The sequence below is a fragment of the Salinisphaera sp. LB1 genome, from assembly GCF_003177035.1.
Taxonomy (GTDB): domain Bacteria; phylum Pseudomonadota; class Gammaproteobacteria; order Nevskiales; family Salinisphaeraceae; genus Salinisphaera.
The window spans coordinates 3292501-4141708 of the sequence record NZ_CP029488.1 but is presented as its reverse complement, the minus strand read 5'-3'; the positions used below and the strand labels follow the sequence as shown (position 1 = coordinate 4141708).

Below are 849208 nucleotides of genomic sequence, written 5' to 3'. Positions count from 1 at the left end.
GATCGTGAGAACGAAGAAGAACAGCGCGGGCGAGAATCCGCCACAGCGGTCAAGGCCGTGTTTCGGATGAGCCGGCGATGGCAACTCTCGGACGACGAACTGGCCACCCTGCTGGGTGGACTGCCGGTGGCCCGGGTCCAACATTGGCGGGATCAACTGGCCGCTTCCGAGGGTGTGGATGCTGAACTTACGCCCGATCAAATCTACCGCGTCCGTTACCTGCTTGGCATCGACACCACCTTGCACCGCCTGTTTTCCGATGAGGCGCAGGCGGATCGTTGGATCAAGCGTCCCCATACCGCACCGGGTTTCGAGGGCCGCTCGGCGCTCGAGGTCATGCGGCGAGGCTATATCGACGACTTGTGTTTTGTTCGCCGCTATTTGGACGACGTATGCCAGCCCTGATGGCGCTCGGGAAGATGACGACAGAGCGTGGCGCAAGACGCACCGGTAATCGCCGGGCCCATGCCAGTCGCGACGACAGCGGCGCGACTAAACCGGGAGGGTGTTGTCGGACAGCAAAGCCGGGCCGGCCGCGGCGGATCCCGTATTTGATCCGGGGACGGACTGGACGACTTGTCCTGTTCGTGCTCGAGTCTGCGCTTCCTTTTGGCCCGGATATCGTCGGATTCGTGATCGCGAAGAGTGCGATGAACATAACGGCGAAGCAAAGCGCGGGGTTCAACCCGCGAGAGGCGATGCAAAGCCCGGCCGGGTCACGGATTGCACCCCGCGGGTGCGGGCAACAAAACGAGGGTTTGTTTACCCATCGTTGTCGGCCTCCGGCCGCGTTGAGAAGAGCGGCCTGATCCGTTGAATATCGTTGGTTAAATTGACTCGGGCAATCAAAGAGCGTCGTTTGCGAGTTTCTGTACTGATGCTCCCCCGGGTTTCCCTCTAAGGTCCCCTCATGAAAATCGGCTACGCGCACGTATCGACGCTCGAACAGAATCTCGACCTTCAGCGGGATGCGCTGACCGAAGCTGGCTGCGAGAAAGTGTTCGTCGACACGATCTCCGGTTCAGTTGCCGCGCGACCCGGATTGGAGAAGGTCAAGGAGCAGCTGCGCGCAGGTGACACCCTGGTGGTCTGGCGGCTCGACCGACTGGGTCGATCGCTCAAGGATCTCACTGCCTGGGTCGGTTATCTGGAAGAACAGCAGGCGGGCCTATGGAGCTTGCACGAAGCCATCGATACCGCGACGCCCGCCGGCAAGCTCATGTTCCATCTGTTTGGGGCGATCGCCGAATTCGAGCGCAATCTCGTGCGTGAGCGCACGCAGGCGGGATTGACGGCAGCCCGGAGTCGCCCGGGCGCCGCCCGTGCTCGATCAAGACAAGCGGGCATTGGCGGTCAAGCTCTGCCACGAAAAACACTGTCGATCGCCAGAATCTGCACGATGATGGGTATTTCCAAGCCAACGCTTTACGCCTATGTGAAGGCGGCGCAGCAAACGACCGCCTGACAAGGCCCCATTTGCTGATCCCACTCCGCGCGACTGACAAATCAGCTATGGCCCGCAGAGCGGGCCGTAGCTGATACCGTGTGCCTGCCGCATGCAGTTCGTCGCGGGTCATGCACATGAGCGTTTTTCAATCGGTCTACGGAATGACCCGGCGTGCCTTGAGCCCGTCGATGGCTGCCAGAATGGATACCGACGAGTCCATGCGCTCGGTGAAGCCGGCCTGATAGATCTTATTGGTATCCGAGACCACGTCGGTCTCGGTGTTGAAGATGAAATCGCCGAAGCCCCAGCCGACCAATTTGTGGAGATCGGGTTCGACCAGATCATGCCGATCGGCAAGTTCACGCCAGAGGTCGGCCTTGTCGGCCATGTGCTCGCTGAGAGTGAGCGGGACCGGATGCGCGAATGTCATGCCCAGATGCTTCGCCACATCCTCGAAGATCCGTTCCCAGCGGAAGGTATCCACGTTGGTCACGTTATAGGCCTCGCCGCCTGGGGCTTCATTTGCCGCCCACAGGCTGGCTCGGGCCAGCAGCCGCGAATCGCAGGCCTGGACCATCTGCGAGTACGCTTGGTCCGTACCCGGAAAACGCAGCGGAATACCCAGCGCGCGGGAAATCTCGGCATACACACCGATCACCAGAGCAATGTTCATCGGGTTGCCGTAGACATCGCCGACCACCACGTCCGGCGCAGCGCGACATAATCCCAGGCGGCTTTTTCGGCGCGTTGTTTCAGCTGGGCTCCTGCGCCTGGTAGATATTGGGCGGCATGTGCGGCGATCGGATTCGCGCGCGGGCGTGCGCACCTTCCGCCCAGATGAATGCCGTAGATCTTGAAACCCTGATAGATGACCACGCGCGATAACGGCGCGCCGACAGCGTCCAGGCCATCCAGAAGATTGCCCAGCATGCGCCCGTTGCGCTCGGCCTCGACGGCGAGATCGTCGTCCGGGTTGAGCGCGGCATAGAACAGATGGGTGGTGTCGGCGGCGGTCTTCAGGGCGTCGCGGGTCGCCGCGGGATCGGTGAGATCGGCCGTGACGGTGTCGAAATCGGGCACGGCACGGCGCCCTGGGCGCGCACGCGCCAACCCTGGTCGGCAAGTTCGCGCGCGGTGGCATCGCCGATGATGCCGCCTGCGCCAGCCACGAGGGCGGTGGGTTGATCGAAACTCATGAAGCAGTCCTTTTCGAATAGATCGTGAATGAAAGTTCGTGCCGCAGCTGGTCGCCCGCCTAGGCATGGGGATTGTTCGCGAGCCCGCCGGGGCTGCACGCGACCAGTTCGATCAGAATCCCGGTTGGTGTGAACGTGAACAGCCGTTGTTCGCCAAGTTCCGGCAGTCCTGCGGTGAATACTGCAGGCCCATGCCTCAAGCCGGTCGCGAGTGGCGGCATAGTCGTCGACGATAAAAGCCGTGTGGTCGATGGTTTCGGCATCGCGCTCGGCTGCGCCGCCGGGGCCGGAGATCAGATGCACGATCGGGCGTCGCCGGCATACAGCCAGTAGCCGGGGAAACCGAAATCCGGCCGATAGCCGACGGTCAAGTCGAGCAGGGCGATGAAGAAATCGCGCGTCGCCTTGAGCGCGTCCGTACCGCAGGGTGACGTGGTCGAGCCAACCATCAGGGGATGGTCACCGCGTCACCTGACTCGGCCGCTGCGACGGGCCATCGCCTCGCCGATGCCCCGAACCCGGATTTGTGCCAGCGATGCCATGAACGCCCTGCTTGTATTGATGCCGAGGCGCCGACAGTAAGTCTTGCGCCGCGTGGCGTGAAGACCCGCGCAAGCAATGTAATGTTGCATCAACACAAAGACGAGATCGCGGGTGGCCGACGCTGGCAAGGAAATGCGGACCTTCGTCCAGATCGGGGCATCGGGCAGTCTGGCGGCCGCGGCTCGTGCGCTGGGGTTGTCAACCGCGGTGGTGAGCCGGCGGCTGTCGGCCCTGGAACGCCGATTGAACACGCGGCTCGTGCATCGCACCACGCGCCGTCTGTCGTTGACCGATGAAGGCGCCCGTTACCTGCATCGCTGTGAACAGATTCTGGCCGATATCGAGGCCGCCGACGCCGAAGCCATGGGCGAAACACGCCGCGCAGCAGGTCGGCTCCGGATCACCACCACGGTGGCCTTCGCCGACCGGCTCGCACCGTTGCTCGAACGTCTTGCGGCGATGCATCCCGAGTTGGCAATCCATCTGCATGCCGGCGATGCCCGCGTGAACTTGACCGAGGAGGGCATCGATGTCGCCGTGCGATTCGGGCGCTCGCCGATTCCAATCTGATCGCGCGCCGCCTGGCGCCGAACCGACGCGTGATCTGTGGTGCGCCGGCCTATCTGGCGCGCTACGGACACCCGCGAACCATCGACGAGCTGGCACAGCACGAATGCATCGTCATGGGCGATCCGCCGCGCAACGAATGGTCGTTCGCCGACGGCCGTCGGTACGTGTGGGAGGTCGACTCTCCTGCAACGACGGGCGCACCGCGCATCGCTGGGCCACCGCCGGCGCCGGGCTGGTGTGCAAGTCGATCTGGGACGTGGCCGAGGATATCGCGGCCGGGCGCTTGGCCACGGTGCTCGACGACTGCCCCATGCCGGGTGCCGATATCCACGCCATTTATGCCCATCGCCGCTATCTGGCCCCGCGTGTTCGCCTGTGCCTGGATTTCCTGCAGGGCGAACTCGAGTCGCTGGCGCGAACGCTGGGTATCGAGCCGGCATAATAAGCGCCGACCGGTGAGTCATTCGCCTGTCATGACCGACGCCGTGCCCGCCGATCCCGATGCTGACCTGCGCTGGATGCGCGGCGCGATCGGTCTGGCCGCGGAGGGTGCGGTAGTTGGCGAAGTGCCGGTCGGTACGGTGGTCGTGCGGGGCGATGTCGAACTTGGCCGTGGCCGCAACGGCCGGATCGCAGCCAGCGATGCGACCGCGCACGCGGAGATGGTGGCGATCGGCGCGGCCTGCGCCGCGGCGGGGAATTACCGGTTGTCCTGCGCCACCCTGTACAGCACGCTAGAGCCCTGTGTCATGTGTGCCGGCGCAATCGTCCATGCCCGTAGCGCCGCGTCGATGTCCGGAGTCTGCATATTCCTTCCGCTCGGTTTTCGTTGACTCGGGTCGCAGGTTGCTCGTTGGTGCGCCGGGTGGCTAAAAAACCGGCGTCTGTGGGAAGGCAGTCAGCAGACGACAGCGGTGCGACTCGGATACGCTGGCGCAAGGGCAATTCTGTGAAGGTCAGGGATGAACCTATCTCTCGTTGTTTGACGACATTGAACCGCCCCGGGTTTACCGGAGACTCGTGGGTTTGATTGCGTTAAGCGTGACATAGGAAGCGGTATAGGCGCAGCGCTCAGGGGGCAGGGTGCGAGGCCAAGTATTTTTCCGTTACGTCGATTATTTGATTTAGCGTCACGTCGCAAGGCCCGCATGAGCGAGCCTTTCCTCGATTAATTGTGCAGCTTTCCGTAAGGTGTCGGCGAAGCGCGAGACGTAGGATATGGGCTCTTGTGACATGGTTTGAGCCAATCATCCGGTCAGAGCGTACAGGCCAAGGGGTGGTTCGGGCGTTGCGCTTTGCCGGATTTTGAGTTTGAAGTATTCGGTATCGAGCAGTCCGCGAGCGCGTTTACGGATCAACCCGATCGCGACGTGGCCCGCCTTCGAGTCGGGCGGTGGTGATGGGTGGGCCGCGTAGTGCAGATCCCGGTGCGATGCCGCTGTAGCATCGCCACGAAGCGTTTCATGGGGGCCAGCCCGGTGGCCTCGGCCAAGGCACACCAGGCATCCAGGCGCTGGCCCATGACGGTGAAGCTCGCTGGGGCGTGCCACAGTTGCTGGAGCTGTTCTTTCAAGGCATAGACTGCGTTGAAGCGGGCCATTGACGGCGAGCAACCGATCGAGTCGCGCGGCCTGGCTATCGCTCAAGCGTTCGGCGTTTTTGAGCAGCAGATAACGGCTGCCAAACCAAGACCTGCTTGCGCGTGGGTTGCCCGCTTGAACTCGGTTCGGCGGACGGTATCGATCACCTTCGAATACTGCTGCATGACATGGAAGCGATCGAAGACGATGGCGGCGTTCGGCAACGCCTCGGCCACCGCCTGTTCAAAGGGCTTCCACATATCCATGGCTACGGCCTCGATGCCCTGGGCAACGGGCTCATCGAGCTGATCGAAAAACGCCGTCAGGCCGGCCTTGCGACGGCCCTCGGTGACCCATACCAGATCGCCGGACTCGAGGTCGTAGACGATGGTCAGATAATCATGGCCCTTGGCGCGGGGCGACCTCGTCGACGCCCAGATGCCGCAGGGCCGGTCAGTGGCGCCAGGATCCAGAGCCGGCAGATCACGCGTCAACGCCCGTTCGTCCATAGCCTTGACCGTACGCCACGCCAGGCCGGGTGTAAGCACGCGACGGCGGCGATGCTGATATGCCGAGCCCAGTTGGCTGACAAAACCGCGCATAGCGGCGTGTGAAGCCATGGCCGGGCTCGACGAACGACAGCCGTTCCATACGGCGATCCGTCGCCCCGATCTTGAGCTGACAGTACGCGATCGAGAGCGTCACTGAGCGGCCCCAGATCGGCAGATTCCTGAACTCGCGACGCAGCCGTCGATTGACGGTGCCTCGTGCGCCGCTCCGGTGATCCACCGGCACGAAGCGGCGATCGCGGTCGCAGTGAAACACCAGCGTGCCACGAGCTTCGTCCCACGCCACGCCCTTGACGCACTGCCCGCGCAGACCAACAATCCAACTTGGGATGGTTGCCGCCATCTACAAACCCCTTCTGTTTTGTGTAGGAGCTTGTATTGAAACGGATTTGTCGGCGGCAGTCATCCTCTCTAGCGCATGTCAGTGCAGAAGAGCCGATTCAGTTTGATGTCGAGCTTGACCGACCAGTCAGCGAATTCGGCGTCGTCGGTGATTGAACTCGAATGGATTCGCGGCTCGACTGTTTCGCTTCAGGGTGTTACGACTACGACACAAGCGACGAAGACGACGACTCGCTCAATACAACCGTGCCGTTCCAGGTAGCCTACGCCGTGTCGATCCACAAGGCACAGGGCCTCGAGTAGACTCCGTAAGATCGTGATCACTGATGCATGAAGAGAACATCACCATAGATCTTCTACACAGCGATAACTCGGGCACGTGAGCGTCTGCGGATTTCTGGACCCCGAGACGCAGCAAAGTGTTCTACAGCGCCTCGGCCGTAGCGCCAACCCAAAGGACATCGCTCTTCTCGTAGCCGTCGTGGTCTTAAGCCGGTCAATGGATGAGTTACAGGGGCATCGATTCCCCCCTGTTGTGTGGATTCGGAGAGAGACGCCCTCGCTAGCGGTCTGGCTTAAAGCCCAGCGGCGACTTGAACGGTGCTTTCATATTTTTCTTTGGTCGTCCATGTGATATAAAAACACCACTATAGATCTTGAGGTGTGAGAATACATATCATGACCAGATGCGATCCCAGCGCGATATAGCCCGCGATCTCCTCGCGACGCATGGGATTCTGCGCCTTGTGAACTCCGGGAAGCGGGAGTGACCGCCGAACGGTCAGTCGTATGGAGAGGGATGGGCGAGGTGATCCGCCTGGCGCGCGGGACTCTACCAGCTTCCCGATGCCGAGCTGGATACAAACCATAGCCTTGCCGAAGCGGCAACGTTTTCCCAAGGGCGTGATCTGCCTCGTTCGGCACTCGCTTTTCATGGAATCACGGATCAGCTACCGAAAAAGGTGTGGATGGCAATCGGCCGGAACGACTGGACGCCGAAGCCAAGCGATATGCCGATTCGTGTGCTGCGTTTCTCGGATGATCTGCTCGTCGAAAGCGTCGAGACGCATGTGATCGAGGGCGTGTCGGTGAAGGTGTTCGGCGTGGCGAAGACGTCGCCGACTGCTTCCGGCATCGCGGCAAGATAGGTCTCGCCGTCGCGCTCGAAGGCTGCAGGAAGCTCTGCGTCAACGCAAAGGCGAGCCGGCCGAGGTCGCCAGGGCGCGGATACTGGCGGGGTCGGCACCGTGATCCGCCCCTACCTGGAGGCGCTGACCACCAATGGCTAAGGAGATCAAGATATCGGGCCTCCGTGCGCGCCCGGCTTCTCAAGCTCTCCAAGGCGAACGGACAGAGTTTCGATCTTGTGCTCACGCGCTTCGCGTTGGAGCGTCTTCTATTCCGGCTTAGCCCAATCACCCTATGCGGATCGCTTTCGTGCTGAAAGGTGCCCATGCTGATGATGAGCTGGTTCGACGATCCGCACCGCGGAACGCGCGATCTCGATCTATTGGGTTTCGGCGATCCAAGTGAGGAGGCGATGCTGGCGACGTTCCGGGGCATCCTCGCTCAGTATGCCGAAGACGGTGTCGTCTTCGATTCTGAAACCTTGCGTGTCGACCGCATTCGCGAAGAGCTCGACTATGGCGGTCTCCGGCTACGCGGCATCGCCTCAGTCGGAGGCGCCCGGGTCAACCTGACGATCGATATCGGTTTCGGGGATGCGCTGGAGCCCGGAGCTGAAGTCGTCGACTATCCGGTCATGCTGGATCTCCCCGCGCCGAGGCTGCGCGCCTATGCGCGAGAGACGGTCATTGCCGAGAAGTTCCAGGCGATGGTGGCGCTGGGGCGTGCGAACAGCCGGATGAAGGATTTTTATGACATCTGGATACTCAGCCGGTCGTTTGATTTCGATAATGACAAGCTTGCACAAGCGATCGCAGCAACGTTCGTGCGGCGCAAGACGGCGATTCCGACCGAGCCGCCCGATGCGCTCTCGCCGGCATTTGCAAGAGATGAACAGAAGCAGCGACAGTGGCGTGCTTTCGTCGAGGATGTTGCAATTGATCCCGGACCTCTCGCACAAGTTCTTGAGGAGATTTCTGGGTTTTTAATGCCGCGGGCCAATCGGGAAAACGAACTGGATCAATAGTGGCAAAGCGGAAATGGCGCTGAAAAACTCGGAAATAAAAAAAGGGAGAGGGGCTTATGCTGAATCGCGGATCGGAATGGCGGAGGTGGGAACCGCATATCCATGCACCCGGCACCGTCATGAACAACCAGTTCAGCGGGCCAAATGCATGGGAGGACTACCTCTCGGCGCTTGAACAGGCGACCCCAGTCATCGAGGCGATCGCCGTCACCGACTACTACGTCACCGACACCTATCGGGAAGTCTTGCGACACCGGGATGCGGGAAGACTCCCGGACGCCACACTCATCTTTCCCAATGTGGAGGTAAGGCTCGATGTCGCAACTTTAAAGGGCGGCTTCGTCAACTTGCACCTGTTTGTGAGCCCCGAAGATCCACAGCACATCGATGAGCTGCAACGGCTATTGTCACGCTTGCAGTTCAACGCAATGCAGGATCGCTTCGATTGCACGCGTGCCGATCTGATTAGGCTGGGGAAGAAGGCAGACCCAAACATCGCCGACGATGGCGCCGCACTTGCCTATGGAGTGAGTCAGTTCAAGGTCAACTTCCAACAACTGCGGGAAGTGTATGCCGAGAGCGGTTGGGCGAAAAAGAACATTTTGATCGGCGTGGCAGGCGGATCAACCGACGGAACATCGGGTGTCCGAGAGGCCGCCGATCAAACCATCCGGCGCGAGATCGAAGGCTTTGCCCACGTGATATTCGCTAGCAGTGAGGCTCAGCGGGAATTCTGGTTGGGCCGCAAGCCTTCGATGTCTGCCGATGAAGTTCGTAAGATGTATGGTGGTCTCAAGCCTTGTCTTCATGGAAGCGATGCTCATGATCTTGAGAGTGTCGCTTCTCCGTTCGGAGATCGCTTCTCTTGGATCAAGGGTGGGCTCGAATTCGACTCGCTGCGCCAGGCATGTATCGATCCTGCGGACCGTGCGCATGTTGGGAGCGAACCGCCGGCGTCCGCAACGCCTTCTCAAGTGATTTCCGGGATCGAAGTTCTAGACGCGTCGTGGATAAAGACGCCTGCTATACCGCTCAATCCGGGTTTGGTCGCAATTATCGGAGCCCGTGGATCCGGAAAAACAGCACTGGCGGACATGATCGCGGCCGGCTGCGACTCGATCCCGGAGGAGGCCTGGAAGGCTGACGAGTGGGCAAATCCATCCTTTCTCGTCCGGGCACGCCCGCTTGTCGGAGACGCAAAAGTCGAGGTGAAGTGGGCGGCTGGAGAATCCGAGACGCGCGCGCTTGATGGTTCGGACGCCAACGGGCCGGCCAGCTACGAACGCGTGCGGTATCTGTCTCAGCAGTTTGTCGAAGAGCTCTGTTCCTCAAACGGGCTGACAGACGGACTCCTCCGTGAAATCGAACGCGTGATTTTCGAGGCGCATTCCGACGATGCCCGAGATGGTGCGTTGAACTTTGCCGAGTTGTTGGAGCAGCGCGCATCAAGGCATCGCCTCGCTCGCGCCAGGGAGGCTGAAGCAGTTGCCCAGATTTCTGATCGCATCAGCACAGAACTGGAGAAGGAGAAACTCGTCGCTAGCTACGAGGCAGAGGTGGCGAAGAAGAAGAAGCTGGTGGACGCCTATACGGCCGACCGTGCCAAGCTGGTATCGAAAGGTAGTGAGAAGAGAGCACAGAGACATACGGACTTGGCCGGTGCCGCCAATCAAGTCCGAGCAAAGCTTCGTCAACTCACGGGGCAGCGGCAGACGTTTCTCGCCATGCAGGACGAAGTGAAAGACATGCGCCGAAACCAGGCGCCCGAGGAGCTTCGGCAAGCCCAGGCGCGCCATGAGCACAGCGGAATGTCAGAAGACCAATGGGCCGCGTTCCTGATCGACTATACGGGGCCGGTCGATGACAATCTCACAAGCTATGTGAAATGGGTCGATGGCGAGATCACCAAGCTCAAGGGAACAGCACCGCCGCCGGGTGACCCGAACACTGCCTGTTTCCCCGATGACACTGATCTCAGCACACTTACACAGGCGGTGCTGGAAGCGGAGATGGCGCGGCTGGAGAAGCTGGTCAATGCCGACAAGGACGCACAACGCCGCTATGCCGCGCTCTCCAAAAACATCACGACCGAGACCGCGGCACTACAAACGTTAACGGGAAAGTTGAATGACGCCAAAGGAGCCAAGGACCGCGCTCGCCAACTGCAGGCGGATCGTGAGGCAGCCTATGGCAGGGCGTTCGATGCGCTCGTCGCTGAGCAATCGGTTCTGGAGGAGCTTTACGCGCCGTTGATGGCGCGGCTTACCGCATCTTCAGGAACTCTGAAAAAGCTCTCTTTCTCTGTCACACGCATTGCAGATGTGGAGCGATGGGCAGAGGGGGCTGAAGATGGCCTTATTGATCTGAGAAAGACCGGTGCCTTCCGTGGAAAAGGGACGCTTCAGCAAAAAGCCAACGAGGTGCTGCGAGATGCTTGGGAAACCGGGGATTCTGCTGCGGTGACCGCAGCGATGGCTGAGTTCCGACGGCTTTACCAGAAGGACTTGCTGGATCATTCGCCAGTGGCGCGAACTGACCAGGCAGAGTTTCGCACATGGTCGAAGCGTTTCGCTCAGTGGCTGTTCGGTACGGACCATATCGATATCCGGTACGGCATCGAGTACGACGGTGTCGACATCCGGAAGCTTTCGCCGGGAACGCGAGGGATTGTCCTTTTGCTTCTCTACCTGGGTCTGGACGACAAGGATGATCGGCCACTTCTCATTGACCAGCCGGAAGAGAATCTGGACCCCAAATCGGTCTTCGACGAATTGGTGCAGCTGTTCATTGAAGCCAAGTCACATCGCCAGGTAATCATGGTCACGCACAACGCGAATCTTGTGATCAATACCGATGCCGATCAGATCATCATCGCGGAAGCTGGTCCGCATCCCCATGAAGCATTGCCGCCAATCACCTATCGATCCGGAGGCCTTGAAAACGCAGAGATCAGGAAGGAGGTTTGCGACGTTCTCGAGGGTGGTGAGGCCGCATTTCAGGAGTGAACCGCCCCGGGAATGCTGGAGACTCCAACTCTTGAGAGAATTGGAGCATGAAACAGCGGAAACCTTATTCCCCGGAAGTCCGTGAACGAGCGGTTCGCATGGTCTTTGAGCATCAGGCGGACTACAGCTCGCAGTGGGCGGCGATCGGTTCGATCGCCGGCAAGATCGGCTGTACGCCCGAGACGCTGCGCAGTTGGGTTCGCCAGGCCGAACGGGACCGCGGGCTGCGCAATGGCCAGAGCACGGAAGAGCGCGAGCGCATCAAGGCGCTTGAGCGTGAGAACCGTGAGTTGAAACGGGCCAATGAGATCCTGCGCAAGGCTTCGGCCTATTTTGCCCAGGCGGAGCTCGACCGCCGACACAAGTGATGGTGACGTTCATCGACGATTATCGCCGGGTCTACGGTGTCGGGCCGATCTGCCGTGTGCTGCCGATCGCACCGTCGACCTACTATGCCGCCAAGGCCCGGCAAACCGACCCGGCTCGCCGTTCGAAGCGGGACCGACGTGAGAGGGTCTTGAGCGACGCCATCCAGCAGGCCTGGGAGGCCAATCGTTGCGTCTATGGCGCCCGCAAAGTCTGGCTGCAGTTGCAGCGTGAGGGTTGGTCGGTGGCTCGGTGCACGGTCGAGCGTCTGATGCGTCAGATGGGCTTGCAAGGCGCTGTGCGCGGGCGCACGCCGAAAACGACCACTTCCGACCCCAACCAACCGAGCCCGGGCGACCACGTCCAGCGTGACTTCACAGCCGCCCGACCCGATCGGCTCTGGGTGGCCGATTTTACGTACTGCCCGACCCGGCACGGCTTTGTTTATGCAGCGTTTGTTATCGATGCGTTCGCGCGTCGCATTGTCGGCTGGCGCGTTTCGAGCGCCCCCAACACGGGCCTCGTGCTCGACGCGCTCGAGCAGGCCATCCATGACCGGCAACCCGGCCAGCGCCTGATTCAGCACACCGACCGCGGGGTGCAATACCTGTCAATTCGCTATAGCGAACGCCTGGCGGATGTCGGTATCACCCCGTCGGCCGGCCGCGTCGGCAGTTCATACGATAACGCGCTGGCCGAGACCGTGATCGGCCTGTTCAAGACGGAAGTCATCCGTCAGCACGACGGGCCGTGGCCTCACCTTGCCGCCGTCGAGTTCGCGGTGCTGGACTGGGTCGACTGGTTCAATAATCAGCGGCTGTTCGAGCCGATCGGTGATATGCCGCCGGCCGAGGCTGAAGCCAACTTCTATGACACAATCGACGGGTCTGCCAAAGTGGCATGACTCAAACCCACGAGTCTCCGGTAAACCCGGGGCGGTTCAGAGCGCGCGAGACGGTTGCGTGTGAGGCTCGACAGATGATCGTCGCCGACAATGAGACGGCGGTCGATCTTCTGTACTACGAGGCGATCGCCAAGACGGTAGTCCGTCTGGTGAACGAGAAGTCGGACGAACCCTTGAGCGTCGGCGTCCACGGCGACTGGGGTGCCGGCAAATCCAGCGTCCTCATGATGGTGGAGGAGACGTTTTCCGACGACGACCGCGTGCTCTGTGTACGGTTCAACGGCTGGCTGTTCCAGGGCTTCGAAGACGCGAAGGCGGTCCTGATCGAAACGATCGTTGAGGAGCTGCGTCACAAGCGCCCCACGTCGCAGAAGGTCGCCGAGCAGGCGAAGAAGGTCTTGAGGCGGGTCGACTGGATGAAGCTCGCGCGCAAGGCGGGGGCGTATGGCTTGACGTTGGCCACCGGGATTCCGCACCCCGAGACGATCAGGGATCTGGGCGCGGCTGCGCGGAGTCTCATCAGTAAAGGCGCCGAGGATGTGTCGCGGGAGACCGTCGCCGCACTTGTAGATGGTTCGAACGAGTTTCTGCGCGAAGTCGCCGAGGACAATGCGTCTGAACAGATGCATGCCTTCCGGGAGGAGTTTGCTGAACTCTTGGAGCACGCCAGGATTGATCGCCTGATCGTCCTCGTCGACGACCTTGATAGGTGCCTCCCGGACACAGCAATCGAGACGCTGGAAGCGATCAGGCTGTTCCTGTTCGTACCGCGCGCGGCCTTCGTCATCGCGGCGGATGAGGGGATGATTGAGTACGCCGTGCGGCAGCATTTCCCGGACCTGCCCGTGGCTACTGGGCCGGCCACCTACGCCCGCAACTATCTCGAGAAACTGATCCAGGTTCCGTTCCGTCTACCCTCGCTCGGATATGCCGAAACGCGGATCTACGTGACTCTGCTCTTGGTGCTGAACGCCTGCGGCGAGGAGTCGGGCGAGTTCCAGAAGCTGACCGAGCTGGCGCGCGAGGTATTGCGTCGCCCATGGAAGGGCCCTGGCCTTGATCGGAAGGCGGTCGAGAAGGCCTTAGGCGGTGTCCCGGCCGAGGTCGAGCGGGCGATGGAGTTAGCCGGTCGAATCGCGCCGGTTTTGGCGGAAGGTGCGCGGGGCAATCCAAGGCAAATAAAGCGCTTCATCAACACGATGATGCTACGTCTGGCCATCGCCGAAGAGCGCGGCTTCCGCGACGAGCTGAACATCTCGGTGCTAGCCAAGATCATGCTCGCGGAGCGTTTCGCCCCGGAGCTTTACGACGCGATGGCGCGCGGCTCCGCGAACACCGGTGCGTCGGAGGAGCTGGCAGCGCTTGAAGCCGCCGTCGCGGCCCCGCCTCCTGACCAGGAAGCGAAATCGGAAAAAGGGAAGGAGAAGGCTCTGCCCGCCGAGGTCTCCCTTCCCGATTGGCCGAACCTCGAATGGGCGAAGCAGTGGGCCGCTATCGATCCGCCGCTCGCCGAGAACGATCTCAGGCCATACGTCTTCGTAACCCGGGACCGGCGAAGCGTGTTCGGCGCAGTCACTTCCCTGGGCGAATTGGATGAGCTTATCGCGAAGCTTCAGGGCTCGCCCCTACAGGTGAAGCAGGCCGCGGCGGAAGTCGCTCGCCTTCAGTCGATCGAAGCTGAGCAGGTCTTTGATGCACTGCGCGCCAAGGTCAGGGACGCAGAAGACCTGACCCAAGAGCCTGTGGGCGTGAAGGGCTTGGCCGAAATCGCGCGGCAACACCCCTTCCTGCAGCGGCCGCTGCTCTCCTTCGTGCAGGATCTTCCAATCTCCAAGCTCGGCCCGTGGGTGGTCAGCGGCTGGGCGTCAGTGTTCAGTGAAGCCGAAGTCGCATCGGACTTTGCGACGACGCTCAAGGGATGGGCTGACCAGGATGACAACAAGCAGCTGAGGGCGGCGGCGACTGCGGCGATGAAACTTTCCAGCAAGCGGAAGCGCCCCTGATGGGAACCTCGGGAACATTCGGCGGCTCAAAGAACGGACTGGTTCCAAGTTGGGTCGATGAACCAGCTTCGCCACCCGCGGTCGCGCCCGATAGCGCCGAGCCGGACTCCGCGGACGGCGACGGGATCGGTGGGCCGGATCAGAATGGGGAGACGCCGCTCGCCCAGCCCGGCGCAACACCGGCGCAGTCATACCCACCCATACCTCGGATCCCGGCGAGTTCGCGTCTTGGCGGCGCGCGCGGGAACATGACGAGGGGGGCGCGAACGTCCGATGAGCGAGCACTGAGGCGCGGTGCCGGCAGATATGTGCGAGCCAGCGGCGGCGGACGGTCTACGGCGAGCCGTATGCCCAACTCCCGTGCTATGGCCGGCGGCGTGGCCGGCCTCGCAAGGAGTTTCGCCAACCAAGGACCGGCAGAAGCGCTGAGGCGGTTCAACCTTGAGGGTATGGCGGGCGCTCCCGCCGAGGACGTGTTCGTCGCGTTGACGGATATGCTGTGTCCCGCGGGCGGAACCATCGACGAGGCGATCGCGAGGGACGCGATGCTTGAGACGGTCGCCGACCTTGCTGCCTCTGGCGTCGGCAACTTCGATGAACTCTCCGCGGACAATCTGCGCGAGTTTTTTATCGGGGTGGTGAGCCGGTCGATCGAGGGCAAGATCTTGAACGAGGTCGGGACCAACGCCATCGCGGCGCCTTCGGATGTCGCCGGAGTCGAACGCGCGCAGGCCATGCTGCATGACTTCATCGAGGGCTGCGTTCGCGACGAGTTCGACGCGCGCGAAACCGATCTGAGCGATCTTGATGCGGCGGTCGTCGATAGCTTCGTCGACGATCTCTATGGCGCCGCACTCGATTTGGTCAAGGCCTTGGGAGATGACGGATGAGAAGGTTCAGTCTGATCGGCCGGCTCGGCCCCGACGACACGAGTAGCGTCGAAACCGTCCAGCCTGACGCTGACGTATTCGAGATCGATTTCCTGGATGGTGACCGGCGCATGGGCTTCGGCATCGGTCACGCACTGGACCAACTCGCCTCCCTCGGACTACAACCTTCCGAGAAGGGTATCGACCTTGTCGTCCTCGCGGCGCTCGTCAACGCCGGCGATACGAGAGTCTCTCGAAAATTGAACGCACAGGACGGCTGGACAAGGGAGATCGATCTCTACGTCCCCGTGTCCGCCCCCTCGGCCTGGACCGCGAGCGCACGATCGATCGAGGCGATGCTGCGCTTCCTCACCGGCGATCGGTGGCGTGTCTTCTTCCGTGACCGGACGAGCAGGACCAAGATCCTCGCTATTGCTCCAAAGCGCTTGGCGATCGATGGACTGACGAAGGTCAGCCTGCTGTCCGGTGGTTTGGATAGTCTCGTCGGCGCAGTCGATCTTCTGAGCGGCGGTGAGTAGCGTCCACTGTTCGTCAGCCATTATTGGGACAGCGAGACGGCGAAAGCCCAGGCCTACGTCCTTAACCGGTTGGAAACCCGGTTCGGCAAAGAAGCCTTCAAGAGCCTTCGGGTGAGGCTCGGTTTCGACAAGCACCATCTCACCACTGGGCAGACGGAGAATACGCAGAGGGGACGATCCTTCCTCTTCTACTCGCTGGCGACGCTGGCTGCGTCGGCGATCGATGGACGGATCACCGTCGACATACCGGAGAACGGCCTCATCGCGCTCAATGTACCCTTAGACCCCTTGCGCTTTGGGGCGCTGAGCACGCGAACGGCGCATCCGCACTTCATCGCGAGTATGCAGAGGCTCATCGAGGCCCTCGCCCTCGACGTCGAACTGAACAACCCATACAGGCACATGACGAAGGGCGAGATGGTCGCTAACTGTGCGGACAAGGCTTTCCTAGAGAAGATAGTGGCGAACTCCATGTCGTGCTCATCGCCGGCGAAGGCGCGCTACAAGAAGCTCTCCCCTCGGCACTGTGGCTACTGCGTCCCGTGCCTGATCCGTAGAGCCTCGCTTGAGGTTGGCCTTGATGGAGACGATGAGACGCTCTACATGGTTGAGCATCTGAAAGGGCAAGTTCTGGCCTCCGACCAGCCTGAGGGGGAGCACATCCGATCGTTCCAACTGATGGCCAAGCGGATCAATGCAAAGCCAGGTCTTGCGAAGATCCTGGTCCACAAGCCCGGCCCGCTTCATGACGAGCCGGACGCGATACAGGACTACGCCGATGTGTTTCGACGCGGCGTCCTTGAAGTCGCCGAGCTCCTGAGGGGTGTTCGGGCACGGCCGGGCGGCTGACCATGCGGCCCGATTACGTGGACTTCCATACGCATCTCGACCTTTATCCAGACCTCGCGCAAGCGATCGCGACCTGCGATCGCTTGCGCGTGGCGACCTTGGCCGTCACGACCACCCCGAAGGCGTTTGAGAGGAACGTCGAACTGTCCGCGGACAGCGACTTCGTGAGGGTTGGGCTCGGTCTACATCCGCAGCTCGTCGCCGACCGGCACCTGGAGATCGACCTGTTCGAGAGTCTCTTGCCGCGGACGCGTTACGTCGGGGAGGTCGGGCTTGATCGCGGACCCGCTCACTATCGCTCGTTCGAGCTGCAGAGGTTGATCTTTGAGAGGATTCTTCGAGCCTGTGCGGAGCAAGGCAATAAGATCCTGAGTCTGCACAGCGTAAGGGCGACGAAGCCCATCCTGGACATGCTTGACGAGCATCTGCCGCCGGATCGGGCAGGCGTCGTCTTGCATTGGTTCACTGGCAGTAAGGCTGCTGTGCGTAGGGCCGTTGATCGCGGCTGCTATTTCTCTGTGAACGAGGGCATGCTCGCCTCCGCGAGCGGTGTGCGCGTAATACGCGAAATACCGATCGACCGTGTTCTGACCGAGACAGACGGGCCTTTCCTTACTCGCGATGACAAACCGATCAAGCCAGGCGACGTAGGCCGTGCCGTCGAAATGATCGCCTCCTGTGCGGGATCGCCGGTGGAGGTAGTGCGCGCGAAGATTTTGTCGAATTTAAAGAGGCTCTTGCAGAGCGATTAAGGTCGTTTTTCCTCAGGGGGGGACGAATGGCTAGATTAAGCTAAGTAGTGAACCGCCCCGGGTTTACCGGAGACTCGTGGGTTTGAGTCATGCCACTTTGGCAGACCCGGCGATTGTGTCATAGAAGTTGGCTTCAGCCTCGGCCGGCGGCATATCACCGATCGGCTCGAACAGCCGCTGATTATTGAACCAGTCGACCCAGTCCAGCACCGCGAACTCGACGGCGGCAAGGTGAGGCCACGGCCCGTCGTGCTGACGGATGACTTCCGTCTTGAACAGGCCGATCACGGTCTCGGCCAGCGCGTTATCGTATGAACTGCCGACGCGGCCGGCCGACGGGGTGATACCGACATCCGCCAGGCGTTCGCTATAGCGAATTGACAGGTATTGCACCCCGCGGTCGGTGTGCTGAATCAGGCGCTGGCCGGGTTGCCGGTCATGGATGGCCTGCTCGAGCGCGTCGAGCACGAGGCCCGTGTTGGGGGCGCTCGAAACGCGCCAGCCGACAATGCGACGCGCGAACGCATCGATAACAAACGCTGCATAAACAAAGCCGTGCCGGGTCGGGCAGTACGTAAAATCGGCCACCCAGAGCCGATCGGGTCGGGCGGCTGTGAAGTCACGCTGGACGTGGTCGCCCGGGCTCGGTTGGTTGGGGTCGGAAGTGGTCGTTTTCGGCGTGCGCCCGCGCACAGCGCCTTGCAAGCCCATCTGACGCATCAGACGCTCGACCGTGCACCGAGCCACCGACCAACCCTCACGCTGCAACTGCAGCCAGACTTTGCGGGCGCCATAGACGCAACGATTGGCCTCCCAGACCTGCTGGATGGCGTCGCTCAAGACCCTCTCACGTCGGTCCCGCTTCGAACGGCGAGCCGGGTCGGTTTGCCGGGCCTTGGCGGCATAGTAGGTCGACGGTGCGATCGGCAGCACACGGCAGATCGGCCCGACACCGTAGACCCGGCGATAATCGTCGATGAACGTCACCATCACTTGTGTCGGCGGTCGAGCTCCGCCTGGGCAAAATAGGCCGAAGCCTTGCGCAGGATCTCATTGGCCCGTTTCAACTCACGGTTCTCACGCTCAAGCGCCTTGATGCGCTCGCGCTCTTCCGTGCTCTGGCCATTGCGCAGCCCGCGGTCCCGTTCGGCCTGGCGAACCCAACTGCGCAGCGTCTCGGGCGTACAGCCGATCTTGCCGGCGATCGAACCGATCGCCGCCCACTGCGAGCTGTAGTCCGCCTGATGCTCAAAGACCATGCGAACCGCTCGTTCACGGACTTCCGGGGAATAAGGTTTCCGCTGTTTCATGCTCCAATTCTCTCAAGAGTTGGAGTCTCCAGCATTCCCGGGGCGGTTCATAGGTTTCCCATCGCTGCTTCTTGGCGCATGACGAAAGCGCGCCTATCCAGTAAACTGACGCCGAGTTGATAATAAAGCCGCTGGAGTTGACGCCCCGCAAAACGTTCCATTTCCCGCGGAAGTAAAAAGCGCCATGGATCTGACGGTAAAAGCGACGGTAGGGCCTTGTTTCAACCAAAATGAATCCCTTTAACCATGCGGGTTTGGGTGGTCTGTTGATGATCGAGCGGGCTACCTCTGAGTCCGGTGCTCGGCACCGGTTTTAGCCCGCCTGCCACCGCGCAAAGTGCTTCCGCTTGATGATGTGCGGTCGTTGGTCTCCAAAACTATATCCCCCGAAACAGGCGCACATTCCCTGTCTATAAAGTGGTGTTCGTGCGAGAAAACGACCGGTCCGATGGTCGTGACGGCGATACGACCATCGAGCCGGCGGCGCGGGATGCTTGCCGCCGTTCAGGCGTTCACTTGTTTCGATTCCGGCCGGCGCCAACCACCGATTTGCGCTGACTCGCTACTAATTCGGCGGCCTTGCGTACTGGGGGTCATCCTCGGTGTGCACGTAGCGCATGAACATTGCCGCAGTCTTGTGCGCGGTCAAAGCCATGCCGACCTTGACTGGAATGCCCGAATTGGCAACATCAGTCGCCGAGCGATGGCGGATGCCGTGGGTGCCGATTCTCGGTACACCGGCGTGATCGAGGATACGTCGCCACGCGTCGTAGTAGACGTGGGGGCTGAGCGGCTTGTTGTGATTGCGAGTAGCCGGGCAGACGAAAGGCGATTCGCCAAAGCGGGGTGCGTTCTCCAGCAAGCGGCGGGCCTCGGCGCTCAACGGTTTAGATATATCGCCGGTCTTGCTGTCCGGCCAGACCACCCGGCCATTCGACAGGTCGATCCAGTCCCACTGCAACAGCAGAATCTCCGACATGCGTGCGGCGAACTCGAATTGCAGACGGATGGCCAGCAGATAGGTCGGATGCTCCAGTCCTTCGGCTTCGGCCTTGTCCAGATAAGCGAACAGCTTGATCATCTGTTCGTCGGTGATAAGGCGAGTCGAGCCTTTCTCCGGGTACTTGGGTACGTGGCGGCAGGGATTCGAGCCGTCGGGCCGGTAGGCCCACAGTTCGGCCAGGTTGAACATCTTGCGGACGCAAGCCAGCACGTGGTTGGCCTGCGTAGGCGATTTCTCAAGACGCTTCATCAGCGCAGTGATGTCTTGGCGCGTGACCTCATGGGTTTTCTTGCTGCCGAAGGCGGGAACGATGAAGCGGTCAATCTGATACTGGTAGCCTTTCTGCGTGCTGGGCTTGTTGTGTAACTTGGAGTGGTCTTCCATGAACCGGCTGCACAGTTCCTTGACAGTCGGTGCCTTCCGGGCCTCCGCCTTGTCATGTCCGGGGTCGCCACCGCGCCGGACTTCGGCCAGCCAGTCTTGGGCCAGCGACCGGGCTTGTTCGACGGTCAGTTCGCCGAACTGGCCAAGCGCAGGTTTGCGGCGCACGCCCGAGTTCGTGCGATACTCAAGCATGAAAACCTTGCGGCAGGTGGGTGTGATCTTGCACAGGAAACCCGGAACGATTGTGTCCCGGAGTTCAACGTCGCAGGTCTGGGCTTGAGCCGCGTCAACAACGCTCTTGGTTAGTTTGATCTTTGCCATGAAGTGCTCCTGAAAGGCCTCGATTCCAGGAGCCTGCTAGGAGCCAAGCGAAAGGGAACCGGGGCGGTTTACATCGCGCACCGGCATATGATCCAAAGCATTCACCCGAAGAAAAACCTGCTGCAGCAAGCTGTATCCAAGCCTAGGGATGCCCGGTGCAGGATTCATGTTGTTGCTTAAAAGCTCATGACGACAGACCCTTGTGTCTTGCCGAAGCTGACTGATTAGCTACCAGTCAGCGGTGCTCGGTCGGGTGAGCATCCACAGACCCTGAAGCTTATAGCTTGCGCGTTAGATCATGCCCCCGACCGATTTTTCATCTCGCAAACGTGAATGGTATCCAAGTCCCCGCTGGCGCGGTGAGACTGCACGAACAAGGAGAAGGCACGAGATGACCGTCTACATCGGCATTGACGTCAGTAAACGCAAATTCGACTGTGCCTGGCTGCGGGATCCTGATCGGGTCAAGGTCAAGACCAAGGTCTTTGGCAACGACACCGCGGGGCACGCGGCTGTATTGGACTGGCTGGCGCAGCAGACCGGCACGCCGGCCGATCAAATCCACATCATCATGGAAGCGACCGGGATTTATCACGAAGCCTTGGCTCAGGCGCTTTATGAGGCCGGTTTGGGCGTGTCCGTGATGAACCCCGCGCAGGTCCGGGAGTTTGCCAAAAGCCTGGGAGTGCGCGGCAAGAACGACCGGAAAGACAGCGTCGTTCTGGCCCGCTATGGGGCGGCTCGTCGCCCGCGGCTGTGGCAACCCGAACCTGCGGCGGTGCGTGGACTCAAGGCGCGTCTCGCCCGTCTTGAGGCGCTCGATAAGGATATTCAACGCGAGCGCAATCGCCGGGAAAAGGCCGAGGTCGTTCAGGCCGAAGAGATCATCGCGTCGATCGATACGGTGCTCGACGCGCTACGGGCCGAACGCGATCGGTTGACGCGCGATATTGACGATCATTTCGATCGCCATCCCGCGCTGAAAAAAGATCGCGCTTTATTAGAGTCGGTGCCCGGCATTGGCCCCACCGTATCGCGGCGCCTGCTGGCCACACTGCGAAGCCGCGACTTCACCAGTGCCCGCCAAGCCGCGGCCTTCATCGGCGTCATCCCGGTGCCGTGGGATTCGGGAAGTTCGGTCCATGGACCGCCGCGTCTATCCAAGGCCGGTAATCCTAAACTGCGACAACTGCTCTATATGGCCGCCATCGTCAGCACCAAACACAACCCGGATATCGCGGCCCAGTATCAACGCTTAACAGCACGCGGTAAAAGCGATATGAGCGCCCTCGGCGGCGCCATGCGCAAGCTCGTCCATCTCGCGTATGGCGTGCTTAAGCACCAGACGCCCTATCAACCCCAAGGCGCTACATGAGCCCCTTGGTGCGGAGGCGGCAAGATGGTATCTAGGGCAATTGGGTCCAGATCCGTTTGACGATCTCGAGGCGGGCTACGGCTTCGGCTAGTTCGGCCTGGGCGCGCGCCAGACTGACCTGATCCGCGGCGCTGGAGATTGTGTCCTCGGCTCGCCGTTTGGCGCGTTGTGCCGCGGCTTCATCAATCTCGGCCGCGCGCTCGGCCGTATCGGCCAATACGGTGACCTGATGCGGTTGAACTTCGAGGAGCCCGCCCGAGACGAACAATAGCTCTTCCGGCTCGTCGTCGTGGCAAATGCGGACCGGCCCCGGGCGAATACGCGTGAGCAACGGCGCATGCTGCGGCAGAATGCCCAACTCGCCCATCTCCCCAATCACGAACACCATGGCCGCCGGCCCCGCGTAGACTTCGCCTTCGGCACTGACGATATCGACATGCAGGTTCATCGTGCGGCTCGCGCCGTAGCGGTTAATCCATCTGGTCGCCGGATATAGCCGATGATCGCGCGGAAACGCTTCCGCCCCCGTATAGAGCGTTGCGTCCTGCGGCGTTGTTGGCGTGGGGAGCCCATGATCTGTGCTGGCGTTGGACTGTGCATGCAATGATCCTTCTCCACTTGAAGAAGTTGCGCTTACAAGCGCGTGTCGCGTGATCGCGCCGACCTATCTATCAATCGCGTCTGCCAATGCCGAGGAAGTGCAGCAAAAACAAAGGATGCACTCATAATCACCTTCGAGTTGACGGCGTTCTTCCGGCGATTGGCGACGTTCGCGGCTCGGTGGTGGCGTGTCGGTTTTCAGCCAGGGTTCGATTGCTGCGTACTGCGCGAATACATGGGTTTGATCGGGCACCAAGTCCTTGATGATTTCCATGTTATTCAGCGGGTAAACGGTACCGGGGTCGGCGACCTCCGTTAGCGGGCGGATGCAGGCTAGCCAGTTCGTACCGTCGATATTCATGGCGCAGGAGCCGCAGACCCCTTCGCGACAGGAGCGGCGGAATGTGAGCGTTGGATCGATTTCGTTCTTGATTTTGATTAAGGCGTCCAACAGCATCGGGCCACAGTCGTCCAGATCAATTTCGAACGTGTCGATCCGTGGGTTTGCGCCCCTGTCTGGGTCATAGCGGTAAATTTTCAGCGTTTTGGTGTGCGTCGCGCGTGCCGGCGCCGGCCAGGTTTTGCCCACCCCAATGCGCGATTCAGGTGTCGCGTGAAAGTTTTTGGGTACCGGGAAGCGTTTGAATAGCGTCTTCGGCGCAACTTGATCAGAGCTTTTGACAAACATCGGGGGCCTCATTGGAATCGATAGGGGCCCGTCGACCCTGGCGGCGAGTCATCGCCAGCTTGGTAAGGTCGTGATCCGGACGCAACCACGGCGCCCTCAGCCGGGCGCGCCGTCCACGCGGCGCCGTAGATAGATCGCGCCAAAGCGCAGGCTCCAGGGAATGAACGCAGCGAGCCAGAGGACAGCTGTAGCCAAAACCAGTCCAAGGTAGGCATAGCCGTTCCCCGGCAAAGGAATTTCGGCGAGTACCCGCGTAATAGCCGTCAATTGGACAATGACGAACGTCCACAGAATAATTCGATCGGCGACCAGCGGTCGGCCCGAGTGTCCAAGACTGACCCGGGACGCCATCGCTACGACCATGCTCGTCACAAAGCCGATGCCCAGCGCGTGCAGCGGGGCCATACCGAGGTCGAACGGCGCATCGGTCAATTGCAACAGACGTTGCGCGGTGTATAGACCCATCGCCACGGGCAGCCAGGCAAAGCTGATGTGCAGCATGCCCAGCAGCGGTACGTGCAAGCTGCGAACCAGCCCCCAGCGAACGCTGTGCCAGCCGGCGAGTAGTGCCAGCGGTAGGTCCGCCAACACGGTCCATTCGGGTTGACCGATGATCGCCAATAGGCAATGCACTGTCACACAGAGCAGCGTGGCCGGTAGTGTCCAGTCGGGTTTGACAACGGTGTAGTCGTTCAGCACGCGAGCGCTGAAAAACGGAATCATTCGATGGCTGACCGCTACGATCAAGGGTACGAGATAGAGCCACATACCGATCGCGATCGCGGCCTGGCGTAATTCAGGTCGCGATGTCCACAGCCAGAGCGCGTAGACGATCGCCCCGGCGCAGCCCGCGGTCGCGCAGGTGAGCGGGAAGAGGGCAAAACGCTTGTCCGGATGATTGGATCGCCGCCAGATTCCCACTAGCGTCCACAAGCCCAGACCCCAGCCGGCAACAAAAATCATGTTGCCCACGAAGGCTATATCGCGGCGGGTGAACAGCCCGAGATAATAGCCGGCGATACCGGCGGCCAATAAAATAGCGATCACAACGTACCGGCGCGGGTCAATCACTTCGGTCGCCAGCCAACGGGGAAACACGGTGGTCAAAAATCCGAAGACAAAGAAGGTGAACAGCCCGTACAGCATCAAGAAACTATGCGCTGATATCCCGTCAACGGTTAGTGATAGAGTCGGCACCGCAGGGGTATATAGACCGATCAATATGATCAGCCACACGAGTACGCTCGCTACGAGTTGGATGGCGCCGACCAGAAAAAAGAGTCGATGGGGCGCTGAGAAAAGCGCGTGATTCGGATAGACCGACCCCAATCGTCGCTTTTCTCCCGTGATCGCTCTGGGTCTATCCGCAGCCATATCTCACGTTTAAGATAATGTTCGCGCGAGCCCGAACAGTGAAACCACGGGTCCGATCCACCGATTTAGGTCGACGTTGGAATCTTATCGCGCGTGGGCGATGTTAGCCTTGATCTATATCAAGACTTTCAAGCAATAATGTGTCTGTCAGGGGTAGGTGGCCAGGGGTTGGTCGAACACCGCCGAGCCGAAGGCGAGCGCCCGATAGGCAATTATGCCTATCATGAGCCAAATGATTGAGTGGATTTGAACGAGGTGTCGAACGTGCCCCGATTCATGCGTGACAGGATTGTTTTCCGATGAGCGCCGCCGAGAATGCGGTCATACAGGATTTGCGAACGCACTATCTGTTCGCGAATTTAACTGACGCCCAGCATGCCCGTTTGTTGCCGCATGTTCATGTTCAGGCGTTTTCCGCAGGCCAATCACTGTTCCAGCGTGGCGATGAAGCCGGCGCGTTTTTTCTACTGCATCGTGGCACGGTGAAACTCTATCGCGTCTCGGATGGAGGACATGAAAAGATCATGCGGCTGATTCAGCCCGGCCAGAGTTTTGCCGAGAGCATCATGTTCATGGACATCCCCGCGTACCCAGTCCATGCGCGAGGTCTGGGCTCGGGTGTCCTGGTCGCTATTGAGTCCATCGCGTATCTCGAGATCATGAGGGCGTCGTTTGCCACCTGTCGGACGGTGCTGGCCTGCATGACCGAGCGCATCCAGGCCCACTGGGACGAAATCGAAGCGCTCACGTTACAAAATAGCCGTTATCGCATCGTCCATTATCTGATCAGCCTGGTATCGGCGCGTGATGTCGATAAAACCACCATTACGCTGCCAGTCTCCAAATCGTTGATCGCAGCCAAGCTCGCAGTTACGCCTGAAACGCTGTCGCGCGTCTTGCGTCTGCTGGTCGAGGCGGATCTGATCGAAATGCAAGGCTATCGACTGCATATCCCAAGCTTGGCGGCACTACGGGAACACCTCATGTCATGATTGCGAAATAAGATATCGCAATCAAGCGCGCTCGGATTGCGAGGGGCGAAAGTCAAGCTTTCGAGTCCTCTGATGCTCTGATTACAGTTGCTTGCCGGTCGTACGAATCGACTGTGTCGTGTACCGATTGTGCCCGCCGATAGGATGAGTGCACTTGATCCGGATCAAGGCTGAGCGTCGAAAGTCGCGGTACTCTCGCAGCAACTTTCGAGTCAGTCGATCCAATCCAGGGAAATCGCCGATATCCCAATGCATCTCGCTGCGTATTTTCTGCAAATAAGAACGGTCCACGTGGTCTGCGTGGCGGCGAGCATCAGTTTATTTGTCGCGCGCGGCGCCTGGGTTTTGCTCTCCGGGCGCGGGCTCTGGCGCTGGTTGCGCGTGGCGCCGCACATCGTCGACACTCTGCTGTTGGCCAGCGGCCTAACGCTGGCGTTTCTGATTCAGCAATATCCGTTTTTCAACAGCGACTGGCTGACCGCCAAGGTGGTCGGTCTGATTGCGTATATCGCGCTCGGCGTGGTTCTGTTTCGTGGCCCGCGATCAACCATCGTACGCGCCACTGCCGGTTTGATGGCACTGCTGGTATTTGCCTATATCGTCAGCGTTGCGGTCAGCAAGCAGCCGGCGGGCTTTTTGACAGCTTATTTATAGGGTGAGCAAGCTTGCAATGAGCTACGTTGGTCTTTTCAGCTCACGAACATCACTCGACATGACTGCTGACTTTGCACGCACGTTGGCTTCGGACCCTTTCGACGGCTGCAGTCTGGATGAATTCGGTCGCCGGCTTCGCACGGGCGAGTCCAGTGCGGAAGACGTGACCCGCGCCTGTCTGTCACGCATTGAGGTACTCGATCCAAAGCTGGGTGCCTTCGAATACGTCGCCGCGGGTGCCGCATTGGCTCAGGCCCAAGCCATCGACGCCTTGCTCGCCAGCGGGGCGGATCTCGGTCCGCTCATGGGCGTACCCGTTGCCGTCAAGGACCTGTTCGCCATCGACGGCATGCCGGTCACGGCGGGATCGCGTGTGCCTTTGGACGACGCCATCGGTGCCGAAGGCCCGTTCGTGAAAGCCCTCAAGCGCGCTGGCTGCGTCATTCTGGGTACTACCCGGACCGTCGAATGTGCCTTCGGCGCAGCCGGCATCAATTCGGTCCGGGGCACGCCGTGGAATCCCTGGGACGCCGGGATACATCGCTTGCCGGGTGGCTCCAGCAGCGGATCGGCGGTCGCTGTGTCAGCCGGCCTATGCGCCTTTGCCATCGGCACCGACACGGGCGGCTCGGTCCGGGTACCGGCCGCGCTCTGCGGCATCTTCGGGCTGAAGACGACCGTCGGACTCTGGCCGACACAAGGCGTGTTCCCTCTATCGACGACCCTCGACAGTATCGGCTTGCTCACCCGCGACGCTGACGATGCGGCCACCGCTCTTGCGGCCCTGACGCCGGACACCCACGTAATCTGGCCGGCGCCCCCGCCCGCCACGCTGCGCCTTGGCCGCATACGCGGCTACATGGACGAGCAGATCGACCCCAACGTCCACGCGGCGTTCGAAACCGCGGTCGAGCGATTGCAATCTGCCGGCGTCACGATCGAAGACGTCCCGCTGCCCGAGGCTGAAGAACGTGAGCGACTCATACCCGCTATCCTCGGCAGCGAAGTGCTGGCAACAGTCGGGCGGGAGCGCTTCAAGACACATCGCGGCGACATGGACCCGGTGGTCGCTGCCCGCATCGCTGCCGCGCTGGACATGCGCGCCGACGAATACATACAGGCTATCCGTCGGCATCAGGCGCTGCGTGACATCATGCAGGCGCGCCTGCAAAGGGTGGACGGTTGGATCAGCCCCACTTGCGCGGTACCCCCGCTACCCGTCGCGGACTTCGCCGACCCCGAGGACGGGACAAGACTGGCGGGGGCCGTAACGCGCTGCAGTCAGCCCGGCAACATTTTCGGCCTGTGCGGCGCCAACGTTCCGCTGACCGAGGGGCAGGGGCTACCGGTTGGCTTCCAGCTACTTTGCGCCCCGAACACAGAGGCGAAAGCAGCGGCTATCGGGAAGACCTTTCAACGCATTCTCGGCCGACGTCAGATACCGCCGGTGGAGACGTTTTTGGCCGATTCGTCACCATGAATTGGCGGTCACGATGGGCCGGAATACGTACACTCGCGCCAATCTGGCTTACTTCGCGACTTTTACATGTCGCAGGTGCTTCGCGTCGCGCCTCACGTGCGATACGGCACTTGGCCCGATTTCGCGCTAATTACCGCCGCGGGTATCGGCGTGCGCCGATCGCGTCGATTCGAACGCCTGCTTTTGCTCCGCGCCGGCCGCGACCTGATAACGGTCCTTCCAATCAGTATGGGACATGCCGTAGATGTGCTCACGAGCTTGATCGTAGTCAAGCGAAATGCCGTGCAGCTCGGCTTCGTCACGATACCATTTGGCCAGACAATTGCGGCAGAAACCAGCCAATTTCCTCAGATCGATGTTCTGTACGTCGGTGCGGTTCTGTAGATGCCTGATCAGACCACGTAACGCTTCGGCTTCTGCTTCGATGCGAGTCTATTCGTTCACGATAACCTCACCGTTGGTTATGTATTTAGGGTCTATTCTGACGGTGTGCGGTCAAGCAGACTAGTTTTCTTGTCCTAGACATCATGGATGTCTGCATCATTTTCAGCGCGATGGCGGGTGGCTCTAGGGATCGTCGGCTTGGCCGGGACGTAGGTGGCGGCGTGCCCAAACTCGGCGCCCACGACTGCTAAACAGTTTTACTGGACTATTTGTCCGAACACAGTCCAGGCCCCGACTTTCAATCGTCTCGCGACTCGTGGCTGCTATGAGGGGCGGGGTGAGCTTATCGCGCTGGGCCCCGCCTCGTCGACTTTGAACCGTAGTTGATATAGATCAAGTAACTCGGCGGCGAGATCACTTAACCTCGGGGACACGTCACGGTAGGTGGCTGTACGCGGGTCGCGTGTAAGACACAGGAGTCGCCATTGGCACATGAGAACTCAAGGCCTAAACCTATTCTGAACGCTCACGAAGCCGCCAATCAAACGGTCTGCCACGATACGCAGCAGCTACTGAATCGTTTATGGGTGCTCGGACTGAGCCACCGGACGGCGACGGTGGAGGTCCGCGGGCAGCTGTCCATGGCGTCCGCGGATCGGCTGCGGGCGCTGCAACATCTACATTCATTGCCGGGTGTAGCCGAATGCATGGTGCTCAACACCTGCAATCGTACCGAGATATATGCGGTTCTGGAGGATGGCGACAGCGCGTCGCTGCTCAGCGGTCTGGCGGAGTGGTTCGGGTTGTCGGTTAGCGCCCTTCACCCTTATTTTTACCAGTATCAGGGCACGGATAGCGTCAAGCATTTGTTCCGGGTCGCATCGGGGCTCGATTCGGCTGTGATCGGCGAAACGCAGATTCTTGGCCAGCTCAAGCGCGCCTTTAGTCAGGCTCGCGAAAGCGGCTGTGCCGGGCCCCTGTTGTCGCGCCTGAACGAGCATGCCTGGGGCATGGCCAAACGCGTGCGAACCGACACTGGTATCGGCCGCTGTCCGGTCTCGCTCGCGGGCACGGCGGTCTCGCAGATTACGCAGCTCATGGATTGCCACGCTAACGTCAGTACGCTCGTGATCGGCGCCGGTGAGAACGCGGAACTGGTGGTGCGGCATCTAGCCTCTCGCCATGTCGGGCAGGTTACGGTCGCCAATCGCGACGTGGAACGAGCGCAGACTCTGGCAGCGCGGTTCGGGGCCACGGCCATCGGGCTGGGCGAGCTGCCGAACGCCGTTGCCGGGGCGGATATAATCATCAGCACGACGGGAGCGCCAGCGCCCGTGCTGTCTGCCGGAATGGTGCGCGGTGCCCGTTATCGCCGCGGCGACAAACCGCAACTGCTGCTGGATTTGGCGGTTCCGGCGGATATCGAGACGGCGGCCGGTGATATCCCGGGGGTTGAATTGCGCTCGGCCGACGATTTGGGACGCCTGGCCCGGGCCAACATGCGCAGCCGCAAGAGCGCCGTGCACCAAGCCGAATCCATACTCGATCATGGTGTTCAGTCTTATGAGCGGTGGCTGCGCACCCGGTCAGTAGTGCCCACTATCCGAAAGCTGCGCGAGAACGCCGACGCGCATCGGCGCGTGGCCTTGGGACGCGCCCAGCGCCAACTGGCCCGTGGCATACCGGCCGAAGAGGTCCTCGACTCTCTCTCCCGGCATCTGACCAATCGTTTACTCCACGCACCGATGGACGCATTGCACGGGGCGGCTGCGCGCCAGACACAGCAGACGGCGATCCTGTCGATCCGACAGACATTTGGGCTGGAGGATGATGCAGATAATAAAAATAGCGAGCTCAACGACTGATACCCGCTTGTCCTGACGTGGTTTTCCCTTGTGGAGTCGTCGTGTGCTTCGTTCCTAAAACTACGACAGGCTCGCTGCCGCATCAGCATACGCCGGCCGCCATGAAATGCCGATAGGGCCGGCCTCGTGTGGCAGTCCACCGTCGAGATAAACCCGGCACGACAAGCGCTTCCTGTCGGTGAACGATTGGTTGTCGAAGCCGGGTCGAAAGAGGCCTAGCAAAGCGCTTTTCCGTGCGCGGCCAACGTCTTCTAACGCGGGACGAATTCACACGAAACCTTGGCGGTTTGGGACAAGATCGACCACGTGCAGTCAGTGAAAAAATACCGCGAACGGTCAGTCAGCGAAGCTCGCCGTGGCCTGTGCGCGGCCACGAAATACTTGCCCCATGAGCTGGCTAGATACGCCTCGAGCTGGAAAACATCGATATCGCGACTGCTGAGATTGTTGTATCGACTGAGTCTTGGCCGGGCAGGGATTCATCTCTAATCTGAGCAGAGTGCGGTACATCGATCGGCATGCACTGGCTCGGACCGCGCAGCCGATCTGATGTGCTGACTTGGGCCGAGCGGCGGGCGATGACGATTTTTTGACGTGCGTCAAGGTACGGCGGGGCGATTTTTTGTAGATTTTCGACCGTTAATCTGATGGCATTTGGCATGGAAGACCCGAGACCCAGACCCACCGACCTGGCGCGTCGCCAATTCCTGCGAATCGCCGGGGCGGGCGCGGTTCTGCTGAGCGCTACCGGCGGATTGCTACGCGGCGCGTCTGCCGCGACGCCTAGTACGCCGGCGCGCACGTCTGACAGCGACGCCGGGTCTGAGATCCTGGGCGTGGGTAACAGCATCGCAGCGGATGCGAGGCGCGTGCCCCAACCCATCACGCGCGATCATGCGGTCCATCACGATATCGAACTCATGGCGCGCGAGGTTACGGCGTGCCTCGATAACGGTGCGCGATTTGACTTCATGACCTGGAACGGGCAAGTGCCCGGCCCTTTTTTACGCGTGCGTCAGGACGATACCGTGACGCTCACGCTGACCAGTCCGAGCACCAATACTCGGCCCCACAGTATCGACCTGCACGCGGTCTATGGAACAGGCGGCGGTTCGGCGGCCACGCTGGTCGTGCCGGGCGGCCAGAGCAAGGCCGTGCGCTTCAAGTGTTTGTACCCGGGTGCTTTCATCTACCACTGTGCAGTGCCTAACCTGGACGAACATATCAGCCGCGGTATGTTCGGCATGATTGTGGTCGAGCCGCATGAGGGTTTGCCGCCGGTTGATCGCGAGTTTTATCTTGGCCAGCACGAACTTTATACGCGAGAGCCGTTCGGGAGTAAGGGGTTATTACACTTCGATGATCCGGCGATGATTCGCGAGCAACCGCATTATGTGGTGTTCAACGGGGCGGTGGATGGGTACACGCCGGACCGTTTGGGTCGACTGCACGCCAGGGTGGGCGAGACGATCCGTGTTTTCATGGTCTCTGGTGGGCCCAATCTGCTGTCCAGCTTCCATCCCATCGGCAACGTCTGGGCCCGTTGCTGGCCGCAGGGCGCTCTCGCCAACCCGCCGCTCAAATACATCCAGACCCAGCCGGTACCGCCGGGGAGCTGCTTTGTCGGCGATATGGCGCTGCCGGTGCCCGAGACCATCAAGTTGGTCGATCACGCGCTCAGCCGGGTGGTCCACCAGGGGCTGCTGGCGGAGATCGAAGTGAGCGGGGCGCCGAACCCGGCGGTTTATAATCCCTCGCCTTGAAAATGCGTTGATTGGCCAGCCAGGAGAACCTGCCGCTCGTTGTCGCGCACCGCTTGACCCATATCAAGGCGTTCCGGGCATTGCCGACTTAGTATATGACCGTCTGACGCGGTATGACTTCATCGGGAGAAACGGCTATGGCGACTGTTCTCGACCACCTGATCCTGGATCATGATCGGCTGCGCAATTTGCTGGCCCTGTTCGAACGCGAGCTGGCGTGCTGCGAGCGCGGCGACGCCGCTGACCACCAGTTGATGCACGACATCGCCCAGCATTACTCGGAGTACTTCAATCGGGTGCATCATCCGTTGGAAGACCGCATGTTCGAGGATCTCATAGGCCACGGCATGCCGCGATTGCTCGGCGCGGAGCAGGCGCTTACCGAGCACGCCGAATTGATTGCCGGCACAGGTCTTCTCCGGGCTCGGCTGGATGAGGCACTTCATGACCAACCGGTATCGCGAGCGGCACTTATCGAGGCCGCGCGAGACTACATCGATTTGAACCTTGCGCATATGCGCCACGAGGAACAGACGGTTTTTGCGTGGGCCCGCGATCGATTGGACGAGGTGGACTGGGCCGCGGTGAATCAGTGGCAGGAGTCCATCACCAACAATCCGCCTGACGCGAAATATACGGCGCTGTTAAAGAGCGAACTCGACGCCTATATGACGGCCACACCTTGAGCGTTGCGTTTGCCGGCGGGTTCATTCCTAACGCCCGGATATCGACGCGTGGAAAGTGCGCGGAGCCCGAAGCGTCAGCTCGGGTACGGTTGTAGAGAGATATTGTTCAGGCAGCGAGTGAACGACATGACACAAACACCGAGACAGCATCGCCAGCAGCTCGCCCCCCATATCGAGGACGCATGGCGCCATTTTAGCAAGACGGTTTTCGCGCCGGGGGCGCTGGATGCGAAGACAAAGCAACTGATCGCGGTTGCGGTTGCCCATGTGACCCAGTGTCCTTATTGCATTCGTAGTCACGCCCCGGCCGCCAAGCGTGAGGGTGCGACCGAAGCCGAACTGATGGAAGCTATTTGGGTGGCCGCAGAGATGCGTGCCGGCGGCGCGGTCGCCCATTCGCATCTGGCGTTCGACGCGTTCAAAGGCGAGAGTGGATCGAAATAGCCGCGCCGAGCCCGGCGCGGGCCACTAGTCGGAGGCCGGTAATGATACGAGCAGCCGCCAGTCAGGCAGAACAGGCGCAGCTTTTGCGTTCGTATTATCGGCCCGGCAACCTGTTGATTCTGCCCAACGTCTGGGATGCCGCGAGCGCGCGGGCGGTGGAGAAGGCTGGATTTGCAGCGATAGCGACCGGCAGTGCCGGCATTGCGGCGGTTCTCGGCTACGCCGACCACGAGGCAGCCCCGGTAGGCGAGATGTTCGATATGGCCAAGCGGATCGCACGCGTGACGACACTGCCGGTCACCGTCGATGCCGAGGCCGGCGACGGACTTGAGCCGGCGGAGTTGGTCGAGCGCCTGAAATCGTTCGGCGCCGCCGGTTGTAACCTCTAGGATTCCGATCACGGTGCCGGCGGTCTCCGCGATGCGGTTCTCCAGGCGGAATACCTGGCGGCAGTTCGCGCAGCGGCAGTCGCGGCGGGCGTCGTTCTGGTCATCAAGGCCCGCGTGGATGTGTTCTCGCAGGGCCGTGGTGAGCCCGCCGAGCAGGTCGCCGAGGCGATACAGCGCGGTCAGCGCTACCTTGAGTCCGGTGCCGACTGCATTTACCCAATCCTTGTCGAAGACTAGCAGGCCATCAATGAATTGATGGTAGCCTTCGACGGGCGAATCAACCTGCTTTGCCGGCCTCACGGTCCGGGCTTTGCCCGGCTTGTCGACATCGACCCGGTCCGAATCTCGTTCGGGCCGGCGCTGCATCGGGCAGCTCGGGCAGCGCACGCCGCGCGGCTCGAGTACATTGCTGCCGGTCGCGAGCCATTTGAATAGCGCTATCGTTGCGATCTGAAACCCGAGTCGCAAACCCTTGCCATGAATCAGAGGCTGCTTGATTCTAGGGAATACTTGGCGGCTTGCTGCGGGATCAGCGCGATGGGAAAGCGGCCCGCAATGCGGTGCGTGAGATGGTGGTCAAATAGCGCAACCGTGTCGTGCGCCTGGCGTGGCGGGAGCCCGATTCGGCGGCATGGTGCGTTCCGCCGGTGCCGGTCACACCACGGCACCGGCGGAAACGAGCCGAAACGTTTGTGACGGTGATAAAGGGCGAATCGGGTTTCAAACCGATGTGGTGGTTCCCTCACACGGTTTCCGAATGACGGGAGACGCGGCGACGATGATCCGAGCGGTACGGCCGGGTAGGCTATCCGGATCATATTGGTTAATCGCCGAGGGGTGCCTCGTGAAATTGTTAACCGCCGCCGCACGCGATCTGCCGCCGGCATATTTTGCCCTGGTGATGGCGACCGGCATCATTTCGATTGCCGCGCATATGTTGGGTCTGCATCTTGTCGGCCGTGCGCTGTTATACCTCAACGGAGTGTTCTACGCCGTCCTATGGCTGCTCAATGGTCTGCGCTTGACCTGGTTTACCCGCCGCATGCTTGCCGATATGACCGATGCGGCCCGCGGGCCAGGCTATTTTACGTGGATCGCGGCGACCAGCGTGTTGGGCGGCCAGTGCGTGGCGATCGAATATGCCTATTGGGTCGCGACTGCACTTTTTGTGCTCGCCAGCCTGCTGTGGCTTGGCTTGAGCTATACCGTGTTGGCGAGCCTGGCGATCAGGTCGGACAAGTCAACGCTCGCCAGCGGCATCAATGGTGGTTGGTTGCTCATCGTGGTCGCCACCCAGTCGATCGCAGTGCTCGCAGCCGATATTGGCGCTCATTGGCCGCAACCGTTTCGGCTCGATTTGAATTTTCTTGCGCTGGCAATGTGGCTGGCCGGCGGCATGCTCTATGTCTGGGTGAGCACGCTCATCTTCTATCGCTATTTCTTTTTCGAACTGGTGCCGGCCGATCTGATGCCGACCTACTGGATCGATATGGGCGCGACCGCGATCTCCACACTCGCCGGGTCGCTACTTATTACGAACAGCGCACACGCGCCTTATTTACATTCAGTAAGACCGTTTCTCGAGGGCATGACGGTGTTCTACTGGGCCGTCGGGAGTTGGTGGATTCCACTGCTGTTGTTGCTTGGTTTCTGGCAGCACGTCATCCGACGTGTTCCGCTCGTCTATAACCCGCTGTATTGGGGACTAGTGTTTCCCCTTGGCATGTACGCGGCTGCTACCGAACACATGAGTCGATCCATGAAGCTGTCGTTCTTGTGGTTCATTCCAGATATCTTTTTCTGTCTCGCCCTGCTGGCGTGGGGGATCACGCTGTTCGGACTGCTCCGGCACATGGCGGTGGCCGGTAAATCCGCGGCGCGCGGTCCGTCCTAAGAATTGGGTCGAAAATCGCCCAGCGTCAGTCGGGGCGTGGCGTTGGTGCGCTGATAGCCCTGATACCCGGAGAAATCTAGTGCCGGCTTGATGCGCATCAAGGTTTGCTCGCGTGCCCTGCATTACGCTTGGTTACAAATCACAAGGCGAGATCCCGATGAAGCGTAATGCAGCAGCCGTCTGGGAAGGCGGCATTAAGAACGGCAAGGGGACGATCTCTGCCGAAAGCGGACTAATCTCTGGCGCACCGTATTCTTTTGGTAACCGCTTCGAACACCGAGCCGGTACCAGTCCCGAAGAGCTGTTGGCGGCGGCGCATGCCAGCTGTTATTCCATGGCGCTGTCGCTGGTACTGGGCGAATCGGGTCTCACGGCGGAGCGGATTGATACCACGGCGACGGTTACCGTCGAGCCGGACAACGGTGGCTTCACGATTACCTCGGTACATCTAGACGTACATGCGCGGATACCGGGTGCCGATCAGGAGGCGTTCGGGGCGGCGGCCGATGGTGCCAAAGTGGGCTGTCCGGTCTCCAAGCTGTTCAATGCTGACATCACCCTTGAGGCGAGGCTGGAATCCTAATGGCGTGTATGCACAATCGCGACTGAGCTAAGCGGCATCTATCGAACAATAACTATCTAACGAGAACCGAAATGAGTTTCCCGGAATTTTTCGACCATGCGCCAACTGTGCAGGTGCGCGATCCTTTGGCACAGCTGCTCGGCGCGACCGATACCGGCCTGATCGAGTATCGCTATGAGGACGCGGTACGGTTGGCCGGGCATTCCTGCCCGACCGTGGCGGGTGCTTTCCTGGCCGGTCGCGCAGCGCTTGCCGCACTCTACCCGGGCGGCCCGGCTGAGCGCGGTGCGATTGCCGTACATATGCCGGCACCGGCCACGCATGGCACCGTCGGCGTGGTTGCGCAAATATTCACGCTATTGACGGGCGCGGCGGGTGATGGCGGCTTCAGAGGCATCGGTGGCCGATTTGCGCGCAACGGCCTGCTGAGTTTCGCCACAAGTGCTACATCTGAGGAAAACACGGTTTGCGTCACCCGTGTTGATACCGCCGCAGCGGTGGCGGTCGCGTTTCATGTGGACGCGGTGCCGGTTACCGCCAACCTGCACGAGTTGATGGCACTCGTGATGCAAAATCGCGCGGATGCCGAGCAACAGGCGGCGTTCGGCGCCGCTTGGCAAGACAGGGTTCGGCGGATGCTGACCGAGCACGCCGACGATCCGGCGGTTATTCGTGTCACCGATCGGATGCTAGAGACCGATAATGCATAGAGTCGCGCTGTGGTCGGACTATGGTTTGCTCTTGTCTGGAAGCATAGTGCGCCGCTTGCCGGACGTCCTGACTCTCAACAGCGAACGAGAGAACTGATGAAAAGCAAGGTGGAAAACCCGTCACGGCGCCAATTTCTGGTTTCGGCCGTGCGTGCCTGTGTTGGAACGATCGCTTTGGGATTCTGCGCTGTGGATTCGGTCGCGCTCGCGGCGCCGGCGAAGGTTTCTGAGCATGGGGCCTTTGCCAAACAGCTTCACTATCGGGAAGACGCGACTCAGGAAACGGCCAGCAGATACAAGAAAGGCGAAGTATGCGCCAACTGCGTCTTCTACCGAGGCAAGGACGGTGATCAGTACGGCCCGTGTGAGATTTTCGGTGGCAAGCTGGTTAACGCCGACGGGTGGTGTACGGCGTATCGTGCAAAGTCGTAGACGCAATCATTTCCGGACAAACCCCAGGCGTCGGACATCAGGATCAATAAGAGCTTGAGCAATAGATACCCGAATCCAGCGTTAGCTTCGCAGTGCGCGGATGCGTCTTGAAATTCTATGGGAATGCAAGCTGTAGAAGGATTTAGACGGGTTGAATGGCAGGCTGTTTCGACTTCCCATTGGGGTTGTCGACCGGACGTTTTCGATTGTGTGGTCTCAACACAATATGCACGGCTCGAGTTGGCTCACACCGTTTGTCCTCTTCATGCGGCGATCGAGCGCTCTGACGTCTGAAGTAGCGCTGCAGGATGTGGACGCGCACTTTGCGGTAGAGCCCCAGATGTACTCTACGTCATTGATGTGGTTGAGATTGTATCGCGGAAGACGTGCCGGCGGTGATTATCCCCCGATATAGGACATCTCGACGCGGCTGTTAAAGCCCGCGTGGCGATGAGTCGTTTCTTCGCTTCGGCGCTCGGAATAACGATCGTCACGAATGTTCCAGATGCTGCCAAGCAGAGTAGCCAGGTCCGCGTCAGTGGCACCGGAGCGCAGCGACGTGCGTAGGTCGTGGCCGCGCAGACCAAATAGACAAGTATAGAGTTCTCCAATAGCCGACAGACGCGCTCGCGTGCAGCCGCCGCAAAACGGCATCGAGACCGAGGCGATGATGCCGATCTCGCCCGCGCCGTCGTCGTAGCGCCAGCGGTTAGCGGTCTCACCGGGCTGGGTGGCCGGCTGCCGAGTAATGGCATGACGGGTTCGGATGGTGTCCATGATTTCACGGGCCGACACCACATCGTCCAAGCGCCAGCCGTTGGTGGCACCGACGTCCATGTATTCGATAAAGCGCAGCACCACCTCCGTATGTCGGAAGGCCTCGGCCATCGGCAAAATCTGATCGTCATTCACGCCGCGTTGGATGACGCAGTTGACCTTGACCGGCGACAGGCCACCGCCGGTCGCATTATCAATGGCCTCGAGCACCTTGGACGTCGGGAAGCCGACGTCGTTGATTGCCTTGAATCTTCGATCATCGATCGCATCCAGACTCAGAGTGACGCGATTTAATCCGGCAGCCTTGAGCTCGCGGGCGCGCTTAGCAGTCAGCAAAGAGCCGTTGGTGGTAAGGCAGATATCGTCTATACCGTTGACCGTCGCCAGACGCGAGATAAGCACATCGATATTACGGCGCAGCAACGGTTCGCCACCTGTCAGCCGCAACTTGGTCACACCCAATCCGGCGGCGATGCGGCTGACCCGCTCGATTTCGTCGAAATCGAGTAGCTCATTCCCCGGGAGGAAAAAATGCTCGGCGCCGAACAGTTCCCGTGGCATGCAGTAAGTGCAGCGAAAATTACAGCGATCGGTTAGCGAAATACGTAGATCCCGCAACGGTCGGTTGAACGTGTCGGTGAGGATCGGCATCACGTGGCCAGAGTACTATGCGCAGCCGCTGTGGGCTGTTCTTCGCGCAAGTGGTGCGCTGCCTGTGACCTACGAACCGAGGAAGACAACCTCTGAATCATATTTTGGACTCCAGTGAGAATAACTTGAATGTTCCGTGAAAAGTCGATAGGGACCCGGAGAATCGAGTGATAGTTCCAGTCTCGATAAACGCGTCGTGCTTGATCACCAAGCCGAAATCACTGACTTTGATCCCCGACGCATAGGTATCGTTTGTCAGCTGCGAGCGAATATGGAGCTCGTCGATCGTTGTGGTTCAGTCAATCAAATTGACCGCCACGTCGTGATTGATCAAAGGTCAGCGGTCGCAGTTATTTGTGATGTAGGGCACATCCGATGTTCGATCCGGTTCCACTGGCTTGTGCCCGGCGGTAAGCGACGCATGTACTTCGTGCACTTCAACTCATCGATCACGTTTCGTAACTCATGGATACTGAATAGCTTGAGTGGTAAGTTCATAAATTATAGCAATTTGGCATAGATCCGCCTTCCGACGTAATCCAGTTGATATTTTCGGCAGTGAAAGGCGTTGATCTTGAGGTCCAGCGCGCCCTGTGAATCTTTGACAATTTCATGGACTGCCGCCGGGCAATAACGGGTGCACGGGTTGCCGTATTTGACCGAGCAGCGGGTCACGCAGATTTCGGGGTCGGCAACCTGCAGATGCACTGGCTGATCTTCGTCGTGTTCGGCCTGGGCGGTAATACAACGAGGCTAGCCGATCGCGCGGCGCCAGATCGCGCTTGCCATAGCCCTGCGTTTCGTCGGGCGTGGCGCTTTCCAGTTCAGATAGTTTTTGTGTTGCGAGATGGTCGGTGTGATTGGTCAGCGTCCAGGGCGATCGGCCTTTGACCGCGGTTTCCCAGACCGCGTTGGCCAGACCGAACCACTTGCCCTTCATGAGACCTGGACGGATGTTGCGGACTTGCTTGAATTCGCGGGCGACATCGGAGGTTCTCGGTGCGGGGTTGTAGCCCTTGGCCTCGCCGGTCGCGACAATATGGTCGGCGGCGATGATGCCCGAGCGCATCGCGGTATGGATGCCCTTGATCTTGGGCACGTTCAGCGTGCCGCAGCCGGCGTCGCCGACGATGATCGCGCCGGGCATTTCCATTTCGGTAACGACTGCCAGCCGCCCTCGACCAGCGCACGGGAACCGAACGACACAATGTCGCCGCTCTTGAGTAGCGGCTTGATCTTCGGATGATGCTTGAACTGCTGGAATGCCTCGAAGGGGCTGAAACGTGGATCGGCATAATCGAGACCAACCGCGAAACCGATGGCGATGCGGTCGTCGTCCAGATGATAGATGAAGCTGCCGCCATGGGTGTCGTTGCTCAACGGCCAGCCGATGGTGTGCTGGATCAAGCCCGGCTGGGCGCGGTCTTCCAGCTCTTTCCAGAGCTCCTTCAAGCCGATGCCGTAGGTCTGGGAGTCGCAGTCCTTGTAGAGCTCGAAATGTTTGATCAGTTGCTTGGTGCAGTTGCCGCGACAGCCTTCGGCTAAGATCGTAATCGTGGCATGAATCTCGATGCCGGGCGCGTAGCTGTTTTTCTTGTGGCCCTGGCGGTCCAGGCCCATATCCGGTGTACGCACGCCCTTGACTACGCCGTTGTCGTCGAACGCGGCTTCGGCTGCATAAAAACCCGGGTGGATTTCGACCCCCAGCGCTTCGGCCTTGGGCGCCAGCCAGGCCATCATGTTGGCGATCGAGACGATGACGTTGCCATGGTTTTTCTGCTGCGGCGGTGTCGGTCGTTTGTGTGCGCCGTCTTTTTTCAGCATCCAGAATTCATCGGCGACCGCTTCCACGCAGATCGAGGGCGGGTCGTCGCGCCAGTCGGGCAGGAACTCGTCGAGCGGACGGGTCTCGATTACGGCACCGGCCAGGCTGTGCGCGCCGACTTCGGAGGCTTTTTCCAACACGCAGACATGTTTGTCGGCATCTTTGGGTTTGATACGAATCGCGGTGGCCAGGCCGGCCCGACCCGCACCGACGACCAGTGCGTCGCAGGCCGTCACATCGCGCGATATATTCGTCATGAGTCCCTCCCGGGGACCGGTCGGATTCAGGCAAAACCAGGCGGTCGCCATTCGTTCATCATTTTTTCCCGGGCATACTCCAAGCGCCGGGACATCAGGGCGGAGAAGCGTTTGAGCAATGCATAGCCGAACTCGGCATCTGCTTCGCAATGCGCCAAGATCGCCTCTCCGTCGAATTCAATGACGTGGCCCGGTTCTTCGACTCGGGCCTGGAAATGCCAAGAGTAGGGTGGGATCAGCCATGACCAGCCCAGAATTTTGCCCGGGCCCAGGCTTTGCAACTCGAGTGACGGGCCCTCGATGGCGACGACCTCGATGCTGATACAGCCGTGTTGCAGCAGATAGAACCGGTCGGCGCGCTGGCCATGATGAAACAGAATGTCGTCCTTGTGGATTTGTCGCTGACTGGCGCAGCCGGCCAGAAATGTGATCGCCGTTGGCGGCAGTCCTGTGAAGAAGGCCTCTGTCAAGAGATCGCTTTCAATCGATGAATCGGTCATGGGTTCGCGCCTCGTCTTTGTTATGGGGTATTCGAAAAGCATCGCGGGTACGCCTTTATGCTTGCAAGCAGGCGCGTGCGGGCGACTTCGCCAGGCGAGCACCATTCAGAAGCCATGGCTACCGGCGGTGGCGGCGGCGATGATGATCACAGCCAGACCCAACAACACAGCGTGCAGCGCGTGGAAACGTCGCCATGCGATCGCCGGATCCTGCCCGACAAAAATCAGGCGCTGTAAAACCCCCAAGGGTTCAATCACGAAGAGGATCATCGCGAAGACAAGCCAGTAGCCGATCATCGCGTCCAGCCACCAGAACGATAGTTGACCCAGGACCCGCCACAGATCAAAAGCCCACAGGAGATAGATCCCCGAAGCGCCGACCAGGACCACTGCCAGGCGTGCTTGCGGTGCGAAACGGCGTTCGATGGCGCTCAGCAGGGCGTGTGATTGGTCGTTGAACTCGGCACGCAGCGCGGGCAGCAGCACCAACGTCACGAACGCGAGGCCACCGATCCACCATAGGACCGCCAGTAGGTGTACGGCGATGGCGAGCCCCGGCCACGTCATCCCGTTAGATCCCAGCTGTCGGGTTGTAGCGGCCGATGCGAGGTGCGCAGGCTGGGCGGCAGACGCGAGGTGCCGGCCAGGTATTGGTCGATCGAGCGGGCGAGATCGCGGCCTTCGCCGATCGCCCAGACCAGCAGTGAGTGCCCCATATTGCAGTCGCCGCCAGCGAACACGCCGGGCACAGAGGTCATCATTTGGCCGTCGGTGGCAAAGGTGCCGTTGTCGTCGAGTGCCAGTTCCGGGGCGTTCAGCGCCTCGGTCTGGGGGCGTGAAAAACCGATGGCTACCAGCACCAGCTCGGTGGGCAGCCGTCGATCGGCTTCGTGGACGTGTTTGTCGACGCGGCGACCGCGTTGATCGCGGACCCAGCGCACGCGCTCGGTGTGCAGACAGTCCACATGACCGTTGCCGTCGTTATCCTCGAAAGCCAGCGTGTCGAGTGAGAATTCGTCGTCGGCGCCTTCGGCCAGCGCATAGCTGGTTTTATAGGTGCGTGCCACGAGCGGCCAGGGATTGTCGTCTGCGCGCTCGCGCGGCGGTCGTTCGTTGATATTGATCTGGGTGACGCTGGCCGCACCCTGGCGTAGTGCAGTGGCCACGCAGTCGGCGCCGGTGTCGCCGCCGCCCAGCACGATGACGTTGCGACCGGCTGCGTCCGGGCCCTCGGTCTGCTCGCGCCCGGCCTGGCGGCGGTTTTCGCGTACCAGATAGGGCATGGCGAAATGGATTCCATCCAGCTCGCGTCCGGGTAACTCGACATCGCGCGGATGCAGCGCGCCGATGGTCAGGCCCACGGCGTCGTGGCCGGCGCGTAGTTCGCTCAACGACACGTCGCGCCCGAGTTCGGTACTGCAGCGAAACACAATACCCTCGGCCGTAAGCTGGCCGATACGGCGTTCCAGCTTGTCCTTGCTGAACTTGAAGTCAGGGATGCCGTAGCAGACCAGCCCGCCGGGCGCGTCATCGCGCTCAAAGACCGTGACCCGGTGACCGGCGCGGTTGAGCTGTTGCGCGCAGGCCAGACCGGCGGGCCCGCTGCCGACCACCGCGACGCGCAGCCCGCTGCGCTCAGGCGGCGGTTGGGGCACGATCCAGCCGGCCTCCCAGCCGCGGTCGACGATCGCGCGCTCGAGATCCTTGATCGTGACCGGCTGCAGGTTGTAGTTCAGTGTACAGGCGTCCTCGCAGGGCGCCGGGCAGGCATAGCCGGTGAACTCGGGGAAGTTGTTGGTCGCGTGCAGGCGGGCCAGGGCGGTACGCCAGTCGCCGCGGCTGACCAGATCGTTCCAGTCTGGAATGATGTTGCCGATCGGACAGCCCGACGTGCAGGTGGGGACACCGCAGTCCATACAGCGCGTGGCCTGTTCCCGCAGCTGCAACTCGTCCCAATCGGGGGCGTAGATTTCCTGATGGTCCTGGCGGCGCTTGGCCGGTGCGCGGTAGCCGATCGGCTCGCGGTCGTGCTGGCGATAGCCGCCGGGATGGTTTTCATTGCTCATGATGTCTCCCCGTCAGCGACAGCGTCCCCGGCAGCCGGCGGCAAGGCCACACGCGGGTCGTTGCCCGCCGCGACTTGTTCAGCGACGGCCTCGGCATAACCGACCGGGGTGATCTTGCACAGCCGTTCAGCGCGGTCCGGCCATTGCACCAACAGATCATCGGCGATCCGGCTGCCGGTGTAATACGACTGGTTGCGCAGCAACCGCTCGACGAGCGCGAGATCGCGCGGTTCTGAGAGCGCCTCGACCTGAAAACCGTCGTCCAATGAATCGAGCGCAGCGTGCGCATCGGCCGGCAGAAAGACCTCCCCGCCGCTCATGCCGGCCGCAAAGTTACGCCCGAGGCGGCCGAGGATCAGCACCGCGCCGCCGGTCATGTACTCGCAGGCATGATCGCCGCATCCTTCCACCACCGCCAGGACGCCGGAATTGCGCACGCCAAAGCGTTCGCCGGCCGCACCCTGGGCATAGAACTCACCGCCGGTGGCGCCGTAGAGCGCGGCGTTACCGAGAATGACGCTGGCGTCAGGATCAAAACCGGCGTCGGCGGGCGCGCGCAGGATGAGGCGCCCGCCGGACAAACCCTTGCCGGCGTAATCGTTGGCTGCACCAATCACTTGGATTTGTATGCCGCGGTTGACGAAGGCACCCAGGCTTTGGCCCGCAACGCCGTCCAGAACAAGACGCAGGGTGGCGTCCGGCAGGCCCGCACTGCCGTGGCGATGGGTCAGCCAATAACTGAGGCGCGTGCCGACGCTGCGGTCGCGGTTGTCGATGCAGTCGTTGATCGTGACGGATTCGCCGCGTTCCAGTGCTGGCCGAGCGCGTTCGATGAACGCGGTATCCACGCGGTCTGCGGCGCGTTGCTGCGGCAGCGCCCGACAACGGCGGTCGTCGTCGCCCTCGGGCTGCCGCAGTACGCAGCTCAGGTTTAGGCCGTGCAGGTCGGCCGCATCCGCGTCCACTTGTGCCAGTAGATCGACCCGGCCGATGATCTCGTCCAGGCTGCGCGCGCCGAGGGCGGCCAAATGCCCGCGTACGTCGGCCGCGATGAAACGCATGAGGTTGACAATATGCTCGGGCTGGCCAGGGAACAGCTTGCGCAATTCCGGATCCTGGGTGGCGACTCCGACCGAGCAGGTGTTGCAGTGGCATTTGCGCAGCATGATGCAGCCCACGGCAATCACCGCGGCCATGCCGAAACCGTAGGCTTCCGCGCCTAGAAGGGCGGCAACCACGACGTCGCGACCGGTCTTGAGACCGCCGTCGGTTCGCAGGTGGACGCGCGAGCGCAGCCGATTGGCCACCAGCACCTGCTGGGCTTCGGCCAGCCCCAGTTCCCACGGCAAGCCGGCGGATTTGATGGAGGTCTTGGCCGCCGCACCGGTGCCGCCGGCATCACCGGCGATGAGAATGGCATCGGCGCCGGCCTTGACCACGCCGGCGGCAATCGTACCGACGCCCGGCGCAGAGACCAGCTTGACCTGGATTTCGGCGTTCGGATTGGCGGCGCGCAGGTCGTGGATCAACTGCGCCAGGTCCTCGATCGAGTAGATGTCATGATGCGGCGGTGGTGAGATCAGACCGACGCCCGGCGTCATATGGCGCAGTTCGGCCACCAAGCCGGCCACCTTGTGGCCGGGTAGCTGGCCGCCTTCGCCCGGCTTGGCACCCTGCGCCATCTTGATCTCGATCTGCTCCGCCGCGGCTAGATAGGCGGCGGTGACCCCGAACCGTCCGCTGGCGATCTGCTTGTTGCGACATTCGCGCTCGGTGCCGAAACGTTCCTCCTGCTCGCCACCCTCGCCGGTGTGGGCGATACCGCCGACCCGGTTCATGCCGATAGCGATGGTTTCGTGCGCCTCGGGTGACAATGCGCCCAGCGACATCGAACCGGAGAAAAAGCGCCGGGTGATGGCGTTGACGGGCTCGACCTGTTCCAAGGGGACGGCGTCGGTGACCTTGAACGCCAGCAGGCTGCGCAGATTTCGCGCACCGTCGGCGGGGCGGTCGATGCGCTCGCTGAACGCGCGGTAGGCGCGTTCGTCATGGGTACGCACCGCGGTCTGCAACAAGCCCAGCGTATCCGGATCCCAGTCGTGGTGTTCGCCGTCGCGACGCCAGTACAGTTCGCCGCCGTTGGCCAGTCGCGGTGTGTCCGGCAGCGGCGGCGCCCAGGCCGCCGCATGATCTTCGCGCAGGCTCGCTTCGAGTTGCGCAAAGTCGCTGCCGCCGATTCGGCTAATACTGCCGGTGAAGCAGCGATCGATGACCTCGGGCGCCAAACCGAGCGCTTCGAACAACTGCGCACCCTTGTAGCTTTCCAGGGTGCTGATGCCCATCTTGGACATGACCTTGAGCAGTCCGTCCTCGAGGCCGTGCAGATAACGCGGGAGTGCAGCGTCCTCGCCGGTCAGGGCGCCGACGCTGGCCAGCGCTAGGTAGGGGTTGACGCCGTCCGCGCCGAAACCAAACAGGGTACATATATGGTGGACGGTGGCCGCATCGCCGATTTCGGCGATCAAGGCCACGCGCAGACGCAGATCGTGGACCAGCAAATGCTGGTGCACTGCGCCCACGGCCAGCAACCCCGGAATGGGCAATCGGCTAGCGCCGCTCGCGCGGTCCGAGAGTACCAGCAGGGCGACGCCGTCGCGTGCAGCGGTCTCGGCTTTGGTGCATAGCGCGTCGAGCGCATCCGGCAGCGATTGCTCGGGCGTGAACGTGGCATCCAGCGTGTCGTGGGCAAAGCCACGTGCCTGAAGGCCACGCAGTGCGGCCAACTCGCCGTTAGTCAGCAGCGGCGAGTCGAGATGGATACGGCGGCAATGGGCGCGGGACGCGGACAGCAGGTTGCGCTGTGGGCCGATATCGCTTTCCAGCGAGGTGACCAAGCGCTCGCGCAGGTAGTCGATAGGCGGGTTGGAGACCTGCGCGAACAACTGCTTGAAATAGCCGTAGACATTGCGCGGCGTAGCCGAGAGCACCGCCGGTGGCGCATCGTCGCCCATCGCGCCGATTGGGTCCTTACTGTCTTCGGCGAGTGGGCGCAAGAGGTGCTCCAGCGCCTCCCAGGAATAGCCTGCCGCTCGCTGGTGGGATTCCAGATCCGGCAGGTCTGGTGTGCGCTCGCAGTCGCGCCCTGGGGCAAAACTGGCGAGCCGGGGGCGCCCCGCCAGCCATTTTGCGTAATGCGCGCCGCGAAAGCGTTGCTGCATGGTTTCGGCGTCGAGCAGGCCGCCGGCGGCCGGATCCACGACCAGCATCTGACCGGGTCCGAGCCGCGCGCGCTCACGGATATTGGTAGCCGGCTGATCCAGCACGCCGGCCTCGCTGGCCAGGATCAGCCGGCCGTCGTGGGTGAGGTCGTAGCGGCAAGGCCGGAAGCCGTTGCGATCGAGCACCGCGACTACGCGCTCACCGTCGCTGCCGACCACCAACGCTGGGCCGTCCCAAGGCTCGATCAGGTTGGCGTGATAGTCATACCACGCGCGGCGTGCTGGCTCCATGGTGAGGTCGTTGTGCCAGGCTTCCGGAACCAGCATCCGTAACGAATGCTCCAGACTGCGCCCGCCGGCCATTAAAAGTTCGAGAGCGGCGTCCAACAGCTCGGTATCGCTGACCCCGGTTTCCACCAGAGGCCGCAGGGCGCGCAACTCGGCGCCGATCTCGGGATGGTCGAGATCGGCTTCGCGATCGCGCAGACGATTGAAGTTGGCCCGATAGGTATTGATCTCGCCGTTGTGCACGATTACGCGGTGGGGGTGCGCGCGCGCCCAGCTGCCCAGAGTATTGGTGGAGAAACGCGAATGCGCCAGGGCGAGGGCCGTGACCACGACCGGATCAGACAGATCCGGATAATAGCGGCGCAGCTGTGGATTGGTTAGCAGGCCCTTGTAGACGATTCTGCGCCGATCCAATGAGCAGATATGGAAATAGCAGGCTCCGGGCAAGTCCGCCACTGCTTTGTCCAGCGCCAGCCGCAACACATAACAGCGCCGGTCCAACGCGCGGCCGGTTAGGCCGTCGGCGTGCACCAGAAATAATTGTTGGACGCACGGCTCAGTATCCAGCGCGCCGTGGCCGAGGCCCTCGTTACGGGTCGGCACGTGGCGCCAGCCAAGCGAAACAAAACGCCGAACCGTAAGGACTGTCTCAAGTCGTTGTCGGAGTGTCTGCTGCTGGTCGGGATCGGTGGGCAGAAACAACTGGGCGACGGCATAGGCATCGGTGGCCGGCAGATCATCGATCTCGCGGCGGAAGAGGGCATCCGGTTTCTGCAACATCACGCCGGCGCCGTCGCCGGTGTTCTCTTCGGCGCCGCGCGCGCCGCGATGATCCAACCGTTCCAGCACTTGCAGTGCGTCGCTCAGAATCTGATGACTGGCACGGCCTTGCAGATCGACCACCGCACCGACGCCGCAATTGGCTCTGGATCGCAACTCGGGATGGAATTCGGGTGCTCCTGTCATCGGCGTACTGCTGCGTGTTGTGCGATTCGCATAGGTGCTCCGGCTGGGCGGTTAGGGCATTCGGCGATGCGCCGGACCGTCAGCTAATAACGGCTCACGCATCCAAGGACGAGCGTCAGTGCGCTAGAAAGCGCGCCCGGTCGCCAGTCGTCAGAATTGAACGTACTTCGCTACGCCCGCTACACCAATCTATGGGTCATTCGCGCGGCGTGCCTTGATTCATGTCAAGGGGAGCGGGAAAAGTGCGGGGTGATATCGAGGGTTCCTTGGGTAGGTCGGCGCTCGGCTCGACATCCGGGCGTTGAACTGAACCCGACCCGTTATACTCGATTTCACGTGCGGGTCGTGCCAAACGATATTGTTTAGCGCGTTGCCTATTGGAATAGGCTCTTAATTAAGCATTTTCAGGGGGAGACCGCATCTTGGATAACGGGGTACTCGACCAGCCGCAAACTACACGCACCAAACTCAGCGAGTCGCGAAAAGGCCAAAGCGACTTGAAATCGGGGCTTTCAAATGTCGAGCAAGCGATCATCGGATTAGGCGCGGATTTAGCTCCCGACAGCGACTGACAGAATAAATTCGACGTGCGGGTAAAGTTGAGGGTCAACGGTTTGGGGCAATGCGCCCTGTTCGCATCACGTAGTATACCGCTGGCCTAGTCTTCCAGCGCGATACCGTGATCGGCGCACCACGGGCGAAGGACAGACTCCGACCCGTTTTGCTCATAGGTCTACCACGCGTTAGCCCGTCTTGATGGATCAATAGCGCTTTGAAGTGCGCGCAGGCGTCCGACTGGTTGAATATCGCCCGGACCTGCTCGAAGCCTTCCGGGAGATACTTGCGGGCAAATGCCATCGCCAACGGCTTGCCGAGGCCGAGATCGTTCTTATACGGGATCGTGATATAGCGGTCGGCATCGTCGATATGCTCGGGTAACTCGTCGCTCACGTCGGCATTGTCGCTCTGCCAATAGATCGCCCCGGTCGTGCGGTCGAGAAACGCCGCGTGCTCCATATGCGAGCCGGAGCCGACGAAATCGAGCGCGTCGCGCAGTCTGAGAAGGATAAGGCAACGTGGCTTTCGGGACGGCTCATGCCGGTCGCCGCTCAGGTGTGCTGCTGCCGGACCGGCGGACACGCCACCGAGCCAAAGGAACAAAACACACAGCAATCGCCTAGTTTGGGGCGCGCGAGCACCTGGCACTGACGGCCTTGATAGTAGAGCCAGCAGGCCCCGGCCCGGTCGGCATGGTTTCCTGCTGGGCAAAGCCGCAGTCCGGGCACGTCAGCCCGGATTCGAGCATCACAGTACTCATACTCGTACCCACGATATTTTTTGTGGTGTGAGTTGGTTCTATTTGTTCGGCTGCTTGATCATGCGCAAATAGGGTTTGAGCTCGTCCCAGCCGTCTGGGAATAACTCCTTGGCCTCGTCGTTTGACAGCGCCGGCGAGATGATCACATCGTCACCGTCGTTCCAGTTCGCCGGGGTGGTGACTTTGTAATTGTCGGTCAGTTGTAGCGAGTCGATCACCCGCAGAATCTCGGCGAAGTTACGACCGGCGCTCTTCGGGTAGGTCAGAGTCATGCGAATTTTCTTTTTGGGATCGATGATGAACACCGAGCGCACGGTCGAGGTGTCGCCGGCGTTGGGGTGGATCATGTCGTAGAGCTCTGCGACCTTGTGTTCCGGATCGCCAATAACCGGGAAATTGACCGCGTTGCCCTGGGTTTCTTCGATATCCTGTGACCAGTTGCGGTGGTCTTCCACCGAATCGACCGATACGACGATCGCTTTGGTATCGCGCTGGGCGAATGCCGCCTTGAGCCCGCCCACGGCACCCAGCTCGGTTGTGCATACCGGCGTAAAGTCAGCCGGGTGTGACATCAGCATGCACCACGAATCGCCTATCCATTCGTGAAAATGGATCGTGCCTTCGGTGGTTTCAGCTGTGAAATCGGGTGCGGTCTCTCCGAGCCGTAAACCCATGTGTCTCTCCTGCTCGTGATGTGGGTGCAATTAACCCACCGGTTCATCTATGCTTAAGTATCGGCGAAATGCGCAGAACTCGTTGTTGGATACGCGATTTTGCTATTCGCTCAGGTTCCTTGTGTTGTCTCGACTCATCAGTGGACTATCCTCAGGCCTGACCAGATGCAGTCGATGCATCATTGAGAAGCTCGCGCAACATATAGGGCAGGATACCGCCGTGTCGGTAGTAGCCGGCTTCCGCCGGCGTGTCGATACGCACGCGCGTCTCGAAGTCCCGGGTGTTGCCCTGCGGGTCGGTAGCCTGGACGTGCACGGTGTTTGCCGGCGCGTCGCGCCCCGCCAAACCGGTGATGTCGAATGTCTCCTCGCCGGTCAGACCGAGCGACTCCAAGCTCTCGCCGTCGGCGAACTGCAGTGGTAGCACGCCCATGCCAATCAGATTGGAGCGATGAATGCGCTCGTAGGATTCAGCGATCACGGCCCGCACGCCGAGCAGCGCGGTGCCCTTGGCAGCCCAGTCGCGCGAAGAGCCCGAGCCGTATTCCTTGCCGGCAAGGATCACCAGCGGCGTGTTCCCCCTGGTGTAATTGACGGAGGCCTCAAAGATGGTGGTGACCGGGGCCTCGGACTGCGTGAAGTCGCGGGTATATCCGCCCTCGGTTTCCGGTGCAAGCTGGTTGCGTAGGCGGATGTTGGCGAAAGTGCCGCGGATCATGACCTCGTGGTTGCCGCGGCGCGCGCCATAGGAATTGAAAGCCTGGCGTTCGACGCCGTGCTCGGCCAGGTACTGGCCGGCGGGGGAATCGGGCGCGATCGCACCGGCCGGGCTGATATGATCCGTGGTCACCGAGTCGCCGAGTTTGGCCAGGACGCGCGCGCCGGTGATGTCGGCCAGCGGCTTGGGTTCGCGGCCCATACCATCGAAAAACGGCGGCTGACGGACATAGGTCGACTCAGACTGCCACTGGAAGGTGTCGCCTTCCGGAATATCCATGCCTTGCCAACGCTCGTCGCCGGCATAGATGTCGGCATAGCCTTCGGTGAACATCCCCGCATGAAGATTCTCAGCGATGGTGCGTTCGATCGTTTGGGGCGCGGGCCAGATATCACGTAGATAGACCGGCTGGCCGTCAGCGTCGGTGCCCAGCGGTTCGCGTAACAGATTGACGTGCAGGCTGCCGGCCAGCGCATAGGCCACCACCAGTGGCGGCGAGGCCAGGAAGTTCATCCGACATTCGGGATGGATACGGCCCTCGAAATTGCGGTTGCCCGACAGTACCGAACAGACGGTGAGATCGTTGTCATTGACCGCCGCGCTGACCTCCGGAATGAGCGGACCGGAGTTGCCGATGCAGGTGGTACAGCCGTAGCCGACCAGGTTGAAGCCGAGCTCTTCTAAGTAGGGCGTCAGGCCGGCGCGCTCGATGTAGTCGGTGACGACCCGGGAGCCCGGGGCCAGAGAGGTCTTGACCCACGGCTTGCGGACCAGGCCCTTCTCGACGGCGTTTTTGGCCAGCAGCGCCGCGCCGATCATCACCGACGGGTTGGATGTGTTGGTACAGGAGGTAATCGCGGCGATCACGACCGAGCCATTGTCGATCTCGCACTGGGTGCCGTCATCCAGGGTCACGGTCGCCGGCGTACTTGGCCAGTCGTGGTCATCACCACAGTCGCAAGCGGCGTGCGGTTCGTCGCCGTCGTGAACCTGGCTGATGGAGACTGGGTCACTGGCCGGAAACGACTCTCCTGATGCCTCATCGAGGCCCACGTTCACGGCTTCGGCTTGGGTTTCGCCTTCCAGCAGCGCGCTGACTGCGTGCGGCGCGATGCGTAGCGGCACGCGATCGTGCGGGCGTTTCGGACCGGCGATCGAGGGCTCGACGCGGCCCAAGTCGAGCTCGACGGTCTGCGAATATTCCGGTTCGTGTGCCGGATCATGCCATAGACCCTGCTCTTTCGCGTAGGCCTCGACCAGACGGACCTGATGTTCGGAACGGCCGGTCAGGCGTAGGTACGACAGGGTTTCGTCGTCGATCGGAAAGATCGCACAGGTGGAGCCGTATTCCGGGCTCATGTTGCCGATCGTAGCGCGATTGGCCAATGGCACGTTGGCCACCCCGGGGCCGTAGAATTCGACAAACTTGCCGACCACGCCGGTCGCGCGCAGCAGCTCGGCGACCGTGAGCACCAGATCAGTGGCGGTGGTGCCGGGCTGGAGTTCGCCGGTAAGCTTGAAGCCCACGACCTGGGGCATCAGCAGGCTGATCGGTTGGCCCAGCATGGCGGCCTCGGCCTCGATGCCGCCCACGCCCCATCCAAGCACGCCGAGTCCGTTGACCATGGGTGTGTGCGAATCCGTGCCGACCAGCGTGTCCGGGTAAGCGAGCATGCCGTCGTCGGTCTCGCGCGTGAAAACCGTACGCGCCAGATATTCCAGATTGACCTGATGGCATATGCCGGTATCCGGCGGCACCACTTTGAAGTCGTTGAATGCGTTTTGTCCCCAGCGCAGCAGCTGGTAGCGTTCGGCGTTGCGTTCGAATTCCTTGGTTGCATTGGTCAGGAACGCATCCGGCCGGCCGAAGGCATCGACGATCACGGAATGGTCGATGACGAGCTCGGTGGGGATCTGCGGGTTGATGCGCTGGGCTTGGCCGCCGAAGTCGCCGATCGCATCGCGCATCGCCACCAGATCCACGACGCAGGGTACGCCGGTGAAATCCTGCATCAGCACCCGGGCTGGCGTGTACTGAATTTCCTGTTCGGACACGACTTCCGGCTGCCAGTTCGCCAGCGCCTCGATCTGATCGACGGTGACTAGCCGGCCGTCCTCGTTGCGCAGCAGGTTTTCCAGCATCACCTTGAGGCTGTACGGCAGCCTATCGGCGCCCTTGATACGGTCGAGGCGATAGACGGTATAGGTCGTGTCGTCGACCGTGAGCTGGCTGCGGGTGTCGAAGCTGTTGGAAGTCATAGCAAATCCTGTCGCAAAAATATTTGGTCGCCATGAAGGGGTGTTTCGGCATCGTGGTTTTGCCGAACGGTGAACTACCGGATTGTGGGCGCCTCGCGCACGATCGGACTCTTGGTTCGTGGCGTTCTCACGAATTACGTCACCTGAGGCTGATAGCTGCCGGCTTCCATGCGCGAGCTGATCGCCAGCCGATTCCAGCTATTAATGGCGGTGATGGCAAGGGTCAGATCGAGTAGCTCGTGCTCGTTGAAGTGTTGGGTCGCGTGGTCATAGATTTCGTCGGGAACGTGTGTATCCGCGACCCGCGTGACCGCTTCGGTCCAGGCGAGCGCGGCCCGCTCGCGCTCGCTGTAGAAGGGCGCCTCGCGCCAAGCGTCGAGCACATAGACTCGTTGCTCGGTCTCGCCGGCCACGCGGGCATCCTGGCTGTGCATATCCAGGCAAAAGGCACAGCCGTTGATTTGCGAGGCGCGCATCTTGACCAGTTCCAGCAGCGGCGGCTCCAGACTGCAGCGATGGATATATGCTTCCAGATCGCGTAACGCCCGGATGCCCGGATGCGGTAGATGGTATTCGAATCGGCGTGGCATCAGGCCTCCTGGGTACTGCAAGGCATCTCGGTACGGTTGCTATTGTGCCCAAGCCTGCCTTATGCATCCTTGATTCAAATCAAGTCGCGTATCGCAGAATAGGAAGACCTTGTATGGGCAGGACTACAGATCTTTTGGCGCTCCCTGATCGCACTTTTTGCAATTCAGCTCGAAGCCGAGCATCGATTCTCGTCCCGCCGCGGTCGTCACCCAGGGCCGTTCCACCCACGGCGGGTTATGGCGCACGTGCTGGCAATGGCCGCAGGCGAGTTCGGCCACCCAGTGTTGTTCTTCATCCCGGTGATAGCCGGCGATCGGTTGTCGCATCCGGCGCTTTACCCGCATCTAATGGGCCAGACATCTAGGCTGCTATGGTGTCACCGTATCACTTGCTTGCGGAGACCATCCCGTGTCACAAACGTCCGCTCACAAGCGCAAAGACCTGACACCCGAGCTTGAACAGGCGTGGCGAATTTTCAGCAAGGCGATATTCGCGCCAGGCGCGCTGGCCCATTCGCAACTGGCCTTCGAGGCGTACGACAACGAGGGCCAAGTGGAATAACTACGTATGCACACTGTACTGAACGACATGCTCGGTATCGAACAGCCGCTGCTGCTCGCGCCGATGGGTAACGTGTCCGGCGGCGTGCTGGCCGCTGCGGTGAGCCGTGCGGGCGGTCTCGGTCTGATCGGCGCCGGTTACGGCGACGCTGACTGGCTGGCCCGCGAGTTCGACAACGCGCGCGGTCAGCGTGTGGGCGTGGGCTTTATCACCTGGTCGCTGGCGCGCGAGCCGTCGTTGCTTGATCGGGCGCTAGATTACGAGCCGGCGGCGGTGATGTTCTCGTTTGGCGACTGCACGCCGTATCTGCCCGCCGTACGCCAGGCCGGGGCGAAGATCATCTGTCAGGTGCAGACTGTGGCGCAGGCTCGCGATGCGGCCGCGGCCGGTGCCGACGTGATCGTCGCCCAGGGCACCGAAGGCGGCGGACACGGCGGGGCGCGATCCACATTCACGTTGGTGCCGGCGGTGGTGGATGCCGTGACGCCGACGCCGGTCGTCGCTGCCGGCGGCATCGCCGACGGACGCGGACTGGCGGCAGCAACCCTGCTGGGCGCCGCGGGCGTGCTGATCGGCACCCGGTTTTTCGCCAGCGAGGAAGCGTTGGGCCACGCTAACGCCAAGCGTTTCATCGTCGATAGCCAAGGGGATACCACGCTGCGCACCCGCGTATTCGATATCGTGCGCGGCTATCCTTGGCCCGAGCATATTACCGGTCGTGTGCCGATCAATCGCTTTGCCGCGCAATGGCACGGGCGCGAAGCCGCACTCTATTCGGACCTGGACCGCCAGCAGGCGATCTATCGTCAGGCCACGGCTGAGAGCGATACCGATACGGCCGTGGTGTTTGCCGGCGAGGCGGTCGATCTGATCGATGCGGTCGAGCCGGCGCAGAGCATTGTCGAGCGTATCGTGACGCAGGCCGAAAGCTTGCTTCATGCCGATCGACAATGAGGTTACTGTTTGGAGAAAAATGCGATGGAGCACAAGTTCAAGGTTGGTGACCACGTTAGCTGGGACTCCGAGGCCGGTCGGGTCAGCGGCACTATCATCAAGACGCATACACAGGATTTCGACTACAAGGGGCATACGCGCCGGGCGTCACCGGACGCGCCGCAGTACGAAATCAAAAGCGACAAGACCGACCATATCGCGGCCCACAAGGAAAGCGCGTTGACCCGAATCGATTGAGCGATGCTGGCGTCGACAAACCCTTTTTACACCGTCGGCCACTCGCGGCGCACGGTGGATGAATTGGTTGCGCTGCTGCGGGCGGGTGGCGTCGAGCAGATCGTGGACGTGCGCGCCATGCCGCGTTCGCGGGTCAATCCGCAGTTCAATCGCGATACATTAGCCGACACACTCGCCCCATTGGGCATCGCGTATACGCATAGTCCGGCCCTGGCCGGTCTGCGCAGCCGCTCGCGAACGGTCAATGATGAGGTCAACGGTTATTGGCAGAATCACAGTTTCCAGAACTACGCAGACTACGCTCTGTCGGAATCGTTTCGTCAGGGGCTGGCCAGCCTGATCGAAAACGGCCGCCAACGACCCTGCGTGATCATGTGTGCGGAAGCGGTGTGGTGGCGTTGTCACCGGCGCATCATCGCCGACCATCTGATCCATTACGGCGAAACGGTCTATCACCTGATGGGCGAGGGACGTATCGAGCCGGCGCAAATGACGGTCGCGGCACGGCGCCGCGCTGATGGCGCATTGATCTATCCGGCGCAGGAGGCATGACGCGCCGTCACTCGGCCGCCGGTTTCGGTTCGTCCAGCAGACAGCCGAGCGCCAATCCGCGGATCGAGCTGATCGCGACCTCTAGCGCGCCTTCGCCGCACAATCCAGACACCGCGGCGTCCTCGTAGCCGGCCAGCGCCGCCGCGATACAGGCGTCGCGTACCCGTTCGGCCAGGGGTTGGCGTTCATCTTCACTCACGGTTGACTCCTTCTCGTACCGCGTTTGAAGCACGGCTCTATGTCTGCGGCGCGGTGAGCTGTCGTCAGGATACGATCTCGACCGGACTCGACTGGTACTCCGAATGACTAATTTACTTATTTGATGTGCATCAAGGCGGATCGTGCGCAGTGGCGATAGTCTAATCAGAGCCACCCGCACGGAGTCGTTATCGTGACCCACGTCGTGACCGACAACTGTATCAAGTGCAAATACACCGATTGCGTGGAAGTGTGTCCGGTCGATTGTTTCCATGAAGGACCGAACTTTCTGGTCATCGATCCCCAGGAATGTATTGACTGCACGCTCTGCGTCGAGGAGTGTCCGGCACACGCTATTTTCGATGAAGACGATATGCCCGCGGATCAGCGGCATTTTCTGGCCATCAACGCGGAACTGGCACCGCGCTGGCCGGTTATCGACCGCGTGATCGACCCCCCGCCGGATGCCGACGACTGGAATGGTATACCGGACAAATTGGAATATCTGGATCGCAGCGAGCACGAAGACGAGGATACCGCCGCGGAATCCTAGTCCGGTCTCGGGTAGTGCCGGGCAGCCCGGAGCGGTGTCGAGCCTTCAAACGAAGTGCGAGAAAGCAGCGCCAGAACGGGCTTGTCGCCTCGGGCCGTCGGTGCTGGAAAGGGAGGCATCAGATGAGCCAAACGCATTCACAAGACCGCCTGGACAATCTCGATGTATCGACCTGTCGCCAGCTGCTCGGATCGCACGGCATCGGGCGGCTCGCGTTCAATGCCGGGCCGAGTCCCGAGATACTGCCGGTCAACTATGCATTGCATGAAGACAGCATTGTCTTTCGGACCGGCGCCGGGGCGAAACAGAACGCGGCAGTCCAAGGGCAGGCCGCGACGTTTGAAGTCGACGGTATCCATGCGGACCGCCACTCGGCGTGGAGCGTCATGGTGCACGGCCGGTTGGCGGTGGTCGACGTCGACTCATTGGAGGGTTCGCCCGAGCCGCTGCCCGGCGGCGAGCGTTCCACTCTGGTGCGATTGCAAATCGACAGGATGAGCGGCCGCCGGATTCCGCCTGACCAAGACTGGGTAATGCCGGGTCGCGTGTGGTACGGACCGGACGCCAGTGACTTGATGGGTTAGGGGTGTCATCACGCCGTATCGCATGGTGACGCCTTCACGCGGTTTATTGATCTAAGGAGTGTGGTATGTCGAGCAAGGTCGTTCCATTCAATCGCCAGCGCCACGTAGAAGATGTCGACGATCAGGAAACCGCGGAATGGCGCGACGCCCTGGATGCAGTCATCGAACGCGAGGGCCCAGAGCGGGCTCATTTCCTGCTCGAAATGCTCATCGAGCGGTCACGGCGTTGCGGCGCTGAGATCCCGTATTCGCCCACTACCGCCTACGTTAATACGATACCGGTGCATCGGGAAGCGCGTTCACCGGGCGATCCCGCCATCGAATGGCGGATTCGTTCCCTCATGCGGTGGAACGCCATGGCGATGGTCGTCCAGGCCAACCGCCATCACGAGGGCGTGGGCGGGCATATTGCCAGCTACGCCTCGGCGGCGACGCTGTATGAAGTCGGCTTCAATCACTTCTTTCATGCGCCGTCCGAAGACCACGGCGGGGATCTGGTCTATTTCCAGGGTCATTCGGCACCGGGCTTCTATGCCCGCAGCTTTCTGGAAGGCCGGCTAACCGAAGAACAGCTCTACAACTTCCGCGCCGAATCCACGGGCCATGGGCTGTCGAGTTATCCCCATCCCTGGCTGATGCGAGATTACTGGCAATTCTCGACCGTATCCATGGGTATAGGTCCGATCACCGCCATCTATCAAGCACGCTTTATGCGCTACCTGCATAACCGCAGCATCGACGACACCAGCGGCCGCCACGTCTGGTGCTTCTGCGGCGACGGCGAGATGGACGAGCCGGAGTCCATGGGCGCGATTGGTGTCGCCGCCCGCGAGGGGTTGGACAATTTGATCTTCGTGGTCAACTGCAATCTGCAGCGCCTGGATGGGCCGGTGCGCGGCGATGGCAAGATCATCAATGAGCTCGAGGGGACTTTCCGCGGCGCCGGCTGGAACGTAATCAAGGTGATCTGGGGCGCGCTCTGGGACAGCCTGCTCGCCCAGGACCCCAACGGCACGTTGGTCCAGTTGATGAACGAGACTGTCGACGGCGAATACCAAGCGTTCAAGGCCAATGGCGGCGCCTACACGCGCCAGCATTTCTTTGCTAAATATCCGGAACTCGAGAAAAAAGTGGCGTCGATGTCCGATGAAGATATCGCGCGTTTGAACCGCGGCGGGCACGATCCGCACAAGGTCTATGCCGCCTATCACCGTGCGGTGAACATGGATAACGGCAAACCCACCGTGATTCTGGCCAAGACGATCAAAGGCTATGGCATGGGCGAGGCCGGCGAGGGTCAGAACATCACCCATCAACAGAAGAAGATGGCCGAGGACGCGCTCAAGGCGTTCCGCGACCGCTTTGAGATTCCGGTCAACGACGACGAGATCGCCGAGGCGCCGCTCTACAAACCGGCTGACGACTCCGAGGAAATTCAGTACCTGCAAGCCCGCCGACAAGAGCTCGGCGGCTACCTGCCGCAGCGTCGCCAAGATTGGGAGCAGCTCGAAATCCCGGCGCTCGCGACCTTCAGCAAGCTGCTGCAAGGCTCGGGTGATCGTGAAATGTCCACCACGATGGCGTTCGTGCGCATCTTGCAGATCCTCACCCGCGACAAGCATCTGAAGGATCGGCTGGTGCCGATCATTCCGGATGAGGCGCGCACCTTCGGCATGGAAGGCATGTTCCGATCGATGGGCATCTACGCGCCGTTTGGCCAACATTTCTCACCCGAGGACGCCGACCAGCTTGCCTATTACAAGGAAGCCCAAGACGGTCAGATCCTGGAAGAAGGCATCACCGAAGCCGGGGCCATCTCGTCCTTCATCGCCGCCGGCACCTCGTATTACAACCATGGCAAGACGATGATTCCGTTCTTTGCCTACTATTCGATGTTTGGTTTTCAACGGGTCGGCGATCTCTGTTGGGCAGCAGCCGATATGTGTACCCGGGGTTTTCTGCTCGCCGGCACGGCCGGTCGGACTACTCTCAACGGCGAGGGACTACAGCACGGGGATGGCCACTCCCACGTACTTTTTGACTGCGTGCCCAATTGCCGTGCTTATGACCCGGCCTTCGCCTACGAGATGGCGGTGATCATCCACCACGGCCTCGTGGAGATGTTCGCAGAGCAGCAGGACGTCTACTACTACCTGACGATGATGAACGAGAACTACGCGCAGCCGGCTATGCCGGAAGGCGTGGAAGACGACATTATCGCCGGCTTATATCAGTTCTCGGAAGGCGACACGCGCTACATGCGCCAGGTTAATCTGTTGGGCTCGGGCACGATCCTGCGCGAGTCCATCGCCGCGGCTGAAATGCTTGAGAGCGAATACAACATCGGTGCCACCGTTTGGAGCGTACCGAGCTTCGCCCAGCTCAAGCGCGACGGTATGAGCGTTGAGCGCTGGAACATGCTGCATCCGGAATCCGATCCCCGGCAGAGTTTCGTGGCCCGGAAATTCGCCGACGCCAGAGGCCCGGCGGTGGCCGCGACCGACTATGTTCGCGGGCTGCCGGAAATGATTCGGCCGTTCATGCCGGTGGCCTATCACACGCTCGGCACCGACGGCTTCGGGCGTTCGGATACGCGTGAGGCGTTGCGCGACTTCTTCGAGGTCGACCGGCGCTGGATTACCGTGGCCGCGCTCAAGGCTTTGGCCGACGAGGGCGAGATCGAGCGCAAGACCGTCGGGGAAGCGATCCGCAAATACGGGATTGACCAGAACAAGCCGGAGCCGATTAGCCATTAATCTTCCTGATTACGTATGAGGCGCAGCCATTTTGAACAGCTGATAGGGCATCTGTGCGGTGCGCATTGCAACATAAGCGAAGCGGTCTATCCTGGCCAGCAGATTGAATCGTCGGTTGAAACGGTACTCGAACTCAGCGAGATAACATGGGGCGTGCCGGCTGTGGATCGCGTGCAGACTACCGGTTATGGCATTTTTCACGTTGCCCAGCACGGTATTGACCCAATTGAACGCTGGATTCTCAACGCTGGCGCGGCCACCACCGCTGATAATGCGCTCATACGTATAAAACGGCTGATCAAATACCCGGAAACACGCCAAGCCGCCGCTCTGACGATGTGACTGGCCGGGGCAACCGCTTGGTGCGCATAGCGTTGGACGGCGGCTTGCGTGAACCCGCTGACCCGGCGCAGCTGCGTTTTCAGTGGGCGGCCGTCGCCACTCGTTGCAACGGCGGCGACAAACGTCATCTTGCCAGCGGCCCCGCGACCCCGTTTGCCCGGACGCTCACTGCCGAGATAGGCGTCATCGGTTTCGATCTGACCGAACAAGCTCTCACCCTCGCTGCGCTCCAGCATCACCTGCAGGATCTTGTGCTCGATTTTCCAGGCGGTGTTATAGCTCAAGCCCAGTTCACGCGAGAGCTGTAGTGCGGACAGACTTCTCTTGCGCTGGGTAAGCAGATAAATCGCCAGAAACCATGTCCGCAAGGGCAGTTTCGTGGCGTGAAAGACCGTACCGGCGGTCAACGACGTCTGATGATGACAGCGATGGCATTGATAGACACCACGGCTCAGCATGCAGCCTGTCCGTATTGCTGCATTCCGCGCGCACCCCTGCGGCCGACGCTTATCGAACAAGGCATTGCGACACTGGGCTTCGGTCCCGGCCGGAGCGCTCCAGGAACTCTGGCAGCGACAGGCCGGTTTGAAACTGGACTCGGATTCTATGCTATAGCTACTCAGGCTAAGTTATTCAATAGATTGTATTTTATTACGCGTCGCCGAACCATGGCTGCGGCACAGACGTAATCAGGTTAATCTTTGTTGGTGAGAAGGCTCCGCTTGGATCTTCCGGATCAATGGGTTAAAGCGCTACCCGGAGGCAGGCCGCGCGCCGAAGCGAGGAAATGCTATAGGGCAGGGCGGACAATCAAGCTGCCGTATGGCGGCGATGTTGATTTGGTCCAAATTATCGAGGTGCAGGCCTGCCCGCCGCCTACCAGGCAGAACAAGGCCAACTACCCAAAATGCCAGAGTTTGACAAGGCGACCCTGGAAGTACCCTCCGCTGCAGTCCGCACGATTAGCAAGATGAAAGTCTCCAAAGGCCACACTGGCTCGGCACGCGACGTACTCGCCTTGCGCGAGATCGTGGACCGCAAGAAGAAGTCCGACGGTGAAAAGAAAAATGGTCCGGCAAGAAAGCGGACGAGGCTGGGCGCACGATCGTCGTTTGATCGACGCAGTTTAAATGGCCCGATAATAGGATTCCTCACCCAAGTACTCAGCTATCTGCGCAACTTGGCTGTTATCGGGCTACGAATAAGTGACCGCTACGATTTGGGACCCCGGCGGCCTGTCTTGGATCTCGTTACTCACGATCGTCTCGTATCTGGATCACGCCCTGCTGTACCCGTACCGGAAAGGCATGGATGTCTTCGTAAGCCGGCGGTGCCATCACCTTGCCGGTCCGGATATCGAAACGGGCGCCGTGACGTGGGCAGACCGCGCAACCACTCTCCACCCAGCCGCCGGCTAAGTCGCCGCCGTCGTGGGTGCAACGATCCTCGATCGCAAAATATTCGCCGTCGAGGTTATAGATCGCGATGTCCTCATCATCCAGATCGAAGACCGTGCACTCGTTGTTCGGAATATCGCCCACCCGCGCTGCATCTATCCAGCCGTTATCCATGTCTTTCCTGTAATCGGTGCTTGATTTATTCGTGTATTGCACCATTCTATGTATCGGTTCGGCCTTGATCCGGATCAAATCAATGGCGCGTCTTCAGAAATAATAATTGGTTCTTAGCAGGATTACTGCTGACGGAGACGTCCTTAAAAGCGACCACTCGGTTGTAAGCGGTAATTCGGCGGTGTTGTATCGGGTGAGTCGGCGATTGCCGACAATACTTCGGACACTCAATCGCACCGGAGGTTGCCATGACCGAGACGAGGCACGGACAGCACCGTTACCTGACGGCGGCTCGGCGGCCGGCGCTATTACAACGCTTTGAGGCCAGCGGGATCAGTGTGACCCCATTTTGCCGTCGCGAGTCGATCAGTAGTCGTATACAACAGCGTTAAGCTGGCTGCCATCAGCCGCAGTGAATCCGCTGCCGGCAAACTATTTGGTCGCGGGGGCGCGGGGATCGCCCGAGAGGAGCACGGCCGATTCCCCTCGCGCACGTTGGCCGGGATCTTCCAGCTGAGAAATCGGCGTGCAAATCAGCCTAACGGCGGCGGTATCGTGGCAGGTTGGGCGGGCGCCCGCCCGGATGCCGGCCCGGATCGGGAACTTGACCCTTGGGGGTTTGCCACGGGCCCCCGAGACGGGGTTTCCAATCCTCAAACCGGCCGAGAGTGGCCATAATGAGTCGGGCCGTACACCAGTAGCGATAGCGGGTTGCCGGCGCGCGATCCGCTAGACCGTGCTTCAGAACCCATTGGACATGCTTGAGTCGCCACTGTGCGGGTTCCTCCACTTCCCAGCGCGCGGCGATCAGAGTGACCAGTTCCTCACCGCGCCGGATATGCGCCGTGATGGGAAGACGCTGCCCTTTTTTGCCTCGCCGGGAGCCTCTTTTTCCCTTGTATCCGGTCCGTATCAGGCGCTCCACCGGACTCATCAGGCCCTCCCCACATAGCTGAGCGTCACGTCGGTCCGACCATGGCCAAGCTCGGAGGCGATCACCCAACGCGCTGCGCGGTCGGCCGCTTTGCCGGCCCGCCGCTCGCCGATAACCGCCGGTGCGGGGTGGCCGACGAGTTGGGCGTAGCGCGCGCACGCATAGGCTGCCCGGGCGTCATGGTAACCGCGAATTCCGACTGCGTGCAGGGCGTGCCGCCCGCGCCGCAACTCTTGGTTGCACCACTGCCTGTAGGTTTCATCCGGGTGCAACAAATTATATGATCCCGCGGGCCGCGCCGCCAAAGCTGCAGCCAGGGCCGCGTGGCCGTGTTCGGTGAGCGGCACCCATCGGGGTGCCGTCCTGCCGCCTTTTGCGCCCTCCTGGATGTTGACCGCGCCCCACAGATCCGCCTCCCGGGCGAGCCGATCCAGATCGGCTAAGCTCGCCTCGCGTGAGCGCATGCCGCTGCCACGGCAGAGGCTGTAGAGCACGGCGGCCCTAGGTTCGGCGACGAGTGCCGCGCGTGCGGCTCGGTCGGCGTCCGCCGCCAGGCTCGCCGGCGCTTCGCGCCGGACCGTATCGCGGGGTCCGGCGATCGCGCTAGGGCTGAGCGTCGGCCAGTGTCCGCGCGTGGCATGGTTGAGCACCACGTTGGCCGCCGAAACATCGTTGCCGACGGTGCTCTGCGCCAATCCATCCTGAAGTCGCTCATCGGCGTAGGCATGTACACACGCGGGCGTTATGTTGCGCATATCGTTGATGCCGCACTCGGCGCGTAGCCAGCGTGCAAACTGTCCCCAGCGTCCGCTCAGGGTGGTCTGGGTCAAAAAATGGCCGCCACCGAGATATTCTCGAAGGACCTGCCGGCCGGCGTAGTCGATTCTGCGACCATATCCAAAATTACGTCGTCCTTTTTTCATGTTGTTGACTCCGAAGTGATAAAAAATTGCAAAAAATGGCCGCCATTTTCCAGGCGGCCGAGGATTAGCGAGATTAAGTAGAATTTTTGGGCTGGCGCGGCCTAACGGCCACGCGCCGTGTTAACGTTGATTTATGCTGATCACAGTTCGGGGGCCACGCGTTGCGACGGGCAGTGGTCGCGCGCATAGGCATGTTGCGCGCGGATTGCCGCCCCCTGTGTGATCGCCCACTACCCGCCACTTCGTGGTTGGTGAAACAACAGAAATTCCAGCCTTCTGCAAGCCATGAGTGGGGTATTGGAGTGGGCCTTCTGGGCCCGCGGGTTTAGTGGTCGTGATGCCGCTGCGCTCGTTGCTGGCGGGAGCCAGCGGGCGGGTGTCGCAGGGTCGCGCCTGGCGGGCGCGGCATGGCGGCGACTCAGCCTGTTGCCGAGCCGGGTCTGAACAAATTATCTCGATCCGCGTCCGGGTGCCGCCCGGAGGGCCGCGGAGGCGGCCGGTAACGAGTTTTGATGCGAGTTTTGATGCAGAGTGCTATCGTGCGTGGCGAATAACCCCTGATAAACAGAGGATTATTCGCACGGGCTGCCGCCCGTTTCTTTGCTTCGTAGCACAAAGATGAACGACGGTACCCCGGCGGAGCAGGGGTCGATTTGGCCCCGTTTGGGGGGGGCGCATGCATAGGCTATGAGTTTTAGTCGCCGCCTAGGCGACTTGTGTCTCGGTGTTTTGCCGCGGATGTGCGGCGAGGGTTTGGATCGGCATCGCGACCGCGATGCGGGGGAGGGTATCGCCGGGGATTGGTGCTAGACGCAACTCACCTGGGGATTGTGACCCGCAATTCAGCAGGTCCGCGCCGTTGGCGCGCCGAGGTCAGCCCCGGAGCTTGTTTTCGCTCTGGCGAGCGCTGGCTTTTCGCCCATTTAGGCGAGTGGTTTCTGCGTACGCGAACCCGGAGGCTCCGCCGCCGTGCCGACATTTTCGCTGTCGGGAGCGTAAACTGGAAAGATTATACGATACGATCACCGCCAGCGCAAGGCAGAGCCTTATCCAATGACACATGAGCCTGAGCGAAGCGCGACATTCCGGGATGAGATGGGCCTGAAGGCGGCCTGGAGTTTGGGATCATCGGAGGATGTTGTTGAAACTCCATGCCCAGCGACTCCAGACATTCGAGCGTTCGTGGCCGGCAGTCAAGCAGCCGGCTCGAGGGCTTGCCTTGTCGACCGCTAGTCGACCGAGAACCGGAGCCCGGCTGGGCCCGGGTCGCTCTGTCGACCTCCAGTCGACCCGTAGTCGACCGAGAACCGGAGCCAGATAGGCCCCCTGTTACTCTGTCGACCGCGTGTCGACCTCTAGTCGACCGGGCGGTTTATGAGGGCAGTGTGCCCGAGGCGGGCGTCTTCTATAACGATGACACAGTGGTGATGTTGGCCAAAGGCACCCGCGCGCGCCACCTACGGCTTGACAGACCAGAAGGTCCCCTTAACGTGATCCAAGGCGGCGGGCGCTGAGCCGTTTGTCCTGAAGATCGACGACAAGGTCTGTGTCTACAGTCCGGAGAAACCGATGGGACCCAGACTTTGCCGGGCTGAACCGCCCCGGGTTTACCGGAGACTCGTGGGTTTGAGTCATGCCACTTTGGCAGACTCGGCGATTGGGTCATAGAAGTTGGCTTCAGCCTCGGCCGGCGGCATATCACCGATCGGCTCGAACAGCCGCTGATGATTGAACCCGTCGACCCAGTCCAGCACCGCGAACTCGACGGCGGCAAGGTGAGGCCACGGCCCGTCGTGCTGACGGATGACTTCCGTCTTGAACAGGCCGATCACGGTCTCGGCCAGCGCGTTATCGTATGAACTGCCGACGCGGCCGGCCGACGGGGTGATACCGACATCCGCCAAGCGTTCGCTATAGCGAATTGACAAGTATTGCACCCCGCGGTCGGTATGCTGAATCAGGCGCTGGCCGGGTTGCCGGTCATGGATGGCCTGCTCGAGCGCGTCGAGCACGAGGCCCGTGTTGGGGGCGCTCGAAACGCGCCAGCCGACAATGCGACGCGCGAACGCATCGATAACAAACGCTGCATAAACAAAGCCGTGCCGGGTCGGGCAATAGGTGAAATCGGCGACCCAAAGCCGATCGGGTCGGGCAGCTGCGAAGTCACGCTGGACGTGATCGGCCGGGCTCGGCTGGTTGGGGTCGGAAGTGGTCGTTTTCGGCGTGCGCCCGCGCACAGCGCCTTGCAAGCCCATCTGACGCATCAGACGCTCGACCGTGCACCGAGCCACCGACCAACCCTCACGCTGCAACTGCAGCCAGACTTTGCGGGCGCCATAGACGCAACGATTGGCCTCCCAGACCTGCTGGATGGCGTCGCTCAAGACCCTCTCACGTCGGTCCCGCTTCGAACGGCGAGCCGAGTCGGTTTGCCGGGCCTTGGCGGCATAGTAGGTCGACGGTGCGATCGGCAGCACACGGCAGATCGGCCCGACACCGTAGACCCCGCGATAATCGTCGATGAACGTCACCATCACTTGTGTCGGCGGTCGAGCTCCGCCTGGGCAAAATAGGCCGAAGCCTTGCGCAGGATCTCATTGGCCCGTTTCAACTCACGGTTCTCACGCTCAAGCGCCTTGATGCGCTCGCGCTCTTCCGTGCTCTGGCCATCGCGCATCCCGCGGTCTCGTTCGGCCTGGCGAACCCAACTGCGCAGCGTCTCGGGCGTACAGCCGATCTTGCCGGCGATCGAACCGATCGCCGCCCACTGCGAGCTGTAGTCCGCCTGATGCTCAAAGACCATGCGAACCGCTCGTTCACAGACTTCCGGGGAATAAGGTTTCCGCTGTTTCATACTCCAATTCTCTCAAGAGTCGGAGTCTCCAGTATTCCCGGGGCGGTTCAATTGTCAGACCATAGTAGGCCATTGCCGAGAGGTGGGTGATATAACAGAACCGATCCACAAGACAGGCAATCTCCTCCGCGGAGCGGTCGCTATTGGCCACTACCCGATCGGCACGACGGCCGTAGTCCGGGGACCACTTCTGAGCAGGCCGGCGGCTCGCAGCGCCTCACGCCGCCACTTGAGGTCTGCGGGGTCGGACAACGCCCGGCGCAGATAGAGCTTGCAGGCACCGGTCGCGGTAGCCGCGCCGCATCTCGGCAATGGCGGTGCCTGTGCCTGAGACCCGGCGGCGGGCCGGCTCGGCATACGGGTTGAGATCAATACGTTGGCCGTAAAGCAGTAGCGAAGTGCGGTTGTTGCGTAGCGCGCCCTCGATCGCTTTGGTCCTCGGGCTGTCGCCGTGCTCCTCTTTAACTAAGGTGTCCATGGCTTCGATCAGCCGACTCATCGCATTCAGGCTGGTGCCGGCTGTCTGGCGCTTCACGGCGCCGGCATCGATAAGGATCCAGTCGAGTGAGTAGAATCCCGCGTCCAGAACCGCTACGCGTCCGTTAAGGATGATGTCGGGGTGAGCCGCTGAAGCCAGCGCTTCCTCAAATGCACCGAGCGGCTGGGCGGTCACGATTACGCGGCCAACTTCAACCTCGCGACGCCCGTCTGATGCGATGGACGCCCCGCAGTAACTTCTTGAGCGCGCTGCGGCGATCCTTTGCCTGGTAGTGAGAGACGAGCAATCCGGGAGCCAGTCCGGCAAGCTCTGGCTCCAGGTGGCCTCGGCATAGGTATAGTTCGAGGCCCCAAGCACGGCCACAAAAATCTGGGCGCTCCGCAGTTCCCCGGTGCGGTGATCGACCACCGAGGCCGTCTGGCCGGCGTAATCCACGAACAGCTTCTCGCCGGCGCGATGGGTCTGGCGCATGACGGTGTCGAGGCGGCCGGCCCAGGCCCGGTAGAGATCACAGAAGCGACGGCCAGGGGATCGATGGCGTATCGGCTCAAACCATCACCGACGCCGTGCCAGCGAATATCTATGACGGCCTGACCCAGGCGGAACTGGATGAAGCGTTGTTGCTGTGCGCCCGCCAGCAGATAGAGACCGAGCCGAACTACACCTACGTGGCGGCTCGGTTGCTGATGGCACGGATTCGCAGTGAAGTGACTGCGGTGGTGGGTGGCCAAGTTGGCCACCCACACGAAGCAATGGTCGCGGCATACCCGGCGCGTTTCCGGGCGTAGGTCTCGGCTAACTGGACCCTGGCACTCGGAAACTACGATCTGGATGCACTCGTATGCCGGCTACATAGCCGGGACGCCTTCGCGACGCACTTGCTGGAACACGGGGCCGACCTGCGCACCATCCAGTTCCTGTTGGGGCACCGGAGCCTCGCTACCACCGCGCGCCACCTGCGCGTGGTGACCTCCCGCGTGTGTGCGACCCCGAGCCCGCTGGATCTGGAGGTACAGCCGCTCCCACCGCCTGAACCCATCCCGGCGTCCCGGCCCGTCTGATCGGCTCTGCGGTGGCGCGCCTGGGCTGGAGGTGGCGGATATCTTCCGCCGCTACGGTGTGGCCTTTCGGGCCGCGCACGAGCGCGTACTGTCCTGCCTGCAACGGCGTGTGATGCAGGCGATCGCCGCGTCCCGCACCGCGCGCGGTGCTCGGCGGCCATATCGACGCCTGCGATGGCTGCGGACATCAACGCATCGCGTATAACAGCTGCCGCAATCGTCACGGCACCAACTGTCAATAACTCGCTCACGCCCAGTGGTCAGGATCTTTTTGGGCGAGCCGCGACCGCACTTGCCGGGCCGTTCTCCGCCGATGTACGCATCGTCGATCTCGACCCGGCCGCACAACTGGCGGCGTGACTCCCGACCCATCATGGTTTGCAGGATCTTATGTTTGATCTGCCACGCGGCGCTGTAGCCGACCCCCAGATGGCGCATCAATTCCAGCGCCGAGACATTGTTCTTGGCCTGGGTGGGCCGATGCATGGCCCGGAACCCGGCCGTCGGCTTGGGGCAGTGAAGGCCGTACCCGCCGTTGCCGTGGTCTGGTGCCGGCACCGCCAGACACTGCCACTGTGTGCGGTCGGCGCGTTCGAGCGTCTTGCTCAAATGACCGCGACAACTCGGACAGATGAAACCCTGCGGCCGGCGCGATCTGATCAACGCGGCTTCGCACTGCGCCTCGGTGCCTTAGCGATGAGGCAACACGCTTGGCCAGATAATTGTCGTCGTATATGCATCCACGTAAGTCAGGCAGCGCGTGTGCGGTCGTACGGTCCATCTATCCCGTCTCCCGGCCTTCCGGATCTGTGCTGGTCACAACAAGTTGGTCGGCTAGCCACAAGTCCAGGTCGGTCCGCCTGTACCGGATTGCACCACCGAGTTTCACGTACGGTGGCCCGGGTTTTTCGCCATGCCTCGGGCCATAGCAGCGTCGCTGCCGGAGCCAGGATTCGGAGATACCTAGGTACAAGGCCGCGGAGCGCGTAGTTAAAGTTTTCGAATCAGTCATTTAGGTCCTGCCTGTCTAAATCAGTGATGCTCAGTAGCGGCGGCTGGGATGGCCAACCTCCGTTGCGTGTACCATGCTCGCAAGAGCCGAGGGGTAACCGGACCGATTCAAAAACACATGCAGGTTTTTTTTGAGCAAAGGGACTGATGCAGGCTGCGCGACCGTGCCGGCCAGATTTCGCACGGCTCAATTGGTTGCAATGGGGCCAAGTTGGACCCTCTTGCTTTCTTCACGTCTCAGCGCACGGAGAGCGTTACCCCGGCGATTTAGGTTTAGGTAGCTGCTTTACGGGCCAAGCGCTACCCGCCGGACATTAAGTCCGTCGACCGGCGCTGGCGTAAGACTGAGGCGTGGCGACTGTTGCGTGTCGCGTGCAAAAGACAAGGCTGAGCCGGGGGTCATGCTGTCGAGCGCTGGATCCTGCCCAGTTCCGGCACTAAATCTTCTTGCTGGCGCCGGCCACGCGGCTATCCATGACTCGAACGCCTCGAGCAAGGCGCAATATTCGTCGACTGCATTGAGCAGGCGCGCGAGTGCAACGACGACCAGCGCGACGCTTGATCAAGTCCGCATACACCAGAATCTGCATATAGCTCGCCAACACCTTCGCGCATGTGCAATATCAAGCGTGCCTGCGTCTCTTTATCGGCTATCACGTCGAACTTGACAGCCATACTAATCCGTTCATAAGTAGAACCTCATATGATAGGTTCTGTGATCATGAGTACGAATCGCAGCAATGACGGCCGTCATCTGGACGCGCAGTCGAAAGAGGCGATTCGGTTGCGGGCCGTGGATCAAATCGCGCAAGGCGAAAGTCCGGAGGCGATGGCCGAGGCGTTGGGAGTGAATCGCCGGACCGTGTATCGGTGGCTGGAACGCGCCCATCACGGGGGGCGAGAGGCACTCTACAATCGCGCGAAATCGGGTCGGCCGACCAAGTTCACTGCAGCCGACCTACAGTGGCTGTCCGGCGCCTTGCGGGACAGTGGCCCGCGTCAGTATCGCTTTGCGTTTGCTTTGTGGACTCGCGACATCGTGCGGGAATTGCTGCGTCGCGAGCGTGGGGTGCGGGTTTCGGCCGTGACGATGGGTCGCGTACTCCGCCGCTTGGGTTTTACGCCGCAGCGCCCGCTACGCCGGGCCTGGCAGCAATCCCCCGAGGCGGTCGCCGAATGGAAGCAGAGGGTCTATCCGGAGATTCGACGGCGCGCCCAACGCGAGCGTGCGCGGATTTATTTTGCCGATGAATCCGGGGTGCGCTCGGATTATCACGCCGGCACGACCTGGGCGCCGACAGGAGAAACGCCGATTGTTGAAGCCACCGGAGCGCGCTTTTCGATCAACCTCGTGTCGGCGATCAGTCCCGGCGGGTCGTTGCGCTTCCAGCTCGTCGAGGGCACGGTCACGGCCGAGGTCTTTGCCGGATTCATCCAGCGGCTGGCCGCCGATACGGCGGCGGACGAAAAAGTCTTTCTCATCGTCGATGGCCATCCCACACATCGCGCCAAGCGCGTCCGACGGACGCTGGAGGCCCTCGACGGCCGCGTCGAGTTGTTCTTCCTGCCGGGCTATTCGCCCGAGCTCAATCCGGATGAGCAGGTGTGGGGGTATGTGAAGAGTCGGCTGGGTCGCGGTGCTATCGCGAGCAAGGACGAACTCAAGATGCAGGCGCGATCGCTCCTGCATTCCCTGCAAAAACTGCCCGACAAGGTCGCTGCGTTTTTCCGTCACCCCGAATGCCAATACGCAAGGTGACGTGGCTTTACTTTTGAATGGGTTAGTAACTGCTCAGTGACCGATGCTTTGGTCAGCTGAGAGGTTGATCTGCGTTATAACCAGACCACAGTGGGAGTCTTCCATCGCGACCAGCGGATTGCCAGTCATCGACAGGCCTCAGGCCGGGGCCGACACGCGGCGATCGTGGCCCATCTGCTTGAGGCTCATTGGTGCTTGCACAAAGATGATCTGTCTAGCGACCGCTGGCTGCAAGCCCAGTATCCTAGACTGAGCGCGGAGTCTCTTTCGATTGGTACATCTTCGGCCAGTCCTGACGCGAGTCCGGTGGACCTCGCTGAGGCCAATACAACGGCCGAGACTACGCTCATCGGTTGATAAGCGCGATCCGAGACGGGATTCGTTAGTCCGAACGCTCGTTAATAGGGCGTTATTAAGACTCACATCGCTGAATCTGCGGATTGCGCAAAGCGTCTATAACTAACTGAAATTAATGGTGGGCGGTACTAGATTCGAACTAGTGACCCCTGCCGTGTGAAGACAGTGCTCTACCGCTGAGCTAACCGCCCGAAGAATGCGAAGTTTATCCGCGCATTTTGCGACGGTCAACGTGTATCGGCTGTGTTCAGCATGGCCGATGCTAGACTTCCCGCCGTTGACAACAGTTTCCGGGCTTCGGGGTGGCCGTCATGCAGTTGATCGATCTTCAGGCGCAGTATCGGCGCATCAAGGCAGAGATGGACGCGGGCATCCATGCCGTGCTCGATCATGGCCGCTATGTGAACGGCCCGGAAATCGAGATATTGGAAAGGCGGCTGGCTGAATACACGGGGGCAGCGCACTGCGTGGCGCTTTCCAGCGGCACCGATGCGTTGCTGGTGACCCTGATGGCGCTGGGCATCGGCACGGGGGACGAGGTGATCACGAGCCCGTTCACGTTTATCGCCACCGGCGAGATGATCGGCCTGCTGGGCGCGACGCCGGTATTCGTGGATATCGATCCGTCGACCTACAACATCGATGCCAGTCGCATCGAGGCCGCCATCACGCCGCGCACCAAGGCGATAATGCCGGTGAGCCTGTTCGGGCAGATGGCCGATATGCCGGCGATCAACGCCATCGGCGAGCGCCACGGCCTGCCGGTGATCGAGGATGGTGCGCAAAGTTTTGGTGCGACGTTTGCCGGACAACGCTCGTGCGGTGCGTCGCTATTGGCGGCGACCTCGTTCTTCCCGGCAAAGCCGTTGGGGTGCTACGGCGACGGCGGGGCGGCGTTCACCACCGATGCCGATCTGGCTGAACGCATGCGTCAGTTGCGCAATCACGGACAGACGGCGCCTTATCATCATCCGATGCTTGGCATCAATGGCCGGCTGGATACGATGCAGGCAGCGGTGCTGCTGGCCAAGCTGGATGTGTTCGACGATGAGGTCGTGCGCCGGGAGCGTGTGGCCGCGCGTTATCGAGAGGGGCTGGCCGGGCATGTCGTCACGCCGGTACTCGATGAGCGCGCCACCAGCGTGTATGCACAGTACACAATCCAGGTTGACGATCGCGATGTCGTTCGCAGCCGGCTCGACGCCGCCGGCATTCCGAGTGCGGTGTACTATCCGGTGCCGCTCAATCGTCAGCCGCCGCTGTATTCGGATGTGCCGATGCCCGAATCAGATGCGGCCGCCGGGCGCGTGCTCAGCATCCCGATGCATCCCTATCTCGACAGCGCGGATCAGGATCGCGTCATCGAGGCGCTGATCTCGGCCGTACAAAAATAATCAAGCGGAGGGTTGGCAACGGCGGATCGCGTGTCTATAATGCGCCGCTCGCAAGGTCATCGGGGCCATAGCTCAGCTGGGAGAGCGCAACACTGGCAGTGTTGAGGTCGGCGGTTCGATCCCGCCTGGCTCCACCAAAGTCAGTCCCCATCGTCTAGAGGCCTAGGACACTGCCCTTTCACGGCAGCGACAGGGGTTCGAATCCCCTTGGGGACGCCATTTTCGTCAATGGCCAAAGGCCGCAAGCCGCAGGGTTTGCGGCTTTTTTTTGGTGCGCATTGCGCGTTCGCTTCATTGTCGATAAAACGCACATTGGCGAACCGTCCAACCGCTTTCCCGCCTACTCAGCACAAGGGGTCATCATGCGCATCACGATCTTCGGCACTGGTTACGTCGGTCTGGTCACCGGGGCATGTCTGGCCCACAGCGGCAATCATGTGGTGTGCGTCGATATCGACGAAGACAAGATTTCGCGGCTGACGCGCGGTGAAATGCCGATCTTCGAGCCGGGGCTGGAAGCGCTCGTGCACGAAAACGTAGACGCCGGCCGCCTGCGTTTCACGACCGACGCCGCGGCCGCCGTCGAGCATGGCATGCTCCAGTTCATTGCTGTGGGCACGCCGCCGGACGGGGATGGCAGTGCCGATCTCAAGTACGTGCTCAAGGTCGCCGAGACGATCGGCCAGCACATGAACGATTATCGCCTGGTCATCACCAAGTCGACCGTGCCCGTGGGTACCGCCGACAGAGTGCGCGAACAGCTGGCCAAGGCGATCGCCGCGCGCGGCGTGACGGTGACGTTCGATGTGGCCTCCAATCCGGAATTCCTCAAGGAAGGGGCCGCGATCGACGATTTCATGAAGCCCGATCGCATAGTGGTGGGGGTGGACAACGAGCGCGCGGCCGATCATCTGCGTGCCCTGTATGCGCCGTTCAATCGCCAGCACGACCGCACCATGGTGATGGATCTCCGCTCGGCCGAGCTGACCAAGTACGCGGCCAATATCATGCTGGCGACCAAGATCAGCCTGATGAACGAGCTGTCGCAGGTGGCCGATCGGCTCGAAGCCGACATCGAACAGGTACGCAAGGCGATTGGGGCCGATCATCGCATCGGCTATCACTTCATCTACCCGGGGTGCGGTTTCGGTGGCTCGTGTTTTCCCAAGGACGTGCGCGCGCTGGCGCATACCGCAGCCAAGATCGGGTACGACACCGAGATCATCAACGCCGTCGAGCGCGTCAACAACCGCCAGAAAACGGTACTGTTCGACAAGCTGTACGCGCACTTCGGCGGCGACCTCGCCGGCAAGACCATTGCACTGTGGGGCCTGGCGTTCAAGCCGAATACCGATGACATGCGGGAAGCGCCGGCCTGTACCCTGATGGAAGCGCTCTGGCATGCCGGCGCTACGGTGCATGCCTTCGATCCCGAAGCGATGGATGAGACGCGCCGCATCTACGGGGCGCGCGATGATCTCGTGCTTTGCCGGAACGCCGAGGAGGCCGCCACGGATGCCGATGCGCTCGTACTGGTCACCGAGTGGCATATTTTCCGGACGCCGGACTTCAACGACTTGGCGCGCCGCATGCGGCAGCCGGTATTGGTCGACGGCCGCAACATCTACAAGCCGTCATATGTCGCTGCCGCGGGTTTCGCGTATTACGGCATCGGACGCTCTGCCGCCTCTGGCGCGCTGCGCGCGGTGGGATAAAATACGCCGCGTTTCAATCCGACGATTGGCACTGGGAGCCCGGAAATGCCGATTTATGAATATGTGTGTACGAATTGTGGTGAGCCGCTGGAGAAGCTGCAGAAGCTGTCCGATGCGCCGCTGACCGATTGTCCGGCCTGTGGCCAGGCCGCGCTCAAGCGCAAGGTCTCGGCCGCGGGTTTTCGTCTGGCCGGCGGCGGCTGGTACGAGACCGACTTCAAATCCGATAACCGCCGCAACGTCACCGGCGACGGCGCTGCGTCGAAGTCGTCTTCGGACGGCGAGTCGTCGGGTGGCGGTGCGTCGTCGGGCGGCGAGTCGAAATCGGCGGATGCGGGCAGCAAAGCGAGCGGCGAGTCGAAAAGCGCGACGCCGGCGCCCAAATCGTCGAGCGCGGGTAGCGATTGATGCTGGGGTCGAGCCGCGCCCGCCAAGTGCGCGGCTCGACCCGAATTATTTACGCCGGGCTACCGGCCGGGGCCGGGCTCTTGGTAGACTCGCGCTCTTTTGCGAGGCTTGAGGCGCGCGCCATGATGCGATCCCACTACAGCGGCGAAGTCACCGCCGCTGCGATTGACAGCGAAATCACCGTCTGCGGCTGGGTGCACCGGCGCCGCGACCACGGCGGGGTGATCTTCGTGGATCTGCGCGATCGCAGCGGGCTGATCCAGGTCGTGTTCGATCCCGACGAGGCCGAAACCTTCGCCGCCGCCGAGCGCCTGCGCAGCGAATACGTGATCAAGGTGACCGGCCGCGTGCGGGCGCGCCCGGAAGGCACGATCAACGCGAATCTGGCCTCGGGCGAGATCGAGGTCTACACCACGGCGCTGGAAGTCCTCAACGCCTCCGAAACGCCGCCGCTCCAGCTCGACGAGACCGAGACGGTCGGCGACGCCGCGCGCCTGCGTTATCGCTATGTCGAGCTGCGCAAGCCGCGCATGCAGCGCCACATGCAGCTGCGCGCGCAGGTCACCCGCGCCGTGCGCCATGCGCTGGACGATCTCGGCTTTCTCGATATCGAAACCCCGATCCTGACCCGCGCCACGCCCGAAGGCGCGCGCGACTATCTGGTGCCGAGCCGTACCCAGCCGGGGCATTTCTTCGCGCTGCCGCAGTCGCCGCAGCTGTTCAAGCAGCTGCTCATGGTCGCCGGCATGGACCGCTACTACCAGATCGCGCGCTGCTTCCGCGACGAGGATCTGCGTGCCGACCGCCAGCCCGAATTCACCCAGATCGATATCGAGGCCTCGTTCGTCGATGCCGACGACATCATGGGCATCAACGAACAGATGATTCGCCAGCTGTTCGACGACGTGCTGGGGGTGAAACTGCCCGACCCGTTCCCGCGCATGCCCTACGCAGAGGCCATGCGGCGCTTCGGTTCCGATAAACCGGATCTACGCATCGACCTGGAGCTGGTCGACATCGCCGACCTGGTTGCGGATGCGGAGTTCAAGGTGTTCTCCGGCCCGGCCAACAGCGACACCGGCCGCGTGGCCGTGCTGCGGGTGCCGGGCGGCGCCAGCCTCACCCGCAAGCAGATCGACGGCTATACCGACTTCGTCGGCCGTTACGGCGCCAAGGGTCTGGCCTACGTCAAGATCAGCGACGTCGCCAAGGGCCGCGAGGGCATGAGTTCGCCCATCCTTAAATTCCTGTCGGACGACGCGGTGGCCGGCATCGTCGAGCGCACGGGTGCGGCCGACGGCGATCTGTTGTTCTTCGGCGCGGATTCCACGAGCGTGGTCAACGACGCGCTGGGCGCGCTGCGCGTCAAGCTCGGCCACGATCTGGGCCGTGTCCAGGGCGACTGGGCCCCGCTGTGGGTGGTCGACTGGCCGATGTTCGAATACGACGAGGCAACCAAGCGCTGGTACGCCGCGCATCATCCGTTCACAGCCCCCGCGGTCGACGACCCCGAAGCGCTCAAGGCGGCGCCCCACCAGGCGATGGCCAAGGCTTACGACATGGTCCTGAACGGCTCGGAGATCGGCGGCGGATCGGTGCGTATCCACTCGCCCGAAATGCAGCAGGCCGCCTTCGACGTGCTGGGCATCACGCGCGAGGAGGCCGAAGAGAAATTCGGCTTCCTGCTGGAAGCGCTCAAGTTCGGTGCGCCGCCGCATGCCGGCATTGCTTTCGGCCTGGATCGTCTGGTGATGCTGATGGCCGGCGCGGACTCGATTCGCGAAGTCATTGCCTTCCCGAAGACCCAGACTGCGACGGACCTGCTGACCGGCGCGCCGGGGACGGCCGACGCCGCGCAGCTGCGCGAGCTGGGCATCCGGTTGCGCCAGCAGGAATCCTCCTCGGCCGAAGCAAAGGCTGGCGCTGGCGCCACGAATGATGGCGCCTGAAGAACAGCGGCGGGCTGAGCTAGACTGTCAGGATTGCAGACGGCTTTCGAGCCTGTCGCGCGCTCGCCGCTACGGCGCGTTCGTGTGATCTTTTTCGTTTTTCGCCTGAGCGGAGTTTCAACATGTTTCATGACGACCAGCGTATTGCCGAATTCGATCCCGAACTGGCGGCTGCCATCGCCGACGAGGATCAGCGCCAGGAAGACCACATCGAGCTGATTGCGTCGGAGAACTACACCAGTCCGCGTGTCATGGAAGCCCAGGGCTCGCAGCTGACCAACAAGTACGCCGAGGGCTACCCGGGCAAGCGCTTCTACGGTGGCTGCGAATACGTCGATGTGGCCGAAAAACTGGCCATCGAGCGCGCCTGTAAGCTGTTCAACTGCGACTTCGCCAACGTGCAGCCGCATTCCGGTGCCCAGGCCAACGCCGCCGTGTTTCTGGCGCTGGTCAAGCCGGGCGATACCATCCTCGGCATGAGCCTGGACGCCGGCGGCCATCTTACCCATGGCGCCGCGCCCAACTTCTCCGGCAAGAATTATAACGCCGTGCAGTACGGTCTCGACGAGGCGACCGGCCGGCTCGACTACGACGAAATCGAACGCCTGGCACAGGAACACAAGCCGAAGATGATCATCGGCGGGTTCTCGGCCTATTCGCGCGCTATCGACTGGGCGCGCATGCGCCGGATCGCCGACAGCGTCGATGCCTGGTTGCTGGTCGACATGGCCCATGTGGCCGGCCTGGTCGCCACCGGCATCTATCCGAGCCCGTTGCCGCATGCGCATGTGGTCACCACCACCACGCACAAGACACTGCGCGGCCCTCGGGGCGGCCTGATTCTGTCCGCGGCCGGCGATGAGAAGCTGTACAAGAAGCTCAACTCGGCCGTTTTCCCGGGCACGCAAGGTGGCCCGCTCATGCACGTCATCGCGGCCAAGGCCGTGGCCTTCAAGGAGGCGCTCGACGCCGATTTCCAGAGCTATACCCAGCGCATCGTCGACAATGCCACCGCGATGGCCGATGTATTCGTCGAGCGCGGCTACGACGTGGTCTCGGGCGGTACCGACAACCATCTGATGCTGGTGAGCCTGGTCAAGCAGGACATCACCGGCAAGGATGCCGAGGCCCTGCTCGGCAGGGCGCATATCACCGCCAACAAGAACGCCGTGCCCGGCGATCCGCGCTCGCCGTTTGTGACCTCCGGCCTGCGTATCGGCACGCCCGCGGCCACGACGCGCGGCTTCAACGTGGACGACATGCGCCAGGTCGCAACCTGGATCTGCGACGTGCTCGACACCCACGCCGACGGCGGCGATGTCGATGCGCAAGTTTCGCGGGTCCGTTCGGCGGTGGCCGAACTGTGCTCGCGCTATCCGGTGTATCGCGCGGCTACGCGCGGCGCGGCCTGATACCGGCGCCGCGCGAGGCCGGTTTTTATCGTGCAGTGCCCCTTCTGCGACGAACGCGCCACCCGCGTGGTCGATTCCCGCCTGGCCGCCGAGGGCAGTCAGGTGCGGCGTCGGCGCGAATGTCCGAACTGCCATACCCGGTTCACCACGTTCGAAACGGCCGAGTTGCTGATGCCGCGTATCGTCAAGAACGACGGCACACCCGAGCCGTTCGATGTGGCCAAATTGCGCCGGGGCATCACCCGGGCGTTGTACAAGCGCCCGGTCGGCCCGGAAGCGGTGGATACCGCCGTCAGCCATATCCAGCAGCGCCTGCGCGCCGATCCCGAGCGGGATGTGGCCTCGCGCAAGCTGGGTGAATGGGTGATGGACGAACTGCGCGAACTCGACCAGGTGGCCTACGTGCGTTTCGCCTCGGTGTATCGTCGTTTCGAGGACGTCCAGGCGTTCCGCGAGGAAATCGAGCGGCTGGAATCCACGCCGGGCCGGGATAGCGGCCAGCTGCCGTTGATCGATGCTGGAAAGAACTCGTCATGAGCGCGATCGAGCGCCGCCAGCCTTTGCACGCCTTTTTCATGCAGCGCGCGATGGAACTCGCGCGCCGCGGCTGGTACACGACGCGGCCCAACCCGCGGGTGGGCTGCGTGATTACGCAGGGTAACGTCGTGCGCGGCGAGGGTTGGCACCAGCGTGCCGGTGAGGGCCATGCCGAGGTGCAGGCGCTGGACGACGTGCGCGCCCGCGGCAACGACCCGAAAGGGGCCACCGTCTACGTCACCCTCGAACCCTGCAGTCACAGCGGCCGCACGCCGCCCTGCACGAAGGCGCTGATCGAGGCCGGCGTGGCCCGGGTCGTGATCGGCGCCCAGGACCCGAACCCGGCCGTGAACGGGCAGGGCATCGCGGCCCTGCGCGCTGCCGGTATCGAGGTCGTCACCGGGGTCATGGCCGAGGCCTGTGCCGCACTCAATGCCGGTTTCAATCTGCGGATGGCGCAGGGACGCCCGCGCGTACGCATCAAGCTGGCGATGAGCCTGGACGGGCGTACCGCGGCGGCCGACGGGAGCAGTCAATGGATCACCGGTGAGGTCGCGCGCGACGATGTCCATCGTCTGCGCGCGGAATCGGGCGCCGTACTGATCGGGCACGGCACGCTTGCCGCGGACGACCCGTCGCTCAATGTACGATTGCCGGGCGACTGGGTGCCGCCGCTGCGCGTGGTGCTGGACAGCGATCTGGCCATGCGCGCGGATGCGCGCATGCTGGGCCTCGATGGCGCCACGCTGGTGGTCACGGCCAGCGAGGACAGCGAACGCCGGCGGACGCTGGAAGCCGTGGGCGCGGAGGTCAGGGTCGTGCCGCGCGGCGACGGCGGGCTGGATTTACCGCGTATCCTGGCGATTCTCGGCGAGCGCGAGATCAACGACGTGCTGGTGGAGGCCGGGCCGACACTGGCCGGTGCGCTCACCCGGGCCGGGCTGGTCGACGAGTTCGTGATTTATGTTGCGCCGCTGCTTATCGGGGCCAACGGCCGCGCGCTGATGGCGCTGTCCGGTGCGGTCGGCCTCGACGACGCCCAGGCCCTGGTGTTCGACAATATCGAGCCGATGGGCACAGACCTGAAAATCACGGCGCGGCCGGCGCTGTCTCAATCGGAATGACCGCATGTTTACAGGCATAGTCAAAGGGCTCGGCACGATCGTCGATCAACAGACCCAGGACGGCGACACCCGGCTGACCATCGATATCGGCGACACCGATCTCGGCCCGATCGCCGTCGGCGACAGCATCGCCGTATCCGGCGTGTGCCTGACCGCGACCGAGGTCGACGGCTCGCGCTTTGCGGCCGACGTCTCCAAGGAAACCCTGTCGCTGACCACGTTCGGCGAGCGTTCGGTGGGTTCGTCGGTGAATCTGGAAGCGCCGCTGCGGGCCGGCGACCCACTGGGCGGCCACATGGTCGCCGGTCATGCCGACGGTATCGGCGTGCTCGAGGAAATGGTGGCCGACGCCCGCTCCTGGCGGCTGACGTTCTCGGCGCCCAAGCATCTGGCGCACTACATCGCGCCCAAGGGCTCGGTGGCGGTGGACGGTATCAGCCTCACCGTCAACGAAGTGGCGGGCCGGCGTTTCGGCGTCAACATTATCCCGCACACGATGCATCACACCTCATTGGGCGCCACTCGTATCGGCGACCGCGTCAACATCGAGATCGATATCATCGCGCGCTACCTCGCGCGCATTGCCGGTCACGAATAGGCGCCGCATTCCTTTCGATCCATGGCCGTTGCCCACGACGCCGCGCCGATGGCCGTTCCCGGCCCGGCCGGTGGCGCAATGCGCGCCCGGCATGCCCCGTCTCGCCGCGCGTCTGCCGGGGCCCGGCCTGCCGGTTGCGGCGCCGCAGGAAACGTCAACACAGCTGGGCGCTCGTGCGATAATGCGGCGCAGCCAACGGAAGAGTAGCGAGCATGCAGACCATCCAAGGAGAATTCGACGGCGAGCGCGTCAAGATCGCCATCGTATCGACCCGCTGGAACGACGATATCGTCGATCGCCTGCTGGAAGGTGCGATCGACGTCCTGACCGACTGCGGCGTCGATGACGACGACGTCATCGTGGTCAAGGTGCCCGGGGCGTTCGAATTGCCGCTGGCCGTGGACCGGCTCGCCGATTCCGGCAAGTACGACGGCATCATCGCGCTCGGCGCGGTCATCCGCGGCGATACGCCGCATTTCGACTATGTGGCCGGCGAGTGTGCCAAGGGCTTGTCCGCTACCGCGCTCGAATATGGCATTCCGGTCGGTTTCGGCGTGATCACCGCCGACAACGCCGAGCAGGCCGATGCCCGGGCCCAGCCCGATGAAGACCACAACAAGGGCGCCGAAGCCGCAAGTGCCGTGATCGAAATGGTCAACGTACTGCGCCAGATCGAAGTCGAGGACGAGTAACCCCACCATGCCGATTCGCGATCAGTCGCTGGGCGAAGCCGCCGGCGCCGCCGACAACGAGCCCGAGCACAACGACGATCAATTGCCGGAGCTGCCGCCGAAAATGCCGGGCGGGCGGCGTATTCGGGCCCGCATGGCCGCGGTTCAGGCGGTCTATCAATGGCGTATGTCGGGCACCGAGATTGCCGCGCTGATCGAACAGTTCGCCCGGGCGGGTCGTCTGGCCGATCTCGATCGCGAGTATTTCGAAATGGTGCTGCGCGGCGTGGTGTACGACGTCTCCGGACTGGAAAAAGCGTTCGACACGCACCTGAGCCGGCCCGCCGTCCAGCTCGACCCGGTGGAATACGCGATCCTGCTGCTGGCGACCTACGAGCTGCGCGAGTGTCCGGAGATTCCGTTCGCCGCGGTGATCAACGAGGCCACCAATCTGGCCAAGATCTTCGGTGCCACCGACGGCCATCGATTCGTCAACGGCGTGCTCGATGCTACCGCGCGCGACCTGCGCCCGGTGGAGGCGGCGAGAGGCCGGCGCCGCTAACGGGCGGCGACATGCGCGAGTTCGAGCTGATTGGCGCGCTGCGCGAGCGCCTGCGCCCGCGCCGCGCCGATACCCGGCTCGGCATTGGCGACGATGCGGCCATCCTGGCGCCGCCGCCCGGCCACGAGCTCGTGGTGACCACCGATACCCTGATCGGCGGGCGTCATTTCCCGCACGATACGCCCGCGGCCGATATCGGCTTCAAGAGCGTGGCGGTCAATCTGAGCGATCTCGCCGCCATGGGCGCGGATCCGGCCTGGCTGACGGTCGCGCTGGCGGCCCCCGTGTTGCGGCAGGCGTGGTGCCATGCCTTCATCGACGGTGCGCGGGAGGCGATCGGGGCCCGCGATATCGACATCGTGGGCGGCGACACCACCCGAAGCGAGACGCTGACCGTCGCCATCACCGCGCTCGGCACGTTGCCGCAGGGCAGTGCGCTGCGGCGGGATGCGGCCCGGGTGGGCGATCTCGTGGCGGTGACCGGTACGCTGGGCGACGCGGCCGCCGGGCTGGCTTGCTGGCCCGGGCGCGCGCAGGCCGGCGCCGACGCGCGGGCACTGATCGCGCGCCTGACCCGGCCGACCCCGCGCGACGGCATGCGCCTGCGTGGCCTGGCCCATGCCGCGATCGATGTCTCCGATGGTCTGCTGGCGGATCTCGGCCATATCCTGGCCGCGAGCGATGTCGGCGCACGTATCGACGTCGACGCGCTGCCCGCGTCGCCGGCGCTGACCCGCCATGTCGTGGATAGCCGCCAGCGTCGACAATTGCAGGCCACCGGGGGCGACGATTACGAACTCTGCCTCACTCTCGCCCCGGCCGACCTCGAGCGGGCGCGGGCCGCGCTGAATTGTCCGCTGACCGTCATCGGGCGCATCGAGCGCGCCACCGGCCTGCGGCTGACCGACGCGACCGGCCGTGTGCTGGATACACAAGCGCTGTCGCGCGCCGGCTGGGACCACTTCGACGGGCGTTGAGCGTCGGCGGCCGTGAGCGCGCAAGGAAGGTCGGCGATCCATTTAAGGCCCGGGCGCGATTACGCCGCGGCGACGACGCGGTAGACTGTGCGCCGACCGTATTCCAACCGCACGACCCATGCTGCAACTGTTTAACAGCCTGACGCGTCAGCGCGAGCCGCTGAAGACCCTCGAGCCCGGAAAAGTCCGGCTCTATGTCTGCGGTATTACGGTCTACGATTATTGCCATCTCGGCCATGCCCGTTTTCTGGTCGTGTTCGACATGTTCGTGCGCTATCTTCGGGCCCGGCGCTGGCATGTGCGCTATGTGCGCAACGTCACCGACATCGACGACAAGATCATCCGGCGCGCGGCCGAGAGCGGCACCACGCCCGAAGCGGTGGCCGAACGGTTCGCAACCGCGCTGGCCGAAGACGAAGCCGCGCTCGGCCTGATCGCGCCCGACGTCGAACCGCGGGCCACCGACCATATCGGGCCGATCATCGACATGATCGAGCGGCTGATCGAGCGCGGCGCGGCCTACGTCGGCGACAACGGCGAGGTGTACTACGACGTCTCCACCTTCGAGCGTTATGGCGCGTTGTCCGGCCGCCGGCTGGACGAGCTGCGTTCGGGCGCCCGCATCGCGGTGAACGAGGCCAAGGACGACCCGCTCGATTTCGTGCTCTGGAAGCCGGCCAAGCCGGGCGAGCCGTCCTGGGATTCGCCGTGGGGCGCGGGCCGCCCAGGCTGGCATATCGAATGCTCGGCCATGTCCACCCATTGCCTGGGCGACTCGTTCGATATCCACGGCGGCGGCCTGGACCTGCAGTTTCCGCATCACGAGAACGAAATCGCCCAGAGCGAGGCGGCGACGGGGCAGCGCTACGTCGGTTTGTGGATGCACAACGGTTTCGTGACCGTCGACGACGAAAAGATGTCGAAGTCGCTGGGCAATTTCCTGACCCTGCGCGACGTGCTCGAGCAATACGACGCCGAGTCGGTCCGTTATTTCGTGCTGGCCACGCATTATCGCAGCCCGCTGGCCTACAACGCCGAGGCCATGGACAGCGCCGCGACCGCGCTGGCCCGGCTGTATACGACGCTACGCGATGCGCCGGCTGACGGTGACGCGACTGCCGAAATCAACGCCGATTACCGGGCGCGCTTCCGGCAAGCGATGGATGATGACCTGAATACGCCGGCCGCCATCGCCGTGCTGTTCGACATGGCGCGCGAGGCCAACCGGGCGGGCGAACACGACAGCGACCGGCAGGCCGCGCTGGCGGCCGGACTGCGCGAGTTCGGTGCCATGATCGGCCTGCTGCAACAGGACGCCGATGCCTATCTGCAGGCGGGCGGGGTCGGCGAGAGCGGCCTGAGCGCCGAGACCATTGAATCGATGCTCGCGCAGCGGCGCGACGCGCGCGCGGCCCGGGATTTCGCCACCGCCGACCGGATTCGCGACGAACTGACAGCGGCCGGTATCGTGCTCGAGGATTCGGCCGAGGGCACCAAATGGCGGCGCGGTTGAGGCGTCGCTGCCGGAGGTTACCCGATCAGCCCTGATCGGCCTCGGCGGCTTCGCGCATTTCCGCTGCGCGCAGGGTGTTGCTAACCAGCATGGCCACGGTCATGGGGCCGACGCCACCGGGTACCGGCGTGATCCAGGCCGCCCGTTCGGCGGCGGTCTCGAACGCCACGTCGCCCACCAGCTTGCCGCAATCCAGCCGGTTCATGCCGACATCGATCACGGTTGCCCCTTCGCGTATCCATTCGCCCTGGACCAACCCGGGTTTGCCCACACCCACGACCAGAATCTCGGCCTGACCGACCTCGTCGGCGAGGTCGCGGGTGAAGCGATGACAGACCGTCGTGGTGGCCCCCTTGAGCAGAAACTCAAGCGCCATGGGGCGCCCGACGATGTTGGAGGCACCGACCACAACCGCCTGGCGGCCGAGGAAGGGTTCGTCGATCGATTCAAGCAGGCGAATGATGCCCAGCGGCGTACAGGCCCTGAGAAGCGGCACGCGCTGGGCCAGCCGGCCGACGTTGTACGGATGGAAACCGTCGACGTCCTTGTCGGGGCGGATACGTTCGATCACCGCGCTGGCGTTGATATGCGCGGGTAGCGGCAACTGCACCAGGATGCCGTCGATAGTGTCGTCGCTGTTGAAGTCATCGATCAGGCCGAGCAGTTCCGCCTCGCTGATGTCGGCACTCGGGTACACCGCGCGCGAAACCAGCCCGGCCTTCTCGCAAGCCTTGGTCTTCTTGCCGACATAAACCTGGGATGCCGCGTCGTCGCCGACGAGAATCACCGCCAGACCGGGTGCGCGTTGCCCGGCGGCCCGGCGCGTCTCGACGGCCTTGCGGACATCGGCGCGGTACGCCGAAGCGAGTTTTTTGCCATCGATCAATTGAGCCGACATGAACGCGCGCTGCTGCAGGGACTGAATCATCTAGATTTTCGCACGGCCGGCATCCCCCGACAATTCGCTGTCGACGCGCGGCTGCCCGGAGCCTGTGCCATCGCAAGCCGTATTCCGCGCGCCGGAACGGTTGCCGTTGCCTTGACCCGTCGCCGCGTCGTCGGATGAGGCTCTGGGGATGGACACAGGGCGCAAAGATCCTCAAGATGCGAATGGGACGCAGCCGCGAATCGATGCAGCGATGGGTTGGGCTATACGGATTGTTGTTCGTGTGGGTGGCGCTGGAGCGGCGGCTCGCATGGCGCGTTCCCGGGAACGCGCGACAACGACGGCTCGCGCATCGCAAATTATGGTGTCGGATGCTTCAACGGGTTAAACTCGGCGACTTGGAACGGGGCATAGCGCAGCCTGGTAGCGCGTCTGCTTTGGGAGCAGAAGGTCGCAGGTTCGAATCCTGCTGTCCCGACCATTTCCTCGTCTTCTGCCGGAACGGCCCGCCTCGCTCACGCCAGGCCCGCGCCGCCGTGCCCGCCTGCATGCGCACCCGCTGTGATCCTAGCCTGTCGACCGAGACCGGGCGATGGCTTGGTTGCGTGTCCGTAAAGATATTGTATTGAACGCCCGCCAAGCTGGACGGATTGGTAGCGTGCGTTTGTGCATTGCACTGCCCGGCCAGGGCGGCGTGCCAGCAGATTCAGGCGTCTGCTGGCACCGCGCGGCGCAATGTCTGGCACGCATGTTGCTAACCCGGCGTACAGAATATTCGTGCATCGTCCAGCGGTTCGATGCCGGTGTCATTGATCAACAGACGACGGCCACGTGATGACGGATGGTTTCGATAAGCACGGCAACAAGTCGATCAAACCCCGACCGGGGCGCCTGACGACTTTCGAAATCGCCGGCATCGTCGTGCTTTCGGCGCTGGTGCATTTCGGTCTGTGGCAGCTTTATCAGCACTCGCCGATCCAGCAGCCCAAACCGATGAAGAGGCAGCAGACCCCGCCGCCGATTGAGGTGACGCTGGCGAAACCGCAGCCGGTAAAGAAGGTACCGGTGATCGATACGCACGCGGTGATGCCGCCCAAGAAGAAGCCCAAGCCGAAACCGGAACCAAAGCCAAAGCCAAAGCCAAAGCCGAAGCCCAAACCGAAGCCTAAACCGAAGCCTAAACCGAAACCGAAGCCCAAACCCCATCCCAAGCCCGAGCCGAAGCCCAAGCCGGCACCCAAGCCGCAACCCGCGCCCAAGCCCGCGCCGAAGCCGAGCCCGAACGCGAGTTCGAACGCCAACAAGATCACGCCGGCCGTGTCCGGGCTGCAAAGCCTCGGTAATCCGCCCCCGCACTATCCGGCGCGGGCGCTGCGGCGCCACGAGGAGGGTGACGTGAAGCTAAAGATCCTGGTCGAACCGAATGGCCGGGCCGGCAAGGTTACGGTGATCAAGTCGAGCGGCTACAGCGATCTCGACCAGGCCGCGGTGGATACGGTCAAGAAGTGGCGCTTCAAACCCGCCAAACGGGGCGATACGCCCATTCGCGGCTACGCGCTGCAGACCATATCGTTCAATCTCCCGGACTGACCGGGCGATCGCATGACTTTCAAGGAGAGAGACCTACTATGCTGAGCAGCAACCTCACGCCATTCGTGGTGCCGGCCGTTCTATGGTGCCTGATCGTCCTGTCGGTCATTACCTGGGCGCTGCTGGTGATCAAACTCGTTCAGTTCGGCCGCGCCGGGGCGCTGAACAAGCGCTTCCAGAAGGATTTCTGGTCCGCCGACAGTATCGAACAGGGGGAGTCGGTCGTGGATCATTCGATCGGCCCGATGGCCGATATCGCCAAGGCCGGCTTCGCCGTGATCACCGGGCGCGACATCGCCCCCGGCAACCGGGACCTGGCGCACCAGATCGACCGCGGCGAGCGCCTCGAACGCGCGTTGCGACAGCAGATCGAACGCGAGCGGCGTTCGCTCGAAGGCGGGCTCGCCGTCCTGGCCAGTTTTGGCAGCACCGCCCCGTTCATCGGCCTGTTCGGTACGGTCTGGGGCATCATGGGCGCGTTGGTGAGTATCGGCCAAACCGGCTCCACCGGTCTGCAGGCAGTGGCCGGCCCGGTCGGTCATGCGTTGATCGCCACCGGCATGGGTATTGCCGTGGCGGTACCGGCGGTGCTGATCTACAACTTCCTGGTGCGCCGACTGAAAGCCGGTGTGCATTCCATGAACGACTTCGCGCACGATTTCTACGCGCTATGCCAGCAGAGCGGGTTTCAGTCCGGCGGCGCGCAGATTACCCGGCAGAGCGATCTCAAGGACGCCGCGACGGTTGGCCAGAAAACGCATGCCACCGCTTGATGCGTGGGCCCCGTTCATCCTGTTCAAGATTACGGAGTAGCAATCATGGCCATGTCAGGTGGTGGAGACGACGACGAAATCCTCAGCGAAATGAATGTCACGCCGCTGGTCGACGTGATGCTCGTGCTGCTGGTGATGTTCATCGTCACGGCATCGGCGGTCACCACCGCCGTACACGTCAACCTGCCGAAAACAGACAGCGTGGCGCCGCCCGATGCCAAGCAACCGATCGTGCTGAGCGTGGATAGCGACGGCCATTATTTCATCGACAAGAACGAGGTCTCGCTGGACGAGCTCAAGCAGCGCCTGGCGCAGATTCATCAGAAAACGCCCCACCGCGCGGCCCAGCTGCAGGCCGACAAGGACGTGGCCTATGGCAAGGTCGGCAAGGTGATGGCGGCACTGCAGGCATCCGGCATCCAGAAAATCGCGGTCCTGTCGAAGCCATAGCCCATTACGCGATGAAAGCGCGGCTGGAATCGGCCGCCCTCATGCCGCATGTGGCGCCAGCGACACATGGGGCGGCAAGGGGCGGACCCGGCCCACATCCAGCCAGAACTGCTCGGGTGAATGAAAATCCGATCCGATCGAGCCGGCGAGGGCATGTCGGCGCGCATCCCGAGCCGACTGGCTTTCCTGCTCGACCGTGCTGACGCCGGTACAGATCTCGATCGCGTCGCCGCCGGCGTCCGCGAAGGCCGCCACCATGTGCCGCCGCCAGGCGCCGGAAAAGCCGTAGCCGAACGGGTGGGCGAGCACTGCCGTGCCGCCGGCCGCGTGAATCCAGCCGATGACGTCGGCGAGCCCGGCCCACTCGGTGCGCCGATAGCCCGGCCGACCGGGGCGCAGGTAGCGTTTGAACGCATCCTGGCGATTGCGCACGAGCCCGTCGGCGACCAGCAGATCGGCGAAATGCGAGCGCGTGATCTGGCCGCCGTCGGCGGCTGAGCGGGCACGGGCGCAGCCGTCTTCCAGGCCGACGCGTGCCAGCCGCTCGCTGATGAGCGCAGCGCGTGTATCGCGTTCAGCTTGCTGGCGGCTCAGTCCGGCGACCAGCGTCGGCTGCGCGATATCGAGTCCCAGGCCGACGACGTGCAGCGTGCGCCGCTCCCAGCTCGCCGATATTTCCGCCCCGGCGACCAGCTGGATGCCGTGATCGGCCGCCGCTCGCCGCGCCTCGTTGACGCCGGCGGTCGTGTCGTGGTCGGTCAACGCCAGGCGTTGCACGCCGCGCGATGCGGCCCGCGCCACCAGCGCGCTCGGGTCGAGCTGGCCGTCCGAGGCCGTGGAATGGGTGTGCAGGTCGATCATGGGTCACGCGGGAAGTCGTTGCGCGCTATCGCGGAGCGCCGATGCACCAGCATAGAGGCCGAGGGAGCAGGCTGCATGACCGGTCTCGGGATTCTGCCCTTGTGGGCATTGATCATTCACCTGGCAATCGAACTTGCCCTGATCGCGCGCCGTGCTGCTCAAGCCCTATCGCGATCCGGCGGCGCGTGTGGCCTGGCTGGTGGTGTGGCTCGCATTGCCGGTGGTCGGCATCTTCGTCACCGCCGCAATCCGTACGCGCCCGGTGCGTTTCATCGAGGCCGGCCGTGATCACGCCAGCTGAACTGGACAACACCTCGGCGCCGCGGCGCGCGGGACGCAATGCGCTGGCGATGCTCGGGCCGGTGCTCTGATCGGTCCCCGGGTCGACGCCCGGCAAAAAAAGCCGTCGCGGGGAGCGACGGCTTGTGCGTCGGCAAGCGGTGCCGCCGCTCAGTCGTCGGCGAAGTTGGCGTGCAGCACCTGGTCGGCCGGGCCGAGCCGGTCGCTGGCGGTCTTGCGCTGGTGCCAATAGGGATACAACAGGACCGGGCGGCTGATTTTCTCGATCCGGGCGATCTCGGCGTCGCTGAGTTCGAGATTCGCGGCAGCCAGATTGTCGTCCAGCTGATGTTCCTTGCGCGCGCCGATCACGGCGGTGGTGACGCCGGGCCGGGTGAGGATCCAGGCCAGCGCGACCTGGGCCGCGGACACGCCATGGGCGTCGCCGATCTCGACCAGCGTTTCGATGATGTCGAACAGCCGTGTTTCATCCGTGATCGGCGGTTCTTCCCAGCCCTCGGAGAACCGCGTGCCTTCGGGTTTTTCCGCATCGCGCCGGTACTTGCCCGACAACAGGCCACCGGCCAGCGGGCTCCAGATCATGGTGCCCAGGCCTGAATCCACGGCCGCCGGCATCAGTTCGTATTCGGCCTCGCGCGCCTGGGCGGTGTAGTGGATCTGTTGGCTGATCGGCTTGATGAAGCCTTCGCGCTCGCAGATCGCCTGCACTTTCATGGCGTGCCAGGCGGAGAAGTTCGAGATGCCGTAGTAGCGGATCTTGCCCTGGCGTACCAGCGTATCGAAGGTCTCGAGGGTTTCCTCGAGCGGCGTGATGCCGTCCCACTGGTGCATCTGGTGCAGGTCGATGTGCTCGGTGCCCAGCCGCTTCAGGCTGGCCTCGAGCTGCTGGCGGATATGCACGCGCGACAGGCCGCGATCGTTGACGCCGTCGCCCATCGGAAAACGCACCTTGGTGGCAATGAGCACTTCGTTGCGCTTGTCGCCCAGCGCCTTGCCCAGAATCTCCTCCGACGCGCCGCCGGAATACATGTTGGCGGTATCGAAGAAGTTGACCCCGGCATCCAATGCCTTGTCGACCATGGTGCGGGCGCCGGAGACGTCCGTGTTGCCGACCTTGGCCATGTGGCCTTCGCCGCCGAACGTCATCGTGCCCAGTGTCAGCTTGGACACCTTGAGACCGGAATTGCCGAGTTGGCGATATTCCATTGATCGCTCCATTGAGATTGGTGGCCCAAAGGATGAACATACCTGGGGTTGAAGTTCAACATGCACGGCTCGCAGGCGAGCGTCGCTGCGGGTCGGCTATCATGCAATTACAGAGTTCATTCCACGAGGCGGACGCCATGCCTGTGTGCCTGCCATCGCGCGACGCCGTGCCCGTTATCCGGAGCCGGGCCGCCATGCCATGAACAGCAGGGTTCGACGCCGACTCGGTCGCCGGTCCTGGTCCATGCCGGGCTCGGCCGAATTCGAGATCATCCACCGTCGTGCCGGCGTGTCCGTGCGCTATTACGCGCCGGCTGGCGCGCCCGAGGCCGGGCCGGTGCCGCGAACGCCGGTGGTGCTGATCCCGCCGCTGGCCGCCGATATCCAGATCTATGATCGGCGCAATCAGCACAGCCTGGTGGCCTATCTCTCGGCGCGCGGTTTCGATCTCTACATGATCGACTGGGGTTGGCCGACGCGCGCCGATGATCGACGCCACCTTAGCGACTACTTCGCCGCGTTGTTGCCGGAAATGCTCAACCGGGTGCGCTTCCACAGCGGGCGGCAACGCCTGGCCCTGCACGGCTGGCGGCTCGGCGGGTTGCTGGCCCTGTGCTATGCCGCGGTCAGCCCGGCCGATGACCTGGCCGGGCTGGTGCTGCTCGATACCTGTATCGATTACGCTGCGTGTCCGGCGGCCGGCCGGGTCCGGGGCCGGCTGCGCCAGCGGGCCGGACGCTGGCGACGTCTGACCGGCCTGCGGGCCAGCCACCTGCCGGTTGCCGCGCTGCATGTGCCGAGCTGGCTACAGTTGATCGCCCGCCAGGCGGTGCTTGGCCCGGCCCAGCCACCGGACGACGATGCCCTGCGCTCGCGGGCGTACCCCGGTGGGGTGGTCGCCGATGTCATCGATCATCTCTGGACCGACAACACACTGGCCGCCGGCCGGCTGCCGATGGCCGGGCCGGGCGCCGGGCTGGCGGGTGTGCGCGTGCCGATCCTGTTCATCGCCGATGCCGATCATCCGGTGTGCTCGCCGGTCTGTGGCGAGCGGCTCGCGGCCATGGTCGGCAGCGATCGGGTGGCATGCGAATGGACGCATGGCGATCCAAAGCATGCCGGCTGCGGTGCGTTGATGGCTCGGCGCAGCTGGACGCGTGTCGCCGACTGGCTGCTCGATCCGGGCGCGGATCAATGACGCAATGCGCCCGCTGCATTATGTTCGAAGCATCATCGATCATTGAATCGCGCACTGGGGCGGCCGCCCCAGTGCCTCGGAGCCGACCATGACAGATCGAAGCGATGCGCTGGTCATCGGCGCGGGCCTTGCCGGGCTCGTAGCCGCAGTCGAACTGGCCGATGCGGGTCGTTCGGTGCGGATTCTCGAGCAGGAGGGCGCGAATTCGATCGGCGGCCAGGCCCACTGGTCGCTCGGCGGCCTGTTTCTGGTCGATACGCCCGAGCAGCGTCGCATGGGCATTACCGATTCGGCCGAACTGGCCTGGCAGGACTGGCTCGGCTCGGCCGGCTTCGATCGGCCGGAGGACTACTGGCCGCGGCGGACCGCCGAGGCGTTCCTCGAATTCGCGGCCGGTGGCATGCGCGAATGGCTGTATGGTCTGGGCATGCGCTGGTTTCCGGTGGTCGGCTGGGCCGAGCGAGGCGGCGGCACAGCACAAGGCCACGGCAATTCCGTGCCGCGGTTTCATATCACCTGGGGCACGGGCCCGGGCGTGCTGGCCCCGTTTCTGCGGCGCCTGCAGGTGCACAGGCAGGCCGGGCGCATTACGCTCGATTGTCGGCACCGGGTCGATCGTCTGCTCACCACCGGCGGCCGGGTGAACGGGGCGAGCGGCGCGGTGCTTGCGCCGAGCACGGTCGAGCGCGGCGAGCGGTCGGCGCGCGATGTGGTGGATGTGTTCGAGTGCAGAGCCGAAGTCGTCATCATCGCCGCGGGCGGCATCGGCGGCGATCACGACAAGGTGCGCGCGAACTGGCCGGTGGCACGCCTGGGCGCGCCGCCGGCACACATGCTCTCGGGGGTGCCGCACCATGTCGATGGCCGGATGCTCGATATCGCCGCCGACGATGCCGGGGCGGCCATCATCAACGCCGACCGCATGTGGCATTACACCGAGGGCGTGGCCAACTGGAATCCGATCTGGCCGGCCCACGGCATTCGCATCATTCCCGGGCCGTCTTCGCTGTGGCTCGATGCCACCGGGCAACGCCTGCCGGCGCCGTGTCTGCCGGGCTTCGACACGCTGAGCACGCTGCGCGCGATCCTCGCCACCGGTCATGATTATTCCTGGTTCGTGCTCGATCAATCGATCATCGAGAAAGAGTTCGCCTTGTCGGGCTCGGAACAGAATCCGGATATGACCGCGCAATCGTGGCGCGCGGTGCTGCGCTCGCGGTTGTCGCGCGGTGCGCCGCCGCCGGTGGAGGCATTCAAGAGCCAAGGGGCGGATTTCGTGGTGGCCCCGGATGTCGCGGCACTGGCCGCCGGCATGAACCGCGTGGCGGGCAACGCGCTCATCGATGCCGATGCGCTGCGGGCCACGATCGTCGCGCGCGATCGCCAGATGACCAACCCATTCGCCAAGGACGCCCAGGTCACCGCGATTCATGGCGCGCGTCGTTATCGGGGTGATCGCCTGTTCCGCGTGGCTCGGCCGCATCGACTGCTCGACCCCGCGCATGGGCCGCTGATCGCGGTGCGCCTGCACATACTCACGCGCAAGACCCTCGGCGGTCTGCATACCGACATCGACGGCCGGGTGCTCGATCACCGCGGACAGGCCGTCCCCGGCCTGTACGGCGTGGGCGAGGCCGCCGGTTTCGGCGGCGGGGGCTATCATGGCTACAACGCACTGGAGGGCACGTTTCTGGGCGGCTGCCTGTTTTCGGGGCGCCGTGCCGGGCGTCACGCGGCTGCGCAACTGTGAGCGCGGGCGAGCGTTCGTCGTCAACCGGCGCGCTTTTTGGATAAGCTCAGGGCGTGATCGAGAATTCGGCGCTGGCCGCTAACGGCCGGATTCTTGCTTGCACGCGTTACAGGACAACGACACAACGACCGGCGACGGCGAGACGATCGCCGGCAGGTGGTTCGACAGGTCAGCCATGCGATATACGACCGTGCTATTCGATCTCGACGGTACCCTGACCGATCCCTATGAAGGCATCACGCGATGTGTCGAATACGCGTTGTCGTGCCAGGGCATCGAGGTCGCCGACCGGCGTCATCTGGCGGGATTCATCGGGCCGCCGCTCAAGGCCGCCTTTTGTGAACATTATGGCCTGTCGGATGCCGAGGCCGGTCGCGCGGTCGAGGATTATCGCGTGCGCTTCGGCGATGTCGGCATGTACGAAAACACCGTCTACTCCGGCATCGTGGACGTGCTTGCGCAGCTTCGCGCCAGCGGCCGGCAATTGTTCGTGGCTACCTCCAAGCCCTGGTTCTATGCCCGGCAGATCGTCGCGCATTTTGGCCTCGACGGCTATTTCGGCAAGGTCTATGGCAGCGAGCTCGATGGCAAGCGCACCGAAAAATCGGTTTTGATCGCGCACGTGCTGCGCGAGGAAGGCCTGCGCCCGGAACAAACGCTCATGATCGGCGACCGCCGCTTCGACGTTCTCGGTGCGCGCCACAACGGCGTGCCGGCCGCCGCCGTGAGCTACGGCTACGGTGGTCGGCAGGAACTGCTCGACGCCCAGCCCGATCACCTCTTCGACTCGCCGAACGACATCGCACGCTGTCTGCTGGCTGAGCCGGCGGCATCGGTGCACACGCAACAATACGGCGGCGTATTGCGCTAACCTGACGCGGAATTTCCAACGAGCCGCATCATGACCGATACCTCGGGGCGCACGCCGCTCTCTGTTCTGTTGTCGCATCTTCAGCCCGCCGGCAATGCCTGGCACATCGACATTCCCGACGATTGGCTGCAGGGGCGGGCGATCTATGGCGGGTTATCGGCGGCGCTCTGCCTGGCCGCCGTCGATGCAGCGGTTGATGATCTGGCACCGCTTCGGTCCGCCCAGGTCGCTTTCGTCGGGCCGGCGGGGCCGAGTGTGCGCATCCAGCCGCATATCCTGCGCCAGGGTAAGTCCATGGCCTTTGTCGCCGCCGACATGACCAGCGGCGATAACGCGGCGGCGCGTGCCACCTTCGGCTTCGGCACCGCGCGTGAATCGGCCCTGGCGCACGCCGACGTCGCCGCCCCGGCGGTGGCCGATGCGCGCGACGGTGGCCTGTTCTTCGAAGATAGTGAAGGTCGGAATCTCGGGCCGAACTTCGCACGTCATTTCGATAGCGCCCGGGCCGCGGGCGCGACCCCGGCCAGTGGCGCCGAAACGCCGCAATTCTGTGCCTGGCTGCGCCATCGCGACGCGGCGATGCGCGATTCACTGACCGGGCTCGTGGCACTCGCGGATGCGTTGCCGCCGGCGGCCATGGCCTGTATGCACAAGCCGGCGCCGGTCAGCACCATCACCTGGCAGTTCGATCTGCTGACCGAGCGTCCGGTGACCGAGCAGGGCTGGTGGCTGTGTCGATCGTACGCCGAGCAGATCGCCGACGGCTACTCGGCCCAGCACATGACGATCTGGAACAGTCGGCGCGAACCCGTGCTCGTCGGCCGACAAGCGGTGGCAGTGTTCGCCTGACCCGCCCCTGACCTGACCCGGCGCGGCCCGCGGGCCGCTGCCTCTGACCGAGCCCGTCGTCCGGCGGGCTCGCGCCTCGATTCCTGCGCTGCGTGAAGACTTCGTTGCGAGAGTAACGTTATTGGTGTTGCAAATGCGAATGAGTCGTAACTACAATTAATCCGCCGGTAGATCCGAATGGTGCCGGCTCACGATTGACGACAACACGATGGGTCAGGGAGGTCGAGCAGCGACATGCAAAATCAACAGGGATGGCGTCGGGTAGCAAGCGGCGGGCGAGTGATCAGCCTGATCGCGCTTAGTGGCGCGCTGGGCTTGCTGCCCGCCGCCGCGGCATCGAAGGACCAGGCCGATAGCGGCGAACGCGATACAACAGCGACCGGGCGCGCCGCGCGCGGCGAACACGGCGGCAAGACACCGGCGGCGGCCGGTTCGACCCGTCTTGAGACGATCAGCGTCGAGGGGCGTTACCGCGGCGCCGAAGGCCCGACTAAGGGCTATACGGCGCACACCACGCGCGGTGCGACCAAGACCGATACCCCGCAGCTGGAAACGCCGCAGACGGTCGATGTCATCACCCGTCAGCAGATCTCCGATCAGGGCTCGAAGAACGTCAACGACGCGCTGCGATATACCCCGGGTGTCTTCACCGGCATCGCCGGGGCCTCGACCCGCCAGGATGCGATCCAGCTGCGCGGGTTTTCCGGCGGGGACGTGAACAACGCCTTCCTCGACGGCATGCGCCTGATGAGCGACCCGGGCGCGTATTCCAACTTCCAGATCGACCCGTTCATGCTCGAGCGCATCGATGTGGTCAAGGGCCCGAGCTCGGTGCTGTACGGGCGGGCGCAGCCGGGTGGGCTGGTCAATTACGTGACCAAGCGACCGCAGGCCAAGACCGAGCGTCATCTGCAGTTCTATGGCGGCAGCTTCGATACCTATGGCGGCGGCTTCGACTTCACCGGCGCCTTGCCGAAAAAATCCTGGGGCAGTTATCGCATCGTCGGTCACGCCGAGAGGTCCGACACGCAATACGACGTGGTCAAGAGCGAGCGCTACGCGATCATGCCCGAGGTCGATCTCAATCTGTCCGACGACACCGATCTGCTGTTGCAGGCCTATATCCAGCACGATCCGGCCGCCGGTTTTCACGGCTCGGTGCCGTACGACCTGAGTGTGAACGGCAATGCCTACGGCGGCACCGTGTCGCCGTCCTGGGTCGATACCGATGCGGGTCATGAGAAGTTCGATCGCCAACAGCGCATGTTCACTTATGCGCTCACGCACCACGTCAACGACCACGTTCGGTTGCGCTCGACCGCGCGCTATTCCGATCTGGAAACCGATCTGGCGCAGGTCTATCAATACGGCTTCACCGGTAACGGTGCGAACCTCACGCGCTACTACACCGGGGCCCAGGAACACCTGAAGGCGTTCTCCACCGATAACAACGTGCAGTTCGATTTCGCCACCGGCGCGATCGAGCACGAGATGCTGGTCGGCGTCGACTATCAGCAGCGCTTCAACCGGGTGCACGACTACGGCATCCCGTACGACGCGTCGTCGAGCGTGCCGACCGGCGTCAAACCGTTGGACCCGTTCGATCCGAACTATCACGACGATCCGCTGGTGCGCCCGATCGTCGAGACCGCCAACGCCAACCGCAAGCTCAAGCAGTTTGGCGGCTATATCCAGGATCAGATGAGCTACAAGCGGTTGCATGTGCTGCTGTCGGGCCGCGAGGATCACCTGCGGCGCGAATACCAGGATCTGAGCACGGCCGACGGCGCCACCGCACAGCGCAGCGACGATGCCTTCACCGGCCGCATCGCCGTGCTGTACGAGTCGCAATACGGGATCTCGCCGTATTTCTCCTACAGCGAAGCGTTCAACCCCACGGCCTACAGCGCGGCCAACGGCCAGATTGCCGAGCCGACGCAGAGCAATCAGTACGAAATCGGCGTGAAGTATCAGCCGCGGGGAATCAACGCGCTGTTCACCCTGGCTCTTTACGACCTGACCCAGAAGAACGTGCAGCAGCGCACGGCCGTGACGCCGATCACGTTTGCCAGCGTGGGTGACATCCAGTCCCGCGGGATTGAGTTCGCGGCCAAGGGCGACATCACCGATAACCTGCACGTCATCGCGGGCTACAGCTATCAGGACGTCGAATACCAGAACGATGTCGCTTCCGGCTCGGTCACCGCTCACAAGGGTGATACCCCAGCCCGCACGCCCAACCAGCTCGCCTCGCTGTGGGCAACCTACGACTTTCCCAAACGCATCAGCGCTGGTCTGGGCGGGCACTACGTCGGCAAGAGTTACGCCGATGGCCGCAATCGGCTGAAAGTGCCGGACTATGCCGTGGCCGATGGCCGCAATCGGCTGAAAGTGCCGGACTATGCCGTGGCCGATGCCATGGTCAAGGCCGATCTCGGCGCGTGGAGTTCGGCGCTAGAGGGCGTGAGTCTGCGGGTGAATGCGAACAACCTGTTCGACAAGAAATACGTGGCCTCCTGCTTCGGCACCCAGAGCTGCTACTACGGGGAAGAGCGCAACGTCACGGCCACGGTGGACTACCGATTCTGACGTGCCGGACGGGCTGGCATGCGTCGGCCCGTCCGGTTGTTTGCCACGAGGGGCGTGGCCGCGGCGTTCGCGGCATCGAATCATCGACAAGGAATCACTTTCATGTCCACGCAACCTGCGGATCGTGCGATCGGCACCGGGGCGGATGGCAATCTCAGCGCGGCGCTGATCGGGCGCAGCAGTCTGGCCGATTTTCGGGCCCAGGGCGAGCAGGCGATCGAAGCCACGATTGGCGCACTGGATCGTGCCCACCGGGTGTTCGACGGCGTTCGAGCCGACGCTATTCGCGGCCCGATCGACGCGATCGATCTGGACCGCGAAGCCCCGGCCGGATTCACGGCGACGCTGACGGAGCTGCAGTCGCTGTATTTCCGGCACGCTGTTTATTTTCATCACCCGCGCTACGTGGCGCACCTGAATTGCCCGGTGCTGACCAGTGCGGTGGCCGCCGAGATTATCGCCGGCGGTATCAACGCCTCGCTCGATACCTGGGATCAGAGCGCCGGCGCCACGCTGATCGAGCAGAAACTCATCGACTGGACGGCGCGCCGCGCGTATCTGCCGGCTACGGCCGACGGCGTGTTCACCAGCGGCGGCACCCACTCGAATCTGATGGCGCTGCTGCTGGCCCGTGAACAGCACGCCGCCCGCGCGCACGGCATCGGCCAGGTTCAGCGCCACGGGTTGCCCGCGGCGGCCGCGCGCTGGCGGATCTTCGTTTCCGAGATCAGTCATTTCTCACTCACCAGGGCGGCCGCGCTGCTGGGGCTCGGTCACGACGCGATCGTGGCGGTGCCGGTGGACGCGGCCTGGCGTATGGACGGCGCGGCACTTGCCGAAGCCGTGGCTGAGGCGAGGGCACACGGCGATATCCCGATCGCGATCGTCGCCACCTTCGGCACCACGGACTTCGGCAGCCTGGACGATGTCGAGGCGGCCGCGGTCGTGGCGCGAGAGCACGATATCTGGCTGCACGTCGATGCGGCCTATGGCTGTGGCCTGCTGGTGTCGCCGACCCGCGGCGATCGCTGCCGCGCGCTCGCCGCGGCGGACTCGATCACGGTCGATTACCACAAATCGTTCTTTCAGCCGGTCGCCTGCAGCGCCTTGCTGGTCGCCGACGGTGGCATGCTGGCGCACGTCACCCATCACGCGGACTACCTGAACCCGGCGGAAGCCGCCGCCTGCGGTACGCCGGACCAGGTCAACAAGAGTCTGCAGACCACGCGCCGCTTCGATGCGCTCAAGCTCTGGGTGAGCCTGCGTACGGTCGGGCCACGGGCGATCGGGGAGTTGTTCGATGCCGGCCTTGAGCTGGCCCGCGCGACGTATCGCCTGATGCTTGCCGAGCCCCGCTTCGAACTGCTCAACGAGCCCGAACTCGGGGCGCTCGTGTTCCGTTTCCGGCCGAGTCTGGCCTTGCCGGCGAACGAGCTCGATGGTCTGAACGATGCGATCCGCGCCGAGTTGGCCGCCCACGGCGAAGCCATGATCGCCGCCACCCGGGTCGGCGGCCGGCGCTATCTCAAGTTCACCCTGATGAACGCCCAGACCACAGCCGCGGACATGGCGGAATTGCTCGGGCTGATTGTCACCACCGGCCAGCGGCTGGCGCTGGCTCGCCGCGCGGTAGACCAGGTGGCAGGCGCGGCGAAGCGCGAATGCAACGAACGCGTGGTGCGTCGTCATGGTTGAGCACGACAGCGCTACGCATGTCCACGACGTCATCGGGATCGGCATCGGCCCGTTCAATCTCGGTCTGGCCGCGCTTTGCCAGCCAATCGATGCGCTCGATGCCGTCTTTCTCGACGAGAACGAACGCTTCGACTGGCACCCAGGCCTGCTACTCGACTGCGCGACAATGCAGACGCCGTTCCTGGCCGATCTGGTGACCCTGGCCGACCCGACCAGCCGCTACAGTTTTCTCAATTACCTCAAGGCCAGCGGCCGGATTTATGCCTTTTACATCCGCGAGAGTTTTTTCATGCTGCGCGCGGAATACACCCAGTACTGCCGCTGGGTGGCCGGGCAGTTGTCGAATCTGGTATTCGAGCAGCGGGTGGAACAGATCGACTACGACGAGGCCGTCGGTTGCTATCGGGTCATCGCGGTCCGCCCCGCAACCGGCGAACCGACCGTCCGGCGTGCGCGGCGTCTGGTGCTCGGAACCGGCCCGGCACGGTATTGGCCGGCCGGCTGCGATGGACTCGACGGCCCGGTTTGTCATGCCGCCGATTATCTGGCGCATCGCGAGGCCCTGGCCGACAAGGCCAGCGTCACGCTCATCGGTTCCGGGCAAAGCGCGGCCGAGGTCTTTCACGAGCGGTTGGCGTCGGCGGGGTCGGGCCAGCGCCTGGACTGGTTCACCCGTTCGTCCCGGTTTTTCGCGATGGCCTACGACAAGCTCACGCTGGAGCTGACCTCGCCGGAATACATCGATTACTTTCACGGCCTGCCGGAGCACACGCGTCATCGTCTCGGTCAGGCCCAGAAACCGCTCTACAAGGGGATCGACCGCGACCTGTCGGATGCCATCTACGAACGGCTGTACGAAAAGGACCTGCACGGCAGCGCCAATGTCGGCATGCAGGCCAATACCACGCTGCTTGCGGTCACCCGCGATGCCGCGCGCAACGAGTACGTCCTGGATCTGCTCCAGGCAGAACAGGGCCTGCGGTTTCGTCACCGCACCCAGGCGCTGATTCTGGCTACCGGTTTCAGTCATCGCGTGCCGGGCTATCTGGAGGCCATCGCCGATCGCATACGCTGGGACGGGCAGGGGCGTTTTAGGGTCAGCCGCGATTACGCGATCGATGCCGCCGGCGATCGGATCTTCGTGCAGAACGCCGAGCTGCACAGCCATGGTTTCACCGCCTCGGATCTGGGTATGGCCTGTTATCGCAACGCGGTGATCCTGCGCCAGCTCGTGGGCCGCGAGGTCTATGCCATCGAACGCCGCATCGCGTTCCAGAATTTCGATGCCCGCCGGTGGGCTTCGGTCGAGGCGGGCGCGCCTCATGTCGAAAGCGATCGGGAGACACCGTAATGCTCGACTTCAGCGAATACGGCCGTTGCGTGCCCGGTATGGGCAGGCTGGCCCTGGCGCCGTTCGAGATCGGGCGCCATGCCGGCTGCGCGCATCGCTGGCTGACCAGCGAGCACGCCCGTTTCTGGGGTATGACCCATCATTCGGCGGCCGCGACGGTCGATTATTTCAGCGCCATCGAATCCTCTGCTACCCATACCGCGCTGATCGGCCGGCACGCAGGCCGGCCGGCCTTTCTGGTCGAGGTCTACGACCCGGCGGCGGAGCCGGTCGGCCGGCATTACAGCGTCCAACCGGGCGATGTGGGGATGCATATCCTCATCGCCCCGCCGCGCCAGCCCATTCATCTGTTCACCTGGGCGGTGTTCGCGCTCACGGTTGATGCGCTGTTCGCTCAACCGGCCGTCGAACGACTGGTGGTGGAGCCCGATGTCACCAACCGCGGCATCCATGTGCTCAACCAACGCGCCGGGTTTGTCTACCACCGCCGGCTTCGCCTGCCAGACAAAACGGCCTGGCTGGCGACCTGTACCGCACGCGACCGGGACCGCGCCATGCATCGTCTGACCGCATCACAACGCGCCGTGTGCGCACGAAAGGAGGCCCCCGCATGAGTTGTCAGTGTCTGACGGCCACGCTGCGCAGCGTGGCGCATCTCTCGCCGGCCCGCTGGGCTGAGGTCAACGCCGCGCTGGTCGCCAAGATTATCGGCGAGTTCGCCCACGAAGGGCTGTTCGAGCCGCGGGCCCTGGAAGGCCCGCCGGCCGATGAAGCGGCGACCGCCTGCTACGAGATTGCGGCGGACGCCCCGGGTGTACGTTATCGCTTTGCCGCCCGGCGTTTTTTGCTCAATCACTGGGACGTCGAACCGGCCTCGATCACGCGTGAAGTCGACGGCGTGGCCCGGCCGCTGGATGCCGGGGCCTTGTTCGTGGAATGTCGCGATAGGCTTGGTCTGAATGACGACCGGCTCGCGCTCTATCTCGAGGAAATCGCCAGTACCCGCTATAGTGCCGCCTACAAACGCGCCAATGCGCAATACTCGGCGGCCGAACTCGCCGTCGCCGATTTCCAGACCGTGGAAGCGGCGATGACCGAAGGCCATCCGGCGTTCGTCGCCAACAACGGTCGCATGGGCTTCGACGGTGACGATTTTGCCGCCTATGCGCCGGAAGCCGCGCACCCGATCCGTCTGGTCTGGGTGGCGGCGCACGTCAGCCGGGCGCACTTTGCCGTCGCGGCCGACCGCAGCGTGGCATCGCATCTGGCCAGCGAACTGGATGAGACCACCCGGCATCGGTTTGTCGAACAGCTGATCGATCTGGACCTCGATCCGGCGGATTATCATTTCATGCCGATCCACCCCTGGCAGTGGCAGAACAAGCTGGTGTTCGCCTTCGCAGACGAGATCGCCACGCGCCACCTCGTGCATCTGGGTTTTGCGCCCAATGCCTACCAGGCGCAGCAGTCGATTCGTACGTTGTTCAACCACGACGCGCCCGCGCGCTGCTACGTCAAGACCAGCCTGTCGATCCTCAACATGGGTTTTGCGCGTGGCCTGTCGCCGGACTACATGGCCGGCACGCCGGCAATCTGCGACTGGCTGGCGAGCCTCATCGACAACGACAGCGACCTGCGTTCGACCGGATTTTCCATCCTGCGGGAGGTCGCCGCGGTGGGTTATCGCCATCCGCATTTCGAGGCCGCCGTGGCGAAGACCGATGGCGCCAACAAGATGTTGTCGGCGCTATGGCGGGAGTCGCCGGTCGCGCGCCTCGGCCAGGGCGAGCGGCTGATGACGATGGCGGCACTGCTGCACCGCGATTACGAGGGAAACTCGCTCATCGGCGCGCTCATCGACGCCTCCGGGCGGTCCATCGACGACTGGCTGCGGCGTTATCTCGATGCCTACATGGCCCCGCTGTTGCACTGTTTCTATGCCCACGACCTGGTGTTCATGCCGCACGGCGAAAACCTGATTCTGGTGCTGCGTGAACACACGGTCGACCGTGTGTTCATGAAAGACATCGCCGAAGAGATCGCCGTGCTCGACCCGAAGGCCGACCTGCCGGCCGACGTGCAACGGATCGCGGTGGCGGTACCCGAACAGCTCCGGACGCTGTCGATCTTCACCGATCTGTTCGATCTGATCTTCCGTTATATCGCGGCGATACTGGCGGTGGAACGCGATTACACGCAGGCGCGGTTCTGGGCGCAGGTCGCCGCGTGCATCGTGCGCTATCAGGACGCCCATCCCGAATACGCCGACAAATTCGCCCGCGATGATCTGTTCGCGCCCGATTTCGCGCGCTCGTGCCTGAACCGGCTGCAACTGGCCAACAACCGCCAGATGCTCGATCTGGCCGATCCCACCGGCAATATGCAGTTCGTGGGCCGGCTGGATAACCCCATCGCGGCGCACCGCTGCCATACGATGACCGCCTAGATATCCCGTTCCTGCGACCGGCTATCGGTCTTGGCCGCTCTTGTCTGTCGAGCGGCCTTTTTTATGCCCGCTCGGCGCGGAAAGACGCCGCCGGTTGTATTGACGATACGTAAAGCCTGGGGTCTGCTAGCCGCCGGTGTCGGCCTGCGGTCTAAGCCGACCTACGCGACGTCTCACGCGGCAGCGCCATTCCGGGCGGTCGCGTCAGTCGATGGCCCACTGCCGCGCGGTTTCGCGCTCGTCGAAACGATAGGTCTTGCATTCGATCTTCGGCACCAGCTTGTCGATGACGGTGGTGGCGGTGCGCACGCCTTCGATATCGGTCACCACGGCCAGCTTGTCGAAGCGATCCCAGTGCTTGATTGCATCCTTCAACTCGCTGAACACGCTCGAGGCTGCCATGCCGCCCAGCGAGTGGATCTCGATATACAGCCGCAGACGGTCGTGCTGTTCGAGGCGTTTTTCTATGGTGGCGACAACGTTGGAAAAATCCTGCGCGCCGATTTTGCCGTCGACTTCCAGCGGTACGACATGTTCGGCATCGGATTTGAACGGGGCGATTCGAAGCATGAGGACTCTCAGCTCGATGAATGAAGCCCGACGCTAGGATACGCAGGCGGCGACGCCCATCCGTGATAAGGCGGAGTCTGTACACAGGGCAGGCATAATGCGCGTTGGCGGCCCCTTCATGGTTCATGGCATGAGCGAATCCCGTTTCAGCGGCCAGTGGCTGCGCGATATGCCGGCCACCGCGTGGCACGAGATCGTCGTGCTGCGTGAGGCGGTGTTCGTGGTCGAACAGGCGTGCGCCTATCAGGAAACGGACGCGCATGATCTCGTGGCCCGGCACTTCAGCCTGCGGATCGATAACGCGCTGGCCGGCTATCTGCGCATCGTGCCCGGTGCGATCCCGGCCATCGGCCGGGTGCTGATCGCGCCGGCGTTTCGCGGCCGGGGCCTGGGCTATCGGCTGATGAACGAGGGGCTGCTCGAAACCTATTGGCTGTGCGGCGATGTCGCCGTAAGCGTGAGCGCGCAAGCGCATCTGCGTGATTTCTATCAGCGGCTCGGATTCGTGGTTATCTCGGACGTATATCTCGAAGACGGCATACCGCACTGTGCCATGCAGCGCCAGCCGGGCGTCGCCGCGCGCGCCTGAGCGGCGCGCGGGCCATCCGCCAGCGGTGTGCATGGTTAGTCGGCCATGTGCGGGCCACGCGCGGCGCCAAGACGCAGCAGGGCATCGGCGTAGTGATCGAATTGCTGTGCGAGATACGCGAACACCGGCTGCAGTTCCAGTTCGCGTGCCAGGCGATGATCGGCGGCCTGGCGATACGCGCGGCGGCCCATGCCCTGGTAATAATCGAGGCCGAGCGCGCTGCGGCCATACTTCAGGCGGTGCTCTATCCAGCGCCGGCCGAGCCCGGCCAGATATAGCGCATAGTTGCCGAGATGGGCGTGGACGAGGAACTGGCGTTCGTGCTCGCTCTCGGCGGCCTCGGCCAGCAGATCGACCAGATACTCGAACGATTCCGCCTCGCCGGGCTGGATGCGATACAGCCGGTCCGTGCGCACGAACAGGCTCAGCAGATTCGCGAGATACCGGAGCACGCGTCTTTGCAGATAGGTCCGCGGCGTGGGCAGGAGGCGGCGCAGCATGACGTGGAAATACAGATGCGGCGAGATATCGAGCCAGCCGCCGGTATCGCCGGCCACGCGGGCCACTACGCCGTCACGCTCGAGCAGAGCTTCCAGCGCAGGAGGAATGCCCTCGGTGATCAGCCCGCCATCGGCTGGTGCGTGCCCTTCGGCCTCAAGCAGAAACGCGATGTCGCGTGCCTGCAGCCAGGTGGCGTCGGCGCGCGCGAAATCCGGGACGCGCGGCACCGGCGGGCGGCGGCGTGGCGCCGATACCGCTTCGGCGTGGCCGGACTCGCGTCGGCGCTGGCTGTCGAACGGAATGATCCTGTCGCTCATCGGGCGTTTCTCGATCGGTGTCCCGATTCGAAGATAGCGCGATTCCGCGGCGTCGTGGCAGTGGCATACTGGGCGGATTGGACGAACCGCCGCGGCTGCGGCGAAGGATGCAGTATTGGCCCAGCCCGTGATCGATATCCGGGGTCTGAGCAAGACCTACGACTCCGGCTTCAAGGCATTGGACAACGTCGACCTGAGTATCGAGCGGGGTGAGATCTTCGCGCTGCTCGGGCCGAACGGCGCCGGCAAGACCACCCTGATCAATATTCTGTGCGGCATCGTCAATCCCACCGGCGGCAGCGCCAGCGTCAGCGGCTTCGACGTGATCCGGGAGTTCCGCGCCGCGCGCCAGAAGATCGGGCTCGTGCCGCAGGAGTTGACCGTGGAGCCGTTTTCTAAGGTCCGGGCGACGGTGGCGTTCTCGCGCGGGCTGTTCGGCAAGCCGAAGAGCGACGCCCACATCGAGCGCGTGCTCAAGGATCTGTCGCTCTGGGACAAGCGTAGTAACGCCACGCGCGAGCTGTCCGGCGGCATGAAACGGCGCGTGATGATCGCCAAGGCCTTGGCGCACGAGCCGGAGATACTGTTTCTGGACGAGCCGACCGCCGGCGTGGATGTCGAGCTCCGGCGCAGCATGTGGAACGTGGTGCGCGGCCTGCGCGAACAGGGCGTGACCATCGTGCTGACGACCCATTACCTGGAAGAGGCGGAACAGATGGCCGACCGGATCGGCGTAATCCAGGACGGCCGGATCCGGCTCGTGGACGAAACCGCCGCACTGATGGATCAGCTCGGCGAGAAAAGACTGTCGATCACGCTCGCCGATCCGCTCGATCGCGTCCCGTCGACCCTGGACGGCTATGAACTGCGGTTGTCGGATGACGGCCGGCAACTGGTTTATGTCTACAACGCCGCGACCGGCACCACCGGCGTCAAACAACTGTTTCGCGATCTGGACGCCGCGGATGTCGCCTTCATGGATGTCGACACGCAGCAGAGTTCGCTGGAAGAGATCTTCGTCAATCTCGTGGGGAGCGATCAATGAACTGGCGCGCGATCCAGACACTCTATGTTTCCGAGATGGCCCGAACCGGCCGCACGCTGTTTCAGAGCGTGATCTCACCAATCATCTCGACCTGTCTTTATTTCGTTGTGTTCGGCTCGGCGATCGGCTCGCGCATCAGCGAGGTACAGGGCGTGTCCTACGGCGCGTTCATTGTGCCCGGCCTGATCATGCTGTCGCTGATGACCCAGGGCATCTCCAATGCCTCGTTCGCGATCTATTTCCCGAAGTTCATCGGTACGGTCTACGAGTTGCTCTCGGCGCCGGTGTCGTTCGTGGAGATCGTGACCAGCTACGTCGGCGCGGCCGCCACCAAGTCGGCGATGCTCGGGTTGATCATCCTGGCCACATCCACGCTGTTCGTGAACATCCACATCGCGCATCCGGTCTGGATGGTGGTGTTTCTCGTGCTCACCGCCATCACCTTCGCCCTGTTCGGCTTCATTATCGGCATCTGGGCGGATAATTTCGAAAAGCTGACGGTCATCCCGCTGCTGATCGTTACACCATTGACGTTCCTGGGCGGCACGTTCTATTCGCTGGATATGCTGCCGCCGTTCTGGCAGAAGGTGACGTTGATCAACCCGGTGGTCTATCTGGTGTCGGGTTTTCGCTGGAGTTTCTACAACACCGCCGACGTGAGCGTGAGCCTGAGCGTGCTCATGATCGGCCTGTTCCTGACGGTGTGCATCGGCATCGTGGCCTGGATCTTCAAGACCGGTTATCGGCTCAAATCGTGACCGGCTGTCGTGGCCTGGCGTGGCGGCTGTCGCAGGCGTTTGTCGCGCGGCTCCTCGAACATGGCCGTGATCGCCGTGTGGGCGACGTTGGCTCTGGACGGCGCCCGGCGCCCCGGACAGGCCCGGGTGAACGGCGAACGGATCTCGCAACCGACGAAAGTATGAAACAGATTATTTGATTAAAATCAAAATAAAAAATATGTTCTATACCGATTCTTCCTGAACCGTTTGTTCAAACCCGAGGTCGTTATGGATCTGTTGCTCAATCCCTCCGTCGACGCGGGCGAGACGCTGGACACGGCCAATGCGCCCGAGCCGCTTGAATACGTCCGCTTTCGTCACCGCAAAATGGCCGAAGGTGAATCGTTCGCGGATAACAGCGGCGAGCACGAACTGTGTCTCGTACTGCTGTCGGGCAAGGCGACCGTGCGCTGCGGCGATCAGACCTTTGAAGCGATCGGCGAGCGCATGAGCGTTTTCGAGCAGGTCGCGCCGTATGCCGTTTATCTGCCCAACGACATGGATTACAGCGTGGTAGCGCTTACGGACGTGGAGCTCGGCATCTGCGGCGCGCCGGGGCAGGGCAATCACCCGCCACGGCTGATCGAGCCCGGCCATGTCAAACAGTCGACGCGCGGTGAGGGCGCCAACGTGCGCCATGTTCACGACATCCTGCCCGAGACCGAGCCCGCGGACAGCCTGTTGGTGGTCGAGGTCTATACGCCGGCCGGCAATTGGTCGAGCTATCCGCCGCACAAGCACGACGAAGACAATCTTCCGCACGAATCCTTCCTGGAGGAAAGTTATTACCACCGCTTGAACCCATCGCAGGGATTCGGGCTGCAGCGGATCTATACCGACGATCGTTTAATAGACGAGACGATGGCATTCAGCGACGGTAGTTGTGTACTGGTCCCACGCGGGTACCACCCGGTCGGCGCGCCGTACGGCTTTGACCTTTATTACCTGAATGTCATGGCCGGCCCGAAGCGCGAATGGAAATTCACGACCGATCCGGACTTTGCGTGGCTGGTCAAGTAGTGGGCGTACGAAACCGATACGCCTGACGAAGAGCAGGAGCGGACATGAGCGACATGAGTATCGATAACGTCTTTGCCAAAGACCGCGATGCCGAGCTTGATCGTCAGTGGACGAGCGAACATCCGGTCTGGGCGCGTGTTGGCGCTTTCATGGAACGGGTGGCTGAATTCTGTGGTACCCACGCGGCCGGCTACATCGTGCCCGCGACTGACGATCGACGCCTGAACTGAATCGCGCCTTACGGCCGATAGGCCGTACTGTCGCCGCGAACCACCGCCGTACCGGACCCAAAGCGGGCCCCGACGGGTTGCTTCGACGGCGTTCAAACCGGCTGGCTTCGCCAGCCGGTTTTTTTTTGGGGGGCAGCGGCTTCGAGAGCGTAACAAACCCTTGCCCACCTGAAAAATTAAAAAAACAATGACTTAGCAGCAGGTTGGATTGGCGCGCAGCGCGTAATCCGACGTCGGGCCTATCGGCGGTGCGCTATGTTGTAAGCCCTGAATCCGGCCTTGCCGGAGAAAGGAACGGTTTTGTAGAGGTCTTGTTACCCGTTGCGTTCTGTATGGCGAAGGAAACTCGTGGCGCCGGTTTGTCGCTGCCCGTTCAAGCCGAAAATCACGCGGCCGGCGAACCGAAAAAGCCCCGGCTTGCGACCCGGGGCTTCAGGATTTGCCGAGCGCGCTGAATCAGCCGGGTAGCCGATAATCCGGTTGTTCATAGGGCATCACGCGTCGCAACAGGTCGACCGAACGCCGCACGCCCTCGTTGCAGGACAGATTCTGATCCTCATGCTCGATCGAGAGCACGCCGTCCGAGTAGCCACGGGCCTGGAGTTGCCAGCAGAATTCGCGCCACCAGTCCTCGGGCTGGCCGTAGCCGAGCGTGACATAGGACCAGCTGCGGTCCAGTACCCGATCCATCGATCGATTATCCAGCCGTGTGGCCTCGGCCAGGTTGCGGCGGTCGATGTAGGTGTCCTTGGCGTGCACGTGGTAGATGCAATCCGAGTAGCGGCGGATCATTGCGATCGGGTCGCCGCCCATCCAGATGAAGTGGCTCGGATCGAAGTTCAGGCCCACGGTCGGCCCGACCGCCTCGCGCAGCTGCATGAAGGTCGGCATGTTGTGCACAAGTTGGGCGCCGTGCGCTTCGATGCAGAGCTGGTTCACGCCGCGCCCTTCCGCGTAATCGGCCAGCTTGCGCCAATAGGGGATGGCCACGTCCTCCCACTGATAGCGCAGGGCATCGTGGGTCTCCGGCGGCCAGGCGGTCGTCACCCAGTTCGGCATGGTATCGCCTGGCGCGCCGGCGGGCAGACCGGACATCAGTACGATGCGTGGCACTTCGAATATTTCGGCCAGGCGGATCGCGTTATGTACCACCTGTGATTGGCGCTCGCCGTCGATGGGATGAAGCGGGTTGCCGTTGGCGTTGAACGCCGAGATCTCGAGGCCGCGATCGCGAATCTTTGCCGCCAGTTCACGTTGTTGTCGAGCATCGCCCAGCAGGGCGTCCACGTCGCCGATATGCGCCGCCGCGCCCCAGTTGCCGACGCAGAGTTCGATCGCGTCGACACCGAGCTCGGCGCAGTAGTCGAGCATTGCGTCCGTCTCCATGTTCGCGACGCTGTCGGTAACCATTCCTATCTTCATCACGTATCTCCTCGGTGATCTGTTTGGCCAATGCCTTTTGGCGCAAATTAGAATGAAAATTCCATGGCTGCAAGGGGATTGAACGCCAGTCGGCTGATCCTGGCGTTGCGCGCCGGCCAACTTTTCTCATCTGGAACGGTGCGCATCGCGCTCGGGAAACATGTCCGAAGATTTGGCCGACCCAAGGTATCGACGACCGAAAATAGTGAATTCACGGCGCCCGTAAAGGGCGAAGCCGGTGCTGATGAGCGGTGCGAGCGCCGTGGCTCGACTAAAGTATAAAACAATAGGTTTGTAAAAAATAAAAATAGAAAATAAATTCTATACAAGCCTGGCCTGATCCGTTCTGATCGGGCGTCATCGTTTCCGAGGAGTCAGCCATGAGCCGAGCTTCGATCAACTGGGGCGTGCTCGGGGCGGCCGAAATTGCCCGCGAGCACACGATCCCGGCGATCCTGGCGGCCGAGAACAGCCGCGCGTATGCGCTCGCCAGCCGCAGCGGTGTGCCGGGTGAACTGGTCGAGCACTTCGGCTTCGAGACCGGATACGGCGATTACGACGAACTGCTGGCGGATCCGGCGGTAGACGCGGTGTATTTGCCGCTGCCCAACGATCGCCACACCGAATGGGCAATCAAGGCGGCGCGCGCCGGCAAGCATGTGCTGTGCGAGAAGCCCGCCGCGCTGAACGCGACCCAGACCGCCGAGGCGATCGCGGCCTGTGAGGCGGCCGGCGTGGTGTATATGGAAGCCATGATGTACCCGTTCCATGCCCAGCACGCGCGTGTGCGGGAATTGATTGCGGACGGCGCGATCGGTGAGGTTCGCGGCGTGCACGTCAATTTCACATTCAATCTGGAAAAGAGCCTATCGGACTTTCGCCACGGCACGTTCGAGACCGGCGGTGGCAGCCTCTACGATCTCGGCTGCTACTGCATCCACGCGATCCGCAGCCTGCTCGGCGAGCCGGACCGGGTCGCGACGATCGCGCGTTTTGCCGGGCCCCGGAACGCGGAGATGTCCGCGGCGGCCGTGCTCGGTTACGACAACGGCGCCAAGGCCGGCTTCGACTGCGGCATGGATGCCGTGGCCCGGCATGCCTACGAGGTTTATGGCACGGCCGGCACGATTCGCGTGAACAAGGCCTTCGTGCCGCAGGTCGACGGCGACGGCCCGGTCGAGATTGTGGATGCCGAGGGCCATACAAGCATCGAACGGGTGACGTCGTTTCAATACCCCAACGGCATTGCCCACTTCGCCGATTGTGTGCTGCACACACGTGTCCCCGATTACGCACCCGAAAACGTGCTCGCCAATATGCGGGTGCTGGACGCCTGCATCGAATCGGCGACCACGTCCCGCCTTGTTGAACTGGAGAAACATTAATGCCCGACCGGATCATGAACCTGGCCATCATCGGCGCCGGGCGAATCGCCCAGGTGCACGCCGCCGCGGCCGACCGCGATCCCCGGATCGCACTCGTCTACGTGTCGGATATCCGGGCCGAGGCCGCGGATGCGCTCGCCCAAGCCTACGGTGCACAAAGCGTGGATGTGGACGCGATCTTCGACGACGCGCAGATCGACGCCGTGCTCATCGCCTCGTCGACCGCGACCCACGCCGAATTTCTCGAGCGAGCCGCCAGGGCGGGCAAGGCCGTACTCTGCGAAAAACCCATCGCGCTGGATATCGAGCGCACGAAAGCCGCAGTCGACGTCGTCAACGCGAATCCGGTGGCCTGTGCGCTCGGATTCAATCGACGCCACGATCCGCAGTTCGCCGCACTCAAGCAAGCGATGGACGCTGGCCGGATCGGCCGGCTGGAGACGCTGACCATCATCAGCCGCGATCCGGCGCCGCCGCCCATCGATTACATCAAGGGTTCCGGCGGGCTGTTCTTCGACATGATGATTCACGATTTCGACGTGGCGCGCTGGTTGCTCGACGAGTCCATTGTTTCGGTGTTCGCCAGCGGCAGCGTAATGGTCGATCCGGCGATCGGCGAGGCCGGCGATATCGACACCGCCATGGTGGTGCTGAGCACCGAGTCGGGCCGGTTGTGTCATATCCAGAATTCGCGCCGCACGGCCTACGGCTACGACCAGCGCATCGAGGCCTTTGGCAGCGACGGCATGCTGCAGGCGGTCAACGAAACCGAAACCCGACTGCGCTACACCGGCAAGGCTGGCCAGCTCGATGAGCCGCCGAAGCACTTCTTCCTTGAACGCTACGGCATCGCCTACGGCCGCGAACTGGGCGATCTGTACGACGCCTGGAGCGCCGGCAGCGCGCCCAAGGCGACTCACGAAGACGGCTATCAGTCGTTGCGTCTGGCGGCGGCCGCGACCCAGTCGCTCGCCGAGGGGCGCACCGTGGTAATGAGCGAGATCGGCTAGCGCGCCACGGAACTTCAGGAGACGCCTCATGGCAAACAATCTGCGCATCGCCGTCATCGGCACCGGCCGTATGGGCACCGACCATATCAAGCGCCTCACCCATCGCATCGCCGGCGCGGATGTCACCGGCGTGGTCGATATCGACGCCGAGCGCGCAAACACGGCGGCGGCCCTGGCTGGCGACCACGCGAAAATCTGGGACGATCCGCACGCTGCGCTTGCCAGCGGCGAGTACGACGCCTTCGTGCTCACCACGCCCGGCATGCTGCACTACGACGTGCTTATGGACGCGCTCGGCAAGCGATTGCCGGTATTCTGCGAGAAGCCGTTGACGGCCGATGCCACCACCGCGCGCGCGATCGTGGAGACCGAGGCCGGGCTGGGCCATCGTCTGATCCAGGTCGGTTTCATGCGCCGCTACGATAGCGGGTACCAGCGCCTGCGTGCGTTCTTTGAAGACGGCTCGCTCGGTACGCCGCTCATGCTGCATTGCCGGCATCGCAATCCCGACCCGCCGCCGAATTTCACCGACGCATTGATGATCTACGACTCGGTGGTCCATGAAATCGACGGTGTGCGTTATTTCACCGGCGAAGAGATCACCGAGATCTCGGTACGCAAGGGCCGGGCGACTTCCAGCGCAAACGGCCGTCTATCGGATCCGCAGCAAATACTCATGCGTACCGAGTCGGGCGTTCTGGTCGATGTCGAGATCTTCGTCAACGCGTTGTTCGGCTACCAGGTGCACACCGAGGCCGTATTCGAGCGCGGCATCGTCGATATCGGTAACGACGAGGGTGCGTACGTCCGCTCGGCGGGCCGCTGGGGCGGGGAAGTAACGCCCGGTTTCGAACAGCGCTTCGCGGCGGCCTTCGATACCGAGTTCCAGGGCTGGGTGAATCGTCTGCGCGCCGGCGAGGCCCCGGACGGTCCGAGTGCCTGGGATGGCTATGCCGCGGCGGTCTGCTGCGAGGCGGGTGTAAAGGCGCAGGAGGGCGGCGAGACGATCCCGATCGAACTGGGCCCCAAGCCGATGTTGTATGGCTGATTGCGCGCCCGGCAGCCTGGCCATGAGCGCCCGCGAATTTCCAGCGTGCCGGGTTATCCCGTCCACGTGGACATGCGCCGAACGCGAAAGGCGTCATCGACCTTTGCTGCGTTGTTTTTGTTTGCGTTTATCAGCGTTCATTTGCGGACGCTTTTTGGGCGATAGGCCCGATGATCGCTTGGCAGCAGGTTAAAGCGCCGACTTTAGTCGCAAAACCATTGAAAACGGGATTCCATCTCGGCAGAATTTAGAATAAATAGTCCACTCAGGAACGCTCTGAAATACTCGTTCCCGGATTTCGGAGAAGCCGATGAACCACAAGCCACTCGACGTCATCTGCCTCGGTCGGGCCGCGGTCGATCTCTATGCCCAGCAGATTGGGGCTCGGTTGGAGGATGTCTCCAGCTTTGCCAAGTATCTCGGCGGCAGCTCGGGCAACTGTGCCTATGGCAGTGCGCGGCTCGGGCTGAAGTCGGCCATGCTGACCCGGGTGGGTAACGAACAGTTCGGCAACTTCGTGGTCGAGGAATTCCAGCGTGCCGGGGTCGATACCTCGCACATGCCGGTGGACAAGAATCGCTTTACCGCGCTGGCCATTCTCGCGATCAAGGATCGCGATACTTTCCCGCTGCTGTTCTACCGCAAGGATTGCGCGGACATGGCGATTGCCGCCGAGGATGTCGATGCCGAGTGGATCGCTAGCAGCCGCGCCCTGGCGATCACGGGTACCCATCTGTCGACCGAGACCACCCAGGGCGCCTGCCGCGCCGCGCTCGATGCGGCGGAGAAACATGGGCTCAAGCGCATTCTGGATATCGACTATCGCCCGGTACTCTGGGGGCTGGCCGAGCTCGGCGACGGTGAAACCCGCTATGTCGACGATGCCGAAACCACGGCCCATCTGCAGCGCTGGATCGGCGATTTCGATCTCATCGTGGGTACAGAGGAGGAATTCCATATCGCCGGCGGCACCACCGATACCATCGCCGCCCTGCAAAAGGTGCGCGAGCTCACCGACGCCGTCCTGGTCTGCAAGCTCGGCGCGTTGGGCTGCACGATCTTCGAAGGCCCGGTGGGCGATTCGGTGCACGACGGTGTGCTGGTCGAAGGTGTGAAGGTCGAGGTGCTCAACGTGCTGGGCGCGGGCGATGCGTTCATCTCCGGTTTCCTGCGGGGCTATCTGCGCGGCGAGTCGTGGGAGACGTGCGCGACCTATGCCAATGCCTGCGGCGCGCTCGTGGTGTCCCGCCACGGCTGTGCGCCGGCGATGCCGACCGAAGCCGAGCTGTTTGATTATCTGGCCCCCCGGGGCGACGTCCCGCGCCCGGATCGCGACGAGCGCCTCAACGATCTGCACGCCAAGACCACGCGCCACCCGGCCGAATGGGGGCCGATCTATGGCCTGGCCTTCGATCATCGCCTGCAGCTGTTCGACATGGTCGGTGAGCTGGGCGTGGACGCGGCCCGTCTGTCGCCGCTCAAGGAGCTGCTGGTGGCCGCGGCCGAACAAGGCCTTGCAAAAGCGGGTGTTTCCGGCACGCCGGCGGTGCTCTGCGACGACGTCATCGGTCAGGACGCGCTCAACGCCATGACCGGCCGCGACTGGTGGATTGGCCGACCGGTGGAAGAACCCGGCTCGCGTCCGCTGCGGTTCCAGCACGGCGACGATATCGGCAGCCAGCTCATCAGCTGGCCGGCCGAGCACATCATCAAGTGTCTCGTGTTCTATCACCCGGACGACGAAATCGGGCTGCGCCTGGAGCAGGAAGACAAGCTCCGCCAGCTCGACGAAGCCCGCCGCGTCACCGGCCACGAACTGCTGGTCGAAGTGATTCCGCCCAAGGATATGGCCGCCGACGACGCCACTGTCGCGCGCAGCCTGCAGCGGTTCTATCACCTGGGCATCCGGCCCGACTGGTGGAAGCTGCCGCCGATGAGTGCGGCTGCCTGGCGGGCCGTGCGCGGTGTGATCGAGCGCCACGACGATCATTGTCGTGGCGTGGTTCTCCTGGGTCTCGACGCGCCCATGGAAGACGTCAAGGCCGGCTTCCGCGAGGCCAGCGCGTCCGAAATCTGTCGCGGGTTCACGATCGGGCGAACGCTGTTTGCCGGGCCGGCACGCGAGTGGCTGGCCGGCGAGCTCGACGACGAGGGATTCGTCGCCGCCGTGTCGGACAACTATGCCGAGCTGATCACCACCTGGCGCGATGCCGCCGGCGAAACGGACAACCCACGTTCCGCAGGAGCTTTCGCATGAGCCGACCGAACACCATTCGCCTGACCATGGCGCAGGCGCTCGTCCGGTATCTCGCGGCGCAGCGCATCGAGATCGACGGCTGGCACGAGCGCCTGTTCGAAGGCTGCTTCGCCATCTTCGGCCACGGCAATGTGGCCGGCATGGGCGAGGCGCTCTATGCCGAGCGCGAGACATTCCCGACCTGGCGCGCCCATAACGAGCAGGGCATGACGCATGCCGCCGTTGCCTTCGCCAAACAGCATCGGCGCCGGCGCATGATGGCCTGCACCACCTCCATCGGTCCGGGCGCGCTCAATATGGTCACCGCCGCCGGCCTGGCGCACGCCAACCGGCTGCCGGTGCTGTTGCTGCCGGGCGATACGTTTGCCACCCGCAGGCCAGATCCGGTGCTGCAACAGGTCGAGCACTACGGCGCGCCGTCGACCACGGTCAATGATGCGTTTGTGCCGGTCTCGCGCTATTTCGACCGCATCACGCGGCCGGAGCAATTGCTGACCAGCCTGCCGGCAGCGATCGATACGCTGCTCGATCCGATCGATTGCGGCCCGGCCACGCTGGCGCTGCCGCAGGACGTTCAGGCCGAGGCCTACGATTTCCCGGCCGCATTCTTCGACGAGCGCGTGCATCGGATTCGCCGCCCGGGACTCGATGAGGCCGAGCTCGCCGCTGCCGTCGAAACCCTCAAGAGCGCCGCACGGCCGCTGCTCATTGCCGGCGGGGGCGTGCTGTATTCCGCGGATGCCTGCGACCGGCTCGCCGCTTTCGCCGAGCGCCACGGTATCCCGGTGGCCGAAACCCAGGCCGGCAAGGGCAGCCTGCGCGCCGATCACCCGAACAACGTCGGCGCGATCGGCGTGACCGGTTCGACCGCCGCCAACGCGCTGGCCGAACAAGCCGACGTCATCGTCGCGCTCGGCACGCGACTGCAGGATTTCACCACCGGCTCGCGCGCTCTTTACATGGATCACGGCCCCGCGCTGCTCGGTATCAATGTGGCCCGATTCGATGCGGCCAAGCACGGCGGCCAGTCGCTGGTGGGCGACGCCGCCGTCGCGCTCGCGGCACTCGAAGCGGGACTTGCCGATTGGCAATCGGATGCCGCCTGGCGGCGGAAGCTGGCCGACGAGCGTCGCGACTGGCTCGCCGTCGTCGAACGCGTGACCGCGGACGACGGCGGGGTGCTGCCGGCCGACAGCCAGGTGCTGGGGGCGGTCAACCGCGCGGCCGGCGAGAACGGCACGGTCGTCTGTGCCGCCGGCGGGTTGCCGGGCGAGCTGCACAAGCTTTACCAGACCACCGGGCCGGGCAGCTATCACGTCGAATACGGCTTTTCCTGCATGGGCTATGAAATCGCAGGCGGCATGGGCGTGAAGATGGCGGCACCCGAGCGCGACGTCTGCGTAATGGTCGGCGACGGCAGCTATCTGATGCTCAATTCGGAGCTGGCGACATCGGTGATGCTCGGCCACAAGCTGATCGTCGTGCTGCTTGATAATCGCGGTTACGGCTGTATCCATCGGTTGCAGGGCGCGACCGTGGGCGTGGAATTCAACAATCTGTTCGAGGGCTGCCACACCGCGCCCGATGGCGCGCCGGAGATCGATTTCGCCGCCCATGCCAGAGCACTCGGCTGCGAGGCGGAATGGGTCGATGGCATCGGCGGGCTCGAAGCTGCGCTGGAGCGCGCCCGGGCCGCCGACAAGACGTACCTGATCGCACTCAAGACCGATGCGGACAAGGCGACCGCCGAGGGCGGCACCTGGTGGGACGTGCCGGTGGCCGAGGTATCCAGCCGCGAGGCCGTGCTCGAGCGCCGCGCGGGCTACGACAACAACAAGCAGCGTCAGCGCTGAGCCGTCGCGCAAAGGAGATGCAATGATGACCGTTCGACTGGGTGTGAACCCGCTGCTCTGGACCAACGACGACCTGCCGCTGCTCGGCGACGAAACGCCGCTCACCCAGTGTCTGGCCGAGGCCAAACGGGCCGGCTACGAGGGTGTGGAGATGGGCCGCAAGTTCCCGACCACGTTCGACGAACTCGGCCCGCTGCTCGCCCACGAAGACCTGGCGCTGGCCTCGGGCTGGTATTCGTCGAACCTGCTGGCCCGCGACGTCAACGACGAAATCGAGGCCATGCAGGGGCATCTTGCCCTGATGAAGGCCGCCGGCGTGAGCGCGATGGTGTTCTGCGAGACCGCGCGCTGTGTGCATCTCGATCGCTCGATGCCGGTTTCGCGTCGGCCGCGACTGACCGAATCCGACTGGCAGCGGCTGGCGCCGCGGCTCGATGCGATCGCCGATTATCTGGCCGGCGAGGGCATTCGCATGGCCTATCACCACCACATGGGCACCGCGATTCAGTCCACCGATGACGTTGCCCGGCTCATGGACGAAACGGGCGACAACGTCGGGCTGCTGTTCGATGCCGGCCACTGTGCGTTCGCCGACGGCGACCCGCTCGACTGGCTCGATCGCTGGGGCGAGCGCGTCGTGCATGCGCACTGCAAGGACGTACGCCAGGCCGTGGTCGAGCGCTCGCATAATCGCAACGCCAGTTTCCTGAATGCCGTGGTCGATGGCGTATTCGCCATCCCCGGCGACGGTAGCCTCGATTTCGACGCAATCCTGACGCGGCTGGCGGCCACCGGTTACGACGGCTGGCTGATCACCGAAGCCGAAACCGACCCGTCGGTATCGCCCTCCTGGCCGCTGGCCGAGCGCAGCTATCGTTATCTACGCGATACGGCGCGCCGCGCTGGCTTCGCGCTGGCCGCGGCGGCCTGATTTCCATCGCACCGGACACGATTCAAAGGACCTACGATATGCGCGAGATTCTGCACTTCATCAACGGCGAGCCCACGGCCGGCGCCAACGCCGAGCGTGGGGCCGTATTCAACCCGACCACCGGCGAGCAACAAGCCGAGGTTGTACTCGGCACCCCCGCCGATGTCGACGCCGCCGTGGCAGCGGCCAAGGCCGCGCTGCCGGGATGGTCGGCGACCACGCCGTTGCGCCGGGCCCGCATCCTGTTCAAGTACAAGGCGCTGCTCGACGAACACCGCGACGACATGGCGCGCCTGATTGCCTCCGAGCACGGCAAGGTGTTCTCGGATGCCCAGGGCGAGGTCACCCGCGGCATCGAAGTGGTCGAATTCGCTTGTGGCATGCCGCATCTGCAGAAAGGCGAGCACTCGATGAACGTCGGCACCGGCGTCGACAGCTATTCCCTGTATCAGCCGGTCGGCGTCTGTGCGGGCATCACGCCGTTCAACTTCCCGGCGATGGTGCCCATGTGGATGTATCCGATCGCGCTGGCGGCCGGCAACACCTTCGTGCTCAAGCCCGCCGACAAGGACCCTTCGGCCGCCAACCTGATGGCCCGCCTGCTCAAGGACGCCGGGTTGCCGGACGGCGTGTTCAACGTCGTGCACGGCCGGGCCGAGGCGGTGAACCATCTGATTACCCACGCCGATGTATCGGCGGTGAGCTTCGTCGGCTCCACGCCGATCGCCAAGCATATCTACGAAACCGCCTCGGCCGCCGAGAAGCGCGTTCAGGCGCTCGGCGGGGCCAAGAACCATCTAGTCGTGATGCCGGATGCCGATATCGACGGCGCCGCCGATGCGCTGATGGGCGCGGCCTATGGCAGTGCCGGCGAGCGCTGCATGGCGATTTCGGTGGCCGTGCCGGTCGGCAAGGAAACCGCCGAGAAACTGCGCGCGGCCCTGGTCGAGCGGCTGGAGAATCTGCAGGTTGGCCCGTCGCTGGTCGACGGCAAGGACAACGACATGGGCCCGCTGGTCTCGGCCGAGCATCGCGACAAGGTCGCGAACTATGTCGGCATCGGCGCCGAGGAGGCCGAACTGGTGGTCGACGGCCGCGAGAAGGATTTCTCCACCCATCCGGACGGCTATTTCATCGGCGGCTCGCTGATCGATCACACCAAGCCCGGCATGCGCGTCTACGACGAAGAGATTTTCGGGCCCGTGCTGTGCATCAGCCGGACCGGATCGCTCGACGAGGCGATCGATCTGATCAACGCCAACCCGTTTGCCAACGGCACCTCGATCTTCACCGAGTCCGGTCACGCCGGGCGTAATTTCGCCGAGCGCATCGAGGTCGGCATGGTCGGCATCAACGTGCCGATTCCGGTACCGATGGCCTTCCATTCCTTCGGCGGCTGGAAGCGGAGCCTGTTCGGCCCGTTGCATGTCCACGGCGCCGACGGCGTGCGCTTCTACACCCGGCTGAAGACCGTGACCGCGCGCTGGCCGAAAGACAACGTCTCGCAGGGCAACGCCTTCACGATGCCGACGCATTAGCTTACCCGCCGGGCGCTGAGCGCCCGGCGTCTGCTTCGAGGAGAACAACATGAGCACGACGGCATCCGACGTGCGCAGCAGTCCTGCGCGCGAATGGCAGGCATCCCAGATCGCGACCCGCGACCTGCTGGCGCCGTATGGGCTGCGACTCGGCATCAACCCGCTGGGCTGGACCAACGATGTGATCACCGAGTTCGGCGACGATACGTCAGCCGAGACCTTCATCGCCGAGGCCGCGGCCTGCGGCTATGAAGGCGTCGAGATGGGCCGCAAGTTTCCGACCGAACCGGCGGCGGTCGGCCGCCTTCTGGCCGAGGGTGGGGTGGATCTCGTATCCGGCTGGTATTCCGGTCGACTGGGTGAAATCAGTGTGGCCGAAGAACTCAAAAACGTCGCCCGTCACGCGCGCGTGCTCGCCGAGAACGGCGCGCGCGTCCTGGTCTACGGCGAAACTGGTCTGATGCCGGGCGACGACCCGCTCAACGAGCCGTTATCGGCGACGCCCGTGGTACCCGATCGCGAGTGGCCTGGTTACGGCCAACGGTTGACCGAGTTCGCCGAGGCGCTGGAAGACGATTACGGTATCCGGCTCGCCTACCACGCCCATCTGATGATGGTCGCCGAGAGCGAGGCTGAAATCGACCGGCTGATGGCCGAGACCGGCGACTCGGTGGGGTTACTGTTCGACACCGGACACATCGTGGCCGGCGGCGGCGATCTGGGTCGCGTACTGGCTAACCATGGCCATCGCATCAACCACATCCATCTAAAGGACATCCGCCGGGATGTCTTCGCCGGCATCCGCGAGCGCGACGAGTCGTTCAACACCGGGGTGCGCGCCGGCATGTTCACGGTGCCCGGCGATGGCACCATCGACTACGCGCCGGTGATCGATTTCGCCAAAAGCGAAGCCTACAACGGCTGGCTGGTGGTCGAGGCCGAGCAGGACCCGGCCCAGGCGCCGTCGGTCGAATACGCCGACAAAGCGATGCGCACGGTGCGCTCGTTCTTTGGCGGCTAGTTCATGAAGAAATTGTCCGCAGATCGACGCAGATTAACGCAGATAAGAAAGAATGCTTCGAATAGCCCGGTGTTTCGAGGACGCGCAGTGCGACCCGATGAAAAACAACCATCTGTTTTTAGATCTGCGTGCATCTGTGTCGATCTGCGGATAAAAGAATTCTGAGGAGATCACGGAAATGGCAGAACAACTGAATATCGGCATCATTGGCACCGGCTTCATGGGCCGCGCCCACGCCGAGGCGTTCTGGCGCTGTGCCGCGCTTTACACCGATCTGGCAATGCGTCCGCATCTGTATGCGGTGGCCGACATCAGCCGCGAGCTGGCCGAGGCGGCGAAGACGCGTTTCAACTTCGACAAGGCCTATGACGACTGGCGGGCGATGATCGCCGACCCGAATGTGCATGTGGTGGATATCACCTCGCCGAACCAGTTCCATCACGAAATGGCGCTGGCGGCGATCGCGGCCGGCAAGCATGTCTACTGCGAAAAGCCGATGGCGATGTCCACGGCCGAGGCCAACGAGATGCGCGATGCGGCTGAAAAAGCCGGCGTAAAGACCATGGTCTCGTTCAACAACATCAAGACACCCGCGGCGATGCTCGCCAAGCAGATCATTGATCGCGGCGAGATCGGCCGGCTGACCCGTTTCCGCGGCACCTTCGACCAGGGTTTCTTCAACGATCCGGAATTGCCGTGGTCCTGGCGCTGCTCGCGTGCGGCCGCTGGCACCGGTTCGCTCGGTGATCTCGGCGCGCATGTGATCGGCGTGGCCCAGTATCTGCTCGGCGATTTCGACCGCGTCTGCGGCCAGTCCCAGATTATTTTCGATAAGCGCCCGGTGGCCGATGCCGGTGCCGGCTATTCGACCAAGGCCGGCGCCGATGCCGAATGGCGGGAAGTCGAAAACGACGACCAGACCCAGTGCCTGGTGAAGTTCAAGTGCGGTGCCGCCGGGGTGGTCGAGTCCTCACGCATCGCGGCCGGCAAGATCATGGGCGTGGAATGGGAGATCTCCGGCACCGAAGGTACGATCATCATGAACGGCGAGCGGTTCAACGAGCTGCAGGTCTTCCGCATGGGCGACGACAAGCGCGACCGCGGCTTCAAGACCCTGCTCGCCGGCTCCCAGGTGCCCCAGTATGCCGGCTTCTTCCCCTTCGATTTCGGCGGCGGTTCGCTGGGTTTTTACGACGCCAAGGTGATCGACATCTGCGATCTGGTCACCGGCGTCGCCAGCCCGGACGACTGCTATCCGAACTTCGACTTCGGCGCCCGCAACCAGCGGATTCTCGAAGCCATCGGCGAGTCCTGCCAGTCGGAATCCTGGGTGACCGTTTGAGCGTGAATTTATCCGCAGATGAACGCTGATTGACGCAGATGGATCGGTAACGGGTTTCGAACCGGCGATTGAGCGCGGGACTCGATCATGGCGCCCCAGCGCGGTGGAGGTTCGCGACGCGGGATCGTGCGGTGCGTGGCCGCATTCGCCCATGCCTGTTTTAAATCTGCGTTTATCTGCATCGATCTGCGGACAAATAAAAAGAACGAAACTTCTCAGAGGAGTAACCATGAAAGTATTCGAACAGCCGATCCGCATCGGCATGGTCGGCGGCGGCCCGGGCGCGGGTATTGCGACCGCTCACCGTGCCGGCCTGCGCATGGATGGTCGCTACGATCTGGTCGCCGGCGTGTTTTCGCGCGATCTGGACAAATCGCGCCAGGCAGCGCGTGAACTCGGCGTCGACGAATCGCGAGTCTATGCCAGCTATGACGCAATGGCCGTCGCCGAAGCCGCCCGCGAGGATGGCATCGAGGCAGTGGCCGTCGTGACGCCCAATGCCAGTCACCATCCCGTGTCGAAGGTGTTTCTCGAACACGGCATTCATGTCATTTGCGACAAGCCGCTGACCGACGACTTCGACAAGGCGCTGGAACTGCACCGGCTGGCCGAGTCGCGGGGGTTGGTGTTCACGCTCACCCACAACTACGCCAGCCATGCCATGGTGCGCGAAGCCGCCCGGCGCGTGCGCCGCGGCGATCTCGGCACGCTGCGGATGGTTCAGGGCGAGTTCGCGTCGGGCTGGGCAGCCGGCGAGGTCGAGCGAGAGGTCGACAACAAGCAGGCCGCCTGGCGTACCGATCCCGGCCAGGCCGGTGAGGCCAGCGTTGTCTACGATCTGGGCACGCATATCCATCATCTCGTCCGGTATGTGTCGGGCCTCGAGCTCGAATCGCTGGCCGCCGATCTGTCGACCGTGGTGCCGAATCGCCGGGTCTACGACAACGCCAACGTCATGCTGCGTTTCGCGGGCGGCGCACGCGGCGCACTGTGGATCACCATGGCCGCTACCGGCGCCGAGCACGGGCTGCGCCTGCGCGTGGTCGGTTCCAGGGCCTCGCTCGAATGGCGTCACGAAGACCCGCACCATCTGCAGCTGTTGTATCCCGATGGCCGGCGTGAAGTGCTTGCCCAGGGTGGGGCGACGCTTTCGGCGGATGCCGATGAACTGACGCGAATCGGCCTCGGTCATCCGGAAGGCTTCCTCGAATCCTTCGCCAACATCTATTCCGAGGCCGCCGAGGCGATCGCGGCGACGCGCACAGGCAGCCGCCCGGCGCGCGATGAATTGGCCTATCCGAGCACGGCCGACGGTGTGCTGGGGCTGCAGTTCGTGGACGCGGTGCGCTCGTCGGCGGCCGCGGATGGCCGCTGGACGGCCGTCGGCCGGGTGGAACTATAAAGCCGGCGACGCGCTGTGCCGCTCGGCGATAAGAGGGGAAAACGCGATGTCGCGTGAACTTTACTTCGGCGTGATCGGCGCCGGTTTCATGGGCAAGGCGCATGCGTTGGCCCTGCATTCGGTGGCTGCCGTGTTTGGGCTCGAAACACGCCCGGTGGTCGACATGATCGCAACCAGTTCGGACGATTCGGCGGCGCGCGCCGCGAAACGCCTGGGCTTTGCCCGGCATACCGGTGACTGGCGCGAACTGGTGCGCGATCCGGCGATCGACGTAGTCACGGTTTGTGCGCCGCTGCCGCATCGCGAGATGGTTCTGGAAGCGATCGCCCATGGCAAGCACGTGCTCTGCGAAAAGCCGCTGGCCACGAATACCGGGGAAGCTGCGGCCATGCAGGTCGCCGCCGAGCAGGCGGGCGTGGTGTGCATGGTGGGGTTCAATTATCCCAAGACCCCGGCCTCGCAGTTCGCCCGCCAGTTGATCGACGAAGGCGCGCTCGGTGAGATCGTGTCCTTTCGCTGTGCGCACGTCGAGGATTTCCTGGCCGATCCGGATTTGCCGATGGATTGGCGCATGCGGCGAGCCGAAGCCGGCGAGGCAGGCGCGCTGGGCGATCTGGGCTCACATTGCATCGGAATGGCGCATTGGCTGCTCGGGCCGATTCGCGAGGTCATGGCCGAGACGCGCATCGTGCATGCTCATCGCCCGGCCCCGGACTCCGGCGAGCGCGTCGCGGTGGAAAACGACGATCAGGCCGAGCTGCTGGTGCGGTTCAAAAGCGATGTCTCCGGCTCGCTCTATGTCTCACGCGTCGGCACGGGTCACAAGATGGGGCTGTCCTACGAGGTCACCGGCACCGAAGGCACCATCGTGTTCGATCAGGAACGGCTGAGCGAGATCCAGTTCTATTCGCGCCGCGACGACGCCCGCACCCAGGGTTTCCGGCGCATCCCGATGGGGCCGAGCCATCCCGACTACGGCGATTTCTGCCCGGCGCCGGGCCACGGGACCGGCTATAACGACACGGTGACGGTGGAGGTACGCGACCTGATCGCGGCCATCACGGGCGAACAGCCCAAGCTTTGGCCGACCTTCGCCGACGCCGTGTACGTGCATCGCGTGGTCGATGCGGCGCTGGCTTCGGTTCGGGACGGCCGGTGGACCGTGGTCGGTTGATTACGAAGACGCCGCTGGATTGACCCGCGAACAAAGCGGCCGTGGGGCATACGGTTCGGTTTCCACGATACCCGGGTGATGTCGATGTGTACGACCTCGTCACCGTCATCGCCGACGGCAACGATTGCTATTCGAACTTCGCCTTTGGCGCCCACCACCAGCGGATTCTCGAAGCCATTGATGAGCGTTGCCGAGCCGGGCGTTGGATCACGGTTTAATCCGACCTGCGGCATCGGTCTGTGTTTGAACGAAGTTTGTCCGCAGAATCGACGCGGATTCAGGCAGATGAAACGGGTGTCGAAGGACGGCGTCATACCGCGAAAAATAGTTCGCGTAGGTCGAATTAGCCAACGGCGTAATCCGACGGATCGAAGCCCGCGCCGAATTAACGAATAGCACCGGCCCTCACGCGGGCAGCGGCCGGTAAGACACCCACTAGCCGATGGCCGCGCGGACGCGCTGGGCGAAATCGATCTCCTTGTTTTCCCGAGCACTTTCGTAAATCGCGGCCAACAACAGATTCAGCGCCCATGCGTCGTCGATGCCCACCGGCGGCGTGCCCCCGTCGACCAGCGCGTCGACGAACAACCGGTCTTCCTTGACGTAACCGCCTTTCTCCGCGAAGGGGATATGGGTGTAGTCCTCGCTGTGGATGGTCTGATCGAGATCGAGCGCGTAGCGCACGCGTTCCAGCTCTTCGGTCGCCGCCGTGGCGTAGCGGCCGTAGATCTCGACGCGCTCGAACGGGAAGCTCCAGCCTGAATGTGCCGACGAACTGAGCGTTGCAACCACGCCGGATTCGAATGTGAATAGCATGGAAAAGTCATCGAACTCGGCGTCCGATATGGCGCTGCGGGCCGCGCATCGCAGCGTGGCGATAGAGCCGAAAAGGTATTGCAGCAGGTCGATCTGGTGAATCGTCGTTTCGTAGAGGAAACCGCCGGTCTTGCTCGGGTCGGCGGTCCAGGCGGGGCGCAATAGCTCACCGCGGTTGAGCTTGAACTGTGCGCTGTACGGCATGAGATCGCCCGTCTCGATCAGCGACTTGAGCTTGTCGTGGGTATAGGCATACCGACGATTCATGCCCAGGTTGTAGACGCCGGTTGAGGCCAGCGCAGCCTCCCGGATGCGTTCTCCGCCGGCCAGGTCGGTCGCCATCGGTTTTTCACAGAACACGTTCAGCCCTTCGCCGAGCGCGGCGACGACCGGCTCGACATGAGTGGTGTTCGGTGTGGTGATGTAGACCGTGTCGACGTCCATGCGGAACAGCTCCTCGAGCGTTGTGCCGGTCCGGGCGTTGCCGACCTGAGTAGCGAGGCGCGTGGCGTTGGCTTCGACCATGTCGGCCACACCGACCAGTTCGACCCGGTCGTCCTGGCCGAGAATGTCGGCATGAACCGAGGCGATGTATCCGGCGCCGAAAATGCCAATGCGTGTTTTGTTCATATCGAAATCCCTGGATTTGTGCTTATGGGAAGCCGGCGCAAAGCGCTCTCCGGATTCGAGATGAGCCGATTGAAACAAGTATGGAAAATAAATTCCATGAGACAAAATGATGAAATAAAAGGTTTGACTATTCGCGGGCGAGCCAAGTAGCTTCCATTGGCATTGAATACCGACAATGACTGTCGTCGTCACGCGTGTGTGCAAGTCGGCGCGACGATCGCATGGGCCGGGCCGCGGCGGAGTCGATACCGGGCGGCCCGAAAGTAGCCTGACGCAGCGCGCTTCGGCTGCCGTGGTTCGGCTCTCCCGGACTGTGGCACAGCCACTTCGCACGCACGGATGGCGCTTTCAGTCGTTCCCGAATCAGCCCTAGGGGTCGTCTTGGAGGATATTTGCGTGAATACTCGAGCGTCTTCAGCTCAGGTGACCGCTGCTTTGAACCAGCCGGGATCTCACACCCGCAAATTGGGAACGATCGCATTCATCGCGACGTTCGGCGGGCTGTTGTTCGGTTACGACACCGGCGTGATCAATGGCGCCGTGAACCCGATGAAAATCGATCTGGGCCTTACGCCGCTGACCCAGGGTTTTGCCGTGAGCATTCTGATCTTCGGTGCCGCCCTCGGCGCCGCCATTGGCGGCAAGATTTCGGATGTATCCGGCCGGCGATACACCATTCTCATGCTGTCGGGTGTTTTCATCGTCGGTACGGTCGGTGAGGCCATTTCACCCAGCTGGCAGGTGCTGTCGGTATCCCGATTCGTTCTCGGGCTGGCGGTGGGCGGTGCGTCTACCACTGTTCCGGTGTATCTCGCCGAAGTGGCGCCGACCGAAAGACGGGGCAGCCTGGTGACGCGCAACGAAATCATGATCGTCTCGGGCCAGTTCGCGGCTTTCATCATCAACGCCGTGATCATGACGGTATGGGGCGATTACCCCGGTATCTGGCGTTACATGCTCGTGATCGGCGTGTTGCCGGCGTTCGCGCTGTTGATCGGCATGCTGCGTGTGCCGGAAAGCCCGCGCTGGCTGAGCGAGCAGAACCGGCGCGACGACGCGCTCGACGTGCTCAAGCAAATCCGCTCGCCGGAGCGCGCCGAGGCCGAGATCGCCGAAGTCGATTCGCTGGTTGAACACGAGCAGAAAAGTCGGTGTGGGCAGTGGTCGGATCTCACCGTGCCGTGGGTTCGGCGCCTGATCCTCATCGGTGCCGTGCTCGGTATATTCCAGCAATTTACCGGCATCAACGCGATCATGTATTACGGCACGCAGCTGCTGGAGAGTTCCGGTTTTTCAAACAACGGGGCTGTGGTTGCCAATACGCTCAACGGCCTGTTCAGTGTGCTCGGCATCACCGTCGGCATTCTGCTGATCAACAAGCTCGACCGGCGCACGATGCTGATCGGCGGCTTCGCCCTGATCGCATTGTTCCACGTGCTCGTCGGGCTATCGGCGATGTTCATGCCGGCTGTGGCGATCAAACCGTATCTGGTACTGGTCTTCGTAGTGGCATTCGTGTTTTGCATGCAGGGCACGCTGGGGCCATTGGTGTGGTTGATGCTTTCGGAGATTTTCCCACTGAAGATTCGAAGCCTCGCCATGGGCATTTGCGTGTTCGTGCTTTGGTTGGCCAATGCGCTCGTGGCGTTCGGTTTTCCGCCGGTGGTGGCGGCCCTGGGCGTCGGTCCCACATTCTTCATCTTCTCGGGTATTTCGATCCTCGGGCTGATCTTCACCGTCGCGATGGTGCCTGAAACACGCGGCAAATCGCTGGAAGCGTTCGAAAGCCAGATACGTCGTCGGTTTGCCTGAGCCGTAGGCCGGATCGTTTCGACGCATCGCCGTCGCCAGTGATTCTCGGGTGAGCGGCGCCCGTGGCACCGGCGATGTTGCAGAGCCGACAGCTCGAAGACCCTGTCCCAGAACGCGACGCTGCCGTTGCCCGTGTTCGGTCTTTCGGAAAGCGCTCGAATTTGCGCGTATATCCCGCCTTGCCTCTCGCATCGCCAAATCGGGCGGCCGCGGGGCGTGGGTTCGTATTCGTTCGCAGCGTCTCCTCATTTCTTGAATGCGCCGTAGGGTATTGAACAAAGAGCGGTTTGTTCGATTCGTCGCGCGCACCGGCTTTCATTCGACCAATGGATTAGCCTAAAAATTTCAAAAATAGTTGCGGCGATATATACGTTCCATCATTGTCATGGGCAAGGGCAGATGCCTCATCGTCGATGTGGCCGCGCTCGATCAGTAGCACGTCATCGATTTCTGCCGTTGGCGTCGCATCAAGACCAAAAAAGCAGCACGAAGGAGGAGATCCGATATGCGATTGTTCACCAATGGCCGGGGGCGTACACGCCTGATTGCGGCCGCTCTGGTACTCGGGCTCGCCGCGGTGGGTAGCGCGGCCACGGCATGGGCGGCGGACAGCCATGCCAAGCAGTACAAGATAGCGCTTATCACTCACGCTCAAGCCGGCGACACGTTCTGGGATCTGGTGCGCAAGGGCGCCACCGCGGCGGCGAAGAAGGACAATGTCGATCTGATCTATCTGCATGGCGACTCGCCGGACAAGCAGGCCGCGAAGCTTCAGAACGTGATCACCCAGCACGTCGACGGTATTGCGCTCACTCTCGCTTTCCCCGACGCGATGAAGCCGCTGGTCCAGCAGGCGCTGAAGGACGGTATCCCGGTGGTCGGCGTGAATTCCGGCTTTTCCACCTGGAAGTCGATGGGCATTCCCATGTATGTGGGCCAGGATGAAACGCTGGCCGGCCAGGCCATCGGCAAGCGCCTGAACAAAGAGGGGGCCAAGAACGAGCTCTGCGTGAATCAGCAGCAGGGCGCGGTACAACTCGCGGCTCGCTGCAAGGGCGTCGCCGATACCTTCAAGGGCAAGTCGGAAACGCTGTATCTGGAAGGCTACGACATGAGCAAGGCGCGTTCGCGCATCATGGCCAAGCTCATGCAGGACCCGCAGATCGATACCGTGGTCACCCTGGGTGCGCCGTTTGCCCCGGTCGCGGTGGATGCGGCCAGGAAGGCGCACAGCAAGGCCAGTGTCGTGACCTTCGACCTCAACCCGCGTACCGCGAAACTGGTCAAGGAAGGCAAGGTGAAATGGGCGGTCGACCAGCAGCCGTGGCTGCAGGGTTATGAAGCGGTCGACCTGTTGTATCTGAATCTCACCAATGGCGACACGCTCGGCGGCGGCAATGCCGTGCTCACCGGGCCGGCCTTCGTGACCCAGGACAACATCGACAAGGTCATGAAGTACGTCAAACGCGGTACGCGATAAGCCGCGCGCAAGACTCGTGAGCCCGGCGGCTGCGGCTGCCGGGCTGCACTCGGAGGATCAACCTATGGCAGCTACCATGGACGACGACGCAGTGCGCGGCGCTTCGACGCTCGACGATGCCAGCGCTCCCCCCAAGAAGACCAAACAACGCATTTCCAGGGACCCGGTCTGGAAAAAGGTCCTCAAGCGGCCCGAGGCTGGGGCGCTCGGCGGTGCCATCCTGGTGTTTGTATTGTTCTGCATCGTGGCGCCCCCGTTTCGCACCATGCCGGCGTTCTCGACGGTGCTCTACCAGGCGGCCATTCTCGGTATTCCCGCAGTGGGCGTGTCGCTGTTGATGATCGGCGGCGAGTTCGATCTGACCGCTGGCGTGGCAGTCATCAGTTCCTCATTGGCCGCTTCGATGTTCGCCACCCAGATCGGCGGCAATATCTGGACCGGCGTGGCCTTTGCCTTAGTGTTCTCGCTGGCGCTCGGGGCGTTGAATGGCTGGTTGCTGATCAAGACCAAGCTGCATAGTTTTCTGGTGACCCTGTCGACATTCCTCATGCTGCAGGGGCTGAACATCGCGCTCACCAAGCTGATCACTGGCGGGGTCGCGACCGGCGACATCAGTTCCATGCCCGGCTTTGCCTCGGCCCACGCCGTGTTCGCCTCGGACATCCCGATCGGCGATTTCGATCTCAGTATCGCCATCGTTTACTGGATTCTTCTGGTGCTGATCGCAACCTGGTTGCTGTTACGTACGAAGGTCGGCAACTGGATCTTCGCCGTCGGCGGTGATCCCGATGCCGCCAGGGCGGTGGGCGTGCCGGTTCGTGCAATGAAAATCGCCCTGTTCATGGGCGTGGGTTTCTGCGTGTGGTTCCTGGCGATGCACATGCTGTTCGCCTACAACACCGTGCAATCCGGTGCCGGCGTCGGCAACGAACTGCTGTATATCGCGGCCTCGGTGGTGGGGGGATGTCTGCTTACCGGCGGCTACGGCTCGGCAGTGGGCTCCGCACTGGGCGCGTTTATCTTCGGCATGACCACGGAAGGCGTGATCTATGCCGGCTGGGATTCCGACTGGTTCATGTTTTTCGTGGGCGCGATGCTGCTGATGGCCACCGTGGTCAATACGTGGATCCGCGTTCGCGCATCGCAGGGGTAATGAAATGACCGACGAAACTGCCATCATCGAACTTGAAGGCGTCGGCAAGAACTACGGCAACGTGCATGCGTTGTCCGACGTCAGCTTCAAGGTCAAGCAGGGCGAAGTCACCTGCATTCTCGGCGACAATGGCGCGGGGAAGTCGACGTTGATCAGCGTGATCGCCGGGCTTACCGAGCATTCCTCGGGCGAGTACCGGGTCGACGGCAAGCCGATGAAGTTCACCTCGCCGCGCGAGGCGCTGGATCTGGGCATCGCGGCGGTCTACCAGAACCTGGCCCTGGTGCCGCTGATGCCGGTCTGGCGCAATTTCTTCCTCGGCTCGGAAATCACCAATGGGGTCTGGCCGTTCACGCGCATGGACCGCGACACCATGTGGTCCGAAACCGACGAGGCCCTGCGCAAGATGGGCATCGAGCTGGAGGATCTGGAACAGCACGTCGGCACGCTGTCCGGCGGCCAGAAGCAGGTAGTGGCCATCGCCCGCGCGATTCACTTTGGGGCGCGTGTGCTGATACTCGACGAACCCACCGCGGCGCTCGGCGTGCATCAGTCGGGGCTTGTACTCAAGTACATTGCCTCCGCCGCGCGAGAACACGGCGTGGGCGTAATCTTCATCACTCATAATCCCCACCATGCCTATCTGGTTGGCGACCACTTCATCGTGTTGAGCCGAGGCGAGATGGACCTGGATGCGCCGCGCAAGGATCTATCGCTGGACGATCTGATTTTCCAGATGGCCGGTGGCGCCGGGCTTGATGCGCTCGAACACGAGATGAAACGCTGAGACGATCGCGGCACATTTCTCCCATGCGGTTTTTCTTTGTTTTATTCGCAGATTGCATAGATGGCAAAGAGGGTGTAGACAAACCCTTACTCTGTCTAACTACTTGGAAAACAATGCCTTAAAAGTAGGTCGGATTAGCGCGCAGCGCGTAATCCGACGCTCAATCCGTGGGTTTTGAGGCTTGGCTGTCGGATTACGGTGCAAGCACCTAATCCGACCTACGTAACTGTCTGATATTGCTTTTATTACCGGCAGTTATTTTGTCTACACCCTCAAAGATTTAAAAAGATAATTTATTTTTCAAAGTAGCAGCCGATGCTATGGACCGTCGACTCACTCGATATTAATTATTAAAATATCTGATAAATATGAATAATCTTGGAATAAGCGGCCTGTAAATGAACGAGCTGCTACAGGTCCAAGTCGATATGTTAGGTCGCGTAATCCGACGCTCGGCTCGAGCGTAAAAGTTAAATTGAGGATTCGACCGTAATCAGGGCGGCCGTTATCCGCCCTGAGGTATTTTTGATGGCTTTTCGCGTTGTCGCGGCCCGGCTCGGCTCAAATAATCGAATCACGACATCGATCCGATCCCCGCGACGACAGGAGGAGCGCCATGCTGGCCCACGATAAGAATCAGAACGCGACAACTCATACCACTCCAGCCAGCCGTGTCTGGCTGCACGCCGACGATTGCAACCTCGAGGATTTCGTGGCCAGTCTCGACTGCGCCACGCGGCCCGAAGACTATCCGTTGGCCGAACGCATCGAACAGAACGTACCGATCTACAACGGTCGCCACGTGGACGCGCTCCCGGCCGAGGCCCGCGCCGATCTGCAGGCCGAGCTGGTCGAGGCCATGCTCGAGGGGCCGGGCATTGTAGTATTCAGCGGTGCGTTTGATGATTACGCGCTCGGCGGGGCCACTGCGCGTTTTCATGAAATGATCGCGGAACAGCGTAAGGCCGGCGTGGCCGGCGGCGACCATTTCGCCAAGCCGGGGGCCAATGATCGCGTTTGGCGGGTGCAGCAGAAGCTGGCCGAGCGCGACCCCGCGGCTTATGTCGACTACTACGCCAACCCGGTCATTGAGCTGATCAGCGAGGCCTGGCTCGGGCCGATGTATCAGGTCACTTCCGATCTGAACGTGGTGAACCCGGGTGGCGACGCCCAGAGCGCGCACCGCGATTATCATCTTGGCTTCATGTCGACCGAGCAGGCGGAACGCTTCCCCGCGCATATCCATCGCTTTGCCTCGCAGCTGACGCTCCAGGGCGCGGTCGCGCACTGCGACATGCCCGTGGAGAGTGGGCCGACGCTGTATCTGCCGTATTCCCAGCGCTATGAGTTGGGTTTTCTTGCCACCGGCCGCCCCGAATTCCAGCGCTACTTTAGCGAGCATCACGTACAGCTGCCGTTGGCGGCGGGCGATGCGGTGTTCTTCAATCCCGCGTTGTTTCATGCCGCCGGCAGCAATCGCTCGGCCGATATCCGCCGGATGGCGAACCTGCTCCAGATTTCCTCCGCTTTCGGGCGGGCGATGGGCAGCCTGGACCGGGCGCGGATGTGCCGCGCGATCTATGCCGAGCTCTGCCGGCGCGAACGCCAGGGCGAGCGCGATACGGTCGTGCGCACCGCCAAGGCTACGGCCGAGGGCTATGGTTTTCCCACCAATCTGGACCGCGATCAGCCGACCGCCGGTCTGGCGCCGGAGACGCAATGTGAACTATTGATCCGCGCGGTCGGCGAACAGCTCGATGCGGATACGTTCGAGTCGCAACTTGCCGCGCAGCTCGACCGCCGTCGGGTCGACTGACGGGCCGCTCGGCGAAAACGCGTGACGCACCGGTTCACCGTTAAACAGATCGCGGCCCAGGCCGGTGTGAGCGCAGCCACGGTGGATCGGGTGCGCCATGGCCGTGCGCACGTCCACGAGCAGACACGGCGCCGAGTGGACGCGGCGATCCGGGAACTCGAAGAGCAGGCCGAAGCCGGCATCCCCGCTGGCCTCGGGCTGACGTTCGAAGTGGTGCTCAACAGCCCGGAACGGTTCAGCCAGGCGGTGCGCCGCGCATTCGTGGCGGCCGCTGCCGCTATGGCGCCGCTGCGTATCGCGCCGCGTTTCCATGCCGACGAACGCATCAGCCCCGAGCGCATCGCGGCTGATCTGGACGCATTGGAACGCAAGGCCACGCATGGCGTGATACTCAAGGCGCCCGAACACCCGGCGGTCGTCGCGGCGGTCGAGTCGCTGGCGGCGCGCGGCATTCCGGTCGTTACCTTTGCCACCGATATCGGCGCCAGCGGCCGCCTTGCATATGTCGGTATCGACAACGCCGCGGCCGGGCGGACCGCGGCTTTCCTGTTATCGCGTTTTCTTGGCCAGCGGGACGGCATGGTGCTGGCGAACCTCGGCAGCCGCGGTTTTCACGGCGAGCACGATCGCTGGCGCGGCTTCGCCGACTTCATGGCCGCGCGCTGCCCGCGCGCCGAGGTGGCTGTCATCGACGGCGGCTATGGCCTCGATCAGGCAACCTACGAACTCACCCGTGCCACGCGTACGGCACGTGGGCCCATCGCCGGCATCTATAGCATGGGCGGTGGCAACCGCGGGTTGTTGCGCGCGCTGGATGAAGCGGGCGATCGCGATGTGGTTTTCGTGGGTCACGATCTCGACGACGAAAACCGCGGCTTGCTGCGCGCCGGGCGCATCGACGCCGTGGTCGATCACGACCTGCAGGCCGACGCCGCGCGGGCGATCCAGCACCTGCTGTGTTTCCGTCGGCATGGCCGGGCTGCCGAAAGCGAGGCCAGCCGCGCGGTCATCGTCACACCGTGGAATATGTGATGCCCTCTTGGCGCGAAATCACAGATACGTGGCTATTGGTATTGATATAAACATGCCAAAAGCGCGATGTATTATCGTCGCCAAAAAAGCATTAAAAAATTACGGATACGGCGCCTGTTTCGGGCATGAAGCGCGTTCTGCTTGAACCGATTATTTGATTTGTGATGCATTTATTCCAGAAAATAAGTATGTGCAGGGGGCACGCGCCGAGCGCGCGTCGATACACTACCCGAGGATCCCGACCCAGTCATGACCGAACAGGCACCGGAAACGCCGTCCGAGCTACAGCGCCGGATATTGGCCGAATACAAGAACCTGAGTAAGCGACTGCAGCAGATCGCTCAGTTCGCTGTCGACCATCCCAACGACATGGCGCTGGAAACCACGGCGGTTATCGCCGACCGGGCCGGTGTGCAGCCCTCGGCGATCATCCGTTTCGCCAAGGCGTTCGGCTATTCCGGGTTCTCCGAGCTGCAGCGGGTGTACCAGACCCGGTTGGCCGAAACCGCGTCCAGCTATAGCGAGCGCCTGCGCCGGCTGCGCCGCGAAGAAGAAAACGATACCCAGGCGCTCACGCCCCACGGCGTGTTGCGCCAGTTCTGCCAGGCCAATCGCATGGCGCTCGATCATCTCGCCGACGAGATCGATGCCGAAGGCCTGGCGTCGGCGGCGCGGATCATGGCCGGCGCTGAGTGCATCCATCTCTGCGGGCATCGCCGGTCGTTCCCGGTGGTGACCTACATGGCCTATGCGCTCAGCCGGATTCAGGCTAATGCCTGCCTGCTCGACGGGCTTGGCGGCATGCTGGCGCAGCAGACCGCGCGCGTACGGCCCGATGATGTATTGTTCGCGGTCTCGTTTCATCCTTATGCTGAGGAGACCGCCGAAACCATTCGGCACGCCACCGAACAGGGCACGCCGGTCGTCGTACTCACCGACAGCCCGCTCAGTCCGGTGGCCGCACACGCTACGGTCTGTCTCGAAGTCCACGACGCCGAGATGCATAATTTCCGCTCGCTCACGGCATCGATGTGCCTGGCCCAGGCGTTGACCGTCGCGGTGGGGCTGGCTCTGGATGAGCAGCCGGACGAGCACCGGTCGTGACGCGGTTGTTAGGCTGAGCAAGCACGCTGGCTATCCTGTCGTTGCGAACCGTTGCGGGTTGGCCGCCGCGGCCAATTCAGTAAGCGCACCGCGCGATGCCATATACAGCGGCTGAAGGGCGCGATAGCCGTTTGGCTATAGGGGGCACTCGGGCGCTTCGATGCGTTGACCAATAGCGAAACCGCGACAATCGTCGTGTATGTGTGGGGTGTGGCTGCGCGTCATGCATCGTCATGGGCCGCGCCATGGCGTCAGCCACGGCTGACAACACTTGGGCCGCGATAGCAATGCCGGGGTGTGAAGCAGCAGCGCGCGAGGAATCTTTCAATGATCGGCCAGTACCTTAATACTGAAAAAGGCGACACCCTAGTACTGGGCCGGGGGCATAGCATGAGCGACGGGGTAAGTGATCGACAATCAAGGTGCTCTGCATGGGTGACGCCCGTCCCGACCCGCGGGAGGTTCTTGCGCATAATCTGCGACATTTGATGGGCCTCAAGGGCTGGTCGCAGGGGCGCTTATCGCAAAAAAGCGGTGTCAGCCAGAAAAGCATCAGCAATATCCTGAATCAGGAAAAACAGCCCACTCTGGCAACCGTGGACAAGCTGGCCGCCGCCTTCGATCTGAATATATGGCATGTGATGCTGCCGCGCCTGCCCGAGCAGCTGGTTAATTTGCCGTCAGTCGAGCATCTGCTCCTGTGTTACACCAAGGCCTCCGACCAGGGGCGGCATTACATCGACCGTGTCGCTGAGCGCGAAGCCTATTATGGCCGGAATATCGGGCCTGGTGGCGAGCAGGGCGGATCCGGGGCAGTCTAAGGGTCCTTTCGCCGTGTTACGCAACACGAAGGGCTGGTGATTGTGAGCGTTCGCTTTCGGCGCTGTTATTCGCTCATGACGATGTGGTGCGGCCTCTGGCGCCTTGTCCTGTGTGCGCTCTAATCCTTTCGAGCGGTCCTGACGGGGGTCGGCGGTGTTTGTCTTCGCAATATGCTGTGGCGATGGGCTGAGGTGTGACCGATTGCGCCGCGTTCCGCAAGAAATGGTTGTCCGTGGCTGTTCATGGGAAAGCCTGGCGGCTTTTTGCTTTCTTCTATCGCACGCAATCAGGCCGCAGGCCCGAGTCCGCTGGCGTCTAAAGTCTCCGGGGGTCGCGTCGGGTATTGATCCGTAGAGCCTAAGGTAAGTAATATAGTGCTTGATGTATAAATGTGATGAGTAGTAAAGTGCTCACGCTTTAGTATGGCGATGCTCGCTTGGCTGCGTGGCAGGCGGTGAGCATTGCTCAGCGCGCTAACAAACAACGCGACAAACTGGCTGGCCGCGATATGCAAGTACCCCGAAACAATGAGCCGGAGAAGCCATTAGGTACAACCGTTCGAAACCGGCCGCACGCCTGCGGTGGACAGCATAGCCCTATCTCGGAGCTGGAACGACAGGTCGTCGGGGCGGAGTGTGCCCCGCAAGTGATACATAACCTGTACTGCGCGCTGGAGCATATGCTGGCCCTGCATTCGCAGGGCGAGGCCCCCGACGACCAAGACCTCGTTTGTTGCTACGGGCGAATGCAGCTGATGCTTGCCTGTCGTATGTTTCCGGCCTTGAAGGATGTCGGGGAGAAACAGCGCGGCGCATGAGCTAGCTGTCCAGTCCCGCCAACATGTGCTGGTCTTTTGATCACAGCCGCGTCTGCGGGGCTAGGGTGGGCGCCAGGTTGGCCCCGTCGTTGCGCCCGGGACGGCCCGGGGCCTGGGATAAACCGCGCCGGCCGTATCGCCGGACTCATCCAGTCGGAGGCGGATCAAGGAAGGGAGGTTTCATCTGCGACGTTGAGCGCGGCCGGCTACGGCCAGGCGCTTTCTGATACGGTCTTCGCCCCTGGTTTTCAGTCCAGCCGTCAACATGGCCGTTATTCTGGGATTGCTGGCGGCAGTAGCCTACGGCGCGAGCGATTTCGCCGCCGGTGTGGGCGGGCGGCGGCTGGGCGCGGGTGTGGTCGCATTGTTCGTGCAGATCGTGGCCTTTCTGATGGCGGTGATCGCCGTGACGGTAGGGGCGCATCACGGTTTCACGGCATCGGCGTTAGGGTGGGGGCTGGTTGCCGGCGTCGGTTGCGCCGCGGGCACGATGGCGCTGTATCGCGGGTTCGTCGTCGGGCGCATCAGCGTCGTGGCGCCATTGTCGGCGGTGGTGGCCGCCGTTGTCCCCGCGCTCACGGGGATTGCTCTGGGCGAGCATCTCACATCGCTGGCCGGCCTGGGCCTCGTCTTCGCGTTGCCTGCGATCGGGCTCGTCTCCTGGCATCGCGATACAGCGGCGAAAACCAAGACGCGCCCGGGCGTGCTTGAGGGTTTGATCAGCGGCGCCGGGTTCGCCGTTTTGTTCATTGCGCTGGATCAGGCAGGCGCCGCGGCCGGATTCTGGCCGCTCGTGCCGGGCCTTGCCCTGGCCGGCGTGCTGATCCTGCCGTTCGCTCTGAAAGAGCCGCGCCCCATCCGTGTCGATACCGCCGCTCTCGCACTCCTGCTTACGGCCGGCGTGTTCGGCGGCGCGGCCGATCTATTGTTTTTGACCGCCACCGGGCGTGGCCCATTGTCGATCGTCGCTGTGCTGACAGCGCTCTATCCGGCCGTCACCATCCTTCTCGCCCGCATTTTCCTCGGCGAACGATGGAACGCGGCGCAGGCCTGCGGGCTCCTGGCCGCCGCCGTGGCGATTACGCTGATCACGCTGGGTTGATTGCCGCCCCGGCGGACATTTTACGAGCGAGACGCAACCGGAGAGGCTACCCTCGGTAAGGTCGTCGAACGACAAATACGACCACAGATGGCGCTCTTTAACAGCACTGAAATACCGGCGTTCAGGTTGGTACTTTTGGTCTGTCTTTAAAATCCCTGTTAAAACAGCGATGTATTTTTAGCGTTCCCCGCAGGCGCGGGGATGAACCGTCGGTTTTGCGGATGTTGATGTTGGCGCCGTTGCGTTCCCCGCAGGCGCGGGGATGAACCGGACACCATGCCTACGGCGATCGGTATAGCGGCGCGTTCCCCGCAGGCGCGGGGATGAACCGCATTCGGCCGGGTGGTCTGGACCCGGAACCAGGCGTTCCCCGCAGGCGCGGGGATGAACCGATATCCACGTCGGCCGCATACAAGCCGCGCTCGCGTTCCCCGCAGGCGCGGGGACGAACCGGCCACGGACCGCACGCACGGCATCGTCATGAGGCGTTCCCCGCAGGCGCGGGGATGAACCGCAACCGATATTAGCAATCTTCAGACATCACTAGCGTTCCCCGCAGGCGCGGGGATGAACCGGCAACACGACCCCACCGACCGCGCCGCTATCGCCGTTCCCCGCAGGCGCGGGGATGAACCGAATCCATGATGGACGTGGCCGAAGGCTTCATTCCGTTCCCCGCAGGCGCGGGGATGAACCGAGGCGATCCAGGCGGATATCGACACGGTGTATCCGTTCCCCGCAGGCGCGGGGATGAACCGCGTGGTGTAATCCGCGCCGGTAGTCGTAGTGGCCGTTCCCCGCAGGCGCGGGGATGAACCGCTGGAACGCAACAGCTACAACGAGTTTCTGCGCCGTTCCCCGCAGGCGCGGGGATGAACCGCCACAAACAGCGGCACTACCGGCGCCACCGAGCCGTTCCCCGCAGGCGCGGGGATGAACCGTCGCCGCGAAGAACGTCAGCCACATCAGGGGACCGTTCCCCGCAGGCGCGGGGATGAACCGGTAACGTCGATTCCAATGGCTATGGCGCCGTACCGTTCCCCGCAGGCGCGGGGATGAACCGTTGTATTGCAACGTGGCGGGTTCGCGTGTGACCCGTTCCCCGCAGGCGCGGGGATGAACCGATTTTCCGATGTTGTGGAAAGTGTGGCGGTCACCGTTCCCCGCAGGCGCGGGGATGAACCGTTAGAAACCTGCGACAAATCTTGAGTCACAAGCCGTTCCCCGCAGGCGCGGGGATGAACCGCAGCCGAAGCCGCACCAGAACGAGAACGAACACGGTTCCCCGCAGGCGCGGGGATGAACCGAGGCTCGGCGCGCTTGTGTATGTGATCGTTACCCGTTCCCTGAAAACCAACAATAAAGACCATCGCAATGTCGTCTCTAAAGATATGATTTTTAAAAGGGGGCGAAAATGTCGACAAATTTTTGGTAGTCCGTTGCGAAAATTTTTCTGCACGGACCCTGCAATGATGGCTTGGCTACCACCTGCGTAAGTAGTCGCACAGTGACCCGGCCGAGACGTGGCAGTGCAGTCGCCCGGCGATAAGCGAGATCAAAGTCCATTTTCGCGATGGGTCTCGGTAAGACAGTCCTGATCCGCGAAGCGCTCCGCCAGGAAGTCGATCAACGCGCGCACGGCGGGTAGCAGACCGCGTCGAGAGGGGAAAACCGCCTGAACGACGCCGCCGCGCGGTGCCCAGCCTGGGAGTGCATCGACGAGTGTGCCCTCGGTAATATGTCGTCCGCCGACCAGCAACGGCAGTTGAACGATGCCGAGGCCGGCGAGCGCAGTGCGGTGCAACGTGATGAGATCGTCGGTCACGAGACGCGGGCGATGATCGATCTGTGTGCTGGCGCCGTGCGGTCCCTCCAGACACCAGGTATGCGTATGGCCCGGCCGCACCCAGTCGAGTGACGGCAGCCCGTTGAGATCGCCCGGCACCTTGGGCCTCGAATAATCCTCGAATAGTGACGGCGCGGCCATGAGTAGCTGCGGGCTGGCGGATAGCACGCGCACGTTCAGTTCGCTGTCTTCGAGTGGCGGGAACCGCACCCGGATCGCGAGATCGAATCCCTCTCGAACGACATCGACACGTCGCCCCGACGCTTCCAGTTCGACCCGTACGCGCGGGTAACGCGCCATGAAGATCGAAAGCTGCTCCGCCACGACGAAACACAGCATTCCCGGCGGGCAGCTCATGCGGATCAGCCCTTGAGGCTGTGCGATTGAGCGGTCTATCGTTTCCTGGGCGGCTTCGGCCTCCAGCAGCATAGCCGCACAGTGCTCGTAATAGGCTTGGCCCAGTTCCGTGACCGCCAGATTACGCGTGCTGCGATGGATAAGCCCAACCCCCAGCCGTTTTTCGAGCTGTGCGACCCGGCGACTGAGTTTCGACTTCGGCACGCCGATCGCGCGAGCTGCCGGCGCAAAGCCGCCATGATCGATGACCTGAACGAAATAGAACAGATCGTTGAGATCCTGCATGTGATCGTTCCATCAGTAAGACGGTGCGTTTGATTCTAGCCCGCTAATCAAATGTGCGTCTCAGGCATAGGATGACCGGCATCAGCATTCAATGCCGAACGTTCGGCAGGAGACGATCATGAAAACGATTACGGGGATTTATTCCGCACTGGGTCGGGGACGGCTTTCCGGTGCGCTCGCTGTTCACCTACGACCGCATGGGCGCCCATCACGTCACCCCGTTTCTCATGCTCGATTACGCGGCGCCGCGGGAGTTCGCGCCCACGAAGAGGGCGCGCGGTGTCGGCGCCCATCCGCACCGCGGTTTCGAGACCGTGACGATCGTGTACGACGGCGAAGTCGCCCATCGCGATTCGACCGGCGGTGGCGGCGTGATCGGCAAGGGTGACGTGCAGTGGATGACCGCTGGCAACGGCATCGTCCACGAGGAGTTCCATTCTCCGGCCTACACCCGCACTGGTGGACGCTTTGAGATGGTGCAGCTCTGGGTGAACCTGCGGGCGGCCGACAAGTCCGCCGAACCGCGCTATCAATCAATTAAGGCCGCTGACATTCCGGGCGTCGAGCTCGCCGATGAAGCGGGCATGATCAACGTGATTGCCGGCGATTATGCCGGCCACAAGGGGCCGGCAAAAACCTTCAGCCCAATCAACGTCTGGGACCTGCGGCTCAACCGCGATGGCGCTACGACGCTGGAGGTGCCGGACGGCCACACGGCCATGGTCGCCGTGCTCAGCGGCACTGTGCAGGTCAACGACAGCAAGATCGCGCGTGAAGCCGAGCTGGTTCTGTTCGATCGCGCAGGCTCGGAGATCCAGCTTGAGACCAACAACGACGCCAAATTGCTGGTGCTCACCGGCCAACCGATCGATGAGCCGGTGGTTGGCCACGGGCCGTTTGTAATGAATTCGACCGAAGAAATCGAAGACTCGATTCGAGGCTTTCAAACCGGTCATTTCGGCCAGGCTTCCTAATCGAAAACCAGTCATCGTAATCTGGACCGATGACTCTATGTGGCGGGTTGCCCGTGTGGACGACCCGCTTTTATCACCAAGCACCGGAGGTGTGCGATGTCCTTCACCTATAAACGACTCGACAAGAACGACGTAACGCTTCTCATGGTCGACCATCAGGCGGGGCTGCTCTCGCTCGTGCGGGATTTCCAGCCCGACGAGTTCAAAAACAACGTCCTCGCGCTGGCCGATATCGCCAAATTCTTCGAACTGCCTACCATTTTGACGACCAGCTTCGAAGATGGGCCGAACGGCCCGATGGTGCCAGAGCTCAAGGAAGCGTTTCCGAACGCGCCCTACATTGCGCGGCCTGGCCAGATCAACGCCTGGGACAACGAGGAATTCGTGCAGGCGATCAAGGATACAGGCAACAGCCAGGTCCTGATCGCTGGTGTCGTGACCGACGTTTGCGTTGCGTTTCCGGCGTTGTCTGCGATTGAAGCTGGCTACGACGTATTCGTGGTCACCGACGCGTCGGGCACTTTCAACCCGGCGGTGCGTGACGCCGCCTGGCATCGCATGTCGCAGGCGGGCGTACAGCTGATGAACTGGTTTTCAGTCGCCAGCGAATTACACCGCGATTGGCGTAACGATATCGAAGCCTTCGGGGGCATACTTGCCAGCCACTTGCCGCATTACTCGAACCTGATTCAAAGCCGTGATGCAGCACTGAACGAAAGCTGACAAGGGCTCATTGGCGCCGCTGGCCGTTGTGCCGGCGGCGGCATCGTTTTACCGAGCGCGGAGAATGCCATGAGCAATACCGAGCACAATCCAAGCCTGTATGAGTCACGCGAGTGCCCGGTGGTTGACGGCCATCGATTGATCCAGCATCTCGCTGCCCGCACGGCCGATGTCGGCAGCATCCCGGTCAACCGGGTCATGCCACAGCGCGGCCGCCGCATGATCGGCGCCTGGTGTTTTCTCGATCATGCGGGCCCGGCGGTATTTTCGGCCGACAGTACCGGCCTGCGCGTCGGCCCGCATCCGCATACCGGGCTTCAGACCTTTACCTGGATGCTGTCCGGCGAAGTGCTTCACCGGGACAGTCTCGGTAGCGAACAGGTCATTCGGCCGGGTGAATTGAATCTTATGACCGCCGGCCACGGCATCGCCCATACGGAGGAGTCGACTGCGAATGCGTCCACGCTTCATGCGGCACAACTCTGGATCGCGTTGCCATACGCAGATCGCGACACGCAGCCACGATTCGACCATTACCCCGGTCTGCCGCGATGGCAAGAGCAGGGCGCTGATATCACGCTGCTCAGTGGGTGCCTGAATGGCCGCGAGGCCCCGACGCTGGCGTTCTCGCCATTGGTCGGAGCTGACATGGTCAGCCCGGATGCCAGCACTTTCAAACTGGCCGTGCGTAATGATTTTGAGTATGGCGTGCTGGTCCTGGAAGGCGCTCTGCGTATCGATCAGGATACGTTCGCACCGAACGAGCTCGCCTATCTAGGTTGCGGTCTCGACGACATTACTCTGGAACTCGAGGCAAATACCCGAGTGTTGTTGCTGGGCGGCGAACCGCTCGACGAAGACATCTTCATCTGGTGGAACTTCGTCGGTCACAGCAAGGCCGAGATCAGTGAGGCACAGCATCAATGGGAGAACGGTAGCGATCGATTCGGATCCGTGACAGGGTTCGACGGCGAACGTCTGATGCCGCCTCGGATCCCATGGCGGACTTGAATCTGTCCGAATCTGACGAGTTCCTCTGCGGGCTATCACGTGGGTCAATTTAGCTTGCCGCGAATGTCGGCTTTGGGTCGTATACCGCTGTAGTCGAGTGGCGCCAAGTGTGCCGGAGGTATCCACGGATTGCCCGGTAACTATATGATTAAAAGGCGCAAATTACTGGACAGACTTTAGACGACTTGTCCTCTTTTTGAAGTCAATAAAAACAACTGCTTATAATCTGCAAATCGACAGACTTTATTGTTGGCTTCCATCCCCGCAGGCGCGGGGATGAACCGGAAACCGATATGAGCGACGAAATTCTAACCGGCCCGTTCCCCGCAGGCGCGGGGATGAACCGCGGAATCGTAATCGGCGCATTGGCAAACCCTGCCCGTTCCCCGCAGGCGCGGGGATGAACCGACCATGCCGAGGAAGACGCCGTGCGCAGCTGGCCGTTCCCCGCAGGCGCGCTGATGAACCAACCGTGCGTACGGCGGCGCGCGTGTTGAAAGGTAGTTTGGGGCTCGTGGATTAGCGCATTGCGTTCTCTGCGCTTACGCCAGATGCTGCCCCGAGAAACCCACCGGACTGCATGGCCCACAGGCGCGCGTACAGGCCGTTGTGCGCGATCAGTTGGTCGTGGGTGCCGGTTTCGACGATGGCGCCGCGGTCGATGACGACCAGGCGGTCGAGTTCGGCGATGGTGGATAGCCGATGGGCGACGGCGATCACGGTCTTGCCTTGCATGATGGTGTGCAGGTTTTCGGTGATGGCGGCTTCGATTTCGGAATCGAGCGCGGCGGTGGCTTCGTCGAGCAGCAGGATGGGGGCGTTCTTGAGCATGACGCGGGCGAGTGCGACGCGCTGGCGCTGGCCGCCGGAGAGTTTTACGCCGCGTTCGCCGACGTGGGCGTCGAGCCCGCGGCGGCCCTTGTTGTCGGTCAGGTCGTAGACGAACCCGGCATGGGCCGCGTCGATCGCTGCCCAGAGTTCGGCCTCGGTGGCGTCGGGGCGGCCGTAGCGGATGTTGTCGGCGATCGAGCGGTGCAGCAGGGCGGTGTCCTGGGTGACCATGCCGATCGCTTCGCGCAGCGAGGCCTGGGTGACGCCGGTGATGTCCTGGCCGTCGATGGTGATGCGGCCGTTCTCGAGTTCGTGGAAGCGCAGCAGCAGTGCGAGCAGGGTGGACTTGCCGGCACCGGAGCGCCCCACGAGGCCGATTTTTTCGCCCGGCGCGATCGACAGTGAGAAGTTGGAGATGATGCCGGCGTCGTCGCGACCGTAATGGAAGGAGATGTCCTCGAAGGCGGTCGCGCCATCGGCGACCTGCAGCGGGCGCGCGTCCGGGGCATCCACGATCGCTCGGTTGCGGGTGAAGCTGCCCATGCCGTCGCGGATGGTGCCGATGTGCTCGAACAGGTTGGACACTTCCCACATGATCCACTGGCTCATGCCGTTGATCTGCAAAACCAGCCCGACAGCGGTGGCGACAGCGCCGGCGGTGATCGCACGCTCGCTCCAGAACACAATACCCAGCCCGGTGACGGCGAACAGCAGCAGGGCGTTCAACAGATACAGGCTGGCGTAGAAGCCGTTGATGCGCCGCATCTGGGTGTACACGGTCGACAGGAACGACGACATGCTGGCCCGCGCGTAGTCGGATTCGCGCTCGGTATGGGCGAACAGTTTCACCGTGCCGATGTTGGTATAGGCATCAACCACGCGCCCGGTCATTTCGGCCCGTGCATTGGCCTGGGCTTCGGCGATCGATTGTAGGCGCGGCAGAAAATACCTGAGTAGCGCGATATAGCCGACCAGCCAGCCGCCGAACGGCAACGCGAGCCGCCAGTCCGCCCCGGCCACCATGACGACGACGCCGCCGAAATAGACCGCCACATAGAGCAACACGTCCACGAACTTCATCATCACTTCGCGGATGGCCAGGGCGGTTTGCATCATCTTGGAGGCGATGCGGCCGGCGAAATCGTCCTGGAAATACGTCAGCGATTGGTCCAGCAACCAGCGGTGGACCTGCCAGCGAAAGCGCATGGGCACATTCGGTGCCATCGCCTGGAAGGTGGTCAGCCCCTGGCCGAAGACCAGCGCGGGCAGCAGCACCAGCACAACGATTGCCATGCCGACGAGCGGCCAGGCGTTATCGGCGATGAAATGCGCGCGATCGCTGGTCGAGAACCAATCGACGATATGGCCGAGAAAACCGTACAGCGACACCTCGATGATCGAGGAGGCCGCGGTGAGCACGGCGGTTGCGATCAGCAGTTTCCAAACCGGCCGCGCGTAGAAGGCGATGAAACGCGGGATGCTGGTCTCGGGCGGCGTGCGGTCGTCGTCGGGAAACGGATCGACGAGCCGTTCGAAGAACTGGAACATGGGCGGGTCGGTCGCGAGGGCGCGGCGTCGTCGGCAAGGCGAAGTAGTCTAACCGCGTTGTGCATCGGCTTCGATAGCGGCGGGGCCGCGTGGCTGGGCGTGCGATCGGGTGCCGACCTGTGCGGGCTTGGGTCGGCGCATGGAGGCTACTGGATGACGCACGGGGCGTGGCTGTCGGATTACGCCGTTGGCTAATCCACCTATGGGGCACGAGTTGGATCGGCTCTTTGTAGGTCGGCTTGGGCCGAAGGCCGTAAGCCGACAGTGGGCGGTTTATCGAAGTCGTCATCGGTCACGGCCCGTCCCGGGCCGGCGGCTGTTTCAGATGCCGGCCCACCAGTCGTAGCCGCGATCTTCCCAATAACCGCCGTGGCCGCCCTGGATGTTGGCGAAGCTGTCGACCAGTTCGATATGCATGACGTACTTGGCCATTTTATAGCCGAGCTGGCGTTCGGCGCGCAGGCGGATGGGGGCGCCGTTGGCCACCGGCAGGTCGGCGCCGTTCAGGCCGTAGGCCAGAATCGTCTGCGGGTGCCGGGCTTCGATCATGTCGAGGCTTTCGTAGTAGGGCTGCGGCGAGCCGTAAAGGTGGTCGGCGCAGTGGAAAACCACGAAGCGGGCGTTGTCTGTCGGCTGCACGCGATCCAGCAGGTGGCTCAGCACCACGCCGGTCCATTGGCCGATGCACGACCAGCCCTCGACGCAGTCGTGCCGGGTGATCTGGGTGCGCGAGGGCATGGCCTTGAGCTCGGCGAGCGAGAACGAGGCCGGCTGCGCCACCAGGCCGTGGATATCGAGCCGGTAGTTCGCGAAGTGGGTGTCGACGAGCTGCCGGTAGGCCGCGCTTTGCGGGTTGATCGTGCCGTTGGGTTTGAAGGTTGGCGCGATGTCGCTCGGGCTGTATTCCCGTGCCAGCGATTCGCGCGAGGCGACCAGGCGCTGGGCGGCCTGGGTGAGTTTCTCGGTACGCCCGAGGAAATGGCGCACCGGTTGGCTCTGGGTCCAGTCGCAGCCGGAGAGCAGGCCGGCGGCGCCGAACGCGCTCAGCCCGGTCAGGACACGGCGGCGGGCCCGGCTCGGTAGCCCCGTGTGGCGGTCGTCATTTGCCATGATCGCGCTCCTCGCCATCGGCGACAGCTTCGGTTGCCGGCGGCTCGTCTATCTTGTAGCCGCCGGTGATCATCGCGCGCATGTTGTTTACCACGCCGGAGACGAGCACGAGCGCCAGGTGGACGATGAAAAAGCCCACCAGCGCGAAAGCGCACAGAAAGTGGAGGGTGCGGGCGCTCTGGTGGCCGCCGAACACATACGTCAGCCACGGCCAGGCGGCGTCCATGGTCGGCGACATCGTCAGCCCTGTGAGCACCATCAGCGGCAGCAGCCCGAACAAAACGAGCAGATAGGTCAGCTTCTGGATGATGTTGTAATCGCGGACCCGCGGAAAACGGAATTTGGCGTGTTCGACTGCTTCGTGGCCAAACTGGCCCAACTCGCCGCGGTGGACGCCGATCAATCGCCGCCGGCGGCGGCTGATGATGGAATAGATCAGATATAGAACAAGCATTACGCCGAATACCCAGGCGGCGGTGAAATGCCATTGCCGGCCGAGCGCCAGCCATTGCGGGCCCGGCAGCGTGGCCCAGGCGGGAAAGGCGCGGGCCTGCATTTGTCCCCCGACGCGCGACCAGCCGAGAACGCCGGTCGTGGGGATCTGCAGCCCCTCGATATTCACGTAACCCATGGGGTCGCCGCTGGCGTCACGCTCGGCGCCGATCGACAGGAAGGGGTGGTTGAAGCTGGAACCGTGGCCCCAGTACAGCGCCGGATGCGCGTTAAAGATTTGCAGCCCGCTCATGAGCAGCACGAGCAGACACAGCGCGTTGATCCAGTGCCACAGCCGGGTGGCCCAGCCATGGCGACGAATCACGCGGGAGGCACGGACCGTCGATTCAACGTCCTTCGCCATGGCAAAGCCGGTTGCGGACTACTTACGAAGTATTATACGGCGTCCCGCGCGGCGGGGATGCAATTGTTCCAGGCAGTCGACAGCGTCGGGAATCGGTTCATCCCAGCAGCTGCGGTGAAAGGGCGCCTGGCGGTATGAGCCGGTCAGTTCGTATTGTTGGTGTTGGAGGGCGAGCCGGTCGCGGTGGCCGGCATGCCGTTGTGGCCGTTCGCTGCAGCGGCCGCGCCCATGGTCTGCATGGTTGTGTCGCTGCTCGATGCGGCGGCGCCGTTGTCGCCGTTGTTGGCATTGCCCAAATTGTCGGAATTGTCGGACGGCCGTTGATGGGTGGCGATGAACTGAGCCAGCTGCACATCGCTTGGGGCGTTGAAGTTGGCGGCGCCGTAGTCGCTGGGTTTGGGTTCGGGCAATGACTGCGAGGGCGCAGTGGCGTTGCCGTTGGCGTTCGGCGCCGACGGCTCGTTACTGCCCGCGGTGCCCTGGTCGCCCGTATTCAATAGGCTGCTCTGGATGGGTTGCGGCGACTGGGTGCTACCGTCCGGCGACGCCTGGCTACCTGGGCTGGTGGTCTGGGCGAACGCCGGGGCGGCCATCGCGAGCGCGGCGAGCGCCGCGACGATGGTCAGCCGCGCTGGCGGGCGGGCGCGTCTCGGGCGAATCGGCATAAGGGGCTCCTGGGTCGAACGGGTGGGGCGCGCGGGCAACTCGGGCCCGGGCTGGCCCTGACTGTTCAGACCGGTTTGGCGCGCTGAAGTTTCAATGGTCTTTGCGATGCCATCGCTATGTAGTAGCGTATATATCGTTCATGGCCTGTCGTGCGCGCGTTCGCACCGGGTTCGGCTCTACCCAATCGGAAAACGATCGATGCATATTCATGAAGGGATAGTGCGGCGGGGGCTTTTGGCCCTGGCCGTCGTGGCGCTGGCGGCCGCGGGTCTCGCCCAGTCTGCCTGGGCCGAGGGCGCGAAAACACAGGATAAGCCGCTGATCGTGTTCGCGGCGGCCAGCCTGAAGAACGCGATGGACGGCGTGGCCCAGGCCTATGACAAGAGCCACGATGGCGCCGATGTGAAGGTGAGCTACGCGGGCAGTTCCACGCTGGCCCGTCAGATCGAGGCCGGGGCGCCGGCCGACGTGTATGTTTCGGCCAACCAGCAGTGGATGGACAAACTCGCCAGCGATGGGCTGATCGACAAATCCAGCCGCTACAACCTGCTGGGCAACTCGCTGGTTTTGGTGGCGCCGAAGAGCAGCGATGTACAGGTCACGCTGAAAAAACACGTCAATCTGTTGGCCAAGCTCGGCCAGGGCAATTATCTGGCGATGGCCAATACCGACGCCGTGCCGGCCGGCATCTACGGCAAGCATGCGCTGCAATGGCTGGGTGTGTGGTCGCGGATGCAGGGCCATATCGCCCAGGGCGACGACGTGCGCGCCGCGCTGGCGCTGGTTTCGCGTGGGGAATCGCCGCTCGGTGTGGTGTACTCATCTGACGCGGTCGCCGACAAGGGCGTGCGTGTGGTGGATACCTTTCCGCCAGCGAGCCACAAGCCGATCATCTATCCGGCCGCCGCCACCGCCGACAGCCACAATCCTCAGGATGCCGATTTCCTGGCCTTTTTGAAATCGGATACGGCGGCGAAGATATTCAAGCGCTGGGGCTTCAAGGTGGTTGCCGGCCAGTAAGCGGTGGTTATGACGCTGGTTCGGCGGGCCGGGGCGAGTCCGCGTTCGCCGCGGCCCGGCGACGGCGTGCCGGGAGCCAGCCGGTATGATCCGATCCGAGGAGACGCGTGCTCGACGCCAATCAACTCCAGGTTCTTGAACTCAGCCTGAGGGTGGCCGGCACGGCGGTGGCCTTCAGCCTGCCGCTGGCGTTGGTCGTGGCCTGGTTTCTGGCGCGCTCGCGTTCGCGGCTGAAGATGGCGGTGGATGCCCTGGTGCATCTACCGCTGGTGCTGCCGCCGGTGGTGACGGGTTATCTGTTGTTGATCGTGCTCGGGCGGCGTGGGCTGATCGGCGGTTGGTTGGCGGAGCATCTGGGGCTGGTGTTCGCGTTTCACTGGACGGGCGCGGCGCTGGCCGGCGGCATCATGGGCTTTCCCTTGATGGTGCGCCCGATCCGGCTTTCGCTGGAGGCGATCGACCCGCGCGTGGAAGCCGCCGCGGCCACGCTCGGCGCCCGGCCGATTCTGGTCTGGCTGACCGTAACCGTGCCGCTGGCCCTGCCGGGCGTGATTGCCGGGCTGGTGCTGGCGTTCGCGCGCGCGCTCGGCGAGTTCGGCGCCACCATTACCTTTGCTTCGAATATTCCGGGAGAGACGCGCACGCTGCCGCTGGCCATCTACACCTTCATCCAGGTGCCCGGCGGCGAAGGACAGGCCGCGCAGTTGATCGTGATTTCGGTGGTGGTGTCGCTCGGTGCACTCGTCGTCTCCGAGCTGATCGCGCGGCGCGTCAAACGGTTGCAGGCATGACGTTGTCGCTCGACGTGCGTTTGCGCCAGGGCGATTTCGAGCTGGCCTGCGAACTGGAATCCAACGAGCGGGTGGTGGGCTTGTTCGGCCCATCGGGTGCGGGCAAGAGTTCATTGCTGCGGGTGATCTCGGGGCTGGCCCGGCCCGACACCGGGCGCATCGAGATCGCCGGGCGCTGTGTGTTCGACAGCGTGCGTCGTCTGCACGTGCCGGCGCATCGGCGGCGCATCGGGGTGGTGTTTCAGCAGTCGCGGCTGTTTCCGCATTTCAATGTGCGGCACAACCTGGATTATGGCGGCTGGTTCAGCCGGCAACGGCCGAGCCGGGCCCGCTTCGATCAGGTGGTGGACATGCTCGACATCGGCCATCTGCTGGCCCGGCGCACGCGCGATCTGTCCGGTGGCGAGAGCCAGCGTGTGGCGATCGGACGGGCGCTGTTGTCCGATCCCGACCTGTTGCTGCTGGACGAGCCGCTGGCCTCGCTGGACGCGCCGCGCAAACGCGAGGTGCTGCCTTACATCGAACGGCTCAGCGCTGAAAGTGCGCTACCGATCGTGTTCGTCAGCCACCAGCTCGACGAGTTGCTGCGCCTGGCCAACCGGCATGTCGCCGCGATCCGCGATGGTCGGATCGTGTTTTCGGGCGCCACCGCGGAATTCCTGGCCCGGCCGGATCTGCTCGGCGAAGATGCCGGGCCCGCGGCGGGTGTTTTGCTCAACGCGCGGCTCGTTTCGCACGAAACCGAATACGGGTTGAGTGTGCTGGCCTGCCCGCACCAGAAACTGTATGTGCCACAGCTGACTGAACATCGCGTGGGCGAATCGGTGACCGTACACGTGCGGGCGCGCGACGTGATTCTGGCCCGCAAGCCGCCCGAGCAGACCAGCGCCCTCAACCAGCTGGCCGGCGTGGTCATCGGCGTGCATCCCGACGACAATGATTACGCGGTGGATGTGGTGCTCGATATCGACGGCCAGCGCCTGGACGCACGCATCACGCGCCGCTCGGCCGCCGCGCTCGACCCGCAGCCGGGCGAGACGCTGCATGCCGTGATCAAGTCCCTGGCGCTGGCCGAACAGGCCTGGCAGCGGCTGGGTGGGCTGTAGCGATTCGCGCGCTTATCCGTGGCGGTGTGGCCGTTTTGCAGGTCAAACCCAATAATTGACTGGCGTGCGGCGAGGTGCGGGTTCGGTGTTGTCGGATTACGATGCGAGCATCTAATCCGACCTGCGGCTGGGGGTGTGTGGCCGGCGTGTGGGGTGTGCCGGCTCGGCGTGGCGACCTTATTCGCCCGTGGCGTAACCGGATGGGACGGGCGTGGTTCTGTGGCTGGGGATTGCCGGATTACGATGCAAGTATCCGATCCGACCTGCGGTTGGCGCGTGTCGGCACCGTCTGTGTAGGTCGGATTAGCGCAACGCGCGTAATCCGACACGGCGTCATCGGGGCCGGCGCAAGTAGACGATGACGGGGGACATGCCATTCAGCTCTTGCCCGCGAACCGCCGATGAATTTCCACGATATGGATCAGGCTGGGCAGTACGGCGGCCAGCGTTTCCTCGGCGCCGGCGCGACTGCCGGGGAAGGTCAGTGTGAGACTCGATCCGATAAAGCCGGCGACCCCGCGTGAGAGCGCGGCGTAGGGCGTGCGCTTCAGGCCGAAGGCGCGGGCGGCTTCCATCAGGCCCGGCATCGGCGTGGTCAGTTTCGGTTCGACCGTTTCGACGACCTTGTCCTTCGGCCCGATGCCGGTACCGCCCACGGTCACGATCAGCGGGGTCTCCCAGGAAACGGCTTTGTTGATTACGGCATCCACGGCGCCGGGGTCGTCCGGTAGCACGCGATAGTCGATCGGGTCGAAACCGGCCTGGGCGAGGCCGTCGGCCACGCTGCGCCCGGCCGCATCGCTCTTGTGGCCATCGGCAACCGGGGTGGAGACCATGAGCACGGTGGCGGGCAGGGAGGTCTTGAGCCGGCGCGAATAATGGCTCTTGCCGCCCTGTTTTTCGAGGAGATGGGTATCGCCGATGCGCAGCTCAGCTGGTTCGGCATAGGGCTTGAGCATGTCGTAGAGCGTCAGCGCGGCCATGCTCGCCGCGGTCAGCGCTTCCATTTCGACGCCGGTGGGGCCGATGGTATGCACTTCGGCTTCGATCGCCACGTGATCGGCCTCGATGGCGAAGTGCACCTCGGCGGCATGAATCGGCAGGGGGTGGCACAGCGGCAGCAGTTCGTCGGTGCGCTTGGCGGCGAGAATGCCGGCGATGCGGGCCGAGGCCTGGGGGTCGCCTTTTTCGGTGTCGCGCGAAGCGATGCGCTGCAGGCAATGCTGGGGCGCATAAAAGCGCGCCGCGGCCACGGCCGAGCGCAGGGTGTCAGGTTTCATGCCTACGTTTTTCACAGGCTACGATCCTCAGGGTCGATAACGAGCCAGGGCTGGGGCCGGCAGGCCGGCTCAGCGCGGCCGCTCGGGGTGGGGCACTTCGGTGCCTTCCAGATAGGCGTGGGTGCCGTCGCTATAGTATTCGTTCTTCCATACGGCGACGCGGGCCTTGAGCTGTTCCAGGGCATATCGCGCGGCATCGAAGGCCGGCGCGCGATGCACCGCGCGCACCACGACATAAACGCTCATCTCGCCGAGGCCGAGGCGGCCGGTGCGATGCTGCAGTCGGCAGGCATGGATATCGAAGGCGTCGATGGTTTCGTGTTCGATGTCGGCCATGGTGCGCGCGGCGAGCGGGCCGTAGGCAGAATAATCCATCGATTCGACCGTGCGGCCCGCGTTGGTCAACCGTACGGTACCGCCGAACACCACCAGTGCGCCGCAGCGTGCGTCCTCGGTTTCGGCCATTAGCGCGTCGAGATCGAGTGGGTCCACGGTCAGATGCGATGACGGCTCGCTGGCGGGCGCGCCGCCGGAAACCGGCGGAATGAGCGCGATGCGGTCGCCCGCCCCGACTTCCGTCTCGGGCGGCAGCAGCGCATCGCCGCGCGCACAGGCCGTGCGCGACAGTAGGCTGGCCGCCTCCGGCCATCGGGTCTGGGCGCGGGCCAGGAGATGATCAATCGTATGCGGCGCGTCCAGCGCGAGCCCGACCGTGTCGCCGCCCATGTGCTCGCTCAGCGCGCCGTGGCATTCCAGCAAAACGTCGATGGTTTCGGCCATAACGGTCTGTCCTTATCCTTGCCGGTCTGCGGGCCGGCTGTCGCATCGGTCAAGATGAGGGTCTGCGACGCGCGGTGCAACCGGTGGCCCGATGCTTTCAAGGCGAACGTTCGGTCATCCAGAACACGAGCGCGGTCGTTTCGAGCACCCCGGCGACCGCCATGGTGCCCGGCCAACCACCGAGCTGGTAACTCACACCCGCCAGCGCGGAGCCGAGGGCACCCGCGACGAAAAAGCAGCTCATGTAGGCGGTGGTGATGCGGCTTCGGGCGTCCGGTCGCAGCGCGTAGATCGTGCTCTGGTTGAGAATCTGCACGCCCTGTACGCCCAGGTCCATGAAGAACAGCCCGAGCATGATCGCGACCAGGTGGGTGCTGAACAGCCCCATGCCCACGAACGACAGAATGGCCGCCAGCATGAAACCGGCGACGGCGCGCTGGCCGAGCCCGCTGTCGTGCAGCCGGCCGGCGGCGTTGGCGCCCAGCGCGCCTGCGGCCCCGAGCAGACTGAACAGCCCGATCAGGGTTTCGCTGTAGTGATAGGGCGCGTTGGCGAGCAGGAAGGGCAGCGCGGTCCAGACGATGGTGAAACCGGCGAAGCCGCAGCCGCCATAGACGATGCGCCGGCGCAGGATCGGTTCCTCGGCCAGAAGTCGGGCTACCGACACCAGCGTGGCGCCGTAGGACGGACGCGACGCCGGGGCCGCTTCGGCCGGCAGCGCGCGGTAGAGCACCACGGCCAGCCCGAACATGAGCACGGCCGCGATCCCGAACACGGCGCGCCAGCCCGCGGCGTCGGCGACGATGCCGGAGAACGCCCGCGCCAGCAGAATGCCGATCAACAAACCGCTCATCACGCGGCCGACCACGGCGCCGCGCTTGGCCTCGGCCGCCAGATGCGCGGCCATCGGCACCATGATCTGGGCACTGGTCGCGGTCAGCCCGATGAAAAAGCTGGATGCCACGAACCAGGCAATGCCCGGGCTGATCATGGCCGAGACGGATGCGGCACCGGTGCCGGCGGCGACCCAGGCGATCAATCGGCGCCGGTCGAGCTGGTCGCCCAGTGGCACGATGAAAACCAGGCCCGCGGCGTAGCCGATCTGGGTGACCGTGACGATCAACGATGCGGTGCTGCTGGTGATGCCGAAACTGCGGGTGAGCAGGTCCAGCAGCGGCTGGGCGTAATAGATGTTGGCGACGGCCAGCCCGCAGGCCACGGCCATGAGTTGCACGAGCGGCGCCGACGGCGTCAGCGCGATTTGCCGGGAGTGGGTCACGAATAGCGGTACGGTTGTGGACGCGGCCTGTGCCGGGCGCAATCGGCCCGGCCGGCACGTCGGAGTGAAATCAGCGCGTCAGCGTTTCCACGCCGTGCTTGCCGGCAACGACCAGCACGTCGGCCGGGCGGCGCGCGAACAGGCCGACCGTCACCACGCCGGGGATGGCGTTGATCTTGTCTTCCATCGCGATGGCGTTGGACAGATCCAGATTGTAGACATCCAGGATCGGGTTGCCGTTGTCGCTGCGCACGTTCGGGCGCAGTTCCGGCGAGCCACCGAGCTTGACGAGCTGGCGTGCCACCGCGCTGCGGCCCATCTCGATCACCTCGACCGGGAGCGGGAAGTTGCCGAGCGGATCGACCCGCTTGGATTCGTCGACCATGCAAACGAAGCGCCGCGAGACACTGGCGATGATCTTCTCGCGGGTGAGCGCGCCGCCGCCGCCCTTGATCATCTCGAAATGCTTGTTGATTTCGTCCGCGCCGTCGAAATACACCGGCAGATTGCCGGTGTAGTTGAGCTCCTCGATCTCGAACCCGGCTTTCTTGAGTTTCGCGCTGGTGGCCTCGGAGCTCGAGACACAGGCCCGGATCGAGGGCTTGCGCTCGGCCATCACGTCGATGAAGTGATTGACCGTGGAGCCGGTGCCGATGCCGATGTAATCGTCCTCGACGAGAAACTCGTAGGCCGCTTCGGCCGCGGCGCGCTTGGCTTGGTCGCTGGAATTCATATCGATGGCCAGGTTCGGTAACGACGTGCAGTGTAGCCCGCAACGGCGCCGGCATAAATCGTTCGAACGGCTCGGCGTTCAGCGCTCGCGCGGGCCGAAGATGGCGGTGCCGATGCGCACATGCGTCGCGCCTTCGGCGATGGCGGCCTCCATGTCGGCGCTCATGCCCATCGACAGCACATCCAGTGTATGGCCGCCCGTGTTCAGATCGTCGCGTAACGCACGCAGCGCGGCGAACGGCCGGCGCTGGGCCGCGAGATCGTCGGTGGCCGCCGGCAATGCCATCAGCCCGCGCAGTCGAATGCCGGGCAACGCGGCCATCCGGTCTGCCAGCTCGGCAACCTCATCGGGCGCGAGGCCGGACTTGCTGGCTTCGGCGTCGATATTCACCTGGATGCAGACATTGAGCGGCGCGGCCCCCTCGGGGCGCTGTTCGGACAGGCGGCGTGCGATCTTGAAGCGATCCACCGCGTGCGCCCAGGCGAAGTGGGCGGCGATGTCGCGGGTCTTGTTGGATTGGATATCGCCGACGAAATGCCAGGCGATATCACGGTCGGCCAGGGCATCGATCTTGGGCAGCGCGTCCTGCAGGTAGTTTTCGCCGAAGTCGCGTTGCCCGGCCTCGACGGCGGCTGCGACCATCGCCGCCGGCTTGGTCTTGCTGATCGCCACCAGATGAATGGTGGCGGGGTCGCGATCGAAGCGGGCCGCGGCCTGGTCGATGCGATGCCGGACATCGGCCAGTCGGGCGGCAACGTCGACGCCCTCTGCGGGGCTCGAATCAGCGGTTCGGGACATTCGATTCTCCAGTACAGCAGGGGCCGGCCGATATGGGTAGGATAACGTGTTCGTGTCGTGCGGGCGGGGGAAAGAACGTACGCGCGTTTCGGGGAGAAATTGCATGGATATTTCGCAGCTGCTGGCGTTCTCGGTCAAACAGGGCGCCTCCGATCTGCACCTGTCGGCGGGGCTGCCGCCGATGATTCGCGTGGATGGCGATATCCGCCGCATCAACCTGCCGTCGATGGAAGACAAGGAAGTCTTCGATCTCATCTACGACATCATGACCGATCGCCAGCGGCGTGATTTCGACGAGCATCTGGAAACGGACTTCTCGTTCGAGATCAGCGGCCTGGCGCGCTTTCGCGTCAACGCCTACAATCAGAATCGCGGCGCGGCCGCGGTGTTTCGTACCATTCCCGCGGACGTGCTGTCGCTGGAGGATCTGGAAGCGCCGCCGATCTTTCGCGAGATCGCGTCGTTGCCGCGCGGGCTGGTGCTGGTCACCGGGCCGACCGGCTCCGGCAAGTCGACCACGCTGGCGGCGATGGTCAATCACAAGAACGACACCGAGCTTGGGCATATCCTCACCATCGAGGATCCGATCGAATTCGTGCACAGCTCGCGCAAGTGCCTGGTCAATCAGCGCGAAATCTCGCGCGATACGCACTCCTTCAGCGCAGCACTCAGATCCGCGCTGCGTGAGGATCCGGATACCATCCTGGTCGGCGAGCTGCGCGATCTGGAAACCATCCGGCTGGCCTTGACCGCGGCCGAAACCGGGCATCTGGTGCTGGGTACGCTGCATACCTCGTCCGCGGCCAAGACCATCGACCGCATCATCGATGTGTTCCCCGGCGAGGAGAAGGAAATGGTGCGCGCGATGCTGTCGGAGTCGTTGCGCGCGGTGATTTCGCAGGCGCTGCTCAAGAAAAAGCCGGGCGGCCGGCTGGCCGCGCACGAGATCATGATGGGCACGCCGGCGATTCGTAACCTGATTCGCGAGGGCAAGACCGCGCAGATGTATTCGGCGATCCAGACCGGCCAGCAGGCGGGCATGCAGACACTCGATCAATGCCTGCAGCGACTGGTTCAGCGCGGTATGGTCGATCGCGAGGAGGCCGCCCGCAAGGCGGCCAACAAGGATTCGATCTGACGCCCGTGTTGTCTTGATTTCGCAGTAATCGCTTATGGATCGCGCCCAGGCCACCAAACTCGTGACCGTGTTGCTGGAACGGCTGATTGCCGACGGCGGCTCGGATCTGTTCATCACCGCCGGCTTCGCGCCCGCAATCAAGAAGGACGGCCAGCTCACGCCCCTCATGGAGCGTCCGCTCACCGAGGAACAATCGGCGCTGATGGTGCGATCGCTCATGAACGATCGGCAGGCGCGCGAGTTCGACGAGTTCAAGGAGGCGCAGTTCGCGATCTCGCCGTCGTCAGGGCGTTTTCGCGTTTCGGCGTTCGTGCAGCAGGGCCGGGTGGGCGCGGTGCTCCGCGTGATCAACACCGAAATCCCCGAGTTCGACGATCTGGGCCTGCCGCCGATCCTCAAGGATGTGGTCATGGCCGAGCGCGGCCTGGTGATCTTCGTCGGCGCGACCGGCTCGGGCAAATCGACCTCGCTCGCGGCCATGCTCGGCCATCGCAATGCCAATCAGGCCGGCCACATCATCACCATCGAGGACCCGATCGAGTTCGTGCACCGGCATCGCAAGTCCATCGTGACCCAGCGCGAGGTCGGCGTGGACACCCAGTCCTGGGAGAACGCGCTCAAGAATACGCTGCGTCAGGCGCCCAACGTGATCCTGGTGGGCGAGGTGCGCACGCGCGAGACCATGGAATACGCGCTCAACTTCGCCGAGACCGGGCATCTGGTGCTGTGCACGCTGCATGCGAACAACGCCAACCAGGCGCTCGACCGAGTGATCAATTTCTTCGACGAGGGCAAGCGCGAACAGGTGCTCATGGATCTGTCGCTCAACATGCGCGCAATCATTTCCCAGCGTCTGGTGCGCAAGGTCGGCGGCGGTCGTGCGGCGGCGGTCGAGGTGTTGCTCAACACGCCGCTGGTGACCGACCTGGTCTTCAAGGGCAAGGTCGCCGAACTGCGCGATGTCATGGCGCGCGGCACGGAGTTGGGCATGCAGACCTTCGATCAGCACTTGTTCCAGCTGTTCGAAGACGGGTTGATCGACTACGCCGAGGCGCTGCGCCACGCCGATTCGCAGAACGAACTGCGCCTGAACATCAAGCTCAACAGCACCCGGGCGCGCCAGAACCTGTCGATGGACCCGGAGGTGCGCTCGCTGACCATGGCCGAGCACGAAGACGGCGCACGGCGCGGCGACTCCGGGGATCCGCATGGACAATAACCCCCGCATCGAGGCGTTTCTGCAGCTCGCGATGGACAAGCAGGCGTCGGATATCTATTTCACCACGCATGCCCCGGTCACCCTCCGCATCGACGGCCAGATCTACCCGATTCGGGCGGCAGCCGAACACACGCTCACGCCGGCCTATATCGAGAAACTCGCGCATTCGCTCATGAGCGAGGCGCAACAGGCCGAGTTCGCGACCGAACGCGAGCTGGATTTCGCGTTTCGCTTCGGCACCACGGGCCGCTTTCGCGTCAACGTGTTCCGTCAGCGTGGCTCGGTGGCGATGGTGCTGCGCAACATCGGCAACGTGCCGACGATGGCCGATTTCGACATGCCGGACGTGCTCAAGCGGCTGGCGCTGCTCAAGCGCGGGCTGGTGCTGGTGGTCGGGGCGACCGGATCGGGCAAGTCGACCACACTCGGGGCGATGGTCAATCATCGTAACGAGAATGCGGCCGGGCATATCCTCACCATCGAGGATCCGGTCGAGTTCATGCACCGCCACAAGCGCTCGATCGTGAACCAGCGCGAACTCGGCACGGATACCCGCAGTTTCGCCCGCGCCCTGCGCTCGGCCATGCGCGAGGCGCCCGACGTGGTCCAGGTCGGCGAGATTCGCGACCTGGAGACCGCCGACGCCTGCGTTCAGCTTGCCGGGACCGGCCATCTGGCCATGGCGACCATGCACGCCGCCAACGCCTATCAATGCCTGCAGCGGCTGGTATCGCTGTTTCCCGAATCCCAGCGCGAGTCGCTGTACATGGATTTGTCGATGAACCTGCGGGCGATCGTTTCCCAGCGGCTGGTCGCGGGCAAGGATGGCGGGCGTGTGGCGGTCTACGAAATCCTGCTGAACACGGCCTACATCGCCGACCTGATTCTCAAGGGGCGGCTGGAAAAAGTCGCCGAGGCGCTGGCCGACGCCGACCCGGCAAGCGGCGCAGTGACTTTCGACGACTCGTTGCTGGCTCGGGTCAAGTCAGGCCATATCGCGGTGGACGAAGCCCTCGACCAGGCCGACTCGCGCGATAATCTTCAGAGCCGGTTGGCTTTCGCAAGCCACTGATTCGCCAGCCCGGCCCGATTTCTGCGAGCGATGCGACATGCATGAGACCAACAACCCAACGCCCGCCCGGACCCATGTGGGCTGGCGCGAGTGGGTGAGCCTGCCCGATCTGGGCATTGACTGGATCAAGGCCAAGATCGACACTGGCGCCAGAACGTCAGCATTGCACACCTTCTCGCTCGAAACCGGGCAGGAACACGGCCAGCGCGTCGCGCGATTCGGCGTTCATCCATATCAGGGCAATACCGAACACGTCGTCTGGTGTCAGGCGCCGATCGTCGATGAGCGCAATGTGCGCGATTCCGGCGGTCATCGCGAATGGCGTCATGTCATCGCCACCGATCTGATGATGTCGGGCCGGCGCTGGCCGGTCGAGATCACGCTGACCGCACGCGATACAATGTTGTTCCGTATGCTGGTCGGGCGCACCGCGATGTCGGCGCTGTGCGTCGATCCGACTGTTTCGTTTCTGACCGGCCGACCGCCCTGGGCGTAGCGTCGGGCCTTGCCGGCGGCCGTTGCGTCGCGCGGGGTTGTTCGCCCGATGATGCAGCCCCGGGTGCGCCGGGCCCGCGCACGAGTCGTCGACGCTGAGGTTGAGTTATGCAGATCGTCATCATGTCCCGCAACAGGAACCTGTATTCCACCTCCCGGCTCACCGAGGCGGCCAAGGGGCGGGGCCACGAGGTGATGGTGGTCGACCCGCTGCGTTGCTATATGAACATCGTGCCGCACGCGCCGGAGATCCATTACAAGGGCAAGAAGCTCGAGGGCATCGACGCGATCATCCCGCGCATTGGCGCCTCGATCACCTTCTATGGCACGGCGGTGTTGCGTCAGTTCGAGATGATCGGGGTCTACCCGCTCAACGAATCCGTGGCGATCTCGCGCTCCCGCGACAAGCTGCGCTCGATGCAGCTGCTCTCGCGCAAGGGCATCGGTCTGCCGGTGACCGGCTTTGCGCATTCGCCGGACGATACCGACGACCTGCTCGATCTGGTCGGCGGTGATTCCTACGTGATCAAGCTTACCGAGGGCACGCAGGGCAAGGGTGTCGTGCTCACCGAGACGCGCGGTGCGGCCGAATCGGTGATCGATGCCTTTCGCGGCCTGGATGCCCACTTCCTGGTGCAGGAATACGTCAAGGAAGCCAAGGGCGCCGATATCCGTTGTTTCGTGATCGGCGAGAAAGTCGTCGCTTCCATGAAGCGCCAGGGCAAGGAAGGCGAGTTCCGTTCCAATCTGCATCGTGGCGGCTCGGCCAGCGTGGTCAAGATCACGCCGGAGGAACGCTCGACCGCGGTCAGAGCCGCCAAGATCATGGGCCTGAACGTGGCCGGTGTGGATCTGTTGCGCTCGAACCACGGTCCGGTGGTGATGGAGGTCAACTCCTCCCCGGGCCTGCAAGGTATCGAAGGCGCCACCGGCAAGGACATCGCCGGCCAGATCATCGCTTTCATCGAAAATTACTCCAAGCGCGGCAAGACCCGCACCCGCGGCGTGGGCTAGCCAACCCCGTGCAGCGGGCCGAAGGCGGTCGGGCGCCCTGCGGCGCAGGGCCCGCCCGTGCCTGAGTGCGGTGTCTGGGCCGTCGCCCGCACGCCGTGAGTGGAGCAAGCCGAATACCGGGGCCCCATGACTGACAACCACAAGAGAAAATCCCGCGCCGCGCCGCTGGAGATCGCCGGCCGGACGGTGCAATCGGGCGAGAACGTGACCATCGATATCCCGGTCGCGGATCTGTACACCCACGCCAAGCTGACCATGCCGGTCAACGTGATTCGCAGCCGCAAGCCCGGGCCGACATTGTTCATTTCGGCCGCGGTGCACGGCGATGAACTCAACGGTGTCGAGATCATCCGGCGGGTACTGCGCCTGCGCGAGCTCAAGCAACTGCGCGGCACGCTGATTGTCGTACCGATCGTCAACGTCCACGGCTTCCTGCGCAACTCGCGCTATCTGCCGGACCGGCGCGATCTCAATCGTTCGTTTCCCGGCAGCGAACACGGCTCGGTGGCGGGGCGGCTGGCAAAGGTGTTCATCGACGAGATCGTCATGCCCTCCGATTACGGCATCGACCTGCATACCGGCGCCATCCACCGCGCCAACCTGCCCCAGATCCGGGCAGACCTGTCCCAGCCGACCGTCCGCGCCATGGCCGATGCCTTCGGTTGCCCGTTGCTCATCGACGCGTCCCTGCGCGAGGGATCGCTGCGCGAATACGCTGATCGCAAGGGCGTACCGCTGTTGCTCTACGAGGCGGGCGAGGCGCTCCGCTTCGACGAATTCTCGATCCGTGCCGGCGTCCGCGGCATCCGCGGCGTCATGCGCCATCTCGGCATGCTGCCGCGCCGCAAGATATCCAAGCGCCCGCCCAAGCCGGTGGTCGCCGAAGACTCATCGTGGCAGCGAGCCCCCGAGTCCGGCATTCTGCGCTCCCTGGTCGAGCTCGGCGAGTACGTCGAGACCGACCAGGTTTTGGCCTATGTCGCCGACCCCTTCGGCGCCGACGAAGTGGCTGTGACTGCCGAGCACGCCGGGATCGTCATCGGCCGATCCTATCTCCCGCTGGCGCACGCCGGCGACGCCATCTACCACGTGGCCCGGGTCAAGCGTGCGCAGGAAGTGGCCAATCGGGTCGAGGCCTACCAGGAAGCGCACGAGCCTGACGACCACGAAGATTACGGTTCTTCGGGAGAGCCGCCCCTGGTCTGATCCGCGATCATGGCCATGACCGCCATCCGGATACCGATACCGTTGCGCACCTGCTCGAGGATCAGCGATTGGGCGGAGTAAGCCACCTCCGCCGTAATTTCCACGCCGCGATTGATTGGGCCGGGGTGCATGATCAGGGCGTTTTCCGCCGCGTGTGCCAGGTTGGCCGGAGTCAGGCCGAAGTCGTGGTGATAGTCGGCCACGCCGGCCAGGGCGTCGCCTTCGATGCGTTCGCGCTGGATGCGCAGGCCCATGACGATATCGGCATCGGCCAGCCCGGCGCGGATATCGGTGGTGGCGGTCACGCCGAGCGCGGCCGGGTCCGGCGGCAGGAAGCGGTCGGGCCCGATGACGCGGATGTCGGCGGTGCCGAGCGTGCGCAGGGCGTGAATGGTCGAGTGCGCGACCCGGGAATGCGCGATATCGCCGACGATGGCGATTTTGAGATTTTCGAAGTCGGGCCGATGACGGCGAATGGTGAACACATCCAGCAGGCCCTGCGTGGGATGAGCGTGGCTGCCATCGCCGGCGTTGATGATGGCGACGTGCGGCTCGGCGTTTGCGGCGAAACGTGCGGCGGCGCCGTTGTCGGGGTGGCGGATCACGAAGATGTCCGCGCCCATGGCCTGGAGCGTGAACAGGGTGTCGAGATCGTCCTCGCCCTTGGTGCGCGAGGAGGTGGCGACATCCATGTTGATCACGTCGGCGGACAAGCGCTTGGCGGCCAGTTCGAATGTCGTGCGGGTTCGCGTCGAGTTTTCGAAGAACAGGTTGAACACGGTCTTGCCGCGCAACAGCGGCACTTTCTTCGGCGGCGCGCCGATTTCCGGTACCAGCGATTCCGCCGTATCCAGTATCCGCTCGAGCAGGGGCTTCGGCAGCCCCTGGGTGGTCAGCAGATGGCGAAGGCCGCCCTGGCTATCGAGCTGGATATCCGTGTTCATGCGCTTTTCTGGCAGTCGTGACAATCGGAAAATAGGTCGGGTGCAGCGGGCCCGGGTGTCCGGTAACGCCCGTTCCTCGTCTTATTGCGGCGCCTGTTCGCGCCATGCGGGGCATCGCCGGGTCAGGGCGGGCAAGAAGAATGGCTCGCAATCCATGATGTGAAATCGCGCTAGCGCATGGTCAGACGCAGCGGTTCCGGGCCGGTCAGTTTGATCCGGCGACTCTTGTCGAGGTCCAGATTAAGGCCGGCGGCATCGGGCGCGAATGGCAGCTCGCGCGCGCCGCGATCGACCAGCACGGCCAGTTTCACCGCGGCCGGGCGGCCGTAATCGAACAGTTCGTTGAGCGCGGCACGCACGGTCCGCCCGGTGTAGAGCACATCGTCGACCAGGATGACGGTCCTGCCGTCGATATCAGCCGGGATATTGGAGGGCCCGACGCTGGGATGCAGCCCGACCATCGAGAAATCGTCGCGATAGAAACTGATGTTGATGGTGCACATCGGGGTGGCCAGCTCGAGATGCGCGTGCAGACGTTCGCCGATCCAGGCGCCGCCGGTTTCGACGCCGACGATCACCGCCTGCGGATGCTCGGCGATCAGCGGTTCGACCTGCGCGGTCAGCGCCGCGAGCGCGGCATCGACGTCGAAGCTTTCGGACGGATCGGTCATCGGCTGTTCCCTGGCTTTGTGCGTTGAATTATGCGCGAGATGCGGCTGCGATGAGAAGGCTGGGCGGTATTATGCTGCCGCGCACGCTTCGGGATCAGGTCGACCCGATTTGGCCGGTCAACCAGCTTTCCAGAATCGTCTGCGCGGCCATGGCGTCGACATCGCCCTTGGCCAGACGTTTGCCGCGGCTGCCCGAAGCACGGGCGGCGCGCAGTCGATCGCCGGCTTCGATGCTGGTATAGCGCTCGTCCACGGTGTGCACGGTCAGCCGGTAGCGGCCCCAGATCTCCTCGGCGAAATTGCGCGCACGATTGGTCATCTTCTGGGTTTTCCCGTCCGCGTTCAATGGCAGGCCGACAACGAGCGCGCTTGGGCGCCATTCCTCGATGAGTGCATCGAGCGCGGTCCAGTCCGGCATGCCGTCGTGGTGGCTCAGCGTCGTGAGCGGTTGCGCGCTGGCGGTGATCGTGCTGCCGACGGCGATGCCGACCCGTCGTTTGCCGTAATCGAAGCCGAGGGCGACCTCGGCGTCAGGCATGGCCGGCGATACCGGATAGCTGGTGCGCGGATACGCCCAGCAGCCCGGCGGCGTCCGCCCAGCGCCGCTCGATCGGTGATTCGAACATGATGTGGGGGTCGGCCGGTGTGGTGAGCCAGCTGTTCGCGAGCACCTCCTGTTCGAGTTGGCCTTCGCCCCAGCCGGCGTAGCCGAGCGTGATCAGGAACGCGCTCGGGCCGAACCCGTTGCCGATCGCCTCGAGAATGTCGCGCGAGGTGGTGATCGCCAGGCCGCCGTCGAGATGCAGGCTCGATTCCCAGTCCCCTTCGTCGCGATGCAGAACAAAACCGCGCTCGGTCTGTACCGGGCCGCCCCAGTAGACCGGCAGATCGCGCGCGACGTGCGCTTCGATGTCGAGCTGCGACAGCATGTCCGCCACCGCGAAATCGCTCGGTTTATTGATCACGAGTCCCATCGCGCCGTCGTCGTTGTGCTCGGCGAGAAACGTGACGCTGTCGGCGAATTCGCCTTCGACACGACCCGGCATGGCGAGCAGGAACTGGTTCTTGAATTGAATTGCTTCCATATCCGGATTATCGGCCCACGCCGGGGACGACGGCAAATGCTGTTACAGGTGTTGCCGAGCGTCCAGCCCAGGTCGCGCCGGCGGTCAGCGCGGCCCGGCCGGCGCCGACTATGCCGATTGGGGCTCGATCCGTTTCTCGATGGCTTCGAACAACTTCGCGCAGATATTGATGCCGAATTGCGCCTCGAGCTCACGCACGCAGGTGGGGCTGGTGACATTGATTTCGGTGAGTTTGTCGCCGATGACGTCGAGACCGACGAAAAGCAGCCCCTTGTCCCGGACGTACGGGCCGACTTCGCGTGCGATCTTCAGATCGGCTTCGGTCAGCTCGCGGCCGACGCCACGGCCCCCGGCCGCGAGATTGCCGCGCAGCTCGCCTTCGGCCGGAACGCGGGCCAAGGCGTAGCCGATCGGTTCGCCGTCCACGAGCAACACGCGCTTGTCGCCATCGACGATCTCGGGCAGATAAGCCTGCGCCATGGCATATCGCGTGCCATGCTCGGTCAGCACCTCGAGAATGACGCTCGTGTTGTCGTTGCCCTCGGTGACGCGGAAGATTCGCGAGCCGCCCATGCCGTCCAGCGGCTTGAGCACGACATCGCGGTGCTGCTTGATGAAACGCCGAAACGCGTCCGCGCGCCGGGCGACCAGCGTCGGCCCGCACAGATGGGCGAAGCGATTGATCGCCATCTTCTCGTTCACGTCGCGCAGCGCGTCGCAACGATTGACCACCAGCGTGCCTTCGTTCTCGGCCAGTTCGAGAATATAGGTGGCGTAGATGTATTCGGTGTCGAAGGGCGGGTCCTTGCGCATCAGGATCACGTCGAGATCCGACAGCGGCAGGGTGTTCGACTCTCCGGCGAAGGCGAACCAGTCGTCGTTGTCGTCCGCAACCCGGATGACACGGCCCGTGCCGTAGCCCACGCCGTCGGCCACGAACAGATCGCTCATGGTGAAGTAGTGGATCGTGTAGCCGCGGCGCTGGGCTTCGAGCAGCAGGGCCAGCGTTGTGTCCTTGTAGGGCGTGATGTCCTCGATCGGATCCATCACCACGCCGAGCGAATACGCCATTGCAGATTCCTTGGGCGGAGCGAGCCGCCGGACAGTGTGCTATGCCGCGCATGGTAGCGCAGCCGGAGCTTTTTTCATCCGCCGATCGGCAAGACCGTGTGCAGCCCGCTACGCTTTGCCGATCGGCTTGTTGTCCACCGATGTGCGCCGATTCACACAGATTGGAACTCGGCAGATGGGTTTTGTCCGCAGATCAACGCCGATCTACTCAGATGAAAGGCAATCTGTGTCAGCAGAACAGCTCGTCGCGTTACCTGAGGGGCACGATTCCGGTAAGGCGAAACGCGCCGGACCCATCTGCGCGAATCTGCGTCGATCTGCGGATAGATGCAAGGAACAAAGCCGTGGACCGCGAAATGTGCTTTAGCTGCGTATCGTCGTTTGGTCTGGCCGCATGTACTCGTCCGCCGAATGATGATGATGCGCGGTTCGGCTCGCTTCGCTTTGCCGATCTGTTTTTATCCGCAGATGTACGCAGATGTACGCAGATTCACGCAGATTTGAAATCAGGCGAGTTGAAGCGCTGAGCCGGCACCGAGATCAAGGGCTTTTAAATTTCGGCAAAGCGAAGCGAGCCGTGTCCATCTGTGTGCATCTGCGTCGATCTGCGGACAGATTGCTTCAAGGAACGAAGCCCCTGAAAACCGGCCGGCAGCTATCGCTTGCTGAAGCCAGGATGCGTACTATATATTGAACATGTCCGAATTTATGTACAGGTCATTGTTATGGACGCCATCAGCTACACGGCCGCCAGAACCCACCTGGCAAAAACAATGGAACAGGTCTGTGACGACCACGCCCCCGTTATCATCACCAGAAGCAAGGCCGCTTCGGTGGTGATGATGTCCCTGGAAGACTATGAAGCCCTTCAGGAGACTGCATACCTGTTGCGTGCGCCCAGGAACGCGCGCCGTCTGCTCGAATCGGTTGCCGAGCTGGAACAAGGGGGCGGCGAGGAGAGGGAGCTTCTTGAATGAAACTCACCTTTTCCGAGCATGCCTGGGAAGACTACCTCTACTGGCAGAAAACGGAAAAAAAGACCCTGCGCCGCATCAATCAGCTCATCAAAGAGATTCAGCGAACGCCGTTCGAGGGTATCGGCAAACCGGAGCCGCTCAAGCACGGCCTGTCCGGATACGGGTCTCGACGCATCAATGACGAACATCGGCTCGTGTACAAGGTAACCGAGGACGCACTTCTTATTGCGCAATTGCGATATCACTACTGATGCCGTGTATCGGCGGGTTGGGTGTTTAGCGGAGGAGCGAAAGCTCGATCTTTTCGAGCCGCAGACTAAGACAGCCGTGCGCCGTTTCACGACCCTCGAACCAATGCGGTGATCGCCCTTGGGCCCGCGGAATAATGATGCGCGGCTCGGCTCGGCTCGCTTCGCTTTGCCGATCTGTTTTTATCCGCAGATGTACGCAGATTCACACAGATTTGAATTGAGGCGAATTGAAGCACTGGGCCCGGTACAGAGATCAAGGGCTTTTCAATTTCGGCAAAGCGAAAGCGGGCCGTGTCCATCTGCGTCGATCTGCGGACAGGTTGCTTCCAGGAACGAAGCCGCCGAGTTTGTGAGCCGCAGAAGCGCGCAGACGGACGCAGATCGAAGACAGGCCGTCGTTTCGTGAGCACCAAACGAATGCGGTGGCCTTCTCATCGGCCAAGCAAAACGAGCCGAATAAATCGGCGTATATCGGTGTCAATCTGTGGATGATTGCTTCGAAGAACGATGCCACTCAGCCCGCCAGATCGCCCCAAATCGTCTGCAACGCAGCCAGTGCGGCCATGCCGGCGGTTTCGGTGCGCAGCACGCGCGGCCCGAGCGCCAGCGGCTGCCAGCCGGCGGCGGCGGCGCGGTTGATCTCGTCGTTCGACAGGCCGGATTCGGGGCCGATTAACAGCGCGATGCGGGTCGCCGGCGTCTGCGCGGCCAGGCCGACGTCGGCCTCGGGCGCGAGCATCAGGCAACGATCGGCGGCGGGCGGGTTGTCGATCTGTGCGGCCAGATCGGTGGCCTCGTGTAATTCCGGGCAGAGCAGCCGCCCGCTTTGTTCGGCGGCCGATTCCACGATGCGTTGCCAATGCCCCTGTTTCTTTGCCAGCCGCGCGCCATCGAGCTTGACCTGGCCGCGGGCAGTGAACACCGGCTGGATCGCGGTCACGCCCAGCTCCACGGCCTTGGCCAGGGCGAAATCCATGCGATCGCCGCGGGCGACCGCCTGCAGCAGCGTGATCTTGAGCGGTGATTCGCGGTGCGGTGTCGTGCGACGGTCGACGCGCGCCTCGGCCCGCTTGCGGTCGGCCGCGGTGAGGGTAGCGGTGTATTCCGCGCCGTCGCCGTTGAACAGCACCAGCGTATTGCCCGCGGCCAGCCGCAGGACGGTTGCCAGATGGTGCCGCTTGTCGTCGGGCAGGGTAATCGTGCCGCCTTCGGCCAGATCCTGGGCCAGATAAACCCGGGGCACATGCCTTGCGCGCGCCACCGCGCCGCTCAGACCGCGACCAGCGGCTTGATCAGAACCGCTGAATTGCGTTGATAGTTGTATAGCGCGCGCTTGGCCAGCGGCAGCGCCTCGATGCTCGAAGGCTCGAAGCCGTGCTCGACGAACCAGTGCGGCGCGCGCGTAGTGAGCACGAACAGGTGGGTGAGTCCGGCCGCGCGGGCGCGTTTTTCGATCTCGGCCAGCAGGATGGCGGCGCGGTTGCCGCCGCGATAGGCCGGATGAACGGCCACGCAGGCCAGTTCGCCGACCGCTTCCTCGGGATAGGGCATGAGCGCACAGCAGGCCGTGATCAGCCCGTCGCGAGCCATGACCACGTAACGCTCGATGTCCAGCTCGATCGCCTCGCGCGAGCGCGGCACCAGCAGGCCGGCCTCGGCCAGCGGCTCGATCAGCGCGAGCACGCCACCCAGGTCCTCGGGCGTGGCGGTGCGCACCGCGTCGTAGGTATCGGCGGCGACCATGGTGCCGAGCCCGTCGCGCGAATACAGCTCGCGCAGCAGCGCGCCGTCGGTGTCGAAACTCACCAGGTGGCTGCGCTCGACGCCGGCCTCGCATGCCCGGATGGCCGCTTCCAGACGGGCCCGGTCCGCCGCGGCGAGGTCGGCGTTGTCGGCCGTGAGCATGGCGCGCGCCGCGTCCACGGTCAGGCCCGGCGAGGATTCGGCGAAGCGGGCATGCATGGCTGCGCCGGGGTGCATCAGGACGAACTTGTCAGCGGCAAGCGCGGTCGCGGTGGCGCCGGCCACGTCCTCGGTGACGAGATTGAATATCTCGCCCGACGGCGAATAGCCGATGCACGACAGCAGCACGATGTGACCACGTGCCAGATGGGCGTTGATGCTCGCGCTGTCGATTCGCCGCACCTCGCCGGTATGGCCATGATCGACGCCGTCGACCACGCCCATCGGCCGGGCGGTGACCAGATTGCCGCTGGCGGTCGAGATACGGGCGCCGCCCATGGGCGTGCTCGCCAGGCTGGTGGACAGATGCGCCTCGTAGGCCATCTGCAGACTGCCCACCGCCTGGCGTACGCAGACCAGGGCGTCGGCGTCGGTGACCCGTACACCATGCGACAAACGCGGTGTCAGGCCGGCCGAAGCCAGCGCTGCGTCGATCTGCGGGCGCGCCCCGAATATGATGACCAGGCGTACGCCCAGGCTGGCGAGCAGGGCGACGTCGTAGATCAGGTCGACGAAACGCGGCGATGCGGCCGCCTCGCCGGGCAGGTGGATCACGAACGTGCGACCGCGGTGCGCATGCACATACGGCGCGGATGCGCGCAGGGCGGCGACCATGGCGTTCTGGTCGATCGCTAGCGGATTATTGTTACGGCTGGCAGGCATCGCGGCATTAGAGCAAAAAACACAGGGTCCGGGCGAGCGCCGGCCGGTCGGTCAGGCGGGCCGACAGAACCGATGCACCAGTTCACGCAGAATCGACTGCATCGGGGCGATGCGCGACAGGGCCAGATATTCGTTCGGCTGATGGGCGAGGGCGATATCGCCCGGCCCGAGGATGACCGTGTCCATGCCGATGGCATGGTAGAACGCGCCTTCGGTGCCGAAATCCACTGCCGTGGCCTCGTGGCCGGTCAATTCCTCGCAGGCCGTCACGATCGGCGAATCGGGCGGTGTCTCCAGTGCCGGCGTGCCGGCGAACAGGGCCGAGAAGCGTACCGAGCAATCGCTTGGTGCGAGAGCGGCGCGAACCCGGCTGCGCAGGGCTTCGCGCAGGTCGTTGATCGAGTCCCCTGGCAGAAAACGCAGATCGATATCCAGCCGGCAACGCGCCGGGATGCGGTTGGCCGCGTCGCCGCCGCGTACGGTGCCCAGATTCAGGGTGGCATGCGGCACCGGGAATTCCTTGGCCGGGGCGCGTTCGGCCAGTTCATCGCGCAGCGCGCGAATCGCGCCGATCGCGGTGTGCATGGCCTCGATGGCGTTGGCCCCGTAGGCTGGATTGCTGGAGTGGCCCGAGGCACCGACGGTCTCGATGGTCTCCATGAAGATGCCCTTGTGCTGCCGGATCGGCACCAGGGACGTCGGCTCGCCGATCACACAGTAGCGCCCGGCGGCGATGCCCGTATCGGCCAGCGCCCGGGCGCCGTCCATGCCGCATTCCTCGTCGGCGGTAAGCACCAGCGACAACGGGGCTTCGAGCGTATGCCCGGCGTACTCGGCGGCCACGCCGGCCGCCAATGCGACGAAGCCTTTCATGTCGGTCGTGCCGAGGCCGTAGAGCCGATTGTCGCGCTCGCTGAGCGTGAACGGGTCCGAATCCCAGCCGGTGTCGTCGTAGGGCACGGTGTCGATATGCCCGGCGAACACCAGGCCGGATTCGGAACCGTGCCCGGGCGGGCCGAGGCGGGCGATCAGGTTGACCTTGTCATCGCGCTCGCCGATCGGGCGGATGTCGCAGTCGAAGCCGGCGTGGTCGAGCCGGGCGGCCAGCATCTCGGCCGCGCGGCGATTGCCACGATCCAGTGTCGGGTCATCGCTGCTGATGGTGGGCTCGGCGACGAGTTCTTCGAGGGTGTCGCGCCAGTTCAATACGGCCATGGGCAGTTGTCGCGAGGCGGGCTTGAGGGTGGCAGCATACCGCGATGATACGGGCGCGCGCAGACAAGCGGCGTGTTACAGCAGTGTGCCGGGCAGCGGGATACGATGGGCCGTCTCATCAACGATGCGATATCCGTCATGTCGATCAAGCAGTTGTGTATTTCCGGCTCAATCGTTGCGGCTCTGGCCGTGGCCAGTGGCGCGGCGGCGGCCGCCGACTCCGGTCAGACGATTTATCTTGATCCGCAGACCGGTAAGGTGATTCCACATCCCGTGCCCGAATCGCCCGGTGCGCCGCCGGACGCGCAGGCAACGAGCGGCGCCGCCGGGCCGAAACAGAGCAGTGGCCCGCAACGCCGACAGGCCCGCGCGGCCGGTGCGCAGTCGGCCGATCCGGGCTCAGCCTCCAGCCAGACGAGCCACAAGGCGCGGATTGTGCACTGCGCCGACGGCAGTCTTCGCATGGGTTCGGTCGCGCACGATGACGCGCAGGACGAGCATGATCCGGAGGCACTCTGCGGCCGGCCGGTCGATTGATGCGCGCGCGGGCCGGACGGCACCGCCCGGCGCGGCCGGTGCCTGGCGCAATCGGGGCCCGGGCTTTGCTACCATGAAGTCGCTTTAACGCAAAGGTCCGACATGAGTCAGTCCGATATCTTCATGGCCCTCGATCACGGGCTCAAACAAGCCGGCTCGGTGCAAACACCCGGCGAGACTCACGGCACGCTGACCGGCATGTTGTGCATCGACAACGAGCAGCCGCCGGCGGCGGCCGTGGACGATGTCGAGGCCGAAAATCTGACCGCCGCGCTCGAGGCCCTGCGCGAGATGACGCTCGAAGGGCTGTTCGATCCCGACCTGAGCTTCACGCCGCTATTGCCTGACGACGACGAGCATTCGCTGGATCGTCGCGTCAACGCGCTCGCGCGCTGGTGTTCGGGCTTTCTTTTCGGCCTGAGCTATCGCGGTCGCTTCGATCCGGATCAGTTGTCGGATGAAGTCCGCGAGATCGTGACCGATCTCACCGAACTGTCGAAGGCCGAGCTCACCGCCGAAGAGGATGCCGACAGCGCCGAAGCCGACTACGCCGAGCTGGTGGAGTACGTGCGCGTCGGCGTGCAGATGATCTTTCTCGAACTTCAGCCTCGGCGGGAAGGCCCCGAAACCCGGGAGACGCTGCATTGATTGCCGACCCGTCCCATCTGAATCACGCCGACGACCCGTCCGATCATGCCGAGCGCCGCGCCGCGTTGGCGCGCGAGATCGGCGCCTCTGGCATCGCGGTCATTGCCGCCACGCCCGAGCGCAATCGCAACAACGACGTCGACTATCCGTATCGGCCGAACAGCGATTTTCGCTATCTGACCGGCTTCGGCGAGCCTTGTGCGATCGCGGTGATCGCGCCTGGGCGCGAAGACGGCGAGTACGTGCTGTTCTGTCGCGAGCGCGATCCGGCGGCCGAGACCTGGATCGGCCATCGCGCCGGCACCGAGGGAGCGATGGCGCGGTTCGGCGCCGATCAGGCCTTTCCGATCGAGGAATTCGATGCGCGCATCGGCGATATGCTCTCGACTCGTAAGTACCTGTATATGACCCAGGGCATCCATCCCGAGTTCGAACAGCGCCTGCTCGCACGGCTGAACGATCTGCGTTCGCGCGGCCGGCATGCGGCGCCACCTGAGCACATCATCTCGCTCAATAGCGTGGTGCATGAAATGCGGTTGCGTAAGTCGCCGACCGAGCTGGCCTTGATGCGCCAGGCCGCCTCGACGTCGGCCGCGGGGCATTGCGCGGCCATGCGTGCGGCCGAACCGGGTGTGTACGAATATCAGCTCGAGGCCACGCTGCATTACATTTACGGCCTCGACGGCATGCACTGGGCGTATCCGACCATCGTTGGGGCGGGGGCCAATGCCTGTGTGCTGCATTATGTGGAAAATGCATCGGCGCTCGCCGACGGCGATCTGGTGCTGATCGATTCGGGCGCCGAGTACCGCGGCTATGCCGGCGATATCACGCGTACCTTCCCGGCCAACGGCCGTTTCACCGACACCCAGCGCGAGGTCTACGACATCGTGCTGGCCGCCAACGAAGCCGCGATCGCGGCCTGCCGTGCCGGGGCGAAGGCCAACGCACCGCACCAGGCCGCGCTCGAGACTCTGGTCGACGGTCTGCTCGAACTGGGTTTCGTCACCGGCGATCGCGAATCGGTGATCGCCGACGAGCGCTACAAGACGTTCTTCATGCACGGCACGAGCCATTGGCTCGGCATGGATGTGCACGACGTGGGCGCGTACAAGCAGGACGGCGAGTGGCGCGCGCTCGAACCCGGCATGGTGCTCACGATCGAGCCGGGCTTGTATATCCCGCCGGGCGCCGACGGCGCGGACCCGCGCTATTGGGGCATCGGCATCCGGGTGGAGGACGATATCGTGATCACCGATGGCGCTCCGGAGATCATGACCTCGGCCGTGCCCAAGGCGCCGGCGGCCATCGAGGCGCTCATGAGCGAAAACGCGTGAGCGCCGATTACGACATTGCGGTGGTGGGCGGCGGCCTGGCCGGTGCCAGCTTGGCGTGCGCGCTGTCCGGCAGCGGGCTGCGCATCGCGCTGATCGAAGCGGTGGCCTTCGATGCGCCGGCCGACGAGAACATGAAGGCGCGCACCACGGCACTCGCCTGGGGCACGCGCGCCATGTTCGACGAGCTCGGGCTGTGGTCGGCGATGGCCGAGGACGCGGCCGCGATCGAGCGCCTGCATGTCTCGCAGGCCGGGCATTTCGGCCGCGTCACGGTCGACGCGGCCGAGTACGGCCTGCCCGCGCTCGGCTATGTGGTGCCCAATCTCACCATGATCGGTGCCCTGCGCGAGCGGCTGGCCGACATGGATCATGTGGATACGATCGCGCCCGCGGCCTTCGAGTCGCTGGCGTATCAGGGCGACGCGGCGGTTGAACTCACACTGACCGAAGGCGAGGGCAAACGCCGTCTGACCACGCGGTTGGTGATCGGCGCCGACGGCACCCACTCGAAAGTGCGCTCGGCGCTCGGTATCGGGGCCACGGTCGACGACTATGGCCAGTCCGCGATCATCACCAAGGCCCGCACCGAACGCTCGCTGGCCGGTTGTGCCTACGAGCGTTTCACCCCGGATGGGCCGGTGGCGCTGTTGCCGTTCGTGCATGACACGGCGGCCGTGGTCTGGACCGTGCCGACCGACGAGGCGCGGCGGTTGCTGGATTCGGGCGACGACGATTTCACCGCCGAGTTGCAGGCGCGTTTCGGCGATCGCCTGGGCCGGTTGACGCTGGCCGGGCCGCGCGGCGCCTATCCGTTGGCGCGCGTGCTCTGCGACCGGGCCTGGTCGCATCGTGCCGCGTTGATCGGCAATGCCGGCCACGCGCTGCACCCGGCCGCGGCCCAGGGCTTCAATCTAGCGATGCGGGATGCGCTGGGCGTGGCGGCGGCCCTGCGCGAGCACCAGCAGCTCGACGGTGCCGCGTTCGATCCGGGCGACGCCGATCATCTGGCGGCCTGGGCCGAAAGCCGGCGACCGGATCAACACCGCGTGGCCAATTTCACCGACCGTATCGTGCGCCTGTTTTCCAATCGCGTGCCGGGCCTCGGTCATGTGCGCGGCGCCGGCTTGTTCGGTTTGTCGCTGGCGCCGGGCGTGCGCGGCGGCATGGCGCGGCGCAGCATGGGGCTGGCGCTGCTCGATGACACCGCAATGCGCCGCTCCGACCGCAGGATGAACTTATGACCACAGGCCCTCGTTACGATGTCGCTATTGTCGGCGGCGGCATGGTGGGCGCGGTGCTCGCCGTCGCACTGTCCGACGCCGATTTCCACGTCGCCCTGATCGAGGCCAGGCAGCCCAAGCCGCTCGACCCGGAAGCCGATTACGAGCTGCGGCAATCGGCGATCGCGCCGGGGCCGCGGCGGGTGCTGGACAATCTCGGTCTCTGGGAGCGCGTGCCGGCGAAGCGAATCTGTGCCTTCACCGGCATGAAGGTCTGGCAGGCGGGTGGCGATGACGAGCTGTTTCTCGAGAATACCGCGGTCGGCCTGCCCGAGCTCGGGCACATCGTCGAGAATGCGCTGGTGGTCGATGCCGCCTGGCAGGCGTTCGAGCATGTCGATGTCTATTGCCCGGCCCGCCTCGCCGCGCTGGCAGTCGACGACAACGCCGCGCGGTTGACGCTCGATGATGAACAGGAGATCAGCGCGGCCCTGGTGGTCGGAGCCGAAGGGGCGAATTCGCCGGTGCGCGAAGCCGCCGGCATCGCGACCACGGGATGGGCGTACGGCCAGCGTTGTACGGTCGGCACGGTCACGACCGCGCACCACCACCGGCATATCGCCTGGCAGCGTTTCACCGAAACCGGCCCGGTGGCGTTTTTGCCGTTGTCGGATGGCCGGTGCTCGCTGGCCTGGCATGCCGATGAAGCGCTGGCGGATGAATTGGCTGCGCTCGATCATGACGAATTCTGTCGCCGGCTGACCGAGGCCAGCGGCGGCGCGCTCGGGCGCATCGAGCACATGGGCCCGCGCGCGGCGTTCCCGCTCAAGCTGATGCATGCGCGCGAATACGTACAACCGCGCGTGGCGATCGCTGGCGACGCCGCGCACGTTGTCCACCCCATGGCCGGACAGGGGGTGAATCTGGGGCTGCTGGACGTCGCCGAGCTGGTGGCCGCACTCGAGGCGGGCCGCACCGCCGGGGCGGACGCCGGCGAATTGCGCTATCTCAAGCGTTATCAGCGCGCGCGCATGGGCGACAACATGATGATGCTGGCCGCTACCGATGGCCTGAAACGGCTCTACGGCAGCCGCAACCCGTTGTTGCGTGTGTTGCGCGGACTGGCTATCGGCGGCGCTTCGCGGCTGGCCCCGATCCGCCGGATCATGATCAGCCAGGCCGCGGGGCTTTCCCCCGATGGGGCGCCGTTGTTGCGCTAGCGCGGGCCGCCGGCGCGCTGCCGCGCAAAACGGCAACGGGCTCGAGTCGCGCCATTTGGCTTGGCCCGGCGCGCCCGGTATAGTTCGGTACTCGATCGCAAAACGCGTGGGAGAGAGCGGGCACGCCCGCCGCCGAAGGCGCAATTCCGCCCGGAAACGCTCAGGCCACAGGACCACGCGTGGGCCGGCATGCCGGCCACGATCGACTCTGGAGAGCAACCGCCAAGGCGGTTCACCGACGGGGCGAATCTCTCAGGTGCCAGGACAGAGGGGCGGCGGAACGAGACCGACGGTCTTTCAACTGCCGCATTTGTCCGAAAAGAGTCGATCGCATGGCCAATCAGACCCCGTTGTACGACGAGCACGTCGCCCTGGGCGCCAAGCTGGTGAATTTCGCCGGCTGGGAGATGCCGATCCACTACGGCTCCCAGATTTCCGAACACAAGGCCGTGCGTGAATCGGCCGGCATGTTCGATGTCTCGCACATGCGCCCGGTCGACATCGAGGGCCCGCAGGCGCGCGACCTGCTGCGGCGGACTCTGGCCAACGATGTGGCCAAGATCGACGAAGTGGGCCGTGCCTTCTATACCTGCATGCTCAACACCCGCGGTGGCGTGGTCGACGACCTGATCGTCTATCACCTGGGCGAGCACTGGTATCGCATCGTGGTCAATGCGGCCACCACGACCAAGGATATGGCGTGGATCACCAGCCAGGCCCGCGACTTCGACGCCACGGTCACGGCGCGCGACGAGCTGGCGATCATCGCCGTACAGGGACCGCAGGCACGCGAGCTTTGCCAGCGGATTCTTGATGACGATCTCGCGGCCGCGGCGATGGAGCTCAAGCCGTTTCGCGCCACGGTCGCCGATGACTGGGTGCTCGGTCGCACCGGTTACACCGGCGAGGACGGGTTCGAGATCATGCTGCCGGCCGATGCAGCAGTCGAGACCTGGCGGGCGCTGCATGAGGCCGGCGTGTCGCCGGTCGGCCTCGGCGCGCGGGACACGCTGCGGCTCGAGGCCGGGCTGAATCTTTACGGCCAGGACATGGACGAAGACATCACGCCGCTGGAGTCCGGCCTGGCCTGGACCGTGGCCTTCGAGCCGGCGGAACGCGAATTCATCGGCCGGGATGCGCTGACGCATATCCGCGAATACGACGAGACCAGGAAAATGGTCGGCCTGCTGTTGGAAGGCCGCGGCGTCATGCGCCACGGCGCGGCCGTGCGCGCGGCCGGCGACGAGGCCACCGAGGCCGGGGACGCGCCCGGCGAGGTCACCAGCGGCAGCTTCGCGCCGACCCTGTCGCGCTCCATCGCACTGGCGCGCGTGCCCGCCGACTGGTCGGACCAGGTCGAGGTCGAGCTGCGCGGCAAGTGGGTGCCGGCCCGCATCGTCTCCTATCCCTTCGTGCGTCACGGCGAGATCCACATCGATCTCTAGCGGCCGGACCGACGCTTTTTCCTGCGAGCGGCTGGAATACGGGGCCGCCTCGCTTATCATTTCGACTCGTCAAGGGGCCAATCCAGGATAAGACAATGAGCGATATCCCGAACGAACTTTCGTATACCAAGAGCCACGAATGGGTGGCCAACGACGGCGACGGCACCGTGACCGTCGGCATCACCGAATACGCCCAGGGCTCGCTGGGCGATCTGGTGTTTGTCGAACTGCCGGAGACCGGCACCAAGTTCGCCGTGGGCGACCCGGTGGCCGTGGTCGAATCGGTCAAGGCCGCCTCCGATATCTATGCGCCGGTCGATGGCGAGATCGTCGAGGTCAACGAGGAACTGGCCGATTCGCCCGAGCGCGTCAACGAAGATCCGTTCGGCGAGGGCTGGTTGTTCAAGATGACGGTTGACAACACCGCGCATCTCGACGACCTGCTGGACGCCGATGCCTATGGTGAGATCGTCGAAGCCGAAGAAGACTGACCGATCTCCTTACGGCGCCGGCGCGTGTCGTCGGCGCCGCTTCCTGGTCTCCAGCCTGGTTTCAACCTGCAAACGCTATGCCTTTCATTCCCCATACCGACAAGGACATCACGGACATGCTGGCCGCCATCGGCGCGGACAGTGTCGATGCCCTGTTTTCCGAGATCGACCCGAAGCTGCGCGATGTCGATATCTCGGCGATTCCGGAACGCGCCAGCGAGCAGGCCGTCACCCGCTTGATGCACCAACGCGCCGCGCGGGATACTGGCGGTCTGTGCTTTATCGGCGCGGGTGCCTACGAGCATCACGTGCCGGCCGCGGTATGGGAGATCACCACCCGCGGCGAGTTCTACAGCGCCTATACGCCGTATCAGGCCGAGGCCAGCCAGGGCACGCTGCAGGTCGTCTACGAGTACCAGACGATGGTGTGCGGACTGACCGGCATGGACGTCGCCAACGCCTCGCTCTACGACGGGGCCTCCGCGTTGGCCGAGGCCGTGCTGATGGCCGTGCGGGCCAATCGCAAATCCAAGTCCAGGCGGATGCTGATGCCGGCCAGCGTGCATCCGTACTATCGCGAAGTCGCGCACAACATCTGCGCAAACCAGAACATTATCTTCGAGTCGATCGCCTTCGGCGCCGACGGCAAGATCGACCGCGCCGCGCTCGACGCCTGGACCGGCGAGGACATCACCGCGCTCGTCATCCCGCAGCCGAATTTCTTCGGCGTGCTGGAGGATGTGGATGCGCTGACCGACTGGGCGCGCGATAACGGCGCGCTGGCGATCGGTGTGGTCAATCCGGTGTCGCTCGCACTGCTGAGCCCGCCGGGCGAATGGGGCGACGGCGCCGGTGCCGATATCGTGGTCGGCGAAGGCCAGCCGCTGGGCGCACCACTGGCCGGGGGCGGGCCGTACTTCGGTATTCTGTGCTGCCGCAAGACCCATGTGCGTCAGATGCCGGGGCGCGTGGTCGGGCGCACGCGGGATATGGACGGCAAGCCGGGCTATGTGCTCACGCTGCAGCCGCGCGAGCAGCATATCCGGCGCTCCAAGGCCACTTCGAATATCTGTACCAACCAGGGGTTGCTGGTCACTGCCGCGACCATTCACATGAGCCTGCTGGGCTCGCATGGTCTGGAAACCGTGGCCGCGACCTGTGCTGCGACCACCCGCGATCTGGTGGCACGCCTGACCGCACTCGACGGCGTGGCGCGCGTATTCAACACACCGTTCTTCCACGAAGCCGCGCTGCGCTTGCCGGTGCCGGCCCAGCCGGTGCTCGACGCCCTGGCCGAGCGCGGCATCCTCGGCGGCCTGGCACTGGGCGAATTTTTCGACGGCATGGATGACGTGCTGCTCGTCTGTGCAACCGAAACCAAGACCGACGACGATCTGGCGGCCTACGCCAACGCGCTGTCGGATGTGCTGGCGGAAATGACAGAGGTGGCCTGATATGAGCCGAACCATCACGCGCCGCGGCGCCGAAATGCACGTCGCCGGCGAACTGCCGCAGCCGGGCGATCGCCTGCCGCCGCTGCGGCTCACCGGCAGCGATCTGGTCGATGTCGGACTCGACGCGTTCGCCGGCCGCGCCAAGATCTTCAATATCTTCCCGAGCCTGGACACGCCGACCTGTGCGTTGTCGGTCAAGCGGTTCAATGCCCGCGCCGAAGCCTTGACGGGTGTCGTGCTGCTGCAGGTCTCGGCCGATCTGCCGTTCGCGCACAAGCGCTTCTGTGCCGCCGAAGGGCTGGACAACGGCGTCACGCTGTCGATGATGCGCGACAAGACCTTCGCTGCCGACTACGGCGTGCTGATCGAGGACGGCGGCATGGCCGGGCTGTGCGCCCGCGCCGTGATCGTGGCCGATGCCGACGATCGCGTCGTCTACAGCGAACTCGTGCCCGAGATTTCCGAAGAACCCGATTACGACGCGGCCATCGCCGCGCTCGAATCGGCCTAACGGTTTTGGATTGCCATGACTGAACGACTGATCTTCGAACACAGCCGGCCGGGCCGCCGGGCCACCGCCCAGGCGCCGGAAACCGCGCCCGCGGTGTACGATCTGCCGGAGAACCTCAGGCGCCGCAGCGCGCTCGGCCTGCCGGAAGTCTCCGAACTGGACGTGGTGCGGCATTACACGCGCCTGTCGCAGCTCAACTTCTCCATCGATACGCACTTCTACCCGCTGGGCTCGTGCACGATGAAGTACAACCCGCGAGCCTGTAACACGCTGGCCTCGCTGCCGGGCTTTCTGAATCGGCATCCGCTGGCGCCGGCCAGTCACAGTCAGGGCATGATGGCCTGCTTTTTTGAGCTGCAGGAAATGCTCAAGACAGTGACCGGCATGGCCGCGGTCTCGCTCACGCCCATGGCCGGCGCGCAGGGAGAATTCACCGGCGTGGCGATGATCAAGGCCTACCACGAGGCCCGCGGCGATACCGAGCGCGACGAAATCATCGTGCCGAGCGCGGCCCACGGCACCAATCCGGCCACGGCCGTGATGTGCGGCTGCACCGTGGTCGAGATTCCGACCGATGCCGATGGCGACGTCGATCTCGAGGCGCTGCGCGCGAAAGTGGGCCCGAAGACGGCCGGCATCATGCTGACCAACCCGTCCACGCTGGGCGTGTTCGAACAGGACATTCTCGAGATCTCGAAGATGATCCACGACGCCGGCGGCCTGCTGTACTACGACGGCGCCAACCTCAACGCCATTCTCGGCAAGGTACGCCCGGGCGACATGGGCTTCGATGTCATCCACATGAACCTGCACAAGACCTTCTCCACGCCGCACGGCGGCGGCGGGCCGGGCTCGGGTGCGGTCGGTGTGTCCCGGCGTCTGCGCGATTTCATGCCGATCCCGGTGGTCGGCCGTGAGGGCGAGGGCACAAATGCCAGCTATCGCTGGCTGACCGAAAAGGATGTGCCGCACAGCATCGGCCGCCTGTCGACCTTCATGGGCAACGCCGGCGTGCTGCTGCGGGCGTATGTCTATGCGCGCCTGCTGGGGCGCGAGGGCATGACGCGGGTCTCTGAATTCGCGACGCTCAACTCGAACTACCTGATGGCGCGGCTCAAGCAGGCCGGCTTCGAGGTCGCGTTCCCGGACCGGCGCGCCAGCCACGAGTTCATCGTCACGCTCAAGCGCCAGAAGCAGCAGCTGGACGTGACTGCGACCGACTTCGCCAAGCGGCTGCTCGACTACGGCTATCACGCCCCGACCATCTACTTCCCGCTGCTCGTGCCCGAATGCTTTTTGATTGAGCCCACCGAGACCGAGTCACGCGAGACGCTGGATGGATTCGTCGACGCCATGGTCGCGATCTGGAACGAAGCCAGAAACGATGCGACGACGCTCAAGAACGCCCCGGTGAGCCTGCCGGTGCGCCGGCTGGACGAAGTCGCGGCGGCCAAGTCGCTCGATTTGAAATACGAACCCAAATCGGGCGGCGAACGCTCGGCTGCCTGATTCAATGCTTACAGGGTGCGCCGGCGGATTGATGCCGGCGGCGCCTCGGCGGGCGATGAAAGCGCGCCACCCGTTTACTTGACGAAAGGACAATCTATGTCTGCGCTGATCTGCGGTTCCTTTGCCTTTGATACCATCATGGTCTACTCCGGGCAGTTCAAGAACGAGATTCTGCCCGACCAGGTGCATATGCTGAACGTCTCTTTCCTGGTGCCGGAAATGCGCCGGGAATTCGGCGGCTGTGCCGGTAACATTGCCTATTCGCTGGCGCTGCTGGGCGGCGACGGCAAGGCCATGGGCACGGTCGGTACGGATTTCGACGACTATGCCGACTGGATGGATCAGCACGGCATCAGCCGTGATCACATCTTGCGTATCGATGATGCCTACACCGCGCAGGCGTACATCACCACCGACATGGACGACAACCAGATCACGGCCTTCCATCCGGGCGCGATGAACCATGCCCACGAGCAGGCGGTGCCGGACAACGCCGGTATCACGCTGGGCATGGTGTCGCCGGATGGCAAGGACGGCATGGTCGCCCATGCGCAGCAGTTTGCCGATGCCGGGATCGATTTCATCTTCGATCCGGGGCAGGGCCTGCCGATGTTCAACGGCGCGGAGCTGAACACGATCATCGACCAGGCGGCATATCTCGCGGTCAACGACTACGAGTCCAAGCTGGTGCGCGACCGCACGGGCATGAGCGAGGCCGAGATCGCGGCCCGGCTCAAGGCGCTGATCGTGACCAAGGGCGCCAAGGGGTCGGTAATCTATGCCGATGGCAAGACGTACGAAATCCCCACCGGCAGTCCCTCGGCATTGAGCGACCCGACGGGTTGCGGCGACGCGTTCCGGGCCGGGCTGATCTACGGCCTGCAGCAGGGTTACGACTGGGCGACCACCGGTCGCATCGCCTCGCTGATGGGCACGATCAAGATCGAGCGGCCCGGTACCCAGAACCACGCCTTCACGATGGACGAGTTCAAGGCGCGCTACGCCAAGGAATTCGGCCACGCGCTGGACTGAAAATAGCCTGCGCCGCCTGCGGGGAGATCGCGTTCGATGATGACCTTCATGCCGCGCAGCGTCGATACCCGGCGGCTGCATCTGCGGCCGCCGGCGCCTACCGATGCCGGGACCATCTTCGCCTACGCCAGCGATCCCGTGGCCACGCGCTACATGATCTGGCCGACCGCGGAGGACATCGACGACACCCACGACTTTCTCGACGATGTCGCGGCCGGCTGGGCTGCGGGCGACGATTTCTGCTACGCCGTGACCGACCGGGCCACCGGCGTGCTGCACGGTGCGGTGTCGTGCCAGTTCGATCAGCACGGCGCGGAGATCGGTTATATCCTCGCGCCTTCGGTCTGGGGGCGTGGGCTGGCCACGGAGGCGGCCGCGGCGATTGTCGAGGCCGCGTGGGCCAACGACGATCTGTATCGTGTGTGGGCCACCTGCGACGTCGACAATACCGCCTCCGCGCGCGTGCTGGAAAAACTCGGCATGCGATACGAAGGGCGGCTCGCACGTTGGGCACCATGCCCTAATCTTGGCGATACGGCGGTGCCGCGGGATGCGCTGTGCTATGCGCTGACGCGCTGACGCCGCGGGCCATGCGACACGCGCGATGTGTCGGCGGACGGCCGGGTGCGGTTTCAATAATTCGTCATCGGTTTGATCGCCATCGCGGGGCTGCGTGCTGCTAAACTCCGCGCCCATGTTCGTACGTCCCGATTTCGACCCGATCGCGTTTTCGATCGGCCCGTTGGCCGTGCACTGGTACGGCCTGATGTATTTGTTGTCCTTCCTCGTCGGCTGGGGCATGGGCATCGTGCGCACGCGCCAGCCGCATGTGCACTGGCATAAGGAGGAAGTCGGCGACTTCCTGTTCTATGTCGTGCTCGGCGTGGTGTTCGGCGGACGGTTGGGCTATGTGCTGCTGTACCAGCCCGATCTGTTCTATCACCATCCGCTGCAGATTTTCGCGGTATGGGACGGCGGCATGTCGTTCCACGGCGGTCTGATCGGTGTGTTGATCGCCTCGCTGTGGTTCGCGCGTAAAACACACCGCACCTTCTTCCAGATCACCGACTTCGTGGCACCGATCGTGCCCATCGGGCTGTTCTTCGGGCGGATCGGGAATTTTATCAACGGCGAACTGGTGGGCCGGGTCACCGATGTGCCCTGGGCCATGATCTATCCGCATGTCGGGCCGCAGCCGCGGCACCCCTCGGAACTGTACGAGGCCTCGCTGGAAGGGCTCGCCCTGTTCGCGATTCTCTGGATCTATGCGGCCAAGCCGCGTCCGCGTGCGGCGGTATCCGGTGTGTTCCTGGTCGGCTATGGTTGCTTCCGCTTTTTCTGCGAGTTCTTCCGCCAGCCGGATCCGTTCGCCGGCTTCGTCGCCTTCGGCTGGATGACGCTCGGCCAGATCTATTCGGCGCCCATGATCGTCGGCGGCATCGTGCTTTTGATCTGGGCATATACCCGACGCGACCCGAATGAGGGCGGTGCCAAGTGAGTGCGGCGATCGAGCAACCCTATCTCGACCTGATGCGTGAGGTGCGCGATCACGGCGTGACCAAGGCCGATCGTACCGGCGTGGGCACGAGGTCAGTGTTCGGCCGCCAGATGCGGTTCGATCTGGCCCGCGGTTTCCCGGCGCTGACCACCAAGAAACTGCACCTGCGCTCGATCATCCACGAGCTGCTGTGGTTTATCGCCGGCGATACCAATATCGCCTACCTGCGCGAGAACAAAGTCCGGATCTGGGACGAGTGGGCCGACGAGAACGGCGACCTCGGGCCGGTCTACGGCTACCAGTGGCGCAGCTGGCCGGCGCCGAACGGTGAGTCGATCGATCAGCTGGCACGCGTGATCGAGGGCATCCGGCGCAATCCCGATTCACGCCGGCATATCGTGACCGCGTGGAATCCGGCCCAGGTCGACGATATGGCGTTGCCGCCGTGTCATGCGATGTTTCAGTTTTATGTCGCCGACGGGCGTTTATCCTGCCAGCTCTATCAACGCAGTGCCGATATTTTTCTGGGCGTGCCGTTCAATATTGCCTCTTATGCAATCTTAACGCACATGATTGCCCAGGTATGCGATCTAGCCGTGGGCGACTTCGTTCATACGCTCGGCGACGCGCATATTTACTTGAATCACCTCGATCAGGTGGCGGTCCAGCTTGCGCGCGAGCCGCTCGCGCCACCGCGCCTGCATCTGAACCCGGCCATCGACGACATCTTCGATTTTCGTTTCGATGACATCGAATTGCTTGATTATAAAAGCCATCCGGCCATCAAGGCGCCGATCGCGGTCTGAATGTCCGATACGGCTCGCGCCCGGGCAGTATTTTCAGCGCGTGGTCGGTGAGTTGAAGTAGACTGTCGACCAGGACATTTGAATAAGAAAACTCACATTGAATCAGGGAACGGGCCCGATTCGGGTTCTCGTCGTCGAGGATAGCGAAGAGGATCGCGAACATCTGGCCAGTCTATTGTCGGCGGCGCACGGGATGGAGTATGCCCTGACGTTCGCATCGGACCACGTCGAAGCCGAACGTGAGTTGGCGCGTGCTGCGCACGATATTTGCCTGCTCGATTATCAGCTGGGCGCGCGCACCGGCCTGGAAGTGCTGCGCAGCGCGGCCGCCCGACGCTTCGCCGGGCCGATCGTCGTGCTGACCGGTAACGACAATTATGAAATCGATCTGGCGGTCATGAAGGCCGGTGCGGTCGATTTTCTGTCCAAGGATTCCCTGACGGCGGTACTGATCGAACGGGTCATTCGCTACGCGATCCAGCAGTACGCCAACCAGGCGCAGTTCACCTATCTGGCCGAGCACGATCAGATTACCGGTCTGTTCAACCGCCGCGTGGTGCAGGAACGCATCGCCCGGAAGCTGGCCGAGCCGCCGGAGCGGCGCGCCCCCTTCGTGGTGATCTATTTCGATCTCGACGGTTTCAAGAGTATCAACGATTCGCTGGGCCATAACGTGGGCGACCGCGCCCTGGCCGTGGCCGCGGAGCGCCTCCAGGCCAGCTGTAGCGCGCAGGTGCTGTTGGGGCGCGTGGGCGGCGACGAATTCGTGGCGGTGGCCGACACGGACGACAGCACCGAGGTCGATGCGATGCTGCGTGCCGTGCTGGATCGGTTCCGCCAGCCGGTGGTGGTGCGCGAGCACCGGCTACGCGTGACCATATCGATTGGCGCGGCGCGCTACCCCGAGGACGGCGCCGATGGCATGACCTTGCTCACCCACGCCGACGCGGCGATGTACGCCGCCAAGCGGGCCGGACGCGATCGCTTCTGCTGGTTTGCCGACGTCGATCAGGCGACCGAGGCCGAGCCGGCGGAGCTGGGCAACGAGTTGCGCCTGGCCCTGGAGCGCGACGAGTTGTATCTGGTCTACCAGCCCCAGTTCGAGCTCGAGACCGGCCGTATCGTCGCGCTGGAAGCGTTGTCGCGCTGGCATCACAGCCGCCTCGGACCGATTTCGCCGACGCGTTTCGTCGCGCTCGCGGAGGCGAGTGGTTTTATCGAACGGCTCAGCGATTGGGTGCTGTCGTCGGCCTGTCGTCAGTATCTGGCCTGGCGCGACTACGGCCTGATTGATGCCGACGTCGTGCTTGCGGTCAATGTCTCGGCCGAACTGGTCAGTAGCGCCGGCCTGCTGGCCAGCGTACGAAGGCTGATCGACGAGCGCGGCATGCCGCCCGGCTGCCTCGAACTGGAATTCAGCGAGAGCGCACTCATTCTCGACAACCGGGTTTTCGACGATCTGCTCGCCGCCCTCAAGAATTTGGGGGTACGGGTCGTTATAGATGATGTCGGGCGCGGTCGCTCGACGCTCCAGTCTCTAACGCGGCGGCCCGTGGACGTGCTCAAGATCGATCTCAACTGTCTGCGCGGTGTCGTGGACAATCCCAGCGACCAGGCCATGGCCCGGGCGATCATCGCCCTGGGGGCCAGTCTGGGGATGCGTGTGGTGGCCGAAGGGGTTGAGAATGATGGGCAGCGACGCTTTCTGGCCGATAACCACTGCGGCTTCGCGCAGGGTTTCTATTATGCGCCCGGCCTGACGACGCCGGACGTGACCGAACTCCTGGCCGGTTTGACCGCCCCGATTCACTGATCGGGTTGGGCGCGGCGACGTTTTCACGAACGAGCATGGAACGGTCATGATCGATTCCACGGCCCATGTTTCACGCCGGCTCGTCTATGACGATAACGGCGGCTTTGCCGAGCGCGCGCTCGAGTTGCTGCTCGCGCGGGATTCATCGCTGGCTGTGTGCGGGCTGACGCTCGATGGTCGTGTCCGCATATGGCATGACAGCGCCGAGCGTTTGTTCGGGCATTTGGCGGCCGACGTCATGGGGCGCCGGCTCGATCATCTCGCGCCAGCCGAGAATCGTCATCAGGGTTTGGTGACCCGAACGCTGTTCGGTGCCTCCGCGGCGGGGCAATCGCAGCTCGATCTGCCACTCCTGACCCGCGCCGGCGAGCGCAAGAACTGTCGCCTGGAGATCCGGCCGCAGCCCGAAGCCGAGCCGGGTTTTGCGGTGCTCATCCACGAGACCGGGCCGGCATTCGAGCTGCCGAGCCGGCGCCGGGCGCGAGGCGACTCGCGTGCCGCCCACCGAGCCAATCTCGCGCTGATCGCGGGCGAGCCCGGCTGGATCGGGCTGGGGCTCGAGGCCGAGATTAAATACGTCAGTCCGCAGGCCGCCGAGTGTCTGGAGGTTGTCGATCGAACCTGGGTCGGGCGCCCGGTGACCGATCTGTTCCAGCCGGCGGACGAACAGGACTGGTACGTGCTGTTGCATCGCACGGTCGAGACCGGACGGCCGCAGCCGGCCGTGGTGGTCGGCGTCGACGATGGGCCCGGCGATGTCTGCTGGCCGGTCACCGTGGTCGCGCTGCACGACGAGGCCGACAATACATTGCTCGGTTTCACCCTGGCACTTGGGACGCCGGAAAAATCCAGTGATCGCCGGACCGCGCCCGCGGCCGGCGGCGATCAATCGGCTGAGCGTGCCTGGTTCAATGCGGTCGTGCACGACCTGCGGGAGCCGCTGCGGCGCGTGCGCGAGTATGTCGAGGCGGCGCGCGACGACGACACGGTGGCCCCCGGCGCGGGCGCTGCGCACTATCTCGCCCGCATCGATGCGGCGGTGGCGCGGCTGCAGGACAATGTGGGGGGAATTCTTCGGCTGGCACGCATCGACAGCGCGCCATTCGTGCCCCAGCGGATCGATCTCGGGGCTTTGATTGCAACGGTCGTCGACGATCTGGGCACGCTCACGCGCGAGCACGACGCCGTCGTCGATGTGGGCAATCTTGGGGTTGTATCCGGCGACCCGGTACAGTTGCGATTACTGTTCCAGAATCTGATCGATAACAGCATTCGCTATCGTCGCCCGGAGACGCCGCCGCGTATCGCGATCACGGCCTTGGCGACGGCGCCGGACAACGACACGCTGCGGCTACGCTACAGCGACAACGCGCGTGGCTTCGACAACCCGGACGCCATGCTGGCCGGACAAGACCGCGAGGCCGTGGCCGGGACCGGCATCGGGCTCGATCTGTGCCGGCGCATTGCCCGGCGCCATCGGGGCGATCTCGAGATTGCCGAAACCCATAGCCAGGGGACGACCTTCATCATCACGCTGACCCGGCAGTCCGAGGCCGGGGCAGGCGCAAGCCAGGAGACACGATGACGCAACCGCGTATCAGCCTGATCGCGGCCATGGATGTGAACGGCGTGATTGGCGCCCGGGGCGGCATGCCGTGGCACCTGCCGGAGGATCTGCGCTGGTTCAAGCACAACACACGCGGCAAGCCCATCGTGATGGGCCGGCGCACGTTTGAATCGATTGGTCGGGCCTTGCCGCACCGGCGCAATCTGGTGTTGACGCGCCAGCCCGGCTTTCGGGCCGCGGGCGTGGTCGTGGTCGATCGTCTGGATGCCGCCTTGGCGCAGGCGGGCGATGCGACGGAACTCATGGTCATTGGCGGGGCACAGGTCTATGCGCTCGCATTGCCGCAGGCCGACCGTCTGCTGATCACGCGTATCGAGGCCGAATACGCCGGCGATACCTGGTTTCCGGCGGTCGACTGGGCCCACTGGCGACTTGTGGCCGAGGAGCCCCGCGCGGCCACCGACGATACGCCGGCGTATCGATTCATGACGTACGCGCGTATTGCTGGCTAGGGCCTGTTGCCGTTTCGTGCGAGCGCCGCGTTGGCGTCCGCAAATCGTGTCCGGCAAGGCGTGAGTCGCCGCGTCGTGGCGTGCCACGACCCAGACTCGCAACGCCGCAGGGCGCCCATCGTCAATTTTTTGGGGCGGCCCAACCCTTCGGGACAAGCGCTGTTTTGCGGCAATCCAGCGTTGTAGCTCTCTCGCGTAGAACGACTACGCCACATTCGCTACGCCTCGTCTTGCCGCAAAACAGCGCTTGGCGCGGACTCGCACGAAACGGCAACAGGCCCTAGACTCGGCGGACCGACGCGACGATGGCCCATCGGGCCGAGGAGAATCCATGGCGGATCTGCAAGCTGAATTCGAACAGGCCCAGAAGGATGTCGAGACGCTGTCCACGCGTCCGAGCAACGCCGACCTGCTGGCGCTGTATGCGCACTACAAACAGGCCACGGTAGGCGATGTTTCCGGCAAGCGGCCGGGTGTCACCGATTTCAAGGGCCGGGCCAAGTACGATGCGTGGGCCAAACTCAAGGGGATGGCGGCCGATAAGGCGAAGCAGGGTTACGTGACCAAAGTCGGGGCGCTGCTGGACGCCGAGCGCGACTGATCGGCGCCGGGCTTGTATCGTGAGCCGGCGCGCCGTCATTGCCCGCGGTCCTGTGGCATTCGAACATGGCGGGGCGCGTCCTTGCCGCTACCCGGAGGCGTCGTGACTGAAATCGATGTGTTGATGGAGCCGGCAGAGACCACCCGGACGGTGCATGTTGAGCGGTTGCGCGACTTCGTATCCCGCCATCGCCGGCTGTTCGTCCTGACCGGCGCCGGCATGAGCACCGATTCCGGTATTCCGGACTATCGCGACCGCGACGGCGGCTGGAAGGGGGCACGCCCGATCCAGCATCAGGCGTTCATCTCTCAGCTTTCGAAGCGCCGTCGTTACTGGGCACGCAGCATGGCCGGCTGGCCGCCCGTGGCGCGGGCCCGGCCCAATCCCGGCCATCGCGCCCTGGCACGGCTGGGGGCGGCCGGGCGGCTGTCGCTGCTGGTGACGCAGAATGTCGATGGCCTGCATCAGGCCGCAGGCAGTGGTAGCGTGGTCGATCTGCACGGCCGGCTCGATCGCGTGGTCTGCCTGGACTGCGGGACCCGCCTGTCACGCCACCGGGTGCAGGATATGCTGGTCGAGGCCAACCGCGGTTGGTTGCACGATGCCGCCGCCATGCGCCCCGATGGCGATATCGAGCTTGGCGACGTCGATTACCAGCGGTTCAATGTGCCGGACTGCCCTCTGTGCAGCGGGATCCTCAAACCGGACGTGGTGTTTTTCGGTGGCGCCGTACCCAGGCCGCGTGTCGAGCGGGCCTGGGCCGGGCTGGCCGGGGCCGAGGCCGTGCTGGTATCCGGATCTTCGCTGATGGTGTGGTCCGGCTTTCGCTTCGTCCGCGAAGCCGCGGTGCGCGGGCTGCCGATCATGGCGATCAATCGGGGGCGTACCCGGGCCGACGATCTGATTACGCACAAGATCGACGACGACTGCGGCGCGCTGCTGGACGCAGCGATCGACTAGAACCAGGCGCGCCGACGGTGTCCGCTCCGCGGGGCCTCGGTTCCGGTCGACGCACCGGCCCAAACCGCTGTATGGCGCATCGCAAGTCCTGCGGCGGACGCCTACACTGACCGGGTAATTTCGACAACCCAAGCCGATGTGTCGTGATCAATTCGTGTGTGCTCGCCGTGGTGCGGCGGGGGCCCGCCCGTGAGCCCCAGTGACCTGCGCCTGGGGATCGATCTCGGTTGCTCGCGCCTCACCGGGGCGATCGTGGATGCCGATCATCGCGTGCATGCCGAACGGCGTCTGGCGGTGCCGGTCGGGGATTATTCCGCCACGGTGGCCGCGATTGTCGAGATGGTCGGCATTCTGGAGTCCGATGTCGGTATCGAGGGCCTGCCGGTCGGTGTGGCGACGCCGGGGCGCCTCAATGCGAGCCGACATCTGATATGCGGCTCGCATGCCGACTGGTTGAACAATCGCCCGCTGCCGCGGGATCTCGCCGCGACCCTCGGGCGCAACGTGCGTACGGCGCACAAGGCGGGTTGCCTGGCCGGGGCCGAACAGCGCAGCGGGGGGAGCGCAGGCGCGCGCCGGGTGTTCGCCGCCGTTCTCGGTAGCGGCGTATCCGGCGCGCTGATGATTGACGGCCGGCTCGTCGGCGGCGCGAACGGGTTCGCCGGCGCCTGGGGACACAATAGTCTGCCCTGGCCGAGCGCCGCCGAGATGCGCGGTGCCCCGACTTGCGGCTGCGGGCTGAGCGGCTGTATCGAAGCGTGGTTGTCCGGACCCGGGATGAGTCGCGATCACGAGCGCCGGGGCGGCCACGCGCTCGCCGCGCCCGATATCGTGGCACGGGCCGAGGCCGGGGAGCGCCTGGCCGGCATAACCCTGCGCGATTGGCTGGCGCGCAGTGCGCGGGCATTCGCGATGGTCATCAATCTGATCGAGCCCGAAATCATCGTGGTCGGCGGTGGGCTGTCGCGTATTCGCTGGCTGTACAGCGAAGTCCCCAAGATCTGGGCACGCCACTGCGCCACCGACGATCTACGGACCACCCTCGTGCCGGCCGCGCACGGCGAGGTCTCGATCGCTTGCGGAGCGGCCTTGCTGTGGCCGGAGCCCGGCGCATGAACACAGGGATTACCAGCGTATCGGCGGGCCTGTGCTAGGGTGGGGTAACGATTCGTTCCACGGAGCCGACATGGCGGAGAAGAATCCCGATAAAGGTTACATAGCCCTGCTGGGCTGGGCGCCGGGGGCTATCGAAGCTGCCGATAAATTCGATCGACGCTATGTGGTTGTTGCGCCTGAATGGGCCGAGGACTATTGCCAGCAGCACGATATTCCCTATGTGCCCTGGAACTTCGAGCGTTTGAACGATCGCTCGATGGAGATTGCCGAACGGCTCAAGGAAATGGGCGTCGACGCGGCGGTGCCGCTGTTCGAGGAAGTCGTCGAATGGGCCGGGGCGATCAACGCGGTGTTGATGGACAACCCGCGCCTGCACGGCCAGGCCGTGCTGTTTCGCGACAAGGCATTGATGAAGCGTCGGGCCCAGTTGGGCGGCATCCGGGTCGGTATTTTCGAGGAAGCGCACGAAAAGGACGACGTCTATCGCTTTTTCAAGCGCGTCAACCAGACGCTGCTCAAGCTCGACGGCGACATCGACGATCCGATTCATCTCAAGGCCTTCGACAAGGCCGGTTGTCTCGGTCATCGCATGATCCGGACTGCCGAGGAGATCGAGCAGATTCCCGAGGCCGAATACCCGCTGCTGATGGAAAGCCATCTGGATGGCTGGGAGTTTGCGGTCGAGGCCTGGGTCTGGAATGGCAAGATCCAGTTCCTGAACATCTCGGAATACGTCACGCTCGGCTACTCCGTGTTCGTGCCGGCCACGCCCGAGCTGGAATCCTGGCGCCACCTGATCACGCAGCAGATCGAACTGTTGATCAAGACCTTCGACATCCAGTTCGGCCAGATTCATCCGGAATACTTCGTTACCTCGGATGGCACGATGTATTTCGGTGAGGTCGCTTATCGTCCGCCGGGCTTCAAGGCGTTCGAGCTTATCGAGCGCGCGTATGGCTTCAATGCCTATCAGGCGTCCATGCTGGTGTTCGATCCGAAGACCACGGCGGAAGAGGTCGAGGATTTCTTCCCCGAGCCGGTGACCGATGCCAAGGGCTATGCCGGCTGTTTCGGCGTATATCCGCGCAAGCGCGTGGTCTCCAAGCTGGAGATCCCGGACGAAGTATCCGAACACGAATACTTCGACTACCACGAGTTGACCGCGCCGATGCAGGAAACCGTGACCAAGCGCAACGCCTTCGGTACGCACTGGGGCCTGATCTTCTATTTCGGTGACGATCCGCATCGCATGCGGGACTGGCTGAAACACAACGAAGAGCTGGATTTCTACGTCTAGGACCGGGTCGTGCCGGCCCCGGCCGGCCACGACGACGCCGCGGATCGATCATATCGGTCCGCGGCGTCTTTCATTCGAGCCAGGTGAATCGCGCGCCCCAGCTGGCCGCGACCAATTCCCGGATGGCGTCCACGTCGGCCTCGGGCACCGCCGCCGGATCGCCGGTGGCGTGGCCGTGGTAATGGAAGACGTACAGACGCGACGCGAACTGGCCGAACGGCAGCGACGATTCGCCGGCGAGCTCGCCGGCACCGGCGGTCGAGGTTTCGATCCCTTGACCCCAGTTCTGCCCCTTGTCGCGATTCGGATTGAAGAAATAGACCCGCCAGATACCGCCCGGATCGCGCGCCACGCGCTGGATCGATATGGCATGCCAGCCGATATAGCTGCCGGCGGCGTCGGTGGCGGCGATACCGCAGGGCTGGGCGTATTCCACCTCGCGTCCGCCGTTGAACGTGGGGTGGTAACTGGCATGGAACAGGCGAATGAAAGCCTCGAATTGGGCGATGCCGCCAGCGGCCAGGTCGATCAATTCGGCGAAATCCGGCGCAACCCAGGCGCCGTGCATTTCGCGGTTGACCCAGCGATGACCGTCGCCGGGGCGAAGCGCGGTGCGCCGACCCATCTCGACATAGATGCGATCCAGATGCGGCGTGAGCACGAGCGATACCGGATCGAGCTCGGTGTGCAGCGTTTTGGCCATGCCGAGTCCGGTTTCGCTGGCCCGGATCGGCTGGTTCTCGAAGTCGAACACCAGGTCGTTCGTTTCGCTGGCCTCGATCAGCAGTGCCAGTAAACGGGCCGGATCGTTGCAGCTCCACAGGCAGCTCGCGCGGGCCGCCTGACAGGTGGGGTTGAAACCCTGATCGATACCGCGGGGCTGGCCGAGTACTGCGATGGCGCCGGCGACAAGACGTGGCATCGCCGGTACGCGCGGATCGGTCTCGGTCAAGGCGTGCGCGACGCGCGGATGAAGCGCGAGCCGGGTCAGGCGGTCCAGCCCCGGCAGCACCGTATCCAGCCGGGCCATGCCGTCGTTCAGCAGTCGCGACAGCCCGTAAATCGCCGACGCGGTGGATTGCATCACGCTGATCTGAATCAGCGTTTCGATTGCATCGGAATGCCTGGCCCAGGCGGCCTGGCCGGTAGCGTCGAGATCCAGTGCGACCGGCAGGAGTGCCGGTGCGGCCCGGCACAGATGCTGCGCCAGATCGGCGTGCGCCGGGCAGACCAGGCCGTGGCGCGTCATCGAACGACCGAAAACGGCGGCTTCGGCCGCCAGTGCGCGGTCGTCGAGTTCGGCGAGTGCCGCCGGATAGTCGTCGCGGCTCACCCGGGTGGTGAGTTCGGTCGGTGCACGTAACGCCCGGAGCCACGGCGTGGCACGGGCGGCGGCGGCGTCATCGACATCACCCGTGGCAAGAGCCCGCTCGGCAGCGACCAGCAGTGATGTCACCCGCCCCAGGGCGATTGGGCGCTGCGCCATGACGCGTTCGACCTCGGCGACGAGGGCGTCGAGGATCGCGCCCGCGCCAACGCGGGCGAACAAAAAGTCGAACAGCGTTTGCGCGCGGTCGAGTGTTGCGTTGTGTGTGTCGCGCGTGGCTTCGGTGGCCACGGGGAACAGCAAATCGAGATTCGCGGCGAGGATCTCGCACAGAAGCGCGCGGGCGGCGTCGGCCGTGAGCCGGTCGCTCGTCGCGATCCGTTCGGCGATCGCCAGCAGGCGGAGCTCGCTCAGGCTTTCCAACGTGGCATCGGCGCCGCCAGCGCGCAGCGTCGGCCCGGCCAGGGCCGGCTCGAGTTGCCCCGGATCCAGCCAGTCGCCGCCCAGAAAAACCCCGGCCGTATCGAATCGCGGGGCGAACGAGTACAGGGCCTCGACGCCCGCGGGGGTGCGCAGCAACTTCTGCGCACGGCCCAGCAACTGGATTTGATGCGTGAGTTTGGAAAACGAAGGCGCCGTGGACAGGCGTTCGAGCGTCTGCTCGAAATCATCGATATAGCGCGCTTGAAGATGTCCTGTACTGGCCATCGATTGCGACAAGCAAATCTCCCGGCGTAGGGCGATCACGCGTCGCCGAGCGGTATCGGCTGGCCCGGGATCGGCCGCTGCGAGTGTTACCGCGACGGTACCATAGCCATGGCATGACGCCCGGGGCGGCTGGCGGCGAACGGGCGGCCATCGGTGCGCATTCGCTGCGTGGTCGCGTTCACGATGCAAAGCCGACTGTTGCCCACGCATCGGATGGGCGCAGCTGCGCCCATCCACATCAATTCAGCCGGCGCAGCCCATATTCATCGGACCTGGCGGGAAGTCGCCGGCCTGCTTCTGCGCGGCACGGCGATCCGCTCAGCCGTCGGTGCCGGTACGCCCGGTCGTGGGCAGATCCTTGACCGGGCACTGATCGGTGCCGACCGCCGGGCGCGTCAGCGCCTCGACGCGCTGTTGCGTGGCCGCCGGATCGTTGATCCAGTCGCGATAGAAGGTGAACGGGCATTCGGCCACGCCCTGTTCGCCGTCACCGGAATCGTGAACGCCGGTGTAACCGCGATGCAGCAGCTTGAACAAATGATTTTGCGATTGATCGTGGGCCCGCGCGTCGCGAATCGCCGAGACCGACAGCTGGGCGTATTGAATGCCGTTTTCCTCGGTGCCGCACTCGCCGAGGGTCCGGCCGTCGAAGCCGATGATCGCCGAATGGCCGAAGTAGGAATACACGCCGTCGAAGCCGGCGGCGTTGGCCACGGCAACATACGAATTGTTCGCCCAGGCCATGCACTTGGACATCATGATCTGCTGTTCCTTGGCCGGGTACATATAGCCCTGGCAACGAATGATCAGCTCCGCGCCCTTCATGGCGCAGTCGCGCCAGATCTCGGGATAGTTGCCGTCGTCGCAGATGATCAGGCTGATCTTGAGGCCCTTGGGCCCCTCGCAGACATAGGTGTCGTCGCCCGGATACCAGCCCTCGATCGGACACCAGGGAATGCACTTGCGATATTTCTGCACGATCTCACCCTGATTGTTCATCAGGATCAGCGTGTTGTAAGGGGATTTTTTCGGGTGCTCTTCGTGCCGCTCGCCAGTAATCGAGAACACGCCCCAAGTATCGGCTTCGCGGCAAGCAGCCGCGAAGATCTCGGTCTCGTCGCCCGGAATGGGCGACGCCGTCGCCATCATCTCGTCGGCGTCGTACATGATCCCGTGGGTCGAGTATTCGGGAAAGATGACCAGGTCCATGCCCGGCAAACCCACCTTCATGCCCTTGACCATTTCCGCGATCTTGCGTGCGTTGTCAGCGACCTGCTCGCGGGTATGCAGGCGCGGCATTTTGTAGTTGACCACCGCGACGCCGACGGTGTCGGCGCTGCTGGAAATATCTCCGTGTCTCATGTTCGTTCTCCGTCAGAGCGCGTAGCGAGCCGCGCATGGCTGGGGTGTTGATGGCCCGATCAGTGGCTGATCATCCAGGGGCGATGATCGGTTCGAGTTCGGGTCGGCGGCGTCGAACCGGCCGGCCGGCGGGCTGTCGAGCAGCAGCCGCATCCAGCCGGATGGCCGCCGCCGTAGGTGGCGGATGTATGCGGTGAATGCGCGCTGCGCTCGTTGGTTTCGTGCGCCACGCGGGTGGCTTTGGATACGCGTGAGACACGTGGCGCAGAGAGAATCACGCGGCGCGACGCGATGCCGCAGCTCGGGCAGTCGCCGGGCGCCTGCGACTCGGCCATGGGCCGCATCGCCGAAAAGCCGCCGCAGTTGGGACAGTCGAATTCGTAGATCGGCATGGCAGGCCTACGCGTCGTATGCGATCGGCATGTCCACCGATCCGTCCAGGCGTTTTGTCGGGCCATCGGCGCCGGGGCTGATATCGAACTCGAAGATCTCCTGCGGCAGCCAGAGCGTGGCGCAGGCGTTGGGAATATCGACCACGCCGCTGATGTGGCCCTGAATGGGCGCGACGCCCAGAATCGAATGTGCCTGGGCGCGCGAATAGCCGAACTGGGTCATATACTCGATCGCGTTCAGGCAGGCTTGGCGGTAGGCGACGTTGACGTCCAGATAGTGCTGCTGCCCGGTTTCGTTCACCGAGATGCCCTCGAAGATCAGGTAGTCCTGGTAGTTCGGGGTGATCGGGCTGGGCTTGAAGATCGGCGACTTGATGCCGTACTTGGCCATGCCGTTCTTGATCAGCTCGACCTTCATGTGCACCCAGCCGCCGGCCATTTCGATCGCGCCGCAGAAGGTGATTTCGCCGTCGCCCTGGCTGAAGTGCAGATCGCCGACCGACAGCCCGCCGCCGTCGACATAGACCGGGAAATAGATCTTCGAGCCGCGCGACAGATCCTTGATGTCGACGTTGCCGCCGTGTTCACGGGGCGGCACCGTGCGTGCGCCCTCGGCAGCGGCTTTCTTCAGGGCATCGCCGCTCAGAGCACCCATGTGCGCGGTGTGCGGGGCCGGTGGATTGGCCAGCGGCGGGACGCGCTCCGGATCCGTCGCGATCAGGTCGGCTTCGCGTTTGTTCCAGGTGTCGAGCAATTCCTGGCTGGGCAGGCAGCCGATCAGCCCCGGGTGGACGAGTCCCGCGAAGCGCACCCCCGGCACGTGGCGCGAGGTGGTGTACAGGCCGTGAAAATCCCAGATCGACTTCTGGGCATAGGGGAAGTGATCGGTCAGGAACCCGCCGCCGTTCTGTTTCGAGAAAAAAACCGTTGAAGCCCCATTCGGCGCCCTTGAGTGCGCCGATGTCGAGTAGATCGACCACCAGCAGGTCGCCGGCTTCGGCGCCTTTCACACCGACCGGGCCGGACAAGTAATGCACCGTGGACAGATCGACGTCGCGCACGTCAGACGCGTCGTCGTTGTTGGCGATCGCGCCCGAGGTCCAGTCGTAGGTTTCCAGAATGAAATCGTCGCCCGGGCTGACCCAGCAGGCCATCGGAATATCGGGATGCCAGCGGTTGTGGGTCTGCGGGTTGTGGGTGGCGTGGGTATCGAGATCGACCTTGATCAGGGTGTCCGTCATGGCTCAGTTTCCTGCGATGAAAAGAATAGGGGTAAGGACCGGCCGCCGGCGCATGCAGCCGGCGGCCCGGCCGATTTAGGCGGTCTGCGTGCGGGCGGTGGCCGCGGCCGGCTGTTCCTTGCACACGTCATGACAGGCGCCTTCCAGCGAGCAGCACAGCGAGCAGATCGGTCCGGTGTGGAACGGGCAATACACCATGTCCTTCTTCTCGTATTCGTACTCGCAGGAGATGCAGGCGATCATCGAGGCGTGCTCATGCTCACGCAGCTCTTTCTCCGAGGTGCGGGCCAGGTAGTACTTGCCCTGGGTGAGCAGGCAGACGATCGGCGAGGCCACGAACGCCAGGCCCAGCGCGATGAAGCAGGAGTAGGACTGGGCATAGGCGCCGAAGTAGCCGAAAAAGGCAATCACCGAGATTACCGAGGCGAACATCATCGAACCGAAGCCGACCGGATTGAAGTTGTACAGATGCGCGCGCTTGAACTCGATGTAGGACGGGCTGAGCTTCAGGATCGGCTTGTTGATCACCAGATCCGCGGTCACCGCACCGATCCAGGCCACCGCCACGTTGGAATAAAAGCCGAGGATATGACCCAGCACGGCGAACATGTTGGCTTCCATCAGCGCCAGCGCGATGCCGACGTTGAAGAACACATAGACCACGCGGCCCGGATGACTGTGCAGAATGCGCGAGAAGAAGTTCGACCAGGACAGTGAACCCGAGTAGGCGTTGGTGACGTTGATCTTGACCTGCGACAGCAGCACGAAGAAGGTCGCGATCGACAGGGCCACGAACGGGCTCGAGAACATGTAGCTGAAGCCCGATACATACATATGGATCGGCTGGTCGGCCTGGGACAGCGACGTGCCGTTGGCCACCGATACCGAGGCGAAGAACGAGCCCATCCACTGCTTGAGCGCGCCCAGAATCACCCAGCCCGGGCCGGCCGCCAGCACCGCGAACCACCACTTGCCGCGATTGGCGCGGGTCTTGTCGGGCATGAAGCGCAGATAGTCTGCCTGCTCGCCGATCTGGGCGATCAGTGACAGCGCGATACCGGCCGCGGTGCCGAACAGCAACGGGTCGAAGCCGGCATGGCTCGGCGAGTTGCCGCCGAAGTGCACCCAGTCGGCGATCGCATGCGGCTTGCCAAACAGCACGGCGATCGGCGGGGTGAACAGCAGGATCAGCCAGATCGGCTGCGTCCACATCTGCAGCTTCGACAACAGGCTCATGCCGAACACCACCAGCGGGATGATCACGATCGCACCCAGCAGATAGCCGATCGCCAGCGGTATGCCGAAATACAGATTCAGTGCCTGGCCCATGATCGAGCCTTCGAGGGCGAAGAATATGAAGGTGAAGCTGGCGTAGATCACCGACGTGATGGTGGAGCCGAGATAGCCGAAGCCGGCGCCGCGCGTCAGCAGGTCGACGTCGACGTTGTAGCGCGCTGAGTAGTAGGCAATCGGGATGCCGGTCAGAAAGATGATCACCGCCGCCGCGAAAATACCCCAGAACGCGTTCATGAAGCCGAACTGCACCGCCAGCGAACCGCCGATGGCCTGATCGGCCATATAGGCGATGCCGCCGAGCGCGGCGGTTGCCACCGCGTATTCCGACCAGGTGCGGAAGGATTTCGGCGCATAGCGCAGCGAATAGTCCTCCAGCACCGGGTTGCTCACCCATTTGTTGAAGGTGCGATTGCGCCCCCCTTCGTTTACCACGCTACTCATTATCGTCTCCGTTGATGTCGACCCGAGTTGCCGGCGGCGTCGTACCGAGCCCGCCGGTGTTGTGACGCGACCGCGGCCGGCCCGGTGCCGCTGGGCGTTGCCGGTCGCTCGGTCCGGTGCCGGCGGTTTGCGTCGTTTGTTCCATGAACGCCGGGCGCGCTGATCGAGCGCCCGGCTCGGTATCGAGACTGGCGCAAGCGACGGGGCCGGCATATACGCCGATCAACGCAGTGGCCTACGTCATTCGACGTAGTGGTTGGCGCGTTTCCTGCAGGATCGGGACGGTACGATCGAAACTCGTTCGATCGGTCGCAGGAAGGGGTGGCACAACATGTCGATGGGGCCTCAACGCGTCGTCAAGATCCGCCGGGCCTACAATCGCTGGGTGGGCGACGAGACGCTCGAGGACTACGCGCTGCGCTTCACGGCGCGCTCGTCTCGCAAATGGTCGGAACTGCGCATCGCCAATACGGCCCTGGGCGGCATCTCGTTCCTGGTGCTGGAGGCGATCGGTGCCGTACTCATGCTGCGCTACGGGTTCGTCAACACGGCCTGGGCGATCGTCGTGGTCTGTATCGCGATTTTCGTCGTCGGCCTGCCGATCAGCTATACCGCGGCGCGCTACGGCGTGGACATCGACCTGCTGACCCGCGGTGCCGGCTTCGGCTATCTCGGCTCCACGCTCACTTCGCTGATCTACGCCAGCTTCACCTTCCTGTTCTTCGCGCTTGAAGCGACCATCATGGGTCAGGCGCTATCGCTGTATTTCGATATCACGCTGCCGCTGGCCTATCTGATCAGCGCGCTGGCGATCATTCCGCTGGTGACCTTCGGCATCACCGCGATCAACCGTTTGCAGTGGTTCACCCAGCCGCTATGGCTGACCCTGCTGGTGTTGCCCTATGTGTTCATCGCCGTGCGTCAGCCGTCGGCATTCTCGGCGTTTCAACGCTATATCGGGCAGCAGGCCTCGGGCTCGTTCGACTGGATCGCTTTCGGTTCGGCCTGCGGGATTGCGCTGGCGCTGATCGGGCAGATCGGCGAGCAGGTCGACTATCTACGCTTTCTGCCCGAGCGCGGCCCGGGTAACCGCATCCGCTGGTGGGCGGCGGTGATCGGTGCGGGGCCGGGCTGGGTGGTGCTCGGCGGCCTGAAGATGTTCGGCGGGGCGCTGTTGGCGTTTCTCGCCCTACAGCACCAGCTGCCGTATGCGCGCGCGACCGAACCGACCCATATGTACGACGTGGCTTTCGGTTATGTGTTCTCGTCGCCGGGGCTCGCGATGGCGGCGACGGTGCTGTTCGTCATCGTCTCGCAGGTCAAGATCAACGTGACCAACGCCTATGCCGGTTCGCTGGCGTGGTCCAATTTCTTCGCCCGGGTTACCCGCAGCCATCCCGGGCGCGTGGTCTGGCTGGTGTTCAACGTCCTGATCGCATTGATTCTGCTCGAGATGGGCGTGTTTCACGCGATCGAGCGCGTGCTTGGGCTGTACGCGAATGTAGCGGCGGCCTGGTTCGGCGCCCTGGCGGCGGACCTGATGATCAACAAGCCGCTCGGTCTGTCGCCACCGGGCATCGAGTTCAAGCGCGCGCATCTATACGACGTGAACCCGGTCGGGATCGGGGCGTTTCTTCTGGCGAGCGCGGTTTCGCTGACCGCCTATGGCGGTGTTTTCGGCGTGGCCGGCCGTGCCGCGGCGCCGGCGATCGCGCTTGTGGGTGCATTTGCCACGGCGCCCGTGATCGCCTGGCTCACCGGCGGCCGGTTCTATCTCGCGCGCACGCCCGCCGCCGCGGCGCAACTCGCGGATGATGGCACCCGGCACGCGCGCTGCGTGCTATGCAACAACCGCTTCGAGACCGACGATATGGCCGCTTGCCCGGCCTATGCCGGGCCCATCTGTTCGTTGTGTTGCAGTCTCGACATGCGATGTGGCGACCGCTGCCGGCCGCGTGCGCATGCCGCCGCTCAGCTCGACGGCCTGTTGCAACGTATGCTGCCGAGTGCCTTGATGCCGCATCTGTATACGCGGCTGGCGCGCTACGGCGTGGTGCTGGTGGCGTTGTCGGTCGTGCTCGTGGGCGCACTGGTCGCGGTCTATAGCCAGATTACGCCGCTGGTGGACAGCGCCGAGCGCCATCAGTTGTGGGCGATCTTCCTGCGCACTTTTTTCCTGATGCTGGTGCCGGTCGGCATCCTGGCCTGGTGGCTGGTCCTGGCGCGCGAGGCGCGCAATGTGGCGCAGCACGAGTCCTCGCGCCAGACCCGGTTACTGATGCGCGAGGTCGCGGCACACAAACGGACGGATGCCAAGCTGGCGCGGGCCAAAGCCGAGGCCGAGTCGGCCAACCGCGCCAAGAGCCGTTACGTCTCCGGATTGAGCCACGAACTGCGCACCCCGCTGAACAACGTGCTGGGCTATACCCAGCTGTTGATGCGCGAGCCCGACATGGCGCCCGCGCATGCCGACAAGCTCGCTACCATCCAGCGCAGCGGCGAGCATCTGCTTGCCCTGGTGGATGGCCTGCTGGATATCGCCCGTATCGAAGCCGGACGTATATCGCTGCATGTCGGTGAGATCGACATGCCCGCATTGCTCGATCAGCTGGATGCCATGTTCGCGCCGCAGGCGCTCGCCAAGGGCCTGGATTTTTCCATCGAAACCTCGCAGCGGGTGCCGGACACGGTGCGCGGAGACCTGCAACGGCTGCGTCAGATCCTGATCAATCTGATCGGCAACGCGATTCGTTTCACGCTCACCGGGGAGGTATGTGTACGCGTGAACTATGCCTCGGAAGTGGCGGCATTCGAGATTATCGACACCGGGCCGGGCATTGCGCCCGACAAACGCGAGCAGATCTTCCTGCCGTTCGAGCGTGTGGCCCAAGGCGGCGACGGCGGCGTGGGTGCCGGGCTCGGCCTGACCATCTGTCGGTTGCTCACCCAGTTGATGGGCGGCGATCTGACGGTAAGCTCGAATGCACCGAACGGTTCGCGCTTCGCGCTGCGTGTGTTTTTGCCCAATTGCGCGCGCCCGGCCGGCGAGCGTGCGCCCGCGCAGCCGATCGTTGGCTACGCAGGGGCGCGACGGCACCTGCTGGTGGTCGATGACCGAGCGGATCAGCGCGGCATTTTGCGTGCCGCGCTCGAGCCGCTGGGTTTTGCACTGAATGAGTGCGCGAACGGTGCCGATGCGCTCCACTGGTTGGCCACCGAGCGCACTGATTTGATCCTCATGGACGTCGCCATACCGGGTATGGACGGTTTCGAGACGGCCCGCATGATTCGCGAGCGGCACCTGAGCGCCGCGCCCGTGCTGGTGGTTTCGGCCAATGCCTATGCCGATAACATCGCGCGCAGTCGTATGGCCGGCTGTGATGCGTTTCTGGCCAAACCGATCAATCTCGCCGAGCTTTTCAATCGGCTGGCAGAGTTATTGCATTTGCAATGGCAGCGACGCGAGCCAGATGCGCCGCCCGACGTGCCCGCGCGAACCACAGCTCGATCCCGTGTGATCGACAGGGCACCGTCGAACACGGTCGACCCGTTGCCGGTCCCGCTGGCCCAGCGGCTGACGAGCGCTATCGATATCGGGCACATGGCGGGCGTCCTGGCCGAAATTGCCGCGATCGAGACCGCGCACCCGCAATATGCGCCGCAGCTGGCCGATCTGCGTGACGCCGCGCGCCGGCACGAATTGATACGCCTGCGCCGCCTGGCCGACGAGAGCCGGGCGCGCGCCGCGCAGGACTGAAAAAAGGACGAGGAGCAGGCCATGGTCGTAGCCAATGACGTCATGTCGCACGATGAGACGGAGCCAGCGTCTGATGCCCCTCGGATACGGGGTGTGGTGCTGGTGGTCGACGATCATCCGGATACGCTGGCGCTCGTATCCGAAGTGCTCGGGCGCGACGGCTATACCGTGATCGCCGCGATCGACGGCCATTCGGCGCTGGAGCGGGCCCGCCTGATCACGCCCGATATCGTACTGCTGGATGCGCGCATGCCGGGAATGGATGGCTTCGAGGTCTGCCGGCGTATCACGAGCGACCCGGCACTGGCCGGAATGGCCGTGATCTTCATGACCGGGCTGACCGACAGCGACAGCATCGTGCGCGGTTTTCGCGCTGGCGGCATCGACTATGTCACCAAGCCGCTCAAACCCGACGAAATACGCGTTCGCATCGAGGCTCATCTCAAGCGCATCCGCTTACAACGCCAGGCCGACATGGTGGTCAACGCGGGTGGCCGCGCGGCGTTGATCACCGCGGCCGACGGCGGTATCCGCTGGCACAGTTCGCGCGCCGTGCAACTCCTGCGGCGCTATTTCGATGTCGACATCGACGGCCGACTGCCGTTCGGCCTGCTGCGCTGGCTGGAGCACGCGGAATCCGTATCCAGGCCGTACGAGGTCACGCGCGAACTGGGTCGGCTATCGATTCGTTACGCCGGTCCGGCCGAGGAGGGCGGGGTGATTCTCACGCTGGTCGAGTTTGACGACCAGGCCGCGATCGACGATTTCGTCGCCCGTTTCAGTTTGACCCGGCGCCAGGCCGAGGTACTGCTCTGGATCTCGCGCGGCAAGACCAACCGCGACATCGCCGAGATCCTCGACATGAAACCGCGAACGGTAAACAAGCATCTCGAGCACATCTTTCCGAAGCTCGGGGTGGAGACGCGCGCTGCGGCGGCCGCGATCGCGTTGCAGACGATCGGCTCGTAGGTCGCCGGGTTGGCCGGGGGCGCCTCGGGCCCGGGCCGAGCTCAGAACGGCATGGGCCGGCGGTCGGCGAAGGTGACCACGCCGCGGATGAAACGATAGAGACACCACAGCCAGAGTACGCCGTAGCCGAAGAACCCCACCACGAACGGCGCGAGCACCAGGCAGATCAGGGTCCACAGGATCGTGAACCAGAACGTGCGCATCAGCCAGCGATGATGTGTCCAGGCCATGCTGCCACGCGCCAGCTCGCCCATTTTGATGTGATTGACGATCACGCCGGCGATGGCGGTCACGAAGAAAAAACAACCGAGCCCGTACAGCACGTAGGTGATCAGCAGTACGTTACGCTCGCTTTGTTCGAGCGCGGCGGTTTCGGAATCGGCGATCAGATGTCGGCTCATATCAAACTCCCGGCATGCGTGCCGGCTTTGTTAGACTTTCCGGGCCAATCCCGTGCCCGTTCAGTTCATGCTCAAGTTGTTCACGCACCACCGCAGTGTCTCCGCTCATCGCGTTCGCATCGCGCTCAATTATAAAGGTGTTGCGTTCCAGTCCATTTTTACGGGTCTGGACGGCAGCAGCGATGAACGCCAGCAGTATCTGGAGATCAACCCGCAGGGCCTGATCCCGGCGCTGTGGGTGGGGGACGACCTGATCATCTCGCAGTCATCGGCGATTCTGGAGTATCTGGAGGAACGCTATCCGGAGCGGCCGCTGCTGCACGGCGATATCGCCCTGCGTGCGCGTATCCGCTCCTTTGCCCAGATCGCGATCGCCGATACGCATCCGCTGAATAACCTGCGCGTGCTGCGCTATCTGCGCGACGAAATGGATGTGCCCTACGATCGGCGCCGGGCCTGGTTCGAACACTGGATTCATGCCGCGTTCGGCCCGATGGAGTCGTTGCTGGCCGCGCAACCGGCTGGTAATCACAGTTTCTGCTTTACCGCGCGGCCGAGTCTGGCGGATGTCTGCCTGGTGCCGCAGGTGTCGATGGCGGAGCGCTATGACGTGAACCTTGGCGCCTATCCGATCATCCGTCGCATCTACCGCGCATGCATGGCACTCGGCGCCTTCCAGGCGGCGGCGCCCGACACCCAGGGCGACAGCACCGCGCCGGCGCGCTGACCGGCGCGCCACCGGGGTCGGCCCGGGATCGTCGGACCCGGAGAATCGCATGCCGGCGCGGTCCCCGTGCCGCGTTGTCGACGCCTGTCGGTGCATGGCTTGTCGAGCCGGGTATGGCGGGCGTAACGTCCTCCCCACGATCCGTGATGCCGACCCTCAATGAATAGCCAGACCGCCGCTGTGATCGCCGAAGTTCGTGCCTGTGTAGGCGAGGACTCGACGCTCGAGCGCCCCGAACTGATGATCGCCTTCGTCGAGACCTGTCTGGCGGGGGTGCCAGCGGACGCGCTGCGGGTGCGCTCGGTCGCGCATCTCTACGATGCGTTGCGGCATCACTTCGCGCTGCTGTGTCAGCCACGCAAGCGTGGCGAGTATCGCGTGGCGCTCGAGGCCATCGACGATGCCCACGGCGATTGTGATCTGGCGCTGCTCACGGTGGCCGCCGACATGGCCTTTCTGGTCGACACGGTCAGCCTGGCCGTGCGCGGTACGGGTGCCGAGATCGACTGGATGATGCATCCGGTGGTGCGCGTCGAGCGCGATGAGGCCGGCGAACTGGTGGATGTCGGCGCCGCTGGCACCGACGAGCCGGCGGGCAACGAGGAATCGCTGATTCGCATCGAGTTCGCGGCGCCCGCCGGGCTGGACGGCGACGCGCTGTCCGAGCGCGTCGAGTCGAGCCTGTCGGATCTGGCCTGCGTAGTAGCGGACTGGCAGCCCATGCGGCGTCGCCTGCAGGCGGTGGTCAGCGAACTCGACCGGGCCGCCAGCGGCGTGGATCGCGATGAGCGCACCGAGACCCAGGCCTTCGTGTCGTGGCTTGCGGACGATCACTTCACGCTGCTGGGTTATCGCTGCCGCGCGATCGAGACCGACGAGAACGGGGCCGATATCATGGTCGACGTGCCCGACACCGGTCTCGGCCTGCTGCGTGAGGATCGCCCGGGTATCGATCCCGAGGGCTATGTCGCACCGGCCGACGTGCTCGACGAGTACACTCAGTCGTCGCGGCTGCTGGTGATCACCAAGGCCAACCAGCATTCCTGGATTCATCATGCCGAGACGATGGACGTGGTGGCCATCAAACGTCTGGATGCGACCGGCAACGTGATCGGGGCGCATCGTTTTCTGGGCATGTTCTCGGGCGATGCCTACCGCGCCAGCCCGCGCGATATTCCGGTGCTGCGACACAAGATTTCGCACGTCATGGCGCGCGCCGCGCTGCGACCGCGCTCGCATGCCGCCAAGAACCTGCGCTACATTCTGGAAACCTTCCCGCGCGATGAGCTGTTCCAGACCGGCGAGAACGAGCTCTATGACACGGTCATGGGCGTGCTCAACATGCGCGAGACCGAACCGCTGCGCCTGTTCCTGCGCCGCGATCGCTATCGGCGTTTCTTTGCCGCGATCGTGTATGTCCCGCGGGAACGCTACACCGTGGCGCTGCGCAGTCAGATCCGGTCCGAGCTGGAGCGCCATCTCAACGGTGAATGCCAGGATGTCGATGCCGAGTTCCTGCGCGGGGCCGTGGTGCGCCTGCATTACCAGATCGCCACCGGGGAGGCGACCGAGCCGGTCGATGTGCGCGCGCTGGAACAGGCGTTGATCGCGGTCACGCGTGGTTGGCCCGATCGGGTCGCCGCGGCGGCGCGCCAGGCGGGGGTGTCGTTGCCGGCCTATGCACATGCCTTCGACGCGGCTTATCGCGAGCGCTTCGATGCCGCCACCGCGGTGGCGGATGCCCAGGTGCTGGCGGCGATGGACGACAACAGCCAGCCGGTGCTGCGCGCCATGGCGCCCGAGGGCGACCTGCTCACGGTCAAGCTTTACGGGCATGGCGACGACCTGCCGTTGTCCCGCGTGCTGCCGGTATTCGAGCACTTCGGTCTGTCGGTGCTCACCCAGCACCCGTATCGCGTGGCGCGCATCGGCCATAGCGTGCAATGGATCCACGAGTTCGAGGCCCGGCATGGCCACGGCGAAGCGCTGTCCGATTCGACTTGCCGCGACAATCTGGCCGAAGCGTTCCATCAGATCATGGTCGGCAGCGCCGAGGACGACGGGCTCAACGGCCTGATCATCGACGCCGGGTTCACGCCGCGCCAGGTGGTACTGGTCCGCGCCATCACACGCTATCTGCTGCAGACCGAACTGCCGTTTTCGCCGGTCTACATCGGCGACCGGCTGGCCGAGCATGCGGCCCTGGTCCGCGCCTTGATCGATCTTTTCGAAGCCCGCTTCGATCCGGACCGAAGCCGTGTGATCAGCGGCGAGGACGAGGCCCGGGCCACTATCGAGGCCGAACTGGATGAAATCGCCAGCCTTGATGCCGACCGCGTGCTGCGGGCCTTCTACGGCGTGGTTATCGCCACGCTGCGCACGAATTACTTCCAGCGCGACGCAGCCGGTGCGCCCAAGGCGCATGTTTCGATCAAGCTCGATCCCAGCGAGCTGGTGGAACTGCCGCAGCCGCGGCCCTGGGTGGAGACGTTCGTTTACGCCCCGAGCGTCGAGGGGGTCCATTTGCGCGGGGGCCCGGTGGCGCGCGGCGGACTGCGCTGGTCGGACCGGCGCGAGGACTTCCGCACCGAAGTGCTCGGGCTGATGAAGGCACAGATGGTCAAGAACGCGGTGATCGTGCCGGTCGGGGCCAAGGGCGGGTTCGTGGCCAAGTACGGGGTCGCGGACGAATCGCGCGAGGCGCGCCAGGCCCGCGGCATCTCCGCCTACAAGATATTCATCCGCGGTCTGCTCGACATCACCGACAATCGCGTCGGCGACGGCGTGGTGAAGCCGGAACGCGTGATCGCGCAAGACGGCGACGATCCGTATCTGGTGGTGGCAGCCGACAAGGGCACGGCCACGTTCTCCGACATCGCGAATTCGCTGTCCGCGGAGTACGGTTTCTGGCTCGACGATGCCTTCGCCTCCGGCGGCTCCGCCGGCTACGACCACAAGGTCATGGGGATTACCGCTCGTGGCGCCTGGGAAGGCGTCAAGCGCCATTTCCGCGAAATGGGGCGCGATATCCAGAGTGAGCCGTTCTCGGTGGTGGCGATCGGCGACATGGGCGGCGATGTATTCGGCAACGGCATGCTGGCCTCCGGACAGACCCGCCTGATCGCTGCCTTCAATCATCTGCATATCTTCATCGACCCGGACCCGGACATCGCGGCGGCCTATGCCGAGCGCAAGCGCCTGTTCGCCGGTCCGGCGTCGGGCTGGCGCGATTACGACGAACGCCTGATCTCGCGCGGCGGCGGCGTGTACGACCGCTCGGCGAAGACTATTGAGCTGTCCGATGAGGCCCGCGTTGCACTCGCCATCGAACCGCGGCGAATGTCGCCGGACGATCTGATCAACGCCATTCTCAAGGCGCCGGTCGACCTGCTCTGGAACGGCGGCATCGGCACCTACGTCAAGGCCAGTACCCAGTCGCATACCGAGGTCGGGGATCGTGCCAACGACACGCTGCGTGTCGACGGTCGCGAACTGCGGGCTCGCGTGGTCGGCGAGGGCGGCAATCTGGGTCTGACCCAGGCCGGACGCATCGAATATGCCCTGAACGGCGGCAAGCTGAACACCGATGCCATCGACAATTCCGGCGGCGTGGACTCCTCCGACATGGAGGTCAACATCAAGATCGCGCTGGGCACGGTGGAAGCGGCCGGCCGCATCGACCGCGAGGCGCGCAACGCGCTGCTGGCGGAAATGACACCTTCGGTGATCGATCTCGTGCTGCGGACCAATTATCTGCAGACCCAGCAGATCAGTCTGATGGAAACCGAGAGCGTCGCGCGCTTCGACGAGCAGATCAGCTTCATGCGCGCGCTGGAGCGCGATGGCCGGCTGGATCGACGCCTGGAAGGCCTGCCCGACGACGAGACCATCGAGGCCCGGCGGCGCGAACGCGCTGGCCTGACCCGTCCCGAGCTGTCGGTGCTTATTTCCTACAACAAGCTCACGCTGTCGGCGGCCGCGATCGCGGGCGGGCTCGCCGACGACCCCTGGATGGAAAGCTGGTTGACCGACGGCTTCCCGCCGCGGCTGGTCGAACGCTTCCCGGAAGCGGTCACCGAGCATCGCCTAAAGCGCGAGTTGATCGCCACCCTGGTCACGAACCAGATGGTCGACCGGCTCGGCATCGCCACCGCGCACCGTCTGCCGGCGGGCTTTGGTGCGCGCATGGAGGCTGCGGTCCGCGGTTACGTGCTGGCCGAGGGCTGGCTTGAGGGGGAAACGCTGTTCAACGCCATCGAGGCGCTGGACAACGTCATTCCGGCAGCCGAACAGTACCGGGCGCACCGTATCGTCATCGGCCTGCTCAAGCATGCGATGAACTGGTGGATCACGAGTACCGACACCGGCTACAACATCTCCGATCTGATCACCCGTTATCAATCCGGCGCACGGCATTTGCTGGCGGGGCTCGCGGACCGGCTCGTCGGCAGCTACGCCCAGCGCTGGGAAAGCACGCTGGCGGACTGGCAGGCGATCGGCGTGGATGACGAACTGGCCCGTCGCATTGCGTCGGCCGATGTCGGCGGCGGCATCATGGATATCGTCTCGCTGGCCGAGCGCCGCGCGCGGGCGGTGGCCGAAGTCGCGGATATCTACTACCGCCTGGGCGACGCCCTCAGCGTGCCATGGTTGCAGGAAGCGATCCACCAGTTGCCCGCAAACGGCCGCTGGCAGGATCTGGCCCGGACCAGCCTGCGCAGCGACAGCTACCTGATCCACCAGCGTCTGGTCGACCAAGTGCTGGCGACGGAGGGCGACGATCCGCTGGCCGAGTGGTGTGCGGCGCGAGAACACACCATGGCCTTCGTCAGCGCACGTCTGGCCGAACTGCAGGCGATCGAACAGCCGGCGCAGGAGCATCTCACCGTCGCCGTGCGCGATCTCGCGCGGCTCGGCCAGCCGGGACCGTCCAGCCTTGGCGGCGCCGCCTAGCGGCGTCCGCGCGGCAAATTAAACATAGTCCCGGGGCGCTCGCTAGAGTCGATCCGGAAGACAGATCTATCCACAGATTACGCAGATTGCACAGATTGAAAGACACGGCTTGGCGAGCTGTGAGTGCCCGTTTCGCTCAGCACTCGATCACTGATAGATCTGTCTTCCGATCCACGTTGATCTGCGGAAAACATGCCCTGACTCTGGCACGGAACGCAGCTATCGCTACCGATAAAAAGCCGCCCTTGAGTCCACCCTCAAGAATCTGCGAAATCTGTGTAATCTGCGGATAGAAAGTGCAGTTCCGGGGGGGCGCTCCGGAAGACAGGCGTATCCACAGATTACGCCGATTGCACAGATTGAAAGAGATGGCCCGGTGAGCGCCGGGTGTCCGTTTGGCTCTGTACTCGATCACTGACAGATCGGTCTTATGATGTGCGTCGATCTGCGTCGATCCGCGTCGATCCGCGGAAAATATATGCGCAAGTAGCGGCACGGAAACGGCTATTGTCGCCGAAAACACCTGTACTGGCGTGCGCTTTTAAAAATCTGCGCAGTCTGTGAAATCTGTGGATGAAAAATCCAGTTTACGGGTGACGCAGCCAGGCCAGTGCACGCTGCGTGCCTGCCATGGCCAGCAGTATGATCAGCGGATTGATGGCAAAGCGAAAGCGTTGGTTTTCGTCGATTTCGAACATGTTGCCGATGACGCTGACATACATGACGTTGAGCCAGATGAAAATCAGCGTGGCGTCCAGATTCGACACCCGGCGCCGCCAGGCGCAGCGGAGCAGCACGCCCAGGCCGAACAGCACGGCCGCGATGTAGACAATGGCGATGAAGACGCCGATGGTCGCCGGTTTGAGTTCGAACCGGGGATGGTCCGGATAGACGGGCTGGCCGCCGAGCACCTTGCCATACAGCCACGCCCAGGGCTGGATGGCGGCGCGATTGGCGTTGAGGAACGGATAGTCGCTGGCCGGACGCCAGAACATCAGCCAGGCCACGCCGATCGAGTGCAGGTAGACGCCGGGATGGGTGCGGATCGCGACCAGCGCGTCGTGGCGCGCCATGCTCGATATGCGGGCGTACGGCAGATAATTGAAATTCACGTGCCCGGTCGTTTTGAGCCGGTGGTCGAGCACCGCGATCCCGGTATGCGGTCGCTTGACCACGGTGCCTTCGTAGGCTTGCGGAATATCGAAGGCCTTGTCGTCGAGCGCCAGCGGCGTCATGCGGCCGCGGGCTACGAGCCGTTCGCGTTCGCTGTGGTCCAGGTCCAGCGTGGTCAGCTTGGCCAGGCTCATGCCCATCCAGTCCGAGGTCGAGAACTCGCCGATCACTGCCACGTTCTTGGCATAGAGCGCCAGGATGAGTACGAACGGCAGGGTGGCGGCGACCAGCACTGCCCGGCGATGGCCGGGCAACACCAGCACGGCGTAGAAGACCAGCACCGCGAACCATTCGATCTGGAACAGCGAGCGGGTGTAGATCAGCACCGCCATGGCACTGAACAGCGCGAACGCGTATCGGGGGCGGAAATTGCGCCGGCAGGTATCGAAAAGCCAGACGATGGCCACCAACAGCAACAGCACGATGACGGTGTAGTAGGGCAGGCTCTCGTAGAGCATCAGTGCCGGCGAGCACATGAACAGGCCGGCGACCACCGCCGCACCCACCGGGCGTATGCCGACACGCCGCAACAGCGCATACAGCAGTAGCACCGAGCTGAATGCCATGAGCGCGAAGATCACACGGAACAGCGCGGCGGTGAGGAAATCGCCGCCGCCCAGCGCGGCCGACAGCTTGAGCACCACGCCGAGCAACAGGTTGTATAACGACGGCTGCCCCGGCATGTAGAGCAGGCTGGTCAGCAGGTCGTGGCGCAGCAGCACCGGGTCGAGAATCTGCCAGGAGGTCGCCAACGGCGACAGATCGAAGCGCACGCCGGCGAGATAAGCCGCGATGCGTGAGACCGGATACAGCGCGACCAGCCCGCCCACGGCCCAGCGGTCGGCCGTGGCCCCGCGTGGACCGTGGCGCGTGTTCATAGCTGCGTGCGATGAAAGACGGCGCGCGGCACGGCCTTGATGATCGTCATGATCAAACGCCAGAAACCCGGTGTATAGACCACCGCGCGCCGGCGGTCGATGGCCTTGACGATATCGCCGCCGACCTTGTCGGCGCTGGCGAACAGCGGGCCTTTCTCGAGGTCTGCGGTCATCGGGGTGTCGACCAGGCCGGGCCGGATCGTGAGCACATCCACGCCGCGGCCATGCAGCCGATGGCGCAGGCCGTCGAGGAAGGCGTTCACGCCGGCCTTGGCGCTGCCGTAAACATAATTGCTGGCGCGCCCGCGATCGCCGGCGACCGACGAAATCACCGCGATCAGGCCCGAGCCTTGTTGTTCGAGCCGATTGGCGACATCGGTGACCAGCGCGACCACGCTTACGGCGTTGGTATGCCAGGCGGCGACCGCGGCCGCCGGATCGGCTGCGCAGGCAGCCTGGTCGGGCAGGGTGCCGTAGGCGACGAAGACAGTGTCCAGCCCGCCGAGATCAGCGATCGCGGCATCCAGCATGGCACCGTGCGCGTCCAGGTCGTCGGCGTCCATGGCGTGGGCGGTGGCGCGCGCGGCGCCGCGCACCGACAGATCGCGTGCGACCGGATCGAGCTTGTCGCGGTTGCGGGCGACCAGGAACAGGGCATCGCCGCGTTCGGCGAAGCGGCGGGCGGCGGCTTCGGCGATCGCCGATGTCGCGCCCACGATGAGAATACGGTTCATGCGGTGTCTCCCGTCACACGAAGCCAGAAATCCGAGGAAAACCGCGGATCGACATAGCCGGCGAACTCGCGCCAGCGAGGGAAGTAGTGCTGGAAGGCCGTGGCCGACATGCGTGCATCCTTGGCCGGATAGACCGCGCCGCCGGCTGCCATGACGACATCGTCGAGCGACTCCAGCAGACGGCGCGTCGATTCGCCCCGGTTGGGAAAATCCAGCGCCAGCGTGGCGCCGGGCCGCGGGAACGACAGCATCCCGGGCGAGGGTACGTCGCCGAAGACCTTGAGCACTGAGAGAAATGAGCCCTGACCGGAGGCGCCGATGCGCGCCAGCAGTTCGCTGATCGAGGCCTCGGCATCGCCCGGCGGTACCACGCACTGATATTGATAGAAACCGGCCGGCCCGTAGGCCCGGTTCCAGTTGCGGATGCCGTCCAGCGGGTAGAAATAAGGCTGGTAGTGCTGTGCGGCGCGAAAGCGCCGTTTTCGCTTGCGATGGAAATACAGCGTGTTCAGCGGCGTGAGCGTGGCCCGGTTCATCAACGAAAACGGCGGTGTCAGCGCGAAGTTCGGCCCGGGCTTCGGCGCGGCGGCATTGGGCTGGCCCATGGCCGGTCGATGATTGGCGCGCATGAACCAGCCGCGCCCGAGCTTGGTGCCGGTGGCGCTGCAATCGACCCAGGCCACTGTGTATTCGTAGTCGTCTGCCGATGCCGCGGAGAGCTCGAAGAAAGCGCGCAGGTTGTCGAAGCGATGGGTGTCGACGTCCATGAAGGCGCCGCCGACGCGCCTGAGCCGCAGACGCACGCGGGTGATCAGCCCGGTCAGGCCCAGTCCGCCGATGGTTGCCGCGAACCGGTCGGTGTTGTTGCTTCGGCTGCAGGTGCGGGTGGTGCCGTCACTGGCGGTGAGGTCGAAATCCAGCACATGCCGGCCGAAGGTGCCGGCCACATGATGGTTCTTGCCGTGCACGTCGTTGGCGATGGCGCCGGCGACGGTGACGTACTGGGTGCCGGGCGTGACCGGTACGAACCAGCCCTGCGGCAGGGCCAGGCGCAGGATGTCAGCCAGCAGCACGCCCGGCTCGCATTCCAGCACCCCGGTTTCGGCATCGAAGGCGATGAAATGATCCAGGCTTCGCGTATCGATCAGCGTGCCGTTGTTGTTGATCACCACGTCGCCGTAGCTGCGGCCGTTGCCATAGGCCAGCAGCGGACGGTCGTCGGCTGCCGGCAGCGGCGAACGACCGGCCACCGGCCGCACGACGCGCGCCGGCGTACTGGCCGGGATACGCCCCCAGGATGGATGCGACCCCGCCCGGCTCATAGCGCGGCGGCGATCGCGATGGCCGCACCCAGCACGATGCAGATGCGACTGCCGGTATCACGGGCGGCGAACACGATCGGGTCGTCGGTCATTTCCCGGCGCAGGGTCTTGAGCCAGATCCGGCTGATCCAGTAAAGCACCACCGGGCACAACAGCCAGATCAATATCGGGTGCCGGTAGTGGCTGGTGATATCCGGGCTGTTGATATACAACGCCAGCACCACGACGCTGGCATAGCCGGCGGCGGTGCCCAGGCTGCGCAGGGCGTCGATGTCGGAGGCCGCATAGCCGCGCCCGCCGCCGCTGGTCTGGCCGGCCTCGACCAGGATCAGCTCGGCGCAGCGCTTGGCCATGGCCAGACTCAGGAACAACGACATCGACAGCGCCAGCAGCCAGAACGACAGCGGAATGCCCGTGGCTGCGCCGCCGGCGATCACCCGCAGTGTGTACAGCGCCGCCAGCGTCAGCACGTCGACCAGGGCCATGCGTTTCAGGCCCATGGAATAGGCCAGGGTCATCAGGTAATACAGCGCCAGCACGGCACCGAAGACCGGCGGCAGGAATGCCGCGATCAGGGCCGCGATCAACAACAGCACGGGAATCGCCATCACGCCGTGGGCGACCGGCAGCGTGCCGCTGGCGAACGGGCGGTGCCGTTTGTTCGGGTGCCGGCGATCGTCGCTCAGGTCGACCAGGTCATTGAGCAGATAAACGCTGGAGGCCAGGGCGCCGTAGGCAATGAAGGCGAGCACGGCGGCAAGCAGCGTCTTGCCGTCAAGCAGCTCATGGCTGGCGAGCAACGGCACGAAGATCAGCATGTTCTTCGACCACTGGTACAGGCGCATCGCCTTGATCCAGGTACGCACCCCGCTCGGCTCGCGTTCGATGCGCCGGCTGACGTGGGTCTCGCTCGTGGCCCAGCGGTCGGTGGACGGCTTGGCGCCGACCAGAATCGTCTCGCGCGCGGCCGCCCAGATCGCGCGATCGTCGTCGTGGTCGGCGGCGTAATCGAACGGTACGTCGCCCAGCAATTCGCGGATTGCCGCCAGCTTGTGCTCGCCCGAGAGATTGGTATGGGCATCGCTGGCGAGTACGTCGTCGAACAGCTCAAGATGGGCGGCGACCTGATGGGCATAACGCTGATTGGCGGCGGTGGCCAGCACGATGCGCCGTCCGCGCTGTTTTTCGGCGGTGAGGAAATCCAACAGCTCACGGTTGTAGGGCAGGTGGGCGACATCGAGGGCCGCGCGGGCGGCGATCTCATCCTTGACCGCGGCCTTGCCGCGCCTGAGCCACCCGGGCAGGCAGATCAGCTTGTGCGGGCGCTCGCGGACCAGCACGAATGCCGATTCGATCAACAGATCGGTGTGGACCAGCGTGCCGTCGAGATCGACGACCAGAGCGGCTTCGCGGGCCTGGCTCATGAGATTTCTTCCTCTCCGGCGGGACCGGGGTGACGGCGGTGATCGAGCTCGAGCAGCGCCAGGCAGAGCAGCCCCAGAACCACCGCGAACCATAGGGTGGCGATGCGCGCGATCAGGGTCACGCTGAGCGCGATACCGGCTGTCAATCCCGAGAGTTTCAGCAACAGCGCCATGGCCGCTTCGGTGCTGCCGAGCCCGCCCGGAATGAACGACAGCGCGCCGATCAGCATGCTGGTGGCATAAATACCGATCGCCAGCGTCAGGGCGACCGCCAGGCCGAGCTTGCCGGCGATCAGGTATACCGAGACTCCTTCGGCTGTCCAGGCCATGCAGCCGAGTGCCAGGCCGCCGAGCAGCGGTTTCCACGACAGCAGCACGAAGGCGCGCTCCCAGGCTTGCACGAATACATGCAGAACATGACCCACGAATGTCTGCGGCTCGGCGACGCGCTGTTGGGCGGCCCTGAGCAGGGACCGGCGATGCATGGTCCAGAGCACGATGGCGATCGCCGCCAGCGGTGCGAGCACCCAGTAGACATAGCCGGTGAACGACACGATCGCCAACAGCGACAGCAGCAGAATCGACAACAGATCGAGTAGCCGTTCGGCGAACATGGCGGCGACGGTATGCGCATAGGGTACCCGCCGGCGTGCCAGATACACGGCCCGCACGCCCTCACCGGCCTTGCCGGGCGTGGTCGTGAGCGCGAAGCCCGAGATATAGATCAGCAGATGGCGGCCGATCGGCAGTGCGTGGCCGAGCCAGCGCAGATAGCCGTGCCAGCGGGCGAAGCGCAGACCGTAATTGCACAACGACAGGCACAGGATGCTAATCCAGCCGACCCAGTCCAGCCGATGCATGGCCGCCCACGTGCGCTGGCCGTCGATCCCGGCGATAAGCGTGAAGTAGAGCAGCGCCGCGATCAGCAGCGAGACGAGAACCGTGGTCAGACGCGGCAAGACATCACTCTTCGTGGAAATGAATAGTCGCCGGGCGGCCCTGGATGCACCCTGCGCGCCCAGCGTAGCCCAATCGACACGGTCGCGCGCCCGGCGAATTTCCTGTTTATCAGTTGCGCAGCGGCAAGCAATGCAATACGGCCTCTAGATTGAGCGCGCATGCCTGTCCGGCAAGTGAATACACCCGGCCGGGGTGGTCCGGCCCCGGTGTGTCAGCCCGGCTTGTCGTGACCGAGCTGAGCGCGCAGGTCGCGTTTGCTGAACTTGCCGGTGGCCGTGCGCGGGATGGCATCCACGATCACGAAATCCTCCGGCACCATCCATTTCGGCATACGCTCGAGCAGAAAGTCCCGCAGCGTCTCGGGCGTGATCTCCGTGCCTTGCCGCGGCACGACGGCGGCCAGCGGTCGCTCGCCCCAGCGTTCGTCGGCACGGGCGATCACGGCTGCCTCGGCGACATCCGGGTGGCCCATGATTTCGTTTTCCAGATGCACCGATGAAATCCACTCGCCGCCGGACTTGATCACATCCTTGGTGCGATCGGTGATGTCGATATAGCCGTGGGCGTCGATGGTGGCGATATCGCCGGTCCGCAGCCAGCCGTCGGCGGTGAATTTCTCCTCGCTGTTGTCGAGCCGGTAGTAGCCGCCCGCGATCCAGGGGCCGCGGATCTGCAGCTCGCCCATCGATTCGCCGTCGCGCGGGGCGATATGGCCGTCGGCATCCACAATCCGGATATTGATCAGCGGGACCGTGGTGCCGACCGTGGCGCGCTTGGCGTACTGCGTGTCTTCGTCCATGGCCCGGATCGCCGGTTTGAGCCGGCCGGTCGTGCCGAGCGGCGAGGTTTCGGTCATGCCCCAGGCCTGGATCACGGTCAGGCCATGGCCGTCGAAGCGGCGCAGCATGGATTCGGGCGCGGCCGAGCCGCCGACGATCATCTCCAGATCCGCGCGCAGCGGCCAGCGCTCGGGCTCGGCGTCCAGCGCGTCGAGGATCGTCATCCAGATGGTTGGTACGCCCGCCGAGACATTCACGTCCTCGGCGACGTACAGATCGAGCAGGCTCTCGGCATCCAGATGCGGCCCGGGGAAGACCTGTTTCGCGCCCACCATGGTCGCGATGTAGGGCAGCCCCCAGGCGTTGACATGAAACATCGGCACTACCGGCAGAACGCTGTCGTTGTACGACAGATCGAGATTGTCTGGCAGCGCACCGGTCAGCGCGTGCAGCACGGTCGAGCGGTGGGAATAGGTCACGCCCTTGGGCCGCCCCGTGGTGCCGGAGGTGTAGCACATGCCGCAGGCGTCGTACTCGCTTTTCTCGGGATAGACGAAGTCGGTCGGGGCCTGGGCGAGGAAAGTTTCGTAGTCGACCAGTGCGTCCGGCACCGGATCGCCGGTCAGCGGCACCACGATCACTTGTTCGACGTCGATGGCGTCGGCGAACTTGCGGTACAGCGGCAGCAGCACATCGTCGACGATGAGCACACGGTCCCCGGCGTGGTTGATGATCCAGGCGATGTCGTCGGGCGCGAGCCGGATATTGACCATGTGGCAGACGCCGCCCATGGCCGGGATGCCGAAATAGGCCTCGAGGTGCGAGTAATGATTCCACGATAGCGTGGCCACCCGATCGCCGGCTTCGATCTCGGCCTGCACCAGCGCCGCGGCCAGGCGCTTGGCGCGGGCCACCATGTCGGCATAGGTGTAACGGTGCCGCGTCTTGTCGGGGCGCTGGCTGACGATCTCGACATCGCCGAATTCGGTCGCGGCGCGTTCCAGTAGATCGTCCAGTAGCAGCGGGCGGTCCATCATGGTCGACAACACGGGCGGGGCTCCTGGTACGAACAAAGCGATTGCACCCAGCGTGGCGCGGGCCGCGGCCGGACGTCTACGCATCTTTCGGCGCATGTGGATGCGTTCGTGGCATGCTCGGCGCGGTGGCATCCGTTGTGAGGGATCGATGCGCTACTGGGAAGATCTGGCCGTGGGCGAGACACATCGCTACGGCCGCTATACGTTGACGGGCGAAGAGATCGCCCAGTTCACGACGCGATTCACCCCGCCAGCCGTGGTGGGCGCGAATGCTGAGGCGGCCCCGGGCTACCTGCTGTGCTGTATCGGCATGCGGCTGCTGGTGGATCATTCACTCGTGGGGATGGCCTCACTCGGCTCGCCCGGCGTGGATCGGATCGACTGGCCGAACCCGGCCTATGCGGGCGACGTACTTTCGCTGTCCACCGAGTTGTTGTCCGCGCGGGTGCTCAACAGCCGGCCGGAGATGGGTCTGATCATGCAATTCATGGCCGTCGAGAACCCGCATGGTGTGCCCGTCGCGCGCATGTGGACGAATGCACTGGTCGCCCGTCGCGGCGCCCCGTCATGATCGGCTTCGACGATCTCGAGGCCGGCCGCAGCTTCACGCTCGGCCCGACCGGCGCGAGCCGCGACGACATGATCGCGTTCGCGCGGGCTTATGACCCGCAACCCTTTCATCTGAGCGACGAGGCCGCGAGCCGGACCTACTTCAAGCGCCTGTCGGCCTCGGGCTGGCATACCGGCGCGCTGATGCTGGCGCTGGTCACGGCCAACCCGGACTGGCCGCTGGCGTGTCGCGGCTGCCAGGAGATCCGCGATCTGCGCTGGCGGGCGCCGGTCTATCCCGACGATCGGCTGTCGGCAGCGGTCACCGTCATCGAGCGCAGGCTGCCCGAAAACGGCGGCCCGGGGACGGTCACACTGGACCTGCAGCTGAGCAATCAGCACGCCGTCACCGTGGCCGGGATGACGGTCGTGCTCGCCGTTGCGCGCCGTATCGGCTAACGCGACTAACTGCGATGGGCGGCGCCGATGTATTCGGCGGTGCTCATTTCGTGTAGCCGGCTGGCGGTGCGTTCGAATTCGAAGGTGAGTTCCGAGCCGGCGTAGAGCGCATCGGGGCCGGCCTCGGCGGTGACGAAGACATTCACGCGCCGGTCGTAGAATTCGTCGATGGCGTTGATGAAGCGGCGCGCCGCGTTGTCGTCGGCATCGCCGAATACGGGTACGCCGGAGATCATGATCACGCTGAACTCGCGGGCCAGTTCGATGTAGTCGTTGGCCGAACGCGGGGTGCGGCAGAGGGTGTCGAAGTCGAACCAGGCGATGGCATCGGCGCGGCGCCGTGTCGCCAGCTTGCGCCCCAGAATCTTGACGTTGCCGCCCTCGCGCACCGGGCCGGTGGCCAGGCGTTCGAAGTAATGCGCCAGCACCGCGTCGGCCTCGTCGCCGGGTGGGATCTGGTAGGTCGCCGATTCCTCGATATGATCGAGCCGGAAATCGGTGCCGTCGGCCAGATGCATGATCCGGCAGTTGTCCTTGAGCCGTTCGATGGCCGGCAGGAAGCGGTCGCGCTTGAGTCCACCCTTGTAGAGATCGTCGGGGGCGACGTTGGAGGTGGCCACCAGGGTGACGTTGCGGGCGAACAGCTCCTCGGTCAGCCGCGACAGGATCATGGCGTCGGCGATATCGGAGACGAAGAACTCGTCGAAGCACAGCACGCGATCCGCCGCCCAGTCGGCGGCGATCTTCTTCAGCGGATCGCTCTGGTGGGCGTAGCGTTTGCGCGCTTCGTGCACCTTCTGCATGAAGCGATGGAAGTGCAGGCGTGTTTTTTCCTCGAACGGCAGGGCATCGAAGAAACAGTCCATGAGATAAGTCTTGCCGCGGCCGACGCCGCCCCACAGATAAAGGCCGTCGACCTGCGGGCGTTCCTTCTTGCGGCCGAACAGGCCACGGCTGACGGTCGGGTTTTCCCGCAGTCGTTCGTAGATCGACTGCAGCGCATCAACGACTTTCTCCTGGGCGGGATCGCGAACGAATTCGGGGTCCTGGAGATCGGTTTCGTAGCGCTGGCGAGGACTCGGTGCGCGTACGGTATCGTCCATCGGGCAACGGGGCTGGCTAAATCAATCGCCGGATTATACGCTCGCGCCATGGCTGCCATCGACGCCGTGGACGCGACAACCGCCGATATCATCGAACGTTTTATCGACGGCCTGTGGGCCGAACGCGGCCTGGCCGAGGCCACGCTCGCGGCCTATCGCAACGATCTCGCCCACTTCGGTCAATGGCAGGCGGGCCGCGGCGGACTGCTGGCCGCTGGCGCGAACGATATCCGGGCCTATCTCGCCGCGCGCAATACGCCGGATTCGAGTCCGCGCAGCGCGGCGCGTCTGTTGTCCAGCCTGCGCCAGTTCTATCGCTACCAGCTGCGGGCCGGGGCGATCCAGCGCGACCCGACCGCGTTGATCGACATGCCGGTCCAGGGCCGGCGCCTGCCGAAGACGCTCACCGAGCGCGATGTCGAGGCCCTGATCCGTGCGCCCGACACCGATACCGATCTGGGCCTGCGCGACCGGGCCATGCTGGAGTTGATGTACGCGGCCGGCCTGCGCGTATCCGAATTGGTCTCGGCCACGCGCGCCCAGGTCAACACGCGCCAGGGCGTGATCCGTGTCACCGGCAAGGGCGGGCGCGAGCGCCTCGTGCCGCTGGGCGGCGCCGCGGTGGACTGGATCGAGCGTTATCTGGCGCGTGCGCGCGCGGCGCTTCTGGGCGCGGCTGTCTCCGATGCGCTGTTCGTGACCGCGCGTGGCGGCGGCATGACACGACAGAACGTCTGGCATCGCATCCGCGCGCATGCGGGCGCCGCCGGCATCACGGCGCCGGTCTCGCCGCACGGCCTGCGCCATGCCTTCGCTACCCATCTGCTCAACCACGGCGCGGACCTGCGCGCGGTGCAGATGCTGCTCGGCCACGCCGATCTGTCGACCACGCAGATCTATACCCACGTCGCGCGGGCGCGGCTCAAGGCGCTGCACGCCGATCATCATCCACGTGGCTGACGACGAATATGGCGAAAAACATCGAGATCAAGGCCGTATGCCGCGACCGCGCCGTCTTGCGGCAACGCATCGAGGCGCTCGCGGGCGCGCCAGCGGTCGAGCTGGATCAGGACGACAGCTTCTTTAACTGCGCCACCGGTCGGCTCAAGCTGCGCGATTTCGGCAATGGGCAGGCGGAGTTGATCGCCTACGAGCGTCCGGATAGCGCCGGGCCGAGCCTATCTTCATACACCCGTACGGATACCGACGATCCCGACGGGCTGCGGGCCACGCTCACACACGCGCTCGGCTCCTGGGCGCGCGTGATCAAGACACGGCACCTCTACCGGGCCGGGCGCACGCGCATTCATCTCGACCAGGTCGAAGGGCTCGGCGATTTCGTGGAGCTCGAAGTCGTGCTGGCAGCGCAGGAACAACCCGCCGATGGCCGGCGCGAGGCCGAGCGGCTGATGGCCGAGCTCGGCATCCAAGCCGCCGATCTATGTGCGATCGCCTACGCAGACATGCGGGCGACACCGAACTGAGTGCGCCGGTTCGGGCGGCTCAACGCTCGAGCAATTCTCGCTTGTTCGGCTTGTCGGCCCATTCGTCGGCGTCTTCCGGTGGTTTCTTGACCTCGGTGATCACCGGCCATTCGGCCGCGAGCTCGGCGTTGAGTTGCAGGAAGTCAGCCTGGTCCTCGGGTAGATCGTCCTCGGAGACAATCGCCTCGACCGGGCACTCCGGCTCGCAAAGCGTGCAGTCGATGCACTCCTCGGGGTCGATGGCCAGGAAATTCGGGCCTTCATGGAAACAATCGACCGGGCAGACTTCCACGCAGTCGGTGTATTTGCACTTGATGCAGTTTTCGGTGACAACGAAGGTCATGGTCAGCCTCGTCGCTTGTAGCTGTCGGAAAGAGCGGGAAGGCGCGCAGTTTACCAGTTGCCCGCGCCGCGAGAATCATTTTGGGCCGCAATCCGGCGCGTCGGCGGCCGTTTTTATCGGCCCGCATTGTAACGGACCCTAATCGCGCGGTTCCCGGTCCAGCGCCATCGCGCGCCAGTCCGCGGTCCCCAGCGATTCGACGTGGATGCCGAACTCGCCGGCCCTGCGATCCGCGAAGTATCGCTGGAGCGTGCGATGGATGGTCGGGAATGCCAGCTGCGGCCAATCGATCTCGTCCTCGGCGAGAAAGCGCACCTCGGCGCTTTCCCGGCCCGGTGCGTAGTCGTCGCCGATCATATCCGCGATGAAGAATATGTGGATCTGACCGATATGCGTGACATCGATCAGATTGAACAGGCGCGGCTGACCGACCTGAACGCCGGCTTCCTCGAGGGTTTCGCGCGCGGCGCCGCCGGCGCTGGTTTCGCCGAGTTCGAGAAAGCCGGCCGGCAGCGTCCAGAAATGCAGCCGCGGCTCGATCGCCCGCCGGCACATCAGGATGCGCCCGTCGCGTTCGACGATGGTGCCCACCACGTTGCGCGGGTTGTCGTAGAAAATCTCCCCGGTCGCGGTACAGATGTTGCGCTTGCGGTCGTCGCCCTCGGGTATACGGAAGACCGTCGGGGCGCCGCAGTTCGGGCAGAAATTCATGGGCTCGGGCATGGCGGGCATCGGGTTCGGGCCGTGAGTCGGTCATCGCCGGTGGCGTCCGGCGCATTCATGCTACATCAGTGTCCGGCGCCGGGTGTCCTGCGGGCAAGCCTCGCCAACGCTGATATGCTTCGGTGACAAGCAAAACGAAGACAGGCCAGGCAGACGCATGAATCCATCGATCAACGAAAAGCATCCCGCCGCGGGCGACGCCGATCTCGCCGAGGCCGATCGCGAACTGCGGGCCCAGGTCCGCCGGGCCGGTTCGCTGCTGGGCGACGTGCTCCAGTCGCAGGCCCGTTCCGAGGTCTTCGACACGGTCGAGACGCTGCGCCGGGGATTCATCGCGCTGCGCGAGACCGAGGACGCCGAACAGCGGGCCCGGCTGATGTCGACGATCGATTCGCTGCCAGCCGAGACCATGACCGAGGTCACGCGCGCATTCGCGATCTACTTCAATCTGGCGAACCTGCTGGAGGAACTGCACGCGCATCGCACCCGCCGGCGCCTGGCCGCGGACGGCGATCCGCGCTGGCTCGGCTCGTTCAATCGCACCCTGGCCGACATGGCCGCCCACGGCGTGACGCTGGACGACGCGATGGCGCAGCTGTCGAATCTGTCGTTCATCCCGGTGTTTACCGCCCATCCGACCGAGGCCAAGCCGCGCGCGGTGCTGGATGCGCTGCGGCGCATCTTCGAGTGGTTCCAGCAACTGACCTTCGGCAATCCCGACGAGCTCGAGCGCGCCGAAATCGAGGAGCACATCCGCCAGAACATCCAGGTGCTCTGGAAGACCGAGGAACTGCGCGGCTCGCGGCCCACGGTCGAGGATGAAATCCGCAACGGCCTGTACTACTTCCGGGCGTCGCTGTTTTCGAGCGTGCCGCAGATCTATCGCAACCTGGAAAAGGCGATCGAGAACAACTACGGCGAGCGCGTCGATGCGCCGGCCGTGCTGACGTTCGGTTCCTGGATCGGCGGCGACCGAGACGGTAACCCCTACGTTACCGCCCGCGAGACACGCTATGCGCTGCGTCTGCAGTCGCGCGAGATCCTGTCGGAATATCTGCGTCGTATCGATGAACTGTCGAGCCGGCTGTCATTTTCGGCGCGCTGGTGTCGCCCGAGCGACGCGTTCCTGGCCGGGCTGGAGGACGACGAGCAACGCCTCGCCGCGCACACCGGGACGCGCCCCGAACGCTACGCCGCGGAGCCGTATCGCCGCAAGCTCTATCTCATGCGCCGCCGGATCTCGGCAATGATCGACCAGATCCAGACCGAGCTGCGCCTGCGCGCCGAACGCAGCGAGCGGCCGCCGCTGGCTTATGCCTCGGCAGCCGATCTGGTCGACGATATCCGCATCATGCGTGAATCGCTGATCGGCCACGGCGACGAGGCGATCGCCCACGATCGCATCAAGGATTGGCAGCGCCTGGTCGAGACGTTCGGTTTTCATCTTGCGCGTCTGGACTTGCGCGAGGAATCGACCCGGCACACGCAATGCGTGCAGGAGTTGATGGCGGCGTTGAAGATCGAGGCGAACTACGCGTCGCTGGACGAGGCGGGCCGGGTCGAGATTCTCGACCGTGAACTGGCCCGCGACGATACGCCGGCGCTCGGCCGACTCGATATTTCCTCGGATGTCGAAGACACGCTGGAAAGCCTGGCTGTGGTGCGCGAGTTCACGCGTACCCTCGGCAACGCCGCTTTTGGCAGCTATGTGATTTCGATGACGCATAGTGCTTCGGATGTGCTGGCGCTGGTCTGGCTGATGCGGGTGACCGGCGTGTACGAGCCGGGCGGTGAGATCGCGCCGCCACTGGCGATCGCGCCGTTGTTCGAAACCGTCGCCGATCTGGAGCACATCGAGCCGGTGCTGGACAAGCTGCTGGAAAACAGCCACTACCGGGCCTTCGTCGAAGCCGGCGCAGACGACGGCATGCTGCGCCAGGAGGTCATGCTCGGCTACTCCGATTCCTGCAAGGACGGCGGCATCATGACTTCGCGCTGGCAGTTGTATCGCGCCCAGCAGGAAGCCGTGGCCCTGTGCGAGCGCCACGGCGTGGACTGCGTGCTGTTCCATGGTCGCGGCGGCACCGTCGGGCGCGGTGGCGGGCCGACCCATCAGGCGATCCTGTCGCAGCCGCCGGGCACCGTCCGCTCGAAGATCAAGTTCACCGAACAGGGCGAGATGATCTTCGCCAAGTACAGCAACCCGGAAACCGCGGTGCACGAGCTCACGCTCGGGGTGACCGGTACCCTCAAGGCCAGTGGTACCCGGGCCACCGATGCCGATTTCTCCGACAAGGCGGCGAAACTCTCGGACCGCGGCGAGCGTTTCTATCGCGACCTGACCGAGAACACCGAGGGGTTCTTCGAGTATTTCCAGGCGGCCACGCCCACCGCCGAGATCGGCGCGCTGAACATCGGTTCCCGGCCCGGTTCGCGGCCGTCGAAGGCCAAGCTCGACAAGTCTTCGATCCGGGCGATTTCCTGGGTGTTCGCCTGGGCGCAGTCACGGCATACGCTGCCGGGTTGGCTGGGTCTGGGTACCGCACTCACCGAAGGCGGCGTCGATACCCCGACGTTGCAGTCGTTGTATCGGGAATGGCCGTATTTCCGCACCATTATCGACAACGTCCAGATGTCGCTGGCCAAGGCGGATATGACGATCGCCTCGGAATATGCCCAGTTGGCGACGGGGCAGGGGCATATCTTCGAAGCCATTCACGCCGAATACGAGCGCGCGGTTGCCGGTATTCTCGGTATTACCGGCGAGTCCAGCCTGCTGGACGACGATCCGGTGCTGCGTACGTCACTCGATCGGCGCCGGCCCTATCTGGACCCGCTCAACCACATCCAGATCGCGGCGCTCACGCGTTATCGCGAGGGCGGTGACCGGATCTGGCTCGATCCGGTCCTGCGCTCGATCAATGCCATCGCCGCCGGCATGAGAAACACCGGTTGATGCGGCGGCGACGCATGCAGCATGCCGCCCGGATGGCGCTTCTGGCCGGCCGATATCTTGGGTACCCGGCCAGCCAGGCCGTGCTCGCCGACGGCCTGATCGAGGCGATGCCCATGAGATGTGTCCCAGGCCGGTCAGGCGGTAATTACCGTCAACGACGACAATCTGCCCGCCGGCGTGCGGGTATTGCCAATCATGGTTCGGGTCAGCGAATCGCAGGACGCCACCGGCACGATGATCGCCGCCGGTCACTGATACCGACGGCGACCCGCCGCGTGGTGACGATCGCGGAGGGTCGACTGGCGAAGCGCACCCGCCCGCGGTCAAGCGCTCGACGTTGCCGCGGTCGCTGTTATCCTTTGTCCCATCAATCATAGCGACAGGATTTCAGAGATGGCCGATAACAACATGCCCGAGATCAAGATCGATGCCGATCACATGTATCGGGAAGAGTCCTTCTCCGATCTGAAGGTGGGCAGCATTCGCAAGCTGATTCCGGTGACCGCCAATGGCGAGGATGACGATTCGCGCGACGTGCGTTTCGAGGGGTCGGCCAGCCTGATGACGCCGGCGGGCAGCCTGCCGTTGTCGTTCGAGCTGGAAGCCGACGACCTGGCGGGCGCGATCGAGCAGTTTCCCGCGGCGGTCAATGCCGAAGCCGAGCGGGCGATCGAGGAGCTCAAGGAAATGCAGCGGCAGCAGGGCCAGAAGATCCAGGTGCCCGGCCAGGGCGGCGGCCAAGGGGGCTTTGGTGGCGGTCAGGGCGGGGGGCGAATCCAGTTCTGATCGCGATCACCCGCACGCCTGCCCGGAACGGTTCAGCGCGCGCCAGTCGGCACACCACGCGTGACGCTGGCGGCGGCGGTCGATGCGTTGTCAGTAATGCGGCGGGGTTTCGTCGGTCGCGGCGTCCGGCTCGCCTTCGGCCAGCCGTTGTACGCGTTCCTCGAGTTGCCGGCAGCGCTCGGCCATCCGTGCGAGCTCGCGTGACTGGGCGAACAGCTGCCGGCTGAGTTGTTCGATCGCATCGTCTTGATAGGCGATCCGTACTTCGAGTTCGTCGTGCTGGGTGCTCATGCGTCGTCCGCCTCCGCGGGGACCAGCCGAAGATCGCGCGACAGCGCCGCGCGCAGCCCTGCAATGCGGGTTTCGTCATAGCCGGGGTCGCCCGCCGGCAGTCGGCCCCAGACCGGCGCGGGCCAGCAGGCATCGTGGCGGTGGCGCGCGATGATATGAATATGCATCTGGGCGACCTCATTGCCCAGTGTCGCCACGTTCATCTTATCGGCGCTGAACCCGTCGGCGGCCCAGCCACACAATGCGCGGACCTGAGCATTCACGCGCTCGCATTCCGCATCGTCCAGTTCGTGCCAGTCCTGGGCATCGGTATCGGGCACCAGGATCAGCCAGCCCACCGCCGAATGACGATGCAGTAGCACGGTGGCGCGTTCCAGCGTGCCCAGCCGATGGCAGTCGGCCAACAGTCGCGTGTCAATGTTCATCTGGGGTTTCCCGGGCGTGACGGGGCCGTGTTCTGCTGCGGCGGATTGAAGGGGCATACGAACAGCCAGTTGATTTCGCAGAAAAATGAGTCCGAGCATGCAGGCAATGGATTCGCCCCGGGTTTGAATGTCTCGCCATGCTGATTCATCGCATGATGGAGGCTTTTCGGCGCATGGGGCGTGTTGATTGTGTGCAAAGTTCAGTGGAAGGCTTGACGATGCGATGGCTCGCGCGCTGGAAGCAGCGGCGCCTTGATCTTCCTTCTTATTGCCGCTCATTGGCATGCATTTGCGGACAAAATGCCCTGGCTTATTCAGCCCGCTGCGTATCGTACATAATCGAATGGGGCGTTGTGAGCCGCGCTCGGTGAGCGCAAGCGCTGAATCTACAATCTGGCTGTGCTTGACGACGGTGCGTTGATCCTCATGAACCGGCAAGACTCGCCTCCACCAAAGAGGGAATCTCCTCGGGCGGACGGGCCGCGCTGAGCCAGAAGCCCTGTCCCCAGCGGCAGCCCAACTCAACCAGTCGCATGCGCTGGGCGTCGGTCTCGATGCCTTCCGCCAGGGTCTCCATCGATAGATTGCGTGCCATATCGGTGATGGCGGCGATGATGGAATTGCCCCGCTCGTTCGATGCCAGTTCGTCCACGAACAACTTGTCGATCTTGAGGGTGTGCAATGGCAGCGACTGCAAGCGCCCGAGCGACGAGTAGCCGCGGCCGAAGTCATCCAGGGCGAAGCGAAACCCGAGTGCGCTCAGCTCGCGCATGGAATGCTCGACCGATTGCACATCGTGCATCAGCATATCCTCGGTCACCTCGAGCGACCACCACTCCGGTGCCGCGCCGCCTGCAGCTGCCAGGTCGGCGATATGGCGCGCGGCGTCCGGCCCCTGCAATTGACTGACGGCAAGATTCACCGACATGTACAACGCCAGGCCATCGCGCCGCCATTGCGCAATCTGGCGGGCCGCGGTCCGCAGAACCCAATCGCCGATCGGCCCGATCAGGCCGATTTCCTCGGCCACCGGGATGAATTCGCCCGGAGATATGCTGGCGCCCTGGCTATCCTGCCAGCGCAGCAGGGCCTCCACGCCCACGACCCGTCCGGTCGTTGTCTCCCACAGCGGCTGATAGTGCAGGCTGAATTCTTCGTGCTCCAACGCGTGATGCAAGCGCGCTTCGAGCGTGAAACGTCGCTGGCGCCTCTGCGCGGTTTCCGGGGAATAGAAGGCGATACCATTGCCGGCCTGTTTAGCCTGGTACATCGCGGTGTCGGCCTGACTTATGACGGATTCGGGGTCTGCGCTGTAGTAGGGAAAGAGGCTGATGCCGATACTTGCATCGATGCGGTGGCTGAATCCCTCGATATCGAAAGGGCGACGCAGAATTCGGATGATGCGTGTTGCCAGGGTCTCCGCGGCTTCGGCCAGGCGTTGCACGCTCTGTTCAGTGTCCTCGGCGGCAAGCGCACGCCGCGGGTTGTCCATCATGATCGCAATGAACTCATCGCCACCCTGGCGCGTCACCCAGTCCCTCTTACGCAGGGTGCCCTGAATACGCTGACTGACGCTGCGCAGCATGCGATCGCCCGCCACATGCCCCAGTGCATCGTTGACCAGCTTGAAATCGTTGATATCGATGAACAGCACGGCCGCCGCCTTCGGTTTGCCCCCTTGGGCTATTCGAGCCGTGTGATCCTGGTGGAACTGTTGCAGCAGGAAGCGCCGGTTGGGCAGCCCCGTGAGTGGATCTTGATAGGCGAGCTGGCGGATCTCATCGGCCTGACGTTCACGCTCACGCTGCATCTGCAACTTGTCCAGCCCGAACGTGAGGTTCGCGGCCAGGCGTTCGAGCAGTTTGCGTACCTCGCCTTCGAAATCGCCGCTGTGCGCCGAGAAAACGCTCAACACACCCGGCGGTCCCGCGCTCGGTTTGAGCGGTAGCGCGATCATCGCGCCCAGGCCCCAGGCCCTGATTTCTTCGCGCCAGGGTTCAACGCTGGCGTCCAGGGCCAGATCGGCGGCGATCTGGGTTTCACCCGTGGCAATGGCACGCCCCGACGGTCCCTGTCCCTGAGCGGGGTCGCCCACATCAACCCGAGTGCTCCGGGCAAATTCGGCGGCCGGGCCGGCGATTGCGACCTTTCGGATGTTGCCGGCGGTTTTCGAACCGGTTTCATCCTCCAGAAAACCGACCCAGGCCAGGGAATAGCCCTCGGACTGAGCGATCATGCGGCAGATCGCCCCGAGCAATCCCTCCTCGGTGGTCTTGCGCAGCATGATTTCGTTGCAGGCGTGCAGCGTACGCAGCGCCCGGCTCAGTCCGCTGAGCTCCCGGCGCGTCGCGTCGTGGGCGAGGTACTGGCGCTGGGAAAGCGCCCGCAGGTGCAGCAGATTGGAAATACGCGCACGCAGTTCAGGGCCGGTCGTCGGAAGACGCAGAATATCTTCTATCGAAGAGCCCAGTTCTGCCGGTAGCCGTCCCGTCGTCCCTTTATTCTGTGGCGCGAGGACCAGAACCGGGAGCACGACCAATCCGGCGTCTTCACGGCGCTGCATGATCGGTTCGCGCAGGCGCCGAAACGATAACGCATCGGCGATGAGCAGATCCAGCTTGAGCGAATCCAGGTCGTCATCTTGCAGACGGGTTAAAGTCAGAGTGTCGTCCGGTGCCAGCAGCCGCGCAAGTAGCCGGAAATCGCCATCCGAGCGGATGGCCGCGCCGATCCTTGCCCTCGTGGCTTCCGTCGCCGACGCTACGCCACACTCTGGTGTCATCTGCAGACCTCACGCGTTGTCCTGCAATTCAGGCATACCACTGATGATGCCGCGCATTCCTTTGATGGGGTCGCCCACGCTGAGGCCGTTACGGGTGATGTCGAAATGGCGCAGCGTCTTCTCGAAATCACCGGTACGCTTTTTAAGCGTGCCGATGGTCTTGCGTAACTCTCCATCAAGCTCGATATAGCGCAGCATGAGCACGGCGTCCGCAAGATAGCTGATACCGTATTCACTCACGCGGACCTCGCCGCCGGCTATGGCGCTGATCTCGTTAATCAGCAGCACGGTGACGCCCATGTTCGAAAGATACCGGCAAAGCGCATGGATATGCGGCGTGATGTCCTGGCCGCGCACAGACTGGCGATAGCCCGAGAGACTGTCGAGCATGACCATTCGCACGCCGCGCTCTTCCACCTCGCGCTGGACGCTGCAGGCGAACTCCTCGGGCATGTACCGCAACGGCTCGACCTCTCGAACCGCCAGTGTACCGGCGTCCATCATTTGGCTTAGCGGGATACCGATCTGCTCGCAACGATGGCTGAGGGTGCCGACCCGCTCCTCGAAGGTGAAGATGGCAGAGCGCTCCCCCCGGCGTGCCGCCTCGCCCATCACATGGGTCCCGAGCGATGTCTTGCCGACACCCGATGGTCCCGAGATCAGGGTGACGGTGCCGCGTTGCAACCCGCCTCCGGTCAGCGCATCGAGTTCGGCCAGTCCGAAAGGAATCGCTTCGGGGGTAAAGCTCTGCCGGTGGTCCTCGGGAATCAAGCGGGGATAGACCCGCATCCCGCAACTACCCAGGCGTACGGCATGCCGGCCTTCGGCAAACCCCGCGCCGCGACACTTGACGACATGCAGAGCCCGCCCGTCCGGGCTCTGCTCGAGTTTCAGAATACCGTCCCCCAGATACTGCAGGTCGTCATCCGCTGCCGAGCCCTGTTCGGCCGTGAAAACGACGGTCGCACCGGCCGCCGTCAGGTATTGCAGCAACGCCATGACCTGCTTACGGAACTGGAAGGCATCCGGCACCAGATGGCGGAACTGGCTCAAAGCGTCAATGAATACGCGCCGCGGCACGCCATGAGGACAGACCGAATCGATGCGCTCGCGCAGGTCCGGCGCCTCGGCCTCCCACGGTTCCAGCAGTTTGTAACTGGCGTGGTCGCTGTCGGCACGCCCTGGCGTGAGATCAAGCAGTGTGATTGTGGACAGATCCAGGCCGATGCTTTCGGCGTCCGCGCGGATGTCGTCCGCCGCCTCGCCAAGGCTGACCAATAGTGCCGGTTCGCCTCGGGCCGCAGCCAGGAAATGCAATCCCAGAGTGGTCTTGCCGCTGCCGGGTCCGCCGGAAACCAGATAAGCGCGGCGGGGCACGAAGCCACCGTGAAGCACGGCGTCGAGACCTTCGATGCCGCTTGATACCCGTTGTTTGTCTTGGCACGATCTTCGTACTTTTTCCACGAAGTTTGCCTATGCAACGAAAATCATTAGGGCACCATTATAACTGATGCGAACAGTTTGACGACCGCTCGCTTTAAGTTGCGACTAGAGCCGATACCTAGTTTACAGCTGGCGCGCGTCTGCACTACCGATGCTGGAAAATAGGCGGGGGCAGCAGGCGAGGCGTAAGCGGCTTGGTATGCGCCGGCAACGATCAGCGTCGGCGGCGTCGCATCGAGTAATAAACGGACAACCCTTCGGGCGAGCGGCCTTCGGCGAGATCCGAAGCGGGCTCTCGCTCTGGTCGCGCGACTAGATGCTGCTCAAAGCGCACAGCAAAGCTCGGATTGGCAATAGGCGCATCCGGTGCGGCCGGCACAAAAAAGCCCGCGATACCAAGGTATGCGGGCCTTCTCGTGTATCTCTTTGCACATCCCTAGAAGGCGGGATGGTGCCGGGGCGGCTACCACATCTGGTTTGTATCATGTTGACCAGTAAGTAAAAACTTCGATGGCATGTTTCAATATACCCCCAAATGTACCCCCAAATTTTCGTGGTGGGTACGTGGCGCGGGGCAATGTTACCCCTCGAAAGACTGCGAGCATAACTGCGTGTGCTTGATTCAGTGCGCGATAGGTCTACCGGTAGATAGCGCGTAGCTCGTGCGCGCGCCGTTGTAGCGTTTAAGATTGGCGCCGGCCTCACCTCTAACTAGCGGGCGTAATTGATCTACCGGTAGATATAAGGCGCGTCCAGCAGATCGAATGCCACCTTGTCGCGTGTCTTGCCCTTCGCCCACTTGTAGGCCATTGAGCCTTGCAGGTACTTCCCGCGCCAGCCGTTCACGTCGTCGCGCTTGACGCCTGCAATGGGCTCGCCGTCCACGATCACGAGCCAGTCGAAGTCATCGCTGCTCGTGGCTTTACGCCAGCTATAGCCTTTGCTCCGGGCCTCTGTCGGCGCCGCCTGGCGCTGATCGCTGATAAGTTGGGCAATGACGCCAGCCCGCGATAGGCCACGCTCTGACGCCAGCCCGTCCAGCATGGCGAGCGTATCTACCGGTAGATAGACCTCGATCCGTTTCTTGCCGCTGTTTTCCCGCCAGCGCTTCTGGGCTCTTGTGACATGGTTTGAGCCAATCATCCGGTCAGAGCGTACAGGCCAAGGGGTGGTTCGGGCGTTGCGCTTTGCCGGATTTTGAGTTTGAAGTATTCGGTATCGAGCAGTCCGCGAGCGCGTTTACGGATCAACCCGATCGCGACGTGGCCGCCTTCGAGTCGGGCGGTGGTGATGGGGTGGGCCGCGTAGTTGCAGATCCCGGTGCGATGCCGCTGTAGCATCGCCACGAAGCGTTTCATGGGGGCCAGCCCGGTGGCCTCGGCCAAGGCACACCAGGCATCCAGGCGCTGGCCCATGACGGTGAAGCTCGCTGGGGCGTGCCACAGTTGCTGGAGCTGTTCTTTCAAGGCATAGACTGCGTTGAGCGGGCCATTGACGGCGAGCAACCGATCGAGTCGCGCGGCCTGGCTATCGCTCAAGCGTTCGGCGTTTTTGAGCAGCAGATAACGGCTGCCAACCAAGACCTGCTTGTCGGCGTGGGTTGCCCGCTTGAACTCGGTTCGGCGGACGGTATCGATCACCTTCGAATACTGCTGCATGACATGGAAGCGATCGAAGACGATGGCGGCGTTCGGCAACGCCTCGGCCACCGCCTGTTCAAAGGGCTTCCACATATCCATGGCTACGGCCTCGATGCCCTGGGCAACGGGCTCATCGAGCTGATCGAAAAACGCCGTCAGGCCGGCCTTGCGACGGCCCTCGGTGACCCATACCAGATCGCCGGACTCGAGGTCGTAGACGATGGTCAGATAATCATGGCCCTTGGCGCGGGCGACCTCGTCGACGCCCAGATGCCGCAGGCCGGTCAGTGCGCCAGGATCCAGAGCCGGCAGATCACGCGTCAACGCCCGTTCGTCCATAGCCTTGACCGTACGCCACGCCAGGCCGGTGTAAGCCGCGACGGCGGCGATGCTGATATGCCGAGCCAGTTGGCTGACAAACCGCGCATAGCGGCGTGTGAAGCCATGGCCGGGCTCGACGAACGACAGCCGTTCCATACGGCGATCCGTCGCCCCGATCTTGAGCTGACAGTACGCGATCGAGAGCGTCACTGAGCGGCCCCAGATCGGCAGATCCTGAACCTCGCGACGCAGCCGTCGATTGACGGTGCCTCGTGCGCCGCTCCGGTGATCCACCGGCACGAAGCGGCGATCGCGGTCGCAGTGAAACACCAGCGTGCCACGAGCTTCGTCCCACGCCACGCCCTTGACGCACTGCCCGCGCAGACCAACAATCCAACTTGGGATGGTTGCCGCCATCTACAAACCCCTTCTGTATTTGTGTAGGAGCTTGTATTGAAACGGATTTGTCGGCGGCAGTCATCCCTCTCTAGCGCATGTCAGTGCAGAAGAGCCCGCTTCTGATTCTGGGCGCTTGCCACGATGCCTCCCGTATTCTCTACTCGTAGCTATGGCATAGCCCGCTTCGTGGTATTTGTCTACCGGTAGAGTGCTGGCCACCACGATCCGGCCTGCACTCGGCCGTTTTCTGCATCGCGGATTACTTCTTTAGCGGTGATCGTAATGCTTCTGTATCGCCCGCACGCGAATGCATAGAATCTGCCGAGACTATGGCCGAAAGGTGCACCTTGTAGCCAAAGGTCTCGCTGGGCGACCTGAAGTCCCAATGCTATAACCAAACTTGGCCGCTTGTTGATGTCAGGCGCAATTCGTATCAAGGGGCGCCAGTTAAAAATCCCAATCAACGCAGCGTACGGTTTCCGCCTCGCTGAATTTCGACGTTAAGTCAAGGGTGGTATATGTCCGCTGTAATAACTGGGGAGTTTGTTGGCCAATTCGCCGGATTTCTAATGGTTGCTGCGGTCTGGCTTATCATCGCGAAGATCATTCCTCCGTTGCGACGCCGGCCAGGAGTTTCACACGGCATTGCGATGGTGCTTGTTCTTGTCATTTCCCTTGGGGAAATCAGTGGGCCATCACCACACGTAATTCCGGTTCTGGCAGCCCTCGTTTGCGAGGCACTTTTGTTCTGGCAATACCGTCGGGACCGCGCGAAGCAGACCAAACAAGCATCATCCGCCTAGCAATAGGTTGCGCTTCCAGTGTTTCTTGCCAGTTCGCACGGGACAGTTCACCCTCTCTCCCTTCGATTACCAACGCGTGCGACGCCCGCGCTTGATCCGATCCATGCCTAAATCCATAGGCTAACCACGTTATAAATTGACGCGATGCCGAACATGCGTTTCATGTAAGCGGCCTCACGCGCGGCCAGTTCTGCGTCGCGGGCCGCGTAGCGCTCGAAGGTATGCCAGCGCATCCACTTGGGCTTGTAAGGCTCGCCGCACAGATCGCTCATGGTGTCGCCCATCCTCCGGCGTAGTGCCCAGCGCTGCTCTATCACGCGATCACAACCACCGACTCGCTGACTGGCATAGGTCGGCAGCGGTCGTACCGTCGTGCGATGGCAGAATTGCTCGATAGCCGCAAACTTGTGGAGCACGAGCGCGCGCCGGTTAGTGTACGGGCAATGCATGTACCAGCGCCGGCCGCCGTAGTTCAACGGCAAACTTGATAGGCGGATATGGCAGCGGACAGCCTTCACTTCGCCGTCATGCGTCCAGTTGTAGAACAAGCCTAGCGTGCCCTCGGTCTCGCCTAGACTGGCCTCGTAGCGGACCTCCGCCACCTTTTCGCCGTTGCGACTCCAATGCCAGCACCCCGACGTATCGGCAGCCACTTCTAACGCGCCGGTCTCGAACAGCCTGCCCAGACTCAGGCGATGCGCCGATTCGATAGCCGGCCGCCAGCGGTCGCGGCTCATGGTGTCGGCTCGCGTAACGGCTGGGCTGTTTTATCTCGCTTCACACGCATTGCTGCCCTCGCTGTTGCTGGATGGCGTTAAGCAATAATCGGATGCACGCAGAATTGCCAGCAGATCGGACAGCGGCAAGACCGCCAGCCATTCGCGGTGATTGGCCTTGTGCGCCACCACGGGCAGCTTGTCGCCGGCATCGTGCCCAGCTTGTTCGACCGCTTCATACAGTCGTAGCCGTTCGGTGCGCTTGGCTTCCCAATGAATGCCGGGCAGACCCGGACAGCGCACGTCGGGCGAATCCGTACCGCCGTGATATTGGACGCCACGGCTTGCCGGGAATCCTTCGGCAGTCAGCAAAGCCGCTAGCTGGCGTTCGCCGCGCTTGCCCTTGTCTCGGCTGCGCTTACTCATGGTTAGACATGCCAGCTGCCCACGATGCAGACAACGCCGCTCGGAGTTGCCAGGCGTTTTCCGGGCGGCGCTGAACCAGACGATGCCCAAAACCGGACGCCGCCACGGGATCGGGGATGATCTCGCTACAGCGTCCGGCGTAGTCAGATAGGCAGGAAGTGCCTCTATGGATAGCGCACAGCACACCGCTTTGCAAATTCATCGCCGATTCGACGGCTTTTGCTCTGCCAAGCCCATCGCCTGCATCCCTTGCTGTGTAACGCTTCGCCTACGATGCCAAGTAGGTCAGGTATAGGTGCAGGTGAAGGCATAGGGTCGTCTGCGCTAAACCCGGTATTCATGGTCCGGCTACTTTCAAAAGCGCCACGATCTTGCTGTACCGCACGGGGTCGGGAATAGTTCGCTGGGCATAGTCCCTCGCAACAGTTTGAACGTCGCCGACAACATAGGCACCGCTGAAGGGCTCGGTGATCGGGATGCGATCCAGCCGCCTGGCACAACGCTCGGGAAACAGCGTGCAGTATTCGCGCAGGAAGTCCGACCGTGGGCCGATTTTGAAGCCGCCCCGTTTGCCCGGCTTCGTGGTCAACCGCTGCACGTTGTAATAACGATCCAGTACGATGCCGAAATGCTCGCCGGCATCCAGTACCCGAAACGTCAGCACCAGCTTCGCGGCTTTCTGGAAGTACACGGCGGTTCGGTAGTCCACGAAGCCCAGCGTGTACCGGCCCGGCGGGATCAGTACCGCGCCGGACCAGTCGATAACGGCGCCCATCAGTAGACACGTCCACGCATCCGATACGGCTGGCGGGCGCCATGATTCGATGGCTTGTATCCGACAACAGGCTGCGGTTTAATGGCGGTGCAGATCGAAGTGCTTTGGTGACGGCCCCGGCTATTGGCGTAGGCGGGGCTTTTTCGTGTTGTCCTCATGGCGTGCCCTCCGTGCTGCGATTGCACGCTGTTCGCCGTCGTCGGCGCTTCTCGGCGGCTTGGCGCAGTTTGTCGTCGATAGCCGGGCGTTGGTACGGCCCGGACTCCGGCCCGGTTCGGACGGGCCATAACGGGCAGGCGAGCGCGGTGCATTGGGCGATTTGCTCGCGCCATGTGCCCATACCGCTACCGGGATCGAAGATGCAATCCTTGCACTTGGCGTCGATGGGCTGGCGTAGGGATTTCATGCCCGGCCCTCCGCATAGCGGCGCAGCCAAGTCAGCGTGGCGTACTGCTCGGCTTCGGTCATGGCGGCTAGATCGTATTGCGCTCCTGTTTCGCTGTGCCGGTAGGCGAGCGCGTACAGTTCCAGCTTCCAGGCGGGGGCGTTCATGCTGCACCCCGGCGCTGAATCTGGCGCTCGATGTAGTCGTCTATCTCGGATTCAACCCACGCGACGGCGCGGGCGCCGATGGGAACGGGCTTAGGAAACTCGCCGCGCTGGATGGCGGCGTAAATTGAGCTACGCGACTGCCCGGTGCGGGCTTTGACGGTGGGAAGCCTTAGAAGGCTTTGCTGGGCCATGTCTGCACTCCTTGGGTGTGCTTTGGAACGACATGGCAAGCCTCGCGTAGTGGCGTCGGAGGTAAAAATACCCCATGTGTCGAGAGACTTATTTACCGGATTTGCTCATAATTTCGGATTCTCTGATAAATGGATTCGGTCAATTTTTTCTCAGAGCGCAGCTCAATGCCGCTTTGGATAAAAAAACGCGCCAGCATATTGGCTGCTGCCCGCATGGATGCGTCGAATGATCGCAGCGATTGCCATAGGCTTAGCGTAATCATTGATTTAATCGCCCTGGGTCGACCCGAATTTATTTGCCGCTTATCGAGAATCACAGACAAAGTTTGTGCTCTGAACTTTTCAATAAAATCTAGTTGGCCTATTAGATCAGCTAGTAATGAATCTAAGGAGGCGGTCTTTGCTTCGGTAATATTAGAGAAACGGTCGCTAATTGCTTCGTTTGCGATCGGATTTTCGATTAGCGCTTTCTTGATAGATTCCAGCCCGTTTCGAAGCTCCCGAAAATAATCGTTTTGGAGCTCCAATGAATCGATAACCAATAGTGGATAAGCTAACAATAACTGCGTATCTAAAAGTAGTTTCATTGATGGCTTGTCGGTCGCAATGCCTTGAAAAATAGAGTCCGCAGCGTCTCGGTAGCGTATCGATCCTTCGCCGCTTATGAATTCTTCGAGTAGGACTCGCGAGTGTGTAGTTGGCGCAATAGTGTCGCCCCAGCCAAGAGAAATGAGTCGCCCAAAAAGTTCTTTAATACCTATAAGGTTGTTCTTGTAATTGTTTGCTAGGCGGCTTTCGAACTCAACCAAGGCTGGAGTTACTTCCCAGTTCGGCGCGTCATCTGTGGCTTTGTCGTTCTTCATGGCGGGTTATTCCATAATTCAGCAGGTTTCATGCTCTTGCGTGGAGAAGGGTTATGTTTGCGCCCCGCTTCAAGCCGTCGAGATAATCCGCCCACCACTGCATCATGGTTCGCCGCTCATCCAGATATTCGGATCGGTGATAGGCAGCGCGTACCTTGTCGCGTTCGGCGTGGGCTAGCTGGCGCTCTATGGCGTCGCGGTGAAAGCCGCTCTCGTTGAGAATTGTTGAAGCTGTCGCGCGGAATCCGTGGACGGTCGCCTGTCGCTTGTAGCCCATCCGGTAGAGGGCGTACAGCAGCGTGTTTTCGCTCATAGGACGGGCCGTGCTGTTCCGTCCGGTGAAGATATAGCGGTAATGCCCGGTGATCGGTCGCAGGGCGTTCAATAGGTCGATGGCCTGGGTCGAGAGGGGCACGATATGTTCGTGGTTCATCTTCATGCGATGCGCCGGCACTCGCCATTCGGCCCGGTCGAAGTCGATCTCGTGCCATTCGGCGGTGCGTAGTTCGGCGGTGCGCAGGAACGTCAGCCCGATAAGCTGCAAGCCGTAGCGGGTCAGCAGGTGGCCGTCGTAGTGGTCGAGGTCGTGCAGGAAAGCCGGCAGGTCGTCGCGGGATAGGGCGGCGTGATGCGTCGCCTTGCGCGTCTTGAGGGCGCCCACCAGATCGGCGCTCGGGTTATAGGTCGCCTTGCTGGTCACGATGGCATAGCGAAACACCATGCCGATGCGTTGCAGCACCCGATGAGAGTAGTCGAGGGCGTCGCGCTTCTCGATATGGCGAATGACGCGCAGCAGTTCGGGCGCAGTGATCTCGGCAATGGGCCGCTTGCCGATTTGCGGGAATACGTCGGCCTCCAGCGAGCGCAGTACCTTTGCGGCGTGCTTTTCGCTCCAGCGTGGGCGCTTGTGATCGTGCCATTCGAGCGCCACCGCCTTGAACGAATTAGCGGCGTTGGCCTTGGCCGCTTCGTCTTGCAGCCGCTTTACTTCCATCGGGTCTCGGCCGTCGGCTAGCTGCTTGCGCGCCTGCTCGCGTTGGCTTCGTGCGTCGGCAAGCGGTACGTCGGCCAGCGTGCCGAAGGCAAGCGTCTTTTCTTTCCCGTGGATGCGGTACTTCATGCGCCAGTATTTGCCGCCGCTTGGCAGCACCAGCAGATAAAGGCCGCCGCCGTCAGCGAGTTTGTACTGCTTGGCTTTGGGCTTGGCTTGTTTGGCTTCTATGGCAGTCAGGGGCATGGTGCTGGGGGTATATTTTGGTAGGCACGCGGCTTGTACCCCCAGATATACCCCCATGTACCCCCGGATGGCAATAGACCTTCGTGGATGCTATGGGCACAAAAAAGCCCGCGATACCAAGGTATGCGGGCCTTCTCGTGGATCTCTCTGTACATCCCTAGAAGGAGGGATGGTGCCCGGGGCGAGACTCGAACTCGCACTTTGTTTCCAAAATCGGATTTTGAATCCGACGCGTCTACCAGTTCCGCCACCCGGGCATAGCGAGTGCGGAGTATACCTGCGAGCGGCGGTGCGAGGAAAGCGTGTCGCGCGGGCGAGTCAATGCCGAGCCAGGATGCCTTCCAGATCGTCCTGGTAGGCCATCACGGTCTGGCGATAGGTCAGGTTCGGCTTGGATTTCGTCCCGTTGATCACGATGCCGTATGCTGCGAATCCGCCATCGGCGAGACGAAAATAGCCGGCCAGGGCGCGCACGGTGACCGGGTCGCTGAGCGTGCCGGTCTTGGCGACCAGGCGAGTCTCGAAATCGGAATTGCCGTGTTTGAGTGTTTTTGACGGGGCCGAGGCCGGTACCGGCAGGCTGCCATAGAACGCGGGGAACAGGGCGTTCTGGTGGAACATGTAAGCGAGCAGGGAGACGAGGTCTCGGGCGGAAACACGGTTGCCCAGCGACAGCCCGCTGCCGCTGTCGAAGATTGCGTTGCCGGCTGCGGCCTTGGGATAGGCGAATGCGTTGGCGCGCGCCGATAGGGCTTCGAGCGCCTGCGACGCACGCGGCAGCGACAACGGGAGGCTCTGGCCGCTGTTCGCGGCGACGTCGAGCGTCAGCGTGTCGGCCATGTAATTGTTCGAATACGCCATCATCGCAATCAGCTGCTCGGCCAGCGATGCGCTTTGCACCCGCGCCAGTGTGGTGCCGTCGGTGTTGACGTTGCCGCTGCGGGTGATGACCGTGCCGGCGACAGGGATGCCCGCGTTGGCCAGCATCGCAGACAACACCCGCGCCGTTTCCGCTGCAGCGCCGGTGACCGCGCGCTGGAAATCGTAGGGGCCGTGCCCGACCGCCAGTGTGCCGCGGATGTGCAGCGTGGAGCGGCGGCCGTCGTAGGTGCGCCAGGCCATCAGGCTCGTCTTGGCGCTGGCGGGCACCGTGTTGACCTGATTGTCGATACGGTAGCCCGGCAGGCCTTCGGGGTGCAGCACGACCCGGGTTGGCGCGCCGGCGCTGTCGCCCGGGTAAACCGTCGCCATGACAGTGCCGAAGTTCACGCCGGCTGACGACAGCGGGGCGCTATAAGCGTGCGAGGCGCGTTCGTGGGCGTCGCAGCGGTCCTGGGTCAGGCACGGCACCTGCCCCCAAAGACCCTGGTCGATCACGAGATTGCCGCTGACCTTGTCCACGCCGCGGGCTTTGAGTCGCATCACCAATTCGTGCAGACGCCGGTTGTCCAGCGATGGATCGCCCCCGCCCACGAACACGAGATCGCCGTTGAGCGTGCCATGACTGATCGCCCCGTGACTGGCGAAGCGCGAGGTGAAGCGATGGGCCGGACCGAATTGCTGCAATGCCGCCGAGGCTGAAAACAATTTGCTGACCGAGGCCGGGCGCAGGCGTTCGTCGGGGTTCAGCGCAGCGATCGGGTGCATGTCGCGCAGACGGACCACGAGCGCGCTGACACGGGCATGCTGCGCCAGCGCGCGGAGATCGGGCAGGGCGGCACGGCCGGTGCCGGCCGCCATCGCGATGGAGCTCCACAGCAGGACGGTCGCGATCAGGGTCGCGGCAAGACCGGATGAGCGAGCGATGGGCGGCATGAAACGACGTGTCCTGCGGTAGCGGCGAGCGATGGCGGCCAGTCTAGACACAGCATTGTGCCCGGCTCAATCGAAGATGCGATCATCGTGGCCCGGCATCGAATCACGTCAATCGCGATGCGACGGCGCCCGCGCGAGCCGCGCCAGTCGACGCGCCGTGCGCGCGTGTCTAAACTGCGCCGCCATGATCTACGAAGCTCTGGGCCGGGACGGCGATGCGCGCCGCGGCCGCCTGCATCTGCCGCACGGCACGGTCGAAACGCCGGCCTTCATGCCGGTCGGGACCTATGGCACCGTCAAGGGCATGACGCCCGAGGAGCTGACGGCGCTTGGCGCCGAGATCGTGCTCGGCAATACCTATCACCTGATGTTGCGCCCCGGCACCGGGATCGTCGGCGCGCATGGCGGCCTGCATCGCTTCATGCATTGGGATCGGCCGATCCTGACCGATTCCGGCGGCTTCCAGGTCTGGTCGCTGGCCGAGATGCGCAAACTGGGCGAGGACGGCGTGGCGTTCCGCTCGCCGCTCGACGGCTCGCGCCAGTATCTTTCCCCGGAGCGTTCGATCGAGGTCCAGCATGCGCTGAACTCCGATATTGTCATGTGCCTGGACGAATGCACCGACTATCCGGTGCCCAAGGCCGACGCCGCCCAGTCGATGCAGCTGTCGATGCGCTGGGCCGCGCGCTGTCGTGAAGCGCACGGCGAGTCCGGCAACAAGCTGTTTGGCATCAACCAGGGCAGCGTGTTTGCGGATCTGCGCGCGGAATCCATGGCCGCGCTGGTGGATATTGGCTTCGACGGCTATGCCATCGGCGGCGTGTCCGTGGGCGAGGGCTGGGCGGACAAGGCGGCGGTGCTGGCGGGGGTGCTGCCGGAAACGCCGGCCGATGCCCCGCGCTATCTGATGGGGGTCGGCACGCCAGCCGATCTGGTCGCGTCCGTGGCCTATGGCATTGACATGTTCGATTGCGTCATGCCCACACGCAACGCCCGCAACGGCTACCTGTTCACCCACGAGGGTGTGCTCAAGATCAAGAACGCCGTGCACAAGCACGATACGGCGCCGCTGGATGCGGCCTGTGACTGTTATACCTGTCGGCACTACAGCCGGGCCTATCTGCACCACCTGTTCCGCTGTGGCGAGATTCTGGCGTCGCGTTTGAATACCTGGCACAACCTGGCTTACTACCAAAGATTGATGCAGCGGGTCCGCGCGGCGATCGAGGCGGGCGACTACGCGGCCTTCATGCGCGACTTCTTCTCCGGGGCAGAAGGCCGCGGAACGCCGCAGGCCGCCCATGGCGGATATGGCGGCGGCTGACACCGTGCATCGGCGGCTCGGGTCGTCGGGCGGCAACGAACCCTATGGCATACTGTGCCGCTTGTTTGCGGCGCAGTCCGCGTAACCTTACGACGAGGGCTTTTATTATGGATTTTCTGATTCCCGTTGCACACGCCGCAGGCGGTGGTGCCGAAGGCGGCAGCGCCATCTACTCGATCGGCATGATCGTGGTTTTCTTCGCGATCATGTTCTTCCTGGTCATCCGTCCGCAGATGAAGCGGCAGAAGGAACACAAGAAGCTGATCGAGAGTCTGTCGAAAGGCAGCGAGATCGTCACCGCTGGCGGCGTGGCCGGTCGCATTCGTGAGGTCGGCGAGAATTTCCTGGTCGTGGAAGTGGCCAAGGATGTGGAGATCCGTGTTCAGAAGTCGTCCGTCACCAGCGTGGTGCCCAAGGGCACGATGGATTCGCTGTAAGTTCGCGCGGCGAACGACCTGCGTTTTGCGATTGATCGGGGCCCTATGAACCGTTATCCGCTGTGGAAATATCTTCTGCTCGTCGTCGTGCTGGTCGTCGGCGTACTCTATGCGTTGCCCAACCTGTTCGGCGAACAGCCGGCGGTGCAGGTCTCCAAGGCCAACGGCAATGCTGCGACCCGGCAACTGGAGAGCCGCGTCAAGAGCATTCTGTCCAAAGCGGACATGGCGGCCCAGACCGTCACGCTCAACGACGGCCGCCTGCTGGCGCGTTACGGCGGTACGGACGCCCAGCTCAAGGCGGCCGGTGTCCTCAAGCGCAAGCTGGGCGATAACTATACGGTGGCGCTCAATCTGGCGCCCTCCACGCCGGCCTGGCTGCGGGCGATCAAGGCACAGCCCATGTCGCTGGGCCTGGATTTGCGCGGGGGCGTGCACTTCCTGCTGCAGGTGGATATGGATGCGGTGTTCAAGAACACCTACGACCGCTATGCCCGCGACGTGCCGCACTACCTGCGCAACCATTCGATCCGCTACCAGCGCGCCTATCGCGACGGTGACTCGGTCAAGCTCGTGTTCCCCAGCGACGCTGCCATGCACAAGGCCGAGAACGCACTGCCGAGCCAGTTCAATAACCTGCAGTTCAAACAGGCGCCGAACGCGGACAACACGCTGGTTGCGACGCTCACCGATAGCCGCGCCCAGCATATCCGCAACTTTGCGCTCGAGCAGAACCTCACCACGCTGCGCAACCGCGTCAACGAACTCGGCGTGTCCCAGCCACTGGTGCAGCGTCAGGGGCAGGATCGCATCGTGGTCGAGTTGCCGGGCGTGCAGGACACGGCCCAGGCCAAGCGTCTGCTCGGCAAGACCGCGACACTGCAGTATCGCCTGGTGGATCAGAAGCATAATGCGCAGCAGGCCGCCAAAACCGGCAATATTCCGTCCGGCGATCAGCTGTACCACACCAAAAACGGTCAGCCGATCCTGCTCAAGGATGACGTCATCGCATCGGGCGACCAGATCGTCGATGCTTCGGCCGGCTTCGACCAGAAAACCAATCAGCCGGCCGTTTTCGTGACGCTCGACGGCCAGGCGGCAAGCAAGATGTTCAACGTGACCTCATCGCACATCGGTGACCCGATGGCGGTGCTCTACACGGAGACTCGCTTGGAGACCCATTACAAGAACGGCAAGCGGGTCACCACCCAGCACAAGGATCAGCGGGTGATCAGTGTGGCCAATATTCAGAGCGCGTTCGGCAAGCGCTTCCAGACCACGGGACTGAAACGGGGTGAGGCACACGATCTCGCGCTGTTGCTGCGCGCCGGCGCCTTGGCCGCGCCGGTTAACATCGTATCCGAGCGCACCATCGGGCCGAGCCTGGGCGCCGATAACATTGCCGAGGGCGAACGCGCGGTGGTGGTCGGTTTTCTGGTGGTGGTGGCCTTCATGGCGATCTACTACGGCATATTCGGGTTGATTGCGGATCTGGCGCTGTTCATGAATCTGGTGCTGGTGATGGCCGCGCTGTCGATCATGCAGGCCACGCTGACACTTCCGGGCATTGCCGGTATCGTGCTGACGATCGGCATGGCGGTGGACGCCAACGTGCTGATCTTCGAGCGCATACGCGAAGAGCTGGATGCGGGCAACACGCCGCAGTCGGCGATCAAGAGCGGTTACGACAAAGCCTTCAGTTCGATCTTCGATGCCAATATCACGACGCTGATCGCGGCCCTCATGCTGTTCGGCTTCGGCACCGGCCCGGTCAAGGGCTTCGCGGTGACGCTCAGCCTGGGCATCGTGACTTCGATGTTCACCGCCATCATCGGTACGCGCGCGATCGTCAATCTGACGTACGGCCGCCGCAAGCGGCTCAAAAAGCTCTCGATCTAGGACCCGTGCTATGCGTCTGATTAAGTCCAACACCTCGATCGATTTCATCGGCAAGGGCCGGTATGCGGTGATCGTGTCCGCGATCGTGCTGCTGGTGTGCTGCGTATCGCTGGGGATCGGCAAGCTATCGTTCGGTATCGATTTCACCGGCGGTGTCGTCGTGCACGTTCAATACCCGCACGAGGTGAGCCTGAACAAGGTGCGCAGTGCACTCAGTTCGGCCGGGTACGCGCAGCCCACGGTTCAACACTTCGGCAGCGCCGAGACCGCGCTGATTCGTCTGCCGGCCTCGGCCGGGCAGGAGAAGGCGGCCTCGGTGGGTGACAAGGTGATGAATGCGCTCAAGTCCGGGCCACCGGGCGCGAAGCTGCAATCGGTCGAGTTCGTCGGTCCGCAGGTCGGCAGCGATCTGGTCAACAAGGGCGGGCTGGCACTGCTCTATACCGTAATCGCGATTCTCATCTATGTGATCTTCCGCTTTCACTGGAAGTTAGCCACCGGCGCCGTAGCCGCCCTGGTGCACGATATCGTGATCACGCTCGGCGTGTTTTCGCTCACGCACATGGATTTCGATCTGACCGTGCTGGCCGCACTGCTGGCCGTGCTCGGCTACTCGCTCAACGACACCATCGTGGTCTACGACCGTATCCGCGAGAACTTCCGGCGCATGCGCAAGGCCACGCCGAAGGAAGTCGCCAATGCCGCCATCAACCAGACGCTGGCGCGTACGCTGATGACCTCGGGCACCACGCTGATGACGTTGCTGGCGTTGTTCTTCCTCGGCGGCCCGGTCATCCACGGCTTCGCTGCGGCACTGCTGGTGGGCATCATCACCGGCACCTACTCGTCGATCTTCGTGGCCAGCGCGCTGGCGCTGTACTTCAAGCTCAGCGCCCAGGATCTGTTCCCGCCCAAGGAAGAGGACGCCGCGAAGGCCGCCAAGGTCACGCGCTGATCCGCGCGCTGACCGGGGCGGACGGCGCGCCGGTATGCCACCAAGGTCCGTCATCGATGGCCCTTCGGCTATCTATGGGGATAGGAAGTGCGTCGGCATGGATGACCAGGTCGCCATGACGGATGCCAGCGGGGTAAGTAACTCGGCCCAGCGCTGGACGCGCCCGGCTGTGCCGGCGTCCGCGGTGGCCGCGATATAGGCCGCGTCATATCCATGCCGGCGGAAATCCCGATGTTCTCGTCGCGAACATCACGTTGCTCGACGACCTGAATGGCCTCATCGCCGGCCAGTCGCGTGCGAGGCGTAGCGGGTGGTGGCGCTGCGGCTGCCCATGTCGCCGCGCGCGAACAGTGCATTGAGTGCGCCCGCATCGTCGAGCGCGACGTCCGGCAGCAACCGGAGACCCTTGGCGCAACGGATGCTGTCCGCGCGCCCGCCGACCGGCAGGCGTTCGCTCGGCCCTGCGCTGGTCGGCCCAAACGCCGATCAGTTCTCAAGGGCCGAGCAGGTCAGGCTCGTCCAGGTGGTCAAAGACGAGAAATCCGAATCGCATGCCGACCGCGCCATGCTGAATGACGCGGTCAGCATCCGGCGGGGCGCGGCTTGAGCCAGGACGCGTCGCGATCAGCGCCCGCCGCGCGGAGTTTTCACGATCTTGTCGAGCATCTGCGGGTAGAGTTTGGGGTTGGTCGCGAGGATATTACCGGTTTCCAGCGGATCGGCGTCGTTGTCGTGCGCATCGGATGCGATGCCGCCGGCGGCGCGGACCATGAGCATGCCGGCGGCCAGATCCCAGGCCGACAGGCCGATTTCCCAGTAGCCGTCGAGACGGCCGGCCGCCACATAGGCCAGGTCGAGGGCGGCGGACCCGGAATGCCGCATGTGCCCGCAGGCCGACAGCATGCGGTTGTACAACGGCAGATAAGTCGTGATATCGCCCTGACGGCGGTACGCGAAACCGGTGGACAGCATCGATTCGCGCAGGCGCACCGTGTTCGACACGCGCATCCGGTGGCCGTCGACGCTTGCCCCCTTGCCACGCTCGGCGATGAACAGCTCGTCCTTGACCGGGTCGTAGATCACGCCGTGCTCGACCACCCCGTTGACGCGACAGCCGATCGACACGCAGAAATGCGGAATGCCGCGCATGAAGTTCATGGTGCCGTCGATCGGGTCGATCACCCAGACCGTGTCCGAGTCGCCGGTCTCGCCCGATTCCTCGGCCAGAAACGCATGCCCCGGGTAGTTGCGCCGGATGGTGTCGATGATTGTGGCTTCGGCGCGCTGGTCGGCCTCGGTCACGAAATCGTTCTCGGCTTTCCGGGTCACCTGGCCGGTATCGCCACGGCGGTAATAGGACAGGATGACATCACCGGCACGCCGCGCGGCGGTGACTGCGATATTGGTCAGGGGTTGCATGAATCGGGCGCCTAAAAAGAAGCTAGCGTAACATTAGCGCCCTGTTTTTCCCCGCAGCCAAATCCTTTGATGAGCGATTCCGTGCCCCAGAACCCGACGCCCGACGCGGCCGTGTTATCCCGCCTGCGCATCGTGCTTGTGGGGGCGCAGCATCCCGGCAATATCGGTGCGGCAGCGCGCGCGATGAAGGTTATGGGCTTGTCGGACCTGGCTCTGGTCGCGCCCGAGCGTTATCCGGACCCCGAGGCCACCGCGCGCGCCTCCGGTGCCGATGATGTGCTGGCTGCTGCGCGCCGGTACGACACGCTGGATCAGGCGCTGGCGGATTGTGTGCTGACCATCGGCACGAGCGCTCGCAGCCGTCGAACTCAGTGGCCGTTGATCGATGCGCGCGCCGCGGCCGCGCGCGCGGTTGCGGCCACCGCCAACGGGCCAGTGGCGCTGGTATTCGGGCGTGAGCGGTCCGGGCTGAACAACGCCGAACTGGATCGTTGCCAGCTGCATCTTCAGGTGCCGACCAATCCCGAGTACAGCTCGCTCAATCTGGCGGCGGCGGTGCAGGTCGTGGCTTATGAGTTGCGTGTGGCCAGCGGTCACGGCATCGCTGCGGGCGAGGCGCACGTGCCGGTTCCGGCCGCCGATATGGAAGGCCTGTTCCAGCACTGGCACGATGTGCTGGTCGCGGCGGGATTTCTCGATCCGAACGAGCCGCGCATCCTCATGCGACGGTTGCGGCGGCTGTTCAATCGCGCGGCGCCGGATCGCATCGAGACCAACATCCTGCGCGGCGCGCTGCGTGCGCTGGATCCGCGCCGGCTGCCCAACCGCAAGCCGGGCGCGGGTGACGACCGATAGCGCGTGCCGCCCACTGGACGTGGGCGCTACACTTGATCCTGGCGTTTTCGGCCCGAGATAGTCGTGTACGTTTGAGTTCATGCGCGCGATGGCGCGCGCCGGCGACAGGCCACGCCGCCCATATCTGCGGCGCCACGTTTGGGGTTAGCCGATGTTTGCTCGCTTTAAGGAAGATCTGGACACGGTATTCGAGCGCGACCCGGCGGCCCGTAGCGTATGGGAAGTCATCTTTACCTATCCCGGGCTGCATGCGATCTGGTGGCACCGGGTTGCCCACTGGTGCTGGAACCATGGCATGAAATGGATCGCGCGATTCATTTCGCATCTGTCGCGCTGGGTCACGGGCATCGAGATTCATCCCGGTGCCGTGATCGGGCGTCGGTTTTTCATCGACCATGGTTTCGGTGTCACGATCGGCGAGACCACCATCATCGGCGACGATTGCACGATCTATCAGGGCGTGACCCTGGGCGGCACCAGCTGGAGCCCGGGCAAGCGTCATCCGACGCTGGAGAACGATGTGGTCGTCGGTGCCGGCGCCAAGGTGCTCGGGCCGTTCACGGTGGGCCAGGGCGCACGTATCGGGTCGAACGCTGTCGTGGTCAAGGAAGTCCCGCCCGGCTGTACCGCCGTAGGCGTGCCGGCCAAGCTGGTCAAGTGCAAGGACGGCACCCCCGAGGACCGGCGCAAGGAAACCGCCGATCGGATCGGTTTCTCGATGTATGGCGTGACCCAGGACATGCCCGATCCGGTCGCGCGCGGCATCGACGCCATGCTCGACCATATCGATGCGCTGGAGCGGCGGCAGGACGAGCTGGAACAACTGACCCGGCAGCTCGGCGCGCGCCTCGACGAAAAGCAGCCGGAAACCGATCACGTCTGATATGCGCGCCTCGATCTATCTCGACCATGCGGCCACTGCGCCGCTGGCGCCGGGCGTGGCCGAGGTCATGCACGAGGCGCTGGTGGACGCCGCCGGCAATCCGTCGTCGCCGCACCCGCCCGGGCGTCGCGCCCGGGCGCGGGTGGACGCCGCCGGCGAGACACTGGCCGCGCTGATCGGCGCCGAACCGCGCGAGATCGTGTGGACCTCCGGTGCGACTGAATCATCGAATCTGGCGCTACGCGGCGTGGCCGAGTTCGTGGGCCACGGTGCGCGCATCGTTTCCGTGGTGACCGAACACCCGGCCACTCGCGACACGCTTGCCGTGCTTGCGAAAAAAGGGGTGACAGTCGACTGGCTGCCGGTCGACGAGGGCGGCGCGATCGACCCGGACGAGCTGGCGGCCGCCCTGGCGCAGGGCCCGGATCTGGTTTCGATCATGCACGTCAACAACGAAACCGGCGTGATCCACGATATTCCGGCGATCGCCGAGCAATGCGCGGCGGCTGGTGTCGCTCTGCATGTGGACGCGGCGCAAAGCCTGGCGCGACTCGCGATCGACGTGAGGCGGACGCCGATCGCGCTGATGTCGTTGTCGGCGCACAAGATCGGCGGCCCGAAGGGCATCGGCGCGCTGTATATCCGCCGACGCATGCCGCGCATCGGGCTCGCCCCTCAGATCATCGGGGGCGGGCAGCAGCGCGGCCTGCGCGCCGGCACATTGTCCACACACCAGATTGCCGGCTTTGGCGCGGCGGCGGCACACGCGGCACGGCATGGCGTGGCGGCACAGCCGGCATGGGCGCGCCTGCGCGACGCATTGTGGGACGCCATCGCGCCCGTCGGCGGCCTGCATCGCAATGGGCGCCCGGAACACACCGCGGCGCCGTTTCTGAGCGTGAGCGTGAGCGGCGTGCACGGCGCGGCGCTGGTGGCCGGGCTCAACGAAGGTGAGCCCGAGCTTGCGGTATCGGCCGGCGCGGCCTGCAGCGCGGCCAAGGGCGAATCGTCGCATGTGGTCCGTGCCATGGGTCGCTCGCCGCGCGAAGCGGCCGCGACCATTCGGTTTTCCCTGGGCCCCGGGGTGGATGATGCGGCGATTGCGGCGGCGGGGCAGCGGTTCACCGACGAAGTGACGCGGCTGCGTGCGCTGGCCGCGGCGGTCTGAATTGCATGCTGGCCGACGAAACGATCATGGCACGTTTTCTGTGCCCGCTCCGGGCCGTCGCGCCGGCAACAGCCGCGGACTGGCCGGCCAGCGGCGCCGCGGAAACGCCCGGGGAGGACGCGCGTTGCCGCGTGTTCCTGGCGCGCGACGACGCCGCCCGGCTGCGCGCGGCGTTCGCGGCGTTCGGCCCGCCGGTGGTCGTGGCCTGTGCCGACTGGGTCTGTGAACGGGTGACTGGCCAGACGACTGAATTTGCGCGTATTCTTACATTGGCCGATGTCGAGAAGGCGTTGGCTCTGACCCCGACACAGCGATACGCTGGGTTGGTGGCGATCGACGCGTTGGCCAACGCGATGATCAATCTGGGACGATAGCGTTATGAGCGAAACAACACTGCAAACCGAAGGTCTGGTGCTGACCGAAGCCGCCGCGGCGCGGATCCGGTATCAGCTTGAAAAACGCGGACATGGTCTGGGTCTGCGCCTGGGTGTCCGCAAGTCCGGCTGCAGCGGTTACATGTACACCATGGACTACGCCGACGAGATCGGCGAGGACGACGACGTTTTCGAGGACCATGGGGCGCGCGTGGTGGTGGCCCGCAAGCACATGCAGGTGCTGGCGGGCACGATCGTCGATTTCCGCTCTGAAGGCTTGAACCGCATGTTCCGGTTCGACAATCCGCGGGCCAAGAACGCCTGTGGCTGCGGCGAGTCGTTCATGGTGTAGTGGCCGGGCGGGCGCTGGGCGTTTGCGCGGTCCGGCGTTCGCCATCGATTCGATTCGTTCGATACCCTGACAGGGCACGCTTGTCCGCGATATAATGCGGGGTTATCCGTGCGCGCATGCCGCATGCGTGCGGCGGATATCATCCATCGTATTGTTTCAGTAGGAGAATCCATGGCCGTCGAGCGCACCCTGTCGATCATCAAACCCGACGCAGTCGCCAAGAACGTGATCGGTGAGATCTATCGCCGTTTCGAGAATGCCGATCTCAAGATCATCGGCGCCCGCATGATGCAGTTGTCGCGTGAAGACGCCGAGCAGTTCTACGCCGTGCATTCCGAGCGCCCGTTTTTCAACGCGCTGGTCGAGTTCATGATCTCCGGCCCGGTCATGGTCCAGGTTCTGGAAGGCGAGAACGCCATCGCCAAGAACCGCGACCTGATGGGCGCGACCAACCCGAAGGAAGCTGAAGCCGGCACCATCCGCGGCGATTTCGCCGAGTCCATCGACGCCAACGCCGTACACGGCTCGGACGGCCAGGACACCGCCGCGACCGAGATCGATTTCTTCTTTGGCCAGGGCGGCCTCTGCCCGCGCTAGGCGCAGACGCCGAACCGAAGCCCATCCGGACCGATTCGCCATGACGAATGCCGACAGCGACAACCTGACCCCGATTCGAACCAGCGCGACCGCCAGCGGTACGCGTGTCAATCTGTTTGGCCTCGACCGGGAGGCCATGTCGGCGTTTTTCAAGCGGCACGGCGAATCGGCCTTCCGGGCGAAGCAGGTCATGCAGTGGATCTATGCCCGCGGCGTGACCGATTTTGCGGCGATGACCGACCTGTCCAAGAAACTGCGGGAGCGCCTGCCCGAGATCGCCGAGATCCGGCCGCCGGCCCGTATTCGCGAACAGGCCAGCCGCGACGGTACGCGCAAATGGCTGCTCGCGGTCACCGAGGACATGGATCCGGACAACGCCATCGAGGCGGTCTATATTCCCGAGGCGGATCGCGCCACGCTGTGCATTTCGTCGCAGATCGGCTGCGCACTGGACTGTTCCTTCTGCGCCACCGGCAAGCAGGGATTGAACCGGAATCTGACCACGGCCGAAATCGTCGGTCAGGTCTGGATGGCCGAACATGACCTGCGCGCCCAGGGTAAGGTGCACGGCGAACGCGCGCTGTCGAACATCGTGTTCATGGGCATGGGCGAGCCGCTGGCCAACTACCGCGCGGTGGTGCCGGCAATCCGTATCCTGCTCGACGATTACGGCTTCGGCCTGTCCAAGCGGCGGGTGACGGTGTCGACCTCCGGAATGGTGCCGTTCATGGACCGGCTGCGTGCCGAAGTGGACGTGGCCCTGGCGGTATCGTTGCATGCGCCGACCGACGCGCTGCGCGACGAACTGGTGCCGATCAACCGCAAGTATCCACTCGACGAGCTGATGGCGGCCTGCGATCGCTACGTCGAGGGTAAGGAGCGCCGGGCCCACGTGGTCTATGAATACGTGCTGCTGGCCGGTGTCAACGACCAGCCCGAACATGCTCGCAATCTGGTCAGGCTGCTCGGCGACCGGCAGGCCAAGGTCAACCTTATCCCCTTTAATCCATTCGACGGTTCGGGCTACGAGCGCCCGCCCGAGACGAGCATTCGCGCCTTCCAGGATGCGTTGCACGCGCGGGGGCTGCGCACCACCGTGCGGCGAACACGCGGCGACGACATCGACGCCGCCTGCGGACAGCTCGTCGGCCGCGTGCGCAGCAAGCAGAAACGGCATTTCCGCGATGTGCCGATTCGCGTCGAATCCCGACCGGCTCCGCGCGTATGAGCCGACGTCTGGTTGCGCTGGTCGCTCCGGTTGTGCTGATAGCGTTGCTGTCGGCCGCCGGTTGTGCGACCGACGGCGGTGTCAATCGCCAGGACGCGGCCGCGGCGAATGCCAACGTGGGCGCCGATTATCTGCACAAGGGACAGAACGACCGCGCCCGGCAGGCCTTTCAAAAGGCGTTGCATTACGACTCTGATAACTTCACCGCCAATTGGGGCATGGCAGTCGTCAGCGAGCGACTCGACGAGCCGGCTCAGGCGAAGCGGTATTTCAAGAAGACGCTGTCGATACGGCCGGCGGCCGAGGTTTACAACAGCTACGCTGCCTTTCTCTGCGAGCAAGGCAAGACCGATCAGGGGCTGGCTAATTTCAAGCGCGCACTGAAGGCCGGGAATTCGGGCGATCGTGCCGACAGCCTGGCCAACGCTGGCCTGTGCCTGTACCGGGCGAAGCGCACGAAACAGGCGGCCCAATATTTCCGTCGCGCACTCAAGGCCGATCCGAAACAGGCCAAAGCCCTGACGCATCTGGCCTCAATCGAATACCATGCGCAGAATTACCTGAGCGCGCGCGCGTTCATCGAACGCGCCGACGCTGCGACCAAGCTTGATGCCGCCCAGCTGTTGCTGGCCGCGCGTATCGAACTGGCGTTGCACGACCGGTCCGCTGCGGCGGCCTATCTCAAGCGCCACAATGCGAAAAAGCCGACGGCAAGCCGATCGCTGAGCCAACTGGAGTCATCGCGTCAATGAACGCAACGCACGACGATCAATCCGATGAGCCGAAAGAGCCGGGGCTGCCCCCGCGCGCGGAGGGCGAAGCGGCGTCACCGGGCCTTACGCGCAACAAGTCCGAGGGCCTCACACCAGGCGAAATCCTGCGTGAGGGACGTCTCGCACACGATTACACTGTCGAGGATCTCTGTGCGCAGACCCGGCTCAGCCGCCACACGATCGATGCGCTCGAGGAGAACGATTTCCAGGCGTTGTCGCAACCGGTGTTCGCGCGCGGCTACTATCGCCAGTGCGCCAAGGTGCTCGACCTGAACGTCGATCGACTGATGGCCGCCTATACGGCGCTGGTGGGCGAGGAAGCGCCGAAGCCGCGGATCGATGATCGTTCCGTTGGCGCCGGCATCATTCCGCAGGATGTCACGCCGGGTGGCGGCTTCCGTTTTCGCGGTCTGTTGATTCTTGTGCTCATCGTTGCGGCCGTGGTCGCGGCGATCGCGTTCGTGCTGCCGTCCACTGGCGTGCCGGGCGCGATCACCGGTAACAGCAGCAGTGGCAATGCGGTTCAGCCCAGCCAGCCCGATCAAAACACGAAATCCTTCGAGTTCAATTCATCCAGTTCATCGAACAGCAATGGCGGCAGTGGCGCGTCCAGCAGCGATACCACGACCAGCAGCGCGGGCACCAGCAGCAATAGCAGTGGTGGTGGCAGCAGTAACGCCAGTAAAGGCGGCAGCGGCACGAACAGTCAAGGCGCCGTCGCGACAGGCGCCGCCAACACCGTCACGCCCAGCGTGGTTGGCGGCAACAGCGGTTCGCCGCTTACCGGCAAGCAGCCGGGCGGGCGCAACGTCAATCAGTCGCTTGGCCTCACCAAGCCGAGCCCGGCGGGTCATAATGCGGCCGCGTCGGGCGCCGAGCCATCGCAGCAGAACGCGCCACCGGCCGTGCCGCCCAACCGTCTCGTGCTCAAGTTCAACAAGCGATCGTGGGTGCGCGTGACCGATGCCAACGGTGACCGCATGGCATCGGGCATCTTCCAGTCCGGTGATACCAAGGAATTCAACGGCACGCCGCCGTACAAGATTACGCTCGGCTATGCGCCGGGTGTGAAAGTGACCATTGGCGGTAAGCCGGTGGACGTCGCCGGGCATACCAGCGGGGGCGGTATCGCGCACCTGACGGTCAATGCGCCGGACAACGCTAACGGCAACGGCTAGTGTGCTGTAACGTCGATTCACGCGATGGATTGCGAGCGATTTTTTCGCGCCGGGCGAGGCGTGTTGATCGGGCGTATCCGCCAATACGGCCAATGGCCGCGACGCCCCATGGCGACAAAAAGCGCCGGAACAGGGCGATGAGTTGGCGCTATGGGACACAGGCGCCCGAGCTGCACAGTCACGATAGAAGGGTTCGATGAGTCAGCGTATTCAATCGATCCGCGGCATGCAGGATGTCCTGCCCGCGGAAAACGCGTTGTGGCACACGCTGGAACGCACGGCGGGCGAGGTGTTCGCGGCCTATGGCTACGAACAGATCCGGTTGCCGATCATGGAACGGACCGCTCTGTTCGAACGGGGTGTTGGTGAAGTGACCGACATCGTCGAGAAGGAGCTTTATACCTTCGACGACCGCGGTGGTGAATCGATGTCGCTGCGCCCGGAGGGCACGGCGGGCGCGGTGCGCGCCGGGATCCAGCACGGTCTGCTGCATAATGCCACGCAGCGCCTGTGGTACGTCGGGCCGATGTTTCGCTACGAGCGGCCGCAGAAGGGGCGCCAGCGCCAGTTCCATCAGTTCGGTGTGGAGGCCTTCGGCCAGGCCGGGCCGGACGTGGATATCGAGCAGATCGCGATGTCGTCGCGGCTGTTCAGCCGTCTTGGCATCGCCGGCCTGCGGCTCGAAATCAATACGCTTGGCACCCCGGCCGAGCGGGCGGCGTATCGCGACGCGCTGCATGCGTATTTCAGTGCCCATCATGAAACGCTCGACGCCGACAGCAAACGCCGCCTGGACCGAAACCCGCTGCGTATCCTCGACAGCAAGAACCCGGAGATGGCCGCGCTCATCGCGGCCGCACCGGCGTTTACCGATTATCTCGGCCCGGAATCGGCCGCGCATTTCCAGGGGCTGTGCGACGGCATCGCCGCGCTCGGCATCGACTACAGCATCAATCCGCGTCTGGTCCGCGGCCTGGATTACTACACGCGCACCGTGTTCGAGTGGATCACCGATGATCTCGGCGCCCAGAACGCCGTGTGCTCGGGCGGTCGTTTCGATGGTCTGGTAGCCCAGCTCGGCGGCTCCGATACGCCGGCGACCGGTTTTGCCATGGGCGTGGAACGCGTGGTCGCGTTGATGGAGGCGCAGGGCGTTGCGCTCGACGATGTGGCGCCGCAGGCCTATCTGGTCCACACCGGCGACGCGGCCAGCGCGCGGGTGCCGGCGTTGGCCGAACGTCTGCGCGATGCGTTGCCCGGGCTGCGACTGCGCGTGCATGCAGGAGGCGGCAGCTTCAAGTCGCAGTTCAAGAAGGCGGACAAGAGCGGGGCCCGCCTGGCGCTGGTGTTCGGTGACGACGAGGCCGCCAACGATACACTCCAGATCAAACCGCTGACCGACGACCGGGAACAGGAAACAGTGGGACTCGCCGAGGCGCCGGCACGTATTGCCGCGTTGCTGGCCGATGCGCGCGGCTGACGGAACAGTCGACGGAACGACACGACAAAGGACGGGAATGGCGGACTACGACAACAACGAAGAGCTGGCGAGCCTGACGCGCTGGTGGTCCCGGAACGGGACCGCGGCGATCGTCGGTGTGCTCATCGGGCTGCTCGCGATCGGTGGCTGGTACGCCTGGGGCTGGTACAGCAATCGTCAGGATGCCCAGGCGGCCGACATGTACGCCCAGGTTCAGCACGGCATCAGCACCGACAATGTCACCGCTGGCGTCGACAACCTCGTCTCGACGCTTGAGAACGATTACAGCGGCACGCCCTATGCCGGCGCCGCGGCCCTGGCCATGGCCGCCTACCAGGTCCACCAGAACAAGCTCGACAAGGCCGCCGCCCAACTCGACTGGGCGATGAACAATGCCAAGGGCCAGGGCATCCGCCAGATCGCAACGGTGCGCAAGGCGCGCGTGCTCTGGGCCGAGAACAAGCCCGATGCGGCGCTCAAGTTGTTGAAACAGGATCATCCGGCATCGTTTGATTCGCTCTATGCCGAGCTGGCTGGGGATATTCATGCCGCGCAGGGCGATCGCAAGGCGGCATATGCGGCCTACAAGAAGGCGCTGGCCAAGCTGCCGTCCGACGCGTCACGGCACATGCTCGAGCAGAAACTCCATCAGAATGCACCGGCGTCGGCCGCCGGTGATACGCCGACCGATTCGAAGAAGTCCGACTCATGAACAATTATCGACGCAAGCTCGCCTGCCTGACGCCGCTGTTGATCGCGGTTACGGTCGGCCTGACCGCCTGTGGCGGCGGTGCCACCATCGACCAGCCCAAACCGCTCCCCAAATTGCCGAACCCGGCGTTCCGGATGCAGGTGCTCTGGCATGCCAACGGCGGCAGCGGCGCCGGCAAGTACGAGGCCGGCTTCGTGCCGGCGGTGGCGAACGGCCGGGTCTATGTAGCGAACAGCGATGGCGAAGTCGTGGCGCTGAAGCTGGCCAACGGGCAGCGCGTGTGGCATGTCGACACCCATGAACACCTCATTTCCGGCCCGTCCGTGGTTGACGGCACGTTGCTGGTCGGCACCCGCAACGGCGAGGTCATCGCGCTGTCCGCCGATGACGGCAGCAAGGACTGGAGCGCCGATCTGTCGAGCGAAGTGATCGCAGCTCCGGCGGGCACCGCCAATGTGGTGGTCGCGCGTACGGTCGACGGGCATGTGGCCGCGCTGGACATGGCCACCGGCGACCGGCTCTGGACCATCGAGGGCAGCGTACCGAACCTGACCATGCGCGGCACGGCCTCGCCGGTCATTCAGGGCAACACGGTCTACGTGGGCATGGACAGCGGCAAGGTCCAGGCACTGGATCTGGCCACCGGCGAACAGCGTTGGGAGCAGACCGTGGCGCTGCCGAAAGGTCGCTCGGAACTCGACCGTATCGTCGACGTCGACGCCAATCCGTTGATCGACGGCAACAGCGTCTACGCGATCAGCGCGGGCGACGCGCTGGTGTCCATGAACATCCGTGACGGCGAGATTCGCTGGAAGCACAAGATCGCCTCGGAAAACAATCTGGCGGTCGACAGCAGCAACGTCTATGCCACCGACATGAACAGTGTGGTCTGGGCCGTGTCGCAGGCCAACGGCGAATCGGTGTGGAAGCAGGACGCGCTCAAATACCGCAAGCTCTCGGCACCGGCCGTCGTGGATGGGCATGTACTGGTCGGCGACTATGAGGGCTATCTGCACTGGCTGTCGCCGAGCGACGGGTCCGTCGAGGGTCGCGGTCGCCCGTTTGACCAGGCGATCCGCGCGCAGCCGGTCGTGGTCGGAGACCGGGCGATCGTGCTTGGCGCCGGCGGCGAGGTCGCCGCAGTGCGCTTCGCCTCCAGCGGTAGCTGATCCGTGGCGGACAGCGGGGCCGTTCTCCCGGTCATCGCACTGGTCGGCCGACCGAACGTCGGCAAATCGACCCTGTTCAATCGGCTGACGCGATCCCGTGATGCCCTGGTGGCGGACCAGCCCGGGGTCACGCGGGATCGGCAGTACGGCTACGCCACGCATGCCGGCCGGCGCTTCATCGTGGTCGATACCGGCGGCATCGGCCAGGATGACGAGGATATCGACACGCGGGCGCTGGCCCAGACCGATACGGCGCTGGCGGAGGCCGATGCGGTGCTGCTGGTGGTGGATTGCCGCCAGGGGCTGATGGCCGGCGATCAGGCGATCGCCGAGCGCCTGCGGCGCAACGGTCAGCGGGTCATCGTGGTCGTGAACAAGAGCGAAGGCCAGGCCAACGTCACGGCCAACGCCGAGTTCCATGCCCTGGGGCTGGGCGAGCCGTGGGCGATCTCGGCCGAGCATGGCGATCGCGTCAATCTGCTGCTGGAACGGGTGTTCGCCGATCTTCCCGAGCCGCGTGCCGCGGTGCGCGCCCACCGCCCCGATGCCATCCGCATCGCGCTGCTGGGCCGGCCGAATGCCGGCAAGTCCACGCTGGTCAACCGCCTGGTGGGCGACGAGCGCATGCTCACGCAGGACGCGCCGGGGACCACGCGCGACGCTGTGGCCAGCGAATTCTTTTTCGACGACAAGCCGTATGTCATCGTCGACACGGCGGGTGTGCGGCGTCGTTCGAAGGTCGACGACGGCATCGAGAAGCTGAGTGTGATCAAGGCCATGCAGGCGGCCGAACAGGCCCAGGTCGTGGTGCTCATGCTGGATGCGCGGGCCGGGCTGTCGACCCAGGATATCCGCCTGCTTAATCTGGCGATCGAGCGTGGCCGGGCGGCCGTGATCGTGCTCAACAAATGGGACGGCCTGTCCCAGGATGAGCGCGCGAAACTGCATGCGAAAGTCGTTGAGCGCATGGGCGTGTTCGACTATCTGCCCTTGTTGTTCGTTTCCGCCTTGCACGGCTCCGGGCTGCGCGATCTGCTCGATGCAGTGCAGGCCTCGTACCGGGCATCCTTCGCCGAACTGTCCACGCCACAGGTTTCACGCGCGCTGGAAGACGCCGTGGCGGCACACGCGCCGCCGGCCGTCCACGGGCGCCGCATCAAGCTGCGCTTCGCCCATCAGGGCGGGCGCAATCCGCCCAAGATCGTGATCCACGGCAACCAGACGCAGCGGCTGTCGGCGGAGTACAAGCGTTATCTGGTGCGCCGCTTCCGGGAACACTTCAACCTGTTCGGTACGCCGATACAACTCGTGTTCAAGAACAGCGACAACCCATACGCCGACAAGCCGCGCGCGCAACGCCGCTAAGCGCTGTGGCCTGCGAGCCGCGATGCCCGGCGTGTTCGTCGTGGCGTTGACGCAGCACCCGCGCGGGTCGAGCCGGCGGACGCTACTGGGACGGGCGGCGGGCGGCATTCATGTGCTGGCCGCCGCCGCGCGCCCGGCATGTCAATGCTTGAGCAGGAAGTTGGCCACCCAGCCTTTGCGGCCGTCGTCGAACTTCACGTACCGCCAGCCGCGATTCTTTTTCAATATCGCGACCGGGTCGCCGTGCTTGGCCTGCAACAGCACCTTGGAGTGCGTGCTCGGACGGCTGCGAATATTGACCACCTTGCCCGCGATACTGGCCTGCGGGGCGCCCGTGTCGGCCCCGGAGGCGGCCTGCTGAGCGGTCGTCGAACGGGCGGAGCCGGCGCCCGCCGTCGTATTCTTCGCCGCGCTCGTGCTGTTCGATGCGGTGGTCGCGGACGTCTTGACGGCTGTGTTGCTGCCGTGATCCGCGCTGCTGCTGGCGCTGCCGCCCGAACCGCTCGCGCATTGGCCAAACACGCTCTTGAACCAGCTGCACTGGCTCGCATGCGTGCCGCCCGCGGTACCGCCGGTATGGATGTTGGAATATTCCGACGCCGTCCGGGTGGTATAGGGCTCGGTATGGCCGTCGGCGAACACCAGGTGCGGCGACATCTTCTGCGGCTTGACCTTGAGCGGAGCCTCGGCGATACGACTGCTTTGCGCCTCCGGCATGGTGGTGGGCTTCTTGCCATCGATCGTGAACTGCCAGACTTCCACCTGGAGGGTGTCGCCCTTGCGCTTCCAGCCGACCACCAGGCCGTTGTTGTTGTAGGTGTAGTACAGACGGCGGATCTGCATCCAGATCATCGCGTCGTCCATGTTATCGAAGTTGCGATAGCCTTCTTCATAACGAAGTTTGGAGATGCCATGGGCCGGCTTCCAGACCTTGGGTGTGCCATCGAAGTACAGCCCCTTGGCCGACTCACCGGCGAAGCGTTTTTGGCGTGGCTTGGCGATCACCCCGCGTCGCAGGCCGTCCCAGTCGAATACACGGCGCCGGCCGGGGCCGGCCTCGATCTTGATATGGCCTTCGGCGGTGTCGGCCACCAGCTGCGTGCCCGGTTTCAGTACCGCCTTGTTGGCGCTCGGTACGTCGCCGGCGGGCTTGGGGATTGGCGGCGGCTGCGGTGTGACCAGCTTTGGGCCCGTCGCGCAGCCGGTGGCCGCCAGCGCGCCGATCAGCGCGGTCGCGGCGAATGTCAGGCGCAGGCAGGCATGGTGCGGCGTACTCGTCATAACGATGTCGGAACCCCTTGGTTTCAGCGTATCGACCGGGTGCGATGCACCCGCCGTTCAATCGCGGTTGTTGTATTCCTTCAGGCCGGCCCGCTCATGGCGGGCACGAACCTCGCAATCCAGTTGCCCCCGTGCCAGATCGATCGCGACGGTTTCGCCTACGGCCACGGTCGAAGCGTCGCGCAGAACATGGCCCTGCGCGTCGCGAGCTATAGCATAACCACGTTCCAGCGTCTGTAGGGGACTCACGCTATGCAGCGCCCGCACCGCCGAACCGAGCCGGCGCTGCGCGGTCTCGATCCGACGAATACCCGCGCGGTCAAGACGTTGCGACAGGGCGGCGAGCGCGTCTTCGGCCTGTGCCAGACGGCGGGCCGGCGTGGCCCGATGCAAGCGGTCTATGACTAATTGCAGATGCCTTCGATGGGCGCTCATGTGCGTCTGTGCGATGCGCACAAGCCGGAGTTCGGCCTCGTCCAGCCGCTGGGCCGCGGTTTCCAGCCGCCGGCGCGGGCGCTGGCGCGCCAGTCGCTGCTCCAGACCGGCCAGGCGCTGGCGCGCCTCGGTCAGTCGCGCGTCGATGCGATGCTTCAGCCGCGCGCTGACCTGCGGCAATTGCGCCGCGCGTGCGGCCATGTCGGGGCACACCAGCTCGGCTGCCGCCGAGGGCGTCGCCGCGCGCACATCGGCGGCGAGATCGGCGATGGTCACATCCACCTCGTGGCCCACGCCCGAGACCACCGGAATCGGGCAGGCCACGATCGCGCGGGCGACGGTTTCATCGTTGAACGCCCACAGATCCTCGAGCGAGCCGCCGCCGCGCACGAGCAGGATCACGTCGCAATCCGCCCGTTGCCCGGCGCGGGTCAATGCCGTCACGATCGCGGGCGGCGCGGCCTCGCCCTGAACCGGCACCGGATAGATGCGCAGCGCGCCGAGCGGATAACGCCGCGACACTACCGACAGCACGTCGCGAATCGCCGCACCCGTGGCCGAGGTGATCACGCCGATGCGCGCGGGGGCGCCGGGCAGGGCGCGCTTGCGCTCGACCGCGAACAGTCCCTCGGCGTCCAGTCGCGCACGCAGCGCTTCGAAGGCGCGCTGCAGCGCGCCAGCGCCGGCACCCTCTGCATGCTCGACGATCAACTGGTAGTCACCGCGTGCGGCATACAGGCTGACGCGCGCCCGAACGCGAATCTGCACGCCGTTGTCGAGCGCCACGCGCAGCAGCCGCGCCTTGTTGCGGAACAGCGCACAGCGCACCTGCGCCTCGCCGTCCTTGAGCGAAAAATACACATGCCCCGAGCGCGGTCGGGCCAGGTTGGAAATCTCGCCTTCCACCCACAGCAGGCCGAAACTCTGCTCCAGCAGGTCGCGGGCTGCGCGGTTGAGTTCGCTGACGGTGAATACGATCGGCCCGGAATCGGCTGCGGTCATCTGCGGTTTGGCCTGTCTGTATGCGTGACGTGCGGGCGGTAGGCCGGGTGGGCCCCCGCCGTGGCAATCGCTTAGTGATCCTTGCGGCGCGAGCTTGTATAATCCGCGGTCTTTGCGGCGGCCACAACGCGCATCCGGCGCAAATATGCCGCTCACCGCTGGCGAGCCTATGACCCTGAGAATCAGTGAGCAAGCGCTGACGTTCGACGACGTCCTGCTGCAACCCGCCTATTCCGACGTGCTGCCGCGTCAGGTCGATCTGTCGACCCGGCTCACGCGCGGCATCACCCTCAATATTCCGCTGGTCTCCGCCGCCATGGACACCGTCACCGAGGCCGGGCTGGCGATCGCACTGGCGCAGGAGGGCGGCATCGGCATCATCCACAAGTCGATGTCGGGCGAGAAACAGGCGCAGCACGTGCGGACGGTCAAGAAATACGAATCCGGCGTTATTTCCGACCCGATCACCGTCGGTCCGAACGCCACCATCCGCGAAGTGCTGGATCTCACGCGTGCGCAGGGCATCTCCGGCGTGCCGGTGGTCGATAACGGCGCACCGGTGGGCATTGTCACCAGCCGCGATCTGCGCTTCGAGACGCGCTTCGACGCCCCTGTGACCTCAGTGATGACGCCGCGTGAGAAGCTGGTTACCGTGCGCGAGGGCGCCGATCGCGAGGAGATTCTCGGCCTGTTCCATGCCCATCGCATCGAAAAAGTGCTGGTGGTCAACGACGACTTCGTGCTGCGGGGCATGATCACCGTCAAGGATATCCAGAAATCCAGCGATTTTCCCAATGCCTGCAAGGACGCCGCCGGCAGCCTGCGCGTGGGCGCGGCCGTCGGCCCGGGCCCCGATGCCTTCGAGCGCGTCCAGGCGCTGGTCAACGCCGGTGTGGACGTGGTCGTGGTCGATACCGCGCACGGCCATTCCTCCGGCGTGCTCGCCACCATCCGCGAGCTCAAGACGCGCTTCCCCGAACTGCAGATCATCGGCGGCAACGTCGGTACGGCCGAGGGCGCGAACGCGCTGGTCGAGGCCGGCGTGGATGCGGTCAAGGTCGGTATCGGCCCGGGCTCGATCTGCACCACGCGCATTGTGGCCGGCATCGGCGTGCCCCAGATCTCGGCGGTCGCCAACGTCACGGCCGCGCTGGCCGATACCGGCGTCCCTGTCATCGCCGACGGAGGCATCCGCTTTTCCGGCGATGTGGCCAAAGCGCTCGTCGCGGGCGCGGATGCGGTGATGATCGGCGGCATGTTCGCCGGCACCGAGGAAGCGCCGGGCGAGATCGAGCTCTACCAGGGCCGCTCGTTCAAGGCCTACCGCGGCATGGGTTCGCTGGGCGCAATGAGTGGCAGCCAGGGCAGCGCCGACCGCTACTTCCAGGACCCTTCCGAGGAAATCCAGAAGCTGGTTCCGGAGGGCATCGAGGGCCGGGTGCCCTACAAGGGCCCGCTCGGCGGCATCGTCCACCAACTCATCGGCGGCCTGCGCGCGGCCATGGGCTACACCGGCTGCCACGACATCACCGAAATGCGCACCAAGCCCACGTTCGTGCAGATCACATCCGCGGGCATGAAAGAATCGCACGTGCACGACGTGAATATCACCAAGGAAGCGCCGAACTACCGCGTCGACTAGAGCGTGTCCGGCGTGCTGTGAATACGAAAAGCGCAGGTCTGGTTGGGTCTGCGCTTTTCTTGTTTTGGAGAAGAGTTTTTTTCCGCAGATCTACGCAGATGCGCGCAGATCGAAGACAAGCAGTTCGATCAGATGACGTCGTGTAGGCGCACCGATGTGCGTCGAATGGGTACGGAGATTGCTTCCTTATTTATCCGCAGATTACACAGATCTAAGACAGCCAGGTTGGTACTCGGGAAGGACCCATGGCATTTAGCGAGCGAAGCGTTAAACCTCGCCGCGCCACGATCGCACAACGCCACGAAAGCCCAACCGCCATCTGCGTGATCTGCGTCGATCTGCGGACAATGCTTTAGAAAGAACATGCTGCCCAACCGGGCAGCGCCCGAAAAGCATCCACAGCACAATCGTTTAACCGCCAATAAATCTGCGTAATCTGTGAAATCTGCGGATAAACGCTTCCAGGAGTCACCAAAGATATCGAAAGATTCTCTAAAATTTGTCCGCAGATCTACGCAGATGCACGCAGATTTAAGACAGGATGTCGGGTATGGCGGGTCGTAAATCGAGATACTTCCCGCGCTTGGAGCACACGTCAATGAATGAAGCGCCCCGATCCCGCCAGTTCACGAACGCCCAACCCGGCAGCGCCCGAAAAGCATCTACAGCACAGTCGTTTAACCGCCAATAAATCTGCGTAATCTGTGAAATCTGTGGATAAACGCCTTCAGGAATCACCACCGAGCTTGGAACAACGATGACCCAGGATATCCACGCCGAGAAAATCCTCATTCTCGACTTCGGCAGCCAGTACACCCAGCTCATCGCCCGCCGCGTGCGTGAGGCCAACGTCTACTGCGAAATCTACGCCTGGGACGTGGCCAACCACTACGTCCAGGATTTCGCGCCCAATGGCATCATCCTCTCCGGCGGCCCGGAATCGGTCACGGTGGACGACGGCCCACGCGCCCCAGCCGCGGTCTGGGAACTCGGCGTGCCGGTGCTCGGCATCTGCTACGGCATGCAGACCATGGCCGCCCAGCTCGGTGGCGAAGTCGAAACCGCCAGCCACAAGGAATTCGGCTACGCCCAGGTCCGGGCCCGCGGCCATTCGAAGCTGTTCCGCGATATCCAGGACCACGTCAACGAGCAAGGCCACGGCCTGCTGGACGTCTGGATGAGCCATGGCGACCGCGTCAAAGCGCTGCCCGAGGGCTTCAAGATCATTGCCAGTACCGACGGCGCACCGCTGGCCGGCATGGCCGACGAAGAGCGCGGCTACTACGGCATCCAGTTCCACCCGGAAGTTACGCACACCCTGCAGGGCAAGCGCATCCTTTCGCGTTTCGTCCACGATATCTGCGGCTGCGACGCGCTCTGGACCAGCGAGCACATCATCGACGATCTGGTCGCCCGCATTCGCGAACAGGTCGGCGACCAGCGCGTGCTGCTCGGCCTGTCCGGCGGAGTGGACAGCTCCGTCACCGCGGCGCTCATCCACGAGGCGATCGGCGAAAACCTCATCTGCGTATTCGTCGACAACGGCCTGCTGCGCCTCAATGAAGGCGACGAAGTCATGGCCACCTTCGCCGAGCACAAGGGCCTGAACGTCATCCGCGCCGATGCCGAAGACGAATTCCTCGCCAAGCTCGAAGGCGTGGCCGACCCGGAGGCCAAGCGCAAGATCATCGGTAACACCTTCATCGAAGTCTTCGACGCCCATGCCGCCGAGCTCACCAACATCGATTGGCTCGCCCAGGGCACCATCTACCCGGACGTTATCGAATCCGCGGGTTCCGCCACCGGCAAGGCCCACGTCATCAAGAGCCACCACAACGTCGGCGGCCTGCCGGAAGACATGAAGCTCGGCCTGGTCGAGCCCCTGCGCGAACTGTTCAAGGATGAAGTCCGCGAAATCGGCTTAGCACTTGGCCTGCCGCGCGACATGCTAATGCGCCACCCGTTCCCGGGCCCTGGCCTGGGGGTGCGCATCCTCGGCGAAGTGAAAAAAGAATACGCCGACAAACTCCGCGCCGCCGACGCTATTTTCATCCACGAGCTGCGCGAATCGGGCTGGTACGACAAAGTCAGCCAGGCCTTCGCCGTCTACCTGCCAGTCTCCAGCGTCGGCGTCACCGGCGACGGCCGCCGCTACGAACACGTTATCGCCCTGCGCGCAGTCGAAACCATCGACTTCATGACCGCCAAGTGGGCCGAACTGCCGTATGAACTGCTGGGACGTGTGTCGACCCGGATCGTGAATGAAGTGGACGGCATTTCTCGGGTGGTCTACGACGTGACCGGGAAGCCGCCAGGGACGATTGAGTGGGAGTAGGCAGCAGTTGTCAGTTGACAACTGCTGCCCCGTGACAGCGGTCGGGGTCATGTCTTGTGTTGTGCGCTCAGCTGGGTCGGCTCGGAGAATGCCACCCCCTCAGGCCGGTTCCCTTTCGCAGCGCTGATACCGCGACTCGGATACGCTTCGAATGCGAAATGATAGGGGCGGGCCCGTTTAGCGTTTTGCCGCAAAGAAGCGTGTTCCGTCGCTGAAAATTCTCGCCATCAAGCTCGTTGTCATCCGGTTACACTGCCAACGCTCGAGCATGCGTAGGGATCCCGTTTTATGACCACCGTCGCCATCTTCGTCGACACGCAGAACGTCTACTACACCGTGCGCGACGCCTACGGCAAACAGTTCGACTACCGCCGATTCTGGGCGAAGGTGACGGCGAACCGTGAGGTGCTGACCGCACGCTGCTATGCCACCGACCGGGGCGACGCCAAGCAGCGTGGGTTTCAGAACACACTCCGAACAATCGGCTTTGCCGTGAAGCTCAAGCCGTTCATCCAGCGCGCGGATGGCTCCGCCAAAGGCGATTGGGACGTGGGGATAACGCTCGATGCCATCGAATTTGCGGCGCAGGCGGACGTCGTGGTGCTGGCCTCAGGCGATGGCGATTTCGATCTGCTGGCCCAGAAAATCCGCGAGGTGCATGGCAAGCGTGTCGAGGTCTACGGCGTACCTCAGCTGACCGCGAATTCGCTGATTCACGCCGCGAGCGAGTTCATCCCCATCGAAGGCGATCTGCTGCTGGGGTGATGCGAGCGATCAGCGGGGAGGCCGAGGTCAGGTCTTGCATTGTGCGCAAAAGGAAGCAAGGCCTTTTATCTTGAAGATTTCGAGAGAAATCGAGGCGCTAGTCTTGGAGCACTAGGCGGAAAGTCTATGCACGCATCATTTTCTTGGTTGCATTTTTGCTCGTGAGTAGGCGTGGCCCCTGTCGTACCAGCAGACGTGCGAAGGCGGCGTAGGCTGCGATGCCGACGAGGTGCATCGTTACATCCACGCACGTGCGGGCGGTGAACCGGCAGAGCGGCCGCAGCCTAAACCTTGGCGCGACATAGTCCGGGCGCTCGGGGTCAGATCTTGCGTTGTGCGCAAAAAGGAAGCAAGACCTCGCATCTTGCAAGATGCCGAGAGAAATCGAGGCGCTAGTCTTGAAGTACTAGCCGGAAAGTCTATGCACGCGTCATTTTCTTGGTTGCATTTTTGCTCGTGAGTAGGCTTGGCCCCTGGCGTACCAACAGACGTTTGAAGGCGGCGTAGGCTGCGATGCCGACGAGGTGCATCGTTACATCCACGCACGTGCGGGCGGTGAACCGGCAGAGCGGCCGCAGCCTAAACCTTGGCGCGACATAGTCTATGTCGCCCCTGTCTTCTCGATGACCGCGGCTCGCGACAAGGCCGTGGCCCGTCTGCAACGCGCCGCGGAGAACGCCAAGATCGCGCTGTCCGACCAGCCGTACGTGACCATCGAGGAAGAGTATCTGCTGAAAAAAGACGGCCGGCCGGTCAATTTGTCGGTGGAATTGGCGCGCAATCACTACGAGGCCATGATCGAGCCCTACGTTGCCGAAACCCATGGAAGCCATGCATATCGCCTTGAGCGATGCAGGATTGACCAGCTCGGACCCGGATGATGTGCTGCTGGTCGGTGGGGGCACGCGGACACCGCTCATCGCCGCCCCTCTGGAAGCCGAATTCGGCATCGCGCCGCGCGGCGAAATCGGTCCGGATCTGTGCGTTGCCGCCGGCGCGCCAGCTTCAGCAGGCGCTGATCTGTCTTGCCGCCGGTGAGCGTGATCGTGCCACGGCGCATGTGGATCAAGCCCTGCGGCTGCATCGCACGCCACTCGCTGAAACAGTCGCCGACTGGCTGCGGTCGCCTGGACCTTCGCTTCAGCGATTTCGGAATATGAGCCGATTGGTCCGGACAGTGATTCGCCCCTGGGGTTTTTCCGATCCGTACATGGTACGTGGTAGCGAGTGCCACCCATCACGTCCGGATTTCACGAATACCGCTGTAGCCGATTTGATCGGTTTCCCGTCATCAGAGACATAGCGCTGCCGCAGTTGCGCGATCGGATAGCCCGCATTGTGGCGAATTTCTTCCGGGTAGGGCGCCGCTCATTGGGCGTTCGACCCACGCGTTCCGCCTCTCGTCATGCGCTAACCCGGGGTGGTCGCGGTGTGAGATCGGTCGGGCGGCGGCGCGCGCCGCGGTTTCAGACTTTTCAGCGTATAGCCGTACATCAATCCCAGGAGCAGGATGCTGTAGAAGGCATAAGGCTTATGCGTGAGACGGAAATCCGTCAGGTTGGTTAGTGCCGCAAGCAGGCCGGAAGCAACCAGGAACAGACCGATATCAACGGGTACATCGCCACGTCGCCAAGCCCGCCAGAGGCCGCGCGCCAAGAAAAACGCCAGCAATGCGGCCACGCCGAAACCGATGGCGCCGAATCGGACCAGTGTTTCCAGATAGCCGTCATGTAGGTGCGGATAGTAGCGGAATCTCGGGTCGGGCGACAGCGGCGCGTCCGACCACATCGTGGTCGCCTCGAAACCGGCGCCCCACCCCCACACCGGGTGTTTCAGCCACATCCGGCTGCCGAACCGGAAGAGCCAGACACGTTGCCCGAGCGAGGTTTCGGGAACTTTATTGATTTTGAAAGTGGATATGGCCTGAACTGTTTCGCTCGTCTTGTAAAACCGAGCGACAATCGGCCCGCGATTGGCCATTGCCAGCGTGACGACGCCGATCAAGATGGTCGTGGCCATCACCATACCGCGCCGGCGAAGCGCCGGATCCGGTGTGCGCCAGAGCTTGATCAGCCCCATGCCGGGCAGAATGATAACTAGCGACAATAGCACGGATCGGGACTGTGTCAAGAACAGCATTTCGCCCATGATTGCTGCCAGGGCCAGCCAAGCCATCGTTCGCAGCCACCCGTAACGGCCTGGGCGCATCATCTGCCCGGCAAAGGCCAGCCAACCGATCAAAAGGGTGCCGAGATAAAGCGCGGACGAAATGATCGGCAGCCCCCAGTGCGCTCGTCCGCTGTCCAACCAGGCCTGCGCGATGGCCGGCCAATTCGATCGAAGCGCCATACCCAGCAGCGAACCCACCATAGCCACGGCCAGTACCCGTCGTATGCGTCGGCTGTCGCCGCGGCTATACAGGGCCACCAGCGGGAACAACGGCAAAAGCATCCAGTCCGTCAAACTGTGGTAGTTGGCGTCGGCCAGTGCGGGCTGCTGCCAAGCGCCTACCACCGCTCGGAGCACCACATAAAAGCTCAAGACGAGGGTGGTCCACGCGACATCGCTACGCGCCAGCGTCGCCCGAAACCCCCGCCAGCCGCCGATGGCGGCAAGCAGCATCAACAACAGGCCCACCAGCGCCGCCGTCTTGTTCGCAATCTGGAAAAAGGCGAGCAGATACAATCCGAATACGCCAACCATCTCCCGAGCCTCTGGAAGACGTTGGCCAAGTGACTGGGCCGGCGCGGGCCGCAGCAAGTCTGATTTCCCGGATGCAGCGGCGTACTGATTGTTGCGAAACAAGCTCACGATGCCCCCGGTGCCACGACGCCGGCTGGCTCGGGGCGATCGTGCCGAGGCCGCAGTCCGGAGATCAGTGTCTCGTATTGATCCACCGATCTCTCCACCGAAAAATCCGATGCGCGCTTTTCCATCAGGGCCTTGTCCGGGGGCGAATCCAGCGTTTCTTCGATCGCGGCACTCAGACCGGCAATATCATCAACGGCAACCAGCCGACCGTAGCGGCCATGGCCGAGCACCTCCGCCGGTCCGCTCGGGCAATCCGTGGCCACCACCGGGCAACCGCAGGCCAGCGCTTCGATCAATACATGCTGTAATCCTTCGAAGCGCGAGGCCGAAACGAGCATTGCGCTACGCGCCATGAAAGCGGCCGGATGATCCACCCACCCCATGAAAGCGATATCGTCGGCCAGCCCGGCCTGCGATGCCCGGGCCTCAAGACGAGACCGCTCGGCCCCATCGCCAAGAATCGCCAGCCGTACGGTTCGTCGCTGACGTACGCACGCGAAGGCATCGATGAGCACGTCGAAGCCCTTCTGCGGATGCAGTCGGCCGACAGCCACGATAACCGGCGTGTCGGCGTCGCGGAACCAGGGATGGTCGACCGGGCGGCGCATGCTTTCCAGCAGGGTCGAATCGACCACGGGATTAGGGATGGTCTGAACCGCATGCGTTGGCAGGTCGACGGCCTTTTCGAACGCCCGGGCCAAAGCGGTCGAAACCGCGACGCGCGCGTCTGCACGCGCATGAATCCGTCCCACCATGCGGGCGGTAATTGATCGCTTCGCCGCGCGCGAGGCATCGCTCGGGAAAGGGCATTGCCAGTTGTCCAAATGCGCGACGGTCACAATACCGGTATGCGTGCTCGCAAGCGCCCGGGCACGGATAGCCGACACGGCACATTGCCACAGATTCGCGATCAGCACGTCCGGCTGCCGGTGCCGCAGATACTGGGCCAGGCTGGCTACCGAGCGTACCTGGCGCGTCGCGCCTTTTCCCTCCAGGCAGGCCCGGGCCAGCCACCCGGCGTCTCTCGGGAAGGCACGCAATGCACTGACCAACCCCTGGGCCGATGACGACTTGGTCAATGGAAAGGTATGGACCCCGTGCGGCACAAGCGCGAGCTGACTCGACTCGACGCGGGCCACGACCAGATCGACCGCGTAGCCACGGGCAACCAATGCGGTGACCAACACCCGTGTGAATGACCACACCCCACCACCGTCAAGATTAGGGGTATAAATCGCAATTAGCATACCGGAATATCTCGATTTCTTGTTGCTCTAATAATGTCAGCCGGCCGGTACCAGGCCCATCCCGAATAATCGTCCTCAACGCCTGCCCTATGCTCGCCATAGTTGCCAGTTTCCGGCCCCATAAGCGCGGACGCCTAAGGATCATCAGAATGCGATCCGCCGACGCGTGGAATTATGCACGCCGGGCCGCCTTTAGCCCGAACGTTGCACAAATCTGAGCGGCAGCGACAAAAGGTGTGAGTAACTGAGTCTGCGGCCACCATTTATCCATGGTTTCGAGTTATGTTCGACAGTGGTGGGCCGGCGCGATTGCAACAGCCGGCGTATCCGGCTGGCGCGGAACGGCCGCCGACCCGGCGGCTGTGAAGTATACGCGATGGATAAAGATTCGACGACGGACCAGACACGGGGCCCTCGGGTCGGCTCACGGCACTGCTGCACCGCACACGCGCGGTCGAAGTGTGCGGCCCCGGCTCTGGATATCAAAGGCATTTTGATCAGCGACTTCAGCGAAGCGCTGACGATCTTGCTCGGAGATCACCTCGTCGCCTGACTGACATTCGAGTCCGGCGTCCGGCTCAGGCCAGCAGACCGGAGAGCGGCTCGGGCCGATGAAGGCCAAAGCCCTGCATGAAATCCACATCAAGTGTCCGCAGCTGGGCTGCAATGGCGTCGTTTTCGACAAATTCCGCAATCGTGCGGATCGAGCGCCGACGTGCGACGAGCACCATGGCTTCGACCACTTCCCGATTGCGGACGTTGGTATCCAGCGTGCGGATGAAGCTGCCGTCGATTTTCAGGTAGTCGAAGTCGAACCGGTTGAGATAGTCGAAGGTGGCCAGGCCGGTACCGAAGTCGTCGAGCGAGATCGCAAACCCGGCCGTCTTCAATTCTTCCAGAATCGTCAGCGCCACGTCCCAATCATGGATCGCCTCGGTTTCGGTGACTTCGAAACAGAACAACGAAGCGGGCAAGCCGCTACGTTTGATTTCATTCCGGACATAAGCGCTGGTTTCCGAATGACTGAGGCTCGATCCGGATAGATTGATACTGAATTGATCGTAACGGGCTGCCTGATCGGCCCGCGCAGCGATGTCCGTGAACGCTTGGCGGATGACCCAGCGATCGAGCGGCACCATGTAGTCGAATCGATTGGCCACCGGCATGAACTGACCGGGTGAAATCCAGTCGCCGCCAGGGCCGACCATGCGTAGCAGGAGTTCGATCTTATGGCGCGCGCCCCGGTTGCCGAGCGGCCGGATCTGCTGCCCGAACAACTGGAATCGATTGTTTTCAAGGGCCTGCTTGAGCTGCTCCAGCCGCCTGAGTTCGGCCCGCTGGTCGGCCAGCTGCGCCTGGTAGTGGGCGTCGAAATGAACCGTTTGCACCGACCGGCGCGTCATGTCCGTGGCCGTGTAGCGGCTGGCCGTGATCACATCCTCGATGGCGTCGCTGTTGGCAAAGGGCAGCCCCCCGATCGTGACGTCGACCTGATATTCCCAGTCTTCGGAGCGGAAGATTCTGCCCTTGATCGCGGCCGCAACCCGGCGCACCTGCGAGTCCACAGCGTGAATATCCGTATAGGCGACGACGGCGGTATAGATTCCCTGGTCCAGGCGCGCCAGAGCAGCCCACTCGGCAACCGGGATCAGGGCATCGCGCAGCATTGCCAGTGTCCAACGCTCGCAGGCATCGACCAATGCCACCGGCAACAACTCGCGGGAATAAACAAAATCCCGCAGGCACAGGGTCAGGCACATGTAATGGTGAGTGTCGGCGATATCGGTGCGGCGGACATAATCCACCAGGCCGGCGCGATTGAGTTCACCGGTGAGCGCGTCATGGTGATTGGCGTCGCGCAGCGACGCAATGAGCCCGGTACGTTCGATGGTCGTCGCCATGACAAGCTGGGTCATGATGGCCAGCACGCCCGCGAATGAAAGCCCTTCGCCAAGCGCGTTCCATGCCTGGTGGCTGGTTGTCCAGGTGCCGAGGTATACCCCCAGCAGGGTGCAGATCACCGCGATCGGCAGGGCCAGCAGCGCGCTACGGACATAGCCGGTGAGCGCCATCGCAATCAGGAGCGGGAAGAACAGGTAATCCAGGCCGCGGGCGTAGTTGTAGCGGTTGTGCGCCGCGAACGCCAGGCTGGCCAGCAGCACCAGACCGAATAGCAGTGCGAACAGTGCCGCCCAAGGGTCGATCTTCGGCCGCTCCGGCGTTTGGCACCAATCGAAAAAACGCTGCATCGGTGGCGCAAACAGAATCACGCCGATCGCCTCGGGCAACCACTGAAACAGCCATACGCCGACATAGGGTTGTTCGCCGAAATAGCCGAGCTGATGATAGGCAAAAGCCAGCGCGGCGGCCGCCGGCAGCAGCGCCAGCACCGCGACGTATCCGTAGAAACGCAGGGCGCCGGCAAGAGAGGATAGAAAGTCGCGCTCGCCGACATAGCGCCGATGCAGCTCGGTCATGGCAAACAATTCGAAGCCCTGTTCGGCCATGAACAACAGACAGATCGATGGCGCGTAACCGTGCGTGGCAAACCAGGCCCCGACCACCAGCGGATAGGCCATCAACCAACGCCGGCCAAAGACCCAGGCAGCGGCCAGCGCGATACCCAGCGGCGGCCAGACCGCCGATGTATTGGCCGAACTCGGCACGCTCAGAAAGCGGCTCAGGTCGGCGCTGATCCAGATCAGGATCGCCGGCAGCAGAAAAAAGACCCACGGGCGACTCCGCACTTGCAGGCTGATGAGGCTCGTGTCAACAAGAGCGGATAAGCGCATTCGCGAGTGCACCATGCGTGCCGGATATGGGCGCGAACCGCAAAAGCGGCGGCCAGTATCCCTGTGTTTGATTCCTGGGCGGTTGATAGCGTCTCGGCCCACGCAAATTGTATCGCAAGCAATGTTTAAAAAAGGGCGCTATTTGGCTGGCAATTGAATCGGAGCCAAGCCGCAGCGTGTATGAAAACGGGCCTCCGGGGGCGGACCCTTGTTGGGGCGGCCCATCCGCAAAGGGGATGCGCAAGAGGGCGGGGCGGTATCCGGCGCCATGTGCCGGTATGGGCATGCGCTACAATTTTTCTTTTTAATGGTGGGTGGTTGTATGTCATTTTTGCGACGTTTTCTAATCGGTGTCGGCGTTGTGGTGGCCGGCGCGGCGATGCCGGCCGTTGCGGCGTGCCTGCCCGATGCGGCCGGCTATGATTTTGCCGCGCAGCGGCTGGATAGCGCATTGCAGCAGTTCGCGCACACCAGCGGGTGTCCGGTGCGGGTCGATCTGGGCCGGTACGGCCGCCTGAAAACGTCGGCGCTGAAAGGCCGGTACACGCCGGCCGACGCACTCGTGCGACTGGTGCGCGGCACCGGGCTGGAGGTGCATGTCGACAACGGAAAATATGCTGTCAACCGAGCCGATCGTCATGCGCTCAAGGCCCGGATCGCTGCCACGCGCAGCGCCATCTCGACCGCCCGGCACGGCGGCATCATCGGCAAGGCGCGAGCGGCTGGTTTCAATCAGCAGCTCGATAGCGTCTGGCGGAACGCGCAGTCCCTGATTCGTCGGCAGGGCTTTCTGAGTGCAGCCGAAAAGGCGAGCTTCGATCGCCTGATCGTCTATATTCGTGGCCAGCTCGTTCCCGCGGGCTCTTGATCTGGGCGCGCCAGGTATGCGCCTGCATCTCATCGATCATGCGTTTTGTTCTTCGACCTTGCCCTACGGCGTCATGGATATCGGCTGTACAGGCCGCGCCCGGTTGTAGCCACGGCTGATGCCAGGCGGATCACGGCTGATCATGCTCGCAAGGCGCCGGCAGGACAGGGCGCCCGCAAGATATAAACCCAGCGTCCCCACCGAATTATGACGGCTGGCCGGCCGTTTATACCGGCAGGCTTTCAACCGCCGGCGACGGCACGGACGTATTGCGCGTGGTTGCTCTGGCATTCGACGCCGATCCCGGGACCGGGGCCGCCGCATCCGGCGCGCGCGCGTCATCATCCGCTTCGGCCGCGTACAGCTTGAAGAAGGCGACCCGGGTCTTGAGCGCTTGCGCCTGTTCTTCCAGCGAGCGGCTGGCCGCCGCCGATTCCTCGACCAGCGACGCGTTTTGCTGGGTGACGCCGTCCATCTGCGAGATCGCGAGGTTGACTTGTTCGATCCCGCTGGATTGCTCCTGGCTCGCGGTCGCGATCTCGGCAACGATACGACTCACCTTGTGAATGCTGGCCACGATGTCTTCCAGCACTTGACCGGAGCGTTCGACCTGTTCGGAACCGCCCGCCACTTTCTGGGTGCTGTCTTCAACCAGTGTTTTGATGTCCTTGGCCGCCTGGGCGCTACGACTGGCAAGCGTGCGGACCTCGGACGCCACCACGGCAAAGCCGCGGCCCTGTTCGCCGGCCCGGGCGGCCTCGACTGACGCGTTGAGCGCCAGAAGATTGGTCTGGAAGGCGATTTCGTCGATCAGCCCGACAATTTCGCTGATCTTTCGGCTGGATTCTTCGATATCGTGCATGGACTGCACGGCGTTCGCCGCAACCTCCTGGCCTTCCCCGGCCTGATGGCTTACGTCCCGGGCGAGCTGGTCGGCCTGGGCGGCGTTATCGGCGTTCTGCTTGACCGTCGAGGTCATCTGTTCCATTGAGGCGGCGGTCTGTTCGAGGCTGGCCGCCTGTTCCTGCGTGCGATTGCTCAGTTCGTCGTTGCCGGCCGCGATCTCGCCCGTGCCCATGGCCACCGCGTCGGCGCTGGTGTGCACGTCTTCGACCACATCGCGCAGGCGTTCCCGCATGGCTTCGATACCGTCGATCATGGCGCCGAACTCGTCCCGGTACGGGTTGTGCATTCGCGTGCCCAGATAGCCCTGCGCGATCGCGGAGACGAAACCGCGGGCAGCGCCCAGCGGACGCAGGATCATGCGGCCCAGCAGAAGCGCGGTCAGCAGCACCGCGAACAGAACGAACGCAGTCACGCCGATACCGAAATAGCGCGCCTGCATTGCGGACCGGTGGGCGCGATCATAGACCTGCGAGGCCGTGGCCATCTGACTACTGCGCAGTTGATGCAGGTCTTTCTGCAGGCTGTCGAGTGTTTTGCCGAGCTTGCTCGAATACAGCACCGACGCGCCGATGGCGTTGTTGCTATTGGCCAGCGACATGAATTTCTTCATCTGCGCGTCGGCGGTCTGGTACGCCGCATTGGCAGCCTTCGCGATCCGGGCCTGGTCGGGCGAGGCGACCAGCGCCGGGTAGTAGGCTGTCCACGCCTTATCCAGCCGGTCGTGGATTGCGGTCATCTGGTGGGCCAGTTGTTCGATGCTGCCCGCGGCCACGGAACGCAATTGCGCCTTGTGGTCCTGATCCAGTTCCTTGAGCTGGTCAGTGGCGTCGGTGATTGCACTCACGCCCTGGAAATTTTTCGCGTAGATATTGTCCAGACTGGTGCTCAAGCTCTGGACCGACCAAATCGACACCGCGCCAAGTACCGCGACCAGCACAAATGTCAGACCGAATCCCAAGCCGAGCTTGGCTTTTATGCTTTTTCTAATATTCAACACGGCGGGTTACCTGTAATGAATTGAAATGCCCTGGCCGATTGCACGGACCCTCCTCCTGAACGCGGCTCGGCGCCGAGACACCGAGCAAGGCACGATCGACCTGAAAAAACCGCGCCATAGCCGATTATCGGCATCGGCTTTGCGATCTTTAAGATATTTTGGGATGGCAGCGCCGCGTTTCGTTCGGCCGTCGCGTGGAGTTCTGGTATCTGGGGAATATCCCGGTGTCTGGCCCTGGGTCGTGCGCGCAGTAAAAGACTGGGGCCGGGCCGCACAGCCTGAGCGTCGGGCGCCGGCGTTGCCGAGAATCCCATTCATGCCGTGGCGGGCAACGCTGTAATGTCCGCTCGCGACCAACCGATGCGCACGACCGACCATGGCTGAGGGCGGCCTGCGCGCGCGATAGTGCACCAGGACCGGATGTCGCGGCGGGCATGGGGCCGCACCGGAGGCGGGCGAGACCCCCCGCGCAGCACGGGACCGACTGCGCGGGCCCAGCCTGAACCGAGCTGTCTTCGTTAGGGGGCTGAGACGCCTGTCTCCCGGGCCAATTCGACGGCATCTCTGCCGGCGGGTATACGCGAGGGGGCGGCGGGGTCGGTCGCCGCTCGCCATACCGCCTCGGCCACGTCCGTGGCATGGGTTACCGGACCGGCTGCGTCGGTTATATCGGCGACCGCTCGCTGGATCAGGTCGGCGTAGTCGGCGCTGTCCAGGCCTTGGCGATGGGCGTTCTCGCCGAAGCGTGTCTCGGGCGAACGGCCGGGCAACACGGTCCGGACTGCGATGCCGAACGGCGCAAGCTCGATAGCCATGCAGGCCGTGAACGCATTCACGGCCGCCTTGCTGGCCGTATACAGGGACAGCAGCGGCAGCGCCTTGAGGGTCACGGTCGAGGTGACGTTGACGATAGTGCCGGCACCCCGCGCGCGGAACTGCGGCAGTACGGCCTGGCACATCGCCATGGTGCCGATGGTGTTGGTTTCGAACAACGCGCGCGCGAGGGCCGGCTCGGTCAACTCGAATGGCGCGGCGGCGCCCACGCCAGCGTTGTTGACCAGCACGTCGATCGCACCGGCGGCCTCGACGGCCACGGCTACGCTGGCCGGATCGGTCACGTCGAGCGCGATGACCTGCAGGTGCGGGGATGCCGGCAGCAACTCGGCGCGCGGCGTGCGCATGGTGGCGATGACGTGCCAGTCGCGGTCGAGAAAATAACGTGCGGTTTCGAGGCCGAAACCGGACGAACAACCGGTGATCAGAACCGTCTTCATAAGAACTCCTGCAAGTCAAACGCTGAGCGGCTCACGATAGGCGCGACCGTCCGCACTCGCTACAATCCAGAATCCGAATTTCATTCGCGAGCGTCCGGTCTTGATCGATCCCCTGGCCGAGGTGGTATCGCTGCTGCAGCCCAGCATGCGGTTTTCCAAGCTGATCGTAGGCGCCGGGCCATGGCGCGTGCATCGCAGCGATCTGGGGGATCTGTTTTATTGCGTTGTGCTGGAGGGCGAATGTCTGGCTTCGCCCGGCAGCGGGGCGCCGATTCATCTCATGGGCGGCGATTTCCTGCTGGCGCCGTCGGCGCGCGATATCGTCGCGTCCAGCCAGCCGCCGCCGCTACTCGATGGCACGAACTGGCCGGTGGCGCTAGGCGAAGGGATATTCCGGCTTGGCGCGGCGGATGCCGCGCCGGATCTGCGCATGCTGATCGGTCATTGCCATTTTGAATCGCCGGATGCGGCGCTGCTGGTTTCATTGTTGCCGCAACGCGTGCACGTGCGTGGGCAGCGGCGGCTCGCGATGCTGGTCAAGCTCGTGGGCGAGGAGGCGCGCGCCGATCGGCCGGCGCGCGCCATGGTGCTGTCGCGGCTACTCGAAGTGCTGCTGATCGAAGCCCTGCGCGGCACAGCCGAAACGACCGCCGCGCCGGGTCTGGCGGTCGGGCTCGCGGATGCCCGCCTGGCCGGCGCGATACGCGCCATGCACGCCGAACCCAGACGCGCCTGGACGGTCGCCGAGCTGGCCAGTCAGGCCGCGCTGTCGCGTTCGGCGTTTTTCGAGCGCTTTCGTCGGACGGTGGGGCTTGCTCCGATGGCGTATCTGCTCGCGTGGCGCATGGCGCTCGCCCAACAGATGCTGGCCAGCAACAATAGCCGTATCGCGGAGGTTGCCGAGCGCGTGGGCTACAGCTCGGCCAGCACCTTCAGCGTCGCCTTTGCGCGCCATGTCGGCATATCGCCCGCACGGTACGCGCGCGACAGAAAATGAATCCAGGACGGTACCGCCATCGATGCACGGCCCCGTTTCGCCGGTCGCCGCGAAGCCTTGGAAAATAAAAGACGGACAGGCGCCGGCGTTTATTTTTGAAGGCGCTGAAAAAAGTTGATGAGGTCAGCTGTTTTCATGCCGGATCAATAATCGGCTGGTCGTCGGTCTGCCCCGGGGCCGCGACACGTACGCCTGCCGATCAAGCCCGCTGCGTGTCGCATCTAATCAGGGACCGGTTCGAAACAAGGTCGGTCGGGCCGTGGTCGCGAATATGGGTTGCCTGCAACTTCGAACCATCAATCGGACCGTGGGATAGGTCGCACTCCGGGGCTTCGGCTTGGTGTGGGCAGCCGGGGCTACCATCCTCATTGGGGGAGTGCCGCGCACCGTGGCGGCCCGGCCGTGAATTGCTGCGGCTGCCGGCGGCCGTGTCAATACAAACGATTGCAGCGGGCTCAGGTTGATCCAGGGCCGGGCGGGCCAGCCAGCGATGTGTCGTTACGAACGTCCGCCGGGATGATGTCGGTGCCAAAGTGTGGGACCAGGAGTGCCACCGGACGGCGCATCACATGCCGGCTGTGGGCCGGGTCGCGGAAGTGACGCGCGGTGACATAGTGCACGAAGTGTAGTGAAGCCTGGGCGCGGTCTCGAGTCATCGCCGCCATGGCCGCCTCGATCTGCGGACTCAAGTCGATGCGCGCGGTGGGTGCGAGGAACAGTTCCAGCTCGTCGCGGGTGGCCGGTTTCAAGCTGTACAGCTCGTCGAGCACTGCGGCGCCGCCCGCGTGCAGCGCCATCGCGGCCTGGCTCTTGAGTACCAGCAGATCGATATGAAAGCTGGTGCCATCAGGTCTTCGGCGAACTTCAGCCCATGCATCGGACCGACAACGATGAATTCGCCGTCGGCAGGGCGTTCGGCCGGCGCCGAGGGGCCGATCCCTACATAGCCTTTGCCATACCGGGTGGCGATATACAGCGGGTCACGCGCGGAGTCGGCGAGTTTTTGCCGCAGGCAGTGGACGATGAAATAGACGCCACGGTCGGCAGCCGCGCACTCCAGGCCGGAGATCGCATCGAGCAGGGTATCGCGCGCGAGCACCGACCCCAGTCGGGACAAAAATATCCCGAGCAGCGCCCGTTCGGCGCGCGTGAACCGGACTTCATCGCCATCCCAGCGATGGGTCGAGCGATCGAGCGCCGGCTCGAAACGCCATAAGTCTGGATGATTCTTCTCCCGGCTCCGACTTATGGCTCAATATATCGGTCGCGCCGCCTGATATCGGTTGCAGTTGGCGTGCAGGTTTGCTTCCGAACAAGCCCTTATTCGCGAGCAGGCGAAAATTTAACCAATTACGGTTAACATAGACGCTGACGCTAGAAACGACCAATGTCCGGTGACTGGCGGTGAGTTGGCTTGGCGCCTGTAGCCGCATCCAGCGGGGATACGCTGGCCGCCGCCAGCCAGGCCCCAAGCCGCGATGTCGCGGCGCTGTTAAGCGGGTTGCAGCGTAGCGTCGCGTGAAATGGCAATGGGCGCTAATAATTGGCCAACATTGTTGATCTAGTCTGCCATTGAGCGCCTGCGGGCACCGAGGCCGGTGCCGCAGGAAATATCGCCGCGACGCGGGATAACCGAAAATGGTGGATACGCCGGAACAGGCCCGTTATCGCGGTGCAACTCGAGGGACCGTCGTGACAATCGAAAATACAGAGCACCCAAGCGATCGTGAATGTGGCGGGCAGACCGAGGGTGAACGTCGGGCGAGCGAGCTCATCCGGCGTGAACTGGCCTGTTGTTGTGTCGATTTCGCCCTACTGCAGCGTAACGGACGGTTGAGTACGCAAAGCCCGCTCGCACGCGCCATCGAGATGTTGCGGCCGAGTCATGGAGTGATGGCGCGGCGCCGCGCTGTCGGTCTGATGAATCGCTATGCCCGACAGGCGGTTGCGGCCGGACATGCAGACCGCGCGACCGACGAGGTCCTGTTCTGTCTGGATTGCGCCTGGACCGGCGATTACGGGGAAACCGCCGATGGCGATTGCCCCGAGTGCCGGGAGGATGGCTCCCCGGGCCAGTTGCGCGCCGGCGATGGCAATCCGCTGGAATTTCTTGCAGGTGTTTGTGCCGGCGCCGCGCGCTAAACGTGGAAGTTTTCGTGGCGTGCGCGGCCATGGCGCGCAGGTTGGCACGAGCGCGGCTTTCGCCGCGCATGCCGCAAGGACGGGCGGGCTCGGGTGACCCGTTCTGGCCATGAATGGAATGGCCGGGGCATGCACCGGCGTCTGGCTTCAAAAACGTGCCATCGGTGAAATTCGCGAATCGATCGGCTGGATTGCCGCGGCATGGATCCTGGCCGAGGCCCGTCTACAGGTCCTGAAGCCGAGAAAAGCGCGTGGTCGCGCAACGCATTCGCGCGTTGTCTTGCAATCAGTCGTCCGGAGGCGCGGGCCGTGATCAACGTCGGCGGGTGACGGATTTGGGTCGGCGTTTCGCGGGTCTGGCCTGGTTCTTGGCTTGGCTGTTGGCTTGGGTGCTGGCCTGGCGCGATTGCCGATCGGCAGCGCCGGTAATCTCGCCGTGCAGCTTTAGATAGTTTTCCAGGCGGGCCGGGTCGATCGTGCCGTCGACTACTGCCGCACGCAGGGCGCAGCCGGGCTCCTGCTGGTGCTGGCAATTTCGGAACCGGCACTGCTCGGCGAGTGCGTTCAGGTCGGCGAAGCTGGTTTCGGCGAGGTCTTCGTCGCCGGTCGGCTTGAGTTCGCGCATCCCCGGCGTGTCGATGAGGCAGCCGCCCGAAGGCAGGGCGATCAACGCGCGGTGCGTCGTGGTATGGCGACCCCGTGCATCACGCGTCCGGACCGTGCCGGTCTTCATGTATTCGCGTTCGAGCAACGTGTTGGTCAGCGTGGACTTGCCGGCGCCCGAACTGCCCACGACCACGGCCGTTTGTCCCGGCGTAAGCCAACGCTGCAATACGGCCACGCTGTCGCGTTGTCTGGCGTTGACGGCGTAAACGGGCACGCCCTGGGCGTCGAGTTCGCGGGTCAACGCGTGTGCCCGTGTGGCGTTCGACCCGTCCAGGCCGTCCTGGGTATCGGCCTTGGTCAGCACGACAACCGGCTGTGCGCCGCCGCGTACCAACAACAGGTAACGCTCGATACGGCGCGGGTTGAAGTCGCCGTCCAGGCCGCAGACGATGAATACCGTATCGATATTGGCGGCAATCACCTGCTGACCATAATGCTCACCGGCCGCCGCGCGCTTGATCGTACTGCGGCGCGGCAGCAGCGCCACGGCTTTTGCGTTGTGTTCGGCTTCGCCGTCGATCAGCAGCCAATCGCCCACCGCGGGGCGTGCGTCCGGCGCCAGGCGTGGCCGCTGCCACTCGGGCAGCGATTCGACACGGAACCCGCGACCGCTGTGCTCGGCAACGATGTAGCCGGAGCGATGCTGCTCGATCACGCGCGCCGGGCGGCTTCCGGGATGCGCGGCGATGAAGGGCTTCCAGTCGCCGGATGGCGGCCAGCCTTCGAATGGCCAGCCAATGGCCCGGAGCGCGGTGAAATCGAAGCTCAAACGGCGCAATGGGTGCGATTCATGGGGCTAGTCTACCGCGCGCGGCCAGGTTCGGCAGTATGGTGGGCAAGCACGGCATGACGTGGCTCGCGGCATGTTCATATCATGTCGATACACCGCGCTATACCGGCGTTTTGTCGCGCCATGCGGCGTTGTGGCCGTTCGCCGTCCTGCCTGATCCGGCGCATCGCCGCGTCTTGCCCGGCATGCAATTCAGTCGCATGCCCTGGAGCAAGCTGGGGTTGCCGGGCGTGAGCCGGCGCGAACGCGACCGTCCGGCGGATCGCGAAGACAGGCCACCACATGATCGATCAGTGCGCGCGCTCGCGCCGGTTGATGGTGGCAATGGATGTAGATGATCTGCAGGTCCGGATCGCCCATGCAATGGCCATCAAGCAACGGTACAAGCCGGCCGGCACCCAACGGCGCGTCGAGGGCGAACATCGGGGCGTACGATATTTATCGGCGGTGAGTGCGACCTTGTGGACCTCGCGGCCATTCTGGCCGACCGGCTCGTGCCGTTTCTGCCGGAGCCGGAGGTGCATGAACTGTCCGCCGTCGGCCATTTGCTCCCGCTGGAGGCGCCGACGGAAGTCGCCGGACATATCGAGCGATGGCTGGACGCGCGTCCAGCCGCCATTTAGGTCGCGTTCTTCCGGCCGATAACATCCAAGGCGTCGGGTCGAGGTGGCGTGTGCTGCACGCACCGGGCCGGCATGGGTGCGAAACGCGCCTATTCAATCGTAGGTGTTGCGGGAGGTTACGAGCATGGCTCGACATCGCAGGGGGCGGAGCGCGGCATGGCAAGGGTGCCAGTTGCGGGAAGCCAGGCGGGCGCTGGAAGAACGCCGGCAAAGACTGCGCGAGGCGGCGGAGGTGTTGGGTACAGCGTCGCTCAAGTCGCCGGATCGCATGTAAGCGCCGGTTGCAGCAGGGCGGTGCTCGCCGCGTATTCGAAAATGCCGGCAATGGGCCCGCTCCCAGGCTTGCTGGGTGTGTATTTCGAGCTCAGCCACGCGAAAGCGCTGCACCTCGTTTGCCGGATGCGACAGAATTGATTGATCCGCTTGCCCGAATGGTTGACCGATGGTGGCCGAATCCCAAAGCGCCGGGCCGCGAAGTGGCTCGCTGTTCGACGACGACATGGCGATCGAACCGGGCGTGCAGCCCGCCGCGCCGGATGCCGCCACCCGGGCGCTGGCGGCCGAATTACCGTCACAGCTGCGATTGGGTACGTCGTCCTGGCATTTCCCGGGCTGGGCCGGCCAGGTGTGGGACCGGCTGTACACTGCGAAGCAGTTGTCGCAGGCGGGGCTGGCCGCTTATGCGCAGCATCCGTTGTTACGGACCGTGAGCCTCGATCGTGGCTTCTACCGTCCCTTGACCGTCGCGCAGTACGCCGCGTATGCCGAACAGGTTCCGGATACGTTTCGTTTCGTGGTCAAGGCACCGGCACGGGTGACGGATGCATTGATCCGCGCGTCCGACGGCAAGGGCCGGGCAGCCAATCCGGATTTTCTGGATGCCGATGTGGCCTGGCGTACGTATATTGCGCCCGCAAGCCGCGGGCTCGGCGACAAGCTGGGCGTGCTGGTGTTCCAGATCAGCCCGCTGCCGGGGCGCTGGCTCGGCGGGATCGAGCGCCTCATCGACCGGCTCGACGGCATGTTGCGACTCGCCGGAACGGCTTCGAACGACGCGCCGGGTGCGGTTGTCGCGGTGGAGGTGCGCAACCCGGAATGGTTGCGGCCGGCCTTCGTCGAGGTGCTCAAGAATACGGGGGCGACGTATTGCCTGGGCCTGCATCCGAAGATGCCCCCGATCGCCGCACAACTGCCGATCCTGCGGGCGTTGTGGCCGGGCCCGCTGGTGTGTCGCTGGAACCTGAATCTCAAGCACGGCGCATTCGGCTATGAGAAGGCGCGCAACGACTACGCGCCCTTCGACGCGCTGGTCGACCCGGATACCGACACGCGCGCCGCGCTCGCACGCGTGATCGCCGGTACGATCGGCGCGGGGCAGCCCGCCTATGTGACGATCAACAACAAGGCCGAAGGCAGTGCGCCGCTGACGGTGCGGGCGCTCGCCGAAGCGGTACGGGCGGCGTCGCGATCGTGACCGGGCCGGCCTCGCGCCGCCCGGCCTGGGATCGTGAGCGACGAATTCGATATCCTGCGCGCTCGATAACCGATTCAACGGGATGACCGCATGAGTGGACAGAGCCTTTCGCCGGCGTTTCGCGCGCGCGCCGACGCCGTGATCGACTTGCTGAACCGGCAGGCCAACGAAGCGCCCACCGGCCAGGTGAGTGCCTCGGCGATGTACGCCACGGCACGCTTCAATGCCTTTCAGGTTGCGGCGACGTCGGAAGACGCCGAGCAGATGAAGGCAGAACGCGAGAACGCCGTGAACTACTTCACCTCGCAGTATCGCAAGATGTTCGAAGACCATTTTGACGAGTGCCTGGCGCATTTCGACCGCTATACCGGCAGCGGCTCGCAGACGAGTTGAGGCGGTCGCACCGACAGCCGGCGGCTGGCGACAGAACGATCGCAATCAGCTGATCGCAGATGGCGTGCCGGTCGACCCTGATCGGGATGATCTGGCCGGGCGCGACCGGGAACACGCCGCCAGCGTCTGTGGCCGAATGCGGGCACGCGGGCCTATGTTGTCCGATGTGCACGTAAATATCGATTACGATAGTGAGCCGGCGATGCTCAGCGCAATGAGGCCGGCCGGGCCGTTCGTCACAGATATGCTCGCGTTCGCGAGCCAGGCAGCCGCCCGTGTCCGGCGCGACGAGCGTCGGCCGCTGCCTGCGTGCCACGGCTGCGCCTGCGCGCACGTCTTCAGCCCATTCAGCCAACCAATGAGGTGTTTTCGTGGACGAACAGACCCGTATTGAAGTCGAGGCCGCGGCGTTCCGCGATCTGCTCGCGCATCTGGGCGAGCGAACCGACGTGCAGAATATCGATCTGATGAATCTGGCCGGCTTCTGCCGCAATTGTCTGGCCAAATGGTATCGCGCCGAAGCCGAGCGGCGGGGCGTGGCCATGGACTACGAGCAGGCGCGCGAACGGGTCTACGGCATGCCGTACGCCGAGTGGAAGGACCGCTACCAGCTTGAGGCGAACGCGGAACAGAAGGCGCGGTTCGAGTCGAGCGCTTCGGGCCACGCTGATACCCGCGGCGCCCGGTAGGCGCATGCCGGGCCACGACCGGCCGGCCTACTCGGCGATTGCTTTATCGCCCCGGCGGGCACAATCGCCTGCCCGTCATGCGGAAGCCGCAACGGCGGTTGCGCGCGATGCCGGCACCATGCGCGAGCACGGGTCACGCGGGTCGCGTTGATCGCGGTACCGGTCACGAAGCGGTCGGGCCGCCGCTGCCCCGACGCGACTTTTTTTCCCGATACATCGATCGATCGGCCCGGGCCACGAGATCGCCGACCGATTCGTGGCGATCCCGCTGGACGGCAATGCCGATGCTGGGGCCGGGATAGTCGATATCGATGCCATTGAGGCGAAACTGCCCCGCCAGCCGCGTCGCCAGCCGTTGCCGCATGGGCTCGGCGTCGTCCGCGGCATCGAGATGCGCGAGCACCACGAACTCGTCACCGCCGTAACGGGCACAGGTCTCATCGGTACGCGTCGCCTCGGCAAGCCGTCGTCCGAAATCGATCAGGAAGCGATCGCCCATGTCGTGCCCGTGCCGATCATTGAGTGCCTTGAACCCGTCGAGGTCGATGAACACCACGCAGGCGTGCCCGCCGCGCCGACGTACCACGGCATCGAGCCGATCCGAGTCGCGTTCCAGGCAACGGCGATTCGGCAGGCCGGTCAGGGGGTCGCAAAGACTTTGTCGCTCGAGTTCCTCGTAGGCATGACGCAGATGGGTATCCAGATGCTCGCGCGTGGCGAGCAGCGACAGATGCAGCGTGAGGCTCTGCATGGCCTGGCGCATGGTGTGGTCATCGAAGACGGTGTCGCGCATGCGGATCAACAGCCCGCCCTGAAAATCACCTTCATACAGCGCGCTGGCCAACCCGACACTGTCGCAGTCCCGGTCGATGAACGTCTCGGCCTCACAGGCCGCCCAGTTCCGGGTGCCGCGGCGCCACCAGCCCGCGCCGTCGGTGGTGTGATCGCCGTGGCAGCAGCGTCGCGCCCAGTCGCATATGGCCTGGGCCGTCGGCTCCGCGACATCGGTCGGGAGCATGACGTCGATCTCGGCGCCCGGGTCGAGCACCCGCAACCGGGCCGCGCTCTGGTGCAGGGCGGGCTTGAGTGTGCGGGCGCGGGAACAGATGTGGCCGATGTCCGACAGGGCAGCGAACAGGGTCGCGGTACGTTCGGCCGCGCGTGCACGGCTCCATTCCAAAGCGGCGGCGCGTTCGCGCCCGATCTGGTCGGCCAGCAGCTGTGCGAACATTGCCATCAGATCGAGAACCTGCGCCGGCACCTCGTGCGACTCGGCGCTGATGCCGCAGAGTGTGCCGAGTACATCGTCGCCGAGACGCACCGGCGTGCTGACATAGGTCTTGATGCCGAGTTCGCGCGCCGCGGCGGAATCGGGCCAACGCCATGGTACGTCGGTTTCCAGGCGGATGCCCTCAGTCAACGCGCGGCGACACAGCGTATCCCGCCAGGGCAGGTTGAACCCCTCGGTGACCCGGCTTTTACCGTGGTTGTGGGCGAAGCGGATGCGTTGCCGCTGCTGCGCCCAGTCGATTTCGGTGAGATAGACCGAATCCAGGCCGCTGATGCGTTGCAGCAGATCGAGCAACGGGCGACAGAGCGCCTCCAGATTGTCCGCCCCCGTCATCGGGGGGCCAAGCGTTCGGCCGTCGACTGGACCGATCGTCGTAAGGCAGTGGGTCGCCCGGGCATTTCCAATCCATTTCTGTGCGTATATTCCGCGTCGGGCCTGTTGCCGATTCATGCCGTCGATGTGGTGCGCGTGAAGCGACAACAACATGATTGTAAACGCTGCCCGGCTCGGGGGGCGCAACGATCAAGCCGCCGCAGCCTACCGTTTGCGGCGTTGTTCCGCGGTGTCCGGCCGCGCGCGACGCCCTTGTGGGCGGCATTCACGGCCGTGATGGGGCGCCGCGCGAACCGGCCACAGCCGCTAATGCGCGGGGGCCTGCTGCTCGGCGCAGGCGCGCTTGGGCTCGGTGGTGCCGACGCTTTCCTGCCAGGCTTCGAATCCGCCCCGCAAGGCGTAGGTATTGTGATAGCCGGCGGCCTGCAGCCTGAGCGCGACCAGGGCCGCCGATACTTCGTTGGGACAAGCGCAGAACACCACGATCGGGGTGTCGGCGTCGGTGTTGCCGGGCATGGCCCGCCCGACCGGCGCATCCACCGGGATCGGGATGGCGCCGGGAATGGAGTCCGCCACCACGCTGGGCTCACGCACATCCACGATCCGCAGCTGCGGCGTGTCGGCCCGCATCGCCCGCAATTCATCGATATTCACGCGCGGGACCAGACGGCTCTGTTGCAGGAACCGGTGCCGTCGCCATACCTTCCACGCAATGAAGGCAAACAGTGCCGCGGCGATGATGAAAGCCCCCTGGATCACATAGGTTTCGAGCCATGCCAGGGTCGCCAGGATCGCGCGCTGGAATATGATGCCGAGCACGAGCCCGGAGCTCACCCAGACCGCGGAGCCGATGCCGTCGAACAACAGGAACGTCAGATATCGGGTGCGCGTTGCCCCGGCCATGAGCGTGCACAAGGCCCCCAGCCCGGGCACGATCTTGGCCACGATCAGCAGCTTCGGCCCGACGCGCAGGTAGAGATTGCGGTTTTTTCGGATGCAGGTATCCGGCTCGAGCGACACACGGCACACCTGAGCCATTGACCAGTGCCCGTAACGACGGCCGACGCCGTACCAGAGGCTGTCGGCCAGCTCACAGGCGATCATGGCGACTAGCCAGACCATCGCCAGATAGCCGGCGTCGCCGAACGTCGGTGACGCCAGCGATCCGGCCACGAGCAACGCCGGGTAGGAAGGCACCGGCACGCCCAACTGCTCGGCGAAGACATTCACAAACAGCAAGGCCAGCGCGCCCTGGGCCGGATCGCCGTGGTTCATGACAGGGTTCCGGTCGGCCGGGAGAGCATCGGCACGGCGTCCACAGGAGTGATAGCGCTGAAGTGCGTGCAAACCGGCCCGATTCAAGGGGCCGGTTTGCGGCGCGAGGGCTTCGAGCTGCGGGCAAGCGCACGCGATCCGCGCGGCGCGATCTGCCGGGCAGGCCATCGCTATCGGTATCGGCTGTTGCCGACCGCGAGGCGCAAGGCGCACCCGAGACATGGGCCGTAGACGCGGGGCAAAAGAAAAGCCGCTGAAAAATCAGCGGCTTGATCTTGTATCTGGTGCCGAGGAGATGCTTTAATAGTATTTCCCGTTAAGTGCCTTAAAACGCAAATTATCATTAAAACAGTCGTTTAGGGTCATTGCTAAACGCCATAAATACCGTGATGTTCCCGCTATCGGTCGGTATTTCCCGATCGAGTGCGTCTCAAGAATGCGTCACGGAGAAACGGCAAATGGCAACCTATAGGAAAAGAAAGAGCGGCATTTTTACAGAGGTCCGAAAAATGGGCGTCACTAGAAGAAAGACGCTCCGCAATATGACCGCCGCGCGCAAGTGGGCCGGGGAGTTAGAAGCGCGAATCGCCGATGGGAATATGAGATTAGAGGATCACGCGCTACACGATGCGATTGATCGCTATATCGAGAAGGTCGCGCCCGAACACAAGGGGAGTCGATGGGAGATAACGCGCCTGAAGCGGATGAAGCGCGAGTTGCCGAACGTGCAGCTATGCGACGCTCAACCGTTCATCTTCGCCGACTGGCGGGATACGCGGCTAGAGAAGGTCAAGACATCGACCGTGCGTCGCGAGATGAATCTGTTGTCGGGCGTCTTCACCGTGGCTCGGCGTGAATGGGGATGGCTCGACACGAACCCGATTGCGGATGTGAAGAAGCCGAAGAACACGCAGCCACGGGACGTGCTTATCACACCGTCCGATCGGGCAACGCTGAATCAGTTAGCCGGGTATGAGCCGGGCCAGAACTGCAAAACACTTCGACAGTATGCGTGTGCAGCGTTGGCGGTGGCCTGTGTATCCGCGATGCGAATGAGCGAGATTATCGGGCTCGAATGGGACGACATAGACGTACATCGAAAGGTGGCACGGTTGCGGGACACGAAAAACGATTCGTCGCGAGAGGTGCCGCTCCGCAAGCTGGCGATACAGGTTCTTGAGGGATTGAGTGCAAACCCAAAGCCGTTTCCGGTCGATCGCGATAGCCTGTCGGTGACGTTCATGCGGTTGAAAATCGAGGCCGGGCTTAATCACATTCGATTCCATGATTCGCGAGCAACAGCGATCACCGACCTTGCCCATAAACTGCCGATCAACACATTAGCGCGCATTTCAGGCCATCGCGATTTGAAGATACTGCAAGGTTATTATCGAAAATCGATGTCCGATATCGCATCAGAATTAGATTGATTCACTGATTCAAGACGAAATAAAGCCCGGTCGATGCCGGGCTTTTTTATTGCTGGAAAACAGGGCTAGTCATCCATTTAGATGAACATCGAGCTTGCCCATGTCCATAAAATCGGATGCGAAGCGATCGGGATATTGCGCAACTATTTGAAGCGGTTCGAGATAAACCCAATGTACGATTGTGTGTGCGCGTCGATAGTTGATGTCATGCATCTTGGTATCGATGTACCGATCAACATACGATCGAGACACGCCCTTAACGCGTAGCGTGGCGACGTTTTTAGCCCAAGGTTTTAGACCTTCGCATTTACTCTCGATTGCATCCGCCTTGGCTTTCTTTTTAGCCGCAATCTTTTCGGCCTTCGCCTTGGCTTCATTTTTTTGTTGGTCGATATACGACTGAGGAACCACTATATTACTTATCAGCGCAAGAGCGAAGAACGCAACGACACCGCCGATTATTAGCTTAATTTTCCAATTCATTTTTCTATTCCCGTTTTTGTTTATGTCGTCACATTAGACGATCGAATATCGGTGTCAACGTGACGCAATTATTTAGTTTTAGGGAACGACGTGTCGTTAAAAAAGGAAAAATTCTAAATATATGTAGGAACGGGAATTTGCTTCTGGGCACTTGATAGCATGGCGGTGCGATTCAAATCACCAGACAAAGCTAATTCTCGTTCAACATGCGCAACAAAAAAACGGGAATACACATGGTAAACGTCAAACGATTCATCGCATTCAGCGTTCTATCGCTCGCTGGGTCATTCATTGGCCAGTCGGCCTATAACATCCATCTACAGCATCAGATCGATGACATATACACCACAGACACCGCACCACAGGTGCAAAAACTCGAACGGGTGAACGTGAAGGGGTTTGTTCAGGACAATAAATATCGACTGATATACACAGTCGGATCAGAGGATGAAGCTACAGCAGGCAGGTAGGAAGGCCATTGCGCCGAGCGTGGGTGTTGCTCTCGCAGAGCTAGGCGTGTGGTCGTTAAACCTTGTCGGCGTTCACCTTCCCGCCGATGTCATCGTCCCGCTAGGCGTCGTGCTCGGGTGGTGTGTCAAGGAAGCCGAACAATGGATAGCGCGCCGTTATCTCTAACGGATATGGTGGCGGCTAATCGTCAGAAGTATCGCTTAATACTCGCTCAAAGTCGCGAGTCAGAACCACAATCAGACAGAATGAAAATACGCTGAAAGCGGTAGTCGAGACAGTGGACAAAAATTGGAACGGCGATGTTGCTGTGAACACAAGCAGAGCGACGGCTGTAGTGTAACCAAAAAGCGCTGTTATATATTCGTGTAAGCCGCGACTCTTGGACCGACTAGCGATATAAACAAGCGCAAGGCTGATACCGAGTTGAATTGTAAAGGCCATTCCGTTTGTCAGCATTAAATATTCAGCGAAAAATTATACTACACTCAATAATTCGCGCGAGAGTTCAGAACGTATCGGGTGTCATCTGGACATGCTGGTTTCGGCGAAGGCTTGCCCGGATCGGTCAGCGGATAAACTGCATCATATTGATTCGGTAGAGCATCAAATTGATATGCCGACGTTTTGTCGAGCATATACGTTTGTATTAGATTGCGATTTACGTTGATGTCGCCACGCAGTATCCCGATCCGCCCGTCATTTGTTTTTAAATGGTCGTTCACTCGTCCGAATTTCTCGCTGGCGACATCTGTTGGCATTCGATCTGCGATTGACGTTGCTTGGTCTCGTTGGATTCGCGAAATTTGATCCAGACGATTCGCGATCTTGTTTAGCTGGCGTTCGCGAATTCGAGCATCGCTGTTAAAACCTATCCATTTACTATCAATCACATTTCCGACAACAGTAACACCAATCAAGAAAATCGCTGCGCCGAGCAATTGAACTATTCGATTCTGAAAAAATCGGTCTTGTGCGGGCATGCCATCGTCAATTGCCATGGCGGTTCGCCCTATGTCTACGTCTCGGAAAATTGTTGTCGGGTGTTATATGTGAATAGTCAAGCATTTGTTTCGAATTTTGATCGCGACCACGAAGGGTGGAAGTCGCAATGTTATTGTTATTATTATGTTTGGTATATTTATCGTTTTGGCAATTTCTAGCGTACTAAATACCCCTGTGATCGCCACTAAGAACGAAAAGAAAGGCGTTCGCTTGAGTTATTGTTGATAGTAGTGGCGGTGTCTACCGTGCCGCCACCAACGCGAGTTGACCCGTTCTCGCGTAAGCCCCTTGGGTCGCCATACCAAGGGGCTTTTTTGTGTCTACGCACTCGATGTGTCAATCAGGTTAAAATACGGCTAGCAGACAAAGGAGTAATAATGAAATACTTGCTAGACACGAACGTATTCAATCACGTACTTGACGGATCAATCACGTTGAATTCCATTTCGCCGGATTTGGATTTCGCTGTAACGGATATACAGCAGCAAGAGCTTTTGAAGACTCCCGATAATGAGCGCCGACTTGCTCTTTTATCGGTTCTACATTATAGCGGTTCGGATCACAGCCCGCCGGTATTTGCTTGGGATACTGATGGGGCCGGTTTTGGTCAAGGCATCTGGGCTAGTGAAGATCAACGCATAGTCGCTGAAGATATGCGCCGCGCGCTGAACAGTAAAAAGGTGCATCACAATAACTTGAAGGATGCGTTGATCGCCGAAGCGGCTTATAGGGACGGTTACGGTTTGGCAACCGGGGACAGAGACCTTGCCGAAGTGGCGGAAGCTTTCGGAATAACTGTGCATCGTACTTATTAGGTAGCCATAAAAAAGCCCGCGCAATGCGGGCTTTGTCTCGATCGGCTTTCGATTGGCCTATCGGCTGCGACTCGCCATATTCGCGATGTCGTCGATAAATTTCTGAGTCTGCGTTTGCTCTTTCTGAACCTGATTCAGCAACGCTCGAATGTCTCGAATCGGATCGTCCGAATCACCCGCGAATTTGCCGTCGAGGGCGTTTTCAGCCTGTGTGCGCCATTCGTTCACCTGACTAGCGGTGATGTCGTGTTCGGACAGGTAGGTGTCCGCCTTGCTATCGGACAGGCCAGAGTAGGCGATGACGTGCTGCATCTTCGTCGCGCCATCGATGCCAGTCTGTGCCGCACTCGCACCAGTGCCATATTTGGTGCGCCAGCTAGAAAGCGTTGCAGCGCTCACACCGTATTTCTCGGCGGCATCCTTGTTAGTCATGCCGGCTTCTAACTCTCTAACAATTTCGATCCGCTGTTGATCGTCATAGTCTCGTGCGCCCATATCACACTCCGTTTGTTTTGAATTCGAACTGAATCGCGAATGTAGTTCGTGTTGTCGATCCTGTCAATCGTTTGCGAAATTTTATTCCCTAAATAGTGGTGTAGATCGGAATTGGCCGATCATTAACCATAGGGATCAACAACCATGTCAGACAATTTTCAACCACCTGAAATCGTAACCGCCGATGACGTTGCCGAAATCATGCGAGTCAAACGCAAAACGGTATTGAATCATGTGCAGTATCGCGAGGGCTTCCCGAAGCCGCTGAATGGCTGCAAGCGGCCCTTGTTGTTCGACAAGCGGGCCGTATACGACTGGCTGTACTCAAACCAGTAATCATCCACCACAACAATAAAAACGGAAAATAACAAGAATGAACTTAGTCACTATCAACAATCAGAGCGAACCCGTCACAACGTCACTGGCGCTAGCCGAGGGTGTACGGAAAGACCATTCGAGCATCATTAAGCTAGTTCGGGAATACGCGAGCGATATCAATGAGTTCGGCAATTCTAGATTTGAAATCCAGAATTCAAGCGGTGCCGGTAGACCGACAGAATACGCAGTTTTGAACGAGCCACAGGCGACATTGATCCTGTCATACATGCGCAATAACGACATCGTGCGCGAGTTCAAAAAACGTCTAGTCGGCGAGTTCTATCGGATGCGCGATCAACTCGCAGCGCATACACACTATGACGCTTCCAGTCTGTCCCGTATGGACATCCTACGGCTGGCGATGGACTCCGAGCAGAGACGCCTAGAGCTAGAGGACAGGAATCGTCATCTATCGGACACGCTGGAACGTGCAAAACCTGCGATCGAGATTGCCCGCAGTGTCATCGCCAGTGACGATCTGTTGACGGTCAGACAGGCCGCACAGGTGCTAGGCACAGGCCGAAATCGGTTGTTCAAATTCCTTCGCGATCATGGATGGGTCAACCAGTACAACCAACCATTTCAAAAAAAGATCGAATTGAAATATCTAGACTACAAAATTTCAAGTTTCCGCAAAGGCGATCAACTCTGCGAATCCATCGTAACGATGGTAACGGGCAAAGGTCTTGCAAAACTACAACGCGCGTTGAACGCACAATAAAAAAGCCCGATCCAAAATTGAACCGAGCAGCACTATCAACAACACGGATTATAACAAAAATGAAAAACAAAAGAAAGCTAAATTCTAAGAAATTAAAAGAAAAATTTCTAGCGGATTTTGACGACGGGAAAATTTATCGTCGCCTGAAAAGCGGCCGTCTTAAAGAATGCGCCTACGATGTCGGTAACGGTCGGATGGCAATACACCATGAGGGCAGGCACGTTGCGCGCGGTCGTGTGATCTATGCGATGTATCACGGTGATATCGAGCCGTGGATGGTCGTGCAGCACATCAACGCCGACGATACCGACGACTCGATCAACAATCTGCGATTGGTCACGCGGACACTGGCACGCAGACGCCGACGACAGTATTCAAATAACACGTCTGGGTTTATCGGTGTCTCATGGCACAAGATGTCGAGAAAGTGGTATGCCTATGTTTTCGTGGATAAAAAACTTATCAATCTCGGGACGTATCACGATCCACGAGAGGCCGCACGCGTTCATGATCGGGCGAAAGTTCAGGCATATGGAATCGAACACGCATGGACAAATGCGAGAGCGGGATTACTTGATGACGAGAGAAAGGCGGCCTAACGAGTTACTCGATCGCCAAAAAAAGCCCGGAATACTCCGGGCTTTATGATGTCAATTAACTTGACGAATCGCTATGAGGACTGTCGAAATTTATAATCGAACCACTGATCATTCATTTTTAATTTCGCTTCAATAAGATTGCAGTCTGTGGACAGCCATAGCTGCTTCTTTTCACCATAGAAAAGGTAGACCGGGAAATTACCTCGAACATCGCATTGTCCGTGATTGACGACGATATCGTCAACTTTGATGTATCCAGCACGGCTGACAATCTGAAACATCGGATTGTGCTGCACACGCCCATAAAAGTGAGTCGTTTTAACGATGCCAGCTAAATCGACCGAATTGTAATCAAGTTGACTTTCGATGGGCGCACCGGGCGGCTTGTGATTCAGATATCGTTTCATGCTGCTTTTGGCTTCTTGATAATCGGGATTGTTGCTACAACCTTTATCAATCATGACTTGGTGGAGGGCGTCCAACTTGTTTCCCGAGTCACGGAGTTTTCTCTTTCTTGACTCAACGCAATCCCGCTTGTATTGCTTTTCCCATTGTGCCAATTCCGCCTCTACGGATTCATGGCTAGCAGCAGATTTCCCAGAAGACTTGTTGCATTCCCTTTGGAATTCTTTGTATACGTCGTGAGTGAGTGGATACTCCGGGCCATTTGCGGAATGAAAATCTTTTATCCGTTGGTCGAGACACGAAGTCGCGGCTGACGCGGTTCCGACATAGGCAATTGCGAACAGGAGCAACGCGATACAATGAAAAAATTTTTTGAACATTTGTGTCCGACCATCCGTCATATTGTCATGAGTGATAAATATCGGCCGTAGTTGGGTATTCTTTAGCGGGCGATCGAACGCGGAATGGTTCATGTTCGAACATGAACGCTTCAACAATACGGATGATGACGCATTTCTGTTTTCTGAAACCGTTCATAAGGATGATATTTCGGGCATCTCACAGGGTCGCGACGAGCAAGAAGTTATTTTGTTTTCGATTAATAAAAGCTATCGTAAAAGTGAAATTTTGATTGGATTGCGCATCATATTCGGTTTACGATAAAATTTAACTATGATGGCAATTATAGCCATTTTTTAGACTAAATAAGAGTGTCATTCGGAAAACATTTCGTTTGTCAAGGGCCGTTCGGGACGATGATTGAATGGCTGACGTGTCGATCAATGATCGGGGCCATAAGGTTTGATGGATATCCATTCATCGCCGGAAAAATTTTGCTGATGCTCGACATCGCCGTTTTTGCCGGTCAGGACCATGCAGATAAGTCGATGACGACAGAGATAGCTTCATAATCGTTACTGCATTAAAACAAAATTCGGCAGGATTCGGGCAATGTTACAGGATGACAACCCGTAGGCATCTAGAAGTCGCTTGATAGGCCCTAGATGTTCCCGTTGTGTATATTTGGAAGTTAAGGCTTTTAAGCGCGGACCGCACAACCCACGCGCACCAGTTCGGTTAGCCATATCAAGACACGTCCCTTCATCACGGACGCCTGAACTTCTCTGGATAGGGAAGTTATGTCTAAACCCTTAAAAACCATCTTCAATAATCTTTTAAGAATCGTTAAACCAATCTTTAATGATTGGACGATCGGCTTCCGATCGGACATGCCCGCAAGGGCATTCTTGAATGTTAATTAATGCTCTCGGCCTACGGCCTCAAGCATGTTCCGCGCTAAAGCGCGTCACAACATTTGATGACTTTGTTGAACATCTTAAACAATCTCTTGAAACTTTTGAATGATGTTTGAACGACTTCAAAAGAATTGTTGCTACGCTTGGGATAGATGGGTCTAAAATCCATCCAACACGGTTGTACCAAATGTTTTCGGTCATCATTCGATAGAATGTACACGGTCGTTAATATCGTCCAGCACAGGCGCATATAGCGCGTTTCTTTTGATAGGCATTCCGCAACAGCGGTGAATTCTTCCGATTTTAACTCCGGCTAAATATTGATGTCAGTAAAATGACTTCCATTCACAACGGAATTGAAAGTTCTTAACGGTTTCATCGCCCGTTTTCCTTTCACAGAAATAAAGCCCGGTCAAAAATGATCGGGCTTTTTTGTTGCTTGGAATGTTTGCCTTGGAGTTACAAAATCACTTTCCGCCCGATTTCTTTCTGATTGTGATTGACATAGGAATATAGCCAATAACAATTAACAATATTCTGGATTTGCGGTCTGAGAGTTTTTGTGCGTTTGATGTTGAATGTGTCGTGCAGATCAATTCCGGTCTTACACTCGAACGCAGAAACCAGATTCGATATGTGTGCGTTTTTTCGACCGAAGACCCATTTTTTAACATTGTGGTCCGACATCGCACGCATCGGCGTTATGCTTTCCCTAAGTGCATATTTCAACGCGCCGACTGATTCCCACAGATGCGTGTTCTTTTCGTCCTCATCAATGGGATAGTCCATCAGATAGACCGAATTAGCATCATCCTTAATCACCGTCATGGTCTTTTCGACATAGGTGTAAATGCGTTTGTGCATCGGCTCATTCGGCACGCGATGTAATTTAATTTGCACGTTGTCCAGATCATACGTGCCATGGTTTCGAACTAAGCCGTATGCGTAAAAAGTATTGTTGTGGAAGATGCAGGGCGCATCGAGCGACCAATAGATATAGGCGGTTCGGTCATCCATGTTTAGGGCTACCTTGGGTTGGAGTAGCTATTTATCGCTCGTTGCCTGAAATCGCTAAATATGGGGTGAATCAATAGAAAAATATCGGAATGGCATTAACACAATCACAGCAAGGGCAATTACAGAGCGAGATTGATAGTGATCCGGCCGGCATCGGCTATCAAACCGCGCTAGCGACCGAAAATACGCCACAACTCGCAGCGTTATTGAATGATCCGACAAATGCGACGATCAATCGCACGTCGATTCAGCGCGACGATTTTCTACTTGCGATCGTGCCAATTGTCGGCAATTTGTCGTCTGCAACGGACGCAATGCGAATGAAATATCAGCCGCTACTAGACATCGCATCTGCCGCATCACATATCGACATGGACACCACCATTATTGACATGATCGACGGTCTAGTTACGGATGGTCTAGCGACTCATGAGCAAGCGAGCGTAATCCTAACTCGTCAGGGCTCACGAGTTGAGTTGATCATGGGCGAGGGCATGGCAGTCACCGAGAGCGATGTGGCGTTTGCAATCTGGGGGAGCAATCGATGACCTACAACGCATCGCAGAATCTAGTGGCGTCGGCAGAGGTCAAGGCCGGTGCCGCGAGTGAGAAAAGTGCAGCGCTAACAGGCGATAACGTGTGCATCGGGCTCAATGTCAGCGCTGGTCCGCGTGGAAACAACACAACGCAGGTTCGCGTCATGTTTAACGAGTCGCTCGACGGTCAGACATGGGGACAGGACAAGTTCCACGGCCAAATCGTGAATGTGTCAGAAGCCGGACTCTATACGGTGACGCTCGACATTAACGCGCCATATGTCCGCGTCTTCTATGCGCCCATGGACTACAAAATCACCGCGAGCGTCGATGCGTCGGTGGAGGTCTAACGCATGGCCTCGTATGGCACACGATACGACGCTAATTCGTACGATCTAGCATTACTCAACCCGACATATGATCTCCCCTTAGACTCGTCGAGGGATTGGGCGTTTTTCGGATGGATACGACCGGAGTCGATCGACTTTCAGCGCGGCTTAGCTCTCTCGTACGATTCGGGTTTAGGCGGTGGCATCAATTTTTATTCGGATTACCAGAGTATCTGGTTCAATTCGGGCAGTAATGCAACGAAGTTTATTAGTGTTCCGGTTGACACCTGGATTTTCTGTGCGGTTCGGTTGTCGATCGATAACGGCCCAAAAATATGGGTCGGTCCAGAAGGGGGAGCGCTCAACACAGCAGATTATTTATATACGAGCAGCGCCTGTTATGCGCATTTCCTCGCGCCCGCACCGCAAGCCGGGGCGTTCGCCGAGGTTAATCTCATCGTCGACGAGACGTTGACCGATGCCGATGCACAGGCGTTGTTCACGGGGTCCACATCGGTTGATCTGGGGTTTAGCCCTGTCGTTCGGTTGACGGGACAATCGATACCCGAGACGAACACCGGAAGTGATGGTCAGCCGACCATCAACAGGACCGGGAACGCACCAACGCTCATAGACGGGCCGTTGGTCCTGTCATATGGGGATACGACACCGACAACAACGCCCATTATTGTCACAGCACAGTCGGCATCGCTATCGCTGTCATCCACGACTGCATCATCAACGATCGGCCAACGATCAAAGGCCCAGACGATCGGGCTATCGCGAGGCACGCCCGACGGACTGATACACGCCGGCCAACGATCACACGCCCAGACAACAGCGCTCACGCGGACCGCTAGCGTTGCAGGCCAACAGATCGGCCAGCATCCACAGGCCACGTCAACCGCTAAGACGGTCAACGGACAAGACAGCACAAGCCGCATCGGCCAACGCTCACAGGCACAGAGCACGTCAACCACGATCACCGAATATTCGGCATCGCTAACGGTGGGCTCGCATATCCCGGTTGATATCACCGCGTTGTCGTCACATAGCACGATGACGAACTATGCCGCATCCATGAGGGTAGGGGCTCGATCTCTTGCGGATTCACAGGCCCAGACCATCGAGGCAACACCGCCAACCATCGCAAGCGGTCATCGTGCATACGCAGTCTCACAGGCTCACACGGTCACGGCGGCAGATGGACAGGCGCGAGCCGGGTTCCGCGCCGAATCGAAATCGAAACCCTACGTCATCAACTACCACGCGGCATCGATCGTCATCACGAGCATCGAATACATGACGGTCGACCATTTCGACATCAAACCTAAGATGTCGATTGATGGCGTTTCAGTCGAATTGAAAATGCGTTCATCGATCGATATCAAAGCGAAAATCAATGGCGGGGTAAAAGTTCGAATCGACTAAATATTTCGAGACTCAATAACAATAACAAGAGCCGAAATAATGTCAGCCGGACCATTCCAACTCTATAACAAAGGGCATCTCTCGTTTTTTGATACGTCGCTTGACTTCCAGAACGATACGATTAAGTGCATATTGCTTGATGATACCTATCCCGTCGATCTAACCCAGACCGCGTATTCGGACGTATCAGGCAACGAAATCACGGATGCTGACTACTCGCCTGCAACCATCACAAACCCATCCATAACGGCCAGTGGTGGCGTTGTAACTGTAACGATGGATACGATCGATTTCGGCAATTCCGTTTCGATCCAAGCGAAATATGGTGTTCTTGTTCGTCAGGCTGGTTCGAGTCTAGCAACCGATGATCTACTGATTGCGGTTATCGATTTGGACACATCAGGCGGCATGGTCAAATCGACCACCTCCGATTTTAAGATCGACCCAGCCGCTGACGGCATGTTCACCGATCAGTAAGCCATGGCGACTCTGTATATCAACACCGATCAAGAGGCAACGTTCGGCATCCTCAAGGATCAGAATGGTGATCCGATCGAGGGCGCAACGGTTAGATTAACCATCATCGACAAAAACAATATTGCAGTCGATCCACAACCCAGCCCATTTCCCATGACGTTTGTTGATCAAGGCTCGGGCAACTACATCGCAGATATTCCGCACGACCACGAGTTAGACGAGAAGAAATATCTAGCCCAATACATCGCGGTCAAGTCTGGTGTGCAGTCGGAGTGGCACGGATCGTTGGATGTGGTCTATAGATCGATATAATGAATCGCGCCGAGAAACAGAAACTATATAAATCGTCACGGTGGCAAAAACTCAGAGCACGACACCTCAACAAGCAACCGCTGTGTGAGTATTGCCTAGAGTTAGAGATTGTCACGAGCGCTAACACGGTTGATCACATCAAGCCGCACAGAGGCGATCGTAAGTTGTTCTTCGATCCTAATAATCTGCAATCCCTGTGCAAACTTCATCATGACTCGACGAAGCAACGAGAAGAATATCTAGGCAAACGAATCGGTTGCGATGTTAACGGAATGCCATTTGATTAGAGTGCAAAAATGAAACAAGAACAATATCAAAACAAAATGATCGAGCAGGACGAACACAAGAACAAAAATGAATTTGAACTTGATAAGAAAGTCCAACAGGCAATCGAGGAACGTTTCAGGCATCGTGATAAGGAAATGATCGAACACGATCAGAAAGAAGACGACAAATAGAAACAAATGAAGGATTGAAACAGCCCGCATCTTCGCGGGCTTTTTTAATGGCGCAACGAATAGTGAATCAATCACAGGCAGTCAAACATCAACGGCGGCATGACGCACCGAAAACGCAGTGACACCAACGATTACCAACGTTCATTAATTTCAGATTTCAAATCCAGAATAAGAAAACAATCAAATCAGTTGCATCGATCCCATTCCCATGTAGGATCAATTGCACCTTGATCCAATGGGAAAACCAATGTCAGTAGAACAGGTAGTCAGCACCATCGCAACGAACATCAACAACACAGTCAATAGTCTGTTCGGGATGACAGAGCCCGACGAATTAATCAACATGATCGATCATGGCAACATCAATGCGGTATTCGATAACATGTTTTACAGCAATGCGCGCGAACAGTATTACGCATTCGACGACACGAATAAGCAGATCGTTCACATCGAAACACACGATGCCATACCGTACATCATGGAGCGCTATCCAGTAATAGACATTCAGATATTGGTACAGATGGTTGCTGACGTGTTGGAGACGATAGACGGTGAGGCATTGACCATCAACACAATGTGGATCACCAACACCGTATACCAGTTAGTAGCCATGCACATTCGCACACTCAAGGCCATTGAACTCGAACAGATATATGGACAGGCACAACACCCAACATTGCATTGATCAATCAGAGGACAATCACCAATGGCAACATTAAAACAAAACTCGTGGGCGTATCACATAACAACGATGATGGTGAGTCACGACAAGAAATCATCAAGGGCCAATTGACAAAAGGCGATGCGCTCATTATCAAACCAGAACATAATAATCCATACGATAGCAATGCAGTGAGTGTATGGGTTGAAGTCGTCAAGGGTGGATTGTTCCGAAACAAGACGGTGTTTCAAAAACAAATCGGTTTCTTGAGTCGAGAGGTTGCCGCAGAACTGCACGAATACATCATGAATGGCAATGACGTTACATGCTCAGTCGCCAGCATCACAGGCAAAGGGAAGCAGTCTTGTGGTGTGAATGTACAGATCGAGAAGACACGAGTGTATGGAGAGGAAAAGAAAGCAAATGCACAGGCTCGTGCAGTGTCGTGAGTTACTAGACGAAAAGGAATTTGAAAGGCTCGACATGATCGGGCCTTTTTTATGCGCGTGTGTGAATGCGTGAGGGTGAAAAAGGCAATTGAAACAGACGGTTGCACGCGTTTTAGGGTAGGGGGTATATAGAAAATCCTATTATAATCAATCCCCTAGGATCACCACCCCTGTCAATTTTTTGTGCTTTGATCAAAAACTAACCAATTCCAACGAACGCACAAGGGCTTAGCGGCCGTTCACAAGCCCCAAAACGCTAAATATCTGAAACATACAGACCGTTTCAGATGCAATTCGAGAAGCCACAATCCAAATCAGACACTAGCCAAGGGATACATGACGCCCTCGCTAGCAAACGCCCAACTGTTCCAGAACATCTAGAACTTCGCGAACAGGATCGAATCTACTTCGACAATATTATTGATTCGCGTGCATACGATACGTGGTATGCGAGCGACGTAGAAAACGCGGTCACGCTCGCGAAGGCGAAGGCGGATTGTGACGCGCTCCAACATATCTTGGATGTCGAGGGCTACGTATACGAAGCCCCATCAGGCCAGCTAAAACCCCACCCAGCCGAAGCAATCCTAGATCGCAAGATCAAGCAGGTTGCGGCGCTATCGCGTGCTCTACACGTACACGCCACGGCACTGCTAGGACGAGCCGAGGACACAGGCAACCGTACAGCAGCCCATCGCCAGCATCGCGAGGCATTCGACGACGGCGACGATTTGCTAGCCCGTCCCGAGTCTGATTAATGGCACGCCCTCGCAAGCCTCGCACACGCGGTGAAAAGGTCATCGCGTTCATCGAGAAATATTGCAAGGTTCCGGAGGGAAAGCTAGTCGGACAACCGATCAAACTCGCTGATTTTCAGAAGCGTTTCATTCTGGATGTTTTCGATAATCCCGAGGGAACGAACACCGCATATCTGTCCATCGCCAGAAAGTCCGGAAAGACCGGGCTAATTGCCTGCATCGTGTTGGCCTATCTGTGCGGTCCTCTCGCGAAACAAAACGCAACGATCATCGTTGGTGCTCAATCTCGCGAGCAAGCGGGCATCATCTTCAAATATTGCACGAAGATCATTCATCAATCGCGCGTGCTCTCGCGTGAAATCCGAATCATTCCATCGCAAAAGAAATTGATTGGCATCGCGATGAACGTCGAATTTCAGGCGATTGCGAAACAGGCTTCCAATGCCATGGGACTATCGCCGCTCGTGGTCATCATCGATGAGATTGGACAGGTCAAAGGCCCGCAAGATGATTTTTATGACGCGCTAACCACGTCACAGGGTGCCTATGGGGATGAAGCGTTATTCATCGCGATCAGCACACAAGCGGCTGAGGATGGCGACCTGTTTTCGATTCTCTTGGACAACCAAGACATAAACAAAGACCCGCACACCGTGTCGCATGTCTATAGCGCCGACAAAGATTGCGAGTTGATGGACAAAGCCCAATGGAGGAAAGCGAATCCTGCAATGGGCCTGTTTTCGTCGATATCTTCCATTGAAAAATTGGCGAGATCGGCCGTTGAAATGCCCAATGGTGCGAACGCGTTTCGAAATTTGAACCTGAATCAACGCGTAGATCGAACATCATCGTTCGTCTCGCGAGACGTTTGGAAAGAAAACGGCAACAAACCAATTGCTCTTGATCCGAATTTGCCGATTTATGCCGGTCTTGACCTATCAAAAGTCGATGATTTGACGGCGTTTATGCTCGCACAGTTCAAGAACGGGAAATGGAACGTGCATACACACGCATGGATTGCAGAAGACGGCATTGTTGAGAAGTCGAAAGAGTCACAAATTCCCTTTGCAACGTGGGTTGATCAGGGGTATTTGTCGGCTGTTCCGGGTGCATCCATTGATTACGATTTCGTTGTTCAGGAAATCGCCGAGAAATACGGAAATCTAACATTCGAAATGGTCGGGTTCGATCCACATCGCATTTACGATTTTCAACAGGCGATGGACCGACAAGGTTTTCAGATGCCATTGGTGCGTGTGTATCAGGGATATAAGGGGATGACGCCATGTATCGAGCGCCTAGAGCGTGCGTTGATCGATCGCAAGGTCAGGCACGGCAATAACCCTGTACTGACATCGGCCGCGTTCGGCGTTACTGCGATGAGCAAGGGCAAGGAACGTTTATTTCGAAAGAAATCGAGCACAGTGAAAATTGATCCGCTTCAAGCACTCGCCATGGCATTTCATCGTGAAGGCGAGGATTCGAATAAGAAAAAGAAGGCGAAGGTCAATCTAGATTCGTGGATCAATGACCCAATAACGATGTAGACAATTACAAATTAATAAATATTCGAAACAATACTAATAAAGTTTCGAATGTCTATAGGCTCGTTTTTCACTAATCTATTCCGGCTCGGCAATTCGGGCATGTCCCGAAATACCGGATATCAGCCGATCGCACCCTATGTAAGCAGCGCCGACTTGCCGCCTGTCACGTTCGATAATGCAATGGCTGTTAGTGCCGTTTGGCAGGCTGTCCGGATTCAATCCGAAAATATCGCATCGTTGCCGCTCAAATTCTACAAGAATGAAAACGGCAAACGTGTTGAAGACACATCAACCGACATTGCGAAGCTGCTTGCGAACGGAAAGATCAACCGCTATCAAGATAAAGTTTCGTTTCTCGAAACATTAATTGTCAATCTCGTTTCGTGGGGCAATGCGTATTGCCTCATTCAACGTAATGCATCAGGTGGATTGATTGGCCTGTTGCCATTAGCAGCCGATCAGATGGAAGTCGAGCTAAGGCCGAACGGTGATGTTGTCTATCACTTCACCGATTCACAGGGCATCAAGACCTACCGAGCCAAAGATATTTGGCACGTCAAGCTATTCGGCAACGGCATCGAAGGCTTGTCGCCCATGGGCTATGCACGCCAGACATTAGGCATCGCTTCGGCCGCGAACAAACGCACGGGCAAGGTCATCGGCAACGCCGGAAAGCGTACAGGCGTCTTTAGCGTGGATACCGCTGCAATGGCGGACGGCGATCTATCAAAGGAGCAGAAAGACGGCATTCGACGTGAATACGGCGCGTTAGCACAAGGTGATGAAGACTTTTTGCCCGTGTTGCCTGTCGGTTTGAAATTTGAACCGCTTTCACTGACGCCAGCCGATCAGGAATTGCTCGCCAATCGAAAGTATTCAGTCGTCGAAGTCGCACGAATTTTCAACGTGCCGCCTATCTTGCTTCACAGCATGGACGACACAACAACGCTCGGATCGTCAACATCTGAAATCATCAACAGCTATTACAAGCTTTCGTTGCGTCCATTGTTGATCAAGCTCGAAGAAAGCTTGCGAATTAACTTCATGACGCCCACGGAGCGAAGTCGAATCTTCGCACACTTCAACCTTGATGATCTGTTTGTTAATGGCCATCTAAACTGACCCAGTGCTGGCCAACGCTTTTGACCCACCCTTCGGGGTGGCAGCGATGCCACCGTCCACCTACCGTTCGGGCAAACGAGACGCCGGAGCGGACTGATCAAGGACTGGGTTATGATTCATAAAATCAAGGCGCTATACGACGGCGGGCAAGGGCTGTCGATCCGGGCCATCGGCCAGGAGCTGGGCGTGTCGCGCAACACCGTGCGCAAATATCTCCGCGCCGACGAGGCCACGATCGAGGCGGCACAGTCGGACCGAGGCCGTCACAAGAAGCTCGATGCGCACCGGCCCTACATCGCCTGGCTGTTGCGGACCTATCCGCGGCTGAGCAGCGTCAAGATCGCCCGCAAGCTACGAGACAAGGTGGGCGAGCTGGACGTCTCCGATCGCAGTCTGCGGCGCTATGTCGGGCAGATGAAGACGACCCTCAACACCGTGCAGACGCGCTACTACGCGCCGGTGCTGGACACGGTGCCCGGCGTGCAGTGCCAGGTCGATCCCGGCGAGCTGCGCCAGGTGATGATCGGCGGCCAGCCGCGGCCTGTGTACTTCGTCGTGTTCGTGCTGTCCTACTCCCGCCTGGCTTACGTCGGCGTGCGCTTCCAGCCGCTGGACACGGCCGACTTCATCGCCTTGCACGACGAAGCGTTCCGTTATTTCGGCGGTTGCCCGGCAGAATGCGTGTACGACCAGACCAAGCTGGTCGTACTCCACGAGCAGTTCCGGGAACTCGACGTGAACCCGGCGTTTCACGCCTATGCCACGACGGCGGGTTTTCGCATCGAGGCCTGTCGGGGCTATGACCCGGAAAGCAAGGGCAAGGTCGAGGCCGGAGTGAAGTACGTCAAGCAGGATGCCCTGTATGGCGATACCTTCGCCGACGAAGCCGACCTGCGCGGCCATCTGCAACAGTGGCTCGATACCGTCGCCAACGTGCGCCTTCATGGCACCACGGGCCAGCCGCCCCGGGCCCGGTTCGAAGCCGAGGAGCAGGCGCACTTGCGCCCCTATCTGACGCCGGCTTGCGTCGGGCGCGATGCTGCAGGGCCGGCCCACCGCCAGGTCGACAAGACGGGCCTGATCTCGTGGTGCGCCAACAAGTACTCGGTGCCCATGGCCTACCAACGCGGGCGGGTCGGCGTGACCGAAGCCGGCGCCGACCTGCAGATCGTCGATCTCGACAGCGGCGACGTCGTGGCCACCCATGCCGTGTGCCACGGCAAGGGCCGCGTCCAGCGCAACACCGATCATTACCGCGATCACGCCGCGCAGACCGCCGATCTCGAGGCCCGGATCCGCGCGCGCCTCGGCGCCGACCTGGGTCAACGCCTGTGTGACCGCCTGCGGGCGACCATGCCGCGGCACACCCGGGATCAACTGGCCGGCGCGGCGCGCCTGCTCGAGGCCGCGCCCGATCTGGATCTCAGTCAACTCGAGACGTGGGTCGAACGCGACGGCTTGACCGCCGGCCGGCTCAAGCAACGCCTGGACGCCGCGCGTTGCGCCGAACAACGCGGCCGAGATCCCGGGGCGAACGCGCCGGCCGCCGTTCACGCCGCGCCCCTGGATCTGACCGCCTACGCCCGACTGGGCCACCCCAGCGGCCAGCCGGAGGTGACCCATGGGAACGCTTGAGCTCACCACCGGGCGTTACCGCAGCCTGCGTCTGGGCGCCATCGCCGACGATCTGACCGACTTGCTCCGCCAGGCCGAGGCCAACGAGGTCTCGTACCTTATGTTCGCCGACATGCTGGCCGAGCACGAGCGTGCAAGCCGCGAGGCCCGGCGCATCGAGCTTAACCGACGCCAGGCGCGGTTCCCGGCCGATAAACGGCTGGAGGCGTTCGATTACCGCCATCAGACCACGATCACCAAGCGCCAGGTCAAGGCCTTGCTCGACTTCGCCTTCCTCGATAACCGCGAGAATCTGGTGTTCATCGGCCCGCCGGGCGTGGGCAAGACGCACCTGGCCATCGGCATCGGCCAGCACGCGGTCGAGGCGGGCTACAAGGTGCGCTTCAAGAACGCGTTGGATCTGGTCGAGGAACTGGAGCTGGCCGAGATGAAAGGCGAACTGAAGAAAAAGCTGACGCAACTGGCCAAGGTCGATGCCCTGGTGATCGACGAGCTCGGCTATCTGCCCATGAGCAGGGCGGCGCGCTATGCGCTGTTTCAGCTGATCAACCGGTTCTACGAGTACCGCTCGCTGATCGTGACCACCAACAAGGACTTCACCCAATGGGGCGAGTTCTTCCACGACGACAATGTGGCGGTGCCGATCATCGACCGGATCATCCATCACTCGCATCTCTACATGCTCGGAGGCGAGAGCTATCGGCTGAAGCAGAAAACGCTCAGCTGACCTTCACGGGTGGGTCATTTTTGTTGGCCAAAAGTGGGTCAGTTCTGTTGGCCATTGACACTGTTGCGCCCGCTTCCCGCCGAACGTTGGGCGAATCATCAAATCGCAATCCAAAGCGGTGCCATGACACCAAACGAAGTGCGACACCTAGAGAATCTACCGCGTGTTGAAGGCATGGGCGACGAATTACTAGCGAACGCGAGCTTGAAACCAATTCGCATCATTGAAAAAGGGGATCAGCAGGCGAAGGCTGAATAATCAAAAACAATAAATAACTTAGATTCAGAAAATAAAAATAATAAATGAAGACTAAGACACTCGAAATCCAAGACGCCCAGATCAAGGCGACCGATCCGAATTCATACCAATTCGAAGGCTACGCATCGGTGTTTGGTGATGTTGATTCATACGGCGATTCGATTGTGCAAGGCGCGTATGCCAAGACGCTAGTAAATCGAAAGCGCCCGGTTCAAATGTATAAGAACCATTCGAATGCAATCATCATCGGAAAATGGCTTGATTTGCATGAAGATCAACATGGTTTGTATGTCAAGGGCGAACTAACGCCCGGTCACAGTCTGGCCGAAGACGTATACGCGTCCCTTAAACATGGCGCTGTGACTGGCCTATCGATTGGTTATCGCGTGGTTGATTCAGAACCACAGAATGGAATCACCTTTCTCAAGGAAATCGATCTTATTGAAGTGTCGGTTGTAAACACCCCAGCCGATCTAAACGCACAAATTTCGAGCGTCAAAGAGTTCAACGAAGCGCTTGCGGAAATCGAAGACATCCGCGCGCTTGAAAAGTTTTTTCGTGACGAATTCGATTTGTCACAAACCAAATCTAAAGCCCTGATTACTTGCATCAAGGGCGCGATGCATGAACGAGATGTTCATTCAGTCGAAGAAGATCAACGAGACGTTGGTTCATCAACCAAAGCAAGTATTGAGAGTCAGTTGTATGAGGCGATCAAAAATTTGAAAGTCTAAATAATAAGACTAACAACCAATCACACCAATAATAAGAATAATAAAGGTGAACCAACAATGTCCGATTTGGATACAGCCGTTAAGGCACTAGACGAAAAACTAGGTGAAGGCTTCAAGAAATACGAAGCCGAAGTTAAAGAAGCGGGTAAGGCCAGCGAAAAGACTGCCGCCGATGTCAAGGCGATGGCCGAAGATTTCGAGCAGTATAAGAGCGAAGCCGAGGCCCGGATTAAAGAGCTTGAGCAGGGCGCGGCCGATGGCTACAAGTCTGGCGAGCAGGCTTCTAAATCTTGGGGTGAAGAATTCACCAAATCCGAGGATTTCCAAGCGTTTGCCAGCAAACAGCGTCAGAACGCGACCGTAGAAGTCAAGAACACCATTCTCAATGGTTCGGTTTCTGCCGGTAGCGAAAACGGCATCGTCGTCACTGACAATCGCGGCATCATCGGCAATCCGCTAGCGTCGCTAACACTATTGAACGTGGTTCCGACTGGCGCGACCAGCGGGAACAACGTCGAGTACAGCCGCGAGAAGGTTTACACCAACAACGCGGCCGAAGTTGCGGAAGGTTCGGCTAGCCCAGAGTCCGATATCGAAGTCGAAACCGTGAACGATCCTGTTCGCGACGTTTCGCATTTCGTGACCATCAGCCGGAACAGCCTAGACGACGTGCCTGCAATGCAGACATTCGTTAACTCCCGGCTGTTGAACGGTGTGCGCTCACGCCTACAGAAACAGATCATCATCGGTGATGGCACAGGTCAGAACCTAAGCGGTGTCTCTGTCACTGGTCGCCATACCGACTTCACGCCAGCGTCGGGCGATACGTCCATCGACAACATTCGGAAGGCCAAGGCGGTTGTGCAGTCTGCCGACTACGATCCGACCTTCATCGTGATGAATCCGGTTGATTTCGCCGATCTTGAGCTAAGCAAGACGAGCACTAAGAGCTACGTTGCCGGTAGCTCGATCACATACGTTCAGACTGGTCTAGGCAACGTGCCGACTCTATGGGGCATGCCCGTTGTGCAGAGCAACGCCATGGCTCAGGGCAAATTCATGGTTGCGGACAGTCAAACCATGATGCTCATGATGCGCCAACAGGCTCAGGTCGAGGCTTTCGAACAGCACGGCACCAATGCCGCGAGCGGCTTGATCATGGTTCGTGCCACGGTTCGTGCAGCCTTCACCGTGCCTCTACCTAACGGCATCGTCTACGGCGATCTAGTGTACTCAGGCACCTAATCGTTAACGACAAACTCTAAGAGAGTTAAAGCCCGGTCATTGATTTGATCGGGCTTTTTTGCGTCCGGAATTCGCAAATCAATAAATACATTAGATTCCAATTCCATGAAACACGATGCAAGAAACTTTCGTAAAGCAAGAGCCGCACGACGAGCCAATCGCGGTTGATGATGCCAAGAAATGGTTACGTCTTGATGCCGATATCGCTGTTGACGATGAAGCATTAATCAGCACCTTGATATCAGCCGCACGAAAGTATTGCGAAGCATATTGCGATCGTGCTTTTGCTCAACAGACATGGGTCACGACCTTTGATTGTTTTATCGACGGTGTTTTGTTGCCCGGTGGTGAAATCAACACGGTTGATTCATTCGCATACACCGATGAAGACGGTGAAACACAAGACGTACCCGAAGACGTTTATTCAGTCAGCCGCAAAGGTCGGTTGAGACTCAATCCCGGCAAACAATGGCCTCGCTATCTCGCCGCACCAAACGGTATCGAAATTCAATATGAAGTCGGGCCTATGAAAGCGCCTGTCGATGTTGTGCAGGCGATGCGACTGCTACTAGCCAGCTTCTATGAAAACCGCTCACAGGTCATAACTGGCGTATCTGTTGCCGAAATTCCATTCGGTGTTCGAGCAATCCTAAACCGTCATCGCGTATTGGGAGTTTAACCAATGCGTCCGGGTGAGCTACGACACAAGGTCACGATCCAGACCAAATCCGAATCGACCGATTCATACGGTCAACCAATTGTCGATTGGCAAGATCGAATCACGGTCTATGCATCCATCAAGCCCGCAAAGGGTTCAATTGGTGTTCAGGGTGAACAGCAATTCGGCAAACGATCAGTGATCATCGTAATGCGTTATCGCGATTTGTCATATGACGAACGCATTTATCACAGCGCATCAAATCGTTACTACAAAATCGAATCAATTGAAGTTCCGAACATTCCATCAATGATGACGATTCAAGCCGAGGAAATCACTAATGGCTAGTCAAGTGCTCGGAATCAAAAATTTGCAAAAGAATCTGAAGCAACTTGCGAAAGACGTAAAAGAAAAAGATTTGAACTATGCGACTCGTAAGGCGGCGAATCCAATTCGAGATAAGGCCAGAGAAAACGCGCCTGTTGAGTCAGGGCGGTTGCGAGAAGACATCGTAACGAGAAAGACGACCAAGTATTCCGAATACGACTCTGAGTACACCGTTGGGATTCGCAATCGAAAACGTGGAAGGAAAGGCGATCCAAATAGAATCCCGCCCGCAGTTTATGGGCCGTTCGTTGAGTTCGGCACATCAAAACAACCCGCCCAGCCTTTCATTCGCCCAGCCTACGACAGTGAAGGGCCAAAGACACTACAACGCTTCAATGATGTTTTGTCGAAACGCATTCGCCTTCGCGTGAAGCAAGGAAAGATCAAAGTATGAATGCGTTCGAAGCTACATATTCGATATTAAGCAATGACGCCGAATTGTCATATGCGGTTAAAGCGATTCGCCCGATTGTTTTGAATCAAGATGATCAGTTCCCCGCGATCGTCTATCAGTGCATTTCCGAGAATCCAACAATCAGCCTAGATGGTGATAGCGGTAATCTCGATTCAGTGCGAATGCAGGTCGATTCATGGGCCTTTTCGATGAAAGAAGCTCAAGACGTGGCCGATCTTGTTCGCGATGCCATGAATGCGAGTGTTGATTATGGAATCCGTTTTGATGGATCAAGTTACACGTACGAACAAGATACAAAAAGATTCGGTGTTCAATCGGATTATCTCTTATGGGTAAGACCTAAAAACACTAAATAATAAGACAACAACACCAATAAGAATAAAAATAAAGGTGCATAAATGACACAAGCAATTCGCACACAGGGAATCATCCTAGAGATTTCCGACGCGTCAGGTACGGGCACGTATTCGAAAGTCGCAGAAGTAACAGGATTCGACGGCCCAAACGGTTCGACCAACGTTATCGACGCCACATCGCTAGATTCGCAGTTCGCCGAAAAGATCGGCGGTCTTCGCGATTCGGGACAAGTCTCTGTCGATTTGAACTTTGTTCCGGGGGACACCAGTCAACAGGCGGTTCGTGATGCATACGGCGACGCTGAAAAGCGAGATTTCCGTATCACTTTGACAGACGTTGATCAAACCACGATCGAATTTAGCGCCCTTGTTACTGAGTTTTCGATTAGTGCCAGTGCTGACGACAAAGTAACAGCCTCCACTACGCTCGAAATCACGGGTGGTTTGACATGGGGCAACGCTAGCGCGGGCTAATAAAAGGATAATAATCAATGGCATATTCACGCAATAGCGCGAAGAAATCGTTTCGCATGGAAAAGAAGCACATCGATACATTAGGTGATGATGTGTATTTGAAAGACATTTCAGCGATGAAGCGAATCAAGTTGTTGAACGAACTTGAGAAAGCCCAGAACGCGAAGTCAGGCAAGCATCTTGAGGGCACGCAGTATTTCTCCGCAATGGCTGTGCAGATGACGCTAGTTGATGAATCCGGCGAGCTTCAATATCGACACGATGAAATTGATCAACTACTAGACGACATGCGCGGCGATATTCTCGACGAAATTGCAGGTCGGGCAATGGTATTGATTGGCATTGCCGATGATGACCAGTTCGACGAAGCGCAACGCGAAGTTGAGGACGACGACGAAAAAAAAGATTAAGCGCCGATGAAAAGTTTCAATTTCGATTGACATTAGCCCTTGGTTTTCGATCAAGGGCTAATTTATTGGAAGAAATATCATCGGCGGAATACGACGATTGGTATTACTACGCCCAACACGAACCAATCGGGCCAGCCCGTCACGACTACAACAACGCCATGCTGTGCACGTTGCTCGCCAACATCAACAGAGGCGAGAAGTCAAAGCCGTTCACGATGCACGACTTTCTGCATTTCGAGGAACAGCCAGAAAAAAAGAAACACGATCCGGTTGATCTATCCGAAATGATCAAGGTCCAATTGGCGGGCATGAAATCGTCAAATCGATAAATACCAAAACAATAATAAATATAGGTTTCGTCGATGGCCGTTAGTAAGAGCATCGTAGGTCGGTTGCTAGTCAAGTTGGGGGCCGATTCGACTGAACTTGATTCCAAGTTCGAACAGACACAAAAGAAGATCGGAACATTCGCGAAGAAAGCGAAAGCGCGCCTTAAAAAGATCGGCGTTGCGTTCAAAGAGTTTTCGAAGATCGCTGTTGCAGCTTTTGCCGCTGTTGTGGCGGGTGCTGTTGGTCTTGCTGACACGCTCGGCGAAACAATCGTGAAATTGCAGAACTTTGCAAAGGCAAACGGCACAACTGTTGCGCAGGTGCAAAAACTGCAATATGCGATGAAGTCCATCAGTGCCGAAGGTGAGGCCACGGACATCATCAGAGACATGGGCGACCATCTAGGCGATGCCGCTGCGAACGGTGGATCGCTCGAAAAGATGCTGAATTCGGTTGGTCTGTCGGCCAAAAAGCTTGTACAGGAAGGCCCGGTAAAACAGTTAGAGGATATCGGCAAGGCCATTTCGGGACTACCGAAAGCCCAACAGGTCAATATCCTAGAGTCGATCGCGTCGAACCTATCCGACTTAGGGCCGCTTCTAACCAACAATGCCAAGGGATTGAAAGAAGCGAGCGCGGCCGCTGAGAAATTCGGTGGCGTCACAAGCAAAGACCTAAACGACGCTCTAGCCCGCACTAATCAAGCGCTGTTGCCCATCAAAACAATGTTTTTGAACATTGCCGCACAGCTATTAGCGCGCACCGCACCAGCATTCGAGAAAGTGCGCGATATCATGGGATCGAACGGATTTCAGAAGGTCTTGCATGGCGTTTTCGACATCATGGACAAGATCACATCGGCCGTGCTTCCAGTCGTCGAAAAGAACTTCACGATCATTGGCCAGATTCTTTCAACAGGTGTGATGAAGAAAGGTCTAAAGCTGTTGGTCGAGTTATTGACCGGGACGCTCATTGCCGCTGAGAAATTGATACAGGGCGGTTTGATCGTGTTGCGCGATATCCTGCAAGGGATCAGTGCATTGATCAACACAGGCCCGGTGAAGAAAGCACTAAGCGACATGAAAACCCGGTTCGAGCAAATCGCATCGGTTGTCAAGGGCGCGGCGACCGAAGTTGCAAAGCTATACGGCAAGGTTAAGGATTTTTTCGAGTATTTGGCGGGCAAAAAACATCAGACCGCGATCGAGAAACTACAGGCTCGTGTCGATAGTTTGCGTTCGACAATCAACGCATTAGAGAGTTCGCAGGGAGCAAGGCAATTCCCTAAGAAAATTCAGCAACAGAAAGATTTGTTGAACGTCCTAGAGGGACAGCTAGCGATCCAGAAGGCCAAGGCTAAGGCTAAGGCTAAGGCTGATTCCAGCATTGCACCAGCCGGAAAACCCGGAAAGACAGTTAAAGTCAAGGGCAAAGCCCCGGCTAATTTGCCGACTGTAACGACGACGAGCAAGTCGCATCCAAAGACCGTGAAGATTCCGGCACAGATCGAAATCAAATCGTACGCAGGTATCGACAAAGACAAACTCGATTCGCTCACTAAATCGCTAACACAATACGCGAGCGTGAAAGACAAGATCGCCGCATTGAATGAGGAATATCAGACCAACATCGATTTGATAAATCGTGCGGCCGATCGATCACAGATCACAGGCCAAGAGCGTGACAAGATGCTTGACGAGTTGAAGACGCGTTACCAAAAGAACACAGACGCTTTCAAGTCGAGCGTTTTCGGTATGTCCGAATTCGCGAAGATGGCGAAAGACAACATTCAGAGCGCGCTTGGTGACACGTTGCACGAAACCCTAACAGGCAACTTCAAGGGCATTCTCGGCAGTTGGGCGGGCATGGTCGAGAAGATGGGCGAGCAAGCCGTTGCTGCCAAGCTGAATGAAAAACTGTTCGGTGGTGGTGGTGATAGCAGCGGTTCGGCGGGAGGATCAGGCGGCCTGATTGGCTCTCTCATGTCCAAGTTTTCCGGCCAAACGTCAGGCGGATTCATGTCCGATGCGGGCTCGTTGCTCGGCAAGATCGGCGGCATGTTCGGCGGTTTCTTCGCCAGTGGCGGGAATCCGCCAGTCAACAAAGCCTCAGTAGTGGGTGAGCGTGGCCCGGAATTGTTCGTACCGCGTCAAGCTGGGACAGTCGTCCCTAATAACGCCTTCTCGGGTGGTGGATCGTCATGCGGGGGTACACAGGTCAACATCATCAATCAGAACGGCTCGCAGGTACAGCAGACGAAACGTCGAGGCCCGAACGGACAGGACATCATCGACATTCAAATCAAAAATGCGATGCATCGCATGGTGCAGTCGGGTGATATGGATGAGGTGATGAGGCCATATGCATTTGGTCGTCAGCAAGCCGTGACATAAAACTATAATCATAAATCAGGTTTAACAGCCCGCTTCGCGCGGGCGTTTTTGTCTGGAATCTAAAAATCGATAAATATCTGAGGATTCAAATACAAAAATAATAAATGGCGTCTTGGCCTGATTCACTCCCGCAAAACGTAGAAATCAGTTCGTTCAATACCGGCTTCGGTTCCGGTTCTATTCGATCGTCGGTTTCCATGGGTCCGGCGTTTCAACGTCGAATATCGACCGCATCGCCCGAAAAGTTCTCGGGTTCGATCACGCTGAACCGCGCGCAATACGTGACCTTCCGCGACTTCTATAAGACCACACTTGCACAGGGCGTGCTTCCGTTCACTTGGAAACATCCGATCACAGGTGATTCGGCCGTGATTCGGTTTGATGTGTCCAATGCACCAAGCATGTCAGCGCTATCGAACGATCTTTTTAAAGTATCGATGAATCTTGAGGTGATGCCATGAGGATCACCCAAAGTGAATTACAGGCTCGTGTTGCTGAATCAAGCGCACAAATTATCGTTCAATTGCTCGAAGTCGTGACAGCAAATGAAACGGTTCGACTTGTGGCCGATGAAAATGATCTTGAAACGCCATGGGGAACATTCCAGCGATTCCCGTTCGAGTTAACCACGTTATCAGCGAGCGAAACTAAGCCGCCACAGATCAAGTTTAGTTGCGACACGGTTGATACTCGAATCATTCAAGAGCTTCGAAAGGTCGCAGGCCAGAAAGACGATGTGCTATTGCGATTCCGCATGGTCGATGCCGCTAACCCCAGCGATATCAAATACGGTCCATCGACATTCAAATTCTCGAACATGGATACAGACGGGTTCACGAGTTGCACGCTAACCGGAACGTTCATGGCGTCCGCTCTATCGGACACGTTCCCGTCGCAACAGATTAGCCCGGCAAACGCTGGATCATGAACGTTCGCGACTATCTCGGTCGTCCGTACTCGCAAAATCACGGTTGCCTCGAATTCGTAAAACACGTTTGCGAGCAAGAGCGCGGACTAGAGCCGATGAGTGTTGAGGAATTCAACATTTGGCTTATCGATCATCAATACGAGATCAAAGCACCAAAAGAGGGGGACTTCGTATTGATGCATTCAAGCGAATGGCACATCGGTTATATGGTCGATCACGAGCGTTTTATGCACTGTTCGCGTGACCTTGGCGCGGCCATGGTTTCGGATATCAACCGAAACGAATATAGGAATTCGATCCAAGGCTTTTATCGCGTCGATATCTGAACGGCTTAAATCGGGTTTTGAATAAATACGTGAAGACCGAATAACAATAACAAAAGCCGAATGATCACAATCGATTTTTATGATCATCCGTCCGAACAGGCGGAGTTGATCCAAGCCGAGGCAAAACCCAATCAAACCGTTCGCGAGATTATAGGCGCGGATTACTCCGTTTCTGTGTTGGCGGATGGTCGGGTCGTGCCGTCGCATCTACACGATTCGGTGCGATTCAAAGATGGCACGCACTTAGAGATTCGGCGGATTGCGGATGCTGCTATTGCATCAGCGATCGTGGCGATTGCAGCAGGGGCCACAGCATCAGCCGCCACAACATGGGTCGGCATTGCTGCATCGGTTGCTATCAGTGTCGTCGGTGGCATCGCGACAAACCTACTTTTCGCCCCGAAAACACCGTCGCAGAACGGCGGGCAGTCCTTCCAATCTCTCAACCAGTTAACCGGCACACAGAACCAGATCGCGAGTTATCAGCCGATTCCTCGATTGTTCGGTCGTCGTCGGTTCTATCCCGTTATCCCAATGACTGCGAAGCCGTACACCGAGACGGCAGGCGACGACCAGTACCTAAGACAATTTTTCGTCCTATCCCACGGGAAAATGAACATCGGCGGTCAGATCGTCGGCAAGGGCCACGACAAGATCACCGAGCAAACCACGTTGAGCGATATCGACGGTCAGCGTCCGATATTGATCGGCGAAACCGATATTGCCGAATACGACGAGGCGCAGTTCGAAATCGGTACAGCCGATCAGATGACGCTGTATACCGATCAGATCATCGAGGATCAACCCGACTGGAAAACAACATCAGACGTTGGAAAGCTGAACGGCGGAAAATACGGCATCGTCGCCGATGGTGATTCGACCGTCCGCACGACCGAGGATGACGCCGAAGAAATCACGATTGATTTAACCGGACAACTATATTGCGTCAATAAACACGGGGATTTTACCCGTTGCTTGGTCAATTACTTGGTCGAGTGGCGTCTAAACGGCTCGTCTGGTGACTGGCAATCAAAGACGTTTTCGATTCAGGGCGACGGTAAGACCGCTCGGCAATCGTGCCGAATTCCTGATTTGCCGAAGGGCAAGTATGACGTTCGATTGACGCGAGTCAGCACGAACTATCACAACGTCGACGGCAAGCCTTCCACGGCCGTCACATGGTCGGCACTTCGCACAATCCGCAAGCGCAAAGTCTTTGATGTCGATGATGTTGTCGTGATGTCGATGCGCATCAAGGCGACCGACCAGCTTAACGGCCGTGTTTCGAAACTTTCGGTGCAGGGGACAAGCGTTCTTCCGGTCTACGACGCGGCAAATAGCGAATGGACCGAGCAGACAACACGAAATCCGGCATGGGCGTTTGCCGAGATCATGACCGGCAATGCCAATCGCAAGCCGATTGATAAAACTTCGCTCGATCTAAATGCGTTGGTCAAATGGGCGAACGACAACGAACCGGATAATTTTAATCTCAACTACGACGTTCTATTCGACGACAGTCGGACCACGCTCGACCGTCTATCACACGTCACAGATGCCGGGCGTGCTACCTACAGCGTCAATTCAGATACTACGATTCGCATAATTCCCGATGTGCCGGCCGATCCGGTCATGTTGGTCACGCCGCGTCTTTATTCTGAGTATTCCTACAGTCTAAGCGCTTATAACCCGCCAGAAGGGCTAAAGGTCAGATTTACGAATTCTGACACTTGGGAAGATGACGAGATCATCGTTTATGACGATGGCGAATCGGTCGACACGGCCGAGATATTCGCGAGTGTTGATGCGCCCGGATGTATCAGCAGTGATCAGGCATATAATTTCGGCCGCTATCACCTAGCCAATCAGCGTCTGCGCGGCATCGAGTCGCATTCGTTCGCGATCGATTTTGATCACCTTCATTTCGATCGCGGCGACACTATTGACTTTCAGTCACAACAGATTCTAGTTGGATTGGCAACGGGCCGCGTGCTGGATGTTGCGACCAACGACACAGGCGATATTACCGGGTTTACGGCCGATGAGTTTCTGCCGATGGATGTTGCGACCTATGGCTGTCGATTCGATACATCAGACGGTCAACGATTCGTTGCACAGGTCGACACCAATAGTCCCGGTTCATATGACCTAACGTTCACCACGCCGATCGATACGACCGTCAATGACATTGCGCCGGGTGATTTATTCGCATTCGGTGAAACGGGCAAGATCACGACGCCGTTAAAAGTCACTCAGATCGATCGAAAATCGGAACAGAAAGCAGCGATCACATGTGAGCCCGCCGCGCCTAACATTCTGGATGCACTAGAGGGCGACATTCCGGTTTTCGAACCGAAGATCACACAACCGAGCGATCCGGGCAACTATCCACCAGCAACACCGAAGATCACCGATGTCATCAGTGATGCGAGTGTTTCAGTCGAAAATGATGATGGTTCGTTGACGTGGCGTGTCGCGGTCAACGTGCAGGCCATGAGCGGGCCAGTACACACCGCCTACATCGAGGTGCAGGCCAAGACCGCAGATCAATCTAAGTACGCGACTGCGCGCGCACAAGACGGCGTGGCTTATTTCACCGGCTTCAATCCGGGTGACGTACTCACAATTCGGATTCGCTCAGTCTCAGAAAACGGTCGAGTGTCGATATGGGTCTATCAATACGATTACACCGTAACTGGACGGTTGCCGCAGAAGCCGACCGATGTTGATGTTCAGATCGGCACGTTTGCTAACACACTGACGCCACAAGGCGGACAGCCCGCCACCGTCTATGAGTTTTATCGTTCGGGGGTGCAACTCGACGCTAGCAATATTGAGGCACAAGCCGCGTTTATCGGTCAGGGCTCGAGTCTCACCGATGGCGATCTAACGCCCGAGACTGAATATTTCTACTACGTTCGCGCGGTTAACAAATACGGCTATTCAGATTGGTACACGCGCTCGGTCACGACGAAGAATAGTCCTAGCGCGGTACTTAAGAACCTTTCGAATTCGATCAGCCAGAGCGATTTACAGAATTCGCTACTAGAGCCGATCCATTTGATCACTGCGGATGCAGACACAGACGGTTCGGTGAGTCAGAGAATCAGTGAAACGCTATCGACCAAAGCCGATGCCGACACAGTTTCCTCGCTTTGGACCGTTCGGTTGCAGGGTCAGACAGCAGACGGCAAAAACATTTATAGCGGTTTTGGCTTAGGTCTAAACGGCGATACATCGTCAGCAATTTTTAACGTCGATGACTTTGCGATTGGCTCGCCTGATGCTAACGCAACCTATGCGTTCATTGAGAAAGACGGCAAGGTTATCATCAATGAAGCGTTAATCGGCACAGTCACATTCAACAAACTTGTCGATGGATCGGGAAATTTTCTTGTTAACAATAACGGTGAGTTAAAAGCCAGTTATATCGAGACAAGTGGAATCACGATCGGTTCGCTCTCGGGCACCGCCGATTGGCAGACGCAGGTCGCTGGGGCGGGGAAGCCGACTGATAACGCAGATGTCACGAAAGACAACGCTGCAAAATCGATCAGTATCACCGATACACGAAACGACAACCAGCCCCCGTCGTGGTATCGAACCAATTACGGCGTACAAGTCGTATCTGAATTCAAATACGCCACCTCGATTGGCCTGACGTCGGCGCAGGTTGGAAGCCAATACTGCACGCTTATCACGCACGCGCAGTGGAGTGATTCAAGTGGCGGGCCACTCACGCAGGCCGTTCACTGCGATAACGGCATTTTTGTACGCCAAAGTGTGAATGAGACCACATGGGGGTCTTGGAACAAGGCAGATCAGACAAGCCAGAATACATCCGCCAACACTGCCGCTGTTGGCAGTCTGAATGTCTCCGACATCGAAAGCGCCTCGTTTAACGGATTCTTCAATGGCTTTGAGGGCAGTACATTTAACAACTGGGCTGTCGCGAGCGGGAACACGATAACGGCCAGCACAGATTCATTTTCTGGTGCGCAAGCCGGGCTATTTACGTCCACAAGCACCAGTCCGACCCCGTTCACGACAGGGGCCGCTAGCATATACATCCCGGCCCAAATCGCGCTTCGCTTTGCTGGGCAACCCATACTTATCCAAGTCTATGCAAAGCAGCCTTCGGCCTCCGCATCAACGGAGTTTGCCGTAGCCTACTCCACGGAAGAAGTTGGCAATTCTGGCTGGCACAGATTCACGCCAACGACCTCCTACGCGCCGTATTCCTTCGTCTATGACGTGCCTATGCCTAACGGAGGTGGGGTCGATTCGATCAGTATCTGGGCTGACACCAGCGGCGCAGGCAATGGCGTAATCATCGACGAAGTGGCGGTCTCGCTACTGACTGGAAGCGCCTATATTGATGCGCTCCAAACAGCCAATGCCCCGGCTCAGGCCGGCGCCGATGTAACGGGCTCAAACACCGCCAACGATGTGAAAACAGGGGTAGGTAAGGCCGTTGCTGAAGCTGGGGCCGACAAAACCTACAACAATGTCGCCAAGAGCGTCATCGGCCAGAAGGCTCTTGCGACCCAAGATAACGTCGCATGGGGCAGCCAAGTCACCGGCAAGCCCCTGACGTTCCGTGTTGTCGCGAGGGGCAACAGCGCCACGTCGCAGCCGGTTGAAGCGGGCCTCTATGACGCCGCGGGCACATTGATCAGTGGCAGCAGTCGGTCATATAGGGTCGATGTATTAGATCGCGCGACCCGTGCGTGGGACTCGCACACGATCTATGACGTGTATGGGAACGCAAGCAACGCCACGACGATGGCGAACGACCTGAATGCGCTAGGCAGTGGCAAGATCGTTGTTATCCGGACATATGATGAGCCACAAGACCATCGATTGACCAATGGCCTGCCAGCAGCTATTTACCGCTGCGGCGGGTCGCGCTCTATTTTCGGCTCATCCAATTTTCGCTATAGGTCGGCTTATATTTGCGTCGGCATCCCCGGCATAGGCGAAGGCAATGGCATCGAGCTTTATGCTGGTGATGTCGATTCAGACCCGAATGCATGGGTCGAAACCGCCTTCACCATCGATGCTTCCGGCGCGATTCAGCTTGGCCGCACAATGGTCAAAGATGCGGTCGATATTTCATATGCCGATGGCACGACTGTTGAAAACCTGAAGCCTTCACAGGCGAATGCAGATAAAACATCAAGCAACACTTCAGCAGACACAGCCAATGTAAACGGCACTCCTGCCGCTACGGTTGCGTCGAATGCCGCCACCGCAAAACAGATGACATCGGCGTGGGCCAGCGCCAACAACACAACGCTCATCAACGGCGGAAAAATCGCGACCGACACTGTATATGTGGACACTATCGTTGTCGCTGGTGATGCGATAACAGTGCCTCTTTTTTCATATTCAAACACCACATATTCCAATGGGTCCGGCTTTCCATCCGGGGTATATACAGATATTTTTAGAGCGGATTACGTCGCAAACGCATTCGGTAACTACAATGGGGTGTTGGACAACACGTCACCACTGGTCGTTACCTGTTTGCTGCTATATTCAATATTCGATGCCCATAATGCAGTGTCTATCGATTTAACGATCAAAAAAATATCCGATAAGTACCCAAATGGCACAGTAATTTTCCAACAGACAGTAGTAGATAACAACGGGTCTGGCTCGCTTTCTATACCACTGTTTGTAAATATAGAAGACCCTGCTGGTTTAGGAATTCAAATAAGCGCAATGCCTAAAGGCAACGCCTACAGAATCACGTATGCGAGCATATCGTTCCAACATTTTAAGAGATAGGGGCATGCTGTACGCAATATACGATAAAGACGGGCGCATTATTCAATTTGCACACCGAAAAAAGTTTGCCGAAATGCAATGCAGGAACGGGCGGAGAAAAGTGCAATGCTCGGAAGGGGCTTCAAGCGAAACACAATACATCGACACCTCCGGCACCACGCCCACACCCAAGCCACGCCCTGACACCACATGCACCACAAGCGGCAACACAGTTGCGGCAGACGGTACAAGCACGATCGAGTTTTCCGGAATGGATGATGGAACCGTTGTGAAAATCAAGGGGCCAGTAACAGCGTCATTCACCGCCGATGGCGATAATGCATCGAAATCGATTGCGTTCACTTCACCGGGTAAATATCGCGTGATTGCACAAGGAATTTTTCCCGCGCTACCAAAGGAGTTCGTAATCGATGTCACAAACGAATGACATTCTTGTCGTCGGCAAATCACTAGACGACATTAAATCGGATCGAAAGGTTGATGTGAATGGCTGGCGCGACAATGCTGCATCGTTGCCCGTTGTCATTGATGGTGTTCGATATGATGCTGATGAACTATCACAAACGCGTATTGCCGCCATGGCAACCGCTGTCGCGAATGGTAGAGCGCCCGACACTATTCAATGGCGCGATGCCGACAATGTTACTCGATCGCTCACACAAGACGATTTCATGACGCTGGCCACAACCATGATGACGCAGGTACAGGCCGCGTTTCAGACATCATTCACTCTGAAAGATGATATCGATTCGGCCGAAACGGCGGTTGATGTACGGGCCGTCAAATGGCCGTCAAATGGCTAATCGATATTGATGTCAGACCGATGCCCGTTGGAGCATGCTGGGCAGTGGATCGACAGGCGACCATCGATTATCAACATTCGCGGGTGTGAGTAGCCGCAGAATCTACAGCCATCGTCGATCGCCTTCACATCCGGATGCTTGTATCTCGACTCGATCATGTCGGCCACATCGCGATATGAGCGCACCAGACGCCCGAGTAGTTCGGGATCGCTCCCACCAGTCACGTAGGGGCCAGCGTTGCGCCAGACGCCCTCAACGAGCTTTTGCAGGCGTGCGTTTTTCCGGTCGAATGGTCTATCAGTCAGCCAGACACGTATGCGCATGTCGTCCGACAGGGGCCAGTACCATTCACGCGGCGAGTGTCCGGGATTCGGCATGGCTCGATCGTACTGTACGAATATACAGTTCGACAAGCCAAAAAAATGGCCGGTCTAGGCCCGCTAGTAGCGGTGGGGAGAATCAGGGGGATTCTGTAAGACCGGCCACGACTCAAACTTACATGGGCGCGCAATGGGCGCGCAAATGTGCCGCTGAAATCGTCAGGAAATAGACCGCTTCAAATATTTTTTCGAAATTCGTTTCTAAAGCGATCGCGGCCGATATGCGACAAAGCGATTGCGTCAATATTGCGTCAGGCACAAAAAAGCCCTTGTAAAAACAAGGGCTTAGATGAGTATCTGGTGCCGAGGAGAGGACTTGAACCTCCACGAGCGTTAGCTCACTAGCACCTGAAGCTAGCGCGTCTACCAATTCCGCCACCTCGGCTAAGGAGCGCGTAATTTAGGCGCCACGTCGGGGTTTGTCAATAACGATTTCTGCGGTTGGGTCTTTGCGGTATCGTGGGCGCTTATGGAGATATATTTTGAGTGAAAAGAAACGCCCCGTGAACGATTGGCGCGACCGCGATCCGCAGTTCTCGTCCGAGCAGGGCAGCTACGCCCAGCCCGTGCCCAGCCGGCAACTCGTACTGGATGACCTGGCCACGGAAGGCCGGCCGATGACGCGTGCCGAGCTGACCGACTACTACGCCCTGGTCGGTGATGCCGCCGAGGCATTCGATCACCGTCTGCGCGCCATGCTGCGCGACGGCCAGCTGCTGGAAAACCGCCGTGGCGCGCTCGGGCCGATCGACAAGATGGACCTGGTGCGTGGCCGGGTTCAGGGGCATCGCGATGGCTTCGGCTTTCTCATACCCGACGATGCCGAAGGCGACGACGTGTTCCTGAGCCCTCGCCAGATGCGTCAGGTGATGCATGGCGACCGTGCGGTGGTGCATGTGACCGGGCGGGATGCGCGCGGCCGGCGCGAAGGCCGGGTCGCCGAAGTGCTCGAACGGGCGAACGACACCGTCATCGGGCGATTCGTCGAAGACAATGGCATGTATCACGTGGTGCCGGACAATGCGCGCATCGGCCACGAGATACGCGTGCCGGCCAAGGCCCGCGGGGACGCACAGAACGAGCAGATCGTGACCGTGCGTATCACGCAGCCGCCGTCCAAGCGCGGCCAGCCGGTGGGTGAAGTGGTCGAGGTGCTGGGCGATCGCATGGCGCCGGGCATGGAGATCGACATTGCCATCCGGTCGCACGGGATTCCCCATGAATGGCCGCCGGAAGCGCTCGAACAGGCGCGTGCCTGCGGCGACCAAGTGGCCGAGGCGGACAAGAAGGGGCGCGTCGACCTGCGCGATCAGCCGTTCGTGACGATTGATGGCGCCGATGCGCGCGATTTCGATGATGCGGTTTATGCCCGCAAGACCCAGCGCGGCTTCAAGCTCTGGGTCGCGATTGCGGACGTCTCGCATTATGTCGACAAGGATTCGCCGCTGGATGCCGAGGCCCAGCGCCGGGCGACCTCGGTGTATTTCCCGGATCATGTCGTGCCGATGCTGCCCGAGGCGCTGTCCAACGGGTTGTGTTCGCTGAATCCGGAGGTGGACCGGCTGGCCGTGGTGTGCGAGATGCGTCTCGACCGCGCCGGCCAGCTGAAGTCGTCGAAATTCTATTCGGCGGTGATCCGATCCCACGCGCGCCTGCTGTACGAACAGGTCGCCGATTGGCTGGAGAACCCGGAGAACCTGCCGTCGCGTTATCGGGACTTGAAGAAGCCGCTGAACGATCTGCACGGGCTTTACGAGTCGATGTTGCAGCAGCGGCGCGAACGGGGGGCGATCGAGTTCGAGACCCAGGCCACGCGCATCATCTTCAACGAAGATCGCAAGATCGCGCGCATCGTGCCGGCCGAGCGCAATGTCGCGCACCGTATTATCGAGGAGTGCATGATCGCGGCCAACGTGGCCACGGCAACCTATCTCACGAAGAAGAAGATGCCGCTGCCGTATCGTGTACACGCCGGCCCCGCGGCCGGCGCGCTCGACGATCTGCGCTCGTTTCTGGCCGAACGCGGCCTGGCGTTGCCGGGCGGCAACGACCCGGACGCTGCGGATTACGCGCGCCTGCTCGAACAGGTGCAGGGCCGTCCGGACAGGCACCTCATCCAGACGGTGATGCTGCGCAGTCTGCAGCGCGCGGTTTATTCGCCGCACAACGACGGCCACTTCGGGCTGGCGCTCGAATACTATGCGCACTTCACGTCGCCGATTCGGCGCTATCCGGATCTGCTGGTTCATCGTGCGATCAAGCACCTGGAAAAGCGCGGCACGCCGAAGAATTTCGATTACGATCTGGCGGCCATGGAGCGGCTGGGCCAGATCTGTTCCGAGGCCGAGCAGCGCGCGGACGATGCAACCCGCGATGTCGACGATTGGCTCAAGTGCGAATACATGCGCGATTCGCTCGGCCAGACATTCGACGGCACCGTGACCGGCGTCACCGGTTTCGGCCTGTTCGTCGAACTCGACGGCATTTCCGCCACCGGCCTGGTGCATGTATCGTCGTTATCGAGCGACTTCTATCATTTCGATGCCCAGTCGCGCTGCCTGCGCGGCGAACGCTCGGGGCGGGTCTATCGCCTGGCCGACAAGATGAAGGTCAAGGTCGCCCGCGTCGACCTGGACGAGCGCAAGATCGATTTCGAACCGGTCGACCGGGATGACGACAAGCCCGCCGGCAGTCGCAGCCAGAAGAAATCGCCACGCGGTGGAAACGGCGGGGCTAAATCGCGGTCGAACAAGCGTCGGCCGAAACGGTCCTGATCGTCCGGCCGCCGCTTCCTGTCAATCTGTTTGGAAATACCGTCATGTCGCGCCACAAGAGTTCTATTGTCATTGCCCTGGCCGTTGCCGCGGCGCTGGGTCTGAGTGCCTGTGCCAACAATCCGAATCGCCGTGCCGAGATCGGCGGCGGTATCGGTGCCGTGGCGGGTGGCTTGCTGGGGTCCCAGCTCGGTGACAGCTCGGGTACGAATGCGGCCATCGGCGCCGCGCTGGGCGCATTGGCGGGCGGCGGCATCGGCCATTACATGGATAAGCAGCAGCAGGAGCTGAACAAGAAGCTGGCCGCTCAGAGGGCGCGCAATGAGCTCAATATCCAACGGTTGAATCAGGATACGCTCAAGATCGGCGTGGCCAGCGATGCCTCGTTCGCCGTCAACAGCGCCACCCTGAATCCGAACGCACAGAACACCTTCAACAGCATTGCCAGTGTGCTCAAGAACTATAAAAAGACCGCGATCCATGTGGTCGGATTCACCGACAGCACCGGTAGCAAACAGCACAACCTCAAGCTGTCGAAGGAACGCGCCGATGCGGTCGCACAGTTTCTGGAAAGCCGCGGCGTGAATTCGCAGCGCGTGCTGACCTGGGCGCGCGGCGAGTCCGAGCCGGTGGCATCGAACGCCACAGCCGCGGGCCGGGCCAAGAATCGGCGCGTGGCGATCGTGATCAAGCCGATCGTCAAGGGCAACGAAAAGGCCGCCTTCAGCGCGCCGCCGGATCTCGGCAATCCCAAGTATGAAAACACCGGCAATGGCAACGGCTGATTCGGCCGAGCACGGTATCGCACAGCCCGGCGCTGCCGGGCTTTTTTAATGGATACAGGCGGGACTGGACCGATGAGCGAGCAGCCCACGGACAACGAATGGATCGGCGGCTTTCACGCCGTGGCCTCGGCTCTGGAATCCGGCCGGCCGATACGCCGGCTGTGGCTTGCCGAAGGTCGGCGCAACGGCCGCGCCGAAGAGCTTGCGGCGCGCGCTGGCGCGCTCGATGTCCCGGTTGCTACCGCGCCCATGTCACGGCTGGACGGGTGGTTGCCGGATGTACGCCACCAGGGCTGTGTGGCCGAGGTGGCGCCGCCGCGCGAATATCGGGAATCCGAGCTGCCGGGCTTGCTGCGTGACGCGGACAATCCCTGGGTTCTGGCGCTCGACCAGGTTCAGGACCCGCACAACCTCGGGGCCTGTCTGCGCAGCGCGGCCGCGGCCGGTGTGACCGCGGTGATCGCGCCACGCAAACGGGCGGCGGGGCTCACGGTGTCCGTACGCAAGGTGGCGGCCGGGGCCGCCGAGCGCGTGCCGTTCGTGCCGGTAACGAATTTGTCGCGGGCGCTCAAACGGCTGCAGGACGAGGGCTTTTGGGTGGTGGGTCTTGACGGCGCGGCGGAGACATCGCTCTACGACGCCGATTTGCCGAGCCCGGTGGTGTGGGTGGCCGGCGGCGAAGCCAAGGGCATTCGCGAGCTGACCGCCCGACATTGCGATCTTCTCGTTGCCATCCCCATGGCGGCCGGCATGGAAAGCCTGAACGTGTCGGTGGCCACCGGGGTTGCGTTGTTCGAGACCGTGCGCCGGCGTCGTTAGCGGCGGTTTGCATTGCATGTGCCCGGACAAGCGACTACAATCGCGCGCCTCGCGGCCGACGGGTCGCGATTCCTTGCTCCACGGCGACCGCCGGGGGCTTTCAACCGAAAGGACACATCATGCGACATTATGAAATCGTGTTCCTGGTCCACCCGGACCAGAGCGAACAGGTGCCGGCCATGGTGGAGAAGTACCGCGGCGTCGTCGAAAACGACGGCGGCAAGGTGCATCGCCACGAGGACTGGGGCCGCCGCCAGCTGGCCTATCCGATCACCAAGATCCACAAGGCGCACTACGTGCTGTTGAACGTGGAATGCTCGCAGTCAGCGCGCGAGGAACTGGAAGACCTGTTCCGGTTCAACGACGCCGTGCTGCGTCATCTTGTCATCGCCCGTCACAAGGCCGACGTCGATCCGTCCCCCTTGGCCAAGAACGCCGAGAAGTCGGACGATCGCAAGTCCGAGGACCGCAAGGCCCCGGCCGCCAGCTAAAGGAGCACACCCATGGCCCGTTTTTTCCGCCGTCGCCGTTTCTGCAAGTTCACCGCTGAAGGTGTCGAGGAGATCGATTACAAGGACATCGAGACCCTCAAGCAGTACGTCACCGAAACCGGCAAGATCGTACCCAGCCGTATCACCGGCACCGCGGCGCGTTATCAGCGTCAGTTGTCGACCGCGGTCAAGCGTGCGCGATTCCTCGCGCTGCTGCCGTACACCGACCGTCATTCGTCGTAAGGAGGCGCTCAAGTGGACGTCATTCTGCTACAGAAAATCCGCAATCTGGGCGACCTCGGCGACACCGTCTCGGTGCGTGCCGGCTACGGCCGCAACTATCTCTTCCCGCGGGGCATGGCCCTGCCGGCGACCCGGAACAACCTGGCCGTCTTCGAAGAGCGTCGGGCCGAGTTGCAGGCAGCCTCGCAGGAGCGCGAGGATCGCGCCAAGCTGCGGGCCAATCAGTTGCGCAACAAGAGCTTCACGATCGCCATGCGCGCCAGTGATGAAGGCAAGCTGTTCGGCTCGGTCGGCCCGCAGGAGATCGCCCAGGCCGTCGCCGAGGAAGGTCACGAGCTGGATCCGCGTGAGATCACGCTGACTGAGGGCACCATCCGTCAGGTCGGCTACTACAATGCCGAGTTGACGCTGCACGCCGAAGTGGTCTGCGAGATCGAAATCGTGGTCGCGCAGCAGACCGATATGGGCATCAACATGCCCGCGCGCATCAGCGAGAACACCGAAGAAGACGCCGCGGCCGAAGAGGTCGAGGGCGAGCGCGTCGCGGACGCTGGCGAGCCGGCCGATGCCTCGGCCAGCGAAGCCGATGCGCCGATCGGAGAGCGCGAAGAGCCGTAAATCAACGGTTCTGCCGATCGCGATGAACGCCGCCTTCGGGCGGCGTTTTTTTTTGGCTCGCGGCTTGCGTAAACTGCGCGAGCCGCCCGTACCGACGAACGCCACGCGCCCATGGCCGAAGCCAAGCTGCCCCCGCATTCCATCGAAGCCGAACAATCGGTGATCGGCGGTTTGCTGCTGTCCGAAAAAGCCTGGGACGACATCGCCGGCACGATCAGCGAAAACGATTTCTATCGCGAGGATCACCGACTCCTGTACCGCGGCCTGGCGGATCTGGCCGACACCAACCAGCCGCGCGACCTGGTCACGCTGACCGAATGGTTGCGTAACAACGGCCTGCTCGACAAGGCCGGCGGCGCGACCTATATCGGCAATCTCGCCGCGGATATTCCCAGCGCGGCGAACATCAAGGCCTATGCCGAGATCGTGCGCGAGCGCTCGGTCATGCGCCAGCTCATCCGCGCAGGCGACACGATCACCTCGACTGCGTTCGAGCCGGCCGGCCAGACCGCCGAGGAAGTGCTGGGCGTCGCCGAGCAGGAAATCTTCAAGATCGCCGAGCAGGGCCGCAAGGGCAGCGAAGGGCCGCAGGGGCTCAATTCGCTGCTGACCAAGGCGGTCAATCGCATCGAGGAGCTGGTGGCTCACGAGGGCTCGTTCTCGGGGGTGCCGACCGGGCTGATCGAATTCGACAAGATGACCAACGGGCTGCAGGCCGCGGACCTGCTGATCCTGGCCGGGCGTCCGTCCATGGGCAAGACGTCGCTGGCGATGAACATCGTCGAGAACATCGCTATCAAGGAGAAGGTGCCGGTTGCCGTGTTCTCGCTGGAAATGCCGGCGGAACAGCTGGTCATCCGCATGATTTCGTCCTGGGGCCGGGTGGATCAGACCCGGCTGCGTTCCGGCCGGCTGACCGAGGACGACTGGCCCAAGATCACATCCGCGATCGGCATCATGAACGAGAACGCCCGCCTGTTCATCGATGATTCCGCCGGACTGTCGCCGTCCGAGATGCGCGCCCGTGCGCGGCGCCTGAAACGCGAGCACGATATCGGTCTGGTCGTGGTCGATTATCTACAGCTCATGCAGGTGCCGGGCACGAAGGAAAACCGCACCAACGAGATTTCCGAGATCTCGCGTCAGCTCAAGGCCATGGCCAAGGAGCTCAACGTGCCGGTGATCGCGTTGTCGCAGCTCAACCGCCAGGTCGAGCAGCGCGATAACAAGCGCCCGCGCATGTCCGACCTGCGCGAGTCGGGCGGTATCGAGCAGGACGCGGACGTGATCCTGTTCGTCTATCGCGACGAGGTCTACAACGAGAACACCGAGGACAAGGGCGTGGCCGAGATCATCATCGGCAAGCAGCGCAACGGCCCGCTCGGCACGGCACGCACGGCGTTCCTGTCGCATCTCACGCGGTTCGAGAACCTGCAGGAACATTACGACGACGACTTCATGGACTAGCGATGTCTGATTCGCCTTTCAACCCGCGGGCGCCGCTGCCGCGCCGATCCGGGGACAGCTGATGCGGGCGCTGGCGACCATCGATCGCGCCGCGCTGGCGCATAACCTGGAGCGTGTCCGCGCGCTGGCGCCGGGCTGCGAGGTATACGCCGCGGTCAAGGCCGATGGTTACGGTCATGGCGCGGCGACGGTCGCGAACGCGCTCGCGGCGGCCGACGGCTTTGCGGTATCGAGCCTGGACGAGGCGATGCAACTGCGCTGGAGCGGGATTACCCAGCCGATCATGACGTTATCGCAGCCGCTGGATGTCGATGCCTGCGCGCTCGCGGCTGCACACGACGTGCGGCCGGTGGTCTTCGATCGCACGCATCTAGCGGCGCTGGCCGATTATGTCGGACCGGTATTGTCGGTCTGGATCAAGCTGGATTCTGGCATGCACCGTCTCGGCTTCGCCCCCGGTGAGGCGGCGGCCGTCGCCGCGCACCTCCGGGAGATGCGCCACGTGCACTGCGTGGGCTGGCTGACCCACCTCGGCTGTGCTGATGATCCGTCGAACCCGATGACCGAGCGCCAGCTCGCCGCGTTCGCCCGCGGCACGGCCGAACACGACGGCCAGCGTTCGATCGCCAATTCGGCCGGCGTGCTGGCCTGGCCGGCCGCCCATGCCGACGTCGTGCGCCCGGGCATCATGCTGTACGGCAGCTCGCCCATGGTCGATGCCACGGCCGCCGATCACGACCTGCGGCCGGCCATGCACCTGACTGCGCCGATTATCAGCCGGCGCCGCGTGGTGGCGGGTGAGCCGATCGGCTACGGTGCCACCTGGCGCGCGCCGGAGGACATGGACGTCGGGGTGATCGGTATCGGCTATGGCGATGGCTATCCGCGCCATGCACCGTCCGGCACGCCCGTGCTCGTGCGCGGGGTGCGGGCGGCGTTGGTCGGCCGGGTGTCGATGGACATGATCACGGTCGACCTGCGCGCGGTGCCCGAGGCCGGCGTGGGCGACCGGGTCACGCTCTGGGGCCCGGGGCTGCCTGCGGACGAGGTCGCGGCGGCCGCCGGCACCATCGCCTACGAATTGTTTTGCCGGCTGACCGCGCGCGTGAGTGTCGAGATCGTCTGATCAGGCATCGGCGGCCGGGTCGTCGCGGCGGCGCGGTGCCAGCGCGCGCCGGAAGAATGTCAGCTGGTCGCTGCTGGACTGGCGAAAGCCGGCGCCGCGATAGATATCGAAATGGCCGATGCGATAGTGGCGCTCGATGATGCGGTCGCCGCCGCGGGCCGCGGCCGCAGTCGCGGCTGCGGGCGGTGCCACCGTGTCCTGGTCACAGATCTGGATCAGCGTGGGGCAACGCAAACGGCCGACCTTGCGGCCGGGTCGATACAGCGCCAGCGTGAGCAGCGTGCGGGCGCTCATTTCGTTGCGCCAGTCCGCCGGGGCAATCGCCCGGTAACCCTCGTAGGCATCCTCGGTGGTCATGGCCGCCAGCCCGCCCGTGCGCGCGACCAGCGGAATCCGGTAAGGCTCGGCGCCGGCGAGATCGGCCAGGCTGTCGCGCAGGCCCGCCACGATCAGGCGCAGCATGTGCCGCAGGCCATGGCGGCGCAGCACGTTAAAAACCGCGGCGCGGCCGTCCATCATCGGGCCCTGGGCGCTGATGGCGGCCACCCGTTTGTCGGCGGCGCCCGCCGCGATTACATGGCCGCCGGAGAACGACGTACCCCACAGCGCAACGCGGTCGGCGTCCACACCCGCAATTTCGCGCACCGCGGCGATCGCCGCGGCCCAGTCGGCCAGCTGTGCGGAAACCGATAGCAGCTGGCGCGGACGGCCGCCGCTGGCACCGAAATAGCGATAGTCGAAAACGAGCACGGCAAAGCCGGCGTTGGCGAAGGTGGCGGCGTAGGGTTCCAGGCCGGCGTCGCGGGTGCCGCCCAGGCCGTGGGCCATGACGATGGCCGGCACGCCGGCCGGGGCCTCCATCGACTCGTTCTGTGCTGGATAGAACCAGGCCCGGCAGGTCGAGCCGCGGCTGTCGAATTCGAAATCCTCGCGATCCACCATGGTCGAGCGCTGTACTCCCGGTTGTTGTGGCGCCTAGTATGCCCGTTTGCCCACGCTGTGTTGATGCTCGCGCCGGTGCGCGAGCCCGACCGAACCAGCCCCGAGCGACGCCCGATGGCCAAGAGCAAAACTGTTTTCGTTTGCGATCAGTGCGGTTCGACCCAGCCCAAATGGTCGGGTCAGTGTCCGGATTGCGGCGCCTGGAATACGCTTACCGAAAGCGTGCCCGCGGCGCCTTCGAGGCCTGGCGTGGCTGCGCCGCCGGTGTCGTTCGGCGATACCACGCCGCAGGTACAGAAACTCAACGCGATCAAGCCGCGCGAGACCCCGCGCACGCCGACGGGGCTGTCCGAACTCGATCGCGTGCTCGGCGGCGGCCTGGTGCCGGGTTCGGTGATTCTGATCGGCGGCGATCCCGGCATCGGCAAGTCCACGCTGTTGCTCCAGGTGTTGGCCCAGCTGTCGGCCGATATCCCGGCGCTCTATGACACCGGCGAGGAGTCCCTCGAACAGGTCCAGTTGCGTGCCCAGCGCCTTGGTGTGGCGGATGCGGACCTGTCGGTGCTGGCCGAGACCTGTGTCGAGCGCGTGCTGGCGCTGGCCAAGCCGCAGGCGCCGCGCCTGTTGGTGATTGATTCGATCCAGACGGTGTTCTCCCAGGCCTTGTCGTCGGCGCCGGGCAGCGTGTCGCAGGTGCGCGAGTCGGCCTCCATGCTGGTGCGTTTCGCCAAGGCCACCGGCACCGCGCTGATCATCGTCGGTCACGTGACCAAGGAAGGCACCATTGCCGGGCCGCGCGTGCTCGAGCACATGGTCGATACCGTGTTGTATTTCGAGGCCGAGGCGTCGTCGCGTTTTCGTGTCATCCGGGCGGTGAAGAATCGCTTCGGTGCCGTCAACGAGCTCGGCGTGTTCGCCATGTCCGGCGCCGGCCTGAAGCAGGTGACCAATCCCAGCGCGATCTTCCTGTCGCGCCACGAGACCGCCGTACCGGGCAGCGCGGTGATGGTCACGCGTGAAGGTTCGCGGCCGATGCTGGTCGAGGTGCAGGCGCTGGTGGATGGCTCGCAGCTGCACAACCCGCGCCGGGTGGCGCTCGGCCCCGATTCGCAGCGTCTGGCGATGCTGCTCGCGGTGCTGCATCGTCACGGCGGCATCGCACTGGGCGATCAGGACGTGTTCGTCAACGTGGTCGGCGGCATGCGGGTGACCGAGACGGCGGCGGACCTCGCCGTGGTGCTGGCGGCACTCTCGAGCTTTCGCGACAAGGCGCTCGGCGAAAAGCTGATCATCTTCGGCGAGATCGGCCTGGCCGGCGAGATTCGGCCGGTTCCGGGCGGCGAAGATCGATTGCGTGAAGCCGCCAAACACGGGTTCACGCGCGCAATCGTGCCCAAGGCCAATGCGCCGCGCTCGCGCCGCGTGGGCGATCTCGAGGTGGTCCCGGTCGCGCGGCTCGGCGAAGCCATCGAGGCCGTGGTCGGGTGACGCCGATGCCCGGGCCGGCGGTTCGGGCCCGGAGATGCGCCGATCCGGTGGGCTGTCAGGGGTCGCGCGACGACGGACAAAGGCATGCCAAGCGGCGCCGTCGCTTCGGCAAGCGCGGCGAGCGTGCCGATCCCTATCGCAGGCGCCCGTGAAACGACGCAGCGTGAAGCGCGTGGCGCCGCCAGACCGGCGTGACAGCGACGCGACCGACTGGCCATCCGTGTGCCCGGCGCTCATCGACGGCTGATCGTCCCGGAACAAGCGGCCGACGCAACGTGAGGCGCCCGAGATGATCTCCGGCGCGGGGTCAGCTGTCGCTGCTGTTTTCGCTCACGGCCTTGGCCCGGCGCGGTACGCGGCGCGGCGGCTGGATCCGGACCGTCTGAATCAGGTTGGCGCTGGTTTCGGTGATCTCGAATACATACTTGCCGATCTTCACGCGTGTGCCGGCGGTGGGGATGGTTTCGGTCTGCTCGGTGATCAGGCCGTTGATTGTGCGCGGCCCGTCAACCGGCAGCTTCCAGCCGAGGGCGCGATTGAGCGCGCGGATCGAAACCGTGCCGTCGACCCGATAGCTGTTCTCGCCGTCCATGGTGACGTTCTTCACACGCGTGAGTGGGTCGGTGGTGAATTCGCCGACGATCTCTTCGAGAATATCTTCCAGCGTGGCCAGGCCCTGGATATCGCCGTATTCGTCCACGACGAAGCCGATCCGGCGTTTCTGATTCTGGAAATTGAGCAACTGCTGGTTGAGCGGCGTGCTTTCCGGGATGAAGTAGGGCGCGCTCGCCAGCGAAACCAGCGAATCCTGATCCAGTTCGTCATTCGTGATCAGCGCCAGAAGGCGCCGCATGTGCACGATGCCCTTGATTTCGTCGATCGAGCCGTCGAACAGCGGCAGCCGCGTGTGCTGGTTGTGCACCAGCTGTTCCAGGATCTCGGGCCAGGGCTTGCTGATGTCGATGCCGACGATCTCGTTGCGCGGCACCATGATGTCCTCGACGGTGGCATTCTCCATGTCGAGGATCGACAGCAGCATCTTCTGGTGTCGGCGCGGAATCATGGCGCCGGCTTCGGTGACCACGGTGCGCAGTTCTTCCGACGACAGCGAATGCCCGGCGGCGTCTTCCGGCGAGACGCGCAACAGCCAGAGCACGCCGCGCCCGGCCGAGTTGAACAGATAGACCAGCGGCCAGAGCACCTTGAGCAGCGGCTTGTAGACATAGGCCGCCGGATACGCGATGCGCTCCGGATACAACGCCGACAAGGTCTTGGGCGTGACCTCGGAGAACACCAGGACCACGATGGTCAGCGCGATGGTCGACAACACCACGCCGAAATCGCCGTACAGGCGGATGCCGATCACCGTCGCCAGTGACGAGGCGATGATGTTGACCAGGTTGTTGCCGAGCAGGATGAGCCCGATCAGCTTGTCCGGGGCTTCCAGCATGTCGGCCGCGCGCCTGGCGCCGCCATGGCCGCTCTTGGCCATGTGTTTCATGCGATAGCGATTGACGGTCATCAGCCCGGTTTCGGAGCCGGAGAAGAATGCCGACAGAATCAGCATCAGGATGAGGATGCCGAATAGCACCCACAGGGGGATTGCGTCCAACAGCTACGGGCTCGTAATCAAATGAAGGGGCCGGGCGGCTCGCACGCCGCGGCTACCACCAATGTTCGCCCAGAATCAGCTCGAGCACCAACTTGCTGCCGAAATACGCCAGCACCAGCACCACATAACCGATCATCACGCCGCGTACCGCGACCCGCCCGCGCCAGCCGTAGCGCCAGCGCCCGAACAGCAGAATGGCGAACACCAGCCAGGCCGCGACCGACAGCAGCGCCTTGTGCGCCAGGTGCTGTTCGAACAGATGACTGATGAATAGAGCGCCCGTGGCGATTGCCAGGCTGAGCATGAAAAAGCCCGCGCTAATCAGGCGGAACAGCAGCGTCTCCATCGTCTGCAACGGCGGCAGCGTGGTGAACAGCCCCGACGGCGGATGCTGGCGCAGCTGGCGATGCTGCAGCGAGAGCACCGCCGCCTGTACCGCGCCCAGTGTGAGCAGGCCGTAGGCGAGCATGGACAGCACGATATGGATTTGCAGCGGCCAGCTCAGCGGCTCGTGGGCGCCGTTCGGGTCCGGCACGAGCAGACCGGCGATCGCGCACAGGCCGGCCACGGGATACATCACCAGCCCCAGGGCGCCGATCGAGCGCTTGAGCGAGAACAGCCAGAGCAGCAGCGCGGCCTGCCAGGCGAACAATGACAGCGCGGAGCCCACGCCAATGATCATCGCGCCGGTATGCAGCGTCATGTGTATCAGCGCGATCACATGCATCACCAGGCCCAGGCCCGCGAGCAGGGTCACGCGCAGGTAGGGCGCGCCCGCTGCATGATGCTGGTAGACGGCGTAGGTCGCGGCGGCATAGGCGGCCGCGGCAAGCAGCACTTCGATGATGACGAAGGTCATCGGGGGATGGGTGAGGGTAATCTCATGCGTCGTATTCTGCCGTATTTTCGGCGCGGGCTGCTGACGTTTGCGGCATCGGGGGCGCGACCGAGGCCGATCAGGTGCGGGCGCACCGCGGCGCGTGCCAGCGCGCAGTGCGCCTGTCGGGACAAGCCAGGCCGGGCCTGCCGGCCCGGTGGCGCGCCTCGCCGCGGCGTCGGATCGCGCGCCGGCTCACGACAGACTTCCCACGACCGTTATAATGGGCGCCGGATTACACCGAAGACGCGTTGCCATGTTCGACTCTCTAAGTGATCGCCTCAATCGCAGTCTCAAGACGCTGTCGGGCCGCGGCCGGCTGACCGAGGACAACATCAAGGCTACCCTGCGCGAAGTGCGCATGGCGTTGCTCGAAGCCGATGTCGCGCTGCCGGTGGTCAAGCAGTTCGTCGAGGATATCCGTGCACGCGCGGTCGGCTCCGAGGTGATGACCAGCCTCACGCCGGGCCAGGCATTGGTCAAGATCGTGCGCGACGAGCTCACGAATTTGCTGGGCGAAGCCAACGAGTCGCTCAATCTCAAGACCAGGCCGCCGGCGGTGGTGCTCATGGCCGGCCTGCAGGGCTCGGGCAAGACCACGTCGGTGGGCAAGCTGTCGCGCTATCTCAAGCAGCGCGAGAAGAAATCCGTGCTGGTGGTCTCGGCCGACGTGTATCGGCCGGCGGCCATCGACCAGCTGGAACGCGTGGCCTCGGATGTCGGCGTGGATTTCCATCCCAGTTCGTCGGGCGACAAGCCGGTCAAGATCGCGAAATCGGCGCTTGATGCGGCGCGCAAGGGTTTTTATGACGTTCTGATCGTCGATACGGCCGGGCGCCTGGGCATCGACGAGAAGATGATGGCCGAGGTGCGCGCGCTGCACGACACGCTCGACCCGATCGAGACGCTGTTCGTGGTCGACTCGATGACCGGCCAGGACGCAGCCAACACGGCCAAGGCCTTTGGCGATGCGCTGCCGCTGACCGGTGTGGTGCTGACCAAGGTCGATGGCGACGCCCGCGGCGGGGCGGCACTGTCGGTGCGCCAGATCACCGGCAAACCGATCAAGTTCCTCGGTACCGGCGAGAAGCTCGACGCACTCGAACCCTTCCATCCCGACCGCGTGGCCTCGCGCATCCTGGGCATGGGCGACGTGCTGTCGCTGGTCGAGGAAGCCGAGCAGAAGGTCGATCGCGACAAGGCCGAGAAACTCGCCAAGAAGCTCAAGAAGGGCAAGGGCTTCGACCTCGACGATCTGGCCGATCAGTTGCGCCAGATGCAGGAGATGGGCGGCATCGGCGCCTTGATGGAAAAGATGCCCGGCGGCGCGCAGATGCCCAAGGGCATGGCCGCGGCCGCCGACGAGACCCAGGTCAAGCGCATGCTGGCGATCGTCGATTCCATGACCAAGCAGGAGAAATCCTTTCCGGACGTGATCAAGGCCTCGCGCAAGCGCCGCATCGCGGCCGGCTCCGGCACCCAGGTCCAGGACATCAACCGCCTGCTCAAGCAGCACACGCAAATGCGCAAGATGATGAAGAAAATGAAGGGCGGCGGCATGAAGAAAATGATGCGCGCCATGCAGGGCATGGGCGGCGGCATGGGTGGTGGTGGCCCCGGTCTGCCGCCGGGCATGGGCGGCATGGGGCGCTGACCCGGTAGTTTTGGTTGCCGCAGGCTTCCATTTTGCGCGTATTGACGTACAATGCGCGTCCTTCAAACCGCGCGCGGACGAATCCGTGCGCACACGAATTCTCAACGGCGATAAAACGGCTATGGTCAAAATCCGGCTAGCACGCTCGGGCGCGAAGAAGAAGCCCTTCTATCACATCGTGGCCACGCACAAGGCCAACGCACGCGACGGTCGCTACATCGAGCGCCTCGGTTTCTTCAACCCGGTGGCGGTCGGTGGCGAAGTCCCGCTGCGTCTTGATATCGAGCGCATCGAATACTGGAAGGGCCAGGGCGCGCAGCTTTCCGAGCGCGTGACCAACCTGGTCAAGTCCTTCAACCGTCACGGCGAAGGCGAGGCCGCGCCGCGCGTTACGCCGCCCGAGTCCAAGGCCAAGGAAGCCAAGGCGCAGACCGTGCCGGCCGGCGCGACCGGCGACGTGTCGGAAGCGGGTCCGGAAGGCGAAACGGCGCCGCAGGGCGAGCAGGCTTCCAGCTAAGTCTTGACCGTGGCCGGTACGGCGCCGCATCGCCCCGTCGTACTCGGCCGTGTGAATGGCCTGTTCGGCGTTCGCGGCTGGATCAAGGTGTATTCCTACACCCGCCCGGCCGAGGCGATCCTCGACTACGAGCGTTGGTGGATCGGGCCCGAGGCCGATCGGCGCGGCTACCGGCTCGTCGAGGGCCGGGTGCAGGGCAAGACGCTCGTCGCCCAGCTCGCCGATGCCGACGGTGAACCGTTGGCCGACCGCGATGCCGCGGTCGAGCTGCTCGAGTTCGATATTGCGGTCGATCGTGGTGATATGCCCGATCCGGAACCCGGCGCGTATTACTGGTTCGATCTTGTCGGCCTGAGTGTGGTCACCGTGGACGGTGTTCCGCTCGGGCGCGTGACGGCGATGATGGAAACCGGGGCCAACGATGTGCTTGTGGTCCGCGGTGAGCGCGAGCGCCTGATCCCGCTGGTCGTCGACGAATTCGTCACCGAGGTCGATCCCGATGCCGGGACGATCCGGGTCGATTGGGATCCGGAGTTCTAGGTGTGTAAAGCCACCAGGTTGTTCAGGCCGAGGGTGCTGATGGGTGTGTGGTAGTCGAGACTGGCATGGGGGCGATGCCAGTTATAGTCATGCAGCCAGTGGGGCAGATGGGCGGCACGCTGATCGGCATTGTCATAGGCGCGAGCATAGGCCCATTCGTGCAGCGCGGTCTGGATCAGCCGCTCGGCTTTGCCGTTGGTGCGCGGCCGGTAGGGCCGTGTCCTCTTGTGTTTGAGCCCGAGTCGCCGACAGGCCTTGGCGAAGACAGCCGACTTGTAACAGCCGCCGTTATCGGTCAGCACGCGGTCGAATCGTACGCCCAGGTGCCGGTAATAGCGCAAAGCGGCTATCAGGGCGCGAACGGCACTCGGTCCCGTTTCATCCGGCCAGATTGTCGCGTGACTGACGCGGCTGTGATCGTCGATGGCCACGTGGACATGGTCCCAGCCTGCGCCGCGTGAACGTCCGGCTTGTCGATTGCCGGTCACGCGGTGACCGGGGCGCTCGAAGCGGCCGAGCTTCTTGATATCGAGATGCAGCAGATCGCCGGGTGCCTCGCGGGTATAGCGCTTGACCGGCGGCGCGGGATCCAGCGCGGACAGTCGGTTCAGGCCGGCTCGCTGAAGCACGCGTGCGATCGTGGTCACGGGCACGCCCAGTTCGCGACTGATCGCGCGATAGATACGCCGCTCACGCCGCAAGGCCACGATCCGCTGCCGGGTTGCCTCGGATAGCCGATGGGGGCAACGAGCCGGTCGCGAACTGCGTTCATACAAGCCGGACTGACCGTGCTCGCGATATCGGGCCAGCCACTTGTAAGCGGTCCGCGCGCTCACGCCCATGGCCTGCGCCGCTTCGACCGGGCGCTGACCATGTTGAAGGATTCGACGGACCAACAGGTCTCGACCATGAACGGTCAAACGCGCATTCTTGTGGGTGTTCATCCGGGTCACTCCTGAAGCTTGAAGGATTCGACACCCATCAGTTTCAGGGCGGTCGGCTCGGATGAACAACCTACTGAAAGATCACATCTAGGGCCCGTCAAATGGCCCGGAGCCGGCCCTGATGGGCCGCGACGCCCGCGCCGCCATGGCAGACTCGAATCCGCGATGCCCATGCCGCCAGCCGAGTTTCCGCCCCATGCATATCGATGCCATCACGCTGTTTCCCGAATGGCTGCTCGAAATCGAGCGCTACGGTGTGGTCGGGCGCGGGTTGCGCGAGGGGCGTCTTTCGCTGGCGGCCTGGAATCCGCGCGACTACACGACCCATCCCACGCGGCGCGTCGATGACCGCCCCTACGGCGGGGGGCCGGGCATGGTCATGCAGAACGCGCCGCTGGTGGCCACGCTCGAGGCCGTGGCGCACCGGCGTGGCGACGCGCGGCCGGCGCCGGTGCTGCTCATGTCGCCGCAGGGCGAACGCTTCGATCAGCGCTGGGCGGAGCGCCTGGCCGAAGGCTCCGGCTTTGTTCTGGTGTGCGGGCGCTATGAAGGCATCGATCAGCGGTTCATCGATCGCTATGTGGACGCCGAGATTTCGGCCGGGGATGTGGTGCTCTCGGGCGGTGAACTGCCGGCGATGATGATCATCGACGCCGTGGCCCGGCTGGTCGACGGCGTGCTCGGTGATGCGCGCTCGGCGGCCGAGGATTCGTTCGCCGGCACCATCCTCGATCATCCGCATTACACGCGGCCGCCCGGCGATGTTGGCGGGGCGGTTCCGGACGTTTTGTTATCGGGCGATCATGCGAAAATCGCGCGATGGCGAGAGAAGCAGGCCCTCGGCCGCACTTGGCTGCGACGTCCGGACCTGCTCGACGGCATCGAGCTGGACCCGCGCCAGCAGGCACTGTTGGCCGAGTTCATCGGCGAATATGCCGACCGTACGCCGCGATCATGAAAAACCCCAAATAATTCCCGCCAGGGGTCCCCAAAGCCGCGTTCTTTCCGGTATAATCCGCCGACTTTGAACGCCCACCCACGGCGGACAACCTACGATTTCAGAGGCAGGCCATGAGCAACATCATCGACGAATTGGACGCCGAGCAGCAAAGCGGCAAGAATATCCCGGATTTCTCCGCCGGTGATACCGTGGTCGTCCAGGTGCGCGTGGTCGAAGGCGATCGCGAGCGTCTGCAGGCCTTTGAGGGCGTGGTGATCGCCAAGCGCAACCGCGGCCTGAACTCGGCCTTCACGGTGCGCAAGGTATCGCACGGCGAAGGGGTGGAGCGCGTGTTCCAGACCTTCTCGCCGGGTATTGCCGAGATCAAGGTGCTGCGCCGTGGTGACGTGCGCCGCGCCAAGCTTTACTTCCTGCGTCAGCGCAGCGGCAAATCGGCGCGTATCCGCGAAAAGCTGTAGCTTCGCCTGCGGCATCCGCGGCCGATTGGGAAAAAGGCGTCTTTCGAGACGCCTTTTTTCGTTGGATTCCGGTGCACGGATAATCCGCGCCGGGCCCGGGCCGGTCGAACCACCGCTATGACGAGGTGTTCCGGTCCGGCAGGATGCGCGACACGCCCACCATGCGCTGCGACCAGTACCGGCCGTCCAGCTTGATCCGGCGCACGCCGCCCCCCTGGGCCGATGCGCCGGGCACGGCGATGACGGCCACGTTCGGGTCGACCACCACGCCCACGGTCAGGCGGCCGCGCCCGTCCTTGCTGTCGGTGCGGAAGAAGACGAGGTCGCCGGGTTGGGCTTGCGCCAGCGGGATCGGTTGGCCGGCATCGAGTTGGTCGGCAAGACTGCGCGGCAGCGCGCGGCCGTTCTGGCGGTAGGCGTAGTAGGCGAGCCCGCTGTCGTCGAACTGATCCGGGCCCGCCATGTGCGGGGCGTAGCGATCGCCGGCCTGTGCCAGCGCGACCGCGGCCACGCTCCGGCGTGCCGGCGTGGTCTGTTCAAGCGTCTTCTGGACGCTTTCCGATTGCGGGCCGGTGGTGCAGGCCGACAGCGCGGCCGCACAAGCCAGCGCCAGGCCGGCGCCTGCACGCGCGCCGATGAGGCTGGAGGCCCTAGGGCATTGGTATTTCATGACCCCTCATGATGCCGCAAGCGCGGGCCACCGGCCAGACGGGTAGCGCGCCGGTGGCCCGCGCCCCCGATCAGACCGCGCGGTGGGCGACCTGGCTTTCGACGTGGGCTTCGCGCGGGGTTTCATCCGCGAGCAGGGCATCGAGATACTTCTCGGCGTCGAGTGCGGCCATGCAGCCGGTCCCGGCCGAGGTCACCGCCTGACGATAGACGTGATCCATGACGTCGCCGGCCGCAAAGACACCGGGCTTGCTGGTAGCCGTGGCATTGCCCTGCGTGCCGCTCTGCACCTTGATGTAGCCGCCTTCCATATCCAGCTGGTCGACAAAGATATCGGTATTGGGCTTGTGGCCGATCGCGATGAAGATGCCATCGACCGACAGCTCCTGCGTTTCGCCGGTTTTCGCGTGGCGGAAACGACCGCCGGTCACGCCCATTTCGTCGCCCAGGACTTCGTCGAGTTCGTGATCCCAGAGGATGCTCACGTTGCCGTTGGCGGCCTTGTCGAACAGCTTGTCGGCCAGGATCTTTTCGCCGCGGAACTTGTCTCGTCGGTGCACGACGGTCACGTGCGCGGCCAGATTCGACAGATACAGGGCTTCCTCGAGCGCGGTGTTGCCGCCGCCGACCACGGCCACGTTCTTGTTGCGATAGAAGAAGCCGTCGCAGGTGGCGCAGGCCGAGATGCCACGGCCCATGAAGTGGCTCTCGGATTCGAGGCCGAGATAGCGGGCGGTCGCCCCCGTGGCGATGATCAGCGCATCGCAGGTGTAAACGCCCGAGTCGCCCGCCAGCCGGTACGGCGGGGCCGACAGATCGGTGCTATGGATCTGGTCGTGGATCATGCGGGTGTCGAAGCGTTCGGCGTGTTGCTTCATGCGCTCCATCAGACCGGGGCCCTGCAGGCCCTCGACGTCGCCCGGCCAGTTATCGACATCCGTGGTGGTCATCAACTGTCCGCCCTGCTCGATGCCGGTGATCATCACCGGTTCCAGATTGGCCCGCGCGGCGTAGATGGCCGCCGTGTAGCCGGCCGGGCCGGAGCCCAGAATGATCAGGCGGTGATGCGTGGCATCGGTGTGACTCATGATGTTAGACCGGATGTCGGGTGAATGCCGCTAAACTGCGGCACGCATCGGGCGTATTCAAGTCGCACGTCTGGCGTTGGGTCGCTACACTGGCGGCTCGCGACAGGAATACGAACTGGCTTATACGACCGCGCGCATCGCGCCGGTCTCATGGGAGACGCTGTGGCTGGCAAACCGTCTTTTTTCCGGCGCCTGGTCGGGGGACTCTGGCGCACGCTCGCGCTGATCTATTCGCTGATCTTCCTGTTGATTCTCATCGCGATTCCGGTGTCGATCTACCTGGCGGTGCATCACCCGGCGCCGCCGGTGCCGAGCCAGGCGGTGCTCGTGGTCGATCCGGTAGGCAATCTGGTGGAACAGGAAAGCGGGGTTGGCGGTCTGGTCCAGAGCGCCCTGTCGGATCAGGGCCAGCCCTCGGTGGTGCGGCGTCTGATCACTGCGCTCGACCGCGCCCGGCACGATGACCGGATCAAGGAAGTCCTGCTCAAGCTGGACGATCTGGGCGGTGCCGCACCCGGTCAGTTGCAGGATCTGATTGCCGCCATCGATCGCTTCAAGCAGTCGGGCAAGCCGGTGATCGCCTGGTCCGATGCGTATGACGAGACCCAGTACGAGCTGGCCAGTCATGCCGACAAGATCTACGTCGACCCGCTCGGTTACGTGCTGCTGACGGGCTACGGCGCCTATCGGACCTATTACAAGGACGCGCTCGACAAGCTCGGCGTGACCATCAACGTGTTTCGTGTCGGCAAGTACAAATCCTATGTGGAGCCCTATACGCGCAACGACATGTCGCCGGCCGCCCGGGCCGACAACCGCAAGTGGATGGACTCGCTGTGGGGTACGTACAAAAAGACGGTGACCGCCGATCGCGGCATCACGCCCGCGGATATCGATCAATACATCGCCAACTATGCCTCGAATCTCGTGGCCAACCACGGCAATGCCGCGGCGCTGGCCCGCAAGGCCGGTCTGGTGGATGCGGTCAGTACGTTGCGCGATTTGCATAAACCGTTGATCGCCAAGGTGGGGCGAGACCCGGCCAGCGGCAGTTTCAATCAGGTGAACCAGGACGATTACCTGGCCGATACCCACGGCCACACGAGCGCGAACGAGTCCAGACTGGCCGTGGTCACGGTCTCCGGCGATATCGTCAATGGCCAAAGCGTGCCCGGTTCGGCGGGCGGCGAGACCATATCGCGGCTGATCGACGCCGCGCGCCGCGACGACCACGTGGCCGGCCTTGTGCTGCGGGTCAATTCGCCGGGCGGTTCGGTGACCGCAGCCGAGCGGATACGGCGCTCGGTGGTGGCGTTCCGTCAGGCCGGCAAGCCGGTGGTGGTGTCCATGGCGGGCATGGCGGCCTCGGGCGGCTACTGGATTTCGATGAATGCCAACCAGATCTGGGCCGAGCCGTCGACGATTACGGGGTCGATCGGTATCTTCGCGATTGTGCCGACGTTCTCCAAGCCACTGAACAAGCTTGGCATTCATACCGACGGCGTGGGCACAACCAAGCTGGCCGGTGCGATGCGGCTGGACAAGCCGTTGTCCGAACCGGTCAAGACGATACTCCAGGCCGGCGTTGAGCGCGGCTACCACCAGTTCATCGGTCACGTGGCGCAGGCACGCGACATGTCGACCGATGCCGTGAACAAAATCGCCCAGGGGCGCGTCTGGAGCGGGGCCGGCGCCAAGCGGATCGGCCTGGTCGATAAACTGGGCGATGTCACCCAGGCGGAGGCGGCCGCGGCGAAGCTTGCCGGGCTTAACCCGGCGCACTACAAGCGTCAGTCCATGCAGCCGCCGTCGGACTGGCGCGCTGCCCTGCAGCAGCTGCTGACCAGCCACATCACCGCATCGCTGCTGCCGTCGTGGCTGGCTGCGCCGGCCCATACCGATGCCGTGGATTTCCTGCGCAGCCTGAGCGACCCGCATGGCCTGTATGCCCGTTGCTTCTGCCGGATACAATCCGCCGATACACTCAATGGCGCCGCCCGGGCGCGCAATGCTTTGAAGGCACGCTAGTCTATGGGATTGCTCATCGATGGCCACTGGCACGACCAGGGGTATGACACCGACTCGAACGCCGGCCGTTTCGTTCGAGAGTCCGCCGGGTTTCGCAACTGGATCGATTCGCAAGAGAACAGCGCCTTCACGCCGCAGGCCGGGCGGTATCACCTGTACGTGTCGCTGGCCTGCCCGTGGGCGCACCGGGCCTTGATACTGCGCCGGCTGAAAGGCCTCGAGAAGGTGATCGGCCTATCGATCGTCGATCCCTACATGGGCGAATACGGCTGGCAGTTCTCGGATGTGGCGGGCGCCATCCCCGATACGCTGTACGGACTCGATTACCTGCACCAGCTTTACCAGAAGGCCGCGCCCGACTATACCGGGCGCGTGACCACGCCCACGCTCTGGGATACGGTGCACGAGACCATCGTGTCGAACGAATCGGCCGATATCGTGCGCATGTTCAATTCGGCCTTCGACGCGCTGGCCGAGCACCCGGATCGCGACTACTACCCCGAAGCGCTGCGCGCCGAGATCGACGCGGTCAATGAGCGGGTCTATCACGACCTCAACAACGGCGTGTACAAGGCCGGGTTCGCGACCACGCAGGCTGCGTACGAACAAGCGTTTGACGCTGTCTTCGCGACGCTGGACTGGCTCGACACGCGTCTCGGCGGACAGCGCTATCTGGTGGGCGGGCAAGTGACCGAGGCCGACTGGCGCCTGTTCGTCACGCTCGTGCGTTTCGATGCCGTGTACTACAGTCATTTCAAGTGCAACCGGCAGCGGATCGCGGACTATCCGCATCTGGCCGGCTATCTTCGCGAGTTGTACCAGGTTCCGGGCGTCGCGGACACCGTGAACATGCAGCACATCAAACAGCACTACTACCGCAGCCATCCGGGTATCAACCCGACGGGCATCGTCCCGGTGGGCCCGGTGCTGGATTTCGAGGCGCCGCCCGAGCGCGGCCATCTGTCCTAGCGTCCTGGGATCACATCCGGCGACTGCGGGCCCGCGCCTGTTCCAGCATGTGCTGGAGCGCCACGGGCTGGTTGGTGAATATCCAGGGGATGCCGCGGCCGATTTCCCGTTCCAGCAGGCCGCGCCGGCTGACGAATCCGCTGCCGATCAGGCGGTTGTGTCGTTGGCTGGCGCGAATGTCGGCGCGTCGAATGAACAGATACGGACCGGCGATCCCGCCGCAGTCGTGCCGGCGGCTCCAGGCGCGAATCGCTCGCCAGTTACTCTTGGCCACCGGTACGCGTGCATTGGCCGGCAGGTCCGCCACCGCGTCGAACAGGGCCGGGTCGAGCGCGAGGATGTGATAATCGTCGCCGGCCGTGAGTCCGGCAAGCTGTTCGTGCATTCGGGTTTCGGCCCGGGTTGAGCCGCGCGTCTTCAATTCGATCATCAGATGGGCCCGATCGCCGTAGCGCTCTATGATCTCGGCAAGATGCGGCAGCTCCGGCGCACAAGCGCGCAGCGCGGGCCAGGTCAGCTCATCGATGCGCTCGGGACGCCCGAATACACGCGACAGATCGGCATCATGCACGACGACGGGTTCGTCGTCGGCGGTATAGCGGATATCGAACTCGATCGCACGGACGCCGGCCTGCACCGCGAGATCGAAGGCGGCGAGCGTATTTTCCTTGACGTGCACGTCGTCACGCGCCCCGCGATGGGCGACGATCAGGGTGCGTTCGAGCTGCGCGCGGGTCGGGCGACGGCGCGGCCAGGCCGCCAGGACGGCCTCGGCCAGCCAGAGGAGGTAATGTTCGACGAAATGTTGCAACACGGCCTATGCGAACGGGTCGACGCGGGATTATAACGGCTCGACGCCGGATGCAGCGTGGCCAGTCGGGCCTGTTATGCCTATCCTCAGCGGTTGGTACATCGACAGGCGACTCATGAAACAAGCCACGCGTCTCGTTCACGCCGGGCGGCGGCCGTCCGCGCACTACGGCATGGTCAACACGCCCGTTTATCACGCGTCCACCGTGTTATTCGACAACCTGGCCGCGTTCGACGCCTCGCAGGCCGACCCGTTTGCGGGCGTGCACTATGGCCGGTTGGGTACGCCCACGCAGTTTGCGTTCGAACAGGCTGTGGCCGAGCTCGAGGGCGCGCACGGCGCGGTGAGCACATGCTCCGGCCTGGCGGCGATCGCCACCGCGCTGCTTTCGGTGGTGGCGGCCGGCGATCATCTGCTCGTGGCCGATAACGTCTATGGTCCGACGCGCAAGCTTTGCGACGGTCTGCTGGCCCGGCTCGGCATCGAAACCGAGTACGTGGATCCGTTGATCTCGGCCGAAGCACTGGCCGCGTGCTTTCGCGACAACACGCGCGCGCTGTTTCTCGAAGCGCCCGGTTCGCTCACCTTCGAGATTTCGGACGTACCTGCACTCGCGGCGGTGGCGCGCGCGCGTGGCGCCTGCGTGATTGCCGACAATACCTGGAGCACGCCGATCTATTTCGATGCCTTCGCCCACGGTATCGACCTGTCGGTGCACGCCGCGACGAAATATATCGTCGGTCACTCGGATGCCATGCTCGGCGTCGTGAATTGTCGTGATGCCACCTATTACCGGGCGGTGCGGCACACATCCATCGCGCTCGGCTACTGTGCCGGTCCGGACGATGTCTATCTCGGCGCGCGCGGGCTGCGTACACTCGGCCAGCGTTTGCCGGTCCACGAAGCCAACGGTCTGGCGCTGGCGAATTGGCTTGCCGAGCAGCCGGCGGTGGCCCGCGTGCTGCATCCGGCCCGGGCCGATCATCCGCAGCACCACCTCTGGCAACGCGATTTCACCGGTGCCTGCGGCCTGTTCGCGATCGAGCTGGTGCCGGCGGACCGTCAGCGGCTGGCCGCGCTCATCGACGGACTGGCCTATTACGGTCTGGGGGCATCCTGGGGCGGTTACGAAAGCCTTGTGTTACCGGTGGCGCCGGCCGCTTCGCGCACGGCCACGCACTGGCAGGCACCGGGCCCGCTGCTACGCATCCACGCCGGGCTCGAGGACATCGCCGATCTCATCGACGATATGGCAGCGGGGCTGGCGCGTTACAACGCCGCCTGAGCGGGCGCGGCAAGCCAACGCGGCCGCAGCGCGGCGATCGCTCGGCCGTGGCGTCAGGCGCGGCGGTCGTCACCAGGCTAGACGCAGCCCGGCACAGATATGCCGGTGTGTCGGCGGGTAGAAGTTGCGGAAACCGGGCCGCCTGATATCGGCCTCGGTGTGAACACTCGCGCCACGCGTGACGTAATGATGGCCGTCGAACCAGGGTTTGGAATAACCGTCGTAAGGAAACGCCCTGAAGCCGGGATACGGCTTGAATGCGCTGTCGCACCATTCCCAGACCTGGCCGGTCGCATCGAGCGGTACGGTGCGCGCGGCGGCTTCCCACTCGTGCTCGGCGGGCAGGCGGGCGCCGGCATGGCGTGCGAATGCCCGCGCTTCGTACCAGCCGATGCCGTGTACCGGCGCGTCGCCGATGGGCTCGCGCCCATCGTGTCCGGCGATGTGCCAGCCGTCGTCCGCGGCGCGCCAGTGCTGGGGATGATCGATGCCCACGGTACAGCGCCAGCGCCACCCGTCGTCGTCCCAGAGCTCGTGGCGATCGTAACCGCCGTCCTGCATGAAGCTCAGCCACTCGGCGTTGCTAACCGGGCGGCTGGCGATGTCGAAAGCCGCGATCTCGCGTTCGTGGACCGGTTTTTCGTTGTCGTAGGCGGCGACGTCGGGCGTGCCCAGGCGAAGTCGCTGTGCCGGCACTGGCACACGCCGGTAGCGTGCCGGGGCCGGGCTCTGCAGCGTTGCCGTGCCCCGGCCCGCTTCGAGATCGAGCTGGGCGGCGGCCAGGCGCATGGTTTCCAGGTGCTGGGCGTAGTGCTGGCGCAGAAAGGCCTGTAGATAGCCGTGTTGTAACAATTCATGGCCGGACTCGGCCGCGCGTTGCCAGTAATGGTCGTTCACGACGGCGACTTGATCGGTCCATTCGCGCATGGCGCGCGGCCCGGGCAGGCGGGCCCCCCGTGTGTGCTTGGCGCATTCCTCGGGAAAATACAGCCCGCACCAAGGCGCGGTGATCGAACGATCCCCGAATATGCGCTCAGCCAACCAGTAGTTCTCCGCGAAAAACACATGGCCCACGTGCCACAGCAGTGGGCTGAGTTCGGGGTGAGGCTGGCGCCGCAGCATCGCCTCGTCGCGGCCCTCCAGCATGGCCTGCGATGCGCGACGTAGTGCGGCCAGGCGTGAGCAGGGTTGCGCCGTCATCATGCGAGTCCGTTCAGCAAGTCAGGGCCCGAGCGTAACAACGTGTTCCGGAACGACAGCTTGCCAGCCGGCATCGTCGTCGAAAGCTTCCGAGGCGATCACGCTGCCACCGTGCCATGCGCGATGGACATACAGCGAGGGCGCGGTGGTGTTGAATGCGCTGCGTACGGCGACGATTTCCCGGCCGTCGGTTAACACCATGTTGAGAAGTGCTTTCAGTTCCCCACGCTCCTCCAGCCATTCGTGAACCCGGCGTAACGCCTGTGTCAGGCGCTCGGCCAGCGATCCGGTCTGCTGGCGTACCAGGGCAAACAGGTATTCGGAATCGGTGTTTCCATTGATGGTCTGCTCGATCGCCGGCGCGAGTTCCGCGCGCACCCGCGCGCGCAGAGTGGCAGCAAAGTTCTGGATATAGCCGTTGTGGGCGAACAGGAGGCCGTCGCCGGCAAAGGGCTGGGTATTGGCGTGATCGGTACCGAGGCCCGACGTGGCGCTTCTGACGTTGCCCACCCATAGCCCCCGGCGCAGACTGCGCGCCAGGGCATCGACGTTGCCATCGGCCCAGATCGGCAACGTATGCCGGTAGACCGCGGGCTGGCCGTCATCGGCATACCAACCTACCCCCCATCCGTCGGCGTTGACGGTGGCGCTGGCCATCTCGCGTGCGTCCCAGGACTGACGCGCCAGGCTATGCGGCGTGGCGTCGAGGAATTGGCGCAGCAAACAGGGCGGGCCGAGATAGGCGGCGATTCGGCACATGACAGCGGCAACGGTGGAGGATCGGCCCATGATAACCTCGAAGCGTTCCGTTACATCGCTTGTGTCATGAGTCGAGATGTTCTGTCCACGCGGCTGGTCCATCACCGCGTGGCGCCCCTGCGTCGCGTGCCCGATCTGGCCGAGGATGCCCGGATGGGGCTGATGGAGCGCCCGCGCTGGCTGCCGCCCAAGTACTTCTACGACGCGCGCGGTTCGCAGCTGTTCGAGGCGATCTGCGACACCCCCGAGTATTACCCGACGCGCGCCGAAGCCGCGGTGCTCGCGGCCGAGTCCCGGCGCGTGATCGAGCGCGTACGGCCGGCGCATATCATCGAGCTGGGCAGTGGCAGCGCGCGCAAGACGCGATGCCTGCTCGCCGCATGCGATGCGCTGGGCGTGCACCCTCGCTACTGGCCGTTCGAGGTCAGCACGCAGATCATGATCGATTCGGCCGAGCAGTTGATCGCGGACTATGACTGGCTGCATGTCGAGGCCATGAGCGGCGATTACACCGCCGGGCTGGCCCACCTGCCGTTACCGGCCGAGGCGGCGCGGCGTCTGTTCGTATTTCTAGGCGGCACCCTCGGCAACTTCGACCCGGCCCAGGCGGATGCGTTCATGGCCGAGATCGTGGCGCTGATGGGGCCGGGTGACGCGTTGCTGATCGGCCTGGATCGGGTCAAGGACGTCGCTGTGCTCGAGGCGGCGTACGACGATGCCGCCGGTTACACGGCGGCGTTCAACAAGAACGTCCTCAACGTCCTCAACCGGACGCTGGACGGTGATATATCGCCGGATCTCTATCGGCACCAGGCCGTGTTCAACCGGCCGTTGTCGCGGATCGAGATGCGGCTGATCGCCGAACAGCCGCACCGGGTGCATCTGGAGGCGCTTGGCCGGGGCTTCGACATGGCCGCCGGGGAGTCGATTCTCACTGAAATCAGCCGCAAGTTCTCGCGCGACGACATCGCGTCCCTGCTGGCGCGTGCCGGGCTGCGCGAGGCGGAACACTTCGAGTACGGCACGGGCGATTACTCGTTGGTGCTGGCGGTGCCCGACGTCTGATCCGGGCGCCGCCAGCCGGCCCGGCGCAGGCCTCGAAATTCTCCGCCCGGGCGGCGTGCGCGCTACGCGGCGTCGAGCAATTTGAGCAGCAGTGCCGTCTGGGCATGCAGGCGGTTTTCTGCCTCGTCCCAGACCACGCTTGCGGGCCCGTCGATCACTTCGGCGCTGACTTCCTCACCGCGGTGGGCGGGCAGGCAATGCATGAACAGGGCATCATCCGCGGCCCAGCTCATGAGCGCGCGATTGACCTGATAGTTGGCGAAGTCCGCGAGACGGGTTTCGCGATTGTCTTCGTCGCCCATGCTGGCCCAGACGTCCGTGACCACGAGATTGGCGCCGTCCACCGCTTCCTGCGCCTGTTCGCACACCGTTACCGCCGCGCCCGCATCACGCAGCATGAGCGCGTCTGGACGATAGCCTTCGGGGGACGCGATGCGTAGCGAGAAACCCATCAGGCGGGCGGCGTTGATATACGAGTGGCACATGTTGTTGCCATCGCCGATCCAGGCCACCTTCGCGCCGCGGATCGAGCCGCGATGCTCGACGTAGGTCTGCAGGTCGGCCAGCAATTGACAGGGATGCAGGCGATCGGTCAGGCCGTTGATTACCGGGACCTTGGAATAGGCAGCGAACTGTTCCAGCACCGCATGTGAATGGTTGCGGATCATGATGGCGTCGCACATGCCCGACAGCACGCGTGCGGTATCTTCTACCGGTTCGCCGCGCCCGATCTGGGTATCGCCCGGCGACAGGAAGATCGCGTGGCCGCCGAGCCGTGTCATGGCCGCCTCGAACGAAACGCGGGTACGGGTGGACGCCTTTTCGAACACCATTGCCAGACTTTTGCCGATCAGCGGGCGATCGGACAGCGCGTGGCGCTTGCGCTCGATGGCGCGTTCGATCAGATCTTCGATACCGGCACTGCCCAGGTCGTCCAGGCTGAGGAAATGTCGCGAACTCATGAATGAATGGGGATCGTGGATGAATGGAAAGCCAAAGCATCATGCACGCTGCACGTGCGCGCGCGCCCTGATACTTTCGGTGGGCAGGTGCGCAATCCTCCAATAAAAAAGACCCCGCCGCAACGCGACGGGGCCCCGGATCGAGCTTGGCGCCAAGCGTGCTTAGCTGGCCGCCTCGAACTTCTTGGCGATGCCGTCCCAGTCGACGACGTTCCACCAGGCTTCCACGTACTCCGGCTTGCGGTTCTGGTACTTCAGGTAGAAGGCATGCTCCCACACGTCCAGACCCATGATTGGCTTACCGGATTCCGCAACCACGTCCATGATCGGGTTGTCCTGGTTGGGCGTCGGCACGATCTTGAGCTGATCGCCGCCAGCCGGGACCAGCCACACGAAGCCGGAACCAAACAGTCCTGTCGCTTCGCCGGTGAACTTCTCCTTGAAGTCGTCGAACGAACCGAAGCTCTTGTCGATCGCCTCGGCCAGTTTGCCGGTCGGCTTGCCACCGCCATTGGGCGACATCGTTTCCCAGAAGATGATGTGGTTGAGATAACCACCGCCCTGGTTGCGTACGGCGGCACCGTGCTGGCCCGCGTTGGCCAGGATCGTGTCCAGATCCTGGTCCGCCAGCGGCGTGCCTTCGATGGCCTTCTGGAACTTTGTCAGATAAGCATTGTGGTGCTTGTCGTGATGGATCTCCATGGTGCGCCCGTCGATGTAGGGCTCGAGCGCATCGTAATCGTAGGGCAGATCGGGCAGTTCAAATGCCATGACGGTGTCCTTGTTGTCATGAATGAATCAACGTCACTCCCTTATATAAGGATTACGCCTTGTATTTCAAAGGCGGCACGCGCCCTGTGCGCGCACACGCCGACCACGCGGGCGATCGGGCGGCAGGCTCGGTATCGGTTGCGCCGCCGGTGCGGCGCGTGCCGCGCACCGCGGATCGGGGTCGCACGGTCTTGATCGGAAGCCGTTTACACCCCAGTTATAATGGATTCACATCTAACCCCACATCGAGGTAGGGCCAATGAGCGCGAAAGCTATGGAAGTCATCAAGCAGGAAGTCGAGGGTAATCCGATCGTGCTTTACATGAAGGGTACGCCGGACTTTCCGCAATGTGGCTTCTCGGCGCGCAGCGCCGAGGCAATCAAGGCCTGCGGCGTGCCGTTCAAGGCCGTCAACGTATTCGACGACGAACAGATCTATCGCCAGGGCGTTAAGGTGTACTCGAACTGGCCGACGATCCCGCAGTTGTTCGTCAACGGCGAACTGGTCGGCGGTTCGGATATCGTGATGGACCTGTTCCAGTCCGGCGAACTCAAGCCGATGCTGGAAAAAGCCGCGACTCAGGAATCAGCCGGCGGTTGACCCGCGGCATTCCACGCCGCCGCCCGGGCTTTGAAGCCCGAATCGGCGGCGGCGATTTCGTGTGCACAGGGCGGGCGCTCGGTTGGGCTGATGAGCCGTTGACGCCGCTCACGACGAGGACGGTTCATGACGACGGGCGCGGATAACCCTCATATCGGCATTATTCTGATCGGTGACGAGTTGCTCTCGGGCAAGCGCCAGGATAAGCACATGCCGGCCGTCGTCGAGATGCTGCATGAGCGAGGGCTCGAACTGGCCTGGGCGCGCATGGTGGGCGACGACGCGACGCTTCTCGAGCGTACGCTAGCCGAGACCATGGGCGCCGACGATATTGTTTTCAGCTTCGGCGGCATCGGCGCCACGCCCGACGACCGTACCCGGCAGTGCGCCGCGCGTGCGGCCGGTCGCGCGCTCGAAATCAACGCGGCGGGGCGCGACATACTCGAGACAAAGTTCGGCAACGAGGCCTACCCGAACCGTATCCACATGGTCGAATGGCCGACCGGGTCCGAAGTCATTCCGAACCCGATCAACCAGGTGCCCGGTTTTAGCCTGGGCGATCATCATTTCGTGCCCGGTTTCCCGCGCATGGCATGGCCGATGGTGGCCTGGGTGCTCGATACGCATTACGGCCATCTGCAGGATGCCGAGCGCGATGTCGAATATCTGGTCGAAGTTTTCGATACGCCCGAAAGCGCGCTGATCGATCTTATGCAGGCGGTCATGGATGCGCATCCGGCGGTGCGTGTGGCCTGCCTGCCCGCCGCCGACGGCCGGCGCCGGATCGAATTCGGCGTTCGCGGTCGGCCGGCGCCGGCCGCCGCGGCCTTCGATGCCCTGGTCGCGGCATTGAATGAATCGGCCATTCCAACGGGCGCCTGTACCTCGCGCTAGGGTTTAGGTAGTCTTGCCTGCAAGCTAGATCTTTGAGCTCGCAGTAAAAAAGGATGAACGCGACAGGGGGTCGTCGCTGCGGGCAAAGGGGGGTTCTTGGACGGTAGCCGTCACCTGCGCCTGTTGAGCCTGTCGCGCGTTTTGCGTAGCCGGGTTACGTGCACGGCCTACTATGGATTGGCGATCGCTGTCATCGCCATCCTCGTCGCCACCGTGGCCAATGCCTTCATACAGGAGGGCGGAGTCACGATCGGCAAACTTTGGAACGCTCAGCTGAACAATCCGACGTTGTGGTTACTCGATGCCATGCCGTTCGTGTTCCTGCTGTGGGGCCAGTATGTGGGGCTGGTGGTGTCGACCGAAGCCAGTGCCATGGTGCTCGACGAGACCGAGACCCTGCGCGGCGACAATGCAGCACTCGCGGCCGAGGCGCGGCGCTCACAGCGCATCGATTCGCTCACCGGGCTGATTAATCGCAGCCACTTCGTCGACAGCCTTCAAGCGGCTATCGAGTCGGCGTATCTGAATGCGACATGGGTCGGTGTGATCGTGCTCGACCTGGACGGCTTCTCCGAGATCAATGAACACTACGGACAGGCGAGCGGCGACCGCGTACTCATCGCGATGGCCCGTCGCCTGGAACGGGCGGTGCCGGAATCCTCGACACTCGGGCGGCTGGACGCGGATCGGTTCGGCGTGGCGATCATGGCGCTGGCGTCGCAGCGCGAACTCGAGCAGGTGGCCGAGCGAATCAGGGCTGCCGTCACTCCGCCGTGTCCGCTCGACGGCATGTTGCTGCAACTCGCGGCGAGCGCGGGCGGTGCCTACTATCCCGATAATGCCAGCGACGCCTATGGTTTGATCGACGCGGCCAGCCAGACGATGTATGAAGTCAAATCGCGCGGCGGTGACTTCAGCATGGCCTGTTCGACGCGCAGGGTGCACGGGGTGGCCATGCACTCGTTGTCCGCGGAACTGCGCCGGGCGATTGACAAAGACGAGCTGGTTCTTCATCTCCAGCCGCTTGTGGACGCTTCGACGTGCGAAGTCTACGGCGCGGAGGCGCTCGTCCGATGGCAACATCCGCGCCGCGGTCTCATCATGCCGGGCGATTTCATCCCGCGCGCCGAACGCAGCGGATTGATAAACGACCTCACGCTCTGGGTGTTACGCCGCGCGGTCGAGTATGCCGGGGCGCTGCGCCGGGACGGTCGCAATCTGCGCATCTCGATCAACGTATCAGCACGCTCGATTCTGCGACCGGATTTCGCCGATACCCTGGAAGCGTTGCTGGCCGTCCAGGGGCTGCCCGGGGCGGCGCTGACGCTCGAACTGACCGAGGATACGCTCATGGCCGACCAGACCCGGACGCTGGAGGTCATGACGCGGTTGGCGGGTCGTGGCGTACAGGTCTCGATCGACGATTTCGGCACGGGCTATTCGCAGCTGTCGTATCTCAAGCGCTTGCCGGTCGCCGAGATCAAGATCGATCGCTCCTTCGTCCAGGATATGCTGGAATCGGATACGGATCTGTCGATCGTGTCGGCCACCATCGGACTGGCGCATGCCCTGAACCTGCGGGCCGTGGGCGAGGGCGTGGAATCGGCCGGCCAGCTCGATCGCCTGCGCGAACTGGGCTGCGACCTCATCCAGGGTTTTCACATCGGGCGGCCCATGCCCCTGGAAAAGTTCCAGCAATGGCTGGGGGACTGGGACCAGAGACACGCTTGATGAAGTGCAAGGTTGGGACAAAAAGACTGAGCCCGCGATCGCTCGCGCACCTGAAGCCGCAGTGCCTTGATCCTGCTTTTTATTTGCGCTGACTCGCGTGCATTGGCGGACAAATGCCCTGGCTTACTCCGCCCGCTGCATGAGGTACATCATCAACAAGACGCTTGCACAGCGACGGGCCGGGCCCTGGAGCGGCGCGCGTGGCGCAAGCGTTTTGTGACGCGCGGCCAGCGGGCGCGCGCGTCGCCCATCGGAACCGGTTCTCAGCCGAGTTCGAACACCTGGCCGAATTGTGGGGCGACGAAGGCATCGTCGTGGACGCCGTGGCGCTGTCGCGCCGCGGCCAGGTCGTGAGCCGGTTGGTCACGCCCTTCGTCGGTGAGCTTGAACGTCGCAAAATGAATACCCACGGAGCGTCGGGCCTCGAGATCGCGATGGGCTTTCACGGCATCGTCCGGATTCATGTGTTGGCGGCGCATCAACTCGCGCGGCTCGTAGGCGCCGATCGGCAACAACGCCAGATCGGGTGTGCCCAGGCGTTCGCGGATCCAGCGGAAATGCGGACCGTATCCGGTATCGCCGGCGAAATACAGGCGTCGTTCCGGCGTCTCGATCCAGAAGCCCGCCCACAGGCTACGGTTGCGGTCGAACAGCCCCCGGCGCGACCAGTGCTGTGCCGGTACTGCGGTGATCGCCAGATCCTCGGCGGTCGGTCGCGCGCTGTGCCACCAGTCCAGCGTCACGATCCGGCGACTGCCACGGCGGGCAAACCAGGCGTCGAGGCCGAGGCCGGCGACAAACACCGGATCATCCCGACGAACCAGGGCGGTGATGGTGGCGCGGTCCAGGTGATCGTAGTGGGCATGGCTGATCAGCACCAGATCGATCGGGGGCAGATAATGCCAGTCGATGGCCGGCGGCGTATGGCGACGCACGCCAATACCCGGTAGCGGGCCGACGCGCGCGGCATACACCGGGTCGGTAATCAGATTCAGGCCATCGATCTGGATGAGCACGCAGGCATGCCCGATCCAGGTCACGCGCGGCGCATGCGAGCGCCGCGGCGGTATCTTCGGGGTGTCCGTGTTTGCCGCATCGGGCGCTGCCGGCGGCCAGTCGGGGCCGCGCGGCCGCAACAGCCAGCGCCACAGGCCGAAGCGACTGGTCTGGCCGTGATCGTGCCAGGGGTTGGAGAAGCGTCGCCCGTCGAAGTTCGCGCCCGGGCGGGGCGGTCCGAACGATGCACTCAAGAGCCGCTGTCCACCGGCGTGTCCATCGCGTTGCCCCAGTCCGACCAGGCGCCTGGATAGCCGCGCACGCGCGCGTAGCCGAGGGCCTTGAGCACCAGATAGGCGTACGACGAACGCACGTGGGTCTGGCAGTAGGTGGTCACCTCGTTCGATGCGTCGATATCGCGATCGGCGAGCATACGACGGATTTCGTCCAGATCCCGGAGCTGCCCGTGCTCGTTCTTCAGCCGGTTCCAGTCGAGATTCACCGCGCCGGGGATGTGGCCGCCGCGGGCGCTGCGCACATCGTCACCGACAAACTCGGCTTCGCTGCGCACATCGAGAAAACGCACGTCGGCGGCATCGAGATGCTGGCGGATCCATGCCCGGTCGGCGATGGCCTGCGTGCGGCGTGCAATGCGGAAGTCGCCGGCCCCGGCCGCAGGCGGGCCGGACTCGAGCGCAAACGAGGCCGCCTGCCAGGCGGCCAGGCCGCCGTCCAGAAGGCTGAATGCGTCGTGGCCGGCCACGTCGAGCGTGTAGAGCAGACGCGCGGCCTGGCCGTCGCCGGCGCGATCGTAGGCCACGATATGCGCGTCGTCACGCAGACCGGCGGCCGACAGCGTTCGCGCCAGCGTGTCGTCGTCGGGAACCAGGCCGCCGGTGGCCCCGTCGCGGGCCATGATATCGGCCATCGTGATCAACCGGGCGCCCGGGATATGCGCGCGGGCGAAATCCTCGGGCGTATCCACGGCAACAATCTGCACGTCGGCGTCGTCCATCGCCGCGTGCAGCGCTGCGGGTTTGACGAACAGGTCCAGCTTGGCGGCCATGATGCTCCGGTTTCCGGTTAGACGTTTTCCCCGGCCAGGAACAGCCAGGTCGAGACCACGGTATCGGGATTGAGCGACATGCTTTCAATCCCCTGATCGAGCAGCCAGCGCGCCAGGTCCGGGTAGTCCGACGGGCCCTGGCCGCAGATGCCGACGTACTTGTTGTTGCGTTTGCAGGCGGTGATCGCTTTTTCCAGCATGATCTTGACCGCCGGGTCGCGCTCGTCGAACAGATGCGAGATCAGCCCCGAGTCGCGATCCAGGCCGAGTGAGAGCTGGGTCATGTCGTTCGAGCCGATCGAGAAGCCGTCGAAATATTCCAGAAACTCGTCGGCCAGGACGGCGTTCGACGGCAACTCGCACATCATGATGATCTTGAGATCGTTCTCGCCGCGCTTGAAGCCGTGTGATTCCAGCAGCTCGGATACGCCCTTGGCCTCGCCGAGCGTGCGCACGAACGGGATCATCATCTGGACGTTGGTCAGCCCCATGTCGCCGCGCACCCGCTTCATGGCTTCCAGCTCCAGCTCGAAGCAGGGCTTGAAGTCTTCGGCCAGATAGCGCGAAGCGCCGCGCCAGCCGATCATCGGGTTTTCTTCCTCGGGCTCGTAGGCGTCGCCGCCGATCAGGTTGGCATATTCGTTGGACTTGAAGTCCGACAGACGCACGATCACCGGCTTGGGATGAAAGGCTGCCGCGATGGTCGAAATACCTTCGACCAGGCGATCGACGTAGAAATTCACCGGATCGGCATAGCCGGCGATGTGGGCGTCGATGGTCGCCTTGAGCTCATCGGGCTGCTGATCGTACTCAAGCAGCGCACGCGGGTGGATGCCGATCTGGCGGTTGATGATGAACTCGAGCCGTGCGAGCCCCACGCCCTGGTTGGGAATGGAGGCGAAATCGAATGCCCGATCCGGATTGCCGACGTTCATCATGATCTTGGTGCCGATCTCGGGCATCCGGTCGAGCGAGACTTCGTCGACGTTGAAGTCGATGGCGCCTTGGTAAACATAGCCGGTATCGCCTTCGGCACAGGAGACGGTCACGTCGATGCCGTCGGCGAGTTTTTCGGTGGCGTGCCCGGTGCCGACCACGGCGGGAATGCCCAGCTCGCGTGCGATGATCGCGGCGTGACAGGTGCGTCCGCCGCGGTTGGTGACGATCGCCGCGGCCCGTTTCATTACCGGTTCCCAGTCGGGGTCGGTCATGTCGGTGACCAGGATGTCGCCGTTCTCGACCTTGTTCATTTCCTTGATCGAGGAGACGTTGCGCACCCGGCCGGCACCCACGCGCTGGCCGATCGAGCGACCGGTGACCAGCACGTCGTGGCCGGCGGCATCGAGGCTGTAGCGCTCCAGCGTCGTGGCATTGCTCTTCACGGTTTCCGGGCGTGCCTGCAGGATATACAGCTTGCCGGTCTCGCCGTCCTTGCCCCATTCGATGTCCATCGGCCGGCCGTAGTGTTTCTCGATCGTCATGGCCTGCGTGGCGAGCGCTTCGGCATCCTCATCCGACAGTGAGAAGCGGCGCTGGTCGGCGGTGTCGACGTCGACGAACTCGGTGGTCTTGCCGTGCGCGCGGTCGGCCGTGTAAACCATCTTGACCGCCTTGCCACCCTTCACGCGGCGCAGGATCGCCGGCCGGCCGGCGGTGATGTTGTCCTTGTAAACGTAGTATTCGTCCGGATTGACCGCGCCCTGGACCACCGCTTCGCCCAGGCCCCAGGAACTGGTGATGAATACCACCTTGTCGAAACCGGACTCGGTGTCGATGGTGAACATCACACCCGAGGCGCCGGTGTCCGAGCGCACCATGCGCTGGATGCCGGCCGACAGCGCCACCTGGCTGTGGTCGAAGCCCTTGTGCACGCGATAGGAGATGGCGCGGTCGTTGAACAGCGACGCGAATACGTCCTTGATTGCGAGCATGATGTTGTCGAGCCCGCGCACATTGAGGAAGGTTTCCTGCTGGCCGGCGAAGGACGCATCCGGCAGGTCCTCGGCAGTGGCCGAACTGCGCACCGCGACCGCCATGTCGTCCTGGCCCTCGGCAAGCGTGGCGAACGCATCACGGATGGCGGCTTCGAGCGCGGGCGGAAAGGGGTGGTCGAGCACCCACTGGCGGATTTTCGAGCCGGTCTCGATCAGCGCATCGACGTCGTCCACGTCCAGCGTGTCGAGCGCCTGGTTGATGCGGTCGGCCAGACCATCGTGAGCCAGAAACTGGCGATAGGCCGAGGCCGTGGTAGCGAAGCCGTCCGGCACCGATACGCCGGCATCCGCCAGATGGCTGATCATCTCGCCCAGGGAGGCGTTCTTGCCGCCCACCGACGCGACGTCGTTCATTCCCAGCTGGCTGAACCAGGCTACATACGAGTTATCCACGCTCGCTCTCCTCCGAAGTGCAATCCACAAGCACGTTATAAAAATCTTGGCTGCCGCATTCTACACGCAGGATGAACCGGCGGGGACCGTGCCGGGCCGGGTGGTTGCGGTGCCGGCCGATGCATGGCCTCTGGTGGTCGCGCGGATCGTCGGGCACGATGACACCATGAGTACGACCGATGCCCCGCTGCGTTCCATTTTCTTTTTGTCCGATCGAACCGGCATCACGGCCGAGACGCTCGGCGCCACGCTGTTGACGCAGTTCGACGAGAGTCAGTTCAAGCAGTCGACGCTGCCGTTCATCAACTCCGATGAAAAAGCGCGTACCGCACTCGAATACATCGAGCACATGGGGCGCACGACCGGTCTCAAGCCGATCGTGTTCTCGACGACCGTGTCGGACAGCGTTCGTCACATACTGCGCAGCGGCAACGTATTGTTCATGGATCTGTTCGACAGCTTCCTGCCGCCGCTCGAGGCGGAGCTGGAGACGAAGTCGAGCCATCTGGAAGGGCGCGCGCACGGCATCGCCGACAAGGATGTCTACGAATCGCGCATCGAGGCCATGAACTACGCCCTGACGCACGACGACGGCGTCGGCGAGCAGGGTTACGGCGACGCCCATGTGATCCTGGTCGCGCCATCGCGTTGCGGCAAGACGCCGGTGTGCATCTACCTTGCCATGCAGCACGGCATCTACGCGGCCAACTATCCCCTCGCCGAGGAAGACTTTGAAGGGCGTCGATTGCCGTCAGCGCTGGCGCCGCACAAGGACAAGCTCTACGGCCTGTGCATCTCGGCGGATCGCCTGCACCAGATCCGCAGCGCGCGCCGACGCGGCAGTCGGTATGCGGATGTCGGCCAGGTCAGTTACGAATTGCGTCAGGCCGAGCAGCTGTACAAGCGCCACGGCATTCCCTTTTCCGATACCACCAACAAGTCGATCGAGGAGATCGCGACGCTCATCATGGAAGACAAGCACCTGCGGCGACGGTCGTTCTGATGCCCGGGTGTCGTGATTCGTCAGTTGAAATGGCCGTGGTCTGCCTTATAGTCGCGCAATGGTTAAAGTAAAGCGCAACCACTGGCTCGCGGCGGCCACCCCGCGGAGCTTCACCGGCCTCATGGGGCTTTACGAGAGCAATTACCGGCGTTTCGAACGGCTTGCTCCGGAGCTCGATCTGCCGTTCGAGCACGCCACCTCCGTGGGCGAGGACGCGACACTGCATCTGCGTGTCATCGAGCGTTGCCGTTACACGACAACGGTCCACCTGACTTACTGGTTCGGTGACGGCGACACAGCGCGCGCCGACCCGGATTTGACGCTGCGCCTGTATCGCGACGCCCAGCTGGCCGAGGCCATCTACTGTGATGCGCGTTCGCGCTATGCCTCGCTGGCGGGTGTGCCCGATATCGACGACGCGGTGCTCGACAGCCAGTGGCCGCGCAACCTGCTGCTCAACAAGTGGCTGGCCTATTGTCTGGCCCAGGGCCACAGCTTCGGCGGCGCCAATCGTCCCCGTATGGCGCCGTAGGGCCGGCGGGATCTCGTGCCGAGTGATGGCGGCGCGAGCCCTGGCATGATCGGGGCGAGACCCTATCGCTCAAGGGATGGATCCGGCGCCAGCTGAAGCCCGACCTGATCGATGGTCCCGGCATCCAGGCGGCGCACGATCAGACGCAGGGGCCCCAGTTCCACGATGTCGCCCGCCACGGGGCGGCGTCGCAGGCGCTTGCGCATGAGGTGGGCCACATCGGTTCGACGCTCGTCTTCTGAAAGCGGGATGCCGTAGACATCCGCAAGCTCGCCGCTCGGCGCTCGGCCCGCCAGCGTGAAGGGGCCGAAGAACCGCCCCGGGGCCACGCCGTCGTGGCCCGTATCGCCGCGGAACAGGCGCCCGAGGTCGCTGCAATGGCTGCGGGCGGCCAGCAGATAGAGTTTATCGCCCACCGCGTAGACGAAACCGCGGCGCGGGAAACGTAATCGCGAACCGCGCGTGACCGCGATCACGCGCAGGTGGTCATAGCGCGTCAACGCCTCGCCCGCGGTGTTGGCCAGGGTCGAATCCGCCTCGATTCGGAACGCCATGATCTGGAACTGATCGTCACGCTCGCCTTCCAGGTCGAAGGTTTCGGTGGGCAGCGGCGCTTCGGGGACCTGCAGCTTGAGCAAGCGAGCCATCGCGCCGAGCGAGGTGCCTTGAATCAGCAGCGACACGAGGACCACGGCGAAGGTCAGGTCGAACAGGAACTGTCCGCCCTCGAGATTGATCATCAGCGGAAACAGCGACAGCACGATCGGAACCGCACCGCGCAATCCGACCCAGGCAATGAACCCCTGTTCGCGGATGGGGAAATGAAACGGCAGCAGACTCAACCACACGGCGGCCGGACGGGCGACGAAAATCAGAAACAGGGCAATCAGGAATGCCGGGGCCGCGTCGGCCCACAGCTGGCTCGGGTTCACCAGCAGGCCGAGCACCAGAAACATGCCCGCCTGCGCCAGCCAGGCCAGGCCGTCCATGACCCGAAAGACATGTTCGGTGGCTTCGTTGCGCCGGTTGCCGACCACCACGCCGAGCAGGTAGATGCCAAGAAAGCCGCTGCCGCCCAGCTGATTGATAGCGGTAAAGGCCATCACGCCCCCCGAGGCGATGAGCAGGGCATACAGCCCTTCGACGAGGGGCAATCGCGAAGCCAGCCACGACAACGCATAACCGAGCGCAACGCCGCCGATCGCGCCGATGCCGAACTGTCGGACCAGTTCCTCGCCGACGTTGGTGATATCGAGTCCCTTGCTCTGGCCGATGGCGCTCATCAGGTAGGTGACCAGGAAGATAGCCATGGGATCGTTGGTGCCGGACTCGATCTCGAGCGTGGCGCTGACCCGCTGGTTGAGGGTGACGCCGCTGCTGCGCAGCTGCGAGAAGACCGCGGCCGCGTCCGTGCTGGCCACGATCGAGCCCAGTAGCAGCCCGTAGCGCCAGTCGACATGGAGCACGAGTGCAATGAACGCCCCGGCCAGCGATGCGGAGACCAGGACCCCGACCGTGGCGAGCGACAGCGCCGGCCGCAGGGCGACGCGGAAGGTTTCCAGCGAGGTGCGCAGCCCGCCATCGAGCAGAATGACCGCCAGCGCGAGATTGGCGATAAAGAAAGCCAGCGGGACGCTGTCGAACTGAATATGTCCGATCCCTTCGCTGCCCGCGAGCATGCCGCAGACCAGAAAAATCAATAGCAGGGGCGGGCCGAACCGGGCCAGCGAACTCGCGAGCACGCTAAGGAAAAGTATCAGGCCGAGGAAAAACAGAATGATGTTGATATTGCTCATGCGGCAACAGAGGGGGGGCAGCGGCGCGTCGGCCTGAACCCTAACCGATCCCGCGTTTACGCCGACCTGAACGGGGTTGAGCTGCACGGCTTGTAAGTTCGTATTAGAATAAGCAAAGAACCGCAGAGAATATGAGGCCGTGATGACGATTTTATGCGGCGTACTGGTCGGACTGGCCCTGGGGCTGACGGGCGGCGGCGGATCGATATTCGCGGTGCCGCTGCTGATCTATGGTCTTAATGTGGCGCCTCGCGATGCGGTCGCCATATCGCTGATCGCCGTGGCGGTCACCGCCGCGTTCGGTGCGGTCGAGGGCGGTCTTCGGCGCGTGCTCGAACTGCGCGCCGCGGGGATCTTCGCCGCCGCCGGCGTGGTTTTTGCGCCCGTGGGCGTATGGCTCGGCGATCTCGTGCCCGCCAACGTGACGGTCGTCGCGTTCGCTGGCCTCATGCTCGTCGTGGCGGGGCGCATGATCATCAACGCCTATCGTGCGCCGGAACAGGCACGCGTGATCCGGGCGCGGGTCGCGGACGATGCGGCCACGGACGCGGCGACGGTCTGCCGCTACAGCGCCGATGGCCGGCTCCGGCTCACGGCACGCTGCAGTGTCGCGCTGCTGGCGTCCGGCGTTCTGGTGGGGGTGTTGTCGGGCTTTTTCGGCGTAGGCGGCGGGTTTCTGATCGTCCCGGCGCTGATGCTTGTCACCGAAATGGGCATTCACCGCGCGGTCTCGACGTCCCTGCTCGTGATTGCGCTCGTGGGCCTGTCGGGCGTGATCTCCGCGGTTGTGGCCGGGCGCCATATCCAGCCCGTGCTGACCGGCCTGTTCATAGTCGGCGGCATCATGGGCATGGGGGCTGGCCGAACGCTGGCGCAATACCTGGCCGGCCGAACGCTGCAGCGGGTGTTCGCCCTGGGCATGATCGCAATCGCCGTCATGATGCTGCTGGAGCGACTCGGCTTATTGTCGTAGGCGCCAGCCGCCCGGGCTAGGGGCGAAAAAAAGCCCGCCACGGTGAGCCGCGGCAGGCTTGGCTTGGTCGAGTCACGGATACGCTGTCGGCGTATTTTCGTGCTCCATCTGTTGGTGGAGGCGGCGGGAATCGAACCCGCGTCCGCGGATTCTCAACCCTCGGGTCTACATGCTTATTTCGTCTTTGATTGTCGGCATGAGCTACCCGACGAAAAGGGACAACTCACGCGTATCTTCGTTTACTCTTAACGGGTCGGCCCGAAGCGGGGCCTTGCCGCGAGTCTGTGAGAGTCGATACCCGGGACCGGAAGCACAGACACTTGCCGGGCGGGCACCAGCGGGCTTTAAGCCGCTAGAGCGTAGTTGTCGTCGTTCGCAACTAGCTTAGGGTGCAAACGGATTAACGAGGAAGATTGCAACCTCGGCATGCACCTCGGGTTTTGACATCCGCGTCGAAGCCATGTCGCCCCCGAAAAAGCGTCCTTATTGTAACAGCCTTCAGCATGAGGCTGTGGTTTTGATTTTGAAACCTCCGACGACTCATTCGAAGAATTGAGTCGCGGAATCCGATCACTCACCTCGTAGTGGGCTGGGCAGCCCACAACGTGGAGAGTGTCACCGGGTTTCCCGGTGTGGCGCCGGACTTTGGCCGGCGACCACCCGCCGTCGCCTTGCGGCGTCGGCGGAAGTGAACCAGACCCCGGGCCGCGATGTTGTATGCGGCATTGAGATCGGCGTTGTAACGTTTGCCCGTCGCAAACGAGCACAGACTGGCATTACCCGCATCGCGCCGCACCGGCCCTGACCCGTCGAAAGCCTGACGCGAGGTTCCCCGGGCATGAATCGCCTGGCAGCGCAGACCGGCTTCCGTGGCCTTCGACTCGATGCAGCCCACCAGTTGCCGGTGGAACCAGCGATGAAATCGCTGCTTCATCGTCGAGCGCCGGCGGCCGGCCTTCGGTCGCCAGCCCTTGAGGTTTTCCACGATCACCGCCTGACAGCCGTGTTCCTGTGCGGTATTCACCAGCTGTCGACTGATCTGGTGGGCCTGATTGTTCGACAGTTGGCGTAGCCGCCGATGATCGGCGGCGGCAAACCCGGACGGCAGACGGCAGCCGTGCCGGGTATGGGTCACGGCCGCCGATCGGATACGGGCCATGATGCGATGCGACCGGTCTTTGTCGCTTCGATCGAGAAAGCCCCGATCGTGCACAGTGCCGGTGGCATCGACCACCGCCCAGGTGGCTGCCGTGTTGATGCCCACGTCGACCGATAACACGCATTCGACGTGAGCGGGTTCGGGTAAGGTCACCGTCGTGGTGACCGGGACCGAGAGGAACCAGCGCGCGCCCCGGACGGTCAGCGACGGGGATCGGATCGTGCCCTTGGGCATATAGCGAGGCTTGCCCTGAAGCTTGAAGTCCATCCAGACCCAGTCGTTGTGATGCCGGACCTTGATCCGGCACGAGCGCATATCGGCATCGAACTGGATGCATTGGCCGGAATACAGGCTGGGAAAGGTGCCCGTGGCGCAGGTCAGCCGCGGCGGCCGGGCGTTCGGGTGCTTGCGCTCTCCAATCTGCCAAGCGTCATAGCGGGTCATGAACGACCGCACCTGACCGGCGGCATCCATGATCGCCGCCCGCCGTAGATAGCTTGGGAACTTGTAGTAACGCTTGGCGAAATAGCCGTAACGAACGACCCGGCGTTTAGCCGTGGGATGTATCAAGGCCTCAATCGGGGCGACGATCGCATTGTCGCTGTGCGCCCCCAGCGTGTGCCAGTGCGCTATCACCACCCCCATCAGATCCCGCACCAGGGCACGATAGATCGCCAGCGTGGCCCGCAGCGCTTCGCGCTGCGGCGCTGTGTCGGCTTTGAGGGCGAGTCGGTCGCTGCGTACAATGTTCATTTTTAGATAACGTATTAGAGAATCGCCGAAGATGCAATCCAGAACGACAATTAAAACACGGAACCATGCGGCCTATCGGCTGCATTATCATGTCGTCCTGGCAATTAAATACCGAAACAAAGTCATTACTCCTGACATGCAGGAGCGCCTCCGTGACGTGTTCGCGCATGTGCTATCGAAATGGGGTGCGAACTAACCGAGTGCAACGGGGAGGTTGATCAGGTTCATCTGCTCATCGAGGCGCATCCTGCGCTGGACTTGTCACGGTTGATCGGCAACCTGAAGACCGTCAGTGCTCGCCGCATGCGGCAAGAGTTTGCTGACCACCTAGCCGTTTTCTTCTGGAAACCGTACTTCTGGTCCCGCGCTTACGGCGTAACCACCACCGGAGGCGCCAACTTGGCCACGGTCAAAGACTATGTGCGCTCACAAGGTGAGCGTGGCGCCTAGACCCGCGACTCATTCGAAGAATCGAGTCGGGGAATGCGGCGCTTTTTTGTTCAAGCTCAGCCGTCGGTGCGCATGATCTGGGCCTTGCGCCGCTGCCAGTCCTGGGTTTTCTTGGTTTGGCGTTTGTCGTACTTGGCCTTGCCCTTGGCCAGCGCGATCTCGAGTTTGGCCTTGCCACGGCGCCAGTACATCGCGAGAGGGACGATCGTATAGCCTTTCTGTTCGGTCGCGCCCACCAGCGTCGCCAGCTCACGCTCATGCAGCAGCAATTTGCGTGTCCGGGTGGCATCCGCGACCACGTGGGTGGAGGCCGATTCCAGTGGTTGTATATGGCTGCCCAACAGGAACGCTTCCCGGTCCTTGATCAGGACGTAGGCTTCCGCGATCCGGCCCTTGCCCGCGCGCAGTGATTTGACTTCCCAGCCTTCGAGAACCAGCCCGGCCTCCAGGCGGTCTTCGATGAAAAAATCGTGACGCGCGCGTCGGTTGAGCGCGATCGTGCTCGATGGCTGTTTCTTGTCCTTGCTCTTACTCATAGACTTATTATAGCCGCCGAGGCAAGCTTTGCGGGCCATGGCGCTTACTTATCGTCCGCTACCGCAGCTCTGGTCCTCTTCCGCGCGATTCGTAATCGTCTGCACGGCGGCGATCGTGAGCCTCGGTGATTTCTGGCGCCTGCCTTATCTGTTGTCGGCCTATGGCGGTTCGGCGTTCCTGCTTATGTACGTGCTGGCGCTGGTTCTGATGGGCATGCCGGTGTTCAGCGCGCAGGTGCTGATGGCGCGCGGCGCCCACACCGATGTGCCTGGGGTGGTGGCGCTATGGACGCGCGGTACGCCGCATTCGCGACTCTGGACAGCCGGCGCATACGTCACGCTTCTGGGCGCCCTGCTGTTGTTGGCCGCTTATGCGGTGATTGCAAGCTGGTCGCTGGCCTACAGCATGCGGGCCGTGTTCACGGGCCTGGGCGGCGGCACGATGAGCCAGGCGGCGAGCCGGTTCGTGGCGTTCGCGCGCGACGGCGAGCGCGGTCTGGGCTGGCTGTTGCTGTTCGTTCTGCTGCTGGTGGCCACCACGGCGCGCGGCCTGCCACGCGGCACGGAGCCGGTCATGCGCACGCTGGCGGCGTGCATGCTCGGCTTGCTGAGCCTGTTGCTTATCGTCGTGATCTGGCACGGGCCGGCGCGCGGGGCGGCCGGGCATCTGTTCAGTTTCGATCCCGATGCGCTCGGTGTGCGGGGCGTTCTCGAGGCGTTCTACCAGGCATTCTTCTCGTTGAGTCTGGGCACGGGGGTGATTGTGGCGCTGGCCTCGCATCTGCCGGCCCGGGCGCCGGCGGTGCGGTTGTCGGCGATGGTGATCATTGCCAGTCAGGTGGTCGCGCTCGCGTTCGCCGTGGTGCTCGCGAGCCTGGTGCCCGGTATCGGGGATCAATTCTCGGCCGGGGTGCAACGTATATTCGAAGTGCTACCGGCCAGCGTGCAGCCCGCCTGGACCATGGCGCTGCTGTTCGTGTTGCTGGCCATGATCAGCATGACGACCGGCATCGGTCTGTTCGAGTTGCTGGTGCAGGCGGTTTCCCATCGGGCGCGGGTGCCGCGGATGCAGGCGTCGGTGTACACGGGGCTGGTGGTTGCCGCGCTCGGGCTGGCCGCGCAGAATGCGTTCGGCGTGCTATCGGATTGGCGTGTGTTCGGTTACAACCTGTTCGATTGTTTCAGTCTGGTCAGCGCGCGCTGGCTGATTCCGATCACCGGGCTCATGCTCTGTGTGCTGGTTGGCCGCGTGCTCGCGCGGCGTCGCCTGGCCCAGGCGTGGACCCCACAGGGTGAGGCGACCGGTCGCGACGCGGCCACGTTCGCGATTTGGCACGGTCTGCTGCGCTATCCGGCGCGCATCGCGCTGATCGCGGTTGTGGCTTATGCGCTGGGCGCACTGCGCCTTGCCGAATCCATCTGGGCCCCCTGATTCGAATGAGCCGGGACGCAATGAAGCAGGTCGATGTCGTGTTTGCATTGCCGGGGCGATGCTGGCGCGAATCCGTGCGGATCCAGGCGCACGCGACGGCCGCGCAGGTCGCGAATGCATCCGGGTTGGACGCGGTCTGTCGGGCCGAAACCGGGCAGGCACCATCGGCTTACGGCGTGTACGGTCGCAAAATCGGTGGGGAACAAGTGATTGCGGACGGGCAGCGCCTGGAACTGTATCGCCCGCTGACGGCCGATCCGCGCGAGCGGCGCCGGCGCCGCGCCGGAACGGATGGCGCAGCGCCGACGGCCTAGTTCGGCTGCCCGGGGAGGGCCGGGCCCTTGTGCGGCAGCGGATTTTGTACGGTGGGCTGGTTTTGGGTCTGCACGGTCGAGTTCGCGCCGGGCAGATTGTTGCCGGCCCCGGGATTCGGCTGGGTGGCCTGCGGCGGCGCGCTGTGGCTGCCCTGTGCACTCGTCGTGCCGAGCGGCGTGCCCAGCCCGCTTGTGCCGCCGGGGCCGGACTGTTTGCCACCCTTGAATGCCTGGGCCGTGTATTCCTCGTCGCCCTCGATATCCGACAGCTTGCCGTTGACGAAGTACAGGTCGAGCTTCGACTGGCGCACGTGCGCGTTCGGATTGCGATAGTAGAAGACGTAATCCCAACGATCGGATTGGAACGGCGATTTGATCAGCGGCGTGCCGAGCACGTAGGCGACCTGCTTCTTGGTCATGCCTTTCTTGAGCTTGGCTACTTGATCGGCGGTCACGATGTTGCCCTGGACGATCGGGACACGAAAGAACACCGGGAGACTGCAGGCGGAAAGCGCGAGCAGGAGCACCAGCGCAGCGATTAGTTTCATAGAAAGGAACCCTTGATTAAATCGGCCGCGGCTCGCGCTTGCCATCGCAAATTGGACTCGGTGCGTCTTCGGCCCGCAGACCGGCTGGCGAAACGCCCGGGCGAACCCGGCGGCCGAGCCGAATAACGCGGCAGGGCGGCAGCCCGGGCCGAGCCCGTTCGGGGCCGGAGCTTCGCGCGCGCCTGCACGGCGTTATCGGTCGTTTATTGGCGCTCAGCAAACCGCTCTCCTTCTTCCTTGCCTGCCGCGCGCGAATTCCGCCGCGCGGCCGCCTCAGATCTGATCAGAGGTTGTGCCCCCATGTCGCGAACCGCATCATACGGCACGGCTTTTTCGCCTGCCAAACGATTGCATTCGCGCCTGCGGCGATTTCGGGGTCGGTCGATCGTGCATCTTGCCCCGTCCGGGCGCTCAGTCGGGTGCCGTGCCGGCCCGGGCAATCATGTCAGCCGCATGCGCGCGCGTCTGTTCGGTCAATTCGACGCCGCCCAGCATGCGCGCCAGTTCCTCGATGCGATCGTCGTCATCCAGCGCGATGATGCGCGTGCTCGTCTGCCGGTTTTTCACCTGCTTGGCGACATGCAGGTGGTGCTGGGCCTGCGCCGCCACCTGGGGCAGGTGTGTCACGCACAGCGCTTGGCCGCTGGCGCCGAGCGCGCGCAGTTGCCGGCCGACGATCTCGGCCACGCCGCCCCCGATGCCGGTATCGACCTCGTCGAACACCAGGGTCGGCACGCGCGTGCGCGCGGCTGCGATCACTTCAATCGCGAGGCTGATGCGGGACAGTTCGCCGCCGGAAGCGACCCGGTCGAGTGGGCGGGCGCTCTGGCCGGGATTGGCGGCGATCAGGAATTCGATGTGGTCGGTCCCGCGGGTCGAGACGCGTTCGCTGGCCCCGGGGCGCACGCGAACGCTGAATTCGCCTTCGGGCATGCCCAGGGAGCGAATGATGCCGGTGATGGCGCGGCCCAGCGGTTCGGCGGCGCGCAAACGCGCCTGGCTCAGGGTCCGTGCGGCGACCGTGTAGGCTTCGAGCTGTTTCTGTTCCGCGGCCTTGAGCTGGGCCCGCTTTTCGTCGGCCCCTTCCAGTTCGGCCAATTCGCAGCGCAGGCGTTCGGTCAGTGTGGGCAGTTCTTCCGGCGCGACATGATGCTTGCGCGCGATGTCGCGCAGCGTGCCGAGCCGGTTCTCGACTTCGGTGAAGCGCTGCGGGTCGATATCCAGGGCTTCGACGTGGCGGCGCAGGCTGTCGGCTGCCTCCTGGGCCTGGATCAGCGCATTGCCGACCAGTTCCGCGATGGGCCGGAATCCGGCGTCGATATCGCCAAGCTCGCACAGCAGTCGTTCCGTCGCGCCCAGACGGTCGGTGGCGGCCCCGTCTTCGGCCTCGTAGAGCAGGGCGAGTGCCCGCTGGCCGTCACCGATCAGGCGTTCGGCGCTGGCCAGCCGCTTGTGTTCGGCTTCCAGTGCCTCGAGCTCGCCGGCTTCGGGCCCCAGGGCGTCGAGTTCGTCGACTTGATAACGCAACAGATCGATTCGCGATTCGCCGCGGCCGTCGCGTTGCTCGATGCGTTCGATCGCCGCCCGCGTTGTGCGCAGTTGTCCGGCGGCCTCGGCCACCGCCCGCAGTGCCTCGGCATGTTCGCCGTATTCGTCCAGGAGGTCGCGCTGTGCGTCGCGTTTGAGTAGCGATTGATGCGCGTGCTGGCCATGAATGTCGACCAGGCATTCGCCAAGCGATTTGAGCTCGCGTACCGGCACGGGCGTGCCGTTGATCCAGCCGCGGCTGCGGCCTTCGCGGGCCACCACGCGGCGGATCACGCACTCATCGTCGGCATCCAGTTCGTGGTCGGCGAGCCAGGCCGCCGCGGCGGGGGCGTCGGCCAAGCTGAAGCGTGCGCTGATATCGGTTCGGTCGGCGCCTTCGCGTACGGCCGCGCCATCCGCGCGATTGCCAAGAATAAGGCTGAGTGCATCGACCAGGATCGATTTGCCGGCGCCGGTCTCGCCCGAGAGCACCGTCATGCCCGATCCGAATTCGACCGCCAGGCGGTCGATGATGGCGAAGTTACGGATGGTTATTTCTGCCAACATCGCTGTGTTCCGATTCGGCGCCGTGATACGGCACGATATGACTGTATGGAAATACAGTCCTACTGTATCAGACCCGATGCGCCTGTTGTCCCCGTCCCCAGTGGAGCTTGTTGCGCAGAATGTTGAAGTAGTCGTAACCGGGCGGGTGAATCAGGTTTAGGTTGTACGGGGCACGGGCGACGACCACGCTGTCGCCCGCGGCCAGGCCCCGGCTCAGTTGGCCGTCGCTGGTATACAGCGCGCCCCCCTCGATCGTCTGCGCGATGTGGATCTCGATTTCGTGCTCGGCATCCACGATGAGTGGCCGGTCGGACAGGGTATGCGGGCAGATCGGCACGAGGGCGAGCGCATTCAAGCCGGGATGCAGCACCGGGCCGCCACCGGACAGCGCGTAGGCGGTGGAGCCGGTGGGCGTGGCGATGACCATGCCGTCGGCGCGGTGGTGACTGATGAAGTCGCCGTTCATGTAAGTGTCGAAATCCAGCACCCGGGCGAACGCCTGGTTGCGGACTACGCACTCGTTGATGGCGGGCATGCCGTCGGCCTCGATCTCCCGGCCGGCCGGCTTGAGCCGCGCGCTGATCATCAGACGCGCCTCGGCGATGTAGCGACCCGCGAAAACGTCGTCGAACGTCGATTTCATGTCGTCGGGCAATACATCGACCATGAAGCCCAGCCGGCCGAGATTGATGCCCAGCAGCGGCACGCCGTGCGCGGCGACCGCACGCCCGGCGTCGAGCAGCGTACCGTCGCCGCCGACCACCACCACCAGATCGCTGGCCGCGCCCAGCTCGGCGCGTGAACAAGCTTCCACGCCGTAGATCGCGGGGTCGTGCGAATCGTCGATCAATACGCGCTTGCCGCGTCCGAGAAGGTCGGCGGTGAGTGCGTGCAGGGTGCGCATCACGCCGATATCGTCGCGTTTCGCGCAGATGCCGACGGTGGAGAAGAGGGTGCCCATCGAGGCCTAGTCCATGGCCGGGTGATGGGCCCAAGCATTCACAGGTTCGATGACAATTTCAACGCGCACGACCGGACGGGGACGCCGAGACGGGCGCCTGGAAACATTATTCGATGTCTTGAAATACGCACGGCCAGCCCAATTCTTGGCTTCAGTCCGCGCCGCGACCGCGTCATGGGTCCGGCGAACAGCCAACCGATTACCTGCCATATTGAAAGTGGGGATTTGTAATGAGTCAGCACGACGAGCGCCAGACGCCGCACGGCGAGCGGGATTCTGCCGCCGCGAACAGGCCGCAGCCGGACATCGAGCAGGCCCGGGACGGGCGTGAGGATGATGTGGATACCGGTGAGGCAAGCGCCGACAGCATGGACGAGACCGATGCGCTGAGCGCTGAGCTCGAGCAGGCCCGCGCCGACGCCGAGAAGTACCGCGATCAGGCCGTGCGTGCGGCTGCCGAGCTGGAAAATGTGCGCAAGCGGGCACAGCGCGATGTGGAATCCGCCCGGAAGTTCGCGATCGAGAAGTTCGCCACGGAGCTGCTCGGTGTGCGCGACAGCCTGGAGCTCGGCCTGAAGGCGGCCGAGGAGAACCAGGGGGATTTCGAAAAGCTCAAGGAAGGCATGGATATGACGTATCGCATGCTGGCTTCGAGCATGGAAAAGGTCGGCATCGAGCCGATCAATCCGGAAGGTGAGACCTTCAATCCGGAATATCACGAGGCCGTCTCCACCCAGCCGAGCGACGAGCTGGCGCCGAATACGGTGGCCTCGGTGATGCAGAAGGGCTACATGCTCAACGGGCGCGTACTCAGGGCTGCAATGGTCACTGTCGCGAAACCCACCGGCGAAGGCTAAAAAGCGGGGCGCGCCGCTTGAAAAGCAACGCGGATCGCCCCAAATCGATTGTCAAGCAACGTTTTGAGCCGCTGCCCACGCAGCGCAAATTGAAGAATCAAGAGGGACCAAGACATGGGCAAGATCATCGGTATCGACCTGGGCACCACCAACTCGTGTGTGGCGGTGCTGGAAGGTGACACGCCGAAAGTCATTGAAAACGCCGAAGGTGAACGCACGACGCCGAGTGTCGTCGCCTTCACCGACGATAACGAGACGCTGGTCGGCCGTCCGGCCAAGCGCCAGGCGGTAACCAACCCGACCAATACGCTGTATGCCATCAAGCGTCTGATCGGTCGTACCTTCGATGATCCGACCACGCAGAAGGACATCGAGTCCGTGTCGTACCAGATCGTCAAGTCCGATAACGGTGACGCCTGGGTTCAGGTGGGCGACAAGAAAATGGCACCGCCGGAGATCTCGGCCAAGGTGCTGCAGAAGATGAAGGCCACCGCCGAGGATTATCTGGGCGAGACGGTCACCGAAGCCGTGATCACCGTGCCGGCCTACTTCAATGACAGTCAGCGCCAGGCGACCAAGGATGCCGGTCGCATTGCCGGTCTCGACGTCAAGCGCATCATCAACGAGCCGACCGCGGCCGCGCTGGCCTATGGTCTGGACAAGAAGGGCGGCGACAAGAAGATCGCGGTCTACGATCTGGGCGGCGGTACCTTCGATATTTCGATCATCGAGGTCGCTGAAGTCGACGGCGAACACCAGTTCGAGGTGCACGCCACCAACGGCGACACCTTCCTCGGCGGCGAGGACTTCGACAACAAGATCATCGATCACATCGCCGACGAGTTCCAGAAGGAGCAGGGTGTCGATCTGCGCAAGGACAAGCTGGCCCTGCAGCGGCTCAAGGAAGCGGCCGAGAAGGCCAAGATCGAGTTGTCGTCGACCCAGCAGACCGAGGTCAACCTGCCTTATGTGACGGCCGACCAGTCGGGCCCGAAGCATCTCAACATGAAAATCACGCGGGCCAAGCTGGAGTCCCTGGTTGAGGATCTGGTGGCGCGCACGATCGATCCGTGCCGTACCGCGCTCAAGGACGCGGGCATGAAGGCCTCGGACATCGACGACGTGATCCTGGTCGGCGGCCAGACGCGCATGCCGGCGGTCCAGGAAGCGGTCAAGAGCTTCTTCGGTCAGGACGCCCGCAAGGACGTGAACCCGGATGAAGCCGTGGCCGTGGGTGCCGCCATTCAGGGTTCGGTCCTGTCGGGCGACACCAAGGACGTGCTGCTGCTGGATGTGACCCCGCTGTCGCTCGGTATCGAGACGCTCGGCGGCAAGATGACCAAGCTGATCGAAAAGAATACCACCATTCCGACCCGCAAATCGGAAACCTTCTCGACCGCCGAAGACAACCAGCCGGCCGTGACCGTGCACGTGCTCCAGGGTGAGCGCGAGCAGGCCAGCGCCAACAAGTCGCTGGGCCGCTTCGATCTGAGTGACATTCCGCCGGCACCGCGCGGCACGCCCCAGATCGAGGTCACCTTCGACATCGACGCCAACGGCATCCTGAATGTCTCGGCCAAGGACAAGGCGACCGGCAAGGAACAGTCGATCCAGATTCGCGCCTCGTCCGGCCTGTCCGATGACGAGATCGAGAAGATGGTCAAGGATGCCGAGGCGCATGCCGAGGAAGATGCCAAGTTCAATGAACTGATCACCGCGCGCAATCAGGCCGACAGCCTGATCCATGGCACCGAAAAGGCCATGCGCGATCTCGGCGACAAGGTGTCCGAGGACGAGAAGAAGCCGGTCAACGACGCCATCGCCGAACTGCGCACCGCGCTGGAAGGCGACGACAAGGACGACATCGAGGCCAAGACTCAGAAGCTGTCGGAAGCTTCGGCGCCGATCATGGAAAAGGCCTATAGCCAGGGCGGCGAACAGGGTCAGGAAGGCGCGGCCGAGGGCCAGCAGGGCCAATCGGGCCAAACCGGTAACGCCGAGGATGACGTGGTGGATGCCGACTTCGAGGAAGTCAAGGACGACGACAAGAAGTCGGGCACGAACTCGTAAGACCTGGCGGATGTCGCCACGCGCCGGGGTAGCGGTAGTCGCTGCCCCGGCATTTTTCATTCAACGCAGGTAAAGATGGCTGATTAATCCGCGAGGTCGAAAACGATCGACGACCGCGCGGTTCAATCAGGGATCTTGGGCAACGATCATGGCAAAACGCGACTATTACGAGGTTTTGGGCGTTTCTCGAAACGCCTCGCAGGACGATATCAAGAAGGCCTATCGCCGTCTGGCCATGAAGAATCACCCGGACCGTAATCCCGGTGACGAACAGGCCGAGGCGCGCTTCAAGGAGGCCTCCGAGGCCTACGAGGTGTTGTCCGACGATCAGAAGAAGGCCGCCTACGACCAGTTCGGCCATGCCGGACTCGGTGGCGCGGCCGGCGGCGGTGGCGGCTTCGGCGGCGCCGGTGCCGGTGGTTTCGGCGACATCTTCGGCGATATCTTTTCGGATATCTTCGGCGGCGGCATGGGCGGCGGCCGCCAGCGCGCCACGCGCGGCGCGGATTTGCGCTACGACCTCGATCTCGAGCTGGAAACCGCGATCGAGGGCGATACCATCGAGATCCGTATCCCCACGCTGGAGCAGTGTGAAGCCTGCGGCGGCGACGGTGCGGAGCCGGATTCGCCGGTCGATACCTGCGATACCTGCAATGGTCATGGCCAGGTGCGGATCCAGCAGGGATTCCTGTCGATCCAGCAGACGTGTCCGGATTGCCAGGGCTCGGGCAAGAAAGTCCGCAACCCGTGCCGGAAGTGCAATGGCGACGGTCGCATCCAGTCCTCCAAGACACTGTCGGTGAAGGTGCCGCCGGGGGTCGACAATGGTGACCGTATTCGTCTGTCGGGCGAAGGCGAGGCCGGCGAAATGGGCGGCCCGGCGGGCGATCTGTACGTGCAGATCAACGTCAAGCCGCACGAGTTCTTCGTGCGCGACGGCAATAACCTGCGCGCCAATGTGCCCGTGGACATGATTACCGCTGCGCTGGGCGGCGAAATCGACGTGCCGACGCTCAAGGGCAAGGTCAGCCTGCGCGTTCCACCCGAGACCCAGTCGGGCAAGACCTTCCGGCTGCGCGGCAAGGGGGTGCAGTCCGTGCGCACGTCTTCGCCCGGCGACCTGCTGGTCAAGGTGAGCGTGGAAACGCCGGTGAACCTCAACAACAAGCAAAAGAAGATGCTCGAGGAGTTCCGCGACTCGCTGCAGGAAAGCGGTCGCAGCCACAGTCCGGCAACCACCGGCTGGCTGGACAAGGCCAAACGTTTCTTTGGCGAGCATCTGAGCTGATCGAATCCCGGGCACAGGAGGGATTATGAGTACGCGTGTGGCGATCAATGGGGCCGCCGGTCGCATGGGGCGCGAACTGGTCGTAGCCTGCGGCCGGCGCGCCGATCTCGAACTGGTGGCCGCCTTCGGCGCCCCCGGCAGCGATACGCTCGGCGTGGACGCGGGCCGTCTGGCCGGCATCGCCGAAACCGGCGTGGCGCTGACCGATTCCGGCACCCTCGCCGACGCGGATTTCGATGTTCTGGTGGATTTCTCCCTTCCCGAACCGTCGATCGAGGCACTGGCTGTTTGCCGCCGGAAGGGCGCGGCGATGGTAATTGGCACCACCGGGTACTCGCGCGAGCAGCAGCGCGAGATCGAGGCGGCCGCCGATGACATCGCGATCGTACAGGCGCCAAATTACAGCGCGGGCGTCAATCTGTCGCTGGATCTCGTGCGCCGAGCGGCCGCGGCGCTGGGCGACGATGTCGACATCGAAATCATCGAAGCGCATCACCGGCACAAGGTAGATGCGCCCTCGGGTACGGCGCTCAGGCTGGGTGAAGTTGCCGCGGAGGCCACCGGGCGCAATCTCGACGACTGCGCCGTTTATGCTCGCCACGGTCATACCGGCGCGCGTGATCGCCGGGCCATCGGCTTTGCCACCGTGCGCGGCGGCGATATCGTCGGCGAGCACACCGTGATGTTCGCGGGCGAGGGCGAGCGCATCGAAATCACGCACAAGGCCAGTTCGCGCCAGACCTTCGCCGGTGGAGCCATGCGGGCCGCCGGCTGGGCGGCGCGGCAGGCGCCCGGCCACTACGGCATGAACGACGTGCTCGGCCTGGCACAGGACCGGTAACGCACGACCCCGTCATCGGTTTCGGGCGCGGTTCGTGCCTGGCGGGGCGCAGTGTCGCCCGTATCCGGAAACACGGCGAATCGCCGCAACGCCGCATCAGGCGACACGACAGCGCGCAACGAGCACGGTGTCGCCGTGCTACCCGGGTGACCTGCAACGCAGCGTCGCATGCAGCGGCACGGGGCCCGGTTCGGCGGCTGGAAGCGAAGCCGCGAAATCGCTATACTCTCGCCGCCTTGCGGCCTGTCTCATTCCAGTACTGGAGCCCCCATTGCCCCCGAAAGCCATACTTGCGCTCGAAGACGGAAGTATTTTTCGCGGTCGCGCCATCGGTGCGCGCGGTCGAACGGTCGGTGAGGTGGTGTTCAACACTGCCATGACGGGATATCAGGAAATCCTGACCGACCCCTCCTACCGGCAGCAGATGGTCACACTGACCTATCCGCATATCGGCAATACCGGGACCAATGGCCAGGACATCGAGTCCGCCGGCGTGCAGGCAGCCGGGCTGATCATCCGCGAAGTGCCGCGCGCGCCGAGCAACTGGCGCAGCAACGACAGCCTGGTCGGTTACTTGGAAGCCAACGGTATCGTGGGCATCGGCGATGTCGATACGCGGCGCCTGACGCGTCTGCTGCGCGAAAAGGGGGCCCAGAACGGCGCCATCGTCGCCGGTGACGATATCGATGAGGACGAGGCCATTGCCGCCGCGCGTGGTTTTCCGGGCCTCAAGGGCGCGGACCTGGCGGCTGCCGCCGGAACGCGCGAATCGTATGTCTGGACCGAGGGCAGCTGGATCGGCCCCAACGACAGCCATGCGCCGGCCGAACCCCGGTTCGCGGTCGCGGTCTACGACTACGGTGTCAAGTACAATATCCTGCGCCGGCTGGTCGACTGCGGCGCTCGGGTGACGGTGGTGCCGCCCAAAACCGCGGTCCAGGATGTGATCGACCTCGGCGTCGACGGCGTTCTATTGTCCAACGGCCCAGGCGACCCGGAGCCCTGCGATTATGCCATCGCGACCTGCCGCGAGCTGATTGAGCGCAAGCTGCCGACCTTCGGTATCTGTCTCGGCCACCAGATTCTCGGGCTCGCCGTCGGCGGTCAGAGCTTGAAGATGAAGTTCGGCCATCATGGCGCGAATCACCCGGTTCTGGACGTGGCCACAGGCGAGGTGATGATCACCAGCCAGAACCACGGCTTCGCCATCGACGAGGCCAGTCTGCCGGACAACGCCCGCGTGACCCATCGCTCCCTGTTCGATCATACGCTGCAGGGCATCGAGATCACGGACGCGCCGGTGTTCTCATTCCAGGGACACCCGGAAGCCAGCCCTGGCCCGCATGACGTCGGACCGCTGTTCGAGCGCTTCATTCAAGTCATGGAAGAAAACAAGTCAGTCCGCGAATGAACGCAAATGAACGCGAATGACGAACGCGTGTCGGAGCGCGTCATCGGTTGCGCGTTCGAGGTCAGTAACCGGCTGGGTGCCGGTTTTTTTGAAAATGTTTACGAAAATGCGCTGGCGGTCGAATTCGATGTGCAGCGCATTGATTATGACAAGCAGAAACGGTTAACCGTGACCTACCGTGGCAAGACGGTAGGGGCGTATGTTGCGGATCTGGTGATAGAGGACTGCCTGATCGTCGAAATCAAGGCGTTAAAGTCGTTAACGAGTGTTCATGAAGCGCAGCTAATGAATTATTTGCGAGCAACAGGCCTGCCGGCGGGATTGCTACTGAATTTCGGCAGACCCCGTGTCCAGGTAAAACGGCTGGTCAATTCACACGACGACCATAGCCCTGTATAGAGCCTTGTCTTATTCGCGTTTATTCGCGTTCATTTGCGGACAAATTTGGTAACCATGCCCAAGCGCACAGACCTAAAAAGTATCCTCGTCATCGGCGCCGGCCCGATCGTCATCGGCCAGGCCTGTGAGTTCGATTATTCCGGCATGCAGGCCTGCAAGGCGCTCGCCGACGAGGGCTTTCGCGTCATCCTGGTCAATTCCAATCCGGCCACGATCATGACCGACCCGGAGACGGCGGACGCGGTCTATATCGAGCCGATCACCTGGCAGACGGTGGCCAAGGTGATCGCCAAGGAAAAGCCGGATGCGCTGCTGCCCACGATGGGCGGCCAGACCGCGCTCAATTGTGCGCTGGATCTGTTCTATAACGGCGTGCTCGAAGAGCACGGCGTCGAGATGATCGGCGCGTCGCGCGATGCCATCGACATGGCCGAGGATCGCAACGCCTTCCGCGAGGCGATGACCGAAATCGGTCTAAAGACGCCGGCGTCGAAGACGGTCCATACCATGGCCGAGGGCGAGCAGGTGCAGGCCGGGATCGGTTTCCCGATCATCATGCGGCCTTCGTTCACGCTGGGCGGTACCGGCGGCGGCATTGCCTACAACCGCGAGGAGTTCGAGGATCTGCTCTCGCGTGGTCTGGAGTTGTCGCCCACCAACGAAGTGTTGCTCGAACAGAGTGTGCTGGGCTGGAAGGAATACGAGATGGAAGTGGTCCGCGATCACGCGGACAATTGCATCATCATCTGTGCGATCGAGAACCTGGACGCCATGGGCGTGCATACCGGCGACTCGATCACGGTCGCGCCGGCCCAGACGCTGACCGATCGCGAATACCAGGTGATGCGCGATGCCTCGCTGGCCTGCCTGCGCAAGATCGGCGTCGATACCGGCGGGTCGAACGTCCAGTTCGCGATCGACCCGGCCACCGGCGACATGATCATCATCGAGATGAATCCGCGCGTGTCGCGTTCCTCGGCGTTGGCCTCCAAGGCCACCGGCTTCCCGATCGCCAAGGTGGCGGCCAAGCTGGCGGTCGGCTACACGCTCGATGAGCTGCAGAACGAAATCACGGGGGGCGCCACGCCGGCATCGTTCGAGCCGTCGATCGATTATGTCGTCACCAAGATGCCGCGCTTTACGTTCGAGAAATTCCCGACCGCGGACGACCGCCTGACCACGCAGATGAAGTCGGTTGGTGAAGCGATGGCGATCGGCCGCAACTTCCAGGAATCGCTGCAGAAGGCGATGCGCAGTCTCGAAATTGGCTCCGACGGTTTCGAGCCCAAACTGGCCGATGTCACGACCGAAGCGGCACAGGATACGCTGCGCAGCGAACTGTCGACACCGCGCGCCGAGCGCCTGTGGTATGTGGCGGACGCCTTCCGCGCCGGTTTCTCGATCGACGAGGTGCATCGGCTGACCCATATCGACGTCTGGTTCCTCGACCAGATCGCCGAACTCATCGAGATGGAAGGCGCGCTGGCCCACTCCACCATCGGCGATCTCGACGCCGATACGCTGCGTGCCTACAAGCGCAAGGGCTTTTCCGATCTGCGCCTGGCCACGCTGCTCGGCTGTGACGAATTCGCGGTGCGCCGGGCGCGGCTGACCCACGGCATCGTGCCGGTGTACAAGCGGGTCGATTCCTGCGCCGCGGAATTTCCCACCGCCACCGCCTACCAGTACTCCTCCTACGACGAGGAATGCGAGGCCAATCCCTCGAATCGCGACAAGATCATGGTGCTGGGTGGCGGGCCGAATCGGATCGGTCAGGGCATCGAGTTCGATTATTGCTGTGTGCATGCCGCGCTCGCCATGCGCGAGGACGGCTACGAGACCATCATGGTCAACTGCAATCCCGAGACGGTCTCGACCGACTACGATACTTCCGACCGGCTGTATTTCGAGCCGCTGACCTTCGAGGACGTCATGTCGATCATCGACGTGGAACAGCCGAAGGGCGTGATCGTGCAGTACGGCGGCCAGACGCCGCTCAAGCTGGCGCGGCGGCTGGAAGCGGCCGGTGCGCCGATCATCGGCACCACGCCGGACTCCATCGACCTGGCCGAGGACCGCGACCGCTTCCTCAACCTGGTCAACAAGCTGGGGCTGAAACAGCCGGCCAACCGCAGCGCGCGTTCCGAGGCCGAGGCCATGCGGCTGGCCGAGGAAGTCGGCTTTCCGATGGTCGTGCGGCCGTCCTACGTCCTGGGCGGCCGGGCCATGGAGATCGTTTACGCGCCGGAGGATCTGCAGCAATACATGTCGGCGGCAGTGAAGGTCTCGCCCGACTCGCCCGTGCTGCTCGATCGTTTCCTGGAGGATGCGATCGAGCTGGACGTGGATGCGATCTGCGATGGCAGTGAGGTCTTCATTGGCGGCATCATGGAACACATCGAGCAGGCCGGCGTGCACTCGGGCGACTCGGCCTGCAGCCTGCCGCCGTACAGCCTGGGCGACGATGTGCTCGACGAGGTCCGGCGCCAGACCGCCGCGCTGGCCAAAGGCCTGTCGGTCGTCGGCCTCATGAACGTTCAGTTTGCAATCCGGGCGGGCGAGGTCTATCTGCTGGAAGTCAATCCGCGGGCCTCGCGGACCGTGCCGTTCGTGTCCAAGGCCACCGGCATGCCGTTGGCCAAGATCGCCGCGCGCTGCATGGCCGGGCAGACACTGGCCGAGCAGAACGCGGGTGTCGAGCGCAAATTGCCACACTTCGCGGTCAAGGAGGCGGTGTTCCCGTTCACCAAGTTCCCGACCGTCGACCCGCTGCTGGGCCCGGAAATGAAGTCCACGGGTGAGGTCATGGGCGTGGGCAAGACGTTCGGCGAAGCGTTCGCCAAGTCGCAGCTCGCCAGCGGCGTCGGCCTGCCCGAAGCCCCGGGCGTCGCCCTGATCACGGTACGCGATGCCGACAAGCCACTGGCGATCGAGATGGCGCGCGAACTGGTCGCCGCCGGTTTCACGCTCGTTGCGACCCGCGGTACGGCGTCGGCATTGACCGCGGCCGGAATCGAGTGTGCGGCGGTGAACAAGGTCAAGGAAGGCCGCCCACATATTGTCGACATGATCAAGAACGGCGAGATCCAGCTGGTGGTCAACACCACCGAGGGCAAGCGGGCGATCGAGGAATCGCGTTCGATCCGCATGACGTCGCTACGTTACAAGGTCTCGTACTTCACGACCATTGCCGGCGGCCAGGCCAGTGCGACCGCGTTGTCCGACGAGCGGGTGCTGGATGTGTATGCGCTGCAGGAGATCCAGGCCCGGGTCACCGCATAGAGCGGGCCGGGAATCCGCTGGGCTGGCCGCGCAATGGTTGCGGCCAGCAAAAAAACGAGCGGATGGTATAATCGAGCCAAATTCGAACCGAAAAGCAAGAGCCATTTCACAGACTGACTCTTCGACTTCCGATGAAGTCCATTTCCGGCCCCCGAGCAAGCAGGACGGGGCCGGTATTCTGCATCTGGTGCACGAACTCGGTGTGCTGGATGTGAACTCGGCCTATGCCTACATGCTCATTGGCGAGCATCACGCCAGCACGAGCGTCGTTGCCGAAATCGACGGCGAGCTGGTGGGTTTCATTACGGCCTATATCCTCCCCGAAAAACCGGACACCGTATTCGTCTGGCAGGTCGGCGTTGCCGAAGCCGGGCGCGGCAAGGGGCTGGCAACGCGCATGCTGTTCCAGATCCTCAAGCGTGACGCCTGCGCCGATGTCCACTATCTGGACACCACCATCGGCCCCAGCAACGAGCCGTCGCAGGCCCTGTTCCGTGGACTGGCGCGCCGCCTGGATACCGAAGTCGCCGAAAGCGAACTGTTCTCGAGCGAGATGTTCGGCGATTTCGAGGCCGACGAGCCCCACGAGCCCGAAATTCTGTTTCGTATCGGCCCGTTCGACCGCGACAGCGTCGAACGCGCGTCAGACTAGACAAGACCCAGACCCAACGCCCGCATGGGCCAGGAGTTCTCAATGGAAATCATCGACCGTCTCGAATCGGAAGTGCGCGGTTACGTCCGCTCGTTCCCGAAAGTGTTTACCCACGCCAAAGCCAACAGGATGACCACCGAGGATGGAGACGAGTATCTCGACTTCTTCTCGGGCGCCGGCGCGCTCAACTATGGCCACAACGATGAGGTCATGAAAAAGGCGCTGCTCGACTACATCGCATCCGACGGCGTCACCCACGGCCTGGACATGGCCACGGACGCCAAGCAGAAGTTCCTCGCGACGTTCGAGGACGTGATCATGAAACCGCGGGGCATGGACTACAAGATCCAGTTCCCGGGGCCGACCGGTACCAACGCGGTCGAGGCCGCGCTCAAGATCGCGCGCAAGGTGAAAGGCCGCGATCGCGTACTGTTCTTTACCAACGCCTACCACGGCATGACGCTCGGCGCGCTGGCGGTCACCGGCAATGCGGCCAAGCGCGGCGGCGCCGGCGTGGACATGCCGGGTGCGATTCCGCAGCCCTACAGCGGCTATTTCGGCCACGGTCGCGACACGGCCGAAGACCTCGAGATGTTGCTGACGAACAGCTCCTCCGGGTTGGAGAAGCCGGCGGCCATCATCCTGGAAACGGTCCAGGGTGAAGGCGGCATCAACGTGGCCGACTTCGACTGGCTGAAGACGATCGAGCGTCTGTGCCGCGAGCACGACATGCTGCTGATTGTCGACGACATCCAGGCGGGCGTGGGGCGCACCGGGCCGTTCTTCTCGTTCGAGCCCGCGGGCATCAGCCCGGACATCATCACTGTCTCCAAGTCGCTGTCGGGTTACGGTTTGCCGCTGGCGATCACCATGATCAAGCCTGAGTACGACATCTGGGCGCCGGGCGAGCACAACGGCACCTTCCGCGGCAACAACCATGCATTCGTCACCGCATCGGCAGCGCTGGAGCACTATTGGCGCGACGACAAGCTGGAAAAATCCGTGCTGCGCATGAGTGACCGCATCAAGGAACGCCTCAATGGCATTCTGGCCGCCAATCCGGCATTCAAGGCCGAGGTTCGCGGGCGCGGGTTCTTCATCGGCATGGATTGCGAGCAGGCCGAGTTGGCTGACGAGATCGCGGCCGAATGCTTCAAGAATCACCTCATCTGCGAAACCGCCGGGCCGGACGATAACGTGATCAAGGTCATGCCGCCGCTGATCACCCCGGATGCCGATATAGAGGCTGGGCTGGATATCCTCGAAACCGCGATGAAGACCGTGCTCGACAAGCATGGCCTGCTGCACAACGCGGCCTGAACCCGGGCGTTCGAATTTGTGCTATCAGTGAAGGTGCTTTGCTGTAGCATGAAATTGTTGCTGTAAACCAACAAAGGAGTCGATATGAAGATCGTCCGTACCGAGGATCTGCGTGGCACCGATCGCGAAGTGGTCAGCCCGGATGGCTGGACCAGCGTCCGTTGGCTGTTGGCCAAGGACGGCATGGGGTTTTCGTTCCACGAAACCACGTTCCCGCCGGGCCTCGAATTCGACATGTGGTACAAGTACCACTTCGAGGCGGTGTTCTGCTATCAGGGCGAAGGCAGCATCGTGAATCGCGACACCGGCGAAGAGTTCGAGATCAGGCCGGGCACGGTCTACGCGCTGGACAATCACGATCGGCATACGCTCAAGGCGAAGACCGAGATGAAGCTCGTCTGCGCCTTCAACCCGCCGGTCACCGGGCGTGAAATCCACGACGAAGACGGCGCCTACGTGCCACCGGACGACTGATTCGGTGCGTTCGGCACTGTCTGCCTGACAAAACCCCGGCGGCTCCCGCCGGGGTTTTTTTTGGGGTTCATCGCGTATTGGCGTCCGCGTTGCCGCCAGCCGCGCCGCGGGATCAGACCGTCAAGCCACCGATCAGGGCGCCCACGAGAAGCGGAAAGCCCTGGATCACGATGACCAGGAACAGGCTGATCGAGGCGAGGGCGCCGATCACCGGCAAGCCGATCAATGCCGTGCCGGCGGCCATCAGCATCAGGCACAGGACCAGTGCCGGCAGAATCGCCGCCAACAGGCCGCGCCCGGCGCTGCCGGCGGTTCGCCCGCCGACGAATCCGGCGAGCAACGGACCGGCCAGCGGCAGCCAGAACAACACCAGCGAAATGACGGCCATCCAGATGATGGCCATGACCAGACTGCCTTTCTGCATGCGGCTCCCTCGTGGACGCAGCGTCCGTGAATACGGACAATGGGCGCAAGTATGGCATCGCAAGACCCGCGCGCGACATGAACTCCTATAGCCTCGACAACTACGAACGCCCGACACTCGTGCCGCCCGAGCCCGGCACCCGGCTGCTTATGCATTCCTGCTGCGCGCCCTGTGCCGGCGAGGTGCTGGCGGCGGTCAAGGCATCGGGCATCGATGTCACGGTGTATTTCTACAATCCGAACATCCACCCCCAGGCGGAGTATGAAATGCGCAAGGCCGAGGACGCGCGCTACTGCGACGAGCTCGGCATTCCGCATATCGACGGCGACTACGATACCGACAACTGGTTCGACCGAATCCGCGGGCTCGAAGACGAGCCGGAGCGCGGGCGCCGCTGCACCGTGTGCTTCGACATGCGTTTCGAGCGCACCGCGCTGTTCGCCGCGGAGAACGGTTATCACATGATTTCGTCGACGCTGGGGATCTCGCGCTGGAAGAACATGGCGCAGATCAACGAAGCCGGCGTGCGTGCGACCGCGCGCTATCCGGAGATCAGCTACTGGACGCTCAACTGGCGCAAGAAAGGCGGAGCGGCGCGCATGATCGAGATCGCCAAGCGCGAGGCGTTCTACCAGCAGGAATATTGTGGCTGCGTGTACAGCCTGCGCGATACCAACAAGCACCGGCGTGAAATGGGCCGGGAGCGGATCCAGAAGGGGGTCAAGTTCTACGGTCGCGAGGCGGTCAAGAGTCCGCTGCCGTCCGATAACGGGCGCGGCGAATATCCCTGGCTGCAATCGAAGGTGGCCTCGGACAATTAAGGCCCGAGTGCTCCGTGACGGACATCGGACCCGGCGCCGGTCATGGCCGCCGCGCGGTGGGATGGGTCGGCGGTGTTCCGGCTTCACCGTGGCGCGAACATGGGCGGTCTATTGGGCGCGCAGCGCCTACGGGATGCGGTAACGCGACAGCGGCGTTGTTGTCACCGCCCGATGGCAGGTCGCTATCGGGCTTTCGAGTCCACCGCGGTCAATAGGCGAATTCCTCGAATACCGGATCGACCGAGTGATTCCAGCGGCCGTTGTATAGCGCCAACAGGCGCTCGGCCGGCGTGACCCCGGTTTCCGCGATCTCGGCGAGCTGATCCAGGAACATGGATTCGTCGCGATCCCGGCTATCCAGCTGCGCGCGCCGGCGCAGGCCTTTTTGCGCGATCTTTATGGTTTCGCGTGCGATGTCGCCCAGCGTGCCGCCCCGAAACGGGGTTTTCAGGCCATGCGTCGGCGCCTGGTCGCGCAGGTGGTTGCGCTCTTCGCGCGTGAAGTCGGCCACCAGGTTCCATGCTTCGTCGAGCGCGACGCTGTCGTAGCAAAGTCCGGCCCAGAGCGCCGGCAGGGCGCACAGGCGGCGCCAGGGGCCGCCGTCGGCACCACGCATTTCCATGAAGCGTTTCAGGCGCACTTCGGGGAAGATAGTGGTCAGGTGATCGTCCCAATCGCCCATGCTCGGGCGCTCGCCCGGCAATGCCGGCAGTTTGCCGGCCAGAAAATCGCGGAACGACTGGCCGGAGGCATCGATGTAGCGCCCGTCGCGATAGACGAAATACATCGGCACGTCGAGCGCGAATTCCTTGTAGCGTTCGAAGCCCATCGCCTCGTCGAATACCCAGTCGAGCATGCCGCAGCGATCCGGATCGGTATCGGTCCAGATATGGCTGCGGTAGGAGACAAAACCATTGGGCTGGCCTTCCTTGAACGGGGAATTGGCGAACAGTGCGGTGGCGATGGGCTGCAGCGCGAGCCCGACGCGGAACTTCTTGATCATGTCGGCTTCGGAGCCGTAGTCGATGTTCACCTGCACGGTTGAGGTGCGCAGCATCATGTCGATGCCGAGATCGCCTTTCTTGGGCATGTACGACTTCATGATCTCGTAGCGCGCCTTGGGCATCCACGGGCAGTCCGCGCGCGGCCACTTGGGCTGAAAGCCGAGCCCGATCAGGCCGACATTCATTTCCGCGGCGACTTCCTTGACCTGGCGCAGATGGATGTGGATCTCGTCACAAGTCTCGTGGATGGTATACAGCGGCGCACCCGCGAGTTCGAGCTGGCCGCCGGGTTCGAGCGTGATGTGGCACTGGTCGAGCTCGAGCGCAACAATGCGACCGTCCTCGACCATCGGCTGCCAGCCGAAGCGCTGGAGCTTGTCCAGGAAGGTCGAGATGCTCTGCTCTCCGTCAAACGGTAGCGGGCGCAGCGTGTCGCGATCGAATACGAACTTTTCGTGTTCGGTGCCCAGGCGCCAGCGGCTCGGCGGTTTGCAGGCATCTTCGAAATAAGCGACCAGCTGGCGCTCGTCGGTGATCGGCGCACCGCCGGACTGAGAAGGAGCGGACATGGGTTCTCCCGAGGGCGAGCGCCGCGCCCTGGGGGAGCGAAGCCGCCGGAATTTTGCAACATGGTAACGTTTCGGGGTTGCGCGAGGGTAGCTGCGCCGTGCATGCGCCCCGATAATCGTTTTCATCGACCGGCCCGTGACGGCCGCAAAGGATTGGTGATGGCCACGACAACCCCGCTCGCCGGCAAGCTGGATTGCTATCTGCGACTCACGCGCCTGAACAAGCCGATCGGGATTTTCCTGGTGGTGTGGCCGATGCTCTGGGCGTTATGGCTCGCCGCGCGTGGCATGCCAAACCCCTGGGTGTTGTTCGTGTTTGTGGTCGGCGCCGTGCTCATGCGCTCGGCCGGCTGCGTGATGAACGACTACGCCGATCGCCATATCGACGGCCACGTCAAGCGCACCAGGGCGCGCCCGCTCGCCACCGGCGAGGTCGGGGAGAAGGAGGCGCTGATGCTGTTCGCGCTGCTATGTCTGGCCGCGTTTGCATTGGTGCTCACGTTGAACGGGCTGACCATCGCCATGGCCTTTGTCGGCGTGGCGCTGGCGGCGCTGTATCCGTTCACCAAACGCGTCACCCACTGGCCGCAGATGTTTCTGGGCGCGGCCTTCGGCTGGGCGGTGCCGATGGCATTCGCAGCCCAGAGCGGACATGTGCCGGCCGGCGGCTGGGTTCTGTTCGTCGCGACGCTCATCTGGGCGCTCATCTACGATACCTATTACGCCATGGTCGACCGGGACGACGATCTCCGGATCGGCGTGAAATCCACGGCTGTCCTCTGGGGCGAGCGCGACCGCGCCATCATCGGCGCGTTTCAGTGTCTGTTCTATGCCCTGCTGGTGGGGGTGGGCGTGATGTTCGCGCTGGGCTTTTTCTACTACCTTGGGTTGGCCGGGGCGGTGGCCATGTCGGTCTACCACCAATGGATCACGCGTGCGAGGGATCGGGAATCCTGTTTCAAGGTATTCATGCAGCACAATGTTCTGGGCGGCGTGATCTTTGTCGGCCTGGTCCTGGACCTCGCACTGTTGTAGAACAGGCAGGGATTCCAGGTCGATATCGGCGTGCCAGGAACGCCACGCAGGCGGCACCGTAGCCGCTGCTCAGGATCGGCGATTGCCGATAACGTGGAGCGCCGGGCGCGGGTGGTCAGACCGGCAACCCCAGCCCGGCGCCGTTCATTCAGTAAAAAGCGTAACTCATGACCAATCAGGATCTGATCGCCCGCGATCTCAACGTACTGTGGCACCCCTGCACACAGATGAAGGACACACAAAAACTGCCGCCGATTCCGATGCGGCGCGGCGACGGCGTGTGGCTCGAGGATTTCGACGGCAATCGCTATATCGACGCCGTCAGTTCCTGGTGGGTCAATATATTCGGCCACGCCAATCCGGCGATCAACGAGCGGATCAAGACCCAGCTGGATACCATCGAGCACGTCATGCTGGCCGGGTTCACCCACGAGCCGGCGGTCGAACTCGCCGAGCGCCTGGTGGACATCTCGCCCGAGGGATTGAACAAGGTGTTTTATGCCGACAATGGCTCGGCGGCGGTGGAAGTTGCGCTCAAGATGAGCTTTCACTACTGGCTCAATACCGGCCACGGCGAAAAGACCCGCTTCATCAATCTCGGCAACAGTTACCACGGCGAAACGCTGGGCGCCTTGGCGGTCGGTGATGTCGCCCTCTACAAGAAGACCTACGAGCCGCTATTGCTCAAGCCGCTGACCGCGCCGTCGCCGGATTGTTTCCATCGCGAGGCGGGCGTGTCCTGGGAAGAGCACAGCCGGCAGATGTTCGTCCACATGGAGGCGTTGCTCGCCAAACACGCGCACGAAACCTGCGCGGTGATCGTCGAGCCGCTGCTGCAATGTGCCGGGCACATGCGCATGTATCACCCGGTCTATCTGGAACTGCTGCGCGAAGCCTGCGACCGCTACAACGTGCATCTGATTGCTGACGAGATCGCCACCGGTTTCGGCCGCACCGGCACGCTGTTCGCCTGCGAGCAGGCCGGGGCGCACGGTATCACGCCCGATTTCATGTGCCTGTCCAAGGGCATCACCGCGGGTTACCTGCCGATGTCGGTGGCATTGACCACCGATGACGTCTACGCCGCGTTCTACGACGAATACGAAAACCTCACGGCCTTTCTGCATTCGCATTCCTACACCGGCAATCCGCTGGCCTGTGCCGCGGCGCTCGCCACACTGGACGAATTCGCGGCGCGGGACCAGATCAACGCCAACCGTGTGCTGTCCGAGCGCATGGCCCGTGCGACCGCGCCGCTGGCGGATCATCCGCATGTGGCTGAAGTGCGCCAGACCGGTATGGTGCTGGCCATCGAGATGGTCAAGGACAAGCCCAGCCGCACGCCGTTCGACTGGCGTGAACGACGCGGCCTGTCGGTATACCGGCACGGGCTGACCCGTCAGTCGTTACTGCGACCGCTGGGCGACACGATCTATTTCATGCCGCCTTACGTCATCACGCCGGAGCAGATCGATCACCTGGCGGAAGTGGCCGCCGAGGGTATCGATCACGCTGTCTCGACTTGAATCACGCACGCTGCTAGCCTGTGCGATCGGCGTAATGGCACAGCCTTGCGCCCCCAGTTGAGTCGCGAAGCGGTCGCCGTCTCGGGCGACCGTTTTGTTTTCCATGCGAAGAATCATGCCGAGGTGGTTTCATGGACCGTACGCCACTGACCGAAAGCGGCGCGCAGGCGCTGCGCCAGGAACTTGAACGCCTGAAGAAGACAGAGCGTCCGCGCATCGTCGCGGCGATCGAGGAAGCGCGCGCGCACGGCGATCTCAAGGAGAACGCGGAATACCACGCTGCGAAGGAAGAGCAGAGCTTCAACGAGGGCCGGATCGCCGAGGTCGAGGCCAAGCTCGCGTCGGCCCAGATCGTCGACGTAGCCAAGGCCGGCGCCCAGGCCAACGGGCGTATCATCTTCGGTGCCACCGTGGATCTGGCGGACGAGGATTCCGGCGACGAGTTGACGTACCAGATCGTCGGCGAGGACGAGGCGGATATCAAGAAGGGCCTGCTGTCGTTTGCGTCGCCGATCGCGCGCGCGTTGATCGGCAAGAGCGAGGGCGACGTCGTGGATGTCGACGTGCCCGGCGGCAAGCGAACGCTCGAGGTCGTCGAGGTGCGCTACCGCTGAGTAAGCCGGGGTGCGGCGGCCTCAGCCGTCGCTCTTTTCCGGGTTGGGCCGATACAGCGTTGCGGTCCGGCCGATCTGCTGCACGCAGGCGGCATCGAGCGCGGCGCAGGCTTGTTCGACTTCGCTGTTGAATGAAGCCTTGTCGTCCGCCACGAGCTTGACCTTGACCAACTCGTGATCGGTCAGGGCCCGATCCATTTCCGCAAGCACGCCCTCGCTCAGGCCGGCTGCCCCCGACTGCACGATCGGTTTGAGGTGGTGGGCCTGTTTCTTCAGCGCCAGGCGGGTCGATTTATCCAGGGCGACGGGCATGGTGTCCAGTGTTCATCAGCAAACCAACAGTATAAGGCCATGAGCAAGCGGAGTGACACCAAGCGCTGGTTGGCGGCGCATCGCGCCGACCCCTACGTCAAGGCCGCGCAGTCCGACCATTACCGCTCTCGGGCGGCCTACAAGCTGGCCGAAATCGACGACAAGGACCGTTTGCTCGCCCGCGCCCGCTGTGTGGTCGATCTCGGCGCCGCACCGGGCGGTTGGAGTCAGTACGTGCGCCGCCGGAAACCGGAGGCCCGGGTCATCGCGCTCGATCGCCTGCCCATGGACGGCATCGACGGGGTGCGTTTCCTGCAGGTGGATTTCGCCGAGCAGGCGGGACTCGATGCGCTCATGTCCGAACTCGATGGCGCGGGCGTGGATCTTGTACTTTCCGATATGGCCCCCAATCTGACAGGTGTGAAGGCAGCAGATCAGGCCGGTGTGATGCAGCTGGCCGAGTTGTCGCTGGCGCTGTGCGATGACGTGCTGCGGCCCGGCGGGGCGCTGCTGATCAAGGTGTTTCAGGGCGAGGGCTTCGATGAGCTTCTGGCCAACATGCGTAAGCGCTTTGCCCGGGTCATGACGCGCAAGCCCAAGGCTTCGCGCGATGCGAGCCGAGAAATGTACCTGTTGGGCACCGGCTGGCAAGGCGGCTGACGCCGCTTTTCGCTTGCATCGCCTGGTGGGTGGTTTGAGTACATGATGGTTTACACTGTCGGTAGATAGCCGACCGAATAACCAAATACGATCGCCGGCGTCGGTGATCGAGGACGACGATCTTGAACGAACTTGCGAAGAATCTGCTGCTCTGGGTGGTGATCGCGCTCGTATTGATGAGCGTGTTTTCCAGCTTCGCGCCCTCGGGCTCGACTGGCTCGAGCATGGCGTATTCCGACTTTCTGACGAAGGTCAAGAACGACAATGTATCCCAGGTGCACATCGAGGATCACCACATCTCGGGGCAGCTGAGTTCCGGGCAGAAATTCCATACCTACAGCCCGGAAACCGATAACAAGGCCATGATCGGTACGCTGCTCGATCACCATGTCGAGATCACTGGCGAGCCGCCGAATCAGGGATCGTTTCTCAAGCAGATCCTGATCTCCTGGTTCCCGTTCCTGCTGTTGATCGGTGTCTGGATCTACTTCATGCGCCAGATGCAGGGCGGCGGCAAGGGCGGCGGCGCCATGTCGTTCGGCAAGTCCAAGGCCAAGATGATGGCCGCCGACCAGGTCAAGCTGACGTTCGCGGATGTGGCCGGCGTCGAGGAAGCCAAGTCCGAGGTCCAGGAGTTGGTCGAGTTCCTGTCCGATCCATCCAAGTTCCAGCGCGTGGGCGGCAAGATTCCGCGTGGCGTGCTCATGGTGGGTTCGCCGGGGACCGGCAAGACGCTGCTCGCCAAGGCGATCGCCGGCGAGGCCGGGGTGCCGTTCTTCTCGATTTCGGGTTCCGATTTCGTCGAAATGTTCGTCGGCGTGGGCGCATCGCGTGTCCGCGACATGTTCGAGCAGGCCAAGAAACAGGCACCGTGCATCATCTTCATCGACGAGATCGATGCGGTCGGCCGTCAGCGCGGTGCCGGTCTCGGCGGCGGGCATGATGAGCGCGAGCAGACGCTGAACCAGCTGCTGGTCGAGATGGACGGCTTCGAGGGCAGTGAGGGCGTGATCGTGATCGCCGCCACCAACCGCCCGGACGTGCTCGATCCGGCGCTGCTGCGCCCGGGCCGCTTCGACCGCCAGGTCGTGGTGCCGCTGCCGGACGTGCGCGGTCGCGAACAGATTCTGAAAGTGCACATGAAGAATGTGCCGGTGCATGAAAACGTCAAGCCGAGCATCCTGGCGCGCGGCTGTCCGGGCTTTTCCGGTGCGGATCTGGCCAACCTCGTCAACGAGGCGGCCCTGTTCGCCGCGCGTGCCAACAAGAGCGAGGTCACGCAGGACGACTTCGAGCGCGCCAAGGACAAGATCATGATGGGCGCCGAGCGCAAGTCCATGATCATGAATGAGGACGACAAGCGGATGACGGCCTATCACGAGGCCGGCCATGCGATTATCGGCTTGTCCGTGCCGCAGCACGATCCGGTGCACAAGGTCACCATCGTGCCGCGCGGGCGTGCCCTGGGCGTGACCATGTTCCTGCCCGAGGAAGACCGCTACAGCTACTCGAAGCAGCGGCTCAACAGCCAGATCTGCTCGCTATACGGCGGCCGTCTGGCCGAAGAGATCATCTATGGCAAGGACATGGTGACGACCGGTGCCTCCAACGACATCGAGCGCGTGACCGAGATCGCCCGCAACATGGTCACCAAGTGGGGGCTGTCCGAGCGCATGGGGCCGATTGCGTACAACACCGAGGATAGCGAGCCCTTCCTCGGCAAGGCCGCGGCCCAGGGCGGCGGCATTTCCGACGAGACAGTGCATGCCATCGACGAGGAGATTCGCTCGATCATCGATGGATGCTACGAGCGGGCGCGGCAGATCCTCGAAGACAACATGGACAAGCTGCACCTCATGGCCGATGCGCTCATGAAATACGAGACCATCGACCGCAAGCAGATCGACGAGATCATGCAGGGCCACGAGCCCGGCCCGCCGGAAAGCTGGACCGACTCCGATCCGTCTGGCCCGGGCAACGGTGGCTCCGGTGCGAGTGTCGGCCGCGGCGAGAGCGCCGGCGAGTCGGATACCGGCGGCAAGCGGGGCGGCGACAGCGTTCCCAGCCCGGCGCATAACCGGCAGTCGTAGCAAATCGATCGAGCCGGCGGTTCCGAGTCTGGAGCCGCCGGTTTTTTTTATGGATCGCGTATGAATACAAACGGCCACCAGGCGCCGGTCGCTGTACTCGCCGGTGCGAATCGCCGTGTGTCGCTGGCCGAACCCGCCGTGATGGGGGTGCTTAACGTCACGCCCGACTCGTTTTCCGATGGCGGGCATTACGTCACCGTGGAATCGGCGGTCCGGCACGCGCTCGCGATGATCGGGCGGGGGGCGGCCATCATCGATATCGGCGGCGAATCGACCCGCCCCGGCGCCGCGCCGGTATCGCCGGCGGCCGAATGCGATCGCGTGCTGCCGGTAGTCGAGGCGCTCCGCGCGGAAAGCGACGTCTTCATCTCCGTGGACACAAGCAGCCCCGAGGTCATCAGGGCCGCGTGCACGGCGGGCGCCGACATGATCAACGACATCCGTGGCCTGACGCGCCCCGGCGCGCTCGAGGCCGCGACCGCGGCCGATGCGGCGGTCTGTGTCATGCACATGCAGGGCGAGCCGGAGAGCATGCAATCCGCACCGGTTTATACCGACGTGGTGGCTGAAGTACGCGGCTTCCTGCAGGATCGCGTTGCCGCCTGTCGTGCGGCCGGCCTCGCCCCTGCGCGCATCGTGGTCGATCCGGGCTTCGGGTTCGGCAAGACGCTGGCGCACAACCTGGCGCTCCTGCGCGCCATCGGCGAACTTGATGTTGCCGGGCGGCCGGTGTTGATGGGCGTATCGCGCAAATCGATGTTCGCGCGGCTGTTCGAGCGTGACGACATGCCGTCGCGCATCAATGCCAGCCTCGGCGCGGCGTTCTGGGCCACGCTTCAGGGCGTGGGTATCATACGCTGTCACGATGTGCGCGAGACGGCGCAGATGGTGTGTCTTGCGCGGCACTTGATGCCGGGCTAGTGATGCCGGGCCGGTGATGCCGGGCCGGTGATGCCGGGCCGGTGATGCCGGGCTAGCCCGGCATCGGGCGGCCGGACCAAGCAATCGGGGAGAACCGAGGTGGGTCGGAAATACTTTGGAACCGATGGAATCCGGGGCGAGGTCGGGGAAGCGCCGATGACGCCGGATTTCGCGTTGCGACTGGGCTGGGCCGCGGGGCGCGTGCTGCTGCGGCGTCTGAACGAGCGCGGCAGCGATGCAGTGCGCGGCGCGCGCCCGTGCGTGGTCATCGGCAAGGACACGCGCCTGTCCGGCTATATGTTCGAATCCGCGCTCGAGGCCGGTTTCGCCTCCGCCGGCGTCGACGTATTGCTGGTCGGCCCGCTGGCGACGCCTGGCATCGCCTATCTGGCGCGGACGTTTCGCGCGCTGGCCGGCGTGGTAATCAGCGCCTCGCACAATCCTTTCGCCGACAACGGCGTGAAGTTTTTCTCGCACCATGGCCAGAAGCTGGACGATGCGCTCGAGATCGAGATCGAAACCGAGCTCGACCAGCCGCTGGCCTGCGTGGCCTCGGGCCAGTTGGGCCGCGCGCGCCGCGTGGAAAGCGCCTCGGGCCGCTACATCGAGTTCTGCAAATCCACCGCGCGCCTGGCCAATGGCGGCCTGCGCGGCCTGACGCTCGTGGTCGACTGCGCCAATGGGGCGGCCTACCAGACGGCGCCGGAAGTGTTTCGCGAGCTGGGTGCCACCGTGCATGCGATCGGCAACAACCCGGATGGCCTGAATATCAATCAGGACTGCGGATCGACCCATCCCGATCATGTTGCAGACGCCGTGCAGCGGCTCGGCGCCGATGCCGGTGTCGCCCTCGACGGCGATGGCGACCGCTGCATCATGGTCGACGAGAATGGCACGGTCGTCGACGGTGATCAGTTGCTCTACGTGATTGCCGACGAGCGCCAGCGGGCCGGAGAGTTGCGCGGGCCGGTGGTGGGCACGCTCATGAGCAACCTCGGCCTGGCGCTGGCCCTCGAAGCGCGCGGTATCGAGTTCGAGCGTGCGCAGGTCGGCGATCGCTATGTCTTCGAGCGGCTGCTGGCCCGCGGCGGCACCGTGGGCGGGGAATCCTCCGGCCATTTGATCTGCCTGGATCGAGCGACCACTGGCGACGGTACCGTGTCGGCGCTGCAGGTGCTGGCCGCCATGTGTGATCGACACCAGCGCCTGTCGCACCTGGTCGCCCCGGTCGAGAAGTGTCCGCAAACGCTCATCAATGTGCGCGTCGGGCGCGGCACGGCCGACGCGCTGATGGCTGACGCGTGCGTGATGCGGGCGGTGAGCGACGTCGAGACTGCACTCGGCGGCGACGGGCGCGTATTATTACGACCCTCGGGCACCGAGCCGCTGTTGCGGGTGATGGTCGAGGGGCGGGACGGCGAAGCGGTCGCGCGCCATGCCAAATGCCTGGCCGATGTGGTCGATCAGCGAGCCGCGGTCTGAGGCGGACACACCATTCATCACGGAAGAGGGAATCCATGACACGTCGTAAATTCATCGCCGGCAATTGGAAGATGAACGGCAGCGCGGCGCAGGTTGACGCCTTCGGCCGTTCCCTGGTCGAGGCCGCGCCCTCCCTTGATTGCCATCTCGCCGTGTGCGTGCCCTTCGTCTACCTGGAACGCCTCGCGCGGGCGCTGGAGCCGAGCCATGTGGCGGCCGGCGCGCAGGACCTGTCCAGCGAGCTCGAACCCGGCGCCTTCACCGGCGAAATCCACGGCGCGATGCTGGCCGAGTGCGGCGCGCGTTATGTCGTGGTCGGCCACTCCGAGCGGCGCGAGCTGTTTGGCGAGAGCGACGACGTCGTGGTGGCCAAGGCCGAAGCGGCGGTCGCCGCGGGCCTGACCCCGATCGTGTGTGTGGGCGAATCGCTCGAGCAGCGCGAGGCCGATGACACGGAGAGCGTGCTTGCGCGCCAGATCGACGCGCTGACCGGCCGTTGCCAGCGTCGGACCCTGGAGGCCATGGTGCTGGCCTATGAACCGATCTGGGCCATCGGCACCGGGCGTTCGGCCTCGCCGGAACAGGCGCAGTCCGTTCATGCGTTTTTACGGTCCCAAATCGCGAACTGGGATGCTACAATAGCCAACTCGCTGCCGATCCTTTACGGCGGCAGCGTAAAACCGGATAATGCGGTGGCGCTTTTCGCTGGCGCGGACGTCGACGGGGCACTCGTCGGCGGGGCGTCGCTCAAAGCGGACTCATTCGTCGACATCGCGCGCGCTATTGTCTAGTGCGCCGAGCGGACTGATTGCATGGTTTATACGATTCTGGTGATCGCGCAGGTTGTGATCGCGCTTGCGCTGATTGCGCTGATTCTGTTGCAGCACGGCAAGGGCGCTGACGCCGGCGCCGCGTTCGGCAGCGGCGCCTCGGGCACCGTGTTCGGTGCCAAGGGTTCGGCCAACTTCATGAGTCGTGCCACCGCGGGGCTGGCTACGCTGTTCATGCTGGCCAGCCTGGTCCTGGCCTATCTCGTGAACGGGGCCAGCACCACGGGCGGCGGTGGCAGTGTGACCGATCAGCTGACGCAGGGCTCAGGCAGCAAGCCATCCGTGGTCCAGCAGCAGACAGGTAACAAGGCCGGCGGCGGTCAGGCGAACAAGGTCCAGGGCGGTTTGTCCGGATCGGGTTCGGGTAGCGAGGCCGCAGGTGCGAGCAAGAGCAAGAGCAAAGGGCCGAAAATTCCCGATTAGCCCATGGGACGATTTTGCCGACGTGGTGGAATTGGTAGACACGCTGTCTTGAGGGGGCAGTAGCGAGAGCTGTGCCGGTTCGAGTCCGGCCGTCGGCACCACATCAAGCCGTGTCCTGTGATCAGGGCGCGGCTTTTTTCGTTCATCGCGGCGGATTTACACAGATGGCGGTTAGTCGTCAGTGGCGCTGGTTCGTTGGTATTTCACATTTTCAGCAGACGTAGGTCGGCTTGGACCGCACCCCGCTCGCGGATTTGAGTCGATGTCGAATTACGCTTCGCTAATCCGACCTACACGACCGGGTCGCGACCGCTGTGGCCATGGGGCGCCGCAGGGCTAATCTCTTCGTTCCTCAAGGCATTCGTCCACAGATCAACACGGATTCACGCAGATGGCGGTTAGTCGTTTGGGGCGCTGGTGCGATTGTGGCGCGAATGGACTGTATGCGCTTTGTTCGCAAGCGAATCATTCGGGTGACGAGCTTCGTTCGACGCCGTCGCCGGTTAGCGCCTCGAATCCGCTACGCCGCGGAAGTGCAATCGCATCGGCGTGAATCGGCGTCGATCTGTGGACCATGTTATTCGACGAACGAGGCCCGAAAGCATAATGCGCCGCGCGTCTGCCAGGTCGAAATACCGATCCGCCATTAGCGTACTTCGCGTTCATTTGCGGACCGGGTTCGCGATATACGTGGTTTCGGGGCGCCGCACGACTGGCTAGCTTGGTTCCTTAAGGCATTTGTCCACAGATCGACACAGATTCACGCAGATGGCGGTTAGTCGTTTGCGGCGCTGGTGCGATTGTGGCGCGAATGGACTGTATGCGCTTTGTTCGCAAGCGAATCATTCGGGTGACGAGCTTCGTTCGACGCCGTCGCCGGTTAGCGCCTCGAATCCGCTACGCCGCGGAAGTGCAATCGCATCGGCGTGAATCGGCGTCGATCTGTGGACCACGTTATTCGACGAACGAGGCCCGAAAGCATAATGCGCCGCGCGTCTGCCAGGTCGAAATACCGATCCGCCATTAGCGTACTTCGCGTTCATTTGCGGACCGGGTTCGCGATATACGTGGTTTCGGGGCGCCGCACGACTGGCTCTCTTCGTTCCTTAAGGCATTTGTCCGCAGATCAACACAGATTCACGCCGATGGCGGTTTGTCGTAGGTCGGCTTAGGCCGCAGGCCGTAAGCCGACATGGCCGATCGCACCCCACTCGCGAACTGGCGTCCATGTCGGATTACGCTGCGCTAATCCGACCTACACGACTGTATGCGCTGCCTTTCCAAGCGAATAATTCGAGTGACGAGCTTCGTCCGGCGCCGTTGCCGGTTAGCGCCTCGAATCGGCTGCACCGCGAACGCACAACCGCATCGGCGTAGAGTTTCTTCGCCGAACGAAGCCCGAAAAGCATAAAGGCGTCTGGCGCGAAGTCGTGCGCAATCGCGACAGGCCCGAGCGATGCTTGTCGGAGATCGTGGTTGTGAGCGGCGCATACAGCGCGACGGGTCTTGCAGTACCGCGGCGTCTGGGCGTTCGGATCGCCCGTCATGCCGGGCTTCGCGATGCCTTTGAAATAAACACGCAACAAAAGGCTTGCGTCTGTCAGCGTCTATGCTAATCTGCGCCTCGCGTTGACCGATTGGACGGCCAGTCGGGCGGGTTTCAAAGCCTCTCGGAGACAATTTCCGGCTTGCTTTGCAGTCCGCAACTTGTTATAGTTTCGCGCTCATCGGGTGCGGGGTGGAGCAGTCTGGCAGCTCGTCGGGCTCATAACCCGAAGGTCGCAGGTTCGAATCCTGCCCCCGCTACCACAACTGGTTATCGAAAAGCCCCCGATGCGGGGCTTTTTTGTTGGCGACTCATAATCGCCGAGTCTCAAGATTATGCCGCACCGCCTGCACAAGCTGCTCGAACCTGTCGTGACCGATATGGGCTACGAGTTGTGGCACCTGGAATCGGTGGGCGCCGGCGCGAACGCGGTGGTGCGCCTGTATATCGATTCGCCCGACGGAATCGGCATTGAAGATTGCGAAGCGGTCAGCCATGAGGTGAGCGCGGCGCTGGATGTGGCCGACGGCGAGGGCGGCGCGAGTTACCAGCTCGAAGTGTCTTCGCCGGGTCTGGACCGGCCGCTCGCCAGCGCGGCGCATTTTCAACGCTTTGTCGGCGAGCGCGCGCGCGTGCAGATGTTTGCGCCGGTGTCGGGTCAGCGGAAGTTCAAGGGTCGAATTCATGCCGTGAAGGGTGAGGTGGTTGAGTTGGCGTGTGATGACGCCACATACGATCTGCCTTTGGGCGATATGGCCAAAGCGCGACTGGAGCCGGTATTCGACAACGACGAGTGAGGCGACGGATCGGGTCTGCAACGGTCCCTCCGGGCCGGCGTAAGCGAAACACTCAGGTGGTGTGATGAATAAAAATGTCCTTTTAGTCGCCGAAGCGGTATCGAACGAGAAAGGCGTCGATCGCGAGATCATCTTCGAGGCGATCGAGGCCGCGCTGGCGTCAGCGACCCGCAAGAAGCATGGCGGGGAGATCGCGGTGCGTGTCGAAGTCGACCGCAAGACCGGCGATTACAAGACGTTTCGTCGCTGGCAGGTGATCGATCCCGGTGCCGAGGGCGAGGATGGCGAGCCGGTGTTCATTGAAGCCCCGGATCGCGAGATTTCACTCGAGACCGCGCGCGAAACGCATCCCGAAGTCGAGGTCGGCGATTACATCGAGGAACCGATGGAGTCGGTCGAGTTCGGCCGTATCGCGGCGCAGGCGGCCAAGCAGGTTATCGTGCAGAAAGTGCGCGAGGCCGAGCGAGCGCAGATCGTGGACGCCTACAGGCACCGTGTCGGTGAGTTGATCACGGGGCTGGTCAAGCGCATGGAGCGCGGTTCGGTGATTCTCGACCTGGGCGGTAACGCCGAGGCGATCATCCCGCGCGATCAGATGATCCCGCGCGAGCCGATGCGCCCGGGCGACCGTGTCCGCGGTTATCTGTATGATGTGCGTCCCGAACAGCGTGGTCCGCAGCTGTTCGTGTCCCGCAGCAAGCCGGAGTTTCTCATCGAACTGTTCAAGCTCGAGGTGCCGGAAGTCGGTCAGGGCCTGATCGAGCTGCGCGGGGCCTCGCGCGATCCGGGCCTGCGTGCCAAGATCGCGGTGCAGGCCAAGGATCGCCGGATCGACCCGGTCGGCGCCTGCGTCGGCATGCGCGGCTCACGGGTGCAAAGCGTGTCCAACGAGCTTGCCGGCGAACGCATTGATATCATCATGTGGAATGAGAATCCGGCACAATTCGTGATCAATGCCATGGCGCCGGCGGATGTCGAATCCATCGTTCTTGACGAGGATTCGGGTAGTATGGACCTGGCGGTCGCTGAGGATTCCCTGGCCAAGGCGATTGGCCGCGGTGGTCAGAATATTCGTCTGGCCTCCGAGCTGACGGGGTGGAAGCTCAACGTCATGACGCTCGAGGACGCGGACGCGAAGAGCGAGGCCGAAGGTGAACAGCTTCAGGTCATGTTTCGCGAACAACTCGATGTCGATGACGAGGTCGCAGTTATCCTCGTTCAGGAAGGTTTCACCTCGACTGAGGAAATCGCCTACGTGCCCGAGGCTGAATTGCTCGAGATCGAGGAATTCGACGAAGATATCGTCGAGGAGTTGCGCAGTCGCGCACGCGATTACCTGCTGTCCAAGGCGATCTCGAGCGCCGAAGGCGGCGACGCGGAATATGAGCCGGATCTGCTCGAAGTCGACGGTGTCGACGAACAGTTCGCGGGCCAGCTGGCGGCAGCCGGCGTGGCCTCGCGCGACGAGCTGGCCGAACTCGGCGCCGACGAGCTCATGGAGCTGGTCGAGATCGACGAGAAGGCCGCCGGCGAGCTGATCATGGCCGCCCGGGCGCACTGGTTTGCCGATGAGCAGGCCAGCGCAGAATAATTAGGGCGATCGAACGGAACGGATGGCCCCGCCGATAGCGCGTGGGCACCACGGAGTAAGCAAAATATGGCGCAAACGACAGTCAAACAGCTGGCATCGGAAGTCGGTATTCCGGTGGAGCGACTTGTCTCGCGCTTGGCCGAGGCGGGCGTATCCGCTTCCACGGCCGACGATCAGATCAGCGACGACGATAAACTCAAGCTGTTGCGTCACTTGCGCTCGGCGGACACAGGCCGCTCGGGCGGAAAGCTCGGTACCAAGCGGTCCGGCGTGTCGTCGCGCCGACGTTCAACGTCGGAGCTCAAGGTCAACACCGGGCGTGGTGGATCGTCGGGCCGTACGGTCAGTGTCGAGGTGCGCAAGCGGCGCACGTTCGCGAACCGCGGTCAGGAATCCGCGGACGACAAGTCGGAGAGCGAGGCGAGCGCGCAGCCGGCGCAGAGCCAGGAGCTCGACCAGGCCGCCGAGCAGGCGCGCGTCGAGGCGGAGGCCGCCGAGCGCGCGCAGCGCGAGGAGCGCGAGCGCAAGGAGGCCGAGGATCGTGCCCGGCGCGAGGAGGAAGAGCGCCAGCGCGCCGAAGCCGAGGCCAAGCGTCAGGCCCAGATCCAGGCGCGAAAGGATGCCGAGGCCCAGGCCAGTCGCGAGGCGATGGAGCGTGAGCGCGCCCGTCTCGGGGTTCGGGTCGACGCCGCGCGCTCGCGTGCGCAGGAAAACCTGCGGCGCGCAGCCGAAAGCCACGGTCGCACGGAAGAGGATGTGGCGCGTGAGCGCGAGCGTGCCCGCGGCGCTGAAAGCACAGCCGGCGCGGGTGCCGCCGCCAAGGCGCCTGCCGGTGACAACAAGCCGCGCAAGGAACTGCATGTCGCCGAAGGCAAGCAGGGCCGGCGCAAGGACAAGAAGAAGCGGGGCGGCGGTCGGCGTCAGAAGAACGTCAACGTGGCCACCGAGCATACCTTCGAACGCCCGACAGCCCCGGTTGTGCGCGACATCGAGATTCCCGAGACCATCACCGTGGCCGATCTGGCGCAGAAGATGGCAGTCAAGGGCGGTGAAGTGCTCAAGCGCATGATGCGCCTCGGTGTGATGGCGACCATCAACCAGACGGTTGATCAGGAAACCGCGCATATCATCGTCGAGGAAATGGGCCACAACCCGAAGCCCGTGCATTCGGAAACCGCCGAAGAGGCGCTGGCCCAGGAAGTGCGGGCCGAGGAAGAGCAGGTCGAGGGCGTGCCCCGGGCGCCGGTGGTGACCATCATGGGCCACGTCGACCACGGCAAGACCTCGCTGCTGGACTACATCCGCCGCACCAAGGTGCAGGCGGGCGAGGCCGGTGGTATTACCCAGCATATCGGCGCCTACCACGTGCAGCACGACAAGGGCGCGATCACGTTCATCGACACCCCGGGCCACGCGGCGTTCACGCGCATGCGGGCACGCGGTGCCGAGATCACCGATATCGCAATACTGATCGTGGCCGCGGATGACGGCGTCATGCCGCAGACCCGGGAATCGATCCAGCATGCGCGCGCCGCCGGCGTGCCCATCGTGGTCGCCGTGACCAAGATGGATGTCAGTGGCGCCGACATGGACAAGGTCAAGTCGGGCCTGTCGGCCGAGGACATCATTCCCGAGGACTGGGGCGGCGACGTGCAGGTAGTGCCGGTGTCGTCCAAGACCGGCGAAGGCATCGACGACCTGCTGGACGCGGTGCTGTTGCAGGCCGAGGTTTCCGAGTTCAAGGCGCCGATCGATGTCGCCGCGCGCGGCGTGGTAATCGAATCCAGCCTGGAGAAGGGCCGCGGCCCGGTGGCGACCATTCTGGTCAAGGCCGGCAAGCTCAAGCGCGGCGACAGTATTCTCGCGGGGCCGCATTACGGTCGCGTCCGGGCGATGTTCAACGAGCTCGGCGAGCAGGTGAAGGAGGCTGGCCCGTCGATACCGGTCGAGGTGCTGGGTTTGTCGGGCACCCCGGAAGCCGGCGACGATGCTTTCGTGGTGGCGAACGAGAAGAAGGCGCGTGAAATCGCCGCCCAGCGCGAGGAGCATCAGCGCGAGTCGAAGCTGGCCCAGCAACAGGCGGCACGGCTCGAGGAGGTGTTCTCCGCGATTGGCGACGACGGCCCGACTGAAACCAAGGATCTCAACCTGCTCATCAAGGGCGACGTGCAGGGCAGCGTGGAAGCGCTGGTCGAATCGCTGCGCAAGATCCCGAGCGAAGAGGTCAAGATCCGGATCATTTCGAGTGGTGTCGGCGGTATCAGCGAATCCGACGTCGAACTCGCGCTGGCTTCACAGGCGATCATCATCGGTTTCAACGTGCGTGCCGATAACCAGGCGCGCAAGACGATCGCGGAAGCCGGTGTCGATGTGCGCTACTACAGCGTGATCTATGAGGCGATCCAGGACGTCACCGATGCGGTGAGCGGTCTGCTGGGCACCGAGCTGCGCGAAGAAATCATCGGCCTGGCCGAGGTGCGCGATGTGTTCCGCTCCTCCAAGCTCGGCGCGATCGCGGGTTGCGTGGTCGCCGACGGTGCGGTGGTGCGGGGTCAGCCGATCCGCGTGCTGCGCGACAACGTGGTGATCTACGAGGGCGAACTGGAATCGCTGCGGCGCCACAAGGACGCGGTGGATCGCGTGCCGGCCGGCACCGAATGCGGCATCGGCGTGAAGAACTACAACGACATCAAGCCGGGCGATCAGATCGAGGTGTATGAGCGCACCGAGGTTCAGCGCAAGGTCGCCGACTCAGAGACCGCCTGAGCCGGCGATGGGACGCGAATTCTCACGTCATCAGCGGGTCCGTGAGGAGCTCAAGCGCGAGCTGGGGGTCCTCATCGCCACGCAGGTCAAGGATCCCCGGGTGACGTTCGTCACGATCACCGATGTCGAGGTGTCCCCGGATCTGAAATACGCGAAGGTGTTTGTCAGCAACTTCGACGTGACCGCCCCCGCCGAGAAATCGGCGGAGGCGATCGCGGGGCTGCGGGCGGCCCGGGGTTTTCTCAAAAAGCATCTCGGCCAGCGCCTGCGGTTGCGGGTGATGCCGGATCTGCGCTTCATCGAGGATGCAACCGAGCGGGAAGCCCAGCGTCTGGACCAGATCATCTCCGGCGCGGTGCGCGAAGACCGTGACAACGCCGAGTCCACCGCCCGCGAGGACGATACGGCGGACCCGGATCGTGGCGCGTCGTAACAAGGGCCGGGACATCGACGGTGTGATTCTTCTGGACAAGCCGCTCGGCGTGTCCTCGAATCAGGCGCTGCAGCGGGTCCGGCGGGCGTTCGATGCCCGCAAGGCCGGCCATACCGGCAGTCTGGATCCGCTGGCGACCGGTCTGTTGCCCGTATGTCTTGGCGAGGCGACCAAACTGTCCTCCTATCTGCTGGCGGCCGACAAGCATTACCGGGTCACCGCGCGTATCGGTCAGGAAACCACGACCGGCGATGCCGAAGGCGAGTGGTCGCGAAGCAGTGATGTGGCCACGCCCACGGGCGATGCGCTGGCGGCGCTAGTGGCCGGATTCGTCGGCGTCCAGACGCAGGTTCCGCCGATGTATTCGGCGCTGAAAGTCGACGGCAAACCGCTCTACGAATACGCACGCGAAGGCCGCACCATCGAACGCGAGCCGCGAACGATCACGGTACACGCGCTCGACGTGGTTGCGGCCGATGCGGATACCCTGACGCTCGACGTGGCCGTGAGCAGCGGGACCTACGTGCGCACGCTGGTCGAGGACATCGCGCGCGCCTGGGGCGGTTGCGCGCATGTCGCCTCGTTGCGCCGCACCCGGGTCGGCTCGCTCGGTGACGATGAGCCGATGGTCGATCTCGCGTCGATCGAGGCCGCGGCTCGCGACGAGCCGGCGCGCCTGCATGGCTGGCTGCGGCCGGTTTCGGCCCTGATCGGCGACTGGCCGGCGGCATCGGTTGATGCCGCGCAGGCCGACGCGATCCTGCAGGGTCGAACGGTATACGGCGACTGGCCGGCGCGCGACGGGCTATTGCGCGTGGTGTCGCCGGCGGGGCACCTCCTGGGCCTGGGCTATTGCCCGGGCGATGGCGCGCTTCGCCCGAAGCGGTTGTTCGCGCGGCCGCAACCGTGAAAAACGGCGAAACGCGCGGAAAATCGCCTTTTTAGCGGTTGTAAGCGCGCGCTTTCGCCGCTAGAATACCGCCTCCACTGAACCCGGCGGTCCCATCAGGCAACTGGCCAACGCACGGGCTTTTCCCAAAGGGTGAGCTGAACGTCGACTCGGCCCCGATTTGGAAAAAGCCAGACTGCAGCACAATCCAGTTGCGCGGGCTCGCCAAGACAACTCCAGGAGTGATTATGGCTCTGTCGACGCAAGAAAAAGCCGACGTTATCGAGAAATATGGCCGCGGAAGCAGCGATACCGGCTCGCCCGAAGTGCAGATCGCGCTGCTGACCACCCGTATCAGCCAGCTCGGCGCGCATTTCGACCAGCACAAGGCGGATCACCATTCGCGTCGTGGCCTGCTGAAGATGGTCAACCGTCGCCGCAAGCTGCTCGATTACGTCAAGCGTCATGACGCCAACCGCTACAAGACGATCATTCAGGATCTTGGTCTGCGTCGCTAAGCGCGCGATCATTTTCGCTTGATCGCCAAAGCGCCCCTCGGGATGCCCGAGCCGGGCGCTTTTTTGTTTCAGAAAGCAAGAAGCCAGGAAGAAATACGTGAGTAAAGTAGAAGTCACCAGCCGGCAAACGTTCCAGTACGGCGAGCACGACGTCACGCTGGAAACCGGTGAAATCGCGCGCCAGGCGGATGGCGCGGTCAAGGTCAGCATGGGCGACACCGTGGTGCTCGTCACCGCGGTCGGGAAAAAGGAAGCCAAGCCCGATGCGAATTTCTTTCCGCTGACCGTCAATTACCAGGAGCGCACCTATGCCGGCGGCAAGATCCCCGGCGGGTTCTTCAAGCGCGAAGGCCGCCCGGGCGAGAAGGAAACGCTGACCTGCCGTCTGATCGATCGTCCGATCCGGCCGCTGTTTCCCAAGGATTTCCATAACGAAGTCCAGATCATTGCCACGGTGATGTCGGTCGATCCCGAGATCGATCCCGACATTCCCGCGATGATCGGCGCCTCGGCCGCGCTGGCGCTGTCGGGCATGCCGTTCGACGGCCCCATCGGCGGGGCACGCGTGGGTTATGCCAATGGCGAGTACGTACTCAATCCGAGCGCGACCCAGATCAAGGAAAGCGACCTCAACCTCGTCGTCGCCGGTACGTCCGACGCTGTGCTGATGGTGGAATCCGAAGCCAAGCAGCTGTCGGAACAGATCATGCTGGGGGCGGTGCTGTTCGGCCACGAACAGTTGCAGGCCGCGATCCAGGCGATCAGTGCGCTGGCAGCGGAAGCCGCCAAGCCGGCCTGGAACTGGCAGGCGGCCGAGAAGGACCAGTCGCTGGCCGAGGCGGTCGCGCGCATTGCCGGCGAGGACGTCACCGCCGCCTACCAGATCGCCGACAAGCAGGAGCGCCAGACACGGCTGGGCGAGATCAAGGACAAGGTCGTCGAGGAACTGGTGGCGACCGAAGACGAGACAGGCTACTCGCGTGAAGACGTGAAGGCTGCACTCGGCGATCTCGAGAAGAAGACCGTGCGCTCGCGGATCCTCGAAGGCGAGCCGCGTATCGACGGGCGCGACACGCGCACCGTGCGCGACCTGACCATTCGTACCGGCGTGCTGCCACGGACCCATGGCTCGGCGTTGTTCACCCGCGGCGAGACCCAGGCCCTGGCGGTCGCCACGCTCGGCACGGGTCGCGATGCCCAGCTCATCGATGCAGTCGAAGGCAAGTATGAAGACCCGTTCATGCTGCACTACAACTTTCCCCCGTACTGCGTGGGTGAGACCGGCTTCATGGGCAGTCCGAAGCGGCGCGAGATTGGCCACGGCAAGCTGGCCAAGCGCGGTATCATGGGCGTGTTGCCGGATCTCGAGAACGAGTTCCCCTACGTCATGCGCGTGGTCTCGGAAGTCACCGAATCCAATGGCTCGTCCTCCATGGCCTCGGTCTGCGGCACGAGCCTGGCGTTGATGGACGCGGGCGTGCCGATCAAGGCGCCGGTCGCCGGTGTGGCCATGGGCCTGATCAAGGAAGGCGACAAGTTCGCTGTGCTCACGGATATCCTGGGCGACGAGGATCACCTCGGCGACATGGACTTCAAGGTGGCCGGGTCCAAGAACGGCATCACCGCGCTGCAGATGGATATCAAGATCGGCGGCATTACGCGCGAGATCATGGAAGTCGCGCTGGACCAGGCCAGGGAAGGCCGTCTGCACATCCTGGACGTCATGTCCGAGGCGATCGACGCACCGCGCAAGGAAGTCTCCGAGTGGGCGCCGCGCATCTTCACGATCAAGATCGATTCGGAGAAGATCCGCGACGTGATCGGCAAGGGCGGCGCGACGATCCGCTCCATCACCGAGGAAACCGGCGCGTCGATCGATATCGAGGACGACGGCACGATCCATGTGGCCGCGGTCGACAAGTCGGCGGCGGATCTCGCGATCCAGCGTATCGAGGAGATCACCAAGGACATCGAGGCCGGCCAGATCTACGAAGGCAAGGTCGTTCGCATTGTCGACTTCGGCGCCTTCGTCAACCTGGCGCCGGGCCGCGACGGTCTGGTGCATATTTCCCAGATCGCGCCGCATCGTGTGGAGAACGTCACGGACGAGCTCTCCGAAGGTCAGATGGTCAAGGTCAAGGTGCTGGAAGTCGATCGTCAGGGCCGTGTCCGGCTTTCGATGAAGGAACTGGCTGAGCCCGAGGAAAGCACCGAGGGCTGATCGCTTCGGTTGCTGGTCTGGCGGCAACGCGAAAGGCGCCTCCCCGGGGGCGCCTTTTTCATGCGCTCTGATCACCCTCGCGCCGGCGCGGCCCGGCCACTGCAGCGCGCGCCGGGCCATGGGATCGTGACCATAAAAAAAGCCCCCTTGGATAAGGGGGCTAAGTGCGAGAAAGGCCGTTAGGCCTTTCGGAGGAGATTCGGTGATCGCCTTCGCGACCATGAACTAAGTATAGTACGACTTTCGTATAAATCAAGCGTCGTCGCCAGAAATTTTCCCGGCCCATTCAATCGGATGGCGGGTTACGCCCGGCGCCGGTCGGTCCGCCGTCTTCGGGGCGCCCGGTTGCCTGCTCTTTCGCTGATGACGAGTCACGGCGCGCCATGTTGGCGAGAAACTCGCGGCGCACGCTGCGCCATATGGGCAGCTGGTCCTGGGATAGCTCGCGCAGAGCGGCGAGCGGGTTGTTCGCCCCCAGCAAACGGCGCAATCGGTCCCGGAACTGGGACTGCTGCTCGTTGAAGAATTCGAGCGACAGCTCGAGATACGAGCTCATGGTGCTCTGCATCGAGTCGCCATAGAAGCGAATGATGTTGCGTAACACCTCGGTCCGAAAGATCGGATTGCCGCCTTCCTCCTGCTCGCTAATCACCTGTAGCAGGATGCTGCGGGTGATGTCGTGCCCGCTGCGCTTGTCCACGACCTTGAAGTCCTCGTTGGCGATGACGAGCTGGCGAATGTTCTCGAGCGTGATGTAGCGGCTGACTTCAGTGTCATACAGCCGTCGATTCGGATATTTCTTGATGATCCGCTGGGAGGACATCGGCGTCTCGATTACGACAGGTCGCGGGCGACTCCGTCAGTGTGCCAGACGCGGCCGCCCGGGACCGGCCCCGGCGGGGCCGGTCTGGTGCAACAAGCGCCTGTGGCCGCCTGCAGCGGCCGCAGGCCCTAGCGCCCGAGCTGACGCTCGCGGATCTCGTCGAGGCTTTTGCAGTCGACGCAGAGCGTGGCTGTCGGGCGGGCCTCCAGGCGGCGGATGCCGATCTCGGTACCGCAGGTTTCGCAGAAACCGTATTCGTCCCGGTCGACCCGGGCGATGCCTTGGTCGATCTTGCGAATCAGCTTGCGCTCACGGTCCCGCGTTCGCAGTTCGAGGCTGAACTCCGACTCCTGGCTCGCGCGGTCGGTTGGATCGGGGAAATTGGCCGCCTCATCCTTCATGTGATGCATCGTGCGATCGACTTCCTCCATCAGCTCTTTTTTCCACTGAACGAGGATGCTGCGGAAGTGTTCGCGCTGCGCTTCATTCATATACTCCTCGTCCTCGGACGGGACGTAGGGCGTAAACTCTTGAGGCGCGTCGAGTTTTGAGGTGTTTTCCGTAGTCGCCATTGTGTTCTCGGGTCGACAAACAGCGCGTAGCTTTAGCAAAAATGATGCCGGTATGCAATCAAACATCGCCATGGGCATGCATTCGGCCGGGTGCATGGCGCCGTCGTGCGCAGCCGCGGATGGTCGCCGAACGTCGGCGGCCCGCCCCGGTGCGTCAGCCCCGGGCGCGGGTCGGCCGGTCCCCGGACGGTGGGGCGTCGGTTTCGATATAGAGCAGCGTGGCGCCGATGACTGCGGCCGGCACGACCACCAGATTGGCCAGGGGAATCGCGGTGGCCAGTGTCACCACACTCCCGAACCCGAGGTGGCGCCAGCCGTGTGCGTACAGGTGCTGCATCTTGTCGTCGAATGCCATGCCGCGATTCGCCATGGGCAGGTCGAGATACTCGAAGGCCAGCATAAAGGCGCCGAATACGAACCAGAGTGGCGCAATCGCGAGGTTGGCCACCGGGATGAACAGCAGCACCAGGCTGACCAGCCCCAGCAGCGCCGCGCGTGTGGCGTAATAGCGCAGGCGCCGCAGTTCGCCGATCAGCCCGTCCCACATCTCGCCGGCGATACTCAAGCCGCTGTTCGGCTCGTTTCCGGTTCGCAGTTGTTCCACGCGCGCCGAGAGCATGCCGTTGAACGGGCTGGCGATGAGATTGGCGAGCAGTGTGAACAGGTAACAGAAGGCCAGGGTGCACAGGATCATCGCCAGCCACCAGAGCACGTCCTCGAGCCAGGCCAGCCAGTGCGGCAGGCCGGCCAGCCAGTGCGTGAGCCAGTCGTCGATCTGCCAGCCGAGCAGGCTGACCAGGGCAACGATCAGGGTGATGTTCACGACGATGGGCACCACCACATAGCGGCGCAGTCTCGGCGCGCGCAACAGGCCGAAACCGCGCGCCAGATAGCTGGGTCCGATGACCAGTTCGCTGACGGGATTCATCTATCGTTCGCTTGGCGCGTTCTAGAATAAAGCCGCCATTGTAGTCGTTCCGGCGGTGTTCAATGCCGTATCGGCTGCCCGATGACGTTTCAGACAGCGAGTTACGACATGATCTCACCATCGTTGCTTCACGCCGCCGCCCTGGCGCTGCTCATCCCGGCGTTGGGCCTGACGGCCTGTTCCAAGAGCAAGCAGGATCAGGCGGACAACGCCCAGGCGCAATTACAGCAGGCCAACCAGAACCTCGAACAGGCACAGAAAAACCTGGCACAGGCGCAACAGCAGGCAGCCGAAGCCAAGGCGTCGGCCAAGAAGAAAGAGGCACAGAAAAAAGTCGCCGACGCCAAACAGGATCAAGCGCGCGCCAGGCAGAAACAGAGCGAGGCCAAACAGGCATCGGAGCACAAGACAGCGCAGGCCCGCAGCCACGCGCGGGAGCAGGCCCGCAGCCATTCCAAGCCGGTATGTAGCGACTGCGGCACGATCAGTTCAATCACACCGATCCAGCGCAATGCGCAGCATGGTAGCGGTGTCGGCGCGGTGGCCGGTGGCGTTGCGGGCGGGGCCATCGGAAGCCAGATCGGCCACGGTGCCGGCAAGACCATTGCCGAGATTGCCGGCGCGCTTGGCGGCGCCTATGCCGGCAACGCCGCCGAAAAGCATATCCGCAAGGTCACCGTGTATCGGGTCAACGTGGCCATGGATACCGGTGGCACCCGCAGCGTGACGCTGAATTCGGTCAACGGCCTCAGTACCGGCACGCGTGTTCGCGTCGACGGCCACAACCTGGCGCCCTTGCGATAGCGGTGCGGCACGCTGTAGCCGTCGTGTTCAGCGTCTGCCGCCGGCGTTACGCGAGATCGACCCGCGGCGCCGGTTGCCAGCCCTCGGCCCGATGTTCGGCGATCACCGTGGTATCGATGCCGCCACGGACCCAGAACTCGGCGGTCAGGCGCATGAAGCGCGGCGCGGTGGCGGCGACGAGGTCCGACAGAATCCGATTGGTGACGGCCTCGTGGAATGCGCCCTCGTCGCGATACGACCAGATATAGAGCTTGAGTGACTTCAGTTCCACGCAACTCGCCTCCGGCACGTATTCGAGATGGAGCGTGGCGAAGTCGGGCTGGCCGGTCACGGGACACAGGCAGGTGAACTCCGGAATCCGCATGCGGATCGTGTAATCGCGCTCGGGCTTCGGGTTGTCGAAGGTTTCCAGTGAACGGCTCGGGGAACTAGGCATGGGGCGATGGCATCGTGTCGGATCAACGCGGCGCTAGGTTACACTAGCCGGCTTTGCATGCGTAGCGGCGCGTAGCCGTGTCAGGGGCGACAATGCGCGAAATCCAAGGCATCACGATCGGCGTAGCGGGCTGAACATGGCATGCGTCTGACCCAGATCAAGCTCGCCGGTTTCAAGTCGTTCGTCGATCCGACGACGCTCTCGCTGGCCTCGAATCTGACCAGCGTCGTCGGGCCCAACGGTTGCGGCAAATCGAACGTAATTGACGCCGTGCGCTGGGTGACCGGCGAGTCGAGCGCGCGGCAACTGCGGGGCGAGGCGCTGGAAGATGTCATCTTCAATGGCTCGCATGCCCGCAAGCCGGTGGGGCGGGCATCGGTCGAGCTGCGGTTCGACAACAGCGAAGGCAAGCTCGGCGGGCAGTACGGTGCCTTCGGTGAAATATCCATCCGGCGCGAACTGAGCCGCGACGGCGGCTCCAAGTACTTCATCAACAACACGCGGGCGCGTCGGCGCGACGTGGTGGACCTGTTTCTCGGCACCGGCCTGGGTGGCCGCAGCAACTACGCCGTGATCGAGCAGGGCGCGGTCAACCGCCTGATCGAGGCCAAGCCGGAAGACATGCGCCAGGTGCTCGAAGAGGCGGCCGGCATCTCCAGATACAAGGAGCGCCGCCGCGAGACCGAGAACCGTATTCGGCATACGCGCGAGAACCTGGAACGACTGGACGATCTCATCTCCGAGGTGAGCCAGCGCCTGGGCACGCTCAAGCGCCAGGCCGCCAACGCCGAGAAGTACAAGAGCTACAAGGCGGACGAGCGCCGGTTGCGGGCGGAATTGCTCACCCTGCGCTGGCAGGCGCGCGCCGGCGAAGTCGAGGCCGCCGAGGCCACGCTGCGCGCGGCCGAGGATCGGCTGCGCGAGGCGATCTCGGCACGCCGCCGGGCTGAAAGCGCGCGCGAGGCGGCCAACAAGGCGCAACAGCAGGCAATGACCGAAGTACAGAACCGCCAGGCCGCGTTCTACGACGCCCAGGCGAATGTCGGGCGGATCGAACAGGCGCTCGATCATGCCCGCGAAGTTGCGCAGATGCGCCAGCGCGAGCGCCAGGCGCTGCTCGACCGGCGCGATGCACTGGCGCAACGACGCGAGGCCGATCACGAGGCCGACCGGGCGCTGGCGGCCGAACAGCAGACCCGCCAGGCCGAGCGCGATGCCGCGGCGGCCGGCCTGGAGGCGGCGCGCGAGCGCCTGGCGGCGGCCGAGCAAGAGGCCACGCAGGCCGAGACCGCCTGGGATGCGTTCAACGCGGGCGAGCACAACCCGGTGCAGCAACTCGACGCCGAGCGCACGCGCGCACGCTATGCGGCACAACAACGCGACGCGTTGGCCGAGCGCGACGCCGCACGGCGCGGCGAGCGCGAACGCCTGCCCACGATCGATGAGTCGGCGCTCGCCGCGAGCGAACAGGACGTCGCGGCCCGCACGCAACAGCTCGAGTTCGATCGCGAGCAGGCCGCGACCACGGCCGAAGCCATCGACGCGTTACGCGCCGAAATAGCAGAACTGGAACAGCAACTGACGACGCAGCGTACCGCGCTCGGCGAGCGCCAGGCCGAGCTGGCCTCTGAGCGCAAGATGCAGCAGGCCGTGCTGCGCGAAGACGACGAAGCGATCAATACCTGGCTGGCGGCCTGCGGGTATGGCCAGGCCCAGGGCGTAGCACGCCGCGTACAGGTGCGTGACGACTGGCGGGCCGCGGCCGAAGCCGCGCTGGGCGCGCTGCTGCGTGGTTTCACGGTGGAAAGCCTGGCCGGTTCGGCCAATGCATCGGCGTGGCCCAACGAGCCCGTCACCCTGATCGAATCCGATCGCGAGCCGGCGGTCGCGACGCCCGAGCCGCCGGCCGGTCTGGCTGCGCTGGCCGAGGGCATCGACGGGCCGGCCGCGATCCGGGCGGCGGCCGCCCATGTTTTCGTGGCCCCGGACCTGTCGCGGGCGCTGGCGGCGCGCGAGCAACTGGGCCCGAATCAGCTGCTGGTCACCCCGGACGGCTGTCGGATCGGTGCCACCAGTCTCACCACGCCGGCCCCGGAATCGGCCGAACGCGGCGTGTTCGAGCGCGAGCAACGGATCGCCGCGCTCGACGACGAAGTACGCGATCTCGACGCGCGCCGTTCCGCCAGCGAGGCCGCACTGGCCGAACGGCGTGAGCAGCTCGAGACCCGTCGTGCCCAGGCCAGCGAACTGGATGAACGGGTCGGCCAGAGCCAGCGCGCGCTGGAAACGCGGCGCGCCGAGCTGGAAGGCGAGCGCCTGCGGGTCGAGCAGACGCGGCGCCGCGATGCCGAGATCGAAGCGGAGCTGGCCGAGCTGGCCAGCCAGTATGCCGAGGCCAGCGCGCAGGCCGACGCCGCCCAGGCCCGGGTTGCCGAGCTGGAGACCGAGGCCGAGCGCTTCGCCGCTGCTCGCCAGCAGGCGCGCGATACGCTGGCGGCGACGCGTAACGCACGGGACAAGGCGCGCAGCGAGGCGGCCGCCGCCGAGCGTCGCCTGAGCGAACTCGACAGCGCCCTGTCGCAGCTGGCGAGCCGGCGGGAGAACCTCGCCTCGCGATTGGCGGATACCCAAACCGCCCTGGACGATGTCAATGGTCAGCTGGAACGTTTCGACGCCAGTGGCCCCGGCGAACAGGCGGCCAGCGAATACAGCGCGGACGATTTGCATGCGGCACGTGAAATCCAGGCGCGCGCCGAGCGCGAATTGCGTGCGGCACGCGAATCATTGACCGCGCGTGAAAACGAGTTGGAACAGAGTGCGCAGGCGGCGATGAACGCCGAGCAGGTCGCCGAGAGTGCGCGCGACGGCCTGCAACAGGCCAAGGTCGACGTCGAAACGGCGGGCGTCCGGCGCCAGGGCGTGGTGGAACAGTTGTCGGAACTGGGCGAAGCGCCGGCCGATATTGCCCGGACGCTGCCCGAGGACGCCACCGTCGACGCCTGGAATGAAGCGATTGAAGCCATCGAACGCCGGATCGCCCGGCTCGGCGCCATCAATCTGGCGGCGATCGAGGAATACGACGAAGTCGCCGCGCGCGAGCAATACCTCGGCGAGCAGCACGCGGACCTGTCCGAGGCGTTGTCGACCCTGGAGCAGGCGATCGCCAAGATCGACCGCGAGACGCGTCAGCGCTTCAAGTCCACCTACGATCAGGTCAACAGCCGCTTCTCGGAAATGTTTCCGCAATTGTTCGGCGGCGGCGAGGCCGCGCTCGAACTGACCGACGAGGACTGGCTGACCACTGGCGTGCGCGTGATGGCGCGGCCGCCCGGCAAGCGCAACGCCTCGATCCAGATGTTGTCCGGCGGCGAAAAGGCGCTGACCGCGGTGGCGCTTCTGTTCGCACTGTTCGAGCTCAATCCGGCGCCATTCTGTATGCTCGACGAGATCGACGCGCCGCTCGACGATGCCAACGTCTCGCGTTTTTGTGAACTGGTGCGCAAGATGTCCGCACAGGTGCAGTTCATCGTCATCACGCATAATAAACTGACCATGGAATTGGCCGAACAACTCCACGGCGTGACCATGGCCGAGCCCGGCGTATCCCGGCTGGTCAGCGTCGACATCGATCAGGCGTTGGATCTCGCCGGCTAGCGTCCGCGCCGCCCACGGTCCCTCATCCACTTTCGTTCTCGTCGCCTATGTCTATCGTGCAGTGGCTTGTTCTCATTCTCGTCGTCGTCGTCGTTGCCGGCGTCTACTGGTATATCCGTCGTCAGGGCGGGGGCGATCCCTGGCAGGGCATGGACGACCCCGCGGCCGGGGGCAGCGAGCGCGCACCGGGCGGCGGCGATTCGTATATCGTCGGCGTACGCACGATCAACAAGGAAACGCCGGCCGACCGCAAGGCGGCGGTCGAGGCCGCGCGCGCCCGCGAGGCCGAACAGGCGGCCGATCCCGAGGCCACGGACCGTACGCGCGCGGTACGCCAGCCGACGGCGGTGCGGCGCAGGCCAGCCGCGCCCGACGCCAACGGGCAAGCGCCAGCCGACAGCGCGCCGCGCGATCGAACCACGGTGCGTTCCAGCGAAGCCGAGACGCCGCGCGGCCTGGATCAACCGGCTGGCGGCGAGGGCGACGCGCCGGGCCCGGACACCGAGATTCCGCCGGCCGCGACCGAGCGTGTCGAGATGGTCGCACCCGAGCGCAGCGATCAGTCGCAGTTGTTCGTGCTCTACGTCGCGGCACCCGAGGGGCATGTCTTCGACGGGCCGAGCATTCACGAAAGCCTGGCCCGGGCCGATCTCAAGTTCGGCCTCAATGATCTGTATCACCGGGTCACCGAAGTTCACGGCGTGACCGAGTCGGTTTTTTGTGTGGCAAACATGCTCAAGCCGGGCACGCTGGATCCGGTCGACCAGGATCAGCTGACCACCCCGGGCCTGACCCTGTTCCTGCTGGTGCCCGCGCCGATCGAGGGCCGGCCCGCGATGCGCGACATGATGGAAACCGCGAACCAGCTGGCCACCGACCTTGGCGGGCAGGTGCTCGACGACAACCGTGCCTTGCTCAAGGCGCAGACGGCGCAGTACATACTCGACCAGATCGCCGACATCGACCGTCGGGCTCAGCTCGGTCGCCGGCGCTGATGAGCGAGCCCGTTCCGGCCGCCAAGCGCAAGCGCGCCCGGGCGCTCGCCCGGGCGCTGGCTGAGCACAGCCGTGCCTATTACATCGAAGCCGAACCGACCATTTCGGACGCCGAGTACGATCGCCTGTTTCGCGAGCTGGAGGCCCTCGAGGCCGAGTACCCGGCGCTGGTCACGCCCGATTCGCCGACCCAGCGTGTCGGCGCGCCGCCGGTGGATGAATTCCAGTCGGTCGAGCATGCGACGCCGATGTTGTCGCTGGCGAACTGCTTCGACGACGACGAACTGGCCGAGTTCGATCGGCGCGCCCGCGAAGGTGCCGGCGTGGATGAGCTGGTCTACTGCGCGGAGCCCAAGTTCGACGGCACGGCGCTGAATCTGCGCTTCGAAGCCGGCGTCATGGTGCGTGCCACCACTCGTGGCGACGGCATCACCGGCGAGGACATTACCGCCAACGCGCGCACCATCCGCAATCTGCCGCTGCGCCTGGCCACCGACCATCCGCCGGCGTTCATCGAGATCCGGGGCGAGGTCGTGCTCGCCCGCTCGCGTTTCAACGCGCTCAACGCACGGCTGGAAGCACAGGGCCAAAAGACCTTCGTCAACCCGCGCAACGCCGCCGCGGGCAGCCTGCGCCAGCTGGATTCGCGCATCACGGCCACGCGTCCGCTGGCCTTCATGGGCTACGGCATCGGCCGGGTCGACGGCGCCGAACTCACCGACAGTCTCTTCGAACAGCTGCGATTGCTGGCGGACTGGGGTTTCACCATCAGCCCGTATGTGGATCGCGTCACCGGATTGCAGGGTTGTCGGGCTTACTACGAAGCCATGGCCGCGCGCCGCGCCGAGCTGGACATCGAGATCGACGGCTGTGTGTTCAAGGTCGACGACGGTCCGAGCCGCGACGAGCTGGGTTTCGTCGCGCGTGCGCCGCGCTGGGCGATTGCGCGCAAGTTCCCGGCCGAGGAAGCCACCACCACGCTCAACAGCGTCGAGTTCCAGGTCGGGCGGACCGGTGCGCTCACGCCGGTGGCCAAGCTCGAACCGGTCTTCGTGGGCGGTGTGACCGTCTCCAACGCCACGCTGCACAACATGGACGAGATCGAGCGCAAGGGTATTCGTATCGGCGATCGCGTGGTGGTGCGGCGGGCCGGCGACGTAATACCGGAGATCAAGGCCGTCGCCGCGCGTGGTGCCCGGGCCACAGCGATCGAGCTGCCGTCGGCCTGTCCGGTCTGTGGTTCGGCGGTCGAGCGGGTCGAGGGCGAGGCCGTGGCGCGCTGTACCGGCGGGCTGGTGTGCGCGGCGCAGCGACGCGAGGCACTCAAGCACTTCGCCTCGCGCAACGCGCTCGACATCGAAGGCCTCGGCGAGCGCCAGATCGAGGCCTTTGTCGCCGAGGGGCTGCTGCATTCGCCGGCCGACATCTTTTCGCTGGCCGAATATCGCGACGCCCTGGTCGAACGCGAAGGCTACGGCGAGAAATCCGTGGCCAACCTGCTGGCCTCGATCGAGGCGGCCAAGCAGACCACGCTGGAACGCTTCATCTTCGCCCTCGGCATTCGCGAGGTCGGCCAGACCATGGCGCGCGACCTGGCGCGTCACTTCGGCACGCTGGAGGCGCTGAGAGCCGAGGCGCAGCGTTATCACCAGCGGCTGGCCGATGTACAGGCGCAGCATCCGGACAACAAGGCCGCCCGCGATCGTGCGATGGTCGCCGAGGGTCTGCAGGCGGTGCCGGGTGTCGGCGCGCGCGTGGCACAGTCGATTGCCGATTTCTTCACCGAGCCGCGCAACATCGCGGTCATCGACGCCCTGATCGAGGCCGGCGTGCACTGGCCGAGCGTGGATACCGATGCCGCCGCCCAGCCTCTGGCGGGCCGGACCTTCGTGCTGACCGGCAGCATGGCGTCACTGACACGCGACGAAGCCAGCGACCGTCTGGAGGCACTCGGCGCCCGAGTGACCTCGAGCGTGTCGAAAAAAACCGATTACGTGGTGGCTGGCGAGCGCGCCGGCAGCAAGCGCGACAAGGCTGAAAAGCTGGGTGTGGCGATTCTCGACGAGGCTGGCCTGCGGGCATTGCTCGACGAACACGAGGGCTGATGCGGTGCGGCGTTGGTTGGACCGGTAATGCGGCGTTATTTCAAATAGCGGCGAAGGAAAGGGCGGCTTGATCGTTCGCGCATGCCGTTGCATGTAACGTTGAAAGGCGTAATATGTTGCATGTAACGGAGGATTCCAGCATGCCTGACGTCAATTCAAGAGTTCGAAAGCATCGTGATGCGTTGCGCATGGCAGGACTGCGGCCGGTGCAAATCTGGGTGCCTGATACGCGCCGGGCCGGTTTTTTGGAAGAATGCCGCCGCCAGTCACGGCTCGCAGCTGCAGCAGACCGGGCCGACATCGATACGCAGGCGTTCATGGATGATGCGCTCGCTGATATCGACGGCTGGACAGAATGACGCGGGGCGACTTTGTGACTATTGCCATTCAAGGCGATTATGGCAAACCGAGACCCGCAGTCATCATTCAGGCCGATCAATTCCATGAGCACGCTACAGTGACCGTATTACCGGTAACAAGCACTCGAGTAGCCGCGCCCTTATTTCGTATTGCCATTCAACCGAGCGACGCCAATGGCTTGCAGAAAGCTTCGCAGGTGATGGTAGATAAAGCCATAACCGTTAAACGTTCCAGGGTAGGCCAAGTGTTCGGACGTATTGATCCAGATTCAATGCTGGAGGTTGAACGGTGCCTGGCTGTGTTTCTAGGCATCGCCAAGTAAGCGGAGCTTGCAGCGAGCATTGGGCGAACACAAGCGATATCAACGAGGCGCGAGTTCTCAATCGTCTCGTGCCAGGTCCACGATCAAGGCAAGTCACGCCGCGGCGCCGCAGCCTTGCCGTCCGTGCCCCGAGATCGTAGTCTATCGCGTCGATTCCAATACAGGATGAGCAGGGTGGCGCGAAGCTGGCTCGAGGTCACAACCGGGGAAGTGCAATCGCGGATGGGCGACAACGAGCGCCTGGCCGAGCGGCGCGAGGCCATGGCCGAACAGGCCTGGTCGGCCATCGATGATTGGGTGGCTGCGGCATTCCAGGCCGCGGGCGAACGTATCGGCCGTCGCGAGTTTCGCGTAGCCGGCGACAGCGAATATGCCGTCGCTCGTTGTGGCATCTATGCCCCGGGCGCGGTTGAGCACGATCCACGCGTGGCGTTCCACGAAGCCGAATTCGATGCTTACCAGCCGCTGGTGGTACTGCGCCGCAAGGCCGACGGCGCAGGCGCGCCTGTCGAAAGCCGCACCCTGCGAGTCAGTGCGCTGGACGAAGCCACTTTGAACGAATTCCTCAGCGGCTGAGCGTGCCGCGGCTCAGCCCTTACAGCCGGAACTTCAAGCCGGTATAGATAGAGCCGCCGGGCGCCGGTTCGAAATAACGTCCGCCGTCGCTGTTAATGCGGATGTTGCCTGAATATTTTTCGTCGAACAGATTGTCGATGCCGGCGTAGACGGTCAGGTGATGCGCCCCGGCCGGCACGGCCTTGTCCACGCATCGATATGCGCCCTTGGCGCCGATCTCGGCGCGTGCCCCCGGGGATGGTCCTGACCTCAATTTCTGGCGGTTTTATTGCTCGGGGGCCAGTGCGCGTATCTGCAGCGCGTGGATATCGGTCTGCATGAGATCGCCCAGCGCGTCATAAACCAGTCGATGACGCTGGATGGGGCTTAATCCGGAGAACCTCGGCGACCGGATCGTGACATGAAAATGCCCGAGCCCGGTTGCCGCGCCCGCGTGGCCGACATGCAGGTGGCTGTCGTCGCGGATGGCGATGTCGTCGGTGTCCAGCCCCGTGGCGAGGGCGGCGCGGATACGATGGATGCGATCACTCATGGAAACGGCTTAAAAGACCTTCTTGTACGGATAGACCCTGGATTCCAGGTATACGCCTTCGGCGTTGTAGGGATCGACTTTCGCCCATTGGCGGGCCGACTCCAGGCTGTCGAAGGCCGCGATGATGATGCTGCCCTGATAACCCTCGGTGATCTTGCCGTAGGCGTCGGTGCGCGGCAGCGGGCCGGCCGTCAGCAGGCGGCCTTCGGCATCCAGATCGCGCAAGCGCTGGCGATGCTCTTCACCGGCCTTGGCCCGACCGTCGGCGCTCTCGGCCACGTCAAAGGAAACGATAGCAAAGTAATCCATGGCAATTGGTTCCCGAAACGGGTGTATAGGGGATCATAGTGTGCCGTATGCAGCCAGGCTCGACTATGGGCGATGCGGCCGGGAATGGTTACAATAAATGTATGAGCGAACTCGTCCACATCCACGCGGAGACCCCGCAGCCCCGCCGTATCGAAAAGGTCGCCAGTGCGCTGCGTGCCGGCCAGGTGGTGGCCTATCCCACGGACTCATCCTACGGCCTGGCATGCGCCATGGGCGATCGTAACGCGATGGAGCGTATCCGGCAGATCCGCGGGCTCGATCGCGATCATTTCTTCACCCTGGTGTGCCGCGACCTGTCGGAGATCGCGCATTACGCCAAGGTGGAAAATCCAAGTTTTCGTCTGCTCAAGTCCGCAACGCCCGGGGCCTACACCTTCGTCCTTAAGGCGTCCAAACAGGTGCCGAACTGGCTGGCGCACCCCAAGCGCAAGACGATCGGCATCCGGGTACCCGGTCATCCGGTCGCGCGTGCGATCGTCGATGCGCTCGGTGAGCCCTTCATGACGGTGACCGCGGTCGCCCGCGACGATCGCGCCCTGTCCGAGGCCACCGAGGTACGCGAGGAATTCGACCGGCAGATTGATCTCGTGGTGGATGGCGGCGCCACCGGCGTCGAACCGACGACCGTGGTCGACCTGACCGAAGACGTGCCCCGGATCCTGCGCCCGGGCAAGGGCAGCGCCGAGGCGATCGGTCTGGACGGGGACGAAACCGCCTGACGCCATAGGCTCGGCGCTTCCGGCGCGGTGCCGTATACTCGCGCGTTCGTCATTCTCGACAGCTGGGAGTAGTAGCTCGTGTCCTCGGCCCATGCCCGACCGGTCGTATTATCCGGTATTCAGCCCTCCGGCGAACTCACGCTGGGCAATTACATCGGTGCGCTCAAGCACTGGGTGAACATGCAGTCGACCCATGATTGCCTGTTTGCGCTGGTCGACATGCACGCGATCACCGTGCGCCAGGACGCCGCCGCGCTGCGTGCTCGCTGCCACGAATTCCTGTGCCTGTATCTGGCCGCCGGCATCGATCCGGACAACGCGACGCTGTTCGTGCAGTCGCACGTGCCGGCGCATGCCCAGCTGGCCTGGCTTTTGAACTGCCATACGTCGATGGGCGAGCTCAACCGCATGACGCAGTTCAAGGACAAGTCGGCCAAGAACGTCGACAACGTCAATGCGGGCCTGTTCGACTATCCGGTGCTCATGGCGGCGGACATCCTGCTGTACCAGGCCGATGCCGTGCCGGTCGGCAACGACCAGAAGCAGCATCTCGAACTGACCCGCAATCTGGCCGAGCGTTTCAATGCGCGCGTGGGTGAGTCCGTGTTCACCGTGCCGGAGCCGTTCATCCCGGAGGTGGGCGCGCGCATCATGAGCCTCGGCGAGCCGACCGCCAAGATGAGCAAGTCGGACGATGTCGAGGCCAATGTCATCAAGTTGCTCGACCCGCCGAAGAAAGTGGTCAAGAAGATCAAGCGCGCGGTCACAGATTCCGACGGTGAGGTGCGTTTCGACGAGGCCAACAAGCCGGGCGTATCGAATCTGTTGTCGATCTTCTCGGCAGTGACCGATCGTCCGATCGCCGATCTGGAGGTCGACTACGCCGATTCCGGCTATGGTGCGCTCAAGGGTGACCTGGCCGAGGCGGTGGTGGCATTCCTCGAGCCGCTGCAGGCGCGCTACGCGGAATTCGCCGCCGACACCGCCGGGCTGGACGCCATCCTGGCGCGCGGCGCTGCGGCCGCCCGTGAACGGGCCCAACCGACGCTCGATGCCGCATATGCGGCGACCGGCTTCCTGCCGGGCGCGGTCTGAGGCCGTCCGCCGATCTTGACCGCGACCGCCGCCGACTCGGAGCCGACGCCGGATGATGAAGCCATCCGGGTCGCGGGCGAGCGCTACGAGGCGCTGCCCGAGGATCTGTACATCCCGCCGGACGCGCTGCGCGTGTTTCTGGAGACCTTCGAAGGCCCGCTCGATCTGTTGCTGTACCTGATCCGCCGTCAGAACCTGAACATCCTCGATATTCCGGTGTTCACGATCACCCAGCAGTACATGGCCTATATCGAATTGATGGAGGAAATGGCGATCGAGCTGGCCGGCGAGTATCTGCTGATGGCCGCGATGCTGGCCGAGATCAAGTCGCGCATGCTGTTGCCGAAGACCGAGCACGCGGAAGAAGACGAGGGCGAGGACCCGCGATCCGAGCTGATCCGCCGCCTGGCCGAATACGAACAGTTCAAGGAGGCGGCGGAAAGCCTGGACGAATGCCCGCGCGTCGGGCGCGACATCACGCCCGTCCGGCACGAGCCCGTGGCGATGGCCATCGAGCGTCCGGCACCGGAAACCGATCTGCGTGCGCTGCTCGGCGCGCTGCACGACGTCCTGACGCGGGCGGAGCTGTATTCGCGGCATGTGATCGAGCGCGAGCCGTTGTCGGTGCGCGAGCACATGACGCGGATTCTCGAGCGGCTGGATTCGGACCGCCCGGTGGCATTCGTTACCCTGGTCTCATTGGAGGAAGGGCGGTTGGGCGTCGTCGTGTCGTTTCTGGCGATTCTGGAGCTGGCGCGCGAGTCGTTGATCGCGATCGAGCAGGCGGCGCCGTATGCGCCCGTGTCGCTGCGCCGCCGGGGGGCGGAATGACCGAATCGAAGCCGTCACCCGAGGCCGGCGCCGCCCGGACGAGCGAGAGCCCCGAAGTCTCCGAGCGGCTGGTGCGTTGTATCGAGGCGTTGTTGCTGGCCGCGGATTCGCCGTTGTCGGTCGACCAGCTCGTGCGGCTGCTCGAGACCACCGATGCGGTCGACAAGGCCGATGTACGCACCGCGCTGTCGGCGTTGGCCGGGCGCTATGCCGACTCGGCCGCGGACCTGGTCGAGGTGGCCGGCGGCTGGCGCTTCCAGGTGGGGCCGGACTACGGCGCGCTGGTGGCCCGGCTCTGGGAGGAACGCCCGCCGAAGCTTTCGCGCGCCATGCTCGAGACACTGGCGATCATCTGCTACCGCCAGCCGCTGGCGCGTTCCGACATCGAAGCGGTGCGCGGGGTGTCGGTGTCGACCGGCATCATCAAGACCCTGTCCGAGTACGAATGGATCAAGGTAGTCGGCCATCGTGAAGTACCCGGCCGGCCGGCGCTGTATGCCACCACCCCGCGTTTCCTCGACGATTTCGGCGTGAAACGATTGGCGGATCTGCCGAGCCTGCCCGAGCTCAAGGATGTCGACACGCTCGACGCGGCGGTCGCACGCCTGCGCGGAGACGCCGACGACGGCGATGCGGGCACGCCGGAGGGATCAACCGACGTGCCGCCCGACGACCGTGCGGACTTGGAATAAGCCGCGCCGGCACCACGTTACCCGCCACACTTGTTTTGGTTTGATGCCGCGAAAGCGGTTTGATGATGGACATCTCATGGCAGCCCTGAATACCGAACGCGTCACCAGCGTGAAGCACTGGAATGATTCCCTGTTTTCGTTCACCACGACGCGCGACCATTCCCTGCGGTTCGAGAACGGCCAGTTCGTGATGATCGGCTTGCCGACCGAAAGCGGCAAACCGCTGTTGCGCGCCTACAGCATCGTGTCGGCCAATTACGAGGAATACCTCGAGTTCTTCTCGATCAAGGTGCCGGATGGGCCGCTGACCTCGCGCCTGCAGCATCTCAAGGTTGACGATGAAGTATTCGTATCGACCAAGCCGACCGGTACGCTACTGATTACCGACCTGCATCCGGGGCGCAATCTGTATCTGTTGTCGACCGGCACCGGTCTGGCGCCGTTTTTGTCGGTCGTGCGCGATCCGGAGACCTACGAACGCTTCGAGCGGGTGATCGTGGTGCATGGGGTGCGCTACATCGAGGATCTGGCCTACGACGAGCTGCTCAAGAACGACCTGCCCAACGACGAGATCCTGGGCGAACTCATCCAGGGTCGGTTGTTGTATTACCCGGTCGTCAGTCGCGAGCCGTTCCGCAACCAGGGGCGGTTGACCACGCTGCTCGACAACGGCCGGATAACCGGCGATCTGGGCCTGGAGCCGCTCGATCCCGAGCGCGACCGCGCCATGATCTGCGGCAGCCCGGGTATGCTGGACGACACCGCGAAGCTGCTCGACGATCGCGGGTTCACGGTATCGCCGCATATCGGCAAGCCGGGCGAATACGTCATCGAACGTGCCTTCGTCGAGAAATAACCGGACCATCGGATCCAATCATGGCTGATCGTATACAGAAAGTGCTGGCGCACGCCGGCTACGGTTCGCGGCGCGAACTCGAACGCGCGATCGCCGAGGGCCGCGTCAAGATCAATGAGCGCGTGGCGACGCTCGGCGATACACTCGCGGCGGGCGATAGCGTGCGACTGGACGGCAGGCCGCTCAATCTGGCGAAGCGCGGCGAGGTCCCGGTTCGTGTTCTCGCCTACAAGAAGCACATCGACCAGGTCGTGACCCGTCGCGATCCGGAAGGCCGGGCCACGGTCTTTCGCAAGCTGCCCAAGCTCGACGCAGGACGCTGGCTCGCCGTCGGCCGGCTCGACGTCAATACCTCGGGCCTGCTGTTGCTTACCACCGACGGCGAATTGAAGCGGCGGCTGGAGCATCCGTCGTACGAAATCGTGCGCACTTACGCCGTTCGCGTGCGCGGTGAAGTCGATCAGGCCATGCTCGATCGGCTGGTCGAGGGGGTGCAGCTGGAAGACGGCATTGCGCGCTTCGATTCGATCCGCGAGGGCTACGATGCCCATCGCGCCAACCGCTGGTTCGAGGTTACCGTGCGCCAGGGGCGCAACCGCGTCGTGCGCCGCCTCTGGGACAGCCAGGGTGTGACCGTCTCGCGCCTCATGCGGACCGGCTTCGGCCCGATTCCTTTGCCGACCGGGGTCAAGGCCGGCAGCTACCGCGAGCTCGATAAAAAGGAAGTCAGCGCGCTGGCCAAGTTGGTCGATCTCAAACGTTAGAGCGTGCTTCTATTGTTGTAAGGCATTTATCCGCAGATCAACGCAGATTGACGCAGATGTTATGTCAGCATTCACTGGCTTCGATGTGCGTTCCTGGCCGTACATTTTTCGATACCCCACGGGGCGGGTGCAGAGGAAAATGCGCTAGTCAGCGCCCTGCGACGCTGCGCAGCTTGGCCTCGACACGACCAAGGCTGGCGCCAAGCGCCTTGCCGAAGCACGATTTCGGGCGGCAACGCGACTCTGTCAGATAGTGTTAGTTCGCCGTGGTGGCACGAGCCGATGCCTTTTCGAATGAATGGCGTGCCGGATCGCAATCCGTTCGTCAATGAATGCCAGTCGAGTTCAGCGCATGTGCGCTTTCTTGATCGGCGTGAATCTGCGTTGATCTGCGGATATAAATGTCTTCACAAGAGAAAAAGCCGTCGGGCGCGGCCGGTAGAATCCCAACAGCCGCCGCCATCGTGGATTTCCACGATCGCCTGGCATCGGCCTACGGGCCCCAGCACTGGTGGCCGACCCAGGACGATTCCCATCCGAGATTCGAGATTCTGGTCGGCGCGGTACTCACCCAGCACACGGCATGGACCAACGTCGAGATCGCCATCGCCGCGCTGCGCGACGCCGGTCCGCTGACACCCGAGGCGATCCTGGCGCACGATGACCTGCCGGGCCTGATCCGTCGGGCCGGCCCGCACCGGATCAAGGCCGAGCGGCTGCGCTCGTTGTGTCGTTGGTTCGTCGCACGCGGCGGCTTTGCGGCGATCGAGGCGCTGGGTACGGCCACCCTTTGCCACGAGCTGCGTGCATTGCATGGCATCGGCCCGGAAACCGCCGACGTGATTGCGCTCTATGCCTTCGACCGACCACGCTTTATTGCCGATGCGTATGCGTTTCGAATCCTTGAGCGCTACGGGATGTGGCAGGGGCCGCGGCGCTACGAACGGCTGCGCGACTCGATCGAGACGGCTGTAGGGGCGTGTGCCACCGCCGCGTTCTACGACGAACTGCATGCGCTGATCGTGGCCCACGCCAAGCATCGATGTCACAAGCGGGCACCGGACTGCGCGCGCTGCGTGCTGGCGCCGACCTGTGCCCACGGCCGCCAACAGGCCGCCGAAAGTCAGGCGGCGGGCTGCAGCCGCTGAATCGCGTCCCACAGTTCGGCCGGCGTAGCGACCACGGCATCGGCTTGCCATTGCGCGATATCGTCATCCACCGGCACATAGCCGTAGCTGGCCGCGATCGTCGGCATGCCGGCCGCGCGCCCGGCCAGGATGTCGCGATCCGAATCGCCGACGTAGACCGAATGCGACGGCTCGACGCCCATACGCTCGCAGGCCAGCAGGATCGGCCGCGGATCGGGCTTGGATACGCCCGCCGTGTCGCCGCCGATGACGCACCCGGGGGCCGGGTCGAAGGCGGTGTGTTCGATCAACGGCACAGCCAGCGCCTCCACCTTGTTGGTGACCACGCCCCAGGCCAGATCGGCGGCACCCAGGCGTGCGACCAGTTCGCGAATGCCATCGTAGGGATGGCTTTCCTGCGTCATGCGCTGGCGATAGCGCGCGATGAAGCGATCGTAGGCCTCGCGATACCCGTCATCGTCCGGCGTGAGATCAAAGCCGCGGCCCAGCAGGCCGCGCCCGCCGTAGGAACAGTAGGGGGCGAGCACGTCTTCCGGCATCGGGTCCAGGCCGTCGGCGCGGCGCATGTCGTTGAGCGCGCCGACCAGGTCGGGCGCGGTATGCATCAGCGTCCCGTCCAGGTCGAACAGCACACTGCGTTGCCCGGCCGGGCTCAAGAGTCATCCCCGTTGCGGCGCGCGTGCACGAAGTAGTTCACATCCGGCCGTGCGCCGAATGCCGCATGGCGGGTCAGCGGGTTGTAACGCATGCCGCTGATGTCGACCACGTCGAGGCCGGCGTGCCGGCAGTACGCCGACAGTTCGGCCGGCTTGATCAGCTTGGCGTATTCATGGGTGCCGCGCGGCAACAGGCCGAGCACGTACTCGGCGCCGCCGATCGCGAGCGTCCAGGCCTTGGGCGTGCGATTGATGGTGGAGAAGAAGGTATGGCCGCCGGCTGCCGTCAGCCGGGCACAGTCGTCGACCACATACGCAGGTTCGTCGACGTGTTCGAGCATTTCGTAGGCGACCACGATATCGAACGTACCGGCGAGTTCGGCCGCCAGATCACGGCTCGAGACCACGCGATAATCGATGTCCAGCCGCGATTGCTCGGCATGGTGCCGCGCTGCTTCCACCGCCTGTTGCGCCAGATCGATCCCGGTGACGCGCGCGCCGCGCGCGGCCATGGCCTCGGCGAGCAGGCCGGCACCGCAGCCGACATCGAGCACGCGCTTGCCCGCAAGGCCGCCAGCCCGGCGCTCGATGTAGGCCGTGCGCAGCGGGTTGATGTCGTGCAGCGGCCGCATGTGGCCGCTCGGATCCCACCAGTCGGCGGCCATGGCGTCGAACTTATCCAGTTCGGCTTGCTGATTACTGGGCATGACGATCGTTCTCCGGTTGGGCGCGGAATGCGGCCAGTTTATCGGCCCAGGTGTCGGCGCGGTGCATGAGGTCGTCGACATCCAGCGTGGTCAGCTGGCGGTCGCGCATCAGGGCGCGCCCGGCGACCCAGGTGTCGGTGACCTGCTGGCGGTTCGCGCTGTAGACCAGGGCGGCGATGGGGTCGAATACCGGCCGCGTCTCCAGTTCGCCCAGATCGATGGCGGCCAGATCGGCGGCCTTGCCGACCTCGATCGAGCCGGTGCGCTCGGCGATGCCGAGCGCCTTCGCGCCGGCGATCGTGGCCATTTCCAGCGCGGCGTCGGCCGAGACGGCGGCGGCATCGTTGCCGGCCACCTTGCCGATCAGCGCGGCGGTGCGCATTTCTCCGATCATGTCGAGATCGTTGTTGGAGGCTGCGCCGTCAGTTCCCAGTGCCACGTTGACGCCGGCATCACGCAGTTTTTGCACCGGGGCCAGGCCGCTGGCGAGCTTGAGGTTGGATTCCGGCGAATGAATCACGTGCACGCCGGCCGCGGCACAGCGCTCGATCTCGGCGGCGGTGAGCTGGGTCATGTGCACGGCCAGCAGATTCGGCGTGAGCAGGCCGAGCGCATCGAGCCGCGCCAGCGGCCGCTGGCCGTGCTCGGCCACGGCGCTGTCGACCTCGAATGCGGTTTCGTGAATGTGCATGTGTACCCGTACGTCCATTTCGTCGGCGTAGGTGCGCATCTTGGCCAGTGGCCCGTCGGAAACGGTGTAGGGCGCGTGCGGGGCGAACGGGGTGACGATGCGCTCGTGGTGGCGCCATGCATCGTGCACGGCCAGGCCCTTGTCGAGATACTCATCCGGCGTGGCCGCCCAGACCGTGGGGAAATCGATCAGGATCATGCCGATGGCCGCACGCATCCCGGCGCGATCGACATGCTCGGCCACGACATCGGGGAAGAAATACATGTCGTTGAAGCAGGTCGTGCCGCCGCGGATCATTTCCGCCATGGCCAGATCGGTGCCGTCGGCGACGAAGACCTTCGACATGAATTCCGATTCCAGCGGCCAGATATGCTGTTGCAGCCAGGGCATCAGCGGGAGATCGTTGGCCACCCCGCGCATCAGGTTCATCGCCGCATGCGTGTGGGCGTTGATGAAGCCGGGCACCAGCAGATGACGCCCACGCTCGATCACCTCGGCGTCCGGATAGGCGTGCTCGGCCTGTTCGCGTGGCAGGATGGCCGCGATGCGGCCCTGGCGGATCACCACGGCTTGATGTTCGAGCCATCGATGCGTGCCATCGACGGGGGCGATCCAGCGGGCGTGAATGACGGTTTCGGACAAGATCGTGCCTCGCTTGGGGCGTTGAATGAGCGGCCGTTCGGTGGTGCCGGGCGCCGGCGCGCCGATGCTACCGGACAGGCCGTATCCCGGACAGCGTCGCGGGCGGCCGATGGCAATGGCTGTGGTATCATATCGCGCTTCGCGCAGAGGTCTTTCGGGCCCGGTCGACAGGCAGGTTTCGGGAGGTTTTCCGAATCTGCCGGCGGACCGCGACTGCGCGCCGGATCGCCAACTTGAACTAGCCTATGGCCGACGTCGCAAAAGAGATCCTGTCGATCAACCTGGAAGACGAGATGCGCCAGTCGTATCTCGACTATGCGATGAGCGTGATCGTCGGGCGCGCGCTGCCCGATGTGCGCGACGGCCTCAAGCCGGTGCATCGCCGCGTGCTCTACGCGATGCAGGAGTTGTCCAACGACTGGAACCGGCCGTACAAGAAGTCCGCCCGCGTGGTCGGCGACGTCATCGGTAAATATCATCCGCACGGCGACTCGGCGGTCTACGACACGATTGTCCGCATGGCGCAGGATTTCTCCATGCGTTACGTGCTGGTTGACGGCCAGGGCAACTTCGGCTCGGTCGACGGCGACGCGCCGGCGGCGATGCGCTACACCGAAGTGCGCATGGCCAAGCTCGCCCACGAGCTGCTGGCCGACATCGGCAAGGACACCGTCGATTTCATTCCCAACTACGACGAGTCGGAATCCGAGCCGGCGGTGTTGCCGACCCGGCTGCCGAACCTGCTGGTCAACGGCGGCACCGGCATCGCCGTGGGTATGGCGACCAACATCCCGCCGCACAACATCCGCGAGATCATCAACGCCTGCCTGGCGGTGATGGATAACGAAGACGTGACCATCGCCGAACTGATGGCACACGTCCCGGGCCCGGATTTTCCCACGTCGGGCATCATCAACGGCGCCTCGGGCATTCGCGAGGCCTACGAAACCGGCCGTGGGCGGATCTATACCCGGGCGCGGGCCCATTTCGAGGATGTCGACGAACGCGGCAAACAGGCGATCGTGGTCACCGAGCTGCCGTACCAGGTCAACAAGGCGCGGCTGCTGGAAAAGATCGCCGAGCTGGTCAAGGAAAAACGCGTCGAGGGCATCACCGAGCTGCGCGACGAGTCCGACAAGGACGGCATGCGCATGGTGATCGAGCTGCGCCGCGGGGAAACCCCCGAGGTGGTGCTCAACAACCTGTATCGTCATTCGCAGATGCAGACCGTGTTCGGCATCAACATGGTCGCGCTCGACGACGGCCAGCCGCGTACGCTCAACCTCAAGCAGATGCTGGAAGCCTTCATCCGGCATCGGCGCGAAGTCGTCACCCGGCGTACCCAGTACGAACTGGCCAAGGCGCGCGCGCGGGCGCATGTGCTGGAAGGTCTCACGGTCGCACTGGCCAATATCGACGAGGTGATCGCCCTGATCCGGGCCTCGTCCGGCCCCGCTGAAGCCCGAGAAGGCTTGATGGGTCGCGAATGGGCGCCCGGCCAGGTCAACGCCATGCTCGAGCGCGCTGGCGCCGATGCCTCGCGCCCGACCGATCTGTCGCGCCACTACGGGCTGCAGGATTCAGGCCGCTACCGGCTCACCGAGACCCAGGCCCAGGCCATTCTCGATCTGCGTCTGCACCGTCTGACCGGGCTCGAGCAGGACAAGATCGTCGAGGAGTTCGAGAAGCTGCTCGCCGACATTGCCGATTATCTCGAGATCCTGTCGTCGATGGCGCGCCTGTTCGAGGTCATTCGTGACGAATTGGTCGCCGTACGCGACGAATACGGCGATGAGCGCAAGACCCAGATCCTGGATGATCATCTGGATCTGACCACCGCCGATCTGATCTCGCCCGAGGATGTGGTCGTCACGCTGACGCACGAAGGCTATGTCAAGAGCCAGCCGCTGGGCGACTATCGCGCGCAGCGCCGTGGCGGTCGTGGCAAGTCGTCGACCAAGACCAAGGACGCCGATTTCATCGAGAAACTGTGGGTGACCCACACCCACGACACACTGCTGTGCTTTTCGTCGTACGGCAAGGCGTACTGGCTCAAGGTGTACGAGTTGCCCAGTGCCGGCCGCGGCGCGCGCGGCAAGCCGATCGTGAACCTGCTGCCGCTGGAGTCCGACGAGCGCATTTCCGAAGTGCTGCCGATCAAGGATTTCAACACCGACGAGCACGTGTTCTTTGCCACCCGCAACGGCACGGTCAAGAAGACCGCGCTGGAGCAGTTCTCGCGGCCGCGCACCAACGGCATCATCGCCATCGATCTGCGCGACGACGACGCCCTGGTCGGCGTCGACCGGACCGGCGGACAGGATACGGTGATGTTGTTCACATCGGTCGGCAAGGTCATTCGCTTCGCCGAGGCGGACGTGCGTCAGATGGGCCGCAACGCCGCCGGCGTGCGCGGCATCCGCCTGCCCGCGGACGACGAATCCGCGGCCGTGATCGGCCTGATCGTCGTGCGCGAGGGAGAGATTCTCACCGTCACCGAACACGGCTATGGCAAGCGCACGCCGGTGGATGACTATCCGCTGCGCGGCCGGGGCGGCCAGGGTGTGCTCGCACTCAAGCAATCGGACAAGACGGGTGCAGTGGTCGGCGCCACGCAGGTGTCCGAAGACGACGAGATTATGCTCATTTCCAATATGGGCACGCTCATCCGCACGGCGGTCTCCGAGGTGTCCGTGCTGGGCCGCAACACCCAGGGCGTACGAATCATCCGGGTGGCCGACGATCAACGCCTGGTGGGCGTGGATCGTATCGCGGTCGAGGACGCGGACGATGAAGCCGCGCCCGGCGACGGCGAAACCGAGACCCCCGAGACGCCCGACGAGAATTGATGTCGGCGGGCGCGCCCGCTTTGTTTTCCACGAGGAGTGGTTTCATGTCACGTGTGTATAACTTCAGTGCAGGTCCCGCGACCCTGCCGGTCGAAGTGCTGGAAAAAGCCCAGGCCGAGATGCTCGACTGGAAGGGCACCGGCATGTCCGTGATGGAAATGAGCCATCGCGGCTCGGCCTTCGTATCGATTGCCGAGGATGCGACCGCGCGGCTGCGCCGTCTGCTCGATGTGCCGGATGATTACAGCGTGCTGTTCCTGCAGGGCGGGGCGGCCGGCCAGTTCGCCGGCGTGCCGTTGAATCTGATGGGCGAGCAGCATACGGCCGATTACGTCGTGACCGGCAACTGGGGCAAGAAGGCCATCAAGGAAGCCGGCAAGTACGGCGAGGCCAACCTCGCCGCCTCCGGCGAGGCCGACGGTTTCACCTCGATCCCGGCGCTCTCGGACTGGAACCTGTCCTCGAACGCGGCCTATCTGCATTTCACCCCGAACGAGACCATTCAGGGCGTGGAATTCCAGCAGGTGCCGGACGTCGGCGATGCGCCGCTCGTGGCCGACATGTCGTCGAACTTCCTGTCGCGCCCGGTGGATGTGGCCAAATACGGCGTGATCTATGCCGGCGCGCAGAAGAACGCGGGCCCGGCGGGGGTCACGATGGTGATCGTGCGCAACGATCTGCTGGAACAGGCCCAGGCATCGTGCCCGATGGTGCTCAACTATAAGCAGCAGCGCGACGCCGATTCCATGCTCAACACGCCGGCCTGCTACGCGTGGTACATCTGCGGCCTGACCTTCGAGTGGCTGGAGAACCAGGGCGGCCTGGAAGCGATCGAGAAGATCAATATCCGCAAGTCGTCCAAGCTCTACGACTACATCGACGCCTCGGACTTCTACTCCAACCCGGTGGACCCGGCCGTGCGCTCGCGCATGAACGTGCCGTTCCTGCTCGCCGACGATACCCTGAACAAGCAGTTCCTGGCCGGAGCCGAGGAGGCCGGTCTGTCGACGCTCAAGGGGCATCGCTCGGTCGGTGGCATGCGCGCATCGATTTATAACGCGATGCCGGAAGCCGGTGTGGATGCCTTGATCGATTTCATGGATACGTTTGCCCGGACCAACGGTTAGCACGGAACGATGACCCGGGCTGTGGACCGGCCCAGGCGTCGGCGCCGGCACGCCCCCAGGATGCCCGGGGGGCAGGCCGGCGGCCCCTGACCGCGGCCCTTTTTGGGGCCCCGTTTCCAGGATTGCCTTCAACAAGGATTGTCATGAGCCTGAAGATTCAAACCCTCAACAGCATCTCCGCGCGCGGCCTCGACAAGCTGCCGCACGGCCTCTACGAAGTGGCCTCGGAAATGAGCGAGCCGGATGCGATCATCCTGCGCTCGGCCAATATGCACGACATGGACATTCCGGCCTCCGTACGCGCCATCGGTCGCGCCGGTGCCGGCGTGAACAATATTCCGGTCGACAGGATGACCGAGCGCGGCGTGCCCGTGTTCAACGCGCCGGGCGCGAATGCGAATGCGGTCAAGGAGCTGGTGCTGTCCGGCATACTCCTGTCGGCACGCAACATTCTCGGCGCCTGGCGCTATGTCGAGGCGCTCACCTCGACCGGCGAGGATCTCAAGAAGGAGGTCGAAGCCGGCAAGAAGAAGTTCAAGGGTATCGAATTGCCGGGCCGTACGCTGGGTGTGATCGGCCTCGGCGCGGTCGGCGTGAACGTCGCCAATGCGGCACAGGCGCTTGGCATGGACGTCTCCGGTTTCGATCCGGGCATCACCATCAACAATGCCTGGCGCCTGAGTGCCGGCGTGGCGGAAGCCTTGTCGGCGGACGACCTGATATCCGGCTCGGAATTCGTCAGTCTGCATGTGCCGCTGGTCGACGGGACCCGCGGTCTGGTCAATGCAGAGCGACTCAAGCTGATGCCCCAGGGCGCGGTCCTGCTGAACTTCTCGCGCGCCGAAATCGTCGACGAAGACGCGGTGCTGGATTCGCTGACCGAGGGGCATCTCAAGTACTACGTCTGCGATTTCCCGTCCGAGAAGCTGCGTGGTCACGATCAGGTGATCACGCTGCCGCATCTGGGCGCATCCACCGACGAGGCCGAGGATAACAGCGCCATCATGATCGCCGACCAACTTCGTGATTGGCTGGAGGTCGGCAACATCCGCAATTCCGTGAACTTCCCCGAGGCGATCATGCCGCCGACGGCGGACGCGCGCCGTATTGTGGTGATCAACAAGAACCAGCCGAATATGGTCGGCCAGATCACCTCCGCGCTCGCGCGCCACAACCACAACATCGCCGATCTGCTGAACAAGTCGAAGGGTGAGGTCGCGCTGTCCATGGTGGATGTGGACACGGATGTGGACCAGGGCGCGCTCGACGAGCTGGCCGGGATTTCCGGCGTCCTGTGCGTACGTTACCTGGGCGCGATCGGTCGCAACGCCGGCTGATCGTGCCCGTTGCGGGCCGCGCTCGGCGCGGTCCGCAATCCGTGTCGGGGCCCGGCCGATGGTGCGCGCGGATGGCGGGCGCGGCCGCGGAATACGCCGGGCCCCGCGTCGGCGCGCTCATTCCCGTGCGAGACGTCGCGCTGCCGGCGAGCGATCCTGCCGGATTGTGGCAGAATGACCGCCGCCCCTGCGGGCGTGTCCGCCATGGCGCCGTGTGGTGTTGGCGGATCAATCTGTTCTTGAAACCACCCCAGTCGGCGTCCCGCGCCGCGGCCGCTGCGAGTCAGGGCCACAACGCGGCGCCGTTTTAAACGTCAACAGGCCCCGGGCCATGAGCACACCATCCGATGACGAGGCGCTCGCCGACGCGCGCGCGAAAATCGACGAACTGGATCAGCGGATCCAGGCGCTGATCAACGAGCGCGCGGACGTCGCGCTCAAGGTCGCCGAGATCAAGCGCGCCGCCGGGCGGACGGATTTCTATCGGCCGGAACGCGAGGCCCAGGTCCTCGAACGCGTCGCTGCGCGCAACCCGGGGCCGCTCCCGGACGCGGCCGTGGCGCGCATCATGCGCGAGATCATGTCCGCCTGCCTGGCGCTCGAGAAGCCGATGACCGTGGCCTATCTCGGGCCCGAGGGCACTTATACCCAGGCCGCCGTCTACAAGCATTTCGGGCATGCGGTGGTGGCGTCGTCGAAACCGGCGATCGGCGATATCTTTCGCGACGTGGAGGCGGGCAACGCCCACTTCGGTGTGGTCCCGGTCGAGAACTCGACCGAAGGCGTGGTCACGCACACGCTCGACCAACTCGTCGGCAGCCGGCTGTCGATCTGCGGCGAGGTGGCGCTGGCGGTGCATCATCATCTGTTGTCGCATGCCACCGGGCTCGGCGGTATCAAGCGCGTGGTCGCTCATGCCCAGTCCCTGGCGCAATGCCGGAATTGGCTCGACACGCACCTGCCGGGTGTGGTGCGCGAAGCAGTGGCCTCGAATGGCGAGGCCGCGCGGCGCGTGGCAGGGGACCCGGCCGCGGCCGCGATCGCCGCGCGCGCGGCCAGCGATTTCTATGACCTGCCGATCCTGGCCTCGAATATCGAGGACGAGCCCAACAACACCACACGGTTCCTGGTCCTGGGCACGCAGCATGTGGCCGCGTCCGGCAACGACATGACCTCGATCCTGGTGTCCATCCGCAACCGGCCCGGCATGCTCTATCGCCTGCTCGCGCCGGCCGCCGATGCCGGGGTGGACCTGGCCCGCATCGAGTCGCGTCCGTCGCGCCGCCAGGCCTGGGACTACAATTTCTTCATCGACATCGAAGGCCACGCCGACGATGCGCCGGTCCGCCGCGTGATCGAGTCGATCGAGTCCGAGGCCGTCATGCTCAAGATTCTGGGCTCGTACCCGCACTCGATCGGGCGCGAGGCCGAGTAGTGTCGATTGTCACGTCGAGATAGCGTCATGCCGAAAACCCTGTCCGAACAGGCTCACGCCGGAATTCACGGTCTGTCCGCCTACGTGCCGGGCAAGCCGATCGAGGACCTCAAGCGTGAGCTGGGCCTGAGCTCGATCATCAAGCTTGCCTCCAACGAAAATCCGCTCGGCACCGCGCCGGCCGCACGCGCGGCGTTGGCGAATTTCGACGGCGACCTGTATCGCTACCCGGACGGCAGCGGTTACGAGCTCAAACATAAAATTGCCGCGCGTCACGGTGTCGAGCCCGACCGTGTCACGCTCGGCAACGGCTCGGACGATATCCTTGAACTCACCGGACGGGTGTTTCTCGGTCCGGGCAAGAACGCGGTGGTTTCGCAGCACTCGTTCGCGGTCTACCCGATCGTCGCGCGTGCCGTGGGCGCCGACGTGCGCGAAGTGCCGGCGCTGCCCGGCGATGGTGAGATGCCCTACGGGCACGATCTGGACGCCATGCTCGCGGCGATCGACGACAACACCGGCGTGGTGTTCATCGCCAACCCGAACAATCCGACCGGCACCTGGGTCACGCCCGACGCGCTGGCGGCATTTCTCGATCGCGTGCCGCCGGCGACGGTCGTGGTGCTGGATCAGGCCTACATCGAATACCAGACGCAGGCGGCGATGGTGGACGAGGCCGCCTGGCTGGCGCGATACGGTAATCTCGTCATCACGCGGACATTCTCCAAGATCTTCGGCATGGCCGCGCTCCGCTTCGGCTATGGCCTGAGCTCGACCATGGTGGCGGATTTCCTCAACCGTATTCGTCAGCCGTTCAACGTGAACATGATCGCGCTGCATTGCGCGGCCGCCGCCATCGACGACCACGACTTCATCGCGCGCTCGATTGCGTCCAACACGCAGGAACGCGCGCGTCTGAGCGATGCGTTGGCGGCGCGGGGGCTCGCTTGCCTGCCGAGCCAGGCTAATTTCGTCACCTTCGATACCGGGCGCGAGGCACGCCCGGTCTATCAGGCCCTGTTGCATGAAGGCGTGATCGTGCGGCCGCTGGCCGGCTATGGGCTGCCGAAGCATCTGCGCGTAACCGTCGGGTGTGCCGCCGATAACGAGCGCTTCATCGCGGCGCTCGACCGCGTGCTCGGCCTATGACGAATCACGGCGCCGTGTTGCCGGATATCGACCGTATCGCGATCGTGGGCCTGGGCTTGATCGGCGGCTCCATCGCGCGCGGGCTGCGCGTAGCCGGCTACGGCGGGCATCTTTCCGGCGCCGTGGTGAACGAGGCGGATGCGGCGCGTGCGATCGAACTCGATATGGTGGATGCGTGCCACACCCGGATCGCGCCGGCCGTCGCCGACGCCGATCTGATCGTCATGGCCACGCCCCCGGGCGCGCTCGACCCGGTGTTGCGCGAGATCGCCGCCGCGCGGGCGCCTGAGTCGATCGTGACCGATACCGGCAGCAGCAAGGCCAGCGTGGTGCAGGCGGCACAGCACGTGTTCGCGCCCGCGGCCCGCGCGCGTTTCGTGCCGTGTCACCCGATTGCGGGCACGGAAAACAGCGGCATCGAGGCGGGCTTCGCCACATTGTTCAAGGCCCGGCGCGTGATCCTGACGCCGGACGAACAGACCGAGGCGACCGCACTGGCCGCGGTCGAGGCGATGTGGGCGGCGCTCGGCGCGCGGGTCGCGCACATGACGGTGGCGCACCACGACGAGGTGCTGGCGGCCACCAGCCACGTGCCGCATGTGCTGGCCTATACCCTGGTCGACACATTGGCCGCGATGGCCGAGCGCACCGAAATTTTCGCCTATGCGGCCGGTGGCTTCGCGGACTTTACCCGCATCGCCTCTAGCGATCCGGCGTTGTGGCGCGATATCGTCAGCGCCAATCGCGAGCCGGTTCTGCACACGCTCGACGCCTACATCGATCGGCTCCAGCGGGTGCGGGCCGCCATCGCCGCCGGCGACGACGGGCGGGTTGATGAAGTTTTCCAGCGCGCGAAAACCGCGCGCGATGGGTTTGCGTCACAGCGGGAGCGCGACGAGCGATGAGCGGTAGGACCTTTCACGTACAACCCGGGGGCGCGCTGAGCGGCGAGGTCACGGTGCCCGGCGACAAGTCGATTTCGCATCGGGCGATCATGTTCGCCTCGCTGGCGCGGGGCACCAGCCGTATTTCGGGTTTTCTGGAAAGTGCCGATTGCCTGGCCACCCTGAACGCATTCGGGGCCATGGGGGTGACGCATGTGCTGGATGGCGCCACATGTGTGATCGAGGGCATGGGCCCGCACGGCCTGCATGCCCCCGCGGCGCCGCTGGATCTGGGCAATTCCGGTACCTCGATGCGGCTGCTGTCCGGCATCATGGCCGCACAGGCCTTCGATTCCGTGTTGACCGGCGATGCCAGCCTGTCGCGCCGGCCGATGAAGCGCGTCATCGACCCGTTGCGCCGGATGGGCGCGAAAATCGCGGGCCGCGACGGCGACCGGGCCCCGCTTTCGATCACCGGCGGCGCCCGACTCGCCGCAATCGACTACACGCCGCCGGTCGCCAGCGCGCAGATCAAGTCCTGCGTCCTGCTGGCCGGGCTGTATGCCGAGGGCACGACGCGCGTACACGAACCGGGGGTTTCTCGCGATCACACCGAGCGCATGCTGGATGCGTTTGGCGTCGAGATCGCGCGCGACGGCAACACGGTGGCCCTGGCCGGTGGCCAGGCGCTTACGGCCACCGATGTCGAGGTGCCGGCGGACCTGTCTTCGGCGGCGTTTTTCATGGTCGGGGCCTCGATCGCGGCGGACAGCGACATCACCCTGCGCGGCGTCGGCATCAATGCCACGCGGCGCGGTGTGATCGATATTCTGCTCGCCATGGGCGCCGATATCATGCTCGAAAACGAGCGCGACCAGGCCGGCGAGCGGGTGGCCGATATCCGGGTGCGTTCGGCCGAACTGCGCGGCATCGACATCGGCGCCGCCGAGGTCGAGCTCGCGATCGATGAATGCCCGGCGATCTTCGTGGCCGCGGCCTGTGCGGCCGGCACCACCCGCGTGACCGGCGCGGCCGAGTTACGGGTCAAGGAATGCGACCGAATCGCCGTGATGGCGCAAGGGCTGCGCAAACTCGGGGTGGACTGCCACGAAGTCGAGGATGGCCTGACCATCGTCGGCCGCCCGCAGGGCGACGCCTTCGGCGGCGGCGAGATCGCCAGCCACGAGGATCACCGCATCGCCATGTCGTTTGCGATGGCGGGGCTGCGCGCGTCCGCGCCCATCGTCATCGACGACTGCGACTACGTCGATACCTCCTTTCCCGGCTTCGTCGAGCTCGCGGCACAGACCGGCTTGAACATCCAGACGCGGGCACCGTCGTGACCGCCAGCGCGCCCGTGATCACGCTCGATGGCCCGGGCGGTGCCGGCAAGGGCACGCTGGCCTCGGAACTGGCGCGTGGCCTCGGCTGGTGGCTGCTCGACAGCGGCGCCCTGTATCGACTGGTGGGCCTGTCCGCATTGCGTGAGGGGCTCGACGCGGGCGCCGATGCCGACCGCGCGCGCGCGGCCGCCATCGCGCAGGGGCTGGCGGTACACTTCGTGCCCGATACGGGGGCGGGCCAGCGCGTCGAGCTGGCGGGCGCGGATGTCACCGACGCCATCCGTGCCGACGATGTCTCGGAAGCGGCCTCGCGCTGGGCGGCCCTGCCTGACATCCGCCACGCGTTATTGGCGCGCCAGCGCGATTTCGTGGCGCCCCCGGGACTGGTCGCCGATGGCCGCGACATGGGCACGGTGATCTTTCCGCAGGCGGACTTGAAGCTCTACATCACGGCCTCTGCCGACGAACGCGCTCGGCGCCGTTACGCGCAGTTGTCCGAAAAAGGTGTTGCTGCTAATCTTGAGCGGATATATCGTGAGATTGTGGAGCGGGACCAACGCGACGCGTCGCGGGATGCGGCTCCACTCAAGCCGGCGGCCGATGCCCATGTCATCGATACCACCGGCGAGGATGTCGCCACCTCGTTGGAGAAGATTCACGACCTGGTGGCGGCCAAGGGCTGGCGCGTCGACTGACCTGCCGGCCTCGAACGGGTCCGTTCGTGGTGCAATGCCGCGGGCGGTGTTTTTGTCTTTTCAACAACGGATGGCGTCGATAGTCTGGGCGCCGCAGGATTTTCCCCACTCATGTCTGAAAGTTTCGCCGAACTATTCGAGCAAAGTCTGCAGGGTCGTACCATGCAGCCCGGTTCCCTCATCAACGCTGAGGTACTGGAAGTAAAGAACGATGTCGTGATCGTCGATGCGGGCCTCAAGTCCGAAGGCGTGATCCCGATCGATGAATTCTACGACGAGAACGGCGAACTGACCGTTGGCGAAGGCGACAAGGTTGAAGTCGCCCTTGAGGCCGTGGAAGACGGCTTCGGCGCGACCCGCCTGTCGAAGGAAAAAGCCCAGCGGATCCGGACCTGGGACTTCCTCACCGAAGCCTACGAGAACAGCGAATCCGTTGTCGGCCACATCTCCGGCAAGGTCAAGGGCGGCTACACCGTCGACGTGGGCAACATTCGCGCGTTCCTGCCGGGCTCGCTGGTCGACGTGCGCCCGGTGCGCGACACGACCTATCTCGAAGGCAAGCCGCTCGAGTTCCGCGTCATCAAACTGGACCGTCTGCGTAACAACGTGGTGGTCTCGCGTCGCGACGTGCTCAAGGAAGAGTACAGCGAAGAGCGCAAGCAGCTGCTCGACACGCTGCAGGAAGGCATCGTGCTCAAGGGCATCGTCAAGAACCTGGTCGACTACGGCGCGTTCGTGGACCTGGGTGGCATCGACGGCCTGCTGCACATCACCGACATGTCCTGGAAGCGGATCAAGGATCCCTCGGACGTGGTCAACGTGGGTGAGGAAATCGAAGTCAAGGTGCTCAAGTTCGATCGCGAGCGCACCCGCGTCTCGCTCGGCCTGAAGCAGCTGGGCGACGATCCGTGGGTCAACATTGCGCGCCGCTATCCCGAGCACACCCGTTTGTTCGGTAACGTCACCAACATCACCGACTACGGCGCCTTCGTCGAGATCGAGGAAGGCGTGGAAGGCCTGGTGCACGTGTCCGAGATGGACTGGACCAACAAGAACGTCAACCCGAATCAGATCGTCTCGGTCGGCGACGAGGTCGAGGTCATGGTGCTCGAGATCGACGAAGAGCGCCGTCGTATCTCGCTCGGCATGAAGCAGTGCCAGTCGAACCCGTGGGAAGACTTTGCCGCGCAGCACGCGCGCAACGACGTCGTTACCGGTCAGATCAAGTCGATCACCGACTTCGGCATCTTCGTCGGCTTGCCGGGCAACATCGACGGCCTGGTTCACCTGTCGGACCTGTCCTGGAACGAGCCGGGCGAGGAAGTCGTGCGTGAATACTCCAAGGGCGACGAAGTCGAGGCCGTGGTGCTGGCCATCGATGCCGACCGCGAGCGCATCTCGCTGGGCATCAAGCAGCTGGCCCAGGATCCGATGGGCTCGTTCGTGGCCGATCATCCGAAGGGCAGCATCGTCTCCGGTACCATCGCCTCGGTCGATGCGCGGGGCGCGACCGTCGATCTCGGCAACGATGTGACGGGTTACATCCGGGCGTCGGACATTTCGCGCGAACGTGTCGAGGATGCACGCTCGGTGCTGTCCGAAGGCGAGCCGGTCGAGGCCCGTTTTGTCGGCGTCGATCGTCGCAACCGCTCGATCAGCCTGTCGATCCGGGCCAAGGAAGAAAAGGACGAGCAGCAGGCGATGCGCGATTACACGGATACCGATGCCTCGACCGGTACGACCAGTCTCGGCGAACTGCTCAAGGAGCAGATGGCCGATCGCGACAACTAAGAAGGATAAACACGGGGTGCTTGCGTGCACCCCGTGTTTTACTTAGCCTCTTAACGGTTGTCTGCGGGGCGGCGAATAGCGCGTACGCAAATCGCCGGTCGGCAACGAAGTTTTTGGGGCGGGCCGTATATCGGCACGTCATTGGGGGACGGCGTTTCTAGGGAGAGCGCTGGATGACTAAATCCGAGTTGATAGAGCGTCTGGTCGATCGCCAGGCACACATGACCCAGCGCGACGTGGAGCTGGCCGTCAAACTGCTGCTGGACGACGTGATCGAGGAGCTTGCCGAGGGTGGGCGTGTCGAGATCCGTGGGTTTGGCAGTTTTTCGGTCCATCACCGACCGGCGCGGCGTGGCCGCAACCCCAAGACGGGCGAGGCCGTGGATATTCCGCGCAAGTACGTGCCGCATTTCAAGCCGGGCAAGGAACTCCGCGAGCGGGTCAACAAGCCGCAATCCTAGCCCCGCTCAAGTCCGGTTCGCTGTGTCTGCGGGCGCTTCGGCAGCCGGGGCGTAAGCGTTGGCTAAGCTGTGGTCAGCGCGAGCGGCGCGGCAATTCCCACCGGTGGGCGATCCTGATTCCTTTGCGGGGCGACATGTCGTGCCCGCGCTACGGCAACGTGGCGGGTGTGGATTGGCACTGGCCCCGGGGCGGATCGAAACGGATCATACCGTGGCGATGCCGGATCATCGGACTGGGCGTCCGGTGCACGGCGGCTGCAACGCGCGACGCCGACGCCCGACGGCGTTGCAGGTCTTGCCCGACACGATTTGCGGTCTCCCACGCGGCGCTCGCACCAAACGGAAACAGGCCCTAGACTGGGCCCGCTCTCTCGGGCCGATGCGCTCGTCGATCCAACGAGGAATGTCATGCTGCGCCTCATCCGTAACCTGATTGTGATCCTGGCGGTTTTCGTCGGTCTGGCCTTCGGGTTCCTCAATTACGGTTCGACGTCCGTCGATCTATTATGGACCCGCGCGGCGGCGCCGCTGTCCGTGTTGCTGGGTCTGGCGTTTCTGCTGGGGCTCGTTCTCGCGTTGATCGTATGCGGTGTGCGCATGGCCAAGCTTCGCGCCCGGCTGGCGCGCACTCGCCGCCAGCTCAGGGATGCAGAGGCCGAAATCGCCAACTTGCGCAGCATGCCGACCCACAATACCTGAGGGCCGAGACGTGGCTGGGGGTCTGGCGGCCGGAAGCCGCGACGCGCGGCGACGGACAGCGCCGTGTGCCGGCTTGGGACTACGCGCTACGCGTGCCGGGGGCCGCGCCCCTTCAGCCGGCGTGCGGACCGCCCCGCCAAGCGTCGCTGCGGCGAATATTGCAACACCATTCTTCATGCCGGTCGCGGCATGTTGTCGCCGGGTGCGACGCCACCGGTTACATCGATGGGCGGCGGGCGGTCATGGTGGGGCGGGGTGCCGCGGCGACACCGGGGTCCGGCGCGGGCATCAATAGTCGTTGCCTTTCGCGACGCCGCGCCGGCACTTGTCCTTCGACCACGCGTGGTGGCAGGCGCGGACCATCTGATCGCGTAGCGCACGCAAACGGGACTTGTCGTAGGCGCTCAATTTCGCGGTCTGCAGTGCGGTCCGAAGTTGATTGATCGCCCGCGGATAGTCGTCGAGCATGGCGAAATACCGCGCCTGGCGGTAGTAGGCCTCGCCGAGGTTGTTCTGTTTGCCGGCGCCGCGCGCGAGCAGGCGCTGTGCGGCCGGGTAGGTGTTCAGCACGCTGGTCTGCGACAGCAGATAATTGCGCATCGCGGCCGGCTTGCCCTCGTCCTCGAGATTCTGCGCGTAGGCGAGTTTGAGGGGATCGCTGTGGGGGAATTTCTTGAGCGCGGCGGACAGCACTTTATTGGCCTCGGCATTGTCACCAGCATGCTCGAGCGCATCGGCCAGGCCCATGCGCCAGGCCAGGATGTCGGGATGGGCCTTTAGCCCCGCGCGCAGCAGCGCGATGGCGTGCTGGTTCTGGCTCAGGCGGCTGAGTGCGAGGGCGTAGCCGTACTTGTCGGCGGCGATCGGGTGGTCGCCATGAATTTCGCCCTTGAAGTAATCGCGCATGTCATTGGCGCTTCGTGCCTCGAGCACCCGGGCGCGCGCGCGCATGTAGGGATATTCCGGGTTGGTGTGCACCTTGACGTTGGGGTAATCCGCGGCGCGCGCGTTGGCCTCGGCTATGCGGGTCGAGGTCACGGGGTGGCTGAGTAGGATTTGCGGCAGCTGTTGTCCGTAGAGATCGCTCTGGCGCTGTAGGGTGCCGAAGAAGCGCCCCATGGCATACGGGTTGTAGCCCGACCGTGCCAGATCGCGGATGCCGACCCGATCGGCTTCATGCTCATCGGCGCGGGTGTAGCTCAGTTGTTGCATGCCCAGGTGCGACATGCCGCCGGTAATCGCGGCAACGGCCGCGTCGCCGCCGCCGCCGGCCGCAGCGCCGGCAACGGCCGCGACAATGGCCGTCGCGAGCGTGGCAATGGTATCGCCGCGGCTTTCCGCCATCTGACGCGCGATATGGCGTTGCGTGACATGCGCGATTTCGTGCGCCATCACACTGGCGAGTTCGCTCTCCGACTTGGTTGCCGTGATAAGGCCGGCGTTCACCCCGATATCGCCGCCGGGCAGCGCAAAGGCGTTGATATCGTCGCTGTCGATGACATAGAAGTGGAACTCGTCGGCGGGCCGGTCGGTATGACGCGCCAGGCGCCGGCCGACGCTGTTCACGTAAGCCGACAGCTCGGGATCCTCGATGATCATGTGCTGGCTGCGCAGTCGCGCGATCACCTGGGCCCCGAGGCGTATTCCTTCGCTAGGCGTTAGCGCGGTATCGGCGGGTTGGCCGAGATCGGGCAGGTTGTAGTCGCCGTTGTCCGCGGCCGCCGCCGGGCCGGCCGTGGTGATCGCCCCGGCCAGCAGGAGCAGGCCGGTGGCAACGGCACTTGAGTTGCGCATGGTGAGCAAGATCGATCAAAACCCTTGAGTCGTTGGACTCAGCGTAGCGCGTTTGGTTCGATCGGGTCACCGAGCGTCCGGGCGCCGGAGGCGGCCCGCGCGGCGGTTGCAGGCCGGCCCATCGTGGCCATCGCGCCGGCGTCGCCCGGTCGCTGCCGGCGAAATGCCACGACGCCGGCCCGGTGTCGGCGCGGCAAGCGCGACAGGCCGTGAGCCGGCATGCGTGCATCGTTCATCTTCAGCGCCTACGATAGCCCGCTGATGCCCGCACCCCACAACGAGAACGGCTTCGATGAATGTGTTTCGCGCCTGGTTTGCCCGGCATCTGTCGGACCCCCAGCTGGTTTCGCTTGTTTTCATGCTCCTCGTCGGCCTGGTGCTGGTGCTGTTCGTCGGGCAGCTTGTCGCGCCCGTGCTGGCGGCCCTGGTTCTGGCGTATCTGCTGGATGCGCCGGTCATCTGGCTCGGCCGCCTGGGCGTGCCACGAACGGCCGGCGCGGCCCTGGTATCGGTGGCGCTGCTGCTGGGGGTGGTGTGGGTGAGTTTCGCGCTCATGCCGCTGCTCACGCGCCAGGCCGGCCAGATCCTCCAGGAGCTGCCGGATCTCGTGCATAGCGTGCAAGCATGGATCAGCGGACTGCCGGCGCGCTACCCGTCGCTGATTACGCCCGAGCAGATGAATGCGCTCATCGGCAGCGTGTCGATCGATGTCGGGTCGCTGCGCAAGACCGTGCTCAGCCGTTCGCTCATGGTCGGTGCCAGTCTGTTCTATCTGGCGGTCTACCTGGTGCTGGTCCCGTTGATGGTGTTCTTCATACTGCGCGACAAGCATCAGCTGCTCGGCTGGTTCGCCCGGTTCGTGCCGCGCAACGGCGCGCTGCTGAGGCAGGTCTGGAGCGACGTCAATGTCCAGCTCGGCAACTATGTGCGGGGCAAGGCGGTAGAGATCGTGATCGTCTGGATCGCGGCCTACATCGTGTTCTGGTCGCTCGGGCTGGATTACGCCATGCTGCTTTCGGCGCTGGTGGGCTTTTCCGTGCTGGTGCCCTACGTCGGCGCATTCGGCATGACGGTGCCGGTCGTGCTGGTGGCGTACGCCCAGTGGGGCATGCATGCGCAGACCGTCTGGGTGTTGATTGCCTATACCATTCTGCAGATGCTCGACGGCAATCTGCTGGTCCCGATCCTGTTCTCCGAGGCGGTCAATCTGCATCCCGTCGCCATCATCACGGCCGTTCTGTTCTTCGGCGGCATCTGGGGATTCTGGGGTGTCTTCTTTGCCATTCCCCTGGCTACGCTTGTGCACTCGGTGCTCAAGGCATGGCCGCAGAACGTGAATGTCGACGAGTCGGGGCAGCCCGGCGCGCGGGATGCCGACTGATGGCATCCCGTCTCGCGCGCGCCGTTCGCTGACCGCCGGACCGGGCGCGCCGCCCCAGCTTGTCAGAGGTGATCGGAGGCGAAATGCGCCAGACGGGAGCGTTCGCCCTGGGCGAGGGTGACATGCCCGGCATGGCGCCAATTGCGAAAGCTGTCGACCACGCGAGTCAGCCCCGAACTGCTCTCGGTAAGATACGGCGTATCGATCTGGGCCAGGTTGCCCAGACATACGAACTTGGTCCCAGGCCCGGCGCGGGTGATGAGCGTTTTCATCTGCTTGGGAGTCAGGTTCTGTGCCTCGTCGAGAATCACGAACCGTTCGAGGAAGGTCCGCCCGCGCATGAAGTTGACCGAGCGGATCTTGATGCGGTTGGACAGTAACTCGTTGGTCGCGGCCCGCTCCCATTCGGATGCGGTGCCGCTGTTGCCGGTCAGTACCTCGAGGTTATCCATGAGCGCCCCCATCCAGGGCGTCATCTTCTCTTCTTCGGTGCCGGGCAGGAACCCGATATCGTCGCCCACTGGAACCGTCACGCGGGTCATGATGATTTCGCGGTAGCGCGACTCGTCGAGCGTCTGCGACAACGCCGCCGCCAGCGTGAGCAGGGTCTTGCCGGTGCCGGCCGCCCCCAGCAGGGTGACGATGTCGACGTCCGGATCCATGAGCAGGTTGAGGGCGAAGTTCTGCTCGCGATTGCGTGCATGCACGCCCCAGACGTGGCGTTTGCCTTCGCGAAAATCCTCGGCCAGTTCGAGCAGGGCAGTCTCGCCCTCGATGTCCCGGGTGATCAGCTCGACATCGTTCGGGCGATCGAAATGCAACAATTCGTTGACGTGCCAATCGGCCACATCGCCGCCGCTGACCTGGTAGAAGGTCTGGCCCATGTCGTTCCACGACTGCATGTCCTCGGCATGCCGGTCCCAGAAGTCGCCTGGCAACGCGGCATGGCCGGTGTAGAGCAGGTCGAGATCCTCGATGACCTTGTCGTTGAAATAGTCCTCGGCTTCGATGCCGATCACCGACGCCTTGATGCGCAGATTGATGTCCTTGGAAACAAGGACAATTTCGGACTGGCCGAATACCTTGCGCAGGGCCAGGGCGCTCAGCAGGATCGAGTTGTCTGCCTTGCTGCCCGGGAGCATGGTCGGCAGTTCGCCCTCGGGCGGCCGGGTTTCGAAGAACAGACGGCCGCTGGCCTCCGGCGCATCACGTCCGTTGCCACGCGCCGCCACCGCAGCGGCCCGTTGATCGAGGCTGATGCCGCGCTCGATATCGGCATGCGTCTGCCCGGCGATCAACTCATCGAGAAAGCGGCTCACCTGGCGCACGTTGCGGGCGACTTCCGAGACCCCCTTCTTGCCGCCGTCGAGTTCTTCGAGAACGACCATCGGTATGTAGACATCGTGTTCCTGAAAACGGAACAGGGCGGTGGGGTCGTGCATCAGCACATTGGTATCGAGAACGAAAACCCGTCGGGCCATAGCGAGCGTTACCGCGTGGTGGGTGGGACGAGACAGGTCACTGGGCCCCAGGGGCACGCAATGCGCGCACGGCAGCCAGTACCTCGTCGGCATGATCGGGAACCTTCACGCCGCGCCAGACGTTCCGCACGACACCGGTGCCGTCGATCACGAATGTGCTCCGCTCGATTCCGATATGGGTTCGACCGTACATGTTCTTTTCCTTGAGCACACCATAAGCGTTGCAGACACTTTCGTCCGCGTCGCTGATCAGGTCGAACGGAAAGCCGTGCTTGCTGCGGAAGTTCTCGTGCTTGCGCAGCGAGTCGCGGGATACGCCAACGATCTCGGCGCCAGCGGCCTGAAACGCCGTGTACAGGTCGCGAAAGGCCTCGCCTTCCTGCGTGCAGCCGGGCGTGTTGTCGCGCGGGTAGAAATACAGCACCAGCGTCCGGCCGGCGAAATCGGCCAGCGAGAGGGTCTTGTCGCCGGTCGCCGGCGCCTTGAAGTCGGGAGCCTTGTCTTCGGGCGCGATTGTACTCATAGCGGAAATTCCTTGATAACGATGGGCGGGGCGGCGCGGGCTAGGTCTTGATCGGATCGAGCAGGCCGTCGGCGTGCAGATCGTCACATACATCCATGAAGGCATCGCGCAGCGTCTGCGGATGCTGGGTGACCGGCACGTGCAGCGAAAGATGAACCGTACACATGTCGGCCCCGGTCATACCGGACTGATAGGCCTGTACGCTGGCCTCCTGCACGGCGACGTCCTGTTCGGTGAAAAAGCTCATCAGCTCGGCCAGAAGACGCGGCTGCTGCGGGGCCACCACTTCGGCGGCATAGGGCCGGAATTCGCGCGCCAGTTCAGCGGGCTCGGTGTGCTCGAACTGGATGGCCAGGCCCAGGTGCTCGGCCAGGCCGGGCAGGGCGCTTTCCATCTTGCCCATGGCGCTCCAATTGCCGGCGAGCAGGAGCACCGCCGAAAAATGATCGCCCAGCGGCGTGATACGGCACTCGATGATTTCGCAACCGCGGCGCCCGATCGCGCGGATGAGGTCGTGGGCCAGCTTGTCCCGGCTGGCGCCAAGCACGATGAGCGACAGATACTTCTTTATTTCGGGCATGCGGGTCTCGGTTCGCGAATCGGGACGTTCAAAAGGCGGGTATGTTAGCACCAACAACACGGTTACAATTCCCGCTTCCCACGCGTGAGGAGGCACTGTGGTAATGGATACGCAAGCGCTCGGCGGAAGCATGGTCGCCATCGTGACGCCGATGCATGCCGATGGCAGCGTCGATTGGCAATCGCTCGAACGGCTCATCAACTGGCATATCGAGCAGGGTACTCACGGTATCGTGTCGGTGGGTACGACCGGCGAGTCGGCGACATTGGGCTTTCGCGAGCACGATGAAGTCATCGAGCGCACGGTCGAGATCGTCGATAAGCGCATTCCCGTCATCGCCGGTACGGGCGGGAACGCGACCGACGAAGCGATTCGGCTGACGCGCCATGCCAAGCGCGTGGGCGCGGACGCCTCGCTGCTGGTTTGCCCGTACTACAACAAGCCGAGCCAGGAAGGACTCTATCGGCACTTCCATGCCATCGCCATGGCCGTGGACATACCGCAGATCCTCTACAACGTGCCGAGTCGAACCGGCGTCGACATGCTGCCCGAAACCGTGGCGCGGCTGGCCACCATCGACAACATCGTCGCGCTCAAGGAGGCCAAGGGCTCGATCGAGCGTATTCATGAGTTGATCGAACACGTCGGCGACGCCATGCAGATCTATTCCGGCGACGACGGCACGGCAATGGAATCGATGCTGGTCGGCGGCAAGGGCAACATCTCGGTGGTGGCGAATGTCGTGCCGAACCTCATGAGCCGCATGTGCACGGCCGCCATCGAGGGCAAGCGTGAAGAAGCCGAGCGTCTGGACGCCGAAATGGCCCCCCTGCATTCGGCGCTGTTCTTCGAGGCGAACCCGATTCCTGTCAAATGGGCGCTCCAGGAAATGGGCTGGATCGAGCCCGGTATCCGGCTGCCGCTGACCCCGCTCGCGGACCATTTTCAGGACGCCGTGCGGGATGCCATCAAACAGGTCGTGGGCGAACATTAATCGGTTATACAATCAGCGACGATGTATGGTAAAAGTAGCGCGGGAACCAGAAAAGGTATCCCGCTACGGCCTGTACCCGGGGGTTAAGGGGACCAACTCTTGAAGTCTTTTTCGGTGAGTCGTAGTATTGGAAGCGGTTTATCCAGAGTAGTCTCCGTTACTACACGGGAGTTGATGATATGAAAAAGGTTTTGGCTGGGATCAGCATCGCGATGTTTGCGGCATCGCCGATGGCTTTCGCACAGACCAGTGACGCGAGTGCCCAGGGCAGTTCGGGTAGCGCCTCCAGCGCATCGGCTCCTTTGAAGTCGGGTGGCGCGGCCGGCGCAGGCCAGTCGCAGGCGTTGGCCTATGGGGCCATGGCCGCTGCTGGCGCCGCCGCTGTTGTGGGCGCCTCGCTTGCAGTTGCGTCGGGCAGTAACAACAAGAACGTCAGTGTCGGCGGTACCGGTGGTACGGGTACAGGCGGCACGGGTACCGGTGGTACGGGCGGCACGGGCACTGGCGGTACCTGATTCCATCGCGAGATTGCTGGTGTTATCACCAACTCCAGTGCGAAAAATGGGCCGCTTTCGGGCGGCCCATTTTTTTGCTTGGCTTGCCGGCATTAGCGTTATCGCGCTCAGCGGTTGTAGTACGTCTGGCAGCCCGATGCTGGCAACGCTCGGCAGTATGGTGCCGGGTCAGCACGGCGATCTGGCTGCACGAGCCAGAAAAGTGCCGTATGCTTCGATCGAGCTCTCGTTCGGGCGCGGGGGGGGGCTGCTAGTGCTCGCCGAAGAACAGGGCGGGCTCACCTTCTGGCAGACAGCGCGCAACGAAACCGTGGTGTTGCGACATGGCTTTCTGCAGTCAATAGCAGGTATCAAGCCACGTCTGGAAATGAGCAAGTCCATGGGGGCTGACGGCAAGTTGATTTCGATGGCATCGCTCGGCTCCGACGAACGATTCCGGGTCGAGCGATCCTGGGTCGACAAGAAGGGCGTTCGCCATGCCGGGCGCGCCGAAGCGCGCTGGGTGTGTAGCACCAAAACCCGCGCGATCAAATTGCCGTTAACCACGCGCGAACTGTACAAATGCACGGAAACGTTAGATTGGGCCGACCGCGGCGAGACGCGATCGGTATACTGGCGCGACGCTGGAGGCCATGTCTGGAAAGCCGACGTGGCGGCCTGGCCCGGGGCGCCCGGTATCAGCTGGCAGGTTGCGCGGCCGTGGTGGGCGCAGAGCTGACCCGGGGACCACGTGGAAAATCGCGGCTGGTAAGCGCGTGTCGATTGCACTGATCGCATCGCAGGGGAGGCCGCCCAATCGGGAATGGCGAGGATGTGGCGAAAATGGTTGACCGGCGCGGTTCTGTGCGTCGCGCCGATGCTCGGGCTGCAGGCCCAGACGACGGCATCCGGTAACAAGACATCGTTGATCGAGGCATGGTTGTCCATGCCAAACGTCGGCCAAGTCGCCTGGCCTTATGCGTTCATCCGGGCCCGTAGTACCGATGCAACAGAAAAAAGGCGGCGATCCGACCTGTTCGATCAGTTCAAGCAGCTGCAGTGGCGGCTCAAGCGCCAGGGTTATCCGGGTCTGGTCAAGGCCGTCCACCAGTGGCAAATTCAGCTGGCGAAGACCCATCATTATCGCCAGCCCGGTGACTGGTCGCCGGCTTGGTTGATGGCGCATCCGAATCAGCAGCCGCCTGTGTCACGTGTGGCCGCGATCGGTTACTGCCGTGTGCCCGATACGGTTCAGGTCTGGGATGCAGTGGGCGTTCATCGCGTCGCGTGGCAGCCCGGGCTGCGGCTTTCCGATCTGCTCCGGCGCGATCCGAACCTTAAAGGCGGTTCCACCGACGAAGTAGCGCTCGTATCACCGAGCGGCCACGTCGATCATTATGGGGTGGCGGCCTGGAATTATGCCGATACAGAGCTCACGCCCGGTATGCGTATCGTCGGTGCGATTGATCTCAAGGGCGCCGTCTTCCCGTGGATGCGCGACGCAATCGCGGACTTGGTGGCGCATATGCCGGTCGGCCGCAAATGCCGCAGTTTCCCGCTGGGTCAGAGTGCGAATCATGGTTGAACAGGTTACCCGCGGGCGTCGCCGGCTGGCGCGTCTCGCTGCGTTGTCGTGTGTGCTCGTCCTGCCCGTGGTCGTGCGTCCGGGGATTGCCGCTGAAAAGACCGGTCGGCTGCCAGTCTTTCAGACCGATTATGGTGGCACCGGGCTGCTCGAAACACCCACCGCGCGCCATGCCCCGGAAGGTGAGTTTTCATTTACGTACAGCCATATCCAACCGTATAGCAACTTCGCCTTCAGTTTTCAGCCGTTCCGTTGGTTGCAAGCGGGATTTCGGTACACGTCGATCTCCAATCGCTTGTACGGGCGGGCTATTGCGGGAAACCGTAGCTACCTGGACAAAGGCGTCGATCTCAAGATTACGCCCGTCCATGAAAGCCGTTACGTGCCAGAATTCTCGATAGGCTTTCGCGACTTGGGCGGCACCGGCCTGTTCAGCAGCGAATATCTGGTCGCCAACAAGCGCTGGTACAACTTCGATTTTAGTCTGGGCGTCGCCTGGGGTTATCTCGGCAGCCGGGGCGATTTGGGCAACCCGTTGAGCTTGATCTCCAGCCACTTCAGCCATCGCGTTGGATTCGCGGGCGGGTTGGGTAATACGGGGAAATTCAGCGTGACATCATGGTTCACCGGACGGGAAGCATTGTTCGGCGGGATTCAATACACCACGCCTTGGCGCCCACTCACGCTGCAAATCGAATATGACGGCAACAATTACAAGCATCAACCGCTGCACGACAGCTTCCAGCAGAAGCTACCGGTCAATTTCGGCGCCCGTCTGCGCCTGAACCGTAATGTGACGCTGTCCGCGGGATTTGAGCGTGGCACCACGGTCATGCTCGGCGGCACGTTGTCGGTCAATTTAGCTCATCTGACCCAGCCGAAGTCCGACCCGGCCCCGGTGGTGCCGAAGAAGAGCCGCGACAATCAGCCCAAATCGTGGTCGAATGTCGCCAGCAAATTGAGCGATAACGCCGGTATCACGGTCACCCGGATTGCGAAAAAAGACCATACGCTCATCGTCGACGGCTCGCCCACGACCTATCGCCACATGGCGCAGGCGGAACTGCGGGGCAACCGCATCCTGCACAACGCTGCAAGCAGCGATATCAGCTCGTTCGAATATCGTTGGCAGGGCGGCGGTTTCTTCCTGCGTGACGACAAGCTGCCGCGCAAACCGTTGCCGTCCGATCCGCTGCTGACGAGTCCGGACAGTCCATTCGCGGACCTGGATTATCGCCAAGGCGTCACGGTGTCGGGCGTCAGCAAGGCTGGGGCTCAGTCCAAACCGGGCAAGACGTTATACGAAAAATCCGTGCGCGGGTTTTCCTACGACATCGGACCGGGGCTGAATTACAACTATGGCGGCCCGGACGGTCTGCTGTACCAGGCCCTGGCGCGTGTCGGCTTGCAATACCGCACCGATCAGCACGGCTGGGCCAGTGCTTCGGTGGCCTACTCGTTATTTGATAATCTCAGCCACGCTAATTACGAAGCCCCAAGCCAGCTGCCACGGGTACGCAGCGACGTCGTCTCGTATCTCAAGCACACATCGGTCGGCGTCTATAACCTGCAGTACACGCGCACCGCCCGGCTGTCGGACAATGTGTTTGGCATGGTCTATGGCGGTCTGCTAGAGCAGATGTACGGTGGTGTCGGGGGCGAGGTCCTGTATCGTCCGTTCAACAGCCGGGTGGCGTTCGGCGCCGACGTCAACTGGGTGAAAAAGCGCGACTACAATACCCAGTTCGGTTTCAAGAAATACTCCACGGTGGAAGGCCATGCGACCGCCTATATCCAGACCGGCATCGACCACATCCTGGCCCGGCTCAGCGTGGGGCGTTATCTGGCCAAGGATTATGGCACCACGATCGATCTGTCCAAGACCTTCGATTCCGGCGTGACGCTGGGCGCCTATGCCGTGTTCACCTCCGCGGGCAGCAAATATGGCGAGGGCAGCTTCAACAAGGGGATCTATCTCACCATGCCGCTCGATATCTTCTTCACCAAGTCCTCCCGTGATTATGTGACCGCCCGTTATACGCCGCTCACGCGTGACGGCGGGGCATCGCTGAACCGGCGTTATACGCTGTACTCGCTTACCGGTACACGCGATCTTAATCGCTACTGGGACGGCTTCAAGAAAGACAACTAGGGCGAGCGTGTCGTTGGGTACGGATGCGTCGTGCGACACTGTGGAGCTTTCAAGGAAGCGCAATGAATAAAATCGAAAAGGTTAAGGCAAGGCTTATGGGTCGAAGAGCGATGGAGGGCGGCCTCGTGCTCCTGCTGGCCGCGGTTCTCGGCGGTTGTGCGGGCTCCCCGAACTGCCTTACGACGCAGCGTTATGAAAATGCCAAGGTGTTTCCGAAGCTCAAGAGCCCGGCTGGCCTCAAGATTCCCAAGCCCGACCCGGATATGAAAATTCCCTCGGTGCCGAACGGCCCCGTTGCCGCCTACAGCACGGCCCTGCAGGGCACAGACGCCAGCAACCCGCGGTCCCGTTGCCTGACCACACCGCCGCCACTCGGCACGTCGAGCTAGAATGTCAGTTCGCGCAGCGCCGATGTCGGATGACGCCTCCGGCTAATCCGACCTACAAAAGCCCGATCGAAGCGCGTAGGTCGGCTTGGGCCGCAGGCCGTAAGCCGACACGATCGAAGCCCGTAGGGCAGGGCGCAGGGCGCAAGGGTTGGCCGAGGCATCGCCGCCGACCGGCGCATCGGATCCACATCGCCAAGCCTGAGCGCTCGGCGAGCCGGCCGAGCCGCCCATGTCGCGGCGCCGATGTCGGATTACGCCTCCGGCTAATCCGACCTACAAAAGCCCGATCGAAGCGCGTAGGTCGGCTTAGGCCGCAGGCCGTAAGCCGACACGATCGAAGCCCGTAGGGCAGGGCGTGGGGCGCACGGGTTGGCTGAGGCATCGCATTCGCCCGGCGCATCGGATACACATCGCCAAGCCTGAGCGCTCGGCGAGCCGGCCGAGCCGCCTATGTCGCGGCGCCGATGTCGGATTACGCCTCCGGCTAATCCGACCTACAAAAGCCCGATCGAAGCGCGTAGGTCGGCTTAGGCCGCAGGCCGTAAGCCGACACGATCGAAGCCCGTAGGGCAGGGCGTGGGGCGCACGGGTTGGCTGAGGCATCGCATTCTCGCGGCGCATCTGACCCACGTGGCCAAGCTGATCGACTCTGGGCGTATGTCGGGAGGATGTCGCACGTTCATCCGCGGTACGCCCCGCATGCTGTGTTGACGCCAGAATGATATCCACTTCGGCGTTTGTCGCCATGTCTATGTACGCAGAGGCTGTTCCCGTTCCTGTGGGTCAGGTACAATCACTGCCCGATTTGCGCTTCGTGAATCACGAGCCGATATTCGGCAGGCGCTCGCTACGGGCGTCTATCAGTTAGAATCTGCAGCCGTTTTTTTAGGAGAGGTGTCCGAGCGGTCGAAGGAGCAGGCCTGGAAAGCGTGTGTGCGCCAAGTCGTACATAAAAGGCCCGTACCGAGGGTTCGACCAGCCGCGCAGCGGCTGACGCGAACAAGCTTGGCTTGTGAGTCCGGAGGATAAAAATCGCCAAAAGCGATTTTACAATCCCTCCCTCTCCGGTCGCCCGCAAGGGCGACGTATCAGTTACAATCTGCAGCCGTTTTTAGGAGAGGTGTCCGAGCGGTCGAAGGAGCACGCCTGGAAAGCGTGTGTGCGGTAACCCCGTACCGAGGGTTCGAATCCCTCCCTCTCCGCCAATAAAGTGCGTCGGCGCGAAAACCGAAGCACTCGTTTGCAATGGTGGCCCGCGTCGGTGCCCCCGCGACGATATGCCGTAAACCCCGTCAGGCCCGGAAGGGAGCAGCGGTAGCGGCGGACTCGGGCGCCGGGGTGTCGCTGGCGCGGGCCGCCACCTTTATCGGCCCGCCGGCGGCGCGGGCGATGGCTTTCGCTGGGTGGGGGTCGGCCCTGGCTGTTGACGCGGCGGACGTTTTCGCTTGAAACGTCCGGGCCACGCCGCGATAGTTGGAAAGATAAGCCGCATTCGTTCCGGGATGGTTCGCCTCATGACGCAAGCGCCGCTAGTGTCCTGTCACGTCAGGTCACGTTTCTCCGCATGAGTTTTCAAGCGCTGGCGCGAACATGGCGGCCCCGCCGCTTCGATCAGCTCGTTGGCCAGGAGCATGTCGTTCGTGCGCTCACGCATGCGCTTGACGGCGACAAGCTGCATCACGCGCTGTTGTTTTCCGGTACACGCGGCGTGGGCAAGACCACGCTCGCGCGCATTATTGCCAAATGCCTGAACTGCGAGCGCGGCGTGAGCGCGTCGCCCTGCGTCGGTGAGGAGGCCTGCGCCACCTGCCGCGAAATCGACGAAGGCCGCTATGTCGACCTGATCGAAGTCGATGCGGCGTCGCGTACCGGTGTCGATGACACTCGTGACCTGATGGACAACGTGCAGTACGCACCCACGCGCGGCCGCACCAAGGTGTACCTCATCGACGAGGTGCACATGCTGACCAAGCATTCCTTCAACGCGCTGCTGAAGACGCTCGAGGAGCCGCCGCCACGCGTTCAGTTCCTGCTGGCTACGACCGAACCGGAAAAGATCCCGGTGACCATCCTCTCGCGATGTCTGCAATTTCCGTTGAAGCGTCTGTCGGCAACGCGTATCGCCGATCGGCTGCGCCATATTGTGGACGCGGAGTCGTTGTCGGCCGACGAGGAAGCGTTGGCCGAGCTCGCCCGCGGGGCTGATGGCAGTATGCGCGATGGGCTGTCGTTGTTGGATCAGGCCGTTGCGTTCGGCGGCGGTCATCTGGACGTCGACGGTGTGCGCGACATGCTCGGCACGATTGGCGAAGCGCGTGTCGCCGAACTGATCGACGCGGTGATCGACGCGCAGGCCACCGTCGCCCTGATTGCGCTGGAGTCGCTCTATGCCCAGGGCATCGACATGCGATACCTGCTCGAGGCGATCGCGACCGCCTGGCAGCACATCGCGACAGTGCAGGTGGTCGGCGAAGCAATCGATGACGAAAGCGCGCGTTGGCAGGCCTCGGCAGATCGCCTCGATCCGCGCGTCACACAGTTGTTCTACGACATTACGGTTGCCGGTATACGCGACTTGCCGAATGCGCCGGATCCGTTAGTCGGCGTCAAGATGTCGGTATTGCGCATGCTGGCTTTCGCGCCGGTAGGCAGCGACAACCCCGTGCCCGCGTCGACGAGTTCGCCAGCGCCGGCCTCGCGTGGGCCCCAGGCGCCGGAACAGGGTGCCCCGGCGGGTCGCAAGCTAAGCGCGCGCGAGGCGATGGCCCGCGCCCGCGCGCAGCTGCAGGGCAAAAAAGACGGCGGATCAGACGAGTCGACGGCCACACCCGCTGAGCAGGTCGCGACGCCCGATGCCGCGGGGCCAGCCGTGGCCGTGTCGGAACCGCTTGCACAAGCGCCGGCGGACATTGCACCGACGGTTGCCGAACGGCCTGCGGCGATCACCGAGCAAAGCGGCCCAGCGGCGCAGGAACCCGCCACGCCAGACCCGGCGAATCGCGCGGCGGCCGAGGTGCCCACGCCGGCGCCGGACGCGACGGCTTCCACCGACCGCGAATCGACCGGCGGGGCCCATCAACAACAGGGCGCGCCGGCCGTTGCCGAGACGCACGTGAGCTCTGCACAGTCGCAGCCCGAAGCGGGGCGCCAGACGACCGATGAGGCCGCCGTTGCGGCGGTTGCCACGCCGGAACAACGCCCGCTGGATCCGGGTGTCGCGGCTGTCGATTCGTCGCGGACGGCGGGCGCGGCGGAGGAAAACACCGGGCACGCGCCCGAGGCCACAGGCGACACGTTCGATTTCGCGTCGACCCGCGATCACCCCGAGGATTGGCACGCGCTTGTTCCGCGTCTCGATATTCGCGGGTTCGCGGCTCAGCTTGCCAGCAACGGCGTATGCCGCCATCTCGACAACACGTTGATCGAGCTCGAACTGGCTCGTGCGAACGCCTTTCTGGCTACCGAGGATGCTCGCGAGCGGCTGCAATCGGCCCTGGCGGATGCCTGGGGCACGGCCGCGCCCCCGCACCTCAAGATCAACGTGGTGGATGAGCTGCACGACACGCCGGCCAAGCGTATCGAGGCCAATGCCGAAAAGCGGCAGCAGGATGCGGTTGCATCCATCGAAAACGACCCGATCATTCAGCAATTGCGTAGCCAGCTTGGTGCCCGGCTGCGTCCCGAAACGATCAAACCCCATCGCTCACCGGGCGCGATGCAGCAAAGAGACAATCAATGAAAGGTTCCATCGGCAAAATGATGCAACAGGCCCAGGCCATGCAGGGCAAGATGCAGGAAGCCCAGAAAGAGCTGGCGCAGATGGAAATCACGGGTGAGTCCGGCGCCGGACTGGTCAAGGTCGTGATGACCGGAAAGCACGAAGTCAAAAAAGTGCATATCGACCCGTCGGCACTGGAAGAAGACCCGGAGTTCCTCGAGGATCTCGTGGCCGCGGCAATCAACGACGCCGTTCAACACGTGGAGACCGCAAGCAAGGAAAAAATGTCCGAGCTGACGGGCGGCATGGAACTGCCGGAAGGCATGAGCCTGCCGTTCTAAACAGCCGATCGAGGCCCGTGCAACGCGCGGGCCTCGCGCCTGGCCCGGGATGTCGGATTACGCCTCCGGCTAATCCGACCTACAAAAGCCCGATCGAAACACGTAGGTCGGCTTAGACACCATGGATTGACCTGCCCGTCCTCAACGCTCGTGGGTTACGTTGAGGACGGGATCATTCTCAAGCAGAGCCACATTGAGGAGGGCAGGTCATGTCAGAGTTTAGCGTTTATGTCGGATTGGATGTGCACAAGGCCACGATTGCGGTGGCTGTGGCAGCTGCGGGTCGGGCCGCGCCGGTTTACCGCGGCGAGATTGCCAATACGGCCACGGCGATCAAGCGCCTGATGCACAAGCTGTCGCCGGATGGTGAAGTGCTGGGCGTGTGCTACGAAGCCGGGCCGTGCGGCTACGGCCTGCATCGTCAGATCACGCAGATGGGCCACGACTGTATCGTGGTGGCCCCCGGTTTGATGCCGCGCCGCGCCACGGATCGGGTGAAGACCGACCGGCGGGATGCGCTGAGTCTGGCACGGCTCCATCGCGCCGGTGAGCTCACCCCGGTTTGGGTGCCCGATCAAGAGCAGGAAGCCATGCGCGATCTCACTCGGGCGCGCGAAGATCTCAAAGCGATCGAGCGCGTGGCGCGTCAGCGCCTGGGCGCGTTCCTGCTGCGTCACGGTCACGTGTATGACGGCAAGAGTCGATGGACCCAGGCGCATTTTCGCTGGATCGAGCGACTCCGCATGGCCACGCCCGTGCAGCAGATCGTTTTGACGGAATATATCGATACCGTGCACGACGCGCAGCGTCGCGTGGCGGCGCTGATCGAACAGATGCGCCGGGCCTGCGAGACCTGGTCCATGCGCCCGGTCGTCGAAGCGCTCATGGCCCTGCGCGGCATCTCGCTGATCACCGCCATGACCGTGCTGGCCGAGTTGGGCGATATCACCCGCTTTGATTCACCGCGTCAATTGATGGCCTATCTCGGCCTGGTTCCCAGCGAGCACTCGAGCGGGGGCGCGACGCGTCAAGGCGGCATCACCAAGACCGGCAACGGTCATGTGCGGCGTGTGCTCGTCGAAGCCGCCTGGGCGTATCGTTTCCCCGCGCGCAAGAGTGCGGTGATACAGCGCCGAGCCGAACAAACGAGCCCTCACGTGCAGGCGATCGCCTGGCAGGCTCAGAAACGGTTATGCGGCCGTTATCGACATCTGATCGGTGCGGGTAAGAACACGCCCCAAGCGACGACCGCGGTGGCGCGTGAACTGGCGGGTTTCATCTGGGCGATCGCCTGTGACGTTCCGGTGAACACGGCGGCGGTCGCTTAAGCCGTACGCGCCATTCTAATCGCCCAGCAGGAGGACAGGGTCATGCATGCCCTTGGATCAGAACACGATCGGCCCGGTTGGAGAATCCTTGGCCGGCCTATGGGGCAGCGGACTCGGTCCGCTGATCCCCGCACTTAGAGCAAGGCAGCTCCGCGACGAAGACATGTCAGGTCGGTACCCAATCCACGTATATCAGAGTGATCTACCGTCGCATCCGCCGCCCGTGTTCTGTTCCAAGGGCATGCGCCAGCACACCGATTATGAATAAGTGATAAGTCATAGTTGACAGGTCAATCCATATCAGGCCGCAGGCCGTAAGCCGACAGAGCCCCGCGCACCCGGCGAGCCAGTCCAATTCGCCCGGGCCGTGGCCGGCCTGCTATCGGATGACGCCTCCGGCTAATCCGACCTACAAAAGCCCGATCGAAGCGCGTAGGTCGGCTTAGGCCGAAGGCCGTAAGCCGACAGAACCCCGCGCACCCGGCGAGCCGGCCCAATTCGCCCGGGCCGGGGCCGGTCCGCTATCGGATGACGCCTCCGGCTTATCCGACCTACAAGAGCCCGATCGAAGCGCGTAGGTCGGCTTAGGCCGCAGGCCGTAAGCCGACAGAGCCCCGCGCACCCGGCGAGCTGGTCCAGACGCGCAGACCGAAGCCCCGTGCCAGCCACCGCCGCGCCCCTCGTAATGCCGCATCAGCCCGGGCTGCGGCACCCGCCGGCAACAACAAGCCCCCAGAACCAGCCCGTATTCCGGCATAATCGCGGCCTCGGCCCAGACGATGTGCACCACGAAACCGCTATGGCCTTTGCTCCTGCTTTATCCCGGCTGATCGACGCTTTCCGCGTACTGCCCGGCGTGGGCGCGAAAAGCGCCCAGCGTATGGCGTTTCATCTGCTTCAGAACGAGCCCGAGGGCGGTATCCATCTGGCGCAGACGATTCAGACGGCGATAGCCAACATCCGGCATTGCCGCGAATGTCGGATGTTCGCCGAAGCCGAGCTTTGCGAGATCTGTCGAAACGAGCAGCGGGATGCCAGCCGCGTGTGCGTGGTCGAAAGTCCGGCCGATGTCATGGCCATCGAGCAGAACACCAACTTCGACGGGCGCTATTTCGTGCTCATGGGGCATCTGTCGCCCATCGACGGTATCGGCCCCGAGCAGCTCGGCCTGGATGTTCTGCGCGACCGTCTGGTCCGCGGACCGGTGGCGGAGCTGATACTCGCCGTCGGCGCCACCGTCGAGGGCGAGGCGACCGCTCAGTACATCGCCGACCTCGCGCGCCAGAACAGCGCCAGTGTCACCCGTATTGCCCACGGCGTACCGGTGGGGGGCGAGCTCGAGTACGTCGACGCCGGCACCCTGAGCCAGGCGTTCTCCGGCCGCCGGCCGCTGTAAACGAAAGAACAAGCGGACGGTAGCGGCTGCGCCTGGCCGGGCCGGCCGCGAATCAATTCAACAGGCGATCGATCTTCGCTGCGCTGATGAAATCATTGTCGGACAGGCCACCGATGGCGTGCGTCGTCAATTCGATGCGGCAGCTGTTGTAACCGAACGTGATATCGGGGTGATGATCTTCGCAGTGCGCGATGTATGCCACGGCGTTCACGAATGCCTGGGTCCGGTAATAGTTCTTGAACTTGAACTGGCCTACGATCTTCTCGTCATCCGCATTCTGCCAATGATCACTGAGCTGCTTCATGCGATCGGTCACCGTCTGACCCGTCATCGGCTGGGTGCCGCCCTCGCAGGGGGCGCATTTCTGATCCGCGAGCGAATTCATAAGCGTGACTCGGTTGAGAACTGTTCGATGTCACGATAACACTGCCCGCCGCCGTGACGAACCCGGTGGGTGGTCGTCGGCGAACGCCTCGCGCACAATGCAAGTTTAGGAACCAAGAAGAACCCATGAGCTACGCCGACGATAACCTGATCTGGATCGACCTCGAGATGACGGGCCTCGACCCGGACGCCGATCGCATCATTGAGATCGCCACATTGGTCACCGATGCGAATCTTCACATACTCGCCGAAGGGCCGGTCCTGGCCGTCCGCCAGAGTGATGATCGGCTGCAGGGAATGGACCAATGGAACACGCGCCAGCACAACGCCTCCGGGCTGGTAGCGCGGGTTCGCGCCTCGAGTGTTGATGAAGTCGAAGCCCAGCGTCGGACCATCGAGTTTCTTGAAAGCTACGTGCCCGCGCGTCGCTCGCCCATGTGCGGCAACAGCATCTGCCAGGATCGCCGCTTTCTCGCCCGCTACATGCCCGAGCTGGAGGCCTACTTCCATTACCGGCATATCGATGTCAGCACCCTCAAGGAACTTGCCCGCCGCTGGGCGCCCGAAGTGGCGAGCGGCTTCTCCAAGGATTCGAGTCATCTGGCCATGGACGACATACGCGACTCGATCGAGGAGCTGTCCTACTATCGAGATACCCTGTTAAAGGTTTGATGATAATAGGAAACATGAAATCGTTCGCCTAAGGTCTAACTGCCGATACGTTGACCCGCGCTGGCGCGCGGCGTAAAACAAAACATATGCGCCGAGGGCCACTAACGAAGCAACGCATTGGCGCCGTATCGCGCGGTCTCTCGGAGGGGATGGAGAACAACAATCCACGACACGGCGAAATAAAGAATCCCGGCAGACGCAGCTTCAAAGCTGCAGAAAAATAATACGGGAACGCCACCTCAGGACTCCTTCGGGAGTCCTTTTTTATGAATACCGGAGTGGAAGCCCAGCACCCACATGCCAGGCCCGCCCCGAATGTGATCCGACCTACAATAGCCTGATCGAAGCACGTAGGTCGGCTTAGGCCGCAGGCCGTAAGCCGACACGCCCGCGTACCCGGCGAGCCAGCCCAATTCGCCCAGGCCGGCGCCGCATGTCGGATTACGCCTCCGGCTAATCCGACCTACAAAAGCTCGATCGAAGCGCGTAGGTCGGCTTAGGCCGAAGGCCGTAAGCCGACAGGCTTGAGGACCCGGTGAGCTGACTCAACCGCCCGGGCTGGGGATGGCCCCGCATGACGCCTCCGGTTAACCCGCCTACAAAAGCAGCGCGTAGGTCGGCTCCGGCCGCAGGCCGTAAGCCGACACGCCCGCGCACCCGGCGAGCTGGCGCAATCGCGCAGGCCGGCGCCGGCGCCACATGTCGGATTACGCCTCCGGCTAATCCGACCTATAAAAGCTCGATGGAAGTGCGTAGGTCGGCTTAGGCCAAAGGCCGTAAGCCGACAGGCCCGCGCACCCGGCGAGCCGGCGCAATCGCCCAAGCCGGGGCCGGCACCGCATGTGCGATGACGCCTCCATCTCATCGACCTACAAAGCAGATCGTTGCCGCAAATCATCGGCGGCTATGTATTCTTGATCCGATCGAACGCGTCGAGCGCCGCCTGGCGCGAAGCCTTGAGATCGACAATCGGGTTCGGATAGGTCTGGCCCAGCGTCACGCCGGCATCGTCGAGCGCTTTCTGCGGCGCGGCCCATGGCCGATGAATATGTTTGTCCGGCAGGCCGCTGAGCTCGGGAACCCAACGTCGGACGTACGCGCCGTCCGCATCGAAACGCTCGCCCTGGCGTGCCGGATTGAATATACGGAAGAATGGGGCGGCGTCAGCGCCACAACCCGCCGCCCATTGCCAGCCGAGCGTATTGTTCGCAAGATCGGCATCCACCAGCGTATCCCAGAACCAGCGTTCGCCATGCTGCCAGGCGATCCGCAGATTCTTGGTCAGGAACGACGCCACCGTCATGCGCAGGCGGTTGTGCATGATGCCGGTCGCCCAAAGCTCGCGCATGCCGGCATCCACCATCGGGATCCCGGTGCGGCCTGCCTGCCAAGCCTGCAGGGCCTCGTCATCCTCGGCCCAGGGGAAATGCTTGAACCGTGGATCGAGCGGTTCATCGGGCGTGTTCGGAAAGTGGAACAACACGTGGTGTGCGAACTCACGCCAGCCGATTTCGCTGAGAAAGATATTCGCATGCTCACGATGCGATTCATTACCGTGGTCGTACAACCACTCTTCCACACGATGGACGATCTGGCGGGGCCCGATCTCACCGAAATGCAAATGCGGCGAAAGACACGACGTGCCGGGCTGCGCGGGGCGCTCACGGCTGTCGCCATAGCCGCCGAGCGTGTCGTTCACAAAGGTTTCCAGGCGCGCGTGGGCACCGTTCGCGCCCGGCTGCCACGCATCACGGATGCCCGTATCCCATCGGATATTCGGCAGCAGGCCCAGATCCGGCAGCGCCTGCGAACCAATCCGGGACCACACCGCCGGCAACGCCTCGGGGGCAGGGAGTGGATTTCGCACCGGCTGGTCGCGAATGGCTTTCCAGAACGGCGTGAACACCTTGTACGGCGTGTTCTGCCGGGTCGAAACGGTCCACGGTTCGTGCAGCAAGGCGGCGTTAAAGCTGGCGGTCTGGACGTTTGCATCCTCGAGGTGGCGCTTCACCCGTTTATCGCGAGCGATCGTGTCGGGATCGTACAGCCGATTCCAGTAGACCGCGCATGCCCCGCTTTCTTCGATCAACGCATCCAGCGCGGCTATCGTCGGCCCGTGCCGGATCACCAGCCGCGAACCCAGCGCCTGTAGATCGGTGTCCAGCGCCGCAAGGGAAAAATGTTGCCAGACGCGTTGCGCACCGCCCGGCGCCCAGTCGCCGAGTTCGTCAGGCGCATGAATGAACACCGGCACGATCGAGTCGAATTCCGCCGCGAGCGCAGCGTGCAGCGCCGGATTGTCCGCCAGTCGCAAGTCGCGCCGAAACCAGATAATCACGCGTTTCTTCATCGAAGCTCACTCGTCGATCGATACACCACCGGGCGTACGTATACCCAGAAACAACAGATGATAGCGCGCAAGTCATTGGCGACGGGTCCAAAGGCCGAACAAAGCGCGTAGGGCGGCTTAGGCCGCAGGCCGTAAGCCGACAGATTGAGGCCCAACGAGCAGAGCAACTGTCAGAGCTGGCGGCTTTACATCTCGAATTGCGCCTAACGTCAGCGCTAAGCCGTGGTCCATATCAGCGCTTGTTGACGCATTTGTATATGTTGATAATATACAAAAATGATCAATTGGGGACGAGTCACGGGCTTCGACTGGGATGAGGGAAACTCCCGTAAGAGTGCGAAAAAGCACAAAGTCAGCCGGTCCCAAGCGGAAGAAATATTTTTCAATGAACCGCTTATGGTGATGGAAGATGCCAGGCATAGTCAGACGGAAGCCCGTTACCATGCTCTGGGTGAAACTGACGATGGAAGGCTACTGCATATCACTTTCACCTTGAGACAAAGCGGTACGCTAATCAGAGTGATTTCCGCTCGTGATATGCACCGAAAAGAGAGGGCTGTTTATGAGCAAGTTGAAAAAGATTCCTGATTTTAAAAATGAGGCGGAAGAAAAAGAGTTCTGGGAAAGCCATGACTCGACCGATTATATAAATTGGAGTCCGGCTCAACGGGCTTCGTTTCCCCAGTTAAAGCCCTCGACCAAAACTATATCGCTGCGTTTGCCCGAAGCTCTTCTCGATCGCATCAAAACCGAAGCTAACAAACGTGATATGCCCTACCAGTCGTTGATCAAGGTTTGGCTGGCGGACGACGTGAACGAAACCCGGCGAACCGACTGAGGTGTGGGCCGATCACATGCAGGCAGGCCCAAACACGCGTAGGTCGGCTTAGGCCGAAGGCCGTAAGCCGACAAAATCGCTCTCGACAGCCAGATAAAACCGCCCACGCCGCGGTCGGCGCCATGTCGGATTACGCCTCCGGCTAATCTGACCTACCGAGTCGGGTATGAAACACCACCTCCGCCATTGCCTGCGCAACCAACCTCATTACAATCGCCAAAGGGCAAAGACACGGGTCGGGGAGCGAGCATGCGCTACCGTCGTAACTACGTGGATGGCGGCTGTTACTTCTTTACCGTCGTAACGGCGGGTCGCCGCCCGTGGTTTGCCGAGGCGCGCCATGTCGACTTCCTTCGCGATGCGGTGCGCGCCGTGCGTTCGCGTCACCAGTTCGATATCGAGGCGATGGTCGTCTTGCCGGATCACCTGCATGCGATCTGGACATTGCCGCCGGGCGAACGCAATTACTCGCTGCGTTGGCGTCTGGTTAAAGCCCATGTATCCAAACGCATGGCCGTCTCGACGCCGATATGGCAACCGCGCTTCTGGGAACACACGATCCGCGATGAAAGCGATTTCGCCCAGCATATGGATTACATCCACTACAACCCGGTCAAGCACGGCCTCGCGCCAGCCCCGGCCGCGTGGCCGCATTCGAGCTTCGCGCATTGTGTACAGCAGGGCTGGTATACGCCGGACTGGGGTCGCGTGTCGCCCGCGATACCGGCAGATATCGGGCGCGAATAACGCGGAATGCCGACACGACCGATGTGGAATCACGCCTGCGGCTAATCGGTCCACAAAAGCCCAGACACCGCGCGTAGGTCGGCTTAGGCCGCAGGCCGTAAGCCGACACCGAGAACCCGGTACGCAGAACGAAGCGCGCGGCCAGGATCCGATTTACGGGCGAACCTGTCGGATTACGCCTGCGGCTAATCCGACCTACAAGAGCCCAATCAACACGCGTAGGTCGGCTTAAGCCGCCACCGAGCACCCGGCGATCAAACGCCGCGCCCGTACGCCGACACGCCTCGTCCCCAACCCATAGGGCCCATCTTGCCGTGAAACATTCTCAAATCCTTTCGCCGTCTTCGATCTGCTGCCGGAGCGTACGAGCCTGGCGACGAATGGCCGCCATCAATTCCGTATCCGCGCGTTTCCTTTCCAGGTTCTTGACCTGAAACACCATGCGCCGATTATCGCGAAAAGCCTCTAGATTACGGTCGAGGAAATCCCAGTAAAGCGTTGTTATTGGACACGCTTTATCGCCACTTGCCTGCTTGTAGTCGAACCGGCAATGCTTGCAGTAATTACTCATCTTGTTGATGTAATTGCCTGATGCGCAATACGGTTTGGTGCCAAGCAGGCCGCCATCGCCGAACTGGCTCATGCCGAGCGAGTTGGGCAGGCTGGCCCAGTCGATGGCATCCAGATACATCGCCATATGCCATTCGTGAAAGCGGTACGGGTGCACGCCGGCCACGAGCGCGAAAAGCCCGAGCACCATCAGCCGCTGGATATGATGGGCGTAACCGTTGTCCACCACGTTGCGCATGGCGTCGGCAACACAGGCCATATCGGTGTCGCCGTCCCAATACCCGCGCGGCACCGGTAATTCGGCGCGCAGCGCGTTCCGGCCGGCATAGGCGGGCATTTCGTGCCAATAGAGGCCGCGCACGAATTCCCGCCATCCCAGCAGCTGGCGGATATATCCCTCGACGCTGTTCAGCGGCGCCTTGCCGGACTCGTAAGCCGCGATAGCCGCGTCGACGCATTCGCGCGGGCCGATGAGATGAAGATTGAGCGCGGCGGACAGGCGGGAGTGATAGGCGAACGGCATGTCGGTCCAGAGCGCATCCTGATAGTCGCCGAACAACGCGAGCCGATGGTCGATGAAATCGCGCAACGCCGTGCGCGCTTCCTCGGGGGTGACCGGGAGGTCGAAGCTCTCGATGTGGCCGGGGTGACCATCGAATCGCGCTGCGACCATATCGATAACGGCTCGCGTGATCGCGTCCGGCCGAAAACGACGAAGCGGCGGGAGTTCGCCGGGGCCGTCTCGGCCAAAGGTTTGGCGGTTCTGCTTGTCGAAATTCCATTGGCCGCCTTCCGGCTGGTCGCCAACCATCAGGATATGCTCGGTGCGCCGCATCCAGCGATAGAAGTACTCCAGCGTCAGCGAGCCCCGGGCATCGGCCCAGTCGTTGAAAGCCTCGAGACGGCAGTAGAAGTGGCGATCGGGCCGAACCTGCAGGGGCAGGTCGTGGTGCTTTGCACAATCGGCCAGTACGCGCTGTACCCGATAATCACCGCATTCGGTCATCACCAGCCGCTTCGGGCCGAGCTCGCGTACCGCGGTGGTCAGGATCGCCACGAAATCGACGCCGCTGTCGCGCCGCCCGTCCACGTCCAGCGCGTGGTACCAGACGCGGTATCCACGCGCGCACAGATCGTCGCGATGATGGCGCATGGCGGCAAAAAACAGCACCAGCCGTTTCTTGTGGCACCACACATGCGTCGCTTCGGTCTGGTTTTCCGCCATCCAGACCACATCCTGCTCGGGATCGTAATCGTCCAACGCCGACAGGCCGCGATCCAACTGATCGCCGAGCACGATGACGAGATTTCGGATACCAGCCAATCGCGGCTCCTGCGGGGTCGAGTCACGTATCCTACGCGGGTCAATTCGAGCCGGATGCCGGCCCGTGCCGCGGCCGCCGTATGCCGGATGACGCCTCCGATAAATCCGAGTCACAACAGCCGAAACAAGGCGCGTAGGTCGGGTTAGACACCATGGATTGACCTGCCCGTCCTCAACGCTCGTGGGTTACGTTGAGGACGGGATCATTCTCAAGCAGAGCCACATTGAGGAGGGCAGGTCATGTCAGAGTTTAGCGTTTATGTCGGATTGGATGTGCACAAGGCCACGATTGCGGTGGCTGTGGCAGCTGCGGGTCGGGCCGCGCCGGTTTACCGCGGCGAGATTGCCAATACGGCCACGGCGATCAAGCGCCTGATGCACAAGCTGTCGCCGGATGGTGAAGTGCTGGGCGTGTGCTACGAAGCCGGGCCGTGCGGCTACGGCCTGCATCGTCAGATCACGCAGATGGGCCACGACTGTATCGTGGTGGCCCCCGGTTTGATGCCGCGCCGCGCCACGGATCGGGTGAAGACCGACCGGCGGGATGCGCTGAGTCTGGCACGGCTCCATCGCGCCGGTGAGCTCACCCCGGTTTGGGTGCCCGATCAAGAGCAGGAAGCCATGCGCGATCTCACTCGGGCGCGCGAAGATCTCAAAGCGATCGAGCGCGTGGCGCGTCAGCGCCTGGGCGCGTTCCTGCTGCGTCACGGTCACGTGTATGACGGCAAGAGTCGATGGACCCAGGCGCATTTTCGCTGGATCGAGCGACTCCGCATGGCCACGCCCGTGCAGCAGATCGTTTTGACGGAATATATCGATACCGTGCACGACGCGCAGCGTCGCGTGGCGGCGCTGATCGAACAGATGCGCCGGGCCTGCGAGACCTGGTCCATGCGCCCGGTCGTCGAAGCGCTCATGGCCCTGCGCGGCATCTCGCTGATCACCGCCATGACCGTGCTGGCCGAGTTGGGCGATATCACCCGCTTTGATTCACCGCGTCAATTGATGGCCTATCTCGGCCTGGTTCCCAGCGAGCACTCGAGCGGGGGCGCGACGCGTCAAGGCGGCATCACCAAGACCGGCAACGGTCATGTGCGGCGTGTGCTCGTCGAAGCCGCCTGGGCGTATCGTTTCCCCGCGCGCAAGAGTGCGGTGATACAGCGCCGAGCCGAACAAACGAGCCCTCACGTGCAGGCGATCGCCTGGCAGGCTCAGAAACGGTTATGCGGCCGTTATCGACATCTGATCGGTGCGGGTAAGAACACGCCCCAAGCGACGACCGCGGTGGCGCGTGAACTGGCGGGTTTCATCTGGGCGATCGCCTGTGACGTTCCGGTGAACACGGCGGCGGTCGCTTAAGCCGTACGCGCCATTCTAATCGCCCAGCAGGAGGACAGGGTCATGCATGCCCTTGGATCAGAACACGATCGGCCCGGTTGGAGAATCCTTGGCCGGCCTATGGGGCAGCGGACTCGGTCCGCTGATCCCCGCACTTAGAGCAAGGCAGCTCCGCGACGAAGACATGTCAGGTCGGTACCCAATCCACGTATATCAGAGTGATCTACCGTCGCATCCGCCGCCCGTGTTCTGTTCCAAGGGCATGCGCCAGCACACCGATTATGAATAAGTGATAAGTCATAGTTGACAGGTCAATCCATATCAGGCCGCAGGCCGTAACCCGACAGAACCGCCCCGACAGCCCGATGAAGCCGCCCGTGCCGTGGCCGCCGCCCCATGTCGGATTACGCCTCCGGCTAATCCGACCTACAGAAGGCCAAACAACGCGCGTAGGTCGGCTTAGACCCCAGGCCGTAAGCCGACAGAACCATGCCGGCAACCAGGCCAAACCACCTACGCCACGGCTGCCCCATGTCGGATTACGCCTCCGGCTAATCCACCTAAAAAAGCCCGATCGAAGCGTGTAGGTCGGCTTAGGTCGAAGGCCGTAAGCCGACAGAACTACGCCTACCAACCAGACAAAATCGCCCAAGCCACGACCGCCCCACATGTCGAATCGCGCCGCCAAGGAATCCTCTGCAAACGCCAAATCCACCGGCCGGAGCGCGGTGGTCGGCCCACTCGACACCCCGCGGTGCCAAGGCACAACGATCCCGCTCCGCGCCTCACCAGCCCGGCCACCTACATTCATCGTTCGGCCTCCGGCATACTGCGCACCATGTCATGTTCGCTCGACGACAACATCGCCCGTGCGGCAAGCGCTCTGGGCTCGGCCTCGCGCGTGCTCGCGATTACCGGTGCCGGCATGTCCGCCGACTCGGGCATGCCGACATACCGCGGTGTGGGCGGCCTTTACAATGATCAGGCCACGGCCGACGGCGTGCCCATCGAACAAGCGCTCTCGGGCCCGATGTTCGCGCGCGATCCGGCGCTGACCTGGAAATATCTGGCGCAGATCGAGTCGGCCTGTCGCGGCGCGAGGCCCAATGCCGGCCACCAGGGGCTCGTGTCGCTGGCCGAACATGTCGACCATTTATGCGTGGTCACCCAGAACGTGGATGGCCTGCATCGGGCCGCGGGCACGCGCCATCTCATCGAAATGCACGGCAATATTCATCGTCTGTTCTGCGTGCGCTGCGGACAATCCCGCGAAGTGGCGGACTACGCCGGCTTGCGACAATGGCCGCCCCTGTGTGCGCGTTGCGCGGGGGTGGAGCGTCCGGCGGTGGTGCTGTTCGAGGAAACGCTGCCTCGTTCCGCGCTGGAACGTTATCAGCGCGAACTCGCCAGCGGTTTCGACGTGGTACTAATGATTGGCACTACGGCGGTTTTCGAATACATTGCCGCGCCCGTATACGCCGCGGCATCGGGGCAGGGCACGGCAATCGAGATCAATCCCGCGGAAACGCCAATCACGGGATTGTGCGATGTAAAGTGCGCAGGGCGTGCCGCCGATGTCATTCCAGCGCTCCTTCGGCAACTCGAGGCCGGCGGTCGCTGACGGAGCACCCGCAAACCGTTCAGATGAGGACATAGGCTCGAACCCATGAGCAATACAGAAAACATCGTGTGGCACGAAGGCTCGGTCAACCGGCAACGGCGCGAAGCCATCAACCGGCACCGCGGCCTCACCATCTGGTTCACGGGCCTCTCCGGTTCGGGCAAATCCACCATCTCCGTCGCGCTCGAAGAGCGGCTCACCAACATGGGCTGTCGCACCTACCGCCTGGACGGCGACAACGTCCGCACGGGGCTCAATCGCGACCTGTCGTTCACGCCGGAAGACCGGATCGAAAATATCCGGCGGATCGGCGAAGTCGCCAAACTGTTCCGCGACGCCGGCATCATCAACCTCACCGCCTTCATCTCACCCTACCGCCGGGACCGCGAAATGGCGCGGGCCCTGTCGAGCGAGGAAGATTTCGTCGAAGTGTTTGTCGATGCCCCCCTGGAAGTCTGCGAACAGCGCGACCCCAAAGGGCTGTACAAGAAGGCGCGCGCCGGCAGTATCCCCAACTTCACCGGCATCAGCGCACCGTATGAGCCGCCGGAACACGCCGAAGTGCATCTGCACACCGCGGAGAAAGACATCACCGGCTGCGTGGACCAACTTGTCGAGTACCTGATCACACACGGCTACCTCGAGCGTTCGCTCGTCGCCGCCGCCGGTACCGTACGGTGAAGACCGTTTATTTTGAACGTGTCGGTACACCTGACACGTTGTGCTATCCTCCCGCGCTTCGACTCGAACCGCTGGTGCCACCCGTATGTCCCTAATGCGTCTTGGCCTGCTTTTAATCGCCTCCGTTGCCATAGCCGGCTGCAGTACGCTCCACCTCGGTAGAAGCGCATCGGGGGTATCGGTGGTGGGCAAGAGCACGTATTGCGGCACGCCGTCGCAAGCCTCCGAAGTCCATTACTTTGCCGATCCCGACGCATTCCAAAACTGGATCGACTACCGCAACGTCAACGGCTTTAACCCGAAGATGGCGCGCAACGGCGTACTCATCGTCGAAATGGGCCAGCGCCCGACTGGGGGTTACGATATCCAGCTCGACGGCAAGAAAACCGGCATCAAGAACAATGTACTCACCATCGGCATGGATTGGCACGCCCCGCGGCTGGATGCAGCCGTCAGCCAGGCGATGATCACCCCATGTGTGGCCCTGCATTTGCCGCAAGGGCAATACAATAAAGTCAAGGTGGTGGATCAGCTGGGCAATCTCAGGGGCAGTGCCGACGTGAATAGCTCGGCGAAAGGCAGCTGAGCGGGCAACCTTGCCTTATGCGATTTAACAACATTCTCTGCGTTTGTACGGGCAATATCTGTCGTAGCCCGCTTGCCGAAGGCTTGTTCCGGCGAAAGCTGCCGGGCGCCACTGTGGTTTCCGCGGGTATCGCCGCCGTCGTCGGTGGCAGCATGCCGGAGCCGGCGCAGGAGATCGCCGAGCGCGAGGGGCTGGATCTGGCCCATCATAGCGGTCGTCAGCTCACCGGCGAGATGTTGCGCGAGTACGAGCTCGTGCTCGTCATGGAAGATCGGCAGAAGCAGTGGGTCGAAGCGCAGTTTCCGGAAAGTCGCGGCCGGGTGTTCATGATCACGCATTGGCGGGGTGGAGACGACATCAGGGATCCTTACCGCCAAAGTCGCGACGTATTCGAGGCCGGTTACGCGGAAATTGCAGAGTGTGTGGCGGATTGGGCTGTTCGGCTGGATCAGTAGTTTATTGAATGGGCGCGCAGGCCGGGTTTAAGGCGTCGATATGGGCGCCAGGGCAGTTTTGATCTGCCGGCTTTGGCCGTCAGGATTTACCATGTTTGGTAGGGGCAGGTTGCAGATGCTAAGAATCGACGGTGCCTTGCTCGAGCGGGCGCGCGCACACGTGCGGGGGGCTTCTTATGTGGCAGCTTTGGCGCTGCTGGGTCTGAGTGCCGGTTGTGCCATGCCAGGGTACAGTTCCGCCGGGCTTAAGGGGCCATCCTGGTACAACTTCGGCGCCAGCCGGGTTTCCACCTACCAGCAAAAGCAAAACAAGCGCAAGATCGACTACCAGCCGCGGCTGATAAAGATAACGCCAGCGCTCATCGAGGAGCAGGATAAGAAACGCTCCCAGCAGACCGTCACCCCGGCCGAACGAAAAGTCAGCGTGCGGTCGAAAACATCGGTTTACCGCTTGGGGCCGGGCGACGTGCTGCAGGTCGTCGTCTATGGTCACCCGGAGCTTACCAATCCAACCCAGTCAAACAGCAATAGCGGCGACATCCAGGGGCAGTTAATCAACGCCAACGGGAAGATATATTTCCCGTACGTTGGCGAGATCAAAGCGGCCGGCCGCACCACCAGCGATCTCAGAAAAGTTATTTCCCAGCGTCTCTCCAGCTATATAAAGGATCCGCAGGTTGACGTGCGGGTCATGAAATACCGCAGCCAGCATGTTTATATCTCCGGCGACGTCAGCAAACCATGCACGGTATCGATTACCGATATCACGCTTAATCTGCTGGACGCGCTCAACCAGTGTCAGTCGCTCTCCGGATCCGGTTCGGCCGCACGTGGCGGTAACAGCTCCGGTGCGAGCAGTGTCGGCGTACAGAATGTCGTGCTCGTGCGCAACGGGCACCGCACCCGTCTGGACTTGAACCAGATCTACTCCGCCGGGCGCTCGGTGCCGCTGCAGGCAAACGACCATTTGCTTGTCGACGACAGCGCCAACCGCGTGTTCATGGTTGGTGAATTTTCCAAGCAGACGGCGCTTCCGTACTCGACGGGGGGCATGTCCCTCAACGACGCCATCGCGGACGCCGGGGGTGTGAGTCTCGATTCCGCCAATACCAGCGCCATTTACGTCATCCGCGGCTTGACCAACGGCGCGTCGGTAGACTCGGATAGCGGGCGTACGATTTCGCGCCCAACGGTCTACCGTCTTAACGCCAACTCTCCGGTGGGCCTCGTACTGGCCAACCAGTTCGAGCTCAAGCCGCGAGATATCGTGTATGCCGCGCCGGCGAGCCTCGTGAACTTCAACCGCGCGTTCGCCCAGATCACACCCGCGCTTAACACCATATTCCAGACCCTGCTGATCTACAGCCGCGCCAAAAACGGCGGCCTTTAGGGAGCCTTTGCAAGTTGATGAATGATTCGACCGGCGATCGGCCGCATAACATGAGGCCTGCCGAACCGAGCCGGGAATACGAGCCGGACGACGAAATCGATCTCGCCCGCCTGTGGGGCATTGTGTCGGTTGGTAAATGGAAAATCATCGCCTGTGTCATCGCGGCACTGGCGCTGGCCGTGTTCTATCTGTTCGTGGTTTCGCCCACGTATCAGGTAAACGCATTGCTGCAGGTGGAACCGAACCAGTCTGCTTCACCGCTGGAAGGCATTACCTCCCAGATCGGGCAGCTCACGGGGCAGAGCAGCAGTAAAGCCGCGCCGGAAATGCAGATCATGCAGTCGCGCGCCGTGATCGGTCAGACGGTGAAAAAGCTTAACTTGAATATTTCGGTCACACCCGATTATTTCCCCGTCATCGGCGACGCTATCGCTCGGCGCCGGGAGCAGGGCACGGCTAGCACGAGCGCGGTCTCTCCCAGCCATGGCTTTTGGTGGTCGCACTATGCTTGGCAGCCGACCAGCATCAAGGTGACCCGGCTGGACGTGCCGAACGTGCTTTTCGGCAAGGCATTCGACCTGCGTGCCCTCGGCGGCGGCCAGTATGTATTGTTTGGCCCTAAGGGCCACAAGGTGCTCACCGGCCAAGTCGGCAAACCGGCCAGCGGCCATACCGCGCAAGGCCATGCGGTGCAGATCTTTGTCCAGCAACTGGCCGTGGCCGCGCCGCCGACCGACTTCACTGTGGTGCACCATGCCTGGCTGCAGCAGGTGAACGATCTTTCTCAGCGACTCGGGGTCGGCGAGCAGGGTCAGGATACCGGGATCGTAAACATGACCCTCGAGGGCCACGACAAGGCGCATATCACCCGGGTGGTGAACTCGATCGCCAATAATTATCTTCAGCAGAATGTGGAGGCCCAGTCGGAGCAAGCCAAGAAGAGCCTGGATTTCCTCAACCAGCAGCTACCCAAGCTCAAGTCCGACGTGCAATCGGCCGAAAGCAAGCTGGCGGACTACCAGCAGAATCATAGCCAGGCGGTGGATCTGGATCAGGAAGGGCAGGCGTTGCTCCAACAGGGCGTCAACATCGAAGACAAACGCTCCAAGCTGGCGATGAAGCTGGCTGAACTCCGCCAGACTTATACCGCCAAGCATCCGGCTCTGCAAGCGGCGCGCCACCAGATGGCCCGGCTCAAGCAGCAGAGCCATCAACTCCAGCAAAAGATCGATAAGCTGCCCGAGGCCGAAAAACATATTCTGCGGCTCAAACGCGATGTGCAGGTCAAGACCGAGCTCTATACCGGCCTGCTAAACCGGGCCCAGCAGCTGCGCGTGATGAAGGCGGGAACGGTCGGCAATGTGCGGATCATCGACCACGCCGTTCAACCTATCAAGCCGGTGGCTCCCCAGAAGAAGCTGGTATTAGTGCTGGCCCTGGTGCTGGGCACGCTTGCCGGCATCGGCCTGGTCTTGCTGCAGGCCGCGCTGCGGCGTGGCATCAACGACCCGAGCGATATCGAAAGCGGTCTCGGGCTGCCGGTTTATGCCGTCATCCCCTTTAGCGGGTGGCTCCAGCGTGCATCGGATCGCTGGCAAAAACGCTACGGCACCGCGCCGGTTCTGGCCCGGGACCATGGCGACGATGTCGCTGTGGAAGCCCTGCGCAGCCTGCGTACCAGTCTGTATTTTGCCCAAATGGAGTCGGGCAGTAATGCCATCCTCATCACCGGGCCGGCGCCGGGCGTGGGCAAATCGTTCGTGAGCATGAATCTGGCGTATCTATTGTCGGAAACCGAGCAGCGCGTACTGATTATCGATGCCGATATGCGCAAGGGCCGGTTGCACGAGTTTGTGGAAGACCGCGCGCGTGAACCCGGCCTGTCCCAGGTGCTGACGGGCCAGATGACGCTGGATGCCGCGGCCCACAACATCACCGACGATGGCAATATCCGCGTGCTCACGAGCGGTCAGTTGCCGCCCAACCCATCGGAGTTGCTCATGCGTGCCGCATTCGCCGATTTGATCACTCGTGCGAAGGAAGAGTACGACCTGGTCATCATCGATGCCCCGCCCATCCTCGCCGTGACGGATGCCGCCATCATCGCCGGCGCCGTGCCCGGTATCGTCACCTTCATGGTCACTCGCGCCGGTCAGCACCCACTTGCGGAACTGGAAGAGAGCGTCAAACGCTTCGCTCGCCAGAACCACAGCATTGCGGGCGTCGTCTTCAATGCGTACAAGCAGTCGCACGCCAAAGATGCTGGCGGCTATAGTTATTACCATTATGAATACAAGGCGTCGAGCTAAACTGCTCGACTCGCGTTGCAAGAGCGGTTAGCCAAGGCGCTAAGTTCTGCGCTTGCGCGCAACCAGAAAACACATCGGAAAACTCAAGATATGAAAATACTTATCCTCGGCGGTGATGGGTTTTGTGGTTGGCCCACGGCTCTGCATCTCTCGGCTCTTGGGAATGATATTACGATTGTCGACAACCTTTCCCGACGCGAGATAGATATTGAACTGGAATGCGAATCGCTTACCCCCATCCGGCCGATGGGCGAGCGCCTGCGGGCGTGGAAGGAAGTCTCGGGCCGTGATATTACGTTTCATAATTTCAACGTCGCGCGGAATTATCAGCGCTTGCTGGATCTGATCAACGACTGGCAGCCGAATGCGGTTGTGCATTTCGCGGAACAGCGCGCTGCGCCTTACTCGATGAAGTCAAGCCACCATAAGCGCTATACGGTGGATAATAATCTCAACGGCACTAACAACGTGTTGGCGGCCATTGTGGAAAGTGGCCTGGACATCCATGTCGCCCACTTGGGAACTATGGGGGTTTACGGCTACGGAACGGCCGGCATGAAGATTCCGGAAGGGTATCTCACAGTCAAGGTCGAAACAGAAGACGGTGAACTGGTCGAGAACGAGATCCTCTATCCGTCCAATCCGGGCAGCATCTACCACATGACGAAAACGCAGGATCAGCTCTTGTTCGCCTACTACAATAAGAACGACTGGGTCCGCGTAACCGACTTGCACCAGGGTATTGTATGGGGCACGCAAACCGCCGAAACTCGTCTGGATGATCGGCTCATCAACCGCTTCGACTACGATGGCGATTACGGCACGGTGCTTAACCGTTTTCTCATGCAGGCGGCTGTGGGGTATCCCCTGACGGTCCATGGCACCGGCGGCCAGACTCGTGCGTTTATCCATATCCAGGATACAGTGCGCTGCATCCAACTCGCACTGGAAAACCCGCCCGAAAGTGGCGACAAGGTGCATATCCTCAATCAGATGACCGAAACCCACCGCGTTCGCGATTTAGCCCGTATGGTTACTGAGCGTACCAGTGTGGAAGCCGAGTATCTGGACAATCCGCGCAACGAGGCTGGCGAGAACGAGTTGCACGTCGCCAACGATCGTTTTCTTGGGCTTGGCTTGGAGCCCATCACCCTAACCGAAGGTCTGATGGAAGAAGTGACGGAGATTGCCAACAAGTATGCTCTTCGCTGTGATATGAGCAAAATCCCGTGCGTGTCGCGTTGGACCCAGCAGCGGAGATCCCAAGAAAAGGAAGTGATGCACCCTGATTCGGAGATACACTCTGAGGGTCGCACAACCGGCTGAAGCACGAGTTTGCGATGCGCCGGATAGGCCATCCCCAATCTGGTTTTCATGACGAATTCGGCCTAATGGATACGCATTTTGCATCGTAGCAATAAACGGAAATCGCGTTATTTTGCGTGGGTAATCCCGCTTCGCCTTTCGTCGCTCGCAGCGAGGGCAGCTTTTGTTGTGCGGAAAACTACGACTGGATGCCAAAGCTGCCGTGGGAAGCGCACTCACGTAGCCTCATCATTGCGGGGGCGCAGTATGCCCACAGCACAAAGCGGCCAAAACTCGATACAAGCCATGGTCCCGCGCAGATCACTCAACAAGGCAATGTTGCACACTCTAATGATAATAGGTCCGGGACGGCTATGGTCACGATCATACGGACTTGGCCGGCCAAGCGCTGCGTCAGAGGCGTACCACGGTGCGGTTTGGCGGTGTCCCGCGCCGAACGTGCGCGGGACACGCGGCATTCGGCTAAGGGGCTGGGTCGGGAAAACACAATTCTATAACTTTTAGTTTTGTCCAGAGGATGGCTTTCGTTCGTCGCCGTAGTGCCGCCCGTAGACCGTCAGTGACCTCCGCGGGTTTTTCTTTCGCAGCGCGCCTGCGTCGCCTCGCCGTAGGCGATTCACTGCTGTACCGGCATCTCGTCGGCGCAGCCGCCGGCAGCTTCCTTCTTAGCCTTTCAGCAAAGGCGCTTACACTGATTTCCAGCGTGCTTCTGGCCCGCTGGCTCGGATCGGCGGGCTACGGGGTTTACTCTTCGGCGCTGGCCGTGTTGCTGATGCTCGGCGTGCCGACCACGCTCGGTCTGCCCATATTGGTGGTGCGTCTGCTCGCCAGCTACCGTGTCAACGAGGAGTGGGGCCTTATGCGCGGTCTGTTGCAGCGCGTCAATCTGCTAGTGTTGCTACTCTCAGTAATACTTGCTGGGTTGGGTAGCGCCGTTGTGTGGGCGCTGGGAGATCGTCTTTCCTCCGGCCATGCCCTGCTGTGGGCCATGGGCCTGTTGCCGCTGACTGCGCTCGGCGCGCTGCGCTCCGCCGCCCTTCGCGGCTTGCACCATATCGTGCTAGGTCAGTTGCCGGAGAACGTTGTTATGCCGGGGCTATTTCTGGGCCTGCTAGCATCATGGAACTTCGCGGGGCTCGCGCTCACGCCAGAATCCGTCTTGGCCCTGCGGTTCGCCGCCGTCGCAGCCGCTTTCGTCGTTGGCGCTTGGCTGCTCATACGCCGGCTGCCGAGTGCGATGCTTCGTGCAGAGCCCTGCTACGATACGGCCACCTGGGCGCGTGCGGCTATCCCGCTGCTGTTTCTTGGCGGTATGAGCATTATCAACACGCAGACCGACGTGCTTATGCTCGCAGGCATACATGGGGCAGCCTCTGCCGGGGTATACCGTGCCGCGTCCAGAGGTGCCGAGTTGGTGGCCTTTTCGCTGGTGGTTATTAATATGGCTATTCAGCCCACCATCTCGCACCTTTACACCGCCGGTGAAACGCAACGCTTGCAGCGCGTATTAACCGCGGCTGCTCGTGGTGCTTTGGCCATGGCTCTGCCGCTGGCGCTGGTACTAGCGCTGTTCGGCAAGACGATTTTGCGGCTGGTCTTCGGTGACGAGTTCGAGAGTGGCGCGTTGTGTCTCGCTATCCTATGCGGAGCGCAGGTAATTAACGCTGGGGCAGGGCCGGTGGCGCTAATTCTCAATATGACTGGCCATGAGCGCGATTCGGTCGTGGGAATGACCATTGGTGCGGTCGTAAATGTCGTACTAAACGCAATTTTTATCCCGCTGTGGGACGTCGATGGCGCGGCGCTCGCTACCGGCTTGAGTCTCGTCAGTTGGAATTTCGCTCTAGTTGCTTTGGTTCGAAGGCGGACCGGTCTGTCCAGTACTGTCTTGAATAGCGTCCTCGCCCGATAGTCGCGCAAGCGTGATGGGTTGCTATCCAGGGGCGAGATTAATTACTTCTTTGTTCTGTAAGCTTGAGTATCTTTGATGACAGAGCCTGTATTCATCTTTAGCCTGCCGAGATCAGGTTCAACCCTTGCGCAAAAGGTGCTCGCAGCCCATGACGATGTTGCCACAGCAGCAGAGCCATGGCTGCTGCTACCATTCGTTTATGCGCTGCGTGATGACGGAATTTATACGGAATACGCTCAGTGCACCGGAGCTAAAGCGATCAGAGAATTTACTCAAAATTTACCCTCCGCGAAATCTGACTACTATGCGGCTATCCGTGAGCTCGCGTTACGGTTGTACGGCGTCGCATCAGGAGAGGGGGCTCGCTACTTTGTCGATAAAACACCAAGATATCATCTCATTATGAAAGAGATACTCGATATTTTTCCAAACGCTAAGTGTATCCTCCTTTGGCGAAATCCACTGGCAGTTGCTGCGTCAATTTTGGAGACATGGGGGAAACGAGGGCGTTGGAATGCGTACAGATATAAAATAGATTTGTACAAAGGCTTGGAAAGTATGCTGGAGACCTCTGAACTCTTTCCAGAGCGTTTTTTGCAAGTCAGGTACGAAGCATGGTTGCTGAACCTGAAGATGTCTGGCGACGAGTATTCTCCTATCTTGATCTTGTTTACAATTCCGCAGTACTTGATCGATACCGTTTGGTTCAGTTGGCCGGCGCGATGGGAGATCCGACTGGCCATAAGAAGTTTGAGTCTATTTCTGCGGGTTCGAAGGACTCATGGATCGACGTCTTCAATACGCCGCTTAGAAAGGCCTGGGCGCGTCGTTACCTTGATTACATTGGGTCGGAGCGGTTGCGCGTGATGGGATACGATAAAGATGAGATCGAGCAGGCACTTTCTAGCCGCTCGAAAGTTTGCATGCCACGCGTGTTCTCAGATGCGCTGTTCATGTCTATAGGCGCTTTACACGCGCCCTTGGATCTCTCCGGCGCTAAGCGGCAGTTACTTCGCAGCGTTTCCGGCAAACGGTGCTACGCGGCAACATAATTGATAGGAGTTGGGGTAAAGATTTGCCACGCGGACGTCCCTCTAAGCACGTCAGAAACGCGAAGAAGCGGATAGTGAATGAAACAAAGCAGGAAAAATAACATTCTGATCTTGGAGCCGCGCACTGACGGGCACCACGGTCCCTACTTGCAGTGGATGGCGACGGGTCTGGTCAAGCGCGGCTTTCACGTGACTGTTATCACCTCGCCGGACTCGCTCTCCCATCCTTCTATACAGGCGATCGAGGCTGCCGCGAGGGCGGATAACGATACGGTGCTGAACCTCATCACCGCCGAAAGTTCGTTCGTAGACGGTACAAACAGGAGTGACAGCACGAGCGGCCTACTAACGAGAGAATTAGCATACTGGCGCTTGTTTCGGCGGTGGTACAGGGCGCACGTCGGCGGCGTACGCCCGGACGTGGTTTTCTTACCTTACTTGGATTATTGCCTTCACGCAGTCGGACTGCTCGGCTCTCCGTTTGGTGACTGCCCCTGGGTCGGTCTTGCGATGCGACCGTCGTTTCACTATCGGCGGATGGGCGTGATTGCGCCCCGGCCGCCGCTGGGGGCTCTTAAAAAGGCGCTCTTCATGCGTCTTCTGCGAAACCGGCACCTCCGTCGTCTGCTGACGATCGACGAGCCGCTAGCGCAATATCTTGCTGCAAGTCCGAAGCTCGCATCGAAAGCGACATTTTTTCCCGAGCCGGCGGAGTTGGGACGGTTACCGAATCCGTCTGACGCCAAACAGCGATTGGGTGTGCCGGTAGGGCGTAAACTGATTCTGATTTACGGTGCGATTACGGCGCGCAAGGGCGTGCTTGAGCTTCTACATGCGATGTTGACGCCAGGCTTTCCGGTAGCTATGGATATTTTATTAGCCGGGAAGATCGATGCGGAAGTTAATAAAATATTGCGATCGAAGGCGATTGTACCTCTCGTCGCGCAAGGTCGAGTACATGTATTGAACCGATTCATTGAGGCAACAGAGGAGCCATATCTTTTCGCAGCAGCAGATGCTGTATGGGTCGGCTACCGTGGTCATTACGGCTCAAGTGGGGTCCTTATGCAAGCCATATATTCAGGTCGTCCTGTGATCGCGTGCCAAGAGGGCGTTCTCGGCTGGTTAACTGAACGATATAGTCTGGGCAACGTCGTCTGTCCTAGCGATGCCTATTCGGTTGTTCGTGGCGTGCAATCGCTAGCAGGCTGCTCAGAAGGAGAGCGTACTGCTCGCGCCTATATTGACAGGCCCATCGTTTGTTCCTTCGAGTCGGCGGTCGAATCACTAAGCGAAGTCATGTCCGGCTGATGCGGATAAGCCATGAGCAGCGAATTATCAACTCGTAGTGTTTTAAAGGCCATGCACCGGCCAAAATACGGGGTCGAGCTGAGTAAAGATCTGGTGCCATTACTATGAGGTTGCAGACAATTAGTATAAAACGCGATATTGGAGTTCTTTTCGAATGTATTCATCTCGTCTGAATTTCCGGCTGCTACTTGTAACGATTGCGACCGTCTTCCTTTATCAGTGGAGTCCATTCGGGTCCCAGACGTTGCACATCAGTCTTACAAAAATTCTTGGCGTGATGACTGCTATCTCGGTATCACTTTCACTCCTTATTTCGCGGTCGAGGAAAACCAAACCAGGACTTCGTGTACCTTCTCGAGCTTCCGTAATTGTTCTTCTAATCTTGGTGTTTGACATTCTTGGAGTTGCCACCGCCCTCGGTCGCACAGGAGGGGCCATTGAGTTTGCGATAGAGCAAGCGGGCGCGCTTATATGGGTGCTATTACCTCTGATCCTTATAAGGTCGAGGAAAGATCTACGTTACGCACTGGCTGCCTATTCTTTCGCGGTAATCGGTATACATGTTGGAATACTGTTGACCGGGTTCGGCCTATTGCACGTCGACTTTGGGCAGCAGGATAATCAACCCGTTCAGCTTATGCCAATTCTGCTTGGGGCAAAACGGAGCGCTGGGTTCTTAATAAACTATGGTGCAGTAGCTATTGCCACGGCTTTTGTACTTCCATGGATTCTGAGTGGAGTCGGGCGGAAGGGTTGGGCGGGGATGTGGAAGGTGGCTGGAATTTTCGCAATTGGTGTTATCCTAGCGGGAAGCATCGTTTCGCTTTCTCGAAATGTATGGCTATCATCGTCGGTCGCTATTTCGTTTTGGTTTTTAGGCATCATTTTTACTCGAGCGACGGGCTACGGTAAACTTTTATCTATTTTGCTCGGTGGGGCTTGTGTTGTCGTTCTTTCTCCTATTCTATTGACAGCTTTGCAAGCGACCGCGGGGCTTGCCGGTGCAGTTAGGGAGCAGTCTATCTCTATTAGGGCGCAGCAGTACGAGGGTGCGCTGCGAAAAATTGGCAAATCTCCGTTAGTGGGTTGGGGGCCGAATGTTCATATCGGTGGGCTTCCTGTCCACAATCTTATACTAAACGCGATTTTGACAGCTGGAGTGGGTGGTTGGTTTTTGGTTACGGCCTTAATTTTGCTTTTCGTATGGCTTTTTAGATCTGCGATACGATCATCAAGAAGAGAGCTGTTAATAGTTTTTGCGGGATTCTCCGGAGTGGCGACGGCATCCATGTTCTATCCAACGATCGGCAATTCCGCGCCTATATTTTGGTTGACATTCGGTATAGCCGCTAGTGCATTATCGGTACACGCTAGCGATATTAAAACTGGTTACGCGCGGCTTCAGTTTGTTCGTTAGTTAGAGTTGTAGGTAGTCGCACTAAGGTGCAAATGGCTATCCCACCTTTTATTTGGGTATCTTACACAGGTGCTTGAGTTTCCTCGCCAGTAATCTAGATTGGTTTGGTAGAATCAGACACTTAATAGTTCCATCAATAATGCACGATGACGTTGCAGCTCTCTGGATGTATTGCAAGGTTATCAACGAGTAAGGCGGCGCTTCAGTAAGAAATCATGAGGTTGAGTATCAGATGCGCGGTGGATGCTTGGCAATCCTCGATTGCGTCGAGTGGTGAGTTATTAATGGAGAGGTCTTAGCTTGGATATCGGAATGAAACGAGCCATAGTCTTGGGCAGGTGCGTAATCTATCTCGGGTGCGGCTCTGGCCAGATACTTGATGATCTGGCCGGCGACTTCGAAAAGCTTATAGGACTTGATGTATCAAGGCGTCGCGTGAATGAACTGCGCGGCGGCAAGAATGGCGGTTGGGAATTTCGTGAGGCTGATCTCAATAGCACGTTCCCACTGGACTATGGGATCGCCGAACCCGTGATTGCGAATCAGGTCATCGAACATATCCTGGATCCGGTCGGTTCTGCGAGTGAGATTAGCCGCGTTCTTCGCTCGGGGGGTGTGCGTTGTCACGACGCCGAATATCCGATGCCTGAAAAAAGCTTTCCCACCTCTTGGTTTAGGGCTACGGCCCGCGCACGGCCGGCGGCAACACCCTCGCCGGGGCTTGGGATGACGGCCATGTGCATTACTTTACACACCGCGACCTGCAAGAAACGTTCGCTCAAGCCGGCTTTGAAACTATCGGAAGTTCAGCGTTGATAGCAATAAAGAAACGGTCCTTTGTGCGGTATCTACTGGATCGCGGCTCTGGCACAACGCCCGTACGCGAGTTCTTGTCGGGCGTCATTTTTTCTGTGCGGATAAGTAGTTGATGAGTCGCTTCGTTGTTTACTGGAATAACATTCCTTCGCCCTACATGGTCGATCGCTTCAATGAGCTCGCGGATCGTGGCAATTTTGAATTCGAAGCTTGGTTCAATGATCGTATTGAGTCGGGCCGTAGTTGGGATGTGCGCGAAGCTGACTGGCGGTTCCGATATCGCTATCTGCCCAAAACACATGTGTTGGGGCACTCTTTTCGCTGGCCGCTACCGCTTTTTGGTCGCCGGCCGGATGTGCTCGTGACCCTTTACGCGGAACCTGTATTCCTGCTCGGCTGGGCGTTAGCTAAGTTGCGCGGCGCTAAAACTGCGTTTTGGTGCCAAGTTACGATAGATCGGTGGGTCCAACGGAAAGCTTGGAAAAATGCCGTTAAAAGGATTGTTTTTCCCCGAGTGGACGCGACGCTGGGGAGCGGTGAGGACAGTCGGTCTTTTGCAATGCGGTTCGGCACGCCGGCTGATCGGTCCTTGCGCCTGCGACACTCCATTGATGTTGCTCATTACATGGGCGGAGCGGCCCAAGCACAGCCCGAGCGAAAGGCGCTACGCGCCGAACTAGGCCTCAAGGGCACCACTTTCGTTTACGTCGGCCGCCTCTGGTGGGGCAAGGGTCTCAACTATCTGCTGGACGCCTTCGAGACCGTGCAGCGTCAGAGTGCCGAGGAAGTCAGCTTGTTGCTGGTCGGCGATGGTTCGGAGGAAACTGCTCTGCGTAGGGTGTGTGCCGAGCGCGGTATTCTCAACGTGGTGTTTGCCGGATTTCAGCAGAAACCTGAACTGCCGCGCTATTACGCCGTAGCGGACATATTCGTCTTCCCCACCTTGGGCGACCCCTACGGGCTAGTGGTGGACGAGGCGATGGCATGTGGGCTGCCCGTGATATCGACCAGTGCCGCCGGTGAAATCCGCGACCGCATCGAGGACGGAATAAACGGCTATATTGTGCCGCCCGAAGATAGTGCGGCGCTGGCGTCGAGCATGCTCAAGTTGTCACGGGATCCGGACGCGCGCACACGGATGGGCCAGATGTCGAGTGACAAGATCCAAGGTCATACACCCCAGCAGTGGGCCGAGGATTTCGAACGGATTGTGAGCTTTATGCTGAGCGAGAATACTGGGTAAATTCACATCGTCGCAAGCGTGCGTCGGGCTTATCCCACCTTCTGGTCGGCACGGCCTAGACAATGCCTCGGTCTGAATTGTTCGACCCTCATTAGTTTTGTAGCGGGCTGCTTTTGGTGCGGGACGGCGATGCTTGTTGTAAAACGGTCCGCGGCTGCTGTTATTCGACACACCGTGTAAGGGCGTATAAGCGACGCCGAAGGTGTTTGTACTGTCAGGCCATCGCAGCGCGGAAAGCCCGACATGTTCATCCAGTGGTTCATCGTGTCAGTGCCCAATTATGATCTTAGCCGAAAAGTAATCCGCATGGAGAGCACGTTGAACAGAATTCTGGTCACGACCCCTTATCGTGAGAACGCCGTGTTGGCGATTGCCCGAGCTGCGGCGGCGGATGGGCGGCTTAGTCAGTTCTATACCACGCTCTATCTTGCGCGGTGGCAGTCTAAGGTGAAAAGAATGCCGGTATTCGGGCAAAGTCTCGCTCGCGAATTTGCTCGAAGGGCATTCGCTGATATCCCGCAGGGTAACGTCGCTGATGTGGCTGTTCCTTCGGAGCTGCTGCACGTGGCGGCGAGGCGGGTCGTTGGTCGGGTAAGGCCGCAGTGGAACAGTAACTTGATGTATTGGACGAAGCGCCGCTTCGATCGAGCGGTTGCCAAACGCGTGCAACGGAGGGCTGCCGATGTATTGGTCGGTATGTATGCCGCCAGTCTCGAAAGCTTTCGAGCTATTAAGGCGCAGAGTGGGATAGCCGTGTTGAATTTTGTGAATAGCCACCCAGCGGAGCACAATCGCTATCTCATTGAAATGGCTGGCCTGTGTGCGCCGCACCAAGAGTTGGTGCCCGATTGGGTCGCTGATCGTGTTCAGGAGGAGCTGCGCCTTGCCGATTGGGTGCTCGTGCCTTCCCACTTCGTCGAAGCACAATTGCTTGAGCACGGTGTTCCAGCACACAAGATCAAAGTGTTGCCTTACGGGGTGGATTTGCGATCGTTTCACCCAAGGCAACAGACTAGCCTTGGCGGCTCAGCGACCACAGAATCGGGGCCATTAGAATGTCTTTATGTAGGTCAGATATCCCATCGCAAGGGCATAAAAACGCTATTCGAAGCGGCGCGGCTTTGTAGCCATTTACCATTGAGGTTTCGCCTGATTGGTCCAGTGGTAAGCGCCGAGGTGTTGGAAGATATGCCCGATAACGTTACGCACGAGGGCCCGACCCGTCCCGACGAAGTCGCAACTGCGATGCGCCGGGCGGATATGTTTGTTCTGCCGACGATTGAAGATGCATGCGCTCTCGTAACGCTGGAAGCTATGGCCTCGGGTCTGCCCGTAGTCACAACCACAAACAACGGCTCTGGCGAAATGATAGAGGACGGCGTGGACGGTTTTGTGATCTCGGCAGGCGATGCCGCCGCCGTTGCCGAAGCGATAGTGCGCCTATTCGAAAGTGCCGAGCTTCGAGAGAGCATGGGTGTTGCCGCGCGGCGAAAAGTCCAGACCGCTCATACATGGAACGTCTATGGCGCCTCAGTTCTCAACTCGATCGGCGACTACCTGAACGCAAATTCGTCGGACTCGCATGATTCCCTCCATTAGATGCGCCAGCTTATGAAGCGCAGCGATACTCTGGTCTGGATGCTTGGCGCGTTCCCACCGCCTGTGCACGGCATGGCGGCGGTGAATGCGGCTGTCCGGGAGCGGCTTTATGCTACACGCACAGAGGTGCATGTGCTCGATATTGCTGCGTCCAGTTTGCGGCGTAGTTTACTGGTTCGGCTCAGCCGCCTACCTCGGGTCTGGTCAGCAATGCTGACGCTGATTTTTCGGGCTAGGTATGAGCAGACGTTGTACATGAGTGTTTCGGGAGGCTGGGGACAGGCGTACGAGATTTGTTTTTTAGTGGCTGCCCGCCTGCGGCGGATGCGCGTATTCCTGCACCATCACAGTTTTGCCTATCTTGACTCGCCCAAGCGCCTCACCTCGGTGTTGATTAGGCTAGCAGGAAGGCAGGCGTGTCATGTGGTCCTATCTCCTCACATGAAAGATAGGCTGAAAGGAAGCTACAGCGCCAATCGAGTGGTGTCACTTTCTAATGCGATATTCCTTTTAAACGGTGGTGAGTATGTGGAACTGGAGCGTAGTGAACTCCAAAGCATCGGTTTTCTAGCGAACATAGCGGCCGAAAAAGGGGTATTTGAGTTTCTTGATTTGTGTGCGGCGATTCACGACCGTGGATTACCCGTGGGTGCCTTCTTGGCTGGCCCGTTTCAGGATGCGCAAACGGAGCATGCGGTGCGAGAGCGCCTAGCGATGCTACCGAACGTTGAATATGTTGGGCCCAAGTACGGCGATCAGAAAGTAGCATTCTTCGGGGGCTTGGACTGTTTCGTGTTCCCGAGCCGGTATTCGAACGAGGCGGAACCGATAACGGTGCATGAAGCCATGGGCAACTGCTGCCCGGTAATCGCCTACGGCCGTGGCTGCATCCCCGAAGTGGTGAGTGAGGATTGTGGCCGGCTCGTTGAGCCTGGGCAGGCGTTCGTGCGGGAAGCATTAGCACAGATTTCTGCCTGGCTGGATAACCCTGCGGCATTCGAGGCAGCATCGAAGACCGCCGCCGCGCGCTTCGCGCAGACCTATGCTGAAAGCCAGGCCCGTTGGCAGGCAATAATGAGTGAATTGACCGGCGAGCGTAACCCGCGGTACGCGAATAAGATGCAGGACTCGTCATCGGAGCTCTGACCGCCAAGGCCGGCAAACTGGCCCGTATTCTCCCCGTGCCGATTTGGCGTAATGCGTTGCGCCACCATCGCGTGGCAGCCGGTGTCGAGCACGCTGGTGTACTGAAACATCTTGGTGCGCTGAAGACAGTCGTGGACGTGGGCGCAAACCGTGGCCAGTTCGCACTGGCGGCGCGGCGTTGTTTTCCGAACGCACGGATCGTTTCGTTCGAGCCGTTGTCTGGCCCAGCGGCGGTGTACCAGGCAGTGTTCGATGAAGACCGGCGGGCGCGCTTGGTTATAGCGGCCCTGGGCCCTGAGCCGGGCGAGGCGGAGATCCATCGCTCCGCGCGGGACGATTCTTCTTCGCTGCTGCCGATTACTGCGGCGCAGGACGCGCTGTTTCCCGGCACGGCCGAGGCCGGCACGGAAACAATCCGCGTCGCGCGTCTTGCCGAGCACCTTTCGGCCGAGGCTATCGGAACACCGGCGCTGTTGAAGCTCGATGTCCAGGGTTTCGAGTTGCAAGCCCTGGCCGGCTGCGAAGATCTGCTCGAGCGCTTTACTTGGGTCTATGTCGAGTGCTCGTTCATTGAGTTGTATGTCGGCCAGGCTTTCGCCGACGAGGTCATCGCCTGGTTGCGCGAGCGCGGCTTTCAGTTGTGCGGCGTATACCACATGGCCTACGACGGGGACGGGCGCGCCGTGCAGGCGGATTTTTTGTTTCGCCGTTTGTGAGCTGATCGCGTAGTCATATGGCGAACGATGGGAGCGTCCTTTCCTGCGAACAACAACAAGTTTCCTGACCACGATTGATAGCTTGAGCCCGCTCCGGCGCTGCAGACTGCTCCGTATTGCGGCAGCGGCCAAGTCGGGTATGGTGACGCTTCATCAATTGATGGCTTATACAGGGAGTCACGCGCTTTGCGCATTCTCATCCACGGAATCAATTTTGCCCCGGAGTTGACGGGTATTGGCAAGTATACGGGCGAGATGGCCCGTTGGCTGGCACGCGAAGGCCACGAGGTCCGCGTGGTCACGGCGCCGCCTTATTATCCCGACTGGCGAATTGGCAACGATTATTCGGCCGTGCGTTACTTGCGGCAGGCTTATCCGTCGGGCTGTGGCGAGATGACCATGTATCGCTGCCCGCTGTGGGTTCCGGCATCGCCCAGTGGCGGCAAGCGGTTGGTGCATCTGGCGAGTTTTGCGGCGAGCAGCCTGCCGGTGATGCTAGCCCAGGTACGGTGGCGACCGGATCTGGTACTGGTCATCGCGCCGACGTTGTTCTGTGCGCCTATGGCGGCCCTGGTGGCGCGAGTGGCAGGGGCGAAAAGCTGGCTTCATATTCAGGATTTCGAGGTGGATGCCGCGTTCGGGCTGGGTATGCTGCAATCGACCCAGGCCCGGCGGTGGTTTCTGGGCGCCGAGAGCCAACTGCTGCGCCGCTTCGACCGCGTATCCACCATTTCCGACCGCATGATGGACCGCCTGGCGGATAAGGGGGTACCGACATCGCGCCGTGTGCTGTTTCGGAACTGGACGGATACGAAAGCTATCTATCCTCTGGCGGCGCCGTCTGGCTTCCGGGACGAACTGGACATTGCCGACGATTCGCGTGTCGTGCTGTATGCCGGCAACCTGGGCGAGAAGCAGGGGCTGGATGTGTTGATTGATGCCGCCCGCCGTACGGCCTGCGATGAAAGTATCATCTGGGTCATTGCGGGTGCCGGGAGCGCCCGGGTTAAGCTTGAAGCGCGCTCGGTGGATTTGCCGAATGTGCGTTGGCTACCGTTGCAGCCGATGGAAAAGCTCAACGAGCTGCTGAACCTGGCGGATATCCATGTGTTGCCACAGCGGGCCGATGCGGCCGATCTGGTGATGCCGTCGAAGCTGACCGGTATGCTGGCGAGCGGCCGGCCGGTGGTGGCGACCGCGGCCGAAGGCACGCAGGTGGCATCAATTGTTTCCGAATGTGGCATTTGTGTGCCGCCCGAGGATGCCGATGCGCTCGCGAAGGCCTTGAGCGAACTCGCCGATGACGGGAAACGTCGATATGCCCTGGGCGCGAAGGCCAGACATTACGCCGAAAGGCATCTGGGGTATGAGCAGATCATGAGAAATTTTGAATTCGAGGCCGAGGCGCTTGTGAATGGCGCGGCCGATACAGTGGAAGACGATGCATGACAAAGCGCGCGCTTATTACCGGGGTAACCGGGCAGGATGGGGCCTATCTGGCTGAGTTGCTACTGGGCGAAGGGTACGAGGTGCATGGCATCAAGCGGCGTGCTTCGTTGTTCAATACCGACCGTATCGATCATCTGTATCAGGATCCGCACGAGGCCGACCCGCGATTCATTCTTCACTATGGTGACCTGACGGACTCGACGAATCTGATTCGTATCGTCCAGCAGGTGCAGCCGGACGAGATTTATAACCTCGGCGCCCAATCGCACGTGGCGGTGTCGTTCGAAAGCCCGGAGTACACGGCCAATAGCGATGCGTTGGGCGCGCTGCGTTTGCTGGAGGCGATCCGGATCCTCGGGCTGGAAGACAAAACGCGTTTTTATCAGGCCTCCACGTCGGAACTTTACGGCAAGGTGCAGGCCGTCCCCCAGAGCGAAACCACGCCGTTCTACCCGCGCTCACCCTACGCCGTCGCGAAGCTCTACGCGTTTTGGGCGGTGGTGAATTACCGCGAGGCCTACGGCCTGTACGCCTGCAACGGCATTCTGTTCAATCACGAATCCCCATTGCGCGGCGAAACATTCGTGACACGCAAGATCACGCGGGCGCTCGCCCGCATCAAGCTGGGTCTACAGGATTGTCTTTATCTGGGCAATCTGGAGGCGCTGCGCGACTGGGGGCATGCGCGTGACTATGTGAAGGCCCAGTGGCTGATGCTGCAGCAGGATGCTCCGGAAGATTATGTGATTGCGACCGGCAAACAGTATTCCGTGCGCCAGTTTGTGGAGACGGCGTGCGGCGAGCTGGGTATCGATGTGCGCTGGGAAGGCGCCGGTGAGAACGAAAAAGGCTACGACGCGAAGACCGGGGCATGCCTGGTGGCCGTGGACCCGCGATACTTTCGCCCGACGGAAGTGGAGACGCTGCTGGGCGATCCGTCCAAGGCGCGCGAGCAGCTTGGCTGGGAGCCGGAAGTGTCGTTCGATGCGCTCGTCGCCGAAATGGTGCGGGAGGATCTGATGAGTGCCGAGCGCGATGAGTTGTGCCGGCGTCAAGGCTTCCAGACCTTTGATTACCACGAATGAGGGAACATGTTGCTGCGGGTCGGGAATATCCAGCCCGTAGCATATGTTGTCATTGCTTTAACCCGAATTTTGCATAAAGCCGTAAAAACAATGTGTTATAAGTAGGTTGGATTAGCGCGCAGCGCGTAATCCGACGCTCAATCCGCGGGTTCTGGGGCTCGCCTGTCGGATTACGGTGCAAGCACCTAATTCACCTACGTAACTGCGACAACACACTAAGTGTCGAACCCTGCTGTTCGTGGCATGAGTCGCGGAACAGCGTCGAGTTGGAGAGCGTTATGGTTTCTGAGTCCGAGTCGTCCGACATTGCGCCCGCGGCCGGGCCGGGCCCGGGGTCGCGCATTTTCGTTGCCGGGCACCGGGGGCTTGTCGGAAGCGCGATTGTGCGGCGCCTGGAGGCCGGCGGTTTCGAGAATCTCCTGGTGCGCAGCCGCAGCGAGCTGGACTTGACGAGCGAAGCCGCAGTGGAGGCGTTCTTCGAGGCGGAACGGCCGGAATATGTTTTCCTCGCGGCGGCCAAGGTCGGCGGCATCCAGGCCAATAGTACGTATCCGGCCGAGTTCATCCGCGATAACCTGGCCATGCAGACCAACGTCATTCACTCGGCGTGGAAACACGGCGTGAACAAGCTGTTGTTCCTCGGGTCGTCGTGCATCTATCCTAAGCACGCGCCACAGCCGATGCCCGAGGATAGCCTGCTCACCGGCCCTCTCGAGCCCACGAATGAATGGTATGCGGTCGCCAAGATTGCCGGCATTAAGATGTGTCAGGCGTATCGGAAGCAGTATGGGTTTGATGCCATTTCACTGATGCCGACCAACCTGTATGGGCCGGGCGACAATTTCGATCTACAGAACTCGCACGTTTTACCCGCCTTGTTGCGGCGCTTCCACGAAGCGAAACAGGCCGGGCAGCCGGAAGTGGTGGTCTGGGGGTCGGGCACACCGCGGCGAGAATTTCTGCATGTCGACGACCTGGCCGATGCAGCGGTCAGCCTGATGCAGCGATACAGCCGTCCTGAAATCGTCAACGTTGGCGTGGGCGAGGACATATCGATACGTGAGCTTGCGGAGCTGATCCAGCAAGTCGTCGGCTACGAGGGGGCATTGGTCCTGGATCGCGACAAGCCGGACGGTACGCCCCGCAAACTATTGGATGTGTCGCGCATACACGCGTTGGGCTGGCGGGCGCGTATTCCACTGGCCGATGGTATCGAGCAGACATACCGTTGGTTTTTGGACCATCAAGAGCAGTATCGCGGCGAATAGAGCGCTCGGCTCGGTCACCGGCCGGGGCGCGGTATGGACTACCGGCGCCGGCCGCACGATATGCGCGACGCCACGCTGGCTTTCCTGTGGGTAGGCAGCAATCGGGGCCGTCCTCGGCGCTGCGGCATCGAGCATGGTCGGTGTTGTGGGCCTGGCGCCGGGGCCGTTAAAAAACCGAGACATGGCGTTATCTTGGCGGCCGGTTTGGTGTACGGTTGCGGTTCCAGCGTTCAGCTGGGCCAGCCGGCGCCGCCGGGGCCATTTCTTGGGGTTATATACTGTGCGTGTGACATGCAGTCGCGCTGGCGGATCGTCGACGCGTGGATGGGGTATTGGTGCGTTGCTCTGTGTTTTGTTCCGGCGGCTGACGAGGCGATAAGCATGGTTTATCGCGGCTTTTTGCGTGAACACGGTAGCGTTTCGGTCGCACTCTATGTGCTGGCCGATGTGCTGATGATCGTGCTCGGTGCTTATCTGGCATACGCTTGGCGGTTTGGTTCTTGGGTGCTGGGGCTGCATTACCGGGCACCGGTCGTGCTGGCCGTGTTGCTGGCGCTGACTGTTTTTCCGGCATTTGGGTTATACGAGTCGTGGCGCGGGCGTAATCCGCTGGCCCATGCGCGTGCGATGATCCTCAGCTGGTTTGCCGTGGTTTTCGGCCTAGTTCTTATCGGCTTCCTACTCAAACAGAGCGGGCCATATTCCCGGCTTTGGGTGCTCGACTGGGTGTTGGTGTCGGGAGTCTTGCTCGTATTAGGGCGTTTTGTAATCCATGCGACCCTTCAGGCATTGCGGGTCCGGGGCTGGAACCATCGCCGTATCCTGGTTGTGGGGCAGGGGTCGCTCGCAGCGGATGTGATCCATCGTGTCGTTGATGCGCCGTCGACGGGCTGGGAGATCGTGGCGACGGCGCTTATCGGCCGTAGCTCGGCTACAGACTCTGAGGTGATCCGCCCGATTCGCTACAGTAGCCGCATCCCCCGCCTGGCACGCCGGGCGGATATCGACGAGATCTGGCTGTGTCTGCCGCTGGATCAGCAGGCGTCGATAGATCAGGTGCTTCGCGACTTCCGGCACAGCACGATTACCATGCGGCTGGTGCCGAATTTCGAGGGTATCCGGCTGATCCAGCGGCCCGTGACCGAGATCCTCGGTCTGACCATGCTTAACCTCAATGTGTCGCCGATGCAGGGGCTCCGGCGGGTAGTCAAGGCCGTCGAGGACCGTGTTCTGGCGTTTTTAATTTTGATGTTGATTAGCCCGTTGCTATTGGTTATTGCGATCGGGGTGAAACTATCGTCACCTGGGCCTGTTCTGTTCAAGCAAAAGCGACATGGCTGGGGTGGCCGCCCGACCCATATTTACAAGTTCCGAACCATGGTTGTGCATGAAGAAAGTAACGGTGTCGTCACGCAGGCATCGGCCGGTGACCAGCGCGTGACCGCGTTCGGCCGATTCCTTCGCCGGACCAGCTTGGACGAGTTGCCACAGTTTATTAACGTGCTGCAAGGTCGGATGTCGATCGTCGGTCCGCGACCGCATGCCTTGGTCCACAACGAGGAATACAAGGAACTTATCGAGAAATACATGCTTCGCCACTCCGTTAAGCCGGGAATCACGGGTTGGGCGCAGGTCAACGGCTATCGCGGCAAGACAGATACGGTCGACAAAATGCGCAAGCGCGTCGAATGCGATCTGTTCTATATAGAAAATTGGTCGCTCTGGTTCGACCTGAAGATTATATTTCTGACGATCTTCAAAGGGTTTGTGCATAAGAACGCCTGTTAATGGCGGCTCTTTCGGTCGGAACACTTTGCTCGCGCGTTTGGCAGGCTTGGTTCTGTCGGATTACGCCTTCGGCTAATCCGACCTACGGGCTGATGACATCACCAGGTTGAATGTACATGTTTATAGGCTCGTATTTTCGTGTCCGCTGTCACCAGCGGCACATTCAGATGCCGAGCCAGTGCTACGATCATTCTGTCGGCAGGGTCTGTGTGGAACTCGCCGGGCAAGCGGGTCGATTCCACTCCCACATCGTTGTCCAAAGGTACAAACCGCACACCGTCGATGGCCGATACCGTTTCAAGCCAGTCATCCAATGCCATGGTCAGCGTGAGACGCTCGGCTTTGACCAACATGGCTATCTCCCATGCCGAAATGGCCGAAACCAGTACGATGCCATCGGCCGCAGAACGCTCAGTCTCAATAGCCGTTTTCGCGTGCGGGGACAGTTGCCGATCGCCAGTGACCCACCAGACCAGTACGTGGGTATCTAGGACGATCAAGACGCTGCCTCCCAGTCTTCGTCGCCAACGGGCTCCGTCGGAGCCGTGAAATCGATCACGCTCCCTTTCAGAATCTCCAGAGGCGGCCGTTGATCGGAGCGATAGCGGCGAATTTCGACCGTGGGTCGTCCGCGATCAGTAATCACGACGGATTCGCCTGACGTTTCAACCTGGCGCATGTATTCAAGGGCCTTGGCCTTGAATTGCGATTTTGTTACGTGTTTCGGATGCATATTCTTGCCATCGTCATAGACCATGATCATGAATCTACTTTGCCGTCGTGACTATGGCAAGTAGTCATTTTTGTTATTGCGCGATCCCTGATCGAGAGTCCGATCAGCAGATATGACGTCTTATGTTGGCATGCGATTGGCTGTCCCGAAGGTAGGCCGGCAACTCCGGCTTACTGCCGTCGTGCGAATACCGGGCTCGCGCGGTTGGTTCTGTCGGATTACGCCTTCGGCTAATCCGACCTACTGGGCACGAGCTGGGTCGGCTCTTGTGGGGCGGCTACGCCCTATGAGGGCGAGGAGCGTACGTGCGCGTATTGCCTCTGGAAAGACCAGTTTATAGACTAGTCGAAACCAAGTTGAGACCTCAACCATGCACAAGTCAACCGATATAGGCGCTTACGAGACGAAGACGCGGCTGGCGGAATACCTGCGCAAAGTGCAGGCGGGGGAGCGATTTACGATCACGCAACGGGGCCGCCCGGTCGCGGAGCTTGTGCCGTATGGCACCGCTGGCCGGGAGACAAGGCCGGAGGCGGCGCGCCGGATGCGGGCATTCATGCGGCGACAATCGCCGGCGACCGGTATAGATATAAAAGCGCTGATCGACGAAGGCCGTGATTAGCGCGGTTCGTGTTGGACAATTCGGTCGCCACGCGTTGGCTTTTCGCCGATGGCAGCGGCGCCGATCTGGCCTATGCCGAACACGTTTTGGATGTGCTCGGCCGCCCGAACGCGCAAGCCATCGCTCCGTCGATCTGGCCGCTGGAGGTAGCCAACGTCATTTCGCGCGCCGAAGCGAAGAATTGGTTGGTTAACGCTCGTAGCGCTGAGTTCTTGCGGCTGCTTGATGCGCTCGCGATTGCTGTGGATAGCGATACATCAAAGTACGCTCTCGGGACCACGCTTGAGCTCGCGCGCCGCTATCGCCTGTCTGCTTATGATGCGGCGTATCTGGAATTGTCGCTGCGAGAAGGCTTGCCGCTCGCCACGCTGGACACCGGTTTACATCATGCAGCGGAGAGTGCTGGCGTCGCCCGGTTGTAAGGTTTTGTTTTGCGAAACAGAGCAGGCCGAATCCGTATAGCCCCTGTGGGAAGCATTGCGTGCGGCCTTCGTGGATCGGCTTAGGCCGAAGGCCGTAAGCCGACAATCCGGGCTTGTCTCCGTAGCGAGAATGCTGGGCTCGCGCGGCTGGTAGGCTTGATTCTGTCGGATTACGCCTGCGGCTAATCCACCTACTGGGCACGAGTTGGAGCGGCTCTTGCCGGTTGGCTTGGGCCGGTTCAGCCATAATAGCTGCGATACCAGTCCACGAATTTCTTCACGCCTTCGTCGACGGTGGTTTCGGGGCGGTATCCGACGGCTTCGAACAGGCCATGGACATCGGCGTGGGTGGCTTCGATGTCGCCGGCCTGCATGGGCAGCATTTCTTTTTCGGCCGTGATGCCCAGGCATTCTTCGAGACGGTTGATGTAGTCCATCAACGGCACGGGGTTGCCGTTGCCGATGTTGTAGATCCGCCACGGTGCGGGGCTGCTGTCGACGCGCGGGGTGTCGCTGTTCCAGTTTTCGTCCGGCGTGGCGGTTTTATAGAGGACGCGGACGATGCCTTCGGCGATATCGTCGACGAAGGTGAAGTCGCGCCGGTGTTTGCCGTGGTTGAACACCGGGATGGGCTCGCCCGCCAGCATCTTCCGGGTAAACAGGAACAGCGCCATGTCGGGCCGGCCCCAGGGGCCGTATACCGTGAAAAAGCGCAGGCCCGTCGTCGGCAGGCCGTACAGGTATGAGTAGGAGTGCGCCATTAACTCCGTGGCTCGTTTCGAGGCCGCGTAGATGGCCAGCGGGTGATCGGCGTCACCGCTGGGCGAGAAGGGCATGTCGGTGGAGGCGCCGTACACCGAGCTGGTGGACGCATATACCAGGTGGGCGACGTTGTTATGCCGACATCCTTCGAGGATGTTCAATGTGCCCGTGACGTTCGAGTCGATGTAGTCATGGGGGTGATCGATCGAATGCCGTACGCCGGCCTGCGCGGCGAGATGCACGACGCACTCGAAGCCGCGTTCGGCGAACAGCGCTGGCATGGCCTGACGATCGGCGATGTTGAGCTCGACTTGTTCGAACGCCGGATTGTTTTCGAGCATGGCCACCCGGGCGCGCTTGAGCGCGACGTCGTAATACGGGTCGAAATTATCGACGCCCACCACGTGCTCGCCTCGATCCAGCAGTCGCTGGGCGACGTGAAACCCGATGAAGCCTGCGCTGCCGGTGACGAGAATGGTCATGAACAATCCAGTGGTGACGCGTATGGTGCGGAACTGATTATACCGGGCATGTGGGCCTCTAAAGCGGATCGGCCGCATGGCGCTCCGGGCTTTTCAGGTGTTGCCAGGCCAGGCCCCCGGCGACCGCGAGTTTCGGTATGATCCAAGGTTACAGGCTCGGGCCGAGCACGCGGCTGTCGCGTAGCGCCAAAATAAGAAAGAGGGTGGGGCGTGTCGAAAAAAAATATGCCGGCAGACGATCGGCTGGCGGTTCTGGGGCTGGGTTATGTCGGGCTCCCGTTGGCGGCGGCATTCGGCCAGCATCAGCCCACGCTTGGTTTTGATATCGACGAAAACCGCATCGCGCAGCTGCGCGACGGCCATGACTTCACGCGCGAAGTTTCGCCCGAGCGACTGGCGGCCTCGAAGGGGCTCTCGTTCTCGTCCGATCCGGCCGCTCTGGCCGGCGCCAATATCTATGTCGTGACCGTGCCGACGCCGGTGACGGATGCCAAGGTACCGGACTTCGCCCCGCTGGAATCAGCCACGCGCGAGCTCGCGCCGTATCTGTCGCGCGGCGACATCGTGGTGTACGAGTCCACGGTGTACCCGGGGGCGACCGAAGAGCGCTGTGTGCCCATGCTCGCGGCCGGCTCGGGGCTGGTGTACAACGAAGATTTTTTCGTCGGCTACAGCCCGGAGCGCGCCAACCCCGGCGATACCGAGCACGGGCTGGCCAACATCGTGAAGGTGGTGGCCGGTTCCACGCCCGAGATTGCGGATCGTTTGGCGGCACTGTACGGGCAGATTGTGCCGGCGGGGGTGCATCGGGCCTCGTCGATCACGGTGGCCGAAGCCGCCAAGGTGATCGAGAACGTCCAGCGCGACATCAACGTGGCGCTGGTTAACGAACTCTCCAAGATCTTTGGGCGCTTGAACATCGACACCCAGGAAGTGCTCGAGGCGGCGGGCACGAAATGGAATTTTCTGCCATTCAAGCCGGGGCTGGTTGGCGGGCACTGCATCGGCGTGGACCCGTATTACCTGACCTACAAGGCGCAGTCGGTGGGCTACCACCCGGACATCATCCTCGCCGGGCGGCGTATTAACGACGGCATGGGCCGTTATATCACGCACGAAGTCGTGCGCCTGATGCTGCGGCGGAAGATCCAGGTGAACGGCGCGCGCGTGCTCATCATGGGCCTGACGTTCAAGGAAAACTGCCCGGATATCCGCAACACGCGGGTGGTGGATATCGTGCACGAAATGCAGGCCATGGACGCGACCGTCGATATATACGACCCGTGGGCCGATCCGGCGAAGGTGACCCACGAATACGGGCTGACATTGGTCGATTCACCGCAACCCGGCACCTACGACGCCGCCATCGTGGCCGTCGCGCACCGCGAATTCCGCCAGGCCGGCAGTGACACCGTGCGCAGTTATTGCAAGCCCGCGCATATCGTCTACGACGTGAAATACGCCTTCGCCGCCGACGAAACGGACGGGCGACTCTAGGAGTCTGAAGAGCTGAGCCCCGGCGACATGGCCGGTTTGTCGCGTACCGGACTTTGCGCCCCAGTTTTTCGCGATAACGCGGATCGGATCGTTGGGGTTCAGGGCGCGGGTGAATCACCTTTTATGCGCTCAGGGTATGCAGACTGTGTAGGTCGGATTAGCCGCAGGCGTAATCCGACGGATCGCCCCCGGCGAGGGAACGCCGGCCCGGATGTTCGCCCATTCACGGAGCGCGCAATGCCAACTCACAGGCTCCGGTCCAAGCCGGCCGACGAAGGCCAAGCAGACCGCGTAGGTGGATTAGCCGAAGGCGTAATCCGACAGGCCGAAGCCACCCATACACCGCTCAACCGGAGCCCCAGCCGGGCCCACGATCCGGCCCGCGCCGGGCTCTATCTATCCCGGCTTGCGGCCTTTGGCCGCGACCTACTCGGCTCGGCCTCAGAACGCGAGGAGCACGCCCATACCGACGGCCATGTTGCCGCTGAGACCGCCGGTGCTGCTCTGGCGCAGTCGCTCATCCTTGATTGCCAGCCCGCCCTGGACGCCTACGCTCTCGGTGAGCCAGTTGTGCGCCATGAAGCCGCGTAGGCCATTGTTTCGGTTAAAAAGGTGCGTGTCCGGCGCCGGGGTGGCCGCATTGCGGCTGCCGGTATTCGGGTGCGCGTCCGTTGCCAGCGGGCCGGCCAGCGGCGCCCGCACCAAGTGAACGGTCGAAACAAGCGACGCGTGGCTTTCATTCGTGAGTGCCACATCGCGCGGCGTATTGGCGGGCAGTTTGAGATTGAGCGGTGGTGGCACGCTTGCCCGCGTGATGGTGACGACGTTCACGTCGTGATGATGTTCGCGCTTCAATGGCGACAGACTGTCCATTGGCGCCCAGGCCAGCCGCGCGTGAGCCCGCGGTGGCGGTACCGCCCATTTCGAAACGGTTGGCTCGGCCGAATGCCGGTTCGCCACCGCGGCGGCAGGCGGTGCCGGCCGCTGGGCCACTGCCGGGTCGTGATGAGTACGCCAGGAAAAACAAACGCCTGCGGCAACAGCGCCGATGAGGAGCGCCGAAGCGGGGTAGATGAACACTGTGCGCGAATTCATGGCGCGGCACGTAAATAATAGACGTGTTGCATATCGTCGTCGAAATCGTGCGGACTTTCAATAATTATCGACGGCCCAGCCGCTTCGGGCCCGGCTTTCTGGCAGTGCTTAACAACATGAAGCCCGCGCAGACGGCGGATTCACAGCCGGTTGCCGTGGCCGCCGGGTGGCCCGAGGCTGGCCGCGGCGTTTATGCGGCCAAATTTTACGTCAAACATACGCCGGGCCGAGTGGGTCGTGATTATTGCTCGATGGTGTCCGGAGGCAGGCGCGGGCGTCGGCCGATCAGCGTGCCGTCCGCCCAGAAGCGTGGCTCGTTGGCGTTACGTAAATAAACGCTATTCGTCTTGATGCCCGGTGCGCCGCGGTGCGGGCCGTGCCAATAGCTGAAAAGCGCCGTATAGGCCGCGGCCGTTAAAATGACCAGCGCGAAAACCGCTCGACCTGTTGGGCTCGGCAAGCCCAATGCGCCGATCGCTTGGTGTCGGGAGGACGCGCCATACAGCGCAAAGGCCAGGCCGCAGACGGTCGCGCCCATGAACTGGCTCGCCGGCATGACGATGACGCCACTGACCAGCGCGTGTATGCACCCGGCAAACAGTGAAGCGGTTAGCGCCACCACGAGCCATCGCCTTGAGTGCTCGCCACCGCGCGACGCGCGTCGCGCAAAGCGCAGCCAGCGATATAAAAGCCAGGCGATACCGGCCACAATGAGGATGGTGGCCGGCACCCCCCATTCGGCGGCGAACTGCAAAATGGCGTTATGCGGGTGCGCCGCCAGGCCGGTGTCGATATCCGCGAACATCATCGGGCCGATGCCCAGCAGCGGATGACGCAGGATCTGATCGAGCGCGATTCGCCACAGGTAAAGGCGGCCGTCGGACGATGCCGACAGCAAGTGCTGGGCGTGGCTGGCGCCGTTGGCAAACATGAAGCCGTAGACGACGTAGCCGCCCAGCGCAAAGATCGCCATCGCCACCGCATGGCGGCGGCCCGTATGCCCGCAGAATAGCAGTACCAGCAGGGTGGCCAGCGCCGTGGCATAGCCCGTTCCGCGCCCGTCCGAACGCCAGTACAGCGCCCAGAAAAACACCGCGATCACGCTTACCAGCGCCCACCAGAAGACGCGACGGGCCCGTGGGAGCGGGCACGACAACGCAAAGGCCGCCGGCAGAAACGGCAGCAGCCAGGTCTGGTATTGGTCGAAGAAGCGGATATTGCCGTAGTTGCCCATCGGCTCGGGATATCGCAGCCCGAATCCGCTAAGCAGCGATGCGGCAATGACGACGACCGCGGCGATACAAGCCAGGGCGATGGGCGCGAAGGCCGCCATCGCGATGAGCCGCTCGGGCCTCGGCGACAGCGCATCCAGGCCGGGCGCGAGCGCGCATGTCGCCGCGACTACCAGCAATAGTGTGTAACCGGTATCGAGCGCACTCCAGGCCGGCAGCGGACTGGCGGCGCTGGAAACGGCACCGAGGAAAAACACGGCAACCAGGAGGATGCCGGCAACACCGTTGATGGGTTTGCGTGCCGCAACTGCAGCGGATGCGCCGGCCAGGCAAAGAGCGACGGTGAGCAGCGTCCGTCGATAATCGAAGCCCGAGGCGATGGGCATCAGCCATCCGATGCCCAACCAGACGCCAATGACGGCGCGGTGCCGGGCCATGTCGAAACGCTTGCCGAGCACGTGGGTTACTTCAAGCGATGCATGGTCGGAAATAAGCGCCGTTAATATGTGCGTTGCCCATGAATCGCCGGCGGGCGCAGGGCGATGTTGCCGTTCGGCATCCGCGGCGCGCAGCCGACGGCGTCATGACGCCAGAAGCCAGATAGCGCCGCTGACCGCCGCGCGCCGTGGCCCGATTATAATCATCCCCGCGATCCACGCCAGCCGGCGACCGAGCACCAAACCAAGTAGGTCGGCTTAGACCGAAGGTCGTAAGCCGACACCGAAGCGCCCCGTGAGTGATCAAGCATCGGGGCGTTGATTCGGCCCCGCGCCCGATTCTGTCGGATGACGCTGCGCTAACCCAACCCACGCGGCCGGCTACCTTGCGCCAAACCACGTAGGTCGGCTTAGACCGCAGGTCGTAAGCCGACACCGAAGCGCCCCGTGAGTGATCAAGCATCGGGGCGTTGATTCGGTCCCGCGCCCGATTCTGTCGGATGACGCTGCGCTAATCCGACCTACGCGGGCCGCTACCTTGCGCCAAACCAAGTAGGTCGGCTTAGACCGGAGGTCGTAAGCCGACACCGAAGCGCCCCGTGGGTGATCAAGCGCTGGGGCGTTGATTTGGCCCCGGGCCCGATTCTGTCGGATTACGCTGCGCTAATCCGACCTACGCGGCCTAAATTGTGACGCTGTTAGCTACCGTAACCGGTGACCGATTTGTCGCAATTCGTTCCGCTTGTTTGGTAATCCCAAGTGATGGCGCTGCTGTGCATCGTGCCTTTAGCTGTAACCGTGCAACCACCTACACTGCTGTCGCCTTTAAAGGAGAGAGTGATTGTGTTGGTGCCGCCAGACGGCTTCGAAAATGTGAAATTCTTTATGTCGGTATCAGCAGGAATTGCATTTTTGACCGAGCTATCAGCGGCACAAGTAGTGCCATCGCCGGCGTTCTCTTGCATACACAAGGCGGCTGCTGTCTTCGCACTCTCAAGAGCGGATACACCATTCTGGTACTTCGCGCGCGTCACATAATTCTGATACTGCGGAATAGCGATCGCTGCCAAAATGCCGATGATCGCGACCACGATCATCAGTTCGATCAGTGTGAAGCCTTGTTGCTTCTTCATTGCGGGTTCCCCCCTTGAGTGCTGAAAATAGTCATGTCGACTGGACGCACGCATATGAAAGCACGAGTTGTGCCAGTCGGGAATCGCAGTCTAATCAGAATGTTGGCCTGAACGCCAGGGCAGCATTTGATGGTGCGGGCGTCAGAGAGTGACGCACCGCGTCACTTGCGGGGCGTGTTAGCGGCCGCGGTACGTGATGCGACCCTTCGTGAGGTCGTAGGGGGTGATCTGGACGGTGACACTGTCGCCGCGCAGGATTCGGATGTAATGCTTGCGCATCTTGCCGGAGATGTGGGCGGTCACGATGTGGCCGTTTTCCAGCTTCACGCGGAATGTGGTGTTGGGCAGCGTCTCGACGACGGTGCCTTCCATCTCGATGTGGTCTTCTTTTGCCATTAGCTCCTGATCTCTTGCTCTGCGCGGTTTGACGCGCGGAATTATCTGCCATGTGCGCGCGGGGTTCAATCACGCTTTGGATACGGCGGCTCGCGCCCCGGTTTTAAGCGACCGGCGCATCAATGGCTTAGTTGGTACGTGATGTATTGGTGCGCTGGCTTTTTTCAAGATGCGCCGGGTCCCGGGGCGCGTCGATGGTGAAATGCCAGGGCGATTCGGGGGGCGCGGCGGGTTCCGGCTGGCGGATGGCATCCAGGAAATGCGCGCGCGGGATGTCGATCGCGCCCATGCGATACAGATGCGGTGAACCTACCTGGCCGTCGAGATACCGATAACCCCAGGCATGCAGTTGGCGCGCGAGCCACGTCAGCGCGATCTTGCTGGCATCGGTGGCGGTGCTGAACATGGATTCGCCGAAGAACACGCGCCCGCAGGCGACGCCGTACAGGCCGCCGATGAGTTCACCCTCGCGCCATACTTCGACCGAATGGGCATGGCCGAGTTCGTGCAGCCGGATGTATGCCGCCCGCATTTCGGGGCCCAGCCAGGTGCCTTCGCGATGGGCACGCAGCGCGGCGCATTGCTGGATGACGCGGCAAAAGGCGCGGTCGAGCGATACGGCATAGTCCGGTCGCGCGAGCGTGCGTTGAAAGCGCCGCGAGACGCGGACGCCGTCCGTGGGAAATACGGTACGCGGGTCCGGCGACCACCACAGAATGGATTCGTCCGGGTTGTACCAGGGAAATATGCCGAGCGAGTAGGCGCGAAGCAGGCGCTGGGGCGAGAGGTCGCCGCCCATGGCGAGCAGGCCGTTGGGTTCTTCCAGGGCCAGCTCGGGATCGGGAAATGCGCCGTCCGGCTGGTTGGGGTCCAGCCAGTAGAGTCGGAGGCCACTCACGGCGGTGTCGCCGGCGCTTGTTCGAAATTGCAGCGCTGGCGTTGCTCGGCCTCGAAGTCCGCCATCATGGCGGCCTCGCGTTCCACGAAGTCGCCGATGGCGTGTTCCAGTCGCGGATCGGCGATCACATGCGTGGACCAGGTGGCGACCGGCTCGAAACCGCGCCGAATCTTGTGTTCGCCCTGGGCGCCGGCATCGAAGCAGGCCAGCCCGTGTTCGATGCAGTATTCGATGCCGGTGTAGTAACAGGTCTCGAAATGCAGGCTGTGGTAATCGGTCTCGCAGCCCCAGTGACGACCGTACAGGGTGTCGGCGCTGCGCATCATGAAGGCCATGCCCACGGGATGGTCGTTGTGGTAGGCGATGAAGAACAACACCTGATCGCGCATGCGCGTCGTCAGCTCGGCGAAGAATGCGGGTGTCAGATAGGGATCCTGGCCGCGAATGGCGTAGGTCCGATCATAGAATGCGTAGAGCGTGTCCCACAGTGCTGCTGGGATCTCATCCGGGCGCCGTACGACGATGGCTACGCCGGCATCGGTCATGCGGCGGCGCTCGCGCCGGATTTCCTTGCGCCGTTTGGACGACAGTTGCTGCAGGAATGCATCGAAATCGGCGTAGCCGCGATTGAACCAGCGGTACTGGCAGCCGCGGCGGGCGTGCGCGTCGGCGCCGAGCATGGCCGCGGTGGAGCTGTCGTCACCGAACAAGCTGTGCAACGACGATACGCCCATGTGCTCCGGCAGTTTGGCCAGTGCCCCGGCCAGCGCGCGGCGCGCGCCATCGTCACGGGCCAACAGGCGCGGACCGGAGACGGGCGTGAACGGCACGGCGTTGAGCAGTTTCGGGTAGTAATTCAGCCCGACCTGGGCATAAGCGTTGGCCCAGGCGAAATCGAATACGAATTCGCCCATGGAATGATCTTTCAGATACAAGGGGGCCGCGGCAACGAGGGCGCCGTCGTCGGTGCGCAGCAAGGCATGGGCCGGCTGCCAGCCGAGTTCGGGCGACACGCTGCCGCTGGCCTCCAGCGACGCCAGAAAACCATGCTGGATGAACGGCTGGTCGGTACCACAGAGCGCATTCCACTCGGCGGCATCCACATCGAGAATGCTTTCGGCCTGCGTCAGTGTCGCCATGATATCGCGGGTGGAATGAAGCGCCGCCCGGCCGGGCGCCCTTGGAACACGCGGGCATCCGTACCCATCAATTCAGGGCATAACTCCGGGGCAGGGTGTCGCGCAGCGCGAACTGCACGCAGGCGTCGTGTTCGAATTCGTTGAGTTCTTCCTGGGCATCGTGCGCGCGATCGGCCTCGGTCAGGCGTCCGGCATCATCGAATTTCACGATGGCGCCCAGGGTCTTGACCTGGATCTCGCCCTCGTCGTTGGCTTGATCGTCGAAGGCGACCTGTACATAGCGCAACTGCTGCTCGGCGAAGCGGGGCAGATCGCGCTTGCCTTCAGCAACCGCCGATGCCTCGTCTTCGGTGAACTCCTCCATCGCGCCGTCTTCGGTAAGCAGGAAATGGCGGACCGACATCGTTACCTCGTATTAGCCTCGTGTGTCGTCGATATTGGCGCAAACAGCCTGAATTCAAGGGTCTGCGCCGACGCTCACAACAGCTAGCAATGAGCCTCGGTTACACTATGCGCATGAGGACTACGGAACCACAACCCATCGACTTCGATCGCATCCGTGGAGTGCAGCGGTAATGGCCAGGGCAGCGAGCAGGCAGGGCAAGGCGGATTCCGCGTCCAAGGCCGCCAAGGCCGGCCCCAAAAGCCGCGCGCGCAGTGCGGCCAACGACGTCGACGCGGCGCCGAGCGCCTATCGTCAGCGTCTCGGCCGCTTGTTGCGTGAAGCGGCGCTGTTCATCGCCATGGCGATCACGCTGTTTCTGCTGGCGGCGTTGATCTCGTATAACCCGGCCGACCCGGGCTGGTCCGACAACGGCAACGGCACCGCGGTGCACAATCTGCTCGGGGTACCTGGCGCCTGGTTTGCGGATGTCCTGCTCAGCCTGTTCGGTTATCTCGGGTTCATTTTTCCGTTTTTGGTGCTGTACGGCGGTTGGCTGATTTTCGTCGATCGCAAGCGGCCGAGCGGCGAGCTCATGTCCAAGAGCATCCGGGCGGGTTCGTTGTTGCTGTGCCTGATTTCGGCCTGCGGCCTGGCCTGGCTGATATTCGGCGGCATTCAGGCGACCGGTCTGCCGCAAGGCAGCGGCGGGGTCGTGGGCGTGGCCGCGGCGCGCCCGTTGGCCGGCGTGATCAAGATGATCGGCGCGGCCTGGGCCTTGACCACCGTGTTCGTGATCACGCTTTCCATGGGCCTTGGGTTTTCCTGGCTGGCGGTGGCCGAACGCATCGGCCAATTTGTGCTGGGTGGCGCCATCGGCATGCTGAGGGCGATGGTCGACCGCGTCGGCGCCTGGCGCGCCGACCGGGCCGAACGCGCGGCACAGCGCGCCGCCGCGCCGCCGAAACCCAGCCGGCGCGAGAAACGACGCGCCAAGAAACGCAAGGCGCCGACCCTGGACCCAACCGAGGCCGCGCCAAAACCCGCCGCGGCTGCGCCGGAGTCCGCGGCTGGTAGTGGCTCCGTCGCGGTCAACAAGCCCAAGAAGAAAGACAAGAGCGGCAAGAAGAAGGCGACCCAACTCGATCTGCCGATCAGCGAACAGCCGGTCGATGTGCCCCGGTACGATCCCGAACGCGACAGCCCGATTCCGCCGATCGAGCTGCTCGATCCGGCGCGCGAACCCAAGAGCGACCAGGACGAGGCCGTGCTGCAGCACATGTCGGCGCAGCTCGAACAGCATCTTGCGGATTTCAACGTACAGGCCAAGGTGGTGGCGGTGCAGCCGGGCCCGGTGGTCACGCGCTTCGAGATCGACCCGGCGCCGGGTGTGAAGGTCAACCAGATCTCCAATCTGGCCAAGGATCTGGCGCGGGCGATGTCGACCACCAGCGTGCGCGTGGTGGAGGTGATCCCGGGCAAGTCCGTGGTGGGCCTGGAGATCCCCAATGCCGATCGCGAGATCGTCGCGCTGCGCGAGATTCTCGACTCGTCGCGTTATGCCAATGCCACGTCGCCGCTCACGCTCGCACTCGGCAAGGACATTGGCGGCAGTCCGGTCACCGCCGATCTGGCGAAGATGCCGCACATGCTGGTGGCCGGCACCACGGGTTCGGGCAAGTCGGTGGCGGTGAATGCCATGATTCTGTCGATTCTGCACAAGGCGACGGCCGAAGAGGTCCGCCTGATCATGATCGACCCGAAGATGCTCGAGCTGTCGGTCTACGAAGGCATTCCGCATCTGCTGGCGCCGGTGGTCACCGACATGAAGGACGCGGCCAACGCGCTGCGTTGGTGCGTGGGCGAGATGGAGCGCCGCTACAAGCTCATGGCCGCGCTCGGCGTGCGCAACATGGCCGGCTTCAACACGAAGGTGAAAAAAGCCATCGAGGCCGGCCAGCCGATCGAGGACCCGATCGCGAAGAACGCGCAGTCCAACGAGGCCGCCGAGGCCGGCGAAGAACTGCCGACGCTCCAGCCCCTGCCGGCGGTGGTGATCATCGTCGACGAGTTGGCCGACATGATGATGGTGGTCGGCAAGAAGGTGGAAGAGCTGATCGCCCGTATCGCGCAGAAGGCGCGCGCGGCCGGGCTGCACATGATTCTGGCCACGCAGCGGCCCTCGGTGGACGTGATCACCGGCCTGATCAAGGCCAATATCCCGACGCGTGTCGCGTTCCAGGTGGCCTCGAAGATAGACTCGCGTACGATTCTCGACCAACAGGGTGCGGAAAGCCTGCTCGGCCACGGCGACATGTTGTACCTGCCGCCCGGCACCGGATTTTCCAATCGCGTGCATGGCGCTTTCGTGGACGACCACGAAGTGCATAAGGTGGTGGAATACCTCAAGCAGACCGGCCAGCCGGACTATATCGAGGAGATTCTCGAAGGCGGCGCCGGCGATGCCGAGGGCGGCGCGGACGGCGAGGACGATGTCGAGGCCGATCCGCTCTACGATCAGGCGGTCGCCATCGTGCTCAAGTCGCGCAAGGCTTCGATTTCCTATGTACAGCGCCGGCTGCGCGTGGGCTACAACCGCTCGGCGCGGCTGATCGAACAAATGGAGAACGCTGGCGTCGTCGGCCCGGCCGAAGGCAGCGGTGGGCGTGAGGTGCTGGCGCCGGCGCCGCCGGACGACGATTGAGCGCCGCGCAGACCAGTTCAGGCGTGATTCACGGCGGCGTCGCCACGCTCGCCGGCATCATCGCCATTCTATTCGACGGCGGCCATCGAGTTGTCCGCCCGTGACATCGAGGATTCAGGTATGCGGATGACCCGCTGGCTCGTCGCGTTTGTGATGCTTTTCTGCGTTGCCGGTCTGGCCCAGGCCGAGTCGGGTTCCAAGGCCCTCCAGGGTTTCTACAACAAGGTCAATACGCTGTCGGCCGATTTCCAGCAGGTCCAGCGCGACGACAACGGCAATATCGTGCAGCAGGCCAGCGGCACGTTCCTGCTGTCGCGGCCGAAGAAATTCCGCTGGGAATACAAAAAACCCTACAAGCAGATCATTGTCAGCAACGGCAAGGTCTTCAAGTTCTACGACGTCGATCTGGCGCAGGTGACGGTGCGCGATATCGGCGCCACGCTCAAGGCGACCCCCGCGCTGTTGCTGACTGGAGGCGAAGCCCTGAACGACGCGTTCAAGATCACCAATGGCGGCCAGCGCGACGGGCTGACCTGGGTGCACCTGACACCCAAAGCCAAGGACACCGATTTCAAATCCGTGGATCTGGGTTTGAAGAACGACGTACCGGCGCTGATGAAGCTGCACGACCACCTTGGGCAGACCACCAGCATCAGCTTCGGCAACGTCAAGATCAATCCGAAAATCCCGGAATCGAAGTTCACCCTGAAGGTGCCGAATAACGTGGAAGTGGTGGACGGCCGCGCGAATGGGAATGGCGGGCAGGGTACGTCCCATTGAGCACGCGCCAGGTGCGGCGGCTGTGGTGGGCGCTCGGTCTGGTTTTGTGCGCGATCTTCGTCTACGGCTGCCTGATGCCGAATCCGCCGTCCGCGCCGGGCATCCCATTTTTCGATAAATTCGAACACGGCTCTGCCTTTCTCGTCATGGGCGCCTGGTTCGGCGCGCTGTATCTGCGCATGCCGTTCCGCGTGCTGATCGCGCTGTCGGTCTTTGCCGCCGGCACCGAGATCATGCAGTGGGCCAGCGGCTACCGCGACGGCGACCCGTACGACTGGATGGCCGATACGGCCGGGGCAGTCGTGGCCCTTGTGCTGCTTCGCGTGTTGGGTATTGACTGGGTCGCATGGGTGACCGCCCGTCTGGGTACGGTGGGCCGAAAGCGCGCCTGAATCCGGGCGCGCCCGGTGCGCCCGGGTGTTACATTCGCGCGATATCGATCAGCGATCGACGGCGCGACCGGCCCGGCCGGCGCGCGTCCCGCATTCACAGCGCAACGCAGAATATCTCGTGTCAACACAACAGGAAATCGACTTGGCGACCGGCGCGGAGCCGAGCGCGCGCCCGCTGGCAGATCGCATGCGCCCGGCGACGCTCGAAGAGTATGTCGGCCAGACACATATCCTCGGGCCGGAAAAGCCGCTGACGCGCGCGCTGGCTGCCGGTCGCATCCATTCCATGATCCTCTGGGGCCCGCCGGGCACCGGGAAGACGACGCTGGCCCGCCTGCTCGCCGCGCGCGTGGCCATGCGCTTCGTGCAGATTTCGGCCGTCATGGCCGGCGTCAAGGACATTCGGGCCGCCGTCGCCGAAGCCCAGAAGGCACAACAAACCAGCGGCGAGGGCACGTTGCTGTTCGTCGACGAGGTGCATCGCTTCAACAAGGCGCAACAGGATGGCTTGTTGCCCTACGTCGAGGACGGCACCCTGGTTCTGGTCGGCGCCACCACGGAAAATCCCTCGTTCGAGGTCAATAACGCGCTGCTGTCGCGCACGCGAACCTACGTACTGCGGGCGCTGGATGCCGATTCGATCCGACTTTTGATCGACCGAGCGCTGAGCGATTCGGAGCGCGGGCTTGCCGCGCTCGGCGTGACCATGGATGATGCGCTGCGCGATCAACTCGCCGCGCGATCCGACGGCGATGCCCGCCGCGCGCTGAACCTGCTCGAACTGGCCGCCGAGATTGCCGCCGGCACCGACGAGCGCGTCGTGACCCAGGCCGAGCTGGAAGAAGTACTCAGCGCGGGCCTGCGCCGTTTCGACAAGGGCGGCGACTACTTCTACGACCAGATGTCGGCGCTGCACAAGAGCGTGCGCGGCACCGACCCCGATGCCGCCCTGTACTGGTTGTCGCGCATGCTCGAGGCTGGCGCCGACCCGCGCTATGTCGCCCGGCGCGTCACGCGTATGGCCAGTGAGGATATCGGCAACGCCGATCCGCGCGCCCTGCGTATCGCCCTCGATGCCTGGGAAACCTACGAACGGCTCGGATCGCCGGAAGGTGAGCTGGCGATTGCGCAGGCGGCGGCCTATATGGCCTGTGCGCCCAAGTCGAATGCGGTGTACATGGCCTTCAACGCGGCCTGGGCGGATGCCAAGAACCGCGGCTCGCTGGAAGTGCCGATGCACATCCGCAACGCCCCCACGCGCCTGATGAAGGATCTCGGCTACAGCGAAGGCTACCGCTACGCCCATAACGAGACCGAGGCGTATGCCGCCGGAGAAACCTACCTGCCGGAAGCGCTGGTCGGCACGCGCTATTACGAACCGGCCCCGCGCGGCCTCGAGATCAAGATCGGTGAAAAGCTGAGACGGCTGCGCGAGCTCGACGCCGGCCAGGACCCACGCCAGACCCGAAGCCATCCCGGCGAAAATGACGCCGCGGATGGCACATCCAACGACGCCTGAGCCCGGCCCCGTACGCATCGATCGGGCTGCTGTAGGTCGGATTAGCCGAAGGCGTAATCCGACAAGCGGGCCGGTCTGCAATAGGCGATTGAACCGGCCCACCGGGCATGGCCTGTCGGCTTACGGCCTGCGGCCTAAGCCGACCTACGCGTGTTGATCGGGCTGTTGTAGGTGGATTAGCCGGACGCGTAATCCGACAAGCGGGCCGCTCTGGGATAGGCGATTGAGCCGACCCACGGGGCGCGGCCTGTCGGCTTACGGCCTGCGGCCTAAGCCGACCTACGCGCGTGGATCGGGCTGTTGTAGGTCGGATTAGCCGAAGGCGTAATCCGACAAACGGGCTGCTCTGCCAGGGAAGATGAGCCCGACCCGCGAGGCGCGGTCTGTCGGCTTACGGCCTGCGGCCTAAGCCGACCTACGCGCGTGGATCGGGCTGTTGTAGGTCGGATTAGCCGAAGGCGTAATCCGACAAGCGGGCTGCTCTGCCAGGGAAGATGAGCCCGACCCGCGAGGCATGGCCTGTCGGCTTACGGCCTGCGGCCTAAGCCGACCTACGCGCGTTGGTCGGCTGCGATGATGCGCTCGGCGACGTCCGCCAGGCCGTGGCCCACGATGTCGGGGCGTTCTCCGGCGGCATTGAGCGAGCCGTCGCCGCGGGCGACGAAGGCGGCCTTGAGACCGGCGCGTAATGCGCCGGTGACGTCCCAATCGTGGCAGGCGATCAGGCGCAGGGATTCGGGAGTGGCGTCCAGGGCCTTCAGAGCGACGCCGTATGCCGCCGGATGCGGCTTGTAACAGCCGGCGCTCTCCACGGAAAGCACGTTGTCGAATGCCGCATCGAGGCCGGCGTTGGCGAATTGTGCATCAACGGTCGATTGGGCGGAATTGGTCAGCGCGGTCAGCGTGAAGCCGGCCGCGCGCAGTCGCGCCAGGGCGGGGCGTACATCATCATGCGGCGCCAGCGTGGCGACGGCGTCGAACACGCGCTGGCGTTGACCGGCATCAAGCGCGATCTCGCGCCGGGTGGCCAGTTGATCCAGGCAATGACCGGCAAGCCGGGTGAAATCGACAAACGATCCGGTCAGGGTCGTAACGGTGGACCAATGCAGCAGGCTTGCGAACCATTCCCTGCGGCTGTGCGGGTCACCGAACAAGTCGGCGAATACCGGGTCCAGCGTCGACAGGTCGAGCAATGTTTCGTTGACGTCGAATACCAAATGGCGCGTCGGCATATGGAGTTTGTGGGTATGAGCAATACAACGAAGGCTAGGGGGATCCGGCTGGTGACGCAACGCGGCGTCGCCGGAATCGACAACAGGCCCCGGGACGGAGGGTATTGAACGCGGCAATGCAGCGCAGAAACCGATTGAAAATAACTATGGGTCGATGCGTGATCGAGGCGCGGAACGCACATACAGCGCGACTTCCCCCGCCGCCGGTTCGCGAAGCGGCGGGATTCAGATAAGCTGTTTGCAAGCAGTCGGGCGCAACACTCTTCAGCGTATCTCTGTACGGTGCAACGATCCGCCGGCTGCCACTATCAGCAATAGGTCTATCATCGCTAGGTCGTATATGATGGGTGGGGGAAAAACGCCGAGGCCGTCTACTATATGAATACAAGTTCAAAAGCCGGAAGCGCACATCGGGTCATCATTGCCGACGACCATCCGCTGTTTCGCACCGCGCTCAGCCAGGCCGTGTCCCAGGCGCTGGGGGAGCCTGAACTATTGACCGTGGGCAGCGTCGATGAATTGACCGCCTTGCTCGCGGATAGTCATGGCGACGCCGACTTGTTGCTGCTTGACCTGAACATGCCGGGCGCGCGCGGCTATTCGGCGTTGGTGCATGCGCGCAGCGTGGCGTCGTCACTGCCGGTTATCGTGGTATCCGCGCACGAGGACGCGAGTATTGCTCAGGCCTCGCTCGAACATGGCGCGGCCGGGTTCATCCCGAAATCGTCGTCGCCCGAGACCATGGCCGAGGCCATTGCGGCGGTGCTGTCGGGCCAGCGCTGGATTCCCGAGCATGCGGAGAACGCGGAGCCGGACAAGGACAGCTTCACCGAGAAACTCGCCACCCTCACCCCGCAGCAACAGCGGGTACTGATGATGCTCACCGATGGCCTGCTCAACAAGCAGATTGCGATCGATCTCGATATTTCCGAGGCTACGGTCAAGGCCCATATCACCGCGATACTGCGCAAGCTGGAAGTGCATACGCGCACCCAGGCCGTGATCGCCGCGCGCAGTCTGGAGATCGACTGGGGCAATTACGCCCGCCGCGAGTTGAACGACTCGAACTCCTGAGCCGGCACGAAACCGCACATCACGCGCGCCCATCGTCGGCGGGCCTGCTGCGCAGGCCGTAAACCGACAGGCCGCGCGCCCGGTGGGATGGCCCATCTCCCGTACCAGAGCACCCCGCGTGTCGGATTACGCCTCCGGCTAATCCGACCTACAACCGCCCGATCAACGCGCGTAGGTCGGCTTGGGCCGCAGGTCGTAAGCCGACAGGGTGTGCCTCGCGGGTCGGGCTCATCTTCCCTGACAGAGCGGCTCGCTTGTCGGATTACGCCTTCGGCTAATCCGACCTACAACAGCCCGATCCACGCGCGTAGGTCGGCTTGGGCCGCAGGCCGTAAGCCGACAGGCCGTACCCGTTGGGGCGGCCCATCGCCCGTACCAGAGCGGCCCGCTTGTCGGATTACGCCTTCGGCTAATCCGACCTACAACAGCCCGATCCACGCGCGTAGGTCGGCTTAGGCCGCAGGCCGTAAGCCGACAGGCCGCGCCCCGTGGGTCGGCTCAATCGCCTATCCCAGAGCGGCCCGCTTGTCGGATTACGCCTCCGGCTAATCCGACCTACAACCGCCCGATCAACGCGCGTAGGTCGGCTTAGGCCGCAGGCCGTAAGCCGACAGGGCGTGCCTCGCGGGTCGGGCTCATCTTCCCTGACAGAGCGGCTCGCTTGTCGGATTACGCCTCTGGCTAATCCACCTACAACAGCTCGATCAACGCGCGTAGGTCGGCTTGGGCCGCAGGCCGTAAGCCGACAGCCATGCCTCGTGGATTCCAGTCCATCGGCGGGCCTGAGCGGCCGGCCGGCTTGTCGGATTACGCCTCCGGCTAATCCGACCTGCAACAGCTTGATCAACGCGCGTAGGTCGGCTTAGGCCGCAGGCCGTAAGCCGACAGGCCATGCCCGGTGGGCTGGTTCACTCGCCTATGGCAGAGCGGCTCAACTGGTCGGATTACGCCTTCGGCTAATCCGACCTGCAACGGTTCGGTCAAAGGGCGCCGCGGGCTGTCACCCGCCCATTGGTTCATACGGCTTCGATTTCGCCGCCGCGCACTGGTCGGCGCACGGTTTCGCGGAGTTTCTCCGGCCCAATCGGTTTGTAGACCAGGCCGATGTTCATGGCCTCGGCACGGGCGATGATGTCCTGGCTGCGATTGGCCGTGACCAGGATGAAGCGCGTGTCCTGGAAGCGCTGACCCAGCGATTCGATCAGCTCCAGCCCGTTGGCGTTGTGTTCCCCGAGGTCGTAGTCGAAGATCGCGATATCGAACGGCTCGTCGGCGAGAAGGGCGTGGGCGTCCTCGGGCGGCGCAGTCATGCAATCGATGTCCCAGCGTTTGAGCAGGCCGACCAGTGCGTCCAGCGATGCGTTGTCGTCGTCCACGCACAATGCGCGGTGGATCGGCTGGGCGGCGACCGGTTCGGTTGCCGGTGAATCCGCGGCCGGGGTTTCCGGCGCCACGCGTTCGATATGAATGCGAAACACGGTGCCGTGCCCCGGCTTGGAATTGACCTTGATCTCGTGGCCCAGCAGCCGGGCCATGCGGTCGGCCAGGGATAGACCGAGGCCGAGGCCGCGCTCGCCGGAGGCATGGCTCGAGGTGCCGCGCTGGAATTCCTCGAAAACGGATTCGAGCTGGTCCTCGCTAATGCCGGGGCCGGTATCCCAGACCTCGATACGCACGTGATCGGCCCGGCGCCGCACGCCGATCAGCACGCGGCCGGTCTCGGTGTAGCGCACCGCATTGGACAGGAAGTTCTGCAGAATCCGGCGCAGCAGGTTGGGGTCGCTCCGGACCCAGGCGTTCGAGGGCACGGCATGCAGGACGAGCCCCGCATTGCGGGCCAGTACATCGAACTCGCGAGTGAGTGGGTCGAGGATGCGCGACAGCGGGAACGCCTGGTATTTGACGTCCCACGCGCCGGCGTCGATCTTGGAGATATCCAGCAGCGGTTCGAGCAGGGCCTGGGCCGCCTCCAGCGACATCTGGATCTGCTGCAGCGCGGTGCTCTGGGCGCTGGCGCTGCCCTGTTCGGCGCCGGCGGCGAACAGCCGCGCGGCGTTGAGCGGCTGCAGCAAATCGTGGCTGGCCGCGGCCAGGAAGCGGGTCTTGGACAGGTTCGCCCGTTCGGCTTCGCGCCGGGCCTCGAGTGCGGCGCGCTGGGCTTCGGCGCGCTGCTGGTTCTCCCGGCGCAGGCCTTCGTTGGCGCGCGAGAGTTCCTCCGTACGCTTGGCCACGCGCGCCTCGAGCTCTTCGTTCATGCGCGTCAGCGCGGCTTCGTTGCGCTTGAATTCGGTGATGTCGTTGAACGTGGTCACGAAACCGCCGCCGGGCATGGGGTTGCCCGTCATCTGCAGCACCGTGCCGTTGCGGCGATGACGCTCGAAGCGGTGGGGCTTGCCTTCGCGCAGGTGTTCGAGCCGCTTGCGCACATGTTCCTCGACCGGGCCCGGTCCGCATTCGCCGCGCATGGCGTTAAAGCGGATCAGATCGGCGATATGGCGCCCGGTACGAACCATGCCGGGCGGGTATTCGAATACTTCGAGATAGCGTGAGTTCCAGGCGACGAGCCGCAGGTCCTGATCCACCACGGAGATGCCCTGGTCGATATTCTCGAGTGCGGCCTGGAGCACGTTGCGATTGAACTGCACGGCGTCCGCGGTGCGATCGAGCAGGCGGACCATGTCTTCCAGGGCCAGATCGCGCTGGCGCAGCCCCGAGGCCAGCATGAGACGGGCCGAGGCGCTGCCGACCACGCCGGCCAGACGCTGTTCGGCGAACTGCAGCAGCGATGCGTCCACGATCTGGTTGGACAGCAGCTGGCGATCGTGATGGCCGGAGTACTCGTGGAGGGCGGCGCGCGCGGCCTGCGGGCCGAGAAAGCGCTGCAGCAGGACCTCCAGTTCACCGACCCGGATCGCGGGCGGGCGTACGTCGGTGGTGCTGCGCGGCTGGCGCCGCATGCCGAGATCCACGAAGGCCACGGCCTGGGCGCGTTCGATCAGCGTGATCGATGTGTTCAGCGACACCGACGCCATGACCGCGATCTCGCCCGCCAGCGTCCAGAACACGCCGTGGGTGAGCGTGTCGCCGAAGTGCGTGCCGAATAGCGCCTGCGGTGCCAGCCAGCCGATATCGAACGGTCCGGCCGCCATCCAGCCCCCGGGTAGCCAGCCCTGGGTGACCATGATCGGCACCACCAGCGTATACAGCCAGATCAGCAGGCCGGCCAGCAGACCGCTGATCGCGCCGCGGCGGGTGATACGGCGTATGAATATGCCGCCGATCATGGGCGGTACGAACATCACCACGCCCGACAGCGACAGCAGACCGATCCCGGCCAGCGTCTGGCTGGTGGCGAACATGCGATAGAACGCCCAGGCCAGGATCAGAATGACGACGATCAGAATCCGCCGGGTGTTGAGCAGCGCGCGTGACAGATCCTGGCGGTGTCCGAATTGCGCGCCCGGCAGTCGCAGCGCGATCGGCACCACGATCTCGTTGCAGATCATGGTGGCGAGGGTGACGGTCGCCATGATCACCATGCTCGTCGCCGCCGATACGCCGCCGACGTAGGCCACCAGTGTCAGCCAGGGCATGTCCGCATGCATCGGCAAGGCAATCACGAAACGGTCCGGGTCGACCGTGTTGGCCCCGAACACCGTCAGCCCCGCGGCGGCCAGCGGTAACACGAACAGCGACATGAGAAACAGATACAGCGGGAACAACCAGCGCGCGGTATTCAGGTCCCGTGTTTCGGTGTTCTCGACCACGCCGACATGGAACTGGCGGGGCAGACATAGCGTGGCCGACGTGGACAGAATCAAGATCGTGATGAAACGCGGCGTGATCAGGGGTTGATTGAACAGGTCACGGAACGCGGGGACGTTTTTCGCCTGGGCGAACAGCTCGTGCACACCGCCGAACATGCCGAAGGTGACGACCGCGCCGACGATGAGAAAAGCGCCCAGCTTGACGATCGATTCGAATGCGATCGCGCGGATGATGCCCTGGTGCGATTCGCGCGGATTGACGTGGCGGGTGCCGAAGGCGATCGAGAACACCGCCATGGCGATGGCCACGAGCAGGCCGGTGTCGGTCCAGCCGGCCAGCGTGACTTCGGTTTGCGGGCGGCTGTAGGCGCCGTGCACGATGATGTTGAACGAGGTGGTCAGCGCGTCGAGCTGCAGCGCGATGTACGGCAGCACCACCAGCAGGGCGATGCCCGAGACCAGCGCGGCCAGCCCCTGCGACTTGCCGTAGCGGGCGGCGATGAAGTCGGCGATGGAGGTCGTGTTCTGCTGCTTGGCGATCAACAGCATCTTGCGCAGCACCGGCGCCAGGATCAGCAACGCGATCATCGGGCCGAGATAGACCGGCAGGTAGCTCCAGCCATCGCTGGCCGCGCTGCCGACGCTGCCATAGAACGCCCACGATGTGCAGAACACGGCCAGCGACAGGGCATAAACCACCGGGCGCGGCCCGGGCCGGCGCATCATCCGGCCACGACGGTCGCCGGCATAGGCGATATAGAACAGTACGCCGATGTAGATCAGCGATATTGTAATGAGTATCCAGGCACTGATGATGCATCGCTCCCGGGCAGTCCCACTGCCAGTGTCTGATTGGGCCCGCGGCGCCCGGCCGCGCCGGTGCCGTTTTGCGGCCTGTTGCTGTCCGCCGTGATCTGCGAGCAGCAGCAGGCGGCCGTCGCGTCGATCGTTTGTGTAGCACGGCGCCACGGCATTGCCAACGGCGCGCGGCGGCTGCGGGCCGATGGCGCGGTGCCGCACGAAACCGCAACAGGCTCTATAATGCGCGCGGCCATTCTAACCCTGATCTCGCGATGCTCGACCCCCGACTGCTGCGCAATGACCCGCAAAGCGTGGCCACGGCGCTCGCCCGCCGCGGCTTCGAATTCGATGCGGCCGGTTACGGCGCGCTGGAAGAAAAACGCAAGGCGCTGCAGACGCGGGCCGAATCACTGCAGGCCGAGCGCAATCAGCGCTCCAAGGCGATCGGCAAGGCCAAGGCGGCGGGCGAGGACATCGAGCCGCTCAAGGAGGCCGTGGCCGGGCTCGGCGCCGAGCTCGACCGGGCCAAGGCCGAACTGGAAACCGTGGCCGGGCAGCTTGCCGATATCCAGGCCGGTCTGCCCAATCTGCCGGATGCCGCCATGCCGGATGGCGCGGATGAAGCCGACAATGCGGTCATCCGTCATTGGGGCGAACCGCCGGATTTCACCTTTGAGGTGGCCGATCATGTGGCGATCGGCGAGGGCCTGGACGGACTGGACGCCGCGACGGCCGCAAAGATTACCGGCGCGCGCTTTACCGTGCTGCGCGGCGGCATTGCACGGCTGCACCGGGCGTTGATCGCCTTCATGCTCGACAAGCATATCGGCACCGGCTACACCGAAGTCAACGTGCCCTATATCGTGAATTCGAAGTCGCTTTACGGCACCGGTCAGCTGCCCAAGTTCGGCGACGATCTGTTCCGTCTGGCCGAGCCGGACGACTACTACCTCATTCCCACCGCCGAAGTGCCGGTGTCCAACATGGTGGCGGACGAAATCCTGGAGCCGGAGCAACTGCCGCTGCGCTTCGTGGCGCACACGCCGTGTTTCCGCGCCGAGGCCGGCTCGGCCGGGCGCGATGTGCGCGGCATGATTCGCCAGCATCAGTTCGAGAAGGTCGAACTGGTCAATATCGCCCATCCGGACGATTCGGATGCCTGCCACCAGGCCATGCTCGCCAGCGCCGAGAGCGTGCTGCAGGACCTGGAGCTGGCCTATCGTGTGGTCGATCTGTGCGGCGGCGATATCGGCTTCTCGGCCGCGCGCACCTTCGATCTGGAAGTGTGGCTGCCCAGCCAGCAGACCTATCGCGAGATCTCGTCTATCAGTAATACGCGGGATTTTCAGGCGCGGCGCATGGGCGCGCGCTACCGCGACCCGGACACCGGCAAACCGCGGCTGCTGCATACCCTCAACGGTTCGGGCGTGGCCGCCGGCCGCGCGCTGGTCGCGGTGCTGGAAAACCACCAGCGCGCGGACGGCAGCGTTGGCATTCCCGCCGCGCTACGGCCCTACATGGGCGGGATCGACGTCATCGAGCCGGCGGCGCCGGGTCGCGCGAGAACGTAAGGTTCTGGTAAGCACATCCACAGATTGCGCAGATGACGCAGATTTAAGACAAGGACCCGGAGTTGGTTCGACGTCGGGCGGTTTGCTCCGGTGCGTCGCTGTCCCGCGGTCGATGGGTCGATGCGAACAGACGGCCTGATGCATGCGGGGTGCAGGCGCCTGTCGTTTCGTCGTCCACCCAGGGGACGTGTTTCCGTCAATCTGCGCAACCGCTGGACGAAGCGCCTGAATCCGTGATCTCGATCAAGGTGTCGGAAGCTGTGGCGAGCAGCCGTAGGTCGGATTAGCGCGCAGCGCGTAATCCGACGCTCAATCGGCGGATGCCGGGGCCCGGCTGTCGGATTACGGTGCAAGCACCTAATCCGACCTACGCGACTGCGCCACCCGAAAAGATAGTATCCGCAGATGACGCAGATTCGAGACAGCGAGCCTTTGATGGATGACCCGCTTCGGAGGCCAGCTCATCGCTGTTTGATACGAATCGAGCTTCGGCAATAAATCGCCCGATGCGAACCCCGGGCGGGCGAGCGAAACAATTACCCTGCGCACCGAAGACCTTTACAAACGCGTGCTTTCAATTGGTGTGATCTGCGCAATCTGCGGATAAACTGCCTGTATTCACGGCTTCATTAGCGCACTGATAACTCGACATGGGCGCATCGACGCTGTGAAACAGAACGAGGGTTGGTCACGCACGGCGCCGGCGTGCTTGTCAGCGGCAGTAGGTGGATTAGCGCGCAGCGCGTAATCCGACGCTCAATCGGCGGGTGCCGGGGTCCGGCTGTCGGATTACGGTGCAAGCACCTAATCCGACCTACGCAACGGGTAAAACATCATCCACAGATGACGCTGATGGCGCCGATTCATAACAAGGCCAGAGCCGGGCTCGATCTCGTGGGTCGTCTTTGCTGCTTTGCTTTGTTTCAAGCAGCCGAAAACACGACGCTTTCAATCTGCGTAATCTGCGGATAAACTGCCTGTATTCGCGATCTGCCGATCACCAATCTTCACACGTTTTCAGCGTGTGGGCAGCTGCGGCCAGAGTTCTTCCAGCAGCGTATCGAAGCTCGGGCCCGGATAGGCCTCGATTGCGCGATCGACCACATCCTCGGTGAGATGCTCGGCGAACATGCGGATGAAGCGACGCATGAATCCGGTCAGGAACAGGTTGTGGCGAAAGCCGATATGGGTGGTGCTCGATGAGAACAGATGGCTGGCATCGAGACTCACCAGGTCCTGGTCGCTCGCCGCGTCGTACGCCATGTTGGCGATCACGCCCACGCCCAGACCGAGGCGGACATAGGTCTTGATCACGTCGGCATCGACCGCCGTGAGCACCACGTCCGGCGTCAGCCCGTGTTCGTTAAACGCGGTGTCCAGCTGCGAGCGGCCGGTGAAGCCGAAGGTATAGGTTACCAGCGGATAGTCTGCGATGCGTTCCAGCGTGAGCGGGCTGCCGTCGGCCAGCGGATGCCCGGTGGGGACCAGCACGCAGCGGTTCCAGTGATAGCAGGGCAGCATGATCAGCTCGTCGAAATGCTCGAGCGCCTCGGTGGCAATCGCGAAGTCGGCGTCCCCGGCCGCCGCCCAGCCTGCGATCTGGGGCGGGGCGCCCTGATTGATATGCAGCGACACCCGGGGATAGGCCTGGCGAAAGCCGGCGATCGTGGCCGGCAGTGCGTAGCGCGCCTGGGTGTGCGTGGTGGCCACCCGCAGCGAACCGCGATCGGTATCGGCGAACTCGCTGGCGGTCCGGTTGATGTTGGCCACTTCCGAAAGAATCCGGCGGGTGGTGTTCAGGATACGCTCGCCGGCCGGCGTGATGCGGTCGAGATGCTTGCCGTTGCGCTCGAAGATCAGCACCCCGAGCTCTTCCTCCAATAACCGGATCTGCTTGCTGACACCGGGCTGGGAGGTATGCAGGCTGCGCGCCGCGGCGGTGATGTTGAGTTGCTGTCGCGCCACCTCGTGGATGTACTCCAGCTGTCGCAGCTTCATGTCGGCTCGCTTATTCTATTGGGATATTACTGCATCAGCATATATTACTTTTCGCTTTGTTGGGTGACTGGTAGCTTGGCGCCCTTCATCGGCTGGCGGGCGCCTTGCAGCGCCGGCCACAGGCAACGCCGGCCGGGTGCCGGATAAGGATCTCTGCATGCTCGCTTTTGTCGTCGCCGGCCTGTTCGTCGGGGCCGCCGTGGGTCTCACCGGGGTGGGTGGCGGCTCGCTGATGACGCCGATCCTGATCCTGTTTTTCGGTTTCTCGCCTTCGGCCGCCGTGGGTACGGATCTGTTGTATGCCGCCGGTACCAAGGCGTTCGGCACGGTGTTACATGGCCGGCAGCAGACGGTCGACTGGCCGGTGGTCGGGCTGATGGCCGCCGGCAGCGTACCGGCGGCCATCCTCACCATCGCCTGGCTGCATATGGTTGGACTCCGGCCGTGGGTGCAGGAACTGATGGTGGTGACGCTGGCCGTGACCATGATCGTGACCGCGCTGCTGACCTTCGCCCGCGACCGGCTGGTGTACTGGCTGCAGGCGCGGATGCTGTTCGTCTCCGGCAAGAGCCAGGCCGAACTGCTCGCCTGGCGCCCGGCGATCACCGTGCTGGGCGGCGTGGTGCTGGGGGTGCTGGTGAGTCTGTCGTCGGTGGGCGCGGGCGTGCTCGGCACCACCATGCTGCTGATCCTGTATCCGAACACGCGTGCGGTGCGCATTGTCGGCACCGACATCACCCATGCCGTGCCGCTCACGCTCATCGCTGGCCTCGGGCATCTGACGCTGGGCACGACCGATCTGGGCGTGCTCGGCCTGCTTCTCGCGGGCTCGTTGCCGGGGATCTACGTCGGCACGCGGCTCGGCCGGCGTTTGCCCGATCGCGCGCTACGCCCGATCATTGCCGTCGTATTGATTGTCGTGGCCGTCAGCATGATCTACAAGACGCTGCATTTCGGCGCCTGACGGCAACCGCCCACGACACACCGGGAGCCGAGTCGAGCCGATGAGCGAACAGTCCGTGGACCCGTGTTTTGCCCCGTACCCGGTGGCGCTGCGACTGGCAGGGCGCCGGGTGGTGGTGGCCGGCGGCGGGCGGATCGCGGCGCGCCGTGTGGAACGCCTGCTGGCGGCCGGCGCGCGTATCCGCGTGATTGCGCCGAGCGTAACCCCGGCGCTCGCCGAACGCGCCACGGCAGGCGCGATCGAATGGCAGCAACGCCAAGTCACGGACACCGACGCGCGCGACGCCGTGCTGTGTTTCGCCGCCACCGACGATGCCGACGCGAACGCGCGCTTTGCCGCGGCCGCGCGCGGTCAGGGCATACCGGTGCAGCGGGCCGACGCGGCCGAGGATTCGGATTTTCTGGTGCCGGCGCTGATCGAGCGCGGGCCGTTGCAGATCAGCGTATCCAGCGATGCGGCGGCACCCAGCCTCACCCGTCGCCTGCGCGCACGGTTGGAAACGCTGGTGCCGCATACGTATGGCGATCTGGCGGCGCTGGCGGGTGAATTCCGGGCCGAGGTCCGGCGCCGCATAGCCCGGCCCGAGCGTGCCGCCTTCTGGGACGCGGTGTTCGACGGCCCGATCGCCGAGCAGGTGTTCGCGGGCCGGCTGGACGCCGCCCGCCACGCCTTGCGTGCCATGCTCGACCAGGGCGATGCCGGCAGAAAGCCGCCTGGCGGCGAGGTTTATCTCGTGGGCAGCGGCCCGGGCGAGCCGGATCTGCTGACTTTCCGCGCATTGCGCCTGATGCAGCGGGCCGATGTCGTGCTCTACGACAGTCTGATCGCGCCGGCGATCCTGGCGCTGGTGTCGCCGGAGGCGGAGCGGATTCACGTCGGCAAGCGGGCCGCGGAACATACCCTCCCGCAGGACGATATCAACGCGTTGATGGTGGCGCTGGCCCGGGAAGGCAAGCGCGTGCTACGGCTGAAGGGCGGCGACCCTTTCGTGTTCGGCCGCGGCGGCGAAGAGATATCCGAGCTGGCTGCCGCGGGTATTCCGTTCCAGATCGTGCCTGGCATCACCGCGGCCAATGGCTGCGCGGCGTATGCCGGTATTCCGCTCACGCATCGCGATTGTGCGCAGTCGGTGACTTTTGTCACCGGGCATCTCAAGGCCGGCGCACTGAATCTGTCGTGGGCGGAGCTGGCGCAGCGCGGGCAGACGGTGGTGTTCTTCATGGGGCGGCGCAATCTCGCAACGATTTGCGCCCGCCTGATCGAGCACGGCCTGCCGGGCGACTGGCCGGCGGCGATGATCATCGATGGCACCACAGCGCGCCAGCGCCTGATCGCGGCGACGCTGGACGACCTGCCGGATCGCGTGGCCGCCGAGCGCTCGACCGGCGCGGCGCTACTGATTGTCGGCGAAGTCGTGCGGCTGCATGAGCGGCTCGGCTGGTTTCATCCCGCCGCCGGGGATTGAACTCGCTTCCGGGTGCGGTCAGCGGGCATTGCTGCGGGTGATATGCCAGTCGGGCGACAGTAACTCGCGCTCCACCGCAGCGACGCGTCCCGGTCGCAGGCGCTCCAGAACCAGCGTGATCTCGGGCGCTGCCGCGGCCAGCGCCAGCGCGAACCGGGCCGCCGGTAACTGTAGATCGCAGGCGCCGAAATACCAGGCACCGGCGGCCGGCGGGCGCGTACAGGCCAACTGCGGTCGCAGCGCGAAACTCGGCCGCGCCATGCCGCTGCCGAGGCCGAGCCCGCGGGCCTTGAGGCTGGCTTCCTTGAGCGTCCACAGACGATGGAAATCGGCGATACGCTGCCCGGGCGCCGCCATGCCCAGGGCGGCGGTCTCGTCGGGGTGAAAACAGTGCCGGGCGTATCGCTCGGGGGCGAAGCGGCGCCCGCGGATCCGCTCGATATCGCAGCCCGCCACGCCATCCGCGACCAGGCTCAGGCAGGCGACCCCGCTATGGCTGAGGCCCAGATGCGACGGCGTGTCGGCGCTGCGCGGGGGCGCGCCCGGCGGGTATTCGATGGACAACGTCCCCGGCGCGGCCTGGTGGATACAGGCGAGATGCTGGCGCAGCAGCCAGCGGCTGGCGAGATATTCACGCCGCCGGCGTTCGCTGGGAAGACGCGCATGCCGCGCGCGTTCGGCCGGGCTCAAAGCCGCGCACAGGCACGCCGCGTCCACGGCGTCGTCGAACACGAACAGCGCCAGACTCAGCCGCATCATGCCAAAACGCGCGGGATTGCGGTCAGCACAGCCCGCCGTTGACCGAGATCACCTGACGGGTGATGTAGCTGGCGTCCGGCGAGCACAGAAACGAGACCGCGGCGGCGACTTCCGCCGGGCGGCCCATGCGCTGCTGCGGAATCATGCGCTTGAGCTGGTCGGCGGGCAGCTCGTCGGTCATGTCGGTTGCGATCAGTCCCGGGGCCACGCAGTTGACCGTGATCCGACGCTTGGCCAGCTCGAGTGCCAGGGCCTTGGTTGCCCCGATGATCCCGGCCTTGGCGGCGCTGTAGTTGACCTGACCCCGATTGCCCATGACACCGGCGATGGACGACAGTGTGACGATGCGCCCCGGCCGGCGCCGCTGGATCATGGGCATCACGCAGGGCTTGGCGATGTTGTAGAAACCGTCGAGATTGGTGTCGAGCACGGCGTCCCAGGCGGCGTCGGTCAATGCCGGAAAGGCGGCATCGCGGGCGATGCCGGCGTTGAGTACCAGACCGTAGTAGGCGCCGTGTTCGGCGATGTCCGCTTCGAGCGCTGCGCGGGTCTGTTCGCGATCGGTGCTGTCGAAGGCGATCAGGCGGGCCCGGCGGCCCAGCGCCCGGATCGTTTCGGCGACTTCGCGTGCCGCGGCTTCGCGCTGCCGGTAATGCACGACGAGATCGAAGCCGTCGCGCGCCAGGCGCTCGGCGATCGCACGGCCGATGCCCCGGCTGGCGCCGGTGACGAGAATGGTGTCGCTCATGGCGTGTCTGAATTCGAAGGTATATTGAAAGCCAGTGGTTTGACGTCCAGCCGGTAGCCGAGCCGGGCATCGTAGACCGTCAACCGGCTGTGCCAGGGATCGCCGTGGCCCCGGTAGGCCAGCCACAACAGCTTGTCGCCGCGCCAAAGCGTGCGCGTGCTGCCCAGCTGTCGCAGGCGCAGATCCGGATCGACGAGGGCCTTGCGCAGGGCCGGCAGCGGCCAGTAGGCGAGCTCCAGATCCGCCAGAATCCGCTTCGCCGGAATGCGTTGGCCGGCGTCGAGCCCCTGGCCGCGCGCGATGGACTGGCCGTTCCAGTCCAGCGTGAACACGCGTTGGCCCATGGCCGACAGCCCGACCAGCGTGAGGTTGTTCGGCACGACGCGCAGCGCGACCTGCAGGCTGCGGGTGTGGCCATGGTAGTGCACGGTCACTTGCTGGCGCGCCTCGACCGATTGCCCGAGCGCGCCCGGGCCGAGTGGCTGGATCAACGGGCCGGGCATGCAACCGCTCAAGGCGGCGACCACGGCGCCGGCCCCGAGCCCCCGCAGCAGCGCGCGCCTCACGATGAGGCCGGCGCGCACAGGCGGCACAGGGTGTCGAGACGGCGTTCGGGCCCGGCAACGTAGGGGTTGTTCGTGTCCCAGACATAGCCGGCCAGAATCGAGCTCAGCATGGTGCGGATGGCCGGATCGGGCGCCGGATTGAACAACACATGCTTGAGCGCGCCGCGATACCAGGCGGCGATGAAGCGGGTGAACACCCGCTGGCCGTCGCGGATCGGGCCTTCGAACCGGGTCTGCCAGTCGGGCGCGGCGCCGCGCAATTGCGCATCGATCGGCTCGACCGCGCGCAGCGCGGATTCCAGCGCGATGGTCACGCCGGAGGAAAAGATCGGGTCGACGAAGCCGGCGGCGTTGCCGAGTAGCGCATAGTCCCGGCCGTGCAGCGCGGCGATGTCGTAGGCATAGTTTTCGGTCTGGCCGACCCGGCTGTCGAACTCGGCGTGCGCCAGCAGCCGGGCCAGCCGCGGTTCCTGGGCCAGGAAATGCCGCAGGCGATCGACCGGCGGGCCATCGGCGGCCTGCAGCCATTCGGGCGGGGCGATCATGCCAACCGAGGCGCGTCCGTCGGCCAGGCCGATGAGCCAGTACCAGACGTCCGGCTGCTCGGGGTGGATGCCGATCAGGATCCGGTCGCGTTGATAATCGGGATCGTCGATATGGTCGGCGACGTGCGTGAACAGTGCGGCCCGCGACGGCGCGCTGCCCGGCCGGTCGAGGCCCAGCAGTCGCGGCAGCACGCGCGCCGAGCCGCTGGCATCGCAGACGAACCGCGCGGCCAGCTCGGTGCGGGTGCCGTCGTCGGCGGCGATCGTCAGCTGTGGCGCGCCCGGTGTGGCGAAATCCACCGACGCGACCGTCTGGCCGAAGCGCAGCGCCGCGCCGCGCCGTTCGGCCTCGAGTGCCAGCCGATGATCGAAATCGGCGCGCTGCACCTGCCAGGTCCAGGACCAGCCGGGCGTGAACTGGTCGTCGAAGGTGAAGCTCGCGTCGCGGTCGTTCTCGCTGAAGGTGACGCCGCGCTTGATCTGATAGCCGGCGTTTTCCACGGCCTGCAGCATGCCGGCGCCGGCCAGGGCGTCCATGCAGCGTGGCAGCAGGCTCTCGCCCACGGCAAAGCGCGGGAAGTGGCTGCGCTCGAGCACGGTCACCCGCCAGCCACGATCGGCCAGCAGCGTGGCCATGGTCGCGCCCGCCGGGCCGGCGCCGATGATGGCGATGTCGGTGTGTTGGCTGTTCACATCACTCCTGTTGCGAAGGACTCGTGTCGGGGGCGGGGCGGCCCAACAATGACGCTAGCAGGAATGTGAATGTCAGGCCCAGCGCGAGCGTGAGCCCGAACTCGTGCAGCGCCGGTGTATGGCTGACGCCCAGCAGGCCGAACGCCAGCAGGGTGGTGGCGACCGACAGGCCCACGGCCAGCATCGCCGGCGCATGATCCGCCGGCGCCGTGCGCAGGAAGATACCGTAATCCGCGCCCAGGCCCAGCAACAGGATCAGGGCCACCAGGTTGAACAGGGCGAAGGTCGCGCCGGTGGCGGCGAAGATGGCCAGTACGGCGATGCTCGCCAGTGCCGGTGGCAACAGCAGGGCGAGCGCCCCGCGCGCGCCGAATGCGCGCCACAGCACCAGCCAGGCCAGAATGTATTCCAGCCCCAGCAGCCAGGTCGCCAGCCGGCGATAATGTGACAACAGGCTCGAGATGCGCGCGACGCTGTTTATGTATTCGGCGTGCGGGTATTGGGCGACGATGTGCTTCAAGCGCGCGGCATCGTGGATTTGGTCGATGCGGATAATCGCCGCATCGGCGCCGTTCACGCGGCCGAGCCAGAGCCCGCGCAGCCCCAGGCTGGCCGGACTGGACAGCCAGTCGGCCAGCGACAGCGTCCGGCCCTTGGCGGCAACGAAGGCATGGCGCGCCGCCGCGATCTGCGGCGGCTTGAAACCGGCCGATTGCAGAACCTGTGTCAACGCGCCGTGCGGCGCATACAGCGTCTGCGCCAGCCGGGCGTAATTGCGCTGCTGCTGGGTGACCGGCGGATAGGCATCGGTGATCGCACGCACGTCGGCGGCCGGCTTGGCGCCCGCGCTGAGCCGACGGGTCAACTGTTGCTCGGTGGCCAGTACCCGGGCGGTCGTGCCGCCGCTGACCACGATGGCGTGGGTGGACAGCGTGGCCCCGAGCAGCCGGGCGACCTCGCGATCGGTTTTGACCAGCTGTGCCGGCGGATTGTAGAGCACGCGGACGCTGTCGTCCGGGCTGAGCTGCCAGAGCGCGAAGCCGCCGAGCACGAGGGCGAGCGCCGACAGTGCCGTCACCAGAACGCGTTCGTGGCCGGCGGCCAGTCGCGCCGGGCCGTGCGAGCGCCACAGCGCCGCCAGCCGCAACGCACGACCCGGCCGCGGCGCGGGCCCGCCGGCGCCGGGCAGGAGCAGCCACATGCCGAGCCAGCCGCCGATGAGCCCGGTTGCGGTGAAGACCGCGATCTGACGCAGCCCCGGGAAGGGGGCGATCACCATGCCGCCGTAGGCGATCACGCTGGTCGTGAGTCCAAGCATCACCGGCCGGCGCACGCGGGCCAGGGCGGTCGCCGGATCGGGGGTGGCCAGGCGCTGGGCAAAGAAATGCAGACAATAATCGATCGACACGCCGACCAGGCTGGTGCCGAACACGAGCGTAAGCATGTGGATGCCGCCGAACACGAGATCGGTGACCACCACGGCCAGCAGGATACCGCCGCCGACCGCGGTCAGGCTGAGGACGAACGGCCGCACGCGCCCGAAGGCCCAGAACATGAGCAGCACGATGCCGATCAGTGAGCCGGTGCCGATGACCGACATCTCGAACTTGGCCCGTTTGGCCGCGACCGCGGCGTGGCGAACCACACCCGAGATACGGATCGTGGCCGCAGGCGCGGCTGCGTGGGCCACGGCGCGCGCCTTGGCCAGCGCCGCCGAGGCCTGGCTTTCGCTGGCCAGCGAGAACGGATTGTGCCGTGTTTGCGCGAATATCACGTCGGCTCGATGCCCCTGCGGCCCCACCACATAGAACGTGCCGTCGCCCGCGATGCGCAGATTGGGGGCGGGGTTGGGCAGGGCGGTGCGCTGGTAGGCATCCGCGAGGCCGAAGGGGTCGTCGATGAAACGGCCGCCGCCGTTCACGCCGAGCCCGTAAAGCCGGCTCTGGGCGCGGCTGGTGAAGTGTTCGCGGGCGTGGTGCGCCGCGGCACTTGGCGCCGGCGCCTTCGCCAGTGTGGCCAGTGCCCGGGCATCGGCGGGCGCCAGCAAATGGAATCGGTGGGCGAAATACAGCTGGTTGAGATCGCTGCGCTGGCCGGCGCCGAGCGCATCGTCGGCGCGGGCGATGACCTGGTCGAAGGCCGGGCTCGCCGTCAGCACCGTGGCCATGGCCTGGATCGCGTGCCGGCGATGCGCCCGGCTGTCGCCGGAGAGCAGGACGGTGACGCGCCGTTGGCCGAAAGTGGCCATGCGCTGCACGGTCGCATTGACCAGCGCATCGTGCTGCGGCGTCGGCAACAGCGCCATCAGGTCGGTGCGCACGGTCAGCCGGCCGGTGCTCGCCAGCGCCGCCAGGATGACGGCCAGGGCGATAACCCCGAGCAGCCAAATGAGCGCCCGGATCTTCAAGGCGCGGCGGCCCCGTCGCGCCGCGTGCGGGCGCCATCGGCAACGCGGACTTGGGCGCGCTGGGACGGCGTTGTTCGCTGTGTACTCGCAACAGGCAAGATCGGACTCCTGGTCAGCTGCCGCGGGGCCGGCGGCCGGTTACCGCGCGAAGGCACGCCGTTCGGCGGGCGTCAGTGCCTTGGCAGTGTGTTGCGCGGGATGGAGGTCGATGATGCTGTAGTCCCCGCCCGGCTGATCGATGCGGATACGGCGCACGCTGTCGCCACCGCTGATCTTGAGCCGGGTAATGAAGTGCTTCACGGCGTCGGTCCGCGGGGTGAGCGTGAGCGTCTTGCCGCTCGAATCCTGGTCCGGGCGTTGAATCTTGAAGTAGCGCGACAGCTGATCCGTGTTGCCCTGGAACACCGCGAGCAGAATCGAGGCGACGGCGCCCAGCGCCGGCTGTTGTTGCGCACTGATGTGTGCGGTCTGCTGCCCCTGACTGGATTCGGTCAGGGACTGGGGCGTGATCACCAGCGTGCTGTGTACCGGCTTGTCGACCTGCCACAGCAGCCCGCGATTGCGCGCCACCACATAATGGCCGCGCGACACCAGCGCCCGGTCGAGTTCGGCCAGATGCTTGTGCTGAACGAAGCGGCCCCGCAGCACATGGCCGGACGCTTCCTGGCCCAGGGCCGGCATGTCGCCCTGGCCGGACTGTGCCGCCAGCGCCATCGGGCCGGCGGCCAGTGCGATCAGCAGGACGATCAGCCGTGCCAGCACGGCGTGTCGCAGGCGTCGTGGCGCTTGTCTCATCGATTCGGCTCCGCTTTTTTCGATCGTTCGGCGAACCGGGCGAGGGCCTCGCGTACGGCCGCCGGCGTGCCCGGGTAGCGTTGGCCCGATTCGATTGCTACCGGCACCTGCAGGGTGCTGCCGCGCGCCAGACTGGTGCCTGAATCGCGATCGCGAAGCCGGTAGGCGATGCGCAACTGCTGATCCCACTGTTTCAGGGTGGCGGTGACGCGGACCCATTGCTTGAAGGTCAGCGAGCGCATGTAGCGCACGCGAAGATCGACCACGGGCCAGGAAAAACCGGAGGCGGCCATGGCGTCGTAATCGTGCCCGAGGTCTTCCAGCAGCTGGCATCGGGCCAGCTCGAAGTACTTCGCATAATGGCCGTGCCAGGCGATATGCATCGAGTCGACGTCGAAAAACGGCACCCGGAACTCGATGTGGCTGCGGTGTTCGATCACGGTTCAGGCCGAATAGAGGAAAATCCGATCGCGCGCCCCGGCGTGACCCGGTCGCGCTCGGCAACGGGCGCTCGGGTTTCGCGAGAACGAGCGGACAGGCGCCGCGACGCCTCGTGGGGCGGATGATGGACGCCGAGCGCGGTCGTGTCGATACCCGGTGCGTGTGCCTGGCGGGGTGAATCGAAGCCTCGGTTCGTGGACAATAGGCAGGCTGAGTGCCGCGAATGGCCCGCGATGCCGGAACGCCGCGGGCGACGAACCCGGTGGCCCATGCCGGGGATATCGAATGCGCGGGCGCATGTACCGCGGCGCAAGTACAACAACGAGTGAAAGATTATGAGTGAGCAAAGCGATCTCGAGCGCGATGTCGCACAGCTGCTGGTGACGTCTCTGGATCTGGACGATGTCGCTGCCGCGGAGATCGAACCCACGGCGCCGCTGTTCGGGCCGGAGGCCGACGGCCTGGGCCTCGATTCGATCGACGCCCTGGAAATCGCGCTGGCCGTGAATCAGGCCTATGGAATCGAGTTGCGCGCCGACGACGAAGCCAACAGCCGCATATTCGCCACGCTGCGATCGCTGAGCGCGCATATCGAGCGCGAACGCGCCGAGGCTTGAGTTTTTTGTCGCCGGGCGCGGTTACACGTTGCTGATGCATCCCGCAGGCACGCCGAACGCGGGCGCAGCCGGACATCGCGGTGCGGGCCGGCCCGGGGCCGGGCGCTGATTCATGCGACGTCTGGGCTTTGTCGCGGGCCTCGTGCCGCTGCTCTATCCGGTGCTGGTCCACGCCGCGGTGGTGACGGGCTGGCCCGGGCTGCGCTTTCTCGCCCTGGCGGTGCTGATCGTCAATGTGCTCGGCCCGTGGTTGATTCGCCGGCGACCGGTGGCCTGGCTGGCGATGTTCGTTCTGATCGCGATCGCCGCGCTCAGCGTGCATACGGTGGACGCGCTGGTATTCTTCTATGCCACGCCCGTGCTCATCTGCCTGGCGCTGGCCTGGTTGTTCGGCCGCACCCTGCTGCCCGGCCAGACCCCGTTGATCACGCTTGTGGCACGGGCGATCCGTGGCCCTCTGCCGGGCCCGGTGGCGCGCTACACGCGCGCGGTGACCATTTTCTGGTGCGCCACGATGCTGGTGATGGCGCTCGCCAATCTATGCCTGGCGCTGTTCGCATCCGCCGAAATCTGGTCGCTATGTGCGAATTTCCTGAACTATCTGATCGTGGGATTGCTGTTCGTGGCTGAATGGTTCGTGCGTCGGCGCGCCATCGGTGAGTACGAGCACATGAGCTGGCGCCAATACATGGCCGCCCTGCGGCGCATCGACTACCGCGATCTGCGACATGGCTGAGTCGGCCCGGGCTTTGCTTGCCGATTACCGTCCCGGGCGTGGGTTCGCCTGGCGCCGGGGCGTGCCCGTCAGCGCCGCGGCGGCGCTCGCGGATATGCGATCGATGGCGGACGCGCTCGCCGGCCGCACCGCGTTTTTCAATCTCTGCGACGATCGTTATCTGTTTACCGTGGCCTTTGCCGCCGGCTGCTGGGCCGGGGCGCTGAATCTTTTGCCGCAGACACGCCAGGCCGCCACGCTGGACCGGATCCGCGCGCGCTATCCGGGGGCGATCGCGGTCGACGATGCCTGGGTGGCGGCTCGGCTCGGCGGCGAATCGCCGCCCATGCCGGCTCCGCCGGAAATCCCGGCCGCGCGCACGGTGGCGGTGGTGTTCACCTCGGGCAGCACCGGCGAGCCGGCGCCGCAACGCAAGCGGTGGGGCGATCTTGCGATCGGAAGCGCGCTGTTGCGGCGCCGGTTCTTCCCGGCGACGCCGGCCATGAATGTGGTCGCCAGCGTGCCGCCCCAGCATATGTACGGCCTGGAAAATTCGGTGCTGCTGGCCTTGCACGGCGGGTTCGCCGCCGACAGCGCCCGCCCGTTCATGCCCTGGCAGATCGCCGATGCGCTCGCGCGCCTGCCCGCGCCGCGGGCCCTGTTCACGACCCCGATCCAGCTCAAGGCCTGCCTCGACGCCGAGGTCGCGCTGCCGGCCGTCGCGCGCATCATTTCGGCGACCGCGCCGTTGTCGAGCGCATTGGCCGCGGCCGCCGAACGGCATTGGCACACGGAAGTCCACGAGATCTACGGCAGCAGCGAGACCGGCAGCATGGCCAGCCGGCGCACGGCCGAGGACGATCGCTGGCAGCTGTATGACGGCCTGCAGCTGGCGCAGGACGATGAGCAGGTGGTAGTGCGCGGCGGCCAGCTGCCGTGCCCGGTGGTGTTGGCGGACGAGCTGGACGTTCTCGACGCGACATGTTTCCGACTGATCGGGCGCTCGGCGGATATGCTCAAGGTGGCCGGCAAGCGCATATCGCTGGCCGGGTTGACCGCGGCGCTGCTGGATATCGAGGGCGTCGAGGATGCAGTGGTATTCGCTTCACCCGAGGCTCCGGCCGCGGAGCGTCCGACCGCGCTGGTGGTGGCGCCGTCGCGCACGGTGCGCGCGCTGGGCGCCGAACTGGCGCAACGCGTGGATCCGGTCTTCGTGCCGCGGCCGCTGGTCAAGGTCGAGCGGCTGCCACGCAACAGCATTGGCAAGCTGGCGCACGCCGATGTCGTGGCGGCCTGGCGCGCCGCGCGGCGCCCGGAGCGCGTCGTCCGTGGCTGATCACGTGTTTTCGGTCGCAGCCGATCACCCCTGCCTCGACGGGCATTTCCCGGGGGCGCCGATTGTGCCCGGTGTCGTGCTGCTCGACCACGTCGGCCGTGCGGCGGAGCGCCGGTACGGCGGCCGCATGCGCCGCATCCTGCGCTGCAAGTTCGTGGCCGCGCTGTATCCGGAGCAGCGCTGTGTCGTCGCGCTCACAGCCAAGACCGGCGACCGCCTGCAATTCGCCTGCACCGGGCCGGCCGGCTGTGTCGCCCACGGCGTGATCGAATGGAGTGCCCCAATCGATGGCTGAAGCCTGGACCCGCCGTACCGAGCGCAGTCACCCGTTCGTGCTCCATGCCATCGCATGGGTGGCCCGACGTCTGGGCCGGGGCGCGGCCCGCGCGATGCTGCATCTGGGCGTGGCTTACTACATGATCGCCGCGCCGGCCGCGCGCCGCGCCTCGCGGGATTATCTCGCCCGGGTGCTTGCGCGTCGCCCGCGCTGGCATCACAGCTACCGCCATTTGTATGCGTTCGCGACCGTATTTCTCGATCGCATGTATATGCTCGGCGGCGCCGATTCGCCGTTGTCGATCACCCATCATGGGGTGCAGTCGTTTCGCGATTGCGTGGAGCGCGGCCAGGGCGGGATCATCATGGTGTCGCATCTCGGCAGTTTCGAGGCGCTGCGTGCCCTCAGCGACCGGCGCGACGACCTGACCGTGCGCATCCTCATGAACTGGGCGACCGGGGCGAAGATGAACGCGGTGCTGCAGAAGCTCGATCCGGGTTTCGGCGATCGCGTGATCGACACCGCAACCGCCGATGTCGATCGGGTGCTCAAGGTCAAGGCGGCGCTCGATCGCGGCGAGATGGTCGGCATCATGGCCGATCGCGTTCATGCGGGCGAGCGCACGGTGGACTGCGATTTCCTCGGCGGCACGGCGCCGTTTCCGGCGACGCCCTGGCTGCTGGCCGGCATGCTGGGCGTGCCGGTGTTTCTCGCCTTCGGTCTGTATCGCGGCGGGGGGCATTATGACCTGTACTGCGAGCAGTTCAGCCCCGGCCTGTCGCTGCCGCGCGGCGAACGCATGCAGCGTACCGGCGCCTGGACCCAGGCCTACGCCGATCGGCTGGCTGAGCACGTGCGCCAAGCCCCGTACAATTGGTTCAATTTCTATCAGTTCTGGCACTGAGCCCGCCGCGCGTCATCGCCCGAGGCACGGGCACAGCGCGCGCCGGCCGGACCGCGTGAGCATGACCGCATGGAGCATCGAGCGATGAAGCCAATGGCCATCCGGGCCTATACCGCGACCACCGCCGTGGGCGCCGGGTGCGACGCACAGTGGCAGGCGCTGCGCGAGCAACGCAGCGGCCTCGTGCGCTGCGATTTCGACGGCGCGGATCTGGCCACGTGGATCGGCCGCGTGCCCGGCTGCGAGGAGGTCGCGCTACCCGCGGCATGGGCGGACTGGCATTGCCGCAACAATCAGCTCGCCGAGCTTGCGCTGCAACAGGATGGCTTCATCGATGCGGTGGAAACCGCCAAGCGGGCATACGCGCCCGAGCGCATCGGCCTGTTCCTGGGCACCAGCACCTCCGGCATCGGCACCACCGAGCGCGCCTACCGCGAGCTGGCCGATGGCCGCTTGCCGGCGTGGTTCTCGTTCGAGCATACCCATGACTATTTCGCCCTGTGCGGCTACGTGCAGCGGCGGCTCGGCCTGGCCGGCCCGGCGTTGACTGTGTCCACGGCCTGTTCTTCGAGCGCCAAGGTGTTTGCGTCCGCGGCGCGGTCGATCGAAGCGGGATTCTGCGACATGGCGGTGGTCGGCGGCGTCGACAGCCTCTGTCTGACCACCCTCTACGGCTTCGCCTCGCTGCAGCTGACATCGCCCGAACCCTGCCGGCCCTGGGATGCCCATCGCCGCGGAATCTCGATCGGTGAGGCAGGCGGTTTCGCACTGGTCGGCCCGGCGGCCGGCGCAGCGTCCGGGCCGCGCGTGATCGGCGTGGGGGAATCGGCCGATGCGTATCACATGGCGGCGCCCGAGCCCGAGGGGCGCGGCGCGGCGCTGGCGATGCGGCGCGCGCTCGACAGCGCCGGCCTGGCCCCCGGGGCCGTCGATTACATCAACCTGCACGGCACCGCGACCCCCGCCAACGACCAGGCCGAGGATCGCGCGGTGGTCAGCCTGTTCGGCGCCGCGACGCCGGCCTCCGCCACCAAGGGCTGGACCGGGCATACGCTGGGCGCTGCCGGTATTGTGGAGACGGTCATCGCCTGTCTCGCGATCGCGCACGATTATCGCCCGGCGACCCTGAATACGCGGGACCTCGATCCGGCATTGCGGTGTCGTTTGCTCACGGCGCCCGAGCCCGGCGGGGTCCGTCGCGTGTTGAGCAACACCTTCGGCTTCGGCGGCAGCAACTGCAGTCTGTTGCTGGCCGCGGAGGACGTCTGATGCAGCGCGCGTATCTGCATGGCCTCGGCATCGCCGGGCCCGGGCTCGACGGCTGGCCGGCGGCGCGCCCGGTACTGGCCGGCGAGACGGCTTATACCGGCGAGCCGCTGGCCCCGTTTCGCACCCGGTTGCTGCCGCGCAATGAGGCGCGCCGGGCCGGTGCTGCGGTACATCTGGCGTTTCGCGTGGCCGAACAGGCCAGCCAGGGGCGCGATGCGTCGACGGTGGCGGCGGTGTTTTCGTCGTCGGCGGGCGATATCGATATCGCCGACCAGCTTTGCGCGGCCGTCAACACGCCGGAGCGTGCGATTTCGCCCACCCGTTTTCACAACTCGGTGCATAACGCGCCCGCCGGCTACTGGAGTATCGCCACCGGCGCGCGTGAACCCTCGACCAGCCTGTCGGCCGGGGCGGGCGGATTCGCCGTCGCCCTGTGCGAAGCCTGGGGGCTGCTGGCGCAACGCCGACGCCCGGTTTTGCTGGTGTGCTACGACATGGACGGCACCGGCATGCTGGCCGAGGCGCGCCGCGATATCGGCGCGACCTTCGCCATGGCCTGGTGGCTGGACACGCGTGCCGACGGGGCCATGGCCGCCATCGATCGGCCGCAACCGGTGGACGACGCGCCGGCATCGATGGTTGGGCCGGAGCTGGAGCGGCTTCGATACCTGAACGCCAGTGCGCGTAGCCTGCCGTTATTCGCGGCGCTGGCCGCGAATTTGCCGGCCGCGCCAGTCATCGAATCGGAACAAGGGCACTGGCGCGTGCCGATCACGCCGCTGTGAGCGCGGTGCGAGTGGCCGGACTCGTCCCCCATGCCGGCATGATGTGTCTGCTAGACGAGGTCGTCGCCTGGGCCGACGACTGCATTCATTGTCGCAGCCGGCTGCCTGCGCCGACGGCGCATCCGCTGGCCGATCGCGGCGTGATGCCGGTAACTGCGCTGATCGAATACGCGGCGCAGGCGACCGCGGCCCACGGTACGTTGCGCGCCCGTGCGGCTGATGGCATGGGGCCGGCCGCTGGCGGGCGGCTGGTGGGGCTGCGTCATATCGAGTTGCTGGCCGACGCCGAAGCCGTGGCCGGCCTGGCCTCGATCGATATTCACGCCGAGCGCCTGATGGCGGATGCCAGCGGCTCGATCTATGCATTTCGCGTGGTTGCCGGCGTGCGTGACCTGGTGCGCGGACGCCTGACAATCCGAACAGTCGCGGCAGACTGAGACCCGCCACGCGCACGGCGCAAGCCGCGGCCACAAAAAAGCCCGGCCACGCATGGCCGGGCTTTTCGCCGATCGCGCCGCGATCAGTCGTCGCCGGCGAATACACCGAGCAACTGAAGCAGGCTGATGAACAGATTGTAGATCGTGACGAACAGCGTCAGGGTGGCGCGAATGTAATTCGTCTCACCACCGTGAATGATCTCGCCGGTCTGGTAGACGATCAGGCCGCTCATCAGCAGCACGAACATCATCGACACCGCGAGCGACAGGGCGGGGATGGAAAACAGCACCGCGATCAGGCTCATCACGAAGGCGACCAGGATGCCCATCGTGAGCATGCCGCCCCATTGGTTGAAGCGCTTGCCGGAGACCAGTGCGTACCCCGACATGCCGACGAAGATGGCGCCGGTGCCGCCCATGGCCATCGTCACTAACTGCGGCCCATTGGAAAAGTGCTGCAGGTACATGTCGATGATCGGGCCGAGCGTGTAGCCCATGAACCCGGTGAAGGCAAAGATCGACACCAGGCCCCAGCCGCTGTTCGCGGTGGCCTGCACGAGAAACATCAACCCGAACATGCCGACCAGCGTGATGATGAAGCCGGGATAGGGCAGATGCAGTGTGGCCGTGGCCCCGGCAACAACTGCCGAGAACAGCAGCGTGGCCGACAGCAGCATGTAGGTGTTGCGTAACACACTGTTGGTGGCCAGCGCGGTCTGCGCACGTGCGGTATAGGTCGAATTTTCGACGCTCATCATTTACCTCGTTATCAGCTTGCTGCAAGGCTAGCACGCTGTGTCGTGCGTGCCATATCTGGGTGGCAGATGCAGCGATGCTGCGGTGTTTGCCTGCCGCCCAGTAAGACCGCGCACGCGCGGTAAAGTTGCGTCGCCGGCGCTAAAACTCGCCGCCGACCCGCCGTTATCGTAATATTGCCTGTGTTTGCCGAGGGGCCGTGATGGGCCGCAGGGGGATGGTGGAACGGGATCTAACGTCATCGGGCGCGCTCGCCCGTATGCTGGGGGGTCTATCGATTCGACGCCAGCTCATCGGCTCGGTCGCGCTGATCCTGGTGCTGTTCGGCGCGTCCTGCGTGATCAGTCTGATCGCGCTGGCGAGCGTGAACCGCGCGCGCTTGAACGCCGGGCGGACCCATGCGTCGCTGGCGCGTGCTCAGGAGCTGGGGACGGCGATCACCGCGCAGGAATCCGCGCTACGCGCCTACGTCCTGACTGCCTCGAAGCGCTACGAAAACCAGCTGCGCGGCGCGAACGCCGCAGTCGAGAACCACCTGCATCAACTGCAGGACGCGGGGGTGCACGACCGGGCCAAGGAGCAGCTGCTCAGCAAGATCGACCGGCTCGAATCGAGCTGGCAGGCGCAGGTGGCCGAGCCGGTGATGGCGCGCGTGGATACCGGTGCCATGCAGGCGGCACGCCAGACGCTGGTTCACGGCGCAAGCGTGGCCTATTTCGACCCCATGCAGCAGGCGTTGTCGGATTACCGCACGCAGCTCAAGCGCGATCTGTCGGGGCGCAATGCCGAGGTGGCGCAGCGCCAGTGGGTCGCGGATGCCACGCTGGTGAGTCTGCTCGTCGTGGGCCTGATGATCGGCCTGGCCACCGTGACCGGCGTGCGCCGGCGCATTGCGGGGCCCTTGTCCCAGCTTACCGACATCACCGGACGTCTGGCGGACGGCGAGCGCAACGTGCAGGTGCGGTTCCAGCATCGCGGCGACGAGATCGGCGCGATGTCGCGCGCGCTGGAGAAGTTTCGCCAGATTATTGTGCGCCAGGATCGCGATTACTGGATCCGCGATCACCGCGGGCGCGTGACGGCCATGCTCTACCATGCTGCGGACGAGCGGGAACTGGGCCAGAGCCTGTTGCGCGACCTGGCGCCGCTGATGCATGCCGGCTATGCCGCCATGTTCACGCGGGCGTCGCTCGAAGATGACGAGGCCGATTTCAATCTACTGGCGGCGTATGGCTATTCGCCCGAGGCCGAGCAGCGGTTCGCGCCCGGCGAAGGCCTGGTGGGCGCCGCGCTGGAAACCGGGCGCCCGGTCGAGTTGACCGACTTGCCGGCCGGTTACATCACGATCCGTTCCGGGCTGGGCGAGGCGCGGCCGAGCATTTTGTTCGTCGCCCCGGCAATGATCGCGGATCGCGTGGTCGCCGTGATCGAACTGGCCCTGTTCCACCCGCTGACGGAAACCGAGCGCGAACTGCTGGATACGTTGCTGCCGAATATCGGCATGGCGGTGTTGACGCAGATGCGCGCGCGGCGAACCGGCGAATTGCTGGCCCAGAGCCGGCAACAGATGCAGGCGCTCAGCCGTTCGGAAAAACGGCTGTCGGAGCAGCAGGCGAGCCTCCAGCGGGCCAATACCGAACTGCGGGCGCAGAGCGAGGAGCTGTCGTCCCAGGCGACCGAGCTGCGCGCGTCGGAGGAAGAGCTGCAGTCGCAGGCCGACGCATTGCAGGCGGCCAATGCGGATCTGCGCGACAAGCAGGAGGAGCTGTCGGCCCTGCATGCCGAGGCCGAGGAGCGCGCCGAGGAGCTCGAACGGGCCAGTGCCTATAAGTCCGATTTTCTGGCGAACATGTCGCATGAGTTGCGCACCCCGTTGAACAGCCTGTTGATCCTCTCGCGCAGCCTGGCCGAAAACGAACCGGGCAATCTCGACGAGGAGCAGGTCGAGGCGGCACGCATCATCCATGATTCGGGCACCGGTCTGCTGGCATTGATCAACGACATCCTCGATCTATCCAAGATCGAGGCCGGCAAGATGCGGGTGTTGACCGATCGGGTGGACACCGCCGGTTTCGCGGCGCGCATACGCCGCCAGTTCGCGCACATGGCCGAGGCCCAGGGATTGGCGTTCGAGGTCGAGTTGAGCGCGGACGCGCCCGCGCAACTCGTCACCGACGCCGGCAAGCTCGAGCAGATCGTGCGCAATCTGGTGGGCAATGCCCTCAAGTTCACGCGCGAGGGGCGGGTCGACGTGCGTTTCATGCGGCCGGCCGCCGATGCCCGCTTCGAGTGCGACGAACTGGCGCACGACAATGCGTTGGCGATCCAGGTCCGTGACGACGGAATCGGCATTCCGGCGGATCACCTGGAAGGCATCTTCCATGCCTTCGAACAGGTCGACGGCAGTAGCAGCCGCAATTACAGCGGGACCGGGCTGGGGCTGTCGATCACTCGTGAGTTGGTAGGCCTTCTGGGCGGCGAGGTGCACGTACAAAGCACGCCGGGCGAGGGCAGTCGCTTCACGGCCTTCGTACGCACGGATCTCGCACCGGCCGGGGAAGCGGCCGAGGAAGTGAATCGGGCCGAAGCGGATGCGGCGCCTGAAGCGCTCCCACCCGCGGCCAACGAACCGCCACGGCCGCGGCGCCGCGCGCGCCCGGCAGGACAGGCGCCGCGAGTGCTGATCGTCGATGACGACGCGACCTTCGCGGATATCGTGTGCAAGACCGCGCGCCAGCGCGGTTTCGAGGCCGAAGCCGCGGGCGACGGCCGGCGCGCACTCGCCGCCATCGCCGAGTGCGCGCCGGATGCCGTGATTCTCGATCTGGGGCTGCCGGGCGAGCTCGACGGCTGGGCTGTGCTCGACCGGATCAAGGCTGACGCGGACACACGCGACATCCCCGTGCACATCGTGTCGGCGGCCGACGACACCGGGCGGTCGGCCAGCGCCGGCGCGGTCGGCTATCTACGCAAGCCGGTGACGCGCGACAACCTGGAGACGCTGCTGGCGCGTGCGGAAACGCTGTCCGGACGCAAGGCCCGCCGCGTGCTTGTGGTCGACGACGATCCGGATGCGCATGCAGCGATTGCGCGCCTGCTGCGCAGCGAGCAGGTCTCGACGGTCGCGGTGGATTCCGGCGCGGCGGCCCTGTCGCGGCTCGACGAGGAAACCTTCGACTGCCTGGTGCTGGATCTGAAGCTGCCCGACGTGTCCGGTTTCGATCTGCTGGATACCATCGCCAGACGGGCCGATGCACCGCCGGTGGTGGTCTATTCGGCGCGCGATCTGTCGGCAGAAGAAACCGAGCGCCTGCGCGACTACACCGACAGCATCGTGATCAAGGGTAGCCACGCGCAGGATCGGCTGCTGGACGAGATCTCGTTGTTCATGCATCGCCTCGCGCCGCCGCCCGCGCCGGTGAGCACGCCCGCCGCGCCGCCGGCCGATGCCCGGGCGCCCGGGCTGGTCGGCGCGCATGTGCTACTGGTGGACGATGACATGCGCAACACCTTCGCGCTGTCGCGATTGTTGCGGGGCCATGGGGTCGAGGTCACGATGGCCGCCGATGGCTTCAAGGCGCTCGATCGGCTGGCCGGGGCCGAGCGCCTCGATCTGGTGCTGATGGACATCATGATGCCGGGCATGGATGGCTACGAAACGATCCGCCGTATCCGGGATGGCTCGAATCATCCGCGGGTGCCGATCGTGGCCCTGACCGCGAAGGCCATGAGCGGTGATCGCGAGGCCTGTCTCGCCGCCGGCGCCGACGATTATCTGTCCAAGCCGCTGGACGTGGACGATCTGCTCGGGCGCATGAAGGCCTTGTTGTCATGAGCGATCCGGTGGCCACCGAAGACCGCGCGCTCGATCTGTTCGTGCTCGCCTTGCATGCCTGCCATGGCTACGACTTTTCCGGCTATGCGCGCGCCTCGCTCAAGCGTCGGGCCGAGCAGCTGGCAGCGGATCTCGGCGTGCCGGGTATCGGGCACCTGATTCCGCGACTGATTTATGAGCCAGCCGTGCTCGGCGAGGTGATCGCGCGGCTGTCGGTGCCGGTTTCGGACATGTTCCGGGACCCGGCGGTGTTCGCCGTGCTGCGCGAGCAGGTCTTGCCGGTGCTGTCGTCGTATCCGCGGGTGAACATCTGGCAGGCCGGCTGCGCCCAGGGCGAGGAGGTGTATTCCACCGCGATCCTGGCCGAGGAGGCCGGTCTGCTGTCGCGTTGTCGCTTCTATGCCACGGATATCAACGATCAGGCGCTGGCGCGGGCTGCGGAAGGCATTTTTGCGGCACGGCGTATCCCGGGCTTCGCCGCCAATTACGATCGCGCGGGCGGCCGGGGCGATTTCGCGGATTACTACCGCAGCCGATATGATCTGATACGGATGCGGCGGACGCTGCGCGATCGCGTGGTCTTCGCGCATCACAATCTCGTGACCGACGGCGTCTTTGCGGAAACCCACCTGGTGATGTGCCGTAATGTCCTGATCTATTTCTCACAGGCGCTCAAGGAGCGTGTATTGCGCTTGTTTGCCGACAGTCTCGTGCGCGGCGGGTATCTCGTGCTCGGCACGCGGGAGACGTTGCAATTCTCTTCACTCGCATCCTGTTTCGAGGCCGTCAGTGACACTCATCGCATCTACCGGCTCAAACGGGCGTGGCCGCCACATGAAGCCTGAGCTCTCGGTGCAGGCGCTCCGCGCGGCGGTTTCGACGCCGCGCGCGACCGGGCCGGTCGCATGGCCGTGCACCGGTGCCGGCTCTGCCCGGAGGCAGCGCGCCTATGTCTGACCCCGAGCACAGCGATCAGCCGGCCTCCAAGGTTCTCGTGGTCGACGATCTGTATGCCAACCGCGTGGCCATGCGCCGGGTGCTCAAGCACCTCGACGTGAGCGTGATCGAGGCCGGCAGCGGCAACGATGCGCTCGCCGCCTGCCTGGATCACGAGTTCGCCTTGATCCTGCTCGATGTGCAGATGCCCGGCATGGACGGCATGGAAGTCGCGGAACTGCTCAACGGGGAACAATCCACACGCGATACGGCCGTAATCTTCGTCACCGCGGATTCGAGCGACGACATGGATCGCCTCAAGGGCTATCGCCTGGGCGCCGTGGACTACATCACGAAACCGATCGACGAACGCCTGTTGCAGGCCAAGGTCTGTAATTTCGTCGAGCTGTACGACAGCCGCCGGGCGCTGCGGCGCGCGCGCGACGAACTGGACGCGGTGAACACCCAACTCCGTGGCGAGATCGACATCCGGCGCCGCGCCGAGGCGCGCGCCCAGCATCTGGCCACGCACGACGCGCTCACAGGGCTGCCCAACCGCCTGTTGTTCGTGGATCGCTTGAGCAGCATGACCAAACGCGCGCGCCGTCGGTCCGGGCGTTTCGCGATCGGCTACATGGATCTGGACGGCTTCAAGCCGGTCAACGATGCCTACGGCCATCGCGCGGGCGATGTCGTGCTCGAGCACGTGGCGCGCCGGCTCGAGCAGACGCTGCAGGATGTCGACACGGCCGCGCGCTTCGGCGGTGACGAGTTCGCCCTCCTGATCGAGGACGTCGAATCCGAGCCGTCGTGTCTGGCCCGTTGTCGCGACCTGCTCGACGCCCTTTCGGCGCCCATCGCGGTGCCCACATCAACCGGGGAAATCGATGTCGCAATCAGCGCGAGTCTGGGCATTGCCTTTTACCCCGAGCACGGTGGCGACGCCGACGAACTCATGCACAATGCCGATTCCGCCTTGTATCGCGTCAAGCATGAAGGCAAGGCTGGTGTGCGCCTGTTTCAGGCTCGCGATGACATCCGGCCCACGCCCGCATCGCACTCCGACCGCATACTGCAGTGATGTATCGCCCGGCGCCGAGCGGTTCAGTCGACGGCGTCTTCGGCGGGGCCGGTGAACGGTTCGGTATGCTCGTCCGGCGCCTGGCCGACCAGTTGATCGACCCGCAGTTCCGCGCTCTTGAGCATGGTCTGGCACTGGCGCGCGAGCGTGACACCGCGCTCGAACTTGGCCAGGGCCTGTTCGAGGCTGATATCGCCGGCCTCAAGCGACTCGACCAGCGACTCCAGTTCCGCGACCGAACTCTCGAAGGCCGCCAGCGGCGGGGCGTCGGTCGTGTCGGCTTCGGCGGTTGCCGCGTTATCGGATTTGGCTTTACTCATGACAGGAAGGCCCGGGTGATTGCGCCGGAAGTTTAGCGTGTCATGCAAGCTTATGCCGATGGCGCGATCGTGGTTCATCTTGCCACGGTCGGGCCAAACGCTTAACGTGCCGGCCGGTACGACTATTCGTTTTTCACGAGGCGTGGATGGCCAGTCAATACGATGCCGCCGATATCGAGGTCCTCACCGGACTCGACCCCGTTCGCAAGCGGCCGGGCATGTATACCGATACCGCGCGGCCCAATCATCTGGCCCAGGAAGTCATCGACAACAGCGTGGACGAAGCACTCGCCGGGCACGCCAAGGCGATCGACGTCACCTTGCATGCCGATGGCAGCCTGTCGGTAGTCGATGACGGCCGCGGCATGCCGGTCGATACCCACAGCCAGCACGGCGTCTCCGGAGTGGAGCTGATCCTCACGCGGCTGCACGCGGGCGGCAAGTTCTCGAACAAGCAGTACCAGTTCTCCGGCGGTCTGCACGGGGTGGGCGTATCGGTGGTCAACGCCCTGTCCACCGAACTGATCGTGCAGGTCTGGCGCGGCGGCAAGCATTACGAAATGCGTTTCGCCGGCGGCTACAAGACCCAGGATCTGACCGAGATCGGCAGCTGTGCGAAGAGCAAGACCGGCACGATGCTCAAGTTCTCGCCCGACGAGAGCTATTTCGACAGCCCGCGCTTCGCGACCGGCCGCCTCAAGCATCTGCTGCGCGCCAAGGCCGTGTTGTGCCCGAATCTGCGCGTGCGCTTCGTCGACGAGGCGGCCGAGGAAGACCTCGTCTGGCAGTATGCCGACGGGCTCGCCGATTACATGGCGGATGCGCTCGAAGGCGTGGACACCGTCATCTCGCCGGCCTTCACGGGGGGCGTGAACGAGGGCGGCCAGGCGGTCGACTGGGCCCTGACCTGGATCGCGCCCGAGCAGCCGGGCGTGGATGCGGTGGCCGAGTCCTATGTCAACCTGATTCCGACCGCTGCAGGTGGTACGCACGTGAACGGCCTCCGATCGGGCCTGACGGAAGCCGTGCGCGAATTCTGCGAATTCCGCAACCTGTTGCCCCGCGGTGTGAAGATCGCCCCGGAGGATGTCTGGTCGGGTTGCACCTATGTGCTGTCGGTGAAGATGAACGAGCCGCAGTTCTCGGGCCAGACCAAGGAGCGGTTGTCGTCGCGCGATATCAGTGGCTTCGTGTCCGGCGCGGTCAAGGATGCGTTCTCGCTATGGCTGAACCGGCACGCTGAAACCGGCGAAACCCTGGCCCAGCAGATCATCGGCAATGCCCAGGCACGGGCGCGCTCGGCCAAGAAGGTCAAGCGCAAGAAGGTGACCCAGGGCCCGGCGCTGCCCGGCAAGCTCACCGACTGCGTGACCGATGACCCGGCGCGGTCCGAGCTGTTTCTGGTCGAGGGCGACTCGGCCGGCGGCTCGGCCAAGCAGGCCCGCGATCGCAACTTCCAGGCAGTGATGCCGCTGCGCGGCAAGATCCTCAATTCCTGGGAAGTCGAGCCGGCGGACATCATGGCCTCGAACGAGATCCACGATATCTCGGTCGCGCTTGGCCTCGATCCCGGCTCGGCCGACCTCACCCGGCTGCGCTACAACAAGATCTGCATCCTGGCGGATGCCGATTCCGACGGCCTGCACATCGCCACGCTGCTGTGCGCGCTGTTCGTCAAGCATTTCCGGCCCTTGGTGGCCCACGGACACGTCTTTGTCGCGATGCCGCCGTTGTTTCGCATCGACGCCGGCAAGGAGGTGTTCTATGCGCTGGATCGCGACGAGCGCGACGCCATCTTCAAGCGCCTGGAGAACGAGAAGAAACAGCGCAAGATCAGCGTCACCCGCTTCAAGGGCCTCGGCGAGATGAGCGCCTTGCAGCTGCGTGAGACCACCATGGCGCCGGATACGCGTCGTCTGGTCCAGCTCGGCATCGAGCCCTCGGCCGAGGCGAGCGCGAATGTCGACGAGATGCTGGACATGCTGCTGGCCAAGAAACGCGCCGCCGACCGGCGCGATTGGCTGGAGGCCCGGGGCCACGAGGCCGAAGTGGACTGAAAAACTCGACCCACGATGTCCGGGGATGTCAGGGCCTGTTGCCGTTTCGTACACGTGCCGCGTTGGAGACCGCAAATCGTGTCCGGCAAGGCGCGAGTCGCCGATCGTGGTGTGCCACGATCAAGACTTGTAACGCCGCCGGGCGCGATTTGCGGCCCAACCCGAAGGGACAAGCGCTGTTTTGCGGCAATCCAGCGTTGTAGCTCTCTCGCGTAGAATGACTACGCCACGTTCGCTACGCCTCGTCTTGCCGCAAAACAGCGCTTGGCGCGGACTCGAACGAAACGGCAACAGGCCCTAGTACACAATAAATCAACGGCTTTGCTCAGGAGTGCGTCATGACCCAGCCCGTGTGTGTCATCCCCGGTGCCGGACCCGGCAACGGCCGGGCGCTGGCGCAACGGTTCGCGGCCGCCGGTTATCGGGTTGCGCTGTTGGCGCGCAATGACGAACGTCTCAACGAACTGGCGGACAATATCGACGGTGCCGTCGCTTATCCCTGCGATGTGGGCGACGGCGAACAGGTCGAGCGCGTGTTCACGGCGATCGCCGAAGACCTGGGAGCCGTCGACACATTGCTCTATAACGGTGGTGGCGCGGTATTCGGCAATATCGATCAGATTGGCCCCGAGCATTTCGAATCCGCCTGGCGCAGCAATGCGTTCGGCCTGTTCAACTGCGTACGCGCGGTGCTCACCGGCATGCGTAGCGCCGGCGGCGGGAATATCGTGATCACCGGGGCCACCGCCAGCAAGAAGGGCGGCGCCAACTTTGCCGGCTTTGCCGCGGCCAAGGCGGCCCAGTACAGCCTGGCCCAGTCGCTGGCGCGACAACTCGGACCGGAAGGCATCCATGTGGCGATCGCCATTGTCGATGGCGTGATCGATATCCCGCGCACCCGCGAAAGGATGCCGGACAAACCGGACGACTTCTTTCTGCAGCCGGACGCCATCGCGGAGTCGATCTATCACATCACCCGCCAACCGCGCTCGGCCTGGACCTTCGAACTGGACCTGCGGCCATTCGCAGAGCGTTGGTAGCCGGCGGAAGGGTGCGGTCGAAGTAACGCTGCGATGGTTATCCGACTCCCCTGAACAAACCTTGATCAGCGTGGCCGCGCCGCGTGCCTATGGGCTTGCGACCGACCCGGATGCGCGATCTCCAGCCGTTCAGTGGTAAACGCTGACGCGGTGTTCACCTGAACAGCGATTGCCTCGGTTTCTATTACGACTCACTGTAAAAACAGAGTCGTACAGGCCTCATCGATATCGGCACGTGCGTTGCTCCTGTTGTGGCAAGACAACCGGAGGAAAGGATCCGCACGATGAAAGCAGCCGTACTCAAGGCTTACGACCCAGAGGTCCACGACCGAAAATGGGTTCATTGCGCGCGAGCGCCGATCGCGCGGCGGCAACCCCGAGCCCGTATGTTGCCACTCGATCTGGCCGCCCGGGCGGCGCGCTACGGCGTGCCCATTCTGATTTGCGGGCAAATCGGCAGCGGCAAGGAACATGTCGCACGTCTGGCCGATAAGACCGATCGGGCAATATCCGGAAGCTTCGCAACGCAATCATCCCGGGCATGCTGGAAACCGCGACGGCCGTGATCGGTGCCGCCGAGGTCGCTCGGGCGCTGCCCCGGACCGGCTGACGTTCGATCCCGGCTTGCCGTGCGTGTCGTTGGGCGGGTACCTTTCTGCGGCCTGATACTGTCCCCAGGGCCGGCATACCGTCGGTCGCCCGGGAATAATCCGCCAGCGAGGCACGATGGCCACAACCTTCGAACATGAGAGCGAGCGCCAACCGCTCAACGCCTTTGCCGAAAAGGCGTATCTCGATTATGCGATGTACGTCATCCTCGATCGAGCCTTGCCGCATGTCGGCGACGGCCTGAAGCCGGTGCAGCGGCGCATCGTCTATGCCATGAGCGAGCTCGGCCTGTCGGCGGCGTCCAAGCCGAAAAAAGCGGCGCGCACGGTCGGCGACGTGATCGGCAAGTTCCATCCGCACGGCGACTCGGCCTGCTACGAGGCCATGGTGATCATGGCCCAGCCGTTCACCTATCGTTATCCGCTGGTCGACGGGCAGGGCAACTGGGGCACGGCGGACGATCCCAAGTCGTTCGCGGCCATGCGCTATACCGAATCGCGCCTGACCGCCTATGCCTCCACGTTGCTGTCCGAGCTCGGCCAGGGCACGGTCGACTGGCGGCCGAACTTTGACGGCACGCTGGACGAGCCGGAAACGCTGCCGGCGCGGCTGCCGAATGTGCTGCTGAATGGCGGCACCGGGATCGCGGTCGGCATGGCGACGGATATCCCGCCGCACAACATCCGCGAGGTCGCCGCGGCCACGATCCATCTGCTGAACAATCCGGATGCCGATCTCGACGCGCTGATGGCGCACATGCCGGCGCCGGATTTCCCGACCGGCGCCGAGATCATCACGCCGACAGCCGAGATTCGCCAGATGTATGCCACCGGCAACGGCCAGGTGCGCGTGCGCGCGACGTACACGATCGAATCCGGCGAAGTCGTGATCAACGAGCTGCCGTACCAGACCTCGGGGGCCAAGGTGCTGGAACAGATCGCCGGGCAGATGACGGCCAAGAAGCTGCCGATGGTCTCGGATCTGCGCGACGAATCCGATCACGAGAATCCGACCCGGCTGGTGATCGTGCCGCGCAGCAACCGCGTGGACATCGAGGCGATGATGGCGCATCTGTTCGCCACCACCGGGCTCGAGAAGAATGTGCGCGTCAACCTCAACGTAATCGGGCTGGACGGCGCGCCGCGGGTCAAGAATCTGCGCGATCTGTTGTCCGAATGGCTGACCTATCGCACGACCACGGTCACGCGTCGCCTGGAACATCGCCTGAAGGCGGTCACCGACCGGCTGCATATTCTCGAAGGCCTGCTGGTTGCTTATCTCAACATCGATGACGTGATTCACATCATCCGCACCGAGGATGAACCCAAGCCGGTGATGATGGCTCGCTTCGCGATCACCGACGTGCAGGCGGACGCGGTCCTCAACCTGCGTCTGCGGCACTTGATGAAGCTCGAGGAGTTCAAGATCCGCGGCGAGCAGGAAGAGCTCGCGGCCGAGCGCGCCGATCTCGAGGCCACGCTGGGCTCCAGGACGAAACTCAATCAGCTGATTGCCGACGAACTCGCCGCCGATGCCGAGCAGTACGGCGACGATCGCCGCAGCGCGCTGGTCGAACGCCATCAGGCCAGGGCGCTGTCGGAGGCGGATCTTGTGCCCAGCGAGAACATCACGGTGGTGTTGTCGCGCGAGGGCTGGATCCGTTCGGCCAAGGGCCACGATGTCGACGCCATGGGCATGAATTATCGCACCGGCGACGAATATCTGGCCGATGCGGCGGGCCGCTCGAACGACAAGCTGATCGTGCTCGACTCGGCCGGCCGCAGTTACAGTCTGTCCGCGCACAGGCTGCCGTCGGCGCGTGGCCAGGGTGAGCCGCTCACCGGCTCGCTGTCGCCGGCCGACGGGGCGCGCTTCGTGGGTCTGGCGATCGGCGACGGGGATCTGGTCTGCGTGCTGGCGTCGACGGCCGGTAACGGCTTTGCCACGCGACTGGCGGATATGGCAAGCCGGCAAAAATCGGGCAAGGCCACGCTCACGCCGGGCAAGGGGGCGACGGCGCTGGCGCCGACGACGGTTGCGGGCGATGACCCGGAGGTCTGCGTGGTGACCACCGCCGGCCAGTTGCTGTGCCTGTCGCTCGAGGAGCTGCCGCAGCTGGCCAAGGGCAAGGGCAACAAGCTGATCGCGCTCAAGGCCGGTGAGGCCGTGATCGCGATTCAGGCGGTATCCGGCGACCAGACATTGGTGATCCACAGCGGCAAGCGCCACATGACGCTCAAACCCGCCGAGCGCGATGCCTATCGCGGCCCGCGCGCTTCGCGCGGCAAGCGCCTGCCGCGTGGCTTCACACAGGTCCAGCGCCTGTCGCGCCAGGGCTGAGGACGACCGGGACGATGCCGGGCGTGGGCCGGGTCGGCCCACGCGTCCGAAGGCGCGATCAGCCGATGGTTTCGCCGTGCTGGAGCGCCGCCGGGTCCGGCTCCTGAATGAAGTGGCCCTGGACGTAATTGACGCCGGCCTGCCACAGGCGCGCCATGCTGGCGGCATCCTCGATATGCTCGGCGATGAGCGGCACCCCGTGCTCACGGGCGAAATCGACCACCCTCTGCAGGCGCCCATTCTCGCTGTTCTGCTCCGCCAGCTGGCGCGCAAACGCCGGCGCCAGTTTGATGAACGACAGCGTGAGGTTTTCGAGCATCGCCGCATGGCTGCTCGACTCGCCAAAATGCGTCAGGGCAAAACGATAAGTCTGGCGATCGAGTTCGGCGGCCAGGCGACGCGTCGCGGCCACGTGTGAACGCGCGTCCGCTTCACGCACGCAGAATATGATCTGCTGGTGATCGATCGCGGCCATGGCCTCGTCCTCGGCCAGCCACTGGATGAATGTCTGCGCGCTGTCGAGCGTAGCGCTCGACAATTTGACGAACAGTGCGAGTTCGACATCGCGGGCGGCCTGTTCGGCGATCACGCGCGCCGCGCGCCGGGTCACCCAGCGATCGATCTCGGGCATCAGGCCCGCCTGCTCGGCGGCCGGCAGGAAGTTGGCGGGCATGATCATGCCGTCGTGATCGTCGACGTAGCGCAGCAGCACGTCGTAGTAGCGACGCTGGTCGCCGGCCAGGCTGGTCACGGTCTGGAATGCCAGCCGGAAACGATCCGAGACGAGCGCCTGTTCCAGCCGGCTCTGCCAGGCGTCGGAGCCAGCCTGTGCGTCGGCCATCGGATCGCCTTCGCACTCGCGAAACGCATCGCCGCCCGTTTCCCGCAGGCGATATCCAGTGTCGACCAGTTGCTGCAGCCGACGATCGTTGGCGGTGGATTCCGCCCCGAGCATGATCGCGGACACGCTGGCCGTGACATGCACCGAGCGATGATGACCGCCGAACTCGGTGTCGCCGATGGTGCGTACCAGGGTTTCCGCCATGGCCGAAACATCGGCCGGGGCCCCGCGTTCGATCGACAGGACGTATTCGCCCACGGCGAAGCGGAAGCAGCGATCGGCATCGGCCAGATTGTCGATCAGGAACAGGCTGACCTCCTCGAGCAATTCATCGGTGCTCGCCAGGCCGAATTGCTGTTGCAGTGCCGGCACGCCGTCGACCGCCACGAACACGAGGCCGCGCAGGCGGCCGCTGTCGGACCAGCGGCTGATGCTGGCCAGGTGTCGATGCAGGGCCATGCGCGCGTCGGCAATGGGGGTCGCGCCCAGAACCGGCATGCTGGTCGTTTCGATCGGTGCCAGCGACAGCCACTGGCTGCGGTCGGTGCCGGTATACAGATGCGCGGACAGCGGATGCGTGGCACCAGCGCTGGCCCGGCGCAGGATCACGCCGCGACCGGCTGGCCGGTCGGGGTCGTTCAGGCGCGCCTGGGCGGCGGACAGGCGCGCCGCGTCGGTCTTGGACAGCCAGCTGCCGAGCGCCTGCCCGTTGATGGCCGCGGCGGACTCGGCCCCGATCAGGTCGGCGAAATGGGGCGTCGCCCCGACGAGTGTGCCTCCGTCGAGGCGGGCTCTCGCGCCCTCGCTCTGTTGCTCGAGCTCGGCCAGGCGGCGTCGGTCGATGGCCAGATCCAGAGCGCGCGACAGCCGGGCGTCGATCAATTCCGCATCCTCGTCGATATCGATGCGCTGACAGACGCCGGCGCGCACACAGGCGCCGCGGGGCGGCAGACGCACTTCGGTGCCCGCCACCAGCAGAGGGACGCTGCCGGCGCCTTCCACACGCCGAATCAGCGTCGCGGTATCGAAGCGGTCGCCGTCGCGGCAGACCAGGGCGAGCAGGGCCAGCGGCGGATGCGCCTGGCTGGCGGCCGTATCGAAGTCATCAAACCGTTGGGTCGCCCAATCCCGGGGCGACAGCGTCTGCAGGCGAGCGGCCAATCGCCGGCTGGTGGCGTCATCGTCGCCAATCACGGCGATCAGTGCATTGGCGTTGGCGCTGTCGTTGCTTGCATTCGATCGATGTGCGTTGGTTGCGTCGGCAATAGCCATCGGTATCAGTCCCCTTGTCCCCTCAAACCAGCATGCCGTGCCCGCGCCGGCACGCCAAGTACGCTCTTGGCATCGTCACCCGGGCCCTCGCGCGCCAGCTTCGGTACCAGATAGCCCGGCAAGCGTGCGGCAAGCGCCTGCATCAAGACGACCGCACGCGCTTCCGGTACCTCGAAATGATGGGTACCGCGAACGCGATCAAGCAGATGCAGATAATAGGGCATAACACCGGCATCGAAGAGCGCGAGACTCAAATCCGCGAGCGTGTCGGCGTCGTCGTTGACGCCGGCGAGCAACACGGCCTGATTGAGCGGTACGGCGCCGGTTCCCGCGATCGCACGAGCTATATCGGCAACGTCGAAGGAAAGTTCAGCCGCGTGATTGACGTGCAACACGACCACCGTTCGCGCGCGGCGTGCGGCGAACCATGCGAGCAGCCCGTCATCCACGCGTTCGGGCAGCACAACGGGTGTGCGCGTATGTATGCGTAGTCGCCGGACATGGTCGATGGCATCCAGTCGCGCCCCGAGTGCGTCCAGCCGCGCATTCGACAGCGATAGCGGATCGCCGCCTGACAGGATCACTTCGGTAATGCTCGGGTCCGCGGCGATGCGCGCCAGCGCGGCCTCGGTATGCGAGCCGCCCGCATGTTGGGCGCTGTAATCGAAGTGCCGGCGAAAGCAATAGCGGCAATGCACGGCACAGGCGCCGGTGGTCACCAGCAGCGCCCGGCCGTGGTATTTGTGCAGCAGCCCATCGCCGACGGCGCTCGAATTGTCGCCCACCGCATCGTCGACGAAACCGGGCGGATCGTGGCACTCGGCGTGCAGCGGCAGAACCTGGCGCAGCAGGGGGTCGGCGATGTCGCCGCGGCGCATGCGCGCGACATAGCCGCGCGGTACGCGTAGATCGAACAGAGCGGCGGCACGTCGGGCCGCGGGCTTGTACTCGGCCGGCAGGTCGAGTTCGGCAAACAGCGTATCGACGTCGGTGATGGCGTCACGCATGGCCTGCTGCCAGCCACCGCTGCGATACGATAGACTGCGCGGCTCGATCAGCGGCGTAATCCGTGATGGCGCGGGGCGTGTGCTCATATCGAACCAGTATAGAGGCTGTCGTCAGCCCGTGCCGCACGGCCTGACGACGGATTCTTGAGACCGGGGCGCCGCGCATGCCGGCGCGACGCATTCCAGCCTTGGAGTTTCGTTTTATGGCGCAGTTTTCCACCAACCAGTTCAAGGGCGGCCTGAAGATCATCCTCGACGGCGACCCGTACACCATCGTCGAGAACGAATTCGTCAAGCCCGGTAAGGGCCAGGCTTTCAATCGCGTGAAGGTGCGCAACCTCAAGACCAATCGCACGGTCGAGCGCACCTTCAAGTCGGGCGATTCGGTCGAGGCGGCCGACGTGTTCAACCTCGATCTTCAGTTCCTGTACCACGATGGTGAGTTCTTCCATTTCATGGAACCGAACACGTTCGAGCAGTACCAGGCCAGCGAAGCCGCGGTCGGCGATGCCGCCAAGTGGCTCAAGCCCCAGGACAGCTGCGATGTCACGCTGTGGAACGGTGTGCCGCTGCAGGTGGATGCGCCCAACTTCGTCGTCCTGCAGGTCACCGAGACCGATCCGGGCGTGCGCGGCAACACCTCCTCGGGCGGTTCCAAGCCGGCCACGCTGGAAACGGGCGCGGTGGTCCAGGTGCCGTTGTTCATCGAAGAAGGCGAGACCCTGCGCATCGATACCCGCAAGGGTGAGTACGTCTCGCGCGCCAACGAAAGCTGAGACCCGCATGAGCCACGATGGCCGCTGGCGCTCGGGGCTCGCCCCGGGCGCGCTGGCGGCGCGGGCGCGGTTGCTCGCCGATACTCGTGTCTTCATGGCCGAGCACGGGCTGCTGGAAGTGGATACGCCCGTGCTGTCGGCGGCCGCACCGAGCGAGCGCGCGCTGGAATGCCTGGCGGTCGCGGGTGCGGGCTATCTCGTGCCGTCGCCCGAGCATGCGCTCAAGCGTCTGCTCGCCGAGGGTGCCGGCTCGTTGTATCAGCTCGGGCATGTCTTTCGCGCCGGGGAGACCGGGCGCTGGCACAATCCCGAGTTCACCATGCTCGAGTGGTACGGCGTCGACGAGGACATGGGCGCGGCGATGGCCCGGCTCGCCGCGCTGCTGCGTCGACTGGGCGTGCCCGCGGGCCGGCCGGCGCGTACCTATCGCGCCGTGTTCCGCGAGGCGCTCGGCCTCGATCCGCTGGTGGCCGACGCCCGCGCACTTGCCGACTGCGCGGCCGCCCAGGGCGTTGCCCCGGGTGGCATGGGGGCCGAGGCCGGGCGCGTGTTCTGGCTCGATCTGCTCATGGCGACTTGCGTACAGCCGACGCTGGGCCGCGACGGCGCCGAGCTGGTGACGCATTTCCCGGCCGACGACGCCGTGCTGGTGGCCAGCGATCCGGACGATGCGCGTCAGGCGCTGCGGTTCGAATGCTTCTGGCAGGGCGTGGAGTTAGCCAACGGCGCCCGCGAGCTGACCGATGCCGACCTCGCTCGCCAGCGTATGGCGCGTGAACAAGAGGCGCGTGCCGCCCAGGGCAGCCCGGTGCCGCCGGTCGACGAGGCCCTGCTGGCGGCAATGCGTGCGGGCCTGCCGCCTTGCGCCGGCGTGGCGCTCGGGATCGACCGATTGCTGGCGTTGTTGCAGGGCGTGGACGCGATTGCGCCGGTTCTGCCATTCGCCGACGGGCGCTGATCCGGCGCGTCAGGCGCCCGGCACGAGTTGTCCGAGCGACTGGTTGAGACGCACCGGCTGGCCGGCCGTCAGTTCGGGATCGAAAGCCACCGCATCCGGGCCGGTGAGCAGAATCACGCTCGATCCCAGCATGAAATGCCCCATCGGATCGCCGCGGCCATAGCGGTGCTCGGTCTGGCCGGCATCGATATAGCTGGTGTGGCGGCGGGCCTTTTGATGGGGCGGGCAGACACGCCCGGCGGCACGGGTGTGGATGCCGCCGACGATGAAGGCCCCGACCATCACCACGGCCACCGGCCCGACCGCGGTATCGAAGCAGCTCACCAGACGTTCGTTGCGCGAGAACAGCCGGGGGATGGCGCGCACGCAGCGCGGATTCACGCCGAACAGACGCCCCGGTACATATTGCGTCTCGCGCAGCCGGCCGTCCAGCGGCATATGCACCCGATGATAATTATGCGGCGCGAGATAGAGCGTGACATAGCGGCCGCCGAGAAAAGCGGCGGCAAGACTGTCGTCGCCGGCCACCAGTTGCCGCAGGTCGTAGGCCACGCCCTTGGTCTGGAACAGGCGGCCGGTCTCGATGGCCCCGAACATGCCGAGCTGGCCATCGACGGGGCAGGCGAGTGTGTGGTCGTCGGCCGGCAACGGCCGCACGTCGGCAGCGAGTTCGCGCGTGAAAAAATCGTTGAAGCAGGCATATTGCGTCGGTTCCGGCTCGGCCGCTTCGCTCATGTCGATCGCCGGATAGGCGCGCAGGAAGCCACGGATCAGCGCATTCTTGATCCGTGGCAGCCGCATCTCGGCGATGACAAACGCCAGATGCGAGATGGCGCGCGTGGGTAACAGCGCGAGCGCAAGGGCGAACAGGCGATCGGTGAAGCGAACCGGGACATTGGGCATGGTCAAGCGGGAAAACGACAGCGGAGCGAGCCGTCACCCTAGCGCAACGCCGCAACACTGGCGATCTGGTTTATCCTAGCCCGCTGTTCCCGATTGAGAATGACGCGCGATACCGGTCGCGCGTCGTGCCACCGACAGGAGCGGGCCCGGGCCCGCGAGTGAGACTATGGCTAGCGACACCGCCGAACCGGCCTCCGAGATCGCCGCGACCCTGACGCGCATCGTCGATTACATCCGCTGGGGCGCATCGCGTTTCGTGGCGGCCGATCTATCGTTCGGCCACGGCAGCGACAATGCGATCGACGAGGCGGCGCATCTGGTGCTGGATGCGCTGGCTCTGGATCCGGGGCTGCCTGATGCGTATCTCGAGTCCGTGCTCACGCCGAGCGAGCGCCAGCGCGTAATCGCGGTCATCGAGCGCCGAATCGACACGCGGCTGCCGGCGCCGTATATCACCGGTCGCGCCTGGTTCGCGGAGATGGAGTTCTTCGTCGACGAGCGCGTCATCGTACCGCGCTCGCCGATCGCCGAATTGATCGAGCAGGGCTTTCAGCCGTGGCTTGGCCACCGCGAGCCGTTGGCCGTGCTGGATCTGTGCACGGGCTGCGGCGCGATCGCGATCGGCTGTGCCTACGCCTTCCCCGATGCACAGATCGTGGCGACCGACGCCAGTGACGATGCACTGGCCGTGGCTGCGATCAACTGCGACAAGCACGATACCGGGCCGCAGGTGGAACTGGTGCGGGCCGACCTGTTCGACGGGCTGGAAGCGCAGCGGTTCGACCTGATCGTGACCAATCCGCCGTATGTCACGCAGGACGAATGGTCGGGCCTGGACCCGGAATTCCGCCACGAACCGGGTTTCGCCTTCCACGGCGACGCCGAGGATCTGACCCTGGTCGAGCGCATCCTGTTGGGCGCACCCGACTATCTCACCGAGGACGGCCTGTTGATCATGGAAGTGGGCGCGTCGGCGTTCCTGCTGGAACAGCGCTATCCGGACCTGCCGGTCACCTGGATCGATCTGGAGCGCGGCGGCATGGGTGTGGGCGCGCTCGAGGCCGAAGACCTCGCCGCCTGGGTCGAAGCACAACAGGTGGGAGCGTAATCGCATGGCGGGCAATACCTGGGGCCAGCAGTTCACCGTCACTTCGTTCGGCGAATCGCACGGACCGGCGATCGGTTGTGTCATCGACGGCTGCCCGCCCGGCGTGGCGGTCGACGAGGCCTTGCTGCAGCGCGATCTGGATCGGCGCAAGCCCGGTACGTCGCGCTACGTGACCCAGCGCCGCGAAGCCGACGAGGCGCGCATCGTCTCGGGTGTCTTCGAGGGCGTGACCACGGGCACTCCGATCGCGATCATCATCGAGAACACCGATCAGCGCTCGCGTGATTATTCCAAGATCAAGGACGTGTTCCGGCCGAATCATGCCGATTACGCCTATCTGCAGAAATACGGCATTCGCGACTATCGCGGCGGCGGGCGCTCTTCGGCGCGCGAAACCGCAGTACGCGTGGCCGCCGGCGCCATCGCGCGCCGCATCCTGGCCGAGCGCTGGGGTGTGGCCATCCAGGGTTATCTGGCCCAGATGGGCGATATTCGCCTCGGCTGCACCGATCTCGCCGCGGCCAACGACAACCCGTTCTTCTGCGCCGAACCGGACCGGTTGCCCGAACTGGAGGCCTACATCAACCAGCTGCGTCGTGACGGCGACTCCATCGGCGCGCGTATCGATGTCATGGCCACCGGCGTGCCGGCGGGCTGGGGTGAGCCGGTGTTCGACCGGCTGGATGCCGATATCGCCAAGGCACTGATGAGCATCAATGCGGTCAAGGGCGTGGAGATCGGCGATGGCTTCGATGTGGTGTCCATGCGCGGCTCGGAACACCGCGACGAAATGACGCCGGACGGTTTCGCCAGCAATCATTCCGGCGGTATCCAGGGCGGTATTTCCAGCGGCCAGGCGATTCGCGCCAGCATGGCGCTGAAACCCACCTCCAGCATCACCATCCCGGGGGATACGGTCGACACGGCGGGCCAGGCCACACAGATGCGGACCACCGGACGGCACGACCCCTGTGTGGGGCTGCGTGCGGCGCCGATCGCTGAAGCCATGCTCGCCATCACGCTGCTCGACCACGCGTTGCGCCATCGTGGGCAGAACGCCGATGTCGAGCCGCCCATGGCGCCCCTGGGCGGCGGGCCGATGTTCTGATCCACCGGCTGCGCACGGGGGCTTTGCGCCGCGGCGCCGGCCGGCTAGGATGCGTCGAGGCACAGTGGCTGGGGGCGTCGCGTGAAACATTGGTTTTCGAGTATTACCTGCATCGCCGTACTGGCGGCCGGCCCGGCGGTCGCGGCGGCAGCCGATTGGAACCCGGCCGCGGTCGGTCATGAGCTGTCGAACGGTCAGGCCGTGCAGGCGCTGGAAGCGACGAACGCCCGCCTGGCCGATCAGCCGGACGATCCGCAGGCGCAGTTCCTGCAGGCCATGGCGCTGGCGCGAACCGGCGATGCGTCCCACGCGATCGATCTCTACCGAAAGTTGTCGACCGAGTATCCGCAGCGGGCACGCGTCTGGAATAACCTGGGCGTGCTCTATGCCCGCCAGGGCCGGCTCGACAAGGCGCGCGACGCGCTGGCGCATGCGGTCGCAGCCGCGCCGGACTACGCCGTCGCCGACGAGAATCTGGGCGATGTCTATGTGGCGTTGGCCAGCGCGGCCTATCGGCATGCGCAGCAGCAGGGCGCGAGTGCCGAGGCCATGACTCGCCGCCGCCGCGCACTGGCGCGGCTGGTTCCCGCCTTACCGAGCCCGGCCCAACCGACCGCGGTTTCCGCAAAGCCGAGCGCCGCCACGCCGGCGGATGCCGCGGCAGCGAGCGGTAGCAGCCACGGCGCGGCCAAAAACCCGGCTTCGGGCCCGCCCAGGCAGGCAATCGATCAGGTGTTGTCGCACTGGGCGAATGCATGGTCGCAACAGGATGTATCGGCTTATCTGGCGGCATACAGCGACGACTATCAACCGCAGGGCAAGATCAGCCGCGCACAGTGGATCCGTCAGCAGCGTGCGCGGGTGACCCAGCCGAAATCGGTGCATGTGAGCGTGTCCGATGTCCGGGTGACGGCACAAAGCTCGAATCGTGCCCAGGCCACCTTCCAGGAGCATTATCGCGCCGCGGGCAATGAACGCGATGCCACCCGGCACATGGTGTTCGTGCGTGAGGATGGGGCCTGGCGTATCCGTCAGGAAAGCTGAGCGCCTCCGGCTTCCGCTTCCAGCATGGCGAGCAACGCGCGCGCTGCGTTCGACAAGTGCCGCTGTGGATGCCGCATGACACCCAGTTCACGATGCATCCCCAGTCCGGGCAGCGCCAGCGGCACCAGCCGATGCGGCATGGCCTCGGGCAGGACCGTCCAGCCCAGGCCTACGTCCGCGAGCATGCGCAGGGTTTCCAGCGAGTGGCTGGTCATGCGCGCGGTCACCGCGACACCGTGTTCGGCCAGGGCGGATTCGATGATCCGATGGGTATAGCTGTCCGGCGGCGGCAGTACCGCGGGATAGCGCACCAGTTCCGAGAACGGAATGGCCGCGCGCCGTGCCAGCGGGTGGTCGATGCCGGCATAAATGGCGAGCGGGTCGTGCCAGATGGTGCGCGCGATCAGTGTCCGATGGGGTTTGACCGGCAGCGTGATCAGGGCGAGTTCCGATTCGCCGTTGACTACGCGCTGGCAGGCTTGCTCCGAATCGGCGAACTCGATCTGAGGCGCCACGTCCGGATAGCGCGCCACGAAGGCCCGCAGCACCTCGGGCATGCGGTGCATGCCGACATGGTGCGAGACCGCCAGTTCGAGCGTGCCGGCGACCTGCTCGGCGAGATTATCCAGCGCCCGGTCGCCGTCCGCGACCGCGGCCAGCGTCTCGCGGGCGTGTGGCAGGTAGGCGCGTCCTGCCTCGGTCAGCCCGATGCCGCGACCCACGCGATCGAATAGACGATGGCCGAGTTCGCTTTCCAGGGCGGCGATGCGTTTGCTTACCGCCGGCTGGCTCAGATGCAGCCGGTGCCCGGCGTCCTGAAAGGAACCCAGCTCGGCCACGGCCACGAACGCCTGCAATGCATCGATACGCATGCCGGCATTGTATTCCAGTTTGGAATGCCGCGCGAAAAATTATTCATTTGAGTAATAGATAGGCCGCACCTAGACTCCAGGCAAGCTCAAGCAACGAGATGCGCTCATGGCCCGCACGCTGTACGAAAAGATCTGGGATGAACACGTTGTCCGCGAGGAAGCGGGCAATGCGCTGCTGTATATCGACCGGCACATGGTGCACGAGGTGACTTCGCCCCAGGCCTTCGAGGGCCTGCGCCTGGCGCATCGCGACATCTGGCGTGCGAGCGCCAATCTGGCGGTGCCCGACCACAACGTGCCGACCACTAATCGCGACGGCGGCATCGCCGACCCCATTTCGCGCGCGCAGGTCGAGGCGCTGCAGGTCAACTGCAACGATTTCGGTGTGCGCCTGTTCGGCATGGGCGATCGGCGCCAGGGCATCGTGCATATCATCGGCCCGGAGCAGGGCGCGACCCAGCCCGGCATGACCATTGTCTGCGGCGACTCGCATACCGCCACCCACGGCGCCTTCGGCGCGCTGGCCTTCGGCATCGGCACGTCCGAGGTCGAGCATGTGCTGGCCACCCAGACACTACCGCAGTCGCGCTCCAAGACCATGCTGGTGCGCGTGGACGGGCAGGTGGCACCCGGTATTTCGGCCAAGGACATCATGCTGGCCATCATCGGCAAGATCGGCACGGCCGGCGGTACGGGTCACGTCATCGAGTACGGCGGCGAGGCGATTCGCGCGCTGTCCATGGAAGGCCGCATGACGATCTGCAACATGTCGATCGAGGCGGGCGCGCGCGCCGGCATGGTCGCGGTCGACGACACCACCATCGACTACATGCGCGGTCGCCCCTATGCGCCGGATGAACAGCAATGGCCGGCGGCGGAAGCCTACTGGCGTACGCTGGTTTCCGACGAGGGCGCCGAATACGATCAGGTGGTCGTGCTGGATGCCGCCGAGATCGCGCCGCAGGTCACCTGGGGCACGTCGCCGGAAATGGTCGCCCCGGTCACCGATCGTGTGCCCGAGCCGGACAGCGCGCCGCGCGCGGGTCAGAATGAAGGCTGGCGCGCCGCGCTCGAATACATGGATCTGACGCCCGGCGTACCGATCACCGAGATCATGCTGGACAAGATCTTCATCGGCTCCTGCACCAACGCGCGTATCGAGGATCTGCGCGTGGCCGCGAAATATCTGGAAGGCCGCCGGATCGCGCCGAACATTGAGCTGGCGATGGTCGTGCCGGGTTCGGGGCTGGTGAAGGCGCAGGCCGAAAAAGAAGGGCTGGACGCGATCTTCAAGGCCGCCGGTTTCGAATGGCGCGATGCCGGTTGCTCGATGTGCCTGGGCATGAACGACGATAACCTGCTGCCGGGCGAGCGTTGTGCCTCGACCTCGAACCGCAACTTCGAAGGGCGCCAGGGCAAGGGCGGCCGGACCCATCTGGTCAGCCCGGCCATGGCCGCCGCCGCCGCGGTTCATGGCCATTTCGTGGATATCCGCGAGCTGGATGTTGCGGCATGAGTGACACCGCGGAAATCAACGCCGGCGGCTGGCGGGCTGAGGATTACCACCGCAACGCCCGTTTCGTCGCCCATCTGGCGGCAGATCTTGTGGCGTGGCTGGCGCCGGCCGCGGGCGAGCAGATCCTGGATCTGGGCTGCGGCGATGGCGCGCTCAGCGAACGCCTTGCCGAAACCGGCGCCGAGGTGATCGGCGCCGACGGCAGCCCGGCCATGGTGGCCGCGGCCCGGGCCCGAGGGGTGGCGGCGGTGGTCGCCGACGGCCAGAACCTGGATACGGTCCCCGAGCTCGATCGGACCTTCGATGCCGTGTTCTCGAACGCCGCGCTGCACTGGATGCGAGATGATCCGCAGGCCGTCATCGACGGCGTGTTCGCACGCTTGAAGCCGGGCGGGCGCTTCGTGGCCGAGATGGGCGGCGCCGGCAATATCGCCCCCATCCAGGCCGCGCTGCGTGCCGAGGCCGATGCCCGCGGGATCGACCCGGATACGCTCGATCCGTGGTATTTCCCGAGCGAGACGACCTATCTCGACCGGCTCGCCACCGCCGGCTTTCATATCGAGCGCTCACACAGTTTCGAGCGGCCGACCCAGCTGCCGGGTGACGTGGCCGACTGGCTGACTACGCTGGCGCGCCCGTTCGTGACCGCGTTCGCCGAAGGCCGGGCGCGCGACGATTATGTCGCCGCGGTGCGCGAGCGCCTGGCCGGCGAGATGCGCCACCACGACGGCCAGTGGGTCGCCCCGTACGTGCGGCTGCGCTTTGTCGCCCGCAAACCCGTATAAGAGGATTCTCATCATGCAGGCATTCACCGTTCACGAAGGGTTGGTCGCGCCGCTGGATCGTGCCAACGTCGATACCGACGCCATCATCCCCAAGCAGTACCTGAAATCCATCCGCCGCACCGGTTTCGGCCAGTATCTGTTCGATGACTGGCGTTATCTGGATGCCGGCGGCCTGGACGTGGATATCGCCGACCGGCGCGAAAACCCCGACTTCATCCTCAACAAGGAGCCGTTCCGCGACGCCTCGATCCTGCTGGCGCGCGAAAATTTCGGCTGTGGCTCCTCGCGTGAGCATGCGGTGTGGGCGCTGGAGGATTTCGGCATCCGCTGTGTGATCGCGCCCAGCTTCGCCGATATCTTCTACAACAACTGTTTCAAGAACGGCGTGCTGCCGATCGCGCTGGCCGCGGAGCAGGTCGACGCGCTGTTTCAGGCGGCCCACGCGGCCGGCGGTCTGCGCGCTCGCGTCGATCTGGTCGAGCAGCGGATCAGCCTGCCCGACGGCAGCATCTACGCCTTCGAGGTCGAGGGCTATCGCCGCAAGAACATGCTCGAAGGCCTCGACGACATCGGCCTGACACTGCAGCACGAAGACGCGATTCGCGCGTACGAACAACAGCGCGCGGCCGAAAAGCCCTGGCTCTTTCGCGAGTTGTAATCGTGTATTGGAGCCGTCCGCGAATCAACGCGAATGCTGTTCTGCGCCGCTTTCGACTTGCGTTCATTTGCGGACTGATTTTTTTTGTTTTCGAATCTTTCTCTGCTATTGAAACCGTCCGCAAATGAACGCCAATTAACGCAAATCCTGTTCCGCACGACTTCCAGTTGTCGTTTATTGGTGTTTATTAGCGGATCGCTATTGCCTTCTCTGATCTATTTTGGGTATTGGAACGGTTCGCAAATGGGCGCGAAGTAACATAGCTGCTGTCCGGTTGCGTTTTTAATTTGCGTTTATTGGCGTTTATTTGCGGATTTTTCTTGTCTTTTAAATCTATCGTTACATGGGAAACGTCCGCAAATGAACGCAAATACGCGCAAATAAAAAGTCATACAGAACAATATTTGCGTTGTTTCGCGTTCATTTGTGGACCGCTTTTGTCTTCTCGAATATATCCGACGAAAGCTGAACAAGGATTGTCATGACCTCACGCATTCTGGTAATGCCCGGCGACGGCGTCGGCCCCGAAATCTGTCGCGAAGCGGTGCGCGTGCTCGAAGCGCTGGCCGCCGATCACGGGCTCGACATCGAGCTGGATGAAGCGCTCGTCGGCGGGGCCGCGATTGATGTCGAGGGCGATCCGCTGCCGGAGTCGTCGCTCGCCGCCGCGCGCGAGGCCGATGCCGTGCTGTTCGGCGCGATCGGCGGGCCTGCCTGGGATAACCTTGAGCGCGCCATGCGGCCGGAGTCCGGACTGTTGCGGCTGCGCAGCGAACTCGGCCTGTTCGCCAATCTGCGCCCGGCGACTCTCTATCCGCAGCTGGCGCATGCCTCGGCGCTCAAGCCGGAGATGGTGTCGGGGCTGGATATCATGATTGTTCGTGAGCTGACCGGGGGCATCTATTTCGGCAAGCCGGCGGGTTCCGGCCGCACCGAAGCCGGTCTGCGCGAGGCCTGGAACACCCTGCGCTACAACGAAGCCGAGATCGAGCGTATCGGCCGGGCGGCGTTCGAGACCGCGCGCGCCCGCGGCCATCGCCTGTGCAGCGTCGACAAGGCCAACGTGCTGGATGTCTCGCAGTTGTGGCGCGATGTCATGAACGAACTCGCGCGCGAGTACGAGGACGTCGAACTCTCGCATATGTATGTCGACAACGCCGCCATGCAGCTGGTGCGCGCGCCCAAGCAGTTTGACACGGTGGTCACCAGCAACCTGTTCGGCGACATTCTCTCGGACGCGGCCGCCATGCTCACCGGCTCGATCGGCATGCTGCCCTCGGCATCGATGGATGCCCACGGCAAGGGGCTGTACGAGCCGGTGCACGGCAGCGCGCCCGACATCGCCGGCCAGGGCCTGGCCAATCCGTTGGCGATCATCCTGTCGGTGGCGATGATGCTGCGCTATACGCTGGATCGCGGCGACCTGGCCGACAAGGTGGAGGCGGCGGTCGGCTATGCGCTCGACCGAGGTCTTCGCACCCGCGATATCATGGACGATGAAACCCAGATTGCCAGCACCCGGGAGATGGGGGGCGCGATCGTCGATATGCTACGCTGAGCCGGCCGGATAGCCAGGCGGCGGGCGAATCGCATCGGCCCGCGCCCTGGGTGTGGCGCTTGAGCGCCGCCCCAGTCTGCCGATAACAGTAATCGGGCGGGCGGTCGGGCCGGGTTGGCCGCGGGGAGTAAACAGGGGGTTGCATACGGCGTGGCCGTTTTCATCGATCGAGCTATCCGATGCGGTCTGATCGCCGCGAGTATTGCGGCGGCGGGGTATGCCTCGTCCGCGTTCGCCCTCGAATTCGGGGCGCTTACGGTGCATTCGCATCTCAATCAGCCGCTCGACGCTACGGTGGTGTTGAAGGATATCGATGCCGCCGAGCGCGCGTCGCTCGACGTCGGTATCGCGCCGCCGGCCATGTTCCAGCGTTTCGGCATCCGCCGCAGCAGCGCGGTCGATCGCCTCAAGGTCGATACCAAGATGAGCCCGGGCGGCCATCGCGCGACCGTGCATATCGCCACGAATCGCCCGGTGAGCGAGCCGTTCGTGGATTTTCTTCTGCAAGTGGATTCCGGTAGCGGCAGTGCGCTACGCGAATACACCGCCATGCTCGATCCGGGGCCCGAGGCGAATGCGGCGCCGTCGCCGGCGCCCGGTGCGATGACGGCGGGCCGGCCGGGGGCGGCGACATCCGCCGCGGGCCGCGCGTCCCGTCACGAAGTGCGTTCCGGTGAAACCCTCTGGTCGATCGCCGCGGGCCACACGCCGCCCGGGGCGACGATCGCGCAGACCATGCTGGCGATCTACCGGGCCAATCCATCCGCCTTCAATGGCCGCATGGGCGCGCTGTCGCAGAACGCGCGTCTGACCATCCCGGGTGCGGATCGCATTCGCGCCGTGAACGCCGACACGGCGCAACAGCGCTTGCAGAATGCTCAGGCGCACCACAACGCCACCGGGCGCGGCGGTGCCGATAATTCGCCCAAGCTGGCGGCGAGTGGCGTCGCGCCGCCGGCGGCGCTGCAGTCACCGAATGCCAATGCCAGTACCGCGCCCCGGGCCACGGGTGCGAGCAAAGGCGAAGCAAAGACGCCGCCCGGGCCAGCAAAAGCCACGCCGGCCGGCGCGAAAACGACGCCGGCCGGACCCTTCGGCCAACTGAGCCTGCCGTCCGCGGCGCCGTGGCCGACGCCGCAGGCGAGCTCGAGCGGCCACGCCACGGCGTCGGCGCCGGGCGCGTCCGGCGCGGGGTCGGGCGCCACGCCAGCCGGTAATACCGCGTCGACTGCAACGGCCCCGGCGACCGCATCCACGAACGGCAGCCCAAAGCCGACACCCGAGTCGAAACCCGAGTCGGCGACCGATTCATCCGGCGGCGGCCGCGCTGCCCATCCGCCGCGGGTTGCGTCTCCGCCGCCGGGCGACGTGGCCCAGGCCAGCGGTGACGTCTGGCTGTCGCCGCGCAATCTGTTGTTGTTCCTATTGTTGTTGGTGCTGGTCGGGTGGGCCCTGCGGCGCCTGCGCGAGCGCGGGTACAAGCCGGTCACGCTCGAGCGCGAGCAGGCGCCGTCGGCTGCGGATGAGCCGGCGGTGCATCCGGAGCCGACCGGCGCGGCGGCGGATCCCGCAGTCGCCCGCGAAGCCCCCGGCCGCGATAGCACTGCGCCGGGCGAAGTGGCGCCCACGGCGGTCCAGACGCCCAGGTCGGCGCAGGAGCCGGAGCCGGAACCCGAACCGGAGCCGGAACCTGAGCCGGAACCTGAGCCGGAACGCCCGGCAACGCCCGTTGCCAGCGCGGAGCGGGACATGCCGCGGGCCGAACGCACCGGCGCGTCTTCGCCGAACGCGGGCGCGGCGCTGGGCGGGCGCGGCGATCGGACGGGTGCGGATGAACCGGCCGAGCCGGGCGCCGAATCTACCCCTGCTGCGGCCGAGCCTGCGCGGGCGCCTGATCCGGCGATGCGTTTCGAGCCGGTTGCGGCAGCCGAGTCCGGTGATCGCGACCTGCTGGTACATCGCCGCCCGGCTACGAACCAGGAGATCGAGGCCCTGGCCTTCGAGACGCAATCGCTACCGGAGACCGGGGAGCGCGAGCATGATCTGGGCGCGGACGGGGCGCCGGGGCTGGATTTCGATGCCGACAGCGGGCCTGCGGCCGATACGCCCGGCGCGACCCGCAGCGCCACGCCTGCTGCAGGCCGCCCCGATCCCTATGGTCTCGAAATGATCGATCCCGGCGGGTTCGACCTGTACGATCCGCCTTCCGAGACCGCGGGGCCGACCGACGATGACTCAAACGACAGCGTGGAGATCCGTCTCGATCTCGCCCGTATGTACCTTGACATGGAAGATAACGCCGCCGCCCGCGAGCTGCTTGTCGATGTGCGAACGCGAGGCGACGACGCGCAGCGCGACGAGGCCGAGCGGCTGCTCGAGCGCCTCGATTCCTGAGCGGCACGTACCCGCCCGGGGCGGGGCTGTCTGATGCGCTGGGCTGCCTGCATTGAATACGACGGCTCTGCCTACAGCGGCTGGCAGAGCCAGCCGCATGCGCCCAGCGTGCAGGACAGTCTCGAGGCCGCGTTATCGAAGGTCGCCGATGAACCGATCCGCACCGTCTGCAGCGGCCGCACCGACAGTGGGGTGCATGCGCAGGGCCAGATCGTGCATTTCGACACCGGGGCCGAGCGTCGCGATCGTAGCTGGCTGCTGGGCAGCAATCGCTGGTTGGCCGACGATATCGCGCCGCAGTGGTTCGTGCCCGTGCCGGAAACCTTCCATGCGCGATTCAATGCGATCGCGCGCGATTATCGTTACTGGATCATCGATCGGGACGCGCCGTCGGCGCTCTGGCGCAATCGAGTGTGGCACGCGCACAAGCGGTTGGATGACTACGCCATGCAGGCAGCGGCGCAAACGCTCGTCGGCCGGCACGACTTCAGCGCATTCCGGGCGGCGGGTTGTCAGGCCAAAAGCCCGGTTCGCCAAGTGCATCATGTCACCGTCACGCGCCTCGGCGATTGGGTACGCATCGACGTGCGGGCCAATGCATTCCTGCATCACATGGTGCGTAACATTGCCGGCACGCTGGCCGTGGTCGGGCGCGGCGAGGCGGCGCCGGCATGGGTGGGCGAGTTGCTTGACGGCCGGGATCGGCGCCGCGCCGGCATGACCGCGCCGGCGGCGGGTTTATCGCTGCGGCGCGTGCATTATCCCGAAGATATTCAATTGCCCGAGCCGCCCCTCGATGACGCGGGCTGGTAAAATGATAGATCTATGACGTCCCTCGATGCACCACAGCTGATCACGGTCAACCGTGTGCGCACGAAGATCTGCGGCGTGCGCTCCGTCGCCGATGCGCGCGCGGCCGCCGCGGCCGGGGCGGATGCGGTCGGGCTGGTGTTTGCGGCGGCGAGCAAGCGGCGCATCACGGCGGCACAGGGCGCCGAAATCGCGGCGGCACTGCCGCCGTTCGTCTCGCGCGTTGCGCTGTTCATGGACAACGACCCCGACGAGATCGCCCGGATTCTGGCCACGGTCGCGATCGATGTCATCCAGTTCCACGGCGCCGAGTCGGCGGATTTTTGCAATGCCTTCGATCGCCCATATATCAAGGCTGTACCGATGGGTGAGCCGGGGGTGAAACTGACCGATTGGGCCGAGCGCCATCCGCGGGCCACGGCTTTTCTGCTCGACGCCAACCGCGTCGGCGAGGCCGGCGGCCAGGGACGCGCGTTCGATTGGCAGGCCACGGTGGCGGCGATCGATCGGCCGATCGTGATCGCGGGCGGGCTGACGCCCGGTAATGTGGGTGCAGCCATTGCGCGGTTTGCACCGTATGCAGTGGATGTCAGCAGCGGGGTCGAGAGCGAGCCCGGTGTGAAATGCAGCGAGCGCATGCGTGTGTTCGTCAACACAGTAACCGAAATGGGTAAGGCATGAGTACGACGATATCCAAGGACCCGGCGAATCCCGCAGCCCACGGCCCGCACGCCTGGCGCGACATGCCCGATGCCCGGGGTCACTTCGGGCCGTACGGCGGCAAGTTCGTCGCCGAGACACTGATGGCACCGCTCGACGAACTCGCCGCGGCTTATGCCGACGCCCGCCGGGATCCGGCGTTCATGGCCGAACTGGATGCCGATCTGGCCGATTATGTCGGCCGGCCGACCCCGATCTACTACGCCGAGCGCCTGTCGAAGCTGGCCGGCGGGGCGAAGATCTGGTTCAAGCGCGAGGATCTGAATCATACTGGCGCGCACAAGGTGAACAACACCATCGGCCAGGCGCTGCTGGCCGCGCGCATGGGTAAGACGCGCATCATCGCCGAGACCGGTGCCGGCCAGCACGGGGTGGCCACGGCCACGGTCGCCGCGCGCCTGGGGCTTGAATGCGTGGTGTTCATGGGCAGCGAGGACATGCGCCGCCAGGCGACCAATGTCTACCGCATGCGCCTGCTGGGCGCAGAGGTGCGGCCGGTCGAATCCGGCTCGAAGACGCTCAAGGATGCGATGAACGATGCGCTTCGCGATTGGGTCGCCAACGTGGACGATACCTTTTACATCATTGGCACGGTGGCCGGTCCGGCGCCGTATCCGGCAATGGTGCGCGATTTTCAGGCGGTGATCGGCCGCGAGGCGCGCCGCCAGATGCTGGATCGAACCGGGCGCCTGCCGGACGCGCTGGTGGCCTGCGTGGGTGGCGGATCGAACGCGATCGGCCTGTTCCATCCGTTCCTCGACGATGAAGAGGTCGCCATTTACGGCGTGGAAGCGGGGGGCGACGGCATCGCCAGCGGGCGGCACGCGGCACCGCTTTCGGCCGGGCGCTCGGGCGTGTTGCACGGCAACCGCACCTACCTGATGCAGGACGACAACGGCCAGATCCAGGGCACGCATTCGATCTCGGCCGGGCTGGATTATCCCGGCGTCGGGCCCGAGCATGCCTGGCTCAAGGACATCGGCCGGGCGCACTATGTCGATGTCACCGACGCCGAAGCGCTGGCCGCGTTTCATGAATGCACCCGCATCGAAGGCATCATGCCGGCACTGGAATCGGCCCATGCGGTCGCTTACGCCAAGAAACTGGCCGCCGGGATGAGCCCGGAAGCCAACATCCTGCTGAACATGTCGGGCCGGGGCGACAAGGACATGGCCAGCGTGGCCGAGGCCGAGGGGGACACGCTTTGAGCCGTCTCACCGATCGTTTTACCGCACTCAAGCGGGCGCAGCGCACCGCGCTGATCCCCTTTCTGACCGCCGGTGATCCAGGGCCGGACGCGACCGTCGATTTCATGCATGCGCTGGTGGCGGCCGGGGCCGATGTGATCGAGCTGGGCGTGCCGTTCACCGATCCGATGGCCGACGGCCCGGTGATCCAGGCGGCCTGCGAGCGTGCGCTGGCGCACGGTACGAGCCTGCGCGACGTGCTGGCCATGGTCGCGCGTTTTCGCGAACGCGACACCGACACCCCCGTCGTATTGATGGGCTATTTCAACCCCATCGATTCCATGGGGCTCGAGGCATTCGGCGAACGGGCGGGCGCTGCCGGGGTCGACGGCGCGCTGATCGTCGACATGACCGCCGAGGAAGCGCCGGATATCGCGCCGAAGCTGCGGGCGGCCGGTGTCGACCCGGTCTGTCTGATCGCGCCGACCACCGGCGAATCGCGCATTGGCCGGATCTGCGAAAACGCCGCCGGTTTTATCTATTATGTTTCATTCAAGGGCGTCACCGGTGCTTCGAGCCTGAACACCGACAGTCTGGCGGCCCAGATCGCGCCGATTCGGCGCGCCACGGCGTTGCCGGTCGGGGTGGGCTTCGGCGTTCGCACGCCGGACAACGCGGCGGCCGTGGCCGCGGTGGCGGATGCGGTGATCGTGGGCAGCGCGCTGGTCAGTCGGATCGCGGAACACGGGCACGACGTGGCCACGGCCACCGCGAAACTGCGCGAAACGCTGGCGGCGATGCGTGCGGCGATCGACCAGGCGGACGACAAGCGACGGGACGAACGCGAACAGGAGGGCGAAAGCGTATGAGCTGGCTCGGAAAAATCATGCCATCGCAGATGCGAAACGATGCCTCTCGGCGCAAGAACAGCGTCCCGGAAGGGTTATGGACCAAGTGCAGCAGCTGCGGCGCGGTGCTGTACACCGCCGAGATGGAGCGGACGCTGCATGTCTGCCCGAAGTGCAACACGCACCAGCGCCTGCGTGCCCGTCAGCGTCTGGATTTCTTTCTCGACGCCGACGATCGCACCGAGATCGCCAGCGATCTCGAGCCGCGGGATCCGCTCAAGTTCCGCGATTCCAGGAAATACCGCGATCGCCTGTCGGCAGCGCAGAAGGATTCCGGCGAGCGCGAAGCGGTCATCATGATGACCGGGCACCTCAAGTCCATGCCGATCGTCGCCGGGGCCATGGACTTTCAGTTCATGGGGGGCTCGATGGGCAGCGTGGTCGGTGAGACGTTCGTGCGCGGCGTGCACGCCGCGATCGAGGCCGGTTCGCCGTTCGTGTTCTTCTCGGCCTCGGGCGGTGCCCGCATGCAGGAGGGGTTGTTCTCGCTGCTGCAGATGGGCAAGACCAGTGCCGCCCTCACTCGGCTGGCGGATCGCGGGCTGCCGTTCGTCTCGGTACTGACGCATCCGACCATGGGCGGCGTGGCCGCCAGTTACGCCATGCTGGGTGACATCAACGTGGCCGAACCCGAAGCGCTGATCGGCTTTGCCGGGCCGCGGGTGATCGAGCAGACCGTGAAGCAGACGTTGCCGGAAGGCTTTCAGCGCAGCGAATTCCTGCTCGAGCACGGGGCCATCGACATGATCGTCGAACGTGTCGATCTGCGTGATCGCATTCATCGCGTCGTGTCCACGCTCATGCATCGCGCGCCGGCGGCCGAAGACGTCGACACGCCCGAGGTGACGACCCAAGCGTGAGCAAGCAGGACCCGCTGCGTCCGGCGGCTGCCCGCCGGACGCTGGCCCAGTGGCTGGACTACCAGCTGGCGATGCATCCGAGCGAGATCGAGCTTGGCCTCGATCGCGTGCGCTCGGTGGCCGATCGGCTCGGCCTGGTGCCGCCGCCGCATGCCACGATCACTGTGGCCGGCACCAACGGCAAGGGCAGCTGTGTGGCCCTGGTCGCGGGCCTGATCGGCGCGCGCGCCCGGGTTGGCTCCTACACCTCGCCGCATCTCTGGCGTTACAACGAGCGCATCGCGATCGACGGCGCGCCGGTCGGCGATGCGGACCTGATCGCGGCCTTCGAGACCGTCGAGGCGGCGCGCGGCGGGACGTCCCTGACCTTCTTCGAGTTCGGCACGCTCGCTGCGCTCGTCATCTTCCGGCGCATGGCGGTCGATGTCGCCGTACTGGAGGTGGGGCTCGGCGGGCGACTCGATGCGGTGAACATCGTGGATGCCGATGTGGCGCTGATCACGCAGATCGGTCTCGACCACATGGATTGGCTCGGCGATACCCGTGAGGCGATCGGTCGCGAGAAGGCCGGCATCATGCGCCCCGGGCGGCCGGTGTTTTGTGGCGACCGACATCCGCCGGACAGCATTCCGGCCGCGGCCACCGCCTGCGGCGCGCATCTGGCGTGTCTGGGCCGCGATTTCGATTTGACGTGCACGCCGCCGCAACGCTGGACATGGTCGGATGGCGCCACCTGCCTCGATATCGCGCCGCATGCGGCCGTGCACCCCGACAATCTCGCCCTCGCAATCGCGGGCGCGAGCGCGGCCGGGTATGGGCCGGGCGCCGAGGATATTCGGCGCGCCTGCGCCTGGCAGGCATTACTGCCCGGACGGCGCGAAGTTATCGACGCTCCCATACCGATCATCTACGATGTGGGCCACAATGAAGATGCAGTGGCTCTGCTGGCGGAATCGCTGCAGCAGCGGCCTGTTTCGGGAAGGACACACGTGGTGCTGGGTATGTTGGCGGACAAGCCGGTGGAAGCCGTCGCGCGGCGGTTGATGCCCTGGGCCGACGCGCTGTATCCGGCCGGACTCGACGGTCTCAGTACGCGCGGCTTGACGGGCCAGGCGCTGGCCGCACGGCTGCGTCATGCCGGGCCTGTTTATGCCGGCCCCGAACAGGCGCTCGCTGCGGCGCAGGCAGCGGCCGTACCGGGCGATCGTATCGTCGTCTGTGGTTCATTTTTCACCGTGGCGCAGGCGCGGAGTCCTGATCATGAATGACGTGATGAAAAAACGCCTGATCGGCGTTGCCATTCTGGTAATCATCGGCGTACTGGCGCCGTTGCTGCTCTCGCGCTGCATGCATGGTGATAGCCAGGATAACGGCCGCGGTTCCATGCGCGTGTATGACGTGCAGCCCGATGGCAAGGCGGAGCCGGCGGGTAACGATCACAACGATCAGGCGGGGGCGAGCCCGGCCCCGGCGCAATCGGCAGCGGGCAACACCGAGAGTAACGGCAGCCAGGGGCGCCCGCAGGCGCCAACCCCGGATGCGGTATCGCCGCAGAGCAAGCAGGGCTTCTCGGCACCGCCGGTGCATGGCGGTAGCGGGGCGGCTTCGAAGCCGTTGGATTCGCAGTCACCGTCGAGCAAGCCGGCATCGGGCGGTGCATCCGCGACCAACGGGGCGGGCCAGAATCCGCATTCGGGAACGCATGATCACGGCGCGTCGTCCGCCGGCTCCGGCGCCGCCAGCGCTTCGTCGTCCAGCGGCTCCGGGCTGGAAAAATCCAGTATCCAGGGCTGGGTGGTGCAGGTGGCGAGCTTCAGTCAGCAAGGCAACGCGGCCGATCTGGCGAACCAACTCAAGGGCCGGTTCCCGGTGTCGTATACCCCGGGCCAGGTCAACGGCAAGACGTGGTATCGCGTGAATGTTGGCCCGTTCGACAGCAAGCAGGCGGCACAGTCGGCAGCCGATCGACTGAGCAAGGCCGGGCACAAGGGGCTGGTGCGCCAGTTGCCCTGATGACAGGCCAGCCGCGGTTGCGCGCCCAATTTGTTATCATTGAGGGGTTTCGCCCCGGCGGCTGGCTGTCATGATCTGGATCGATGTCGCTATCGTTGTGGTGGTCGCATTGTCGGCGACGATCGGTTTCTTCCGTGGTTTTCTGCGCGAGGCGCTGGGTCTGGCGACGTGGATCCTGGCCTTTTATCTGGCGTTCGTTCTGGCAGCCCCCGCGTCGGTCTATCTGCAGCGCTGGATCGATTCCGGCTCAGCACGTCTGGCCGTGGCGTTCGCGATTGTCTTTCTCGGCGTGCTCGTCGCGGGCGCGATCTTCAATTACCTGCTGGGCCGGCTGATCAACCAGACCGGTTTCGCCGGTACCGACCGTGCTGTCGGGATCATATTCGGGGTGGTGCGCGGCGTGGCCGTGCTCATTGTTCTGGTCCTGCTGGCTGGCGTGACCCCCGTGCCGCGCGACAGCTGGTGGCAGCGCTCGATCTTCATCGGGCAGCTGGAAGCCGGCGCGCTCTGGGTGCGGGGTTATCTGCCGCCCGACATCGCCCATGCGATCACCTATCCCGATGCGCCGTCGACGCTGCCCGCGGGCCGCACGACGACGACCTCGACCTGACATTTTTCCTTCTCCAAACCGAGCGACTCGCTTATGTGCGGCATTGTTGGGATGGTCTCGACCTCCCCGGTCAATCAGGATATCTATGATGCGCTGACGGTGCTGCAGCACCGCGGCCAGGACGCGGCCGGCATCGTCACCACGGACGGCAGACGTCTGTATCTGCGCAAGGATAACGGCCTGGTGCGGGATGTGTTTCATACCGACCACATGCTGCGGCTGGTCGGCAACGCGGGCGTCGGGCATGTCCGCTATCCGACGGCCGGGGTGGATTCCACCGCCGAGGCGCAGCCGTTCTACGTCAACACGCCGTATGGCATCTGCCTGTCGCACAATGGCAATCTGACCAACGCCGACCAGCTCAAGGACGAACTGTATCGCTCGGACCGGCGGCATCTGAATACCGACTCCGATACCGAGATCCTGCTCAACGTGTTTGCCCACGAACTGATGCAGAGCGAGCGTCTGCAGCTGGCGCCCGAGGATATCTTCGAGGCGGTAGCGGCGGTGCATCGCCGCTGTCGCGGCGGTTACGCGGCCACCGCGCTGATCACGGGTTACGGACTGGTCGGCTTCCGCGACCCCAATGGTATCCGCCCGGCGGTCTACGGCAAACGCGAGACCGCCGACGGCACGGATTACATGATCGCCTCCGAATCGGTGGCGCTGGACGCGCTCGGTTTCGAGCGCCTGGGCGATATCGGCCCCGGCGAGGCCGTGGTGATCACGCTCGACGGCGAGATCCATGTCCAGCAGTGTGCCGACCAGCCGTATCACTCGCCGTGTATTTTCGAATACGTCTATCTCGCGCGTCCGGACTCGGTCATCGACGATGTCTATGTCTACAAGGCGCGGCTGCGCATGGGCACCTATCTTGCCGACAAGATCCGGCGCGAGTGGCCCGATCACGATATCGACGTGGTGATCCCGATCCCCTCGACCAGCCGCACGGCGGCGGTGGAGCTGGCCAGCCAGCTCGACATAAAGTATCGCGAAGGCTTCATCAAGAACCGCTATATCGGCCGCACCTTCATCATGCCGGGCCAGCAGCAGCGGGTGAAATCGGTGCGCAAGAAGCTGAACCCGATCGACCTGGAATTCGCCGGCAAGAATGTGTTGCTGGTCGACGACTCGATCGTGCGCGGCACGACGTCGCGCCAGATCATCGAGATGGCACGCGACGCAGGGGCGAACAAGGTCTATTTCGCCTCCGCCGCGCCGCCGGTGCGCTACCCCAACGTCTACGGCATCGACATGCCCAGCGCGGCCGAACTGGTCGCGCATGGCCACTCCGACGACGAGATCGCCGAAATCATCGGTGCCGACAGGCTGATCTATCAGGACATGGCCGATCTCAAGCGCGCGGTGTCGGTCGGCAACGACGCGCTGCAGAGCTACGAGGATTCGGTGTTCACCGGCAACTACATCACCGCGGATGTATCGGCCGAGTATCTGGAACAGCTCGAGTTGTTCCGTGCGGACGCCACGCGCGAGGCGCGCCGCAAGAAGGACAATGCCGTGCTCGAAATCCATAACGACGCGTGACGCGCGAGTTGTCCTCCGCGATCGACAATCTCAAGCTCGCCGTACTCATCGATGCCGACAACGCGCCGTCGTCGCGCTGCGGCGAGTTGCTGGCGGAAGTCTCGACCTTCGGGCTGGCCAGTATCAAGCGGGCCTACGGCGACTGGACCACGACCCATCTGAAGGGCTGGAAGCGGGCCCTGCACGATCATGCAATCCAGCCGATCCAGCAATTCGCCTACACCACCGGCAAGAATGCGACCGACGCGGCGTTGATCATCGATGCCATGGATCTGCTCCATCAGGCGCATCTCGACGGCTTCGTGATCGTGTCTTCGGACAGCGACTACACGCGGCTGGCCACGCGCATCCGGGAATCCGGGCTCGCGGTTTACGGCTTCGGCGAGAAAAAGACGCCGCCGGCGTTCGTCTCGGCCTGCGACCGGTTCGTGTTCACCGAAATCCTGGCGGCCGAACCGGCCCGGGACGAAAAGGCGCCCACCGGCGATCCCAAGGAGCTGCGGCGTATGCTCACCACGGCCATCGAAGCGGTCTCGCGCGATGACGGCTGGGCGCCGCTGGGTGCGGTGGGCAGCTACGTGAACAAGAACCATCCGTCGTTCGATTCGCGCAACTACGGCTTTTCCAAGCTGAGCAAGCTGATGGAATCGCTGGACTACGTGATCGTGGATTTTCGCGAGTCGCGTAGCGACGCCGATACCCACATCGTTTACGTACGCTTGAAGTAGCGCCGCCAACGGGTCCATCGGGCTTGATGCCGGCCCGTCCTCGGGCCATACTTGCCGCGCGCCGATTTGCAACAGCTTGCGGGCGCGGGCCATCGCCGATGGCTGAACAAATGCCGCTAAACGAACCGGTCAGACAGGCGGCCTGCGGCGTTATGCGCCAGCGGGTTTTTTTGTGTCTGCCGACCCATGCAGGAGAGCATCATGAGCACCGATTTCGATCCCGAATGGGGCACCGCCACACGCGGTGTACGCGCCGGCACCCATCGCAGCCCCGAAGGCGAGCACAGCAGCGCCATCTACATGACCTCGAGCTTCGTGTTCGATTCGGCCGAGGCCTGTGCGGCGCGCTTCGCCGGCGACGAACCGGGCAACATCTATTCGCGTTTCACCAACCCGACCGTGGATGCCTTCTGCGATCGGCTGGCGGCGATGGAAGGCGGCGAGGCGTGTGTGGCCACCGGTTCCGGCATGGCCGCGATTCTGGCGACCTGTCTGGCCACGCTCGAGGCCGGAGACCATATCGTGGCCGCGCATACCCTGTTCGGTTCCACCATCGGCCTGTTCAACAATTACCTCGGCAAGCTCGGCATCCGCACCAGCTACGTGGCGCCGGCGGATGTCGACGCCTGGCAGGCCGCGATCGAACCGAACACGAAGATGCTGTTCGTGGAAACACCGTCCAACCCGCTGACCGAGATCGTCGATCTCGGCGCACTCGGGGCGCTGGCCGAGGCGCACGGCGCCAGGCTGGTGGTCGACAATTGCTTCTGTACGCCCGCGCTGCAGCGCCCACTGGAGCTGGGCGCGCATATCGTGACGCACTCGGCTACCAAGTATCTCGATGGCCAGGGGCGGGCGCTTGGCGGGGCGGTCGTGGGCGATGCCGATATCGTCGGCAACCAGGTCTTTCGTTTCCTGCGCACCTGCGGGCCGAGCATGAGCCCGTTCAACGCCTGGATTTTCTACAAGGCGCTGGAGACGCTGGAAGTGCGGATGCGCGCGCATTGCGACGGCGCGGCCCGGCTCGCCCAGTGGCTGGAAACCCAGCCCGGTGTGGCGCATGTCTATTACCCCGGTCTGGCGTCGCATCCGCAGCATGACCTGGCCGCGAAACAGCAGCCGGGCGGCTTTGGCGGCATCGTGTCGTTCGATGTGAGGGGCGGCCGCGAGAATGCGTTCAAGCTCATCAACGCCACCCGGATGCTGTCGATCACCGCCAATCTCGGCGATACCCGCACCACCATCGTCCATCCCGCCAGTACCACCCATGCCCGCATCTCGGCCGAGGCCCGTGCCCGGGCCGGTATCGGCGAGGGCCTGATCCGGGTCTCGGTGGGGCTGGAGAACGTGGACGACATCATGGCCGATCTCGGGCGGGGCCTGGCCGCCTGATGACGCCGGATGACGTGCATGCCGCGCTCATGGCGTGCGAGCCGCGGGCGAAATGCCTCGCCACGCGGGCATTGCACGCGGCCGACTCCAGCGGGTTGTCCGCCGCGTCCGGCGCAGCACAAGCCGTGCCGGTGCCGGGGCGCCCGGCGCGTCCGGCGCTGGTGCATCCGGCCAAGCTGGCGCGGCGCGGCCTGGGCTCCGACCATGGCCGCGCCGCGCTCATTCATGCCATCGCCCATATCGAGTTCAACGCGATCAATCTGGGGCTGGACGCGGCGTATCGCTATCGCGGACTGCCGGCCGATTATTATGCCGACTGGTTGTCGATGGCCGCCGACGAGTCACGCCACTTCGAGATGCTCAATGACCGGCTGGCCGATTTCGGCTATGCCTACGGCGATTTCGATGCCCACAACGGACTGTGGGAAATGGCGGTCAAGACCGCGCACGACCCGATGGTGCGCATGGCCCTGGTGCCGCGTGTACTGGAAGCACGTGGACTCGATGTCACGCCCGGCATGATCGAAAAACTCAAGCGCGTCGGCGATGACAAGACCGTTGCCATCTTCGAGCAGATTCTGGCCGAGGAAGTGCCGCACGTGGAGATCGGCAGCAAGTGGTTTCGCTACTTCGCCGAGCCACGTGGACTCGACCCGGACGAGACCTTCTTCAAATTGCTGGATGAATACATGAACGGCGGCCCGCCCGGGCCGTACAACCTCGCCGCACGGCGCGAGGCGCGTTTTTCCGAGCCGGAACTGGATGAACTGACCGCGCGCGACGCGCAGCGACCGTAATCAGTCGATGAAGCGCCCGGCGTGATCCAGGCGCCGGCGCGCGACGCCGTTGTCGTCCACGATCAATACTTCGCTGCGGTCGTCGCGCCAGTCGGCCAGCACATAGCGTGCAATATCGCCGTCCAGATGATCGGCGGGCCGGTGGGTATGGCCGTGGATGATCCGCTGGGCCCGGTATTCGTCGGCCATGCTCGCCACGGTCGCCGCGTTCACATCCATGATGCGCATCGGCTTGCGGGTTTTCGCCCGAGCTGAACGGCGCCGCGCGCGCCGTGCCACCGTGCGCCGCAGCCACAAGGGCAGGGCAAGGCGCCGTTGTCGCCAGCGGGCGTCGCTGTACTTCGCCCGAAATGCCTGATGGGCACTGTCGTCGCTGCAGAATACATCGCCGTGGGCGAGCAGGGTGGGCACGCCGTGAAGCCTGACAGCCGTCGGGTCGTCCAGAATCTGCATTCGGCTGCGCGATTCGAAGCTCGGCCCCACAGCGAAATCACGGTTGCCGCGAATGAAGAAGATCGGCGTGCCCGTGTGGGCGAGTGCGGCGAACGCATCCAGCGTGGCCGCATGCTGCGGGATCGAGCCATCGTCGCCGATCCAGACATCGAACAGATCGCCCAGCACATATAACGCATCGGCGGCGCGCGCCGGACCGCCCAGATAGCCGGCGAGCCGGCACGCAGCCGGCTCGCGATCGTCGATCAGGTGCAGATCGGCGATGAAGTGGGTCGCGGCCACGGCGCGCCAATCAGACGATTTCCGCCGACTCGATGCGAACGGTGTCCTGCGGAACGTCCTGACGGAACGGCCCGGCGGCGCCGGTGGGCACCTTGGCGATGGCGTCGACCACTTCCATGCCCTCGACCACGCGACCGAACACGGCATAGCCGGGTCGTGTGCCCATGTCGTTGAGGGCCTCGTTGTCTTCGAGATTGATGAAGAACTGCGAGGTGGCCGAATCCGGGTCCTGGGTGCGCGCCATCGACAGGGTACCGCGCTCATTGTCCAGCCCGTTGGCGGATTCGTTCTTGATCGGCGCGCGCGTGGTCTTCTGGTTGAAGTTTTCGTCGAACCCACCGCCCTGGACGACGAAGCCCGGGATCACGCGATGAAAGATCACACCGTCGTAAAAGCCGTCGCGAACATAGGTGAGAAAGTTCTCGGCCGAGATCGGGGCGTTGTGTTCGTCGACATCGATATGAATGTCGCCGAGGTTGGTCTTGAAAATCACCATGATGAACAGGCTCTGCGCAAAAACCGCTATTGTGCGGCAATGCGCCGGTGTTGCCTACGTCAGCACCGCATCGGTGGTCGGGGCGACGCAGGTTAGCGCCGCATCAAGAACCTCAAGACCCGCGTCCGGCCGATTGCCCTGTTCGGACAGCACGCGCCGCCAGGCGCGACCGCCGGGCTGGGCATGGAACAATCCCAGCATGTGGCGGGTGATGCTTTTGAGCTGGCCGCCAGCGGCGAGGTGGTTGGCGATATAGCCCCGCATGGCCTCGACCACATCCAGGCGCGAGGGCACGGGGGCGTCGTCACCGAAAAAGCGCGAATCCACCCCGGCCATCGCATAGGGGTTGCGATAGGCCTCGCGCCCGATCATCACGCCGTCGACATGTGCGAGTTGGGTTTCGGCCGTATCCAGATCCACGATGCCGCCGTTGATCGACATCGGCAGATCCGGAAAATCGGCCGCCAGCCGGTGTACTCGGGCATAGTCGAGTGGCGGCACTTCGCGGTTTTCCTTGGGCGAGAGGCCCGACAACCAGGCCTTGCGCGCATGCACGATCAGCCGGTCCGCGCCGGCCTCGGCCACGCGCGAGGCGAAATCGTGCAGGAATTCATAGCTGTCCTGATGATCGATGCCGATGCGGGTCTTGACCGTCACCGGGATGGCGACGCGGGCCTTCATGTCGGCCACGCAATCGGCAATGCGCCCGGGTTCGGCCATCATGCAGGCACCGAACGCGCCGTTCTGGACGCGGTCCGACGGGCAGCCGACGTTGATGTCGACCTCGTCGAAGCCGGCGTTCTCGGCCAGCAGCGCGCAGTGCGCCATGGCCGCCGGATCGCTGCCCCCGAGCTGTAGCGCCAATGGATGCTCGTCGGCGTGATAATCCAGAAACCGGGCCGTATCGCCGTGGATCAGCGCCGCGGTGGTGACCATCTCGGTATACAGCAGCGCATGGCGCGTGATGCGGCGCATGAAGTAGCGCTGGGCCGGGGTGGTCCAGTCCATCATGGGCGCGATGGACAGCCGGGCGCCCGGCGGGTTACGGCGTGAATATTTGGTCATGCTGCTATTATCGCATCATGGCCGCGCAGGCCAAATCGTGCGCTGCGTCGTTCCAGCCCGCACAATAGGCCGGCATTCCAAGCCCGCATTCGCATGTATTCGCTGATTCGACCGGCATTATTCGGCCTCGAGGCCGAACGCGCGCATGAGCTCACCCTGGATCAATTGTCGCGCTTCGCCTCGCTCGCGCATCGCCTCTATGGCGCGCGCGTGCCCGCGCTGCCCACGGAACTGATGGGGCTGACCCTGCCCAATCCGGTGGGCCTGGCCGCCGGGCTCGATAAGAACGGCGCGCATGTGGACGGGCTGGCCGGTCTGGGCTTCGGCTTCATCGAGGTCGGCACGGTCACGCCGAAGCCCCAGCCCGGCAATCCGAAACCGCGCCTGTTTCGACTGCCCGAGCAGCGCGCGTTGCTCAATCGCTTTGGCTTCAACAACGCCGGGGCAGCGGCGCTGGTGGCGCATCTGGCGTCGTCGCGATACGACGGCGTGCTCGGCATCAACATCGGCAAGAACAAGGACACTCCGGCCGACCGGGCGGTCGACGACTATATATCGGCACTGGCCACGGTTTACGACGCGGCCCATTACGTCACGATCAATGTGTCGTCGCCGAACACCGCGGGGTTGCGTGACTGGCAGGGCGAGGATGCACTGGATGCGCTGCTGGCGGCGGTCGTGGCTGAGCGCAACTGGCTGGCCGAGGCGCGTGGGCGCTATGTGCCTCTTGCGCTCAAGATCGCCCCGGATCTGGACGAGACCGGCATCGACGCGATCGTGGCACGGCTACGTTACCATCGCATCGACGGCGTGATCGCGACCAACACCACGACGGCGCGCGCCGCTCTGCCTCTGGCCTGGCGCGAGGCGGCGGGCGGCGTGAGCGGACGGCCCGTGCGGGCGGCCTCCAATCGCGTGATTACCGCGCTGTATGCGCGTCTTGCGGGGGATATACCGATCATCGGCGTGGGCGGCATCATGAACGGCGCGGATGCGGCGGCCAAGATTGCGGCCGGGGCCCGTGCGGTGCAGATTTATAGTGGGCTGATCTATCGGGGGCCGGCGTTGGTTAACGATTGCGTGAGGGCGATTTCGCGAAATAAATGAGCCCGGGCCGAGAACGTGTTGTCATGTTTCCGTCACATAGTCCATGCAAAGTGTGGATACCCTATTGCGAAGACCTAGGGCGCTTCACCTAAAAATATTAGGAGCACGAGGTTTATGTTCGATAATCATCCTTCCTTCCGTCGTTCGGTCAAAGCGATCGCCGGCGCCGCCCTGGCGGTGTCGTCGGTTGGCGTGGCTTTCGGTGCCACGACGCTGACCGAAACCGGTTCCAGCCTGCTGTATCCGTTGTTCAACCTCTGGGTGCCGGCCTACACCAGCAACCACAGCGATCTCAAAATCAACACGGCGGCCACGGGCAGCGGCACGGGCATTGCCCAGTCGACCCAGGGCATCGTGCAGATGGGCGCTTCGGATGCCTATCTCAGCAACGCGCAGATGAAAAAGCATCCGGGCATGCTGAACATCCCGGTGGCGATTTCCTCGCAGATGGTCAACTATAATGTGCCGGGCGAGAATGATGCCAATCTCAAGCTGAGCGGTCCGGTGCTGGCCGAGATCTACAGCGGCAAGATCCGCTACTGGGATAACAAGAAGATCGAGTCCATGAACGATGGCGTCGATCTTCCGCACAAGCAGATCGTGCCGCTCCATCGCGCCGACGGCAGTGGCGACACCTTCCTGTTCACCCAGTTCCTGACCAAGTCGGCCGGGCATCACTGGAAGGCGGGTTACGGCACGACCGTCAGCTGGCCGAACGTGCAGGGCGCCATCGGGGCGACCGGCAACTCGGGCATGGTGACCGCGCTGGGTAACAATCCGTACTCGATCGCCTACATCGGCGTCAGCTACAAGGATCAGACCGACAAGGCCGGTCTGGGCGAAGCGATGCTGAAGAACAAGGCCGGCAACTTCGTCCAGCCGGACGAGGAGACTGTCCCGGCGGCGGCCGCTCAGATGGTGCCGAAGACGCCGAAGAGCGAGCGCATCAGCCTGATTTTCGCGCCGGGCAAGAAGTCCTATCCGATCATCAACTACGAGTATGTGCTCGTACAGTCGAAGCAGTCGGATGAGCAGACCGCCAAGGAACTGAAGAACTTCCTGACCTGGGCGGTGAGCTCGGATGGCGGCAACAGCATGCAGTACCTCAAGCAGGTTCACTTCATGCCGCTGCCCGCTCCGGCGCGTAAGCTTACGCTGAACCAGATCGACAAGATCCACGGCTAAAGTCCGGGTGCAGCGTTGATGAGCCGGGCTCCGGCGGTGCATGCGCGCCGCCGGGGTGCCGGCTCTTACGCGTTTCCGGCCAGCAGATAAAACTACTATGTCCGAAGTTACTGCGGATTTCGTCTCGACTCGGCGCAATGCGCGCTGGCAGAGCATTCAGCGGGTATTGTTCGCCCTGTTGCTTCGCTTGTTCTCGCTGATCATTCCCGCGCTCCTGGTCGGACTTTTTCTTTTTTTGACGTGGAAGGCGTGGCCTGCGCTCCAGTTCAATGGCCTGGGTTTCCTGGGCAGTAACGACTGGGATCTGGGCAGCCAGTACGGTACGCCGACCACGGTCGATGGCCATATGGTCCTGCCGGGCGCAAGCTACGGCATTTTCTTTCTGATTTTTGGCACCCTGGCGAGTTCCGGATTAGCGCTGCTGTTCGCGGTACCGGTCGGGGTGCTGGCGGCGATGTTCATCGCCGAGATCGTTCCGGCCGGGGTGCGCGACCTGGTCGCGGCCATTGTCGAATTACTGGCTGCGGTGCCCAGTGTGGTGTTCGGGCTGTGGGGGTATGTCGTTGTCATACCATTGGCCGCACATTATGTGTATCCCTACATGGCGGATGTGCTGGGCTTCATCCCGGGTTTCGGCGGCCCGGTCGGGGCCGGCTACGGTCTGTTGACCGCGGGCATCGTGCTGGCGCTGATGGTCGTGCCGATCATCACGGCGAACGTGCGCGAGGCCATTTCCGCGGTGGCGCAGAGCGAAGTCGAGGCCGGCTTTGCGCTGGGCGCGACGCGCTTCGAGGTGGTGCGCAAGGTGGTCATGCCCCAGGTTCGGCGCGCCATCATCGGCGTGACCATTCTCGGGCTGGGGCGTGCGCTGGGCGAAACCATGGCCGTTCTCATGGTCAGTGGCAACGCCTTGGCGGTGCCGACCAATATCTATAATCCGATGTCCACCATGGCGGCTTTCATCGTCTCGCAGCTGGACAGCGCGCTGCAGGACCCAACCGGCATGGCGGTGAACAGTCTCACCGAGATCGGTCTGGTGCTGTTGATCATGGGGGTGATCGTCAACGCGGTCGCGCGCCTGCTGCTCTGGCAGATAAGAGAGTAATCGAACATGAGTGAAACGTTTGCGAGCACGACGTTCGCCCTCGACGCTAAGGCGCGGGTTCGGTACCACCGGCGACGGCTGGTGAGCTATATCGGCTGGACCATCTGCGGTGCCAGTTTCCTGATTCTAGCCGCCGCGCTGGTCGATATTCTGGCGGAGGTCACGGTTGGCGGGTTCTCCGCGCTCAATCTCAAGCTGTTTACCGAACCCACGCAGGGCGTGTCCGGCGGTCTTCTGAACGCGATCGAAGGCACGGCGTTGCTCACTGTCGGCTCGGTGGCCATCGCGGGCCCGCTGGGCATCGGCGTCGGCGTGTATTGCTCGGAAAAACGCCATCATCTGTTTTCCCGGGTGGTGCGCTTCATGGGGGATGTGCTGGTCGGCGTGCCGTCGATCGTGCTCGGCCTGTTCGGCTATATCACCATGGTCGTGGCCCTGGGCTGGCATTTCTCCGTGCTCGCCGGTGCAATCACACTGGCGATCATGATTATTCCGTACATTGCCCGCACCACCGAGTTGGCACTGGTCGCGCTGCCGGGCAGTCTGCGCGAATCCGCGTATTCCCTGGGCGCCTCGGAGGCCAGCGTCATTCTGCGCGTGCTGATGCCCAGTTGCGCGGGCCGCATTCTCACCGGCCTGTTGCTGGCCATGGCCCTGTCCATGGGCGAGACGGCGCCGCTGATCTACACCGTGGGCTGGTCCAATTACACCTGGAGCGGCCAATTGACCCAGGAGCCGGTAGGCTACCTGACCTACGTCATCTGGTCGTTCATCAACGAACCGTTCGAATCGGCACACAAGCTGGCCTTCGCCGCGGCCCTGCTGATCACCTTCTTCGCCCTCGCCATTACGCTGAGTTCGCGGCTGCTGCTGCGTTATATCGAAAAAGGGCGTTAACCACTCGACGACGCGCGCCCCTTCGGGGCGCGCCCGTTCCACGCGGGCCCGCGTTGCGCCCGGACGCGTATCGGCGGCCCGTGGACGCGCGATGCGCTCTCGATGGACGACCAATCGAGTGGCGGGCTACCATGCTTGCCTGCGGCAATGTGAGCTCGCGCCGGCATTTGGCGTATTTTTTCGTGCCCGGTACGGCTCGGGGAAGCGAGCGCATCAGGCAAGACGGCGCATGCCGCGGCAACGCGCCGAAATACGGCAGTGAATTGGGGTGACAGGATACTGGGTGGCGATGTCATGGGGCGCGAGGCGCAAGGCCGGATTCTGAAATGGCTGTCGTTCGTCAATTGGGTCGTGCTCACGCTGGCAGTACTGGCCACTCTGACCGGCGCGGTCATCAGTCTGCTGACCTGGCCGTTTCCCCAGGTCGCCGATAACGGCGGCGGGCTGGCCGATATATGGATCGCCACCGAGCTGGGGGCGGGCGTGGCTCTGTTTGCGACCATCGCGACCTGGCTGACCGACAAGCGGCACCCGGCGTTCTGGATCGCGGAACTGGCGCTCGCGGTCGCCGTGCTCATCGCGCTTTACTACGGCATTACGAGCCGCTGACATGGAACCCTTGCGCGAAGTGTCGCCGATGCTTTGGCAACCGCGGCGTTTTAAGTCCGCGAGTATTGTGCTGGCCATCGGCCTGTCCTGGCTGGTGGCCGCCTGGCCGACGAACTGGGGGGTTGCGGCGCTGGGCACCGTGCCCGGTGTGGTGCTTATCGCCACCGGGGCGGGGCAACTGCTCTGGGCGGGGGATCGCCAGCTGTGCTGCCACATGGCGCTGGCGGGCCCGCTGAGTTCGCTCCTGGCGCTGATCCTGATCTACTGGCTCGGCCTGTGGCCCGGTGTCGGGTTGATCCTCGGCGGCGCGGCGGTGTTCATGGTGGCCGGGTGGGCGCTGCGCATCCAGCACCCGGTGCCCGCGGGCGTGGCGCCACCGCCGACGCAACCCAAACTGCTGGCCAAGATGGCCTGTGATGCGGCCGTGCTCGGTTTTTTCATCAACTGCGCGCGCGTGCCGCGCGGGGCCGCGGTGGATAACGACATCGCCGAGTTGAATGCGATCGGCGAGGTCGCGGCCGAGCGCGACTGGCAGAACTTTCCGGCGCGTTTGCACGAGGCCGCGGCCCCGTTCGAGTCGCCGCGCATCGAATCGATGCGAACCTTCGGCGTGGACTACGAATGGCTCACCGCGCCTTCGTGCTACACCCCCGATCCCGCCTTGCCGGGCGGTGCGCGTTGGCGCGGCCACAAGAACAACCGAACGATGGCCGCGCGTATTCTGCGCCACGGTGAAGGTCGCGGGCGGCCCTGGTTGCTGTGCGTGCACGGGTATCGCATGGGCGTCGCCGGGCTCGATTTTCAGTTGTTCGACGTGGCCCGGCTGCATGCGCATCTCGGCTTGAACCTGGTGATGCCGATCCTGCCGCTGCATGGCGTCCGTCGCGCCACGCCGCTCACGGGCGGGCTGTTCCTGGACGGGCCGTTCGCGGATCTGCTGCACGGCCAGGCGCAGTCGCTGATCGATCTGCGCAGTTGCGTCGCCTGGATTCGCGAGATCGACCCGGATGCGCGCATCGGCGTGCTGGGCTACAGCCTCGGCGGCTACCACGCGGCGCTACTGGCCGCGCACGAACCGGCGCTGGCCTGTGTGATCGCCGGCATCCCGATGACCGACATCCCGGCGACCCTCTGGCAACATTTGCCGACCGCGCACGCGCATTACCTGGAAGCGCGCGGGCTGAGTGCGGCCGCGGTGGGCGAGCGGCTGGCCGCCGTGTCGCCGCTCGCGGCCGAGCCGTGCGTGCCCCGCGATCGACGCTATATCTTCGCCGCGACGGCCGACCAGTTGATTGCACCGGAACAGCCGCTCGCACTCTGGCGACACTGGGGCGAACCGGCGCTGCAGTGGTATCACGGCTCGCATCTGTCGGTGCGCCACGAACCCGATGTCCGGTCGTTTATCGATCGGGCGCTGGCCGAGTCGGGCATGCGCGGTTGAGCCGTGCCGCGGTTGGCGCGATTCGGATACCGGCCTGGCGCGCGCCTCCGGTTCGGCCTCGACCGATGGCCCGCGGTGTGTGCGATGCGCGTTTTTATGCCGTCGCCGGTTGTGGACGTCGCGCCCGAGGGCCAGAATTGCCTATCGCCGAACCATCGAGATCAGGAGCTGCGGTGAGTAATGTCGTTCTAACGGCCTCGGGGCTGTATACGCCGCCCGAGGCGATTTCCAACGATGAACTCGTGGCGTCTTTCAACGCCTACGTGGATATTCATAACGCCGCGCACGCCGACGATATCGCCGCGGGTCGGGTCGCGCCGCTGTCGCATTCCAACAGCGCGTTCATCACCAAGGCCTCGGGCATCCAGAGCCGCTACGTGGTAGACAAGGCCGGCATCCTCGATCCTGAAGTCATGCATCCGCGTATCCGCACACGCGGCAACGACGAGCCCTCGCTGCAGTGCGAGATGGCGTTAGCGGCGATCGCGCCCTGTCTCGAGGCCGCCGGTCGCCGCGCCGAGGATATCGACGTGATTCTGGTGGCCTGTTCCAACCTGCCGCGGCCCTATCCGGCGCTGGCGGTGGAAGTGCAGGAGTTTCTGGGCGGCGGGCGTTACGGTTTCGATCTGAACGTGGCCTGTGCCTCGGCGGCGTTCGGTATCCAGACCGCGGCCGACATGATCAAGTCGGGCAGCGCGCGGCGCGTGCTGATGGTCAATCCGGAAATCTGTTCGGCGCATCTGAATTTCCGCGACCGCGACAGCCATTTCATCTTCGGCGATGTGTGCACCGCCGCGCTGCTCGAGCATGCCGACGATGCCCCGCAGGGCACCGGCTTCGACGTGCTCGGCACGCGCCTGGTCACGCGCTTTTCCAACAACATCCGCAACAACTTCGGTTTCCTCAATCGCAGCGAGATCGAACCGAGATCCGAGGCCGATCGGCTGTTCGTGCAGAACGGGCGTCGCGTGTTCAAGGAAGTGGGGCCGATGGTGGCCGAGATGATCGTCGACCATGTGGCCGAATACGATCGGGCGGCGAGCGATCTCAAGCGCTTGTGGCTGCACCAGGCCAACATCAACATGAACACGCTGATCGCCAAGCGCGTGCTCGGCCGCGCGCCCGAGGACGGCGAAATGCCGTCGGTGCTGGCGGAATACGGCAATACCAGCTCGGCCTCGCCGGTGATCGTGTTCCATAAATTCTCCAACGATCTCGCGCCCGGCGATGTTGGCGTGCTCTGCGGTTTCGGCGCAGGTTATTCGGCCGGCAGCGTCGTACTCCGCCGGCGCTGAAGGCACGCTCATTTTTCCCAGGGACTCTCGATGACCGGCACGCCACAGCGTAAGTATCGCAGCGACTATCAAGCGCCGATCTATCTGATCGACCGCGTCGAACTCGATTTCGACATTGGCGACGGCGCGACCCGGGTGACCGCGCGCCACGCGGTGCGTCGCAATCCACAGCGCATCGGCGATGGCGGGCGCTGGTGGCTCGATGGCCGCGATCTGCGTTTGCTGAGCATCGCGGTCGACGGCGAGGCCGTGGCGGATGAGGCGCTGGAAGTCGTCGACAGCGGCTTGTGGCTCGATGACCTGCCGGATCGTTTCGCTCTGACGGTGGTCACCGAAATCGATCCCGACAGCAATCTCTCGCTGGAGGGGTTGTACCGTTCCGGCTCGATTCTGTGCACGCAGTGCGAGGCGACCGGTTTTTCGCGCATCACGTACTTCCCGGATCGTCCGGACGTGATGGCGCGCTACACCACGCGGGTGGAAGCCGATGCCGCGCGCTACCCGGTGCTGTTGTCGAATGGCAATTGCATCGAATCCGGCGCGGCGGGCGAGGGCCGGCACTACGCGGTCTACGAGGACCCGTTCGCCAAGCCCTGCTATCTGTTCGCACTGGTGGCCGGCGATCTCGGTGTAATCCGGGATACCTTCACCACGGCCTCCGGCCGCGACGTCGCGCTGGCGCTCTATACCGAGCACGGCAACGAGGGCCAGTGTCATCACGCCATGGCGTCGCTCAAGGACGCCATGGCCTGGGACGAAGCGACCTATGGCCTGGAATACGATCTCGACACCTTTGTGATCGTGGCCGTCGGCAGCTTCAACATGGGGGCGATGGAAAACAAAGGCCTCAATATCTTCAACACGGCCTGTATCTTCGCCCATGCCGATACCGCCACCGACGGCGACTTCGCCCGCGTGCGCGACGTCGTCGCCCATGAATACTTTCACAATTACACCGGTAACCGCGTGACCTGTCGCGACTGGTTCCAGCTCTCGCTCAAGGAAGGGCTCACGGTGTATCGAGAGCACCAGTTCGCCATCGACCACGGCTCGCCCGGGGTGACCCGCATCGAGCAGGTGCGCATGCTTCGCGACGTCCAGTTTCCCGAGGATGCCGGACCGCGCGCCCATCCGGTGCGGCCGGAATCGTACGTCGAGATGAACAACTTCTACACCATTACGGTGTACGAAAAAGGCGCCGAACTCATCCGGATGATGGCGCAGATGGCCGGGCGCGAGGCGTTCACCCGGGCGGTGCGGCATTATCTGGACAAGCACGACGGCCAGGCCGTGACCATCGAGGATTTCGTGCTCGCGATCGAGGAATCCACCGGACTGGATCTGACGCAATTCCGTCATTGGTACGCATTCGCCGGCACCCCGCGCCTGCGCGTGACGTCACGCTTCGCCGACGGCCGGCTCGAGCTCGATCTGGCACAGGCCACGCCGGCGACGCCCGGCCAGCAGGACAAGCCGAACTTCGACATACCCGTTGCCGTGGCTCTGTTCGATGACGCGGGCCATCCACTGCGCGCCCCCGAGATCGTCCGGTTGACGGGCCAGCGCGACACGTTCGTGTTCGACGAGCTGCCATCGACGCCGACGATTTCGGTATTGCGCGGCTTGACGGCTCCGGTGCGGCTGACGTTCGATCGGCCCGAAGCCGCGCTGGTTCGACTGATGGCGCACGACTCGGATCCCGTGTCGCGCTGGGACGCCGCCCAGAGCCTTTACATGGCCACGGCCACCGCCGCGGTCCGTGCCTATCAGAACGCGCAACCCATGCCGGCGCTCGGCGCGGGCATGAGCACGGCCATCGCGGCGCTGCTGGCCGATCCGCCGGATGACCGCGCGTTGCTGGCCGAAATGCTGAACCTGCCCAGCACGACCCAGATCGGCGAGGCGTTCGATGCGATCGATGTCGCGGCAGTCGAGGCCGCGCGTCGGCACATCAAGCACGAGATCGCGACGCGGTTTGAGGCCGAGCTGGGCCAGCTCGCCGATGCGCACGCGCCGCGCCCCGGTTATGTGTTCGACCCGCAGTCGGCCGGGCGTCGGCGGGTCTTCGCCATCGCGCTGGACTATCTGTCCTGTCTGGATACGCCGGCGCTGCGCGAGCGCGCGCATCGGGTATACGATGCCGCCGACAACATGACCGATCGCATGACCGCATTGAACGCTCTGCAGGATCTGCCCGGTCCCGACCGCGATGCGGTGCGCGCGGACTTTGCGCAGCGTTTTGCCGATGAGCCGCTGGTCATGGACAAGTGGCTGCGGCTGCAGGCGGCCACGCCGGACGGCGATACCGTGGCGCGGGTGCGGGATCTGTTGGGCGATGCCCGCTTCGATTTCAGCAACCCCAATCGGGTGCGCGCGCTGGTCGGCGGTTTCGTGCGTGGCAACCCGCTGGGTTTTCATCGGGCGGACCGCGCCGGTTACGCACTCGTGGCCGACGAAATCCTGCGCCTGGACCGGTTCAACCCGCAACTGGCGGCGGCATTGGCCGGGATGCTGGCGCCGTGGCGGCGCTATGTCGAGCCCTATGCCACCGGCATGCGCGATGCCCTGGCGCGCGTCGGCGCGGCCGAGTTGTCGGATAACACACGCGAGATCGTGGATGCGGGGCTTGCAACCGACGCGGCCTGAACGGGTTGCCCCGCGGCGGTGTTGGGTGTGTCATACATATGTCACATGACGTTCATAACATCGCCATAAGTTCAGATGCGATACCGCTGCCATGTCACGCAAGCACATACTCGTTGTCGAAGACGAAGCCCCGATTCGCGATATGATCCGCTTCGCGCTCGAGCGCTCGGATTTTTCGGTCGCCGAAGCGCCGGATGCCCAGGCCGCGAGGCTGGCCGTGGCCGAGCGGCGGCCCGATCTGGTGTTGCTCGACTGGATGCTGCCGGGGGTATCCGGCATGGAGCTCGCACGTGAGTGGCGGCGCGACGAGCTCACCCAGAACCTGCCGATCATCCTCGTGACCGCGCGCGTGGATGAAAACGACCGCGTGCGCGGGCTTAATCTCGGCGCCGACGATTACGTGACCAAGCCGTTTTCTTCGTCCGAGCTGGTGGCCCGGGTGCGTGCCGTGTTGCGTCGCAGCCTGCCGGGCGGCGAGGACGAGACGCTCGAACTGGACGGTCTGACCCTTGACGCCGCCAGCCAGCGCGTATCGGTGGGCGACGCCTCGGTGCGGCTGGGCCCCACCGAGTATCGCCTGCTGCGTTTCTTCATGAGCAACCCCGAGCGGGTGTATACCCGGGAACAGATGCTCGATCGCGTCTGGGGGCAGAATGTTTATGTCGAGGAACGTACGGTCGATGTGCATATTCGCCGGTTGCGCAAGGCGCTGGCGCCGCACGGGTTCGATGGCTTCATCCAGACCGTGCGCGGCAGCGGCTACCGTTTTTCGAGTCGTTCGTTGTAGCCGGTCGGCATGGACCCCGCGGCCAATGAAGTACGCCGTATCTGGTTCATGGCCGGCCTGCGGCTCGCGGCCTGGCTGACGGTCGCGGCGTTGGTCGGGCTGGCCTTCGACCGGGTCACCCTGGCCCTGCTCATCGCGTTGGCGTTCTATACCGCGGGGCACCTGATGTTCGCCTATCAGTTGCACCGCTGGTTGGCGCAGCCACGGGTCGAGCCCCGCGAGGGGGCGGGCGTGTGGCAGGAAATCTACACCGAGTTGTATCGCCTCAAACAGCGCAACCGTCGGCGCAAGAAACGGCTCAAGAGCATCGTCGGCGAGTTCCAGGCCTCGACCGCCGCGCTGCCCGATGGTGCCGTGGTTATCGACGGGCGCGGACGTATCGTGTGGTTCAACAATGCGGCCGCGGCGTTGCTGGCCTTGCGCGCTGGCCAGGATAACGGCCAGCGTATCGTCAACCTGATGCGCCACCCGCGTTTCGCCGAATTCCTGGCGCGCGCCGACCATGTCGGCGAGCCGCTGGAAGTGCCGTCGCCGGCCAACGATACCGACACCCTCTCGCTGCGCATCGTGCCCTATGGTAACGGCCAGCGCCTGCTCATCGCGCGCGATGTCAGCGAGCAGAAACGGCTGGAATCGACCCGGCGCGACTTCGTCGCCAATGCCTCGCATGAGTTGCGCACGCCGCTGACCGTGCTGCGCGGTTATCTGGAAATGATGACCGAGGATGCGGCCGAAGCGGGGGCGCTTGCGGCCTGGCGTACGCCGATTCGCGAAATGGATGCCCAGTCCGCGCGCATGGGGCGCATCATCGACAGTCTCCTGCGCCTGGCGCGACTGGAAAGCGAGGGGCTGGCGCAGGCCCAGGAGACGGTCGATATGCCGGCCATGATCGACCGTATCGTGGCCGACTTCCGCAAGTCCGATGAAGGTCGACACCAGATCGATACGGATGTCCAGGCCGGCCTGTCGCTGTTCGGTCGTCCGTCCGAGATCGAGAGCGTCATCTCCAACCTGGTGGCCAACGCTTTGCGCTACACACCCGCCGGCGGGCGGGTCACGGTGCAATGGCGCAATGGGCGCGCAGCGCAGCTGGCCGTGAGCGACAACGGGCCCGGCATCGCGCCGGAACATCTGCCGCGACTCACTGAACGCTTCTACCGGATCGATTCCGGGCGCAGCTCTTCGGATGGCGGGACCGGCCTCGGGCTGGCCATCGTCAAGCACAGCCTCGAACATCACGAGGCCGAGCTGCAGATTGACAGCGAGCTCGGGCAGGGCACCACGTTTCGTTGTCTGTTCCCGTATCAACGACTGGTCGGTGCTGACGCGGCGTAGCGGATCGGCGTAACCGGTCGTTCCATGCCGCCGAACCGGCGCCCGCCGCGCTGAAATCCCCGCCGGCGCGGTCTCCGAACCCCTTGAAATGCCTGCGTCTTGCCCGTCCTGGCCGGGTTATTTTCGCCGGGAATCGCAATTTTCACTTGTTGCAATAAAACGGTCATAACCGGGGTGTTTAATTGGGCCATCGTCCGGATCGGGTCGAGTTGCGATTGCACATGCGCAACCAAGTGTCGTGCAGGGGCACGCGCCCGCCCGGGGTAGCGATGCAGTCGGGAACCGACTGTGCCAGTAGGGGCAAAGACGCCCGGATCAATCTGCTTCGAGGGAGAAACTTTATGTCGATCAAGGCCCAATACGCTGGTTTGGCAACCGGCCTCGTTTCCATGGCCACCGTGTTCGGCGCTGCGCCGGCCGCGCATGCGCTGGATTTCAAGATCTCCGGCCAGGTCAACCGGGCCGTCATCGCCGCCGATAACGGCAAGTCCACGGACGCCGGTCTGGTGGACAATGGCTCCTCGCCGACGCGTTTCGCGTTCAAGGGCAGCCAGGACGTCAACCCGAATCTCAAGGTCGGTTTCGATTACGAGATCGCTGTGTTCGTGAACAAGTCCGGCACATATGACATCAACAAAGGTGCGACCGGCACCTCGACCGATAACCGGCAGGCCTATGCCTTCTTCCAAGGCAATTACGGCAAGCTGCGGTTCGGCAAGACGGACGGTGCCGCCAACAGCACCTCCAAGGTCGACCTGTCGGGTCTGACCGATCTCGGTGGTGGCTCGGTTGTGGATGACTATTTCGGTGGCTTGAGCTTCGTCAATGGCAATGGCGGCACGGTCGGCCTGAGCAGCGGCTACAGCAACTTTGACGCCCTGTCACGTCAGAACACGGTGCGCTACGACTCGCCGAGCTTCAATGGCGCGACCCTCTCGATCAGCTATGATCAGGGCCAGGCCATCGAAGTCGCACCGCGCTACGAACACAAGTTTGCCAACGGCGTGAAGGTCGCGGCCGCGGTAGATTATGTCGATAGTGGCAACCAGAAAAAAGATATCAACCAGGCGGGCGTGGTTAAGCAGAATCAGTATTTCCATGAATTCGGCGGCTCCGCCTCAGTGCTGTTGCCCTCGGGCCTGAACTTCTTTGCCCAGTACAAGCGCCGCAATTATCACGATACTTATTACGATTCGGGTAAATTCATTAGCCAGGATCATGCCCAGTCCTACTCGGGCGGTATCGGCTATATCCGCGGCAAGAACCATATCCAGGCCTTCTTCGGCCAGACCGACGATCTGCAGAGCAGCAACAGCCAGGTGCGCAACTACGGCGTGGCCTATCGCTATGATCTGCTCAAGTCGGTTAACATGTATGCTTCGTACCATCACCTGACTGGCGATAATCTGGCTTCTTATACCCCCGTAACGAACGGCTCGGGTGACCAAGTTGGCACCTCTGTGGGGTCGTTCGGTGCCAAGAATATGAACGTCGTGTTCGCCGGCGTCCGTGTGAAGTTCTTCTAGGAAATCAATGCAATCTACCCACGCCATTACGGGCCTGGTGATGCTGTTGGGGTTGGCCGGATGTGCATCCGGCTTTCCCCATGGCAAGCAGGTCGACTACGACAACCTGCCCGGTGAAAATGACTCGGCCAAGGGGCCGGGTCTGCTCAGCGGCGGGCATTACGATGCCTCGGACGGCGGTGGTACGCTGCTGTATTCGGACAAGAACCCGCAAAAGTCGGTGTTCGGATCGGTACGCAGCCATCGCTCGAACAGCGACCAGGGTCAGTCGGCGTCGACCACATCGGGCAGTTCGCCGAGCGCCTCCGGCTCCAGTGCCGGCGCCAATGGCAGCTTCTCCGATTTCAAGCAATTCCAGGAATACGAGCATTTCAAGAAGCTCCCTGCGAATTCGCCGGAAAAACAGCGTTTCCAGACCTTCCAGCAGTGGAAGGAATACAAGCGCTGGGAGCAGCATCAGAAGCAGCAGCAGGAATAATGTCACGCTGCTGATGCCGTACTGGCGTCGGTTCCTGTTTTGGCGTCTGAACGAGATAACCCCGGCCCGTCCGGGGTTTTTTGCGGCCGGCGGATCGAGGCGCGGGGTGTGCGAAGGCCCGCGATGGCTTGGATTTTCGGGTGCTCGGCCGCGCTGTCACGAACGCGTCATATCGCGTACGCATAATTTTTCTCGGTCGCGTTCTCCCCGCGACCGGGGCCGCGGCTGTCGAGCCCAGCGCTCGGGCCGATCCCGCAAGGTGGGTCATGGCCGGTTCTTGTCCCTGCCGGCCGCATTGCCTGGCGCGATGCAACCCACATCCACAGATGGCTCCCATTCTTTAGCCCGGCTTGCCCGGGCTTTTTTTTGCTTTCTCGCGGCCGTTCCCGCGCATTGGACGGGCTGGCCACGCGGCGCCGGCGCGTCGTCTTTTCAGGTCGGTTGGGTAAGAGTGGCGTGGCCCTGCAGCCGTGTCACATGAGTGTCATAATTTGCGCCTACCGTTGAGTCTCCAGGCGAGGCGTCCGCTATGCGCCCGTTACGTGGATGCAGCAGAAAGGAGAATTCTGTGCGAATGAGTTTCAGTAAGACGTTGGTTACCGCTGTTGCGGCGCTGTCGATCTGGGGGTCGGCCGGCGCGGCCGTCAACCAGCTTAACGGGGCTGGCGCGACGTTCCCTTATCCGGTTTATTCCAAGTGGGCGCAGGCCTACCAGAAAGAGACCGGTGTGCAACTCAACTACCAGGCCATCGGTTCCGGTGGTGGTATTAAGCAGATCGAAGCCAAGACCGTGGACTTCGGCGCCTCGGATGCGCCGCTCAAGAAGGACGAGCTCGACCAACACGGTCTGCTGCAGTTCCCGATGGTGATGGGCGGCGTGGTGCCGGTCGTGCATCTGAAGGGAATTCAGCCGGGCAAGCTGCGCCTGGACGGCAAAACTCTGGCCAGGATCTATGCCGGCAAGATCACCAAGTGGAATGATCCGGCGATCAAGCACCTGAATCCGAATCTGAATCTTCCGGACACCGACATCACGGTGGTCCATCGTTCCGACGGCTCGGGCACGACCTGGAACTTCACCAGCTATCTGACCAAGGTCAGCGACATATGGGCCAATGGCCCGGGCCATGCCAAGGCCGTGTCCTGGCCGACCGGGGTCGGCGGCAAGGGCAACCAGGGTGTGGCGTCGTACGTGAAGCGTATCAAGAATTCGATCGGATACGTCGAGTATGCTTACGCGCTGCAGAACAAGATGACCTATGTCTCGCTCGAGAACAAGGCGGGCAACTTCGTGCAGCCGACCGCGGCCAACTTCCAGGCGGCTGCCGCGAACGCCGATTGGGCGGATGCGCCGGGCTTTTATGTGGTGCTGACCGATCAGCCGGGCGCCAAGAGTTGGCCGATCACCGCAGCGACCTACATCCTGATGTACAAGCACCCGAAGAATCCGAAGACGGCCCAGGCCGTGCTCAAGTTCTTCGACTGGTCGTACAAGAACGGCGACCAGATGGCCGAGAAGCTCGACTATGTGCCGATGCCGGACAGCGCCGTGAAGCTGGTTCAGGACAAGTGGCACAGCCAGATGAAAGACGACAACGGTCAGCCGATCTGGCCCGTGCAGCAGTAATAGCTGTTGCGACGCGATTCGCCGTTCGAACAGCGGCGAATCGCATCGAGTGGCCGACCCAATCATTGGGTCGGCCGTTTTCTTCGCGCGCCATGGCGTAGTACGGGCGTGCGAGGAAAACGGCTGACTCGCCCGATGGAGCACAAGATTGAGTGACATGATCGCCCCAGAAAGCCCGCAGGCATTTGCGACGGGCCGGCGCGCTGCTGGCGGCCTTGCAGATCGCGTCTTTCATGCCGTGACCGCGACCTGCGCCCTGATCGTGCTCGCCTTGATCGTCGGTATTGCCGTGTCGCTGGTTGTCGGCGCCTGGCCGGCGCTGAGCAAGTTCGGCTTCGGCTTTCTGCTCAGCAGTGAATGGAACCCGGTGACCGATACCTTCGGTGCGCTGGTTGCGATTTTCGGTACGCTGGTCAGTTCGGCGCTGGCGATGGTCATCGCCGTGCCGGTGAGTTTCGGCATTGCCCTGTTCATTACCGAGTTGTCGCCCGTCTGGTTGCGGCGGCCGATCAGCACCGCGATCGAGTTGCTGGCCGCCATTCCCAGCATCATTTACGGCATGTGGGGTCTGTTTGTCTTCGCGCCATTCCTGTCCGATTACGTGCAGCCTTGGTTGAATGACGTATTCGGCGACCTCCCGATCTTCGGATACCTGTTTTCCGGGCCACCGATCGGTATCGGTGTGTTCACCGCGGCCCTGGTGCTTGCCATCATGGTGATCCCGTTCATCACGGCCGTGATGCGCGATACCTTCGAGGTCGTGCCGGCGGTGCTCAAGGAATCTTCCTATGCACTGGGCGCGACCACCTGGGAAGTGGTGCGGAGTGTGATTCTGCCGTTTACCAAGACCGGCGTGATCGGCGGCATCATGCTGGGACTCGGGCGGGCGCTCGGCGAAACGATGGCGGTGACCTTTGTCATCGGCAATTCGCACAGTATCCCCAATGGCTTGTTTTATCCCGGCAACAGCATTGCCGCCACGCTGGCCAACGAGTTCACCGAGGCCTCGGGCGGGCTGTATACGTCGGCGTTGATCGCGCTTGGGCTCGTGCTGTTCGTGATCACGCTGATTGTCCTCGCCCTGGCGCGGCTGTTGTTGATGCAGTTGTCGAACCAGGAAGGGCGCTAGTGTTTCGTAACGCCGACTCATTGCCTTGTTGCGGCGGTTGGTCGCGCCATGCGGCGCTGCCGCCATGCGCCGCATATCCCGATACCGCGCGTCGCCGCGTCCGGCTGTCCTGCGAAAGTGCCGATCCAGGCGGGCGGCCCGTCCGCGTGCGGCGTGCAAACGCAACTCCGGGAGATCGAACGTGACGCTTTATCAGAAACGCCAGTTCATCAATCGCTTCAATATGGGGGCCGCGGTCGCGACTACGGCGTTCGGTCTTTTCTGGCTGGCCTGGCTACTCTGGACGCTGGTCGGGCATGGTTTAGGCTATCTGAACTGGGAGGTCTTTACCCAGTCGACGCCGGCCCCGGGCAACAGCGGCGGCTTGTCGAACGCAATCGTCGGCAGCCTGATCGTGACGATGATCGGCACCGGCATTGGCGCCCCGGTCGGCATCTTCGCCGGTACTTATCTGGCCGAATACGGTCGCAATCGGCGGATCGCCGCGATCGTGCGCTTCTTCAACGATGTGCTGCTGTCGGCGCCATCGATCATCATCGGTCTGTTCGTGTATCAGATCGTGGTGTTGACGATGGGGCATTTCTCGGCCCTGGCCGGGGGGATCGCGCTCTCGCTGATCGTGATCCCGCTGACCCTGCGGATCACCGAGAACATGATGCGCCTGGTGTCTGACCAGATGCGCGAAGCCGCCGCGGCACTGGGCATCCCGCGCTGGAAGGTGATCACCCGGATTGTGTATCGTGCGGCGCTGTCCGGCATTATCACCGGTGTGATTCTCGGCATTGCGCGCATTGCCGGTGAGACCGCGCCACTGCTGTTTACGGCCCTGAACAACAACTTTTTCAGCACGAATGTGCTGCAGCCGATCGCGAATCTGCCCATGATGATATTCCAGTTTGCGCTCAGTCCGTACGAGGACTGGCATCATCTGGCGTGGGTTGGCGCTTTTCTCATAACTTTCGCAATCTTGGCGCTCAATGTTCTGGTGCGGCTCGTACTCCGCCCGAGCAAATAGGAGAGCATTATCATGGCCAGTACTTCGACCGATTCGCTTTCCCCGAGCTCGACGTCGTCGGTGACGACACGCAACACCCATGACGAGGCCGGACCGGGCAGCAAGACGCAGTCGCCGGCCGCTGACGGCGCCGCGGGGGCCTCCACATCCGCCGCTTCGAAGACCGAAGCGCAGAAGATCACCGGCGTCGTGGCCAAGGACAACCCCTGCAAGGTTTCGGTGCGCGACCTGAACTTCCACTACGGCGACTTCCACGCCCTCAAGGACATCAACGTGGAGATCGTCGACAAGGAGGTGACCGCGTTCATCGGCCCGTCGGGCTGTGGCAAATCAACATTGTTGCGCTGCTTCAACCGGATCTTCGAGTTGTACCCGGGCCACAAGGCCTCCGGTGCCATCGAGATGGACGGCGTGAATCTGCTCGACCGCAGCGTGGACCTGAACGTCTTGCGCTCGAAGATCGGCATGGTGTTTCAGAAACCCACGCCGTTCCCGATGAGCATTTATGACAACATCGCCTTCGGCGTGCGCCTGTACGAGAAGCTCAAGCGCCGCGAGATGGACGATCGCGTGGAATGGTCGTTGCGCAAGGCTGCATTGTGGGACGAGGTCAAGGACAAGCTGCGTGCCAACGGCAGCGCGCTGTCGGGCGGTCAGCAGCAGCGGCTGTGCATCGCGCGTGCGGTGGCGGTCAAGCCCGACGTGCTGCTGCTCGACGAGCCGGCCTCGGCGCTGGATCCGGTGGCCACGCTGAAGATCGAGGAGCTCGTGCACGAACTGCGTGAGGAATACACGATCGTGATCGTGACCCACAATATGCAGCAGGCTGCCCGCGTGGCCGGCTATACGGCGTTTTTCCATCTCGGCGAAGTGGTCGAATACTCGGATACGGATTCGTTGTTCACCAATCCGCGGGAAAAACGCACCGAAGACTACATCACCGGCCGCTACGGCTGATCGATAAAAAAACGACGCGCAACCGCGACGAGGTCATTATCATGGAACTGGACAAGGTCGGCATCGAGAGACATACCTCCAAACAGTTCGACGTCGAACTTGAGGACGTACGCGAACGCGTACTCACCATGGGCGGGCTGGTTGAGCAACAGATTGCCAATGGGGTCAAGGCGCTGGTCGAAGGCAACGCCACACTGGGCGAGGAAGTCGCCCGAAGCGACCACAAGATCAATGCCATGGAAGTGTCGATCGACGAAGAATGCACCAAGATCCTGGCGCGGCGACAGCCCCAGGCCGGCGATCTGCGGCTCGTGCTCGCGATCGCGAAGACGATCACCGACCTTGAGCGCATCGGCGACGAGGCCGAAAAGATCGGCCGCATGGCGATGCAGCTTGCCGGGCAGGAGCGCCCCAACAGCGCCTTCCATCAGATCGAGGCACTGGGCCGACACGTGCGCCAGATGGTGCGCGACGTGCTCGACGCGTTCGCCCGTATGGATACGGAAACCGCGCTGACGGTTGCGCAGCGCGATACCGAGGTCGATCGTGAATACGAAGGCGTCATGCGTCAGTGCATCACCTTCATGATGGAGGATCCGCGCACGATTCGACACATGCTTGACGTCATGTGGGCGGTCAAGGCGCTGGAGCGCATCGGCGATCATTCGACGAATATCGGGGAGTATGTCGTCTACTTCGTCGGCGGGCGCGACGTGCGGCACGTGGGCATGGAAGAGCTGGAAAAGGAAGTCAAGAGCAGCCGGCGCAAACCCAGCTAGGATTTTTGTAACGACCATTTACTATGGCGTTCGAGTGGTTTTTCGTGCCGCGCAGGGCGCGGTAATGGTCGTGTCCGGCAATAGGGCGCATCGCGGCAACGGCCATGGCGCGAAACGCGCCGAAGCCGGGCGATGCATCGGTATTGCAGGCGAGAAGGCGGGTCGGCAGCGCCGGCCTGTGCCCGCGGGCGGCTCGGGCAGGCGGTGAAAAGCGCAGTGCAGGCCGGCGCGTCGCCTGACGCGTGCCGTAGGCAGCGCCGCACCCCGCTTGTTCTATCTTGCCGGCCCTTGCTTGCCCGGGTCAGGCCGTACCTCGAAATGCTTTGCCCGGTTGGCCGGCGCGGCTGGCGTGTTGCTATCGAGCGATCTGACCGGGTCCGGCATGGTGGCCCGCACGGCCAACGAGCCTCGGCTCGAACGTATGGGGTTCCGAGCTTTGGTACTATCTGCGCGGTTCGAATGCGTGGACGGTCCCGTTGGCGAAAAAATCTCGTAAACCCGGTAAGCGATCCCGGTCGAAGCGCGGACAGCCGCGCGGCTGGTTTCGCCGGCTGCTGCCTTACCTGGCGCTGCTCCTCTGCGCAAGTGCGGCGGCGCTGGCGCTGTATATGGTCCATCTCGATCACGAGGTGCGCACCAAATTCGAAGGGACACGCTGGAAATTGCCGGCCAAGGTCTTCGCGAGCCCGCTACAACTGTATGCCGGGCTGGATATGTCGAAGCAGGGGCTCGAGCACCGGCTGGGGCGGCTGGGCTATCGCGAGGCCGATTCAATCAACAACCAGGGGACATTCGAGGCGTCGAGCTCGACGTTGTCGATCCATACCCGCCAGTTTCAGTTCTGGGACGGTACGCAACCCGATCGCGAGGTAAAGCTCACGTTCAACGGCAATGGCGTGTCGTCCATCAATGCCATCGACGGCAAGGGCAATCTGGCGCTGATCCGGCTCGACCCGCTGCTGATCGGCAGCATTTATCCGGCCAAGGGGTCGGATCGGATTCTGGTCAAGCTGGGCGATGTGCCGCCCATGCTGCCGGCCGGGCTGATCACGGTCGAAGACCGCAATTTCATGACCAACTGGGGGATCTCGCCCAAGGGGATTGCTCGCGCCGCCTGGGCCGATTTGCGCGCCGGGCATATCGTGCAGGGCGGGTCGACGCTTACACAGCAACTGGTCAAGAATTTTTATCTCAGCAATCGCCAGACGCTGGGGCGCAAGATCAAAGAAGCGCTGATGGCGATTCTGCTGGATGCGCACTTCTCGAAGGACCAGATTCTCCAAGCGTATATCAACGAGGTTTATCTCGGCCAGGATGGTTCGCGCGCGATCCACGGCTTCGGGCTGGCCAGCTACTTCTACTTTCGTAAGCCGATTCAGGAACTGCAGCCGAACGAAATCGCGCTGCTGGTGGGCATGGTCAAGGGCCCGAGCTACTACGATCCGCGCCGGCACCCCAAGCGCGCCAAGGCGCGACGCAACCTGGTGCTGGACATGTTTCACAACGCCGGGTTTCTCAAGGACAAGGCGTGGAAGAGAGCCAAGGCAGCGCCGCTGGGCGTAACCAGCCATTCGAGCTACGGCAACAGCCAGTACCCGGACTTCATCGATCTCGTGCGCCAGCAGCTGCACGGCCAGTACAAGGACGCCGACCTTACCGAGGCCGGGCTGCGAATCTTCACCACATTGGATCCGAGTGTGCAGGCCGCGGCGGAGAAGGAAGTCAACCAGGGCCTGAAGCGGGTCGAGAAGGCCCACGGCATCAAGGAGAACAGCCTGGAATCGGCGGCCGTGGTCACCAGTGTCGAGGGGGGCAAGGTGCTGGCGCTGGTCGGCGGGCGCGATCAGGGCTACGCCGGCTTCAACCGCGCGCTCAACGCGCATCGACAGGTCGGCTCGTTGATGAAGCCGATCGATTATCTGACAGCGCTGGAAAATCCGTCCAAGTTCAATGCGATTACCCCGCTCGACGATTCGCCGCTCGCGGTCAAGCTTGCCAACGGCCAGACCTGGCGGCCGCACAACTACGAAAGGCGCAGCCATGGCACGGACGTGCCGCTGTACTACGCGCTCGAACACAGCCTCAATCTGGCAAGCTCGCGGTTGGCGTTGTCGACTGGCATTCCGAACATCATCAAGACGCTGCACGATTTGGGCTATCGCGGTAATCCGATGGCGGTGCCGTCGCTCGCGCTGGGCGCGGTGGACATGACGCCGCTCGATGTGGCCCAGATCTACAACACGCTGGCCACCGGCGGCTATTACACGCCGCTGCGGGCGATTCGCGACGTGACCACGCGCACCGGCAAGCCGCTCAATCGTTACCCGCTCAAGGTCCATCAGGTGGTCAAGCCGGGGCCGGCCTATATCATCCAGTGGCTGATGGAGCGCGTGGCGCGGCACGGCACCGGTGCCGGCATGTATCGGGTGTTGAATGGCACCAAGCAGATGGCGGGCAAGACCGGGACCAGCAACAAGCTGCGCGATGCCTGGTTCGCCGGTTTTGGCGGCAATCGAGTGAGTGTGGTCTGGGTCGGGCGCGACGACGACAAGTCGGCGCATCTCACCGGGGCCACCGGCGCGCTGCCGATCTGGTCGCGCATCATGAGCGATATCGATGCGCGCGGTATTGTGAACACGCCGCCGGACAGCATCGCGCAAGTCCCGTTACACTTGGTGTTCGACCCGAGTGCGGTCAACCAGGGCCTTGGCCCGGACCCCGATGCGATTTACGGCAATGGGCAAAATTGTCCGAATGCGGTAAAAGTACCCTTTATCAAGGGTTATGTGCCACAGGGCCTCGCGCCGTGCGATACCGACATCATGAGCGCGAATCGCCGTCACCAGCAGAAGCAACAGCAACCGAATAATGATCAAGGCAAGGGCAACTGGTTCCACCGTCTGTTCTGATATGAACAAGATCAAATCGATCCTCGCGCTGGGCGCGCTTATTCTGATGGCCGGTTGTGCCACGCAGCCCGGCGGCATGTCCGGGCCATCGGGCAATGCGTCGTCGCAGCCGTCACAGAAGCCCCCGTCGGGCCCGTCGGGACAGCAGGCGCCGCCTGCCAACAGCGGTAACCCGAGCGGGAATGCGCCGCAGCCGCCGCAGCAGAAGACGCCGCCGCCGCCGCAAAACGCATCGCAGATCAGCAGCCCGGCCGTGATGTCGCTGCTGGGGCGTGCCGATACATTGGCCAACGCCGGCCATATGGATGCCGCGGCCTCGACGCTGGAGCGCGCACTTGATCTCGCGCCGCGCAATCCGTTCATTTATCAGCGGCTGGCCGCGGTGCGACTGGCTCAGGGTGAGAACGGCCAGGCGGAACAGCTGGCGATGAAATCCAATAGCGTGTCCAACAACAACCCGTTCGTGGAAGCCGGCAACTGGCAGCTGATCGCCGAGGCGCGCAAGCAGGCGGGCAACAGCAACGGCGCGCAGAAAGCCCATGCGCAGGCGGTGAACTTCCGCCAGGCCGCGTCGCAATACCAGCAATGACGGCAGCGGCAGGCGCCGCGCTGTTTCAGGACGACGCCGCGCTGGCCGCTGCGTTGCCCGGTTATCGCCCGCGACCGGGGCAGGCGGAAATGGCCTCGGCCGTGGCGCAGGCCATGGACGGCGGCGGCCGGCTGGTGGTCGAGGCCGGCACCGGCACCGGCAAGACCCTGGCCTATCTGTTGCCGGCGCTCGCTTCCCGCCGCAAGGTGATCGTGTCGACCGCGACCCGCCATCTGCAGACGCAGCTGGCCGAGAAGGATGTGCCCCTGGCACAGACCGTGCTCGGTCGGAGCGTGCATACCGCGGTCCTCAAGGGCCGGTCGAACTACCTCTGCCTGCACAGGCTCGAGCTCGCCGAGCACAGCGGCGATCTGTATCTGGGCCCGCGACTGCGCCGCGTGCGGGATTGGGCCGGCCGCACTAAAACAGGCGATATCGGCGAATTCGGCGATCCCAGCGACGGCGATGCCCTTTGGCCGCGCATTACATCGACCACGGATAACTGCCTCGGCACCGATTGCCCGCTCTACGATCAATGCTGGGTTCTACATGCGCGGCGCGAGGCCCAGGCGGCCGATCTGGTTATCGCCAATCATTACCTGCTGTTCGCGGATATGACGGTGCGCGAGGCCGGCTTCGGCGAGGTGTTGCCGGGGGCGGACGCCATCGTGCTCGATGAGGCCCACAAGCTGCCGGATATTGCCGGGCGCTTCTTCGGCCAGGCGGTATCGTCGCGCCAGCTGCGCGACCTGGTGCGCGACGGGCCTGCTGAAATCGAGGCTCTGGGCGGTGACATGCCCGACCTGGCGGCGTGTTTCACAGCCCTTGGCGAAAACGAAAGAGCATTCACGGACGGGCTGGGCCAGGGGGCGATCACCCAGGGCTGGCGCGAAATCGCGACCGCCGAGCGCGTGGCGGCGCGCGATGCCCTGGTCGAATCGCTCGCCACGCTGGAAAATGAACTGGAGCCGGCACTCGAACGCAGCGAGGGGCTGAAATCGGTCGCGCGGCGGGTGGCCGACCTGCGTACGCGGTTTGCGACCGTGGTGGCCGAGGACGGCGATCGCGTGAGCTGGATCGAGCGCCGCGGCGCGAGCTGGATCTGGCACAGCACGCCGCTGGATGTCGCCACGCCGTTTGCGCGCGCGGTGGAATCCACGCCGAGTGCCTGGATCTTCACCTCGGCCACGCTCTCGGTCAGGGATGAGCTGAGCTATTTCTGTGCCCGGCTCGGTTTGTCGGGCGTCGACACCCGGATCCTGCCCAGCCCGTTCGACTACGAGAACAACGCGCTGCTGTATTCGCCGCAGCGTATGCCGGCGCCTTCGGCGCCGAACTTCGACGATGCCGTCGTGGACGAGATCGTGGCCTTGATCCATGCGGCCGAAGGGGGCGCATTCGTGCTCTGTACCAGCTATCGGGCCGTGCGCCGCTACGGCGAGGCGCTGGTCGAAGCCGGGTTCGAACCGCTGGTTCAGGGGCAGGCGCCGCGCGCCAGCCTGCTGGCCGATTTTCGGGCCGACTCCAATGCCATTCTGGTGGCGACCAGCAGTTTCTGGGAGGGGGTCGATGTGCGCGGCCATGGCCTGCGGCTCGTGATCATCGACAAGCTGCCGTTCGCCTCGCCCGCCGATCCAGTCCTTGCGGCGCGCTTCGAGGCGATGAAATCGGCCGGCGAGAATCCCTTCATGGACTATCAGCTGCCGCAGGCGGTGATCATGCTCAAGCAGGGCGTTGGGCGCTTGATTCGCGATGCCGAGGATCGCGGCGTACTCGCGATCTGCGATCCGCGTCTGTTTACCGCGCGCTATGGCTCGGTGATTCGTGCCAGCCTGCCGCCGATGGCGATCACGCGCAGCCGCAGCGCCGCCTGTGCCTTCGTCGATGGGCTGGCGCCATCCACCATCGAGGGCTTGTCATGAGGATCTTGGCGCTGGATGCTTCCACGGAGGCGTTGTCCGCAGCCCTGTTCGACAGCCGCGCGCCAGCGGATGCGCGCGAGATCTTCGAGATCGCACCGCGCGAACATGCCACGCGCCTGTTGCCCGCGGTGCGGACATTGCTCGATGACGCCGGACTGGAGCTGCGCGATCTCGACGGCATTGCCTTCGCGCGCGGGCCGGGCGCCTTCACGGGGCTGCGGATTGCCGCCGGGCTCGTCCAGGGGCTGGCGAGCGGCGCGGACCTGCCTGTGGTGGGCATATCGACACTGGCGGCCCTCGCGGCGCGGGTGTTCGAGCAATCGCCGACGGCCACCCGGGCGCAGATCGTTCAGGATGCGCGTATGGGTGAAATTTACACTGCCACCTTCGAGCGCGACGCCATGCCCGAACCCACGGCCGACGAACGGGTGATGGCACCGCACGACCTGGCGGTGGAGCCGCCGGAAATTGCCTGCCGTGCGGGTAATGGCTGGTCGCTGGTGTTCGCGGCCCAGGCCATTCATGCGGCCCCGGTCGCGGTCGATGCTCCGCACGCGCTCGACGTAGCGCGTCTGGCCAGGCCCCTGTTTGCGGCCGGCCGGGGCATGGCGGCCGCGAGCGCGCTGCCGGTCTATGTGCGTGACGATGTCGCTCGCAAGCCGGGTGCGGCGAAGGGGTGACCGCAGCAGAGGGCGGCGCCGAGCAAGCGATAAAACGACACAGGAGATTGCCATGCGTTATCGATTGGGCGATGTGGCTCCGGACGTACCGGCCAGCGACGACTATTTCATTGCCGAGAATGCGACGGTCATCGGCCGGGTACGGCTGGCCGAACGTGCCAGCATCTGGTTCAACGCGGTACTGCGCGGCGATCAGGAGCTGATCGCCATCGGCGAGGGCAGCAATGTGCAGGATGGCTGCGTGTTGCATACCGACCCCGGGTTTCCGCTGACCGTGGGCGCCGGCGTCACCGTGGGTCACCAGGCGATGTTGCACGGCTGCACCATCGGCGACAACAGCCTGATCGGAATCCAGGCGGTGGTACTCAACGGCGCGACCATCGGCCGCAATTGTCTGATCGGTGCCGGCGCGCTCATCCCCGAGGGCAAGACGATTCCGGATAACAGCCTGGTCATCGGCGCGCCCGGCCGCGTCAAGCGCGAGCTCGAGGCGGACGAGATCGAGGCACTCGGCCACGGCGCGGCCCATTACGTCGACAACTACCGGCAATTCCAGGCCGAGCTGTCCCCGATCTGCCGCTGACCGCGGGCCCGCGGATCCAGGTTCAGGCGCCGGGTGTGAGGTAGATATCGAAACGTATGGCGCGCCCTCGCACCTGCAGATCGGGCGGTGCGATCGGTGTGGCGCGCGCATGCTGTTTCACCACCACACGGCGCATGGCCTGCTGGCGCGCGATGTCGAGCACCTCGGGCGCATCGTCGTCGGCGCCCGCGAGTTCGGCGAGCCATGCCAGCGCTTTCTGCGGTGCCGACTTGCGTCGCGGGCTGGCGAACATGGGGTCGATGTAGATAGCGTCGAACGCGGCGTCGCCGGATCGTGCGGCGAGCCACGATCGTGCGTCGGCATAAACCGGCGGCTGCCAGTGCGGCCACCATGCCGGCGCGGACGGCGATTCGTCGATGCGTTGTGTGGCGTCTGCGATGAGCGCATACAGCGCCGGCTGACGTTCCAGAGCGGTTACGTCGCAGCCCAGGCCTGCAAGCGTAGCGGCGTCGCGCGCCAGGCCCGCCGTGGCGTCGAGGATGCGCATCGGCGGGTGGCGATGCAGCCCGAATGCGCGCGCCAGCGGCGATCGCCGGCCGCCGGCCTGGCGATTGGCCAGTCCGGCGCTATCGGCGAGGGCACAGCGCAATCCGCTCCCGGCGGTGTCCGGGGCGTATCGCAAGGCCAGTCCGGATTCGTCGCGCGCGAGATAAAAGCCCTGGTCCGGCACCCGCTGCACCGGCTCCAGCCCGAGATCGGCCGCCCGTTGCCTATCCCGTGGCGCGTGCGCATCGTCGGGCGCGATCAGCCACACTAGCGCAGCCGCGATGTATCGAAGACCTGCTGTAGTTTCTGCGCCAGCCTATAATTGCCTTCCACCTTGAGCCGGCCGGTGAGAAAAGCCGTGATGCCCCGCATGCGCCCGGTCATCAGCTTGATCAGATGGTCATCGCGTATCCTGAATGTGACGTCCGGCGCGCGGGCGAGGCCCTCATGCGCGCTGCAATGCCCGTTTTCGATCGTGATATAGACCGGATGCTGGGTCAGGTACTGGGCGGTCATGGACAGGTCGCCGGCTGCGTCGGGCTTGAAACAAAGCGGCAGTCGGGTCAGAAGCTCGCGGGCGTCTTGCATCGGGCCGTAGGCTGGCTCGTCGAATTAGCCCGCTATGATGCGCGAGCCGCGCCCATTTGCCAACGATGGCCGCGCGAACCGTCGTCGCCCGCGCGGCCTGTTGTTGTCGGCGCTCACCCGTCCATGTAATCGACGACTGCCGAGTAACCCGCCTCGGTCAGCAGTATGGCGTTGACCGTGGTTTCGTAAATGCGACCGGCTGCGCGCAGCTTCTCGATTTCCGCGGCATCCTCCGATGCGCTCAGGTAGTAGAAATCCCGGCCTTCATCGAAACTCTCCTTGAGCTGTTTGAAAGCGCGGAATGCAGCGCCCTTCGTGCTGCCCCGTTCCTGGTCTATTTCTTTGAGACTCCAGGTTTTTTCCGACTTGGCCATAGATTTCACGAATCCTCATTGAGTGGCCGCAAAGCTAGCAGCGCCCCGGGGCGGGGTCAACGGGCCGGCGCGGGGGTACTGCAACGGATGCCGCGGGCCGACGATTGCTTTATCTTAGAGCCTGTTGCCGTTTGATATAACGCCGCGCCGGTGACCGCCCGAAACGCTGCAGGCCTTGGCCGAACCCGGCGCGGCGCGCGCTGTGGCGCCGCTGCATGAACGACTGACAGCGCCGAATTGCGCGCGCTTGCATCGACCCGGGTCGATGGCTCGCGCGCTTGATCCGGTGCTGCGGGCGCGACTGCAGGCTGACAGCAGTCGGCGCACCACGCCGGGCTGGTGCGTCCGCGCGTGGCGTGGCGTGAAGTGAGCCCTGGCGGTCATGACCCGATCCGCAACCAAAGGAGAGCATGCGGAATGAAGATAAGTGAACTGGTGTCGCAGTGGCAGTCGAGCGCGGGCGAGCCGCGTACGGAGCAAAGCTACGATGTGCAGTTGCCGATCTATGATGCGGCCAAGATCGAAGCGCTGGTGGAGATGTTTCCGGGGCTGACGCGCGAGCGGGTCATCACCGATCTGCTGGCCTGCGCGCTGGACGAGCTCACCAGTTCGTTCTCCTATCAGCCGGGCGAGGATATCGCCGGTTACGACGATCTCGGTGATCCGATGTACGCCGACGCCGGGCTGACGCCGCGATTCCAGGAATTGACCAAGGCCTATGCCGACAGGCTCAAGTCCGGCGGCTAGCGTCGCGCCCGTGGCCTGGCGACGGCTGCTGGAAGCGGCCGTCGCCCACGCGGGCCCGGCCGATACGCGTCTGCAGGCGCTGGACGCCCGCCGGGCGCGCCACGCCGCACGCCCGGCTGCGGTGCTGATCGGGGTCGAGGCAGCGAGCGAGCCGCGCATTTATTTCACCCAGCGCACCCAGGGGCTGACCCATCACCCCGGCCAGATCAGTTTTCCGGGTGGGCGCATCGATCCCGGCGACTCGAGCCCGGCGGATGCGGCCCTGCGCGAATGCCACGAGGAGATCGGCCTGGCGCGCGAGGCCGTGACGCTGCTCGGCGGGTTGCCGTGCTACCGCACGGTGACCGGATTCGAGATCAAGCCGTTTGTCGGTTGGATCGAACCAGGGCAGATGCTGCAACCGGACGGCGTCGAAATCGAGCGGATCTTCGCCGTGCCGCTGGCCTATGCGATGGACTCGGCGCACTATCGCAGCGAGGAGCGCCGTCGTGACGACGTGTGCTATCGCGTATATTCGATCGACTTCGAAGGCCATCACATCTGGGGCGCGACGGCCGCGATGCTTATGGAGCTTGCGCAGCGCGTCGCCCGGGCGGCGGGACGGCCCTTTTTCGTTGCGGATGTCGCCGGCATCTCGGATCAGAACGGCCGCTTTTAGGCGTTGGTTTAGGCTGTTGCCCTTTCATTTGGCGGGAAGGGGCGGTGCCCGCCCGATTGTGTTCGAACTTCGCCTTTCGCGTTGCCGCTCGCTCGGCGCCGCCTACACTATGCCCGTTATGCTTCGCCCTGTGTTCGATTGGCGGTCTTCAACACAGCGCCCACGAAATCCCTATAGCCCCCTGGCGCCTTGCCGAAGCTGGCTGATTAGGTCAGTGCCACGACGACCGGCCCGCCGTATCCGGGGCGTGTTGGGTTGGCGGCTACACTCCTGCTAGCCTGATCATTGGATACGAAGACGTAAGCAGTAGTCGGCCCGGTGCATGACGTACGGTGCCGCGATATCGTTGCTTGGTAACACAATGGCCGGGCACCGACGCTCGCTTGTTCGCGTTGATGAGCAGCGGGTTCGCGGTGCTCGCTCAAAACGCGGGCCGGAGCGTGGAACAAAAGCCGGCCATGGCGGGATGGCGGTAGACGAAAATCTCAAGAATCATGCAGATGAGCGACGCCGGTTTCGTCGCCGAATGGTGATGGCAGCGGCGGGCGTGGTCCTGTTGTTTGTGGCGCTAATAGCGCGTCTGATCGATCTTCAGGTCGTGCACTACGATCGCTATAGCGCGGCCGCACAGGACAATCGCACGCGCATTCAGGCGATTCCTCCGGTGCGTGGGTTGATCTATGGTCGTGATCACACGGTGCTGGCGGACAACAGACCGTCCTATTCCCTTGACGTGGTGCCGGCTCGGGTGCATGACATGCCGACCATGCTGAATCGGCTGGCACGCATCGTGCCGATCACGCGCGCGCAGCGCCGGCGTTTTGCCCGGCGCGCCGCGTCTGCGCCGAGCTATCGCGCGGTCCCGTTGATCGCCGGTCTTGACAAGCGCTCGCTTGCTCGTTTTGAGGTCAGGCGCAATCAGTTCCCGGGCGTGAAGGTCCAAGCCGGCTTGACGCGCGCGTACCCGCTCGGCAAAAAGGCAGCGCATGTCGTGGGCTATGTCAGCGGCATCACCGCGAGTGACCTTCGTCGCGTGGATGATCGGCGTTATCGAAAATCGACCAATATCGGCAAGAGCGGGGTGGAGTACAGCTATGAATCACGGCTGCATGGCTATCCCGGGTCGAGGGTGGTCGAGGTCACGGCCGTGGGGCGTCCGTTGCGTCAACTCGAACGGCATCCGCCGCTCGCGGGCGATGATATCTATCTCACGCTGAATGCGGCGCTACAGAGGACGGCATATCAAGCGCTTGGCAGCAAGGCCGGCGCTGTGGTCGCGCTCGATCCGAAAACGGGTGGTGTGCTGGCAATGGTTAGCAAACCGAGCTTCAAGCCCGGTCTGTTCGTGAATGGCATCAGTCCGTCGGCGTATCATCGGTTGTTGTCCAATCCGCGCCACCCGCTTTATAACCGCGCGATCCAGGGGGAGTATCCGCCCGGTTCAACCATCAAGCCGGTCATGGCCATCGCCGGCATGGAAGCCGGAAACATCGATCCGCAAAAGAAAGTTTGGTGCCCGGGCTATATCACGTTGCCGGGAAGTAGCTACCACTATCGCGGTTGGAAGCGTTCGGGGCAGGGTTGGCTGAATCTGACCCAGGCAATCACCCGGTCAGCCGACGTCTATTTCTACAAGCTCGGCCTGAAGACGGGTATCGACAACCTGCATCGATACGCAGCGATGTTCGGTTTGGGGCACGACACCGGAATCGATCTGGCGCGCGAAAACGCCGGTCTGATGCCGTCTCGGGCCTGGAAGCACAGCGTTGATCATCGGCCTTGGTATCCGGGCCAGACGTTGAACACAGTCATCGGTCAGGGCCATGTTACGGCAACGCCGTTGCAACTGGCGCAAATGACCAGCTTGATCGCCGAGCACGGACATGGCTTCAAGCCCCATCTGCTCAAGGCCTGGCGATCGTCCGGCACGGGTCGAATGCATCGTTACAAGCCCCGGCCCCTACCGCCCATCCGACTCAAGAACAGCCGGCACTGGGGTATCGTGACGCGTGCGATGCGTGATGTGGTCTCGAATCCACACGGGACCGCCTACTGGTATGTCGGACAGAATCTCGAACACCCGATCGCGGGTAAGTCGGGAACGGCTCAGGTAGCCGGGCTGCCGCAGCATGCGGCCGCGCCGAACGAGATGTCGGTGCAGCGTCCAGTGCGTCCCCATGCGTTGTTTATCGCCTTCTCCCCGGTCAGGAATCCGCAGATTGCGGTTGCGGTCGTGGTCGATCATGGTGGTGGCGGCAGCAGTGTCGCCGGCCCAATCGCACGACACGTTATCGATCACTATCTGGATCGGACGCGGAACCAGCCCCAGGCCTCCGCGTCGGCTAAAACGTGACGGCTAAGGGCTGTCGAGCGGGAGGTGGAGAGTCGCCATGAAGCGATGGGTCGCATGCTTGGTTTTGTGCGCGCTGTGCTTAGCCACAACTGTTGCAATGGCGCAGCCCCGGCCGGTTCCGGAGCCACGCTCGCTCGGCGCCAAGAGTTATATTCTGACCGCTTATCGGTCGGGGCAGATATTGGCGGCCAAGCACATCGATCGCGAGATTGCTCCGGCCAGCATCGCCAAACTGATGGTTAGCTATATCGTCTTCGACGAAATACGTCGGGGCCGGCTCTCGCCGCGGACCGAGATCACCGTCAGCAAGAAAGCGTGGCGCATGGACGGCTCGCAGATGTTTCTCGAAGTGGGTGATCAGGTCTCGGTCGATCAACTGTTACACGGTCTGATCACCATGTCCGGCAACGATGCGGCCGTGCAGCTCGCACAGTACATCGGCGGCACGACGCATACTTTCGTCGTTTATATGAATCGCTATGCCAAGCGCCTTGATCTGGCCCATAGCCACTTCGCCAATGTCACCGGCTTGCCGGCGCCGGGCGAATATGTGAGCGCCGCCGACATGGCCCATCTCTACACGGCGCTGTTACGGCGATTCCCCGGGCTCTACCATCGCTATTTCGATCAGCGGTCGTTCACTTACAACGGCATCAAGCAGTACAACCGGAATTCGCTGTTGTGGTCCGATCCCCGGGTGGACGGCGGCGTGACCGGGCACGACGAAACGGCTGGCTATCATCTGGCGGCGTCTGCGCGTATCGATCACATGCGTGTCATCTCGATAGTGTTCGGCGCGCGCTCCAGCCGGGCGCGAAAGCATGAATGCGGTGCGCTGATCAACTACGCCTTTCGCTACTATCGCAGCGCCACGATGTGGCCGGCGGGCCGCACCATCAAGACCATGCGGATATGGAAAGGCGCGGCGGATCGCCTGCCGGTTATCGCGCGGGGCGCCGTCAACGTAGCCTATCCGCGTGGCCAGCGCGCGGCCCTTGTGTACGAGGCGCGTCTACCCGAACGATTGATCGCCCCCGTACACAAGGGCGAACGATTGGGCCGGCTGCGTGTTCTTTACGACGAGCGGGTTTTGAACAGTGTCCCGCTCTACGCCGGCGCGACAGTCAAGCCCGGCAATTTTGTCAGTCGCATGCGCGATGATGTGCATTTACTGCTGGGCGCGTGACCCCGCCGGTCAGTCTTTGCCGCCGCCACTCTTGGCCGCCTTCATCAACGGCTCGATCAGATCCATCGGCAGCGGGAAGACAATCGTCGAGTTATTCTCGCTCGCGATGTCGACCAGCGTCTGCAGATAACGTAGTTGCAGGGCCTGCGGTTCGCGCGAGAGTTGTTCGGCGGCGCCGCGCAGGTTCTCGGCCGCCTGCATTTCGCCCTCGGCGTTGATGATCTTCGCGCGTCGCGAGCGCTCGGCCTCGGCCTGGCGGGCGATGGCGCGGGTCATGCTCTCGTCCAGATCCACCTGCTTGATCTCGACGTTGGCCACCTTGATGCCCCAGGCGTCGGTATGGCGATCGAGAATGGTCTGGATGTCCGCATTAAGCTTGTCGCGTTCGGCCAGCATGTCGTCCAGCTCGTGCTGGCCGAGCACGCTGCGCAGGGTAGTCTGCGACAACTGGCTGACCGCCATGTAGTAGTTCTCGACCTCGACGATGGCCTTGTCGGCATCGATGACCCGGAAATAGACCACCGCGTTGACCTGCACCGACACGTTGTCGCGCGAGATCACATCCTGGGTCGGCACGTCCATGACGGTCACGCGCATGTCGACCTTGATCATCTTCTGAATCACGGGGATGACGAGGAAGATGCCCGGGCCCTTGACCCCGGTCATGCGGCCGAGCGTGAACATCACCCCGCGCTCGTATTCGGGCAGGATCTTGATCGAGGCGAATATGAAGATCGCCAGCAGGACGATCACGGCAATCACGACGTTGAAGAACATGTCTAGGATCCTTCCGGCCGCCGGCCGGTATGGTTCGAATGAGCCGCACTGCGCTGTTCGTGGGGACGCACAAAAACGGTAAGCCCGTCCACGCCGATGACGGTGAGGGTTTGGTCGCGTGTGACCGGCGTTTCACTGATCGCCCGCCAGGATTCGCCATGTAGCCAGACCTGGCCTTCACGCGCGAAATCTTCGCGCGCCACACACTCGCGCCCGATCAGGCCTTCGTGGCCGGTTTCGACGTGCGCGCGCCGCGAGCGCGCGAACATGAGCACCATCAGCGCCAGAATGAGCGCCGCGGCGATCGCGATGCCGATGATTACCCCCATCGATACATCATACCCGGGTGCGTTGCTGTCCATGAGCATGATGGAGCCGAACACGAATGCCACGATGCCGCCCAGCCCGAGGGCGCCGAAGCTCGGCACGAACGCCTCGGCCACGAACAGCAGCACACCGAGCACCATCAGAGCCGCGCCGCTATAGCTGACCGGCAGCACGTGAAACGCGAACAGGGCGGCGATCAGGCTGATGCCGCCCACCGTGCCGGGCAGGGTGGTGCCGGGGGCCAGGGCTTCGGCGGCCAGGCCGACGATGCCGATCATGAACAGCAGATAAGCGACGGTCGGGTCGGTGATGATGGCGAGCAGCGAAGTGCGCCAGCCGGGCGTGCGCCGCTCGATCGTCAGGCCCTTGGTATGCAGGGTGACATCGCCGCTGGCGGTGTGGACGGTGCGACCGTCGACCGCCGTGAGCAGCGCCTGCGCGTTATCGGCGATGAGATCGATCACGTGCTTTTTTTCAGCCTGTTGCGCGCTCAGGCTGGCGGCCTGGCGTACGGCTTTTTCCGCCCAGTCAGCGTTGCGGCCGCGTCGCTCGGCGAGGCTGCGGATATAGGCCACCGCGTCGTTGACCTGCTTGCGGCGCTCGGTGGCGCCGTTGGACAGATCGGGCGACGCATCGCTGTTTTTCTTATGCTGCGACCCCTTGCCTTTCTGTTTCGATGCGCCCTGTTTCGATGCGCCGTTGCCGGCCGGCTTGTCGTTGCCTAACTCGATCGGCGTCGCCGCGCCGAGATTGGTAGCCGGCGCCATCGCCGCGATATTCGTGGCATAGAGGATATATGTGCCGGCACTGGCCGCCCGCGCGCCCGACGGCGCCACATACCCGATCACCGGCACGGGCGAGGCAAGAATGGCCTTCACAATATCCCGCATCGAGGCCGACAGGCCGCCGGGCGTGTCGAGACGCAGAATGATCACCGGCACGTGATCCGCCTCGGCCTGGTGAATTTCGTCGACGACGTAATTGCCGATCGCCGGGCCGATGGCGCCGTCGATCGGGATCTCGCGGGCCGAGGATGCGGCGCCGCCCGTGGCGTGGGCCGCGGCCAGCGCGAATGCCAGCAGGATCGCCAACAGGGTGAGAAACACACGGCTGCGGATTATCGATCGGGCGCTCATGTCTGTAATTAACGCAGCGTTCGCGGCAACCGATGCGCGCGGGCTACAGCGTCTCGTACAGAGCGACGAGCTGTTGGGTCACCTTGTGGCCCGGCGCGAAGTGGATGAGCGGCACGGACGCATCGTGCGATTCGCGCACCTTGACCGAACTGTTGACGTGCGCGTCGATGATTGGATGGCCTTCCTCGGCGAGCTCGGCCAGCATACGTTGCGGTAGCCGAGCGCGTGGCTGGAACTGGTTCACCACGATGCCGTCGATCACCAGCGCCGGGTTGTGGTCGTCCTGGATCTCGTGAATGTTGTCGAACAGGGCATACAGCGCCTGACGCGCGAAGTCGTCGCAGTCGAACGGCACCAGCACGCGATCGGCGGCGATCAGAGCCGATTGCGAGTAGAAATTCAGTGCCGGCGGCGTGTCGATGAAGATTTCGTCGAAGCCGGTCAATGTCGCCAGCGCCTGGCGCAGCTTGTAGATCTTGTGCTTGGCCTCGAGCTTGACGCGAATCGCTTCGAGATCGGGGTGCGCGGCAATGATCGACAGATTCTCGAACGGGGTGTCGGTCACATAATCGGCCAGATTCTCGCGGCTGCGGCCGCGTTCCAGCGTGGCCTCGAAGAAATCGGCGCTACCGCATTCGGCCTGGCGCCCGTCCGAAGACAACAGATACTGGCTGGCATTGCACTGGGCATCCAGATCGATGACCAGTGTGCGCCGGCCGCGCTCGGCGGCGATTGCCGCGAGATTGGCGAGTAAGGTGGTCTTGCCGACCCCGCCTTTCTGGTTGAATACGACCCGAGTCGTCATGAACGCTCCCGGCCCAAGGCCGCGCCGAATAGGATCTGCGAATGACTCTAGCCGTTCGCCGGAGCCTCGTCGAGCAGAGCCACAAGGGCGGGCAGGGCGCTGCTGGCGGAATCCGCAATGCGCACATCGACCGCATGGGAGACGCCAGTCGGGCGCGGATTGATCTCGATCACGGGCCGGGCGGATTCAATCGCGGCATCGACCAGCGCCGCCGCCGGATACACGCGATTGGAGGTGCCGACCACGAGCACCGCATCGGCACGCGCCAATGCGGATTCGGCAGCCTGCAGGGCCTCGGTGGGCAGCATTTCACCGAACCAGACCACATCCGGGCGCATCATGGCGCCGCAGCGACGGCAATACGCCGGATCCTGCGTATCGGGCTCGGCGACTTCGTGGTCGACCGTGGCATCGCAGGCACCGCAGCGATCGCGCCAGATATTACCGTGCAACTCGGCGATGGCGCGGCTGCCCGCCGCTGCGTGCAAGCCATCGACGTTCTGGGTGGCCACGAACACGCGCCGCAACGCGCCCAGTTGCGCAATGGCGCGATGGCCGGCGTTCACGCCGCCACGCGCGATCAGCGCACGGCGCCACTGGTACCAGCTCCAGACGCGCTCGGGATGCCGGGCGAAGGCTTCCGGCGTGGCCAGATCCTCGGGCGAAAATTTGGCCCAGAGGCCGGTCTGTGCCTCGCGAAATGTCGGAATGCCGGACTCGGCCGATATGCCGGCGCCCGTGAGCACGAGAATCTCGCGGGCGGCTGCGACCAGCGCGGCGGCATGGCGGATGGGCTGCGGGTCGTCGTCACTCATGCCGCGATGGTAACGCGACCCGCGATGCCAGCGGTGGGGTCCGGGCGCGTTCAGCCGTCGTCGGTGGCCGCCGCCTGGCCCGGTTTGGCCGTGAGACGGCCGGCCTTGGCAGTGGCGCGCCGGCGCGGCATCCACTGCACGCGGTACAGGTCGTGGCGCCGATCCAGCATGTTCTGCACCGAGCCCGAGGTGCGGGCTTCGTGCAGCGTGTCCAGTCGTACGTCGGCGATCGCCACCTGTTCGGCGTTGGCCGTGGTATCGGCGGCGATGCCGTCGCGCGCGAAGGCAAAATCGCAGGGCGTGAAGATGCCGGACTGGGCGTAGTGCATGTCCATCGCGTGGATGCGCGGCAGATTGCCAGTGTTGCCGGCCGTGGCCACGTAGATCTGGTTTTCCACCGCCCGCGCATGCGCCGAGTAGCGTACCCGCAGATAGCCGGCCCGGTCCTCGGTCGAGAACGGCACGAACAGGATGTTGATGCCCTGATCGGCCAGATGCCGCGACAACTCCGGAAACTCGCTGTCGTAACAGACCAGCACGCCAATCGGGCCGCAATCGGTCTCGATCGCGTTCAGGCTGTCGCCGCCCACGATATTCCAGTGTTCGCGCTCGCCGGGCGTGGGGTGGATCTTGGGCTGCATGTATTCCGAGCCATCGCGTAGATAGATGTAAGCGATATTCTGCAGTTCCTCGCCCACCTGCGTCGGATGCGAGCCGGCGATGATGTTGATATTGCAACGAACGGCCAGGTCGGCCATCAATTCACGGAAATCGTCGCAGAAATCAGCCAGTCGCCAGATGGCCGCGCGCCGGTGCAGATCCTCGTTCTTGATCGACAGCAGCTGAACGGTGAACAGTTCGGGGAAGACCACGAAATCGGCCCTGGCGTCCGCGGTCTCGCGTACGAAATAGGTCACGATCTGGGCGAACTCGTCAAAAGAGTCGATCGCGCGCTGCATGTACTGGACGGTGGCGATGCGCACACTGTTGCGTGTTTGCAGATGCACATGGGAATCGCCGGGCACGTCCTCGCGATACTTGTACTCGGGATTGCGCCAGAGCAGGTGGGCGCCGTAACCCATCGAATCCGGATCGTCCGGCAGGTAGTTCGGCAACACGCCGAGCAGTTCGTAGCCCTGCGCGAGCTGGAACGAGAGAACGCGGTCTCGAATCGTCTTGTCCGCCACGGCTTCGACATACGCCTGGGCGCTGCCGAACTGCTTGAAGCGGCGGCGCAGGCCGGGGATGCGCCCGGCGAAGACGATGCCCTTGAGCCCGAGCTTGATCGCCAGCGCCTCGCGTTCGCGATACAGCCGACGCCCGATGCGCAGGCCGCGGGCGTCCGGGTCCACGCACACCTCGTAGCCGTACAGATAATCGCCGTCGATGTCGTGGGTCGAGCCGTAGCCGTTGCCGGTGATCTCGGCCCAGCTGTGATTGCGCATGACCTGCGCTTCCGGCAGGCAGATGGTGGCGCAATAGCCGACCACCTGGTCCTCATAGACCGCGACCAGCTGGCCTTCGGGGAAGTTGTTGATCTGGCCGCGCAGTTCGTCGAACGAGTAATCGTCCATCTTCGGATACGCGCGCTGCACGATCCGGTTGATGGACGGGATGTCGGCCAGGCGGGCCTTGCGAACGATCAGACGGGAACGGCTGTTCTGTGACGCCATAGCGAATCCTCCGGGCGGAGCGGGTCGACGGTCGAACAAGCGGGCAGGCCGGCCGCGGGCATGACGGCCCGCGGCCGGCGGATATCAGCCGCCGCGGGCCGCTTTCTTGCGTTCGTGCTCCTTGAGCCAGCGCTTGCGCACGCGGATTGAGCCGGGCGTGATCTCGACCAGTTCGTCGTCGTTGATGAATTCCAGCGCCTGTTCCAGTGTCATGCGCACCGGCGGCACGAGCTGGATGTTCTCGTCGGTGCCCGCCGCACGCACGTTGGTGAGCTGCTTGGCTTTCTGCACGTTGACGGTGAGGTCGTTCTCGCGCGAATGAATGCCGACGACCATGCCTTCGTAGATCTCGTCGTTCGGGCTGATCATCATCTTGCCGCGGTCCTGCAGGTTGAAGATGGCAAAGCCGACGGCCTTGCCCGGTGCGTTGGCAATCAGCACGCCTTTCTGACGCTGGCCGATGTCGGTGCCGCCCAGCGGGCCGTAGTGATCGAAGACATGGGTGACGATGCCCGTGCCCGAGGTCAGGCTCATGAATTCGGTCTGAAAACCGATCAGGCCGCGCGACGGGATCATGAATTCCAGCCGGGTCCGGCCCTTGCCGTCCGGCTCCATGTTCTGCAACTGGCCGCGGCGCTGCTGCAGGTTGTCGATCACCGAGCCCTGGTGTTCGTCCTCGATGTCGCACATCAGCAGTTCGTAGGGCTCCTGGATCTGGCCGTCGACCTGGCGCGTGACCACTTCCGGACGCGAGACCGACAGTTCATAGCCTTCGCGGCGCATGGTTTCCAGCAGCACGGACAGATGCAGCAGGCCGCGGCCCGAGACCTTGAAGCGATCGGCATCGCCGCCCTGTTCCACCCGCAGCGCCACGTTCGACTTGAGCTCGCGCTCGAGCCGCTCGCGGATCTGGCGCGAAGTCAGGTAATTGCCTTCCTTACCGGCCAGCGGTGATTTGTTGACCTCGAAGGTCATGCTCATGGTCGGCTCGTCGACCGTCAGCCGCGGCAGCGACTCCGGCTGCGCCGGATCGCAGAGCGTGTCGGAGATGTCGAGATCGTTCATGCCGGTCAGAGCAACGATATCGCCGGCGCGGGCCTCGTCCACCTCGACCCGGTTCAACCCCAGGAAACCGAACACGCCCGCCACGCGAGCATTGCGCGTCCCGCCCTCGCGGTCGACGATGGTGACGTTGGTGGCTGGTTTGATAGTGCCGCGGGCGATGCGGCCGATGCCGATCTGGCCGACGAAGCTGTTGTAGTCCAGCGTGGTGATCTGCATCTGGAAGGTGCCTTCCAGGTTCACCGGCGGGGCGGGTACGTTCTCGGTGATGGTGCGAAACAGCGGCAGCATGTCGCCGTCGCGCACGCTGTCGTCCATGCCGGCATAACCGCCGAGCGCCGAGGTGTAGATGATCGGGAAGTCGAGCTGTTCCTCGGTCGCCCCCAGGCTGTCGAACAGATCGAAGGTCTCGTTGAGCACCCAGTCCGGCCGGGCGCCGTCGCGGTCGATCTTGTTGATCACCACGATCGGCTTCAGGCCGAGCTGGAAGGCCTTCTCGGTGACGAAGCGGGTCTGCGGCATGGGGCCGTCCACGGCATCGACCAGCAGCAGGACCGAATCGACCATCGACAGCACGCGCTCGACTTCGCCGCCGAAGTCGGCGTGGCCCGGGGTGTCCACGATGTTGATGTGGTACACCGCGTCGGAATCCGGGTCGCGCCATTCGATCGCCGTGTTCTTCGACGTGATCGTGATGCCGCGCTCCTTTTCCAGATCGTTCGAATCCATGATCCGGTCGGCGACGTCCTCGCGGGCGTCAAACGTGCCCGACTGACGAAGCAGACAGTCGACGAGCGTAGTCTTGCCGTGGTCGACGTGGGCGATGATCGCGATGTTGCGAAGATTATCGATCATGAAAAATGGGCCAGCCGGGATGCGAAAACGCGACATTATCCGGCAATGAAGGCGCTTCGGCTAGCCGAAAGTCGTAAATGATGCAAGAAATAGCTAAGCTTGCAGTCGCTTCATCATGCAAATTTGCGACCATCGTCGTATGATTCAACCGACTGCAAACGCCCGTGCCGGCTACCTTGAGCGGGGCACGCCGGCGTATCTGCGCGCCAACCTGGCGCTGTTCGCCGCCGGCTTCGCGACGTTCTCGTCGATGTACTCGGTACAACCCCTGATGCCGGCGTTCTCGCGCGAATTCGGGGTTTCGGCGGCGGTCAGCAGCCTGTCATTGTCAGTGACGACCGGCGTGCTCGCCTTCACGCTGTTCCTGGCCGGGCTCATGTCGGGCGCGATCGAGCGCAAGACCGTGATGGCGGCATCGCTGCTCGGCTCGGCTACGTTGTCGCTGGTGGCGGCGATCGCGCCGGGCTGGACGCCGCTGCTGGTCGCGCGTGCCTTCGAGGGGTTCGCACTCGGCGGCGTGCCCGCGCTCGCCATTGCCTATCTCTCGGAGGAAACCGACCCCGAAGACCTGGGCACCGCCACCGGCCTGTATATCGCTGGCACCGCCTGCGGCGGCATGGGCGGACGCGTAATCGCCGGCCTGCTGGCCGAAGCCTTCGGCTGGCGCGTGGCCATCGCCAGCCTCGGGCTGATCGGCTTCGTCGCCGCCGCCGTGTTCATCGTCTTATTGCCGCGCTCGCGTAATTTCGTGGCCCAGCGCGGGTTGACACTGCGCCAGCACGCCGGCCCGGTCGCGTCGCACATGCGCCACAACGCGCTGCCCTGGGTGTTTCTCTGCGGCTTTCTGTTCATGGGCGCTTTCGTGTCGGTCTACAACTATGTCGGCTATCGGCTGTCCGAGCCGCCGTTCTCGCTGGGCCAGGGTGCCATTGGCTCGGTGTTCGTCGTCTACATGCTCGGCATCGTGACCTCGGCCGTTGCCGGCAAGATCGCCGACCGCCACGGGCGCCCGCCGATGCTCATCTTCGCGATCGTGCTGATGGCGCTGGGGCTGGCGTTGATGTGGCCGGATTCGCTGTTGGCGATCATCGTGGGGGTCGGGCTGGTGACTATCGGCTTCTTCGCCGGTCACGCGACCGCGAGCGGCTGGGTCGGCCTGCTCGCGCAGCACGGCAAGGGGCATGCGGCCGGGCTGTATCTGCTGGGCTATTATCTCGGATCGAGCGTTGTCGGCTCGCTGGGCGGGCTGTTCTGGAGCGGCTACGGCTGGGCCGGGGTGGCCGCCATGGTGGCGGTGGTTCTTGCGCTGGGTCTGGTCGCGGTCATCCGGCTTGCCGTTTGGCAGCGCCGCACCGCGGCGGGCGCTTGAGGGCTCAGACGCCGAATATCGTCTGATACAGCAGAAAGATGTTCAGCCCGATGATGGCGCCCGCCACGCCCCAGGCGGCGATCGTCGTTGCCCGTCGATTGACCAGGCCCCCCATCAGCGTTCGATTCGAACAGAACATCAGCAGTGGGATCAGGGCGAACGGAATGCCGAACGACAGCACTACCTGGCTCATGACCAGCGCGGTCGTGGGGTCGAGGCCGATGGCGAGAATGACCAGTGCCGGCGCCATGGTGATCAGCCGGCGCAGGTACAGCGGGATCTGGCGATTCAGGTAGCCTTGCATGACGATCTGGCCGCTCATCGTGCCCACCGACGAACTGGAAAAGCCGCTGGCGAGCAGGCCGACGCCGAACATGATGGCAGCCAGGGTGCCCGCATGGTCGTGCAGGCGGCTATAGGCCGTCTCCAGCGTCGATACGGTATCGCCACTGCCGTGAAACAGCCCGGCCGCCATGACCAGCATGGCGCCGTTGATCAGCCCGGCCACGCCCATCGCGATCAGGATGTCGATGAATTCGAAGCGGAACAGGCGCCGACGCTCTTCGTCGTTGCGGCCGATCACGCGCCGTTGCATCAGGGCCGAATGCAGATAGATCACGTGCGGCATGACCGTGGCGCCGAGAATGCCGGCGGCCAGCATCAGGCTGTTGCTTCCGGCCAGTGTGGGCACGAACAGGCCGGCGAGCAGCGCGGAACTGTCCGGATGCGCGATCCAGACCTCGTAGGCGAAGGAGATGACCACCACGGCGATCAGCGCGGTGATGCCGGCCTCGAGCGGGCGAAAGCCGCGCCGCTGCAGTTCCAGCAGCCCGAACGAGCAAACGCCGGTGATCAAGGCGGCCGGGAACATCGCAATGCCGAACAACAGATTCAGGCCGAGCGCGCCGCCGATGAACTCCGCCAGATCGGTCGCGATGGCAATGAACTCGGCCTGGATCCAGAGCCCCAGGGTGACCAGCGGCGGAAACCGCTCACGCGAGACTTCGGGCAGATTCTTGCCGGTCGCGATGCCCAGCTTGGCCGACATCGACTGAATGAGAACAGCCATGACATTGGAGACCAGTACCACCCACAGCAGCATGTAGCCGTAGCTCGATCCCGCCTGAATGTTGGTGGCGAAGTTGCCAGGATCGATATAGGCCACGGCCGCGATGAAGGCGGGGCCGAGGAATGGAAGCAAGCGCCTGAGCCCGCGCCGGTGACCGTCGAGGGCGGCCTGGGCCGCCCGCGCCGTGGCACCTTCGCCCGGCAGGAAATCATGGTTGATGTCGGTCGAGCTCATTCGAGAATTCCGAAGCGCCGGCATATCGCCGCGGCACTCGTCGCGAGGAAACAGACCAGGGTTCAATCGTGGCCCGTAACTTATAAAATCAGCATAGGCTAAACTTTACGGCCATGGGCTACGCGGTGCAAGTCCCGCGACATCGCGCGGGCGCGAGGCCGCGTCGCAGGCGGCGAGCCAGCGGGTATACTGGAGCGGCCGTCGCCCAGGGATCGCCTGTGCGACCCGCCGCATTCGAGTTCGGGTTCTGATCGACGGCCAGCGTCGGCCGAGCCGCAAAGCAAGCGGACGCGGCGCCCGGCACTGTCAAACGGATCGGCAACGCGCGGCGCGCATGCGCCGGGTCGACCCGCGCCCGGCATGTCGGCGCCGCGCGAACAACCTGGAAACGCGCATCGACGAGACTGAATATTCAGTCGCGGCCCGCAACATGTGATCGCATTTGCGAACCATCCCACCGACCACGAGAGAACGTTATGTTTGCACGAACCATCGCGACCGGCCGCCGTGTCGCCATCATTTGCGGCGCCAGTCTGGTGCTTGCCACGGCCGCCCAGGCGGCCGGGCTGACCAGCGCCGATACCAATCACGACGGCAAGATCAGTCGGGCCGAGGCCAACGCCGCTCAGGACCGGGCCTTCAACAAGCTGGACACCAACGGCGACGGCCAGCTTGACGAGAAAGAGTTCGACGCCGGCCAGCCGGGCCTGCCGGCTGATGCCACCGCCCAGGACAAGAAACGCCGCCACCAGATCATCAGCAGCTGGTTCAAGCACATGGATGCTGACGGCAACGGCAAGATCTCGCGCAGCGAGTATCGCAAGGCGTTGACGCCTTATTTCGACAAACTGGATACCAACGGCGACGGCTACATCTCGAAAGAGGAACTCCAGCAAGCCTTCGGCAACCGGAAGCAGGGCGGCGACTCGAACTGATCCGCCGCCCCGGCTGCCGGATTCAGTTGATGGCGTCGAACCGGGCGCGCAGTGCGTCGGCCGCGTGGTCGAGTGCCTGTTGGGCGCGTTCGACGCCGCCGGCAAAGTTGGCAAAGCCGTGGATCAGCCCGGTTTCGCAGCGGCGGATCGTGTTCACGCCGGCGGTTTGCAGCGCGGCGCCGTAGGCTTCGCCCTCGTCGCGCAGCGGATCGAAGCCCGCCGTAATCACGATGGCCGGCGCGACGCCGCCCAGCTCGCCGTGCAATGGCGAGACCAGCGGGTCGCGCTTGTCACTATCGGCGGGTAGGTAATGCCCCTCGAACCAATCCATCGAGGATTTTTCCAGCAGGAACCCGCTGCCCAGCCGGGTCTTGGAGGGTTTGTCCTCGGCGAAGTCGACCGCCGGGTAGAGCAGCAGCTGAGCGGCCGGGGCGGCGGTGTCATGTCGGGTTTGCTGTGCCACCACGGCCGCCAGGTTGCCGCCGGCGCTATCACCCGCCACCGCGATCCGGTGCGCATCAATGCCCAGATCGTCGGCGCGCGCCGCAATATCGCGGAAGGCCGCAATGGCATCGCGCGCGGCGGCCGGCGCCGCATGTTCGGGCGCGCGCCGATAGTCGATCGCGATCAGTGTCGCCCGGGCCCGGTCGGCCAGGGCGCGGCAGAGGCCGTCGTGCGAGTCGAGGTCGCCCAGCACGAAGCCACCGCCGTGGTAGAACACGATGGCAGCTCGATCGGCGCTTTCGGGGCGATAACAACGCGCCGCGAGCGGGCCATTGTCACCGGCGACGACCCATTCATGTACCCCGAGCGGGTTGTGCGCCCGCGGCGCCAAGATGCTCGATTGCGCCCGCATCCGGCGCCGCTCGGTTGCCACGTCCGCGCCGCCGAGTTTGGCGCCGCGCAGGCGCATGACCTTCAACAACAACTGACACTGCACATCAAGCGTATGGCCGTCGCGCACGATCGGTTTGCCGGCCATGAGCCGGAGCAGGGCGGCCGGTAGGCCGAGCATACCGCGCGCCGCACCGGCTTCGAAGGACTTGCTCAGGGGGGCCATGCGGGACTCCTGTTCGTCACTCAAACCAGAGCGCCACTCTACGGCCTGCGGCCATTTGAGGCGATGCCCGGCCTTCGGGGGCGGGCGACCGGGCCGCAATCTTGTGGGGCGACTCCAGCCGTTGTGGGCCCGTCAGCGCCGGAAGCCGCAGTCCTGGGTGAACCAGACGATATCCAGATCGGCCAGCGGCTTGCGCAGTTTGTCGAGTTCGGCCGCCGGCCCGTGCATTTCCATTCGGGTGACGGTCGCGATCTGCTGGGCGCGGGCGAACAGTTCGCCGACGTTGTCCAGATGGGCAAGAAAGGCATCACCGTCGGCATAGCCTTCACGGCATAGTGCCTGGTGGTTGTGGTAGCAGAACCCGTAGTAGAGACAACCAGGCTCATTGCCGGTGGCGGCGACGAATTCGTCCACCAGGGCGCGAAATTCATCCATCCGTTCGGGCGGGATTTCGAAATAAGGTGAGAAGGAGACGCCGGTATCGCGCAGTGCAGCCATGATAGGCCCCGTGGGTGATCGAATATCCACTGTATAACCGGCCGGGCGTCGCTGCCATGGAGCCGGGTCAATCGGCGCGGCTGTCGTCCCATCCGTAACGGGCCAGATCAATGCGCCCGTCGACGAAGATTACGCCTTCCTCGATCAGTCGTCGGCGCTGGGTCAAGGCCGCGGTGCTGTCCGCGGGCAGGGAAATGCGGCCCTGGGCGTTGATGACCCGATGCCAGGGCAAACCCGGCGGACAACGGTGCAGGGCATAGCCGATCTGGCGCGCCGCGCGCGGACGGCCGACCCGGCGCGCGATCTGGCCATAAGTGGCGACGCGGCCGGGCGGAATCCGGCGTACGACCGCGAAGATGCGTCCATGAGACAAGGGCGAAGGCATGGCAGGATGATGCCAGAAGACGACATCCGTGGGCTGAAGGGGCCCTTTTGCGTTATGAAGTATCTCACCTTGCCCTGTGGCGAGACGGTGCCGGCCCTGGGCCAGGGCACCTGGTATCTCGGAGATGATCCGAACACGCGCCGGTCTGAAATCGAAGCGCTGCACACCGGTCTCGACCGCGGTCTGTCGCTGATCGACACCGCGGAAATGTACGGCGACGGACGTGCCGAGCGGCTGGTGGGCGAGGCGCTGGTCGGCCGGCGCGACGAAGTGTTCCTGGTGAGCAAGGTACTGCCGTCGAACGCGGGTTTCGATGCCGCCATCGCGGCCTGTGAAGCCAGTCTGAAACGCCTGGGTACCGACCGTCTCGACCTGTACCTGCTGCACTGGCCGGGCGCAACCCCGTACGCCGAGACGGTTCGCGCCTTCGAGCGGTTGCAGGCCGACGGCAAGATTCGCCATTACGGTGTCAGCAACCTCGATCTCGACGCCACCCAGGCCTTTAGTCATGCCGGCGGTCACGAAATGCAGGTCAACCAGCTGCTGTTCAATCTCAATCGACGCGGCATCGAGTGGGCGCTGTTGCCCTGGTTGCAAAAAGCCGGAATCGTGACCATGGCGTATTCCCCGTTCGATGGCGGTGCCCTGATGGACCACCCGGCGCTGCAACATTTTGCCCGGTCGCGGGAAATGACCGTGGGCCAGGTCGCGCTCGCGTGGCTGCTGCATCAGAGCGAGGTCATGCCGATTCCGAAGTCGGCGCATGCCGCGCGCGTCGCGGAGAATGCGGCGGCTGTCGATATCGCCCTGAGCGCGGACGATCTCGCTGAGCTGGATGGTCTGTTTCCGCCGCCGGCCGGACCGTCGCCGCTGCAGATTTATTGAATGCCAATGCCAGCGCGCAGGGCGGTCGCAGTCATTCTGCGGTCGCGCCCTGGCGCGCTCATGTGGCCGTGAAGGCGCGTTACAGGCCCTAGATTTCCACGCGTAGCCCGAATTCGATCACGCGATCGGGAGGCACACGGTAGTAGGAGGTCGGCTGAATGGCGTTGCGCGACATGAAAGCGAACAGTTTTTCGCGCCAGAGCATCATGCCGGGCACTTCGTCGCTGGGAATGATGGTCGCGCGCCCGATGTAGTAGGTCGCCTTGTCGGTATCGAAATCCAGGCCGAAGCGTTCGCATAGCCGGACGGCGACCGGCACGTTTGGATTCTGCATGAAACCGTAGCGCGCGAACACGCGGTAGACACCTTCGCCGAGATCGTCGATCTCGAGCCGGTCGGCCGCGGGGATGCGCGGCACGTCCTCGGTTCGCACGGTGAGCAGCAGCACATGCTCGTGCAATACCTGGTTATGCTCCAGGTGATGCAGCAGCATCGGCGGCGTGCCGGCATCGCTGCCGGTCAGAAATATCGCCGTGCCCTTGACTCGCACAGTGTCGTCGGTCGCGAGATCCCGGATGAATTCGTCGAGCGGGACCGGTTCGTCCTCTACCAGGCGTTCGCGCAGCAGTTCGCGCCCGCGGCGCCAGGTCGACATCAGGGTATAGACCAGCACCGCAGTGGCCACCGGGAACCAGCCGCCATGCGGGATCTTGAGGATATTCGCACCGAAGAACGGCAGATCGACGGCGAGGAAGCCCAGGGTGAGCGGCAGGGCGATCCACAGCGGCCATTTCCAGCGCTCGCGCATGATGAAGAATGCCAGACCGGTGGTGATGGTCATCGCGAACGAGATGCCCACGCCGTAGGCCCAGGCCAGATTGGTCGAGGTGCGGAAGCCGAGCACGAGCCCGATGGTCGCGAGCATGAGCAGCCAGTTCAGCGTCGGCACGTAGATCTGGCCGTATTCCTCGGATGAGGTCTGGAACAGCCGCATCGGCGGCAGCTGACCGAGCTGCACCGCTTGACGTGTGAGCGAGAAAGCGCCCGAGATCACGGCCTGCGAGGCGATCACCGTCGCGGCTGTGGCGAGCACCACCAGCGGATACAGCGCCCAGTCCGGTGCCAGTTCGTAGAAGGGTTGGTTCGCCGAGGCGCCGTGCGCGTGGATCAGCATCGCGCCCTGGCCGTAGTAGTTCAGCAGCAGCGCCGGCAGGACCAGGCCGAACCAGGCGATCTGGATCGGGCGGCGCCCGAAATGGCCCATGTCGGCATACATGGCTTCACCGCCGGTCACCACCAGGAATACCGCGCCGAGTACCACGAAACCGGTGCCGTGATTGCGAACGAAGAAGGCCAGCGCATGCAGCGGATCGATCGCCGCCAGCACGCTCGGTTCGTGCACGATGCCGTACACGCCCAGCGTGCCCAGGGTGAGGAACCAGAGGATCATCACCGGACCGAAGAACCGGCCGACGGTTTCCGTGCCGCGGCTCTGGATCGAAAACAGCGCGATCAGGATCACGATCGTGATCGGAATCACGTACGGCTTGAAGATCGAGGTGGCGACGTTCAGGCCCTCGACGGCGCTCGATACCGAGATGGCCGGCGTGAGCATGAAACTGCCATAGAGCAGGGCGCTGCCGAACACGCCGAGCTTGAGCAGAACAGCCGAGTGCCGTCCGGCGTTGCGACGCCAGGGGTTGAGCAGGGCAACCAGGGCGAGCATGCCGCCTTCGCCGTTATTGTTTGCCCGGGTGACGAACATCATGTACTTGGTCGACACCACCAGAATGAGCGCCCAGAAGATCAGCGACAGAATGCCGATGACGTTGGCGTTGGTCGGCGCCAGGTGGCTCGAACCCTTGAAGCATTCCCGCAGCGCGTACAGCGGGCTGGTACCGATATCGCCATAGGATACGCCGAGCGCGCCGAGCGACAGCGTCAGCAGACGTCCCGGGCCGATCGGGGTCTCTTTCTTCTCGCCGCTGTCGGCCTGTTCCTCGGGCGAATGCGCCTGAGCGATCTGCTCCTGTTCACTTTTCCCGGATGCGTTTTCGCCGTTGTTTTCGTCCGCGGACGCATGCTCGGCGTCGTTGTCGGTTTTTTCGTCCGGATCAGATCGATCATTCGTCATGCGGCGGCATCCTTGAAGCGAATCGGGCGGCATCCCGGCCGCCCGTCAAGACCGTGGTTATTGCCCACGATACTATCGGATGGACCGTGGCGATGAACGTCGTACGAATACGCGACAGGCCGTCGCGTCGGCGGCTGAAGGTGCACGTCCGTGCCGGCGAGTGGCTGATCAATGAAAATCGCGTGATCGTGTGTCGAGCGCGCCGAGCCGTGCGGTGTCGTCGACGATTTCGTGTGCCAGACAATGTCGCACCGCGCCGGCACGCTGCATCACGCCGGTCACCCGGAGCAAACGGGCGGATAGCACCGCGACGCGGTATTGCGCCAGTACGTCGCGGCGGATGATCACGTTCACGTAACCGCTTTCGTCCTCGAGGGTGACGAAGGTCACGCCCCTGGCGCTGCCGGGGCGCTGGCGCATGGTCACGATACCGGCCACATGGGCGCATGCCTGGTGTGTCAGGCGATTGAAGGTCGCGGCCGTGATCGCGCCCGTACGCGCCAGGCCGGGGCGCAGCAACGCCATGGGATGACGGCGCAGCGTCAGCCCGGTGCTGTGATAATCGGCCACGATGTCCGCGGCTTCGCTCGGCTCGGAGAGTCCAATCCCGGGCTCGGGGGCGTCGATACCCGCGAACAGGTCGTCGTGCACTCGCGCGGCCGCGATCTGCCACTGTGCCCGATGCCGATGGCCGGCCAGGCCCGTCAGCGCGTCGGCACGCGCGAGGGCATCGCGGGCGCGCCGATCCAGCCGGGCGCGTGTCACCAGATCCCCCACATTGTCGAAGGCCTGCCGGGTGCGCGCCGCCACGATTCGGTCCGCGGCGTCGGGGGCCAGTCCCTTGATCATCCGCAGGCCGAGACGCAGCGCTGGACGGTCGTGGCAACCCGCGGCTTCGCCCGGCGCGCCTTCCAGCGTGCAATGGCCCTGTGAATAGCGGATATCGGCAGCCCGGACCGCCACTCCGTGCCTGCGGGCATCGCGCACGATCTGGGACGGTGCATAGAAACCCATCGGCTGGCTGTTGAGCAGTGCCGCTGCGAACGCGGCCGGATAATGACACTTCAGATAGGCCGAAACATAAACCAGCAGAGCGAAGCTCACCGCATGCGATTCGGGGAAGCCATAACTGCCGAACCCCTTGATTTGTTCAAAGATTCGGTCGGCGAATTCTTCCGCATACCCATTCCTGCGCATGCCGGACTTGAGCCGGTCGCGCCAGGGCTCCAGGCCGCCTTCCCGTTTCCAGGCCGCCATCGACTTGCGCAGGCCGTTGGCTTCGTCACCACTGAAATCGGCAGCGACCATGGCGATTTTCATGACCTGCTCCTGAAAGATCGGCACGCCCAGGGTGCGTTCGAGCACGCCGCGCAAGGCTTCGCTGGGGTAGGTGATGTGGCCCGGATGCTCGCGCGCCTTGAGATAGGGATGCACCATGCCGCCCTGGATCGGGCCGGGCCGCACGATGGCGACCTCCACCACCAGATCGAAGAAACAGCTGGGCTTCAAGCGCGGCAGCATCGTCATCTGCGCGCGTGATTCGATCTGGAAGACGCCGATGGTATCGGCGCGCTGAATCATCCGGTACGTGTCGGGATCGCCGCCGGGGAGGCTGGACATCGAGCCGAGATGGCCGGTGTAGCCGGCAATCAGATCGAAGCAGCGCCGGATACAGGTCAACATGCCGAGCGCCAGGACATCGATCTTCATCAGACCGACGGTTTCCAGATCGTCCTTGTCCCACTGGATGATCGTGCGATCGACCATGGCCGCATTCTCGACCGGCACCAGTTCTTCCAATGGGCATTGGCTGAGCACGAAGCCGCCCACGTGTTGTGACAGGTGGCGCGGAAAGCCGATCAGCGTGTCGACCAGCACCAGGATCTGGTGTAGCAAGCGCGCGTCGATGCGTACGCCGCGCGCTGCCAGTTGTTCATCCAGCGTGCCGTCATCGGCCCGGCGTGACAGTTCGCCGGCCAGCGTGTCGATCTGGTCGGCGGACAAACCCATGGCGCGCGCTACATCGCGCATGGCACTGCGCGGCCGATAACGGATCACGGTGGCGGCCAGGGCGGCCCGCGATCGTCCGTACTTGCCGTAGATGTACTGTATGATTTCCTCGCGGCGTTCGTGCTCGAAGTCCACATCGATATCCGGCGGCTCGTTGCGGTCGCGCGAAATGAAACGCTCGAACAGGAGTTCGTGCCGGGTCGGGTCGACTTCCGTGATGCCCAGGCAGAAGCAGACCACCGAGTTGGCCGCCGACCCGCGTCCCTGGCACAGAATCCCGCGTCGCCGTGCTTCGACCACGATGTCGCGGACGGTCAGGAAATAGTGCGGGTAATCCATGAACTCGATGATTTCGAGTTCCTCATCGATCTTTTTTTTGACCGCATCGGAAACCCCATCGGGCCAGCGACTTGCGGCCCCTTCCTCCACCAGAACTTTCAAGAAGCTACTTGAAGTATGGGCAGCCGGAACGAGTTCGCCCGGGTAGTCATAACGAATCGTGCGCAGATCGAAACGGCAATCGTCGGCGATGCGGCGGGTCTCGGCCAGGGCGTCGGGCGGATACAACGCAGCCAGCGTGCGACGCGGTCGCAGATAACGTTCGCCGTTGGCCGCCAGGGCATGACCGGCTCCGGCGACACGTGTGCCCAGGCGCAGCGCCGTCAAGACGTCTTGCAGGGCCCGGCGCGAACGGCTGTGCATATGCACATCGCCGACCGCCACGATCGGCAGCCCGTATTGCAAACGCAGGCGATTCAGGCGTTCCACGTGGAGGAGATCATGCGGGCCGCGGTGCCGGGCCAGGGCGATCCGGGCAGTGTGCGGGTAATGCACGCTCAGCCAGGCCAGAAGTTCGTGCAGGGCCGGGCCGGGTGGCCGGCCGTGGTCCGGCAGCGCGAGTAACCAGCAGGCATCGAGTTCGAGCCTATCCAGGTCGGCGCGTGTCAGGCGGTAGCAGCCCTTGTCGGCATTTCGGCGGGCGCGCGTGATCAGGCGGCAAAGCTGGGTGTAGCCACGGTGGTTTCGCACCAGGGCCACCAGCGTCGGGCCTTCAGCCAGCGCCAGGCGGCTGCCGAGGATGAGGCGAAGCCCTACGCGCTCGGATGCGAGGAGGGCCCGCACGGCGCCCGCGAGGCTGCATTCATCGGTGATGGCCAGAGCGCTGTAACCAAGATATGCCGCACGCTCGAATAGTTCTTCGGGATGGGAGGCGCCGCGATGAAATGAAAAATTGCTGACACAACAAAGCTCTGCGTAATTCATTTCAAGTGCGTTAAAGTGATTTTCTCATGTTCTGTCGCCGGCCTCAGCCAAACAGTCCATGCAGGAAATAGCCGGCCGTGGTGTCGCTTGCATTCAGATCGCGAAACACCCAGAGCAGGCGGCCCCGGGGGTCGAAGGCACGGTAGTAGTCGCGCCGCTGCCCTGTATCCCACCAACCGCTTTCAATGCGTTCCGGGCCACTGATCCAGTGCATGGCCTCAAGTGCTTCGGCGCCGATGCGTTCGGGCGGATCGAGCAACCACAGCGGGCGTGGCAGAGCATCGCCATCGTCATCGAGCACAGTTCGGGACGGTTCGCTGTCGCGTTCGATCGAGGCCTGCTCGGGCCGATGATCGGCAGGTGCATCCAGCCAGCGAACCGCCTGCGGACCGAGACGGGCGCGCAGACGATCAAGTACCCCCGGCCAGGTCGCGCCGACACGCGGTTCGCTTTGATGCCAGAACGCATTTTGTCGGTGTTCGGCGGGACGAAGTCGGTCGCTGACCAGGCCGATTTCGATTACGGGCGCCGCCAGCGTGACGCGCTCGAGGCGTTCGCAGGCCACCCGTTCCAGGTGCCGGGCGTCGTGGGTGGGGGCGGATAACCGTAGCGTGACCCGGGTCGTGGGCCGGCGTTCGTGAAAAAGACTGAGGCGCAGTGTCTGTAGCGCACAGTCCGTGCCACGCAGGAAGATCGAAAGCTCTGCGAATATGCGCCGTAGAGTGAAGATGAGGCCCGCGGTGCTTTCAACCGCGCCGATGAGCTCGTGATGGGTGCGGTAGCGTTGCGGCCGTTCGTAGAGACGCAGCCCATGAGGCCGACGTCCTCGCAGTTGCTCCAGATAAAGCAGTGGCGTCTTGCCGAAACGCCGGACCAGGGTGGACGGCGGCAAGGCCAGAAGTTCGCCGGCCTGCCGAAAGCCGCTGGCCGCGAGCGTGTCATGTGTGGCGGCGTCGAGATCCAGGCAGGCAACAGGCAGGGTGGCCAACGCGGCCGCATCGGGGCTGCCGCGGCGCACCCGGCTGAAGGCGAGGGCGGCCTGCGGCGTATCGCCCAGGCCGGCGCGACAAGCGTAATGCATCCATTTCAGGTCGTCGCGAATGGCGGCGAGCAGGGGGCGTCGGCCTCCGAACAGGCGGAGACTGGCGCCGATCTCGATAATCAGTCGGGCGCATTCGATATCCTGGTCCTGGATCGCCCAGTGAATCTGGCTGCTGTAGCGCCAGGCCCAGCCGGCCAGCCGGGTCATGGCGGCCGTTTCGGCGGCTTGGCTACGCTCATGGAGCGCCGCCTCGGGCAGACGCATGCGCGCATCGGCCAGGGCCATGCCCCGCCTCACGCCATGCGATCGGGCCGTTCGACTGGCCGCAACCACCCGCTGACGCGGGCCGATGGTTTCAACGACAAGTATGGGGCGCTCCTGCGCGATACCTCGGCAATCCAACGCCCAATTCGGAAACCGCAACGCCAGCCACATGGGTTATCGGGTGTACGAGCGGCCTGGCGCGTTTGCGTTCATTGTGGTCCCCGGGCCTGCGGAGCCGGGGCCAGCCGTGCGCGGTGTGCCGGTGCCGGTCATCGGCGCGCTCTCGCGATTGGCCGCTTCGGTGGGTACGACCGTGCCTTGTACCGGGGCCCATCCGCGGTCGCGTGCAGCCTTCAGGCCGTCAGCGGTTCCGCCGGCGGGGCCCCGGCATTTCAGTACTTCGATTTTCTGTCGTCCGTTTCGACTCTGGATTGCCAGCCTCAAGGCGGCCGGCGAGCGGTGCCGGGCACAGGCCAGATCGCGATAGACGAAAACGGGGCCGCCGGCTTTTTCGCTGGCCAGCTGCAGGCGACGCAATGCCGGCGTATCCAGATTATCGTCCCAGAGCACGAAGGCCACGAAACCGCCGGCCGCCGCCAGCTGCTCGATGCTCCAGACTCTCTCGGCGGTGTCGCGGCAGCGAATGACCGGAACGCGTGCGCGATCAATGCCGGCGCCGTCCAGTGCGGGAGCATTCAGCCGATGCGGCGGTTCGACGAAGACCAGCCGGCTATCGGGCCAGGCTTCCAGCCGGGGTTTGAGCGCCGCGAGAAGCAGGCTGAGTTCGCCCCGGCCGGCGGATTCCACCAGAAATTCCGTGACCGCGGCCAGAGGATAGCCCCCGCCGGGCAGCAGCGCATCGAGCCAGGGCCAGCCGCTCGACCAGGTCAGGGGTGCCGCGGCGCGGCTGGCACGGTGCACACCGAATCGTTGCCAGCGCGCCTCCAGCGCGGCCGCCGGACTGTTGTTACTCGGGTTGGGTTCACGTGTTTGCATGACTGTATTTATATACAGTTTTAAAGGCATTGACTAGGGTCTGTTGCAACGTCAATTCGTGTCTGGGATTTCGAGTGGTTTTCGTGCCCGGGCACGGCGCGGGGATGAGCCGCATCAGGCGATACAGCGAATGGGACAACGCGGCACTGAATTACCCCTCCGGGGGGGATAAGTCAGGGCATCTTGTCCGCCAATGCACGCGAATGAGCGCAAATAAGACGGAAGATCAGGGCGCCAGCAGGCGATGCGTTGGCGTGAACGGGTATTGCATGCCGGGGTTGCCAGCCTTCAAATTGGGAGCCATCCGGGCTTGATCGTCGCCCGCGGCATGACGGCGGTCCCGGCGCTTTGTCGGCACGACTTCGGGGCGCAGCGCGGCGGCGCGGCGGGTCAAACGACCGCAGGCCCTATGGCTCGACCTTCATGCTTTCGATGAACTGCTCGAAAGGCATGGGCCGCGCGATATAGTAACCCTGCACATAATTGATGCCGATCCGTTCCAGCGCATCGAGTTGTTCCTTGGTCTCGACCTGTTCGGCCACCGTGCGCAGGCCGACGGCCTGGCTGACCTTGCTGAGTGCTTCGATGATGGAATGTTCGACCGGGTCTTCGGTGAGGTGGCGAACCAGCTTGCCGTCGATCTTCACGAAGTCCGAGGGCAGGTGCTTGAGATAACTGAACGAACTCACGCCGCTGCCGAAATCGTCGAGCGCGAACCGGCAGCCGATCGCGCGCAGGGAGCGCATCAGATCGGCGGCACGCTGCAGATTGGTCACGGCCGCGGTCTCGGTGATCTCGAAGACCAGCCGTTTCGGGTCGACGCCTGAGCGGTCGATGCATTCGCGCACGAAGCCGACGAATTGTTCGTCGGTGATCGATTGGCCGGAAATGTTGATGCTGTAATAGCCGATGCGGGGGCAGTCCGCGTCGTACCGGGCGATCAGCTGCAGGGCGTGGTTGATCACCCAGCGATCGATACGCGATGCCATGCTGTAGCGTTCCGCCGTCAGCAACACGTTCTGCGGGGAGATCATCGCGCCAGGGTCGCCCTTCATTCGCAGCAGCAGTTCGCTGCCCATGCGCCAATCTTCGGTTCGGGGTATCAACGGCGCAATGGGCTGGGCGTGCAGAACGAAGCCATGCTCGTCGAGCGCTTCGTTGATCTGTTGCATGCGCTCGATCTCGTAGTCGCGCATGCGGGCTTCATCACTGTTGCGATGATAGACGCGAACCTGATTCCGCCCCTGTTCCTTGGCCAGATAACAGGCGGTGTCGGCACGCCGCAGCAATTCGGCGGCGCTGATCGAGTCTTCCCCGATGACGCTTAGGCCGAGGCTTGCGCCGAGACGGAACGCCTTGCCCTCCCATTCAAAGCGAAACCCCTCGAGCCATTGCCGCAGGCGTTCGGCCACCGCCTGCGCGGTTTCCAGGTCGGTTTCCTCGAAGATGATGCCGAACTCGTCCCCGCCGAGCCGGGCCAGGGTGTCGTGGGGTCTGAGCTGGGTGATCATCTGCGACGACAGCTGGCGCAGCATCGCATCGCCGGCATGGTGACCACAGCTGTCGTTGATCAGCTTGAACTGGTCCAGGTCGAGATAGCATAGCGTATGCCAGACCTTGTTCACTCGGGTCGCTTCCAGCACCTGTCGAAGCTGGCGTTCGAAAGCACGCCGATTGAGCAGTCCGGTCAGCGAATCGTGGTTGGCTTGATAGGTCAGCTCACGGGAGACGCGCTCGAGCCGCGTCACGTCATGCAGCACCACCACCGCACCGATGATCCGGCTTTTTTCGTCGCGGATCGCGGAGACGGTAACCGTCACCGAGCGATAGTCGTTCGGATCCCGGGTAGGCAGCTGATCGCCCACCAGGGCCAGGGCGTTGGCCCACTCGCGCGAGATGCCGGTCTCGAGACAGTCCGTAACCAGCCCGTCGATGAATTCTTTCTTGTCCGGGTCGAACAAGCGGCAGACGTTTTCGAAGGCGCGCCCCTGAACCTGCTTCATCTTTCGCGCCAGCATGTGCTGACCGCGCGGATTGACGTAGTCGATCGTGCCGCTGGCATCCGTGGTGATTACCCCGTCGCCGATGGCCGCCAGCGTGACCTGGGCCCGCTCTTTTTCCTGGTTGAGCTGGCGCTGGGTCTCGATCAGGCGCGTGCCGTCGCGGCAGATGCCCTCGCTGCCCACGATCTGGCCTTCGGCGTCGTCGATGCGGCGTGCCGAAATCAGCAACCATGCAATGCTGCCATCGCTGCGAAACACGCGTGTGGGATAGCGCACGATATTGGCGCTTTGCGTGAGTATCGGCAGATCGGTATCCGGGTCCGCCAGCAGCTGTGCCAGGGAATAACCACGCAACTCCTGCGGTGTGTAGCCGAGCATGTCCGAAACCGAGTCGGTGACCCAGGTCAGCCGGCCGTCCCGGTCGGCGTGATACAACACGTCGGTGACGTTGCGAAGCAGTCGCTGGACCCGCTGATGCCGCACGAGCAGCTTGTCGCGATAATCATGGAGCCGCGCGATCAGGGTCTCGATGGCGCCGGTCAGGCGCGGGGCTCGGCTGGCCAGGGCCTGATCGAACTGGGGCAGGTCGTCCGCGCTGACATCGACTTGCTCGATCCATTCGGCCAGTACCGCTGCGCCGCTGACCCGGTCGCGCCGATCCTGGCGCCAGATGATACACAGGAGAACGATTGCCAGTGCGCAACCGAACGCCGCAATGAGCAGGGTGATCATGTCGCGACGGGGGGCGCTGAGACAGGCGACGCCGAGCGCCGCGAATTGACTGATCAGAAGCAGACCGAGGCAGCCGTAGAGTATGCGTCGAGCGGCAGACATGATCGCGCACGCCCTAGAGAGGGCCGCGACCTACTGGCTGGACGTCGCCTGAACAGGGCGTACGACCACGCTGTCTTGTGAGTCGGGACATTTAGTGAACGCAACGAGATCTATGCCGAGCCAGTATACTGAAGGAATCGCATTATTGCGTATCGGTCTCGATATCCGGACTTTGCGGGGGCGTAGGGTGACATGACGGACTCGTCTCAGAGTGAAGATGCTCGTGTCAACGGTCACGCGGCGCAACCTCGCGACCGGCGACACCGAAATCTTCGGGAGGCGCTGCTTTTCTACTGGCAAGTCATTCTGCGGCGGGTATGGACGCGTCTGGTCGTCTCGCTACAGCAGAGTGCCACTTACGCCCGCGCCAGCATGACTACCTTCGCCATCGTAGAGATCATCGGCCAACCGCTGTACTACTACATCTGGCAGAACGTGTATCCGCAACCTTTTGAAAGTGTCTGGCTGCGTTCGATATGCGTTCTATTCTCGATTCCCATGCTGTTCGAACGTCAACTGTCGAGACATCGCAACATGGAGCAGTGGTTGGCGATCTACTGGTTGTTCATCCTGCTGTTCCAGTTGCCTTTCTTCTTCGTTCTGATGACGTTGCTCAATCACCTGTCATCCGTATGGGCGCTGTCGACGATGGCGGCGTTGATGCTTTTGGTGATCCTTGTGTTCGACTGGTTGATGACGCTCATCCTGTCGATCTCCGGCGCGCTGCTGGCCTGGGCTGTGTTTGTCGCTCTCGGCGGGGGGTTCGAAGTCCAGGGCGATATCCCGCTCCCGGTACTGGTGTCCATCTATCTCTTCGGACTCGTTGCGGGTAGCGCCTTCAATTACAAATCCGAACTCGTGGCACAGGAGAAACTCGCCGCCATCACCGATGCCGTCGGTACCATGGCCCATGAGTTGCGTACGCCGCTGCTCGGCATACGCAGTGGCGCGCGCGGGTTGAATACCTATCTTCCGATTCTCATCGAAGGCTACGAACTGGCTCGCCAACATTCGTTGCCGGTACGACCGATCCGGCAAGCTCATTTTCAGCAGATCCAATCGGTTCTCAACCGTATTCATACGGAAAGTGAGTACACCAGCGCCGTACTGGACATGCTGCTGGTCAATTCCAGCCGTGCCGCGATTGATCGTTCGACCTTCGAATCGGTGTCCATCGCGGATTGCGTAACCACCGCACTCGATCGTTATCCATTTCATTCGGCACGTGAACGGGACTGGATCGAACGAGCGGGCGGGCCCGACTTCCTGTTCCATGGTTCCAAGCTCTTGATGGTTCATGTGCTGTTCAACCTGCTCAAGAACGCCCTGTATCATCTGGCGAGCAATAACGGGGGGCGCATTGTGATCTGGACGTCCCGATCCGCTTCCGGCATACATCAGCTGCATTTCCAGGATACCGGGCCGGGTATACGCCCGGAGGCGTTGCCGCGGATCTTCGAGCGTTTCTACTCAGGCATGCCTCGTGGCCAGGGGACCGGGATCGGCCTCGCTTTCGTGCGTCTTGTCATCGATAGCTTCGGCGGATATATCCGCTGCGACTCGGTACTGGGCGAATACACTGAATTCATCATGAGCTTTCCGGAGATTGCCGACGATGGCTACGATTGAACTGGCGCCGTATTTCCACCCGACGCAGATTGTTCTGGTCGATGACGATATCGATTTTCTCGGCAATCTGAGCCTGCAGCTCGATGCTGATCTGGCCTATCTGCTATTCGATTCAACCCACAAGGCGCTGGGTTACCTCAACGGACGTCAGCCGAATGGCACCGCGCGCGACCGTTTTTTCAAGGCGGTGCCAAACGGCCACGGCGACAGCGGCAAGAACCATCGTGAGTCGCTCGCGCTCGATATCAGCGCCCTGCACCGCGAGATGCAGGCGTCCGACCGCTTTGCGCAGATTTCGGTGGCGTTGGTCGATTACGCCATGCCACAGATGAACGGGCTCGAGTTCTGCCGCCAGATCAAGGATCCACACGTCAAGAAAATATTGTTCACGGGGGTGGCCACGGAATCGGTGGCGGTCGACGCCTTCAATCACGGCATCATCGATCAGTACATCCGCAAGCATGAGCATGCGGTTTACGACACGCTCAACCAAGCGATCCGTCAATTCCAACAGGAATATATCCGCGATGTATTCACCGCCGCGGCGGATGTGTTTCCCGTCGATCTGCCCGGTCTACTCAAGGAGCCCGCGGTGGCGCGCCTGATCGAGCGGCTGCGCGCCGACCAGGGGCTGGTGGAGTATTACCTGGCCGTCGAGCCCACGGGGTTCGTGTTCGCCGACGCCGCCGGCCAGGTCAAACGGGTGGTCATCCAGAGCCGCGACGAAAGAGCGCACGAAGCACAGCGCGCGCGCGCGGCCGGTGCTCCGGCAGCGATCGTCGACGGCCTGGAAGCGGGCACGCTCATGCTCGATCCCAATAGTTCCGTCTATCATGAACTGGACTGGTCGGCCCATACAGCGCCCGGGGCCGAACTCGGTGATGCGGCCGGCGATTTACGCTGGAGCCTGTTCGACATGTCCTGTACCGGGGGCGGTATACAAGCCCGGCCCAGTTACAACGAATTCCTGGAGTGGCTGGACACGGTCGGTTACTCATTGATGTAACCGGGCTCATCCCGGTTCGCCGGGGCGCAGCACTCCAAGCACGCGTCCTGGTTGGCGTGTGCCTCCTATCGCGCGCGTCGTGCGCAAACCTCGCAGGCTGGCGGGGCCCGGGCGCGCGCTGCGGACGGACGTTAATCGAATGCATTGAGCGCGGCGCACTCGATTACCGCCCGGGTATGACCGGCGTGCGCTGCGCGCAGCGGCCTCTTCCCACTCGCGCTCCAATTGCCGCGCGAAGACCTCTCCGCGCTCGCCACCCATCGGCCTACGCATTGATTTGTATGACGATTGCGGAGCCGCGCCCGGTATTGCAACAAGCTCCATGCAAGTGCTGTAACAACGGCCGATGATGCGGTTGAGATTGGAGGCAATGCGCTGAATCGAGGCCCTTGGGCGCCGATATTGGGTAAGCTGAATCGTGGCTACAGCAGTTAATTTGAAAACCGGGCGATTTTTATAAAAAATTAGAGTGCACCGGTAGCTGCAATGCACCTTTTGAAACAGCTGCGTCAAAATCTATTGTTCTTATTCCCACTCTCATCGTCGAATCAACGAGGCCTCGCATGAATCAGCTCTCCTCCATCAATCACCAAGCTCGCAATACGCGCACCGCTGCCGAGCCGGATTTTCTTTCAGCCCACGTCGATCACTACTATCGCGAGCGCGTCGAAAAGACCTGGCAGGGTGGACACATCATGCACGGGCGTTCCCCTGACGAGAATGCCGTGATGCTGGTGAGCAACGATTATCTCGACTTGGCGAATCACCCGGACATCCGACAGGCTCAGATCGACACGCTCGACGCCACCGACAACACCATGGTTATGTCCGCCGTGTATCTGCATGGCGACAGTCCGCAGGACGACTTCGAAAACCGCATGGCGAGCTGGATGGCCATGGAGTCCACGCTACTCTGTCAGTCTGGCTATGCCGCGAATGTCGGGCTGATTCAGTCCATCGGCGTGAAGGGCACTCCCGTCTATATCGACATGATGGCTCATGCCTCGCTTTGGCAGGGTATTCAGGCTGCCGGTCTGGAAGCCAAGCCCTTTCGGCACAACAGTACCGAACATCTGGCGGCGATGATCAAGCGCAACGGCCCGGGCATAGTGGTCATCGACTCGGTGTACAGCACCAATGGCAGCGTCGCGCCGGTACGCAAAATCGTGGACGTCGCCTCGAAAGCCGGTTGCGTGATCATCGTGGATGAGTCGCATTCGCTGGGCACGCATGGCTGGCAGGGCAGCGGCATGGTCGCTGGGCTGGGTTTGCAGGACAAGGTCCATTTCGTTACCGCCAGTCTGGCCAAGGCGTTTGCAGGCCGCGCCGGCTTGATCGCCTGCAGCGACCGGCTGCGTCAGTTCATCAAGTACAACGCCTTCCCGGCGATCTTCAGTTCGGCCTTGCTGCCGCCCGACATTGCGGCCTTGAGCAAGACCCTCGACCTGATAAAGGCGGCGGATGAGCAGCGCCAGCGGCTTTTTGCGAATACCGAGTATCTGAGGCGCAACCTGGACGCGCTGGGCTATAACGTTGAAATCAGCAAGGCCCAGATCATTGCGCTCGAAGCGGGGCGCGAACAGCAGACGATGGTGCTCCGTGACGCGCTTGAATCCCGCGGCGTGTTTGGATCGGTCTTCTGCGCGCCGGCCACTGCGACCAAGCGGTCATTGATTCGACTGTCGATCAACGCGGGCATCACGCGCGACCAGCTCGACCATGTGATCCAGGTCTGTCGCGACATCCGCGAAGAAGTTGATCTGGCAAACTGGCCATCCACCCGTCGCGCGCAGCGCAACAACACCGTCGACAGTCTGGCGGCCTGATGTTCGACAGGAAATGACATGACCGACCCCGAGTGGCCGTCGATCTTCGATGGCCACAACGATATGTTGCTGCAGCTCGCTGAGCTGCCGGCGCACGAGGCGATACGCCAATTCCTCGACGGACGGGGGGACGGGCACCTGGACTGGCCACGAATGCGCCGGGGGCGATTCGGGGGTGGCCTGTTCGCGGTTTTCGTGCCGCCGGCCAACGATCGATCGCCGCTGGTGCCAACCGGAACGGGATACGACAAGGCGCTTGCGCCGGCAATGGGCGCGGCCGAGGCGATGCCGCGCGTCATGACCATGATCTCGCGCCTGCTGCGAATCGAGGCCGCGTCCGAGGGTCGTTTTCGCATCTGCCGAAGCGTTGCGGACATTCGGGCGGCCGAGTCGGTCGGTGCGGTGGCGGCCGTGCTGCACTTCGAGGGGGCGGAAGCCATCGATACCGACTTCGAGGCGCTGGATGTCTTTCATGCGGCCGGCCTTCGCTCCCTGGGCCTAGTCTGGAGCCGGTCGAGTGCATTCGGCGAAGGGGTGCCGTTTCGTTTCCCGTCCGGGCCCGATACCGGCCCGGGGCTGACAGAAGCCGGCTTTGCCCTGGTGGCGGCCTGCAACCGGCGTCGTATCGCAATCGATCTGTCGCACCTGAACGAGCAGGGGTTCTGGGACGTGGCCCGCACCAGCGACGCGCCGCTGATCGCCAGCCATTCGAACGCGCATGCGATCTGTCCCCATGCGCGCAATCTGACCGATGATCAGTTACGCGCGATCGCGCGTAGCAACGGCATCGTGGGCCTGAATTTCGCCAATTACTTTCTGCGTCCGGATGGCGGGTTGGGCGCGGACACGTCGATCGAGGTGATGCTCGATCATCTGGATCACATGCTGTCGATCATGGGACCCGATCACGTGGGGCTCGGTTCCGATTTCGATGGCGTTCGCGCGATGCCTGCCCCGATCCGGGATGTCGCCTCGCTACCGGCGCTGCCGCAAGCGATGCAGGCCCGTGGCTATGACGCCGCCACCATAGCGGCCATCAGCCGCGACAACTGGTTGCGCGTACTTGAAGCGACCTGGGGCGGGTAACACGATCGGCGTGGCCTGTCTGGTGTGAACGAAAGGGCGGCAGCGGGCCTACATGCTGCGGTCGACGAGTGCGTCGGTCTGCTTCAGCGGCTGGGGACGGCCGAGAAGAAAGCCCTGGGTGTATTCGCAGCGCATGTCGGTGACCAGCTGGAGCTGGGCCGGTGTTTCCACGCCTTCGGCCACCGTGGGCAGGTTCTGGCCATGGGCGAGATCGACGATACTCTGCATGAGTCGATATCGCTGTGCGGCGCGATCGATCTGTTGCACCACGCTCTTGTCGATCTTGACTGACGAAATCGGCAGTTCGGTCAGATAGGCAATCGAAGAATAACCGCTGCCGAAGTCGTCGATCGCGATGTGAATACCGGTCTGGCGCAGGCGCCGCATGGTCTGCGCCGTGGCCTCGAAGTCGGGTATGAGACTGCGCTCGGTCAGTTCCAGGATCAGGCGATTGCCCGCCACGCCGTGGTCCCCGAGTATCGACGACACCAGGTCGGGGAAATCCTCGCGGTAGAACTCGCTGCCGGGAATATTGATGGCGATGTGCGGCGGCTCGGAATGCCTGGTCTGCCACCGAGCCAGCTGCCGGCAGGCGGTATCGATGGCTTTGACGACCAGGGCGCGCTTGAGCCGTTCCTGTTGATCGATCAGCGGTATGAATTCCTCCGGACCGATGGCGCCCAGCTGGGGATCGTACCAGCGCGCGAGCAATTCAAAGCCGACCAGGGTCCGGCCGAAATTACCGAAAATCGGCTGCCAGCAGAAGTGCAGCGCATCGTTGACCACGGCGCGCATGAACCGCTCTTGTAACAGGGATTGGCGCTGGGAGCGCTCCGCCATCAGCGGGGTGAACAGGGCGGTCGTGTCGCCCGGGCGGCGTCGGGCGTGCGCAAGGCGCGCGTTGTTGATCAGTTCCTGGGCCGAACTTGCGTGATCCGGGAACAGGCTCACGCCGGCCGTGGTATTGAACACGAAGGTTATATCGTTGATGTCTGCCGTTTGAATCGCCTGCGCGCGCAGCGCATCGCAGCGCCGGCGGATATCATCGACACGGTCCGCAAGATCGAGCACGCCGAGGAGGGCCATCTCGGATAATCGGGCGATGTAGATCAGGTCGGTGTTCTTGTCCTGCAGGTCCTCCAGCCAACGGTTAATGAAGCGCTGCGTCTGCCCGGCATCGTAAACGAGTTTGAATTCCGGCAGGTTGTCGAGCCGCAGATGCAGGATCGCGAGGCGGTGATTGACCTTCGCCGCAATCGCGAGCAGGCGATCGACATGCGCGTGGATCAGGTCGTGATGGCCGACGACGCCGGTCGGGTCGGGTCGGCCCGGTTCGCCGATCGAATGGCCGGCACCACGCGGCCAATCGGGCCGGCGCATCAACTCCGCCTCGACCAGAGCACCCAGTTCGATGAGGATATCCTGGGCTCGGTCGTCGAAGGTACGCGGCTTGTAGTCGATGATACACAGGGCGCCGACCGCCTGACCTGTGGGGCCCCGTATGGCGCGACCGGCGTAGAAGCGAATGTGTGGGTAGCCGGTCACCAGTGAGTTGTCTCGAAACGCCGGGTCCGCAGCTGTGTCCTCGACCCGGAACACGAGCGCGTGATTCAGCGTATGACGGCAGAACGGGTTGCCGCGGGCGGTTTCGCACAACTCAAGACCGAGGCGCGCCTTGAACCATTGGCGGTCGTGATCGATGAAGGAGATCAGCGCCGTCGGTACGTCGAAGATTTTCGCCGCGAGCCGCGTCACCCGGTCGAAGCGCTCTTCCGGACCGGTATCGAGTATATCCAGAACCGCCAGTTCGGCGAGTCGAAGTTTCTCGTCAGCGATGGAGTCGCTGGAGAGGGCCGCCTTCGGATTCTGGGGGTCGGTCATGTTGGGCTCGTGTCAGAACAGCCGATCGGCGAGGCTCGACTGTCGCGATATTCGCCACTATGTCGGCATCCGCACTTGATCTGTCAAATACTGTCTGATACAGCCCTTGTCCCGCTGTGATCGCAGCGGTCCGAAGGCAGCGGTACGGCATTAAAAAAGCCCCGCCGAAGCGGGGCTCTCCCAGTACCGAACCGGATGCCGGATCAGGCAGCTTGGGCCAACTGCCGCAGCACGTAGTGCAGGATGCCGCCGTTCTGGTAGTAATCCCACTCCTTGGGCGTATCGATGCGCACGCGGACGTCGAATGCCACTGTCTCGCCGGATTCCTTGGTCGCGGTGATGTGCACCGACCTGGCGCCGGAGGTCAACCCGTCAATGTCGAAGGTTTCCGTGCCATCCAGGCCCAGCGATTCATGCGAATCGCCTTCGTTGAACTGAAGGGGCAGTACGCCCATGCCCACCAGGTTCGAACGATGGATGCGTTCGAAGGACTCGGCGATCACGGCTTTCACGCCCAGCAGCAGGGTGCCCTTGGCGGCCCAGTCGCGCGACGAGCCCGTGCCGTATTCCTTGCCGGCCAGAATCACCAGCGGCGTGCCTTCGTCCTTGTACTGCATGGCCGCGTCGTAGATGTACATCTCGCGACCTTCCGGCTGGTGGCGCGTCCAGCCGCCCTCGGTGCCGGGCGCGAGCTGGTTGCGCAGACGGACGTTGGCGAAGGTGCCCCGCATCATGACTTCGTGGTTGCCGCGGCGCGAGCCATAGCTGTTGAAGTCCGACGGCGAGACGCCCTGTTCCTGCAGGTACTGGCCCGCCGGGCTGTCCTTCGTGATCGCACCGGCCGGCGAGATATGGTCGGTCGTGATCGAGTCGCCCAGCTTGGCCAGGCAGCGCGCGCCCTTGATCGTCGGAATGTCGTCGACATCGACGGTCATGCCTTCGAAGTAGGGCGGGTTCTGCACGTAGGTGGAATCGGCGTCCCAGGCGTAGATCTCGCCCTCCGGCACATCCAGGTTCTGCCAACGCGCGTCCCCGGCAAACACGTCGCCGTAGCTGTGCTTGAACATCTCGGAGTTCAGCGAGGTGCCGATGGTGTCGTAGATTTCCTTCTGCGACGGCCAGAGATCGGCCAGATAGATGTCGTTGCCTTCGGCGTCCTGGCCGAGCGGGTCATGGGTCAGATCGGTGTCGATCGTGCCGGCCAGGGCATAGGCCACGACCAGCGGCGGGCTCGCCAGGAAGTTCATGCGTACATCGCCGTGCACGCGGCCCTCGAAGTTGCGGTTGCCGGACAACACCGACGCCACATTGAGATTGTGTTCGCGCACGGCGTGGCCGATCGGCTCCGGCAGCGGCCCGGAGTTGCCGATGCAGGTGGTGCAGCCGTAGCCGACCAGCTGGAACCCGAGCTGATCGAGATCGTCGTTCAGGCCGGCCTTTTCCAGATATTCCGTCACCACCTTGGAGCCGGGCGCCAGCGAGGTCTTCACCCAGGGCTTGACCTGCATGCCCTTGGCCACCGCATTACGGGCGACAAGGCCGGCGGCCAGCATCACGGCCGGGTTCGAGGTGTTGGTGCAGGAGGTGATGGCCGCGATCACCACCGCGCCATCGTGCAGCTCGAAATCCTGATCCTTGTAGTTGACCAGGGCGGTGCCACCGACGCTCTGGCTCGGGATGCCGCCTTCGCTTTCTTCCTTGGCCTCGGCCATCGATTTGTCGGCCTTTTCCTCGCGCGCTTCGATGAACGGCTGGACTTCGCGCCGGTAGGTGGCCTGCATGTCGGACAACAACACGCGGTCCTGCGGGCGCTTCGGCCCGGCGAGCGACGGCTGCACGGTCGACAGGTCGAGTTCCAGCGCGTCGGTGTAGTTCGCGTCCGGCTCGCCGGCTTCACGCCACAGGCCCTGGGCCTTGGCGTACTCACGGGTCAGCTCGATCTGATCGGCGTCGCGGCCGGTCAGTTCCATGTAGCGGATGGTTTCCTCGTCGACCGGGAAGATACCGCAGGTCGCACCGTATTCCGGTGCCATGTTGGCGATGGTCGCGCGGTCGGCCAGGGCCAGATCGGCCAGGCCGTCACCGTAGAATTCCACGAACTTGCCGACCACGCCCTTGGCACGCAGCATCTCGGTGACCGTGAGCACGAGATCGGTGGCGGTGGTGCCCTCGGCCAGCTTGCCGGTGAGCTTGAAGCCGATGACCTGCGGAATGAGCATGGTAATCGGCTGACCCAGCATGGCCGCTTCGGCTTCGATGCCGCCCACGCCCCAGCCGAGCACGCCCACGCCGTTGATCATCGTGGTGTGGGAGTCCGTGCCGACCAGCGTATCGGGATAGGCCAGGCCCGTGTCTTCATTGCCGAAGACCACGCGCGCCAGATATTCCAGGTTGACCTGATGCACGATGCCGGTGTCCGGCGGCACGACCTTGAAATTGTTGAACGCACCCTGGCCCCAGCGCAGGAACGCGTAGCGCTCCTTGTTGCGGTTGAACTCAAGCTTGGCATTGAGATCGAAGGCCTTGTCCGAGCCGTACTCGTCGACCATCACCGAGTGGTCGATGACCAGTTCGGCCGGCGACTGCGGGTTGATCTTGGCGGGGCTGCCGCCGAGGCTCTTCATGGCGTCGCGCATGGCGGCCAGATCGACCACCGCCGGTACGCCGGTGAAATCCTGCAGCACCACGCGGGCCGGGGTGAAGGCGATCTCGGTCGCCGGCTCGGCGGTGGCTTCCCACTGCGCCAGCGCCTTGACATCGTCGGCGGTGACGTTGGCGCCGTCTTCGTGCCGCAGGAGGTTTTCCAGCAGGATCTTCTGAGCGTAGGGCAGTTTCGCCACGCTCGGGAACTGTTCTTCGAGCTTTTTCAGGCTGAAATAGTCGAAACGGCGTCCACCGACGGTGAACTGCGAACGGGTACCAAAACTATCGGTCATGGACCTCATCTCCTGGGCCTGTGGTCTTATGGCGTATGCGTCGCGCAAACGACGAGAAAACGGGCGAAGTATACCGTGTTCGCCCGGTGGCCTGCAGGATGGGACGGGTGGCGGCGCGACGATGCTGCGGGTCTGCCCGAAGACTCACTCAAGTGCGGCGAGCAGGGCCTTGCGGCGGAAGAACAGTGATATGAAACCGCCGCCGCACTGGCGCCACATCACGCCGCAGCGGATCGCGGCCAGCAGCTGCGTCCGGATACGTCGCTGGATGTATTCATTCTTCAGATACATCGGTTCGCCCTGCAGCATGATCTGCGGTTTCAACGGGCTGATCGTTTCCCGATAGGCGGCGTCGAGGATGTCGGCGACGGCGTCGAGTTCGGCCAGACGCGCACGATCGATCGCGCCGCGAATGCGCCCGAGCGCCTGCTCATCGTCAAGCACCTTGCCCGAAAGCTTCAGGATCTGACCGATGTAGCGCGCGACCGCCGCGCCCTTGGCGTCCGGTCGTTGCCCGGACAGTTGCACACGCAGGTAACGAATCCCGTCGGCCACGCCCGCGCGATCGCCATAGACATCGATCGCGCTATCGGGGTCGGTGCAGAAGATTGCCTGCGTCGCGCGCTCGAACCGGGCCGGCAGATCGCGCCCCTCGGTCGCCAGCTCGTGTGCATAGAGCGTGAACTGGGCCACGCCCGCCAGCGCCAGCACCTGGTTCTCGAGTGTCGCGTTGTGTTGGCTCATGCGGGAAGATCATTCCGTTGGGTTGTCGTGGCTGTGTCGCCGCCGGCTGTCTGAATCTCGGCGCTGCCCAGGCAGTGCGCGCCATCGTAGAACACCACATACTGCCCCGGCGCAATCGCGCGCGGCGGCCTTTCGAAGCGCACGTGCAGGCCGCCATCTGCGCGCGGCGTGGCCACGCAGTCGATGGCCGCCTGGCGGTAACGCACCTGCGCCGCACAGCGCAGCGGCCCGGCGGGCGGATCGATCAGCCAGTGTGGCGCGCCCGCGACCAGTTCGATCTGCTCCAGGGCGGGGTGGGCTGCATCCTGGCTCACCCATAGCGTGTCGCGGGCCAGATCCTTGGCCACGACATACCACGGCCCTTCATCGGCCCCGGCCACGCCGCCCAGCCCCAGACCGCGGCGCTGGCCGATGGTGTAGTAGATGAGGCCCGAATGCTCGGCGATCACGCGCCCGTCGAGCGGCCCGCCGGATACGCGCACCGGCCCGGCCCGGCCGGACAGATATTCGCGCAGAAATCCTTCGAAATCCCGCTCGCCGATGAAGCACACGCCGGTGCTGTCGGGTTTGTCGTGGACCGGCAGGCCCGCGCGCTTGGCGATCGCGCGCACGTCGGTCTTGTCGATCTCGCCCAGCGGAAACAGGGTTCGCGCCAGGGCCTCGATCGGCACCGCGGACAGAAAATAGGACTGGTCCTTGCTTGCGTCCAGCCCACGCAACAGCCGCGGGTATTGGCCGCCATGGTCGATACGCGCGTAATGCCCGGTGGCGATCATGTCGGCGCCGAGGCGATCCGCATGATGCATGAAGGCATCGAACTTGATCTCGCGGTTGCAGAGTACGTCCGGGTTGGGCGTGCGTCCGGCCGCATAGCTATCGAGAAAATACCGGAATACCCGCGACTTGTACTCGCGCGAGAAATCGGCCCGATGCAGCGGGATATCCAGGGCGTCGCAGACCGCCGCAGCGTCTTCGAAGTCGTCCGCGGCCTGGCAGCGGCCGGCTTCATCCTCGCTCCAGTTGAACATGAACAGGCCCTCGACCCGATACCCCGCCGCGACCAGCCGGAGTGCGGTTACCGACGAATCCACACCGCCGGACAGCCCGACAATGACGCGAGTATCGGCGGGGTTGTGTTGCATGGTGTTCATGAGCGGCTCGTCATGTGCCGGACCCGATCGAGCGGCATGAGATCGCGCGACTCGAAGTCGTCGATGGACTGCAGCACGAGGGCGCTGCGCAGATCCGAGCGGGCGGCTAGCGCGTCACGCGTCAACCAGTGTGTCGCGATGATGCCGTCGTCCAGCGGTTGCCCGGCAGCATGATCGTCGACGTCGCCGGCGAGTGCGACCCGAAGCGTGGTGCGGCCATCGGCGTGCGGCCAGTAGTACATGCCGATGAAACCGCGTGGGTGAAAGCGCCAGGCGCTTTCTTCGCGCGTTTCCCGGATTGCGGCATCGAGAATGGTCTCGCCCGGCTCGACATGGCCGGCCGGCTGATTGATCACACGCCGCCCGTGCGCGAGCTCCTCGATCATGAGGTAGCGCGAGTCGTGTTTCACGATAGCGGCAACGGTAAGTTCGGCATGGACCATGACGGCGGCCTCGGCCGGCGAAATCGAAGCATCCGATTCTAGCAAAGCCGATTTTTGCGTGGCCAAGCGAGCCGACCCCGGGTATGATGCCGCCATTCGATCCGGAGGCTTAACCACCAAGACCTGTATGTCGCGATTTGCCATGCTTTTCCCCGGCCAGGGGGCACAGTCGGTCGGGATGCTGGCCGAGCTGGGCCAACAGCACCCGGCGATCCAGCAGACGCTAGACGAGGCCAGCGACGCCCTCGGTTATGACATGGCCGATCTGGTCGCCAATGGCCCGGCCGATACGCTTGATCGTACGGAATACACGCAGCCTGCGCTTGTTGCGGCGAGCGTGGCAGTGTGGCGTGCCTGGCAGGCAGCGGACGGCCCGGCGCCGAGTTTCGTGGCCGGCCATAGCCTGGGGGAGTACAGCGCATTGGTGGTTGCGGGCACGCTCGATTTCGCGGATGCATTGCGCCTGACTCGCCTGCGCGGCCAGGCCATGCAGGATGCCGTGGGCGCTGGCGAGGGCGCCATGGCCGCGGTCCTCGGATTGCCCGACGAGGCGGTCCGCGCGGCCTGTGACGAGGCATCGGCGGCGTTGGCCAGCGACGGTTTGACGGTGTCGGCGGCGAACTTCAACGCCCCCAACCAGGTCGTGATTGCCGGCCATGCCGAGGCAGTGGAAAAGGCCTCGGCACTGGCCAGGGACAAAGGCGCCCGAATGGTCAAACCGCTGGCCGTAAGTGTGCCGTCACACTGCGCGTTGATGCAGCCGGCCGCTGATCGACTGGCTTCGCACCTGGCCGATATACCATTGCGCGAACCGAGCATCCCGGTCTACCACAATGTGGATGCCCGCCCGCGCGAGGATGTCGGGGGCGTGCGCCGTGCGCTGGTGGCCCAGCTTGCGCAATCCGTGCAGTGGCGCGAGACCATTCAGCGCCTGGCGGCGGAAAACTGTCATCTTTTCGTCGAATGCGGGCCGGGCAAAGTGCTCACCGGCCTGAACAAGCGTATCGACAAGTCACTGCAGACGTTGCCATTGTCGGATTCCGACGATTTCCGCGCGGCGCTCGCCGCGGCCGACGATCGCGCCGACGAACGCTGATCGTCCGTCTTTCCACATTCCGAATCCCCGTTCCAGGCTCGTTATGTCTTCCAATGTTCTGTCCGGCCAAATTGCTCTCGTGACCGGCGCCAGCCGCGGCATCGGTGCCGCCATCGCCGACCGCCTCGCCGCCGACGGCGCAACCGTCATCGGCACGGCGACCAGCGACCAGGGCGCGGCAGCCATCGACGAGCGCCTGGCTCAGCGCGACCCGGCGGGGGCCGGCCGCGTGCTCGACGTCACCGATGCGGCCGCGATCGAGGCGCTGGTCAAGGAGATTGGCAAGGATTTCGGCGCGCCGACCCTCGTGGTCAACAACGCCGCCATTACCCGTGACACGCTCATGCTCCGCATGAAGGACGACGATTGGCAGGCCGTCATCGACGCCAACCTGTCGGGCGTCTTTCGCGTATCCCGGGCGGTTCTCAAGGGCATGATGAAGGCCCGTACCGGCCGTATCGTCAACGTCAGCTCGGTGGTCGGGCTGACCGGCAATGCCGGGCAGGTCAATTACAGTGCGGCCAAGGCGGGCCTGCTGGGATTGACGCGCTCGATGGCGCGCGAGGTTGGCTCGCGGGCGATCACCGTCAATGCCGTGGCCCCCGGTTTCATCGAAACCGACATGACCCGGGATCTGCCGGCGGCCACGCGCGAGTCCATGCTCGGCCAGATTCCGCTCGGCCGCCTCGGGGCGGTCGACGATATCGCGTCCGCCGTTGCATTTCTCGTCTCGCCCGCAGCCGGTTATATTACGGGTGAGACGCTGAGTGTTAACGGCGGACTTTATATGGGGGCGTAATCGTCTGGCGAGACGACACCTTTTTCCCTAGAATGGCGCGCGGTTCGCGAGGGCGGATTCGCGCTTCATGAACGCGCACACAAGCAACAGGAGACAACCCATGAGTAGCGTGGAAGAACGAGTACAGAAAATCATTGCCGAGCAGCTGTCGGTCAGCGAAGACCAGGTGACCTCGGAAGCCTCGTTCGTCGACGACCTGGGTGCCGACTCGCTGGATACGGTCGAGCTGGTCATGGCGCTTGAGGAAGAATTCGAAATCGATATTCCCGATGAGGAAGCCGAGAAGATCGTGAAGGTCAAGGACGCGGTCGACTATATCAAGTCGCACGCTGAGGGCTGATAAGCCCCGTTGGAGTCGTTGGCCGGCCTCATGACCGGCCGGCCGGATTAATGCCGTCCCGTTGTGGACGGCACCATTCGTTGGAGGGGCGTCGTTGAGACAGCGTCGCGTGGTAGTGACAGGCCTGGGGATGATTTCCCCGCTGGGCCTGGACGTGGAATCGACCTGGGCCGGCATTGTTGCCGGCCGTAGCGGGATTACGTCGATCGATAGCTTCGACGTGTCGAAATATCCGACCCGCTTCGGCGGTCCGGTTCGCGATTTCGACGTCACCCGATACATGTCGCCCAAGGAGGCCAAGCGCTTCGATCCGTTCGTGCATTACGGGGTGGCGGCTGCAGTTCAGGCCATCAACGACAGCGGCTACGAACTGTCCGACGAATACAATGATCGTGTCGGTGTGGCCGTGGGCTCGGGTATCGGCGGCATCGGCACGATTCTCAAGACCTGTGCGAGCTTCTACGAATCGGGATACAGCCCGAAGAAGGTCTCGCCGTTTTTCATTCCGAGCAGTATCGCGAACATGGCCGCCGGCCAGATCTCGATCCAGCTCAACCTGCACGGCCCGAACATCGCGGCGGTGTCCGCCTGTACGACCGGCGTGCACAACATCGGTCTGGCGGCCCGCATGATCGCCTACGGCGATGCCGAGGCCATGGTCGCTGGCGGTTGCGAGATGGCCGTCAACCCGATCGGGTTGGCCGGCTTCTGCTCGGCCAAGGCGCTATCGACACGCAATGACGATCCCGCGGCCGCCAGCCGGCCCTGGGACGTCGATCGCGACGGTTTCGTACTCTCCGATGGCGCCGGGGTGCTCATGCTCGAGGAGCTCGAGACCGCCAAGGCGCGCGGCGCCAGGATCTACGGTGAAGTCGTCGGCTTCGGCATGAGCGGCGATGCGCACCACATCACCATGCCCAGCGGTCGCGGTTCCAGGCAGTGCATGATCAATGCGCTGGCGGATGCGGAAATGACCGGCGAGAATATCGATTACATCAACGCCCACGGCACGTCGACCCAGGCCGGCGACGTTTCCGAGAGCCAGTCGATCGAGGCGGTGATGGGCAGCGCGGCGCACAAGGTCGCCGTGAGTTCGACCAAGTCCATGACCGGTCATATGCTGGGCGCGGCGGGCTCCGTCGAAGCGATCTTCACGCTACTGGCCATCCGCGATCAAGTGGCCCCGCCGACCATCAATCTGGACAACCCGGCCGAGGGCTGTACGCTGGACTACGTGCCGCATACCGCACGTCAGATGAAGATTGATGTAGCGTTGTCGAACTCCTTCGGCTTCGGCGGCACAAACGGCTCACTGATACTCAAGCGTTTCGATTGACCTCGCGAACTCGTTCCGCGGGTCGGATCGTGGTGGCGCACGATCTGGCCCGGGCGACTCTTGACCCCAGCGTTCATGCGCCACTGTACCAGCTGGCGCGCGCTGAACCCGGGTTGTTTCCGGCGTTGCTCGAGTCGAGTGCGGGCGCGGCGGCACAGTCGCGCTACGACATTCTGCTGGCCGACCCCGCCGAGGCGATAACCCCCGAACAATTGGGCTCGCGCGCTGCATTCTTCGATTTTCTCGACACATGCGCCCGTCAGACGACGGCCACAACCACGGATCTGCCGTTCATCGGCGGCTGGCTGATTTATCTCGGTTACGAGATGGCCGCCGGCGTGGAGCCTGGGCTGGCACTTCCCCCGGCTGGCGACGGCCTGCCGACGGCGCTCGCGCTTCGCTGTCGCAGCGCGATCATCCATGATCGTCGGCGCGCGACTCTCGAAGTGGTGTCCGAGAATGCCGATGTCGATCGTGTGGCCGCACTGGTCGCAATGCTCGAGTCGCAGGGCGAAACAGCGTCGAACGATGTCGCGTACCCGGCGATTCGCTGGCAGGAAGACGCGCCGGAGGACTACCTCGATGCTGTGGCGCGTGCGCGTGAATATATACGGGCCGGCGACGTCTTTCAGGCCAATCTCGCGCGGGCGTGGCACGGTCGACTGGTCGAGGATGTCTCGCCGGGTCATGTTTACACGGCACTCAGGGCCGCCAACCCGGCGCCATTTTCGGCGTTGCTGAACTGGCAGGGCGCGGCGCTGGTCTGCTCATCGCCGGAGCGGCTGCTGTCACTGCGCGATGGCCGGGCCAGCGTACGGCCGATCGCGGGTACCCGGCGCCGGCGCCTCGGCCGCGATGCCGAGATCAGCGAGGAATTGATTACCCACCCGAAGGAACGGGCCGAGCATGTCATGCTCATCGATCTGGTCCGCAATGACCTCGGACGGGTATGCCGGCCCGGGAGCATCGCGGTGGACGAGCTGATGGTGGTCGAGTCCTACGCGCATGTGCATCACATCGTGTCCAACGTATGCGGGCAGCTCAAGGCCGGTGTCGGCCCGGGCGGCGCCCTCAGGGCGGTCTTTCCGGGCGGTACGATCACGGGTTGCCCGAAAGTGCGCTGCATGCAGATCATTGCCGAGCTCGAGCGCACGGGCCGCGGCGCCTACACCGGCAGCATCGGTTATCTGAGCCGCTGCGGTACGCTGGACACGAACATCATCATCCGTTCTCTGACGCAGGTTGGCCGCGACCTGACACTGCGTACCGGTGCGGGCATCGTGGCCGACTCGGATCCGGCATCGGAACTGGCCGAAACCCGGCACAAGGCGCACGGCGTGCTGCGTGCGTTCCGTGCCGCGCAAGCGAGCGCGGTCCATGGCTGACCGGATGTTGATCAACGGTCGATCCGCCACGGCCCTGCCGGCCGACGACCGCGGTCTGGCCTATGGCGATGGCATATTCCGAACGATGCGCTTGGAATCGGGGATTGCGCTCGCCTGGCGCTTTCACTACGCGCGGCTGGCACACGACTGTGCGGCGTTGGGCCTGGAGACACCGGAACGCGCGAGGCTTGAGGCCGATATCCAGGCGCTGGCCGGCGACGATACCTCCGGCATCGTCAAGATCGTCATTACCCGGGGCAGTGGCGGGCGCGGCTATGCGCCGCCCGACCAGCCCGTGCCACGCCGGATCGTGAGCCTGCACCGCGGCCAGCCGGGTATACCCGACGCGCTGGCACTGCCGATCTGCCCCATCGTGCTGGCCACGCCGGCCGTGCTCGCGGGCGTCAAGCATCTCAACCGCCTGGAACAGGTGCTGGCACGTCGCGATTGCGAACGCCGTAATGTCGCCGACGCAGCGATGTGCGACAGTGCCGGTCGCATCGTCTGTACCACCATGCGTAATCTGGTGTTCGTCGACGGCGCCGGCGACTGGTGGACGCCAAGGCTGGATCACGCCGGCGTGATCGGGGCCACGCGCGAGCGATTGCGCGCGGCGGTCCCGGCACTCGCCGAGTGCGAGATCACCCGCGCACGCCTGGGCGATTTCGTCGGCGCCGTGGCCTGCAACAGCGTCAGCGGCGCGGTGGCGGTGCCCTGCATCGGCGAGCATGGGTTTGCCGAAAGTCGGTGGCTGGCCGATCGCGCGAATGCGCTGCTTGTGAGCAGTCATTAGTTTCAAGGAGTTGCGACGCCCGTGTTCCTGCGTCTCGTCTACGGTTTCGTCCTGGCGGCCCTGCTGGCCGGTGCCATTCTTGGCGCCGATGTCGCACGTTTTTTCACCGAGCCTCTCGGGAATACACAGCCGGAGCTCATCGAGGTGGCGCCGGGCACGAGTTTTCGCGGGCTCGTCCAGCAGTTGCGCCGCAAGCAAATCATCCGCCGGGCGCGGGACGCGCGTTATCTGTCGCTCTATGCCCGTTTTACGGGCCAGGCGACGAGCATCAAGAGCGGCGAGTATCTGGTTCCGGCGAAACAGTATCCACGCCAGCTGCTCGCGCTGCTGGCATCGGGCAAGATCCGCCAGCACCGCTTGACGCTGGTCGAGGGGTGGCGCTTCAAACAGATCATGCAGGCGGTCAACCACGATCCCGCGCTTAAACACACGCTTCGCGGCAAGTCCAGTGCGCAGATCATGGCGGCGCTCGGCCATCCGGATCAGAAGGCGGAAGGCCGGTTCATGCCGGATACTTATATGTTTCCCCGCGGCATGAGCGATGTCGCATTTCTCAAGCGGGCCTACAACGCGATGCAGCGGTTCCTGCACAAAGCCTGGGCCAATCGGGCGGATGATCTGGCCATCCATACGCCGTATCAGGCGTTGATCATGGCCTCGTTGATCGAGAAGGAGACCGCCGTGCCGTCCGAGCGTGCACGGGTCTCCGGCGTATTCAATCGCCGATTGAAAAAGGGCATGCGGCTGCAGACCGATCCCAGTGTGATCTACGGTATTCCCAATTACGACGGCGACATCCACAAATCCGACCTGAAACAGGATACGCCGTACAACACCTACACACGCAAGGGGCTGCCGCCGACGCCGATTGCCTCGCCGTCGCGCGCTTCCATTCGCGCCGCGTTACACCCGGCCCACGGCAAGGCGCTGTATTTCGTCTCGCGCGGCAACGGCACCCTTGTGTTCTCCGATACGCTGGCCGAACACGATCGAGAGGTACGAAAATATCAGCTGGGCGGTGGGTCATGAACGACGGCCGAAGTGACACGGGACGTCTATTCACCTTCGAAGGCGGGGAGGGTGCCGGCAAGTCGACCCAGATCGATCATCTGGCCGCGTATCTGCGCGCGGCCGGCCATACCGTCCGCACCACGCGCGAGCCGGGCGGAACGCGTCTCGGCGAAGCCATTCGTGGCGTCCTGATGGGCGAATACGATGCGCCCATGCCGGCGATGAGTGAGCTTCTGCTCATGTTTGCCGCGCGCGCGGCGCATCTGGCGCAAGTGATCGAGCCCGCGCTGGCAGCCGGCGAAATCGTGCTCTGCGATCGTTTCACCGATGCCAGTTATGCCTACCAGGGCGCCGCCCGGGGCCTGGGCGAAACCGCGGTCGCCACGCTCGAGCGCCTCGTGCAGGGCGAGCGGCGCCCGGATGGCGTATTGCTGTTCGATCTGCCGGTGGCGCAGGGCCTGAGCCGGGCGCGCAACCGGGGCGAAGTCAACCGCTTCGATCAGGAGACGCTGGCGTTCCACGAGCGCGTGCGCGCGAACTATCTCGAACGGGCGCGTCTTGCGCCGGCGCGTTATGCCGTGATCGATGCCGCCGCGGCGCCGGAAACCGTATCGCAATCCATGATCGAAGCCGTCGAGGCATGGCTGTGACCGCGGTCGACGACAGGCCGCTCAAGCTGCCGTGGCACGATCCGATGTGGGCGCACATGGCAGCCGGCCTCGCGGCCGGTCGCGTCGCGCACGGGTTGCTGATCGCCGGCACGCCGGGCGTTGGCAAGCGTCGCTTCGCGTGGCGGTTGGTCGCCGCATTGCTTTGCCGGGAGCGCACGGCCGATGGCGACGCCTGCGGCGTATGCGCGGGCTGCCGCCAGCGTGCGGCAGCCACGCATCCGGATATTTCGCGGCTCACGCCGGAGGATACGGGCAAGGCAATCAAGGTGGCGCAGGTGCGTCGATTCTCACACGCGCTCCATCTCACGCCACAGTATTCGACCGGGCGCATCGGGTGGATCGACCCGGCCGATTCGTTATCCACCAGTGCCGCCAACAGCCTGCTCAAGACACTGGAGGAGCCACCGGCGGGCTGTCATATCGTACTCATCAGCGATCGCGTGTCCGCATTGCTGCCGACCATCCGCAGCCGATGCCAGATCTGGACCGTGCCGGCAGCCGCGCCGGATACCGCGCGTGCCTGGCTGGCCGGCCAGGATTTCGACGCCAGTCGCGCCGACGACGACAGTCTGCGTACACCGCTTGCGCTGCGGGCCCGCCACGACGCCGGCGCCCAGCCCCTGGTCGAGCAGTGGGACAAGGATTTGGGGCGGCTGCTGGCCCGTCGCGCCAATCCGGTCAGCGTGGCCGAGCGTGCCCACGAGGCCGAACGCCGCTTATGGGTCGACTGGCTCTACCGACGCTGCAATGATTTGCTGTTAGCCGCACTCGGCGCCGATTCGCCGTCCCTCGACGCAGGCCTGGCCGGGGCCGCCCGCCGGCTGGGGCCGCGGCGCCTCGAAGCCTGGAGCCGGCGCGTATCCGACGTCGCCCGGACGGCCGAGACCAACGCCGACTGGCGACTGGTGGTAGAGTCTGTATTCATTGAACTCAGCCAGTATGTCGCCGAGGCCATCGACACGCCATGAGCGATAACAGTATCGCCGGACAATCCGGCATCGTACGTTTCGACGTGCCCAGCAACCGCGCGCTATACGAGGCGTACATGCCCTTCATCCGCAACGGCGGGCTTTTCGTGGGGCAGCCGCACCTGCTGGACATGCATTTCGATCTGGGCGCGGAAGTCTTTCTCCTGCTCCATCTCAAGGAGCAGGATGAACGCGTGACCGTGGCTGGCCGCATCGTGTGGGTGTCGCTTCCGGGCACGCAGCGCCCGCCCGGCATCGGGGTGCAGTTTGCCGAGCCCGATGGCATCAAGATTCAGCAACGTATCGAAACACTGCTGGCAGGGCAGCTCGAAAGCGAGCGGCCGACGCACACGCTATAGAGCCTGTTGCCGTTTCGTCCGCGTCCGCGCCAAGCGCTGTATTGCGGCAAAACAACGTTTGACCCGAAGGATTGCGCCCCGCGCAGCGGATGCCGACCGCACCAACGCGGTTCAGCGCGTTGTCATCGGTCGCGGCTCCATTTCGATATCGAGAGTTTCGGCAAGCGCCGGATCGCTGGCAATTCCCCGCCATATCATGTTGAACAGCACGGGCGCGCGTTCGGCCAGCCCATACTTGCGGCCGCGCATGAGCCACATCGCCACGTTGCGATTGGCCACGCCCCAGATGAAGTCCGAGATCTCGACCTCGTCCACGGCGGAAGTCAGGATGCCGGCCCGGCGGCCTTCCTCGATCACGCCCAGAAACACCGACATGAGCTGGGGCTGACGAAATGTATCGTCCTCGCGCCAAGTATTCAGATATACCGAACTCAGGATGATCTGGGCGACTTCCGGGTTGCGCTCGAAGTAATCGAGCAACACCCAGAACACCTTGCGCAACCGGTCGCGAAAGTTCTCGATTCCCTGCAGGTGATCGATCATGCGACGGGCCAGGATCGACAGCCAGGTGTCGAGACTCGCGAACAGCACGGTTTCCTTGCTGCCGTAATACTTGTACAGCGTCTGCAGGCTGATGCGGGCGTGCTTGGCAACGTCGATCAACTTGACTCGATGGAATTCCCGTTCCGCGAACAGCACCCGCGCGGCATCCTCGATCCGATGACGGGTTTCCGGATCGATCTGCGCCAGGGCTTTTTCGCGCTCGATTGTCGTCTTTGGATAACGCTCGATCACCAGTAATACCTGTTACACGAAACAAAGCAGCGACTTTACCACTGCATCATTCCTCTCCCAATCATGTCTAATCGTCTCGATAATTGCGCGCAATGATAATCAGTCAATGTATGACGAGCAGGTTAAATGAAAATAGTAATTTTTATTATTGTTGGAACATGACGCGAGTCGAGCTAAGCTGAGACCAAAGTCCACCCGCGTGCGCGGCCTGACGCCAGGCGCGATCGTTTTGTACTGCCGTGCAATAAAGCCCGGAGAATCGCATGTTTTCGATGATCCTCAACAAGCTCGACAAGGCTAAAGTGCTCCCGCGCATCTCCGATACCGAACGCCAGGCGCTCAACGCCGGATCGGTCTGGATCGACGGCGAACTGTTTTCAGGTAACCCCGATTTCCGTTCAATGATGGAGGAGGCCTATCCGGCGCTGCCGCCGGAGGAACAGGCTTTTCTGGACGGGCCGGTCGAGGAGCTGTTGCGTCGCGTGGATCACTGGGAACTGCACAACACCCGTCGCGTACCGGATGAAATCTGGACTTTCCTGCGCGAGCAGGGTTTCTTCGGGCTGATCATCCCTAAGGCATACGGCGGTTCCGGGTTTTCCACCCTGGGGCGTAGTGCTGTCATGATGAAGACCGCGCAGCTCGGGCCGGTGGGCACCCTCGTGGTCATCCCCAACACACTAGGTGCGGCCGAATTGTTGATCGGCTATGGCACCGAGGCGCAGAAATCTCATTACCTGCCAAAACTCGCCAGCGGCGAGTTCGTGCCGTGCTTCGGCCTGACCGAGCCGACAGCGGGGTCGGATGCCGCCTCGATTCGGGCCGAGGCGGTGGTGTTCAAGGCGGATGATGGCCAGCTCAAGCTGCGCCTGAATTTCACCAAGCGCTATATCACCCTGGCGCCGATCGCCAATCTGGTGAGCCTGGCTTGCCAGCTGCATGACCCGGACAACCTGCTGGGGGGCGGCGAGCAGCCCGGCATTACGGTGGTCCTGCTGGAAAAAGGCACGCCAGGTCTGCGCCTGGGCGATCATCACCTGCCGATCGGTCCGTTCGACAACGGCCCGATCCACGGCGAGGACGTGGTGGTCCCGGCCGATAACATCATCGGCGGCCCGACGCAGGCCGGGCAGGGCTGGCGCATGCTCATGGAGCAGCTTGGTGGCGGGCGGGCGGTTTCGCTGCCCGCCGGCGGCGTGGCTTCGGCCAAGGCAGCGGCCGCCGCGGTCGGGCCGTACAGCATGGTACGCGAACAGTTCGGCATCCCGATTGGCTGGATGGAGGGCGTGACCGCCAAGGTCGCGCGCACCGCGGCCCTGGCCTATGTGCTCGAATCGTCGCGGGTGTATGTGTGCGCGGGAGTCGATGCCGGGCATCATCCGCCGGTGGTCTCTGCCATTCTCAAGCAGCAGACCACCGAGCTGGGACAACAGCTGCTGATCGATGGCATGGATGTCATGGCGGGCGCGGGTGTGATGCAGGGCCCGAACAATATTCTCGGATCGGCTTATATCTCGGCGCCGGTGAGTGTCACCGTGGAAGGCGCGAACATCCTCACACGGACGCTGATGATCTTCGGGCAGGGGGCCGTGCGTTGCCATCCCTATGCGCTGGCTACGCTGGGCGCGCTCGAAAACAAGGATGTGCGCGCGTTCCGCAAGGCGCTGCTGGGCTGGATGGGCCATTCCATCGCCAACGTCGGCCGCGGAGTGGTCCGCGGCCTCACCCGCGGGGCGACGGTCAAGGCGCCGGTGGCGGACGAGACTGCGCGCTATTTCAAGAAACTTGGCTGGGCGTCGACGCGCTTTGCCTTGCTCACCGATCTGGCGATGTTTTGCGTGGGCGGCAAGCTCAAGCAACGCGGGCAGCTGTCGGGCCGCTTCGCGGATGCCTTGTCCTGGATGGTGTTCGGGGTGACCACGCTGCGCCGCTTCCATGCCGAAGGTGCAAGGAAGGAGGATCTGCCGGTCGTCCATTGGGCGCTCAAATACTGCCTGCTTGAAATCCAGCGCGCGTTCGAGGGCATCTACGCCAACTTTGATACGCCCGTGGTGGGCTGGATGCTGCGTTATCCAGGCCGGTTTTTCCTCAAGATCAATCCGCTGTCCAGCGGGCCGGGCGATGCCGAGGATCGCCGCGTCGCGGCGGCCATTCAGACGCCGGGCGAACAGTACCAGCGCATCGCCCTCGGCGGCCTGGGGTCGCCGCGCGACGACGAGCCGGGCATGGGGCGGTTGCTGCATGCCTGGCGCCTGGTGAGTGACTCGGCCGAGCCGCAGATGCGGGTAAAAAAGGCGATGCGTCACGGCAAGATCAGCGCCCCGGACGTGGTCGCGGCGATCGAGCCGGCGCTGGCCGCCGGGATCATCTCGGCGGACGAGGCGCAACGCATCCGCGCGGCCGAAACCGCGCGCCGGGCCGCCATCCAGGTGGATGTGTTCGATCAGGCGGACTATTACCGCGACAGCCTGTCGCGTCATAACGACAACGTGCACGACGGGCGCGACCCGGGGATGGCGCGGGCGGCCAACCAATAGCGGCCGGGCCATGCCCGTGCCGCGAAAGCGGTTCGAGCGTGGCACAATACGCCCCATGAGCAGCGTGCAATCCGGGCCGCGGGTGAACAGTAGCGGCTATACCCTGGGCGAAGAGATCGCCAACGCCGTCACGTCCGGCATCGGCACGGCGTTGTCGATCGCGGGAATGGTTATCCTGGTGGTTTATGCCGCGCTGTACGGCACCGTCTGGCATATTGTGGCGGTATCCATCTTCGGCACCAGCCTGATTTTCTCCCATCTGGCGTCAACGCTTTATCACAGTATCGCGCCGCCGCGGGCAAAGGGCGTGTTCCGGGTGATCGATCACCTGGCGATCTATTTTCTCATCGCCGGAACATACACGCCGTTCACGCTGGTCAATCTACGTGGTGTGTGGGGCTGGAGCCTGTTGGGCCTGGTCTGGGCGCTCGGACTCGCCGGCGTCGTCATCAAGACCACATCGCTGCGGCATGTGCGTTATCTGTCCACCTCGTTCTATGTCGCCATGGGCTGGACCGTCGTGCTGGTAATCCGTCCGCTGCTGGAGAACGTAGCCGCCGGGGGCATCTGGCTTTTGCTGGCGGGCGGCGTGGCCTATACCGTGGGCGTGGTGTTCTATGCTTGGGATCGCATGCCGTACAACCACGCCATATGGCATGTGTTCGTGATTGCGGGTAGCGCCTGTCACTTCTTCGCGGTGCTGTTCTACGTGATCCCGCTGGCCCAGTCGGCGGCCGCCCTGAGCCAGACGTCCTGATTGTGGCAGCGCGCTCGGCGCAATCGGTGCTGACGTCGGTTTTCGGCTACAGCGCGTTCCGCGGGCAACAGGCCGATATCATCGCGCATGTCGTCGACGGGGGTGATGCCCTGGTGCTGATGCCCACCGGCGGCGGCAAATCGTTGTGCTATCAGATCCCGGCGCTGGTGCGTCCGGGGGTCGCGGTCGTGGTGTCACCGTTGATCGCATTGATGGCGGATCAGGTGGCGGCGTTGCGGCAACTGGGTGTGGCCGCGGCCTATCTGAATTCCACCCTCGACGCCGCATCGCAGGCCGCGATCGAACGCGATGTCGCCAGCGGCGCCCTGGATATCGTCTATGTTGCGCCGGAACGACTGCTCCAGCCGCGCATGCTGAATCTCCTGCAGCGTTCGTCGATCGCGCTGTTCGCCATCGACGAGGCGCATTGCGTATCGCAGTGGGGGCACGACTTTCGGCCGGAATATCGCCAGCTCGCGGCATTGGCCGAGCAGTTTCCGGATGTGCCGCGCATGGCACTCACCGCGACCGCCGATCTGCCGACGCGGGCGGAAATCATCGAGCGTCTGGCGTTGGAAGACGCGGCGCGTTATCTGCACAGCTTCGATCGGCCGAATATTCAGTACCGGGTCGCCGAGCGCGGCAACGCCAAACAACAGCTCGCCGACTTCATCGAGCGCGAGCATCCCGGGCAGGCCGGCATCGTGTATTGTCTGTCGCGGCGCAAGGTCGAGGATACCGCTGAGTGGATGACGCACGCCGGCCATACGGCGCTGCCCTATCACGCCGGCCTGTCCCCGGCCATGCGCGAGCATCACCAGTCGCGGTTTCTACGCGAGGAAGGCGTGATCATCTGTGCGACGGTTGCCTTCGGTATGGGCATCGACAAGCCCGACGTGCGATTCGTGGCGCATCTCGATCTGCCGGCCAGCATCGAAGCCTATTATCAGGAAACCGGTCGAGCCGGTCGCGACGGTGAACCCGCCACGGCCTGGATGCTCTACGGGCTCGGCGATGCCGTACAGCGGCGCCGCATGATCGAGCAGGGCGCAGCCGCCGAAGACCGCAAGCGGGTCGAGCGGGCCAAGCTGGACGCGATGCTCGCATACTGCGAGATCGCCAGCTGCCGACGTATCAACCTGCTCGGTTATTTCGGTGAGCAATGCGAGACCGCCTGCGGCAATTGTGACACCTGTCTCAATCCGCCGGAAACCTATGACGCCACCCGCTATGCACGCATGGCGCTATCGGCGATATATCGAACCGGTCAACGCTTCGGTACGGGCTATGTCGTGGATCATCTGCGCGGCGCACACTCGGATCGCGCGCGCGATCTCGGGCATGATGCGCTGTCGACAGCCGGGATCGGCGACGATCTTTCGGCCAAGCAGTGGCGCTCGATCATTCGCCAGCTGATTGCGCTCGGCTATATTCACGTCGAGCAGGCCTACGGTGGCCTCCAGCTGGCCGCCGGCTGTCGCGAGTTGCTCCGCGGCGAGCAAACGCTGGAGCTGCGGGTGGATCGCGGCGGCAAACGCTCGCGCCGGGCGGTCAAGAAGGCGCTGCCGCCGATCGAGATCGAGGATGAGCCACTCTGGGAGGCGTTGCGGGCGCTGCGGCTGGAGTTGGCGCGCGAGCAGGATGTGCCGCCCTACGTGATCTTCCATGACGCCACGCTGCGCGAGATGCTTGCGCGGCGCCCCACCGATGTCGCCGAGTTGTCGGATGTGCCGGGCGTGGGTGAAAAGAAACGCGATGCTTATGGCCGTGCCTTTGTCGAGACCATCGCGCAACATGTGAGTTAGGCCCTCGTCTCGAAGTGTTCCTCACTGGAGGCACGAGGGCTACGATCTGATGAGCGACTCCAAGGATCGGGTGATCGACGACATTTTCGATCAGGACGAGAGTCATCTGCATTTTCTGCATCTGACGCGCGAGGTACCCGGCGACTCGGCGCTGCCGGATGCGCCGGACCCGGCCAAGCACTGATTCCGAGCGCCGCAAACTGCGCGACCCCGGCCGGCCTGTTGCCGTGTGCGTTGGCAACAGGCCCTTCGCCGTTCTATTCCGCGTACAATTGTGCACAATCTCTTACGGCAACGAGCCCATGATCGAATTCGACAGGATCGAATCCGCTGCCCGCGCACACCTGGGCGGCACCGCGGAACTCGAGGCGGCGCTGGTGCGGCCGGAGCCGCCGGAAAGCCTCGCCATGATCGGAGACGACCGCTATTTGTCAGTGATGTGCCGGCGTATTTTTCGCGCCGGCCTGACGCATCGCCTGGTCGACGCACGCTGGCCGGCGTTCGAGGCAGAGTTCGATGATTTCCAGCTTGAATCCGTGGCCGCGCTCAGCGAGGACGATCTCAAACGACTGGCCAGCGACGAGCAGCTGATCCGCCATCGCCGGAAGATATTTGCCGTACGCGACAACGCACGGGCCATGCAGGCTATCGTCGACGAGTTCGGCAGCTTCGGCTTCTGGCTGGCGGAGTGGCCCGAGGACGAGATCGTCGAGCTCTGGGCTGAGCTCAAGGCACGCTTCACCCAGCTCGGCGGCCAGTCCGGCCCGGCCTTTCTCCGCATGGCCGGCAAGGATACCTTCTTGTTGACCGACTGGGTGGTGCGGGCGATGTCCGAATGGCAGGTTTATTCCGGCAAAGCAAACGGCCGGAGCGCGCACCGGCGTATTCAGGCACTATTCAATATCTGGAACGAACAGTCTGGCCGACCGTATTGCCAACTGAGTCAGATACTTGCATTTTCGATCGACTGAAACAGACGTTTTGATGGCAAAACTCCAAAGAAGCGCCCGAGCGCTCATCGTCGCATCAATGATGGCGACAGTCGCCATTCTGGCTGGTTGCGGCTCGAGCCAGTCCCAGGATGTGCATATTCGCGGCCGACTGGCGCTGGCGGGCGATGGCAAACTCCCGAATCATGCCAGCGCGCGTATCAGCCTGATCGAGCACGACGTTGGCGGCGGCGAGAATCGCATTGTGGCCGAGCGCACGCTGCACGATCTGGGCAAACTGCCGGTCAGCTTCAATATCTCGGTCGGATCGGCGTTGCTCGGCAGCGGCGGCCAGTACGGTCTATCGGCACAGATCATGGATAAGGGTGGCGACGTGCGTTGGCAGACGCCGGTGCCGCAGGCCGTCACCCCGCGCGAACAACAAAAGCCGGCGCTGTTGATGCTTCAGGCGAACGACTCCGGTGCGGGTGGGGATTTCCGGCATTATCGATGCGACGATGATTTTCGCTTCGATATGGCCCACACCCCTAAGCAAGCCATATTGCATATGGGTAAGCGGCAGATCACCCTGGAAGCAAAGAAAGGCAGCGGTGCGCAGGCAGCCGTTTACGCCGACGATCACGGTGACCAGCTTACATTTGGCCACGACAAGATCACGCTCAACATCGATGGTGCGAGCCACATGAACTGCGTGGCGCAGGGCGAGACTCCGACCTCCCCAGGTAACGGGAATCCGGGCCGCGAGCACCCGCCGGGCGAGCATTCCAGCGCCGGCAACGAGGCAAAAACCCCGCGTTCGTCAGCGTCAGGCGGCGACAGCCAGTAGCCGCACGACCCGTACCCGTGCCGAACCGCATGCCGGCGGCGTCGGCGCTCCGGAGTGCGGCGCTTTGACCTGAATCAAGATACCGCCGCCGCGATCGATGACGATGGTCGCCTCGTTCACGCCTACCCGGAGTCTCAGGTGGAAGTCGCGCGGTTCTGCGAAAAGGATGTCGTCACCACACCCAGGCATACGCGCATCCGTGATGCTGCGGCGCTGATGCGCAAATACCACGTCGGCTCACTGGTCATCGTCGAATCCGACGAGAAGGAGTCGGCGCTGGTGGGCGTCGTGACCGATCGGGATCTGGTGATCGAAGTGCTGGCTCAGGACGTACCGATCGATTCGCTGGCGGTTGGCGATATCGTTCAGACGCCCATCGAAACCATCGATGAATCGGCCGACATCTGGGAAGCGATGGAGTGCATGGCTGAACTGGGGGTGCGGCGACTGCCGGTCGTGGACGCCGAGTTCTATCTCCGCGGTATCATTACGCTGGACGACATTCTCGAGTGGTTTGCCGAATCAATGGATCGAATGCGTACCCTGGTCGGCAACGAAATCTGGCAGGAGACACGCGCCCGCCGTTAGCGTGCGAGCTCGGAAGCGGACGAGGGTCATGCGGTCGGACGGTTGGTTTTACCGGGCGTCCACCGACAGACCCGGGCGCCCGGTCTTTGTGCAACCGCCGCAGATTCGCTGATTCTCGATGGCCAGCTTGCCCGCGCGGGCCACGCTAAAGGAGGGGATGGCCAGTTTTAGCGCGCCGTACCCCGTATGCGCCGCCCCGGCGTTCCACGGACAATTCGTCGCCGGGCGTCAGCGAACAGCGCGACGGAAACTCACGATGAATGTCCGGCACTCACTTTCCCGTCGGTCGCCTCGCCCAGATGGATGGTTTCGAGTCCTTCCTCGAACGATGCGAACGACTGTTGCAGCACCCGGTGGCCGGGCCAGTGGTATTCCACGCGTGCTTCGGTCGGACGATAGACTGCGGTGTAGAGTGTGCCGAAGGCCCGCTCGTAGCGGATGCGATGAATCGGGGGTTCCAGGAAGCGGTTCACGAATCGGCTTTTGGTTTCGCTCGGATCGGCCAGGCGGTCTTCGAGAAAGGCGCGGCGCTCGATGCTCGCGCTCATGCGTGCGTAGGCCGGCCACTCGATACGATCCTGGTGGTTGGTGCTGACCGGCGACCGCACGAAGCGTGGTTTGCGGTCGGGGGCCAGATACGCGGTGACGAATACGCCGGCGCGATCCAGCAGTGTCAGGTTGTATGTCATGTGGACGGGCACACGCCGCAACACGAAACAGGCCTCACGGACGTTGTCGCATGTTTCCAGTATGTAGCGCAGCACCAGCGGCACGCCGAAACCGTCGCCCGTGGTCTTGCGCCCGCCGAATGCGAGCGAGACCGCGAGCCCGGCATCGTTGATTCCGTCCAGCACGCCCCAGAGACAATCGCTGATGGCGATGACCGGGCGCAGCCAGCGGGTTTTCAGCAGGGCCCATTCAAACAGAATGGGGCTGTAGTCGTAATTGCGAATCAGCGCCGGCTCGGGCCCGGCCCATACCGCCTGCGAGCACCCCAGCAGATAGGGCGGCGGGCGGTAGAAGCTCAGAAAACGCGCGGCGAGATCGCCGCCGCCGGCGAGATCGACCAGTTTGTCGTAGGTCGACAACAGCTCCGGCATATACGCGCGGAGGTTTCGCAACGACGTCATATAGCCCGGACGCGCGCGTTCGCCTTCGGAAAGAAACCACGTCTGATACGGCGGCCAATGCGCGTCGAAAAGGGCCTGCCACTTGGCGCCCGGTTCGTCTTCCTCGATCGAGGCCAGGCGAAACGTGCTCGGTGTATGCGCCATGGGCGAAGTCGGCGTGCTCATCCCGGTAACCTCTGTTCGGACCTGCCACGGGTTGCATCGGCCGTGGTGAATGGGGGAAGACGCGCCACGCCGGCACGTGATGCCTCGTCCTGGCATAACGTGGCCGACTCTCGGTGGGGCGTTCGGGGCGAAGCAATGCATTGGCGCGACGGGCCCGGTCGATCGGATAAGCCCGTCGCGTCTTTTTTCACCCGGTTCGCGCCCCGTCGCCGGGCAGGGCAGGCGCCTCTACAACAGCTTGAAAGAGCCCGGTACCGGATGAGCTTTCAAGGCACTCGGCGCGAGGTGCCCCTGGTTCTCGGCGCTGGCAGCCGAGGCCTGGAAATGCGACTTGATCCCGTCAATCCAGGCACGTGCGCGCCGGTTGAGCTCGAAATCGTCATTCATCAGACGTCCACGTGTGACCAGTATGCCCAGATCCGCGCCTTCGTACCAGTAGTCGCCGACACCGGCGATGCGCACGAACAAGGCCTCGGCCTCGCTTTCCACATGGTAACGATGGGTGTCATAGCGTGAGAAGCTGATTTGGCCGTCTGCATCCATGCGCCAGATGCCGGTCGGCGGTGCCTGGGTGATGACGCCGACCGCATCCGCCGTGTGCTTGAGCACCAATTGGCCCCAGGAGTCGATGTTGTCCGGCTCGGCCCAGCGCCGATTGATTTCATCGACGTCGAGTGTGTAATCCACGTCCATCCACTCCAGCAGATGAAACATGAACAACGGCATGTCCGACAACGAAAATGCGGCGTGGTTGGTAATGGAGCTGGCACCCGTGATGCGCGGGTTCATCTCGCCGAGATAGAGCTTGTCGGTATCGCGATCGATCAGGAAGTCCAGCTCGAAATAGCCGAGATAGCCCTCGCGCCTGAGGCATTCGCCCATCGCCAGGGTGGCGTCGCGCGCCTGATCACGCAGATCCGCATTGAAGGCGTTGGCAAATATCTCGTTACCGCACCAGCCCCCTTCATAGGGCGTGAGCTCGGGAAAGCCGACCAGCTCGGTCATGATCGGGGCCACGATCGTGCCGTGCCGCGTGACACAGGCCTCGACGGCGGTGCCGCGGGGCTTGATGCGTTTCATGATCTTGACGTCGCCGGCGCCGACGATCTCGTCGGCATGCTCGGCCCAGTCTTCCTCATCGGAGATCATGAAAGTGGTGTGACCCGAGTCGCCGAATGCAGTCTGCACCACGAGATCCGGCCCCAGGTCCGCGGCAAGCCGACGCAGGTCTTCATAGGAGCTCACGGCGGCCATCACGTTGGGAACGCAGTCGATACCTGCAGCTTCGGCAATTCGTGTGGTCACCAGCTTGTCGTCCAGATGCTGGCGCAGACTGGCCGGCGGCAGGCAGACTTCCAGATCCAGTTCGCGGGCGAGTCTCTCGGTGTTTTCGTCGAACATCAGGAACAGCGCCTTTCCGGGCCCGCGACTGCGGACGTAATCGGCCACGGCCTTGTGTTCGAGCAGATAGTTGTTGATGTCCTCGATGCTCTGGAATTCGGTATGCGCGATTTCCGGCGGCACGAACAGATTCGGGTGCTGGCCGTCGAAGCAATCGATGTAATTGATGTACTTGAAGTGATGCACCCATTCATCCGCGCCCAGCAGGTTGAAGTTCGTCGCGCTGATGAAATAGATCGGCGTGTCGTTGCGCCGGAAGAACCGCCGGATATCGGACAGGCCGTGGAGCGTCCGAGTCGACTGGACGGGCGCGGTGTTCTGATTCTCCATGGCTGTCTCCCTGGTTATGGATTGTCGTTTGGCGGCGTATCGGTATCGGATACGACGCTGGAATAGGCGCCTGATGACGCGCCATCGGATGCTTCTGAACCGGCATTTATACATATGCGCTCAGGCTTTTTCAGTGGCCCCAGTGAGTCAAGATAGGGCGATTGCGCGCCCGCCTGATAAATCGCGAATTCGACCGGTTTGTCGCGGAAACTCTTCAAGGGTTGCCCAAGGCTCAGCAAACCTCGTTCGCGCGATCGGCGTACGGTATCGAAGTCGATTTCCAGCGGGATGAATTCCTCACTGCTGCCGGCTTGATGAAGCACCTGGCCGTGCGGGCTGCATACGATGGAGCGTCCATAGCCACCGGCGCCGAGACCGTTGATATCGAACAGGTAACACTGATTGACTGCGGCGTTGGCACGCGTGATCGAAAGCTCTACATCGCGGTCGATGGATGAGGTCAGCGTCGGGCGTAGAATTACCTCGGCCCCCATGCTGACCAGTGTCCGAGTGACTTCCGGAAACCAGGTGTCATAGCAGATCGTCATGCCGAAGCGGCCCACCTCGGGCACGTCGAATACGAAGAACTCGTTGCCCGGCGTGATGCCCTGTTCGTAGGGCTCGAACACGAACATCTTTCGATAGCGACCGACGACATTGCCGGTCGGGTCGATGACTGACGCCGTGTTGTAGATGAGGCCGTCGTCGGCCCGTTCGAACATCGAGCCGGTCACCAGCCAGATCTGGTGCTTGGCGGCGGCTTCGGCCAGCGCGGTTTCCGCCGAGCCGGGCAGGGCCTGCGCTTTCGACGGCAGCGGGCCGCAGGCGGCAAGCTCGCTGAACGTCACCATCTGCACCCACGGATAAACCGCCATGAGCGCGTCGATGCGATTTTTCATGCCCTCGACGTTGCTCTGCGTTGCCGAGACGTACATCTGAATGCCTGCAATGGCGAATGGCGTCATATGCCTCTTCTTTTAAAAAGTTCGGTTGATAATCTGAAGGGTAAACCAAGAGTGTGGGTCACGTCCCGAATCGGCGCCTCAATCACGCGACCGCCTCGCGTGCCGAGGGCTCCAAGTGCTGCAAACATCGCCCGACACGCCGCCCCCGGGGCGGCGAAAATAGTTGTGCCGGACAAGCAAGCCGAGTGCCGCGCGCCTGTCACGGCGCAACCTGATGCCGGCGCGCCTCGACAGCGGGTCGTCTGTCGTCTTCTCTCATGCTGGATGCTCCGCGGCGCGCGCGAGCGCCTGCTCGTTGAAGATCAGCAGGCCCAGCTCGGGCCGGTAGCCGTGCACTTCCTTGACATCCAGCGCGGTCAGGAAATCGATGATTTCCTGGCTGATTACCTGGCCCGGGACGAGTACCGGAAAACCCGGCGGATAGGGAATGACAAAACTGGCCGAAACGACTTCTCGGCCTGCCTGCAAATCGCGCTGCAGGGCGCCATTGTCGAAGCGTAGATAATCGGTATTGTCGTCGTCATAGCTCAGAAAATAGGCGCGCCGGATGTCGCCCTCGGGCGTCGCGCTGTCCGGCCAGGGGCGGAACGCGTCGTGAAAGCGACTGAAATCGGGCAACGGGGGCAGTTCGCGGGTCAATGAGTGGATCCGGTGCTCGATAACCTTGCGTTCGCTGCGGCCACTGTCTTCCCAGCGGCGCTCGAAATCCTTGGCCAGCCGGATGAGGACATCGATCAGGTAGGCGATCGAGCTGCGCGAAGTCCCGATGTTGGTCATGAACAGCACGGTATTGCGCGAGGTCTTGTTGATCTGGATGCCGAACTGGTTCATCAGGTAATCGGTCCGGAACTGGTCGCCGTCAACCCCGGTATTGCCGATCGCGATGGTCACCCGGGTCGGGTCGACGACGAACTCGTCCTGCGCCCAGGCCTCCTCCATCTGATGCCAGCCCCGATGATGATCGTAGAAGGTGTGCACGCCCGACTGGCGATATTCGGCCGGAATCATGTCGCCGTTCTTGAGGACCTGGAAATACTTCTTGAGCAGGGGATGGTTGTATAACTGCTCGCGTAGCGACAGTGCCGTTTCGATCTGCGAATTGACCAGTTCGAAGCCTTCCATCTCGGCCTGCATGCGTCCCACGTCGAGCGACGCCAGAATCTGGTAGTTCGGCGAGGTCGACGTATGCGTCATGTAGGCTTCGTGGAAGGTGGATTCCACCTTCTGGCGAAAGTCCTGATCGTAGATATGGATCATCGAACCCTGACGCAGTGAGGTCAGCGTCTTGTGGGTGGAGTGGGTTGCATAGACCCGAATGCGCACCTGATCCGGATCCGGTCGCAAACGTTGATCGAGCCAGGTTGCGTCATCATCCGGGTCGAGCGCGTCGAAGCGTGCTTTCCACGCGGCATATTCTCGGCGATAGGCGGTGCTGCGATAACGATCGCGCAGGGTGTCGGCGGCGTTCATGGCCGTGCGGGGGCGATAGGTCGGGTTGAACGTGGCAAAGGCAAACCACGCCTCGTCCCAGAGGAACATGAGGTCGGGCTTGATGGCCAGACACTCTTCCATCACGCGTCGCGTGTCGTAGACGATGCCATCGAAGGTGCAGTTGGTCAGCAGCAGCATCTTGACCTGGTCGAGCCGACCTGCGCGCTTGTATTCCAGCAGCGTCTTCTTGATCGTCTTCAGCGGGACCGCACCGTACATCGAGTAATCGTCGAGCGGATAGGAATCCAGATAGCTCGCGTAGGCGCCGGTCAGCACCAGGCCATAGTGATGCGACTTGTGGCAATCACGGTCCACCAGTACGACATCGCCGGGCTTGACCAGCGCCTGCACCACGATCTTGTTTGCCGTGGAGGTGCCGTTGGTGACGAAGAAGCTCTCGCGCGCGCCGAAGGCGCGTGCGGCGTATTCCTGTGCCCGCTTGATGGGCCCGTAGGGTTGCAGCAGGGAGTCGAGCCCGCCCGAGGTGGCCGATGTTTCCGCCAGAAAGATGTTGATGCCGTAGAAGTCGATCATCTGACCGGCCCAGTGGGACCGGGTGATCGACTTGCCTCGCGAGATGGGCATGGCATGAAAAACGCCGGTGGGCTTGCGGCTGTATTCCCGCAGGGCATCGAAGAACGGCGTGCGATAGCGGTTGTCGATCGCCCGCAGGATGGTGTGGTGCTGCTCGATGTAGTCGGTTTCGCGATAGAAGATACGGGTGAAGTAATCGATATCGCGGCTGGCAGTGGACTCCACTTCGCCATTGGTCACCAGGAACTGATCGATTTCCGGACGCAGCTGGTGGATCATGGCGCCCAGTTGGATGCTGCGCTCGGAGGCCGGCTGGTTTTCCAGATCCATTTCCGACAGGCCTTCCAGCGTCCGCCGAATGGCGCTGAGGTTGTATTTCGACTTGTAGGGAAACTCGTAGCGGATCAGGCACGCCTGAATATTGGGGTTGATCAATACGGCGATCAGCGCATCCTCGAAGCTGCGTACCGTGACCACGTCATAGACAAACCGATCTTCCTCACGGCGCATGCGGTAGAAGGCGTCCCGCACCACCTCGTCCTCATCGGCCGACAGATTGTCGACAAGCAGCACTTCGAAGTAGGGCTGGGCCGATGAGTTGAACCCGGGGTGGCCGCGCCGGAAACGGGCCAGGGCGTCGTGGTTCTCGATATCCTCGGCGTCGGTATCGCTCAGGTCGATCGGCCGGCGCCGATACGACTCGCTGACCAGTGCGCGCACAAGACGGTTGACCACCTTGTCGAGCTGGGCGTATTGCCGCTCGTTGAAAAGCGACCACAGATGGCGAAAGTCTTCGCTGGAAGGAAAGGCGTGATAATCCTCGATGATCTCGAGCCGCGTCAGCTTGATGCCGATCGCCTTGACCAGCCTGCGCGTCTGACGCGGCTTGTCCGAGCGCAAGACATCGGCCAGATCGTGCGTCAACGCGTTCCAGGTATCGGAACGCAGATGCGAAATCTTGTGATAAAAGCCCAGCGCGGTGTGCGGCGCTTCGGTTCGAGTCTTTATTGTCATGACGCTACCGTATTTGATTCGCAGTGGTTCCGGCAGACCGGACGGGCGCGCACCCTTGAGTTCCGTAAATTGACCTGGGCGACGGCAACAAGCCGAACGCCCACGGTAGACGTGGAAACCGGCCGATCGATCCGGAACTGCGTGCCCGGAATGGCGTGGCTGGTATGCGTGTCGGCTGACACCGTCCTGTCCTTATTCGGACGCGGCAATCAGACTGGCGTTACCGCCGGCGGCCGTCGTGTCCACACATAAATGACGCTCGATGACGAACCGCTGATCCAGGATATGTTCCGTGATCAACGGCAGCAATGCGCCATCGCGCCTGGCGAGCGCGACGCGGTATTCGCGCAGCACCGGACTCTGGGCGCAGCTCACGACCGCCTGAAAACCCTGCGCGTCGACCAGCGCCTCCGGCGCCAGCTGTCCGGCCATGCCGACGATCGGCAGGCCCGCTTTAGCAGCCTTGCCAACCTGTTCGTCCACGCCCGGGGCGATCACGGCCACCTTATTGCCCTGTGACAATGCCGTCGCCGCCTGTTCGAGTGCGGTGTTCCGATCCGGGCCAAGACACAACACAACGCCGCGGGCGTGATGCGACAGACGGTTGAGTTCACCGGTCGGCCCGGGCATTTGTTCATCCTGGGCATCCAGCGGCGCCGGCACATGGCCAAAGATCGGCGTCAATGCCTCGATACGCGCCCCCGGGTTGGGCGCCGTGAGCGAATCAAGCTTGTCGACCAGGCCTTGCAGTTCCTTTGCCTCGATCTTTTTGCCGCCGGAATCGGCGGCTACCTCGATCGTCTCGCCCTGCATGAAGCGGCGGACGTATTGTGGCCCGCCCGCTTTCGGCCCGGTGCCCGACAGGCCTTCGCCGCCGAACGGCTGGGAGCCGACGATCGCCCCGATCTGATTGCGGTTGACGTAGACGTTGCCCACCTTGATGCGACTTGAAATGCGCTCGACACGGCGGTCCACGCGCGTATGGATGCCGAACGTCAGGCCATAGCCCTTCGCATTGACCGCATCCACGACCTTATCGATATCCTTGGCGGCAAACGTGGCCACATGCAGTACCGGCCCGAACACTTCCTCTTCGAGTTCCTCGATGCCGCTGACCTTGATTACGGCCGGCGACACAAACGTCCCGTTTCCGGGGGCCGGTACTTTCTTGAGCAACCGGCCCTTGGCCTCGAAGTTGGCGCAGTGATCGGCGATTTTCTTGCGCGCGGCTTCGTCGATCACCGGGCCGACATCGGTCGACAGCAGCCAGGGATCGCCGATACCCAGCTCATCCATCGCGCCGTAGAGCATTTCCAGCAGGTTATCCGCAATGTCTTTCTGCACATACAGCATACGAAGCGCGGAACAACGCTGCCCCGCGCTCTGGAAGGAGGAGGCCAGCACATCGCGCACGACCTGTTCGGGGAGGGCGGTCGAATCGACAATCATGGCGTTCAGCCCGCCGGTTTCCGCCACCAGCGGGGCGTCCGGCGCCAGGTTTTCCGCCATCACCTTGTTGATTCGCTGCGCCGTTGCCGTCGATCCCGTGAAGCAGACCCCGGAGACGCGGGCGTCGGATGTCAGCGCCCCACCCACGGTGGCACCGCTGCCCGGCAGCAGTTGAATCACGTCTTCGGGAATTCCGGCCTCGTGCATCAACGCCACGGCGCGCGCGGCCAGTAGCGAGGTCTGTTCGGCCGGCTTGGCCAGAACCGCGTTCCCGGCCACCAGATTGGCCATGATCTGGCCGGTGAAGATGGCCAGCGGGAAGTTCCATGGGGAAATACACACCATGACGCCGCGCGCGTGACCGCTGTCCCGGTAGCGCACGCCTTCATTGGCATAGTACAGGGCGAAATCCACGGCCTCGCGGATCTCGGCAATGCCGTCCAGCAGGGATTTGCCGGCCTCCCGGGTCGCCAGCGCGAACAGCTCGTGGGCGTTGGCCTCGTACAGGTCCGCGACTTTGCGCAGGCACTGCGCCCGCTCCTCGGCGGGGCGTGCAGACCAGGCTTTGAAACCTTTCTGGGCCGCGGCAATCGCGGTGTTTACGTCGGCCTCGGAGGCCTGCGTGACATGGCCCACCGTGTCTTCGGGATTCGCCGGGTTGCGCACGGTCTGGACCTCGGTTCCCGATACCTCACCGGCAATGACTGGGCCGCCGCGCCAGCGGTGGTCGCGATAGGCATCGCGCCCGGCATCGATCTCTTTAACCGTAACCGGGTCGGTGATATCCCAACCCTTGGAATTGCGGCGCTGGGCCCCGAACAGCTTGAACGGGTGAACAATCGCCTTGCTGGAAATGTTGTTTCCCATCGCCTTGACGGCATCGACCGGATCCTTGGCGATCTCTTCCGGCGTAATGCTTTTATCGACAATCTGGTTGACGAATGAGCTGTTGGCCCCGTTTTCCAGCAGGCGGCGTACCAGGTATGCCAGCAGATGCTTGTGCGGGCCGACCGGTGCATAAATACGACAAGGTACGCCACTGACTTTCAACACCTCGTCGTGCAGGGATTCGCCCATGCCATGCAGGCGTTGGAACTCGTAGTTATCCACGCCCTTGCGCTTGGCCAACTCAAGAATCGAGGACACCGAATGGGCATTGTGGGTGGCGAACTGGGGATAGATGCGGTCGGTCATGTTCAGCAGCTTGGTCGCGCACGACAGGAACGACACATCACTGCAGGCCTTGCGGGTGAATACCGGAAAACCGTTCAGCCCCATGGTCTGGGCGCGCTTGATTTCCGCATCCCAGTAAGCCCCCTTGACCAGACGCACCATGAAGCGCCGATCGTATTTTTTCGCCAGGGCGTAAAGCCAGTCGAGGACGAAGGCGGAACGCTTGCCATAGGCCTGAACCACGACGCCGAAGCCGTCCCAACCGTTCAGTTCAGGATCCGACACGATGGCTTCGATCACATCGAGAGACAGGTCGAGCCGGTCTTGTTCCTCGGCGTCGATGTTGAATCCCATATTGACCGCCGCCGCTTTTTTTACCAGCTCGCGGGCGCGGGGCAGAAGCTCGTTCATCACCCGTTCTTTGTTGCCGTATTCGTAGCGGGCGAGCAGGGCGGACAGCTTGACCGAAATGCCCGGATTCTTGCGCACATCGCCTTTACAGGCTTTTGCAATGCTGTCGATCGCGTTGGAATAGGACTCGAAATAGTGTTTGGCGTCGTCGTCGGTGCGCGCCGCTTCGCCCAGCATGTCGTAGGAGTAGGTGTAGCCCTTGGCCATGTACTCCTTCGCTTCGCGCTGTGCCTCGTCGATATTCCGGCCCAGGACGAACTGGCGCCCCATCTCTTTCATCGCCTGGCCCGCGACGGTGCGGATCACCGGCTCGCCGAAGCGCTTGACCAGCCTGCGAAGCGTATCTCCCACGCTGTTGTGTTCGGCGTCCTTGAGCAGATTGCTGGTCATCAGCAACGCAACGGTCGCGGTATTGATCAGCGAAGACGACGCCTTGCCGCGGTGCGTGCCCCAGGCGCCGGAGCTGATCTTGTCCTCGATCAGGTCGTTGATGGTGGTGTTGTCCGGCACCCGCAGCAGCGCCTCGGCGAGACACATCAACGCGACGCCTTCCTTGGTGGTCAGCCCATACTCCGCCAGGAACTTCTCCATGATGGTGGGCTGCGCGTTCTTGCGGACACCGCGCACCAGATCCGCCGCACGGGCCGAAATGGCCTCACGCTCGGCCGGCGTCAACTGAGCCCCCGCAATCATCTTGTGAATCACCGTGTGTTCGTCCGCGAGGTAGTAGTCGCGTATCGCTTGCCGGCTATCGACGAGTTCGGGCGTCTCTGACTGTGACGGTCTCATGGTTCTACCCTCGGTGTTAGACGTCGCGCCGGCAATCCGCCGATGTCGACAAAGGCCATTACCCGTAACCAACCAAGCAAGCGCCCCTATTTATCTTTAGCACGACCCAAGCGTTCATGAATACGCCAATAGCCTTATGAGGCCGCGCGAGGGCATGGACGAACCCGGCCGCTGCAAACTTGTTTTACGCCCCCGGGATAACATCGCGTACCGCCGCTAGGGGCTCTCGAAAGACTCGGGCGGCGCAGCATCGGTTCCGCTTCGCACGAAGCGCCATTGGCGAGGCCAATGCGCAGTCCGAGCCGTGCCTCGGCGGCGCACGGTAACAGAGTGCGGCGTGGGTTATTCGTAATACCGACCAATACTCTCAGCGCGAAACGGGAACGGGCGCGGGTTGCACATTCGCGGGTCATGTCCCGAACCTGGTGGCGATGCGACCGCCGAGCCGAATGCGCATGCGCCGTCACCGCGCCGATTATCGCGCAACTCGTCAGCCCGCACGCGATGCTGGCGGATCGGTCGACCGCGGCGAGCCGCCAAAACGCCGCTGCGAATCGCGCGACCGGGGCCCGATACACCGGGCTCGACCGGCGCATCAGTCCAGGAATGCCGGCCTTACGTCATCTCCGGAGTCGGTAAACCTCGATCGATAACGCTGGCGCGGCCGGACGCTCGCATGGGGCGCCAGCATAAACGAGTCGAACCGATGACGGCCGAAAAGTCCGTCGGAATCCTTGGAGCCGATTCGGGTTCGAGCCGCACGATATCGCCGACAGCGTGACGCTGCGGAAGACAAGTATGCCGCGGCTCCAGCCCGGTAGTTCCGCGCGGGGCCGGCGAAGCCAAGCGGGCCGGATACGGCGACAGAGCGTCGGCGCGAACACATCGAGTCATGTGATGCATGGATCCGGTCGTGGCAGAGTCGGGCGATCGCCGAGGCGGGCCGGTTAAGACACATACTACTGTGCATAATGTATATTATGTTAAATTACGGATCGGACCCATTGTGTGTATCCCGGTTTGCCAATCCAACTGCCACAATGCCCGTTGTCGCAACAGCGCCAATCTTACTGGGACAGATAAACGTTCGAGACTTTGGCCTTGTCTTCGGGTTCGACGTGGATGGTGACCGTACTGTCGGCCACTTCGTCCGCGATGGCCGCCTCAAGCCGATCGCAGATCACGTGGGCGTCTTCGACCGACATGTCGCCCGGTACCACCAGATGAAAATCGATGAAGGTCCGCCGACCGGCATGGCGCGTGCGCAGGTCGTGCGCTTGGTAGGCACCCTGCGAGTGATTGAAGATCGCGGCTCGAATCCGTTCCAGTTCGGCCTCGGATACGGCCTCGTCCATCAAACCGCCGACGGATTCGCGTACCAGTTGCCATCCGGACCATAGAATATTGATCGCGACCAGTATGGCAATTACCGGGTCGAGCCAGAGCCAGCCGGTCAGCCCGACGAGTACTACACCCGCGAACACGCCGATCGATGTCACCACATCGGCATAAAGGTGGCGCCCGTCGGCCGCAAGCGCCGGCGATCTCAAGCGGCGGCCGTTGCGCATCAGAACGGCCGCCCACACCGCGTTCAGCACGGTTGCCACCGCGTTGAGCAACAATCCGTGTACAGGCGCGTTCAAGGCATGAAGATGGAAGAACGTCTGCCCTGCCTGGCGGAAGATCGCCAGCGCGGCAATCACGATCAATACGCCTTCGAGTACGGCCGAGAAATATTCGGCCTTGTGGTGACCGTAGGGATGGTTTTCGTCCGCGGGCATGGCGCTGACGCGCAGGGCCACGACGGCCGCCCCGGCGGCGACGATATTGATGATGCTCTCGAGCGCATCCGAATAAAGTGCCGCGCTGCCGGTGACGGCGTACGCCAGATATTTAAGAACAAAGACAGCAATACCGACGATGACGCTGCCGAGGGCATAGCGGACAGTTGTGATCACGAGGCCGGGTTCGCTGGGAACGGCTGCGGATGATAGGGCCGAATGCCGGCGAATTGCAATTTGGACCCGTGGGGTCTTTTTCTATACCACCGCCATTAAACTTTCATCTTTCTAAGTTTTCGTCATGCGGTCTGGGCATACGGTGATCCGGCGACGCCATGCGATTGTATCCGGCCACGCGTTCAATGCGATTTATCGTCGCGGTTGGCGCTCACATCGGGGCTGCTGGCCGGCCCGATTTTCTGCTGACTCAATTGTTCGCGCAGACTGCCCAACTCCTTGAGCGTGGCAATGACATTCGCAAGACGCGCTTCGGACCATTTGCGGACGTACGATGGCACACTGCCATCGCCGTTGCGCATGTGGGAGTCGACAGCCAACGCATCGGTGAGATGAGCTTCGAAACGCTCGATGTCCGGCAGCACGGCGGCGAGCTCGCGGCGCGGCAGCGCGACGCCGCCGATGTCGATATGCGAAGACGGCAGTCGATGGTCGTCGGTTGTCATATAGGGTCGGGAATCCATTGCTGTGATTATGAACGGCTGTATTCGGCGCGATCCGCGCTACCGCAGTCTTAGCACAGCGATCAGAAGCGATCGCTGCGGAATGGCGTCATGTCGACCCGGGGCGATTCACCATCCATGAGCTCACCCAGCAGCCGGCCGGTGGTCGGCCCGAGCGTGAAGCCCTGATGGCCGTGGCCAAAGGCGAACCACAGGTTCTTGTGGCGGTGCGCGGGGCCGATAATCGGCTTCATGTCGGCCATGCAGGGCCGCGCCCCCTTCCACGGCTCGGCCTCCTTGCGCGCGCCGAGCTCGAACATTTCACGCGCGGCGGCTTCGGCGGCGGCAAGCTGGCCGAAGCGTGGCGGCGCGTCGATGGTGTTGAGTTCGGCACCGGTCGTCAGCCTCAGACCGGCACGTTTCGGTGTGAGCAAGTAGCCCTTTTCGAAATCCATCACACCGTAGTTGAGCGTGGTGCCCGCGGCCGCCTCGTAGTGCATGTGGTAGCCACGCATCACGAACATCGGCACGCGATACCCCAGACGTTCCAGCCAATCCGGCGACCACGGTCCGGTCGCCAGCACCAGCTCATCGCCGTTGAGCTCGCCACGATCGGTACGCAACCGCCAACCGTCACCGTCGGTTTCCAGATCGCGGGCCTCGGCTTTCTCGATGCGACCGCCCCGGCCGACAAAATCATCAGCGTAGGCTTTGACCAGCGCACCCGGATCGATGACCGACCAGGCATTGGTCCAGTGGATGGCGCCGATCGCATGCGCGCTCAGGCTGGGCTCCATGGCATGCAGCTGTTCTGCGTCGATACGCTCGAAAGTCACGCCGAATCGATCGCGAAAGTCGGCCGCCTGGGCCAGTTCGTCGTCGAACACGGCGCTTGAGCGAAAGACCTGCAGCCACCCGTCTCGCCGAATCAGATGCTCGGCCCCTGCCGTCGTGAACATGCGCTCGTGTTCGGCGGTGCAATGCACGATCAACGACGCATATTCCGGTACGATCCGGGCGAATGTCTTCGGCGCCGAATAGCGCCAGTACTGCCACAGCGGATTCGCCTCGGCGAACATCGCGCCGGTACGGTAGCGAATATCGATACTGCGATTGGGCAGTACGCGCCAGATGTCCGACAAATCGCGCGGGAACGGATGGGGCTTGACCGCTTCGCGTTGAATCAAGCCGGCGTTGCCATAGGACGTCTCGCGACCGGGCTCGCGCCGATCGACGAGTGTGACCTGGCGACCGCGGGCCTGCAGATGCCACGCAATGCTGACGCCGACCATGCCGGCTCCGAGGATCAGGGTATGTCGCGACATGTCGGTGGCTTGGACGAGCGATGCAACAATGCTAAACCGCGTGCGGCGCCGGTCAAGCGCGGCTGTTGTATCGCCCGGCGACGAAAGCTAGCATGAACATGTCCAAGGGGAGCCGAAACGGCTGAGAGGTCCGCATCAGGCGGACGACCCTGGAGCCCTGCAACGTGTCGTGGCACGCGATCACTGATGCAGGCTCTTGTACCTGATCCGGTTAATGCCGGCGTAGGAATGGCCATGCGAAATCCAGATGCCACCCCGGGCGCCGTCTCGTGAGCGCCTTCCTCGATGTGATCTGGCACGGTTTTGTCGATGCCTCGTGGATCGAACAGGCGGCGACTGTGCTCGGACTGCTCGCCGTCTGGCTGGCCACGCGTCAGAGTCTCGCGAATTTCCCGATCGGTCTCGTCCAGGTGGTGCTCACCGCGATCGTGTTCGCTGGCCAGCGTCTGTATGCCGACATGTCGCTTCAAGCGGTGTATTTCATCGCCCTGGCCTATGGCTGGTGGTGCTGGACCCATCCCGGCGTGGCGCGCGAACGCCTGGCCGTTTCGCGCCTGAGCTGGCCACAACTTGCCGGTCTGGTCGCTCTGGGTCTGGCCGCGACCGGCAGCTGGGGCGCACTGCTGGCCCGCGTCGGCGATCCGATGCCCTGGCGCGACGCGTTCATCGCCGCGTTCGGCGTGTTGTCGCAGTGGCTCGAGGCGCGCAAGAAGATCGAAGCCTGGGTCGGCTGGGTGGCTGTCAACGTGGCCGGTCTGGGGGTGTACATCGCGATCGGGCTTTACTGGTTCGTGATCCTCTACGGTCTGTATCTGGTGCTGTCGTTCGTGGGCTTGCGCGCCTGGTGGGCGAGTTATCGTCACGAGACACCGGCATGACCGCCCGGGTGGCCGTCTTCGGTACCGAATCGACCGGCAAGACCACCCTCGCCCGTCGCCTGGCCGAGCTATTCGACGTGCCCTGGGCACCCGAATACGTTCGATGGTTCTGGCACGAGCGCGCCGGTGCGATCCGCGGCACCGACCTGGATACGATCGCCCGCGGCCAGATCGACAACGAAGAGGCCGCGGCGGCGCGCGCGGACGACCTCGTCATCTGCGACACCGAGCTGATCACCAATACACTCTGGGCCGATCTGCTGTTTCCGGGCGCCTGTCCGTCCTGGGTGCGTCGCGAGGCCAACCGCCGTGCGCGGGGGTACGCGCTGTATCTTCTCTGCGACACCGATATTGAATTTGTCGACGATGGCCAGCGCTGTTTTCCTGGCACCGTGGCGCGCGCGCGTTGCCGGCAGCTATGGCGCAACGCGCTCATCGCGCGCAATCTTCCGTTCGTCGACATCCGGGGCCCGCTCGGTGAACGTATTACCCGGGCTGTCGCCGCCATCGAACAGCGGGTCGGCATATCCCCGGCCGGGCGTTAGGCCCGCTGCCCGGGCCTTGCGAGCAGCCCCGCAATGGCTTATACGAGGGGCGGCGCAACCATTCATGCCAATATACATATTGGCATTGATTGCGTCGTTCGATGACCCCCGTAAAAGGAGCCATCATGAAAACCATCACGATCCGTGCGATTCTCGTGTGCGCGCTGGCCGCTGCCGGCGTGGTCTCGCTGTCGGCCATCGCCGCGGGCGGCGCCGAGGCGAGCGCTGGCGATAACGCCAAGACACAGCCCGCCGATCGGTTCAGCGATAAGCAGCTCAAACAGTTCGTCAAGGCTCAGTCCAACGTCCAGGCCGTACTCAAGAAGTGGGATGGCAAGGTCGCTTCGGCCAAGGACAGGAAAGCGGCCCGCAAGCAAGAAAACAAGGCCATGGTCAAGGCGGTAAAGGAAAGCGGCCTGACTCCCAAGCAGTACAATGCGATTGCCGAGCAGGCCCAGAAGGATCCCAAACTGACCCGTCGGATTCAGTCGTTCATGACACCGCAGTGACAGGCCATCGCGGCCCGGATTGAATCCATCGAACACGCCCTTCCCGGCCGGTAGCGGTTCGCCGCACGCGGTGTAGCGAACGATTTGTAAACGCGGCGTATCACACAATCGGCGGCTGCCGATTTGGCGGTGCACGGGTTCGCGTGTCGAACGACACGGCTGCCCCGCTGCGCTGGATTCCGACTGCGAGATATTTCAAAGGGCCAGGCGATGCGATCGACCGATTATCAGAGCCGCTGGCTGCGTATGGCCAAGGCCATGAAGCCGAATACGCTGGTCAAGGCGTTGAGCGGCGCCCCGTTGATTTGGTCGATGCTGGCCGATGACGGCACGCCCGCCACCACCATTCATCGTATGTTTTCCCAGCAATGCTGGCGCGAAGACGGCATCGCGGGAGGCGCGGTGCTCGTGGCCGGCGCCGTATTCATGCTGCCGACACTTATGGTGGCTGCTACCGTCTACACCTCGCGCTGCGGCGCCCGCGTTCGCATCGATACCGGCAAGAGCCGACCGCGGCAGTGGGTTGAGCAAGTCACGCTGGGCGTACGCCTGGCGGTACCGCCACCCTGGTATTACATCTTCGAACTTTATCGGCCGACCCATTATCAGCGTGCCGCCGAGTATCTGTATCGGAGCGAAACAAAAAGCGGTATCTACGACATGCTGCGGCGCCAGCGCGGTTGCCACGAGAGTACTGAGGGCTTGCGCGACAAGGCATTGTTCGGTATTCGCTGTCGCGAGCATGGCCTGCCGGTCGTCGATACCCTGGCCACAGCGCGCGACGGCGTGATCGAGGGTATCGACGCGTTGCCCGATGCCGATTTGTTCTTCAAACCCATCAAGGGTGCGGGCGGGCGCGGGGCATCGCGCTGGATCTTCATCGGTGACAATCGTTACCGGGCCAGTGATGGTCAGGTCGTCACCAAGGAGGTGCTTCAGGCCCACCTTTGTGAATTGTCCCGGGACGAGCGCTATCTCGTGCGCCGCTACGTGACCGCGGAACCGACACTCAGCGATCTGACCCCCGGCGCCCTGTCGACGGTGCGCGTGGTGACGTGTCTCGATGCCACCGGCACACCCGAGGCGACGCATGCCGTTTTCCGCATGGCCAGCAGTCGCGATGTGGTCGTGGATAATTTTCATGCGGGCGGGGTCGCCTCCAGCGTCGATCTCGCCACCGGCACGTTGGGCATGGCCACGGATCTGGGACTGAGCGCGGACAGCCGGTGGTGGTCGACGCACCCGACGACCGGCGCGCCCATCCTCGGCCGACGGCTACCGCACTGGGAAGCGGTGCGCGACCTGGCCACACGCGCGCACTGCGCATTCGGCGACCAGGTGGCCATTGGCTGGGATATTGCGATACTGGAGAATGGACCGTGCCTGATCGAGGGCAACAAGTCGCCCGACCTCGACATCGTCCAGCGCACCAGTCGAACACCGGCCGGGAATTCCCGGCTCGGCGATCTGCTCGCGCAACATCTGACGAATGCGTTCGCGACTTGATCCGCCTCGATCTGCTGCTCATCACACCGCGCCCCGACAGGATACTGCCCCAATGACGACCTATACCGGCGAGATTGCGAACATACTGGAATTAGCCGACATCACCACGCTGGAGCGGGAGGATATCCGTGCCGAGGCGATCGACACCCTCGAGAATGGCGGCATCATCTACCTGCCCCAACCGGCGTTCACGCTGAGTGACGCGGAATTTCGCTTCGTCTCGGACGCCAGCGTCACGCTGCCGACCAAGGCGGAGAAGCGCAGCCAGAACGGGCGGCCCACGATCATCTACAACCCCGAAACCGGGCGATTGGAACGCTCGCGCATCCGTGCACGCCAGCGTCCCCAGCTGACCGCCCTGCTCGATCGTTACGCCCAGTGGTCCACGGACCTGATCCATCGCCTGTTTCCGGCATACCAGGCGGGCATCGTGCGTGATCGCACCACGTATCGCCCTTGCGAACGCGCGGCGACGCAGGGCCTGCATGTGGATGCGAGCTACGGCCGGCCGACCGGCGGCCAGAGCATGCTGCGGGTGTTCTGCAACATCAACCCGGAGGCGCGTGTTCGCACCTGGCGGGTGGGTGAAACCTTCGAGCCCTTTGCCCGGCGCTACGTAGCCAGCGCACGCCCGAAACAGGACGGCGCGCTGGAAAAACTGCTGGCGCGCTTCGGCATCACGAAAGGCCATCGCACGCCCTACGATCTGTTGATGGAAGATATTCGGTCGCAGGTCAAGCGCGATGCCGAATACCAGGCGCAAGCGCCACAGAAAGTCGTGGATTTTCCGGCGGGCACCGCCTGGATTGCGTTGACCGACCTCGTACTGCACGGCGCCGTATCCGGCCAGCATTCGCTGGATCAAACGTTCTTCGTGCCCGATGAGATCATGGCCGACCCCGACCGGTCATCGCTGCATATTCTTGAGCGACTCACCGGCCGGTCGTTGCGGTCCTCTGCGTGAGTCCGGCTGTGCCGGCTACCACTTGCGCCGCCCGCTGAGGGTGCGGCGCACGCGCCGCCCGAAGGACTTGAGGGCGCGTGGGATCGGCGAGGTTCTCGGGGTTTGATAGGCCAAGACATCGGCGGAGCTCATGGCGCTCCATTCATGCGAGCGCGGCACGGTCGCGCCGGCACTCCAGAGCAGACCGCTGGCAATCAGGCGCCGTACTGAATCTTCCTGCCAGATACGATGGTTGTCGCCACCCGTGAACACGAATGCACGGCCCCGTGCGGGCGGCGCAAAGGCCCAGCTGACCACGGCCGCCGATCCGCCGGCCGCGTCGCCGGCATGCTGCTTGTCGGACCAGAGCAACGGCGTGACCGCGTTCTCGGTGTCGATGGCGAACCGGATGTCATTGAGCCAACCGTCACGCATCGTCCAGGGCCTGAGGTCTTGTGTAATCGGATGTCGCGGAAAATCCTGGTGGCGACTTTTCCAGTGCCCCCGGCCCGATTCGCCGGCCACGTAAACGCCGCCGAACAACTGCTGCCCCAGGCTCACGTATTCCTGCGGGAAACCGGCAGCCTGATGAAGTAGCGCCAGGCCGCAGCCGCGCGATGCAAGCGCCAACAGGCGCGCGCGGCGGGTTTCATCGGCGAGAAAGCCCTGCTTGCCACCGCCATTGTCGTAGAAGGCGACGGCGCTGGCCTCAGTCAGTACGCTTTCATCATCCGGCCAGCCCTGATCGGCAACAACGCACGACACACCGGGCACTCGATTCAACAGCGTGGCGAGGAGACGGCAGCCCCCGGCGTAGTCATGATGGCCCGCCACGCCCGCCGAGCGCACCGCGCCCGCAACCAGTACAATGCGTGTTTCACCGTTGCCATGATCCGTCAAGTTTCTATCCTCTTGTCGGCGGCACTGTGTTGATGCCGCATGGGTCGCGGGGCGGGTATAGCCGCCCATTGTCGGCGCCCCGCGTGACAGGCGCGTTTTTTTGACCACCAACTCAGAAGAGCCGATGACCGAAATATCCGTCATCATCCCGGTGTACAACCGGGCCCACTATATCGTCGACGCGATCCGAAGCGTTCTCGACCAGCGCGATGCGCCCGCATTCGAAATCCTGGTCGTCGACGACGGCTCGACGGACGACAGCGTGGCACGCGCGGCAGCGATTGACGATCCCCGGATCCGAATCATCACCGGACACGGCAACCAGGGGATCGCGGTCGCGCGTAACCGTGGTATCGCCGAGGCGTCGGGGCATTACATTGCGTTTCTCGACAGCGATGATCTGGCCCGGCCGGAACGCCTGGCACGTCAGGCGCGATTCCTGGACGCGCATCCGGAGCATGCAGCAGTGGGCGCGTGGATCGGCTGGATCGATGCCGATGGGCGCCGGCTGAAGCGGGTCAAGCGGAAGCCGACGGGGTCGCGCCAGATCGCCGCCGAGCGGCTTTTCCGGTCGGGCATCGAGAATTCCGCCGCGATGGCACGCAGCGAGATTCTTCGCGCCTACCCACATCGCGAATCACTGGCCGTGGGGTCAGACTATGATCTGTGGGCACGCATTGCAGCGGATCATCCGCTGGCTGGCTTGCCCTGTCTTCTGGTCGATCGGCGCCAGCATCCAGCGCAAGCGACCGCGAAGCATGTCGCCCAGGATCGCCATTATCGCTGCCAGATTTTTGCCGCGCAGCTAGAGGCTCTGGGTATCGATTTTTGCACCGCCGACCTCGAGCGACATTATCACCTACGCCGCCTCGGCAAAGGCGGCGAACGCGCCGACTCGATCTACATCGATTGGGCCGAGCGATGGCTGCAGCGACTTAAAGATGCGAATCGGCAAAAGCGCCTGTACCCCGAGCCCGAATTTTCGGGTGTGCTCGCCGTGTTCTGGGCCGGCGTGTGCTGGCATGCGGCCAATCGCCGGGCCGGTTTGTGGCGGTTGGTACGCGCGCCGTTGTCTCGCCCACTACTGACCGGCAGCTGGCATGCGCTTTCACACCGTTCTTCACTTTGGTCCGCGCTTGCCCGGCGACCAAGCGCAGTCTGAGGCGCGTGCCGGAGGCCTGTCACGCAAGCTCGCGCGATGGCTGCCCGACCACAAGCCCAGGCAACCGGGCGGTGCCACGCGGCCCCATCTTGCGTATCCCGCCACAACAGTTCCTGACGCGGGACCTCATGTCACGATGATAAGAAGCCGATGTCGGCACCAATCCGGCGCGTGCCTGTTTTACGGCGCGCTATGACACGGATTGCCAGACCTGTTCGTAAAGTTCGATGATCTCGCCGGCCTCCGGTACGCGCGGATTATTGCCGGGAGAACCGGAAGCCAGGGCCTGTTCCGCCATGGTGGGGAGTGCGCTACGCCAGTGTTCCGGATCGATTCCGAACTCGCCCGGCGTGGGGACTTCGAGTTCACGATTGAGCGCGCTCAGTTCCTTGATCAACAAGTGCACGGCCGCCGTATCCGTGTTGGATTCGCTGGCGATGCCCATGCTACGCGCGCAGCGGGCATAGCGGGCCGGAGCGTTGTCGAGCGAAAAACGGGTCACCGCGGGCAGCAGCATGGCATTGGACATGCCGTGGGGCACATGAAAGAACGCGCCGATCGGGCGGCTCATGCCATGAACCAGTGCCACCGATGCACTGGAAAACGCGAGGCCGGCCAGGCTGGCGCCCAGCATCATGGCCTCGCGGGCGGCGCGGTCGTCCGGGTGGTGGTAGACCGAGCGCAGATTGGGCGCAATCAAACGCATCGCGGCCAACGCTTGGTGATCCGAGAACCCGTTTGCCTTGCGGCTGACATAGGCTTCGATGGCGTGCGTGAGCGCATCGATGCCGGTGTCGGCCGTGACCCGCGGCGGCACGGACAGACTCAGCTCGTAGTCCACGATGGCCGCGGTCGGCATGAAGCCGATCCCCACACAGAGCATTTTCTCGTCCACCGTGTCGTCGGTGATGATGGTGAAGCGCGTGCATTCCGAACCGGTACCCGCGGTGGTGGGCACGGCGATCAGCGGTAGGCCTGCGCGCTCAGCTTGCCTGGGAAACTGATAGTCGCGTATCTCGCCGCCGAAGTGTGCCAGCACGCCGATCGCCTTGGCCGAATCGATCGGGCTGCCGCCACCGATGGCGATGACACTGTCGAAGGCCCGGCCATCGTCCAGGCCGCGTGTCATGGCCTCGACGCCAGCCATGATCGAGCGTTCGGTGGGCTCGGGAACCGTATCGGCGAACACCTGCGACGGCATGGCGGCGGCGGCAAGCAATTCGCGCACGCGGTCGACGTAGCCCAGCTCCATCATCATGCGATCGGAGACGATCAGAGGCCGCCCCACATCGAGCGCGGCAAGCACGTCCGGCAGCCGGTCGAGTGCACCGCCGCCGACCTCCATGATCCGCGGCATGAGAATGTTGTGGGACATGTCGAGCTCCTCCATTATGGCGGCCCGTGGGCGGCCGGACCGGTGTCGTCTGTTGTAGGCGCCGCGCCCCGCTGGGTCAAGACGACAAGACCGACCCCTGCCCATTCGTTACATTCGGCGCCTCGCGCCAAACCACAAGGATACAGTCATGAGTGACCCGTTCGGTTTCGTCGTCATCGCCGAATTCACAGTCAAATCCGGCCAGCGCGAGGCCTTCCTCGAGCATGCCCACGAAGACGCCCGGCAATCCCTGGCCAACGAGACGGGTTGTCATCAGTTCGACGTACTCGTCCCCCAGGACGGCGGGAATGTGGTGGTATTGCACGAAGCCTATACCGACCGGGCGGCGTTTGATGCACACACGCGCATGCCGCACTACCAGCCATTCAAGGACAGCACCGCCCCGCTTTTGGCCTCTGCCCCGGTGGTTCGTTTTTTCGTGAAGGGATGAGTGCGCCGGGCCTATCCCGCCGAGGCGCCGCGCGGCGCACGCTCCGCGCCGCCCTGCTCCATTGCCGGGCACGAGAGAGGCCCGATGTCCGCAAGGCCACGTTCAGCTACTTGGCGATATCATGAACGCAACAACGAAAGCTGAAACAGTCGTGTGACTCGGCACGTTACGCCCGACATAAAAAAGGCGGCTTCCGGGACAGGAAGCCGCCAGCACGTCACAAACCGCTTACTGACGGCCGTTCAGCCCAATGGGCCAAACGCCGCACGCCGTCAGCACACGTTGCAGCCTGGCTACAAGCAAATAGAATGCCAGGACAATAGACGAAACTGAGCTAAACCAGTTCGTCTAGGGAGTATTATTAGCCAGATTCCTACGTTTCGCAATTAGCCAATCGAATCAGAAACGACTCGCGACTGCCGCATGCCGACCGGCGTGTGTTGTCATGACAGGCTTTCCCCGATGTTTCGGGTCATCGGAAATTTTTCCCGCCCTAATGGCCTTGCTAACCCAAGTCGTATTTCGTGCGCGCGGCACCGGGCTCGGAGCCACCCTATGCCGCGTTTTTCCGAAACACTACACTTTGCAAGTGCAGCCAATCCTTGTTTTACGGGCGCGTCGTATTGTGTGCAACCAAAGTAGTCATCTTTTCCTCGAGTTCTACTGCTAATCTTGAATCTTCCGATCGCCACAATTCCAATCAGGGAGGAGAAAACTATGTCGGATACACAGATCAAACCCTTGGCCAATCCGGGGCCGCTCGGGCTCGTCGGCTTCGGGCTGACTACCGTGTTGCTCAGCCTTATCAATGCGCATATTCTGCCGAGCGGCGGCGAGGCCGTCGTCATACCGCTGGCTCTGGCCTACGGCGGCCTCATACAGCTCATCGCGGGCCTGCTCGAATTCCGCACCGGTAACACTTTCGGGATGGTCGCGTTTCTCAGCTATGGCGCCTTCTGGTGGTGGTTCGCCATCCTGCTTCTGTTTGCAGGCAACGGCTTGCTCGACCTGAGCAAGGCCGGGCCAACCATCGGTGTCGCCCTTCTGCTTTGGGGCGTATTCACATTCTATATGTGGATCGCCACATTTCGTCTGAACCGCGCGCTGTGGTTCGTGTTTCTGACCCTGTGGATCACGTTCGCCCTGCTCGGGATCGGGGATGCCTTCGGCGCCGGCACCATCGGCGCCCTCGGCGGTTACGTTGGTATCCTGTGCGGGGCGTCGGCGATGTACACCAGCTTCGCCGAAGTCACCAATGCGACTTTCGGGCGCGTCGTGGTGCCCGTAGGGGCTCGCGACTGACCCGTGACAATAGCGCGGCCCGACTTCACGTCGGGCCGCGTACCATCGACCGTAACGATCACGCGCCTGTCGGCATAGACCTTATTCAGGCACGGCCACGCGGTCGCACCACATAGGGGCGCATCATTTCGTTCGCCGCGTGCTCCCAAATGTGACAATGCCAGACGTAACGGCCCGGATAACCGTCGAAGGGCACGATGATGCGGGTCACCGCCCCCGGATAGGCCTGAATGACGTCCTTCCACCCCATTTCATTGACTTGCGGCGCCTGCGCCTTGCCGAGATAGCGCAGCGTCTTCTCGTTTTCGTACATGAACATGTCGATCGGTCGCCGATCGAGCACCTGGAAGCGCACCAGATGCAGATGAATCGGGTGCGTGTCCTCGGTGAGATTCACCAGGTTCCAGATCTCGGTGCTGCCCAGTTCCGGGTCTTCGGTCGGCTCGGCATACCAGCGTGTGCCGTTGAGCAGCATGAGCATGGAATCGCCACTTGGGCGCTTGTAGTCATTGAGCGTGAGATGGCGCGTACGTACCGCCTGCGACTCCGGAATCCGCGGCACCCAGCTCAGTATCTGCGGCACCCGCGAGCGGTCTACGTGCTGCTTGCCGCCGACACGGAACTGCATCACGTCGTGGCCGTCGTTGGTGAGCGTCAATCGCTGATGTGACCAATCCGAGAAATCGACGATCAGGTCGGCACGCTCGGCCGGTGCCAGCAGGAGCTGCTTCATCGCCACCGGCGAGGCGAGCAGCCCCTGATCGCTGCCGATCTGATGGAATGGCCTGTGGCCGGAAAGCGCCAGGCGCAGAAAGCGCTGGTTCGAGCCGTTGACCAGACGCAGGCGATACCTGCGCGGCTCCACATCCAGATACGGATAGAGCTTGCCGTTGATCATGATCGCGTTGCCACGGAATTCCGAGATCCACGGATGGCCGGGAATGCCGGAGGTCGGGTAGTAAAGCTGGCCTTCCGGGCTGAAATAGCGATCGCAAATGATCAGCGGTATTTCCTGGTCGCCGTTGGGCAGAGCCAGCGACGCCTCGTGTTCATCGCGGATGAGAAACGCCCCCATCATCCCTGCGTAGTGATTGAGTCGGGACACGCCCATCGCATGATCGTGATACCAGAGCGTGGTGGCCGCCTGCCCATTCGGATAGTGAGAAGTGGCCGACTTGCCGGGCGGATACCAGTCCTCCGGATAGCCATCGCTGGCCGCGGGCGTACGGCCTCCGTGAACATGCACCACGTTGCGCACGCTCTGCGCACCGGGTTTTATTCCGCAGATCGTGTAGTCGACCGGCAGAAAATGTTCGGACGGCAGATTGTTGACCCACTCGACCGATAACGGTTGGCCGGAAACGGTATCGAACGTTGGTCCCGGATGGCTGCCATCGTAGGTCCACATGCGCGTCGGTTTCATATCCCGATGGACTTGGACCTCGGCCTCGTTCATGTCCACGCGGTAGTGCGGTATGCGCCGGCCGTTCGCGTCCGGAAGTGGCCATTGTCGCGTCGGCGAGGCTTTCGGCGGAATCGGCAGCGGGTCGACGAACGGCGCAAGTGTGCGCGGATCCATGGACAGCGCCTTGCGATCGGCGGCGGCACCGGATATCGGCAGTCCGATCCCGGCCGTGGTCGCGCCCGCGGCGCTCATGATGAGAAAGTGTCGTCGCGATACGGTCATCATCAAACCCTGGCGCATCGTTACGCGCAATGGAACGCAAACGACGCCCAGCGGCAACCGTTGGGCGCCAAATAGAAGCGCGCCGTCCCCAACGGGACGGCGGCCATGCATCAGCTCTGCGGTGTACCGGTGTCCGGATCGAGCAGCAATGTACCGGCATTCGGTGCGCTGTCCGCACTGAAGTCGAACATGTTGTCGAGCGAACCGGCGATTTTGTCGAATGACCCCTGGCCCAGCCGCTTGCGGTCGAGCCAGTTGTCTTCGATGAAGCGCATGACCGACGTCTGATCGGTGACCGTGTGGTCGACGAAGTTGTGCTTTGCCCACGGCGAAATCACCAACAATGGCAGGCGCGGGCCATAGCCGCAGCGGCCCTGGGCCGGATTGCCGTCGATGCCGTCCAGCGGCTGGCTGCGCTTGTGCGAGCCGTCGCCGCCCGCGTCACAGGTGCCGCTGCCGTTGAGAACGTCCTGCACGCTCGATGACGGATTGACGTTCGGACTGTAGCGGTGGTCGTACCAGCCGTCCGAGTCGTCATAGGCAATCACCACGGCGGTGTGCTTCCACTGCTTCTGTTGTTGCAGAAAATTGATCACCTTGACGATGAAATCCTGCTCGTCGATCGGATCGGAGTAGCCGGCGTGGCCGTCCTGATAGGCCGGCGCCTTCAGGAAACTGACCGCCGGGAAATTGCCGGCCTTGACGGCGTCGAAGAAATCATGCGTGTCATATTGGTGATTCGCCGGATCCTCCGTCTTTGTCTTGTTTCCCTTGCTGTCGATCTTGTACGTATGACCGATCGAGGCGACGTTGCTTGGACGCTTGTGCTCCAGGTTGGCCGTCGAGGTGTAGTACTGGAACGGCTCGTGATGCGGAATATAATCGGCAGAGGTCACCGGACCATTCGTGTGGGTACCCGTGGTTGCCACACGCGTCTTGTGGCTGCGATCACAGCCCGTCGTACCGTCGGCATTGGTCACCGACAGGTCGAACCCTCCCTCGAACCAGCCCCAGCTGATGCCGGCGCTGTTGAGCATGTTGCCGATATTCTTGCCGCCCATGCGCACCTGAGTATTGCCGGCGCACACATCGCCCATCGGGTCCGGGTCGCCATTGAGCGTCTTGCCGCCGTTGCCGTCGGCCACATAGCCGTAGGTGTTACCGGCCGGCGACATGTTGACGATGCCGTTGGTCTGGCCGGAAATCAGGTTGAGTGCGCCCGGCGTCGACGGACCGAATGTGGTGCCGTAGGAATTGTCGCTCATGGCGTACTGCTGGGCGTAGTTCCACAACGCGGTCACGGTGTTGCCGTCGTAGTAGCCCATCACGAGACCGGTATTCTGGGTCGCGGTCGCCTGCTGCACATCCGGCGGCGGCCCAGCGCGGCCGACCGACTTCGGAAACAGGTCCATGGCGCCATTGTCGAACGCCATTTGTTCCGGCTTGTAGCCATGATCCTGATCGGCGGTCAACGCCTGACTACGATCGAGACGGAAGGGATTGGTTGCACCGCTACCGTTGGCCGGATTCAGATTGGGGTTGTTGCTCAACAACGGCTGCGTGTAGTTGTGAATACCCGTCGGCGTGTCGGCGGCGGCGGTAAACTTGGGCGCGTTGCTCGGGTTGGTCGCGTTCGGATAAGTGCCGAAGTAGTGATCGAATGAGATATTTTCCTGAAAAATGACCACAAGATGCTGAATCGGCGTCTTCGCGGCATCCGAAGTGACGTTCTTGTGACTGTGATCGTTGCATCCCCCGGTGAATACGATAAGTGTTGTCGCGGCAACAAGGGCCGGCCATCGGCGATGAAACATGAGACTTCCCCAGTTTGTTGTCGTGTCGGCAAGCAATGCAACTGTGTATTTTAAACTCAGGTGATGACTATTTCGTGATCGACCGGAGCGGGGCCCATGCGAACATGGCACAATATCGCATGATCGAAAAATCAAGAGATGCCGCACCGCATGCTTTCTGCAGACGACGCTCTGACCCGCCTGAAGCAGGGCAATCGAGACTTTGTCCACCACGTTGCCGACTACAACACCCTGGCGGGTCTCGGGGCTTCGGCGGAGCTCTTTCAGGAGCAAGGTCCGTTCGCCATCGTCCTTGGCTGTTCGGACGCGCGTGTGCCGGCCGAAATCGTGTTCAACCAGGGCCTGGGTGATCTGTTCGTGATTCGTGTCGCTGGCAATATCGTGGCGCCTTCACAGATCGGCAGTATCGAGTTCGCGGCGGAAATGTTCGGCACCCGCCTGGTCGTGGTGCTGGGCCACACGCAGTGCGGCGCGATCAAGGCCACGCTCGAACAGTTGCAGCGGCCCACCGACAAGCAGTCCCCCAATTTACGTTCGATCGTCGATCGCGTGCGGCCGTCAGTGGATGCACTGCTCCAGACCGAGCTGCGCCACGACCATACCGCGCTGGCGGCTGCGGCCGTGCGTGCGAATGTCGAGAAATCGGTCGATCAGCTCGGCCACAGCTCGCCTATCCTGGAAAACCTGATTCAGTCTGATGGACTGCGAATTGTGGGTGCCGAGTATTCGGTGGAGACCGGCGCCGTGGATTTCTTCAGCGCCTAGTCTAGTGGACGGTACCCGCGGCGTTGTCGGCCCCATGAATCGCCCGCTACAGGGATTATCCGTGCGCCATGCGCGCGCCGACGATGGTCCCGCCCTGGCCGCCATTTACACGCCCTTCGTGACCGATCACGCGGTTTCGTTCGAATATGAGCCCCCGGATGGCGTGGCCATGGGCCAACGCGCGCTTGCCATCGACGCAACCCACGCCTGGCTGGTTGCCGAGCATTCGGGCGAGCTGCTCGGCTATGCCTATGCCACGAGTTTCCGTAGCCGTGCGGCTTACCGCTGGACTGTCGAAGTCTCGGCCTATCTGCGCGACTCGGCGCGCGGATGCGGCGTGGGTGAGCGCCTGTACCGCGACCTGTTCTCACTGCTGGCCGCGCGTGACTACCGCCAGGCGATCGCAGCCATCACGCTGCCCAACCCGGCCAGTGTGCGATTCCACGAGCACTTCGGGTTCACCCGTGTGGGCGTACTCCAGGGCGTGGGCCATAAATTCGGGCAGGCCCACGACGTCGCTTATTACCAACGCGCGGTCGGCGGTGGCGAATGAACCTGCTCGTCCATCTTCGGTTGGCCGATCGCAGCGACACCTCGGCTGCCGGACAGATCCTGGGCGATATCGTCAAGGGCCGGATCGATCGCCTGTGTTTCGACCCCGATACCGATCACGGCATCCGCCTGCACCGGGCCATCGACTCGGCAAGTGACGCCCATCCGGCACACCGCGAACTGCGTGAACGCTTTGCCCCGCCACTTCGGCGCTATGCCGGCATCGTCGTGGATATCGGCTTCGACCACGCCCTGGCCCGCAGCTGGCATGAGTACAACGATGAGCCGCTACAGACCTTCGCCTTCCGCATGGCGGCCCGGGTAGCCGACGAGTGGCCGGCAGCTGCGCCGGTGCCCGCCCCCGATGTGCATGCCTTCGCGCGAATGCTCGTCGGCTATACCAGGCCCGGCGGGATTGACCGGGCTCTGGCAGCCGTCGGACGGCGTGCAACCCGCCGTAATCCACTGCCCGAGGCGCTTCCCGCCCTGTTGCGGCAATATCCGGGATTCGTGTCGCGTTTACCCGTCTTGCTCAAGGCACTCGACGACGTCGTTGCCGCTTCCGGCCACACGCGGCCATAAAAAAGCGCCAGCCGACCGCGTCGACCGGCGCCCGTGCGACACGGCTGCGCCGTGATCGCGCTACTGCGCGATGGCGTTGTTGGCGTCGGTGAAGCCCGACAGCGAAACTTTCAATTTGATCTGATCGCCCTTCGGCCCGACGATCGTGACTTGCGCCGTGTGACCATGCTTGAGCTTGTTCAGCAGCGAGTTCTTGATCGGGAAGTCCGCGCGGCAGCCCTGCTCGAGACAGATCTGGAACGGGAACCGGCGCGGCTGATCGCCGTCCACGCTGAGCTGCACCCCCGGGGCCAGACGCGTTCCCAGCGGTAGGATGAAGATCATCGCGGCCGTGTTGATCTGCGGCGGGTAACCCATGACCACGCGCATGATCGGCTTGCCGGAATCCGGACTCTTGACCAGCTGCGTCATCTCGCACTCGTTCTTTTTACCCGACTTCGGGCAGCGAACTTCCCAGTCGTCGTAGTGCGTGATCTTGACGTTGTTCTGGCCCGACTTGCCCGCAGCGGCATTGCTGTTCTGGGCCGCCGCTACGCCGACGACGCCGAACAGGCTGGCTGCGCACAGCAGGACGGCGGAAAACCGGAAAGCTCTGGACATTTGTTATCCCCTTGTGTGGTTGGAAGGCGGGCCGCGATCATGCAGTCCGCGAGTGCGGCGTGAGAGTCAGGACGCCGCCTTGGCAAATTCGGTGCCCCGCGATTCTCGCCCGAGCATGGCGCAGATCGCAATGATGATGGCGACCACGCCCGCGACCGATAGCCGCGCGAAACGGTAGTTCCCATTGTGCCTGGCTGCAATTGGCGTTTGGGGTAGTGCGTCCGCCGCGGCGATGACATAGCCGATGGGGTAGACAGCCCCGGCAACACCGCGCGGCTTCCGATTGGCACGGACGGCACATGAAAACGTCCTGGGAACGATCGGTCGGCGATCACGACGAAACAGCGTCAGATTATGGGTGGCGTGTGGGTTGCACAATACAGCAACCGTCCCGGGGCCGGTAGGCGGCAATTCCGATAGAGGGCCGGGCGCGCGCGGTCATTCGGCCGCATGCCTGCAGCCCATCGGTCATCGCGATACGACGATCAGGGCGCGTCAACAAGCCGCCAACTGCGCATCGAGACGCTTGGATGAAACCTTGATCGCGGTTCCCAGTTGCTGGGCGAAGAGCTGTACACGGAATTCCTCGACCATCCAGCGCAGCAGGGTGAGTTCGTCCGACCAATGACCGCGCCGCACGGCTTTCTCGGCGCGTTGCTTGTATGCCTGCCAATACGGCGTGACATCGCGCATGCGCGCCTTGTCGGCGGCGGCGCCGTCCGCGGCCAGCTTGTCGAGCCGGGCGTCGATGGCCTTGAGATAACGCGCCAGATCCTTCGCCCCGGCCAACGGGTCATCGGCCGAACTGATGAAACCGAGGTGCACGAGATGGGCCAGTTGATCGTTGATGTCCTCGATCGACGCCATCCAGTCCAGGCCGATGTTCTTCGACAGTCGTTTGCGAATCGTCGCGAGCGTGTCCAGCATCGGCTCCAGCGCCTGCCAGAGCGCGACCGCGTCGGCCATCAAATGCGAACGCGCCGTTTCCAGCGCGGCGTCGAATTGGTCCGCCGTTACCGGGGTCGCGCCAAGACGCGCGTCGATCAGCGCGATCAGAAGATCCGCCACCAGCGCGGACTCGCCGTCCTGTTCGATAATCTCGACCAGCGCGGGATCCACGCCGGTGGTTTCCGGCGGCCGATCGAACTTCGCCACCGCATGACGCTTGAGGTTCGGCAGATCGCGCTTGACCAGTCGCGTGGGCCGGCTCGCTGCCAGCCGGATCAGGCGGATCACGCCACGGCGATGAACACGCGCTGCCTCCGCCGGCTCGTCGAGCAACTCCAGATCCACGTGATCGCCGCGATCGATCAACGCCGGCAAGGCCTCGATGCGCACCCCCGCATGCTCGAGCGTGACCGGCCGATCCAGCGCGACATCCGCCGGCCATGCCGTAAGCCCCGTGCGGCGCAAATCATGGTCGGCAGATTGCGATACGGCCGCCCGGGCGCGTTCGCCCAGTTCCTCGCGCAGGCGTGACAGATCGCGGCCGGTGGCAATGGTCTCGCCGGCCTCATCCACGACCTCGAAACGCATCCGAAGATGATCGCTCGGGGCGAAACCCTCCCAGGCATCGTCGGGTATCTCCAGCCCGGTCATCTCGCGGATGGCCCGGCGCAGCGCGGCTTCCGGGTCGCCCGAGCCGAATTCGACCCGTTCGGCAGCGGCGCGGGCAAACTCCGGCACGGGTACCACCCGCTTGCGCAGCGTCTTTGGCAGCGCCTTGAGATATTCGCGAAACTTCTCCTCCAGCAGACCGGGTACGAGCCAGTCGGCGCGCTCACCCGACATCTGGTTGAGCGCGGCCAGCGGAATCCGCGCCGTGACGCCATCGTCCGGCCGCCCCGGCTCGAACGCATAATCGAGCTTGACTGGTAGATCGCCGAGCGTCATCGATTCCGGATACGCGCCCTCTTCCAGTTCGACGCCGGCCGAGCGCAACAGCTGGTCCTCGTCGAAATGCAGGATGTCGGCGTCGTTTTTCTTCAACCACTGGTCGAGTGTCTTGCGGTCGTGCACTGTCGCCGGCAATCGCGCATCGTAGAACGCTGCCTGCGTGGTCTCGTCGACCAGCAGATCGCGCCGGCGAAAACGCGCCTCGCGATTCTGGATCTCCTCGACCACCGCCTGGTTATAGGCCAGAAACTCCGGCAACTTGCCGCGCCGGTCGGCCACGGCAAAGGCGACCAGTCCGTCGCGGATGAAGATCTCGCGTGCCAGCACCGGGTCGATGCGGCCGAAATCGACCTTTCGCCCATCGGCGAGGGTCAGCCCGAACAGCTTGACCCGCTCGCGCGCCGCCACCTGGCCCCGGCGTTTCTCCCAGTGCGGATCGTAGTGCTCACGCGTCACCAGATGCGCCGCTGCCTGCTCGATCCACTTGGGGTCGACGCCGGCCACGGTATGCGCGAACAAGGCGCTGGTCTCGATCAGTTCACCAGCCACGATCCATTTCGGCGGGCGCCGGGCCAGCCCCGAGCCGGGAAAGATGCGGAACTTGCGCCCGCGCGCGCCTAGATACTCGGCGCCCTTTTTCTTCGGCTTGCCCTCGCCCGGCTCGTCGAGCTGACCGACATGATCGAGCAGCCCCGGCAGCAGCGCCTGGTGCAGCGTCACCGGATCGACATCCGCCAGGGGCCCGCGCGCCGGGTCGCTGTTGAGCCCGATATCGTGGCCGATCCGGCGCAACTGGCGCGCCAGATCCTCCCACTCGCGCATGCGCATGAAATTGATGAAGCGGTTCTTGCACCAGGCCCGCAGCTTGTTGCCGGACAATTCGCGCCGCGCCTCGACGAACGCGTCCCAGAGTCGCAGCAGACTGATGAAATCCGAGCGATTGTCGACGAAGGGTTTCTGGGCCTCGTCGGCCGCGTCGCGCATGCCGGCCGGGCGCTCGCGCGGATCCTGGATCGTCAGACCGGAAGCGATCACGCGCATGGCAGGCGAAACACCGAGCGCATGGCCGGCAATCAGCATGCGGCCGATGCGCGGATCGAGCGGCAGCCGCGCGAGCTGGCGGCCGAGTGGGGTAATGCGGCCATCGGCGAGTGCTTCGAGCTGGGCGAGCAGATTACGACCGTCGTTGATATAGCGCCGCTCGGGCGGATCGATGAACGGGAATTCCTCGATTGCGCCGAGCTTCAGATCCGCCATCGTGAGCAGCACGTTGGCCAGATTGGTGCGCCGGATCTCCGGGTCGGTGAAATCGGGCCGCGCCTCATAGTCGGCCTCGTCGAACAGCCGGATGCACACCCCGGGGGCCACGCGGCCGCAACGCCCCGCACGCTGGTTGCAGCTCGCCTTGGAGACCGGTTCGATCGGCAGGCGTTGCACCTTGGCGGCGGTGGAATATCGGCTGATGCGCGCCAGGCCGGTATCGACCACGTAACGGATGCCGGGCACGGTGAGCGAAGTTTCGGCCACGTTGGTCGACAACACGACGCGGCGCCCGTTGGAGGCCGAAAAGATCCGGTTCTGCGCTGAGCGTGTCAGCCGGGCATACAACGGCACGATCTCGGCGACGAACTTGTCGCCGGCCAGCGCCTTCGACAGATGCCGCTCGGTATCGCGAATGTCACGCTCGCCCGGCAGAAAGACCAGGATGTCGCCCGGCCCTTCGCGCCAGAGCTCGCGCACGGCACTTTCGATCGCATCCGGCCAGTCCAGCGCGCGCTCGGCGTCCGGCTCGACCGGCGGCCGATAGCGCACCTCGACCGGATAGCCACGCCCCTCGACATTGATGATCGGGGCGTCGTCGAAGAATTCGGCGAAGCGCTCCGGGTCGATGGTCGCCGAGGTCACGATGACCTTCAGATCCGGCCGATTCCGCAGGATGCGCTTGAGATAGCCGAGCAGAAAATCGACGTTGAGCGTGCGCTCGTGGGCCTCGTCGATGACGATGGCCTCGTACTTGTTCAGAAACCGGTCGCGCGCGGTCTCGGCCAGCAGAATGCCGTCGGTCATCAGCTTGACCTGGGTGGCATCGGAGAGCTTGTTCTCGAAGCGCGTCTGGAAGCCGACCAGGCCGCCGGATTCGGTGCCGGTCTCCTCGGCCACGCGCTGGCCCACGCTGCGTGCCGCGAGCCGGCGCGGCTGGGTATGCCCGATCAGGCCGCGATCGCCGATGCCGGCCTGCATCAACAGCTTCGGCAGTTGCGTGGTCTTGCCTGAGCCCGTTTCGCCGCAGACGATCACCACCTGGTGCGATTCGATCGCCGAGCGGATTTCGTCCGCGCGGGCCGTGACCGGCAACCCCTCGGCCAGTACGATGGGCGGGCGCTCTGCCGCCCGCCGTTCCGTGATCGCCGCACTGGCGGTGATGCCTTGCTCGACCCTGGCCCGGGCCGCGGCGTCACCGGCCTTGTTCCATTGCCGGAGCAGCCGATAGCGGTCACGCGTCTGCACGCGCTCGAGAATATCTTCGATGGATTGCTGGGTGTCAGTGGACAATGGCGGTTCCCGAAAGTCCGTCGGTTTACCCGGCTTGCAAATAACCATTTGCCGATCGGATCAGTAAAATACTGATCGTCATTCGCCGGGACGACTCAATGAATTTTCATACGCGCAAGTGGATCAAGCCGGAGGATCTGAACCCGAACGGCACCTTGTTCGGCGGCAGCCTGCTGCGCTGGATCGACGAAGAAGCCGCAATCTACGCGATCATCCAGCTCGAAAACCCGCGTATCGTCACGAAGTACATCTCGGAAATCAATTTCGTGTCGACCGCCATCCAGTCCGACATCATCGAACTGGGCATCATGGCGACGAAATTCGGGCGCACGTCGCTGACCATGTGTTGCGAGGTGCGCAACAAGATCAGCCGCAAGTCGATTCTCACCATCGACCAGATCGTGTTCGTCTCGGTCGACGAAAACGGCCGCCCGAAACCGCACGGCAAGACCGAAATCAGTTACGACGACACCGACCGGCCGCGCGGCACCGGCGATTGAGCCGCATGCGAGCGCCGTTGCCGAGGCCCGGCCGACGCTGCCTGTGGAGCCTGGCGCTCGCCGCGGCGGCCGCATTGGCCGGCTGCGGGCCACCGGCCACGCTCAAGAAGCGATCGGGTTACTGGGCCGATCAAAGCGTGCAGGCCAGCGCATACAATCATCGCGTGCGTTTTCTGGTCCTGCACTACACCAGCGATCGCGCCGGCCGCGCGCTGACGGTGCTGACGGGGCCTCATGTGAGCGTGCATTATCTGGTCGGCCCCGAGCCGACAACACGCGACGGCGCGCCGATCGTACGCCAGCTCTTGCCCGAGGACGAACGCGCATGGCATGCCGGGGCGAGCAGCTGGGCCGGGCGCCATCACATCAATGACACCTCGATCGGTATCGAGATCGTCAATCTGGGCCCCATCGACACGCCGGGCGAGCCGCGTCGATGGCAACCCTATACCGATGCCCAGATCCGGGCCGTGATCGCGCTGGCACACGATATCGTGACGCGTTACGACATCAAGCCGGCGAATGTGGTCGGACATTCCGACATCGCCCCGCAGCGCAAGATCGACCCGGGGCCGGCGTTCCCATGGCATCGGCTGTACCGGGCAGGTATCGGCGCCTGGCCCAATCCGGAACGGGTAGCGCTATACGCGCGGCGTTTCGCCGACCATGCGCCGCCCGTGGCGCAGATCCAGTCCCGGCTCGCCGACTATGGCTACGACCTGCCGGTCAGCGGCCGGCTCGATGCGCGAACCCACGCGGTATTGCGTGCCTTCCAGATGCATTTCCGTCCGTCCGGCGTGAACGGCATACCCGATACCCAGACGCTGGCCCGGCTGTGGGCGCTCGATGCGCAGTATCGATAAAAGCGGCACCATCCGGCGCCGCTTTGTCTTTCCCCAGGATATAGGCCGCGGTCGACTACATCGGGGGCACCGTGCCATTACGCCCGACAATCACGCGCTCGGCGCTGAATTTGCCATGGGTCTTGGGTCCGGCGACGAACACATGGGCACCGGCCTTGATATCCGAACGGCGACCCGGCGCCACCTTGACCGTGGGTACGTCGGCCGGCACCACGATCGTCTTGCTGCCCTTGCCGTAATCCACCTGCAGGGTGATCGACTGGCCGCCGCCCGACTTGCTGGTCACGCTGCCGTTGGTCATGCTCGAGCCCGAGCTCATCGAGCCACCGCTCTTCGCGCTCACCGTGCCATTGGTCATGCTTGAGCCGCCGCTCATGCCACCACTGGTTTTGGCGCTGACGGTGCCGTTGGTCATGCTCGAACCGTTGGCAGTGGCACTGCCCTGACCGCCGGCGCTGCCATTGGCCATCGCCGGCGACAGATCCCAGCCGTAATCACCCAGGCCCGTGCCCTTCATCGACGGCGGAAAGATCACCATCTCGAGCGCCCGGTTCTGGCCATTGCGTTCGACGTTGGCCGTGCCGATGAAGGTGCCCTTGTCGATGTTCGACAGATCCCCTTTCGTCACGGCCGCGATCTTGGTATTCGACGACAACACGATCTGGCGCTCGTCGCCGGATCGGGTGGTCATCGTGAAGCCGTTGTCGGATACCGACGTGATCTGACCGCGCAGATGCTGGGTATCGGCGGCCAGCGCCGGGAGCGCGGCGACAGCCGCGAGTGCGATGGCGCCGGCTACGGCGATGGATGTTGTACGAATCAGATTTTGCTTCATTGGTGAACCTCACCATTAAATTGCAACCAATCTAATGTAACAGACATGCGCCTTCAATATACGCCGACTACTTGAGTTCGATGGTCGCCAGTTCCAGGGCGAGCTGTCGCGACTGTTCGCTGAGGCGTTGTGCCAGCCAATATGACCCCTGCATCTCGTACGCGAGATGCGCATCCGGATCGGGCCCCGGCGTGCGGCCGACTTCGCGGCGCGCCAGTGCGTGCAGACGGCGTGTATCGCCGGAGCGCAGCGCCCGGGCGCTGGCCAGCAGCATCCGCCGCATGACCGACCGTCGTGCGGTCAGCACTTCACGGGTCGCGCCCCACTGGGGGCTGTCTTCACGCTGCGCGGCGGCCGTGGCCAGCAATTCCAGCCCGCTCAGTATCGAGCGATGCAGCCGCTGGATCTCCTCCAGCCGCCCGGCCGGCACGCTGAGTTCCTTGGACACCGGCGCAATCAGCGAACGTAGCGCCACCAGCCGACGCGACAGTTGGGCGAACACGCTCACCTGCTCTTTCGCCCCCATCGGCGCACCGATCATCAAGCGAGTATAGAGCCGCGCGCTTTCGCGTAGATTCTCGGCCAGACGAAAACGCCAGTCGTAGGTGGCATACAAGGGAAAAGCAAAGGAGAACACCAGCGCCACCAGTGTCCCGATGCCGACGTTGGCCGCCCGCCACAGGCCGATATCCAGTGCGTTGTCGCCGTGGCCGCCGACGATTACCAGCGTGATGCCGGTCAGCAGCGCGATATAGCCCGCCTTGCCGACCGCGTAGTAGGCACAGATCCCCGCCAGAATGGAGGTCAGCGCATAGGTGAGCGACGTCATGCCGAGCACGCTGTGCTGAGCGATAAGCAACAGACCGAGGGCGGCGCCGATCGCGGTTGCCACGCCGCGCTCGAAGGCTTTCTTGCGAATATTGCCGTGATGCTGGAGCCCGCCGATCACCACCAGCAATGTGATCGAGGCCCAGAATCCGTACGGCACGCCCAGCCCGGTGGTCAGGCCGATCGACGCGCCCATGGCCACCGCCACCCGCAGGGCATGCAGATACCGCGCGTTGCGATAGCGAAAATAAGGCGAGCGGCCAAGATGCCAGAGATAGCCGGGCCAGCTGCGGTGCCCTAGTCGGCGCGTGAAGCGGCCGCGTCGGCGTTTCACGCGGGTGCCGGTCAAGGCGCTCCGTGGCTCAAGCACTCGACCGCAGGAGGCGATCCCGGGCTGCGACTGCGCGCCGCGCCGCATCCTCACGGTCGTCGCCGAATACCGTCATATGCCCCATCTTGCGGCCCGGGCGGGCTTCGCCCTTGCCGTAGAGATGCAGCTTGAGTGCCGGATCGGCCAACGCCGCCGTCCAGTCCGGGGTGCCGTCCTGCCAGAGATCGCCCAGCAGGTTCACCATCGCCGACGGGGCCAGCCGCGCGGTGTCGCCCAACGGCAGGCCACAGACACTGCGCAGCTGCTGCTCGAACTGACTGGTGGCACAGGCATCGAACGAAAAATGCCCGGAGTTGTGCGGGCGCGGCGCCAGTTCGTTCACGCGCAGGGTGCCGTCACGGCCGAGGAAGAACTCCACGCACAGCACGCCGACCACATCCAGCGCCTCCAAGACACCGCGCGCAATCCGTATCGCCTCGTCGGCCACCGCCGGATCGAGCACCGCGTCCGGGATGGAGACATCCAGAATATGATCGCGGTGCCGGTTCTCGACCACGCCGTAATGGGCGAATGCGCCGTCCGCGCCGCGCGCGGCAATCACCGAGACCTCGCTGTCGAAATCGACGAAGCCTTCCAGCACCGCCTCGCCGGCCCCGATCGCCGCCCACGCCGTATCGGCCTCGTCGGGCGACTTGATCACGTACTGGCCCTTGCCGTCGTAGCCGAAGCCGGCAGTCTTGAGCACGCACGGCGTGCCCAGGCGCTCGATCGCCCCGGTCAGCGTGGCGCGATCGGGCACGTGTTCGAACGGCGCGGTGGGAAAGCCCGCCCCATGCAGGAAATCCTTCTCGCGCTGGCGATGCTGCGCGATATGCAGCACCCGGCCGTCCGGGCGCACCGGGACGTACTCGGCGGCCGTCGCGGCGGCCTCGAACGGCACATTCTCGAATTCGAAGGTCACCACATCGACGCGCGAAGCGAATTCCGCCACGGCGTCCAGATCCTGGTAATCGCCCACCGCCTCGCGATCGGCGACCTGGCCCATCGGCGTATCGTCGCCCGGTGAGAAGGTATGCACGCGATAGCCCATGCGGCGCGCCGAAAGCGCGAACATGCGCCCGAGCTGACCGCTGCCGAGCACGCCCAAAGTCGATCCGGGAGCAATGGTGGAACGAAAACCACTGGATCGCGTCATGACAAGGTCTCGTTTCGAACTTTTTCGGCCTGTGCGGCCCGGAAATCGGCCAGCGCGCGGCGTAGCGGCTCGCGGCGGGTGGCCAGCTGGGCGACGGCAAAAAGCGCGGCGTTCTTGGCGCCGGAGTCGCCGATGGCGAAGGTGGCCGTCGGTACGCCGCCCGGCATCTGCACGATCGACAACAGGGAATCGATGCCCTGCAGCGCCCGGCTCTTGACCGGCACGCCAAGCACGGGAAGCAGCGTCTGGGCGGCCACCATGCCCGGCAGGTGCGCCGCCCCGCCGGCACCAGCGATGATCACCTCCAGGCCCCGGTCTTCGGCCGTGGTGGCGTATTCACGCATCAGATCCGGCGTTCGATGGGCCGAAACCACACGGCACTCGTGCGGGATCTCGAAACGATCGAGCATCTCGTGCGCATGGCGCATGGTGTCCCAATCGGACGTGCTGCCCATGATCACGCCGACGAGCGGCTTGTCTTCGGCCATTTCGTGCCCCCTGCGGGTCGCAGAAAAGCGGTCTAGTCTAGCAACAAAGGCGCCCCGTGTTCCGTCCTACGACCAATGACGGACCCGCGCCTTTCTCAGTCCAGAACCACCAGGCGGTTGGGCAGCTCGTTGCGTGCATGCGTGGCCGGCACGGCCTCGGCGAGACGGGCACCACAGGCTTCCACGCACTCGACGAACCCCGCCTCGGTCTCGCCCGCCGCGACGCGCGCGGTAAAGCGCTCGATGATCGCCGACCAGGCGGCATCGTCGATTCTTGCCGCTACGCCGTGGTCGGTGAGAATTTCCACATAGCGCTCGGCCTCGGCGACGAAGATGAGTACGCCCGTGGCCGCCTCCGTGCGATGCAGGCTCTGCTCGAGAAACTGGCTGCGAGCCAGTGCCGCGGCGCGCGCATGCCGCAGGCCCCTGGGCACCAGGCGCGGCGTGACCGCCGGCAGCTGAAAGATCGCGCCGAGCACGACGAACACGCCCCACTGGATCAGCAGCAGCGTGCGCACGTCGAACCATGCCGGGAAGAAAACGACCAGCCCCGGCAGCATGAGCGCGGCCAGCGCAGCCCAGAACAGGCCCACCCAGCGATATTCATCGGCCTGGCGCGCGACCACGGTCACCACTTCGGCATCGGTATCGCGCTCGATTCGATTGATGGCCTCGGCCACCGCCTCGCGTGCCCGTTCGTTGAAAACCGTCATCGCTTACCAACCTCCCGAGGCGCCACCGCCCCCGAAGCCGCCACCACCGCCGGAGAATCCGCCCCCGCCGAGGCCGCCGCCACCAAAACCACCGGCACCTCCACCGAATCCTCCGCCCATGGGGATGAACCACGGCATGAAGCCACCGCGGCGCCGGCGTCCGCCACGACCGCCGCCGCCCCCGCCGAACAGCGCGACAATGGCGATGATGAGCACAAAGAACATCAGCGTATGCCCCAGCGACGGTCGCCGTTGTTCGTGCTGCTGATGCTGCATCGCCTGCGAGGCCTGCTGCACCAGCTCGGACGGCGGCTTACCGCCGAGCAGCTGGACGATGGCGGCCGTGCCCTGAAGCACGCCGGCGTCGAAATTGCCCTTCTTGAAGGCGGGCTCGATGACCTGATGGATGATCACCGAGGACTTGGCGTCGGTCAGCTGCCCTTCCAGGCCGTAGCCGACCTCGATCCGGATCGCATGCTCTTTCTTGGCGATGATCAACAGCGCGCCGTTGTTCTTTTTCTTCTGCCCGATACCCCAGGCGCGGCCGAGCTGGTAGCCATAGGTCTCGATCGAGTCGCCGCCGAGATCGGGCAGCGTGACCACGACGACCTGATCGCCGTTGGCCTGTTCGAGGGCGGCCAGCATGCGCGTGAGCCGCGTCTCCGCGGCCGGCGAGAGCATGTGCGCGTCGTCCACCACCCGGCCGGTCAGCTTGGGGAAATCCGGTTTGGCGTCGGCGACACAGGCGATCGCGATCAACGCCAGCGCGACCAGGGCAACAAACGCCCGGCGCAGGCCAGGCCGCATCAGAACGACACCTTGGGCGCCTGCGCCGCGTTCGGCGACGAGGCCTTGAAATTGGCGTGCGGCTTCATGTCGCTATACAGCAGCCAATGCCAGATCCGGCCCGGGAAGGTCACCAGATCGGTATTGTATTTCTGTACCGCCTGGATGTAATCGCGCCGCGCGACGGCGATGCGGTTTTCCGTGCCCTCGAGCTGCGACTGCAGCGCCAGAAAATTCTGGTTCGATTTCAGATCCGGATAGCGCTCGGACACCGCGAGCAGCCGGCCCAGTGCCCCCGACAGCTGATTCTGGGCCGACAGATAGCGCTTGAGCTTGTCGGGGTTGTCGATGGTACTGGCATCGACCTGGATCGACGTGGCCTTGGCCCGCGCCTGGGTGACTGCGGTGAGTGTGTCCCGCTCATGCTTGGCGTAGCCCTTGACCGTGGATACCAGATTCGGGATCAGATCCGCGCGGCGCTGGTACTCGTTCTGCACCTGGGCCCATGCGGCTTTGACCGCCTGGTTGTCACGCGGGATGGTGTTCACCCCACAGCCGGCCAGCAGGCCGACGAGCACAAGCACGACGAGCCAGCGCAGGGATTTGAATCCGGAGTGGGTGAAAACGGCAGACGAAGCGGTCATCGAGGGCAGCGATTGATGGGCGAAGCGCCGATACTAAACGTAACGCAAGCAGCGCGTCAGGAACCTTTGTCGTCTGCAACGATCCCAGAGTTGCCAAGCCGCCGCATGGAGGTCACATGAAACATAAAACTACGGCACTATTACTGCTGCCCCTGATAGCCGGCAGCGCTCTTGCCGCCGGGTCCGACGCCGGATCCAAGCCGACGCCGACGTTGCATGAAAGCGACAGCGTCACGATCGCCGCAGCGCCGGACATCGTGTGGTCCACCGTGCGCGATTACGATGCACCGAGTGTCTGGGACCCGTTCATCACAAGCACCACGCTCACGCACGGCAAGAACAACAAGCCCGGGGCCAAACGCCACATGACCACGGCGGATGGCAGCACCATCGACGATACGCTGACCGCCTGGAACGCCGACAAACGCATGTTCGCCACCCGCATGATCCATACCGATATGCCGCTACGACACTATCGCGACCGGGTCGAGGTCGAGGCCACTGCCTCGGGCTCACGGCTGATCTGGCAGGCCCGCTTCCAGCCCGCCGCCGGCGCGGTGCCCGGGAAAGTGCGGGCCATGGTCAAGCATCGAATCACGCAGGCGCTGGCCCATGTCAAGGCCATGCTCGGCACCCGCAGCGGCGCTTCAAAGCCGAACACCGCCGGTTCTACAACGACAGCTGCGCCGTCGCCGTCTCAGTCGTAAACGGCGTGGCTCTGGCGAGCGCCATCCAGTGGCGGGTCTCGAGCGTGTAATCGCCGATCGGCGCGGGGCGGGCGATCCGAACCCGCGCGTCGGGCGAATACACGGCCACGCCATAGTCGGCGGGGATTTCCCCGGGTTCGGCGATGCCCTCCGCGATCACCAGATAGATCGAGGCCGCGAGTTCGCGATAGCGTTCGATCTTGGCCGCCCGCAGTTCGCAGAGCAGATCGGCGCGCCGAACCTTGATCTCGTGTACCTGCGGTGCGAGATGGTCGGCGCGCAGGCCGCGCACCAACGAAAACACATCCGGCTTGCAGGCGCGCCAGCGCCCTTCGTGTTCGGTACGCACCGAGAGTTCAGTGAACACCAATCGCCCGATCGAAGCCAGATGGCTGGCCACCGCGGTCGTGGCCTCGCTGTGGGCGTCGCGGGCACTCCGGTTGCGCTTGAGCCCGGCGCCGAGCGCGGCGCGTCCTGCTTCGGTCAAGGCGAACCGGCTGGCACTGTCCCGGCCCGCCTGCTCATGGACCAGACACCACCGCAGCAGGTCGATATCGATGTTGTCGTGACACGCCCAGCCCTGCGAGCCCCAGTAATGACGCAACCGAGCCGCATGCCGGCGCGGCAGCGGCGACGGCGCCGGTTCGGCTTCGTTTCGCGTGCTCATGCCCGCGCCCTTCTGCTCATGGCCCGGCCGTAATCGTCCACGCGCGCCAGACTGGCGCGAAATAGCAACCATGCCATCGAGCCGGCGAGGACGTTGCCCGCCAGCGCGCCGATCGCCGTCGTGGTCATGCTGGATGCGAATACGCCGATGGCCACGCAAGGCAGGTAGCAGACAAACAGGCGTGCGAACGAGATGAGCATGGCCCGCACCGGCCAGCCGAGCGCGTTCGAGGCCGAGACCACGATCATGCAGACACCCAGCAGCGCATAGCTCGGCAGCATGAAACGGATGAGCTGTACCAGGTCATGCTGGACCGCGGCGCTGCCGGCCAATGCCGCCGCCACCCAGGGCGCGGCCAACGCCATGGCCATGCCGAAAAGCAACTGCCAGATCAGCACCGCCTGAAACGCAATATGCGTCAGCGCCCGGATGCGCGGCCAGTTGCCGGCGCCGTAGCAATGCCCCAGCCATGGCGGCAGCGACATGGTCAGGCCCAGCACGACCATCAGCGACATGGTCTCCAGCCGGCTCTGCAGCCCCCAGGCGGCGACCGCCGGATCGCCGAGCGTCGCCACCAGCCCGGTCGTCACCATCGCCGCCAGCGGCGGCATCAGCTGGCTGATCATGGCCGGCCCGGCGATCACCGCAAACGGCCGCGTCGAACGTCGCGCCTCCTCGACCAGGCCGGCGTTCGACAGCCAGTCCTGGCGCCACAGGCACGCCGCGAGAATCAACAACCCGATCAGAAACGCGATGATGGTCGCGATCGCCGCGCCCGGCAGCCCGAAGCCGCCGACCGGCCCCCAGCCGAAGATCATCAGCGGATCCAGCGCCAGATTGCACAGACTGGTGAGCACCATCAGCATGCCCGGCAGGCGCGTGTCGTTGTGTGCCCGAAACAGCGTGTAACCGAAGTACAAAAGCGCCGACAACCAGTTCGCCACGAGCTGGATTGCCCAGTAAGGGGCGATCCGGTCGAGGTTCTCGGCGCTGGCACCGAGCTGCGCGAAGACCATGCCATGGGCGAACCAGAGCACGATCGCAAGCACGCCCACGGTCAGGCTGCCGCCGATCAGCACCAGCGAACCCAGGCGCCGCGATCGCTCGATCTCGCCGGCGCCGATCGCGCGCGATATCAGTGCCGCGATCGCGATGCCGAGACCTACCTGAATCCCGATCATCAGAAAAGTGACGGGGAACGTGAACGACTGGGCTGCCAACGGCCCGGTTCCCAGCCGTGCGACGAAGGCGGCGTCAACCAGCTGAAACCCCAGCAACGACAGCACCCCGATCGCCATCGGCCAGGTCTGGGCGAACAATTGGCGTCGCAGAGACCACAGGCTGGCCTGCGAGGCGGTTTCCGGCACGCGGGCCTCGAACGGACAATGAAGACAGGCCATCATTCTACGCCAAGACCTGTCGCCCACCCGCCAACCGCCTGCGAGTTCCGCCCATGACCCAATCCATCCCGCACGCCGACACCCGCTGGCCACAGGTCGTGATCTTCGATCTCGACGGCACGCTGATCGACAGTGCGCCGGACATCGCCGCCGCCGTCAACGCGGCACTCACGGACCACGGGATTGTCATCGACGCCGCCGCCGCACGCCGGTTCGTCGGCGACGGCGCCCGAAAACTCATCGAGCGTGTCCTCGACGCGCACGACGTGGCCGCCACCCGCACGGAAATCGACGCGCTCACAGCTGCCTTCACGGCCTGCTACCAGGACCGTCCCTGCCAGCACAGCGTCGTCTTCGACGGCGCTGTGCTGGCGCTCGCTCGTCTGCGGGCCGATGGCAGACGGCTCGCGGTCTGCACCAACAAGCCGCAGCGGATCGCCGAGCACGTGATCGCGCATCTCGGCCTGGATCATTACATCGATGTGGTGATCGGGGCCGGCGTTCACCCACTCAAGCCCGATCCGGCGCCGCTGCGGGCCTGTCTCGCGGCATTGGCCTGCGATGCCGACGCCGCCCTGTATGTCGGCGACATGGGCGTCGACCGCGAGGCCGGGCACGCCGCCGGCCTGCCGGTGCTACTCGCGGCATTCGGCTACGCGTCCGCCCCGGTCGCCGAACTCGGCGCGGACGGCGTACTGACCCATTGGCACGAAATGCCAGGCGCGATCGCCGCTCTGCGCCGTTCCGCTTGACGGGCGCGGCGCGCATGATTTGTGCCCGACTGCCTTAGGCGTCGTGCATCAGCCGAGCGGCAATCGGCGAGCGCTGATCATCGGCACCGCGATGGCGCTGCCGAGCCCGCACGCCGGGCCGGCATCCCGGCCGGCGGGACACGGCCCTTTTTTTTCGCCCCTGAGTAAACCTTGCCGCTAAATCATTGTCATAGCGCTGGGATGCGGTATGCCCGCCAATCGACGACAACAGACTCGGGACCCGGCAATGCACGTATTGATCATCGAAGACGATATCCCTCTTGCCACCCAGATCGGGGACACCATCGAAGCCGCCGGCGACGAGCCGGACTACGCCGACGACGAAGCGCTCGCGCTGCGACTGTGCGAGATGAACCGTTACGACATCGTCGTGCTGGACAGCGAAATGCCGCGCTGCGGCGTCGACGCGTTCTGCCGGCAGCTTACGGACGCCGCCGGCCGCCGGACCCCGGTGCTCGCACTCGCCGCGGGCTCTCTGCGCCCCTGCGATCCCGCGGAATGCGGGCCGCATGCGTTTGCGTTGCGCTCGGTCGAACCCCGCGAGCTGCACGAGCAACTCAAGGCCCTCATGACCGAATGCGGCCAGGGGCTCGCGCAGCTCACCGCGGGCGAGCTGCACATGGATCTGGAACAACGCAGCGTCTATTGCGGGCAGATCCCGGTCGAACTCGCGCCCATCAGCTTCCGCATCCTCGAACTCCTGGTACGCGCCTGCCCGGGCGTGGTCACGCGTGCCCAGATCGAAAAACAGATCTGGGACGACAACCCGCCTGAATCCGATGCCGCGCTACGCGGCCACATTCATCGCCTGCGCCAGCTGCTCGAACGTCCCACCGCAAAACAGATGATTCGAACGGTCCATGGCGTCGGTTATCAGCTCGATACCGCACATTGAAAATCAGCCGGTTAAAAAGACTTCCGACAAACGAGATTTAAAGCGGATTCGAGATACCGCGGCGAGATCGGCCTTGCCCGCGCGCGGGCAAGCATTACCGCACATTACTGTGCCAGGCTGGCGCGATCGGTTAGAATGCGCGCCAGGCCGCCGTGGTGGAATGGGTAGACACGCTAGGTTTAGGTCCTAGTAGCCGTGAGGCTGTGGGGGTTCAAGTCCCTCCGGCGGCACCAACTCGCATTGTTCAATCAGCCGTTAGCCGTATCGATGCGCGCCGGCCCATGCCGTCGTCGGTGCCGGGAACGGCGCGCGCGGATCCGCGCTGGCGTGCGCCTCCTTTGTCCCGAGTAAGCCTCGCGCACCCCATAGCCACGGCCGATCGCTTTCTCCGACGCACGGGCCTGATGCATAGTATGGCCACAATCCACGGCTGGAACCGATACATGGCTTTCAATACCCAGGACGCCCCGGGCGTGCACGAACAGGTGCCGGGCGAGACGCAGGGTTTCGTGTTCAACCACACGATGATCCGCGTGGTCGATCCGGAAGCCTCCCTGGCTTTTTACACCAAGGTCTTCGGGATGCGCCTGTTGCGTACCAGCGAGAACCCGGACGGCGAGTTCACGTTGTATTTCCTGGCCACCACGGAAGGCGACGACGTGCCGGAGGACGAGTCCGAGCGCGTGAAATACGTGGGCCGGCGCGAAGGCGTACTCGAGCTCACGCACAACTGGGGCACCGAAAACGACCCGAACGCCCGCTATCACGACGGCAATTCCGAGCCGCAGGGCTTTGGCCACATCTGCTTCACCGTGCCCGATCTCCAGGCCGCCTGCGACTGGATGGACCGGAACAATGTGGAATTCAAGAAGCGCCCGGAAGACGGGCGCATGCACCATATTGCTTTCGTGAAGGATCCCGACGGGTACTGGATCGAGCTGGTCGAGCACGGCTGATCCGCAGCGAAGGGCGGGCCGCGAGGCCCGCCCTTCCGTCATACGCAACCCATGCCGCGCGGTGTGTCGGCAACAACGCCGCGCACGCCCCTTGAGTGCGCCCGTTGTGAGCCTTTGGCGTCGGCGACGGGCCCGGAAAGCTCGAAGTCGGCCTGCCCGGCGGCCACCACCGTGGGCCTCAGTCTTTAGCTGATATCCGAACTCATCAACGCCATCGACTGAGCGGGCGGGCGGTCAGTGCGGACCGAAACCGCGCTCCAGCGTCTGCACCGAGACCACGCGCGCATTCTCGAGCGTGACTTCGCGCATCAGGCGGTCGCTGCCAAAGTTGTAGATCCAGCGTTCGCGGTAGACCGGATGCGCGGCGTGACGCAGGAATAACCGATGCGTGCCGTCATCGTAGCGTGTCGAATTGACATAGCCGCCGCTGCGCTGGACGGGCTCGCCGCAGGCCTCGAGCAGCGCATACTTGGACAACCCCGAGACAATGCTTGCCGGGTTGCAGTGGCCGTTGGGCGGCAGCGAACCGGCACGAAAGCCGTACCCAGCCGTGGCGATGGATATCACGCGCCCATCGCGGAACACAATCTGATCCATGAGGCGCCGCGGTCCGCGGTTGTACGTCCATTCCATCATGGGCGGCACCCCCGTGGCCGGCGCAGCGCCCCACCACGGGTCGCGGAAACTTGGTGGCCCACAAGCGCGCACCACCCTGGCCGCCGGATCGCCGTCGGTTACCAGATGACCGTTGCAGCGCAGCGAATCGGCCCGGGCGGCGGGCGGCAGCAATCCGGCGGATAGGATGAGCGTGACCAGCACACAGCGACGCCGGGGCGCGGACGAACGGTGACTAGCCGGGGCCTGCCACATGGTATCGCCGCCCGTGATAGCGCAGCGTCGCGCCGTTCGGGCCGATGCTTTCCACCGCGGGGCCGGCCGCCAGACGCTCACCCTCGTGATAACGGCGCCCATTGACCAGGATGAAACTCCGCCCGGGCACGCTGCTGTACAGCTGACCGTTGATATCCACCGATGGTACATCGTCGAACGCAGACTGATCCGGCGCGTCCGCGCCATTGCCGCCGCCCGCTGTATTCGGCCGGCTCGCGGGGGCGGCGTCCGTGGCCCCGTCGCCGGTCAGCGGCACGTTCGAATAGCGCACCCGTTCGTGAGACCGCGAGTCGCCGTTCGTCCGCGTCGCGACCCGATTCGCCCGGCCGGTGGATGGGGATGCAGCGGCGGTTGCCGCGGTGTTGCGATCCGAACGCGTCGTCCCGCCGCGAGGCGTAGCCGGTGTCGACGGGGCGGGCTCCGCGGCCTGGTTGCCGGTTTTGTTATCGGGGATGGATAAGGATAACCCCGGTGCGAACCGTGTGAGCTTGTCACTGTTGCCGAGCGGCGGCGCATCCGCCAGCGCCACGGCGGATGCCGGATGGCCCGGTTGCGCACGCCAGACATAGATCGCCAGTGCCACGTTGGTGGCCACGAGAATTGCCATCAGCCACAGCCAGGGCCCGGAGCGCTGCCCGGCCGGCAAGGCCGCAGCGCCAGCCGACAAGACCTGGATATCCGGTTCCTGGCGCGCGTAGCGCTCGCGTTCGGCCTTTTTCAGTGCATCGACGAGATAGGACACTTATTTCTTATCCGAAGACTTGGTGGGGGTCAGCGACGGCGCGCCCGGGGACGGCACAGCGCCATTGAGCATCATCTGGGTGCGCGGGCCGGCGATGCCGTCCGGCTTGAGGCCGTGCGATTTCTGGAATGCCTTGAGTCGCTTGCCCAGAGCATCATCGTAGACCGGCGACGGGGGGCCAACCTGACTGTCGGGATGCTTGCCGTCGATCTGCATCAGGCGCTTGCGCAGCCAGACCACGGCACTGCCCACCGAACCCGGCTGGATCAGCCCCACACCGGCGTCCGAACGCCAGATCACCCGGAAGCGGCCGGTCCAGAGCTTGAGCAAGAGTTGACGATCCACGTCGCGCGTGCCCTCGCCGCCCACCAGCGTCACCGTGCCATCGTCGTTGATGCGGCTGAGCAGCACGGTCTGACGGTGGTCCTTTTCCTGGAGTGTGAGCAGCGCCGGGCGGTTGTAACGCTTGATGGTGGCAAAGTCGCCGGTGTCGTCAAGACAGCGCAGGTCGCCCACATGCAGTCTCGAACAACCGCTGCGGATCTGTGCGCCGAACACGCCCCAGAGCCGCAGCAGCTGATTCATGTCGGCATTGCCCTTGGGCAGGGTATGCGTATCCTTTTTGGGCTTTTCCCCGGAGGACTTCGCCTGGTTGCCGTCAGTCGAGGCCTCGTCGTCGGCCGTCTTGTCGGTCTTGGTTTGCGTCTTGCCCTGCTGGCTCGCCGCGTCACTCTCGGCCTTGTCCTTCCGGCTTCCATCCTTGGATGGGTCGCCGGCCGCCGCTTTTCCGCCTTTCCCGCCATCCGGGGTATCGGCCGGCGTCTTGCCCGCCCCGCCGGCCCCGGCGTTAGCGGGGCTGGAGGTCGTCGCCGCGTTCTTTGCTTTCGGGTCGGCCGCGGCGACCCGCTCGCTGCTGGCATGGGCCTCTCGGATCCCCTCCGCTGCGCTGGTCCGGGGAATATCGGGCAGCCAGGCCAGCCCGACCGCGATCCCGGTCACGGCGAGTGCGCCGGTCGGCAACGCGAAACGCCACCAGCGCGCCTGTGGTCGACGCGGGCGGGCCGGCAAGGTTTCGGCCGCCGCGCGCATGACGGTCCACGGCCCGACATAGGGACGACTGTGCGCATACGCACCCATCAGGGCACGTTCGCTGACCATGTTGATCAGCCGCGGGACGCCCCGCGTCAGCAGGCGCAGCGTCATGACGGCCGCCCCGGAGAACAAATGCTGCGGCCCCCCGGCACGTTCCAGGCGATGCTGGACGTATGCCCGCGTTTCGGCCAGGCCCAGCGGCTGCAGGCGGAACCGAGCCGTGATGCGCTGGGCGAGCTGGCGCAGGTCGTGTCGGGCCAGCATCTCGTCGAGCTCGGGCTGACCGACCAGGATCACCCGCAGCAGCTTGGCCTTGTGTGTCTCCAGGTTGGTCAGCAGGCGCAGTTGCTCCAGTACCGCCCGTGAGAGATTCTGCGCTTCGTCGATGATCAGCACGGTGCGCCGGTTGGCCGCATGCGCCTCAAGCAGATGCGCGTTCAGCCGATCGACGAGGGTCTTGAGCGTGGTATCCCGCTCGGCGTCATAGTCCACGCCGAGCTCGTCGCACACCGTCGCCACGAATTCGGTGACGCCCAGATGCGGATTCCAGCACAGCGCGATGTCCAGGTCCGGTGTCTCGTTCTTGACCAGCGCCCGTATGAGTGTGGTCTTGCCGGTGCCGACCTCGCCCACCAGGGCGACGAAACCGCCCTGCTCGCCCGCGCCATACAATAGATGCCCGAGTGCTTCGCGGTGGCTGTGGCCCAGGTAAAGAAAGGTCGGGTCCGGCGTGGCCGCGAACGGATAGCTATCAAAGCCGAAGTACCGCAGATACATCAATAAACCCCGCGCCCCGGCCGTCGTGACCGAAAGTGGCCGATCAGCCGGCGTGGCAAGCGGTCGTCCCGTCGCGCACTCACAGTCTGCCCGCCGCCGAACGCGCGGGCAAGCATGCCGGCGCTGCCGGCGAACGGCCGCGAATCAGCGCCGCACGCACGCGCCGAGTGCACACCGGGCCATCCCTTCATCCGTCGTGCTTTGGCTGTATGCAAACCAGCTTCCTATCTTCTTGCCGACCGCGGGCAAGGCCCTCGGGCGACCGCGCCGGCCTGTACCCAGGGTTTCGTTTGCAGCGCGGACGCGGACAGGGGGCTAGTCTACTCGCCGCAAGATCAAGTACAAACACCACTAATTCTCTATAACGCAGACATCATCTGCGTTGGTTAGACTGCCCGCCATGGCCATGGAACTGTCCCACGCTGCGCGTCGCTGGGCGCTGCGCGCCCCCGATATTGCCAATCTCGTACTGGTTGCGTTGATCGCGTTGGCGCTCGCGCGTCTGTTCTGGCTGGTGTGGCCCGAACCGGGCGCGCACGCCCTCGCCCCGCGCGCTGCAAATGACAGCAGCCGGGCGGCATCGAGCCAGACGATCGACATCGACGCCATTGCCAGCGCCCACCTGTTCGGCGAGCAGCCGTCGCCGAACGCCAAGGCCGACAAGGTCAAACAGATCAAGGCGCCGGAGACACATCTCAACCTGGTGCTCACGGGCATTGTCTCCGACAGCCGCGGCGATCGCTCGCGGGCACTGATCAAGGACCCCAAGGGCAAGCAGGACAGTTACAAGGTGGGCGAGCAGATCGTATCCGGCGTCAAGCTGCACGCCATCTATGCCGATCGCGTCATTCTGGATCGCAGCGGCCACTACGAGACACTGACACTGGAGAGCATCAAGAAAGTGCGCGCGTTGACCGGCATCAAGCGCAGTCAGTTGCCGACGGCTTCGAGGTCGCACAACTCGTCGGGCTCGACGGCAACGGCTAGCGGCGCGGCATCGCGAACGGTCTCTGGCGCAGTCGCGGATCGCATCGGCGCGATTCGCAAGGAGATCCTGTCGAACCCGGCGACCGCGTCGCACTATATTCGCTTGCGGCCCGCCCGGCGAAACGGCAATCTCGTGGGCTATCGGGTTTATCCGGGGGCGGATAAATCCTTGTTTAACAAAGTAGGACTTAAACGTGGGGAACTCGTGACCGCGATCAACGGCAAGCCACTGAACAACCCGGCGGCCTCATTGCGGCTGCTCGGCAGCCTCGCGCACGCTTCGACGGCCACGGTGACCGTGCAAGACGACTCGGGTCAGAGCCGGACCATTCGGATCGATCTGCAATGAAATCGACGCCGCATCGGGTCGGAGCCGCGATTTGCCTGTTCATCCTCATGTTCGCGCCGGTCGCCGCGCTGGCCCAGAACGCGACACCGGCCGGCATCAAGAGCGACGGCAGTGATGATTCGTTCACGCTGAATCTCAAGGATGCCGACATCACCACGCTGATCGCGACGGTCAGCGAGGTGACCGGCCGTAACTTCATCGTCGACCCGCGCGTCAAGGGCAAGGTGACCGTGCTGTCGAACCAGCCGATGACGCCGGCCGAGTTGTATCAGACCTTCCTCTCGGTGCTGGACGTGCATGGCTTTGCCGCCGTGCGCTCGGGCGAGGTGACCAAGATCATTCCGCAGATCAAGGCCAAGCAGGATGGCGGTTTCGGCCGCGCGGGCGGCGCCGCGAACGAAGACATGGTCACCAAGGTCATCCACGTCAACAACGTGCCGGCCGATCAGCTGGTGCCGATTCTGCGCCCGCTGGTGCCGCAGTACGGCCATCTGGCGGCCTATTCGGCGTCGAACTCACTGGTGATCTCGGACCGCGAGGCGAATGTGCAGCGTCTGACGCAGATCGTGCATCGCATCGACGCCAATGGCTCGTCCAGCGTCGATCAAGTGCATCTGTCGAATGCCAATGCTTCCGACGTCGCCGATGCGATTCACAAGCTGCAGGGCAACAACAAGAAGAACGCCAGTTCGAGCGTTGTGGCGCTGAACCGTACCAATAGCGTCCTGATCTCCGGCACGGCCGCCGAGCGCGGCAAGCTCCGTCGCATTATCCACAACATGGACGCCAAGTCGCAGGAATCCGGCGACACGGCGGTCATCTATCTCAACTACGCCGATGCGGAGACGCTCGCCCCCGTGCTGCAGGCCTACGCCACCGGGCAGAGCTACTCCTCCGGCAACTCGCGTAATCGCGGCCTGAGCAACATGGGCGGCAGCGGTTTCGGCAACAGCGACAACGGCAGCAACAGTGGCAGTTCGCTGGGCGGCACCAGCCCGATCCAGCGCGGCGGCTCGGGTTCTGGCAGCACCGTTCAGGGTATTTCCGGGTCCAGCAGCAAAAGCGATATCGCCGTGATCGCCGAAGCCGGCGCCAACGCGCTCATCATTCATGCCCCGGCCGACAAGATGGGCAAGATCAAGCACATCATCTCCAAGCTGGATATCCGGCGCGGGCAGGTGCTGGTCGAGGGCATCATCGCCGAAATCGGGATCCAGCAGTCGAAGAAGCTCGGTATCAATATCGCCGCCCTCAAGAAAGGCGGGCCGGCGGCGGCCAGCATCCTGAGCTCCGGCACGCTCTCGGCCGTGACCCAGGCTGCCGCCAACGGCACCCCGCTCAACCTGATCCAGCAGGGGCTCAACGTGGCTCTCGGCAGCACCAACGGCGAAGTCAATTTCGCGCTGCTGGTCAACGCGCTGTCGAACAATGTCGACACCAACGTGCTGTCGACGCCGTCGCTGATCACGCGCGATAACGAGGAGGCACAGATCAAGGTCGGGCAGAAGGTGCCGTTCGTCACCGGCAGTTATACCAGCGGCACGTCCGGCGTCGGCAACGGCAACAACCCCTTCCAGACCATCAACCGGGAGGATGTCGGTCTCCAGCTCGCCTTCATTCCGCAGATCAGCGCCGGCAACACCATTCAGCTGACGATCGACGAGGAAGTCTCGTCGATTGCGCCCAGCGCGCAACAGACGACCAACGCCGGCCTGATCACCAACAGCCGCACGTTGCAGACGGCGGTCGAGGTCCAGAACGGCCAGATCCTGGTGCTGGGCGGCCTGATCGACAACAATGTCCAGGTCACGCACAACCAGGTGCCCGTGCTCGGCGATATCCCGATACTGGGCTCCCTGTTCCGTTTTAATGCGGTCGATCGCAACAAGCGCAATCTGTTGAACTTCATCCGCCCGACGATCCTGCGTGGCGACGGCGAATCCAACCGCTACAGCGCCGCGAAGTACAAATATCTGCGCCATCTGCAGATGCAGCAGTCGCGCAAACGTCTGCCGCTGATGAAAGGCAACGAGCGCCCGCAACTGCCGAAGATGCAGAATTTCAGCGGCGGCTCGCACACCGGCGTACAGCCCAAGGACAACGGCTCGTCGCCGACGGGTAAGCGGCGTGGCGATCAGTTCTCGGATTAGGCGCCATGTCCGGCATCGCCATCAATGGGGCCGTGGGCGTCGGCCGGCGTGAATGCCGAAACAGCCCTTGTGGGTCGGCAATGCCCGCGACGCATTTGATATCAGGGCCCAGTTCGTGACCGCTTTGTCGACCGGGAGGATCGCGACATGAGCAACAGCGCCGAGTCCCTTACGCTCGAGCCCATCGACGGCGAGCCGCTTGGGGTCAATGCCGATGACGGCACGTCCACAGCGCCGCGGCTGGAGCGGCTGTCGTTCGCCTTCGCCAAGCGCTACGGCATCATGCTCGGCGACCAGGACGAGGCCAGCGTGCGCGTGATCGTGCGCGAGCCGGTCAATGCCGCCGCGCTACTGGAAGTCCGTCGGCATACCAAACGCCGGCTACGGGTCGAAACCGTTGCCGCCGGCGCCTTCGATGCGATGCTGCAGAACGATTACGAAAACCGCGACGCCGAATCCAGCCAGATCGTCGAGGGCATGGATGACGACATGGATCTGTCGGATGCCGCGCGCGCGCTGTCCGAGCCGGCCGATCTGCTCGAGTCCTCGGACGATGCGCCGATCATCCGGCTGATCAACGCCCTGCTCACCGAGGCGATCAAGGAAAACGCGTCGGATATCCATATCGAGCCCTTCGAATCGCGCCTGACCGTACGCTTTCGCGTCGACGGCGTGCTGCGTGAAGTGCTGAACCCGCCGCGCCAGCTCGCGCCCCGGCTGATCTCGCGCGTCAAGGTGATGGCCAAGCTCGACATCGCGGAAAAACGCGTACCGCAGGACGGGCGCATTTCGGTTCGCATCGCCGGCCGGCCGGTCGACGTGCGCGTGTCGACCATTCCGTCGGGCACCGGCGAGCGTGTGGTCATGCGCCTGCTCGACAAACAGGCCGGCCGGCTCGATCTGCCGCAGCTCGGCATGCCCGAGAACACGCTTGCCGCGATCGACGAACTCGTGCACAAACCGCACGGCATCATCCTGGTCACCGGCCCGACCGGCTCGGGCAAGACCACCACGCTGTATGCCGGTATCACCCGTATCAACGATCGCACGCGCAACATCATGACGGTCGAGGATCCGATCGAGTACTACCTCGACGGCATCGGCCAGACCCAGGTCAACACCAAGGTCGACATGAGCTTCGCGCGCGGGCTGCGCGCGATCCTGCGCCAGGACCCGGACGTGGTCATGATCGGCGAGATCCGCGACCTGGAAACCGCCGAGATCGCGGTTCAGGCGTCGCTGACGGGGCATCTGGTGCTCTCCACGCTGCATACCAACACCGCCGTCGGCGCGATCGCGCGGCTGCGCGACATGGGCGTGGAGCCATTCTTATTATCGTCCTCGCTGATCGGCATCATGGCCCAGCGGCTGGTGCGTACGCTCTGCCCCGATTGCAAGCTGCCCTACACCGCGGATCGCCGTGAGTGCGAACTGCTCAAGGCCGATCCGGATCAGCCGCCGACATTGCACAAACCCGGCGGCTGCGAACACTGCAACCATTCCGGTTTCCGCGGACGGACCGGGATCTACGAACTGGTGGTGATCGATGACGAACTGCGACAGATGATCCATGAACAGGCTGCGGAGTACGCACTCGAAGCCCAGGCCCGCAAGGCCACGCCCAGCATTCGCGCGGACGGCCGCGCCAACGTACTGGCGGGCCGGACCACGCTCGAGGAAGTACTGCGCGTGACCCGCGAAGGCTAGCGGCGGCATTATCCATGGGTGCTTTCGAATACACCGCGCTCGACGCCCGGGGCCGCCGCAAGAAAGGCGTGCTGGAAGGCGACGCCGCGCGTGCCATCCGCGCCCAGCTGCGCGAACGCGGCCTGACGCCGATCGAGGTGAACGAGGTCGCGGAACGCGCCATCGGCGCGTCCGGCCGCTCTCTGTTGTCCTTCTCACGCGGCATGAGCGTGACCGAACTGGCGCTGTTCACCCGCCAGCTGGCCACCCTCGCCCATGCCGGCCTGCCGATGGAAGAAGCGCTCAAGGCGGTGGCCGAGCAGACCGAGAACGAGCGTGTGCAGAAGATCATCGTGGGCGTGCGCTCGCAGGTGGTCGAGGGCAATACCTTCGCCGCCGCGCTGGCCGACTTCCCGAAAAGCTTCGGCCCGCTCTACCAGGCCACGGCCGCGGCCGGCGAACAGTCCGGCCATATCGACGAGGTGCTCAACGGCCTGGCCGACTATGTCGAGGAGCAACAGGCGCTGCGCCAGAAAATCCTGGCCGCGCTCATCTACCCGGCGTTTCTGGTGGTCGTGTCGATCGCGATCGTGATCGGCTTGTTGTCCACGGTCGTGCCCAAGCTGGTGCATGTGTTCAACAGCGTACATGCGAGCCTGCCGGCACTCACCGTGGCGCTGATCGCCACCAGTGATTTCCTGCGCACCTGGGGTTGGCTGCTCGCCCTCCTGCTTGCCGCCGCGATCACGGCCTTTGGCTACGGCCTGCGCCGGCCGGCATTCAAGCGCCGTTTCCATGCGTTCGTGCTGCGCATCCCGCTGATCGGCCGTTTCGCGCGCGCCGTGAATACCGCGCGTTTCACACGGACGCTGGCGATTCTCACCAGCAGCGGCGTGCCGGCACTGGATGCCATGACCATCGGCGCCGACGTGGTGACCAACGTGCCCATGCGCGAAGCGATCAAACGCGCCGCCACCCGCGTGCGCGAAGGCGACGCCATTCATCGGGCGCTGCAGCGAGAACAGCTATTTCCCGCCATCACTCTGCACATGATCGCCAACGGCGAAATGTCCGGCGAGCTCGATACCATGCTCGGCCGGGCCGCCGATCATCAGGACCGCGAGGTCGAGACCATCCGTGAAGGCGTGATGGGCATTCTCGGACCGGCGGTCATTCTCGCCATGGGCGGCATCGTGCTCATGATCGTGCTGGCGGTTCTGTTGCCCGTATTCAATCTCAACCAACTGGTCAAGTGACCGGCCCGGTTCCACCGTTGCCCGCGAGGAGTTTCGCTATGCATTTTTCTCATCAACGCGCCGCCCGCCGGCGTCGACAAAGCGGCTTCACGCTGATCGAGATCATGGTGGTGGTCGTGATTCTGGGCATCCTCGCCGCCATCGTTGTGCCCAATATCATCGATCGACCGGACGTCGCCCGCGAAGCCAAGGCGCGCCAGGACATCAAGGCCATCGATTCGGCACTCAAGCTGTATCGCCTGGACAACTATCGCTATCCGACCACCGAGCAGGGCCTCGCGGCGCTGGTGCACAAGCCCACCAGCCAGCCGGTCCCCCGCAACTGGAAATCGGGCGGCTATCTGGATAGCCTGCCGACCGATCCGTGGGGGCATGTGTATCACTATCGCAATCCCGGTCAGCACGGTCCGATCGATATCTACACCCTCGGCCGCGACAACAAGCCGGGCGGCGACGGTCCGGATGCCGATATCGGCAACTGGACGCTGAACGACAATTCCTAGTGTCCGGTAACGTCAGCTTGCGTCACGGCTTCCGCACGCTTTTTCGTGCCGGGCAAGCTGCGGCAACGGGTCGTATCCGGGCATGCGGCGCCTGGCCGCAACGCCGCACGGCGCGATGAGTTGGCCCTACCGGAGACAAACCGCGATGGAGGCTTGGCACGCGGATCGAGCCTGCCCCGCCGCCCCGGTCGTGCCACCGGACCAGTCGCCCCAGGGCGGTTTTACGCTCATCGAGATCCTGGTCGTGCTGGTCATCATCGGCGTGGTGTTGACGTTTGCCACGCTATCGGTGAACCCAACCGGACCGGGCGACCGGCTCGACACCGCATCGCAGCGTCTGCTGGCGCTGGCGCAGGACGCGGCCGACGAATCGATCCTGTCGGGCGACACCATCGGGCTGCAGCTCACCGACCCGGGCTATCGCTTCATCCGGCTGACCGACCAGGGCTGGAAGGTCATTCGCAGCGCAGATTCGCCATTGCGCCCGCGCCGGCTCGACAAGGACATTCATCTCGACCGTATCAACCCCAACGGCGACCGCAGCCGGAACAAGCGGCAGGTCGATACGCTGACCCTGCCGGCATCGCCCATTGCGGATCGCCAGCCCGGCGAGCCTGGCGCGCAGTCCCGGGACAATGCGCCCAGGAACCGGAAGCTGGCCGTGCCTGCCGCGCTGTTTCTCGCCAGCGGTGAACTGCTGCCCTTTACGCTTGAGCTATCGGCCGACGGTGTCAAGCATCGCTTCGACATCACGGGTACATCGAACGGCCAGATCAAACGCAGGCGGGTGGCGCGGTGAAACAGCGCGCTGAAGGCTTCACGCTGATCGAGGTACTGATTGCGCTGGCGGTCATCGCGATCGCTCTGGTCGCCTTTGTCTCGGCCGGCGCCCAGAATGCGGACTACGCGACGTATATCCATCAGCGCACCATCGCGCAGATTATCGCCCGCAACCGGCTGGTCGAATATCAGATCGCCGCCAACTGGCCGAGCACGGGCACGCGCTCCGACGACGTCACCATGGCCGGAAGCCCGTGGCATTGGCAGACCACCATCAGCGGTACCGCGGATGCCAGCGTGCGTCGCGCCGATGTGCGCGTGTATGCGGTCGATCCGGATACCCACCAGGCGGACAAGAATTCGATCACATTGCTGAGCGGTTTTCTGACCCAGCATCAGAAGCCGACGACGAGCACGAACGGCCATACGAAAACCGCCACCTCCGGGAGCGGCTCGTGAGCCGGACGCGCGCCCAGTCCGGCTTCACCCTGGTCGAGTTGCTCGTCGCCATCGCGGTGTTCGCGGTGATGGCCGCCATCGCCTACGGCGGGCTGTCGTCGGTGATCGATACGCGCGACTCGATCGATGCCGCGCTGGATCGCAGCAAGATGCTGCAGATGGCGACCTGGCGGCTGCAGCAGGACATCGAGCAAGTCGTCGCGCGTCCGGTGCGCAATCGTTTCGGCGATGCCGAGCCGGCCGTCATGGGCAACCCGGACACCGGCCTGAAGATCACCCGCGACGGCTGGCCCAATCCGTTGTCGGAACCGCGCTCGACACTGCAGCGTGTGCACTACCAGCTCGGGCCGCACGGCCATCTCGTGCGGTCCTATTACCGCGTGCTCGACCAGGCACAGGACAGCGCCCCGGTGAAAACCGATCTACTCGATGGCGTTACCCAGATCGAATGGCGTTTTCTCGACAAGAACGGCCAATGGCAGGATCGCTGGCCACCGCAGAACAACGGCGCCGTCTCCGATCTGTCGAACCAGGCCACCCAGCCGCCGCCGGTAGCCATCGAACTCCGCCTCGACACCCGGGCCTGGGGCCATCTGCGGCTGTTGTTCGCCATGCCGGGCGCGCATCTATGAGCGTGCGAAGCCGGCAACGCGGCGTTGCCTTGCTGATGGCGATGCTGATCGTGGCGTTGTCGGCCATCATCAGTGCGGCGATGATCTCGCGTATGACGCTGGCCATGCATCGCTCCGGCAACATATGGAACGCCGAACAGGCGTGGTGGTACGGCATCGGCATCGAGAACTGGCTGGGCGCCAAGCTGCGCGAGGATGCCCGGCATTCCAAGATCGACTCGCTGCAAGAAGCCTGGGCGCAACCGGTCGACCACCTGCCGATCGACGGCGGCTCGATCAGCGGCCGCATCATCGATCTTCAGGGGCGCTTCAATCTGAACAACCTGGCGCTCGGCAATCCGGATGCCGCCGCGGCCCAGTTCGCGCGCCTGATTCAGGACGTGTCGGATACCGATTCGATCACCGCCCGGACCATCGCCCAGTCCGCGGCGGACTGGATCGACCCGGACATCAATCCACGTCGGCCCTACGGCGCCGAGGACGATTATTATCTCGGCCAGTCACCGGCCTATCGGACCGGCAATACGCTCATGGTCAGCCCGAGCGAACTGGCGGCGGTTCGCGGGATGACCCCGCTGCTCTACCGCGAGCTCGCGCCTTACATCAGTGCGTTGCCGACGGCCACCGCGATCAATGTGGATACCGCGCCGGCGCCGGTACTTCAGTCGCTGGCGAAGCTGCCGCCCGGCACCGGCAAGAAACTGGCCGACCTGCGCAAGGGCTCGCCCTGGAAATCGGTCAAAGCCTTTCAGGGCGCGAACCCGCTGGCGGGACAGAACCTCAAGAACGCCTCGTTGTCGGTCGCCACGCAATACTTTCTGGTCGCCGGCCGTATCAAGGTGGCCGACAGCACCACCCAGTTCTACAGCGTGCTTCACCGCGCCAGCAACGGTGCGGTCGATATCGTCCGCCAGGCAACCCAGGCTTACTAGTGCGCGGTGACGTCAGTGCAGATCATGGCTTTCGCGTGATTTTTCTCGCCGGGCAAGGCGGCCGGACGCGCCATAGCCGGGAATACGGCGCATCCGCGCAACGGCGCATGGCGTGGCAAGGCGCCGAAATAGAGCGACGAAGGAGCGTTACGAGACGCGGGGTACGCCTGCGACGCGACGGACCAACATACGCCAGGACTGCGTTAGACTGCCGCATCGGCGGGGTGCGCCCGGATGGCCCGGCACCCATCATGGGCCGTATTCAAGCGATCGTGTCGAAACATTTTATATGGGGGCGAGGCGGCGCCCGAGCGTGGACCGGGTTATACCGCGCGGCGACACAGACGCCCCCTGCCGGCGCCGCGCGCCCTGCCACGAATGGGCGTAGCCGCGCGCATTACGACAAGATACCGGCGCCAACAGGCTTGGCGCATACGGGTTCGGGGAGTTGACGTGGCCCAACGGCTGGCGGTGTATTTCGATGGAACGCAAGCGGCCTGGCTCGATGACGAGCGGCAGCTGACGCGGGGTTCGCTCGCCGAGTTTGCCGCCGCAATCGAGGGGGAGGATGCTGAGATATCGGTGCTCATCCCGGGCGAGGATGTGCTGCTGACGCGTGCACCGCTGCCGCCGATCCGGACGGCTTCGCGCCGGCTCCAGGCGGCCCGCTATGCACTCGAGGATCGCCTCGCCGGGCGCGTCGAGCAACTGCATTTCGCCCTGGCCGGCAGCGCCGACCGCGCTGGCGGGACGCCGGTTGCGGTGATCGATCTCGATCGCATGACAACGGTATGCGATGCGCTCGACGCCGCTGGCATCGAGGCGACGCGGATCCTGCCGGACTACATGGCCCTGCCCGCGCCCGGCGCCGATCACTGGCAGCTCGCGGCCAGCGGGGATCGAGTGCTGGCACGCACCGAAGCCACAGCGGGCTTCGCCTGCGATACCGATCTCTGGCCGATTGTCGCGGGCGCACTGGATGCGCCGATGGCCGCGACCGTGTACGCCATCGATGCCGCCGAGGCACAACGCCTGCTGGCTATCGATTGGGCGGGTGACGCGGAAAGCCCGGCGTTGCATCTCGTCGTCTGTGCCGATGCCGATGCCCTGGTGGCCATGCTGCTGGCCGAGCCCGAAGCCCTGCGTGGCGGCGCCAATCTGCGCCAGGGGGCCTTCGCGCCGCGTTCGCAGTTCCAGTCCCAATGGCGACCGCTGATGCTCACGGGCGCGTTGGCCGCCGCGTGGCTCGTCATCGCCATCGTCGCGCGCGGCATCGAGACCTGGCAGCTCGACCAACGGGTCGACGCCCTGCATGCGCAGACACTCGCCGCGTTTCACGATGCCTTTCCCGGGGTGCAGAACATCAACGATCTGCGCGTGCAGGCGGAACAAGGCATTCGCCAGTTGCGCGGCAAGGGCGGCGCCGGCGGCCTGTTCCCGCTGGTCCAGGCCGTCGCCGCTGTCACCGGCCAGACCGACGATCTACAAGTTCAATCCATGCAGTACCGCAACGGAAAACTCAATCTCAGCCTGAACGGCAAGAACGTGAAATCGGTCGAGACGTTGCGCGCCGGATTCGCCCAGCGCGACGATATTCAGCTATCCGTGCAGGGCGCCGACGCCAGCGCCTCGGGCGTGCAGATCCGGGCCACTGTAAGCCCGGGGGCGAGCCAATGAACGCGCTCAGGGCGTGGTTCCAGGGCCTGGCGCCGCGCGAGCGCATCATGGTGGCGGCCGCCGCCGTCATGGTGGCCATCGGGATCTTCTACTACGGCCTGTGGCACCCGTTGAACAGCGCGCTGGCCAACGCCCGCGAACAGGTGACGGCCGAATCCAACCAGGCCCGCTGGATGCTCGGCATCCGCAACGAGGCGAAGCTATTGCGCGCCTCGTCACAGCACAGCGAGCCCAAGGGTCGCGGTCAGTCCCTGCTGAGCATCGTCGATGCGACCAGCCGCGCGCACAATCTCGGCGGTGCGGTCAGCCATATTCAGCCGAAGAACAACGATGAAGCCATGGTCACCCTGGACAAGGCCAACTTCAACCGCATGCTGTACTGGCTGAAAACCTTGCAAAGCGACTATGGTGTGGTCGCCTCGGAGGCGACGATTTCGCGGGCCGAGGGCGCCCCCGGCCGGGTCGAGGCCCGGCTAACCCTGGTTCGGGGCGGCTCCTGATGAACTGGCGGATCATGCGTTTCGCGGTCGTCGGCGGAGTCGCCTTCATGATCGGGCTCGTGACCTATCTGCCCGCGTCCCTCGTGGCCGGCTGGGTCGCCCGCGATACCCCGGTTCGGCTGCAGGGGGTTTCCGGCACATTACTCGACGGCCAGGCGGCCTACGCCGTGCTACCGCATGGCGCCCTGAGCAATGTGCGCTGGCACGTACACCCGACCGCGCTGTTGCTCGGCGAGATTTCGGCAACGCTACGGGTCGACAGCGATCTGGGCCATGTCTCGGGCGACATTCATCGCGGTGTGCTCGGCTCCAACTCGCTCGACGACGTCCAGGGCGAAGCGACCGTCGGCTGGTTGTCGGATCTGGCGGGGTATACGTTCATGCCCCTGTCCGGACGGATCGGCCTGAATCTGGATCACCTGAGGTTCGATGACAAGCTCGCCATCAGCGCGCTGGCCGGTACCGTCCAGCTCACCGACAGCCGGTGGGAATTGTTGAACCCGCCGCTGCCCCTGGGCCGCTTCAAGGCACGGCTGGACCGCGACAGCAACGGGGTCGAGGCGCGCCTTGTCGACAGCAAGGGGCCGCTGGCATTGACCGGGAGGGTGGCGCTCTCCGATCGGAATCGGCGCTATGACCTGAACGTCAAGCTACGCGCCCGCGCCGGGGCAGACGGTCGCCTCAAGCAAATGCTCCGGCAACTCGGCAAACCCGACAGCGAAGGCTGGTACCACGTGCACGAACGCGGCGCCCTCTGACTGACCGGGCCGCGCGCCTCGCCACCGCAAGCCGAGGCGCCAACCAGACCGACCGTGGCCGACCGCCGTGTTCAGCCGGCCGCGCTCACCGACGATTGCCGGGCCCGAGCAACCGCGGGCTCCGGCTCTTGCTCGGCGTACAGATAATCACGCGTGACGGGCACGGCATCGTTGCGGTGCGCCAGTTGCACTTGGTAGACCACGAGCTGGCCGTAGCGAAAGATCGCTTCGCAACCGAGCAGGTAAAACTCCCACATCCGGCAGAAGCGTTCGCCCAGCCGCTCGCGGAACACATCGCGCTCGGCCTGGAAGCGCACGTTCCAGGCGGCCAGCGTCCGGGCGTAGTGCAGCCGCCAGACTTCGAGGTCGGACAGGGACATGCCGGTTTTCTCGATACATGGCGCGAAATCCGACAGGGAAGGAATATAGCCGCCCGGGAAAATGTATTTCTGGATCCAGGTGCGGCTGTCCTTGGGCGGCACGCCGTTGCGCGCGATGAAATGAATCAGGCTGCGACCGTCCGGCTTGAGCAGGCGCGCGACCTGATCGAAGAACGTCTGATACTGCGGCCGCCCCACATGCTCGAACATGCCCACCGACACGATGGCGTCATAGGCGCCCTGATGCTCGCGATAGTCCTCCTTGAGGAAGGTCACGCGGTGGCTCAGACCGAGCGTCTCGGCGCGTTGGCAGGCATGATCGTACTGATCGTTGGACAAGGTCAGCCCGACCACATCGACGTCGTACTCGCGGGCCAGAAACAGCGCCATCCCGCCCCAGCCACAGCCGATATCGAGCACCTTCTGCCCCGGTTCGAGCAACAGCTTGCGACCGATATGCGCGAGCTTGGCGCGTTGCGCCTCGTCCAGCGACATCCCCTCGTGTTCGAAATAGGCACAGGAATACTGCATTTCCGGGTCGAGGAAACGCTGGAAAAGCTCGTTGTCGATGTCGTAGTGGTGCTGCACGTTGCGCTCGGCGCGCATGCGGGTATTCATTTCGCGCACGCTGTGGAACGCGCGGCGCGCTAGATCCATCAAACGATTGGATTGCAAGTTGTTCTCGTTGGCGAAATAGAGGCGGAATACCGCCTGCAGGCCGCCCTCGCCGGGCCACCAGTCGCCGTCCATATAGGCCTCGCCGAAGGCCATTTCCGGATCAGCCAGCAAACGCCTGAGCACTTTGGTCGTCCGCAGATGCACGTGGGCGACCGGTTCGCCGGAACCGTAGCGCTGTTCCGCACCGTCGGCGTGGTGCAAAACCAGGGTTCCGCGGCTGATGAAACGCTCAAAAAAACTATTCTTCACAACCCATCCCTTTGGCCCGGCTGTGGCCGGCCGAACCCCATCGATTCATTTTTATAAAATACAACGCACGCACTGTAAGTGCATAGTGCAGCCGAGCGCCGTAATCTGGCCAAGGGCCTGCCGAACGCTTAGTCTAGGCCACCATGTCCATCATCGGCCCGCCATGACCGCTGACATCGCCCGGGCACTCTGGCTCGAGCCGCCGCGCCGCGCCAGCCTGCGCACAGAAACCCTGCCCTGCGCGGGCGCGGACGACGTGGTCGTCCGAACCTCCTATTCAGCGATCAGCCGCGGCACCGAAACCTTAGTTTATGCCGGGGCCGTGCCCGAAAGCGAATACGACCGCATGCGTGCACCGTTCCAGGCCGGCACCCTGCCCGGTGCGGTCAAGCATGGTTATGCCAACGTCGGCGTGGTCGAGCGCGGACCGCCGGGCTGGCTCGGCCGTCCGGTTTTCTGTCTGTATCCGCACCAAACGCGGTACGTCGTGCCACGCGATGCCGTGGTGGCCGTGCCGCCGAACGTGCCGGCCGAGCGCGCCGTGCTCGCAGCCAACATGGAAACCGCCGTCAACGCGTTGTGGGACGCCGGCCCCCGGGTCGGCGACCGGATCAGCGTGGTCGGCGCCGGCGTGATCGGCAGCCTGGTGGCCGGTCTGTGCGTTGATCTGCCGGGCGTCGCGGTGGAACTGGTCGATATCGACAGCGGCCGCGCCTCGGTGGCGTCGGCGCTGGGCGCGGCATTCGCCCGACCCGAAAACGCGACCGGCGGTCGCGATCTGGTGTTCCATGCCAGCGCGAGCGCCGCGGGGCTGAATACCGCGCTGTCCCTGGCCGGCCCCGAGGCCGAGATCGTGGAACTGAGCTGGTTCGGCACGCAGGCAACCAGTGTGGCCCTGGGCGGGGTGTTCCATTCGCGGCGGCTCACGCTAAAAGCGAGCCAGGTGGGCACGGTCTCGCCTGCGCGCGCCGCCCGCTGGAGTCACCGGCGCCGGCTCGCGCTGGCGCTGGACCTGTGCGCGGATGCCCGGTTCGACGTACTGTTCGCCGACGACGCCGACTTCGACAGCCTGCCGGCGATCATGGAACGGCTGGCCGATCCCGCAGACCGTACACTGTGCCAGCGCATCGTCTACGCCAACTGCCAGGATCCGCCATGTATCACCTGACCGTGCGCGATCACATCATGATCGCCCATAGTTTCTCCAGCCCGACGTTCGGCCCCGCCCAGGCGCTCCACGGCGCCACTTATGTCGTCGATGTCACTTTTTATCGCCAGACCCTCGACGACGACGATCTGGTGGTCGATATCGGCGCCGCCTCGACCGCGCTGTCGGCAGCGCTGGCCGAATTCAATTTGCGTAACCTCGACGACAACCCGGCCATGGCCGGACGCAACACCACCACCGAATTCATGGCCGGCGAAATCTTCAATCGCCTGCAACAGGCGATTGCGGACGGGCGCCTCGGCGCGGGCGCGGCCGGTCTCTGCCGGATGGGCGTGCAACTGTCCGAGTCGCACATCGCCTGGGCCGGCTACGAGGCCGAGCTGTGAAACCGACCCTGATGCTGGTCGCCGGCGACCCGACACAGTACACCGGCGGCTATATCTACGACGCCCGCATCTCGCGCGCGGCCAGCCGCGCCGGCCATGCCATTGAAGTCGTCGGGCTCGCCGGCCGTTTTCCCGAGGCCGACGACCCGGCGGCGTCGGCGCTGACCGCAGCGCTCGCCGCGCGGCTCGATGGCGAACTGGTGATCGTCGACGGGCTCGTGTTCGGCGCCCTGCCGGAGATTATTGCGCGCGAATCGGACCGGCTTCGACTGGTGGCGCTGATCCATCATCCACTGGCCGACGAATCCGGCATCGACGGCGCGTTGGCCGATCGCCTGTTCGCGAACGAGCGACGCGCGCTCGCCAACGCCGCGCACGTCATCGTCACCAGCGAATTCACCGCCCGGCGCCTGGCCAGCGCCTACGGCGTCGCCCGCGCCGATCTCGATATCGTGGCACCCGGTCTGGACAAGCCGGCCGGTATCGCACTGCGAAAGCGCGGGGGTACGCCACGCCTGCTTTGCGTGGCTAGCCTGATTCCGCGCAAGGGCCACGCCGTTCTGGTGGCGGCACTGGCACAAGTCGCCGATCTGGCGTGGCGTTGCGACTTCATCGGCGACACCGAACGCGACCCGGCGTGCGTGGCCGATATCCGCGACGCCATCGATCGTCACCAGCTGGCCGGGCGCATTCATCTCAACGGCAGCCGCCCGCCGCAGGCGCTCTCGGCTGCCTACGACGACGCTACCCTATTCATACTGCCGTCCTACTACGAGGGCTACGGCATGGTCGTGACCGAGGCGCTGGCCCACGGCCTGCCCGTCATCACCACCACCGGCGGCGCGCTCGCCGACACGCTCCCGGACGACGCCGGGCTGGCGGTGCCGCCGGGCGATTCCGAGGCGCTCGCCGACGGTCTGCGCCGGCTGCTGTCCGATCCCGACGCCTACGCCGGTCTGGCGGCGGGGGCGCTGCGGGCCGCCGCCACCCTGCCTGACTGGGACGACGCCGGTGCGCGCTTTGCCGCGATCCTCGATCGGGTCGCGCTCGCATGAGCGGCGCGTTGCCCGCTGCGGGCTCGCACTTCGCCGACGATTGGCTGACGCTTCGCGAAGCCGTCGATCATCGCAGCCGGGCCCACGGACTCACGTTTTTCGCCGCCGAACATCTGCGCCGCACGGCCGCCGGGCGCCACGCGCGGGTGGTGGATCTCGGCGCCGGACGCGGATCCAACCTGCGCTATCTGGCCCCGCGGCTGCACCGGCCGGTCGCGTGGCGCCTGCTGGACCAGGATGCCGAGCTGCTCGCCGCAGCCGAACGCGCCATGCCGCCGGATGCCGGAGAGAGTTGCCAGCTGTCCGCCGAGATCGTCGATCTGGCCGCCCCGCTGGCCCCGGTGCTGCGCGACGCCGATCTGGTCACCGCCTCCGCGCTGATCGATCTCGTCTCGCGCGGCTGGATCGACACGCTGGCTGAGACCTGCGCCCACGCCGGCGCAGCGGTACTGATCACGCTCAGCGTCGACGGCCGGATCCAGTTCTCCGATGCCGACGTGGACGATGCGGTCGTGCGCCGGGCCCTCGCCCGTGATCAGGCGCGCGACAAAGGCTTCGGTCTCGCCCTCGGCGCCGCCGCCCCGGCGGTGTTGATCAATGCCCTGGCGCGATGCGGTTATGCCGTGGCTACGCAGCCGAGCGACTGGCAGCTCGGCCGCGACGACGCCGCCCTTGCACGCGCCCTGATCGCGGGCTGGCACTCGGCCGCAACCAGTCAGCAGCCGGATCAGGCCGAGCGCATGGCCGCTTGGGCGGCGCGGCGGGTCGAGGCCGTCGAGCGCGGCCGGGCGCGACTGTGCATCGGCCATGTCGACGTGCTTGGCCTGCCCAATCCGCGCCGGCGCTGATTTAGGGCCTGTTGCCGTTTCGTCCGCGTCCGCGCCAAGCGCTGTTTTGCGGCAAGACGAGGCGTAGCGAACGTAGCGTAGTCGTTGAGCTACAACGCTGTATTGCCGCAAAACAGCGCTTGTCCCTTCGGGTTGGGCCGCAAATCCGCCGATACGGCGTTGCGCGTCTTGATCGTGGCTCGCCACGACCGGCGACGCGCGCCTTGTCTCGACGGATTTGCGGTCTACAACGCGGCACGTGTACGAAACGGCAACAGGCCCTAGAGCCTATTCCAATAGGCTCTTAGCGCGACGTCCGCAAATCCAGATCGTAGAGCCGATCCTCGCCCAACGCATACGACCGACATCGCGGCCGCCGGGCCTGGTGCAGCGTTTCGATTTCGGCCAGGGCGAGCCCCGGCCGGCCCGAGCCGATCAAAAGCGGTGCCACGACCGTATGCAGCCGGTCGACGCAGCCGGCATCGATGAAGCGCGAAATGGTCACACCGCCGCCTTCGATCAGCACCCGATGCAGTCCGCGCTCGGCCAGAGCGTCGAGAATGGCCCGCGGCAGGCCGTCGCTATCGGTGCCGGCCATTGGCAACGGCAACGCGCCGGGCGCGGCCGCCTGACCCGGGGCGACGACGTGCCACGTTGGCGGCCCGCCATCGCTGAACACGCGCCGGTCGGCCGGCACCCGGGCGCGCGGGTCGAGCACCACGCGCACCGGGTCATCGCCGGCGACGTGGCGCACGGTGAGCTGGGGATCATCGGCGTCGACCGTCCCGGCGCCGACGATCACGACGTCGGCCAGCGCCCGCAGTCGATGCAGATGAACACGGCTGGGCTCTCCGGTGACGTAATGGGAATGTCCGCTCGCGGTGGCGATGCGCCCGTCCAGGCTCTGGCCGAGCTGCGCCACCACATGATCGCGGCGACAGAACGCCAGCGGCAGCAAGCTATCGAACAAAAAGGCCGCCTCCGCCTCGACGGGGGCATCGGCCGCCCACCGGCCCCCGGGCTCGATCGTCAGCGCTCGGTCGACCCGCCAGATGTCGTCGGCCGCTCGACGGCGCGCATCGCGAATCACGCGCCAAGCGTAAGTGTTGTCGATAAATGGCATCATACGCAGCCTTTAAACGATTCCGGACGGCCCTATCGTCCGCGGATTCACGTTAGCAAGCCACGGTTGCATGACTGCCCAGCACTTGGAATCGATACAGGAACGCTTCATGCAACATGTCGAGCGTGCGATCTTCGATCTTCGGCGCGGCCTGCCGGTAGTCATAGATACGCCGCAAACCCGCTATCTGGTCGCATCCATCGAAGGCACCAGCGCGGCGCTGCTGGACGAAATGCGTGCCGGCGCGCGCGACGCGCCCCAGCTCGTGCTGACCGAGCATCGCCTGGCCCACCTCGGCCGCTCTCCCGCCGGCGCACCCGCCGCGATCGCATTGCAAGCCACGGACAGCCGCGACGCGCTGATCCAGTGGGCGGCCGATCCGGGCGCCCGCTGGCCCGACACACGCCGGGCCCTGCCCATATCCGATGCGGGCCATGCCGCCCTGGCGTTGATGCGCCGCGGTTTGCTGATCCCCGCGGCGGTCGTGATCGAGCCGGATGATCATCTGGGCCCGCGCATCGCACGTCGCCTCGATCGCGGCGATCTGTTGTCGGTCGCCGCGGCGGATGTATTCGCCCACCGCCAGGCCGCCCCGTCGCTGCTGCGCCGCGTGAGCGAAGCGGATGTGCCGCTGGATGCCGCGCCCAACTCGCGCTTCATCGTCTTCCGCGAAGCCGACGGCATGCGCGAGCACGTCGCCATCATCATCGGCGACGCCGCGTGCTGGCCGGCGCCGGTGCCGGTCCGTCTGCACTCGGCCTGCCTCACCGGTGATCTTTTCGGCAGCCTGCGCTGCGACTGCGGCCCTCAGCTCAAGGCCAGCCTGGCCGCCATCCACGAGCGCGGTGGCGGTGTATTGCTCTACCTGGCCCAAGAGGGCCGCGGCATCGGGCTGGCCAACAAGATGCGGGCCTACCAGATGCAGGACGACGGCCTGGACACGGTCGACGCCGATCGCGTACTCGGTTTCGACCAGGATGAGCGCGATTATGCCGTGGCCCGCGAGATACTGGCCCAGCTCGATGTCGCGCATATCGATTTGCTCACCAACAATCCGGCCAAGATCGACGCGATGAATCGCGAGCCGATCGAGGTCGCCGGGCGCAGTGGCATCTACGGTCGGCTGACCCGGCAGAATCAGCGCTATCTGACCACCAAGGCGGAGCGGGCCGGCCACTGGCTGGACGCCCTGCTCCAGGAACCGGTACTCACCGACACGCCGGACCCGGACCGCAACGAACAGGACTGAGGATCACGACCGAGCCGGCCCGCCGAGCGCGCCGAGATCAAAGGTCGCCGTTTCGGCCACGATCTCGGCCAGGCGTGCGCCGAAAGCCTCCACCAGGCGCGCCCCCGTCGCGGCGTCGGCCGCCGCCGCATTGCCGGTGACGCCGGCCGGATTCAGATCCTCCGCCATCCAGGCGAAACCGGCGTCGCCCTCCGGGCCGAGCGTGGCACCCGCCCGCGCGCGCTGCGCCCCGAGCGAGGGGTGATCGGCCAGTGCCTCGCGGCGTACCGTGCCGGGCGCCAGATGCAGCATCATCGACGTTTCCAGCGCCCCGCCGTGCAGGCCGTGCGCCAGCTCTTCGGCGCCCAGCGCACCCGTCGGCGGGGCGAAGCGGAAATAATTGGCCTTGACCACCAGCAGCCCGTAATCCGCCCGCAGCTGCAGCGCCGCAAGATCGAGCACGGCCTTGTTGCCGCCGTGGCTGTTGAACAACACCAGGCGCCGGATCCCGGCGCGCGCCACGCTGGCGCCCACCGCCCGGATCTGGGCGATGGCCTGTTCGGCGGACAGGCTCAGCGTGCCGGCAAAGCCGGTGTGTTCCAGGCTCGCGCCCACGGCCAGCGTGGGCAGGATCAACAGATCGAGGGGCGCGGCATCGCATTCCAGCTGCGCAATGGCAGCATCGACGAGCCCCTCGCCAATTGTCACGTCGGTCGCCAACGGCAGATGCGGGCCGTGCTGCTCGATCGCGGCCACCGGCAGCAGCGCCACCGGGTCCTGCGCGGCGGTCGTCGCCAGTTCAGGTCCAGTCAGGTCGGACCATGGTTGGATTCGCCTCATGCATGATCACGGTTGCGGCACACCCGGCCATGATGCGCCAGCGCGCCGGTGCTGCCCAGCCCGCCCATCGCGCCCGGCGGCGTTGCGAGTCTGGGTCGTGGCACGCCGCGGCGCGGCAACTCGCGCCTTGCCGGACACGATTTGCGATCTCCAACGCGGCACGCGTACGAAACGGCAACAGGCCCTAGAATAACCAACATTCCCGATGCCCGAGCGCGCCGGGCCATCCACGATGGCTCCTGCGAGCCGCGCTCGGCATGCGCTGCGCGGCCCGAGCGGTTACCACGACACAAGGCTTTGTTCGACTTTCGATGACGATCGTAATCACCACGCTGATCCTGTTGCTCACCGTCGCCACCTCCGGCGTGCTGATCGGTCTCCTGCCGTTCCGGTTGCCGCGTCCCCTGGTCCAGATCGCGCTCGGCGCCGCGCTCGCGGTGCCTCATTTCGGGCTCCACGTAAGGCTTGATCCCGAACTGTTCTTCCTGCTTTTCATTCCGCCACTGCTGTTCGCCGACGCTTGGCGCATGCCGCGCCGCGAATTCCGGCGACTGCTGGGCCCGATCACCGCACTCGCGCTCGGCCTGGTGATGGTCACCGTGCTCTGCGTCGGTTTTTTCGTGCACTGGCTGATCCCGCAGGTGCCGCTGGCCGCGGGGTTCGCCCTGGGCGCGGTGCTTTCGCCCACCGATGCCGTGGCTGTATCCGCCATCACCGGCAACGCTCATATTCCGCCGCGGCTATTGCATATTCTGCAGGGCGAGGCATTGATGAACGACGCCTCCGGCCTGGTGGCGTTGCGTTTCGGCATTGCGGCTACCCTCACCGGCGCGTTCTCGCTGCCGAAAGCCGCGCTCAGTTTTGTCATCATCGCCGCCGGCGGCCTGGCGGTCGGCTGGGCGTTGGCCTGGCTGTTCGCGCAGATCCGGCATTTTCTGACTCAGTGGCGCGGCGACGATCCGTCCAGCCACGTTGCGCTGCTATTGTTACTGCCGTTCGGCGCCTATCTCATGGGCGAGCATCTCGGCGTGTCCGGCATTCTGTCGTCGGTGGCGGCCGGCATGACGCTCAACAGCATCGATACCCTCAAGGGCGAGTTGACCACGCGCATGCAGAACCGCGGCATGTGGGCGATGCTCGAGTTCGTGTTCAACGGCGTAATCTTCGTACTGCTTGGTCAGCAGATCCCGGTGATCGTGGCGCATGCCGGCGAGGCCAAGGCGTCGATCGGCGTCGACTGGTGGCATCTCGCCGCGTATCCGTTCGCCCTGCTCGCGCTGCTGATGGTCTCGCGCTACCTGTGGGTCTGGATCATGCTCAAGCTGTTCGTGATGCGGGCACGCCGGCGCGGCGAGAACGTGGCCCGCGTATCGACCCGGATCATCGCCACCACGACCCTGGCCGGGGTGCGCGGCGCGATCACGCTCGCCGCTGTCCTGTCGTTGCCGTTGACTGAAAGCGACGGCACGCCGTTTCCCGGGCGCGGCGTGTTCGTGTTCATCGCCGCGGGGGTGATTCTGTTGTCGCTGGCCCTTGCCACGGTGACGCTGCCGCCGTTGCTGCGGCGCATTCAACTGCCCGCGGATGATCCACGCGCCACCGAGGAACGCGACGCGCGTGCCGCGTCGGCCCGGGCCGCCATCCAGGCGCTGGACTACATGCGCGAGGAGCACAAGGCACAAGCCGAGGATGCTGACGAGGCCTCGCTGTACGCCGAAGTCGCAGCGCGCGTGATGGCGGCTTATCGCCCCTGGCTGGACCCGGATTCGGACGCCGAGGACAAGCGACGCGCGCGACGCGGCTTCGGCATGGAGCGCACGCTGCGTCTGGCCGCGCTCAACGCCGAGCGCGAGGAGCTCTATCGTTTGCGCCGGGAGGGCGAGATCAATGACGTCACCATGCGCCGCATCATGGCCGACATCGATCTTACCGAAGCCTCGCTGCGCAGCGGGCGGCGATCCGGCAAGCGCTAGCCGGCCCCGGCTGCGCGATCGATTGCCCCGAGCATGGAACCGAAGGCGCCGGTCGATCGTTGGTGGCCGTGCGGTCCCGACTCAGGGGATCGCTCACTCAATGCAACCGAAAGGACAAGAGCAATGAACAAATCGCTGTTCACCACGACTGCCACCGTGATCGCGCTCGGTCTGGCCGCAACCGCGGCGCCGGTATTCGCCCAGGGCACCAACGCGTCGGGCGACTCGGGCATGCAGTCCAGCTATTCGCAATCGAATTCCGGTTCCACGCATGTCTCGCAGGCCGAGGTGCAGAAATTCGCCAAGGCACAGAACGATATGCGGTCTCTGGTGAGCAACTCGCAGCAGAAGATCAAGAACGCCGACAACAAAAAGCAGGCCAAGCAATATCGCCAGCACATGAACAAGCAGATCGTGCAGACGATCAAGAAGGACGGGCTGTCCGTGAAGCAGTACAACAAGATCGCCCAGGCGACGCGTAACAACCACAAACTGCAGCAGCGCATCCACAAGGCGATGCAAGACTGAATCGACGCCCGGATCGAGGCATCGGGCCCGTTGTAAGGCTCGATGCCCGATTCGGCGCACATCGGCGCGTAGCCAAGGCAACCGTGCCACCCGCAGGCACTCATGGCGGGCGCGCCACGGCATCGGTCGCGCCCAGGCCCGTCGAATTGATAGATCTGTCGCCGGTGGCCCTATAGGCTGTTCGCCTCAATCAAGCCGACACATGGCATGGCCTTTCATTTCTACGAACCCGCCAAGGGGCACGGTCTGCCCCACGATCCGTTCAAATCCATCATCGCGCCGCGGCCGATCGGTTGGGTGTCGAGCGTGGACGCCCAGGGGCAGCGTAATCTCGCCCCGTACAGCTTCTTCAACGCCATCAGTGCCGACCCGCCGATGCTCGCCTTCTCCAGCTACGGCTACAAGGACAGCGTGCGCAACATCGAGGCGACCGGCGAATTCGTCTGGAACCTGGCCAGCCGGAATCTTGCCGCCGCGATGAATCAGACTTCGGCTAGCGTCGCCGCCGAGATCGACGAATTCGAACTGGCCGGGCTCACGCCCGTGGCCGGCGCCGTCGTGGCCGCGCCGCGCGTGGCCGAGGCCAGCGTCGCCTTCGAATGTCGCTTGAGCCAGGTGGTTCGCCTGCGAACCGCGGCCGGCGGGCAAACCAACAACTGGCTGACTATCGGCGAGGTCGTGGGCGTGCATATCGACGAGCGACTGCTGGTTGACGGCATTTTCGACACGGTCGCCGCCGCCCCGATCATGCGCGCCGGTGGACCGGCGGATTATTTCGGTATCGACAGCGACGATCGGTTCCAGATGAAGCGGCCTGGATAGGGTCACGGGGCGGTACGCGCGCCGTGCCGCCCATCTCGCCCGGATTCATCGGACTGTGACAAGCTGCAAACACCACATGATTTGAAGGCTCACCCATGCTTCGACGTTGTTTCGCGCCGGCCCTGGCCGGCGCCATCGCCCTGATCGCGCTCGCCGGCTGTGCCCCCGACACCCTGCCGCGGCCGGAAGGTTCCGCTGCCTCGGCGACGCCAACCACCGGCGGCCCGGTCGGCGGCAAGCCGGCGCGCCACGACGCGCAAACCACGAATCACGCCGCGCAAAACAGCGCGATCGACTACGATTGCAACAACGGCAGCACCATCAGCGCGCGCTACCCCGATACCAACCACGCGGTCGTGCGTTACCAGGGCCATAAACTGCCGATGCACATCGCCATCTCCGCCGACGGTGCGCGTTATGTCGGCAAGCACTACGAGTGGTGGACCCGCGGCACCGGCCGGGGTGCCAAGGCCACATTGTTTGCCCATGGCGATAACGGGTCGACCGGAAACGCCATCACCGTCTGCCACCAGCAATAGTCCAGCCCCGCTCGGCGCGCTTGAACCGGCGCGCGGGCGGCCGGACAATGCGACCCTGCATTCAGGCGCCTGACGGCGTACGAACGGAATATTTCATGGCCGATACCGAATCCATTCTCAACGCCGATTCGATGGCGTTTCTCGAGCGCTATCTGAACAACGCATCGCCGACGGGCTACGAGTCCGCCGGGCAGAAACTCTGGATGGCGTATCTCGCTCCCTATGTGGATGACTTCATCACCGACGCATACGGCACTGCGGTCGGCGTGATCAATCCGGATGCCGATTACAAGGTCGTGATCGAGGGCCATGCCGATGAAATCGGCTGGTACGTCAATCACATCACCGACAAGGGGTTGATCTACGTGCTGCGCAACGGCGGCTCGGATCATCAGATCGCGACGTCCAAGCGCGTGCATATCCATACCGACAAGGGGCCGGTCGAGGGCGTGTTCGGCTGGCCGGCGATCCATACCCGCAACCCGAGCAACGAAAAGGCGCCGACCAAGGACAATATCTTCGTCGACGTCGGCGCCTCGTCCAAGGACGAGGTCGAGGCCATGGGCGTCCACCCCGGCTGTGTGCTGACCTATCCGGACGAATTCAGCGTGCTCAACGGCGACAAGTTCGTCTGCCGTGCAATCGACAACCGTATCGGCGGCTTCATGATCGCCGAGGTCGCCCGTCTGCTGCACGAGTCCGGGCACAAGCTGGACTTCGGTCTCTACGTGGTCAATGCGGTGCAGGAAGAAGTCGGCCTCAAGGGCGCGAGCATGATCGCCGAGCGCATCAAACCGGATGTGGCCATCGTCACCGACGTGACCCACGACACCTCCACGCCGATGATCGAGCAGACTACCCACGGCTCACTCAAGATCGGCGACGGGCCGGTGATCGCCTATGCGCCGGCCGTGCAGAACAAGCTGCGCGAGCATCTGATCGCGACGGCCGAGCGCGAGAGCATCCCGTTCCAGCGCCAGGCGCGCGCGCCGGCGACCGGCACCGATACCGATGCCTTCGCCTACAGCAACCACGGCGTGCCGTCGGCCCTCATCGCGCTGGCCCTGCGCTACATGCACACCACCGTGGAAATGGTGCACCGATCGGATGTCGAAAACGTCATCCGTCTGATGTACGAAGGCGTGCGCGGCATCCGCAATGGAGACACCTTCAGCTACTTCGACTAGGGCCGGTGTGGGCCGGCCGTGCGGCCGGCTCTATTTCCCTCTCCGACGGGCCCGCGTAACCGGCTTCGCGACGAACCAGGGAACGTCATGATTGGATCGATCGCCGCGCTGCTCATCCTGCAATTGATCGGCACCATCGTGATCCGTCTCACCGGCATTCCCCTGCCCGGCCCGGTGGTCGGTATGTTGCTGCTGTTCGCTTATCTGCTGTGGCGTGGCGCCACACCGGCGCCATTCGAGCGCACGGCACAGGGTCTGCTGCAGAACCTCGCGCTGCTGTTCGTGCCGGCCGGGGTCGGCATCATCGCGCATCTGCATGCGGTGGCCGAACAGTGGGTGGCACTGTCGATCACGATCGTGGCGAGCGCGGCCATTACGTTGGTGGTCACCGCCGTCACCCTCCACTGGCTGCTCAAATGGCGACCGCGCAACGAGGGGCCGTAGGCGATGTCGTTCACGCGTATCTGGGTCTATCTGGCCGAACAGCCGCTGCTGTGGCTGACCCTCACCGTGGGCGTGTTCTGGCTCGCCAAGCATTTGTACTTCAAGGCCCGCCAGTTTCCGCTACTCAACCCCGTGCTGGTATCGGTCAGCGCGATCGTGTTGCTGCTGTCTGCCACCGGTACACCCTACGACGAATACTTTCAGGGCGCACAGTTCGTGAATTTCCTGCTCGGCCCGGCGACGGTCGCACTCGCCGTGCCCCTGGCTGCGCAGATCGATACCCTGAAGCGCGCCGTGCTGCCGATTTCGATCGCGCTTTTCGTCGGCGCGCTGACCGGCATTCTGTCGACGCTTGCCATCGGCTGGTCACTGGGTCTGAACGGCCAGATGCTGCTGTCGTTACTGCCGCGCTCGATCACCACACCGATCGCGATGGGCGTGTCGGACCAGATCGGCGGCAGCCCGCAGCTTACGGCCGTATTCGTGATTATCACCGGTATTCTGGGGGCTGCCTTCGGCCTGCCGCTGCTGGCTGCGCTCGGCCTGCGTGACCCGGTCGCCGGCGGTTTTGCGCTGGGCGTGTCGTCGCACGGCATCGGCACCGCCCGGGCCTTCGAGTACGACCAGCAGGCCGGCGCCTTCTCGGGCCTGGCCATGGGGCTCAACGGCGCGCTGACCGCGCTGCTGGTGCCGCTGATCGTCTGGTTGTTCGGTCTCGGCTGACGAACACCACGACAGCGCTTGTGTCACCCGTCGGCTGTCCCTATGTTGAAAGGCAATCATCAATCGAGCGAACCGATGTCCGTAGACGATTTCGAGAGCTGGATGTGGTCCGAGGCGATGCGCCGCCAGGAACGCGCCGATCGCATTCAGCGTCAGTTCTTCCGCCGCGTCGAAACGCGTCCCCGCCGACAGTGGGAGCCGCCGGTCGATATATTCGAAACGCCCGACGCGGTCTATGTGATCGTTGCCCTACCGGGCGTGTCCGATCGCACCCTGACCGATCTCGAAATCGCTGGCGACACGCTCTACGTGGCCGGCGATCGCCGCGTGCCCACACCGGCCGGTGACGGGCTGCTGCATCGCCTGGAGATTCCGCACGGCCACTTCGAGCGCCGCGTCGTCCTGCCCTGGCCCCGGCTGGTCATCACCGGCCAGGAGTTGACCGACGGATGTCTGTACCTGACGCTCGCCAAACGCTGAAATCATGACCGAAACCGACAATCACGACAGCCCCGACACCGTCGAGGGGCCGAGCACCACGCTGGTCTACAACCGGAACACGCCGCAGCGCCCGGACACGCTGACCATCCTGCCGATGAGCGAAACCGTGCTCTTTCCGGAGCTGGTCATGCCGATCGTGCTCGATCGCAAACCCGCGATCGACGCCGCCCAGCGGGCCATGCGTGCCGATCAACCCGTGGGCCTGCTGCTGGGCGATTCCGACGGCGACGCCAACAACTTGCCCCACAGCCTGCACAAGGTCGGCACCGCGGCGAACATTCTGCGCTATGTCACCGGCAACGATGGCCAGCACCATCTGGTCTGCCAGGGCATCGCCCGTTTCCGCGTGCGTGAATTCGTCCAGGACGACAATGGTGGACTCGCCGCGAAGGTCAAATGGATCGACGAGCCCGCCCCCGAAGGCGACAAGCATGTCGATGCGCGGATGACCACCCTGCGCAACCGCGCGCTGGAAGCGATCCAGCTCATGGAGAGTCCGTCACAGGAACTAGCCAACGCCATCCAGTCGATCGAGTCGGCCTCGCTGCTCGCCGATGCCACCGCGGGCTATCTCGGCCTCAAGCCGAAGGAAAAGCAGCGGATCCTCGAGACGATCGAACTCGAGCCGCGGCTGGAGCTGGTGCAGTCGTTCATGGACTACCGGCTGGAAGTCATGCGGCTGTCGAACGAGATCAACCAGCAGACCCAGCAACGGATGTCCGAGTATCAGCGCAAGGCGATGCTGCGCGAGCAGATGCGCTCGATCCAGCGCGAACTAGGCGAGGACGAATCGGTCGCCGAAGAGGCGGAACGCCTGCGCGAAGCACTCGACAAGGCGCATCTGCCGGAAGACGCCGCTGAGCAGACCGAACGCGAATTGAAGCGCCTGGAGCGGATGAACGAATCGTCCGCCGAGTATTCGATGGTGCGGACCTATCTCGAGCTGATGGCCGAGCTGCCCTGGGACAAACTGTCCGAGGACGCCATCGATATCGCCGAATCGCGCCGGATTCTCGATGAGGATCATTACGGTCTGGATAAGATCAAGCGCCGTATCCTGGAGCATCTGGCGGTGCACAAGCTCAATCCCGACGGCAAGGCGCCGATCCTGTGTTTCGTCGGTCCCCCCGGTGTGGGCAAGACCTCGCTCGGCCGCTCGATCGCCCGCGCCATGAACCGCGAGTTCGTGCGCGCCGCACTCGGCGGGGTGCACGACGAATCCGAAATCCGCGGCCATCGTCGGACCTATGTCGGCGCCATGCCCGGCTCGATCATCAGCCAGATCCGCCGCGCCGGCACGCGCAACCCGGTGTTCATGCTCGACGAGATGGACAAACTGGGCGCCTCGGCGCACGGCGACCCGGCATCCGCGCTGCTGGAAGTGCTCGACCCGTCGCAGAACGATTCCTTCAACGATCACTATCTCGGCACGCCGTTCGACCTGTCGAAAGTCATGTTCATCGCCACCGCCAACGTGATGGACACCATCCCGGGGCCGCTGCGCGATCGCATGGAAGTGATCGAAGTGCCCGGCTACACGCGCGACGAAAAGAAACAGATCGCCAAGCGCTATCTGATCGATCGCCAGCTCGAACAGGCCGGCGTGACACGCGCCCAGTGTGATATCTCCGACGACGCGCTCGACGCCCTGATTGCCGGTTATACCCGCGAAGCCGGCCTGCGCAATCTGGAGCGTGAGATTGGCGCCATCGCCCGTTATGCCGCGGTGCAGGTCGCCGAGGGCAAATCCGGCCCCGGGCAGATCGGCCCGGACGATCTGCACGACATCCTCGGCCCGCGCCGCGTGGACGACGAAGTCGCCCTGCGCACCGGGGTCGCCGGGGTGGCGACCGGACTGGCCTGGACCCCTGCCGGCGGCGATATCCTGTTTGTCGAGGCCTCACGCGCGCCCGGCAACGGTAAGCTCACCATCACCGGGCAGCTCGGCGACGTCATGCGCGAATCGGCCCAGGCCGCGCTGTCACTGGTCAAGGCCCGGGCCGATAACCTCGGCATCGATCAGGAACGCCTCGACAAGTCGGATATTCATATCCACGTGCCGGCCGGCGCGATCAAGAAGGACGGCCCAAGCGCGGGCGTCGCACTCTACACCGCGCTGGTTTCCCTGCTGACCGAGCGCAACGTGCGTGCCGATGTCGCCATGACCGGCGAGATCAGTCTGCGCGGCCAGGTGCTGCCGATCGGCGGCGTCAAGGAAAAGACACTCGCCGCCCACCAGGCCGGCATCAAGACCGTCATGCTGCCCGACCGCAATCGCCGCGACGAAGACGACATCCCCGACAACGTCCGCGAAGCGCTGGATATCCGCTACATCTCGAACGTGGAGGAAGCCATCGAGATCGCACTGGAAGCCGAAGCTGCGCCGGCGTGACCCGCGTGCCCGCCGCGCGGTTGCGGGATTATTCTTTCGGCCGGGCGAACCAGATCAGCGCGGTGAGCCCGATGAACAGCCAGCCGGCAAGCCAGTAGGCGTCATTCAGGCCCAGCAGAGCCGACTGCCGGCTGATGGTTTTCGAGAGTTTCGCCATGGCCTGTTCGTGCGTCAGCCCGGCTTGGCGCGCGCGCTCGAACCAGGCCTGGACGTTCGGGCCGTAGGCCGCGATCTGGCTGGTCAGATGATGATCGTGCAGATCCAGCCGCCGATCCCAAACTGCCTGCGACAACGACGTGCCGAACGACATTGCCAGCAACCGCATGAAATTGAACAGCCCCGACGCCCCCGCCACCCGTTCGGGCGGCAGCCCCGCGGTCGATAGGGTGAGCAACGGAATCAAAAAACAGGCCGAGCCGATGCCCCACGGCAGCCGAGTCAGGAAAAGACGGGCGAACGTGATCTGGGAATTGGCATCGGCCTTGACGAACGACAGTACGGCGAACAGCCCGAAGCCGAGGGTCACCAGTAGCCGCGGATCGAAGCGATCGGTCAGCCGCCCGGCGATCGGCGAGAACACGACCGCGCCGATGCCCAGCGACGCCGTGGTAATACCGGCCCAGGTCGCGGTATAGCCGAAATCGTTCTGCAGCCACAACGGCAGTACCACGATGCCGCCGAAATACGCCATGTAACCGAAAGTGATCGCGATCGTCGCGACGAGGAAGTTACGCTGCGCGAACAATGCCAGGTCGAGCACCGGAGACGCGTCGGTCAACTCCCAGACCAGCAGAAACGCAAACGCGACCACCGCCACCACGGCACAACCGACGATGAACGGCGACGAGAACCAGGCATCGTCGTTGCCCTGGTCGAACAACGTCTGCACCGCGATCACGCCGGCCGCCAGCAACACGAGCCCCACCAGATCGATACGGGTATGATCGCTGCCGCGCGCCGGCATGCGCTCGTGCAGTAGCAGCCAGGTGACAAGCGCCGCGACCATGCCGATGGGCACATTGAGGTTGAAGATCCACGACCAGTGATAGTTGTCGGTAATCCAGCCGCCAAGAATCGGCCCGAGCACGGGCCCGACCACGATCATCATGGCCCAGATGCCATTGGCGAAGCCGTGTCGGTGGCGCGGGAAATTGGCCAGTAGCAGCGACTGCGACAGCGGCATCACCGGCCCGGCGGCCATGCCCTGCAACGCCCGGGCGGCCACCAGCACCGGAAAGCTCCAGGCCAGGCCGCACAGCAAGGAAAACGCGGTGAAGGCGAGCGTCGACCAAACGAACAGTCGCAGTTCGCCCACGCGCCGGGCCATCCAGCCCGTGATCGGCAGCAGGATCGCGCGCGCCGCGGCAAACGAGGTGATGATCCACGTACCGTGCTGTGAGGACACGCCGAGATCGCCCGCGATGTTCGGCACCGACACGTTGGCGATGGACACATCCAACGCATTCATGAACACCGCCAGCGAGAGCGCGATCGTCAATGCAGCGAGCCGCCCGGGCGGCAACGGTTGGGATGTGGCGTTCGAGTCGCGGCTCATCGAGCGGTCGATGCCCTCGGCGGCGCAATAAAACGCTGCATCTTACATTAGAAATGTGCACGCGCCGCCGCGCACGACGGCTGAAGATGTTTCAGCCTTCGGCGGCGATCAACTCGCGTACGCGATCGGCGACCGCAAACACATGCCTATCCTGTGCGCCGTGATCACGCAGCGCGTGAGCCAAAGCGAGTGCATAGTCGCGGTTCGGCCCGCTCGGGCCGGTGGACGCTGCGATCTGGCGCGCGATGGCATCGATCGATGCCTCGCCCAGCCAGGCCGCATTCTCGGGGGTGGCGATGTACACCAGACCACGCTCGACCTGGCCGTCCTCGAACGCCATCGGCTGGGCGAAGCGCAGATAGCCGTTCTTCTCACGGTGATCGAGATATTCGAAGTGCGCCGGGGTAATTCGATAGGCCATGCCGAAGCAGGTTTCGCCCGGCGCCTCGACCAGCGTGACGACGCGCCCCGGTGACTCCGGGGTACCGCGGTGGTCGTGCGAACCCTGCCAGAAACGCCGCACCCAACCCTCGATGGTGGCGGGCTGGCGCTCGCTGTATTCGAAGCCGGCCTTGTAGATCAACGAACCGTAGCCGAATAGCCACAATTCGTCGTGGTCGGCGAAGGTACCGGAGCTGCGATTCGCTTCGATGGTGTCGTAGGACATGCTGACCGTCGGCTACGCCGCGGTTTCGGTCGCCTCGCCGACCACGCCGAAATGCGTGTACAGCCGGTCCAGAATGCCGCGCAGCGCTTCGCCCTGAAGCGCGATGCGGGCAGTCAGTTCGGCGACGGCATCATCGGTGTCGAGCGAGTCGAGATCGTCCTGGATCAGATCCAGTGCGCGAATACGCTTGAGATCGAGTTGATCGTCCAGATCGAACTCGATCGCATCGTCCACCGCCACGTTGAGCTTGGTCGCCTGCATGCCGCCGGCCAGATGTGCGCGGATTTCGTCAGCCTGCAGATCCATGGCATTGACGCGCACGCTGGATTTCACCTCGTCGGTGGATTCCAGCACACAGCGATCGCCGCACTCGAAGCCATTGGGCAGCGCATGCTCGTCGGCGACCCAGCGCGAGAGTTCCTCGGCCGGATTCATGCGCGGCTCGGGTCGCGTCACCGGCAACGTGCCGAGTGCCTCGCGCAACGCGGTGATCACGGTCTCGGCGCGGGTGTCGGAGCTGGCATCCACCCATACTCGGCTGGCGCGCAGGTCGATGACGCAGGCGGTGCGCTTGGAGCGGGTGAAAGCACGCGGCAGCAGCTCGAAATGGGCCTGATCGCGGATATCGGCTTTTTCGCGGCGGCCAACGGTCCGGCCCTCGTTGGTCTGGATGCGCTCGATGCGTTCCTCGACTTCTTCCGAGAGCACCGGGCCGGGCAGAACGCGGCTGATTTCCTGGTACACACACACGGCCAGGCCGTCGACCACATGGGTCATTGCATGTTCGCCCTTGATCGGGGGCACGAAACCGCCCACGGATACGGTCTGGTCGCCGCATTCCGGGCATAGCGCCTCACCCAGCGCGTTCTCGATATCGGCCGCGCTCCAGGGGAAGGTGTCGGTGCCCAGAAAAACGCACAGATTACGTAGCCACATACATTTGCCCTCGGGAAAATCATGACGTTGGCGCGCGCCCGCGCCCGAATCGAGGCGCACAATACGCGGGCGCGGCGCCAGCCTCAAGCGCCGCTCGTCGATTCGTTGAACGGCCGAAGTCAACCGCGTCGGCCAACGCCGGATGTCGCGCCGGAGCCCGTCGCAGGCGCCTTGCAAGCAACTGCAGCATTATTAACCGAGCATTACAACTCGTTCATGCCAGGTTAACAGCGCGAGTAGGCAGCGGCATGCTCGCCGCGGCCATCGGCCGCATAAAACAGCTGATCATCAGCTGTTTTATGCGGGATAAACTATAAAGCAGGCCGGGTGTGGCAATATCGCGCTGCATTACGCCCGGGCGCGCGCTTCGGGATTATCCTGGATTTTCGGTCTTCGCCATGCTTCGACGCCCTTCGTCTCGCCGCCTAATTGCCCTGCTCGTGGCGCTCGGCCTGTTTGCCGCGCTCGCGGGTTGCGGCCAATCCAATACGGATCAGGCCACCAATGACAGCGGCTCGGGCGGCCAGCCGGCCAAGGTCAAGGCCCAGATCGGCTACATGCCGATTTTGCCCGACGCCCAGCTGTTCGTGAATCTCGAGAACGGCGGTATCGCCAAGGCCGGCATCGATCCCGACCTGGTGTCGTTCCAGAACGGCCCGGCCATGGTGCAAGCGCTGGCATCCGGCCAGCTCGATATCGCCTACTTCGGCATTGGCCCGACCATGGTAGCCCGCGCCAAGGGGGCGGACATTCGGGTTGTGGCGTCCAACATCATCCAGCAGATCAGCGTGGTCGCGCTCGGTGATCTCGCGCCGTATTTCAACAACGGCGATCCGGCCACGGCGTTTGCGCGCTTTCGCAAGGACACGGGGCACAAGGCCAAGATCTCGACCTTCCCGGTCGGGTCGGTGCCGCAGACCGTGTTCGCCTACTGGCTGAAGAACAAGCTGCATGCCGATGCGTCGGATGTCGACGTCATCTACCAGGGCGCCTCGCAGGTACAGCAGTCGTTGCTCACCGGCGCGGTGGATGGTGCGGCCATTCTCGAACCGATCGTGTCGATCGTCGAGAAGCGCCAGCCCAAGGCCCGCGTGGTGGCCAGCGGGGCTGATCTGTTCGATAACCAGCCGGGCGCGGTCGTCGCCGTGCGCCAGGCGTTCATCAAGGCGCATCCCAAGGTGGTCGAGCGTCTGGTGGCAGCGCATATCCGGGCCACCCAGACGCTCGTCGCCGTTGATGGCTCGGCGATCGACGCCGTCGCCAAGTACGTCGGTGGCGGGCGCCTGCCGCGCGATATCGTGGCCTCGGCCTTGGATCATTCGAAATCCAACTTCGTCGCCGACCCGCACCGCATCGTGGACGCGACGCAACGCATGTATCACTTCCAGCGCGCGCAGGGCACGCTCAAGGCCAAGCTCGATATCGGTGCCCTGTTCGATACCACCTTCTACGATCGGGTGGTCGGCAAGACGAGCGGCGCCGATGGCGCCTCGAACGACACCCACGGCGGTTGATCTTGGCCCGGTCCGCGGAACAACGACGGCGGCGCGCCGCCAAGCGCGCCAGCGTGCGGCGCATTGGGCTGGGTCTGTTCGGCGTGGTGCTGTTCGTTGGCATCTGGAAAGCGGCGTACGTGTTCAATTGGGCGCCGCGCGGCACGCTGCCCGATCCGTTCGAGATTCCCGCCGCGACCGTTCGTGAATGGCGCAGCGGGCACCTCCTGCCCGCCATCGGTTCGAGCCTGATTCACTACGTCTGGGGCCTGGGCGCGGGGACGGTCGCGGGTTTCCTGGTCGGTCTGCTGGCCGCCAGTTCGCGCCTGTTCGACGATCTGCACTACATGCTCGCACGCGTCCTGCGCCCGATCCCGCCGCTGGCCTGGGTGGTGTTCGCGATCGCGTGGTTTCATGTCAGCCACGCCGGTGCGGCGTTCGTGATTTCCATCGGCGTGTTCTGGGTGAATTATTTCGCCACCGCCTCGGGCGTGGCCAACGTCGATCCACGCTACTACGAGCTCGCTCGCGCCTTCGGCCATGGCGGCTTCATATCGCGGGTGACGACCATCACCCTGCCCGGCGCCGCCCCGGGCATTCTGTCGGGCATGCGCACCGGGGTCGGCCAGGCCTGGATGACGCTGATCGCGGCGGAGCTGCTCGGCGTACCCGGTATGGGCCAACAAATGAATTCGGCCGCTGGCGTCGGCGCTTATGACGCGGTAGTGGTCTACATGCTGGCGATTTCGCTGATCTATTCCATCTCCGACGGCCTGTTCGCGATAGCCGAGAAACAACTGCTGCGGTGGCGGCCATGAGCACCACGCCGCTGCTGACCGTCGAAAGCCTGTCTTACCATCATCCGGGCAACGACACACCGGTGTTCGCCGATCTGGAATTCGCCGTCGCCGATGGCGAGTTCGTCGCCATTGTGGGCGGCTCGGGCGTCGGCAAGTCCACGCTACTGCGCAATATCGCGGGCCTGATTCCACCCAGTGCGGGACGAATCACGCTATCCCCGGCGAACAATCGTGGCAGCCGCGATCGCGGCTTCGTGTTTCAGGACACGCGCTTGCTGCCGTGGCGGCGGATCGCCTCGAACATCGAGTACGGCCTGGCCGGGCTGGATCTGTCACGTGCCGAGCGCCACCAACGTATCGACGAAGTGCTGGAACTGACGGCCATGACACCCTATCGCGATCGCTGGCCGCATTCGATTTCCGGCGGCCAGGCCCAGCGCATCGGGCTGGCCCGCGCGCTGGCCGTCCATCCGCGACTGCTGCTCATGGACGAACCGTTTTCCGCCGTCGATGCGCTCACCCGGCGTCATTTGCAGGACGAACTGCTGGCGATCTGGCGCCGGCTCGGCATGGCGGTGTTGTTCGTCACCCACGACATCGACGAAGCGCTGTATCTGGCCGACCGTATTCAGGTCATGCGCGGCAGTCCGGCCGCCATCGTGCGCGACGAGCGCATCGATCTACCCCGGCCGCGCGAGCGCGGCGACAACGCATTCGTCGCCCTCACCCACAAAATTGCCGATTCGCTCTGAACCCGGGATTGCACCATGACTGACGCTGAACACGGGCCGCTGCGGCTGATCATTCACGCCGCCGACGAAGCCTCCCTGGCCCGCGCCCGCAACAATGCCCGCAACCTGCTCTCGGCCGAACCGACCGCGGCGGTGGAGATCGTGGTCAACGGCCCGGCCGTGGCCGCCGCCCTGGCCATACCGGACAACACCGACACCCTGTTGCGGCTATGCGCGAACACCCTGGCCCGTCAGGACCTGGAGGCACCCGCCGAGATTGCCCGCGTGAAAGCCGCGGTGCTCTACATCGCCCAGCGTCAGCGCGACGGCTGGGCGTACATGCGCGCCTGAGTTTCAAGCTCGGAGAAATACGCCGGGGGTACACTCGGCAACTGCTCGAGACCCGGCCGGGCGAAATAGTAGCCCTGCTGCAGCGCAATGCCGTGCCGGTAAAGCCAGGCCGCCTCGTCGCCGGTTTCCACCCCCTCGGCGATCAAGCGGATATCGAGCTTGGCGGCCATGGCGATCATGCCTTCGACCAGGACCTGGCGCCGCGGGGTATCCGGGATATCGCGCACCAGCTCGCGATCAATCTTGATGATCTCGGGGCGCAGATCGACCAACAGATCGAGATTGGCGTAGCCGCCGCCAAAGTCGTCGAGCGCCGTGGTGAATCCCATGGCGTTATAGGCCTCGACGATGTTCTGCAGGTGAAGCCGATCGCGTACCGCTTCGGTTTCGATGATCTCGAACATCAAGCGCGATATCGGCCAACCCAATCGTTCCGCCGTCGCCAGCGTCGCCTGGATGCAGGCCTCAGGCGAGTACACCGCGTTCGGCAGAAAATTGATCGACAGCATCCGATCACAACCGAGCGCATGCGCGACCTCGATCGCGCGCACACGACAGGCCTGATCGAAGGCGTACATGTTACCGGCGTCGACCCGGTCCAGAATAGAGGCGGCCGACTCGCCTCCCGGCCCGCGCACCAGGGCTTCGTAGGCAAAGACATCACCGGCCGCAACATCCACGATGGGTTGGAACGCCATGGTGAAATCGAAATCGAGCGCGCCGCCACAGCGCGTGCAGTGCGGCGCGTGATCGCCGTCGCAGTTCGTCATTTAAGCCTCTTGTACGATGCGGTTTTTGACATATTCGCCGCCAAGGCAGAGCCAAGTCCAGATTATGTTCACACCGATCAGGCCGGTATTGCACGCCCGCATCGGGTCGGGCGATCCAGGATCCGAACAGGCAATGCTGCCCGAAGTAGTAGCCGAAGCAACCGGGGGCAGGCCCCCGGGCTGCGATCAATTGTGCCCAAGGTCAACTTGAGTCGGCGATGGCAGCCTGCTCTCATGGCGGCATGTCATGATGCCCGGTCGACAAACCATCCGCCCCCGCCAACCCGGGCGCGCGTGTTGAACCGACTTTCGGGCGCTGCACCGACGGCTGACGGAGATGCCATGCCGACCGCGCTGACCACCGCCAACGACCGCGCCGGAGGCGCCATCACGGCATGACACTGCGCAATATCGATGCGTTGTTTTCCGGCACGCAGGCGTCGATACTCGGCCAGCCGACGACGCCGGCCCAGAAACAGCTTCTGGCCAATCTCGAAGCGAGCGCCGCGGGCGATCGGGTGCACGTGGCGACACGCCCCCATCGCTCGCGCCTGCCCGCGTCGCCCGGTCCGTGCGCGGTGGTAATGGACCCTCGCTGGGGCCGCCCCGACATCATCGCCGCCCTGGCCGAGGCCGGTTGCCGGGCGGTGGTATGGGCGGCGCCCGATCGCATCGGAGACGATGTGCTGCGCGCGGCACGGCCGACCACCATGCGGCTTCTGGGCGGGCGCACCGCCGGCGTGTTCGATACCCGCAGCGGACTCAACATGACCACCCTGGCCTCGCTTCCCCGCCCGGGTAAGGTCGCCTTGATCAGCCAGTCGCAATCGCTGACCGCGGCGGCGGTCGACTGGGCCCTGGGGCGCAACATCGGGTTTTCGTGGCTCGCCTGCACCGGTGCGGAAGCCGACATCGACGCGGCCGACCTGCTCGATCACGCCGCACTCGATCCACGCACCCGAGCGGTCGTGCTCCAGATCGGCGAAATCGCGGAGCCACGCAAGTTCATGTCGGCCGCGCGCGCGGCCGCTCGGGTCAAACCCGTACTGGTACTCCAGACGCGGGCCGATCGTTCGGGCACGCCGCCCGGCCCCGACCCGGCCCGCTCGGCGGCGTTCGCCCGCGCCGGTCTGGTCGAGTGCGAAAACCTCGGCGGCCTCTTCGACGGCCTGGCGGCGCTGGAATTGTTGCCCAGCGTGCGCCAGGATCGGGTGATGGTACTGGGCAACGGCGCGGGCGTGTGTGCGCTCGGCACCGATGCCCTGCGCCGGGCGGCGCTCACGCCGGTCGAAGCCAGCGTCGAAACCGTCGACGCACTGGCCGATGCGGCGCCGCGTGCCCACAACACCGGCGCAGGCATCGACCTGGCAAGCTCCGACAGCACCGAAACGGTTGCGGCGCTGCGCCTCGCGCTCGCCGACCGCGGGGTCGACGCCGCGCTACTGGTACACAGCCCCGTCGCCGGACATCCCCACGAGCCGATGGTCGAGGCGATCGCCGAAGCCGAGCTCGACGCGCGCCTCATGACCGTCTGGCTCGGCCTGCACACCGCCTTGCCGGCACGGGCGGCGAGCGCCCGGGCGCGACTGGCCACCTTCGCCTCGGCCGACGAGGCGGCCCGTGCCATCCATTACCGCCGTCGCTATCACCAAACGCGCGAACTGCTCACGGCCACGCCGCCGCCCGACCCGACGGTCACTGCCGACGCCGAGGCCCTCCGCCATCGCCTGCATGTGCTTGCCGACGACGGCGTGGAATGGCTCTCGCCCGAGGACACACAGGAAACGCTCGCCGCCTATGGCATCGTCGGCGCACCGAGCGGTCGCGCCGGCGCCGACCCGTCGATCCGCGTGCGCATCGAAGTGCTCGACCACCCCGAGCTCGGCATGGTCATGCGCGTCACCGACGAGGCGTTGGGCGTGGCGCCCGCCTATGGCTTCGCGCCGCTGGATGCCTTGCTCGCGCGCCGCATGCTCGAAGGCGCCAGCGCCGGGCGCCTGTCGGCAACACTGGAAGCGGTCGAGGCGCTGGCTCAGGCACTGGTGCGCCTGTCAAAGCTGGTGGTTGACATCGCCGAGATGACACGGCTGGACCTGCATCTCGCGATCGGCCCGCACGGCCGGCTGCATACGCCCACCGATACGCTGATCGAGATCACCGCCGCGCCGCGCGCCGCGCGTCACCGGCTCGCGATGTCGCCCTACCCGGCGCGCATGCGCCACCGCGTGACCCTGCGCGATCAACGCACCTACATCGTGCGTGCGATCCATCCTTCCGACGAGCCGCTGGTGCTCGACCTGCTCGACAGCCTGAGTCCGGAAGAGATCCGGCTGCGTTTTTTCAGCACCATCCGCCATTTCTCGCATGACATGGCCGCCCGCATGACGCAGATCGACTACGACCGTGAAGTCTCGCTGGTCATCAGCCCTACGAATACGCCCGGCGAGCTGACCGGCATGGGCACGATCATTGCCGACCCCGACGGCCGCGAGGCCGAATTTGCCGTACTCGTACATCACGCCCATACCGGTATCGGCCTTGGTCGGCACCTGCTCGATTGTCTGCTGCGCCAGGCCCACGCCCGCGGCATCGAAACCGTCTACGGCGAGATCCTCGCAGACAACCGTCCCATGCTGGAACTGGCGCGCAGCCTCGGCTTTACCATTCACCGCTCGCTCGACGACGCCACCTGCGTACGGGCCGAGATCGATGTCGCCCGCTATCGCAACGCCGGCCGGGCACCCCCCGGGCAACCCGACGAGGCACCATGAATACGCCCGCCCCCGCGCGCGAAGTACACGCCTTCTGGTTCGACATCCTGGAACCGCGCGACTGGTTCACGGCGAACTCCCGGCTGGACCGGCGGATTGCAGCCGAATTCGGCGCCCTGATTCCGGCTGCGCGGGCCGAGACATTGGCCTACTGGCGGGTTTCACCCACCGGTCGGCTCGCCGAGATCCTCGTGCTCGATCAGTTCTCACGCAACGTCTTTCGCGGCCACGCCGAGGCATTCGCCGGCGACGAACTGGCATTGGCGCTGGCGAAAAAGGCGATCGAGGCCGGCGCGCCGCGCGATCTCGCCGCCGACGAACGCGCCTTCGTCTACATGCCGTTCATGCACAGTGAATCGCTCGCCGAACACGACCGCGCGCTCGATCTGTTCTCGGAACCGGGGTTGGCGCACTACCTCGAACACGAACACAAGCATCGCGCCGTGCTGGAACGCTTTGGTCGCTACCCACAAAGAAACGCCGCCCTCGGCCGTGCGAACACGGACGAGGAAGCGGCGTTTTTGTCCGAGCCCGGCTCGGGGTTCTAGCGTCTACCTAGAAACGAACATACATCCCCGCGAAAACGTTGAACGGCTCCGCATACTTCTTGCGCGGATTGGCCGGGCCGTAGCCGGCGCCGGTGACGTACTGGTCGTTGAGAAGATTGTCGAGATTGACCGAAAACGACATCTTTTTGACGCCCCAATTTTTGACGATGGCGTCGGGAACGTCGTACTTCGCATACGCCTTCGTATCCACGTGGCTGGAGATCTTGTAGTACTGGTTATCGTACAGACTCACGTAATAGGCCGAGGTGTAATCTGCCGAGATACCGCCGGACCAGCCGTTGTATTTAACCCGTAGACCCAGCGCATCCGTGTTACGGGGCGACTGCGTGGGCGGCTGGCCGTGATCGCTGTAATAGGCGTCCAGATAACCAATGTTCGCAAAGCCGGACAACCAACTGTTGAAGGCATAGCTGTTTTCGAGTTCCACCCCCTGGTTGACCCGCCCGCCGGCGTTAACGAGCTGCGAGAACGTGCCGGAACCGTTGGGCTCCTGAAAGCTCTTGGAGCGGATATAGCTCAGGTAATGGGTATCGAACAACGTCAAACGCCCGCTCCACGGACCCTTATCCCAGATCGTGCCCACTTCGTAGCTATCGGCTTCCTCGGGTGCGAGCGCGAGGTTGAACCGGCCACTATAGAACTGGTTGTACCCCGGCGGCTTGAACGAACGCGTGTAGTTCGCGTAAAGGTTCCAACCCTCCAGCAACTGATAGTTCATGCCCAGCGACGGCAGCAAGCGATTGTACGAAACCGTCTGATGCTCGTTATACGAGTTATTGTAGAAATCGCGGTCGATGCGCGCGTACTTCAGGCCGGGGGTGACGGTGAAGTGCTTGAACGGCCGGATTTCAACTTCGATGTACGGCTGCTCAGTGCTGTTCTTGACCGTCTCGTCATAAACGGGGCTCTTAGCCGGCGCCCCGAACAACGGGTTCAGGTTCGCGACATGGTCCGTGTTCTGGTAACTCCAGTACACCCCGGTTTTGAACGTGGCGTATTTCGTATCGTAGGCGAAACGGAAGATGTTGCCGACCTGGTTGGTTTTATTCCAGCTCTTCTCGAGATAGAGATCCCCGGTATTGTAATCGCTATAACCGGACGCGCCGTACCCACTGCCATGGTAGTAGTACAGCTGGTTAGAAACATCGATCTTGTCACGATGAATCTCGTACTTGATGTAAGTGCGATTATTGTAATACTTGTTGTAATTGTAGCCGTAATAGTTCGTCGTTTTTGGATCTTCGTTGTATCCGTTGTAACGTTTGCCGTATTGCGCCTTCTCGGCATCGGTGATGCCGCGATAGTAGTTGTAGCTCTGGTCCGTACTGTGGAAATACAGCGTGAGCTTGCCGAGCGGCAGTTTGCTGATGGCCTTGAACGTCGCGTCGTTGCGATATTTGGTGTTCGTATGGTCGTAGTAGCCGTCGCCGTCGCGCGCGGAAAGACTCAGGATGGCCGACGTGCTGTCGTTGAGGAACGACCCGGTGTTGATCTGCGCACCGTATTGCTTGGCATGAAATGAACCGACGCCCAGATAGGGCTGTACATAGAAATTCGGCTGTGGATCCTTGCTGTGAACATCAATCGATCCGCCGAAGTTGCTGAGGCCAACCGTCGATGCCGAACCGGCGCCCGGCATAACATCGATGCTGCTGATTGCATAGTTGTTGGTGACATCGTTGGTATAGACAGAACCGTCGTCCGACGAGTTGATGGGAATGCCATCGATCATTACGTTGAGATGATCTTTCTGGAAACCTCGGAGCCTGAAGTCGCTGCCGCTGTCGTTGGACCCGGTATGCGAACGGAAGAAGTTGGGCTGGTTGGTCAGCGCCGCCGCAAAATCCTGTACCGGTGACGTCGCATCCTGAATCTGTGCCTGTGTAACCGTGGTAATTGTGCGTGTGGCGTCAGGCACCTGCGCCTGACCCGTCAAAAGCTTCAGGTAATCCGCCTGCCCCGTTACCGAAATCTCATCCAGCGTCGTAGTGCTGACGGTCATGCTCTTCGACGCCGGGGCGGCGGCGGCAGGCGCGGCCGCAGCTGGCGCCGGGGCTGCTGCCGTCGTGTCGCCGGCCTGGCCTTTGTTCGTGCCGGCATCGGTAGTCGCCGCAATGGCCGCGGACGCCATCAGAACGCCGCCGGTCAGTAATAGCGGCAATGCCGGCCGTACTTGCTTATTGAATAACATGGAACCCCAATAGCCTCCCTTGGCTGTGACGCGGAGGGCAGTCCTCCACACTGGTCGGAATATCTCGATCCCCCGAGGTTCGAGATTGCGACAACACGCTAGCGGAGCTTTATTGCATCAACGTGTCGCAATGCAGCTCGTACATGTGAAAATCGCTTGGTAGCGCTTTGGCACTCTCCGGCCAGACCGGCAAAGGGTCGAGATCGCACCCGGCAAGGCGCAGGGCGACGTCCGCAGCGATCAATACTGCTGCGGAAAATAATTCGCGAACAAACCCGTCTTTTATGCAATAAACATTTGCATTCGATAGATATTAAATCGCATAAATATAAAGATATAATAGTTACCATGGCACATTTTATAGCACATGATATTAATTAAATTATTATTTTATAGAACAATTGAAATTCAATTCTTTTATAAATATATTTTGCAAAAACTAATACTCTTGAATCGATTGAAAATATAAAGTCAATGGCGTTGCAAGAACCCAATCAAACACACTGCTAACGGCTAAGGTATGCGCCCATAAAATGCGTAAACGATTGTCAGCAGCCGTGCCGGGCGGCTCTTGCTTTTCTGATAACAGCAAGCTTCCGAGACACCTTGCCCTGCCCCAAAGATCATCAAATAGCGGAATTTCCGCATGAAGCTGCAGAGCCGCCGAACGGTGCCTCGTCATGGAGCGATAGGCGCTTTTCGGCGTCGCAGGGCTTGACCGCGGACTGATTGCGGTCATGCCCTGCCCCTCTGGCCAAAACGATTTTCGAGCCGCCCGGCGGCGACGTCGCGTGCTACCGCGGCTGGCCCTAAGCGTCGTGCTGTCCGCGTGCAATACGCCGGCGAACCAGGCCGCCAATGCCGAATACGGCGAGTCCGAACATTGCCAGATTCGACGGCTCGGCCACCGGCAGAGAGCCCGACGGCTGAATTTCAGCCGACAGCTCGCCCGTCACCGCATTTCCATCCAGAAAATTGGTGATGCTGAAGCCATCCGCATGGAATTCGCCAACGCAATAGCTGCAATTACTGCCGAAATCGTCGGGGCCGGAAGCCGCGACGAATCCGCTGAGCGTATTGCCCGACGGCGCGACCGTCCCACTGTAAGACGTCAGCGGATTCACGAAATCCATACCGTCAATCGTCAGATTAAGCGTGCGGAGCAAATCATCCGGATAGGCGCCGTCGCCGTTACCGAACGTCGCACCCGGGCTCATATTCACATCGTCGGCCAGATCCAGATACCCGGTGAGCGCGTCGCCCGCGGAGAACCCCGAGCCAGCATTCGTCACGCCTGTGATCGAACCTGAAAAGTTGATGACGGTCGCATTCGCCACGCCGCAGGCCAGGCCGGCCGTGGCCAGAACGGCGAGAAGTTGCAGTTTCATGATTGAGTCTCCCTTGAGTGTTGAACGACACCAGGCAGCAATGCCGGGGCAATAGCCTGCCGCACGATTCCATGTGTTTAGGGGGTCAAATCGAGTTCGACCACCAACGGGTCGTGATCCGAGGCGCGATACGGCGTCGGCGCGTATAGCGACGACAGCTGACCGGCGCTTTTGTACTCCGTGTTGTAGTCGAGCACCTTCGGTTCGTCCGCGTTCAAGTGTGCCGGCATCACGGCCAGCACTTGATCCAGCATCGATTGATTCACAAGCGCATGATCAAGGGCGCCCGCTTCAGCCTTGTAGGTGTATGTATAGGCATGCGCACTTGCCCGCGCCTGGAGAAGGCTGGTGTAACCCGACGTTTTGAAGGCGGCAATCGGGTCCTCCCGGGTATAACTATTGAAGTCCCCCATGAGAATGAAGTCCGGATCGCCGCTACCTGTTGGATCTGTGGCAAGCCAGGCGGCCGTTTTTTGCGCTGCCTTCGCCCGCTGGACGTTCCAGCAACCCTGCCCATCGCCTTGTGCGGCATTCGGATCATTGCCGGACGGGCACCCGCCTTTTGAACGCAGATGGTTCGCCACGTAAGTGAAACGGGCGTGATTGTTGGTTTCGAAGGTCTGCGCCAGCGGCGGCCGATTGCCGTAGTCAAACGGCGGCGCCAGAAGCGTGGCCGGCGCTCCGACCGGAGTTACCGCCTCGGTGTTGTAGACGATGTCGTTGGCGATTGCGTCGGTGCCCAGTTTATTACCACCCGGATCGACGAAAGCATAATGCGTGCCCGCGGGCGCGGCGGCATTCAAACCATTGACGATATCCTGGATCGCGCTGTCCGGCCCGTAGCCGTCGTTTTCGACCTCCATGAGCCCGATGACATCCGCATGCAGGCTGCTCAGTTCCGCAATCGTTTTGGCGCGTTGGCGCTGATACTCGGCATAGGTGTCCGCGCCACGCTGCGTCGGAAATCCGCCGCCTTCACCGTTGCCGTTGAAATAATTCTCGATATTGGCGCTGGCGACTCGCAGATTGCCACCGCTCGGCAGTGCGCTGGCATCGGGACGCGGATTGACCGGATCAATGACGGGCTGGGTCGTCGGCTCGATCAGCCACTCGCCGAAACGGTAGCTCAGAACACCCTGTATGCCGGTGATCGTGTCGCCATCCCGTACCGTGTGATATGCGGTGAGTTGAGGGGCGGGATAGATAATCGGATCCGGGTCCTGCGCACTGCTGCCGTCGTCCAGAACGATACGGTTTCGAGCGTTGAAGGCGGCGAGCGCCTTGGCCGGCGCGCCCGGCGGCACTACATTTGTGGGCGTATAGAGCCTGCCGGCGGCCGACAGCGTCAGCTCGCCGTACTGACCAAGACCCGAGTCGCCGGTCACCGTCAATTTTTGGGCGATGCTCACGGCCATCCCTTCATAGGCCTCCGGCGCATCGGTATCGATAAACGGCAATCGCAGCTGGGCGGGGGTGACGCTCCGCCCCGTACCGCAGATCGCCAGTCCATTCACGTTCTGGAACTCCGTCTCGCCCTTGTATTCCGTCACGTCGCCCCGAACGCGCACGAGATCGCCGCGCTTGATGTGGGCGCTGACATCGCGGTCATAGACGAAAAGCCCCTCCGACGTATCGGGATCGGCATCGGCGTTGCCATCCAGCGCCTGGAGGTAGAAGCCGTGCAATGAACCGGCCTCGACGGAAACATCCGTCACGACGGCCTCAACCACACGGGTCTGACCAACCAGCGGGGACGTATCACCGGCCCCCTGGATTACGTGAATCAGCGTCGCGTGTTCGCCGCAGCTACCGAAAGCAACTGATGAGGACGAACCGCCCGAATCGCCACCAGTGCTGCCCGTGTACTGCCCCAGGTCGCCGACGGTATCTTCTGGCTCGCCGGTCCACTGCGTCGCGGGATCGAACGGGCCGGATCCATCGGTACGGCCCGACGTAACGCTGGTGTCACGACGCAGCGTATGATTTTTCGTGGTCACGTCGCCGCTACCCCAGGCCGAGCCGGGGTTCTCGCCGATCTGACCAATGACATCGTCTGTGCTGCCGGCGTGGGTCAGCGAGATCGCGTCGTTACCATTGAAAAGGCTACCGCCGTAGGTCTGACCCGCGACAGCGAGAATAGCGGCCTCCGCTCGGCTGCTTGCCAGAACATAGGTTTTGCCGGCGGGCAAAGTACCGTTCAAATCGATGGTGGCGCCCGCATTGGCACTCCCATTGAAGTAGATCGATACCGCATACCGGCTTAAATCAACCGGGCCGCCCGTAGCGTTGTAAATCTCCAACGCTTTGTTATAACCACTGCCTTCGACGTATTCGCTGAAATAAACACCGCCAGCCGCATGTGCCGCTGGAATCGACAACGACAATGCCGCCATGGCAGCCACCCACCCTGATCGCATAAATCCCCCGAAGAAATCAGTTTAGAAAATTAACCGAAATGCGCGCAGCGGTTCCTGACGCAACATAATTTCTTGTAGTATTTCCATTCAACCTTTACCGCGCCATGACACCTTAAAAAACAATTTTTGACATGATGCGGGGACTTGCGGCAGCCCGGCCGCGGTGTGTTCAAAACCCATACACACGGGCCGTGGCCGGGCATTGGCGGACGCGTCGCATGATCGAATATGGCTCCTCCATCGCGCCCGTCGATGCATGTCATTCTCAAGATTGAGGAATTTCGGCCGGCGCGAATTAAGGGCGTGGCTTCGCATCAACGGCCCGCACCGCGCTAACATCGGAATCTTCATCCAATATCGCGGTACGCGGCGGTATGCCGCCGTATTCGCGGACGCTAGCCAGTAGCGGGCGCATGGCATCCCCTGTGCCCCTCGTTTTGACCCGTTCCGGGCCCCGGGCAATATCACGGTAGGTGCAGCCGGCGCGAGAACGTCCTGCCTATGGTGTGCTAAAACTCGGCCCGCCACCCGTCGTCCGCCCTTCGACCATGCGCCCTCACCCCATCGAACGCCTTGCCTGTGTCCTGCTCACCATTGCAGGACTCACGCTGCCTCTTGCGGCGCAGGCCTGGGGGCCGCAGGGCCATGCGCTGATTGCCGATATCGCGGCCGTGCATCTCACACCCCACGCCCGAACTGAAGTTTCTCGTCTATTAGCGGCCGATGGCCATGATCGGCTCGACGAGATCGCGTCCTGGCCGGATGCGATCCGCCACGCCCGGCCCGCCACCGCGCCCTGGCATTACGTGGACATTCCGCTGGAGGCCTCGGCTTACAACGCCGCACGCGATTGCCCGCATGGTGACTGCGTGGTCGCGCGGATCTCCTATTTCGCGCACGTCCTGGCCGACCGCTCGGCCCCGCAGGCCCAGCGCATCGAGGCACTCAAGTTCCTGGTGCATTTCGTCGCCGACGTGCAGCAGCCGCTACACGCCGAAGACCACGACGACAGGGGCGGTAACGATGTCAAACTCAGCTATTTCGGTCATCGCAGCAATCTGCATCGCATCTGGGACAGCGGTATCGTCGATCATGCGCTGGATCTGCATGTCGGACGCCATTACGCGATCGACTACGCCCCGACCCGCGCCGCGGCCGCACGGCTCGACGCTGGCATCACACCACGCGAGTGCAATGAATGGCGCCGTGGTATCCATGGCGCGCGATTGAGCGCCGCCGCGGTCCGCTGGGCGAACCAGGCCCACCGGCTCGCCCGCCGCGTGGCGTACGCCGATCTCCCCGCACCGCCGCGCCGCAACTGGTCCGCGACCTATCAACGCAAGACCTGGCCCGTCGTGCGCCGCCAGATCCTGCGCGGCGGGGTTCGACTTGCCGCCGTGCTCAATACCTCCCTCGCGCGCTAGTGTTGGTGCGCGGCGTGCATTTCGCGTGATTGTTCGTGCCATGCAAGGCGCGTTGATCAGCCGCACCCTGGAATACGGCGCCTTGCCTATCCAGTGCTCCGGTCCGCACGCGATGCCGCTCCGCCGCACCCGACCGTATGGAGCGCGATCAATGAATCGCCCGGACGTGCCGGCTTGCTTTGAGCGCCCCACAGCCGCCGTGACATACGGTCGTCATGCATACGCGCTGTGATGTTGGCTTGATGCCTGTCGCGTTTGGCCGGCTCGGCATACTCGATCTCTCGTGAACACGCCCGGACCCAAGCTTATGAAGTACTCGATTTCGTGCGCCACCGCGGCGCTCGTTCTGGTCGCCCTCCTGTCGCCCGCCTTCGCCGACAGCGGCGAGCCGGATGCAGCAACGATCACTTCCAACCCGCACCTAATGGGCGATCGTTACCAGCAGGCGAGTGCCGAAGTCCGGGCACTGCAGCTGCAGGCCTACAACGTGGCCACTCGCCGGCTCGACCGTCTGCTGGCCGAACATCAGGGCAAGCGCCAGCCGGCGGTCGTGCTGGATCTCGACGAGACGGTGCTCGACAACTCGCCCTACGAAGCTGCCAGCGTCGTCGACGGATTTTCGTACCCCAAGCACTGGGATCAGTGGGTCGGTTCCGCCCAGGCGCGCCTGATCCCGGGCGCACGCGCGTTTCTCCGCCACGCCAATGCACGCGGTGTGGCCATTTACTATGTATCCAATCGCTCGGCCAAGCATGAAGCCGCCACCATCGCCAATCTCAAGCGCGACGATTTGCCCCAAGTCTCGACCGAGTCGGTGCGCCTGAAAGGCCCGTCGAAGAAGAAGCGACGCGATGCGATCGCCCGGAACCACGACATTCTGCTGCTCGTGGGCGATACGCTGCACGACTTCGACGCCGAATTCTCGGGCACCTCGCTGGCAAGCCAGCGATCGACCGTCATGCGCATGCGCCAAGCCTTCGGTAACCGCTTCATCGTTCTGCCCAACGCGAGCTACGGGAACTGGACCCACGCCCCGCTCCAGGCCTGGCAGCCGCCGCCCGCAGCCAAGGCAGCGCCCGCGGAACCGCAGGCCAACAAGCAACCGGCCGCGTCGAATGCGAATTGATCGGCATGTCGCGCAGGCCGTGATGGGGCTGCTGGGTATGGTCATTCACACCACCGCCGTCGCTGCGCCCGCAAGCGCCCCCAGTATCGCGCCGGCCCATATCCAGATCGTCGAGAGCGTGCCGAAGCACAGCATCTACGGCGAACCCGGCTTGGCGCGCACGCCGGATGTGTGGCGCGCCATGATCGAGTCGGCGCACCATCGCATCGACATCGCGGCCTTCTACGTGGCCGATAAACCGGGCGAAGCCCTGGCACCGGTGATGCACGCCATCGCCGACCGCGCGAAGGCCGGCGTGGAGATTCGTATCCTAACCGGCCCGACGTTCGCCAGCGAAACCAATAAAAGCCTGGCCCCGCTGGCCAAACTCGCCAACGTGACGATCCAGCGATTGCCCGTGGACCGGCTCACCGGGGGCGTGCTGCATGCCAAGTATTTCGTGGTCGACGGCCACGCGGCGTTCATCGGCAGCGCCAATTGGGACTGGCGTGCCATGAACCAGATTCACGAACTCGGCGCCCGTATCGACAGCCCGCGCATGGCCCGAACACTGGATGCCACCTTCGATTTCGATTGGCGGCTGGCCGCCGACGGCGATCTGCCGGCCGCGCGCAAGCGCGCCGCCGAGCCGCCGACATTCGAGCCGGTTACGCGGCAGGCGCCGGTCCCGGTCGCCAACGCCAACGGCCGGCTCACCGGCACCGCGTTCGAGGCATTCTCGCCGCCGACGCTCATGCCGGACTGGATCACCACCGAACAATCGGCGCTGGTCCAGCTCATTCGCTCGGCGCGTCATGATGTCCACCTTCAGGTGATGACGCTGTCGGCGATCAACGAATACGGCGCGAACGGTTACTGGCCGGTGCTGGATACCGCGCTGCGCGATGCGGCCGCGCGCGGCGTGACCGTGCAGATCGTGGTCGCCGACTGGGCATTGCGCCAACCGATGCAGGCCTACCTGAAGAGTCTGGCCGTACTGCCCAACATTACGGTCAAGTACAGCCATGTGCCGGCCGCGCCACGCGGTTTCATTCCCTATGCCCGGGTCGAGCACTGCAAGTACGCGGTGGCCGACGGCAACGCGCTCTACATCGGCACTGGCAACTGGACGCGCAGTTATTTCGATGCCAGCGTCGATGCCGCCCTGTTCATGCACGACGCCGATACCGCCCACACGCTCAACGACATCTTCGAACGCGATTGGAACGGCCCGTACGTGCACACCATCGAGCCCGGCGGGCATTACAATCCTCCGCGTACACACTGAAGCGGATGCGGGCAATCGGCGTCCGGCCGCCGCGGCCTGCGCCGCCCGCCCCGTCCGACAACACGACCCAACGCCGCCCATGCGCATTCGTATCGCCATCGCCACGTTCGTTCTCGCTGTCGCCGTGGTGGCCACGGCCCAGGCCGACTCACCGTTAGCGCCGAAAAAACACGCCGATTTCGGCCATTACACCCTGGCCCTGACCTGGCAGCCGGGGTTCTGTGCCGAAGGCCAGTGCGCGGCCGACCAGAACCACGACGTGCGCCTCGGCCTGCATGGCCTCTGGGCCTCGCGCCCACAGGATCTGATCTCGCGTGGCGTGGCCGCCCGGCAATGGTGGTCGCGCGGCTGCGACTTTTATCACCACAGCGACGCGGCCCCGCAACTCGACCGCGCCACGCGGCGCCATCTCGAACGCGTCATGCCGCAGCTCGACCGCAGCCTGCTGACGCACGAATACGACAAGCACGTGCAGTGCTTCGACTTCGATACGCAGCGATTCTTCGCCACCGAACTAGGCCTGCGCCAGCGCATTGCCGACAGCCCGCTTGGCGACTGGCTGCGACAGCATGCGGGCCAGCGCGTCGCACGGGCCAATCTGCGCGCCGAGTTCGATCGCGCGTTCGATACCAGCAAGACCCAGGCCCTGCAGCTGCGCTGCAGCGGGCCGTACGATTCGCGCTATCTGAGCCAGCTCTGGTTGACCATCCCGCGCGCCCATCTGGCCGAATTCCCGCAGGATGCCGGGCTGATGCAAGCGCCCATCGCGCAACACAACTGTCCCGCGCACTTTCGCGTACCGGCCTGGCCTTCCGAGTAGAACGCGCCAGGCGAGGCGCGCACCGCCGCATGGCGCAATGGCGGGCATCACGCGCGGGCCTGCGGCCGCAACGCGGCGACATGGAGGGCCGGCACTCATGGGCCACTTCGTGTTCGCCGGCTCGCTGCGTTAATCTACGCGCTCGGCGCGTCCCCGTAGCTCAGCAGGATAGAGCAGCCGCCTCCTAAGCGGCAGGTCACAGGTTCGACTCCTGTCGGGGACGCCAATTCTCACTCTCGCCGCGCCGGCAACGCGAGTATCGCGCATGGCATCCGACGTTTCCCACCTCGAAGGCCAGCTGCATCTCGGTCCGCGCACCGGCGGCATCGGCGCGCGTCGCATCGCCCTGCTCGAAGCCATCGGCCAGACCGGCTCGATCACCGCGGCCGCCAAGGCGGTCGGGCTGAGCTACAAGGGCGCGTGGGATGCCGTTAACGCCGCCAACAATCTGTCCGATACGCCCTTGGTGGAACGCACGACCGGCGGCGCCGGTGGTGGCGGCACGCGGCTGACCGAGCGTGGGCATCGCCTGGTGGCGACCTATCGCGCGGCCGAAGCCGAGCAGGCCCGGTTCCTGGCACAACTCAATCGCCGCCTCGCCCATCTGGCCGGCGACGATCTCAACCTCATGGAGCGTCTTGCCATGCAGACCAGTGCACGCAATCAGCTGCTCGGCCGCGTGACCGCGATCACCCGCGGCACGGTGAATGTCGAAGTGGATCTCGAACTGGCCGGTGGCGACCGGCTGGCGGCGGTCATCACCAACGCCAGCGCGGACAACCTGGGCATCGAGCCCGGTGTCGCCATTACCGCGCTAATCAAGGCCAGCTGGCTGATCGTGGCCGCCGGCGATATGTCGGACAGCCGGCTGTCGACACGAAACCGTCTGGTGGGCACGGTCGAATCGGTGATTCGCGACGATGTCGCCTCGGAAATCACGCTGCGCCTGCCGGGCGGCGCCACACTGGCCGCCGTGATCACGCGCGAATCGGCCGATACCCTGGGGCTGGCCGAAGGCGATACGGCCACGGCTCTGTTCAAGGCATCGAGCGTGATTCTCGCCCAAGCCGACTAAAATACCCCGCCTAACGCGGCTCGATCGGCTCGAACCGCAGCACGCCCGCCAGCGCGGCCCGCTTGCGGCCGTCGTGATCGCGCGGATGCTCGATGCTGTTGGCCACCGGCACCTCGGCGAAGTCGAACGGGCTCAATCCTTCGACGCAGGCCACGTTCACCGCGTACTGATCCGGGTTCGCACGGCACTGGTGATGGGTGTGGATGCCGCAACGCGAGCAGAACTAATGCCATGCCGTCTGCCTGCCGAACTGATAGCAGCGCAACAACTGGGCCCCTTGATGATCGTGATATCCGTTAGCGCTGCCGACACCCACCGTGCCGTGGCGGGCGCGTTACATTAAGTAGTCTCGATATCGAGGTTCACGCGCACTGTCGTTTGACATATTGCAGTGCGAACACGCCACCTGCTGTACTCCCGAGCCATAGCCTGACGAGGTATCGTCCAAGCGCCGTGTTGTGGGCAGAACCTCGATCCGAAATGGCTTGACAGCACAAAAGCGGCCCCTCGCGCGGGGCCGCTTTCTTCGTGGGGGCTGAAAACTGGTTTTTGCAGCCGCCTCGATCAGGCTACGCTAGCGATCTGCTTGCGACGCAAGCCTAGCCCACCGACGATGAGCGCCAGGCCGATGCCAAACATGCCGAACGGGGACACTTCCGGCACGTTGTTCGGATTGACTGTAACGTCGGCGTTTTGCAACTGGCCGCTGTCGAAGCTGCCGTTGCGGCCAAAAGTGGCGCTACCAAGCGCGATTGCGGTGCTCGAAAAAGCGAAGCCAGTGTTGTTACCCAGGCCGAAGTACGACGCCAAGTCGCCGTTTAATTCGTCTTTGCCGCTCAGGCTCGCGTTCAAGCTGTCAATGCCGGTGCGGGCGACGAACTGGGCGCCATTGTGGTCGAATGCACCGCTGAACAGCGTGCCATCGGCGACCGTCTGGCCACCGTCGACCACGGTACCGCTCAGGGTGAACGCTCCGCCACCGGCGAATTTCCAAATCTGGTTTTCGCCGTCTTCGGAGATGTTGTCGCCAGTACTGAAATCTATGGTGCACGACTGGCAAGTTAACGTGCTGCTATGCCCACTGGGCGCCGCGCCGCTATTAAGGCTGACTTCGTCAAAGGAAATACCACTACCCGTAAGTGGGCCGCCATCGCCGTTGTACGACACCGTACCCGCCGGCGAGTTTGCACTGGCTTGATCGAAGTTGATCACGGATGCCGATGCGGAGGCGCAAAAGCCAAGTGCAAGCACGGTGGCTGAGCATGCTATGAGGTGTTTGGAGTGCATTACTCCTCCCTGATTGATTTGTGTATCCGCTGTCACGACGAGCATGAGCAACGAGTATGTACAAACCCGCAAACACCATTCCGGTCAAAAAAAAGCGCAGATAAAATCTTATACATACCTGTTTTAAATAAATTTTTTTACTAGCTCTCGATATGGCGCGCTCATGCGCTTGAAGCTCGCCTGTAAGAAATGTCGACATTTCTTGGCCAGCGGTGTTCGAAAGCGTGCGATTCACGTTAAATTTCTCGACGGGTCGGGGCCGGGCGGCACAGCGCACCGGGCCGGTACTGTTCATTGACCGCGGGCTCGCTGCATGTTCTATCTCTATCACCACAACGATCTGTCGCGGCTGGCCGAGCTGTTCGGCGCGTTGCGCGGGCGGCGATCGCGGGCGCCGCTGGCAGTGGATACCGTACTGGCGCCCAACGCCGGCATCGGCCGCTGGCTGCGTATCCAGCTGGCCGAAAGCGAAGGCATCGCCGCCAACATCGACGGCCGCCTGCCCGGCGCGTTCATCTGGGACATGCTGCACGCCACGATGGACGGCGCCGACGCGGGCGATCACTTCGAACCGGATTGCCTGCCCTGGCATCTGTATGCCGCGCTCCCCGAGATCGCGCGCGAGGTGCCGGCCGTGTCGGATTATCTCGGTACGCCGGTGGACGAAGTCCGCCGCTACCAGCTCGCCCGTCAGCTTGCGGATGTCTTTGACCAGTACCTGGTCTATCGCGCCGACATGCTGGCCGCCTGGGAAGCTGGGGAGGTGCCGGCGTCCAACCCCGGCCGCTGGCAGGCGCGCGTGTGGCACTGGCTCACGCGCGACCATCGCCTCGGCACCACGCACCGCGCCCGCGTGCTCACGAACTTCATCACACGCCTGGGCAACGAGGCGACGCTGCAACAACGCGTGATCGATTTCTGTCCGGACGAGCTGTATTGCTTCGGCCTGGTGGCGCTCGCACCCGATCACCTGCGCCTGCTTTACGCGCTGGCCGAGCATATCGATGTGCATTTCCTGCTGCCGAACCCGAGTGCTGCCTACTGGGGCGATATCACCGCCGGCCGGCTGCCGCTCGATCTGCCGGCGGCCGCCAGCCCGGACGCAGACACCCTGCTGCCCGGCGAAGCCGCGGTCGAGGCCGGCCACCCGCTGCTGTCCGCGCTCGGTCGCATGGCGCGGGATACGCTGCGCGTGCTGTATTCCGACGAGTTCGCGGGCATGATCGAACCCGAGCTGGGCGATCTGATGGATTACGACATCCCGCGGCCCGACACCCTGCTGCACCGGGTGCAGGCCGACATCGTCGAACTGGATTGCAGCGGCTCGGCCCAGGGCATGGATGACACCGACACCTCGTTCGAGGTGCATGCCTGTCACAGCCCGCTGCGCGAGATCCAGGTGCTGCAGGACCAGCTGCTGGATCGCCTGGCCGCGGACGACAAGCGCGTCGCGGCCGGCGAGATCAGCGAGGCCGAACGGCTCGCCCCGCGCGACATCATCGTCATGCTGCCGGATGTCGCTGCCTACGCCCCGGCGATCCAGGCCGTCTTCGGGGGCGCGCCGCCCGAGCGCTACCTGCCCTTCGGCCTGGCCGATCGCGCCCGCTCGGCGGCCCATCCCATCGTGACCTGTGTCTCGGCCCTGCTCGACCTGCCGCTGTCGCGCTGGGCGGCCAGTGAACTGCTCGACCTGCTCGCCGTGCCGGCGGTCATGCGCCGGTTCGGCCTCTCGGCCGGCGAGCTGGATGCGATCACCAAGTGGATCGGCGAGGCCGGTATCCGCTGGGGGCGCGATGCCCATCACCGGGCCGGACTCGGCGCCGGTGCGTTCGAACAGAACAGCTGGCGCTTCGGGCTCGACCGCCTGCTGCTGGGCGTCGTCCAGTCCGACGACGAAACGCTCACCGCCGGGGTGGCGCCGTGGTCCGATCTGGAAGGCGGCATCACCGCCGCGCTCGGCAAACTCTGGCGCTTCGAGGACACGCTCGCCACCGTCGCCGACGGCCTCGCCGAGCCGGGCACGCCGGGCGAATGGCAGACGCGGCTCAACGCCATGGTGGATCGGCTGATTGCGCCATCGATGGACGCGCCGGACGAACAACGCGCGGTCGATTCCTTGCGCAGCGTATTCGCTCGCTTCGACCCGGCTGAAAACTGTACCCGCGACAAGCCGCTCACCGCCGATCGGCGCCTGTCCTGGCCGGCCGTGCGTGACAGCCTGCGCGCCACACTGGAAACCGCGACCGAGCGCCAGCCGTTCCTGGCCGGCGGCATCACCTTCTGCGGCATGGTGCCGCTGCGCGCCGTACCGTTTCGCGTGGTCTGCGTGCTGGGCATGAACGATTCCGCCTTCCCGCGCCAGGACACCGGCCGGGCCTTCAACGCCATGTTCGACGCCCCGCGGCTGGGCGATCGCAACATCCGCGACGACGACCGCCTGCTGTTCCTGCAGGCGCTCACCGCTGCGCGCGATGCCTTCTACATCAGCTACATCGGCCAGGACGTGAATACCGGCGAAGAACTGCCGCCCTCGCCGATCGTGGGCGAAACACTGGAATTCCTGCGCCGGCATTATTTCCGGGGCGAGGATAAAAAACGCTTCGAGCGCCGGCTGATTCATCGCCAGCCGATGCAGCCGTTTTCGCTACGCTACTTCTCGCGCCACGAGCCGGACGCCCGCGTATTCACCTATGTCAACGACTGGGGCGACGCCACGCGCGCAGCGATCGGCGCCCGCCGGACGCGCGAACCGCTGCTCGACGACAGTACCGCCCCGATAGCCGAAGCCATTGAGGTCATCGATCTGGACACGCTCAAGCGCTTTTTCGACCACCCGGCCCGGGTCTTCTTCCGCGAACGTACCCAACTCAATCTCGAGATCGAGGATCGCCAGGTCGACGACGCCGAACCGGTCGCGCTCGACCCGCTGGCTGCCGCGCAACTGCGTGAGCGCCTGTTCGAATCCGCCGACAAGACGAACGCACCGGCGATCGACCTGGCCCCGACCGCGCTCGAACGCGCCCGGGGTGCGCTGCCGCCGCCACCCCTGGCCGCGCCGAACTATGCCGAGCAGGCCGAGGCGGTCAACGAACTGTTGCCGATCTGGCAGGCGTGGAAAGCTGAGGGCACGCCGGAAACGCTGGATATCCAGCTCGATCTGGTCCTTCCTGAGTCGCATATCGTCCGTGTAACCGGGCGCATCGCCCAGTGCTGGCCCGGGGCGATGCGTCGGCTGCGCACCGGCAAGCTCAAGACCCGCTTCCGCCTGCGCTACTGGATCGATTACCTGGCCGCGGTGGCCGCCGGCCACGTACTGGATATGCACATGGCCGGCTTCGCCCCCGACAAGAAAACCGCGGAGCGGATCGAATACGCCGGCCGGGTCGATGCCGAAACCGCCCACACCGAGCTGGCGCATCTGCTGCAGTTGTACCTCGCGGGCCAGACTCGGCCACTGCACTATCACCCGGATCTGGATGACAGCTACAAGCCGACGCAGAACAAGGCCTTCGACAACCTCAGCTTTCGCTTCAAGCCTGCGGCCTATCACCCGCATCACCTCATGCGCGATCCGTATTTTTCCATGCTGCTCGGCCCGTCCGAGGCACCGCTCGGCGACACCGAGGACGACAGCCCCTTCGTCGCAGCGATCGATGCCATCAGCGGGCTGATGAATCAGGCGATCCGCCCGATCGAGAGCAACGCCGAGGCCCCGGCATGAGCCCCGCGGCCGACGAAAGCCAGCCCTTCGACGCCGCCACCCTGCCGCTTTCCGGCCTGCGCCTGATCGAGGCCAGCGCCGGCACCGGCAAGACATTTTCGCTGGCCGGGCTGTATCTGCGCCTGATCGTGGAAGAACGCGCCTCGGTGCGCGACATTCTGGTGATGACCTTCACGCGTGCCGCCACCCAGGAGCTGCGCGAACGCATCCGCGCCCGGCTGGCCGATGCCGCGCGTATCGCCCACGCGCCCGAGCTAGCCGAGCCGGGCAACGCCGAACATGCCTTCACGCAACAAATCATCGCCGGTTGCGACGAGGCGCCCGACGCCCTCGCCCGCCGGCTGGCCGACGCCGCCGCCCGGGTGGACGAAGCCACCATCGTGACCATCCATGGCTTCGCCCAGCGCGCAGCCACCGAAAACGCGTTCGAATCCGCGCTGGCCTTCGACCGCGGCGAAGCCATTGACGATCCGAGCGTTTACCGCGAGGCTGCCGCCGACTACTGGCGCGCGCATGTGTTCGGCGCCGACGCTGCCGCCGGCGACGTGCTGGCGCTGTGGCCGTCACCGGATGCGCTGTACCAGACGCTGGCGCCGATCCTCGCGCGCTCGCATGCCCGGCTGGCCGGTATCGACCGGGCGCGGCTGGCCACGCTGCAGGCGAGGATGGCCGAAACCTGGCCCGGCACCGCCGCGCCGCTGGCAAAAACATTGGCCGAAGCCTTCGCGGCCGATGCCCTGCTGAAGACCGGCGATCTCTATAAACACCTCGCGGCCGAGGACGACATCCACAGCCTGATCGCCGATCTGGATACGCGCCTCACCGCCGCCATCGAAGCGGGCACGACACCGGCCCTGCCCGAATGGCTGCTCACGCTGGCCGAGCCGGCGCCGCAGTTCAAGAAAGCCGCCAAACACCAGGCCTACGCCGAACCGCTGGCCGATCTCGAGGCGGCACTCGCCGTGCTCGTTGAACTGCAGCCGCTGGCGAAACTCGTGGCCATCGACGACGCCGCAAAGGCCGTGGCCGCCCGCGCCGCCGCCCGCAAGATCGAGCGCCGGCAGTACAGCTACGACGACCTCATCGTCGCCCTGCACACCGCACTCACCCACGAGCGCACCGGCGCGGCGCTGGCCGACGCCCTGCACGCGCGCTGGCCCTATGCCCTGGTGGACGAGTTTCAGGACACCGACCCGCTGCAATATGCCAGCCTGTCGCGTATTTACTTATCTTCCGAAGAAACTGGGTCACCCGGGCGCGAGCACGGCGCGCTGCTGCTCATCGGCGACCCGAAACAGGCCATCTACGGCTTTCGCGGCGGCGATATCTATGCCTATCTCGCCGCCGCCCATGCCGCGCACGATGCTCGCTATACGCTGACCACCAACTTCCGCTCGACCTCGCAGGTGCTCGATGCCATCGAAGCACTCTACCGGCTGCCGGACGCCGACCCCTTTATCGTCTCCGAGATCGACTTCCCGCACGTCGAGGCCGGGCGCAGCACGGGCGACCACCGGCTCGTCACCGCCAACGGCGCGGAACTCCACGCGCTCACGTTCTGGCAGCTCCACGGCAACGAAAGCGAGCTGAAAAACGGCAAAATCAAGAATCCCTCCAAAGACGACGACCAGCACCGCCTGATCGACGAAACCGTCGCCGCCATCGGCCGACTGCTGAACGGCGACTCCGCCCACTGGCAGCGGGCCGACGGCGCCACGGAGCCGGTCGCCGCCCGCGATATCGCCGTGCTGGTGAACAATCATCGCGAAGCCACCACGCTGCAGGCCGCGCTCGCCGCCCATGGCATTCGCGCGGTCTGCCAGCATCGGGATTCGGTATTCGCCAGCGCCGAGGCCGCCGACCTGCGGCACGTCCTGCGGGCCATGGCCCAGCCCGACGACGCCACCGCGGTGCGCGCCGCCCAGCCCACCGCGCTGCTCGGCAAGCGTCTGGCCGACCTTATCGCCCTGGCCGACGACGACCACGCGATGCAACTCGCCATCGAGCGCTTCCACGCCCTGCACGACGCCTGGCGGGCGCGCGGCGTGCTCTCGGCGCTGGAAGAGCTGTTCGTGGCCGCCGCCCCCGGCGTACTCGCGCTCACCGACGGCGAACGCCGCATGAGCAACTATCTGCAGCTCGGCGAACTGCTGGCCAACGCGGAAGGCCAATGCTTCGGCATGGCCAGCGTCGTGCGCTGGCTGGACGAGCGCATCGCCGCCGCCGAGGATGGCGCGCTCGGCGCCGAGGACGAAAGCCAACTGCGCCTGGAATCCGATGCCGACCTGGTGCGCATCAGCACGGTGCATGCCGCCAAGGGCCTGCAATACCCGATCGTCTTCCTGCCGTTCGCGCCCTGGCTCGGCACCGCCGGCGCGCCGGACAAGCCGCCGCTGGTCTTCCACGCCCCGGGTGAGGACGATACCGACAGCCAGGCCATGATCGATCTGGTCGGCGACGACCCGGCGAACGTCAAACAGGCCGTGCTCGAAGCCCGCTCGGAAGCCCTGCGTCTGCTCTACGTCGCACTCACCCGCGCCGAACAGGCGCTGGTCGTCGGCTGGCGCGAGCCGGACGACTACGGCACATCCGGCGCGCTCGGCGACCTGCTGTATCGCGATGGTATCGCCGGCGGCGGCGCGCTGGACCGGCTGCAACAAGCCGTACCCGAGGCGATCGCCGTCGAACGGGTCGACGTCAGCCGCCCGGCGCCGGCCGTCGAGCCGCCGGCCGCCATGGACGCGGAACAACTCAGCGCCGCCCGCAGCGACCTGCCCGCGGCCCGCCCGCGCTGGTCCACCTACAGCTTTTCGCGCCTGGCCCATGCCCCAGCCGATACCGCCCCGGCCGAATTGCCCGAGCCGGGGGCCGCGGATGAACGGGCCAGCCCACCCGGCGACGCACTGGACGCCGGAGCCGAAGGCGAACTGCCGCGGCTGGATGCGCGCCTGTCCGGCGTGCGCTTCGGCTCGGCCGTGCACGATCTGCTGGAAGAACAACTAAAGCATGCCAGGCACGGCCCCTGGCCGGCACCGGGCCAACCGCTCGCCCATGCCCAACGCCGACAGGTCCACGACACCTTGCGCCAATACGGCCTGATCGCCGAGGACGAAACCGACCCGCGAATCGACGACACCGCCGATCTCCTCGCCCGCACACTGCATACACCGCTGCCCGCCATCGGCCCACTGGCCGGCCTGGACAGCCGGCGACTGCTCACGGAAATGGAGTTCATGCTGCGGCTGTCCGGCCATCGTCTCGGCGCGCTGGTCGAAACCCTGCGCGAAGCCGGCTACCTGCCCGCCGCGCTCGGCGGCCATCCGGCGCAGATCCTGTATGGACTCATGCAGGGTTTCATCGACCTGGTGGTGGAAGTCGACGGCGCCTACGTCATCCTCGACTACAAAACCAACCGCCTCGGCGACACCCCCGCCGCCTACCGCGACGAAGCACTCGAGCGCGCCATCGGCCGTGCCCACTACGACCTGCAGTACCTGATCTACACCGTCGCCCTGCATCGGCACCTGCGGCGCTGCCTGGGCGAGGCCTACGACCCGGCCACGCATCTGGGGGGTGTGCAGTATCTTTTCGTACGGGCCATGGACGGCGAAAGCGATATCGGCGTATTTGCCGATCGCCCTCCGATCGAGCTCGTCGAAGCACTCGATGCATTGTTCGACGGGCAAACCGCGGACCGAGAAATACCGGCATGAGCACTAAGCACCACGTAGGTCGGCTTAGGCCACAGGCCGTAAGCCGACAAGGCAACGCCCACCACCACTTGCGGGTGCGCACCCATGTCGGATTACGCTTCGCTAATCCGACCTACGCTGTTGACGGAGGCGGATTTCGAGCGGTTTCGTCGTTGATCGAGTTGGGGTTTCGCGCTGATGCGCGAGTGGCTTTTCTTGCTTGCCCGAGAAAAGTCACCAAAAGAAAGACACCCGGCACAGCGCCGGCTTCGCCCTGCCGTACGAGGCGAGGAGCAGGGCTTTCCCGGCGTAGCCGGGATGCGACCGCCGGCGTTCGGCACGAGCCCGAGGCTAAGACTCATACGGTTCGCCCCGCCGAGGGTCGCATCCCACAGCTCCGCTGCGGGAAGACCCTGCTCCGCCTCTCGGGGCGATACTCCGATGCTCCCGCCAACGGGATGCGCGCAGAACTGGGATCGCTTTGGCGATCCTCAAACATACTGCGCGCACCGGCGCCGCGCGCCGGACACCCGTTGCCGCTGCGCGTCTCCGTCGCTGCGCAACGGGTCCGAATACAAACGAACGGCTTCAACCTTGAGCGAGCAACAGCGAGCTTGCTTGTATTCACCCCCTTGGGCGCAGCGCCGAGCAGCGCGGACCGCAAGCGGAAAAAGACGGCCGGATGTTTGAGCGTCAGCGAGTTTCCGGCCGTCCCGCTTGCGGTCCGCGGTGGGAGGGAACCGATGCGCAGCATCGGCGCAAGACAGGGTGTCGTTTCCTTTGGTTACTTTCATTTGGACAAGCAAACGAAAGTGACTCGCGCATCAGCGCGAAACCCCAAGCTGAACGCAACTCATCGCCGATTCAAGTCGCACGCCTCTCAGACCGACCCGGTGGTCCGAACAGACCACAGGCCCGCGAGCGCCTACCTGCACCAAAACGTACTAAGCCGCCACAATCGGCTCGACATGCCGCGTCGGCCGGTGCGCCGACAAATCGTACGTCGTCTGCAAATTGATCCAGAACTCCGGCGACGTATTGAACGCTTCCGACAGCAACCAAGCCGTATCCGCCGAAATACCCCGCTTGCCGCGAATGATCTCGTTCACCCGCTGAACCGAAGTACCGAGATGAGCCGCCAGCGGCTTCTGGCTCAGCCCCAGCGGCTCAAGAAATTCGTGCAGCAAGATCACGCCAAGATGCGTGGCCCTTCTATGTGTCGGACTCATGTCATTGCCTCCAGAAGCATGATCGGAGCGGGCACGACTAATAATCCATTGATCGCCACGTAATGCACTTTCGCGCGACCCGTTAAGATCGACGACAAGCGTTTGAATAATCGATTCCACGCGGAATAAGCTCAGACTCGCGTTTCCGATTCTAAGTCATAATCGGAGACGGCAAAGCCGAAACCAGAGCCCGATATGTCAAAGCGAACCGAAATGGATCTGGAAAACGACGCGCTGAAAATCCCGCCTGATGCGCGTTTGCGCCTGGCGGCCCGACTGCTGGCGAGCGTGCCCGGCGCGACGCGTTCCAGCCTATCCGAGCAGGCGGCATTGGACCTCGCCGAGCGACGCGCTCGCGAGCTTGATACCGGCGAGAAAACCGCGCTCGACTATCACGACGAGATGAAACGCATTCGCGACACGCTGTCGTAGCGCGGCTCGTCATACACCCCGACGCCGCAGCCGATATTGCCGAGCAGGCGGCGTACTACGCGAGCAAGGAAGCGGGTTTGGGCAAGCGTTCCTCGACGAAATCGATGCCAGCATCGAAATGATTATGGCTATGCCCGAGGCGTTTCCGGAACGCCGCCGCAACTTGCGGATGTTCGTACTGCCGAGATTTCCGTTCTCCGTGCTGTATCGCATCCAGAACCAGACATTGCAGATACTCGTCGTGCGCCACTATGCACGTCACCAAGATTACGGACTGGGCCGCCAATGAATGAATCAAGCACGGGCGATCTATTCGATTCCGCGCCGGTCGAATCCGAACCAGTAAAGACGCACGAGCACGCGACCGAAACGCCGATAGACGCCGTGGCACTCGCCGAAGACGCCAGCCTCTCCGATCTCGACAACGCCTTGGCTCACTGGGCTCACCGCCACGGCGCCGACCGGCTGGTCGCCCGCGCCTTCGCCCTGGCGAGCTGGGCGGTCGCCCAGGGCCATACCTGCCTGGCGCTGGATGCGATCCCGACCGGCTTGATGAGCGCAGCCAACCAGGCCGAGCTACCTACCGCATTGGCGGCGAGCGAACTCATCGGCGAACCGGGCGAAATCAAACCGCTGATCCTGGAAAACGACCGGCTCTACCTGCAGCGCTACCACGCCTACGAAACCAGGCTCGCCAAACGCCTGCGCGAACTGATGGCGGCCGAGCCGAACCCGGTCAACGTCGACACGCTCAAACCCGGCAGCGGCCTGTTCGCAACGGACAAAGCCAACCCGAATGCCACCAACTGGCAGGCCGTCGCCGCCTTCGCGGCCCTGCGCCACCACTTCACCGTCATCTCCGGCGGCCCCGGCACGGGCAAGACCTACACCATCGTGCGCCTGCTGCGCGTGCTGATCGAAGCCGCGCTCGACAAAAACGAAACACCGCCGCTCATCGCCCTGGCCGCCCCCACCGGCAAGGCCGCCGCCCGCATGCTCGAATCGGTGCGCAAAGGACTGGACGACATGGGTGCGGATACGAACTTCGACCCCACCGCCGTCGGCGAACACATCCCGCAGACCGCCCGCACCCTGCACCGTCTGCTCGGCCTGACCGGCGCCACCACCCGGCCGCGCTTCAACGCCGATAACCCGTTGCCGTACGACGTGGTGATCGTCGACGAAGCCTCGATGGTGGACCTGCCGATGATGGCCAAACTGGCGGATGCCATCAGAAACGACGCCCGCCTCATCCTGCTCGGCGACCGCTACCAGCTCGCCTCGGTCGAATCCGGCTCCGTGCTGGCCGAAATCTGCGCCAACGCCGGCGTGAACCGCTTCACCGCCGAGCAACAGACTGCCGCTGGCGACCTGCTCGCCGAAGCGCGTGAACCGGCCAGCCACGCCCTGGCCGACCATGTCGTCACCCTGCAGACCAGCCGCCGCTTCAACGCCGACAGCACCATCGGCCGGCTCGCGGCCGCCGTGAACGCCGGTGATGTGGAAGGCGCCGAAGCCCTGCTCAACAACGGCCACGACGATCTGGCCTATATCCCACGCTCCGACGCCGCCGCCATCAGCCAACTCATGGACCGGCTGGCCGACGACTATGCGCGCCTGATCGAAACCACTGACCCCAGCCTCGCCCTGGCCCAGCTCGGCCAACAATGCGTACTCACCGCCGTACGCAAAGGCCCGGCCGGCAGCGAAACCATCAACACCGGCATCACGGAACACCTCGCCCGCCGCTTCGACTTCAACCCGGCAGACGCCTGGTATCACGGCCGCCCGGTGATGGTTAGACAAAATGACTACCGCACCGGGCTGTATAACGGCGATGTCGGTGTTGCGCTATACAACGATTCCGGGCAAATTCGAGTCTGGTTCATGGGGGACCACGGCCTGCGGGCTTTCCTGCCAAGCGCGCTACCCGCGCACGACTCCGTGTATGCGATGACCATTCACAAGAGTCAGGGGTCGGAGTTTGATTCCGTTACCTTGGTTTTGCCGGATTATGATGTGCCGGTTTTGACGCGGGAGTTGTTTTATACGGGGCTTTCCAGAGCGCGGGAGCGGTTGGTTGTTTTTGCTGAGCGTGAGGCTTTGCGGCGGGCCGTTAGTCGGCAGGTTGCGAGAGTTTCGGGGCTTGCGGGCCGCGTCACGGTGGGGAATTAGATTATGTCTAAAGACGCATTCGAGAGCATTAACGCCGGTTTGCTCCAAGCAATACAACACCAGCGCGGCCGGAATATTGGTGTTGTAACTACTAATTTTCGAAAGACCTATCGAATCGACGCAGAACGCAAGACCTGAACCCGCCGCTTTCCGGAATTTCCACATGAATACTTCAAATGAGCATGAAGCTCCAGATCTTTTAGGCGTGTTTGAAGAACGCGCGGAATATCTGACTAAAAAAGCGCTGTATACCTGGACAGTAACCACGAAGCGCGACCAGTTATTACTAAAAAAACTCAAGGGGCCAGGCGCAAAGCTCTTAACCGGCCCGCGCGGTTCAGGAAAGTCGACTATGCTCAAGAGGGCATATTACGACCTCCTCACAAATCAAACCGCGTTAGGAGTTTACGTTAACTACTCGCGATCACTTGCCTTAGAGCCGCTTTTCCATAAAACCGGTAACGCTGCACAATTATTTCGGCAATGGGTACTTGCGAAAATCATCGAAGGCGTCGCCGAAACTTTTTCCGACCTCGACGAGACAGTACCGCACTCCCTTAGTACAGCACTGGAATCAAGTCGCGAGTTAATAGAGGCTTTAGAGGCCGGGCGAGCTTTAGAACAAACCGATCTCAGCCGGACTCCAAGCCTACTTATCCGCTTGCTTAGCGATTGGCTGAGCACTCTTGATCGCAATAGAGTGGTACTTCTATTCGATGATGCCGCACACGCTTTTTCGCTTGAACAACAGCGGGATTTCTTTGAAATTTTCAGGGAACTTCGTTCTCGAAATATCTCAGCGAAAGCCGCTATCTACCCTGGGATCACGAGCTATTCGCCTAATTTTCACGTAGGCCACGAGGCGGAGCTTCTTGAGATTTGGTACGAGCCAGACTCTGAGGCCTACTTAGGCTTTATGTGGGAAATATTCAAAAAAAGAATCCCGGACGTTTTGCGCACAGAGTTCGAGGATAGAGAAGACCTAGTAGACCTTGTTGCGCTCGCTGCTAACGGCTTGCCTAGGGGGTTCCTAAATATGTTATCGGACATGCTATTGATGGACGACGCGAATATAGCGAAACCTACTCGATCCTCAGCCATGTCAGCGATTGCCGATCACGCTGAGACCGTGCGTGGCGTCTATACATCGCTATCTTCGAAACTACCTCGATTTAGACACTTTATAGAAGTTGGCAAAGAACTCGAAAGTAGTATCACATCTACTCTTCAGACTTATAACCGAAACAAGCCTCTTCCTAAAAAGGCAGTTACAGTAGCGATAGCCGAGCCAGTCTCACTTGAGCTGGAGCGTATACTCAATTTTTTTCAATATGCGGGTTTGTTACGAAAGAAACCCTCGGTATCTAGAGGAGTTAAAGGCGTCTTCCAAAGGTACGATGTGCATAACGCTATCGTGGTTACTGAAAACTCACTATCACTAGGCAAGAGCTACTCGGTTGCCGAGTTAGTCGATTCGCTAAGCAAACGAGACGCCCATGCGTTTGTCCGAACTAGAGCATCAAGCTTACTTGGAAGTGACTACATTGATCGCTGTGTCTTAGACTTACCGCCATGTGATTCTTGCCAAGCACCGAGAGTTAAAGAAGAACAGAGATTCTGCATGAATTGCGGGGCTGAATTATCCGATGCTTCAGTTTATCAAGAGCTTATAAACGCATCCATTGACGAACTGCCACTCACCGACCGGCGGTTATCGAGTATAAAATCGCATACCAGCATCAGAAAAATACAAGATATTTTGGCCGATGACGATCTCTCAATACGAAAGGTGCCTTACGTAGGCGAAATATGGGCTCGACGAATTCGCACCTACGCTGAAGAATTCGTTAGTGTGTAGAAAATGTATACCCCTCAAGTAAATCGCCACGAAATATCGTCTACGGTAGACCTATCTGAATTCATCAGCAGTGGAACTGCGTGTGCTCGATCAGCGCCTATTGACGATTACTTTGATTATGTTCGCGGCATCAACATCACCGCCAGCGCCATCTATTCACAACATGGCGCTGAACCCCTTAAGTATTTGTTCTTGAGCGTTGTATCCGCGGTCGAGTTCTATCTGCGTACGCTGTTGTCTACGACAGTCAACCTATGCCCTCTATGTCGCACACATGCCGCATCCCAAACGCTTGCGCTTGGCGCGACTAATTATTACGACCGCGCGGCGATTGGCTACGCTCTCTTAGAACATAAGTCACTTTCTTCCAAAGTGGAGATCAAAAAAGAGTCGCGGAATATCGCCGACTTGCATATTAAAGACGGCAGTTCCGTCGCAGGAGCTCTGGACAGCTTTGACAGTGTTTGCCAGTTGAGACACGCGATTGTGCATTCCAGAGGAGAACTCAATAGCAAAAATGCGAGGGAATTAGGTTTTCATGATTTGTCGGCGAGTAACGTGGTAGTAGACATTTGGCGCTTTCAACAAGCTTTAGAGATATCAAACAATTTCGTCCGGGCTTTTAACCGCTTTGCCTTCGACGCCCTGTTTTCGCGGTGGCTCACCATCCCTGTTTTCGAAGGATCCTGGACAAAGGATAAAGAGCGATTTAGTGCTCTATTTGGCGCCTATTACTCGGTACGCGACATGAACAAACCGAAGCGGGCATACGACGCCTACAGATCGATCCTGCCGGATATAATCGCGAGAACCGGCACGAGTAATTAACGGGGCCCGCAAGGCTCGGGGTCAGGTCTTGCGTTGTGCGTCATGCCATCTATTTCGTTCGGCTGGGCGGCGGAACACTTACGGACAATAGGGGACAGACCCAATGCTGTTCACTTAACAATTCGAATCGTGTAGTTCGGCCGTAGATTAAGCGGTTCATTGCCTTTTCGAGACAGATAATCCTTTGTTCGCCGCTTGATTCGCCGTGGATTGGTTCGGCCTCGCGGACTGGTGAGCGGTCGTTTGATCAGATCGGAGATGAGCGCTTGCCACCACGCCTCGAAACGCTTAGGGGGAAATGGCGCCACTGGATGGCAGCTTTCGGCGCACGAGTGACAAGCTGTGTTTGAAGCTTTGACGGTCCGGCGGCTTGTCGCGTGCCAGGGCGGCTTCGAGCATGAGTCGATGGATGACGTGGTGCGCGAGCAGCAGCCCCCAGAACTCTTGTCGGACGAGTTCGGGCGTTCGACTGCGCAGCACGATATCGGCGCCTTTCAGCGTGGTCTTGATCTCGGCGAACGCGGTTTCGATACGCCACCGCGACAAATACAGGGCCGCCAGGTCGTCGGCCGGAGCGGCGTCTGGATCCAGGATTGTTGTGATCAGGCGATAGACGGGCTCGGCCTCATCGACTTCCGGCAATTGGTAATCGATCACCCGCACGGTCAACGGCGCCGTCGGCTCGTCACCCATCCGGGCTTTAGTCGCAGGAGCTGCGGTCATTCGAGACAGATAAGAGCCGTCGGCGAAGCGCTCGATCACCGGCAATTTTCGGTTGTGCGGAATACGCCACAGCAGATCGGCGCCGGTTCGGCTGGCGGCCTGCCACATCGGAAAGCCGGAAAAGCCTCGATCGGCGACACAGAGCATGCCCGGCGCGAGCGCTGACAGGCTTTGGCGCGCCAGGCTGTGCTCGGCGTCTGCGTAGCCGCCCAGCGTGACGCCAAACAAGCACTGCGTGCCAAACTCAAGTAGTCCGACAAACCGCAGCTGCGGATAGCCGGTATGGCCTTGCTGCGTGCCGGGGGTGCCGAACGCCTCACGATTGGCCGGCTGGTCGGCGACTTCCATCGTCGAGCCATCCAGGCTGACCAGCCGCCAGTCGCGGTAGAACGCCGTTGCCAGCGTCGGTAATGCCCTCACTGTCAGACTACCTGTCGTGCCTTCGAATACACTGTCTTAAACGAGAGGGCGATAGGAGAATGTCATGCCTCGTTATTCTGAGGAACGCCGACAAGCCGTCGTAGCCAAGCTGCTGCCACCGCACGCGCTCAGTGCTTATGAGGTCGCCGACCAGGAAGGGCAATAGGGGACAGACCACCTTTTCTGGCGCCCTCGCCTAGCTCGATTCCTTCTTCGGCCGCCCCGGCTTCCCGCGACTCACGCGACGCCCCAGCGCCGCCGCGACTTCGGCTTCGAAACGGTCGCTGCCTAAAACATAGTTGCCGTTCGTCGCTTTCCGAATCTCGTCAATCAGCCCGGGATCGAGTTCATAACGAAACAATTCACGGTAGGCCGCTTGTCGCTCGGTTTGCGTTCGGCCCAACGCGCTGTAAAGCGAGTGGGGTGTGATGAGACGGCTCTTCTCGCCCTGCCCGTTCACACGATAACTCGACCAGGTGTATTCGGCCGGGTGTTCGACCATACCGGCACGAACTGGGTTGAGTTCAATGTACCGATGACACCCCATCACGTAGTGTTCTTCCTGGGTGAGACAGGATCGGAACCGCCCCTCCCAAAGTGTGCCGCTACGATGATAGGTACGGTTGACGTATTGCACGTAGCGCTGGCCGAGTCGCTTCATCAATTGCCCGACACCGCCGGTTGTTTTGGCGGTTAGCAGCAGATGGACATGATTCGTCATCAGCGCATACGCATGAATCATGCAGCCCTCGGACTCGGCGTACTTCTGCAACCATTCAAGATAGAAGCGGTAGTCGTCTTCCGAATAGAAACAGGCTTGCCGGTTATTGCCACGCTGGATGACGTGAACCGGGACCTGCGGAAGCATGACGCGTGGGCGGCGGGGCATAACTCGATTGCACCGAAATCAAGAGTGGCAGTATATCATAAAACCGTGGTCTGTCCCCGGTTTGCGATGTGCTCAGGTTCCGAGTTCCCTTGACCCTGCGGCCCAGGTGGCAACAACATGCCATGCAGGCTAAGAATCGTCCTGCGCCTGCTCACGCCCACGCTGGCGCGCTTCGGCTTCGCGCCGCGCTTCTTCGATCTGATCCAGAACCGCGCCCACGTCGGCTGCCGTCTCGTCGCGCGTGAATACCCCGGTCAGCGGCGTGTCCGGCTCGAGTTCCGCCGCCTCGTACAAGCCCCAGATCTCGAGGGCATATTCGGTTTCCAGCAACTCGGGGGCGACCTTGCCGAACGTGGCGCGTAGGTTGTTCACATCCCGAGCAAGCATGCGAAAAGCATTGTTATTGCCGGCTGCGTCCACGGCCTGCGGCAAGTCGATAATAACCGGGCCGTCCGGGCCGATGAGCACGTTGTATTCCGACAAGTCGCCGTGAATCAGGCCCGCACAGAGCATGCGCACGATTTGCCGGATCATGAACGTGTGCCATTCGACCGCTTGCGAGGGCGTCATCTCGACTTCACCAAGCCTGGGCGCCGGACGCCCATTCGGATCGAGTACGAGCTCCATCAGCAACACACCGTCGAACACGCCAAACGGTTTCGGGACGCGAACGTCCGCACCGTCCAGCTTGTACAAGGCATCAACCTCGGCGTTTTTCCACTCGGTTTCCTGGACCTTACGGCCGTACTGGGTACGCTTGCCGGCAGCGCGCGCATTGCGACTGCCCCGGGCCTTGCGTCCCTCGGTATATTCGGCGGCTTTCTGAAAGCTGCGCTGCTGTGCGTGTTTGTAAACCTTGGCGCAGCGGGTTTCTGAACCGCTGGTCACAATATAAACCGTCGCTTCCTTGCCGCTCTGAAGCCGGCTGACCACCGCATCGATAATGCCGTCATGAAACAAGGGAAGCAGCGCTTTGGGTGTTTTCATAATGCGGGATGAATCACCGAAATGATGAGGTCGATTGAGTCGGCGTAGGATTCTGTTCTTGCAAAACCCGGAAGACACTTTTCAGCGCCTTTCACGCTGGCCAGTCATAACGATGCCAGTGCGATCGGGATCATGTGTTGCACTGCCAGTTCGCTACGCCAACAAGCGAGCCTCGGTCGGTGCAGGAACAACAGGGGCCGACACAATAGAGGATGACCATGGCCTCCAGCAACCCTGAGCCTTGTCCAATGACACATGAGCCTGAGCGAAGCACGACATTCCAAGGTGAAATGAGCCTGAAGGCGGCCCGGAGTTTGGGATCATCGGAGGATGATCGTGAAACTCCATACTCAGGGACTCCAGACCTTTGAAGACATTCGAGCGTTCGTGGCCGGCAGTCAAGCCGCCGACTTCGAGGAACAGCATTGGGGACATACCAGAATGGCGCTAAGTTAAGCGGGTTTCGCACGATACCGACTGCGATGGGGTATTTCCTCCATCTGGTGTCTCGGTCGAGTCAACAACGCAAACGGCTTTGGTCTTCGTTTGACGCATCTGGACTCCCGGCGGCCCGGGCGTGGCATGATGCCGACGTCCGCGATAGCCTGGATCAACGAGGGGTCGGCCAACGCCTCCGGTCGCCATTGACGCAATGCCTGAAGAGTTGCCTTAAAGCTGATATTGCTGCGCGAGTCAGCCCTGGTTTGGGCGGCTTCCCACATGAGAAGCCGCAAAGCGTTGTATACGATCCAATGCATCCGAATTTCATTGTGTACGCCGGTCGGCGTGCGGCAACGCAGGATATCCATCCCATCGTGGTCTTCAGGTCACGGAAGAACAGCTCGACGTTCCAGCGGCGGTAATACAGATCGGCCAGTTCGGCCGCACTGTAGAGTAGGGACAATAGGAACAGGCCACGGCTCCCAGCACTCTGGCCTACTCCGTTTTCTTTCCTCGGTCTGCCCGGCGCTCAGCGGCTCACGCGCCGCCCCAGCATCGCCGCGGCTTGGCGCTGGTTTACGTCGCTTATCCGCGGGCCGACCAGCAGTTTACGCTCAACCTTTGTCGAGGGCATCGAGCAAACAAGCGAGTCCAATGTCCACCGGGGCCGCTTGATCAAGGCCGCATACACCAAACTTGCATATAGCTTGCGTCAGAGTCGGGTAGAAATTATTTCGATGCACGACACAAGACCTGACCCCGCCGCTTCCTGCTCCGCGTCATCGATACCGACGCCCCGCCGGCGCATCTGCTGCTCGGCAGCGATGCCCTGAAACTCGTGCGTGACCGCCTCGCCGACACGGCGCAGGCGATCGATGCGTGGGAGGCGGTGACGATCTCGACGGACGGCTGAACGGTTGCGCGGCTCGGGTGCCGCCGTATGCGGCGGCGCCCTATAGTTTGGCATCGGAGGGGGTCGTCGCTGCTCGCGACGGCCAAACGCGGCAGCTCAAGGCGCGACTACAATGGTTGCGCCGATCGCCACGGTGCCGCGACCGCTGTGCTGAAATGCCGGACCGCGTAAAAAGGAAGCTTGAGGTCAGGTCTTGCCTTGTGCGTCAAGCCGGGTGGATTCAACTTTTAACCACAACAGAGCGGCCGTGCTCGAAGCCTCATGACGTGTCAAATAATTGAGACGCTTTCATGACCGACGGTCGAGCAAGGCCACGACTTTGTCTACGCCTGTCTGCTCGGCTTGCCTTAACCCGCCGCCCGCGCAAAAGAACTGACGTAAAAATCCGTTCAGGTTCTTTTTACGCCCGCCCTGCCAATGCACACGGGTCTTGCAACGTGCACGGTTAACCGATTTATTCACGACTCTTGCGAGGCCGATGCTTGCCCGCCCCGCAAACGCAGCTCTACGTCAGGGCCCACGACTATCATCTCGCCGAATGGCCGGCACAAATCACGCCCGCCAGCCACTTGACGCAATGCGCCCTCAGCCGCTAATCATAGTTACCAAGACATACTATGCGCCCAGACCATGCCACGTCTGCCGCTAATCACCGGACTGTACTGTCCGAAGTGCAAGCACCAACCCGGGGACGCCGACAAGCGCCATAAATGGCCCGATAGCTGCCCGCGTTGTGGCCAGGCATTCGACCTGCCACGCACCCGCAATCGGGAAGAATCCCGGCGCGAAGCCAAGCGCCTCGCCGCCTGTTGGCGCCAAAGCCGCAGGCACGACGACTAGCACGCCCGTCGTGAGCGCAATACGGGAAAGTTCGGGGGCAGGCCGAACACTGTCTCGATACGTGCGGCCAGCGGCTCGGGAATAGATGGAGGCGGCAGCCGCTGGGCCGGCCGCGACCATCTTGAGGCCATCTCGAACAGGGTCATGCGTGTCGCTAATCGATCTGCGATATCGCTTCGACGCCCTTGAACGCATGTCGGAAATCGCTTTCCAACCGGCGCTTGTCAGCGATCACGGATACTCTGATGGCGGTCGTGATGCGCTGCAGAACCTTGGCCAACTCTTTTTCTATCAGGTCTGAATTGCCTGTCAAAGCACATTCATGCCAGTCGGTTGCCGAGCCCTGGCCCAGTCGCTTTATCAATTGCCCGACACCTCCGGTTGTTTTGGCGGTTAACAGCAGATGGACATGATTCGTCATCGGCGCATAGGCATGAACCACGCAACCCCCTGACTCAGCGTACTTCTCCAACCATTCAAGATACAAGCGATAGCCATCTTCCGAATAGAAACACGGTAGGACATCAGCGGTTTAATTTACCACCGAATTGCACGACTCGAGTGATTAAGTGCACAGCATTGGGTCCGCCCGTTAATTTCGCCCTAATGTTCCCCGCGGCCTGTCCCATAATTTTCGTACGAAAACGTGCGCCACACTCAAGACCGCCGGCTCCCGACCGATATTGTCTACTTGCTGGCAACTCGGGAGAGGTTGCCAATTCACTTACTCAAGCCCGGGAGGGGAGAATGAAACAAACAATTGCGATGCTGGCACTGGCTGTTTCGGCTATTTCGGTGTCTGGCTGTGCCGGTATGCAAGGAGAGATGAACCGGTTCGTCGATACGGCAAAAACACCCCAGTTCGATCCGACCGCGCACGGCGCGGTAGTCGACACCGAGAAGGGCGTGGTCGAGAAATCCAAAACCGCCCAGGTGAGAGTCAACAACAAGGGCGTCACTGCGCAAATGATCGGCTCCGCCAAGTCGGGCACGGATGATGAGGTCCGCTCACATACCGGTTATAGCGGTCTCAGTGGCGCTTTCGGATCGATGGCCTCCTCGCTGACCAGCGCGGTATCCGACCGTATGAGCAAGGAGCAAGGAGTGCGCCTGACCCTAAATATGGGCGATCACGGCTACGAAACGATCTCGCAGCCGGGCGATTCGTCCAAGTTTTCGAAGGGCGAAAAGGTCTTGTTGCGTCGCTACGCCGACGGGGTGCAGCACGTCACCGCCCTCTAGCCAGGAGATCGGCCATATGCTTCGTCGCGCCCGAAGCATGCGACCCGGCACGGCGTGGCTTTAGGCCACGCCGATAGCCTGGGGTGAAGAGCTCGGGGTCTATCTCGGGCTTCTGCAGGCAGCGGGGGGTGCAGGAACTGGCCACGTCGCGATACGCCCCCTGGGAGGCGTTAAAAAAACACCGTGGATAGCACTTCAAACCGATTAGCGGTGCTCTTCGACGTGGGACCGATTTGTGGGAACCCTCCGGCCCTGCCCCTATTGAACTCGCGGCGCAGCCTCCTAGCTGGATCGGCCCGAGTCGGCGACACAGATCGAGCGATTCGCACGTCCCGGGCCTGCGGCCTGCCCAGCGGGGCCGACGATACGGCTTGAACACACTTTGTGTTGACCAAGAACGCTGGCGTATCCGCGCGCATGAACCGGTTGATCGACCATCGCGACAAGCGGGCCGATACGTTTTTTGAATTGGGCCAACTGTTTGCCGCTCAACGGCTGAGCGGACGGCAACGGCATGGTCATGGGATTGTGCGGCACGCCGTTCTTGCGGATCTCGAACAGCAGATGCGGGCCAGTCGACCAGCCGGTATTGCCTACTGTTCCAATGCGCTGCCCCTGTTTCACATGGTCGCCTTTGGCCAGCCCATGGGCAAAGCTGTGGAGATGTGCATAGCGCGTGGTGTAGCCGTCAAAATTGCGCAAATAGATCACGCGGCCATAACCCCGGGCCCAACCGATGTATTTGACCGTGCCGTTTGCCGCCGCCCGCACCGGGGTGCCGATCGGTGCGGCCATGTCGGTGCCATTATGCGGTTGGAGCACGTGAATCGCCGGGTCCATGCGCTCCTTCATGAACGGTGAACTGATCCGCGTGTAATTGACTGGATGGCGCGAGATCCCCAGCTTGTAGCTTTTGCCGTCGGCGTTCAGATAGCGGACCCGGCCATCAGGCTCGCGGAAACGAAAAACCCGCACTTTCTGTTTTCCGATCGTGAAACGCGCTGCCAGCAAGGAACCCGGACCGAGACGTTTGCCGCCTTCGTAGCGAACCTTGTAAAGAACGCGGAATTGATCGCCGCGCTGAATGTGGCGGGACAAATCCATGCGCGGTCGATAAACCTGGCTGAGTTTATTGGCAATCGTGGCGGGTACACCCGCCGCCGCCAGCGAACCCGACAAGGATGTCCCCACCGTGCCGGCCACCATGCGGCGCTTTACATGTATGGAGATCTTGTGAATGTGGGCGTGCAAGCGGCCACCGCGGCGGTCGACCTTCAGCGTCTTGAGCGGGCCCATGCGATAGCGCAGATGGCTGAGTTCGCCGGCGCTGTTCTTTTTCAACCGTATTAGGTCGCCGGGGTGCAGTCGCGTCAACGACTGGGTGGGTCCGCCCAGCGCGAGCACATGCTGCCAGGATTGCGTGCCGAGCCCGGCTCTGGCGAAAGCGCCGGAAAGCGTACCGCCGCGGCGAACCCTGATCGTTTGCCACGTCGAGCCATGCTCGGCCGCCGTGGACGTCGCAGTTTTTGCCGAAACCGTGGTGAATACACCGGTCGAAAACAGCGCCGGAAGCGTCAGACCGATTGCCAGCAAATCACTGCGCATACTTCTCATCAATATCGTCATCATCTGGTTGGAACACTGCTCACACAACCGCCCTTCGTTCTGCAACGGGCTTGTTCGCGACCTTGCTCGATATGTTACGGCGACGCCTGTCGAGCTCGCCGTAGCCGGGTATTGTAATCGTTGTTGTTCAATGCGCGTTTTATAGCCGTAACGAAGATCGCGGCATGGCGACGCTTTTCGGCCGGTAGCCACTCGTTACCTCGGCCATACCGGGCACGACGTCACACGCTCGGCATAACATCTACCAAGCATATCGGCAGACCAAAACTGCTTTGTCGCCGTCCTTCTATTCTACTTTCGTAGAAGCCCTCTGGAACCCTCAAGGACAGAACACAGTTTTCTGACCATTGCCTATCCCTTTCCTCGGTCTACCCGACGCCACGCGACTCACGCGCCGTCCGAGCATCGCCGCGACTTGCCACTCGAATCGCTCGGCGCCGAGCACATGGCGACCGCCGATCGGCTTGCGGATTGACCTGCGTCAAAGCGTTGACGCCGACGGGGCGCCATGCTGAAGGCACGGAGGCGTAATCGCCTTTCGTCTTTGCACCGTGGTGCCGCAACGGAGACTGCCATGTCACGCGAAATACTTGTGCCGCTCGATCTTTCCCAGCCCGATTCCATTGAATTGGCCCTGCCCTATGCTGTGCAGTGGGCCAGAGCGCGCGACGCCTCCGTGCACCTGGTGACCGTGCTGCCGGACATTAATGCGGGCATGTATCCGTATGTGGCGGTAGAGGCCACCGAGGAATCGCGTCAGTCCGCTCAGGACCGGCTGGACGAGGTGGCGGCCGAGCACATCCCGGCCGATCTCAACTCCGCCACGAGCGTTCTCATCGGGCGTATGCCGCGCTATTTGATCGACGAGATCAACAGAACACACCCCGACATGGTTGTAATGGCCGCACACGATCCCGGGCTTGCCGATATCTTTTTGGGCAGTGTGTCCGGAGCCGTGGTGGGGCATGCGCATTGCCCGGTACTCGTGATACGCGACCCGGAATTGCACCGATGACATGAAACGCCGCTGTATTCGTCGCGTCCACGGAGGCGGGCGGTGGTTCACGCGGGGCTGCACGCCCGGCTCACCTCCCTCAGGGCCAGGTCTCGTTTTGTGCAGCGGACTTCGGGTATGAATCCCGCCACTGCACACGCATGATCGAGACCTGACCATCAAGTCGCGCCAATGTACACTCGTTAGCCAAGCGGAGAGATCACTACATTTACAACATTCAGATCATGGCAGAAGAACAGCGCGAACCACCTGAGCAGCCACAACAGCCCGAACAGATCAGACTCATGCATCAGCTGGTCGCGATGTCGGCGCAGCGTACAGAGATGTCCGCGGAACGCTGCTATCAAAACACCGAGCGCACCCTGTCCAACTGGATCCGCACGGCACTCGCGCTGATGGTCTTTGGCATGGCAATCGATCGATTCAGCCTGCTGATCTCGCGGCTGCCGGGCAAGCCATCCGGTGCGTTGGTCCATTCGAACGACCTATCCAGCTGGTGCGGCTTGGCCCTGGTGAGCTTCGGCGTGCTGATGTCGGTAGTTACAGGCATCCGCTTTGTGCGCTACGCCTGGGCCTACGAGCGGGCCTACAAGCTACCGGCGCGACACGGCCCTTATCTGGCCACGTTCTTTGCGCTCGCAGTCTCGGTGTTCGGCCTCGCCCTGCTCGCTGTCATGTTCACCTACACCGAATGACCGAGTCCACGCCTTATGTGCACTTGGCTCTCACGGTCACCCGCCACCGCTCAAAGCCGCGCGGAGCGGATTTGGCGTCACGCCGCCAAGCCGGTCTTGATTATGCACGACGCTCACGTAGCGGAATAAGAGCGCATTTTGTCCGCAAATGCACGCGAATTAGCCTAAATAAGAAGGAAGATCAGGGCACGGCTGTTCCAGGCGTGAGGGCACTCACGTCGTCAGGAATTCGGCTGAACCTTGTACATGATCGACAAACCCATTGTGTGTTACGCCGCTTCCGAATTAGCAGCCAAATTATGGTGCGAGACTCGTCTGTCGTACGTTCGAACTCGGTTTGTGGTCAATTTCTGTCCGATTTTCGGGCTTGCAGGCTGCAAATCCCGGCTTTCAGACGCAGTTCGACTACGGAACGCGCTCATGCGCCCTCCAATGCGGCTATCCGTATCAGGGTGTAACTGGCAAACACCCGCTTGGCTTGAGCGGCGACTCGATCCAGCCCACGCAGCATCGTCTGCTTCAGCGGTCGGGCGTATTTCCCCCAGCCGAATGGCGTCTCGACGCCATGGCGGGCATTGATCGACTTCGCGTAGCCGACGTGGCGTGTTGTACGGGCGTCGATCGCCGAGCGGCGGCCGTTGTTTTGTTTTCCGGGCTAGGTGCGGCATGACGCGGGCCCGGCGCGCGCCGTCCACGAAGCGTCATTGATCGTAGTGCTTGTCGGCGCCCACCGCCAGTCGGCGGCGGCCCGGCCTTCGATACCCTGCATCGCCAGTGCCGCGCCGACTACGGCGCTGCCGCTGGCGTGCGTGGTCTCGGCATCGACCACCAAGGCGTGCCGATTATCGGTCAGGACGTCGATCAACGTGCCGTCCACACAGAAGTGCTGTTCGGACAACAGCCGGCGCCGGCGGGCTTGTTCGACCACCGCGCCCAACAGCCCACTGGTCACCGCGCCATCGATGAACCGCTGGCGGTTCTTGGTGAACGTCGTGGCGTCTCAGACCGCATGATCCAGCGACAGGGGGACGAACCAGCGAAAGAGCATGTTGTAGCGCAGCCGCTCGACGAGCTGGCGCTCGCAGCCGATCGAGTACAGCACCTGGAGCCACAACGCCCGGATCAGGCGTTCCGGGGCAATGCCCGGTCTCCACCCGTATGTGAATAGCTGGCCGTCAGCGTGGCGTCCATCGAGTCCCGTGCCCAATCGACCGACAATCGGATCCGGCGCAGGGGATGAGCAGCGGGCACGAAACCCTTCGTCTGTAAATACGAAAACAGCGACGGCTGTTCGGCGTCCGGACTTCGCATCGGTTCGGTTCCTATTCACTCTCCAGTGCTGCTGACTATTGTCCCGAGACATGCCGGTTTTTTCAGTGGCGCCCTAAGTCGTGATTCTCGCCCTATTTTCGCCGCTATTTCGAACGTACGCGTTCCTGCAGAAAGCTGCCGCTCGCGATAAATTGCCATCGCGGCGAATCGCGCCCTACCGCAAACCAGCCTGTTCATGGGCCTGACCACCCCGCACCGCTTTGCCACAATATGATAATTTTGATTACACACCATTAAGTCGAAAGTCTATAGAAGACTCGAGACAAGGTTTGTTTATACTCAAACTCACGGAGCCGGACGCCGATAACTTAGCGCGATCGGTCGAAAATTGGAAAGTAATAAAAAGGTGCAATCGATTGCCATGCCATGGGGCATTAACGTGTCTGGCCTGCGCCGTGCCCTATAAACTTATCAAGGGAGTAAATTCATGAAAAAAAGAAACAAAAATATAACGCGAATAAAGTACGCGCTTGTTTCGAGCTTTCTTGTCGGCAGCTCAGTTCTTGCAACTCAAGGGATGGCAGCAACGTCAGCGGTGCATAGCGACACGGCCCCCCGCAACCCGCTCGGCGCAGCCATGCATTACATTGCCCACAACAGCTTCGTCTCGGCCGGTTGGCTGCACGTACAGTATATCGGCAACAGCAGCAATCTTACGATCAACCCTGGCGGCCTGACCCTGCCCGGTTCAGAATCTTCCCAGAGCAATACCACGACAGCCGAGATTACCTACGGGCTGTATCTGCCACGAACCGGCCATCACCTCGCGCTGCAGTTCCAGCTGACGCCGCCGTTCAACTTCAACTTCGAAGCCAAGCAGTCCGCCAATAGCAGCTCCCAGAAAATCGGCACGTTCCGCTCCTTTCCGCCCGATTTTACGGTGGTCTTCCGACCGTGGGTCGATACGCGCATCCGTCCCTATATCGGCGTCGGCGCCACCTACTTGAACACCTACGACACGACGATCACAGATCCGACTTACAAGGCCCTCGGAGCCAAACTCAAGCTCAGCGAACCGGTGGCCTTCATCGGCCAGGTGGGCGCGGATGTCAATCTCTGGAGCCGTCTGTATCTCAACCTCGACTTCCGCTACGTGGGCTTTGCAGACGTTAAGTCGAAGCTGTCGATTCCAGGGTTGGGGGAGACAATCAGTTCGACCAACCACTGGAAGGCGGCGCTGTATACGATGGGCATCGGTTGGCGCTTCTAGGATCTGTTCACACTTGATCTCGTGCAGGGATAAGGCAATCCCCCCAAGAAATAGCGCGCTTTAAAACGGGCGGATTACCGACGCGTATGGTGCTCGAAGCGCTGTGTTGCGCGATATGCCGACGCGCTTCGGCCGGCTTGTCAATATCCGCCGGCCAAGATGGCGTACCCGCTTTCGGTAAGCTTAAAAACGTGGCGGGACCCGTTGCTTACGCGTCCCTATTATCCTTGCCGAGCCGAATTCCCCTTCTGGGCTTTAAAGTCCCTGTCCCGGGTCCGGGTAGTCAGTTGACACGGGCTTTGACCGATGGTCATTGTTCATAGGGGGTTGCCCGCGTCGGCGGGCTTTGGGACATACAAAAACCACAACTGAGGATTTTTCATAATGACGCCCATCAAAAGATGTCTGCGCGGCGCCTTCGCTGCGGCGATGACCGCTGCCACAGTGTTGTGTGCGGCGCCTTCGGCCCTGGCGGCAGAACCTACGCTGACGGTCGCCACCGACCCGAGCTTCGTGCCCTTCGAGTCGCTGGATATCAAGACCCGCAAGCACGTCGGCTACGATATCGACATGATCCATGCGATCGCGAAACGCGCCGGCTTCAAGGTTCGTCTGCGGACGATGGATTTCAACGGCATTATCCCGGCGCTGCAGGCCAAGAGCGTGGACATGGCCATCGCGGGCATCACCATCACCAAGGAGCGGGCGCAGAAGGTCGACTTCTCCAATCCCTATTACGACTCGGGCTTGAAGTTGATGGTGCGCGCCGACAACAACACCATCAAGACGATCAAGGACCTGAAGGGCAAGTCGGTATCCACCAAGATCGGCAGTACCAGTTACAACTACTTGACGCACAAGGTCCCGGGCATCGGCAAGGTGGTGCCGTATCCGGGTACCTCGCAGATGTATATGGCGTTGATCAGCGGCAACGTAGACGCGGCATTTTACGATGTGCCCAATGTGCTGTACTTCATCAAGACCAAGGGCCACGGCAAGGTCAAGGCGGTCGGCCCGACCTATGCCGGACAGCAGTACGGCATCGCCTTCCCCCAGAACAGCAAGTGGGTACAGCCGGTGAACAAGGCGCTGACGCAGATAAAGAAAGACGGCACGTTCACCAAGATATACAAGAAATGGTTCGACAAGGCCCCGCCGGCCGACTTGACCAAATAAACCGGTCTCGAGCGGGTAATGAAAAAAGGCCGCGCAAAAGCGCGGCCTTTTTTATGCTGCCCTACTCCGTTTCAGGCATATCCTCGGTTCTGTCGCTTCTCCAGCTTACGCAGGAAGAAGGAAAACGTGAGCGTGATGATCAGGTACATGATCGCCACGACGAAGTAGATCTCGAAGGCATTGAAAGTCGCGGCGATATAGACCTGCCCCTGACGGACAAGTTCACCGACGCCGATCACCGAAAAAACCGATGTATCTTTCAGGCTGATGATGCCCTGGTTGCCCAGTGGCGGCACGATGCGACGCAGCGCCTGCGGCCAGATGATGTAGCGAAAGGTCTGGGCGTTGGACAAGCCGACAGCCAGACCGGCCTCGCGCTGACTCTTCTCGATCGATTTCACCCCGCCGCGAACGATTTCGCAGATATAGGCCCCGGAATTGAGCGCGATCGCCGCCACGCCGGCCGCGAATGCCGGAATCGGATGGCCGATGACATCGGGCAGACCATAGAATATGAACAACGCCTGCACGAGTATCGGTGTACCGCGGAAAAACTCCATGTAGGCCGTACCCGGCCAGCGTAGCCAGCGCGTCGGGCTGAGTGTGCTCAGGCCGACGAACAGGCCGATGACAAACCCGATAATCAGACCGAAGACCGTGATTTCGAGCGTCAGCTGCAGCCCCTGCAGCAGGAGCGGCATCGCCGATTCGATATCGCTGATACTGATCGGAAAACTCACGAAAACGATCTCCCTGGTTGGCGCATAGCTGCGCAGCGGCGGCGTTCAACGTCGCGCTATTTGATCTGAATTGATCGCGTTAGACGATCCCTTTTTCAGTATTGCATACATCGACCGCCACGCCCGGTGGCGGTAATGCCACACCCTGCGAGGCAAAAAAAGATAGGATGAGTCAAGGGGAAGCGCACCAGCGATGATTCGGGCCGAGCACGGCATACCGGTGCGCGACGATCGAAACCTATATCAACTTCCGGGAATACTTCATGGCCGAGCCCATCGTCCAGATCGAGAACGTCCACAAGCATTTCGGCGATCTACATGTGCTCCGCGACGTCAACATGACGGTCAGCAAGGGCGAAGTGGTCGTGGTCATCGGTGCCAGCGGTTCGGGCAAATCGACATTGATTCGCTGCGTGAATGCGCTCGAGGCTTTCGAGGCCGGCCGCATCGTGGTCGATGGCATCGAACTCCTGCCCGACCGCAAGATGGGGTCGGGTGGCCAGCAATCGATCCGCACGGTGCGGCGCGATGCGGGCATGGTGTTTCAGCAGTTCAATCTGTTCCCGCACATGAGCTGCATCGACAACATCACCCTGGCGCCGATCAAGGTGCGCGGCCGCGGGCAGCAGGAGGCGCGCCAGGAAGCCATGGAGTTACTTGAGCGCGTGGGTATTCAGGATCAGGCGGGAAAATATCCCGGCCAGCTCTCCGGCGGGCAGCAGCAGCGACTGGCGATCGCGCGTTCCCTGGCAATGCATCCCAACGTCATGCTATTCGACGAACCCACGTCGGCGCTGGACCCGGAAATGGTCGGCGAAGTGCTCGATGTGATGCGCGAACTGGCCAAGAGCGGCATGACCATGATCGTGGTTACCCACGAAATGGGATTCGCACGTGAGGTCTCCGAACGGGTGATTTATATGGACCACGGCGCCATCGTGGAGGAAGGTACCCCCGAGCAGCTCTTTTCAGATCCGCAGAGCGAACGCACTCAGTCGTTCCTCGCCCGCGTGCTGCACCATTGATTTGCGCCGCGTGCGGCCATGCCTTGTCCGCAGGTTCACGGTCCGGCACGCATCGCGCGCGTTGACGCAGCAAGACTGGCCATTCCCACACTGCTGTCAGCTCCGTATGGCAGTTGCATGCGACATGTCATCGCCTCGCGGAGACGCCGTCCGCCTTCCCTATCGTGCCGTGCTGTGAGCGTTGCACGATACGCCGATGCATCCATGGCGACTGCTTGATCTTTTATCGTGCGGAGGCGGGAAGAATGGCCGTGTTGCACGTCCGACACGGCGCCATGGCTTATGCTGCGATTGTCGTTACCGAATAGCTCTCGCGTTCGCTTGATCGAGCTCGGCGAGCGTGCGCTTGTCGCCGGGGATTAACGTGAAAACAACGACAGACCACGGTTTCCCGGCCCGGCTCAGCCGCCTCTTTGTTCGGCCCACCCGGCATACGGTAACTCGCTCACCACGCATCCTTTTCCGCGTGATGTCAGCTTTGCTAATCGCAGTTCTCTCCGATCAGGTAACGGGCCGGTACCGCGAGGCTCCGAAAGCTTTTACCCATGGCAATCGACGTCCGAAAGCCACGGATATTGGGGTCGTTTAAAAACAGTCGCCGGGTCATGGCTTCGAAGTCGTTCATATCGCGCGCTACCGAGATCAACACAAAATCGCCCTCGCCGGTCACGTAATAGCATTGCTGGACAAGATCGTCGGCCATGGCTTTGCGGCGAAAGGCATCAATCTGGTCGCCCTGATCCCGCTCAAGCTCGACGAAAATAATGAACGTCATAGACACATTGAGCGCTTCGGCATCGACTTCGGCCACCTCGCGTTTGATAACCCGCGTGTCACGAAGCTTTTTGATACGGCGCTGCACTGCAGGCACAGACAGCGATACGGCGTCGGCGAGGCGGTCCAGCGGCTGCCGGGCATCCTGCTGGAGCAGATCGAGCAAGTGGCGGTCCTTATCATCCATAGGTTGCAAAATTACATCGTAAACAGTCGTCGAAACAAAAAAATCGGTCGCCAGATCCGATGATTACGCAACCTGGCCTCATCGGCGCACGTCATTATGAAGCTGTGGCGGCGAACCACTCGTTTCGGATTAATGCCAGGGATGCTGCCTCCTTTCATGCCCATTTGATCATCGGCGCGACGCCGCGCTCTGCGAGAACACGGACACAGCCGGTGCGTCGGATTTCCTACCCAGCCCGCAACGACCATGAATGACCGATCCTTCTGGCTCTACATCCGTAATTTCGTCGCCCGCACGGGCGGGACTTATTGGCTCCTCGTTCGGGTTGTCGTGCCGGCGATGCTCGTTGTCAAGATCGCTTCAGAGCTGGGCCTGGTGCAGGAGTTCGCGGATCTGTTGGCGCCGATACTCGGCGTTATCGGCTTGCCGGGCGAGGCCGCTGTGGTCTGGGCAACCGCGCTGGTCACCAACTTGTTCGCTGGCGTGGTGGTGTTCCTCCAAATCGCTACGCCGGATGCGTGGACGACGGCCCAGGTCTCCGTACTCGGGTTGATGATGTTATTCGCGCATGCCTTACCGGTGGAATGTGCGGTCGCCAGAATGAGCGGTCTGCCCGTGTGGTATTCGATGACGCTGAGGGGGGGCGCCGCCCTGTTATCCGGCTACCTGACCATGCTTGCCCTGTCCACGTCAGGCCTGTGGCAGACGCCTGTCACGGCCGAATTTTCCGCGCTGTATAGCGCACAAGCCCAGTCGCTCTCGGCCTGGACACAGTCCCAACTCAAGACGCTGGCAACGATCTACGTGGTCATCGCGGTGATGACGCTGGTCCTTGATCTGATCCGTCGAACGGGTTTCGATCGCGCCATTGCTCTTCTGCTCACCCCCTTTTTTCGCGTTATCGGATGCCATTCTGAAGCATCTGACATGACGATTGTCGGGCTGACACTTGGACTGAGCTACGGTGCCGGTCTGATGGTTCAGGAAGCAAAAAGCGCCCATGTGAGCGCATACGACCGCACCTCTGTTTTATCCTTTCTCAGCCTTTCCCACAGCCTTATTGAAGACACGTTGGTCATCGCGCTAATGGGCGGATCGCTGCTGATACTTCTACTCGTCCGGCTGTTGTTGACCTTCGCGCTCGTGATCGTTCTGCGTGTCGGGCACGTGTTTACATGGTTGGCAAGGATGGAACATGCCGTTAGCTGACCTCGAAAATGCTCGGACGGGCTGGTCAACGCCAACCGCAGCTGAAGGGCAAGTGTCGAATTACCCGATTCGATGGCCGTCCTGCGTAACGTGCAACAACACCGACGCCGATAAAATCCCCTGCGTCATGTCACCTCACCAGGGTTAGCGCCCTACCCGCCCGTCATCTGATACGCCGGCCCGGGGAGATCGAATCTCAACGGTTCGCCATGCCTCTGACTCACGACGAACACGTTTTCGGGTACGCATCCCATGAGCTGAATGTAGAATCCCCGGCTCCGACGAATATCCACACCCCCCTCAACCCCTTCATTTTTAGGTCATATCGCCTCATGCGGAAGTCAGTTCTCTGTTCGTGCCTGTTCCTTGTCTTTGTCGCCACCGGGGCAGCGCAGGCGGCCGACACGCCGTCCGCGCCGCCGCTGATCGTGCCGCATATGGCGCCGCTGGGCGCCAAGTCTTATGTGCTGATGGACTATCGAACGGGCCGGATACTGGCGGCGAAGAATAAGGATAAGGAGCTGGCACCCGCGAGCACGACGAAGCTGATGACCGCGTTCGTGGTGTTCCGGGCACTCAAGCGTGGGCGGATCACGCTCGACACGAAGTTCCGCGTGAGCAAGAAGGCCTGGCATGAAGGCGGCTCGCGGATGTTCCTCAAGGTCGGCTCGCACGTGAGCGTCGACAATCTGCTGAAAGGCATGCTGGTGCCCTCGGGCAACGATGCGGCAATGACGCTGGCGGAAGGTGTCAGCGGTAGCGAGCAGGCATTCGTGGCGCGGATGAATCGCGACGCCCGCCAGCTCGGCCTGCACGACACGCATTACACCGATCCCAACGGCCTGCCCCGCCCCGGCCTGCATAGCTCGGCGCTCGATCTGGCCAAGTTGTCGCGGGCGATCATTCGCCGGTTCCCCAAAGAGTACGCGCGCTTTTTTGCCGTGAAATCATTCACCTGGAACAACATTCATCAGAATAACTACAACAAGCTGTTGTGGCGCGATCCGAGTGTCGATGGGTTGAAGCCGGGCTATGTGAGCGCGGTGGGCTATAACCTCGCGGCTTCGGCGAAGCGCCATGGCATGCGGCTGATCGGTGTGGTGATGGGCGCAGACAAGCCCAAGGCATCGAGTGCGGCGAACTACATCAACCTGGCACAGGTGACCGGCTCGCTGCTGGACTATGGCTTCCACAATTACGCCACGCACAAGATGTACGCGGCGGGACAGTCCGTATTCAAGGCGCCCGTCAAACACGGCGATCAGGACAAGGTCGCGCTGGGGCTGCGAAAGACGCTTTACGTGACGGTACCGCGCGGGCAATACGCCCAGTTGAAGGCGAGCGTGAAGTTGCCCGGTTCGATCACGGCGCCCGTCAAGCAAGGGCAATCGATCGGGCACCTGGTCGTGAAACTGGGGCCGCGCGTTGTAGCCCGGGCCCCGCTCGTCGCGTTGGCGGGGGATAAGCGCTATAGCTTTTGGTAGCACGCGCGTGCCCGCGAGCCCCGGGAAGCCGGCCGCGCGGCGCGCATGCGTTTGTAATGCCCGGCCGAACTTCCGTCGTAGCACCGGATGTTTACCGGCTGGCGCCGATGTCCGCCGCGGCAGCAACGCCCGTGGCGCGGTTTATGTCTCGGGGTCGCCGGTCAGGCGCTTGCGCAATTCGTGTTTCTGGATCTTGCCGGTGGCGGTTCGGGGCACGTCTTCGAAAATGAAGCGGCGCGGGATCTTGTACGAGGCCAATGTATTTCGACAGTGTTGTTCCAGTTCCTCACTGGTGGCTGTTTGCCCCGCGGCGAATTCAATGAACGCGCAGGGCGTCTCGCCCCACTTGTCGTGATGCATTGCCACGACGGCGGCCACCGCGACCGCCGGATGCTTGTACAGGGCTTCCTCGATCTCGATTGACGAGATGTTTTCGCCGCCGGAGATGATGATGTCCTTGGACCGATCCTTGAGCTGGATATAGCCATCCGGGTGCACGACACCAAGATCGCCCGAGTGGAACCAGCCGCCGGAAAACGCCTTTCGATTGGCCTCGGGATTACGGAAGTAGCCCTTCATGACCGCGTTGCCGCGAAACATGACTTCGCCGACGGTTTGGCCGTCCCGCGGGACGATTTCCATGGTCTCCGGGTCCATCACCTCGAGTCCTTCGAGTGGCGGGTAGCGCACGCCCTGACGGGCCTTTCGCGCGGCTCGCGTCTTTGGATCGAGCGCATCCCAATCCGGCTTCCACTCGTTGACCACAGCCGGGCCATAGGTTTCGGTCAGACCGTAGAGCTGCGTCACGTTGAAACCAGCGCTCTCCATTTCGGCCAGCACTTTCTCCGGCGGCGGCGCCGCGGCGGTGAAGAACTCCACCGTCCGGTCGCCCGGGCGCGCCCGCTCCGGCGCCGATGCGACCAACAGGGACATCACGGCCGGCGCACCGCACATATGCGTGACCCCGTGTTCGGCGATCGCCCGCCATATGGGTTCCGCGCGGACCTGGCGCAGGCATACGTGCGTGCCGAAGACCACCGACATCGTCCACGGGAAGCACCATCCATTGCAGTGGAACATGGGCAGCGTCCACAAATACACCGGATACCGCGGCATGTTGGAGATCAGGGCGTTGCCCTGGGCGAGCAGATAGGCACCGCGGTGATGGTAGACCACTCCCTTGGGATCGCCTGTGGTTCCGGACGTATAACTGATCGAAATCGCGTCCCACTCGTCTTCGGGCATGAGCCATTCGTAGTCCGCGTCGCCCGTGGCAAGAAACGACTCGTAGTCGAGCCCGTTAGACGTATTCTCTGTCGCGCCGGGCGCCTCGGGATCGTCGTAGACGATGAGCATCGGCGTTACCGCCACCGTAAGATCGAGCGCCGACCGGGCCAGGGGCAACAGCTCGCCGTCGACAATCAGGGCGCGTGAACCCGCATGCTCGAGCTGGAAAGCCAGTGTTTTGGCATCCAGACGTGTGTTGATCGCATGCAAAACGGCGCCGCACATCGGCACGCCGTGGTGGGCTTCGAGCATCGCGGGCACGTTCGGCAGTAGCACGGAAACGGCATCGCCCCGGCCCACGCCCTTTCCGGACAATGCGGAGGCGAGCTGTCGGGCGCGGCTATAAAACTCGCGGTAGGTGTAGCGCAATTCGCCATGAATGATGGCAAGGCGATCGGGCATCACGCTCGCCGCGCGCTCAAGGAAGGTCAGCGGTGTCAGCGGCTGGAAATTGGCCGGGTTCCGATCGAGATCGACATTGAACGGATGGGTCACGATATCGCTCCTGAGGCGAGGCGCTAACGGTTGGACCACTGCGGGGCGCGCTTGTCCAGAAAGGCGTTGATCCCCTCCTCGGCGTCGTGCGCGAGCATGTTCTCGACCATCACACCCGCGGCGTATTCGTATGCTTGTGCCAGCGGCATCTCGCGCTGCCGATAGAAAGCCTTCTTGCCGGTCGCGAGGGTCAGGCCCGATTTCGCGGCCACTTGACGCGCCACGCCGTCCACATGAGACGTCAGCTCGTCCGCCGGGACGACTCGATTGACCAGTCCGATCTCGGCTGCCCTTTCGGCTGTTATCAGATCGCCGGTCAGCAGCATCTCCATCGCGTGCTTGTTCGCCACATTTCTCGACAGCGCAACCATCGGCGTGGAGCAGAACAGGCCGATATGAACACCGGGGGTGGCGAAACGCGCCTGCGGGCCGGCGTACGCGAGATCACAACTGGCAACCAACTGACAACCGGCGGCGGTGGCCACACCCGTGACCTCGGCGATGACCGGCTTGGGGTTGTTTACGATCGCCTGCATCACACCGGAGCAACGGGCCATCAGTTGACCGAAGTAGGCGCGGCCCCGATCCGGTGCCTGCCGCGCGGCCGTGATCTCCCTGAGGTCGTGCCCGGCACAAAAGGCCGAGCCATGGGCCGCCAGCACGATCACGCGGACCGACTCGCGCGCCGCCGCCCGGTCCAGCGTCTCCCGCAGGCGGGCGAGCATGGCCTCGGAAAGCGCGTTGCGGCGAGCGACATCGTTCAATGTCAGCCGGAGAATCCCCCGGTCGTCACACGCTTCCAGGAGTATGTCGTCGTGTTGCTCGGCGCGTTGTTCTCGCTGCATGGCTGAATCTCCAAATCGGGCCGTTAACTGCCGAAATCAAACCCTGCAAAACCGAACCGTCCCGACTCCAGGCTCGTCGCACTGGCCCCACTCGGGTTGGCATCGTCCACACAGTCCAGCCTACCAACTCCCGGGCACAGAGCCATCACTGCGCTCGTGATATCCGCCCGGCCGCAGGCGTTGTTGCGCCGGTTATTGCGGGGACCGCGGGCGCGTTCACGCAGCGCAAGGTCTGTCCACAAGGCCTGGCTATTTCGTCGCACCCGGCAACGCATCACACGCCCATATAGGCCTTGCGAACCTCCGGATCTCGGGCGACTTCGCGCGACGGGCCCTGACTATGCAGCCGGCCCTCGGCCAGTACATAGGCATAATCGGACAGCGCCAGTGCAAGGTGCAGGTTCTGTTCGACCAGAAGAATGGTCAGTCCCTCGGACTTCAGCTCGCGCAGGGTCCCGAACAGTTGCTGCGTGAGCAACGGCGACAGCCCGAGCGACAGTTCATCGATGATGAGCACCTTGGGATCGGCCATCAGGCCCCGGGCGACCGCCAGCATCTGCTGCTCGCCGCCGGAGAACGTGCCGGCCTTCTGGTCTCGGCGCTCCTTCAGGCGCGGGAAATAGTTATACACGCGCTCGAGGCTGGCCGAGAATTTCTGCCGCGCGCGCTTGGCGTAGGCGCCGAGTTCGAGGTTTTCCTCGACCGTCATGTCATTGAACAATTGCCGGCCTTCGGGCACCAGAATCAGCCCACGGCTGGCCTTGTCGTGCGCCGACAAACGCGTCACGTCCTCACCGTCGAAACGCACCCGGCCGCGCCAGGCGCTGATACTGCCGGTGGCCGCGCGCAGCAATGTTGTCTTGCCGGCACCGTTGGCACCGACCAATGTGGTCATGCCATGCGGCTGCACCTGCAGGCTCACGCCCCAGAGCACCTGGAGCTCGCCGTAACCGGATTCCACATCCTCGAGTTGCAATAGGGCTTCGCTCACGACTCCTCCATCAGGCGGTTGGCCAGGTCGGCATCGCCGAGATAGGCCTCGATGACAATCTTGTCGTGGGCGATTTCCTCCGGCTGGCCCTCCGCCAGTTTCTCGCCGAAGTTCAATACCATGATCCGATCCGACAATTGCATGATCACCTGCATGAGATGTTCGATCATCAGGATCGAGATACCGCGCTCCTCGCGGATGCGCCGGATGACGCCGATCATGTGTTCCACCTCGGTCGGATTCAGGCCCGCCAGGGTTTCATCGAGCAGCAACAACTGCGGCCGCCCGGCCAGAGCGCGCGCGATTTCGAGCCGTTTCTTGCTGGCGATGTTCAGATGCCCTGCCAGCATTTCGGCACGATCGGCCAACCCCACGGTTTCGATACTTTCACGGGCCGCCTTGGCCGCCGCCTTCAGCGGCAGATGCTCGGCTCCGAAACAGGCGCCGACGGTGACGTTATCCAGCACCGTCATATCGTTGAGCGGTTTCACAATCTGATGCGTGCGAGCGAGCCCTTTGCGAACCACGTTATACGGCGCCATACCCGTGATCGTCTCGCCCTTGAACACCACCTCGCCGGTGTCCGGCGGAATCACGCCGTTGATCAGGTTGAACAGCGTCGTCTTGCCGGCGCCGTTCGGGCCGATCAGGCCGAATATTTCACCTTCGGCGATCTCGAAATCGACACCGTTGACCGCCTGAACGCCGCCAAAGCGTTTGCTGAGTCCGCTGACTTCCAGTATCGCGCTCATTCAATCACCTTGCGTAGCCGGGGCACGCGGCGATAGACCCAGCCCATGAAGCCTTCCGGCAGGAACAGCACGATCAACAGCAACAGGATGCCGGCCACCACCAGCTGGAACTGCGAAAAAGTCGACGACACCAGCAGATAGCCGCGGAACTGCTCGTAGGCGAAGGCGCCCAACGCCACGCCGAGGACCGTGCCCTGGCCGCCGAGCATCAGCATCACGATGGCCTCGATCGACAGCGTCAAGTCGAACGCCTGCTCGGGCAGAATCACCCCGTTCTTGAAGAAATAGATCGTGCCGGCCATGGCAGGAATGAAGGCGGAGGCGGCGTAGGTCAGGCTTTTGTACAGTGGCGCTTTCACACCCAGAACCTGTGCTGCGTCCTCATCCTCGCGAATGGCGAACAGGCCCAGCCCGAAGCGCGAACGCTTGATCACCAGACTCAGGATCATGGACAGCGCCATGAGCGCAATCATGGCGAAATAGGCCAGCCACAGCGCGTGCCGGGCTCCACCCAACGCGTTGAAGCTCGAAAACGACAGATACATTCCGCTGGCGCCCCCGAACGGCTGAAAATTGGTGACGAACGCCTTGACCGCCTCGTTGACGCCGATCGTGGCCAGTGCGAAATAGGCGCCGCGCAGCCGCAGAATGCCGCTGCCCAGGACCAGCGCCAGCAGGCTCACCACGCAACCCGCGATCAGGCACGCCGGCCACAGCGACCAATGCAGCGTGTTGACCACATACAAACCGATGTAGCCGCCGAGGCCGAAGAACGCGATATTGCCGAAATTGACGTAGGCGGTGTAGCCGATCATCAGATTCAGATTCGACGCGAGGATGATATACACCGCCCCCAGCAGCAGGCTTTCGCGCAGGGCGATGTCGCCGGTCACCGCGGGGATCAACGCAAATGCCGCCGCGATCAGCAGAATGATCCACAATGTGGGTCGCTTGAGAATCATCGCTTACCCCGCCCGAAACGCAGCAGGCCCTTCGGGAAGAGCACCAGAATAAGAACGAACAGCGTGAACTCGATCACCGGGGTCCAGCTGACATCCACAAACGGCGCGCTGACGCCCTCGATCAAACCGAGCAGGATGCCGCCCAGCAACGCGCCGGCGGGATCGCCCAAACCGCCGAGCACGACCACCACGAAGCTCTTGAGCTCGTAATTTGCGCCCGACAGGATGGTGAACGGAAACAGCGTGGCGATCAGCAGCCCGGCCGCCGCGGCCACCGCAATACCGATCCCGAAGGATATAGCCAGCACCCACTGGGTATTGATGCCCATCAGCTCGGCAGCCTGACGGTTATTGGCCACCGCGCGGATGGCCTTGCCCAGCCGGGTGTAATAAAGAAATGCGTACAGCAGGCCGGCGAGGATCACGGCCAGTGCCGCCGCCACCAGCTGGGTACCGGGAATGGTATAGCCATGCAGGCTCGCCGTCAGCTGCGGCACGCTCACGTCCACGTTGTACGGGCTGGTGCTCCAGACCGCGGTGCCGATACCGATGATGATCATGTTTACGGCAAATGTGGCCAGCAGGGTCATCAGGTCGGAACCACCAATCACCCGGTGAACCGCAATCCAGTACACCCCCACCCCGAACACGAATCCACCGGCGAGCACTACAGGAATGGACAAATAAGGATTGAGTCCGGCCGCTGTTACCAGAAAATACAGCGCGAACATGCCCAGGGCGATCGTGGCCCCGTGCATCAGGTTGATCACGTTCATCACGCCGAAAATAAGCGTGAGCCCGATGGCCGCGAGCCCATAGATCGCGCCCACGAGCACTCCGTTGACCAACGAAGCGATCAAGTCATAGAACATTGAGACGGCCCCTGCCGTGGATGACGCCACCGGGTCAGGGCCAGCGCTGGCCCCGACCCGGATCCGGACCCGGATTTAGTGCGATTTCTTCAGCGGATACACGATCGCGGCATTGCTGGCCGACTTCGGCCAGACCACCTTGCTTTCGAGTTTGCCGTCACTGCCCTGCTGCCACTGTGCCAGCACCATATCGTGGCCGATCTGCAGCCCGTGCTCGTCGGCCTTGGTGGCAAAGCGAATATGGCCGTAGAACGTGGTCGCGTCCATCGCGTTCAGCGTCTTGGCGACCGCGGCGGTCTTGATCGAACCCGCCTGCTCGATGGCATGCTGCAGCACCAGACCCGCCGCGTAGCCGCCGGCGGCATGATAGCCGGGCGTGGTGTGGTATTTGTTCTGGAACATCGTGGTGAACTGCGACGCGGTCGGCCCGAAGTCCGGCTTATAGGCCACGCTGGGTTCCCACTGCGACGGCACGGTCACGCCCTCGGCCGCTTCGCCCAGCGATGCGAACTTGGGGATATCCGGCGCCACCAGCAGGGAAATGAACTCCAGATTGGCTTTCTTGTCGTAGAGCTGGCGAGCCAGCGTACTGCCGTCGGCATAGTGCCCACCGCCAATCAGCACATTGGCGCCGGAGGACACGATCTTGTTGATGATCGGGCCGAAGTCCGTGGTGTCGGGCGAATAGGACTGGTTGAGTACGATATTCAGCCCCATCGACTTCGCCGCATCCGCCGCGCCGGCGGCTGCCCCCTGCGAGAAACCGTCGTTGGAGTAGACCAGCGCGATCTTCGCCTTCGGGTTGTTCGCCTTGACCACCTCCAGCGCACTCTTGAGGTATTGCGCGGCAGGCGTATACATCTGGAAGAGATACTTGTTGCCGAGCTTGTACGTCTTGCCCTCGGCGGCCCCGGTGGTCAGCATGATCTTGCCGAACTGCTCGGAAACCACGGCCGCGGTGGAGGTCAGGCCCGAGGAATACGGGCTGAATAGAAAGTCGGCATTATCCTGCAGGATCAACCGGCTATACAGCTGCTGCACGCGGCCGGCTTTCGACTGGTCATCGTAGTACTTGAGCTTGATCTTGTAGTCCGTGCCGCCGGCCTTGATGCCGCCATTGGCATTGACCTGATCGCGCCACATCTCGAAGCCGCGCAGCTGCGGGGTGGCGTCGGCGTTAAGCTTGCCCGTCTCCGACGAGGTAAAGCCGATGGTCAGGGTCTTGGCTTGGGCAAGACCCGCGGCGGGCAGCACGGCACTGGCCACCAGCAGTGCCGCCATTAATGATTTGCGCATTGTTGTTCTCCTCGATTGATCTCGTTCGAGTTAACCCGGACCGAATGGCCTGTCGGATATCCGGGCACGTACCCGAGACGACACGCAGGCCTGCGCCGACCCTCATATCGAGGCCGGACGGCAAGGAACCGAATTAACCTCCCCCAACGGCACGCCTGGCAGAAAGCGGGCTTGAGATAACTATAGGCGAATTGGATTCGGTTGTGGTCGATTTGGTGCAAATCGATTTGCCAAGCCAGAGCAAATGCCGGTCGCAACAAGCCGGGGCCACTGACTGGACCGCGGCCTTGGGGCGATTCCCGCCGGATGGAGACCGTCCCTGCGGCGGGTAAACGGGCACCCAAGGCGTTCGGGCCCGCCATTGGCGCGTCACCGTGTTTGATGAGCGCGGATGTGCCGGATGAATGGATCGCGACAAAATCATCGGGTCCGCTTGCGTCCAGGCCATGATCGCACGGCTCGCGCCCCTGTCACCGCTGATGCGCCGGCCGCTACACACCCACGCTCGCTTCATGGTTTCGTATAAGCAGTTCGGTCGGCAGCTCACATGATCGCCGACGATTGCTCGCCGGCCAGAACGGTGCCTCGCCTGAATGCCTCCATCAGCTCGGCCGGGCCGATACCCCATTCGGCGAGTTCGTCCCAGCGGATTGCATCGAAGTCGTCCTGCTCATGCCGGATGACGGTATGCAGGATGAGCCCGAGCGCGCCCTCGTATCGTAGCAAGGCCGCCGTGATCCTCGAACTCAGGGGCACCGGCTCGAGGATTTCCGCCAGCGGATGATCCAGCAGCGCATCCAGACAAGAGAAAAGCCCGACCGTGAATCCCGTTTCCGGGCCCTCGGGCAGCCGCGCGCACAGCAACTGACAGATCAGCCCGCGCGTGGCCGCGAGCTGATGCAGGGCATGCGGCTTGTCCTGCAGCCGCGATAGCGCCAGCAGGCTGGCCAGCGACCGAATACGCCCCAGGCCCAGAGCCATGACGGCCGCATTCAGGGAGGTGATCTCCGACAGCCGCCGATAGAGTGCCGAGTTGGCCAATTTCAGTAGCCGCAGGCTCAAGTAGGCATCGTTGCGAATGACGGCTGTCGTTTGGTCGAAACTGGCGTCGGGATCGTTCAATGCCGCGAGTAGCTGGATCACATGCAGTCGGCTGACCGGTATGGACCTGCCATACACCAATTCAGGCCGGGCGAGGAAATAGCCCTGGAAGAGGTCGCATCCGGCTCCGCAAGCTACCCTGTAGTCCTGCGGCACCTCGATCTTCTCGGCCAGCACGGTGAGACCGGGCCTGGCGGCCCGCAGCATCTCCACCGTCCGATTCAGTTCGCTTTCCGAAAAACTGGGGTATTCGAGCTTCACGATATCGGCGTAGGGCAACAACGGATGATCCGTCCCCTGCGCGTCGTAATCATCCAGTGCGATGCGATAACCCTGCTGCTTCAACTGCGTCAGCGCCCGCGTCACTGCTGGCGTCGCTGCCACATCCTCTAGCACTTCGATCACCAGCCGCGCGGGCGAAAACGGGATCTCGCCGAGCAATGTATCGCCGGTGAAATTCACGAATGCCGATGTGTGGTTGCAGATCTCTTCTATATCGCTTTCCATGAAGGCGTTGAGCAGCACGCGGCTGGTCGCGACGTTGCCATCGAACTCACTCGGCACGGTATCGGATGGCGTACGAGGTTCACGAAACAACAGTTCGAAACCGGCAACGCTTAGCGAACGATCGTAGATCGGCTGACGCGCAAAGAGAATTTCCAATTCTGTCGTGGCCATGAGCGTCCCTCATAACGCTGTGATCAACGGGGCGATGGCACCGTCACTTTTCCACGCATTCCCGATAGCGAAAAGGGGCAACCGTCAGATTCGTGCAGCGGGTGATCAATACACCCGCACTGTCTTTTCGCCGAAGTCAGCACCGCGATTCGACTTCGCACGAAACGACGACAGAGATCCTGGAGGCACTCGCTCTGGAAAGATCGAGACTGGTCCAGGTCGGGACTTGAATCGTCACGCCGTTGTCATATATCGGCGCGATATGACCGAACTTTACAGATGGCCGTGGCACCTTTTATCGAAGCCTGTCGGCCTCGAAGCAATACCGCCACGCGCGCTCGCCCAGGTGCCGATACGCCAGACTCGATCGCCGGATCGTTGCGCGCCGGAAACAACAGACACCTCGAAAACCCGAGCTGCGCTGAACTCGAAACGAACTCGCCACACACAAGAAAGCCCCCGGCCCAAACCGGGGGCTTTGGATCCCTGTCCGACCGGACGGTTCGAACAGGAAGTTGATGGGACCGTCGACTACTGCGCGATCATGAGCGACTTGCTGTTGACGAATTCGCGCATGCCGAAGCCACCGTGTTCGCGGCCGTAGCCACTGTCCTTGACACCACCAAACGGTAGGTTGGGTTGGGCGATGTAGTAGCCGTTGATGCTGACCATGCCGGTATCGAAATGGTCCCGCGCCAGACGCTCGGCACGCTTTTCGTCTTCCGAAAAGATGCCGCCGCCCAGGCCGTAGACCGAGTCGTTGGCAATACGAATGGCATCGGCTTCGTCCTTCGCCCGGATGAGCGAGGCGGCCGGGCCGAACAACTCACCATCGTAGGCCGGCATGCCGGGTTTGACGTTTTCCAGCACGGTGACCGGATAGAAGAAACCTTCAACATCCGGCACTTCGCCGCCGAGGGTACAGGTCGCGCCATTGGCGACCGATTCCTTGACCTGTTCGTGCAGCTTGTCGCGCAGGTCTTCGCGCGCGAGCGGGCCGAGCTGGGTGTTTTCGTCGGCCGGATCGCCGAATTCCACCTGCTTCATCTTTTCGACGTAAGCATCGCGGAACTTCTCGTACACCGCATCGACCACCACAAAGCGCTTGGCCGCCACGCAGGTCTGGCCGTTGTTGTTGATCCGGCCGGTAACACAGGCATCCACAGCCTTGTCGATATCGGCATCCTCGAGCACGAGAAAGGCGTCGTTACTGCCCAGTTCCAGCACTGTCTTCTTGAGATGCTGACTGGCATCGGCGGCGATCTTGCGGCCGGTCGCTGCACTGCCGGTGAAGGTGACACCACGCACAAGCGGATGCTTGGTGACCTGGCTGGCCTGTTCATCGTGAATATAGAGCACGTTGAACACGTTCTCGGGCAGGCCGGCCTCGCGGCAGATCTGCTCGAGCGCCTCGGCGCAGCCCCAGACGTTGGGCGCGTGCTTGAGCAACACGGTATTGCCGGCCATCAGATTGGCGATGGTATAGCGAATCACCTGATAGAACGGAAAGTTCCAGGGCTGGATGCCGAAAATGACGCCGATCGGCTGATGCGTGACCACTGCGCGGCCGCCGGGCAGATCGCGCGGCTCGTCGGCCAGCACCTGGGCGGCATGGTCGGCACTGTAGTCACAGATGCCCTTGCAGAGTTCAAGCTCGCCCGGCGCCTGACTGATGGGCTTGCCCATTTCGTCGGTCATCAGACGCGACAATCGATCCGTTTGCGAGACGAGCAGTTCGCCAATCTTGCGGACGATGGCACCGCGCTCGTCGAACGAACGCTGTTTCCAGTCGAGAAACGCCTCATGGGTCTGCTCGATCTTCTGCTGTAATTGTTCGTCCGTGATCGTGTCGAATTCACGGATGGTCTGGCCATTGGCCGGATTGATGCTCTTGACGGTGGCCGTCATACAGGACTCCAGAATTTTGGATTGGGCGCGAAGCGGGTCGACCATAATCGACCGCACGCCAATGCGTTCCGTATCTAGGTGCCGTTAAACGATCGGTTTTTCAAGGCAGGCGGCGATTTCCGGCGCGTTGTCTTGTGCCGCAAATGGGCAGACACGCGGGCCCCGTGGGTGCGAATTACCCGACTCGACCGCCTGCGGCGTACTCAATCGCCGTCGGATCTATCCCACGCCATCCAGGGGTGTCACCGGCGTGGGTTGCCCGCCCGCCGATAGCGCCGCCGTAGACACCACGCAATTACGGCCGCGCTGTTTGCTTTCGTATAGCCGCCGATCGGCGCGTTCCAGCGCACTGGCCAGCGTGTCGCCGGCGGCCAGCATGGTGACGCCGAAAGACGCGGTCACCCGCGACACGGGACCGATCGGGGCGTTGGCGATCGCCCCGCGCAGGCGTTCCGCCAGACGGCATACGCCAGTGATATCCGCACCCGGGATAACGACCAGGAATTCCTCGCCGCCCCAGCGCGAGACACAGGCGTCGGCCCGCAACAATTGTTTGCACCGGGCCGCGACGACGGTCAGAACCTGATCGCCGATGGTATGGCCGTAGGTATCGTTGATTGCCTTGAACCGATCCAGGTCGAACATGATCAAACCGGCCCCAACCTGCTCGACAAGACAGTCGCGCAGCACCTGCTCGCCCACGCGCCGGTTGTGGATGCCGGTCAAGGGGTCCTGGTTGATCAGCGCCTCCATCCATACGCGGTCGGAGACGAGGCGTTCTATCGTTCCGCTCATGCCGCGCAGAATCGGTAACAGGACCACGAGCATGACGGCCACCGGACCATAGGTCATCACCAGCGCCCTACCGCGGGGCGTCCACATCTCAGCGGGATGGCCGAACAGATACAGCAGAACCGGCACCCCGACCAGTATCCAGGCAAGCAAAGCCATGCCGAGCGCCTGCCGCCCCGGGAAGAAGATCATCACCATGACGATCAGCACCAGCAAAAGCGCCGATATCGGCGGCAACGTCGTGACCAGTTGGAGCCCGGGGGTCACGATCGCCTGGGTGGTGTAAAACCACGTCGGCACGATCAATGCCGCACTCGAAGCGAGCAGCGCGATTCGGGCGATGGCCAACAACCACCGCGGACGCCGGAGCAATGCGATAAGCAGCCCGGCGAACAACACAAACATCACCGGCGGGACGATCATGTCCAGCGGGCGATGCGGGGCACTGAGCACGTTCATCAGCGTGGCACTGGCCGAAGCAAACAGGGCCAGCGAAAGCAGGGTCGTAACCGCGGTATGGAGGTAACGTCCACTCGCAACATACCTCGGCATTGTCGTTACCCCGAAATCGCAAACAACAGAACGCGGCCCCTTGCCATCCCGCTGCAGGCCGACAATACAAGACCTTACCTCGCCCTTCTATTTTCAGGCGATCTCGGCACGCAATGGACGCGGGCCGGGGCCGGCCCGCCGGGTTCATTGGTCCCGGGTCGGCGTTCGGCCGGCCGCCGACCGGGGACCGGCCGGCGACGACCAACACGCCGAGAATGATACAACGTCCCCTCGACCGGAAGGGGTGATCGCAGGGCAGATCGAAGCGTCCGCGCGGACCGGTCGCCGAGGCCACGCTGTCGACACAGACCGTATGGCGCCCCGCCGGTTTGGCGCTGTCCAGACTGGTCTCAGCACGACAGACGCGCGCGCTGGCGTCAATGTCCGATTCCGCCGGATGCCAGCGGGCCACGCCGTTACGGATGGTGACAAACGCGGTGGGCCACCACAGCTTCGCGCCGGGCCTGCGCACAACGCCGTGCGCGCGACGAAGGTGGGCAGTATCGGCCCGTCGCCGGTGAACGGGGCCGCGGCGTGGCACCACCGGGCACGCGTCGGCCCGTCTCAACTGCGATCCCGGGCCAAGCCGCCGGGCGACGCTTGCAGGGCCGCGGCGACATCGCGTGCGTACGAACATTGCACACGCAGCGGCGCCAGAGCCGTTAAACTAGACGCTTCCGCGCCGAGCTGGCGCGGCGGTTTCCCGGCGCAACACGGCGCCCGAGTCTGCAGGCTTTGAATGTCCTCCCCCAGTACACCCGAAAACGATCGCATACCATTCTCGGCCATGGGCCTTTCCGATGCGGTCATGAAGGCGTTGGCCGACGTCGGTTACGAAACCCCTTCGCCCATTCAGGCCGCCACGATCGGCCCCCTGCTGGCCGGGCGTGATGTGCTGGGCCAGGCGCAGACCGGCACCGGCAAGACAGCGGCGTTCGCCCTGCCGATCCTGTCGAAGCTGCCCTTTGGCAAAGAGGCGGGCAAGCAGCCGCGCGCTCTGGTGCTGGCACCGACGCGCGAGCTGGCGATTCAAGTCGCCGAAGCATTCCAGCGCTATGCCTCGTTCATGCCGGGCTTCCATGTGCTGCCGATCTATGGCGGCCAGGGCTACGGGCCGCAGCTGGCCGCCCTCAAGCGCGGCGTGGACGTGGTGGTGGGCACGCCGGGGCGCGTGATCGATCATCTCAAGCGCGGCACACTGCGGCTGGACAGCCTGGAATGGCTGGTGCTGGATGAAGCCGACGAAATGCTGCGCATGGGCTTCATCGACGATGTCGAATGGGTGTTTGAAAACACGCCGCCCGAACGGCAGGTGGCGCTGTTCTCGGCCACCATGCCGAGCGCCATCCGCCGGATCGCCAAGACACACTTGCGCGATCCGCAGGAAGTCACGATCAAGACCCGCACCACCACCGCCGACAATATCCGGCAGCGCTACTGGATCGTGGGCGGCGGCATCAGCAAGCTTGAGGCGCTGACCCGGCTGCTGGAGGCCGAACCGTTCGACGCCATGCTGGTGTTCGCGCGGACCAAGAAGGCCACCGACGAGCTGGCCGAGAAGATCTCGGCACGTGGCTACGCCTGTGCCGCGCTCAATGGCGATATCGTCCAGGCGCAGCGTGAGCGCACGATCACCCAGCTCAAGAACAAGCAGCTCGATATCATCGTCGCCACCGATGTCGCGGCGCGCGGACTGGATGTGGATCGCATCAGCCACGTCATCAATTTCGATATCCCGCACGACACCGAGTCCTACGTGCATCGCATCGGCCGCACCGGGCGCGCGGGCCGCCAGGGCGATGCGATCCTGTTCGTGACCATGCGCGAGAAACGCCTGTTCAAGAACATTGAACGGGCCACGCGCCAGGCCATCGAGCCGATGGACGTGCCGACCATGGCCGACGTCAACGCACAGCGCGTCGAACGCTTCAAGCAGAGCATCACCGATACCCTCGAAGCGGGTGGCCTGGAGCCGTTCGTGGAACTGGTCGAAACCTACCGCCAGGAACACAACGTCGACCCGACCCGGCTGGCAGCCGCCCTGGCCCGGCTGGCCCAGGGCGGGGAACCGCTGTCACTGGAGGCCGCGCCCGTCGCCAAATCGGCCGGACAGGCCTTTCACGACAGCGACGACGGCGGCGACAGGCCGGCGCGCCGGAAACAACCCGCGACTGGCGCCCTGAGCATGGAAACCTTCCGCATCGAGGTCGGTCGCGAACACGGGGTCGAACCCCGCAACATCGTGGGCGCGATCGCCAACGAAGCCGGCGTGGACAGCAAGGACATCGGCCGAATCGCAATCCGGGACGACTTCAGCCTCGTCGACCTGCCCGGGGGTATGCCGGAAGAAGTCTTCGCGCATCTGAAAACCGTCTGGGTCGCCAATCGCCAGCTCGCGATCAGCCGGGTGAAGAACAGCTTTGGCAGCGCCGCCCCGGGCCCTCGGGCGAAACCGGCCGGCGCCAAGGACAAGCCGCGCCACAAGAAGTCGGCCAAGAAGAAGGCGGCGACCAAAAACAAGGGCAAACCCAAGCCGAAACCCAAAACACCGTAAGCGATGGGCCCTGCCCTGGCCCGCGACGCACTCGGCATCGCCGGCCTGTGTCGGCGCCAAGCCGGTCAGCGGCGTCGATTCGGAACACCCGGGCCCGCGCGGCGCACGGGGGCGGCCCGATGACAGCGACTACACGGCGTTCTCGGCGCGTGCCGCGGCGTTGCCGCGATCGAGTTCGTCGATCGCCTGCTTGCCACGCTGGCCGATGTCCTCGAGCCGCCGGATCTGTTCGTCGAGCTTCGGCAGGGCTTCGCGCCGGTACCGCGAGACTTCGTCGATGGCGCCGATGACATCGGCAAAGGCGTTTTCGAGCTGCGCCGTGTCCAGCATGGCCGAGGCACTGCGGTTCTGGATGTCCACGCCCTGCGAGCGCAGCTGTTTCGCCGTGCCGGCGATCATGTCCGAAGTGGTCTGGTTGAGCGATTCGATACGATCCAGCACGAGCCGCTGGTTGGCCAGCGCGAGCGCGGTCGTGACCGCCACGTTGAGCGCCGAAACCGTGACGTTGAGCGCACGATCCACCCCGCGCATCAGTTCCCGGTTGTTGCGGATGACCACCTCGAGCGCCAGCACACCCTGCTGGCTGACGGTGAGTTGCTGCTGCAGGTCGACGATGCGCTGGCGCAAAGGAAACAGCAGTTCCTCCTCGATGAACCGGCGCTTGGCGTTGTCCTCGGACAATTCCTCGGCCGCGGCTCTCAAGCGCCGGTCGATGAGCCGGCCGAGCTCGATCTGGCGCTGGAGCTGGCCGAGTGTTTCCCGCAGCGCATCCTGATCGTCGGCCAGCGTGAGATTGTCCCGGCGCAGCATATCCTTACCGGATTCCAGGTCGCGGATAATGGCATCGATGGCTTCCTGTGCGGTCTCGAACTTCTGGAAATAGCGCGCCAGGCGATTACCCACGCCGGGGATGAACGAAAAAGTACGCGCAAGCCGGCCATCGGCGAGCTTGTGGCGATTGGGGTTCAAGTCTTCCATACGCGTACGCAGCCCGACCAGCGCCTGGGCGACCGGCCCGCCGTCGCGCCCGTGCTCGGCGAGCTGGCGGATCGGCGTGTCGAGCATGGCGCTGCGGTGGGCCGCCTGACGCTGCACCTCGGCGCCCATCCCGTCCACGGCTTCGCGCTTGGCCTGCGCGCTCGCGGCCTCGGTCTCGTCCATGGCCAGCACATCCGCCACGAACGCATCCGCGGTACGCGCCAGCTCGGGATCCTCCGCCTCGGCTTCCGGGCGCGGGCGACTTTCCGACTCGATTTCGCTGGCGATCTCGTCGACCGGCAGCGACAGACTCAGCGGGCTGCGCGGCGTTCGCGCGCCACGGTCTCGATCAGGTGTTGTGTCCATAGCGCTCTGCCTTGTCGATGAAGCGTTTGAGATCGTTGAGCGCCTGCTCGGCGCCAACTTCGGCCCGCGGCCGGTCGGTGTTCACCCGCGACATCACCACCACTGCGTTGTCGAGTGTGGTCAGCGCGGTTTCGTTGGTCGCCGCCCGTTCGGCCAGGCGGCGCTCGGTGTCGGCCACCAGATCGAGCCGGCGTTGCAGCGCGTCGCGTTCATCGGCGACGCCGCGCGGGCCCATTTCGGCCAGGCGCCGGCGCACATAGGCGGCGTCGATACCGGCCACACCGGCCGCCAGTGCGCCCATGGCGCGCAGGTTATCCGCCGCCGTCAGCCCAACCTGCACCACCATGGCTCGCGAGCGATCGAAGGTCACCTCGCGCGCATCGAATTTGTCCCTCAGCACGTCGAGCACGCGGGTGTAGCGTGTATAAACGCGATCGGCATGACCGGCCAGATCGGCGCGCCGGGCCTCGAGCAGCGCCTGCTTGGCGCGACACAGCGCCAGCACGACGTCGTCGGCGTCCGCTGGCGGTGCGGCCGGATCCAGTTCGGCAACGCCCGCCTCGCGCCGGGCGCGCTCGGCATCGGCGCGCTGCTGGCGGGCCCGGGCTTGTGCCGCCGCCTGACGCCGTCTTGCCTCGCGCCGGGCGCGCCAACGGCGCCAACCGCGTTCCGCCGGGATCTCCACCGCCAGCGCCGCCAATCCGGCAACCCAGCCGAGAAAGCTCGGCGAGAAGCCACCCCAGAGCGAGGTCAGCCACAGCACGAACGCCAGAAACGGAATACCGAAGGCATAACGCAGGATGACGCGCCAGCGCGTTGGCGGCTCGGTGGGTACGGCAAGCCGCGGATCGAGCATGCCGGCGAGAAACCACGGCAGACAGGACAAAAACAGCCCGTATGCAAAGCCCTGAAGAAAATCGAACATGTCGTGCAGTTTAGGCCCTCGTATCGCACCGCGACAGGCCCCGGCGCCCCATCGCAACTACCCGCTTCAGAGCCTGCGGCAACTGGCTCCCAATCGCCGATATGGGGGCATATCCACCCGTGCGCAAAACACCCACCGGCGCGTACCTCGCCGTGGAATGCCTGCTGACATTGCGGGGCGATAGCCACGGCGTATCAAACCCGTGACACTGACGTTTGAGCGATATGGCAGCACAGATCGAACCGCGCGTCCCACGCTGAGGCGGGCGGCCGGTACAGCAATTATCATACCCCGGCCATGCCCTTGCCCACATGACCCGGCATCCGAGTCTGGGCGCTAGCAAGCCACGCTAAACCGAACCAGCCACGGCCGCTTCGGTTGATTCTGCGGCCATCGGCGCCATCTCTTGAGCGTTATCTTTCACGACTCGGTGGTTTTCCGAGCCGAACCAATGGAGCATTCCATGGCGAACACAGAACAATCGATCAAACCCGTACTCGTCGTGATGACCAGTCATGGCACCAAGGGCGAGTCGGGCGATCCGACCGGTTTCTTCCTAGGCGAGGTGACCCACCCCGTGTCGGTGCTCGAGGCGGCGGATATCCCCGTGGCCTTCGCCTCGATTCAGGGCGGCGAGCCGCCGGTCGACGGCTTCGACCTCGACGACGAGACCAACCGGCGCTACTGGGACAATCCCATGTTTCGGGCGGCGATCCGCAGTACGCAAAAGCTGGCGGACGTGAATCCGTCCGACTATTCGGCGATTTTCTTCGCCGGTGGCCACGGCGCGATGTGGGATTTTCCGGGCAACCCGGCGGTCAACGACAAGACCCGCGCGATCTATGAGGCGGGCGGCGTCGTCGGCGCGGTCTGCCACGGGCCGGCGGCCCTGGTGGACGTGACGCTCGGCGATGGTCGCCATCTAGTTGCGGGCCGGCGCGTGAGCGCATTCACCGACGCCGAGGAAAAAGCGGTCGGGCTGGAGAACGTGGTCCCGTTCCTGTTGGCCAGCCGGCTGGTCGAGCGCGGCGCGACGCATGAGCCGGCCGACGACTGGGCGACGCAGGTGGTCGTCGACGGTCGACTGGTCACCGGGCAGAACCCTCAGTCTGCCACCGGCGTGGGCGAGGCCCTGCGGGATCTGCTGACGGCTGGTCGATAGCCCGTTGCGACGGCTACGCTGGCGATTCGCCGGCGCGGCCGTTATTCGGTGCGCCGTTTCGCCGCGCGGCTGGCGCGGCGAAACGTCATCGCCGATGGCGCGATCGTTTCATGTATTGCCGGCCAATAACTCTCTGATATCGCGGTCGATCTTTTCCGGCTTGTCGGTGGGCGCATAGCGCTCGCGCACATCGCCGTCGCGATCGACCAAAAACTTGGTGAAATTCCATTTGATCCGCCGGCCGAGCAAGCCCCGTCGCTCGGCTTTGAGGTGCCGATACAAAGGATGCGCGTTGGAGCCGTTGACATCGATCTTGGCGAATAGCGGAAACGTGATGTCGTAGCGCGTGGCGCAGAAATTCCGGATTTCGGACTCACCCCCCGGCTCCTGCTGCCCGAACTGGTTGCAGGGGAAACCGAGTACCGCGAGACCGTCGTCCGCGTAGCGCCGGTAGAGTGCCTCCAGGCCCGCGTACTGCGGGGTGAAGCCGCATTCGCTGGCGACATTGACGATCAGCATGATGCAGCCACGGTAGGTATCGAGCTGAATACGCCGACCGTCGATGGTGGCAACTTGGATGTCGTAAATGGACATGACTGATTCTCGCGCCGAATGAGACAGACCGCCCGGGCCTCCACGGCTCGAAGCCCAGATAAAATCCCGCTTACCGCACCGATTGGCCCCGCTGACTCACCACCGTAGCATTGCCGGCCGAGGGATCCACGCCGGGCCAAGCCAACGCTCCAGCTTATACGAATGCGGGCCGCGCGGCGCGCAAAAATGCCGCGCCGATGGATGACATCGTGGACCACCTCAGCAGTCGTGCGCGCGCCTGCGCAGCCCCGTTCATCGAAAATCCGCGCCGACAATCTTCACCGGAGCGGCGCCGCGGGTTAAACTTGATGCGCGCCGAGCAATGGTCCGCGTTCGAAGATATCGTTCCGGGGGATGGATTTGACCGTTTGCAGAGTACCCGCTGCTCGCGGCCCGGAGCGATTTATCGCGCCGTTCGTCGTGGCTACATCGCACCCCATTTACTGGCTCTGGCACACACGGCACGGCTCGCTTTGTCATGCCGTTTAGCCGCTCGGGGTGTGAAGCTGGCGTGATGAACTATTCCGATCTGCTGCTGGATGCCTTATGCATCGTGGACGCGCAGGGATGCATCGTATCGGCGAGCCCGGCATGTGAGCGGATCTTCGGCTATACCCCGGCGGAGCTGGCGGGGCGCCAGGTACTGGATCTGGTGATTCCCGAGGACCGCGAGCGCACCCGGGATATCGCCGAGCGCATCATGAACGGGGCCCTCCAGCCCCATTTCGAAAACCGCTACCGGCGCAAGGACGGCAGCATCGCGCATATCATGTGGTCGGCGCGCTGGTCGGAAGCGGACCAGGTACGCGTGGGGCTGGCGCGTGACATCACCGAGCTCAAGCAGGCCGAATCGCGCCAGACCGCGATTTACGCGATTTCGGAGGCAGCGCATGCCGCGGGTGATCTGACCGACCTGTTACGTCGCATACACGCGATCATCGACGCACTGCTCGGCACGCCCAACTTTCTCGTCGCCCTGTATGACGCCGAAGATGACAGCGTGACCTTGCCGTATCATGTCGACGAGCCCGAATCAGCACCGCCGATCGGGCCACTGGCGCCCGATTCGCTGATCGCGGAAGTGATTCGCAGCGGCAGGGAGTTGCTGGTCACCCCGGAGTTGCGGGCCGAGCTGCCGGCGCACCTTCAGGCCGCCGCCGAGATCGAGGCGCGTTACTGGTTGGGCGTGCCGCTGGTGGCAAGCCAGGGGGCCATCGGCGTGCTCGTGATCAAGAGCCATGGCGACACCAGTATCTACGGCGACGCCGAACGGGAATTGCTGCAGTTCGTCTCGACGCAGATCGCGAGCGCCATCGAACGTAAACAGATGCTGGACCGCATACAACGCATGGCGCAATACGATCCGCTCACCGGCCTGGTCAGCCGCGGATTCTTCCATGAGCGCTTCAAGGCATTGCTCGGTGCGGCCTGCAATGCCGGTCGAAACATGGCACTGCTGTATCTCGACCTCGATCGTTTCAAGCCCATCAACGATATTCACGGCCATGGCGCGGGCGACCGCGTTCTCCGTCTGGCTGCCAAACGTCTGCTGCGCTGCGTGCGCGAATCGGATATTGTCGCCCGCTACGGCGGGGACGAGTTTGTGGTGCTGCTGCGCGGGAGCGACCACGTCAACCAGGCCGAGATCGTGGCGGACGCCATTCGCCGCGTGCTCAGCCAGCCGTTCTTCCTGGGCGGCAAGCGGGTGACGCTCGGTGTCAGCATCGGGATCGCCATTTACCCGCAGCACGGCCCGAACGAGCAGTCGCTATTGAATCACGCCGATGCCGCGATGTACCGCGACAAGCAGGCGCGCTGAGCCGCACGCGAGCTCACCTTGAGGCCGACCATGCGCGTCGACCGAGCCTGGGCCCGTGTTCCCCAGATGCGTCCATCAACGGCGCCGCCGTTGCCTGCCTGCCATTGGCATCCAGGTCGCCACAACGCCGTCACGTGCGTTGCGGCAGGCGCGCAGCCCTTCTGATATATCCGGCCAGACATCCGGGCACAACACTGGATATCGCAGGCCGAAACGTGGCACGGCATCTTCGCGGATTTAAATGTAACTACCATATATCTGCCCTGTTTTCAGGTTGTTGCGTCTTTTTTTTGTTACATTGCGCCCACACATGGCTGAGATAATCGCGAAAATCGATAATCGACTTCTACTCGGGTGAAAATGAACCGCGACCAGTCCTTGGCGCAGGCCGCCTGCGCGGACGCCGATACGACGAGTCAGCCCACCGCCGCCACGAACGCGAGCGGGCCACCATCCGAACCGATACTGTATCTACATATCGGCCTGCCCAAGGCGGCCAGTTCGTATCTGCACGGCCACGTCTTCCCCCACCTCATGCCCGGGCAGTATTTGATGCCCGGGGCGCAAAACGCCAGGCTCCCGGCCTATCGCTATCGCCGCAACCGCTACGGGGTTCGCCGGTTCTCCGATGCGTTTCAAAAACACCCCGGGTTCTGGCGCGACCACGGCGACGCCTTTCTGCAGCAATTCCTGTCGCCCTTTCTCAGGCAGGGGCGAGCGCAACGATCGGTGCTGATCTCCGAGGAAGCGATCACGCGGCTCAATCATTTCGGCATCCGCGCCATGCCGGATGCGTTCGAACGCGGGCGATTGCGCGACAATCTCGCGGCATTCGACCACCGGGCGCGCCAACTGGGATTCGCGCGCGTTCGCATCCTGCTGATGATCCGGCGCCAGGATCTGCTACTGGCCTCCAGCTATGTGCAGTTGTCCCGCAAGATCATCGGCGCCTCGCAACAAGACTTCGAACGTCGGGTTGCGCGTCTGCTCTCCGGCCCACCAGCCGGCGCGGATAACACGTTCTACCCAATGGAGTATGCAACGCTGCACGAATGCCTGACCCGCGTCCTGCCAGCGGAGGACGTGTGCTTCCTGCCGATCGAGAGTATGGCGAGCGCCTTTGACGAATTCGCCCACACGGTTCGGCGCTTTCTGAATGCGCCCGCGATCGACACGCAACTCAACCGGCGTCCTTCCAATACCCGCTCGATGGGGCGCGACCGTTGGGCGCTACGGCCACTGCTGGCATTCAAGTCGCGGCGCGGCAGGTTCGAAATCACCATCCCACCCAGGCTGACCGGGCGCGGTTCCGCTATTGAACTGCGTGCCGACACCGCCGAAACCATCCGGCGACACTATGCCGAGGGCAATCGCCGAATCGCCGACGCCCTCGCCCTGGATCTGGGCGCCTACGGCTACTACTGAGGTCCCATCGCCCTCGCCCGGTGGCGACGACCGGGCAACGCAGTGACATCTGCCGGCATGTGGCGCGGTCCTTGTCACCGCCGCGGGGCGGTCGCGCAAGGGCCAAAAACGCCCAGTGACGATTATCCGGCCAGCGGGTCAGGCGGTCCCTGCGGGCTATCCGGTGCCGGGTTGAGTCGCGCCGGGAAGACGTCGATGCGGGGCGTCGCTTATGATCGAACCTGACGGCCATCGCGCACTGCATTCGTGATACCGCGCACAAAGCGCCGTGAAGGGAGCGAGTTCGTGAGTACAGAGCATTCTCCGGCCCGACAGACCGTACCGCCGGTCGCGGCGATCCCCAAGAAAGAGTACAAGCACACGCTGCGCCGCCTGCAGATTGAACTGGTGAAGTTGCAACGCCACTTCATTCGCTACCATGAGAAGATTCTGGTTATCTTCGAGGGCCGCGATGCGGCGGGTAAGGACGGCACCATCAAGCGCATCGTCCAGCATCTGAGCCCGCGGGAGACGCGCGTTGTCGCGCTGGGGCGCCCGTCGGAGGCCGATCGCAGCGCCTGGTATTTTCAGCGTTACGTGGCGCATTTGCCGATAGCCGAAGAATTCGTTCTGTTCAACCGCAGCTGGTACAACCGGGCGGGTGTCGAGAGAGTGATGGGGTTCTGCGACGACGCGCAGTACGAGGAATTCATGGCCACGGTCGTCGATTTCGAGCACATGCTGGTCCGCTCGGGCATCAAACTGTTCAAATACTATCTCGACATCAGCCAGGCCGAGCAGACTGAACGCCTGGACGAGCGTCGCAAGGACCCGCTCAAACAGTGGAAGATCAGCCCGATCGACGCCGAGGCGGTCCGGCAATGGGACGCCTATAGCCAGGCGCGCAATGAAATGTTCGCGCGCACCCATGCGCCGCTGGCGCCGTGGACCGTGGTGCGGGCCGACCGCAAGCGGGTGACGCGCCTCAATGTAATCAAGGATCTGCTGCTGCGGCTGGACTACGACGGCAAGGACGAAAGCCTGGTTCTGCCCAACCCCGATGTGGTGTTCACCTACGATGAAGCGTGCCTGAAAAACGGCATGATCGCGGCCTGATGCCCCGCATGCGAGCCGCCATCGATCTCCAAACCCGCCGTGTCACGAACTGAGCACGCCCCGGTGTGCGAGGCACCGGCGCGCCAGCGGCAGCGCTATCGCCAACCCCGGCCTGGATGTCGACCCGAAACCCGTCCCGGCGGCCCGGGCCGGCCGGTGGTCCGCCACAGGACCCCATGACAACGCTCGCCATACTGCTGGTCGCCGGCATCGCCGTGGTACTCGCGTTCGATTTCACCAACGGCTTCAACGATGCCGCCAACATGGTCGCGACCCTGGTGGCATCGCGGGCGATGACGCCGCTGCAGGCCGTTATCCTGGTGGGCCTGTTTACATTCGCCGGCCCGATCGTCGCCGGCACCGCGGTGGCGGATACGATCGGCGGGTTCGTCGACCTCGGCGGCCTGCCGCGCTCGCTCGGTGTCCTCGTGGTCGTCTGCGGCGTCCTGGGGGCGGTGGTGTGGAACGTCATCATCTGGTGGTGGGCGATGCCGTCGTCATCCACCCACGCGCTGGTCGGGAGTCTGGTCGGTGCGGTTTGGGTCAGCACCGGCGCCGGCGCGGTCAACTGGGGCATGGACGCATTGGCACACGGGCAGATGATGGGGGTGACCAAGGTCTTGTTGTCCCTGCTGCTGTCACCGCCGGCCGGTTTCCTCATCGGCTGGCTTGTTCATCGGCTGATGCGATTTCTGCTGCGGGCCGCACATCCCTCGGTCAATCGACGACTACGTCAGGGCCAATGGCTGACGGCCGCGGCGCTGGCTTTCTCGCATGGCGCCAACGACGCCCAGAAAGGCATGGGCATCATTACGTTGCTGCTGCTGCTGGCCGGCGTTTTGCCGGCGTTTCGGGTGCCGGTCTGGGTAATCGCGCTGAGCGCATCGTGCATGACCCTGGGCACGGTCCTTGGCGGCTGGCGAATCGTGCGCACCGTAGGTTTCGGCATCTACAAGCTGCGCCCCATCCACGGCCTGGACGCCCAGATGACGTCCTCCGCGGTGGTGTTCGGCGCGTCGTTGTTCGGCGGGCCGGTATCGACGACACACGTGGTGAATTCGTCGATCATGGGCATCGGCGCGTCTGAGCACGTGCGCCAGGTACACTGGCTCAAGGCACGCGAGATCGTGCTCACCTGGGTAATCACCCTGCCCGGCGCGGCGCTCGCCGGCGCCAGCGTATGCTGGCTGGCATTGACGGTTACACATTGAGCACAACGACGGACGATCATGGGCAATGATACGGAATCTCGGACCCGCCGTTGGTTGGGGCGCATTTTCCCGCGCACCCCGGATTTCTATGCCCGTCTGAATGCGCAATGCGACCTTGCCGTAGCCGCAACCGAAGTCTTCGTCACCTACATGCAAGGCGCCGATGAAGACGTCGCCCGGCGCGTGCTGGCCCTGGAAAAGCAAGGTGACACGCTCAAGGCCGACAATATGACCACCCTGCATCGCGCGTTTGCCACCCCCATCGATCGCGAGGATGTGTACCGCTCGATTGCCGCCATCGATGAGATCCTCAACTATGCCAAGGCAACGGTTCAGGAAATGCGCGTGCTCCAGCTCGAGCCGGACGAACACACTCGTGCCATGGCCGATCTGATGCACCGCGGTGCACTGGCGCTGCAGCAGGGCTTTGCCTGCCTTGCCGATGACCCGCTGACGGCCGAGCAGCATGCCGACGCGGCTCGAAAAACCGAGCGTGCCACAGAAAAAGTCTATCGCCGCGCTCTCGGTGAGTTGTTCGACGCCGAGCACTACCGAGCAACCCTGACACCGGAACAACAACGCAGCGCCGACGCGCTGGCGGTTCTGACCGGCGAGTTGAATGCGCGGGAAACATCGGCCGTCAGCTCGGCGGTCGGCTTCGTTCTGGAAATCCTCAAACGCCGCGAGGTGTATCGGCACATGTCCAACGGCGCAGACCGCGTGGCCCGAGCCGGCGAAGTGCTTCACGACATCGTGGCCAAGATCGCCTGAGCGCGCCGATCGACGCGTTTATCTCGTGGCGCCACATTGACTTGCGGCTACACTGAAGGGCCCAGTCAACTCAAGGCGACAGCATGGCGCTCTCCCCCTTTCATCTGGCGATACCGGTTCACGACCTGGCGGCCGCGCGCAATTTCTATGGCGAGACCTTCGGCCTGCGCGAGGGCCGGTCCAGCGATCAGTGGGTGGATTTCGACTTCTACGGCCACCAGCTCGTGATTCACGAGCACCCGAAGACGCCCGCCCAGGCACACGCCCATACCAATGCCGTCGACGGCCACGACGTGCCGGTGCCCCACTTCGGCATCGTGCTCGAATGGGCCGAATGGGAAGCGCTGGCCGAACGACTGCGCGCGCTCGGCACCGAGTTCGTGATCGAGCCGTATATCCGCTTCAAGGGCGAGCCCGGCGAACAGGCGACGATGTTCCTGTTCGACCCCTGCGGCAATGCGCTCGAATTCAAGGCATTCAAGGATCGCGGTCAGCTTTTCGCGACATAGACCGGCCCGGTGATCCAGGATCGACACGAGATGCCCGCGCGGCCCCGGCCCCGGCGTGTGCGCGCCCAGCGCGGCGATGCCACAACGCAGGAACGCCTCGCAGTCAGCGACTGAAAAAATCACGCGCCAGGTTGTGCACGATCTGATCGATACGCTGCAGGGCCGCTCGCGCAGCCTCTTGCTGCGCCGTCTCGTGCTCGAAGCGGGCCGATCGGACGCTGGGCGGCAACTGCTGTTTTCTGGCCGGTAGTTGTTGTTTTCCACCGACTCGGTCGGCCAACCTTTCGATAGGTCGCACCCGGAGCCAGCGCCACGGTGGTCGTGGTCCGGCTGGCGAAACGCAGGCGTGCCAGCCCCGGGGCGGACGTCACGAACCCGTCCCGATAAGCGGTCAACGTTCGTTGCGGCGCCCGTATCCTGCAAACCCTAGAAAGGGTCGATGGCATACCGAACGACACGGCCTCACAGCCCAGTCGCCGCGGTTTGGGCTACTCATTCGCCGATGCGACGTCGCAAGTCTGCATCTCCGGCAGGCCGCGACCGCATCCTTCGGGGCCGGGCCGCGGAATCCTGTCCTTGGACGCGGGGCGTCACCCTCAGGCGAGCGTTGGGTGCAGCAGCATCCAGCCGCCCTTGCCGAGCAGGATGATCGATAGCAGAAACAGCATGGTTTCGATCACCCGCCGATAACTGCTCTCGGAGAGCACGAGCGAGATCGCACGCCCGATACGGGTGCCAACGATGCCGGTCGCGGCCAGCGCCAGCGTGGTCTGCCAGTTCAGATCCTGGAGATTACCGATCTCCCAGTAGGCCGGCAGCTTGGCCAGGTTGCAGGCCGCGAACGCGATCGCGATGGTGCCGGCGAATTGCAGTTTCGGCAGCCGTTGCGGCAGGAGATAAGCCTGGGCAGGCGGACCACCGGAATGGGTAATGAAGCTGGTGATCCCGGTGATCGTGCCCCATAACACACCGGGCAACACGCGGGCTTCAGTCCGCTCGGCCACGCCGCGCCGGAGCCAGGTGCGCAAGCAATACCACAGACCGATCAGGCCGGTGACGATCAACAACAGACTTTCCGGCGTATACGGCGTGACCACGGTGGCCACGGCAACGCCGAGCAGCATGGCCGGAATCAGGATCACGAGATTCCGGCCCGAATACTCATGCCGGTAGAGCCACACCGCGACCCAGTCGGTCACGATGTACACGGGGAGCAATAGCGCCGCGGCATGGATCGGATTCATGAACAGCGACAGCATCGGCACCGAAATCGCCGCCGCCGAGGCCAGCCCGCCCTTGGACATGCCCACGACCAGAGCCGCGATCAGCAACAGAACCGTCTGTTCCATGGTCTTTCCTTTCCGAGCACAACACACCGCGCGAGTCGCGCATTGTGCCCGGAAAGACTTGCTTCGGGCGACGGGACTGAACGGGCGGCCGGTCGATTCCGGCGGTGGCTCCACCGGCCCGTTGCGCAAGTATCACGATGCGGCGGCCTGGATCTCGGCGACAGTATCCGAATCGGCGGTGGCGAGCCGTTTGCGGCCGTCCTTGAAGTGCGCGATGAATGTGACCTGTTTTCCCTGGGTGCGCAGAGACCGGCCAGCACGCCGCGCGCACCGGACAGGACGCCACCTGCGGCCCTTGGCGGAAGGTACTGCTCCATTTGCGGACGTTACGCGTTTCGGGTCGGGCGCCTTGCGGGCAATCCCGGTGTTTGCGCCGCACGGTCACGGCTAACCAAACGAAACCATGAGATGCTCGCCGAGAATATCGGTGATCGGCCGATCGACCCGGAATACAGCATGCGGCGTTCCCGCGGCTGCCCAGAGAATGTCGTGTTTCAGTAAATCATGGTCGACGAATACCACGCAGGGTTCGCGGTGGCCGATCGGCGCGACGCCGCCGATCGAAAACCCGGTGCGCTGTTTGACAAATTTCGCGTCCGGTTTGTCGATGCGCTCGCCGAGAGCCTCCGCGATGGTGGATTCGTCGACGCGGTTGGTCCCGCTGGCCAGTACCACCACGGGCGCATCCGAGCCGATGGCCCGGAACACCATCGACTTGACGATCTGAGCCTGATCGCAGTCAAGCGCGGCGGCCGCATCCGCGGCGCTACGCGTGGACGCCGGCAGTTCGATCACTTCCAGCGGCAGTTGCTGCTGTTCGAGATAACGCTGGAATTTCCGGGCACTCCTGCTCAACTCAGCCATGCGGATCACCTCACGAAGCCGGGGCCAACATCCGCGCTCGCCCAGCGTTCGTCAAAAAGCGGGACGAGCGCGGGCGGCACGGAAACCGGTAGACCCGGCCGGCTATGACATCGCCTGGGCCTGCTGGACCCGGTGTGCCATTTCCCGGGCCGCGTCCTCGGCCGACATATTCTTATCGTTGTAGAACTTGGCGATTACGTCGAAGATCGCGCCCTTGACCGCGCCTTTCTCCGCCATATCCTGCGAGAACGTGGGCACCAGCGCGTTGTTCTTCTCGGCCGCCTTGAAATCCTTCTTCGCCTTGTGGGCACAGGCGTCAAATCCCTTGAGCGAGACATCCTGGCGTACCGGGATCGACCCCTTGGCCTTGTTGAACTTGCGTTGGAACTTCGGCGAAAGCGCCGTACGGGCGAAGGCGTACTGTGCGTTCTGGTCGGAATTGGAATGCGCAAACATTTCGAAGCTGTCGGACTGATAGCTGTAACCGGTATGCGCGCCGGGGAAGGCGATACAGGCGATTTCCTTGCCGGGAGTGGCGTTCGCGTTGGTGATTTCACCCTTGGCCCAGTCGCCCATGATCTGCATCCCGGCCTTGCCCTGTACCACTTCGCCGGTGTCATGATTCCAGGACAGTCCCTGCGCATTCGGATCGCTGTACTGCTGGATTGTGCGCAGATGTTTGAACGACTTGATCATGTCGTCGCCCGACAATGCGCTCGTATCGAGGTCAACGAAGGCCTTGCGATAGAAATCCGGCCCGCCGGCCGCCAACGCGATCGCGTCGAGTTCGGTCGCGACCTGCCAGGTGTTGCCGCCGCCGGCTATCGGCGTGATGCCCGCCTGCTTGATCTTCTTGAGCGCGGCCACCAACGAATCCCAATCGGTGGGCATCGCGGCACCGGCCTTGGCGAGTACGGCCTTGTTGATCCACAGCCAGTTGGTGCGGTGAATATTGAACGGCACGGCGACGTAATGGCCGTCGCACTTCATGTATTTCGATACCGCCGTGGGCAGCACCTGATCCCAGTGGCTCTTCTCGGCGAGCGCATCGATGCTCATGGTGAGCCCGGTGCTGCACCATTGCTGGATTTCCGGGCCCTTGATCTGTGCCGCCCCGGGTACGTTGTGCGACTGGATGCGCGATTTGAGCACGGTACGGGCGTTCGATCCACCGCCGCCGGACACGGCATCGTTGACCATCTTGTAGCCCTGGTCCGCGAGCATCTGCTGCAGGATGTGCATCGACTTGGCCTCGGAGCCCGAGGTCCACCAGTTGAGCACGCTGACCTTGCCCTTGGTCGGCGCTGCCGTCGCCGTGCTCGCCATCATCGTGGTCGCGGTCAGGCACAGGGTAAAAGCCGCCGCCGCGCGCAGGATTTGCCGGTGTTTCATCATCTCCTCCTGGCGACACTGGCCCCACGAGCCGTGTCTTTATTTTTATTGCGCTTTGAGGGTGCAGACACACCCGTATTCCGCCTGCCGAATTTAAAACAATGCTTTGCCGGTAGGTCGGATTAGCGCGCAGCGCGTAATCCGACGCTCGATCGGCGGGCTCTGTGGCTCGGCGGTCGGGTTACGGTGCGAGCACCTATATCACCGACAGTTAATTTGTCTGCACCCTTTTTATCTAGGGCCTGTTGCCGTTTCGTGCGAGCGCCGCGTTGGAGACCACAAATCGTGTCCGGCAAGGCGCGAGTCGCCGGTCGTGGCGTGCCACGATCAAGACTTGCAACGCCGCCGGGCGCGATTTGCGGCCCAACCCTTCGGGACAAGCGCTGTGTTGCGGCAATCCAGTGTTGTAGCACGCTTGTGCAGAGTGACTGCACGGCGCGCACTACGCCTCGTCTTGCCGCAACACAGCGCTTGGCGCGGACTCGCACGAAACGGCAACAGGCGCTAGTACGCCAAAATGCCCGAACATCCGGTTAACCGTCAGATAAATACCGGCCTGACGCAACGAAACAAAGGTCGCATACGTGGCGCGCCCCATTCTTCGCGCGCCGACTATTCCGGTCCGTGCCGGCCGAGTATTCGTCAACACGATCCCCCCTCCCTTCAACGGCTGATGGGCCGCAATGTGCCGACGCCTTTCGTCCGACCGCCCCGGCACTGCCAATCGCCGTTCGCGATCCGATTTCGATAACGAGCATGACCGATCGTAGCCATAAGCGACGGTGTAGGCATTGACAGACAATTCGGTCTGTCTATTATGGACTCATGCACTCACCACGACACACTGCGGTCGTCCGCGACGGCATCCTCGATACCGCCACGCGGCTGTTCGCCGCCCAAGGCTATCGGGCCACGGGGATCAACCAGATCATCCGGGAGGCGGGCGTTGCCAAGGCCAGTTTCTATCATCATTTTCCGTCCAAGCAGGCGCTTGGCGAAGCCTTTGTACAACGTCGCCATGAGCGCTGGTTCGCCGTGGTCGAGCAACGTCTGGCGGCGCAGGCCAATCCGCGCGACCAGTTACTGGCGCTGTTCTCGCTCTGGGACGATCAGATACGGGCCGAAGGATTTCGCGGCTGCATGTTTGTCAACATGGCTGCCGAGTTTCCGGACCCCGCATCACCGATACGCGAGCAGATCAAGGCGCACAAAGAAGCGGTTCGCGCTTTGATCGCGCGATTGCTCGCGGCACACGACGCTGTCCAGGGCGAGGCCAAACCATCGCCCGCTGCCGCTGACACCATTTATCTGCTCTACGACGGTGCGATCGTCGAGAGCCAGAACTTTCAGGCCGTCTGGCCGATCGAGTCGGCCAGGCGCGCCGTTGCGCATCTGTTGTCCGCGAGGGCCGCAGCGTGATGAGACCCAACCGGCCAACCGCCTTCGGTCTTGCCGATCCGGCTTCGTCTTTTCACGTGGTGGGCGCCGGGCTATTGATCGTGGCGGCAACCTACGGTTTGGCCCGCTATACCTACGGTCTGTTCGTGCCGGCGATCCAGGCAGAGTTCCATCTTTCAACGGCGATGGTCGGCCTGTTGGGCAGCGCCTCCTATGCGGGCTATCTGGTCGCAACCCTGTTGGGCTCGACGCTGTCCGGCACACTGGGGCCCCGAGGGCCAATCATCGCCGGCGGGCTCGCCGCGGCCTGCGGGATGACACTGATCGGTCTGGCGTCGTCGGTGCCTTGGCTGGCGGCCGGTATCGTACTCGCGGGCACCAGTCCAGGGCTTGCGTATCCTCCCCTGTCGGATGCCGTGGTGCAGTTGCGAACGCCTGAACGTCAAGGCCGGACTTACGCGCTGATCAATTCCGGTACCAGTTACGGCGTGATGGTTTCCGCGCCCGTCGCGCTCTGGGCGGGCCAGCAATGGCAGCTCGCCTGGCTCGCCTTCGCCGCTATCGCGGCCGTTGCGACGCTATGGAATAGTCGGATCATGCCCACAGCGGCGCCCCGTGGTAACCCACGGGCCGCGCAACCGCTGCGCTGGCAATGGCTCGTACAGCCTCGCGCGATCCCGCTGTATGGCGGCGCGCTGTTGTTCGGCGTGACATCGGCCGTGTATTGGACGTTTGCAGTCGATCACATCGCAGGACGGGGCAACTTACCCGGGGGAAGCGCCCAGCTGTTCTGGATACTGGTCGGCCTGGCCGGTGTCGCCGGTGGCGGCGCCGGCGACGGTGTCGCTCGGTTTGGCCTGCGGGCCACGTTTCGAGCCGCGTTGCTCGCCAACGCCGCTGCCTGTGTCTTGTTGGGGCTTCTTGCCAGTCAGTGGTGGGCATTGCTGCTTTCGGCCGTGCTTTTTGGCAGCACATTCATCTTGATCACCGGCCTGTTCGGGATCTGGAGCGTCCATGTGTTTCAGGAGCGGCCGTCCGCCGGATTTGGCACCACCTTCTTTCTGATATCCGCGGGCCAGCTCATCAGCCCGGCCATCGCAGGTTACGCGGCCGACCATCTTGGTCTCGGCTTGGTTTTCGATCTCGCCGGCATCGGCACGCTCGCCGTGATCGCTTGTTTGCCGAGTGCGGATATATGGCGGATGTCAGATGCCAAAGACCGCAATCCGCCCGACAACTGACGCGGATCAGACGTGGCGTTTTCCGTAATTTAAACCGGCGGGGTTCGCCTGAACTCATCCGTTGCGCCGACAGCCAGGTTCTGACGATCCTGAAGCCGGCCGGGTCCGGTACGCCCGTACCGCAATTCTGCCGTGAGCACGGCGCGGGCTCTACAACGTTCTACATGGGGCGCGGGGCCATGTGCATCGCCGCGGCCGCGGTATGCCTGGGCCAACTCCCGCGAGAACGCCGACGGGCGGCGGCGCCCTGCTCGCATTGACGCCGACCGGTCTCGGTGCGCTGGCGTCGCGAGCCCGGCCGCTTGTGTTCAAGACATAATCTGGCTGACGTCGCGTACCGCGCCTTTCGAGGCGTTGGTCGCCAGAGCCGCATAGGCCTTGAGCGCCGGAGAAACCTTGCGCAGACGGTTGCTGGGTTTCCAGGCGCCCGCGCCTTGTTCTTCCATCGCCTGACGCCGCGCCGCCAGTGTGGTGTCGTCGACCTGGAGTTCAATCGTACGATTGGGGATGTCGATGACGATGGCATCGCCGGTCTCGACCAGACCGATCAACCCGCCTTCGGCGGCCTCCGGTGAGACATGGCCGATCGACAGGCCCGAAGTACCCCCGGAAAAACGGCCGTCGGTAATCAGCGCGCAAGCCTTGCCGAGCCCCCTGGATTTGAGATAGCTCGTCGGATACAGCATTTCCTGCATGCCGGGGCCGCCCTTCGGGCCTTCGTAGCGAATGACGACGACCTCGCCCGCGGCGACTTCGTTGCACAGAATGCCGGCCACAGCGGCATCCTGGCTTTCATAGACGCGGGCCGCACCGGTGAAGCTGAGGATCGAGTCATCCACGCCCGCGGTCTTGACGATACAACCTTCGGGGGCGAGATTTCCGAACAGCACGGCGAGCCCGCCGTCGGCGGAAAACGGGTGATCGGCCGAGCGGATGACGCCGGTCTCGCGGTCGGTGTCCAGCGTTTGCCAGCGGGCCGACTGGCTGAATGCGGTCTGGCTGGGGATACCGCCGGGGCCGGCGCGATACAGATTGCGCACCGCCTCGTCTTCGGTGCGCATGATGTCCCAGTGCGCGAGGGCTGCGCCCAGGCTCGAAGAATGGATGGTCGGCCGCGACGTATCCAACAGGCCGGCGCGGTCGAGCTCGCCGAGAATGGCCATGATGCTGCCGGCACGGTGCACGTCTTCCATGTGCACGTCGGCCTTGGCGGGAGCCACCTTGCACAGGCACGGCACGCGCCGCGAGAGCGCGTCGATCTCGGCGATGGAGAAAGCCACTTCGCCTTCCCGGGCCGCGGCCAGCAGGTGCAGCACGGTGTTGGTCGACCCGCCCATGGCGATATCCAGGCTCATGGCGTTCTCGAACGCGGCACGTGTGGCGATGCCTCGGGGCAAGGCGCTTTCGTCGTCGTTTTCGTAATAACGGCGCGCCAGATCGACGATGGTCCGACCGGCATTGCGGAACAACGCCTCGCGGTCGCTGTGGGTGGCCAGAACCGAGCCGTTCCCGGGCAGCGCCAGGCCGAGCGCCTCGGTCAGACAGTTCATGGAGTTGGCGGTGAACATGCCCGAGCAGGAGCCGCACGTGGGGCAGGCGGAGCGCTCGATGGTCGCGACGTCCTCGTCGCTGTAGCTGTCGTCGGCCGCGACCACCATGGCATCGACCAGGTCGAAGGAACGGCTGCTCCCCTTGATGACGGCCTTGCCCGCTTCCATCGGCCCGCCGGAGACGAATACCGTGGGGATGTTCAGCCGCATGGCGGCCATGAGCATGCCGGGGGTGATCTTGTCGCAATTGGAAATGCACACCAGCGCATCGGCACAGTGCGCGTTGACCATGTATTCCACGCTGTCCGCGATCAATTCACGCGACGGCAACGAATACAGCATGCCGTTGTGGCCCATGGCGATGCCGTCGTCCACCGCGATGGTATTGAATTCCTTGGCCACGCCGCCGGCTTCGGCGATTTCTCCGGCAACCAGTTGACCCAGATCTTTCAGATGGACATGACCCGGCACGAACTGGGTAAAGCTGTTGGCGATGGCGATGATCGGCTTGCCGAAATCGGAATCGCCCATGCCGGTGGCGCGCCAGAGGGCGCGGGCACCGGCCATGTTGCGGCCGTGGGTACTGGTTCGGGATCGATAGGCAGGCATGGGTCTTGTCTCCAGTTCATCGCACTCAGCCATGCTATTTCCCGCCGTACGGTTTTTGAAATATATTATTTATGCCTTATTAAGTCGCACAGGATATGACAGATGGATTTGCGACGGCTCAGGCATTTCCTGGCGGTTGCCGAGACGCTCCATTTCGGCAAGGCGGCCGAGCGGCTGCATATGACCCAGCCGCCGCTCAGCCAGTCGATCCGTGCGCTCGAACGCGAACTCGGCGCTGCGCTGTTCATGCGCACCAAACGGTCCGTGGCGCTGACCCCTTTCGGCGAGGCATGGCTGGAGCCCGTGCGCGCCGCGCTGGCGGCGGTGGATGCCCTGCCGGAAACGGCACGGCGCATCCGGCGCGGCGAAACGGGGCGCTTGAACCTTGCGTTCGTCAGCACCGCCGATTACAGCCTGTTGCCGACTCTGGTCCAGCGCTTCCGCACGCTCTACCCCAACGTCGACCTGGCGCTGACCGAAGCCACCAGCGATGTGCAGATCACGGCTCTGCTGAGCGGCGAGATCCACGCCGGAATACTCATTCCACCCGCGCATGCCGCACTGCCCGTCAAGCTGGCTTATCGCCGGCTCATGTCGGAACCGTTGATGGCGGCCGTGCCGGAACAATGGATCGCCAACGGGCGGCTGACGCTGACCCGGGGACAGCTTTCGCCGGATGCCGTGGTCACGTCGCCGTTGATCGTGTTTCCGCGTCAGGTCGCGCCGTCGTTCTACGACCTGGTGACGAACTATTATCTGGAGTGCGGCGGCCAGGCCGATATTGTCCAGCACGCGATTCAGATGCAGACCATCATCAGCCTCGTCTCCGCCGGCCTGGGTATCGCGCTGGTGCCGGAGTCGCTGCGTCATCTGGCCCGCACCGGTATTCGTTATGTGCCGCTTGCCTGCCATCCGCCACAACTGGACACTGGCGTTGCCTGGCGGCGCGATGATCCAAGCGCCACACTCGCCAACCTGCTCCAGGTATTGGATCGAGCCGACAACACCAGCGACTGAATCCGCCCTTACCGCTTGCCCGGCCCGGCATGCGGTCGCGGTCAACCAAGCTGGCGTGCAGGCCAGCCGGGGCCCGATCGATCGCGGGCGCAACGTGGCCGGATTTCAACCATTCGGCGGGCGCGGTTTCGGTACGGTCGGCTGCTATGACCGGAGCCCGCACGGCCTCAAACGGGCGCGTGCCGGCGTTGCGGCGACTGTCATCCGGCGCGCGCGGGTGCTCGATGTCGCCGCCCTCACCACGCGCATTGACGCGGCCTGTCATTGCGCTTAATGTGCACATGTGTACACAAACATGACACGAAACCCTTGAATCCGATCGTCAAGCGGATGCTCGGCAGTTCGCTGGCCCGGGCGCTGGCCCATCCGTCCTCGGTGGACGACTACCTGGCGCTGATCGACGATCGTTTATCGCTGGCCGAGCCGCGCGGACGCGTCGTGCATGCTGTGCGTCAGACGCCCGACAGCGTCACGCTTGCGATCGAGCCGAACAGCAATTGGCGTGGCCATCACGCCGGTCAGCACGTATTGGTCGGCCTGACGCTGGACGGCGCTCGTCACAGCCGCTGTTTTTCTATCGCGAGCGCTCCAGACGAACCGTTGATCGAAATCACCGTCAAGCGAAACGGTGCCGGCCGCGTCAGCAATTATCTGGTGGACCAGGCGCAACGCGGCCAGTTGCTGTATCTGAGCCCGGCCGAAGGTGATTTCTGTCCGCGGTCGCAGGCGCCGGCCAAGGCGCTGTTGTTGAGTGCCGGCAGCGGCATCACGCCGGTGATGAGTGTGCTGCGGACGTGGCTGTCACACGGCGCGTCTACCGACATTGTCTTTCTGCATTACGCTCGCGCGCCGGTCGACATGATCTATGCGGACGAACTCGAGGCATTGGCGGCCGAGCACGCGCGGCTGCAGTCGATTACCGTATTTACCGGTGCCGGCGGTGCGCGACTCGATGCCGCCGCGCTGGATGCCCAGGTGCCGGATCTGGCCGAGCGCGAGACCTGGCTCTGCGGGCCGGCCGGTTTCATGGATACCGCCGAAACGCTGATCGCCGCACGTTCGAGCGCGCCGTTGCATCGTGAGCAGTTCGCGGCCAGCCGACGGGCCAGCGCCCACGGTCAGGGGGCAGTGCAATTCCTGAAAAGCGACATCGCGGCATCGGGCGAACACGGCTCACTGCTCGAAATCGCCGAAGACGCAGGCTTGTCGCCGCCGTATGGCTGCCGAATGGGCATATGCCACGCTTGTAAATGTCATATCGCCGAGGGCACGGTGCGGGATCTGCGCACCGATCGGGTCCGGCAGGTGCGCGACACCGATCTCCAGCTTTGTATCCACGCCGCCGCAGGCGACGTAGCGATCGATTTCTGATCCGCCAATATTTCTTCTCACATTTTCACCACGGAACGCCCGGCGCGTTCGGGGACACTTTGTCATGAGCAAGCCCACCCATCTGAGCGAGGCCGATCTGACCGCGTTCGGTCAAGCGCTAGACCAGATTCGCGATGACGTCATGAGCGATCTCGGCGAGCGCGACGCGCGCTACATCCTTCGCGTGCTACGAACCCAGCGTGCCAGCGAGGTCGCGGGCCGCGCGCTGCTGTTCGCCGGCCTGTTGCCGCCGGCCTGGCTGGCGGGGACCTCGTTGCTGGCGCTGTCGAAAATCCTCGAGAACATGGAGATCGGGCACAACGTCATGCACGGACAGTGGGACTGGATGAACGATCCGGCCCTCGATTCGGCCACCTACGAATGGGACAACACCTGCCCATCGGCACAGTGGAAGCACTCACACAACTATGTGCACCATACGTTCACCAATATCGTCGATCTGGATCGCGATCTCGGCTACACCCTGTTGCGCGTGAGCGAAGATCAGGCGTGGGAGCCACGATTCCTGGCCCAGCCCGGCATCGCGCTGTTGCTGGCGGCGTTCTTCCAGTGGGGCGTGGCACTACACGACCTGGAGTTCGAGCGTCTGGGCCGCGACAAGAGCTGGAAGGACATGCGCGCCCAGGCCGGCCAGATCCTGGCCAAGGTGCGCGGCCAGTTGCTCAAGGACTACCTGCTGTTCCCGACTCTGGCGGGCCCGCTGTTCGCACCGGTGCTGGCAGGTAATCTCTCGGCTAATTTCACACGCAATATCTGGTCGTTTCTGATCATCTTCTGCGGGCATTTCACCGACGAAGTCGAGATGTACGACCGGGCCGAAGCCACCGACGAGAGCCGTGGACAATGGTATCTGCGACAATTGCTGGGATCGTCCAACCTGACGGGCTCGGTGCCGTTTCATGTGCTGTCCGGCCATTTGAGCTATCAGATCGAGCATCATCTGTTTCCCGATATGCCCTCGCATCGCTATCGCGAGATCGCCCCGCGGGTCCAGGCGCTCTGCGCAGAGTACGGCATCAACTACAACACGGGCTCGCTGGCACGCCAGGCCGGTGGTGTGGCGCGACGCATTCTGCGCATGTCGTTGCCCGGACGTCGCCGCCGACGCGTGACAAACACAGCCGCCGACTTCGCCGAAGCGGCCTGATGCAATAACACGAGCGATGGCCGGACAAGCCCGCGTCTACTGTGCGCTGGCAGGAACAGCCCGACCGGCTTCGGCTGATGTGCTGTAACGTAAGTTTCCGCCCCGCAGCCCGCGTGATGTTGCGCCAAGCGGAACCGGGCAACGCGCTGTAACCCGAGGTGCGGCGACTGGGCGCCACGCCGCATGGCCGCCACTGCCGCCCGATCATGGCGCGAGATGACGCAGATCAACATGCGGCGGGCGCAATGGCGCGCATCCTGTACTCCTGTCGGCGTGTTTGCCGATTACAGACCCGGAGTCGCCCGCCATGAGCCAGATGAAAGCCGCCGTATTTGTCGAACCCGGCCGTATCGTACTCGAAGACAAGCCGATCCCCGACATTGGCCCGCTCGATGCGTTGATACGCATCACGACGACCACCATATGCGGCACCGACGTACATATTCTCAAGGGTGAATACCCGGTCGCCCGCGGACTGACGATCGGCCATGAACCGGTGGGCGTGATTGAGAAGCTCGGGGCCCAGGTGACCGGCTATACCGAGGGCCAGCGCGTCATCGCCGGTGCAATCACGCCCGACGGTACGAGCTATGCCTCGTTGGATGGCTGTCATTCGCAATGCGGCTGCGGCGCGCCGCATGGCTGGAAAACGATGGGCGGCTGGCGTTTCGGCAATACCATCGACGGCTGCCAGGCCGAATACGTCCGCGTACCGGATGCCATGGCGAACCTGGCGCCGATTCCCGACGACCTCACCGGCGAGCAGGTCTTGATGTGCCCGGACATCATGTCGACCGGCTTTTCCGGTGCGGAAAGCGGCAAGATTCGCATCGGCGATACCGTGGCGATATTCGCCCAGGGCCCGATCGGGCTTTGCGCCACCGCGGGCGCACGTCTGCAGGGCGCTGCGCGAATCATCGTGGTGGACACGGTGCCGGAACGGCTGGCCGTCGCCCGACGCCTCGGCGCCGACACGGTGATCGACTTCAACAAGGACGATCCAGTCGAGACCATCCGCTCGCTGACCGATGGCCGGGGCGTGGACGTGGCCATCGAAGCGCTGGGCACACAGAACACCTTCGAGTCCGCCCTCAGCGTGCTTCGCCCCGGCGGTACGTTGTCCAGCCTAGGCGTGTATTCCCAGGATCTGACCATTCCTCTGAGCGCATTCAGTGCCGGTCTGGGCGATAACCGCATCGTGACCACGCTCTGCCCCGGCGGCAAGGAACGCATGCGCCGCCTGCTCAACGTGGTGGCGTCGGGACGCGTCGACCTGGCGCCGTTGGTCACACATCGCTACAAGCTGGATGACATCGAGGCAGCCTACGACCTCTTCTCGCATCAGCAGGATGGCGTACTCAAGATCGCCATCACCCCTTAGCGCCTATCCCGATCGGGCGGCGTGGGCTGCGGCACTCGCCCGGGCCGGGGTCGAAACCACGCGCCGGGCGCCTGTTTGCAGTGCACGCCCGGCGCGCCGTCGTGACGGGACGGCGCAAGCGACTCGCCGCGACCGCCGACAGTTCCCGGGCCAGGCGACGGGCAGAACGGGCGACTGCGGTCCGGAGATGTGCCCGAATCGACCACGACGTCGCGACCCGCTGATATCTTGTACGTGATTCATTCAGCACGTTAGATACAAACACGGGAACAGGACATGAGTCAGGCACAGGCAGCGCAGGGTGCGCCCGCGGCCACCCATTACCGCTGGGTGGTGGTTGCACTTCTTTTCGCCATCATCATCATCAATTATATCGATCGCTCGGCGATCTCCTATGCGATCGGACCAATGGCGAAGGAACTCGGCATTGGCGATTCACAGCGCGGTCTGGTGCTCGGGGCATTCGGCATCGGTTATGCGTTGACCACCTTCCTTGGCGGCATACTGGTCGATCGCTTCGGCCCGCGCATCGTTCTCGCAGTCTCGGTCGCTCTTTGGGTCGTGTCGATCGGCGGCACCGGCCTGGTCCAGGGCTTCACGCTGGCCTTGGTCGCTCGGGCAGCACTGGGTTTGGCCGAGGGCCCGATGTTTCCCGGCATGACCGGGGCCATCAGCCGCTGGTTGTCGCCGCGCGAACGCGGCCGGGCGATGGGTTCCTCGCTGACCGCCGTCCCGGTCTCGCTGGCCATCGGCGCACCGGTGGTCTCCAGCCTGATCGCGTGGCTGGGCTGGCGCGGTATGTTCTTTGTACTGGGTGTGGTCAGCTTTATCTGGCTGCCATTGTGGTGGCTACTGTTCCGCGACCGGCCGGAACAATCCGGCTTCGTCAACGAAGCCGAGTTGAAAGAGGTACGCCGCCTAGGCGAGCACAGCGATTCGACGGCCGACGAGAACGACGACGCCGCGCCCGCCGAGGCCAATGGTGCCACCTCGACCTCCTGGCGCCGCCTGATGACCAATCCGACCTTGCTGGCGAACTACTGGGCTTTTTTCGTGTTCGGTTATTTTCTGTTTTTCTTCATGACCTGGCTGCCCGGTTACCTGGAAAAGGTCTTTCACCTGAGTGTATCGGCCGTCGGCTGGTTTTCGGTCGTGCCGTGGGCCGCGGCCGCAGTGGTGCTATTCAGCCTCGGGCATTTCTCCGACCGGCTGCTTAAACGCAGCCGCCGCCTCCGGCCGGCCCGGAGTTATCTGATCGCCGGAACGCAAGCGATTGCGGCGGTCGCCATCCTGCCGGTCGCGTTTTCGTCCAGCCTGACGCTGTCACTGATTCTGATCACCATCGCGCTGGCGGCTTCGATGGGCGCCAACTCCGCCTACTACGCCGTGAATGTCGATATCGCGCCCGATCGCTCGGCGACCGCGCTCGGCATCATGGATTTCGGCTTCGCGATCGCCGGCTTCCTCGCGCCTGCCATCACCGGGTGGGTGGTCGGCAGCCAGGGCAGTTTCGCCGATGCATTCTTCCTGTTGACCGCATTGGCGGTATCGTCGGTCATCCTGACGCTGCTATTCCACCGGCCGGATACGCACGCCATCGGTCACCCTTACGCGGCCGATCGCAAGCGCTGATTCGCCCCGCACCCGGGCGCCCGAACGGGCACGGCCGCCAGCCTGGCCGTGCCCGTTGCAGGCCGGCGTATCCGGGCTTTAACGGCAGGCCCGAACCCACCCTCGCAAGACGCGCGGACCCAATATGGCAAAGGATGATTCTGTATACACGCTCTATGGCACGGCGTTTTCACTCTATACCGGCAAGGCGCGCGCTTATCTGCGATACAAGGGGCTCGCGTACCGCGAGCGCCTGTCAACATTACGGGTGTACAAGCGAATCATCGTGCCGAAGACCGGTGTGGCCTTCATACCAGTGGTCGAAACGCCGGAGGGCCAATTCATTCAGGATACGACCGCCATCATCGATACCATCGAGGCCCGCGAACCGGCACGCTCGGTATACCCGCCGACCGCGAAACAGCGTTTGACCGCGCTGCTGCTCGAACTATACGCCGACGAATGGCTATTGATCCCGGCCATGCACTATCGCTGGAATTATCCCCGCCAGAACCGGAAATTCCTGCTGGCCGAGTTCGGCCGCGTTGCCCTGCCTTGGGCGCCGGCCTTTCTCCGCCGCCTGATCGCCCGCCGCCATGCCGACCGGTTCGCCGCGATGCTGCCCACGCTCGGCATCCATCCCGAAACCGTGCCGGCGATCGAGCGCAGCTATGAAGCATTGCTGGATGACCTGGAAACCCACTTCTCCGCGCACCGCTATGCATTGGGAGACCGCGCCTCTCTCGCCGATTTCGGCCTGATCGCGCCGCTCTACGCCCATTTGTACCGGGACCCGGCACCGGGCCGGCTCATGCGCCAGCGGGCGCCCTCGGTCGCTCGCTGGGTGGAGCGCATGTTCGACTTCAACCCACCCTGCGGCACCTGGATGCAAGGCGACGCGATTCCGGAAACGCTCTTGCCCATCCTGCGCCGGCAATTCGCCGAACAGTTTCCCGTGCTTCGGGATACCGTGGCCGCAGTGGCCTCGTGGACGCAGGCCCATCCCGGGGAACGACTGCCACGGCAAATCGGCAGCCATCGTTTCAGGCTGAATGGAACTGAAGGCGAGCGCGCCCTCATGCCCTATCCGCAATGGATGCTGCAACGGGCCATCGATTTCTATGCCTCATTGGCGCCTGCCGAGCGCGCATCGGTCGACGACCTGCTGCGTGAAACCGGCGGCCTCGAAGCGCTGTCGATGGACATCCCGACCCGATTGCGTCGCGAGAATAATCGCCTCGTGGCGGCGCCCGGCCCGAGTCAGACGGCGACCAGTCGCTGACAACGTACCCGGGCATCCCATCAGAATCGTCGTAGTGGAAGCATCAGTCTGTTTCTTGGCCGTTGATCATGTACGACACTTAGCTGACTGAGTAAGAAGGGCATTTTATCCGCAAATGTACGCGAATGAGCGCAAATAAAAGAAATACTTCGGGCGCCAAATAATGTAACCGCTCAGCCCCCGATGGTCGGGCGCTACCGCAGCGGCCGCTCGGTATATTCGAGCATGCCGGGGATCACCAGATCCTCTTCGTCAGTCAGATGCTGGGCGAGTAATGCGAGTAATCGATC

745 protein-coding genes, 11 tRNA genes, 2 other RNA genes, 25 pseudogenes, 1 CRISPR repeat array, 3 riboswitches and 3 other annotated features (1 of these 790 cut by a window edge) are annotated in these 849208 nt (G+C 63.3%); of the genes and pseudogenes, 515 read left to right on the top strand and 268 right to left on the bottom strand.

The annotated features are described in order from the left end of the window. Positions 1-45: 45 nt before the first annotated feature. From SALB1_RS20065 to SALB1_RS18590, 3 genes and pseudogenes are all read left to right on the top strand, one after another. Positions 46-132, top strand: a pseudogene (locus SALB1_RS20065) (antitoxin Xre-like helix-turn-helix domain-containing protein); the annotation flags it as partial. Continuing rightward, positions 127-405, top strand: a complete 279-nt coding sequence (locus SALB1_RS18595; protein ID WP_370453267.1) for an MbcA/ParS/Xre antitoxin family protein — start codon at positions 127-129, stop codon at positions 403-405. The pseudogene SALB1_RS20065 and the gene SALB1_RS18595, both read left to right, overlap by 6 nt. Positions 406-910: 505 nt before the next feature. Further along, a pseudogene (locus SALB1_RS18590) lies at positions 911-1465 on the top strand (recombinase family protein). A 136-nt stretch (positions 1466-1601) separates the two neighbouring features. Here the strand turns inward: SALB1_RS18590 and SALB1_RS19355 are convergent. From SALB1_RS19355 to SALB1_RS19345, 3 genes are all read right to left on the bottom strand, one after another. Next, positions 1602-2120: a hypothetical protein gene (locus tag SALB1_RS19355; RefSeq protein ID WP_199678880.1), complete on the bottom strand. Its 519-nt coding sequence runs from the start codon at positions 2118-2120 to the stop codon at positions 1602-1604. Beyond that, positions 2117-2527, bottom strand: coding sequence for a hypothetical protein (locus SALB1_RS19350; protein WP_199678879.1), 411 nt, complete (start codon positions 2525-2527; stop codon positions 2117-2119). Before SALB1_RS19350 ends, SALB1_RS19355 begins: the two co-directional genes overlap by 4 nt. A 409-nt stretch (positions 2528-2936) precedes the next feature. After that, the gene (locus tag SALB1_RS19345) at positions 2937-3092 is read right to left on the bottom strand and encodes a hypothetical protein (RefSeq protein ID WP_199678878.1); all 156 of its coding nucleotides are present in this window, start codon (positions 3090-3092) and stop codon (positions 2937-2939) included. 226 nt (positions 3093-3318) lie between these two features. On the opposite strand from SALB1_RS19345, the pseudogene SALB1_RS20060 reads away from it, so the two are divergent. Then, positions 3319-4198, top strand: a pseudogene (locus SALB1_RS20060) (LysR family transcriptional regulator). A 31-nt stretch (positions 4199-4229) separates the two neighbouring features. Next, the gene (locus tag SALB1_RS18570; protein WP_109992023.1) at positions 4230-4589 is read left to right on the top strand and encodes a nucleoside deaminase; all 360 of its coding nucleotides are present in this window, start codon (positions 4230-4232) and stop codon (positions 4587-4589) included. A gap of 521 nt (positions 4590-5110) precedes the next feature. Here SALB1_RS18570 and SALB1_RS19680 read toward each other — a convergent pair. Together SALB1_RS19680 and SALB1_RS19130 are read right to left on the bottom strand one after the other, a co-directional pair. Continuing rightward, positions 5111-5845 (bottom strand): annotated as a pseudogene (locus SALB1_RS19680) (transposase). Next, complete coding sequence (locus tag SALB1_RS19130; RefSeq protein ID WP_158590820.1) at positions 5820-6248, bottom strand: hypothetical protein; 429 nt, start codon at positions 6246-6248, stop codon at positions 5820-5822. The pseudogene SALB1_RS19680 and the gene SALB1_RS19130 overlap by 26 nt, the downstream one beginning before the upstream one ends. A 95-nt stretch (positions 6249-6343) precedes the next feature. On the opposite strand from SALB1_RS19130, the pseudogene SALB1_RS20055 reads away from it, so the two are divergent. The 10 genes and pseudogenes from SALB1_RS20055 to qatD form a co-directional block, all read left to right on the top strand. Next, positions 6344-6754: pseudogene (locus tag SALB1_RS20055) on the top strand (ATP-binding domain-containing protein); the annotation flags it as partial. 179 nt (positions 6755-6933) lie between these two features. Then, a pseudogene (locus tag SALB1_RS20050) lies at positions 6934-7536 on the top strand (type IV toxin-antitoxin system AbiEi family antitoxin domain-containing protein). After that, positions 7529-8399, top strand: a pseudogene (locus tag SALB1_RS18550) (nucleotidyl transferase AbiEii/AbiGii toxin family protein). The pseudogenes SALB1_RS20050 and SALB1_RS18550 overlap by 8 nt, the downstream one beginning before the upstream one ends. Before the next feature lie 56 nt (positions 8400-8455). Beyond that, complete coding sequence (locus tag SALB1_RS18545) at positions 8456-11404, top strand: TrlF family AAA-like ATPase (RefSeq protein ID WP_109991997.1); 2949 nt, start codon at positions 8456-8458, stop codon at positions 11402-11404. 47 nt (positions 11405-11451) lie between these two features. Next, positions 11452-12674 (top strand): IS3 family transposase gene (locus tag SALB1_RS18540; RefSeq protein WP_109992018.1). Its coding sequence is split into 2 segments (ribosomal slippage): positions 11452-11737 and positions 11737-12674, totalling 1224 coding nucleotides; the frame shifts between segments, so codons are not numbered across the junction. After that, positions 11730-11846: a sequence feature (AL1L pseudoknot), on the top strand. It overlaps the preceding gene by 117 nt. Before the next feature lie 74 nt (positions 12675-12748). After that, entirely contained in the window at positions 12749-14677 is a 1929-nt protein-coding gene (gene qatA, locus SALB1_RS18535; RefSeq protein WP_109995536.1) for a Qat anti-phage system ATPase QatA, read from the top strand. Then, on the top strand, positions 14677-15567 hold the full coding sequence (gene qatB, locus SALB1_RS20045) for a Qat anti-phage system associated protein QatB (protein WP_370453204.1): 891 nt from the start codon (positions 14677-14679) through the stop codon (positions 15565-15567). The genes qatA and qatB overlap by 1 nt, the downstream gene beginning before the upstream one ends. Next, the gene (locus SALB1_RS19325) at positions 15564-16085 is read left to right on the top strand and encodes a hypothetical protein (RefSeq protein ID WP_199678873.1); all 522 of its coding nucleotides are present in this window, start codon (positions 15564-15566) and stop codon (positions 16083-16085) included. Before qatB ends, SALB1_RS19325 begins: the two co-directional genes overlap by 4 nt. Before the next feature lie 6 nt (positions 16086-16091). Continuing rightward, positions 16092-16934, top strand: a complete 843-nt coding sequence (gene qatC / locus SALB1_RS19320; protein WP_304572182.1) for a Qat anti-phage system QueC-like protein QatC — start codon at positions 16092-16094, stop codon at positions 16932-16934. Between the two features lie 2 nt (positions 16935-16936). Then, the gene (gene qatD / locus SALB1_RS18520; protein WP_109995186.1) at positions 16937-17686 is read left to right on the top strand and encodes a Qat anti-phage system TatD family nuclease QatD; all 750 of its coding nucleotides are present in this window, start codon (positions 16937-16939) and stop codon (positions 17684-17686) included. Between the two features lie 87 nt (positions 17687-17773). Here the strand turns inward: qatD and SALB1_RS18515 are convergent. Further along, positions 17774-18996 (bottom strand): IS3 family transposase gene (locus SALB1_RS18515; protein ID WP_109993132.1). Its coding sequence is split into 2 segments (ribosomal slippage): positions 17774-18711 and positions 18711-18996, totalling 1224 coding nucleotides; the frame shifts between segments, so codons are not numbered across the junction. Continuing rightward, positions 18602-18718: a sequence feature (AL1L pseudoknot), on the bottom strand. Its footprint overlaps the gene before it by 117 nt. Positions 18997-19508: 512 nt before the next feature. Next, positions 19509-20704, bottom strand: a pseudogene (locus SALB1_RS18510) (tyrosine-type recombinase/integrase). Between the two features lie 391 nt (positions 20705-21095). Here SALB1_RS18510 and SALB1_RS18505 point away from each other — a divergent pair. Further along, positions 21096-22079, top strand: a complete 984-nt coding sequence (locus SALB1_RS18505) for an IS110 family transposase (RefSeq protein WP_109993079.1) — start codon at positions 21096-21098, stop codon at positions 22077-22079. 31 nt (positions 22080-22110) lie between these two features. Here SALB1_RS18505 and SALB1_RS18500 read toward each other — a convergent pair whose 3' ends face one another. From SALB1_RS18500 to SALB1_RS18490, 3 genes and pseudogenes are all read right to left on the bottom strand, one after another. After that, a complete protein-coding gene (locus SALB1_RS18500; RefSeq protein ID WP_109995185.1) occupies positions 22111-22527 on the bottom strand; it encodes a F0F1 ATP synthase subunit epsilon in 417 nt (138 codons plus the stop codon). Positions 22528-22770: 243 nt separating this feature from the next. Next, a pseudogene (locus tag SALB1_RS18495) lies at positions 22771-23367 on the bottom strand (2Fe-2S iron-sulfur cluster-binding protein); the annotation flags it as partial. Between the two features lie 96 nt (positions 23368-23463). Beyond that, complete coding sequence (locus SALB1_RS18490; protein WP_109995183.1) at positions 23464-24741, bottom strand: NnrS family protein; 1278 nt, start codon at positions 24739-24741, stop codon at positions 23464-23466. 299 nt (positions 24742-25040) lie between these two features. Between SALB1_RS18490 and SALB1_RS18485 the strand changes: the two genes are divergently transcribed. The 3 genes from SALB1_RS18485 to SALB1_RS18475 all read left to right on the top strand — a co-directional run bounded on the left by SALB1_RS18485 (position 25041) and on the right by SALB1_RS18475 (position 27867). Then, positions 25041-25733 carry a Crp/Fnr family transcriptional regulator gene (locus SALB1_RS18485; RefSeq protein WP_109995182.1) on the top strand — a complete coding sequence of 231 codons (693 nt, stop codon included), beginning with the start codon at positions 25041-25043 and terminating at the stop codon, positions 25731-25733. Between the two features lie 249 nt (positions 25734-25982). Further along, entirely contained in the window at positions 25983-26387 is a 405-nt protein-coding gene (locus SALB1_RS18480; RefSeq protein WP_109995181.1) for a SirB2 family protein, read from the top strand. 16 nt (positions 26388-26403) lie between these two features. Further along, positions 26404-27867 carry an amidase gene (locus tag SALB1_RS18475; RefSeq protein ID WP_145961384.1) on the top strand — a complete coding sequence of 488 codons (1464 nt, stop codon included), beginning with the start codon at positions 26404-26406 and terminating at the stop codon, positions 27865-27867. Positions 27868-27993: 126 nt separating this feature from the next. On the opposite strand, the gene SALB1_RS19760 is transcribed toward SALB1_RS18475, so the two are convergent. Continuing rightward, positions 27994-28209 carry a DUF1244 domain-containing protein gene (locus tag SALB1_RS19760; RefSeq protein ID WP_222843045.1) on the bottom strand — a complete coding sequence of 72 codons (216 nt, stop codon included), beginning with the start codon at positions 28207-28209 and terminating at the stop codon, positions 27994-27996. Positions 28210-28736: 527 nt separating this feature from the next. Between SALB1_RS19760 and hemA the strand changes: the two genes are divergently transcribed. From hemA to SALB1_RS18425, 9 genes and pseudogenes are all read left to right on the top strand, one after another. Then, a complete protein-coding gene (hemA, locus tag SALB1_RS18465; RefSeq protein WP_109995179.1) occupies positions 28737-30116 on the top strand; it encodes a glutamyl-tRNA reductase in 1380 nt (459 codons plus the stop codon). Between the two features lie 836 nt (positions 30117-30952). Further along, positions 30953-31879, top strand: a complete 927-nt coding sequence (gene nirK / locus SALB1_RS18460; RefSeq protein ID WP_370453266.1) for a copper-containing nitrite reductase — start codon at positions 30953-30955, stop codon at positions 31877-31879. A 137-nt stretch (positions 31880-32016) separates the two neighbouring features. Then, complete coding sequence (locus tag SALB1_RS18455; protein WP_109995177.1) at positions 32017-32565, top strand: hemerythrin domain-containing protein; 549 nt, start codon at positions 32017-32019, stop codon at positions 32563-32565. A gap of 126 nt (positions 32566-32691) precedes the next feature. Continuing rightward, positions 32692-33009 (top strand): carboxymuconolactone decarboxylase family protein, encoded by a 318-nt coding sequence (locus tag SALB1_RS18450; protein WP_109995176.1) that lies wholly within the window; start codon positions 32692-32694, stop codon positions 33007-33009. Positions 33010-33050: 41 nt separating this feature from the next. Continuing rightward, positions 33051-33635, top strand: a pseudogene (locus SALB1_RS19670) (isocitrate lyase/phosphoenolpyruvate mutase family protein). 607 nt (positions 33636-34242) lie between these two features. Continuing rightward, positions 34243-35292 carry a tellurite resistance/C4-dicarboxylate transporter family protein gene (locus SALB1_RS18440; RefSeq protein WP_199678869.1) on the top strand — a complete coding sequence of 350 codons (1050 nt, stop codon included), beginning with the start codon at positions 34243-34245 and terminating at the stop codon, positions 35290-35292. A 157-nt stretch (positions 35293-35449) separates the two neighbouring features. Then, positions 35450-35875 (top strand): OsmC family protein, encoded by a 426-nt coding sequence (locus tag SALB1_RS18435; protein ID WP_109995175.1) that lies wholly within the window; start codon positions 35450-35452, stop codon positions 35873-35875. A gap of 71 nt (positions 35876-35946) precedes the next feature. After that, positions 35947-36585, top strand: a complete 639-nt coding sequence (locus tag SALB1_RS18430) for a hypothetical protein (protein ID WP_109995174.1) — start codon at positions 35947-35949, stop codon at positions 36583-36585. Between the two features lie 96 nt (positions 36586-36681). Then, positions 36682-37017: a high-potential iron-sulfur protein gene (locus tag SALB1_RS18425; protein ID WP_109995173.1), complete on the top strand. Its 336-nt coding sequence runs from the start codon at positions 36682-36684 to the stop codon at positions 37015-37017. 399 nt (positions 37018-37416) lie between these two features. Here SALB1_RS18425 and moaA read toward each other — a convergent pair whose 3' ends face one another. The 12 genes and pseudogenes from moaA to SALB1_RS18360 form a co-directional block, all read right to left on the bottom strand. Next, entirely contained in the window at positions 37417-38445 is a 1029-nt protein-coding gene (moaA, locus tag SALB1_RS18420) for a GTP 3',8-cyclase MoaA (protein ID WP_109995172.1), read from the bottom strand. A 494-nt stretch (positions 38446-38939) separates the two neighbouring features. After that, a pseudogene (locus SALB1_RS20040) lies at positions 38940-40527 on the bottom strand (4Fe-4S dicluster domain-containing protein). Positions 40528-40553: 26 nt separating this feature from the next. After that, positions 40554-41027, bottom strand: a complete 474-nt coding sequence (locus SALB1_RS18405; protein ID WP_109995170.1) for a Crp/Fnr family transcriptional regulator — start codon at positions 41025-41027, stop codon at positions 40554-40556. A gap of 105 nt (positions 41028-41132) precedes the next feature. Further along, the gene (locus SALB1_RS18400) at positions 41133-41594 is read right to left on the bottom strand and encodes a hypothetical protein (RefSeq protein WP_109995169.1); all 462 of its coding nucleotides are present in this window, start codon (positions 41592-41594) and stop codon (positions 41133-41135) included. Further along, on the bottom strand, positions 41591-43093 hold the full coding sequence (locus tag SALB1_RS18395; protein ID WP_109995168.1) for a glutamate synthase subunit beta: 1503 nt from the start codon (positions 43091-43093) through the stop codon (positions 41591-41593). The genes SALB1_RS18400 and SALB1_RS18395 overlap by 4 nt, the downstream gene beginning before the upstream one ends. Then, on the bottom strand, positions 43090-47565 hold the full coding sequence (gene gltB / locus SALB1_RS18390; protein WP_109995167.1) for a glutamate synthase large subunit: 4476 nt from the start codon (positions 47563-47565) through the stop codon (positions 43090-43092). Before gltB ends, SALB1_RS18395 begins: the two co-directional genes overlap by 4 nt. Positions 47566-48171: 606 nt before the next feature. Next, positions 48172-48705: a hypothetical protein gene (locus SALB1_RS18385; RefSeq protein ID WP_158590817.1), complete on the bottom strand. Its 534-nt coding sequence runs from the start codon at positions 48703-48705 to the stop codon at positions 48172-48174. Beyond that, positions 48675-48883 (bottom strand): annotated as a pseudogene (locus SALB1_RS20035) (GDCCVxC domain-containing (seleno)protein). The gene SALB1_RS18385 and the pseudogene SALB1_RS20035 overlap by 31 nt, the downstream one beginning before the upstream one ends. 38 nt (positions 48884-48921) lie before the next feature. Then, a complete protein-coding gene (locus SALB1_RS18375; protein ID WP_109995165.1) occupies positions 48922-49557 on the bottom strand; it encodes a peroxiredoxin in 636 nt (211 codons plus the stop codon). Positions 49558-49708: 151 nt separating this feature from the next. Continuing rightward, positions 49709-52534: an aconitate hydratase AcnA gene (gene acnA / locus SALB1_RS18370; protein WP_109995164.1), complete on the bottom strand. Its 2826-nt coding sequence runs from the start codon at positions 52532-52534 to the stop codon at positions 49709-49711. Positions 52535-52668: 134 nt separating this feature from the next. Then, positions 52669-53124 carry a carboxymuconolactone decarboxylase family protein gene (locus SALB1_RS18365; protein WP_109995163.1) on the bottom strand — a complete coding sequence of 152 codons (456 nt, stop codon included), beginning with the start codon at positions 53122-53124 and terminating at the stop codon, positions 52669-52671. A 123-nt stretch (positions 53125-53247) separates the two neighbouring features. After that, a complete protein-coding gene (locus SALB1_RS18360) occupies positions 53248-53451 on the bottom strand; it encodes a DUF3565 domain-containing protein (RefSeq protein WP_109995162.1) in 204 nt (67 codons plus the stop codon). A gap of 82 nt (positions 53452-53533) precedes the next feature. Here SALB1_RS18360 and SALB1_RS19115 point away from each other — a divergent pair, with 82 nt between their 5' ends. The 4 genes from SALB1_RS19115 to SALB1_RS18345 are packed head-to-tail and all read left to right on the top strand — an operon-like array spanning position 53534 to position 55429. Then, positions 53534-53686, top strand: a complete 153-nt coding sequence (locus SALB1_RS19115) for a hypothetical protein (RefSeq protein ID WP_158590816.1) — start codon at positions 53534-53536, stop codon at positions 53684-53686. A gap of 6 nt (positions 53687-53692) precedes the next feature. Continuing rightward, positions 53693-54640: a nitronate monooxygenase family protein gene (locus SALB1_RS18355; RefSeq protein WP_109995161.1), complete on the top strand. Its 948-nt coding sequence runs from the start codon at positions 53693-53695 to the stop codon at positions 54638-54640. A 24-nt stretch (positions 54641-54664) separates the two neighbouring features. Beyond that, complete coding sequence (locus tag SALB1_RS18350) at positions 54665-54877, top strand: DUF2945 domain-containing protein (RefSeq protein WP_109995160.1); 213 nt, start codon at positions 54665-54667, stop codon at positions 54875-54877. Between the two features lie 3 nt (positions 54878-54880). Next, on the top strand, positions 54881-55429 hold the full coding sequence (locus SALB1_RS18345) for a DUF488 family protein (protein ID WP_109995159.1): 549 nt from the start codon (positions 54881-54883) through the stop codon (positions 55427-55429). Between the two features lie 7 nt (positions 55430-55436). Here the strand turns inward: SALB1_RS18345 and SALB1_RS18340 are convergent, their stop codons facing one another. Then, a complete protein-coding gene (locus tag SALB1_RS18340) occupies positions 55437-55628 on the bottom strand; it encodes a hypothetical protein (RefSeq protein WP_199678865.1) in 192 nt (63 codons plus the stop codon). A gap of 192 nt (positions 55629-55820) precedes the next feature. Between SALB1_RS18340 and fdxA (SALB1_RS18335) the strand changes: the two genes are divergently transcribed. From fdxA (SALB1_RS18335) to aceE, 3 genes are all read left to right on the top strand, one after another. After that, positions 55821-56180: a ferredoxin FdxA gene (fdxA, locus tag SALB1_RS18335; RefSeq protein ID WP_109995158.1), complete on the top strand. Its 360-nt coding sequence runs from the start codon at positions 55821-55823 to the stop codon at positions 56178-56180. Between the two features lie 122 nt (positions 56181-56302). After that, complete coding sequence (locus SALB1_RS18330; protein WP_109995157.1) at positions 56303-56764, top strand: pyridoxamine 5'-phosphate oxidase family protein; 462 nt, start codon at positions 56303-56305, stop codon at positions 56762-56764. Positions 56765-56829: 65 nt separating this feature from the next. Beyond that, complete coding sequence (gene aceE, locus SALB1_RS18325) at positions 56830-59520, top strand: pyruvate dehydrogenase (acetyl-transferring), homodimeric type (RefSeq protein WP_109995156.1); 2691 nt, start codon at positions 56830-56832, stop codon at positions 59518-59520. A gap of 9 nt (positions 59521-59529) precedes the next feature. Here aceE and SALB1_RS18320 read toward each other — a convergent pair. The 5 genes and pseudogenes from SALB1_RS18320 to SALB1_RS18295 all read right to left on the bottom strand — a co-directional run. Further along, positions 59530-60465 (bottom strand): annotated as a pseudogene (locus SALB1_RS18320) (IS1595 family transposase). Between the two features lie 647 nt (positions 60466-61112). Further along, positions 61113-61511, bottom strand: coding sequence for a non-heme iron oxygenase ferredoxin subunit (locus SALB1_RS18315; protein ID WP_255414455.1), 399 nt, complete (start codon positions 61509-61511; stop codon positions 61113-61115). 855 nt (positions 61512-62366) lie between these two features. Continuing rightward, positions 62367-63290 carry an integrase domain-containing protein gene (locus tag SALB1_RS18310; protein ID WP_145961383.1) on the bottom strand — a complete coding sequence of 308 codons (924 nt, stop codon included), beginning with the start codon at positions 63288-63290 and terminating at the stop codon, positions 62367-62369. A 1631-nt stretch (positions 63291-64921) separates the two neighbouring features. Next, a protein-coding gene (locus SALB1_RS18305; RefSeq protein ID WP_109995153.1) for an IS3 family transposase occupies positions 64922-66144 on the bottom strand; the annotation gives its coding sequence in 2 pieces (ribosomal slippage) (positions 64922-65859 and positions 65859-66144; 1224 coding nt in all). Beyond that, positions 65750-65866, bottom strand: a sequence feature (AL1L pseudoknot). It overlaps the preceding gene by 117 nt. Before the next feature lie 790 nt (positions 66145-66934). Beyond that, a pseudogene (locus SALB1_RS18295) lies at positions 66935-67159 on the bottom strand (IS21 family transposase); the annotation flags it as partial. A 50-nt stretch (positions 67160-67209) separates the two neighbouring features. On the opposite strand from SALB1_RS18295, the gene SALB1_RS18290 reads away from it, so the two are divergent. The 3 genes and pseudogenes from SALB1_RS18290 to SALB1_RS19665 form a co-directional block, all read left to right on the top strand. Beyond that, the gene (locus tag SALB1_RS18290; RefSeq protein WP_109995151.1) at positions 67210-67431 is read left to right on the top strand and encodes a hypothetical protein; all 222 of its coding nucleotides are present in this window, start codon (positions 67210-67212) and stop codon (positions 67429-67431) included. Positions 67432-67500: 69 nt separating this feature from the next. Further along, positions 67501-67704 (top strand): annotated as a pseudogene (locus SALB1_RS18285) (tyrosine-type recombinase/integrase); the annotation flags it as partial. Next, positions 67673-67943: pseudogene (locus SALB1_RS19665) on the top strand (transposase zinc-binding domain-containing protein); the annotation flags it as partial. The pseudogenes SALB1_RS18285 and SALB1_RS19665, both read left to right, overlap by 32 nt. A gap of 25 nt (positions 67944-67968) precedes the next feature. Here the strand turns inward: SALB1_RS19665 and SALB1_RS19660 are convergent. After that, a pseudogene (locus tag SALB1_RS19660) lies at positions 67969-68394 on the bottom strand (transposase); the annotation flags it as partial. A 91-nt stretch (positions 68395-68485) separates the two neighbouring features. Continuing rightward, entirely contained in the window at positions 68486-68716 is a 231-nt protein-coding gene (locus SALB1_RS20030) for a helix-turn-helix domain-containing protein (RefSeq protein ID WP_109995148.1), read from the bottom strand. 720 nt (positions 68717-69436) lie between these two features. On the opposite strand from SALB1_RS20030, the gene SALB1_RS18270 reads away from it, so the two are divergent. After that, entirely contained in the window at positions 69437-70474 is a 1038-nt protein-coding gene (locus SALB1_RS18270) for an IS630 family transposase (protein WP_109995147.1), read from the top strand. A gap of 473 nt (positions 70475-70947) precedes the next feature. Here SALB1_RS18270 and SALB1_RS18265 read toward each other — a convergent pair. Continuing rightward, positions 70948-71022 (bottom strand) — tRNA-Val (locus SALB1_RS18265). 120 nt (positions 71023-71142) lie between these two features. On the opposite strand from SALB1_RS18265, the gene SALB1_RS18260 reads away from it, so the two are divergent. The 14 genes from SALB1_RS18260 (at position 71143) to cysS (ending at position 83691) form a co-directional block, all read left to right on the top strand. Beyond that, complete coding sequence (locus SALB1_RS18260) at positions 71143-72225, top strand: DegT/DnrJ/EryC1/StrS aminotransferase family protein (protein WP_109995146.1); 1083 nt, start codon at positions 71143-71145, stop codon at positions 72223-72225. Positions 72226-72286: 61 nt separating this feature from the next. After that, positions 72287-72362: transfer RNA gene (locus SALB1_RS18255), tRNA-Ala, on the top strand. Between the two features lie 6 nt (positions 72363-72368). Next, a tRNA-Glu gene (locus SALB1_RS18250) sits at positions 72369-72444 on the top strand. Positions 72445-72587: 143 nt separating this feature from the next. Beyond that, positions 72588-73940 (top strand): UDP-glucose/GDP-mannose dehydrogenase family protein, encoded by a 1353-nt coding sequence (locus SALB1_RS18245; RefSeq protein WP_109995533.1) that lies wholly within the window; start codon positions 72588-72590, stop codon positions 73938-73940. 45 nt (positions 73941-73985) lie between these two features. Further along, positions 73986-74348: an FmdB family zinc ribbon protein gene (locus SALB1_RS18240; protein WP_109995145.1), complete on the top strand. Its 363-nt coding sequence runs from the start codon at positions 73986-73988 to the stop codon at positions 74346-74348. A gap of 125 nt (positions 74349-74473) precedes the next feature. Next, positions 74474-76297 carry an aspartate--tRNA ligase gene (gene aspS, locus SALB1_RS18235; RefSeq protein WP_109995532.1) on the top strand — a complete coding sequence of 608 codons (1824 nt, stop codon included), beginning with the start codon at positions 74474-74476 and terminating at the stop codon, positions 76295-76297. A gap of 122 nt (positions 76298-76419) precedes the next feature. Continuing rightward, the gene (glyA, locus tag SALB1_RS18230; protein ID WP_109995144.1) at positions 76420-77709 is read left to right on the top strand and encodes a serine hydroxymethyltransferase; all 1290 of its coding nucleotides are present in this window, start codon (positions 76420-76422) and stop codon (positions 77707-77709) included. Between the two features lie 30 nt (positions 77710-77739). Further along, positions 77740-78246: a transcriptional regulator NrdR gene (gene nrdR / locus SALB1_RS18225; protein WP_109995143.1), complete on the top strand. Its 507-nt coding sequence runs from the start codon at positions 77740-77742 to the stop codon at positions 78244-78246. Then, positions 78243-79370: a bifunctional diaminohydroxyphosphoribosylaminopyrimidine deaminase/5-amino-6-(5-phosphoribosylamino)uracil reductase RibD gene (gene ribD / locus SALB1_RS18220; RefSeq protein WP_199678863.1), complete on the top strand. Its 1128-nt coding sequence runs from the start codon at positions 78243-78245 to the stop codon at positions 79368-79370. Before nrdR ends, ribD begins: the two co-directional genes overlap by 4 nt. 4 nt (positions 79371-79374) lie before the next feature. After that, positions 79375-79968: a riboflavin synthase gene (locus SALB1_RS18215; protein WP_109995142.1), complete on the top strand. Its 594-nt coding sequence runs from the start codon at positions 79375-79377 to the stop codon at positions 79966-79968. Positions 79969-80180: 212 nt separating this feature from the next. Continuing rightward, positions 80181-80660 carry a 6,7-dimethyl-8-ribityllumazine synthase gene (gene ribE, locus SALB1_RS18210; protein ID WP_109995141.1) on the top strand — a complete coding sequence of 160 codons (480 nt, stop codon included), beginning with the start codon at positions 80181-80183 and terminating at the stop codon, positions 80658-80660. A gap of 7 nt (positions 80661-80667) precedes the next feature. Then, positions 80668-81201 (top strand): transcription antitermination factor NusB, encoded by a 534-nt coding sequence (gene nusB, locus SALB1_RS18205; protein ID WP_109995140.1) that lies wholly within the window; start codon positions 80668-80670, stop codon positions 81199-81201. Between the two features lie 11 nt (positions 81202-81212). Beyond that, positions 81213-82178, top strand: a complete 966-nt coding sequence (gene thiL / locus SALB1_RS18200; protein ID WP_109995139.1) for a thiamine-phosphate kinase — start codon at positions 81213-81215, stop codon at positions 82176-82178. Positions 82179-82296: 118 nt separating this feature from the next. Further along, positions 82297-83691, top strand: coding sequence for a cysteine--tRNA ligase (cysS, locus tag SALB1_RS18195; RefSeq protein WP_109995138.1), 1395 nt, complete (start codon positions 82297-82299; stop codon positions 83689-83691). A 25-nt stretch (positions 83692-83716) separates the two neighbouring features. Here the strand turns inward: cysS and folD are convergent, their stop codons facing one another. Then, positions 83717-84589 (bottom strand): bifunctional methylenetetrahydrofolate dehydrogenase/methenyltetrahydrofolate cyclohydrolase FolD, encoded by an 873-nt coding sequence (gene folD / locus SALB1_RS18190; protein ID WP_109995530.1) that lies wholly within the window; start codon positions 84587-84589, stop codon positions 83717-83719. 392 nt (positions 84590-84981) lie between these two features. Here folD and SALB1_RS18185 point away from each other — a divergent pair. The 4 genes from SALB1_RS18185 (at position 84982) to SALB1_RS18170 (ending at position 87390) form a co-directional block, all read left to right on the top strand. Next, a tRNA-Pro gene (locus tag SALB1_RS18185) sits at positions 84982-85058 on the top strand. A 440-nt stretch (positions 85059-85498) separates the two neighbouring features. Next, a complete protein-coding gene (locus SALB1_RS18180) occupies positions 85499-86167 on the top strand; it encodes an energy transducer TonB (RefSeq protein ID WP_199678862.1) in 669 nt (222 codons plus the stop codon). 38 nt (positions 86168-86205) lie between these two features. Beyond that, positions 86206-86940, top strand: coding sequence for a MotA/TolQ/ExbB proton channel family protein (locus SALB1_RS18175; protein WP_179950688.1), 735 nt, complete (start codon positions 86206-86208; stop codon positions 86938-86940). Between the two features lie 51 nt (positions 86941-86991). After that, positions 86992-87390 carry a biopolymer transporter ExbD gene (locus SALB1_RS18170; RefSeq protein ID WP_199678939.1) on the top strand — a complete coding sequence of 133 codons (399 nt, stop codon included), beginning with the start codon at positions 86992-86994 and terminating at the stop codon, positions 87388-87390. A gap of 39 nt (positions 87391-87429) precedes the next feature. Here the strand turns inward: SALB1_RS18170 and SALB1_RS18165 are convergent, their stop codons facing one another. Further along, complete coding sequence (locus SALB1_RS18165) at positions 87430-88251, bottom strand: PHP domain-containing protein (protein WP_109995135.1); 822 nt, start codon at positions 88249-88251, stop codon at positions 87430-87432. Positions 88252-88402: 151 nt separating this feature from the next. Here SALB1_RS18165 and SALB1_RS19105 point away from each other — a divergent pair, with 151 nt between their 5' ends. Next, complete coding sequence (locus SALB1_RS19105) at positions 88403-88552, top strand: hypothetical protein (protein WP_158590815.1); 150 nt, start codon at positions 88403-88405, stop codon at positions 88550-88552. 149 nt (positions 88553-88701) lie between these two features. Here the strand turns inward: SALB1_RS19105 and SALB1_RS18160 are convergent, their stop codons facing one another. Further along, positions 88702-89757: an aldo/keto reductase gene (locus SALB1_RS18160; RefSeq protein ID WP_109995134.1), complete on the bottom strand. Its 1056-nt coding sequence runs from the start codon at positions 89755-89757 to the stop codon at positions 88702-88704. A gap of 199 nt (positions 89758-89956) precedes the next feature. On the opposite strand from SALB1_RS18160, the gene SALB1_RS18155 reads away from it, so the two are divergent. From SALB1_RS18155 to SALB1_RS18115, 9 genes are all read left to right on the top strand, one after another. Continuing rightward, positions 89957-90955, top strand: a complete 999-nt coding sequence (locus SALB1_RS18155) for an alpha/beta fold hydrolase (protein WP_145961381.1) — start codon at positions 89957-89959, stop codon at positions 90953-90955. A gap of 88 nt (positions 90956-91043) precedes the next feature. Next, entirely contained in the window at positions 91044-92705 is a 1662-nt protein-coding gene (locus SALB1_RS18150) for an FAD-binding dehydrogenase (protein WP_109995132.1), read from the top strand. A gap of 97 nt (positions 92706-92802) precedes the next feature. Then, positions 92803-93576 (top strand): HAD hydrolase-like protein, encoded by a 774-nt coding sequence (locus SALB1_RS18145; RefSeq protein ID WP_255414453.1) that lies wholly within the window; start codon positions 92803-92805, stop codon positions 93574-93576. A 30-nt stretch (positions 93577-93606) separates the two neighbouring features. Further along, positions 93607-94425, top strand: a complete 819-nt coding sequence (locus tag SALB1_RS18140; protein WP_109995130.1) for a thioesterase family protein — start codon at positions 93607-93609, stop codon at positions 94423-94425. 234 nt (positions 94426-94659) lie between these two features. Next, complete coding sequence (locus SALB1_RS18135) at positions 94660-97014, top strand: TonB-dependent siderophore receptor (RefSeq protein WP_109995129.1); 2355 nt, start codon at positions 94660-94662, stop codon at positions 97012-97014. 102 nt (positions 97015-97116) lie between these two features. Then, entirely contained in the window at positions 97117-98709 is a 1593-nt protein-coding gene (locus SALB1_RS18130) for a pyridoxal-dependent decarboxylase (protein WP_109995128.1), read from the top strand. Then, a complete protein-coding gene (locus tag SALB1_RS18125) occupies positions 98702-100060 on the top strand; it encodes a lysine N(6)-hydroxylase/L-ornithine N(5)-oxygenase family protein (protein ID WP_109995127.1) in 1359 nt (452 codons plus the stop codon). The genes SALB1_RS18130 and SALB1_RS18125 overlap by 8 nt, the downstream gene beginning before the upstream one ends. Continuing rightward, on the top strand, positions 100060-100674 hold the full coding sequence (locus SALB1_RS18120; protein ID WP_109995126.1) for a GNAT family N-acetyltransferase: 615 nt from the start codon (positions 100060-100062) through the stop codon (positions 100672-100674). The genes SALB1_RS18125 and SALB1_RS18120 overlap by 1 nt, the downstream gene beginning before the upstream one ends. Beyond that, complete coding sequence (locus SALB1_RS18115) at positions 100671-102506, top strand: IucA/IucC family siderophore biosynthesis protein (RefSeq protein ID WP_145961380.1); 1836 nt, start codon at positions 100671-100673, stop codon at positions 102504-102506. The genes SALB1_RS18120 and SALB1_RS18115 overlap by 4 nt, the downstream gene beginning before the upstream one ends. A 204-nt stretch (positions 102507-102710) precedes the next feature. On the opposite strand, the gene SALB1_RS18110 is transcribed toward SALB1_RS18115, so the two are convergent. After that, complete coding sequence (locus tag SALB1_RS18110; RefSeq protein WP_109995125.1) at positions 102711-103076, bottom strand: STAS/SEC14 domain-containing protein; 366 nt, start codon at positions 103074-103076, stop codon at positions 102711-102713. Positions 103077-103206: 130 nt separating this feature from the next. Here SALB1_RS18110 and SALB1_RS18105 point away from each other — a divergent pair, with 130 nt between their 5' ends. Next, the gene (locus SALB1_RS18105) at positions 103207-103665 is read left to right on the top strand and encodes a GNAT family N-acetyltransferase (RefSeq protein WP_199678861.1); all 459 of its coding nucleotides are present in this window, start codon (positions 103207-103209) and stop codon (positions 103663-103665) included. Positions 103666-103700: 35 nt separating this feature from the next. Here the strand turns inward: SALB1_RS18105 and SALB1_RS18100 are convergent, their stop codons facing one another. Beyond that, positions 103701-104483 (bottom strand): hypothetical protein, encoded by a 783-nt coding sequence (locus SALB1_RS18100; protein WP_109995124.1) that lies wholly within the window; start codon positions 104481-104483, stop codon positions 103701-103703. Between the two features lie 115 nt (positions 104484-104598). On the opposite strand from SALB1_RS18100, the gene SALB1_RS18095 reads away from it, so the two are divergent. The 4 genes from SALB1_RS18095 (at position 104599) to SALB1_RS18080 (ending at position 107557) form a co-directional block, all read left to right on the top strand. After that, on the top strand, positions 104599-105528 hold the full coding sequence (locus SALB1_RS18095) for an ABC transporter ATP-binding protein (RefSeq protein ID WP_109995123.1): 930 nt from the start codon (positions 104599-104601) through the stop codon (positions 105526-105528). After that, the gene (locus SALB1_RS18090) at positions 105525-106286 is read left to right on the top strand and encodes an ABC transporter permease (RefSeq protein WP_109995122.1); all 762 of its coding nucleotides are present in this window, start codon (positions 105525-105527) and stop codon (positions 106284-106286) included. Before SALB1_RS18095 ends, SALB1_RS18090 begins: the two co-directional genes overlap by 4 nt. A 249-nt stretch (positions 106287-106535) precedes the next feature. Then, positions 106536-107327: a 5-deoxy-glucuronate isomerase gene (gene iolB / locus SALB1_RS18085; protein WP_109995121.1), complete on the top strand. Its 792-nt coding sequence runs from the start codon at positions 106536-106538 to the stop codon at positions 107325-107327. 44 nt (positions 107328-107371) lie between these two features. Further along, positions 107372-107557: a hypothetical protein gene (locus tag SALB1_RS18080; RefSeq protein ID WP_109995120.1), complete on the top strand. Its 186-nt coding sequence runs from the start codon at positions 107372-107374 to the stop codon at positions 107555-107557. Positions 107558-108013: 456 nt separating this feature from the next. Here SALB1_RS18080 and SALB1_RS18075 read toward each other — a convergent pair whose 3' ends face one another. After that, the gene (locus SALB1_RS18075) at positions 108014-108979 is read right to left on the bottom strand and encodes a sugar phosphate isomerase/epimerase (protein ID WP_109995119.1); all 966 of its coding nucleotides are present in this window, start codon (positions 108977-108979) and stop codon (positions 108014-108016) included. A 380-nt stretch (positions 108980-109359) separates the two neighbouring features. On the opposite strand from SALB1_RS18075, the gene SALB1_RS18070 reads away from it, so the two are divergent. The 12 genes from SALB1_RS18070 (at position 109360) to SALB1_RS19655 (ending at position 124158) form a co-directional block, all read left to right on the top strand. Continuing rightward, complete coding sequence (locus SALB1_RS18070; protein ID WP_109995118.1) at positions 109360-110364, top strand: Gfo/Idh/MocA family protein; 1005 nt, start codon at positions 109360-109362, stop codon at positions 110362-110364. Further along, positions 110364-111374 carry an inositol 2-dehydrogenase gene (iolG, locus tag SALB1_RS18065; protein ID WP_199678860.1) on the top strand — a complete coding sequence of 337 codons (1011 nt, stop codon included), beginning with the start codon at positions 110364-110366 and terminating at the stop codon, positions 111372-111374. The genes SALB1_RS18070 and iolG overlap by 1 nt, the downstream gene beginning before the upstream one ends. A gap of 28 nt (positions 111375-111402) precedes the next feature. Further along, the gene (locus SALB1_RS18060) at positions 111403-112422 is read left to right on the top strand and encodes a Gfo/Idh/MocA family protein (protein WP_109995116.1); all 1020 of its coding nucleotides are present in this window, start codon (positions 111403-111405) and stop codon (positions 112420-112422) included. Positions 112423-112732: 310 nt separating this feature from the next. Beyond that, a complete protein-coding gene (gene iolC, locus SALB1_RS18055) occupies positions 112733-114679 on the top strand; it encodes a 5-dehydro-2-deoxygluconokinase (protein ID WP_109995115.1) in 1947 nt (648 codons plus the stop codon). Further along, complete coding sequence (iolD, locus tag SALB1_RS18050) at positions 114676-116532, top strand: 3D-(3,5/4)-trihydroxycyclohexane-1,2-dione acylhydrolase (decyclizing) (RefSeq protein WP_109995114.1); 1857 nt, start codon at positions 114676-114678, stop codon at positions 116530-116532. Before iolC ends, iolD begins: the two co-directional genes overlap by 4 nt. A 25-nt stretch (positions 116533-116557) precedes the next feature. Continuing rightward, positions 116558-117463: a myo-inosose-2 dehydratase gene (gene iolE, locus SALB1_RS18045; protein ID WP_109995526.1), complete on the top strand. Its 906-nt coding sequence runs from the start codon at positions 116558-116560 to the stop codon at positions 117461-117463. A gap of 38 nt (positions 117464-117501) precedes the next feature. Next, complete coding sequence (locus SALB1_RS18040; RefSeq protein ID WP_109995113.1) at positions 117502-119001, top strand: CoA-acylating methylmalonate-semialdehyde dehydrogenase; 1500 nt, start codon at positions 117502-117504, stop codon at positions 118999-119001. A 49-nt stretch (positions 119002-119050) separates the two neighbouring features. Then, a complete protein-coding gene (iolE, locus tag SALB1_RS18035; RefSeq protein WP_109995112.1) occupies positions 119051-120022 on the top strand; it encodes a myo-inosose-2 dehydratase in 972 nt (323 codons plus the stop codon). 178 nt (positions 120023-120200) lie between these two features. Further along, the gene (locus SALB1_RS18030) at positions 120201-121364 is read left to right on the top strand and encodes a Gfo/Idh/MocA family protein (RefSeq protein WP_109995111.1); all 1164 of its coding nucleotides are present in this window, start codon (positions 120201-120203) and stop codon (positions 121362-121364) included. A 229-nt stretch (positions 121365-121593) separates the two neighbouring features. Next, positions 121594-122766 (top strand): Gfo/Idh/MocA family protein, encoded by a 1173-nt coding sequence (locus tag SALB1_RS18025; protein WP_199678859.1) that lies wholly within the window; start codon positions 121594-121596, stop codon positions 122764-122766. Positions 122767-122812: 46 nt separating this feature from the next. Beyond that, positions 122813-123940: a Gfo/Idh/MocA family protein gene (locus tag SALB1_RS18020; protein ID WP_109995110.1), complete on the top strand. Its 1128-nt coding sequence runs from the start codon at positions 122813-122815 to the stop codon at positions 123938-123940. A gap of 86 nt (positions 123941-124026) precedes the next feature. Continuing rightward, positions 124027-124158 carry a hypothetical protein gene (locus SALB1_RS19655; RefSeq protein WP_255414452.1) on the top strand — a complete coding sequence of 44 codons (132 nt, stop codon included), beginning with the start codon at positions 124027-124029 and terminating at the stop codon, positions 124156-124158. 217 nt (positions 124159-124375) lie between these two features. Here the strand turns inward: SALB1_RS19655 and SALB1_RS18015 are convergent, their stop codons facing one another. Next, positions 124376-125386: a Gfo/Idh/MocA family protein gene (locus tag SALB1_RS18015; RefSeq protein ID WP_109995109.1), complete on the bottom strand. Its 1011-nt coding sequence runs from the start codon at positions 125384-125386 to the stop codon at positions 124376-124378. 423 nt (positions 125387-125809) lie between these two features. Here SALB1_RS18015 and SALB1_RS18010 point away from each other — a divergent pair, with 423 nt between their 5' ends. The 9 genes from SALB1_RS18010 (at position 125810) to SALB1_RS17970 (ending at position 137311) form a co-directional block, all read left to right on the top strand. Next, entirely contained in the window at positions 125810-127198 is a 1389-nt protein-coding gene (locus SALB1_RS18010; protein ID WP_370453265.1) for a sugar porter family MFS transporter, read from the top strand. Between the two features lie 505 nt (positions 127199-127703). Then, positions 127704-128678 (top strand): substrate-binding domain-containing protein, encoded by a 975-nt coding sequence (locus tag SALB1_RS18005; protein WP_109995107.1) that lies wholly within the window; start codon positions 127704-127706, stop codon positions 128676-128678. 64 nt (positions 128679-128742) lie between these two features. Then, a complete protein-coding gene (locus tag SALB1_RS18000) occupies positions 128743-129831 on the top strand; it encodes an ABC transporter permease (protein WP_199678857.1) in 1089 nt (362 codons plus the stop codon). A 4-nt stretch (positions 129832-129835) separates the two neighbouring features. Further along, on the top strand, positions 129836-130618 hold the full coding sequence (locus SALB1_RS17995; protein ID WP_109995105.1) for an ATP-binding cassette domain-containing protein: 783 nt from the start codon (positions 129836-129838) through the stop codon (positions 130616-130618). A gap of 616 nt (positions 130619-131234) precedes the next feature. Further along, positions 131235-132434 (top strand): phytanoyl-CoA dioxygenase family protein, encoded by a 1200-nt coding sequence (locus tag SALB1_RS17990; RefSeq protein ID WP_109995104.1) that lies wholly within the window; start codon positions 131235-131237, stop codon positions 132432-132434. A 21-nt stretch (positions 132435-132455) separates the two neighbouring features. Then, positions 132456-133466, top strand: a complete 1011-nt coding sequence (locus SALB1_RS17985; protein WP_109995103.1) for a LacI family DNA-binding transcriptional regulator — start codon at positions 132456-132458, stop codon at positions 133464-133466. A 249-nt stretch (positions 133467-133715) separates the two neighbouring features. After that, entirely contained in the window at positions 133716-134570 is an 855-nt protein-coding gene (locus SALB1_RS17980) for a MurR/RpiR family transcriptional regulator (protein ID WP_109995102.1), read from the top strand. A 431-nt stretch (positions 134571-135001) separates the two neighbouring features. After that, a complete protein-coding gene (locus SALB1_RS17975; protein WP_109995101.1) occupies positions 135002-135391 on the top strand; it encodes a helix-turn-helix domain-containing protein in 390 nt (129 codons plus the stop codon). 1083 nt (positions 135392-136474) lie between these two features. Next, positions 136475-137311, top strand: coding sequence for a DMT family transporter (locus tag SALB1_RS17970; RefSeq protein ID WP_109995100.1), 837 nt, complete (start codon positions 136475-136477; stop codon positions 137309-137311). A gap of 180 nt (positions 137312-137491) precedes the next feature. After that, a CRISPR array of direct repeats spans positions 137492-138618; the repeat unit is 28 nt; unit sequence CGTTCCCCGCAGGCGCGGGGATGAACCG. Between the two features lie 248 nt (positions 138619-138866). Here SALB1_RS17970 and SALB1_RS17965 read toward each other — a convergent pair. After that, complete coding sequence (locus SALB1_RS17965; RefSeq protein ID WP_109995099.1) at positions 138867-139799, bottom strand: LysR substrate-binding domain-containing protein; 933 nt, start codon at positions 139797-139799, stop codon at positions 138867-138869. 197 nt (positions 139800-139996) lie between these two features. Between SALB1_RS17965 and SALB1_RS17960 the strand changes: the two genes are divergently transcribed. From SALB1_RS17960 to SALB1_RS17950, 3 genes are all read left to right on the top strand, one after another. Further along, positions 139997-140773, top strand: a complete 777-nt coding sequence (locus SALB1_RS17960) for a pirin family protein (RefSeq protein WP_179950747.1) — start codon at positions 139997-139999, stop codon at positions 140771-140773. 96 nt (positions 140774-140869) lie between these two features. Further along, a complete protein-coding gene (ycaC, locus tag SALB1_RS17955; RefSeq protein ID WP_109995098.1) occupies positions 140870-141496 on the top strand; it encodes an isochorismate family cysteine hydrolase YcaC in 627 nt (208 codons plus the stop codon). A gap of 69 nt (positions 141497-141565) precedes the next feature. Beyond that, positions 141566-142507 (top strand): pirin family protein, encoded by a 942-nt coding sequence (locus tag SALB1_RS17950; protein ID WP_109995097.1) that lies wholly within the window; start codon positions 141566-141568, stop codon positions 142505-142507. Between the two features lie 519 nt (positions 142508-143026). Here SALB1_RS17950 and SALB1_RS17945 read toward each other — a convergent pair. The 4 genes from SALB1_RS17945 to SALB1_RS17930 form a co-directional block, all read right to left on the bottom strand. Beyond that, positions 143027-144886 carry an ABC transporter ATP-binding protein gene (locus tag SALB1_RS17945; protein WP_109995096.1) on the bottom strand — a complete coding sequence of 620 codons (1860 nt, stop codon included), beginning with the start codon at positions 144884-144886 and terminating at the stop codon, positions 143027-143029. A 321-nt stretch (positions 144887-145207) separates the two neighbouring features. After that, positions 145208-145996: a molybdopterin-binding protein gene (locus tag SALB1_RS17940; protein ID WP_109995095.1), complete on the bottom strand. Its 789-nt coding sequence runs from the start codon at positions 145994-145996 to the stop codon at positions 145208-145210. Then, positions 145986-146852 (bottom strand): cytochrome b/b6 domain-containing protein, encoded by an 867-nt coding sequence (locus tag SALB1_RS17935; RefSeq protein WP_109995094.1) that lies wholly within the window; start codon positions 146850-146852, stop codon positions 145986-145988. Before SALB1_RS17935 ends, SALB1_RS17940 begins: the two co-directional genes overlap by 11 nt. A gap of 143 nt (positions 146853-146995) precedes the next feature. Then, positions 146996-147517: a hypothetical protein gene (locus SALB1_RS17930; protein WP_109995093.1), complete on the bottom strand. Its 522-nt coding sequence runs from the start codon at positions 147515-147517 to the stop codon at positions 146996-146998. 199 nt (positions 147518-147716) lie between these two features. Here SALB1_RS17930 and modA point away from each other — a divergent pair, with 199 nt between their 5' ends. From modA to modC, 3 genes are all read left to right on the top strand, one after another. Beyond that, entirely contained in the window at positions 147717-148538 is an 822-nt protein-coding gene (modA, locus tag SALB1_RS17925) for a molybdate ABC transporter substrate-binding protein (RefSeq protein ID WP_109995092.1), read from the top strand. Positions 148539-148645: 107 nt separating this feature from the next. Next, on the top strand, positions 148646-149329 hold the full coding sequence (gene modB, locus SALB1_RS17920; RefSeq protein WP_109995091.1) for a molybdate ABC transporter permease subunit: 684 nt from the start codon (positions 148646-148648) through the stop codon (positions 149327-149329). Then, positions 149326-150435 carry a molybdenum ABC transporter ATP-binding protein gene (modC, locus tag SALB1_RS17915; RefSeq protein WP_109995090.1) on the top strand — a complete coding sequence of 370 codons (1110 nt, stop codon included), beginning with the start codon at positions 149326-149328 and terminating at the stop codon, positions 150433-150435. The genes modB and modC overlap by 4 nt, the downstream gene beginning before the upstream one ends. 377 nt (positions 150436-150812) lie before the next feature. Here modC and moaCB read toward each other — a convergent pair whose 3' ends face one another. From moaCB to SALB1_RS17890, 5 genes are all read right to left on the bottom strand, one after another. Continuing rightward, the gene (gene moaCB, locus SALB1_RS17910; RefSeq protein ID WP_109995089.1) at positions 150813-151730 is read right to left on the bottom strand and encodes a bifunctional molybdenum cofactor biosynthesis protein MoaC/MoaB; all 918 of its coding nucleotides are present in this window, start codon (positions 151728-151730) and stop codon (positions 150813-150815) included. A gap of 54 nt (positions 151731-151784) precedes the next feature. Continuing rightward, positions 151785-152495 (bottom strand): molybdenum cofactor biosynthesis protein MoaE, encoded by a 711-nt coding sequence (locus SALB1_RS17905; RefSeq protein WP_109995088.1) that lies wholly within the window; start codon positions 152493-152495, stop codon positions 151785-151787. Positions 152496-152592: 97 nt separating this feature from the next. Continuing rightward, a complete protein-coding gene (locus SALB1_RS17900; protein WP_255414451.1) occupies positions 152593-153774 on the bottom strand; it encodes an MFS transporter in 1182 nt (393 codons plus the stop codon). Between the two features lie 70 nt (positions 153775-153844). After that, complete coding sequence (gene rpiA / locus SALB1_RS17895) at positions 153845-154507, bottom strand: ribose-5-phosphate isomerase RpiA (protein ID WP_109995087.1); 663 nt, start codon at positions 154505-154507, stop codon at positions 153845-153847. 78 nt (positions 154508-154585) lie between these two features. Further along, positions 154586-155305 (bottom strand): YggS family pyridoxal phosphate-dependent enzyme, encoded by a 720-nt coding sequence (locus SALB1_RS17890; RefSeq protein ID WP_109995086.1) that lies wholly within the window; start codon positions 155303-155305, stop codon positions 154586-154588. A gap of 103 nt (positions 155306-155408) precedes the next feature. Here SALB1_RS17890 and SALB1_RS17885 point away from each other — a divergent pair, with 103 nt between their 5' ends. The 6 genes from SALB1_RS17885 to SALB1_RS17860 all read left to right on the top strand — a co-directional run bounded on the left by SALB1_RS17885 (position 155409) and on the right by SALB1_RS17860 (position 161449). Further along, on the top strand, positions 155409-156443 hold the full coding sequence (locus tag SALB1_RS17885; RefSeq protein WP_109995085.1) for a type IV pilus twitching motility protein PilT: 1035 nt from the start codon (positions 155409-155411) through the stop codon (positions 156441-156443). 34 nt (positions 156444-156477) lie between these two features. Further along, positions 156478-157662, top strand: a complete 1185-nt coding sequence (locus SALB1_RS17880) for a PilT/PilU family type 4a pilus ATPase (protein WP_109995084.1) — start codon at positions 156478-156480, stop codon at positions 157660-157662. Next, positions 157652-158734, top strand: coding sequence for a PilT/PilU family type 4a pilus ATPase (locus SALB1_RS17875; protein WP_109995083.1), 1083 nt, complete (start codon positions 157652-157654; stop codon positions 158732-158734). The genes SALB1_RS17880 and SALB1_RS17875 overlap by 11 nt, the downstream gene beginning before the upstream one ends. A 37-nt stretch (positions 158735-158771) precedes the next feature. Next, positions 158772-159230 carry a RimK/LysX family protein gene (locus SALB1_RS17870; RefSeq protein ID WP_109995082.1) on the top strand — a complete coding sequence of 153 codons (459 nt, stop codon included), beginning with the start codon at positions 158772-158774 and terminating at the stop codon, positions 159228-159230. A gap of 107 nt (positions 159231-159337) precedes the next feature. Continuing rightward, positions 159338-160243 carry a 30S ribosomal protein S6--L-glutamate ligase gene (rimK, locus tag SALB1_RS17865; RefSeq protein WP_109995081.1) on the top strand — a complete coding sequence of 302 codons (906 nt, stop codon included), beginning with the start codon at positions 159338-159340 and terminating at the stop codon, positions 160241-160243. Between the two features lie 126 nt (positions 160244-160369). Continuing rightward, complete coding sequence (locus SALB1_RS17860; protein ID WP_109995080.1) at positions 160370-161449, top strand: succinylglutamate desuccinylase/aspartoacylase family protein; 1080 nt, start codon at positions 160370-160372, stop codon at positions 161447-161449. Here SALB1_RS17860 and SALB1_RS17855 read toward each other — a convergent pair. The 5 genes from SALB1_RS17855 to gshB form a co-directional block, all read right to left on the bottom strand. Then, complete coding sequence (locus SALB1_RS17855; RefSeq protein WP_109995079.1) at positions 161416-162393, bottom strand: aspartate carbamoyltransferase catalytic subunit; 978 nt, start codon at positions 162391-162393, stop codon at positions 161416-161418. The genes SALB1_RS17860 and SALB1_RS17855 overlap by 34 nt on opposite strands. A gap of 170 nt (positions 162394-162563) precedes the next feature. Beyond that, positions 162564-163064 carry a bifunctional pyr operon transcriptional regulator/uracil phosphoribosyltransferase PyrR gene (pyrR, locus tag SALB1_RS17850; protein ID WP_109995078.1) on the bottom strand — a complete coding sequence of 167 codons (501 nt, stop codon included), beginning with the start codon at positions 163062-163064 and terminating at the stop codon, positions 162564-162566. A gap of 94 nt (positions 163065-163158) precedes the next feature. Next, positions 163159-163602 carry a Holliday junction resolvase RuvX gene (gene ruvX, locus SALB1_RS17845; RefSeq protein ID WP_109995077.1) on the bottom strand — a complete coding sequence of 148 codons (444 nt, stop codon included), beginning with the start codon at positions 163600-163602 and terminating at the stop codon, positions 163159-163161. Beyond that, the gene (locus SALB1_RS17840) at positions 163595-164149 is read right to left on the bottom strand and encodes a YqgE/AlgH family protein (RefSeq protein WP_109995076.1); all 555 of its coding nucleotides are present in this window, start codon (positions 164147-164149) and stop codon (positions 163595-163597) included. Before SALB1_RS17840 ends, ruvX begins: the two co-directional genes overlap by 8 nt. 108 nt (positions 164150-164257) lie before the next feature. Then, complete coding sequence (gene gshB / locus SALB1_RS17835) at positions 164258-165220, bottom strand: glutathione synthase (protein WP_109995075.1); 963 nt, start codon at positions 165218-165220, stop codon at positions 164258-164260. Positions 165221-165432: 212 nt separating this feature from the next. Here gshB and SALB1_RS18910 point away from each other — a divergent pair, with 212 nt between their 5' ends. The 3 genes from SALB1_RS18910 to SALB1_RS17825 all read left to right on the top strand — a co-directional run bounded on the left by SALB1_RS18910 (position 165433) and on the right by SALB1_RS17825 (position 166448). Next, positions 165433-165747: a hypothetical protein gene (locus tag SALB1_RS18910; protein WP_145961379.1), complete on the top strand. Its 315-nt coding sequence runs from the start codon at positions 165433-165435 to the stop codon at positions 165745-165747. A 198-nt stretch (positions 165748-165945) separates the two neighbouring features. Continuing rightward, positions 165946-166197, top strand: a complete 252-nt coding sequence (locus SALB1_RS17830; RefSeq protein ID WP_109995074.1) for a type II toxin-antitoxin system Phd/YefM family antitoxin — start codon at positions 165946-165948, stop codon at positions 166195-166197. Next, positions 166194-166448 (top strand): Txe/YoeB family addiction module toxin, encoded by a 255-nt coding sequence (locus SALB1_RS17825; RefSeq protein ID WP_109995073.1) that lies wholly within the window; start codon positions 166194-166196, stop codon positions 166446-166448. Before SALB1_RS17830 ends, SALB1_RS17825 begins: the two co-directional genes overlap by 4 nt. Before the next feature lie 514 nt (positions 166449-166962). Here the strand turns inward: SALB1_RS17825 and SALB1_RS17820 are convergent. Genes SALB1_RS17820 through argE form a run of 3 tightly spaced genes read right to left on the bottom strand, consistent with a single transcriptional unit; the run spans position 166963 to position 170288 of the window. Then, positions 166963-167709 carry a 16S rRNA (uracil(1498)-N(3))-methyltransferase gene (locus tag SALB1_RS17820; RefSeq protein ID WP_199678854.1) on the bottom strand — a complete coding sequence of 249 codons (747 nt, stop codon included), beginning with the start codon at positions 167707-167709 and terminating at the stop codon, positions 166963-166965. Positions 167710-167717: 8 nt separating this feature from the next. Continuing rightward, entirely contained in the window at positions 167718-169073 is a 1356-nt protein-coding gene (gene argA, locus SALB1_RS17815) for an amino-acid N-acetyltransferase (protein ID WP_222843042.1), read from the bottom strand. A 51-nt stretch (positions 169074-169124) separates the two neighbouring features. Beyond that, a complete protein-coding gene (gene argE / locus SALB1_RS17810) occupies positions 169125-170288 on the bottom strand; it encodes an acetylornithine deacetylase (RefSeq protein WP_109995072.1) in 1164 nt (387 codons plus the stop codon). Positions 170289-170426: 138 nt separating this feature from the next. Between argE and SALB1_RS17805 the strand changes: the two genes are divergently transcribed. The 21 genes from SALB1_RS17805 (at position 170427) to SALB1_RS17705 (ending at position 191862) form a co-directional block, all read left to right on the top strand. Beyond that, positions 170427-170825: a hypothetical protein gene (locus SALB1_RS17805; protein ID WP_147420775.1), complete on the top strand. Its 399-nt coding sequence runs from the start codon at positions 170427-170429 to the stop codon at positions 170823-170825. Positions 170826-170927: 102 nt separating this feature from the next. Next, positions 170928-171473 carry a UPF0149 family protein gene (locus SALB1_RS17800; protein ID WP_109995070.1) on the top strand — a complete coding sequence of 182 codons (546 nt, stop codon included), beginning with the start codon at positions 170928-170930 and terminating at the stop codon, positions 171471-171473. Further along, complete coding sequence (locus tag SALB1_RS17795) at positions 171470-172810, top strand: aminopeptidase P N-terminal domain-containing protein (protein ID WP_255414450.1); 1341 nt, start codon at positions 171470-171472, stop codon at positions 172808-172810. The genes SALB1_RS17800 and SALB1_RS17795 overlap by 4 nt, the downstream gene beginning before the upstream one ends. Further along, on the top strand, positions 172807-174051 hold the full coding sequence (locus tag SALB1_RS17790) for an FAD-dependent monooxygenase (protein WP_109995069.1): 1245 nt from the start codon (positions 172807-172809) through the stop codon (positions 174049-174051). Before SALB1_RS17795 ends, SALB1_RS17790 begins: the two co-directional genes overlap by 4 nt. Continuing rightward, a complete protein-coding gene (locus tag SALB1_RS17785) occupies positions 174048-175250 on the top strand; it encodes a UbiH/UbiF/VisC/COQ6 family ubiquinone biosynthesis hydroxylase (RefSeq protein WP_109995068.1) in 1203 nt (400 codons plus the stop codon). Before SALB1_RS17790 ends, SALB1_RS17785 begins: the two co-directional genes overlap by 4 nt. Positions 175251-175347: 97 nt before the next feature. Further along, a riboswitch (glycine riboswitch) is annotated at positions 175348-175436 on the top strand. A 12-nt stretch (positions 175437-175448) separates the two neighbouring features. Further along, positions 175449-175528: riboswitch (glycine riboswitch) on the top strand. 54 nt (positions 175529-175582) lie between these two features. Next, positions 175583-176695 carry a glycine cleavage system aminomethyltransferase GcvT gene (gcvT, locus tag SALB1_RS17780; RefSeq protein WP_109995067.1) on the top strand — a complete coding sequence of 371 codons (1113 nt, stop codon included), beginning with the start codon at positions 175583-175585 and terminating at the stop codon, positions 176693-176695. Between the two features lie 95 nt (positions 176696-176790). Then, positions 176791-177186: a glycine cleavage system protein GcvH gene (gene gcvH / locus SALB1_RS17775; protein WP_109995066.1), complete on the top strand. Its 396-nt coding sequence runs from the start codon at positions 176791-176793 to the stop codon at positions 177184-177186. Between the two features lie 77 nt (positions 177187-177263). After that, on the top strand, positions 177264-178640 hold the full coding sequence (gene gcvPA / locus SALB1_RS17770; protein ID WP_109995065.1) for an aminomethyl-transferring glycine dehydrogenase subunit GcvPA: 1377 nt from the start codon (positions 177264-177266) through the stop codon (positions 178638-178640). Between the two features lies 1 nt (position 178641). Next, on the top strand, positions 178642-179151 hold the full coding sequence (gene tpx, locus SALB1_RS17765; RefSeq protein ID WP_109995064.1) for a thiol peroxidase: 510 nt from the start codon (positions 178642-178644) through the stop codon (positions 179149-179151). A 15-nt stretch (positions 179152-179166) separates the two neighbouring features. Beyond that, positions 179167-180660 (top strand): aminomethyl-transferring glycine dehydrogenase subunit GcvPB, encoded by a 1494-nt coding sequence (gcvPB, locus tag SALB1_RS17760; protein ID WP_199678853.1) that lies wholly within the window; start codon positions 179167-179169, stop codon positions 180658-180660. Positions 180661-180756: 96 nt separating this feature from the next. Next, positions 180757-181692 (top strand): carbohydrate kinase family protein, encoded by a 936-nt coding sequence (locus SALB1_RS17755; protein WP_109995062.1) that lies wholly within the window; start codon positions 180757-180759, stop codon positions 181690-181692. A 48-nt stretch (positions 181693-181740) separates the two neighbouring features. Then, a complete protein-coding gene (locus SALB1_RS17750; RefSeq protein WP_158590814.1) occupies positions 181741-182271 on the top strand; it encodes a GNAT family N-acetyltransferase in 531 nt (176 codons plus the stop codon). Positions 182272-182386: 115 nt separating this feature from the next. Next, positions 182387-183190, top strand: coding sequence for a prolipoprotein diacylglyceryl transferase (gene lgt, locus SALB1_RS17745; protein WP_109995060.1), 804 nt, complete (start codon positions 182387-182389; stop codon positions 183188-183190). Continuing rightward, the gene (locus SALB1_RS17740) at positions 183187-183996 is read left to right on the top strand and encodes a thymidylate synthase (protein WP_370453199.1); all 810 of its coding nucleotides are present in this window, start codon (positions 183187-183189) and stop codon (positions 183994-183996) included. Before lgt ends, SALB1_RS17740 begins: the two co-directional genes overlap by 4 nt. Before the next feature lie 97 nt (positions 183997-184093). Further along, positions 184094-185809: a bifunctional diguanylate cyclase/phosphodiesterase gene (locus tag SALB1_RS17735; protein ID WP_109995059.1), complete on the top strand. Its 1716-nt coding sequence runs from the start codon at positions 184094-184096 to the stop codon at positions 185807-185809. Between the two features lie 46 nt (positions 185810-185855). After that, positions 185856-187394: an ATP-binding protein gene (locus SALB1_RS17730; RefSeq protein ID WP_109995058.1), complete on the top strand. Its 1539-nt coding sequence runs from the start codon at positions 185856-185858 to the stop codon at positions 187392-187394. Beyond that, complete coding sequence (locus SALB1_RS17725; protein WP_109995057.1) at positions 187391-187888, top strand: dihydrofolate reductase; 498 nt, start codon at positions 187391-187393, stop codon at positions 187886-187888. The genes SALB1_RS17730 and SALB1_RS17725 overlap by 4 nt, the downstream gene beginning before the upstream one ends. A gap of 331 nt (positions 187889-188219) precedes the next feature. Then, complete coding sequence (locus SALB1_RS17720; RefSeq protein WP_109995056.1) at positions 188220-188489, top strand: acyl-CoA-binding protein; 270 nt, start codon at positions 188220-188222, stop codon at positions 188487-188489. Between the two features lie 123 nt (positions 188490-188612). Further along, entirely contained in the window at positions 188613-189449 is an 837-nt protein-coding gene (locus SALB1_RS17715; protein ID WP_109995055.1) for an NAD-dependent protein deacetylase, read from the top strand. 189 nt (positions 189450-189638) lie between these two features. Continuing rightward, complete coding sequence (locus SALB1_RS17710) at positions 189639-190565, top strand: ROK family protein (RefSeq protein ID WP_109995054.1); 927 nt, start codon at positions 189639-189641, stop codon at positions 190563-190565. Between the two features lie 70 nt (positions 190566-190635). Beyond that, positions 190636-191862 (top strand): acetyl-CoA carboxylase biotin carboxylase subunit family protein, encoded by a 1227-nt coding sequence (locus SALB1_RS17705; protein ID WP_109995053.1) that lies wholly within the window; start codon positions 190636-190638, stop codon positions 191860-191862. A gap of 70 nt (positions 191863-191932) precedes the next feature. Here the strand turns inward: SALB1_RS17705 and SALB1_RS17700 are convergent, their stop codons facing one another. The 5 genes and pseudogenes from SALB1_RS17700 to SALB1_RS17680 all read right to left on the bottom strand — a co-directional run bounded on the left by SALB1_RS17700 (position 191933) and on the right by SALB1_RS17680 (position 198629). Further along, positions 191933-193909, bottom strand: coding sequence for a hypothetical protein (locus SALB1_RS17700; protein ID WP_145961378.1), 1977 nt, complete (start codon positions 193907-193909; stop codon positions 191933-191935). A gap of 306 nt (positions 193910-194215) precedes the next feature. After that, positions 194216-195259, bottom strand: coding sequence for an aliphatic amidase (locus SALB1_RS17695; RefSeq protein ID WP_109995051.1), 1044 nt, complete (start codon positions 195257-195259; stop codon positions 194216-194218). Between the two features lie 59 nt (positions 195260-195318). After that, positions 195319-195651: a zinc ribbon domain-containing protein gene (locus SALB1_RS17690; protein ID WP_109995050.1), complete on the bottom strand. Its 333-nt coding sequence runs from the start codon at positions 195649-195651 to the stop codon at positions 195319-195321. A 7-nt stretch (positions 195652-195658) separates the two neighbouring features. Next, positions 195659-196892 (bottom strand): annotated as a pseudogene (gene fmdA, locus SALB1_RS17685) (formamidase). Between the two features lie 75 nt (positions 196893-196967). After that, entirely contained in the window at positions 196968-198629 is a 1662-nt protein-coding gene (locus SALB1_RS17680) for a cytosine permease (RefSeq protein ID WP_109995049.1), read from the bottom strand. Between the two features lie 331 nt (positions 198630-198960). Between SALB1_RS17680 and SALB1_RS17675 the strand changes: the two genes are divergently transcribed. Further along, positions 198961-202386: a response regulator gene (locus SALB1_RS17675; protein WP_109995048.1), complete on the top strand. Its 3426-nt coding sequence runs from the start codon at positions 198961-198963 to the stop codon at positions 202384-202386. A 21-nt stretch (positions 202387-202407) separates the two neighbouring features. Then, a complete protein-coding gene (locus tag SALB1_RS17670; RefSeq protein WP_109995047.1) occupies positions 202408-203355 on the top strand; it encodes a response regulator transcription factor in 948 nt (315 codons plus the stop codon). 41 nt (positions 203356-203396) lie between these two features. Here the strand turns inward: SALB1_RS17670 and SALB1_RS17665 are convergent, their stop codons facing one another. Further along, positions 203397-203756 carry a hypothetical protein gene (locus SALB1_RS17665; RefSeq protein ID WP_109995046.1) on the bottom strand — a complete coding sequence of 120 codons (360 nt, stop codon included), beginning with the start codon at positions 203754-203756 and terminating at the stop codon, positions 203397-203399. Positions 203757-203808: 52 nt separating this feature from the next. Here SALB1_RS17665 and maiA point away from each other — a divergent pair, with 52 nt between their 5' ends. Next, positions 203809-204483 (top strand): maleylacetoacetate isomerase, encoded by a 675-nt coding sequence (gene maiA / locus SALB1_RS17660; RefSeq protein WP_109995045.1) that lies wholly within the window; start codon positions 203809-203811, stop codon positions 204481-204483. Positions 204484-204642: 159 nt separating this feature from the next. Further along, positions 204643-209436, top strand: coding sequence for an NAD-glutamate dehydrogenase (locus SALB1_RS17655; RefSeq protein WP_109995044.1), 4794 nt, complete (start codon positions 204643-204645; stop codon positions 209434-209436). A gap of 587 nt (positions 209437-210023) precedes the next feature. Here the strand turns inward: SALB1_RS17655 and SALB1_RS17650 are convergent. The 6 genes from SALB1_RS17650 to SALB1_RS17625 all read right to left on the bottom strand — a co-directional run bounded on the left by SALB1_RS17650 (position 210024) and on the right by SALB1_RS17625 (position 217755). Then, positions 210024-211487 carry a hypothetical protein gene (locus SALB1_RS17650; RefSeq protein ID WP_109995043.1) on the bottom strand — a complete coding sequence of 488 codons (1464 nt, stop codon included), beginning with the start codon at positions 211485-211487 and terminating at the stop codon, positions 210024-210026. Continuing rightward, complete coding sequence (locus SALB1_RS17645; protein ID WP_109995042.1) at positions 211484-212221, bottom strand: SDR family oxidoreductase; 738 nt, start codon at positions 212219-212221, stop codon at positions 211484-211486. Before SALB1_RS17645 ends, SALB1_RS17650 begins: the two co-directional genes overlap by 4 nt. Further along, the gene (locus SALB1_RS17640; protein ID WP_109995041.1) at positions 212218-213543 is read right to left on the bottom strand and encodes an FAD-binding oxidoreductase; all 1326 of its coding nucleotides are present in this window, start codon (positions 213541-213543) and stop codon (positions 212218-212220) included. Before SALB1_RS17640 ends, SALB1_RS17645 begins: the two co-directional genes overlap by 4 nt. Next, a complete protein-coding gene (locus tag SALB1_RS17635) occupies positions 213540-214967 on the bottom strand; it encodes a UbiA family prenyltransferase (RefSeq protein ID WP_109995040.1) in 1428 nt (475 codons plus the stop codon). The genes SALB1_RS17640 and SALB1_RS17635 overlap by 4 nt, the downstream gene beginning before the upstream one ends. After that, positions 214964-215926, bottom strand: a complete 963-nt coding sequence (locus SALB1_RS17630; RefSeq protein WP_158590813.1) for a lysylphosphatidylglycerol synthase transmembrane domain-containing protein — start codon at positions 215924-215926, stop codon at positions 214964-214966. Before SALB1_RS17630 ends, SALB1_RS17635 begins: the two co-directional genes overlap by 4 nt. A 212-nt stretch (positions 215927-216138) precedes the next feature. Next, a complete protein-coding gene (locus SALB1_RS17625) occupies positions 216139-217755 on the bottom strand; it encodes a long-chain fatty acid--CoA ligase (protein ID WP_179950687.1) in 1617 nt (538 codons plus the stop codon). 136 nt (positions 217756-217891) lie between these two features. Between SALB1_RS17625 and SALB1_RS17620 the strand changes: the two genes are divergently transcribed. Together SALB1_RS17620 and SALB1_RS17615 are read left to right on the top strand one after the other, a co-directional pair. Further along, complete coding sequence (locus tag SALB1_RS17620; RefSeq protein WP_145961377.1) at positions 217892-218314, top strand: dehydratase; 423 nt, start codon at positions 217892-217894, stop codon at positions 218312-218314. After that, positions 218311-218751 (top strand): MaoC/PaaZ C-terminal domain-containing protein, encoded by a 441-nt coding sequence (locus SALB1_RS17615; protein WP_109995036.1) that lies wholly within the window; start codon positions 218311-218313, stop codon positions 218749-218751. Before SALB1_RS17620 ends, SALB1_RS17615 begins: the two co-directional genes overlap by 4 nt. A gap of 5 nt (positions 218752-218756) precedes the next feature. Here the strand turns inward: SALB1_RS17615 and zapE are convergent, their stop codons facing one another. Further along, positions 218757-219854 (bottom strand): cell division protein ZapE, encoded by a 1098-nt coding sequence (gene zapE, locus SALB1_RS17610; protein WP_109995035.1) that lies wholly within the window; start codon positions 219852-219854, stop codon positions 218757-218759. A gap of 48 nt (positions 219855-219902) precedes the next feature. Between zapE and xerD the strand changes: the two genes are divergently transcribed. Together xerD and SALB1_RS17600 are read left to right on the top strand one after the other, a co-directional pair. Next, on the top strand, positions 219903-220814 hold the full coding sequence (gene xerD / locus SALB1_RS17605) for a site-specific tyrosine recombinase XerD (protein ID WP_109995034.1): 912 nt from the start codon (positions 219903-219905) through the stop codon (positions 220812-220814). A gap of 8 nt (positions 220815-220822) precedes the next feature. After that, positions 220823-221338, top strand: a complete 516-nt coding sequence (locus SALB1_RS17600; RefSeq protein WP_109995033.1) for a class IV adenylate cyclase — start codon at positions 220823-220825, stop codon at positions 221336-221338. 19 nt (positions 221339-221357) lie between these two features. On the opposite strand, the gene fdxA (SALB1_RS17595) is transcribed toward SALB1_RS17600, so the two are convergent. Together fdxA (SALB1_RS17595) and SALB1_RS17590 are read right to left on the bottom strand one after the other, a co-directional pair. Then, positions 221358-221681 (bottom strand): ferredoxin FdxA, encoded by a 324-nt coding sequence (gene fdxA / locus SALB1_RS17595; protein ID WP_037337034.1) that lies wholly within the window; start codon positions 221679-221681, stop codon positions 221358-221360. Between the two features lie 138 nt (positions 221682-221819). After that, positions 221820-222392 carry an NUDIX domain-containing protein gene (locus tag SALB1_RS17590; protein WP_109995519.1) on the bottom strand — a complete coding sequence of 191 codons (573 nt, stop codon included), beginning with the start codon at positions 222390-222392 and terminating at the stop codon, positions 221820-221822. 169 nt (positions 222393-222561) lie between these two features. On the opposite strand from SALB1_RS17590, the gene ppc reads away from it, so the two are divergent. The 3 genes from ppc (at position 222562) to SALB1_RS17580 (ending at position 226146) form a co-directional block, all read left to right on the top strand. Next, entirely contained in the window at positions 222562-225360 is a 2799-nt protein-coding gene (gene ppc / locus SALB1_RS17585; RefSeq protein WP_109995032.1) for a phosphoenolpyruvate carboxylase, read from the top strand. 120 nt (positions 225361-225480) lie between these two features. Continuing rightward, positions 225481-225615, top strand: coding sequence for a DUF1719 domain-containing protein (locus tag SALB1_RS19650; RefSeq protein ID WP_150131920.1), 135 nt, complete (start codon positions 225481-225483; stop codon positions 225613-225615). A gap of 138 nt (positions 225616-225753) precedes the next feature. Next, the gene (locus SALB1_RS17580) at positions 225754-226146 is read left to right on the top strand and encodes a hypothetical protein (RefSeq protein WP_109995031.1); all 393 of its coding nucleotides are present in this window, start codon (positions 225754-225756) and stop codon (positions 226144-226146) included. A gap of 90 nt (positions 226147-226236) precedes the next feature. On the opposite strand, the gene SALB1_RS17575 is transcribed toward SALB1_RS17580, so the two are convergent. From SALB1_RS17575 to dacB, 15 genes are all read right to left on the bottom strand, one after another. Further along, complete coding sequence (locus tag SALB1_RS17575) at positions 226237-226437, bottom strand: SlyX family protein (RefSeq protein ID WP_109995030.1); 201 nt, start codon at positions 226435-226437, stop codon at positions 226237-226239. After that, a complete protein-coding gene (locus SALB1_RS19100) occupies positions 226434-226862 on the bottom strand; it encodes an HIT domain-containing protein (protein ID WP_109995029.1) in 429 nt (142 codons plus the stop codon). The genes SALB1_RS17575 and SALB1_RS19100 overlap by 4 nt, the downstream gene beginning before the upstream one ends. 424 nt (positions 226863-227286) lie before the next feature. Continuing rightward, positions 227287-229644, bottom strand: a complete 2358-nt coding sequence (locus SALB1_RS17565; RefSeq protein ID WP_109995028.1) for a bifunctional diguanylate cyclase/phosphodiesterase — start codon at positions 229642-229644, stop codon at positions 227287-227289. Positions 229645-229653: 9 nt separating this feature from the next. Beyond that, the gene (locus tag SALB1_RS17560) at positions 229654-231108 is read right to left on the bottom strand and encodes an ATPase domain-containing protein (protein WP_109995027.1); all 1455 of its coding nucleotides are present in this window, start codon (positions 231106-231108) and stop codon (positions 229654-229656) included. Between the two features lie 708 nt (positions 231109-231816). After that, complete coding sequence (locus SALB1_RS17555; RefSeq protein WP_109995026.1) at positions 231817-232230, bottom strand: hypothetical protein; 414 nt, start codon at positions 232228-232230, stop codon at positions 231817-231819. Beyond that, positions 232227-233465 (bottom strand): ISL3 family transposase, encoded by a 1239-nt coding sequence (locus tag SALB1_RS17550; RefSeq protein ID WP_199678594.1) that lies wholly within the window; start codon positions 233463-233465, stop codon positions 232227-232229. The genes SALB1_RS17555 and SALB1_RS17550 overlap by 4 nt, the downstream gene beginning before the upstream one ends. 892 nt (positions 233466-234357) lie before the next feature. Beyond that, positions 234358-234987: a hypothetical protein gene (locus tag SALB1_RS17545; RefSeq protein ID WP_109995025.1), complete on the bottom strand. Its 630-nt coding sequence runs from the start codon at positions 234985-234987 to the stop codon at positions 234358-234360. Positions 234988-235017: 30 nt separating this feature from the next. Beyond that, positions 235018-235482 carry a hypothetical protein gene (locus SALB1_RS17540; protein ID WP_145961375.1) on the bottom strand — a complete coding sequence of 155 codons (465 nt, stop codon included), beginning with the start codon at positions 235480-235482 and terminating at the stop codon, positions 235018-235020. A gap of 247 nt (positions 235483-235729) precedes the next feature. Then, positions 235730-236167 carry a hypothetical protein gene (locus SALB1_RS17535; RefSeq protein ID WP_109995023.1) on the bottom strand — a complete coding sequence of 146 codons (438 nt, stop codon included), beginning with the start codon at positions 236165-236167 and terminating at the stop codon, positions 235730-235732. 402 nt (positions 236168-236569) lie between these two features. Further along, positions 236570-236719: a hypothetical protein gene (locus tag SALB1_RS19095; protein ID WP_158590812.1), complete on the bottom strand. Its 150-nt coding sequence runs from the start codon at positions 236717-236719 to the stop codon at positions 236570-236572. Further along, the gene (locus SALB1_RS17525; protein WP_109995021.1) at positions 236716-236910 is read right to left on the bottom strand and encodes an AlpA family transcriptional regulator; all 195 of its coding nucleotides are present in this window, start codon (positions 236908-236910) and stop codon (positions 236716-236718) included. Before SALB1_RS17525 ends, SALB1_RS19095 begins: the two co-directional genes overlap by 4 nt. Positions 236911-237002: 92 nt before the next feature. Beyond that, a complete protein-coding gene (locus SALB1_RS17520; protein WP_109995020.1) occupies positions 237003-237773 on the bottom strand; it encodes a hypothetical protein in 771 nt (256 codons plus the stop codon). Between the two features lie 28 nt (positions 237774-237801). Beyond that, positions 237802-239010 carry an integrase arm-type DNA-binding domain-containing protein gene (locus SALB1_RS17515; protein WP_109995019.1) on the bottom strand — a complete coding sequence of 403 codons (1209 nt, stop codon included), beginning with the start codon at positions 239008-239010 and terminating at the stop codon, positions 237802-237804. A 170-nt stretch (positions 239011-239180) separates the two neighbouring features. Continuing rightward, positions 239181-239267: transfer RNA gene (locus SALB1_RS17510), tRNA-Leu, on the bottom strand. Positions 239268-239328: 61 nt separating this feature from the next. Further along, entirely contained in the window at positions 239329-240825 is a 1497-nt protein-coding gene (gene dacB / locus SALB1_RS17505) for a D-alanyl-D-alanine carboxypeptidase/D-alanyl-D-alanine-endopeptidase (protein ID WP_109995018.1), read from the bottom strand. 184 nt (positions 240826-241009) lie between these two features. On the opposite strand from dacB, the gene tgt reads away from it, so the two are divergent. The 5 genes from tgt to SALB1_RS19090 all read left to right on the top strand — a co-directional run bounded on the left by tgt (position 241010) and on the right by SALB1_RS19090 (position 246047). After that, positions 241010-242149, top strand: a complete 1140-nt coding sequence (gene tgt / locus SALB1_RS17500) for a tRNA guanosine(34) transglycosylase Tgt (RefSeq protein WP_109995017.1) — start codon at positions 241010-241012, stop codon at positions 242147-242149. 107 nt (positions 242150-242256) lie between these two features. Beyond that, positions 242257-242586, top strand: a complete 330-nt coding sequence (gene yajC, locus SALB1_RS17495; protein ID WP_109995016.1) for a preprotein translocase subunit YajC — start codon at positions 242257-242259, stop codon at positions 242584-242586. Between the two features lie 45 nt (positions 242587-242631). Next, positions 242632-244485 carry a protein translocase subunit SecD gene (secD, locus tag SALB1_RS17490; RefSeq protein ID WP_109995015.1) on the top strand — a complete coding sequence of 618 codons (1854 nt, stop codon included), beginning with the start codon at positions 242632-242634 and terminating at the stop codon, positions 244483-244485. Between the two features lie 10 nt (positions 244486-244495). Beyond that, positions 244496-245440, top strand: coding sequence for a protein translocase subunit SecF (secF, locus tag SALB1_RS17485; RefSeq protein ID WP_109995014.1), 945 nt, complete (start codon positions 244496-244498; stop codon positions 245438-245440). A 310-nt stretch (positions 245441-245750) separates the two neighbouring features. Continuing rightward, positions 245751-246047, top strand: coding sequence for a hypothetical protein (locus SALB1_RS19090; RefSeq protein ID WP_179950686.1), 297 nt, complete (start codon positions 245751-245753; stop codon positions 246045-246047). A gap of 17 nt (positions 246048-246064) precedes the next feature. Here SALB1_RS19090 and SALB1_RS17475 read toward each other — a convergent pair whose 3' ends face one another. Next, complete coding sequence (locus tag SALB1_RS17475) at positions 246065-246859, bottom strand: inositol monophosphatase family protein (RefSeq protein ID WP_109995012.1); 795 nt, start codon at positions 246857-246859, stop codon at positions 246065-246067. A gap of 69 nt (positions 246860-246928) precedes the next feature. On the opposite strand from SALB1_RS17475, the gene SALB1_RS17470 reads away from it, so the two are divergent. The 13 genes from SALB1_RS17470 (at position 246929) to der (ending at position 258993) form a co-directional block, all read left to right on the top strand. Further along, complete coding sequence (locus SALB1_RS17470) at positions 246929-247714, top strand: RNA methyltransferase (RefSeq protein WP_109995011.1); 786 nt, start codon at positions 246929-246931, stop codon at positions 247712-247714. 151 nt (positions 247715-247865) lie between these two features. Beyond that, on the top strand, positions 247866-248597 hold the full coding sequence (gene cysE, locus SALB1_RS17465) for a serine O-acetyltransferase (protein ID WP_109995010.1): 732 nt from the start codon (positions 247866-247868) through the stop codon (positions 248595-248597). A gap of 1 nt (position 248598) precedes the next feature. Continuing rightward, positions 248599-249765 carry a cysteine desulfurase family protein gene (locus SALB1_RS17460; RefSeq protein ID WP_109995009.1) on the top strand — a complete coding sequence of 389 codons (1167 nt, stop codon included), beginning with the start codon at positions 248599-248601 and terminating at the stop codon, positions 249763-249765. A gap of 26 nt (positions 249766-249791) precedes the next feature. Further along, positions 249792-250139 (top strand): iron-sulfur cluster assembly scaffold protein, encoded by a 348-nt coding sequence (locus tag SALB1_RS17455; protein WP_158590811.1) that lies wholly within the window; start codon positions 249792-249794, stop codon positions 250137-250139. 4 nt (positions 250140-250143) lie between these two features. Next, on the top strand, positions 250144-250491 hold the full coding sequence (locus SALB1_RS17450) for an iron-sulfur cluster assembly accessory protein (RefSeq protein WP_109995007.1): 348 nt from the start codon (positions 250144-250146) through the stop codon (positions 250489-250491). A 171-nt stretch (positions 250492-250662) separates the two neighbouring features. Then, a complete protein-coding gene (gene ndk / locus SALB1_RS17445) occupies positions 250663-251088 on the top strand; it encodes a nucleoside-diphosphate kinase (RefSeq protein ID WP_109995006.1) in 426 nt (141 codons plus the stop codon). 40 nt (positions 251089-251128) lie between these two features. Next, complete coding sequence (gene rlmN / locus SALB1_RS17440; protein WP_109995005.1) at positions 251129-252316, top strand: 23S rRNA (adenine(2503)-C(2))-methyltransferase RlmN; 1188 nt, start codon at positions 251129-251131, stop codon at positions 252314-252316. Then, positions 252313-253068, top strand: coding sequence for a type IV pilus biogenesis/stability protein PilW (gene pilW, locus SALB1_RS17435; RefSeq protein ID WP_109995004.1), 756 nt, complete (start codon positions 252313-252315; stop codon positions 253066-253068). The genes rlmN and pilW overlap by 4 nt, the downstream gene beginning before the upstream one ends. Next, a complete protein-coding gene (locus SALB1_RS17430; protein WP_109995003.1) occupies positions 253065-254267 on the top strand; it encodes a RodZ domain-containing protein in 1203 nt (400 codons plus the stop codon). The genes pilW and SALB1_RS17430 overlap by 4 nt, the downstream gene beginning before the upstream one ends. Positions 254268-254463: 196 nt before the next feature. Then, the gene (hisS, locus tag SALB1_RS17425; RefSeq protein WP_109995002.1) at positions 254464-255747 is read left to right on the top strand and encodes a histidine--tRNA ligase; all 1284 of its coding nucleotides are present in this window, start codon (positions 254464-254466) and stop codon (positions 255745-255747) included. A gap of 37 nt (positions 255748-255784) precedes the next feature. Then, a complete protein-coding gene (locus SALB1_RS17420; protein WP_158590810.1) occupies positions 255785-256459 on the top strand; it encodes a tetratricopeptide repeat protein in 675 nt (224 codons plus the stop codon). Beyond that, positions 256456-257628, top strand: coding sequence for an outer membrane protein assembly factor BamB (gene bamB, locus SALB1_RS17415; protein ID WP_109995000.1), 1173 nt, complete (start codon positions 256456-256458; stop codon positions 257626-257628). Before SALB1_RS17420 ends, bamB begins: the two co-directional genes overlap by 4 nt. Positions 257629-257631: 3 nt before the next feature. Further along, a complete protein-coding gene (der, locus tag SALB1_RS17410) occupies positions 257632-258993 on the top strand; it encodes a ribosome biogenesis GTPase Der (RefSeq protein ID WP_109994999.1) in 1362 nt (453 codons plus the stop codon). A 141-nt stretch (positions 258994-259134) separates the two neighbouring features. On the opposite strand, the gene SALB1_RS17405 is transcribed toward der, so the two are convergent. Next, entirely contained in the window at positions 259135-260274 is a 1140-nt protein-coding gene (locus SALB1_RS17405) for an SH3 domain-containing protein (RefSeq protein ID WP_109994998.1), read from the bottom strand. A 57-nt stretch (positions 260275-260331) separates the two neighbouring features. Beyond that, complete coding sequence (xseA, locus tag SALB1_RS17400; protein WP_109994997.1) at positions 260332-261711, bottom strand: exodeoxyribonuclease VII large subunit; 1380 nt, start codon at positions 261709-261711, stop codon at positions 260332-260334. Between the two features lie 175 nt (positions 261712-261886). Here xseA and guaB point away from each other — a divergent pair, with 175 nt between their 5' ends. From guaB to SALB1_RS19285, 5 genes are all read left to right on the top strand, one after another. Beyond that, positions 261887-263353, top strand: a complete 1467-nt coding sequence (gene guaB, locus SALB1_RS17395; RefSeq protein WP_109995518.1) for an IMP dehydrogenase — start codon at positions 261887-261889, stop codon at positions 263351-263353. A 757-nt stretch (positions 263354-264110) separates the two neighbouring features. Next, positions 264111-265688, top strand: coding sequence for a glutamine-hydrolyzing GMP synthase (guaA, locus tag SALB1_RS17390; protein WP_109994996.1), 1578 nt, complete (start codon positions 264111-264113; stop codon positions 265686-265688). A gap of 288 nt (positions 265689-265976) precedes the next feature. After that, the gene (locus tag SALB1_RS17385) at positions 265977-266453 is read left to right on the top strand and encodes an NYN domain-containing protein (protein WP_109994995.1); all 477 of its coding nucleotides are present in this window, start codon (positions 265977-265979) and stop codon (positions 266451-266453) included. A 524-nt stretch (positions 266454-266977) separates the two neighbouring features. After that, positions 266978-267334: an Hsp70 family protein gene (locus SALB1_RS19290; RefSeq protein WP_199678851.1), complete on the top strand. Its 357-nt coding sequence runs from the start codon at positions 266978-266980 to the stop codon at positions 267332-267334. Continuing rightward, positions 267276-267491, top strand: coding sequence for an Hsp70 family protein (locus SALB1_RS19285; RefSeq protein WP_199678850.1), 216 nt, complete (start codon positions 267276-267278; stop codon positions 267489-267491). Before SALB1_RS19290 ends, SALB1_RS19285 begins: the two co-directional genes overlap by 59 nt. A gap of 372 nt (positions 267492-267863) precedes the next feature. On the opposite strand, the gene SALB1_RS17375 is transcribed toward SALB1_RS19285, so the two are convergent. The 3 genes from SALB1_RS17375 to SALB1_RS17360 all read right to left on the bottom strand — a co-directional run bounded on the left by SALB1_RS17375 (position 267864) and on the right by SALB1_RS17360 (position 273258). Further along, positions 267864-269264, bottom strand: coding sequence for an O-antigen ligase (locus tag SALB1_RS17375; protein WP_145961372.1), 1401 nt, complete (start codon positions 269262-269264; stop codon positions 267864-267866). Further along, positions 269261-270469 (bottom strand): glycosyltransferase, encoded by a 1209-nt coding sequence (locus SALB1_RS17370; RefSeq protein WP_158590809.1) that lies wholly within the window; start codon positions 270467-270469, stop codon positions 269261-269263. Before SALB1_RS17370 ends, SALB1_RS17375 begins: the two co-directional genes overlap by 4 nt. A 620-nt stretch (positions 270470-271089) precedes the next feature. Then, entirely contained in the window at positions 271090-273258 is a 2169-nt protein-coding gene (locus SALB1_RS17360; RefSeq protein ID WP_158590808.1) for an EAL domain-containing protein, read from the bottom strand. Between the two features lie 256 nt (positions 273259-273514). Here SALB1_RS17360 and SALB1_RS17355 point away from each other — a divergent pair, with 256 nt between their 5' ends. Continuing rightward, on the top strand, positions 273515-274171 hold the full coding sequence (locus SALB1_RS17355; protein WP_145961371.1) for an STN domain-containing protein: 657 nt from the start codon (positions 273515-273517) through the stop codon (positions 274169-274171). Between the two features lie 226 nt (positions 274172-274397). Here the strand turns inward: SALB1_RS17355 and SALB1_RS19750 are convergent, their stop codons facing one another. Both SALB1_RS19750 and SALB1_RS17345 read right to left on the bottom strand, forming a co-directional pair. Next, positions 274398-276074 (bottom strand): methyl-accepting chemotaxis protein, encoded by a 1677-nt coding sequence (locus SALB1_RS19750; RefSeq protein ID WP_109994989.1) that lies wholly within the window; start codon positions 276072-276074, stop codon positions 274398-274400. 518 nt (positions 276075-276592) lie between these two features. Then, complete coding sequence (locus SALB1_RS17345; protein WP_109994988.1) at positions 276593-277348, bottom strand: SDR family oxidoreductase; 756 nt, start codon at positions 277346-277348, stop codon at positions 276593-276595. A 100-nt stretch (positions 277349-277448) separates the two neighbouring features. Between SALB1_RS17345 and SALB1_RS17340 the strand changes: the two genes are divergently transcribed. Continuing rightward, positions 277449-278345 (top strand): AraC family transcriptional regulator, encoded by an 897-nt coding sequence (locus SALB1_RS17340; protein ID WP_109994987.1) that lies wholly within the window; start codon positions 277449-277451, stop codon positions 278343-278345. Positions 278346-278800: 455 nt separating this feature from the next. Here the strand turns inward: SALB1_RS17340 and SALB1_RS17335 are convergent, their stop codons facing one another. Next, the gene (locus SALB1_RS17335; RefSeq protein WP_109994986.1) at positions 278801-279142 is read right to left on the bottom strand and encodes a hypothetical protein; all 342 of its coding nucleotides are present in this window, start codon (positions 279140-279142) and stop codon (positions 278801-278803) included. Further along, the gene (locus tag SALB1_RS20025) at positions 279091-279462 is read right to left on the bottom strand and encodes a helix-turn-helix domain-containing protein (protein ID WP_370453198.1); all 372 of its coding nucleotides are present in this window, start codon (positions 279460-279462) and stop codon (positions 279091-279093) included. Before SALB1_RS20025 ends, SALB1_RS17335 begins: the two co-directional genes overlap by 52 nt. Before the next feature lie 521 nt (positions 279463-279983). Here SALB1_RS20025 and SALB1_RS18900 point away from each other — a divergent pair. Continuing rightward, the gene (locus SALB1_RS18900; protein ID WP_145961370.1) at positions 279984-280487 is read left to right on the top strand and encodes a hypothetical protein; all 504 of its coding nucleotides are present in this window, start codon (positions 279984-279986) and stop codon (positions 280485-280487) included. A 313-nt stretch (positions 280488-280800) separates the two neighbouring features. Here SALB1_RS18900 and rsgA read toward each other — a convergent pair whose 3' ends face one another. Beyond that, complete coding sequence (gene rsgA, locus SALB1_RS17320) at positions 280801-281931, bottom strand: ribosome small subunit-dependent GTPase A (protein ID WP_109994983.1); 1131 nt, start codon at positions 281929-281931, stop codon at positions 280801-280803. 50 nt (positions 281932-281981) lie between these two features. Between rsgA and SALB1_RS18895 the strand changes: the two genes are divergently transcribed. The 5 genes from SALB1_RS18895 (at position 281982) to SALB1_RS17300 (ending at position 285122) form a co-directional block, all read left to right on the top strand. Continuing rightward, positions 281982-282281, top strand: coding sequence for a hypothetical protein (locus tag SALB1_RS18895; protein WP_145961369.1), 300 nt, complete (start codon positions 281982-281984; stop codon positions 282279-282281). A gap of 123 nt (positions 282282-282404) precedes the next feature. Continuing rightward, a complete protein-coding gene (locus SALB1_RS19085) occupies positions 282405-282566 on the top strand; it encodes a hypothetical protein (RefSeq protein ID WP_158590807.1) in 162 nt (53 codons plus the stop codon). Positions 282567-283008: 442 nt separating this feature from the next. Further along, complete coding sequence (locus SALB1_RS17310) at positions 283009-284040, top strand: DUF72 domain-containing protein (protein WP_109994981.1); 1032 nt, start codon at positions 283009-283011, stop codon at positions 284038-284040. A gap of 90 nt (positions 284041-284130) precedes the next feature. Continuing rightward, the gene (locus SALB1_RS17305) at positions 284131-284433 is read left to right on the top strand and encodes a DUF3144 domain-containing protein (RefSeq protein ID WP_109994980.1); all 303 of its coding nucleotides are present in this window, start codon (positions 284131-284133) and stop codon (positions 284431-284433) included. Between the two features lie 371 nt (positions 284434-284804). Continuing rightward, the gene (locus SALB1_RS17300; RefSeq protein ID WP_109994979.1) at positions 284805-285122 is read left to right on the top strand and encodes a DUF1244 domain-containing protein; all 318 of its coding nucleotides are present in this window, start codon (positions 284805-284807) and stop codon (positions 285120-285122) included. 163 nt (positions 285123-285285) lie between these two features. On the opposite strand, the gene SALB1_RS17295 is transcribed toward SALB1_RS17300, so the two are convergent. Next, positions 285286-286746 (bottom strand): sensor domain-containing diguanylate cyclase, encoded by a 1461-nt coding sequence (locus SALB1_RS17295; RefSeq protein WP_158590806.1) that lies wholly within the window; start codon positions 286744-286746, stop codon positions 285286-285288. 306 nt (positions 286747-287052) lie between these two features. After that, positions 287053-288021, bottom strand: coding sequence for a rhodanese-like domain-containing protein (locus SALB1_RS17290; protein WP_109994977.1), 969 nt, complete (start codon positions 288019-288021; stop codon positions 287053-287055). Between the two features lie 458 nt (positions 288022-288479). On the opposite strand from SALB1_RS17290, the gene SALB1_RS17285 reads away from it, so the two are divergent. Then, the gene (locus SALB1_RS17285; protein WP_158590805.1) at positions 288480-289451 is read left to right on the top strand and encodes a site-specific integrase; all 972 of its coding nucleotides are present in this window, start codon (positions 288480-288482) and stop codon (positions 289449-289451) included. A 69-nt stretch (positions 289452-289520) separates the two neighbouring features. Here SALB1_RS17285 and SALB1_RS17280 read toward each other — a convergent pair whose 3' ends face one another. Continuing rightward, complete coding sequence (locus SALB1_RS17280) at positions 289521-289934, bottom strand: hypothetical protein (protein WP_109994975.1); 414 nt, start codon at positions 289932-289934, stop codon at positions 289521-289523. A gap of 956 nt (positions 289935-290890) precedes the next feature. Beyond that, a complete protein-coding gene (locus tag SALB1_RS18890; RefSeq protein WP_145961368.1) occupies positions 290891-291403 on the bottom strand; it encodes a hypothetical protein in 513 nt (170 codons plus the stop codon). Positions 291404-291784: 381 nt separating this feature from the next. Between SALB1_RS18890 and SALB1_RS18885 the strand changes: the two genes are divergently transcribed. Then, on the top strand, positions 291785-292222 hold the full coding sequence (locus tag SALB1_RS18885) for a hypothetical protein (protein WP_145961367.1): 438 nt from the start codon (positions 291785-291787) through the stop codon (positions 292220-292222). A 57-nt stretch (positions 292223-292279) separates the two neighbouring features. Here SALB1_RS18885 and SALB1_RS17260 read toward each other — a convergent pair whose 3' ends face one another. Continuing rightward, on the bottom strand, positions 292280-292717 hold the full coding sequence (locus tag SALB1_RS17260) for a transposase (RefSeq protein ID WP_109994971.1): 438 nt from the start codon (positions 292715-292717) through the stop codon (positions 292280-292282). A gap of 144 nt (positions 292718-292861) precedes the next feature. Between SALB1_RS17260 and SALB1_RS19280 the strand changes: the two genes are divergently transcribed. From SALB1_RS19280 to SALB1_RS17245, 3 genes are read left to right on the top strand one after another with little or no spacing between them, the layout of a single operon-like run. Next, a complete protein-coding gene (locus SALB1_RS19280) occupies positions 292862-293053 on the top strand; it encodes an AlpA family transcriptional regulator (protein ID WP_109994970.1) in 192 nt (63 codons plus the stop codon). Between the two features lie 37 nt (positions 293054-293090). Beyond that, positions 293091-293816 carry a Rha family transcriptional regulator gene (locus SALB1_RS17250; RefSeq protein ID WP_109994969.1) on the top strand — a complete coding sequence of 242 codons (726 nt, stop codon included), beginning with the start codon at positions 293091-293093 and terminating at the stop codon, positions 293814-293816. 59 nt (positions 293817-293875) lie between these two features. Continuing rightward, a complete protein-coding gene (locus SALB1_RS17245; RefSeq protein WP_109994968.1) occupies positions 293876-294415 on the top strand; it encodes an HNH endonuclease in 540 nt (179 codons plus the stop codon). A 71-nt stretch (positions 294416-294486) separates the two neighbouring features. Here the strand turns inward: SALB1_RS17245 and SALB1_RS18880 are convergent, their stop codons facing one another. Beyond that, entirely contained in the window at positions 294487-295293 is an 807-nt protein-coding gene (locus SALB1_RS18880) for a hypothetical protein (RefSeq protein ID WP_145961366.1), read from the bottom strand. On the opposite strand from SALB1_RS18880, the gene SALB1_RS17235 reads away from it, so the two are divergent. Then, positions 295292-295483: a hypothetical protein gene (locus SALB1_RS17235; protein ID WP_109994966.1), complete on the top strand. Its 192-nt coding sequence runs from the start codon at positions 295292-295294 to the stop codon at positions 295481-295483. The two genes, SALB1_RS18880 and SALB1_RS17235, sit on opposite strands and share 2 nt — an antisense overlap. A gap of 1052 nt (positions 295484-296535) precedes the next feature. Here SALB1_RS17235 and SALB1_RS17230 read toward each other — a convergent pair. Then, positions 296536-297093 (bottom strand): hypothetical protein, encoded by a 558-nt coding sequence (locus SALB1_RS17230; RefSeq protein WP_109994965.1) that lies wholly within the window; start codon positions 297091-297093, stop codon positions 296536-296538. An 89-nt stretch (positions 297094-297182) separates the two neighbouring features. On the opposite strand from SALB1_RS17230, the gene SALB1_RS17225 reads away from it, so the two are divergent. The 31 genes from SALB1_RS17225 to SALB1_RS17095 all read left to right on the top strand — a co-directional run bounded on the left by SALB1_RS17225 (position 297183) and on the right by SALB1_RS17095 (position 323045). Beyond that, positions 297183-297641: a hypothetical protein gene (locus tag SALB1_RS17225; RefSeq protein WP_109994964.1), complete on the top strand. Its 459-nt coding sequence runs from the start codon at positions 297183-297185 to the stop codon at positions 297639-297641. Beyond that, positions 297638-297979 (top strand): hypothetical protein, encoded by a 342-nt coding sequence (locus SALB1_RS17220; RefSeq protein ID WP_109994963.1) that lies wholly within the window; start codon positions 297638-297640, stop codon positions 297977-297979. The genes SALB1_RS17225 and SALB1_RS17220 overlap by 4 nt, the downstream gene beginning before the upstream one ends. A gap of 3 nt (positions 297980-297982) precedes the next feature. Next, a complete protein-coding gene (locus tag SALB1_RS18875; protein ID WP_145961365.1) occupies positions 297983-299389 on the top strand; it encodes a hypothetical protein in 1407 nt (468 codons plus the stop codon). 39 nt (positions 299390-299428) lie between these two features. Continuing rightward, entirely contained in the window at positions 299429-299866 is a 438-nt protein-coding gene (locus tag SALB1_RS18870; RefSeq protein ID WP_145961364.1) for a hypothetical protein, read from the top strand. A 3-nt stretch (positions 299867-299869) separates the two neighbouring features. Continuing rightward, positions 299870-300178: a hypothetical protein gene (locus SALB1_RS17210; protein WP_109994961.1), complete on the top strand. Its 309-nt coding sequence runs from the start codon at positions 299870-299872 to the stop codon at positions 300176-300178. Next, positions 300178-300465, top strand: a complete 288-nt coding sequence (locus SALB1_RS17205; RefSeq protein WP_109994960.1) for an HNH endonuclease — start codon at positions 300178-300180, stop codon at positions 300463-300465. Before SALB1_RS17210 ends, SALB1_RS17205 begins: the two co-directional genes overlap by 1 nt. A 9-nt stretch (positions 300466-300474) precedes the next feature. Further along, positions 300475-300636 carry a hypothetical protein gene (locus SALB1_RS19080; protein WP_158590804.1) on the top strand — a complete coding sequence of 54 codons (162 nt, stop codon included), beginning with the start codon at positions 300475-300477 and terminating at the stop codon, positions 300634-300636. A gap of 247 nt (positions 300637-300883) precedes the next feature. Beyond that, positions 300884-301321, top strand: a complete 438-nt coding sequence (locus tag SALB1_RS17200) for a hypothetical protein (protein WP_109994959.1) — start codon at positions 300884-300886, stop codon at positions 301319-301321. After that, entirely contained in the window at positions 301318-301746 is a 429-nt protein-coding gene (locus tag SALB1_RS17195) for an HIRAN domain-containing protein (RefSeq protein ID WP_158590803.1), read from the top strand. The genes SALB1_RS17200 and SALB1_RS17195 overlap by 4 nt, the downstream gene beginning before the upstream one ends. Positions 301747-302033: 287 nt before the next feature. Continuing rightward, positions 302034-302504 carry a TerS protein gene (locus SALB1_RS17190; protein WP_109994957.1) on the top strand — a complete coding sequence of 157 codons (471 nt, stop codon included), beginning with the start codon at positions 302034-302036 and terminating at the stop codon, positions 302502-302504. Next, entirely contained in the window at positions 302504-304051 is a 1548-nt protein-coding gene (locus SALB1_RS17185; RefSeq protein WP_109994956.1) for a terminase large subunit, read from the top strand. The genes SALB1_RS17190 and SALB1_RS17185 overlap by 1 nt, the downstream gene beginning before the upstream one ends. Before the next feature lie 99 nt (positions 304052-304150). Further along, positions 304151-305173, top strand: coding sequence for a phage portal protein (locus SALB1_RS17180; protein WP_158590802.1), 1023 nt, complete (start codon positions 304151-304153; stop codon positions 305171-305173). Positions 305174-305284: 111 nt separating this feature from the next. After that, positions 305285-306808 (top strand): IS21 family transposase, encoded by a 1524-nt coding sequence (gene istA, locus SALB1_RS17175; protein ID WP_109992456.1) that lies wholly within the window; start codon positions 305285-305287, stop codon positions 306806-306808. Then, on the top strand, positions 306795-307535 hold the full coding sequence (istB, locus tag SALB1_RS17170; RefSeq protein ID WP_109992457.1) for an IS21-like element helper ATPase IstB: 741 nt from the start codon (positions 306795-306797) through the stop codon (positions 307533-307535). Before istA ends, istB begins: the two co-directional genes overlap by 14 nt. A gap of 54 nt (positions 307536-307589) precedes the next feature. Continuing rightward, entirely contained in the window at positions 307590-307793 is a 204-nt protein-coding gene (locus SALB1_RS19275) for a phage portal protein (protein ID WP_145961363.1), read from the top strand. Between the two features lie 44 nt (positions 307794-307837). Continuing rightward, entirely contained in the window at positions 307838-308527 is a 690-nt protein-coding gene (locus SALB1_RS17165; protein ID WP_109994954.1) for an HK97 family phage prohead protease, read from the top strand. Between the two features lie 57 nt (positions 308528-308584). Further along, positions 308585-309772, top strand: a complete 1188-nt coding sequence (locus SALB1_RS17160; RefSeq protein ID WP_109994953.1) for a phage major capsid protein — start codon at positions 308585-308587, stop codon at positions 309770-309772. A gap of 115 nt (positions 309773-309887) precedes the next feature. Continuing rightward, a complete protein-coding gene (locus tag SALB1_RS17155) occupies positions 309888-310451 on the top strand; it encodes a head-tail connector protein (protein ID WP_109994952.1) in 564 nt (187 codons plus the stop codon). A gap of 3 nt (positions 310452-310454) precedes the next feature. Continuing rightward, positions 310455-310778 carry a phage head closure protein gene (locus SALB1_RS17150; RefSeq protein ID WP_109994951.1) on the top strand — a complete coding sequence of 108 codons (324 nt, stop codon included), beginning with the start codon at positions 310455-310457 and terminating at the stop codon, positions 310776-310778. Beyond that, positions 310771-311211: an HK97-gp10 family putative phage morphogenesis protein gene (locus SALB1_RS17145; RefSeq protein WP_109994950.1), complete on the top strand. Its 441-nt coding sequence runs from the start codon at positions 310771-310773 to the stop codon at positions 311209-311211. Before SALB1_RS17150 ends, SALB1_RS17145 begins: the two co-directional genes overlap by 8 nt. Then, a complete protein-coding gene (locus SALB1_RS17140; protein WP_109994949.1) occupies positions 311208-311588 on the top strand; it encodes a DUF3168 domain-containing protein in 381 nt (126 codons plus the stop codon). Before SALB1_RS17145 ends, SALB1_RS17140 begins: the two co-directional genes overlap by 4 nt. Before the next feature lie 42 nt (positions 311589-311630). Then, positions 311631-312062 carry a phage tail tube protein gene (locus tag SALB1_RS17135; RefSeq protein ID WP_109994948.1) on the top strand — a complete coding sequence of 144 codons (432 nt, stop codon included), beginning with the start codon at positions 311631-311633 and terminating at the stop codon, positions 312060-312062. Between the two features lie 17 nt (positions 312063-312079). After that, positions 312080-312472: a hypothetical protein gene (locus SALB1_RS17130; RefSeq protein ID WP_145961362.1), complete on the top strand. Its 393-nt coding sequence runs from the start codon at positions 312080-312082 to the stop codon at positions 312470-312472. Between the two features lie 65 nt (positions 312473-312537). Next, positions 312538-312801, top strand: a complete 264-nt coding sequence (locus tag SALB1_RS17125) for a DUF4035 domain-containing protein (protein WP_158590801.1) — start codon at positions 312538-312540, stop codon at positions 312799-312801. A 33-nt stretch (positions 312802-312834) separates the two neighbouring features. After that, positions 312835-315195 (top strand): hypothetical protein, encoded by a 2361-nt coding sequence (locus tag SALB1_RS17120; RefSeq protein ID WP_109994945.1) that lies wholly within the window; start codon positions 312835-312837, stop codon positions 315193-315195. 104 nt (positions 315196-315299) lie between these two features. Then, complete coding sequence (locus SALB1_RS17115; RefSeq protein ID WP_145961361.1) at positions 315300-315656, top strand: hypothetical protein; 357 nt, start codon at positions 315300-315302, stop codon at positions 315654-315656. Further along, complete coding sequence (locus SALB1_RS17110) at positions 315653-316123, top strand: DUF1833 family protein (RefSeq protein WP_109994943.1); 471 nt, start codon at positions 315653-315655, stop codon at positions 316121-316123. The genes SALB1_RS17115 and SALB1_RS17110 overlap by 4 nt, the downstream gene beginning before the upstream one ends. After that, positions 316120-316449, top strand: a complete 330-nt coding sequence (locus SALB1_RS17105) for a hypothetical protein (RefSeq protein WP_145961360.1) — start codon at positions 316120-316122, stop codon at positions 316447-316449. Before SALB1_RS17110 ends, SALB1_RS17105 begins: the two co-directional genes overlap by 4 nt. A gap of 1632 nt (positions 316450-318081) precedes the next feature. After that, entirely contained in the window at positions 318082-322242 is a 4161-nt protein-coding gene (locus SALB1_RS17100) for an interleukin-like EMT inducer domain-containing protein (protein WP_370453264.1), read from the top strand. Between the two features lie 4 nt (positions 322243-322246). Beyond that, the gene (locus SALB1_RS18860; RefSeq protein ID WP_145961359.1) at positions 322247-322669 is read left to right on the top strand and encodes a hypothetical protein; all 423 of its coding nucleotides are present in this window, start codon (positions 322247-322249) and stop codon (positions 322667-322669) included. After that, entirely contained in the window at positions 322653-323045 is a 393-nt protein-coding gene (locus tag SALB1_RS17095) for a DUF4376 domain-containing protein (protein ID WP_109994940.1), read from the top strand. Before SALB1_RS18860 ends, SALB1_RS17095 begins: the two co-directional genes overlap by 17 nt. On the opposite strand, the gene SALB1_RS17090 is transcribed toward SALB1_RS17095, so the two are convergent. Together SALB1_RS17090 and SALB1_RS17085 are read right to left on the bottom strand one after the other, a co-directional pair. Further along, a complete protein-coding gene (locus tag SALB1_RS17090; RefSeq protein ID WP_179950685.1) occupies positions 323042-323422 on the bottom strand; it encodes a hypothetical protein in 381 nt (126 codons plus the stop codon). The genes SALB1_RS17095 and SALB1_RS17090 overlap by 4 nt on opposite strands. A 301-nt stretch (positions 323423-323723) precedes the next feature. Further along, positions 323724-323810: transfer RNA gene (locus SALB1_RS17085), tRNA-Leu, on the bottom strand. Positions 323811-323928: 118 nt separating this feature from the next. Here SALB1_RS17085 and rnr point away from each other — a divergent pair. The 8 genes from rnr to alr all read left to right on the top strand — a co-directional run bounded on the left by rnr (position 323929) and on the right by alr (position 331748). Continuing rightward, on the top strand, positions 323929-326199 hold the full coding sequence (gene rnr, locus SALB1_RS17080; RefSeq protein WP_255414444.1) for a ribonuclease R: 2271 nt from the start codon (positions 323929-323931) through the stop codon (positions 326197-326199). Positions 326200-326243: 44 nt separating this feature from the next. Beyond that, positions 326244-326984 (top strand): OmpA family protein, encoded by a 741-nt coding sequence (locus SALB1_RS17075; RefSeq protein ID WP_179950684.1) that lies wholly within the window; start codon positions 326244-326246, stop codon positions 326982-326984. A 72-nt stretch (positions 326985-327056) separates the two neighbouring features. After that, positions 327057-327803, top strand: a complete 747-nt coding sequence (rlmB, locus tag SALB1_RS17070; protein ID WP_109994938.1) for a 23S rRNA (guanosine(2251)-2'-O)-methyltransferase RlmB — start codon at positions 327057-327059, stop codon at positions 327801-327803. Positions 327804-327922: 119 nt separating this feature from the next. Then, positions 327923-328294, top strand: a complete 372-nt coding sequence (rpsF, locus tag SALB1_RS17065; protein ID WP_109994937.1) for a 30S ribosomal protein S6 — start codon at positions 327923-327925, stop codon at positions 328292-328294. A 12-nt stretch (positions 328295-328306) separates the two neighbouring features. Next, positions 328307-328537, top strand: a complete 231-nt coding sequence (gene rpsR / locus SALB1_RS17060) for a 30S ribosomal protein S18 (RefSeq protein ID WP_006914321.1) — start codon at positions 328307-328309, stop codon at positions 328535-328537. Between the two features lie 12 nt (positions 328538-328549). Further along, positions 328550-329155: a 50S ribosomal protein L9 gene (gene rplI, locus SALB1_RS17055; protein WP_109994936.1), complete on the top strand. Its 606-nt coding sequence runs from the start codon at positions 328550-328552 to the stop codon at positions 329153-329155. 111 nt (positions 329156-329266) lie between these two features. Beyond that, positions 329267-330622, top strand: coding sequence for a replicative DNA helicase (dnaB, locus tag SALB1_RS17050; protein WP_109994935.1), 1356 nt, complete (start codon positions 329267-329269; stop codon positions 330620-330622). Positions 330623-330683: 61 nt separating this feature from the next. Next, the gene (gene alr / locus SALB1_RS17045; RefSeq protein ID WP_109994934.1) at positions 330684-331748 is read left to right on the top strand and encodes an alanine racemase; all 1065 of its coding nucleotides are present in this window, start codon (positions 330684-330686) and stop codon (positions 331746-331748) included. On the opposite strand, the gene SALB1_RS17040 is transcribed toward alr, so the two are convergent. Next, positions 331749-332690 carry an alpha/beta hydrolase gene (locus SALB1_RS17040; protein WP_109994933.1) on the bottom strand — a complete coding sequence of 314 codons (942 nt, stop codon included), beginning with the start codon at positions 332688-332690 and terminating at the stop codon, positions 331749-331751. 114 nt (positions 332691-332804) lie between these two features. Here SALB1_RS17040 and radA point away from each other — a divergent pair, with 114 nt between their 5' ends. Then, positions 332805-334178 carry a DNA repair protein RadA gene (gene radA / locus SALB1_RS17035; RefSeq protein ID WP_109995516.1) on the top strand — a complete coding sequence of 458 codons (1374 nt, stop codon included), beginning with the start codon at positions 332805-332807 and terminating at the stop codon, positions 334176-334178. 307 nt (positions 334179-334485) lie between these two features. Here radA and SALB1_RS17030 read toward each other — a convergent pair whose 3' ends face one another. Both SALB1_RS17030 and SALB1_RS17025 read right to left on the bottom strand, forming a co-directional pair. Next, a complete protein-coding gene (locus tag SALB1_RS17030) occupies positions 334486-335790 on the bottom strand; it encodes an HlyC/CorC family transporter (RefSeq protein ID WP_109994932.1) in 1305 nt (434 codons plus the stop codon). Positions 335791-335842: 52 nt separating this feature from the next. Further along, positions 335843-336649, bottom strand: coding sequence for an inner membrane protein YpjD (locus SALB1_RS17025; RefSeq protein WP_109994931.1), 807 nt, complete (start codon positions 336647-336649; stop codon positions 335843-335845). 274 nt (positions 336650-336923) lie between these two features. On the opposite strand from SALB1_RS17025, the gene ffh reads away from it, so the two are divergent. From ffh to rimM, 3 genes and pseudogenes are all read left to right on the top strand, one after another. Beyond that, entirely contained in the window at positions 336924-338321 is a 1398-nt protein-coding gene (gene ffh, locus SALB1_RS17020) for a signal recognition particle protein (protein ID WP_109994930.1), read from the top strand. Positions 338322-338442: 121 nt separating this feature from the next. Further along, a pseudogene (gene rpsP / locus SALB1_RS19630) lies at positions 338443-338679 on the top strand (30S ribosomal protein S16); the annotation flags it as partial. A gap of 168 nt (positions 338680-338847) precedes the next feature. After that, positions 338848-339378: a ribosome maturation factor RimM gene (gene rimM / locus SALB1_RS17010; protein WP_109995515.1), complete on the top strand. Its 531-nt coding sequence runs from the start codon at positions 338848-338850 to the stop codon at positions 339376-339378. On the opposite strand, the gene SALB1_RS17005 is transcribed toward rimM, so the two are convergent. Next, a complete protein-coding gene (locus SALB1_RS17005) occupies positions 339375-340322 on the bottom strand; it encodes an IS481 family transposase (RefSeq protein ID WP_109993729.1) in 948 nt (315 codons plus the stop codon). The genes rimM and SALB1_RS17005 overlap by 4 nt on opposite strands. A 196-nt stretch (positions 340323-340518) precedes the next feature. On the opposite strand from SALB1_RS17005, the gene trmD reads away from it, so the two are divergent. Both trmD and rplS read left to right on the top strand, forming a co-directional pair. Then, entirely contained in the window at positions 340519-341280 is a 762-nt protein-coding gene (gene trmD / locus SALB1_RS17000) for a tRNA (guanosine(37)-N1)-methyltransferase TrmD (RefSeq protein ID WP_109994929.1), read from the top strand. Between the two features lie 113 nt (positions 341281-341393). Next, entirely contained in the window at positions 341394-341741 is a 348-nt protein-coding gene (gene rplS, locus SALB1_RS16995; protein WP_109994928.1) for a 50S ribosomal protein L19, read from the top strand. Between the two features lie 115 nt (positions 341742-341856). Here the strand turns inward: rplS and SALB1_RS16990 are convergent, their stop codons facing one another. Next, positions 341857-342411, bottom strand: a complete 555-nt coding sequence (locus SALB1_RS16990; protein WP_109994927.1) for a C40 family peptidase — start codon at positions 342409-342411, stop codon at positions 341857-341859. 70 nt (positions 342412-342481) lie between these two features. Beyond that, positions 342482-343498, bottom strand: coding sequence for a thioredoxin-disulfide reductase (gene trxB, locus SALB1_RS16985; RefSeq protein ID WP_109994926.1), 1017 nt, complete (start codon positions 343496-343498; stop codon positions 342482-342484). Between the two features lie 162 nt (positions 343499-343660). On the opposite strand from trxB, the gene sppA reads away from it, so the two are divergent. Beyond that, complete coding sequence (sppA, locus tag SALB1_RS16980; RefSeq protein WP_158590800.1) at positions 343661-345526, top strand: signal peptide peptidase SppA; 1866 nt, start codon at positions 343661-343663, stop codon at positions 345524-345526. A 3-nt stretch (positions 345527-345529) separates the two neighbouring features. Continuing rightward, positions 345530-346495: a glutathione S-transferase family protein gene (locus SALB1_RS16975; protein ID WP_109994924.1), complete on the top strand. Its 966-nt coding sequence runs from the start codon at positions 345530-345532 to the stop codon at positions 346493-346495. Between the two features lie 10 nt (positions 346496-346505). Here SALB1_RS16975 and SALB1_RS16970 read toward each other — a convergent pair whose 3' ends face one another. Then, positions 346506-347309: a glycerophosphodiester phosphodiesterase gene (locus SALB1_RS16970; protein ID WP_109994923.1), complete on the bottom strand. Its 804-nt coding sequence runs from the start codon at positions 347307-347309 to the stop codon at positions 346506-346508. Positions 347310-347421: 112 nt separating this feature from the next. On the opposite strand from SALB1_RS16970, the gene metC reads away from it, so the two are divergent. Then, positions 347422-348591: a cystathionine beta-lyase gene (metC, locus tag SALB1_RS16965; protein WP_109994922.1), complete on the top strand. Its 1170-nt coding sequence runs from the start codon at positions 347422-347424 to the stop codon at positions 348589-348591. 69 nt (positions 348592-348660) lie between these two features. On the opposite strand, the gene SALB1_RS16960 is transcribed toward metC, so the two are convergent. Together SALB1_RS16960 and egtC are read right to left on the bottom strand one after the other, a co-directional pair. Beyond that, entirely contained in the window at positions 348661-349791 is a 1131-nt protein-coding gene (locus SALB1_RS16960) for an SUMF1/EgtB/PvdO family nonheme iron enzyme (protein ID WP_158590798.1), read from the bottom strand. A gap of 21 nt (positions 349792-349812) precedes the next feature. Next, positions 349813-350652 carry an ergothioneine biosynthesis protein EgtC gene (gene egtC, locus SALB1_RS16955; protein ID WP_255414569.1) on the bottom strand — a complete coding sequence of 280 codons (840 nt, stop codon included), beginning with the start codon at positions 350650-350652 and terminating at the stop codon, positions 349813-349815. Between egtC and egtD the strand changes: the two genes are divergently transcribed. Next, the gene (gene egtD, locus SALB1_RS16950) at positions 350617-351615 is read left to right on the top strand and encodes an L-histidine N(alpha)-methyltransferase (protein ID WP_109994919.1); all 999 of its coding nucleotides are present in this window, start codon (positions 350617-350619) and stop codon (positions 351613-351615) included. The genes egtC and egtD overlap by 36 nt on opposite strands. 62 nt (positions 351616-351677) lie before the next feature. On the opposite strand, the gene argF is transcribed toward egtD, so the two are convergent. Then, positions 351678-352577, bottom strand: a complete 900-nt coding sequence (gene argF, locus SALB1_RS16945; protein WP_109994918.1) for an ornithine carbamoyltransferase — start codon at positions 352575-352577, stop codon at positions 351678-351680. A 162-nt stretch (positions 352578-352739) separates the two neighbouring features. Beyond that, entirely contained in the window at positions 352740-353348 is a 609-nt protein-coding gene (locus tag SALB1_RS16940; RefSeq protein WP_109994917.1) for a superoxide dismutase, read from the bottom strand. 259 nt (positions 353349-353607) lie between these two features. Between SALB1_RS16940 and grxD the strand changes: the two genes are divergently transcribed. From grxD to SALB1_RS16925, 3 genes are all read left to right on the top strand, one after another. Next, on the top strand, positions 353608-353949 hold the full coding sequence (gene grxD / locus SALB1_RS16935) for a Grx4 family monothiol glutaredoxin (RefSeq protein ID WP_199678848.1): 342 nt from the start codon (positions 353608-353610) through the stop codon (positions 353947-353949). Between the two features lie 126 nt (positions 353950-354075). Further along, entirely contained in the window at positions 354076-354843 is a 768-nt protein-coding gene (locus SALB1_RS16930; protein ID WP_109994915.1) for a molybdopterin-binding protein, read from the top strand. Between the two features lie 96 nt (positions 354844-354939). Then, a complete protein-coding gene (locus SALB1_RS16925; protein ID WP_145961357.1) occupies positions 354940-356574 on the top strand; it encodes a bifunctional diguanylate cyclase/phosphodiesterase in 1635 nt (544 codons plus the stop codon). Between the two features lie 263 nt (positions 356575-356837). Here SALB1_RS16925 and SALB1_RS16920 read toward each other — a convergent pair whose 3' ends face one another. The 3 genes from SALB1_RS16920 to ppsA are packed head-to-tail and all read right to left on the bottom strand — an operon-like array spanning position 356838 to position 361023. Next, positions 356838-357824: an MBL fold metallo-hydrolase gene (locus SALB1_RS16920; RefSeq protein ID WP_199678847.1), complete on the bottom strand. Its 987-nt coding sequence runs from the start codon at positions 357822-357824 to the stop codon at positions 356838-356840. Beyond that, on the bottom strand, positions 357821-358636 hold the full coding sequence (locus SALB1_RS16915) for a sulfurtransferase (protein ID WP_109994912.1): 816 nt from the start codon (positions 358634-358636) through the stop codon (positions 357821-357823). Before SALB1_RS16915 ends, SALB1_RS16920 begins: the two co-directional genes overlap by 4 nt. A gap of 17 nt (positions 358637-358653) precedes the next feature. Next, positions 358654-361023: a phosphoenolpyruvate synthase gene (gene ppsA, locus SALB1_RS16910; RefSeq protein WP_109994911.1), complete on the bottom strand. Its 2370-nt coding sequence runs from the start codon at positions 361021-361023 to the stop codon at positions 358654-358656. A gap of 166 nt (positions 361024-361189) precedes the next feature. On the opposite strand from ppsA, the gene SALB1_RS16905 reads away from it, so the two are divergent. Then, complete coding sequence (locus tag SALB1_RS16905) at positions 361190-362026, top strand: pyruvate, water dikinase regulatory protein (RefSeq protein ID WP_109995514.1); 837 nt, start codon at positions 361190-361192, stop codon at positions 362024-362026. Between the two features lie 58 nt (positions 362027-362084). Next, positions 362085-362558, top strand: a complete 474-nt coding sequence (locus SALB1_RS16900; protein WP_109994910.1) for a DUF1249 domain-containing protein — start codon at positions 362085-362087, stop codon at positions 362556-362558. Between the two features lie 62 nt (positions 362559-362620). On the opposite strand, the gene SALB1_RS16895 is transcribed toward SALB1_RS16900, so the two are convergent. Beyond that, positions 362621-364354 (bottom strand): potassium/proton antiporter, encoded by a 1734-nt coding sequence (locus SALB1_RS16895; protein ID WP_109994909.1) that lies wholly within the window; start codon positions 364352-364354, stop codon positions 362621-362623. Positions 364355-364496: 142 nt separating this feature from the next. Between SALB1_RS16895 and SALB1_RS16890 the strand changes: the two genes are divergently transcribed. Next, positions 364497-365327 carry a sulfite exporter TauE/SafE family protein gene (locus SALB1_RS16890; RefSeq protein ID WP_109994908.1) on the top strand — a complete coding sequence of 277 codons (831 nt, stop codon included), beginning with the start codon at positions 364497-364499 and terminating at the stop codon, positions 365325-365327. 112 nt (positions 365328-365439) lie between these two features. Here the strand turns inward: SALB1_RS16890 and ssrA are convergent. Further along, positions 365440-365798: a transfer-messenger RNA gene (gene ssrA / locus SALB1_RS16885) on the bottom strand. A gap of 103 nt (positions 365799-365901) precedes the next feature. Next, on the bottom strand, positions 365902-367239 hold the full coding sequence (locus tag SALB1_RS16880) for an IS200/IS605 family accessory protein TnpB-related protein (RefSeq protein WP_199678846.1): 1338 nt from the start codon (positions 367237-367239) through the stop codon (positions 365902-365904). A gap of 31 nt (positions 367240-367270) precedes the next feature. Here SALB1_RS16880 and tnpA point away from each other — a divergent pair. After that, a pseudogene (gene tnpA, locus SALB1_RS20020) lies at positions 367271-367689 on the top strand (IS200/IS605 family transposase). Between the two features lie 56 nt (positions 367690-367745). Here tnpA and smpB read toward each other — a convergent pair. Beyond that, positions 367746-368225: an SsrA-binding protein SmpB gene (gene smpB, locus SALB1_RS16870; protein WP_109994907.1), complete on the bottom strand. Its 480-nt coding sequence runs from the start codon at positions 368223-368225 to the stop codon at positions 367746-367748. Between the two features lie 37 nt (positions 368226-368262). On the opposite strand from smpB, the gene SALB1_RS16865 reads away from it, so the two are divergent. Together SALB1_RS16865 and SALB1_RS16860 are read left to right on the top strand one after the other, a co-directional pair. Then, the gene (locus SALB1_RS16865) at positions 368263-369657 is read left to right on the top strand and encodes a sodium-dependent transporter (RefSeq protein WP_109994906.1); all 1395 of its coding nucleotides are present in this window, start codon (positions 368263-368265) and stop codon (positions 369655-369657) included. Between the two features lie 20 nt (positions 369658-369677). Then, a complete protein-coding gene (locus tag SALB1_RS16860; protein WP_109994905.1) occupies positions 369678-369971 on the top strand; it encodes an RnfH family protein in 294 nt (97 codons plus the stop codon). Here SALB1_RS16860 and SALB1_RS16855 read toward each other — a convergent pair. From SALB1_RS16855 to SALB1_RS16845, 3 genes are all read right to left on the bottom strand, one after another. Further along, positions 369968-370519 carry an outer membrane protein assembly factor BamE gene (locus SALB1_RS16855; RefSeq protein ID WP_158590797.1) on the bottom strand — a complete coding sequence of 184 codons (552 nt, stop codon included), beginning with the start codon at positions 370517-370519 and terminating at the stop codon, positions 369968-369970. The two genes, SALB1_RS16860 and SALB1_RS16855, sit on opposite strands and share 4 nt — an antisense overlap. Positions 370520-370930: 411 nt before the next feature. Beyond that, positions 370931-372613: a DNA repair protein RecN gene (gene recN / locus SALB1_RS16850; protein ID WP_109994903.1), complete on the bottom strand. Its 1683-nt coding sequence runs from the start codon at positions 372611-372613 to the stop codon at positions 370931-370933. Between the two features lie 67 nt (positions 372614-372680). Next, positions 372681-373574, bottom strand: a complete 894-nt coding sequence (locus tag SALB1_RS16845; protein WP_109994902.1) for an NAD(+)/NADH kinase — start codon at positions 373572-373574, stop codon at positions 372681-372683. Between the two features lie 230 nt (positions 373575-373804). Here SALB1_RS16845 and grpE point away from each other — a divergent pair, with 230 nt between their 5' ends. The 10 genes from grpE to SALB1_RS16795 all read left to right on the top strand — a co-directional run bounded on the left by grpE (position 373805) and on the right by SALB1_RS16795 (position 386168). Beyond that, positions 373805-374431 (top strand): nucleotide exchange factor GrpE, encoded by a 627-nt coding sequence (gene grpE, locus SALB1_RS16840; protein WP_109994901.1) that lies wholly within the window; start codon positions 373805-373807, stop codon positions 374429-374431. A gap of 114 nt (positions 374432-374545) precedes the next feature. Then, positions 374546-376501, top strand: a complete 1956-nt coding sequence (dnaK, locus tag SALB1_RS16835) for a molecular chaperone DnaK (RefSeq protein WP_109994900.1) — start codon at positions 374546-374548, stop codon at positions 376499-376501. 148 nt (positions 376502-376649) lie between these two features. Beyond that, a complete protein-coding gene (dnaJ, locus tag SALB1_RS16830; RefSeq protein ID WP_109994899.1) occupies positions 376650-377789 on the top strand; it encodes a molecular chaperone DnaJ in 1140 nt (379 codons plus the stop codon). A 25-nt stretch (positions 377790-377814) separates the two neighbouring features. Continuing rightward, a complete protein-coding gene (gene dapB / locus SALB1_RS16825) occupies positions 377815-378630 on the top strand; it encodes a 4-hydroxy-tetrahydrodipicolinate reductase (protein WP_109994898.1) in 816 nt (271 codons plus the stop codon). 271 nt (positions 378631-378901) lie between these two features. Further along, positions 378902-380041, top strand: a complete 1140-nt coding sequence (carA, locus tag SALB1_RS16820) for a glutamine-hydrolyzing carbamoyl-phosphate synthase small subunit (RefSeq protein ID WP_109994897.1) — start codon at positions 378902-378904, stop codon at positions 380039-380041. 6 nt (positions 380042-380047) lie between these two features. Then, on the top strand, positions 380048-380440 hold the full coding sequence (locus tag SALB1_RS16815; RefSeq protein ID WP_109994896.1) for a GxxExxY protein: 393 nt from the start codon (positions 380048-380050) through the stop codon (positions 380438-380440). Between the two features lie 54 nt (positions 380441-380494). Further along, entirely contained in the window at positions 380495-383722 is a 3228-nt protein-coding gene (carB, locus tag SALB1_RS16810; protein WP_109994895.1) for a carbamoyl-phosphate synthase large subunit, read from the top strand. A gap of 67 nt (positions 383723-383789) precedes the next feature. Beyond that, complete coding sequence (ectA, locus tag SALB1_RS16805) at positions 383790-384374, top strand: diaminobutyrate acetyltransferase (protein WP_370453263.1); 585 nt, start codon at positions 383790-383792, stop codon at positions 384372-384374. Positions 384375-384416: 42 nt separating this feature from the next. Then, on the top strand, positions 384417-385694 hold the full coding sequence (ectB, locus tag SALB1_RS16800; protein ID WP_109994893.1) for a diaminobutyrate--2-oxoglutarate transaminase: 1278 nt from the start codon (positions 384417-384419) through the stop codon (positions 385692-385694). Positions 385695-385778: 84 nt separating this feature from the next. Then, a complete protein-coding gene (locus SALB1_RS16795) occupies positions 385779-386168 on the top strand; it encodes an ectoine synthase (protein ID WP_109994892.1) in 390 nt (129 codons plus the stop codon). A gap of 112 nt (positions 386169-386280) precedes the next feature. Here SALB1_RS16795 and SALB1_RS16790 read toward each other — a convergent pair whose 3' ends face one another. Then, on the bottom strand, positions 386281-386592 hold the full coding sequence (locus SALB1_RS16790; protein ID WP_109994891.1) for a hypothetical protein: 312 nt from the start codon (positions 386590-386592) through the stop codon (positions 386281-386283). Between the two features lie 77 nt (positions 386593-386669). Between SALB1_RS16790 and SALB1_RS16785 the strand changes: the two genes are divergently transcribed. Further along, the gene (locus tag SALB1_RS16785; protein WP_109994890.1) at positions 386670-387413 is read left to right on the top strand and encodes an epoxyqueuosine reductase QueH; all 744 of its coding nucleotides are present in this window, start codon (positions 386670-386672) and stop codon (positions 387411-387413) included. A 208-nt stretch (positions 387414-387621) separates the two neighbouring features. On the opposite strand, the gene SALB1_RS16780 is transcribed toward SALB1_RS16785, so the two are convergent. Further along, complete coding sequence (locus SALB1_RS16780) at positions 387622-388986, bottom strand: glutamate--cysteine ligase (RefSeq protein ID WP_109994889.1); 1365 nt, start codon at positions 388984-388986, stop codon at positions 387622-387624. Positions 388987-389145: 159 nt separating this feature from the next. Between SALB1_RS16780 and ubiA the strand changes: the two genes are divergently transcribed. The 3 genes from ubiA to greA all read left to right on the top strand — a co-directional run bounded on the left by ubiA (position 389146) and on the right by greA (position 392161). Next, positions 389146-390021, top strand: coding sequence for a 4-hydroxybenzoate octaprenyltransferase (gene ubiA, locus SALB1_RS16775; RefSeq protein ID WP_109995512.1), 876 nt, complete (start codon positions 389146-389148; stop codon positions 390019-390021). 167 nt (positions 390022-390188) lie between these two features. Beyond that, positions 390189-391547, top strand: a complete 1359-nt coding sequence (locus tag SALB1_RS16770; protein ID WP_109994888.1) for an adenosylmethionine--8-amino-7-oxononanoate transaminase — start codon at positions 390189-390191, stop codon at positions 391545-391547. A gap of 131 nt (positions 391548-391678) precedes the next feature. Further along, positions 391679-392161 (top strand): transcription elongation factor GreA, encoded by a 483-nt coding sequence (gene greA / locus SALB1_RS16765; protein ID WP_109994887.1) that lies wholly within the window; start codon positions 391679-391681, stop codon positions 392159-392161. Positions 392162-392182: 21 nt separating this feature from the next. On the opposite strand, the gene SALB1_RS16760 is transcribed toward greA, so the two are convergent. After that, positions 392183-392473, bottom strand: coding sequence for a YhbY family RNA-binding protein (locus tag SALB1_RS16760; RefSeq protein ID WP_109994886.1), 291 nt, complete (start codon positions 392471-392473; stop codon positions 392183-392185). Between the two features lie 39 nt (positions 392474-392512). Between SALB1_RS16760 and SALB1_RS16755 the strand changes: the two genes are divergently transcribed. The 15 genes from SALB1_RS16755 to pnp all read left to right on the top strand — a co-directional run bounded on the left by SALB1_RS16755 (position 392513) and on the right by pnp (position 409640). Beyond that, positions 392513-393133, top strand: a complete 621-nt coding sequence (locus tag SALB1_RS16755) for an RlmE family RNA methyltransferase (protein WP_109994885.1) — start codon at positions 392513-392515, stop codon at positions 393131-393133. 122 nt (positions 393134-393255) lie between these two features. Next, positions 393256-395223 (top strand): ATP-dependent zinc metalloprotease FtsH, encoded by a 1968-nt coding sequence (gene ftsH, locus SALB1_RS16750; protein WP_109994884.1) that lies wholly within the window; start codon positions 393256-393258, stop codon positions 395221-395223. Between the two features lie 60 nt (positions 395224-395283). Next, complete coding sequence (gene folP, locus SALB1_RS16745; protein WP_255414441.1) at positions 395284-396144, top strand: dihydropteroate synthase; 861 nt, start codon at positions 395284-395286, stop codon at positions 396142-396144. 99 nt (positions 396145-396243) lie between these two features. Further along, positions 396244-397626: a phosphoglucosamine mutase gene (gene glmM / locus SALB1_RS16740; protein WP_109994883.1), complete on the top strand. Its 1383-nt coding sequence runs from the start codon at positions 396244-396246 to the stop codon at positions 397624-397626. A gap of 35 nt (positions 397627-397661) precedes the next feature. Next, the gene (gene tpiA, locus SALB1_RS16735; RefSeq protein WP_109994882.1) at positions 397662-398417 is read left to right on the top strand and encodes a triose-phosphate isomerase; all 756 of its coding nucleotides are present in this window, start codon (positions 397662-397664) and stop codon (positions 398415-398417) included. 21 nt (positions 398418-398438) lie between these two features. After that, entirely contained in the window at positions 398439-398879 is a 441-nt protein-coding gene (secG, locus tag SALB1_RS16730) for a preprotein translocase subunit SecG (RefSeq protein ID WP_109994881.1), read from the top strand. A gap of 16 nt (positions 398880-398895) precedes the next feature. Further along, a tRNA-Leu gene (locus tag SALB1_RS16725) sits at positions 398896-398980 on the top strand. A 1631-nt stretch (positions 398981-400611) separates the two neighbouring features. Continuing rightward, positions 400612-400688: transfer RNA gene (locus SALB1_RS16720), tRNA-Met, on the top strand. Positions 400689-400760: 72 nt separating this feature from the next. Further along, entirely contained in the window at positions 400761-401222 is a 462-nt protein-coding gene (gene rimP, locus SALB1_RS16715) for a ribosome maturation factor RimP (protein ID WP_109994880.1), read from the top strand. A gap of 64 nt (positions 401223-401286) precedes the next feature. Beyond that, positions 401287-402813 carry a transcription termination factor NusA gene (gene nusA, locus SALB1_RS16710; RefSeq protein WP_109994879.1) on the top strand — a complete coding sequence of 509 codons (1527 nt, stop codon included), beginning with the start codon at positions 401287-401289 and terminating at the stop codon, positions 402811-402813. A gap of 66 nt (positions 402814-402879) precedes the next feature. After that, positions 402880-405579 (top strand): translation initiation factor IF-2, encoded by a 2700-nt coding sequence (gene infB, locus SALB1_RS16705; RefSeq protein WP_109994878.1) that lies wholly within the window; start codon positions 402880-402882, stop codon positions 405577-405579. Between the two features lie 7 nt (positions 405580-405586). Continuing rightward, positions 405587-406012, top strand: coding sequence for a 30S ribosome-binding factor RbfA (rbfA, locus tag SALB1_RS16700; protein WP_109994877.1), 426 nt, complete (start codon positions 405587-405589; stop codon positions 406010-406012). After that, positions 405948-406922: a tRNA pseudouridine(55) synthase TruB gene (gene truB, locus SALB1_RS16695; RefSeq protein WP_370453196.1), complete on the top strand. Its 975-nt coding sequence runs from the start codon at positions 405948-405950 to the stop codon at positions 406920-406922. The genes rbfA and truB overlap by 65 nt, the downstream gene beginning before the upstream one ends. 227 nt (positions 406923-407149) lie before the next feature. After that, the gene (gene rpsO / locus SALB1_RS16690; RefSeq protein WP_109994875.1) at positions 407150-407419 is read left to right on the top strand and encodes a 30S ribosomal protein S15; all 270 of its coding nucleotides are present in this window, start codon (positions 407150-407152) and stop codon (positions 407417-407419) included. 97 nt (positions 407420-407516) lie between these two features. Beyond that, on the top strand, positions 407517-409640 hold the full coding sequence (gene pnp, locus SALB1_RS16685; protein WP_109994874.1) for a polyribonucleotide nucleotidyltransferase: 2124 nt from the start codon (positions 407517-407519) through the stop codon (positions 409638-409640). A gap of 286 nt (positions 409641-409926) precedes the next feature. Here pnp and phaR read toward each other — a convergent pair whose 3' ends face one another. The 3 genes from phaR to cysZ form a co-directional block, all read right to left on the bottom strand. After that, on the bottom strand, positions 409927-410463 hold the full coding sequence (phaR, locus tag SALB1_RS16680) for a polyhydroxyalkanoate synthesis repressor PhaR (protein WP_109994873.1): 537 nt from the start codon (positions 410461-410463) through the stop codon (positions 409927-409929). A 128-nt stretch (positions 410464-410591) separates the two neighbouring features. Then, complete coding sequence (gene dksA, locus SALB1_RS16675) at positions 410592-411035, bottom strand: RNA polymerase-binding protein DksA (RefSeq protein ID WP_109994872.1); 444 nt, start codon at positions 411033-411035, stop codon at positions 410592-410594. A 154-nt stretch (positions 411036-411189) separates the two neighbouring features. After that, positions 411190-411963, bottom strand: a complete 774-nt coding sequence (gene cysZ / locus SALB1_RS16670) for a sulfate transporter CysZ (RefSeq protein ID WP_109994871.1) — start codon at positions 411961-411963, stop codon at positions 411190-411192. Between the two features lie 81 nt (positions 411964-412044). On the opposite strand from cysZ, the gene SALB1_RS16665 reads away from it, so the two are divergent. After that, entirely contained in the window at positions 412045-412767 is a 723-nt protein-coding gene (locus tag SALB1_RS16665; protein ID WP_109994870.1) for a glycine zipper 2TM domain-containing protein, read from the top strand. Between the two features lie 46 nt (positions 412768-412813). Here SALB1_RS16665 and queF read toward each other — a convergent pair whose 3' ends face one another. After that, positions 412814-413203 (bottom strand): preQ(1) synthase, encoded by a 390-nt coding sequence (queF, locus tag SALB1_RS16660; protein WP_109994869.1) that lies wholly within the window; start codon positions 413201-413203, stop codon positions 412814-412816. 141 nt (positions 413204-413344) lie between these two features. Between queF and smc the strand changes: the two genes are divergently transcribed. From smc to SALB1_RS16630, 6 genes are all read left to right on the top strand, one after another. Continuing rightward, complete coding sequence (smc, locus tag SALB1_RS16655) at positions 413345-416857, top strand: chromosome segregation protein SMC (protein ID WP_109994868.1); 3513 nt, start codon at positions 413345-413347, stop codon at positions 416855-416857. 47 nt (positions 416858-416904) lie between these two features. Next, on the top strand, positions 416905-417852 hold the full coding sequence (gene zipA / locus SALB1_RS16650; protein WP_109994867.1) for a cell division protein ZipA: 948 nt from the start codon (positions 416905-416907) through the stop codon (positions 417850-417852). After that, complete coding sequence (ligA, locus tag SALB1_RS16645; RefSeq protein ID WP_109994866.1) at positions 417852-419957, top strand: NAD-dependent DNA ligase LigA; 2106 nt, start codon at positions 417852-417854, stop codon at positions 419955-419957. The genes zipA and ligA overlap by 1 nt, the downstream gene beginning before the upstream one ends. Positions 419958-420097: 140 nt before the next feature. After that, complete coding sequence (locus tag SALB1_RS16640; protein ID WP_109995510.1) at positions 420098-420316, top strand: antitoxin MazE family protein; 219 nt, start codon at positions 420098-420100, stop codon at positions 420314-420316. Then, positions 420313-420639 carry a type II toxin-antitoxin system PemK/MazF family toxin gene (locus SALB1_RS16635; protein ID WP_109994865.1) on the top strand — a complete coding sequence of 109 codons (327 nt, stop codon included), beginning with the start codon at positions 420313-420315 and terminating at the stop codon, positions 420637-420639. The genes SALB1_RS16640 and SALB1_RS16635 overlap by 4 nt, the downstream gene beginning before the upstream one ends. 174 nt (positions 420640-420813) lie before the next feature. Next, positions 420814-421215, top strand: coding sequence for a hypothetical protein (locus SALB1_RS16630; RefSeq protein WP_145961356.1), 402 nt, complete (start codon positions 420814-420816; stop codon positions 421213-421215). A 19-nt stretch (positions 421216-421234) separates the two neighbouring features. Here SALB1_RS16630 and SALB1_RS19075 read toward each other — a convergent pair whose 3' ends face one another. From SALB1_RS19075 to SALB1_RS16620, 3 genes are read right to left on the bottom strand one after another with little or no spacing between them, the layout of a single operon-like run. Next, the gene (locus SALB1_RS19075; RefSeq protein ID WP_158590795.1) at positions 421235-421468 is read right to left on the bottom strand and encodes a hypothetical protein; all 234 of its coding nucleotides are present in this window, start codon (positions 421466-421468) and stop codon (positions 421235-421237) included. A gap of 12 nt (positions 421469-421480) precedes the next feature. Beyond that, positions 421481-421747 (bottom strand): BolA family transcriptional regulator, encoded by a 267-nt coding sequence (locus SALB1_RS16625; protein ID WP_109994863.1) that lies wholly within the window; start codon positions 421745-421747, stop codon positions 421481-421483. Between the two features lie 9 nt (positions 421748-421756). Continuing rightward, positions 421757-422056 (bottom strand): YciI family protein, encoded by a 300-nt coding sequence (locus SALB1_RS16620; protein ID WP_109994862.1) that lies wholly within the window; start codon positions 422054-422056, stop codon positions 421757-421759. A 101-nt stretch (positions 422057-422157) separates the two neighbouring features. On the opposite strand from SALB1_RS16620, the gene SALB1_RS16615 reads away from it, so the two are divergent. The 7 genes from SALB1_RS16615 to SALB1_RS16585 all read left to right on the top strand — a co-directional run bounded on the left by SALB1_RS16615 (position 422158) and on the right by SALB1_RS16585 (position 428182). Further along, positions 422158-422796, top strand: a complete 639-nt coding sequence (locus SALB1_RS16615; RefSeq protein ID WP_109995509.1) for an L-threonylcarbamoyladenylate synthase — start codon at positions 422158-422160, stop codon at positions 422794-422796. A 78-nt stretch (positions 422797-422874) separates the two neighbouring features. Beyond that, positions 422875-423891 (top strand): tryptophan--tRNA ligase, encoded by a 1017-nt coding sequence (trpS, locus tag SALB1_RS16610; protein WP_109994861.1) that lies wholly within the window; start codon positions 422875-422877, stop codon positions 423889-423891. A 15-nt stretch (positions 423892-423906) separates the two neighbouring features. Continuing rightward, positions 423907-424722 (top strand): ScpA family protein, encoded by an 816-nt coding sequence (locus tag SALB1_RS16605; RefSeq protein ID WP_179950681.1) that lies wholly within the window; start codon positions 423907-423909, stop codon positions 424720-424722. After that, on the top strand, positions 424719-425414 hold the full coding sequence (gene scpB / locus SALB1_RS16600; protein ID WP_109994859.1) for an SMC-Scp complex subunit ScpB: 696 nt from the start codon (positions 424719-424721) through the stop codon (positions 425412-425414). The genes SALB1_RS16605 and scpB overlap by 4 nt, the downstream gene beginning before the upstream one ends. Positions 425415-425490: 76 nt before the next feature. Then, a complete protein-coding gene (locus SALB1_RS16595) occupies positions 425491-426270 on the top strand; it encodes a ferredoxin--NADP reductase (RefSeq protein ID WP_109994858.1) in 780 nt (259 codons plus the stop codon). A gap of 20 nt (positions 426271-426290) precedes the next feature. Further along, complete coding sequence (locus tag SALB1_RS16590; RefSeq protein WP_109994857.1) at positions 426291-427034, top strand: pseudouridine synthase; 744 nt, start codon at positions 426291-426293, stop codon at positions 427032-427034. Between the two features lie 401 nt (positions 427035-427435). After that, the gene (locus tag SALB1_RS16585; RefSeq protein ID WP_109994856.1) at positions 427436-428182 is read left to right on the top strand and encodes an endonuclease III domain-containing protein; all 747 of its coding nucleotides are present in this window, start codon (positions 427436-427438) and stop codon (positions 428180-428182) included. Here the strand turns inward: SALB1_RS16585 and SALB1_RS16580 are convergent. The 3 genes from SALB1_RS16580 to SALB1_RS16570 are packed head-to-tail and all read right to left on the bottom strand — an operon-like array spanning position 428158 to position 430881. Then, on the bottom strand, positions 428158-428838 hold the full coding sequence (locus SALB1_RS16580) for an HAD family hydrolase (RefSeq protein ID WP_109994855.1): 681 nt from the start codon (positions 428836-428838) through the stop codon (positions 428158-428160). The two genes, SALB1_RS16585 and SALB1_RS16580, sit on opposite strands and share 25 nt — an antisense overlap. Beyond that, positions 428835-429545 carry a bifunctional 2-polyprenyl-6-hydroxyphenol methylase/3-demethylubiquinol 3-O-methyltransferase UbiG gene (ubiG, locus tag SALB1_RS16575; protein ID WP_109994854.1) on the bottom strand — a complete coding sequence of 237 codons (711 nt, stop codon included), beginning with the start codon at positions 429543-429545 and terminating at the stop codon, positions 428835-428837. The genes SALB1_RS16580 and ubiG overlap by 4 nt, the downstream gene beginning before the upstream one ends. Next, positions 429535-430881, bottom strand: a complete 1347-nt coding sequence (locus tag SALB1_RS16570) for a TRZ/ATZ family hydrolase (RefSeq protein ID WP_109994853.1) — start codon at positions 430879-430881, stop codon at positions 429535-429537. The genes ubiG and SALB1_RS16570 overlap by 11 nt, the downstream gene beginning before the upstream one ends. A gap of 242 nt (positions 430882-431123) precedes the next feature. On the opposite strand from SALB1_RS16570, the gene gyrA reads away from it, so the two are divergent. From gyrA to SALB1_RS16515, 11 genes are all read left to right on the top strand, one after another. Next, positions 431124-433727 carry a DNA gyrase subunit A gene (gyrA, locus tag SALB1_RS16565; protein ID WP_109994852.1) on the top strand — a complete coding sequence of 868 codons (2604 nt, stop codon included), beginning with the start codon at positions 431124-431126 and terminating at the stop codon, positions 433725-433727. 44 nt (positions 433728-433771) lie between these two features. Next, positions 433772-434854, top strand: a complete 1083-nt coding sequence (gene serC, locus SALB1_RS16560) for a 3-phosphoserine/phosphohydroxythreonine transaminase (protein ID WP_109994851.1) — start codon at positions 433772-433774, stop codon at positions 434852-434854. A 143-nt stretch (positions 434855-434997) separates the two neighbouring features. Next, entirely contained in the window at positions 434998-436191 is a 1194-nt protein-coding gene (locus SALB1_RS16555; protein WP_109994850.1) for a phosphoglycerate dehydrogenase, read from the top strand. A 331-nt stretch (positions 436192-436522) separates the two neighbouring features. Continuing rightward, positions 436523-437626, top strand: coding sequence for a prephenate dehydratase (pheA, locus tag SALB1_RS16545; RefSeq protein WP_109994848.1), 1104 nt, complete (start codon positions 436523-436525; stop codon positions 437624-437626). Between the two features lie 27 nt (positions 437627-437653). Beyond that, on the top strand, positions 437654-438775 hold the full coding sequence (gene hisC / locus SALB1_RS16540) for a histidinol-phosphate transaminase (protein ID WP_109994847.1): 1122 nt from the start codon (positions 437654-437656) through the stop codon (positions 438773-438775). Further along, positions 438772-439680: a prephenate dehydrogenase/arogenate dehydrogenase family protein gene (locus SALB1_RS16535; protein ID WP_109994846.1), complete on the top strand. Its 909-nt coding sequence runs from the start codon at positions 438772-438774 to the stop codon at positions 439678-439680. The genes hisC and SALB1_RS16535 overlap by 4 nt, the downstream gene beginning before the upstream one ends. Then, entirely contained in the window at positions 439677-441002 is a 1326-nt protein-coding gene (gene aroA, locus SALB1_RS19255) for a 3-phosphoshikimate 1-carboxyvinyltransferase (protein ID WP_199678842.1), read from the top strand. Before SALB1_RS16535 ends, aroA begins: the two co-directional genes overlap by 4 nt. After that, positions 440999-441697 carry a (d)CMP kinase gene (gene cmk / locus SALB1_RS16530; RefSeq protein WP_199678841.1) on the top strand — a complete coding sequence of 233 codons (699 nt, stop codon included), beginning with the start codon at positions 440999-441001 and terminating at the stop codon, positions 441695-441697. The genes aroA and cmk overlap by 4 nt, the downstream gene beginning before the upstream one ends. A 111-nt stretch (positions 441698-441808) precedes the next feature. Continuing rightward, entirely contained in the window at positions 441809-443488 is a 1680-nt protein-coding gene (rpsA, locus tag SALB1_RS16525) for a 30S ribosomal protein S1 (protein WP_109994844.1), read from the top strand. A 173-nt stretch (positions 443489-443661) separates the two neighbouring features. Beyond that, the gene (locus SALB1_RS16520) at positions 443662-443949 is read left to right on the top strand and encodes an integration host factor subunit beta (protein WP_109994843.1); all 288 of its coding nucleotides are present in this window, start codon (positions 443662-443664) and stop codon (positions 443947-443949) included. Between the two features lie 408 nt (positions 443950-444357). Beyond that, positions 444358-444648 (top strand): lipopolysaccharide assembly protein LapA domain-containing protein, encoded by a 291-nt coding sequence (locus SALB1_RS16515; RefSeq protein WP_109994842.1) that lies wholly within the window; start codon positions 444358-444360, stop codon positions 444646-444648. Positions 444649-444936: 288 nt separating this feature from the next. On the opposite strand, the gene SALB1_RS16510 is transcribed toward SALB1_RS16515, so the two are convergent. Then, complete coding sequence (locus SALB1_RS16510; protein ID WP_109994841.1) at positions 444937-446442, bottom strand: M48 family metalloprotease; 1506 nt, start codon at positions 446440-446442, stop codon at positions 444937-444939. A 292-nt stretch (positions 446443-446734) separates the two neighbouring features. Between SALB1_RS16510 and SALB1_RS16500 the strand changes: the two genes are divergently transcribed. Beyond that, positions 446735-447823 (top strand): AI-2E family transporter, encoded by a 1089-nt coding sequence (locus SALB1_RS16500; RefSeq protein WP_109994839.1) that lies wholly within the window; start codon positions 446735-446737, stop codon positions 447821-447823. Positions 447824-447885: 62 nt separating this feature from the next. Here SALB1_RS16500 and SALB1_RS16495 read toward each other — a convergent pair whose 3' ends face one another. From SALB1_RS16495 to SALB1_RS16485, 3 genes are read right to left on the bottom strand one after another with little or no spacing between them, the layout of a single operon-like run. Continuing rightward, positions 447886-449304, bottom strand: coding sequence for a PhoH family protein (locus tag SALB1_RS16495; protein WP_109994838.1), 1419 nt, complete (start codon positions 449302-449304; stop codon positions 447886-447888). 37 nt (positions 449305-449341) lie between these two features. Continuing rightward, entirely contained in the window at positions 449342-449827 is a 486-nt protein-coding gene (locus SALB1_RS16490; protein ID WP_109994837.1) for a peroxiredoxin, read from the bottom strand. Between the two features lie 40 nt (positions 449828-449867). Then, positions 449868-450407 (bottom strand): glycine cleavage system protein R, encoded by a 540-nt coding sequence (locus tag SALB1_RS16485; RefSeq protein ID WP_109994836.1) that lies wholly within the window; start codon positions 450405-450407, stop codon positions 449868-449870. Between the two features lie 103 nt (positions 450408-450510). On the opposite strand from SALB1_RS16485, the gene dapA reads away from it, so the two are divergent. From dapA to recR, 12 genes are all read left to right on the top strand, one after another. Further along, positions 450511-451401: a 4-hydroxy-tetrahydrodipicolinate synthase gene (gene dapA / locus SALB1_RS16480; protein WP_109994835.1), complete on the top strand. Its 891-nt coding sequence runs from the start codon at positions 450511-450513 to the stop codon at positions 451399-451401. Positions 451402-451580: 179 nt separating this feature from the next. Continuing rightward, positions 451581-451916: a hypothetical protein gene (locus SALB1_RS19070; RefSeq protein ID WP_179950680.1), complete on the top strand. Its 336-nt coding sequence runs from the start codon at positions 451581-451583 to the stop codon at positions 451914-451916. Positions 451917-451962: 46 nt separating this feature from the next. Then, positions 451963-452634, top strand: coding sequence for a YjbF family lipoprotein (locus SALB1_RS16470; RefSeq protein WP_109994833.1), 672 nt, complete (start codon positions 451963-451965; stop codon positions 452632-452634). Positions 452635-452727: 93 nt separating this feature from the next. Further along, the gene (locus tag SALB1_RS16465) at positions 452728-453480 is read left to right on the top strand and encodes a capsule biosynthesis GfcC family protein (protein ID WP_158590792.1); all 753 of its coding nucleotides are present in this window, start codon (positions 452728-452730) and stop codon (positions 453478-453480) included. Next, positions 453473-455632, top strand: coding sequence for a YjbH domain-containing protein (locus SALB1_RS16460; protein ID WP_109994831.1), 2160 nt, complete (start codon positions 453473-453475; stop codon positions 455630-455632). The genes SALB1_RS16465 and SALB1_RS16460 overlap by 8 nt, the downstream gene beginning before the upstream one ends. Positions 455633-455694: 62 nt before the next feature. Then, positions 455695-456021 carry a hypothetical protein gene (locus tag SALB1_RS16455; RefSeq protein WP_145961354.1) on the top strand — a complete coding sequence of 109 codons (327 nt, stop codon included), beginning with the start codon at positions 455695-455697 and terminating at the stop codon, positions 456019-456021. A 1114-nt stretch (positions 456022-457135) separates the two neighbouring features. Then, positions 457136-457226, top strand: a tRNA-Ser gene (locus tag SALB1_RS16450). Between the two features lie 51 nt (positions 457227-457277). Next, an RNA gene (gene ffs / locus SALB1_RS16445) (signal recognition particle sRNA small type) lies at positions 457278-457374 on the top strand. A 211-nt stretch (positions 457375-457585) separates the two neighbouring features. After that, entirely contained in the window at positions 457586-459760 is a 2175-nt protein-coding gene (gene dnaX / locus SALB1_RS16440; RefSeq protein WP_109994829.1) for a DNA polymerase III subunit gamma/tau, read from the top strand. Then, complete coding sequence (locus SALB1_RS16435; protein WP_109994828.1) at positions 459757-460080, top strand: YbaB/EbfC family nucleoid-associated protein; 324 nt, start codon at positions 459757-459759, stop codon at positions 460078-460080. The genes dnaX and SALB1_RS16435 overlap by 4 nt, the downstream gene beginning before the upstream one ends. Before the next feature lie 209 nt (positions 460081-460289). Beyond that, complete coding sequence (locus SALB1_RS16430; protein WP_109994819.1) at positions 460290-461408, top strand: IS110 family transposase; 1119 nt, start codon at positions 460290-460292, stop codon at positions 461406-461408. A 799-nt stretch (positions 461409-462207) separates the two neighbouring features. Further along, complete coding sequence (gene recR, locus SALB1_RS16425; RefSeq protein WP_109994827.1) at positions 462208-462804, top strand: recombination mediator RecR; 597 nt, start codon at positions 462208-462210, stop codon at positions 462802-462804. A gap of 52 nt (positions 462805-462856) precedes the next feature. Here the strand turns inward: recR and SALB1_RS16420 are convergent, their stop codons facing one another. Then, positions 462857-463189, bottom strand: coding sequence for a 4a-hydroxytetrahydrobiopterin dehydratase (locus SALB1_RS16420; protein WP_109994826.1), 333 nt, complete (start codon positions 463187-463189; stop codon positions 462857-462859). A gap of 125 nt (positions 463190-463314) precedes the next feature. On the opposite strand from SALB1_RS16420, the gene orn reads away from it, so the two are divergent. After that, entirely contained in the window at positions 463315-463860 is a 546-nt protein-coding gene (orn, locus tag SALB1_RS16415; RefSeq protein WP_109994825.1) for an oligoribonuclease, read from the top strand. A 904-nt stretch (positions 463861-464764) separates the two neighbouring features. Here orn and SALB1_RS16410 read toward each other — a convergent pair. Continuing rightward, complete coding sequence (locus SALB1_RS16410) at positions 464765-466210, bottom strand: deoxyribodipyrimidine photo-lyase (protein ID WP_109994824.1); 1446 nt, start codon at positions 466208-466210, stop codon at positions 464765-464767. Between the two features lie 276 nt (positions 466211-466486). Here SALB1_RS16410 and SALB1_RS16405 point away from each other — a divergent pair, with 276 nt between their 5' ends. The 3 genes from SALB1_RS16405 to SALB1_RS16395 all read left to right on the top strand — a co-directional run bounded on the left by SALB1_RS16405 (position 466487) and on the right by SALB1_RS16395 (position 467795). Further along, on the top strand, positions 466487-466798 hold the full coding sequence (locus tag SALB1_RS16405) for a BrnT family toxin (RefSeq protein ID WP_109994823.1): 312 nt from the start codon (positions 466487-466489) through the stop codon (positions 466796-466798). Continuing rightward, complete coding sequence (locus tag SALB1_RS16400; RefSeq protein WP_109994822.1) at positions 466773-467048, top strand: BrnA antitoxin family protein; 276 nt, start codon at positions 466773-466775, stop codon at positions 467046-467048. Before SALB1_RS16405 ends, SALB1_RS16400 begins: the two co-directional genes overlap by 26 nt. A 249-nt stretch (positions 467049-467297) precedes the next feature. Then, positions 467298-467795 (top strand): transposase, encoded by a 498-nt coding sequence (locus SALB1_RS16395; RefSeq protein ID WP_109994821.1) that lies wholly within the window; start codon positions 467298-467300, stop codon positions 467793-467795. Between the two features lie 325 nt (positions 467796-468120). Here the strand turns inward: SALB1_RS16395 and SALB1_RS16390 are convergent, their stop codons facing one another. Further along, entirely contained in the window at positions 468121-469689 is a 1569-nt protein-coding gene (locus tag SALB1_RS16390; protein ID WP_109994820.1) for a cryptochrome/photolyase family protein, read from the bottom strand. A gap of 240 nt (positions 469690-469929) precedes the next feature. Between SALB1_RS16390 and SALB1_RS16385 the strand changes: the two genes are divergently transcribed. The 22 genes and pseudogenes from SALB1_RS16385 to SALB1_RS16290 all read left to right on the top strand — a co-directional run bounded on the left by SALB1_RS16385 (position 469930) and on the right by SALB1_RS16290 (position 496197). Beyond that, on the top strand, positions 469930-471048 hold the full coding sequence (locus SALB1_RS16385; protein WP_109994819.1) for an IS110 family transposase: 1119 nt from the start codon (positions 469930-469932) through the stop codon (positions 471046-471048). 817 nt (positions 471049-471865) lie between these two features. Next, positions 471866-472648, top strand: a complete 783-nt coding sequence (locus SALB1_RS16380; protein WP_109994818.1) for an NAD-dependent deacylase — start codon at positions 471866-471868, stop codon at positions 472646-472648. A gap of 45 nt (positions 472649-472693) precedes the next feature. Then, positions 472694-473329 (top strand): adenylyl-sulfate kinase, encoded by a 636-nt coding sequence (cysC, locus tag SALB1_RS16375; protein ID WP_109994817.1) that lies wholly within the window; start codon positions 472694-472696, stop codon positions 473327-473329. A 184-nt stretch (positions 473330-473513) separates the two neighbouring features. Beyond that, on the top strand, positions 473514-473915 hold the full coding sequence (locus SALB1_RS16370) for a protease complex subunit PrcB family protein (protein ID WP_158590791.1): 402 nt from the start codon (positions 473514-473516) through the stop codon (positions 473913-473915). Positions 473916-473932: 17 nt separating this feature from the next. Continuing rightward, complete coding sequence (locus SALB1_RS16365) at positions 473933-474370, top strand: low molecular weight protein-tyrosine-phosphatase (RefSeq protein WP_109994815.1); 438 nt, start codon at positions 473933-473935, stop codon at positions 474368-474370. A gap of 91 nt (positions 474371-474461) precedes the next feature. Then, the gene (locus SALB1_RS16360; RefSeq protein WP_158590790.1) at positions 474462-475760 is read left to right on the top strand and encodes a polysaccharide biosynthesis/export family protein; all 1299 of its coding nucleotides are present in this window, start codon (positions 474462-474464) and stop codon (positions 475758-475760) included. 50 nt (positions 475761-475810) lie between these two features. Beyond that, positions 475811-478069 carry a polysaccharide biosynthesis tyrosine autokinase gene (locus SALB1_RS16355; protein ID WP_158590789.1) on the top strand — a complete coding sequence of 753 codons (2259 nt, stop codon included), beginning with the start codon at positions 475811-475813 and terminating at the stop codon, positions 478067-478069. Positions 478070-478159: 90 nt separating this feature from the next. After that, positions 478160-479395, top strand: coding sequence for an NAD-dependent epimerase/dehydratase family protein (locus SALB1_RS16350; protein ID WP_109994812.1), 1236 nt, complete (start codon positions 478160-478162; stop codon positions 479393-479395). Positions 479396-479954: 559 nt separating this feature from the next. Then, a complete protein-coding gene (locus SALB1_RS16345; RefSeq protein WP_158590788.1) occupies positions 479955-481307 on the top strand; it encodes a polysaccharide biosynthesis C-terminal domain-containing protein in 1353 nt (450 codons plus the stop codon). A 75-nt stretch (positions 481308-481382) separates the two neighbouring features. After that, positions 481383-481868 (top strand): annotated as a pseudogene (locus tag SALB1_RS20015) (sulfotransferase); the annotation flags it as partial. 53 nt (positions 481869-481921) lie between these two features. After that, positions 481922-482359: a hypothetical protein gene (locus tag SALB1_RS19625; protein WP_255414436.1), complete on the top strand. Its 438-nt coding sequence runs from the start codon at positions 481922-481924 to the stop codon at positions 482357-482359. A gap of 78 nt (positions 482360-482437) precedes the next feature. Further along, positions 482438-483670, top strand: a complete 1233-nt coding sequence (locus SALB1_RS16335; RefSeq protein ID WP_109994809.1) for a hypothetical protein — start codon at positions 482438-482440, stop codon at positions 483668-483670. A 244-nt stretch (positions 483671-483914) separates the two neighbouring features. Then, positions 483915-485087 carry an O-antigen ligase gene (locus tag SALB1_RS18850; RefSeq protein WP_147420773.1) on the top strand — a complete coding sequence of 391 codons (1173 nt, stop codon included), beginning with the start codon at positions 483915-483917 and terminating at the stop codon, positions 485085-485087. A gap of 300 nt (positions 485088-485387) precedes the next feature. Further along, positions 485388-485903 carry a class I SAM-dependent methyltransferase gene (locus tag SALB1_RS16330; RefSeq protein WP_145961352.1) on the top strand — a complete coding sequence of 172 codons (516 nt, stop codon included), beginning with the start codon at positions 485388-485390 and terminating at the stop codon, positions 485901-485903. Positions 485904-486015: 112 nt separating this feature from the next. After that, entirely contained in the window at positions 486016-487146 is a 1131-nt protein-coding gene (locus SALB1_RS16325) for a glycosyltransferase family 4 protein (RefSeq protein ID WP_109994807.1), read from the top strand. Between the two features lie 243 nt (positions 487147-487389). Then, positions 487390-488745, top strand: coding sequence for a glycosyltransferase family 4 protein (locus SALB1_RS16320; protein WP_109994806.1), 1356 nt, complete (start codon positions 487390-487392; stop codon positions 488743-488745). 12 nt (positions 488746-488757) lie between these two features. Next, a complete protein-coding gene (locus tag SALB1_RS16315) occupies positions 488758-489891 on the top strand; it encodes a glycosyltransferase family 4 protein (RefSeq protein ID WP_158590787.1) in 1134 nt (377 codons plus the stop codon). 35 nt (positions 489892-489926) lie between these two features. Further along, complete coding sequence (locus SALB1_RS16310) at positions 489927-490607, top strand: FkbM family methyltransferase (RefSeq protein ID WP_222843041.1); 681 nt, start codon at positions 489927-489929, stop codon at positions 490605-490607. 186 nt (positions 490608-490793) lie between these two features. Further along, positions 490794-492056, top strand: coding sequence for a glycosyltransferase WbuB (locus SALB1_RS16305; protein WP_109994803.1), 1263 nt, complete (start codon positions 490794-490796; stop codon positions 492054-492056). Continuing rightward, positions 492053-493141 carry a GDP-mannose 4,6-dehydratase gene (gene gmd / locus SALB1_RS16300; protein ID WP_109994802.1) on the top strand — a complete coding sequence of 363 codons (1089 nt, stop codon included), beginning with the start codon at positions 492053-492055 and terminating at the stop codon, positions 493139-493141. Before SALB1_RS16305 ends, gmd begins: the two co-directional genes overlap by 4 nt. Positions 493142-493419: 278 nt before the next feature. After that, entirely contained in the window at positions 493420-494409 is a 990-nt protein-coding gene (locus tag SALB1_RS16295) for a GDP-L-fucose synthase (RefSeq protein ID WP_109994801.1), read from the top strand. 291 nt (positions 494410-494700) lie between these two features. Next, positions 494701-496197: an undecaprenyl-phosphate glucose phosphotransferase gene (locus tag SALB1_RS16290; protein ID WP_199678839.1), complete on the top strand. Its 1497-nt coding sequence runs from the start codon at positions 494701-494703 to the stop codon at positions 496195-496197. Between the two features lie 98 nt (positions 496198-496295). On the opposite strand, the gene SALB1_RS16285 is transcribed toward SALB1_RS16290, so the two are convergent. Beyond that, on the bottom strand, positions 496296-496697 hold the full coding sequence (locus SALB1_RS16285; RefSeq protein ID WP_109994799.1) for a type II toxin-antitoxin system VapC family toxin: 402 nt from the start codon (positions 496695-496697) through the stop codon (positions 496296-496298). After that, positions 496694-496960 carry a type II toxin-antitoxin system Phd/YefM family antitoxin gene (locus tag SALB1_RS16280; protein WP_199678838.1) on the bottom strand — a complete coding sequence of 89 codons (267 nt, stop codon included), beginning with the start codon at positions 496958-496960 and terminating at the stop codon, positions 496694-496696. The genes SALB1_RS16285 and SALB1_RS16280 overlap by 4 nt, the downstream gene beginning before the upstream one ends. A 340-nt stretch (positions 496961-497300) precedes the next feature. Here SALB1_RS16280 and SALB1_RS16275 point away from each other — a divergent pair, with 340 nt between their 5' ends. Continuing rightward, positions 497301-497552 carry a type II toxin-antitoxin system Phd/YefM family antitoxin gene (locus SALB1_RS16275; RefSeq protein ID WP_109994798.1) on the top strand — a complete coding sequence of 84 codons (252 nt, stop codon included), beginning with the start codon at positions 497301-497303 and terminating at the stop codon, positions 497550-497552. Between the two features lie 8 nt (positions 497553-497560). Next, positions 497561-497974 (top strand): type II toxin-antitoxin system VapC family toxin, encoded by a 414-nt coding sequence (locus SALB1_RS16270; protein ID WP_109994797.1) that lies wholly within the window; start codon positions 497561-497563, stop codon positions 497972-497974. Positions 497975-498213: 239 nt separating this feature from the next. Here the strand turns inward: SALB1_RS16270 and SALB1_RS16265 are convergent, their stop codons facing one another. Next, positions 498214-499218 carry an NAD-dependent epimerase gene (locus SALB1_RS16265; protein WP_109994796.1) on the bottom strand — a complete coding sequence of 335 codons (1005 nt, stop codon included), beginning with the start codon at positions 499216-499218 and terminating at the stop codon, positions 498214-498216. A 225-nt stretch (positions 499219-499443) separates the two neighbouring features. On the opposite strand from SALB1_RS16265, the gene SALB1_RS16260 reads away from it, so the two are divergent. Then, positions 499444-500715, top strand: coding sequence for a nucleotide sugar dehydrogenase (locus SALB1_RS16260; protein WP_109994795.1), 1272 nt, complete (start codon positions 499444-499446; stop codon positions 500713-500715). Positions 500716-501156: 441 nt separating this feature from the next. On the opposite strand, the gene SALB1_RS18845 is transcribed toward SALB1_RS16260, so the two are convergent. The 7 genes from SALB1_RS18845 to SALB1_RS16225 form a co-directional block, all read right to left on the bottom strand. After that, a complete protein-coding gene (locus SALB1_RS18845; RefSeq protein WP_147420772.1) occupies positions 501157-501546 on the bottom strand; it encodes a hypothetical protein in 390 nt (129 codons plus the stop codon). Between the two features lie 505 nt (positions 501547-502051). Then, the gene (locus SALB1_RS16250; RefSeq protein ID WP_109994793.1) at positions 502052-503500 is read right to left on the bottom strand and encodes an O-antigen ligase; all 1449 of its coding nucleotides are present in this window, start codon (positions 503498-503500) and stop codon (positions 502052-502054) included. A 677-nt stretch (positions 503501-504177) separates the two neighbouring features. Next, on the bottom strand, positions 504178-504612 hold the full coding sequence (locus SALB1_RS19745) for a prepilin-type N-terminal cleavage/methylation domain-containing protein (protein ID WP_109994792.1): 435 nt from the start codon (positions 504610-504612) through the stop codon (positions 504178-504180). Positions 504613-504789: 177 nt separating this feature from the next. Next, positions 504790-505008: a translation initiation factor IF-1 gene (infA, locus tag SALB1_RS16240; protein WP_109994791.1), complete on the bottom strand. Its 219-nt coding sequence runs from the start codon at positions 505006-505008 to the stop codon at positions 504790-504792. A gap of 127 nt (positions 505009-505135) precedes the next feature. Beyond that, complete coding sequence (gene aat / locus SALB1_RS16235) at positions 505136-505906, bottom strand: leucyl/phenylalanyl-tRNA--protein transferase (protein ID WP_109994790.1); 771 nt, start codon at positions 505904-505906, stop codon at positions 505136-505138. Continuing rightward, entirely contained in the window at positions 505903-507045 is a 1143-nt protein-coding gene (locus tag SALB1_RS16230; protein ID WP_109994789.1) for a GNAT family N-acetyltransferase, read from the bottom strand. The genes aat and SALB1_RS16230 overlap by 4 nt, the downstream gene beginning before the upstream one ends. 67 nt (positions 507046-507112) lie before the next feature. Beyond that, the gene (locus SALB1_RS16225; protein WP_109994788.1) at positions 507113-507448 is read right to left on the bottom strand and encodes a hypothetical protein; all 336 of its coding nucleotides are present in this window, start codon (positions 507446-507448) and stop codon (positions 507113-507115) included. Positions 507449-507620: 172 nt separating this feature from the next. Between SALB1_RS16225 and SALB1_RS16220 the strand changes: the two genes are divergently transcribed. The 4 genes from SALB1_RS16220 to SALB1_RS16205 all read left to right on the top strand — a co-directional run bounded on the left by SALB1_RS16220 (position 507621) and on the right by SALB1_RS16205 (position 512822). Next, a complete protein-coding gene (locus SALB1_RS16220; protein ID WP_109994787.1) occupies positions 507621-510131 on the top strand; it encodes a DNA translocase FtsK in 2511 nt (836 codons plus the stop codon). A gap of 126 nt (positions 510132-510257) precedes the next feature. Next, entirely contained in the window at positions 510258-510911 is a 654-nt protein-coding gene (gene lolA / locus SALB1_RS16215) for an outer membrane lipoprotein chaperone LolA (RefSeq protein ID WP_158590785.1), read from the top strand. Then, positions 510908-511303 carry a VanZ family protein gene (locus tag SALB1_RS16210; RefSeq protein WP_109994785.1) on the top strand — a complete coding sequence of 132 codons (396 nt, stop codon included), beginning with the start codon at positions 510908-510910 and terminating at the stop codon, positions 511301-511303. The genes lolA and SALB1_RS16210 overlap by 4 nt, the downstream gene beginning before the upstream one ends. Before the next feature lie 187 nt (positions 511304-511490). Next, entirely contained in the window at positions 511491-512822 is a 1332-nt protein-coding gene (locus tag SALB1_RS16205) for a replication-associated recombination protein A (RefSeq protein ID WP_179950745.1), read from the top strand. 551 nt (positions 512823-513373) lie between these two features. On the opposite strand, the gene SALB1_RS16200 is transcribed toward SALB1_RS16205, so the two are convergent. Continuing rightward, complete coding sequence (locus tag SALB1_RS16200; protein ID WP_109994784.1) at positions 513374-514054, bottom strand: haloacid dehalogenase type II; 681 nt, start codon at positions 514052-514054, stop codon at positions 513374-513376. 378 nt (positions 514055-514432) lie between these two features. On the opposite strand from SALB1_RS16200, the gene SALB1_RS16195 reads away from it, so the two are divergent. After that, the gene (locus SALB1_RS16195) at positions 514433-515128 is read left to right on the top strand and encodes a response regulator transcription factor (protein ID WP_109994783.1); all 696 of its coding nucleotides are present in this window, start codon (positions 514433-514435) and stop codon (positions 515126-515128) included. 1016 nt (positions 515129-516144) lie between these two features. On the opposite strand, the gene SALB1_RS16190 is transcribed toward SALB1_RS16195, so the two are convergent. Next, on the bottom strand, positions 516145-519618 hold the full coding sequence (locus SALB1_RS16190) for a PAS domain-containing hybrid sensor histidine kinase/response regulator (RefSeq protein WP_222843040.1): 3474 nt from the start codon (positions 519616-519618) through the stop codon (positions 516145-516147). A 350-nt stretch (positions 519619-519968) separates the two neighbouring features. On the opposite strand from SALB1_RS16190, the gene serS reads away from it, so the two are divergent. Beyond that, a complete protein-coding gene (serS, locus tag SALB1_RS16185; protein ID WP_109994781.1) occupies positions 519969-521267 on the top strand; it encodes a serine--tRNA ligase in 1299 nt (432 codons plus the stop codon). A 1017-nt stretch (positions 521268-522284) separates the two neighbouring features. Here the strand turns inward: serS and cysB are convergent. Continuing rightward, the gene (cysB, locus tag SALB1_RS16180) at positions 522285-523265 is read right to left on the bottom strand and encodes an HTH-type transcriptional regulator CysB (RefSeq protein ID WP_109994780.1); all 981 of its coding nucleotides are present in this window, start codon (positions 523263-523265) and stop codon (positions 522285-522287) included. 157 nt (positions 523266-523422) lie between these two features. Here cysB and SALB1_RS16175 point away from each other — a divergent pair, with 157 nt between their 5' ends. Beyond that, positions 523423-524229, top strand: coding sequence for a sulfite exporter TauE/SafE family protein (locus tag SALB1_RS16175; protein WP_109994779.1), 807 nt, complete (start codon positions 523423-523425; stop codon positions 524227-524229). Positions 524230-524269: 40 nt separating this feature from the next. Next, positions 524270-525694, top strand: coding sequence for a siroheme synthase CysG (gene cysG / locus SALB1_RS16170; protein WP_109994778.1), 1425 nt, complete (start codon positions 524270-524272; stop codon positions 525692-525694). Positions 525695-525712: 18 nt separating this feature from the next. Here the strand turns inward: cysG and SALB1_RS16165 are convergent, their stop codons facing one another. The 7 genes from SALB1_RS16165 to SALB1_RS16135 form a co-directional block, all read right to left on the bottom strand. Next, complete coding sequence (locus SALB1_RS16165) at positions 525713-526453, bottom strand: 4'-phosphopantetheinyl transferase superfamily protein (RefSeq protein WP_109994777.1); 741 nt, start codon at positions 526451-526453, stop codon at positions 525713-525715. Between the two features lie 22 nt (positions 526454-526475). Next, positions 526476-527201, bottom strand: a complete 726-nt coding sequence (fabG, locus tag SALB1_RS16160) for a 3-oxoacyl-ACP reductase FabG (RefSeq protein ID WP_109994776.1) — start codon at positions 527199-527201, stop codon at positions 526476-526478. Next, a complete protein-coding gene (locus SALB1_RS16155; RefSeq protein WP_145961349.1) occupies positions 527198-527767 on the bottom strand; it encodes a DUF3261 domain-containing protein in 570 nt (189 codons plus the stop codon). The genes fabG (SALB1_RS16160) and SALB1_RS16155 overlap by 4 nt, the downstream gene beginning before the upstream one ends. Continuing rightward, positions 527764-529005: an NAD(P)/FAD-dependent oxidoreductase gene (locus tag SALB1_RS16150; RefSeq protein ID WP_199678836.1), complete on the bottom strand. Its 1242-nt coding sequence runs from the start codon at positions 529003-529005 to the stop codon at positions 527764-527766. The genes SALB1_RS16155 and SALB1_RS16150 overlap by 4 nt, the downstream gene beginning before the upstream one ends. Before the next feature lies 1 nt (position 529006). Next, on the bottom strand, positions 529007-531412 hold the full coding sequence (locus tag SALB1_RS16145; RefSeq protein ID WP_109994774.1) for an MMPL family transporter: 2406 nt from the start codon (positions 531410-531412) through the stop codon (positions 529007-529009). A gap of 138 nt (positions 531413-531550) precedes the next feature. Beyond that, complete coding sequence (locus SALB1_RS16140) at positions 531551-532207, bottom strand: outer membrane lipoprotein carrier protein LolA (RefSeq protein ID WP_109994773.1); 657 nt, start codon at positions 532205-532207, stop codon at positions 531551-531553. Beyond that, on the bottom strand, positions 532204-532647 hold the full coding sequence (locus tag SALB1_RS16135) for a thioesterase family protein (RefSeq protein ID WP_199678835.1): 444 nt from the start codon (positions 532645-532647) through the stop codon (positions 532204-532206). The genes SALB1_RS16140 and SALB1_RS16135 overlap by 4 nt, the downstream gene beginning before the upstream one ends. 336 nt (positions 532648-532983) lie before the next feature. Between SALB1_RS16135 and SALB1_RS16130 the strand changes: the two genes are divergently transcribed. From SALB1_RS16130 to SALB1_RS16095, 8 genes are all read left to right on the top strand, one after another. Continuing rightward, on the top strand, positions 532984-533265 hold the full coding sequence (locus SALB1_RS16130; RefSeq protein WP_109994772.1) for a phosphopantetheine-binding protein: 282 nt from the start codon (positions 532984-532986) through the stop codon (positions 533263-533265). Between the two features lie 112 nt (positions 533266-533377). Next, a complete protein-coding gene (locus SALB1_RS16125) occupies positions 533378-534001 on the top strand; it encodes a ketosynthase (RefSeq protein WP_109994771.1) in 624 nt (207 codons plus the stop codon). Beyond that, positions 533994-535316, top strand: coding sequence for an AMP-binding protein (locus SALB1_RS16120; RefSeq protein WP_109994770.1), 1323 nt, complete (start codon positions 533994-533996; stop codon positions 535314-535316). Before SALB1_RS16125 ends, SALB1_RS16120 begins: the two co-directional genes overlap by 8 nt. Next, on the top strand, positions 535309-535611 hold the full coding sequence (locus SALB1_RS16115) for a hydroxymyristoyl-ACP dehydratase (protein ID WP_179950677.1): 303 nt from the start codon (positions 535309-535311) through the stop codon (positions 535609-535611). Before SALB1_RS16120 ends, SALB1_RS16115 begins: the two co-directional genes overlap by 8 nt. Beyond that, positions 535604-536497 (top strand): lipid A biosynthesis acyltransferase, encoded by an 894-nt coding sequence (locus tag SALB1_RS16110; RefSeq protein ID WP_109994769.1) that lies wholly within the window; start codon positions 535604-535606, stop codon positions 536495-536497. The genes SALB1_RS16115 and SALB1_RS16110 overlap by 8 nt, the downstream gene beginning before the upstream one ends. A gap of 84 nt (positions 536498-536581) precedes the next feature. Next, positions 536582-537766, top strand: coding sequence for a beta-ketoacyl-[acyl-carrier-protein] synthase family protein (locus SALB1_RS16105; protein WP_109994768.1), 1185 nt, complete (start codon positions 536582-536584; stop codon positions 537764-537766). Further along, complete coding sequence (locus tag SALB1_RS16100) at positions 537766-538551, top strand: beta-ketoacyl synthase chain length factor (RefSeq protein WP_109994767.1); 786 nt, start codon at positions 537766-537768, stop codon at positions 538549-538551. The genes SALB1_RS16105 and SALB1_RS16100 overlap by 1 nt, the downstream gene beginning before the upstream one ends. Beyond that, a complete protein-coding gene (locus tag SALB1_RS16095; protein WP_145961348.1) occupies positions 538548-538988 on the top strand; it encodes a phosphotransferase in 441 nt (146 codons plus the stop codon). Before SALB1_RS16100 ends, SALB1_RS16095 begins: the two co-directional genes overlap by 4 nt. An 83-nt stretch (positions 538989-539071) precedes the next feature. On the opposite strand, the gene SALB1_RS16090 is transcribed toward SALB1_RS16095, so the two are convergent. Then, on the bottom strand, positions 539072-539743 hold the full coding sequence (locus SALB1_RS16090) for a Bax inhibitor-1/YccA family protein (RefSeq protein ID WP_109995504.1): 672 nt from the start codon (positions 539741-539743) through the stop codon (positions 539072-539074). Between the two features lie 203 nt (positions 539744-539946). Between SALB1_RS16090 and SALB1_RS16085 the strand changes: the two genes are divergently transcribed. The 3 genes from SALB1_RS16085 to SALB1_RS16075 all read left to right on the top strand — a co-directional run bounded on the left by SALB1_RS16085 (position 539947) and on the right by SALB1_RS16075 (position 545596). Then, on the top strand, positions 539947-543579 hold the full coding sequence (locus SALB1_RS16085; protein ID WP_109994765.1) for a response regulator: 3633 nt from the start codon (positions 539947-539949) through the stop codon (positions 543577-543579). After that, a complete protein-coding gene (locus SALB1_RS16080) occupies positions 543576-544424 on the top strand; it encodes a protein-glutamate O-methyltransferase CheR (protein ID WP_109994764.1) in 849 nt (282 codons plus the stop codon). The genes SALB1_RS16085 and SALB1_RS16080 overlap by 4 nt, the downstream gene beginning before the upstream one ends. Positions 544425-544528: 104 nt before the next feature. After that, positions 544529-545596 (top strand): diguanylate cyclase domain-containing protein, encoded by a 1068-nt coding sequence (locus tag SALB1_RS16075; RefSeq protein ID WP_109994763.1) that lies wholly within the window; start codon positions 544529-544531, stop codon positions 545594-545596. Positions 545597-545619: 23 nt separating this feature from the next. On the opposite strand, the gene SALB1_RS16070 is transcribed toward SALB1_RS16075, so the two are convergent. Further along, positions 545620-545916 (bottom strand): exodeoxyribonuclease VII small subunit, encoded by a 297-nt coding sequence (locus SALB1_RS16070; protein WP_109994762.1) that lies wholly within the window; start codon positions 545914-545916, stop codon positions 545620-545622. A gap of 146 nt (positions 545917-546062) precedes the next feature. Between SALB1_RS16070 and parE the strand changes: the two genes are divergently transcribed. The 3 genes from parE to parC all read left to right on the top strand — a co-directional run bounded on the left by parE (position 546063) and on the right by parC (position 551962). Further along, positions 546063-547973 (top strand): DNA topoisomerase IV subunit B, encoded by a 1911-nt coding sequence (gene parE / locus SALB1_RS16065; protein ID WP_109994761.1) that lies wholly within the window; start codon positions 546063-546065, stop codon positions 547971-547973. Between the two features lie 338 nt (positions 547974-548311). Then, a complete protein-coding gene (locus tag SALB1_RS16060) occupies positions 548312-549013 on the top strand; it encodes an SDR family NAD(P)-dependent oxidoreductase (protein WP_109994760.1) in 702 nt (233 codons plus the stop codon). Between the two features lie 726 nt (positions 549014-549739). Next, complete coding sequence (parC, locus tag SALB1_RS16050) at positions 549740-551962, top strand: DNA topoisomerase IV subunit A (RefSeq protein WP_109994758.1); 2223 nt, start codon at positions 549740-549742, stop codon at positions 551960-551962. Positions 551963-552020: 58 nt separating this feature from the next. On the opposite strand, the gene SALB1_RS16045 is transcribed toward parC, so the two are convergent. Both SALB1_RS16045 and epmB read right to left on the bottom strand, forming a co-directional pair. Further along, positions 552021-554075, bottom strand: coding sequence for an EAL domain-containing protein (locus tag SALB1_RS16045; RefSeq protein ID WP_109994757.1), 2055 nt, complete (start codon positions 554073-554075; stop codon positions 552021-552023). Positions 554076-554080: 5 nt separating this feature from the next. Beyond that, positions 554081-555169 (bottom strand): EF-P beta-lysylation protein EpmB, encoded by a 1089-nt coding sequence (gene epmB / locus SALB1_RS16040; protein ID WP_109994756.1) that lies wholly within the window; start codon positions 555167-555169, stop codon positions 554081-554083. A 116-nt stretch (positions 555170-555285) separates the two neighbouring features. On the opposite strand from epmB, the gene efp reads away from it, so the two are divergent. Beyond that, on the top strand, positions 555286-555858 hold the full coding sequence (gene efp, locus SALB1_RS16035; protein ID WP_109994755.1) for an elongation factor P: 573 nt from the start codon (positions 555286-555288) through the stop codon (positions 555856-555858). A gap of 7 nt (positions 555859-555865) precedes the next feature. Then, positions 555866-556816: an EF-P lysine aminoacylase EpmA gene (gene epmA / locus SALB1_RS16030; protein ID WP_109994754.1), complete on the top strand. Its 951-nt coding sequence runs from the start codon at positions 555866-555868 to the stop codon at positions 556814-556816. A 9-nt stretch (positions 556817-556825) separates the two neighbouring features. On the opposite strand, the gene asd is transcribed toward epmA, so the two are convergent. Further along, a complete protein-coding gene (gene asd, locus SALB1_RS16025) occupies positions 556826-557719 on the bottom strand; it encodes an archaetidylserine decarboxylase (protein ID WP_109994753.1) in 894 nt (297 codons plus the stop codon). A gap of 166 nt (positions 557720-557885) precedes the next feature. Between asd and prmB the strand changes: the two genes are divergently transcribed. The 3 genes from prmB to SALB1_RS16010 all read left to right on the top strand — a co-directional run bounded on the left by prmB (position 557886) and on the right by SALB1_RS16010 (position 560979). After that, a complete protein-coding gene (prmB, locus tag SALB1_RS16020; RefSeq protein WP_109994752.1) occupies positions 557886-558827 on the top strand; it encodes a 50S ribosomal protein L3 N(5)-glutamine methyltransferase in 942 nt (313 codons plus the stop codon). 4 nt (positions 558828-558831) lie between these two features. Then, positions 558832-559935, top strand: a complete 1104-nt coding sequence (aroC, locus tag SALB1_RS16015; protein ID WP_109994751.1) for a chorismate synthase — start codon at positions 558832-558834, stop codon at positions 559933-559935. A gap of 81 nt (positions 559936-560016) precedes the next feature. Further along, positions 560017-560979: a tetratricopeptide repeat protein gene (locus SALB1_RS16010; RefSeq protein WP_109994750.1), complete on the top strand. Its 963-nt coding sequence runs from the start codon at positions 560017-560019 to the stop codon at positions 560977-560979. Here SALB1_RS16010 and SALB1_RS16005 read toward each other — a convergent pair. Further along, positions 560967-561851, bottom strand: a complete 885-nt coding sequence (locus tag SALB1_RS16005; protein ID WP_109994749.1) for a LysR family transcriptional regulator — start codon at positions 561849-561851, stop codon at positions 560967-560969. The two genes, SALB1_RS16010 and SALB1_RS16005, sit on opposite strands and share 13 nt — an antisense overlap. 106 nt (positions 561852-561957) lie before the next feature. Between SALB1_RS16005 and leuC the strand changes: the two genes are divergently transcribed. From leuC to SALB1_RS15920, 17 genes are all read left to right on the top strand, one after another. Next, complete coding sequence (leuC, locus tag SALB1_RS16000; protein ID WP_109994748.1) at positions 561958-563367, top strand: 3-isopropylmalate dehydratase large subunit; 1410 nt, start codon at positions 561958-561960, stop codon at positions 563365-563367. Continuing rightward, on the top strand, positions 563364-564152 hold the full coding sequence (locus SALB1_RS15995) for a class I SAM-dependent methyltransferase (RefSeq protein WP_109994747.1): 789 nt from the start codon (positions 563364-563366) through the stop codon (positions 564150-564152). The genes leuC and SALB1_RS15995 overlap by 4 nt, the downstream gene beginning before the upstream one ends. Before the next feature lie 13 nt (positions 564153-564165). Further along, on the top strand, positions 564166-564810 hold the full coding sequence (leuD, locus tag SALB1_RS15990) for a 3-isopropylmalate dehydratase small subunit (RefSeq protein ID WP_109994746.1): 645 nt from the start codon (positions 564166-564168) through the stop codon (positions 564808-564810). A 481-nt stretch (positions 564811-565291) separates the two neighbouring features. After that, on the top strand, positions 565292-566368 hold the full coding sequence (gene leuB, locus SALB1_RS15985; protein ID WP_109994745.1) for a 3-isopropylmalate dehydrogenase: 1077 nt from the start codon (positions 565292-565294) through the stop codon (positions 566366-566368). Positions 566369-566518: 150 nt separating this feature from the next. Then, entirely contained in the window at positions 566519-568762 is a 2244-nt protein-coding gene (locus SALB1_RS15980) for a FimV/HubP family polar landmark protein (RefSeq protein ID WP_109994744.1), read from the top strand. Between the two features lie 33 nt (positions 568763-568795). After that, positions 568796-569575 (top strand): tRNA pseudouridine(38-40) synthase TruA, encoded by a 780-nt coding sequence (gene truA / locus SALB1_RS15975; protein ID WP_109994743.1) that lies wholly within the window; start codon positions 568796-568798, stop codon positions 569573-569575. 12 nt (positions 569576-569587) lie between these two features. Continuing rightward, entirely contained in the window at positions 569588-570253 is a 666-nt protein-coding gene (locus SALB1_RS15970; RefSeq protein ID WP_109994742.1) for a phosphoribosylanthranilate isomerase, read from the top strand. Continuing rightward, positions 570250-571500, top strand: coding sequence for a tryptophan synthase subunit beta (gene trpB, locus SALB1_RS15965; RefSeq protein ID WP_109994741.1), 1251 nt, complete (start codon positions 570250-570252; stop codon positions 571498-571500). The genes SALB1_RS15970 and trpB overlap by 4 nt, the downstream gene beginning before the upstream one ends. Then, a complete protein-coding gene (gene trpA, locus SALB1_RS15960) occupies positions 571497-572348 on the top strand; it encodes a tryptophan synthase subunit alpha (protein ID WP_109994740.1) in 852 nt (283 codons plus the stop codon). Before trpB ends, trpA begins: the two co-directional genes overlap by 4 nt. Beyond that, on the top strand, positions 572345-573247 hold the full coding sequence (gene accD, locus SALB1_RS15955; RefSeq protein WP_109994739.1) for an acetyl-CoA carboxylase, carboxyltransferase subunit beta: 903 nt from the start codon (positions 572345-572347) through the stop codon (positions 573245-573247). The genes trpA and accD overlap by 4 nt, the downstream gene beginning before the upstream one ends. Further along, positions 573244-574515 (top strand): bifunctional tetrahydrofolate synthase/dihydrofolate synthase, encoded by a 1272-nt coding sequence (gene folC / locus SALB1_RS15950; RefSeq protein WP_199678834.1) that lies wholly within the window; start codon positions 573244-573246, stop codon positions 574513-574515. Before accD ends, folC begins: the two co-directional genes overlap by 4 nt. Further along, the gene (locus SALB1_RS15945; RefSeq protein WP_158590784.1) at positions 574508-575260 is read left to right on the top strand and encodes an SPOR domain-containing protein; all 753 of its coding nucleotides are present in this window, start codon (positions 574508-574510) and stop codon (positions 575258-575260) included. The genes folC and SALB1_RS15945 overlap by 8 nt, the downstream gene beginning before the upstream one ends. A gap of 70 nt (positions 575261-575330) precedes the next feature. After that, complete coding sequence (locus SALB1_RS15940; protein WP_109994737.1) at positions 575331-575870, top strand: CvpA family protein; 540 nt, start codon at positions 575331-575333, stop codon at positions 575868-575870. A 33-nt stretch (positions 575871-575903) separates the two neighbouring features. Then, positions 575904-577415 carry an amidophosphoribosyltransferase gene (gene purF, locus SALB1_RS15935; RefSeq protein WP_109994736.1) on the top strand — a complete coding sequence of 504 codons (1512 nt, stop codon included), beginning with the start codon at positions 575904-575906 and terminating at the stop codon, positions 577413-577415. Next, a complete protein-coding gene (locus SALB1_RS15930; RefSeq protein ID WP_255414431.1) occupies positions 577412-578143 on the top strand; it encodes an NYN domain-containing protein in 732 nt (243 codons plus the stop codon). Before purF ends, SALB1_RS15930 begins: the two co-directional genes overlap by 4 nt. A gap of 201 nt (positions 578144-578344) precedes the next feature. Continuing rightward, complete coding sequence (locus SALB1_RS15925) at positions 578345-579535, top strand: O-succinylhomoserine sulfhydrylase (protein ID WP_109995501.1); 1191 nt, start codon at positions 578345-578347, stop codon at positions 579533-579535. Next, positions 579535-580332, top strand: a complete 798-nt coding sequence (locus SALB1_RS15920; RefSeq protein WP_109994735.1) for a ferritin-like domain-containing protein — start codon at positions 579535-579537, stop codon at positions 580330-580332. The genes SALB1_RS15925 and SALB1_RS15920 overlap by 1 nt, the downstream gene beginning before the upstream one ends. On the opposite strand, the gene SALB1_RS15915 is transcribed toward SALB1_RS15920, so the two are convergent. The 3 genes from SALB1_RS15915 to dusA are packed head-to-tail and all read right to left on the bottom strand — an operon-like array spanning position 580333 to position 582628. Further along, a complete protein-coding gene (locus SALB1_RS15915) occupies positions 580333-581067 on the bottom strand; it encodes a UDP-2,3-diacylglucosamine diphosphatase (protein WP_109994734.1) in 735 nt (244 codons plus the stop codon). It abuts the gene before it with no gap. 10 nt (positions 581068-581077) lie between these two features. Further along, positions 581078-581563: a peptidylprolyl isomerase gene (locus SALB1_RS15910; protein WP_109994733.1), complete on the bottom strand. Its 486-nt coding sequence runs from the start codon at positions 581561-581563 to the stop codon at positions 581078-581080. Between the two features lie 54 nt (positions 581564-581617). Next, positions 581618-582628, bottom strand: a complete 1011-nt coding sequence (dusA, locus tag SALB1_RS15905) for a tRNA dihydrouridine(20/20a) synthase DusA (RefSeq protein ID WP_109994732.1) — start codon at positions 582626-582628, stop codon at positions 581618-581620. A 93-nt stretch (positions 582629-582721) separates the two neighbouring features. Here dusA and SALB1_RS15900 point away from each other — a divergent pair, with 93 nt between their 5' ends. The 22 genes from SALB1_RS15900 to SALB1_RS15795 all read left to right on the top strand — a co-directional run bounded on the left by SALB1_RS15900 (position 582722) and on the right by SALB1_RS15795 (position 609229). Continuing rightward, entirely contained in the window at positions 582722-583735 is a 1014-nt protein-coding gene (locus tag SALB1_RS15900; protein WP_109994731.1) for a quinone-dependent dihydroorotate dehydrogenase, read from the top strand. 114 nt (positions 583736-583849) lie between these two features. Then, entirely contained in the window at positions 583850-584920 is a 1071-nt protein-coding gene (gene pstS / locus SALB1_RS15895) for a phosphate ABC transporter substrate-binding protein PstS (RefSeq protein WP_109994730.1), read from the top strand. Between the two features lie 97 nt (positions 584921-585017). Next, positions 585018-586025: a phosphate ABC transporter permease subunit PstC gene (pstC, locus tag SALB1_RS15890; protein WP_109994729.1), complete on the top strand. Its 1008-nt coding sequence runs from the start codon at positions 585018-585020 to the stop codon at positions 586023-586025. Positions 586026-586031: 6 nt separating this feature from the next. After that, positions 586032-586922 carry a phosphate ABC transporter permease PstA gene (pstA, locus tag SALB1_RS15885; RefSeq protein WP_109994728.1) on the top strand — a complete coding sequence of 297 codons (891 nt, stop codon included), beginning with the start codon at positions 586032-586034 and terminating at the stop codon, positions 586920-586922. A gap of 258 nt (positions 586923-587180) precedes the next feature. Continuing rightward, on the top strand, positions 587181-587531 hold the full coding sequence (locus SALB1_RS15880) for a hypothetical protein (RefSeq protein WP_145961347.1): 351 nt from the start codon (positions 587181-587183) through the stop codon (positions 587529-587531). Position 587532: 1 nt separating this feature from the next. After that, complete coding sequence (locus SALB1_RS15875; protein WP_109994726.1) at positions 587533-588972, top strand: S9 family peptidase; 1440 nt, start codon at positions 587533-587535, stop codon at positions 588970-588972. Positions 588973-589145: 173 nt separating this feature from the next. Continuing rightward, positions 589146-590267 (top strand): beta-ketoacyl-ACP synthase III, encoded by a 1122-nt coding sequence (locus SALB1_RS15870; RefSeq protein WP_109994725.1) that lies wholly within the window; start codon positions 589146-589148, stop codon positions 590265-590267. 30 nt (positions 590268-590297) lie between these two features. Beyond that, positions 590298-592913: an aminopeptidase N gene (gene pepN, locus SALB1_RS15865; RefSeq protein ID WP_109994724.1), complete on the top strand. Its 2616-nt coding sequence runs from the start codon at positions 590298-590300 to the stop codon at positions 592911-592913. Between the two features lie 91 nt (positions 592914-593004). After that, a complete protein-coding gene (phoB, locus tag SALB1_RS15860) occupies positions 593005-593700 on the top strand; it encodes a phosphate regulon transcriptional regulator PhoB (RefSeq protein WP_109994723.1) in 696 nt (231 codons plus the stop codon). A 9-nt stretch (positions 593701-593709) separates the two neighbouring features. Continuing rightward, positions 593710-595035, top strand: coding sequence for a phosphate regulon sensor histidine kinase PhoR (phoR, locus tag SALB1_RS15855; protein ID WP_109994722.1), 1326 nt, complete (start codon positions 593710-593712; stop codon positions 595033-595035). A gap of 221 nt (positions 595036-595256) precedes the next feature. Next, complete coding sequence (locus SALB1_RS15850) at positions 595257-596561, top strand: porin (protein ID WP_109994721.1); 1305 nt, start codon at positions 595257-595259, stop codon at positions 596559-596561. Positions 596562-596568: 7 nt separating this feature from the next. Beyond that, a complete protein-coding gene (locus SALB1_RS15845) occupies positions 596569-597039 on the top strand; it encodes a hypothetical protein (RefSeq protein ID WP_145961346.1) in 471 nt (156 codons plus the stop codon). 574 nt (positions 597040-597613) lie between these two features. Further along, the gene (gene pstS, locus SALB1_RS15840; protein ID WP_109994719.1) at positions 597614-598666 is read left to right on the top strand and encodes a phosphate ABC transporter substrate-binding protein PstS; all 1053 of its coding nucleotides are present in this window, start codon (positions 597614-597616) and stop codon (positions 598664-598666) included. Between the two features lie 148 nt (positions 598667-598814). Beyond that, on the top strand, positions 598815-599795 hold the full coding sequence (gene pstC, locus SALB1_RS15835) for a phosphate ABC transporter permease subunit PstC (protein ID WP_370453195.1): 981 nt from the start codon (positions 598815-598817) through the stop codon (positions 599793-599795). A 181-nt stretch (positions 599796-599976) separates the two neighbouring features. Continuing rightward, positions 599977-600810, top strand: a complete 834-nt coding sequence (pstA, locus tag SALB1_RS15830) for a phosphate ABC transporter permease PstA (RefSeq protein WP_109994717.1) — start codon at positions 599977-599979, stop codon at positions 600808-600810. 189 nt (positions 600811-600999) lie between these two features. Continuing rightward, positions 601000-601767, top strand: a complete 768-nt coding sequence (gene pstB / locus SALB1_RS15825; protein ID WP_370453262.1) for a phosphate ABC transporter ATP-binding protein PstB — start codon at positions 601000-601002, stop codon at positions 601765-601767. Positions 601768-601808: 41 nt separating this feature from the next. After that, positions 601809-602546, top strand: a complete 738-nt coding sequence (phoU, locus tag SALB1_RS15820) for a phosphate signaling complex protein PhoU (protein WP_109994716.1) — start codon at positions 601809-601811, stop codon at positions 602544-602546. A 476-nt stretch (positions 602547-603022) separates the two neighbouring features. After that, positions 603023-605455, top strand: a complete 2433-nt coding sequence (gene mrcB, locus SALB1_RS15815) for a penicillin-binding protein 1B (protein WP_370453194.1) — start codon at positions 603023-603025, stop codon at positions 605453-605455. Position 605456: 1 nt separating this feature from the next. Beyond that, entirely contained in the window at positions 605457-606044 is a 588-nt protein-coding gene (locus SALB1_RS15810; protein WP_109994715.1) for a M48 family metallopeptidase, read from the top strand. Further along, a complete protein-coding gene (locus SALB1_RS15805; RefSeq protein ID WP_109994714.1) occupies positions 606041-607966 on the top strand; it encodes an ATP-dependent DNA helicase in 1926 nt (641 codons plus the stop codon). The genes SALB1_RS15810 and SALB1_RS15805 overlap by 4 nt, the downstream gene beginning before the upstream one ends. Next, the gene (gene tsaB / locus SALB1_RS15800) at positions 607963-608646 is read left to right on the top strand and encodes a tRNA (adenosine(37)-N6)-threonylcarbamoyltransferase complex dimerization subunit type 1 TsaB (protein ID WP_109994713.1); all 684 of its coding nucleotides are present in this window, start codon (positions 607963-607965) and stop codon (positions 608644-608646) included. Before SALB1_RS15805 ends, tsaB begins: the two co-directional genes overlap by 4 nt. Before the next feature lie 52 nt (positions 608647-608698). Beyond that, a complete protein-coding gene (locus SALB1_RS15795; protein ID WP_109994712.1) occupies positions 608699-609229 on the top strand; it encodes a gamma carbonic anhydrase family protein in 531 nt (176 codons plus the stop codon). 22 nt (positions 609230-609251) lie between these two features. Here SALB1_RS15795 and SALB1_RS15790 read toward each other — a convergent pair whose 3' ends face one another. The 3 genes from SALB1_RS15790 to SALB1_RS15780 all read right to left on the bottom strand — a co-directional run bounded on the left by SALB1_RS15790 (position 609252) and on the right by SALB1_RS15780 (position 610698). Then, the gene (locus tag SALB1_RS15790) at positions 609252-610004 is read right to left on the bottom strand and encodes a class I SAM-dependent methyltransferase (RefSeq protein ID WP_158590782.1); all 753 of its coding nucleotides are present in this window, start codon (positions 610002-610004) and stop codon (positions 609252-609254) included. After that, positions 610004-610324 (bottom strand): SCP2 sterol-binding domain-containing protein, encoded by a 321-nt coding sequence (locus tag SALB1_RS15785; RefSeq protein WP_109994710.1) that lies wholly within the window; start codon positions 610322-610324, stop codon positions 610004-610006. Before SALB1_RS15785 ends, SALB1_RS15790 begins: the two co-directional genes overlap by 1 nt. Positions 610325-610437: 113 nt before the next feature. Next, positions 610438-610698, bottom strand: coding sequence for a hypothetical protein (locus tag SALB1_RS15780; RefSeq protein WP_109994709.1), 261 nt, complete (start codon positions 610696-610698; stop codon positions 610438-610440). A gap of 417 nt (positions 610699-611115) precedes the next feature. Here SALB1_RS15780 and SALB1_RS15775 point away from each other — a divergent pair, with 417 nt between their 5' ends. The 4 genes from SALB1_RS15775 to SALB1_RS15760 all read left to right on the top strand — a co-directional run bounded on the left by SALB1_RS15775 (position 611116) and on the right by SALB1_RS15760 (position 615642). Then, the gene (locus SALB1_RS15775) at positions 611116-611445 is read left to right on the top strand and encodes a type 1 pili tip component (RefSeq protein ID WP_109994708.1); all 330 of its coding nucleotides are present in this window, start codon (positions 611116-611118) and stop codon (positions 611443-611445) included. 10 nt (positions 611446-611455) lie between these two features. After that, positions 611456-612103: a CoA pyrophosphatase gene (locus SALB1_RS15770; RefSeq protein ID WP_158590781.1), complete on the top strand. Its 648-nt coding sequence runs from the start codon at positions 611456-611458 to the stop codon at positions 612101-612103. A 532-nt stretch (positions 612104-612635) separates the two neighbouring features. Beyond that, on the top strand, positions 612636-614456 hold the full coding sequence (mrdA, locus tag SALB1_RS15765; RefSeq protein ID WP_255414430.1) for a penicillin-binding protein 2: 1821 nt from the start codon (positions 612636-612638) through the stop codon (positions 614454-614456). A 97-nt stretch (positions 614457-614553) separates the two neighbouring features. Beyond that, positions 614554-615642 carry a D-alanyl-D-alanine carboxypeptidase family protein gene (locus SALB1_RS15760; RefSeq protein ID WP_255414429.1) on the top strand — a complete coding sequence of 363 codons (1089 nt, stop codon included), beginning with the start codon at positions 614554-614556 and terminating at the stop codon, positions 615640-615642. 9 nt (positions 615643-615651) lie between these two features. On the opposite strand, the gene SALB1_RS15755 is transcribed toward SALB1_RS15760, so the two are convergent. From SALB1_RS15755 to typA, 6 genes are all read right to left on the bottom strand, one after another. Beyond that, positions 615652-616419: a slipin family protein gene (locus tag SALB1_RS15755; protein WP_109994704.1), complete on the bottom strand. Its 768-nt coding sequence runs from the start codon at positions 616417-616419 to the stop codon at positions 615652-615654. A gap of 2 nt (positions 616420-616421) precedes the next feature. Next, positions 616422-617882, bottom strand: a complete 1461-nt coding sequence (locus tag SALB1_RS15750) for a nodulation protein NfeD (RefSeq protein WP_109994703.1) — start codon at positions 617880-617882, stop codon at positions 616422-616424. Positions 617883-617925: 43 nt separating this feature from the next. Beyond that, on the bottom strand, positions 617926-618687 hold the full coding sequence (locus SALB1_RS15745) for a ParA family protein (RefSeq protein WP_109994702.1): 762 nt from the start codon (positions 618685-618687) through the stop codon (positions 617926-617928). A gap of 47 nt (positions 618688-618734) precedes the next feature. Next, positions 618735-619502: an NAD-dependent deacylase gene (locus SALB1_RS15740; protein ID WP_109994701.1), complete on the bottom strand. Its 768-nt coding sequence runs from the start codon at positions 619500-619502 to the stop codon at positions 618735-618737. 50 nt (positions 619503-619552) lie between these two features. After that, on the bottom strand, positions 619553-621175 hold the full coding sequence (locus SALB1_RS15735) for a carbon-nitrogen hydrolase family protein (protein ID WP_109994700.1): 1623 nt from the start codon (positions 621173-621175) through the stop codon (positions 619553-619555). 84 nt (positions 621176-621259) lie between these two features. After that, positions 621260-623092: a translational GTPase TypA gene (gene typA / locus SALB1_RS15730; protein WP_109995498.1), complete on the bottom strand. Its 1833-nt coding sequence runs from the start codon at positions 623090-623092 to the stop codon at positions 621260-621262. A gap of 139 nt (positions 623093-623231) precedes the next feature. On the opposite strand from typA, the gene SALB1_RS15725 reads away from it, so the two are divergent. Continuing rightward, positions 623232-624461 carry an MFS transporter gene (locus SALB1_RS15725; protein WP_109994699.1) on the top strand — a complete coding sequence of 410 codons (1230 nt, stop codon included), beginning with the start codon at positions 623232-623234 and terminating at the stop codon, positions 624459-624461. A gap of 4 nt (positions 624462-624465) precedes the next feature. On the opposite strand, the gene SALB1_RS15720 is transcribed toward SALB1_RS15725, so the two are convergent. After that, positions 624466-625764, bottom strand: a complete 1299-nt coding sequence (locus tag SALB1_RS15720) for an Nramp family divalent metal transporter (protein WP_109994698.1) — start codon at positions 625762-625764, stop codon at positions 624466-624468. A 476-nt stretch (positions 625765-626240) separates the two neighbouring features. Between SALB1_RS15720 and SALB1_RS15715 the strand changes: the two genes are divergently transcribed. Next, a complete protein-coding gene (locus SALB1_RS15715) occupies positions 626241-626699 on the top strand; it encodes an EF-hand domain-containing protein (RefSeq protein ID WP_109994697.1) in 459 nt (152 codons plus the stop codon). A 22-nt stretch (positions 626700-626721) separates the two neighbouring features. Here SALB1_RS15715 and SALB1_RS15710 read toward each other — a convergent pair whose 3' ends face one another. The 3 genes from SALB1_RS15710 to SALB1_RS15700 form a co-directional block, all read right to left on the bottom strand. After that, positions 626722-627759, bottom strand: coding sequence for an alpha/beta hydrolase (locus SALB1_RS15710; RefSeq protein ID WP_109994696.1), 1038 nt, complete (start codon positions 627757-627759; stop codon positions 626722-626724). A gap of 132 nt (positions 627760-627891) precedes the next feature. Continuing rightward, positions 627892-628257 (bottom strand): putative quinol monooxygenase, encoded by a 366-nt coding sequence (locus SALB1_RS15705; RefSeq protein ID WP_109994695.1) that lies wholly within the window; start codon positions 628255-628257, stop codon positions 627892-627894. Between the two features lie 67 nt (positions 628258-628324). After that, entirely contained in the window at positions 628325-628642 is a 318-nt protein-coding gene (locus tag SALB1_RS15700; protein WP_109994694.1) for an MGMT family protein, read from the bottom strand. Between the two features lie 54 nt (positions 628643-628696). Here SALB1_RS15700 and SALB1_RS15695 point away from each other — a divergent pair, with 54 nt between their 5' ends. Continuing rightward, entirely contained in the window at positions 628697-629527 is an 831-nt protein-coding gene (locus SALB1_RS15695) for an aldo/keto reductase (protein WP_109994693.1), read from the top strand. Positions 629528-629615: 88 nt separating this feature from the next. Here SALB1_RS15695 and SALB1_RS15690 read toward each other — a convergent pair whose 3' ends face one another. From SALB1_RS15690 to SALB1_RS15670, 5 genes are all read right to left on the bottom strand, one after another. After that, a complete protein-coding gene (locus SALB1_RS15690; RefSeq protein WP_109994692.1) occupies positions 629616-631661 on the bottom strand; it encodes a potassium transporter Kup in 2046 nt (681 codons plus the stop codon). 168 nt (positions 631662-631829) lie between these two features. After that, positions 631830-634934: an error-prone DNA polymerase gene (locus SALB1_RS15685; RefSeq protein ID WP_109994691.1), complete on the bottom strand. Its 3105-nt coding sequence runs from the start codon at positions 634932-634934 to the stop codon at positions 631830-631832. A 43-nt stretch (positions 634935-634977) separates the two neighbouring features. Then, positions 634978-636411: a DNA polymerase Y family protein gene (locus tag SALB1_RS15680; protein ID WP_109994690.1), complete on the bottom strand. Its 1434-nt coding sequence runs from the start codon at positions 636409-636411 to the stop codon at positions 634978-634980. A gap of 3 nt (positions 636412-636414) precedes the next feature. After that, complete coding sequence (imuA, locus tag SALB1_RS15675) at positions 636415-637236, bottom strand: translesion DNA synthesis-associated protein ImuA (protein ID WP_158590780.1); 822 nt, start codon at positions 637234-637236, stop codon at positions 636415-636417. A 407-nt stretch (positions 637237-637643) separates the two neighbouring features. Beyond that, entirely contained in the window at positions 637644-640073 is a 2430-nt protein-coding gene (locus SALB1_RS15670; protein WP_109994688.1) for an EAL domain-containing protein, read from the bottom strand. Positions 640074-640445: 372 nt separating this feature from the next. On the opposite strand from SALB1_RS15670, the gene SALB1_RS15665 reads away from it, so the two are divergent. The 4 genes from SALB1_RS15665 (at position 640446) to SALB1_RS15650 (ending at position 645620) form a co-directional block, all read left to right on the top strand. Beyond that, a complete protein-coding gene (locus SALB1_RS15665; protein WP_158590779.1) occupies positions 640446-641702 on the top strand; it encodes a HAMP domain-containing sensor histidine kinase in 1257 nt (418 codons plus the stop codon). After that, positions 641689-642708 carry a response regulator gene (locus tag SALB1_RS15660; RefSeq protein ID WP_109994686.1) on the top strand — a complete coding sequence of 340 codons (1020 nt, stop codon included), beginning with the start codon at positions 641689-641691 and terminating at the stop codon, positions 642706-642708. The genes SALB1_RS15665 and SALB1_RS15660 overlap by 14 nt, the downstream gene beginning before the upstream one ends. Before the next feature lie 563 nt (positions 642709-643271). Next, positions 643272-644534 (top strand): alpha-hydroxyketone-type quorum-sensing autoinducer synthase, encoded by a 1263-nt coding sequence (cqsA, locus tag SALB1_RS15655; RefSeq protein WP_109994685.1) that lies wholly within the window; start codon positions 643272-643274, stop codon positions 644532-644534. An 18-nt stretch (positions 644535-644552) separates the two neighbouring features. Then, entirely contained in the window at positions 644553-645620 is a 1068-nt protein-coding gene (locus SALB1_RS15650) for a dipeptidase (protein ID WP_109994684.1), read from the top strand. 48 nt (positions 645621-645668) lie between these two features. Here SALB1_RS15650 and SALB1_RS15645 read toward each other — a convergent pair whose 3' ends face one another. From SALB1_RS15645 to SALB1_RS15625, 5 genes are all read right to left on the bottom strand, one after another. Continuing rightward, positions 645669-647501 carry a sensor domain-containing phosphodiesterase gene (locus SALB1_RS15645; RefSeq protein WP_109994683.1) on the bottom strand — a complete coding sequence of 611 codons (1833 nt, stop codon included), beginning with the start codon at positions 647499-647501 and terminating at the stop codon, positions 645669-645671. 203 nt (positions 647502-647704) lie between these two features. Further along, on the bottom strand, positions 647705-650437 hold the full coding sequence (gene acnA / locus SALB1_RS15640; protein ID WP_109994682.1) for an aconitate hydratase AcnA: 2733 nt from the start codon (positions 650435-650437) through the stop codon (positions 647705-647707). 144 nt (positions 650438-650581) lie between these two features. Further along, complete coding sequence (locus SALB1_RS15635) at positions 650582-651181, bottom strand: lysogenization protein HflD (protein ID WP_109994681.1); 600 nt, start codon at positions 651179-651181, stop codon at positions 650582-650584. Further along, the gene (gene mnmA, locus SALB1_RS15630) at positions 651178-652332 is read right to left on the bottom strand and encodes a tRNA 2-thiouridine(34) synthase MnmA (protein ID WP_179950675.1); all 1155 of its coding nucleotides are present in this window, start codon (positions 652330-652332) and stop codon (positions 651178-651180) included. Before mnmA ends, SALB1_RS15635 begins: the two co-directional genes overlap by 4 nt. Further along, positions 652329-652775: an NUDIX hydrolase gene (locus SALB1_RS15625; protein WP_109995496.1), complete on the bottom strand. Its 447-nt coding sequence runs from the start codon at positions 652773-652775 to the stop codon at positions 652329-652331. Before SALB1_RS15625 ends, mnmA begins: the two co-directional genes overlap by 4 nt. A gap of 127 nt (positions 652776-652902) precedes the next feature. Between SALB1_RS15625 and fabD the strand changes: the two genes are divergently transcribed. The 10 genes from fabD (at position 652903) to SALB1_RS15575 (ending at position 661533) form a co-directional block, all read left to right on the top strand. Further along, positions 652903-653871, top strand: a complete 969-nt coding sequence (gene fabD, locus SALB1_RS15620; RefSeq protein ID WP_109994680.1) for an ACP S-malonyltransferase — start codon at positions 652903-652905, stop codon at positions 653869-653871. Between the two features lie 43 nt (positions 653872-653914). Further along, a complete protein-coding gene (gene fabG, locus SALB1_RS15615) occupies positions 653915-654670 on the top strand; it encodes a 3-oxoacyl-ACP reductase FabG (protein ID WP_109994679.1) in 756 nt (251 codons plus the stop codon). 100 nt (positions 654671-654770) lie between these two features. Continuing rightward, entirely contained in the window at positions 654771-655010 is a 240-nt protein-coding gene (acpP, locus tag SALB1_RS15610) for an acyl carrier protein (protein ID WP_109994678.1), read from the top strand. Between the two features lie 94 nt (positions 655011-655104). After that, positions 655105-656346, top strand: a complete 1242-nt coding sequence (gene fabF / locus SALB1_RS15605) for a beta-ketoacyl-ACP synthase II (protein ID WP_109994677.1) — start codon at positions 655105-655107, stop codon at positions 656344-656346. A gap of 29 nt (positions 656347-656375) precedes the next feature. Continuing rightward, on the top strand, positions 656376-657731 hold the full coding sequence (locus SALB1_RS15600) for an aminodeoxychorismate synthase component I (RefSeq protein ID WP_255414428.1): 1356 nt from the start codon (positions 656376-656378) through the stop codon (positions 657729-657731). Further along, positions 657724-658524, top strand: a complete 801-nt coding sequence (gene pabC / locus SALB1_RS15595) for an aminodeoxychorismate lyase (protein ID WP_109994676.1) — start codon at positions 657724-657726, stop codon at positions 658522-658524. Before SALB1_RS15600 ends, pabC begins: the two co-directional genes overlap by 8 nt. 21 nt (positions 658525-658545) lie before the next feature. Continuing rightward, positions 658546-659553: an endolytic transglycosylase MltG gene (gene mltG / locus SALB1_RS15590; protein ID WP_109994675.1), complete on the top strand. Its 1008-nt coding sequence runs from the start codon at positions 658546-658548 to the stop codon at positions 659551-659553. Continuing rightward, positions 659550-660185, top strand: a complete 636-nt coding sequence (gene tmk, locus SALB1_RS15585) for a dTMP kinase (RefSeq protein WP_109994674.1) — start codon at positions 659550-659552, stop codon at positions 660183-660185. The genes mltG and tmk overlap by 4 nt, the downstream gene beginning before the upstream one ends. Then, on the top strand, positions 660176-661174 hold the full coding sequence (locus SALB1_RS15580) for a DNA polymerase III subunit delta' (protein ID WP_109994673.1): 999 nt from the start codon (positions 660176-660178) through the stop codon (positions 661172-661174). Before tmk ends, SALB1_RS15580 begins: the two co-directional genes overlap by 10 nt. After that, positions 661171-661533, top strand: coding sequence for a PilZ domain-containing protein (locus tag SALB1_RS15575; RefSeq protein ID WP_109994672.1), 363 nt, complete (start codon positions 661171-661173; stop codon positions 661531-661533). The genes SALB1_RS15580 and SALB1_RS15575 overlap by 4 nt, the downstream gene beginning before the upstream one ends. Positions 661534-661644: 111 nt before the next feature. Here SALB1_RS15575 and SALB1_RS15570 read toward each other — a convergent pair whose 3' ends face one another. Beyond that, on the bottom strand, positions 661645-662328 hold the full coding sequence (locus SALB1_RS15570) for a TetR/AcrR family transcriptional regulator (protein ID WP_109994671.1): 684 nt from the start codon (positions 662326-662328) through the stop codon (positions 661645-661647). Between the two features lie 263 nt (positions 662329-662591). Between SALB1_RS15570 and SALB1_RS15565 the strand changes: the two genes are divergently transcribed. The 7 genes from SALB1_RS15565 to SALB1_RS15540 all read left to right on the top strand — a co-directional run bounded on the left by SALB1_RS15565 (position 662592) and on the right by SALB1_RS15540 (position 669791). After that, positions 662592-664865 (top strand): acyl-CoA dehydrogenase, encoded by a 2274-nt coding sequence (locus SALB1_RS15565; RefSeq protein ID WP_109994670.1) that lies wholly within the window; start codon positions 662592-662594, stop codon positions 664863-664865. A gap of 55 nt (positions 664866-664920) precedes the next feature. Continuing rightward, a complete protein-coding gene (locus SALB1_RS15560) occupies positions 664921-665622 on the top strand; it encodes a hemolysin III family protein (protein ID WP_109994669.1) in 702 nt (233 codons plus the stop codon). 2 nt (positions 665623-665624) lie between these two features. Further along, a complete protein-coding gene (recQ, locus tag SALB1_RS15555) occupies positions 665625-667427 on the top strand; it encodes a DNA helicase RecQ (protein ID WP_109994668.1) in 1803 nt (600 codons plus the stop codon). A 49-nt stretch (positions 667428-667476) separates the two neighbouring features. Continuing rightward, entirely contained in the window at positions 667477-667611 is a 135-nt protein-coding gene (locus tag SALB1_RS19615; protein WP_255414427.1) for a hypothetical protein, read from the top strand. 118 nt (positions 667612-667729) lie between these two features. After that, on the top strand, positions 667730-668398 hold the full coding sequence (locus tag SALB1_RS15550) for a DNA-3-methyladenine glycosylase I (RefSeq protein WP_158590778.1): 669 nt from the start codon (positions 667730-667732) through the stop codon (positions 668396-668398). A gap of 61 nt (positions 668399-668459) precedes the next feature. Next, a complete protein-coding gene (locus SALB1_RS15545; RefSeq protein WP_158590777.1) occupies positions 668460-669203 on the top strand; it encodes a YbaY family lipoprotein in 744 nt (247 codons plus the stop codon). Positions 669204-669341: 138 nt separating this feature from the next. Beyond that, a complete protein-coding gene (locus SALB1_RS15540; RefSeq protein WP_158590776.1) occupies positions 669342-669791 on the top strand; it encodes a CBS domain-containing protein in 450 nt (149 codons plus the stop codon). Positions 669792-670042: 251 nt separating this feature from the next. Here SALB1_RS15540 and SALB1_RS15535 read toward each other — a convergent pair whose 3' ends face one another. The 8 genes from SALB1_RS15535 to SALB1_RS15500 form a co-directional block, all read right to left on the bottom strand. Beyond that, positions 670043-671086, bottom strand: a complete 1044-nt coding sequence (locus SALB1_RS15535; RefSeq protein WP_199678831.1) for a C45 family autoproteolytic acyltransferase/hydolase — start codon at positions 671084-671086, stop codon at positions 670043-670045. A gap of 228 nt (positions 671087-671314) precedes the next feature. Then, the gene (locus SALB1_RS15530) at positions 671315-672817 is read right to left on the bottom strand and encodes a biotin carboxylase (protein WP_109994663.1); all 1503 of its coding nucleotides are present in this window, start codon (positions 672815-672817) and stop codon (positions 671315-671317) included. A 14-nt stretch (positions 672818-672831) separates the two neighbouring features. Next, a complete protein-coding gene (locus tag SALB1_RS15525) occupies positions 672832-673782 on the bottom strand; it encodes a carbon-nitrogen hydrolase family protein (RefSeq protein WP_109994662.1) in 951 nt (316 codons plus the stop codon). Between the two features lie 255 nt (positions 673783-674037). After that, on the bottom strand, positions 674038-676821 hold the full coding sequence (locus tag SALB1_RS15520; protein WP_109994661.1) for an aminotransferase class I/II-fold pyridoxal phosphate-dependent enzyme: 2784 nt from the start codon (positions 676819-676821) through the stop codon (positions 674038-674040). Between the two features lie 192 nt (positions 676822-677013). Beyond that, complete coding sequence (gene putA, locus SALB1_RS15515) at positions 677014-680643, bottom strand: bifunctional proline dehydrogenase/L-glutamate gamma-semialdehyde dehydrogenase PutA (protein ID WP_109994660.1); 3630 nt, start codon at positions 680641-680643, stop codon at positions 677014-677016. A 1067-nt stretch (positions 680644-681710) separates the two neighbouring features. Continuing rightward, positions 681711-682598 (bottom strand): cation diffusion facilitator family transporter, encoded by an 888-nt coding sequence (locus SALB1_RS15510; RefSeq protein ID WP_370453261.1) that lies wholly within the window; start codon positions 682596-682598, stop codon positions 681711-681713. A gap of 185 nt (positions 682599-682783) precedes the next feature. Continuing rightward, positions 682784-683107 carry a hypothetical protein gene (locus SALB1_RS15505; RefSeq protein WP_145961344.1) on the bottom strand — a complete coding sequence of 108 codons (324 nt, stop codon included), beginning with the start codon at positions 683105-683107 and terminating at the stop codon, positions 682784-682786. 80 nt (positions 683108-683187) lie between these two features. Next, positions 683188-684429 carry an FAD-binding oxidoreductase gene (locus tag SALB1_RS15500; RefSeq protein ID WP_109994657.1) on the bottom strand — a complete coding sequence of 414 codons (1242 nt, stop codon included), beginning with the start codon at positions 684427-684429 and terminating at the stop codon, positions 683188-683190. A 95-nt stretch (positions 684430-684524) separates the two neighbouring features. After that, a riboswitch (TPP riboswitch) is annotated at positions 684525-684675 on the top strand. Between the two features lie 23 nt (positions 684676-684698). Here SALB1_RS15500 and pnuC point away from each other — a divergent pair. The 5 genes from pnuC to SALB1_RS15475 all read left to right on the top strand — a co-directional run bounded on the left by pnuC (position 684699) and on the right by SALB1_RS15475 (position 688831). After that, positions 684699-685307, top strand: coding sequence for a nicotinamide riboside transporter PnuC (gene pnuC, locus SALB1_RS15495; RefSeq protein WP_109994656.1), 609 nt, complete (start codon positions 684699-684701; stop codon positions 685305-685307). Continuing rightward, on the top strand, positions 685304-685852 hold the full coding sequence (locus SALB1_RS15490) for an AAA family ATPase (protein ID WP_109994655.1): 549 nt from the start codon (positions 685304-685306) through the stop codon (positions 685850-685852). Before pnuC ends, SALB1_RS15490 begins: the two co-directional genes overlap by 4 nt. A 125-nt stretch (positions 685853-685977) precedes the next feature. Then, positions 685978-686361, top strand: a complete 384-nt coding sequence (locus tag SALB1_RS15485; protein WP_158590775.1) for a DUF4168 domain-containing protein — start codon at positions 685978-685980, stop codon at positions 686359-686361. A gap of 210 nt (positions 686362-686571) precedes the next feature. After that, entirely contained in the window at positions 686572-687867 is a 1296-nt protein-coding gene (locus SALB1_RS15480) for a sugar-transfer associated ATP-grasp domain-containing protein (protein ID WP_109994653.1), read from the top strand. A gap of 52 nt (positions 687868-687919) precedes the next feature. Then, entirely contained in the window at positions 687920-688831 is a 912-nt protein-coding gene (locus tag SALB1_RS15475; RefSeq protein WP_158590774.1) for a Kdo hydroxylase family protein, read from the top strand. Between the two features lie 15 nt (positions 688832-688846). On the opposite strand, the gene SALB1_RS15470 is transcribed toward SALB1_RS15475, so the two are convergent. Further along, positions 688847-689710 carry a ThuA domain-containing protein gene (locus tag SALB1_RS15470; protein ID WP_158590773.1) on the bottom strand — a complete coding sequence of 288 codons (864 nt, stop codon included), beginning with the start codon at positions 689708-689710 and terminating at the stop codon, positions 688847-688849. 124 nt (positions 689711-689834) lie between these two features. Between SALB1_RS15470 and SALB1_RS15465 the strand changes: the two genes are divergently transcribed. Next, positions 689835-690872 (top strand): glycosyltransferase family 2 protein, encoded by a 1038-nt coding sequence (locus SALB1_RS15465; protein WP_109994651.1) that lies wholly within the window; start codon positions 689835-689837, stop codon positions 690870-690872. A gap of 190 nt (positions 690873-691062) precedes the next feature. Here SALB1_RS15465 and SALB1_RS15460 read toward each other — a convergent pair whose 3' ends face one another. Further along, entirely contained in the window at positions 691063-692247 is a 1185-nt protein-coding gene (locus tag SALB1_RS15460) for an iron-containing alcohol dehydrogenase (protein WP_109995493.1), read from the bottom strand. 148 nt (positions 692248-692395) lie between these two features. Between SALB1_RS15460 and SALB1_RS15455 the strand changes: the two genes are divergently transcribed. Together SALB1_RS15455 and SALB1_RS15450 are read left to right on the top strand one after the other, a co-directional pair. Further along, positions 692396-692698: a putative quinol monooxygenase gene (locus tag SALB1_RS15455; RefSeq protein WP_109994650.1), complete on the top strand. Its 303-nt coding sequence runs from the start codon at positions 692396-692398 to the stop codon at positions 692696-692698. Between the two features lie 717 nt (positions 692699-693415). Continuing rightward, complete coding sequence (locus SALB1_RS15450) at positions 693416-694000, top strand: GPR1/FUN34/YaaH family transporter (protein WP_109994649.1); 585 nt, start codon at positions 693416-693418, stop codon at positions 693998-694000. A gap of 85 nt (positions 694001-694085) precedes the next feature. On the opposite strand, the gene SALB1_RS15445 is transcribed toward SALB1_RS15450, so the two are convergent. Further along, entirely contained in the window at positions 694086-695687 is a 1602-nt protein-coding gene (locus SALB1_RS15445) for a multicopper oxidase family protein (protein ID WP_109995492.1), read from the bottom strand. A 110-nt stretch (positions 695688-695797) separates the two neighbouring features. Further along, complete coding sequence (locus SALB1_RS15440; RefSeq protein ID WP_109994648.1) at positions 695798-697501, bottom strand: phospholipase C; 1704 nt, start codon at positions 697499-697501, stop codon at positions 695798-695800. Positions 697502-697651: 150 nt separating this feature from the next. Between SALB1_RS15440 and SALB1_RS15435 the strand changes: the two genes are divergently transcribed. From SALB1_RS15435 to SALB1_RS15425, 3 genes are all read left to right on the top strand, one after another. Beyond that, positions 697652-698266 (top strand): carbonic anhydrase, encoded by a 615-nt coding sequence (locus SALB1_RS15435; protein WP_109995491.1) that lies wholly within the window; start codon positions 697652-697654, stop codon positions 698264-698266. A 61-nt stretch (positions 698267-698327) separates the two neighbouring features. Beyond that, a complete protein-coding gene (locus SALB1_RS15430) occupies positions 698328-698819 on the top strand; it encodes a GNAT family N-acetyltransferase (RefSeq protein ID WP_222843039.1) in 492 nt (163 codons plus the stop codon). Next, positions 698816-699400, top strand: a complete 585-nt coding sequence (locus SALB1_RS15425) for an ACP phosphodiesterase (protein WP_109994646.1) — start codon at positions 698816-698818, stop codon at positions 699398-699400. The genes SALB1_RS15430 and SALB1_RS15425 overlap by 4 nt, the downstream gene beginning before the upstream one ends. Positions 699401-699460: 60 nt before the next feature. Here the strand turns inward: SALB1_RS15425 and SALB1_RS15420 are convergent, their stop codons facing one another. Continuing rightward, positions 699461-700000 carry an invasion associated locus B family protein gene (locus SALB1_RS15420; RefSeq protein WP_109994645.1) on the bottom strand — a complete coding sequence of 180 codons (540 nt, stop codon included), beginning with the start codon at positions 699998-700000 and terminating at the stop codon, positions 699461-699463. 495 nt (positions 700001-700495) lie between these two features. Next, positions 700496-704449, bottom strand: coding sequence for an ATP-dependent RNA helicase HrpA (gene hrpA / locus SALB1_RS15415; protein ID WP_158590772.1), 3954 nt, complete (start codon positions 704447-704449; stop codon positions 700496-700498). A 98-nt stretch (positions 704450-704547) separates the two neighbouring features. Here hrpA and SALB1_RS15410 point away from each other — a divergent pair, with 98 nt between their 5' ends. Both SALB1_RS15410 and SALB1_RS15405 read left to right on the top strand, forming a co-directional pair. Then, positions 704548-704949, top strand: coding sequence for an acyl-CoA thioesterase (locus SALB1_RS15410; protein WP_109994643.1), 402 nt, complete (start codon positions 704548-704550; stop codon positions 704947-704949). Positions 704950-704954: 5 nt separating this feature from the next. Next, complete coding sequence (locus SALB1_RS15405; RefSeq protein ID WP_109994642.1) at positions 704955-705812, top strand: N-acetylmuramoyl-L-alanine amidase; 858 nt, start codon at positions 704955-704957, stop codon at positions 705810-705812. Between the two features lie 55 nt (positions 705813-705867). Here the strand turns inward: SALB1_RS15405 and SALB1_RS15400 are convergent, their stop codons facing one another. The 7 genes from SALB1_RS15400 to SALB1_RS15370 all read right to left on the bottom strand — a co-directional run bounded on the left by SALB1_RS15400 (position 705868) and on the right by SALB1_RS15370 (position 711632). Then, a complete protein-coding gene (locus SALB1_RS15400) occupies positions 705868-706647 on the bottom strand; it encodes a metal ABC transporter permease (protein ID WP_109994641.1) in 780 nt (259 codons plus the stop codon). 67 nt (positions 706648-706714) lie between these two features. Next, entirely contained in the window at positions 706715-707809 is a 1095-nt protein-coding gene (locus SALB1_RS15395) for an FUSC family protein (protein WP_158590771.1), read from the bottom strand. Between the two features lie 28 nt (positions 707810-707837). Next, positions 707838-709001, bottom strand: coding sequence for a 5-(carboxyamino)imidazole ribonucleotide synthase (locus SALB1_RS15390; protein WP_109994639.1), 1164 nt, complete (start codon positions 708999-709001; stop codon positions 707838-707840). Next, positions 708998-709489: a 5-(carboxyamino)imidazole ribonucleotide mutase gene (gene purE / locus SALB1_RS15385; RefSeq protein WP_109994638.1), complete on the bottom strand. Its 492-nt coding sequence runs from the start codon at positions 709487-709489 to the stop codon at positions 708998-709000. The genes SALB1_RS15390 and purE overlap by 4 nt, the downstream gene beginning before the upstream one ends. 95 nt (positions 709490-709584) lie before the next feature. Continuing rightward, positions 709585-710202, bottom strand: coding sequence for a TPM domain-containing protein (locus SALB1_RS15380; RefSeq protein WP_109994637.1), 618 nt, complete (start codon positions 710200-710202; stop codon positions 709585-709587). Positions 710203-710205: 3 nt separating this feature from the next. Beyond that, positions 710206-711009: a YgcG family protein gene (locus SALB1_RS15375; protein WP_109994636.1), complete on the bottom strand. Its 804-nt coding sequence runs from the start codon at positions 711007-711009 to the stop codon at positions 710206-710208. Continuing rightward, complete coding sequence (locus SALB1_RS15370; RefSeq protein WP_109994635.1) at positions 711009-711632, bottom strand: LemA family protein; 624 nt, start codon at positions 711630-711632, stop codon at positions 711009-711011. Before SALB1_RS15370 ends, SALB1_RS15375 begins: the two co-directional genes overlap by 1 nt. Positions 711633-711748: 116 nt before the next feature. On the opposite strand from SALB1_RS15370, the gene SALB1_RS15365 reads away from it, so the two are divergent. Then, positions 711749-712339: an SRPBCC family protein gene (locus SALB1_RS15365; RefSeq protein WP_109994634.1), complete on the top strand. Its 591-nt coding sequence runs from the start codon at positions 711749-711751 to the stop codon at positions 712337-712339. On the opposite strand, the gene SALB1_RS15360 is transcribed toward SALB1_RS15365, so the two are convergent. Both SALB1_RS15360 and SALB1_RS15355 read right to left on the bottom strand, forming a co-directional pair. Further along, the gene (locus SALB1_RS15360; RefSeq protein WP_109994633.1) at positions 712302-713006 is read right to left on the bottom strand and encodes a hypothetical protein; all 705 of its coding nucleotides are present in this window, start codon (positions 713004-713006) and stop codon (positions 712302-712304) included. The genes SALB1_RS15365 and SALB1_RS15360 overlap by 38 nt on opposite strands. Next, the gene (locus tag SALB1_RS15355; RefSeq protein ID WP_109995490.1) at positions 713003-714406 is read right to left on the bottom strand and encodes an MATE family efflux transporter; all 1404 of its coding nucleotides are present in this window, start codon (positions 714404-714406) and stop codon (positions 713003-713005) included. The genes SALB1_RS15360 and SALB1_RS15355 overlap by 4 nt, the downstream gene beginning before the upstream one ends. Positions 714407-714459: 53 nt before the next feature. Here SALB1_RS15355 and SALB1_RS15350 point away from each other — a divergent pair, with 53 nt between their 5' ends. From SALB1_RS15350 to gloA, 4 genes are all read left to right on the top strand, one after another. Continuing rightward, positions 714460-715158, top strand: a complete 699-nt coding sequence (locus SALB1_RS15350; RefSeq protein ID WP_109994632.1) for an HAD hydrolase-like protein — start codon at positions 714460-714462, stop codon at positions 715156-715158. A gap of 247 nt (positions 715159-715405) precedes the next feature. After that, positions 715406-716074 carry a response regulator transcription factor gene (locus SALB1_RS15345; RefSeq protein ID WP_158590770.1) on the top strand — a complete coding sequence of 223 codons (669 nt, stop codon included), beginning with the start codon at positions 715406-715408 and terminating at the stop codon, positions 716072-716074. Between the two features lie 146 nt (positions 716075-716220). Beyond that, positions 716221-716307, top strand: a tRNA-Leu gene (locus SALB1_RS15340). A 210-nt stretch (positions 716308-716517) separates the two neighbouring features. Further along, on the top strand, positions 716518-717030 hold the full coding sequence (gloA, locus tag SALB1_RS15335; protein WP_109995489.1) for a lactoylglutathione lyase: 513 nt from the start codon (positions 716518-716520) through the stop codon (positions 717028-717030). A gap of 234 nt (positions 717031-717264) precedes the next feature. On the opposite strand, the gene SALB1_RS15330 is transcribed toward gloA, so the two are convergent. The 3 genes from SALB1_RS15330 to SALB1_RS15320 are packed head-to-tail and all read right to left on the bottom strand — an operon-like array spanning position 717265 to position 720532. After that, positions 717265-717849 (bottom strand): DUF2845 domain-containing protein, encoded by a 585-nt coding sequence (locus SALB1_RS15330; protein ID WP_158590769.1) that lies wholly within the window; start codon positions 717847-717849, stop codon positions 717265-717267. Positions 717850-717880: 31 nt separating this feature from the next. Beyond that, positions 717881-718663 carry a general secretion pathway protein GspB gene (locus SALB1_RS15325; protein ID WP_109994629.1) on the bottom strand — a complete coding sequence of 261 codons (783 nt, stop codon included), beginning with the start codon at positions 718661-718663 and terminating at the stop codon, positions 717881-717883. Next, the gene (locus SALB1_RS15320) at positions 718664-720532 is read right to left on the bottom strand and encodes an ExeA family protein (RefSeq protein WP_109994628.1); all 1869 of its coding nucleotides are present in this window, start codon (positions 720530-720532) and stop codon (positions 718664-718666) included. Positions 720533-720932: 400 nt separating this feature from the next. On the opposite strand from SALB1_RS15320, the gene gspC reads away from it, so the two are divergent. From gspC to SALB1_RS15255, 12 genes are all read left to right on the top strand, one after another. Continuing rightward, positions 720933-721868: a type II secretion system protein GspC gene (gspC, locus tag SALB1_RS15310; RefSeq protein ID WP_109994626.1), complete on the top strand. Its 936-nt coding sequence runs from the start codon at positions 720933-720935 to the stop codon at positions 721866-721868. After that, entirely contained in the window at positions 721865-724018 is a 2154-nt protein-coding gene (gspD, locus tag SALB1_RS15305) for a type II secretion system secretin GspD (RefSeq protein WP_109994625.1), read from the top strand. The genes gspC and gspD overlap by 4 nt, the downstream gene beginning before the upstream one ends. 147 nt (positions 724019-724165) lie before the next feature. Next, positions 724166-725725, top strand: a complete 1560-nt coding sequence (gspE, locus tag SALB1_RS15300; protein ID WP_109994624.1) for a type II secretion system ATPase GspE — start codon at positions 724166-724168, stop codon at positions 725723-725725. Positions 725726-725739: 14 nt separating this feature from the next. Continuing rightward, positions 725740-726960 (top strand): type II secretion system inner membrane protein GspF, encoded by a 1221-nt coding sequence (gspF, locus tag SALB1_RS15295; RefSeq protein WP_109994623.1) that lies wholly within the window; start codon positions 725740-725742, stop codon positions 726958-726960. Between the two features lie 38 nt (positions 726961-726998). After that, positions 726999-727463, top strand: coding sequence for a type II secretion system major pseudopilin GspG (gspG, locus tag SALB1_RS15290; protein WP_109994622.1), 465 nt, complete (start codon positions 726999-727001; stop codon positions 727461-727463). 145 nt (positions 727464-727608) lie between these two features. Then, positions 727609-728262: a type II secretion system minor pseudopilin GspH gene (gene gspH / locus SALB1_RS15285; RefSeq protein WP_158590768.1), complete on the top strand. Its 654-nt coding sequence runs from the start codon at positions 727609-727611 to the stop codon at positions 728260-728262. Continuing rightward, entirely contained in the window at positions 728259-728702 is a 444-nt protein-coding gene (gspI, locus tag SALB1_RS15280) for a type II secretion system minor pseudopilin GspI (protein WP_158590767.1), read from the top strand. Before gspH ends, gspI begins: the two co-directional genes overlap by 4 nt. Further along, entirely contained in the window at positions 728699-729334 is a 636-nt protein-coding gene (gene gspJ / locus SALB1_RS15275; protein ID WP_109994619.1) for a type II secretion system minor pseudopilin GspJ, read from the top strand. The genes gspI and gspJ overlap by 4 nt, the downstream gene beginning before the upstream one ends. Continuing rightward, positions 729331-730266: a type II secretion system minor pseudopilin GspK gene (gene gspK / locus SALB1_RS15270; RefSeq protein ID WP_158590766.1), complete on the top strand. Its 936-nt coding sequence runs from the start codon at positions 729331-729333 to the stop codon at positions 730264-730266. The genes gspJ and gspK overlap by 4 nt, the downstream gene beginning before the upstream one ends. Positions 730267-730719: 453 nt before the next feature. Next, on the top strand, positions 730720-731943 hold the full coding sequence (gene gspL, locus SALB1_RS15265; protein WP_255414425.1) for a type II secretion system protein GspL: 1224 nt from the start codon (positions 730720-730722) through the stop codon (positions 731941-731943). Next, a complete protein-coding gene (gene gspM / locus SALB1_RS15260; RefSeq protein ID WP_109994618.1) occupies positions 731940-732443 on the top strand; it encodes a type II secretion system protein GspM in 504 nt (167 codons plus the stop codon). The genes gspL and gspM overlap by 4 nt, the downstream gene beginning before the upstream one ends. Continuing rightward, positions 732443-733201 (top strand): type II secretion system protein N, encoded by a 759-nt coding sequence (locus tag SALB1_RS15255; protein ID WP_109994617.1) that lies wholly within the window; start codon positions 732443-732445, stop codon positions 733199-733201. Before gspM ends, SALB1_RS15255 begins: the two co-directional genes overlap by 1 nt. A 71-nt stretch (positions 733202-733272) precedes the next feature. Here SALB1_RS15255 and SALB1_RS15250 read toward each other — a convergent pair whose 3' ends face one another. Next, entirely contained in the window at positions 733273-734508 is a 1236-nt protein-coding gene (locus tag SALB1_RS15250; protein WP_109994616.1) for a cyclopropane-fatty-acyl-phospholipid synthase family protein, read from the bottom strand. Between the two features lie 163 nt (positions 734509-734671). Between SALB1_RS15250 and SALB1_RS15245 the strand changes: the two genes are divergently transcribed. The 4 genes from SALB1_RS15245 to SALB1_RS15230 are packed head-to-tail and all read left to right on the top strand — an operon-like array spanning position 734672 to position 737965. After that, a complete protein-coding gene (locus tag SALB1_RS15245; RefSeq protein ID WP_109994615.1) occupies positions 734672-735676 on the top strand; it encodes a zinc-binding alcohol dehydrogenase in 1005 nt (334 codons plus the stop codon). Then, the gene (locus SALB1_RS15240; protein ID WP_109994614.1) at positions 735664-736062 is read left to right on the top strand and encodes a 6-carboxytetrahydropterin synthase; all 399 of its coding nucleotides are present in this window, start codon (positions 735664-735666) and stop codon (positions 736060-736062) included. Before SALB1_RS15245 ends, SALB1_RS15240 begins: the two co-directional genes overlap by 13 nt. Further along, a complete protein-coding gene (locus SALB1_RS15235; RefSeq protein ID WP_199678830.1) occupies positions 736059-737117 on the top strand; it encodes a glycosyltransferase family 4 protein in 1059 nt (352 codons plus the stop codon). The genes SALB1_RS15240 and SALB1_RS15235 overlap by 4 nt, the downstream gene beginning before the upstream one ends. Continuing rightward, entirely contained in the window at positions 737114-737965 is an 852-nt protein-coding gene (locus tag SALB1_RS15230) for an SAM-dependent methyltransferase (RefSeq protein WP_109994613.1), read from the top strand. The genes SALB1_RS15235 and SALB1_RS15230 overlap by 4 nt, the downstream gene beginning before the upstream one ends. 283 nt (positions 737966-738248) lie before the next feature. On the opposite strand, the gene SALB1_RS15225 is transcribed toward SALB1_RS15230, so the two are convergent. Beyond that, positions 738249-739067 (bottom strand): RibD family protein, encoded by an 819-nt coding sequence (locus SALB1_RS15225; RefSeq protein WP_109995485.1) that lies wholly within the window; start codon positions 739065-739067, stop codon positions 738249-738251. 109 nt (positions 739068-739176) lie between these two features. On the opposite strand from SALB1_RS15225, the gene SALB1_RS15220 reads away from it, so the two are divergent. Next, the gene (locus SALB1_RS15220; RefSeq protein WP_109995484.1) at positions 739177-740316 is read left to right on the top strand and encodes a GTP cyclohydrolase II; all 1140 of its coding nucleotides are present in this window, start codon (positions 739177-739179) and stop codon (positions 740314-740316) included. A 3-nt stretch (positions 740317-740319) separates the two neighbouring features. On the opposite strand, the gene SALB1_RS15215 is transcribed toward SALB1_RS15220, so the two are convergent. Next, entirely contained in the window at positions 740320-741135 is an 816-nt protein-coding gene (locus SALB1_RS15215; protein ID WP_109994612.1) for a creatininase family protein, read from the bottom strand. 311 nt (positions 741136-741446) lie between these two features. Between SALB1_RS15215 and SALB1_RS15210 the strand changes: the two genes are divergently transcribed. The 9 genes from SALB1_RS15210 to lon all read left to right on the top strand — a co-directional run bounded on the left by SALB1_RS15210 (position 741447) and on the right by lon (position 750244). Further along, positions 741447-743108 carry a Na+/H+ antiporter gene (locus tag SALB1_RS15210; RefSeq protein ID WP_109994611.1) on the top strand — a complete coding sequence of 554 codons (1662 nt, stop codon included), beginning with the start codon at positions 741447-741449 and terminating at the stop codon, positions 743106-743108. 123 nt (positions 743109-743231) lie between these two features. Continuing rightward, positions 743232-743636 carry a DUF4168 domain-containing protein gene (locus SALB1_RS15205; RefSeq protein WP_158590765.1) on the top strand — a complete coding sequence of 135 codons (405 nt, stop codon included), beginning with the start codon at positions 743232-743234 and terminating at the stop codon, positions 743634-743636. A gap of 207 nt (positions 743637-743843) precedes the next feature. Beyond that, positions 743844-744458: a flavin reductase family protein gene (locus SALB1_RS15200; RefSeq protein WP_109994609.1), complete on the top strand. Its 615-nt coding sequence runs from the start codon at positions 743844-743846 to the stop codon at positions 744456-744458. Positions 744459-744553: 95 nt separating this feature from the next. Beyond that, positions 744554-744997, top strand: coding sequence for an MliC family protein (locus tag SALB1_RS15195; RefSeq protein WP_109994608.1), 444 nt, complete (start codon positions 744554-744556; stop codon positions 744995-744997). A gap of 95 nt (positions 744998-745092) precedes the next feature. Continuing rightward, positions 745093-746184 carry a M42 family metallopeptidase gene (locus tag SALB1_RS15190; protein ID WP_109994607.1) on the top strand — a complete coding sequence of 364 codons (1092 nt, stop codon included), beginning with the start codon at positions 745093-745095 and terminating at the stop codon, positions 746182-746184. 87 nt (positions 746185-746271) lie between these two features. Continuing rightward, complete coding sequence (locus SALB1_RS15185; protein WP_109994606.1) at positions 746272-746628, top strand: CidA/LrgA family protein; 357 nt, start codon at positions 746272-746274, stop codon at positions 746626-746628. Positions 746629-746631: 3 nt separating this feature from the next. Then, positions 746632-747351 carry an LrgB family protein gene (locus SALB1_RS15180; protein ID WP_109994605.1) on the top strand — a complete coding sequence of 240 codons (720 nt, stop codon included), beginning with the start codon at positions 746632-746634 and terminating at the stop codon, positions 747349-747351. A 75-nt stretch (positions 747352-747426) separates the two neighbouring features. Then, on the top strand, positions 747427-747831 hold the full coding sequence (locus SALB1_RS15175; RefSeq protein ID WP_109995483.1) for an Hsp20/alpha crystallin family protein: 405 nt from the start codon (positions 747427-747429) through the stop codon (positions 747829-747831). Positions 747832-747835: 4 nt separating this feature from the next. Then, on the top strand, positions 747836-750244 hold the full coding sequence (lon, locus tag SALB1_RS15170) for an endopeptidase La (RefSeq protein WP_109994604.1): 2409 nt from the start codon (positions 747836-747838) through the stop codon (positions 750242-750244). Positions 750245-750272: 28 nt separating this feature from the next. On the opposite strand, the gene SALB1_RS15165 is transcribed toward lon, so the two are convergent. The 3 genes from SALB1_RS15165 to SALB1_RS15155 form a co-directional block, all read right to left on the bottom strand. Further along, positions 750273-751799: a DHA2 family efflux MFS transporter permease subunit gene (locus SALB1_RS15165; protein ID WP_109994603.1), complete on the bottom strand. Its 1527-nt coding sequence runs from the start codon at positions 751797-751799 to the stop codon at positions 750273-750275. Between the two features lie 91 nt (positions 751800-751890). Further along, complete coding sequence (locus SALB1_RS15160; protein ID WP_109994602.1) at positions 751891-752466, bottom strand: gamma-glutamylcyclotransferase; 576 nt, start codon at positions 752464-752466, stop codon at positions 751891-751893. A 12-nt stretch (positions 752467-752478) separates the two neighbouring features. Next, positions 752479-753402 carry a recombination-associated protein RdgC gene (locus SALB1_RS15155; RefSeq protein WP_109995482.1) on the bottom strand — a complete coding sequence of 308 codons (924 nt, stop codon included), beginning with the start codon at positions 753400-753402 and terminating at the stop codon, positions 752479-752481. 398 nt (positions 753403-753800) lie between these two features. Between SALB1_RS15155 and SALB1_RS15150 the strand changes: the two genes are divergently transcribed. The 4 genes from SALB1_RS15150 to SALB1_RS15135 are packed head-to-tail and all read left to right on the top strand — an operon-like array spanning position 753801 to position 756777. Next, positions 753801-754916, top strand: coding sequence for an ABC transporter substrate-binding protein (locus tag SALB1_RS15150; protein ID WP_109994601.1), 1116 nt, complete (start codon positions 753801-753803; stop codon positions 754914-754916). Between the two features lie 2 nt (positions 754917-754918). After that, positions 754919-755713 carry an ABC transporter permease gene (locus tag SALB1_RS15145; protein ID WP_255414424.1) on the top strand — a complete coding sequence of 265 codons (795 nt, stop codon included), beginning with the start codon at positions 754919-754921 and terminating at the stop codon, positions 755711-755713. Then, the gene (locus tag SALB1_RS15140; RefSeq protein WP_109994600.1) at positions 755710-756447 is read left to right on the top strand and encodes an ABC transporter ATP-binding protein; all 738 of its coding nucleotides are present in this window, start codon (positions 755710-755712) and stop codon (positions 756445-756447) included. Before SALB1_RS15145 ends, SALB1_RS15140 begins: the two co-directional genes overlap by 4 nt. Positions 756448-756462: 15 nt before the next feature. Then, on the top strand, positions 756463-756777 hold the full coding sequence (locus SALB1_RS15135) for a hypothetical protein (protein WP_109994599.1): 315 nt from the start codon (positions 756463-756465) through the stop codon (positions 756775-756777). On the opposite strand, the gene SALB1_RS15130 is transcribed toward SALB1_RS15135, so the two are convergent. Continuing rightward, positions 756744-757547, bottom strand: a complete 804-nt coding sequence (locus SALB1_RS15130) for an EAL domain-containing protein (RefSeq protein ID WP_109994598.1) — start codon at positions 757545-757547, stop codon at positions 756744-756746. The two genes, SALB1_RS15135 and SALB1_RS15130, sit on opposite strands and share 34 nt — an antisense overlap. A gap of 395 nt (positions 757548-757942) precedes the next feature. Between SALB1_RS15130 and SALB1_RS15125 the strand changes: the two genes are divergently transcribed. Beyond that, on the top strand, positions 757943-760318 hold the full coding sequence (locus SALB1_RS15125) for a GNAT family N-acetyltransferase (protein ID WP_109994597.1): 2376 nt from the start codon (positions 757943-757945) through the stop codon (positions 760316-760318). Then, positions 760315-760866 carry a DUF924 family protein gene (locus tag SALB1_RS15120; RefSeq protein WP_109994596.1) on the top strand — a complete coding sequence of 184 codons (552 nt, stop codon included), beginning with the start codon at positions 760315-760317 and terminating at the stop codon, positions 760864-760866. Before SALB1_RS15125 ends, SALB1_RS15120 begins: the two co-directional genes overlap by 4 nt. Before the next feature lie 7 nt (positions 760867-760873). Here the strand turns inward: SALB1_RS15120 and SALB1_RS15115 are convergent, their stop codons facing one another. From SALB1_RS15115 to SALB1_RS15105, 4 genes are all read right to left on the bottom strand, one after another. Continuing rightward, the gene (locus SALB1_RS15115) at positions 760874-763129 is read right to left on the bottom strand and encodes a TonB-dependent receptor (protein WP_145961342.1); all 2256 of its coding nucleotides are present in this window, start codon (positions 763127-763129) and stop codon (positions 760874-760876) included. A 388-nt stretch (positions 763130-763517) separates the two neighbouring features. Next, positions 763518-763817 (bottom strand): hypothetical protein, encoded by a 300-nt coding sequence (locus SALB1_RS18840; RefSeq protein WP_145961341.1) that lies wholly within the window; start codon positions 763815-763817, stop codon positions 763518-763520. Positions 763818-763887: 70 nt separating this feature from the next. Continuing rightward, on the bottom strand, positions 763888-764415 hold the full coding sequence (locus SALB1_RS15110; protein ID WP_145961340.1) for a hypothetical protein: 528 nt from the start codon (positions 764413-764415) through the stop codon (positions 763888-763890). A 128-nt stretch (positions 764416-764543) separates the two neighbouring features. Further along, positions 764544-766859, bottom strand: coding sequence for an ExeM/NucH family extracellular endonuclease (locus SALB1_RS15105; protein ID WP_199678827.1), 2316 nt, complete (start codon positions 766857-766859; stop codon positions 764544-764546). A gap of 572 nt (positions 766860-767431) precedes the next feature. Between SALB1_RS15105 and SALB1_RS15100 the strand changes: the two genes are divergently transcribed. The 6 genes from SALB1_RS15100 to SALB1_RS15075 all read left to right on the top strand — a co-directional run bounded on the left by SALB1_RS15100 (position 767432) and on the right by SALB1_RS15075 (position 772595). Next, positions 767432-768307 (top strand): S1/P1 nuclease, encoded by an 876-nt coding sequence (locus SALB1_RS15100; RefSeq protein WP_109994592.1) that lies wholly within the window; start codon positions 767432-767434, stop codon positions 768305-768307. A 307-nt stretch (positions 768308-768614) separates the two neighbouring features. After that, positions 768615-769433: a 5'-nucleotidase, lipoprotein e(P4) family gene (locus SALB1_RS15095; RefSeq protein ID WP_109994591.1), complete on the top strand. Its 819-nt coding sequence runs from the start codon at positions 768615-768617 to the stop codon at positions 769431-769433. Continuing rightward, positions 769423-770700, top strand: coding sequence for a phospholipase D-like domain-containing protein (locus SALB1_RS15090; RefSeq protein ID WP_199678826.1), 1278 nt, complete (start codon positions 769423-769425; stop codon positions 770698-770700). The genes SALB1_RS15095 and SALB1_RS15090 overlap by 11 nt, the downstream gene beginning before the upstream one ends. A gap of 79 nt (positions 770701-770779) precedes the next feature. After that, positions 770780-771520 (top strand): ribonuclease I, encoded by a 741-nt coding sequence (locus tag SALB1_RS15085; protein WP_109994590.1) that lies wholly within the window; start codon positions 770780-770782, stop codon positions 771518-771520. Positions 771521-771669: 149 nt separating this feature from the next. Then, a tRNA-Arg gene (locus tag SALB1_RS15080) sits at positions 771670-771746 on the top strand. Positions 771747-771785: 39 nt separating this feature from the next. Continuing rightward, positions 771786-772595 (top strand): TOBE domain-containing protein, encoded by an 810-nt coding sequence (locus SALB1_RS15075; protein WP_109994589.1) that lies wholly within the window; start codon positions 771786-771788, stop codon positions 772593-772595. A 10-nt stretch (positions 772596-772605) separates the two neighbouring features. Here the strand turns inward: SALB1_RS15075 and SALB1_RS19245 are convergent, their stop codons facing one another. Then, positions 772606-772755, bottom strand: coding sequence for a hypothetical protein (locus SALB1_RS19245; protein ID WP_199678825.1), 150 nt, complete (start codon positions 772753-772755; stop codon positions 772606-772608). Between the two features lie 404 nt (positions 772756-773159). Then, positions 773160-773882, bottom strand: coding sequence for a hypothetical protein (locus tag SALB1_RS18835; protein WP_145961339.1), 723 nt, complete (start codon positions 773880-773882; stop codon positions 773160-773162). A gap of 313 nt (positions 773883-774195) precedes the next feature. Here SALB1_RS18835 and recC point away from each other — a divergent pair, with 313 nt between their 5' ends. Further along, positions 774196-777603 (top strand): exodeoxyribonuclease V subunit gamma, encoded by a 3408-nt coding sequence (gene recC, locus SALB1_RS15060; protein ID WP_109994587.1) that lies wholly within the window; start codon positions 774196-774198, stop codon positions 777601-777603. Beyond that, entirely contained in the window at positions 777600-781316 is a 3717-nt protein-coding gene (gene recB, locus SALB1_RS15055) for an exodeoxyribonuclease V subunit beta (protein WP_109994586.1), read from the top strand. The genes recC and recB overlap by 4 nt, the downstream gene beginning before the upstream one ends. A gap of 923 nt (positions 781317-782239) precedes the next feature. Here the strand turns inward: recB and SALB1_RS15050 are convergent. Next, entirely contained in the window at positions 782240-782644 is a 405-nt protein-coding gene (locus SALB1_RS15050) for a HigA family addiction module antitoxin (protein ID WP_199678824.1), read from the bottom strand. Between the two features lie 75 nt (positions 782645-782719). Between SALB1_RS15050 and SALB1_RS15045 the strand changes: the two genes are divergently transcribed. From SALB1_RS15045 to SALB1_RS15025, 5 genes and pseudogenes are all read left to right on the top strand, one after another. Continuing rightward, positions 782720-782956: an addiction module protein gene (locus SALB1_RS15045; RefSeq protein ID WP_109994584.1), complete on the top strand. Its 237-nt coding sequence runs from the start codon at positions 782720-782722 to the stop codon at positions 782954-782956. A gap of 82 nt (positions 782957-783038) precedes the next feature. Further along, positions 783039-783245: pseudogene (locus SALB1_RS15040) on the top strand (type II toxin-antitoxin system RelE/ParE family toxin); the annotation flags it as partial. Between the two features lie 95 nt (positions 783246-783340). Then, the gene (recD, locus tag SALB1_RS15035) at positions 783341-785131 is read left to right on the top strand and encodes an exodeoxyribonuclease V subunit alpha (RefSeq protein ID WP_255414422.1); all 1791 of its coding nucleotides are present in this window, start codon (positions 783341-783343) and stop codon (positions 785129-785131) included. A gap of 163 nt (positions 785132-785294) precedes the next feature. Further along, a complete protein-coding gene (locus SALB1_RS15030) occupies positions 785295-786989 on the top strand; it encodes an AAA family ATPase (protein ID WP_109994581.1) in 1695 nt (564 codons plus the stop codon). A 3-nt stretch (positions 786990-786992) separates the two neighbouring features. Further along, a complete protein-coding gene (locus tag SALB1_RS15025) occupies positions 786993-787817 on the top strand; it encodes a hypothetical protein (protein ID WP_109994580.1) in 825 nt (274 codons plus the stop codon). A gap of 288 nt (positions 787818-788105) precedes the next feature. Here SALB1_RS15025 and SALB1_RS15020 read toward each other — a convergent pair whose 3' ends face one another. The 4 genes from SALB1_RS15020 to SALB1_RS20010 form a co-directional block, all read right to left on the bottom strand. Further along, a complete protein-coding gene (locus SALB1_RS15020; protein ID WP_158590764.1) occupies positions 788106-788960 on the bottom strand; it encodes an IS4 family transposase in 855 nt (284 codons plus the stop codon). Between the two features lie 196 nt (positions 788961-789156). Further along, complete coding sequence (locus tag SALB1_RS19610) at positions 789157-789849, bottom strand: transposase (RefSeq protein ID WP_109994578.1); 693 nt, start codon at positions 789847-789849, stop codon at positions 789157-789159. Between the two features lie 129 nt (positions 789850-789978). Beyond that, positions 789979-790836: a PA4780 family RIO1-like protein kinase gene (locus SALB1_RS15010; protein ID WP_109994577.1), complete on the bottom strand. Its 858-nt coding sequence runs from the start codon at positions 790834-790836 to the stop codon at positions 789979-789981. Between the two features lie 610 nt (positions 790837-791446). Beyond that, positions 791447-791740, bottom strand: coding sequence for a transposase (locus tag SALB1_RS20010; RefSeq protein ID WP_158590763.1), 294 nt, complete (start codon positions 791738-791740; stop codon positions 791447-791449). Positions 791741-792040: 300 nt separating this feature from the next. On the opposite strand from SALB1_RS20010, the pseudogene SALB1_RS20005 reads away from it, so the two are divergent. Further along, a pseudogene (locus SALB1_RS20005) lies at positions 792041-792190 on the top strand (short-chain dehydrogenase/reductase); the annotation flags it as partial. A 994-nt stretch (positions 792191-793184) separates the two neighbouring features. Here SALB1_RS20005 and SALB1_RS15000 read toward each other — a convergent pair. Beyond that, positions 793185-793517, bottom strand: coding sequence for a transposase (locus SALB1_RS15000; protein WP_109994575.1), 333 nt, complete (start codon positions 793515-793517; stop codon positions 793185-793187). A gap of 260 nt (positions 793518-793777) precedes the next feature. Between SALB1_RS15000 and SALB1_RS14995 the strand changes: the two genes are divergently transcribed. After that, on the top strand, positions 793778-794272 hold the full coding sequence (locus SALB1_RS14995; protein WP_145961338.1) for a hypothetical protein: 495 nt from the start codon (positions 793778-793780) through the stop codon (positions 794270-794272). Positions 794273-794554: 282 nt separating this feature from the next. Here the strand turns inward: SALB1_RS14995 and SALB1_RS14990 are convergent, their stop codons facing one another. After that, complete coding sequence (locus SALB1_RS14990) at positions 794555-795877, bottom strand: M23 family metallopeptidase (RefSeq protein WP_179950673.1); 1323 nt, start codon at positions 795875-795877, stop codon at positions 794555-794557. Positions 795878-796472: 595 nt separating this feature from the next. On the opposite strand from SALB1_RS14990, the gene SALB1_RS14985 reads away from it, so the two are divergent. Both SALB1_RS14985 and SALB1_RS14980 read left to right on the top strand, forming a co-directional pair. After that, positions 796473-796913: a universal stress protein gene (locus SALB1_RS14985; protein WP_158590762.1), complete on the top strand. Its 441-nt coding sequence runs from the start codon at positions 796473-796475 to the stop codon at positions 796911-796913. 284 nt (positions 796914-797197) lie between these two features. Beyond that, the gene (locus SALB1_RS14980; protein ID WP_222843038.1) at positions 797198-797608 is read left to right on the top strand and encodes a YidH family protein; all 411 of its coding nucleotides are present in this window, start codon (positions 797198-797200) and stop codon (positions 797606-797608) included. 418 nt (positions 797609-798026) lie between these two features. Here SALB1_RS14980 and SALB1_RS14975 read toward each other — a convergent pair. Further along, positions 798027-798919, bottom strand: a pseudogene (locus SALB1_RS14975) (transposase). Between the two features lie 448 nt (positions 798920-799367). On the opposite strand from SALB1_RS14975, the gene SALB1_RS14970 reads away from it, so the two are divergent. Continuing rightward, positions 799368-800150: an OmpW family protein gene (locus SALB1_RS14970; protein ID WP_109994570.1), complete on the top strand. Its 783-nt coding sequence runs from the start codon at positions 799368-799370 to the stop codon at positions 800148-800150. 384 nt (positions 800151-800534) lie between these two features. Then, the gene (locus tag SALB1_RS14965; RefSeq protein ID WP_109994569.1) at positions 800535-801326 is read left to right on the top strand and encodes a transporter substrate-binding domain-containing protein; all 792 of its coding nucleotides are present in this window, start codon (positions 800535-800537) and stop codon (positions 801324-801326) included. A gap of 71 nt (positions 801327-801397) precedes the next feature. Here the strand turns inward: SALB1_RS14965 and SALB1_RS14960 are convergent, their stop codons facing one another. Further along, entirely contained in the window at positions 801398-802027 is a 630-nt protein-coding gene (locus SALB1_RS14960) for an amino acid ABC transporter permease (RefSeq protein ID WP_109995479.1), read from the bottom strand. 302 nt (positions 802028-802329) lie between these two features. Here SALB1_RS14960 and SALB1_RS14955 point away from each other — a divergent pair, with 302 nt between their 5' ends. Then, positions 802330-803091, top strand: coding sequence for an amino acid ABC transporter ATP-binding protein (locus SALB1_RS14955; RefSeq protein ID WP_109994568.1), 762 nt, complete (start codon positions 802330-802332; stop codon positions 803089-803091). A 113-nt stretch (positions 803092-803204) separates the two neighbouring features. Then, positions 803205-803399, top strand: coding sequence for a type II toxin-antitoxin system RelE/ParE family toxin (locus SALB1_RS20000; RefSeq protein ID WP_109994567.1), 195 nt, complete (start codon positions 803205-803207; stop codon positions 803397-803399). A 173-nt stretch (positions 803400-803572) separates the two neighbouring features. Here the strand turns inward: SALB1_RS20000 and SALB1_RS14945 are convergent, their stop codons facing one another. Beyond that, positions 803573-804052, bottom strand: coding sequence for an Lrp/AsnC family transcriptional regulator (locus SALB1_RS14945; protein ID WP_109994566.1), 480 nt, complete (start codon positions 804050-804052; stop codon positions 803573-803575). Positions 804053-804298: 246 nt separating this feature from the next. On the opposite strand from SALB1_RS14945, the gene SALB1_RS14940 reads away from it, so the two are divergent. Both SALB1_RS14940 and SALB1_RS14935 read left to right on the top strand, forming a co-directional pair. Next, a complete protein-coding gene (locus tag SALB1_RS14940; RefSeq protein WP_109994565.1) occupies positions 804299-805261 on the top strand; it encodes a hypothetical protein in 963 nt (320 codons plus the stop codon). A 209-nt stretch (positions 805262-805470) separates the two neighbouring features. Then, a complete protein-coding gene (locus tag SALB1_RS14935; protein WP_109994564.1) occupies positions 805471-806745 on the top strand; it encodes a D-alanyl-D-alanine carboxypeptidase family protein in 1275 nt (424 codons plus the stop codon). 141 nt (positions 806746-806886) lie between these two features. Here the strand turns inward: SALB1_RS14935 and SALB1_RS14930 are convergent, their stop codons facing one another. The 10 genes from SALB1_RS14930 to SALB1_RS14885 form a co-directional block, all read right to left on the bottom strand. Further along, a complete protein-coding gene (locus tag SALB1_RS14930; protein ID WP_179950739.1) occupies positions 806887-808530 on the bottom strand; it encodes an acyl-CoA synthetase in 1644 nt (547 codons plus the stop codon). A gap of 20 nt (positions 808531-808550) precedes the next feature. Next, complete coding sequence (locus tag SALB1_RS14925) at positions 808551-809372, bottom strand: enoyl-CoA hydratase (protein ID WP_109994562.1); 822 nt, start codon at positions 809370-809372, stop codon at positions 808551-808553. Between the two features lie 274 nt (positions 809373-809646). Beyond that, positions 809647-810363, bottom strand: coding sequence for an ABC transporter ATP-binding protein (locus SALB1_RS14920; RefSeq protein WP_199678822.1), 717 nt, complete (start codon positions 810361-810363; stop codon positions 809647-809649). Beyond that, positions 810360-811115 (bottom strand): ABC transporter ATP-binding protein, encoded by a 756-nt coding sequence (locus SALB1_RS14915; protein WP_109994561.1) that lies wholly within the window; start codon positions 811113-811115, stop codon positions 810360-810362. The genes SALB1_RS14920 and SALB1_RS14915 overlap by 4 nt, the downstream gene beginning before the upstream one ends. Then, positions 811112-812077 (bottom strand): branched-chain amino acid ABC transporter permease, encoded by a 966-nt coding sequence (locus tag SALB1_RS14910; protein WP_109994560.1) that lies wholly within the window; start codon positions 812075-812077, stop codon positions 811112-811114. The genes SALB1_RS14915 and SALB1_RS14910 overlap by 4 nt, the downstream gene beginning before the upstream one ends. After that, entirely contained in the window at positions 812074-812949 is an 876-nt protein-coding gene (locus SALB1_RS14905; RefSeq protein WP_109994559.1) for a branched-chain amino acid ABC transporter permease, read from the bottom strand. Before SALB1_RS14905 ends, SALB1_RS14910 begins: the two co-directional genes overlap by 4 nt. 75 nt (positions 812950-813024) lie before the next feature. After that, positions 813025-814245 carry an amino acid ABC transporter substrate-binding protein gene (locus SALB1_RS14900; RefSeq protein WP_109994558.1) on the bottom strand — a complete coding sequence of 407 codons (1221 nt, stop codon included), beginning with the start codon at positions 814243-814245 and terminating at the stop codon, positions 813025-813027. Between the two features lie 543 nt (positions 814246-814788). Next, complete coding sequence (locus SALB1_RS14895; RefSeq protein WP_109994557.1) at positions 814789-816024, bottom strand: EAL and HDOD domain-containing protein; 1236 nt, start codon at positions 816022-816024, stop codon at positions 814789-814791. Between the two features lie 531 nt (positions 816025-816555). Next, positions 816556-817932, bottom strand: a complete 1377-nt coding sequence (locus SALB1_RS14890) for an NAD-dependent succinate-semialdehyde dehydrogenase (RefSeq protein WP_109995477.1) — start codon at positions 817930-817932, stop codon at positions 816556-816558. A gap of 219 nt (positions 817933-818151) precedes the next feature. After that, the gene (locus tag SALB1_RS14885; RefSeq protein WP_109994556.1) at positions 818152-819276 is read right to left on the bottom strand and encodes a diguanylate cyclase; all 1125 of its coding nucleotides are present in this window, start codon (positions 819274-819276) and stop codon (positions 818152-818154) included. 739 nt (positions 819277-820015) lie between these two features. Here SALB1_RS14885 and SALB1_RS14880 point away from each other — a divergent pair. Then, positions 820016-821830 carry a DEAD/DEAH box helicase gene (locus tag SALB1_RS14880; RefSeq protein ID WP_109994555.1) on the top strand — a complete coding sequence of 605 codons (1815 nt, stop codon included), beginning with the start codon at positions 820016-820018 and terminating at the stop codon, positions 821828-821830. 129 nt (positions 821831-821959) lie between these two features. Here the strand turns inward: SALB1_RS14880 and SALB1_RS14875 are convergent, their stop codons facing one another. Both SALB1_RS14875 and SALB1_RS14870 read right to left on the bottom strand, forming a co-directional pair. Further along, positions 821960-823174, bottom strand: coding sequence for a toxic anion resistance protein (locus tag SALB1_RS14875; protein WP_179950672.1), 1215 nt, complete (start codon positions 823172-823174; stop codon positions 821960-821962). Continuing rightward, positions 823158-824099: a cobyrinic acid a,c-diamide synthase gene (locus SALB1_RS14870; protein ID WP_109994554.1), complete on the bottom strand. Its 942-nt coding sequence runs from the start codon at positions 824097-824099 to the stop codon at positions 823158-823160. Before SALB1_RS14870 ends, SALB1_RS14875 begins: the two co-directional genes overlap by 17 nt. Positions 824100-824562: 463 nt before the next feature. Between SALB1_RS14870 and SALB1_RS14865 the strand changes: the two genes are divergently transcribed. After that, positions 824563-825261 (top strand): type 1 glutamine amidotransferase domain-containing protein, encoded by a 699-nt coding sequence (locus SALB1_RS14865; RefSeq protein ID WP_109995475.1) that lies wholly within the window; start codon positions 824563-824565, stop codon positions 825259-825261. 108 nt (positions 825262-825369) lie between these two features. Here the strand turns inward: SALB1_RS14865 and SALB1_RS14860 are convergent, their stop codons facing one another. After that, positions 825370-825855 carry a glutathione peroxidase gene (locus SALB1_RS14860; protein ID WP_109994553.1) on the bottom strand — a complete coding sequence of 162 codons (486 nt, stop codon included), beginning with the start codon at positions 825853-825855 and terminating at the stop codon, positions 825370-825372. 514 nt (positions 825856-826369) lie between these two features. Here SALB1_RS14860 and SALB1_RS14855 point away from each other — a divergent pair. The 6 genes from SALB1_RS14855 to SALB1_RS14830 all read left to right on the top strand — a co-directional run bounded on the left by SALB1_RS14855 (position 826370) and on the right by SALB1_RS14830 (position 832685). Next, positions 826370-827674, top strand: coding sequence for a GGDEF domain-containing protein (locus SALB1_RS14855; protein ID WP_199678821.1), 1305 nt, complete (start codon positions 826370-826372; stop codon positions 827672-827674). A 360-nt stretch (positions 827675-828034) separates the two neighbouring features. After that, complete coding sequence (locus tag SALB1_RS14850) at positions 828035-829099, top strand: hypothetical protein (protein ID WP_109994551.1); 1065 nt, start codon at positions 828035-828037, stop codon at positions 829097-829099. A gap of 285 nt (positions 829100-829384) precedes the next feature. Continuing rightward, positions 829385-830194: a polyphosphate kinase 2 gene (ppk2, locus tag SALB1_RS14845; RefSeq protein WP_109995474.1), complete on the top strand. Its 810-nt coding sequence runs from the start codon at positions 829385-829387 to the stop codon at positions 830192-830194. A 176-nt stretch (positions 830195-830370) separates the two neighbouring features. Next, a complete protein-coding gene (locus tag SALB1_RS14840; RefSeq protein ID WP_109995473.1) occupies positions 830371-831405 on the top strand; it encodes an inorganic phosphate transporter in 1035 nt (344 codons plus the stop codon). 18 nt (positions 831406-831423) lie between these two features. Then, positions 831424-832176, top strand: a complete 753-nt coding sequence (locus tag SALB1_RS14835) for a DUF47 domain-containing protein (RefSeq protein WP_109994550.1) — start codon at positions 831424-831426, stop codon at positions 832174-832176. A gap of 83 nt (positions 832177-832259) precedes the next feature. Further along, positions 832260-832685: a VOC family protein gene (locus tag SALB1_RS14830; RefSeq protein WP_109994549.1), complete on the top strand. Its 426-nt coding sequence runs from the start codon at positions 832260-832262 to the stop codon at positions 832683-832685. Positions 832686-833281: 596 nt separating this feature from the next. Here SALB1_RS14830 and SALB1_RS14825 read toward each other — a convergent pair. From SALB1_RS14825 to SALB1_RS14815, 3 genes are all read right to left on the bottom strand, one after another. After that, positions 833282-834034: a sulfite exporter TauE/SafE family protein gene (locus tag SALB1_RS14825; protein ID WP_109994548.1), complete on the bottom strand. Its 753-nt coding sequence runs from the start codon at positions 834032-834034 to the stop codon at positions 833282-833284. A 387-nt stretch (positions 834035-834421) separates the two neighbouring features. After that, positions 834422-834898 (bottom strand): YbaK/EbsC family protein, encoded by a 477-nt coding sequence (locus SALB1_RS14820; RefSeq protein WP_109994547.1) that lies wholly within the window; start codon positions 834896-834898, stop codon positions 834422-834424. Positions 834899-835000: 102 nt separating this feature from the next. Beyond that, the gene (locus SALB1_RS14815; protein WP_158590761.1) at positions 835001-836290 is read right to left on the bottom strand and encodes an ABC transporter substrate-binding protein; all 1290 of its coding nucleotides are present in this window, start codon (positions 836288-836290) and stop codon (positions 835001-835003) included. An 825-nt stretch (positions 836291-837115) separates the two neighbouring features. Between SALB1_RS14815 and SALB1_RS14810 the strand changes: the two genes are divergently transcribed. From SALB1_RS14810 to SALB1_RS19995, 3 genes and pseudogenes are all read left to right on the top strand, one after another. Then, a complete protein-coding gene (locus SALB1_RS14810) occupies positions 837116-837709 on the top strand; it encodes a TetR/AcrR family transcriptional regulator (protein ID WP_109994545.1) in 594 nt (197 codons plus the stop codon). Continuing rightward, the gene (locus SALB1_RS14805; RefSeq protein WP_109994544.1) at positions 837709-838929 is read left to right on the top strand and encodes an MFS transporter; all 1221 of its coding nucleotides are present in this window, start codon (positions 837709-837711) and stop codon (positions 838927-838929) included. Before SALB1_RS14810 ends, SALB1_RS14805 begins: the two co-directional genes overlap by 1 nt. 56 nt (positions 838930-838985) lie before the next feature. After that, positions 838986-839102 (top strand): annotated as a pseudogene (locus SALB1_RS19995) (IS3 family transposase); the annotation flags it as partial. Positions 839103-839237: 135 nt separating this feature from the next. Here SALB1_RS19995 and ilvD read toward each other — a convergent pair. Then, on the bottom strand, positions 839238-841088 hold the full coding sequence (gene ilvD / locus SALB1_RS14800; protein WP_109994543.1) for a dihydroxy-acid dehydratase: 1851 nt from the start codon (positions 841086-841088) through the stop codon (positions 839238-839240). 102 nt (positions 841089-841190) lie between these two features. Between ilvD and SALB1_RS14795 the strand changes: the two genes are divergently transcribed. The 6 genes from SALB1_RS14795 to SALB1_RS14765 all read left to right on the top strand — a co-directional run bounded on the left by SALB1_RS14795 (position 841191) and on the right by SALB1_RS14765 (position 848918). Next, positions 841191-842105 carry a LysR family transcriptional regulator gene (locus tag SALB1_RS14795; RefSeq protein WP_109994542.1) on the top strand — a complete coding sequence of 305 codons (915 nt, stop codon included), beginning with the start codon at positions 841191-841193 and terminating at the stop codon, positions 842103-842105. A 309-nt stretch (positions 842106-842414) separates the two neighbouring features. After that, positions 842415-843476, top strand: coding sequence for a ferredoxin reductase (locus SALB1_RS14785; RefSeq protein ID WP_109995472.1), 1062 nt, complete (start codon positions 842415-842417; stop codon positions 843474-843476). Between the two features lie 64 nt (positions 843477-843540). Next, the gene (locus SALB1_RS14780) at positions 843541-844644 is read left to right on the top strand and encodes an acyl-CoA desaturase (RefSeq protein ID WP_109994540.1); all 1104 of its coding nucleotides are present in this window, start codon (positions 843541-843543) and stop codon (positions 844642-844644) included. Between the two features lie 307 nt (positions 844645-844951). Next, complete coding sequence (locus tag SALB1_RS14775) at positions 844952-846025, top strand: NAD(P)-dependent alcohol dehydrogenase (protein WP_109994539.1); 1074 nt, start codon at positions 844952-844954, stop codon at positions 846023-846025. 276 nt (positions 846026-846301) lie between these two features. Continuing rightward, positions 846302-847657 (top strand): MFS transporter, encoded by a 1356-nt coding sequence (locus SALB1_RS14770; RefSeq protein WP_109994538.1) that lies wholly within the window; start codon positions 846302-846304, stop codon positions 847655-847657. A gap of 124 nt (positions 847658-847781) precedes the next feature. Next, positions 847782-848918 carry a glutathione S-transferase family protein gene (locus tag SALB1_RS14765; protein WP_109994537.1) on the top strand — a complete coding sequence of 379 codons (1137 nt, stop codon included), beginning with the start codon at positions 847782-847784 and terminating at the stop codon, positions 848916-848918. Positions 848919-849112: 194 nt separating this feature from the next. On the opposite strand, the gene SALB1_RS14760 is transcribed toward SALB1_RS14765, so the two are convergent. Next, a protein-coding gene (locus SALB1_RS14760) for a hemerythrin domain-containing protein (protein ID WP_109994536.1) crosses the window boundary here: on the bottom strand, positions 849113-849208 show its 3' portion. Its footprint extends 492 nt past the window's final position; only the last 96 of its 588 coding nucleotides appear in the window; the start codon falls outside the window, past its right edge — the gene reads right to left on this strand; the stop codon is at positions 849113-849115.

Coding starts and splice junctions, on each gene's coding strand:
- SALB1_RS19355 (WP_199678880.1), bottom strand. CDS start 2,120: ATGAACATTGCTCTGGTGATCGGTGTGTATGCCGAGATTTCCCGCGCG.
- SALB1_RS19345 (WP_199678878.1), bottom strand. CDS start 3,092: ATGGTTGGCTCGACCACGTCACCCTGCGGTACGGACGCGCTCAAGGCG.
- SALB1_RS18570 (WP_109992023.1), top strand. CDS start 4,230: ATGACCGACGCCGTGCCCGCCGATCCCGATGCTGACCTGCGCTGGATG.
- SALB1_RS19130 (WP_158590820.1), bottom strand. CDS start 6,248: ATGGCGGCAACCATCCCAAGTTGGATTGTTGGTCTGCGCGGGCAGTGC.
- SALB1_RS18545 (WP_109991997.1), top strand. CDS start 8,456: ATGCTGAATCGCGGATCGGAATGGCGGAGGTGGGAACCGCATATCCAT.
- qatA (WP_109995536.1), top strand. CDS start 12,749: ATGATCGTCGCCGACAATGAGACGGCGGTCGATCTTCTGTACTACGAG.
- qatB (WP_370453204.1), top strand. CDS start 14,677: ATGGGAACCTCGGGAACATTCGGCGGCTCAAAGAACGGACTGGTTCCA.
- SALB1_RS19325 (WP_199678873.1), top strand. CDS start 15,564: ATGAGAAGGTTCAGTCTGATCGGCCGGCTCGGCCCCGACGACACGAGT.
- qatD (WP_109995186.1), top strand. CDS start 16,937: ATGCGGCCCGATTACGTGGACTTCCATACGCATCTCGACCTTTATCCA.
- SALB1_RS18505 (WP_109993079.1), top strand. CDS start 21,096: ATGACCGTCTACATCGGCATTGACGTCAGTAAACGCAAATTCGACTGT.
- SALB1_RS18500 (WP_109995185.1), bottom strand. CDS start 22,527: ATGAACCTGCATGTCGATATCGTCAGTGCCGAAGGCGAAGTCTACGCG.
- SALB1_RS18490 (WP_109995183.1), bottom strand. CDS start 24,741: ATGGCTGCGGATAGACCCAGAGCGATCACGGGAGAAAAGCGACGATTG.
- SALB1_RS18485 (WP_109995182.1), top strand. CDS start 25,041: ATGAGCGCCGCCGAGAATGCGGTCATACAGGATTTGCGAACGCACTAT.
- SALB1_RS18480 (WP_109995181.1), top strand. CDS start 25,983: ATGCATCTCGCTGCGTATTTTCTGCAAATAAGAACGGTCCACGTGGTC.
- SALB1_RS18475 (WP_145961384.1), top strand. CDS start 26,404: ATGAGCTACGTTGGTCTTTTCAGCTCACGAACATCACTCGACATGACT.
- SALB1_RS18455 (WP_109995177.1), top strand. CDS start 32,017: ATGGCGACTGTTCTCGACCACCTGATCCTGGATCATGATCGGCTGCGC.
- SALB1_RS18450 (WP_109995176.1), top strand. CDS start 32,692: ATGACACAAACACCGAGACAGCATCGCCAGCAGCTCGCCCCCCATATC.
- SALB1_RS18435 (WP_109995175.1), top strand. CDS start 35,450: ATGAAGCGTAATGCAGCAGCCGTCTGGGAAGGCGGCATTAAGAACGGC.
- SALB1_RS18430 (WP_109995174.1), top strand. CDS start 35,947: ATGAGTTTCCCGGAATTTTTCGACCATGCGCCAACTGTGCAGGTGCGC.
- SALB1_RS18425 (WP_109995173.1), top strand. CDS start 36,682: ATGAAAAGCAAGGTGGAAAACCCGTCACGGCGCCAATTTCTGGTTTCG.
- moaA (WP_109995172.1), bottom strand. CDS start 38,445: ATGCCGATCCTCACCGACACGTTCAACCGACCGTTGCGGGATCTACGT.
- SALB1_RS18405 (WP_109995170.1), bottom strand. CDS start 41,027: ATGACCGATTCATCGATTGAAAGCGATCTCTTGACAGAGGCCTTCTTC.
- SALB1_RS18400 (WP_109995169.1), bottom strand. CDS start 41,594: ATGACGTGGCCGGGGCTCGCCATCGCCGTACACCTACTGGCGGTCCTA.
- SALB1_RS18395 (WP_109995168.1), bottom strand. CDS start 43,093: ATGAGCAATGAAAACCATCCCGGCGGCTATCGCCAGCACGACCGCGAG.
- gltB (WP_109995167.1), bottom strand. CDS start 47,565: ATGACAGGAGCACCCGAATTCCATCCCGAGTTGCGATCCAGAGCCAAT.
- SALB1_RS18375 (WP_109995165.1), bottom strand. CDS start 49,557: ATGGGTTTACGGCTCGGAGAGACCGCACCCGATTTCACAGCTGAAACC.
- acnA (WP_109995164.1), bottom strand. CDS start 52,534: ATGACTTCCAACAGCTTCGACACCCGCAGCCAGCTCACGGTCGACGAC.
- SALB1_RS18365 (WP_109995163.1), bottom strand. CDS start 53,124: ATGCCACGCCGATTCGAATACCATCTACCGCATCCGGGCATCCGGGCG.
- SALB1_RS18360 (WP_109995162.1), bottom strand. CDS start 53,451: ATGCGACAACCGATCGCCGGCTATCACCGGGATGAAGAACAACACTGG.
- SALB1_RS18355 (WP_109995161.1), top strand. CDS start 53,693: ATGCACACTGTACTGAACGACATGCTCGGTATCGAACAGCCGCTGCTG.
- SALB1_RS18350 (WP_109995160.1), top strand. CDS start 54,665: ATGGAGCACAAGTTCAAGGTTGGTGACCACGTTAGCTGGGACTCCGAG.
- SALB1_RS18345 (WP_109995159.1), top strand. CDS start 54,881: ATGCTGGCGTCGACAAACCCTTTTTACACCGTCGGCCACTCGCGGCGC.
- SALB1_RS18330 (WP_109995157.1), top strand. CDS start 56,303: ATGAGCCAAACGCATTCACAAGACCGCCTGGACAATCTCGATGTATCG.
- aceE (WP_109995156.1), top strand. CDS start 56,830: ATGTCGAGCAAGGTCGTTCCATTCAATCGCCAGCGCCACGTAGAAGAT.
- SALB1_RS18310 (WP_145961383.1), bottom strand. CDS start 63,290: ATGAAAAAAGGACGACGTAATTTTGGATATGGTCGCAGAATCGACTAC.
- SALB1_RS20030 (WP_109995148.1), bottom strand. CDS start 68,716: ATGACTGATTCGAAAACTTTAACTACGCGCTCCGCGGCCTTGTACCTA.
- SALB1_RS18270 (WP_109995147.1), top strand. CDS start 69,437: ATGAGTACGAATCGCAGCAATGACGGCCGTCATCTGGACGCGCAGTCG.
- SALB1_RS18260 (WP_109995146.1), top strand. CDS start 71,143: ATGCAGTTGATCGATCTTCAGGCGCAGTATCGGCGCATCAAGGCAGAG.
- SALB1_RS18245 (WP_109995533.1), top strand. CDS start 72,588: ATGCGCATCACGATCTTCGGCACTGGTTACGTCGGTCTGGTCACCGGG.
- SALB1_RS18240 (WP_109995145.1), top strand. CDS start 73,986: ATGCCGATTTATGAATATGTGTGTACGAATTGTGGTGAGCCGCTGGAG.
- aspS (WP_109995532.1), top strand. CDS start 74,474: ATGCGATCCCACTACAGCGGCGAAGTCACCGCCGCTGCGATTGACAGC.
- glyA (WP_109995144.1), top strand. CDS start 76,420: ATGTTTCATGACGACCAGCGTATTGCCGAATTCGATCCCGAACTGGCG.
- ribD (WP_199678863.1), top strand. CDS start 78,243: ATGAGCGCGATCGAGCGCCGCCAGCCTTTGCACGCCTTTTTCATGCAG.
- SALB1_RS18215 (WP_109995142.1), top strand. CDS start 79,375: ATGTTTACAGGCATAGTCAAAGGGCTCGGCACGATCGTCGATCAACAG.
- ribE (WP_109995141.1), top strand. CDS start 80,181: ATGCAGACCATCCAAGGAGAATTCGACGGCGAGCGCGTCAAGATCGCC.
- nusB (WP_109995140.1), top strand. CDS start 80,668: ATGCCGATTCGCGATCAGTCGCTGGGCGAAGCCGCCGGCGCCGCCGAC.
- thiL (WP_109995139.1), top strand. CDS start 81,213: ATGCGCGAGTTCGAGCTGATTGGCGCGCTGCGCGAGCGCCTGCGCCCG.
- cysS (WP_109995138.1), top strand. CDS start 82,297: ATGCTGCAACTGTTTAACAGCCTGACGCGTCAGCGCGAGCCGCTGAAG.
- folD (WP_109995530.1), bottom strand. CDS start 84,589: ATGTCGGCTCAATTGATCGATGGCAAAAAACTCGCTTCGGCGTACCGC.
- SALB1_RS18175 (WP_179950688.1), top strand. CDS start 86,206: ATGCTGAGCAGCAACCTCACGCCATTCGTGGTGCCGGCCGTTCTATGG.
- SALB1_RS18170 (WP_199678939.1), top strand. CDS start 86,992: ATGTCAGGTGGTGGAGACGACGACGAAATCCTCAGCGAAATGAATGTC.
- SALB1_RS18165 (WP_109995135.1), bottom strand. CDS start 88,251: ATGATCGACCTGCACACCCATTCCACGGCCTCGGACGGCCAGCTCGAC.
- SALB1_RS18160 (WP_109995134.1), bottom strand. CDS start 89,757: ATGGAATATCGCCAACTCGGCAATTCCGGTCTCAAGGTGTCCAAGCTG.
- SALB1_RS18155 (WP_145961381.1), top strand. CDS start 89,957: ATGAACAGCAGGGTTCGACGCCGACTCGGTCGCCGGTCCTGGTCCATG.
- SALB1_RS18150 (WP_109995132.1), top strand. CDS start 91,044: ATGACAGATCGAAGCGATGCGCTGGTCATCGGCGCGGGCCTTGCCGGG.
- SALB1_RS18140 (WP_109995130.1), top strand. CDS start 93,607: ATGACCGATACCTCGGGGCGCACGCCGCTCTCTGTTCTGTTGTCGCAT.
- SALB1_RS18135 (WP_109995129.1), top strand. CDS start 94,660: ATGCAAAATCAACAGGGATGGCGTCGGGTAGCAAGCGGCGGGCGAGTG.
- SALB1_RS18130 (WP_109995128.1), top strand. CDS start 97,117: ATGTCCACGCAACCTGCGGATCGTGCGATCGGCACCGGGGCGGATGGC.
- SALB1_RS18125 (WP_109995127.1), top strand. CDS start 98,702: ATGGTTGAGCACGACAGCGCTACGCATGTCCACGACGTCATCGGGATC.
- SALB1_RS18120 (WP_109995126.1), top strand. CDS start 100,060: ATGCTCGACTTCAGCGAATACGGCCGTTGCGTGCCCGGTATGGGCAGG.
- SALB1_RS18115 (WP_145961380.1), top strand. CDS start 100,671: ATGAGTTGTCAGTGTCTGACGGCCACGCTGCGCAGCGTGGCGCATCTC.
- SALB1_RS18110 (WP_109995125.1), bottom strand. CDS start 103,076: ATGCTTCGAATCGCCCCGTTCAAATCCGATGCCGAACATGTCGTACCG.
- SALB1_RS18105 (WP_199678861.1), top strand. CDS start 103,207: ATGAGCGAATCCCGTTTCAGCGGCCAGTGGCTGCGCGATATGCCGGCC.
- SALB1_RS18100 (WP_109995124.1), bottom strand. CDS start 104,483: ATGAGCGACAGGATCATTCCGTTCGACAGCCAGCGCCGACGCGAGTCC.
- SALB1_RS18090 (WP_109995122.1), top strand. CDS start 105,525: ATGAACTGGCGCGCGATCCAGACACTCTATGTTTCCGAGATGGCCCGA.
- iolB (WP_109995121.1), top strand. CDS start 106,536: ATGGATCTGTTGCTCAATCCCTCCGTCGACGCGGGCGAGACGCTGGAC.
- SALB1_RS18080 (WP_109995120.1), top strand. CDS start 107,372: ATGAGCGACATGAGTATCGATAACGTCTTTGCCAAAGACCGCGATGCC.
- SALB1_RS18075 (WP_109995119.1), bottom strand. CDS start 108,979: ATGAAGATAGGAATGGTTACCGACAGCGTCGCGAACATGGAGACGGAC.
- SALB1_RS18070 (WP_109995118.1), top strand. CDS start 109,360: ATGAGCCGAGCTTCGATCAACTGGGGCGTGCTCGGGGCGGCCGAAATT.
- iolG (WP_199678860.1), top strand. CDS start 110,364: ATGCCCGACCGGATCATGAACCTGGCCATCATCGGCGCCGGGCGAATC.
- SALB1_RS18060 (WP_109995116.1), top strand. CDS start 111,403: ATGGCAAACAATCTGCGCATCGCCGTCATCGGCACCGGCCGTATGGGC.
- iolC (WP_109995115.1), top strand. CDS start 112,733: ATGAACCACAAGCCACTCGACGTCATCTGCCTCGGTCGGGCCGCGGTC.
- iolD (WP_109995114.1), top strand. CDS start 114,676: ATGAGCCGACCGAACACCATTCGCCTGACCATGGCGCAGGCGCTCGTC.
- iolE (WP_109995526.1), top strand. CDS start 116,558: ATGACCGTTCGACTGGGTGTGAACCCGCTGCTCTGGACCAACGACGAC.
- SALB1_RS18040 (WP_109995113.1), top strand. CDS start 117,502: ATGCGCGAGATTCTGCACTTCATCAACGGCGAGCCCACGGCCGGCGCC.
- iolE (WP_109995112.1), top strand. CDS start 119,051: ATGAGCACGACGGCATCCGACGTGCGCAGCAGTCCTGCGCGCGAATGG.
- SALB1_RS18030 (WP_109995111.1), top strand. CDS start 120,201: ATGGCAGAACAACTGAATATCGGCATCATTGGCACCGGCTTCATGGGC.
- SALB1_RS18025 (WP_199678859.1), top strand. CDS start 121,594: ATGAAAGTATTCGAACAGCCGATCCGCATCGGCATGGTCGGCGGCGGC.
- SALB1_RS18020 (WP_109995110.1), top strand. CDS start 122,813: ATGTCGCGTGAACTTTACTTCGGCGTGATCGGCGCCGGTTTCATGGGC.
- SALB1_RS18015 (WP_109995109.1), bottom strand. CDS start 125,386: ATGAACAAAACACGCATTGGCATTTTCGGCGCCGGATACATCGCCTCG.
- SALB1_RS18005 (WP_109995107.1), top strand. CDS start 127,704: ATGCGATTGTTCACCAATGGCCGGGGGCGTACACGCCTGATTGCGGCC.
- SALB1_RS18000 (WP_199678857.1), top strand. CDS start 128,743: ATGGCAGCTACCATGGACGACGACGCAGTGCGCGGCGCTTCGACGCTC.
- SALB1_RS17995 (WP_109995105.1), top strand. CDS start 129,836: ATGACCGACGAAACTGCCATCATCGAACTTGAAGGCGTCGGCAAGAAC.
- SALB1_RS17990 (WP_109995104.1), top strand. CDS start 131,235: ATGCTGGCCCACGATAAGAATCAGAACGCGACAACTCATACCACTCCA.
- SALB1_RS17980 (WP_109995102.1), top strand. CDS start 133,716: ATGACCGAACAGGCACCGGAAACGCCGTCCGAGCTACAGCGCCGGATA.
- SALB1_RS17975 (WP_109995101.1), top strand. CDS start 135,002: ATGGGTGACGCCCGTCCCGACCCGCGGGAGGTTCTTGCGCATAATCTG.
- SALB1_RS17970 (WP_109995100.1), top strand. CDS start 136,475: ATGGCCGTTATTCTGGGATTGCTGGCGGCAGTAGCCTACGGCGCGAGC.
- SALB1_RS17965 (WP_109995099.1), bottom strand. CDS start 139,799: ATGCAGGATCTCAACGATCTGTTCTATTTCGTTCAGGTCATCGATCAT.
- SALB1_RS17960 (WP_179950747.1), top strand. CDS start 139,997: ATGGGCGCCCATCACGTCACCCCGTTTCTCATGCTCGATTACGCGGCG.
- ycaC (WP_109995098.1), top strand. CDS start 140,870: ATGTCCTTCACCTATAAACGACTCGACAAGAACGACGTAACGCTTCTC.
- SALB1_RS17950 (WP_109995097.1), top strand. CDS start 141,566: ATGAGCAATACCGAGCACAATCCAAGCCTGTATGAGTCACGCGAGTGC.
- SALB1_RS17945 (WP_109995096.1), bottom strand. CDS start 144,886: ATGTTCCAGTTCTTCGAACGGCTCGTCGATCCGTTTCCCGACGACGAC.
- SALB1_RS17940 (WP_109995095.1), bottom strand. CDS start 145,996: ATGGCAAATGACGACCGCCACACGGGGCTACCGAGCCGGGCCCGCCGC.
- SALB1_RS17935 (WP_109995094.1), bottom strand. CDS start 146,852: ATGGCGAAGGACGTTGAATCGACGGTCCGTGCCTCCCGCGTGATTCGT.
- SALB1_RS17930 (WP_109995093.1), bottom strand. CDS start 147,517: ATGCCGATTCGCCCGAGACGCGCCCGCCCGCCAGCGCGGCTGACCATC.
- modA (WP_109995092.1), top strand. CDS start 147,717: ATGCATATTCATGAAGGGATAGTGCGGCGGGGGCTTTTGGCCCTGGCC.
- modC (WP_109995090.1), top strand. CDS start 149,326: ATGACGTTGTCGCTCGACGTGCGTTTGCGCCAGGGCGATTTCGAGCTG.
- SALB1_RS17905 (WP_109995088.1), bottom strand. CDS start 152,495: ATGGCCGAAACCATCGACGTTTTGCTGGAATGCCACGGCGCGCTGAGC.
- rpiA (WP_109995087.1), bottom strand. CDS start 154,507: ATGAATTCCAGCGACCAAGCCAAGCGCGCCGCGGCCGAAGCGGCCTAC.
- SALB1_RS17890 (WP_109995086.1), bottom strand. CDS start 155,305: ATGTCCCGAACCGCTGATTCGAGCCCCGCAGAGGGCGTCGACGTTGCC.
- SALB1_RS17885 (WP_109995085.1), top strand. CDS start 155,409: ATGGATATTTCGCAGCTGCTGGCGTTCTCGGTCAAACAGGGCGCCTCC.
- SALB1_RS17880 (WP_109995084.1), top strand. CDS start 156,478: ATGGATCGCGCCCAGGCCACCAAACTCGTGACCGTGTTGCTGGAACGG.
- SALB1_RS17875 (WP_109995083.1), top strand. CDS start 157,652: ATGGACAATAACCCCCGCATCGAGGCGTTTCTGCAGCTCGCGATGGAC.
- SALB1_RS17870 (WP_109995082.1), top strand. CDS start 158,772: ATGCATGAGACCAACAACCCAACGCCCGCCCGGACCCATGTGGGCTGG.
- rimK (WP_109995081.1), top strand. CDS start 159,338: ATGCAGATCGTCATCATGTCCCGCAACAGGAACCTGTATTCCACCTCC.
- SALB1_RS17860 (WP_109995080.1), top strand. CDS start 160,370: ATGACTGACAACCACAAGAGAAAATCCCGCGCCGCGCCGCTGGAGATC.
- SALB1_RS17855 (WP_109995079.1), bottom strand. CDS start 162,393: ATGAACACGGATATCCAGCTCGATAGCCAGGGCGGCCTTCGCCATCTG.
- pyrR (WP_109995078.1), bottom strand. CDS start 163,064: ATGACCGATCCGTCCGAAAGCTTCGACGTCGATGCCGCGCTCGCGGCG.
- ruvX (WP_109995077.1), bottom strand. CDS start 163,602: ATGCCTGACGCCGAGGTCGCCCTCGGCTTCGATTACGGCAAACGACGG.
- SALB1_RS17840 (WP_109995076.1), bottom strand. CDS start 164,149: ATGGAAGCAATTCAATTCAAGAACCAGTTCCTGCTCGCCATGCCGGGT.
- gshB (WP_109995075.1), bottom strand. CDS start 165,220: ATGGCGTATTCGCTCGGCGTGGTGATGGATCCGATCGAGGACATCACG.
- SALB1_RS18910 (WP_145961379.1), top strand. CDS start 165,433: ATGAAAGGCAATCTGTGTCAGCAGAACAGCTCGTCGCGTTACCTGAGG.
- SALB1_RS17830 (WP_109995074.1), top strand. CDS start 165,946: ATGGACGCCATCAGCTACACGGCCGCCAGAACCCACCTGGCAAAAACA.
- SALB1_RS17825 (WP_109995073.1), top strand. CDS start 166,194: ATGAAACTCACCTTTTCCGAGCATGCCTGGGAAGACTACCTCTACTGG.
- argA (WP_222843042.1), bottom strand. CDS start 169,073: ATGCCTGCCAGCCGTAACAATAATCCGCTAGCGATCGACCAGAACGCC.
- argE (WP_109995072.1), bottom strand. CDS start 170,288: ATGGCCGTATTGAACTGGCGCGACACCCTCGAAGAACTCGTCGCCGAG.
- SALB1_RS17805 (WP_147420775.1), top strand. CDS start 170,427: ATGTCGATCAAGCAGTTGTGTATTTCCGGCTCAATCGTTGCGGCTCTG.
- SALB1_RS17800 (WP_109995070.1), top strand. CDS start 170,928: ATGAGTCAGTCCGATATCTTCATGGCCCTCGATCACGGGCTCAAACAA.
- SALB1_RS17785 (WP_109995068.1), top strand. CDS start 174,048: ATGACCACAGGCCCTCGTTACGATGTCGCTATTGTCGGCGGCGGCATG.
- gcvT (WP_109995067.1), top strand. CDS start 175,583: ATGGCCAATCAGACCCCGTTGTACGACGAGCACGTCGCCCTGGGCGCC.
- gcvH (WP_109995066.1), top strand. CDS start 176,791: ATGAGCGATATCCCGAACGAACTTTCGTATACCAAGAGCCACGAATGG.
- gcvPA (WP_109995065.1), top strand. CDS start 177,264: ATGCCTTTCATTCCCCATACCGACAAGGACATCACGGACATGCTGGCC.
- tpx (WP_109995064.1), top strand. CDS start 178,642: ATGAGCCGAACCATCACGCGCCGCGGCGCCGAAATGCACGTCGCCGGC.
- gcvPB (WP_199678853.1), top strand. CDS start 179,167: ATGACTGAACGACTGATCTTCGAACACAGCCGGCCGGGCCGCCGGGCC.
- SALB1_RS17755 (WP_109995062.1), top strand. CDS start 180,757: ATGTCTGCGCTGATCTGCGGTTCCTTTGCCTTTGATACCATCATGGTC.
- SALB1_RS17750 (WP_158590814.1), top strand. CDS start 181,741: ATGCCGCGCAGCGTCGATACCCGGCGGCTGCATCTGCGGCCGCCGGCG.
- lgt (WP_109995060.1), top strand. CDS start 182,387: ATGTTCGTACGTCCCGATTTCGACCCGATCGCGTTTTCGATCGGCCCG.
- SALB1_RS17730 (WP_109995058.1), top strand. CDS start 185,856: ATGATCGATTCCACGGCCCATGTTTCACGCCGGCTCGTCTATGACGAT.
- SALB1_RS17725 (WP_109995057.1), top strand. CDS start 187,391: ATGACGCAACCGCGTATCAGCCTGATCGCGGCCATGGATGTGAACGGC.
- SALB1_RS17720 (WP_109995056.1), top strand. CDS start 188,220: ATGGCGGATCTGCAAGCTGAATTCGAACAGGCCCAGAAGGATGTCGAG.
- SALB1_RS17715 (WP_109995055.1), top strand. CDS start 188,613: ATGGAGCCGGCAGAGACCACCCGGACGGTGCATGTTGAGCGGTTGCGC.
- SALB1_RS17705 (WP_109995053.1), top strand. CDS start 190,636: ATGGCGGAGAAGAATCCCGATAAAGGTTACATAGCCCTGCTGGGCTGG.
- SALB1_RS17695 (WP_109995051.1), bottom strand. CDS start 195,259: ATGAGACACGGAGATATTTCCAGCAGCGCCGACACCGTCGGCGTCGCG.
- SALB1_RS17690 (WP_109995050.1), bottom strand. CDS start 195,651: ATGCCGATCTACGAATTCGACTGTCCCAACTGCGGCGGCTTTTCGGCG.
- SALB1_RS17680 (WP_109995049.1), bottom strand. CDS start 198,629: ATGAGTAGCGTGGTAAACGAAGGGGGGCGCAATCGCACCTTCAACAAA.
- SALB1_RS17675 (WP_109995048.1), top strand. CDS start 198,961: ATGTCGATGGGGCCTCAACGCGTCGTCAAGATCCGCCGGGCCTACAAT.
- SALB1_RS17670 (WP_109995047.1), top strand. CDS start 202,408: ATGGTCGTAGCCAATGACGTCATGTCGCACGATGAGACGGAGCCAGCG.
- SALB1_RS17665 (WP_109995046.1), bottom strand. CDS start 203,756: ATGAGCCGACATCTGATCGCCGATTCCGAAACCGCCGCGCTCGAACAA.
- SALB1_RS17655 (WP_109995044.1), top strand. CDS start 204,643: ATGAATAGCCAGACCGCCGCTGTGATCGCCGAAGTTCGTGCCTGTGTA.
- SALB1_RS17650 (WP_109995043.1), bottom strand. CDS start 211,487: ATGAACACGCGCCACGGTCCACGCGGGGCCACGGCCGACCGCTGGGCC.
- SALB1_RS17645 (WP_109995042.1), bottom strand. CDS start 212,221: ATGAACCGTATTCTCATCGTGGGCGCGACATCGGCGATCGCCGAAGCC.
- SALB1_RS17640 (WP_109995041.1), bottom strand. CDS start 213,543: ATGAGCCGGGCGGGGTCGCATCCATCCTGGGGGCGTATCCCGGCCAGT.
- SALB1_RS17635 (WP_109995040.1), bottom strand. CDS start 214,967: ATGAGCCAGGCCCGCGAAGCCGCTCTGGTCGTCGATCTCGACGGCACG.
- SALB1_RS17620 (WP_145961377.1), top strand. CDS start 217,892: ATGCGCTACTGGGAAGATCTGGCCGTGGGCGAGACACATCGCTACGGC.
- SALB1_RS17615 (WP_109995036.1), top strand. CDS start 218,311: ATGATCGGCTTCGACGATCTCGAGGCCGGCCGCAGCTTCACGCTCGGC.
- zapE (WP_109995035.1), bottom strand. CDS start 219,854: ATGGACGATACCGTACGCGCACCGAGTCCTCGCCAGCGCTACGAAACC.
- xerD (WP_109995034.1), top strand. CDS start 219,903: ATGGCTGCCATCGACGCCGTGGACGCGACAACCGCCGATATCATCGAA.
- SALB1_RS17600 (WP_109995033.1), top strand. CDS start 220,823: ATGGCGAAAAACATCGAGATCAAGGCCGTATGCCGCGACCGCGCCGTC.
- fdxA (WP_037337034.1), bottom strand. CDS start 221,681: ATGACCTTCGTTGTCACCGAAAACTGCATCAAGTGCAAATACACCGAC.
- SALB1_RS17590 (WP_109995519.1), bottom strand. CDS start 222,392: ATGAATTTCTGCCCGAACTGCGGCGCCCCGACGGTCTTCCGTATACCC.
- ppc (WP_109995032.1), top strand. CDS start 222,562: ATGAATCCATCGATCAACGAAAAGCATCCCGCCGCGGGCGACGCCGAT.
- SALB1_RS17580 (WP_109995031.1), top strand. CDS start 225,754: ATGGCCGATAACAACATGCCCGAGATCAAGATCGATGCCGATCACATG.
- SALB1_RS17575 (WP_109995030.1), bottom strand. CDS start 226,437: ATGAGCACCCAGCACGACGAACTCGAAGTACGGATCGCCTATCAAGAC.
- SALB1_RS19100 (WP_109995029.1), bottom strand. CDS start 226,862: ATGAACATTGACACGCGACTGTTGGCCGACTGCCATCGGCTGGGCACG.
- SALB1_RS17565 (WP_109995028.1), bottom strand. CDS start 229,644: ATGACACCAGAGTGTGGCGTAGCGTCGGCGACGGAAGCCACGAGGGCA.
- SALB1_RS17555 (WP_109995026.1), bottom strand. CDS start 232,230: ATGATTGGCTCAAACCATGTCACAAGAGCCCAGAAGCGCTGGCGGGAA.
- SALB1_RS17550 (WP_199678594.1), bottom strand. CDS start 233,465: ATGGCGGCAACCATCCCAAGTTGGATTGTTGGTCTGCGCGGGCAGTGC.
- SALB1_RS17545 (WP_109995025.1), bottom strand. CDS start 234,987: ATGAGCCGCGACCGCTGGCGGCCGGCTATCGAATCGGCGCATCGCCTG.
- SALB1_RS17535 (WP_109995023.1), bottom strand. CDS start 236,167: ATGGGCGCCGTTATCGACTGGTCCGGCGCGGTACTGATCCCGCCGGGC.
- SALB1_RS19095 (WP_158590812.1), bottom strand. CDS start 236,719: ATGAACGCCCCCGCCTGGAAGCTGGAACTGTACGCGCTCGCCTACCGG.
- SALB1_RS17525 (WP_109995021.1), bottom strand. CDS start 236,910: ATGGCCCAGCAAAGCCTTCTAAGGCTTCCCACCGTCAAAGCCCGCACC.
- SALB1_RS17520 (WP_109995020.1), bottom strand. CDS start 237,773: ATGAAGAACGACAAAGCCACAGATGACGCGCCGAACTGGGAAGTAACT.
- SALB1_RS17515 (WP_109995019.1), bottom strand. CDS start 239,010: ATGCCCCTGACTGCCATAGAAGCCAAACAAGCCAAGCCCAAAGCCAAG.
- dacB (WP_109995018.1), bottom strand. CDS start 240,825: ATGCCGCCCATCGCTCGCTCATCCGGTCTTGCCGCGACCCTGATCGCG.
- tgt (WP_109995017.1), top strand. CDS start 241,010: ATGATCTACGAAGCTCTGGGCCGGGACGGCGATGCGCGCCGCGGCCGC.
- yajC (WP_109995016.1), top strand. CDS start 242,257: ATGGATTTTCTGATTCCCGTTGCACACGCCGCAGGCGGTGGTGCCGAA.
- secD (WP_109995015.1), top strand. CDS start 242,632: ATGAACCGTTATCCGCTGTGGAAATATCTTCTGCTCGTCGTCGTGCTG.
- secF (WP_109995014.1), top strand. CDS start 244,496: ATGCGTCTGATTAAGTCCAACACCTCGATCGATTTCATCGGCAAGGGC.
- SALB1_RS17475 (WP_109995012.1), bottom strand. CDS start 246,859: ATGCAACCCCTGACCAATATCGCAGTCACCGCCGCGCGGCGTGCCGGT.
- SALB1_RS17470 (WP_109995011.1), top strand. CDS start 246,929: ATGAGCGATTCCGTGCCCCAGAACCCGACGCCCGACGCGGCCGTGTTA.
- cysE (WP_109995010.1), top strand. CDS start 247,866: ATGTTTGCTCGCTTTAAGGAAGATCTGGACACGGTATTCGAGCGCGAC.
- SALB1_RS17460 (WP_109995009.1), top strand. CDS start 248,599: ATGCGCGCCTCGATCTATCTCGACCATGCGGCCACTGCGCCGCTGGCG.
- SALB1_RS17455 (WP_158590811.1), top strand. CDS start 249,792: ATGGCACGTTTTCTGTGCCCGCTCCGGGCCGTCGCGCCGGCAACAGCC.
- SALB1_RS17450 (WP_109995007.1), top strand. CDS start 250,144: ATGAGCGAAACAACACTGCAAACCGAAGGTCTGGTGCTGACCGAAGCC.
- ndk (WP_109995006.1), top strand. CDS start 250,663: ATGGCCGTCGAGCGCACCCTGTCGATCATCAAACCCGACGCAGTCGCC.
- rlmN (WP_109995005.1), top strand. CDS start 251,129: ATGACGAATGCCGACAGCGACAACCTGACCCCGATTCGAACCAGCGCG.
- pilW (WP_109995004.1), top strand. CDS start 252,313: ATGAGCCGACGTCTGGTTGCGCTGGTCGCTCCGGTTGTGCTGATAGCG.
- SALB1_RS17430 (WP_109995003.1), top strand. CDS start 253,065: ATGAACGCAACGCACGACGATCAATCCGATGAGCCGAAAGAGCCGGGG.
- hisS (WP_109995002.1), top strand. CDS start 254,464: ATGAGTCAGCGTATTCAATCGATCCGCGGCATGCAGGATGTCCTGCCC.
- SALB1_RS17420 (WP_158590810.1), top strand. CDS start 255,785: ATGGCGGACTACGACAACAACGAAGAGCTGGCGAGCCTGACGCGCTGG.
- bamB (WP_109995000.1), top strand. CDS start 256,456: ATGAACAATTATCGACGCAAGCTCGCCTGCCTGACGCCGCTGTTGATC.
- SALB1_RS17405 (WP_109994998.1), bottom strand. CDS start 260,274: ATGACGAGTACGCCGCACCATGCCTGCCTGCGCCTGACATTCGCCGCG.
- xseA (WP_109994997.1), bottom strand. CDS start 261,711: ATGACCGCAGCCGATTCCGGGCCGATCGTATTCACCGTCAGCGAACTC.
- guaA (WP_109994996.1), top strand. CDS start 264,111: ATGACCCAGGATATCCACGCCGAGAAAATCCTCATTCTCGACTTCGGC.
- SALB1_RS17385 (WP_109994995.1), top strand. CDS start 265,977: ATGACCACCGTCGCCATCTTCGTCGACACGCAGAACGTCTACTACACC.
- SALB1_RS19285 (WP_199678850.1), top strand. CDS start 267,276: ATGGAAGCCATGCATATCGCCTTGAGCGATGCAGGATTGACCAGCTCG.
- SALB1_RS17345 (WP_109994988.1), bottom strand. CDS start 277,348: ATGAAGACGGTTCTGATCACCGGTTGTTCGTCCGGTTTCGGCCTCGAA.
- SALB1_RS17335 (WP_109994986.1), bottom strand. CDS start 279,142: ATGGCGCTGCACGCGGGCGGCGCCGCAGTGCTCGACGAGCTGTACAGC.
- SALB1_RS18900 (WP_145961370.1), top strand. CDS start 279,984: ATGGTGGATACGCCGGAACAGGCCCGTTATCGCGGTGCAACTCGAGGG.
- SALB1_RS18895 (WP_145961369.1), top strand. CDS start 281,982: ATGGTGGGCAAGCACGGCATGACGTGGCTCGCGGCATGTTCATATCAT.
- SALB1_RS17310 (WP_109994981.1), top strand. CDS start 283,009: ATGGTGGCCGAATCCCAAAGCGCCGGGCCGCGAAGTGGCTCGCTGTTC.
- SALB1_RS17305 (WP_109994980.1), top strand. CDS start 284,131: ATGAGTGGACAGAGCCTTTCGCCGGCGTTTCGCGCGCGCGCCGACGCC.
- SALB1_RS17295 (WP_158590806.1), bottom strand. CDS start 286,746: ATGACGGGGGCGGACAATCTGGAGGCGCTCTGTCGCCCGTTGCTCGAT.
- SALB1_RS17290 (WP_109994977.1), bottom strand. CDS start 288,021: ATGAACCACGGCGATCCGGCCCAGGGCGCGCTGGCCTTGCTGTTTGTG.
- SALB1_RS17285 (WP_158590805.1), top strand. CDS start 288,480: ATGGCAACCTATAGGAAAAGAAAGAGCGGCATTTTTACAGAGGTCCGA.
- SALB1_RS17280 (WP_109994975.1), bottom strand. CDS start 289,934: ATGAATTGGAAAATTAAGCTAATAATCGGCGGTGTCGTTGCGTTCTTC.
- SALB1_RS18890 (WP_145961368.1), bottom strand. CDS start 291,403: ATGGCAATTGACGATGGCATGCCCGCACAAGACCGATTTTTTCAGAAT.
- SALB1_RS18885 (WP_145961367.1), top strand. CDS start 291,785: ATGAAATACTTGCTAGACACGAACGTATTCAATCACGTACTTGACGGA.
- SALB1_RS17260 (WP_109994971.1), bottom strand. CDS start 292,717: ATGGGCGCACGAGACTATGACGATCAACAGCGGATCGAAATTGTTAGA.
- SALB1_RS19280 (WP_109994970.1), top strand. CDS start 292,862: ATGTCAGACAATTTTCAACCACCTGAAATCGTAACCGCCGATGACGTT.
- SALB1_RS17250 (WP_109994969.1), top strand. CDS start 293,091: ATGAACTTAGTCACTATCAACAATCAGAGCGAACCCGTCACAACGTCA.
- SALB1_RS17245 (WP_109994968.1), top strand. CDS start 293,876: ATGAAAAACAAAAGAAAGCTAAATTCTAAGAAATTAAAAGAAAAATTT.
- SALB1_RS17235 (WP_109994966.1), top strand. CDS start 295,292: ATGTTCGAACATGAACGCTTCAACAATACGGATGATGACGCATTTCTG.
- SALB1_RS18880 (WP_145961366.1), bottom strand. CDS start 295,293: ATGAACCATTCCGCGTTCGATCGCCCGCTAAAGAATACCCAACTACGG.
- SALB1_RS17230 (WP_109994965.1), bottom strand. CDS start 297,093: ATGGATGACCGAACCGCCTATATCTATTGGTCGCTCGATGCGCCCTGC.
- SALB1_RS17225 (WP_109994964.1), top strand. CDS start 297,183: ATGGCATTAACACAATCACAGCAAGGGCAATTACAGAGCGAGATTGAT.
- SALB1_RS17220 (WP_109994963.1), top strand. CDS start 297,638: ATGACCTACAACGCATCGCAGAATCTAGTGGCGTCGGCAGAGGTCAAG.
- SALB1_RS18875 (WP_145961365.1), top strand. CDS start 297,983: ATGGCCTCGTATGGCACACGATACGACGCTAATTCGTACGATCTAGCA.
- SALB1_RS18870 (WP_145961364.1), top strand. CDS start 299,429: ATGTCAGCCGGACCATTCCAACTCTATAACAAAGGGCATCTCTCGTTT.
- SALB1_RS17210 (WP_109994961.1), top strand. CDS start 299,870: ATGGCGACTCTGTATATCAACACCGATCAAGAGGCAACGTTCGGCATC.
- SALB1_RS17205 (WP_109994960.1), top strand. CDS start 300,178: ATGAATCGCGCCGAGAAACAGAAACTATATAAATCGTCACGGTGGCAA.
- SALB1_RS19080 (WP_158590804.1), top strand. CDS start 300,475: ATGAAACAAGAACAATATCAAAACAAAATGATCGAGCAGGACGAACAC.
- SALB1_RS17200 (WP_109994959.1), top strand. CDS start 300,884: ATGTCAGTAGAACAGGTAGTCAGCACCATCGCAACGAACATCAACAAC.
- SALB1_RS17190 (WP_109994957.1), top strand. CDS start 302,034: ATGCAATTCGAGAAGCCACAATCCAAATCAGACACTAGCCAAGGGATA.
- SALB1_RS17185 (WP_109994956.1), top strand. CDS start 302,504: ATGGCACGCCCTCGCAAGCCTCGCACACGCGGTGAAAAGGTCATCGCG.
- SALB1_RS17180 (WP_158590802.1), top strand. CDS start 304,151: ATGTCCCGAAATACCGGATATCAGCCGATCGCACCCTATGTAAGCAGC.
- istA (WP_109992456.1), top strand. CDS start 305,285: ATGATTCATAAAATCAAGGCGCTATACGACGGCGGGCAAGGGCTGTCG.
- istB (WP_109992457.1), top strand. CDS start 306,795: ATGGGAACGCTTGAGCTCACCACCGGGCGTTACCGCAGCCTGCGTCTG.
- SALB1_RS17165 (WP_109994954.1), top strand. CDS start 307,838: ATGAAGACTAAGACACTCGAAATCCAAGACGCCCAGATCAAGGCGACC.
- SALB1_RS17160 (WP_109994953.1), top strand. CDS start 308,585: ATGTCCGATTTGGATACAGCCGTTAAGGCACTAGACGAAAAACTAGGT.
- SALB1_RS17155 (WP_109994952.1), top strand. CDS start 309,888: ATGCAAGAAACTTTCGTAAAGCAAGAGCCGCACGACGAGCCAATCGCG.
- SALB1_RS17150 (WP_109994951.1), top strand. CDS start 310,455: ATGCGTCCGGGTGAGCTACGACACAAGGTCACGATCCAGACCAAATCC.
- SALB1_RS17145 (WP_109994950.1), top strand. CDS start 310,771: ATGGCTAGTCAAGTGCTCGGAATCAAAAATTTGCAAAAGAATCTGAAG.
- SALB1_RS17140 (WP_109994949.1), top strand. CDS start 311,208: ATGAATGCGTTCGAAGCTACATATTCGATATTAAGCAATGACGCCGAA.
- SALB1_RS17135 (WP_109994948.1), top strand. CDS start 311,631: ATGACACAAGCAATTCGCACACAGGGAATCATCCTAGAGATTTCCGAC.
- SALB1_RS17130 (WP_145961362.1), top strand. CDS start 312,080: ATGGCATATTCACGCAATAGCGCGAAGAAATCGTTTCGCATGGAAAAG.
- SALB1_RS17120 (WP_109994945.1), top strand. CDS start 312,835: ATGGCCGTTAGTAAGAGCATCGTAGGTCGGTTGCTAGTCAAGTTGGGG.
- SALB1_RS17115 (WP_145961361.1), top strand. CDS start 315,300: ATGGCGTCTTGGCCTGATTCACTCCCGCAAAACGTAGAAATCAGTTCG.
- SALB1_RS17110 (WP_109994943.1), top strand. CDS start 315,653: ATGAGGATCACCCAAAGTGAATTACAGGCTCGTGTTGCTGAATCAAGC.
- SALB1_RS17105 (WP_145961360.1), top strand. CDS start 316,120: ATGAACGTTCGCGACTATCTCGGTCGTCCGTACTCGCAAAATCACGGT.
- SALB1_RS17100 (WP_370453264.1), top strand. CDS start 318,082: ATGTTGGTCACGCCGCGTCTTTATTCTGAGTATTCCTACAGTCTAAGC.
- SALB1_RS18860 (WP_145961359.1), top strand. CDS start 322,247: ATGCTGTACGCAATATACGATAAAGACGGGCGCATTATTCAATTTGCA.
- SALB1_RS17095 (WP_109994940.1), top strand. CDS start 322,653: ATGTCACAAACGAATGACATTCTTGTCGTCGGCAAATCACTAGACGAC.
- SALB1_RS17090 (WP_179950685.1), bottom strand. CDS start 323,422: ATGCCGAATCCCGGACACTCGCCGCGTGAATGGTACTGGCCCCTGTCG.
- SALB1_RS17075 (WP_179950684.1), top strand. CDS start 326,244: ATGTCGCGCCACAAGAGTTCTATTGTCATTGCCCTGGCCGTTGCCGCG.
- rlmB (WP_109994938.1), top strand. CDS start 327,057: ATGAGCGAGCAGCCCACGGACAACGAATGGATCGGCGGCTTTCACGCC.
- rpsF (WP_109994937.1), top strand. CDS start 327,923: ATGCGACATTATGAAATCGTGTTCCTGGTCCACCCGGACCAGAGCGAA.
- rpsR (WP_006914321.1), top strand. CDS start 328,307: ATGGCCCGTTTTTTCCGCCGTCGCCGTTTCTGCAAGTTCACCGCTGAA.
- dnaB (WP_109994935.1), top strand. CDS start 329,267: ATGGCCGAAGCCAAGCTGCCCCCGCATTCCATCGAAGCCGAACAATCG.
- alr (WP_109994934.1), top strand. CDS start 330,684: ATGCGGGCGCTGGCGACCATCGATCGCGCCGCGCTGGCGCATAACCTG.
- SALB1_RS17040 (WP_109994933.1), bottom strand. CDS start 332,690: ATGGTGGATCGCGAGGATTTCGAATTCGACAGCCGCGGCTCGACCTGC.
- radA (WP_109995516.1), top strand. CDS start 332,805: ATGGCCAAGAGCAAAACTGTTTTCGTTTGCGATCAGTGCGGTTCGACC.
- SALB1_RS17025 (WP_109994931.1), bottom strand. CDS start 336,649: ATGACCTTCGTCATCATCGAAGTGCTGCTTGCCGCGGCCGCCTATGCC.
- ffh (WP_109994930.1), top strand. CDS start 336,924: ATGTTCGACTCTCTAAGTGATCGCCTCAATCGCAGTCTCAAGACGCTG.
- SALB1_RS17005 (WP_109993729.1), bottom strand. CDS start 340,322: ATGAACACCCACAAGAATGCGCGTTTGACCGTTCATGGTCGAGACCTG.
- trmD (WP_109994929.1), top strand. CDS start 340,519: ATGCATATCGATGCCATCACGCTGTTTCCCGAATGGCTGCTCGAAATC.
- rplS (WP_109994928.1), top strand. CDS start 341,394: ATGAGCAACATCATCGACGAATTGGACGCCGAGCAGCAAAGCGGCAAG.
- SALB1_RS16990 (WP_109994927.1), bottom strand. CDS start 342,411: ATGAAATACCAATGCCCTAGGGCCTCCAGCCTCATCGGCGCGCGTGCA.
- trxB (WP_109994926.1), bottom strand. CDS start 343,498: ATGAGTCACACCGATGCCACGCATCACCGCCTGATCATTCTGGGCTCC.
- SALB1_RS16975 (WP_109994924.1), top strand. CDS start 345,530: ATGGGATTGCTCATCGATGGCCACTGGCACGACCAGGGGTATGACACC.
- metC (WP_109994922.1), top strand. CDS start 347,422: ATGAAACAAGCCACGCGTCTCGTTCACGCCGGGCGGCGGCCGTCCGCG.
- SALB1_RS16960 (WP_158590798.1), bottom strand. CDS start 349,791: ATGACGGCGCAACCCTGCTCACGCCTGGCCGCACTACGTCGCGCATCG.
- egtD (WP_109994919.1), top strand. CDS start 350,617: ATGAGTCGAGATGTTCTGTCCACGCGGCTGGTCCATCACCGCGTGGCG.
- egtC (WP_255414569.1), bottom strand. CDS start 350,652: ATGGACCAGCCGCGTGGACAGAACATCTCGACTCATGACACAAGCGAT.
- argF (WP_109994918.1), bottom strand. CDS start 352,577: ATGAGTTCGCGACATTTCCTCAGCCTGGACGACCTGGGCAGTGCCGGT.
- SALB1_RS16940 (WP_109994917.1), bottom strand. CDS start 353,348: ATGGCATTTGAACTGCCCGATCTGCCCTACGATTACGATGCGCTCGAG.
- grxD (WP_199678848.1), top strand. CDS start 353,608: ATGAGCGCGAAAGCTATGGAAGTCATCAAGCAGGAAGTCGAGGGTAAT.
- SALB1_RS16930 (WP_109994915.1), top strand. CDS start 354,076: ATGACGACGGGCGCGGATAACCCTCATATCGGCATTATTCTGATCGGT.
- SALB1_RS16915 (WP_109994912.1), bottom strand. CDS start 358,636: ATGGCCGCCAAGCTGGACCTGTTCGTCAAACCCGCAGCGCTGCACGCG.
- SALB1_RS16905 (WP_109995514.1), top strand. CDS start 361,190: ATGAGTACGACCGATGCCCCGCTGCGTTCCATTTTCTTTTTGTCCGAT.
- SALB1_RS16900 (WP_109994910.1), top strand. CDS start 362,085: ATGGTTAAAGTAAAGCGCAACCACTGGCTCGCGGCGGCCACCCCGCGG.
- SALB1_RS16895 (WP_109994909.1), bottom strand. CDS start 364,354: ATGAGCAATATCAACATCATTCTGTTTTTCCTCGGCCTGATACTTTTC.
- SALB1_RS16890 (WP_109994908.1), top strand. CDS start 364,497: ATGACGATTTTATGCGGCGTACTGGTCGGACTGGCCCTGGGGCTGACG.
- SALB1_RS16880 (WP_199678846.1), bottom strand. CDS start 367,239: ATGAACATTGTACGCAGCGACCGACTCGCCCTCAAAGCCGACACAGCG.
- smpB (WP_109994907.1), bottom strand. CDS start 368,225: ATGAGTAAGAGCAAGGACAAGAAACAGCCATCGAGCACGATCGCGCTC.
- SALB1_RS16865 (WP_109994906.1), top strand. CDS start 368,263: ATGGCGCTTACTTATCGTCCGCTACCGCAGCTCTGGTCCTCTTCCGCG.
- SALB1_RS16860 (WP_109994905.1), top strand. CDS start 369,678: ATGAAGCAGGTCGATGTCGTGTTTGCATTGCCGGGGCGATGCTGGCGC.
- SALB1_RS16855 (WP_158590797.1), bottom strand. CDS start 370,519: ATGAAACTAATCGCTGCGCTGGTGCTCCTGCTCGCGCTTTCCGCCTGC.
- recN (WP_109994903.1), bottom strand. CDS start 372,613: ATGTTGGCAGAAATAACCATCCGTAACTTCGCCATCATCGACCGCCTG.
- SALB1_RS16845 (WP_109994902.1), bottom strand. CDS start 373,574: ATGGGCACCCTCTTCTCCACCGTCGGCATCTGCGCGAAACGCGACGAT.
- grpE (WP_109994901.1), top strand. CDS start 373,805: ATGAGTCAGCACGACGAGCGCCAGACGCCGCACGGCGAGCGGGATTCT.
- dnaK (WP_109994900.1), top strand. CDS start 374,546: ATGGGCAAGATCATCGGTATCGACCTGGGCACCACCAACTCGTGTGTG.
- dnaJ (WP_109994899.1), top strand. CDS start 376,650: ATGGCAAAACGCGACTATTACGAGGTTTTGGGCGTTTCTCGAAACGCC.
- dapB (WP_109994898.1), top strand. CDS start 377,815: ATGAGTACGCGTGTGGCGATCAATGGGGCCGCCGGTCGCATGGGGCGC.
- SALB1_RS16815 (WP_109994896.1), top strand. CDS start 380,048: ATGAACGCGAATGACGAACGCGTGTCGGAGCGCGTCATCGGTTGCGCG.
- carB (WP_109994895.1), top strand. CDS start 380,495: ATGCCCAAGCGCACAGACCTAAAAAGTATCCTCGTCATCGGCGCCGGC.
- ectB (WP_109994893.1), top strand. CDS start 384,417: ATGGAAATCATCGACCGTCTCGAATCGGAAGTGCGCGGTTACGTCCGC.
- SALB1_RS16795 (WP_109994892.1), top strand. CDS start 385,779: ATGAAGATCGTCCGTACCGAGGATCTGCGTGGCACCGATCGCGAAGTG.
- SALB1_RS16790 (WP_109994891.1), bottom strand. CDS start 386,592: ATGCAGAAAGGCAGTCTGGTCATGGCCATCATCTGGATGGCCGTCATT.
- SALB1_RS16785 (WP_109994890.1), top strand. CDS start 386,670: ATGAACTCCTATAGCCTCGACAACTACGAACGCCCGACACTCGTGCCG.
- SALB1_RS16780 (WP_109994889.1), bottom strand. CDS start 388,986: ATGTCCGCTCCTTCTCAGTCCGGCGGTGCGCCGATCACCGACGAGCGC.
- ubiA (WP_109995512.1), top strand. CDS start 389,146: ATGGCCACGACAACCCCGCTCGCCGGCAAGCTGGATTGCTATCTGCGA.
- SALB1_RS16770 (WP_109994888.1), top strand. CDS start 390,189: ATGACCAATCAGGATCTGATCGCCCGCGATCTCAACGTACTGTGGCAC.
- greA (WP_109994887.1), top strand. CDS start 391,679: ATGGACCGTACGCCACTGACCGAAAGCGGCGCGCAGGCGCTGCGCCAG.
- SALB1_RS16760 (WP_109994886.1), bottom strand. CDS start 392,473: ATGCCCGTCGCCCTGGATAAATCGACCCGCCTGGCGCTGAAGAAACAG.
- SALB1_RS16755 (WP_109994885.1), top strand. CDS start 392,513: ATGAGCAAGCGGAGTGACACCAAGCGCTGGTTGGCGGCGCATCGCGCC.
- folP (WP_255414441.1), top strand. CDS start 395,284: ATGAATACAAACGGCCACCAGGCGCCGGTCGCTGTACTCGCCGGTGCG.
- tpiA (WP_109994882.1), top strand. CDS start 397,662: ATGACACGTCGTAAATTCATCGCCGGCAATTGGAAGATGAACGGCAGC.
- secG (WP_109994881.1), top strand. CDS start 398,439: ATGGTTTATACGATTCTGGTGATCGCGCAGGTTGTGATCGCGCTTGCG.
- rimP (WP_109994880.1), top strand. CDS start 400,761: ATGCCGCACCGCCTGCACAAGCTGCTCGAACCTGTCGTGACCGATATG.
- nusA (WP_109994879.1), top strand. CDS start 401,287: ATGAATAAAAATGTCCTTTTAGTCGCCGAAGCGGTATCGAACGAGAAA.
- infB (WP_109994878.1), top strand. CDS start 402,880: ATGGCGCAAACGACAGTCAAACAGCTGGCATCGGAAGTCGGTATTCCG.
- rbfA (WP_109994877.1), top strand. CDS start 405,587: ATGGGACGCGAATTCTCACGTCATCAGCGGGTCCGTGAGGAGCTCAAG.
- rpsO (WP_109994875.1), top strand. CDS start 407,150: ATGGCTCTGTCGACGCAAGAAAAAGCCGACGTTATCGAGAAATATGGC.
- phaR (WP_109994873.1), bottom strand. CDS start 410,463: ATGTCCTCCCAGCGGATCATCAAGAAATATCCGAATCGACGGCTGTAT.
- dksA (WP_109994872.1), bottom strand. CDS start 411,035: ATGGCGACTACGGAAAACACCTCAAAACTCGACGCGCCTCAAGAGTTT.
- cysZ (WP_109994871.1), bottom strand. CDS start 411,963: ATGAATCCCGTCAGCGAACTGGTCATCGGACCCAGCTATCTGGCGCGC.
- SALB1_RS16665 (WP_109994870.1), top strand. CDS start 412,045: ATGACGTTTCAGACAGCGAGTTACGACATGATCTCACCATCGTTGCTT.
- queF (WP_109994869.1), bottom strand. CDS start 413,203: ATGCCTAGTTCCCCGAGCCGTTCACTGGAAACCTTCGACAACCCGAAG.
- smc (WP_109994868.1), top strand. CDS start 413,345: ATGCGTCTGACCCAGATCAAGCTCGCCGGTTTCAAGTCGTTCGTCGAT.
- zipA (WP_109994867.1), top strand. CDS start 416,905: ATGTCTATCGTGCAGTGGCTTGTTCTCATTCTCGTCGTCGTCGTCGTT.
- ligA (WP_109994866.1), top strand. CDS start 417,852: ATGAGCGAGCCCGTTCCGGCCGCCAAGCGCAAGCGCGCCCGGGCGCTC.
- SALB1_RS16640 (WP_109995510.1), top strand. CDS start 420,098: ATGCCTGACGTCAATTCAAGAGTTCGAAAGCATCGTGATGCGTTGCGC.
- SALB1_RS16635 (WP_109994865.1), top strand. CDS start 420,313: ATGACGCGGGGCGACTTTGTGACTATTGCCATTCAAGGCGATTATGGC.
- SALB1_RS16625 (WP_109994863.1), bottom strand. CDS start 421,747: ATGAGTGATCGCATCCATCGTATCCGCGCCGCCCTCGCCACGGGGCTG.
- SALB1_RS16620 (WP_109994862.1), bottom strand. CDS start 422,056: ATGGATTACTTTGCTATCGTTTCCTTTGACGTGGCCGAGAGCGCCGAC.
- SALB1_RS16615 (WP_109995509.1), top strand. CDS start 422,158: ATGAGCGAACTCGTCCACATCCACGCGGAGACCCCGCAGCCCCGCCGT.
- scpB (WP_109994859.1), top strand. CDS start 424,719: ATGACCGAATCGAAGCCGTCACCCGAGGCCGGCGCCGCCCGGACGAGC.
- SALB1_RS16595 (WP_109994858.1), top strand. CDS start 425,491: ATGGCAGCCCTGAATACCGAACGCGTCACCAGCGTGAAGCACTGGAAT.
- SALB1_RS16590 (WP_109994857.1), top strand. CDS start 426,291: ATGGCTGATCGTATACAGAAAGTGCTGGCGCACGCCGGCTACGGTTCG.
- SALB1_RS16585 (WP_109994856.1), top strand. CDS start 427,436: ATGTCTTCACAAGAGAAAAAGCCGTCGGGCGCGGCCGGTAGAATCCCA.
- ubiG (WP_109994854.1), bottom strand. CDS start 429,545: ATGCCCAGTAATCAGCAAGCCGAACTGGATAAGTTCGACGCCATGGCC.
- gyrA (WP_109994852.1), top strand. CDS start 431,124: ATGGCCGACGTCGCAAAAGAGATCCTGTCGATCAACCTGGAAGACGAG.
- serC (WP_109994851.1), top strand. CDS start 433,772: ATGTCACGTGTGTATAACTTCAGTGCAGGTCCCGCGACCCTGCCGGTC.
- SALB1_RS16555 (WP_109994850.1), top strand. CDS start 434,998: ATGAGCCTGAAGATTCAAACCCTCAACAGCATCTCCGCGCGCGGCCTC.
- pheA (WP_109994848.1), top strand. CDS start 436,523: ATGAGCACACCATCCGATGACGAGGCGCTCGCCGACGCGCGCGCGAAA.
- hisC (WP_109994847.1), top strand. CDS start 437,654: ATGCCGAAAACCCTGTCCGAACAGGCTCACGCCGGAATTCACGGTCTG.
- SALB1_RS16535 (WP_109994846.1), top strand. CDS start 438,772: ATGACGAATCACGGCGCCGTGTTGCCGGATATCGACCGTATCGCGATC.
- aroA (WP_199678842.1), top strand. CDS start 439,677: ATGAGCGGTAGGACCTTTCACGTACAACCCGGGGGCGCGCTGAGCGGC.
- rpsA (WP_109994844.1), top strand. CDS start 441,809: ATGTCTGAAAGTTTCGCCGAACTATTCGAGCAAAGTCTGCAGGGTCGT.
- SALB1_RS16520 (WP_109994843.1), top strand. CDS start 443,662: ATGACTAAATCCGAGTTGATAGAGCGTCTGGTCGATCGCCAGGCACAC.
- SALB1_RS16515 (WP_109994842.1), top strand. CDS start 444,358: ATGCTGCGCCTCATCCGTAACCTGATTGTGATCCTGGCGGTTTTCGTC.
- SALB1_RS16510 (WP_109994841.1), bottom strand. CDS start 446,442: ATGCGCAACTCAAGTGCCGTTGCCACCGGCCTGCTCCTGCTGGCCGGG.
- SALB1_RS16500 (WP_109994839.1), top strand. CDS start 446,735: ATGAATGTGTTTCGCGCCTGGTTTGCCCGGCATCTGTCGGACCCCCAG.
- SALB1_RS16495 (WP_109994838.1), bottom strand. CDS start 449,304: ATGGCCCGACGGGTTTTCGTTCTCGATACCAATGTGCTGATGCACGAC.
- SALB1_RS16490 (WP_109994837.1), bottom strand. CDS start 449,827: ATGAGTACAATCGCGCCCGAAGACAAGGCTCCCGACTTCAAGGCGCCG.
- SALB1_RS16485 (WP_109994836.1), bottom strand. CDS start 450,407: ATGCCCGAAATAAAGAAGTATCTGTCGCTCATCGTGCTTGGCGCCAGC.
- dapA (WP_109994835.1), top strand. CDS start 450,511: ATGGATACGCAAGCGCTCGGCGGAAGCATGGTCGCCATCGTGACGCCG.
- SALB1_RS19070 (WP_179950680.1), top strand. CDS start 451,581: ATGAAAAAGGTTTTGGCTGGGATCAGCATCGCGATGTTTGCGGCATCG.
- SALB1_RS16470 (WP_109994833.1), top strand. CDS start 451,963: ATGGGCCGCTTTCGGGCGGCCCATTTTTTTGCTTGGCTTGCCGGCATT.
- SALB1_RS16465 (WP_158590792.1), top strand. CDS start 452,728: ATGTGGCGAAAATGGTTGACCGGCGCGGTTCTGTGCGTCGCGCCGATG.
- SALB1_RS16460 (WP_109994831.1), top strand. CDS start 453,473: ATGGTTGAACAGGTTACCCGCGGGCGTCGCCGGCTGGCGCGTCTCGCT.
- SALB1_RS16455 (WP_145961354.1), top strand. CDS start 455,695: ATGAATAAAATCGAAAAGGTTAAGGCAAGGCTTATGGGTCGAAGAGCG.
- dnaX (WP_109994829.1), top strand. CDS start 457,586: ATGAGTTTTCAAGCGCTGGCGCGAACATGGCGGCCCCGCCGCTTCGAT.
- SALB1_RS16435 (WP_109994828.1), top strand. CDS start 459,757: ATGAAAGGTTCCATCGGCAAAATGATGCAACAGGCCCAGGCCATGCAG.
- SALB1_RS16430 (WP_109994819.1), top strand. CDS start 460,290: ATGTCAGAGTTTAGCGTTTATGTCGGATTGGATGTGCACAAGGCCACG.
- recR (WP_109994827.1), top strand. CDS start 462,208: ATGGCCTTTGCTCCTGCTTTATCCCGGCTGATCGACGCTTTCCGCGTA.
- SALB1_RS16420 (WP_109994826.1), bottom strand. CDS start 463,189: ATGAATTCGCTCGCGGATCAGAAATGCGCCCCCTGCGAGGGCGGCACC.
- orn (WP_109994825.1), top strand. CDS start 463,315: ATGAGCTACGCCGACGATAACCTGATCTGGATCGACCTCGAGATGACG.
- SALB1_RS16410 (WP_109994824.1), bottom strand. CDS start 466,210: ATGAAGAAACGCGTGATTATCTGGTTTCGGCGCGACTTGCGACTGGCG.
- SALB1_RS16405 (WP_109994823.1), top strand. CDS start 466,487: ATGATCAATTGGGGACGAGTCACGGGCTTCGACTGGGATGAGGGAAAC.
- SALB1_RS16400 (WP_109994822.1), top strand. CDS start 466,773: ATGAGCAAGTTGAAAAAGATTCCTGATTTTAAAAATGAGGCGGAAGAA.
- SALB1_RS16395 (WP_109994821.1), top strand. CDS start 467,298: ATGCGCTACCGTCGTAACTACGTGGATGGCGGCTGTTACTTCTTTACC.
- SALB1_RS16385 (WP_109994819.1), top strand. CDS start 469,930: ATGTCAGAGTTTAGCGTTTATGTCGGATTGGATGTGCACAAGGCCACG.
- SALB1_RS16380 (WP_109994818.1), top strand. CDS start 471,866: ATGTCATGTTCGCTCGACGACAACATCGCCCGTGCGGCAAGCGCTCTG.
- cysC (WP_109994817.1), top strand. CDS start 472,694: ATGAGCAATACAGAAAACATCGTGTGGCACGAAGGCTCGGTCAACCGG.
- SALB1_RS16365 (WP_109994815.1), top strand. CDS start 473,933: ATGCGATTTAACAACATTCTCTGCGTTTGTACGGGCAATATCTGTCGT.
- SALB1_RS16360 (WP_158590790.1), top strand. CDS start 474,462: ATGTTTGGTAGGGGCAGGTTGCAGATGCTAAGAATCGACGGTGCCTTG.
- SALB1_RS16355 (WP_158590789.1), top strand. CDS start 475,811: ATGAGGCCTGCCGAACCGAGCCGGGAATACGAGCCGGACGACGAAATC.
- SALB1_RS16350 (WP_109994812.1), top strand. CDS start 478,160: ATGAAAATACTTATCCTCGGCGGTGATGGGTTTTGTGGTTGGCCCACG.
- SALB1_RS19625 (WP_255414436.1), top strand. CDS start 481,922: ATGGTTGCTGAACCTGAAGATGTCTGGCGACGAGTATTCTCCTATCTT.
- SALB1_RS16335 (WP_109994809.1), top strand. CDS start 482,438: ATGAAACAAAGCAGGAAAAATAACATTCTGATCTTGGAGCCGCGCACT.
- SALB1_RS16325 (WP_109994807.1), top strand. CDS start 486,016: ATGAGTCGCTTCGTTGTTTACTGGAATAACATTCCTTCGCCCTACATG.
- SALB1_RS16320 (WP_109994806.1), top strand. CDS start 487,390: ATGTTCATCCAGTGGTTCATCGTGTCAGTGCCCAATTATGATCTTAGC.
- SALB1_RS16315 (WP_158590787.1), top strand. CDS start 488,758: ATGAAGCGCAGCGATACTCTGGTCTGGATGCTTGGCGCGTTCCCACCG.
- gmd (WP_109994802.1), top strand. CDS start 492,053: ATGACAAAGCGCGCGCTTATTACCGGGGTAACCGGGCAGGATGGGGCC.
- SALB1_RS16295 (WP_109994801.1), top strand. CDS start 493,420: ATGGTTTCTGAGTCCGAGTCGTCCGACATTGCGCCCGCGGCCGGGCCG.
- SALB1_RS16290 (WP_199678839.1), top strand. CDS start 494,701: ATGCAGTCGCGCTGGCGGATCGTCGACGCGTGGATGGGGTATTGGTGC.
- SALB1_RS16280 (WP_199678838.1), bottom strand. CDS start 496,960: ATGATCATGGTCTATGACGATGGCAAGAATATGCATCCGAAACACGTA.
- SALB1_RS16275 (WP_109994798.1), top strand. CDS start 497,301: ATGCACAAGTCAACCGATATAGGCGCTTACGAGACGAAGACGCGGCTG.
- SALB1_RS16265 (WP_109994796.1), bottom strand. CDS start 499,218: ATGACCATTCTCGTCACCGGCAGCGCAGGCTTCATCGGGTTTCACGTC.
- SALB1_RS16260 (WP_109994795.1), top strand. CDS start 499,444: ATGCCGGCAGACGATCGGCTGGCGGTTCTGGGGCTGGGTTATGTCGGG.
- SALB1_RS19745 (WP_109994792.1), bottom strand. CDS start 504,612: ATGAAGAAGCAACAAGGCTTCACACTGATCGAACTGATGATCGTGGTC.
- infA (WP_109994791.1), bottom strand. CDS start 505,008: ATGGCAAAAGAAGACCACATCGAGATGGAAGGCACCGTCGTCGAGACG.
- SALB1_RS16230 (WP_109994789.1), bottom strand. CDS start 507,045: ATGGCGACACTGACGCAGGCCGAAAGCATTCTCGATGTGGATGCCGCC.
- SALB1_RS16225 (WP_109994788.1), bottom strand. CDS start 507,448: ATGTCGGTCCGCCATTTCCTGCTTACCGAAGACGGCGCGATGGAGGAG.
- SALB1_RS16220 (WP_109994787.1), top strand. CDS start 507,621: ATGGCCAGGGCAGCGAGCAGGCAGGGCAAGGCGGATTCCGCGTCCAAG.
- lolA (WP_158590785.1), top strand. CDS start 510,258: ATGACCCGCTGGCTCGTCGCGTTTGTGATGCTTTTCTGCGTTGCCGGT.
- SALB1_RS16205 (WP_179950745.1), top strand. CDS start 511,491: ATGCGCCCGGCGACGCTCGAAGAGTATGTCGGCCAGACACATATCCTC.
- SALB1_RS16200 (WP_109994784.1), bottom strand. CDS start 514,054: ATGCCGACGCGCCATTTGGTATTCGACGTCAACGAAACATTGCTCGAC.
- SALB1_RS16195 (WP_109994783.1), top strand. CDS start 514,433: ATGAATACAAGTTCAAAAGCCGGAAGCGCACATCGGGTCATCATTGCC.
- SALB1_RS16190 (WP_222843040.1), bottom strand. CDS start 519,618: ATGCGCCGGCCCGGGCCGCGCCCGGTGGTTTATGCCCTGTCGCTGGCC.
- serS (WP_109994781.1), top strand. CDS start 519,969: ATGCTCGACCCCCGACTGCTGCGCAATGACCCGCAAAGCGTGGCCACG.
- cysB (WP_109994780.1), bottom strand. CDS start 523,265: ATGAAGCTGCGACAGCTGGAGTACATCCACGAGGTGGCGCGACAGCAA.
- SALB1_RS16175 (WP_109994779.1), top strand. CDS start 523,423: ATGCTCGCTTTTGTCGTCGCCGGCCTGTTCGTCGGGGCCGCCGTGGGT.
- cysG (WP_109994778.1), top strand. CDS start 524,270: ATGAGCGAACAGTCCGTGGACCCGTGTTTTGCCCCGTACCCGGTGGCG.
- SALB1_RS16165 (WP_109994777.1), bottom strand. CDS start 526,453: ATGATGCGGCTGAGTCTGGCGCTGTTCGTGTTCGACGACGCCGTGGAC.
- fabG (WP_109994776.1), bottom strand. CDS start 527,201: ATGAGCGACACCATTCTCGTCACCGGCGCCAGCCGGGGCATCGGCCGT.
- SALB1_RS16140 (WP_109994773.1), bottom strand. CDS start 532,207: ATGAGACAAGCGCCACGACGCCTGCGACACGCCGTGCTGGCACGGCTG.
- SALB1_RS16130 (WP_109994772.1), top strand. CDS start 532,984: ATGAGTGAGCAAAGCGATCTCGAGCGCGATGTCGCACAGCTGCTGGTG.
- SALB1_RS16125 (WP_109994771.1), top strand. CDS start 533,378: ATGCGACGTCTGGGCTTTGTCGCGGGCCTCGTGCCGCTGCTCTATCCG.
- SALB1_RS16120 (WP_109994770.1), top strand. CDS start 533,994: ATGGCTGAGTCGGCCCGGGCTTTGCTTGCCGATTACCGTCCCGGGCGT.
- SALB1_RS16110 (WP_109994769.1), top strand. CDS start 535,604: ATGGCTGAAGCCTGGACCCGCCGTACCGAGCGCAGTCACCCGTTCGTG.
- SALB1_RS16105 (WP_109994768.1), top strand. CDS start 536,582: ATGAAGCCAATGGCCATCCGGGCCTATACCGCGACCACCGCCGTGGGC.
- SALB1_RS16100 (WP_109994767.1), top strand. CDS start 537,766: ATGCAGCGCGCGTATCTGCATGGCCTCGGCATCGCCGGGCCCGGGCTC.
- SALB1_RS16090 (WP_109995504.1), bottom strand. CDS start 539,743: ATGAGCGTCGAAAATTCGACCTATACCGCACGTGCGCAGACCGCGCTG.
- SALB1_RS16085 (WP_109994765.1), top strand. CDS start 539,947: ATGGGCCGCAGGGGGATGGTGGAACGGGATCTAACGTCATCGGGCGCG.
- SALB1_RS16080 (WP_109994764.1), top strand. CDS start 543,576: ATGAGCGATCCGGTGGCCACCGAAGACCGCGCGCTCGATCTGTTCGTG.
- SALB1_RS16075 (WP_109994763.1), top strand. CDS start 544,529: ATGTCTGACCCCGAGCACAGCGATCAGCCGGCCTCCAAGGTTCTCGTG.
- SALB1_RS16070 (WP_109994762.1), bottom strand. CDS start 545,916: ATGAGTAAAGCCAAATCCGATAACGCGGCAACCGCCGAAGCCGACACG.
- parE (WP_109994761.1), top strand. CDS start 546,063: ATGGCCAGTCAATACGATGCCGCCGATATCGAGGTCCTCACCGGACTC.
- SALB1_RS16060 (WP_109994760.1), top strand. CDS start 548,312: ATGACCCAGCCCGTGTGTGTCATCCCCGGTGCCGGACCCGGCAACGGC.
- parC (WP_109994758.1), top strand. CDS start 549,740: ATGGCCACAACCTTCGAACATGAGAGCGAGCGCCAACCGCTCAACGCC.
- SALB1_RS16045 (WP_109994757.1), bottom strand. CDS start 554,075: ATGGCTATTGCCGACGCAACCAACGCACATCGATCGAATGCAAGCAAC.
- epmB (WP_109994756.1), bottom strand. CDS start 555,169: ATGAGCACACGCCCCGCGCCATCACGGATTACGCCGCTGATCGAGCCG.
- efp (WP_109994755.1), top strand. CDS start 555,286: ATGGCGCAGTTTTCCACCAACCAGTTCAAGGGCGGCCTGAAGATCATC.
- epmA (WP_109994754.1), top strand. CDS start 555,866: ATGAGCCACGATGGCCGCTGGCGCTCGGGGCTCGCCCCGGGCGCGCTG.
- asd (WP_109994753.1), bottom strand. CDS start 557,719: ATGCCCAATGTCCCGGTTCGCTTCACCGATCGCCTGTTCGCCCTTGCG.
- prmB (WP_109994752.1), top strand. CDS start 557,886: ATGGCTAGCGACACCGCCGAACCGGCCTCCGAGATCGCCGCGACCCTG.
- aroC (WP_109994751.1), top strand. CDS start 558,832: ATGGCGGGCAATACCTGGGGCCAGCAGTTCACCGTCACTTCGTTCGGC.
- SALB1_RS16005 (WP_109994749.1), bottom strand. CDS start 561,851: ATGCGTATCGATGCATTGCAGGCGTTCGTGGCCGTGGCCGAGCTGGGT.
- leuC (WP_109994748.1), top strand. CDS start 561,958: ATGGCCCGCACGCTGTACGAAAAGATCTGGGATGAACACGTTGTCCGC.
- SALB1_RS15995 (WP_109994747.1), top strand. CDS start 563,364: ATGAGTGACACCGCGGAAATCAACGCCGGCGGCTGGCGGGCTGAGGAT.
- leuD (WP_109994746.1), top strand. CDS start 564,166: ATGCAGGCATTCACCGTTCACGAAGGGTTGGTCGCGCCGCTGGATCGT.
- leuB (WP_109994745.1), top strand. CDS start 565,292: ATGACCTCACGCATTCTGGTAATGCCCGGCGACGGCGTCGGCCCCGAA.
- truA (WP_109994743.1), top strand. CDS start 568,796: ATGCGCTGGGCTGCCTGCATTGAATACGACGGCTCTGCCTACAGCGGC.
- SALB1_RS15970 (WP_109994742.1), top strand. CDS start 569,588: ATGACGTCCCTCGATGCACCACAGCTGATCACGGTCAACCGTGTGCGC.
- trpB (WP_109994741.1), top strand. CDS start 570,250: ATGAGTACGACGATATCCAAGGACCCGGCGAATCCCGCAGCCCACGGC.
- accD (WP_109994739.1), top strand. CDS start 572,345: ATGAGCTGGCTCGGAAAAATCATGCCATCGCAGATGCGAAACGATGCC.
- SALB1_RS15945 (WP_158590784.1), top strand. CDS start 574,508: ATGAATGACGTGATGAAAAAACGCCTGATCGGCGTTGCCATTCTGGTA.
- SALB1_RS15940 (WP_109994737.1), top strand. CDS start 575,331: ATGATCTGGATCGATGTCGCTATCGTTGTGGTGGTCGCATTGTCGGCG.
- purF (WP_109994736.1), top strand. CDS start 575,904: ATGTGCGGCATTGTTGGGATGGTCTCGACCTCCCCGGTCAATCAGGAT.
- SALB1_RS15925 (WP_109995501.1), top strand. CDS start 578,345: ATGAGCACCGATTTCGATCCCGAATGGGGCACCGCCACACGCGGTGTA.
- SALB1_RS15920 (WP_109994735.1), top strand. CDS start 579,535: ATGACGCCGGATGACGTGCATGCCGCGCTCATGGCGTGCGAGCCGCGG.
- SALB1_RS15910 (WP_109994733.1), bottom strand. CDS start 581,563: ATGGTGATTTTCAAGACCAACCTCGGCGACATTCATATCGATGTCGAC.
- dusA (WP_109994732.1), bottom strand. CDS start 582,628: ATGACCAAATATTCACGCCGTAACCCGCCGGGCGCCCGGCTGTCCATC.
- SALB1_RS15900 (WP_109994731.1), top strand. CDS start 582,722: ATGTATTCGCTGATTCGACCGGCATTATTCGGCCTCGAGGCCGAACGC.
- pstS (WP_109994730.1), top strand. CDS start 583,850: ATGTTCGATAATCATCCTTCCTTCCGTCGTTCGGTCAAAGCGATCGCC.
- pstC (WP_109994729.1), top strand. CDS start 585,018: ATGTCCGAAGTTACTGCGGATTTCGTCTCGACTCGGCGCAATGCGCGC.
- pstA (WP_109994728.1), top strand. CDS start 586,032: ATGAGTGAAACGTTTGCGAGCACGACGTTCGCCCTCGACGCTAAGGCG.
- SALB1_RS15875 (WP_109994726.1), top strand. CDS start 587,533: ATGGAACCCTTGCGCGAAGTGTCGCCGATGCTTTGGCAACCGCGGCGT.
- pepN (WP_109994724.1), top strand. CDS start 590,298: ATGACCGGCACGCCACAGCGTAAGTATCGCAGCGACTATCAAGCGCCG.
- phoB (WP_109994723.1), top strand. CDS start 593,005: ATGTCACGCAAGCACATACTCGTTGTCGAAGACGAAGCCCCGATTCGC.
- phoR (WP_109994722.1), top strand. CDS start 593,710: ATGGACCCCGCGGCCAATGAAGTACGCCGTATCTGGTTCATGGCCGGC.
- SALB1_RS15850 (WP_109994721.1), top strand. CDS start 595,257: ATGCGCAACCAAGTGTCGTGCAGGGGCACGCGCCCGCCCGGGGTAGCG.
- SALB1_RS15845 (WP_145961346.1), top strand. CDS start 596,569: ATGCAATCTACCCACGCCATTACGGGCCTGGTGATGCTGTTGGGGTTG.
- pstS (WP_109994719.1), top strand. CDS start 597,614: ATGAGTTTCAGTAAGACGTTGGTTACCGCTGTTGCGGCGCTGTCGATC.
- phoU (WP_109994716.1), top strand. CDS start 601,809: ATGGAACTGGACAAGGTCGGCATCGAGAGACATACCTCCAAACAGTTC.
- SALB1_RS15810 (WP_109994715.1), top strand. CDS start 605,457: ATGAACAAGATCAAATCGATCCTCGCGCTGGGCGCGCTTATTCTGATG.
- SALB1_RS15805 (WP_109994714.1), top strand. CDS start 606,041: ATGACGGCAGCGGCAGGCGCCGCGCTGTTTCAGGACGACGCCGCGCTG.
- tsaB (WP_109994713.1), top strand. CDS start 607,963: ATGAGGATCTTGGCGCTGGATGCTTCCACGGAGGCGTTGTCCGCAGCC.
- SALB1_RS15795 (WP_109994712.1), top strand. CDS start 608,699: ATGCGTTATCGATTGGGCGATGTGGCTCCGGACGTACCGGCCAGCGAC.
- SALB1_RS15785 (WP_109994710.1), bottom strand. CDS start 610,324: ATGCAAGACGCCCGCGAGCTTCTGACCCGACTGCCGCTTTGTTTCAAG.
- SALB1_RS15780 (WP_109994709.1), bottom strand. CDS start 610,698: ATGGCCAAGTCGGAAAAAACCTGGAGTCTCAAAGAAATAGACCAGGAA.
- SALB1_RS15775 (WP_109994708.1), top strand. CDS start 611,116: ATGAAGATAAGTGAACTGGTGTCGCAGTGGCAGTCGAGCGCGGGCGAG.
- mrdA (WP_255414430.1), top strand. CDS start 612,636: ATGGCAGCGGCGGGCGTGGTCCTGTTGTTTGTGGCGCTAATAGCGCGT.
- SALB1_RS15760 (WP_255414429.1), top strand. CDS start 614,554: ATGGCGCAGCCCCGGCCGGTTCCGGAGCCACGCTCGCTCGGCGCCAAG.
- SALB1_RS15755 (WP_109994704.1), bottom strand. CDS start 616,419: ATGTTCTTCAACGTCGTGATTGCCGTGATCGTCCTGCTGGCGATCTTC.
- SALB1_RS15750 (WP_109994703.1), bottom strand. CDS start 617,882: ATGAGCGCCCGATCGATAATCCGCAGCCGTGTGTTTCTCACCCTGTTG.
- SALB1_RS15745 (WP_109994702.1), bottom strand. CDS start 618,687: ATGACGACTCGGGTCGTATTCAACCAGAAAGGCGGGGTCGGCAAGACC.
- SALB1_RS15740 (WP_109994701.1), bottom strand. CDS start 619,502: ATGAGTGACGACGACCCGCAGCCCATCCGCCATGCCGCCGCGCTGGTC.
- SALB1_RS15735 (WP_109994700.1), bottom strand. CDS start 621,175: ATGGCGTCACAGAACAGCCGTTCCCGTCTGATCGTTCGCAAGGCCCGC.
- typA (WP_109995498.1), bottom strand. CDS start 623,092: ATGATCGATAATCTTCGCAACATCGCGATCATCGCCCACGTCGACCAC.
- SALB1_RS15725 (WP_109994699.1), top strand. CDS start 623,232: ATGATTCAACCGACTGCAAACGCCCGTGCCGGCTACCTTGAGCGGGGC.
- SALB1_RS15720 (WP_109994698.1), bottom strand. CDS start 625,764: ATGAGCTCGACCGACATCAACCATGATTTCCTGCCGGGCGAAGGTGCC.
- SALB1_RS15715 (WP_109994697.1), top strand. CDS start 626,241: ATGTTTGCACGAACCATCGCGACCGGCCGCCGTGTCGCCATCATTTGC.
- SALB1_RS15710 (WP_109994696.1), bottom strand. CDS start 627,759: ATGGCCCCCCTGAGCAAGTCCTTCGAAGCCGGTGCGGCGCGCGGTATG.
- SALB1_RS15705 (WP_109994695.1), bottom strand. CDS start 628,257: ATGGCTGCACTGCGCGATACCGGCGTCTCCTTCTCACCTTATTTCGAA.
- SALB1_RS15700 (WP_109994694.1), bottom strand. CDS start 628,642: ATGCCTTCGCCCTTGTCTCATGGACGCATCTTCGCGGTCGTACGCCGG.
- SALB1_RS15695 (WP_109994693.1), top strand. CDS start 628,697: ATGAAGTATCTCACCTTGCCCTGTGGCGAGACGGTGCCGGCCCTGGGC.
- SALB1_RS15690 (WP_109994692.1), bottom strand. CDS start 631,661: ATGACGAATGATCGATCTGATCCGGACGAAAAAACCGACAACGACGCC.
- SALB1_RS15685 (WP_109994691.1), bottom strand. CDS start 634,934: ATGAATTACGCAGAGCTTTGTTGTGTCAGCAATTTTTCATTTCATCGC.
- SALB1_RS15680 (WP_109994690.1), bottom strand. CDS start 636,411: ATGTGGCTGGCGTTGCGGTTTCCGAATTGGGCGTTGGATTGCCGAGGT.
- imuA (WP_158590780.1), bottom strand. CDS start 637,236: ATGCAAACACGTGAACCCAACCCGAGTAACAACAGTCCGGCGGCCGCG.
- SALB1_RS15670 (WP_109994688.1), bottom strand. CDS start 640,073: ATGTCTGCCGCTCGACGCATACTCTACGGCTGCCTCGGTCTGCTTCTG.
- SALB1_RS15665 (WP_158590779.1), top strand. CDS start 640,446: ATGACTACCTTCGCCATCGTAGAGATCATCGGCCAACCGCTGTACTAC.
- SALB1_RS15660 (WP_109994686.1), top strand. CDS start 641,689: ATGGCTACGATTGAACTGGCGCCGTATTTCCACCCGACGCAGATTGTT.
- cqsA (WP_109994685.1), top strand. CDS start 643,272: ATGAATCAGCTCTCCTCCATCAATCACCAAGCTCGCAATACGCGCACC.
- SALB1_RS15650 (WP_109994684.1), top strand. CDS start 644,553: ATGACCGACCCCGAGTGGCCGTCGATCTTCGATGGCCACAACGATATG.
- SALB1_RS15645 (WP_109994683.1), bottom strand. CDS start 647,501: ATGACCGACCCCCAGAATCCGAAGGCGGCCCTCTCCAGCGACTCCATC.
- acnA (WP_109994682.1), bottom strand. CDS start 650,437: ATGACCGATAGTTTTGGTACCCGTTCGCAGTTCACCGTCGGTGGACGC.
- SALB1_RS15635 (WP_109994681.1), bottom strand. CDS start 651,181: ATGAGCCAACACAACGCGACACTCGAGAACCAGGTGCTGGCGCTGGCG.
- mnmA (WP_179950675.1), bottom strand. CDS start 652,332: ATGAACACCATGCAACACAACCCCGCCGATACTCGCGTCATTGTCGGG.
- SALB1_RS15625 (WP_109995496.1), bottom strand. CDS start 652,775: ATGGTCCATGCCGAACTTACCGTTGCCGCTATCGTGAAACACGACTCG.
- fabD (WP_109994680.1), top strand. CDS start 652,903: ATGTCGCGATTTGCCATGCTTTTCCCCGGCCAGGGGGCACAGTCGGTC.
- fabG (WP_109994679.1), top strand. CDS start 653,915: ATGTCTTCCAATGTTCTGTCCGGCCAAATTGCTCTCGTGACCGGCGCC.
- acpP (WP_109994678.1), top strand. CDS start 654,771: ATGAGTAGCGTGGAAGAACGAGTACAGAAAATCATTGCCGAGCAGCTG.
- pabC (WP_109994676.1), top strand. CDS start 657,724: ATGGCTGACCGGATGTTGATCAACGGTCGATCCGCCACGGCCCTGCCG.
- tmk (WP_109994674.1), top strand. CDS start 659,550: ATGAACGACGGCCGAAGTGACACGGGACGTCTATTCACCTTCGAAGGC.
- SALB1_RS15580 (WP_109994673.1), top strand. CDS start 660,176: ATGGCTGTGACCGCGGTCGACGACAGGCCGCTCAAGCTGCCGTGGCAC.
- SALB1_RS15575 (WP_109994672.1), top strand. CDS start 661,171: ATGAGCGATAACAGTATCGCCGGACAATCCGGCATCGTACGTTTCGAC.
- SALB1_RS15565 (WP_109994670.1), top strand. CDS start 662,592: ATGTTTTCGATGATCCTCAACAAGCTCGACAAGGCTAAAGTGCTCCCG.
- SALB1_RS15560 (WP_109994669.1), top strand. CDS start 664,921: ATGAGCAGCGTGCAATCCGGGCCGCGGGTGAACAGTAGCGGCTATACC.
- SALB1_RS19615 (WP_255414427.1), top strand. CDS start 667,477: ATGAGCGACTCCAAGGATCGGGTGATCGACGACATTTTCGATCAGGAC.
- SALB1_RS15550 (WP_158590778.1), top strand. CDS start 667,730: ATGATCGAATTCGACAGGATCGAATCCGCTGCCCGCGCACACCTGGGC.
- SALB1_RS15545 (WP_158590777.1), top strand. CDS start 668,460: ATGGCGACAGTCGCCATTCTGGCTGGTTGCGGCTCGAGCCAGTCCCAG.
- SALB1_RS15535 (WP_199678831.1), bottom strand. CDS start 671,086: ATGAGCACGCCGACTTCGCCCATGGCGCATACACCGAGCACGTTTCGC.
- SALB1_RS15530 (WP_109994663.1), bottom strand. CDS start 672,817: ATGGAGAATCAGAACACCGCGCCCGTCCAGTCGACTCGGACGCTCCAC.
- SALB1_RS15525 (WP_109994662.1), bottom strand. CDS start 673,782: ATGACGCCATTCGCCATTGCAGGCATTCAGATGTACGTCTCGGCAACG.
- SALB1_RS15520 (WP_109994661.1), bottom strand. CDS start 676,821: ATGACAATAAAGACTCGAACCGAAGCGCCGCACACCGCGCTGGGCTTT.
- putA (WP_109994660.1), bottom strand. CDS start 680,643: ATGAGACCGTCACAGTCAGAGACGCCCGAACTCGTCGATAGCCGGCAA.
- SALB1_RS15505 (WP_145961344.1), bottom strand. CDS start 683,107: ATGACAACCGACGACCATCGACTGCCGTCTTCGCATATCGACATCGGC.
- SALB1_RS15500 (WP_109994657.1), bottom strand. CDS start 684,429: ATGTCGCGACATACCCTGATCCTCGGAGCCGGCATGGTCGGCGTCAGC.
- SALB1_RS15490 (WP_109994655.1), top strand. CDS start 685,304: ATGACCGCCCGGGTGGCCGTCTTCGGTACCGAATCGACCGGCAAGACC.
- SALB1_RS15485 (WP_158590775.1), top strand. CDS start 685,978: ATGAAAACCATCACGATCCGTGCGATTCTCGTGTGCGCGCTGGCCGCT.
- SALB1_RS15480 (WP_109994653.1), top strand. CDS start 686,572: ATGCGATCGACCGATTATCAGAGCCGCTGGCTGCGTATGGCCAAGGCC.
- SALB1_RS15475 (WP_158590774.1), top strand. CDS start 687,920: ATGACGACCTATACCGGCGAGATTGCGAACATACTGGAATTAGCCGAC.
- SALB1_RS15465 (WP_109994651.1), top strand. CDS start 689,835: ATGACCGAAATATCCGTCATCATCCCGGTGTACAACCGGGCCCACTAT.
- SALB1_RS15460 (WP_109995493.1), bottom strand. CDS start 692,247: ATGTCCCACAACATTCTCATGCCGCGGATCATGGAGGTCGGCGGCGGT.
- SALB1_RS15455 (WP_109994650.1), top strand. CDS start 692,396: ATGAGTGACCCGTTCGGTTTCGTCGTCATCGCCGAATTCACAGTCAAA.
- SALB1_RS15450 (WP_109994649.1), top strand. CDS start 693,416: ATGTCGGATACACAGATCAAACCCTTGGCCAATCCGGGGCCGCTCGGG.
- SALB1_RS15445 (WP_109995492.1), bottom strand. CDS start 695,687: ATGACCGTATCGCGACGACACTTTCTCATCATGAGCGCCGCGGGCGCG.
- SALB1_RS15440 (WP_109994648.1), bottom strand. CDS start 697,501: ATGTTTCATCGCCGATGGCCGGCCCTTGTTGCCGCGACAACACTTATC.
- SALB1_RS15435 (WP_109995491.1), top strand. CDS start 697,652: ATGCTTTCTGCAGACGACGCTCTGACCCGCCTGAAGCAGGGCAATCGA.
- SALB1_RS15425 (WP_109994646.1), top strand. CDS start 698,816: ATGAACCTGCTCGTCCATCTTCGGTTGGCCGATCGCAGCGACACCTCG.
- SALB1_RS15420 (WP_109994645.1), bottom strand. CDS start 700,000: ATGTCCAGAGCTTTCCGGTTTTCCGCCGTCCTGCTGTGCGCAGCCAGC.
- SALB1_RS15410 (WP_109994643.1), top strand. CDS start 704,548: ATGAATTTTCATACGCGCAAGTGGATCAAGCCGGAGGATCTGAACCCG.
- SALB1_RS15405 (WP_109994642.1), top strand. CDS start 704,955: ATGCGAGCGCCGTTGCCGAGGCCCGGCCGACGCTGCCTGTGGAGCCTG.
- SALB1_RS15400 (WP_109994641.1), bottom strand. CDS start 706,647: ATGAAGCAAAATCTGATTCGTACAACATCCATCGCCGTAGCCGGCGCC.
- SALB1_RS15390 (WP_109994639.1), bottom strand. CDS start 709,001: ATGACGCGATCCAGTGGTTTTCGTTCCACCATTGCTCCCGGATCGACT.
- purE (WP_109994638.1), bottom strand. CDS start 709,489: ATGGCCGAAGACAAGCCGCTCGTCGGCGTGATCATGGGCAGCACGTCC.
- SALB1_RS15380 (WP_109994637.1), bottom strand. CDS start 710,202: ATGACGGTTTTCAACGAACGGGCACGCGAGGCGGTGGCCGAGGCCATC.
- SALB1_RS15375 (WP_109994636.1), bottom strand. CDS start 711,009: ATGCGGCCTGGCCTGCGCCGGGCGTTTGTTGCCCTGGTCGCGCTGGCG.
- SALB1_RS15370 (WP_109994635.1), bottom strand. CDS start 711,632: ATGACCGCTTCGTCTGCCGTTTTCACCCACTCCGGATTCAAATCCCTG.
- SALB1_RS15365 (WP_109994634.1), top strand. CDS start 711,749: ATGAAACATAAAACTACGGCACTATTACTGCTGCCCCTGATAGCCGGC.
- SALB1_RS15360 (WP_109994633.1), bottom strand. CDS start 713,006: ATGAGCACGCGAAACGAAGCCGAACCGGCGCCGTCGCCGCTGCCGCGC.
- SALB1_RS15355 (WP_109995490.1), bottom strand. CDS start 714,406: ATGGCCTGTCTTCATTGTCCGTTCGAGGCCCGCGTGCCGGAAACCGCC.
- SALB1_RS15350 (WP_109994632.1), top strand. CDS start 714,460: ATGACCCAATCCATCCCGCACGCCGACACCCGCTGGCCACAGGTCGTG.
- SALB1_RS15345 (WP_158590770.1), top strand. CDS start 715,406: ATGCACGTATTGATCATCGAAGACGATATCCCTCTTGCCACCCAGATC.
- gloA (WP_109995489.1), top strand. CDS start 716,518: ATGGCTTTCAATACCCAGGACGCCCCGGGCGTGCACGAACAGGTGCCG.
- SALB1_RS15320 (WP_109994628.1), bottom strand. CDS start 720,532: ATGTATCTGCGGTACTTCGGCTTTGATAGCTATCCGTTCGCGGCCACG.
- gspC (WP_109994626.1), top strand. CDS start 720,933: ATGGCCATGGAACTGTCCCACGCTGCGCGTCGCTGGGCGCTGCGCGCC.
- gspD (WP_109994625.1), top strand. CDS start 721,865: ATGAAATCGACGCCGCATCGGGTCGGAGCCGCGATTTGCCTGTTCATC.
- gspE (WP_109994624.1), top strand. CDS start 724,166: ATGAGCAACAGCGCCGAGTCCCTTACGCTCGAGCCCATCGACGGCGAG.
- gspF (WP_109994623.1), top strand. CDS start 725,740: ATGGGTGCTTTCGAATACACCGCGCTCGACGCCCGGGGCCGCCGCAAG.
- gspG (WP_109994622.1), top strand. CDS start 726,999: ATGCATTTTTCTCATCAACGCGCCGCCCGCCGGCGTCGACAAAGCGGC.
- gspH (WP_158590768.1), top strand. CDS start 727,609: ATGGAGGCTTGGCACGCGGATCGAGCCTGCCCCGCCGCCCCGGTCGTG.
- gspK (WP_158590766.1), top strand. CDS start 729,331: ATGAGCGTGCGAAGCCGGCAACGCGGCGTTGCCTTGCTGATGGCGATG.
- gspM (WP_109994618.1), top strand. CDS start 731,940: ATGAACGCGCTCAGGGCGTGGTTCCAGGGCCTGGCGCCGCGCGAGCGC.
- SALB1_RS15255 (WP_109994617.1), top strand. CDS start 732,443: ATGAACTGGCGGATCATGCGTTTCGCGGTCGTCGGCGGAGTCGCCTTC.
- SALB1_RS15245 (WP_109994615.1), top strand. CDS start 734,672: ATGACCGCTGACATCGCCCGGGCACTCTGGCTCGAGCCGCCGCGCCGC.
- SALB1_RS15240 (WP_109994614.1), top strand. CDS start 735,664: ATGTATCACCTGACCGTGCGCGATCACATCATGATCGCCCATAGTTTC.
- SALB1_RS15230 (WP_109994613.1), top strand. CDS start 737,114: ATGAGCGGCGCGTTGCCCGCTGCGGGCTCGCACTTCGCCGACGATTGG.
- SALB1_RS15225 (WP_109995485.1), bottom strand. CDS start 739,067: ATGCCATTTATCGACAACACTTACGCTTGGCGCGTGATTCGCGATGCG.
- SALB1_RS15220 (WP_109995484.1), top strand. CDS start 739,177: ATGCAACATGTCGAGCGTGCGATCTTCGATCTTCGGCGCGGCCTGCCG.
- SALB1_RS15215 (WP_109994612.1), bottom strand. CDS start 741,135: ATGAGGCGAATCCAACCATGGTCCGACCTGACTGGACCTGAACTGGCG.
- SALB1_RS15210 (WP_109994611.1), top strand. CDS start 741,447: ATGACGATCGTAATCACCACGCTGATCCTGTTGCTCACCGTCGCCACC.
- SALB1_RS15205 (WP_158590765.1), top strand. CDS start 743,232: ATGAACAAATCGCTGTTCACCACGACTGCCACCGTGATCGCGCTCGGT.
- SALB1_RS15200 (WP_109994609.1), top strand. CDS start 743,844: ATGGCCTTTCATTTCTACGAACCCGCCAAGGGGCACGGTCTGCCCCAC.
- SALB1_RS15195 (WP_109994608.1), top strand. CDS start 744,554: ATGCTTCGACGTTGTTTCGCGCCGGCCCTGGCCGGCGCCATCGCCCTG.
- SALB1_RS15190 (WP_109994607.1), top strand. CDS start 745,093: ATGGCCGATACCGAATCCATTCTCAACGCCGATTCGATGGCGTTTCTC.
- SALB1_RS15185 (WP_109994606.1), top strand. CDS start 746,272: ATGATTGGATCGATCGCCGCGCTGCTCATCCTGCAATTGATCGGCACC.
- SALB1_RS15180 (WP_109994605.1), top strand. CDS start 746,632: ATGTCGTTCACGCGTATCTGGGTCTATCTGGCCGAACAGCCGCTGCTG.
- SALB1_RS15175 (WP_109995483.1), top strand. CDS start 747,427: ATGTCCGTAGACGATTTCGAGAGCTGGATGTGGTCCGAGGCGATGCGC.
- lon (WP_109994604.1), top strand. CDS start 747,836: ATGACCGAAACCGACAATCACGACAGCCCCGACACCGTCGAGGGGCCG.
- SALB1_RS15165 (WP_109994603.1), bottom strand. CDS start 751,799: ATGAGCCGCGACTCGAACGCCACATCCCAACCGTTGCCGCCCGGGCGG.
- SALB1_RS15160 (WP_109994602.1), bottom strand. CDS start 752,466: ATGTCCTACGACACCATCGAAGCGAATCGCAGCTCCGGTACCTTCGCC.
- SALB1_RS15155 (WP_109995482.1), bottom strand. CDS start 753,402: ATGTGGCTACGTAATCTGTGCGTTTTTCTGGGCACCGACACCTTCCCC.
- SALB1_RS15150 (WP_109994601.1), top strand. CDS start 753,801: ATGCTTCGACGCCCTTCGTCTCGCCGCCTAATTGCCCTGCTCGTGGCG.
- SALB1_RS15140 (WP_109994600.1), top strand. CDS start 755,710: ATGAGCACCACGCCGCTGCTGACCGTCGAAAGCCTGTCTTACCATCAT.
- SALB1_RS15135 (WP_109994599.1), top strand. CDS start 756,463: ATGACTGACGCTGAACACGGGCCGCTGCGGCTGATCATTCACGCCGCC.
- SALB1_RS15130 (WP_109994598.1), bottom strand. CDS start 757,547: ATGACGAACTGCGACGGCGATCACGCGCCGCACTGCACGCGCTGTGGC.
- SALB1_RS15125 (WP_109994597.1), top strand. CDS start 757,943: ATGACACTGCGCAATATCGATGCGTTGTTTTCCGGCACGCAGGCGTCG.
- SALB1_RS15120 (WP_109994596.1), top strand. CDS start 760,315: ATGAATACGCCCGCCCCCGCGCGCGAAGTACACGCCTTCTGGTTCGAC.
- SALB1_RS18840 (WP_145961341.1), bottom strand. CDS start 763,817: ATGACCGCAATCAGTCCGCGGTCAAGCCCTGCGACGCCGAAAAGCGCC.
- SALB1_RS15105 (WP_199678827.1), bottom strand. CDS start 766,859: ATGGCGGCATTGTCGTTGTCGATTCCAGCGGCACATGCGGCTGGCGGT.
- SALB1_RS15100 (WP_109994592.1), top strand. CDS start 767,432: ATGCGCCCTCACCCCATCGAACGCCTTGCCTGTGTCCTGCTCACCATT.
- SALB1_RS15095 (WP_109994591.1), top strand. CDS start 768,615: ATGAAGTACTCGATTTCGTGCGCCACCGCGGCGCTCGTTCTGGTCGCC.
- SALB1_RS15090 (WP_199678826.1), top strand. CDS start 769,423: ATGCGAATTGATCGGCATGTCGCGCAGGCCGTGATGGGGCTGCTGGGT.
- SALB1_RS15085 (WP_109994590.1), top strand. CDS start 770,780: ATGCGCATTCGTATCGCCATCGCCACGTTCGTTCTCGCTGTCGCCGTG.
- SALB1_RS15075 (WP_109994589.1), top strand. CDS start 771,786: ATGGCATCCGACGTTTCCCACCTCGAAGGCCAGCTGCATCTCGGTCCG.
- SALB1_RS18835 (WP_145961339.1), bottom strand. CDS start 773,882: ATGCACTCCAAACACCTCATAGCATGCTCAGCCACCGTGCTTGCACTT.
- recC (WP_109994587.1), top strand. CDS start 774,196: ATGTTCTATCTCTATCACCACAACGATCTGTCGCGGCTGGCCGAGCTG.
- recB (WP_109994586.1), top strand. CDS start 777,600: ATGAGCCCCGCGGCCGACGAAAGCCAGCCCTTCGACGCCGCCACCCTG.
- SALB1_RS15045 (WP_109994584.1), top strand. CDS start 782,720: ATGTCAAAGCGAACCGAAATGGATCTGGAAAACGACGCGCTGAAAATC.
- SALB1_RS15030 (WP_109994581.1), top strand. CDS start 785,295: ATGAATACTTCAAATGAGCATGAAGCTCCAGATCTTTTAGGCGTGTTT.
- SALB1_RS15025 (WP_109994580.1), top strand. CDS start 786,993: ATGTATACCCCTCAAGTAAATCGCCACGAAATATCGTCTACGGTAGAC.
- SALB1_RS19610 (WP_109994578.1), bottom strand. CDS start 789,849: ATGCCCCGCCGCCCACGCGTCATGCTTCCGCAGGTCCCGGTTCACGTC.
- SALB1_RS15010 (WP_109994577.1), bottom strand. CDS start 790,836: ATGAAAACACCCAAAGCGCTGCTTCCCTTGTTTCATGACGGCATTATC.
- SALB1_RS14995 (WP_145961338.1), top strand. CDS start 793,778: ATGAAACAAACAATTGCGATGCTGGCACTGGCTGTTTCGGCTATTTCG.
- SALB1_RS14990 (WP_179950673.1), bottom strand. CDS start 795,877: ATGCGCAGTGATTTGCTGGCAATCGGTCTGACGCTTCCGGCGCTGTTT.
- SALB1_RS14985 (WP_158590762.1), top strand. CDS start 796,473: ATGTCACGCGAAATACTTGTGCCGCTCGATCTTTCCCAGCCCGATTCC.
- SALB1_RS14980 (WP_222843038.1), top strand. CDS start 797,198: ATGCATCAGCTGGTCGCGATGTCGGCGCAGCGTACAGAGATGTCCGCG.
- SALB1_RS14970 (WP_109994570.1), top strand. CDS start 799,368: ATGAAAAAAAGAAACAAAAATATAACGCGAATAAAGTACGCGCTTGTT.
- SALB1_RS14965 (WP_109994569.1), top strand. CDS start 800,535: ATGACGCCCATCAAAAGATGTCTGCGCGGCGCCTTCGCTGCGGCGATG.
- SALB1_RS14960 (WP_109995479.1), bottom strand. CDS start 802,027: ATGCCGCTCCTGCTGCAGGGGCTGCAGCTGACGCTCGAAATCACGGTC.
- SALB1_RS14955 (WP_109994568.1), top strand. CDS start 802,330: ATGGCCGAGCCCATCGTCCAGATCGAGAACGTCCACAAGCATTTCGGC.
- SALB1_RS14945 (WP_109994566.1), bottom strand. CDS start 804,052: ATGGATGATAAGGACCGCCACTTGCTCGATCTGCTCCAGCAGGATGCC.
- SALB1_RS14940 (WP_109994565.1), top strand. CDS start 804,299: ATGAATGACCGATCCTTCTGGCTCTACATCCGTAATTTCGTCGCCCGC.
- SALB1_RS14935 (WP_109994564.1), top strand. CDS start 805,471: ATGCCTCTGACTCACGACGAACACGTTTTCGGGTACGCATCCCATGAG.
- SALB1_RS14925 (WP_109994562.1), bottom strand. CDS start 809,372: ATGCAGCGAGAACAACGCGCCGAGCAACACGACGACATACTCCTGGAA.
- SALB1_RS14915 (WP_109994561.1), bottom strand. CDS start 811,115: ATGAGCGCGATACTGGAAGTCAGCGGACTCAGCAAACGCTTTGGCGGC.
- SALB1_RS14910 (WP_109994560.1), bottom strand. CDS start 812,077: ATGATTCTCAAGCGACCCACATTGTGGATCATTCTGCTGATCGCGGCG.
- SALB1_RS14905 (WP_109994559.1), bottom strand. CDS start 812,949: ATGTTCTATGACTTGATCGCTTCGTTGGTCAACGGAGTGCTCGTGGGC.
- SALB1_RS14900 (WP_109994558.1), bottom strand. CDS start 814,245: ATGCGCAAATCATTAATGGCGGCACTGCTGGTGGCCAGTGCCGTGCTG.
- SALB1_RS14895 (WP_109994557.1), bottom strand. CDS start 816,024: ATGGCCACGACAGAATTGGAAATTCTCTTTGCGCGTCAGCCGATCTAC.
- SALB1_RS14890 (WP_109995477.1), bottom strand. CDS start 817,932: ATGACGGCCACCGTCAAGAGCATCAATCCGGCCAATGGCCAGACCATC.
- SALB1_RS14885 (WP_109994556.1), bottom strand. CDS start 819,276: ATGCCGAGGTATGTTGCGAGTGGACGTTACCTCCATACCGCGGTTACG.
- SALB1_RS14880 (WP_109994555.1), top strand. CDS start 820,016: ATGTCCTCCCCCAGTACACCCGAAAACGATCGCATACCATTCTCGGCC.
- SALB1_RS14875 (WP_179950672.1), bottom strand. CDS start 823,174: ATGGACACAACACCTGATCGAGACCGTGGCGCGCGAACGCCGCGCAGC.
- SALB1_RS14870 (WP_109994554.1), bottom strand. CDS start 824,099: ATGTTCGATTTTCTTCAGGGCTTTGCATACGGGCTGTTTTTGTCCTGT.
- SALB1_RS14865 (WP_109995475.1), top strand. CDS start 824,563: ATGGCGAACACAGAACAATCGATCAAACCCGTACTCGTCGTGATGACC.
- SALB1_RS14860 (WP_109994553.1), bottom strand. CDS start 825,855: ATGTCCATTTACGACATCCAAGTTGCCACCATCGACGGTCGGCGTATT.
- SALB1_RS14855 (WP_199678821.1), top strand. CDS start 826,370: ATGAACTATTCCGATCTGCTGCTGGATGCCTTATGCATCGTGGACGCG.
- SALB1_RS14850 (WP_109994551.1), top strand. CDS start 828,035: ATGAACCGCGACCAGTCCTTGGCGCAGGCCGCCTGCGCGGACGCCGAT.
- SALB1_RS14840 (WP_109995473.1), top strand. CDS start 830,371: ATGACAACGCTCGCCATACTGCTGGTCGCCGGCATCGCCGTGGTACTC.
- SALB1_RS14835 (WP_109994550.1), top strand. CDS start 831,424: ATGGGCAATGATACGGAATCTCGGACCCGCCGTTGGTTGGGGCGCATT.
- SALB1_RS14830 (WP_109994549.1), top strand. CDS start 832,260: ATGGCGCTCTCCCCCTTTCATCTGGCGATACCGGTTCACGACCTGGCG.
- SALB1_RS14825 (WP_109994548.1), bottom strand. CDS start 834,034: ATGGAACAGACGGTTCTGTTGCTGATCGCGGCTCTGGTCGTGGGCATG.
- SALB1_RS14820 (WP_109994547.1), bottom strand. CDS start 834,898: ATGGCTGAGTTGAGCAGGAGTGCCCGGAAATTCCAGCGTTATCTCGAA.
- SALB1_RS14815 (WP_158590761.1), bottom strand. CDS start 836,290: ATGAAACACCGGCAAATCCTGCGCGCGGCGGCGGCTTTTACCCTGTGC.
- SALB1_RS14810 (WP_109994545.1), top strand. CDS start 837,116: ATGCACTCACCACGACACACTGCGGTCGTCCGCGACGGCATCCTCGAT.
- SALB1_RS14805 (WP_109994544.1), top strand. CDS start 837,709: ATGAGACCCAACCGGCCAACCGCCTTCGGTCTTGCCGATCCGGCTTCG.
- ilvD (WP_109994543.1), bottom strand. CDS start 841,088: ATGCCTGCCTATCGATCCCGAACCAGTACCCACGGCCGCAACATGGCC.
- SALB1_RS14795 (WP_109994542.1), top strand. CDS start 841,191: ATGGATTTGCGACGGCTCAGGCATTTCCTGGCGGTTGCCGAGACGCTC.
- SALB1_RS14780 (WP_109994540.1), top strand. CDS start 843,541: ATGAGCAAGCCCACCCATCTGAGCGAGGCCGATCTGACCGCGTTCGGT.
- SALB1_RS14775 (WP_109994539.1), top strand. CDS start 844,952: ATGAGCCAGATGAAAGCCGCCGTATTTGTCGAACCCGGCCGTATCGTA.
- SALB1_RS14770 (WP_109994538.1), top strand. CDS start 846,302: ATGAGTCAGGCACAGGCAGCGCAGGGTGCGCCCGCGGCCACCCATTAC.
- SALB1_RS14765 (WP_109994537.1), top strand. CDS start 847,782: ATGGCAAAGGATGATTCTGTATACACGCTCTATGGCACGGCGTTTTCA.